The organism is Nakamurella panacisegetis (assembly GCF_900104535.1).
In the GTDB taxonomy this organism is placed as follows: Bacteria; Actinomycetota; Actinomycetes; order Mycobacteriales; family Nakamurellaceae; genus Nakamurella; species Nakamurella panacisegetis.
This window is the reverse complement of the sequence record NZ_LT629710.1, coordinates 1,264,404-2,187,149: the sequence shown is the minus strand read 5'-3', so window position 1 is coordinate 2,187,149 and position 922,746 is coordinate 1,264,404. Positions and strand designations below refer to the sequence as shown.

Below are 922,746 nucleotides of genomic sequence, written 5' to 3'. Positions count from 1 at the left end.
AGGCCCGGCGCATCGGCGAGTAGTACCCGGTGCCCGAGGCGTCACCGTGGTCGGTCGTCATCTCCGTCTCGCCCGAGAGTTTCCACGTCAGCCAGTCGTGCGGGAGGAGCACGGCCGCCGTGCGGGCCGCGTTCTCCGGTTCGTGCTCGGCCATCCAGCGCAGTTTCGTGACGGTGAACGAGGCGGTCGGCACCGATCCGATCTCGTCGGCGCAGGCCTGCGGGCCACCGAGGTGTTCGACCACGCTGTCCGCCTGCGGGGCCGACCGGAGATCGTTCCAGAGCAGCGCGTCGCGCACTACCGCTCCGGTGGCATCCAGCGCCACCATGCCGTGTTGCTGGCCGCCGACCCCGATGGCCGACGCCCGCTCCAGCAGCCCGGATCCGGCCTGCTGCAGGGCATCCCACCAGGCGTCGGGATTCACCGACGTGCCGTTGGGGTGGGGGGCGGACGCCTGGTCGACGACCACGCCGTCGGACGCACGCACCAGAAGGATCTTGGTCGACTGCGTCGAGGAGTCGATACCGGCCACGAGAGTTTCGGTCACGTCGGTCATCCTTTCATTGCCGGCCCGCGGGCGGCGCCGCGCCCGCCGCGGCCGGCCCGAGGACAGGACGGTCGGCGACGAGCCGTCAGACGTTGCCCGGCCGGCCTACTGGGCGACCAGGACAAGGGTCGGGTCGTTGATCAGGCTGTCGATCCCGGCGTGCGCGGCACCTAGGGCCGGCGCCTCGAAGCCGAGGGTGGAGTACTCGATCCGGCAGGCCATCACCTCGCCGCCGAGCACCCGGGAGCGCATCTCGGCCGACACCGCGTCGGCCACGTACTTCTCCAGGGCGGCGAAGTGCCCCCCGAAGATGATCACTTCCGGATCGAGCAGGTTGGCCAGCACGGACGCACCGACCCCCAGATTGCGGCCGGCCGAAGTCAGGGCGGCCAGGGTCCGGGCGTCGCCCGCCTCGGCCCGGCGGACGATCTCGGCCAACCGCGCCGTCATGTCCCCCTCGCGCAGGCGATCACCCCGGTCGGCGGAGACGGCATCGACCACCGCGTTCATCCCGACCGCCGTCTCCCAGCATCCCCGGCGTCCGCAGCCGCACTGCACGGTGGGATCCCCGATCGGCATGTGGCCCACCTCGCCGGCGAAACCCGTTGCCCCACGGACGATCCGGCCGTCGATGATCATGCCCGCGCCGACCCCGATCTCGCCGACCAGGTACAGCAGGTTGTTGGATCCGGCCGACGGGCCGGACGCGTACTCGGCCATGGCCCCCAGGTTGGCGTCGTTGTCGACGGCGATCCGGGTGCCGGCCCACCGCAGCCGCCCCATCAGGGTGTGCACCACATCGACCTGACGCCACCGCAGGTTGGGGCCGTAGGCCAGCACCCCGGCGTCGATGTCGATCAGGCCGGGCAACGACAGATGGAGGGTCTGCACCTGATTCGGCGTCGCCCCGCAACCGGCGACCAGCTCCCCGGCCATCTCGGCCACCTGACCCATGGCCCGGGCCGGCCCGAGGTCGAGCATCGGCAGGGACATCCGGCGGCGGGCCAGGACCCGCCCGGTCAGATCGGTGATGACGCCGGCCAGATAGTCGACGTTGAGTTCCAGCCCGATGCATCGCACCACGCCGACGTTGACCTCGATGGTGCGTCCGGGGCGCCCGACCCCACGGCGCTGGATGATGCCTTCGGTGACCAGGCCGCGGTCGACCAATTCGGTGACGAGGCTGGAAACCGTGGCCTTGTTGAGTCCGGTGTCCTCGGCCAGGCGGGCCCGCGAACGCGGGCCGCCCGCGGCCAGGCTGCGCATCAGCAGGCCGAGGTTGAGCCGACGGACGGTGGCCTGGTCGGCCGGTGAGCCGACGGCGCCAGTGGCCGAGAGGGTGCGCACGTGGGCCTCCTCGGCGTCGGTGCTGGGTCGGATCGGTCTGCGGCGGTGGACAACCGGGTCGGTTCAGCCGGGGATGAAGGTTGCTCGGTCAGTGCGACCGATCGGACAACCTTCATCCCCGCCGAGGGCTGACCCCGCGTGGGTGCTAGCGGGCTGACCCGGCCCGGCGACGGCGGGACAGCGCGTCGACCGAGGCGGCCAGCAACAGCACGATGCCGGTGATGATGTAGTTCACGTCGGCCTGCAGTCCGAGCAGCCCTAGCCCGTTGTTGATGACCGCGATCACCAGGCCACCGAGGATGGCGTCGCGGGCCTTGCCCTTGCCGCCGAACAACGACGTACCGCCGATGACGGCCGCGGCCACGGCATAGAGCAGGACGTTGCCGCCGCCGGAGCTCGGCGCCACCGATCCGAGCCGGGAGGCGTCGATGACGCCGGAGAACGCCGCCATGGCCGAGCTGATCACGAAGCAGTAGATGGTGATCCGGCCGACCCGGATACCGGCCCGACGCGCGGCTTCGGCGTTGCCACCGACGGCGTAGACGTAGCGGCCGAAGGCCGTCCGGTGCTGGACGAACGTCCAGACCACCAGCAGCACACCGACGATGGGTGCGATCCACGGGACACCGGCCAATGGCACCGGTCCCTTGGAACGGTTGGTCGACAGGGCCCAGGTGGCCAGGATGAGCACGACCGCGATCAGTACGATGCGGATCACCACCACCACCAGCGGTGTGGTGACCAACTGCTTGGAACTGCGCCGCTGCCACACGAACAGGTTCAGCGCGGCGTAGGCCACGATCGACAGGATCACGATGATCCAGCCCAGGCCGACGGACACGTTGCCGCTGTCGATGTTCACGATCGTCTGGTCGGTGACCGGAACGGTGCCGCCGTCGCCGATGATGCGCAGCAGGACGCCCTGCCAGGCCAGGAAGAAGGCCAGGGTCACCACGAACGACGGGATCCCGACCACGGTCACCAGCCAGCCGGTGAGCAGCCCCATCAGGACGCCGACGACCAGGGCGGCGAGCACCGACCAGTACCAGGGCCAACCCTGGTTCAACAGCAGTTCGGCCATCACCGCGGCACCGACGCCGCCGATCAGGCCGGCCGACAGGTCGATGTGGCCGAGCATGAGCACGAAGCCAAGGCCCATGGCCAACACGATGATCGACCCGGCCTGCTGCAACAGGTTCGCGAAGTTGTAGACGGTCGGGAATCCGTCGGCGCCGGGCTTGGCGATCCAGAACACGATGACCAGGACGACCAGGCCGAGGACGGCCGGGAGGGCACCGACATCACCACCGCGGACCTTGTTCACGTAGCCCTGGAAGTAGCCGCCGATTCCCGTGGTGGCCTCGTCACCGGAGAACGATGTGCGGGCCTCAAGGGAGGACGCGTCCCCGGACGAATCCTTCTTGTTCAGATCTGGTGTGCTCATGCCGAGGCCTGCGCAACGACGGGCGGCAGACCGATGTCACCGGTGCGGCCGGAGGTGATCAGTTCGATGATCTGGGCGGTGGTGACGTCCTTCGATGCGACATCGGCCGCCACCCGGCCCAGGTACAGGGGGGTGATGCGGTCGGCGACCTCTTTGACGTCGTTCATGTTGTGGCTGATGAGCATGACGGCCAATCCGTTGTCGGCCAGTCGGCGGACCAGGTCGAGGACCTGCCGCGTCTGGGCCACGCCGAGGGCGGCGGTCGGCTCGTCGAGCATGACCACCTTGGAGTTCCAGAGCACTGACTTGGCGATGGCGACCGACTGGCGCTGTCCGCCGGACAGACTCGAGACCAGTTGCCGGACCGAGGAGATGGTGCGCACGGACAGCGAGGCCAGGGTCTCCTTGGCCCGCGTCTCCATGGTCGCCTCGTCCAGGACGATGCCGCTCTTGGGCTCACGGCCCAGGAACATGTTCTGGACGATGTCCAGGTTGTCGCACAGGGCGAGATCTTGATAGACGATCTCGATCCCCAGGGCGGCCGCGTCGCGGGGGCCGCTGACCGTCACCGGCTTGCCCTCGAACAAGTACTCGCCGGAGTCGATGGAGTTGATGCCGGCCACGCATTTGACCAACGTGGACTTGCCTGCGCCGTTGTCACCGACGAGGGCGGTCACCATGCCGGGGTACAGGGACAGATTGACGTCGTGCAGCACCTGCACAGCGCCGAAGCTCTTGTTCACCCCCCGCAGTTCCAGGATGGGTGTCTGGCTCTCGGTCATCGGCGTTTCTCATCTCTGTACAGGCCGCGACATCTGGATCCGGCCGCGGATTCGGCTCGTTTCGAGCGGGCCGGTGAGGCCTCGACCCGCACAACCGGGCGACGGCTCAGGATATGTCCTGTGCCGCCGCCCGGTGTCAGCTGCTACTGCTCAGGTCAGCCGGTGACGCCGGCGGCGGTGCACTTGGCCTGGTAGGCCGCGGTGCAGACGTCCGACAGCTTCAGGTAGCCGTCCTTGATCGGGACACTGATGTTGCTCTTGGTGATGGCGACCGGGGTCAGCAGGACGGCCGGGACGGCCTTCTTGGTCTGCGAGTCGGTGATGGTGCCGGTGGTCGCCGGGGATCCGCCCTTGGCCAGAGCGATGGCGGCGGCGGCCAGAGCCGCGGCCTCCTGCTTGACCGGCTTGTAGACGCTCATGCACTGGTAGCCGTCGAGGATGTTCTGCATGCCCTGGACGGTGGCGTCCTGGCCGGTGACCGGGATCTTCAGGTTGTTCTTCTTCAGGATCGAGATCGCGGCGTTGCCGAGACCGTCGTTGGCGGCGAGGACGCCGTCGACCTTGCCGCCGGCGGCGGTGAAGAGCTGCTCGAAGTCAGTGGCCGCGATCTGGTTGTCCCAGTCCTTGACCGCCTGCTCGCCGACCTTCTTGTAGCTGGTGATCTTGTCGAGGATGTTGTGCGCACCCTTGGCGAAATCGGTTGCGTTGGAGTCGGTCGGGGACCCGTCCAGGAAGATGATGTTCTTGTTGCCGGAGCCCAGGCAGGTGGCCAGGCCCTGGCCCTGCAGCTCGCCGACCTTGACGTTGTCGAACGAGATGTAGGCCGAGGCACTGCCGCCGAGGGTCAGGCGGTCGTAGTCGAGGGTCTTGACGCCCTGGGTGGCCGCCTTCTTCTCGATGGCCGCACCGGAGGCGTTGTCCAGGTTGACGATCGCGAGGACGGTGACGCCGCCGGCGATCATCTGATCGGCGATGGTGGCCATCTGGGTCGCGCTGCCCTGGGCGTTCTGGATGTCGGCCGGGATACCGGCCGCCTTGAACGCCGCGGTCAGCAGCGGTGCATCGGCGGTGGCCCAGCGAGCCGAGGACTTGGTGTCCGGCAGGATGACGCCGACCTTGCCCTTGACCGGTCCGGAGGACGAGGAACCGGCGGCCGACGACGAACCGACAGCGGCCGACGAGGCAACCGACGAGCCGGCCGACGACGAACCGGCGGCGGCCGACGAGGCCGCCGAGGTCGCCGACGACGCGGACGAGCTCGTGGAACTGCTGGAGCTACTACATGCTGCAACCACGAGCGTCCCGGCCATCATCAGGCCGAGAGCAGCGGAAGTCTTGAGCCGCATGTACTTTCCTCTCTTTCGAGCACCGCAGGCCGGTCGACCTGACGGCGAATTTTGGGGGGGCGAACAGATCGAGGACGATCGTTCACCGTGGAGAAGATGCCGGTGATCGGCAGGGCCGGATCAGGAATCCGATCGGATGATCGGTGACCCTTCAGGCTTGTCGATCCGCCGGACGGCAAGGGACAACCGGGGCCGTGAACGTGGGTCGCAACCCAACTTGAACTCAGACATCGGTGTCCTTCGCTGTTCGGCCACCAAGACGGGAATACGTCCGGGTGTCAGGGACCATGCCGTGACGTGCGCCACGGGCTAGGTCAGCCGTCCAACAAACTATGGACCGGCGTCAGGCCTTGTCAAGCCGCACGAAGGTCACCTTTAGGTCACTGCCCATCCAAATAGATCACGATTGCGACACGCGATTTGACCAACTGACGCGCACACCTGCGAGGACATCCCGAATGGCCCGATAACGGATGAATCACGACACGCTGTCCCGGAAGGAGGCCACCGGCCGTCACATCAGGTTCACGATCCGAGCACCGTCACCGTCGGTGTCAGTAGGAGTACAGCGAGCCACGCACGGGACCGCCGCCGGTGACGATCCGAACACCGCAGGAGGTACCCACCAGATCGGCTCCGGCCACCAGCACGGCACGCACCTGTTCGATCGTCTTGATGCCCCCGGCCGCCTTCACACCGACCGAGTCGGGCACGGCGCCGCGGAGATAGGAGATGGTCGACGGGTCGGCGATGCCGACGGCACCACGGGACGCGTTCTTCACAAAGGCCACGCCGGCGTCGATCGCCGCCTGGACACACCGTTCCCGTTGCCGGGGATTGAGCAGGGGCAGCTCGAGCATCACCTTGACGCCGACCGGCGAGGCCGCTTCGACCACGGCGCGGATGTCGGCCGCGAACTCGTCGTAGCGACTGGACAGCAGATAGCCGATGTTCACCGTCGAGTCCAGCTCGTCGACACCGGCGTCGACCAGGGCCCTGGCCTCGGCGACGCGCCCGGCGGTGGTGCCGCTGCCGTGGGGGTAGTCGATGAACGAGCCGACCCGCCCCGGCGCCCCGCGCATCTCGTCCTGCGCGGCCCAGACCCACGACGGCGGGACGATCGCCGCGTCGAAGCCGTACTCCAGGCATTCCCGGGCGTGCTCGCGGACCTGCCGCTCGGTGATCGCCTGCCCGACGAGGGTGTGCTGGATCCGGCCGGCCAGCTGGGCCGGCGGCAGGACCAGGGCCGGGTGGGGCAGCCGGTCCGGCTCGTCACCCGGATGCGGATCGAACTGGTCGGTGACAGTTGGTGCGACCACGTCGTTCTCCCTCGAACTGATCGACCCCGCCGGCGGGACCGGAACGATTCTCGTCCATTCCCCCGCCGGCCGCGCTCTGAAACCCGCACGCAGGACAACCCTTATCGTGTCACAGGACTCTGTGGACGGGTTCTGGACGCATTCGGCCCACGGCCGACGCCCTACAGTTCTGGTCCATGCGCATTCTGTCCATCCAGTCGTCGGTCGCCTACGGACACGTGGGGAACAGCGCGGCCACGTTCCCGCTGCAGCGCCTCGGGCACGACGTCTGGCCGGTGTTGACCGTTCACTTCTCCAACCACACCGGCTACGGGTCATGGCGGGGGCCGGTGTTCGACGCGGCGGTGGTGGCCGACGTCATCGAGGGTATCGCCGATCGCGGGATGCTCGGCACGGTCGACGCGGTGCTCACCGGGTACCAGGGCTCCCCCGGCGTCGCCGAGGTGGTGCTGGACACCGTGGCCCGCGTCCGGGCCCTGAACCCGGCCGCGATCTACTGCTGCGACCCGGTGATGGGCGACGTCGACCGCGGCATGTTCGTGCTGCCCGGGGTGCCCGAGCTGATCCGCGACCGGGTCGTCCCGTCGGCCGACATCGTCACCCCGAACGCCTTCGAGCTGGCCTTCCTGGCCGGTGTGCCGGTGGCCGCGGTCGGCCAGATGCCCGGACTGCTGGCCGCGGTCGAACGGGTGCGGGCCGCGGGTCCGTCCACCGTCCTGGTCACGTCGGTGGACGGCCTGGGCGCCGAGGACGAGATCTGCATGCTGGCCGTCGATCCGACCGGGGCGTTCCTGGTCCGTACGCCCCGCCTGCCGATCGCGGTCAACGGCGCCGGTGACGTCACGGCGGCCCTGTTCCTGGCCCATCTCCCGGACGGCATAGAGGTCGCCCTGGGCCGGGTGGCGTCCTCGGTACATGCCATCCTCCGGCGCACCCTCGACGCCGGAGCCCGGGAGATCCAGCTGGTGCAGGCGCAGGACGAGATCGCCCACCCGGCGAACGAATTCGCGGTCACCCGCATCGGCTGACCGCGTTCCGCGTCAGCAGCTGGCTCGGCGCAGCGACTCCCAGGTGCGACCGGTCACCACACCGGTCGGCGGCAGGTGGGCCGCCTGCTGGAACTTCCGGACCGCGTCCCTGGTTCCGGCCGTGTAGGTCCCCCACTGCCCGGTCAGGTCGGGGATGTCGATGTTCAGCCGATTGCCGAGCACCCGCTGCAGCTCACCGATCCACACCCCTGTCTGACCGACCTGACCGTACTGCGGCAGGCGGCCGGTCACCATCGGACACAGGCAGGAGACGTACTGCTGGGCGGTGGCCGGGTTGCCGCCCTTGATGTACGCGTCGGCCGGGCCGGCGAGGCGAGCCGCGCAGCCGTCGTACTTTCCGGCGTACGGCCCCGAGTACAGGACCAGCGTGTTGCTCTGGCTCGTGAAGATCTTGCAGGACTTGGCCGAATCGGCGGCCAAGGAGCCGGCCGGCACCTGACCGGCCGCCTTCAACGTGGCGACCCGCGCCGTGAAGGCAGCGGCGGTCAGTTCCGAGGCCAACTGCACCACGTAGCCGGGACTGCAGACGATGTTCTTCTGCGGTACCCCGAACGGAAGGGCGGCCGGCGGGGTCTTCTTGGGTGTGGTCTTCTTCGGTGTGGTCGCCTTGGCCGGCGCGTGGGTGGTCTTGGGTGACGACGGGGTGGGGGTCGCGGTGGTGGAGGTGACCGAGGCGGTGACGGTGACCGTGCTGGCCGGAGGGGCGACCGGCACCGACGTGGCAGCGGTCGGTTGGACGCCGGAGGCCGACCGGCTCGAGGACGGGGCCGCGGACATCGGCGCTGAACTCACCGCGGTCGGCTGACCGTTCTTGTCGGCCGTGTCGGCCGCCGTACCGCTCCAGTGCGGCGCGATCAGCAGGGCGGCCAGCAGGACGACGGCGGTGACCGCGGCGATGCCGAGGACGCCGTACAGAGCCCGACGACGACGCTCACGCCGCGAACCCTGCCCGCCGCCGGCCCCGTCGGTGGCGACCGCCGGATACATGCCGGTCCAGCCCGGGAACAGCCCGGTCTGCGGATTGGCCGGGTCGGGCGTCTGCGACCAGGCCTGCGCGGCCGGCGGGGCCGAGGTCGGGACCATCTCGGTCGGGAACATCTCGGGAACCGCCGCAGCCGGGCCGTCGGCCGCCCGGACGACCGGGATCGACGGAAGGGTCACCGCCTCGAGATCCGGCTCCCGGACCGCCGTCGCCCCGGTCCACACCGGGGACGGGGCGGACGGCTCGCCGCCCATCGGGACGACCCTGGCCCCGCAGTGCGGGCAGTACTGGGAGTCGACGACGGCGCCGCACGACGGGCACGACCGTGCCTCGGTTGGCCCACTCATCGCCTGCACCACCTGTCTTCCGCCCGCGCCGGGAGGCGGTTCCGGACCGCCTTCGAAGCCCTCATTCTGCCGGGCAGGCCGCCGTCCGAGCGTCGCCCGTCGCCCGGACGGCCCGCCCAGCACCCCGGTCGGCCATCATCGCCCCAGGTCGCAGCACTCAGGTCCGCAGATGGGTGGTTTTGCCGCTGGCCGCCCGATCGACCGATTCCGACCCGCTCGCGGCGCCCGGATCGGACAATCCGCTCCGTCCGCGTGCACTTGCCGGGCCCCCACCAGGCACACTCGGCACCGTGCCGACCGAACTCGACGACGATCTCGTCCGGATACTCGACCTCGACCCGGTCGACCGCCCCCCGATCGATGCTCTGCTGGCCGATCCGCCGGACGGCGTCGCCGATGCGATGGCCGTGCTGACCAGCCGACTCGGCACCTTTCCCCGCGAGCTGCCGTCCCGCGATCGGCCGGCCGCCGGCGCCCGAACCGGGGATCGAGCGGCGCAGGCCTGGATCGTGGCCATCGTCCGCTTCGCGCCGGAGGTGATCCGCTGGCACACCGATCACGGTGTGCCGCCGGCGATCACCGAGGCCACCCTGGCCGATGTCGGCCGTCAGTTCCGCCTGCACCGGATCACCCACGGGCGCTTCGGCCTCGAGAGCTGGAGCTGGCTGACGCTGCACCTGGCCGGCAACCTGTTCCACCTCGGGCGGCTGCAGTTCGCCCTCCGGATGAGCGGCACCGGGGTGGGCTGGGAGCTCGACGTGCACATCCCGCCGACCGGATCCCTGACCCCGGCGGCCGTCCAGGACGCCTACGGCCGGGCCGTGCGGTTCTTCGCCGAAAGGTTCCCGGACCGTCCCGCCGGCCGGTTCGTGTGCTACTCCTGGCTGCTGGACCCGTACCTGGCGGGGCATCTGCCGGACAGCAACATCGCCTCGTTCCAGCGCGGCTACGACCTGCGCGGCGACGGTGTCCCGAGCGACGACGACGTCCTTTATTTCGTGTTCCGGACCCGGTCCGGCTCCGCCGCGCTGCCGCGGATCACGTCGCTGCAGCGGCTGGTGCTGGACCGGATCGACGGCGGCGACCACTGGCTGGCCTTCCACGGCACCAGACCGCTCCCGGCCGGCCGGTCCGGGGCGACCTCCGACGGGGCTCCTCGCGACTGAGCTACTCGGCGAACGACCAGTGGGCGGTGATCGACGCCGTGACCACGCTGTCCCCGGCGGCGACCGGCATCTTCGCGGCGCCGCCGCCGGCGGACAGGCCCACGAATCCGATGTCCCTCGCTCCGTTCTCCGTCCGTTCGTCGATCCAGGTCACCTCGCCCAGGGACCGACCGGCCAACTCGGCCAGTTGGGTCGCCTTGGCCGACGCGTCGGCGAACGCGGCCACCCTGGCCAGGGCCAGGGCCGCCGCCGGATCCGACGGGGTGAGCGTGACGTTCTCGATCCGGACGCCCTCGCCGCCCCGCACGGCGACGTCGGACAGCATGCGTTCCAGCCCGGCCAGCCCGGTCCGGTGGACGATCAGCCGTTGCCCGGCTTGGTACCCGACGAGCACCTCACGGTTGTCGCGCCACTCCGTCTGCGGACCGAGGGTCAGGTCCGCGGTGCGGACGGCACGGGAGTCGACCCCATCGTCGGCCAGGATCGCCAACACCCGGGTCGAGGTGCGCGCGGCGCCCTGGAAGGCCTCTCCCGCATCGGGTCTCACCACCGCGATGCCGAACGTGACCGCAACCTGATCCACCGCGGCCGCGGCCGAACCGTTCCCGCTCACGGTGATCCCGTTCCGCCGCCGACCTCGCTCGCGTTCGTCCATCGCACCAGTGTGCCCGGCCTGCGGCGACCGGGCCGGGCCGCGTCGGCCGGCGGCGACCGGCGAGGCCGATCACGGTCGGCCGCGACCATGGTTAGCTGAGCGGCGTGCCGACCCTTGACCTGAAGAGCGAAGTCGCCGACTGGCCGGTCGGCCGGGTGGCCGTGGCCGTCGTCGGGCCGGGCGGAGTCCTGGCCCGGTACGAGACCGGCGGGGGCACGACGCGGTTCGCCTGGGCGTCGGTGACGAAGGTGCTCACCGCTCTGGCCGTGCTCGACGGGTGTGCCGACGGTACGGTCCGGCTGGATCAGCCGGCCGGCCCGCCGGGCTCCACCATCGCGCACCTGCTGGCCCACGCCTCGGGCCTGCCCGAGGAAGCCGGCCCGGCGAGGTATCCACCGGCCACGCGGCGGCTCTACTCCAACTACGGCTACGAGGTCGTGGCCGAGGCTCTGGCCGACGCGGCCGGGGGCCCGTTCGCCGATGAGCTGGTCGGGCGGGTGCTGGGTCCGCTGAGGATGACCGGTACCACCGTTGAAGGCTCGCCGGCCAGCAGCGCGGTCGGGTCGCTCGACGATCTGATCGCACTGGCCGCCGAACTGCTGACGCCGGCCGTGATCGGGCCCGAGATCGTCGGCTGGGCCAGCACTCTCGCCTTCCCCGGGCTGGACGGAATCCTGCCCGGTTTCGGCCGGCAGACGCCCAACGACTGGGGCCTGGGCTGCGAGATCAAGGACCACAAGACCCGGCACTGGACCAGCCCGGACAACAGCGCCGACACCTTCGGCCACTTCGGGCAGGCGGGCAGTTTCGTGTGGGTGGACCGGTCGGCGTCGTTGGCCTGCGTGAGCCTGTGCGACACCAACTTCGGTCCGTGGGCGGCGCAGCTGTGGCCGAGACTGTCCACCGCCGTTCTGGGCGCCTACCGACGCTGATCACGGCACATCTGGTCAAGGCCGATCGGCCGGGCGCATGCCCGGTCACGACCGCCCGGTCAGGATCTCGCCAGCTTGGATCGGGTCAGCCGCCCCGGATCTCCGGCGAAGGCCTGGGCGATGGCCAGCCAGTCGGCCGCTGGGCCGGGCGTGGCGGTCAGGCGGGTCTGCCCCACGTCCCGACGCTGGGTCACCACCAACGCGAAATCCCAGGCGTCCCCGACCACCCGGTTCGAGGCGTCCTCCGGACCCCATACCCACAACTTGCCCTCCGGTGAGACCAGCTCGACCCTGACGTCCTCCACCGGTTCCGGTCGGTCGTTGATGCAGAACGAGTACTTGCGGGTCAGGACACCGAGGTGACACACATGACGCACGCGTTGGCTCGGCAGGCGGGAGACACCCATCGCGTCGTGGATGTCCTGCCCGTGGGCCCAGGTCTCCATCAGCCGCGCGCTGGCACTCGAGGCAGCGCTCATGGGCCGGCCGAACCACGGGGAGCGAGCGGTCGGCTCGGTGTCCGCGAAGCTGCCGAGCAGCGCCGACCGACCGGACGCGAACTGTTCGAGGAGTTCACTGGGCGGAAGTCCGCGCCGGACGAAGCTGATCCGATCGATCCAACCCGGGCCCGCCGCGATCTCGGCGGCCGATTCCCGGGCGAAATCCGCCGGGCAGCGCAAGGCCAGCCGGGCGAGCTGGTCGAAGTGCATCAGGTGGACGACCTGGTCGTGGATGGTCCAGCCGGTGGCCGGGGTCGGAAGAGTCCATCGTTCGTCGGGTATCTCGACCAGGGCCGCGGCCAACTCGTCACCCTCGGCGCGGAGATCGTCCAACAGGCCGCGATACGAATCGAGGTTCATCGCCATCGTGGACCGTCCGTTCGAACGCATCATCGCCGGAACAACGCTTCGGAGGCTCCTCGGGCGATACCGAAGAGGCACACGCACCAAGCAGGACGTCGCGGCCGAAGTCTACGGCAGACAGCGGGTTTGCCCTGTGCGCAACTCCCGCCCGGGGGCCCTCGGGCCGGGCCGGACACGCCCGGGGACTTCATCTGGGGCACACCGGTCGGGCGAGTAGGGTCCGTCCGGTGACCGTCTCATCGCCTTTGGACACGCAGGACCGCATCGACCAGGAGCCGCTCGACCCGGCGACCCACCACCGGGCCGAGTCGGCGACCCTGCTGCGGGCGGCGCTCCACGCGGTCGGATCGCAGGCCCAGGTGGCCGTGGCCGCGGCCGCCGCGCACGCCAGCCTGGCCATCGCCGAGGAGATGCGAACGGCCAACCTCATCGAGGCCTTCCGGATCCCCAAGGTCACCGACGAGAGTTCCAAGGCCACCCTGCAGATCGTCGCGGCGCGCTTGGCCCTCAAGATCGACTGAGCCCCACGATCGGGGCGCACGGCCGACGACGACCTTCACCGGTCGCCCCGGGGCCGTCTCTGGCATGGTGGTCGGATGCCCGCCACCGATCAGCCGCCACCGGTCACCGTCGTCCCCGCTCCGGTGCCCCTCCCCCGCCCCGTCGACGCCGCGCTCCGCGCTCTGACCACATCGGCCAATCACGGTCTCCTCTGGTTCGGGATCGCCGCGATCGGCACCGCCATCGGGGGCCGTCCGCGGCGGGCCGCCCTGCGCGGCGCCGGGTCACTGGCCTTGGCCAGTTTCGTCTCCAACTCGCTGGTGAAGCCCCTGGTCGGGCGCCGACGTCCCGACCCGGAGCGCACGTCGCTGGCCCGCCGCATCGGGCGCAAGCCGTGGACGTCGTCGTTCCCGAGCGGTCATGCCGCGTCGGCGGCCGCGTTCGCCACCGGCGCCGTGCTCGAACTCCCCTGGGCCGCACCGGCTGTCGTGCCATTGGCGGCTGCGGTGGCCTACTCCCGCGTGCACGTCGGGGTGCACTACCGCTCCGACGTCGTCGCGGGGGCCGCCGTCGGCGTGGCCGTCGCCTTCGCCGGCCGCGGGCTGTGGCCGGTGAAACCGCACGGAGCGGCCGACATGGCGCCGGGCACGGCACCGGCCCTGCCGGCCGGCGAGGGCCTGACCATCGTCGTGAACCAGGCCTCCGGAACCAGCGACGGCGCCGAGGAGGCGCTGTCCAAGCTGCTGCCCAAGGCCACCATCGTCACCTGGGACCCGGCCACCGAGTCCCTGACCGAGCTCATCGGTTCCGATGTGCGAGCTCTCGGAGTCGCCGGCGGTGACGGGACCGTGGCCTCGGTCGCGGGGCTGGCTCACCAGAAGGGCCTGCCGCTGGCCGTCTTTCCCTTCGGCACCCTGAATCACTTCGCCGGGGCCCTCGGCGTCAGCGGGCCGGACCAGATGGCCGGTGCCGTCGAAGCCGGCTCGGCCGCCGAGGTCGACATCGCGACCATCAACGGCGACGTGTTCCTGAACACGGCCAGCATCGGCGGCTACCCGGAACTGGTACGGCGGCGGGACCGGCTCGGCAACCGGATCGGCAAGTGGCCGGCGGCGGCCTACGCGCTGTACCGCACCCTGCGCCATCACTCCCCGATGACGCTGACCATCGACGGCCGGACCGTGTCGGTATGGGTCGTCTTCATCGGCAACGGCGCCTACCGGCCGCGGGGCCTGGCCCCGGCCTGGCGTGACCACCTGGCCTCCGGCCTGCTGGACGTCCAGTACCTGCGGGCCGACCGCCGGCTGGCCCGGACCAAGGCCGTGGTGCTGTCCCTGCTCGGCCTCATCGAGCGCAGCGACGTCTTGACCACACTCGACGCCCCCTCGGTGCGGATCATCTCGGGGTCCGGCCCGCTGCCGGCGGCGCACGACGGCGAGATCACCGACGCCGTCGAGGAATTCGAACTGGCCGTCGGACGCTCCCGCCTGACCGTCTACTGCTGACAATCACTCCGTGGCGATCCGGACCCGACCGTTCTCGTCTCGGGCGCGAACTGCCAGAGCGAGGTGGTGAAGCGGTCAGCCGTGAGCGGCGGTGACCAGAAGTAGCCCTGACCCCACCGGCAGCCCAGGCGCAACAGCAACTCATGCTGGACGGGTGTCTCCACGCCCTCGGCGACCACCCGGAGGCCCATGGTGTCGGCCAGTGAGACGATGGCCGACACCAGCCCGGCCCTGGCCCCGCCGGGCACGATCTCGGCCACGAACTGCCGGTCGATCTTCAGCACGTCGACCGGCAGGTACTCCAACTGCGCCAAGGACGAGTACCCGGTCCCGAAGTCATCGATGGCGATGTGTATCCCGCGGTCGCGCAGCTGCTGGACGGTGTTCCGCACGGCGACCGAGTCCTCGATGAACGTGCTCTCGGTGACCTCGAGGCCCAGATTCTCCGGGGGCAGCGCGGCGGTCTGCAGGATCTCCTCGACCAGCGCCGCGAACCCGGCGTCGAGCAGCTGACGAGGTGAGACGTTGACCCACATCACCACGTCCTCCCAGCCGTGGCCGATCGTCCGCCAGGCCGCCATCTGCGCGCAGGAGCGCCGGAGAACCAGCTCACCGACGGCGCCGATCATGCCGCTGTCCTCGGCGACGGAGATGAAGTCCAGCGGAGCGACCATGCCGCGCTTCGGCGAATCCCACCGCAGCAGCGCCTCGAGGTCGAGGATCCGGCCGGTGTCCATCGAAACCATCGGCTGGAAGACGCAGTCGAGTTCGCCGTTGTTCATGGCCATGTTCAGGTCGGCCTCCAGGCTGAGCCGGTCGGCCGCCGCGGCCCGTAGCGCGGGAGTGAAAACGGCCACCGAATTGCGGCCCGTGCGTTTGGCCGCGTACATGGCCAGATCGGCATCACTGATCAGACCATCGGGTCCGACCGTCCGGTGATCGGTCGATTCCAGGGCGAGCCCGACGCTGGCCGAGAGCGACAGGGACCGACCGTCGATCGTCATCGGCCGGTGCAGTGCGTTGAGCATGTGGCGGGCCAACGCCTCCGCCTCGGCCACGTCGGCGCAGTCCTCGTGCAGCACCAGGAATTCATCACCCCCGAAACGCGCCACGGTGTCACCGGGGCCGCAGGCCGCGGTCAGGCGGCGGGCCACGATGCGCAGGAACTGGTCACCGGCGTCGTGCCCGAGCGTGTCGTTGATGAACTTGAACTGGTCGAGATCGACGAAGAGCACGGCGATCCGGCTGTCCGGGCGCTGCGCCGCGTCGCGGATCCGGGCCGTCACCTCGGCTCGGTTCATCAGTCCGGTCAGGGCATCCCGGGTGGCTGCGGCCCGCAGCGCGGTGATGTCGCGGGCCCGGGTGATCGCGACCTCGGCCAGGTTCACCCAACGGGCCAGGCGGTCCAGGTCATCCGGCCCGGGCGCCCGGACTTCTTCGTAGTAGAGGGCGAAGGTCCCGAGGACCAGGCCGGCCGCCCCGATGATCGGGACCGACCAGCACGCCCGCAGCCCGTACGGCAACACGTGGTGCCGATAGTTGGTCCACCGCAGGTCGGCGGCGATGTCGGAGACGATCACGGTCTGGCCGGTGAAGGCAGCGGTGCCGCAGGAGCCATGGCAGGGTCCGATCTGCGCACCGTCGAAAGCCCGTCTCGTCGATTCGGGCAAGCGGGGACTTGCTCCCTCGCGGAGCACCGTGTCGTCCAGCAGATGAATGGAGCAGCGGGTCCCGATGATGGCCGCTTCGGTGGCCAGGGCAAGGGAATGGAGGACACCGGGCAACTCCGCCCCAGCGACGATCATCTCCAGGAGATAACCGGTGGCGGACAGTACTTCTCGTTCCTCGTGCAACTCGAAGGCGACACGGTGCAGTTCGAGGATGGTGGCGGCGTGGCGCCCGAATTGCTCGAGCGATGCGATGTCGTCCCGGCTCGGGGAACGCGGTGCGATGTCCCAGGTGCACAGCGATCCGAGCGGGGTTCCGTCGACGCCGACCAGCGGGACCCCGGCGAAGAACCGGGCATCCGGCCCGGCGTCGACCGCTGGGGGACCGGACGGGGCACTGGTGTCCGGCACGACGACGGTCACGCGGTTCCGGGCGACTGCCGCGCCGAAACCGTTCTCGGCGGCGATCTCGGCGCCACTTCCGCCCAGCGCGGCCCTGAGCCAGTCGCACTCCGGACCGAGCAGGAAGACCCTGGCGTACGAGGTGCTGAACCGGTGGGACACCAGGGCCACCAGCGCATCGAAAAGTGCTTCAGCGGGACGGGATTCGGCAACCGCTTGCCGGACCGTTTCGCCGACGCCCGACATCAGCGACGCGCCCAGCCGGGTGGTCGCAGGTTCGCCGTTCGAGCGCACAGCACACCGTCAACCGTATCCCAGTGCGGCGCGCCTGGAGTTCCCTCGCTCGGGTGAGGGAACTCCGATCTTGGCCTCCGTGCGCGCCCGACGATGCCGTCAGAGGGCCCGGAATCGGAACTTGTCCCGGATGAACTCTCCGAAGAAGCGACCAGGGCTCGCCGCCTTCATCAGGCCGTGGAACACCGACGCCGGGACCATGAAGTACTCGTAGACCTGGCCTTGGACGAACTCGATCTGCAGGACGGCGGTCCGGTCGTCGTATCCGACCGACGCGACCGTCGTACTCACGACCCGATGACGCTGCATTGCCGGCAGCATACGGAAAGGACCGCCGGTGCGGGACGATCGCTCGGAGCGCTCAGCCATCCCCTGGGGGGGAGGCGAGCCGACTCGAAGGTGGTGCTCAGCGGAAGAGGAGATCCCGGATCTCGGCGGTCTGCGCCGCGGGGAGGCGACGCAACACGGCGTCGAGTTCGGCGCGATCGGCCGGCGTCGTCGACTCGGCCAGTTCCTGCTGAAGGGCCTGTCGCCGTTGCGGCGTCAGATCGTCAGTCAGCTTCTGCCGCAACGAGTTCAATTCGATGATGGGATTCATCCCGACTACCTCGGATCTTGTGGAGCGGGCGGCGCCGACGGCGGCCTGCCGGTGGGACGGTGGGATCAGATGGAGCGTGAGCGTACCCGTTCGATGAGGGTCGCGTACTCGGGGTCGGCCTCGACGTCGGAGCGCTCGATCATCGCGTCCAGCTCGGCGATCTCGTTCGGGGTGGTGTAGCTGGACAGCTCACGCACGATCTGGGCGTGCATGGCGCGGACGGCCCGACGGTGACGAAGGGCGGTACGGACGGCGCCGAAGACGGTCTTGACCTCGTTCGGGGTGGTGACGCTGGTAGTGCCGGCGAAGGTTCCGATGTGGCTTGTTGTGGTCATGCCTCTATCGTGCCCAAGGAACATCCATGCGTCCAATGACCATCTGGATGGCTACCGTTGCACTAGAGTCATAGGTCATGGAGACGGATGCGCTGCGTTGGTTTCAGCAGATCGCCGACGGGGTCACGATGACCGAGGTCAGCGAGATCGAGTTCATCACCCAATCCGGCGTTTCGCGCGCGCTGGCCCGGCTGGAGGCGGACGTCGGCACGCCGTTACTGCGCAAGACCGGCCGGACCCTGCGGATGACCAGCGCCGGCGCGGCGTTCAAGCGCCACGTCGACATCCTTCTGCACGTGCTCGACGACGGGCTGGCCGCGGTCAACCAGCTGGTCGACCCGGAGACCGGCACCGTGGCCCTGGCCTCGCAGCTGTCGCTGGGCACGTGGCTGGTTCCCGACCTGATCAGCAGCTTCCGTCAGACCCACCCCGACGTCCGGTTCGAGCTGCAGCAGGTTCGCGACGAGCTCACCACGCCGGTACTGGGCGACAGCCGACTCGATCTGGAGATCACGACGGTCCGGCCGACCGATCGGACCGTCACCTGGTTCTCGCTTCTCACCGAGCCGTTGTGGCTGGCGGTGCCACGTCATCACGCGCTGGCCGGGCGCCGGTCGGTCCGGTTGCGAGAGGCGGCCGGCGAGTCGTTCATGATGCTGCGCCGGCCGTCGCTGCTTCGACACCAGACCGAGGAACTGTGCCAGCAGGCCGGTTTCCAGCCGTCGGTCGGCTTCGAAGGAGAGGACATCCCGACCCTGCGCGGGTTCGTCACCGCGGGCCTCGGGGTCGCCGTGGTCCCGGCCCTGCACGCCGGATCGCCGGATGCGCTCACCGGCGCCGTCCACCATCTGCCGATCGATGATCAGGGAGCCGCGCGGGAGATCGGTCTTGGCTGGTCCACGAACCGGAAGCCGCTGCCGTCGGCCGAGTTGTTCCGTCAACACATCGTCGAACGAACCCGCTCCGGCCGGCTGCCCGAGTTGGCTGTCCCGGTGTGATCTCTGCGGCCGTCGCGACCACCCGGGCGCCGGATCGCCGCGGATCTCTGGTTGACTGCAGGCATGTCGGCCATCGACCACCTCCTGCATGCCAACGAGAAGTACGTCGCCACGTTCCCCGGGCCTCGCCCGCTGCGGCCCAAACTGAGGCTGGCGATCATCGCCTGCATGGACTCCCGCCTGGATCTGTTCGGCGCCCTCGGCCTCGAGATCGGTGACGCCCATCTGATGCGGAACGCGGGCGGCCTCCCCACCGACGAGATGTTGCGCTCCCTGGCCTTGAGTCAGCGCTCGCTCGGCACCCGCGAGGTGGTGCTGATCCACCACACCGAGTGCGGCATGCAGGGTTTCGATGACGCGGCATTCCGTCGGCAGCTGGAGGCCGAGTCCGGGGAGAAGCCGACCTGGGACGTGCCCGGCATCACCGACCTGCACGCCACCATGCGCGATTCGCTGCTCCGGGTGCGGGAATGCAAGTGGATCCCCCACCGCGACGACGTCCGCGGGTTCATCTTCGACATCGGTACCGCTCACCTGGACGAAGTGGTCTGAGGTTCCGGTCGACCCATCGAACTCCTGTCTCTAGAACGATCTAGTCGCTACCTTGACGACCAAACCCGACCTCCCCATACTGGCGGGATCCGACTGATGGAGCTGTTGTCCTGACAAAGGAGCCCTGATGTTGCGTGTCGCCCTGTTCGGCGCCGGCCGCATCGGTCAGGTGCACGCCGCATCGGTCGCCGCCGATCCCCGCGCCGACCTGGCCTACATCTGCGACCCGGCGACCGAGGCGGCCACCACCCTGACCGACCGGTTCGGGGGCGTCCCCACCACGGACATCGACGCCGTGATGGCCGACGAAAGCGTCGACGCGGTGATCATCGGCTCGCCGACGTCCACCCACGTCGATCTGCTGACCCGCGCGGTCAGAGCCGGCAAGGCCGCCCTCTGCGAGAAGCCCATCGACCTCGACCTCGCCCGCGTCGATGCCTGCTGGGCGGAGATCAAAGACATCCCGCACACCGTCATGATCGGTTTCAACCGTCGATTCGACGTGTCCTTCCGGGCCATTCGTGATCGGGTCGCAGCCGGCGAGGTGGGCCGCCTGGAACAGCTGGCCATCACCAGCCGCGACCCCGCGCCACCCCCGGACGGCTATGTCACCGCTTCCGGCGGGCTGTTCCGGGACATGACGATCCACGACTTCGACATGGCCCGCTACTTCCTCGGCGACATCGTCTCGGTGCACGCGACCGGCGCCAACCTGATCACCGAATCCGGTGACATCGACAGCGCCATCGTCGTCCTGCGTAGTGCCGGCGGCGCGCTGGCCCAGATCACCAACTCCCGCCGTTGTGCCTTCGGGTACGACCAGCGCCTGGAGGCCTTCGGCGCCACCGGCATGCTGAGCGCCGGCAATCAGCTCCCGACCATGGTCCGCTACTACGGTCCCGAGCGCACCGACGCCGCCGACCCGTACGTCGGATTCTTCCTGGAGCGCTACACCCCGGCCTACCGGGCCGAACTCGACCACTTCCTGCGCGCCGTCGAGGACGGCCGCGCGCCCTCGCCGAGCTTCGCCGACGGCCGCGCCGCCCTGGCCCTGGCCGAGGCGGCCGACGAGAGCATGCGCACGGGTGCCGTCGTCACGCTGGGCTGCGCCGGCCACGGTCAAGCGCAGCGAACGAGCCAGACCAGGGCGCCGTCGCCGTCGTGATCGGCCGGCCGACCCGTGAGGTCGGTCGCCAGATCGGCCAGACGGGCGGCCTCGGAATCACTCCGCACCACCACGATTGCGCGCAGCCGCAGCGCACACAGAGCGTCTCGCCCGGCGATCAGCTCCAACCGGTCGGTCACCCGGGCCGCCCTTGCCTCGTCGGCCAGCCGCACCAGCAGATCACCCGAGCGGGCCGCCGCGTCGCGCTCCGGGGGCCGCAGCGCGTAGCCGCCCGGTTGGACGAAGGAGAAGCCCGCCTGGTGCTGGTAGTACATCCCCCTGGCGTCGCCGGCCGGGAGCAACAGCACCGCCGATCCGGCCGGCAGTCGGTTCCGCTGCCAGGCCGAGCCGAAGAAAGGAACGCCCGCCGGCAGCGGGTAGCTGGTCACTGACGCCGGGCTCAGGCTCAGGATCGAAACACCCACCACGGCAATCGATCCAGCCACCAACCACCGCCCCCGACGGGACGCCCGAGCGGTCGGCCACGAGGCGGCCAGACGATCCAGCCACCGGGCGATCAGAGCAGCCACAACGAAGAAGAGGGCGAACGAGAACCGCGCCGGCATGACCGACTCCAGCGCCGGGACACCGGCGAACACCGGGAACACGCACAGCCCGACCAGGCCCAGACCGGTCGCCCCGGCCACCCGGACCGCCGGATCGCGCCAGGTCAAGGCCAGCCCGACCACCAGCACCCCCACCATCGGCCAGCCCAGGTAGACCCCGTGCTCGGCGCCGCCCAGGGCGGACGGCACTGACGATCCGAAAACCTGACGGGCCGAACCATGGACGAAATCACCGGGCGTGGCGCGGAAACGGGACGTGTCGACGACCACCTCGGACGACCGGACCAGCTGGGCGATCAGCAACGGTGACGCGAGCACCACGGCCACAGCGACCGCCACTGCCGTCCCGGCGAGCGATCGTCGGATGGCCGACCCGACCAGCGCCCGTCGCACCGCCGCCGCGGCGACCACCGCCAGAACCACCCCGACCAGCAGGATCAGTACCAACTCCTCGCTGATCCCGAGCTGGGCCGCCGTGAGAAGACCCAGCCGACACCCGGACCGAACCGGCGGACGCGGACGTCGCCAGAGCAGATCTTCGGCGAGCATCAGGATCAGCGGGAGCAGGGGGGCGAACACCAGGTTGAGATGCCCGAGCATGTGCCCGCTCATGTACGGGCCGAACCCGATCAACAACGCCCCGGCGGCGGCCGGCCATGGTCGCCGGACGTGGCGGCGGAGCCACCAGAACGCGGTCAGCGTGGTCAACGGCGGGCCGAGGGTCATCAGTACGGCGAAGGTCAGCGCCGGGCCCGCCACCAGCGTCAGTGGCGCCGCGAGCAGCCCGAGGGTGGGGACCTCGGTGTTCCACGCCAAGGACACCCCACCGGGATAGAACAGGGCATCGGTGACGAACGGGTCGTGACCGTGCCGCAGTGCCAACGGGACCCACGCCAGGAACCACATCATCTGCATCGGGTCGTTGGTGTGATCGACGCTGCCCAGCGTGGTGTGGGTCGGGTCGGCCCATAGTTCGCGATAGAGCACGGCGATGATCAGCAGCGCCGCCGCGAACACCCCCAGCGACCACTGGACCCGCCCGCGGCGCGACGTTGTCCGGCCGGCGCCCACCCACGACGGCCCCTCCACCCCCGGCAGCATCCGCCGAGTTTCTGGTTCGCCCACATCCGATGTGGTTCAGTGGGCGCCGGGGGATTCACGTCGGACGGCACAAGGGGCGGAGGCGGCGGGTGGAGACACCAGCGATCGAGCGGGTCGATACGCCGGACACCATGCGTTCGTCGCTCCGGTGGTTGCCGTATGTCCTGGCCGTGCTGCTGGCCGGCGCGTACGCCCTGCTCTCCCTGACCCGGTTCGCACTGATCTCCACGCCCTCCTGGGACAACGCCATCTTCGAGCAGGCGATCCGGGCCTACGCTCACTTCCGGGCCCCGATCGTGGACATCAAGGGCCCCGGGTACAACATCCTGGGCGATCACTTCTCGCCCGTCATCGCGCTCGTCGCCCCGTTCTATCGGTTGTTTCCCCACGCCCAGACCCTGCTGGTGGCCCAGGCGGTGTTGATCGCGGCGTCGATCATCCCGGTCGCCCGGGCCGCGCTGCGCCATCTCGGACCGGCCGCCGGCTGCGCGGTCGCCGTCGCGTACAGCATCTCCTTCGGCCTGCAGTCGGCCGTCTACACCGACTTCCACGAGGTGGCGTTCGCGGCCCCGTTGATCGCGTTCGCCGGCGAGGCGTTCCTCCGGCGCCGTTGGCGCGCCGTTGCCGCCTGGTCGCTCCCGCTGTTGCTGGTCAAGGAGGACCTGGGCGTCACCCTGGCCGCGATCGGCGTGGTGCTGATCATCGTGGGTGCGCGCCGGCTCGGGATCGTCCTGGCCGGTATCGGCATCGCCGGCACCGCCCTGATTCTGTTCGTGGTGATCCCGGCGTTCAACGCCACCGGCTCGTTCGACTACTGGGACAACGTCAGCCTGGGCGGCGGCCCCGGCATGGCCCAGACCTTCGCCAGCGGCTGGGATCTGAAGACGGTCACCCTGCTGCTGACCTTCGGAATCACCGGGTTCCTGGCCCTGCGCTCACCGTGGGTACTCCTCGCGCTGCCGACCCTGGCCTGGCGCTGGGTCGGGATCGACTCCACCTACTGGGGGACCAACTTCCACTACTCGTTGATCCTCATGCCGATCGTGTTCGTGGCCATGATCGACGGTATCGAGCGGGTGGGGCGGCATCCGTCCGAACGTCCGGCGGCCGCGGCCGTGCGGCGGTACACCGAACACGTCCCGACGCTGGCCCTGGGCGTGGCGCTGGTCCTGTGTCTGCAGTTACCGCTGTTCAACCTGTTCAAGGCGGACACCTATCACCCCGGGCCGGCGGCCGCGGCGGAACGACAACTGACCGCGCTGATCCCGAAGGGATCGACGGTGGAGACCAACATGGGACTGTCGACCCATCTGGCCACGGACTACGACGTCTACTGGTTCCTCAACATCGGCGCCGTGGTGCCGGACTACGTCGTGATCGACCTGCACAGCGACAACCGCGGACCGGACGTGGTCGCCTGGGCGGAGCGACAGCACCCGGGCGTGACCTATCGGCAGATCTTCTCCGACGCCGGTTACGTGGCCGTTCAGCGGGTCAACTGACCGGCCGGTCCGACCACTTCTCCTCAATACGGCCGAACCGCCAGATCAACAGGGCCACCAGCCAGGACACGACGAACAGGACGACGATGCCGTAGCCGGCGTAGTCCAGCGGGATATCGGCCACCCAGACCAAAGGCCCCGATCTCAGATGGGTCTGGCCGACCAGCACCCCGCACAGTTCGATGGTGCCGATGACCAGCGCCACGACGACGCTCAACGAGGTGATCGTGATGTTGTAGAACACCTTTCGTACCGGCTTGGCGAAGGCCCAGCTGTAGGCGACGTTCATGAACACCCCGTCCGTGGTGTCCATCAGCGTCATCCCGGCGGCGAACAGGATGGGCAGCACCAGGATCGCGTAGAAGGGCAGGTTGAAGGCGGCCGCACCGCCGGCCAGGACGAGCAGCCCCACCTCGGTCGCCGTGTCGAACCCGAGCCCGAACAGCACTCCGACCGGATAGATGTGCCACGGCTTGGAGACGGACCGGGTGAGACCACCGAGAAAGCGGTTCATGAAGCCCCGCTTGTCCAACTGGGCCTGGAGCTCCTGCTCGTCGTACTCGCCGGACCGCATCCGGCGGAACACCCGGATGATGCCGACCAGCACCACCAGGTTGAGCACGCCGAGCACCCACAGGAACACGCCGGACACCGAAGCTCCGACCACGCCGGTGATGGAGTGCAGTTCCGAGCCACCGTCGGTCACCTCACCCGCGACCGCCTTGACCCCCACCGACAGCAGGAACGTCAGGGCGAACACCACGCTCGAATGGCCGAGGGAGAACCAGAAACCCACCGCCAGCGGTTTGGACTCCTTGTTCTCCAGCAGCTTTCGGGTGGTGTTGTCGACGGCGGCGATGTGGTCGGCGTCGAACGCATGCCGCAGTCCGAAGGTGTAGGCCAGCACCCCGAGCCCGGCCCCGTACACGCCGGTGGTGCCGCCGAGGTCGTACGACCGCGGTACGACCAGGAAGAACAGCACGCCGAAACCGACCAGGTGCAACAGCACGATGAACCCGTACATGCCGGTCAGGGTTCGTCGATCACGTCGGGTCAGCGCCGCGCGGAACTGTGCGAAGCCGGATCCGGAGGTCTCGGCCGGGACCGCCGGCGGAGTGGTCACGCCGGGCCCGGGGTTTCTTCAGCGCAGAGGAACACGATGTCAATGTAGGCCCACATTCGTCATCGGAACAGATGCGCATGTGTTATTTCGTCCGCCGGGAACGCCGGGCAGTCATCGGTCAGTGCTGTGGATGCAACTCCGAGTGACTGGCCCCGGTCTGGTGCAGGATGCTGTGGATCTCCTGATCGGTGATCGCCCACCGACGGAACCGCCCGTCGCGGGACCCGGCCACCACCCCGGCGATGCGGAGCGCAGACAGCGCGTGCGAGGCGGCGTTGTCGCTCATCCCGACCGCCTGGGCCAGGTCGCCGACGGTGATGCCCGGCGCGCGATGCAGGGCCAACAGGATCTTCAACCGGTTCTCGTCGCCCATCAGGCCGAACCGCACGGCCCAGGTGCGGAGCTCGCCGGCCTCGTCGAGCGCCACCCGGGCCTGCGCCACCCGCGCGTCGTCCGGTGGCGGGTCGGTCCGGTCCGACGAGGAGTCCATGGACCCATCCTGGCATCAGAAGGTCGCCCGCCCTTGACCCACCGCGCCACAGAACTCCATACTTCCCCACATGATTCCACGGCCATCGGTTCGGCTCGGCTGACGTGCTCGTCGCCGAACGCCATACCCGCATCGTGTCGAGCCTGCGGGCAGCCACGGTGGCCAGCACCGAGGAGCTGGCCCACCAGCTCGAGGTGTCGGCCGAGACCATCCGCCGCGATCTGGTGACGCTGGAACAGCAGGGCGCTCTGACCCGGATCCGCGGCGGCGCCGCGATCGGCCTGCCGAGTCTCACCGGGCAGGAACCGGCCTTCGTCGACCGCACCGGCCTGGCCGCGGTGGCCAAGGAGCGGATCGGACGGGCCGCCGCGGCGCTGGCCCCGCCCGGAGGCACTCTGGTCGTCGACGTCGGCACCACGGCACTGGCCGTCGCCCGATCTCTCCCCGCCGCCTTCAACGGCACCGTGGCCACCTGTTCGCTGCTCGCCGCGGTCGAACTGTCCCATCGGCCGGATGCCGAGGTGCTCGTCTCCGGGGGCCGCCTGCGGCCGGGGGACCTGGCCCTGTCCAACGGCTCGACGGCCGAGTTCTTCGCCGACTTCTATTCCGACGTCGCCTTTCTCGGATCCGGCGGGGTTCATGCCGACGCCGGACTGACCGACTACCACCTGGACGAGGCGGCCGTGCGCCGGACGATCATCCGGAACGCCGCCGCCGCCTTCGTGCTGGCCGACGCCACCAAACTGGGCCGGATCGCCCGTCATCGCGTGGTCGCCCTGCGCGGGCTGGCCGGGCTGATCACCGACGAGGAACCGCCAGGTGACATCCGTGCGGCCATCGAGGACGGGGGCGGGCGAGTGATCGTGGCCGAAGGTGCGACCCGATGACGACGGTGCTGGCGATCGACCAGGGCACGTCGGGTACGAAGGCGATCGTGGTCGGGCCGGACGACGAGATCCTGGGCCTGGCCGAGGTGACCATCCGGCCTCGATACCTACCCGGTGGCGGGGTCGAACAGGATCCGCAGGCCCTGCTGGATTCGGTGCTGACCGCCGGGCGGGCGGCGATCGCGCAGTCGCCGACGCCGGTCGACGTGGTCACCCTGGCCAACCAGGGAGAGACGGTCCTGGCCTGGGACCCGGTCACCGGAGCCCCGTTGTCGCCGATGATCGTCTGGCAGGACCGCCGGGCCGACAGTGTCTGCGCCGGCCTGTCCCGGCAGGCGGCCACCATCGCGGCCCGGACCGGCCTGGTGCTCGACCCCTACTTCTCCGCCCCGAAACAGGCCTGGCTGCGGCGGAACGTCACCGCCGCCGGGGTGGTCACCACCTCCGACACCTGGCTGTTGCACGAACTGACCGGCGAATTCGTCACCGACGTGTCCACCGCCAGCCGCTCGCTGGTCACCGATCTGGACACCACCGACTGGGACGACGACCTGCTCGAGTTGTTCGACCTGGAGTCCGAGGCCCGGCCGCGGATCCTGGGCAATGACGAGATCGCCGGCCACACCGACGCTTTCGGGCGACGGACGCCGGTCGGTGGTCTGGTCGTCGACCAGCAGGCGGCCCTGCTCGCCGAGAGCTGCCTGACCGCAGGCGACGTCAAGTGCACCTTCGGCACCGGCGCCTTCCTGCTGGCCAACACCGGCCGCACCGCCACCCGGTCGGCGGCCGGCCTGGCCGCGTCGGTCGCGTGGAGTATCAAGGGCGACCCGACCTACTGCTTCGACGGCCAGGTGTACACCGCGGCATCGGCCGTGCGGTGGCTCGAACAGCTCGGCCTGATCGGCTCGGCCGCCGAGTTGGACGGGGCGGCCGCGCCGGACGCCGGCGGAGTGCTCTGCGTTCCGGCCTTCGCCGGCCTGGCCGCGCCCTGGTGGCGACCGGATGCCACCGCCACTCTGACCGGCATGACGCTCTCGACCGGGCGTGAGCACATCGTCCTGGCTGTGCTGCAGGGCATTGCCGCTCAGGTGGCCGAACTCGGGCGGCTGGTCGGCCAGGATGCCGCGGTGCCGCTGCAGCGCCTGCGGGCCGACGGCGGCCTGACCCGCAGCCGGGTCCTGATGCAGGCGGTGGCCGACCTGATGCAGATCCCGATCGACATCTACCCGTCCCCCCACGCCACCCCGCTGGGCGCCGCCGCGTTGGCTCGGATGGCCATGGACCCGACGCTCGAGCTGCCCGACGCGGTGATCGCCTGGCAGCCCGTCACCACCTACGAACCACAGTGGAGCGCCGCCCGCGCGACCGACTTCCGGTCCCGCTGGATGTCCGCCGCGGTGTCCCGATGACGCCCGACGAGGGTGCCCCGTTCGACGTCGCCGTCATCGGGGCCGGCCTGGTCGGGGCGGCCATCGCCCGGCAACTCTCCGGATACGAACTCACGACGGTGATCATCGAGGCCCGCGACGACGTCGGGGACGGCACCAGCAAGGCGAACACCGCGATCCTGCACACCGGGTTCGACGCAACACCGGGCACTCTCGAGTCACGGCTGGTGCGCCGCGGCTACCACCTGCTGTCGGAGTACGCGCGGGCCACCGGCATTCCGGTGGAACGCACCGGCGCCATTCTGGTGGCCTGGGACGCCGAGCAACTCGACGCCCTGCCCGGCCTGCGGACCAAGGCGGAGCAGAACGGCTACCACCACTGCGTCCTGCTCAGTGCGGACGAGATCTACCGGCAGCTACCGCATCTGGGGACCGGGGCGCTCGGCGGCCTGTCCGTTCCGGACGAGTCGATCACCTGCACCTGGACCACCAATCTGGCGCTGGCCACCGAAGCGGTCGGCCGCGGCGCCGCCCTGCTGCTCGAGCACCGGGTCATCGCGGTCGAGGTCGCCGACGACGCCACCACCCTGCGGACCACCGGCGGCGACGTGCGGGCCCGGTGGGTGATCAATGCGGCCGGTCTCGGCGGTGACGTCATCGATGCGATGTTCGGTCACCACCGCTTCACCATCACCCCGCGCCGGGGCGAACTCCTGGTGTACGACAAGCAGTCCCGCGCGCTGGCCGACAAGATCGTCCTGCCGGTGCCCACCTCGCGCGGGAAGGGGGTTCTGATCAGCCCGACCATCTACGGCAACGTGATGCTCGGCCCGACCTCGGAGGATCTGACCGACCGGGGCGACACCGCCACGTCCGAGGCCGGTCTGGAGTTCCTGCTCGGCAAGGGCCGGCAGCTGATGCCGCAACTCCTCCAGGAGGAGGTGACGGCGAGCTACGCCGGCCTGCGCGCGGCCGGCAGCCACCCGGACTACCTCATCGAGATCGATGACGCCCAGCGGTACGTGCTGGTCGGCGGCATCCGCTCGACCGGCCTGACCGCGAGCCTGGCCATCGGCGAGTACGTGGACGAGGCGCTGCGAACCGGCGGCCACATGACCGCGGCGGCCCGGGCCGACCTGCCCGCCCCGCCGCGGATGCCGAACATCGGCGAGGCCTTCACCCGGCCGTACCAGGACGCGGACCGGATCGCCGCCGACCCGGCCTACGGGCGGATCGTGTGCTTCTGCGAGCGGGTCACCGCCGGCGAGATCCGGGACACGATGCGCACGCCGATCCCGCCACGCGGCCTGAACGGACTGCGTCGTCGGACCCGCGCCCAGAACGGCCGCTGCCAGGGCTTCTTCTGTGGCGCCGAGATCGACGAACTCCTGCGGACCTCGGGCCGGGACCGGACATGACCACCGCCCTGAGCCCGACGGTGCTGATCGTCGGCGGCGGCCCGGCCGGACTGCGCGCCGCCGCCGAACTCGCCCCCCGGGTGAACGGTCAGGTACTCGTACTGGAACGCGAATCGGTGGCCGGAGGTATTCCCCGGCACAGCGACCATCCCGGCTACGGACTGCGCGACCGGCACCGCTTCCTGAGCGGACCGCGCTACGCCAAGGCCCTGCGGGACACGGCGTTGCGGGCCGGCGCGATCGTCATGGAGAACGCGACGGTGACCGACTGGGCCGGCGATCTGAGCCTGTCCGTCACCACACCGGGCGGCCGCATCACCGTCACCGCCGAGGCCGTTGTACTGGCCACCGGAGCCCGGGAACGGCCGCGGGCCGCCCGGCTGATCCCGGGCGACCGGGCCGGCGGCGTGTACACCACCGGTCACCTGCAGAACGTCGTGCACCTCAAGCACGGATCGGTGGGGCGACGGGCCGTCGTCGTCGGATCGGAGCTGGTCAGCTTCTCGGCCGCGATGACCCTCCGGCAGGCCGGCTGCCGCACCGTCCTGATGACCACCGAATACCCCAAGCCCGACGCCTACTGGCTTTTCTCCCGGATCGGCGTCCCCTGGCTGCGCACCACGGTGGCCACCCGGACCCGGATCAGCCGCATCATCGGTCGCGGGCAGGTCACCGGGGTCGAGATCGAGAACATCGACACCGGCGAGCGCCGCACCGTCGCCTGCGACACGGTGGTGCTCACCGGCGACTGGATCCCCGACAACGAGTTGGCCCGCGCGGGCGGACTCGACCTCGACCGGGCCAGCCGCGGACCGCTGGTGGACCCGGCCCTGCGGACCAGTCGCCCCGGCGTGTTCGCCATCGGCAACCTCGTGCACCCGGTCGACACGGCCGATGTGGCCGCCCTGGACGGGGCCGCGGTGGCCGAGCACGTCCTGGCCCACCTGAGCGGCTCCCGTCCCGCCGCCGACCGGACCCGGCTGCGCGCCGCGGCTCCGTTGAGGTGGGCCAGCCCGGGCGTACTCCGCGGGTCCGATCCGGAACCACCCCGGGGACGGCTGCTGGTGTGGAGCGATCGGTACGTGCCCTTCCCCCTGGTGGTGATCCGGCAGAACGGCCGGATCGTCGCCCGGAAACGGCTGTGGTGGCCGGCCGCACCGGGCCGGGTGTTCCGGGTGCCATCGAGCATCCTGACCGAGGTCGACCTCGCGGCGGGGGACGTGACCATCGGCCTCGGCGAGTAGCCGGACGGGGCCGTCCGACCCCGGTGCCGCACGGCACGGGCGGTGTTAGCGTGAGGCATGACCGAGCATCCGAGCGCCGGCGGTCAGCCCCGGTGGCAGGCGTGGATCGAGGCGTACACGGCCCGGTTCCAGGGGCCCGGAATCCCCGTGCGCCAGATGCTCCAGCTGTGGTCGCTGAGTTTCCTGCTGGTCATCGTCGCGTGCGCGGTGTTCTTCCTGCCCCTGATCTGGCTGTTCGGCTAGGCCCGTTCAGGCGGAACCTCGCGGCAGCTTGATCCCGTACTGCGCGATCTTGCGGTAGACGGTGGCCCGGCTCATGCCGAGCTGGGCGGCGGCCCCGGCGACCGTGGCGCCGGGTTCGGTCAGGCAACGGATGATCTCGTCCCGTTTCAGGTTGTCCAGCCGGCTGAGCGGGCGCGCGCTTCCGCTGAACACCTCGGGCGGCAGGTGCTGGGAGTCGACGATGTCGGTCCGGGCCGAGGCATGGATCACCACCCGCTCGAGCTGACGCACGTTCCCCGGCCAGTCGAAGGCGACCAACGCCTTCGATGCCATCGGGGTGAACACCACCTCGCGGTGACGTTCGCGGCGGGCGAAGTGCTGGGCCAACGGCAGCACGTCGTCGGGCCGCCGGCGCAGCGCCGGCGCCTCGACCACCGTGCCGACCAGATCCTTGAGCGGTTCGGGCATGGGGCCGAACTCCGTGGCGGCGAAGGCGAACCCGGGGCCGCCCGGACGCGAGGCCGCCGCTCCGAGGGCTCCGGCCAACTCGCCGGCCGTCCAGGCCGGCAGCGTCTCGGCTCCGGTGATCAGGACGAACGTGTCGTCGTGGCGGAGCTCCGGGGTCCACAGGTCCAGCCAGCCGTCCAGCGGCCCGGCCTCCGGCGGGCGAACCACGAGCAGCCGTTCCGGCCCGGCCGCGGCCCGCCGGGCCGCGGACAAGAGCGTGGTCTTCCCGGCTCCGGGTTCGCCGATCGCCGCCACCACCTGACCACCGGACATGGCCCGCTCGGCCTGGGCCATCGCCCCGAGCCACTGCGCAGACCCGCAGGGATCGCCGGCGCCGGCCGGTAGCCGGCCGGGCCAGACCCGCGCCACCTGGCCACGGGGGGTCGGGCGTGGCCTGCGCCCGGTGGCGCGGAGCAACATCAGCGCGGCGGTGTTGCTGGCCGCCGACTGGGCCAGGGCGAGCAAGAGTTCCGGACGGGAATCGGCCCACGTGGTCAGGTTGACCGTGCCGGCCAGCTCACCGGTCGTCGGGTCGAGCACCGGCACCGCGGCGCACGTGTAGCCCTGCAGGTCGGCGCAGTAGTGTTCCCGCGCCCGGACCAGCGTCGGCGCCCGGTCGGCCAGGGCCAGCCCGAGACCGTTGGTTCCCGCGTGGCGCTCGGCGAAGGAGAATCCACGGGCCAGGTACACCCGGTCCAGCGCCGAGTTTATCGCCGAATCGTTGCACAAGCGGGTCAGCACCAGCCCGTCGCGGTCGGCGATCATCAGACTGACCGGTTCGTTGGCCAGGGTGGCATGCAAACCCAGCAGGACCTGCGATCCGCATTCGTAGAGCAGGGAGCCCGTGTCGGGCGGGCCGGTGAACACCGGCTGGACGTGTTCCGGGGAGACCCCGTAGTGCTCGCTCCGCTGCCAGGACGCCCGCAGACGGGAGGCGACGGCCACACCACGGTGCCCGGGCCCGGACTGGGCCGGACCGGCCGCCTGTCGATGATCGGTCACGCTCACCTCGCAGCCGCCCAGGTTGGTTCGTTCCGTGAATCACGCTACTCCGGACCTCCGGCCGCGGCCGGGCGAAGTGGGGTGGCCACCGGAAACCCCACCTTCTCAAATTGAGACACCGGAAAGGTGCGCCGGATCACCGGAATTGCCTACCGTCCGTCTCAGTGCTCGTGATGATTCAAGGAGGATTCATGTACAGCAAGGACGGCCAGGACTACTTCATCGTGGACAGCCACATCGCGCTCTGGGACGGTCGGGAGGCGAATCACCGGAACATCCACGGCAAGCAGTTCATCGACTGCTTCTACGACTACCACCGCAACCTCAGCCCGGCGTCGGAGGTCTGGCCCTACGAGGACTACCTCTACCAGGGCGGCGAGCGCCTGATGAAGGATCTGTTCACCGACGGTTACGTCGACCATGCGATCTTCCAGCCGGCCTATCTGATCGAGTTCTACAAGAACGGCTTCGGGCAGACCACCGAGGCCTTCGAACTGTCCCAGGCGAACCCGGACCGGTTGACCTACAACCACTTCTTCGATCCGCGCAACGGCGAGCAGGGGCTGACCCAGCTGCGCGAGGATGCTGCCCGGTTCGGCCTCAAGGGCGTCAAGCTGTACACCGCCGAGTGGCACGGGGAGTCCCGCGGCTGGAAGATGGACGATCCGTGGGCCTACCGCTACCTCGAGGCCTGCCAGGAACTGGGCATCAAGAACATCCACGTGCACAAGGGCCCGACCATCCGCCCGCTGGACCGCGACGCGTTCGACGTGGCCGACATCGACAAGGTGGCCACCGATTTCACCGACCTGAATTTCATCGTCGAGCACTGCGGTCTCCCCCGCCTCGAGGATTTCTGCTGGATCGCCACGCAGGAGCCGAACGTCTACGCCGGCCTGGCCGTCGCCATGCCGTTCATCCACACCCGGCCGCGCTATTTCGCACAGATCATGGGGGAGCTCCTGTACTGGGTCGGCGAGGACAAGATCCTTTTCTCGTCCGACTACGCCATCTGGACCCCGAAATGGCTCATCGAGTCGTTCGTCGATTTCCAGATCCCGGCCGACATGACCGAATACCCGGCCCTGACCACCGACGCGAAGAAGAAGATCCTCGGCCTCAACGCCGCCCGGCTCTACGACCTCGAGGTGCCGGCGGGCCTGGAGGTCCAGATCCCGGCCGAGCCGGAAGCCGAGGTCGCGGTCGGAGCATCGGCATGACGGCCGTGCTGACCCCGCTCCGGCAGCGCGCCCGGCTGGAGGCGATCACCGCCGCCCTGAGCACGGTGATGGACCCGGAACTGGACGAGCCGATCACCGACCTCGGCTTCGTCCGGTCGGTGGTCGTGCCGGAAGGCCCGGACAACGGGACGGTGGTCGTGCACCTGCGGCTGCCGACGTCGTTCTGCTCGCCCAACTTCGCCTACCTGATGGCCTCCGACGCGAAGGACGCAATCAGCGGGCTGGAGTGGGTCAGTCGGGTGGTCGTGCAGCTCGACGACCACCACGACTCCCACCTGATCAATGCCGGCCTGGCCGCCGACGCCGGCTACCTCGGCACCTTCGGTCACGAAGCGGAGGCGAGCCTGGACGAGCTGCGGGACACGTTCCGCCGCAAGGCCCACACCGCCGCGATGGAACGCTGCCTGACCTCGGTGCTCCGGGCCGACCCTCGCCTGGTCGAGGCCGATCTGTGTGCTCTGACCCTGGCCGACCTGCCGGTCGGCCCGTTCACCGACGCACTGCGCAAGCGGCGCGCGGCGATCGGACTGCCCGATGATCGGAATGCGCTGGTGTTCGTCGACGACGAGGGCCGCGCCTGTTCCCCGGACCAGGCGGCGCTGCGGCTGCGCCGGGCCCGGTCCACCCGCATCTCGGTCGACGGGAACGCCCACTTCTGCCGCGGGCTACTGGTCACCCGCTACCCGGATTCCGGGCGCGACCAGGCGCCGCGGGTCCACGACAACCATCCGCTGATCCCACTGAAGGTGATCTGACATGAGAGCAGTGCAGGTGGTGGGCTACCACCAGAACCTGGAGATGAAGGACGTTCCCGTACCGGAGATCACCGGTCCGCACGACGTCATCGTCAAGGTCGGGGGAGCCGGGGTGTGCCGGACCGACATCCACATCCTGGAAGGTCAGTGGGCGGAGAAGTCCGGCGTCGCCCTGCCGTACACGATCGGTCACGAGAACGCCGGCTGGGTCCACGCGGTGGGCAGCGCCGTCAGCAATGTCGCCGAGGGCGACAAGGTGATCATGCATCCGCTGATCACCTGCGGGCTGTGCCGGGCCTGCCGGTTCGGTGACGACGTGCACTGCGAGAACTCGCAGTTCCCCGGCATCGACACGTCCGGCGGGTACGCCGACTACCTCAAGACGTCGGCCCGCAGCGTGGTCCGGATCGACGACTCCCTAGAGCCGTCGGATGTCGCGGCGCTGGCCGACGCCGGGCTCACGGCCTACCACGCGGCCGCCAAGGCGGCCCGGAAACTGCACCCGGGTGACCGCTGTCTGGTCATCGGCGCCGGCGGTCTCGGGCACATCGGAATCCAGGTCCTCAAAGCCATCTCGGCCGCCGAGCTGATCGTGCTGGACCGCAACCCGGACGCGGTGGCCCTGGCCGTCTCCATCGGGGCCGACCACGGGATCGTGGCCGACGGCACCCACATCGAGCAGGTGCTGGAGTTGACCGGCGGACACGGCGCCGAAGCGGTCATCGACTTCGTCGGTGAGGGCGGATCGACCGGCGAAGGTGTGAAGATGCTGCGGCGGGCCGGCGAGTACCACGTCGTCGGCTACGGCGAGAACATCGTCATCCCGACCATCGACGTCATCTCGACCGAGATCAGCTTCGTCGGGAACCTGGTCGGCTCCTACAACGACCTGGTCGAACTGATGGCCCTGGCCGCACAGAAGCGGGTCCAGCTGCACACGGTCAAGTACCCGCTGGAGAACTTCCAGGTGGCGTTGGACGATCTCGGCGCCGGCAAGGTGCGCGGCCGGGCCATCCTCATCCCCTGACCGAGCCCCGACTACGGTGGGGACACCCCAAGCCGGGTGTCCCCACCGCGGCCCGAAAGGACCCTCATGATCTTCATCACCGCGAAGTTCCCGGTGAAGCCGGAGTTCGCCGACAGTTGGACGGACATCGTCGCCGACTTCACCCGCGACACCCGCGCCGAACCCGGTTGTCTGTGGTTCGACTGGTCCCGCAGCGTGGAGGACAGCAACGAATACGTGCTGGTCGAGGCGTTCTCCGACGGTGACGCCGGCGGCGCCCACGTCAACTCCGCGCACTTCAAGAAGGCGCAGGAGACGCTCCCACCGCATCTGGTGCGCACCCCGAAGATCATCAGCTTCTCCATCGACCAGGACGGCTGGTCCGAGCTCGGCGAGCTGGCCGTGACGGCGTAGTCGAAGTCTCAGCGGGATCGCAACGGGCGCAACGCCCGCAGCGTGTCGAGATAGAGCCGGCGCCGATCCCGGAGCGCGTCGGCGCCCGGGCCGGGCGACGCGATCAGCGTGGTGTGCGGCCGGGCCACCTCGACCAGCTCCGCGTCGGTGATCCATCCAGCCGCCTGGGCGGCCAGCAGCCCCGCCCCCCGGGCCGACGCGCCGGGAACGTCGACGGCGTGCAGGTGGGCGTTCAACGCGTTCGCCAGCAGCGCCCGCCACCCCGGGGACACGGTCCCGCCGCCGGCCAACCGGAGATGACGGTCGGCGTCCGGCACGCCCGGCAGCGCGTCCAGTCCGTCGGCCGCGGCGAACGCCACCCCTTCCAGTGCCGAGTACAGCAGGGCCGTGCGGTCGTGCCGCGCATCCAGCCCCGTCCACGACCCCCGCAGATGGGTGTCCAGGTAAGGGGTTCGCTCACCGACCAGATGCGGCAGGAAGATCGGGTCGCCGTCCTGGGGACCGCGGTCGGCCGCGGCGTACAACTCGGCCCATTCGGCGCCCAGCAGTCGCCGGACCCAGTCCAGGGACTGGCCACCGGTCAGTCCGGCTGCCATGGCGTACCAGCCGTCCCGGGTGGCGCTGCGGTACAGGTGAGTCACCGGATCGTGCCGGTGCCCGACCGTCTCCAGGGTGGGCGCCTCCACCACGGTGACGATCTGGACCCCGGTGCCGATGGTCAGCTGCACCGTGCCCGGGTCCAGCACGCCCGAGCCCAGAGCGGCCGCCGCCGAGTCACCGGCGCCGGCCGACACCGGAATGCCCGGCGGCAGGCCGAGCTCGGCCGCGACCGAGGGCAGCAGCGACCCGGCCGCGACTCCGGAGAACGGCAGCAGCTCGGGTAACAGCTCAGGTCGGATCCCCAGCGCCGCAACCACTTCGGCGTCCCAGGTCCGAGCGGTCACGTCATACAGCAGGGTCGCGCAGGCGTCGCTCGGCTCGGCCGCGAACTCGCCGGTCAGCCGGGCCCGGATCCAGTCCTTGGGCTGCAGGGCCCACCGCGCACCGGCCATCACCCGTGGTTCGTGCCGATGCAGCCACGCGAGCTCCGGGCCGGCCATGCCAGGGCTCAACGGGTTGGCCAACCGGGCCCGGGCGGCAGCGGGCAGCGCCCGGTAGACGTCGAGTTCGTCCTCGGCCCGCGAATCGGCCCACAGCACGGCCGGACGGGCCGGCGTCGCATCGGCCAGACACACGACAACACCGTGCATCTGACCGGACAATCCGACGCCGGCCGGGGCGACGCCGGGCCCCGCGGCGAGCACCTGGGCCACGGCGGTGCGGATGGCCCGCCACCAGGCCTCGGGGTCGGTCTCGGCCCAACCTGGATGCGGACGGTCGACCGGGTACTCGGCCGATGCCTGGGCCAGCACCGTGCCGACCCGGTCGGTCAGCACGACCTTGACCGAGCTGGTGCCGAGGTCGATGCCGAGCAGAACGCAGGCGGTGCTCATGATCTCGATCTGGTCCACTTCCGTGATCGGGTAGCGAACTGCTCGCCCGACGATGACGATCCTCTGGGGCCCCGGAGTTGCCGCCCAGCGTATCCAAGTCGTCCCGCCGCCCCGGTCATCGGTCGAGGCTGATCACCACATCGTCTGCAACGGCACGGCCGACGGACGAGCGACGGTGCTGCCGATGGTCCGGGCGGCCCCCGACACCGACGACGCCAGTACGGCCTCCATCACGTCGAGCACGTGGAAGGCCAGCGCACCGCCGGCCCGCGGTACCTCACCGTCCGGGGTGGCGGCCAGATCCGCGATCCCGATGCCGCGACCCGCATTCAGGTAGCCGGCCGACACCGGCAGCACCTCCCACTCCTTGCTCTCCAGCGTCTGCAGCTGCACGTCACCGGCGAACCGGTTCGGGTCTGGCACCACGAGACTGCCCAGCTCACCGTGGATCTCGATGTTCGCGGTGCGGGTGGCCACCACGTCGAAGCTCATCATCACGGTCGAGAGGGCACCGGACTCGTGGGTCAGGATGGCGGTGATGTGCGTGTCGGTGGCGACCGGGATGCTCTGGCCGGTACGCGGTCCGGATCCGATGGTCCGGGTCGACCGGGTACGGCTGGCCGCCCCGGTCACCGCGGCGACCGGGCCGAGCAGCGTGATCAGGGCGCTCAGGTAGTACGGCCCCATGTCCAGGAGCGGGCCGCCCCCGGGCTGGTAGTAGAAATCCGGATTGGGGTGCCACCGTTCGTGCCCGGGGACCAACATGGTGGCGCTGGCCGCGATCGGGCGGCCGATCAGACCGTCGTCGATCGCTTTGCGGGCGGTCTGCGTCCCGGTGCCGAGGACGGTGTCCGGGGCGCAGCCGACCACGACTCCGGCGTTGTCCGCCGCGGTCAGCACCTCTCGGGCCTGAGCCGTGTCCAGAGCTAGCGGCTTCTCCCCGTACACCCCCTTGCCGCCGGCGATCGCCGCCAGCGCCACATCGCGGTGAGCCACCGGGATGGTCAGGTTCAGCACCAGGTCCACGTCGTCGCGAGTCACCAGTTCCGGGACCGTGCAGGCCGCTGCCCCCAGCCCTTCGGCGACACGACCGGTCAACTCAGCGTCGAGGTCGGCCACCGCCGTGATCCGGACCGAGTCCAGGGTGGCGAACGTGTCGAAGTACTGCTTGCTGATCGTTCCCAGCCCCACGATCCCGACGTTCAGCGGCTCGCCCACAACAGTCCTCTCTCGATGATCGTCTTCACGTTCGGGTCCTGCAGGATCTCCACCCGATGGCCGGCGGTGGTGACGAAGATCCGTCCGCTCCCCCACTGCCGGGTCCAGATGGCCGGCGACACGACCGGCCGGGTCCACGGGTCCCAGGGCCGCACGGCCTGCGTCGTGGTGGCCAGCACGTCCAGATAGGAATCGGCCAGTACCCAGTACTGCTCGGTGAGCAGGTCGAAATCGCCGATGCCGGCCGTGATCGGATGCTCGGCCGCGGCCGGGAGCATGTTGATCGTGTAGGGCCGATAGTTGTCCGACTGCTCGCCGATGAGCTCGTCCGGGTGCTTGCCAGGGTGACAGGCGAACTGGCCGCCGATCAGGTGCAGGTAGTCAGAGCTGTTCCGGTAGGAATCGGCGATGCCGCCGTGCCAACCGGCCAGCCCCGTCCCGGCCCGGATCGCCGTCTGCAGGCCGGCCAGCTCCTCCGGTTCGATCGTCGACATGGTCACGCACTGCAGGATCAGATCGACGCCGGCCATGTAGGCCGCGTCGGCGTAGATCTTCGGCGATTCCTCGATCCGGACGTCGTACCCGTTCTCCCTCAGGTACGGGATGAACAGGTCGGTGGCCTCCACCGGCTGGTGGCCGTCCCATCCACCCCGGACCACCAGCGCCGATTTTCGGTTGTTCTCAGGCATTACTTCGTCTCCACATCACGTTGCGATCATTTGCTGAAGCCTGCCGTCAACCCGCTGAGCAGCTGCCGCCGGCCCACCGCGTACAGGATGACGATCGGCAGAGTGGTCAGCACCACCGAGGCCAGAACGGCCGGGACGTTGACGCCGTACTGACCCTGAAAGGTCCACAGCGCCAATGGCAACGTGCGTTTGTCCGGGCTCTGGGTCAGGATCAGGGGGAGCAGGAAGCCGTTCCAGACGGCCAGCCCGTTGTAGATCGACACCGTGACCAGGGCCGGCCGCGTCATGGGGGCGGCCAGCCGCCACAGCGTCACCCACTCGCTGGCTCCGTCCACCCGCATCGACTCGAACAATTCCTTGGGCACATCACGGATGAAGTTCGCCAGCACCAGCACCGACAGCGGAATGGCGAAAGCGATGGACGGCAGGATCATCGCCAGCAGACTGTCGTACAGCTTCAGTTTGATGATGATCAGGTAGATCGGGATGATCACCGCCTGCAGGGGGATGGCCAACCCCATCAGGAACAGGCCGTTGACGGACTTCAGGAACCAACCGCTGCCCCGGACGATGGCGAATGCCGCCATGAACGAGATGATGACCGCGGGGATGATCGTTCCCGCCGTCACGATGACGCTGTTGGCGAAGTACCGCAGGAAGTCCGATTCGATGACGAGCTTGTAGTTGGAGAACGTCAGGGATGACGGCGGGACCAACGGGTTGCTCGCGTAGTAGTTCGACTGCGTCTTGAAGCTCGTGATCACGATCCAGTAGATGGGGATCAGCACGATGAGCAGCCAGAGCCAACCGAAGATGCCTCCCAACCAGTTGAGATGCAACAACTTTCCGCGGTTGCGGTTCGGTTTCGCCGACGCGCGTGGTTCGTCCGGCTTCGCGATCACCGTGGTGGCCACCTCAGGCCCCTTCCAGTTGACTGTCGGTCGAATTGCCGCCGCCGAGTTTGCGCAGCAGCAGAGCCAGGGCCAGGCCGACCAGCACCAGGATGACGGCGATGGCACTCGCCGGGCCCATCAGGTTCGCCTGGAAGCCGGTCTGGTACATGTCAAGAGCCAGAACCCGGGTGGCGTCCCCCGGACCGCCGGCGGTGAGCACGTAGATCAGGTCGAAGAACGTCAGCGAACCGACGACCATCAGGGTGGACGAGGTGACGATCGTGTACTTGAGCTGCGGGAGGGTGATGCTGAAGAACTGGCGGATCCGCCCCGCACCCTCGATGGCCGACGCCTCGTACATGGTCTTCGGGATCTGCCGGACCGCGCCTTGGTAGATCAGCGAGTGGAACGGGATGAACTGCCAGGACACGATGAAGATCACCACGCCGACGGCCAGGGTGTTCTGGCCCAGCCAGTCCTGCGAGAGGAAATCGATGTGCAGCCCGGCCCCGAGCCCGAAGTTGGGATCCAGCAACGCCTTGTACGTCACGGCGATGGCGGCAGAGCTCAACAGGACGGGCACGAAGTAGGCGACGGCCAGTGCGGCCCGATACTTCTGCCGTCCGGCCAGGAACACGCCGATCAGGATGCTGGCCGGGGTCTGCACGGCCCAGGACAGGATCATGATCAGGAAGGTGACCATGAGCGCGTGCGGCAGACCGGGGTCCTGCAGCGCGGCCTTCCAACTGTCGAGGCCGGCGGCGTGGATGGCGCCGATCCCGTCCCACTGGGTGAAGCTCAGGCCGAGGACACCGAACAACGGAACGATGGCGAACGCGAGGAAGACGGCCAGCGCCGGCAACACCATCCAGGTGACCGAGCCGGACGATCCGCTGCGCCGGGCCTTCGGACGCGGCTCTCGCCCCGCCGGTCGGGCGTCGACCGGCGGGGCGGCGGCACCGGCGGTCATTTTCCGATGACCGCATTCATGTTGGTCGCGAACTGCTGAGGGGAGACGGAGAGCTGGAACAACTTGGCGATGTTGTCCAACAGGGTCTCGGCTGCCGTCGGGCTCATCGCCTGGTCCCACGACTGGGCGAAAGTCTTTGCGCCACTGGAGACCCCGTAGATGAACTTGAGCCAATCGGCGTCCTTGGATCCGGTCAGGAGCTTGTCGGCTCCGGTGGAGATCGGGATCGAGCCGCTGGCGACCCATTCCTTCTGCTCATCGGTCGAGAGCACCGCGGTGGTGAAGAACTTCTTGGCGATGGCCTTCTGCTCGTCGGAGGCCTTCGAGGAGATCGACAGGTACTGCCCCGGGTTGCCCACGGTGTCCGTCGGGTCGCCCTTACCGCCGTCGACGCCGGGGAAGTTCATGTAGCCGAGGTGACCGCCGGACACGAAGTCGCCGCCGTCGCTGGCCATGCTCCCGTAGGTCCAGGAACCGTGCAGCATCATGGCCGCCTTGCCGGTGTACAGCAGGGCCTGGTCCGCATTGGAGTCGGCCGTGATCGAGGAGAATCCCTTGATGAATCCGTTGGCCTTGATCAGCTTCTGCATCTCGGTCAGCGCCTGGATCGACGCCGGGTTCGACCAGGCATCCTTCTCGCCGGCGAAGACGGCACCGAAGACGTCGCCGCCGCCGATCCGGTCGAAGAGGAACTCCAGCCACATCATGTTGGTCCAGCGGGACTGGCCGCCGAGCGAGAACGGCGCGACGCCGGCCGCGTTGAACTTCGGCACCAGGTCCATGATGTCGCCCCAGGACTGCGGGGGCTTCGCGCCGACCTTGTCGAACACCGTCTTGTTGTAGTAGAGGACAATGGGTTGCACTGTCTCGCAGGGCATCGCGTAGATCTTGCCGCCGACCGTGGCCGCACCGAAGGACGAGGCGAACAGCCGGTTTTTGGTGGCCGGGTTGGCCGCGAACCAGCTGGTCAGGTCCTCCACCTGGCCGGCGTCGGCGTAACTCTTGAGCCCGCCGCCGCCCCAACCCCAGATGATGGTGGGCGCCTGGCCGGCCCCGATCGCCGTCTTGATCTTGGTCTTGTACGCGTCGTTCTGGAACGTGGTCCCGGTGATCTGGGTGGTCGGATTGGCGGCGTTGAAACGCTTGACGGTGTTGGTGCGGATACCCTCGCCGGGCTGGCCGGTGAGATACCAGTAGCTGGCGTTCCCGCTCGCGGCGGCTGCGCCCGAGCCCGCGGCGGCGCCGCTGCTCGCGGCCGAACCGGCGGCCTTCGGACCTGACGTGCCGCTGCAGGCGGTGAGCCCGAGGCCGACACCGGCGGCGGCGGTGAGTCGGAGGAAGTTCCTGCGGGACGTGGACAAGGGATCCATGGTGAGCTCCGTAGTCGTAGGGGTGCCACAGGCCCGCAGTGCGGTCTGCGGTGATCGCAACGGGAACGATAGTTTTTCGACAATCCATGTGTCAAGAGCCACAGCAATTTCGCGATTGCACGTGCGGATTCGAGGCTGAGGTGCCATGATCAGGCGTCGGGCATGGGCAATGTCAGTGTCGGACGCCGCGAATCGCCCCTCTGACGCCGCCGCCACTCGCAGGTCCGGCTTCGAAACTTTTCGAGATCTCACCTACCAACTAGTCGATCAGGAGCGTCATGCCTCTCCAGTCCGCACCGGCCGGCCCATTGGTTCCCTCCGTCTGGCGGGACAGCACCCGATCCACCCGGGAGCGGGTGGACGCCCTGCTGGTGGAGATGACGCTGGAGGAGAAAGTCGCCCAGTTGGGCAGCCGATGGGTGGGCAACGACATGCAGGCCCCGGCCGACGGGCAACAAGCGTCGGACTCGGACACGAACTTCAACGTGGCTCCGATGGAGGACGTCTTCGCCGCTTCGGGTGCCGTCTCACTGGCCGAGGCCAGCACGCACGGGTTGGGTCATCTGACCCGCGTGTTCGGCAGCGTTCCGTTGACCGCAGCCGAAGGTGCGGCGGAACTGGTCCGTCAGCAACACGAGGTGCTGGCCGGTACGCGCCTGAGAATTCCCGCCCTGGTGCACGAGGAATGCCTGACCGGATTCACCACCCTGGGCGCCACGGTGTACCCGGCGGCCATCGCCTGGGGCGCGACCTTCGACCCCGACCTGATCGAGGCCATGGCCGCCGCCATCGGGCGGGACATGGCGGCTGTCGGTGTGCACCAAGGACTTTCGCCCGTGCTGGACGTAGTCCGGGATTATCGGTGGGGCCGGGTCGAGGAAACCATCGGCGAGGATCCGTACCTCGTCGGCATGCTCGGCACGGCGTACGTCCGCGGGTTGCAGAGCGCCGGGGTGATCGCCACCCTCAAACACTTCGCCGGCTATTCGGCGTCCCGCGGTGCCCGCAATCACGGCCCGGTGTCGATGGGGCGACGCGAACTCCGCGACGTCATGCTGCCGCCGTTCGAGATGGCCGTCCGCGCCGGAGGAGCCGCCTCGGTGATGAACTCCTACTCGGAGATCGACGGAGTGCCGGTCGCAGCCGATCCATGGCTGCTCACCACGGTGCTGCGTGACGAGTGGGAGTTCGACGGGACGGTGGTGTCCGACTACTGGTCGATCCCGTTCCTGACGATCATGCACAAGGTGGCCGCCGACTTCGAGGACGCCGGTGTGCTCGCCCTGCAGGCAGGACTGGACGTCGAACTCCCCGACACCCTCGGGTTCGGTGCACACCTGGTGGACCGGGTGCGGCGGGGGGAGTTGCCGGAGGAGCTGATCGACCGCGCCGCGCGCCGACTGCTCAGCCAGAAGGTGGACCTGGGCCTGCTGGACCCGGACTGGACACCGGAGTCGTCGGTCTCGGCGGCGGACATCGACCTCGATTCGGCCACCAACCGGGCCCTCGCCCGGCGGATGGCCGAGCGATCGGTCATCCTGCTCGATCCGGGCACCACCCTGCCGCTGCTGGGATCGGAACGGCCGGTGCCACGCCGGATCGCGGTGGTCGGACCTTGTGCCGACGACCCGCGCACGTTCATGGGCTGCTACGCCTTTCCCAATCACGTCCTTCCGCGATACCCGGCGCGGGGTCTGGGTATCGCGGCGCCGTCCGTCCTGGACGCCCTGCGGAGCGAATTCCCGGAGGCGGTGCTGACCTACGCCCGCGGGTGTGACGTACGCGGGGACGACCGGTCCGGATTCGTCGGAGCCGTCGAGGCCACCGCCGCCGCCGACCTGGCCATCGTCGTGGTCGGCGACCGGGCCGGGTTGTTCGGCCTTGGTACCTCCGGTGAGGGTTGCGACGCCCCCGACCTCAGGTTGCCCGGCGTCCAGGCCGAGTTGATCGCCCAACTGGTGGCATCCGGCACTCCGGTCGTCGTCGTGGTGGTGTCGGGTCGCCCCTATGCGCTGGGTGAGGTCAAGGCCGGCGCGGCGGCGCTGGTCCAGGCGTTCATGCCCGGGGAGGAGGGCGGCGCGGCCATCGCCGGCGTGCTCAGCGGTCGGGTGCAGCCGGGCGGCAAGCTCCCGGTGCAGATCCCCTGCGACCCGGGCGGCCAACCCGGCACCTATCTGCAGCCACCGCTGGGGGTCGAGAACGTCGGCATCAGCAATCTCGATCCGACGCCGCTGTTTCCGTTCGGATTCGGGCGCTCCTACACCTCGTTCGAGGTCGACGCGCTTCGCCTCGATGCCGAGGAGATCCCGACCGACGGTGAGCTGACCCTGACCGTCCGTGTGCGGAACACCGGCCGGCGGGCCGGCGACGAGGTGGTCCAGCTGTACCTGCACGACGAGGTGGCGCGGGTGACCCGTCCGGTGCGGCAGTTGGCCGGGTTCGCCCGCGTCACCCTCGACGCCGGAGCCGCCGCCGATGTCTGCTTCCACCTGCACGCTGACCGCACGGCGTTCGTCGGTCGGGACGAAAATCTCGTGGTCGAGCCCGGTAAGGTCGAGGTGTTCATCGGTACCTCGGTCTCGGACACCCCGTGCGCCGGCGTCTTCCGGCTGACCGGTCCGCTCCGGACCGTCGGGCACACCCGGCGTCTGGTGACTCCGGTGGACATCAACCCAGTGTCGTGAGCCAGATCGTCGAGCAGGAGCAGGGACCGTGAGTAGCGCACCACCCCGGCCAGCACGCCCAACGCTTGCGATGGTCGCCGCCTCGGCCGGGGTCTCGGTGGCCACCGTCAGCAAGGTCCTCAACGGCCGCAGCGATGTCGCCGAATCGACCCGCACTCTGGTCCAGGAGAAGTTGCAGCAGCACAACTATGTGCTCTCGGCCACCAGCCGGGCCGAGTCCGGGACCCGGGCGATCGTCGAGGTGCAGGTGGAGGCCGCACTCGTCGCGTACTCATCGGAGATCGTCCAGGGTGTGATCGACGCCGGATCCCAGCTCGGTATCGACATCGTGGTCAGCACCAGGGTCGGAGCGGCCGCCAATCTCACCTCCGAACGCCCCGCGGCGTGGGCCAGGGCTCTCGCCCTGACCGGGCGCCGGGCCGTCATCGGTGTCACCAGTGAACTCACCGAGGAGCGCCTGGCCGCAATGAGCCGGGCCCGGGTGCCGTACGTCGTCGTGGATCCGCTCGGCATGCCGCTGGCCCGGCTGACCAGTGTGGGTTCGACCAACTTCGCGGGCGGGCTGACCGCGACCCAGCACCTGTTGTCGTTGGGCCACCGCCGCATCGGGTATCTCGGCGGCCCGAAGACCGCCGCCTGCAACCACGCGCGCGAACACGGATTCCGGGCGGCGATGGAGGGCGCGGGCCTGGATCTGTTGCCCGAGTACGTCACCACCGGTGCCTTCAGTTACGAGACCGGGGTGAACACCGGCGGTTCGATGCTCGATCAGGCCGAGCCACCGACCGCGATCTTCGCCGGGTCGGACGAGGTGGCCCTTGGTGTCATCGAAGCGGCACGCATCCGCGGCCTGAACGTCCCTCGGGACCTGAGCATCGTGGGCTTCGACGACACCCAGCTCGCCCACATGGCCGCCCCGCCGCTGACCACGGTCCGGCAACCGCTGCGCGAGATGGGCGCGGTCGCTCTCCGGACGGCGTTGCGTCTCGCGGCCGGAGAGACCATCGAGTCGCACCACGTCGAACTGGCGACCTCGCTGATCGTGCGCGGTTCCACCGCGCCGCCCCGGAGCACCTCCGGACGCGGCCGTTCCTCGCGATCGAGATGACCCCGGCCTGACCGGATTTCGTCGGTTCCGACCGGGCGACGGTTCGTTCGGAGGATCAGGCGCCGGCGTAGGCCAGATGCCGGGCGACCGCGGTCGCGATCAGGAGTTGCCCCCGCACGTTGGGGTGGACGCCGTCGTTCTCGAGCAGGTCGGCCGGCCCGTCCGCGGTCATCTCGTGGTGGATGTCGACGCCGCGCGGGTCGAGGTCGCGCACCACCTGGGCCAGCTCGTCGATGGCCGAGGCCTGCCAGCTGATGGCAGCCGAGGCGAAGGTCGCGTCGATGCGTTCCTGCATCCCGGGCGGCGGGGTCAGCAGGGTGACCCGGGCGCCGAGATCGGCCTGGCACAGGTTGATCAGGGCCGCCAGGTTCCTCCCGGTCTCGCTCGCCGTAGCCATGCGGTAGCCCGAGCGCGGGCGACCGTGCTCGCGGGCGTCGTTGGTTCCCAACAGGATCAGCACGCGCGTTGGAGCCGCGGCGGCGATCAGGTCGAAACGCTCAAGGACGTTCGCTGTGGTGTCGCCGCTGACCCCGAAGTTGCGCCACCTGTCCGGCGAGGCCGGATCGATCCGCGTGGCGGTCGCCGTGAGCAGTTCGCACCAACCCAGCCGGTCGGCCGTGATGGAATCCCCGACCACGGCGATTGTTTCGCCGGCGCCGGACAGGCCGATGACCGCCGCGCGGAAGTTGGTGTCCGACAACAGGACCTTCGCCATCCGGTCGACCTCGGCGGCCATGGCGTCCAGGGCGGCCCGGACCACGTCCGGTTCGGCATTGCACATGGCCGCCAGCAGATCTGCTCGGACCGATGGCGACACGGGAAAGCGGGTGAAGGCCGACCAGTTCTCCAGGCGCGTGTAGCGCAGGAAGTTGTACTGCTCGGCCGTGAGCCCGTGATGGGTCGTCGTCACAGTGGGTGCACCCGTCATGGCCGGGCTTCTCCTTCGGGAATGTTTGACGGGCGGTCGCGGCTTGGGTGTGATTACCCCTTCACCGACCCCTGGAGAAGAGCGGCCGCGAAGCGCCGCTGGAAGATGATGAAGATGACGATGGTGGGGGCCATGATCAACAGGGCACCCGCACACAGGGTCGGGATGTCGGTTCCGTACTGGCCCTGGAATGCGCCAAGGGCCCCGGCCATGGTTCTCTTCCCGGGATCGTCGACGAGCACGATGGCCAGCAGAAACTGGTTCCAGGTCCACAGGAACAACAGGATGGCCAGCGACGAGAGCGCGGGCTTGGCCAGCGGAACGTGCACGCGCCAGAACAGCTGCCAGGTGTTGGCGCCGTCCAGACTCGCCGCCTCGGACAGTTCCTCGGGGACGTTGACGAAATGCGCTCGCATCCACAGGACCGAGAACGGCATGAACAGCGCGATGAGCGGCAGGATGATCGCCCATCTGGTGTTCAGCAGCCCGAAATCGCGGACCTGGTAGTACAGCGGGGTGATGATGCCCTCGAACGGCAGGGTCAGGCCCAGGACGATGAGCAGGTACACGAAACGGTGCCCCGGAGGCCGGAGATAGCCGAACGCGAAACCGGCCATCACCGCGAACAACAGCGATGCCGGCACGACGCCCAGAACGATGAGCACGCTGGACCACAGCAACTTGCCCATGTTGGCCGCGTTGAACGCATTCACGAAGTTGTGCCATTGGGGGTGGCTCGGCCAGGTGATGCCGGACGGGTAGGTCCCCGCCGGTGCGAGCGCGGTGGTGAAGATGGCGACGAACGGCACCAGGGTGATGAGCATCAGCGCGATCAGCAGGACCCGCCCGATGAGTTTTTCTCGAATGGAGACGATCATGACTTCTGTTCCCTGGTCAACCATTGAATGGGCGCGATGACGACGAGCACGAGGACCATGAGAACGACGGCGAGCGCCGAGGCCAGCCCGACCTGCCGATCGCTGAAGGCGAGGTAGTAGACCTCGAGGCCGGGCACCATGGTCTGGTTGCCGGGGCCGCCCTGGGTCGAGATGAAGATGATGTCGAAGCTGGCCAGTGCGGCGATCGCGGTGACGGTGACACACACCCCGATTTCCTGACGCAGCGCCGGCAGGGTGATGGCGAAGAACTCCCGTACCGCGCCGGCCCCGTCGAGACGGACCGATTCATAGAGGGTGGGGTCGATCTTGCTCATTCCGGACAGCAACAACAGCGTGCACAGGCCGATGAGCACCCAGGCGCCGATCAACCCGACCGCCGGCAGGGCCCAGTTGAAGTCGCCGAGCCACGCACGGGTCGCCCCGGACAGACCGACCGCCGACAGGAGCTGGTTGATCAGCCCGGTCGAGGACAGCAACCAGCTCCAGACGATGCCGGCCGCCACCAACGGGATGATCTGCGGCAGGAATAGCACGGTGCGGGCGACCACGGCCAGCTTGGTCTCGGCGATGCGACGGATGGTCGCCGCCACCAACAATCCGAGGATGACCGGGATGAAGCAGAAGAAGATGATCAGTTCGAGCGAGTTGACGATCGAGCCGAACAGGTCGGGGTCGCTGAAGACCTTGGCGTAGTTCCGCAATCCCACCGGTGTGGAACGTCCGATGCCGTCCCACTTGTAGAACGAGTACTGGAAGGTCAGCACCAGCGGTCGGAGCACGAAGACCGCGTAGAAGATGACGGCGGGCGCCGCGAACAGCCAGCCCCACCAGCTCCCCCGCCGCCGCGTGCGGTGCACGCGACGGCGGGGGCGATCAGCGACCGGCGGGGCGGCGGCGGACGCCGGAGCCTCGGCCGGGAAAGCAACTGAGCTGGTCATCGGTCAGGTCAGCCCTGGAGTTGACTCTGGTAGTCGCTCTGCACCGATTTGAGGAGCGCGTCGGGCTGAACCTGCCCGCCGACCAGCTTCTGCAGCTCCGGGGTCCAGCTCTTGGCGTAGATGGATCCGGTGGCGTTCGCGATGAAGTCCATCGCGCCGTTGTCGGCGCCGATCTTCGATCCCGCGGCCAGCGTCTGGGCCGTGACGGTGCCCGCCTTGGACGGCGGCATGTAGGCGTTGTCCGGTCCCATCGGGTGGGAACCGCCGATGGTCACGTCGATCTCCCGGGCGGTCTTGTTGGTGGCCACCCAGTTCAGGAAGAAGGCGGCGCAGTCCGGGTGGGCGGCCTTCGCGCTGATGCCCATGGTCAACGGCGCCGACATGGCCGCCTGCTTCCCGCCCGCCTTGAGCGGCGGCATGACGAAGAAGCCGACGTTGCCGGCCATCTGCTTGTCCAGGTTCCCGGACTCCCAGTCCCCGTTGAACATGAACAGCGCCTTGCCGCCGGTGAAGCGGCTCATCATCGCCGAGTAGTCCTGCGAGTTGATGTCGGAGGCGAAGTAGCCGGAGGTGATCCACTGCTGCAGATGCTGGACCGCCTGCAGGTTGCTCGGGGTGTCGATGCTGGCCCCGGACTTCTGGAAGATCCAGTCGTTGATCGGGGTGGTGGAACCGTAGACGGCCATCAGGTTCTGCAGTGGGAACGCCAGGCCGCCGGTGGCTCCGCCGTTGAACTGGTCGATCGGCGTCAGACCGGCCGCCTTGGCCTTCTGCAGCACCGTATCCAGCTCGGCCAGAGTGGTTGGGGCCGAGGTCATCCCGATCTGCGCGGCCAGCTTCTTGTTGTAGAAGACACCGGTCAACGAGAAGTTCAGGCCCATGGAGAACAGGGAGCCCGATCCGCGCGAGCCGTCGGCGGCGACCCGGAGCTGGCTGAGCTGCGAAGCCGGCCACTTGTCCCATCCGTAGGCGGTGGCGTAGCTGTCCAGGTTCTTCAGCAGGCCGTCCTTGACCAGTTGCGAGACCTGCGGCAGCCGCATGAGGTCCGGCGGGTCGTCCGAGAGCACCCGGGGCGCGTTCTGCGTGATCACCGCGAACTGGTCCTGACGGATGTTCCACTTCACGTTCGGATACTGCTTGGTGAATTCGTCGGTCAACGCCTTGGTGAGCGGGAAGCCGGTCTCGAAATAGGCGGACATGGTGACCGGGGCCGTGCCGCAGGTCGGGCCACCACCCGCGGTCGCGCCGCTGCTGGGGGCACCTCCGGCCGACGATGTTCCGGGCGCCGACGAGACAATACTGGCGCCACTGGTTCCGGCGGCGGCGCTCGAGGCGCTGCTCGGGGAGGAACTGCTCGTGGCCGACGCTGCGTCACCCGGCGCACTGCACGCGGTCACCGCCAGCGAACTGCCCAACACCAGGACCATCAACGAGCGAACCGAGCGCTTCGACATTCGCTGTCCTTTCGTCCTCGACAGATTCGAGATTGACATGCGCAAGCCTCCTTTGGCTTTTCAATGATCGGCCGGTCACCTGCGGGCAACCGGTCCGGGCCGAACTACACAGACGAAGCAGAAATCGTTGACCAACGCTCTGCGCCGGGAAGGGACGGACCTATCCGGCCCGAACGGCATGAAGGGTCCGCAATGCATCGGCGGCGTCGGACTGCCACCGGCGGGCCGGTGCCCAGACGCCGGTCAGGGCCAGGGACCCGTGGACCGCTCCGGGATAGTTGACGATCGAGGCCTCACCGCCGGCCTCACGGACCCGTGCGACGAATCGCTCGCCGTCCGCGCGGAGCGGGTCGAATTCGGCCGTCATCACATGGACCGGGGCCAACCCGGACAGATCGTCGGCCAGCAGCGGGGAGGCCAGCGGGTCGAGGGCCTCGGCCGGATCGTTCAGGTACAGGGCGATCGCGATCTCGAGATCGGCCGCCGAGATTCCGTACTCGTCACTGATCCCGGTTCCCCGCATGGTGTCCAGGGTCAGATCCAGCGGGGGCACCTCGAGCAATTGCCCGACCAGCCTCGGTCCGTGCCGGTCCCGGACGAGCAGGGCCACGGCCGCGGCCAGATTGGCGCCCGAGGAGATCCCACCGACCGAGACGTCGTCCGGGTCCGCGCCCAGTTCCTCGGCGTGGTCGACGGCCCAGACCAGGGCCGCGTAGCTGTCCTCCACGGCCGTCGGGTAGCGGAACTCCGGGGCCAGGCGATATTCCACCGACACCACCACGCACCCGGACGCCTGGCAGCGATCGCGGCACAGCGCATCGTTGACCAACTCGTCGACCGCACCGAGCCACCACGCTCCGCCGTGCAGGAACACGTGCAGCGGATGGCGCCCCGGCTCCGACGGCTGGTAGACCCGAGCCCGGACGCTGCCGTCGGCGTCGATGACGTGGTCGCTGACGCGGACGGCCTGCGATCCGGCGGCGCCGAAGGCACCGAAGAGGTCGTCACTGCCGGCCCGGATGATCTGCCGACGGTCCGCGACCGGCTGGCCGGGATCGCCGGAATCGAGCTTGGTGTCCAGGAACTTTCGGACTGCGTCGTCCAAAACCATCGGGGCCCTCTCACGGGTCGGCTTGAGCACTGCCGACAGCTAAGCGGATGCCATCGCGTCTGTCAACAGGTTTCATCGAAGCACTTTTATGGACCTGGGGAATGCCCTCGCCCGGCAGCCCAACCCCTGGGCGCCGTTCATCGACCCCTGACTGTAAAGTGCTTTTCTTAGAAGATGTCGGGGTGTGGAAGGTAGAGGGGTCCGTGGCGAAGCAGGCAACCATCTATGACGTGGCCGCCCGAGCTGGCGTGAGCATCTCCACCGTCTCCAACGCTCTGAACCGACCCGGCCGGGTCAACGCCGCGACCCGGGACAAGGTCCTCCGGGTGGCCGACGAACTGGGTTTCGTGCCGAAGTCCGCGGCCGTGTCCCAGGCCCGGCAGGGCGCCGGGTGCATCGCCGTGCTGGCCCCGTTCACCTCCTACGCCTCCTACTACACGCGACTCTCCGGCCTACTCGGCGAATTGCGCGAAAGTGGCTACGAAGTAAGGGTTGTCGATATCGAGTCGGCCGCCACCTCCTCCTCGCCGACACTGGCCGCCTCGGCCATCCGCGGGCAGTGGGACGGGATCATCGTGATGGGCGAGGGCATCGACGCCCCCGTCGAGCGCCGGCTGTTCGAGCGGGAGGTGCAGACCGTCGTGGTCGACGCAACCAGCGACGTCTTCAGCACGATCACCACCGACGACCGCCGCGGCGGCGCGATGGCGGCGGCGCACCTGTACGGCCTCGGTCATCGCCGCATCGGATACCTCACCGAAAGGCAGGCCACCGAATACCAGTCCCAGGGCCGGATCCGGCTGGCCGGCTTCCGTGACGAACTCGCATCCGTCGGTGCCGCCGAACCCATCCTGGCCTTCTCCGGTTCGACCATTCCGCTGGCCCGCGAGGCCGCCGCTCAACTGCTGACCGGCCCGAACCGGCCCACCGCGGTGATGGCGCATTTCGACGACCTGGCCTTCGGCGTCATGCTGGCCGCCCGCGACCTCGGTCTCCGGGTCCCTCAGGACCTGTCCATCATGGGTTACGACGACGGACCGGCCGCCGAAGCGGTCGGCCTGACCACGATCCGGCAGCCCTTCGCCGAAACCGGAGCGGCCGCCGCCCGCGTGCTCCGCTCCCAACTGAGCTCACCCGGGCCGAGGACGGTGACCGTCATGGACTGCACCCTGACCGTTCGCACCAGCACCGCCGCCCCGGCGACGGATTCTGGACAACGACATCCCGCTTCGGCGCCCTCGTCGCGCCCTACTGCGCCGCGAGGTCGGTGAAACGCGAGTAGTGCAGTTGGTGCGCAACGGAAATGGTGGTGGTGGGGCCGTTGCGGTGCTTGGCGATGATCAGGTCGGCCTCGCCGGCTCGCGGGTCGTCGGCCTCGAAGGCATCCGGCCGATGGACCAGGATGACCATGTCGGCGTCCTGCTCCAGTGAGCCGGACTCACGCAGATCGGAAAGCATCGGCCGCTTGTCGGTGCGCTGCTCCGGACCACGGTTCAGCTGGGAGATGGCGATCACCGGAACTTCGAGTTCCTTGGCCAGCAACTTCATCTGGCGCGAGAATTCGGACACTTCCTGTTGCCGTGACTCGACCTTCTTCCCCGACGACATCAGCTGCAGGTAGTCGAGCACGATCAACTTGAGGTCGTTGCGCTGTTTGAGCCGGCGCGCCTTGGCCCGGATCTCCATCATGGTCATGTTCGGCGAATCGTCGATGAACAGTGGGGCGTCGGAGATCTCGCTCATCCGCCGCACGATCTTCTGCCAGTCCTGCTCGCTCATCGTGCCCGCGCGCATCTGCGACAACCGGATCTGCGCCTCGGCCGACAGCAGACGCATGGTGATTTCGGTCTTGGACATTTCCAGCGAGAAGATGACCGATGTCAACCGGTGCTTCACCGATGCGTTCCGGGCCACGTCAAGGGCCAGCGTCGATTTACCGACACCCGGCCGCGCCGCCATGATGATCATCTGCCCCGGGTGGAAACCGTTGGTGAGAGCGTCGAGATCGGCGAAGCCGGTCGGCACACCGGCGGACATCCCCCCGCGACTGGCGATGGCGTCCATCTCGTCCATCGTCGGCTGGAGCAACTCCTCCAGGACGACGTAGTCCTCGGTGGTGCGGCGCTCGGTGACCTCGTAGATCTCGGCCTGCGCGCGATCGACGATCTCGTCGACCTCCCCACCGCCGACCTCACCCTCGTTGCCGCCGTAGCCGAGCTGGACGATGCGGGTGCCGGCCTCGACCAACCGCCGCAGCACCGCCTTCTCGGCCACGATCTGGGCGTAGAACGCGGCGTTGGCCGCCGTCGGCACCGCGCTGGTCAGGGTGTGCAGGTACACCGCACCGCCGATGCGGGACAACGTGCCGGCCTTGTCGAGCTCGGCCGCCACGGTAACGACGTCGGCCGGCTCGCCGCGGGCGTACAGGTTGAGGATGACCTCGTAGACGGTGGCGTGGGCCGGCTTGTAGAAGTCGACCGTGCTCAGTTCCTCGACGACGTCGGCGATGGCGTCCTTGCTCAACAGCATGCCGCCCAGGACGGACTGCTCGGCGGCCATGTCCTGCGGAGGCTGCCGGTCGAACCGAGTGGGTTCCGCCGGACGTTCACCTGACCGCCGGTCGTCGATCACCGCCATCGTGGTACCGCCTCCAAACCCAGTTCGCTGATCAGCCGACGCTCCGACTCGTGTCTACCCGGAGCCACCGACAGTGACCCGGCCGGAGGCTCGGCCGCGCTGTCGGTGACGGGCGCGGCTGAGCAGGAGGAGCCCCGACCATAGGCGTCCGGAATGACATCGACGCGACCACACCCGAGAACCGCTTGCTCAGCGCAGTGGGACGTTAGGCGCCCCGGACCCAGCCGCCAAATGTGCACTGTGGACAGACGTGGGACGGGCCGGGGACAATTTGGGGAAGAACCCGAATCAATGCAGGTCAGCTCCGGGGGCTGATGTGCACAACCTGGGGAATTCTCCGCCGGTTCCGGCCATCTCCGCTGGTCAAGCCGCTTGAGCCGATCCGGCCACGTGTGGACAAAGAGTGTGCGCAGGGCTTCCGGCGTTTCGCGCGGCGTGTCGCCCGAACCGTCGGCTCAACCTCTCGTACACCCTTTCGTTACTGAGTCGACACGGCACCGACACCCGCGGATCGACACAACGACATCCGGCGCTACCGCAACCGGGTCGTGCTTACGCTCGCGCGCCGGAATCGGTCACGTGGCAGAAGCCCAATCGAGTGTGGGCTGGAGCACACCCTCCATGGTGAGCAGCCATCTTTTGGTCGCCAACCCCTCTCCGGACCGCCCACCGCTGTAGCCGCCGAGCCCGTTGGCCGCCAGTACCCGGTGGCACGGCACCACGATCGGAATCGGGTTGGCCCCCATGATCGCGCCGATGCCCCGGGCCGGAACCCCGGTTCCACTGCGGTGCGCCAGCTGCCCGTAGGTGATCGAGGTTCCGAACCCGACCTGCTCGAACAGCGTTTGCAGGACCAGCCGCGGACTGCGCCCCAACCCGGACAGATCCAGGGGAAGGGTGAACGTGCGAAGCCGGCCCGCGAAGTAGGCCGTGAGCTGGTCCAGGGCCGGTCGCAGTCGATCGGGATCGTCCACGACCGGCCATCTCGTGGCGGCCGGGATGTCACCCCAGCGCACCGCCACCAGCCCGATCCCGCTGACCGCCACCGACAGCCGGCCCACGGGAGTGACCAGGCCACCGATGGCCACCCCGCTGTCGGCCCCGCCCCCGCGCGTCACACCGTCGTCCGTCATACCCGGATTGTCCGCCCCCGCACCGACACCGCATCATGAACCGATGGCGGACGATGCGGCAGCACTGCGGAGATTGATCAGCGACATCGAGCACCAGGAGGCGACGCTGGTCTTCCCGGCATTCGGCCCGGTCGACGCCTGGCGGCTCGGCTGCGCGTTGGTGGCGCGGGCCGAGGCCGAGGGCGCGCCGGTGGCGATCGACATCCAACGCGGCGAGCAGCGGCTGTTCCACGCCGCGCTGACCGGGTCCAGCGCGGACAACGACGCCTGGATCGAACGCAAATGCGCCCTGGTGCGTCGGTTCGGCGTCTCCTCGTTCCTGTTCGGCCGGCGCCTGGCGCTGGCCGGCAAGACGTTGACCGAGGCCACCCTCCTCGACCCCGCGGTCTACGCGGCCCACGGCGGTGCCTTCCCGATCTCCGTGGCCGGAGCCGGCCCGATCGGCACCGTCGCCGTGTCCGGTCTGCCCCAGGCCGACGACCACCGGATGGTCGTCGAAGGCCTCACCGCCGTCCTGGGCTGACGACCTCCACCCGGATTGTCGTTACTTGCAGACACACAGAAAGGGTTTCGTCGTGCACCCAGTGGACCCGACGCCGCTCGACGGCGATCGACTCGACCAGCTGTGGGACTTCGATGATCCGGCCGAATCCGCCGCACGGTTCCGGGCCGAGCTGACCATGACGGCCCCGGGATCCGTTGCCCACGAAGAACTCCGGACACAGTTGGCCCGGGCGCTGGGCTTGCTGGATCGGGAAGCTGAGGCCGTGGCCGAACTGGACGCAGTGGAGGCGAACGGCCCGACCGACCCGCGGGTCCGTACCCGGTTGCACCTGGAACGCGCTCGCCTGCACCACTCCAATCACCGTGCGGCGCAGTCGATTCCGCAATTCCAGGCCGCGGTGACCTCCGCTCGGGCCGCGGATGAGGACTTCCTGCTCGTCGACGCCCTCCACATGCTGGCCATCGCCGACCCGGACAACGCCGAGCATTGGACCCGCGCGGCGCTCGCCGCCACTGACCGAACCACCGACCGGCGCACCCGACGCTGGATCGGGGCGCTGCGCAACAACTTCGGCTGGGCCCGGCACGATCGCGGTGACTTCGCCGGCGCCTTGGAAGAGTTCGAACGAGCCCGCGATGCCTACCGCGCCAACGGCTCGGTCGAACAGCAGCGAGTCGCCGACTGGGCCGTCGGCCGGGCTCTGCGGTCCCTGGGGCGCTACGACGAGGCCCTGGCCGTCCAGACCCGGCTCGGTGGCGGTGAGCCCGACGGTTACGTCGAGGAGGAACTGGGCGAACTGCTGCTGGCCACTGGAGCCCCGGAGCGGGCACGGGTGCATTTCGCCCGGGCCGCCGACCTCCTGGCCGGCGATCCCGGGCTCGACGAGCCGGATCGGCTGGAGCGCCTGCGGGCCCTCGGCGGGGGCTGACGCGCGTCGGTCGGTGGCGGTCGCTACTGTCCGGCCCATGGCGACCCCGAACTACATGGACGACATCCGGCGCGAGTCCGCGCGTTTCCTCCAGTGCCTTTCCGGCGCCGACCCGCAGGCCCCGGTGCCGACGTGCCCAGATTGGACCGCCGCCGACCTGCTCTGGCATCTGACCGAGGTGCAACTGTTCTGGGCGATCGTCGTCCGCGACCGGCTTCGCAGCCCGGCGGCGGCCGAACTGGCGAAACCACCCCGCCCGAGTGGCTACCCGGAGCTGCTCCGGGCCTTTCCGGATGCGACCGATCAGTTGATCCGGGCCTTGGCCGACGCCGATGACGAGGACGAGGTCTGGACCTGGGCCGACGACCACACGGTCGGCTTCGTCCGCCGCCGGCAGGCGCACGAGGTGCTCATCCACCGCCTGGACGCGGAACTCGTCGTCGGTGCCGTCACCCCGCTCGACGCCGACCTGGCCGAGGACGGGGTCGACGAGGCGCTGACCGTCATCTACGGCGGTCACCGGGCGGGGGCCACCTTCCACCATGCGCCGGGATTCGGGCGAGTGATCAGCGCCGACACGAGGCACCACTGGGACCTGACCCTGGGCCGGTTCACCGGCACCAGCCGCACCACGGGCCAGCCCTTCGACGAACCGACGATCAGTCTCGGCCCGCACGATCAGCACGGAACCCCGTCGTTCACGGTGACGGCGTCGGCGGCCGACCTCGACGCCTGGCTGTGGAGGCGGCCCACCGGGGCCGCTCCGGTGATCGTCGGCGATGCGGCGCCGTTGCTGACCGTGATCGAGCACGGCGTGGGCTAGAAGCGTGCGCCGCCACCCGCTCCGGCCCCGAGGTACCCCACCGAACGGCGAAAGGTGGGTCTTCTAGGGTGGCGGCATGACTTCCTCGGTGAGTGATGGCGTCCTGAAGATCGGCGGAGTGCAGATCGACCGTGCGTCGGCCCTGGATTCGGCCCGCAGCTATCTCTCCCGCCGCGACCGGTTCGGCTACCCGGCCTACGACTCGTTCGGTTCCGAGGGCGGGCCCTGGCGCGTCGCCGACGCCGACTTCGTCGCTCCGGTACTGCTGAACGCGGAGATGAATTCGCGCACCTTCTACGCACTGGAGGCGGTGCGGCCGCACCTGGAGCACTGGCTGGCCGACATCCCGGTCGATGCCCGCCTGGTCGAGGCCGGTCCGGTGGAACTGGCCAAACTGGGTGAACTCTTCTCCGTCCTGGATTCCGACGACCTTCCCGGCAACGCGCGCGGGTCGATCCTGGCCAAGGTCATGCATCGCAAGCGACCGGCCTTCATCCCGCTCTACGACCGGTTCGTCGACTACTGCTACCGCGGGGCCGACGGTGCCCCGGTGTCCCGGGACCGCAAACGCAGCTGGCGGGAGTTCCTGCCGCTGCTCGGTCAGGCAATCATCGACGACCTGACCACCGGGCATGAGTTCTTCGGCGAGGTCGCGGCCCTGGCCACCACTCCGCCCATCACCAGCCTCCGCGCACTGGACATCGTGGCCTGGCACGCCGGACGTAGCCACATCGGGCCGGCCATCTGGGCCGCGGCCAGCCCGGACGGCGCGCCCAACGGCAACGCATCGGAAGAGATCCCGTCGATCGACCCGGACGACGAACGGCCCTGACGCGAGTACGGTGACCGTCCGTCAGGACGGCGTGACTGCGCGTGGGACGGCAGCGTGGTCGAGGGTGATTCTGCTGACCTCGGCCCCGGAACGGCCCGTTTGCGGGCCTCCGGCTCCGTACGCTGAACCGGAAGTCCGTCCGGTCGGCCGGGGTCGCGTTGGCCCGTTCATTTCTTCAGGAGACCAGTGGCATCCGTTTTCAGAAGATCAGCGGCGTCAGCGCCGATATCCGTGACGAAAGCAGGAGCAGACTTCCGGCCGGTGCAGTTGTTCGACCTCGAACTGGCCGGGCCACCGTCCTTGGCATCGATACCGCCCGGATGTCCGGTGACGGACGGCCCCCCGCAACGCGGTTCGGTGGTCGCTCGGCTCCGCGGGATACCGGTTGGCTCGATACAGGTGTCGGATCTGCCGCCGGCCGAACCGGCCCGCAGCGACCTCCTCCGGCGGGCGGCCGCCCGCGAATTGAGCGATTCGCTGCAGCACCACCTGCGAGCGGCCGGCGTGGCGATCGACGAGGCCGGCCCGGCCGGCCTTCTCGCCGCGGCGGAGCGACTTCCTTCCGCCCCGCGCGGCCTGGGCCTCGACCTCCCGTTGGTCACCGTGGTGATCTGCACCCTGGGGACCGAGCCGCGCCTTCGCGGCGTGGTCGAGGCGCTCCTCCGCCAGACGTACGGCCATCTCGAGATACTCGTGGTCGACAACAACCCGGGACGCAGCGGCGTCCCGACCTATCTCAACGGACTCCAGGACCCACGCGTGAGGGTCATCGACGAGCCACGACGCGGGGCGTCCAACGCGCGAAATGCCGGGCTCCGGGCGAGTCGGTCCGCGATCACCCTGTTCACCGACGACGACACGCTCCCCGACCGGCATTGGGTCTCCGAAATGATCAAGGTCTTCGAGGAAGACCCTCAGGAGCTGATCGGAGGAGTGACCGGACTGGTCACCCCGGGATCTCTGCACACATGGCACCAGACGCTTTTCGAAGAGTTCGGCTCCTTCGACAAGGGATATGGCCGCGCGATCTGGACGCTGGCATCGGTCGTCCCACCCGAGATCGCGGCCGTCGGCGCACTGGGTTCCAAAGGGGTCCTGTTTCCTTACGGTGGCGACGTCGGCTCGGGCAACAACATGGGATTCCGGACGGCTCGCCTCCGGGCCATCGGTGGTTTCGATCCGGACCTCGGACCCGGGACCGTGACCCGAGGGGGTGAGGATCTCGACGTGTACGCCGCGATGATCAACGCCGGCGACATCATGGTGTACGCCCCGACCGCGCTGGTCCGTCACTTCCACCGGGCCGACGCGGACAGCCTCAACCGGCAGCTCTACGACTACGGCGCCGGAATGGCGGTCGTGGTCACGAAGCACCTGTTGCGCAGCCCTCGGGAAGCGGCTCGCATCATCCGGAACCTTCCCAAAGCCGTCCACGTGCTGTTCAGCGCGAATTCGTACAAGAACGCCAGGAAGACTTCCGACTATCCGCGCTCGCTCACCATCACCGAGCTGAAGGGCTACGCCGTCGGACCGATCCTCTACATCCGGGCGGTGGCAAGGAAACGGTCCGCGTATCGCCGAGGCCGCCGAGCCACATCGGACTGAGTCGGCGTTCGCCCGGCCGGCCGCTCGACCGCCAACTGCGGCCCCGTCGTCGAGAAGCACTCTTCCGTGACTCGTCGATCTTCGCTGGCATTACCGGAGCTCGAGCGCGTCATCCTTTTCAGCGACTGCTGGGTACCGCGTTAAGCGAATGTCACACAAAGTAGTGCCCGTTGACTCTCAGTCAATGATCCCGCAGACTGTAGTCGGTATTGCACAGACAGTGACACTGACGCGGTTGGCCCTGCACCGCAGAAAAACGAGCGTCCCATGACCTCACGCTCCGCAGTTCGTCGCCACTGGCTCCTGTCCGCCACGGGGGCGTTCACCGTCGCCGCACTGACCATCGGGGTGATCTGGGCCCGGCCGGCCAGCGCTCAGGCAGGGTCATCGGTCAACCTGGCCGCGTCCGCCGGATCGGCCGATGCGAGAATCTCGATCATCGACGCGACACAGAACCACGTCCGGACGACGCCCGTCGCAACCACCAGCGCAACCAAGAGCAGCAGTACGACGGCCAGCAGCAGCCCCACCACGAGCGCCAGCCCAACAGCCAGCAGCAGCCCCACCACCAGCGCCAGCCCGACGGCCAGCAGCGCCGCGCCCACCAGTACGTCGACCGCGTCGGCATCGCCCGCCGCGCTGACGGGCCGGCTCTACGTCGATCCGGCGAGTTCGGCCGCATCCTGGGCCTCGGCCAACCCGGCCGATGCGCTGACCTCCCGCCTCACCACCTGGATCGCGTCGATCCCGACCGCCCGCTGGTTCGTCCGCGACACCGACGCGAACTGGAGCAACGCCTACGTCACCGGCGCCGCGGCCGCCGGGCGGGTGCCCCTGATGGTGGCCTACTTCCTGCCGAACCGGGATTGCGGCAGCTACTCGTCGGGCGGGGCCGCCGATGACACGGCCTACCTCGACTGGATCACTCGGTTCGCGACCGGCATCGGGTCCCGACCGTCGATCGTCCTTCTGGAACCGGATTCGCTGTTCTACGTCGATTGCCTGGACGCCACCGGTATCGCGGCCCGAGAAGCCTTGCTGCGGAACGCGATCGCCATCTTGACCCGGCTGGCGCCGAAGACGGTCGTCTACCTGGACGGCGGCAGTCCCATCTCCACCACCACGGTCGATCAGATGGCGTCGCGGCTCGCTGCGGCCGGAGTGGCCGGGACAAGAGGATTCGCCGTTAATATCAACAACTTCTTCGACGACGCCACGTCGCGAGCCTATGGGGCAGCCCTGGTGACCCGGCTGGCCGGCACCTATGCCGCCCCCGGCACGAGGTTCCTGATCGACTCCAGCCGAAATGGCAACGGCTCTGACGGGATCCATTGGTGCAACCCCGCAGGACGAGCATTGGGGGTCACCCCTGTGTGGGCCTCGGGGGCCGACGGACTGGACGGCTGGGTCTGGTTCAAACACCCAGGCGAGTCCGACGGGTCATGTGGCGATGCTCCAACGTCCTACTCCGGGGACTTCGTCCCCACCCTGGCCGACGCCCTCATGACCAACGCGGGACACTGACCTTCAGGTCAGCAGGGACCGAAGCGGGAGCAACACGCTCACGGCAGGCCGAGAACGATGTATGCCACCAGCGCCACGGCCAGCGCCGCGCCGAGCGCGATCAGGACGCGATCCAGGCGAATGACCTCGACCGGGCGGGTAAGCCGTCCCTCACCCGCGGGGACGCCCAGGTGGCGTTCGGAACGCAGGGTTCGCACGACCCCGACGATCACCATGGCCAGGACGAGTCCACCGGCCGTCCATCCGACGATCTGTTCCATCATTCCTCCAGTCCTCCAACGACTCCCGACCGGTGTTTCGGGCCGGCCCATTGACTCGCCGGCTCGGGCGCGCTCGAGCCTCCGGCGGATACCCAACGTGCCGGAACACCCGCGTAAAGGCCCGGCTCCAGGCAATCCTTGACCACCACCGCGCCGGCGGCGATCGCGACATCGCTGCCGATCGTCACGCCCGGCACCACCACGCTGCGAGCTCCGAGCCAGACCCGGTCACCGATGACCACCGGCCGAGCCGTCGCGCGCCTCGAGATGGTCCCATCGGCGTTCCGGCCGTGATGAGACGTCAGGATGGTGACCTGGGGACCGAACTGGCAGCCCTCGCCGATATCGACGGCGCCGACGCATTCGATGAAGCAGTCACGGTTCAGGAAGGTCATCCGACCGATGGTGAGGTTCCGCAGCCGCCCGCCGACCGTCAGGCCAGGAAAGATGTTGCTGGTGGCGGTGCGGACGCCGAGGGCTCGGTACCCGAGCCCCCGGATCACCCGCGGCACCAATGTGCTGCCCAGCAACGAGTTGACGACCGCCCCGGCGGTCAGGAACCAAAGGTCCACCCAGATCTGGGCGAATATCCAACCGAACCGTCTGGGACCGTCATCGTGCGGTCCGCTCATCGTCAGCCCGTGGCCTTCCGCTGGAGAACGATCGCATCGTCCTGCTCGAAAGCCACACGATATCCGCTCTTGGTTTCCAGCGCGGTGAGTACGCGCCCTGACCAGCCCGGGGCCAGCCCGTTGAGGATCTCGCCGGCCGCCTCCTGCTGCGGATTGATCAGGATGTAGTTCGGTGCCGCCGCGACCAGGCAAGCGGTGATCTGCGCCTCCGTCGTGCACGGGTTGGCGGCGGTCGCCAGCTCGTCGGTGCTGATCTGGGTCAGGTCTCCCACTCGATCCGAACGCAACGGCTCGTACCACAGCGCGCTGATCACGCTGTCCCCGGCGGCGGCGTGCGCATACACGTAGTGAATGGCATTCACGTCGGCGGTGGTGACGGACACGTACGCATCATTGCCGCCGCGGGCCGACACCGTGCTCAGCATGATTCCGGCGAGCACCACCCCCACCGCGGTAAGACGCCGGACCCGCCCCTTCGCCCGGGCCGTACCGGCCAGGGCATCCAGAGCGATGGCCGCGCCGATGGCGAACCACGGCAGAGCGAACAGGAAGCAGCGCATGAAGACTTCGCCGCCGTACGGTTGCAGCACCGCGAGCCCGAACGAACTCACGCCCAGAACCGGTAGCACCCAGGTACGCACGCCCCGCCGGCGAAGCACGATGAACCCGATCAGCGCCAAGACGGCCAGCAGACAGGTCAGACCGATCCGCAGGTAGACCATCAGCTGATGGCCGGAATCTCCGTCGAGCCGCTGCCCGATGCCCTGGGTGACCGAACCGTTGACGTCGCCGATGGAGGAGGTGATCAGGCTGAGCTGGCCGACCCAGAACTGCTTCGCGCCCAGCGCGAACCAGGCCAGGGCGGGCAGGGCGGCGAAGATGGGGAGCCACGTGCTGTAGAGCCGTCCCCACAGCACCAGCAGGGCCAACATCCCGATCAGAACGAACGGCGTCAGCTGATGGGTCGGGGCAAGAGCGGTGGCCAGGAGGACCACCACGGCCTGCGCGAAAAGGCGGGTGCGGGGGGAGTTCTCGGGCACCACGCGGTCCCGGAGCCGCACTCGGCCGCCGGAGATGATTCCCGGCCGGACGAGATACTTCAACGTGACGGCCAGTGCCCCGATCAACAGGATGAAGGCGGTGCCCTGGGGGGAGAAATAGTCCTGCTCCGACCAGTTGCCCAGAAGGAACAACCAGGTGGCCACCCAGGCGATTCGACGATGACCGAACACCGCGGTGGCGATGCTCCGCATACCGAGCGTGGCCAACCCGGTGAGCACCACCGGCGCCCAGGCGAGCATGACGGACACATCCGAGATGCCGGCGGCGCGTCCGATGAAGGCGGCGACCGCGAAGAATCCGGGCCAGGAGAACCGGGTATCGAAGTTGGAGAGGATCTGGCCGTTGGCCCCGATGTAGTTGGCGAAGCCGGCGTGCAACCAGCCGACGGGCAGCCGCGCCGCCTGCTCGATCATCGGCTGCAGGCCGTAGATCAACAGCAGGGCGGCCAGCGTCATCAAGGTCAGCACCCAGGTGCGACGGCGGCCGGCGAACAGTTCGAGCACGGCCGATGCGACGAGCACCGGATACGCGGCGATGGTCAGGGGCGAGAGCACGGCGATCAGGCCGAGACCGTGCAGCTGCTGTGGTCCCACCGCCCGGAGGCCGCAGAACCACATCACGACGGCCGCGGCCGCCAGGAGAATCGGAAGCCACGCCCGAACGTCAGATGTCGCACCGGCCGCCGCCGGGCGCGCGTGGCGACTCCGGCCCGTCGGTGGGGTCGATTCGGGTTGCGCCGGCCGGATCCCGGTCCCGGACAACACTTCGACGGCGGACGACACCGCGGCGGGGGGAACGGAAATGGTGAAAACCTCCTCCTGGTGCGCCTGCACGTTGATCATCGACAGTTCCGAGCCCACCGCCGCGGCGTCCAGGCCGGGGCCGGCCAGCACCGAACGCCGGCGGAGATCCAGTAGACCGGCTGCGGCGATGACCGCCTGGATGGCCAGAAACCCGTAGCCGATCCACACGAGGTCCGGCGTTGGCATCAAGCTGATCACGGCCATCATGCCAGCGGCATTCAGGCCCTGCAGCAGAGCCACCACCGTGCCGCGACCAGCGGCGAGGTGCGCGCCCGTGACCAGCACCACCATCAGTCGCGCCGGGAAGGCAATCAAGATCACTCGCAGGAGGTCGGTGCCGACGGCCGCGTAGGTGGGACCGAACCAGCCGAGCACCCAGTGCGACAGCAGGAATCCGACGGCCAGCAGCGGCAGGAAGATCGCGAGCGAGCGGAGGATCGACTCCCTGATCAGCCGGCGCGAGTCGGAGCTGAACCGGGCCAGCCGGATCACCATGGCGTTGACGAAGCCGGTCGCCGCGAGGTCCAGCGCGTTCAGGCCCGTCCAGACGATGAAGAAGACAGCTCCCAGCGCGGATCCGTAGCGCGCAGAGACGACCAACGGGACGACGTTGTACAGGACGGCCAAGAAGACCGTGGCCGGATACGTCGGCCCGACCAGCTTGACGACTTCCCGTCGGGTGGGCAGGACGCCGTCGGTCGCTGGGCGCGAGCGGCCCTTGACCACCAGCGCCAGGTTGACCACGACCACTCCGACCAGGGTCGGGATCACCCAGGACAGAACCAGTCCCTTGGCCCCGAGCGAGGGTCCGAGCAGCAACAGGAGAACGATGCGGGCCGCACTGAAGAGCAGGTTCTCCAACGGGACCCAACGGGCCGCTCCGACTCCGGTCAGTACCAGGTCCTGGAGCTGAAAAAGGGTCCAGCCCAAACTGGCCAGGACGAAGAGCAGGCCTCCCACCACCGGGACCGCCGCGGTCACGGAACCGCCGGCCAGCACCAGCCAACCGACGCCAACGGCGACGGCGACCACCGAGACAAGGAGGTAGACCCGCTTGAGCAGATCTGCCGTCCGGCCCCCGGAAAGCGGCAGCCATCGCAGCAACGCCGGGCCGAGGCCGAGCTCGGCGATGGCCGCTACCAGGATGAAGGAGTTGACGAACGACGAGGTGGCACCGACCTCGGATGCGGTCAGCAACCGCGCGGCGAGCAGCCATCCGACCATGCCCGCCCCGGCCGTCAGCAGCGCACTGGCGCCCAGCGCAAGCCCGTCGCCCAGCATTCCGGATCTGGCCTGCTCGTGCTCGTGGGTCGACCCCGGCTGCACATCGATGACCGCACTCACGGTCGCTGCTCCGGCGCGCGCACCCTGGATGACCGCACGACGTGGTGAAGCAACACTCCGGCCGTCACGACGGCCAGCCCGGACATGCCCCAGACCGGCTGCCACGCGTGGAGCACCAGCATGGTCATGCTGACCACGATCACGATGGCGATGCTCGCGCAGGTCGCGATGGTCCACTCGATGGCGGGCGTCCGGTCCGTGAGGTACGCCGCCAGCGCCCAACCGGGCGTCGTGAGGGCAAAGAGCAGAGTGACCAGCAGCCGGATCGGCGAATCGACCTCGAAGGCGGTCAGGAGGAGTAGAGCAATCGTCAATCCCAGCAACCCGACGGCAGTCGCCCTGGTGCCGATCGCGGGCGCGGAGGACTGTCGAGGCACCAGCACATTGTGGCTCATCCCGACCCTCGGCTCCCGTGGCTCCGGGCCATCGACCCGCGGGCGTATCCGGCGCACGTGCTGGCCAGGCCGATCACGATGGCACCGGCCGACCGAAGGTGACGAACGCGGCGACGGCGCACCGCCCGGCCCAGTTCACGGCCGACGGCGTGGGGCAGCACCGAACCGACATAGGTGCGCTCGGTCGACAGTGCGTCGCCCTGGCCCACCATCCGTGACACGACGGCTTTGGAGAGTCCCTCCGCCCAGCAGCGGGAGATCAGGTAGTTCCACCGCACCCGGTCCGGGGTGACGCGGTGGTGGACCAGTGCGGCGGGCTCGAAGAGGATGCGAGCACTCGGATCGGCCTGCCGTGCCCGGATGCACAACTCGGTCTCCTCGCAGCCGAGCGGGACCTTGCCGATGCGGCCGAGCCCCTCGCTGAACACGCCCACCGAGGCGAATACCGAGCGGCGCATCGACATGTTGCACCCCATCAGGTTTCGCACCTCGGTCAGGGTCTCCGGCTGGCCGGCGTAGGTGCAGCCGACCACCCAGTCCAGCTCACCGCGATCGAATTCGGTGTCTGCGGGCAGGTGAGCCGGACGCCCGGCCGGCCAGCGCGGCGCGGCCGCCCCACCGACGCCGATCACGGCCGGATCCTCGTAGTGCTTCATCAACGCGGCGAGCCAGCCCGGATCGGCGGTCGCGTCGTCGTCCAGAAAGACGACGACATCCCCTCGCGCTTCGGCGATGGCCGTGTTGCGGCCACCGGAAAGACCCTGCCGGTAACGGTTCTCCATGACGCGGACACCCGGAAACTCGGTGCGCGCGCGAGAAAGGAGAAGATCGTTGTGGTCGATCACCAGGATCACCTCGTCCGGCTGGACGCTCTGGTCGGACACCGACAGCAGGGAGGCGCGCAGATCGTCCCAGCGGTCCAGGGTGTACGCGCAGACCACCACGCTGCAGGTGACCGACCCGATCATGCCGAGTCCTGGATCGCCAGTAGGTCCACGCGCGGCTGGAACAGATCGGTGCGCGGGGCCAGGAGGGCTCGCTGGGGCTTGAAGTCCAGGTGCAGTCCGGTGGTCCGGACACGGTTCGCAGCGGACAGGCGGCGGCGCTCGGCGAAGATGGTGCGCAGCACGCGCGTTCCATCGGCGAAGGTGCGCAGGTTGCTCTCTCCGAAGATCCGCCGCTTCTCGACGCTCGGCACCTCGGTGATGCGGACGCCGGCCGCGGCCATCCGGCAGTTGATGACCGTCTCGATCTCGAAGCCGTCTCCCCAGATCATCTCGCCCGACGGCACGGGCAGATCGATGGCCGGCAGGTCCAACACCGGCACCAGGTCGCGCCAGAAGGCGTTGTAGCCGTAGCAGAGGTCGGAGAAGCGGGTGCGGAACGCGGTGTTGGCGACCGCATGAAGAGCCGAGTTGCCGGCCCGTCGAAGCGGCGTGATGTCGTCGCTTCCGCCACCGTCGGCGAAGCGGGAGCCCTTCGCGAAGTCGGCGCCGGCGACCAGTGCGTCGACGAAAGCGGGGATCTCGGCCGGATCGGCCGAACCGTCACCGTCGAACATGACGATGATGTCGCCGCTGGCGGCCAGGAATCCGCAGGCCAGGGCATTGCCCTTGCCCTTGCGGGTCTGGTTGACGACGCGGATGCCGGGTAGGACCTCGCGGGCCGTCTCCACCGTTCCGTCGACCGAATGGGCGTCAACGAGGATGACCTCGTGAACCTTCGGGAGGGTCGGGAGGACAACACGCAGATTGTGCGCCTCGTTCTTGACGGGAACGATGATGCTCACCGTTGGTCGAGCTGTCCGGGTCATGCGGACCCCTCCTGTTTTGGCTACTCTGGGTAGCTCCTGTGTGCCGTTGGACTAGTCGACCAAACCGCGATCACCCGTTTGGTCCTCAAAATCTCGATGCAGTCGACACTAGGTAACCAAATTGGAGGCCAACTGGCAACCCCCTCGCCTATCACGTAGCTCACATGCCGCCGAAGCGAACGCGCTGCGTAACCTTTCATGACCCCCGGGTTAGCCCGGTGTTCGCCGGGCGGAGCCTGTATGTTCACGGGCGAGCGCGATGTTGAACGCGGCCTCTGGTCAGCGATCGAGGTGGCCGGGGTCGATGCGGATTCGACGAGGGAGATCATGAGGACGCATTGGCCGTTCGGTCGCCCCGATCCGAACGACCTGTGCCGATGCGGGCACAAGTACGATGCCCACGAGCATCTGCGAAGGGGCACGGATTGCTCGTTGTGCGCACCGGAGGCCTGCCGACGGTTTCGACGGATCTGACCGTTCGTCGTCCGTTTCGTCCTCGCGGTGCCGCCGGTCACCGCCAGGTGGCTTCGTCGCCCTCTAGTTCAGGAGCAGGCACGGAATGAGACTCGCTTCGACCGTCATACGGTGGCGCCGGTGACCGGTCCCCTCGTCTCGATCTGCATTCCGGCCTACCAGGCCGAACGACACCTGCGACACACCCTGCGCCGGGTACTCAACCAGACGGCCGACAGCTTCGAGGTCGTCGTACTCGACAATGCCACGACCGACGGCACGGCCGAGATCCTGCGCGATCACGCCGATCCCAGAATGCGCGTGGTACGAAATTCTGAGGTCCTTCCGTTGGTGGACAACTGGAATCGGCTCCTGAGCCTGGCCGAAGGAACTCTGGTCAAGGTCGTGTGCGCGGACGATCTCATACGGCCCGATGCCGTCGAGCGGCAACAGCGGATTCTGATGTCCCGCCCGGATGTGTCGTTGGTGGCCAGCCGACGGCACCTGGTCGATGACGACGGAGTCATCGTCGCCCTCGACCGCGGTCTGGCCGGGCTCTTCGGGCCCCAGGACAGTCAGAAGGTCGTGCGCAATGTCGTCCGAAACGGCGGGAACCCGCTGGGTGAAACCGCGGGAGCGATGTTTCGCCGAGCGGACTTCGAGCGGGTCGGCGGCTTCGACGGGCGCCTGTTGTTCCCGATGGACCTCGACCTGTGGATCAAGCTCCTCAAGCTCGGGTCCTTCTTCGGGCACAGCGAATCGCTGGCGGCCTTCCGGGTCAGCCGGACGTCCCTGTCGGCCCGCGTGAGTCGAGTGCAATATCAGGAGCAGGGACTGCTGATCCAGCAGGTGATCCGCGATCCGCATTGGCAGATCCGCCGGTGGGACACGACCGTCTCGGCCGTCGGTGCGCCGCTCGCCGGGCTGCGCAGAGCCCTGCTGTTCGGGGCCACGAGGCTCGGCGCCACGCTCTGATCAGTTGGTCGCCAACGCGTACGCGAGGTCCGGGACGAATTGCCCGGAGGTCGACGCCGCGGCACTGCCACACGCGCCGTCGGACTCGCCCGGATGTTTGAACCACACATTCCCGTCCAGACCGTCGGTGCCGTAGTTCCAGGCCGGCCTGGCCCCGACCGCGGCGCCGCTCGGGTTGCACCAGAGCGTGTCCGCAATCTGCCGGCCGTTGCGGCTGGTGTCGATCAGGAAATGCGAGCCACTCACGCCGGCCGCGGTGAGCGCGGTTCGCAGTGACGCCGCATAGTTGTGGGCCACGTCTTCGGTCTTGAAGTTGTTGATGTTCACGGCGAATCCGCGGGTACCGGCCACCCCGGCGCGCTTCAGCAGAGAGGCCATCTGAGCCACCGTCGTGCCGTGGACCGGCGTGCCGCCGTCGAGGTACACAACGGCATTCGGAGCGGCGGCGCGCAACACCGCGACGGCGTCGTTGAGCAGTCGCAGGCGCTCGGTCAGTTGTGCGGCCGTGAGACACGAAGAGTAGTAGAGGGAATCGGGTTCGAGCAGCACGACCGCCGATGCCCGGCCGATACCGGCCGCGAATTGACGGATCCATGACTGATAGGCCGACGACGACGAGGCCCCGCCCGCCGAGTAGCTGCCACAGTCCCGCAACGGAATGTCGTACGCCACCAGCAACGGAACGCGGCCCGCGCTCGCCGCTGCCCCCACGTAGTTGGCGACGTACTGCGCATCGGTGGCCTGCAGGAACCAACGTGCCGTGGGCACACCCACGATCTTGGTCTTGATCGCCGCGGTCCGTCGATCCGACGGATTGGCCGCCACCCACGCGGCCGGGCTGCTGGACGGGTCGGCATAGAGCACACCGGAGAGCGCAGCCGGTCGAGCGACGACGGCGGCCGAGGCGGTCGGCGGCACACTGCTCCGCCGGGTCGTGGAAGGACTCGTGGACCGGGAGGTCGGTGCCGCGGTGGCGGTGGTTCTGACCGTCGCGGTCGGGCTGGTCCTGATCGCCGCTGGGTCGCCGGCCCCGGTCGTCACGCCGCTCGCCGGCTGGGCCGGGGTGGTGGACGGTCCGGCCGATTGGTCCGCTCGCCCCGTGCCCGACCCCGCCCCGTTCGACCGCGATTCCCGGGACGTCGGGCCGGTGCGTTTCGTGGGGCCGGTCGTCCCGGAGGCCTTGGCCGGATTCGCACGCGACGGTGAAGGGCCGCGGCTGGTGGTGACCGGGACCCTGGACGATGTCGAGGAGGCGCGCGCCGCCGGCGTGGGATCCGAGGACCGGACGATCGGCGCGGGGTCAGCGGCCCGCGACACAGCCGCACTCGTACGAGTGGTCCCACCGGTGGTGCCCGGCCCGGCTTGGGTGGTCACACCGCAGGAGACGCCCAACAGGCCGACGACGAGGAGAGCACCGACACGGTGGCGCGTGCGCACGGACAGGCGAACTGACAAGTCGCATACTCCAAGGTGAGGGGATCCGGCCGACGTCGGCTCCGACAGCAGGACACTGGTCACGACCATGTCGACCGCGAGCCTCCAACGGAATGACGCCGATCCGGCCCAGGTTCGTCGTGCACGGAAATGCTACCCGAAGGAATGACGGGTTCACCCGAGAGGGTGTCAGGCCTCGCGACGGGGCGCGGCCGAGCGGCGCAGTGCCGGCGCCACCGGACGACCGCGCAGGACGCCGTGCACCCCGCCCTGCTCCAGCGCGCGCCGGTAGGCCGGCAGCGCCTGCTGAACGGCCCACAGCGTGTGGTCCACGTCGGCGTCGGTGTGCGCGGCCGAGGTGACGAACGATTGTCCCAGTACGCCCCGCTCCACCAGTTCCTGCAGGAACAGCGTCCGGTAGGCCTGCGACGGTGCTCCGTCGGCATCCCGCGTCGTGTAGATCAGGCACGACGGACGACCGGTGGTGCCGATCTGATCGCTCAGGCCGGCGTCGGCAGCCAGTTCGGCCACCCCCCGGGCCAGCATCGTCCCGGCCCGCTCCATGGCGGCCACCGGATCGGTGTCCCGGTAGGCCCGGACGACGGCCCGGAAGGCGGCCAGTCCGGCCGTTTCCGGGCCGTGGGTGGTGGACAACAGGAACACCCGGTCGGCGTCGGTACGCAATCCCCCGAGCTCCATCAGGTCCCGCCGCCCGGCGAGGGCGGAGATCGGGAACCCGTTGCCCATCGCCTTGCCCCAGCACGACAGATCCGGGGCCACGCCGTACACCGATTGGGCCCCGCCGGCCGCCCACCGGAATCCGGTGATCATCTCGTCGAAGACCAGCACCGTGCCGTGCTCGTCGCACAGCCGGCGGACCCCTTGCAGGAATCCGGGCGCCGGCTCGGCCGTCGCCGTGGCCGCCTCCATGAACACGGCGGCGATACCGTCCGGGTGCCCCGCGAACAGCGCCCGAAGGGACTCCAGGTCGTTGTAGGTGAACCGCAGGGTCAGATCCGTGACGGACGCCGGGATGCCGGCGTCCATGCCGGTGGTGCCGATGAACCAGTCGTCGACCGAGAAGAACGGCTGGTCGGCGACCGCGACCAGGCTCCGGCCAGTGGCCGCGCGGGCGAGCCGGAGCGCTGCGGTGGTGACATCGGAGCCGTTCTTGGCGAATTTCACCATGTCGGCGAACGGCACGTTGTCCAGGAAGTCCTGCGCCGCAGCCTCTTCCAGGACGGTCGGGCGGGTGAAGTTGGTACCCAGCCCGATCGCCTCGGTCACTGCCTTGACCACCTGGGGGTAGGCGTGTCCGAGGGTGACCGCCCGCAAACCCATGCCGTACTCGACGTAGCAGTTGCCGTCGACGTCCCAGACCCGCGCTCCGAGCCCGCGGGTCAGCACCGGGGCGCGTCCGTCGGCGTACTGGTCGCTGCCGCGGGCGTAGGTGTGCGCGCCGCCGGGGACCAGCTCGTGCAGCCGTCGCTGGGCCCGATTGGACTCGGCGAAGCCGAAGCGCGGACCGAGCCGGTCCGAGCGTTGCTGCGGCAACGCCGGTTTCGGGGAATCCGGCGGCCGGGAAGCCGGCGTCATGTCCCGAGCCCATCGTCGGCGGAGTGCTCCGGGACCCGATGCACGCGCCATCGTCCGGCCAGCGCCGGATAGTTGCGCTCGACCTCGGGAAGCAGATCGGGCAGCAACAGCAGCACCTCGTCCGGGTCGGCCGCGACCAGCTGCTCCGGACTGATCACCGGCACGCCACTGCCGGGCATCCGCCGTCCCTGCTTCGCCCGCGACGCGTCGGCCACGCCCGCCAGCAGCTCGGCATCGACCCCGGCCACGGCCAACAGGGCCACTGCCCGGGACGCCGCGCCGTAGCCGAAAACCGTTCTGCCGCTGCGCTTCTGGTCGCTCAGATGGGCATGCAGGGCGGACGCGTCCAGGTCGACCGCCTGCTGCAGGCGAGCCGACACCGCCGGGTCCGTGACCCCGGCTGCGGCCTCGCGTTCCAGGATCCGCTGCACCGCGGCGTCCGGCCGGCCGTCCCGCCGCGCCGCCAGCAGGACCGTCCCGCCGTACAGGTCGAATTCCCAGGCGGTGACCACCCGCAGTCCGACCGCGGCCAGCAACGGGACAACGGAGGTCAGCGAGTAGTAGGCATAGTGCCCGTGCCGCAACGCATTCCACTGCCCCTGGCGGAGGATGGCCTCGAGCGAGTGGAACTGCAGCAACAACGTCCCCTCGATCGCCAGCCGGGCCGCCCGGCGACCGACGGCATCGGCCTGGTCCGCCTCGTGCATCATCCCGAACGAATCGAACACCACATCGGCCGGGCCACCGGGCACCTCGGTCAACCCGCGAGCGGTGAACAGCGGCACAACACTGCCGCCGTGCGGCGAGCCGAACTCGGCGACCGTGCGCGCTGCGGTCAGGAGCCCGGCGCGCTCGACGAGTCCGACGGCCTGGGCGGCCTGCAGCCGCAGGGCCTCCGGCTCGACCGCGCGCGGTTCGTCGGCTTCGCTCAAGTCGTCGTCGAGCTGCGCCAACCCGCACGACCGGCAGAGCCGCATCGCCAGGGGGAAGGCCGCATCCGGTCCCGGGTCGGTCATCAGCGGGAAGTGGTCGGCCGCCGGCTGCGTCCCGAGGTCCAGCACCACCACCGGGTCGACCGCGGTGCAGGCGCGGCACCGTCCAACGGGCATGATCACATCATGCAGGTTCTCACCTCCGACCTGGCCGGCGTGCTGATCTTCGTCCCCCAGGTCCACCGCGACGACCGCGGCTTCTTCTCCCGCACCTTCGACGTCGACGTCGCCGCCGCACACGGGCTGGACGGGCGCATGTTCCGCCAGGACTCCCAGTCCAGGACCATCGGACGCGGAGCTCTGCGCGGGATGCACAGCCGATCCGGGGCCGGCGAGGCCAAGCTGGTCCGCTGCGGTCGCGGGGCGGTGCACGACGTCATCGTCGACATCCGCCCCGATTCGAAGACCTTCGGCCGGTCCCTGGCCTTCCGGCTCGACGACGTCGAGATGCGGCACCTTTATGTGCCGACCGGCTTCCTGCACGGCTTCCAGGTGCTGACCGACGCGGCCGACATCTGTTACCGCATCGACCGGCCGCACGCGCCGAACGAGGATCTGGCCGTCCACCACGCCGATCGCGATCTGGCCATCGCCTGGCCGCTGCCGGTGGGCACGGTCAGCGCCCGTGACGATGCGGCCGGGAGCTTCGCCGAACTCCGAGCGCAGCTCGGCCGCTAGGCGGCGCCCGGCCGGGTGGCCGCCGGTCGGGCTGACGGGTGGACCGGACGTCATGCGTTCGCTTGGGCGACCCGCAGGTCGGCGCCGAGGCTCCCGGCGGCCAGCCGGCGGTTGAGGACGGCCAGCCGCACGAAGTCGTTGGCGAACCCGTCGGCGGTGAGGCCCGAGGCCACGTACTTCTCGGCCAGCTCCCGGGCGCCGTCGGGCACCGACCAGCTCGCGCGGTAGTTCGGCATCGCGGCCCGGATCGCGGAGAAGTCCACCCGGTAGGAACGCGGGTCGGGGCCGCTCTCGCCGGTGATCAGCAACTCCGACCCGGGGACCGCCTCGACCACGTGCTGAGCGATCTGGGCCACGGTCAGATTGTTCACCTCGGTACCCACGTTGAAGGCCCTGTTGTGCACGGCTTCCCGCGGGACGACCAGCGCCTCGGCGAAGGCCCCGGCGATGTCTCGCGCATGCACCAGCGGACGCCACGGGGTGCCGTCCGACATCACCCGTACGGTGCCGGTGAGCACCGCGTGCCCGACCAGATTGTTGAGCACGATGTCGGCCCGCAGCCGCGGCGAGAAGCCGAAAGCCGTCGCGTTCCGCAGGAAGACCGGCGAGAAGTCCTCGTCGGCCAGAGCTCGCAGATCATCCTCGACGAGTACCTTCGACTCCGCGTACGGCGTGACCGGACGCAGCGGAGCGTCCTCGGCGACCAGCGCGTCACCGGCCGTGCCGTACACCGAACAGGTCGAGGCGTAAAGGAAACGCGAGACCCCGGCGTCTTTGGCCAGCCGGGCCAACCGGGTGGACGCCGTGTGGTTGATGTCGTAGGTCAGTTGGGGGGCCAGCGATCCGAGCGGGTCGTTGGACAGCGCAGCCAGGTGGATGACGGCGTCGAAGCCGGCCAGGTGCTCGGGCTGGACGTCCCGCAGGTCGACCGCGAGGCCCTTGGGGTCGGCCGGGACCTCGCCCAGGATCGACCCGGCGAACAGCCCGGAATCCAGACCGAGGACGTCGTGGCCGGCGGCGGACAGGATCGGCGCCATCACCGTGCCCAGGTAGCCGAGGTGTCCGGTCAGAAGTACGCGCATGGTCAGACTCGTTCTTTCGGGTGAAGGGAACCGGAGGTGAGGTCCACCGTGATCTTCTCGGTGACAAAGCCTTCGGCGTAACGGGTGTGGCACTGTGCCCCGCGGATCCGCAGCAGAGCGAGAAAGGCCTCGCGGTCGAACCAGTCGTGTCCGGCCTGGCTGCGATAGTGCTGCCCGAGCAGGTCGGCCTTGGCCTGCGCGAGCTCGTCGGCGAGCGGCTGGTACACGGTGACCGTCGGGAGATCGCCCTCCCACTTGAGGATCTCGTATCCGAGGATCAGGCTGTCCCGGAAGACGGTCGGGGCGATCTCGGCCACCAGCCGGTGGTCCTGGTGGGCGTCGAGACGCTGGGGCGCGAGCACCAGGTCAGGGGGCACCGGGCCGCGGGCCGCGGCGATGGCGTCCTTGGTCGTCTCCCAGTGCACGGGCAGCCGCCCGTCGGGCAGTGCGGACACCGTGACGGTGAGGTCAGCGCCGGGGCAGAATGCCTGCAGCGCAGCGTGTTCCTCGTCCTCCCGCTCGGTCCCGCCGCCGGTCAGCACGACCGCGGTGACCCGGACCCCGGGGTTGGCCCGACACAGTCCGAGCAGCATCCCGCCGGCCCCGATGGCGATGTCGTCGCAGTGGGCGCCGAGGACGACCACCTCGGAGATCCGGCCTGGCGTCAAGGATTTCACGTGATCAGACCGGAATTGGCTTGTCGTCACGCCAGACCATCCACGGTCGGTCACCGGAAGCCCAGGCCGCGTCGAGCTCGGCCCGTTCCTTGAACGTATCGGCCGGCTTCCAGAATCCCTCGTGACGGTAGGCCATCAGCCGGCCCTGCGCGGCCAGGGCACCGCATGCATCCTCGACCAGGTCGCCGTTCTCCGGGAGGTGGTCGAACACCTCCTGGGTCAGCACGAAGTATCCGCCGTTCTCCCACAGCGGCAGTCGGCTCACCGGGGTGATCGAGGTGACGTTGCCGTCCGCCCCGAGATCGACGCAGTGGAAGGAGGACTGGGGCGGGACCACCGTCATCGAGGCGGCGGCGCCGGAGTTCTTGAACTGGTCGATCATCACGTCCAGCGGGGCGTCGGACAGGACGTCGGCGTAGTTGGCCAGGAACATCTCGTCACCGTCCAGGTGCGATCGCACCCGTCGGAGCCGTTCACCGATCGGCGATGCGGTGCCGGTGTGCACGAATTTGATGGTCCAGGCACTGATGTCGGTGGAGAGCAGCTCCACCTGCCCGCCGCGGAGGACGAAATCGTTGGAGGCCGTCTCCTCGTAGTGCAGGAAATAGTCCTTGATGGCCTGCGCTCCGTAGCCGAGGCAGAGGATGAACTCGGTGTGGCCGAAATGGGCGTAGTACCGCATCACGTGCCAGAGCAGCGGCCGGGGCCCGACCATCTGCATCGGCTTCGGGATCTCGACGGTCGATTCGCCCGGGCGTCCTTCCCGCATCCGCATGCCGAACCCGCCGCAGAACAGAACGACCTTCATCGCGTGAGCTCCATTTCCGTCGGGCGGTCGGCCGGGTCGATCAACGTGAGGGTGGGCAGCGGGAACAGCAGCCGGCCGCCCCACTCCGCTATGTGGGCCAGTTGGGCGGTGAGTTCGGGTCTCAGGTTCCAGGGCAGCACCAGCACGACATCCGGCCGGTCGAGGTCGATCTGGTCGGGGGGCAGGATGGGGATGCGGGTACCCGGGGTGAAACGTCCGTGCTTGTACGGATTGCGGTCCACCGTGTACGGCAGCAGGTCGGGTCGGATGCCGCAGAAGTTCAGCAGGGTGTTGCCCTTGCCCGGCGCGCCGTATCCGGCGACGGTGGTACCGGTCTTCGCGCAGTCCAGCAGGAAGCCCAGCAACTCCTGTCGGATGGTGGCGGCCCGCGGAGCCAGGTCGAGGTATCCATCGACCTGGTGCAGCCCGGCCTCGCGTTCGAGGTCCAGCACCGCTTGCACGGACGGGGCGATGTCAGCGGCGGCGGTCTCCGGGCGGGCCCAGACGCGGATCGATCCACCGTGGGTCGGCAGGAGTTCGACGTCGACCACGGTGAGCCCGGCGGTGGCCAGGGCCCGCTGGGCCGACAGCACCGTGTAGTACTGGAAGTGCTCGTGGTAGATCGTGTCGAACTGGGCCTCCCGCACCAGGTTCAGCGCGTGGTGCACCTCGATCGACAGGTAGCCGTCGTCGGCCAGCAGGGTGCGGAGCGACCGGGTGAAACCGAGCAGATCGGGGATGTGCGCGTAGACGTTGTTGGCCACCACCAGGTCGGCCGGCCCGTGCTCGGCGCGGACCTCGGCCGCGACCTTCTCGTCCAGGAAGTCCGTGCGGGTGGGTACGCCGATTTCACGAGCGGCCTGTCCGACGTTCACCGAGGGCTCGATGCCCAGGCATTCGATGCCCCTCCGCACGACGTGCTGCAACAGATAGCCGTCGTTGGAAGCGACCTCGACGACGAGAGAGTCGGACGTCAGGCCGGCCCGCTCGACCGCGGCGGTCACGAACCGGCCTGCGTGCTCCACCCAGGACGTGGAGTACGAGGCGTAGTACGCGTAGTCGGTGAAGGTGTCCTCGGGGGTGATCAGCGCCGGGATCTGCAGCAGCAGGCATTCCGGGCACAACCGCAGGTGCAGCGGATATGTCATTTCCGGCGAGTCGAGTGCGTCCGCCGTCAGGAACAACTCACACGGCGGGGTGGCCCCCAGGTCCAGCACACTGATCAAGTCGTGGTGCCCGCACAAACGGCAGCTCGTCACGAGCCTTCCTCCCAGGTCCGACGCGCCCCCACCCGGCCTGATCACGCCGCGTTAGCTTGTCGCGTTCATCTGATGTTCTTCACACGTTTGCCGCATGTCGTGGCCAGCATACCGACCGAGAATATCGGTCCGTTGGCACACTGTGGGCATGAGCCTGGTCACGTTCACCCGAACGGACACGCTCGATTGCTCCCTGTAGGCAAGCCGACGCCCGGACAGCGCAAAAGGGCCCCCGGACCGCGGTCCGAGGGCCCTTCAGGAGTGCTGTCGAGCGGTCAGCCGGCCTTGACGACCAGCGACACCGTGGCGGTGACGCCAGGGTGCAGCTTGATCGAGACCGGGTGCGACCCGATGGACTTGATGTGTCCGGCGGTGTCGATGGTGCGCTTGTCGAGCGTCGGACCGCCGGCGGCCTTGATGGCGGCGGCGACGTCAACCGTGGTGATGGAGCCGAACAGCTTGGTGCCGTCGCCGGTGGTGCGGGCGGTGATGGAGACGTTGAGCTTCTCCAGGGCCTGCTTCACCTCGTTGGCGTGCTCGGTGCCGCGGATCTCGCGGGCCAGCTGGGCGCGCTTGATGGTCGCGACCTGCTTCTCGGCACCCTTGGTGGCGGCGATGGCCTTGCCCTGCGGGAGCAGGAAGTTACGGCCGTAGCCGTCACGGACCTCGACGATGTCGCCAGGGGCACCAAGGTTCGGGACATCAGTCGTCAGAATCAGCTTCATGAGTGGTCCCTTCCTTATCGAGCGGTCGAGGTGTACGGCAGCAGGGCGACTTCACGGGCGTTCTTCACGGCCGTGGCGACGTCGCGCTGGTGCTGGGTGCAGTTGCCGGTGACCCGGCGGGCGCGGATCTTCCCGCGGTCGGAGATGAACTTGCGAAGCAGGTTCGTGTCCTTGTAGTCGATGGGGGCTGCGTTGTCCTTGCAGAACGCGCAGACCTTCTTCTTGATCTTCCGTACTGGGGGCTTGGGCATTGATTTCTCCGAAATCGATGCACGACGGACGAAGTCTGTCGTGTGTTGTTGATTGTTAGCTGTTCAAGATGCTGTGAAAGAACGCAACGCGTGAGGCGCGTCCCGACCGATCGGCGGGGCCGAAGGTCAGAAGGGTGGCTCGTCGCTGTACCCGCCGCCGGCCGGAGGCGCGGAGCCCCAGGGATCGTCGGCCGGTGCACTGCCGCCGGTGCGACCGCCACCCGAGTAACCGGCACCGCCGGAGTTGCCACCGCCGGTGCCACCACCCGCTCCGTATCCGCCGCCGCCGCCGGTCTCGGGACCGCGGTTCGCGCGGTTGACCTTGGCCGTGGCGTAGCGAAGCGAGGGGCCGATCTCGTCGACCTCGAGCTCGATGACGGTGCGCTTCTCGCCTTCCTTCGTCTCGAAGGAACGCTGCTTGAGACGACCGGAGACGATGACGCGCGAGCCGCGGGTGAGGGACTCGGCCACGTTCTCGGCGGCCTGCCGCCAGATGTTGCAGCGCAGGAAGAGAGCCTCGCCGTCCTTCCACTCGTTGGAAGCACGATCGAAGGTCCGCGGCGTCGACGCGACGGTGAAGTTCGCGACCGCCGCGCCCGACGCGGTGAACCGCAGTTCGGGATCGGCCGTCAGGTTCCCAACCACCGTGATGACGGTGTCGCCTGCCATGACCGGGCCTACTTCTTGGAGTTGCGGGTGCGGCGGACGCGGATCTTCTCCGGGGTGCGCGTGATCTTGGTGCGCAGCACGGACTCGTTGAGGTTCAGCTGACGATCCAGTTCGTCCACGGTCGCCGACGCGGCGGTGACCTTGATGACGGCGTAGATGCCTTCCGGGTTCTTTCTGATCTCGAACGCCAACCGGCGCTTGCCCCAGATATCGACGTTCTCGACGCTGCCGCCACCCTGGCGGATGACGTTCAGGAAGGTGTCGATCGACGGCGAAACAGTTCGCTCGTCGAGGTTGGGATCGAGGATGAGCAGCAGCTCATAGTGACGCGGAGCGGTGGATACGCTCAACGTGCACCTCCTATGGACTCGTCGGCCACGGTCTTTCCGTGGCAGGAGGGTGTTGCATGCCTTCAGGTTTCGAGGACGAACCCCTGACACGAAGGCGCCCGCCGACGTCGGCGGGCCCAGCACAACCCTTGAAGGCTACCAGCGCGGGCCCGACCAGCCCAAATGGAGCAGGATCCACGCCGCGCCGGGTCCGCGGCCACAGCGTGGTCCGGGGGTGCGCCCGCCACTGACCCGGCCACCGGCCAGGATGTGTGCATGACGGCCGGATATTCACGAACGCCACTCCCGGCGAAGCTCGGGATCAAGCCCGGCACCGACGTGCTGCTGCTGGGCGATCCGCTCTCGTTCGACCTCGCCGCGCTGCAGACGCCGGTGGACCGCATGCCCGGTGGGCTCTATCCGGTCGTGCTGCTGTTCTGCCCGGATCGGGCCACCCTGAACGGTCTGTTCGAGCCGGCGAAGGCCCGGCAGACGGTCGCCGGAGCGGTCTGGGTCTGCTGGCCGAAGAAGTCATCGGGCATCGTCACCGATCTCGACGAGACATCGGTCCGCGAGTTCGGACTGGCCAACGAACGTGTGGATGTCAAGGTGGCGGCGATCGACACCACCTGGTCCGGCCTGAAATTCGTGACCCGCCGGGCGGATCGGGTCAGGACGGCTGGCCCTTGACCAGGCTGATCGACCGTTCGCCCTCCGGCGACCCGCCGGGCTCGGCCGCCCCGACCAGTACCGGTTCCCGGGCGTCCTCCGGCTCCTCGTACGATTTCCGCGCCCACAGCACCGGGATCGACGGCAGCGTCCAACGGTCGGGGGCATTGGCGAAGACACCGCCTGACGGATCGTCGTCGCCGGCCATCCGGACCAGGTCCTCTGCCGGGCGCAGGATCTCCCGGATCACCCGGACCACCAGCACGACGACCAGCGCGTCACGCACGAGCGCGGCCGCGACGAACGGATAGATCGACAGGCCCTTGTTGTCGACCCCGGCGAAGGAGAACATCAGCAGCATCCAGGTCACCACCTCGGCGAACTGCCAGGCCAGCACCGGGCGCCAGCGCGGCAGGGCCAGCACCACCAGTGGCAACAGCCACAGGCTGTACTGCGGTGACCAGACCTTGTTGGTCAGCAGGAACGCCGCGACCACCAGGAAGATCAGCTGGGCCAGCCGCGGGCGGCGGCGGACCGACAGCGCGAACCAGGCGATGGCCAGGCAGGCCAGGCCGAACAGGGCCAGCGAGAGGACGTTCAGGAACGTCGGGGTGTCCGCGCCATTGGCGTTGTCGAAGACGTGACTGCCGGACAACGTGCTGTAGATGGCGTACCAGGTGTCGTACTCGGCCGGCCGCTCGGAGTTCAGCTTGATGAATTCGTACCAACCCTGCGGGTACAGCGCCATCACCGGCAGGTTGACCGCCAGCCAGACCACCGCACCCGCCACCGCGGCCCGGATCAGTCCCCGATACCTCCCGGAGCGCAGACAGAGCAGCAGGATCGGCCCGAGCAGCAGCACCGGGTACAGCTTGGCGGCCGTGCCCAGACCGATCAGTGCCCCGGCGAGGACCGGCCGGCCCCGAGCCCAGGCGACCATCGCCCCGGCCGTCATGCCGATGGCGAGCAGGTCCCAGTTGGTGAACGCATGCACGATGAGCAGCGGGGACAGGCACATGATGGCCACGTCCCACACGCGTCGACGCGCGATCCGGGCGGTCGAGGCGACCGCCCACAGGTAGAACAGGGCCAGCACGATCGCGCCGATGGTGAAGTACGCGGCCACATCCAGCGGCACCGGGAGGCCGACGTTGCCGGCGAACTGCACGTAGTACTTCGCCAGGACGCTCATGGCCCACATGAAGTAGCCGGTGACCACCGGGTACTCCATGTAGTGGACGGTGCCGTCGTCCCCGGTCCAGGACGTCTTGTACGGCAACGCCTGGGTGTCCAGTTTGTGGCTGCCGTAGAGCGGGACCACATCGTTGTAGCAGCCGGTGATCCAGGGCCGCTGACCGCTCTGGTCCAGCGTCACCCCACCGGCCCCGTTCGGACCCTGCTGGATACAGGCCGACTTGAACAGCCAGCCGAAGATCAGAACGGCGATGGCCATGAGCAGGCACACCCGCAGCGGGGTCAGCCAGGTCGCCCGGCCGACGCTCGCGTGCCGGCCGAGTGGGCCACCGATCAACTCGGCGGCGCGGCGGACGGTCGGATCGGTCCAGGTCGGGATGACGCGCTCGGTGGGCGAGAGGGAGGCCGAACGGGAGAGCCCCGGTTCGACCGGTTCGACCGGGATCAGTTCGGTGTCGGCGAACACGGCCGTCTCCGGCGTGAGCGGGCCTTCCGCGTCGTCGCCGGTGCGCCCTTGCTCGCGTTCGTCCACGGCGTGATGGTACTGGGGCCGATGTGGGCGGCGTGTGGCCCGGGCCGCGCCGTCCACGGGCCGCGGACGACGGGTCGGCCGGCGGTCAGAGGGATCGGCGCAGGATCCGTGCCTCCCACGGGAGCAGAACCGCGGCGCCGTCCGGGACGTTGGTCAGCAGGATCTCGGCGGCCGCCCACTCGGGCAGCGGTCCGGGATCGGCCGGTTCCCCCGACAAGTTGGCCAGCACCAGCAACTCGGTGTGCCCCAGGCGGCGGGTGAACGCGTAGATCTGTTCGTCGTGCGGCAGCACCATGGTGAAGTCCCCGCGGCCCACCGTTGGTTCCAGGTGGCGCAGGGCGATCAGCTTCCGGTAGTGGTGCAGTACGGAATCGGGGTCGGCCAGCGCGGCGGCCGCGTTGATCTCGACGTAGTTCGGGTTGACGGCCAGCCACGGCGTCCCGGTGGTGAAACCGGCCTGGGGTGTCGCGTCCCACTGCACCGGGGTGCGGGCGTTGTCGCGGCCAGCGATGCGCATCGCGGCGATCGCCGCAGCCGGGTCCTGTCCGCCGGCCACGGCCTGCCGGTAGTGGTTGATCGATTCGATGTCCTGGAAGTCCTCGATCGAGGCGAACGGGAAGTTCGTCATGCCGAACTCCTCGCCCTGGTAGACGTACGGCGTACCGCGGTGCAGGTGCAACACGGTGGCCAGCGCCTTGGCCGACCGCGCCCGGTGCTGGCCGTCGTCGCCGAACCGGGACACCACCCGCGGCTGATCGTGGTTGTTCCAGTACAGGCTGTTCCAGCCCAGGTCGGCCAGGCCGGCCTGCCAACGGCCGAAACACGCCTTGAGATCGAGCAATCGCAGCGGGATGTGCTCCCATTTGGACCCGTCGTGGTCCAGGTCGACGTGGTCGAACTGGAAGACCATGTCCACCTCGCCCCGGGCCGGGTCGGTGTAGAGCCGCGCATCGTCCACCGTCACGCCGGGGGTCTCGCCGACCGTCAGGTACCTCCCGGTCCGGCCGGCGAACACCTCACGGTGCATCTCGGCCAGGTATTCGTGGACGCGGGGCCCGTTGAGGAACTGCTCGGACCCGATCACGGAGCCGACCGTCGAGCCGTCGGTGAGCGGGAGCGTCTTGGAGATCATGTTGATGACGTCCATCCGGAAGCCGTCGACACCGCGGTCGAGCCACCACCGCATCATCTCGTGGACGGCCGATCTGACGTCGGGGTTCTCCCAGTTCAGATCCGGTTGTTTGGGCGAGAACAGGTGCAGGTAGTACTCGCCGGTTGCCTCGTCCAGCTGCCAGGCCGGACCGGAGAAGAACGAGGTCCAGTTGGTCGGCTCGGCCCCGGGAACTCCGGCCGTCATGCCGGATCGGGCCGGGCGCCAGATGTACCAGTCGCGCTTGGCACTGTCGGGGCCGGAGCTGGACTCGACGAACCAGGAATGCTCATCACTGGTGTGGTTGACCACCAGGTCCATCACCAGCTTCATGCCGCGCGCGTGGACCCGGCCGAGCAACTCGTCGAAGATGTCCAGCGACCCGAACACGGGCGCGATGTCCCGGTAGTTGCTGATGTCGTAGCCGTTGTCGTCCTGCGGCGACGGATACACCGGCGACAGCCAGATGACGTCGACCCCCAGGTCGGCCAGGTAGTCGACCTTGCCGATGACGCCGCGCAGGTCACCGATCCCGTCGCCGTCGGAGTCGGCGAAGCTGCGCGGGTAGATCTGATAGACGACGGCGTCGGCGAACCAGCCTGGTTGTTCCACGCCCTACTTGACCACACGACGGCGCTTCGGCGCCTGCTCCCCCTTGAATCCCATGACGAACGAGGCGACCAGGTGATTCCAGGAGCAGGTCCGGCAGACCTCGACCTGGTAGACCGAGAACTCGCCGAAGTCGGTGGCCATCTTCTCCAGTTCGACCGGCTGCCGAGCCGACCCGGCCATGTGTTTGATCTCGTCGCCGTACACCCAGTAGACGTGGGTCAGCGGCTCCTTGCGGCACACCGGGCAACTGACGTCCGTTGGCACGCCGTGGAACTTGGCCGCCCGGATCAGGTACGGGGTCGCGTCACAGACCTCGGTCACGCCGGTGCGACCCGACATGACCTCGGCGAGCAGGGCACGACGCTGCAACGCGTAGTCCACCAACCCTCGCTGTGTTCGCATCGATCCAGCCTACGCGGGGCGTTCTGGCCCCATTTCGAGGGCACCGGGGACGCAGGTCACAGTCAATTCTGGCCTTGCGCGGTATGAACGCCGATGTATCGTGGCGATACTCAAGGTGACATACGGACGCGTTTGTCACCTCGATGAGCAGCCGGGACCGGAGGTGGATCGTGGCGAAGGAGACTTCGTCGGCGTTTCAGCTGGCGATCCTCGGACTGCTGGCCGATTCGCCGATGCACGGTTACGAGCTGCGGCAGAAATTGAGTACCACGCTCGGTTCGCTGCGGGTGTTCTCCTACGGCTCCCTGTACCCGACGCTGCGCCGGTTGCAGGCCGCCGGAGAGCTCACGTCCGACCCGGCCGAGGTCGATGCCGATGCGGTCCCCCTGACGTCACGACGTTCGCGGGTCGTCTATCGGCTGACCACGGCGGGCAAGGAACGGCTGGCCGAGATGCTGGCCGACTCCGGACCGCAGAGTTCGTCCGACGACGGTTTCGAGGTGCACCTGGCCTTCTTCTCGCGCACCACCGCCGAAGCCCGGCTCCGCATCCTCGAGAGCCGCCGCCGGCGCCTGGAGGAGCGGCGCGAAGGTCTGCGTTCCGCGCTGAGCCGGGCCGCCGACCGGATGGACGCCTACACCGATCAGCTCCGGCAACTCGGCCTGGAATCGGCCGACCGAGAAGTCCGATGGCTCAACGAGTTGATCGCCGACGAGCGGCAGGGAAAGTCCCCGCCGGTCTGACGCTTTGTCCATTGCTTGTCCATATCCGTTCCAACACAGGGAGTTTAGTCATGGGTTCACATCCCATTCGGATCGCCATCGTCGGCGTCGGCAACTGCGCGTCGTCGCTGGTGCAGGGCGTCGAGTTCTATCGCAACACGCCCGCCGACGCCCGTGTCCCCGGCCTGATGCACGTGCAGTTCGGCGACTACCACGTCTCCGACCTGCAGTTCGTCGCCGCGTTCGACGTCGACGCCAAGAAGGTCGGGTTCGATCTCTCCGAGGCGATCAGCTCCTCGGAGAACAACACGATCAAGATCGCCGACGTGCCGCCGACCGGCGTCATCGTGCAGCGCGGCAACACCCTGGACGGCCTGGGCAAGTACTACCGCCAGATGGTGTCCGAGTCGGACGCCGAGCCGGTTGACGTCGTCGCCGCGCTGCGCGAAGCCGCGGTCGACGTGGTCGTCTGCTACCTGCCGGTCGGGTCCGAGGATGCCGCCCGGTTCTACGCCCAGTGCGCCATCGATGCCGGATGCGCATTCGTCAACGCGTTGCCGGTGTTCATCGCCGGCACGCCGGAGTGGGCCGAGAAGTTCCGCGCCGCGGGGCTGCCGATCATCGGTGACGACATCAAGTCCCAGGTCGGCGCGACCATCACCCACCGGGTGCTGGCCAAGTTGTTCGAGGACCGCGGGGTGCTGCTCGAGCGCACCATGCAGCTCAACGTCGGCGGCAACATGGACTTCATGAACATGCTGGAGCGCGATCGCCTGGAATCCAAGAAGATCTCCAAGACCCAGGCCGTGACCTCCCAGGTCGACCGGGATCTCGGGGCGCGCAACGTGCACATCGGCCCGAGTGACTACGTGGCCTGGCTGGACGACCGCAAGTGGGCCTACGTCCGCCTCGAGGGCAAGGCCTTCGGTGACGTCCCGCTGAACCTGGAGTACAAGCTCGAGGTCTGGGACTCGCCCAACTCGGCCGGTGTCATCATCGACGCCGTCCGCGCCGTCAAGATCGCCAAGGACCGCGGCATCGCCGGCCCGCTGACCTCGGCGTCGTCGTACTTCATGAAGTCCCCGCCGGTGCAGTTCCCGGACGACCAGGCCCGGGACAACGTCGAGCGGTTCATCGCCGGCGAATTGTCAGCCTGACCTTCCCGGTGTTGCCGGGCCCGCGATCACCGCGGGCCCGGCATCACTGTTTGACCGCGTTCTCGACGATGCTCGTGGCCACGGCGCTCAGCGGCATCCCTTCGTCCTCGGCCATGTCGACCAGGGCCAGGTACGCCGTCTCCATCGTCATCCCCTGGCTCGCGGCCAGCACACCTTTGGCCTGTTCGATCACGGTCCGGGAATCCAGGGCCGACCGGGTGCGGTCGACGACCTCCTCCCCAGTGATCGAGCCGGAGTGCACGATGGCCAGGGTCGCCAGGTCGGCGAAGGCCGACGCCGCGGAATCCAGCCGGATCGACGCCGGCGGCTCGCTGACCCAGAACAGGTTGAGCGCGCCGATGACATGCCCGTGCCACCGCAGCGGGGTGGCATGGACACAACCGATGCCGGCCCGCTCGAAGGCCGGCGCGGCCTGCGGCCACCGGGCCCGGATCTCAGCGAGGTCGGTGCACGTGACCCGAACGCCGAACTCGACGGCGTCGTAACAGGGCCCCTGCAGCTGCTGGGCCTGATAGAGCTCCAATTCCTCGGCCCGGTGCGACGTGGCCGCCAGCAGCTCGAGGACCCGCGACCCGGGTCGCCGCATGGTGACTCCGGCCGCGTCGGCGTCCAGGGCCCGGCTCTCCGCCGCGAGCATCTGGCCGATCACCCCGATGACGTCGTAGGACCGAACCAGAGCCGCGGTCGTCCGCGCGATCGCCTCCACCGTCCTGAAGGAGAGATCAACCGTGCTGTCGTCGCTGATCACGTTGTGTCCTTTCCGAAATCGAGTTGCCGGCTGACGACACGCGCTGCGACATCGTCGAGTGAGGTGTTCAGGGCGTAGGCATGGGCTCGGAGGACGGCGAGGGCGTCGGCCGCCGGGATGCCGAGCTGGACGATGACCATGCCGGTGGCCTGGTGAACGGTGGCCCGCGACGACCAGGGCCCCGCGTTGTCGTCGGATTCGTGCATCGCCGGATCGGTCAGCAGCGCCGCGCCGACCGTGTCGGCGAAGAACTGGGCGAGCTCGACGCCGCTCGGGAGTTCCGCGGACCGGGCCAGGTGCACACTCAGCACTCCCATGACCTGGCTCGACGGGCGCATGGGCAGGCCGACCACGGTCCGCGGTCCGACCGCGGCCCGCGCCGCTGGGCAGAACTCGGGCCAGCGCCGATCGTCCTCCGGCGTCAGCCCGGTCTGCTGAACGGATGCGTGGGCGGCCGCGTCCCAGCACGGCCCTTGACCCAGCACGTCCTGCAGTTCCTCCAGCGTGCGGGCTACCGGGTCGGTCGCGGCCAGGGTCGTCCGGTTGGGACCGGCGGCGTCGATGGTGATCGACACTCCGTCGACGGCGAGGATGTCGCATCCGGCCAGGGCCAGACGTTCCGGCAGCGAGCGGTCAGCCGGGGTCGACGCCAACACCCGGCCCAGGCGACTGAGCATGCGCACGGGGTCGGTCATCCCAGTGTCGCTCCTCTCAAGGGCGTTCCTGACGGGCCGGCGCCTTCATTCTCGCCCCTTCGCCGACCGATCGGTACCTGGCCGTCCGGGCGACCCCTGCACCGGCGACCGGCAACCCATCGGCCGACCTGTCGCTCAATCAGCCGAGCCGGTCAGCAGGTCATCCCCGACGGCGATCACCCCGGTCCGGTCGGCGACGGCCCGGTAGCCCCTGGCTCCGCCGCCGAGATCGGCCAGGGCCTGACGGACCGCGTCGTCGACCACCGGCGACGGGCCCTGCCGCAGGCAGAAGCGGGCGAACTCCACACACGGGTCGGCCACGCGGACGTTGGTCAGCACGATCGGCCCGTCGGCGGTGATCACCGTGGCCGCCGGCGGCATCTCGAGCCGAGCCAAACCGTCCGGGGCATCCACCAGGATCGTCTCTCCGGCGATCCCCTCCGTCAGGTGGTCGCCGTAGCGCGCTCGCAGGGCGTCGTAGTCACCGGTCCCCATGATCGTCACGCCCCCGATGCCCTTCCGGTCACGGGTCCGCTCGTGATCGACGTGATGCACGTCGATGATCGAGCCGAAGTGGTCCACCGGCGAGCCGGGACGGCCCCGGCGCAGGCCGATCACGCCGGCCGGGGCGACCTCGATCCGGGGTACCGACTCGATCGGCGACGGGTCGTAGCGGCGGAGCGGTGCCTGTCCGACCTTGAGGGGCTCGGTCTGCACCTGCAGCCGGACGATCCGGTAGCGCACCACCGGGTTCGTGGGCGCGGCGCCTGCGGTCTGGGTGGACCCCGCAGTGCCGGGGGTGGGGTCCGATTTTGGGTCCGATTCTGGGTCCGACGGCGGAGCCGGGAGGGTCATGACGGGATCGGGTCGATCCGGAATCGGCGATGCAACGCACTGGGCAGGATCTTCCGGACCTCGGCCAGCCGCTCGAGGTCGACCGTCACCGATCCGGTGGCGATGTCGGCGCTGCCCAGGTCCAGCAGCTGCAGACCGAACGGGTCGAAGGCCACCGATCGTCCGATCCCGGCCTTCCCGGCCTGGTCGGCGGCCACCACGTAACAGGTGTTCTCGATGGCCCGGGCCCGAAGCAGCGTCAACCAGTGCTCCTCCTTCAGCGGCCCCTTCACCCAGGCCGACGCCAACGCGATGACCTGCGCGCCGCCGGCCGACAGCACCCGGAACAGCTCCGGGAACCGCAGGTCGTAACAGGTGGCGAACCCGACCCGGACGCCGTCGACCTCGACCACGGGCGGAGCGTCGGCGCCCGGGGCGACCGTGTCCGACTCGACGAAGGAGAACGCGTCGTACAGGTGGATCTTGCGGTAGGCGGCGGCCACCACGCCGTCCTGCAGGACGACCAGGGTGTTGTGCACGCGGTCGGACCCCGGATCGGGCACGAACGTCCCGGCGGCGACCGTGATCCGGTGCTCCTTCGATGCCCGCGCCAGGGCCGTGACGAACGAGCCGTCGAGCGGCTGGGCCACGCGTCGCGGCGCCTGCGGGTCGGTCAGGAACGAGACGATCGAACCCTCCGGAGCCAACAACAGGGACGCGCCGTCGGCCGCCGCTCGGGCGACCTGCGCGACCAGCACCGCGGCGTTGGCGCCCGGGTCGTCACCCGGGCTGAACTGGCTGACTGCGATTCGCATGGGGACTCCACTACGTGGTCCGGGCGTGGCCTGCCCGTGGTCGGCATGGATCAACTTCGCCGGCGTGGATCAACTTCGCCCGTTTGGGACGGGAGTGACGGGAGTCGTCATTTTCATCCATGCCTGCGAAGTTGATCCATGCCGAACGGGGGGACTACGGGACGATCGAGACCATCTTGCCCGGGACGACGACCACCTTGCGCGGCGCGGCGCCGGCCAGCAACTCGACGATCTTCTCGTCGGCGAGCGCCGCGGCCTGCACCGCCTCCACGCCGAAGTCGGCCGGGACCGAGATCCGCGAGCGGACCTTGCCCTTGACCTGGATCGGGTACTCGATCGCGTCGGCCACCAGCAGCGCCGGGTCGGCGATCGGGAACGGCCCATGAGCCAGCGACTGCGCATGGCCCAACCGGCTCCACAGCTCCTCGCTGATGTGCGGGGCCAGCGGCGCCGTCATCTGGACCAGGGCCTCGGCCACCATCCGCGGGGTCGGCTGCCCCGACTTCGTCAGGTGGTTGGTCAGGCCGATCAGTTTCGCGATGGCCGTGTTGTACGACATGTTCGCGAAGTCGGTGGTGACCCCGTCGATGGTGCGGTGCAGCAGCTTCAGGGTCTCCTCGTCGGGCGCGTCGTCGGTGACGATCGCCTCCCCGGATTCCTCCGAGACGATCGCCCGCCAGGTCCGCTGCAGATACCGCTGCGAGCCGACGACGTCGCGGGTCTGCCACGGCCGGGAGATGTCCAGCGGGCCCATGCCCATCTCGTACATCCGGAAGGTGTCGGCCCCGTACCGGTCGCACATCTCGTCCGGGGTGACGACGTTCAGCAGGCGCTTGCCCATCTTCCCGTACTCGCGGTTGACCGGGGCGCCCTGGTAGGTGAAGGACGTCCCGTCCGGGGAGACCACGACGTCCTCGGCCGGAACGTAGGTGCCGCGCGCGTCGGTGTACGCGTAGGCCTGGATGTAGCCCTGGTTGAACAGCTTGCGGAAGGGCTCCTCGCTGGTGACATGACCCAGGTCGAACAGCACCTTGTGCCAGAACCGGGAGTACAGCAGGTGCAGCACCGCGTGCTCCACTCCGCCGACGTACAGGTCGACCCCGCCGGTGTCGTTCGGGCGCGACGGGTCCTTGCCCATCCAGTACTTCTCGACCTCGGGATCGATGAAGGCCTTGGAGTTGGTCGGGTCCAGGTACCGCAACTCGTACCAGCAGGAACCGGCCCACTGCGGCATGACGTTCAGTTCACGTCGGTAGGTCTTGCGGCCGTGACCCAGATCCAGCTCGACGGTGGCCCACTCGGTGGCCCGGCCCAGTGGCGGCACCGGGGTGGAGTTGGCGTCCTCCGGGTCGAACGACTGCGGCGCGTAGTTCGCCACCTCGGGCAGCTCCAGCGGCAGCATCTCGTCAGGCAGGGCGATCGGCAGATCGTCCTCGTCGTAGACGATCGGGAAGGGTTCTCCCCAGTACCGCTGCCGGCTGAACAGCCAGTCCCGCAGGCGGTACTGCACCTGCGGCGATCCGACGCCCTTGTCGGCCAGGTAGTCGATCATGGCGGCCTTCGCCTCGGGCACCGGCAGGCCGTCCAGGGAGATCTCGTCGTTGGCGCTGTTGATGGCCGGCCCCGACTCCAGGAACGGCTGATCCTCCGGGAAGCCTTCCGGAGGCTGCACGGTACGGACGATCGGCAGGTCGAATTCCGTGGCGAACTCGTGGTCCCGGGTGTCCTGACCAGGCACGGCCATGATGGCGCCGGTGCCGTAGCCCATCAGCACGTAGTCGGCCACGAAGATCGGCAGCCGCGCGCCGTTGACCGGGTTCACCGCGTAGGCGCCGGTGAACACACCGGTCTTCTCCTTGGTCTCCTGCCGGTCCAGATCCGACTTGCGGGACGCCTGCTCCCGGTAGGCGGAGACGGCCTCGGCCGGGGTCGGCGCGCCGCCGGTCCACCTCGGGTTGACGCCCTCTGGCCACGCGGCGGCGGCAATGGCGTCGACCAGCGGGTGCTCGGGGGCCAGCACGGTGTAGGTGGCCCCGAACAGGGTGTCGGGGCGGGTGGTGTAGACCTCGATCGTGCGGTCGGTACCGGCCACCGGGAAGCTTACCCGGGCACCGACGCTGCGGCCGATCCAGTTGCGCTGCATGGCTTTCACCGACTCGGGCCAGTCCAGCCGGTCCAGGTCCTCGATCAGCCGGTCGGCGTAGGCGGTGATGCGCATCATCCACTGCCGCAGGTTGCGGCGGAACACCGGGAAGTTGCCGATCTCGCTCTTGCCGTCGGGGGTGATCTCCTCGTTCGACAGCACCGTGCCCAGACCCGGGCACCAGTTGACCGGCGCCTCGGAGATGTAGGCCAGCCGATGCTGAGCCAGGATCGTCTGCTGCTCGGTGGAGCCCAGCTCGCCCCACGGCGTGCCGCCCGGCGTCGGGCGGGCGCCCGAACTGAACTCGCCGACCAGGTCGTCGATCGGACGGGCGCGACCCTGGTCGACGTCGTAGTAGGCGTTGAACAGCTGCAGGAAGATCCACTGCGTCCACCGGTAGAACTCGACATCGGTGGTGGCGACGCTGCGCCGCTGGTCGTGGCCGAAGCCCAGCCGCCGCAGCTGCGCCCGGTAGCGGGCGACGTTGGTCTCGGTGGTCGCGCGCGGGTGGGTGCCGGTGCGGACGGCGTACTGCTCGGCCGGCAGACCGAACGCGTCATAGCCGATGGTGTGCAGCACGTTGCGGCCGCGCATCCGTTCGAACCGGCCCAGGACGTCGGTGCCGATGTAGCCCAGCGGGTGCCCGACGTGCAGGCCGGCGCCGGACGGGTACGGGAACATGTCCAGGACGTACAGCTTGTCGCGGGGGATGTCCTGCGGATCGGCCGGCGCCAGCGGCCCGCTCGGATTCGGGGCGTTGAACGTGCCCTCGGCCTCCCAGCGATCCTGCCAGCGGGTCTCGATCTCGGCGGCCAGGGCCGCGTTGTAACGGAAGGGCGGGGCGCCGTCGGTCGCCGGCGCCGGCATCTCGGTCTGCTCGGTGGTCATCGCGTTCATCTCTCCTGAGGTCTCATCCGCTGCTCGTCGTCCGCGGCCGGCTGTGTCCGGGCACAAAAAAACCCTCGTGAACCCGAGAGAGCTCTCGGACACAGAGGGATCGCCGCGCTGCCCGCCGTCGTTCCCGGGTTGGTCCCGGTACTCGATCGGTCAGCGCGGCCCGGAAAGGAGCAACGTCACCGCCATGAGGACTGATGTTACTCCGCACGTCGCGACGGTCACAGCCGGGACGACCCACCGGCGCCGGCCCGGCGTTCAATTACGATCGTCGGGTGTCCAACGCACCCGTCGCCTTCACCCTCCCGGTCGTCCTGCTGCTGCTCGTCCTGGCTGGGCTGGGTTACGTCACCGCCCGTCGGGGCTGGGCCGGCACCCTCCGCCGGGACGGCCGGTTGGGCATCCGCTCCAAGGCCGCCTCCAGCAGCGACGACGCGTTCGCCGTGGCGAACCGCGTCGCCGCTCCGGTGGTGGGCGGAGCCGCCGCGATCGCGCTGGTGCTGGCCGTGCTGGTCACCGTGCTCCACCTGCCGACGGCCGGCAGCGTCGTGATCGGCGTCCTGGGCCTGCTCGGTGTTCTGGTGCTGATGGTCGCCGGCGGTGTCCTCGGCGAGCAGGCGGCCCGCACGCTCCCGGTTCCGGCCCGCCGGCCGCGACCCAGCGCCGCCTGCAGCGGTTGTGCCTGCGGTTCCGGCGGCTGTGCCGGCCTCACCCGGACCGCGGCGCCGGGCACCGCGGTCTGAGCGGGCCGGTCACGCTCACACGTCGACGAGCGCTTGGATCGGCGTAGCTCTCGCCGCCCGGCGGCCGGGCAGGATCGAGGCCAGCACCCCGGCCAGCAATGCACCGCCGGTCACCGCGACCAACTCCAGCCACGGCACGGACAGCACCGCGGTCGCCCCGGCCTCGCCGAAGGCGGCCCCGACGGCGGCGAAGCCGAACAGCGTCCCGAAGACGATGCCGACGGCCGCGGCCAGCAGCGCCAGCAGACCGGCCTCCACCGCGAGCATCGACCGCAGCTGCCGGCGGCGTAGGCCCAGGGCCCGGAGCAGAGCCGATTCCCGGGTCCGTTCCACCACCGACAGGCCAAGGGTGTTGCCGATTCCGACGACCGCGATGACTACGGCCACGGCCAACAGGGCCAGGGCCACCTTGATCACCGCGTCCAGCACTTCGGCCGTGGCCGCCCGCTGCACCCCGGCCCCGGAGATGTCGAGCCCGGCGAGCGGAGCCACCACCGGGTTGACGGCGGCGATGACGGCGTTCGGCGCCGCGCCGGCGGTGAACTTGGCCCAGATCGCGGTCGGCTGCGGGCTCGGATCGAGCGCAAGCAGGTCCGAACGCAGCACCACCAAGGATCCGTCATCGGTGATCGGCCACCGGGAGACGGCCAAGGTCACCGAGCGGGTTCCGGCTTTCAGGGTGATCAACGCGCCGGCCTCCAGGTGCAGTTGCTGAATGAGGTCACCGGGCAGGGCGATCTGTCCGGCTTCGAGTTGGCCACCGTTGCGGACGGCGCTCAGCTGAGCCGCCGACGGGCCGAACAGCCGGTAGCCCGATCCGTTCAGGGTCACCGTCCCGCTGTCGACCGCCACGGCCGCCCGGACGCCGTCGATCGCCGCGATGGTGGTCAGCAAGCCGGCCGGTACGACCTTCCCGTCCTGCGCGGTGATCTGCAGGTCGAGCGGATTGCGGAGACCAACCGCCCGGTCGGCTCCGGCCTGGGCCGAGGCGGTGGCGACGAGCAGCGTGACGACGGCTCCGACCCCGACGACCAGAGCGGTGCAGGTGGCGGCGGCCCGGGACGGATTTCGCCGGATGTTGGCGACGGCCAGTCGCCCCGTCGGCCCGAACAGGCCACCGACGCCGCCGACCAACCGCAGCACCGCCGGCAGCGTCACCCGGATCAGCACCAGCACCCCGATCGCGGTCAGCGCGCCGCCGGGGATGGCCACCAGCAGCTGATGACCGAACGCACCGGCACCGAGCACGGCTCCCCCACCGAGCAGGAACAGCAGCCCGACGGAGAGTCGAACCCGTCCGACCCGACGGGAGTGTTCGACCGTATCCACCGGTCGCAGCGCCGCCATCGGAGCGATCCGGGCCGCCCGAGCCGTCGGAGCCAGGGCGGCGACGACGGTGACCAGCACCCCGATCAGCGCGGTCAGGGTCAGGCCCGCGAGTGGCGTCCGCTGGTCGGCCGAACTGATACCGGCGATCGCGCCGGCCAACCGGCCGATCCCGATACCGACGCCGACGCCGAGCACCGATCCGATGACGGCCACCAGCACGACCTCGGTCAGCGCCGACCGTCGAACCTGGGCACCGGTGGCCCCGACACACCGCAGCAGCGCGATCTGCCGTTGGCGTCCGGTGATCAGGATGGTGAACGTGTTGGCCACCACCATCGCGGCGACCAGGCCGGCCAGCACCACGAAGGCCAGCAGGATGATCGTCAGCACGGTGGTCCCGCCGGCCAGGTGCTCCACCGCCTGCTGGGCGATCTCGGCCGACGTCTGCGCGGTGACGCCGGAGACCTCCGCCTCGACCTTCGCCGCCACCGTGGCCGGATCGGCGCTGGTCACCAGGTTCACCGTCTCGATCGTGACGCCGGGCAACGCGGTCAGCAGGGCGAGCGGTGCGTACCCGCCGTCGTTGCTGTCGGCCATCGGCGAGACCTTCGTGTCCAGGACCCCGACGACGGTCACCCGACCGGCGCCCAGGGTGATGGTGCTCCCGAGCTGCCAATGATTGCGGGTGGCGGTTCCGTGGTCGATGGCCAGCTCGGATGTACCGGTGGGCCAGCGCCCGGCGTCCAACCCGTACCAGCGCTGAGCGGGGTCGGCCGGGATGTTGGTCAACCGCAGGTAACCGCGGCTGCTGGACCCGGCGAAGTCGACGTAGGTCCGGATCGCCGGTTCGGCCCGCAGCACGCCCGGGATCCGGGCCAGCCGGTCCGCATCGAGCGCCTGTCCGTCGGTGGACTGGACCTGCACGTCGATCCGGCTGACGTCGGCCGCCGCCGCTCGGATCAGGGAGGCGTTGAAGCCGGCGGTGAACACCTGGGTGGCGGCCGCGAACCCGACACCCAGGACGACGGCCAGCACGACGGCGGCGAACCGCCCTGGGTGGGTGCGGAGCTCGGCCAGAGCGGAGCGCAACATCAGACGTCCTGGGCGAGCGGAGTGACGGGGGACGCAAACCCGGCGAGCGGAGCGACGGGAGACGTGAACCCGGCGAGCGGAGCGACGGGGGATGCGAACCCGGCAAGCCCGGAGTCGGGCGACGCCGTGAGGGTTCGCAGTGCAGCGAGCACGGTGTCGGGCGTCGGGTCCAACAGTTCACCGGCCAGAGCGCCGTCGGCCAGCAGCAGGACCCGGTCGGCGTAGGACGCGGCGAGCGGATCGTGCGTGACCATGACGACCGTCTGTCCGCCTTCGCGCACGCACAACCGGAGATAGGCCAGCAGGGCGGCGCCGTTACGGGAATCGAGGGCGCCGGTCGGTTCGTCGGCGAAGACCACGTCCGGCAGTGTGATCAGGGCCCGGGCGATGGCGACCCGCTGCTGCTGGCCGCCGGACAGTTCGCTGGGGCGGTGACCGAGCCGGTCCGTGAGACCGAGGGAGCGGATCAGTGCGTCGAACCGCTGCTGGTCGAGGCCGCGGCCGGCGAGATCGAGAGGCAGCAGGATGTTCTGCCGGGCGTTGAGGGTCGGGAGCAGGTTGAACGACTGGAAGACGAAGCCGATACGGTCGCGCCGCAGCCGGGTGAGTTGGTTGTCGTTCAGCGTGGTGATGTCGACGTCGCCGATGAACGACTGCCCGGAAGTGGCCGAGTCGAGGCCGGCCAGGCAGTGCATCAGGGTCGACTTGCCCGATCCGGACGGCCCCATCACCGCCGTGAACGTGCCGCGCGGGAAGTCGACGGTGACGTTGTCCACTGCCCGGACCCGGTTGTCGCCGGAGCCGTAGGCCTTGCTCAGACCAACGGCTCTGGCCGCATGCTCTGCTCGCCCGGTGGGCGTTGTGGCCGGTGTAGTCATGGGTGGTGCCTTCCTGTGAACGTCGTGGGCGTTCATCACGTTAGGAAGGCGAGCCGCCGTGGACATCGGCGCGCGGGTGGTGATCCGGCCGTGCGCGCCCGTCCCCCGGGCCCGGCCGCCTAGTCCCGTGGGAGGAGAGGACCGCTAGGTCTGAGCCACCAGCCCGGCCCGGAACGCGAGCAGGACAAGGGCCACGCGGTCCCGTCGGCCCAGTTTCGCCAGCAGGCTGCCGATGTGGGTCTTGACCGTCGATTCGGCCATGTACAGAGCGACCGCGATCTCCGCGTTGGTCAGACCGCGCGCCACCTGCACCAGGACTTCCCGCTCACGCACCGTCAGCAGCCGGAGCGCCGGATCCGGTTCCCGCGAACCGGACGACAGGGTCGGAGCCACGTGCTCGAGCAGGCGGCGGGTGGCCGACGGCGCGATGACCGCGTCACCGTCGGCGACGGCCCGCAGGGCGCCCAGCAGTTCGTCCGGGCGGGCATCCTTCAGCAGGAAACCGGACGCACCGGCATTGAGCGCGGCGAAAACGTACTCATCGAGGTCGAAGGTGGTCAGCACGAGCACGCGAGGCGCTCCGGGACGAGCCAACAACTCGCGCGTCGCCGCGACGCCGTCCATCACCGGCATCCGGATGTCCATCAACACCACGTCGGCCTCCACGCCGGCCAGTGCGCGAAGTGCGGCGGCCCCGTCGGCCGCCTCCCCGACCACGGTGATGTCGGCCTGGGCAGACAGCAACATGGCGAATCCCGACCGGACCAGGGCCTGGTCGTCGACCAGGAAGACGCGGATCACCGGGCGGGCCAATGACCAGCGACGGCCTCGAAGGGCAGCGGGAACCGGGCCCGGACCGCGAAGCCGCCCCCGACCTGCGGGCCGACAGCGAGCGCACCACCCTGCAGCGCCACTCGCTCCCGCATGCCGAGCAAGCCGTGGCCGTCGCCGTTGCGCTCCGGCGAACCTTCGGCCCGCGTCGCGGCCGTACTGTCCGCCCCACCGTCCGACAGTCCCCCACCCGACCAACGGCCCCCACCCACCAAAGGCATCAGCGGCCGCTCCGGCGAACCTTCGGCCCGAGTCGCGGCCGTACTCTCCGCCCCACCGTCCGACAGTCCCCCACCCGACCAACGGCCCCCACCCACCAAAGGCATCAGCGGCCGCTCCGGCGAACCTTCGGCCCGCGTCGCGGCCGTACTCTCCGCCCCACCGTCCGACAGTCCCCCACCCGACCAACGGCCCCCACCCACCAAAGGCATCAGCGGCCGCTCCGGCGAACCTTCGGCCCGCGTCGCGGCCGCGCCCCTCCCGTCGTCGGTGACGCCGACCAGCAACTGGCCCCGGCCGAACCCGATCTCCACCACCGCCGACGCGGACGGCCCGGCGTGCTTGATCACGTTGGTCAGAGCCTCCTGGATCAGCCGATACACGGTGAGCTCGAGGCCGGGCGACAGCCGAGCGGGCGGTCCCGAGTAACGCAAGTCGATCGGTACCCCGGCCTGACGGACCTGCTCGACGAGCGCCGGGACATCGGACAAGCCCTGGACCGGGGCGTACCCGTCAGAGTCCGACGTCCGCAGCACCCCGACCAGTCGCCGCATCTCGGCCAGCGCCTCACGGCTCGTCTCGGAGATGGTGCGCAGCACATCGGCCGCCACCTCCGGACGGGCGACCACCGCCGCCGCGGCCCCGTCGGCCTGGACGATCACCACCGACAACGAGTGGGCCACGATGTCGTGTAACTCGCGAGCGATGCGGGTCCGTTCGGTCGCGGCCGCCATGCGGGCCCGCTGGTCCTTCTCGGACGCCAGCATCGCCGCCCGCTCGGCCATCGTCCGTAATTGTTGCGCCTGGTTCTCGGCGCGCTCCCGTTGCCGCTCACCGATGACGAACGCCGCGAACACGCTGACGGCGCACAGACCGACCGCCATCAGGAAGATGAACGCGTCACCGGAGGTGGCGTAACCCCAGCGCACCGGCGCCAGCACGGACCCGAGGAGACCGGCCGTCAGCGCCGCCCGGCCCCAGACCCGGGAACCGCCGTGCACGACCGCGGCGTGCACGGCGATCGGCGCCAGGACCACCGCGAAGGTCGGCCGTTCGATCACGGCCAGGTTGGCCAGGAGCAGCACGACCGAGACCAGCAGGGCAAGGTGCGGGAGGCTGCGCCGCAGGAACAACGGCGCCGCGGTGACGCTCAGCAGCAACAACGCGGCGTCGTCGACGGACCGGTAAGCGGCCGCGTTGACCACCAGGACGACGAAGACCAGACCGCCGAAGATGGCGTCGCCGGCCCAGACGTGCCGTTCGAACCAGCGGTAGACGGAACTGCGCACCCGCCAACCGTAGTTGCGCGCGGCGGCCGGTGGATCCCCCCGTGGGCGGAGAGGGGACGCCGCCACCGATGGTTAGCTGGGACGGACCGGGCGCCGCCCGGGCACCGAAGGAGCCGGCACCTCATGATCGAGTACAAGACCCCCGCCCAGATCGAGAAGATCGGAACGGCCGGGGCGCTGGTCCGCCGCACCCTGAACGCGGTGCGGGCCGCGGCCGCCCCCGGAGTGCGGCTGACCGATCTCGACGACCTCGCGCACCAGGTGATTCGGGACGGTGGCGGGGTGTCCGCCTACATCGGCTATCACCCAGGATGGGCCCCGTCGCCGTACCCGCGGGTGCTGTGCCTGAGCGTGAACGACGTCATCGTGCACGCCATCCCCGACCGGTCGAAGCTCCGCAAGGGAGACCTGGTCTCGGCCGATCTGGCCCTGCTGGTCGACGGCTGGTGCGCCGACGCGGCGATCACGTTCGCCGTCGGCACCGCGGGCGCCGCCGATCAGCGGCTGATGGACACCACCGAGCAGGCACTCGCCGCCGGGATCGCCGCCGCCCGTCCGGGCAACCGGCTGGGCGACATCGCGGCTGCGGTGGGTGCCGTCATCCGCGGCGGCGGCTTCGGGCTGCTGGCCGACCACGGCGGCCACGGAATCGGGACGTCGATGCATCAGGATCCGCACGTCGCGAACGAGGGCAAGGCGCGCCGCGGGTTGAAACTCAAGCCCGGGCTGGTCATCGCGATCGAACCGATGCTGCAGGCCGGTGGGCGGGACGACTACCGCCACTGCCCGGACGGCTGGGGCGTCCGCACCGCCGACGGCAGCCGGGCCGCCCACTTCGAACACACCGTCGCGGTCACTCTCGACGGGCCGGTGGTGCTCACGGCTTGAGCCGTGCGCGCGACCTCGGCCGCGCGTCGACCGGAATGACATTTGCAGTTCAGGGCAGCTACGGCGCAAATATCATTCCGGTCGACGGGTTCGATGCGGCCGGGTCCGCGGCGGCCGAGGGCGGCCCGCTCAGTTGCGCTCCAACTCCGACGGCCGGTAGGCCTGCCAGGCAAGGGGGAAGCCCTGCCGCTTGAGGGCGCGGAAGTAGAGGTCGACCATCGGGCCGGAGAGCACGTCCTCGTCCCGCCCGGGCACCACGTACCAGGCGCCCTCGGCGATCTCGCCGGCCAGTTGTCCTTCCCCCCAACCGGCATGCCCGGCGAAGATCCGCACGCCGGACAGGGTGGCCGCAGCGATCGCAGGCTCGCTGTCCAGGTCGACCAGCACCACCCGCCCGGCCACTCGCACCAGACCGGCGCCGTCACCCGGGTAGTAGCCGCCGCGGCTCACCCCGAGGCACATGGCACCCGAGGGTTGGACCGGGCCACCGGCATACACCGCCTGGGGCCGCGCGACATGGGTTGACCAGTCCGGCAGCACGGAGTGCACGGCGGTCTCGGTGCGGCGATTGAGGACGAGACCCGCCGACCCTTCCTCGCCGTGGGCCACCAGGTACACCACCGTGCGGCGGAAGTGCGGATCGTGCAGCGCGGAAGAGGCGACCAGCAGCATGCCGGCCGCCGGACGATGCACCCGCGACCGGCCAGAACGTGGCCGCCACCTGGATTCTTCGCCGGACCCAGGATCGTCCGGCCGTTCCGCGTTGCTCATCACCGTCCATCATCCCGTGCTGCGGGCGTCCTCACCAAAGATGGGACAGAACCGTTGGCGAACCGTGTCCGGCGCGGTGGCACGACACGCGGGCCGGGATCGGCGGCCGAACGGTGAAGTTGAGGCAGCCGTCCTCAGATGTCTTGCGTACCGTTCGGGGGGTGACCCGCCCCTACCGATCGCCCGCCTCCCGCGGGTCGACAACCCCGGGGACCACTTCCGGCCGGCCGGCCGCCCCGCCGGTCGAGGCCGCTCGGCCCTCGGTGCACGGCCTGGGACCGTTGCTGCGTGTGCGCGGACTGCGGCGCCTGATGGCGGTGCGCGTACTGACCGCCTACGGCGACGGCGCCTTCCAGGGCGCGTTGGCCAGCCTGGTCCTGTTCGATCCGTCGTCGAAGTCAACGCCGGGCGAGATCGCGGCCGCGTTCACCGTGCTGTTGTTGCCGTACTCGATCATCGGACCGTTCGCCGGGGCCCTGTTGGACCGCTGGAGCCGCCGGCAGGTCATCTTCTGGGCCAACCTGTTCCGCGTGTTGGTCATCTGCATACTGGCCGCGCTCCTGGCCATCGGCATTCCCACGTCCGTCTTGTTCGGGATGGCCCTGCTCGTCACCGGTGCCGGTCGGTTCGTCGGGTCCGGGCTGTCCGCGTCACTGCCGCACGTCATCGCGAGCGACTCGCTGGTCGGCGCCAACTCCCTGACGACCACCGCCGGATCGGTGGCCGGCGTCGTCGGCGGTGGATACGCCATCGTCCTCAAGGCGCTGTTGGGCCACGGCAACGGGGCGGCGGCGGCGGTCACGGCCAGCGTCGTCCTGTTCTATCTGGGGGCGGCCCTGGTCGCCATCCGGTTCGCCCGGGAGGCCCTCGGCCCTGACGAGACCGATGAGCCGCCCCAGCCGCTGCTGGCCGTGCTGGAAGGCTTCGCCGCCGGCTTCCGGCAGATCATCCACCGGCCGACGGTCGGGGTCAGCATCGCCATGGTGACCCTGGTCCGGTTCTGCTTCGGCATCGCCACCTTGGTGGTGCTGTTGTTGTTCCGGCACCGCTTCACCGAGCATCACGGCCTGCTCAAGGCGGGTGCGGCGGGCATCGGCGAGGTCCTCGGTGCGGCCGGGTTCGGCCTGTTCCTCGGCGCGATGCTGACGGCGCCGATGGTGGCCTGGCTGGGTCGCACCCGGTACGTCTCGTCCCTGCTCTGTTTCACCGCGGTCGTCGTGGTGTACACCGGTCTGCAGTTCACCCAGCTGTCCACCCTGATCGCCACTCTGATGATCGCCTTTGCCTACCAGTCGTCGAAGATCTGCGCCGACACCGTGGTGCAGGCCGATGTGGACGACGCGCACATCGGACGGGTCTTCGCGCTGTACGACACCGCGAACAACATCCTCTACGTGGGTGGGTTCATCGTGGGCGTCGGGCTGGTTCCGTTCGACGGCATGAGCAAGGTCGCGGTCATCCTGGTCGGCATCGTGTTCGTCCTGACCGCCCTCGCCTACGGGTGGACGATGACCCGGTACCGCCGCCGGGGCGCCGGGACCGCCGTCGCCCGGCCCGACAAGAACTAGGACCCGGCGACGGTGGATCGCACCATCTTCGACAAGGCGGTTCATCCTCTGGCCGGTTGCTGGTTCAAGTCCACCGCCGATCATCTGCTGGCCCGAGTGACCGGCTACCTCGAGCTGTTGGATCGCCACGGGGTGGCGTGGCGGACCCAGCGGTCGACCGATCCGGGGCGGCGGATCTACGAGGACGATGTCCAGGTGGTGGTCGTCCCCCACGCCACGTCCCGACCGCTTTCCCAGCGAGCGTGAACGGCGGGGTCGATCAGCGTCCGGCTCGCACCCCGGCGGCCAGTTCCGGACGCACGCGCAGACGTGCCGCGATGAACCGCTCGGTGGCCGCCGCGCCGAGCGGGACCGAGATCAGGTAGCCCTGTGCGGTGCTGCACCCCAGGCCCACCAGGACATCCCATTGCGACTGGTGCTCGATGCCCTCGGCCGTGGTGGCCAGTTTGAGGTCGACGCCGAGCCGCAGGATCATGGCCACGATCGCGGCGCCCTCGCTGGACGGATCGACCAGTGGATCGATGAACGACTTGTCGATCTTGATGACGTCGACCGGCAACTGCCGCAGCTGGCTGAGGGACGAATACCCCGTTCCGAAGTCGTCGATGGCGACCCGGATGCCCAAGGCCTTCAGCTCGCCCAGCACGGTGGCCGTGAGGGTCGGGTTGGTCAGCAGCACCGACTCGGTGATCTCGATGACCAGCCGATCCGGCCTCAGCCCACTCGCGGCGATGATTTCGGTCACGGAGTCGACGAAGCCCTCGTCCTGCAGCTGCCACCCGGAGATGTTCACCGAGACGGACAGTTGGCTGTCGCCGGCGGGCCACCGCGCCGCCTGGAAGCACGCCGTGCGCAGGACCCACCGACCGAGCGGGACGATCAGTCGGGTCTCCTCCGCCAGCGGGATGAACCGGTCCGGCCCGATCAGCCCCAGGGTCGGGTGCCGCCAGCGGACCAGGGCCTCGAACCCTTCCAGCTGACCGGACGCCAGCGCCACCTGCGGCTGGTACTCGAGGAAGAACTCGCCCCGACGCATCGATTCCGGGAAGCAGTTGATCAGCCGCATCTTCTCCACCAGACGCGACCGCATGAACGCTTGGAACACGGCCACGCGATCCTTGCCGGCGGCCTTCGCCTCGTACATGGCGGCATCGGCCTCGCTGAGCAACTGCGCCGCGGTGGTGCCCTCGGCCGCCACTGCGACGCCCACGCTGACGGTCACGCGGACCTCTTGATCGCCGAGCCGGATCGGCTGCCGCACCAACGCGAGGATGCGCTCGGACATCACGGTGGCGGAATCCGCCGCCTCGTCGTCCTCCAGCAACACCGCGAACTCGTCCCCGTCGAGGCGGCCGACGGTGGCCATTCCGCGCATCATCCCGGACAGCCGCTTGGCCAGGACGATCATCAGCTGGTCGCCGGCCGCGTGCCCGAGGCTGTCGTTCACCGCCTTGAAGTTGTCCAGGTCGCACACGCAGACCGCGACCGGGCGACACGCCGTCGAACCGGACAAGGCCTGCTCGACGCGGTCCTCCAGCAGGCCACGGTTGGCCAGTCCGGTGAGACTGTCGTGCAACACCCGATGACGGAGGTCGTCCTCCAGCATCCGTCCGGCGGCCAGCGCCCCGCGCAACGACTTCTCCCGCTCGCGGAGCAGCTCGTTCTGCCGCTGCACCTGCCCGAACAGCCAGGACACCCGCAGCGCGATCAACACGAGGACGACCAGCGACGTCGTCGCCAGCACGGGCACGTCCAGCGGAAGACCGAAGGTGTCACCGGCCAGTGTGAGGCCGGGCGACAGGAAGATGGCGCCGACCACCAACGGCAGCCATCGCCAACGGTGGCCCTCCCGGCGTGGCGTCCGCTGCGGCTGCCCGACACTCGGGTGGGCTGCGGCGGTCGCCAGCAGGACGTAGTTCAGCAGGAAGCCCGCGTCCACCGGGCCGGGCGTCGAGGAACCCCCGTGCAGCAGCTGCACGTCGTACCCGAAATCCGCCATCAGCATGAAGGTGACCGCGGCGACCAGAATCCGGTCACTGGTGCGGGCGGCGCCGATCATGACCGACCCGGCCACCAGCGTCAGCACCCCGACATCCATGATCGGGTAGAGCATCGTCACCAGTTTGCCGAGCACGTGGGATCCACCCGAACCGAGACCGGCACGGCCATCCCAGTACGACGGACCCATCAGGAACTGCCAGGTCAGACCCATGGTCCCGACGCAGACGATGGCGGCGTCGATCCAGCTGTTGCGCGACCAGGAGGTGCTGCTGACCCGTCCGATCAGGAAGACTCCCGCGAACAGCAACGGGTAGCCACCCAGATAGAAGATGTCCGCCGACGACGGGAACGGCAGTGGCCGGCCAGTCAGGTCGTAGAAGTTCAGCACCAGATCACCGGCGACGAAACACCCGTTCGCCGCCGCGATCAGCAGCCAGCCGCGACGGCTCGTCGGCCGATGCACCCGTATGCCGATCAGCACCACGATCGTGGATGCGGCGCCGATGACCGAGTACATCCAGTCCTGCGGGGCGCCCCCCGGCAACACGAAGAAGACAGCGACCAGCAGCAGACCGGCCGCCAGTACCAACGTCCACCACCGACGCCCCACAGATCTCACCTCGGCCCGCCTCGTCGTCGTACGTCTGGTCCACATTCACCCTCGTCGGCGAGCCGATCGTGTGTCTACAGTGACAGGTCTTCGCCGCAGGTGGGGACACGTGCGCCGCGGAGAGCCGACTTGAGTCGTCTTTCACTCGATCAGTGCGGGTCGGTCACTGTGAGATACCGGAATTTCTACGCCCGAAATCGGCCACACTCCGTGAGATATTGGCCCGTCCAGCAGCCGGCCCACTCCGTTGCGCAGCCCGCCCATCGGTGCGTCACTCCGTGTGACGCGCCTTTCACCTGATGGAGGGAGGTGAAGAGTCAGCTCGTCGCGTTAGGTTCGATGACGTGATCCCCGCTCCCGGCATTCCCCCGCAGCGCGGCGGTCTGACCTGGACCGGGCCGAGGGCGACCGCCGTTCCGGACCTGGACGAGCCGACGCCGGCCCAGCTCGCCGCCATCCGCGCCACCCTCGCGGCCATCCCCATGGCGGCTGTGGCGCACACCCTCTCCTACCGGCTGATCGACGCCAACGCCGATTGTGCGGAGCTGCTGAGCCTGAACCCGACCCAGATCCAGGGTCGAGCCGTCCGCGACTTCATCCCGGAATCGGACCTGCAGCATGCGATGGACACCGCCAGAGCGGTGATCGCGACCGACGGGGCCGCTCCGCGGCCGTCCAACTCGCTGCGCCGGTTGATCTCCGGTGACGGTCAGGAACTGACCTGCTGGATGCACGTCGGCCTGGCCACCATCGCCGGATTCACCTGCTTCGTGGCCTGCATCGACCTGATCAATCCGGTGCTGTCGGACGCGCACCGGTGGCGTCACCGCGCCGAACACGACGAGCTGACCGGGCTCCGGCGCCGCGGCACGATGCTCGACCAGGTCGGCCGGTGGTTGAAGAGCGAGAGCGCCGTCATCCTGGCGTTCCTCGACATCGACGATTTCAAGTCGATCAACGACACCTACGGACACGCCGCCGGCGACCACGTGCTCACCAACGTGGCCCGCCGTCTGGAGGAGCACGCCCCGCCCGGCTGCGCGGTCGGCCGGCTCTCCGGCGACGAATTCGTCATGGCGTTGCCGGTGCGCCATTCGCACTCCGTGGAGGCCCTGGCGAACCTGCTCACGACGGTCGGCGCCCGTTGCGGGGACAAGCCCATCGCCTGGAATGACGACCTACTGGTCATCTCGATCAGCGTGGGCGTCACCGTGAGTCGCCCCGGGGAAGCGTCGTCCTCGCTGCTCTCCCGCGCGGATGACGCGATGTACGAACAGAAGTCGCGCCAGAAAGCCCACGTCGGCCGCTCCGTCCGCTGACGTCCTGCGTATCGGCCTGCGCCAACTGCGCGCGTGCGCTACTCCACCAGACCTTCGGCACGAGCCCACGTCAGCAGGGCGGCTTCGGCCGCCTCGCGGCCCATCGGGCCGTTCTCCAGCCGCAGTTCCTTCAGGAACGCCCACGCCCGGCCGACCACCGGACCGGGACCGACGCCCAGCAGTTCCATGATCGCGTTGCCGTCCAGATCGGGGCGTACCCGAGCCAGGTTCTCGGCCGCCGCCAGGGCCACCATCCGGGCCTCGAGATCGTCGTAGGAATGCTGCAGGGCCAGCTGGCGCCGGCGGTTGCGGGTCGTGCAGTCGGCCCGGACGAGTTTGTTCAGCTGGGGCAGTAGCGGGCCGGCGTCGGTGACGTACCGGCGAACCGCGGAGTCGGTCCACCGACCGTCCCCGTACCCATGGAACCGCAGGTGCAGGAACGTCAGGTTGGCGACGTCCTCGGTGAGCTGCTTCGGGAACTTCAGCTCTCGCAGTCGCTTGCGTACCAGCTTCTTCCCGACCACCTCGTGGTGGTGGAAGCTGACCCCGCCGCCGTCCTCGAAGCGGCGGGTGGCCGGCTTGCCGATGTCGTGCAACAGCGCGGCCAGCCGCAAGGTCAGATCCGGCCCGTGTTCCTCGAGCGCGATGGCCTGCTCGAGCACCGTCAGCGAGTGCTCGTAGACGTCCTTGTGCTGGTGGTGCTCATCGCGTTCCAGCTTCAGCGCGGGCAGCTCGGGCAGCACGAAAGCGGCCAGGCCGGTATTGGTCAGCAGGGTCAGCCCCAGCCGCGGATGGTCGGCCAGCAGCAACTTGGACAGCTCGGCGGCGATCCGCTCGACGGTGATCCGTTGGATCTCGGCGGCCATGTCGGTCATCGCGCTGACCACCCGCGGGGCCGGGGTGAAGGCGAGCTGCGCGGCGAACCGGGCCGCCCGCATCATCCGGAGGGGATCGTCGCGGAAGGACTGCTCGGGCGTGCCGGGTGTGTCCAGCACCCGGGCGGCGAGCTGGGACAGACCGCCGAACGGGTCGGTGAACCGGTGATCGGGAACGGACACGGCCATCGCGTTCACCGCGAAGTCCCGGCGCAGCAGGTCGCCTTCCAGGGTGTCGCCGTAGGTGACGACCGGGTTGCGGGACTCGCCGTCGTACAGATCGGACCGGAACGTGGTGATCTCCAGCTGGAGGCCCTTCTTGGCGACACCCACCGTGCCGAACGCGATGCCGGTGTCCCAGATGGACTCGGCCCACGGTTTCACCAGGGCCAGGACCTGCTCGGGTCGGGCGTCGGTGGTGAAGTCGAGATCGTTGCCCAGGCGACCCAGGAGCGCGTCCCGCACCGATCCGCCGACCAGGTGGAGCTCGAATCCGGCCTTGGCGAAGCGCCGGCCCAACTCGTCGGCCACCGGAAAGATGCGCAGCAACTCGGCGACGGCGGCCCGCTGCAGACCGGACAGCTCACCGGCACCGGGGCGGGCCGAACCGGGCTCCGCCGAGTCGGGCGCCGGGTCGCCGGTCGGTGACGGATCTTCAGCAGTGGGCACAACGGGTCAGTCTACGTCCGGCGCCCGCAGCGGCCGGACCAGGCGACCTCCGCCCTCCCGTCCCCTGCGCACCAGGGCCGGCGAGCGGACCAGCCGCAGCGCGGTGCGGACCTGACCCCTCGGTAAAGCCTGGGCAAACAGAATGCGTCGCCGGCTGCTGGCCCATTCACCGATCGCCGGGATTTCATCGATCCGCCCCTGTGCGCGGCGTCAGTGCGCCGTCTATTCTCCGATGGTCGCACCGTCGCGCCTCAGGCAGTTCCGTCCAGGGTGGCCCTTCGCCGCCCGTCCGCCGCGTCGTCCCGTCGAAACGTTGGCCTATCCGACTTGGAGAGTGCATGAAATTCACCAGAAGAGCCCTGACCGTCGGGCTGACCACGGCTGCCCTGCTCGCCGCCTCCTTTCCGGCCGTGGCCCAGGCCGCACCGCCGGTGACGGAGGCCGCCGCGGTAGCCCCGACCGTGGTGAACCTGTTCAACATCAACGACTTCCACGGCCGCATCGACGCCAACACGGTGAAGTGGGCCGGCACGGTCGAAGGCCTGCGGGCCTCGGCCGGGGAGAGCAACAGTCTCTTCCTGGCCGCCGGTGACAACGTCAGCGCCTCCCTGTTCGCCTCGGCCTCCCAGAACGACCAGCCGACGATCGACGTGCTCAATGCGCTCGGGCTCAATGCCTCGTCCGACGGGAATCACGAATTCGACAAGGGCTACGACGACCTCATCAACCGCATTATCGGCAATCCCCGCAACGCGGAGTGGGATTACCTCGGGGCCAACGTCTACCTCAAAGGCACCAGTACCCCGGCCCAGCAGGAATACAGCATCTTCACCGTCGACGGCATCAAGATCGGCGTCATCGGCGCCGTCACCGCCGAGACGCCGTCCCTGGTCAGCCCGGGCGGCATCACCCAGATCGACATCGGGGACCCGGTGGCCGCGGTCAACCGGGTCGCCGACCAGCTGACCGACGGGAACACCGCCAACGGCGAGGCCGACGTCCTGGTCGCCGAGTACCACGAGGGCGCGACCGTCGGGAGCGACGTCGGCGGCACCCTGGCCAGCAACCTGGCCATCAACGGGCCGTTCACCTCCATCGTCAACAACACCAGCGCCAAGGTCTCGGTGCTGTTCACCGGACACACCCACCAGCTGTACGCGTGGGACGCCCCCGTGCCGGGCCAGGCCGGCGTCACCCGGCCGGTGCTGCAGACCGGCTCCTACGGCAGCAACATCGGGGACGTCGCCCTCTCGATCGACCCGACCACCAAGAAGGTGCTCTCCTACACCGCGAAGAACGTGCCCCGCGTGACGACCGACGATGCGACCCTGGTCGCCACCTACCCCCGGGTGGCTCAGGTCAAGACCATCACCGACGCCGCACTCGCCCAGGCCGCCGTGATCGGCAACAAGGTCGTCGGCCACGTCGGCGCCGACATCACCACCGCCTACCTCAACGGCACCCGCGACGACCGCGGGTCGGAGTCCACCCTGGGCAACCTGGTCGCCAACGCGCTTCGCGACGGGTTGTCCTCGGCCGACCGCGGCGGGGCCCAGATCGGTGTCGTCAACCCGGGTGGCCTGCGGGCCGAGCTGCTGTACGGCACCGACGGGAGCGTGACCTACGCCCAGGCCAACGCCGTGCTGCCGTTCGTCAACAACCTCTGGACGCTGTCCTTGACCGGTGCCCAGTTCAAGGCCGTGCTGGAGCAGATGTGGCAGCCGGCCACGGCCTCCCGGCCGTTCCTCGACCTCGGGTTGTCCGACAACGTCAGCTACACGATCGATCCGGCGGCCGCCGCCGGCAGCCACATCACCTCGATCACGGTCGACGGCAAGCCCATCGACCCGAGCGCCAGTTACCGCATCGGCACGTTCTCGTTCCTGGGCACCGGTGGCGACAACTTCACCGAGTTCACCAAGGCCACCGACGTCAAGGACACCGGGCTGCTCGACCGCGACGTGTGGATCGACTACCTGACCGCCAAGTCCCCGGTCGACCCGAGCTTCGCCCGTCGCGGCGTGGTCGTCACCGGCCTGCCCGGTGACGTCACGGCCGGCTCGCCGGTCAGCTTCGGCGTCTCCAAGCTGGATCTGACCAGCCTGGGCAGCCCGGCCAACGCCAGCGTGACGGCGACCATCGACGGCCAGAACGTCGGGACCTACCCGGTGACCTCCGGCGCCGCGACGATCGCGTTCACCGTCCCTGACCGGCTGGTCGGCGCCAAGACCCTGACGCTGGTGGCGTCCCCGTCGAAGACCACCGTGACCATCGCGCTGAACGTCGCCAAGAAGCCCACCGCCAAGGGCACGGTCGTCCTGGACCCGGCCACCGTGCGCGCCGGCGGGACGGTCGACGTGAAGCTGGCCGCCTGGGACCCGGCGACGAAGCTCGCGGTCACCCTGGACGGCAAGAAGGTGAAGTCCGTGATCACCGACCAGAAGGGCGCGGCCACGGTGCAGCTGAACCTGAGCCGGGGCGTGAAGGTCGGCGCCCACCGGGTCACGGCCACCACCCCCGACGCCGTCTCCACCTCAGCGACCCTGACCGTGACCAGGTTCTGCGTCCCCTACCCGGGAAAGAAAGCCGCCCCCGGCCCGTATCTGCAGTGGCTCATCGCGGTGATCCTGGGTCACGCCTGCTGACCCGTACCGCCCGCTCACCCCGTCGTCGACCGGAATGATATTCGCAGTTCAGACGCTACTTCAGCGTGAATATCGTTCCGGTCGACGGTCGAGGTACGCGAGGCCCAAGCAGGCGTCGTCTCCGGCGGCGGGCGGGCGTCAGAACGATCCCGCCCCGCAGGCCGAGAGCCAACAGCACGCCGCCGGTCGTGGGGACGGCAGCGGTCGGGCCGGAGGCGGAGGCGGTCGGGTCGATGTCCGGATTGCCGATGGTGCCGAAATCGGCCACCGGCAACAGCTTGAGCACCGCCTTGCCGATCACGTTGTCGACCGGGATCGGCCGGCTGCACCCGGCGGCCTGGGGAGCGGAGGACTTGTACCCGAGGCAGTTGTAGGACGAATCGTCGGAGTCGTCCCGATGATCGCCCATCACCCACAGCTGCCCGGCCGGGACCTTGACCGGCGCGAAGCAGCGCCGGGAACCGTAGGTGGTGTCCGTGCCGCCGGTGGTGCAGTCCCTGACCCCGGGGCGGAACGCCAGCGCGGAGTTCTCCGGATCCGACGAGTAGATGTACGGCTCGTTCAACGATCGGCCGTCCACCTCGACATTGCCCTTGGTGTCGCAGCACTGCACGGTCTGGCCGCCGACCGCGATGACGCGTTTGACGAAGTCCTTCTCGTCCGGCGGCGCCACCCCCACGACGGACCCGAGGGCAGCCATGGACTTCCGGAACCACCCGCTCGGCGCACTGACCCCGGTCTCCGGGGCCCACGTGTCCGGCCCCTTGAAGACGACCACGTCACCCTGCTCCGGGTCGCGGAAGTCGTAGACCACCTTGTTGGCCAGGATGCGATCACCACCGACGAGGGCGCCGTGGATCGTCTTCTCCATGGACCCTGACGGCACGTAGTAGACCTTGGCCACGAACGTCTGGATGACGAACGTCAGGGCGAACGCGACCACCACCAGGATCGGCAGTTCCTTCCACAGCGACCGCTTCCGGCGTCCGGCGGTGCGCCGGGCCCCCCGGGGAACCGGGTCCGATCCGCCGTCCTCGGGTTCGTCCGGTTCGTCGATCTCCCGCGCTGGCTCGGCCATTCGCGGCAACCTACCGAGCCGGGCATGAAGTCCGCGTACCGGCACCTTTCCGGCCCCGAAGTGGGCCGCGCCGCGTCCGGCGAACCGCTTGGGCCGCCCGGCGCCCACTACCATCGGGCTCATGGCCCAATCCCCTGCGCGCGCTCCCCGGCGGCGCAGGGCCGACGAAACATCGGCCGGCGGGCTGGTCGTGCGCACGGAGGGCGGAGTGTCCGCCGGGGCTCTGATCGGCCGGCTCGACCGACGCGGGCGCCTCCGCTGGTCGCTCCCCAAGGGTCACGTCGAGGCCGGCGAGACCACCGAGGAGGCCGCCATCCGGGAGGTGGCCGAGGAGACCGGGATCTCCGGTCGGATCACCGCCCGCCTCGGAAGCGTCGAGTACACGTTCACGGCCGAGGGGCGGCGCATCCACAAGCGGGTCCACCACTTTCTGATGGAGGCGGTTGCCGGCGAACTGTCCGACGCCGACGTCGAGGTCACCGAGGTGGCCTGGGTGCCGATGGACCAGATGCCGGTCCGGCTGGCCTACGCCGGTGAGCGCCGGCTGGCCGAGCGCGCCGCCCAATTGCTCGCCGACAGCGCGTGAGGGGCACCGAAGGCATCGGTAGGCGGGCACGGAGGTCACGGGCCGGGGCCGTACTGCTGGCCCTGTTCCTGGGCTTGGCCCTCCCGCTGTCGGGAGTCGCCGAAGCCGCCTCGCCCGGGCCCGGGCCCGGGCCCGGGCCCGGCACGACGGTGGCCACCCACCAGCCGGGCGATGACGACCGGATTCCGGCCAATGCCGCGCCCGCGCGGGGCGCCGCCAAGGCGATCTCCGTGACCGGTTCCCCGTCGCCCTCGGCGACCCCGGGCTCGACCGTCTCGTACCTGACCTCGACGATCAGCAGTATTTCCCCGACGGTCGTCACGGCCACGTCGGTGAACCTGCTCACCGTGGTCGGGACCGTCACCAACACCTGGAGCAAGAAGATCTACGACGTGAAGTACCAGTTCCGACGGAACAATGCACTGGCCACGGTGAAGGACATCAAGACCGAGATCAGCACCCCGGCCACTCCGGGCGGCATCGGCCCGGCGAGCTGGACCCGGCTCGGCCCGACGGCCATCGCGCCGACCACAGCGGTCGATCTGGGTCCGGGCGAGTCCTTGACGTTCGTCGCGGCCGTTGAACTGAGTTCCCCCACCGGTCTGGCCATCGGCTCCGCCGGTGTGTATCCGGTCTCCCTGCAGATCGACGGCGACATCGGGCAGAACGGCAATGTCGACTACGTCACGGTCGGGTCGATGCACCTGCTGACCACGGTGCTGGCCGTGCCGGGAGTGACGACCGGAGCCGGAAGTACGACCGCCAACGGCGCCGGGTCGGCCTCCCTCACCCCGAACCGGTTGAACATGCTGTGGCCGCTGGTCGACACCCCGCACGTCGGGGTCCAGGGCGTGTTCCTGGACGACGACCTGGCCCGGCTCGTGTCCCCCGGTGGCCGGCTGTACAAGGTGCTCGCTGAACTCGGGCGGACCGATGTCGGCTCCGGCTCGACCACCGTGGTGGTCGACCCGGAACTGCTCGACGAACTCAGCCAGATGTCGAAGGGTTATCTGGTGGCCAAGACCAAGGGCGCGGCCCAACCGGCCCTGACCGCCGCCGTCACGGAGTCCGCGACCTCCACCTCGGTCCCGGCCTCGGCCATCGCCGGCGGGACCGCGGCCGATTCGTCACGCGCAACCGCGACGACCACCACCCGAGGAGCCGCGACCTCGGCGTCAGCCCGGACCGAGCCGCTGCGGGCGACCTCCGGAGGGTCCAGTACGGCATCGACCACGTCGGCGTCGTCCGCCGGCCGGGTCACCACGACGACCACGAACACCACGCCGACGACCACCACGCCGTCCCTGCCGATCCAGACCGCCACCGTCCCGGGCACCGGCCAGGCCGCGGCGACGACGTTCCTGGCCACGCTCCGGGCGGCCGTGGCGAATCGGCAGGTCCTGGTGCTCCCCTACTCCAACCCGGACGCCGTCGCCATGGTGCGCGCCGGCCTCACCAGCCAGCTGTCGGGATTGATCACCAAGGGGCGGACCGTCGCGGCCAAGGTGCTCGGTCTCGGCGCCGCCGTCGCCAGCGGACCGGGTCTGGTCACCACCATGACGGCCCCGGAGGACGGCTACGTCGACCAGGCCACCCTGGACTTCATGTCGGCCAACGGTATGACCGGTGCGGTCCTGACCCCGCGGACCCTTGAGTATTCCGGCGATGCCGCGGGCGCCGTGTCGATCGGGATGACCGGCGGCACGCGCACGGTACGAGCCGCCGTCACCGACGCCGACCTCCTGACCGAGGTCAACGACCTGGTGGCCAAGGGAACAACGGCCGGTCTCCCGGTCCGCCTGACCACCCTGGCCGCTCTGCTGACCGGTGCCGCCCAGGACGGAACGGGCACCCCGATCGTGATCTGGCCGACTGACCGCTGGAGCCCGAACGCCGCGGGCGTGCAGGTTCTCGCCGGGCTGCTCCGGACCCTGGCCGGCGGGAACGTCGTCGCCGGCACCTCGCTGCCGGCCATCGCCGCCGCGTCGACCACCCGGGCCACCGTGAGCTATCCGGACTCGGCCGGGCGGGCCGAACTGGATCCCGGCTATGTGGCTCGCTGGTCCCAGGTCGAAGCCGGCCTGTCGAGCCTGTCCAAGTCGCTCAGCAAAGCCAAGGGACTGGACACGCCCGACCCGTCGGCCCAGCTGTCTCCGCTGGTCACCGCCCTGACGCCACTGTTGTCGTCGTCGCTGCGCGACGGCGCCGGGGTGAGCTCCCAGGTGCTGGATACGGCGGGCGCGACTATCGGGAGCCTGCGGGCCGCGGTCCAGATAACCGGGACCGACGCGACCACCTACACGCTTGCCGCGGCCACGTCACCTCTGCTGCTGACCGTCCGCAACGACACCCCGTACGTCGTCCGTATCCGGGTGCGGGTGCAGGGCAAGAACGTCGGGATGACCACGACCGACCCCGGCGTCCTCAGCGTCGCCGCCGGCCGGTCGCAGCAGTTCCGCATCGAGAGCAAGGTCGTGAAAGCCGGCAAGTTCCCGGTCGAGGCCCAGCTGATCGCGGCCGACGGGTCCGCCTGGGGTCCCCCGAAAACCATCACCGTCCAGTCCTCGGCCTACGGCACGTTGACCCTGATCATCATCGCAGTGGCCGGCGGGGCCTTGTTCCTGATGGTCGTCATCCGGCTGTTCGGCCGGATCCGCGGCCGGAATCGCGATGTCGACGGCCGGCCGGGCAACCTCCGGCCCGGTCAGACGTCAACCGACGATCCGGTCGGCCCGACTCCGGTCGACGACCAGCCGGCCGACCAGAGCAGCACCGACAACAGCGCCACCGGGGAGAACCAACGATGACCGGACCATCTCGGCCCGGTCCTCCCGGGCCGCCCACACCGCCGGACACGCCACGGGCCGCCGACGAGAAGGCCGCGACCCCGGATCCGCCCGAATGGTTCCAGAAGGTCCAGCAGCAGCAGGTGGAGCGCGAGCGGATCGAACGAGCCCGCGTCGAGCGCGAGCGGGCACAGCGGGCGCAGGCCCAGCTGGCGCAGGCCCAGCGGGCGCAGCTCGAACGGGAGCAAGCCCAGCGGCAGGCGATGGCCAGGGCCAACAGCACCCGGTACGGGGCGGCCCTTGGCCGCGAGGTACGCGGACCGGTGCGACAGAACGAAACGCCCTGGATCGGGGCCCCTCCCGGGGCGATGTTCCCGGCCGCCGAAGACGCCACCATGCTGATCCAGCGGATCACCGACGAGGCCGTCCCCCGCGACGTCCGCGAAGCGGCGACCGTCATGCACTACCCGGCCGAGATCGGTCCGCGGACCGGTGAACCGGCCGAGCCGCCGACCCAGAAGCTGGATCGCAACGCCGCGTCCGGGATGAAGACGGCCAGCACCGCCGGCGTGGTCCGGGCCGGGGCCCTCATGGCCATCGCCACCGTGGTCAGCCGGGTCACCGGACTGTTGTCCAAGATCGCGATCCTGGCCATCCTGGGCGTCAACTTCACCAGTACCGCGTACACCGTGGCCAACACCCTGCCCAACATCGTCTTCGAGCTGCTGATCGGCGGGGTGCTCACCTCGGTCGCCATCCCGCTGCTGACCCGGGCCCAGCGCAGCGACCCGGACGGCGGACTGGAGTACACCCAGCGCCTGCTGACCATCGCCATCGTCGGCCTGGCCGGCGCGACCGTGGTGGCGGTGGCGTGCGCCCCCTTGCTCACCCGTCTGTACGTGCACTCTGGTTCCGCGCAACTGACCGGTCTGACCACCGACCTGAGCCGGTTCTTGCTGCCGCAGATGTTCTTCTACGGTCTGGCCGCGCTGTTCGGGGCCATCCTGAACACCAAGGAACGGTTCACCGCGAACGCCTGGGCCCCCGTCCTCAACAACGTGGTCGTCATCGGCGTCGCGGTCGTCCTGTGGCTGGCCAACTTCCAAAAGGGTCAGATGACGAGCGCCGAGATGCTGATCCTGGGCATCGGGACCACGCTCGGTATCGTCCTGCAGGCCGTCGTGATGATCCCCGCGCTGCGGCGGTCCGGTTTCCACTTCAAGTGGCGGTGGGGCTGGGACCGGCGGCTGACCGAGGCCGGCGGTCTGGTCGGGTGGGCGATCGTCTACGTGCTGATCTCGCAGGTCGGCGTCGTCGTCACGACGAACGTGGCCGTCAAGCACAACGCCGGCGGCCCGACCACCTTCAGCTACGCCTCGCTGCTGTTCCAGATGCCGTACGGGATCCTGGGCGTTGCCGTGCTGACCGCCATCATGCCGCGACTGTCCCGCCACGCCGCCGCCGGTCAGATGGACGACGTGAAGAAGGACGTCTCCCTGGCCAACCGCCTGTCGGCGGTCGCCCTGTTCCCGGTGTCCGCCGCGTTCGTGGTGCTCGGGGCGCCCGTCGCGGTCGCCCTGTTCAACTGGCGCAGCGTCAAACTGGACGACGCCCAGCAAATGGGTCTGACGCTGGCCGCGATGGCCATCGGTCTGGTGCCGCTGGCCATGACGCTGGTCCAGATGCGGGTCTTCTACGCCATGAAGGACGGGCGGACGCCCACCTTGATCAACGCGATCATGGTCGCCGTTCGGGTGCCGTTGCTGCTGGCCAGCAGCCTGCTTTCCCCCAAGTGGGCGATCCCCGGCCTGGCCATGGCCACGGCCGTGTCCTACATCGTCGGCGCGGTGGTCGGCGAGATCTGGCTGCGCGCGCGCTTCGGGCGGATGGGCACCACCAGGACCCTTCGGACGATCGGCAAGATGCTCGTGTCGTCCGTGATCGGCGGCGCCGCCGCCTACCTGGTGGTCGACGCCACGATCGGCATCACCCCCAAGAACGTGGGCAACGCCATCGTGATCGTGGTGCTCGGCGGGGTGGTCGGTCTGCTGACCATCGCCGTCATGACAACGCTGCTGCGCGTGGACGAGCTGGCCCCGGTCCGCAACCGCGTGCTGCGGCTGCTCGGCCGCCCGCCATCCGGGAGCGGACCCGACCCCCGCTCGGGCGGGCCTTCGGCCGCCGTCACGGCCGTTTCACCGGGGGCAATGGCAGGATCGGCACGACCCATGGCACGCATGCCCGGCCGACCGGCCGGGCCAACCAGCCAATCACCTTCCGGATCGATGAGAGAGCAGGTCACCGAGCGCGTGACGCAGGCAGGCGCGGGCGGTCCCCGCGATACCCCCGACGAACCGACATCGGTCGTGCCCACTCCCGTTCCGACGGTCGCTCCCGGCCATGACCGCACGGTCAACCTGGGGGGCACCTCGCAGCCGCCGAGGCCGCCGGTCACCCTGGCGCCCGGCGCCACCGTGGGCGGCCGCTACCGCCTGGTCAGCCTGGTCGCGGTCGACGACGCCGGAAACCGCTTCTGGCGGGCCAAGGACACGGTGCTGCCGCGCGACATGGCGGTGACCCTGCTCCCCGACACCAACGCCACCTCGGCCACCGTCGCCCGGACCCTGCGGGTCGGGCGCCTGCACCACATCGGCCTTCCGCAGACCCTGGACGTCGGCACCGAGCAGGGACAGTCCTACGTGGTGGGGCAATGGGTGGACGGTGCCACGCTGACCGATCTGCTCGCCGGCGGACCGCTGGAGCCGGACGTGGCCACGTCGATCACGGCGAAGGTGTCCGAAGCGGTGGCCGAAGCGCACCGCAACGGCATCGCCCTTGGCGCGATCAATCCATCGCTCGTGCGGGTGAACTTCGACGGCCAGGTCCGGCTGTCGCACGTCATCGCGCACGGGAACGCCACGCCCGACCAGGACATCCGCGCGGTCGGCGGACTGCTGTACCTGATGCTGACCGGCACCTGGCCGATCCCGGCCGACCCGACGGGCACCTCCGGCGACGCCGACGGCACAGTGCGACTGGGCCCGGCCGCGCCGATCCATCTCCCTCCGGCACCGACCCGGCTCGGACGAGAGGTACCGGCCGCCGAGGTGCGTTCGACGGTGCCGGAGGCCCTGTCCGCGTTGGCCGAGCGTGCGTTGCACCCGGACGACCCGGCGGGCATCCACGCGGTGGGGGCGATCGCCGCCCTGTTGCGGCAGCCGGAGGCCGGCTCTCCCGCGCCGGTGGCGCCGGCCGCGGAACCGCCCCGATCAGCCCTGAACCCGGCCGAACGACGGCTGGTGAAGGAGCGGCGGGTCAAGCTGGGGATCGCCAGCCTGATGATCGCCGCGTTCTCGGCTCTCATCATCATCATCGTGGCCAGTCTGACCAAGCAGTTGGCGACCAGCATCGCCGGGCCGACCGTGACGAACGTGCAGAAGCTGACCTCGGCTCCGACCACCTCCGCGACCAAGACGGCCGGGACGAAGGCCTCGACCAAGGCCGGTCGTCCGGCCGCGACATCGGGGACGAAGACGGGCTCCAGCAGCACATCGCCCAGTCCCTCGACGTCGGCGGCCGGGGTCGTCCAGGTGATCACCTCGGCCACCGCCTGGGACCCGGAAGGATCTCCGCCCCACGAGAGCAGCAACCGCGCGCCTTTCGTGTACGACAAGAACCCGCAGACCTTCTGGGACACCTTCCAGTACAACCAGCAGTTCCCGACGGTGAAGCACGGCGTCGGACTGGTGCTGCAGTTCGGGTCGGCCATCACCCCGACCTCGGTGACCGTCACCTCGGACACTCCGAGCACCACCATCGAGATCCGGTCAACGACCAGCCCGACCGCGGCCTACACGGACACGAAGGCGTTGGGCCAGGGCACGATCAGCAGCGGAAGCAACGCCGCGCCGGGTTCGGTGACCATCAATCTGACCGGTGCGCCGAAATCGCAGTACCTCGCCGTCTACGTGACCCAGCTCGCCCCCGACGGCGGCAAGTTCCGATCGGACATCAACGAGGTATCGGTCTCCGGTACTCCGTGAGCGAAGCGGCCCGGTGCTGCGACGGTCGCAGATCGCCGTCGGGCCGATAGGCTCCGGGGCGTGCCAGCCCTGGATTCCGGACGCAGCGACGTCGAGCTGCTGGGCGCGCACGTGGCCGGTGATCCGAACGCGTTCGGTGAGCTGGTGTCCCGGCACCGGGACCGCATGTGGGCGGTCGCGCTGCGGACCCTGCGCGACCCGGAGGAGGCGGCCGATGCCGTCCAGGACGCCTTCATCTCCGCGTTCCGGGCCGCCGACCGGTTCCGCGCCGAATCACAGGTCACCACCTGGCTCCACCGCATCGTGGTGAACGCCTGCCTCGATCGAATCCGGCGGCGGCAGGTCCGGCCGACGGTTCCGCTGCCCGAAGAGGGTCCCGGCGAGCCGGCCGTCCAGGGCGACGCCTACGCCGACCGCGAGCTGGCCATGGACATCGAGCAGGCACTCGGCACGTTGCCCGAGGACCAACGGGCCGCGATCGTGCTGGTCGATGTCGAGGGTTACTCGGTGGCCGATGCGGCGAGCGCCCTCGGGGTCGCCGAGGGCACGATCAAGAGCCGCTGTGCCCGAGGCCGGGCAAAATTGGCCGTACTTCTCGGGCACCTGCGGAACCGGACCGAACCGGACCGCGTCAGATCCTCCGATGGTGGCCTCCGCCCGCCCGATGTGCGGGGGATCGCCGCCGGTCCCGGGACCGGCGGTCATCCGCCCACCACAGCGGGAGGGAGTGAGAAGACATGAGCACCGATCCGGGTTTCGCCGCCGTCCCATCGGGGCCGCCATGGAGCGTCGACGTGCTGGCCGACCTGCAGGCCGGGGTGTTCTCCGAGGAAGTGACCGCGCAACTCCGAGCGCGCATCGCGGACGATCCGGAGGCCGTGGCGATCATGGCGGCCCTCGACTCCACGGTCGACGATCTGTCCCTGCTCCCGGCTCCACGGATGCCGGAGCGTTTCGCCCTGCGTCTGGATGCCGCGATCGCCGCCGAGAGCGCAGCGCGCGCGTCGGCCCGATCGACCGGGCCGCGCTCGCCGGCCGGTCCCCCGCCGGCCGCCGGCCCGCCGCCCCCGCTCGCACCGCCCTTTCGACCCGGGCCGTCCGCGGCCCCCTTCCACCCGGTGACCGGCACGACTCCGCCCCAGCAGTACTCCCGGGTCGGCCCTCCCGGTCCGTCCGACGTCGTGCTGCTGGACGCCGCGCGCGCCAAGAGGCGCCGTTGGGTGGCCGGTATCGGCGTGGCCGCCGCCGTGATTGCTGCCGCCACCATCACCGTGGCCTCCCTGAACCGGACCACCGGCGGTTCGTCCACCGCTGGGCCCCAGCCGGGAGCCACCTCCGCGACCGCGTCGGCCTCACCGAACGCACTCGAGCTGAAGCCCGGTCAGTTCCAGGACGCGTACAACCAGATCAACGGATCCCGGTCCGGTCCGCTGGCCAACCCCATCACCTACGCCGGATGCATGGCGGCCAACGGCATCGCACAGACCGATGTACTGGGCGTCAAGCAGGTCACCTATCAGGGTCAGGAGGCCTCGGCCATCGCGATGAAGCTCGACGCCACGCACGCGAAAATCCTGGTCGTCAGCCTGAAGTGCGGCGTCGACGGTGGCTCGGACGTCCTCGCCTCGGCCAGGGTCGACCGCTGACCTCGGCGTCCGTCCACCGGTCGACCCGGAGGGGGAATGCCTGTCGGTAGGCTGACGTTCTACCGACTGTGTGCCGGATCGTCCGCAGGCGCGCGCGCTCCACCCGTCCTTCGGCATTCGAGGACGCCCGAAAGGATTCCTGTGTCTGACGTAGCTGTCCCCACCACTGCCACCGCCCCCGCCGAGGTGATCCACGACGTCATCGTCATCGGTTCGGGTCCGGCGGGCTACACCGCGGCGCTCTATCTCGCCCGAGCCGACCTGAAGCCGCTGGTCTTCGAGGGGTTCTCCTACGGCGGCGCCTTGATGACGACCACCGAGGTGGAGAACTTCCCCGGTTTCGCCGAAGGCATCATGGGTCCTGAGCTGATGGGCAAGATGCGGGAGCAGGCCGAACGCTTCGGCGCGGACCTGCGCGGATCCGACGTCGAGGCGGTCGACCTGGCCGGCCCGATCAAGACGGTGACCGTCGACGGCGAGGTGTTCCGGGCTCATGCCGTGGTGCTGGCCACCGGTTCCGCCGCGCGCTATCTCGGTCTGCCCGACGAGCAGCGCCTGATCGGCCGTGGCGTCTCCGCCTGCGCCACCTGCGACGGCTTCTTCTTCCGTGACCAGGACATCGTGGTGGTCGGCGGTGGCGACTCGGCGATGGAGGAAGCGACCTTCCTGACCAAGTTCGCCCGTACCGTGACGATCGTGCACCGGCGCGAGGACTTCCGGGCCAGCCCGATCATGTTGGACCGGGCCCGGGCCAACCCGAAGATCAAGTGGGCGCTGAATGCCGCCGTCACCGCGGTGCACGGCGATACCAAGGTCTCCGGCGTGACGCTCACCGACACCCGCACCGGCGCGACGTCGGAGCTGGCCGTCACCGGCCTGTTCGTGGCCATCGGGCACGACCCGCGGTCGGACCTGTTCCGGGGGGTCGTCGACCTGGACGCCGAGGGTTACGTGCTGACCGGAGGCGACATCGGCGCCGGCCGTTCCACGATGACCAGCCTGGCCGGCGTCTTCGCCTGCGGCGATCTGGTCGACCACACCTACCGTCAGGCGATCACCGCCGCCGGCTCGGGCTGTTCGGCCGCGCTGGACGCCCAGCATTTCCTGTCAACGCACCACCTGGCCGCTGTGTCCGATCCGGAACCGGTCGCCGCCGGCGTCTGAGACGAACGCCCGCCCTGTCCGAAAGCTCTCCCAACCACAAGAGATAGAGGTACTCCCATGGCCACCGTCAAGGTCACCGACGCCAGCTTCACCGCCGACGTCCTGCAGTCGGACAAGCCCGTCATCGTCGACTTCTGGGCCGAGTGGTGTGGCCCGTGCCGAATGATCGCCCCGATCCTCGAGGAGATCTCGGCCAAGCACGGCGACAAGGTCACCGTGGCCAAGCTGGACATCGACGCCAACCCGGAGATCGCTCAGCAGTACCAGATCCTCTCCATCCCGACGATGCTGGTGTTCCAGGGCGGCAAGCCGGTCAAGCAGGTCGTCGGAGCCAAGCCGAAGGCGGCCCTGCTGGCCGAATTCAAGGACATCCTGGCCTGATCGGTCAGCGATCCGAAACGATCACCACGAGCGAGATCTTTGTCATCTCATCAGCCGTTCGAGTGGCGATCGGGTCGCCTTCAGGGCCGCCGCTCCCGAGTCGTTCGTCGCTCCGCGATCGGATGCTCTGGCAAATGGCCGGACACCACCACCGGTGTCCGGCCATTTGTGCGTCATCCGGCCGAAGTGTCGTCCCATCGGCGCCGCACGTTGCACAATGGTGAGCGGCCCTGCTCTCCCCGGCGCGAAACTGCGTCGGAGGGCATGACCGCTTGATACCCGGAACGACGACCAAAGCAGGGACGAGGCAGACGATGCTGTTGCGACGTGGCGACCGGGGGCAGGCGGTCGCAGCTGTCCAGCATGCATTGGCATCACTGCAGAAGCTCGCACCCGCCGATCCGGCCGCCGACCCGACGCAGGCTCTGTTCGACGGAGCCACCGACGCGGCCATCCGGCAGTTCCAGCAGGAGCGCGGTCTGATCGTCGACGGCATCGTCGGCCCGGTGACCGTCCGGTCCCTCACCGATGCCCGCTGGACGCTCGGCGACCGCACCCTGGCCTACACCTTGTCCGCCGTGATGAGTGGCGACGACGTCACGGCACTGCAGGTGCGGCTGGCTGAGCTCGGCTACAACACCGGGCGCCCGGACGGGATCTTCGGGCCCCTCACCGACGCGTGCGTGCGCGACTTCCAGAAGCACCGCGGTCTGGCCGAGGACGGGGTCTTCGGCGCTGACACCTACCGGGAGCTCAACCGCATCGGTCGGATGGTCACCGGTGGCCGTCCGTTCTACCTGCGGGAGTACCAGAACCTGCGCCAGGCGGGTCCGCGTCTCCACGGGAAGCGCATCGTCATCGATCCGGCCCATGGCGGCGAGGACCCCGGCTGGACGGTCGAGGGAGTACAGGCCTCCGATCTGACCTGGGACATCGCACGCCGCCTGGAGAGTCGCATGGTGGCCACCGGGATGGAGACCTTCCTGACCCGCGGCGCCCATCAGAACCCGACCCCGGAGGAACGGGCCCACCTGGCCAACGAGGTGAACGCCGACCTGATGCTGAGCCTGCACATCGACGGATCGACTTCGTCGCTGGCCACCGGGATCGCGACCTTCCACTTCGGTACCGACTCCGGTGCCACCTCCACCGTCGGAGAGACCCTGGCCGAGTTGGTGCAGCGCGAGCTCGTGGCCCGCACCCAGATGACGGATTGTCGAGTGCACCACCGGACGTGGGACATCCTCCGGCTCACCAAGATGCCCGCCATCCAGGTCGAACTGGGCTATCTGTCGAACGAGGCCGAACGCACCCGCCTGGTCCGTGACGAATTCCGCAACACTCTCGCCGATGGCATCTTGGTGGCGGTCAAGCGGTTGTACATGGACGGCCGGGACGACCCGCACACCGGCACCTTCACGTTCTCCGAACTGCTGGCGCACGAGAAGGCGGCCTACGGCGTCTGAGGTGACGACGGACGCCAGGCCGTCAAGGACTCCGAACGGGTCGGACCCGTCGACGACGCCGAGATGACCGACGACCTGCCCACCCGATTCGTCCACGCCGCAGACAGACCGGGGGATCCAACCATCGGGCCGGATCGGCTGGCGAGTCGATCGGATACCCGTCCTTCTGATGGACCGCGCGCAAGGCGGTCACGCAGACCGGCAGGTCGGCGTCGACGCCGCGCCGGGTCCTCCCCTACTCCAGCGGTCCCGGGTAGGCCGCCTCGGCTCGATCGGCCAGGAGGTTCGTCTGCCGACGGACCACGATGAACACGATCACGACCACGATGACGGCCAGGCCGATGGCCACGTAGTTGACCACGTTCGACGTCTTCTCCAGCAGGCTCCCGGCGGCGTAGAAGCCGAAGGCGTAGATGGCGGACCAGACGATTCCGCCGAGCGCGTTGTAGGTGAGGAAGCGCGGCCAGGACATTCGTACGGTGCCGGCCAGGAACGCGGCGAAGGTCCGCAGCACGGACACGAACCGGCCGAAGAAGACGACCTTGCCGCCATGACGGTCGAAGATGTACCGCCCGACCTTGAGCTTTCGTTCGTCCAGGCGGATCTTCGGACCGTACTTGCGCGCCAGGCGATATCCGCCCTTGTTACCGATCCAGTAGCCGACGTTGTCGCCGAGGATCGCACCGGCGGCCGCGCACGCGAAGATGACCCAGATGTTGAGGTGGCCGGTGGTGGCGGCGTAGGTGGCCGCGGCGATCAAGGCCGTCTCGCCCGGAAGCGGGATCCCCACGCTCTCCAGCCCGATGATCAGGAAGACGGCGTAGTAGCCGTAAGAGCTGATCAAGTGGTGAACGTTCATCGTCACTTTCTTCGAACGGGGTGTGGGAGCCGGCACCGGCTCGCTCCGAGGGGTCCAGACCGCCAGGATATCCGGACGAGAACCGGGCGGTGACGGGTTTCGCGGTTCTCCTTGGCGTCATCACGCCTTGCTGGAACCGCGCCCGCCCTGCTGCCCGCCCTGCTCTGCGCGGAGCGCGGGTGCGCTGGGCCCGGGCCTGGGCCTGGGCCTGGGCGGGAGCCGGGCGGCGGTCAACCGGCCCTGATGACGCAGGGAGATCCCTTCTGACGGGATTCGGCGTACCGGCAAGGGGATCTGGCGGGAGCCCGGCCTACCGGCAAGAGGCCTGAACCGCCCGAGATGGCCGGCCCGGGCCATTGACGGCGTGATGCGGGCGCTTGAGGGCATTCAGTGACGAGCGGGTCTGACCACCAGCACCGGCGTCGTGGCCGGATAGTGGAAGCGGCCGGCCAGCCCGTTGAACTCGACGCAGACCTCGGGCGGGACGCCCTGAACCCGGATCGAGGTGACCGCCCGCAGCATCCCGTCCCGACGAACGAGATCGGTGACATGGAGTTGGGCCGCGACGACGGTCTGGGTCTGGGCCGCATCCGATTCTGATGGGAGCACATTGTTGGCTCATCGCAATCGAAGGTGTAGTCCGGGTCTGAATCCGCCGGTTTCCATGAGTGATCGGGCGATGTAGTTGGTGAGGCTGCGGAAGCCCAACGCGGAGCCGCGGAGGTGTTCAAGGCGGCCGTTGATCGCTTCGGTCGGTCCGTTGCTGGTGCCCGGGCGGTCGAAGTAGGCCAGGATGTCGCTGGCTCGTTTCCTCAAGGTTCGGCCGAGGGTGCGGACCTCGATCAGAGCGGCCGGGACGCCGCTGGCGAGGGAGTCGATCAGCTGCCGGATCCGGTTCTTCCCGGCCGCCCGGTTGGGGTCACGGTAGGCGCTGATCATGATTTGGTAGACGCCCCAGGTGGCTTCCACGGCCAGATGCTGCTCATTCGCGAACAGTTCCGCGATTCGCAGTTGCTGTTTCTCGGTGAGCAGGTCGGCGCCGGTACTCAAGGTGCGGCGAGCTGAATACAGCGGGTCGCCGGAGTGGCCCCGGTGGCCGGTGGTGGCCAGTTGGATCCGCCGTCGGCACAGCTCCAGGCATTGCCCGGCCAGGCGCACGACGTGGAACGGGTCCATCACCACGGTGACTTCGTCGAGTTCCTCCACGGCGGCGGTCTTGAAACCGGTGAACCCGTCCATCGCGACGACTTCCACACCAGTGCGCCACGTCTCGGGCCGCTGGGACAGCCACGTCTTGAACACCTGTTTGGACCGGCCCTCCACCATGTCCAGGAGCCGGGCCGGCCCGGTCCGGTCCCGGACCGGGGTCAGGTCGATGATGACGGTGACAAATTTGTCCCCCCGGCGGGTGTGCCGCCACACGTGCTCGTCCACGCCGATGACCCTGACCCCGTCGAAGCGGCTCGGGTCGCTGATCAGCACCCGCCGGCCCTCGGTCAGTACCGCGTCGTTGGCGGTGTTCCATGAAACGCCCAGTGCCTCAGCGATCCTGGCGACGGTTAGGTGCTGGCAGACCAGCGCAGTCAGGGCCCACCGCAACCCGCCGCGCGAGAGCCGGGCCCGCGGTTCGGCCGCCGCCGAGGTGTCCTGCCGCCACACCAAACCGCAGCCGTCGCAGCGGAACCGGCGGACGGTGACCAAAAGGATCGTCGGTCGCCACCCGAAGGGCTCGTGCGCCAGCCGCCGGGTGGTGGAATCCCGCGGCCGGCCGGGCTCACCACACGCCCGACACAGCTCGTCCCCCTTGACGGCTCGACAGGCCAACACCGCCCGGTCCGGCTCCAGAAACTGCCCGGTCACCTGCAGACCGAGCGTGTCCAGCCGGGCGAACGTGGTCAGATCAGGGGTCGCAAAAGTAGAGTCAGCCATGTCGAGGTCTTCCAGATGGACGGCGTAGGAACCACCATCATCGGAAGACCTCGACTCGATCCCCGGAGCGACGCGCCGACCCCCGACTACACCCTCAACTGCGAAGAGCCACATTGTTCTCGATCACCAACCCAGCCTTGCACTGCCCACCGACAGGCCCTATGGCCTGCTTCGACCCGAGCGGACCGAACGGTGGGAGGCTGCGCGACCGCGACCAGGGCCGATCCGGTCGGGCCGGAGGGTCCGCGGACCGATCGCGGCCGGGCCTCCTGCGCCGTGGCCACCGGGGCCCCTCAGCGCAACGAAGGGTGGGGTGACGTCCCGGGCGGCCTTCTCCAGCGCGGCCAGATGACGTGGCAGGTTGTCGCCGGTCGGACCAGTGCCGATCAGGTGGTGGGAGGGTTCGCGACCCCGGATCAGTCGGCGTGGTGCAGGCCGGCAGGCTCGGGGTGGCAACAGCCTGACAACCGCGCTTTCCGGCGCACCCGCAACCTCGGCGTACCTGCAACGGGACCATGCCGCCCGGCGACCGGTCGTGGAACGCCAAATAGGGGACCACCAACGATTTCTCGTGGTGATCCCCTATTTGGGAATGGTGTTCCGGCGGCGACCTACTCTCCCACAACCTGGCGGTTGCAGTACCATCGGCGCTGGGAGGCTTAGCTTCCGGGTTCGGAATGGGACCGGGCGTTTCCCTCTCGCTATGACCGCCGTAACTCTATGAAGATGTTCGGGGGCACACCACCTGTGGCTAGACCGGTGGGTGCTCGTCGGTTCCGTCTCTTCAGAACCGCACAGTGGACGCGTAGCATTTTTGTGGTAAGTCCTCGGCCTATTAGTACCAGTCAGCTGCACACCTTACGGTGCTTCCACTTCTGGCCTATCAACCCGGTGGTCTAGCCGGGGGCCTTACCCCACAAAGGGTGGGAGTCCTCATCTTGGAACGAGCTTCCCGCTTAGATGCTTTCAGCGGTTATCCCTTCCGAACGTAGCTAACCAGCCGTGCTCCTGGTGGAACAACTGGCACACCAGAGGTTCGTCCGTCCCGGTCCTCTCGTACTAGGGACAGCCTTCCTCAAGACTCCTGCGCGCGCGGCGGATAGGGACCGAACTGTCTCACGACGTTCTAAACCCAGCTCGCGTGCCGCTTTAATGGGCGAACAGCCCAACCCTTGGGACCTACTCCAGCCCCAGGATGCGACGAGCCGACATCGAGGTGCCAAACCATGCCGTCGATATGGACTCTTGGGCAAGATCAGCCTGTTATCCCCGGGGTACCTTTTATCCGTTGAGCGACACCCCTTCCACAAGGTGGTGCCGGATCACTAGTCCCGACTTTCGTCCCTGCTCGAGATGTCCCTCTCGCAGTCAAGCTCCCTTGTGCACTTACACTCGAAACCTGATTGCCAACCAGGCTGAGGGAACCTTTGGGCGCCTCCGTTACTCTTTAGGAGGCAACCGCCCCAGTTAAACTACCCATCAGGCACTGTCCCTGATCCAGATCATGGACCTAAGTTAGATATCCAGTACGACCAGAGTGGTATTTCAACGTTGACTCCACCGCCACTGGCGTGACAGCTTCACAGTCTCCCACCTATCCTACACAAGTCGAACCGAACACCAATACCAAACTATAGTAAAGGTCCCGGGGTCTTTCCGTCCTGCCGCGCGTAACGAGCATCTTTACTCGTACTGCAATTTCGCCGAGCCTATGGTTGAGACAGTAGAGAAGTCGTTACGCCATTCGTGCAGGTCGGAACTTACCCGACAAGGAATTTCGCTACCTTAGGATGGTTATAGTTACCACCGCCGTTTACTGGGGCTTAAATTCTCAGCTTCGCCGTGAGGCTAACCGGTCCTCTTAACCTTCCAGCACCGGGCAGGCGTCAGTCCATATACATCGTCTTGCGACTTCGCATGGACCTGTGTTTTTAGTAAACAGTCGCTTCTCCCTGGTCTCTGCGACCAAAACACGCTAGCCCGCAAGGGGCTTCACGCACCTCGGTCCCCCTTCTCCCGAAGTTACGGGGGTATTTTGCCGAGTTCCTTAACCATAGTTCGCTCGATCACCTTGGTATTCTCTACCTGACCACCTGTGTCGGTTTGGGGTACGGGCCGCTCAGAGCTCGCTAGAGGCTTTTCTCGACAGCATAGGATCACTCTACTTCGCCTCAATCGGCTATGCGTCAGGTCTCAGATCAACAACCCGGCGGATTTGCCTACCGGATCTACCTACACCCTTACACCAGTATTACCACTGACTGGCGGAGCTACCTTCCTGTGTCACCCCATCGCTTAACTACTAACGGTTCGGGTCACGCGCTCCCCGCACCCTCCCCGAAGGGAGGACTTGGCTCGGGCGTTTAGCATTACCGCGCTCGCTATTGGCGCTCTTTCGCGGGTACGGGAATATCAACCCGTTGTCCATCGGCTACGCCTGTCGGCCTCGTCTTAGGTCCCGACTCACCCTGGGCGGATTAACCTGGCCCAGGAACCCTTGGTCATTCGGTGGGGGAGTTTCTCACTCCCCATTCGCTACTCATGCCTGCATTCTCACTCGTGTAGCCTCCACGGCTGGTTTACACCGCCGCTTCGCTGGCCACACGACGCTCCCCTACCCATCCACACTCCTGGACCACAAGGGCCGAGATATATATGTGAATGCCGCGGTTTCGGTGGTGTGCTTGAGCCCCGCTACATTGTCGGCGCGGAACCACTTGACCAGTGAGCTATTACGCACTCTTTAAAGGGTGGCTGCTTCTAAGCCAACCTCCTGGTTGTCTGGGCGACTCCACATCCTTTCCCACTTAGCACACGCTTAGGGACCTTAACCGGCGATCTGGGCTGTTTCCCTCTCGACAATGAAGCTTAGCCCCCACTGTCTCACTGCCGCGCTCTCACTTACCGGCATTCGGAGTTTGGTTGATTTCGGTAAGCTTGTGGGCCCCCTAGACCATCCAGTGCTCTACCTCCGGTAAGAAACACGCGACGCTGCACCTATATGCATTTCGGGGAGAACCAGCTATCACGAAGTTTGATTGGCCTTTCACCCCTACCCACAGCTCATCCCCCAGGTTTTCAACCCTGGTGGGTTCGGACCTCCACGACGTCTTACCGTCGCTTCATCCTGGCCATGGGTAGATCACTTCGCTTCGGGTCTAGAGCATGCGACTGAATCGCCCTATTCGGACTCGCTTTCGCTACGGCTTCCCCACACGGGTTAACCTCGCCACATACCACTAACTCGCAGGCTCATTCTTCAAAAGGCACGCCGTCACCTTCCCACAAGGGGTCAGCTCCGACGGATTGTAAGCACACGGTTTCAGGTACTATTTCACTCCCCTCCCGGGGTACTTTTCACCTTTCCCTCACGGTACTAGTCCGCTATCGGTCACCAGGTAGTATTTAGGCTTAGCGGGTGGTCCCGCCAGATTCACAGCGAATTTCACGGGCTCGCTGCTACTTGGGATCCCACGCGGGAGAAATCATGTTTTCGGCTACGGGAGTCTCACCCTCTACGCTTGGTTTTTCCAATGCCATTCGCCTAACACAACTTTTTCTTACTCCCTGAACCCTCGGCAGAGGGTTCGGCATGGTCCCACGACCCCGATCACGCAACGCCTGCCGGCTATCACGCGCAATCGGTTTAGCCTCATCCGCTTTCGCTCGCCACTACTAACGGAATCGCGGTTGCTTTCTCTTCCTGTGGGTACTGAGATGTTTCACTTCCCCACGTTCCCTCCACACACCCTATGTGTTCAGATGTGGGTAACACGACATGACTCGTGCTGGGTTTCCCCATTCGGAAATCCTCGGATCTCAGCTCGGTTGACAGCTCCCCGAGGCTTATCGCAGCCTCCTACGTCCTTCATCGGCTCCTGGTGCCTAGGCATCCACCGTGTGCTCTTCATAACTTAGCCACAAAGATGCTCGCGTCCACTGTGCAGTTCTCAAGGTACGGGCGTACCCAACCCACACCGCCACGCCTACCAGCACACAGCCGGCGGTTCGCAACTAGGGTTGGCCCGATAGAAGACATCAAACTCTCGTCTGATCCTTCAGGACCCAACAGCGTACCTACGATCCCCAACTGCCTGATGCTGCCCGTTCCTGCCGCCCACCCCCACAAGGAGGACGAGACGACCCAACAAAGGGCCTCAGCTGTACTAGACACAACAACACACATCGAGAACCGAACTAGTCAGTGTTCCACCCATGAGCTCCACCACAGAACGGACGCCTGTGAAATGGGCCTGAACCCACAATGAAGCCGCCATCCCCGCAAAGGGACATCGACTCCGGGCCAGTTGCTCCTTAGAAAGGAGGTGATCCAGCCGCACCTTCCGGTACGGCTACCTTGTTACGACTTCGTCCCAATCGCCGATCCCACCTTCGACAGCTCCCTCCTGCAAGCAGGTTGGGCCACTGGCTTCGGGTGTTACCGACTTTCGTGACGTGACGGGCGGTGTGTACAAGGCCCGGGAACGTATTCACCGCAGCGTTGCTGATCTGCGATTACTAGCGACTCCGACTTCATGGGGTCGAGTTGCAGACCCCAATCCGAACTGAGACCGGCTTTTTGGGATTCGCTCCACCTCGCGGTATCGCAGCCCTTTGTACCGGCCATTGTAGCATGCGTGAAGCCCAAGACATAAGGGGCATGATGATTTGACGTCATCCCCACCTTCCTCCGAGTTGACCCCGGCAGTCTCTTATGAGTCCCCACCATAACGTGCTGGCAACATAAGACAAGGGTTGCGCTCGTTGCGGGACTTAACCCAACATCTCACGACACGAGCTGACGACAACCATGCACCACCTGTGCACGGACCTTGCGGGGGAACCATCTCTGGAACTTTCCCGTGCATGTCAAGCCTTGGTAAGGTTCTTCGCGTTGCATCGAATTAATCCGCATGCTCCGCCGCTTGTGCGGGCCCCCGTCAATTCCTTTGAGTTTTAGCCTTGCGGCCGTACTCCCCAGGCGGGGCGCTTAATGCGTTAGCTGCGGCACGGAGGTCGTGGAAGGACCCCCACACCTAGCGCCCAACGTTTACGGCGTGGACTACCAGGGTATCTAATCCTGTTTGCTCCCCACGCTTTCGCTCCTCAGCGTCAGTATCGGCCCAGAGTCCCGCCTTCGCCACCGGTGTTCCTCCTGATATCTGCGCATTTCACCGCTACACCAGGAATTCCAGACTCCCCTACCGAACTCTAGTCTGCCCGTATCGAATGCAGGTCCGAGGTTGAGCCTCGGATTTTCACATTCGACGCGACAGACCGCCTACGAGCTCTTTACGCCCAATAATTCCGGACAACGCTTGCACCCTACGTATTACCGCGGCTGCTGGCACGTAGTTGGCCGGTGCTTCTTCTGCTCCTACCGTCACTTGCGCTTCGTCAGAGCTGAAAGAGGTTTACAACCCGAAGGCCGTCATCCCTCACGCGGCGTCGCTGCGTCAGGCTTTCGCCCATTGCGCAATATTCCCCACTGCTGCCTCCCGTAGGAGTCTGGGCCGTGTCTCAGTCCCAGTGTGGCCGGTCGCCCTCTCAGGCCGGCTACCCGTCGTCGCCTTGGTAGGCCATTACCCCACCAACAAGCTGATAGGCCGCGGGCCCATCCTCAGCCGAAAAACTTTGAACCAAACACCATGCGATGAAAGGTTATTATCCGGTATTAGCACCTGTTTCCAAATGTTATCCCGAAGCTGAGGGCAGGTTGCCCACGTGTTACTCACCCGTTCGCCACTCGAGTACCCGCAAGCGGGCCTTTCCGTTCGACTTGCATGTGTTAAGCACGCCGCCAGCGTTCGTCCTGAGCCAGGATCAAACTCTCCATTGAATGCCATATAAACCACCAAGCCACCCCAAAAGGGCAACCCGCTGATCAACAAATGGAAAGCAGGCACCCCACAAACGAGGCACCCGATGAAACCTGGTCCACACGAGCTAGCACTTCAAGACACCCAAAAAAGGGCGCCACAAAATATAATCTCGTAATGCACCAAATGAACGCCCTGCCCCCGCGAAGTGGGTGACAGAACAATAAATCAGTTGGCACTGACTTTCGGTACGCTGTTGAGTTCTCAAAGATCAAACGCGCACCCAATAAGGCTTCTCAACCGGCTCGGGGGCAACCTGATCAACGCTACCCGGTCCGATTCGCGGTGTCAAACCGCTCGTCCCGGCCCTTCTAGGGTCTCGCCTTGCGGGCGAGCTCCACCCGAACCGTTTAGGGCTCTTCGGAGAAGGAGTGGCTGCCTTGGCCGCTGGGGCTCATCTGGCAACTCCGAAAACATTACGGCAGGGGTGCGGGCAGGTCAAATCAGGCCCCTTAGCGACTCGCAAAGGCACCAGCCGGTGTGGCTCCACTACTTCTGCCTATGGGCATAGAAGTGAGCTGACCAGTAAGGACGGGCGTTTTCATCGGGCGTCCGGGTCGGGCCGGACATGGTCCCCTGCCCTCCAGGCACGGCCATCGGCGGCTGGATCCGCCTGCGGGGACCTACGTGTCGGTGGTCACGTTCGGCGGTCCCAGCGCCGGAGCGGACCGGACACAACTCGGTGACGGGATCGGCGGGTCGCCGCCGCCGGATCAGCCGCGTCATAGGGTCGCCCGATGAAGCCACCCCAGGACGAACCGACCACCTCACCCGGCCCGGCCGGGCAGGGCGCGCCCGATCCGTTCGCGCCTCCCGGCGCGTCCGTGCCGTCAGGGAGTGCTGCACCTGCGACTCCGGGTCATCTCCCGCCGGCCGCACCGTCGGGAGGTGGCCTCGCGTGGTTCGGACCCTCACCTGTCCCCCCGGGGCCGAGCGCCCCTCCGGGCTATCCGGCGGTGCCCTATCCGTCACCGGCCTACCCACCCAGTGGCGCGTACGTCCCGGCGCCGTACGGGTATGCCCTGGTGCCGGTCGTGGCGCCGGCGCCTCCGATCCGGCCCGCCACGGTGACCCTCGCGGTGCTGTCCTTCGCCTCCGCCGGATTGCTTGGCCTGGTCGGCGCCGTCACATTCATCAACAGCAGTTGGTGGGACCAGCTACTCGATCAGGTCATGCAGCGGCAGAGCTTCTCGTCTGCCCCGGGAGGTGGCTCCCTGCGTTCGGTCGTGTCCTTCGTCAAGACGTTCATAGTCGGACTCGGCATCGTCACCCTGGGCCTGTACTGCCTGTTCGCCTGGAAGATGTGGATCGGTCGCAACTGGGCCAGGGTGACCATCACCGTGATCGCCGCCATGGCCACGTTGAGCGCGGCCAACACGGGCAACACGTACACGAACATCGCTGCGGGCTATCGCGCCGGAGCCGGCACGACGATCACTCCGCCCAGCCTGCCTCCCGCGCTGCAGGTCCTCGCCTGGGTGAACGCGGCACTGGCGCTGGCCGCCATCGTCTTGATGTTCCTCCGGACGTCCAACCGGTACTTCGCCGATTCGAAGATGCACCGGCGGTACGTCCGGCGCTGATCGCGGCGCCGGGCGGTCAGACGGTGCGGACGCTCGGATCCCAGCCGTCAGGCAGGACCGGAACCGGCGCAAAGGTCGAGGCCACCGGGACGAACGCGCCGGTGTCGATGGACGCCGCGGTCGCGAACATCGCCTCCAGCACATGGGTGGCCAGGGCGCCCGACGCCCGGTGCGGTCCGTACGACGAACCCCCCCGGATCGCGCGGGCCATGTCGACCACGCCGATGCCGCGTCCGGCCGGCCGCTCACCGGCCGGGATCAGCTTCTCCTCGGTCGACTCGGCCGTGACCAGACGGATGTCGCCGGTGAAGCGATTCGGGTCAGGGGGCGCGATCATGGCGTCGGTACCGCTGATCTCCAGGATCCCGACCCGCTGCAGCGGCGAATCGAAGCTGAAGATGGCCTGCGCCTTCAGACCGCCGGCGAACTCGTACAGGGCGCTGACGCTCGTGGGCACGGTGACGTCGAACGACTGTCCGGCCCGCGGGCCTTCCCCGATCACCCGGGTCGGCCCGGCCGAAGAACCCAGGGCGGCAACCTTGACGATCGGCCCGAACATCTGGGCCAGGGCCGTCAGATAGTAGGGCGCCATGTCGAAGAGCGGGCCCCCGCCGGCTTGGTAGAGGAAGTCGGGGTTCGGGTGCCAACGGTGCGGTCCGGCCGACTGGAAGGCGATGGTCGCCGTCAGCGGAGTCCCGATGTCGCCCCTTTCGATCATCGTGCGCGCAACCTGGAGTCCCGGCCCGAGGAAGGTATCGGGGGCGGTCCCGATCAGCAGCCCGGCCGCGTCGGCCTGGACGAGGAGGGCACCGGCCTCGTCCCACCGCGCGGTGATGGGCTTCTCGTTCCAGACGTGCTTGCCGCTGGCCAGGGCGGCCGACGCGACGGAGGCGTGGGCCACCGGGATGGTCAGGTTGACGATCAGTTCCAGATCGTCGCGGGCCAAGGCATCCTCGACCGACCCGGCAGCCGCGACCCCGAACTCCTGGGCCCGAGAGCGCGCCAGGTCCGGATACAGATCGGCGACGAATCGGACGTCCAGATCCGGGTACGTCGCCATGTTGGCCAGGTACTGCTCGCTGATCTTGCCGGCGCCGATGACGCCAACCGCCAGCGGGCCGGAGCCCGTCATCGGGACAGGCCCTGGGCGTAGGTGAAGCCCTGGTCGATGCCGTCGAACACGTCGCCGGCGTAGTCGTCGAACTCCAGCACGGGGATGCGCAGGGCGGTGGCCGCGGCGACAATCCGGGCGACCGGCATCGCCCCCTGACCGAGGGGCAGCTGCTCGATGTTGTTCGGGTTGATCGGGCCGTCCTTGAGGTGCAGCAACTGGACCCGGTCACCGAGCCGACCGAGCGCCGCCGGTACGTCCTGTCCGCCGACCGCGGCCCAATAGGTGTCGACCTCGAGCACGATGGACGGCTCCAGCAGGCTCGCCAACACCTCGAGGCCCGGAGTGCCGTCGATGTCGCTCTGCCACTCGAACGCGTGGTTGTGATAGCCGATGGTGATGCCGTAGCCGGCCGCCTTCTGCGCGGCGATGGCCAGATCCTCGGCGACGCCCTTGATTCCGTCCAGAGTGGTCCAACGGGCCGGATCCGTCATCGGATCGATGACGATCCCGACTCCGACCGTTGCCGCCGACTCGAACACCTGGTCCAGGTCGGTGGACCCGGACGCGACCCGCGTGTGCGCGCTCGGCGCGGTGAGACCGTTGTCGTCCAAAGCTTTTCGCAGACCAGCGGGATCGGTGAGCAGGTCGTAGGGCTCCACCTGAGTGAGCCCGATAGCTGCGAGCCGGGCCAGGGAACCCGGGAGATCCTCGGCGAGATGCGTGCGCACCGAGTAGAGCTGCACCGAAAGTGCGGGCAACGTTGCCATGAGATCTCCCTGCCGAGTCTGCTCGACCGCGCCGCGGCCGGGGCCAGTCCGCTTACCGACCTGTCAGCAAAGATAGCCGACTGCGAACCGGGGCCGATCGGGACCCCGGGCCCGGGCGTTCGGAGTCATCGGCGGCGATCGCTCCACCCCCGGGTGGATCAGCGGCAGTCCACCCCGGTTCCACCTGTAGCCCGATGTGCCGGGTCCCCTTCCCGAGCAGAGTCGTTCGCAGGGGCCACGCGGCCCACCGGGAACTGCGACCGAGGAGAGCGTCATGAGCGACTTCACCCAGGCCCTGATCATCAGCGGCGGCATCTTCGCGGTGATGATGGCGAGCCAGTTCGGCCGCCGCGGGTACAGCCGACACAAGGTGCTCCTGCCGTTGATCAGCGTGGCCGCGTTCGGCTACAGCTACCTGGACGACGCCCCGTTCGGGGGTAACGCAGGCTGGCTGTACCTGGCCGGCATCGCGATCGGCGGCGGTTTCGCCGTCCTGGCCACGCTGACCACCCGCGTCACGCGCGAGAGCGACGGGAAGGTCTACACCACTACTGGGGTCGGCTTCGTCCTCACCTGGCTGGTGGCCATGGCCCTGCGCATCGGCTTCGTCTGGAGCCTCAGCAACATCGCCGGATTCCGACTGCAGGTCGGGATCTTCATGATGGATCACCATCTGGTCCCGGCCACCATCGCTCCGTTCTTCGTCTTGATGGCGCTGGCCACCGTCGTGGGTCGAGTCATTGCCGTGCAGGTGCGGGTCCGCCGAATCGCAACCCCCGACGTCACCGTGACGGAACTGGTCACGGCCTGAACTCGCGAGCGCCGAGCCGCGAGGCCGACCCAGTCCCGGGACCGGACTCGTTTCACGTGAAACATATGATCGAACACCGAACTGGGAGAAGATGCGACCATGACCACCGTGACGAACCCGGCGGGGGAACCAGTCGCGGTGACGCCGGCCCGGAACCGCACCCAGGATCTGATCCAGCGCGCCGGCTCGGCCACCATTCTCGTCGCCAGTTGGCTCTGGCTCGGACATCTCGGGTTCACCGGAGTCGACGGGCTGGCCCTGGCCCTGCTGGTGGTCAACTCCGTCCTCATCCTCCTTCGCCACGTTCCGGCCGGCGTGCTGGGCCACCGCAACGAGCTGCTCCTGGTCTGCACCTGGGGGCTGGCCGCCGCCGCGCTGTTGAGCATCCGTTCCCTCGGGACGGGGGCCGCCTTCGGCTATCTCGCGGCCGGGCTGGCCGGGTATCGACTGCCGACGAACGAGGCGCTGCCGGTCGCGGTCGGCATCGGCGTCCTGAGCGCCGTCGGCCTGAACATCGCGCAGGCGAACGGGATCCCGGGCTGGCCTTGGCTTCTGGGCCTGACGGTGTCGCTTCCCGTCTTTCTGGGCATGGCCAACCGCAGCCGGGACGTCGCCATGGCCAGCGCCCTGGAGGCGGCGCGGTCGGCCCGACGAGCAGCCGAGTCCGAGGCGCAGGCTCGGACGCTGGCCGAGCGGGCCCGCATCTCCCGCGACATCCACGACGTCCTCGCCCATTCCCTCTCCGGGGTCAGCATGCAACTCGAACTGAGCGAGATGCTGCTGGCCGAGGGCGAGCCCGCTCGGGCCCGGGAGTCGATCGCCCGGGCCCACAGCATGGTCCGAGAAGGCATGGCGGAAGCGCGGCGAGCCGTCACGGCCATGCGGGCCGAGGTCCTGCCGCTGGAGGAGACGCTGGCCGCCCAGTTCCTCGGTGTGGCCGAACTCCAGGTCACGGGCGAGGCCCGGGAACTGCCGACGAACGTCACGCAGGCCCTGATCCGGGCCGCCCAGGAGGCACTGACCAATGCGCGTCGTCATGCTCCGGGGGCACCGCTGGCCGTTCGTCTGACGTATGTCCCCCATGGCATCCGGCTGGAGATCCTCAACGGTGCGGCACCGTCTGGTCCTGTCCGAGCCGCGTCGCCGGGATCGGGCATGGGTCTGGTCGGGATGCGGGAACGGACGGCCCTGCTCGGCGGGTTCGTCGATGCCGGACCGATCACCGAGAGCGCGCTGGCCGGCGGCTGGCAGGTAACCGTCGAAGTACCGACCGAGGGGAACAGCGAATGAGCGACCTGCGACTGGTGGTCGCCGACGACCAGGCGTCCATACGCGAGGCGTTGGCCATGATGCTGGACATGACGCCGGGCCTGAGCGTGGTGGCCACCGCCGGCAACGGCGAGGAGGCCGTCGCCATGGCCGCCGAACATCAGCCGGACGTCGTGCTGATGGACCTCCGCATGCCGAAGCTCGACGGCATCGCGGCGACCGCACTGATCACGCAGCAGTTCCCGGAGATCGCGGTCGTCGTCCTGACCACCTTCGACGACGACGACTCCATCGTCGCCGCCCTGGGCGCGGGCGCTCGGGGTTACCTCACGAAGCAGGCCGGCCGCGAGGACATCGCCCGGGCGGCGGTGGCCGCAGCGGCCGGACAGGCGGTGCTGGACCCAGCGGTCCAGGCTCGTTTGGTGGCGGCCGCAACGGGATCGGTCTCCAAGCCGTCTGCGCCGGGCGGTCCGACGGCCCCGAAGACCCTCCCCGGCGGGTTGTCGGCCCGGGAGGGTGAGGTGCTGGCGTTGATCGCGGCGGGCCGGTCGAACCGGGAAATCGCCGCGGCCCTGTTCGTCAGCGAGGCAACGGTGAAGACCCACGTCAACAACATCTTCAGCAAACTCGGCGTCCGAGACCGGGCGCAAGCCGTGCACTACGCCTTCACCCATGGCCTCGTCTGACGGTCGGTGGCGAGACGAAACGGGCACGGTCACGAGCCGCCCGGCAGCGTCAGGCGCGGCCGGTGCAGCAACCGGTCGACATCCGGCGCGGACAGGGGACGAGCGAAGTAGTAGCCCTGGCTGTAGTCGCAGCCGAGGTCGACCACCGCTCGTCGTTGCGCCGCGGTCTCCACCCCCTCGGCCACCACCACCAGGCCGAGCCGGTGGGCCAGATCCGTGACCGCCCCCACGATGGCCGAGGACGCCGGGTCGGTGTCGATCTCCGAGATGAAGGTCCGGTCGATCTTGAGGATGTCCACCGGGAATTGACGCAGGTAGCTCAGGGAGGAGTACCCGGTCCCGAAATCGTCCAGAGCCAGGGTCACGCCCAGTTCGCGTAGCTCGCCCAGAACCTGCAGCGCCTTGCGTCCGTCACGGAGAAACACGCTCTCGGTGATCTCCAGCACCAACCTGTCCGGGCTCAGGTCCTGCACCGCGTCCAGCACGTCGCGGACCACCTCGACGAACCCGACCGACATCAGTTGCTGGGGCGAGACGTTGACGGCCAGGCTGAACGGCCTGGATTGAGTTCGAGCCCATCTCCGCGCGTCCGACAACGCCTGCTGCAGCACCCATCGGCCGATCGAGTCGATGAACCCGGCCCGCTCGGCCATCGGGATCAACGAGCTCGGCGGGACCACTCCCAACTCGGGATGGGTCCAGCGGATCAAGGTTTCCAACCCGGCCAACGCACCGGTCCCGGATTCCACGACGGGTTGGTAGTCGTTGTGCAGTTGTCCGCGGGTGATCACCTCGACCAGATCGACTTCGAGCCGCCGGTAACGATCCAGCAGGGCCTCACCGAGGTCGTCGACGACGAACAAACCGTTGCCCCCGCGGCGTTTCGCCTGGTACATGGCCGTGTCCGCCTGGGCCAGCACCCGTTCCGCGGTCGTCTCCCTGGAGGCGATCCACGCCACCCCGACGCTGACCGTGGTGCTGACCTCGGCACCGGTCAGGACGTAGCGGTCGGCCATCGCGGCGACCAGCCCGGAGGCCAGCAACAGGACGTCCTCGGCCGTGGGGTGTCCGACGGTGAGCACGGCGAACTCGTCGCCCGACAGTCGGCCGAGGCTGTCCTGTTGGCCGAGCCGTTCACCGATCCGGCCGGCCACGGCGATCAGCAATTCGTCACCGGTGGCGTGCCCGTGGACATCGTTGACCGCCTTCAACCCGTCGACGTCGACGAACATGACCGCGGCGACCCGACCACGGCGAGGATCACGGATCTCGGCCTGGATCCGTTGCAGCATCAGGCTGCGGTTCGGCAGGCCGGTCAGCCCGTCGTACAACGCCGCCCGCCGGGCCCGGTCCCACGCCTCCTTCAGGTCGCGACGACCCTGCGCATTGATCAAGTAGGCCGACGCGACATCCGCCACGACCTCGGCCGCGGCCTGCGCCTCGGCGCGGAGCGCCCCCGCCTGAGCCGAGTACAGATCCAGCGCACCGAGCACCTGGTTGTCGTGGCGAAGCGGAAAGGTGAACACGGCCAGCAGCCCGGCGGCCACGGCCGCGGGGCCGAACTGCGGGAACCGCTGGTCCGTCCGGAGATCGGGGCTCGTCACCGACTGGCCGGATCGATGGGCCAGCAGACACGGCCCTTCGCGCAGATCGGTCTGCAGCTGCTCGACGGTGGCCGCCACGTGATCGGACGCCGCGACGTACCGCGGACGACGCTCACCGGAGATCAGGGTGACCCCGGCCGCCGTGACCGGCAGCATCTCGACGACCTGGGCCACCAGTTCGTCCAGAATGGCCTGGATCGGGAAGTCGGTGGCCATCGTCCGGGCGAAGCGGCGCAGGAATTCGGCCAGCTTCCGGTCGAGCGTCAGATCGGCAGGCACCCTGGTTCCTCTCGGCCGTGCTGACCGCGGGACCGAACCGCCCTCGGTCATGAACACGCATCTGGGCAAAGGCCAGACCCGCACCGGATCGTCCGGGAGTTGTGGGCCGGACCGACGCACCCCTGAGTTCCCGGCCCGACGTCGATCTGAACCGTCCCCGAACATTCTGCCCGTCAGGCGTGAACAACCCCGCGGCACAGTGACCCTGTCGCCCACGGTGGTGCGGCTCATCGAACTCTGGAGGACATCGTGTGGAAGAAGTTCGTGGTGATCGGCGGCATCGCCGCAGCGGTCGGCCTCGGGATCGGAGGGGTCGCGCTGGCCGCGACTCCGGGGTCGTCGGCCACCGGGACGGGCGCGGCGGCCGAGGTCGCACCCGCGGCGGCGACCACCTCGGCGTCGACCGCGGCCGCCCGGGGAGACGGCAAACACCGGGTCGCGCTGGCCCGGCGCCTGGAGCGAGTGGCCCACGCACAGTGGGTGACCAAGGACGGCAAGACCGGCAAGTTCGTCACCCACGACGCGATCCGTGGAGTGGTGACCGCGGTGTCCGGCACGTCCGTGACGATCAAGGCGGCCGACGGCACGTCGGAAGCCTTCGTCATCAACGCCGCGACCACGGTGCGGGTCACAGGGCACGCGAAGGGCAGCCCGGCCACCATCGGTGAGGTCAAGGTCGGTGACCGAGCGGGCGTCGTCGGTACCGGAAGCGCGCCGATGACGGCCACGAAGGTGATCGACCGGGGGGTGGCCAAGGCGACCACCACCTCGGTCCCGCCGACGTCCTGAACGCGGGCCCTGGAGCTGCCGGGCCTACTTGCCCGGCAGCGCCAGCGCCTGGGCGACGCCGATGGCCACCCAGCGGGTCAGGTCCCCGTCGGTGGCCGCGCCTTCCGGGGCGATACGCAGCCAGCCGTTCATCTCCCGGCCCCGCATGACGAACGGTTCCGCGTGCGGATCCTGGCTCAGGGCGTCCGTGGCCGCCGGGTCGGCCCGGAGCAGCAGGCCGCCCTGGCCGGAGGCGGCGACCGCCATGTTCCCGTTGATCAGGAAGGCCAGGCCCCCGAACATGGCCTTCTCCACCACGTCGCTGCGCTCGGCCAGTTCCTCACGGACACGTTCGGCCAGATCACGGTCGTAAGCCATGTCCAGCAACGTAGCCACCGATCCGGGCCCGGGGAACCCCCGATCGGCGGTTACTCGGCCGAGAAGCGGTAGATCGTGCGGTTGCGGTACTCCGCCCCCGGGCGCAACACCGTGCTCGGGAAGTGCGGTTGATTCACCGAGTCCGAGAGTTGCTGCGGCTCCAGGCAGAACGCGTCGCTCTGACGCAGGGTGGAGCCCGAGCGCTCGACCACCGTGCCGGTCAGCATGTTCCCGCTGTAGAACTGCACGGTCGGCTGATCGGTGAACAGTTCCAGGCAACGGCCGGTCGACGGCTCGATGACCCTGGCGCCGAGCCGCAACCCGTCGTACTCCCCGCCGCTGGAGTCCAGCAGGTAGGCGTGGTCATAACCGCCGGCCAGCACCATCTGCGGATGTGACGCCCGCCAGCGCTCCCCGATCGGCGCGGGCGTCCGGAAGTCGAGCGGCGTGCCGGCCACGTCGATCAACCCCCCGGTCGAGATCAATCCCGGACCGATCTCCGCGACCCGGTCGGCGAACAGGGTGACCTCGTGGTCGGCGATCGAGCTGGGTCGCCCGGCCAGGTTCAGATACACGTGGTTGGTCAGGTTCACCGGCGTCGGGGCGTCGGTGATGGCCCGGTAGTCGATCGTCAACTCGCTGCCGGTCACGCTGAAAACCACTGACACATCGAGGTTTCCGGGGAATCCCATCTCGCCGTCGGGGCTGGTGCGCCGCATCGTCACGCTGGATTCGTGCGGGGTGACGACCGGCGGTTCGACCTCCCAATCGCGGTCCGAGAAGCCGCCGGGGCCGCCGTGGAGGGCATTCGCCCCGTCATTGAGCGGGACGTGGAAGCGGCGCCCGTCCAGTTCGAAGGTGCCGCGGTTGATCCGGTTGGCGTACCGCCCGATGGTCGCACCCTGGAACGTCGGATCAGCCCGCCACGCGGCCGGGTCGTCGAACCCCTTGGCCACATCGGCCCAGTTGCCGTGCCGGTCGGGCGCCCGGATGTAGGAGATCCGCGCCCCGTAGCCGATGACGCCGACGGACAGGCTCGGGGTGGACAGTTCGGCATCGACGGACAAAGCGGCTCCAGGTGACAGCGGCCCACCGGATCTCGGCGGCCGTGATGAGGGTAGGTCAGGGCGTGGGAAGCCAGAGGCGGCAGGGCAGGGAGGGCAGCGGGGGTCGCTAGCGCACCTGCCGCAGGATTGCGGCCTCCCGGTCGTGCTCACACGGCTGCGACCACAGACACTCCTCCACGGCCCGGCGGGTGGTCCCGGGGACCGGGCCCCCGAAACCGATCCGCAGCACCGTCTGCGGGTACAGGGCTCCCCCGATCAGCGCCGCGACCTGCGCGCGCACCGACGGGACCTCCACGAGCCGCGAGACGAAGGACGCGGCCAGGCCGAGGCCGGTTGCCGTCAGCAGGACCCGTTCCATGGCCTGACCGGCCAGCACCTGGGACCGCGGCTGGTCGTCGGGTGTGGCCAGAACGGCGACCAACGGCTGCGGTCCAGCGGGCCGGCCGGCCGGCCGCCCGAAGTCGCGGCGCGCCCACGGATCGTCCGGCACCGGGCCCGGGCCGGCGGTGATGACCGGATCACGGTCGTCACCGCCGGAGCCGCCGGTCCACGCCGCCCATTCCCGCAACCAGGCCGGATCCGCGTGCTGGGCGCGATCGGCCGATTCGGCCAGGCCGGCCAGCCGGTCCAGGATCAGCGGCTCGCTCACCGTCCAGAGGGTGGCGCCCTCGATCTCCGCGGCACGGGCGAGGGTCAGACGGTGACCCGGCGGCACGTCTTCGTCGAAGAACGGTCGACGGTTGGTGCGGCGGTGGACGATGGCCCGTTCCAGTTCGGCCCGTTCCGGGCTCAGCGCGAAATCACCGCCGAGCTCGACGACGGCCAGCGGCCCGTCGCCCGGCTCGGCGACCACGTCGGAGGTGGCCCGCACCCCGTGGCGGGCCAACGCCAGCCGGAGATTGAACAGCGCGGCACCGCAGGCGAGGCGGGCCTCCCGCCCGTCCGGATCACTCGCCGGAAGCCGACGCGCCGGATCCAGGTGCAGTTCGATCCGGTCGGAGGTCAGTCGGAAGGCCCACGGCTGGCTGTTGTGCAACGACGGCGCGCGCCCGGCGGCCGACAACACCTGGACGGTCTGTTGCGCCGACAGACCGAACACCGGCGTGAACACATCATCTCCCTGGAACGCTGGGAAGCTGCTGCGGAACGCAACGCCACCGCCTCCCAGCAAACGCCGCGCGGCCACCGTTGCCCATGGTCCAAAGACCCTTGTCGTCCGGCATTCGGCCATGGATCCGGTCGCTGACACCCCGCGGCCTTCTGCGGCCGATCCACGCCTGACAGACTGTTGGCTATCGTGTTTCTGATCCGGGAGAACGGAGCCGACCTCTTGTCCGAGTTGCCGACCGTTCCGAAACTCCACATCGACGAACTGCTCGAGCAGTTGGTCAGCCGGGCCGGGGAGGTCGTGGCCGCCCGTGACGGCCTCCGGAAGTTGCTGACCGCCAACAGCTCGATCGTGGGCGAGTTGTCCCTTCCTGAGGTCCTGCGCCGCGTGGTCCAGTCGGCTTGCGACCTGACCGGCGCCAGATACGGGGCGCTGGGGGTGATCGGCCAGGACGGGACCCTGGAGCAGTTCATCCACGTCGGCATGGACCCGGAGTTGGTGGATTCGATCGGCCCGTTGCCGAAGGGAAAGGGCCTGCTCGGGGCATTGATCGCCCACCCGGAACCGATCACCCTGCTCGAGTTGGGCGCCGATCCGCGCTCGTCCGGTTTCCCCGCGAACCATCCCCCGATGAGTTCCTTCCTCGGCGTGCCGATCAAGCTGCGCGGCGAGGTCTACGGCAACCTGTACCTCACCGAGAACGAGACCGGGCAGTTCACCGCCGAACACACCGACCTGGCGGTCTCGCTGGCCGCGACGGCCGCAATCGCGATCGAGAACGCCCGGCTGTTCCGGGACAGCCAGCGCCGGCAGGACTGGCTCGAGGCATCCACCGAGATCACCCGGCGTTTGCTGACGAGACCGGTCGACAACGCCCTCGACGACATCGCCGAGCAGGTCAAGGTGATGGCCGAGGCCGACGTGGTCATCGTCGTGCTGCCGGTCGGCGACGGCGCCCGACTGCGCATCGAGGTGGCCACCGGTCAGGGCGCCGCCGAACTCACCGGCCGGGTGTATCCGGACGCCGGGACGTTGTCCCAGGCGGCGATCGACACCGGTCAGCCGATCCGGATCGCCCGGGTCGACAAGGCCGACAATCTCCGGGTACACATCGCCGACGTGGTCCGGATCGGGCCGGTGATCGCCTTGCCACTCACCGGGTCCGGCCGGCCCCGTGGTGCGCTCCTGGCGGCTCGGCTGGCCGGGCGTACGGCCTTCTCCCTGGCCGAACTGGACATGGCCGCCACCTTCGCCGGGCACGCCGCGGTTGCGTTGGAACTGGCCGACGCCCGAGCCGTCGGTGAGCGATTGGCGCTCCTGGAAGATCGGGACCGCATCGCCCGCGACCTGCACGACCACGTCATCCAACGGCTCTTCGCGGCCGGGTTGACCGTGCAGAGCGTGCTGTCCGGGTCGCTGCCCAACCGGGCCGACCGGTTGACTCGCGTGGTCGACGACATCGACGAGACCATCCGCCAGATCCGGACCTCGATCTTCGCCCTTCAGACCCCGAGGAGCACCGCGAGCGCCCGGACCCAGCTGCTGGCCACGCTGGACGAGATAGCCCCGACCATGCGGGCGGAACCGCACATCCGATTCGTCGGCCCGATCGACACGGTGGTGGCCGCCGAATTGTTCGACGACGTGCAGGCCGTGCTGCGGGAGGCGCTGTCCAACGCCGCCCGTCATTCCGACGCCGACCTGGTCGACGTCGATCTACGGGTGGCCGACGGCTGGTTGACTCTGGTGGTGAGCGACACCGGCATCGGAATCGGTGAGCCGACGCGCAACAGCGGCCTGGGCAACATGAAGGCCAGGGCGACCCGCCGGAACGGCCACTTCAACACCTCCCCCGGACCGGACGGCGGAACCGTCCTGACCTGGGCCGTACCCCTTTTCGCAGCACCGACGACGACAGGAGACCGATGACCACGGCCCCGATTCGCGTGTTCCTTCTGGACGATCACGAGATCGTCCGGCGTGGCATCGCCGACCTGATCAGCGCCGCCGGCGATATCGAGGTGGTCGGAGAGGCCGGCTCCGCCGCCGAGGCGCTGGCCCGGGTCCCGAGCCTTCGCCCTCAGGTCGCCATCCTGGACGCCCGCCTGCCGGACGGCAGCGGGATCGACGTGTGCCGCGACCTGCGGTCGGCCGATCCCGATCTGCAGTGCCTGATCCTGACGTCCTACGACGACGACGAGGCGCTGTTCGCGGCGGTGATGGCCGGCGCGGCCGGGTACCTCCTCAAGGAGATCCGCGGATCCTCCCTGGTCGACGCCATCCGACAGGTGGCGGCCGGTGGGTCCCTGATGGACCCGAAGGTCACCGGGCGCCTGCTCACCCGGCTGCGGGAGGGAGAACCGCACGACAAGCGGATGGAGGGCCTGACCGACCGCGACCGGGACATCCTGGCCTTGATCGCGGACGGCCTGACCAACCGGCAGATCGGCGAACACCTTCACCTGGCCGAGAAGACGATCAAGAACTACGTCTCGGCGCTGCTGTCCAAGCTCGGCATGCAGCGCCGTACGCAGGCGGCCGTGTTCGGCGCGGAGATCAAACGTTGAGCGGCCGTTTCTTCCTGGTCGCGTCGTAGCGGCCGTCCGCGTACTCGCCACGGACGACGGCCACCGGGATCGGCGAGTGGGCGAGCAGGTCCCGGCTGGTCGATCCCTTGACCAAGGCGGTGAACCGGCCGGCCCCCCGCGTACCCACGACCACCAGGGCCGGCACGGTGGCGTGTTCGGCGTCGGGGTGGGTGAGGCCCGCTTCCGCCTTGCCCCGGCGCACCACCGATCGCACCGTGACGTCCGGGTAGCGGTCGACCCAACCTCCCAGCTGTTCGACCAGCACTCGACGTTCCTCCTCGTCGATGGCATCACGGTCGATCAGGAGCGGGTAGACGCGCTGGAATCCGTCGAACGGGCTGTCGTCCCAGCTGTGCACGGCGATCAATTCGACCTGCCGCAGGGACGCCTCCTCGAAGGCGAAGGCCACCGCGCCCTCGCAGCTCGGGGTTCCGTCCAGGCCGATCACAACCGGGCGGTCCGTGGTCGCGACGTCGGCACCCTCACGGATGACGACCACCGGGCACGGCGCGTGCCCGGCCAGCCGGGCCGCCACACTCCCGAAGACCGATTCGACGAACTCGTGTTCGGCGCGGGTGCCGACGACCAGCAACAGGGCGTGTTCGGCCTCTTCCCGCAACAGATCCACCGCCGAACCGCACTCCATCATGGTGTCGACCGTGAGTTCGGGGTGACGGGCCAGCGCCGCGGCCTCGGCGTCGGCGAGCTGTGCCCGGCCGGCTTCCCGGACGGAGTTCGTCAGATCCCCGACCGTCATCCCGGCCCCGGGGAAGCCGGGCGGCGCTGGGATCGCGTAGGCGTGCAGCAGATGTAGGTCGGCCCGGCGACGGGCGGCCTCGTCGGCGGCCCACAGCACGGCCGCGGTGGAAGCCGGCGTCCCGTCGATGCCGACGAGGATGAAGTTGGAGCGTTCGATGCTCATGGAGGTCCTTTCTCCAGTTGCGGCGGGATGTTCTCCCGGTTGATCTGCGCCGAAGATCAGCGCAGGACGGGGTGGGCGTCGACGACCGGCCGGCTGCTCCACCACTTGCCAAGCCCCCACGGGGAGGCGGCGCCGAGCGCGGCGATCACGGCCAGGCCGATGGCGAAGATGATGTGGTAGTCGACCAGCGGATTGCTCGATCCGGTGGCCACACCGGCCGAGTTGAACTGGGCCATCGGCCATTCGGCCGCCCACATCAACAGCAGCAGGAGTGAACCGGACACGGCGGCGATCCGCAGCGTCACCCCGAGGATCAGAGCCACGCCGAGCCCGAGCAGCGCCAGCATGAAGAGCCAGTCGATGACGACGTTCCCGGCGAGGTCCCGGAACACCGACTGCAGCGGTCCGACGTGCACGTTGCCGAGGAAGCCCTTGGTCGGCGATCCGCCGTTGATCCAGGCCCGGGCACTGGGCGTGGAATACCCGAACCCGAAGACCTTGTCCAGGAAGGCCCACAGGAACACCCAACCGAGCCCGATGCGCATGACGGCAACAGCCTTCTGCGCTCCGGTGATGTGGGGTGCCGCGGACGTGGTGACGGTGCCGGTGGCAGCCGCACCGGTCGGAGCGGTGCCGGTCGGCGCGGCCGATGGGGCCGGGACGGTGGGACGGACGGTGGTCGTCATTGCCATTCTCCATGGGTGAGCAGGAATTTGATCACCGCCAGGATCTGCCCTTGAGCGTATCCGTCGGGAGAGGCGAAGGTCATTGCTCGGCCCGCGAATTCGGCCCGAACGCCCGGGTGGCCAGGGCCTTTGGACCCTGGCCAGACCGGTGGCCGGACGGTTGACTCCAGATGGGCACGCCGCCGTTTCGACTCCGGGCCGCCCGCTGGTTCCGCCACACAGACGAAGAAGATGGAGCAGTCATGACGATCGAGGAATCAAACCGCACCGTGCTGGTCGGAATCGACGGTTCGGCCAACAGCCTGGCCGCCCTGCGGTGGGCGCTACGCGAAGGGGCCGCCACCGGGTCCCCGGTCGAGGTGGTGCACTGCTGGATCCCACAGACCCTGACCGATGTCGCCTTGGGCTCGTCCCAGGAACTGCAGGTGGCATCGGCCTGCATGCTGCAGAACGAGGTGGCCGCCGCGCTCGCGGATGTCGGCCCGGACCCCGTGTCGGGGCGGATGCCGGTGGTGACCCAGCTGAGCCGGCACGGCAACCCCACCGCGATCCTGCCCGAACGGTCAGCCGGCGCACGCCTCCTGGTCCTCGGCGCGCGGACGAGCACCGCATTGAGCGACCTGTTCCGGGGCAACGTCGAGTCGGCCTGCCGACGTCATGCCGCCTGCCCGGTGGTCGTCGTCGACGAGCGGAAGGACGCCGTCCGCCACCACCCCGCGCCGCACACCCAGGCGGTCTCTCAGTGATCGCGACGGCCGAGGTCTCCACCCGCACCGGCCGGGCCAAGGCCACTCTCGACCCGGCGGAGCTGGACCTGATCGACCGGTACTGGCGGGCGGCCAACTACCTGTCGGTCGGCCAGATCTATCTGATGGACAACCCGCTGCTCGCCGAGCCGCTGCTGCCCGAGCACGTGAAGCCACGTCTGCTCGGCCACTGGGGCACCACGCCCGGGCTGAACCTGTTGTACGCACACATGAACCGCGCGATCCGCAATCGCGATCTGAACGCCCTGTACATCACCGGACCCGGGCACGGCGGCCCCGGCCTGGTGGCCAACGCCTACCTGGAGGGCACCTACACCGAGGTGTATCCAGCGATCGGCCAGGACGCCGAGGGAATCCGGCGTCTGTTCCGCCAGTTCTCCTTTCCCGGCGGTATTCCCAGCCACGTCGCCCCGGAGACCCCCGGTTCGATCCACGAGGGTGGCGAGCTGGGCTACTCGATCGTCCACGCCTACGGCGCCGCGTTCGACAACCCGGACCTGGTGGTGCTGTGCGTGGTCGGCGACGGCGAGGCCGAGACCGGGCCGCTGGCCGCGAGCTGGCACTCCAACAAGTTCCTGAACCCGGCCACCGACGGCGCCGTGCTCCCGGTTCTGCACCTGAACGGCTACAAGATCGCCAACCCGACCGTGCTGGCCCGAATCCCCGAATCGGAGCTGGCCGACCTGCTGCGCGGCTACGGATACGAACCGCTGTTCGTCACCGGGTCCGATCCGGCGCTGGTGCACGAACAACTGGCCACCACCCTGGACGCCGCCCTGGACGACATCGCCGACATCCAGCGCCGGGCCCGGTCCGGCGATGGTGCCGGCGACGGGTCGCGGCCCCGTTGGCCGATGCTGGTGCTGCGCACCCCGAAGGGATGGACCGGACCGGCGACGGTCGACGGCCTGCCGGTCGAGGGCACGTTCCGTTCGCACCAGGTGCCACTGGCCGAGACCAGGACCAACGCGCAGCACCGGAGCCAGCTGGAGGAATGGCTGCGCAGCTACCGCCCCGAGGAGCTGTTCGACGAGGGCGGTGCCCTCCGACCCGAACTGCAGGCCCTGGCGCCGCAGGGCGGGCGCCGCATGAGCGCCAACCTGCACGCCAACGGCGGCCTGCTGCTCCGCGACCTGGTGATGCCGGACTTCCGCGACTATGCCGTCACTCTCGAGCGCCCCGGAACCCAGATGAGCGAGGCGACCCGGGTGATGGGCGAATTCGTCCGCGACATCATCACCGCCAACCCCGACAACTTCCGCGTCATGGGCCCGGACGAGACCGCGTCCAACCGGCTCGGTGCCGTGTTCGAGGTGACCTCCCGCACCTGGAACGCCGAGACCGTCGCCGGCGACGACCACCTGGCGCCGGACGGCCGCGTCATGGAGGTGCTGTCCGAGCATCTCTGCGAGGGCTGGCTGGAGGGATACCTGCTGACCGGACGCCACGGGTTGTTCAACTGCTACGAGGCGTTCATCCACCTGGTCGACTCCATGTTCAACCAGCACGCGAAGTGGCTCAAGACCACCCGCCACATTCCGTGGCGCGCACCGATCGCCTCGCTCAACTACCTGCTGACGTCCCACGTCTGGCGGCAGGACCACAACGGCCTGTCCCACCAGGACCCGGGATTCATCGACCACGTGGTGAACAAGAAGTCCGAAGTGGTCAGGGTGTATCTGCCGCCGGACACGAACACGCTGTTGTCCGTGGCCGATCACTGCCTGCGCAGCCGGCATTACGTCAACGTGATCGTCGCCGGCAAGCAGCCGGCGCTGGCCTACCTGACGATGGACGAGGCGATCGCGCACTGCACCCGCGGCCTGGGCATCTGGCCCTGGGCCGGGAACACCGACGCCGAGCCGGATGTCGTCCTGGCCTGCGCGGGCGATGTCCCGACGCTGGAGGTCGTCGCCGCGGCCGATCTGCTCCGCCGGCATCTGCCGGACCTCAAGGTCCGGGTGATCAACGTGGTCGACCTGATGCGGCTGGAACCGGACACCGAACATCCGCACGGCCTGTCCGACCGCGACTTCGACGCCCTGTTCACCAGGGACAAGCCGGTCGTCTTCGCCTATCACGGGTATCCGTCATTGATCCATCGACTGACCTACCGGCGGAACAACCACCACAACATCCATGTGCGCGGATATCGCGAGGAGGGCACCACCACCACCCCGTTCGACATGGTGATGATGAACGACCTGGATCGGTTCCGGCTCGTCATGGACGTGATCGACCGGGTCCCGTCGCTGGGCAGCCGAGCGGCAAACCTCCGTCAGGACATGTCCGACCGCCGCCTGGCGGCCCGCGCCTACACCCGTGAGCACGGGGAGGACGACCCGTCCATCGCCGACTGGCGCTGGACGGGCGTGTGAGCTCCCGCTGAGCCCACCGCCCCGCCCGGGCCGCCGACCAATCGGTCGAGCACGGCCCGGGCGTTGGCCGGTCCCGAGCCGTAGGACGCCAGCGCGGGCGCGTCGGCGTCGGACACTCCGCCCGTACCCATCTCCACCAGGACGGCGTCCGGCCGGATCGAGCGAACCAGCGCCACCGCGGCGCGCATCCAGTCGTGACGGTGCCGGTCACTGGTCACGACCAGCACCTGAGGGGCGGCAGGCAGGAGTTCCAGCGGCACCGGAGCGTCGTGGGTCACCACCACCTCGATCGCGCCGAACGACGGCGGCATCACCGCCATGGGACCCCACGGCACCGATCCGACGGCGAAGTTCCGCCCGGCCTCACAGCGGACCACCAACAGACCCGGCATCAGGGGCGGCAGCGAGCCGACCGTGGCCAGCGCACGCCGCGCCGCCTGGTCGGCGATGCGCCGGTCCTCGGCCAGTCTCGCCGGGGAGACGGGCGGCGGGAGTACGCCGAGGCCAGCCGCCCGCGTGGCCGCCCGGACCAACCGTTCCTCGTCGATCCGGCCCGTCCCCACCGCCGCGACCAGGGCCGAACTGATGTGGTCGAGCACCTCAGGCGTGGTGTCGGCCGCGCCCAGACACAACAGGTCGGCGCCCGCCTCGACGGCCATCACGGCCCCTTCGACGAGACCGTACCGACGGGCAATGGCCGCCATGTCCAGCGCATCGGTGACCACGACTCCGGTGAAACCCATTTCGCCACGGAGAATGTCGACCAGCCAGCGTCCAGAAACGCTGGCCGGCAACGCATCCACCTCCGGCACCAGCAGATGCCCGGCCATCACCGACGCCACGCCCGCCGCCACGCCCGCCGCGAACGGCAGTAGCGCACTGTGCCGCAACGACTCCAGGTTCTGGTGGACGACGGCCTGGCCCAGGTGGGTGTCGACGTCGGTGTTCCCGTGACCGGGGTAGTGCTTCACGCAGGCGGCAACGCCCTGGGCCTGGTGTCCGCGGACGAACGCCGCGGTATGGCGCGCGACGAGTTCCGGAGCCGTCCCGAACGAGCGGATCCGGATGACCGGGTTCGCCGGATCGGTCAGCACGTCGGCGCAGGGCGCGAAGTTGAGGGTGATCCCGGCGGCGGCGGTCAACCGGCCCACCGCGGCACCGATCCGCTCGGTCAGCCCGATGTCGTCGACCCGACCCAAAGCCGCCGCCCCCGGGAACCGCGACCCCTCGGCCGCATCCAGCCGCGTCACCGCGCCGCCTTCCTCGTCCACCGCGACCACCACGTCCGGGCGTTCGCTCCGCAACGAGTCGGTCAGGACGCGCACCTGCTCCACGTCGATGACGTTGGTGGCGAACAGGCAGACGCCACCGAGCGAGTCGGAGATCCGGCGCCGAAACCAGTCCGGCGCCACCGAACCGTGAAAGCCGGGGAGCAGGACGCCATCGGCCAGTGACTGGAGAGTGCGCGCGGCGGCCGACATGTCGGTCATCCTCCCATCGGCGGCCCCGCTCAGCGTCGGCGTCGGGCAGAATCGCCGGCATGGCACCGTGGGTGTTGCACGTCGACCTCGACCAGTTCATCGCGGCGGTCGAGGTCCTGCGCCGCCCGGAACTGCGCGGCCGCCCAGTCGTGGTCGGAGGTAACGGCGACCCGACGTTGCGCTCGGTCGTCGCCACGGCCTCCTATGAGGCCAGGGCGTTCGGCGTCCGGTCCGGCATGCCGATGCGTCTCGCCGCCCGGAAGTGTCCGGACGCGGTCTTCCTGCCGGCCGATCGACCGGCCTACGAGGAGGCCTCGGCCCGGGTCATGGAGGTGCTGCGGACGGTGCCGGTCTCCGACCAGAACGGCGTCGACGTCCCCGGGAAGGTCGAGATCCTCGGCTGGGACGAGGCTTTCGTCGGTGTCGAGACCGAGGATCCGGCGGCGGTCGGGCTCCGACTGCAGCAGGCGATCCTGGACCGGACGCAGCTCTGGGCCTCCGTGGGCATCGGCGACAATGTGCTGCGGGCCAAGATGGCCACCGACTTCGGCAAACCCAGAGGCACATTCACCCTGACCGGATCCAACTGGTTCGAGGTAGTGGGCGAGCGCAGTACCTCGGCCCTGTGGGGCATCGGCCCGAAGACGGCGAAACGCTTGGCCGAGCTGGGTTTGCACACCGTGCGGGAACTGGCCGACGCCGATCCGAAGGCACTGGCCGCCCAGGTCGGCCCGACGATGGGGCCGCGGTGGGTCGGACTGGCCCGCGGGGACGCCCGTTCCGAGGTCATCGACAGTCCGTACGTTGCTCGGGCGCGCAGTCGGGAGACCACCTTCCAGCACGACCTGACCGACTGGGCCGATGTGTACGCCGAGATCGACAAGCTGGCTCGTCACGTCACCGAGGACGTGATCGCCGAGGGCCGGCCGGCGGTCCGGATCGGGGTGAAGGTGCGGTTCAAGCCGTTCGTGACGGTGACCAGGAGCCGCGCCCTGGCCGCACCGACACAGGATCCCGACGTCATCGCGGCCGCCGCCACCCAAGTCGCGCAAGGGGTCGATCACGAGCGGCCGATCCGCCTCCTCGGCGTCCGCGCGGAATTCGCTCCCGACTCCGGACGGCGGCTCGATCCGAGCCGCGGCCGAGCCGGATTCGGCGGAGATGCGGTCTGAGCCGCGCGCGCCCAGTGTCGCAGCGCGTCGCCCACGCCTTGACTCCCGCCGCGCGAACGGGCCGTTCGTCACTGATCCGGGTGTATTCGGAGGAATAGGGCTTGGAATCAATGCAGCCTGGGTACTGCCCTGTCCGAATCGCAGACGGGTGCTCCGACTCGGAGCACCCGGCACTGAAGGCGAACCGGAGAGAGAGACAGACATGGGTATCGGACTCGGAGTGTTCCTGATCGTCGTGGGCGCCGTCCTGGCGTTCGGGGTCAAGGCGCAGTTCCACGACTTCGACCTCACCACCATCGGTTTCATCATCATGGGTGGCGGGTTGCTCGTCCTCCTGCTCAGCTTGGTCATCTTCATGCCCCGGACCAGGAGAGCGCGGAGCACCGCGATCACCACCGATTCTCTCGGCCGACAGGCGGTCGTCGAGCGCGACGACCGCATCAGCGGTCTCTGACCGTCAGTCGCCTCGTCCGATCCGACCCGCTCAGCGCGCTGTGCGCCGACGGGCCAACCACGAAAGGCAGCACATGATCATCCTCGGAGTCATCCTCCTCATCGTCGGCTTCGTCGCCAGCATTCCGATCCTCTGGACGATCGGGATCATCCTGGTCGTTGTCGGCGCCATCCTGGCCCTGCTCGGCGCCACCGGTCGCGCGATCGGCGGCCGGAAGTTCTGGTACTGATCCCCGGCTGAACCTGCGACGACGGCACCCCGCTCCGAACGACTGGAGCGGGGTGCCGTCGTCGTAGGTCCCGGGTCCTCGGCCTCGGCCGTACCGGCCTGCTCAGCCCTTGGGCTTCTTGGGTTTCTTGGTCGGACCATGCCCGGCGCCCTTGGGGGCCTTGGGGGTCGTCGCGGCGACGGGTGGCGGCGGAGCCGGGGTCGTTGTCGACAGCGATTGCCGCACCGGGGCCACCGAGGTCGAGGGCCGAACGGGGGTCGGGCGCACCGGAGTCGCAACACTGGCCGAGACCGGAGCCGACTTGCTCGTCGACCTCCGGGTCGCCGCGGCAACCACCGGCGCCGTGGTGCGCCGGGAAGACACCGACGACTGCGAACCGGCGCTGCTCGTCGTCACGATCTGCGTGGACGGCGAACTGTTCGTCGGCGTCGGCTGCGGTGACGAATCGGGCTGGGCCAGCATCAGCGCACCGATGACGGCCAACGCCGCCACCGACCCCGCGCCGAGCAGGACGCCGCCCCGGCGGCGGCGCCGTCGGGGCGGGGTCCCGTCCGGCGCGAAGAACGGAGTCATCGGGCTCGACCAGACGGCCGTCGCCTGATCCTGGCTCGGCGGTGGCATCGACGGCGGCACTGGGATCGCGGTCCTGGCCCCGGCCAGTGCGTCGGCCACCTGCTGGGCGGTCGGTCGCATCGAGGGCACGGCGTCGGTCATCGCGGCCAGCAACGGCGGCCAGGGCAGCGGGAGGCCGGGCGGGATCACCGGATCCCGGAGCAGGCGGGCGACGGCCGCCTGCACCGGCTCTCCGGGAAACTCGCGGGTGCCGGTCAGGCATTCCAGCAGGACCAACCCGAGGGAATACACGTCGGCCGCCGGTCCGACCTCGCGCGCGGCGGCCTGTTCCGGACTGAAGTACGCCGCCGTGCCCATCACGTCGCTCCCGGCGGTCACCCGGTCCTCGGCGGTCAGCAGGCGGGCCAGACCGAAATCGCCGAGCTTGACCTGTCCCGATTCCGAGAGCAGAACGTTGGCCGGCTTCACGTCCCGATGGATCAGGTCGTGCGCGTGAACATAGGCCAGCGTCTGCGCCAGGGTTCGTCCGATCTCCCGGGTCTGTTCGGGCGGCATCGGCCCCCTCTGCAACACGTCAGCCAAGGTCACGCCGGTGACCAGCTCCATCACCAGGTAGGTATGGCCGTTCACCTCGGCCGCCCCGTCCACATCGGCGATCCGAGCGTCGTGCACGGCCACCAGGTTCGGGTGGTTCAGCGAGGCCAGCACGTGCATCTCGCTCTGCTGACGTTCCACCGAATTGAGGTCGGTCAGCCGGGAGTCGAACACCTTCACCGCCACCTCGCGCGCGAGGACCTGGTCGGCGGCCCGGTAGACCTCGGCCGTGCCGCCGCGGCCGATCAGCACGTCCAGACGGTAGCGGCCGTCAAGCACGCTTCCCTCGGAGATCATCGCCCCGGGCCGATCACCGCTGGTAGGTAAGGTCGAGGTCATCGATCGGCAGGCTGCGGTGGACGACGTCGGCGCTGACCTCGTCCACCGTGCGGTTGGTGCCGAAGGCGTGCGCGCGCAGGACCGCGAGAGCGTCACCGAAGCTGAGTTCCGCGGCCACGGTGAGCATCCCCATCGCGATGGAGACCATCGTGCGGTCGACGGCGAGCGGAGATTCGAGCCAATCGGGTGCCGGCTCGCCGCTCAGGGTGGCCCGGAACGGTTGCTCGGCCAAGGTCTGCGCGACCAGGGCGGCCACCGCTCCGGCCTCTTCCCAGCGCAACTGATCGAGCCGAGCGGCGACCCGGAAGTACAGGTCGAGGGCACCCAGACCGAACAGTCCGTCCTTGAGCGGGAACGAGGCGATCGCCCGGAATGGCGTGCCCGACACCAGCTCGGCATGGAAGGCCGGCCACCGGGCCTGCATGTCCGATTCCGATGCGACGAGCGCATCGCCGCTGGCGTGCGCGCTCAGGCACGGGCCCTCCCCGGTGGTGAACTGGAGGCGTTCGGCGGCGGCGACCCCGGGGTTGCTCGCCCCGATCGGGGCGCGGAACGTGCGGCTGCTGAACACGCTGATGCCGGCCCCGTCCACCGGCAGCACGTCCACACAGGCCATGGACAGCTGCACGGCCAGCATCTCGGGCCCGTCGGCGCTCCTGGCGGCCGACCGTCGGGCGGCGGCAAACTGCTCCGTCATGTTCACATCGCGGTCGGTTCCCGCCCGCCGGTCAGGTCAATCGACCCCGTTGCCCCGCAGTGAGAGCGCCGCCGTAGAAGTCGCACAGCACCGGCCCGAGCACCTCCGGAACCAGATCGTGGGTCTGCCCGACCAGACCGAGGTACTCCCCGTTGGGCAGAGCCTGCGCAACCGCCTGGGTGGCTCCGGAGAGCACCGGCGGCCCGTCCACACCGTGCAGGACGAGGGTCGGGATGGACACCGTGGCCGGCAGATCGGCCGGAGAGGCCAGGGCCCGGGCGTCGTAGGCGAGGGTGTGGGCCATGGCCTCCAGCGCCGGGCGGAACGGCGCCCCGCGGAGTTGCACCACCACTTCCTCCGGCATGCCGACGCCTCGGGTCTGGTACAGCTCAACGGCGTCGCCCCGGCGGTCATCGGCCACCAGCGCATCGATGCGGTCGGCCAGCGCGGTCCAGTAGGCCGGCGTCGAGCCGTTGACCAGGAACGGCGGGTCGTAGACGGCGAGCCGGGTGATCGGCAGGCCTCGGGCGGCGGCTCGGAGGGCGAGCACGGCACCGGAGGAGTAACCGAACACCAGGGCATTCCCGCCGGCCTCCGCCAGCAGTGCCGACAGGTCGTCGATTTCCTGGTCGACGCCCGAGCCCGGTGCGTCACCGCTGCGGCCGCGGCCCCTCCGGTCGTAGTTGTAGACCGTGAAGTCCGACGACAGCCGCTCGGCCAGGGCGGCCCCCGCCCCGCGATCGTTGAAGGCCCCGAGCACCAGGATCAGTGCCGGACCGGTGCCCGTGCGGTCGTAACTGATCAGCGTTCCGTCGGCGGAGGTGGTGCCGGCCATCGGAGTCACGCCTCGATCAGGGTGGCGAGATGGGCGGCGAACCGGTCGAGCGACGTCTTGAACCCGGCCTGGGCCTGCGGGCTGAGGTAGGCCTCGGGGACGCCGACCTGGTGAATGGTGACCTCGGTGCGTCCGCCGTCCAGGTCGGCGAAGGTGGACGTCGTGGTGACGCCGGTGTCGGTGTCCGTCCAGATCAGCCGTTCCGGCGCGGTGACCTCGACGAACACGGACCGGGAGGCATAGCGGCGGCCGTCGCTCTGGTTGACCATCACCGTTTCGAAAACTCCGCCGGGACGGGGATCCACCCTGATCTCCGCCTGCGGTGTGGTGGTGCCGCTCGGTCCCCAGAAATGCGTCAGGTGGGCCGGGTCGATCATGCAGCGGAACACCAGCTCTCTCGGGGCGTGAAAGATCCGGGTGTAGGTCAGTTCGGTCATTTCTCCTCCTGGATGTCCCGCAGGTGCGCATCGAGGTTGTCGAACCGCTCGGCCCAGACGCGGCGGCTGTCCTGGATCCACTCCATTGCGGCGTCCAGCGACGCCCGCTCCAGGTGGCAGGGCCGGAACTGCGCCTGCCGGGAACGGGAGATCAGGCCGCAGCGCTCGAGCACCTTGAGGTGCTTGGAGATACCGGGCAACGTCAGGTCGAACGGAGCCGCCAACTCGGTGACGGTGGCGTCCGCCCGGGCCAGCCGGGCCACGATGGCTCGGCGAGTGGGGTCGGCCAGCGCGGTGAACGTCGCGTTCAGGCGCTCCTCGGTGGCGATGGGCATACCTGTACTTCACCACACGGTTAATTAGCTGTCAAGCTAATCACCGCCCGCTCGGAATCTGTCGATCCCGGACCACCGAGATCGTCGTGGAGGTGAACGAGCCGAACCGGCCGAACAACGGAAGGATGCAGCCAATGGCGAAGTACCTGATCCTCATCTACGGCAACGAGCAGCGGTGGGAGTCGATGACCCCGGACCAGATGCAGCGGCTCGATGCCGGGCACCGCGCGTTCCACCGCGCGGCAGACGGCGCCGTCCTGACCGGAGCCGCGCTGGAGCCCACCACCACGGCGACCAGCCTGCGGGCGGGCGAGAGTCCGGAGAACCCGACCATCACGGACGGCCCGTTCCTGGAGACGAAGGAAGCGGTCGGCGGCTTCTACCTGCTCGAGGCCCCCGATCTCGACGCCGCCATCGCGCTGGCCAGGCTGCTGCCCGAGGTCGGCGACGACCACAGTGGCGTCGAGGTCCGCCCCCTGCAGGGGCCGAGCTGACCGCCCACGACCCGACGACCGACGTCCAGGCCGCCCTCCGCCACGCCCACCACACCGAGTGGGCGTGGGTCGTGGCGTCCACCGTCCGCCTCACGCGTGACCTTGACCTGGCGCAGGAATGCGTGCAGGACGCCTACGCGCAGGCCTTGCAGACCTGGCCGACGGCGGGGGTGCCCGCCCGGCCGGGGGCCTGGCTGACCACCGTTGCCCGGAATCGGGCTCGTGACCTGCTCAAACGAGAATCTGTCTTCCGTCGTACGATGCCGCTGCTGGTGATGGACGAGGAATCAGAGGTCGATCTGCACCGCCCGGCGGTCGACGACGCCCTGCTGCGACTGATCTTCACGTGCTGCCACCCCGCGCTGCGCCGGGACGCCCAGGTCGCTCTGACCCTGCGCCTGGTCTGCGGATTGAGCACCGCCGAGGTGGCTAGGGCCTTCTTGGTCTCCGAGCCGACCATGGCCGCTCGAATCACCCGGGCCAAGAAGAAGATCACCCACGCCCGGATCCCGTACCGGATTCCGGCCGCGCCGGAATTGCCGCAGCGGCTGGCCGGGGTGACCGAGGTCGTTCACCTCATCTTCACCACCGGGCATGCGGCACCGGCCGGCACCGATCTGCTCCGCGCCGACCTGCTCGACCGGGCCCTCGAGCTGGCCGGTCTGCTGCACCGGCTGTTGCCGGACGAACCCGAGGTCGCCGCCCTGCTGGCCCTGCTCCGGTTGACCGACGCTCGCCGTTCGACCCGGATGGCGGGCGGTGAACTGGTGTTGCTCGCCGATCAGGACCGCCGGCAGTGGGACCGGGCGCAGATCGACGAGGGAGTCGGCCTGCTGACGACGGTCCTGCGGCGGGCCCCGGCCGGACGTTTCGCGTTGCAGGCCGCGATCGCCGCGGTCCACGCCGAGGCCCCGTCCTGGGCGGCGACCGACTGGTCCGAGATCGTCGGACTGTACGACCTGCTGCGCCGACGCTGGCCGAATCCGGTGGTCGAGATGAACCGGGCGGTGGCCATCGGGTTCCGGGACGGACCGCAGGCCGGCCTGGCCGAGATCGATCGGCTGCTCGCCGAGCCGGCCCTGAGCACCTACGCCTACCTGGCCGCCGCGCGGGCCGACCTGCTGCGGCGGCTGGATCGACCGGCCCAGGCGCGACTCGCCTACGAGGAGGCGCTCGCCCTGACCGACAACGCGGTCGAGCGCACCTTCCTGGCTCGCCGGCTCCACGAACTCCCACCTCCCGCCCCCTCCGGGCCGATCGCCACCCCGTGAAAGCCGACGGCGCCGACGCTCGGGAATGAGTGACCTTCGGCCCTGTCCGCCGGCGCGGGCCCGGCCCATCCTGAGGCTCCGAGGCCGGACCAGTCGGTGGGGACATCAGTCGGACGGAGTGGGAAATGGTCGTCTTTGTGGACCGAGTGGATGCCGGACGGCGTCTGGCCCGGGAACTGGAATCGTTCCGAGGGGACGACCTCGTCGTCCTGGGATTGCCGCGTGGCGGCGTGCCGGTGGCCTTCGAAGTCGCGGCCGCGCTCGATGCGCCGCTGGACGTGATCGTGGTGCGCAAGCTGGGCGTGCCGTTCCAACCCGATCTGGCCATGGGGGCCATCGGGGAAGGCGGCGTGCGCGTGCTGAACCCCGACGTCCTGGCCGCCGCCCGGATCACCGACGCGGATCTGGCCGCCGTCGAGCGGCGGGAGCGGGCGGCCCTGGAGGCACGGCTCACGCGCCTGCGACGAGGCCGTCCGCGGATCGACCTGACCGACCGGGTGGTGATCGTCGTCGACGACGGGATAGCCACCGGTTCGACCGCCCGGGTGGCGTGCCAGGTGGCTCGCCGACTCGGCGCGGCCCAGGTCATCATGGCCGCGCCGGTCGCGCCGCGCGACGTCGTCCGGCGTCTGCCGGAAGCCGATCAGGTCATCTGCGCGTCACTCCCGGCCGACTTTCTGGCCGTCGGCGCGTTCTACCGCGACTTCACCCCCACCACCGACGACGAGGTGGTCGCGTTGCTCGACGCGGCCGCCGATCGGCTGCGGCACGCCGCCCCCGGTCTGAGCGTGGCCGACTGCGTCGACACCGACGTGCAGATCCCGATCGACGGGGCGGCCCTGGACGGTCACCTGCACCTGCCGGACGACCTGAACGGGGTGGTCGTGTTCGCCCACGGCAGCGGCAGCAGTCGGCACAGTCCGCGCAACCGCTACGTGGCCGATGTGCTCAGCCAGGCCGGGCTGGGGACGCTGCTGCTGGATCTGCTGACGCCGACCGAGGAACTGGACCGGGCCAAGGTCTTCGACATCGGGCTGCTGGCCGAACGGCTCGAGGTGGCGACGGCCTGGCTGCGGACACGGGAGGACACCCGGAACGCGCGGATCGGCTACTTCGGCGCGAGCACCGGAGCCGGGGCGGCCCTGTCCGCGGCGGCCGAACTGGACAGCCCGGTCGCGGCCGTTGTGTCACGCGGCGGCCGGCCCGACCTGGCCGGTTCGCGTCTGGCCGCGGTGCGCGCGCCGACCCTGCTGATCGTCGGCGGCAACGACGAACTGGTGCTGTCCCTGAATCGGCAGGCGCAGGCCCAACTCTCCTGTCCCAACCGTCTGGAGATCGTGCCCGGCGCCACCCACCTGTTCGAGGAGCCCGGCACCCTGGCCGAGGTCGCCATCCTGGCCCGCGACTGGTTCGCGCACTATCTGGCCGTCCCCGACCGGACGCCGGCCGCAAGCAGTCAACGATGAATTCCGACCGCCGGCCGGACGCCGAGATCAGGTCTCTGGCCACCCCGCTCGCGCGGGTCGCCGACCTGAGCCCGTTGGTCCGGCGCGCGGGGCAGAGCCGGTTCGTGTGCGTCGGCGAGGCGTCCCACGGCACGCACGAGTACTACCGCTGGCGTGCCCTGCTCAGCCGGCGCCTGATCCAGGAGGAGGGCTTCACCTGGATCGGCGTCGAGGGCGACTGGCCCGACTGCTGGCGGATCAACCGGTGGGTCCGCGGACACGCGGACCAGGAACTGACCGCGCCGCAGCTCCTGGCCGGGTTCGAGCGCTGGCCGACCTGGATGTGGGCGAACCACGACGTCGCCGAATTCCTGACCTGGTTGCGCACGTACAACCTGGCCCGACCGGAGCCGGAACGCGTCGGCTTCTACGGTCTGGACGTGTACTCGCTGTGGGACTCGTTGTGGCAGATCATGACCTGGCTCGAGACCAACGCCCCCGACGCCGTTTCCACCGCGATGCGCGCGTGGCAGTGCTTCCTGCCCTACGGGGAGGACCCGCAGCGGTACGCGTGGAGTACCCGGCTGGTGCCCAACTCGTGCGAATCGGAGATCGTCTCCCTGCTCGTCCAGGTGCGTCGGCAGACCCGGGAACGCATGCAGTGGGACGAGGACGCCTTCGACGCGGCCCAGAACGCCGAAGTGGCCGCCGATGCCGAGCACTACTACCGCACGATGGTCAGGGGAGACCGCCAATCGTGGAACATCCGCGACCACCACATGACCGACACGGTGGGCCGCATCGCCGAACACCTCGGCCCCAACTCCAAAGGCCTGGTGTGGGAGCACAACACCCACGTCGGCGATGCCCGCGCCACCGACATGGCCCAGGCCGGTCTGGTCAACGTCGGTCAGCTCCTGCGCGAGCGCTACCCGGGGGAGGTCATGCTGATCGGGTTCGCCGGCTACCGCGGCACGGTCCTGGCCGCCGGCTCCTGGGCCGCGCCGGAACAGGCCTTCACGGTGCCCGACGCTCGGCCCGACACCCACGAAGGCCTGTTGCACGACACCCTTCACGAACCGGCGGTGCTCCTGTTCGGCGAGGAGCGGTCGGGGCCCTGGTTGTCCCGGCGACTGGGCCACCGAGCCATCGGCGTCGTCTACGACCCGACCCGGGAAAGCGGCAACTACGTTCCCACCCGCATCGGGGAGCGCTACGACGCCCTGCTCTGGCTCGAGGAAACCACTGCGCTGCAGCCGCTTCACCACGAACCGCAGCCACTGGAGCCCGAACTGGCGACCGAACCGACCGGCTTCTGAGTCGTCCCGGCTGACGGGTGTCCGGTGGTTTGACGGGTGTCCGGTGGTTTGACGGGTGTCCGGTGGTTCGGCCTGCGTATGGTCGGGCCCGGTCCAGGCCTCGAACCGGTCCGGGCCGATGATGCGAACGCGTCTAGTTGGATGGTTCGTCGCTGCCCTGTGCACCGGCCGACCGCGTGGCGTTCGGCGACGGGGCCTCCGCCATCTGCACCGGATGCTCCGAATCCGCCTGCGGCGCAGAACCTTTCGGCTTCAGGTGCGCGTCGAAGAAGGCAACGATCCGGCGGCGGGCGTCACGGGCGGACTCCGGGTGGTAGCCATCTCCCGGCGTCAGTTTCCCCAGCACCCGGAACAGCAGCGGAGACGGGTCGCCGGCCCTTTCGTGGTCGTTGAGGAACTCGTGGCCGGCGTCCGGATATTCCTTGACGTCGTGTTCGACCCCGACCTCGGTCAGGACTCGATCCAGGCGGTCCGCGACGCCCCGCATGGTGGAGTCCCGCCCGCCGTAGCTGCCGACGATCGGACAAGCGGAACGCAGGAAGTCCGGTGAGTAGAACTCCTTCGCGGCGGTGCCGTAGTTCACGCTCGCCGCGCCGAACCCGTGTCCGGGCGCCATCATCAGGGCCAGGCCGCCCCCGAGACAGAAGCCGATCACCCCGACCTCGCCGGTGCAGTCGGACCGGTCGATCAGCCAGGCCCGGGCCGCGGCGATGTCGTCGTACGTCCGGCCCCGCTGGGCCCGGACGTCCCGCATCACCGAGATCATGCAGGCCACCCGGTTCCGGCGGCCGAACAGGTCCGGCGCCACGGTCAGATATCCCGCCCCGGCCAGCCAGTCGACCTGATCACGGAGGTCGCGGCTCATGCCCAACACGTCATGGATCACCACGACGCCCGGCCACGGACCGGCGCCGAGAGGGGTGGCCAGGTAGCCCGGGACCGGACGGGTGGGGCTGGTGATGAGGACGTTGTTCAGGCTGGGCCGTCGATCGATCTCGACCTTCGTCATGGCTGACCCCCGGTGTTGACCGGGTTGGGTACGTGGGAGTCACCCGGCCCGAGGGTCGGCGGTGGGGATGGCTCGGATCCGCCCTGGTCCAGCCGGAACGGCGGATAGTGGTCCGTCATCAGCGCCGCGTACGCGATGACCCGGAAGATCCAACGGTTGATTCCGACAACCAGGTCGAACAGGGAACGGGGATAGCGCCCGGTGAACAACAACGCACAGCCGGCGATGAACACCAGGATCCCGAGAACACCCCCGCCGCCGAACGGATAGCCGTTGAACCGGTCATGGCCGGCCCCGCTCCACGACCACCAGTTGCTGGCCAGCAGACCCAGGATGAGGTAGTGCGGGATGGCCAGCAACCACCATTTCACCAGGACCAGACCACGGGAAAGCTGCACCGGATAAGCGATCTCGATTCTCGCCGGGTAGTCCGGCACTTCGGCCAGGGTGAACGGCGGGTACCGGTCGGTGCCGATACCGCCACTGAAGGCGTAGTACGACACCCGCCAGGACCAGCGCAGCACGCCCAGGTTGAAATCGAACAACGAGCGGGGATACCGACCGGTGAACAGGATCGCGAATCCGGCGACCACGGTCAGCACCACGAAGGCGATCCACAGGAAGCCCAGCACGAACAGGTGCGGAATGGCCAGGAACCACTTCACCAGCCACTGCCACCGGGACAGGCCGGGGTCCAGGGTCGCCGCCAGCATGACCGGACGCTCCTCGGTTGCCGCACCGACGACCGGAAAGGCCTCCGGGGCAACCAGTTCCCCGGCCCCGACCGGCGATCGGGGCCGCCCGGATGCGCCGACCACGATCAACACGACGCCACCGGCGGTCACGACGAGCCCGATGACGAACAGGATCAGCGCCAGGGGCAGCAGGAACGGCGCTCTGATCTCGACGACGGCGGCGGTCGAGACACCGGTCGAGCCGTCCGCGTTCATCACCACCACCTCCCAGCGTCCACTGGTCAGGCTCCAGGCCAGACGCTGCGTGCCGGCGCCGTTGGCCGATGCGGCCCAGAAGTGTTGAGCCGTCGGGGGGGTCGCCGCCGTACCGGCGGTGCTGCGATAACCCGGCCGTCCGGAGGACCTGATCGAGGTGATCTCGTCCTGGGCCACCCCGCGGAGGTAGGCATCCACGTCGGCGGACGGGCCGATCCCAATGAAGACCGGCCGCTGCCCGCTTCCGGTGACGGTGAGCCGGACATCGGTGCGCAGGGATTCGATCAGCCAGCCCGGGGTGTTCATGTCGGTGGACAGGACCGGGCTGTGCGCGGTGATCGCGGCGCCGTCGGCACTCAGATCGGACAGGCTCACCTGGAAGTACCCGTCGTTGTTCCGGCCGAACGCATAGGCCGCCCCGAGAGCCCCACCGCCGAAGATCAGGCCCACGCCGGGCAGCACGAGCAGGCAACCGATGATCAATGCGACGACTCTGCCTGGTCTCACGGCGTTCGCTTCCTTTCGTGGCGGTGGCGAGGAGGGATCCCCCGCGAACCCGAGCGGATGATGCAGTGGTGCCGTCCGCGGTCAGGTTTCCGAGCGATCCGAAGTCCGGCGACGGGCGCGGCCGACGGCGGCCCGGGGGCCGTTCAGGGCCGAGAAGATCACCGACAGGCCGATCATGAAGCCGAAGTTGTACCAGTTGCCGCTGTTGTGGACCTCGTAGATGTTCACGTGCGAATTGAACAGAGAGACCAGGAAGGTCACCGGGGCAATGAATCCGTGCCACAGGCCCAACCAGAAGCCCGCCGGTTGGCCGGACGGGCCAGCGGCAGTGTTCGGTCCCGCTGCGCATCCGGTCAGCAGCAGGGTGACGGCAATGAGCACACCGGTGATCGCCAGACCCCGCTTCACGGGCACGCTCATCGGAACCTCCACCCGGTCGAGGGGATCTTGAAACGTCCGGGATAGATCTTCCTGAACCGGCCGGATCGACGCGGAGAGGCTTACGCCCTCAGACTCCGTCCCGAAGGTCCCGAAACGGACATGGTCGGTCGCGAACGCCGGACCGGTGGGGCTCATCGCGGTGCCGATGGCTATCGTGACGGCGGACGGGGCTACCTGCGCCTTCGCCGCACCCAGCACACCCGAGAAATGACCGGTCCGCCGTGGTGAGCAGCGCTTTCCAGACCAAAGGGAGCCAGCCCTGATGACCATCCCGTGGCGGCCCGAGGAGTTGCGACTGATCGGCCAGGCCGACGAGGTGCACATCGCGACCACCCGCGGCGACGGGACGTTCGGACCGGCCGTACCGGTATGGGTCGTTCGCGTCCGGGACCAGCTCTACGTTCGGACCTGGTACCGACGCGACACGGGCTGGTTCGGCCGCGCGATGAGATCACACCGGGCCCGGATCGCTCGGCCCACCGGCCCATTCGATGTCGTCCTGCAGGACGTCGCGGACGACCACAGCGTGACGACAGACGTCAGCACCGCCTACCGCGCCAAGTACGCCCGCTACGGCGCAGCGACCGTGGATGCAATGGTGACTACCGCCGCAGCCGCAACCACCCTGCGGCTGACCCGTGCCGTCTAACCGAGCCGTAGGGCCGGGTGCGGCAGCTCAGGCCGCAGCGAGGGCCTTACCCGCCTCGCGCGCCGCATCGTGTGCGGCGCTGTGCATCTGGGCCGCAAGGTCCTTGAAATCGTCCAGGGCAGGGACCACTCCGACCAGGGTGAACTCGCGTTCGACCACGGTGAGATCCGCCCCCCACACGTCGCGCAGGATCCGCTCGAGGTAGGCGGTGGAGTGGTCCCATCCCTCGCGCGGCGTCCCGGCGCCGTAGGCCCCGCCGCGAACCGTCACCAGCACGACCGGCTTGCCGTCCAGTGGTCGGGCGCCTCCTGCGGCCCGCGGGTCGGTGATGATCAGGTCGAACCAGGTCTTCACATGCTGGGAGACCCCGAAGTTGTACAGCGGGACCGCGAGCACGATGGCGTCGGCCTGCAGTAGTTCCTCCAGCAGGGACGAAGCCAGCGAAGCGGCGGCGGCCTGCTCCGGGGTGCGTTCGGCCGCCGGGACGTAGCTCGCGGTCACAGCGTGCGCCCAGACATCGGACGGCAGCGGGTCGACACCGAGGTGCCGACGTTCGACCTTGTCGCCCGGGTGCGCGGCGGTCCACTCGCTTTCGACGATGTCGGCGATCTCGCGGGAAGCCGATCCCTGCGTGCGGATACTGGCGTCGAGACGGAAGAGCGTCATGGTGATCTACTTTCGGTCGGTGACTTCAACGATGAAGTGAAGCCTAGCGCCGTTGACTTCATGCTTGAAGTCATGTGCCGAACCTCACGCCGGCCCGGAGGACCTTCAGTACGCTGGTCGGCATGGCGAGCAGGGGCACGACAAGCCCGAACGAGACCGATGTCCCGTGGCTCAGCTCCGCCGAGGAGACCGCGTGGATCGGTCTGATGGCGATCGTGTCGAAGCTGCCCGCCGCGCTGGACGGTCAGCTCCAACGCGATTCCGGGATCGGCCGGTTCGAGTACAGCGTGCTCAGCTGGCTGTCGATGTCCGAGGGCCGGATGCTCCGGATGAGCACGCTGGCCGAGCTGGCCAACGGGTCGCTGTCACGCCTGTCGAACGTGGTCAAACGGCTGGAACAGCAGAACTTCATGCGGCGTGAGCCCGATCCCACCGACGGTCGGTACACGGTGGCCCAGCTCACCGACGCCGGCTGGGACTGCGTTGTCGCCGCCGCCCCGGGTCACGTCCGCGCCGTTCGGCACTTTGTCTTCGACGTCCTGACCGCGGCCGAGGTGGACCAACTGGGGCAGATCGGCCGGAAGGTCGGCGATCGTCTCCGTACCGATCTGCCGTCCGTTGCCTGTACCGAGGCCGGCGCCGAGCCGGTCTGCTAGGCCAGCAGGGATGGCACTGTGAAGAGGTCGCCGAACTGCGATCCAGGACGGCCGGGCGGAGAATCACCGGCATGACGGTGACGGGTCGCTTGGAATTGGCCGCATTCGACGCGCGGGACACCGAGACGGTCGCCGCGTTCTACTGCGACTTGGCCGGGTGGGAGATCGGGCGCGACGATGGCGGCTGGATCATCGTGAAGACCACCGACGGGCAGGAAATCGGGTTCCAGCCGTCCGACGATCACGTGCCACCGCAGTGGCCAGGGCAGGAGCGCCCTCAGCAATTCCATCTCGATCTGACGGTGGACGGCATCCAGGCTGCGGCGGAACGGGCGATCAGCCTGGGCGCAACCCGCTTGGCCACGGGTGCCAGCTGGATCACCCTCGCCGACCCGGCCGGTCACCCGTTCGACCTGTGCCAGCGCGACGGTGCAACCGGCACCGGACTGTTCGCGGTCACGATCGATGCGCCCGACGCCGCCGCTCTGGCCCACTTCTACGGCGACCTGCTCGGGAAACCGATCACCTACGAAGGGCCGGAGGGTGCGCTGATCGGTGGCGATGGCCAGAATCTGATGTTCCAGCAGGTCAACGACTACAACGCACCCCGCTGGCCCGACCCGGCGTACCCGCAGCAGGCCCACCTGGACATCCTGGTCGACGACCTCGACGGTGTCGAGGCCCGGGCCGTCGAACTGGGCGCCACGGTGCTCAAGGGTGGCGGCCCGCAGTACCGCACCCTGGCCGACCCGGCCGGTCATCCGTTCGACCTGACGGTCTGATCAGCACATGCACCTAAGGCCCGGCCCGGACGTATTCCCGTTGATGACCTGGGACGTTCTGGACCCGACCCTGGTCGACGCGGCGGTCACCACCCGCGACGGCGGCGTCTCCGAGGGGGTGTACGCATCGCTCAACCTGGGCTTCCACGTCCAGGACGACCCGGCCCGGGTGCGGGCGAACCGAGAGCGGGTGGCGGCCGCCCTGGGGGTCACCCTCGACGACTTCGTCTTCGGTCAGCAGGTGCACCGACCGTCGGTCACCGTGGCCACGCACGAACACCGCGGCCGGGGCGCCCGGGAGGAAAGCACGGCCATTCCCGACACCGACGCACTGGTCACGGCCACCCCGGGCCTGGTCATCGCGGTGATGGTCGCGGACTGCGTGCCGTTGGTCCTGCACGACCCGGTCGCCCACGTCCTGGCCGTCGTGCACGCCGGGTGGCGCGGGACCGTCCTGGGCGTGACCAGCGCGGCCGTCGCGTCGATGGTCGGTCTCGGCACCGACCCGCGGAACATCCGCGCCGGCATCGGACCCGCCGTCAGCCCGGACGCGTACCAGGTCGGTCCGGACGTCCGGCAGGCCGCGGCCGCTCGGTTCGGCGATCGGTTGGACGAGGTCCTGCGCCCCGATCCGGGCCGCCCCGAACGGTGGCTGTTCGACCTGTTCCGGTCCAACCACCAGCAACTCGTCGACGCCGGCGTGCCGGCCAACCGGATCGAACTCCCGGGTCTGACCACCGGCGAGGGCACCCCGTTCTTCAGCGACCGCGCCGCCCGCCCGTGCGGGAGGTTCGCGCTGGTGGCCCGGTTGAAGGCAGACTGACAGCCGTGACCACCGCTTCCACGCCCACCCGCGGAGATGTCTTCCGGTACGAGGGATATTCGATCGACCCGGCCCGCAACCAGTTGACCTGCACCTACAGCCTGGACGGGGCTTCCTACGCGGAGGTCGTCACCTTTCCCGGCGGCGGCGACTGGACCCAGCCGGCGGCCGACGAGGCGGCCCGATGGGTCTACTTGCTGGCCGGTGTCTCCTATTACAAGACAGCCGCGCCGCCGGTGGTCGACCTCGGCGACACCGCACTGACCGACGCCGAACGCGGCTTCCTGTACGAGTTCTACGTCGACGGGCTGGGTGAGTTCGCCTACCGGAACACGCCCCGCCTCGACCTGAGCGACCTGAAGATCGTCGCCCCGGCGCTGCACCGCACCACTTCGAGCACCTACACGCCCAAGCCTGGGCGTCGCCCGCTCATTCCGTTCGGCGGCGGCGTGGATTCGACGGTGACGGTCGAGCTGATCAAACCGGACACCGATGACGCGGCCCTGTTCGTCGTCACCCGGCCCGGCGATCGGTTCGAAGCGATCGAAGAACCGGCCAAGGTCTCCGGTCTGCCAGTGGTGCGGGCCGAACGGCTCATCGACGACAAGCTGCTCACCGCCCGGCCCGGCCAGTTCTTCAACGGGCACGTCCCGGTCACCGGGATCATCTCCGCGATCACCGTGCTGGCCGCCCTGCTCGGCGGTCACGACGCGGTCGTCATGAGCAACGAGTGGTCGGCGTCGGTCGGGACGATCGAGGTGGACGGCCGCTCGATCAACCACCAGTACTCCAAGGGCGAGTCCTTCGAATCCGGCTTCCGGGCCGTGCTGGCCGACGCGATCGGCCCCGACTTCGACTACTTCTCGCTGCTCCGCCCGTACACCGAGCTGTGGATCGCGGACCGGTTCGCCCGGCTGCCGGAATACTTCTCGACCTTCCGCAGCTGCAATCGCAGCTTCCACATCGATCCGGCCAAGCGCCTTGACCACTGGTGCGGGCACTGCGACAAGTGCTGCTTCATCGACCTGATCCTGTCGCCGTTCCTGGCCGCCGACACCTTGCGCGCCGTGTTCACCGTCGGCCCGGAACCGCTGGACAACGCCGAGCTGCTGCCGAAGTTCCTGACCCTGCTCGGCCTCACCCCGGACACGAAGCCGTGGGAGTGCGTCGGTGACATCAACGAGTGCCGCGCCGCCACCCGCGCCGCCGCGACCCGGCCCGACCGAGCCGATTCACCTATCCTCACCGAGCTGCTGCGCCGGCTGCCGGACGAGGGTCCGCTGGACGTCGATCATCTGATGCGTCCGGTCGGGCGCCACCACATTCCGGAGCGTTATGCGCCTGCCGATCTCCTGGTCTGACCTGCCCGGCCGCCGGGTCGGCATCTACGGTTTCGGAGTCGAAGGCCGGGCCAATCTGCGGGCCGCGGACGCTCGCGGTCTGGATCCGGTGCTGGTCGACGACCGGCCGGCGACCGACACGGCGGACGACCCGGATGTGGCCGGGCGCCCGATCCTGGCCACCGCCGACGGCGGCCTTGACGCCCTACTGACCTGCGACGTCGTCATCAAGAGCCCCGGGATCTCACGGTACGGCCCACCCATCCAGCAGCTTCGGGCCAACGGCGTGACGGTCGCCGGCGGCCTGGGCCTGTGGCTGCAGGAGGCCGACCTGGACAAGGTGCTGGTGATCACCGGCACCAAGGGCAAGTCGACCACGACGTCCATCGCCGGGCACCTGCTGACCGGTCTCGGGTACCGCGTCTTCATCGGCGGCAACCTGGGCTTCCCCCCGCAGGACCCGGCGATCGACCACTCCACCTACGCCCGGTGGGTGATCGAGGTGTCCAGCTACCAGGCGACCGATCTGACCTGCACCCCGCCGGTGACGGCGGTGACGTCGCTGTCCGAGGATCACCTGCCGTGGCACCGGAACCGGCCGGAGACCTACTACCGCGACAAGCTGTCGGCCACCTCGCAGCCGGGCGCCGCGCTGACCGTCATCAACGGTGAAGACCCGATCATCCTGGCTCATCTCGACCAGCTGGCTCCGGCCGTCCACTACGTCCACGACACGAACCGTCCGGGCGCGGCGTGGATCGACGTGTTGGGGCTGCCCGGCCGTCACAACCGGATCAACGCCCTGATCGCGCAACAGTGCCTGGTCGCCATGGGTGTCCCCGCCTCCGACGAGGACCTCGCGGTGGCCGCCCGAGGGTTCGCCGGACTCCCCAGCCGGATGCAGACCATCGGCGAGGTCGGCGGGGTGACGTTCATCGACGACGGGTTGTCGACGAACGTTCTCGGCACCAGGGCCGCGGTCGACAGCTTTCCCGATCGGCGGGTCGCGCTGCTGGTCGGCGGGTTCAGCCGCGACATCGACTACCGCGGGCTGGCCGACGGGCTCCGCCGCCGGGTGACACCCCTGCGGCTGTTCCCGCTGCACGACAACGGACCCGAGATCGTCCGGGTGGTCACGAAAGAGGGCACCGGGCCGGCGGTCGACGCGGTCGGGGTGGACGAACTCGAGGCCCAGGTCCGCGCGGCCTACGAGTGGGCCGGTCCGGGTGGCGTGGTGCTGCTGTCGCCGGCCGCGGCGAGCTTCGGGCGGTACCGCGACTACCGGGAACGGGGCGCGGCGTTCACGGCCGCCGTGCAGGCCCTCTGAAGTCCCGGCCTGCGGGCCGCCGCCGTATGGGCTACGGAATCAGGACGCCCGGGTTGAGCACACCGGACGGGTCGAACGCGCGCTTGATCGAGGCGAACAAGGCGAGCTCCGCGACCGAGCGGTTCAGATGCAGCCACGGTCGTTTCGTGAGTCCGACGCCGTGCTCGGAACTGATCGACCCGCCGGCCGCGGCGACCATGTGGAACACCACGTCCTCGATGTCGTCGGCCACCGCCAGATCGGCACCAGTCACGTTGACGTGCACGTTTCCGTCCGCGACGTGTCCGAAGAGCCAGGTCCGGGCGTCCGGGGACACCCCGGCCACCGCACCGGGCACGTCCAGCAGGAACGACCCGAGTGAACTCATCGGCAGGGTCACGTCCATCTTGATCGCCGTACCGACCATTGCGATGGCCTCGGTGTGCCGGTCCCGGTAGGCCCACAACCGCGCGACGTCGGCCTGGTCCTGGGCCACCACCGCATCGGCCCCCGGGATCTGCTCGATGACCCCCACCACGCCGCTCAGCGGGTCGTCACCGACCGCTTCCACCACCAGGTAGGCACCGTGGTCCGCGGCGAGCGGCCGCCCGAATCCCAGACGCTGCATCACCAACGCGAGCCCGGGGGGCAGCATCAACTCCACCGCCGTGACGCTCGGCAGCGACGCGATCCGTCCGGCCGCGACGACCGCCTCGGCCGGATCGGCCAACCCGATCAGCGCCACCGCCGGACGGCCGAGTACCGGCAGCAACCGGAGCCGGGCGGTGGTGACGACGGCCAGGGTGCCTTCGCTCCCGGCCAGCAGGGACGGCACGTGATAGCCGGTGTTGTCGCGGGTGTGGCCGTCCAGATGGGAGATGACGGTGCCGTCGGCCAGCACCGCCTCGACCCCGATCAGCTGTGCCCGGGTGTCTCCGCTCCTGAGGACCCGCAGCCCACCCGCGTTGGTCGCGATGGTGCCGCCGACGGTGGCCGACTCCCGGCTGGCCAGGTCGACGCCGTAGCGGAACCCGGCGGCGACGGCGGCCTGCTGCAGGGTCGAGATGGTGACACCGGCGGCGGCGACGATCTGCCGGCGGGGCGCGTCGACCACGGGTGCTCCACGCAGCCGCGCCAGGCTGAGCACGATCTGCTGGTCCCGGGGCACGCTCCCGCCGACCAGGCCCGTGTTGCCGCCCTGCGGGACGACCGTCCGGCCCTCGGCGCGGCAGAGCGCCAGGACTTCGGAGACCTGCGCGGTGTCGGCCGGGCGGACCACCGTCCCCGACGTGGTGCCGAACCGTCCGGTCCAGTCGCGCAGGTACCCGGCCGTGAGGGCGTCGTCGGTCAGAACGTGGTCGGGGCCGACGATCCGGGCGAGGGCGTCCATCATCCGCCCATGGTGTCAGAGCCGGTCGGAAGTCGTTCCGTTCGCGGGCACCATGGTGATCACCGGCCGTCGGGTCATCTCGCCATCCTCGTCCCTACTCCGCGGACGGCAACGCGAACGAACGATCGGCAATGACCGACGTTTCAAATGAAAGTCCCAGCATTTTTAATCCGTGAATACCCTAATTATCCTGGGAAAGATCCGCCCGCGATCATTGACGAGCGGAATCACGAGCTTTACTCTCAGCTGGACCACCGCCTGATCTCGGAGTGGTTCAGCCCGCGAAGAACCGTCAGAGAGGACGATTCATACCCTTCGGATGCAGCCCCGGATAGCGCGCTGTTCCGCCGACCGCCGCCGGCGCCCCTCGCACTCATCTGCGAATGTCCTCCCCGACCTGACTTGGCCCTCGGGCTCAGCGTCGCGCGGTGCGCGGTGTACTGAAACCTTTCAGTACAGGTCACCCGTTGGTCCAATGCGTTGCGTCGCAGGCCAGTTCGGCGACGCGAACCCTGTTCGTCAAACCCTGCAATTGTGAGGAATGAAGTGAAACGACGCCCGATATCCCTCGTCGCCGCCGCGGTACTGACCGCCGGCCTACTGGTCACGCTCGAACCGGCGATCGCTCCGGCGGCTACCGCGGCCTCATCCTGCCCATGGGTCGGATCGTCGGCGAGTCCGGCGGCCAAGGCCTCGGCCGTGCTCGGCCAGATGACCCTCGACGAGAAACTGTCGATGACCCACGGCTCGTCGTCCGCGCCCGGATACGCCGGGTCGATCGCGGCAATCCCACGGTTGTGCATCCCCACCCTGACGTTGAACGACGGTGGGGCCGGGGTGGTCATGGGGGGCACGACGGCCATGCCGGCCCCCATCGCATCGGCCGCGACCTGGGACACGAACGCGCAGAACGAGTATGGGCAGGTGGTGGGCTCGGAGGCCAAGACCAAGGGGATCGACGTCAACCTGGGGCCGAACGTCAACCTGGTCCGTGACCCGCGCGGAGGACGGGCCTTCGAGTCCGCCGGTGAAGACCCTTACCTGGCCGGGGCGACCGCCACCGCGTACGTCAAAGGAGTGCAGTCGCAAGGCGTCATGGCCGATCTGAAGCACCTCGTGGCCAACGACGTCGAGCAGAACCGCAACAACGCCGACGCGGTGGTCGACGAGCGCACACTGAACGAGATCTACTACCCGGCCTTCAAGCAAGCGGTACAAGAAGGGGACGCGGCGTCCATCATGGCCGCCACCAGCTTGCTCAACGGAGTGCACAGCAACGAGAATGCCACCCTTCTGAAGGACACGGCCAAGCAGGACTGGGGATTCGACGGATTTGTCGTCACCGATTGGGACGGAGCGCGCAGCACCGTCCAGGCGGCAAATGCGCAACTCGATCTCACCATGCCGACGCCCGGCAATTTCGGTCAGCCGCTGTCCGACGCGGTCCGGAAGGGTGAAGTGCCGATCTCGGTTCTGAACGACAAGATCTCGCGCATTCTCACCGAAGAATTCCAGTACGGACTCTTCGACAACCAGACCGGCTCGACCTCGGCCGATGCCACCTCGGCGGCCCACACCAAGACGGCTCAGGACATCGCGGCCGAAGGCACCGTCCTGATGAAGAACAACAGCAACCTACTGCCGCTGGACCCGACGAGCAGTCAATCGATCGTCGTCATCGGCGAACCCGCGAAGACGGCGCCGGTCACCGGCGGCGGCGGTAGCTCGCACGTCCCGGTCGCGGCGAGCGCGGTCTCGACCATCGCCGACAGCATCGCCGCTCGGGTCGGCTCCAACGGCCACGTCGAGTACGTGGGCCCCTGGAACATCACGCCGTTCGCCACCGCCGATGCCGGGGATTCGGCCAGCAACATGCTCGACGGGCAGGCCGGCACCCGCTGGACCAGCGGCACGACCCAGGCCCCTGGACAGAGCCTGGTCGTCGACATGGGCGCCGCCCAGACGATCGATCAGATCTCGATGGACTCGACCACCAGCGCCGGCGACTACGCCCACGGTTACGAGATCTACCTGTCGACCGACGGCACCACCTGGGGTTCGCCCGTCGCCACCGGCACGGGCAGCACGCAACTGATCACCGCATCGTTCGCCACCAGCTCGGCCCGCTACGTCAAGGTCATCCAGACCGGGACCAGCAGCAGCTGGTGGTCGATCGCCGAGTTCAACGTGTACCACTCGGACGGCTCCGGAGGGCAGGTCGCGCTGTCCCGCGGCGGTCTCCACGTGCCCGGCACCACCGAAAAACTGAGCACGGTCCCGACGGCGGAGTTCACGTCGGTCGACGGCAAGCCCGGCCTCACCGCCGAGTACTTCAACAACCTGGACCTGTCCGGCACTCCTGCCCTGACCCAGATCGAGCCGAATATCGACGACCACTACACCCAGGCCCCCGGCCCGGGCGTCAACGCGGCCGGGTTCTCGGTCCGCTGGACCGGTTTCCTGACCGCCCCGGTCACCGGGACGTACACCTTCTCGATGGCCAACACCGGCGGTGTCCGGATGACCCTGGGCGGCCAGTCCGTCTTCAACGACTGGGCCCAGTACGGCCCGGGCACGTCGGCCATCCACCTGGTCGGAGGTCAGAAGACCCCGATCACGGTCGAGAACTACCAGCCGATCAACAGCGCCACCGGGCCGGTCGCCGGCACCCCGAGCAGCCCGCCCACCAACGGCTCGGTCACCCTCGGCTGGCAGACCCCGGACGTGGACGCCATCGCGGCCGCCGCCGCCGCGGCCAAGACCGCTGACGTGGCCGTCGTCGTGGTCAACGACGACGAGATGGAGGACGGCGACCGTCAGAACCTGACGCTCCCCGGGGCTCAGGACGATCTGGTCGCGGCCGTCGCGGCGGCCAACCCGAAGACGGTCGTCGTGCTGAACACCGGCGCCCCGGTGTTGATGCCATGGCTCGACTCGGTGTCGTCCGTCGTGGAGTCCTGGTACGGCGGCCAGGCAAACGGCGCTGCTCTCGCGTCGGTGCTGTTCGGCGACGTGAACCCGTCGGGCAAGCTGCCCCAGACGTGGCCGGCGAGCATGTCCCAGATGCCCACGGCCGACGCCACGCAGTACCCCGGCACCGTCGACGTCTCGACCAACACCAGCACCCTGGACTACAGCGAGGGCCTGGACGTCGGCTACCGCTGGTACGACGCGCACAACGTGACCCCGCTGTTCCCGTTCGGATTTGGGTTGTCCTACACCAGCTTCGGATTCAGCGACATAGCGGTCGGGTCACCCGCGGCCGACGGCAGCCGCAAGGTGACAGCCACCGTCACCAACACCGGGACGTCCACCGGCTCGGAAGTGGCCCAGCTCTACCTGAGCTACCCGACCGCCGCCGGAGAACCGCCGAAGACACTCAAGGGCTTCCAACGGGTCACGCTCGCGGCGGGCGACAGCACACCGGTGACGTTCACCCTGACCCAGTCCGACCTTCAGATCTGGGACAGCACCGCCCACAACTGGACGATCACCCCGGGCGACTACCAGATCCACGTCGGCGACTCGTCCCGTGATCTGCCGTTGACCGCCGGGTTCACCCTGGATGCGACCGCCGGCAACCGCTCGGCCGTCGCCACCGCGCCCGGGGGGTTGACCCCGACCAAGGGCAACGTCGTCACCACCACGCTGTCCACCGGCGGCACGCAGACCTTGACCAACGTCAAGCTCGGCCTGGATGTCCCGGAGGGCTGGACCGCCACCGCGCAGACCGCCTCGACGTTCGACAGCGCCGCCCCGGCCGACAAACTCACCACGACCTGGCTGGTGACGCCCCCGTCCAGCACCCTGAATCAGATCTTCCGGGTGGCCGCCACCGCCACGGCGGACGGCGGATACCAGACCTCGAACGGCCTGCAGGTCACCGTCGGATCGATCGTCACGGCAAAACTCACGTCCACCGCGGACATGGTCCAGTCGGGTACCCCGGCCGCGGCCAACCTGAACCTGCACAACGGCGGTGACGCGGACGCCGACGTGACCTACATGCTGACCGGCGCCACCGGCGTGACGACCAGCCCGGCGACCGCCACCGTCCACGTGCCGGCCGGCGGATCGGTCGACGTTCCGTTCACGCTGACGGCCGGGAGCGCCGCGGCCTCGGCATCGGTCGATGTCGCCCTCCAGGTGACCATCGGCGGCGTTGCCGTGCCCACCGACGGAGCCAGTCTGACCATCCCCATCCTGTTCGCCTCGCTGGCCCAGGCCTTCGGGAACGTCGGCGTCGGCGATCATTCGAACCCGGGCAACGCCAATTTCGACGGCGCCGGCTTCAGCTACTCCAAGCAGGGGCTCGCCGCGGTCGGCGTGGTGCCCGGTCAGCCGATCGTGCACGGCGGGATCACCTACACCTGGCCGGCGGCCGCCGACGGTGCGCCGGACAACGTGGTCGCGTCCGGCCAACGGATCGCGATCAACCAGGCCGCCAAATCGGTCTCGATCCTGGGTGCCGCCAGCAACGGCAATGGGACGGGCACCGGGACCGTCGTCTACACCGACGGTTCTTCGGCACCGTTCACGCTGGCCCTCAACAACTGGACGAACTCGACCCTGATCCCGCAGGACGAACTGGTCGCCACGTCCCACGAGTGGAATCCCAAGCCGGGCAGTGGCTACCCGGACGCACTCGACGTCAGCCTGTTCTCGACCACGATCACACTGGACCCCACCAAGACCGTCGCCTACCTGGCGCTCCCGTCGTCCTCGACCAGCGATCAGGCCGGCAACCAGCTGCATCTGTTCGATCTGCAGGTGACTCCGGCCGACGGCCAGGCCGCCGCCTCCACCACGACGGCGACCCTGTCGCCGGCCGCGGTTGCGGTGGGTGGTGCCACCACGGCCACGGTGCACGTCACCGGCACCGGGGGTACGCCGACCGGAACGGTGACAATCTCGGAAGGGACGACAACGCTGAGCAGCAAGGCGTTGTCGAACGGAACGGCGAACCTGAGCATCGGCGCCGACCTCGGCGTGGGTACCCACGTCCTGACCGTTTCCTACCCCGGTGACGGCAAGTTCAAGGCCTCCACCACCACCGTCACGCTCACCGTCGGGATCGCACCGACCGTCCGGGTCGTGACCACCCCGGCGGTGCCGAACACCACCGGCTGGTACACCGGACCGGTCCGACTGGCCGTCGTCGCCACCGATCCGGTCGACCCGAACCCGATGGTCCAGGCCCAGGTGGACGGAGCGGACTGGGCGCAGATCTCGGCCCCGTTGCAGTTCACCACCGACGGCACCCACACCGTGAGGGTGCAGGCGACCAACGCCGCCGGCATCACCTCGGCCGCGTCGACCTGGTCGGTGAAGATCGACCAACTGGCTCCGGTCTCCAACGTCACGTTCGACGATGTCGCCCGCACGCTCACCTTCACCGCAGCCGACGGCACGTCGGGCGTGAGTCGCATCGAGTACCAACTCCCGGGTGGCGGATGGATCACCACCCTCGGATCGGTGACGGTCGGCAACGCCGCCGCCGTGGTCAACTACCGGGCCATCGACAAGGCCGGCAACATCGAAGCGACGCATCAGGTCTCGGTGCCGAAGGTCGGCGTCACCCTGCTGGACTCCAGCACGGTCGCGTCACTCTCGAAGAGCTCGGTCGTGGTCGGCGGAACCGTCGCCATGACGGTCAAGGTCGGCGGGTCGGGGGCAACGCCCAGCGGCACGATTCGGGTGACGTCCGGTGGCGTGCAGGTCGGGCAGGCCACCCTCACCGGCGGTAGGGCCACGCTGACCATCAAGGGCAGCACGTTCCGCACCGGGCACTACACGCTGAAGGTCGCCTACAGCGGTAACGCGGTCTACGCGGCATCGTCCGACAGCGTGGCGCTGACCGTCACGAAGGCGGTCTCGGCCATCAGGATTACCTTGTCCTCGGCCCGCGTCGCCTACGGCACCACGGTGCGGGCGACGGTCAGGGTGACCGCGGCCGGTGTCACCGGCACCGGCCTGGTGACCATCAAGGACGGGAGGACGGTCATCGGAGTCGGCCGGCTGGCCGCCGGATCCGTAGTCGTCAAGCTGCCGACCCGCCTGTCGGTCGGGACCCACACCCTCACCGCCACCTACGGCGGCGACCCTTCGGTCAATACCTCTGTCGGCACCACCAAGTTGGTCGTGGTCAAGGCGGCCAGCACCGTCAAGGGCCAAGTCACACCGACCCGGATCACCACGACGACAAAGGCGAAGATCGCCGTCACCGTCACGACCCGAGCTCCCGGGACCACGCCCTCCGGCACGGTCACGGTGAAGGTCACCAGTGGATCCCACGCCAAGGCCACCACCACGGTTCACCTGACTCGAGGCAAGGCCACCGCAACTCTCCCCCGTCTGGCCGTCGGCACCTACACGGTGACTCTCGCCTATCCCGGCTCGACGGTGCTCGCACCTTCGACCTCGAAGGCCACCGTCAAGGTCGTTCGCTGAGCGGGTGAGCAAAGGCGATTGCCCCGGTCCGGCGGATCCGGGGCAATCGCCGATTTCCAGGCATATTCCCTCTGCGGCAAGCCATCCCCCCAACCTGAATCTTCGGCTCTCGGCTTCACGAAAGGTTCCACTCGTGCCCACTCTGCTCAGGCGCCCGGCGCACCGGTCCCGAGCCATCTCGCTCGGCGCCGTCGTCATCCTGGCGGCCGGCCTGCTGATCGGCAACGCCGGTACGGCCGCCGCCGCGACGGCCCAGGAGGTGAGCACGGCCCTGACCGTGAGCGATCTGCACGTGAACGACGCCACCGTGCCACTGGGGGTTGACGCCGACCACATCGGCTTCAGCTGGCACTTGCACACCGATGTGCGCGCTGTGGTGCAGAACAGCTACCGGGTCGAGGTGGCGAGCACCGCCGCCGATCTGGCCGGCGGCACGTCGCTCGTGTGGGACAGCGGTGAGGTGGCCTCCGGTGTCATGTCGGATATCAGCTACGCCGGTCCGGCACTGGCGTCCGACACCAGGTACTACTGGCGCGTACTCTCGGCCACCGATCACGCCGGCAGTGCGTGGAGCGCCCCGAGTTCCTTCCTGACCGGGCTGCTCACCGATGCCGCCACGGATGCCCAGTGGGTCGGTTCTCCGACTAAGGTGATCGGTGCCGACTGGAGCGACTATTCCGTCGATACCGATCTGCGCATCGTCGCCGAAACCGCAACCATCTATTTCCGCGCGAACCAGGCCACGAACTCCTACATGTGGCAGCTGGCCGTCGACGGTGATCATCTCGATTTCAAGCCTCACCTTCGCGTCAACGGCGGCTACACCGTCCTGGACCAGATCGCGATCCCGACCACTCTGGTGCCGACATCGACTCTCCACCAGGCGCACCACCTGAAGATCTCGGCGGTCGGCTCGGTCATCACGACCTGGTTGGACGGCACACAGATCGACCAGCGGGCCGACACCACCTACAAGTCCGGCGGAATCGGGTTCCGCACCACGGCCAGCGAGACCGCCGTCTTCAGCAACATGAAGGTCGTGGCCATTCCCGACGGCTCCGTGCTGCTCGACCAAAGCTTGATCGAGAATCCTTTCTCCGGCGGCTCTCCAGGGCCGGACGGCCTCACTGTCACCAACGCGTCACCGATGCTGGTCGCCGACGGCAGTGACGCCTGGGCCGACTACCGGGTGGACATCACGTTTCAGATCGTCGCGCAGGCCGCCACTGTCTATCTCCACTCGAGCGCCACCGGGTCCGATTCCTACATGTGGCAGTTCAACGATTTCGACGGGAACGGCCAGTTGCTCTTCAAACCCCACCTGCGTGTTGGTGGCGGCTACGAGCAACTGGCCGCAGTGCCGATCCCGACTTCGATCGTGCCGATCGCCGACGTCGACAAGCCGCACAAGCTCTCCGTCGAACTCCTGGGCGATCACATCACGACCTGGATCGACGGACAGAAGATCGACGAGCGCGACCTGGCCAATCATCCGGCCGGAGGGATCGGCTTCCGCCAGACCGACACCGAGACCGCCATCTTCTCGGCCCTGTCGGTGACGCAGTTGCCGGACGAGAAGTTGCTGGCCCACTCGGATCTGACCGTCACGGATCAGCCCGTGTTCGACGGTGGAACCTACGTGGCCGACGGCCTACAGATCCACGACGCCGACGTCATGCTGGCCCAGCATCAGGACCGAACGCCGCTCGTCCGGAAGGACTTCACGCTCGACCAGCCGTCGGACCACATCAAGCAGGCCACCCTCTACAGCACGGCCGAGGGAAACTACGGCGCTCGGCTGAACGGCAACTGGGTCAATGACGACCGACTTTCTCCCGGATCGAGTGACTACCGCGATCGGATCTACTATCAGAGCAGCGATGTCGCCTCTCAGCTCCGCACCGGGCCGAACACGATCGGCGCGCAGTTGGCGCCCGGGTGGTACGCCGGGAACGTCGCCTGGTTCGGGCCCAACCAGTTCGGCAACTCGCCTGCGTTCTGGGCCCAACTGATGATCACCTACGACGACGGCACGACCCAGCAGATCAAGACCGACAGCACGTGGTCCTCCGGTCACGGCAGCCTGGTCCAGGCCGACATCATCAACGGTGAAACCGATGACGTCCGTGCGGACCCGACGGGCTGGGATCAGCCCGGCTTCGACGCGGACACCTGGAAGCCGGTCGCCACCTCGGCCGCCGACCCGAAGGTGCTCGTCGCCCAGATCGGACCGACGATCCGCCCGGTCGCGCAGACCGCCCCGGTCTCGCGCCGCGAGGTCCGGCCCGGCATCTGGGTATTCGATCTGGGACAGGAGATCTCCGGTGTGGTGCGGTTCTCCGCCACCGGACCCTCCGGGACGACGATCAAGCTTCGGCATGCGCAGGACGTCAGCACCGACGGCTCGCTCTACACCGGCAATTTGCTGGCCGGATCACCACCGTTCCTGGCTCTGCAGACCGACACCTTCATCCTGGCCGGCAGCGGAGCGGAATCCTTCGAGCCGCGGTTCACCTACCACGGCTTCCGGTATTTCGAGGTCACCGGGTATCCGGGTACGCCGCAACTGGCGGACTTCACGGGCATCTCGATCGGATCGGCTGTACCGACGAACGGGACGCTCGCGACGGGCAATTCGATGCTCGACAAATTGCAGTCCAATATCGCGTGGAGTTTGCAGAACAACCTGATGTCCATTCCCACCGACACCAACGCGCGGGCCGAGCGCCTCGGCTGGGCGGGCGATGCCACTTTCTCCTCGCACATCGCGACCTACAACTACGACATGGAGGAGTTCTACCGCAAGTGGATGCATGACGTCACCTACACGCAGGCTGCCTCCGGACTGGTCAACAACGTGGCACCGGCCATCCCGCAACTGACCGGCGGCGGGTACGGCGGCGGATGGGGCGATGTGATCATCGCGATCCCGTACGCGTCGTGGCAGCGGTACGGCGACACCAGCATCATCGCCGAGAACTACGACGCGATGAAGAAGTGGGTGCTCTTCCTCGAGGCGCACAGCAACGGGACATATCTGCTCGGTGACGACATGGGGCCGGCCGGCGACTGGATGAACGGCGGCGAGAACACGCCCGGTTCGTTCACCGCCACCGCCTACTTCGGCTGGGACGCCATGGTTCTCGCCGATATGGCGACCGCCGTCGGCAAGTCCGATGACGCCCGGCGCTTCGAGGCCATCCACAGTTCCATCAGTGCAGCCATGGTGGATCACCACATCATCGGGTCGGACGGCACGCTCAACCCGGACACCCAGGCCGCCTATGTCATGTCGCTGTACGCGGACCTGGTTCCCACCTCCTTGCGGTCCGCCGCCGGGGCCAAGTTGGTCGGCAAGATCCAGGCCAACGGCGTTCACCTCACCACCGGATTCGCCGCAACCGGCTGGGCTCTCCCCGTCCTCACCGAGATCGGCCGCAGCGATCTGGCCTACCAGTTGCTGCAGCAGACCAGCTATCCGTCGTGGGGCTACATGATCGGTAAGGGGGCCACCACGATCTGGGAACGGTGGGACTACATCCTGCCGAGCGACGGCGCCTTCAACCCCAACGTCCTCGGGAGTTCGGCCGATCATGCCGTCTTCGGCGCGGTCGGCGACTGGATGTACGAGAACATCGGCGGGATCGTCAGCGATCCGGAACAGCCCGGTTACCAGAAGTTCTCGATCGTTCCTCGACCCGGCGGGAGTATCACCACCGGGGCCGGAACGGTCGATTCGCGCTACGGGAAGATCAGCTCGAGCTGGCGCGTCGACCCGACCGACGGTGGCGTCGACCTGGACGCGACCATTCCCACCGGCTCGGTCGCGACGGTCTCCATCCCGGTGCCCGCCGGTGACGTGGTCCGCGAAGGCGGCACCCTGGCCGCCGACGCCGACGGCGTGACGTTCGTGAAGAACGTCGGCGGTCGGGCGGTCTTCACGGTCGGATCCGGCACGTACCGATTCACCACCGGGCCGGCCTCCGTGGCCTCCCCACCGGTGGTGACACTGGCGACCACGCCGGGGACTCCGAACGGGACAAACGGCTGGTACACGACGCCGGTGACCCTGACGGCAACGGCCACCGACGCCAGCGACCCTCAGCCGGTCGTGCAGGCTCAGATCGACGGAGCCGACTGGGCACAGCTCTCGACCCCGCTGCCGTTCACCACCGACGGCACCCACACCGCGAGCGTCCGGGCGAGGAACGCAGCGGGGCTCATCTCAGCCCCTGTTGGCTGGACGGCTAAGATCGACTGGACCGCCCCGGTTTCGAACGTCACATTCGACGCGCCCTCTCGCACACTGACTTTCGCGGCCGACGACAACACTTCCGGGGTCGCGAAGGTCCAGTACGAACTGCCGGGCGGAGGTTGGGTCGCCGCCGACGGCCCGATCCCGGTCGGCGCCACCGCGATGACGGTGAGCTACCGCGCAGTCGACAACGCCGGCAACATCGAAGCGGCACATCAGATCTCGGTGCCCAGGGCCGGAGTCACGCTCCTTGGTTCCAGCACCGTGGCCTCGTTGGGCCGGAGCTCGGTGGCCGTCGGCGGGACGGTCCCGTTGAACGTCAAGGTCGGTGGCGCCGGCGCAACCCCCACCGGCACGGTTCGGGTGACGTCGGCTGGGGTGCAGGTCGGTCAGGCCACCCTGGTCGGAGGCCGAGCCACCGTGTCCGTCAGGGGCAGCGCCTTCCGCCCCGGGCCCCACACCCTGAAGGTCGCCTACAGCGGCAACGCGACCTACGCGGAATCGGCCGACACCCTCGCTCTGACCGTCACCAAGGCCGCCTCGACGACCAAGATCACGTTGTCCGCGGCCAAGGTCGCCTACGGCTCGACGAACAAGGTCACCGTCAAGGTCACCGCCACCGGCGTGGGCCCCACCGGAACCGTCACCATCAAGGACGGCCGGACCACCGTCGGAACCGGTCGCCTGGCCGCCGGCACCGCCGTGATCACACTGCCGATCCACGTGGCGGTCGGAACCCACACCCTGACCGCCACCTACATCGGCGATGCCTCCGTGAACACCTCGACGGCGAGCACCAGGCTCGTCGTGGTCAAGGCGGCCACCACGGTCAAGGGCAAGTTCACGCCGGCCAGGATCACCACGACCACCAAGGCCACAGTGGCGATCACCGCCACCTCCAAACCGTCCGGGACCACAGCCGTCGGAGTGGTGACGGTCCGGGTGACCGCCGGAGGCCGCACCGTCACGACCACGACTGTCCGCCTGAACCAAGGCAAGGCCACCGCAACCCTGCCCCACCTCGCGGCCGGGACCTACACGGTGACTCTCGCCTATCGCGGCTCGACCCTGCTGGCCGCGTCGACCTGGAAAGCCACCGTCAAGGTCCTTCGCTGATTGGCAATCGGCTTACCCATTTTTGTCTCGGTCAAACCCGCAGAGATCGCCGCGGCGCCGAAAGCGGGACATTTGCATTCGAAGAATATCGGTTTTCGCAGCGCGAAATATCGCCTGAATCCTTGACACCCGCCCGGTTGCGACTGCACGATGAGTTGCTCGTCATTCATGCCAAAATGTGGTTGATTTCTCACGTTTTCCCGCCGGGGGCGCTGATGAACGTTGGCCCGGCCGGCCCGTTCGATCGAGAGGACCGCAATGATGCGAAACTGGACACGACACCATTTCCGAGCCAGCCTGGCGACCGTGGGATCGGTGGCCGTCATTCTCGTCGGAACAGTGGCGGCGACATCGGTCACGACGGCTCACCGGAGCCCCGCCACGGCGGCGGCCACGGTCGGCGGCCTCCTCGGGCTACCGGCCATCAGCACGGCGCAGAGTTACAACCTCTCGCCCGCGTCGCGCACCCTGCATCCCACCGCGACCACCGAGAGCACCGGCCTGCTGGCCGACTACGTCTCCGCCGCGTCCTCCACCTCCGAGCTGTCCGCGCATGCGCTGCAGACCATCGGCGCCGGGTCCAGTGTGATCACGGTCGACGGCGCCCCGGTTCGCCGCAGTGGTACCGATCCGGATGCCAGCTTCTCATACCTGCTGCACGGCAGCGGAAAAGGCACTCAGACCGTCCGAGTCGAAGAGGCCGGCAGCGCTTCATCGAGCTATGACGTGCTGGTCGGCAACACGGTGGTCCACACCCGCCGGCCGACGTCCGCGGACTACGCGTTCGGCGGTCGCGCGATCGGTCTGGAGCACTACTCGTTCACCGTGCCGGCGAAGTACATCGCCGCCGATGGCACCTACCGGCTGACGTTCCGCAACACCGCCGCCCCCGGTGACGGCGCGCAGATCGCCGGCGTCTGGGATTCCGCGACGGCCGGTGCCGCCCAGGCACCGTTCGGCGGATCGGTGACGAACCCCAAGGGGGCGTTGACCACCGGCAGCACCGTGTTGAAGTCGGACATCTTCGGCAAGCCCTACGTCATCTACGACTTCGGGAAGGACGTCGCCGGCACCATCAGTTTCAACGCCGACAGCCGCTCGGGATCACCAAAGGTCGGCGTGGCGTTCAGCGAGTCGACCCAATTCCTCACCACGCAGTCCGATTTCAGCCAGGATCCGAGCGGCGTCGCCACCGAAACCCACTTCTTCCAACCGGCGCCCGGTAGGAGCGCCGTCAACGATTCGGTGATTCGTGGCGGCTTCCGCTACCTCATGGTCTTCCTCGACACCCCGGGTGAATTGGCGGTCTCGAACCTGACCCTGCATTTCACCGCCGACCCGGACAACCCCGATCTGCGGAACTACCAGGGTGCCTTCCTCTCCAGCGACACCACGCTCAACAAGCTCTGGTACTCCGGTGCCTACACCACCCAACTGGCGACCATCGCGTCGAACACCGGGCGCCCGTACCCGGCCCAGCCGGGCCCGGTGGCCAACAACGTCACCGTCGCCAAGGGCACCAGTTTCCTGTCCGACGGCGCCAAGCGGGACCGGCTCGACTGGGGCGGCGACAACGTCGTCTCGGGCCCGGTGTCGCTGCTGACCACCGGCCGCGGACAGGCCGTGCAGAACAGCATCGAATGGTTCGGCGACCACCCGTTCCCGAACGGCGAGATCCCCGGCGTGTACCTGCCGGCGCCGGCCGGCTTCCAGTCGGCGTGGGGCGAGTACGCGGCCTGGTGGGTCCACAACTACTGGAACTACTACCTCTACACGGGTGACCGCAGCTTTCTGGACAGCTACTACTCCGCGATGAAGGGCAATCTCGCCTGGTTCGCCACGCAGGTCGGCAGCGACCACTTGTGGAACGTGTCCGGCTCGACCAACGGGCACTGGGGTTACGGCGAATCGGGACAGGAGACCTACGACAACGCCGTCTACGCCCTGGCTCTGCAGGACGCGGCGGCCGCGGCCGCCGTCGAGGAGGACTCCTCGGCCGCAACCAGCTACACCACCCGGGCCAGCCAGACCGCCGCGGCGGTCAACGCGACCCTGTGGGACGACACCGCCGGCGCCTACCGCGTACTGCCGAACAGCGCCGCGCACCCGCTGGACGGCAACGCCATGGCGGTCGTGGCCGGGATCGCCACCGGCGACCGGGCCACCCGCGCGCTGGCCTTCGTGCACAAGACGCTCGGCACTCCGAACGGTGAACTCGCCGTGGACAGCGCCGACAACAACAGCGTGTCCAACGTGATCAGCCCGTTCGTGTCCTACCAGGAACTGCTCGCCGACTCGGCCCTCGGAACGTCGGCTGGAGATACCCAGGCGATCTCCGACCTCCGGCGGACCTGGGCGCACATGCTCACCGGCGACACCGCCGGCACGTTGTGGGAAACCGTCTCCCCCACCGGCGGTCTCGGGCTGGGCTCGTACACGTCGATGGCACACGGCTGGGGCACCGGGCCGACGGCCTACCTGACCAACCAGTTGCTCGGAGTGACGCCGACCAGCGGTGGGTTCGCCACCTTCCAGATCGCTCCGCGACCGGCCGGTGGCGTCACCTGGGCCGAGGGCACCGTGCCGACACCGCAGGGGGCGATCCAGGCCGCCTGGCGCCAGACCGGTCAGAGCTTCCAGATCGCCGTCACCGCACCCACCGGCAGCACCTACCGGATCGTCCTGCCCGCCGGCACCGGCACGGTCGTCGTCGGCGGCAACACCGTCTACCGGGCCGGGCACGCCGTCGCCGGCGCCGCTACGGGAACGGTCAGCCGCAGCGGCACCGATCTCGTCCTGACCGGCCTGCACGGCACCTCCGTCATCACCACTTCCTGACCTGAAGATCAACCGGGAGCCCCTGCCATGATGCGAATCCGACCGTTGCTCGTCACGCTGTCCGCCGGCGTCCTGCTGGCCGCCGGCGCGGTGAGCCCGAGTGCCGCAGCGACCGCAGCCGCCGACGCGATCCAGCCGGCCGCCGCCGCCGTCACCGGTCCCCAACCCGGGAAGTGGCAGCAGTATGTCGACAGCCCGGCCTCCCGGACCATCAAGCCGACAGCCGTGGTGCACGCCTTGGCCCGGTCCGGATCGATCACCGGGCCGGCGACCAACGCGTTGGCCGTCGATGGCAAGTCGGTCCGGCTCACCAGCACTGGCAACCGCACCGGTTCTCCGCTGCTCACGGTCGATCTCGGACAGGACGTCGGTGGATTGGCCAACGTCCGCATCCTGGCCGCGTCCAATCCGAGGCCGGCGCTGCACGCCTGCTTCTCGGAGTCGTTGGCGTACCTGGCGTTGACCGGCTCCGAGAACAACGGTGAGGGCAACGTGGCTCCCGGCTGCGACACGGCGAACATCTTCAACGGTTTCCCCGGGGTCGGCTACACCTACGACAGCGACTCGCACCAGTTGGACATCCCGGCCACGCTCCCGGGGACGGCGACGGACAAGGTGCTGCGCGGCGGCTTCCGCTACCTGACCCTGTTCCTGGACGGACCCGGTTGGGTCGACGTCGACGGCGTCACGGTGACCTTCACGGCGGCCCCGGCCCAGACGGACCTGCGGAACTATGCCGGCCACTTCCTGTCCAGCGACGACACTGTGAACAAGATCTGGTACGCCGGGGCGTACACCACCCAGCTCGACACCGGGGCCGCGAACACCGCGAAGTCGTGGCCGTACGTGGACGGTGAGGCCGACTCCTCCAATGCCGTCGTCCCCGGGGCCGACCCGACCAAGGAGGTCATCTACGACGGCGGCAAACGCGACCGCATCGTCTGGCAGGGCGACCTGGCGGTGGAAGGCCCGGTGACGTACCTGTCGACCGGTGACAAGGACGCGGTGGAGAACTCATTGGCATCGTTGGCCTCCCAGCAGTTGGCCGATGGGTACGTACCGGCCGAGAGTCTGGTCGGCGGTCACAACACCGGCGAGGAACGCACCTACGGCGAATACGTCACGTGGTTCGTCAACAACATGCAGCAGAACTGGATGTACACCGGCGACAAGGCATTCCTGACGAAGTGGTGGCCAGCCGTGCAGAAGGCCATGGCCTGGCTGGAGTCGGTGCGGCAGCAGGACCCGCAGGGTCTCATCTCGTTCGGCGCGGCGAATTCCTGCGGCCATTACGGCTACACCGATTGCGGGCACGAGACCTACATCAACGCCCTCTACGTCCGGAATCTCCAGCAGGCCGCATCACTGGCGAAAGTGATGGGCGACAACAGTTCGGCCACGACCTACGCCACCACGGCGAGGACGGTCAGCGCCGCGATCAACGCCCAGCTCTGGGATCCGGCGGCCGGCGCGTACCGCTATTCACGGGAGACGCCCGACTCGTATCCGCAGGACGCCAACGCGACCGCGGTCCTCACCGGTGTGGCCACCGGCACGCGGGCGACCAGTGCGCTGGCCTATCTGCGCGCTCACAACTGGTCCACCCTCGGTTCGCTCACCGTGCCGGTCGCCACTGCGCCGGCATCCCTCCCCGCCTTCTACGCGCCGCTGTCGTCCGGCTTCGAGGTCGATGCCCGCTTGGCTCAAGGCGGAAGCGATCCGCTCGTCGGGCAGTCGGGCGAACAGCTGGTCAAGAACTTCTGGGGCTGGATGCTGCAGCAGGATCCGGGCACGACCTTCTGGGAGCACGTCGAGCCCAACGGGACGCCCAACCTGTCGCAATTCTCGTCGCTGGCTCACGGATGGGCGAGCAGTCCAACGGTTTCGCTGACCCAGAGCGTGCTCGGACTGACTCCGGCCTCCGGCGGCTACGCGACCTGGACCGCACGGCCGACCCCGGGCTCGCTGAGCTGGGCCGAGGGCACGGTTCCCACCCCCCACGGCGACCTGGTCGCGTCGTGGCAGCACAGCCGGTCCGGATTCTCGCTGCAGCTCACTGCACCCAAGGGCACGTCCGGTTCGGTGCAGGTCCCGACCTTCGGTGACACGGTGAAGGTGACCGTCGACGGCAGGACGGTGTGGGACGGCAAGCACGGCAGTGCGTCTCTCCAGAACGGGTACGTGATCGTCAACCACGTCGGTGCCGGCAAGCACACCGTGGTGGCCACCCCGACGAGCGCGGTCAGGACCACGGTCTCGCTGGCCGCCTCGGCCGATACGACGTCGGTTGCACCTGGCTCGACCGTGCACCTGACCACCACCCTGACCGGCCGCGCGAGCGGCAACCTCACCGGGAGCCTGACCGTCACCGGCCCCACCGGCTGGGTGGTCAGCCCGGCCACCACCAGGATCAGCGCCGCGAGCGACGGGCGGGTGATCAGCCGCACCGTGGACATCTACGCGTACGTGTCACCGCAGGCCGCGAGCGGAACCCCTTCGCTGAAGGTGAGCTTCGCCGGCAGCGGGGCCTCGGCCAGCACCAGCGTGCCATTCTCGTTGCAGCGCACCACCGTTCTGTACGACTTCGAGTCGGGCACACAGGGGTGGGTGGCCGGGTCCAACGTCACGTCGGTCGCCGCCGTCGGCAGCTTCGCGAACGGCCCGGGCCGACCCGAGCAAGGGAGTGGGGCGCTGGAGGCCACCGGCACCGGAACCGCGGCTGACGCCCCGCGCACGATCTCGGTGACTCCGTCGACGCCCCTGAACCTTTCCGGCGCCACCACCCTCGCCGTGGCGATGGACGCCTACGGTGGGGCCCCAGGGGCAACCGGCTACTCCGGGACCATCGTCGTCACCGCTACCGACGGCACCACCGCGCAGATCACCGCCCCGATCAACCCGGACAGCTGGACCACCCTGACGGTCGATCTGTCCGGGTTCGCCGGACGCGACTCGGTCACCTCGATCTCGGCGTCGATGCATGCCGTCGGCAGCTCCCAGACCTGGCAGCCGCGATTCCAGATCGACGACGTCAGAACGATCACCTGACCTCGCGGGATGGACCGGGTTCGGGTCGTAGACTCCGGGCGCATGACGGACATCGACGCGCAGGGCCGCCCGCAGCCCCCGCTCGCCGCGGGCGAGGCGGACACCCTGATGGGCTTCCTGGAATTTCAGCGGGCCACGCTCGCCTGGAAGTGCGAGGGCCTGGACGCGGCCGACTTGCGCGCCACTGTCGCGCCGTCGTCGATGACGTTGGGCGGGCTGCTCAAGCACCTCAGTTACGTCGAGGACCACTGGTTCTCCCGGTGGTTCGCCGGTGCCGATCCCCTCCCACCGTGGGACACCGCCGACTGGAGTTCCGACCCGGACTGGGAGTGGCGCTCGTCGACCGACGACCCCCCCGGGTACCTGCACGGATTGTGGCGGGACGCGGTGGCCCGGTCTCGTTCAGTGATGACCGAAGCGCCTGATCTCGGGCAGCTCGCCGTCCGAACCTGGCCGGACGGGCGGGCCCCCAGCCTGCGCTGGATCCTCTGCCACATGATCGAGGAGTACGCCCGCCACAACGGACACGCCGACCTGCTCCGCGAGTCGATCGACGGACAGACCGGCGAATAGTCGGTCCGTACCGCGCAGTTCGGGCTTCCCGCGCCGCCTCCTATGCCGCCTGGCCGTCTTCTCCGTGGTGGTCACGTTCTTCCCGCTGCATCACTGGATCGACCCCGAGGACGGGACCTGGCCGACCCTGTGTGGCCTCAATCGGCACAACGACTCCGTCCAGCTCGGCACAGTCGTGATCATCGCCGAGGTGGTCATCCTCCTGGGGCCGCCGTCCTACGCCCCCGCGACCGGGCGCTGCCCATCGTCATGGCCCTGCTGGCGGTGCCGGAGGCGGTGATCCTGCTCAGCCACACCGGTGTCCCCGACGGTGCGGCCCTGTCCCCGACGGGCACGACGGGCGATCGTCGTCGGGATCGTCGGCATTCTCGTCGCGTTGACCGCCGCCGTGCACGTGCCGCTCGTGGCCCGGTCGGCCCGGACCGGCGGGTAGCCACCGATCCGGCCCGCGGAATTCCGCTCGCCCGCCCGGTCGCGCCCGGTTAAGCTCGCCCGATGATCGAGGGTGGGCGACGGCGGCGCAATCAGCCGGCGCCTCCGCACATCATCTTCGACGCCCTGACCGATCCCGATCACGACCCGGCGCGGCCGTGGCTGATCCTCGAAGACGACGAGCAGCGACCGAGAATCCTGTCCGCCGACCCACCGAGAATGCTGGTGTGGTCGTCCCTGTGGCCGAGCCGGCCGGATGCACAGATCCGATTCGATCTGCCCTACGACGCGGCCCGCGCCGGGACCGACCTGACCTGGATGCTGCTGCTGAACGAGCCGAGGCCGGACGACTCGAAGCTGGGCTACTTCCGCAAGCGCATCAATACGCTGATCAACGGAAACCTGCGCTACAGCTTCGGCAACTAGCTCTCAGCCGGGAACGACAAACCGGGCCGCCCTCGCAATGAGGACGGCCCGGCCGGAATCGGAGTAACTCAGACCAGGTCGAACCGGTCGTTGTTCATGACCTTGTCCCAGGCGGCGACGAAGTCACGGACGAACTTCTCCTGGGCGTCGTCACTGGCGTAGACCTCGGCCAGCGCCCGCAGCTCGGAGTTGGAGCCGAAGACCAGGTCCACCCGGCTGGCAGTGGCGATGATCTCGCCGGCGCCGTTGCGGCCCTGGAAGAGGTCGGCATCCTCGGTCGACTTCGACCAAGTCGTCCCCATGGCCAACAGGTTGGTGAAGAAGTCGTTGGTCAGGGCACCCGGGGTCGGGGTGAACACGCCCACCGACGAGCCGCCGCTGTTGGCGCCGAGCGCCCGCATTCCGCCGACCAGCACGGTCATCTCGGGTGCGGACAGGTTCAGCAGGTTGGCCTTGTCGATCAGCAGGTATTCGGCCGGGAGCTGGTTGCCCTTGCCGAGGTAGTTGCGGAACCCGTCGGCCTTCGGCTCCAGCGCGGCGAACGACTCGACGTCGGTCTGCTCCGCGGAGGCATCCGTGCGGCCCGGGGTGAACGGCACCGACACGGCGTGCCCACCGTCGGCCGAGGCCCGCTCGACCGCGGCGCAACCGCCGAGAACGATCAGGTCGGCCAGCGAGATCTTCTTCGTACCGGCCGCGTTGAAGGTCGCCTGGATGCCCTCGAGCACTCGGATCACCTGGGCCAGCGAATCGGGATCGTTGGCCTCCCAACCGTTCTGGGGGGCCAGGCGCACCCGTGCGCCGTTGGCGCCACCGCGCTTGTCACTGCCCCGGAACGTCGAAGCCGACGCCCAGGCCGCCAGCACCAGTTGCGGCACCGTCAGTTCCGAATCGAGGATCTGCGACTTCAGGGACGCGATCTCTTCCGGGCCGACGATCTCGAAGTCGACCGCCGGGACGCGGTCCTGCCAGATCAGCTCTTCGGTGGGTACCAGCGGGCCGAGGTAACGCTGGATCGGGCCCATGTCGCGGTGGGTCAGCTTGAACCAGGCGCGGGCGAACGCATCGGCGAACTCGGCCGGGTTCTCCAGGTAGTGACGGGCGATCGGCTCGTAGATCGGGTCGACGCGCAGCGCCAGATCCGAGGTCAGCATGGTCGGCGGGCGGACCAGCGAACCGTCCTGCGGATCGGGGACCGTATTGGCGCCACCACCGTTGATCGGCTGCCACTGGTTCGCCCCGGCCGGGCTCTTGGTCAGCTCCCACTCGTAGCCGAACAGGTTCTGCAGGTAGCTCTGGTCCCACGCGGTCGGGGTGGAGTTCCAGGTGACCTCGAGGCCGCTGGTGATGACGTCGCGGCCCTTCCCGCTGCCGAAGGTCTGCTTCCAGCCCAGACCCTGCTCCTCCAGCGGCGCGCCTTCGGGTTCCGGTCCGACGAACTGCTCCGGGTCGGCTGCGCCGTGGGTCTTGCCGAAGGTGTGCCCACCGGCGATCAGGGCCACGGTTTCTTCGTCGTTCATGGCCATGCGGGCGAACGTCTCGCGGATGTCGCGAGCCGAGCCGAGCGCCTCGGGGACGCCGTTCGGGCCTTCCGGGTTGACGTAGATCAGGCCCATCTGGACGGCGGCCAGCGGATTCTCCAGGTTGCGGTCACCGGTGTACCGCTCGTCGCCGAGCCAGGTGTGCTCCGGGCCCCAGTACACGTCCTCGTCCGGCTCCCAGACGTCGGCCCGGCCACCGGCGAAGCCAAAGGTCTTGAATCCCATGGTCTCCAGGGCGCGGTTGCCGGTGAAGATCATCAGGTCGGCCCAGGAGACGGTACGTCCGTACTTCTTCTTCACCGGCCACAGCAGGCGGCGCGCCTTGTCCAGGTTGCCGTTGTCCGGCCAGCTGTTCAGCGGCGCGAACCGCTGCATCCCGGCACCGGCGCCCCCGCGCCCGTCGCTGATGCGGTAGGTCCCCGCGGAGTGCCACGCCATCCGGACCATGAACGGTCCGTAGTGCCCGAAGTCGGCCGGCCACCAGTCCTGCGAGGTGGTCAGTACGGCGTCCACGTCGCGGGCCAGCTCGTCCAGATCGACGGTGGCGAACGCGGCGGCGTAGTCGAAATCGCCGCCCATCGGGTTGGCGACCGCCGGGTGCTTGCGGAGGATCTTCAGGTTGAGCTGGTTGGGCCACCAGTCACGGTTGCCCGCACCTTCCGTCGGGTGATTGGGCGGGCCGACGGTGGTGACGGGACACTTGGCCTCGCTCTCCTCCGAGTTCATGTCGCCGACAACGGCGTTGTGGTGGTGGGTTTCAGACACGTGGGAATCCTTCCGGGATGACGGGTTTGCTGCGGCGTACGGCGGGTGAGTTCGGTTGGGTCGGGATGGGCGCCCGGGCCTGGTCGGCCGAGCAGTCGGCGCACAGACCCCAGTAGGTGACCTCGGCCTCGTCGACGAGGAAGCCGGCGTCATCGGACGGGGTCAGACACGGAGCCTCGCCGACGGCGCAGTCGACATCGACGATGACGTTGCACGATCGGCAGACCATGTGATGGTGGTTGTCCCCGACCCGTGACTCGTATCGAGCCACCGATCCGGCCGGCTGGATGCGCCGGACCAGACCGGCGTCGGCCAGGGCGTGCAGGCAGTTGTAGACCGCTTGACGTGAGACGTCGGGCGAGAACTCGTGCAGGGCAGCGATGATCGCGTCGGTATCCACGTGCGGATGTGCGTGGACGGCTTCGAGCACGGCCAGCCGCGGCCGGGTCACCCGCAGGGCAGCCCGCCGCAGCATCTGCTCGAAGTCTTCGGTCTCGGCCATCCCCCGCAGTCTGGCCCGCTTTCTGGACTGAGTCAAGATTAGGATGCAATGCGGGATTGTCGCCGACCACTTGGACCATGACCACGGTCCGGCCCGGTGAGGCCGGCCGAAGGCTCGTGATGCGGATCGTTGGCCACCTTCCTGCAGCAGAGTCACCTCTGGACCGAACCACAACGGCGGCCCGGACCGGGAGCTCAGCGCGTCTCACTGTGAGACTTGCGGTCTCGTCATCCGCCGGCGCGGATCGATTCGCCTGCTGCTCCAGGCTCGTCCACCGATCGGTTGACGGAGGTCTGTCCGCGCGGTGGACGCGGATCCCGGCGATCGGCGGCAGGATCGAGGTATGTCAATGATCGATGTCCGCGACCTGCGGAAGGTGTACGGCAACCGAACGGTGGTCGACGGGGTCAGCTTCGCCGTCGACGAGGGCGAGATCTTCGGGATACTCGGACCCAACGGCGCCGGGAAGACGACCACCGTCGAGTGCATCGGCGGTCTCCGGGTGCCCGACGGCGGCACGATCTCGGTGGCCGGGATGGATCCGTCGAAGGAGGGCCGGGAGTTCCGGGAGACTCTGGGATTCCAGCTGCAGGAGTCACGGCTGCCGGACAAGCAGACCGTGGCCCAGGCCCTCGAGTTGTACTCGAGCTTCTACTCCCACCCGCGTGACTGGCGGGAACTGCTGGAGCGGCTGGGCCTGGTCGAGCAGCAGAAGACCTACTTCGGCAAGCTGTCCGGCGGGCAGAAGCAGCGCCTGTCGGTGGCGTTGGCACTGATCGGCAACCCGCGGGTGGCCATTCTCGACGAGCTGACAACCGGCCTCGACCCGGCGGCCCGGCGCGAGGTGTGGGGTCTGCTCGAGGATCTCAAGGGCACCGGCGTCACCCTGCTGCTCGTCTCGCATTTCATGGAGGAGGCCGAGCGCCTGTGTGATCGGGTGGTCGTCATCGACCGTGGGCGGGTCATCGCGGCGGACACGCCGGAAGGTCTGGCCGCCGGGGTCGTCGCCGACCAGCGGATGAGTTTCGTTCCATCCGCCCCGGTCGATCCGGCCTTCCTGCAGGGATTGCCCGACGTGCACACGGTCAACGTGAACGGCGACCGCGTGGTGGTCACCGGAACCGACAACGTGGCCGCCGCCGTCATCATCGCTCTGCACGAACGGCAGGTCGCGGCCGCCCGGCTCCGGGTCGACCAACCCAGTCTGGACGATGCCTTTGTAGCTTTGACCAGGGAAGACGAAAACCGGACGAACGAGGTGACGGCATGACGGCGGCAAGTGTGATGGTCAAGAGCGAGGCCAGACTGCTGGCTCGGAACCCAGGGGTGATGATCTGGACGGCCATCCTCCCGGTCGCCGCGTCCATCGTCCTGGCCGCGGTGCCCGGCACCCGGAAGCCGTCAGCCGATCTCGGCGGACTGAGCTTCTTCCAGGTCTACCAACCAGTGCTGGTGCTGTTCGCCATCACGTTGCTGGCCGTCCAGGCGTTACCGGACGTATTGACCCGCTATCGCGAGATGGGCGTGCTGAAGCGCCTGCGCACCACCCCGGTGTCGCCCGCCCTGCTTCTCTACGCGCAGCTGGGGCTCATTCTGGCCGTGTCGATCGTCTGCATGGCGCTGATGGTCGTGGTGCCCGGGTTGATCGGCGCGCCGTGGCCGGACAACATCCTGGCCTTCGTCGTGTCCTACCTGCTGGCGGCGTGGGCGCTGCTCGGGCTGGGCATGGTGATCGCCAGCCTGTTCCGCAACGCCAAGGTGGCCGCCGGGTTCGGCTCGGCGTTGTTCTTCGTGCTGCAGTTCTTCGCCGGTCTGTGGCTCCAGCGGCCGCTCATGCCGGACTGGATGCGGCACATCTCCGACTTCACGCCGAGCGGAGCCGCCGTCCAGGCCCTCACCGACTCCGCGTCCGGACATTGGCCGAAGCTCCTGTACGTGCTGGTCCTCGTGGTGTGGGGGCTGGTCATGTCCAGGATCGCGATCAAGCTGTTCAGTTGGGAATGAGCACGGCATCCGGGCAACGGGAACAATGACCGCCGTGACCACCGCCTCGAATCCGGACCTGGCGACCCCGTCGTTGCCGGGCCGGGCCGGGCCGGAGCATCGGGTGAAAGTCCTTCGCTCCTGGCCCGAAGGCATCGATCTGCCGTCCTACTCACCCTGGCGCCGGATACCCGAGTGGGAGCCGCACGGTTTGTGGCTACGGGATCGGCCCCAGGTCGAGTGGCCCGACACCCTCTTCGCGGTGAACCGCGCTCCGTGGCTGCTGCGCGGGATGCTCGTCCTCGGCCTGATCCTGGGTCAGGCGACCATGGGCGGCCATCTCGGAGCGCATCTGTGGGCCGCCGCGCTGACGGTGGTGCTGGCCGGGTGGGTCGAGTGGTGGCAACGCTGGGACCTGTCCACGCTGGGCCGCCGGCTGCTGATCATCGCGGTCCAACTGGGGCTGATCGCCGGCATCATCACCGTCTCGCCGATCGGCGGGATCATCATCTGGACCCACTACATGGTGTGCGGCACCTTCTTCACCGGCTTCGGCCTGCTCACCAGCCTCGCCGCGAGTTGCGTCCTGATCACCGCGGTGCAGGTCGGCGGGTTCGCGCATCTGGGCGGTTCATGGACCCTGACCGTCGGCCTCTTCCTGTTCGACCTGGCCATCGGGATCGGCAGCATCGCCATGGCCAACCGGCGCGAGGAGGCGGTCCTGCGCCGCAACGAGACGACCCGGCAGTTGCTGATCGAACAGCACCGCAACGAGGAGCTGCAGGAACAGCTCATCGCCCAGGCCCGTGAGACCGGCGTGCGTGACGAGCGGGCCCGGCTCGCCCGCGAACTGCACGACACGGTGGCCCAGGGGCTGGTCGCGGTGGTGACGCAGCTGGAAGCCATCCCGGACGATGCCTTGGACGTCTCCGCTCGCCACCGGGTCGCGAATGCGAAGGCGCTGGCCCGAGAAGGCCTCGGCGAGGCCCGACGGGCCGTGAACGCGCTGCGGCCGCCGGCCTTGGACGGCGTCGCCCTGCCGGACGCCGTTCGGCGGATGCTGGACGACTGGTCTTCGGTCAACGGAATCGCCGGCGCGTTGACCGTCGCCGGCGAACCACGGGAACTGGCCGCCGATCCGGAGCTGGTACGGGTACTGCAGGAGGCGTTGTCGAACGTGGCCCGTCATGCCAGCGCGGGCAACGTGGCGGTCAGTGTGGACTACCTCGACGACGAGGTGCTGCTGGACATCCACGACGACGGGGTCGGGTTTGCCGTCGACGGCACGGACGGGCCGTCCGAGGCGGGTGGACGCGGCCTGCCGGGCATGGCCGAGCGCATGCGATTGGCCGGCGGATCCTTCGGCGTGGAATCCGAACCCGGCGCCGGCTGTGTCGTGACTGCGGTCGTGCCGGGATGAGCGAGGCACCGATTCCCCGAGTGGTGCGGGTGCTCGTGGTGGACGACCATCCGGTGGTCCGCGACGGTATTCGCGGGATGCTGGAACGCGATCCCCGGATCAGCGTGGTCGGGGAGGCGGCCGACGGGGTCGAGGCGATCGCGTCGGTGCGGGCGGCCGACCCCGATCTGGTCCTGATGGACCTGCGGATGCCGGGCGGGGACGGAGTGGCGGCGATCCGGGAACTGCGGGCGGCGAGCCGGGAACGGCCGCGGATCCTGGTGCTCACCACCTACGACACCGACCGCGACATCCACGCCGCGATCGACGCCGGCGCCGACGGCTACATGCTCAAGGCCACGCCGCGGGACGAGTTGGTCGACGCCGTCCTGCGGGCCGCCTCGGGCCAGAGCGTGTTGGCGCCGGCCGCCGCCCGTAGCCTGGTCGACCGGACCCGGGGCGACCAGCTCACGGAACGCGAACTCCAGGTGCTGACCCTGATGGCGCGGGGTGGAACCAATCGCGATGTGGCCCGGCAACTCCTCGTCTCGGAGGCGACGGTCAAGACCCACCTGCTGCGGTTGTATCCGAAACTCGGCGTCCGGGACCGCGCCGCCGCCGTACGAGTGGCTTTCGAACGAGGTCTGCTCGGCCGGTCGTAAACGGCGGAAAGAGCCGGAAAACGCTCGGTTGGTTCATGACTTCGGCGCTGTCGAGGTAGTAACCTGCTCCGCAGTTCCATTCGTCGGCAACGCGGATCGAGGGAGGGGACCCATTGCAGTGGCGTCATCGCACGGGTGCGATCGAAGGTCAGCGACGGTATTGGGATTCCGCCGCGGACACGACGCCGGCCTGGTACACCGCGACCCAGCATCACGTCCTCGACCCGGTCTTCTATCAGGAGGGCGCGCGAGAGACTGATGCGTTGTTCGGAGTTCTGAGGCTCCCCACCTCTGGGACGAACCTCCTGGAAATCGGTTGTGGCCCAGGACGTATGACCGGTCGGCTGGCCGAGCTGTACGACGCGGTCACCGCTGTCGACATCAGCCCGCAAATGATCGCGAGGGCAGAGTTCGTCCACCGCGATTCGCATTCGAACATCTCCTTCCGGACAGTCACCGGAAACGGGGACCTCCCCTTCGCCGGCGAATCCTTCGACGGCGTGTTCTCCTACATAACTCTGCAACACATTCCGGACCCTCGTCATCAGTTGCGCTACATCGAAGAGAGCCTCCGGGTTGTCCGGCGCTCCGGATGGTGCGCCATTCAGGTTCGTTCCCCGTCGAAACGCTCGATTGCGCACGAGTGGGTGGGCCATATAGGTCACACTTTGCAGAGGAAGCGCACATTGAGCCCGGCTTGGCGAGGGGCGAAGATCGACCTCGCATCCGTCGAATCGCTCTGTCGGCGAGTCGGCGCCGACTTGAGCGTGAACCACCTGACCCTGCGTCACGACTGGCTGCTGATCAGTCGGAACTGACGCTCAGCCGATCACCACCCGTTCCCCGGCACCGCGCCCGAATGTCTCCGGAGTGTAGATCTGCTCGGCCCGCGGCGGCGGCACGACGAACGTTCCCGAGGTGGTGGCCTGGGTGGTGTAGCTGTACTGGTAGACGCCCCCGTTGAGGTAGGTGGCGAACGCCTCGGCCCGGTCGTCACGCAGATTCTGGTGGTCGTACCAGGTGCCGGACCAACGCGTGGTGTAGGCGTCGGCCGCGGCCTTGGGATCGAGGCTCTTCGGCGTGGTGGCCAGGTCCGCGTTGAGTGCCTCCAAGCCGGCGGGCAGCGGGTCGATCAGACTCACGTACGTGCGAGCGCTGCGCGACACCATCGTCAACTGCACCTTCACCTTCGCCCCGGGCTTGATGTGCCAGGTTCCGGCGGCATCGCGGGTCACATCCGACGCGTGGTCGATGCCGGTGTACGTCCGCGACACGACGAACCCGCGGTCCAGCGGCGCCGGCTTCAGGTCGGACGGAGCCGTCTGCAGCCCGATCCGGTAGTACAACCGGCCGGTGCCGCTGTTCTGCAGTGTCACGTCGTCGTTCGACGCCGACAGCAGCACCGACGTCGGTACGGTCACGTTCGCCCGCTCGGTGGTGTGCCCCGCGAAAGTGTGCTGTCCGGCGAACTTGTCACCCAGCCAGACTCCGGCCACGAAATCGGGCGAGGTGCCCTCGAAGGCGTCGTAGTAGTGCCGCAGCGCGAGCAGGATGAACGCGTTCTCCTGCAGATTCGACCACCTTCCGTCGGTCTGTCCTCCCATCAGCCCGGCGACCACCTTCGGGATCAGATCGCTCTTCGGGGTCACCGAGATCAACGCGTCCAGGATCAGTCCGTCGGTGCGACGGTCGGACTGCAACGTGGTCCAGGCGTCGTCGGTGACCTGATTGGTGAAGGTCACCGAACCGGCGTCGTCCACGGCGGCGTTGTCGATCCGGCGCTGAAGGGCAGACCGCGAACCGCCATCAGACACGACCGGCAACAGCCACGCCACCGCGTCCAACGTCAGGGCCGACCCGCGCGAGGCCACCATCGATTCCGCGGCTGCGGCGTCGCGATGACCGCCGAGCATCCCGACGTTGAGTGCGTACGCCGTCAACGTGTCGCGCGTCGCCGGGGACGTATCGGCCGGAAGGTGAGAAGCAATGTCGTCCAGGTACTGCTGAGCCTTGGCCAGCGCCTTCGAGGAGACGTCGAATCCACGCCGAGCGGCGACCAGCAGCGCCTGCGTCGATTGGATCGAGTTGAACGGATCCGAGGGGTCGCCCCGCGTCCAGTACGGGAATCCGCCGTCATCGTTCTGCAGCGCAAGCAGTTTTCGCACATCGGCCGAGACCAGCGATGTCAGCTCGGCCGCCGACGGCAGCCCGGGGGCCGAGAACGCCGTCAACACGTCGCCCAACGAGCCGATGGCGATGATCTGGCCGGCATAGGCGTCGGAACTGGCGTAGTCGTAGTCGGCGATGTACCCGACCGCGTCGGAGAGCTGTTGCAACGCCGTGGACGACGTACTGATCTGCAGGCCGCCGAACTGGCTGACCACGCCCTTGGGCGCGGTCACCCGCTGCAGCAGCGACTGCCCGCTCCCGATCACCCCGTAGGTGGCGAACGATTCGGTGGTCGCCGGGGTGTAGACCGGCAACTCGATCGACGCCGCATCGGCGTCGGTCCCGCTCACCGCCGCGACCCGGAACTTCGCGGTACCGGCCTGATCGGCCGCCACCGGGAACTGCACCTCGAGCCGTCCGTTGGCCGGAACGGTCACCCGCTGGCCGGCCGACCCGGTGACCTTCAGATTGACGGTCTGCAGCACCACATCGGTGGTCAACGGGGCGTCCGTCTGGTTCTGCAGCAATACCGGCAACTCCACGACGTCGCCGAAATTCAGGAACCGCGGCGCCGACGGCCGGACGGTCAACGGCAGCCCGGCGGTGATCGTCGAGTCGGCCGAGCCGAACGTGTCGGCACCGGCCACCGCCACCACCATCACCCGATACCGCGTCAGATTGTCCGGCAGCTTCACCGCGATCGTCGCCTTCCCGTTCGCATCGGTGGTCGCCGACGGCACGAACAAGGCGAGCGCGTCGAAGTTCTGCCGCTGGGCGATCGGGGCGTTCGAGGTTCCCGCGGATCGTTGGGTGGATCCCGCGCCGGAAGCCGCGGTGGAGTAGGTCTTGGAGCCGGGCGCCGGCGTGCTGGCCGCTGACGAAAGCTCCGGGGACGCCGGGACCCTTCCGCCTTGGCTGTCCATCACCGGCGGGTCGGCCAACGCCACCAGGGATCGGCCGTACTGGGCGGTCAATCCGTCGGGCAACTCCGGGTAGAAGGCGTCCATCGGGTTCGGTAGGACGTCGCCGCCAACGGCGAGCACCGCCTCGTCGGCCACCACGAGTTCGAACTCACTGGCGGCCATGGGCTTTCCGGTCTGATCGGTGACCGTGACGTCGACCGACGTCGAGCCGCCGGGGGTGACGGTCCGCTGCCGCGGGACGGCGGTCACCTTCAGGGTCCGGGCCAGCGTCGATACGGTCAGGCCAATCTCGCCGGTGGCATAGGCCGGCCGCGGAGTGCTGTCGGTCGCCGAACGGGCCGCCGTGCCGACCACCTCGATCGAGACGCTCACACCCGGGATCTCCGCGGCGGTGACGGGCACACCCACCACCGCCGAACCGTTGGCCACGGCGAACCGCGAGGTGCTCACGATGCCGTTGTGCAACACGGTCAACAGGCCGCTGCCGGTCGTGATCGGCGACTGCACCAACACCTTGGCCGACTGTCCCGGCTGGTACTCCTTCGCATCCGGCACCAGGGTCAGTTGCTGCTGCTCGACCGACGAGTCGACGGCGCCGTCGGACCCGGCGACCCACCGGGTCAGTTCCGAACGGCTGGTGCGGCCCTTGTCGTCCACCACGGTCGCCGTGATCTTGTAGGTGCCGGACGCGGTCGGGTGGAAGGTGCAGTTCGTCGGGGTGCTGGTGGAGGTCACCGGGCACGTCCTGACGTCCGATTCGGTGTCGACCGATCGGCCGTTGACGTACGAGGTGGCGACCTTGGCCGCGGTCACCGTGACGGCGCGGCCGGGTACCGCGGCGCCGTCGATATCGGTGGTGACCGTCTGCAGCACCAAGTCCTGGCCCGCGGTGACGAAGGTGTCGGCGCTGCTCAAGCCGACGTAGTAGTCGGCCGGATGGACCAGCAGGTCGGCCGTCCCGGCGATGGCCTGGCGGCTGACATCGGTCACTGTGGCCTGCGCGGTCAAGGTGACCGGCAGCCCGGCGTAGTCGGCGCCCAGATCGCCCACCTTGACCTGCAGGTAGTGATGGCCATCGGAATCGGTGACCCCGGAGAAGGTGTCGAACTTCGTCGCGTTCGGGTCCACCGGTGCGCAGCAGGGCTCCGAGATCGGCTTCCCGCCCATCGAGGACGCCGTCGGCGCGGACGATTCCATGCCGCCCGTCGATGAGACCGCGGCATCGGTCCACCACGGGGTCCAGCGGCCGAAGGTGAAGTTGTCCCATCCCGGCGGCGAGTACGTCGCGGACGCGGTCCTCACCTGCCACTTCACCGAGGCGTCGGCCAGGGGCCCGCCCGCGTAGTACGTGGCGTCGGTGGCCACGGTCAGGTTGTCGCCGACCACGTGGGGGCCGCTGCTGTCCGCGTGCGTGTCGACCTGGAAGGCGGGGGTGCGGAAGTCGGCGATGTCGAACGGGTGGCTGAAGTCGTTGCCGTCCTGCGTCGCCACGCCGGCCGCGGTCAACTCGACGGAGGCCGTGCCGAGGTTGGCCCCGCTCGGGATGGTCGCGGTCAGATCGAATCCGCCGAGCCGGCTGACCTTGCTGGTGCCGTGCCCGATGACGACGCCGTAGGCATCCCGCACGGTGTAGTCGACCGACTGTGCGCCGGCGGCAGTGAGCGCGGCGGCGACGTCCCCACCCTGCCGCCGCACCCAGCCCTTCACCGACACCGTCTCGCCGGGCCGGTAGGTCTGGCGGTCGTCGGTCACGAACCACAGCAACTGATCCCGACCGGGCTGCTTCATCCAGCCCTTCTGCCCCATCGATGACGGCAGGATCGCCGTCTGCTTCCCCGCAGTGGCCAGCAGAGCACTCGCCCCGCCGGCCAGCAGCGGCAACGTGGCCACTCCGTCGGCGGCGGTGGTCGCGGAGTCGGTCGGGTCGACCTGGCCGTTGTCGCCGATCGGGCCGACCGTGACGCCGGCCTGGGGGCGGCCGTCGCGCAGGTCGGTGACCCAGGCCCGCAACGTGGCGGAGTCGTTCAGCGCGTCCAGGCCGAGGGTGGTCGATTGGGCCCAGGTCATGGTCGGCCGGTTCTGCCAGAGGGTATTGCTGTCGAAGGACTCCGACTCCGTCGGCTCGATCAGGACGACCACGTGTCCGGTCGCGCCGGACCCGGAGAGCGCCTGCGACAGATCCAGTTTCGTCGACACCAGCCGGTTCTTCGCGCCGCCGACGCTGACCACCCGGTCGACGAGCACCGGCCAGTCGGGCACGTTCGGAACGGTCCGGGGATTCTCCAGTTGCGCCGTGGCCAGGTAGAGCCGCTGGAAGGCGGACCAGTCGGCGACCGAGACGCGGAACACCCGCTCCCGGAACTCCTTCCGGTTGACCGTGTTCACCGAGATCGAGGACGGCGTCACCATCGGATCCACCGTGGTGACCGGCTGCGGGAACGGGTCCAACCGGGTGGACGCGGCGCCGATGACGAAGGTGGCCACAGCCGGTCGAGCCAGGTGCTGGCCGAAGGTGTCGGTCAGGCCGGCCGGCACGGTCACCGTGTAGGTCGTGTCCGGCTGCGTCGAGCCCGATACGACAATCGCATTGCCGGACGCACTGACCGTCGCGCCACCCGGGATGGCCGGGCTGATCCGCACGGAAGTCGGATCGAAAGCCTTGGCGTCCAGGGCGTTGGTGAAGGTGAGGTTGAACGAGGAGCCCGGCTGGCAGACGCCGTTGCCGTAGTCGCAGTTGCTGCTGCCCAAGGTCAGGGCCGTGTAGGTCTGGCCGGTGAAGGTCCGATCCTTCGCCGTGGTCAGCGGCCCTTCGGCCGAGGGCGTGCCGGCGCCGAAGCCGATGCTGAGTGCGGCGTCGGTCGGGAGGGCCTTGGCCGGACGGAACGCGACGGTCCGGCCGGCCACCGCGGCGCTGACGGCCGAGGCCGCGCCGGTGTCGGCCGCCACCTCGGCGGCCGTCGCGGCACGCACCGGCCACGAGTCGCCGTCCACCCGGAGTGAGACGTGCGCCAGCACCGCCGCCGGGTCGACTCGTTGGTCGAACACGGCCACGAATACCGGTTGCAGGGTAAGGCTCTTCCCGGACGGCGTGAAGCTGGTGACGGTCGGAGCCGGCGTGCTGAAGGTGGCCTTGGCGGCCTCCGCCAGGGTGCCGCCGGTGGTCGAGCGGGTACCGGCCGGCACGGTGACGGTGAAGGTGGTCGCCATCGGCAGCCGATCGACCTGGTCCGAGTCGGCGGTGAAGCGCAGGGTGCTGGTGCCGATCCATTGCCAGGTGCCGGCCAGTTTCGGGGTGATGGTGGCCGGGACGTCGGTCGCAGACAGCTGTCCCACCGTCGTGACGGCCACCATGGGCTGGTCGAAGGTGATGCTGGCGAAGGGTGCGACCGAGACCGCTCCCTGCGGTTGCATCCGCAGCACGTGCAGCGGACCGGCGACCGACGGCTGCGGCGTTGGCTTGCTGATGCCCGGGAAGGCGAGGCCGACCTCGTCGCCGGCTTGCGGCTTCTTCAGGCTCTGTGGCGGCCAACGGAATGGTTGGGCCAGGCCGCTCGTGCCCGTCCAGGAGGGCAGGCGGTCGATGACGGCCGAGATCTGCGGGCCGGTCAACGGATCTCCGTTGACGACCGCCACCGGTGCCGCCGGCTGCTGCCCCTTTCCGGCGCTCAACCGGAGACCCGCCGGTTGGGCCACGGCACCGGGTGGATTCCCGGGCGTGGCCGGACCGCCCCCGGCCGGGCCGGCGTCGGACGTGTTCGCCCCGGGCGTGGACGTGGCACCGGGCGGCGCGGACGACGGCGAGTGTCCGTCGCCGGAGATCCACACGACCGCGCCGACGAGCGCGATGGCCAGTGCCGCGGCAATGCCGACGCGGCGCCGTGCCTGGCGACGGGGTGCCCGAGCCTGTTCCGTCATGTCCGACCTCCCGCGGCTGTCCCGTCCGGGACAGCGCCGCACGGACAGGACGGAGAGGCCCGGCCCGTAGGTTGCACGACGGAGGCGGCATCGGGCGATCGACCGGCCGGTGCGTGGGCCCACCCCGTCCGTCGGAGCTGACGCGCCCCCTATTGCGTGCGCACTCGCGCGGCCTGCTCGACCAGGTACTCGCGCTCGCGCGCGTTGGCCGTCCGCTCGGCCGCCGCCGCGTACTCGGCCGCCGCGGCCGGACGATCGCCGAGCTCCTCGTACAGGTGGGCCCGAACCGCGTGGAGCCGGTGGGAATCCCGGAGGTCGAGATCGGCCAGCAGGGCCAGGCCGGTGGCCGGTCCGTCCGTCATGGACACGGCGACCGCACGACTGAGCCGGACCATCGGATTTCCGGTCAGCCGCTCGAGTTTCTCGTAGGCCAGGGCGATCTCCGGCCAGCGGGTGGCGGCGTGCCCGGGCGCCTCGTCGTGCAGGGCGGCCACCGATGCCAGCAGTTGGTACTCGCCGACCCGGCCGACGGCCAGCGTCGTGTTGAGCAGTCGCATCCCCTCGCCGATGAGTTCGCGGTCCCAGCGGGAACGGTCCTGTTGAGCCAGCGGGACCAGCGCGCCGTCCGCGGTAGTGCGGGCCGGTCGACGCGCCTCGGTCAGCAACATCATGGCCAACAGGCCTGCCACCTCCGGATCATCGGGGACCTGGGCGTGCAGCATCCGGGTCAGCCGGATCGCCTCACCGGTCAGGTCGACCCGGAGCAGATCCGGACCGCTGGAGGAGGTGTAGCCCTCGTTGAACAGCAGGTAGAGGACGACGCAGACCGACCGCACCCGAGCCGCCGGATCGGCGGGCAGCTCGAACCGGCGGTCCCGCAGTTTCGACTTGGCCCGGCTGATCCGTTGGGCCATGGTCGCCTCCGGGACCAGGTAGGCGGCGGCGATCTCCCGCGTGGTCAGGCCGGCCACGGCCCGCAGGGTCAACGGGATCGCGAGCGTCGGCGACAGGGCGTCATCGCAGCACAACATCAGCATGACGAGCGAGTCGTCAGCGGCTGATACCTCCTCATCGGGCCCCCGGGTGGCGTCCCGGTGGATGGACAGTGACGCCGCCAGTTCCTCCCGACGGCGGCGGGCGTCGGTGCGGCGGTACTCGTCGACCAGCCGGCGCGAGGCGACCCGGATCAACCACGACAACGGCTTGTCCGGCAACGCCTTCGGCCATTCCACGGCCGCGGCGACCATGGCCTCCTGAACCGCGTCCTCGGCGTCGGCGAACCCGCCGTAGCGCCGGGCGACCGCGCCGAGGGCCCGCGGTCCGAGTTCACGGAGCAGGCCCTCGACCTCGTCGACGTTCACACCTCGGGGTCGGGGGCGCCCATCACCTGGCGCACCTCGATCGGCTGCCGGATGGCCGCACCGCCGGGGCCGGGCGCGGCCGAGCTGCGGGCGGCGATCTCCAGGGCCCGGTCGAGGCTCTCCACGTCGATCAGTCGGTAGCCGGCCAGCAGTTCCTTGGACTCCGGGTACGGCCCGTCGATGATCTTCGGCGGGTTCACTCCGTCGGAGACCACGAACTTCGCCTGGTCCGGTCCAGCCAGTCCCTGGGCGTCGACCAGTTCTCCACTGGCCAGCAGTTCGGCGTTCAGCCTGTGCTGGAAGTCGATGTGGGCCCGCACGTCGGCCGGGTCCCACTCGTACATCGGCGTGCAGTCCTCGAGCTCGACCGCGCCGTAGGCCTGCAGAAGCATGTATCGCATGACGACATCCTCTCCGAGAAGCGGCTCGGTTGGCCGCGCTTCAACCCGAGGACGAGGCTGCCGCCCGGATCTCTACACCGCGGCCAGAATTCCCCGCGGACGGTTCGTCCCGGCGAATCCGGCACCACTGGATGCGCCAGCCTACTGGCCAGTACGTGCGGGATTGTCGTTCGACTACGAACGAGAAATCCACACGTACCGACCAGTAACTCGGTGACGGCGGCGGTGAGCCGATCACTCGCCGCCGGGTGCCCTGTCCAGGCCGATCCGACTTCGTCCGTGAGGGACCGTTTCAGCGCCGCCGGTCGGCCCCGCCCCGCTCTGGCCGGACCGACTTCGTCCGTGAGGGGCCGGTTTCAGCGCCGCCGTCTCAGGGGCGCTGTTGGAGCCGGATCAGATTTCCGGCCGGATCCCGCAGCGCACAGTCCCGCACCCCGTAGGGCTGGTCGATCGGCTCCTGCACGATCTCCACCCCGCGGGCCTGCAGCCGTTCGAACGTGGCGTCGACATCGTCGGTGGCCAAGAGGATCCGACCGTAGGTGCCCTTGGCCATCATCTCGACCACGGTGCGGCGTTCCTCGTCGGTGATGCCCGGTTCGATGGCCGGCGGGTGCAGCACGATCGAGGTGTCGGGCTGGCCGACGGGGCCGACCGTGATCCACCGCAACCCCTCGTACCCGACGTCCAGCCGGACCTCGAATCCGAGAGCGTCGCGGTAGAAGGCCAACGCCGCTTCCGGGTCGTCCTGCGGGAGGAAACTGGAGTGAATCGTGATGTCCATACCGGACACCTTAGGTTCGGCCGACCGAGCCGGCCTCCCGGTTCCGGACCGGGCGGGTCACCTGCTTCTCCACACAGGCCGGCATGCCCGCGGTCATCCCGGCGTTGTCGCGCCGGTAGACGCTGGGCGGCACCCCGACCAGCTCGGCGAAGCGGGTGCTGAACGTACCCAAAGACGAGCAGCCCACCGCGAAACAGACGTCAGTGACGCTCATGTCGCCGCGACGCAGCAACGCCATCGCCCGCTCGATCCGCCGGGTCATCAGATAGCTGTACGGGGACTCGCCGTAGGCCAGCTTGAACTCCCGGCTCAGGTGCCCGGCCGACATGTGGACGCCGGCGGCCAGGGCCTCGACATCCAAGGGCTGCGCATACTCCCGGTCCATTCGGTCCCGGACACGACGCAGCGCGGCGAGATCGCGCAGGCGTTGTGGGGTAGCGGAACCGATCACCGTTCGGATGCTGCCACAAGCGACCGGCGGCCGCACACGGGACAGCATCAGCAGCCGGGCCGGGTCGGAACACACGCCGCCACTCCCCTTCTCGCGGTGGGGAGTGCTCACTGGTCCTGGATGAGTCCCAGTACGTTGCCGTCGGGGTCGGTGAAGGTGGCGACCAGGCGCCCACCACCGACGTCCTTGGGTTGCGACTTGACCCTCGCGCCGGCCGCCGTGACCGAGGCCAGCGTCTCCTCGATGTCGGTCACGTGCCAGTGGGCCACCGGCGAGGTCATGTCGCTGTTCGGCACCAGCCCGATCTGCTGACCGGCCACGTCGAAGCCGACGTAGTACGGCGAGTCAGCCATGGGTTCGATTCCGAGCAGCGCGCCGTACACCTTCTTGGCCGCGTCGAGATCGGTGACGGGGTGCAGGACGGTCTTGATGCCCAGGTTGGTCATGACGACTCCTTCGATTCGGTGGGTGACCCGAGTGGTGGATCACCGCTGACCGGAACCAATCTAGGAAGCTGTTGCCCGGAGTGCTTCTCGATTCCTGACCACCTACAGACCTTCGGCGATCTCCTTGATCAGGGCCAGGCGACGGTCCCACTCGGCGCCGATGGCGTCGAGTTGGCGGGCGGTGGCGCTGAGTTCGGATCCGATGACCCGGTACTGCACCTCACGGCCCACTCTGACCGGCTCGACCAGCCCGACCGCCTGCAGGACGGCCAGGTGCTTGGCGATGGCCTGACGGGAGACCGGGAAGCGCCCGGCGAGGGCGGACGCCGATGCGTCGCCCTCGCCGAGTGCGGCCAGGATGTTCCACCGGGTCTCGTCCCCGAGTGCGGCGAACACCGGGACCAGTGCCTTTGTCGTCACGATGTGCTCTCGAGCAGGGTCACGAGTTTGTCCAGCTCGCTGTTCCACCCCTCACTGTGGCTCTTGAGGTCGGCGGCCGGGTCGGACAGGACGTCGAAGCCCGTCTCGACCACGGTGAGCGAAGTGCCGCCGGGCACCTCTTCGAGGGTGAAGGTGAAGACGGTCGAGGCGGCGTCGTCGACCTGGGTCGGCCGTTCGCCCAGGGCGTCGTCATTGCTCCAGCGGTAGGCGACCATGCGCGGCGCGTCCATCGCCTCCACCCGCACCGGCGACACGTGTCCGGGCCAGGCCAGGGTGCCGGTTGCCCCGACTCCGGATCCGGTGAAAGTGGCCTGGCCGAACCATTTCGAGATGTGCGCCGGCTCGGTGACAGCCGTCCACACCTTCTCGACGGGGGCGGCGATGCGGATCGTCCGCCGGACGCTGAACGCGCTCTCGTCGATGACGGACGTCGGGTTGGTGGTCATGCTCTCCATGATGGTTCCTCTCGTTGACGGGATGACAACCGAGGTTCGATTGCAACTTCATGGTTGCATGTCCTGGGATTTGCCGCAACCCTTGAGTTGCACATATTTGGTGAGCTGTCGGGGGTCCCGCGCCCATCCGGTTCGTCGGCGGCGGGCACCGCCCGGGATCAGCGTCCACGGATCCGCCGGCGGCAGACCGAACCCGGTCAGGAAGAGCGGACGCCTCGTGATCCCGACCGGCGAACATGGGTCTCGCCCCTGTTGCGCGGTCCCGTTCGGCCCGGCGACGCCAGCCTTACGGGTATGAGTCTCACTCGTATGAATCGATCGGAGAGCCCCAATTGCTGACACACTCCGGAGGTTCCATTTACGGACCGACGAGGGGAATTCATGGGCGCAATACTGATTCTTCTCGGAATTGCCGGCGCGGGCCTCGGACTGCTCGCACTCATCCGCGGACGGCTCGAGCGGGTTCGCATTCGGAGCCGCAGAGATGCGGGCGTGATGACGGTGGTTGCGGTCATGATGCTCATCGCGGGCGGCACCCTCGTCGGGCCTACCGGGGGCACGGCCGAGCCGGTCGCCCGGGCGGCCGCACAACAGGCCCCGCTGGTCGTCGCCGGTTCCGCTTCGTCGAAGCCGGCTGCCCCGACGACCAGTCGGCCCGAGACCAGCGCACCGACGACGCACGCGTCCACCGGCGGCACGAGAGTGGACGCGAGTCCCACAGTTGTTGCCACCGCGGCGATTGCCGCGAGCGCCGCCGCATCTCGGTCGCGCGCGGCCCGGTCATCCGCGTCGGCTTCGGCCCATGCCGCTCTGCTGGCGGCTCAGCGGTCGGCGGCGGCGAAGTCGCAGGCAGCGGCCAGCAGTAGCCGGGCGGTGGCGTCCGCGGCGGCGGTCGCCGCATCCTCCTCGTCGGCGGCGGTGTCCCGGTCCTCGGCCGAGTCAGCCGCCTCGGCCGCTTCTGCTGCGTCGGCGTCGTCGGCCGCGTCTGCTACCTCAGCGGCGTCGGCGTCGTCGGCCGCGTCTGCTACCTCAGCGGCGTCGGCTGCGGCCCAGGCCGCGTCCAGTTCCTCCGCGGCCGCCACCACCGATCTGTGCGGCGCACCGCCCAATCCATACGGGTACAACTACTGCGGCTCCGGTCCGGTGGTGGTGTCGCCGCCCGCCGACATCTGCACCTTCTTCGACTGCATCGCCAATTTCAGTAATGGAAAGGGCTACATGGAGGAATGTCGCGACGGGCGGGTGAGCATGTCCGGCGGACGGCGCGGTGCCTGCTCGTATCACGGCGGGGAGCTGATGGCGGTCAGCGGCTGACCGCCGTCGCCGCTCACCCCCACTGACCGGGCACGTAGTCACCGGCGGGCTGGCGGGTGATGACATTGAGGCGGTTGAACGTGTTGATCAGGGCGATGAGCGAGACCAACGCGCCGAGCTGGGCGTCGTCGAAGTGCTTGCTCGCGTTTCCCCAGACCTCGTCACTCACTCCGCCCCCGTCGGCCAGGCGGGTTCCCACCTCGGTGAGTTCCAGCGCGGCCCGCTCGGCCTCGGAGAAGACGGTGGCCTCGCGCCAGGCGGCGACCAGATTCAACCGGACGGACGTCTCGCCGGCGTGCTCGGCTTCCTTGGTGTGCATGTCGAGACAGGCGCCACAGCCGTTGATCTGGCTGGCCCGGATCTCCACCAGCGCCCGGGTCGCGGCCGGAAGTCCGGCCTCGTTCACCGCCCGTCCGGCGGCAACGAGATGTCTCACCATCGGCTGCAGGACCGGACTGGCGACGTAATTCAAGCGAGCGGACATGGTCGTTCTCCTTCGTGGTCGGATTTGTGGTTCCTGACCAGGCGACGAACGGGCGCGGACCGCGGGGACAGCTGCGTCAGGTCTGTTCCAGCCGGCGGGCCAGGAACCGCCGTTCCGGGGTCGACCGGGCCAGGTCCAGTGCCTGCCGGTAGGCGTCCCGGGCCTCGTCACGTCGCCCCAGCCGTCGCAGCAACTCCCCGCGCGTCGAATGGAGGTACAGGTAGCCGCCCAGGTCCAAGCGGTCGACGATCTCCAGCGCCGCGGGCACGTCGCCGGCCTCGGCGACGGCCACCGCTCGGTTGAGTTCGACCACCGGCGACCCGGTCAGCGCGGACAGCCGCCGGTACATGTTCGCGACCAGCGGCCAGTCGACCAGCTCGCGCGCCTGCAGCGACGCGATCACCGCCTGCAGGACGTACGGCCCGCGGCCGCCCGTCGCGAGCGCGCGATCGAGTATGCGTCGACCGTCCTCCAGCTGCGCCGCGTCCCACAACGAGCGGTCCTGATCCTCGAGCAGCACCAGGTCGTCTCCGGCGAACCGGGCCCGGTGGCGGGCGTCATGGATCAGCATCAGGGCCAGCAGACCCTGCGCCTCGGGCTCGCTCGGGAGCAGGCCCACCAGCGTCCGGCCGAGATGCAGGGCCTCGGCCGCAAGGTCGACCCGACCGCGGTAGGCCTCGTTGAAGATCAGGTAGAGCACAGCCAGGACGGCCTCCACCCGGTCGGCCAGCAGGTGCCCCTCCGGGACCGCGAACGGGATCCCAGTCGCCTTGATCTTCGCCTTGGCCCGGGTCAGGCGGCGTTTCATGGTGTCGTCGGGCACCAGGAATGCGGCGGCGAGGGCGGCGGTGTCCAGCCCGCCGAGGGCTCGGAGGGTGAGCGCCACCTGGCCGTCCAGCGGCAGCGCGGGGTGGCAGCAGGTGAAGATCAGCTCGAGCCGCTCGTCCTTGATCACCGGCTCGTCGAAGTCGTCGACGACGGCCTCCGGCCGCGGGAGCAGGCGGACCTTGTCGGCCAGGGTGCGCTCGCGCCGGATCCGGTCGATCGCGCGGTTGCGGGCCGTGGTGACCAGCCAGGCGCCGGGATTGGCCGGCACACCGGACTCCGGCCAGTGCTGGGCGGCGGCGGCGAATGCCTCCTGCGTGGCCTCCTCGGCCCGGTCGAAGTCACGCAGGTATCCGACGAGGGAGGCCAGCACCCGGCCCCACTCGTCCCGGAAGACCTGCTCCAGGCCGGTCAGCGCTCGAACACCGGCCGGATCTCGACCGTGCCACCGAGCCGCGCCGCCGGGATCCGTGCGGCCAGCTCGATCGCCTCGTCCAGGTTCGCCGCGTCGATCACCGCGACCCCGCCGAGCACCTCCTTGGTGTCGGCGAAGGGACCGTCCGTCATCAGTGTGCGGCCACCGGACACGCGTACGCAGGTGGCCGTGTCGGCGGCCTGCAGCCGCATATCGGTGACCACCTTCGGGTTCTCGGCGAGCGCGAAGTATTCCGCGTAGACCGCGTCCCGCTGGTCGTCGGGCAGGGCGGCGACGTGGTCCGGTGGGGCGTAGACCATCAGGGCGTATCGCATCGTTGACCTCCTGGGAGCGAACCTTTGCACTGACGACGAACGGGGTGGGCGTCCGGGGACACCCTGCGATCAGAAACCCGAAGCCCCACGCCGGGCAAGGGAACCGCCCGGGCCCGCCGCCGGGGTCGCCCTCGTCGATCAGCCGTCCGGCCGATCGGCCTCACCCCGGGGTCGGCCGAGCACCGGTCTCGGCGATGGCCCGGTGCAGCGTGGCGAGGTCGGCGATGTGCCGGAACCGGCTGCCCGGCATCGTGACGCGGAAGTCACCCGTGGCCTCGTCCTGGACGCAGTTGAACCTCAGCGCCCCCACGGCGAACGGAGTACTGGTCTGCGGCGGAAAGTAGTCCGTGGCAACACTCTCCCCCACCACGACGTTCGCCGCCTGCCCCCAATACCCGATGTCGGCGACCCACTGCCGCAGGCGATCGTGCAGTTGCCGCGTCCCCGATCGGTCGGCCGGCGATTCGTCCATGTCCTCTCCTTGGTGGGTAGACGTGCACTCACAGATCCAGCACTACGTCCGTCGCCGGCCGGGTGCAGCACAACAGCACCTCACCCGGGTCGGGTTCGGTGAGCGGCGCGAGCTGGTAGGTCACGGCTCCGGACAGCAGCGGCGTTGAGCAGGTGCGACAGACCCCCGTGCGGCACGACCACCTGGTCGGCACGTCGCATTCCTCGGCCATCTCCAACAGGCTGGCCTTCTTCTCGTCGAACGCGGTGGCCAGCCCGGCCCGGGCGAACGTGACCAGCGGACCGGTGCCCAGCACGGCCGGCACATGCGGCGCCGGGCGACCGGTGGCGACGACGCCCGGGTTGATCGCCGACAGCGAGGCGAACCGTTCGGTGTGGATGTGCCCGCCGGCGACGCCGAGGCCGATCATGGCCGCCGTCATCGCGTCCATGAATCCGTCCGGGCCGCAGAGGTAGACGTCCGCATCGGCCGGAATGCCCAGGACCCCCAGGGCGGGTCCGTCCGGGCGCCCACGAGATGCCCCTGATGGCAACGGTTCCGGCGCGTCAGCGGTATAGAAGACATGACAGTGGCCGGCCGGGAGACCCTCCACCAACCGGCGGGCCTCCTCGGCCAGGGCGTCGGCTCCCGGCGAGGTGGTGACGTGGATCCACCACACGGTGCGCGGGCTCCGCTGCGCCGCCAGCGCCGACAACATGGCCAGCACTGGGGTCACGCCGATTCCGGCCGAGAACAGCACCACCGGTGTCGCGGCGTCGGTCAGCACGAATGCGCCGCGAGGGGCCGCGACGTCCACCTCGTCGCCGACCGCCAGAGCGGTGTTGATATAGGTGCTCGCGACACCCTGGGTCTCTCGCTTGACGCTGATCCGGTAGTGGTCGGGAGCCACGGCCGACAGTGAATAGCTGCGCACCGTGGCCGGTTCGCCGGGTAGCCGGAGGGTCAGGTACTGACCCGGCCGTGGCGCCGGGAGCGCCTCCGTGCCGGTGCCGGCCAGGTACACCGATGTCACCCGAGCGGTTTCGTGGACCAGCTCGGCTACCCGCATGCGTCGAAATCCGTCCCAGGCCGGAGCGGACGGAATCGCCCGCTCCCGTTGCGGTTGGTCCGCTCGAGCCACCAGATCCCGGAACGACTCGCGCCACCCCGGGCTCAGCGCGTCCACTTCCAGCACTCGACGCATCGTGTCGACGGTGCCGTCGGGTAGGTAGAGGAGGGCATCGGTGTCGGCGACACTGATCCGCTGGGCCGCCACGCCGATCCTGACGATGTCGTCTCCCGGCCGCACAAGCCCTTCCCGTAGGACCCGGAAGTAGAAGCCCGGCCGGTGTTCGGACACCAGCAACGCGGCCATCCGCGGTTCGCCGAGCCGCAGGCCGACCCGGTAGCAGGTGGTGCGCGGCTGCGTCACCTCGAATTCGGCCTCTCCGATCCGGTAGCGGTCGCCGATGCAGACCTGCTCGTCGGCCAGGCCGTCCACGGTGAAGTTCTCGCCGAAGTTCCCCCAGGTCAGATCAGAGCGATCGAGGAACTGCCGCCAGTAGTCGTAGGACTGCGCCTGGTAGACCATCACGGCGCGCTGCTCGCCGCCGTGGCCCTCGAGATCCCCCTGGCCGTCTCCGTCCAGATTCAGCCGGCGCGCCATGACCGGCCCGTCCACCGGTCGCTTCCAGATGCCGGTGTGCACGGTTCTCGAATTCCAGGCAATGTCACGGGGCCGACCGACATTCACCGACAGCAGGGTGGCCATGCGGAGCCTTTCTCGCCGGACGCTGAGCCTTTTCCTGGTCGAACCGACGACTCATCAATCGGGAATCCTAACGACCACGGGGCCGGCCGACACCCCTTGACATCCCCGTGGGCCAGGGCCAAGGTTGTTGCTGCCAAAGGCGTTCCGGCCGCCGACGAATGGGGCCGGACGGGTGATGGCCCGACCCTGTCCTGAGGTTTCTCCGATTTCGACGTGCCCTCGGGTGGCGAGCACGGAGCACGTACGACCGGACACGAATTGTGTCACCGGGGAATGTGCTGCACAGACGAGCACCACGACCGGAGGGAGCCGATATGAGCACCGAAGCGACCGCCAGCCGAGCGGCTGCCAGCCCACCGGTGAAACCCGGGGAGATGCGGCTCGAAGTCGTGGTCCTCCCGGTCTCGGATGTCGACCGGGCCAAAGAGTTCTATCAGTCACTGGGGTGGAGGCTGGACGCCGACCTGGCCGTGCGCGACGGGTACCGGGTGGTACAGGTGACGCCGACCGGTTCCGGCTGCTCGATCATCTTCGGCACCGGCGTCACCACCGCGCCGCCCGGCTCGATGCAGGGCCTGCAGCTGTCGGTCTATGACATCGACCAGGCCCGCGCCGATCTGGTCGCGCGAGGAGTGCAGGTCAGCGACCTGTTCCACGACGAGACGGGGATCTTCCACCACGCCGGCAGCGACGGACGAGTCGCCGGGCCGGCCGCCGAACACGCCGACTACGGCTCGTTCGCCGCCTTCGACGATCCGGACGGCAACGGATGGCTCCTGCAGGAGATCAAGACTCGGCTGCCCGGGCGCTGAGAGGAGCCGGTTGATGGCAACCACCTACGAGTCCGTCGATGACCTCGCCGACGCCCTGCGCCGCGCCGCCGCCGCGCACGGCGAGCACGAGACACGCACCGGTGCGGCCGATCCGGAATGGCCGGCCTGGTACGCGCTGTACATGGTGCGCGAACGCGCCGGCGACGAACTGCCGACATGAGCGACTACGACGTCATCGTCATCGGTGGGGGCTCGCCGGGTGAGCACTGCGCCGGCGCGCTGGCCGAGGGTGGCCTGCGGGTGGCGGTGGTCGAGCGCGAGCTCGTCGGCGGCGAATGTTCCTACTGGGCCTGCATTCCGTCCAAATCCCTGCTACGTCCGGGCGAGGCCGTCCAGGGCGCGCGCGAGGCGGCCGGCGAGGCCCGGGTCGACGTCGAGGCCGCTTTGGCCTGGCGCGACTTCATGGTGTCCGCCTACTCCGACGCCGGCCAGGAACGGTGGCTGTCCGAGCATCACATCGACCTGCTCCGCGGCTCCGGACGCCTGGCCGGATCCGGGGTGGTCGAGGTCGACGGGGTGCGGCACACGGCCGACCACGTCGTCCTGGCCAACGGCGCCGAGCCGGTGATCCCGCCGATACCGGGACTGCGTGAACTCGACGGGGTCTGGACCAATCGGGAGGCGACCGGCATGAAGACCGTGCCCTCGCACCTGCTGATCCTGGGGGGCGGCCCGGTCGGCGTGGAGATGGCGCAGGCGGTTCGTCGTCTCGGTGGTACGGCCACGATCGTCGAGCGCGGTGACCACGTGCTGGGCCGCGAGCCGGGACCGCTGGGTCACGCGCTCGGCGATGCACTCCGCCGGGAGGGGATCGAACTGGCGTTGTCGGTCGGTGTGGTGTCCGCCGGACGCGACGGCCCGGACTACACCCTCGAACTTCACGACGGTCGGGTGCTGCGCGGCGACCGGATCCTGGTTGCCACCGGACGACGCCCGAGGGTGGACGGGATCGGTCTGGAAACGGTCGGGGTGAAGCCCGATCCCCGCGGCGTTCCGGTCGACGGCCACCTGCGAGTGACCGACCGGGTGTGGGCCATCGGGGACGTCAACGGCATCTGGCCCTTGACCCACGTCGGCAAGTACCAGGGCGACGTGGTGGCGGCCAACATCCTCGGCCACCCCCGGGAGGCGAACTACGAGGCGGTGCCGCGCGTGGTCTACACCGATCCGCAGGCGGCCGCGGTGGGTTTGCCCGAGGATCGGTTCAGCGCCACGGTCAAGCTGTCCGGGGTCGCGAAGACCGCCACGTACACCCACGACTACGCCGACAGCAACGGCTTCCTGACCCTCCTCTCCGACGGTGAACGACTGACCGGGGCCTACGCGCTGGGACCGGAGGCGGGGGAATGGCTGCAACAGGCGACTCTCGCGATACGTGCTCACCTGCCGCTGGACGTGCTCGCCGACACCATCCAGCCCTTCCCCACCTTCTCCGAGATCTTCGTCGACGCGCTGAAGGTGTTGCAGCAAGACATTTCCGGTGCCCGGTCGGCCACCAAAGGCCGTCCCGCCCGGGCCGGACGGCGGCCGGAACTGGACGGGCAGACGGTGGTCGTGATCGGCGGCAGCGCCGGCATCGGGCTGGAGACGGCCCGCCGGGCCGCGTCCGAAGGGGCCAGGGTCATCCTCACCGGGCGCGACCCCGGACGGCTCCGCCGGGCGGCCGAAGAGGTTGGGGCCGCCACGGTCTCGGCCTTCGATGTGCACGATGACACGGCGCTGAACGCTTTCTTCGACGGCCTGCCCGATCCGGTCGACCACGTGATGGTGACCGCGGGCCGGCCGTACTACGCACCGCTGGCCGATTTGGATCTCGACGAGGCGCGGCGTGAACTCGGGGACGCTCCGCTGTCCGTGCTCGGCATCGGACGCCGGGCCGCGGGTAAGGTGCGACCGGGCGGGACCCTGATCTTCATGAGCGGGACCGGCGCCCGTCGGCCCGGCGTCGGGCTGGGCGTCATCTCGGCCCTGACCGCCGCTCTGCCGGCCCTGACCGCGAATCTGGCGCTGGAGATCGCGCCGGTCCGGGTCAACCTGATCGCCGCCGGTTTCGTCGACACGCCGTTGTCGGCGTCGTTGCTCGGCGACGGCCTTGAAGCGCGCCGCGACCAACTCCGCGCGAACCTGCCGATCGGGCGTGTCGTCGGTCCGGCCGACGTGGCATCCCTGGCCGTGCACCTGATGGTGAACACGGCGCTGACCGGCGCCACCTACGACATCGACGGGGGTCAGCAGTTGCTGTCGATGTGACTGGATCACTCCGAAGGACTGGATCGGGCCGCACTCCTGCGACCCGGTGAAAGGTGGCGTCCGTGCGACCCGACATCGTTCCCGGCAACGTGTTCCCGGACTACCGGCTCAGCGACCACACCGGTACGCCACGGCGACTCAGCGAACTCCAGGGCGACGATCCGCTGATCCTCACGCTGGCTCGCGGCCACTACTGCCCCAAGGAGCATCAGCAGCACCTGGAGCTGGCCGCGTTCTACCCGAAGATCGCCGTCGCGTACACCCAGATCGTCACGATCGCGACCGACGCGCATCACGAGCTCCAGGAGTTCCGGGCGTCGGTCGGCGCGACGTGGACGTTTCTGTCCGATCCGGAACGCGTGGTCCAGCGTGACCTCGACATCGCCGAGTACACCGACCCGGAACACAATCCGATGATCCCCCACACGCTCGTCCTCAAGCCCGGACTCGTCATCCATCGCGTCTACAACGGCTACTGGTTCTGGGGGCGCCCTTCGACGGTCGATCTCTGGCACGACCTCCGCGTGGTGACCCGCGAGATCCGGCCGGACTGGGACCTGGCTGCACCAGGTCTGCGCGAGGCCTGGGAATCGGGCGATCAGTCGCCGTTCCATGGATGGAATCGGCGCGCTGCGCCGACCGGCACCACCTGAGGAACTCCATTCGGGTGACAAGGGATCCGCCGTTCGCCGGACAAGGGCCGGCGACGTGGCTAGCGTGGGACCCGGAGGTACCACCATGACCGAATTTTCCGAACCGGCCGCGGTCCAGGACCTGACCTCGACCACCGCGGAGCTGCGACGGACGCTGGGCCGGCTCGAAGTGCAGATCCAGCAGACCCGCTCCGCGTTGATCGGCAGCGCGACCTGGGTTTTCGGTCTGCTGCTGGCGGCATCGATCGTCACCCCGCTGATGATGGTGCTGCCCCACGCGGACGAGGATCCCCAGTCGTACGGCATTCTGCACATCATCGGGGCCGCCCTCGCGGCCAAGAAGGATTCCGGCGGCAGTGATCCGATCGGCCTGTTCCTGGGTTTGTGTTACCTGTTGCTGCTGGTGGTGGTGCTTGTCGCCCTTCACCGGCTGCGGGTGATCGGCCACCGAAGGGCGACGGCGAGCGGGTTCACATCGTTCATCGCCGTGCTCCTGTTGTGCGGTACGGCCGGCGCCTGGGGGGTCGTCCTGCTGACCGTGAAGAACTCCTGGTGGCAGGTCGAACCCGGGATCATCCTGCTCACCGTCGGAGCCGTCGGTTTCGCCGTCCTGGCGTTGTGGTCGAAGGCACGGGACTGGTGGTTCGTTCCTCCGTCGAAAGCTCCGGCACCCCTCAGCTTCCGGAACCTGGATCTGTAGCTACGCCCGGGCGGTCAACCCAACGAAGTGGCGGCCGCGCGCAGCTCGTCCAGCGCGGCCAGGCAGTACGGCGCCAGGCCGACGTCGGTGTCCCGGGCACCCTCGGTCCACTCGGCGAACCCGCGCTTGAACGCCAGAATTCCCAGTTCGGCGGCCAGGTCGGCCGTCGCGTCGGGCACACCTCGCGCGGTCAGGGCGGTCCTCATCGCGACGCCAAGGCCCACGGACTTGAGAGCATCGCGGGCCTGGAGCTCGGCACTGGCGGCCACGGCGGCCTTGATCCGTGGGGCAAGGTCACGGTTCATCTGACCCATCGCCTGGGACACCCGCTCGAGCCCGGAGGCCACCGCCTCGAGCGGGGTGGCACCGTCGGCAGCATCGGCGATTCCCTCCGTCAACAGCTGGCTCAGGGTCTCCTGCCCGGCCGCCAACAACTCGCGTTTGTCGGCGAAGTGCCGGAAGAAGGTGCTCCGGGTGACGCCGGCGCGCTCGGCGATCTGGGCCACCGTCGTCTCGTCGTAGCCCTGCTCGGTGAACAGGTCGACGGCCGCGACGACGAGCCGTTCGCGCGCGCCGGGTTCCCATCGAGCCATGCCCCCATCCTAGGCGACGGAACCATGGTCCCATCGTTCTGCTAGCGTGATGGCACAACAGTCCCATCACTGGTTCAGGAGAACAGCATGAAGGTCTTCATCACCGGCGGCACCGGCCTGATCGGCTCGGCCGTCGTGGCCGAACTCCTCGCCAACGGCCACACGGTCGTTGCTCTGGCCCGTTCGGATTCCGCCGAGGCCGCCGTACGAGCCGCCGGTGCGGCTCCGTGGCGCGGCGGTCTGGCCGATCTGAATGTCCTGCGCGCCGGCGCCGACCAGGCCGACGGCGTCATCCACCTGGCGTTTCGCAACGACTTCAGCAGCGCCGAAGCGGTGGCGTCATCGGTCGCCGAGGAGACCGCGGCGCTGCTGACCCTGGGTGAGACCCTCGTCGGCAGCAATCGGCCGCTCGTCACCGTGTCCGGCACGCCCTGGGTGCCGGGGCGCCTGTCCACCGAATCCGACCCGATCCCCACCGACGGGCCGGTGGGCGGCCGCGGCCGCACCGTCGGGGAGATCCTGGCCCTGGAGTCACGCGGCGTCCGGACGAGCGCGGTCCGCCTGCCCCGCACGGTCCACAACAACGGCGACGGCGGCTTCGCCGGGCTGCTCACCCAGATCGCCCGCCGGACCGGTGTTTCCGGCTACCCCGGCGACGGCACCCAGCGCTGGCCCGCCGTCCACGCCCTGGACGCGGCCGTCCTGTTCCGCCTGGCCCTGGAATCCGCGCCGGCCGGCACCGCCTGGCACGCGGTCGACGACGAGGGTGACGCCGTGCGGGACATCGCCGCCGTCATCGGGCGGCGCCTGGGCGTGCCGGCGCGCTCGGTGCCGCAGGACAACTTCGGCCCCCTCGGCGCCATTTTCGCGATGGACCAGCCGTCCTCCAGCGCCCACACTCGGGCAGCCCTCGGCTGGGAACCGACCCACCCGAAGTTGCTGGCCGACCTGGAGCACATCCAGGCCTGACGGCCGCCACACCCGTGAGGCAACCGCAGGACCTTCGCCTCTGACGCGAGGGGTGACACCCGACCTGTACTGGGGCCATGAGGATTCCCATCGCCGGTCCGGCCGCCGCCGTCGGCGGCGGCGCGTTGGCCGCCGCCGTGTACGTGGCCGCCTACGAGCACTGGCGTTGGCGTTGCCTGGGGTGGGGAGCTACGCCGACGGATGTGCACCTTCCGGGCGACGATCTGCTGCCCGAGCCGGACATGCTCTCGACCCGGGCCGTCACCATCGCGGCTCCGGTCTCCGATGTCTGGCCATGGCTGGCTCAGATGGGCCCAGGACGAGGCGGCGCGTACACCTACGACTGGATCGAGAACCTGTTCGGTCTCGGGATGCACAGCACCGACGAAATCCTGCCGCAGTTCCAGAACGTCGCCGTCGGCGACCACATCCGGCTGGGACGCAGTGGTCCGGTACTGCGGTTGGTCCTGGTGGAACCGCACCGGACGCTGGTGTGGCGCTCCGACGACGGCACCTGGGTCTGGGCCTTCCAGTTGGAGGCCGAGGGCACCAGAACGCGGCTGATCAGCCGCAACCGGATCTCGGTGCCGGGCGCGTCCTGGGCGAGAAGGATGCTCGACCGCTACCTGATGGAGCCGGGCAGCCTGGTCATGGAACGCAAGATGCTCAACGGCATCAAGGATCGAGCGGAACGACTCACCCGAGGGGCCCACGCCCCGACGTCGACACGGCACCCGGAGCCATCGGCGGCCGGGGCGAGCGGTTGACGCACGGCCGTCGTGGAGGAATCGGGTCTGCGTCAGGCGAGGGCCGTGGCCAGGAATTCGGTCACGTGGGCCTCCCACTCGGCGGGGCTGACGCTCAGAGCGGCGACGTGTCCGGCGTGCGGGACCACCCACACGTGCACCGTCGCCGGTGACCGGGCGGCGATTCTGGTGTCCGCGTTCTCCTCGTCGAGAGCGTCACCACCGGCAATCAGCAGCACCGGCCGGGGCGCCGCGACCACCACCGCGTCCCCGAGGGACATCGGCGGATGGGCACCGGAGAACAGGTCGGCCAACCCGTAGGCGATCGCGTCGACGCCCAACTGGATCCGGCCGCGGATCCCGTACACCTCGGGCAACCAGGTCTTGTCGGCCAGCACCCGGTGGGTGGCGCCCTCGGCGACCACCGCACGGATACGGCGGTCAGCCGCCAGGGCACCGATGGCCTCCTCACCGCCCATGGACAGTCCGAGGACGCCGATGCGATCGGGGTCCAGCTTCGGTTGCTGCCGGAGGTAGGTCACCGCCGCGGTGATGTCCTGCTCCCCGAACCAGCCGAAGTCCATCGCCCGGCCCCCGCTGCGGCCGTGGCCGCGCGGATCGAACATCAGGATCCCGTAACCGTGCCGGACCAGGACCACCGCGTGGTTCAGGACGGACGACCGGGTGGACCCGGACCCGGGCAGCAGCACCAGGGCGGCCCGGTTCGCGGACGGGATGTACCAGCCGGACAAGACCACCCCGTCGGCGGATGCGAACGAGACGTCGCGGTAGGTGAGGCCGTAGACACCCGGTGTGGCCGAACCCAGCGCGACCCGCGGCGGGTTGGTGGCGTACACCGCCATGCCCAGCGGTAGGTAGCCGCGATAGCCGACGACGACGATCAGCGGCAGGGCGAGCAGCCGCCGCCACCCGGACACCGTCCGGACGAACATGACCGTCGCGCACCCGAGGCCCAGCAGCCCTCCGACGGCGGCGACGGCCGAACCGGCGGCGCGGACCGACAGGCCGTCGGTGAGCAGATGCGGCACCGCGATGACGGCACCGCTCACACCGGCGGCGGTGCCCAGAGCCGCGAGGATCACCGCCACCAGACCGGGACGGGCCCGACGACGAAGGACCAGCAGACCCAGGCCCGCTCCGGCCACGACCACCATGCGGAGCAACGCGGCGACCGGATGGCCTGGGGTCACCACGATGACACCGACCCCGACGATCATCATCGCCACCGCCGCCTCGATCAGCCCGATCCGTCGTGGTGACGCGTTCGCGATCGCCTCCCGCGGTGGTCGGAGCGGAGATGTCGTTCGGTCCGTCGACGTGGTGCGGTCATGTCGCGACACGTTGGTCACCCACGCCCAGTCGTTCGGCGCGTCGTCGAACGCACTGCAGCATGTCCCTGGGCATCAGAAAGTCCGCAGGCACGATGACGGCGTGGGCAAGCAATCGCAGCTCAATGCCAGCCCCGGTCGGGAATCCACAGCACGGCCGATCCGTCGTATCCGGCCACCCAGGAACGATTGTTGATGGCCGATGTGATGGCGAAGGACGAATACGGCTGCGCGGTCAGGTACGGCAGGGCAACGGGCCGATGGCTGGCCGGACTCCAGATGAAGGGCGTCGTAAAACCGGACTGGTCGTTCCAGTAGCCGGCGATCTGGCCGAGATCATTGATACCGGTCGCGTGGCCGTACACGTCGGGCACCCCCGGAAGGGTGGACATCTTCTGCGTCTTCGGGTCCCATCGGAACGCTCGGTCGGTGAAGTCCCCGACGTCGTTGGTGTAGCCCACGACCTCGCCTCGATTGTTGATCCCCGTGGCGAACGAGACCACGCTGTGCGGCAGCAGGCCCAGGTCCTGCATGTGCCCGGTCCGGGGATCCCACCGGAACGCGTCCGCGAGTCCCTCGCTGGTGCTTGCCGAGCCGACGATCTGCCCGCGGTCGTTGATCGCGGTAGCCGAGGACGACTTCCCGCCGAGGGTTCCCAGGTCGGACATGTGGTGAGTGCGCGGGTCCCAACGGAAGGCGTGGTCGGAGCCGTCGGCCGTGTCGGATTCGCCGACGACGACTCCGAGGTTGTTGATGGCGCGAGCGATGGAGAACTGGCCACCCAGGGTCCCGAGATCGATCGGCTTCGCGCCCGGCCGGTTCCACAGGACGGCGTGGGTCTGCCCGGCCGCGTCCGACTCTCCGACGATCTGCCCCCGATTGTTGACGCCGTAGGCGGTGGAAGCGTAACCGCCGAGCGTCTGGAGGTCGGTCCTCTGTTGAGTCCAGGCATTCCAGCTGAATGCTTGACCATTCCATTGCCCGACCGCCAGTCCGACGTCGTTGAGGGCGTTGATCGAGCCGGCAAAGCCGAGGTGGTGCAACTCGTACCGGATCGACGAGGGGTGCGCATTTCTCGGACCCGCCTGGACGGTGGTGGCCCCCGCCAATTGAGGGGTCATCACCAGGAGGAGGGTGGCCGATGAGCACGCAGCGATCCGAGCCATCATTCGATTCATGTGGCGCATCCTTTCGAAGTCCGGGACCGCGAACGCCGGTACCGCGTTGTGCCGGTCGGCCGGTGGGATTTCCGAATGCGTCTACCTGAACACCGGACACGTCGCGCCCCATAGGGACCAAAGGCTCTTCTTTGCATTTGTGGTGTCGGTCAGCAGCGGCATTTGGGTCTTGTTCCGCCTTTCCGGCGGAATTCGGTCAGGATGCGGATCCGCGTCGGGCGACCGACGTCACCCCCAGCGCTCGTAACCAGGCCTCGACGGCCGGGCTGGAACCGGAGTGGCCGATGTGGCCGTCCGGGCGTACGACGATCGCCGCCCGGCCGGGCCAGGAATGCACCCGGTGGGTGTGCACCAGGCCGTGGTCGAGGGTGAGCGGCTGCGCGTCCCGTTGCAGCAGGACGTGGAAACCGGCGGTCGCGGTGAGTTCGTGCAAGTGGCGGCGGCCGTCGTCGACCACGACAGCCTGGTCCGGCAGCCGGTCCCCGACGCGTCCGCACGGTGAGCCCCGCGCGCTGGGCCGTCCGCGCTCCAGGTCGCCCGACAGCGGGCTGTGTCGGTAAGTCCAGCGCAGCTGGGAAAGCACCCGGATGCCGGCGGCGATCAGATGTCGGCGGCCGAGCAGGACCGGGATGAGCGGTGCGGCCAGTGGAGCCATGCTGCCCCGCAGGAACGACGGGATCAACCCGGTGCCGGCCTCGACCCAGAACAACAGGTGCGTCAGTGCGCGGGTCTGCCGCGCCACCGCCCGGCGCTCGGCCTCGTAGGAGGCGAGCAGACGTTCCCGGGCGACGTCGTGGGCGCAGAGCAACGCCAGCTTCCACCCGAGATTGGTGGCGTCCTGGATACCGGTGTTCATGCCCTGACCACCGGCCGGTGAGAACGTATGCGCCGCATCGCCGGCGAGCAGCACCGGACCCACCCGATACCGGGCCGCCACGCGGTGCTGCACCCGTATCCGGGACGACCAGGCGACCTGCGCGATTCGCACCCCGATACCTGATCCGTCGACGAGACGGTCGAGTTCCTCGCGTGGCACGGGTGGGCCGATCTGTCCGAAGGGCTCGCCGGACGGCACGGTGGGGACGGTGACCAACAGCCGCCACGTGGCCTGCTCGCCCAGCGGGAACAGGAACACCAGGCCCTTTCGGCCGGCCGCGACATGCGCCGAGGCGGCCCCGACGGTGCCGTCGAGCTCCACGTCAGCCAGCACGACGTCCACCGGGTAGGCCGCGCCGTCGGACGTGATGTCGGCCCGGTGCCGAACTGCGCTGGTCGATCCGTCGGCCCCGACCAGGAATTGAGCACTGATCTGCGCCTGGGCCCAGCCACGACGCACCGTCACGATCGGCGATCCTGAGTCGATCCGGTAGGACTCGAAGGCGGTGTCCCATTCGACGGCCAGCCCCCGTTGCGCCGCCGCGGCCAGCAGCACCGCCTCGACATCGGACTGACGGATCAGGAGCAGGTGGGGAAAGGCGGTGTCGCCGAGCGCGAAATCGGTCAGGTGGGCCGGGACCGCCCGGCGGCCGAGATGCAGCGTGGCGCTCGGCCGGCGGTCGCCGCGGGCCAGCAGCGCGTCGGTGACCCCCAGCGGCCGGAGCACCTCCATGGTCCGCGGGTGGACGATCATGGCCCGCGAGGGCCGCGGGGGCCCGCTCCGTCGATCGACGATCCGGACCCGCGCCCCGTGGTCGTGCGCCTGCAAGGCCAGCGTCAGCCCGGTCGGGCCGGCTCCGACGATCAGGACGTCCGTCTCGGTCATGTCCATGCCGGAGTGCTGCCGACCGGTTGCCACCAACCGTCCCCGGTCGCCATCGATTCACCCCCGCCGAGGACGTCGTCGCGCCGACGGCCGGGCAGCACCCGATAGCGGATCGAGTCGAGGCGGCTGACCACGGCGAGCGGCCACCAGAGCGCCCGCACGTAGTCGTGCGCGAGGCCGGCGTCGTCCCACTCGTACAGTCCGCGGTACCTGCCCTCTTCGTCGGCGGCCATCCAGAGCTTGTTGGCGAAACCGGGGAAGCCGGCGAACAGCGGGGTGTTCAGCAGGCTGACCACGCGGAAGTACGCCTGCCCGACTCGGCCGTTCAGCACCCGCATGCGGAACTGGACAACCAGCACAACCGGTTGTTCGAGCGGCGGGCGCTCCACGACGGTTTCCCGGTACACCCGGGCCGACGTTCCGTCGGCGAAGTCCAGTCGTCGACCGACATTCGTCCGCGGCAGGTGCAGACGGCGACGAGCCAGGAGCACCCCCGTCGTCGACGCACATTTGGCCAGACGCCAGAGTGCGACCGGCAGCTTCATCGGTTGCACCGCGTCCGGCGGGTGGACCGGGCCGGTACTGGATGACGAGGGGTTCAAGGCATCAGCAACCTTCCCGATGGCTGTGCGGTCGTGACGTGGCCCGGGCCGCTCGGGCCAGGCGGATCTGCCGGGCAGCCTATTGAGGCGGGCCGTCAGGTGCGCAGGGCCGAAGGTCCCGATCTCAAGGTCGCCGGGTAAGGGCTACGCGACTCCGGCGCGTTCTTCGGAGCGGACCCCGCCCCATTCACCGGAGTGGGATCACGCACCGCGGGCAGGGTCGTTCGCCCCAGTCAGAAAGGGGCCATCGGCCCTAGGTCCGGCGAATCGGCGCGACGAGCATCGGGTGGACGAACACTCCGTCCGAGCAGGAGATGTCACTGCCGCAGATCGCCGGATCCGCGTTCCGAGGTCCGCCGGTGAGGGCACGAAAGGTCGGTCATGAACAAGCGGTCACGGGCGAACGGTGTCACCACGACCGGGGCGGCGGAGCAACCGTGGCTGCCTCCGAGATGGGTCATCCGGTTCGCGTGGAAGGCCCATCGAGCCCTCTACGCGGTGACCCGCGGGCGCGTTGGGCTGTGGGCCGCCCGTTCCGGGCGATCAGGCATGATGCGGGTGACGACCACCGGACGTCGCAGCGGCCGGGAACGGGCAGTGATCCTGGCCTACCTCGAGGACGGCCCGAACCTGGTCACGCTGGCCATGAACGGCTGGGGCGCCGCCGAACCGGCGTGGTGGCTCAATCTCCGGGCCCACCCGGCGGCGAAGGTGGATTTGGCCGACGGGACCCGCGATGTCGTGGCGCGAGCGGCCACCGGGACCGAGCGGGCCCGGTTGTGGGACCTGTGGGGGGCGGTCGACGAGAACCTCGACGAGTACGCCCGGCGCCGGCCCAACGAGACCGCCGTCGTGGTCCTGGAACCTCGCCCGGCGGCCGACTGAGCCATCTCGATGCCCTGGCCCCCTCGAAAGGTTGCCCGAAGACGTCGATTCGAACGGCACCACGCTCCGATACGGCGTTGACGTCGACGCTAGAAGGGACCGCCGCCGGAAACGTAAGTGATACGCACGGCGGTGAACGGTGCCTGGTCCACGTCGTCGTCGAGGCGGGACATGTGCAGTCGGTGTCCGATGGAGCCGGAAATCGGATAGGCCAAACGGCACGGTCGTGTTGGCGCTTCGAGGTGCGTGCAGCCGGAACTGACGCGACTGCGCATCCGATCTCGAGAAACGGCTCCCGAGTCAAGAGGTTCACTGCCGCTGCGCGGAACACCGAGGTCCGGGCCAGCGGAGGAGGAAGCCTCATGAAGTGACTTTGGGCCCTACGACACGGCCGGAGGGGAGCGTTTCGTGGGTGGACGAGATCGGAATGACGATCGGACACGTACGGCGTCCCGGAGTTGCGGGAGCAGGACCGCGCTCGGTGATCAGGCGGCGGTGACGGTCATCGCGCGTCGAAAGGGATTCTGATGAAGGTACTGACCGTCTACGCGCACCACGATCCGAAATCGTTCTGCCATGCCGTCCTCCAACGCTTCACCGCCGGCCTGCAGGAGGCCGGCCACACCAACACCGTCATCGACCTGTACGCCGACGATTTCGATCCGGTGTCCCGGGACCGGGATGTCCCGAGCTACACGAGCGGCAACATGCCGGAGGTCTCGATGACGAGGTCTCGGGCAGCCGTTGTGCGGTTCGGGCAGCGTCGCCCCACGACTTCGACCGGCTGGGCCTGATGCCACACATCCAGGGCGAGGTACTCATCCGGCGGCCGGTCGAGGAAGTCTTCGACTTCGTCGCCGACGAGCGGAACGAACCCACGTACAACCCCAACATGATCGGCGCGGAGAAGATCACGCCCGGCCCGATCGGCGTCGACACGCGATTCCGGGCCACCGTGCGATCCGGCCGCCGGCCGCTCCCGATGCGGGTCAGGTACACCGCCTTCGAACGACCACACCTGCTCGGCTCGACCACCCAGATGGCAGCGGCGGAGTTCTCCGGCACCCTGACCTTCGACCCGATCCCGGGTGGCACCCGTCTGCGATGGTCATGGCAGGCCCGGCCGAAGGGTGCGATGCGGCTGCTGACACCGGTTTTCGTCCCGATCGGCGCGCGTCAGGAGCGGCGGATGTGGACCCGGCTGCGCGACAACCTGGAGGCCGACGGGCGGGAGCAGAGCACCCTGGACCGGTACCTGCCGGATCCACAGGTCAGCGAGCGCCACTCCCGCCTGGTGCACGCCGAGCCGAGTGCTGTCCAGTCGGCCATCGGTCAGCTCGACCTGACCGGAATCCCGGCGGTGCGGGCACTCCTGGTCCTGCGCGGCCTCCCGGGACGGCTCCGGGCCCGGTTGAGGGGTGGGGCACCCCCGATACCCGCTCCGTTCACCGTGGCCGACATGGCGGGGGCGGGCTGGATTCCCCTCGCCCCGGGGCCGCAGGAACTCGCGTTCGGCACGGTCACCCGTCCCTGGCGGATCGGTGACGAGGCGCCGCTGGCAATGGATCCGGAGTCGTTCACCACCTTCTCCGCCCCCGGTTACGCCAAGATCGCGTTCGCCATCCGCACCGAACCGGCCGGCCCGGGCTGGACCCGCGTGACGACCGAGACCCGTGTCTGCCTCACCGATCCACGCAGCCGGCGACGCTTCGCCGCGTACTGGGCGATGGTCGGGCCGTTCAGCGCCCTGATCCGGCGGATGATCCTGCGCCGGATCAGGATCCAGGTCGAGCGCTGAGCTCCGACCCCGTCAGCGTGGGGCCGGGACTGGCTGAGCCCGGTCGTTCCGCACCGGCGCGGCGAGCGGCGCGAACGCCTCGAGCATGTAGTCGAGTTCCTCGACGCTGCAGTCCGGGGGCAACGTGATGGCGGGCCGGTCGGCGCCCGCGGCGTACCAGCGGTCGATCCCGGCTCGCGCGGACCCGTCGCCGCACAGGGTGAGCTCGTCGCGCAACCGGTCCGGGGTGCCGTCGGCTCCGGACAGGACCTGATCCACGGCGAGACCCAGGCCGAGTTGCCGGAGTCGGTTGGCATACAGCGGGCCCATCTTGGTCAGGTAGAAGTCGATCCACCACGACGCCAACGCGGCGGCTCGTTCCGGGTCGGGTGACACCGCGGCCGGGATGGCCGGACACACGGCCGGCGCCGTGCGGCCGGTGGCGGCATCCCGCAGGAGCCGGATCCCGTCCGGCAAGGCGGAGACGGGCAGGAAGAAGGGACCCCAACTGTCAGACAGCGCCCCCGCGACCCGGATCGCGGCCGGGCCGAGGGCGGCCAGCATGATCGGGATGTGTGACGGGCCCAGGGCCAGGCGGAGACCACGGCCGCCACCGGCTGGTGACATCCGGCCGCCCTGGAGCAGGGCCCGCACCTGCCGCGTCACCGCCGCCAGGCGCGCCACCGGGGCGCGAAAGGCGATGTCGTGCAGGCCTTCGGCCAGGGCCGGGCTACCGGCCCCGAGGCCAAGCACGAACCGGCCGCCGGAGATCTCCTGCAAGGTGGCCGCCAGCATGGCGATCTGGGCCGGACTGCGGCCCCAGATGTTCAGCACGCCCGTGCCGATCTGGATCCGGCTGGTCCGGAGTGCGACCTCGGCCAGCAGCACCGACGCATCGTGCCCCCACCCCTCGGCCACGAAGAACGCGTCGTAGCCGAGCGCTTCGGCCCGATCCGCGACGTGCAGCACCACGTCGCGGCGCGTTTCCAGTGGAGTCAGACCAACGGCGAGTTTCATGGCGTGCCTTTCTGCGCAGAATCGTTCCTGCGGTGGGGGGAATCAGTCCTCGCTGCCGCCCGGCGCACATCCATGGTCGCGCAGCCGGGCGCTGAGCGCACCGGCCCGGCCGAGAATTCGCAACGCTCGATGATGCCTTCCATGGGGTCTTCTTCCCTTCGGTCGGGAGAGGGTCGGTCGGACTACGGTGGCGGTGACGGCTTGCAATCGGATTGCATCGCTCGACGAATGAGGGACAACCGTGCAGTTCCGGATCCTGGGTCCGCTGGAAGTCACCGCCGACGAGACGCCGGTCGCCGTCGGCGGTCCGAAGCCGCGTGCGCTGCTGGCGGCGTTGCTCGTGGCTCCCCGCACAATCGTCTCGGCCGACCGGTTGACGCAGGTCCTGTGGGGTGACGACCCGCCTCCCGAGGCCCTGAATGCGCTGCGCGCCTATGTTTCTCGACTGCGAGCGGCTCTTCGTGACCCGGCCCGCCTGGTCTACCGGACGCCGGGGTACGCGCTCGAGGTGACCGACGACGAGGTGGATGCCGCCCAGTTCGTCCGCCTGCTCGGCATAGCTCGTGGCCACGCGGCAACGGGTGAGTACGAACGCGTCGTCGAGGTGCTCGACGAGGCGCTGGCGCTGTGGCGGGGTGACGTGCTGGCGGAATTCGCCGACCTCGACTTCGCGGTCAGCGAGATCGTCCGGCTCGACGAACTGCGCCTGGTGGCCGTGGAGGAGCGGATCGAGGCGCTGCTGCAGCTGGACCGGGACGTCGAGGTGGTCACCGAACTCGATGGCCTGGTCCGACGGTTCCCGGTGCGGGAACGGCTCACGGCCCAGCTGATGCGAGCGCTGTATCGCACCGGACGACAGTCGGACGCGCTGGACGCCTACCGGCGGCTGCGGGCCCGGTTGGTCGAGGACCTCGGCGTGGAGCCGTCACCGCAGACCCAGGAAGTGCACCGGCAGGTGCTCGTCCACGACCGGGCACTCGCGCCGTCCCGCGCCCCGACCGGCGGCAATCTCCCGCGTCGACCGACCAGCTTCGTCGGGCGGGACACCGAACTGGCACGGTTGGGTCAGGCCGTCTCCGGAGGGCCCCTGGTGACCCTGACCGGGGTGGGCGGGGTCGGCAAATCGCGCCTGGCGGTGGAGGTCGCCGCACACCATCGAGCCGACTTCCCGGACGGGGTGTGGCTCTGCGAGCTGGCCCCGCTGGCCGAGACCAGCCCGGTCGGCCAGGCCGTCGCCGCCGCGTTGGGGGTACAGCAGCGGGAGGGCCGGTCGATGGAGCAGACCGTCATCGAGTACTTGCGCGCCCGGTCGATGCTGCTCGTCCTGGACAACTGCGAGCACGTCCTGCCGGCCGCGGCCCGGCTGGTGGCCGAGGTGGTGGCGCACTGCCCTGGAGTCGTCGTGCTCGCCACCAGCCGGGAGGCCCTGGGCGTCGAGGGGGAACAGGTGTGGCCGGTGCCGCCGCTGTCGGTCGACGCCGCGGCGGTGCTGTTCGTGCACCGGGCGCGCAGCAGCCGGCCCGGCTTCGACCCTGGTCGGGAACTCGGGAGCGCCGTCCTGGAGATCTGCCGGCGGCTCGACGGCCTCCCGTTGGCCATCGAACTGGCGGCGGCGCGGATGCGGATGATGACCGCCGCCGAGGTCGCCCAGCGGCTCGACGACAGTCGTCTGCTGACTGGCGGCCCGCGCACCGTCCAGCCCCGGCACCAGAGTCTCACCGCGGCCATCGATTGGTCCTACCGGTTGCTGACCGACGCCGAGCAGCGCCTGTTCGCCCGCATGTCGGTGTTCGCCAGCGGTGCGGATCTGGCCGCGGTGCGGGCGGTCTGCTCCGAGCCGGACCACGACGACGACGGAGCGCTCGACCGGTTGACCGGACTGGTCGACAAGTCCATGGTGGCCGCCACCGCCACCACGGGCGGTACCCGCTACCTAATGCTGGCCACCCTGCGCAGCTTCGGCCGGCAGCGACTTCGGGAGCGGGGCGAGGATCTGGTGCTGGCCCGTCGGCACGCCACGTACTTCACCGAGTTGGCCGAAGCGGCGGCGGCGGGCGTCCAGGGCCCCGACGAACGCGCGTGGGTCGATCGCACGCTGCCCGAGCGGGACAACCTGCGGGTCGCCTTCGATCAGCTGGTCGCCGACCACGACCCGGAGCTGGCCCTGCGGTTGGTCACCTCGCTGGCCGAGGTACTGCATCTGCGGGTCGGGTACGAGTCGGCGATCTGGGCCGAGCACGCCCTGCAGATCGCACCGATCGATCACCCGCTGTTCGTGGTGGCCGCCGGCGTCGCCGCACGGGGGGCGTGGAACCGGGGTGATTTCGCCGGCGCGCGCCACCTGGCCGCCCGGGCCGGTGACCGATCACCGGCCCGCGGCACCGCGCGGATCGCCTATCCGGCCGACGTACTCGCCGACGTCGCCCTGTACGAGGGCGACCTTGACTTCCCGCTGCGGCACTGGACGGCGGAGGTGGCGACCGCCCGCCGATGTGACGACCCGCTGCGGCTGGTCTGGACCCTCTACTACGTCGCCGTCTGCCACGCCGTACGCCGGGAACCTTGGCTCGGTGTCGCCGCCGCGCTGGAATCGGTGCAGGTGGCGGACCAGACGGGGAATCCAACCGCACGATCGATGGCCCGGTACGCCCTCGGCCTGGTGCGCAAGAAGACCGACCCAGAGGTGGCGCTGGCGCTGCTGGACGAGGCAGCGGCACTGGCCGCTCAGGTGCGGAACTTCTGGTGGCACGGGATCGCCATGATGGAGGCTGCGGCCACCCGGGCCGTGCACGGCGACCCGGCAGAGGCGGCTCGTGCCCTGGTCGACGTCCTCGACCACTGGGACCGCACGGGCGACCGAACCCAGCAGTGGCTCAATCTGCGGTACGTGGCCCGGTTGCTGGTCCGGATCGGGGCCCACGCCCAGGCCGCGATCCTGCACCGCAGCCTGGTGGCCGCGGGCCGGCCATCCCCGGTCCGCCTCGACCTGGACGCGCCGCCCGGCCCGGTGCTGGACCTCGACGGGGCCGTTGGCGTGGCCCGAAGCACCCTGAGCCAGTGGGCCGCGACGGCCTGACCGGGGTCGCATGGTGGCTGCAAGCGGCCTGCAACCCGGCCCTCCGAGACTCAGGTCCCCGTCACCGACACGAAGGAGTGGGCATGACCGAGACCATGAGAACCAGCCGGACCGAATCCGACCGGGCACTGAAGGCGAAGCACCGGGCCATGTGGGCGCTGGGCGACTACCCTGCGGTCGCCACCGAGGTGATCGGCGAGCTGGGCACGATCCTGGTCGCCGCTTGCGAGGTCGGTCCGGGTGACCACGTCCTGGACATCGCGGCCGGGTCCGGCAACGCGGCGATCCCGGCCGCGCTGACCGGCGCGGATGTGGTGGCCTCGGACCTGACCCCGGAGTTGTTCGCCGACGGCCGGGCCCGTGCCGCCGCGCGCGGCGCCGACGTCGAATGGATGGAGGCCGATGCCGAGGATCTGCCCTTCGCCGACGCCCGGTTCGACGTGGTGCTGTCCTGCGTGGGGATCATGTTCGCCCCGCACCACCAGGACGCGGCCGACGAGTTGGTCCGGGTGTGCCGGCCCGGTGGACGCATCGGGCTGATCAGTTGGACCCCGGAGGGCTTCATCGGCCAGATGTTCGCCACGATGAAGCCGTTCGCCCCGGCGCCCCCGCCCGGCGCGCAACCGCCGCCCCTGTGGGGGAACGTCGACCACGTCCGGGGGTTGCTGGGGGAACGGGTCACCGACGTGACCGCGCGTCGGCAGACGGTCAGGGTCGACCGGTTTGCCACCCCCGAGGCCTGGCTGGAGTATTTCAAGGCCAAGTACGGGCCCACCATCGCGGTCTACCGGAGCCTGGCCGCCGAACCGGGCCGGGTGGCCGATCTGGATCGCGCCTTGCTCACGTTCGCCGCCGGGTTCGCCGGCGACGGGGGTGCCATGGAGTGGGAGTACCTGTTGCTCACCGCCCGGCGGACGTGAGCGCAAGACCGAGGCCGGGCCCGGGGATCGGTGGTGGGCCGCCGAGCCCCCCGGATCCGGATCACCCGGACCGTGCCCCCGCCGGAATGGGGAATGGGGACGTTCGGCCCTGTCGTCACCTGGCCGCATTCCCGCAGACTCGCCGTCGACACCAGGATGCGTCGAGCCCGGGAGGCACCGATGACCGAGACCACCGCACGACCGCCGGTCCCTGTAGCGGCGCTGCGGAACCTGGCCCATTTCCACCGGGAGCACGAGAAGTTCTACGCCATCGAACCTCTGCGGCGGGCCGAGGCCGTGCTGCGGGCATCCCGGACGCTCAAGGCGCTGGCCGATCGATGGAGCCGAACGGACCTCCGACCGGCCGCCGGCGGCGGACCGGCGTACACCGGCTGCGAGGACCTCAACGACCCGACGGCCATCGAGACGTCGGGCGTGCTGTTCATGGAGGGCACGACGGAACCGGCCGAACTCACCCAGCTGAAGCACGACCTGCGCAGCCAGGCGATGTCCGGGGAGCAGACCGGGGCCTGGCTGAAGGACGCGATGACCGCGAGCTGGGATTCGGCCGGCGCCCTGCTGCGGGTCTCGCCGCTGGCCGAACTGCTCGGCGAGCGCCACCGGATCATCGCCAACAACTGGCTCGCCGCTGACATGAGCCGATTGTCGGCCGCGTTGCTGAACCGGGCGGCCGACATCCTGGAGGCGGTGGACTTCACGCCCGGTGGCCTGCGGACCGATCTCGCCGGCCCGCGGGTGACCCCGGGGTACCTCTACTCGGCCGCGCTGCTTCTCGACCGCAGTGCCGACCTGAGCGTCACCTCCACCACCCTCACCCGCGACAGCGAACCGGCCTGGCGACAGTGGCAGGCCAGGGTCGACACGCTGGATTCCCACGGAGGGTGACGGCTCGGTTCACGTCCTTGCGTGGAGGCAGGCGCTGAGTCTTGCGTGGAGGCAGGCGCTGAGTCGATCGGTCAACCGACCTGGACGTGTTCGAGGTACCCGGCGGTGTGCACAGCCGGACCGTAGTGGTCGGCGAACAGCTTGGCCACCAACTCACCCCGGCTGGTCACCCCGATCTTGCCGAAGATGGCCTTGAGGTGGTCGCGGACCGTGTGCGGGGACAGGAACAGATCGGCCGCGATCTCCGCATTGGACAGGCCGCGGGCCACGGCCCGGGTGATCTCCTGTTCGCGCGGGGTGAGCCGGTACGCCTCGACGATGATCGGGGCGATCTGCGCCGACTTCGCCGGCTCGATGGTCAGGGCGGTCGGAGCCGGACGGTCGTCGGCCCCACGTAGACACGACGCGTGCACGGCGATCCACCGGCCCGACAACGCCCGCACCCGCACCGCCGCCGGCCCGCGATCGCGGCCCGCCCGGACCGCGGCCGCCCGGGCCACCGTGGCGTAGATCGGTGTCATGGGCAGCGGGTGGGTCGCCCACGTCGGGCCGGCCACCTCCTCGAACAGCTGCTCGGCCGCCTCGTCCAGCGAGAGCAACGTCCCCGACGCGTCGAACAGCGCGGTTCCGGGTCCGGCCGCCGAGACCGCCGGCGCCGCCGCCCGGACACCGGCCAGGGTGCGCAGCGCCGTGGCCATTGTCGGAGCCAGAGCGCGGACCAGAGCCACCTCGGCGGCGGTGAACACCGGGCGGTGGCGTTCCCGGAACAGGTCGATCACCCCCCAGGTGGATTCGCCGACCCGCAGCGCGGCGCGCAGCTCGTCGCGATATCCCTGCGGTTGCAGGAACTCTCGGTACCGCGTGCTGCGGACCGGGTTGGAGCCCGTCGCGTCGTACAGGGTCTGGACGTTCCGCTCGCTGCGGGCGAGGTCGCGGAACAGCATGGTGTCCTCGACGTTGCACTCCCGTCCCCAGTACGTCGAGCAATGACCGTCCTCGACGTTCTCGATGCGGACCGGATTCACCGCGAGCACGGTGGCCGGGTCGGTGGCGAACCAGGCGGCGCCGTCGAACGGGACCAGTTTGCGCAGGCGACGGGACGTCTCGGCGAACATCGACGCCTCGTCGAGTCCGCGGTCGCAGGCCTCGACGAATTCCGCGACGTCACGCTCGGTGGAAGTGGCCACGGTGTCCTCCCGTATCCCGGTCCGCGCCCGATGCAGCCGAGCGTCACCCAGAAGTGTGGCAACCGGCGCGCGGAGCGACAACCCCCCATCTGTAGGGGGACCGGGCCGGACAACCCCCGGCTCGAGGGATGTCAAAGGCCTCTGGCCTGCCCCAGAGTGGTCACCGGAAACATCCCGACGAGGGAACCGCCGCTGGTTTGTCCTCGTCTACCCACTCGGTCACATCGCCGACGTCACCCGGACGCGGCATCCCATTCATCCGGAAGGACAGCTTTCATGACGTTCACGGTTACCCACAGTGCTCGCTTCGCTGTGGCCACAACGCTCGACGACCTCGCGGTCGACCTGGACGGCAGCCTGGTGCGCCCAGGTGAACCCGGCTGGGACGAGGCCCGGTGTGCCTGGCACCTGGACGTCGACCAGCACCCGGCCGCCGTCGCGCAGGTCCGCACCGCGCGCGACGTGGTCGCGGTCGTCAACGCCGCCCGCCAGTGCCAGCTCCGGGTGGCGGCCCAATCGACCGGGCACAATGCGGCCCCGCTGGGCGATCTCGCCGGGACCGTGCTGGTGCGCACCGGCCTGATGCGAGACGTCGAGATCGATCCGGTCACCCGGGTCGCCCGGGTCCAGGCCGGAGCGTGGTGGATGGACGTCACCAACGCCGCCGCCGAGCACGGCCTGGCCGCACTGGCCGGCTCCTCCCCCGACGTCGGCGTCGCCGGATACACCCTCGGCGGTGGCCTGAGCTGGCTGGCCCGCTCCCACGGTCTGGCCGCCAACAGCGTGTTGGCCCTGGAGGTGGTGACCGCGGACGGCGTTCACCGCCGAGTCGACGCCCAGCACGACCCGGACCTGTTCTGGGCCCTGCGCGGTGGCGGCGGCAGCTTCGGCGTCATGACGGCGCTGGAACTGCAGCTGTTCCCGATCAGCGAGGTCTACGCCGGCGTGCTGTTCTTCCCGGCCGAGCGGGCCACCGAGGTCCTGCAGGCGTGGCGGGCGTGGCTGCCCACCGTGCCCGACACCGTGACGTCGGTCGGTCGCATCCTCAAGTTCCCGCCGCTGCCCGACCTGCCGCCCCACCTGGCCGGCCGCTCGTTCGTCGTGGTCGAGGCGGCCTGCCAACTGGAACCGGGCACGGCGGACCAGCTGTTGGCCCCGCTGCGGGATCTGGGGCCCGAACTCGACACGTTCCGGCCGACCCCGGTCACCGAACTGTCCCAGCTGCACATGGATCCGCCCGGGCCGGTCCCGGGAGTCGGCGACGGCATGTTGTTGCACGGGTTGGACGCCGGCCTGATCGAAGCGTTCGTCGCCGTGTCCGAGACAACTGGACCGGCCCTGCTGTCGATGGAGTTGCGGCAACTGGGAGGCGCCATCCACCGGGGCTCGCCGACCGGAGGCGCGGTGGCGGCCCTGGACGCGGACGTCGCCCTGTTCGCCGTCGGCATCACGCCGACCCCAGAGATCACCGCAGCCGTGCACGCGGCGATCACCGCCGTGCGCTACCGCATGGCGCCGTGGTCGAAGGGCCGCAGCTACCTGAACTTCGCCGAGGAGCGGAAGTCGGGCGATGCGCTGTTCGGTCCGGAGATCCACGCCCGGCTCCGCGAGATCAAGTCGACCTACGACCCGGCCGACCTCATCCGCGCCAACCAGCCCGTCACGCCGGCCGGGCGTTGACATTCCTTTCTTCCCAACCGTTTTCCAGAGAGGTCACCATGTCCACCCTCCATTCCACCCGCCGGTTGCTCCTGGCCACCGCGGCGGCGTTGTTCGGCGCCGCCGTCGGCGCATTGGCCGCCATCACGACACCGGGCAACGGGGCCATCGGCGGTCCACCCCGCTGATCTGCATCCGCAGGCGGCGGCGCCGAACCGGCCGGTCGCGGTCCGACCTCACGGGCGGACCGGCCCGGTTGACGCCGCCGCGGCGTCGCCGCGCACCGGGCGCAGCGACGCCAACAGAAGCCAGGCGGCGATCAGGAAGAGTGCGATGATCACCGGCTCGGCCAGATCGGTCCGCACCGCACCGGGCACGCCGGCCGCCACCTGGAACGGCATCGCCACCAGGTACCCGACCTGATGGACGAGGCCCGAGACCAGCACGACCGCCGCGATCACATGGCCCCACGGCGCTCGCCGCCACAGCAGCACCGCGCCGGTCGCGTACGCCGGCACCAACAGCGAGAGGTCGAGGGCATACCCCAGGTGGACCATGGCATCGGTCTCCACCAGCGAGCTGCTGACCGGCGCCGCGCCGGTCAGGGCGAACCGCAGCGACGAGACCGCCCACATCGCGCCCAACCCGAGAGCCAACAGGCCCAGCAGCACGCTGGTCCACCGCACCGGGGCGGCCGGGCGCAACCGGACCCGGACGCGGGCCACATCCAGGCGGACCAGCGCCAGAATCAACGCCACCGTCGACGCCGACAAGACACCGACGTGCACCAGGAACAAGGCGTTGAACGTGCACCCGAACACGTAGATGGAATAGGTGTACACGGCCGCCGCCAACAGACCGACCCACACCAACTCGGCCGTCAGTGAGCCCCGTCGAACACCGATCAGGGAACCGATCAGGCCGGGAACCACCAAGACCGCCGTGACCAGGTCGAAGCCTCGCAGCATCGAAACCATCGCCGTCGGGTCGTGGTACGTCGCCGGCGACACCAGCCCGGTGACCGAGGCCACCGCCATCAACCCGGCGGCCACCGCCGACAGCACGAGCGCACCCCGATGCCCGCGGCCGGTCGCCGCGGCCGGTCGCCCCTTCCACACCGGCGAATCGGCGACGAAGGTCATCTGTCTCATCTCCTCCAGGCGAACCCGGGCGGAGGCGCCGGCGGCACCAGGGACCCGCCCGATCTCACGCTAGGAATCGAGACCGAAACGGCACCAGAGCCTTAAGTCCCCATCGGGCGAATCGTTGCGATGCCGGGTCCGGCGATGGGGCCGGTCTCCCCGCGGACCGAACCGCTGGCCACGCTCCCGTCGATCGCCGGACGGTGGAACGGATGGCGGTCCGGCGTCGTCCAAACCGTCATCAGCGCGATCCGCCCAACGATTGCCATCGGCTTCACCGGACCTCACACCAGGAAGGCGAATCTCATGAACGCACGCGCATCCCAGCCCAGGACTCCTCCGGTGAAGCGGACCCTGCGGGTATTCCTCACGGTGGTGGCGATCATCGCAACCATGATGGGTGTCGGCACGGTGCCGGCCTCCGCCGCCGTGACACCCCAGGCCACGGCGGCCAATTGTGGCTGGTACATCCAGCAGACCGGTGTCAACAGCCCGTACTACTACAAGATCAGCAGCACCGGACTGCCGAACGTGACCGGCACGTCGACCGCCCCCGCCCGGGTGTTCCTCAAGGTCTCCTTCATGCACCCGCCCAGCCAGGTCTATCGCACCGGCCTGTTCTACACGGACGTGGTCGCCGGGCGCTGGAGCACCAGTTGGACCTCGGTGATGTACCAGACGGCCGGGTGGACGTCAGTGCAGGATGCCGACGGCGAGAGTGGCTACATCGGTGCGGAATTCACGTCCCTGGACACATTCGTGTTGCTCCAGCTCAACTGGTACGACAGCGCGGGCACGGCCGTGACCAACCACTACGACCAATGGGCGTATTCGCCGAACAGCTCGCAGAACCACAATGTGTGCAATGCCGGGGCGAACTTCGCCTGACCGCGGGACAGCCCGCCCCCAGGCTCGTGATTGCCATCAGGCATAGTGATCAGGTAACCTGATCACTATGCCTGATGATGTTGACGCCCTGGCGGTCGCCGACGCGGTGCTGACCAGCGTTGGCGTGCTGGTGCGGCGGGTCCGCCAACTACCCACCGACGACGACCTGACGACGCCGGAGCGTTCCGCGCTCAAGAGGCTGGCCGACGCCGGCTTGTCGACGTCGGCCGAGATGGCGCGGGCGGCCCAGATCAGCCCCCAGTCGATGAACACGACCGTGGCCGCCCTGACGCGGCGGGGGTTGGTGCGCCGGGACAGCGACCCCGCGGACGGGCGGCGGGTGATGCTGTCGATCACTCCGGCTGGACAGATCTTGTTGCAGGGCAAGCGAAACACCCGTAGCCGACAACTGGCCGACGTGCTGACCGAGGGCTTCACCGCGACCGAGATGAAGCGGCTGCTGGCCGCCGCGCCCCTGATCGAACGTCTGGCCCGCGACCTCTGATCGCGGCGGGCCACACCACCTGGTCGTTCGGGCACGACCGAAAACGACGAAGACACGGAGACCCGGATGAATCTGGCGCGCGCAAAACAGGGGGCCGAGAAGACCGGCCGCGGCGAGAAGGACCGCTACAAGTGGACAGCGTTGACGAACACCACGGCCGCGGTGTTCATGTCCGCACTGGACGGGTCCATCGTGCTGATCGCCCTGCCGTCGATCTTCAACGGCATCCACCTGGATCCGTTGGCGGAGGGCAACATCGCCTACCTCCTGTGGATGATCATGGGCTACCGGTTGGTGCAGGCGGTGCTCGTCGCCACGGTCGGTCGGCTGGGTGACATGTTCGGCCGGGTCCGCATCTACAACGGCGGGTTCGCGGTCTTCACGATCGCGTCGATCCTGCTGTCGTTCGACCCGTTCGACGGGACCCACGCGGCGATGTGGCTGATCGGCTGGCGGTTCGTGCAGGCCGCCGGAGGTTCGATGCTGCAGGCCAACTCCGCCGCCATCCTGACCGACGCCTTCCCGGCGGATCAGCGCGGGTTCGCGCTCGGGATCAATCAGGTGGCCGGGCTGGCCGGGCAATTCATCGGCTTGCTGGCCGGTGGTCTGCTGGCGGCTTTGGACTGGCGGGCCGTGTTCTGGGTCAACGTGCCGGTCGGGGTGTTCTTCACCATCTGGGCCTACCGCACCCTGCGCGACAACGGCCACCGGCAACCAGGACGTATCGACTGGTGGGGCAACATCACCTTCGCCGTCGGGCTGAGCGCGATCCTGGTCGCCACCACCTACGGCTTGCAGTCCTACGGCGGCCACACGATGGGCTGGACCAGCCCGACGGTGCTCGTACTGATCGGGGGCGGCCTCGCCCTGCTGGTGGCCTTCGTGATGATCGAGAGCCGGGTCACCGCACCGATGATCCAGCTCAGTCTGTTCCGCATCCGGGCCTTCACGGCCGGCAACATCGCCGGGCTGCTCGTCTCCATCGGGCGCGGTGGCCTGCAGTTCATCCTCATCATCTGGCTGCAGGGCATCTGGCTACCCCTGCACGGCTACGACTACAACGACACTCCCCTGTTGGCCGGGATCTTCCTGCTGCCCCTCACCGCCGGGTTCCTCGTGGCCGGCCCGTTGTCCGGGTACCTGTCCGACCGGATCGGGTCGCGCAGCCTGGCCACCGCCGGCGCGGTGCTGTTCGGGGTCAGCTTCCTCGGCCTGATGCTGATACCGACCGACTTCTCCTACTGGGTCTTCGCCGTCCTGATCGCCGTGAACGGGATCGCCTCCGGCATGTTCGCGTCGCCGAACTCGTCCTCGATCATGAGCAGCGTGCCGGCCCACCAGCGCGGGATCGCCTCCGGGATGCGCGCCACGTTCCAGAACACCGGCACCGCCGCGTCGATCGCCGTCTTCTTCTCCCTGATGATCGCCGGACTGGCCAGCAACCTGCCGCACACCCTCACCGCCGGCCTGCAACAGCAGGGGGTTCCGGCCCCTACCGCGGCCCAGGTCGGTTCGCTCCCTCCGGTCTCATCGCTGTTCGCCGCTCAGCTGGGTGTCAACCCGATCCAGCACCTGCTGCAGCCCTCTGGCGTGCTGTCCACCCTCACCTCCTCGCAGCAGCAGACCCTCACCGGCCGGGAGTTCTTCCCCGGCCTCATTTCCGGACCATTCCATTCCGGGCTCCTGGTCGTGTTCGCCTTCGCCGCCGTCCTGGCCCTGCTGGCCGCCGTCGCGTCACTGCTCCGCGGTGCCCGGCCGGTCACCGGCGACCGGCCGGATCGAGCCGTCGCGCGCTCCGACTGAACTCACGAGACTCCCCGCCGCGCAACCGTTCGCAGTTGACGCTTCCATTGTTCCGACCCACCCACCACCGAAAGGCAACCCATGCCCGTCACCACCATCGACCCCACCCCCGCGTTGGTCGTCATCGATCTGCAGCGCGGGATCGTCGAGACCGGCAAGAACGATGCGGTCGCCACCGTCGTCCAGAATTCGGCTGCACTGGCCGCGCAGTTCCGCCGTCACGGACTGCCGGTGATCCTGGTCAACGTCACCGGACGGCCACCCGGGCGCACTGCGACCGGCGGCTCCGGGACCAGGTTCGATCTGCCGGCCCGCTGGACGGAGCTGGTCGACGAGCTCGACGTGCAACCCGGTGATCACCTGATCTCGAAGCGGCGCCGGAGTGCCTTCCACGACACCGGTCTCGACACGGTGCTGCGGGATCTCGGCGTCACCCAGGTCGTGCTGGCCGGCATCGCCACCAGCTCCGGGGTCGAGTCCACCGCGCGGTCGGCCTCCGACCACGGCTACCACGTCGTGCTGGCCACCGACGCGATGACGGACTTCGACGACGCGGCCCACCGCCACAGTGTCGAGCGCGTCTTCCCCAAGTTGGGCGAAACCGCCACCAGCGGCGAGATTCTCGAGACGCTGCGCTCGACCCGCTGATCGCCCGCGCCGGGCCGCGCGTCAAAAGGGTTGTGCACCAACGACGGCCAGCAGGGCCAGCTGCTCACTCGCGGCCGATCGGGGGGCGGCGGTGAGCGTCAGCAGGGTCTGCGCACCATCCTCGGTGAACAGGGCCTGGCAATCCAGTTCGAGGGGGCCCAGTTGCGGGTGGATCAGCACCTTGTGATCTTCGAAGCGCCGGGCCACCTCGTGCCGGTCCCACAGCGCGGCGAACTGCGGGCTCCGGTTCTGCAGGACGCGCACGATCTCGGCCGCGCGAGATCGTGGGCCCATCTGGCCGTAGGCCACTCGCAGATTCGCCACGACGGCGCGGCTCTGCCGCTCGTGGTCGGCCGCCGGGTAGACCTCGCGCGCGGCCGGGTCGGTGAACCAGCGGTACACGTCGTAGCGGTCCAGCCCGGTACGAGCCGTGTGGTCGCCGAACAGGGCGATTGCCATGTCGTTCGCGACCAGGGTCTCCAGCAACGGACTCAGGATCAGCGCCGGGGTGTCGTGCAGACGGTCGAGAACGCGCAGGAGTCCGGGGGCGACGTGGGCGCTCTCCAGAGCCCGGTCGGGCGCGGCGTGGCCGGCCACCCGGTACAGGTAGTCGCGTTCGTCGTTGGTCAACCGCATCGCGCGGGCGATGGCGCCCAGCATCGAGATGCTCGGCTGCGGCCCGCGGCCCTGTTCCAGCCGGGTGTAGTAGTTGACCGACATGCCGACCTGAGCCGCGACCTCCTCGCGTCGCATCCCGACGACGCGCCGTCGGGAGCCGGTCACCAGGCCTACGTCCTCCGGGCGGAGGGCCTCACGTCGGCGGCGCAGGAACTCGGCCAGTTCGGTTGCACGCATGACCCCATGATCGGCGTCGATTCCCGGGATCACCAGGTGATTGCCGATCCCCCTCTGGACAGACCCATTTCAACCACCGGCCGATCCGCGCATCGTGGGCGACATGAACATCACCAACAACACCGTCTTCATCCCCGGCGCGACCAGCGGTATCGGTCTGGCGCTGGCCGCCCGCCTACAGGCCAAGGGCAACACCGTGATCATCGGTGGCCGCCGCACGGCGCTGCTCGACCGACTCGCCACCGAGTACGGCTTCGGAACGGTGCAGATCGACACCGCCGACCCCGACCGCATCGCCTCGGCGTCGGTCGAGGTCGTCGATCGCTATCCGGACCTGAACATGGTCATCGCGATGGCCGGGATCATGGAACCCGAGGACTGGCACCGCCGCGAGGGCTTCCTGGACATCGCCGAGCGCACCGTCACCACCAACCTGCTCGGGCCCATCCGGCTCTTCGCCGGCCTGATCGACCACCTGCGCCGCCGGCCCGCGGCCACCATCGTCACCGTCTCCTCTGGCCTGGCGTTCGTGCCGCTGGCCCAGACACCGACCTACAACGCCACCAAAGCCGCGATCCACATGCTGTCCGAGGGCATCCGACTGCAGTTGGCCGACACCAACATCGAGGTGATCGAGATCGTGCCGCCGGCCGTGCGCACCACCTTGATGAACCTGCAGGAGAGCGAAGACGCCATGCCGCTGGACGACTTCGCCGACGAGACCATCCGTCTGCTCGAGGCACAGGAGAATCCCGGGGAGATCCTGGTCGACAACGTCAAGTTCCTGCGCCACGCCGCCGAGCGCGGCGACTACGACCAGGTGGTCCGTGTGCTCAACGGCCGCCACTGAGTCACTCCGCAGCGCTTCTCCGGGGCCAGGTCGTCTTCTCTCGTTGAGGCGGGTGTCGTTTCCAGGACGATAGGGACTTTCAGCCTCCCGGGCTGGGTCCTTCGCCTCCTCCGGATCCGCGCCGTCCGCCGCAGGGTCGTAGTGGCCAAAACCCTGCATTCCGGTGGCCACCGGGGTTGGCCCCCGGGATCGCCGCTCTCACGAGAGGCGGCGCCAGATCAGCTCGAGGCCCGGATGAATGCGATCCGCAGCCGTTGGCCGACCGTCGGCCTGGCGGTCGGCGTGGTACGGGACGGGCAGGTGGAGCCCCTCCACGGCCAGGGATTCGCGAACATCGAGGCCAGGTCGGCAGTCACCCAGAACACGGTCTTCGGATCGCGTCCATCTCGAAGACGTTCACGGCGATCGCCGTGATGCAGCTGTGGGAGAAAGGATGGCTGGACCTGGACCGGCCAATGACTACCTGAGCGCCTACCGCTTGGTGCTCGCCGACCCGAACTGGCGACCGGCCACCGTGCGGCAGCTGTTGACCCACACCGCTGGGATACCCGAGTGGGTGCATCCGTGGCGCATGGTCAGCAGTGGCTAGTTCGGCGAGAGCTTCGCCCGCGGAAAGCCGGTCCCTACGCCGGCGCAGTACTACCACGGAGCTCTCCGGCTGGCGGCCGAACCGGGGACGATCTGCACCTACAGCGATCACGGGTTTGCCACCCTCGGCCAGATCGTCGAGCACGTCAGTGGTCAGCCGCTCGCCGACTACCTTCGCAAGAACGTCTTCGTGCCCCTGGCCATGGAGGACACCGATCTTCTGCGCGCGGAACGGTTCCGGGCGCGCCTCGCGACCGGCTACCGGCTCGATCCAGGGGCGCTGTGGCAGTGAGCGATCGAGAGTGGGTGACGGCGGCCGCATCCTCGATCTACTCCACCGCAAAGGACATGAGCCGGTACGTCGCCGCCCTGGTCAACCGCGGGGCGGGCGAGCGTGGCGCGATCCTGGAACCGGAATCGCTCGTCATGATGTTCACCGCCCAGTACCAGCCCGATCCCCGTATCCCGGGCCTGGGTCTGTCCTTCTTCCGGGTCGACATGGGTGGGCACGCCGTCGCCGAACACCAAGGTGTGCTTCCAGGGTTCAATTCGCAGATCTTTGTCGCGCCCGACGATCGCGCGAGGGTGGTGGCCTTCACGAACGGGTCCAGGAACGCAGCGACGTGGCTGACGGCCGAAACGGGGCAACTGCTCGGCGATCTGATCGATGTCCCGCCGGCGGCCGTTCGCACGGATGTGCCGCATCGGCCCGAGATCTGGCGTGGTCTGTGCGGCCCGTACCGGCCCCGGGCTCAGCCGACCGATATGCAGGCGTGGTCCTTGCTCGGAGCCGGGGTGGTGGTACTCGTCCGGCATGGCCGATTGATGCTGCGGACCCTGAGCCCACTTCCCGGTTTGTATCGAGGTCTCGTTCTGCACCCGGATGAGGACACCGACCCGTACGTCTTCCGGGTCGATCTCTCCCGGTACGGCATGGCAGCGGCCAGCGTGGTGTTCGGCCGGAACCCGGCCGGGGAGGTCACCGCAATCCACTTCGATGGACTACCGCTCAGCGCAAGGAAGCGTTCTGTGGCAAGCCGACATCGGCACTCAGGTCGACCCGGACGCCGGTACTCGCCGCCGGCAGCCGGACCTGATGGCCGTGAGCGGGCAGCGATGAGCTAGTTGTACTGCCCGGGGACGTTGGTTGAACTCGTGTGACGACACGATCTGACGGTTGTTGATCGGGAAGACCTCCGGGCGTGGAGTGGAGCTGTCTAGAAACCGCCCCACGACACCGGAGGTCTTCGTGTCCCACGTTAATGCTGCACTGACCCCTCGCGCACGTCTGAAGATCGGCCGGCTCATCGTCGAGGAGGGGTGGTCGGTGGCCCGGGCCGCCGAACGGTTTGACGTGTCCTGGCCCACGGCCAACCGCTGGGCCCAGCGGTACCGGGAATGCGGCCCGGCCGGCATGACCGATCGTTCGTCCCTCCGCACCACCAACCGACGAAAACACCTCAACCCACCGTCCGCAAGATCGTGCACCTGCGGTGGAAGCAACGCCTGGGCCCAGTGGCCATCGCCGACAAGGTCGGTGTCGCCGCCTCCACCGTCCACGCCGTGCTCACCCGCTGCCGACTCAACCGGCTCTCACATGTGGACCGGGCCACCGGCGAACCGATCCGACGCTACGAACACGACCACCCCGGATCGATGCTGCACGTCGACGTCAAGAAGCTGGGCAACGTCCCCGACGGCGGCGGCTGGCGATACGTCGGCCGTCAACAAGGGAACAAGAATCGCTCTGACACCTCGGGCAAGGCCGGCAACTCCCACCACAACCCAAAGATGGGGACGGCGTTCGTGCACACCGTGATCGACGACTGTTCCCGCGTCGCCTACGCCGAGATCCACGACGACGAAACCGCTCTCACCGCGGTGGCCGTGCTGCGCAACGCGGTTGCCTGGTTCGCTGCCCGCGGTGTCACCACCGAGCGGGTCCTGTCCGACAACGGCAGCTGCTACAAAAGTCACCTCTGGCGCGACACCTGCGCCGAACTGGGGATCGTCCACAAAAGGACCCGCCCCTACCGGCCGCAGACCAACGGCAAAATCGAGCGGTTCCACCGCACCCTGGCCCAAGGCTGGGCATTTCGCCGGTTCTACAATTCCGAAACAGTCCGGCGCAAAGCCCTACCGGCCTGGCTCCACGAGTACAACCACCACCGGCCCCACACCGCAATCGGCAAGATCCCTCCCATCAGCCGCTTGACCAACGTCCCCGGGCAGTACAGCTAGGGTGCGGGCGAATCTCGCCACCGGGTACATGCTGCGGTCCCGGGCTCCGGCCCGTCAGGCCCGCGCGACGTGCGGGCGGTGGGCGGCGGGGCCGCGTACTCCACGACCGCGGACATGGCGCGCTACGTGGCGGCTCTGCTCAACCGCGGTTCCAACCGACACGGCACGGGCCTGACGCCGAACACCGTGACGACGATGTTCGAGCCCCATTTCCAGCCCGATCCGCGGGTGCCGGATATGGGGCTGGGCTTCCTCCTCGGCGCCGAGGACGGCCATCGCGCCGTCGGCCACGACGGCATCGTGTCCGGCTTCCTGGCCCAGATGATCATGGCGCCGGACGACCGGGTCGGGGTCGTGGTGCTCGGCAACACCGGTGGCCTCGACGGCCGCGGCGCGCCGGATCCACTGGGGGTGGCCCTGCTGCGTCGCCTGCTCGATCTGCCGGACGACCCGATCCGCACCGATCTTCCGACGCATCCGGAGGTCTGGAGCCGGATCTGCGGTTGGTAGAGCCCGGACCCCGGGCCGGTCACGAACCTGTTCACCCGGCTGTTCCTGGGCGCCGGAGCGGAGGTCAGCGTCCGCGGCGGCCGCCTGCTGCTGCGTCTGCTGACGCCGATCCCCGCGATGCGGCGCGGGTTGCCCTTGCACCCGATGATGCCGACGACCCCATTCGTCTTCCGAGTCGACTTCACCAGCCTCGGCAAGGGCACGATGCGGGTGGTGTTCGGTGGGTTCGAACCGCGGGCCGACGCACCCCGGCTGCTGCTCGACACGATGTCGTTCGGCAAACGGCCCGATGTCCGCAATCCCCGACCCTGGGTCGACGGAGGGCTGTGCGTCGGTTTCGGCGCGGCGGCCCTGGCGGTCGGTCACCGGCGACGCCAACCCCCGGGCGCCTGATCCGGTCGCTCACGGAACACATGGGAGGGCGACCGTCAGGATCGCCTTACTGTTGTGGCGCTGCTGGTGACGGGCGACAGTGCCCCGTGATCGACGTCTGTGGTTGCAACCACAGACACGAGACGTCGTCGACGTCGGCGAAATGGAGGGTTTGAGGCAGCCAACGTGTGATGCTTCGGAAGTGAGCGAGAGCGATGAGACGCCCCGGCGATTGGCCAAAGGCGCGAACGTTGGTTTGCGAGAGTTGGACGCCGAGCTGGGCTCGGTCACTGTCGTCCTGGAGTCAGGTGGTGCTGAAGGTAGACCCGTGGCTGCGGACGTAAGCGTCCTGCTGCTTGGCGAGAGCGGCAAAGTCAGAAGCGATGACGACCTTGTCTTCTACAACCAGCCCGTGGCGCTCGGAGGGGCTGTTCATCTCCGGGAGAAGGTCCGCTCCGAGGCCGACGAACCCGCGGACGCGAACGACGGAATCTCTGCCGACGTCGTCACCCTTGAACTGGACAATGTTCCGGATGACATCCGGAGCATAGTCTTGGCCGCCAGTCTGGACCCTCTCTCCGAGGTTACTTTCGGGGATGCCACAGTCTTGTCGCTCCGCTTGCAGCGGACAGCGGACGCTCACGATCTCCTGAGCTTCCCGATCGAGGGTGCCAGCACGGAGACCGCCCTGCTGTTCGGGGAGTTCTATCGCCGGAACGGCGATTGGCGCGTCAGGGCGGTTGGGCAGGGGTACGACGGCGGGTTGGCCGCCTTGCTCTGCGCGCATGGGATCGAGGTAGAAGAACAAGTCACAGCAACGAGTGTCGAGGCTGTCCCCGAGCCGCCGGAAGCATTGCCCGACGAGATCGACCAGTCCACCCGCGAGTCGCTTGAAGAGGCCGCCTCGGATGAAGCACGACCGATCGCGAAGCGGATTTCGGTCCGTCGACCGATCAGGGCCCCACGCATGCCGGCCGACTGGGGCGCGACGATTCCGACCGAAGATGGGACCGACTGGCAGCAGGCCCGCCTGTTTCCCGTGGCTGGTATCGGAAGTGGTGAGGAACAGGAGCGCCGGGCGACGTCGGCCCTCCTTGCTGTCATGACTCTCGTCAAGGAGTTCGGTCGTGTCCTGATATCCCGTTGCGGCGCCCCTGCCGGTACGCTTGAGACCTTCATCGAGGTGCCATTCGGACACGATGAAGAGGCGTACCGCCCCGACGGAGTCATCAGGGTGAGGCGCGGCCAGCGAACCTGGCAAGCCCTTGTCGAGGTCAAGACCGGCGTCGGAAAGTTGAGGCTCGAGCAGGTCGACAGCTACGTCGACATCGCTCGCGACAAGGGGTACGACGCGGTCGTCACGATCAGCAATGAGTTGAGCGGGTCGGATGAGAGCCCGGTCGCCATCGACCGGCGCAAACTCCGAAAAGTGAAGCTGGCGCATCTGTCTTGGGACCAGATACGCACCGACGCCCTCCTCCTGCTCAAGAATCGGGGGGTGGCCGATCCCACTCAACGTCGTGTTCTGGAAGAATTCGTCCGGTATATGAAGCATCCACGGGCGGGACTTCCGGGCTTCAACGACATGGGACCTCGGTGGGTCGGGGTACGTGACGCGGTGAAGGCCAAGACTCTTCGCAGCGGTGACAAGAACACCGTGGAGGTCAGCAATCGGTTCGACCAGCTGATCCAGCGAGTGGCCTTCGAACTCTCGGTCCTGCTGGGGGTCCAAGTCCAGGCGCTCCCGCCGCGCAACGCGGCCGACGCAGCCACGCGGTGCCAGCAATTGGCCGACTCGGGTCTGCTGTTCGGCACCTTGCGCGTGCCCGGAGCGGTCGACCTCATCGTCGTCAGTGCCGATCTGCGGGCCGAGCGGGTTGGGTGCTCGATCCAGATAGATGCGCCCCGAGAGGGACGGCCAACGACACGTGTGAAATGGCTCCTCCGACAACTTCCGGACGAGTCGCGTGACAGTCTCAGAATCGAAGCCGCATTGGCCGGCGGCCGGGGAGCCTCGACGGCCCAACTCATGGGAGCTCTGAGGAAGAACCCCGACAGCCTCCTGCCGGCGGATGGCCGCGACATACGCGGATTCAAAGTGGTCATGGAGGCACAAATCGGATCCAAACGAGCGGCCGCTCCGGGCGGATTCATCAAGTCCGTGCAAGACATAGCCAACGTGTTCTATGCCGAAGTTGTCCAAAACCTGCACCCATGGAGTGCCAAGCCACCGCGGCTGGTCACCGAGCCCGACTGAAGGCGCCGTGGGCAGCTCGGCGTCCTGGCGATCATCCGACCGTCCCGGGAATGGGATGGTGGTCCGATGAGTGACACGACGAACGGGACGGACGGCGCCAGGTGGTCCCGTCCGGTCCCGCTGATCGGTGACCGGACCTCGGCTGCCCAGCGAGCCGAGGATCCCACCGGGTGGGCGTTCCCCGAGCACGCCCGGGATGCCGTGTACGAGGTGATCCGGGCCCGGCGGGATGTGCGCCGGTTCCGGCCCGATCCCGTTCCCCAGGACGTGCTGGATCGGGTCCTGGCCGCCGGGCACGCGGCACCGTCGGTCGGGCATTCCCAGCCGTGGCGCTTCATCGTCATCCGCGACGCCGAGACCCGGGAGCGGGCAGCGGTTCTCGCCGATCGGGAACGTCTGGTCCAGGCGGCCGCCTTCGACGACAGTTCCGGTCGTCAGTTGCTGGATCTGCACCTGGAAGGTATCCGGGCGGCGCCGCTGGGTGTCGTCATCGCCTGTGACCGCCGGAGCCCGGCGGCCGGAGTGCTGGGCCGCGCCACCTTCCCGGATGCGGACCTGTGGTCGTGCGCCTGCGCGATCGAGAACATCTGGTTGGCGGCCCGCGCCGAAGGCCTTGGCCTGGGCTGGGTGACCCTGTTCGAACCGGCCGATCTTGCCGGTCTGCTGCACCTGCCCGACGGCGTGGTCACGCTCGGCTGGTTGTGCCTGGGCTGGCCCGACGAGCGACCACCCACCCCAGGACTGGAACGAGCCGGATGGTCGAAGAAGTCACCGCTGTCGGACGTGGTCCTGCAGGAACGGTGGCCAACCGAGCCGGGCCGCACTCCGGGACCGCCGCGTTCGCACCTCCGAGCCCCGAATCAGCAGGCCGTGGTGGCTGCTCGTGACCACTCCGACGCCTTGCTCACCCCACCGGGCTCGCTGGGCGTCCTGGATCGAGCCCTCGACCGGCTGACCGCGCTCCGCCGGCCCGATCTGGGGGCCGCGACGTTGGTCCTGGTCGGCGCCGATCACCCGGTGGCGGCTTTCGGGGTGTCGGCCTATCCGCGGACGGTGACCCGCCAAGTGATGACCGCGGCCGTGGCTGGAGAAGCGGCCGGGACCGCCGCGGCCCGCAGTACCGGTATGCAGATCGTTCTCGTCGACGCCGGCATCGACGGACTGCCGCTGCCCGGCCCGGTGCCGGCCCGCCCACTGCACCCGGTCGGTGACCTGGTCACCACCGACGCCCTGCACCCGCTGGACGTGCGGCGGCTGATCGACCTCGGCCGCGGCGTGGGTGAGGAGGCCACCCGCAGCGGGGCCGTCGCGCTGGGCGAGGTCGGCATCGGCAACACCACCGTCGCCGCCGCGCTGACCGCCGTGCTGCTGGGCCTGGAGGCGGCCGACGTCGTCGGACTCGGCGCCGGCGCCGACACCGACATGCTGCGCCGCAAGGAGCTCCTGATCGGCCGGAGCCTGACCCGCGCCCGCACCGTCCACGGCGACGGGCTGTCCGATCCGATGACCGCCCTGGCGGCCCTGGGCGGCCCCGAATTCGCGGTCCTGACCGGTGTCGTACTCGGCGCCGCAGGCAGCGGGGTCCCGGTGATCCTGGACGGCCTGGCCACCTCGGTCGCCGCGCTGCTCGCGGTCAGGATGCATCCGGCCGTCGCGGCCCACCTGATCGCCGGGCACCGCAGCCGCGAAGCCGCACACCGCGCGGTGCTGCACGAACTGGGTCAGGAACCGTTGCTGGACCTACGGATCCGCGCCGGCGAAGGAACTGGAGCGTGTCTGGCCACGGGACTGCTCAAGGCCGCCCTGGCGACCCGGGCCGGTACCGGCCGCACCGCGACTCGCGGACGAACCGGGCCGGGCTGACTCCACCCGGACCTCTGTCCTCGCTGGTAGGTCGGGCCCAACGGGACGCGCGTGCGCTAACGGGAGGAGAACCGGACCGCTCCGAGGAATTCCTCGACCATCGCGGTCAGCTCATCGGGTCGTTCGAGGAAGAGGAAGTGGCCGGCATCCTCGATGATTCGCAGCGTGCTGGTCGGAACGAGGTCGGCGAGCTCCTGTCCGGCGTCCATCGGGATGAGCCGGTCCTGCGCCCCATGGATGACGAATGTCGGGCAGGTGATGTCCGGGAGGACGTCGCGGGCATCGCTGCGATCCATGGCCGCGGCCTGCTGCCGCAGGAAGCCGTCGGGTCCGACGGTTGATGCCATCGAACGCCAGGCCTGCAACAGGTTCGGGTCCGATTCGTTGCGTTCGGCCACCAGCCCGGGGAAGGCGGCATCGACGAGCTTGCCGAAGTGACCCTGTTCAACCAGTTGGGACTGCCTGCGGCGAGCGGCGAGCTGTTCGTCGGAATCGGCCCGCGCGGAGGTGCTGACCAGAGCCAGCCCGGCGACCCGCCCCGGAGCCTGGCGCATCACTTCCAGGGCGACGTACCCGCCCATGCTGGTCCCGAGAAGGGCGAACCGGGCCGGACCGTCCCGAAGGATCCGGGTGGCCATCCCGGCAATCGTCTCGTCGTGCAGCGTGTCGGCCACGACCACCGAACCGTGGGACCACACGGTGTCCAGGATCGGCGCATACACCTTCGGGGAGCACAGCAGAGGCGGGATGAGGATCGTTTCCATAGTCCGGCAGTGTTCCTCAACCCACCGACATCAGGACGGAGCCCGTGCGAGCTCCCGCAGCCGTGAGCCCTCGACCCAGGTGCTCAGTGCGACCCCTCGGACAGCAGTTCACGGCTTGCGCGGCCACCCGGGCCGAGTGGGTTGGACAGCACACGACGCTTGGCCATGCGTCCGGAGAACCGGTATCCGGCGACCATCACGACGATGACGACGACGGTCTCGATCGTCCCCCACACCCAGGTCGAGGGCGTGACCACCTTGGCCGGGATCCTCGGCAGCTGGCCGATGGCCGCGGTGGCCTGCTGCGCGACGGCCGCCTGGAACGCCTGGTTCCGGGCCGAGCCGTGCAGGAAGGGCGCCACGAACAGCACCGCCAGCCCGAGCAGCACCTCGACCGCCACCACCAGTGGGAACTGCCGGGCCAGGATGATGCGGAGGGGTCTCTCGTCCCCGGCGACGCGCAGCGCCTCGATCCGGGGGTGCAGCCAGAACTGGTTGACCACGCCGAGCAACAGCACCACACCGAAGATCAGGATCTTCACCCCGAGCACCCGCCCGTACATGGTCGTGAACAGCTGGGAGGGTCCGTCGACGTGCCCCCAGTACAGGAACAGCCCGGACAGCACGAGCGCCCCGACGCACGTCATCGCGGCGATCGAGAACCGGCGGATCGCCGGTGCCCAGAACTCGCCGCGTTCGGCCGGTCGGACAGCGCCGGGCAGGGCCAGCAGAAGCAACCCGGCCACACCGCCGATCCACACGGCGCCTCCGATCAGGTGCAACATCCAGACCAGGGTGTCGAAGGCGGTGCGCCCCCAGTTCGTCGGCGTCTTGGACGGGAACTTCGTGGCGCCCAGGGCAATCACCCCGGCCGTCAGGCTGAGGCCGAGAAGCCACGTCGGTCTGGGCCGCGCGGCGAAGCGGCGGACCGTGAACGGCAGCATCAGGGCCGCCCCGACCACCGAGAAGGTCACCTCGAGGCCGGACAACCGGCCCGAGTTGGTGCCGTCGAACAACGTGTCCCACGCGGCGCCGTAGTCGAAACCGCCCGCCTTCGACGCGCCACGGGCCAGGTCGGTCAGCACCGCCAGGACCGCCAGCAGCCCGAGCACGACGGCGACACGGGCCGGCCGGACGGTGACGCGGCCCCAGGTCTCCGCGCCGATCCGCCGGGCCGCGGGGCCGGTCGACACCAGCATCAGCGCCACCAGTCCGACGAACCCCATCAGGGTCGCCCACATGGCAAAGGCAACCGCGCTGTCCGCGAACGAACCCAACGGCGTCGACGGGGCCGGTACGGCGGACAGCAGGGTCCCATCGATGTGGGGACTGGGAACGGACATCGCTGACCCGCTTTCGGTGTGATCACTCCTGGGAAATGACGGCTTAGATTAGGCACACCTAACTATCGAGGTCAATGTGATGAACTCAACCCGTTGGCGTTGAACCAAACGCAGCCAAAAGCGTTGTCCAGCCTGCGCTATGACGCCGACTGAAGCTCAACTTGGGCCCTCCGCCCAGGACGGGAGCCGGTGCTCTGACCTGAGGATGACCAATCTCTTCGGCCGGATACCCACCCGGTCCAGCCGGTCGACCCGGGCGCCTCGCCGTACCCGATCCCTCGACGTCTTGACGCATACCGATATCGGCATATGATGAGCCGCATGGCGAGAGCAGCGACGACATCGGACGTCTTCAACGCGATCGCCGAGCCGCAGCGCCGGGACATCCTGGTGCTGCTGCGGGCCGGCGAGCGACCCGTGACCGAACTGGCCCAACAATTGGGCATGTCCCAACCGGGGGCATCCAAGCACCTGCGGGTGCTGCGGGAGGTCGGGCTGGTGCGCGACCGCAAAGCCGGCAAGCAGCGCCTGTACGGGCTCGACGCGCGCGGACTGCGCGGCGTCCACGAGTGGACCGGCGGATTCGAACGGTTCTTCAACGAGAGTTTCGACCGGCTCGACGCATACGTGCAGAACCTCATGCAGACACAACAGGAGGAGTGAGGAATGGCAACAACGGAGCAGGACACGGCCACCCAATCGCCGACCGCCGAGCGCGAGATCGTGGTCACCCGGATCATCAGCGCTCCGCGGGAGCTGGTGTTCGAAGCGTTCACCGAAGTCCGGCATCTGTCGCAGTGGTGGGGGCCCGATGGGTTCACCACCACCACGCGAGCCTTCGAGTTCCGCGTCGGCGGGGACTGGGACTTCGTCATGCACGGACCGGACGGGACGGAATACCAGGAATGGATCTCCTGGACCGAGATCACCCCGCCAGAGCGGATCACGTTGCGCCACGGCGAATCCCAGGACGATCCGAACGCCTTCGAATCGGTCGTGACGTTCGCCCCCGACGGCCCGGCAACCCGGATCCAGTTGCACACGGTCTTTCCCACCAAGGCGCTCCGCGACGAGGCGGTCGAGAAGTACCACGCGGTCGAAGGTGGTCGGCAGACACTGAACAACCTCGCGGCCTACGTCAGCGAGGTCCTGCAGAAGACAGAGGCGCGCTGATGGCCGGCCGGGTCTTCTTCAGCGTGTCCATGTCGCTGGACGGGTTCATCGCCCCCGCGTCGATCGGGGAGTTGATGGGCCGGCAGTGGATGGAACTGCAGCGATGGGTCTTCCCCACCCGGTTCTTCCGGGAGAACCTGACCATGGGCGCGGGCGGCGAGGAAGGGCGCGACAACGACATCGCGCAACAGACGCATCTGCGCACCGGCGCGAACGTGATGGGCAAGCGCATGTTCGACGCCGGTGAGCAGATGTGGCCGGAGAATGCGCCGTTCCACACGCCGGTCTTCGTCCTGACCCACGAGAAGCGTGACCCGTGGGAGCGACTGGGGGGCACCACCTTCCACTTCGTCAACTCGGGGATCGAGTCCGCGCTCGACCAGGCCCGCCAGGCCGCCGGCGACCGGGACGTCCGCATCTCCGGCGGCGGGGCCACGATCCTTCAGTACCTGAACGCCGGCCTCATCGACGAGTTCACGATCGCCCTCTCCCCCGTCCTCTTCGGCTCCGGAATCCGCCTGTTCGAGGAGGTGGACGCGAGTCGCGTGGCCCTGGAGCAGGTCCACGCAGAATCGACGCCGCGGGTGACCCATCTGACCTACGCCGTCCGGGAGCGGTGACTCAGAGGTCGGTGGTTGCCTGGTCGCGCAGGTACTCGCGCAGATAGGGCAAGGCGAAGTCGACGTACCCGCGGCGGGTCGAGTAGATGAGCTCGGCCGCGATCAGACGCAACCGGTACTGGCTCGCGTAGTTGACGTCGACGGCGAGCCTCCGCTGGATGTCGGCCATCTTGGACGGGCCGTCGTCGTGGGCCATCGCCAGGAGGAACCTCTTGTCGATGTCGGAGGCGGCGCTCAGCGCCGGTTCGTGGATCAACGCCCCCAGCCGGAGTCGCGCCCTGGCCACGCCCTCGGCCGCGTCGACGGTGGTGATCTCCTCCTGGCCCGGGTGCAGCCGCCAGGTCTGCGCCCCCACCAGCTGCAGCAGGAAGGGGTAGCCGTTCGTACCGTCGACCATGATCTGCAACGCTTCGGCGCCGATGTGGCGGCCGGCCGCCTCGATGGGCTCGCGGAAGCCACGCTCCACCTCCGTGCGCGGAACGGACCCGAGTGAATGCCGTTCGGCCCGCCGCAGGAAGGTCAGCACGTCGTCGTTGACGACGTCGGCGACACTGGCGGCCAGGCCGGCCCCGGCGAAGGCGAGCTCGCGCCCTTCCCGGAAGGCGTGCTGCACCGTGGTAGCGATCTCGCGCAGCTCGGCCAGCTGGTTCTGGTGGATCTCGTCCAGGGTGATCAGAACGCCCGTGCCGTGCTCGGACAGCAGGTCGGTGAGCACCTCGAGCTGGTTGCGTAGCCCGACCTGCACCACGTGCCGCTCCACCGTGTCCCAGTCGACCCGGCCGATGTTCAGTGGCGCCGTCATCCCCTTCAGCCGCCGCTGCACCGCCTCCGGGTCGAACTCGCGCAATAGCTTCGGCAGGTGCTGCTGCGTCATCCGGTCGACGAAACCCGCGGTTGCGGTCTCGCTGACCACCAACCACCCGAGCGCACGGGCGCGGTCCTCGACCGCGTTGAGCATCACGGTCTTGCCCGCGCCTCGGGCACCGGTGTACAGCGACGCGCGGCCGGACGACCCGGGCCCGTCCTCGAGCGCTTCGACGAAGTCCTCCAGGACCGACTCGCGGCCGACCAGCAACGGCGGGCTCACCCCGAAACTGGCGTGGAACGGGTTCGGCATCCGCCCACGATAGCAGCCCGGATTTAGAGTCGATTAGACTCATTAGAGTCACTTAGACACCGGTCACCGCTCCCACTGCCTCTACCCGCGCGAGCTCATCTCAGGTGCCGGGCGAAGAACCGGTTCCCATCTTCCCCCTCGAACGCCGGGACGCGGGTGTGCCCACCCATGTTGGCATGCAACGTCTTCTCGGTGGTGCCGAACGCATCGAACAGGTCCAGCGCCATCTGCCGGTCGTTGTCCTCGTCGTCCCACTGGAGCAGGACCAGCAGCGGGATCCTGACCCGCGGGGCCTCCTCGAACAGGGAGCGGGGCACGTAGCTCCCGGCGAACAGAACGGCCGCCGCGATGCGCGGCTCGACCACCGCCAGCCGGATGCCGATGGAGATGATCCCGCCCGCATAGCCGACCGGGCCATCGATCTCGGGGCGCCCGAGCAGGTCGTCCAGGACGGCCCGCCATTCCGGGACGGCCGCGTCGACCAGGGGAAGGACGAGCCGGTCGATCAGCTCCCCGTCGATCCGCTGGCCGGCCGCCAGCGTCCGGTGCAGGTCGGTGCGGGCCTGCTCGGCGGCCGCGGAACGGGGCCGGTCACCACTTCCGGGCAGCTCGATGGTGGCGCAGGCGTACCCGGCCGCGGTGGAGCGACGAGCCCGCTCGAGCAGCCGGGGGTGCATCCTCGGCAGCCCGCCAGGATGCCCCAGCAGGATCAACGGGACCGGGGAGGACGCCGACGCCGATGCGGGCGTCCACAGGATGCCGGGGATCTCACCGAGGACGAAGCGACGTTCGAGAATGTCGCCGTCGAGGTGTTGTTCAGAGGTGCACTGCATGGTCGTGCCTTTCGGGAGGGCCTTCGGATGGCGCTCCCGGGCGACCTACCGCCCGACCGAGACCCCGCAGAGGAGCGCCCATGTCGACAGTGCGTTCACGGGTACCACCTCCTCGCTCTCCCACAGAAGTCTCGCTGGGCAAGGTAGCAGCGCACGGTCGGCCCGGCCAACCGATTTCCGGCCCGGTTTCCGCGACGCCGGGGAGCCGGACGCCCCGGCGTCCGGCTCGAACGCAACGGCCGATCCCAACCTCAGTAGTGACCAACGGCCCTGGCCGGGCCGGGCCGGGGCGACAACAGTCACGTCTGGTTGAAGGCGACGGCGCGGTGCGGACGAGCCCGACGGCGTCCCGCTCGATCGTGGGATGGTGAGGCATGGTGACCCCTGACCGACCGTGGCTGGCCAGTTATCCCGACGGTGTGCCGCCGACCGTCGACGTTCCGGAGCAGTCGCTGGTCGATCTGCTCGACGAATCCGTGGAGCGCTTCCGGTCGAAGGTGGCCCTGGACTTCTTCGGGGCCACCACGACCTACGCCGAGTTCGGGACGCTCGTGGCGCGAGGAGCCGAGGCCCTGCGTCGACTGGGAGTGGAACGCGGCGACCGCGTGGCCCTGGTGATTCCGAACTGCCCCCAACACGTCGTCGCGTTCTACGCCGCGTTGCGCCTGGGCGCGATCGTGGTCGAACACAATCCGTTGTACAAGGCGTCGGAACTGCAGGTCCAGCTGGCCGATCACGGCGCCCGGGTCGTCATCGCGTGGGACAAGGTGGCGCCCCTGGTTCAACAGACCGCCGCGAACACCGATGTGCGAACCGTGGTGTCGGTCGACCTCACGAGGGCCTTGCCCCGGTTGAAGCGGTGGGCTCTGCGGCTGCCGATCCGCCAGGCGCGGGCCAGGCGGACGGCGATGACCGCGCCGGCCCCGGGAACCCTGCACTGGGCCCGGCTCCTCGCTGCGGCCGGCCCCATCGACCCGGCCCACCCTCGTCCGGGCCCGGATGACGTGGCACTGCTGCAGTACACCGGCGGCACGACCGGGACCCCCAAGGGGGCCATCCTGACGCACCGCAACCTGCGGGCCAATGCGGCGCAGGGGCGCGCCTGGGTCCCAGGACTACGCGACGGTGGCGAGACCATCTACGCGGTCCTGCCCCTGTTCCACGCCTACGGGTTGACTCTGTGCCTGACGTTCGCCATCAGCATCGGCGCGGCGCTGGTGCTGTTCCCCAATTTCGACGTCGGCCTGGTGCTCGACGCGGTGCGGCGCCGGCCGCCGACGTTCCTGCCCGGCGTGCCTCCGATGTACGAGCGCCTCGCCCACGCCGCCCTGGCCCGTGGCGTCGATCTGTCGTCGGTGCGATTCGCCATCTCGGGAGCGATGGCCCTGCCGCCGGCCACAGTGCAGCTGTGGGAGCAGACGACCGGCGGGCTGCTCGTCGAGGGTTACGGGATGACCGAGGCGTCCCCCATCGCCCTCGGCAACCCGATATCCACCGCCCGGCGGCCCGGCATGGTCGGACTCCCCTTCCCGTCGACCGACGTGCGGGTCGTCGACCCGAAGAACCCGGAGCACGACCGGGCTCCAGGAGAGCCCGGCGAGCTGCTGCTGCGTGGGCCCCAGGTCTTCTCCGGGTACTGGCAACGACCGGATGACACCGTCGCGGCGTTCGCGCCCGGCGGTTGGCTGCGGACCGGCGACATCGTGGTCATGGACGCCGACGGCTTCGTGACGGTCGTCGACCGGATCAAAGAACTCATCATCACCGGCGGGTTCAACGTGTACCCCTCGGAAGTCGAGAAGGTGCTCTGTGCGATCCCGGGTGTCCAGGAGGCCGCCGCCGTTGGCCTGCCGTCACCGAACGGTGGCGAAGAGGTCGTCGCCGCCGTGGTCCTTGACGCGGGCGCGGGGCTGGACGAGTCGGCGATCCGCGAGGCCAGCCGCGGATCGCTCGCCTCCTACAAGGTGCCCCGCCGCGTGATCATCGTCGATCAGCTGCCTCATTCGCTGATCGGCAAGATCCTGCACCGCGAGGTGCGGCATTCCCTCCTGTCCGGGTCGGAGCCACCCCTGGCGCATGGTCCCGGGACCGCGCGACCGGAGGGCGACGGACCGGTGATCGGCACGCCGTCAGGAAGTGGTCAGTAGCGGTCAGGACGTGATCAATAGCGCGATGGCGACGAAGTGGCAGGTGGCCGCGAGGGACACGTAGGTGTGGAAGAACTCGTGATAGCCGAAGGTGGTCGGTCGGACATCGGGCCATCGCTCGTAGTAGCTGACGGCACCGACGATGTAGAGCACACCTCCGGCGATCATCAGGATCCCGGCTGCGGTCCCGGCGTGGATCCAGATGGCCGGCAGTCCGGCCGCAGCAACCGCACCGAGGCCGATGTAGCTGCCCCCGACCAGCCGGTCGGGCGCGTTCATCCAGGTCAGATGGGTCACCGACAGCATCGCGGTGAGCGACCAGACGATGATCAGACAGGTGATGCCGAACGGTCCCGGGGCGGCCACCAGGAAGATCGGCGTCGACGTTCCGGCGATCATCAGGAAGATCATCAGGTGGTCCAGCCGTTGCAGGGCCACTCGGCTCCGTTCGGCCCAACGCCCGCGGTGGTACAGCGCGCTGACACCGAACATCGCCCCGAGCGTCACGGCGTACACGATGGCGCCGATGATCTCGGATGACCCCCTGGCCCAGACGACCAGCAGGGTGCCGCAGACCAGCGACAGCTCGAAGAAGGCCAGATGCATCCATCCACGCCACAGCGGTTTGGCGTAGAACACTTGACGGCGAGCGTCGTACAGCTGCTCCGGTGAGACCGGGGGATGGACGTGGCCGTCTTCCGACCGACCCGGCGGCCCGTCACCGTTGAGGCGTCTGCTCCTTGCCATCCCTCCATTTCGCAACCTTCGCCCGATGTCTCACAGGGGCAAAAGTCCCGTTCGCGGTGAGTCGTCATTCCTCGGATCTCGACGAAGGGGCCGCGGCGCGGGAGTCCGATCGACCGACCCCTGGATGACGGCCGGTCGCCACCACCGGGGCATCCGCCCGGAGCTCGGCCAGGATCCGCGCCGACACGTCGTGGGCGTTCTCGCCCGGGTGCGGCTGACCACCGGCCGGCCGGAAGAAGTGCACACGAAGCCGGGGACGGGTGGGCCATCGCACGATGTCCGCCGAGCCCGTCACCGCGGCGCAGACGATCGTCGCGGTAGGAACGTCCAGGGCCAGACGTCCGGCTCCGCTGCGCGCCCGGAGGGTGCGGCCGCGCGAGACCGTCCCCTCAGGGAATATCCCGACGCAACCTCCGGCGGTCAGCACGTCGGCGGCGGTGCTGATGGCCAGTGCGTCGTGCTCCCCGCGTCGGATGGGGATCTGGCCCATTCCGTCCAGCACCCAGCCGATCGCCCGATGGCGCCACAGCGTCGCCTTGGCCAAGGCGCAGATCTGGCGGTGCCGCGCCGCGCCGGCGATCACGAGCGGGTCCCACGCGCTGTCGTGGTTGGCGAAGATCAACACCGGCCCCGACCGGGGCAGGGCCTCGATGCCCTCCACCATGAGTCGGCCCCACCAACGCACGAGCGGCCAGGTCAGCACCATCACGCCGCGGTACACCCAGCTGGCACGTTCGCCCACCGGCGGTCGCGGCGATGCACTCCTGATCCGTGACGCGTTCACGCCGTCAACGCTCCCCACCGTTGCGGTGTGCCGCCAGAGCCTTTCGTCCTGCCTTCGAACAGCCGCGACGGTCGGCAACCGGCACGGGTCCGTCGCGGCGGCATCGAAGCCATCCCAGGCCGACTGCAAGAATTGTCCGGGCGGATTGTCGGATCGGCGCGGAGCAGTTCGTTGCTTGGTTGAGGGCCGCTCATCAAGGGCCGCCCCGGAAACGACAGGAGATGATCCACATGCAGTACATGTTGTCGGTCTACGGGCCGGCCGAACTGACGGAACTGGGCAACTACCCGGACAAGGCCACCATGGACAAGGCCATGGCCGACACCAGTGCATTCAACGACCGGCTGCAGGCGGAGGGCCACTTCGTCTACGCCAACGGTCTCGCGTCGGCGGTGACGTCGACCGTGGTCGACGGCCAGGGCGACCGGCCGCTCGTCACCGACGGGCCCTACCTGGAGTCGAAGGAGTACCTCGGCGGGTTCTGGATCATCGAGGCGGCCGATCTGGACCAGGCGCTGGCGCTCGCCGCCGACGGATCGAAGGCCTGCCAGGGCAAGGTCGAGGTCCGGCCGTTCCAGTGAACAACGTGCAGGAGGCGATCACCCGTGCCCACCACGAGCAGTGGTCACGGGTGGTCGCCGGCCTGACCAGACGTTTCGGTGATCTCGACATCGCCGAGGATGCGGCCGCCGAGGCATTCGCGGCCGCCGTCGCGCGGTGGCCGACGGATGGCGTACCGGCCAACCCAGGTGGCTGGATCACCACCACCGCCAACCACAAGGCCATCGACCGGATCCGGCGGGAGAGCAAGCGCGACGACAAGCACAAGGAGGCTCTGGTGTTCTCCGACGACGACCCACCCGAGCCGGTCGGCGCCATCGACGACGATCAGCTCCGGCTGGTCTTCACCTGCTGTCATCCGGCACTGGCGATGGAAACGCGGGTGGCGCTGACGTTGCGCCTGGTCGGCGGGCTGACCCTGCGGGAGATCGCCCGTGCCTTCCTGCTGCCGGAGAGCACGGTCGGACAACGGATCACCCGTGCGAAGACCAAGATCAAGGCGGCGCGCATCCCGTATCGGGTGCCTGCCTCGGAGGATCTCCCGGAGCGGGTCTCCGGCGTCCTCACCGTCCTGTTCCTGGTCTTCAACGAGGGTTACCTCGCGACCGGCCCCGAGAGCGATCCGGTACGTCACGAGCTGACCGCGGAGGCGATCCGGTTGACCCGGTTGGTCCGCACCCTGCTGCCGGGGGACGGCGAGGTCGTCGGACTCCTGGCCTTGATGCTGCTGATCGAGGCCCGCCGGGACGCCCGGGTCTCGACCGGCGGGGAACTGGTGACCCTCGACCAGCAGGACCGGTCGGCCTGGGACGCGCCGCTGGTCGCCGAGGGGCATCAGCTCGTGCGCGAGCGCCTGGCGGCCCGGACGGCTCCCGGGCGCTACCAGATCCTCGCCGCCATCAATGCCGTCCACACCAGCGCCCGCGACGTCCGGGACACCGACTGGTCCCAGATCGTGGCCCTGTACGACCAACTCGCCCGTCTCGACCCGTCCCCCATCGTCGCCCTCAACCGGGCCATCGCGGTCGCCGAACTGGACGGCCCGGAAGTGGCGATGGCCGCGGTCGACCGGCTGGAGGGTGCGTTGGCCGGCTATCACGCCTTTCACGCGACCCGCGCCGATCTGTTGCGTCGGCTGGGTCGTGGTCAGGACGCGCGCGCCGCGTACGACAGGGCCATCGACCTGGCCGGAAACACCGCCGAGGTCGCCTATCTGAACCGCCGCCGGGACGAGCTGGGTGGAGTCAGGGAAGCCTGACCGACGAGGTCCGCGCCGGCATTGTCTCGCCCGGGTCGGGCGTGGGGCCGGGCACGTTGGCTGTACTCGGGCCCCTCCGGTCGGCAACACTGGGCGGGTGATCCAGACCGCCGAGCGCACAAGCCCTCGCGGACGGGTCTGGGTTGCCGCCCGGTGGCTCCTGCTGGGCCTGGTCATCGCGGGGATCGTCGGCATGCATGTTCTTTCCGAACATGATGCGGGCGGCGGCCACGGCATGATGATGAACCCGGGCGCGGTGGCGGCCGAGCCGGCGCATCACGGGGCGATGCCGGCCGCGATGAATACGGCCAGTGGTGGACCGATGATGTCGGGGGTCCCGGATTCCGGTGGCGGTATGTCGTCCGGGATGGCCGCCTGCATCCTGTTCCTGGTCATCGGGGCCGGTCTGGTCGCTCTGGCGCTGCTGGTACTGCGCCGCGCAGCCGGGAGACCGGCCGCCGCTGGGCCGTGGTGGCTCGGGTCGGGACGGTCAGAACGCGGGCCCCCGGGTTCCGGCGCACCTCGAATATCCCTCTGCGTTCTGCGGGTTTAGAGCACCCCACATCGCCCGTCATCCGGCGGCCGGTGTCTTGGCGTGCTCTCTTCCACTTCTTCCGACCTTCGGTAAAGGAACCCGCACCATGAATCTCCGTACTCGCACCTGCCTCCTGGCCGCCGGCGCCGCGCTGGCCGTCACCCTGACCGCCTGCGGCGCCGCCTCTCCCGGCCCGACCGCAGCCAGTTCCACTTCGATGAGTTCCGACACGCTCAGCTCCAGCCCGATGAGCTCCGGTGCCGCGGAGGCGATGCCGACCGCCCCGGCCGGCCCGCACAACCAGGCCGACATCACGTTCGCGCAGGAGATGCTGGTGCACCACCGGGGCGCCATCACGATGGCCGACCTGGCCCCGACCAGGGCCTCCAGCCCGGCGGTGAAGGCCCTCGCGGTGAAGATCAAGGCCGCGCAGACCCCGGAGATCGAGGAGATGTCGGGTTGGCTGGCCGCGTGGGCCCCGTCGAGTGACATGAACGGTATGCCGGTCACCACCAGCAGCCCGGCCGCCGGGGGCATGTCCGGCATGGATCACGCCGCCGGGACCACCACAGCGATGCCCGGCATGATGAGCGATGCCCAGATGAGTCAGCTGACCTCGGCCGCGGGCAGCGCGTTCGACAAGCTGTTCCTGCAGCTGATGATCACCCATCACCAGGGGGCTCTGACCATGGCCGACACCGAGAAGTCGTCGGGGCAGAACCCGGCCGCGCTGGCCTTGGCGAAATCGATCGTCGCCAGTCAGACGGCCGAGATCGCCACCATGCAGGACCTGCTCAAGGGCATGTAGCCACGCGCTTGCCGGGGCCGGCCCGGGCGGTGTCCTCCTGCTCGACCGCCCGGTCCGGCCTGGCCGGCAATTTCTCTTCCGGAGCGCTGGAATATACCCCTATGGGGTATATGTTGAGGCGAGTACCACCGACTCCAGGAGACCGTGATGTCCACGTCGCACACCCCGCACCAGCACGAAGAAGTCCGGCCCCGGTCGGCACCCGCCGGCGATGAACACCCGGGCCAGCCCGGCCATGACCACATGGCCATGGACCACACCGCTTCGGGCGGCCACGGGGGACACAGCGGCCACGGGGATCATGCCGCGCAGTTCCGGGACAAGTTCTGGTGGAGCCTGGCCCTGACGGTGCCGGTCGTGGGATTCAGCCACATGTTCTCCGAGCTGCTCGGCTACCACCTGCCGGCCGGGACGGGCTGGGTCTCCCCCGTGCTGGGCACCGTGGTGTTCCTCTACGGCGGGTGGCCGTTCCTGACCGGAGCGGTGTCGGAGATCCGGACCCGCAAACCGGGGATGATGCTGCTCATCGCCCTGGCGATCACCGTGGCATTCGTCGCCTCGGCCGCGACATCGCTGCACCTGGGTGGGCTGGACCTGGACTTCTGGTGGGAACTGGCCCTCCTCGTGGTCATCATGCTGCTGGGCCACTGGCTGGAGATGCGGGCCCTTGGTCAGGCATCCGGGGCGCTGGACGCCCTGGCCAGACTGCTCCCCGACCAGGCCGAGCGCATCGGTCACCAGGACCGACCGGAAACAGTTGCCCTTGACGAGCTGAGAACCGGCGACGTGGTGCTGGTCCGGTCCGGCGGCCGCGTCCCGGCCGACGGCACCGTCGTCGACGGGCGGGCTCACCTGGACGAGTCGATGATCACCGGGGAGTCCCGCGCCGTGACCCGCGGCGCCGGCGACCGGGTCGTCGCCGGGACCGTCGCCACCGACTCCGCCCTCCGGGTCCGGATCACTGCCGTCGGCGAGCAGACCGCTCTGGCCGGCATCCGCCGCCTGGTCGAACAGGCCCAGTCCTCCAGGTCCCGGGCCCAGGCCCTGGCCGACCGGGCGGCGGCCGCGCTGTTCTACTTCGCCACCGTCGCCGGGATCATCACCTTCGTCGTCTGGACGCTGATCGGCGACCCGCAGCAGGCCGTCGAACGGACTGTCACCGTGCTGGTCATCGCGTGCCCGCACGCCCTCGGACTGGCCATCCCGTTGGTGATCGCCATCTCCACCGCCACCTCGGCCAAGTCCGGAATCCTGGTCAAGGACCGACTGGCCCTGGAGCGCATGCGCACTGTGAACGTGGTGCTGTTCGACAAGACCGGCACCCTGACCAAAGGACGCCCGGCCGTCACCGGGGTCGTTGCCGCCGACGGTGACCAGGACGCCGCGACCGGGCGCGTGCTGGCCCTGGCCGGCGCCGCCGAGGCCGACAGCGAGCACCCCCTGGCCCGGGCGATCGTCACTGCCGCTCAGCGCCGCGGCCCGGTCCCGGCCGCCGGCGGATTTCGGTCGCTGACCGGGCGCGGAGTGCAGGCCGAGGTCGACGGCGTGCCGGTGCTCGTCGGCGGTCCCCGGATCCTCGACGGACCCGATCCTCAACTGCCCGAACCGATCCAGGCTGCGACGCAGCGGTGGCGTGGCGACGGCTCGACCGTCATCTACGTGCTGGCCGACGGCATCGTGGTGGGTGCGTTGGCGTTGGCCGACGAGATCCGCCCCGAATCCGTGGCCGCGATCCGCGACCTGCACGCCCTGGGGGTGAAGGTCGCGATGATCACCGGTGACGCCCACTCCGTCGCCGACGCCGTCGGCCGGCACGTCGGCGTCGACGAGGTGTTCGCCGAGGTGCTCCCGGCCGACAAGGACTCCAAGGTCGCCGAACTGCAGGCCCGCGGGCAGCGGGTGGCGATGGTCGGCGACGGGGTGAACGACGCCCCGGCGCTGGCCCGGGCCGACGTCGGCATCGCCATCGGCGCCGGCACCGATGTGGCCATCGAGTCCGCCGGTGTCGTCCTGGCCTCCGACGACCCCCGCTCGGTCGTCGGGGTGATCACCCTTTCCCGGGCCAGCTACCGCAAGATGTGGCAGAACCTGGTGTGGGCCACGGGTTACAACCTGCTCGCGGTCCCACTGGCGGCCGGGGTCCTGGCCCCGATCGGGTTCGTCCTGGCGCCCGCCGTCGGCGCCGTCCTGATGAGCGCCTCCACCATCATCGTCGCTGCCAACGCCCAACTGCTGCGGCGGGTCAACCTGCGACCCGACGCCGGAATTCACGCGTCCGATCGGAAGGCCGATCGCTAGCGTCGCACGATGGGTTCTTCAGAAGCGTTGGGCGGTGACGACCACGTTGTCTTCGTAGTTGCCGTTTGCGAACGGGCCGCCGCAGGTCACCAGAACCAGCCGGCGAGGGCCGGAGCTTCCGGCGAATACCGATGCCGGAAGGCTGCGCTTCACGAATGATTCCATGCCGGTGACTTTCCAGCGGGTGGCCTTCTTGTCGGTGGTCAGATAGATGACATCACCGGCCTGCAGGGTATGGATCCAGAAGAGCGCTCCCTCGCCCTGATATTTGTTGTCGACGTGGCCCGCGACCAGGGTGGTGCCCTGCTTGCCGGCTGGGTCGGCGCCCCCGGTCCACCGCGTGACGGTGTTGACCTCCTCGGGAAGCTCCAGGGACCCGTTGACCAGCGGGGTCCGAACCACTGGGGCGTTCACGCCCAGCACGGGTATGACGAGCCGGTCCGGGAGCAAGGCCACCGGCGCCGTTCCCGCTGCCGTGGACTCGGGTCGTGAGGTGGCCGATGTCGCGGTGACCGCGGGCCCGGAGGAAAGTACCTCTGGCAACGCGCGTGTCGAGGGGAATGGGTCCGCGACGGACGAGGCCGCGTAGACGTGGTCCGGGAGGGCCGCCGCCGCTCCGGCCGATGAGCCACGGAAGGCGGAGCTGATGAGGATGAAGCCGGCGACAACCATCGCAACGGCCGCGACGATGACGGTTCCGGTGCCGATGGCCCGGCTTCTCGGTGTCCCCATCTGCGCGAAACCCCCTGATGGATAGTCATTGTCGTATGTGGTGCCGAGAAGATGCGCTTGGGGGTACCGCCGGTGTGCTGAACCGGCGGTACCCCCAAGCTGGCTACTTGATCACACTGGATCAGCCGATGGTGTGGCGCCTACGTCGCATGAGCAGCACGGACACCGCTCCCATCGCGAGGATGATCAAGCCGATCCCGGCCCAGATCGTCCCGCTGCCACCAGTGTTGTTCCCCAGGGTCCCGAAGCCGGTGTTGATGATTCCCCCCGGGCTGGTCTGCTGCGCCGGGTCGACCGTGGTCTTGGTCGAGCAGGTGCCGGTGCAACTGCCGGGCGATTCGACCGCGTTGAGCAGGTTGTGGTCGCCGTTATCGGGGGTGTTGACGGTGGCCGAGTAGGTGATGGTCACCGTGCCGCCGACGGGCACCGACTGGGACCAGGCCAGTTTCGGTGCGGTGTAGGTGACGTTGCCGGCGGTGGCCTTGGCGTCGTTGTTGTACGTGGCGTCGTCCAGAACCTGGGTCAGGTCATCGGAGAACTTCGCCGCGACCGCAGCGCTGCCGGTGTTCTTGACCGTGATGGTCCAGGCCACCTTGTCGCCCGGGGCGGCGGTGGTCTTGTCCACCGTCTTGGTCACCGTGTAGGAGCCGACCGTGGTCTGGGTGCTGCAGTCGGCGGCGCAACCGGGCGACGTGACCGTGTTCTTCACCTTGTGGTCGCCCGTGTCGGGGGTGTTGACGGTGGCCGAGTAGGTGATGGTCACCGTGCCGCCGACTGGCACCGACTGGGACCAGGCCAGTTTCGGTGCGGTGTAGGTGACGTTGCCGGCGGTGGCCTTGGCGTCGTTGTTGTACGTGGCGTCGTCCAGAACCTGGGTCAGGTCATCGGAGAACTTCGCCGTGACCGCGGCGCTGCCGGTGTTCTTGACCGTGATGGTCCAGGTCACCTTGTCGCCCGGAGCGACCGTCGCCTTGTCCACCGTCTTGGTCACCGTGTAGGAGGTGACCGGAACATCGGTGGTGCAGGTCGGGTCCTTGGAGCCGGCGACGCAACGACCCAGCGGGGTCACGACCGCGTTCCCCAGCTTCTGGTCGCCGGCATCCGGGTCGTTGACCTTCACCGTGTAGGTGATGGTCGCGGTAGCCCCGACTGCCAGCGCACCGGACCAGGACAACGTGGGGGCGGTGTAGCTCGCGGCACCGGCGGTGGCCTTCGAGTCGTTGTTGTACGTCGCGTCGTCCAGAACCTGGCTCAGGTTGTCGGAGAAGGTCGCCGGCTTGTCGGCCGTGTAGGCGTTCTTGCCGGTGTTCTTCACCGTGATCGTGTACTTGACCGTGTCGCCGGGGTTGGCCGCCGACTTGTCGGCAACCTTCTTGGCCGACAGGTCCCAGACCGTGGTGTCGGTGGAGCAGTTGCCACCCACACAACCGGGGGAGGTGATCGCGTTCTTCAGGTTGTGGTCGCCCGTGTCGGGGGTGTTGACCGTCGCCGAGTAGGTGATGGTCACCGTGCCCCCGATGGGGACCGACTGGGCCCAGGACAGCTTCGGCGCGGTGTAGGAAACAACGCCCGCCGTGGCCTTGGCGTCGCTGTTGTACGTGGCGTCATCCAGAACCTGGCCCAGGTCATCGGAGAAGGTCGCGGCGACGGCGGCATTTCCGGTGTTGGTGACGGTTACGGTCCAGGTCACCTTGTCGCCCGAGACGGCGGTGGCCTTGTCCACCGACTTGTCGATCGTGTACGTCCCGATCGGGACCTCGGTGCCACAGGCCACGCAGCGTCCCGTCGGGTCGGTCGGGGTCACTGCGTTGTTCAACCTCTTGTCGCCGGTGTCGGGCTGGTTGACCACGAACGAGTAGGTGATCTTGATGCTGTCCCCGACCGCGAGTGGGCCGGACCAGGTCAGGGTGTTGCCGGACACGGTGGCACCGTTGTCGGCGTCGCCGTTGTAGGTGGCGTCGTCGGTGACAGCGGACAGGTCGTCGGAGAAGGACGCCGGGTTGGTGGCCGTGTAGGCGACCTGTCCGGTGTTCCTCACGGTGACCGTGTAGGTGACGGTGTCGCCGGGAGTGGCGCTCGTGGCGGAGGCCGATTTCGACAGCGTGTACTCGGCGACCGGGGTGTGCGTGATGCAGGTGCCGTCGGTGGCGCAGCTGCCACCCTCACCGGTCGGGGTGACCTTGTTGGCCAGGTCGTGGTCGCCGGTGTCCGGATTGATCACCTTCACCGAGTAGGTGATGGTCTGCGTATCCCCGACGGCCAACGGACCGGACCAGGACAAGGTATTGCCGGACACGGTGGCGCCGTTGCTGGCGTCGCCGTTGTAGGTGGCGTCGTCGGTGACCCCGGCCAGGTCGTCGGTCAGTGTCGCCGGACGATCCGCCGTGTAGGCGACTTCCCCGGTGTTCGTCACCGTGAGGGTGTAGGTGATGGTGTCGCCGGCCTTCGCCGTGCTCTGGCTGGCGGTCTTCTGCACCGTGTACGTCGGGTCGGCGAACCGGACACTGGCACAGGCCGGTTGGTTCAACCCGGACACGGAGACGTTGGTGGTGGGGCAGTTGTTGTAGGTACCGGCGGTGGTCGAGGTGACCTGAACCGTGATCGTGCAGGACTGCTCACCCTGCGCGAGGTTGCCGTTGGTGACCTCGATCGAGGAGCCGCCCGCGGTGGCCGCGGTCGTGGCGTTGCAGGTACCGCCGACGGTCGAGTTTGCGAGCGTCAAGCCGCTCGGCAGGTTGTCGGTGAAGGACCACCCGTTCTTCGAGCCCAACTCGCTGGTGTTCGTCACCGTGAAGGTCAGCGTCGACGATTCACCGGTGCGGGTCAGTGCCGGGCTGAACGACTTGTCGAGCTGCGGGGTCACGTCCAGGATCTGGATGTTGTCGACGGTGTGGTCGTTGCCCGCGCCGCTGCCGTTGTTGTTGACCATCTGCACCCCCACCGAGGTGCCGCTGAACAGAACTGATCCGTTGGAGGTGTAGGTTCCGACGTTGACCGGATTCGCCGGGGAAACCCCCAACGCCGGTGGCGTCACGGTGGTCCCACCGGTGCAGCCGTCGATCTGGCTGCCTGCGGGAAAGGCCGTGCCGACGCTGTCCAGCAGTGAGAACTGCAGCAGCGGCGCGGACGCGAAGCAGTTGTTTGCCGCAACGTCGACGCTGAAGGTCAGGAACCGGTTGGTGGCGACGAATGGGATGTTGGTCGCCGTCTGAAATTCAACCTTCGGTGCGCCCGGGTCACCTGAGGTGTAGGCCGTATCGGCAAAGTTGCCCCCTGCGGCGGCTGCGGTCTGCCCGTGAAACATGCCAATGGCCTGAGCCAGCCGCTGCGAGTCGTTCCAGGAACTCTGCAAATTGTTGCAATCGGCAATTTGGGCCGGTGCCGTCACTGACTCATTGGACGACGCGATCCAGCCGTTGCAGTCTTTCAACCACGCTGGATCTGCGGTGTAGGTCTGGCCGGTGGCGCCGGTGTACCCGGAGAGCCTCACGATGGGGCTCGGGCCGGGCCGGTTCTGGAAGTCCTCCTGATACACCACCGACGGGGCGGACGGCACCCCGGGATTGCCAGGTGCAGCAGATGCCACCTGCGGAGTGATGAGCGTGATGGCCGCGCTCAACGACACGGCGGCCAGGCTCACGGTGGCCAGAGCGCGGCCGGGCCGACGAGGCTCCGAGCCGCGGAAGCGGGAGCTGAGGCGAGGTGCTCGGCTCCCGCGCCGGAAGGGGATGGAAAGGCGCACGAGGTCTCCTGGGTGCTGACTCGTCATCTCGCCGGTGGCGGCGATCTGGGCGCTCCTGTGAGCGCCTGAGGGTTTGCAGAGCAAGTGGAAACCCCCTTCACTCTGTAGGCCTAACGATTGACCGGAATCTCACCTGAAAGATCACCCACGCACATGGATAGTGAGCGTCCGATCGACATGGCGACGCCGCCACGGTGTCCTAGTCGGCCCACTGCGCTGCGCCGTCTGATGTCATGGACCCGTGAAAGTTCGGTCGTTGCGTCATGTCCTCACGAATGAAGAAGCGCGGGCCCTGACCTCCTCGCGTTGGTGCGTGACCGGCGTGACGGGTCGACGCGGCTAGCGTGTCGCGATCCACAGGGCTTCTTCGCGGTTGTGCGCCCCGAGCTTTCGATACAGCGCGCGAATGTGGGTCTTGGCCGTGTTGGGGGAGATGTGAAGGGCCGCGGCCACTTGTGCGACCCCTCCGTGCCGGCGGAGAGCGCTCAACACCTCGCGCTCACGTCGGGTGAGCTTGACCGCCGTGCGGTGCTCCCACGGTGCCGGGACATCGGGGACGGCGTCGTCGAGGAGTGGGAGAAGGAGCTCTCGGAGTGCGGGCGACGCGTTCGCCGCCGCGATGAAGGCACGGTGGTAGGCCACGGTTGATGCGGCGAACTGCAGAGCACTCGGGCTGACCTGGCCCGCCGACGCGATCTCGGCGGCTGCGTAGAGAACAGCCCCCGTTGGCCCGTATCGCGTCGGCGTGAGATTGCCGCGAGCCGTCTCCTCCTGCCTGAACAGCGCGAGCGCGTGGTCGGGTCGTCCCCGGAGCAGCGCCTGCCGAGCTCGGGCCAGCACCACGACGGACCGAGTTGGAGGCAACTTCGGCGTGGCCAGCACCTGGTCCGCGGCGCGAAGATCCCCCGCGGCTTGGTACAGCGCGACGAGGTCAGCTCGGAGACAGGCGCCCGCCATCGTGTCAGGACTCGTCCGCAGCGAAGTCGTGACCAGCACGGCGTTGATCTCGTGGATCAGGTCCCACGGCTGGTCGTCGAGGATCGCCGCCCACGCTCTCGCGTGCAACGCGATCCAGCCCCATTCCCCGTCGATGATGGCTTGGTCGATGCGGCCAAGGAGTCGATGCACGGCACCGGTATCGAGGGACGCGATGTGCACCAGCAGCTGGGCCAACAGGCCGGCCCCTTCTGAGGCGTACGCCACCGTGCCGGGTTCACTGCGGGCTTGGTCGACGCCCTCCAGCAGCTGGGCCGCGTCTGCGTACCGCTCGCTCAGGACATGAACCAGAGCCAGGTGGCCGCGAGCAAAGGGCGCGAAGGGATGGCCCCGCTCGTAGGACGACCAGCGCACCGCCTCGAAGAAGCAGGTCGCGGCCGCATCAGAATCGCCGGCCAGCAGCTTTGCCGTCCCGCAACTCACCATCAGCCCCGGCATGATGTCGCGAAGGCCCTCGGATTGGCCCGGCCAGACCTTGAGGTCTTCCAGGATCTGATCGACCACGTCCGCCGCGTCCTGGTGCCAGCCGTGGGACACGAGCTCGGCGAGTCTGGCTCGCCGTATCCCGAGGATGTCACGTAGAGCTGGATCGGCCTGAGAGCGCACCCAGGTGTCGAACTCCGCTTGGGCCCGCTCGTCCAGCAGCGCGCCGGGTCGCCGTACGGCGTCAACCACGGCTCGCCGCAGGACCTGGCGCGGATGGTCGGAGAACCACTGATCCCCTGCGCTGTCGAAGACCCTCTCGAGCAGTTCAGAGTTCGTATACAGATATCGGAAGAACCGCTGGTCCAGGAGTGTGTCGACCGCTTCCCAGTCGTCACGGTTCAGCGCCTGTTCCAGGTCGCGCACTCGCCACCCCCCTCCCTTACGTACTCCCACCGGGCGACCGCGCCGCGCACGCGGCAGACTGCCCGTGAACGATCTGGTCGGCCGAAGCATTGACCGCGCCGTCGACGGTCACTGTGGTAATGCTCCACCCGTAATCTCACCTTGGATGTCACCTTGGCCCGTCGGATCCGCCAGACTCGCGCGGCCAGGGCAGCGCCTTCCACGAGATGTCGCGCCGATCCCCGCCGGGGGCAGCGACTGTCCTTCCCGTTCTCACCGCTGCTCCACTTGTCTGTATTACTGATGCTCCGGGTGGGGCCAGCACTACATAGTGCCCTATCTCGCACCACGAGCGCCGCGGCGCCGTTCCGACGAGGTCAGGATGCCGGGGAGAGATATCGAGTTGTGGCCCAGGGGCAGCATAGTCGGCGACCGGCGCGCCTCTGAGCGGGGACCGACACGTCGAATGCGGGACGCGAATGTGACCTGCGACATGACGCGGTGTGCCACCGGTGCGGAGGTCTGCGACGCGACCACGGACGTGGTGCAGGTTTCGTGCGATCGGCCGCGGCGAACCGAGCCGTCCTCCGCCACCCGGGGCGTGCGTCGATCTGGATCAGGTTTCAGTCTCGGACGAGCCGATGCCCGACCTGGTCCCCCAATGAGGGCTTGGCTGGGGTTACCGTCACCGCCGGGCCGACCACGGCCCGCGAGACGGCGACGTCCACCGCAGGGCGACGCAACGGTGTCCCGACATCAGGACGGCCTCAAATGGCCCCCGGGATTACACCCGCTCATCGGCCGGGCCAAACGAATGCATTCGACGTTGGCGAATTTCGATTGATGCGTACAGCACGTTCAATCGTCCTTCTCGGATTTCGGCCGCCGGCCAACTCACCGTCGGTGCAGGCCCGGCCTCCAGCTCGGGGGCAGGGGGAGCTTGCTGCATTTTTGTTCCCTTGCACAGACACCGGGTGCGCCGGAGGGTGGACTTTCAACCCTCGGGCGCACCCGGTTACTTCGTCGATCTATTCGGTTGTCAGATCCTGCTGCGGGTCCGGCGGCGGGAGCTGATCAACCATGCTGCTGCGCCGAGCATCACCAGCGCCAGGATGGTGATCCCGGTGATGATCATGCTGATGTCGGGTCCGGTGCCATTGCCGGCGTTGCCGGTGTCGATGACTGTCGGCGGCACTGGCGGTGGCGGGGTGACCTGGTGGGCTTGGGCCAGGACCACCACCGTCGCGGGCGGCGACACTATCGCTGAACCGCCGGGTGGGGTGCCGGTGGCGGTGGCGGTGTTGGCCAGTTTCCCGACCGCCACATCGGCCGCGGTGGCCGCGTAGGTCGCGGTGCAGGTGATGCTCGCACCGGGTGCCAGCGACGCCATCCCGGCCGGGCAGGTGATCGCCGACAGCGTCCCGGTCCCGCTGAACGTCCCTTCCACCACCTTGGCGTTGTGCAGGGTGACGTTGCCGGTGTTGGTCACCTTGAAGCTGTAGGTGACCAGTTCACCGACCTGGCTGATGACGGTCTTGTCGGCGGTCTTGACCAGGCTGATCGCCGGGCCGGCCGGGGAGTGGACCACCGCGTTGGACGGCGCCGAGGTCACCGGCTTCGGGTTCGGACTGCCCGGGGTCACCGGTGGGGTGCCGTGCGCGGTCGCGGTGTTGCTGACCGCACCGGCATCCAGATCAGCCTGGGTCACCGCATACGTCGCGGTGCAGATCTGCGAACCTCCCGGAGCCAACGCACCCTTCGGGCAGGTCGCCACCGGCGGGGTTCCGGTGCCGGAGAACGACCCTTCGGTGACACCCACCCCGTTCAACGTGACGTTGCCGGTGTTGGTGACCAAGAAGCTGTAGGTGACCTTCTGTCCGAGGGTGGTGTAGGTGGCCGGGTTGGCCGTCTTCACCACGGTGATCGCCGGTGCCGGCTTCGCGGTGACCACCGCCTTCGACGGGTTGGAGTCCGTCGGAGTCGGGTTCGGGTCACTGGGGGTCGGCGGCTGCGTGCCGTGGGCCACCGCGGTGTTGTTGATGACGCCGGCGTCGACGTCGGCCTGCGTCGCACTGTAGGTCGCGGTGCAGGTCTCCGACGCTGCCGGTGCCAACGTGGCCTGCGGGCAGCTGGCCACCGGCGGGGTGCCGGTGCCAGAGAAGCTGCTCTCGGTGACGCCGACCTTGTCCAGGGTGACGTTGCCGGTGTTGGTCACCAGGAAGCTGTAGGTGACCTTGTCGCCGGCCTTGGCCACCGTCGTCGGGGATGCCGACTTCAGCAACGTCATCGACGGCGCCGGCGGCTGCGGAACCACCACCGTCGACGGCGGCGACACCACCGGCGCACATGTCGCCGCCGGCTTCAGCTTCGCGGACTTCGCCGTCGCCAGCACCTGCGGGCACGGCGGGGTGCCGGTGGCGGTGGCGGTGTTGGTCACCTTTCCGGCATCCACATCGGCTTGGGTGATGACGTAGATGGCGGTGCAGGTCACCGACCCTCCCGGCGCCAGCGAGGCCGCCCCGGCCGGGCAGACCGGCGCCGACATCGTCCCGGTCCCGGAGAACGCACCCTCCACCACCGTGGTGTTGGTCAACGTGACGTTGCCGGTGTTGGTCACCAGGAAGCTGTAGGTCACCGTCTGACCGACGGTGATAGCCTTCTGCGCCGCCGCATCAGCGGTTTTGACCACCGTGATCGACGGTGCCGGGGTGGCGGTGACCGTCGCCGTGGACGGGTTCGAGGTGCTCGGGGTGTTCGACCCCGGCGGGGTCCCTTCCGCGGTGGCGGTGTTGTCCACGAATCCGGCGTTCACATCGGCCTGCGTCGCAACATAAGTCGCGGTGCAGGTGATGCTCTTGCCCGGTGCCAGCGCCCCGGCCGGGCACACCGGCACCGGCAGAGTCCCAGTACCGGTGAACAACGCCTGCGTCTCCGCAACCGCGATGTTGTCCAGGGTGACGTTGCCGGTGTTGGTCACCAGATACGAGTAGGTGACCTTCGCCCCGGCCTTGGCGATGACGACCGGGCTGGCCGACTTCACCACCGTGATCGCCGGAGCCGGCGGGGCCGTCACCACCGCGGACGACGGCTGGGACACCGGCGGTTTGGTGGTGCCCGGCGGGGTGCCGGTCGCGGTTGCGGTGTTGGTGATGACCCCGGCGTCCACATCGGCCTGCGTCGCGACATACGTGGCGGTGCAGGTGACCTGCGCGCCCGGTGCCAGCGGTGCCGGGTCGCAGACCGGAGCCGGCAACGTGCCGGTGCCGGAGAACAACGCCTTCGTCTCCGTCACCGACACGTCGGTCAACGTGACGTTGCCGGTGTTGGTCACCAGGTAGGAGTAGGTGACCTTGTCGCCGGCCTTGGCGACGGTGACCGGGTTCGCCGACTTCACCAACGTCAACGCCGGGGCCGGCGGCACCGTCACCAACGCGCTACTGGGCGGCGACACCGGCGGGTTACCCGTCGGTGGGGTGCCGGTGGCGGTCGCGGTATTGGTGACCTTCCCGGCATCCACATCAGCCTGCGACAGGACGTACGGCGCGGTGCAGGTGACCTGCGCGCCCGGGATCAGCGACGCCGCAGCCAGCGGGCAGGTGATGACCAGCGGCCCGTTGGTGCCGGAGAACGCCGACTCGGTCACGGTCGCGTTCTTCAAGGTCACGTTGCCGGTGTTGGTCACCAGGAAGCTGTAGGTCACCGTGTCACCGGCCTTGCCGACCTGCACCGGGTCCACCGACTTCGTCAACGAGATCGCCGGGGCCGGCGGAGCGGGCAGGTCCACCGTCGACTTCGGTGAGGTCACCGGGGTGCCGGACGGCGGAGTGCCGGTCGCGGTCGCGTCGTTGCTGATGTGATCGGCGTCCACATCGGCCTGCGTGACCACATAACTTGCGGTGCACACCATCTGCGCACCGGCCGGCAAGGAGGCGACCTGCGCCGGCGGACACACCGGCGGCGACAGGACCCCAGTCCCGGAGAACGAACCTTCGTTCACCGTCACGTTCGTCAGGGTGACGTTGCCGGTGTTGGTGACCACAAACGTGTAATGCACGGTCTGACCCAACGAGATCGACGCCATCGCGGCAGCATCCGCGGACTTCACGATGCTGATACCCGGCGCCGGAGTGATCGTCACGATCGCGTTGGACGGCGGCGACACCGGCGGCGGCCCCGCCGGCGGGGTGCCGGTGGCGGTCGCGGTATTGGTGACCTGCCCGGCGTCCGCGTCGGCAGCAGTGATCACATACAAAGCGGTACAGGTCATCGACGCCCCGACCGCGAGGGAGGCGGTGGCCGGGCAGGTGATGGTCAGCGGAGCGCCGGTGCCGGAGAACGCCGTGTCGGTCACCGACGGGTTGGCCAGCGGCACGTTGCCGGTGTTGGTCACCAGAAGTGAGTAGGTGACCTGCTGCCCCGGCTTGGCCACCGTCGTCGGGTTCACCGTCTTCTTCAACGCAATCGCCGGCACCTGCACGATCGTCTGGGTGGAACAGCCACCGACGGTGGCGCACGCCCCGCCGGGGCCGTCCGGCACCACGGTGTTGGTCAGCAGTTTGTCGCCGGTATCGGCGGCGTTGACCTTCACCTGATAGGTCACCGTGACGCTGGACCCGGCCGCCGGAGCAACCGCCAACGGACCGCTCCAGCTGACCACCCCGCCGGTGACGGTGGCGGTGCCGGCCGAAGCGGTCACCGAACCGGCCACATAAGCACCGTCATCAGCCACACCAGCCAAAGCGTCGGTGAACGACGCCGCCGCACCGCCCGAGCCGGGATAGGCCGCAGCGCCGGTATTGGTCACCTTCACCGTGTAGGTGACCGTGCCGCCCTGCAGAACCGTTGCCGCAGAGACACTCTTGGCCACCGTGTACGAGGCGACACTGGTCGTCGTGGAACACGCCGGATCACCGGAATTCACCGTGCAGTTGGACTGACCCGGCGGGGCGACCACCGTGTTCGGCAACACCTTGTCACCGGTATCAGGCGAATCGACCTTCACTTTGTAGGTGATGGTGACAACCTGACCCGGCTGGATGCTCGCAGCCGTCCACTTCAACGACGAACCCACCAGCGACACCGTCCCGGAATCAGCGGTCGCCGACCCCACCAAAGCCGAATCATCCAAAACCGCCGACAGATCATCAGTGAACGACGGATTCGGGAACCCAGCCGCCGACGTCGCCGGCTCCGTCACCTTGATCGTGTACGTGATCGTCGAACCTGAAGTCACCGTCGCGCCGACGTTCGACGTCTTGGCGATCTTGTACGGATCAGGCACCACGATGCCCGCAGAATCGGTCGGCGTCAGCGTCGGCCCGGTCGGCGGAGTCACCGTCGCCGACGCCGTGTTGACCGTGGTACCCACCGCAGCGGTCCCGCTGCACAGGATCGTCTTGGACGCACCAGCCGCCAACGAGGCGATGGTGGTGTCACACCCAGGAACGATCGGGTCGGTCACCGGGATGTTCGTCAACGTGCCGGTGCCCTTGTTGGTCACCACAACCGCATACGGCACCGTGTCGCCCGCCGCGTACTGCTGGAAATCGGCCACCGTATTGGCGTCATGCCAATCACCGGGCTGCACCGTCGGATCGCTCGCCGGGTTACCACCCTTGACCAAAACATACTTCTTCAAATCCAGCGCGTAGCAGTCACCGATCGCCGTCGTCGCCGACGACAACATCGGCAAAGCCGTGTGACCGGCGATGCTGTTCGCGGAGTTCACCAGCTTCTGGCCCGGCTTGTTATCCGACGCCGCCGGGCTGGTGCACGACGTGCCCGCCGGAGTGGTGAACGCAATCCGAATGTTCTGTGTCGCACCAGGAGCCAACGCGGGCGCGATCACCCGGATCGCCGTCGGATGCGCCACCGCAGTGGTCGACCAGCCCACCGTGTTACCGGCGACGCTGCCCGGGGCACCACCGTTGGACACATTCCGCGGATCGTTCGACAAGGAGGCGAACGGAGCCGTCGAGTAGTAGATGGTCGAGCCGGCCGGAGCGGTCACCCCGGTGATCGTGTAGGTGCCATCGATGTTGGTGCCCCGGCCGTCCGCGATATTCGGCAGCACGTCGATGGTGTCGGTGAAGGAGTTCGAGATCGGGTCCTGGGAGTTGATGGCCAGATCCCACGCGGAAGAGTCACCGTAGAACGACAACACGTTCCCCTCGACCGACTTACCGAGCGTGGTCGCCCCGTTGCTCGGCACCGTCACACTGGCGGTCGCCTGCTTGGCCGCCGCGGGACGGTTGTCGCCGGGAACGTCGACCTCCGCCGTGTTGGTCAACACGGTGCCAGGTGCAATGGCGCTGTTCGCCGCCGTCTGCGCCTCGTAGGTGATCGGCTGCGGAACGTTGGCCGGCACATTCGTGAACGTGTAGGTCAGCACCTGCTGCCCAGAGCCGTTCACCGTGATCACCGGCGTCGGGCTTCCCGAGCCAGCGACATACGTCATCCCGGTCGGCAACGTGTCGGAGACGGTGAACGTCTGGTTCGGCGGGCTCGTCACGGCCAGATCCGCTTCCGCCGTCAGGTTGTAGCTCACCGGCACACCCGGCGCCGCCGTGGTATCCGGGGTGGTCTTGGTGATTGCACCCTGCGGCCCCTGGATCCGCATCGCGTCGCGGATCCCGTTGGTGTTCGGGCCATACGTACTACCCGGTATCAGGGCGATCGTGTTGGGGTTGGTGCTGATGTTGGTGTAGTTGTTCAGGTTCGGATAGCCCGGGAACGTCGTCGCGGTGTTGAAGGGCCCGTTGAAAGTTCCCACCGCCCAGGACTCCGCGTTGATCGGCGCGGTCGGCGGGACGTAGCCCCAGACCCGCAGGAAGTGGTGGACCTGCGTGTCCACCGCCGGATCCCAGGTCATCTTCACGGCCGTCACCCCGGCGGGGAGGTTGATGAGGCACTGATCATCGGAATACGCCGGGGAGATGTTCGCCGTCTGGCTGGCGCAGCCGGCGGGAAAGGGCGCGGCGATCCACGGGCTGCCCGCGACGCCGACCGGCTCGCCACAGGTCTCGGTCTTCGTGTTGAGCGCATCCGTGCGGTACCAGATGTGGGCCGTGGTGATCCTGGTATAGGAGTTACCGTCGGCCGCGAGGGCGTCCGTGTATCGCGGGGTGAAGGCGGCTGGGTTCTGGAACATCGTGCACTCGCCGGCCAAGTCCGCGCCACCCGGCCCGGCGTAGCCAGACCAGGCCACACTGTCCGCTTGGGCCACCAGCGGCTGATCATAGATGGTGTAGGGGCCCGGATTGGTCGACGTTCCCGCCGCGGGCCACGGGAAGACCTTGTCCTGGGCAGTGCCGGGAGCGGCCCACAGGTTCGCGTCCCACGGGGAGCGACCCACCGTCGGGCCACCCTGCCAGCTCTCCGAGAATATGCCCGGAACAATGAGGGTCGTGCCCGAGACGTCGTTGCCGGCATTCGTCTCCGGCTGTGTGACACCATCACTGAAGGTGAACGGGGTCGGTGTCGCAGTAAAGGTCACCCCGGTGTTCGTCGTGATCGGGCTGGTGTAGCTGAAGGTGAGCTTGCCGGAGGCTACGAAGTTGGTGGTGGACGGGATGGCGTTGCCGAGGCTGTCTTTGGACGGCACGTTCTGGAGCGAGTAGTCCAGGCCGCTCACAGCGACCGTGTAGTGCGTGCCGCTACCGGTGATCGTGCAGGTCGGCGCATTCGTGCGGTTGGTGAAGGTCGGGTCGGAGAAGGGGATTCCGATGGCCTGCGCCGAGTTGCCGACCGGCGCGCAACCCTCCCACTGCAGGCCAGGCAGCTGACCGGCCGGAGTGACCGCGAGGTCGACGGTGAACGTGTAGGTCGACGGGCCCGGAATGCTGCCGGCCGTCATCGAGACGCCGTAGTCGACGATGACCGTTTGGCGGGTTCCGCCCGAGCGGCTCGGTTGGGTCACCTGCTGGTAGCCCGAGCCCGGGGCGCTGATGATCAGGTCCATACCGTGGCTGCCGGTGATCTTCAGAGGCGGCGTCGCCGTCGGCCCCGCCGGCGCGACAGCGGAGTCCGACGTCACGGTCCCCGAAACCGACAGATTGGACCCGACCGCGCCATTTGCCTTGACCGGTGCCTGGATGACGCTCGCGGTGCCCTCCGTGACAGTGCCGAGGTTGCACAGCAACTGGGTGCCGTTAGCGCTGATCGCCGACGGCGGTGTCACGCCCTTGGTCTTGCACACCGACGGGATACTGACAAACACCCCGTTGGTCGCGGTCAGCGTGGCGCGGACGTTGCTGACCGGGCTGTTCGCGAACGGGTCGCTGGCGTCGTTGGTGTTGACGTGGAACTCCGCGGTCCGCGTCACCCCGTATGGCGCGTTGGTCGGTGCCGGGGAGTCGGCCCAGTTGGCGGTGATCTCGTGCACCGCCACGGTGGCAGCCGAGGCCACCGTCGTACTGGCGAACACCGACGCCAGAGCGATCACGGTGGCCAACACTCCGGCCTTGCGCCACCGATGGGAGCCACCCTCGTACCTGCCTCCCCGCGTCAGCCGCGGGCTCGTTGGAACCGGAGAAGCTGACACGGGGCGACGAGACATACCAATGCTCCCAATGCTCGGAGTCTGATGACAGCACACCCCATAGCGTCAACCGAAGGGTGATCAACTGAATCTTTACCGCAAATGGAGGAAATGCGACACCCACCACACGAAGCCGCCCATCAACCATCCCCAAAGGCCAGTCACTCCACATCGAGATATGTGACGCCCGACGCATCACATGAGGGGGAGTGCATTTCAGCGGGACTTCGTCAATTACCCGATTGGCCTAACCCCCAGAGCACACGATTGACACACAGAGGCCCCGTCTGTGTTTTAGAGTGATGCGCAGATCCTCCTAACGTGCGGCCTTCGGTAGATCGCTGGCGATTCACCCGGTCCGGTACAAATCTGCGAGGGGCCGCTTCACTCCACCGTGAACCACCCCGGCATGTCCGGACACCTACGGGTTTGAGAGCGCAGCGGTTTGCTGGGCTCTGATTTGAGCGTAGTGGGCCTGCTCGAGTTCGACCGGTGGGAGGTCGCCGTTGTGCTCGTACAGGCGGCGGTGGTTGAACCAGTCGACCCATTCCAGGGTGGCGACTTCGACCTGCTCGACGGTCCGCCACGGGCCGCGGGGCTTGATCAGCTCGGTCTTGTAGAGCCCGTTGATCGTCTCGGCCAGAGCATTGTCGAAACTGTCCCCGGTGCGACCAACGGAGGCGTCGATGCCGGCGTCGGCCAGCCGCTCGGTGAACGCCACAGACGTATATTGAGATCCGCGGTCGTTGTGGTGAATCAGCCCCGAAAGGTCCTGCACCCCTTCACGTTGCCGGGTCCAGATCGCGTGCTCGATGGCGTCCAGGACGAGTTGCGCGGTCATCGTGGTCGCCGATCGCCACCCCACGATCCGACGGGAGTAGGCATCGATCACGAACGCCACGTACACCCACCCGGACCACGTCGAAACATACGTGAAGTCGGCCACCCATAGGCGATCTGGCGCCTCCGGGTCGAAATGACGATCCACCAGATCACTGGCCCGTTGCGCTTGCGGGTCGGCGATAGTGGTGCGTTTGACCTTGCCCCGACGAGCCCCGACCAGACCGAGCCGGCGCATCAGCCGCTCCACCGTGCACCGGGCCACCGCGGTGCCCTCCCGGTTCAGCGTCAACCACACCTTCCGCGCCCCGTAGACGCCGTAGTTCTCCGCATGCACCGCACTGACCTGCGCGGACAGCGCCTCGTCCCGGACAGCGCGGGCGGAGGGCTGCTGGTGGGTGCGGTCGTAGTAGGTGGACGACGCGATCTTGCAGCCGTGCTCGGTGAGCACCCGGCAGATCGTCCCGACGCCGTATTCCGCCTTGTGCTGATCGATGTAGCTGATGATCACTTCTGTCGGCGGTCGAGCTCCGCCGCGAAAAAAGTTGACGCCGACTTCAATATCTCGTTGGCCCGCTTCAACTCTCGGTTCTCCGCCCGCAACTTCCGCAGCTCCTCCGCCGCCTCGGAGGACACCCCCGGCCGTTTGCCGGCATCGACCTCGGCGCGGCGGACCCAGTTCTGCACCGTCTGCGCAGTCCCGATCCCCAACTTCGCCGCGACCGACTCCACCGCCGCCCACTCCGACCCATGATCGGACCGGATCTCCGCCACCATCCGCACCGCCCGGTCCTTCAACTCGGCCGGGTACCGCTTCGACGTACTCGCCATGACTCCATCTTTCCTAACAAGAGGAGTGTCCGGACATGCCGGGGTGGTTCACCGTGCCGATCGGAACGCTGTCGGGGTGCCCGAGGTACGTTGGTGGTCAGCAACCTCGGGTCGGCGGCGGTCAGCAACATTGTGGTCTCGGATCCGATGACCGGGACGGCGTTCGGCCCGGGGATGATCTCGACGGCGGGAGAGTCGATGGCCTGCACCACGGCGAATCGCCCCATCACCGGCGCCGATGCTGTGCCGGGCGCGGTCGACAACGCCGCGGTCGCCGCCCGCAGCGGGGTCACGGTCGCAGTTGGGTCCAACCAATTCGCCGGCTAAGGACCCGTCCACTACAAAAGCACGATCAAGGGACCACACAGATGCGCACCGTATTCAGCAAGAAGACCGTGACCGCGCTACTGGCTGCGGCCGGGCTGTCAATGACCGGCTGCAGCTCCACCTCCACCGCCGGCCCAGCGCCGTCAACCACCACCGCAGTTTCTCCGACTACAGGTGCGACGGGGACCACCGCACTGCCCACGACCTCAGGTGCGGCGTCAGGTACCTCGAAAGCCTCCGCGGGGTCCACCTCCGGCAAGTCCTCTGCACCCGGCCTTCCCAAGGGCGTCACCGCGGCCGCATCGATCCCCACCTCGGCACTCAACAAGGCGAATCTCCGCGCCAACGTCGCCCTGACCGGCTGCAAGAGCGTCACCGGGGGATGGGGGGCTACCGGCACCGCCACCAACCCCGGCAAGAAGGCGATCGCTTACACCATCACTGTCTTCTTCACCACCACCGCCGCCACGGTCATCGACACCAGCCAAACCCACTTCACTGTCAAACCCGGCGAAAAGAAGACTTGGACCGCCACCAAGCAGTTCACCACCCCACCTAAGATGCTCTGCGTCCTCAGGGGTGTCGGCTAGTCAGTTCTGTCGGCATGACCGTAGGCCTGCCGGCCCGAAGGCAGGTGTCAATGATGAACACCTGTACCGGCGGTCGCCGGTTCGGCGTCGTGTTCGCTCCGGCCGTGCTGCCGATGGGCAGCGGATTCACCGCCGGCTCGGTCAGCCCGCAGGGACGGCGTAGGCGAGTGTGTTGTTCTGGTAGGTGTTGTAGCCGCCGTTGAGCCCGTCGACGTGCAGCAGGTTCCCGCCGCAGGTGACCAGGACCAACCGTCGCGGGCCGGTGCGGGTGAAGATGCCGGCGGGCAGAGCCTTCTTGTCAATCGAGTCCAGCGCGATCACCCGCCAGGAGATACGCACGCCTTTGCTGTCGGTGGTCACCACGATAGCTCCTGGCTGCACGGTGTAGAGGTTGTACAGGGCCCCCTCGCCTTGCCCGACGAAGTTGACATGGCCGGCGATCAGCACCGTTCCGTGCTGATCATCGATGTCCGCGCCGCCGCTCCACCTGCCTACCTGCCGCACGTCGCCGGGGATGATCAGGCCGCCGCGGTCGGTGCCGACCGGCAGCACCGGCGCGTCGATGCCCAGTGACTGCACGAACAGCCGGTTCGCGCCGTCGAAAGTCCACGGCCCGACGTGCCGGGGCGGTGCGGTGCCACTGCCACTGGGCCGGCCCCCACCGTCGGATCCGTTGTTGCCTGCGCTGCCGCCGACCGGACCGGTCGCCGGCGGCAGCACATCCCCGGGCAACAGTGCCGCCGGCGGAACCGCTGCGGTGAACGGATGCTGCGGCACAGGGGCCGGCGGCGGTGGAACCGATCTGGACCCAGCCACGATCAGAGCTGTGGCCACACCGGTCGCTGCGATCATCAGCGAGGCGATCAGCCACGGCAGCCACCGTCGCCGGCGTGGACGTCGACCCGACGCGGCCTTGGCCGGCATCGCTGCTGAGGGGGAGATCATCGACACTGTCGCCTTCGCTTTGATCGGAGCCGTACTGGGGGCCGAAAGGCCGGTGGGCCCGAAGGTTTGATTTCAACCTTCGGGCCCAACGGGTGTCGCGTCAATCGATGTTGGCGTCAGACCTTCCGACGGGTTCGTCGGGTAGTGATGATCCACGCGGCGCCGCCGAGCATCACCAGCGCCAGGATGGTGATCCCGGTGATGATCATGCCGGTGTTGGGTCCGGTGCCGTCGCCGGCGTTGCCGGTGTCGATGACCGTAGGTGGGGGCGGGGTTTGTTGAGTGTCGGCGAGGACGACGACTTTGGAGGGGTTGGAGATGAGTGCAGTGCCGCCGGTGGGGGTGCCGGTGGCGGCGGCGGTGTTGTTGATGGTTCCGGCGTCGACGTCGGCTTGGGTGGCGACGTAGGTCGCGGTGCAGGTGACGCTGGCGCTGGGAGCCAATGATGCGGCGGCGGCCGGGCAGCTGATCGCGGACAGTTGTCCGGTGCCGGTGAATGTTCCTTCCTGGACGGCGGTGTTGTGCAGGGTGATGTTGCCGGTGTTGGTGATCTTGAAGCTGTAGGTGACCAGTTCTCCGACCTGGTCGATGACGCTCTTGTCAGCGGTTTTCAGCAGGCTGATCCCCGGGTGCGGGGTGCCGGGTCGGTTGACCGGGTTGACCGTGCAGGTCGGATGCTGCGGATCGGCCGGGGTGCACTTGGGTGAGCTGGAGGGCGGGTCGGTCGGCTTGAGCAGGAAGTTCGCGAGCTGGCCGTCGCCGTGGTCGGGATTGGCGACCTTCACGCGGTAGGTGATCGTCACCGTCTGACCGGCGGCGAGCGTGCCGGTGATCGCGGAGCGGTGCTTGGAGCCGAACGCTGTCGCCTTCAGTGCCGGGTTGGAGGTGACCGGCTGGCTGGTCACCGCTGCGTCGTCGACGAGTTGGGTGATGTCATCGACCCGGTTGACCGCACCTGCTGCCGCACCGATGTTGTGGTAGTGCAGCGTGTAGGTCAATGTCTGTCCCGGGTCCACCGTGGTGCCGGTGGTCGGGTCGACGGTCTTCCACTCGATGACGTCGGGCATCGGGTTGGTCGTGCAGAGCGGGTCCTTCGGACCGCAGGTGCTGCCGTGGGCTCCTCCGGTCCTGGTGAGGAAGTTGCTGGCGGTGTCATTGCCGCGGTGCCCGTCCGGTTTGACGGTCACCCGGTAGGTGACGGTGTAGGTCGCGCCGACCGGGACCGTCCCGGTGATCTGGAACGTGCCGCCGGTGACCGCACCGATCGTCAGATGTGTGTTCGAGGCCGCCGGCGCGCTCGTCAGCGTCGCGTCGTCGAGCACACCGGTGAGGTCGTCGGTGTAGTCCACCGATCCAGCCACGGCCCCCGTGTTGTGGAAACCCAGCGTGTAGGTCAGCACCTGGCCGGCGGTGACCACCGATCCGGACTTGGGATCGACCGATTTGCTGGGCACGATCTGCGAGACCGGGTTGTGCGTGCACAACGGGTCGGCCGGGTCGCAGCTGACCGGCGGGGTGGTGCCGGTCGGGAACAGGAAGTTGTCCAACGCGTTGTCGCCGCGCTGCCCGTCCGGCTTCACCGTCACGGTGTAGGTGACCGTGTAGCTGGTCTTACCGGGCACCACACCGAAGACCTGGAACTTCCCGGTAGTCACCGAGCCCACCGTCAGCGCTGCGTTGGACGCAGTTGGGCCGCTGGTCAGGCTGGCGTCGTCGAGAACTTTGGACAGGTCGTCGGTGTAGCTGATGCTGCCGGCCCCCTCACCGGTGTTGGCGAAGGTCAGCGTGTAGGTCAGGACCTGCCCGGCGACCACGGTGGACCCGTTCGCCGGGGCCACCGCCTTGGACGCGGTGATCAAGGCCGCCGGTACCGACACCGTGTCACAGTTCGGATCCTGCCCCTGCTTAGGCACGCACGCGGTGTTGGTCATGATCGTGTCGCCGGTGCCGTGGTAGGTCACCGAGTAGGTGATCGTCACCGCCTGGGTCACTGCCAACGGACCGGACCAGGTCAGCGTGTTGCCGCTGACCGACGGCGTGCTGCCCGAAGTGGCGGCGGCGTCGCTGTCGTAGGTGGCGTCATCGAGCACCTTGGTCAGGTCGTCGGTCATCGTCGCCGGGCTACCTGCGGTGTAGTCGACCGACCCGTCGTTGGTCACCGTCACCGTGTAGGTCACCTTGTCTCCCGGTGCCGGGCGATCCGTCGTCGACGCGGTCTTGACGATCGACAGGTGCGGGATCGGGTGCGTCACACAAGTCGGGTCCGCGACGCAAGTGCCTGCAGAGGGCGGTTGCGTTCCGGGCGGGGCGACGTAGTTGAGCAGCACGTGGTTGCCCTGCTGCGCGAACGGCTTCACCGTCACCGTGTACGTCACGGTGTAGGTCGCCCCGGCCGGGATGGTCCCGGTGATCGGCAACCGACCGCCGGAGACCGCACCCACCGTCACGTTCCCACTCGAGGCCACTGGCGTGCCGGTGATGCTCGCGTCATCGAGCACGTCGGTGAGGTTGTCGACGTAGTCCAGGTTGCCGGCCGCCGCGCCGGTGTTCTGGAACGTCAGCGTGTAGGCGATGGCATCACCGGAGGAGACGTTGGCACCGTCGACCGGGTTGGACGACTTGGTCACCGACACCTGCGGGATCTTGTGGTCGGTGCACAAAGGGTCACCGGAGACGCAGTTGGTCGGCGGCGTGGTGCCGGTCGGGACCACGAAGTTGGCCATGTCGTTGTCGCCCCGCTGGCCGTCCGGCTTCACCGTGACCTGGTAACTCACCGTGTAGGTCGCGCCGGCCGGCACGCTACCGGTCACGGCGAATGTGCCAGCGGTAACCGCACCGACGGTCAGGTTCGCGTTGGAGGCCGCCGGCGCACTCGTCACCGTCGCGTCGTCCAGGACCTTGGTCAGATCGTCGGTCCAGTCCACGGCCGCGGTGCCCTTGCCGATATTCTGGAAGGTGAGCGTGTACGTGACCACCTGACCGGCCACGACGGCGGAGCCGTCGGCGGGGTTGGCCGCTTTCGACACCTTCAGATCCGGCACCTGGACGAGCGAGGCACAGTCCGGGTCGGTGGAGTTCGCTGCACAGTTCGCCGGCGTGCCCGACGGAGTCACCACCCGGTTGAACATCGAGTGGTCACCGGTATCCGGACTGTCCACCGTCACCGTGTAGGTGATCGTCGCCGTCGCATCCGCCGCGAGCGGCCCCGACCAGGAGATCACATTGGACGTCGGATCGTAGGACGCAGTCGTCCCGGGGGTAGAGGTCAGGCTTGCCGCGTTGTACGCCGAGTCCTTCAGCACGTCGGTGATGTCGTCGGTGAAGCGGGCCGGATCGCCGGCGGTGTAGTCCATCGTGCCGGTGTTGTGGACGGTGATCGTGTACGTCACCGTCGTCCCTGGTTTCGCTGGATCCGGTGCCCCTGTCTTCAGCACATGCAACATGCACTGCGCCGCCGAGGGGGCCACGTTGAAGATCGCCGGACCGGTCGAGTTGCCGGCGGGGCCGTCGGTGATGGTCCCGGCGGTCGTCACCGCGGTCGCGGTGTTCGACACGACGCTGCTCTGCAGGCACGCCACCGGCGCAATCACCGTCTCGTAGCAGGCGATCTGCACCGGATCGCCCTGCCAGGCCACCGTTATCCGGGAAGCGTCCACCGCCGCCGTGTCGGACACGGCCGCGATGTTCACCTGAGCCGTCAGCGTCGCCGTGTTGCCCGTCACCGGGATCGAGGAGATGTCGATCGTCTGCGCCCCGCTGGCCGGGAACGGCACATTCGTCCACGCCGGCAACGGGTTTCCGTCCGCGCCGAAGAGCGTCAGCGTGGCCCCTGCATACTGCGAACCGTCCAGACCGGGCAGCGTCACCGTTTCCCAGGACTGGACATGGGCAGACCGGCCGTCGCAGTAGGAATCGGTCGGCGTGAGCTTGACACTCTGCGACGCGGTCGAGCAGGGAGCGCCGGTGGCCGCGTTGAAGACGCTGATCTGGGCCCCGTCACCGTTGGACGCCATGCAGCCCGGGAGGTTCTGCAGGGCGCGGACGGTGTAGCTCCTCAGGTCCGGCGGGTTGGTGGTGAACGCCGCGCAGGGCTGCACCTTGCCGCCGACGAGGGGCTGGGCGAAGTCGTAGCAGTCGACCTGGTCGCCGTTACCGGTGTAGTACTTCGTACCGACCAGCACGCCGGTGCCGAAGCCATTGTTGTTCAACGGCGAGAAGCTGTAGGAGGTCCCGGCCCAGGGATTGCCGATCGCATTGCCGGCGGTGTCGAAGCAAGCCGAGTTGTACACCGCGCACGCTCCGAGCAACGTGCCGGCCGGAGAGACGACGGGGAAGACCTCGCTGTCGTAGTTCGGTCCCGGGGTACCGACCGTCGCGGGAAAGCCGGGGCAAACGGCGCTGGTGGCGGTGTCGTAGCAGGTCAGATGTTCGAGCGAGTCGATCGAGCCCCGGTAGCTGGCGTACACGTAGCGCCCGTAGGTGCCGACCTCCCGCGAACCGGCCACCGCAATCGGAGCCCCACCCGCAACGTTCACTGCCCCGCAGGACGTGCCAGTCGGGCTCACGCACTGCAAGAAGCCGTTGAGGTCCAAGTAGTAGTAGTTGCCGTCGCTCGCGGCGATCCCGTCACCGGATAGCGGGTAACCGGGAACCGTCGTCGTCCCCAACTGGTTGTACCCGCAGCTGACATTGGCGATTAGATCGAGGCATTGCATCCCGAACGGGTCCACGCCGTTGGCGCCATTCTGGGAGACCGGCCAGTACAACCGGCCGTTCTCGATGAAGGAACCGTTGGTCAGGGCGGTTGTGTAGACCCCTGCCGTGCCCTGGCCGATCGGCGTGCCCGCAGTAGGGTCCACGAAGGTCGAGAAGCCTGGCCAGCCGGGGCAGACCTGGTTCGTGAGGGTCGAACAGAAGACCGCCGTGGGCGAGTTGTTGTGGTGAAAGACGGTGTAGATGCTGTTCCCGAAGCCCTCGACCGAATAGCCGTCGCCGCCCGGCGTCGAGAAATTCACGGCCGCAGCGTTGAACGTCGGTGACCGGCCGGAAGTCGCCGTGCTCAGCACCGTGCCGGTCGCGCTCACGGTGTTGCCGGTGACGTTGCCGATGAAGTTGGGCGAGGTCTGCAGCGAGTTCAGGACGTAGGTCTGCCCGCCGGTGATCTGGTCGTTGACCGAGACAGTGGCATCCGCACCGGTCTTGTTCTGGTACACCAGCGCCCACCGGACCGTGTCACCGGGTTGCGCGGTGCCCTGCGCGCCGGTGGCCGAGTTGGCCCTGGAGTTGTTCTGCAGGTTCGTGGCCGTCTTGCTGAAGTCAGACGTCGCCGTCGAAGCAGCCGGGGCCGCAACGCCGGCGAGCGGACGAGCCTTCGTCGGTGCCGGGGAACCGGCCCGGTTCGCCCGCCTGTCCTGTTTGGCCGCCGTCGGGGTCGGAGAACCGGTCCGGTTCGCCACCACGTCATGCTTGGCCGTCGTCGTCGCCGGTACGGCCATCGCTACCGTCGTACCGGCGAACGGTGACAGCAGCGCAACGACCGTGAGCAAAACGCCTGCGGCGCGCAACCTGCGCAGCCGACCGGCACTCCGAGCCCTCCTACCCGACATCACATGCCCGGAGGAACGAGTTGCGGCGCGATTGAACAAGATAGGGCTCCTCGAGCTTGGAGTACCAGACGATGACTCACTCACTCAGCGGCGTGCGCGGAGAGTGGCCACACGCAGTTTGTACGGCATGCGAGCGAAGAATGACATCGAACGAGGGACGTCGCGGCCTCTTTCGGAGCCCGTCGGTCGCTCTGTGTGAGAAGGTTGCGCTGGACCAGGATCAGCGCGACCTACGAGATGGCCCAAAATCGGGTGAGATTCGAAGGCCACCATGGCCGACCGCTACAAGTCCGCACGAAAGATCGCCGAAACGGGCCCGATCGGGTGGCTAGCAACGTCACCCATTCGGGGTGACCCGCCCTGGGGTTCGGTGGAGCTCGGACTACCCGATTCCGGCCAAGGGGCCAGGGGTTGGTGGGTCAGTCCTGTTGCTTCGAACGCGCCTTCGAACAGCGCTGGCGGTAGGCCGCCGAGGTGCCTGTGGAGCCGGGCCGTTGTTGTGCCAGTGCAGCCCGGGCTGGCCAGTGGCGCGGGACCGTTCTTCACCGACGGCTCGACTCTATAGCCGTCGATCCGCGGCAGATGGTCGCACGTCGGGTGAGCCAGCCCACGATCAACTGGATCGGCCCTGATCAGCCACAACACTGGTGGAGACGAAGGGAATCGAACACCTAACCCCCGCCTTGCAAATTCCAAAAGAATGCGGTTGAAAGAGCCTGAAGCTGACTCTGACCTGCGGCTATGGTGATCGTCTTGGCGTCACCGTTCGCTCGTTGATCACCCTGATTCAGCCCGAATCACCATCGATTGTGGGCAGAATGCCGGCAAATCTCGAACAATGGCAGCCATTCAATTATTAGCCCTAATAATAGGATGACGGCCTTGCCGAGATCCACTGGAACCCGTAGGACGGGTTACCGGCTCGTCCGACGACAAGTGCAGTCCGCCACGATACAACGCCGGGTGGTCGGGACTGCCCAGACATCCCCGGTTCTCACTTGTCAAGCGGCGGCCGCAGCTTCCTGCCCGGACCAGGCGATTGTTTCGTCGTAGAGCTCGTGATGATCCAGGCAGCCGTGCAGGATGCCGGTGAGTTTGTTGCCAGGACACGGAGTGCTTGATAGTGGGTGCTGCCGCGCGTGCGGTGGGCGTCGTAAAACGCTCTGGCCCCGGCCGAGGCGTTCAGCGCTGCGATCGCCTGTTGGTGCAGCGCGTCGGCGAGCCTTCGGTTGCGGGCATAGCGGGCCAGCACGACGCGGCTCTTGCCGGAAGCCTTGGTGATCGGCGACATCCCGGAGTAGTTGCGGTGGGCGTTGGCGTCTGCGTAACGGCTGGGGTCGTCACCAAATTCAGCGAGACCCGGGCCCCGAGGATCTGCCCGAGACGGGCTGGCTTAGATAGATCTCAGCGTCCGGGTGCCGGCCAAAAGACTGACCCACCTGCTCACCCAGAAAACGTTGACCTGAGCCGACAGTGCGGCGATGACGGCGACCAACGCCGTAGTGCTGGCCGCGTAGGCACCGACGACCACCGGCCGGGCGGCGAGCTGCTCGGCGCGCAGCGCGGCCACGACGTGCTCGGCCGTCGATTGAAGTTTGCGTTGCCGGCCACCGCGGCGCAGCAACGTCACCACCCGGGCCGGTGTTGAGCCGGCGACCCCGCTCTGGGCTCGGTGCCGCGGCTAGATCCGTCGGCGGCGCCGTGCGGCCAGCGTCGTCGAAGCTCCCAGGAGTAGCAGCAGCGCCGCGGCACCGAGGAGTTGCGGTAGGGCCGGCGCGCCGGTGTAGGCCAGTGGCGGGTCGGGGGTCGGGGCGATGGGTGCCGGTTGGACCGGGACGCTGGCGTGCGCGTGGGCCGACTGCACCTGGGTCGTCACACCGGTTCCGGTGGCGACGGCCGTGTTGTCCACCGTGCCGGCCGCCGCGTCGGCCTCCGTGATGGTGTGATTCGGTGCAGTGCACGACATCGACTCACCCGCCGTGAGGGTGCTGGCTGGGCAGGTCACCGCCCCGGCGGTCGGGTCGGACACAACGACGTCACCGACTGTGGTGGTGCCCTGGTTGGTGACGACCAACGTCCAGGCGATCTGGTCACCGGCATCGATCCGGCCGTCACGATTGCTGTCGATCGCGTTGGCGGTCTTCACCAGTCCGAGCTTGCTGACCGTCACCGTCACCTTCGACGGCGGAGAGGTGACCGTCCCACCGCCGGGCGGAGTAGCGCCGGCGGTGGCCGTGTTGACCAGCTTCCCGGCATCCACATCGGCCTGCGTCGTCGTGTAGCTGGCGGTGCAGGTGATGCTCGCCCCGGGCAGCATCTTCGCGGCCGCAGCCGGACAGGTCACCGGCGACAGCGGACCCGTACCGGAGAACCCGGCGTCGGACACGGTGACGTTGGTCAGCGTGACGTTGCCGGTGTTGGTCACCAGGAACGAGTAGCCGACCTTCTGACCCGCGCCGGTGATCGTGGTCAGGCTCGCTGACTTCAGCACGGAGAGAGCAGGTTTCGGATCATTGGGCACGGTCACCTTCGACGGCGGTGATACCGGCGGGGTGCTGGTCGGTGGCGTGCCCGTTGCGGTCGCCACGTTGGTGATCTTCCCGGCATCGACATCCGCCTGCGTCACCGTGTACCCGGCGGTGCAGGTCACCGAGGCACCCGGTGCCAGCGAAGCCGCACCGGCGGGGCACACCGGGGCAGACATCGTTCCCGATCCGCTGAACGTGCCTTCGCTGGGATGTACGTCGGTGAGCGTGACGTTGCCGGTATTGGTGACCACGAAGCTGTAGGTGATCTTCTCGCCCACCTTGAACGACGCGGCATCGGCCGGCGACGCCGATTTCACCACGGTGATCGCCGGTGCCGGCGGCAGTGGAACGGTCACGGTCGACGGCGGCGACACCGGCGGGGTGCTTTCGCCCGGTGGCGTGCCCGTCGCGGTGGCGGTGTTGCTGATCGCCCCGGAGTTGATGTCCGCCTGGCTCAGCACATACGCAGCGGTGCAGACCATTTGCGCGCCCGGAGCCAGAGACGCAGTGCCGGTTGGGCACACCGGTGCCGACAGCGTCCCGGTTCCGGTGAAGACCCCTTCGACCGGGTGCACGCCGGTCAGGGTGACATTGCCGGTGTTGGTGACCAGGAACGAGTAGGTGACGGTCTGCCCGGCTCTGGCACTGCTGATCGGAGCGGCAGATTTCACCACGGTGATCGCCGGGTTCGGGGTGATGGTCACCGTCGCCGTCGACGGCTCGGACACCGGGGTGGTGTCACCCGCCGGCGGGGTACCGGTGGCCGTGGCCGTGTTGGTCACCGTGCCGGCATCCGCATCGGCCTGCGTGGCGGTGTAGGTCGCCGTACAGGTGACCGACGCGCCCGGGGCCAACGACGCGGCCCCAGCCGGACAGGTGATCGTCGGCGCCGTCCCGGTACCGGAGAACGCCGTCTCGGTCGGGTGCACATCGGTGAGGGTGACGTTGCCGGTGTTGGTGACCAGGAACGAGTAGACCACGGTCTGCCCGGCCGCCGTGAGAGTCGACGGAGTCGCAGTCTTCGCCACGGTGATCGCCGGGTTCGGGGTGCCCGGGATGGTGACCGTCGACGACGGCGCCACCGGCGTGGTGTCACCCGCCGGCGGGGTGCCGGTGGCACTGGCCGCATTGGTGACATGCCCTGCGTCGACATCAGCCTGGGTGAGGGTGTAGGTCGCGGTGCAGGTGACCGACGCGCCCGGGGCCAGCGAAGCCGCTCCGGCCGGACAGGTCGGCGCGGACATGGTGCCGGACCCGGTGAACGTCCCTTCGGTGGGTCGCACGTCGGTCAACGTGACGTTGCCGGCGTTGGTGATCAGGAAGGAGTAGGTGATCACCTGGCCGACGGTGAAGTTCACCGGGTCCGACGGCGTGGCCGACTTCACCACGGTCAATGCCGGACCCGGCGTGATCGCGACGGTTGCGGTCGAGGGCTCTGACGTCGGCGGGGTGTCGCCCGCCGGCGGCGTGGCGGTCGCGGTGGCGGTGTTGATGACCGAACCGGCATCGGCATCCGCTTGCGTCGCGGTGTAGGTGGCGGTGCAGGTCACCGATGCGCCAGGGGCCAGCGAAGCGGCGCCGGCGGACAGGTGATGCTCGGTCGCGTGCCGGTTCCGGAGAACGTACCGTCCGTCACGGTGGCATCGGTCAGGGTGACGTTCCCCGAGTTGGTCACCACGAACGAATAGGTGACGGTCTGCCCGGCCGCGGTGATCGTGGAGGGCGAGGCCGACTTCACCAGAGTGATCGCCGGGCCGGGGGTGACCGTGACGGTCGCGGTCGACGGCTCGGATGTCGGCGCTCCGTCACCCGGGGGTGGGGTCGCGGTCGCGGTCGCGGTGTTGCTGATGGTTCCGGCGTCCGCATCGGCCTGAGTCGCAACGTATGTCGAGGTGCAGGTGGTGGAGCCGCCCGGGGCCAGGGTGATCGCCGGGCAGGTGATCGACGACGGCGTGCCGGTGCCGGTGAAGGCGGTATCGGTGACCACCGGGTTCGTCAGCGACACGTTGCCGGTGTTGGTCACCAGGAACGAGTACGTCACGGTCTGTCCGGCGGCGGTGATCGTGGTCGGCAACGCGGACTTCACCACGGTGATCGCCGGACTCCGGTGGCGGTGACCACGGCGGTGGACGGGGGCGACACCGGTGTGGTGTCCCCGGGGGGCGGCGTCGCCGACGCGGTGGCGGTGTTGCTGATCAGGCCGGCATCAACATCGGCCTGCGTCGCGACGTACGTGGCGGTGCAGGTCACCGACTCACCCGGTGCCAGCGACGCGGCACCGGCCGGGCAGGTGATCGTCGGGGGCGTCCCGGTGCCGGTGAACGCGGTGTCGGTGACCGTGGCATCGGCCAGAGTGACGTTGCCGGTGTTGGTCACCAGGAACGAGTACGTCACGGTCTGTCCGGCGGCGGTGATCGTCGCCGGCGTGGCCGACTTCACGACGCTGATCGCCGGGTTCGGGGTGATGGTCACCGTCGCCGTCGACGGCTCGGATACCGGCGGATTGTTGCCCGGCGGTGGCGTAGCGGTGGCCGTGGCGGTATTGGTGATCGTCCCGGCGTCGACATCGGCCTGGGTCGCAACATATGTCGCGGTGCAGGTCACCGACTGGCCTGGTGCCATCGTGGCAGCAGCGTTCGGGCAGGTGATCGTGGGCGGTGTGCCGGTACCGGTGAACGCGGTGTCGGTGACGTTGGCGCCGGTCAGAGTGACGTTGCCGGTGTTGGTCACCAGGAACGAGTACGTCACGGTCTGCCCGGCGGCGGTGATCGTCGACGGAGTAGCCGATTTGACCAGCGAGATCGCCGGGTTCGGGTTACTGGGGATGGTCACCGTCGACGGCTGCGACACCGGTGGGGTGTCACCCGGCGGCGGCGTTCCGGTCGCCGTCGCATCGTTGGTCACGGAGCCGGCATCGACGTCCGCCTGCGTGAGCGTGTAGGTCGCGGTGCAGGTCACCTGCGCACCGGGGGCCAGCGAGGCAGCTCCGGCCGGGCACGTCGGCGCGGCCATAGTTCCCGCCCCCGTGAACGTGCCCTCAGTGGGAGTGACGTTGGTCAGGGTGACGTTGCCCGCGTTCGTGATCACGAACGAGTAGGTGATCACCTGGCCCACGGTGAAGTGGGCCGCGTCCGACGGGTCGGCGGACTTGACCATGGTGATCGCCGGGTTCGGGGTGATGGTGACGACCACGGTCGACGGCTCGGACACCGGCGGGGTGTCACCCGCCGGCGGGGTACCCGTGGCCGTGGCCGTGTTGGTCACCGCGCCGGCATCGGCATCGGCCTGCGTGGCGGTGTAGGTCGCAGTACAGGTGACCGACGCACCCGGGGCCAACGACGCCGCCCCAGCCGGACAGGTGATCGTCGGCGCCGTGCCGGTACCGGAGAACGCCGTCTCGGTCGGGTGCACATCGGTGAGGGTGACGTTGCCGGTGTTGGTGACCAGGAACGAGTAGGCCACGGTCTGCCCGGCCGCCGTCAGAGTCAACGGAGTCGCAGTCTTCGCCACGGTGATCGCCGGGTTCGGGGTGATGGTGACGACCACGGTCGACGGCTCGGACACCGGCGGGGTGTCACCCGCCGGCGGGGTACCCGTGGCCGTGGCCGTGTTGGTCACCGTGCCGGCATCGGCATCGGCCTGCGTGGCGGTGTAGGTCGCCGTACAGGTGACCGACTCACCCGGTGCCAGCGACGCCGCCCCAGCCGGACAGGTGATCGTCGGCGCCGTGCCGGTACCGGAGAACGCCGTCTCGGTCGGGTGCACATCGGTGAGGGTGACGTTGCCGGTGTTGGTGACCAGGAACGAGTAGGCCACGGTCTGCCCGGCCGCCGTCAGAGTCAACGGAGTCGCAGTCTTCGCCACGGTGATCGCCGGGTTCGCGGCGGTGGTCGGGGTGTGCGTGGTCGACGGCGTCGAGGTGATCGGAGTGGTACTGCCGGGGGGCGTACCGCTGGCCGTCGCGCTGTTGTCGACGGCGCCCGCTGTGACGTCCGCCGCCGTGACCGTGTACACGTTGTCGGCCGTACAGGTCGTCGAAGCACCGACGGCCAGCGGTCCCGTCGGGCAGGTCACGGCACCGGCCTTGGCATCGGCCACTGCGATGTTGCTCATCGCCACGTCGCCGGTGTTGGTCACGGTGAAGGTGTAGGCGATGGTGTCACCGGCATCGGTGAGTCCATCCCCGTTCACGTCGGTCACGGCAGCGTGCTTCACGATCGCGAGGGACGGGTTGCTGAATGTGACGCTGCTGCTGCCCGGAGGGTTCAGGCCCGACTCGGTCACGTTCCCCGGGCCGTTGGTGTAGGTGCCCGCCGTGTTCGAGGTGACGGTCACCGTCACCGTGCACGAGGCCATTCCGGCACTCAGGTTGCCGGTCACGGTTGCGGTGGTGCCGCCGGCCGGTGCCGTCACCACGCCCGCGGGGCACGTCGTGGTGGCGGCTGGAGCCGCGACCGTCAACCCCGCCGGCATCGAATCGGTGAAGGACCAGCCGTTCTTCGCGCTGAGGTCAGTGGTGTTGGTGATCGTGAAAGTCAGCGTCGACGTCCCACCCGTCTTCACCGAAGTGGGACTGAACGACTTGTCGAGCTGCGGGGTCACGTCCAGGATCTGGACGTTGTCGAAGGTGTGGTCGTTGCCGGTGCCGCTGCCGTTGTTGTTGACCATCCGGATCCCGACGGAGGTGCCGGTGAACAGGACTGATCCGTTGGAGGTGTAGGTGCCCACGTTGATGGTCGCCGCCGGGGCATTGCCCAACGCCGGGACCGATTCCGTGGTCGTACTGGTGCACGCGTTGATCTGACCGCCGGCCGCGGTGGCCGTGCCGGCAGTGTTCAGTAGCGAGAACTGAAGGAGCGGCCCCGATACCGCGCAGTTGATGGCGGCCACATCAACCCGGAAGGCCAGGAACCGATCGCTGGCGATGAACGGAATGTTGGTCGCCGTCTGGAATTCGACGTTGCCGACCCCGGGGTTACCCGAGGTGAAAGCGGTGTCGGCGTAGTTGCCGGTGGCGGCGGCGGCGGTCTGCCCGTGGAACATGCCGATGGATTGGGCCAGCTGCTGCGACTGGTTCCAAAACTGCTGCCCGCCGGCGCAATCGGCGACCTGGGCCGCTGATGTGATCGATTCCGCGGCCGAAGCGATCCAGCCGTTGCAATTGGTCAGCCACGCCGCGTTCGCCGTGTAGGTCTGTCCCGATGTGCCCGTGTATCCACTCAGCCGAACGATGGGACTCGGACCGGGACGATTCTGGAAATCCTCTTGATAGATCGTCGACGGTGCTTGCGGCGTCCCTGGCGTACCCGGAGTGGTAGCGCTCGCCACGGGAGCGAGGGCAGTACTGACCGCGACCACCCCGGCCACCGAGAGCACCCCGGCCACCAACATCATGACCCCGGTGCCGGCCATCGTCCGTCTGGCCGCGTGCGCGGCGCGCCGCCGAATGGGAAGCAGAGCGGTGAACCCTCGAGATGCCGGACGTTGCTGACCGGCGGGGTGGGGCGTGTATCGGGACAAGACCGGCTCCTGGCGTGGCGGTGGCGAAAGACGTGAACCCTCGACTGCACTCGTGCGGTCGAGTACGAACGAACGGAGTCTTTACGCCACCCGAGTGAAACCACGACTCGGAAGGGAAATGTCATCCGGGTTCTCACCCGGTTTCTCACCCGGCGCACGGCCACCTGCTCTGACTACTCACCGTGCACAAGGTCATGGATCGACCGGCCCGGCGCCGGTTCGGCGGGCCTGCGTCACCTGATCGTGTGGCCTGCCCGTCCGTATGCGAAGAGAAATGCGTTCTCAGCGCAGGTGCCTCCGTGTCCGGCCCGCCGGGAAGTTCACTCCGACGGGCCGGTCCGGACGGACGACACGAGCGGGGCCGGCAGTCCGGGGTCAGTTCCCCGCGAGGGCCGAGAACAGCTGCTCGTATCGTTGCGCCGGACCGTGTGCGAGTCCGGACTTCACGAACTTCGCCCAGTCGTCCGCCAGGACCTCGTCGAGACCCGACTCGATAGCGTCCAATCCAGCGGCCGCCAAGGCCGCCGGGGAGATCTTCGGCGCTTGCACCCCCGCGGCCATGTCCGTGTCGACCAGACCCATGTACACGCCGACGACGTGGGTGCCCTGGTCCGCGAGCTCGAGCCGCGCGCTGTCGGTGAGGCTCCACGCCGCCGCCTTGGAGGCGGCGTAGGCGCCGGCGCCCGGCATCGTGAACCACGACAGAGCCGACACGACGTTGAGGATCGCCCCGCCCCCGTTGGCTTTCAGGATCGGAGCGAACGCCTGGGTCGTGAGCAGCGGACCGTAGAAGTTCGTGTCCATCTCGCGCCTGATGTCCCCCACGTCGCCGGAGACGACGGACGTGCCGGTGGAGATTCCGGCGTTGTTGATCAGGACCTGGACATCACCGGCCGCATCGGCGGCCGCCTGGACCTGCGAGGGGTCGGTGACGTCGAGCTGGATCGGATGCACGCCGTCCACGTCGACGGAGCTCGCATTGCGCGAGGCGGCGTAGATCTTCCGCGCCCCACGCTCCTTCAGCTGGGCGACGAACTGCGCGCCGATACCTCGGTTGGCTCCGGTCACCAACACGACGGCGTCCTTCAACAGCATGAGATTCCTCTTTCTGTAGCGATCACTATGAATTCCGCCCTGGACCATACCAGATTCCGTAGCGATCGCTACGGTATGGTGTGGGTATGGCTGGACGACCCCGGAGCTTCGACCGCGAGAGTGCGTTGGCGGCCGCCGTCGAGCAGTTCTGGCGCACCGGCTACGAAGAGACCACCATCGCCATGCTGACCAGGGCCATGGGCGTGACTCCCCCCAGCCTGTACGCGGCGTTCGGCGACAAGGACCGTCTGTTCGAGGAAGCGTCCGCCCTGTATTTCCGCCGGACCTGCGAGGCGGTCGACCGGGCGGCCGCCCGCCCGACCGCACGCGGGGCCATCACCACCATGCTCGACGACACTGCCCGAGCACACACCGATCCCGAGACACCGCTGGGCTGCCTCATGCTGACCGAGCCGCGGCTCGCCGCACAACGAGAGGTCCTGCACGGTCGGATCTCGGACCGGATCGCCCGAGGCGTCACCGAAGGCGACCTCCCGGAGACCGTTCAGCCCGACGAGCTGGCCTCGTTCCTGGTGGCCGTCATGCGCGGGATGTCAGGGTGCGCCCGGGACGGAGGTTCGACCGACGAACTCCTCGCCATCGCCGGCGCAGCCATGGCCGCCATTCCGGCTCCGAGCTGACCGACAGCCTCACCAGGCGGGCCGGAGTCGACCCTCGCCGGCGACCGCGGCGAGGGCTTCGCGCAGTGCGGTGGCCTGCCCAGGGCTGATGCGCTGTTCCCACCCCTCGACCGTGCGGGTGGCCGCGCGCTGCGCCGCCCGCGTGCAGTCGTGGCCGCGTCCGGTGAGCACGAGCAGCCACGCGCGCCGGTCATGCGGATCGGCGACTCGGGTGAGGTAGCCGCGGTCGAGGAGGTAGTGCACCAGTTCGCTGGTGGCCTGTTTGGTGATGCCCAGATGCTCGGCGAGCTGGGCGGTGGTGGCCGGGGCCTCGCTCAATCGGGCAAAGGCGAAGCCGTGCACCGGCCGCACGTCGTCGAAGCCGCCCTCGGCCACGCCGTGCTGGATGCCGTCGACCAGCAGCGCGGACAGACGCAGCACGGCGGTCGCGGCACTCCAACTGTCGACAGGCACAGGAACATCTTGACATACACGACAGGCAGCCTGACCATGTAGTCAAGCAACCTGTCTATCTAGGAGTGTCCGATGCCCGTTGTCCGTCCTGCCGATGCCGTGTCCTTCGAGACCCACGGCAGCCAGTTCCTGTCCTACGTCAGCCCCTCGAGAGGCAGCAAAGCGTTGTGCGCCTGGCAGCTCACCGTCCCGGCCGACCTCGTGGGGGTCGCGCACCGGCCCACCCGCGAGGAGGTCCTTCTCGTCCTGGACGGCGAGCTGCGGGTGACCCTGGACGGCAGCCACGCCGCGCTGCATCGGGGTGACGTGGTGCTGGTGCCCGCCGGCAGCGAGCTGCGCGTCGACTCCGGCCCGCAGGGCGCCTCGGCCTGGGTGACGACAACCCCGGGTCTGGAGGCGATCACGGCCGACGGCACCCGAATCAGTCCCCCGTGGGCGGCCTGACTACAGCTGCGGCCGAGCGCCTCAGTGACGCACCCCAATGCACGGTGGAGGCCGGCCGCCGCGGCCGAGCCGCGACAGCCAGCAGTCGGCCTCGGTCGTCAGGACCGGAGGGCGGCGATGATCATCTCCAGCAACCGGTCGGCCTGCACCAGCCCGGCCTCGCCGGGCGGCACCCGCCAGAGGCAGCTGAGTAGAAGAATCACGTCGTTCGGGTCGATCCCGACGCGGATGTCGCCCCGGGCGACGGCCGCGTTTAGCAGCGTGGCGATGGCTCCGCTCACCGGCCCCCAGGTCGCCCCGATCACGGCCTGCGCGGCATCGCTGGTCAACGCTTCTCCCAGCCCGTGCTTCATACGGGCGTGCGCCGCCAGCCCCCTGGCCCACGCCCTGAACGCATCCAGCGGATCTCTCTCGAGCAGGAGACCGTCGACCGAAGCGACCAGGTTCGCCACTTCCTCCTGATACACCGCGAGCACCAGCGCCTCCCGCGTCGGGAAGTGCCGATAGAGGGTGCCCGGGCCGACCCCGGCGAGCTTGGCGATCGCATTCAACGACACCTCCGGGTCGGCGGCGAACGCCGGGTACGCGACCTCGAGGATGCGCGCCCGGTTGCGCTGCGCATCCGCCCGCTGAACTTCCACCATGTTGTCTCCTTGCTAAGCGGAGAGTTCTCCGCTAGCGTCATTGGCGCCAACCGGAGAGGTCTCCACCTGACTATCTAAGGAGTTCTCATGCAGTACCGCAAGCTCGGAACGACAGGACTCGACGTTTCGGCCATCGCGATCGGTGCCATGACCTACGGAGAGCCCGGCCGTGGCCACCCCGTCTGGTCCAAGGGAGAGCAGGAGGCGCGCCCCCTCATCAAGCACGCGCTGGACGCCGGCATCAACTTCTTCGACACCGCCAACATGTACTCGAACGGGTCGAGCGAGGAGATCCTCGGACGCGCGCTCAAGGACTTCGCCAACCGCGATGACGTCGTGATCGCCACCAAGGTCCGTCACCCGATGCGCCCCGGACCCAATGGTCGGGGACTCTCGCGCAAGGCGGTCATGACCGAGATCGACCACTCACTGGAGCGCCTCGGCACCGACTACGTCGACCTCTACCAGATCCATCGCAATGACCACGCGACACCGCTCGAGGAGACGCTGGAAGCGCTCAACGACCTGGTCAAGGCCGGAAAGGTGCGGTACCTGGGCGCCTCCTCGATGTTTGCGTGGGAGTTCGCCAAGGCCCTGCAACTACAGAAGCAGCACGGCTGGGCCCGATTCGTCTCGATGCAGGATCACTACAACCTGCTCGCTCGCGAAGAGGAACGCGAGATGATCCCGCTCTGCCTCGACGAGGGAGTGGGCACGATCATCTGGAGTCCGCTCGCCCGGGGCCGCCTGTCCCGGGCCTGGGACGACGCGCGCTCCACCGCCCGCTCGACCAGCGACGGCGACTACGCCGACCTGCTGTATTCCGCCGCCGAGGAGGATTCCAACCGCGCGATCATCGACGCCGTCGGCGACATCGCGGCTGCCCACGGGGTGAGTCGGGCCGGCGTCGCGCTGGCCTGGCTGCGCCGGCAGCCCGTGGTGACCGCACCGCTCGTCGGCGCGAACTCGACCCGGCAGATCGACGACGCGGTCGCATCACTGGACGTCGAGCTCACCGACGCCGAGGTGACCTCCCTGATCGCCCCCTACACCCCGCGCTACGACTTCCAGGGTGTCTCCGACGAGGCGACCATGGACGCAATCCGCGCTCGCGTACCCGGGATGGCCCTGAGGTGACGGCCGCCGTCCGCACCGGGTCGAGCGGTTTGCTACCGCGTCAGACCCAGGTAGGGCACGACGACGGGTGATCCCTTCGTCCAGTCGAGTGCGGTGGACTGGACGGTGGCGCCGCTGATGATGTCGATGGCGTTGGGATCGGCGGTGTCGGTGTCCACCGACGGCAGGCTGGGGTCCCAGGTGCCGGCGCCCCCGCCGAAGCGGTACTGACCGACGAACCCGGGGCACCCGGTACCGGCCCAGCAGTCGTGGCTGTAGACGGGCCGGATGTTGCCGATGCCCTCGCTGTCCTCGGCGTCGCTGAACATCGATACCTGGTAGGTGGCCGTGGCGAGGTCGGTGGTGCCGAACACGGCGGCCGGGACGGTGACGACGATGAGGTGGCTGCTGGGGAGCACCTGCAGGTCGGCGGCGCCGATCTTGTTCAGTCCCGTTCCGTAGACGCCTTCTCCGTAGGTGCTGGTGTCGTGGCGCCCGTCGGCGACGATGGCCTGCGACCAACCGGTGGCGCCGCTCATGTTGCTGCCGGGCAGCAGCGGGGTAGCCGTGGTCGAGGTGTCCGCGGCGCCGTGGACGTAGATGTTGAGCCGCTGCGTGCTCATTCCGTTGCCGCCCCAGGGGTTGTTGATCTGACCGGCGGTACGGGTGACCATCCGGATGTCGGCCCCGTCCTGGTAGACGGTGAAGTTGGTCAGGTCGAAGCTGCCGGCGTTGAAGGCTCCGTCGGTCGGGTAGACGTAGCTGCCGGGGCCGTTGTCATCGCCGGTCGGGTCGGTGAGCGACCCGACCGCCGTGCCGAACGTCTGGATGGTCCGGACGATCTGGGCGGTGCCGCCGTTGGCGCCCACGGCCGCGATGACGAGCTGGTTGCTGGTGGCGGACAGGGTGATCTGCGTGTTGAACACCCCGCCGGTCAGAGCGAGTTGCTGCTTGACGCCGTTGACCGACAGGTACACGGCCACGGCGGTGGTGGTGCCCTTGACCGTCACGGTGCGGCTGTCGGCGACGGACTGGTCGGCCAGGCCGGCCACCGTCAGAGTGGGTGCCGACGGGGTGTGGCCGGTGGCGTAGCGCTGGGCGACCACGGCGGGGGTCTCGACAACCTTGTGCTGCCCGATCCCCTGGGCCAGGCGCACGTACTGGGCCATCGCCCAGGACAGTGGCGCGGCCGAGCCGGTGCCCTTCCCGTCGACGTGGTGGTAGCTGGTCGGGTCGGTCTGGTCCCAGATCTGTTCCGGGATCATGCGGCCGGCGTTCGCGGTGTTGGCCATCGTCTGCAGGTAGGACAGGGCATTTCCGCCGGTGCCGAGGACGTACTCGCCGCGTTCACCGGAGAGCAGCGGCCACGGGCGCCCGATGCCGACGCCGGTCCACGGGGCGCCGTCCGCCGTTTCGCCGTATCCGTCGTACGTGTAGCGCTTCCACACGGCTCCGGCCGGGGTGGTCTCCATGAGCGACTGGTCCACCGCCGCCAGCGAGTGCGCGACGTAGGAATCGGTGGGCGCCTTGACGCCGAGCCGGGTCAGTTCCAGGAAACCGGCGTCCACGACGGCGTTCTCCGGGTGGGTGCCGGCCCCGTTGGCCCAGTTCCGGGTCGCGCCGTCGTCGGGGTTGCCGCTGCCGGAGATGCGGATGTAGTACTGGCCGTCGGACAGGTTGCCGTTGCTGGTGTAGGTCCACTTCTCGATGCTGCGCTGCCACTGGTCGGCGGTGGCCTGGTAGATCGCGGCGCCGGCCCGGTCGCCGACCTTGGTGGCGATGGCGGCGGCGGCCGTCAGGCCGGCGATCTCGTCGGCGATGGTCGACGGCGAGTAGCCACCGGTTTCCTCCCACCGTTCCTGCGGGGTGGCCGGCCCGGTGGCCACGAGGTAGTCGGCGGCCTTGGCGATGTGCTGGGTGTAGAAGGTCTTGTCGAACTGCCCGACCTGCCAGGCCAGGATCAGCGGATAGGCGGTCTCGTCCAGCTGGATGTTGGTCTGGTCGGGGGTGCCGTCGACCTTGGAGTTCTGCGGGAAGTGGCCGTCGGGCTGCTGTTGGCGGGTGAACAGCCAGTTCACGGCGTCCTGGGCGGCCTTGACGTCACCGGCGGCGAGCAGCCCGGTGGCCTGCTCGTACTCGTCGCGGGCCCAGACGAAGTGGTAGCCGTTACCGGCTCCCCCGGCGCCGGTGGCGTCGACCGCCTGGCCCCACGGGATGGTCAGCGACGCGATGAAGGCGCCCGGATACGTCTTGTCCTGGTTGGCCTTCACCGCCATCACCGAGGCCCAATACTGGTCGGCGAGCGCTCCGGTCACGCCGCGGGGCGTCCGGCGCAGGCCGTTGACGTAGTGGTGCCAGCCGCGCTGGTAGTTGGCCTGCTGCGACCGGAACGGGCGCTGGAGGCTGGCCTTCGCCCCGGCGAGCGCGTGGTTGGCGTCGGCCGCGAAGGACAGAGCCAGCGTGAAATGCGTGGTGTGCCCGGCTGTTCCGTCCACCGGAACCTGGCCCGCCTGGGCGATGTTGCCGGGACCGGCGGCCGGGTAGGTGGCCGAGAGGGTGTGGTGGACACTGATGTCGGTGGCGCCGTCGGAGCTGCCGACGAATCCGGTGGAGGTCTTGCTGAACGGGACCGACGAGAGCAGCGCGCTGGCCACCGGGGTGCCGGCGACGTGGGTGTCGGTGGCGACGAGGGCTGACCCGGACGTGGAGCCGGAGTCGTTGCCCGAGTCGCCGGCCAGGGACGGGTCGTAGAGCGTGAACAGCTGGTATGCACCGGATTTGAGGGCCTGGAACGAGACGTCCATGAGCACCGATGCCCGGTCGGGGTCGGTGACGTACGTCTTTATCAACCGCCAGCGCCCGGCGTGATCGGTGGAGATCTGCTGATAGGTCAACGATTTCGGGTCGGCCAGGCTGACCGTGCGGTCGACCGAGGCATCAGTCTCCAGCTGGGTCCAGCTCGAGCCGTCGGTGACGGCGAAGTCGAGCTCGCGCGTGTTCGGGGTCTGACCGTTGGGGTAGTACACCTCGCTCATGGTGCCGCCGGTCAGGGTGTACCAGATCTTCGACGCGGTGGTCGTGGAGGTACCGATGCCCTCCTTGTCGCCGGTGGTCCAAGTGGCCGATGCCCCAGGCGATCCCGGCGCGGCCGGCACGGCGGCCGAGGCCGCTGCAGCGGCGGTCGACGGGGCCGTCAGCAACGCGGCGGCCAGTGCGCTGACCGCGCCCAGGGCGGCCCAGCGGCCGGCACGCCCGCGCCGGCCGGATCGGATCTGCTGGTGCACGTGGATCTCCATTCGTCGTCGATGACACAGCGGAGAAGAGCCGATCACGGTGCTACATCGGGTGATCGGCCGCTTCGAAGATGGCGAGCACGCAGGACGGCTCGGGGATCACCGCGGAATGAGCGGGCCCGGATTGCCGAACCGCTGGGTGACCTCGTAGTCCGGGGCGGCCCACCGCGCCGCATTGGCGATGACGTCCTGGACCGCGGAGTGGTGGTACGTCGGGTACGTCTCGTGGCCCGGACGGAAGTAGAAGATCTTGCCGGATCCCCGGACATAGCAGGCACCGCTGCGGAATACCTCACCGCCGGTGAACCAGCTGATGAAGACCAGGACGTCCGGCGTTGGCACCTCGAAGTATTCGCCGTACATCTCTTCCTGGTCGATGATGATGTGCTCGTCGATGCCTCGGGTGATCGGGTGCCCTGGGGCCACGTTCCACAACACCTCGGTGTCGGTGCTCTCCCGCCACTTGAGGTTGCAGGTGGTGCCCATCAGGCGGCGGAACAGCTTGGACCCGTGCCCCGAGTGCAGTACGACCAGCCCCATGCCGCCGAGCACCCGCAACTGCACGCGCTCCACGATCGCGTCGTCCACCTCTTCGTGAGCCAGGTGCCCCCACCAGATGAGCACGTCCGTCTCGTCGAGCACGGCGTCGGTCAGGCCGTGCTCGGGCTCGTCGAGGGTCGCCGTGCGTGTCTGGATCCCGCGGGCCCGCAGGGCTTCGGCGATCGTGACGTGCATGCCGTCGGGATAGATGGCGGCAACTTCGGGGTCGCTCTTCTCGTGCCTGAATTCGTTCCAGACCGTCACGCGGGTCATGAGTTTCCTTTCGGGAGTTGTTCCGGCCGGCCTGTCCGAGACGAGGCGATTGCGGCCAGGGCCAGCGCGAGGGTGGCCAGGTTGTCGGATCCGCTGGTCTCCGCGGCGCGGCCCTCCCGGATGGCGGTGGCGAACTCCAGGGTCGAGCCGATCCGGTCGAACACGGCGTAGGGGGCGAGCGTCAGCGGGTAGGAGGGTCCGGATAGCGGGTGCACCGTCACACAGTCGCCGTCGGTGGTCAGGTCGTTGCGGCCCGTCCATTCGATGCTGCCGTCGGCGCATTCGATCATCCACTGGCCGGCCCATAGTGTCGGCTTGTCGGTGCTCACCCAACTTCCTTGGTAGTTCACGACGGCTCCCCCGTCGAACGCGACGGTGGCGACCGCAGCCGCGTGATCGGCGAAGTTGCTCCAGTCCGGGTTCCACGCGTGGCAGGCCACCGAGACCGGTTCCTGCCCGAGGATGAACCGCATCAGGTCGAAGTGATGGATCGACATGTCCAGCAGCAGCGGATTGGTGGAAGCGTGGAAGCGGCTGACGCCGGCGCCGGTGGTGTTGGCCAGCTTGCGGAAGTTGACGCTGACGGCACCGACGGAGCCCAGCGTCTTCCGGGCCACGAGGTCCGCGACCGCCCTCGCCGCGGGATAGAAGCGGTAGTTCTGACTGACCATCAGAACGAGGCCGGCCGCCTGGGCGGCGTCGACCATGGCCTGGGCGTCGACAAGTGAAGCCGCCATGGGCTTCTCGACCAGGACGTGCTTGCCCGCGGCCAGCGCCTCGAGAGCGACGGCGGCGTGATCCGGGAGCGCCGTCGTGACCAGGACCGCCTCGGCGTCCGTGGCCGCGATCGCCTCCCGCAGGGAGGCAAAGCACAGCGCCGGGTCGACGTCGAGTTCGGCCTGCAGCAGGTCGAGCATCTCGGGGAACACGTCGACCCAGGCCACCGTGGTCAACAGGTCAGGGTGCCCGGAGAGCGCTTCCGCCCAGGACCGGCCCCACCCGCCCAACCCGACGTGGATAACCCTCAGGGGCGTACTCATATTCATCCCTTTCTTCGTCCGGGGCGTTTGGGCTCACCGCAGCCCCGGACCGTGATGTCAGCCGAGCAGATGGATTCGTGACTCCCACGGCTGCAGTTCCGCCGCCGTCGAGGCACCGTGGGTGGTCACCAGGACCTGTGCTTGCGTGAGGTCCGGTACCGCCCCGGCGGGCAGCGCCGCCGGCGCGGACGAGCAGTTGGCGATCATCACGAGCATCTGACGGCCCAGAGTCCGGGTCAGTGCCCAGATCTGTTCGTGCTCGGGCAGCAGCAGCTCGAAGCGTCCCTCCACGACGATCCGGTGTGATTTCCGCAGGGCGATGAGTTGCCGGAAATGGTGGAAGACGGAGTCCGGGTCGTTCTCGGCGGCGGCCGCGTTGATCGTCACGTAGTTGGGGTTGACCGGCAGCCACGGCTGGCCGGTGCTGAACCCGGCCTGGGCGGAGTCGTTCCACTGCACGGGGGTTCGCGCGTTGTCCCGGCTCCTGGCGGCCAGTCCGGCCAGCACGGTCTCGGCCTCCAGGCCCAGACTCATCGCGTCCGCGTGGTAGTTCACCGATTCGATGTCCTGGTACTGGCCGATGTCGACGAAGTAGGTGTTGGTCATCCCGAGTTCTTCGCCCTGGTAGACGTACGGCGTCCCCCGGTGCATGTGCTGCACCGTGGCCAGCGTCTTGGCCGAGTTGACCCGGTGGGCGGGCGAGTCGTCCCCGAATCGGGACACCGCGCGGGGCTGATCATGGTTGTCCCAGTAGAGCGAGTTCCACCCCACGTCGGCCAGGCCGACCTGCCACGCCTCCAGGTTCTGCTTCAGGGCGGGCAGCGACAGCGGATGCAGGTCGAACTTCTGCCCGCCGGGCTTGGCGTCGAGGCCGACGTGCTCGAAGGTGAAGACCATGTCGAGCTCGCGGTTCGCCGGGTCGGTGACGGCCCGGGCCGTGTCGATGGTCGAACCCGGCATCTCGCCGACGGTGATCAGATTGCGCTCGGTCAGCCCGACCTGGGCGTTCATCTCGGCCAGGAATTCGTGCAGCCGATCTCCGTTCGCGATGGCGGCGAACGACGAGGAGTATTTCTGATTCGGCCCTACCGGGCCGTCATCGAACCGGGCGGGCTTGGAGATCAGGTTGATCACGTCCATCCGGAACCCGTCGACACCCCGGTCGACCCACCAGTTCATCATGGCGTAGACGGCCTGCCGCACCTGCGGGTTCTCCCAGTTCAGATCCGGTTGCTTCCGGGAGAACATGTGCAGGAAGTACTGGCCGCTGTTCCGGTCCAGCTCCCACGCCGAGCCGGAGAACGCCGAGCCCCAGTTGGTCGGCTCCGCACCCTCGGCGCCGGGCTCGAATCCGTCCCGGGCCGGGCGCCACCAGTACCAGTCACGCTTGGACGACAACGGGTCCCGCGATTCGATGAACCACGGGTGCTCGTCGGAGGTGTGGTTCACCACCAGGTCCATCACCAGCTTCATTCCCCGGCCGTGCAGCGCGGCGATCAGCTCGTCAAGGTCGGCCAGGGTGCCGAACGCCGGGTCGACGTCCTGGTAATCGCTGATGTCGTAGCCGTTGTCGTCCATCGGCGACCGGTACACCGGCGACAGCCAGACGACGTCAACGCCCAGCCGATGCAGGTAGTCGACCTTCCCCGTGATGCCGGGGATGTCGCCGATGCCGTCGCCGTTGCTGTCGGCGAACGAGCGGGGATAGATCTGGTAGACCACCGAGGACTTCCACCAGTCCGGCGGGCGGTTCTCGCCGGCCGCGACCGGCTCCGCGGGCGCGATCGGCTGCACGGCGGATGTGGATTCTCGTCCGGTTACCGAACCGGCCGGCGGGTTCACTTGACCGCACCGGCGGTGATGCCGCTGATTAGGTGCTTCTGTCCGGCGACGTAGACGATGATCACCGGGATGACGGCCAGGGTGGAGCCGGCGAAGATCAGCCCCCAGGCGCTGCCGTGTTCACCCTGGAAGGCGGCGATACCCAGCGGGAGCGTTCGCTTGTCGACGTCCGTGATGACGGTGAGCGCCCAGATGTATTCGTCCCAAGCTCCGAGGAAGGCGAAGACGGCCGCGGTGGCCAGCGCCGGCCGGGCCAGCGGCAGATACAGCCGCAGGAATTTCCGCAGGGTGCTGGCGCCCTCGACGGTCATCGCCTCGTCCAGTTCGCGGGGAACGCGTTCGAAGAATGCGCGGAGCAGGAATGTCGTGAAGGCGACTCCGCCGCCGGTGTAGAACACCGCGAGCCCGTTCAGCGAATCGGTCAGGCCGAGGTTCTTGGCCAGGATGAACTGCGGGACGATGACGACGATCCCGGGGATCATCAGGCCGGCCAGCAGCAGGGAGAACACGAAGTTCTTCAGGAAGAAGTCGAACCGGGCGAACGCGAACGCCGTCATCGAGGAGATGACCACCACCGCGACGGTGGTGAGCACCGCGACGTAGGCGGAGTTCAGGAAGTACAGGCCGAAGCTGTTGCTGGACAGGGCATCGCTGTAGTTGGCGGTGGTGAAGTTCAGTGGGAGGAGGTGCGGCGGGGTCGGCAGGGTGGCGCTGTTCGGCTCCAGCGAGGTGGAGATCATGATGACGAAGGGCAGGATCATCATGATCGCGCCGACGAGCACGATCGCGATGCGCGCCACCAGCCAGCCGCTCAGCCGGCGCTTGTTGGTCCGGGCCGGATCGGCGGCGGCCGCGGCGGGGCGGGCCTTGACGGTGGTGGTCATCGCTGGGGCTCCTTCTTTTCGCCCAGGAATTTGAACTGGATGAATGAGACGATGAAAATGATGATGGCCAGGATGAACGACATGGCCGACGCATAGCCGAAGTCCAGGAACGAGAACGCCTGCTTGTACATGTAGGTCAGGGGCACCTCGGTGCTGCCGGCCGGGCCGCCGTTGGTCATCAACAGCACGGACTGCAACACGTTGAACGCACCGATCACCTGCAGGACCAACACGAACAGGAAGGTGCCACGGATGCCGGGCATGGTGACGTGCAGGAATTTCTTCCAGGCGTTGGCACCGTCCAGGTCGGCCGCCTCGTACTGATCCTCACCGACGCCGCCCAGCGCGGCCAGGAAGACGACCAGGCACCAGCCCATGTTCTTCCAGATGCCGAGCACGGCGATCGCGATGAGGCCGGTCCACCGTTGCTCCAGCCACGGCACCGGGCTGTTCGTCAGGGGCAGCAGGTCGGTGATGCCCCAGTTGACGGCACCTCCGTCGGTGGTGAACAGGAACTTGAACAGCAGCGAGACGACCACCCAGCTGGTCACCACCGGGATGTAGAACAGCACGCGGTAGACCGTGCGGCCGGGGATCTTCGCGTGCAGCAGGACGGCGAAGAACAGCCCCAGCGCCATCGTCAGCGGCACCGACAGGACCAGATACACCCCGGCGTTGACCATGCTGGTCCAGAACTGGGGATCGTGCAGGGCCCGGGTGTAGTTGTCCAGGCCGATGAACGTGCTCGCGTCGGTCGGTAGGACGGCCCACTTGTAGAAGCTGATCTGCAACGAGCGGAGCAGCGGGTACCCGATGATCACGAAGAACAGGATCAGCCCGGGTGCCGCGAATGCCCACGGTGTCCACCAGTGCGCGGCGCGGCGGCTCGCCCCGCCCCGGCTCGGCTTGAATGCCCGAACCGGGACGGCGCCCTCCTCGGCAACGAGGACTTCGGAGGTCACGCCGGATCAGCCCTGGGCCAGCAGCGGATCGATCTGGGCCACGGCGGCGTCCATCGCGGCCTGGGCACTCTGCTTGCCCTGGAACGCCAGCTGGGTCTGCTTGGTGAAGATGTCATCGATCTTCGCCCACTGCGGAGTGGCCGGTCGCGGCTTGGCCGTCTTCAGCTGGTCCAGGAACGGCTGGTAGAACGGTTCCAGACTGGCCATCGTCGGGGCCATGCTGCTGATGGCGGAGAGCTGTCCGGCCTTGCCCATCGCCAGTTGGGCTTCGTCGGAGAGCATGTAGCGGATGAATTCCGCGGCCAGCGTCTTGTTCTGCGACTGCTGGGTCATGACGATGTCCTCGCCGCCGACCACGCTGATGCTGCCGCCCGCGCCGGAGAACATCGGTGCCGTCTGCGGTTGGAAGTTCTTGTAGGACGTGGCCAGGTTCGGGAACGTCCAGGGCCCGTCGACGATCGTCGGGTAGATGCCCTTGGCCAGGCCGTCGCTGGTGCCGACACCGCCGGTGCCGCCCAGGATGATCTGCGGGATGGCCTTGGCCTGGTACATGTCGATCAGCATCTGCAGCGCGGCCACCGATTTCGGGCCGTTGAGGTACCCGGTGGACTTGGTGACGTCGGCGTTGGTCATCTCACCGCCGTTGGACCAGATGAAGGGCAGCATGTTCCAGCCCGCGGAGCCACCTTCGGCGAAAATGTACTTACCGGGAGCCTTTGCCGCCGCCGCCTTGAGTTCGTCCAGCGTCTTGGGCACGGAGGTGATGCCGTCGGCGGCCAGTGCGGCCTTGTTGTAGATGGTGACCTTGGTGTTGGTGTCCAACGGCAGACCGTAGTACTTGCCCTTGTACTTGTTGGTCGCGAGCGGCCCGGGATACATCTTCTTGGCGTAGGTCTGGAAGTCGGGCATCGCGGCGTCCAGCGGGGTCAATACCCCCAGCTTGGCCAGTTCGGGCACGGTGACGATGTCCGCGCGGATCACGTCCGGCAGTGCGCTGCCCGCCACTGCCGTGACCAGCTTCTGGTGCATGCTGTCCGACGGGACCTGCACATCCTGGACGGTGACGCCGGGGTGCAACTTCTCGAACGCCGGGATGATGATCTTCTCCAGCGTGCTGACCTCGGGCCCGCCGGCGCTGTAGGCATGCCAGAAGACGATCTTGCCGGTCACCGCGGCACCGGAGGTCAAGGTGGGCACGGCGGTGGGTGCCGACCCGCCGCCGGTACCTCCCGTCCCGCATCCGGTCACGGCCGTTGTCAACGCGGTTACCAGGGCAATCACCGGGAGCGCACGGGTTTTCTTCACTGAGGGAGGTTCCTTTCCGGGTACGGGCTTCGTTGTCCGTCGGAGCGAAGTAGAGCAACCAGCCAGCTGACGTCGTAAGGAGGTATATAAATCTGTTTGATCAATCTGGCTTGCACTAGTCTGGACAGCATGACTGGTGCTGTCAAGTGGGTAGCGGGATGAACACTGCCGAGTCGACGGCCACCACTCCCCTGTTGCGTCGGCTGAACATGGCCGCGGTGCTGGAGTATCTGATGGGGGTTTCGGCGGTCACCGGCAGCGAGGTGATGACCGCGACCGGGCTTTCCCGTCCGACCGTGCACGCAGCGTGCGATCACCTGATCAATCTGGGCTGGGTCGTCGAGCTCGACGGGCGTCGACCCGAAGGTGACGGCCGGCCGGGCCGGCCCGCCCGCTGCTACCAGTTCAACGCCGAGGCCGGATACGTGCTGGGCATCGATCTCGGCGAACACAAGGTGTCCGTCATGCTGGCCGATCTCCGGGGAGAAGCGGTCGCCACCGCCACCGAGCGCAGCGAGCCCGACGACTCGGCCGCGACCCGTCTCGCCACGACCCGCCGGGCCATCCGCTCCGCCTCGAAGACGGCCGGAGTCGAGTCATCTCAGATCCTGGCCGCGAGCATCGGCGTCCCAGCGCCGGTCACCCCGGCCGGTCGGCTGGTCGCTTCGTCCGATCCCGAATACCTGCCCGGCATGGCCGACGTCGACATCGTCAAGGGCGTGCGTCGCGGCCATCACTGGCCGGTGCTGCTGGAGAACGACGCCAACCTGGCCGTCCTCGGCGAGCGGTGGAAGGGCGTCGGAGTCGGCGTCGACAACCTCATCGTCATCCTCTCCGGCGAAAGGCTCGGCGCCGGGCTGGTTCTCGGAGGCCAACTCATCCGCGGATTCGGAGGAGGCGCCGGCGAGCTGACCTTCCTCGAGCTCGTCGAAGGTATCGGCGACACCCACGGGATCGGGGCGTTCGCCCGCATCCAGGCGCGCGATGCGGTCGCCACTCTGCGCAAGGCCAAGCGCGGACCGTCGGCCCGATCCGGCGACGAGGACTCCCGCCATCCCGCGGACGCCCTGCTCGCCCTGTCCCAAGGCGACCCGGCCCGGATCACCGGCGACCTGGTCACCGCCGCCGCCCGCGCCGGCGACCCGGTCGCGGTCGAGATCCTCGGCCGCGTCGCGGAACGGATGGCCCGGGTGGTGGGGGTGATGGCCACCATGCTCAACCCGCAAATGGTGGTGATCGGCGGGGCCAGCGCCGAAGCGCTGGAACTGATCCACGACCCGATCGCCCAGCGGCTATCGGCCTACACGAAGCAGCCACCGCAGCTCGAGCGCACGCGGCTCGGTGATCGCGGGGTACTTCTCGGTGCCGTCCGGCTGGCCCTGGACCATGTCCAGACCCACGTCTTCGACGCGCTCAACTAGCCGTACCCGGCCACGGATCGAGCCACACCCACCACGGACGGTCACCGCTGCCGCACGGCAGGAACGACTTTGGCCAGCCTCTGCCGCGCGCGTTGCCGGGCCGTGACGCGGCCGAGGTGCTTGCGGTAGCGCCGTGATCACGCCTGTGCGAGCTGCTGCCGCTGACGGCCAAGTCCCGATATCTCCATTTCCATCACGTCACCGTCGGTGAGATAGGGAAAGCGGCCGGACATGGCCACACCGTGCGGCGTGCCGGTGTTGATCAGATCGCCTGGATCCAGCACCAGGAACTGGCTCAGCTCATGAATGATGCGGGCGACCGAGAAGATCATGTCGGCCGTGCTGGAGTCCTGCCTCGGCTGTCCGTTTACCCAGCTGCGCAACCTGAGGTTCTGCGGGTCCGGCACCTCCGTCGCCGGCACCAGCCACGGGCCGAGCGGATTGAAGGTCTCGCAGCTCTTGCCCTTGGACCACTGGCCGCCACTGAGTTCGAGCTGGAATGCCCGCTCCGACACGTCGTTCGACACGACGTATCCCGCGACGTGGTTCAGCGCCTCCGCCGGTGATTCGAGGTAGCGGACTCGCCGCCCGATCACCACGCCGAGTTCAACTTCCCAGTCCGTCTTCGTCGCACCTCGAGGAATGAGCACCTGGTCGTCGGGGCCGATCACGGTGTTGGGCGACTTGTAGAACAGCATCGGATTCGTGGGGGGCGCTGCGGCCGATTCGGCAGCGTGCGCGACGTAATTCATCCCGATGCACAGCACCGCTCCCGGCCGGGCGACAGGTGGACCGATCCGACGGCCACTGATGTCGACGACGGGCAGGCGTGGAAGCGCTGCGGTCAACCTGGCGATGCCCTCGCTTGCGAAGAACGAGCCATCGAAGTCGTCGGTCACCTGCGACGCGTCTCTGACCCGTCCGTCGGCGGCGACCACCATCGGGGTTTCAGCACCAGCGGCGCCCACACGCATCAGTTTCATCTTGTTCTTCCTGTCGCAGCTCAGTTGGTTCGGGCAATTTCGGATCGGCGTCGTGAAGATTCCGATTTCTGGCCAGGCGACGACAAGCTGGCTCCCCAGGGGCGACTGAGGCTCGGCCCTTCGACCGCCGACATCTCGTCGGTGACGAGAGCGGTGACCGAACTCGGATGAGTGCTGACGAACCTCGCGTCGATGCCGATGTGGGAGTGACCGAGCAGTACTACGACCTCTCGGGCGGCTCCGGTCATGGCCTGGGTGATGTCGGCGCTTGATGCACTGTGGTGGGACAGGCCACGGTCGGTGGAGAAGCCGTCCCCACCGACGAAGGCACGGCGCACGTGCAGGTGATCCAGGGATCTCCGGGCCACGGCCCCGGTCAGCTCCTGCGGTCCGCCTTGCTGGACGCCGGCGGTGACGATCACGTCGGCCGACGTAACGGCCAGAAGCCGAGCGACCGCCAGGGAGTTGGTCACGACGACCAGATCGCTCCGGGTGTACAGCTGGCGAGCGAGCGCCTCGCCGGCCGGGCCGGCTCCGACGATGATCGTGTCGCCGTCAGCAACGAGATCGGCGGCGGCCAGGCCGGCCGCCCGCTCGGCGTCCCACCCGAATCCCGCCGGATGTATGGAACCTGCGCCCTGCTCTGCGGTCGTCCGCAGCACGGCGCCTCCGTGGCACCGCTCCACAAGCCCGTCGCGAGCCAGGCGCACAACCTCGCGCCGCGCCGTTGCCACCGAGCATTGCGCGGCGGTTGCCATCTGGGCGAGCGTGGCCGCCCCGCTGGTTTCGAGCAGACGCAGGATCACCGGACGTCGTGCGTGGCCATTCATCTTTGTTCCCCCAGCCGGTCCGGCTGGATCGTCGCGGTCGCCCCGCTGCCCGATCGCCGGTGGCGATACGCCGCTCGCGGTAGGGTGCGGCGATGGGTAGCGCACGGCCGCCGGCCGACGACGAACCGGCGTCGAGCGTCGGTGCGGTGAAGTCGGCCGACCGCCTGATGACCCTGTTCGAACACCTCGCCCAGGTCGGGGAGGCAACGTTCAGTTCCATCACCGCGGACCTGAAGATTCCGAATTCTTCCGCCTACCAGCTGCTGCGCACGGCCCACCGACGCGGCTTCGTCGAGTTCGACGAGCACACCCGCACCTACCGATTGGGCCTGCGGATCTGGGAGGTGGCCCAGTCCTTCGCCGGCAACCTGGACCTGCCCGGCACGGCCCAGCCACTGATGACGGCGCTGTCCGAGGAGACCGGGGAGACGGTACAACTGGCCAGACTGGACGGGTTGGAGAACGTCTACCTGGCTATCGCCGAATCCAGTCAGGCCATGAAGCTCGTGTCCACCGTGGGTGCCCGGTTGCCGGCGCACACCACTGGAGTCGGCAAGGTTCTGCTTTCCGGGCTGGCCGACGAGGACCTGGCGGAACGCTTCGCCGGTGTCAAGCTGGAGCGGTTCACGAGGAACACCCTGACGTCGCTGCCCGAATTGCTGACCGAGGTCCACCGCATCCAGAAGCAGGGATACGGCGAGGACAACGAGGAATACGTCGTCGGCTGCCGGTGCATCGCGATGCCAGTGCGCGGCGGCGACGGCCGGCCTCTGGCCGCGATGTCCGTCTCCATCCCCACACCGCGCTTCAATCGGACCGTCGCGCGGGACGTGCGCTCCGCCCTGAACCGGACAGTGGTCGAGCTCGAGCGTCGTCTCGGCTCCGGTCTCGGCTGACCCACCCCCGTCCGGCTCGCCGCTGGTCAACGATTCACTCGACATAGAAGACCTGCCGGCGGACCTGGACCATCCCCTGATCAGGCGACGCCTTGTCTGCCGACAGCGGCCGCATCCCCGCCTCCCAGCGCTCACCGACTTCAGTGGGGTTGGAGTTGAGCGCGTCGAGGGCAGCGAGGTCATCGTGTTCGAAGTAACCGAACACCTCGTCCCCGTCCAGGAAGATCGAGTAGTTGCGAATCCCCTGGGCCTTGATCTGCGCGACTAGTTCGGGCCACGGTTCCGCGTGCGCCCGCACATACGCGTCGATCCCGGCCGGATCGAGCTTCTTGCGCCACATTGCTCTTGCCATGGAAGTTCTCCTTCACGGTCAGCTGGTGCTGATCTGATGAGTGCTAATAGGTGTGGGTTTCAGCGACCTAGCTGCACGGTCATCTGTTGGGCAACGTCCTCGTTGAGCGTGTACCCCAGACCCGGCGCCGTCGGCGGCGTCAACGAGCCTCCGGACAGGGTCGGATTGCCCGAAAAGAGCTGCCAGAACATCGAGTTCGAGTCCTCGGGCAGCACGTCGGGGAAGTATTCGGCAAACGGGCAATTCCATTGCGAGAATACGAAGTGCAGATTGTGCAGTTCGTTGGAGTGCGGGATCATCGGGATGTCGCGCGCCGCGCCGAGTGCGAATACCTTGCGTGCCTCGGTGATGCCGCCGAGCCGGTTCACGTCAGGCTGCAGGATGTCGGCGGCGCCCAGCGAGATGGCCTCGGCGAACTCCCACCGGGAGTAATAGTGCTCGCCGTGCGAGATGGGTGTCTCCGACTTCCTGCGCAGTTCGACGTAGCCGTGGACGTCGTGCGGCATCAGCGGCTCCTCGATCCACTTCAGGTCGTACGGGCGGAGCATGCGTTCCATCTTGATGGCGTAGTCGAGGTCCCAACCCATGTAGGCATCGGCCGCGAGTTCGACGTCGTCCCCGATGGTCTCGCGGACCGTGCGGATGAGCTCGACATTTCTGCGCATGCCGGCCAGTCCATCCTTCGGCCCGAACCCGAAGCGCTGCTTCATCATCCGGTATCCCTGGGCAACGTATTCCTTCGCCTCAGCGGCGAGCTCGTCCAGATCTTTGAGGGCGTAGAGCCGGCTGGCATAGGCGGTCGCCTCGGTGCGAACCAGGCCGCCGAGCAGGTCGTAGACCGGGACGCCGAGCGACTTGCCGATGATGTCGTACAGGGCGATGTCGATCCCGCTGATCGCGGACATCGGCGCGCCGCGCCGGCCGTAGCGGCTGGAGGACCGGTACATCTTGGCCCACAGGTACTCAGTGCGAAACGGGTCCTCGCCGACCACGAGATGTCTGAACTGGTGCTCGATGATCGGGGCGATGCCGGCATTGCCCGATCCGCACGTGCCGATACCCGTGATGCCGGCGTTGGTCTCGATCTCGACCAGGACCAGGTTCACCGGTCCCCAGTAGTCCCGCTCGGCCACGTCGGGGAACTGGGTGGTGGGCGTACACAGCCATGGGACGTCCGCCGCCCGGGTTTGACCGGACGGGCGGGGGGCAAGAGACCGGACACGTACGTCCGTGATACGAAGATCGGACACGTCTACTCCTTGATTCGGTAGATGCGACAGGCGTTGCGGCACAGCACGTTGTCCCGGCCGGCAATGGTGAAACGGTCCAGTGCGAGCAGATGGAACTCCACGAGCCGGCGGTAGTCGATGGTGGCCTTGTCGATGGGAAAGTTGCTGGCGAACAGCGTCCGATCCGGGCCGAAGCAGTCCAGCAGGACGGACAGGTAGTGCCGGAACTGGCGGTCGTCCCAGGTGGGGTCGACGGTCTCGAAGCCGGAAGTCTTCACCGAGACGTTCTCCAGCCGGCCGAGTTCGAGCAGGTCAGCCGCCCACCGCACCAGGTCGGCCTGATGCCACGGGACGTGCAGACCGCCGTGGTTCAACACGAATTGCACGTCAGGAGTGGCCGCGACGACGGCGGTTGCGTCCCGTAGCTGGGTCGGCAGAACCTGTAGGTCGAACGACAACCCGCGGCCGGCGAGGCTGGCGAGCCCGTGACGCCAGACCGGATCCAGCAGCAGCGGACTGGCCGCCTTGACGCCGCGGTGCCAGTCGAGCATCTGCCGCACCCCGACGACGTCCGGGCACTCCTGCTGTCGATCGAGAGCCGCATCCAGGTCAGGTCTCTCCAGTTGCACGGATGCCACCAGCACCGTGTGGATCCCGTCCTGTTGATGACCTGGTCGCCAGCGGTCCGTCTCCGCCAGCGACCAGGCCGGCCCGCGACCGGCCTCTATGTGAACATCGCCGACCAACTCGACGCCGGCGGCCCGGACGTCAGCGGCCAGATCGGCCAAGTCGTATCGCGGCATGCCCGCCGCACCGGGCAGATCGTCTGCGTAGCAGTGGTGATGCGCATCCACCACCCGTGGTCTGACGCCCGTGGCGGCCTCGTCGGCCGTGGTGCTCATAGGGCGGTCGGTGGTCGGTAGGCCTCGACCGGCTTGCCCGCGGTCGCGGACTCAACCGCCGCGGCCAGCAGCGCAACGACATCCGCGCCGATCTCCCCCGGTGCCGCGAGCGGTCGGGTCCGGTCGGGGTCGATTGCCGCAGCGACCAGGGCGATCGATGTGGCCCGTTCAGGATTGGCTTCCGCCTCCGTCAGGTCGGGCTCTCCTCGCAGAGGCATTTCTCCCCGGCTGATACCGAGGCGGCCGCGCACCGTGTCCAGGCACGCATGACCGCCGGCGGCGAAGAACCGGTACTCCTCGATGCGTGCTTCGTGGGACAGCACGCTGCCGGTGGTGGCGATGGTCGCGACCGAGCCGTCGCTCATCCCGACGGCCAATGAGTCCGCGAGATCGACCTGTAGACCGCCGAAGTTAGAATAGGCACTGACCGATTTGGGATACAGACCGGTCGCGGAGAGCATCACCGCGACGGCGTGGGTCATCTGGCTGTTCATCTGGCCCCCACCCCGTCGCGGATCCGAGTAGGTCGATGCCGACGAGGCGAACAGGCCTCCGTGCTCGAGTTGGGTGCTCACGTCGCCGGCCAACAGCCGGTGTACGCCGGTGGCGAAGAGCCCCTGACTCAGCACCGGCGCGCCCAGTTGGCCACCGGCCAGGACCGCCCGCAACCGGGTGAGGTGCGGGGAGTGCAGGAACGGGTAGCCGACGTGCAACCGGGCGCCGGTGCGCTCGGCTCGCCGGACCAGGTCCCATGCTTGCACTGGATCCAGCGTCATCGGCTTCTCGACCAGCACGTCGATGCCGGCGTCCAGCAGGGCGGCCGCCGGTTCGAAGTGGGAGTCGTGGGGGGTGGCGACGATCGCACAGTCCACCCCGGCGTCGATCACACCGGCAACGTCCGTCACGGCGACCGGCACGTCGAAGATGCGCGCGGCCTCGTCGACCCGCGAGCGGTCCTGGTCGCACAACGCGACGACGACGGCGTCCGGGTTCTGTTTGAGCGCAACCAGGTGCAACCGGCAGGCCCACCAGCCGACGCCGACCACCGCGACCCGGGCCACTCGTGTCGCCGTCATGAGGTCTCCTGGTCCAACAGCTCGAGCGTCTCCAGATCCACGATCAGGTCGTCGATCTCACCTTGCAGCAGCGCGTCGATGGGCCGGTGCGGGCCGCGGAGGCTGGTCGTGCCGATCACTCCGCGTCGCCGCAGCAGGTATTTCTGGATGTACAGGAACGACTCCATATCCCGCGATCCAAGAACGGTGAAGGGCGCGATGCGCCAGAGCAGCCTCGTCGCCGCGCCGCGGTCACCGGCCAGGAACAGCCGATGCACGGCGGCGAACACGTCGGGAAAAGCGGGACCCGGCATCGTGCCCATCGACCCGCGGACGAGCTCCTGGACGAACCCGGCACCACCGAGCCCGCCGAGCATCGTGATCGGCTCAGTGCCGGCCAACGCCCTGATCTCCGACATCTTCGGGCCCGGCGCCGGCGGCTCGATCTTCAGTGCGGCGACGGTGGGTGCCTGACGGGCGATCTCGACCAAGCAAGAAGCACTCAGCTCGACCCCGGTGTTCTGCGGAGCATCCTGGATCACCAGGGCCGCGCCGGTCTCGTTGGCGGTCTCGACGAATGCCCGGACGACCTCGGCGACGGCTGAGCCCATCAGACCGGTCGGCCTGACCATCACCGCGTCGGCACCGGCATCCACCGCCCGGCGCACAGCCGCGATGCCGGCACGAGTGCTCGGCACCTCCGCATTGCCGAGCACCTTGACCCGCCCGGCCGCAGCCTGGACGGTCGCCGCCACCAGGTCGACCACCTCCAGCGGGTCGAGCTTGTTGACCTCGCTCCCGTAGCCGATGCCGACCCAATCCACCCCGGCCGAGACAAGGAAGTCCAGTTCCGCTTTCAGGTCCGTCACATCGATGGATCCGTCGGCGAGAAACGGCGTGACCAGGATCGGGATGACGCCGCCAAGATTGACCCTCGGAATGCTCATCGGCGTTCCACCGTCACGGGCCCCTCGGCCACGTTCGGGAAGACCAGGATCTTGCTCGCCTTACTCTGCCCGTTGGCCAGGGCCGCAAAGCTGGACTGGGCTTCCGCCATCGACACCCGTTCGTCGATCAGGTGCGCCAGGACGGCGGGTGCGGTGCCCACCCACTTCGCCGTCTGCCGGAATTCCTCGGGGTCGTAGCAGAAGCTACCGACAACCGAGCGCTCCTTGGTCGAGATCTCGTATGCCGCCAGAGAGATCTGCGGTGCACCCATCCCCACCAGCACGACCGTCGCACCGAGCGGTGCGCAGGCGAAGGCGGTGGCCATGGTCGCGCCGATGCCGACCGCGTCCACCACGATGCTCGGTCGACCGGTCAAAGCGTCGGCCACCATTGCGGGTAGACCGGCCTCGTCGACCGCGCCCGGGTCGACCGCGACGGCACCGAGCGCTTCGACCACGTCACGGCGATGAGGGTCCGGTTCGGACACCACCACGGCGGCAGCGTCCAGTCGCTGCGCCGCCAGCACACACGCCTGGCCGATCGGCCCCCCACCGATGATCAGGACATGATCCGATGGTCCGCACCGGCCACGCCGCAGGGCGTGATAGCCGACCGCCAACGGCTCCACCAGGGCGCCGTATTCGGCCGGCATCGACTCGGGGAGCACGACGACATTTGCTGCGGGTACGGCCATCTGTTGGGCGAACGCCGAGCTGAATGATGTCGCCACCCCGATGACCACCTTGTCCGGGCAGTTCTGGTTCTGCCCGGCAAGACAGTCCGCGCAGTGACCGCATCCGATGACAGGGTTGACCGTGACGAGCGCACCGGCCGAGAGCCCGTACTCGTTCGTCCCTGACCCGAGCGCGGCGATCCGGCCGACGGTCTCGTGGCCCATCACCTGTCCGGGGACTCGGCGGCCGTTTTCGCCCGTGAAGCCGTGGATGTCCGAGCCGCAGATACCAGTGGCCACGATGTCGATGACAACGTCGCCATCACCGGCCTGCGGGTCCGGGACGGTGTCCACCGACAGGTCCCACCAATTTCTCAATACCAGTGCTTCCACAACGCATCCCATCGGTTTCGTGTCTGCGATTTTCTCGGACAATGCCGTAACGGCCCGTCCCTTTTCCGGATCCCCGCCTGAGCGGCCACTGCCGCTCGGTACTACGCTCATGCATCTTGTCGAACTTCGCTTCACATCTTTGAAATGCGTGAGCCCCGCTCACCGGACCGAACGGAGCATCACATGAACAATCCGATCCGCTGGGCCATCTGGGCCACGGGCGCCATCGCCGACAAGTTCGCCGCTGACCTGCCGCTCGTCGCCGACGCGGAACTGTTGGCGATCGGGTCCCGCAGCATGGCGAACGCGAACGCGTTCGGTGATCGCCACGGCATCCCGCGCCGGTACGCCGGCCTGCCGGACCTGCTGTCCGACGGTGACATCGATGTCGTCTACATCGCCAGCCCGGCCTCCGCACATTGCGGCGACGCGCTCACGGTCATCGCCGCCGGCCGACATGTGCTGGTGGAGAAGCCGTTCACCTTGACGTTGGCCGATGCGCACCGCGTGGTGGCCGCGGCCGGTGAGGGCGGCGTGTTTCTGATGGAAGCCATGTGGTCCAGATTCCTGCCCTACTTCGACATGCTGGCCGATCTGCTCGGCCAGGGTGTCATCGGGGACATACGTTATCTGGAAGCCGATTTCGGCATGCGCTTCCCGGCGGACAATCGTCTGTTCACCGCCTCGACCGGCGGCGGCGCCCTGTTCGACCTGGGCGTCTACCCCCTGCAGCTTGCACACGCAGTACTCGGCGTACCCACCAGCCTGCTGGCGTCCGGGCTCATCGGCCCCACCGGCGTGGACCTGACCACCCAGATCGCTCTGCGCTATCCGCAGGCCAGCGCCTCCCTCCAGACGAGCCTGACCGTGCCCCTGCGCAATGAAGCCCGTCTGGTGGGCGCCGACCGCGAGATCGTGCTGCCGAAATTCCTGCACTGCCCCGATGAGATCGTCATCGGACATCGCGACATGAGCGGCGGCGACCTGGTCGTGGACGAACGGCTTCCGGCGAACCAACAGGGCAACGGCCTGCACTACGAGGTGGCTGCGGTGCACAGCTGCATCCGCGCCGGGTCCGTGGAGCATCCGTTGATGCCGTGGGCGGCCACCCTGGAGGTGATGGCCATGCTCGACCAGACGGCCGGGCAGATCGGCCTGCACGTGGGCTGATATCGGGGGGAGGTCATTCATAGCGATCGCCTCCCCGGAGGCGGTCGCCGTAGACGGTCAGCAGGAGCAGTACGCCGATGACCACGTTGAGGTAGTAGGGATTGATGGCGTTGACGTCGAAGATGTTCTGCACACCCGCCACCACGAGCAGACCGAACAGGCCGCCGATGGGTGCGCCGATTCCGCCCCGCAGGATGGAGTAGCCGCCGATCATCAGCGCCGCGTACACCTGGAATTCCAGGCCCGTGCCCAGCACGTTCGACGCCCCGCCGAGCTGACCGGCGTACAGGATGCCCCCCAGGCCGGCCCCGAAGGCGCTGAGGATGAGCGCGAAGAATCGGATCCGGAGGGCGCCTATGCCAGCTCGGCCGGCCGCTCTGGCATCGCCGCCCGCGGCTCGAATGTGGCGGCCCACCCTGGTGTAGCCCACCAACACCGACGCGACCGCGACCAGACCCAGCCCCAACAGGAAGAGCAGGGGAAGCGGTCCGTAAGCCTTGGACGTGAATTCGAGCAGGCCCAGGACCAGGGCGGACGACAGGCCGGTCGGTCCGACGATCACCTGACACAGCCCGCGCAGGGCCGTCAACATCCCGAGTGTGGCCGCGACGGGCTCCGCTCCGAAGCCCACGATCGCCAGACCGTTGATGCTGCCGGCGATCACTGCGCAGAGCAGGGTGATGAGCCCGGCGATCCACGGCGAGTAGCCCTTGTTGACGAATTGGACGAACAGGGCGGCCGCGAAGCCGACCATGGAGCCGACCGACAGGTCGACGACGCCGGCCAGCAGCGCCACCGACGAGAACGTGGCGATGATGAGCGGAATCGCCAGGAAGCTGCCCACGTTGGCGAGATTGTCACTGGAGGCGAAGCTGCCGCCTTCCCAGGACAGACCGATCGCCACGACGATGATCAGCGCAATCCCGATGGTGCCGGTCGGGGTGTTGACCGCATCGAGCACCCGGCGCCCGAAGGTCCGTGGACGGTCGATGTCGAAATCCTGGAGCGTGGGCGGGCTGCTGGTCCTCACCGGCGTATTGATGGTCACCGTTTCGCCTTCTTCTGCGCCTGACCGTCGATGGAGACCGCGACGATCAGAATCAATCCCTGAAAAACGATCTGCCAGTTTGAGTTGAGTCCGAAGAACACCAGCGCGGTCGGTACGGTGGAGAGCAGCCCGACGCTGAGCAACAGGGTCAGCAGGCTCCCGCGTCCGCCGGACAAGGAGATGCCGGCCACGATCACCGCGGCGATGACCGGCAACAGGAACGTGGCGCTGTCGGTGGGTACGAATTGCGGTGTGGAGGCCGAGAACAACACCGCGGCGACCCCACCGCAGGCCCCTGAGAAGGTGAAGACCGCGAGCCGAGTGCGGGCCAGCGAGATTCCGCGGGCCTTGGCCGCCACCGGGTTACCTCCGACGCCGATGGTGCGCCGGCCGATCCTGGTCCGCGGTAGGAGTACTCCGACGAGGACAATCAGCACCAACATGGGCCACCAGATGCTGGGCAGGCCGAGCAGGTAGTGCTGTCCCCAGCGGCGTAGACCGGACGCCGTGGGTACCGCGGCCTGCTTCTGCAGCACATACAGCACGCCGACACCGACGAAGTTCGACCCGAGGGTCACGATGATCGGATTGATCTTGGCGGCCACGATGATGAGGCCGTTCAGCAGACCCCAGGCCGCCCCGGCCAAGACACCCACCACGACCGCGATACCACTGGAGACGCCGGCGCCCAGCAGGTCGGCGATGGCGAAGGAAGGGATGATCAGGGCGGCCGGTACCGAAAGGTCCAGGATTCCCCCGCTGATCGCCACGACCGCCTGCCCTACCGCCAGTACTCCGGTCACCGCCATCGTGAACGCGACGGACAGTAAGGTCTCGCGGGAGAGAAAGTCACTGCGGTGCAATGCCGATGCCACGATCAGCACCAGCCACGTTGCGGCCAGCGCGACCGGGGTGCCGGCCCCGGACCACTGAACGCGAGGTTCACTGGTGGCGGAGCCGGCATCGGTCAGTTGCGTGGTCATCCAGCTGACTTCGGGCAGAACATCTCGTACTCGGTCTGGGCACCGCCCGAGGCCAGCACCTTGGTGACCCGATCGGCGAGCGACGGGACCGACTTCGCCTGCTCGGCAGTCACCGGGCACGGCTGGACCAGAGCCGCCGGCTTGGTGCCGGAGTCAGCCATGGCCGGCGTCTGACCGGCGGAGATCTTGTCCAGGATCTGCTGGAAGGCGTAGACCGGGTACCCCTCCAGGAAGTACTCGACGCTGCCCATCAGGTGCGGGTCGACACTGCTGCCGCTGATGGCACTCCCGTCCTGGCCCCAACCCATGATGTTGTCGGCTCGGCCCAATTGTTCGGCCGCCTGGAGCGCGCCGACAACCCCGAAGTCGTTGATTCCGACGACCAGGATCTTCTTGGCGTTGGGGTGCGCCGAGAGGGCATCGCGCGCCGCCGGAGTGGAAGTCGCAATCGCGCCGCCACTTTCGTACGACACGTAGTTGGCGGCCGGAATGTCCGGACAGATCTTCTTCAGTCCGTCCCGGGCGCCGCCGGTCCGAGCCGTGTTGACCGGTCCGGCCGCGGCGCCTTCGGCGGACAGCACGAGATCAACCTGGCAGTTCCATTTCGTTTTGGCCATCGCACCGAGCGCCTGACCGGCTTGGTCGCCGGCCTTCGCGTTGTCGACTCCGACGAAATACCATCCGGGCTGGGCGATGTCGTAGGTGATGACCGGGATCTTGGCGGCCGAGAGCTTTGCTGCCATGACCGGATTCGTGCCCGGTTGCCCGTTGAACTCGAGAACGGCGTCCACCTTGTCGTTGATGAAGGTGGTGGCGTTCTTCAAGGCCGTCGGCCCGTCGTTGTTGTTGCTCAGCAGCACGCTGTCCCACCCCCGCGCCTTGGCCAGCGCTTGCGCCACCTGGCCCTGGGCCGGTTGCCAGTCTGCCGGTTGACCGCCCACGGCGATGCCGATCTTGAGCTTCTTTCCGGCGGCGGCGGCGCTCGAACCGCCGGCCGCCCCGGCGGAGGCCGATCCGGCAGCGGACGACTGGCCGGAGGCGGGTGCCGGCGCCGGCGCCGGCGCCGCAGCTGCGGCAGCGCTCGTCGAGGCGGTCGAACTGGGTGCCGACGTGGCGGTGGATGCCGAACTGCAGGCGGCACAGACGAGAACGGCGGCTGCGCCGACTGCAATGACGCCGCGGCGACCCAGCCGGATGGGGAGAGTTCTTGAGGTGCGCATGTTTTGGCGTCGGACCTTTCATCGTTGAATGGCAATGGAGTGGATGGTGCGAACCGCTGAATTGCTAGCTGCCGGGGGTCCCGACAACCGAGGCGGTGGCATGCTGATCGGCGTGCTCGTCCGGGGGGACGGCTCCCGTGATGAGACCGACGATCTCCTGGGCGGAGGTGTCGGAGACTGTTCGAGTGGCGATCGACCGACCCAGGCGCATCACGGTGACCCGGTCCGCCACCTGCATCAGTTGCTGCATGTTGTGGCTGACCACGATTACCCCGACGCCCCGACCGCGCATCTTGGTGATCAGGTCGAGGACCTGTCCCGATTCCCGTACGCCCAGGGCCGCGGTCGGTTCGTCCAGGATGACGATCTTGCGACCCCAGAGCACCGCCCGGGCGATCGCGAGGCATTGCCGCTGCCCACCCGACATGCCCTTGACGCCGACATTGACCGACGGCACCTTGACACCGAGCTCGTTCAGTACCTGACGCGCCTGTTTGCGCATGGACCTGTCCCCCACCAGGTTCAGAGCCCGCAGCCCGCGACGGCCGGACAGCTCCTCCCGGCCGAGGAAGATGTTCTGCACCGCGCTCATGGTGTCGACGAGGGCGAGATCCTGGTAGACGGTTTCGATTCCGTGGTGCAAAGCGTCGCTCGGCCGCCGGAGCTGTATCTCGCTACCCTCCAGTGTGATCGTGCCGGAGTCCGGAGCAATCGCACCCGAAAGAATCTTCAACAGGGTCGATTTGCCGGCTCCGTTGTCGCCGACGAGCCCGAGGACCTCACCGTTGCCGATCTGGATCGAGGCATCCGCCAGCGCAACCACAGCACCGAATCGCTTGGTGATGTGCGTGGCCACCATCGTGGGCTCAGGGGGACAGAGCCGATCGCTGGTGCCGGGCTCCGGCTGCAACGCTGGTTCGAGGGACATGCCGCTCCTAGCTAGCTGGGCTGGTTCGAAACCTTCGGAACGTCCGGTTGGCCGCACGCCGAGCAACAGATCGGAAGATCACACTGCCGTGACGCTTTGAATCGGTTCAGAGCTAGAGGAACCATAGGAGCGGCAGCCGATTGGTGTCAAGGGTCACAGCGAAGAAATCCCGGAAATGACGGTCTTCGGTGCACCGAGATGCTGGCTGACCGCTGCGCATCACCGGCCAACCGTTGCCGCGGCTTCCGGCATTACCGTTGTGGCGCAGGTGGTTCACCGTGGCTTCTTCATGTCGCGCAGGCCGGCCGAGCCCCTTGCCCGCCGACACGATCCTGGCGCGCTGGCCTCGCCATCACAACGGCATCCCCCAGGTAGGTCCGTGACAGCGCCAGAACGCGATTCACAAATGTGAAGTGAGATCCGGAGGAGTGGAGTGCGGCCGTCCGCCGGTGCGCGGAGCACCTGTGGATTCGCGGATGACCAGTTCGGCATCGAAGACGACGTGCTCGTGGTGATGATCTGGGCCCGCAGCGGCCTCGGCCAACATCAGTTCGGTTGCCCTCCGGCCGAGTTCGCGGGCCGGCTGGCGGACGGTGGTCAGCGGCACGACTCCGAACCGGGCGCCCTCGACGTCGTCGAAACCGACGACGGAGACGTCCTCGGGAATGCGGTAACCCATCCGGGCCAGGCCGGACATCAGTCCCAGAGCCACCAGGTCGTTGGCACAGAAGAAGCCGGTGATCTCCGGGTGGCGGGTCAACAGGTCTGCCGCCGCTGCGCTGCCCGCCTCGGTCCCGCCCAGCGGCCCAACCTCGGTCCGGACCAGGTGCACCAAGGCATGGCCGGCTGCGGCCGCCTCGGCACCTTCCCACCGCTGTCGGTACTGCGGAATGTCCAGCGGGGGGCTGACGTAGGCGATCTCGCGGTGTCCGAGCCCGATCAGGTGACCGACGGCCTGTTCGGCTCCGCCGCGGCCGTTGACTTCTACGGAGCAGAAGTCGGGATGTTGCCGTTCCAGCAAGACAACCGCGACGCCCCTGGCCCGCAGACTCGTCACCTCGGGCACACGCAGGCCCACCGGCGAGACGATGATCCCGGCCACCCGCTGCGCCTCGAGTGCAACGAAGTAGCGCCCTTCACGCTCGCGGTCACCCGCCGAACTGCAGATGACGACGAGCCGATCATCCTCCCGGGCAACGTCTTCGGCGCCGGCAGCGACCTCGGCGAAGAACGGGCTGGCCGCGTTCAACACGATCACACCGACCATCGAGGTGCGGTGGCTGCGCCGGAGCATCGCGGCCCCGGCATGCCGAACGAAGCCGAGGGCCTTCATGGCATCCAGCACCTGTTGGCGGGTGCCCGGAGACACGGTCTCCGGCCGGTTCAGCACATTGCTGACGGTGCCGACGCTGACGTGTGCCCTCGCCGCGACATCCTTGATGGTGCTCTGCGGTGGGCGAGGCGACGAGCCACTCACCTCGGTCGGCCGACCGGTGAGCGTGTTGTCGAACGCAGGATCGCCATGTCTGAGGGACCGACCAGGACCACCATCGGCGCTCCTTTCGTCATGGTTGCCTGCGCATAGGTCGACGATATCCTCAGCCGACCGACAGGCCCCGGCGCAGGGCTGCCTCGACGGCTGCTTGGTGGGCGATCGCGGCCGCGGACGTCTCCGCCCGGGGGTATCCATGGAAGGCGCCCGGGTAGACGTGCAATTCGGTCGGGACACCCGCCCGGACCAGGCGTCGCGCGTAGTCCACGTCCTCCTCGAAGAACAGGTCCAGCGTGCCGACATCCAGGTACGTGGGGGGGAGACCGCTGAGATCCGTCGCCCTCGCCGGCGCCGCGTACGGGGAGATGTCTTGGCCGCCAGGCTCTTCGCCGAGCAGAGCGGCCCAGCCGAACCGGTTGGAGTCCGCATTCCAGACGAATTCACCGGTATACGGGTGGGGGTCCGGATGGGTCACCGTACGGTCGTCCAGCATCGGGTAGATCAACAACTGCAGGATCACGGGCACCGCCTGAAGATCCCGGTTCAGCAGGCACAGCGCCGCCGCCAGTCCCCCTCCGGCGCTCTCGCCGGCCACACCGATCCGGGACGCATCGACTCCGATCGTGCTTGCCGCGTCGTGCAGCCACCGCAGCGCCGCCAGACAGTCCTCGATGGGTCCGGGATGTGGGGTTTCCGGGGCGAGCCGGTAGTCGACCACCGCGGCGACACAGCCGACCGCACTCACCAGACGCTGGACCTGTAGCGAGTCCTGATCGGCACTGCCCATGACATACCCGCCGCCGTGCACCCAGAGCAGGCCCGGCGCGGCCGTGGCCTGCAGGCGCGGGCTGATGACCAGGATGCGCAACGCCCCGGCTCCGGCCGGCCCGTCGATGAAGTGCTCGGCCAGCGTCACATCCGGGAAGGGTGGATCGACCGGCCGGGTGCTGATCATCTCCAGCCGATTCTGTTCGCGGATCGACGGCAGCGACTCGTTGGTCAGGGCCAGCGGCGGCCACGCGTCGAGGACGTCCGTGAGCTGCGGATCGACGAGGTGTCGAGATGTCATGGCAGAACCTCCGGGAGTGGCGCTGGTGGCCTCGGGAAACATCGGCCGACGCCGGAAGGAATCTTGCGTCGAGCCGGAAGGTTGACAGCAAATCACACCGATCCGGTGCTGTCGACGGGCTGGTCCGGTCATCCGGTGCCCGGTGCGCGGCGTCGCAGCGCCAGTTGGGTTTCTCAGCCCTTGGACTGCTGTCGGTAGGCGGTGGCGGTGCAGCCGTGCACAGCGCGGAAGCGTCGCGAGAAATAGAAGGCGTCGGGATAGCCGACAGCTGCGGCGATGTCGGCCACGGGCGTGGTCGTCGTGTCCAGCAGGTGCCGGGCCGCGGCCATTCTCAGGTCGGTGCGGAAGGCACCGACCGTGGTGCCCACTTCCTGTCGGAACCGGGCTGCGAAGTGCGAAGGACTCAGACCGGCACGGCGGGCCAATGCAGCGACGGAGACGGATGCCGCGACGTGGTCGCGCAAGTAGGTCACCGCGGCCTCGATCGGTGAGTCCTTGACCGATTGGCGCCCGTGGTCGGCGGCCAGCAGGGCGACGACGTGCCAGGCCGCCCCGGCTGCCCCGAGCAGGCTGTGCTCAGTACTGTCACGTTCCGTTCGATCGATGATGGTGTCGATCAGACCGACCGTTTGCCGGATGTCGCCGACCATCAGCACGCGGGCAGCGGTCGATACACGGGCAGCGGCAAGCAGATCCGGCACGGCGGACCCCGCAAGGTGCAGCCACCAAATCGTCCAGGGATCGGTCGGGTCCGCGCCGTAGGCGTGGGGCGGGCCGGGCGGCAGCAGCACCGCCTGGCCGCTGGAGATCGGTGACAGGTCGCCGCCGGCCGAGACCCACCCCCGACCGGCCGAACAGATCAACAACACGGTCTCGGGCGTCCCTGCGTCCCGAGTAAATCCATGTCCGGCCGCCCGTGGGTACACCCCGCAGGCGGTGACCAGTAGCTGTCGGGTCCCGGGGCGACGCAACGCGGCCCGCTGCACCGTATACGGCAGGACTTGAAGCCTCTGGCCGACGAATCCTTCAGCCCGTGACATGAGTGGATGGTGCCAGCTGTCAGTCGTTTCGTCCAGGTCTTCCGTGGTTTGCGCCATTCCGCCGCACCCGCCGGTCGACGTAGGTTCGTCATCGTGACCGTCTCCGAGTCCTCGATCGCGTTGCCGCCGGTACCTGACGATCAGCTGGGTCTGGGTGTAGCCGCCTGGTCGGAGCCGGTAGGCATCGACACCTATCCGGTCGACGAGCCCAGCATGTACCCGGCCTTCCTGGACCGGCGTGTGTACCAGGGGTCTTCCGGGCGGGTGTACCCCTTGCCGTTCTACGACAGCGTCGGCTCCGTCAAGCATCCGCAGCAGTGGCAGGCCATCCACGTGCAGAACGACTGGATCAGGTTGACGATCCTGCCCGAGCTGGGTGGTCGCATCCACGTGGCGGTCGATCGCACCACGGGACGGGATCTGTTCTACCGCAACAATGTCATCAAGCCGGCTCTGGTCGGGCTCACCGGGCCGTGGATCTCCGGCGGAGTCGAGTTCAACTGGCCCCAGCATCATCGCCCGGGCACCTTCCTCCCGGTTGACACGGACATCGAACGACGCCCCGACGGGAGTGTGACCGTCTGGTGCTCCGAACACGATCCGTTCAATCGGATGAAAGGGATGCACGGAATCCGGCTGTACCCGGACCGAGCCGTCATCGAGGTCGTGGTGCGGTTGTACAACCGCACCACTCTGCCGCAGACGTTTCTCTGGTGGGCCAACGTAGCCGTGCGGGTGGACGACGACTATCAATCGTTCTTCCCGTCCGACGTCACCGCTGTCGCCGACCACGCCAAACGTGCGGTCAGCTCGTTCCCACGTGCCGACGGCCGGTACTACGGAGTCGACTATCCGGATCGGGTTGACGCGGACCACCCGGACGCCGATCGGTTGGACTGGTGGCGCAACATTCCGGTGCCGACCTCGTACATGTGCGTCGGCAGTCGTGGCGACTTCTTCGGCGGATACGACCACGGTCAGGGCCTCGGTTTCGTGCACTGGGCCGATCACCACGTCTCACCGGGGAAGAAGCAATGGACGTGGGGAAACTCAGAGTTCGGACGAGTGTGGGAGCACAATCTCACGGACGGGGATGGTCCATACATCGAGTTGATGGCCGGCGTCTACACCGACAATCAACCGGACTTCTCCTTCTTGGCGCCGGGCGAAACCAAGACTTTCAGCCAATTCTGGTACCCGATCCATCGGATCGGCCCGGCCACCGATGCCACCGTCGAGGCCGCGGGACGCCTCGATGTCGCCAGGGATGAATCGGGCGCGGAGGTTGCCGTCGCCATAGCCGTCACCCGTCCACGTTTGGCTTGTCGCATTCTCGTCCAGCAGGCGGGACGCATCCTGGCCGACGACCTGGTGTCCATCGAGCCGGGATCGCCCGCGCTCCGGCGGTATCCGATCGACGGCGACCTGGCGGCGGCTGCGTTGACCGTGACGGTTTCCGATGGTGGGGAGACGCTGCTGGTCCTGCGCGGCGCGGCCCAGGTCACGAGCAGCCCACCGATGCCGGCCGCCGAGCCGCCCGCACCCGCGACGGTTGAATCGGCTGACGCGCTGTACCTCACTGGGGTTCATCTGGATCAGTACCGGCACGCCACCCGGTCTCCCGAGCCCTACTGGCGACGGGCCCTGGCGATCGACGCCGGCGACAGCCGAACGAACACGGCCATGGCCCATCGTCTGTACCGGGCCGGACGTTTCGCGGAAGCCGAGAAGCTTCTGCTGACCTCCACCGCCCGGCTCACCGAGCTCAATCCGAATCCGGTGGACGGGACGGCCCACTACTTCCTGGGAATCGTCCAACTTGCCCAGGACAACCTGGACGCCGCCTACGACAGCCTCTCCACCGCAGCGTGGATCGCCGGCTGGCGGGCCCCTGCCCATTACGGATTGGCGCAGATTGACAGTCGGCGGCACCGGTGGGCCGACGCTCTGGACCATCTGGACCGCGCCCTGAAGGCGGAAGCAGAATTCCTGCAGGCGGCGGATCTGCGGGTGCTGGTGCTACGCCGGCTGGATCGCGGAGCAGACGCGAATCGCCAGCTGGCCACCACGCTGAGCCTGGATCCGTTGGACAACTGGGCACGCCATCTCGCCGACCTCGAGCTCACCTGTGACGCCGAGGCGTTTCTGGATCTCGCGCTCGACTATGTCGGCGCGGGGTTCGCCGAGTCGGCACTGTCCGTGCTCGATCAGGCGGTGCGTCTCCCCCGCGCGGGGACCGGGGCGGGTAATGCGCTGCCGCTGCTGCACTTCCACCGTGCCTCCGTGTTGCGGACGCTGGGCCGGGACGCGGAGGCGGAGGACGCCGTGCTCGAAGCCGGACAGGCTGATCCGCTGCTCTGCTTTCCCGGGAGGCTGGCGGACTATCAGGTGCTCCAATCAGAAGTGGGCCGCGATCCGCACGACGGTCGCGCTGCGGCTCTGCTCGGGCACTGGCTCTACGCGCACGACCGCCACGCGGAGGCCGTGCTGTGGTGGAACCGCGCACTCGAGCAGGTTCCGGATGATGTCGTCGTGCTGCGTGGCCTGGCTCTAGCCGCCGTCACCGTGCAGGACGACGTCGACCTGGCCCGGCGGCACTACGACCGCGCGATACGACTGGCGCCTGATGACGCGCGGCTGTGGTTCGAGCGTGACCAGCTGTGCGCACGCGAGGCGGTATCGGTTTCGCAGCGGCTGTCGGGGTTGGAATCACGCCCTGACATCGTCGCAAAGCGGGACGACCTCACGGTGGTTCTGGCCGAGCTGTTGATCGTCGATGGTCGTCCGGCCGCAGCGATCGAACTGTTCAGGTCCAGAGTCTTTCAACCATGGGAAGGCGGGGAGGGACGGGTATGCCAGGTATGGGCGGCCGCCCACTTCGACCTCGCCCGCCACTGCCTGTCCGTCGGCGACCTGGACGTGGCGGACACCCATCTGCAATCCGCTCTCCACCCGCCGCTCAATCTCGCCGAGACGTGGCACCCGCTCGACGATCTGTCGCAACTGGAGCTGATGCTGGGCGACGCCGCGTTCCAGGCGGGCGACATCGCCGGCGCCAGATCGGCGTGGTCCCGCGCGGCTGCCTTTGCCCCGTCCGAGATCGAGGGTCCGGGTGGATCGACCAGCTTCTTCTACTCGACAACGGCACTACGGCGCCTCAACCTGCACACTCGGGCCGAAGCCGTCGTTGAATCGTGGCGGCGGTGCGCGGTTGAGGAGGATCTCATCGATACACCCGACTACTTCGCTACGTCACTTCCGCAGCTGCTGCTCTTCCCACCCAAGCCCGGCGTGAACGCGCGTCGTGACGGGCTCTTGGTGGCCGCGCAATGGGCGGCCCTCATGGATCGGCCGGCTGAGGCACAGGAAGCGTTGTCCGAGCTCAGTCGGGTGGACCCCGCCGACCTGCGCGCTCATGAACTCAGCCGGTCGATTGCCGCGGAGGCCTAGCCGGGCGGGAATGAAGCCGTCGGCCGATCCAGCCAGTACCGGTCGATCACCCGAGTACGGCTCCAGTGAGATTGGCGGTCGGTCCCGTTTGTTCAAGTACCTTGAGCCTCTCAACGCGCCTCTGTTGGCGGCCTCTGATGGGCAGCGGTCTGGCCCTGGCAGTGATGTCCGACGATTTCGTGCCGCCCGGGGTAGAGAATGGGCCGCGAGCGATTCGCGTGCGCGATGAGTTCAGGGCGCCCCGGTCGGGAGGACGGCCGTATCCATCAGTTGACTGACGTGCCGGCGGGTGGATCGACGGTCCTGGAGTCAGCTGGCCACGCTGATCAGACGGGAGGATCCCCGCGAAGAAAGTCACTCCGGTCCAGCCCCCGCTTCTCGAGGCCGACTATCTCGTCCCCGACCCTGGTAGTGCGGTGGTGGTGCGGACCATCATGCTCGCCCGGTCAGTAGCGCTGCGAGTGCCAACACGGCGGTGAATCCGGTGCCGGTGAGCCAGCCGAGTGCGATCGTCCGGGTGGGTGTCCAGCGTCGTGCCAGGAGACCGACGGCTGTGAAGGCCGCGAACAGGATGACCCGGGCCCATCCGGGCGTGATGGCTTCCATCGAGTACAGGCAGGCAAGTACGGACAGGATCGCGGCGAAGACGGTGCCCAGTCCGAGCATGAAGATGCTGGCGACGGACGGCGGTGCGGTTTCCCGCTGTTCGCGCTGATCCAAGTGGTGGGCGTTGGTCGTCACCGCGTCCCAGACTGCCGTGACCTGCTCATCGGACAGCTCGGGCGTTCCGCTGCGCTGGATCAGTGCTTCACGCCATTGACGCGCCGCGGTGAGTCCGTAGATGACATCAACACCGTTGATGGTCTCCACGTGATCAGGCTTGGGAACGTCAGATCGGGTACCGCCCCACAGGAACAGCACCGGCCGGACAACCTCGGGTGAACCGTGCCGTAGCTCTGGTCTCCAGATCCGGATGTCGTGGGCGTTGCGTTTCACCTGCTGGAGAGCCTTGCCGACGCGGTCGCTGTCCAGGCTCCATGTGTCGGCACTCCATTTCGTCTCGATGACGAGGACCCCGTGCCGGCCGACGAGCAGGTGGTCGATGTCGCCGAACCGAAGCAAGAGATGATTGGCCATTCGCCAGCCATGCCGGCGCAGCGGACGAAGTTCGCTGGCCGTCCAGACCTCGGCCTGGGCACCCATCCCGAGCGGCGCGGTCCCGGTCAACTGCATGACCAAGACGGCGAGCCCGCCGAACACCAGCACGAAGGCCGCACCAACAACCATGCCCCGCGCGAACGATCCATGGACGAAGAGCAGAACCGCAGCGGTGCCGCCCGCACCGAGCCCGACCCCGCTCAACATCCATGCCCAGGACCTTTTGACGAACGCCCACTGCATCTTGCGGACCTCGTCGCGCGTGCGTCGACCCGCACGAGAATCACCTGCGAGTCGACGCTCGCCCCAATCTCGCCGCTGCGTCTCGAACATCCCCTGAGCATGGGCGCCACCGCGGGATTTGCACGACGAACTCGCCGACCGATCATCTTGAATACCCCAGGTGCCCACGGACCAGGACCCGCGGCCGTCCCCAGGGATCCATCGAGCCAACCGAGATTGATGACGTCGCCGATCTGCGAAGAGTGACCCCCGATCGGGGCACCTTCCAGGTAGGTGATTCCCGCTGGGCTCAGATGCCTAGCCAACTTCCGAGTCGGTACCCATCTCAGCGTCGATCGTCGACCGGTTGGTACGGTGCTGGAGGCGGGCCGGCGGACGAGCTGGTCTTCTGCTTCCCCGTGGGCACCGTGCTGCGGGTCAGGAACGCCCGGCCGGCCTGGTGGAACGCGCCGATGACCGAGGCCGGGCTGCCGGCCGGGTTCCACCCGCACGAGCTGCGGCACACTGCGGCTTCACTGGCCATCAGTGCCGGCGCGAACGTTAGAGCCAGTGTGCAGCACATGTTGGGCCGTAGGAGTGCAACAGTCGGGAGGAAACCGATGTGACTCCTGACCTGCGGCTTTGGTGAACGTGGAGTCAAGGGGGGTTAAGCCGCAATAACCGCTCGTCACGTCAGATCACGGCCAATTGTGGGCAAGATGCGGGCAGATCTCTGGAATTCGTCGAACTCCGTTAGGAAAGAATATCGTTCGAATTCAGAAAGATTTGTCACGATTGTCGGACTATTTCTTAGCTGGATCAGGAACCATTGTCTCCCGCTGCAATAATCAAACATTATTTCACCTAGTCCGGTAGGCTGCCGGAGACGCCGAACCAGTCATTGAGCAGGCAAAACGTCACCTGACGAAAGGAGGAGGCGCTCATGGCCCTCATTCAGGCGCCTGCCCATGCCTTCCCGGTGTCTCGGCAGCGGACGGTGGTCGCGGCGGTCCTGACCTGCACCGACACGCACAAGACAGCTCATGACCGGCTCTGATGCGGTGCCGGCGGTGCCGGTCCGCTGGGTCTCGGTGGGGGAGCAGGCGGTGGTCGGCGACTCTGCTGTGGTCCCGGACCTCCTGGAGTCGGAGCGGGCGGGGGTTGCGGCGGTCATTGCGGCGTCGATTGCCGGGAACACCGCCGCGGCGTACGCGTCGGACTGGCGCCGGTTTACCGGCTGGTGCGCCGGCCGGGGGTTCGTGGCGCTGCCGGCCCACGAGCTGACGGTCGCGGCCTACCTGACCGCGGCGGCCGAACAGACCCGTCTAGACGGCCGGCCCGGGTTCGTCCCGGCCACGCTGACCCGGTGGGTGTCCTCGATCAACCAGGTCCACACCGCCGCCGGCCTTCCGGCTCCGGGGAAGTCCGAGACGGTCCGCCGGACCCTGGCCGGGATCCGGGCAACGAGGGCGACCCCGGCGGTGCGGCGGCACCCGCTGTCGCCGAAGGAGATGAAGGAGCTAGTCGCCTCGACGCGGGCACATCAGGGGCAGGGCGGGTGGGGGCAGCAGGTCCTGGCGGTTCGGGACATCGCGCTGCTGCTCCTGGGCTACATGGCCGCCCTCCGCTCTGATTCCTTGGCCCAGATGCAACTCCGGGACGTGGCGCTGCACCCGGAGGACGGCTTGCACCTGACCCTGCGCAAGTCCAAGACCGACCAGCAGGCCCAGGGGCGGGTAGTGGCGGTGCCGGTGGGGGAGCACCCCGCCACCTGCGGGGTCTGCGCCTACCTGGCCTGGCGACAACTCCTGGACGCCAACGTCGAAGGCGGCCGCCCGGCGGTCATTCAGCTGCTGCGGCGCACCACCACCCCCGGTGGTACACCCGTCGAGCATCGCTGCCGCACCGTCGATGCTCTTCATCCGCCGGCGTTTCCGCTGAGTCCGTTGTTCCCGGTGACCGGCCGGACCGGGCAGATCGGCGAATCGCCGCTGACTGCTGCGGCGATCGCCGCCCGGGTGAAAGCCCGCGCCGGTCAGGCCGGTTGGCCCGCACATCGCCTCGCGCAGTTGGGTGGGCATTCCTTGCGGCGGGGGAGGGTGACCGCCGGGTTTAGGGCCGGCGAATCCGCCCACGACCTGAAAGACCTCACCGGCCACGCCTCCATGGACACCCTGGACCGCTACCGTGACGCCGCCACCCCACCGGGCAGCCGCGGCGTCCGCCTCGGCCTCTGATAGCGATGACCGACCTCGAGTTCACTGTGCCCCGCGGGTACGCCGCCGACTGGGCCCTGTTCACCGACTGGTGCGCCGCCACCGACCACGTTGCCCTGCCAGCCGCACCGGCCACGAGCGTTGCGTTCCTGCAGGAGAACCGGGCCGCTCCTCACACGCACCGCCGGCGGGTCACGGCGATCAACCGGATCCACCTCGAACACGGACATCAACCGCCAGGGGCCGACCCGGCGGTGCGGGACTGGCTCACCCAGCAGCTCGGTCAACCGGAACGGGCCGATCGACGTCCGGTGAGGGCGGTGGTCGACGAGGCCATCGCGCGGATCCCGGTCGGTGGGTGGCCCACCGGACTATTCGGGCGCCGCGACGCCCTGCTGGTCCTGCTGCGTCACCGCGCCGGACTAACCCACCGACAGTTGGCCGACCTGACCAGTAACGACCTGACCATCGATGTTGACCAGTGTTTGCACATTGGTATCGGTGGCGGCCAGGTCCTCGCACCGGCCGACGATCCGGCCGTCTGCCCGGCCTGCATCTGGCGGCGCTGGCGGACCCTGCTTCGCTTGGCCACCCGCTACACCACCACCGGAAGGCTCGCCGAACTGCTCGGCCCGGCCGAAGCGAGCCCCAGCACCCACGCCTGCCAACGACCCTCGAAACGGGGCGGGCCTACTCAGCCGGTGCCGGTGTTCCCACCCATCGACCGCTGGGGATCGGTGCCGCTCCCACTACGACCGACAACAATCCGCTCCAGCATCGCCCTGACCGGGCAACACCTCTCGGATCGACCTCCGGTACACCCGACTGTCGTCGACTCGACCGCGGCCAGCGAACTACTCATCGGCCCCCCGGAACCACGGATGCCGGTGCTCAACGTGGCCGCGACGTATGAGCAGACCTACGCCGCCGGCCTTGCCGCCCGCCGGGAAGCGCTCGAGGAATTGGCCGAGGCCGGACGGGCTCTGGACGCGGTAGACGCTATGGTTGACGCCCTCAACGCCCGGGTCGCCGAACTCGATCGGTGGATCGCCGGCCCATACGCGCGGTCCGAGTATTGATCGTCAGCGTTCCCGCATGCAGCGTAACCAGAATGATCTTGGTCTGACTCGACCGTCAAGACGTCTAGTTGCTTCCGCAGCGCGGTAGTGTCCTGCAGATCGGGGCGCGGGCTCGGCCCGGGCCAGCACCAAGCGGTTCGAAGGGGCGACTTGTCCAATGGTGAATACCAGGTCTTTTAGGCTCGACACGGTGATCATGCATCAGATTCCTAACGGTCGCAGGACAGAGGACGACGCTGATCCAATCGAGTACAGCGAGGCGCCTATCGAGCTTGACGCCGCGGACCGCGCGTTCATCCAGCAGCGCCTGCGTGCCACTTTGGGAGGTCGCGCTCGACCGGTCATTGAGGATGTGGGTCTCGCGTCTCCATCTCCCGCCTTGATTAAGGGTCTTGCTACCCTGACGGGAAACCTCGTCAAAGACTCCGCTCAGCTGGCGTCGATGCTGTTCGCTCAGCAGAAGGCGGTTAGTCCGGGTGGTCTTGTTATGACGGTCATCGGTGCGGTGGACACCGGTCCTTGCGTTGCTATCGCGAAGATGGAGCATCAAGAGGGCATGCGCGTCCAGCCGGTAAACACGGCGACTGGGCTGCGCACTTATAAGGCCGAGCACTTGCGGGACTTGATCTTGAGCGAAGGGACCCGAGTTTTCAAGGTTGGAGTATTCCCAGCCAGTTCTGCAAATGCTGGATCTCTGCTGGGCGGGGTAGTAGTTGACGACCAACAAGTTCATGGTGGAGTCGCCCAGTATTTCATAGAGTTTTTAGGTTGTAAGTTCGTGCAGCGAGCAGACGTCTTGACCGAAACCTTTCTCAAGGCCACTCAAAAATTCATCCGCGTTGTGACTAAAGACGACCCCGAGGCCAACGCGGAGTACGAGATTGCGGTGATTGCGGAGCTTCAGGGCAATAGCGACCGGGTCATGCCGACCTCGTTCGCAGCCAACCATCTTCGACCTGAGCACCAAGACGAGTATATGGCAGCTATTGAGGCCGCCGGCCTGCCTGCTCAGAGTTTCGAGAAGGACACGACCCTAATCAGTAGTCAGATTCGGCGGATACGGATCTCGACGGCTCGAGGAGCAGATGCTTTGGTACCACCAGACATGTATCAAGATGGATCCGTACAAGTCAGCGAAACCGAGACCGGCGGGCAATCCACTATTACGATAACTGACCGGATAACTAAGATGTCAGGGGCTGGCGGAAAAGTCAAGGCCGACTAATGACCGAGACTACGAAAGACGCCGCCCGGGAACGATATATCGCAGAACACGATAGCTTTGTAGAAGCGGCCGAATCAATGAGGGTCATCTTGCAGTCGGTCTGCCAAGCAGCACGGTGCCCAAAGGCGCAAATCAACGTTCGAGCGAAAGCTGTAGGCAGCTTTGTAAAAAAGCTGCGCAAGTACGGCGACGACTGCTGGGAGAAAATGACCGACAAGGTCGGCGCCCAGATCGTTCCAAAGACGCTGAGAGAGGTGAATGCTCTTCGCCTCCTACTTGAAACTGGTAGTCATGGCCTAGTGCATCGGTACACCATCGACAAGGCCGCCGACGAGGATCCGAGAACCTTGTACTACTCCGGGGTTCACATCCAGGTCCTCGTGCCGGTCATCACGACGTCCGATGGCGAGGCGATCGAGTGCGAGATTCAGCTTAGATCCGCTGCTCTAGACCTTTGGGCGTCTCTGGAGCACGGCCTCATCTACAAGCCCATCGTCGCACCATCTCGCCAGGTAGCACGCAAGATGGCGAGGCTGTCGGTGCTCGTTGAGATGTTTGACGAGGAGGTGGACATGGCGATGACGGAGATCGAGAGCGACCCAAGATATGCAGATGCCCTTCTCCTGCGCACAGCCGAGACCTACTATCACACTTTCGTCAGTGAGCCGGGGGACGAGACGCTATCGCTGGACGTTTTACACGCTATCCGTGGTGCATTCGTCGTCGGTGAGTTAGACGAGTACGCGACTACTCTAGCTGATTTCGTCGAAGACAGCAGGACCCACATAGCGGAGATATACGATCAGTTCGGAATAGGCACCACCTACTCTGAGCAATTCTCATACTTTCTATTCACCCAACCTGAGTCGATTATCGTGTTAGAGCGGGTCGCAAATCGTCCGATGTTGCTGGCGAGTGCGGTCAGAGGGTCAGAACTGGCGAATGCGGTCGACCGGCTTGCAACCGCGTGGGGACAAACCCTCGCTATCGACATCTGACAAAAGTGGCCGCCGGAGCGGAGCGGGGCCCACCGATCGGCCCGACCCGGGGGGTTGTTCCCCAGAACCGCGTGAGCGTATGCAAACCGTTAGCTGGCGCCGTCGACTCAGCCAGTTGCGGCCCACGACTGCAACTGTTCGAATTATGTGGCGTGAACCCCACTGGGTCTGATGGAGGCTCAAGCTATTGGATTCCGGCCAGGGGTTGGTCGGTCCGTTTCGTAGCGTAGAACGTGGCTTCGTACTCTGCTGGTGGTAGATCGCCGAGGTAGCCGTGCAGCCGGGCCGTGTTGTGCCAGTGCACCCAACCCAGGGTCGCCAACTCGACATCTTCGACGGTCCGCCACGGTCCGGGTCGTCCGGGTCCGTAGATCAACTCGGCCTTGTAGTAACCGTTCACGGTCTCGGCCAACGCATTGTCGAACGAGTCCCCGACAGTCCCGATCGACGGGGTGGCACCGATCTCGGCCAGCCGCTCGCCGTACCGGATGGATGTAAATTGACTGCCGGCGTCGCTGTGACAGCGCAACCCGTCGATCCGGGTGCCGCGGCTCCACCGGGCCATCTCGATCGCATCCAGGACCATCTCGGTCCGCATATGGCCCGCGACCCGCCACCCCACGATCATCCGCGAATACACATCGACGATGAAACACACGTAGGCGACGCCGGACCACGTCGGGACATACGTCAGGTCGGTCACCCACAGCTGGTTCGGTTCCTTCGCGGTGAAGTTCCGTTTCACCAGGTCCGGGTGCCGCGGCGCCGCCGGGTCCGGGCGGGTCGTGCGGATCTGCCGGCCGCGGCGGACACCCTGGATCCCGGCTGCGCGCATCAGCCGGGCAACCTGGTCCCGACCGATATCGTGCCCGGCCCGACGGGCGGCCTTCCACAGTTTCCGAGCGCCGTAGACCCGATAGTTGCCCTGCCACAGGGCGCGCAGCTGCGGGATCAGCTGCTCGTCCCGCTGTTGGCGCGCTGAGGGCGGCCGGGTCTTGACGGCGTAGTAGCTGCTCGGAGCGATCGTCACCTCGGCGCTGGCCAGCGTGGTGATGATCGGCTCGACTCCGAACTCGGCGCGGTTGGCGTCGATGAACGCGACTACTTCTTGTGTTGGCGGTCGAGCTCCGCCCCGAAGAAACTGGCTGCCCGCTTCAGAATCTCGTTGGCGCGCTTCAATTCTCGGTTCTCCTGCTCCAGCTCGGCGATCCGGCTCGCCTCGCTGGTCGACACTCCCGGCTTGCGTCCGTCGTCGATGTCGGCCTGCCGCACCCAGGACCGCACCGACTCAGCGCCGTAACCGAGCTGCCGCGCGACCCGGTGCACGGTCCCTTGATCGGTGCCCAGTTCGGAGCGCAACTGCCGGACCAGCCGGACCGCCTGCTCCTTCTCCGCAGGCGAATACCGACGGGTGGTCGGCTTGCCCGGTGAAACCTCAGATCCCATGACTCCATCCACGTTCCCAAGGTCAAGAGTCTCCACCGGAGCCAGTGCGGTTCAGTTGGCGTGCAGAGCTGTTGGGCTCAACCGGTCCACCTACCAGCGCCGCCCGATCGCACAAACCCCCGCGGACCCGGACGCTGACCTGCGGGCCTGGCTGCGCCGCTACGCCACCCAGCACCCGCTGCACGGGTTCCGGCGAGCCTGGGCTGCGTTGCGGCACGACGAGGGCCGGCAGGTGAACAAGAAAAAGGTCCACCGCCTCTGGATGGACGAAGGACTGCAGGTCAGGATCTACCACCCCCGCAAACGCGTCGGCATCAACAGCGTCCCGCAGATCGCGGCGGACGCGCCGAAGGTGGTGTGGGCCATCGACTTCCAATACGACTCGACCGTCGACGGGAAGGCCATCAAGATCGCGTCGATGATCGACGAACACACCCGGCAGTCGATGCTGCACATCGTCGAGCGGTCGATCACCGCCGACCGCCTGGTCACACACCTGCAGCAGGCGTTCGACGAGTGCGGCGGCCCACCCCAGGTGCTGCGCATGGACAACGGCCCCGAGTTCATCTCCGATGCACTGCAGGACTTTTGCCGCAACATGGTCGGCCTGATCTACATCCCGCCCGGCACGCCCTGGAACAACGGGCACATCGAATCATTCAACAACCGACTCCGAAGGGAATGCCTGAACCGCAACCACTGGACGAACCTCCGAGAAGCCCGAGTGGTCATCGGCGACTTCAAGGAAGACCACAACCATCGGCACCGCCACTCGGCGCTGGGCTACCTCACACCCGCCGAGTACGGTGCCCAGTGCACCCACACCCACCAACCGGTGGGCTGTGAGATCGAACCATCAACCCCAAGGCTCTAGCACTGCCCGGCCTACAAAACGGGGACCTGCCACGCGGATCGCATCCTGAATCGCGTGCGAGGCCCCGGCCGGGCCACGAGCATCCGCCAGACCCGGACGCGGCCCCCGCAGGTAACCCCGGGCCACCGCCTGCCGGACGTTCTCCCCCTGCGTGCCGCGCCGCACATGACCGGCAGCGGTGCTCACGCAGATCCGCACGTCGCAGTCATGCAGATGGGTGGACCCTTCCGGCAACGGCCCGAGCACCAACGCCGACGCCGCCGCGTGCGGAGCGATGACCCGGCCCCGGCGACCGGCCTGCCACGTCCCCTCCCCCGCCGAGTACGGCACCCAGAACTTGCCGCGGGTTGCCATGAGCCCTACGTCGGGGCTTGGCCGCTCCAGAGACCCGGAAGGTCCGCTGGGTGGTTCATAGGTCGGCCAGCTGACCTTGAGGGTCCCAACCCTCGGGTTTCGGATGAAGAGAGCCCGAATCCCAAGGCATGCCGCGTTCGACCCACATCGCGCGCCACTCGTCATACGTGTAGCCCCGATCATCGTCGGTGACCCCGAACTCGAACCCACATGACCAACAGATCTCGTATGAGCCACCGCCCTCGTTCGTGCGCGGAAGCTCTGTCAATCCCGGATACCCACACACGGGGCATTTGTACCCGGCCGTCACTGAAGGACTCCCGGCTGCCGGCTCCAATAATCGGAGCTGGTCGGTTTGAAGTATGTCTTCGTCATTCCGCCTGGTCCATAGCTGCCGAAACTGTTCGTGGATGGATCGTAGATGCGGATCGTGCCATCCGAGCTGATCTTCGTCGGCAAGCTGCCCTGAAGTCCGCGCTGGAAGAACTCCGATGCCTGGTTTGCGTAGTCGGCCGGTGACGTGGCTCCGAAGTCAGCTCCGTGACGCGAGTAATGGTCGTCGAGCGTCTTTGCGTTGGCCCAGCTTTCTTCTGGTGGCAGTTTCAGGGTATTGGGTGCTGTTCCTGCGCCGCCACAGGTCCAGATGTTGGCGGCGCTGGTGTTGTCGGGTCGGGTTTGTCCGCCGGTGTGGCAGGAGTTGTCCAGCGTGGTGTTGATCGGTTGGACGGCGCTGCCTGCGGTTTGTGTGGGGTCGTTTTCGCAGGTTGCGGCGCATCCCGTTGGCTTCTTGGTGGGTACGGCCCCGTTGTTGCTGGCTTTGACGACGAGGTTGTTGTCGGCTGCTCTGGTGGTGGGTTGGTGGGGCTTGGTGATCGGTGTGCTGGTGGGGTCGTCCCAGTCCAGGGTGTGGGCGATGTTGGCTAGGACGTGGGCCCATTGAGCAGCTTTGCGGATGGTGAGTGCGGCGGACGCGGCGTCGTTGGCTGAGGATCCTGGGCCGCCTGTACCGCCATCACCGCCGCCGTCGCTGGTACCGGCGCCGCCGCCGTCAGGTCCGGTGTAGGTCGGGAAGGGGCCGCCGCAGAAGCCGCTGGAGCATCGGTCGTCCAGGACCGGCCCGTAGTCCGGTGGTGGGCAGTAGCCCTGGCTTTGGCAGCCCATCTGCTGGAGACCGTCGTCGCCGGTCCGCGGGCAGTAGCCCTGGCTTTGGCAGCCAATCTGCTGGGGGGCGTCGTTGCCGGTACCTGCGTCAGAGTTGTAGACGCCGTTGTGGTTAGACCACTTGGAGCTATCCCAGCTGGTCGCGTCGCCGCTGGAGGAGCCTCCGTCGCTGGAGCCGCCCGACGAGCTGAAGATGTTCACGAGGGCCGTGATGCCTGCGACCACTTGCGTGCCGGTTTCGACGGCGGCGCAGCCGACCCCCAGGCTTTCCAGGGCCACGCCCAGGCAGAGCGCTCCGCCCGTTTCTTCCTCGGAGGCGATCGTGGCTGCGGCGGTTCCGCCGCTGATGACGCCATTCAGCGCGCCGGGATTCAAGCTCGGCATGGTGCACAAACCGAGGTCGCACACGGACCAGTGTCCGTTGGTGTCGTTGTAGGTGAGGGGGTTGTTGTTGCCGTAGGTGTAGCGGTTGGTGGCGGCGGTGGGTGGTGCGGTGTTGGTGGTGGTGTCGCGGCTGTTGAAGGTGCCTTTTGCGGGTTTGTACCAGCGTGCGTTGGCGTTGACGTCGCCGGTGGTGGGGTCGGTGTATCCGCCTTGGTAGCCGACGACGGGTTGTTCGGTGCCGGTGGTGGCGGTGACGGTGCCCCAGGGGTCGAAGGTGCGGCTGGAGACTGTGCTGCCGGCGCGGGTGTAGCTGTCGATGATGTCGCCGTGTGGGTTCGCCAGGAGCATTTGGGCGACGCCGGCGGGTGACTTTTCGGCGATGGGGGTGCCGTCGGGTAGGTATTCGACGGTGGCGGTGCCGGTGCCGGCGAGGTTGTTGCTCAGGTCGTCGTAGGTCAGCGCCGTGGTGCTGGCCGGGGTGGTGACGGTGCGGCTGTTGGCGCGGCCGAGGGCGTCGTAGGTGAATGTGGAGGCGCCGTCGGTGGCTTGTTGGCCGAAGGCGTCGAAGGTGGAGGCGGTGGTCACGCCGCCGGTCTTGGAGGCGATGAGGTCGCCGGCGTTGTCGTAGGTGGAGGTGTTGCCGGAGCTGTCGGAGACCAGCTGGTTGCGTTGGTTGTAGGTGGAGGTTACCGAGTTGACAGCGGTGCGGTTGCCGGCCGGGTCGTAGCTGTAGGTGGTGGTGGCTCCGCCGGTGACGGCCCAGCTGGTCAGCCGGGAGGCGTTGTCGTAGCCGTAGGTGTTGGCTTTGCCGTTTTCGGTCTTGGAGGTGAGGTTGTTGTCGAGGTCGTAGCCGTAGGTGGCGGCGGTTGTGGTGCCGCCGGCGAAGTTGATCGCTGACAGTCCGGACATGCGGTCGAGTGAGTCGTAGGTCGCGGTGACCTTTTCGGCGGTGGCGTTGGCCGTGGTCTTGGTGGTGTAGCCGGTGGGTAGGCCGGCTGCGGTTGTGGTGAGGGTCAGGGTGATTTGGTTGATTGGGTCGAAGGCGGTGGCCAGGCGGTCGGCGTTGTCATAGGTGAACTGTTGGGTGCTGGCGGCGCCGATTTTCTGGTTGATGGTGCCGTCGCCGTTGTAGACGTAGCTGGAGTTCCCGGCCGGTCCGGCGGTGGTTTGGAGTTGTCCGCGGTCGTTGTAGGTGGTTGTTTCGGTCCCGCCGGGGGTGGAGAACGACGTCATTCGGCCGGAAAGGTCGAACCCGAATGTTCGGGCGGTGGTGCTGGCGGTGGCTCCGGAGCCGCTTTGGCCGGTGAGGTCGCCGAGGGCGTCGTAGGTGTTGGTGGTGCTGATGCCACCGGGTGAGGTGGTGCCGGAGACTTGGCCCAGGATGTTGTATTTGGTGACGAAGTTCCGGTCGGTGGGGTCGGCGGTGGTGGCCGGTTCGGTGACCGTTTCGGGCTGGTTCCACGGGGTGTAGGTGGTGGTGGTGATGTTGCCGTTGCCGTCGGTGAACTTCGTTCTGTTCCCGGCTGGGTCGTAGCCGTAGGCGACGGTCGTGGTGGTGGTGCTCGTCGGGTGCTGGGTGACCAGGGTGAGGTTGTCGTCGGCGTCGTAGGCCTGGTTGGTGATTCGGCCGGCGGGGCTGGTGATGGTGGTCGGTCGGCTTTTGGCGTCGTAGGTGATGCCGGTGGTGGCGGTGGTGTTTCCGTGGGCCACGGCGGTGGCGGTGAGAGCTCCGACGAGGTTGTAGGTGTTGGTGGTGACGATGCCGTCGGGGTTGGTCGTTGTCACGGTCCGGCCGGCCAGGTCGTAGGTGTTGGTGGTGGTGTGTCCGGCGGGGTCGACGAAGGTCAGCTGGTCTCCGGCTGCGTCGTAGGTGCCGGTGGAGGTCTTACCTTCGGGGGTTGTTTGGGCGGTGAGGTTGCCGGCGTCGTCGTAGGTGTTGGTGGTGGTGTAGTTGACCTGCGGGAAGGACGTTCCGGCGATGGTGGCGGACCGTTCGACGGCGGTGGCGGTCAGTTGGCGTCCGAGACCGTCGTAGGTGGCTTTGGTGGTGACTCCGACTTGGTTGACGCTCTGGATGAGGTTGCCGTCGCGGTCGAAGCTGTTGGTGGAGACGCCGGCCGGGTTCGTACCGACGGCTGGGTCGGTTTTGGTGATCGCTGACCCTTGTGGGTTGTAGGTCAGGGTGGTGACACGTCCGGCGGCGTCGGTGTAGGTGGAGGCCCGACCCATGTCGTCGTAGCCGGTGGTGGTCACTGACACCAGCGGAGATCCCCCGACGGGGGTGTAGGTCGGGGCGGTGACGGTGGTCGGCTGTCCCGAGGTGTTGTAGGCGGTGGTGGTGATGTTGCCGTCGGGGTCTTTGATTTCCGTCGTGTCGCCGAAGCTGTCGTAGCCGCTCTGGCTGGTCGGGGTGGTCGTGGCGGTGGTGCTGTTGCGGAAGGTGGTGATCGAGGGGGCCGCCGCGGTGGTCCTCTGGCCCAGGGCGTCGTAGGTGTACGTAGACACGGCTCCGGCCGGGTCCGTGGAAGAGGTGACCAGTTCGCGGACGTCGCGGACCACCGTTGTTGTTTGGTTGCTGCTGGCGCCGTGTTTGGCGGCGGTGAGGACCTGACCGGCGTCGTCGTAGGTGTAAGTGGTTGTTTCGGTGCGGCCCGAGGAGGTCGCGCCGGTCCGGGTGACGGTGACCGCGTGGGAATCGGCGTCGAAGCTGTTGGTGGTGACTCGTTTGATCCCGGAAGGGTCCAGGGTGGTGGAGGCGACGTTGCCGGCTGGGTCGTAGGTTGCGACAGCGCTGACCCCAGAAGCGGTTTGCGCTGTGAGGTGCCCGGCGGTGTCGTAGGTGTCGGACTCCAGGACGATGTCGTGGGTCGCGCCGGCCGCGTTGGCGACATTCTTGGCCGTCACCGTGGCGAGCAATTCGAACGGCGTGTAGGTGTACACCTTTTGATTGCCGGCGGCGTCGGTCTGGTTGGCCAGCAGCCCGGCCGGGTCGTACTGCTTGACCCCGGTGATCAGGCCGCTCGCGGTGGGGTCCTGCGGGTCGACACCGGTTCCGGTGAGGGTGGTGCTGGTGGGCAGGTGCCGGTCGTCGTAGGTGGTGGTGGTGACAATCCCGTCGGGGGCGGTGGAGGTGGCGAGGTCGCCGCCGCCGGTGTAGGTGTAGGTGGTGACCAACCCGGCCGGGTTGGTGGTGCTGGCCAGCTGGTCGTGGCTGTTGTAGGTGTTGGTGGTGATTCGGTCTGGGTCGGATCCGATGGCGTCGTGGGCGGTGACGACGAGGGGGTTGCCGTCGTTGTCGTAGGTGGTGCTGGAGACCAGTTGGTGCTGTGATCCGGTGACCGCATCGGTCGTCTTCGCGGTGGTGGTGGAGGTCAGGTCGTTGACGGCGTCGAATGTGTACGTCGACGTGCCGATCAACGTCGATCCGTTGTAGGTCGATGTCGAGGTTTTGCGGCCCAGTCCGTCGTAGGTGTAGCGGGTGATCAACCCCGAGGGGGAGGTCACCTGATACAGGTCACCGTTGTGCAGATACTGGTAGGAGGTGACCTGGTTGCGGGCGCCGACCGTCTTGAGCAGCAGGTATTTGGGGATGGTTCCGGTGTCGGCGGCCGCTTCGGTGCCGGCGCTGTAGGTGTTGCTCACCACCGGAGCCGCAGTCTGCCCGGATGGGGTCGGGTAGGTGGTGGTGAGCACGTCACCGATGGCGTCGATGGCGTTGCTGACTTTGTAGGTCGCGTCCGAGGCAGAGGTGGCGCGACCGTCGCTGGTGGTCAGTTTGGTGCCGTTGCGTGGGTCCAGCGGATTGCTGGCGTTCCAGTAGTAGGTGGCGTAGTTGATCGTGGTCAGGACCGAGTTGGGGGGCCGTACCGACGTTTGGATCGGGTTTCCGTGGCTGTCGTAGACGTACTGGGTGGTCAAGCCATCCGCGTCGGTGGTTGCCAATAAGAGTCCGGATGTGTCGTAGGCCCAGCTTTGGGTGCCGTGGGGGTCGACGCGGCTGATGATCTGACCGCCGCGGGACATGTCGAAGTAGTAGTTCACCGAGTTGGCTGGGGTGGTGGCGGTGGTGCTGATCTTCGCGAGTTCCGAGCCGCCGCCTACCCCGTTGGGGTAGGTGACGGTGGACGTCGCGCCGTTGTGGTCGACCAGAGTGGCGACCCGCGGTTCGGCGGTGTCGTAAGTGATGGCGGCGAACTGCCGGTTGCTCTGCGGCAAGGTGACGGTCGACAGCATCGGGACGGGAGTGCGGGCGGCGTACTCGGCGGTGATCTGACCGCTGGTCAACGGCGTGGCGAACAACGCGAAGTCGCTCATCCGTCCGCTGAAGAACCCCTGTCCGGCCGGGGCCGCCGCCGCTCCGGTGGAGGTGCCGGCGCCGACGCTGACGTAGGTCAGGCCGGTCAGGTCCGTCGCGCCGACGGCGGTGCCGGCGGCTTGACCGTCCACGTACAGGGTTTGCCGGCCGCCACCGACGACCAGGGTCGCCAGGTGCCAGGTGTTGTCGGTGACCGCCGCGGTCGTGGTGATCGTCGAGGGGGTGACACCGGCGGCCTGCTGCTCCCCGGCGTGCAACTTCCCGTCGGTGCCGACGTAGAGGATCGGGTCCGACGCGGTCGGCGTCGACCCGGACACCGGCTGATCCTGCGCCGAGAGGATGACCCCGGCGGTGGATGTATTGAACCAGACCTGCACGGTTTGCCCGACGTACTTCGACAGGGCCAGGGTGCCCAGGGTCAAATAGCCGCTGGTGCCGTTGAACAACGCAGTCGGCGCCGTTGACTGGGTCAGGGGTGTGTCGGCGGCGTTGAAGGTGACCCCGCCGACGGCGGCGGAGTTGGTGGCGACCCCGGTCGGGTCCTGGCCGGTGTCCCGGTTGCTGCCATCGAGGCGCCAGTAGTCCATCGGCGCGCCGTCGCGGACCGCGTTGGGGAACTGATTGCCGCTGGTGTACGCGTAGGTGGTGCAAGGTGTGCCGGGCAGCGGCGAACACACAGCGGTGAGGGTGTCCCCGCTGTAGGTGTAGCTCCAGGTCAGCCCGGTTCCGCCGGTGGTGACCGGGTCGGTGGTCACCGCGGTGACGTGACTGCCTGTCCAGGTGTAGGTGATGCCGCGGCCGCTGGTCGAATTCTGGATGCGGGTGACGTGGGTGCCGGTGTAGGTCAGGGCGATCTGGTGGCCGGCGGCATCAGTGATCGAGGTGAGGTTCCCGGTGGCGCTGAACGTGCGGATCGACCCGCCCGAGTCGGCCAGGGAGTAGGTGCCGTTGGCGTTGGCGACCAGCCGTTCGGTGCGGCCCTGCGGTGGGCTGAACGTGCCGTCGGCGAGTTTCCCCCACCGGGCGGCGGTGCCAGAGCCGTCGGAGGTGACGATGTTGCCGGAACCATCGGCGTCCACCGCCAAGTGGGAGTCGACCAGGTTGGACCACCCCGCCCCGAACGCATGAATACCGGTGTCCAAAGAGTTGTAGGTGCGGGTCACGTTCACGCTCGGGCCGGCGCCGTTGACGGTCACGTCGGTGGCCGAGGTGGTGTAGTTGCCGGTCGCCGGATCAACGCCGGGAGTGGTGACCCCGGTGGGCTGCGTGCCCAGCCGCAGGGCGTTCCACGGCTGCGGGATCAACGTGTGGAACTGCATCCACGCCATCGTCGCGACGGTGCCGGTCGGGTCCTTCACCGACGCCGACCACAAAGCGGTCGCCCCCCAGGGGACCGCGTTGTTGGCAACCTGGTAGGTGTTCTTGCTGATCCACCCCGAGTCGGTGCAGGTGGTGGGTGTCGCCGCCGGGCACACCTTGAAGTCGTACAGCAACGTCGACGTCGCATCATCCGGGTCTGACGCCCCGATGAACAACGTCGGGCTCAGCACCGACGTCTCACCGTTCGGCGCGGTCAGGTTGATCACCGGCGCCGCATCCGGGACGGTGAAACTGATGGTGCCCAGCGGAGTGCCGTCAGCGGTGTGGAACGACGTTCCATCCGGGCGTTGCATGTCCACGGTGATCGTGTAGGTGCCGTGCCCAAGCTTCGGGATCGGCAACACCACATGGCCGACCGCACCCGCCGCGGCGGTGACCGCCACCGGGGTGACGGCCGCGCCGGCCGGGTTCCCGGCGGAGTCCTTGATCGAATAGGACAGTTTGTAACCCGCGCCGGCGGCCCAATCGGTGCTGCCGGTGTTGGTGACATCGACGTTCACCGATCCGGTGGCGGCCGGCGACGGCAAGGTCAGGGTGGTGGCGTTGTAGGTGGCGTTCTCCGTGGCGTAGGTGATGACCAGATGTGGCGCGTTGTCGATATTCCCGTCGTAGGAAGCGAACTTCTTCCAGGAGTCCGAAGACGCTCCCGACGGGTAGGTCACCGCGAAACCGTTATAGGTCGAAGGGTTGTTCGCCCAGCTGGCAACCTGAGCGGGATCGAGCGAGAACTTCACCGCCGCAGGGTCCTTACACGGAGACGTCCCGGATCCGTCATCCCATCCGTGCGCGACTGTCTGCGACGCCAGCACCGTGGGCGCCAGAGCGGGCCCCGGCCAGACGACGGTCGACCCGGTCCAAGCGTTCGCCGAGCCTTCGGCGACGGCCTGGATGTCGACCTCTTCCGGAGTGCAGGAGGAGGACCACACTTCGTCCAGCTCCAGCTGCGCCGAGCTGATCGTCTGCCCGGCAAGAGAACTTAGCGGGATGTGTAGCAAGGAGATCGTGGCCTCGCCGCTCCCGCCATCGGGCGGCACCGGCCCGACTGCCAGGTACTGCTCAGCACCGGACAGGCTGGACGGCCCGGGGCCGGCGTGGGAGTTCGACGAACCTTCCTGGATCCACGTGTCGTCCTCGTCGTCCTTGACGGTCACGCTCGGATCGACGGTCACCGGGAACTTGCGAGCAGGGTCCAACAGCCACTTCCGGTCCAGCGCAACCCCGAGCGACCAACCGGCCCCTGTTCTGGTGATCGTGTACGTGACGCCCCAGGACCCGGCCGGCAGACCCGAGTGCACACCCCTGGTCGAATCGAACATGTACCCAGCCGGGATGGTCGCCACCAATGAACCGTCGGCCCGCCGGAACTCCACCGACCCTCGGGTGGTGACGACAGGAGTCACCCCGGCGGGGACACTCAACGGGAAGCTGAACTGCTGCTGCGCGGTCGCCGCATTCAGGATGATCGACTCTTTGATGCCCGATGCCGTCGGCCGGGCAACCAGGTCGACGTCCGGCAGGATCCCGCTGTAGACCGCAGCGCCAGTGGAACTGTCAACCTTCGCCGCCGACGCGCCATCGACGCCGTAGGACAGCACGCCGCCACCCACCGCGAGAGACGCCAGCTTCACGTCATCGGCCAACGCCGCAAACGAGGCCGGCGCACCCGACGGACCGGTAGCCCAACGCCCCCCGGTCAACCGCAACGACTCATCTACCGGGACCAATGCGCCGGCCGGGTTCTTGACGAACACCTGCCGCGCGTAGGTCAACTTGGAAGTAGTCCCGTCGGGGTTGGCGAAAGTCTGCGAATCCACGGTCCGATCGGCCGTTCGCTCACGGCTCTTACCAGGCACAAACCCTGTCGGGCCAGGCTTCGCCGTCGGTGCCGCCCATCCTCCGGCCGGTCCGGCCTGAACAACCGTCACCACAGGCCGGTCTCGTTCCGGCGGCACCACAGCAGCACCCTTTGTGCCGGCGACGGCAACCGAAGCGTCACCGCCGATCCGCACCGCGTGTCCAGTGCCAGTCTTCGGAGCGTTCGCTGACCCACCATGAGGATCCGGGGCCGGGAGCGTCACCGGCGCCACGTCCACAGGGGCCCCCAACACAGGTGAAGCGGCAGCCAGCGACTGCGTCGACAGCACCAATGTCGCCGACAGCAACACCGCCACAACGGCCCGACCGCGACCCCACGCAAGGCGGATCGCCCTTCTGTGGACGCGCGAAAACGACGATTGACCAACCATGAGACGGTGTCCTATCCAGACGGGCCGAGGCGCACGGACGTGAATCCGAACCAGCGACCAGACCGTAACTGCAGCTAACCATGTGGTCAATGTGAGAATCGCCTAGGCAAAACCTCTGCACCCACGGAGCGAAGCCTCAATAGCGACATGGCGTTTCAAAACGGACACCCGACCGGGGTACTGACGAACCCGACAACTTCTCACTTCACTGCCTGTCATCTGGCGGGAGAGAAGCCGGGGGGAAAATCGGTCAAATGTGCGTAAATCGGACCGGCATAGCCTGTTGGCCATCAAGAAGGGAGCGAACAGCCACCCGAAGGGGTGATGTCACGAAGAGCGGTCGTCCACACCGGGACCGGCGGGCCGGCCTTCGCAGCAGCGCCGCGCCGATCGTGGCCGCGGTGTCCAAGACGTTCACCGCGGACTACGCGGCCGCGCCGCCGCCGGTAGTGAGCTGATCGATCAGGCGCGCTCGGGTCACCTGCGAGGCGTTAACGGTATGACCGATGATCCCCTCGCCCTGTTCGCCGACGGCTCTACCCGCAGGAAGTAGAGCTACGCAAGGGCCCATTGCGCAATTGCCGTGGAGCCCACATCGCCACTCTGTTGGACTTATCGGTTTATGACAGCTTCCTTGCCGGCACCCTCTGTCTGGCCAGTTCACGGCCAATTGCGCCTCGCCTCAAGGGGATGGGAGGCCGGAAGTCACTGCTCGCCGCTTGTGAGCATGCACCTTGCGGAACGCCGGGCAGCCTGCGGTCAAGCGCACTGGGTGTGGTCACCTGTGGTGGCCCCAGCTGAGCCCTTGATCGGCATGAATTCTGGCCCCGGCTGAGGTGGTGCCCGGGTCTGCTCGGTGGGGGCGGTGTGTCGGCACGAATATTGGCCCCACCTTGTTCTGCGATGTTCACGTCGGTTGTTGCTGCGACGTGAAGGTCGGTCAGGGATGCGATCACGAGTGGAACTGTTCGAAACGATCCGGAAGGACCGGACACGGGAGGACCTGTCGATCCGGGAGTTGGCGGACCGGCATCATGTGCACCGCCGGACGGTGCGCCAAGCGTTGGAGGCGGCGGTACCGCCGCCGCGGAAGGTCTATCCGCCGCGGCTGCAGCCGGCGATTGCGCCGTGGACCGCGGTGATCGACGGGTGGTTGGAGGCCGACAAGCTCGCCCCCCGCAAGCAGCGGCACACCGCCCGGCGGGTCTGGCAACGGCTGATCGCCGAGCACCAGGCGGCAGTATCGGAGACGACGGTGTCCCGCTATGTCGCCCGCCGACGGGTCGAGTTGGGCCTGATCCGGGTGGAGGTGTCGGTGCCGCAGACGCACCTGCCGGGGGCCGAGGCGGAGGTCGACTTCGGCGAACTGTGGGCCGGCACCGGCGGGACGCCGGTGAAGTTGTGGATGTTCGTGATGCGACTGTCCTGCTCCGGCCGGGCCTTCCACGTCGTGTTCGCCACCCAGGCTCAGGAGGCGTTCCTGGAGGGACACGTGTTGGCGTTCCAGCACTTCGGGGGTATCCCAGGCCGGATCCGCTACGACAATCTCAAACCCGCAGTGACCCGGGTCTGCAAAGGTCGGGACCGGGACGAGTCGGAGCGGTTCATCGCCCTGCGCAGTCACTATGGCTTCGATTCCTTCTTCTGCATTCCTGGCATTACTGGCGCTCACGAAAAGGGTGGGGTGGAGGGTGAGATCGGCCGGTTCCGCCGCAACCACCTGGTTCCCGTCCCGGCCGCGGCGTCGCTGGCCGGGTTGAACGAGCTGGTCCGCGCCGCGGACCTGGCCGATGAGAACCGCGTCATCACCGGCCGGCACTGCACAATCGGCGCGGCCTTCGAGCTGGAGAAACTCACCCTGCTCCCAGTCCCGACGGAGCCGTTCGACCCGGCCCGGCTACTGACGGCCCGGGTCGACTCCAGGGCCAGAGTGTCGGTGCGGCAATCGTTCTACTCTGTCCCTGCCCGCTACGCCGGACGCCGGTTGACGATCCGGCTGTCCGCCTCCGCAGTGCAGATTCTCGATGGATCCGCCATGATCGCGGAGCACGAACGGGCCGTCGGCCGGCTCACCGAGTGCCTGGTTCTGGATCACTACCTGGAGATCCTGAAGATCAAACCCGGTGCGCTGCCCGGAGCAACCGCACTGGTCCAGGCCCGCCGCAGCGGCGCGTTCACCGCCATCCACCAACGATATTGGGACGCCCGTCCGGACGGCGAAGGGCGACGCCGCCGGCACCCGCGCGCTGGTGGAGATCTTGCTGGCGCCCCGGTCGATGCCCGCCGCGGCGCTGACGGGTGCGATGGACCGCGCCGTCGCCGGGTCGGTGCTGGATCCGGCCGCAGTGATCATCGACGCCCGCACCCACACCGTCAACCACATTGCGCCGGTGGTGCCGATCGGGGCGTTGTCCCGATACGACCGGCCCGCACCGACGTTGACCGCCTACGATCAACTGCTGATCGGGAGCCGACCATGACCACGACCACGTCCACCGTCGATGCGGCGGCGCAAGCCTGCATCGGGGCCGCTGCCCGCGAACTTCATCTGCCGACCGTCCGCACCGAAGCGGTCCGGTTGGCCGAGATCGCCCTGCGAGAAAGGCAATCCCACCTGGGGTACCTCGCCGAAGTGCTGGCCGCGGAGGTCGATGACCGGTCCGAACGGCGCCGGACCCGCCGGATCAACGACGCCCACTTCCCCCGGCTGAAGCGCCTCGCCGACTTCAAGGTCGAGCAGGTCCCCGGCCTGCAACCGGCGCAGCTGGCCACCTTGGCCAAAGGTGGTTACCTGGCCGCCGGTGAACCGGTGGTACTGCTCGGGGACTCCGGGACCGGCAAGTCGCACCTACTCATCGGTCTCGGGTTGGCGGCCTGCGAACAAGGCCGCCGGGTCCGCTACGTCACCACCGCCCAACTGGTCAACGAACTGGTCGAAGCCGCCGACGAACGAGTTCTGTCAAGGGTTGTCGGACGCTACGGCCGTCTGGATCTTCTCCTTCTCGATGAGGTCGGATACGTCAAAATCGACCCCAGAGGGGCCGAGTTGCTGTTCCAGGTGATCACCGAACGGGAGGAACGGGCCTCCATCGGATTGGCAACAAATTTGCCGTTCAGCGAATGGGGATCGGTGTTCACCGACGCCCGCCTCGTCGCGGCCATCGTCGACCGCGTCACCTTCAACGCCCACATCATCGAAACCGGCAGCCAGTCATACCGTCTCGGCAGCAAGACCAAGCCGCAACCGACATAGCGGAGCCAACAAACCTCAAACTGGCCGGGCCATCAGATCGCGACTCGCCACCGCCAATGAGGCGACATCGTCCCACCGAGGGTGATCAAGACAGTCCCGATCCGGGCTGCCGACAGGAACGTCCCCAAGAACGACCAATACAGCCTCGACAACGAGGCTGATAGAAGCCGCCTCGGTCTGATCCCGCAGAATCAAGCCAATCTCCTCTTCTGGCGGATGGTGATCCCACCAAGTGTCATCAATGAGCCAATGAACGGCATTTGTTAGATCGGGCCAGTCCGAGACGTTGGCGTGGTTGATCGTTGCTAGCCGGTCAAGAGCCGCGATCACGTCGAGTCGACGCCCCGTCCAGGCCACCTCCTGTTCCGGCATGTCCGACCGTCCCTCCATCAACCCATCCGGAAACCGATGGGTCCCCTGCGTCCACCCCAAGCATCAAGCAGTGCGCTCCAGCCGGTCCAACCGGGGCCAGAATTCGTGGCGACGGGTGGGGCCACAAGTCTTGACGAAACGCAGCGCACCGAAAGTGCAGCCCAAGTGGTCGCCGAGCTGAAGAGACGGGTGTCGGTGCAGCAGGCAACCGGAAGCCAGTCATCGGACGAGCGGAAGCACCTATGACCACGAGCTGCCGATTCGAACACGTTATAGCGGTAGTGAACCGCACTGGGTCTGATGGAGGCTCTGATGTGCCCCGTGGTTCCCGGAGTCGGACCAATTGAGTCAGGCCACGGGCTGTTCTGAAGCTTGAACGATTTCATACTGAACGGGGGTGAGCATGCCAAGGGCGCTGTGTCGTCGTTGGCGGTTGTGGAAGATCTCCAGGTACTCGAACAGTGCGGTGGCCAGTTCGAGGCGGGTGCGCCATTTGCGGCGGTCGAGCAGCTCGGTTTGCACCCTGCCCCAGAAGGACTCGATCACCGCGTTGTCATAGCAATCACCGATGGACCCCATCGAGGCGACCAGCCCGGACTCCCTGGCGCGGCGGGTGAACGCCCAAGACGTGAATTGCACGCCATGGTCGGAGTGGATCACTGCGCCGGCCGCAGGTTTGCGGTTCCCGATGGCCATGGACAGGGCGTTGGTCACCAGCGTCGAGGTTTGCGAGCTGTCGATCGACCAGCCCACGACCCGCCGGGAGAAGACGTCCAGCACCACGGCGCAGTAGATCTTGCCCTCGCGGGTGGGATGTTCGGTGATATCGGTGACCCACAATTTGTTCGGTTCGGTGCGGCTGAACTTGCGGTCCACCAGGTCGGTCGCCGTTGGCGTCTGATGCACCTGCTTCGGTCGCTGGTTTCCTGGGAGTCCTTTGATGCCAGCGGCTCTCATCAGGTACTCGACGGATCCGTGACCGACTTTGATCTGCTGACCCAGGGTCAGTTCGGCGTGGATCCGACGGGCTCCGTAGACCCCGCGGAACGTCGTGTGGATCTGCAGGATCTGTTCGGTCAACCACACGTGGCGGACGGACCGGGCAGACGGGACCCGTCCGCGCCATTCGTAGAATCCGGATTCCGACACGTCCAGCACGCGGCAGCTGGCCTGCACGGAGTGACCTTCGGAGGCCATCACGGAGATGGCCTCGTACCGCCTTTTGGGGGCACCGCCGCCTTCAGCAGCTCAGCGGCACGTTGGTGGATCGCCAACTCGGCCTCTAGCTCCTTGATCCGCCTTTTCGCGGCGATCAGCTCCGTGTTGTCGGTCGACGTGATGCCCGGCTTCAAACCCGAGTCGATCAGATCCTGCTCACGCCAGTTGTAGATGGTCTGATCACTCACGCCCAGGTCGAAGGCCACCTGCGCCACGGACTTGCCGGCCTTCACCAGATCGAGCACACGCCGCCGGAACTCGGGGGTGTATTTCATCGGATCTCCTTCGGGATCGAGATGGCCTCAGTCTGCCAACTCGACTCCGGGAACCACGGGGCACATCAGAGTCTCCACCGGAGCCAGTGCGGTTCAGGTGTTGGCTCTTTGGGCGTTGACGGAAGGCGTCAGTTCAGCGTTCCGCTTGCGGTTCGTCTACTGGTGGTCGGCCGCGACCCGAGGCTGCGGTTTCTGGCGGTGCAACGGCGCGTGCCCCTTGCGCCACCCCGACATGTGGATCCGCTGGTTACCAGCGCGTCCGGTCCCAGCCCGCGCCTACTGAGGATTGGTGGTTCGCCGCCTTGGCCGCGGATCGTATGGTGGTCGACGTGACTCAGGAAACGCTGGCCGAAGGATTGCTAAGGCTCGGGGTGCCAGCGGGCATCCTGGTCGATTTTCCAGATCTTCCAGCCGACGTCCGCGGACTGCTGGTATACGGGAGTCAGGCACGTGGCGACGCGGTGGCTGGCTCGGACCTCGATCTTCTGGCACTCGTAGGAACGCCCATGCCGAGCACTTACGCCGGCGACGTGAACGTCAGCTATTACACAAGCGAGCAACTAACGACCGGCATCGGCACCCTGTTCGGCGCTCATCTCAAACGTGACTCTAAGATCGTCTGGGATCCCGACGGCCTGCTAGCCGCTGCCGTCGAGACGTTGGGCGAGGTCGACACCGCCCGCTTACTTCGCCGCGCATGGCAGATGTCCGAGCTCTTTGTGACACCGAAGTACGACCTACCGAAGTACCTTCCAGGGTTACTACGAGAGGCTCGGTACCTGCTGCGCAGCTGCCTTTATGCTCAAGCTATCGCCGCCGGCAACCCGTGCTTCTCGGTACGGGAGCTCGCCCGCCGGTACAGCGACCCGAAACTCACCTCCCTCTTGTCATCGCGACACCCGGGGCCCGCGTCTCTTGAGGACTTGAATGAGTGTCTGGATCGACTGCGGCTGATCATTGGTGAGTTCCCATCGAGCGAGAGTGGTTCACTCGAGGCCACTATCGTCAATGAATGGGGGCGGCCAGGTGACTTGCTGTCGATGGCCTTCCTAGCGTTGGGCATCACGGGACAGGGTACGGACTACGCCGAAGTGGAGAAGATCTTGTTATGAGTAGCGAGCTCGCCTTCGTTGGCGACATTCACGGCAACCTACGTGCCGTTCAGGGGTTGTGGGCCGCTCTCGTCCGGTGCAGCGTGCCGCACACGGTCTTCCTCGGGGACCACATCAACAAGGGCGCGCAATCTGCCGACGTCCTAGAGAAGCTCATTTCCTACGCAGACGCGGGGCGTGCCACCCTGCTGTCCGGAAACCACGAGGCAACGCTCCTTGATGCGCTCGACCGCCGGGACTTGAGTGCCTTCCTGAAAATGGGTGGTGCAATGACCATCCGATCCTACGTGCGGGGGCGGGTGGGGCCTGACGTCCTCGCGGAATTCGAGGCCAGGCTTCCACCCAACCACGTCGAGGCACTTCGCCGCATGCCGCTGACGTACGAGACGGAAAGCCTCATTGCGCAACACATTCCCTCGCGTCCATCTACGCCCAAGTTCCGCATCAGCGCGCACGTCCCCGTCGGCGACATTCCGCGCATCGGGCACCGCTCGGCCCAACTGGACACGGGCTGCGGAACCAAATTTGGACGACTGACCGCGCTTCTGTGGCCTTCCCTTGACTACATCCAAGTTGACAATCAGGGCGAAGTCATCCGCTGAGCTGACGGCCATCAGGAGGCGGGCAGGCGGTCGAGGAGCCACTTCGCCTTCTCTGCGCCGCGGGCATTTTCCATTGATTCATTCAGAGCGAGGCAGGCGCGCGCGTGCTCTTCAGCCTCCGTGCGCCGGCCCGCCGCACGGCAGCATTGGGCGAGCAGCAGCAACGAGATGGCCTCACCGTTTTTGTTCGCGATCTGACGGTTCACTGCAAGCGCCCACTCCGCCTGCGGGATGCCCTCTTCGGGGCGACTCTGTCGAAGACGTACCTGGGCCGCTAGTACGCCGGCGTTTGCATGCAAACTAGACGGCGGTGTACCACGCAAGGTCAGGACCACCTCGTCCGCGTATCCGGCCGCGGTAGGCAGGTCGTCGGCAGCGATCTCGAGTCGCGCAAGGTTGATCAGGGATTGGCACACCTCATGGTCGCGGCCGGCGTCGCGCCTCATCTGTAGCGCCGCCTCGAAGTTTCGCCGAGCGCCCGGCAGGTCTTCGACCTTCATGTACGCGAGTCCGAGATCATCCTGGATACGGCAACGGATCACTTGTGCGTAGGCGTCGTTTCCGGTCAGCAAGGTCAGCGCGCGCTCAAGCCGTCCAATGGCATCAAGGTAGCAACCTTGATCGTTCAGCACCCTTGCTTGGGCAGAGAAAGCGTCCGCCGCTAGCGCGGAGTAGAGCAGGCCGTCTTCGGCAAAGTAGTCGATCGCATTCTGCGTTTGCGTGTATGCGCCTTCTAAATCGCCGGCCCGGCGAAGTACCCTCGCATACGCCAATTTCTCGACAGGACCACCCAGGGCTGCGGACTCCCGCAGCAAGGCGCGGCCAGTATCAGGCTGGCCAAGCTCGACCAATTTCTCGCCGCGTAGTCGCAAGTTCGCCGCGCGAAGCACGTCCTTCCCCGACGACGGCATCAGATCGACGTGTCTTGGGGTCTTCGCGCCAGCGAGTTCCTCCCACGATCTGAGACGATCGGCCAGCTTCACCTTCAGATCCCGCAGGTCGGTGATCGACTCGAACATCACTGAGTACGTGTTGATAATGTTCTGCCGCAACGTAAGGATTCGGTTGTCAGGGGCCGGGTCTTTGACAAAACCAACCCACAGATCTCTCATCGGCTGCTCGGCCTGTCCGAGCTCGAGCAGTCCAGTGAAGAGCTCTTCTTCGGTACCAGAGGTGTAACCCCACGTGCTACCCGGCGTGCTACCCCAAGCGTTCTTGAACAAGGCGATCATAAAGTGGCTCTCAGCGATCAACTCGTCGATCGCCTCCTGAGCTCGACGCACGGTGCCTCGCACTTGATTCCACTCGACGACCTCGTACCTGATGCCGTTAGCACCTTCGCTGCGGGCGTTGTGCTCGTCAACGCACGCGCGTACAGCTGCGCGCTCATCCACTAGATCGCCAGGAGTAGCGAGGAAAATTCGGAGCGGCAGCGGGTCAACCATGTACGGACGATAGCTGTTCGTGGCCCCTTCGTCACATGAAGCTTGCCAACCCGCACCCTGAGAAACGGGTGGGTCCCCTTGCGGGGGCGCGCCCGTTCCCGATTTGCATCCTTCACCGACCGTCGACTGCACGCAGCCCTCCACTCCACCCGCGTGCACGACACGAACGGTCGGCGATCACGTCGAAATTCAGATCGCCGCCCGCCGGCAGAGCACGCACATGGTGATCTACGCCGAGTGGCGCATCCCAGAGACGTTGCGGCCAAAGGGATCACTGAACATACCGGTCGTCTCCCAGAGCTGGGGATTCACCACCGGGGAGTAACCTGATCCCCATGACAGCCGCCGAACCCCTGGAGGTCATCTCCCCCGGGACCGTGGGCCCCACCCAACGGCCGGCTCCCCGGCTGGAACTGGCTGCCGGACGGATTCGCCGCCGTCCCCCAATTCGACCGACTTCCCCGATGGCTACAACTCTGGGTGAAACTTCCCCTCCTCGACCGCTACGGCTACCCGCAGGCCTGGCAACGCGGCGGCTTCATCATCACTAACCAGACAACGCTGAGCCACACATCCAGCTGACGCAACCGAAGCCACCGAGCGCGACGGTTCTCCGATGGTCCCCACCAACCCCGACCCGCTACTTGTCGGTATATGACAGCTTCCTTACCGTTACCCCTACTTCCACGGAACTGGTCGATCGCCAAGCCCGAGAAGGCTGCCTCTTAGTACCCGAAGGTTCCCGGTGACTCCGCAGCTCAGCCTGGAATGTGCCGGGATACTGCTACCGGAGATCGCCAGATGGTTCATGCCCGTCGCTGCCACTTGAACGGCGAGGCCCAGGATGGAGATACCGGTTGTGTGGGTTAGCTGGGCTATGACCTGGCGGCAGCTTCGAAGCAGATCCGCCCGGCCTACGGGTTGGTCGCCGGTGTACCCGGTGCCGAATATCTCGCCGCGATGGTCTGCGCTGCAGATGGTTGGGCCACTATCGGTACCGGCTAAGTCCGATCCGGACATGCACACACCGATTTGGTTGGCCTCCTGCCCGGTACGCAACGCGTCGTGGATGGAGTCCTTGTAGCCGGGCCGGACTGCGGCGTGGGACTGGGGGTGGGCGTCGCCCGGCGGGTAGACGACGCAGGCCAGCCAGTGTTGACCTGCGGCGCGTTGACGGCTCGACGGCGCCGCGATTGCCGTGGCGAGGAGCAGTTGTGGATACCATCACTCAAACAAGGGGGTCGGTTCATCGCCGTGCATCGGGATCCCGACGTACCGGTAGGCCGCAGACTGGCAGGCCGAGGCCGCATCTGGATCAGCCGTTGCTTCTGTCCTGTGCGGGGACGGGTCATTGATCATGGCGCTGATTTCGCCGTATCGAACGCCTCGGCAGTCAGAGATTTCCATCTGTGAGTATTCGCCGCTGCCGAAGGCGTTCGACCCTGACGTGATCGGATCGGTGACACAGTTCCCGAGCGTTGGCGGGCTCGGCACAGGAACAGCTTGGGCGGCGCCGGTGATCGTTCGTCCGATCAAGTTCGGCGCCGCCACTGCTGCCAGCAACGCCAAGCCGATCAACAGCAGCCCGTAGCTGCGCGAGTTCGGTCGAGACGTCCACCCGATCATGTGGCCAGCGCGTCTGTGAATCCCGATGGGTCACCGCTTTCGACGGGATGTGCGGTTACCTGGGTTGATTCTGACACTGGAGTTGTACGCCCCTGCGTTGTCGCGCTGAAAGCCCTCGACAGGGTCGACCGTACCGTTCGTTCGATCGCCGATCCAGACCTGCGTCGCGGTGAAGTTGAAGCCGTCCTGGCCGGGGCTGCGCCAGTCGAAGTCGACCTGGGAACCGCTGCTCAGGGTGTGGTAACCGGGCATCACGACGGCGGAGAAGTGCGCCCAGCAGCCACCCGGTGTGTCCGTGGAGTCGATGACCCCCCAGCCCTCGTCCGTGTGCCATTCTCGGACGGTTCCGAAGGTCATCGCTCGCTCACTCTCAGATGATCAGCATGATGTAGGAGAACAGGGACTGCCGACGAGAGTGTAGCTTCCGTAAATCTGAAGGACACTGTCCTTTGTTGCATTCGGCGATGTGCGCCACGTGAAATAGTCCTGATACGCCACGTGATCGTAGTCCTTCGCGGCGACGGGGGCCGTGATAGTAATCAAGGCAACTTGCCGTATGACCCAGTTGGATAACTGTCTTTCCGCCGTTCACAACCAGGCCCATGCCTTGCTCTTTGAATAGACCGTTATACGACGTCGCGCACAGCGCTGCGGAGACTTTATACCCCCATGGCGCTGTGCTACTGCCGCAGGCGTGCTGAATCGTGTACGTGCCGGCCGAATCGGAGAACGAATACAGCTTGTTGCAATGGATAATGGCACCTTGCGGACCAGTCCCGGGCGCGGCCAGCGGACGAACCTTCGCGGACTCGTTGGACGTGTGCTTGGTGGTGGTCACCGCGCCATTGGGCGACACCAGGGTCAATGACGATCCGTATTCGAAAGTCCCGTTCGTCGGCGCAATCGGACGAGGAGCAGATGGTGTTGCATTGCCATCGGCGGCGGAAGCGGGAATGGCTGCTCCGAAACATGTGACGATTGCGGCGAGGACGGCAAGCAGCGATTTTCACGGCTTCACTGGTGAAATCCCCCTTTGATCGACGATGACGATCCCATCTTGGACACCCGTCGTCGGCGATGTCAATAGCTGGCTTCACCTGATTTGGCCGCGTCCACCCCACTGGTGACGGGTTCCGCGGCCGACGCGGGGTCTCGCTGGTCACCGGAATCGGCCTGCTGATCGTCGGTGGGTTCGCCCTCTACACCGGCGACGCCGTGAAGGTGCTCGAGCAGCTGCCCGCCGGGTCGGTGCACTGTGTGGTCACCAGCACGCCCTACTTCGGTCTCCGCGACTACGAAGGCCAGCCCGAGCAGTTCGGCGCCGAAGATCAGTGGTGGACTGGTGAGGTGCAGGGCGGGATGTGCAGCGGTTCGTCGCAGACTGCGTAACAGTAGGTTCGGTGTCCTACGAATCTTCGATGAAAACGCACGGCGCCCAGCCCTCCGTTTCAGAGGGACGCGCAGTCGGTCGGTGACCTTCCAAAGGCGCATCCATGGGTGAGTCGATCGGATGCACGGCCCGGACCGTCGGCGGACTTCCTACCGGGTTCGACGATTTAGCGAATCCAGGAGAGTGACGGTCGCCGCTGGCAGATCTCGGTCGTACACAATGCCCCCATCGAGCTGCCTTGCCAGCTCGAGCAAGGCGTTGCGCCCATTCCGGCACTTGTCGCGCTGCCGGACCTGCCCCGGTCGACGGGCACGGCGGTGACCCGAACGTTGGAGGCGATCTGCTCTTCGATGGCCAGGGAGACGCGACCGTGCTCGACCCGTGGGAGAAGGTCGATCTGATCTATCGGTGATCACGCCTGTGACGGCTCTTCCAGCCGTCACAGGCGCGCTCCGCACCGGGGTTAGGGCGCAGCGCGCCGTTGCCGACGGACAGGTCAGTCTGCAGGTTGGTCGCTGTGAGGAAGGTGTCAGACGGCGAGGCGGCCACCGTCCACGGGTAGCACGGCGCCGTGGATGAAGCTGGCCTGGTCGGTGGCCAGGAATGCGATGGCGGCGGCGATCTCCTCTGGCCGGCCGGGGCGACCCGCCGGTCCCCCTGCTGCCAGTTGGTCCAGCGCGTCACCCATGGGAATGGTGCCCTCGGTGCGGGTGGGGCCGGGGCTGACGGCGTTCACGCGGACGCCGGCGGGACCGAATTCGGCGGCCCAGGACTTGGTCAGCAGGACCAGGGCGGCCTTGCTGGCCCCGTAGAGGCCCATTCCTGCCATACCCAGCGTCGACACCATGGTCGTGACGTTGATGATCGCGCCGTGGCCGCGGTCGGCCATCGCAGGGGCGAGGGCGGCGACGAGCAGGTAGGGCGCCTTGACGTTGATGGCGAAGACTTCGTCGATCTGCGAGGCCGGGGTATCGGCGGTGGCGCCGAAGGGGAAGATGCCGCCGTTGTTGACGAGGATGTCGACGTGGCCGCGGCCCACCTCGGCCGCATGGGTGGCAAGTGCGCGCACGCTGCGCTCGTCGCCGAGATCGGCGGCGGCGAAGTCCGCCGTCCCGCCCGCGGCGCGGATGCCGGCGACGACGGCGTCGCCGCGTGCCTTGTCTCGCCCGGACACGATGACGTGCGCTCCGAGGGCGGCCAGGTGGTCGGCCGTGGCTTTGCCGATGCCGCTGGTGGAGCCGGTGATCAGGGCGGTGGAGCCGGTCAGGTTGGTGGTCATGAGAACCTCTCGCTTAGTGGAGTGAACGCTCCAAACTATGACCCCAGAGGTTTGGAGTGTCAACTCCAGAAAAGAGGTAAGGTTGAGCGCGTGGACCAGCTGACAACCGACCGGGAGAAAGGTCGCAGGAGCCCGACGGATCACCAGCCGGTGGTAGCCGACGCCGTGCCGGTGGCGGCCCGCAAATTCACCGCGAAGGGCTTGGCGACGCGCGCCCGCATCATCGATGCGGCTGCCGAGTTGGTGTTCGCCCACGGTGTCGCCCGCACGGCGATCGAGGACGTCCAGCGGCAGGCGGGTGTCAGTGCGTCCCAGATGTATCACTACTTCGCGGACAAGAGCGATCTCATCCGGGCCGTCATCGGTCACCAGACCGAAGGCATCCTGGACGCACAGCGCCCCGTGCTCGACGAGCTCGACAGCTTCGCCGCGCTGGAGCGATGGCGTGATCTGCTCATCGACCTCCAGGAGCAGCGGCACTGCGTCGGAGGCTGTCCGATCGGATCGATCGCCGCCGAAATCGCCGACCAGGATCCGCATTCCCGGGCTGATCTCGCCGCCGGGTTCGAGCGATGGGAAGCGCCGATCCGGGCCGGCCTGGCGCGCATGCGCGCCCGCGGCGACCTGCGCCCCGACACCGACACCGACACCCTCGCGCTGGCCCTGCTCGTCGCGCTGCAAGGCGGGCTGCTGCTCACCCAGACCCGCCGAAACACCCTGGCCCTGCGGGCCGGCCTCGACACGGTCTTGGCACAGATCCGTACCCAAGCGACTGACTTTGCGGGCACGAGTCCAACCCTGGATCAGTGAGCCCCCGCTGGATGCCGACCGGAGGTCGGCCGGTCAGGCGGCAGGTCGGGTGAGCAGATCCCGTACCGAGCGGGGTTCGCGGCCCAGAAGCTTGGCGAGCAGGGGATCGACGCGGGCGAAGTAGCCCTGTTGTGCGGCTTGGTAGATGCCGAGGGTGAAGTGCGCCATGAACTCGTCCTGTCCGGCGGCGACTCGGCCGGCGATCCACTCGTCCTCGTTCACGATAACGCACTCGACCGGGCGGCCGCTGACGTCAGCTGCGATCTCCGCGACGTCCTGGAAGGTCGGCGCGGCACGGGCGGTCAGCGTGATCGGCCCGTCGTAGGCGCCGTTGGAGGCGAGGATGATCGCCGCGGCTTCGGCGGCGTCCTCGCGCGCGGTCCAGCTCACCGGCCCGTCGGCTGGCACGGTGACAACACCGGTCTGCTGCCAGGGACCCAGCAGCCAGGTCAGGCTGTGGGCGTAGAAGCCGTTGCGCAGCGCCGTCCACGGGACACCGGACTCGGCGAGCAGCAGCTCGGTTGCCGCATGGTCGCGCGCGGGACGGAACGGGCTGTCGAGGGCGGCGCCCTGGTGGCTCGTGTAGAGGATCTGGCCGACTCCCGCGGCGACCGCTGCATCGATGGCCGTGCGGTGCAGGCTGACCGCGTCCGCCCCCGGGTCGCTGGAGGACACCAGGAGCAGCTGGTCGGCGTCGGCGAATGCGTCGGGCAGGGACGTCGGGTCGGCGTAGTCGCCGCGGCGGACCTGGACCCCGAGGTCGGCGAACCGACGAGCCCTGCTCACGTCGCGAACCGCGACGGCAACCTGCTCGGCCGGCACGAGCGTGAGCAGGTGGTCGACGGTCCGGCCGTTCAGAGCGCCGGTGGCTCCCGCAATGACGATCATGGTTCTCCCTCATCCCGTTATCAGTGCTATCGATACGACGATATCACGGGAAACATCGGCGATCACGTCGATCCCGTATCTTCGGAAACATGGAAGCAGTGGCTCGAACCGAGAACCGGGCGGACAGTCGGGCGAGGATCATCGCCGCCGCCGCCCGACTGCTGCGCGAGCAGGGCCCGGCCGCGGTGACCACCCGCGGGGTGGCCCAGGCCGCCGGGGTGCAGGCGCCCGTGATCTACCGGCTGTTCGGCGACAAGGACGGCCTGCTGGACGCGGTGGCCGAGCAGGTGATGGAGACGTACGTGGCCGCCAAGACCGCCATCGTGCAGGCTGCGGCGGCCGCCGATGCCGACCCGGTGGACGACCTGCGGGCCGGTTGGAGCACACAGATCGAGTTCGGCGTGGCCAATCCGACCCTGTTCGCGCTGCTGAGCAACCCGGGCCGGGAACCGCGCTCCCCCGCCGCCCAGGCGGGCGAGGACATCCTCCGGTCGCGCATCCGCCGGATCGCGGCCGCCGGCCGGATGCGGGTGAGCGAGCAACGTGCGGTTGACCTGATCCGAGCCGCCGGCACCGGCGCCGTGCTCACCCTGCTGTCGGCACCACCCGATCAACGCGACCCCGGCCTGGCCGACGCGCTGTTCGACGCCGTACTCCGCGACATACTCACCGACGCTCCCCCGCCTCCCGACAGTGGGCCGATGGCCGCGGCGGTCGCCTTTCGCACCCACGTCGCGGGTCTCGACATGCTCAGTCAGACCGAACGGCAACTCCTGAGCGAGTGGCTCGATCGCGCCATCAAAGGCCTCTGACCGCACTCGGAGCACCTTGTCCCCGACCGCCGGTCGACGATCACCGACTGACACCGCGACGGGCTGACCCACCGACGACCAGCGGTCCTAAACGGCCGCCGACGTCAGCCGCGTTTCAAGCACCCAACGGCCACGCCGGTCGCCTCACGGTCCCCCGACCGCAGTCGACGCCACCGGGACCGTGATCGACACCGACGTGTCGAGCGAGCCGGTCTTCCTGAACGTCATCACCACCGTGCCCTGGGCGATCACCAACTGCCCGTGGTTGACCGTCAGCGTCATCGGCGCGGAGAACACCGCGGCCAGCCACTGGTCCTGCGCCGAAGGCGCGGACGCGCAGCCCATGGCGCTGGTCGCCATGTCCGGGCCGGGGGTGAAGGTCGGCCCCGTACCGGTCAGCCGTCCGTCCATGGCGTTGCACGCGGACTGGAGAACGAACGCGCCGTCGGCGGCCAGGCCGAGATCGACGTGGGATCCGGGGATCAACGCATGTCCGACGATCGTGATCGACCGCCATTGGCCGACGGCTCCCGCCGGGGCGTGGAAGTCGGCCGGGTGCCCGGTCGGGGTGACCGAACCGGTGGACGGTGCGCTCGACATGTGTCCAGGCGAGCTGGCCCCCGAGGAGGACGTGGCCGAGGTCGCCGGGCCGGCACAGCCGACCACGGCCATCAGCACGGCGGCGGCAACCGAGGCACGGAGAAAGGCGGTCACGCTATGAGGACGGCACCAGCAAGCACCGAGGTTGCACGGCCCACACGCCTGTGCTCACTCCCCCTCCACCCACCAACCCCCCGGACCGCGCGGCGGCGCCTCGGTGTCAACGGCATTCGTCCCGTCTGGCCTGATCGGAACCCGACCGGCGGCGATAGAGTAAACGCCGTGACTACAAATACCGAAGACGGGTCGACGGGCGGTGAGGTTCCGATCGCCGGCCCGGCTGGTGGGCGCGTTCGCCCGGGCCGGCCCCGGAGCCAAGAGCGTCGCTCCTCGATTTTGGCCGCCGCCGGTGAGCTGATGCTCGAGGGCGGCCTGCCGGCCGCGACCATGGAGGCCATCGCCGCGCGGGCCGGGGTCAGCAAGGCGACGATCTACAAGTGGTGGCCCTCGCGAGGTGCGGTCGCCCTTGAAGGGTTCATGGTCGCCGTTGCCGACACGTGGTCGCTATCCACCGAGCTATCCACTCGGGACGCACTGTATGGCCTGGTCCAGAGGGCGGTTCAGTTGTTCAGCCAGGGTCCGGCCGGCCCGCTCATGCGGGCCTTGGCGGCCGAGGCCCAGTCCCAGCCGGACATCGCCCAGGCGTTGCGGGAGCACTGGTTCGGACCGAGACGAGCTCTGGCCGCGGTCACCATCCGCCGAGGAATCGACCGGGGCGAGCTACGGGCCGACCTGGATGTGCCGATGGCTCTCGATGGCCTGTTCGCCCCCATCTACTACCGGCTGCTCTTCAGCCACGAACCCTTGGACGACGATTTCGCCCGTCAGTTGGTCCAGCAGCTTCTGGCCGGCATCAGCGGGCCGGGAATTTCTCGCGGACCGTCCAGTTGATAGTGAACGTACCGTTCACTTCCTGCCTGTGAGGACCACGCCATGCGAACCCGCCCGGCTGTCACCATCGCCCACGCCGCCACGACCGACCGGTCCGGATCCGGGCTGCGGAGTCTGCGGCTCATCACGATCGTGCTCGCCTTCGCCTGCGGGGCCAGCGTGGCCAATCTCTACTACTCGCAGCCCCTGCTAGATCTGATCAGCCGAGCCTTCGCCGTCGACCGGACGACGGCCACCTTCGTCGTCACGGCAACTCAGATCGGCTACGCCGTCGGGCTGGCCACCTTGCTGCCCCTGGGTGACCTGCTGGAGAACCGCAAGCTGGCCTCACGGACGCTGGTGGCCACCGCCGGGGCCCTGCTCCTGGCCGGGTTCGCCCCCGACTTCTGGGTCTTCCTCGCCGCGTCGGTGGCCGTCGCGATCACCTCGGTGGTGGCCCAGATCCTCATCCCGCTGGCGGCACATCTGGCCCCGCCGGAGAGCCGCGGCAAGTTCGTCGGGCAGGTGACCACCGGCCTGCTCCTGGGAATCATGTTGGCCCGCAGCGTCTCCAGCTTCGCCGCCGCCGCTTGGGGCTGGCGCAGCATCTACATCATTTCGGCCGCGCTGATGCTGCTCACCTCGATCGCCCTGTTCAAGCTGTTGCCCCGCCGCCAGCCCGTCCACACCGCCCGGTACGGCACCCTGCTGGTTTCCGTCGTCACCCTGGCCCGGACCGAGCCGATGTTGCGCCGCCGCGCCGCGTCCCAGGCGTGCCTGTTCGGCGCATTCACCGCGTTCTGGACCGCGATCGGCTACGAACTCATCGATCGTCATCACTTCACCCAGGCCGGCGTGGCGCTGTTCGCGTTGGTCGGTGCGGCGGGTGCGATCGCGGCCCCGGTCGGCGGCCGCCTCGGCGACGCCGGTCACGGGACCGTCGCGCGCCTCACCGCTCTGGGTATCGGTGTCGCCGCTCTGGCCTTGGCCGGATTCGGCGCCTCGAACGTGTACCTCCTCGCCGCGGCCGGGGTGCTGTTGGACCTGGCGGTGCAGAGCCACCAGGTCCTGAGTCTGCGCGAGATCTACTCCCTCTCCCCGGATGCGCGGGCCAGGGTCAACGCGGTCTACATGATCACGGTCTTTGTCGGCGGCGCCGCGGCCTCAGCGATCACCGCGGTCGTGCAGTCTAAGTGGGGCTGGACCGGAGTGACCGTGTTTGCGGGGATCCTCCCGTTGATCAGCGTGGCCATCTGGCTCCAGGAACGTCGATCCACCCGGCGGCACGCCAGTCAAGTGACGGATGCAGACGTGCGACCCGGGCTGCGGCCTGCTGACGCCGATACAGCGCCGGCCGGCTTCTGACTCAGCTCATACCTGCAACCGGCGCCGGGATGTCTTCAGTCATGTGTTCGATGAGGGCGACAGCCGCGACTGCGAGCAATGTCCACTGCTCACCGACCCGGGGATCGTCACTGTTGATCTGGACGACGGTGTGGGGCTCTCCGGTCGCGGCTTGCAATGTGAACCCCTCGGAAAGGGCGGCCAGAAGCGCGCACAGGTGGTCGAGGGTGAATGGCTGCTTCAGCTGGCGACGATAGGCGTGCAGCACCGTCTGGTAGAGACTGCCGTAGGCGGACATGGCCTCGGCGTGACGTTCACGGCTCGCCTCGAGTAGGGCGGGGTGGCCGTAGGCGCTGGCTCGGAGGGCCATCGTGGTCAGCAGGGCTATGTCCTCCGGGAACGATTGGAGGTTGGCTTCTGCGCCAGCTCGGAGAACCTCCTGCCAGGGGCCGCCGGAATGGATGATCGGCATGACCCGGTGAGCAGTCGTTTCGGTCGACTGCCGATCGCGCCAGCGCACGGCGTAGATCGCCAGGTCGTCGTGGAACGCCTTCTGGTCGTCCCAGAGTCGGTAGGCCGCACCTGTGGTCAGTCCGGCCCGGTCCAGCACATCGGTCAACTTGACGTGGCTGACTCCGGCGGTTGGGCCGCGCTCGTGGAGCATGTGCAACGCGACATCCATCAGCAACTGCTTGGTCTGTGTGGCCGTCCGTCGAGGGGATCGCGGAGGGAGCTTCGGCTGTCCAGGTTCTCGCGTAGGCACGTTCAAAAAGTAACTTACTTATCCTGGTCAGTCGTGTACGGCCGGCATTCGTTGCGCTAACTTCGGTTCGCACTCGGCGGGCAAGCGGTTCGAGATGGCTTCCACTTTGAAGACTTGGATCGCGAGTTGCGTGCACCAGGACACCGCGGACACCACGGGCGCCGCGACTTCACAGAGGGGATCTCGTATGAGTAGCAAGCGATCCACGGTCGGTCTATGGCGCCCAACCCGGCGTCAACTCGGCTCCGGCGTCAGCCGGGGCGGAGCGCTCAACGGCAGTCCACTGCGTCGACTCCGTGCCGGTTTGGTAGCGGCGATGTCCGTCGTGGTCGTCGGCGTGGGGGTGGCGCCGAGCGCACAGGCGGATCCGCCCAGAACGACGGCGCAGATCATCTCGGACGTTGAGTACTCGCCGCTCACCTCGTCGTCCTCGATCTCCGGCGCCTACGTGACGTGGAAGGGCACGCGGCCGACGGCGATCGACTGGTCAACCGATGGCTGCAGCCTCCCCAGCTACATCGTGGTCGCGATTCCGGCGGAATCCCTGGTCTATTCGAGCGTGTTCAAGTCATCCTGCGTACTGCACGACTTCGGCTACCGCAACTACGGATCCAAGCATCACTACGATCGGACCCGATCGCGGAAGAATTCCATCGACTCGCGGTTCCTGGCCAACATGAAGATCCAGTGCGGCAAGATGCACCTGTACGACCCGCGGAAACCCCTCTGTGGCACAGCCGCCAACGCCTTCTACTACGCGGTGAGCCACCATGGAGACAAGGCATTCTTCGGCTGATACTCAGATGCGTTAGCTGTTGTACCCCCGGGGGTTGGTGACACGCCGGGCCCGACGCCGCGCCGAAACGCCGGCGACCAATCTGGACGGCGATGACCGAACCTGACCTGCCCGCCAAGAATGTGGCCACAAACCACGTTCCTCGGGCTCCACCGAACGCCGTCTCGTGCTTGCAGAGTAGCTCTCTGTAGTCAGAGGCTACGGGGAGTGGTTCAGTGTGGGCTGTGACACTTCCCCTTCGTGGGGGTTCCTAGCGTGGTCTGCGGATGCGACGAGACTGTGATCCGGGTGCAGGCCTGACAGAACCCTCGCCGTCATCTGGCTGGTGTTCGGCGTCGCCTCCGGTGGTGAGGGCGTGGAAGGCCGGCTCGAGTATGGCCGCGATGGTGGATGGGGAGGCCGCTCGCAGCTCGGAGACCTTCAGTAATTCCCGGGCGACAGTGATTCCGATGGTCGTGGCGAGCAGCAGTGCGGCGCGAACTGCAGCGTCATCGGCGCGGATCGTTGCGGCGAGCGACCGAATTTGGTCGTCGATCTCTCGGCGGGCGAGCTCAGCGGCTTCGGGGTGCGTGAGCATTGACCGGAGCATCGCGATCGACGTCTCTGGCAGGCCGGAAATCTTCATTCCCAGGCTGGTGAGCATCGCCTCCGACGCCGCGACCGGGTCTCCGTCGGCGTCGTGACCCACGTGGTGGCGAACGGCAGCGGTGAACAGCAGCCCTTTCGACCCGTAGTAGTGCGAAACGAGCCGGGGATCCACTGATGCAAGGGCCGCTACAGCGCGGATCGTCGTCCGGTCGAAACCGCGCTCGGCGAACAGAGTGCGGGCGGCATCGAGAATCCGCTTCTGGGTGGTGCGACGCTGTGCGCTCCGCGACGTGACAGCTTCAGACATGCGCTCATTCTACGGATGGTGAATGATTCGCCAATTTCGTTCTACACTTGTGGAACGAAGCCGCTCCCGCTCCGAAAGGCCTCCCGTGATCGTCTCCGCACTCTTGATGTTCGTTGTCGGCCTCTTCGGCGCGAACGGTGTACCGCATTTCGTCCGCGGGATCACCAAGTCCTCGTATCCGATGATCTTCAGCAACCGCCCCGTTGCCAATCTTCTGGCCGGCTGGGGATCGTTCCTTGTAGCCGGGCTGGTCTGGATGACGGCCCGGCCTGATTCCCACCCGTTCTCGGCCTTCATCGGGTGTGCGGTCGGCGTTCTGCTGGCCGGGCTCTTCCGTGCCGGCCCCGGTGCCTTCGGGGACAGCCGCTCCGACCACGCCACAACACCACACGATCGGCGCGGTTGACGTGGTCACGGATCCATGGTTAGTATACGAACCATGGATGCATCAATCGTAAGAGGTGCGGTGGACCCGTCGACCGCCGACCTAGTCTCGAGTCTCGGATTCCTGGTCGGCCGGGTCTCTCATCGAATGACGGCGGAGCTCGCAACACGATTCGAGGCCCTGTCCTTCACGCCGACGCAGTGGCGAGTGATGGCCAGTTTGTGGAACGAGGACGGCCAGACTCAGAAGGAGATCTCGCGGAAAACGGCCATCGACCCCGCCACCCTCACCGTGATGCTGAAGCGGATGGAGGAGCGTGGCCTGGTGACGCGACGCCGCGACCCGGCGAACAACCGGCTCCAAAGGGTTTACCTGGCCGACTCCCGACCCGCCGAGATTCAGCGTGTGCGCGAAACGATCAGCGCACACATCAACTCGGTGAACGCCGTCGCCACCAAAGGATTCGACGAGTCGGAGCGAGCCACCCTGATCCGGCTCTTGACCAGAGCGCGCGCCAACCTCGAGCCGACCACCGAGCAATCGCACCCTCGCGACGAACCCAAAGGAGATCTCTCATGACCGACACGACGATCACGCCGCCCGTGCAGGTACCCCAACTGCGTCCACCCGTGTCGACTCGGCGCTGGCCGCTCCGGGCGGCAGCGGTCGGATACAGCGCGGTCTGGATCATCGGGCTCTTTCTTACCTCGTCAACGACGACTGTGACGTCGAGCGGTTCGGCCGTCGTTCGCCAGGACGCGCCCCACGTCGCGGCCTTGACGCTTCAGTTTCTGCTGACCGAAGGAGTGGCGGCCCTTGCCCTTCTGATCGTCGTCATCGGGGTCTGGCGGCCGACTGCACGTGGAGTGGCGCGCAGTGCCGCCTTGATCTCCGGAGTGGCGGCGGTTGTCATCTCGCTTGTGCAGACCGTTTTGGGCGTGTGCCTGGTCGAGATCGCTGTGCGCGGTGGCGACACGGCGTTGGCCAGTTCGCTATCGGTCACCCTGAATGAGCTCGACGGGGTCAAGATGTTCCTCCTCGCGGCCACCGCATTCGCGATCTCCGCTGCACAGTGGCGTCGACAAGTGCGGTTGCCGATCTGGCTCCTCCCCGCCGGTATTGCGACCGGGGTCGCCCTGCTCGCCTCGGCAATTGGATACCTCGCGCGCAGCAACACCTTCTCCATCGCCGCGTGGATCTCACTTCCCCTGCTGCTGATCTTCGTCACCGCTGTCGGCCTGTGCGTGCGGCCTGGCTCGGAGCGCGATGCCAAGGGGGCCGAACGATGACCGCCATCGTGGACCTGACATCAGCGGCACTAGTGACCGTGGACCTCCAGGAGGGAATCCTCCGTCGACTGCCCGGCGGACTCGGCGCACCGGTCCTGACCAACGCCGTGAGACTTGCGGAAGCGTTCGCCGGAGCCGGGCGACCGGTCATCGCGGTCTCAACAGACTTCGAAAACCCGTCGGCCGCGCCGATCAACGCCGAAGCGGAAATCGCTCGACCGGCACGCGACGTGCGGTCCGGCGATGCGGCACTCCCGGTCGCGTTGTTCGAGAAGGTCTCGCACCACGTGTCCAAGCTTCGATGGAGCGCCTTTGCCAACTCCACACTGTCCCTGCTCCTGGCGGAGCTCAGCGTCGAGAAGATTGTCCTGTGCGGCCTGGCGACCGGCATAGCCGTCGAGTCCACCGCCCGCTCTGCTTTCGAGCGAGGCCTCAAGGTCGTCGTCGTCACCGACGCCGTGGCCGACGCGCCGGCACGACACGAACACTCCCTGACCCTCGTTCTGCCCCTCCTCGCGACACTGCGCACCACCGAAACCGTTGTCGCCGCGGCGCATTCGTTGGTACCTAGTCGGGGTTAGTCAGGGAGAGCGGTGATGCCGCCAATGAACCAGGGCATCAGAACCTTCCTGCAATCCGCTCGGCGTGACCACTGCCCATTTCCAACCCTAAGGAGTAACCCATGTCCACCGGCATCACTATCGAGGAATCTCCCACGCTTCATCGGTACTACAGCATCCTGACCGGCGGTGCCGACCTGTATCAGGACGGGCGCGACCTCCTGCCGTTGCTCACGGACGATTTCGTGTTCGACGGACCGATCGCCGGTCGGATGTCCGGCGGGATCCGATTCACCCATGGGGTAAGGGGTTTCATCGAAACGGTCCGCGACATCACCATCCTTCAGGCTGTCGTCACCTCGGCCGGAGCGGGAGTGCTCTACGACGCCCAGCTCCCCAACGGAACCATCCGCTTTTCCGAGTTCTTCAAGTTCCACGGTAACAAGATCGGACAACTCCACATCCAGTACAACGCGGCCGACTACCGCGCAAACGGAGGCCGCTAAAGATGGCCGTGTACCGAACGTCGTGCAGCCCAGATCTCAAGTCCGCCTGCCTGGTCGGCGATGCCGTCAATGATGTTGTTGACGTTGAGCAAGCTCGGCGGGACACTCCGGGGACGCGCCGGGTGGCGCACCTGAACAACGCCGGTGCGGCACTACCGCCGGTACCGGTGACTGAGGCTGTGGTGGCACATCTGCACCGCGAGGCGGAGCTGGGTGGGTACGAGGCCGCGGCGGCCGCGGCCGAACAAGTGGCGGGCACGTATGCAGCGATTGCCCGGCTCATCGGCGCCCGAGTCGAGGAGATTGCGGTGGTGGAGAACGCCACCCGCGCCTGGGACATGGCGTTCTACGCGATGTCGTTCAAGCCGGGCGACCGGATCTTGACCGGGGGTGCCGCCGAGTACGCCAGTAACGTCATTGCGCTCCTGCAGGTGGCCGCCCGCACCGGCGCAGTGGTGGAACCGGTTGACGATGACGAATACGGCCAGCTTTCGGTGGACGACCTACAGCGACGCCTGAACGACCACGGCGCAGGACCCGTCAAGCTCATAGCAATGACCCATGTGCCAACGCACAGCGGGCTGGTCAACCCAGCCGGGCAGGTCGGCGCGACCGCTCGGGAGGCGGGTGTCCCGTTCCTGCTCGATGCCTGCCAGTCGATCGGACAGATGCCCATCGACGTCGACCGGATCGGCTGCGACATGCTGTCGGCGACCGGGCGCAAATTCCTCCGCGGACCCCGGGGGACCGGATTCCTCTACGTGCGCGAGTCGATCCTGGACAAACTCGAGCCACCGTTCCTAGACCTGCACGCCGCCACCTGGACCGCCCCGGACCGGTACGTGATCCGTCCCGACGCGCGGCGCTTTGAAACCTGGGAGACCAACTATGCCGCCAAGATCGGCCTCGGCGTCGCCGTGGACTACGCCCTGTCCTGGGGTCTGACCCCCATCGAAGCCAGGGTCACCGCTCTCGCCGACCGGCTACGAGCACAGCTACAAGGCATCAATGGTGTGCAAGTGCACGACCAGGGGCAACGGCGCTGCGGAATCGTCACCTTCACGATCGATGGAGTATCCGCCCAGGATGTGCAGCGCCGGCTGTCCGAGCGGCGTGTGAACACCAGTGTCTCGCTCGTCGAGCACGCCCGCCTGGATCTGCCCGCCCGCGGTCTTCCTGACCTGGTCCGCGCCTCCGTGCACTACTACAACACCGCCGAGGAACTTGACCAGCTCATCGACGCCCTCCCAACCGCTTGTCCGGTCCGATCAGAACCAGATCGGTGACCGCGTCCCCTGGGGCTCCCAGAGCGTCCAGAGACGGGCAGGTGGCACTGGTCACCGGTGGCTCGGCAGGGCTGGGCTACGCAATCGCCGCCGCGCTCGCCGGCGCTGGCTGCGACGTCGTCATCGCCAGCCGATCGGCAGCGCGCTGCGAACATGCCGCGGAACGGCTGCGGTCCGACACCGGCCGCGACGTGCGTGGTGTCGGTTGCGACGTTACCGACGAATCCGCGGTCCAGGAGTTGGTGGCCTCCGTGCTGACCGAGCATGAGCGGCTTGATGTGCTGGTCACCAGCGCGGGGGTGCAGGCCCGCGGCCTGATCGACGAACTTGACCTTCCGACCTTGCGTGCCTGCCTGGAGGTGAATGTCATCGGCACATGGCTAGCGTGTCGCGCGGCCATCCGCCCGATGCGCGCGGCCGGCTACGGGCGAATCCTCACTCTGGCGAGCGCGCTCGGCCTGGTCGGGGCAGCCGGGCGATCCGGCTACGCCGCCAGCAAAGGGGCCATTGTCCAGCTCACCCGCAGCCTGGCCGTCGAACTCGCCGACACCGGTATCACTGTCAACGCCCTCGCTCCGGGACCGTTCCGCACCCCGCTCAATGCAGATATCGACGGGGACCCGCACGTCCGTCACCTCTTGGCAACCGAAATCCCGATGCACCGCTGGGCCGACCCCAGCGAACTGACCGCCGCCGCGCTACTGCTCACCAGCCCGGACGCCACCTATCTCACCGGCGCCGTACTTCCGGTCGACGGCGGATGGACAGCTCACTGACAGAACGCCACACATCAAGCGTATTCGCTGTTCGCGCGGCGGATGTCAGCGCCGTAGAGCACGGTCATCCTCACGTCCCTTGGTATCGACTGCGCGGTGCTGGAGGCCGCGAGGATCGGCTCCCAGAATGCTCGACGACCCTCGATGTCTCGCACGGCCGGCGGCGCGGCTTTGGACCCACCCATCTGGGCCAGGATTGCTGCAACCTCGGGATCAAAGTTGAACGACGTGTTTGTTCCTCTAATTCGGAGTCGTTGAGTGAATGACCAGGGCTCATGGGCGTGCGACGTCACCGGCGTGTTGCTGGAGCGGGTTGTTTTGGGGTCCAGCGGCATTCCTGAACCGTGAGGTGGCGCACGAGCTCGGTGTACGGGTCCGCGGCGAGGCTGACGTCAGGCCCGTCGCGACCGCGTGATAGTGAGAGCTGTGATGCATCCCTGTGCAACGACCCGCCGGTGATGCCGGCCGCGAGCGGTAGAACGCCCCAGGAGCCGAGCACGTCGACGGCACGCCCGACGTGAGCATTACCCACAACAGGGCGGACAAGAACCGGGCTCGCGCCACTCGGGCTTGGGCTCGTCGTGGGGCAGGCGCAGTGCTGCTGGTCGGCATTTCGAATGGGTGGCTGACGGTAGCTCCCTGCTGTCGGCGGGTCTCGCGCAGCCCACAGGTTGGCGGTCTCATCCAGCCAGCACGATGACCTTGCCCGCGATGCGACCGGCGACGGCTTCTGCGTGCAGGGCGGAAAGTTCGATCAGTTGGATGCGGCGGGTCACCTCGATGTGCAGGGTCCCGTTGTCCACCAAGGAGGCCAGTTCGGAAAGCCGGTCGCGGTTGGGTAGGACGAAGACTGTCGCTGCCCGAACGCTGCGGGCCTCATCACCGGGGGTGGGCATGAACGCGGTGGTGCTGACGACCGCGCCGCCGTCGCGGACCAGAGCCACGAGTGCGGTGAACCGTGCGGGGTCGATGGGCGCGAGGTTGAGCAGTACGTCCACCTGACCATCGACCGCGCTGAGCAGGTCGGCGTGGGTGTGCTCGATGATCTGGTCTGCGCCGGCTGCGCGGACGGCGTCGATGCTGCGGGGGCTGGCGGTCGCCACGACGTGCACGCCGGCTCGCTTGGCCAGCGCAATGGCGTACTTGCCCACAACACCTCCGGCCCCGACGATCAGCACACGCTGGCCCGCCTGCAGGGCACCATCGTCGAAGAGGGCCTGCCAGGCCGTCAACGCCACCGACGGTAAGGCCGCCGCATCGGCCAAGGGAGAGGTTGTGGGTGCTGCGACCAATGCCTCGGCCGGAGCGATCACGAACTGTGCCGCGCCCCCGTCTCGTTCCATCGGCAGGAACCCGATGACCGCGTCTCCGACCTCGAGGCTGTCCACGCCCTCGCCGAGCGCGTCGACCGTGCCGGAGACGTCGTAGCCGGGTACGTGCGGCAGCACGACCGGGATCGGCAGGAACCCCGCGCGCATGCCGTTGTCGGCGGCATTGAAGGCCGAGGCCACCACCTTCACCCGAACCTGCCCGGCCGCTGGTGTGGGTACGGGGATGTCTTCGTACTGCAGGACTTCGGGACCCCCGAACTGGTGGTAACGGACTGCCTTCATCACTGAACCTGCTTTCCTTTGATGTGCCGTCGATCTGCATCGCGGATCTCGATGCGCCACCACCGTCGCAGGTTCGGGCGCGCTTAGCCTGGGCCGGATCGGCCCACCTTGACGACGCGGGCCCGTCGTCGGCCGCGCCGACCACCTCCGACGGTCAGCACACTTCTGCGCATCAGCCCGAAGCTGACGCCATTTACATCCGTGCGGGCCTCCGGGCACACTCGTGCCCGTGGGAAGTCATGAGTTCGGCGCAGCAGTGCGCCATTTGCGAGAAGGTGCGGCCCCCGAGGCTGTCGGGATAAGGGTCGGCGTGCGGCGTGTGCGCGGGTTGCGGCGAGAGGAGCTCAGCGAGCTCGCGGGGATGTCCGCTGACTACGTCCGCCGGTTGGAGCAGGGGCGCAGCCACCCGTCGGCCCAGGTCGTGAACGCGCTCGCTCGGGCATTGCGGGTCGGGCGCGCGGACTACGAGCGGCTCTGTGCGCTGGCCGGGTACGCCGCCGCTCAGGGGCAGGTACCGACCGACCTCGGCCCAGGTGCGACACGGCTACTGGAGCGGTTCTCGGATACTCCGATGATCGTCTCTGACGCGGCGATGAACCTCGTTGCGGTCAACAGCGCGTTCATGGCTCTGGAGCACTGGAACCTCACCGGAGACCGCTGGGAGTGGAACCTCGCCTGGCGCACGTTCTGCAACCCGTTCGAGGCCTTCAAGCAATCCGCGGCCGACGCGACCCAGCACGAGGCGGTCCTCGTCGCCCGTCTGAGGACCTCGCTGTTGCGCTACCCCACCGATACTTCGCTCGCCGCTCTGGTGGATGACATGCGCAGCCAAAGCCGGCTGTTCGACACCATGTGGCGTACGCCGCGACCGGTGGAGGCCTACGAAAGCAGCGCGCGGTTCACGCAGTCGGACGGTGACTCCGTCACGCTCGTCGGGAACCTCATCGCCATCCCCGGCGATGACCTGGCGGCCGTCATGCTGACCGCAGCGCCCGGTTCGGACGATGCGGCCCGGCTGGCAGAAGTGGTCACCGCATCGGGTGGACCCGCGGTCATCAAGGTGGGCCGACCCGGCCCAGACTGACCGCGTCGAAACCTGAGACGTTGAACGACGTCTCCAAGTCCGCGGTTCCAGCGACCGCCTCTGAGTGGCCTGGGGTCACACAGGGCTGCAGGTATTCAACTGCACTCTCGGAAGCAGGTTCAGCGACGAAGGCAGTATGTTTTCACGAGTTCGCTGGACCCCAGAGATGGTCAAAGCCGCCGGGTTGTCGTTCCCGCCGGCGGGTCGGGCGCGTAGTTGCCGGGGGATCCGGCGCCGCCGGTTGTACCGACGCCGGCCTGGCCTGGACCCGATGCAGCTTGCCCGGGGTGTCAACTCCGCTTGAAGCGAGACCCTCGCCGGTTGGGCGCATCAGCCAGGACTGACCGGGCACGTTCATCGGCCGATAGCCCGTGCGGCTAATCGAGGTCACGCCGATCGCGCGTGTGTCCAACGGTTCAGTCACGCGGCGTTGCGTATACGTCCGCGGTTGCTTGGTCGCGGAGATAGTCGCGCGGGTACGGCAACGCGAAGTCGACGTACCCGCGACGGGTGGCGTAGATGAGTTCGGCGGCGATCAGACGGAGCCGATACTGGCTGGCGTAGTTGACGTCGACATTGAGGCGCCGCTGAATGTCGGCCATCTTGGATGGGCCGTCGTCCTGCGCCATGGCGAGGAGGAATTCCTTGTCGATGCCGGAGGCGGCGCTGAGCGCGGGTTCGTGGATCAGTGCCCCGAGTCCGTGACGGGCCCGCGCCACTCCCTCGACTGCATCGGCCGCGGTGTCTCCGACTCACTCGGGTGCAGCCGCCAGGTCTGCCGACGAGTTGCAGCAGGAAGGGATAGCCCCTCGCTCCGGAGCTACCTCACGGATTCCACCCGCACGAAGCTGCGGCACACCGCGGCATCGCTGGCCATCAGTGCCGGCGCGAACGTCAAGGCGGTGCAGCAGATGTTAGGCCATAAGAGTGCATCTCTCGCCCTAGACACTTACGCCGATCTGTTCCCCGATGACCTCGACCCAGTTGCAAACTTTCTCGATTCAGCCCGTCTGACCAGCTTGAATCACGGCAAATCACAGGAGGGCAAATCACAGGAGATTGTGGGCACGGCATCCGAGCGGGCCAGTCCAAGATCGACTACACCGGCTCTGATCAGCCGGAACACTGGTGGAGACGAGGAAATCGAACCCCTAACCCCGCCTTGCAAATTCCAAAAGAATACGATTGAAAAAGCCTGAAGTTGGCTCTGACCTGCGGCTATCGTGATCGTCGTCGCGTCACCGTGCGCGCGTGGATCACCCTGATTCAGCCCGAATCACCATCGATCGTGGGCGGGATGTGGGCAAATCCCGCCGGCGGCACCGCCGAACTGCTCATCCAGAAGCTGCACTGATGGCCGGCTCACGCCCGCGCATCATCGTGTGCGGAATGGAGTCGTTCTGATATAACTATGCGCATGGATACTCTCGCCTTGCCGGAGGCATCGTCGTTTCGTGCTCGGGTTCGCGCGTTCCTGGACAGTGAGCTGCCCTCGGATTGGCAGGGCATCGGGGAGTTCTCGGCCGAGGACGCGGTGAGCTTCTCCGAGCGGTGGCGCAAGACCCTTCACGCAGGGGGGTTGCTCGCTCCTTCCTGGCCGGTCGAATACGGCGGCGGGGGCCTGAGCTCGTTGGAGCAGGTGGTGCTGGCCGAGGAATTCGCGCAGGCCGGGGTTCCGTCAGGTGTCGAGAACGACATCTTCAGCATCAACATGATCGGCAACACGCTGCTGCACCACGGGACCGAGGCGCAGAAACAACACTTCCTACCGCGCATCATCAGCGGCGAGGACCGCTGGTGTCAGGGCTATTCGGAGCCGGGTGCAGGTTCGGATCTCGCGGCACTGACCACACGCGCCGTCCCGGACGGCGATGAGTGGGTGATCAACGGCCAGAAGATCTGGACATCCAGCGGGCATCTGGCCAACTGGATCTTCCTCCTCGCCCGGACCGATCCCGGGGCACCGAAGCACCGTGGCATCAGTCTGCTGCTCGTACCCATGGACCAGCCCGGCGTGGTCGTCCGGCCGATTCGAAACATGGCGGACGGCCTCGATTTCAACGAGGTCTTCTTCACCGACGCGAGATGCTCGGCCGAGAATGTGGTCGGCGAGGTCAACGATGGCTGGCGGGTCGCAATGACCCTGCTCGGCTACGAACGCGGCGAGCAGGCAGCCATCGTGCCGATCATGTTCCGGGCCGAGTTCGACCGGCTGGTGGCGCTCGCGAAGGAAAACGGCGCGGCGAACGACCCGGTGTTGAGAGACCGCTTGGCCGACGGTTACGCGCGGCTCGAGGTGATGCGCTTCCTCGGCCGGACCACCCTCGCTCGCTTCCTCGACGGACAACCCCCCGGGCCGGACGCGGCCATCGCCAAGTTGTACTGGAGCGAGTACCACCAATTCATCACGGAGTTGGCGCTGGACGTACTCGGCCCGGAGGCTCTGTCGGCCGAGGGCCGCCGGCCCACCAACGTGACGGTCTTCATGACCGACGACATCGGCGCCCCCAACTCCAGCATGTCCTGGATCACCACCGCCATGGTCGCCCGCTCCGGCACGATCTACGCCGGCACATCGGAGATCCAGCGCACCATCATCGCCGAGAAGCTGCTCGGCCTCCCGAAATAGTCCAGGTCAATCGGAAGAGAGTCCGCAGTGAGCGTCGTGCTGACAGCCGAGCAGCAGGAGTACCAACTCGTCCTGCATCAGTTCCTCGAGCGGCAATGGCCGCAGAATGCCGTGTTCGACGCGGTCGACGGTAAGGGCGCCAGAGCCGAGGTCTGGCAACGACTGGTGACCGAACTCGACGTCGCGGGGCTTGCCATCCCCGAGGAGTACGGCGGCCTCGGCCTGAGTCAGATCGATGTGACCCTGGCGGCCGAGGAACTCGGTGCAGTCCTGTACTGCGGGCCCTGGTTCGGCACGGTGGCGCTCGGCGTCAACGCACTCCTGCTGGCCGCCGATCGGGCGGCGGCGCAGCGATATCTGCCCGCTATCGCCCGCGGTGAGCGAACGGCCACGCTCGCCTTCGCCGACGTTCAGACCCGCGGTGCGGCAGCGACTCCGGTGCGGGCGAAACCGGACGGGGAGATCTGGCGGCTCTCCGGCGTGAAGGACCACGTCGTCGACGGGGCGACCGCCGAGTTGCTCCTGGTCGTCGCCGAGACCTCGGCCGGCCCGTCCCTGTTCGCGGTCGAAGACACGGTTCCAGACACCGTCACCCGCCGCCCCCTCGAGGCGCTGGATCCCACCCGCCCGCTGGCCCGGGTCACGTTCACATCAACACCTGCAATGTGCGTCGGGCAGCCTGGGTCCTTCGATCTGCAGGCCGTTCTCGACCTCGCGTCCGTGAGCGCCACGGCCGAGGTCGTCGGCGGCGCCGCGGCCTGCATCCGGACCACCGTCGCGCATGTGCTGACCCGCCAGCAGTTCGGTCGCCCGATCGGCTCCTTCCAGGCCGTCAAACACCGTCTGGCCGACATGCAGCTGCGGCTGGAGGCCTCCCGGTCGGCGTTGCGCTACCTGGCGCAGGCCATCGATTCCGAACCGGACAGTGTGCCGCTGCTGGCCGCGGTCGCCTTCGACACCGCGAGCGCCGCCTATTTCCGCACTGCGGCGGACACCATTCAGTTGCACGGCGGTATCGGGTTCACCTGGGAGCATGTGGCTCATCTGCACTTCAAGCGGGCGAAGTCACTGCAGATCTTGCTGGGGGCCAGCGCGCAGCGCCGTCGGCGCATCGCGGACGCGGTGCTCGGCACGATAGCGTGAGCGCGCCGGTTCCGGGCTGGTTCGACGAAGCAGTCCGAACGCCGCGCGGGCGAGGATCGGCGGCCATCGGCGGCGTCGAGGTGCGGTGGCAGACCTGGGGCCGCACCGGCGATCCGACCGTGGTCCTGGTGCACGGCGGCGCGGCGAACGCCACGTGGTGGCACGGGGTGGCACCAGGTCTCGCCCAGACGCACCGGGTGGCCGCCATCGACCTGTCCGGCCACGGCGACAGCGATCACGTGCCGACCGGCTACTCGTTCGAGACCTGGGCCGCCGAGGTGATCGAGGTCGCTCGAAAAGAGAGCAGCGGCGGCCGCCCCTGGATCGTCGGTCACAGCATGGGTGCGCTTGTCGCGCTGGACGTCGCGGCCCGCTACGGCCCCGAGTTGGCCGGTGTGGTCGGCGTCGACGTTCCGGAGGAAGTGCTCAGCCCCCGAGCGATCCCGACGGCGGCCGAGCTACCACTTCGGCCCCGCGGCCAAGCGCGCGAAGAAATGATTGCGCGGTTCCGGACGCGCCCCAGTGATCCGGCGACCCAGGAGTTCATCCGCCGCTACGTCGCGGAACATTCGGTCACCGAGTGCGGCTCCGGCTGGGGCTGGAAATTCGATCCCAGAGTCACCCTGCACGGGCACTTCGATCAGGAGCTGTTGCGAAAAGCCGGCTGTCCGGTCAGTCTGGTGATGGCCGAGCGAGGGCTGCTGTCGGCCGACGACGTGGACATCCTGCGGAAGATTCTTGAATCGGGCACCGGCCACGAAGTCGCTGTCTCCTGGATCGCCGACAGCGGCCACCACGTGATGCTGGATCAACCGCAGCGCCTGACCGAGGCTCTGGCGGCTCGACTGGCCGCCGCTTCGGCACATGCAGACGATGATGTTGATTCCTGCGTACTATGAACAGAATGCAGCCGATGCCCGTGCCCGCATTCCGCCAGCGCACACCCAAGTCGTCGGAGCGGCTGGCCCGGCATCTGGCCAATGCCATCGTCGATGGTTCGTACGCCGAGGGCGCCCGCCTACCGCACGAGTCGGACATGCTCGCGCAGCTGCAGGTCGGCCGGGCCACATTGCGCGAGGCTCTGCGGCTCCTCGAGGTCTGGGGCCTGGTGGTCATTCGCACCGGACCCGGTGGCGGCCCAACGGTCCGCCGTCCGCGAGAAGGCGAATTCACCGAGCAGCTCGCGATGATGCTGCACTTCCAGCAGTTGTCACTGGCCGACGTATCGGACGCCCGCATCGCGCTGGAGCCGATGATGGCCCGGCTCGCCGCGGAGCGGATCAAGCCCGAGCAGCTCGAGGTCCTGCGCGAGACCATCCGCATCATGTCCGAACACCGCGACGACAACCTGGTCGAGTTCTGGCGTCAGAACGAGCGTTTCCACTCCGGTGTCGCCGAGGCCGCGGACAGCCACATCATCAGCATGGTCGCCAACGCCCTCGGAGCGATCGGCGACGGCTCGTCCAGTGGTGTCGCCTACAGCCCGCGCCAGCTCGAGGACGTCATCCAGGCGCACACCCGCGTCCTGGAGGGCATCGAGAAAGGTGACCCGGACGCGGCCGCCGAAGCCATGCAGGTACACCTGGTCGCCGGCCGGAAGTTCATCGGCCGCCGTTATCCCGGCACACTCAACGCCCGCATCGTCTGGCCGGAGTAGTCCGGCCCGGCTCCGGCCGGCGGGTCGTTCCGAGCGCAGCGATCAATGGAAATCGCGAGGCACGTTGGTGAAGGTGCCGTTCGCACGCTGCAACCAGCCCACGGACGCCAACGTGCCGCCGTCGGTACGGATGGTGTGCCCGGTGACGAAGCGGGCCTGGTCGGAGACCAGGAAAGCGACGACGTCGCCGTGATCATCCGGTTCGCCCCAACGACCGACAGGGATCCACCGCGGCACCTGGTCGCGGTAGCGCTCGGTGATCATCCGCGTCAACGGGAACTGGGGCGTATCGGTGATGTCCGGCGCGATGGCGTTCACCCGGATCCCTGATGGGCCGAGCTCGGTCGCCAACCCAGCGGTCAGGTTCACCACGGCGGCCTTGCACGCCGCGTAGACCGCGCAGTGCGGCACCCCCCGGAAAGCCTCGACGCTGGAAACGTTGACGATGCTGCCGCGCTGCCGCGCGATCATGTCGGGCAAAAACGCCCTGGTCACTCGCAAGACGTGGCGGAAGTTCAGGTCGAGGACGACATCCCAGTCCTGCTCGGTGGTCTCGACGAACGGCCCCCAAGGCCGATGGTCGCCGACGTTGTTGACCAGGATGTCGACCTCGCCGATCTCACTGCTCACGGCCGCGAGCGCCCGCACGTCATCGGTGGAGCGCACGTCGGTGACGACGGTGGTCAGCGCGATCCCCTGGGCCCGAAGTTCGACGGCAGTGACTTCCATTGCTGCGGAGTCGATATCGGCCAGGATCAGCGTGGCTCCGGACAAGCCGAGGGAGCGGGCGATCCCCGCCCCGATGCCGACCGCCGCGCCGGTGATCACAGCCAATCGGCCGTGCAGATCCGGGCGACCACTCGATGATTCGTCGGCGGTGGCGGCGTTCGCACTCATTGCCTACTCCATCTTGTCTTCGGGAGGCCTAACAGGGTATTGATAGTAACTATGACACTAAATGAGACGGACAGGGTAGTCCCGACCATCATCGACCTCGCCGATCTCCCGGACGCGAGTGACCTGGCGATCGGGCCCAGTTCCTGGTGGACCGTCGACCAGAAGCGGATCAACGGCTTCGCCGACGTGACCGGTGACCACCAGTGGATCCACGTCGAACCGGAGCGCGCCGCCGGAGGCCCGTTCGGGGGCACCATCGCGCACGGTTACCTCACCCTGTCTCTGGTCCCGCCATTGCTGAACGAGATCTTGCTGATCACCAGCCGCAGCAGCGGGGTCAATTACGGCATGGACCGGATTCGTTTCATCAACCCCGTCCGGGTCGATTCCCAGGTCCGACTGTCCGGGAAAATCGTGCGCGCAGATCGCCGCGAGACCGGGGTGCGGGTCGCGGTTGCGCTGCAGATGGAGATTCGGGGCCAGGAAAAGCTGGCCATGGTCGGGGATTTCGTCATCCTGGCTCTACCGTGACCGGTGGCCCGCTCGTGGGGTGAGCGGTCCTTCGTCCCCTGACCGGTCGCTCGGTCCGGCGTGGCGGTGCCCGTCAGCGGCCGATGAAATCGGGCGCCTGCCGAAGCCGAGAGGCCTCGATACCGCGCCGGCTGTCCTCGGTCTCCCACAGTCGGGCCTGCTCGGCCAGTTCCCGGTCCAGCGCCCGGCGGACCTGGTCGGTGATCGGACCGCGCAGCGTCTGCTTCATGGAGCGAACGGCCAGCGGGGCCGAGCCGGCCAACTCCGCCGCCCAGGCCATGGCCACCTCCCGCTCTGCCCCGGCCTCCGCCCATCGGTCGGCCAGTCCCCATTCCAGGGCCTCGGGGGTGTGTACAGCGCGCCCGCTGTACAGCATTTCGGTCGCCCGTTGATGCCCGACCACCAGCGGAAGCGTGATGCTGAGGCCGAAGCCCTGGTGAAATCCCAGTCGGGCGAAGTTGGCCTGGAATCGAGCGGCCGGTCCGGCCACGCGGAAGTCGGCGGCCAGGGCCAGGCCGAGTCCGCCGCCGACCGCCGCGCCCTGGACCGCGGCGACCACCGGAACGGCGATCTCGAAGATCCGCACCGCTTCGGCGTAGAGCAGACGTGAGGAATCGGCTCGAGCCGCACCGGACGGTGCCGCCGAGAAATCTGCGCCGGCGCAGAAGTGCTTGCCCTCCGCACAGAGCACCACCGCACGGGCGCCGTCGGCGGTCACAGCGGCCGCCGCGTCGGCGAGGTCGGCCAACAGCTCTCGGTCGAAGAAGTTGGCCGGACCGCGCCGGATCTCCAGCACCGCCACGAAACCGTTGCGCTGCACCTGGATGTCGATCATCTCGTGGCCTGCCAATCACTGTCGTCGAGGATGCCGCGCAGCAGGGGCGCGCGGCCGGCCATGTCGGCCAGTGACCGTTCCAGGTCAGGGCCGTGCCCGTCGACCGTTCGCCAGGCATGCAGCCGCCGGGTGAACAGGTGCAGTGGGTACTCCCGGGTCATCCCGATGGCTCCGTGCACCTGGTGCGCGGCCCGCGCGGCCTCACGGGCGAACTCGTTAGCCAGGAGCTTGGCGCTGCGGATCTCGAAGGCCGCCGGCCGCTCGAGCGAGGCGATGGCCGCCCGCTCGACCGCCAGCCCCACGGTTGCCTCCGCCTGCGCCAGGAGCACCAGATGTGCCTGTACGGCTTGAAATGTCGCGATGGGCGCCCCGAACTGCTCGCGTTGCACAGCAAAACGCAGGGTCAGTTCGGCCACTGCCTGCAGGACCCCGGACAGCTGCGCGGCGCGCAGCAGGGCGGCCCGCAGCGCGAGTTCCTCCGTCGTCACCGGGCAGCTCAACAACAGCACGGATTCCGCACCCGTGAGCGAGACGAGATCGCGGTCCATTCCGGCGATGTCGCGGCCGGGGATGAGACCATCGGCGAAGTCCTGCACCAGGGCGACCTGACCGGTTTCGGGTAGGAGCACCACCAGCACGTCGGCGTCGACGGCGAAGGCCACGTCGGCGATCCGGCCGCGGAGCGTGCCGCCGGTGACCTCGACCGAGTCGCCCACCGCAACGGTGGCGCAGGTCTCCGCCGGCAGTTCGCCACCGGATCGGGCGAGCAGCCAGGCCGCCAGCGAGTGCTCCAGCAGAGGCAGCGGCGCCGCGGATCGGGCAGCACCCCGCAACACGGCCACGGTGTCCAGCACCGTGCCGCCGCTCCCCCCGGCGGCCTCGTCGATCCCGACCATGGGGAAACCGAGCGCGAGTGCATCCGACCACAACGGCCGGGGCACACCCCCGCTCTCGGCCTGGGCAACCACTGCGGGTGGACACTGATCGGCGAAGAACTGGATGACTGCATCCAGCAGATCTTCGTCGAAAGATGTCTCAGCGGTGTACATCTCGGATCATTCCTTTCGCAATCACGGTGCGGAGGATCTCGGTCGTGCCGCCCCGGATCGTCCACGACGGAGCCGCCAGGACGGCTCGGGACAACAACCCGGCCGGCTCGTCGGGGTCAGGGAGCCGGCCCTGCCAACGGCTCACCGCCTCGACGGTGTCCTGCTCGAACCGGGTCGCCATCTCCTTGACCAGAGCGGCGAGTTGCACGGGCCGCTGACCGGTGTCCACCATGCGCGCGATGGAGAGTGACATACCGCGGAACGCCCACAGCGAAGCGGCTGCCAATGCCAGTTCGCGGGAGTCGGCGTCGGGCTGGGCCGCCCACTCGTCCACCAATACGGCCGGCGACAGCCATCGGTCGACACCACCGCGCTCCAGCGCCAGCTCTCCGGTGTTCTGGCCCCATCCGCCGCCCACCTCGCCGAGCACGGCGGACGACGGTAGGACCACGTTGTCGAAGGTGACCTCGCAGAAGTCCTTGGAACCGTCGATGAAGGTGATCGGCGCGATGCCGACCCCGGGGGTGCGGGTGTCGACGATGAACTGGGTGAGGCCGCCGTGCCTGTCGTCCGAGGTGCGGAACAGGCCCAGGATGTGCGTGGCCCACGCCGCCCCGGAGGTCCAGATCTTGGTGCCGTCGATCCGCCAACCGCCGTCCGCCGGGACGGCCCGGGCCCGGACCGCGGCCAGGTCGGAGCCGGCGCCCGGCTCGCTCATCCCGATCGCGAAACAGAACTCACCGCGAGCAATTCCGGGCAGGTAGGTCGCCTTCTGCTCCTCGGAGCCGACCGCGGCGATGCTCGGTCCGCTCTGCCGGTCGGCGACCCAGTGATAGGCAACCGGGGCGCCCCGGGACAGCAGTTCCTCCACGACGATCTGCCGCTCCACGGCGGTCCGGCCACCGCCGCCGTACTCCGGCGGCAGCGACATGCCCAACCAGCCCTGTGCCCCCAGATCGGCGGAGAAGACCGGATCGGCCGCCGCTGCCATTCCCAGCCCCGGGGGGTGACTGCCCACCGGCAGCCGGTCGGCGAGCCACCTCCGTACCTGTTGCTGCAGCGCGCGTTCGGACTCGGTCAGCGAGGTCGGCCGCAGCGCGGCCCGCGGTGTCATCAGCCCGCCGCCGCGACGTCGAGGCCGAGTTCGGCCAGCACTGCGTCGGTGTCGGCCCCGATCAACGGCGCCGGACGGCGCAACACGTCGGCCTGGCCGGCGAAATTGGCCAAGGCCGGGGTCATCCGGAACTGCCCGACCGCCGGATGATCGCGCAGCGGCAGGTCGTCGACGAGGTCCTGCAGGGTGGCCACCCTGGTCGCCGGGATGCCGACCACCCGGCAGTAGTCGAGCCAGTCCTGCGTCGTCCGGGTCGGGGTGATGCGGCGGACGTCGGCGTAGAGGGAATCCGAATTCGAAATGGTCGCGCGCATGTCGGCATAACGCGGGTCGGTGAGAGCGTCCGGCAGACCGGCATCACCGAACAGGCGCATGTAGTGGGCCGGCGAATACGGGAGCAGATGCACCCAGCCGTCCTGGCTCGGATGCGGTCGGCGTTGCGGCGTCAGAACTCTGGGGTAGCCGGTCGCCGGCCGCCCTGGCGCGTGGACGGGCGGCTCGGCGATCGCTCCGGCCCCGTGCTCGACGAGGTTGAAGGCCGTCATGGTCTGGTCCATGGCCACCTCGATGTGCTGGCCGCGGCCGGTCCGCTCGCGCTGCACCAGCGCGGCCGAGACAGCCTGGGCGATCACCAGGCCGCAGACCTTGTCCGCGTAGATGGTGGGTAACAGACCAGGCTGCCCCGTCACCCGACCGACCAGATCGGACACGCCCGTCGCCGCCTGGATGATGTCGTCGTAAGCGGGGTCATTGGCTTTCGGGCCGTCCAGGCGGAACCCCTGGGCCTGGCAGTACACCAGATCCGGCCGGAACGCGGTCAGCGTGCTGTAGTCCAGTCCCAACCGCACCAGCACCTGCGGCCGCATGGTCGACACGACCACATCGGAACTGCGCACCAGCGCCGCGATCGCCTGCCGGCCCAACTCGGATTTCAGGTCGAGCGACACGGACTTTTTGTTCCGCAACAGGTTCAGCGCAATGCCGGAGAGCTCCGCGTGCGGGCCAGGCCCCATGACCCGGTTGGTGTCGCCGTCGGCCGCCTCGATCAGGATCACGTCAGCGCCCTGGTCGGCCAGGATCTGCGTGGCCAGTGGCCCCATCACGACCCGGGTCAGATCGAGTACTCGAATGCCATCCAACGGACCGCTCATGGACTGCCCCTTTCGTCTCCAGAAACGATATACTAAAATGTATGCATAATGACGCGCTGCCGCCGATCTCCTCGAGATCGGCCCCCCACGTGGAGTTCCGCACCTACCTGGACCGCGGCGAACTGGCCTTCCAACGGTGCGGTCGGTGCGCGTCGGTGGCCTTCCCGCCCCGGCTGCGCTGCCGGAACTGCAGCGCGGACGCGCTGCAGTGGGAGGTGTCGACCGGGATCGGGGCCGTGTACTCGGTCAGCGTGCTCACGCCGCGCGGCGGCCCGCCGTACTGCGTCGCCCTGGTCGACCTGGACGAGGGCTTCCGGGTCATGACGAACGTGAACGGCGCCCCGGCGGCCGACGTGGCCATCGGCGACCCGGTGAGGTTCGCCCCGACCATGACCGATCAGGGGCCGCTGGCCACCTTCGCGGTGACCCGGTGAGCCCGCGTGACGAGCGAGAGTTGCGCGGCAGCACCGCGATCGTCGGCGTTGCTGAATCCGACCTTGGTGAGGTCGGCCCGGACCGCACGGCACTGGAGTTGGCCGCGCAGGCGGCCGGTCGGGCCCTCGACGAGGCCGGGCTCGCAACGAATGACGTCGACGGGCTGTTCACACATTCCGCGTTCTTCGGTATGCCGTCGGTGGTCACCGCCGAATACCTGGGCATCCGACCGCGCTACGCGGACACCAGCGCGATCGGAGGGGCCTCGTTCGTCTCCCACCTGCGGCACGCGACCGCGGCGATCAACGCCGGCATGTGCGAAGTCGCCCTGATCACCTACGGCAGTACCCAGCGATCCGCCGCCGGCGGCCTGGTCACGTCGGCCACCAATTCACTGCCGTCCTACGAGGCGCCGTTCCGGCCACGGATACCGGTGACGTCCTACGCCCTGGCGGCAGCCCGACACATGCATCAGTTCGGTACCACTCGCGAGCAGCTGGCCGAGATCCCGGTCGCGGCAAGGAAATGGGCGCAACTCAATCCTCTCGCCTGGGAGCACGAGGATCTCTCGATCGCGGATGTGCTGGGTGCACGCATGGTGTCGACGCCGTTGACGGTCCGCGACTGCTGCCTGGTCACCGACGGTGGCGGTGCTGTTGTGGTGACGTCGGCCGAACGGGCGCGGGATCTCCCCCAACCGCCCGTCTATCTCCTCGGCGGCGCGGAGACGTCATGGCACATGGATATTTCCGGGATGCCGGATCTCACCGTGACGGCGGCGTCGGTCACCGGGCCCCGAGCACTGGACCTGGCCGGCTACCGACCCGCCGACGTCGACGTGGTGCAGCTCTACGACGCCTTCAGCATCAACACCCTGCTGTTCCTGGAAGACCTCGGCTTTTGCGCCAAGGGCGACGGTGGAGCGTTCGTTTCCGACGGCGCCATCGCCCCGGGCGGCCGCCTGCCGGTCAACACGAACGGCGGCGGGCTCTCGTATTGCCACCCCGGCATGTACGGCATCTTTCTGACCATCGAAGCCACCCGCCAGCTGCGGGGTGACGCAGGGGCCCGGCAGCTCGCCGACCCCCACCTGGCGTTGGTGCACGGCAACGGAGGCGTGCTGTCCAGTCAAGCGACCGCCATACTGGGCGACGCGTCGACACTGTAGGCGGGAACGCTGCCCGACCCCGGCGCAGCACAGCAAGGAGGACGATGGCCGCCGAGGACGAGATCCGCCGACTGATTCTCCAGGGGCGCCTGCTGCCCGGCCAGAAGGTGCGGCAGGCCGACCTGGCGCAGCGGCTGGGGTTGAGCCGCATTCCGATCCGGGAAGCACTGGTCAGCCTGGAAGCGGAAGGGTTGGTCGAGCACCTGCCGAACTCCGGCTACACCGTGGTGATCCCCACCGCCGAGGCCCTGTCCGAGGTGTACCTGATGCGTCGGCTGCTGGAGACGGCGCTGCTGCGATCGGTGCCGCTGACCGAGGTGGACGCCGATCGCATGCAGGCCTGCAACGCGCGACTGGCCGACCTCGATCCGGGTGCCTCGTTCGATGACTACCGAGCACTGAACCGCGACTTCCACGACACGCTGTTCGACGCGTCCCCGCTGCGACTGGTGCGCAGGGAGGTCGCTCGGGTGTGGACGTTGTCCGAGTTCTACCGCTCGCTGTATATTCATGAACCCGGTGCGGATCGCCAGGTCCTGCACGACCACGCCGAGATGATCGCCGCCATCCGGGCCGACGACCTCGATACCCTGGTCGCCGTCAGCGATCGACACCGGGACACCACCGAACGATCCTTGTCCAGGGTGCTGGGGGCCAGGGGGCCCTCGGCTCAGGCTGGCGGGATCGCCTGACGCAGCTTGACCTTCTGGACCTTCCCACTGGCGGTCGTCGGGAGCTCGGTGACCACGACGAAGCGTCGCGGCACCTTGAAGCCGGCCAACCGTTCCCGCGCGAACGCCCGGAGCGCGTCGGTGTCCACCGGGACGCCCGGCTCCCTCGGCGTCAGAAACGCGACGCCCACCTGACCGAGTCGCAGATCGTCGATGCCGAAAACCGCTGCGGTGCCCACTGCGGGGTGCACCATCAACACCGCCTCGACCTCCATCGGATCCACGTTCTCGCCGCCGACCTTGAACATCTCGTCCAACCGACCGAGGAAGCGGAGACTGCTGCCCGACGGCGTGGCCTGCACTCCGTCTCCAGTGTGGAACCAGCCGTCCCGAACGGCCCGCGCGGTGGCGGCCGGATCCTGGTCGTAGCCGACCATCACCGCCGGCCCCCGCACCAACAACTCTCCGGGTGTTCCGCCCGGGACGTCGACGCCGTCCGGGCCGACCACCCGTACCTGCGAGAGCGGCAGGGGCGCACCGATACTGCCGGCCCGCTCGTCCAGGGGAGCGGCGGGGTCGCCGAGCGTGATCATCGATGTGGTCTCGGTACTGCCGAAACAATTGATCGCCGTGGCGATGCGCCGATCGACCTCGCGAATGAGCTCGGCCGGCCCCGGCGAGATGCACAGCCGCACGCCGGAAAGATCGCGCTGGTCGAAGTCCGGATCTCGTAACTGGTCGTAGTAGTGGGCCGGAACGCCATACAGGAGGGTGGCCCGTTCGGCCTCGATCAGCTCCAGCGACCCCGAGGCCGAGAACGCGGCCAGCAGGTGCACCCGGGCCCCGGCCGTGAGAAACGTGACGACCGCCGCCAATGCGAACACGTGGAACAGCGGCAGGTAGAGCACCGTGACGTCGTCGGTGGTCAGCTGCAGACGCCCGGCCACGTCGCGCATGTTGCGGATCATGCGCTGTGGCAACAGCACCCCTTTGGGTGCACCCGTCGTGCCCGAGGTGTAGAGGATGACGACCGGGTCGTCCGGGCTGACGGCGGCCGAGATCTCCGCCAGATCGCGAGCGGTCCCTCCGGCCGTGAACTCGGGCCACGTCAGCGCGCCGGGGACGTCGTCGTGCACGGCGATCAGTACGCGGATCCCCTCGATCCGTCCGGCGACGGACAGCGCGGCGGCCGTGTGCGCCGGCCGGCGACCGCGGAGTTCGCCGCCGGCGATCAGCAACACTGCCTTGGACCGGGTCAGCACATCGGCGGCCTCGTCGGCGGTGAACGCCGTGCTGACCGGAACCAGCGTGGCACCCAGCCGTGCGACCGCCAGGAACACGGTCACCCACTCCGTGCAGTTGGGCAGCCACAGCCCCACCCGGTCGCCGGGCCGAACCTGCTGGGCCAACAGGGCTTTGGCGGCATTGTCGACCTCGGCGTCCAACTCGACGAAGGTCAACCGACGCCGGCCGTCCCCGATGGCCGTGGCGTCCGGCCGGCTCAGGGCGACCTGCCGGAGCAAACCGCCGAGAGTGTCCTTCGTGGTGGTGAGGGCGGTCAACGGATGGTCCCGAGATTCGATCGGCGGGTGTCGAGAGCAGCCAGGTAGGCCCGTCCGGCGGCCATCGCGTCCGGGTCGGCCAGCGCATCCGCCAGGGCCAGCGCGTTGTCGTCGGAGGGCAGTCCGGTCGCCACCGCGGTGATGCGGGTCAGCGCCGTCCGCAGCCCCCGTGCCGGCAGACCGGCGATCCGCGCAGCGAGATCGGCAACGGCCGCGGGGAGTTCACCGGCGGGATGGGCCGAGCTGGCCCAGCCGCGCTGCACCGCCTCGGTCGCCCCCAGCGCTCGCCCGGTGACCAGCAGGTCGCGGGTCACTGCGGGTCCGAGTTCGCGGACCAGCCGGGGAATCCCACCCCAGGCCAAGGGGATCCCCATCGCGAGCTCGGGTATCCGCACCTGCACGTCGTCGGAAACCACCCGTAGGTCGCACGCGGCCAGCAGGGCCACTGCGCCCCCGACCGCCGACCCGTGGACGGCGGCGACCGTGACCGCCGCCAGGCCGGCAACGGCATCGGTCATTGCTTCACCGCGCCGCGCGCCGTCCACTGATTCAGCCCACAGGTCGCGGTCGGTGCCGGCGTAGCGCTCGCGGAATTCTTCGATGTCGGCCCCGGCCGAGAACATCCGCCCGGCCCCGCTGAGCACCACCACGCGCACGTCCGGGCGTGAGTCGAACCACGCGGCGGCCACGGTGATCTCGTCCACCATCGCGTCGCTGATCGCGTTGAGGCGGTCCGGCCGACTCAGGGTCAGCCGCGCGACTGCACCGGTCACCGACACCTCGATCGCGTGAAACGACGGGACGCTCACGACAGCCGCTCGATGAGCACGGCCATGCCCATACCGCCGCCGATGCAGAGCGTTTCGAGGCCGAAGCTTCCGTCGAGGGTGCGCAGGTCGTTCAACAGCGTCCCCATGATGCGCTCGCCGGTCATCCCGAACGGATGACCGATGGCGATCGCGCCGCCGTGCGGATTGAGTTGATCCTCCACCGAGATACCCAACTCCTGCGCGCACGCCAGCACCTGAGCGGCAAACGCTTCGTTGAGTTCGACGATGTCCATGTCGCTGATCACATCCCGGTCCGGTTCAACACCGATCGCACCGCGGCGACCGGTCCCAGTCCCATGATGTCGGGGTCGAGCCCGGTGACCACGACGGCCGCGGCACCGTCGTTGAGGGGGCAGGAGTTGCCGGCGGTGACAACCCCGACGACCGCGAACGCGGGTGGCAGCGCGGCCAGGCCTTCGGCCGTTGTGCCGGGGCGCGGCGAATCGTCGGCCAGCACCGCCGCGCCGTCCGGGCGGATCCACGGGGTGATCTCGCGCGCGAAGAATCCGGCGGCCGTGGCGGCCGCCGTGCGCCGTTGCGACAGCAGGGCATAGTCGTCCAGCGCCGCCCGCGACAACCCGTGCCGTCGTGCGACGTATTCCGCGGTCCGGCCCGTGGCCAAGAACATGTCGAGTCGGTCGTCCGGCCGTGCCGGGCCCGTGAAGCGCGGATTCATCGCGCCGTCGTCGTAGAAACCCGGTGCGCGGGGGACGCTTTCCACGCCGGCGGCGACGAACACATCGACCACGTCCGCCGGATCGAGGTCCGGAAGCGAGGCCAGCACGGAGGCGATGATCGACGCGCAGAGGTCGTCGGGCCGGACATCGACCCGCGACCCCTTGAACGCGCGACCGATCGGGGTGCGGGCGGCGGCAACGAGAACGGTCTCGGGCATACTCGGATCTCCTCGCGTAGGACTGGTCAACCCTTCCGGTTTGATATTACAATAATGCGCATAGATCAGCCCGGTTCATCGTCGATCTTGGGAGCCCCATGTTTGATCCGACCAGCCACGCACAACAGTGGCCGGACAAGCCGGCCGTAGTGATGGGCGAAACGGGTGAGTCTCTCAGCTACTCCGAGCTCGATGAGAACTCCGCCCGACTCGCTCGCCTGTTCTGGGCGGAGGGACTACGTGCGGGCGACCACGTGGCCGTGCTGCTGGAAAACCAGCTGCGCTTCTTCGAGACGTACTGGGCGGCGATTCGATCCGGTCTGCTCTTCACCGCCGTCAACTGCCACCTGACGGCCGGCGAGGCCGGCTACATCGTCGACGACTGCGACGCGGCCGTGTTGATCAGCTCGGCCGCCCTGGCCGACGTCGCCGAACAGATCGTGGACGGCACCCCGAAAGTGCGTCGGCGACTGATGGTCGATGGTGCGAGCCCGTCCTACGAGGACTACGACGCGGCCCTGTCGCAGTATCCGGCCGCTCCGCTGGAGCACCAGCCGCTCGGTCGACAGATGCTCTACAGCTCCGGAAGCACCGGCCGACCCAAGGGCGTCTGGCGCCCGCTGTCCGGCCGCCTGTACACCGACGGCATGGCCGCGTTGGTGCCGATCTACCAGGACATGTTCAACTTCGGGCCGCAGACCGTCTTCCTGGTGCCGGCGCCGCTCTACCACGGCGGCCCGCTCATCTACGGCGCCTCGGTCCTGTCGCTCGGCGGGACCGTCGTGGTGATGAACAAATTCACCGCCGAGGGTACGTTGGCGCTGATCCAGCGATACCGGATCAACCGCGCGCTGTTCGTGCCCACCATGTTCAGCCGACTGCTCGCGCTGCCGGACGAGGTACGAAACCGTTACGACACCGGCAGTCTGGAACTGATCATCCACGGAGCGGCGCCGTGTCCGGTGCACGTCAAGCGGGCGATGATCGAATGGCTCGGGCCGATCCTGGCCGAGTTCTACGCTGGCACCGAGGATTCCGGCGCGACCGTGATTACCTCGCCGGAATGGCTCGAGCGGCCGGGTTCGGTCGGTCGCGGTGTGGCGGGCGCCCTCGTCCACGTCTGCGACGAGACGGGGCGGGAGTTGCCGCCCGGACAGATCGGGCAGGTCTGGTTCGAAGGTCCGGCCGTGGTTGCCGACTTCCAGTACTACGGCGACCAGGTGAAGACGGTGAGTGCGCACCACCCGGAGCACCCGACCTGGTCGGCGCTGGGCGATCTCGGCCGGTTGGACGAGGACGGGTTCCTGTATCTCGCCGATCGGCAAGCCTTCATGATCATCGCCGGCGGCGTGAACATCTATCCGCAGGAGATCGAGGACGTGCTTCTGCAGCACCCCGAAGTGCAGGACGTCGCCGTCTTCGGCGTTCCCCACCCGGACCTGGGTGAACAGGTCAAGGCGATCGTGCAGCCCGATCCCAGCAGCACGCCGGGTCCGGAGCTCACCGCACGCATCCTGGCCTTCAGTGCCACTCACCTGGCGCGGTTCAAGATTCCGCGCTCGATCGAGTACCTGGAGGACTTTCCGCGCACCCCGACCGGAAAACTGCGCAAGACGGAGATGCGCGAGCCCTACTGGGCCGGGCACGCGTCCCGCATTCTCTAGCCATCTCGTTCCCCAGCAATTTCTAAAAAGGAGAAATCATGTCGACTGTCGAATATGAAGGACGGGTTGCCGTCGTCACCGGAGCCGGTGGCGGACTCGGCCGCGAGTACGCCCTGATGCTGGCCCGGCACGGCGCCCGGGTCGTGGTCAACGATTTGGGCGGTACGGTGAACGGAGTCGGCGGCGGCGCCACCATGGCCGATGCCGTCGTGGCCGAGATCGAGGCCCTGGGCGGCGAGGCCGTGGCCAACTACGACTCGGTGTCGACCTCCGAGGGGGGTGCCGCCGTCGTTCAGTCGGCGCTGGACCATTTCGGTCAGATCGACGCGCTCATCCACAACGCGGGCATCCTGCGGGACCGTTCCCTGGCCAACCTGACCGCGCAGGAGCTCGACTCCGTCCTCGATGTGCATCTGCGCGGCGGCTTCCACGTCACGGTGCCGGCGTTCAAGGCGATGAAAGAGCGTGGCTACGGCCGCATCGTGCTCACGTCGTCGTCGTCTGGGTTGCTGGGCAACTTCGGGCAGGCGAACTACGGCGCCGCCAAGACGGGACTGGTCGGCCTGATGCATGTGGCCGCCATCGAAGGCGCCCGCCACGGCATCCTGGCCAACTGCATCTCCCCCGGCGCCAGCACCCGGATGACCAAGGGCCTGCTCGGCGATCTGGAGGACCAGTTCGGCCCGGAGCAGGTGGCCGCCATGACGGTGTTCCTGGCCTCCCCGCAGTGCGAGCAGACCCACGAGATCTACTCCGCCGGCGGTGGTCGATTCGCCCGCTACGTGATCGCCGTGAACGACGGCTGGTACACCCCGGACGGTCCGGCCGATCCGGATCAGGTACTCGCGCACCTGGACGAGATCCGCGACATCGGCAATCTGCATGTTTTCGGGCAGGGCTCCGAGGAGTTCGCGCTCCTCGGCGAGATCGCCGGCCGGGAATCCTCCTTCGCCTGATCGCCGTGCGCCGGCCGGTGCACATCGGCGGCACCACAAGAAAGGTCTCCGTCACCGACCCGGGCACACCCGGGAGGCGACGGAGACCTTTTGCCGTACCACGAAGTCTCAGGACACCATGTAGGTTCCGCCGTCCACGGACAGCACCTGACCGGTCATGTAACCGGCATCTTCGGACAGCAGGAAGCTGAAGGTACCGGCCATTTCCTCGGCCTGGGCGAATCGGCCCAGCGGAATCCGCGACAGGTAGGTCGAGGAGAACTTCGGGTCGTGGATGATCTTCTGCGTCATGCTCGTCTCGGCCGACGGAGCCACCGTGTTCACCCGGATCCCGTACCGCCCAAGCTCTTTGGCCGCCGACTTGGTCATCGCGATGATCGCCCCCTTGGCTCCCGCGTAATTGATCTGACCCAACGTGCCGCCCAGACCCGCCGCCGACGTCACGTTGACGATCATCCCCGGTGTCTGCGACGCGATCATCCGACGGGATGCCTCGCGGATCCCGAGGAACGTGCCGCGGACGTGCACCGCCACCACCGCGTCGAAAGCGGCCAGTTCCATCTTGTGGATCATGGCCGGCCGAGTGATGCCGGCGTTGTTCACCCAGGCCCTGATCGGACCCAGCTCAGTTTCCGCCGCCTCGGCCAGCCGGATCACGTCGTCCTCCTCCGACACGTCCGTCATCGACGCCATGGCCTTGAATCCCTCGGTCCGAAGCTCTTTCGCGAGCGTCTCGGCGGACTCGGCGTTGACGTCCGCGACGCACACGGCCCACCCGTCGGCGGCGAGCCGGCGCACCACCGCACGCCCGATGCCCTCGGCGCCGCCGGTGACGACAGCGACCCTGGCCTTTGCTTCACCAATGTTCTGAGTCACGTGATCACTCCTGATTGTCGAAAAGAGGCGGGGAGCGGCGGCGACGTTGCCGGGCGCTCCACCAGAGCGGTCTTGTTGATCCCGAGCGGGGGCAGAACGCCGTGCGGTTCGAGCAGAAGTCGGGGCCGGAACGCCAGTCGTTGGGTGATGCGGCGCTCCAGCACGGTGCCGACCTCGTCGGCCGCGCGCTCGTCCAGACCGGGCGCCAACTCCACCCTGATCGTCAGCCGTTGCTCGGTGGAATGCCCGGCGAAATCGGCGACGATGCGCAGGTTCCCGGTGACCCGGGGTTGCAGCGTCAGTACGACCTGTTGCACTGCCGATGGCCAGACGTTCACCCCGCGGACGATGAGCATGTCGTCGGTGCGACCCGTGCACCGCACCTTCGGGCTGCGCCGACCGCACGCGCAGTTCTCGTCCAGGACCTCGAGGTAGTCCCGGGTCCGGAACCGGATCAGCGGCGATGCTTCCCGCCGCAACGCGGTGAGCACCAGTTCGCCGGCCACCCCGGCCTCCCAGGGTCGCACGTCACCCGTGTCCGGATCGATCAGCTCCGCCCTGGTGATGCCCTGCGCCATCAGGTGCATGCCGGAGCGGTCCTGGCATTCGGCGAAGACGATCGGGGTCACATCCGAATTGCCGAGCGTCTCGCAACTCGTTGCCCCCCACAGTTGCTCGATCCGGCTGCGGATCTCGTCGATCCCGCCGCCCGGTTCGCCGCCGACCACAAGGTGCTTGATCCCGAGAGCGTCGGCCGGGATGCCGAGAACGTCCTGGGCGACCGTCGCGGTGTGAATGGCGAACTGCGGCCCCGAGCAGAACCCGCGCGGCCGCATGTCGCGGGCCACCTGCAGCAGACGTTCGGCTCCGGCCTCGCCGCCGATGGGCAGCACCACGCACCCCAGTTGCTGCAGGACACGAACCCCGGGGACACCTCCGGCGAACCCGCGACTCAGACCCCAGCCGTGCAGGACCACGTCCCCGGGCCGGAAGCCACCGGCGTAGAAGGCCCGGGAACCGACGATCCCCCACCCGTGCAGATCGTCATCGGTCAGCCCGAAATACGAAGGGCTGCCCGAGGTCCCGGACGTGGCCTGGATCTGCACCAGCGACGATACCGGTACCGCCAGATGCCGGCCCAGCGGTGGATGTTCGGCGAGACTCTCACGCAGATCACGCTTCTCGGTGAACGGCAACGCGGGTAGGTCGTGCACACCGGTGACCGCCCCGGCGTCGACACCGGCCGCGGCGAACTTGTCCCGATAGAACTCGGAGGTCTGCAGCACCCGGTTGACCTGGGCTGCCAACAACTCCGACTCGAACGCGTCCAACGCCGGCTGTTCCCAGGTCTCGATCTCGTCGAGGACGTCTGTGCTGCTCATGGCCGCACCGGCCCGAACCGGAGCACCGGAGGCTCGTCCGGCGCGGCGTTCTCGAACATGGCGAGCACCGGCTGCCCGACCGCCAACTCGTCGGAATCGGTATCGATGATGTTGCCCTGCACGATCGGACCCTCCTTCAGCTGCACCAACCCGAGAACGAACGGCAGGACAGCGGCCCACACGCCGCCGGCCCGTCTGACCACCGTGTAGCTGTAGACCTGACCGGTACCCGACGCCTCGCGCCAGTGGAGATCCTCGGAACCGCAGCGCGGACAGAACCCGCGCGGATACCAGAACGGCTGCGCGCACGACCCACACCAGGGCAGCACCAGTCGGCCGGCGCGCGCGCCCTCCCAATACGGGAGTGTCTGCGGGTCGATGTCCGGCGCCGGCGTCGGCAGCCCGGCCGGGAACCGTTCGGTCATGACCAGCGCTCCAGGATCGCGGTCGAGCTGTAGTGGTTGGTAGCGAGCCGGAACCCGGTACCGGACACGAGGGCCAGCTCGCAGTCGGAGACCTGGACGGCGGGGTGCGCCTCACCGCGGAGCTGCCGAACGGCCTCGATGACCTTGGTCATCCCGCCGCGGTTACCAGGGTGGTTGTTGGCCAGACCACCCCCGTCGGTGTTGACCGCCAGCCGGCCCGACCGGCTGACCAGACCGCCGTCCTGCACGAACTTCCCGCCCTGCCCGGGCGCGCAGAAGCCCAGATCCTCCAATGCGAGAAGCACGGTGATGGTGAACGAGTCGTACAATCCGGCGTAGCCGATGTCGGAGGCACTGACACCGGCCTCGGCGAAAGCACGCTCTCCGGATAGGCGATTGGCCGACCAGCTCAGATCCAGTTCGCCGGCGAGCGACGCCTTGTGGGCCTCGCCGTGCCCACGCAACACCGCTCCTGTGCGGCCGAGCTCGGAGGCCACGTCGGGATGGACGACCACCAGTGCGCCGCCGCCGTCGGTGACCAGGCAACAATCCAGGCGGTGCAGGGGATCGGAGATCAACGGCGAGGTCACCACGTCCTCGATCGTCACCACGGTGCGCAGGGGCGCATGTTCGTTGTGCTGCGAGTGCATCGTGGCCGCAACCTTGATCTCGGCGAGTTGCTCGGCCGTCGTGCCGTTGTCGTGCATGTGGCGGCGCGCGACCAGGGCGTAGTCCGAGACCGCCGCATACCCGCCGGCGAAGCCGTTGACCTGGAAGGCCGCGGCCGGCGTTGGGTCATCGGGCCCGGCCACCGGCTTGCGATGCGTTGGCAACCCGGCCAGCGAGATGACGGCGATACGGCACTTACCGGCCGCGATGGCGGCAGCTGCGTGCCCGAGGTAGGCGATGTAGCTCGAGCCGCCCATCTCGCCCGACTCCTGCCAGGTGGTCCGCAGCCCGAGGTACTGGGCCAGATCGAGACCGCCGTACCCGGGAGCGGAGGAGTCACAGAAGAAGCCGTCGACGTCGGCCAGGCCGAGCCCGGCGTCGGCGAGGGCGCCGGCCACCACTTCCCGGTGTACCTGGGCGAGCCGGTGATCGGGCAACTTCCGGCCGGGGTGCTCGAAGGCGCCGACGATCACGGCGCTGCCGCGCAGACCGCTCATCCGCCGGTCTCGCCGTCGAAGACGTAATCGGCAGGGTTGATCTCGCGGATCATCCACCAGAAGTCGACGACCCGCCACGGCGAGTTCGTGACCACCCGGCCACGGGCGTTGCGGTACCAGGTGTCCATTCCGCGGTGGCTCCAGATCATCCGGGCGTGCGCGTCATCGACCTTCTGGTTGTAGGCGTCATGCACCTCCGGACGCACCTCGACGGTGTGCGCTCCGCGGGACGCGGTCGTGGCCAGCAGGTCGGTGATGTACCGGGCCTGCAGTTCGCCGAAGTACATGTAGCTGCCGCCGTGCCCGAGGTTCACGTTCGGTCCGTACATGACGAACAGGTTCGGGAAGGCGGGCACGGTCATCCCGAGGTAGGCCTTGGCATCGTCATCGCCCCAGACCTCGCGCAGCGTGACGCCGTCCCGCCCGGTGATCCGCAACGGGTGGATCATCTTCTGGGCCTCGAAACCCGTGGCGTAGACGATCACGTCGACATCGATGCGCTCCCCGGTGCTGGTGAGAAGGCCGCTCTCGTCGATCGCCGCCACACCGTCGGTCACCAGGTCGACGTTCGGGTGGCGCAGCGCCGCGTACCAACCGTTGTCGATCAGCATGCGCTTGCCATACGGCGGGTAGCTGGGGAGTGACTTGGCCAGGAGATCGTCCCGCCCGGCCAGTTGTTCTCTGATGTAGCGGGTGAAGAAACGGCGGTGCGCATCGTTCAACGCGTTGATGGACAGATCCGGCCGGTCCCAGTCGGCGTCCACGAGCAGGGCGGGGTACAGCCTGTCGTTGGTCATCCAGGACAACCGGAGTCGGTACCAGCCGTAGTAGTAGGGCAGCCGGTCCATCAACCAGTGCACCGAGGCCGGAACCGGCGCGAAATAAACGGCGCTGGGCGCGATCCACTGGGGGGAACGCTGCAGCACGCTCAGATGCGCGACCCGCTCGGCGATGGCCGGCACGATCTGCATCGCGCTGGCCCCGGACCCGACGACCGCCACCCGCAGACCGGTGACGTCCAGGTCCTCGGGCCACTGCGCGGAGTGGACCTGCCGGCCGGCGAACGACTCCGCACCGGGGAGGTCCGGGATCTTCGGCCGGTTCAGCAATCCGACGGCGGTGACCACGGCGGTGGCCGACACGGTCTCCCGTTCACCGTCCGGGCCCCGAAGGGTCACGCTCCATCGACCGGATTCCTCGTCGAAGGCCGCCGACTCCGCCTCGGTGCCGAATCGGATCTCGTCGCGAATCCCGTGCGCGGCCGCGAAATCCTGAATGTATCCCTCCACCTCGTCGCGGCGGCCGAAGAACGTCGACCACCGCCGCGGGAACGACGAGAACGAGTAGACGTAGCTCGGGGTATCGACACCGGCTCCGGGATATCGGTTCTCCCACCACGTTCCGCCGACCTCGACGTTCTTCTCCACCAGCAGGTACCCGATGCCGGCGGCACGGAATTCGACGGCCGCGGAGATCCCGGAGATCCCCGCGCCGATGATCACGACAAGCTGCTCGTCGGCGCCGTCGACCGGCTGGCGCCGGGTTCCGGAAGCTTCACTGGCAGAGAGGATCTCGACGCTCATCGGCCCGAACTCCGGCGATACCGGCTCACCCATGGAGGCGGTCAGCATCTCCACCACGGTATCCGCGTCCGGGTTCGGCACCGCCGCCTCGGCCCCGTTCCCCCACGCCAACAGCGCCGTCACCGCCTGCTCGCGAATCTCCTGCTGCACCGCATCGGGCAGTCCGCCGCCGTCGTTGTCGGCGATCCCCCGGGTGCGTTCGGGCCGGTACGGCTCTTTGAGCCAGCGCCGGTCACCGGTTAGCTGGAACAACACCATCAACAACGTCGGGATGTTGGCGAGCGCGATCCCGGCCCGTAGGTCCGCCTCGTCGAACGGGCCCTGAACGGGGGCGACATGCAGCGACGGGTCGGCAATCTCGGACATCAGCGCGCGCCCTCTGCTTCCCAGCGGTCCGCGTACAGCACCGACTCGACCGGGGCCCGCTTCGCCTCGCCCCAGCGACCCAACGGGTAGCCGATCGGGATCAGCGCGTAGGTGGTGACATCGGCCGGAATGTTCAGGATGTCCTTGACCTCGTCCTCGGCGAAGAGGTGGGCGGTGGTCAGCGTCGTCCCCAGCCCGAGCGCTCGAGCCGCCAGCATCAGGTTCTGTACTCCCGGATAGACGGAGGCATCGTGCCGTTTGCCGCCCGTCTGCGCGCACACCATGATCAGCGCCGGCGCCTCGTGCAGGTGCGCGGCCAGATGGTCGGCGGAGTTGAGCACAGCCGGCGCAATCACACCCGGCCGCTCGACGTAGCGCTTCCGCCCGCGTTCCCAGCATCGCTGGTAGATCACCTGGAGCTGCCGCTTGATCTCCGGATCCCGGATGACGATCCAGCGCACCGGTTGCGAGTTACCACCCGAGGGCCCACGCAGACCGGCCTCGATGACGGTGCGCAGGTCCTCGTCCGACACCGGGCGCTCCGGGTCCAGCCGGCGCATCGCCCTGGTCGTAGAGATGGCCTCGAACAGCTCCACCGCACACTCCTCGTCTTGACGTGCCCGACGTCGACGAGCTGAAGCTCGTGACCATTTATGAGCATAGTAGTAATGATTAGCGGGAACGCGCCAATATTTGCCTCAGTCGCCGGAGACAGAGCCCGCAGGCACCCGGCGGGCCTCGGTCGCTTGCACCCCCGAGGTCCAGCCGCCGTCGACGGCGATCTCGGCGCCCGTGATGAACGCGGCCGCATCGGAGGCCAGGAAGGCCACCAGCTCGCCGACCTCCCAGGCCTGACCGGCGCGGCCGACCGGAAGCAGCGCCGTCTTCGCCGCCCGCAACTCGTCCGAGGCGAAGTCGTTCATCGGGGTGTCGATGTAGCCCGGGTGAACACTGTTGACCCGGATCCCCCATGGCCCGAGTTCCTGGGCGGCCGTCTTGGTCAGACCCCGCAGTCCCCATTTGCTGGCCGTGTACGCGGGGTCGGGATGATGATCGAGTCCGGCGGCCGACGAGACATTGATGATGGCACCGCCGCCGGCGTCCCGGATGTCCGGCGCCAGCAGTTGCATGCCGATCGCCGGGCCCTTGAGATTGACCGCCAACAGCCGCTCCCAGCCCTCTCGTCTCGTGTTGCGAATCCGTCGGTGGCTGAGCAGGCCCGCGTTGTTCACCAGGATGTGCACCGCCCCGAACGCCTCGAGCGACGCCGTGCGGATCTGTTGCCAGGAGTCGACCTCGGACACATCGCCGTGGACGTAGGACGCCTGGGCGCCCCGTTCCCGTAGGTCCGTGGCCAGCTGCTCGCCGTCGGCGTCGTTGATGTCCACCAGCACCACGGCCGCACCGCGGGCGGCCAGGCACCAGGCATGCTCCGACCCCATCCCCTGGGCCGCACCGGTGATCACGGCGACCCGTTCGTCGAGCCTTTGCCGCTGCGCGAGATCGGCGAACCCGTCAGGCATTGCTGACCTCCTTGATCTCCCGCAGCCGCAGGTCGAGGCTGAGATTGGCGCCGCCGGCGACGAAGCCGCCGTCCACGACCAGTTCGGTGCCGGTGATGAAACTGGCCTCGTCGGAGCAGAGGTAGAGCACAGCGGTGGCGATCTCCTCCGGTTCGGCCGCCCGCCGCTGCGGCGTGACCCGAACGTAGCTGCGTACGAGTTCGTCGGGCACGTCGCTGATCATCGGCGTGATGATGGTGCCGGGATGCACGGAGTTGACCCGGATCCCGTCATTCGCGAATTCCAGGGCCGCCGTTTTCGTGATGCCGCGGAGTGCCCACTTGCTGGAGGTGTAGGCCGCCGCGTCGTAACCGGTCAGGCCGGCCACCGAGGAAATGTTCACGATGGCACCGCCATCGCCGCGCGCCATCACCGGTGCGACCTCGCGCATGCCGACAAGTGGTCCCCAGACATTGATGTCCAGCACACGGTCCCACCCCCGCAGTCCCATGTCGATGATTCCGCGTCGGTCGCCGACGCCGGCATTGTTGACCAGCATGTCCAGTCGGCCCAGCCGCTCGCCCACATCGGCCACCAGCGCGGACCAGGCACTCTCGTCCGTGACATCCAGGTGGTGATACTCGGCCCGGCCGCCGGACGCCCTGATCTGGGCAGCGGTGGTCTCTCCGTCGTCGTCGAGCACGTCGGCAAGCACCACCACGGCGCCCTCGGCGGCGAAGAGCCGCGCCTCCGCGGCGCCCTGCCCGCGAGCGGCACCGGTGATCAGCGCGACCTTGCCGGCCACTCGTCCCGCGTTCATGCCGGCTGCCCGAAATAGATGGTCCTGAGTTCCGGATCGCTCATGACGTCCTCGGGTGTTCCTTCGGTCAACAGATGCCCGCTCTCCAGGAAAAGGACCCAGGAGGCGACCTCCCGAACGACTTGCATGCTGTGTTCGACGATGCAGACGCTCGTGCCGTCCTGCACCATCCGACGCAGCAAGGCCGTGAGTTGCGACCGGGCCGCCTGATCCAGGCCCGACATCGGTTCGTCGAGCAGATAACACCGGGCACCGGTGGCCAGCAGCCGCGCCATCATCAGCATCTTCTGCTCGGCGTAGGACAGGTCGCGGGCCAGCACGTCGCGCCGGTCGTCGAGCCCCAGGGTGCGCAGCACTTCTTCCGCACGCTGTCGCTCGCCGCCGCGCCCTCGACGGAAGCGCACCGGCAGGAATTGCCCCAGCAGCGTCTCCCCCGCTGGGTCGGACGCGGCCACCTGCACGTTCTCCAGCACCGACATCCCGGCGAACAGACGCATTTCCTGGAACGACCGCACCACGCCGAGCTGGGCCCGCCGCTCGATGGAGAGTCGGGTGATCTCGCGATCACCGAAGAAGGAACGGCCCTCGTCGGCCCGCACGGCGCCCGTCAGCAAGTTGAACAGGGTCGTCTTGCCGGCGCCGTTCGGTCCCACCAGAGCAGTGATCTCGCCGGGTCGCACCGCCATGCTCACGCAGTCGACGGCTTTCAACCCGCCGAAGGCGACACCCAGCCCGTCGGAGCGCAACTCGACGGGCGGCTGATGCGGCACCCCCGGTTCAGGTGCGCCGATACCGAGGTGCACGGTGGGGTCGGGCCGGCTCGGGGATGCGTCGACCGGCTCCGGCACGGCCGCGTCGGATCCGGCGGTGACCACCTTGGACCGCACTGCGTCCTTGCGGCCCAGGATTCCCTGGGGCCGCAGGACCAGCAGAACCAGCACCGCCAGGGTGTAGATGATTCCGTTGATCGGGCCGGCGACGGTGTCCGGGATGTTGGCGAAACTGAGCGCCTCCGGCAGCACGACGACGACCGTCGCACCCAGGAACGGGCCCCAGAACGCCGCCAGCCCGCCGATGATGGTGAGCGCCAGGATCTCCACCGAACGGTCGACGGTGAAGTCCGCCGGGCTGACGAACTGAATGTTGCAGGCGTACAACCCTCCGGCGACGCCGGCGATCGCGGCGCTGAACGCGAACACCGTGACCTTGGTGCGCAACGCTCGCTTGCCCAGCGAGCGGGCCGCCGGGACGTCTTCGCGTAGTGCTTTGAGCAGGAGCCCGTACGGCGAGCGCACCACCCGGTAGCAGATCACCGCCACGATGGCGCAGCAGATCCAGATCAGCACGCCGACGTCGGTGTTGGAGTTCAGATGAAAACCCGCGATCGTCGGACGTGGGATGCCCGCGAAACCCGCTGAGCGGCCGGTGACGGACAGGTTGTTGAACAGCTCGACCAGTGCGACCTGCACTGCGATGGTCACGATGAACAGGAATTCGTCGGAGAGTCGACCCGCCGCGTAGCCCACGCTCAGGCTGACCACACCGGTGATCGCCGCCGCGATCAGCACGGCAGGAATGAATTCCAGGTGATTGTTGGTGATCAGGATCGCGGTCACGTACGCGCCGACCCCGAAGAATCCGCCGTGCGAGACGGACAGCAGGCCGCCGTAGCCCAGCAGCAGATTGAACGACAACCCCAGGATGATGAAGATCGGGAGCAGGCCGGCCAAACTGATGAGGTAGTACGTCATGAGTGCACCCCTGTGGTCTGAGGCGCCGATTCCGGGGCCGCGGATGTGCTGGGAACTTCCATCTCCTGGCGGCGGGTCGACCCCACGCCAATCGCGCGCAACAGCGCCGGCATCCGGTTCTTGGGCCGTCCGCCGAGGAGCCCGTTCGGGCGAACCAGCACGAAGGCGAAAGCCACAATGTACAAGGTGAACTCGCCCCACTCGGTGGGCAACCAGAAGGGCGGCAACGCTTCGACGAGGCCGACCATCAGTCCACCGATCAGCGCGCCGCTCATCCGCCCCATGCCGCCGATGGTCAGCGCGATCACGGCTTTCAGCAGCAGATCGAACCCCATGCTGGATTGGATCGGCGCCTGCAGCGACAACAGGATGGCGGCCGGGACCACGAGCATCGATCCCAGGATGATGGACCGCATGAACACCCGGTTCAGGTTGATCGCGAGAGCCGATGCCCGCTCGGGGTTGTCGCCGACGGCGCGGAACTCCAGACCCGGTCGGGTCTTGACCAGGAACCAGTGCATCCCGGCGAACAGCACGAGACTGACGACGACCACACCGATGTCGTACGGGCTGAACTGCACACCGCCGAGCGTCCAGCTGGTGTTGAACCAGGCCGGCACCGGCACCGAGAGGACGGTCGCGCCGAAGATGAGCTCGATGCAGTACTGCACGAATGAGACCGTCAGCAGTGACGCGACGAGCACGACCATCGGGTCGGCGCCGCGCCGGGCCAACGGGCGGTAGAGCAGGATCTGCATCAGGGCGCCGAGCAGACCCGCACCGACGAACGCACCGATGACCGCAACCCATTGAGGAATCCCGCTGGTCGAGCTCAACGCGTAGAAGATGTAGGCGGAGACGACGAAGGTCGCGCCCTGGGCCACGTGGAACACCTTGTTCACGGCCAGGATCAGGCTGAGCCCGTAGGCGAACAGTCCGTACAGCAGACCGGTCACCACGCCGGTCTTCACCAACAACAGGAAGAGTGTCATCAAGTCAGCCTTTCTCGGGCCGCGATCCCCGGCGCCGCTGGGCGCCGGGGATCGGTCGGGTCAGAAGAGGTCCCAGATGTCCGCGTCGTCCAGCAGCGTGGCGGCCGGACCTTCGCGGACGATGGCCCCGAGGCGCAAGACGTAGGCCCGGTCCGACACTCGCAGGGCCTCATGGATGTTCTGCTCCACGATCAGCACGTCGATGCCGAGTTCGCGGTGCACCGTGCGGATCTGATCGAGCATCGTCTGCACCAACACCGGTGCCAGACCGGTCGAGGGTTCGTCCAGCAGCAACAGCGTCGGACTGGTCATCAGCGCGGTGCCGATCGCGACCATCTGCTGCTGACCGCCGGACAGGGTGCCGGCCCGTTCCTTCAACCGCCCGGCCAACGCCGGGAACAGGTCCAGTACGAAGTCCATCGTCACCAGCTGACGTTCACTCCCAGTGTGTCTGGCGACGCCGGCACCCAGGCGAAGGTTCTCCTCGATGCTCAACGTCGGAAACACACCCCGTCCCTGCGGCACCAGGGCCACCCCCGACTGGGCGACCCTGGCCGTGTCCAGGTCGCGCACGGACCGGCTCCGATACCGGACGTCGCCGCCCGTCATCTTCAGAGCGCCGGAAACGGCGCGCAACAGGGTCGATTTCCCGGCCCCGTTGTGGCCGAGCAGCGAGACGATCTCGCCGTCGACCGTCAGCGACACCTCGCGCAGGACGATGTGCCGTCCGTAACCGGCGCTGACGTTCTCCACCAGGAGCCCGCCGGACCGACCCGTGGTGACTTCGGCAACCGCCGGATCGAGTGTCTTCGCCATTGAGACAAGCCCCTTCGATTGAACGCCGCCGGTGCTCCGACGGGTCCGTAGAAACGTCGGATCAGCTGCTGGGAGTGTCCAGCGTGATGGACTGATCGTCCAGCGGATCGACCTTGTAGTCGACCACCTGACGGACGCCAGGCGAGGTCCGGTAGGTGAGCTGATCGGTCAGATTCATCGCACCGAGAATCGGTACGGTGATGTCCTTGTCGGTCTGCAGCACGGCCATCACACTGTCTCCGGTGACTGGCTTGCCCTCCGACCGCAGCTTCTTGATGACCTGGGCATACATGAAGGGCACCGCGTAGAAATACGCGTCGTAGGACTGGTTGACCAGCGTCTTGCCACCGAGGTTGGCCTTCAGCTGGGTCAGCAGTGCCTTGACCCCGGCGACATCCTTGGGCAGGTGAGACATGTACGTCACGCCGTTGAATTTCTCGGCGCCGGCGTCACGGATCAGCCGCGCCTCGCCCTCGGCGTTGTAGGTGCCGATCGCGGCCTTGATGTTGGTGTCCTTGAACGCCTTGAAGGTGGCCGCGCCCTCGACCAGGAGGGTGTACACGAAGACGAAGTCCGGCTTGGCGGCCTCGACCTTGGCCACCTGGGTGGAGGCGTCGGTGGCATCCTGTCGGATCGATTCGGTGTCGACCACGGTGCCGCCGAGCTTCTTCACGGCCGCTACGAAGGAGGCCGAGCCGCCCTGTCCACTCTCGTTGTCGACGTAGATCGTGGCGAAGGTCTTGTAGCCCTTCTGCTTCACCAGGTACTGGGCGAAGGTGGAGGCCTCGGCGTCACTCATCGGCAGCACATTGACGACGTTCTGCTGACCGATCAGGGCCGGGCTCTGCGCACCGGCGTTGATCAGCGCGAAACCGAGGTCCTTGGCCTTCGGCTGCATCGCGGCGACCACTGCGCCCCACGCCGTCAGCACGATCGGGGTCTTCTCGATCGCACCGAGTTTGTTCGCCGCGTTCGCACCGCCTTCGGCCGTGGCCTGGGTGTCGGCCGACACCGAGGTAATGGTGATGCCGTCCGCCGCGTACTGCTTGTTGGCGGCGGCCACCCCCATGTTGATGGCTTCCTGGTATTCGGCGCCGTAGCCGGCGGCCGCGCCGGTCTGCGGCAGGCCGACCCCCATCTTGTAGGTGGCCGGGGCGGTCACCGCTGGGCCGGCGGCACCGGTCGCCGCAGTGCTACCGGAGGCCGCCGACGTCGACGAACCTCCACTGCTGCTTCCGGACGACGTGGTGGTGCACGCAGTCGCCGCTAGGGCGACCACGGCGCCGAGAACGACGGCTCGCGTCAATCGCATCGCATGCATCGAGACTCCTTTGTCCGATCCCTGTTCTGGATGATCATTTGAGGCCGCGCCGGACTCGGCGCGGGGGTGCAGCTGGCCTGGTGCCGTCGGTCCCGGCCCGGCGGGCCGGCAAACTGTGCGAATCGGACCCCAGCCAAACGACTGGATTCGGGTAATCTAGGACAATTCTTATCAGGAAAGCAAGAGTCTCCTGGAATCTTCAGGACCCTCGGAACTTCGAAACGCTCAGGAGAGAACAAGATGGAACGATTCTCAGGTCGGGTCGCAATGATCACCGGTGGCGCCGGTGGGATCGGCCGCGCCACTGCCGAGCGCATCGCTGCCGAAGGCGGCTCGGTGGTGATCGCCGATATCCAGGACGAGCGCGGGGCAGCCGTGGCGGACGCCCTCGGCGAGCAGGCTGCGTTCATCCATCTCGATGTGGTCGACGAGAACTCCTGGGCCGCCGCCGTCGATGAGGCCGTACAGACCTTCGGCGGCCTTGACATCCTCGTCAACAACGCCGGCGGCGGTCACTTCGAATCCATCGAGAACACCAGCCTGGAGACCTGGGAGCGGGTGATCGCACTCAGTCAGACCAGCGTCTTTCTCGGGCAGCGGGCCGCGGCAGCGGCCCTGAAAGCGAGCGGGCACGGAGCGGTAGTCAACATCAGTTCGATGTACGGCATCGTGGGCGGGGTCGGCAACAGCCCGGCCTACCACGCCGCCAAAGGCGCGGTTCGGATCCTGACGAAGAACACCGCGGTGGCGTGGTGGCGGCACGGCGTGCGCGTCAACTCGGTGCATCCCGGGTTCATCGACACACCGCTGCTCGGCGACCGGACCGCGGCCATGGTCGCGAGCACTCCGACCGTCGGCCGGATGGGCACTCCGGCCGAAGTAGCCGCCGTGATCACGTTTCTGGCCAGCGATGACGCTTCTTTCGTCACCGGCGCGGAATTCGTGGTCGACGGCGGCCACACGGCCACCTGATTTGTACGCAGGATCAGGCGACCAGAGCGTTCAGGCCGGCCATCTCGTCCAGCCGACGCTCCAGGTGGTCGGGGCCCAGCGGCTGGATGTTGATGACGAGCCGCTCCACACCCAGCGAGGCGTAGTACTCGACCACGCTCGGCTCGGTACGTGGGTCGAAGGCATGCAGCACGATCGTCTTCGGGTCGCGGCCGGCCGCCTCGAAGGCGCGCTGCAAATCCGGCAGCCCGTCCCGGATGGTGCGCGGCCCGATCGGCGCCCATCCGTCGGCGTACTCGGCGATGTGCCGGAACAGCTTCGGGCCGGCCGCGCCACCGACGACGACGGGGGGCCCGGGCTGCTGCAACGGTTTCGGCCACATGTACGTCGGTCCGAACTGGACGTGTTCACCCGCGAACGAGGCAAGTTCTTCGGTCCAGAGGCTACGGACGGCGAGCATCTTCTCCCGGGTGACCTCGCGTCGCTGCGTGAAGGGGACACCATGGTCGGTGATCTCGTCGGAGTTCCACCCGAAGCCGATCCCGAACACCATCCGCCCGCCCGACAACTGATCGAGACTGGCGACGGCCTTGGCCAGATAGAACGGGTCGTGCTGCGGAACGACGGCGACGCCGGTTCCGATGGTCAGCCCCGGCGCCGCGGTCGTGGCGGCGGCCAACCCGACGAACATGTCGTGGGTGCGGTAGTACTCCGGTGGCAGGTCGCCACCGCGCGGGTAGGGCGTCCGTCGGGACGCCGGGATGTGGCTGTGGTCCGGCAGGAACATCCCCTCGAACCCACGATCGGCGAGCATCCGCGCGAGCGGAGCCGGTGCGACCGTCTGGTCCGTCGAGAACATCATCACGGCGATGTGCATGTCCACCTCGTAGATCGAAGAATCCGTGCAACTAGTATCATGAATAGGATAGATCTTTTTCAAGGAGGAACGGTGCAAGTGACCGACGTGATCGACCGCGAAGAGATCCGGACCCTACTCACGGTGTATGTGCAGTGCGCCGACACGGGTCGCACCGACCAGATGCTCGCGCTGTTCGCGCCCGACGCCGTGATGGAACCGACCGGTGACCCAGCCTGTCACGGACGTGAGGAGATCCGGGCCTACTTCGAACGGGCCGGCGAGAGTTTCCGCGCGCACATGGCCGTGCCGCTGTTGCGACATCATCTCTCCAGCATCCGCATCGAACTGCCCGCGCCGGACGAGGCGACCAGTACCTCGTACTTCCTGGCCATCACCTCGATCGGCCCCGATCACTGGGGGCGCTACAAGGACAGGCTGGCCAGGACCGCGGACGGCTGGCAGATCGTCCACCGGCAGCTGCTGTTGGAGGGTCGCACCGCCGACGGCTGGCTGGACCGGCACGAAGCAGCCCGGGCGTCGAACCGATGAGCATCGACCGCCGCCTTCGCCCGGACCGGCATCCTGTCCTGCTGGTCTCCGAATGTCAGAACGGCCTCATCAACACCACGTACGCCACCACGATGGCCCCGCTGGCCGTCAACGCTGAGCAGCGGAGCATCGTGCCGAAGATCGCCGCGCTGGCCGAAACCTTCCGCGCGGCAGGGCTTCCGGTTGCCTTCGCGACGATCGTGCCGGCACCCGACTGGGCCGGGTTCGGTACCGCCTCACCGCTGGGTACCCACACCAGGCGCCGCGACCAGTTCAAGGACGGCACCCCACTGCCGGAGCTGCACCCCGGGCTGGGCGTCCACCCGGAGGATCTGATCTTCCCCCGCCGTACCGGGATGACGTCGTTCTACCGCAGCGGTCTAGGCGCGGCCCTCCGTGAGCGTGGCATCGATACGGTGGTGCTGGCGGGGATCTCGTCCAACATCGCGATTCCGGGGACCACCGTGGAAGCGGTGAACCGCGATCTCTCCGTCGTCATAGCGGAGGACTGCACCGCCGGGACCTCCCAGGAGATCCATGATTTCACCTTCAGCTCGATACTGCCGGCACTGGCCACCATCTCGAACAGTATCGACATCGCCGCGGTGATCGCCGCCCGCTGACGCGCCCGTTGCGGGCCGAACTCGTGTAGGGCCCGCACCGAACCCATCAGGTGATGGTGACGCCGCCGTCGACGACGACGGTCTGCCCGGTCAAATACCCGGCGCCGGCGGAGGCGAGAAAGACGACCGCGGCCGCCAGTTCCTCGGCCCTCCCGAAACGACCGGAGATCACACGCCGCAGTTGGGAATCGAGGTAGGCGGCGGAATATTCGGCGGTCATCTCGGAGAGGAAGAACCCGGGAGCAACCGCATTGACGCGGATGCCCTTGCGGCCGGTCCACTGCTGCGCCAGATCCCGGGTGAGCCCGATCAGGCCGGCCTTGGACGCCGTGTACGCAGCTTGGGGCAGCCCAGCCGTGGTGATCCCTAGGACCGATGCGATGTTGATGATGCTCGACCCAGGGGCCATGAACCGCGCGCAGGCCTGCGCCATCCAGTAGGCACCGGACAGATTCACGTCGATGACGCCGCGGAACTCCGCCGGGGTTTCCCGGCTGGCCGGCACCGCCGCAGCGACACCCGCGTTGTTCACCAGGATGTCGATGCGCCCGAATTCCTCGACGGCCGCATCGGCCAGCCGAGCGCACGCGTCCGGATCGCTGACGTCCGTGGCCACCGCCAACGCCCGTCGGCCAACCGCCCGGACGGCGTCACAGGTCTTGGTCAACCGGTCGAACCGGCGGGCGCCGAGCACCACGTCCGCGCCCGCGCGGGCCAGATCCAACGCGATGGCGACCCCCAGGCCGCTCGATGCGCCCGTCACCACCGCCACCTGGCCGGCCAACCCGAAAGTCCTCCGGAGATAGTCGATGTCGGGCTCGTTCGCCGGGGCGGTCACAGCCGTTCCATGATCAGGGCCATGCCCTGTCCTCCCCCGACGCACATGGTGATCAGGCCGGTCGACTTGTCGTGCGTCTCCAGGCTGTTCAGCATCGTCTTCTGCAGACGGGCACCGGTCATCCCGTACGGATGCCCCATTGCGATGGCGCCACCGTTGACGTTGAGCTTCTCAAGATCGATGCCCAGATCGCGATAGGACGGAATGACCTGGGCCGCGAAAGCCTCGTTCATCTCCACCAGATCGATGTCGTCGATCCTCATTCCGGCGTGCGCAAGGGCACGACGGGTAGCCTCGACCGGACCTAGACCCATGATCTCGGGCGACAGTCCGGTCACGCCGGTGGACACGATCCGGGCCAGCGGCCGCAGTCCGAGTTCTCTCGCCTTCGTGTCCGACATGATCACCAGGGCAGCCGCGCCGTCGTTCAACGGGCAGGCGTTGCCGGCCGTGATCCGGCCGTCCGGACGGAACACGGGCTTGAGCGCGGCGAGCGCCTCGTAGGTGGTGCCGGCGCGGGGTGAGTCATCGGTGCCCACGACGGTGCCGTCGGGTGTCGTCACCGGGGTGATCTCGCGGGCCCAGAAGCCGTCTGTGGTCGACTTCTCGGCCAGGTTCTGCGAGCGCACGGCGAACTCGTCCATCTCCTGTCGGGTGATGTCGCGCAGTTCGGCCACGTTCTCCGCCGTGTGTCCCATCGCCAGGTAGAGGTTGGGCACCTCACCGTCCTCGCGCGGGTCACGCCAGGAGCGGTGGTCCGAGATCATCTGCTCCGCACGGGCGGCCGCACGGTCGAATGCCGGATTGAGGGTGTCCGGCCAGTTGTCGGAAGTGCCCTTGACTGCCCTTGACACTGTCTCGACGCCGGCGGACACGAAGACTGATCCCTCTCCGGCCTTGATCGCGTGGAAGGCCATCCGGGTGGTCTGCACCGACGACGAGCAGTACCGGGTCACCGTGGTACCGGGCACCGCATCCCAACCGTTGAGTACAGCCACCGCGCGGCCGAGGTTGTGGCCTTGCTCCCCGCCGGGTAGACCGCAGCCCAGGATGATGTCGTCGATGTCGGCCGGGTCCAGCCCGGGCGCCTGCTCGACGGCGGTACGAACGATGAAGGCGGCCAGGTCATCTGGGCGCATCTCGCGCAAGGACCCTTTGTTGGCACGACCGATCGGCGTGCGGGCGGCGGAAACGATCACTGCCTCTGGCATGTGCTGAACCTCGTCTCTTCTGTGATGAGCAAGCGCTTAGGTGAGCGCGTGCTTATGATGACACCCGATGCCAAGCACTGTCCATCCGACCCGGAAGACCCGAGGACCACCTGATGACCACCACCGTGGCGCAGCAACGACTGCTCGACGCTGCCGTGGAGGCGTTCGCCGAACAGGGCTACCACGGCACCACGACCCGCGACATCGCGTCCAGGGCGCAGCGCAGCCCGGCCGCCGTCTACATCCACCACGAGTCCAAGGAGGATCTGCTCTTCGCCGTCAGCCTGCGTGGCCACCAGGAGGCGCTGGCCGTGCTGGAATCTGCCTTCGGATCGACCGACGATCCGACGGAACGGTTGCAGCGCATGGTGTACGAGTTCAGCCTGTGGCATCTGCGCAACGCCCAGGTCGGTCGGGTGGTGCAGTACGAATTACGGGCGTTGCGCGGCGACCACCGGGAAGCCGTGATCAACCTTCGTCACCGCTTCGAGGAGCTGATGGTGCAAGCTTTGCGGTCCGGCGAGCGGAGCGGCGCTTTCGCGCAGTTGGACGTGGGCGCGGCCGGCCGTGCCCTGCTCTCGCTCGGCATCGACCTGGTCCGCTGGTTCGAGGCGGCACCGGGCCGCGATGCCGAGGCGGTCGCCCGCGCCAATGTTGATTTCGCCATGCGCATCGTCCGCCCCTGACACGGTTGTGCCCTTGCTCGGACAATTCATCGTCACGGCACCTCCCCACCTCATCCGACCCGCAACGCCACGGAAGGGCCCACGATGCATCGGATCTACGACACCGACCACGAGGATTTCCGGGCCACGGTCCGCGCGTTCGTCCAGCGCTCGGTGCATCCGAACACCGGGAAGCACATCGCCGCGAAGGGTCTTCCCCGCGAATTCTGGACGGCCGCCGGGTCGGCCGGCCTGCTGGGTCTGGAGGTCCCCGAAGAATACGGCGGTGGTGGCGCGGCCGACTATCGGTTCAATGCCGTTCTGCTCGAGGAACTCTCGAAGGTCGCCGCGGCCTACCCGAGTTGTGTCGCCGTGCACGCCGACATCACCGCGCCCTACCTGGTGCGCTTGGGCACGCCGGTGCAGCGCACGCGCTGGCTGCCCGGGGTGGTTTCCGGCAAGACGCTGTTGGCGATCGGCATGACCGAGCCGTCGGGCGGGTCCGATCTGGCCGCCCTGCGCACCACCGCCGTCCGCGACGGCGACGGCTGGGTGCTGAACGGATCAAAGACGTTCATCACCAACGGCTATTCGGCCGACCTGGTACTGGTCGCGGCGCGCACGGACCCGGCCCAGCGCTCCCGCGGGATCACCCTCTTCGCGGTACCCACCACCACACCCGGCTTCGACCGGGGCCGCAAGCTCGACAAGGCCGGCCAGGACGAGTCGGACACCGCCGAGCTCTTCTTCACGGACGTCCGGCTCGGCGACGACGCCGTCATCGGCGACTTGAATGGCGGCTTCGGCCACATGGTGAGCAATCTGGCGCAGGAGCGACTTGGCTCCGCCGTGTCGAACGTCGCCCACGCCAAGCAGATCCTGGAGGAGACGCTGGCCTACGCCAAGCAGCGCACAGCGTTCGGTCAGCCGATCGGCTCGCTGCAGCACAACAAGTTCCTACTGGCCGAGCTGTTCACGCAGATCGAGGTGGCCGAGACCTACGTCGACCAGTGTGTGGTCGCCCATTGCGCCGGAAGCCTCACCGCAGTCGGCGCGGCGAAGGCGAAATGGTGGTCATCACAGGCCCAGAACGAGGTGCTCGACCATTGCGTGCAACTGTTCGGCGGCTACGGCTACATGAACGAGTACCGAGTGTCCCGCGCCTGGCGGGATGCACGCGTCACGAAGATCTGGGCCGGCACCAACGAGATCATGAAAGAACTGATCGGGCGCGATCTCGGGCTGTGAAACCACCCTGCCCGACCGCGACGGCGGCGGCCCTGGTCGGCACGGTGACCATGGTGTCGGTTCGGTGGACGGCGCCGGCTACCCGGTCGGGAGCCGGGGCGCAACGTCGCCGCGAAGGCCCATCCACCGTCGGGGTCGATCGTCTTCCGGTGATCCAACCGGCGGCGTCGGAGACCAGCCACACGAACCAGTTCGGCGACACCCTCCATCGCTGGGCCATCGGCATCCGCGACTCGGCAAAGGCGCGCGAAGCGTAGCCGGTGTCGTTCGGAGACGGGCCCGTGTTCGGGCGGTTCGACGAAATCCTCCAAGACCGCCTCGCGCCGACCCGCAACGGTGGGCTGACTCCGAAGCTGGCATGGAAGGGGTTGACCAGGCATCGACGACAGCAGCGATCTTTAGAGTCGTTTGGACTTCTTAATGTTATTTGGATTCAAGGCACCGCCGACCGGCCGTGGGGTCGAGGACGAACAAGGTGTAACGACCGAGCTAGCCGGCCGGAGGTGACCTCGCGCGCTCGAGCCAGGTCCGGTCCGAGGGCATCATCAACGAACACATCGTCCCCAAGCGGGCAAGGTCGGCCTGGCCGACGTCCGGCACATCGACATCCGACGCTGGTGCACCGAGCTCACTCGCAAGGGGCTGGCCGCGGCCATGGTCGACAAGCTGCACCGGGTGTTCACGCAAGCGCTGGATCTGGCGGTGTTGGACCAGCGGATCCCGCGGAACCCGGCCTACGGCGTCAAGATCGCCCGCCCTAACATCAGCCCGCGCCGGTATCTGTCCCACGCCCAAGTGGAGGCGTTCGCCCAAGCGGCCGGGCGGTGGGGTGACGTCATCCGCCCCTCGCGTATACCGGGATCCGCTGGGGCGAGATGGCGGCGCTGGAGGTCGGGTCCATCGACCTGGACCGGCGCCGCACCTCGATCTACCGGACGGTGGTCGACACCAAGGGCGGCCTGGTCTGAAAGAACCCGAAGGGCCACAGCAAGCGGGCGGTGCCGATCCCCGCGTCCATCTTCGACCGGCTGGCCGCGGCGATCGAGGGCCGGCCGGCGGACGAGTTGGTGTTCCGCTCCCCCAAGGGCACGGTGCTGCGCGTCGGCAACGCCCGGCCAACGTGGTGGAACACGGCGGTCGTCGAGGCCGAGCTGCCCGCGGGCTTCCATGCGCACGAGCTCCGGCACACCGCGGCTTCGCTAGCGATCAGCGCCGGCGCCAACGTCAAGGCGGTGCAGCAGATGCCCCGCCACAAGAGTGCATCGCGCACCCTGGACACCTGCGCCGATCTGTTCCCTGACGACCTCGACGCGGTCGCAAACTTTCTCGATTCAGCCCGTCTGACCAGCATGAATCATGGGCGATCACCACAAATTGTGGGCACGGATGTGGGCACCGCATCCGAGCGCGCCAGCCCAAGATCGCCTACACCTAGTCTGATCAGCGAAAACAAGAGTGGAGACGAGGGGAATCGAACCCCTAACCCCCGCCTTGCAAAGGCGGTGCTCTGCCAATTGAGCTACGTCCCCAGACCTCACCCCGGCGGTCCGGCGACCACCGGGGTGAGAAAACTGGGCGACCCGTCCCGGACCGAGACCGGACAAGTCAAAAGCCCGACCGGACACCGCGAACTGCGGGTCTCGGTCGGGCCGGGGTGTTACTTGGCGCCGGTGGCTTCGTCCCAGAGGGCGGCCTCGGCGGCGGCGGCGTCGCGGCGCTTCTTGACCAGCACGAACGCGCCTCCGGCGAGTGCAAGCAGAAGAAGAAGCTTCCTCATGAGCGCCGTCCTTTTCAGTCGGAATACATCGCGAACAACGTGGGCCTGGGAGGACTTGAACCTCCGACCTCTTCCTTATCAGGGAAGCGCTCTAACCGCCTGAGCTACAGGCCCTCACATCACTCACGGCGCCATCTCGGACAGACATGCTCCGAAGGGCGCCGCGACATCTGAGACTACCGTAACCGGCACTACCAGCCAAAATCGCAGGCCACAGGCCACCGTCCTACACTCTCCCACGTGCGGGTCGATGTGCTCGGAGCAGTCGCTGTGACCAACGGCGACCTCAAACTGAGCGGCTTGGAACTCGGCGGCCGCCGGGCCCGCGTCGCCTTGGTCGCACTAGCGCTGGCTGACGGACCACTGCCGGCCGAGCGGTTGGCCGACATCATCTGGGCCGGAGCGCCGCCACCGACCTGGCAGCCCGCGCTGCGCGGCGTCATCCGGGCTCTGCGCACCACCCTGTCCCCCATCGGCCTGGGCCACCAGCAGCTGATCACCACCGAACCCGCGGGTTACGCCCTCCACCCGACCGCCCAGACCGACCTGCGCATCGCCCGCCGCGACCTCGAGAACCACACGGAACTGGACACCCTCACCAAGCTGAACCCTGACGACCTGCTCCCCCAGGAGGACGCCGCCTGGCTGCGCGCGCACCGCGAGGCGATCGACCACATCCGCTCGCGGGCCGCGGAAATCGTCATCACCGACGCCATCACCCGCGGCGATCACACCACGGCTACCCGTACCGCCCGTGACCTCCTGGAACACCGTCCGCTGGATGAACCCGCGCACCGCCTCCTGATCACCGCGCTCGGCGCGGCGGGCGACCGCACCGGCGCGGTCCGGGCCTACGAACACTGCCGGACGCTGCTGGCCGAGCAACTGGGTATCGACCCCAGCACCGAAACCGTTGCCGTCTATCTCCACGCCCTGAGGTCCGAGGCTCCGAGCACCAGCCCCCGGGTGCCGCTCCAACCCGGCGCGTTCGTCGGACGTCAGCGCGAACAGCGGGAACTGGAGACGGCCCTCCACGACCCCGGCCTGGTCACTCTCACGGGTCGCGGCGGTATCGGGAAGTCCAGACTGGCGGCCAAGGCGTCGACCGGGCGTCAGGCCGCCTGGATCACGGTCACTGCCCAGGACGACGAACTGGCTGCGTCGCAGGTCGCTCTGGACCTTCGCCTGACGCTGGGAGACGCCGACCCGGCCACAGCCATCGCTGATCATTTCGCGCCGCTCGGCCGGACCTTGCTCGTGCTGGACGCTTGCGAGAACGCCGGGGACGGCGTCGCGTCTTTGGTCAGCCAGCTCCTCCAGTCCTGCCCGAATCTCACCATCCTGGCCACCAGCCGATCCGCCCTGGGGGTCGACGGCGAACGCGTCCTCCGACTCAACCCGCTGCATCCCATCCATCCGGGCACCGACCTGTTGACCAACCCGCAGGTCCAATTGCTGCTTCACCGGGTCGCCGAGGGGGGCGGCCGAATCACCTTCGACGACGGCATGTCATCGTTGATCAGCGCATTGTGCCAACGCTGCGCCGGTCTACCGCTGGCGCTGGAACTGATCGCCGCCCAGCTCACCGTCATGTCACCCGCCGACCTTCTCGAAGAACTCGCCGACGCCCCGTCCGACCGGCTCACGGCGGTCCTCGAGCACAGCTACGCGCCCCTGCGCGACGACGAGGCGGCAGTGTTCCGGCGGCTGTCCGTCCTACGTGGCCCTGTCGGGCTGCCCCTGATTCGCAGCGTCGTCTCGGACGCCGACGTCCAACCCGTACGTGTCATCCGGATCCTGCGCGAACTGACCGACCGCGCGCTGCTGACCGTCGACCGTGAGGGCCCGCGATGGCGGTACCAGCTGGACGACGACATCCAGACCTTCGCCACGACCAAACTCACCCCCGGCGAACAACAAGCCGCCTTCGGCCGTCTGGCCGACACGATCCGAAGCCTGCTTCCCGACAACGCGACGGCGACGCCGACCGGTTTCGCCGACGCGATCGCCGAGCTCGGCGGCAGCGTACGGTCGCTTCTGGCCGCTGCGGTCGACGGATGCGTCAACCGGGAGCGAGGTCTGGAGATCGCCTTCCGGCTGCACCGGTACTGGGCCGCCACCAACGTCTCCGAGGGCATCTTCTGGCTGTCCCGGCTCCTGGAGCACGCCCCGGAAACCCCTTGGACCGGCCTGGCCAACTTCGCCCACGGATTTCTCAGCTACTGGACCGGTGACGCCGAGAGCGCTTTGCGCATCCTCGACACTGCGGTCCGGCAACTGCGGGGCATCCATGATGATTTCGCCGCCCGTGCGCTGATCTATCTCGGAGGTATCGCCGACGACCTCGACCGGGGGGCCGAGGCGGTCACCTATGTCAAGGAGTCGGTCGCCGTCGCCGATCGGCTCGGCGAGCACAACCTGTACGTCGGGGCGGCCATGGGCGTCGGATCGGTACTGGCCGAACGAGGTGACCCGGCGGCGGCCGATTTCGCCCTGGCCGCGCTCGGGGCCTGCCGGCGCCGTGCCTCGAGCGAGCAGCTGGCCTCCGCCCTCCCGACCGCAGTGATGATCTCCTGGCAGGTCGGCGCCCTGCCCCAGGCCCGCGAACTCCTGGCCGAGGGGTTGACCTTGCACCCGGACGGACGTCGCATCGCGCGGGTCGTCCTCCTCACGGCCGGGTGCGGGATCTCGCTGGCCGACCGCGACGTCGCTCAGGCGATCTCCTTAGGCCGGACCGCCGACGAGATCGCCACCACTCTTGGCGTCGAGCGAGAGTTACCTCTGGTCCGCGCCCTGCTGGCCCGCGCCCTGCACGCCGGCGGACATCGCCGCGACGCCACCGACCGAGCCATCGCCGCCATCCGGGCCGCCCGCGCATTGACCTACGACCATCCGCTGGCCCTCTGCCTGGAGACGACAACGCTTCTCTACCCCGGCTCGCCCGGGCGAGACAGGCTTCTGGCGACCGCCGCGGAACTGCGAGCCAGAGGTGATCGGCCCGCGCCGGCGACCCTCCCCGCCCCCACCGGATCGCCTGATGCAGAACCGATGTCAGCGGAGGAAGCGGCTGCCCTCGCCATATCCACATTGCTCGGCGGCCAGATCGGCACGGACCAACATACGAACGGCATCCTCATCGCTCCCGATCGGTGATCACTGTTTCTGCAACGAAATGCGGACAACGCCGTTGACGATGCTCAACGAATCGAACATCCCCGTCCCGCCGCCGCTGAAGGTGATGCCAACGACGGTCGACCCGGCCTTCGGGGGTTCGATCTTGTCGATCGTCATACCCTTCGCCGGCAGCTGGGCCAGGAAGAAGTTGTAGGCCGCCGAAGCGTCGGCGAAGGTCGTTACGCAGGTCGTGCCCTCGGAATCCACCGTCGTCTTCGAGCCGCTGCAGTCCATCCCCTCAGGCAGTGGCAGCAGGCCGGCCAGGGTGCTGCCCACCGGCAGTACCGAGCCGGACGGCGCCGTGGTCGCCGCGGAGCCACCGGTCGCCGGGGCCGCGACCGTCATGGTTGCGGAGGAGGTTCCGTTGCCGAAGATCTTGTTGCACAACGTCCCGTACTGCTCAGCGATGGTCGTCGCCGCGGCATCCGGGATGTTGGTGACGTCCGCCAGGTCCTTCTTGCCGGCCAGTTCCTTCCAGCCGGTGGTACTGATGCTGCAGAACACCGGGTTGGATGACGTGCCCTCCAGAGCCGTCATCTCCGTGCTGCCCTTCAGGTGCCAGGCCGAGGTGCCGACACCGCCGAACGTGGTGTGATCGGTGCTCCCCTGGTTCAGCAGAGCCATGGTCTGCGCGTCCTCGCCGGCCGTGATCTTGACGCTCAACGTGGTGGCCAGCGTGCCGGCGCTGGAGAACGAACACGCCTTGGTCGTCGCGGTGTTCCACGGCTCCGGGACTTCGATGACGATCGGGACCGTGAAAAACGGCTGTACATCGGCCTTGCTCAGCTTTTGGCACGGATCGACCGCCGTGACGGTCGACCCCTGGTCCGCACTGGTGGTCGGCGACGTCTGAGCCGCGGCCAGCGATGTCGACTCGACCTGCACGTCGGCGGCCGTCGGGCCCGACTTGCTCCCGCACCCCACGAGCACCAACGCGACCCCGGCGAGGGCGGCCGCACCCAGAGATCTGTTCATGGTCGCCAGTGCACTCGGGAGCCGTAACGGCTGGGTAATGCCCCTTCGCGCGATCCGTCCCGAGATTCCGGCCGCCGGGTGTCGGATTCCCCGGCCCCCGATCGTCCTAGGGTGCGTACAGCCCCTGACGAGTAGGAGATCTGCGATGAAGTACCTGATGTTCGTAGCCACTGACACCGAGCCCGACGCCGACCGGAGCGCCGCCCCCGATATCGAGGCCTGGTTCGACGACGTCAACAGCCGCGGGAAGTGGGTCATGGGCGATCGGTTGCGGCCGCGGGAGGACGCGACCACGGTCCGGGTCCGTTCCGGCGAGCTGTTGCTGACCGACGGCCCGTTCACCGAGTCCAAGGAATGGGTCGTCGGGTTCGACGTCCTGGAGTGCGACGACCTGGACGAGGCGATCGAGATCGCGTCCAAGCATCCGATGGCCCACCACGGCCGCATCGAGGTCCGGCCGTTCTGGCCGATGGACGAGGGCTGACCATCACCACCGGCCCGGCGGGTGGCGCCGCTCCTCCGAGCGGCGCCACTCCCCCGCACCCGGCCCAAGCCCTGCGCCAGCCCACGCCCGCGCCCGACGTGGCGGCTGCCCTCGACCGCGCCATGGTCGAGGGCCGGCTGCGCATCGTGGCCGGCCTCATCCGGATCACCGGCGACTGGGAGCTGGCCCAGGACTGCGTCCAGGACGCGGCCGTCCGGGCCCTGGACCGATGGCCGCACGACGGATTGCCCGACAATCCGCTGGCCTGGCTGACCACCATCGCGCAACGGCGGGCCATCGACGTACTGCGGCGGCGGCGCACCGAACGGGAGAAACTTGCCGTCCTGCAACGGCTGAGCGAGCGGGAGCCCACGCAGATGAGCGCATCCGACGATCGCCTGGCCCTGCTGTTCACCTGCTGCCACCCGGCCCTACCCCTGGCCGGCCGCGTCGCGCTCACCCTGAAGACCGTGTCCGGGCTGTCCACCCGGGAGGTCGCCCGGGCCTTCCTGGTCTCCGAGGCGACCATGGGTCAGCGGCTGCTCCGCACCAAGAACAAGATCACCCACGCCGGGATCTCGTTCCAGGTGCCCGCGCCCCACCGGCTGGCCGAGCGGACGGCGGGCGTCCTGGCCGTCGTCTATCTGCTGTTCAACGAGGGGTACTCGGCCACCGAGGGCGACGGCGTCCGGGACGACCTGACGGTCGAGGCGCTGACCCTGTCCGGCCTGCTGGCCGAACTGCTCCCGGACGACGACGAGGTGCACAGCCTGCGGGCTCTCCTGCTGCTGCAGCAGGCCCGGCGAGCGGCCCGGCTGGACGCCGACGGCGACCTGGTCCCGATGGACGAGCAGGACCGCAGCCGGTGGAACCAGCGCCAGATCGGCGAGGGGATCAACTGCCTGCTGGCCGCCCGGGCCACCGGACGCACCGCCGGCCCGTACCGCCTGCAGGCGGAGATCGCCGCCCGGCACAGCACCGCGCCGAGCGCCGACCAGACCGATTGGGCCGGCATCGTGGACTGCTACGACGCCCTGCTGCGGCGGCAGGACTCGCCGGTCGTCGCGCTGAACCGGGCGGTGGCGATCGGCTTCCGTGACGGTCCGGATCCCGGTCTGGCCGCGTTGTCCCAGGTGGAGACGGATCCGCGGTTGTCCGGATACCACCTGGTCCCGGCGGTCCGCGCCGACCTGCTGCGCCGCGCGGGCCGGACCCCGATGGCCCTCGAGGCCTACCGAGATGCCCTGGCCGCGGCCCCGACGGCGGCCGAACGCCGCTTCCTGCGCCGCCGGCTCCGCGAACTGGGCGCGCCGGACTGAGCGTGAGCCGGTCCACACACAAGGGCACCCCACGCAGCAGAATGGCCGGTCACCCGTGGGTGACCGGCCATTCGACGGGAGATGGTTAGTCCCGCTCCCCCAGCGTGATTTCCACGCCGCCGGACATGCCGGCCGCGGCGTTGTAGACGAACGCCGCGATGGTGGACAGGGCCGTGAACAGCACGATGTTGATGGCGCCGATGACCGCCGTCACCAGGAACACCCCGGACGGGGTGATCAGGTCGCCGGTGGTGCCGGTGCCGCTGTCCGGCGTGACCAGCGTCTTGTAAGTGGTGTTGATCCTGGTCCACACGTCCATCGAGCCCAGGGACAGGTAGAGCACGCCGACGGCGATCATCCAGACGAAGAACATCACGATCGCGACGATCAGGCTGATCTTCAGCACCGTCCACGGGTCGACCCGCTTGAGCTGCAACGATGCCAGTCGAGGCGGCCGCCGTGTGCCCTTGGTCTTGCGCGGGGCGGCGGTGGCCGAGGTTCCGCGGTCCGACGAGGCCGACGGCGACGGCGTTGCAGAGCCGTTGGTGCCGACCGGACCGGCCGGAATCGCACCCGCCGGCCGGGCGGGCGCTACCGTGCTCGCCGAAGCCTGGGCCGTGCCGGGCACGCCGGCGGGTGTCGCTCGCGGAGTCGTCACTCCGTACCTCCGTCAGTCTCTGAATCGTTAGCCGAGTCGTCCACCGCACCCGATTCCGTTACCTCAGGCACAGCCGTATCGGTAGAAGACGCGCCGGGACCGCTGGTGGTTGCGCCCCCAACTGGTCCGTCAACAGTTCCATCGACCACCGCATCGTCTCCGGCATCGGCGTTCCGCGCAATGGCCACCAGGCTGTCCTTCTCCTGGAGGTTCATCAAACGGACACCCATGGTCTGGCGCTTCGCCTTGCGGACCTCCTTGGCCGTGGTCCGGATCACACCGCCACCGGAGGTGATGGCGTAGACCTCGGCGTCCAGATCGACGATCAACGCGCCGACCAGCTTTCCGCGACGACGGTCGTACTGGATGGTCAGGACGCCCTTGCCGCCGCGACCCTGGACCGGGTACTCGTCCATCTCCGTGCGCTTGGCGTAACCGCGCGCGGTCGAGACGAGGACATACATGCCCGGGCGGGCCACGTCCATGGACAGCAGCTCGTCACCGGAGTTGAACCGCATACCGAGCACCCCGGAGGTGGCCCGGCCCATCGGCCGCAGCGCCTCGTCGGTGGCGTGGAAGCGGATGGACTGACCCTCGGCGCTGATCAGCAGCAGGTCGTCGTCGGCCGAGCAGAGCACGGCCCCGACCAGCTCGTCGTCGTCGCGCAGGTTGATCGCGACGATGCCGCCTGTGCGGTTGGAGTCGAACGCGGTGAGCTCGCTCTTCTTGACCAGACCACCCTTGGTCGCCAGCACCAGGTACGGCGCGACCTCGTAGTTGCGGATCTGGATGACCTGGGCGATCTTCTCGTCCGGCTGGAACGCGAGCAGGTTGGCCACGTGCTGGCCGCGGGCCGTCCGGTTGGCCTCCGGCAGTTCGTAAGCCTTGGCCCGGTAGACGCGACCCTTGTTGGTGAAGAACAGGATCCAGTCGTGGGTGGAGCAGACGAAGAAGTGGGCGACGATGTCGTCCTGCTTCAGCGCCGCGCCCTGGACGCCCTTGCCGCCACGCTTCTGCGCCCGGTACAGGTCGGTCTTGGTGCGCTTCGCGTAGCCGGTGCGGGTGATGGTGACGACGACGTCCTCGACGGCGATCAGGTCCTCGATCGACACGTCTCCGTCGTAGGGGACGATCTTGGTGCGACGGTCGTCGCCCCACTTGTCGGTGGCCTCGGTCAGCTCGTCGATGATGATCTGCCGCTTGCGGGCGTCGTTGGACAGGATGTCCCTGAGGTCGGCGATGATGACCTCGATTTCGGCCAATTCGTCGATGATCCGCTGACGCTCGAGGGCGGCCAGCCGGCGCAACTGCATCTCCAGGATGGCGTTGGCCTGGATGGCGTCGATGTCGAGCAGTTCGATCAGACCCTCGCGGGCCACGTCGACCGTCTCCGACCGGCGGATCAGCGCGATCACCTCGTCCAGCGCGTCCAAGGCCTTCACGTAGCCGCGCAGGATGTGGGCCCGTTCCTCGGCCTTGTCCAACCGGTACTGGGTCCGGCGGGTGATGACCTCGATCTGGTGGGCCGCGTAGTAGCTGATCATCTGGTCGAGCCGCAGGGTGCGCGGCACCCCGTCGACGATGGCCAGCATGTTCGCGCCGAACGAGGTCTGCAGGCTGGTGTGCTTGAACAGGTTGGCCAGCACCACCTTGGCCACCGCGTCCCGCTTGAGCGTGATGACGATGCGCATGCCGATGCGGTCGCTGGACTCGTCGGCGATGTCGGCGACGCCGGTGATCTTGCCGTCCTTGTGCAGCTGGGCGATGTTCTCGACCAGGTTGTCCGGGTTGACCTGGTAGGGGAGTTCCTTGGCGACCAGGATGGTCCGGCCCTTGGCGTCCTCGTCGATGTCGACGACGGCCCGCATCCGGATCGACCCGCGGCCGGTGCGGTAGGCGTCGGCGATCCCGTCACGGCCGACGATCAGCGCTCCGGTGGGGAAGTCCGGGCCGGGGACGCGCTCGATGGCGGCCTCGGCCAGCTCCTCGGCGCTGGCGTCCGGGTTCTGCAACGACCAGATGACGGCCGAGGCCACCTCTCGCAGGTTGTGCGGCGGGATGTTGGTGGCCATGCCGACGGCGATACCAGAGCTGCCGTTGACCAGCAGGTTCGGGATACGGCTGGGCAGGACCGTCGGCTCGGTGGTCTTCCCGTCGTAGTTCGGGATCATGTCGACGGTGTTCTCGTCGATGCCGGCCAGCATCTGCATGGCCAGCGGCGACATCCGGCACTCGGTGTACCGCATGGCGGCCGCCGGATCGTTGCCCGGGGAGCCGAAGTTGCCCTGGCCGTCCACCAACGGGTAGCGCAGCGACCAGCGCTGGCTCATCCGCACGACGGTGTCGTAGATCGAGCTGTCACCGTGCGGGTGGTAGTTACCCATGACGTCGCCGACGACGCGGGAGGACTTGACCCGGCCGCGGTCGGGCCGGAAGCCGGAGTCGTACATTCCGTACAGCACCCGACGATGCACCGGCTTCAGGCCGTCACGAACGTCGGGCAGGGCACGCGAGACGATGACGCTCATCGCGTAGTCGATGAACGACCGCTGCATCTCCTGTTCGATGTCGACCGGTTCGGTGCGGTCGTTCTGCGGTGTTTCCGGGCCAGTGGGGCCTGTCACGTCTAGGGGCCTTCCAGATCTGTGCCCTCACCGAACGGGTGAAAGGCGGTGTCCACATGTGGATGGACGATGTGTACAAACGGGCAGTTCGTGACGTTGTGTCGCTTGACCAGCGTTAGCCGGGTGCGGCCCTGGAGTCCTTCCCGATGCTCGACGCGGGGAGCGCGTCAAGATCGAGAACACCAGGGCCGCAACCCATCAGAAGTCCAGGAAACGAACGTCGCGGGCGTTGCGGGTGATGAAGGAACGCCGCGCTTCGACGTCTTCACCCATCAGGATGGAGAACAACTCGTCCGCCGTGGCGGCATCATCCAGAGTTACCCTCATCAGCAATCGGTGCGCCGGATCCATTGTGGTTTCCCACAGTTCCTTGGCATCCATTTCGCCCAAACCCTTGTAGCGCTGAATGCCGTCGTCACGCGGAAGGCGGCGGCCCGCCTCGGTGCCGACCTTGATCAGACCGTCACGTTCCCGGTCGGAGTAGGCGAACTCATGGCCGCCCTTGGACCACTTCAGCTTGTACAGCGGCGGGCAGGCCAGGTAGACGTAGCCCTCCTCGACCAGCGGCCGCATGAACCGGAACAGCAGGGTCAGCAGCAGGGTGCGGATGTGCTGGCCGTCGACGTCGGCGTCGGCCATCAGGATCAGCTTGTGGTAGCGGAGCTTGGACACGTCGAACTCGTCGTGGATGCCGGTGCCGAGCGCCGTGATCATCGACTGGACCTCGGTGTTCTTGAGCACCCGGTCGATGCGGGCCTTCTCCACGTTGATGATCTTGCCGCGGATCGGAAGGATCGCCTGCGTCATCGAGTCGCGTCCGGCGCCGGCGCTGCCGCCGGCGGAGTCGCCCTCCACGATGTACAGCTCGGACTTCGCCGGATCGGTCGAGCGACAGTCCTTCAGCTTGCCCGGCAGACCGCCGATCTCCAGCGCGCCCTTGCGTCGGACCAGGTCACGGGCCCGACGGGCGGCACTGCGGGCCTGCGAGGAGGAGATCGCCTTGGAGATGATGATCTTCGCCTCGGCCGGGTTCCGCTCGAACCAGTCGGTCAGGTGCTCGTTGCAGGCCTTCTGCACGAACGACTTGGCCTCGGTGTTGCCGAGCTTGCCCTTGGTCTGCCCCTCGAACTGCGGCTCGCGCAGGCGGATCGAGATGATCGCGGCCAGACCCTCGCGGACATCCTCGCCGGAGAGCTTGTCGTCCTTCTCCTTGAGCAGCTTCTTCTCGGTCGCGTACTTGTTGACCACCGTCGTCAGCGAGGCCCGGAAGCCTTCCTCGTGGGTACCGCCGTTGATCGTGTTGATGGTGTTCGCGAACGAGTGCACCGACTCGTTGTAGGAGGAGTTCCACTGCATCGCGACCTCCACCTCCATCGTCTCGGCCTTGGACTCGAAGCCGATGACGCTTGAGTGGACCGGGTCCTTGGTGGCGTTCAGGTGACGGACGTAGTCGACCAGGCCGCCGGGGTAGTGGAAAGTCTTCTCGATCGGGACCTCGGCCGCAGCGTCGGCGGACCGGATCCGCTCGTCGCGCAGGATGATGGTCAGGCCCTTGTTGAGGAAGGCCATCTGCTGCAGGCGCCGGGTGATGGTGTCGAACGAGAACTCGACGGTCTCGAAGATGGTGTCGTCCGGCCAGAAGACGATGGTGGTGCCGGTGCGGTTCGACTTTCCGGTGGTGGTCAGGGGACCGGGCTTGGACCTGGTGTAGGTCTGCTCGTACGACGAGCCGCCGGTGTGGATCTCCACCTCGAGCTTGGTCGACAGGGCATTGACGACGGAGATGCCGACGCCGTGCAGGCCACCGGAGACGGCGTAGGACTCGGAGTCGAACTTGCCGCCGGCGTGCAGGATCGTCATGACGACCTCGACCGTTGGCTTCTTCTGCTGGGGGTGCATCTCGACCGGGATGCCACGGCCGTTGTCGACCACCTCGACGCCGCCGTCGGCCCGCAGCGTCACCTTGACGGTGTCGGCGAAACCGGCCATTGCCTCGTCGACCGAGTTGTCCACGACTTCCCAGACCAGGTGATGCAGGCCGGTGGGGCCGGTGTCGCCGATGTACATGCCGGGACGCTTACGGACGGCTTCGAGGCCCTCCAGGACGGTGATGGAATTGGCGCCGTACTTGCTCTTCTCGGCCACAGGTGTTCATCGCTTCTTTCGCTCGGTGCGTGCTGATGCGGCCCGCTCGCCCGGTTCGGCGCGCAGGTTGCGCTGCATGGGTGCCGCCGGGACCAGTCCCGTGGTCTTGGCCGCGACCAGAGGGCCGTGAGACGCCAGGAGAATCCGGAAAAGCCCCGCTTCCTCGATTCTACTAGGTCCGACCGGTAACGGACGCTTGGCGGCGGCCCTGTAATCGCCGTGGCGGCTCCGGACAGGCCCGTCGGACTGATGGTCGCGGGCTTTCGCGCCCGTCAGGCCCGAGAGACGGGTCCCGCGCGTCCGCCGGATCCGTCCCCTTCGTCCGTGGATCGTGGGTCGCGGATCGCAGTCGGCGTGGTCCGTGCGGTCCGTGCGGTTCCTGGATCGTGGTCGACCTGGATCGTGGTCGGGTGGATCGTGGTCGGGTGGATCGTGGTCGGCGTGGATCGTGGTCGGCGTGGATCGTGGTCGGCGTGGATCAACTTCGCAGGCACGGCTGAAGTTGACGACTTCTGCCCCATGCGTCCCAGAACGGTGAAGTTGATCCATGCCCCGGTATTGATCCATGCCCGGGTATTTCCATGTCTCGGTCTTGATCGATGCCCGGTCGATCAGCACCGAGGGACGATCAGCCGTAGGTGTCGCGCGGCCCCCGGCCGGACACGTGGCGCGGGCCGAACCGCCAGGACGGGCTGGACGGGCCCTGGGCGCGGACCCGCAGCACCGACCCGTGTCCGACCTCCTTGTTGATCCGGGCCACGATCTGTGGGGCCATACCCCGGAGAACCGTGGCCCAGGTGGTCGATTCGGCCCTGAGCACCAGTTCACCGTCGACCAGCGACACCGGCTCGCAGTGGTCGGCGATGTCCGGTCCGACGATCTCGGCCCAGCGGCCCAGGACGGTGGCCTTGGTCAGATCAGCACCGGCCCCGACGTCACCCAGCCACCGTTTCATCGTCGCGCCCAGGGGCGCCGGGTCCCGGGCGTCCGGTCCCGATCCCGACCATCGCCGCCGTTGGAGTGACGCCGCCGAACCCGCGCGGCGGCCCTTGGGGTTGGCCTGTGGATTCTGGGCCGCCGTCTTCTTGCGCGCGGCAGACTGCGCACGCGCCGCGTTCAGGGCGTCTCGGGCCAGGTCAGGACCCCGCTTCGCCGGACCGGGCCGCTGGTCGTCGTCATTCGGGGTGCTCATCTGTTCACCGATCCCGCCGAGTTGTCCACAGAACACCAACCGATAGTGGTGGGCTTGTCCACATCATCCACAGATCTGTCCACAAACGAATGGGTGGCAAGGCTCATGTGACGGCTTCGATCCGGCCATCGGCGACCAGATGACGGTTGCCCGCCAACCTGGCCGGTACGTCGCCGGGGACCGCCGCGGTGATCAGCACCTGGTCGGCGTCGGCCACGAGTTCGGCCAACCGGTCACGCCTCGACGTGTCCAGTTCGGCGAAAACGTCGTCCAGTACCAGCACCGGATCCACCCCGTCGGAACGGAGCAGGGAGAAGCTGCCCAGCTTGAGGGCGAGGGCGAACGACCAGGATTCACCGTGAGACGCATACCCCTTGGCCGGGCCCTCACCGAGCCGGAGTTCGAGGTCGTCCCGATGGGGCCCGACCAGACAGACGCCTCGCTCCAGCTCCTGCGGTCGGATCCGCACCATCTCGGCGAGCAGTGCGGCCTCCAGGTCGGCCGCGGTTCGTCCCACTCCGGGCAGGGCGTCGCCGAGAGAGGAGCGGTAGGCCAGGTCGATGGCGTCCGACGACGGTGCGAGGTCCGCATAGGCCGCGACCACGTGCGGGGTGATCTCGGTGACCAGCTCGAGCCGGGCCAGCAGCAGCGCCGCCCCGGCGGAGGCGAGGTGCTGGTCCCAGACGTCGAGGGTGGACAGATCGGCGGCGGGCGAGCGGCGGCGGGGTCCCGCCGACTTCAGCAAGGCACTCCGCTGCTTCAGGACCCGGTCGTAGTCCGACTTCACGCCGGCCAGGCGGGGGGTGCGCATGATCAGCACGTCGTCGAGGAACTTGCGCCGTTCGGACGGGTCACCGCGGACCAGGGCCAGGTCCTCCGGGGCGAACAGCACGGTGCGGAGCACGCCGAGGATGTCGCGGGAGCGGGTGACCGGCGCCCGATTGATCCGGGCCCGGTTCGCCTTCCCCGCCGTGATCTCGATCTCCAGCAGCAGCTCGCGACCGTCGGAAACCACCGCCGCCCGGACGATGCCACGCTCGGCACCGCGGGCGATCAACGGCTGATCGCCGGCCACCCGGTGCGACGACAGCGTCGCCAGATAGCCCAACGCCTCGACCAGATTGGTCTTGCCGGCCCCGTTGCGGCCGATCAGGACGTTGGCGCCGGGGCCGAGCGGCCACTCGGCCGCCGGCCAGGACCGGAAGTCGACGAGCGACAGGTGTCGCACGTACATCGCGTCAGCCGGGGAGGCGGGCCGGCATGACGAGGTAGCGGTAGGCCGCGTCGACCGTGGTCTGGTCGTCCTTGGTGACCAGCGGCAACAGCAGCGCCGGCCGGGACGGCGTGGTGAACGCCAGTCGGACGGTGTCCGCGTGCAGCACGCCGAGGCCGTCGAGCAGGTAGGACGGGTTGAAGGCGATCAGCAGTTCGGCGCCGTCGGCCTCGACCGGGAGCGCCTCTTCGGCCCGACCTTCGTCGTCACCGCCGGCCGTCAGCGTCAGCACACCGTCGGTGACCTGCATCCGCAGGTGATGTCCGCGGTCGGTGACCAGGGCCACCCGCTTGATGGCCTCGCCGAGCTCGCTGACCGGCACGTCGACGGTGGTGGTGTGCTCACTCGGCAACAGCGAGCGGTACTTCACGAACTCCACGTCGAGCAGCCGGACGGTGGTGCGGCGGCCGCCGGCCTGCAGACCGAGCAATCCGTCGCCGAGGCCGACGATGACTTCGTTCGCCCCGCCCAGGCTCTTGGCCGCGTCGGCCAGGGTCCGGGCCGGGACCAGCACGGCGGTCGACATGTCCGGGGCGTCCGGGGTCCAGGTCAGTTCCCGGACGGCCAGGCGGAACCGGTCGGTGGCGGCGAGCGTGAGCTTCTCGCCCTCGATCTCGACGCGCACGCCGGTCAGCATGGGCAGGGTGTCGTCACGGCCCGCGGCGACCGCGGTCTGGGTGACGGCCGCAGCGAACGCCGAGGCGTCGACCTTGCCGGATGCGGCCGGCATTTCCGGAAGCGGCGGGTAGTCCTCGACGGGCATGGTCGGCAGCGTGAATCGGGCCGACCCGCCGGTGATGGTGACCCGAGACCCCTCGGCCGCGATGTCGACCGGCTTGGACGATGGCAGGGCACGGGTGATCTCGGCCAGGAGCCGACCGGACACCAGAACGCGGCCGCCGGACTCTGCGTCGACCGAGACCTCGGCCCGGGTCGAGACCTCGTAGTCGAAGCCGGCCACGACCAGAGTCGAACCGTTGATCTCGAGCAGGATGCCACCGAGTACGGGCACCGGCGGGCGGCTGGGCAGCGACTTGGCGACCCAGGCAACTGCGTCAGCGAGGTCTTCGCGGGCGACGCGGAACTTCATCGATCCTCCGAAATGGACCTTGGGCAACTGCGGCGGTCAGGCCGCTCAGGTTGGGCGTGGACGTCTTCAGGTGGTGGTGCCGGGTATTGCCGAGTGACAGGCCAGGAGCAGCATCAGTGCTGGTCAGGACGGCTGTCGGTGGTGCGTGCTCGAATACGGGAGACGGTGGATCGAGGCGATCGGGAGGCAAGGAGTGTTCGGGTGGCGGACATTGCTGGTGGATCCGGTGGGGCAGTCGAGTCGGTGGCGTCGCTGGCTGTTTCTGGTCCAGGGAGTGCAACCGTACGGCCAAAGCGATGCCGTCGTCACCCCAGGGTGTCTCCGACCGCAGGCTCGGGCCGGCCGATCCACACACTCAACCTTGAAGTACTTCCCTTCTAGAAGAAGAAACAGCAGTAACAGTAGGCAGTGTGGATTGTGTGGACAGGGCCCGAACCCTGCTGACCACACGGCGTGGCGCGTTGGGGACGGAGGGTCTGACGGCGGACGTGCACAACCGGCGCGATTGGGGACGGCCGGACGACGGTTCTGGTTGTCCCCCGCTAGTCCCCATTCATCCACAGGGTTGTCCACACAGTGTGCATGGTCAATGTGGTGCGAATTTGCTGTCCTGTCCGGCGTGGCGTCACCGGCGCGGCGAGCATTGGACCTCTACATGAGGGTGCGAGTGATGGACGCCGTGGCGGGCTCGATGGCACTTCTTCGGGGCTCCGGCCCGGGTGGTCCGGGCCGGCGGGTGGTTAACGGCGCTCAGCGGCTCACTGAGGCGGTGGCCGGCCCTCCAGGCGCTGATCTACCGGGCGAGAGCAGCCGAAACGCGGCGTTCCGCGGGGGGCGAGTCGAATTCGGCCCTGGCCGCCGCGGGACGGATCGACAGTCTGGTCCCGGGCGATCCCGACATCCAGACCGTGCGCCGTACGGCCGGGACGTTCGTGGGATCGTCACCAGTGAAGGGAAAGGGGCCAGGACAACCCTGGGAACACAACGTGACACCCAGGACGGCCGACGCCGCAGGCGGCACCGATCGATGGTGGGACCGAAGCTAGCGACGCGACCGATCGCGGATGCGGGCCGACAGTTCCTGCACGTGGTCGTAGGTCTGCCGCCGCTCGGCGATCTCGTTCCGGATCTTCTTGGCCGCGTGCATGACGGTCGTGTGGTCGCGGCCACCGAACGTACTGCCGATCTTCGGCAGCGTCAGGTCGGTCAGCTCCCGGCACAGGTACATGGCGATCTGCCGGGCCGACGCGATGGCCCGGGTCTTGGACTGGCCGCACAACTCGTCCAACGTGACGTTGAAGTACTCGGCCGTCACCGCCATGATCGTGGCCGCGTCGATGTCGTTCGAGACCGAGTCGCGGATCAGGTCGCGGAGCACGATCTGGGCCAGGGACAGGTCGACCGGCTGCCGGTTGAGCGACGCGAAGGCGGTCACCCGGATCAGCGCCCCCTCGAGCTCGCGGATGTTCCGCTCGATCCGGCTCGCGATGAACTCCATGACGTCATCGGGCGCGTTCAGTCCGTCCAGCGACGCCTTCTTCCGCAGGATGGCGATGCGGGTCTCCAGCTCGGGCGGCTGGATATCGGTGGTCAGACCCCATTCGAACCGGGTCCGCAACCGGTCTTCCAACGTCTCCAGACGCTTCGGAGCCCGGTCCGAGGAGATGACGATCTGCTTGTTGGCGTTGTAGAGGGTGTTGAAGGTGTGGAAGAACTCCTCCTGCGTCCCCTCCTTGCCCTCAAGGAACTGGATGTCGTCGACCAGCAACACGTCGACGTCGCGGTAGCGCCGTTGGAAGGCGACCTTGCGATCGTCACGCAGCGAGTTGATGAAGTCGTTGGTGAACTCTTCGCTGGACACGTAGCGCACCCGGATGCCAGGGAACAGGCGTTGCGCGTAGTGGCCGATCCCGTGCAACAGGTGGGTCTTGCCGAGCCCGGAGTCACCCCAGATGAAGAGCGGGTTGTAGGCGACCGCCGGTGCTTCGGCCACGGCAACGGCGGCCGCGTGCGAGAAGCGGTTGGACGAGCCGATGACGAACGTCTCGAAGTGGTACTTCTCGTTCAGGCGGGTCTGGGCCGAACTGGCCGGAACGGTGTCCCGACGTACCGCGTAGGTCGGCCAGATCTCCTTGACGGCGGCCAGCGCATCGGCTTCCTCGTCGACGTAGTCGTCGTCGGACTCGTCCCGGGCCGGGTTGGATGCGCCGCCGTTGGGGCCGGAGCCGTTCAGACCGCCGTTCTCGTCCATCCCGGTGCCGACCCGTCCGATGGCTGATCCGGACGCCGCGGTGGCGATCGGGTCGACCCCGTCGAGGGTGGTCGTCGCGGCTGCCTCGCTGACGGTCACGGCCAGGGTGATCGGGAGCTGCATCCGGTCGGAGAGCGCGGCCGTGATCGGGTCGCGCAGGGTCCGTTCGATGGTGTCGCGGGCGAAGCCCGAAGGGGCCGCGATCAGGGCCGTTGTCCCGATCAACCCGACCAGGTCGGTGATGGACAGCCAGGCTCGCTGGTGCGATGTCAGTGACGAGGACAGATCCGAAACGACTTGCTGCCAGACGTTTTTCAGGTCAGTTGGAGGGTCACGGGGATCGTCTGCCACCGGCAAGTCCCTCCCTGGAGCTGATGCGTCGCGTCGTCCATCCACAGAGTTGTCCACCGGATGTGGATAACTATCGGTGGATAACTATCACACGGCAGACGACGACGCAGGCGATCGGTCGAATCCGGTCACAGGACCGGACCCCAGCTGGCGCTCGGGACGGATGGCGACCCGGGTTGTGCGGGTCATGGCCGGGGAACGCTAACAACAGATCGGCCGTTCCCACAAGGTGCCCGGGCGACGCAAGCATCTGCGTCGGCGTGTCGCGATTGTCGTGTGGGTCTGAGTTTGACCCCTGCGGGTCCGACTCTCTACCCTGGTCACAGACCCGTACGGTGCCGGGCTGCTGCATGCCGTTTGAACGATGAAACGGCGTGGCTTTTGCGTGCATGTTCCTCGTGCGCGCGATGTCCGAGCGTGGAGTTCGACCGGATCTGATCCGGGCGGACGTCCGCAGAGCGAATCCCCATCGGGGATCGTCTCGGTCGGCGGTTGCCTGGCGATGGACGGCGTTACGAGCGGTGCTGTTCTCGCCGGTCGTGTTGTTGTCCCCGACCCGGCGGAGCAGTCGGTCCCGCAGTTCGAACTTTGGAGAGATCACCTTGAGCAAGCGCACCTTTCAGCCGAACAACCGTCGTCGGGCCAAGGTCCACGGCTTCCGCCTCCGGATGCGTACCCGCGCCGGCCGCGCGATCCTGTCGGCTCGTCGCGGCAAGGGCCGCGACAAGATCTCGGCCTGACGTCCCGCCGACCGCACGTTGACCGCGTAGTCGTGCTGCCTGTTGATGCTCGCCTGCACTCCGCGGCGGAATTCGCAGCCGTGGTGCGCACCGGTCGGCGTGCCGGCACCCGGCGCTTGGTGGTCCACCTACTGCCCACAGGGCAGCCCAAACCACCGCGCGCCGGTTTTGTCGTCTCCGCGAAAGTTGGCAACTCGGTCGTCCGGCACCGGATCACCCGCCGTCTCCGCCCGCTGGTCCGCGAACAACTGCTGACCTTGGCTCCGGGGATGGATCTGGTGATCCGGGCGCTGCCGACGGCTGCGGATGCCAGCAGTGCTGAACTCGGTGAGGATCTGCGGTCGGGTCTGGCTGCCGCCGTGCGAAAGGCCGGCCGGTCGGCTTCGGCTCCCGGTCGTTCCGTGCCGCCTGCCGGGGGGCGATCGTGACGTCGACCTTCGCCCGGGTGATGATCGCGCCGATCCGGTTCTACCAGCGGTTCATCTCGCCGAGCCTGCCGGCCAGCTGTCGGTACTACCCGACGTGCAGCAGCTACGCGGTCGAGGCGCTGCAGGTGCACGGCGCTTTTCGTGGCACCTGGTTGGCTGTGCGCCGACTGAGTCGGTGTCACCCATGGCACCAAGGCGGTATGGATCCGGTTCCGCCCGCGCGGGAACGTCGCGCGCGATTCGGTAGTTCAGTCAGTGTGAATTCTGTGTCGAGCGTCTGTGAGCACGCCTCCGAGCGTGTCCAGGAGCCGACCACCCCAGACCCAACGGCACCTTCCGCCGAGAACCATCCCGATGCGCGGCCGGCAGCAGCCGAGGCGCCAACCCCCCGGAGCAATGCCGCGTGAAGAGCTTTGACTTCTTCTCCCTCGACTACATCTACTACCCGGTCTCCGGGATCATGTGGGTGTGGCACAAAGTGTTCGGCTCGTTCCTCGGAGCGAACAACGGCTGGGCCTGGGTGCTGTCCGTCGTCTTCCTCGTCTTCACGCTTCGCAGCCTGCTGTTCAAGCCCTTCATGGGGCAGATGAACTCGCAGATGAAGATGCAGGCCGTCGCGCCTGAGCTGAAGAAGCTCCGGGAGAAGTACAAGGACGACCGCACCCGTCTCGCCGAGGAGATGCAGAAGTTCAACAAGGAGGCCGGGGTCAATCCCTTGGGCGGCTGCCTGCCTGCCCTGGTCCAGGCCCCCGTATTCATCGGTCTGTTCCACGTGTTGCGGTCGTTCAAGCCCAACCAGGGGGAGAACTACTTCTTCGGCGCGTCGGACGTCAAGTCATTCATCGACGCGAAGCTGTTCGGTGGGGCGCCGCTGTCCGCCTACATGACGCAGCCCTGGGTCACGAAGGGGGCGACGATCGGCCTTGGACCGGAGGGTCTCGATGGCATCCGTTCCACCGTCATCGCCGTCGGCATCCCGCTGACCATCCTGGCCGGCATTGCCACCTTCCTGACCAGCCGGCGTTCGATCGCCCGCACCAAGCAGTTGCAGGGTGACCAGGAAGCGGCACCCCAGGCCGCGATCATGAACAAGCTGATGCAGTACGTGTTCCCGCTGTTCGTCGTGGTCGGTGGTCCGTTCTTCCCGCTCGCCATCCTGTTCTACTGGCTGTCCAACAACTCCTGGACCTTCGGTCAGCTGTATGTCGCACACCGCATCCAGGACAAGAAGATGTTGGCCGAGTCGAAGATCGTGGAAGAGGCGAAGGAAGCCGCAAAGTTCAGCAAGCCGGCACCCGGTGCCCGTCCGGTCACGCGTCCCGCCCCGGGAGCCCGCCCGACCGCCGGTACCAAGCCGGGCACCCGACCGGTGGCCGGTGCAAAGCCGGCGACCGGTGCGAAGCGACCCGTGGTTCAGCCGTCCAAGAAGCCCGGTTCGACCAATCGGTCGGGAAACGGTCCGGACGATGGTTCGTCGCGGGCCGCCGGGGGACCGAGCCTGTCGAAGAATGGGGCTGCCGGTGGCACTGGGGGCGGCGGCAGTGCCGATCTCCCGACGGGCAGGGTCTCGGACACTTCGGCGCCTCGACCGGCCCCTACCAACGCCAAGAAGAAGAAGCCCGGCCAGCGCTGAGCCCGACCCCGACCGGCGCCGCGGCTGTGTGCGACGGACAGGGGCGAACATGACCTGCATGCGAACAGAAGAGGTAAGCGATGACTGACAACAGCACCACCGTGAGCGACGAAATCGCTGAGGATGCCCCGGCGGACGCCGTTGAGCCTGACGAGTCCAGCTCGGGGACCGAAAAGCGGATGAGCAAGCATGAACTCCTGGTCGCCGAAGGCGACGCCGCCGGCGACTACCTCGAACGCCTGCTCGACATCCTTGATTTCGATGGCGACATCGATCTGGACGTCGAGGGAGAGCGGGCCGTGGTCTCGATCATCGGCGACGGAGACGTCGGCAGACTGGTCGGCGAACGGGGCGAGGTCCTCGATGCGCTGCAGGAACTGACCCGTCTCGCCGCCACCGCGGAGACCGGGCAGCGGTCCCGGTTGATGCTCGACGTGGCCGGGTACCGGGCGAAGCGCCGGGGTGAGTTGACCGATCTCGGTGTGTCGACGGCGGAGCAGGTTCGCGATAGCGGTGAGCCCGTCAAGCTGCCGCCGATGAACCCCTTCGAACGGAAGATCGTCCACGATGCCGTGGCCACCGTGTCCGGCGTCGAGTCGTCCAGCGAGGGCGAAGAACCCCGCCGCTGTGTTGTCGTCAGCCCCGTCGCCTGACTGTGGACTCTGCTTCCGGTGACGACGGCCCCACCGCGGAATCGGTGGGGCCGTCGTCACTGACGGTTGCGAGCACGCCGGTCGCACCTCCGACCGATATCGAGGCCGAGCCACCTGCTGCCGTGGGCCTGTTCGGTGAGCGGGTCGAGATCGCCCGACGATACGTCGAGGCGCTGGCCAGCGACGGCGTGCGTCGTGGTCTGATCGGGCCCCGCGAGGCATCCCGACTCTGGAGCCGGCACGTCCTGAATTCGGCCGTGGCCGGTGAATTGTTGTCGGCCGGCCAACGAGTCGTAGACATCGGATCGGGCGCCGGATTGCCCGGTATTCCGTTGGCCATTTGCCGGCCGGATTGCGAGATCGTCCTGGTCGAGCCACTGGAGCGACGAACGGTATTCCTGCAACAGATCGTCGCGGATTTTGACTTGACGAACTGCCGTGTCGTCCGAGGCCGCGCCGACGACGTCGTCGACGAATGTGGTGGCGCCGATGTGGTGACCTCTCGGGCTGTTGCGCCGTTGGAACGGCTGGCCCGCTGGTCCGTTCCTTTGTTGCGCATCGGTGGAGAACTGTTGGCGCTCAAGGGTTCCAGTGCCGCTGACGAGATCGTTCGGGATGGGGCGGCCGTCCGGGCCCTTGGCCTGGTCGATCTGGAGGTGGTGTCCGTCGGGCACGGATTGGTGGATCCGGAAACGATTGTTATTCGCGGCCATCGCATTTCCGCATCCGCTCGGGCCGGTAAGAAGAGGTCGGGCGGCACCCGTCGACGATAGCGTGTGATCCGGAATTCAGGGTGGGTAGCAGGTGAATTCAACGTCGAAGGTGAGTCGCATTGCGCGTGCAGCGGCTGCTTTTCCGTGCGCCCCGTGACGGAGAGCTCGACTCCGCTTGGAGTGTTCGGCCGTTCTCTTCACGTCTGGCGAGTGCGGACCTTCGCCCGGTCGGAGACGTCACGGCGAATGCGCCGGTGATGGTTCCCGGCGGAGTCGGCCGCGAGCCCGGTCCGTAGATGCTGCTTGCAGGGCGCACTGGCTGCCCATGGGGTCGGTCACGGTTCGGGCGACGTTTGGCCGGGGACGCCTTGCCGATTCCGGTCGATGTGGTGGCCCTCCGTCTGGTCAACCGCCGCGGTAGTGACGACATCCGAGATGTCGAGATCAGGGCATGGTGATTAGCCCACTCCGGAGAGTAATCGTCACCGTGACGCAATGCGAGCTGCTGTCCACGTGTTCGTGGCTGACCTCCATTCGGCCGTATGGCGGATGACGAGCTGGCTGCGCGCGCACCGTAGCTGGTTCCGGGGCTACTTCAGTGTCCTGCCACGACTTGCGCCCAACGGGCATGTTCGGCGACCCGAGGCGCGGGTCGGTCACGACCGAGACGGCCGATCGGCAGACGGCCGGTCGGCGGGGGAGCGCCACTGGAGTGGAGGACGTGGACCCGCTGACGGTGTCGCTGCCTTGAATCTCCGCTTTGGCCCGTTATGTCGGGGTTCCGCGCAGGGCACGGCGGGTAACGGCGCTGGGTGGAATTGAGACCGGGTCCCTTCGGCCTTCTTGCGTCCGGTGGCAATCTCTTTCGGCGCCGTTTCCTTCTCGAGATCTCCGTCAGCGGCTCATCCACCGGGACGGCGTCGCTGACGACCCTCAGCCAGTGGGTGGCGTGCCTCGGTGACCGATTCGAAGGACACGAAATGGCGCCGAGTGCCGCCGGAATGGATGCCGACTACCGCACGGGCAGCCTGGACGGCGGATGGTCGATACGACGACGGTTCGGTCCCGCGACTCGGGGTCGTTCGGCGGTCCGCTCGGATGGTGCGGCGCTGTGTGTCAAGTGACCACCCTTGAACTGGACTGCGCGTGTTTGGGGTACTGCCGCTCCGAGTGCGAGCCGACGTGTTTCCCGCCGGCGAGTGTCGGGTACGGCCGTCCGGTGGTCTCTGTGCGGCAAGCGTCTTGGCGTGTAGGGATCAGCCCGCCGCACAGGGTCAGCCGACGCAGACGGACTGGCGGGTCGGCCAAGAGTGAAGATCGGCGGTTTCGAACGCTTTCGTTCGGGCTGCGTCTGTCGGCGGTCAATCGCGGTGCCGGCCTTGGTCGTCCGGCAATTCCTTGATTGGAAAGTAGGCGTTAAGTGGCCCAGAAGGTCCGGGCGTGCGGAATTCAGCAAGGCTGGGTGGTGTCAATCCGCCTCACCGGGCGGCCTGTATGAAATCCCAGGACGAGTTGGTGGATGAACTGCGGCAAGTGGGATATTCATCCCTCTCACCGCGAGGCGCGACCGCGACCGCGACCGCGACCGCGACGCGGACGATGTCGCGGGGACTGGTCCTCGGGCGGCCTGACCGGTACCTGGCCGGTGGCGCACTGCCGAGGTGAATCGCCGGCTCGGCGATCCGGGCGCCTCTACGCCCGTCGATGTTTCACGTGAAACATCGAGCAGCCTGGGATCGATCGATGGTCTTGGTGGTCGCGTGGTGACGACGGAGGCACCATTTCCGGTGGCCCTTCCCAATGCTTTCCGATCCGGCGTCCGTCTGGAGTACACGCGCCGGCGTCCAGGTGCCAAGGGAGAACATGGCGGGCTGCTCGCGTCAGTCATCGATCTGTGTTGCGCCATCTCGGAACGCTGATCCCATTGAGCGCGAGCGGGCCCGAACCTCGGGCCGGGTCTCACGACCCGGAACCCGACCCAACCGGATCGCCTGTGGAGGTGGGATGGTGGCGGCAGTGGCGGGTACCTGTGGCCACGCCGGAGTCCATGTTTCACGTGAAACATCGCCCCGGCGTGATCGGGGTAGGGCGCAACTCGCGATCGGCATCCTCTGGTCGCCGACAAGACCCCCTTCAACACGTGGGCCTAGGCCACCGCGGCCTCGGAGAACACTGTGCCAGTCCCCGTGGGTACGTCACGTGCTGGTCGGATGCCGGCTCGCCTCTCGAAGCTTGGATTCACAGGGAGGCAGGCAGGGGGCGAGAAGGGACGCCCGGCTGTGTCTGTCGAGGTCCTAATCACAGCGACCGGGGTCTTGTCAGATTCTCTCCGCGAGGCCGCCCCGCGCCTGGCTCTGCCCACGATGTACAGCAAGCGTGGTGGCACGGTCGGCCGACAGACGATCGACGGGCCTCCACGTCGCAGGGATGTCAGACCGCGGCCGATGCACTGCGGACTGCACCGGGGTGAGTCCCGAACGCAGGATGGTGTGACGCTCCATGGGGTCACGTTCACAAGTTTAGGCAACTGACGCAATCAGGATCGAGGACCTGGCCGCCGTGCTCGGTGGCAGCTGGCCCGATGAACGAAGACCAATGCGCGCGCTTTGGCGGGTCGCGGGAAGCTGGGCCACGCTGGGGGGACGGGCCAAGTGGTTCAACAGCCGCAGGCTTCGCGAGCGGGGGACCGAGTGCGGCCACTGTCACGTTGACCTTCGACAAGACGAGTTGAGTGACTTCTAGCAACCGCGACTACCAGTCGTTGAAGCCAGCCGGCCCGACTCGATGTTTCACGTGAAACACCGAAGGTCGTCGCGCGATCACGTACGCGGAGTGGTCCTCAGGTCCTGCCGATCGTCCGAGCGTCAGTAAGGATGACGAGGACAGCCCATCGCCGGCGGGGTGGGGCGGGCCGAGGGGCTGGGCCGGGACCTCAGCACATCCGTGCTTGGCTGGAGACGACCAACCCGGACAGCTGGAGACGACCGACCGAGTCAGCTGGAGACGACCAACCAAGAGACGTGGAGACGACCAACCAAGAGACGTGGAGACGACCAACCAAGAGACGTGGAGACGACCAACCCGGACAGCTGGAGACGACCGACCCCAAGCGAGGCGACCAAACCGAGCGGGAGAGGTTCAGGGCAGTGGTTCGCCGCCGCGGCACCGTGCGTCGTGAAGGGCGATGCCTAACGGCCGGGGTTCAACCGGCCCTTAGCCATCCCGTTGCCAGACCGGCTCGCGATATCCCGACCGAGACCGGAAGTGAACGCCTACCCCCGCGGCTGAGCGCCATCCTGCGCCAGCGCCGCCGCCAACCGAAGCTCGAGCAATCTCCAAGGCCCAAGCTCGCATCGGTGAGCATTGACCGTATTGGAACGGAATCGAAGCAGACCCGGTGCGATGGGGACCGCGGAGAGCTGCGCGAACTTCCCTGCTGCGGGCGGCGCAGAAAGCAGCGACAGGCCGAGGACGAGATGTTTCACGTGAAACATGAGCCGCCGCAGCCGGCCGCTCACGCCCGGAGGCCAAATCAGAGGCCACAAGACGGGGTCTGCCGAAGCGGGACTGCGATTGGTGCACTGGGTGGGTATCGGTGTTCCGGCGCACCCACTCAAACGAGCTTGCTCGGCTCACCGGCAAACCGGCCGGGGGGCCGATCCAGTGCCGTGAACGTGAGCGGACCGCATGTGGACATAGCAGCCCCACGCAGTCCGATCGACTGAAGCACTGGCCATGAATCTGGCCGACGAGTCCGAGAGAGTCGCGTCTCGTCCTCCCACCGGAGCCGAGCCGCAGTCGCCTCGGGCTGTGGTCTGCCGGTTCGGTCGCTCCTACGCGCCGGTGAACCGTCGCGCCGATGAGCGGCGCGGGGTGATGCCAGCTGAGGTCGACGACGGCGGGCGCCGGCCGGCGCGCGGTTGCGAGTGGAGCGAGTCTGCTGTGGGTGGGGAGGAGTGGCCTCGGATGGCGGGGACTGCATCTCGGGCGGCTGGGTGAAGGAGTGGTTCGGTCGAGCTCAAACTTGGACGGGCCGCTCCTCATTGGCTCCGGAAGTCATCTCCTCTCGTGGGGTGATGCGCGAATCGTCCGCAACGAAACGACGCGACGTGCGGGCAGCCCATGGTCGACGAAGACCCAACGGTCTGGCCGGTCTGCGCGCGGTGAACCACACCCTGGCTCGATCACCGCGCGGTGAACCGGGCGTGGTCGGGGCGGGCGCGTATGCCACGGCCGGCCCTTGTCGATCGGTGGCCCAGAGCCAGAACCGGCGAAGCGGCCAGCCTTCTGGCGGGACGCCCCAGCCGTGCGGAGGGAGATGGGGTTGCTCGCTCGCACCCGGCCGCCGAGTGGTCGCGCAGGAGTCATGGGCAGGGGAGGCCGGCCGACGTTTCACGTGAAACATTCGCTCGACGAACGTTGTCAGGCGTCCGATTACTGGTGAGCAGCGGCTCGGGGGAGACGTAGCCGGATCGTCGAGCCGGCCGCCCCCCGAATGCAGACGCACCCCGGGCAGCCCGCAGCACCCTGAGCACCCGCGGATCTCCTACTGCGTCAGCGTGTCATCGAGCCCGGAGCGCCCGGCGATACCACCGAAGTGGCGGCCACCGCCGCCCCGCGCACCCAGGCCGGCCGAGGACAGGTTCAGCACTCACCCGGTGACCGCATTCCGTGTATGACATCCGGCTGCGTGGCGGCTTGAACCCACCCGATGATCGTCAGTCGATCCGGCGGAGGTGGTGAGGGCGCGGCGCCGGTACCGGCCGGGAGTAGTAGTGGGTCCGTCCACCGGGCTCGCTCGACCCGGCGATCGACGAGGTGGCGGTCGTGGGGCGCCAGTTCCGGGCGGCAACAGTGATGGTGGGTCGGTGCGCGGGGCTCGTCCGACCCGACGATCGTCGACCACGTGGAGGTGGCGGTGGTGCCCGAGCGTCGCCCCCAGACAGTAGCTAAGTCGTGAGTCCGTGCGACGGGCTCGTCCGACCATCCGATCGCCGACCCGATGCCGGGCGTTGAAGCAACGGCGCCATCTCCGGACGGCAGCAGGGGGGCGGGTCGTGCGTCGGCTCCACCCACCTGACTCCTCCTCACCGACGGACCGGGAGACGTAGCTCGCAATCGAACCGCGGCGTCGACGGACCTCCAGGGATGAGGCGTTGACCTATCACTCCTACAGGGATACGAATCAGCAACGGAGAGGCATATCCCGAACCCCAAGCGCCGAACCCCAGGCTCCACCCCAAGCAAAGCACAGGGACCGACTTTGACCCGGCCAGCGGCGAACTTGTCCACACGTCCCCGAGACGAGGCGGGCCGTCAGCGATACTCAACTCACGTAGTCTCTTCTCGGGCCGACGCTCGCGCGTCGGCCTGTCCTACCGTTGGGAAACTTGACCCGCGGCAGACCTGACATCAGGAGGTCGAGTGGGGTCCGAGACCAATGTTTCACGTGAAACAGTGGAGTTCGACGACACACCAATCGCTCGCGCAGCACGCCAGGCCGTCGAGGTTCGCAGCGGTGAACTGACCATGCCCCGGCCGCGTCATCGTCGAGTGTTCAGCGTGGCCAACCAAAAGGGCGGCGTCGGCAAGACCACCACCACGGTCAACATCGCGGTGGCCCTGGCACTGGCCGGCTTGCACGTCCTGGTCATCGACCTTGACCCGCAGGGCAACGCGAGCACGGCACTCGGCGTGGAACGCACGACCGGAACGCCGTCGATCTACGAGGTGCTGATCGGGGAGTACACCGCGGCGGAGGCAATCCAGACCTGTCCGGACGCGCCCCGACTCGGCTGCATCCCGGCCACCATCGACCTGGCCGGCGCCGAGATCGAACTCGTGGGGATGGAGGAACGCGAATCGCGGTTGAAGAAGGCGATCGACGGAGTGGAGGCGGAGTTCGACTATGTCTTCATCGACTGCCCGCCGTCGCTCGGACTGTTGACCGTCAACGCGATGGTTGCGACCCACGAGGTGCTCATCCCCATCCAGTGTGAGTACTACGCGCTCGAGGGCCTCGGCCAACTGCTTCGGAACATCGACCTGGTCAAGCAGCACCTGAACACGACACTCGACGTGTCGACCATCCTGCTCACCATGTACGACGGGCGCACCAAGCTCTCGGACCAGGTCGCGAACGAGGTCCGCAATCACTTCGGTCCGAAGGTCCTGGCGTCGGTCATCCCGCGCTCGGTGAAGATCTCCGAAGCGCCGGGCTACAGCCAGTCCGTCATGACGTACGACCCCGGCTCGCGCGGCGCGATGAGCTACCTCGATGCAGCACGTGAAATCGCCCAACGCGGCGCGAAGGAGCCCTCATGAGCAAGCCCAAAGGTGGCCTGGGCCGCGGCCTGGCCGCTCTGATCCCGACCGGCCCGCAGACCAACGTCGTCTCCGACGTCTTCATGGGTGGGTCGACCAAACGCATCGAAACCCGCACTGACGGGCCCGAGACCGCGGCCTCCGAGAAGGCCACCGTTGAGCAGGGGACGGCCGACCCGATCGACGGTGCGAGAAACGACGGTGCGCGAAACGGCGGCGCCAGCACCGGCGCGACCGCCGAAGAGCGCGACGATCGAACGGCGAACAACTCGGCGCCGGCGACAGATATCCCCGCCGAACCCACCGCCGGCGACCGGTCGGCTGGAGACACCGACGCCGGGGCCGCGGCCTCCGACACCACGTCGACCGAGCGAGCTGGGGCGACCCCCGTCGTCGACGGCCCGCGGTACGAGGAGGTGCCGATCGAACAGATCCGGCCCAATCCACGCAACCCGCGCACTGTGTTCGACGAGGACGCGCTGAGCGAGTTGGAACACTCGCTGCGCGAGTTCGGGCTGCTGCAGCCGATCGTCGTTCGTCAGGTCGCCGACGGCTACGAGTTGGTGATGGGGGAGCGCCGGTGGCGAGCCGCCCAGCGGGCCGGGTTGACCACGATCTCCGCGATCATCCGCAAGACCGAGGATGCCGATCTGCTGCGCGATGCCCTGTTGGAGAACATCCATCGCGCCAACCTGAACCCGCTGGAAGAGGCTGCGGCCTACCAGCAGCTGCTGCAGGAATTCGACGTGACGCAGGAGGAGTTGGCGACTCGTATCGGGCGCAGCCGCCCCGTCATCTCCAACACCATCCGGCTGCTGAGGCTCCCGGTCGCCGTCCAGCGTCGGGTCGCCGCCGGCGTGCTGTCCGCCGGCCACGCACGCGCGCTGCTCTCCTTGGAGACGGCCGACGATCAGGAGGAGCTGGCGACCCGGGTGGTCGCCGAGGGCCTCTCGGTGCGTGGAACCGAGGAGGCGGTCGTATTGATGGCCGGACGGACGGCCAAACCGAAACGGGCGACGCCCAAGAAGCTCGTCATGCCGAGCCTGGCCAAACTCGCAACGACCCTGTCCGACACATTCGACACTCGCGTTCGGGTCGAATTGGGCAAGCAGAAGGGCCGGATCATCGTCGAGTTCGCGACGGTGGACGACCTGGAGAGAATTGTCGGCATCATGGCGCCGGCCGCTCTGAATCAGCGCCGAAATGGATCACCCGAGACCGAATAGCGGGCTGTCGAGGGCCGGAGAACCGAAGATCTTCGAAACCGGCCCTCGACCCCCGAATCCGGGGACCTGCCACCGATACGTCACGGTGACGGAAGCCGCGGAGCAATACCCGAGCACAGACGAGAACTACTGTGCGGCAACAACTTCGGCGGGGAACAGGGACGACGCGAGCTGGACCTGCTCGGCGAACCAGGCTGTGATGTCGTCGGCGGCCAGTACGCCGATCCGGTCGGCGATACGCACGGTCGGATGCTCCCAACCGAGGGCGGCCAGCTCCCCGTGCGGCGGTCGGATCCCGGCATCAGCCGCCATCAGGAATCCGGAGTCGAGGGCGCCGTCGCCGGCGGCCACCACGTGGTCGGCTCCGACCCGGCGGGCGACCGCCAGCACCGCCCGCTCCTTGGACAGCGGCTTCGGGATGGCGTAGATCTTGCGGCCCTGCACCGAGACCTTCCACCCGCGTTCGCCGCACCACTGCGTCCACGACTCGATGAATCCGTCCGGCAGACGAACCAGGTCGACGACGATGTAGCAGAACAGATCGTCACCGACCCGCCGCTTGATCGCCCAGTCCTCCTGGCTCCGGGCCCGAAGTTCGTGCTTGACGTCGGCCAGCGTTGCGTCGCACGCGGCGATGGCCGACTCCGTCGACCGGTGCCACGCCTCGTCCGGCTGGCCGTCGACCAGAATGTGTCCGCCGTTGCTGGTGATGGCGTACTTCGGCGTGACTCCGGGAAACCGCACCCGTTGGTACTGGGCCATCGTGCGGGTGGTGGTCGGAACGAAGGTCGCGATCCGGGCCAGCTCGGCCAGTCGGCGGGTGGCCGTCAGCGACGTGAACGAGTGCGGCCGACCCTCCAAGATCTCCACCGACACCAGGTTGGGTGACGTCTCGTCAGTTGTGGCCAACTGCAGGGCCGACGGCGAGTAGATGAGTGTTCGGTCCAGGTCGCTGGCGATCATGGTGGTGCGGCCGTTGGTCCCGGCCGGTGCGGACGTCATCCGTTGATCAACCTTCTCCTGGTTCAGTGGCGGACACGCGCCGGATCAACCCGACGCATGAGTACGGCAACTCCGGCCGGACCTCGACCGGGACATCGCGCTGCCGGGCCAACAACCGCAGATGCGCGTGATCCGGATGGTCGGCCTCTCGTACCAGGATCCGCCATGGAACCCGCCGCAGCAGCACCCGAGTGGTCTCTCCCACACCGGGTTTGACGAAGTTCACCGATTCGATCCCGTATTCCTCGCGGATCCGCTCGATGGCCTGCCAACCGGCGAAGGTCGGCTCCCGGTCGGAGGCGGCCAAGTCGTCCAGACCGGACAACACCTCGTCGACGACCGCAGGGAAGGCAGCCGAGACGGTGTCCAACAGGACGTTGGACACGTCGCCGCCGGCCAGCTCGGCGTAGAACTTTGCCCCGTGGAACTGTCCAGGGCCGATGTACGCATCGTTCAGCACTGTCCGGGACACCAGTCCGGAAACGGTGGAATTCAGGCAGGCCGAAGCGATCAGGAAATCATCTCGCGTTCCAAAAGTCCGGACGCAGTGCCCCGGATCGGCCAGAACCGCCAATTCGTCATTGAAATGCGGGCCAAATTCTTCGCGAATCTCCAGCAGGGCCGCGGTCAATTCCTTGGCGATCGCGCCCTTGCCGGTCCAGCCGTCGACGAAGACCACCGATGCGGGGTCGTGATGACGAGCAAGATACTGCAGCGCAACACGATCGATCCCTCGGCCGCGCACGATCGAGAGAGCGTAGTGCGGAAGCTCAAGACCGTGTCGGAAGGCGGCCCAGCGGCGCATCAGCACGCCGATCGGGGTGCCGGCGCGGGCCAGCGAGGCCAGCACGACATCGTGGCCGCGTTCGGCCAGCACCAATTCCGTCACGCGCCCGACGGCCAGAGCCAAACGCTCGGCCGACTCGGACAGAACCGTGGAGAACAATTCCTGATAGGCCGCGTCGGGCTGGAATTCGATCGGCAAGGATTCCGCGTAGTGGGCCGTCCCGGCCTGGATGGCCGCTTCCCGGTGCGCCACATCGCCCTCGAGATCGACCCCGGACAGGTCGGTGAGCAGCCACTGCACCTCACCGGCGGCGTAGGAACCGAAGGTCGGTCCGGTCAGTGGCGGGGGAAGCACAGAGGTCCTCCTGATCTGCTGCAACAGGGTCGGATCCACCGGATCCAGTACGGCCAGCAACACCGGGAACCCGGCGGCGGCCAGGGCGGCGGCCGCGCCGGCGGGGCCCCGCAGGACGGCCGAGTCGGCGTCCGCGACCAGCACCACCAGATCAGGTCGTGCACCGGTGTGCGGGTCGGCCACGTTGTACACGAACCGAGGGGCGTCGACGTCACCTTCGGCATCGGCGAACCGGACGTGCCGTCGAACCGGATAGCCCGGATCGTCCACCGCCAGCACGGGGGAGCGGGTGGTCGATTGGAACCCGACGTCGAACTCCGATGTCAGTTCGGTCGCCAACCGCAGCGGGAGATACATCAGTTCCTCCGAGCCGATGACGACCACCCGCCCGCCCGAGGGCACCCGCGAGCGAACCGCGGCAGACAGCCGGACCGATGCGGCGTCGACGGCGCGGTCGAACGGCTCCCGGTCGCGCGTCAGGAATCCGTGCCGACCACCGTCAGGAATGGTGGCCGGCCAGGCGATGTCGATGACGTCGAGGACGGCCGAGGGAACGGGAAGCGGAGTACCGGGGTCGATCGACGCCAGTCCGGCCAGGCGGTCGGCCACGGCGCTGGTCAACCCGTCGGGGAGGTCGACGCGGCCCCGGGCCAGCGAGACGACATCGATCCGGCAGCCGAGACGCTCGGCCAGCAGCGCCATCTCACCCTCGTCGTGTGTCGTCCGTAGGTCGATCAGGCTGGCCAGCACGTACCGGGCGCGTGGTCGGCGTCGGTGCATCGCCTCGATGGTGCCCATGGCCGTCTTGCCGGTGGACAGTTCGTCGTCCACCAGCACCAACGTCCCATCGGTGTCGAGCAGATCGTCCGGCACCGGCAGCAGGAGGTGACTGGTGGCGTGCGAATGACCCTCCTCGAAAGTGCCGGCCACCGGTACCCCCGGCACCGCCCGGCGAGTGGAGTGCAGGTAGCACGCGGCCCGCAGCTGATCGGCCACCAGATGGCCCAGACCGGTTGCCGTCTCGGCGAAACCGAGCACCTCGACCGCCGTCACGGCCCGGCCGGCCCGCATCGCATCGAGCGGTGCGAGCAGAGGTGACCCGTCACCGGATCGCACCGCGGTGGCGGCGACGTCCGACCAGTCGGCCGGCTGCGCGATCCCCAGGGTCTGCGCCACCAACTCACCGAGCAGACGACCGGACGCGATCACCAGGCGCGGATCGACGGGGATGTGCTTGCCGAGCACGGTCGACACCAGCAGGTGGGCCCGTCGCGGATTTCGGCGGGCGGCCACGCCGACCAGGTCGTCGATGTCCAACCCCACCGGTGACGAGACGGTCCGCAGCGTCACTCCGAACTGCGTACGCATCCACCGGGTGGGATCAGCCGGCCCGACGGCCGTCGAGGACCCGAAGTCGGTCACCGTCACCCGTCCAACAAGGCGGTGAGGATCTCGACGTGCGATATGTCGGGGTTGGCCACCCCGAAGACCGCGGCGCGGTCGCGGATGCGCTCGGCCCAGCGCCGGTGCGGGCGCATCTCGTTCATCTTGTTGCGGTAGCCGGACGCGCGGACACCGGCCTCGGCTGACCCCAGGATGTCGGAGGCGTCGCTGAACTCCTCGTGCGGGACGACGGACAGTGCGTGCACCGCGGCGACGTGCGACGGATGGATCACCGTCTTTCCGGTCAGCCCGTTCGCCCGATCGAGCACGATCTCCCGGATGAGGCCGTCCACGTCGTTGGTCACCAACTGGTGGCGGAACGACTTCGCGTGGCGGGACTCGAACGGGGTGGCCCGCAGCTGCGGACGGAACATCCGCTCGTGGCCGGCGAAGTACTCCCACACAGGCCCGGTGATCGTGTACCCCGTCCCGTCCGCGCGCCCGAGGTGGTTGACCACCTCGGCGATCAGCTCGGCCACGACCCCGACGTGATAGATGCTCAGGTCACGATCGCGCCGGATCCCGTACAGGCCACAGAGATCGGTGGCACCGAACCGGACGGCCAGGACCATCTCGCGGTACTGGCCCAGCAGATCACGAATGGCCGAGAGGGCCTCGGTCCGACTCTCCCGGTACAGGACGTCCGGGGTCTCCAGCACGGGCATGGCGAACAGTCGGGTGCCGACGCGGTCGGACGCGGCCAGGATCTCGCCCAGGAATCGCGCCCCGGTCGACGCCGAGAACTTCGGTAGCACGAACCCGTTCAATGCCGAGCTCGAATCGCCGATGCCGGCGATGACATCACGGATGTGTTCGGGGGTACGGACTCTCACGAACAGGAGGGTCTGCTGATCAGCGTCGCTCAACTCCGTGATCGCGTCGATGGCGTTGACCACCGCGCCGTCGACCTGGTCGTCCGCGACCGCATCCTCCAGATCGATCACCACCGAGCGCACACCGTCGGCCGCCCGCTTGGTGATCGCCTTGACCAGGTCGGTCCGCACTCCGGGGATGTACAACGTCGCGCCCAGGGCGTTGGCCAGCACCGTCCGCCCACTCGTGCGGTCGAACTCGCCGGGGGCGAGCGAGAACAACTCGTCCCGAACGTCCTGCGACAGGTGGTCGAAGTGGCGCACCTTTACCGATCCTTTCATCGATCCGAGAGCCATTGAGCAGCAACGCATATCGAGCCTGAGGGCCAGCCGCTGCCACGCCGTCGGACCGGGCTGGGCGTCAGCGGCGACGCGTCATCCCCCGACAGTGTGCCTCACGCACACGCCATTCTTGTGCCTCTTCCACAGATCGCCCGAAGGGCGACGCCCACCGCCCCGGGTGTTTCCGGCGAACGGGTGAACCAGTGATCGGCAAGAACCGGACAAGAGATGAACGTCAACAAAACAGCCCCTCGCAATTGGCTGTTCAGCCGGTAAACTCCTGAGGTACCGGCACGCAGCCGGGTCGCAGTCCAATCAGCAGGTTCACCCTTCCCGGCGCCGCCGCGGGGAAGGGTGCCGCTTGGTGTCCAACACATCGGTTCGAAGCCAGGAGCAACAAGGTGCAGCACGTCAGGATCTGGCTGAATCGGAACTACGCTACCGCTGTTCACCTGCTGGACATGTTGCGGCACAACCCCGATGGGGTTCCGGTGGAACTGTTCGGCTCCCATGCCGATCTGAGCTCGCCGATGCTCGCCGGGGTGGATCACAAACTGCGCGAGCCCGTGGTGACCGACCCTGACTTCGTCGACCAGATGCTGGACCTGTGCCGGCAGCATCGCATCGACGTACTGCTGCCGGTGGCTGGGCAGTCGCAGATCGCCCACCGCGCAAGCGATTTCGCATCCATCGGAACGGCTTTGATCTGCCCGCCGGCCGACGCCGTCGACCTGCTGGCCGACAAGGCGGACACCTACCAGGCACTGGCCGGGAGCAAGTTGGTGCCGCCGTGGCGCGTCGCCCGGTCGGGGCCGCAGTTCGACGCGGCGATCGTCGACCTGGACGAGCTGTGGACACGCAGCCACCCGCTGATCATGAAGCCGACCCGCGGTGTCGGCGCCGACGGTGTCCGTTTCCTGACCCGGGCGGCTCCCGATCTGACGTCCTTGCTGGGTCCGATCGGCCCGCTGGTCTGGGTGCAGACCGTACGGGATGCGATCGCCGCCGCCGCTGAGCACGTCCCGGATCTGATGCTGATGCCGTACCTGCCCGGGCCGGAGACGAGTGTCGACGTCCTGGCCCACCGCGGTCGGACCCTCGCGGCGATCCCCCGCACGAAGAGCGGTCGGCACCGGGTTCTCGGGGGCGACCCACGGCTCCCCGGGTTGGCCTCGGAACTGGTCGAGCGGTTCGATCTGGACGGCCTGGTGAATGTGCAGTTCCGCCTGTTCAACGACGAGCCGGCGCTGCTGGAGATCAACTCGCGTCCCTCGGGCGGGCTCTTCCAGACGGCGCTCACCGGGGTGAACCTCCCGTGGGCGGCGGTCCAGCTCGCCCTGGGCCGCGACCCGGGTCCGCTCCACCCACGGTTGGGCACGGAGTTCGTCTCGGTCTCGTCGGTGGTCCCGTTGACGCAGGTCGCCGCGGGTGTGGCCAGTTCGTTCGCGGGGACCAAACCCCTCGAGGTGGCCGCCGCGGACTAGGGTCAGTGCCCGTGCGCCGCCTCTCCCCGCACCCGGTCGATCACGTTCTTCACGAACGCGTCCACCGACTGCAGGGTCTGCAGGTAGGTCCAATAGTCGGGGTGGGTACCGGTGAGATCGGCCGCCGCCCGTTCGATCCGATCGGACTGCGCGTCGAGCACCGAACCCCACTGCGGGACCAGGCCCCGGGACACGACCAGCAGTTGGGCGTCCCGCAGCTTGAACCGAGTCGCCTTCGCGGCCGCTGCCGGGTCGGCCTGGGTGCTCCGCAGCAGCCGCAGCCGATCGCCCATCGAGTCGCCCTCGGCCTCGGCCGTACTCAGCTTCGCCCGAGCCGTCGCCAGATGGTTCGCGGCCGGCTCCGGCTGACCGGCGTTCAACGCCGACTGCGCCTGGGCAAACTCACCACGGGCATCCTCCAGCGCCCGCCGGGCGCGGTCGTCGGCCCCGCTCAGGTCCCGTGAGCAGGCCGCGGAGAACTCCCGGAGCAGAGCTGACCGGGTCGACGGCAGCGATTCCAGCCGGGTGCCGACCGCCTCGATCCGGGTCTTCACGCTGCTCAACGAGCCACGGACGGTGGCGGCCAGGTTGCGGGCGGCGGTGATCCGGGAGCCCACAGTCTCGGCGGCGGCGTGGACAGCGGCCGCGGCATGCCTGATCTCCAGCGGGGAGCCGACCGTCTCGGCCGTCTTGAGCTCGGACAACGCGTTGACGAGCTCGCCGGCGGCGTCCATCACGCTCGGGTAGGCGAATCCGTCGGCCTCGGCCTTCGTCAGGTCGGCCTCGGCCTGAACGGCCGCGGCCCTGGCCTCACTGGAGATCTGCGGCGTCGCGGCGCGGAGTGACCTGGCCTTCTCCAGTTCGTCCGCGTGCTTGCGGTAGAAGGTGTCCACCGCGATCGCGGCGTCGGCCAGAGTCTTGTGCACCTGGGTGAAGGCGGCCGCGGCGGCCACCGGATCCACCCCGGTCGGCCGGTCGGCGGAATCGAGCAGCGAATGCGACTCGGCCGTGGCCAGGTACTTCGAGGAGGCGTCGAACGCGACCTGCGCCACCGTCGTCCACTCGCGGGTCAATGCGGCCCCGGAGGCCGAGTTCTCACCGACCGCGTCCATGGCGTCCTTGACGTAGGACTGACGGTTGTCCAGGTCGAGAAAGGCCGCGACGGCGCCGTCCTGGGCGGCCTGCGCGGCTTGATCCTGCGGTCGCCTGGTGAGGCGTCCCGACCAGCTTCTGGACATTGATCCGATCCTACGGCGATTGGCCGTGGAGCCGACGCGACGGTGAGACGGCGCTGCGATGATGTCGATGACCGCGAGCGATACCGGTGCCGGGGTCCGGGCGATGCGTCGGGCCGTCTCCGCTCCCGGTCCCGACGGCTCGGTGGGTCACCGAGCCGTCGAAAATCGAATGACGGGGAATTTCCGGTTCCCCGGGCCGGGCTTTCGGCGCGCGTGTAGCGTCCCTGCTGCGGCGTCCCGGAGCGTCAATCATGAGGATCCGCCGTGAATGATCAAGACGTGAGCGATCGCAGGAACTCCGGAGCGCCCAACGCGCGTTACCGGGGCAGGAACAAGATCGGCAGCGCCGAACGCGTGCTGCCAGGTGCAACGTAGGAGGAGCCGGCAATGGGTGTGAGCCTTACCAAGGGTGGCAATGTCTCGCTGACGAAAGCGGCCCCGAATCTGACGTCGGTCATGGTGGGTCTGGGCTGGGATGCCCGCGCCACCACGGGCGTCGACTTCGACCTCGATGCCAGCGCGCTGGCCCTGGGCGAAGACCACAAGATCGTGTCCGACCAGTACTTCGTGTTCTTCAACAACCTGCGCTCCCCGGACGGGTCGATCGAGCACCAGGGCGACAACCTGACCGGCGAGGGCGAGGGCGACGACGAGCAGGTGAAGGTCGACCTGTCGGCCGTGCCGCCGAACATCTTGTCCGTCGTGTTCGCCGTGTCGATCTACGAGGGTGACACCCGCCAGCAGTCCTTCGGCCAGGTGCGCAACGCCTACATCCGCGTCGTCAACACGTCGGACAACAACGAACTGGCCCGTTACGACCTCTCCGAGGACGCCTCGACCGAGACCGCCATGGTGTTCGGCGAGCTCTACCGCAACGGCCCGGAGTGGAAGTTCCGCGCCATCGGCCAGGGCTACGCCTCCGGCCTCGCGGGTATCGCCCGCGACTTCGGCGTCAACATCTGACGAATCGACCCTGTCCCGGCGCCGGAAGCGGCGCCGGGACAGTGGGCCTCCCGGCCCGACGAAGTACCTGCAGTCCTGCCGCGGCGCCGGGGTTGACCGATCACAACCCGTCCAGGAGTCCGCATGGCCATCGACTACAACCGCAAGCGTCCAGTGCCGCCGGAGCCTGCCCCTGCGCCCACACCCTCGGGGCCCCCGGCCTCGGGCGGTCTGCCGTCCTGGTACACACCGCCGGAGGAGGAGGAAGCGGCTGCCCCACCCGCGCCGGTGTCGCCTCCGGTCGCATCGCCTCCGGCCGCGTCAGCACCGCCGACCCCTCCGCCGCCCGCGGCGCCGGCGGCAGCACCGGGGCACTATCCACCGCCCGCCGCCGCCTGGCCGCCCCCGGCCCCGACCGGCGGCTCTGCCGCTCCTGGTGGATGGCCGGCACCCGGCGGGCCGCCCGTCGCTCCACCCTCTGCCGGCTACCCGGCACCGTCCACCGGCTACCCGGCACCGTCCACTGGCCAACCGGCACCCCAGCCGGGCGGTTATCCCGCTGCGCCTGGTGGGTATCCGGCCGCGCCTGGCGGGTATCCGGCTCCGCAGTCCGGTGGCTATCCGGCTCCGACCGGTGGGTATCCCGCCGGACCGTCGGGCGGCTACCCGGCCCCGCCCCCCACTCCGCAACCCGCTGCGTACCAACCGACTTCGTCGGTGCCGGCGCCCGGCCGAGGCGGGGTGTCGCTGCAGAAGGTCACCCTCACCGCCTCGTCGCCCCAGGTGTCACTGACCAAGTCCGGTGGCAGCACGGGCACCATCCGGATCAACCTGAACTGGTCGTCCGGCGTCAACCCGGCGGCGCAGTCGGCCCAGAAAGGCGGATTCTTCAAACGGCTGGCGGCGCAGGCCCAGCAGTCGTCCGGAGTCGATCTGGATCTCGGTTGCCTGTACGAACTCTCGGACGGTTCCAAGGGCGTCGTGCAGGCCCTGGGCAACTCGTTCGGATCCTTGGACCGGCCGCCGTGGATCAAGCTGGACGGCGACGACCGCACCGGTTCGGTCAGCACCGGCGAGAACATGTCGATCAATCTCGAGCAGCCCGGCCGGTTCCGCCGGGTCCTGATCTTCGCGATGATCTACGAGGGTGCACCCAACTGGGCCGCGGTCGACGGGGTGGTCACACTGAGCCCGATCAACGGCCCGCAGATCGAGGTCCGTTTGGACGCAACGGATCAGGGCGCGCGGATCTGCGCCGTCGCCCAGCTGATCAACCACGGGAACGATCTGGTGGTGCAGCGCGAGGTGCAGTACATCAACGGAGGGCAGTCGGTGCTGGACCGTACCTACGGCTGGGGCATGAACTGGACGCCCGGCCGCAAGTGACGCGTTGCATCCTGCACCGCGACCCACGGTCGGGGGCGCGGTGCCGGATGCAACGGGTGGCTCGTCCGGATATCCGCCGTACGGACGTCCGGGCCGCCGGCCCGGTCAGCCCCGGACGACAACGGCATACGACCCGACGCCGAGCAACGCACGGCCGTCGATCGGCGGTCCGTCCGTGATGATGCCCAGGATCGTTCCGTCCGACGGGTCGAAGTCCACGTCCCGGACGATGCCGATCTGCTGGCCGGACGTGGTCAGCACCCGCTTCTTGATGATGTGGTGGGCCTTGGAGTTCAACTCCTCCAGCGCACCCTCCTCGTCGACGATCTGATCCTCGCCCGACACGGTGACGGCATCCGCTCCGAATGCGGTGATTCCCGTCCACGGGAGCATCGTGCCCGCGCCGTGCGTCTTCTTCAGGGACAGACCGACCACGCGTCGAACACTCGGGTCGATCACCAGCGAGCCGACGTGGCCGACAGTCGAGGCGTTGCCGGTGCTGACCACCTTGCGGCCGATCGTTTCGGTGAACAGCATCAGGACACCTCCCCCAACTGAGACCGAAACGCATCGATGGCCGCACCGAACGCGGCGAGGTCGTCGGTCAGATAGTTGGCGGCCGCGGCCGGGACCATCAGGTGCTCGCCCGAAGCGGACAACGTGTCGGGCAACGGGATGAGCAGCGGAAGCCGGCCGCGGCCCAGGCTCTCCGCCGGGTCGATCTGGTAGCCGACGACATCCGCTTCACCGCCCGGCCGAGCGCCGATGCCGATGATCACGTCGGAGACGCGACCGAGTGACACCCCGGTGTCGGTCAGCACCTCCGACTTGAGGATGTCGGACCGCCCGGAGCCGGTATCGTCCGCCTCGAATGCCTCGGCCAACGGGACCAGGACGTCCTCCGATTCGATGACGACGGCGTCCGGGCCGAGCCCGACCACCGCGGTCCAGGGCAGCGCCACCCTCAACGGACCGGCGAACATACCCCGGCCGGCCAGCGTGAACGCACCGATCTGGCCACCGTTCGCGGCGTAGACGATGTCCTTGACCTGGGCCACGTCCTCCCCGGCAAACGTGACGACCGCCTTCTGGATGATCTCACTCGCCCGGATGAGGGTGCTCATTTACGGCCGCGCTTGCGGTCGCTGATGATGACGCCACCACGACGCCGCTTCGCCTGCAGCGCGACGAACGCGCCCACCAAGACCGCTATCACCACGATCACGATGATCAACCACGCCCACCACTGCATGCCTCGGCCCTCGATCCGTCAACGGGCGATGTGCGCCCCAGCCTCTGCCTGTCTTACGAGGTTACCGCGGACCTGGGCGGGTAAACCAGGCGTGACCTGCGACTCAGCCCCGCGCGATGGCCTGCTCGATCAGAGCGGAATACACGCCGCCCAGGTCCTCGCCGGCTGCTTCCACCGACATCGGGAGCATCGAGGTCTCGGTCAGTCCGGGGGAGACGTTGACCTCGAGGAACTGGACGACGCCGTTCGCGTCGACGATCGCGTCGGTTCGGGAGATATCCTGCAGCCCAAGCGCTTTGTGGGCGCCGATGGCCAGTTCGGCGGCGGCTCCGGCGGCCTCGGGATCGAGTCGGGCCGGCGTGTAGTAGGTCGTCAGGCCCGCGGTGTAGCGGGATTCGTAGTCGAAGACGCCGCTCTCCGGGACGATTTCGACGGCCGGCAGCGCGCGGGGGCCCTCACTGCCGTCGACCACGGTGACGGCGATCTCGACGCCTTCGACGAACTGCTCGACCAGCACGACGTCGCCGTAGGCGAACGCCTGGACCAACGCGCCGGGCACGTCGGCCGCCGTCCGCACCACCGATGCACCCAGGGCCGACCCGCCCTGATGCGGCTTCAGCATCAGGGGCAGACCGAGGTGCTCGACCAGCTCGCTGATCAACGCCGCGGCCCCCATGTCGCGGAAGGTGTTGTGGGCCAACGTGATCCAGTCGGGGGTAGCGAAACCGGCCCGCTTGACCAGCGTCTTGGCGGTCGGCTTGTCCCAGGAGAGCCGGCAGTCGTGCGACCGGGTGCCGAGATACGGGATGCCGGCCAGTTCGAGAATGCCCTGCACCGCACCGTTCTCGCCGCGGCCGCCGTGCAGCGCGATGATCGCCGCGTCCGGCTTGGCCTGGGCCAGGTAGGGCAGCAGGGTGGCGTCGGCGTCCCGGACGGTCACCTCGAGCCCCTGGCGGCGAAGCGCCTCGGTCAAGCGCGAGCCGGAACGGAGCGACACGTCACGTTCGTGCGTGAGTCCGCCGGCCAGTACCACCACATGACGATCGCTCATCTTCGGTCCTTAGTAGATGTCAGGAGAGGGTGAGGACGGGCCGCGGTTGGCCTTGTAGGCCGGCAGGGCGGCGGTCGTCGCACCGAAGGTGCGCATCACGTCCAGCTCGTTGTCCAGCACCGTGGCCAAGCGGCGGATGCCCTCAACGATGCGTTCCGGCGTCGGGAAGCAGAACGACAACCGCATCTGTCGCGAACCGAGACCGTCGGCGTAGAAGGCGGTTCCGGGGACGTAGGCCACGCGGGCGGTGACGGCCCGGGGCAGCATGGCCGCCGTGTCGAAACCCTCGGGGAGGGTGACCCAGACGAAGAACCCACCCTCTGGGTTGGTCCAGGTGGTGCCCTCGGGCATGTGCGTCTCGAGGGCCTGGATCATCGCGTCCCGGCGCTCGGCGTAGGTGTGGCGGTAGGCCTTGACCTGGCTCTGCCAGTCGAAATTGGCCAGGTACCGGGAGACCATCATCTGGTTGAACACCGGCGGGTTGAGCGTGGCACTCTCGTTCGCCAGTACCAGCTTCTCGCGGACGGCGTGCGGCGCGAGCACCCAGCCGACGCGTAGGCCGGGGGCGAACGTCTTGGAGAACGAGCCAAGGTAGATCACGTTCTCGGCGTCGTCGGCCCGGATGGAACGGCGGATCTTGTCGTCGAAGCCGAGCAGCCCGTAGGGGTTGTCCTCCAGGATCGGGATGTTGGCCTCGCGGCAGATCTTCGCCAGCTCCTGGCGCCGGGCGTCGGACATGGTCACGCCGGCCGGGTTGTGGAAGTTCGGGATCGTGTACAGGAACTTGATCCGGCCGCCGGCTGCCCGGACCGACTCGATGGCGGCGCTGACGGCCGAGGGAATGAGGCCGTCGGAGTCCATCTCGATGTGGACCACCTTGGCCTGGTACGACGCGAAGGTGGTCAGGGCGCCGACGTAGGACGGCGCTTCGGCCAGGATGACGTCGCCCGGGTCGCAGAAGATGCGGGTGACCAGGTCGAGGGCCATCTGCGAGCCGACGGTCACGGTGACGTCATCCGGGTGGGCGGTGATGCCCTCCAGGGCCATGACCTGACAGATCTGCTCGCGGAGTTCGAGAATGCCCTGGCCGGAGCCGTACTGCAGGGCGGTCAGTCCGTCCTGGGCGATCAGCTGCGCCGCCTCGGCCGCGACGCTCTCCAGTGGCAGCGACTGCAGGTACGGCATGCCACCGGCGAGGGAGACCACCTCTGGACGGTTGGCCACGGCGAACAGGGACCGGACGGCCGAAGCTCGCATGCCAGCGGTGCGCTGCGCATACAAGGGCATGTGTCGGTCCAGGCTGTTCCCGGTCATGTGGCTTTCCTTCGCCTCTGCCGCCGCCGGGCTGGGTCAGGGCGTGCTGAGGAGGGCTGCGTGCCGGGGCGGATCGACTGATCCTAGCTGTGTTGCATGTCTGGCCACCGTTGCGTTGCGTGCCGAGCGCGGGCGCTCGCGCGAACTCGGTCAGGCGCAACCCGGGCTACTCACCGGTACGAATGGCTTTTTCGTTCGTAGTCGAACGACAAAACCCTACGTACCGATCGGTAGACGCTCTGGAGCGATGTTGACGGACCCTTCGATTGCCCTCGGCCGGTGCCGTTGGCATGCTCACGGCCATGACGAAGCATCTCGAGGCGTCGTTCACGCTCGATCGGTGGGAGGGAGACCCCGACCCGGGGGTCGAGGGCGGCCCCGACGCTGGGCACGTCCTCCTGGCGAAGACCTACACCGGTCCTGACCTAGTCGGATCGGCTACCGGGCACGCGCTGACCACCCGAGGGGAGCGTGGCGCGTCCTACGTCGCACAGGAACGGATCGTCGGCACCCTCGACGGCCGGACGGGGTCGTTCGTGCTGGAGCACGGCGCGTCCATGGGGGAGGGCTTCCCGACGTCCATGCACGCAGCCGTCGTCCACGGGTCCGGCACAGGCGAACTGACCGGCCTCGCGGGCACGGGGCTGGTCGAGCACGGGGTGCTGATCCTGGACTACGAGCTGTAGACCGGGCGACTTGCGAGGCGGCCGGACGGCCCGCAGAGTCGCAGTATGACGGTCTGGATCTGCACGGCCTGCGGCATCGAACACGCCAACACCGCCCGGCCGCCGGCTCCGTGCGCGATCTGCACGGACGAGCGGCAATACGTCCCGGCCGGAGGACAGGCCTGGACCTCGCTCACGGCGATGGCGGACGAATACTCGGGCGCCTTCCGCGAGATCGAACCGGATCTGTACGGACTGCAGGTGAGTCCGTCGTTCGGGATCGGCCAGCGCGGGCTGCTGGTCCGCACCCCGGCCGGGAACGTGCTGTGGGAGCCGCCCGGTTTCGTGAACCAGCAACTCGTCAACGACGCGATGGTCCTGGGTGGGGTGGCGGCGATCGCGTCGAGCCACCCGCACCTGGTCGGGGCGTCGATCACCTGGAGCAAGGCGTTCGACGGGATCCCGGTCTACACGGCCGAGGCCGATCGGCGCTGGATCCGTCGTCCGGACGACAACATCACGCTGTGGTCCGGCCGGCGGACGGTGGTGCCGGGGCTGGAGTTGATCCAGTGCGGCGGCCACTTCCCGGGAAGCGCTGTTCTGCACTGGCCGGCCGGGGCGGACGGCCAGGGTGCCCTGCTGGTCGGCGACACGTTGATGGTCAACAACGACCGGGCCACGGTCTCGTTCATGCGCAGCTATCCGAACCTGATCCCGCTCGGCGAGCGGCTGGTGCGTCAGATCGCCTCCACCGTGGACGACCTGACGTTCGACCGGATCTACGGTGCGTTCGACGGACGGGTGATCCAGGCGGACGCGAGGACGGCCGTCCAGCGCAGTGCCGACCGCTACATCGGCTGGATCCGCGACGAGATCCGCGATCCGGACGAGGGTGCGTGACCCGGACAAGGCTTGGCCGACGAGGGCTAGACCGAGGGAGTGCGGCGTGGATCAACTTCGCGGTCTTGGGACGGGTGTGACAGGAGCGAACAAGTTCGTCCATGCCTGCGAAGTTGATCCACGCCGGGCGGGGTTCAGAGAGCCCCGGGTGGCTCAGGTCTTCTCGATCGGCATCTGGAGTTCGGTGACTCCGTCGTCTGGACGCTCGGGGTCGTAGTCGACGTACACCTCGCGGGCGAAACCCTTGGCGCGGTAGCCGTTCGCCTCCGTCCATTGCGCCAGGGCCTGGTAGCTCTCCTCGCAGGTGTCCATCGATCCGCGGTGGATGATCGTGGCCGCCGATTGCTCGCCGGCCAGATCCCCGATGCGGAAAGCCTGGTCGGCGACCGGATCGGCGTCGACCATGATGCCGGCGTGGATCACCACTGAATCATCGTCGGCGGCCTCGTAGTACGCGATCCCATACCCGGTCGGCCGGATGCCGGCGCGGTCGAGCTCCCGCATCAGCTGCGGATACAGCGTCTGGATCACCGGACCGATGTCCCGGGTGGCGAAACTGGCGGCCGTGGCCGTCATCTCGGCCAGGCGGACCGGCTCGACTCTCTTGACCACAACGTCCTGAGTACTCATGGTGCCCTCCTGGGCGATGATGCGGAGTCGCGCCTCGACGCCGGTCAGCCGGGCTCGGTCGGCCTCGAGCTGAGTGTGAAGTTCGGCCTGCCGCAGCCGCAGCATGCCCCTCAACTCGGCCACGTCGATCGGTCCCTCGAGGATCGAACGCACCTGCGCGAGGGTGAATCCGAGGCTGCTCAGGGCGACTACACGGTTGAGTCGGGACAGCTGATCGGCCCGATAGAGCCGGTAGCCGTTGACCGGGTCGACCGCGGCCGGGCGCAGAACCCCGATGCGGTCGTAGTGACGCAGCATCCGGATCGACACCCGACCGAGGCCGGCGAATTCTCCGATGGTGAACATGACCCACTCAGCCTGGGACCTGACATCGTGTCAGGGTCAAGAGGCGACCCAGGTAGTGGTCAGGCCGATCACGCCGCTGCCGTCCAGGTCGGCCAGTTTCACCCCGGCGAAGGCCCGCGCGCCGGGCGAGGTCTGCATCCGGAACGGCACGTCCTCCGCGGTCAGCGCGGAGATGATCACCCCGGCCGCGTCGGCCGCGCTCTGGGCGTGGGCGAACGCGCCGGCGGTGCGAGCCAGGTAGGCGGTGAGCGCCGGCGCGTACGGCCCGGCGGACGCCATCAGGCCGGTGGCGTCGAGCCCGACGTTGCCGACGAATCCGCTGGCCACGGCGCCCGGTTCGATCACCACGACGGTCACGCCGACGGTGGCCGCCACGGGTGCCAGTGACTCCATGAACCCTTCGACCGCGAACTTCGCCGCGCAGTACGCCTCGTTGAACGGCTGCCCGACCACGCCCCCGACGCTGGTCACCGTCAGCACTCGACCACCGGACGCCCGGAGGTGCGGGAGCGCCGCCTTGGTGACCAGCACCGTCCCGAAGAAGTTGACCTCCATGACGGTGCGGACATCGTCGATGCGCTCCAGCTCCAGCGTCCCGACGTGCCCGGCTCCGGCGTTGTTGACGACCGCGTCCAGCGCTCCGAAATCCGCGATCACCCCGTCCAGACAGGACGTCACCGAATCGAGATCGGTGATGTCCAGGGCGCGGATGTCGATCAGGTCGAGGACCCCGGCGGAACGGGCGAGCTCGGTCAGAACCCCGGCCCGGGACACGTCACGCATCGTCGCCACCGCCCGCCAGCCGGACCTCGCCGCTGCCACCGCCGTATGGGCCCCGATGCCCGACGAGGTGCCGGTGATCAGGACGGTCTTCGTCATGCTTGCTCCTCGGAGAGCGACCAGTTCACGGCGGCCTCGACGTGCAGCCGGGTGGTGGGAAAGACCGGCACCGGACTGTCCTCGGCCCCGACCAGCAACTCGATCTCGGTGCATCCCAGGATGACGCCCTCCGCACCCGCCGCGACCAGGCGTTCTATCACCTCGCGATAGATCTGGCGGGACTCTTCTCGCACCACTCCGAGGCACAGCTCTTCGTAGATGACCCGGTGCACCTCGGCCCGGTCGGCCGCTTCGGGGATCAGGACGGAGAGTCCGTGCGAGGCCAGCCGCTCCCGGTAGAAGTCCTGCTCCATGGTGAAGGCGGTCCCGAGCAGTCCGACCGTCGTCATCCCGGCCGCGATCACGGCCCGGGCGGTGGTGTCGGCCAGGTGGAGGAACGGTATGCCCAGGTCGGCCCGGATTTGATCGGCCACTTTGTGCATGGTGTTCGTGCACATCACGATGATCTCGGCGCCCCCGGCCTCCAGCGCTTTGGCCACTCGGGCCAGCACCGCTCCGGCGGTGTCCCAGTCGCCGGCGACCTGGAGACGCTCGATCTCGGCGAAGTCGACCGAGGCCAGCAGACAACGGGCGGAGTGCAGGCCGCCCAGCCGGTCACGGACCAGCTCGTTGGTCAGGCGGTAGTACTGCGCGCTGCTCTCCCAACTCATGCCGCCGAGCAGGCCAATGACCCGTTGCTCCATCGGACGAAACTACCCGCGCTCGCGGCGGTAGCGGATCAGTACGACTCCGTTGCCGAACGTCCGCGACTCGACCAGCGTCGGCGCGACCCGCTCGGGCGCGCCCGGGAACAGCGGCTGCCCGGCACCCAGGATGATCGGGTTGACGTACAGGCAGTACTCGTCGATCAGGTCGAACCGCATGAAGGTCGCGGCCAGGGTCGCTCCACCGATCGCCATGTCCCCACCCGGCCGGCGCTGCAACTCGCGGATCTCCTCCGGGTCGACCTCCCGGCGGATCGTCGAGTTCCACGCGACGTCGGTCAGCGACCGTGAGAAGACGATCTTCGGCATGTCCCGCCAGATCCGGGCGAACTCGACGATCGGCGGCGCGGCCTCCGCGTCCTGGTCGGCCGTCGGCCAGTAGGACGCCATCAGCTCGTAGGAAATCCGCCCGTCAAGGAAGGTGCTCATGGCACCGAGCCGGGTGTTGAAGTCGGTGTGCACCTCGTCGTCGACGTGGTGCCAGTCGATCTCGCCGCCCGGCCCGGCGACGTAGCCGTCGAGGGAGACCGACGTCATCATCACGATCTGCCGCATACCCTGCCTCCTCGGACGCGAGCGCGGCGTCCAGCCTCGCCCTCCCGGTCATCAGCCTAGGACGACGTCCCGACAACGGTGAGGGCCTCGGTCCGCTCGCCCCGGGCGGGACGGCGGGACCCGCGCCATCGGAAGTAGAAGATCTGCCCCACGACGACCGGGGCCAGGAGCAGCACGGAGCCGAGGCTGTCGAACCACCAGTGGTTACCGGTGGCGGTGATGACGTAGAGCGTCAGCAACGGGTGGACCAGGACCAGCCACCGCCAGCGGCTGGTGCTGGCATAGATGACCGCGCCGGCCACCACGATCGCCCAGCCGATGTGCACCGACGGCATGGCCAGGAGATCCTGGGCACTGAACGCTCCGGAGCCGTAGACCGACTGGCCGTACTTGACGGCGATGTCGATGAACCCGAGTTGCGGCAGCAGCCGGGGTGGCGCGACGGCGACGGTCTGCACGAGCAGGGCCAGGCCGGTGAAGATGGCCAGTGCCGCCCGCACCCTTGAGTACTTGTCCCGGTGTCGCCAGAACAGCCAGAAGAGCATGGCGCCGGTCGTGGACAGGTGCATGACGGCGTAGTACAGATTGGCCCACTGGCCCAGCGTCGGGTGGGTGATCAGCCCGAGCTGGAGGTCGCGCTCGTTCGGCAGATGCAGCCACCGTTCGGCGCGGTTGATCCAGATGCCGCGGTCGAACGCGGTGGTGGTGCTGTGCTGGGAGAGCTGCCCGGCTCGCTGCCAGAGCGCGAACAACAGGGCGACGATGCCGGCTTCCTTGAGGAAGGGCATCGTCTTCTGCGCCCAGCCGGCCCTCACCCGGCTCAGGCCGAGGGCCATGGCCAGCAGCACCACCGCCAGCAGCCCGGCCTGCCACCAGTTCAGCTCGGCGGTGGGCGGATGGGGCACCATCGAACTTTAGCGGCCCGGCGGCGGCCGGAGATGCCGACTTCGGATGGGACAGCCCATCCCGGATGGGACAGCCCAGTCGTCCGGCCCGTGCGGGGCCGCGGTGTGGCTCGGGCCGGGACTGGGGTCAGGCGGCCGTCGAGGGTCGCGAAGGGGATCCGACCGGACGCGCTGCGGTGCCGACTCCGGGCCGCGTCGATCGTGAGCGCGATCAAGGTGGCCCCGGGCGCTCTGCGAATCGAGTAGCGCACCGCGCATACAGAACTGCCCGTTTCGGCCGAAGGTCCGGCCGAAACGGGCAGTTCCATATGCGCCGGGTAGTTCCATATGCGCGGACTAGCGGGGTGGGCATATGTGCAGGTCACGCCGCGAAGCGGCTACTCCTTCCCGGCGGCCAACTTCGAGGGCCACCAGATCTTGCGGCCGATGTCGTGAGCCAGGGCGGGGACCAGGATCGACCGCACGATGATCGTGTCCAGCAGGACCCCGAACGCGACCGCGAAACCGAGTTCGGCCAGGAACACCAGCGGAAGGACGCCGAGGACGGCGAAGGTCGCGGCCAGCACCACGCCGGCCGAGGTGATCACCCCGCCGGTCACCGACAGACCACGCAGGACCCCGGCCCGCGTCCCGAACTTCAGTGTCTCCTCGCGGACACGCGTCATCAGGAAGATGTTGTAGTCGATGCCCAGGGCGACCAGGAAGACGAAGGCGAACAACGGGAACGACTGGTCGGCGCCGGCGAATCCGAAGACGTGGTTGAAGACGAACCCACAGACGCCCAGGGTCGCGCCGAACGACAGCAGCACCGTCACGATCAGCAGCAACGGCGCCAGGATGGCCCGCAGCAGCAACGACAGCACGATGAGGATCACGACCAACACGATCGGGATGATCAGGTTGCGGTCGTGCACCGACGCCGTGTGGACGTCCAGCGTGGCCGCGCTCTGGCCGCCGACCTGGGCACCGGCGCCCGGCACCGCGTGGACCGCGGTTCGCAGCCGGGTGATGGTGTCGTAGGCGGCCTGGGAGTCGTAGCTGTCGGCCAGGACGGCGTTCACGATCGTCCGGCCGTCGATCGGGCGGACCTGCAGCGCGGCCGGTGCGCACCCGGTCGTGGCGCCGGCCGGGGCGCTGCCGCCGGCGTTCTTCAGTTCGGCCAGCTTGGCGTAGTCGACCTGCACGCACACCGAACCGGGGGTGGTCTGCACGCCGGGCACCTTCTCGACAACGGCGATCACCGCGGCCGCCTGGTCGGCGTTCACCGCGATGACCGCCGGCGCCCCGGCGCCCTTGTCGAACTTCGCGTCGTAGATCCGCTGGCCGACGACGGCGTCCGGGGTGTTGGTGAAGCCCTGCGCCGTGGTGAGGCCGCTGGTCTTGAGGCTGCCGATCCCGACCAGGCACAGCAACAGGAGGACCCCGGCACCGATCCAGGCCCGGCGGTGGTGCGTGCCGATGAACCGGGCGACGGCGCCCCAGATGCCGGAGGTGCCCGGTTCGGCGGCCGGCGTGGCCGGAGTGGGACGACGCGGCCAGAACACCCATCGTCCGGCCGAGGCCAGGGCGACCGGCAGGAACGTCATCATCACCAGCAGAGTGCAGGCGATTCCGATGGCGGCGACCGGGCCGAGGCTCTTGTTCGAGTTCAGCTCGGAGAAGCTCAGGCAGAGCAACCCGATGATCACCGTCGCCCCGGAAGCGAAGATGGCCGGAGCGGACTCCTTCCAGGCCTTGATCATGGCGTCACTGCGGTGCTCGTAGTTGTGCAGCTCCTCCCGATAGCGGGAGACCAGCAGCAGCGCGTAGTCGGTGCCCGCCCCCAGGACCAGGACGGACAGGATGCCCTGACTCTGGCCGGTGAGCGTCAGGACGTCGTTCTTGGCCAGGAAGTAGATGATCAGCGAGGACAGGCCCAGCGCGAGCACCGCCGAGAACAGCGGGAAGAACCACAGCACGGGGGAGCGGTAGACCAGCAGCAGGATCAGGATGACCACACCGCCGGCCGCGATCAGCAACGTGCCGTCCAACCCGCCGAAGGCGGACAACAGGGCGACCAACAGCCCACCCGGGCCGGCCGGATACATGGTCAGCCCGTCCGGCAATCCGGTCTTGGCCAGGTCGACCAGGTCCGTCTCGGCCTTGGACAGGTTGTCCCCGTTCACCGCGACACCGTTCTGCTTGGCGATCAGCGGCGCGTAGATCGACGCGGCGGTGCCGTCCTTGGCGTAGACCACCGGCGTCACGGCCTGTGCGTCCACACCCTTCGCGGTCGCCACCTTGCCGAACACGGTGGCGATGGCTGCCTTGTCGGCCGCGGTCAGGCCGGATTCGCGCTGGAAGACCAGGAACCCGGGCAGCGACTGGGACGTGGAGAACTTCGCCGCCTCGTTCCCGGCCTGGGTCGACTCGGCGGATGCGGGCAGGTAGGACGAGTTGTCGCTCTTCGAGACGCTGGACAACTTGCCCTGGTAGCTACCGCCGAAGCCTCCGGCCAGGAAGGCGAGCACGGCCACGGCGATGATCCCGAAGAACGGGAACCCGCGGGGCAACCGCCGGGGTGGGCGTTCCGTGGTGGCCGGCGTGGTCTGCGTGTCGGTCATGGGATGGGCTCCTCGGTCCTGCGGGCGGTACAGCCGATTCATGGGTCGCAGATAGTTTGACGTCGCGGATCGTCAACCGGAACCGGATTTGTCCCCTAGTCGTAAACCCTGAGTCGATGGTGACGGGCGGGTAGCCTCGGTGCCGCCACGAGTCGATGCAGTTGAAGGGACAGTCCGGTATGACGAGCGTGCACTTCGTCGGAGGGCTGATCTGGAGCCCGGCCGACCAACCCACCCCGGTGGCGCAGGAACTGCTGGTCACCGATGGGCGGATCGCCGCCGTCGGTGCCCACCTGTCGGCCCCGAGCGACGTGGAGCGGGTGGATCTGGTCGGCGGAACTCTGATCCCAGCCTTCGGCGACGGGCACGTCCATCCACGACAAGCCGGACTCGAAGGCTTGTTCGCGCCGATCCGGGGGACCAGCATCGCGGCAGTGCTGGACGGAGTGCGCACCTGGGCGGCCGAGCATCCGGACGCCGAGTGGGTCTACGGCGGCGGGTTCGACCTGGCGCTGACCCCGGACGGGGTGTTCGACGCCCACTGGCTCGACGACGTCGTGCCGGACCGACCGGTCGTCCTGCGCGGGACGGAATACCACACCATGTGGTGCAACTCCCTGGCGTTGGAGCGAGCCGGGATCACCGCGCAGACCCCGGAGCCGCATGACGGCGAGATCGTCCGGCGGCCGGACGGTACGCCGATCGGCACGCTGCGGGAGTGGGGTGCCACCGCGTACGTCTTCGCCGTCCTGCCCCCGCCGGAACCGGCCGCCCAGGTCCAGGCGATCGACGAAGCGACCGCTCACTGCGCGGCGGCCGGGCTGACCTGGTTGCAGGACGCATGGGTGGAACCGGCGGAGGTGTCGGCCTACCTGGACGCCGCCCGATCTGGGGCGCTGCGGATCGCCGTGAACCTGGCCCTCCGGGTCGATCCAGCGGCCTGGCCGGACCAGGTCGACGAGTTCCGAACCCTTCGCGGGCAGGTGCGGTCGGCCGGGTTCGGCCAGCTCACGGCGCAAACGGTGAAGTTCTTCGTGGACGGGGTCATCGAGGCCGGTACCGCTGCGATGCTGGAGCCGTACCTGGACTGCCCGCACAGCCACGGGATGCCGAACTGGTCACGCGACGCGCTGATCGACGCCGTCCGGGCGTTCAGCGCGGTGGGGTTCCAGGTGCACCTGCATGCGATCGGTGACGCCGCCGTCCGGGACACGCTGGACGCGATAGAGGCCGCCGCCGACGTCATCGCCGCCGGTGATCTGCGGCCCGTCATCGCCCATCTGCAGGTGATCGACCCCACCGATCTCGACCGGCTCGCCGAGCTCGGGGTGTTCGCGTGCTTCCAACCGCTGTGGGCCCAGCCCGACCCGATGCAGGAGGTCCTCACCGTCCCCCGGATCGGGCCCGAGCGGGCCGCGCTGCAGTACCCGATCCGCACCGTCCTCGAGAGCGGTGCCTCGGTGACGTTCGGCAGCGACTGGCCGGTGACGGACGTCGAGCCGTTGGCCGGGCTGGTCACGGCGGTGACCCGGCAGACCCCGTCCGGGGAGCCGGCCGACGGCTGGTACCCCGAACAGCGGATCGACCTGCGTTCGGCGCTGACCGCCTACACCCGCGGTGTGGCCCGGCAGGGGTTCCGCGACGATGCCGGGACGCTGGACATCGGAGCCGTCGCCGACCTGGTGGCTCTGGCCGTCGACCTGCGCACGGCCGAGCTCGGCGAGGTCCGTTCGGCCCGGGTGATGGGCACCTGGATGGCCGGTCGGCGGGTGCACTGAGCTGGGGTGCACGGTCGTCATCGACCGGAATGGTATTCACCGGTCAGGGGCTTATCGGCGGGATTATGTCTCCGGTCGATGCGTGGGTGGGGCCGACCGGCGTCGTGGTGGTCACACCTCGGCACGGGCCGCACGACCCGACATATTCTGTGAAGGTTGCCCTGACGGCCGTTCAGTCGCCGGGACGCGCACCGCCCGAATCCCCGGAGGTCAGACCAAGCGTGACGCGAGCACTGGTGCCGCTGACCATGTCATCGATCGGTGACCTGCCGGAGAAGTGCCGTTCGTGCGTCACCTGGGAGCTGCCGCCGGACGCCGCCGCGGGCATGGACCCCGACCTGGCCGGCTTCGAGAAGGAGGTGTGGCTCTCCGGGGTCATGCTGACCTGGGGCAGCGCCGGCCAGATCGTGACGGTAGATGGTCAGCCGGCCGGTTTCGCGCTCTACGCCCCACCGACCGCCGTGCCCGGTGCGTCGGCGTTCCCGACCGCTCCCGTGTCACCGGACGCCGTGCTGCTGACCACGGCCCGGATCCACCCCGAGTTCCGCGGCCAGGGGCTGGCCCGCTACCTGATGAACGGCGTCGTCACCACGCTGACCAGACGGGGGGTCAGGGCCATCGAACTGTTCGGCGTCGAGGCCGGCGATCCGGCCGATGACGAGCGCAGCCCCGGTCGGCGGGACGGACACGGCGACGTCGAGGTCCCGAAGTGCGTGCTCCCGGCCGACTTCGCCCGGGCCGTGGGCTTCGCCGACGTCCAGGCCCATCACCGCTATCCGCGGCTGCGCTTCGAGTTGTCCTCCGGTATCGGCTGGAAGGCCGAGGTCGAATCGGCGCTGGAGAAGCTGTTCAGCGTCATCACGATTCCGGCCCCTCCGGTCGCCCAGCCGGCCCTGGTCAACGCTTCGGCCGAACCGAGGCCGTCATCAAGCCGGCCAACGAGGCCGACTCCGGGCTGAAGCCCGATCCGCCGGTCCCGGACCCCCGGTCCCGGACCGAACCCGGACTCGCGGTATCGGCGATCAGGTCAGTTCGCGGTCCAGCAGGCCGGAGGCGATGTCCCGGGCGGTCACGGCCGCATCGGTCTGGTGATCCAGCTGGGCCGCTACGGTCGCCCCGTCGTACAGCAGGACCAGACGGTCGGCCAGCGCCCCCGGATCACCGGCGCCGGCATCCCGCGCCAACTCGACGAACTTGTCCCGCACCCAGCCGCGCGATCGAGCCACCACCTCGGCCACGCCGGGGCCGCCGGATGCTTCGGCGGTCGCCCGCTGGAAGGCACAGCCGCGGAAGGTGGGCTCGGCGATGAGGTCGGCCAGGGCACCGAACACGCCCAGGATCTTGTCCCGGGGCGTCTGGAGCTGGGCGAGCTTGGTCGTGATGCGCCGCTGGCGGGCGACGTTGCGGGACTCCAGGTAGGCCTTGATCAACTCGTCCTTGCTCCCGAACGTGTTGTACAGGGACGCCTTGGCCACGCCGGCCCGCTCGATGACGCGGTCGATGCCGACGCTGTGCACGCCTTCCTCGTAGAACAGCTCATTGGCCGCGATCAGCAGTCGCTCGCGGACCGAGACGCGGGGCGTGGGCTGAGCAGCATCGATGGCCATGCTTTGACAGTATCAGACAGATCTGTCTACTGTGGGCGCTCTAGACAGATCTGTCTGGTCCATGTCAATGGCCCTGGAGTCACGAATGTCCGAGCTGCTCCTCCTACCGTCCCCCACTCGTCGTCGCCTCCGGCTCCCGTCCGGCCCGGCGTTCTACCTGCAGGCCTCGATCGTGGTCTTCTTCCTGGCCGGCTCCAGTGCACCGACCCCGCTCTATGCCCTCTACCAGCGGGAATGGGGCTTCTCGTCGATCACCACGACCATCGTCTTCGCGGTCTACGCGCTCGCCGTCCTGATTGCGCTGCTCACCGTCGGCTCGCTCTCGGACTACATCGGGCGGCGCCCGGTCCTGTTCACCGCCGTGGTCGTCCAGGCGCTGACCATGCTCGCCTTCGCGACCGCGTCGTCGGTGGACGAGTTGCTGTGGATCCGGGTGATCCAGGGTCTGTCCACCGGTGCCGCGGTGGCCGCGGTCGGTGCCGGGATGCTCGACATCGACCGGAGCAGGGGCACCATCGCCAACTCGGTGTCGGCCCCGATCGGGACCGCCATCGGTGCCATCGGCTCCGGATTGCTGGTGCAGTTCCTGCCCGCCCCGACCCACCTGGTCTACCTCGTGCTGAGCGGTGTGTTCGCGGTGCAGGCCGTCGGCGTGGCGTTGATGCCGGAGACGTCGTCACGGCAACCCGGTGCGCTGGCCTCGCTGCGGGTGAGTTTCGGCCTGCCGGCGATCGTCCGGGTCCCGCTGCTGGTGGCGGCGCCGGCGCTGGTGGCGGCCTGGGCGTTGGCCGGCTTCTACGGAGCGCTCGGGCCCAGCATCGTCAAGCGGATGATCGGACACAACTCGTTCGTCCTCGGCGGGGCCGCGCTGTTCGCCCTGGCCGCGACGGGTGCGGTCACCCTCATGCTGCTGCGTAACGCCGCCCCGCGGACGGTCATGCTGCTCGGCACGACAGGGTTGATCCTCGGCGTTGGCGTGACCGTGCTGGCCCTCGACGCCGCCTCGATCTGGCTCTTCTTCGCCGGAACGGTGGTGGCCGGGGCGGGCTTCGGCGCCGCGTTCCAGGGCGCCGTCCGGAGCATCGTCCCGCTGGCCCGGCCGCACGAGCGGGCCGGCGTGCTCTCGATCGTGTACGTCATTTCGTACCTGGCCATGGGTGTGCCGGCCGTCGTCGGCGGGTTCCTCGTCGTGCACGGCGGCGGACTGCTGGTCACGGCCCGTGAATACGGGGTGGCGGTCATGGTCCTGGCTGCGTCGGCGCTGGCTGGGCTGCTGCTGCGATCCGCGCCGGCGGCGGTGACGAGCGTCTGCCCGGCCCAGGCCTGACCCCGGGCCGCACCGACCCCGTTCAGACCAGCACCGCATCCCGGGCCAGGAGCGAGGCGTACGCGCCGTCGCGGGCGAGTAGCTCGTCGTGTCGGCCGCGTTCGACGATCCGGCCGTGGTCCATGACCACGATGACGTCGGCGTCCCGAACCGTGGACAGGCGGTGCGCGATGGTGAGGGTGGTGCGGTGGCGGGACAGGCGCGCGATGGCGTCCGTCACCTTGGCCTCGGTGCGGGTGTCGAGGGCACTGGTCGCCTCGTCGAGGATCAGCACCTGAGGGTTGCGCAGGATGATCCGGGCGATCGCCAGGCGCTGCTTCTCACCGCCGGAGAACCGGTATCCCCGCTCGCCGACGACCGTCTCGTAGCCCTCGGGCAGTCCGGCGATGAGGTCGTGTATCTGCGCCGCCCGGGCGGCCGCCTCCAGTTCCGGTTGCGAGGCATCGGGTTTGGCGAACCGAAGGTTCTCGGCGATGGTGGCATGCAACAGGTAGGTCTCCTGCGAGACGATGCCGATGGCGCCCGCCAGGTCGACCTGGGTGAGTTCGCCCAGTGGAACACCGTCGAGGGTGACCGTGCCCTGGTCAGGCTCGTAGAGCCGGGCGCCCAGGTAGCCCAGGCTGGTCTTGCCCGAGCCGGTGGCGCCGACCACGGCGACGTGCTGGCCCGGTTCGATCCGGAGGTCGACGTCGTCCAGGGTGGTGGTCGCCGCACCCGGATAGGTGAAGGTGATGTGCTCGAAACTCAAGGCGCCCTTGGGATTTGCCATCCGCGTCGGGCGGTCGGGTTCGGCGACGTCGACGGGCAGATCGAGGTAGTCGAACACCCGACGGAACATGGCCAGGGAGGTCTGGACGTCGACACCGGTGGACAGCAGCTGCATCATCGGGCGGAACAGTTGGCCCTGCAGGGTGGTGAAGGCGACGAGTGTGCCGATGGAAACGGCACCGGTGGTGCCGGAGACGGTGAACGCGGCGGCCAGGTAGATCGCGGCCGGCAGGATCGCGATGATGATCCCGATGCTGGACTGACGCCAGCGGCCCGTCATGGCCGAGCGGACCTCCAGATCGGCCAGCTCCTCGGACGCGGTGGAGAAGCGTCGGGTCAGTTCTTCGGTGCGGCCCATCGTCTTGGTCAGCAGGATGCCGGAGACGGACAGCGACTCGGCCACCATGGAGGACATGTCGGCCATCCGTTCCTGACGGTTGGTCGCGATGCGCCGCCGCATGCCGCCGACCCGGCGGGAGATCCAGACGAACAGCGGGACCAGCACCAGGCTGACCAGGGTGAGCTTCCAGTTCAGCGCGAACATGGCGACGAACGTCGCGACCACGGTGGTGCCGGAGGACACGATGGTGGTCGCGGTGTTGGTGACGGCGGCCTGCATGCCGCCGATGTCGTTGGCGATCCGTGACTGGACCTCGCCGGTGCGGGTCCGCGTGTAGAAGCCGAGCGACAGTTTCTGCAGGTGGGTGTAGACGGCCGTGCGCAGTCGATGCATGACGCCCTGGCCGACCAGGGTCGACTGCCGGGACTGGACGACGCTCAGGACCGTGGTGCTGACGGCTACGACGATCATGCCGATGGCCAGCACGACGGTCCCACGGGTGTCCCGGCCCGGCAGGGTGACGTCGAGGATGTTCCGGAGCAGGAACGGGGAGGCAAGGGAGATCAGCGACGACGCGACGATGAGCAGGCCGACCAACGCCAGTCGGCCTTTGTGCTCGCCGAAGAGCCGGAAGATGCGCCGGATGTCACCCGGTTGGGCCGACGGAGCGGGGCGGTCGTCGGACGCGTGGTTGATGTGGGCTTTGGTGGGGGTATCTCGAGTGGCCGTGGTCACGGGCACTCCCTTCTTCTTGGTCTACATGGGCAGGGGGCCGGTCCGAGGATTGAACACTCGGTGAGTATAGCTCATACTGAGTTTGCCTCACAGTGAGCAGATGACACAATCAACGTCGGACCGGTACGGTCTGTTCCCGTCCGTTGGAGGTTCAGGAGAGGGTGAGGTTCCGGTGAGCGTGAGCAACGCCGAGCTGGTCGAACGGTTGATGCGCTCGGCGCATCGGCTGCGTCGGGCGTCGGCCAAGTCGTTGGCGCCGCTGGGTTTGACGCCCGCCCAGGAGCGGATGCTGCGCCTCGTCGCACGCGGGGACGGTCCGTGGCGGATGGGCGAGCTGGCCACCAGGATGGGCATCGTGCCGCGCTCGGCGACGAGCCTGGTCGGCGCGCTGGAGGAGGCCGGTCTGGTCGAGCGGGCGATCGACCCCGACAACCGACGATCGATCCTGGTCCGGCTGACCGCTCAGGGTGAGGATCTACAGCGCGAGATGGCCGCGGCTCGGGCGCAGGCCGGGGAACGGTTGTTCGCCGACCTCGACGACCGTGAGCGCGCGCTGCTGGCCGAGCTGCTGGACAAGGTGGCGCCAGCCGATGCCGGTTCGGGGGCCGGGGAGATCACGCCGGACGGTGGGCCGGCACCGGTCGCTCAGACGGTCGGGCGCCCCACCACGAGGTAGCGGCGGCTGCGGGCGCGCTCGGGGGATCGGTCGATCGTGCTCACCCGGCGGTGCGGGTGGTCGTCGACCCCGACGTGGCGGTCGGGTTGGGTGCGCCCGAGAGGGAGGTGCCCGGCGTCGGGCCGACGCGGCGGGCGGCGGGCGTCGAGGTGGACGTCTGCGTCGGTGTCCGTTCGGCCGTCGTGTCGGGGGTGCCCGGTCGACCGGTGGCCGTCGATCGTGCGGTGGCACTCGTCGAACGAGCCGGCACCGCCCGGGGCGGCGTGCTGACGACGGTCGACGGCGTGGCCGCGGACGAGCGGACCGGGGGCACCGCCTCGGCCGACGGGGTGGCCGAGGACGACGGCGCCCGGGTCGGGGCGGACACCTGGCCGGTGGTCTGCGGGGTGGTGTGCGGGCCGGAGGACGACGGGCGGCCGGACACGGTGGGGCGCCCAGCCGGCCCGTCCGGCCGGTCGGGCCGGGTGGCGACCAGCGTGATGCCGCCCGACACCAGGATGACGGCGGCGGCGACCGCGGCCATGGCCCACCGCTGCCGCACCCGGTGGTCCTGGGTGCGGCCGGCGGTCAGCGCGGCCCGGATGTCGTCGGTGCCCGGACGGTCGTGGTCGGTGAGATCCCGCAGGTGACGACGCAGATCGTCCTCATCCATGATGCTCATCCTGCCGGTCGTAGGTGATGCGGAGCGCGGACAAGCCGCGGGAGATGTAGCTGCGGACGGAGGACACCGAGCACTGCAGCTCGGCCGCGATCGCTTCGTCGTCGAGGTCGAGGTAGTAGCGCAGTACCAGCGCGGCGCGTTGCCGGGGAGCCAGCGTCCGTAGTCGCTGGTCCAGTTCGTCCCGAGTCTCCAGGGTGGCCGACCCGGCTGCGACCGCCGTGTCCGGGAGCTCGCCGGTCCGCGTGGTGAAGATGTGCCGGGACACCCAGGAGCGCTGCTGCGAGATCAGCGTGTTGGTGATGATCCGTCGGACGTAGGCCACCGGGTTCTCCGCGTGGTTGATGCGCGGCCACGCCTTCTGGGTCTTGATCATCGCCTCGGCCAGGATGTCGTGGGCCTGTTCGCGGTCGCCGCTGATCGCGCGGGCGTACCGGGCCAGGGCGTCGAGCTCGGAGTCCAGGAACTGCTCGAACTCCACGCCGGGGGGCTCCTTGGGAGGTGATAGGGGTTGGCGCACAACGACCGAGGGATTGTAGGACATCATGATCGGGCGTTCAGGTCGATGGTGTCGCGAACACGATGATGTTGTCCTGGTAGCTGTGGGCGGCGGCATCGAACGGGCCGCCGCAGCTGATCAGTACCAGCCGGGGTGGCCCGGACCGGGTGAAGATCTCGGCCGGCAGGCCCGCCGACTTCACGTACACCCGCCGGGCGCGGACCGTGTACGGCACCACCCGCCCGGCCGAGGTCCGCACCGAGACCTCATCGCCTGGGTCGAGGTCGGCCAGATGAAACAACGCGCCGAGCCCGGCGGTGGCCGAGTCGATGTGGCCGTCGACGACGGTGCTCCCGACCGGCGAACCGGGTGGAGCGCTCGCCCGCCACCAACCGACCGTGCGTGGGTCGTCCGGTACCTGCAGTTCGCCGCCGACGACGTCGACCGGCTGCACGGGCGCGGTCACTCGGAGCGTCGGCAGCTGCAGCAGTACCGGGGCAGGGGCGGACCCGGCATCGCGATCGGCGGAGGGTGCCGCCTTCGCCGACGGCCCGGTCGTACCCGGTGGTGGTGCGTCCCGGGCCGATCGACCGTGGGTTGCGGCAGACGGTGACCGTCGGGCCCCGATCGCCGGGAGTCCGCCGGGCTCCGGCGACCGGCCCGAAATGGGCGGTGGCAACTCGGACGAAGCGACTGCCGCCACACCTGGGACCACCCCGGCGTCGGTCGGTGGTGACACCCGATGAACGAGGATCACCCCGGCCGTCGCCACCAGCGCCAGCCCGACGATCACCGCCGCCGCCGGAAGATGGACAGGTTTGAGCACCGATCAGGCCCGGCGCGATCGGCGCCGCAGCAATCCGGCGCCACCCACGCCGACCAGGGCCAAGCCGGCGGCCCCGACACCGAACGTGGTCGCCGTGGTGGCGGGGCTGGTCGAGGCGCCCTGACCGCCCGACCCGGCCGGGACGGCCGTGGGCGCCGCGTTCGGGTCGATCGTCGGCGTCGGGTCGGCGCCGGTGGAACGGGCCGGGCGGGCCGTCGTCGGGTCGGTCGGAGTGGTGGCGACGGCCGCCGGGCTCGCCGCCGCCGGGCTGGTTGCCGCCAACGGGGTCAGTGCGGTCTTGGCCGGCTCGGACGAGGTCGGTCCGGCCGCCGGTGCGGCCGTACGCGCGGGCTGGACGGTCGACGTCGTCGGGGTCGAGTCGACGGTGGTGGCGCCGGCGCTCTGGGATCCGGACAGGGCCAGTACGACGGCTCCCGCGGAAACGACGAGCAGGCGAAGGCCGACAGACTTCAGGTGCATGGGAACTCCAGGAACAGGTGGGCCGGCCGCCGGAACCGGGCGGCGGAGCATTCGAACGAACGCTCTGCCCGTATTGACGCCGCCCGGACCCGGGACCTTGTCATCGGTGATCCAGAACTTTTCGGCGCAGCACCTATCGGTCCACCCGACACCCCTGAACGGGATCGACCGCGTTGCTACCGGTGGATGATCCCGAGACAGTCCGGCACATCGACCGGGAACAGGGGCGCGGCGTACAGGTAACCCTGCCCCTGCGCGGCGCCGGACTTCCGCGCCCGATCGGCCTGCGCCGACGTCTCCACTCCCTCGACCACCGTGTTCAGTCCCAGGTCGGCCCCAAGGCCGAGCAGCGCGCGGAACACGGCTTCGCCCACGGCGGTCTCCGAGGCCGCCGTCACCTGTCGGTCGATCTTGATGCCGTCGATCGGCAGCCGGAGCACCTGCCCGATCGAGGAGAAGCCCATGCCGAAGTCGTCCAGTGCGACGCGGAAACCGCGCGCGCGCAGCTCGTGGAGGAAGCTGCGGTCGGCCGGATGGGCGGCCAGCGCGGCGGTCTCGGTGACTTCCAACGTCACCTGGGTCGGTGAGAGCCCGGCGTCCGTCACGCTGTCGGTGAGCCGGTCGACGCAATCCGGGTGGTCGAAGTGCCGGGCCGACAGGTTTGCGTTCAGCCGCAGATACGGCCGCCTGCGGGTCCAGCCCGCCACATGGGCCGCGGCCTGCTGCAGGACGGCCAGATCGAGGTCGATGATGACCTCGGAGTCCTCGGCCAGCGGCACGAACGCCTCTGGTGTCAACAGGCCGCGGGTCGGGTGCTGCCACCGGGCCAATGCCTCCAGCCCCTGCACCGTGCCGTCGACGAGCCCGACGACCGGCTGGAACACCGGAATAATCTCTCCGGCTTCGACGGCGGCGGTGAGCGCGGCGGTGAGTGCGGGTGTCCCGGCCGGCGTCGGTTCCAAGCGCCGCAGAAGTTCCAGCTGATCGCGGACCATCAGGGCGAGGGTCTGGAGTTCGCCGATCTGCCGGGCCGTGAACAGCCGCGGGACCGTGTCGAGCAGGCACAAGGTCGCGACGACGATCCCCTCCCGCCCGACGATCGGCACTCCGATGTACGACTGGATCTGCGGGAACACGCCGGGCGCCCGCTCGATCTGGCCCAACGTCGCGGGCACCCCACCGCGCACCACCGGGTCGCACAGGCTCTGGCTGCGCGGCGTGATTCCCAAGGGGGTCCCGACGGCCGCGATCGTGTGCTGATTGCGCATGTCGAGCACATTGACCTGGACCATCGGGAACTGGAACCAATTCCCGATCAGGCGCACCGATTCGTCGAGCGCTACCGAGTGGGTGGTCTTGTCGATGTAGTGGCGGGCCGAGGCATGCTGGCGGCGGCTGTGTTGAACCAGGTCCACCGTCAGCCTCCTCGCAACCCGCCGGACCTCTGCCGACGAGCACAACAGGCATCGCGACCTGACAGCGTCAGGTGAACCCTCGGACGCGCCCGGGGCCGGAACTGCCCCGTCTGGAAGCCGAGCGGCCGATGCCACATCGTTCGCGCACGACTCACCTGGTCGGTTCGTCGCCCGGCGATCGAAGGTTTGGCGCCACCACGGCGGAATGTTAACAACGGTCGCGATCTGTTGCATCGCCGCCCGACGTACGGGCCGGCACTCGGACATCAGCCCACCGGGACGACCACCACCCGTGCGCTGGTGAGATCTGCTCCGTAGAGGAACGCGTACTTGCCCTGACCGGCCGCGAGGTGTGAATCGAACGGTCCGAAGACCGGCCGGTCACCGCACGCAGCAGGAATGCCCTGATTCTCCTTCGGCTGATTCACCCGGACCGAGCTCCCCGGGGCCACCTGGTAGATCAGGTACTGGGTACCGCCGAAGAGGTCGACCGACGAGGACGACATGTCGTGCAGCGCCCCGGTGTAACCCATACCGCTGCTGTCCGTCTCGAAGTAGCGCAGGCATTGGCCGTCGGTGGTCGACGGGGTCAGGCCGGAGGAGTTGCCGGTGAGTCCGGCGCGTCCCTGCAGGGCGTCGGCGTCGAGCAGCAGGGCGGCCTGACCGGCCGGGACCTTGGGCAGGGTGACCTGGGTGAAGCCGCCCGGCTTGGGCTTGGAACCGATGTCGTCGGCCAGGACCCGCACGCTGCCGCCGCGGGCGCCGGTATCGGTCGGATCGACCGGCCCGACGACGAACGTCAGCTTCTGGCCGGGGCCGGCGTCCTCCCCCTGACTGATCAACTCGTCGGACTCCGCGGTGGCCCCGGCCGGGTAGAAGCTGAGCGTGTAGGGGGCGGCGGGGCCGGTCACCCCCTGACCCATCGGATCCGGCACCTCCGGTGCGAAATACGGGCTGACCTGGCCGTACGCGACGGTCGCGAGCCTGCGTCCACCGGTCGCGGGGGAGCCCGCCCACACGTCGATCGCGGTGCCGTCGGTCGCCTTGGGCGCCCGATAGGTGTTCACCACCCGCACCTGGAGGCCCAGCTTCACGGTGCGGTTCTTGTCGTACGTGCCGTCCGACCCGGCCCCACCGCCGGAGGCGCTGCCCGGCTCGGGGGTGGCCGAGGAGGAATCGGACCCGGCCGCGACGGGAACCGCGGTACCGGCTTCCCCGCCGCACGCGGTGATCAGCACGGTCGCCGTCAGGAGCACCGGGAACAGAGCGTAGGCCCGCCTCGATCGCACCGACTGGGCGACACCGGTCCGGGGCCGGCCGGAGCCTGGGGCCCGGCGGCTCCGGGGGGACGGCTCGGATGGCGCCGGAGGTTGAGCGGACGCGGAAACCAGGCGAAAGGGCATGGTGTGGGCTCCTCGGGGCGTGCGCGATGGGGGCGCAGGGCAAGAGCGTCGATCCGGTCAGGCAGATACATCGAGTCCGTCAACCGGTCGGGGTCAGCCGGAACACCTTGATGGTCCGGGTGGTCCGCTGCTCGTACAGCGCGAAATTCGGCCACACCCCGAGCAGCTCGCGCCAGAGCGCCGTCCGTTCCTCGCCCACCGCCAGGTGAGAGGTGAACTCGCGGGTGACGCCGCCGTAGGACAGTGACCCCCGTCCGGCGGCCAACAGGTTCAGGGCCCAGGCCGGTTCGGTGGGGCTCCCGAAGTTCGACCCGGCGACGGCGAATCCCCCGTCGACGGGGACACACAGCAACGGTGTCAGGTGGGCGCGGCCGGACTTCCGACCGGTCACCGTGAGCACCAGGTTGGGCAGTCCGGCGATCCGCAGCAGGGTCACGCGCCCACCGGACAGCCGCTGCAACCACAGGTCGACCCAGACGATCTGCGGCAGGTAGCGGGGCAGCCAGGGAATCCGGCCGATCCGAACCGCCAGCGGCGTCAACAGTCCCATCCGCGGGATGCTACGGAGCACCTGCCCCGGCCGGACCGCCGACCCACCTGCGGGTCGAGCGGCCGGCCGTGAGCGGCGCTACTCGTTGTCGGTGCGGTATCCGAGGTTGGGCGACAGCCAGCGCTCGGCCTCGTCGGTCGTCCAGCCCTTGCGCTTGGCGTAGTTCTCCACCTGGTCGCGGCCGATCTGCCCGACGACGAAGTACTGCGACTGCGGATGCGAGAAGTACAGCCCGCTGACCGCGGCGCCGGGCCACATGGCCATGCTCTCGGTCAGTTCGATGCCGGTGCGCTTCTCGACGTCCAGCAGCTCCCAGATCGTCTGCTTCTCGGTGTGCTCGGGGCACGCCGGGTAGCCAGGAGCAGGCCGGATCCCCACGTACCGCTCCTTGATCAGCGACTCGTTGTCCAGGTCCTCGTCCGGCTGGTAGGCCCAGAACTCGGTCCGCACCCGCTCGTGCAGCCGCTCGGCGAACGCCTCGGCCAGCCGGTCGGCCAGTGACTCCAGCAGGATCGCGCTGTAGTCATCGAGGGCGGCCTTGAACCTCGTGATGTGTTCGCCGATGCCAAGGCCCGCGGTCACCGCGAACGCTCCGACGTAGTCGTGCAACCCCGTGCTCTTGGGCGCCACGAAGTCGGCCAGGGAACGGTGCGGGACGCCCGGGCGGTGTTCGGTCTGCTGCCGCACCTCGTGCAGGGTGGTGAGCACCTCACGACGGGTCTCGTCCGTGTAGACCTCGATGTCGTCGTCGTCCACCGTGCTCGCCGGGAACAACCCGAACACGCCGGACGCCCGGAGCCACCTCTCGTCGATGATCTTGTCCAGCATCGCCTGAGCGTCGTCCCACAGGCGGCGCGCCGCCTCGCCCGACGCCGGGTTGTTGAGGATGTCCGGGAACCGGCCCTTCATCTCCCAGGCGTTGAAGAACGGCTGCCAGTCGATGTACTCGCGGAGCTCGGCGATCGGGTAATCGTGGAACGCCTTGACGAACTGCGTGGCCGTGGCCGACACCCAGTCGCCGTCGTGGTGCACGTCGGGCGCCTGCTGGGTGAGCAGCCGCGGCCGCGGCGGCCGGTAGCCGGTCCAGTCGATCGGGGTCTTGTTCGCCCTGGCCTTGTCGATCGGCAGCAGCGCCTTGGCCTCGCTCCGGGCCGCGTACCGCTCGCGCAGCGAGTCGTAGTCGGCTTCCACCGACGCCAGCAGCGCCGGTCGCTGGTCGTCCGAGAGCAGGGCCGCGACAACCGGAACCGACCGGGACGCGTCCTTCACCCAGATCACCGGGCCGTGGTACTTCTTGTCGACCTTCACCGCGGTGTGCGCTCGCGAGGTGGTGGCACCGCCGATCATCAGTGGGATGTCGAAACCCTGGCGCTCCATCTCGGCCGCGAAGTTCACCATCTCGTCCAGCGACGGGGTGATCAGGCCGGACAGCCCGATGACGTCCGCGTCGTGCTCCTTCGCGGCGTCCAGGATCTTCTGCGCGGGGACCATCACCCCGAGATCGATCACGTCGTAGTTGTTGCACTGCAACACCACTCCGACGATGTTCTTGCCGATGTCGTGGACGTCACCCTTGACCGTGGCCATCACAACGGTGCCGTTCGACGAGCTTCCGGTATCACCGTTCGCCGCCTTGCCCGCCTCGATGAACGGGATCAGGTAGGCGACCGCCTTCTTCATGACGCGGGCCGACTTCACCACCTGAGGCAGGAACATCTTGCCGGCGCCGAAGAGATCGCCGACCACGTTCATGCCGGCCATCAGCGGGCCCTCGATCACCTCGATCGGCTGGCCGCCCCGACCTTCGATGAGCTGGCGCAGCTCCTCGGTATCCGTCTCGGCGTAGTCGTCGATGCCCTTGACCAGCGCGTGGGTGATCCGCTCGTCCACCGGCAGCGACCGCCATTCGTCGTTGGCCGCCTCGATCTTCTTGCCGGCCCCGGCGAACTCGGTGGCGATCTCCAGCAGCCGCTCGGCCGCGTCGGGCCGCCGGTTGAGGATGACGTCCTCGATGGCATCGCGCAGCCGGGCGTCGACCTGGTCGTAGACGACCAGGGCCCCGGCGTTGACGATGCCCATATCCATGCCGGCGGCGATCGCGTGATAGAGGAAGACCGCGTGGATCGCCTCCCGCACGGCGTTGTTGCCGCGGAAGGAGAACGACACGTTGGAGACGCCGCCGGAGACCAGCGCGCCCGGCAGGTTCTGCTTGATCCAGCGCGTGCCCTCGATGAAGTCCAGCCCGTAGTTGGCGTGCTCCTCGATGCCGGTGGCCACGGCGAAGATGTTCGGGTCGAAGATGATGTCCTCGGCCGGGAAGCCGACTTCCTCGACCAGGATCTTGTAGGCCCGCGCACAGATGTCCTTGCGGCGCTGCAGGTTGTCGGCCTGCCCGTCCTCGTCGAACGCCATGACGACGATCGCCGCGCCGTACTTGCGGCACAGCCGGGCCTGCTCCTTGAACTTTTCCACGCCCTCTTTCATCGAGATCGAGTTCACGATCGGCTTGCCCTGCACACATCGCAGGCCGGCCTCGATCACCTCGAACTTGGAGGAGTCGACCATCAGGGGGACCCGGCTGATGTCCGGTTCGGAGGCGATCAGTTTCACGAAGCGGTCCATGGCCGCGACGCCGTCGATCATCCCCTCGTCCATGTTGATGTCGATGATCTGCGCGCCGTTCTCCACCTGCTGCCGGGCCACGGTCAGCGCGGCGTTGTAGTCGCCGTCGCGGATCAGGTTCCGGAACTTGGCCGAGCCGGTGATGTTGGTCCGCTCGCCGACGTTGACGAACAAGGACTCCGGCACGACGTTCAGCGGCTCGAGGCCGGACAACCGCAGGGCCCGGTCCCGGGACGGCGGGGTGCGCGGGACGACCCCGGCGACCGAGGCCGCCATGGCCCCGATGTGGTCCGGGGTGGTGCCGCAGCAACCCCCGAGCAGGTTGAGCAGGCCGCTGGTCGCGAACTCCTTGACGATGGCCGCCGTCTGGTCGGGGGCCTCGTCGTACTCGCCGAACGCGTTGGGCAGGCCGGCGTTGGGGTAGCAGGAGACGAAGCAGTCCGCGATCCGGGAGATCTCGGCCAGGTACGGCCGCATCTCGGCCGCGCCCAGGGCGCAGTTCAGGCCGATCAACAGCGGGTCGGCGTGCCGGACGGAATTCCAGAAGGCCTCGGTGACCTGGCCGGACAAGGTCCGGCCGGAGGCATCGGTGATCGTCCCGGAGATCATCACGGGCCAGCGGCGCCCGCGCTCCTCGAACAGGGTCTCGACGGCGAAGATCGCCGCCTTCGCGTTCAGGGTGTCGAAGATGGTCTCGATCAGCAGGACGTCGGCGCCGCCGTCGACCAGGCCGTTGGCCTGCTGCAGGTAGGCCTCGACCAGTTCCGTGTAGGTGACGTTCCGGGCCCCGGGGTCGTTGACGTCGGGGGAGATGGACGCCGTGCGGTTGGTCGGGCCCAGAGCCCCGGCGACGTACCGGGGACGGGTGGGGTCGAGCGCCGTCACCTCGTCGCAGGCGGCGCGGGCCAGCCGGGCCGACTCGTAGTTCAGTTCGTAGGCCAGCTCCTCCATCCCGTAATCGGCCAGCGAGATCACCTGGGCGTTGAACGTGTTGGTCTCGACCAGGTCGGCGCCGGCGTCCAGGTAGGCCCGGTGGATCGCGTGGATGGTGTCGGGCTGGGTCAGCGTCAGCAGGTCGTTGTTGCCCTTGAGGTCGCGGTGCCAGTCGGCGAACCGCTCGCCGCGGTACTCCGCCTCGCTGAAGGTGTGCCGCTGGATCATCGTGCCCATCGCGCCATCGAGAACAAGGATCCGCGACCGCAGCAGTTCGGTCAGCGGAGCGGTGGCGTCAGGGCGTAGATGCGGCGTGTTCGGCACTGGCATTCCTCAGGGTTACGGATCAGGCGGCCTCGGCGGGGCCCCACGGCGAGCGCTCGGCCCGGATGCGGACCGATGAGTCTCCGCCCAGAAGGTTACCCAGTCTGACAACGCAGGACGGAGGGTTGGATTCCGCGGGCGCCGGCCGCGCGGGTGAGGAGTCGCCGGAGAGGACCGAAAAAAGAATCGCCCGCGCCGTGTCGATTCGTCCGCGGCTCGTTCGACGCAGGGACAGACGCCAGAATCGAACCCGGGTCCCCGGGGAGACCGGCGCCTGATCACCACGTCCCGACCAACAAGGAGCACATCATGCGATTCCTCGGCTACACCATGGGCGACGACTCGGTCCCGATGGACCCACCCAGCCCCCAAATGATGGCTGAGATGGGCCGGTTCATCGATGAGGTGACCGCATCCGGCCACCTCATCGCCACCGGTGCGTTCAAGCCCGTCGCGTCCGGGACGACCAAGGTCAGCCTCCACGGCGGCGAGTTCACCGTCACCGACGGTCCGTTCACCGAGGCCAAGGAGCTGATCGGCGGCTGGGCGCTGACCGAGTACGACACCCTGGAGGAGTGCGTCGCCATGACCAAGAAGTTCCTCTCGATCGTGGGGGAGGGCGACACCACGATCCGGCAGATCTGGGGTGACGACGACTTCCCGACGGACTTCGACCCAGCGGCTCTGGAGGCCCACCAGGCGAACCCGCAGGGCTGATCGCGGCCGGGTGGTTGCCGGGCGCAGCGCGGAGTGATCTGATCGATCCGTGCCCGACGTCCGGCCCGCCCGGTCTACCCGCGTCACGATCGAGGACGTCTTCCGGTCGGAGTACCCGCGTCTGGTCGGCGCCCTGGCCCGGATGAGCAGCGACCTCGGCGTCGCCGAGGAACTGGCCCAGGACGCCATGGTCGCTGCCCTGGAGCAATGGCCCGTCACCGGGGTCCCGGCCAATCCGGGCGCGTGGTTGACGACGATCGGGAAGCGCCGCGCCGTCGACCTGTTCCGCCGCAATTCCCGCGAGCACCGGAAATTTGCGTTGATCAGTCGCGAGTCGGATCCGAAGGCGGAAGCGGTGACCGAAGACCCCGACGCCGCCCTGGATCACGATCTCGGCGACAACCTGCTCCGCTTGATGTTCACCGCGTGCCACCCGGTGCTGGGCCTGTCGGCCCGGGTGGCGCTGACTCTGAAAGTGGTCGGAGGCCTGACCACGGATGAGATCGCCCGGGCCTTCCTGGTCCCGGAATCCACCGTCGCGCAACGGATCGTCCGGGCCAAGAAGGCGCTGTCCACCGCCGCGGTGCCGTTCGAGGTTCCGCGGGGCGCGGACTTCCTCGAGCGGCTGCCGTCCGTCCTGCAGGTGGTCTACCTCATCTACAACGAGGGTTACTCGGCGACGTCCAGCGACGACTGGATGCGACCGGATCTCTGTGACGATGCGCTGCGCCTGGGTCGAACCCTGGCCGGGCTGCTGCCGTCGGAACCGGACGTCCTGGGTCTGGTCGCGCTGATGGAGATCCAGTCGTCCCGCCAGTCGGCCCGGGTCGGGCTGGCCGGTGAGCCGGTGCTGCTGCTCGACCAGAACCGGGCGGACTGGGATCGGTCAGCCATCACCCGCGGGCTGGACGCGCTCTCCCGGGCCGAAGGGCTGGCCCCGGTCCGCGGTCCTTACCTGCTGCAGGCCGCGATCGCCGCCGCCCATGCACGAGCGGCCACGGCCGAGGACACGGACTGGCGCCACATGGCCGACCTGTACACGGAACTCGCCGTATTGGTCGGCTCCCCGGTGGTGGAGCTGAACCGCGCGGTCGCGCTGGGCATGGCCTACGGTCCGCTGGCCGGGCTCGAGCTGGTCGACCAGCTGGTCGACGATTCCGCGTTGCCGCGCTACCACCTGCTGAACAGTGTCCGCGGTGATCTGCTGTACAAGTTGGGCCGGTTCGAGGAGGCCAGAGCCGAGTTCGAACGTGCGGCGCAACTGACCCGTAACGCCCGGGAACGGGAGATGTCGTTGGCCCGGGCCAGAGCCTGCGTGGCCGCCGAGCCCCGGTGACCCGCCTCGCCGAGAGTCATCGGTCAGACGCGCGTCCTCGGGAGACGGGAGGCGGGACCAGGCCCGCGCGAGTGCCCTGTTGTCCATCCGGACACCCAGGCCGTGCGGGCGTAGGGTCAGGGACGGAGTTCATCCCTGACGCCGTCAGGTTCCGGAGTCTTGAACTCCCCCAGGGCTCGAACCGTCCAGGTAGCCCGGTTGGTCCAGTAGCCGCCCCGCCGTCCGCCATTCGGCGTCACACACCGTGTTTGGGTGACCACCGGTCCGGGGGGTGTCCGTACTCGTCCGAGGATTCCCCTGGCGAGTCGTGGGTAGTGGTCATAGTTTTGTGACTGGCCACACTCCGGGAAGGGGGTGAGCGTGGATGACCGACGTCGACATCGACCGGGACAGCCCACGCTCCTCCCTGCGCCGAAATTGCGCTCGCGGTGCGGTACTTGCCGGGTTCGCCGCCGGCGCGTGGCTGGTGGGGTCGATAGGGTCGACCGCCGCCGCCGAAACGCCGACGTCCCCCCCGCCTCCGGTGCCGGTGGTCGCCGGACTGCTGGGCGCCGTTCACCAGGCGGTCGACCCGGTGACCTCGAACATCCGCGTGGTGTCCGCAGCACTGGATGCCGTGGCTCCGACCTCATCGAGCAAGTCCAACTCGAAGCCGACACTGCCGGCCCCGATCGAGAAGGTGACCGACAAGGTCGTCATCCCGGTGGTCAAGGCGGCGACCCCGATCGTGGTCAAGGCCGCGGCCCCGGTGGCGGGGGTGGTCAAGGCGGTGGCCCCGGCGGTCAAGCCGGTGGTGAAGACCGTGACGACGGTGGCGCGGCCGGTGGTGAAGACCGTGACGACGGTGGCGCGGCCGGTGGTGAAGACGGTGACGACGGTGGCGCAGCCGGTGGTGAAGACGGTGACCACGGTGGCGCAGCCGGTGGTGAAGACGGTCGCCCCCGTTGTCCAGGTCGTGGCACAGCCGCTGGTCAAGCCGGTGAAGGCAGTTGCGACAGCGGTGAAGCCCGTTGTCGCTGCGGTCACCCCGATCGCTGACGCCGTCAAGCCGGTGACCACCGCCGTGGCTCCATTGGCCGGCACAGTCACCGAATCATTGAAGCCCGTCACCGATGCGCTCGCGCCGCTGGTGAACCTGCTGAACCCGATCGTCTCCGCCGTCGCGCCGGTGACGGCCCCGGTGGTCACCGTGCTGAACCCAGTGGTCACCGTGCTCAACCCGGTGACCACTGTGTTGGATCCGGTCACCACCGTCTTGACGCCGGTGACGACCGTGCTCGATCCAGCGACCGCGCCAGTCACATCCGTGTCGCCGGTGACATCGGTATCGCCGGGCGTGACGGTGCTGTACCCCGTCGCCGACGGTTCGCATTCGATCGCGACGGCTTCGGGCCCGAAGTCATCTGCGGCCATCGCGGTACATCTGACGGTGCCGAGGCCGACTACTTCGACGATCCCAGCCAGCCATGGCGCGTTCATCGCCCCGCGGATCGTCCCCTCCGCCCCGTCGAGGGTCACCTCGGCAGCAGCTGGAGGCTCTTCCGCATTCATCGCGCAGACCCGGACGGCGCACCCGGATGTCGCGGCGACGTCGTCCGAACGGGCCTCCCGCACCTCGGCGGTCGACGGTCGGGTGTCCCGCGCGGTGTCCCCCGGGCGGGTCAAGGCCCCGTCGACGCCGGCCCCAGCGGCGCCCGGCTCCTCGACCTACGGCGGCTCGACCGGCGGTTCCAGCGGCTCTGGTGGTGCCTCGCCGGGTGCGGCTGACATGTCCTCCACCGCTGATTTCCCGCGGTTGACCCTGCTCGCGGCGCTGTCCCAGTCGGACGACGCGCTGTTCGCGACCCTGGCCGATCGGCCGACGTTCTCCCCTGATTAGCGGTCCCCGTAGTCACCCGTGATCCATGCCCTCGGGCGGATCGACGCGGTGCTGCGTGCGGCCTCCGCCCCTGCGGACGCCGCTGTGTGGACCGGTTGTCCAAGGACTCCATCAGGGAGAATTGTCATGAATACCTGGCTCAGAACAGGGCTGCGCGTAGCCGTCCTCAGCGGCGGATTCTTCGCCATCGGCGCTGGAATCGCCTCCGCCGAAACCCCAAGCACACCATCAACGCCGCCGGCCGGCGGCATTCCCGCCGTCGTGCAGCACCTCATTTCCCTTCCGGTCAACGTCTCCGGGACGTCGGTCGGCGTTCTCGGTTCGTCGAAGTCCGGTGGTGGTACGGCGGCGGTCTCGAGTGGCAAGTCGTTGGTGTCGGCTCCGGTGAATGTGTCGGGGACGTCGGCCGCGGTGCTCGGTAGGTCCTCGTCGTCGGGTGGGTCGTCGAGTGCGGCGGTGCCGGCGAAGAGCGGGTTGGTGTCGGCCCCGGTCAACGTCTCCGGGACGTCGGTCGGCGTTCTCGGTTCGTCGAAGTCCGGTGGTGGTACGGCGGCGGCTTCGAGTGGCAAGTCGTTGGTGTCGGCTCCGGTGAATGTGTCGGGGACGTCGGCCGCGGTGCTCGGTAGGTCCTCGTCGTCGGGTGGGTCGTCGAGTGCGGCGGTGCCGGCGAAAAGCGGGTTGGTGTCGGCTCCCGTGAACGTGTCGGGGACGTCGGCCGCGGTGCTCGGGAGGTCGACTTCCACCCCTGCGGCGTCGACCTCGGCCTCCGCGACCACGACGTCGGACCCAGCGGCGCCGACGAGGAACCCGAGCGTGGTCTCGGTGCCCGTGACGGTGACCGGGAACTCGGTGGCGGTGGCCGGCAAGGCCACCTCGTCGAGCCCGGCGCCGACCGCGGCGAAGCCGACCGCGACTTCTTCCGGCGGGGCGTCGGGCGCTCTGGTCAGCGTGCCCGCCACCGCTTGCGGCAACAGCGTCGGGCTGGTGGGCCAGGCGACCACGAACTGTGGTTCGTCCACGGCGAGCCCTGGCCCTTCGCTCGTGTCGATCCCGGTGACCGTCTGCGGCAACGCGGTCGGCAACGGCTCCTCAAGTTGCTCGGCCCCGTCCGCGACGCCAGCTGCTTCGGGTTCGGCCACCTCTCGTCCGGCCGTGACTGTCCCGGTCACGGTGACCGGCACCTCGGTCGGCCTCCTCGGTGACGCCACGTCCAGTTCGTCTGGCCCAGCGCGGTCCGGCTCCGGGTCCCTGGTGGACGTCCCGGTGACCGTGTGCGGCACGTCGGTGGGCGTTCTCGGCGCTACGTCGAGCAACTGCGGGAGCACCACGGGTGCAGGCACGTCGACCGGTACGGGTGGCCAACCGGCCACCAGTGCTAACTCCTTGGTGAACGTCCCGGTCACCGTCTGCGGTACGTCCGCCGGCGTACTGGGTACATCGTCGGCCAACTGCGCCGCCGCCGTGACGCCGGCGCCGGGCGCTGGAACGCCCGGCAGCACCGCCCCGACCGGCGGCAGCCTGGTCAACGTTCCGGCCAGTGTGTGCGGCACGTCGGTTGGAGTACTCGGCACCTCGACGTCCGGCTGCACCGGGACCGCGCCGACCGGCGGCGGTCTGGTCAACGTCCCGGCCAGTGTGTGCGGCACGTCGGTTGGAGTACTCGGCACCTCGACGTCCGGGTGCACCGGGACCGCGCCGACCGGCGGCGGTCTGATCGACATTCCGATCTCGGTGTGCGGCAACGGAATCGGCTTGCTCGGTGATTCGTCGACGTCCTGCTCGCCGGCTACGCCGGCTACGCCGGGCACGCCGTCCACGCCGGGTACGCCCTCCACGCCGGGTACGCCCTCCACGCCGGGTACGCCCTCCACGCCGGGTACGCCCTCTACCCCAGGTACGCCGTCCACTCCGGGTACGCCGTCCACTCCGGGTACGCCGTCCACCCCGTCCCAGCCGTCATCGCACCCATCGGTACCGGCCAGGGGCATTGACCTGGTCAACTACCACGTTCCGAACGCGGATGCGCCGCCGGCCTCGGTCCAGAACCCCTCGATCCAGGACCTGCCGCAGGCCGCGGCAAGCCCGCTGGCCGCGGGCAGCCCGTTGGCCTCGGCCAGCCCGTTGGCCTACACCGGGTCTCCGATCCGCACCTTGCTGACCGTGGCGCTCCTGCTGCTGCTGCTCGGTGCGCTGTCCCTGATGCTGCTGCGTCGCCGGTCGTCCTCGACCGTCTGACCGCATCAGCTCGGCGCCGGCCCTCCCCACCTCGGCGGGAGGCCGGCGCCGCGGGGCACGGCGCTCGTGCGTGCCTCGCCGGTTCGGCCGTCACGATCCTTCTCCCACCCCGTCCCGCCGTCGGACGCGGGCCGGAGCCAGCCACCCGAAAGGTGCATCGTGGTCTCCCCCCACCCCACATTCCCAACCATCACCCCCACCATTCCGGCGCAGCGTTCGGCACCGGAGCCGATCCCGCGTGAACCGGATGCCCGCCTGATGGCCGCGATCGCGGCGGGCGACCAGGCGGCGTTCGGCGCACTGTTCGTCCGCTTCTCGGCCGGCGTCCAGCGCATCGTCCTGACCGTTGTTCGGGATCCGGCGCAATCCGACGAAGTCGTCCAGGAGGTGTTCCTCACCATCTGGCGAGAGGCCGCCCGCTTCGACCCGGCGCGCAGTTCGGTCGCCGGCTACGTCACGATGCTCGCCCGCGGCAAGGCGGTCGACCGGGTGCGGGCCTCGCAGGCGTCCCGTTCGCGCGACGAGCGGTACCGGGTCAGCAACCTCGATCGCCACGATCACTACGACCCGGTCATCGAGCTCGCACTGCTCCGCGAGGAGAGCTCGCAGGTCAGGTCGGCCCTGGCCGGTCTCACGCGCTTCCAGCGTGAGGCCATCGAACTGCACTACCTGGACGGTCTGACGTATCTGGAGGTCGGCCGTCTGCTCGGCGTCTCGGCGGGCACTGTCAAGTCGCGGGTCCGCAGCGGGATGGCGTCCCTGCGCCTCCGGCTCGGAGGACCAGATTGGGTGGGCTGACAATCGTGGCGACGTGACACAGGCACCTGACTTTCCGCTGGATGCCCTGACCCCGCAGACGTTCTGCACCGGCCGGAGGATCGGGGACGGCCGGGCGTCAACCCGCTCGATTTCCGCTGGAGCGAGCAGGCAGACTGTCCGGCATGAACACCGCACGACGCTCCCTGATCTTCGACGCCGATGACACGCTGTGGGAGAACAACGTGCTGTTCGAGCGAGTTGTCGAGGACTACCTGGACTGGCTGGCCCATCCGACGCTGAGCCGTCCCGAGATCCGTTCGGTGCTGGACGACATCGAAGCGGCCAACGTCAAGAACAACGGGTACGGGTCGCGCGCGTTCCTGGGCAACCTGGCCCAGACCTTCGAGCGGCTCTACGCCCGACCGGTGACCGACGCGCAGCGGGCGGAGATCGAAGACCTGGCCGCGGCCCTGCTGCATCACGACATCGAACTGATGCCCGGGGTGGCCGACGTGCTGGGCACCCTCGGTACCCGACACGACCTGTTCCTGCTGACCAAGGGCGACCAGACCGAGCAGCGTCGCAAGCTCGACGCATCCGGGTTGGCGCACCACTTCGCGGCCGTGCACATCGTGCCGGAGAAGGACCCTGACGTCTACCGGGAAGTCACCGTCGAACACGGATTGATCAACGAAAACACCTGGATGATCGGCAACTCGCCGAAGTCGGACATCCTTCCCGCCCGGGCCGCCGGGCTCAATGCGGTGTTCATCCCGCACGTCAGCACGTGGGTCCTGGAGCACTCGGAGATCCCGCCCGACGACCGGGTGCTGCGCCTTCCGTCGTTCACCGCGTTGCTCGATCACTTCTGAGTCCGGCCCGCTGACGCACGACGCCGACGTACCGGAACCGGAAGGGGACTCAGCATGACCAGCACCGAGGTGTCGACCCGACGGATCGTCTCGCTGGCGGCGTCGGCCTTCGTCGTGCTCGCCGCGGAACCGTTGTTCCTGCTGGTCGACACGGCCGTGGTCGGGCATCTGGGGCAGGTGCCGTTGGCCGGACTGGGCGCGGCGGGCACGGTGATGACGTTGCTGGCCTTGGTCGGCACGTCGCTGGAGTACGGAACCACCGGGCGAGCGGCGCGCTTCTTCGGGGCCGGCCGGCGGGCGGCGGCCGTCAACGAGGGCGTGCAGGCGTCATGGCTGGCGCTGTTCATCGGCGCGATCGCGGTTGTCGTCGGCGAGTTGATCGCAGACCCGCTGACCAGGCTGATCGTCGGTGGCAACGTGTCGGTCTCGGATGCCGCCGAGTCGTGGTTGCGCATCGCCATTCTCGGACTCCCGGGCGTGCTTCTGGTGCTGGCCGGCAACGGATGGCTGCGCGGAGTGCAGGACACCCGCACGCCAGTGCGCATCGTGGTGCTGGCCAACGTCATCTCCGCCGTCCTTTCGCCGGTGCTGGTCTACCCGGCGGGGTTGGGACTCGAAGGCTCGGCCATCGCCAACGTGGCCGCACAATGGGTCGGCGGCACGCTGTGTGTGCTGGCCTTGCGTCGGGAGAACACCCCGGAGCACCCACTGCAACTGCGGATGGACTGGCCGGTGATGCGCGGCCAACTGGTGGTCAGCCGGGATCTGGTGTTGCGGGCCACGGCCTTTCAGGCGTCCTACATGACGGCGGCCGGCGTGGCCGGACGGATGGGGGCGGCCCAGCTCGCGGCCCACCAGATCGGGATGCAGCTGTGGAACTTCGCCGCCCTGCTTCTGGATTCGTTCGCCATCGCCGCGCAGTCACTGGTCGGTGCCTCGCTCGGCGGCGGAGATGCGCACGCCGCGAAGAGCACGGCGTGGCGGGTGTCGCGGTACGGCCTGATCGCCGGGGTGGTGTTCGGTGCCGTCGCCGCGGCCGGCTGGTACCTGATCCCCCTGGCCTTCAGTTCCGACGCGGCCGTGCAGCACCAGGCTCACGTGCTGTGGCCGTGGCTGGTCGGCATGATGCCGGTGGGAGGGGTGCTGTTCGCTCTCGACGGCGTCCTGATCGGTGCTGGTGACAACTCGTTCCTGCGCACCGTGACGTTGGTGTCGGCGTTGTGCGGCTACATCCCGCTTGCGTTGTGCGCGTTGATCTTCCACTGGGGACTGGGGGGAGTGTGGGCCGGACTGTCCTTGTTCATCCTCCTGCGGTTCATCGGGATGGCGCTGCGCACCCGCAGCGGACGCTGGCTGGTCGTCGGGGAGACCCGGCGGTGAGAAGGCGTGTGGACGCGTCCGGGCGGAGCGGTTCCCGGCCGCTCGGACACTTTCAACTCACAGTTGGCACAAAGGAAGTGTGACTTGATCCGGCTCACCATTCCGGCGGGGATTCGGCCGAATCAGCGCCGGGGGAATTGAGGTTCGGCTCACCGGGCTGATCGGAATGCCGCCAGGAGCAGGCCGCCGGTCAGTTCGGCCCGGACGCCGAGCGCGGCCGGCAGGATCTCCACGACGGCCGCCGTGGCCGGCTGGGCGTACCGCTCCACTGATGCCTCGACCCCTTCCAGCAACGAGGTCCCGGCCGCCCCGAGTTCCCCGCCGATGATCAGCGCGCCCGGGTTCAGCAGGTTGCACAGGTCGGCCAGCACACCACCCAGGATGCGGCCGGCCTCGTTGAGCAGTCGGTGCGTGATGGTGTCGTCCAGAGCGTCGAGGGTCAGTGCGTCGGCGTCCACCGTCGGGTGGGTGTGCGCGACCTGTTCCAGCAGCGACTGCACGGACACGACCGCCTCGAGGCAGCCCCGGTTGCCGCACCGACACAGCTCGGTCCGCCCGGCCAGATAGGTGTGGCCGATCTCGCCGGCAACCCCGGTGACGCCCTTGTACAGTTCACCGCCGAGCACCAGTCCGGCCCCGATCCCGTGGGAAGCCTTGATGTACAGGAAGGTCGGATGTTGGCGCCCGGCCCCGGCCTTGCGCTCGCCGAAAGCGCCCAGGAGCGCGTCGTTCTCCACGTGGACCTCGAGTCCGGTGCGGCGCTCGAGTTCCTGTGCCGGAGCCAGCCCCACCCAGCTGGACAAGATGGTCGACGAGCGAACCAGGCCGGTCTTGGTGTCGACCGGGCCCGGAATGCCGGCGACGAGGGCGGACAGCTGGTCGGCGCCGACCTCTCGTCGGAGCTTGCCGAGCAGCTCTGCCGCGAAGTCCATCGCGTCGTTCGCGCGCAGGTCCACGTTGATCCGCGCCCGCTGCTCGGCCAGCAACCCGCCGAGGGCATCACCGATGGCCACGTGGATGTGGTTGTGTCCGAAGTCGATGGCGGCCACCGGAGCTCCGGACACCACCACCTTGAGTCCGGTGGCCGGCCGGCCACTGCCCGAGCCGGGACCCTTCGTCTGCATGTCGGTCTCGGTCACCCGTCCCTCGGTCAGCAGCTTGCCGATCGCGTGGTTGACGGTGCTCCGTGACATGCCGGTGAGCTCGACCAGCTCCGCTCTGGTCACCTGCTCTCGGGAACGGATCAGCTGGTAGAGGTCCTCGCGCGTGCGCATCCGGGGGGAGGAGCTGTCGTAGGTCTCGGCCATGGCGATGACCTTAGGGCACGCGGACCGATCTTTTGAGCCAATCTTGGACTTTTATTGCGCCGATTATGGACCTAAAAGAGAGGGTCAATTGATTGAACTTGAGCCATTGACAGCATGAAATAAGCGCGTCTAACGTTCGTTGGGTCCAGCGCGGTCGCCAGCCGGATCGATCACCGACAGCGGTGACGAGTTCCCGCGGCCGCGAATTCATTGGTGAGTACGCAGTTCGTCAGAGAGGACGACGCTTCATGCCCCATCCACCACGCAGTCGATCGCGGAGGCGCGCGGGCATATCGCTTGCCGCCGTCGCCGCGTTGATGTTCACCGGAACACTCACGGCCACCGCCTCGACCACCAATCCCGACCCGAGTTCACTCGAGCTCACCGACGCCCAGTTGTCCAAGACGGCCGCCACCCAGGGCATGGTGCTGCTGGAGAACCACGACAACACCCTGCCCATCGTCAAGTCCACGTCGCCCAATGTCGCCCTGTTCGGTGTCGGGGCATACGCCACCGTCAAGGGGGGCACCGGATCCGGCAACGTCAACAATCGCTACACCATCAACGCGCGCACCGGCCTGGAGAACGCCGGCTTCGCGGTGACCACCAGCGATGCGTACTGGAACGCCGTCAAGTCGGCCTACGACACGAAGTACCCGCCGACCACCGGCGGCTCCGGTTTCGGTGGGGCCGTGGACTATTCGTCCGTAGAGCAGCCGCTGACGGCCGTCACGGTGCAGCCGACCGCCCCGACCGACACCGCCGTATACGTTCTGGCCCGCAACTCCGGCGAGGGCAAGGACCGGGCGAACGCCGCCGGCGACTATTTCCTGACCCCGACCGAGACCGACGACCTGCAGCGCATCGGCCAGAACTACAAGCACGTCATCGTCGTCCTCAACGTCGGGGGGATCGTCGACACGAACTTCTTCAACCAGATCAACGCGTCCGCCCTCGATCCGTCCGGCGGGAAGCCGCTGGACTCGATGTTGCTGATGAGCCAGGCCGGGCAGGAATCCGGCAACGCCCTGGCCGAGGTCCTCGACGGACAGGTCGATCCGTCCGGCAAGCTCACCGACACCTGGGCCAGCAAGTACAGCTACTACCCGGCTTCGGCGACCTTCGCCGGCAACGACGGAAACTCCCTGCAGGAGAACTACACCGAGGGCATCTACGTCGGCTACCGGTACTTCGACTCGTTCTACAAGACGATCACCCCGGGCGGCGTCGACCCGTCCAGCGCGGTGTCCTACCCGTTCGGGTACGGGCTGTCCTACACCGACTTTCAGATCGACGCCCAGAGCGTGACGGCGGACACGAAGACGGTCACGGTCAAGGCCAAGGTGACCAACGTCGGCAAGACATACTCCGGCAAGGAGGTGGTCCAGACCTACTTCTCGGCGCCGCAGACCGGCATCGACAAGCCGTATCAGGAACTGGCCGGCTACGCGAAGACCGACGATCTGGCCCCGGGCGCGTCCCAGGTCCTGACCATCACCTACGACACGACCCAGATGTCCTCCTACAACTCGGCTACCGCGCAGTACGTCATGGACGCCGGCGACTACGTCATCCGCCTCGGCAACTCCTCGCGCAACAGCCACGTGGCGGCCAAGATCCACCTGGCCTCCCGGCTGGTGACCGAGCAACTGGCCAACGAGGAGACCGACGAGACGCTGACCGGAGAGCTCACCAGCAATCCGGCCAACTTCTACACCTACCCGACGGAGGCGGCGGAAGTCGCAGCGGCGCCGTCGATCTCGCTCGACACCACCGGCTACGTGACGCACAACCACGCGTCGGCCTACGAGCAGACCAATACCGTCGACTCATCGTCGCCGTACTACGCCATCGACGGTGCCAAGATCTCCTCGACGACCGCCTACGTGGATTCGGCCCAGACCAACTGGGAGAACACCGGCGCCCCGTACCAGCCCAAGACCGGTGAGAATGTCTCGAAGGTGACGACCAGCCCGACGGCCACCCTGTTCGACGTGGCCAAGGGCACCATCTCGATCCAGTCGTTCGTGGCCGGCCTGTCCGTCACACAGTTGGCCAACATCGTCGAGGGCGCCACCGCGGCCGGAACAACCACCACCGCGGTCGGGGCGGCCGGGTACACGACGGCCAAGTACGAGAGCCTGGGCATTCCGGGCATGACGCTCTCCGACGGCCCGGCCGGTCTCCGGCTGACCCAGCAGATCGCCACCACACCGAAGACCTACCAGTACGAGACCGCCTGGCCCATCGGCACTCTGCTGGCGCAGACCTGGGATCGCGACCTCATCCAACAGGTCGGCAACGCGATCGGCAAGGAGATGAAGGAGGTCGGGGTCACGCTCTGGCTCGCCCCGGGCATGAACATCCACCGCGACCCGCTCAACGGCCGCAACTTCGAGTACTACTCGGAGGATCCCCTGGTCACCGGGCTCACGTCCGCCGCCACCACGGCCGGTGTGCAGAGCAACCCCGGCGTCGGGGTGACGATCAAGCACTACCTGGCCAACAACCAGGAGACGTCGCGATCGTCGGTGAACGAGACGATCTCCGAGCGCGCGCTGCGCGAGATCTACCTCCGCGGCTTCGAGATCTCGGTCAAGACGGCCCAGCCGATGGCGATCATGACGTCGTACAACAAGATCAACGGGACCTACGCCTCGGCCAACTACGACACCGTCACCGACATCCTGCGCGGTGAGTGGGGTTTCAAGGGCCTGGTCATGACCGACTGGGGCGGGAACCACGGCGCGGTCGCCACCATGTACGCCGGTAACGACCTGATCGAACCCGGTGGCAACCAGGGCGAGATCATCAACAACCTGAAGAAGGTCGACGCGACCATCGACTATGACGGGATGCCGGCCTACAACAAGACGGTCTCCCCGACCCGCACGTCCTACAGCCTGACCCTGGGCGGGTTGACCCTGGCGGCGCCGGCGTCGTCCTCGACGACCATCGTCACGAATGTCGGCCCGGACACGGATTTGTCGCAGACCCCGTTGTCGACCGTCACCACGACGGACGTCATCAACAACCAGACGGTCGCACCGGTCGCCGTGTACGGCACCGTCGCCAATGCCTACGCCCAGGTGCAGGCGACCCTGGCCGCCTTGTCCGCCACCCAGCGGGCCGCCATCGTCGTGTCCAATGTCGTCTATCAGACTCCGGGCGACAGCACGACGCCGGTGGTGTCCTACACCGTGACGACCACCGGCAACTATGCGATCACCAGCTACAACATGCGCCTGGGTGATCTCCAGCGGTCGGCGATCAACATCCTGAACATCGTTCGCCAGACTGCCGGGTTCCAGCAGTTGGCGGCGATGAACGGAGTCACCGGTATCAGTGTCGGCGCGTACACGGGCCAGTTCACCGACCTGCCGTCGGTGGTCTCGGACGCCAAGACTGTCGTCAAGCAGCCGGTCGGTCCGGCCCCGGACGTCACGCTGGCCGCTTCGCCGGCTGCGCCGGCCAGCGGTTGGTACACCCGCCCGGTGACGTTCACCGCGACGGCCGCCGATGCACAGTCCACGTACCTGTCGATCGAGGTCGACAACGGTGAAGTCACCGACTACACCGGCCCGGTCACGGTGAGCGGCGACGGTACCCACACGGTCGATCTGTTCGGTACGTCCGCCAATGCCCTTCCGGCTCGTCGGACGATCATCGTGAAGATCGATGGCACGGCACCGGCGGCCTCGGTGGTGTCCTCCGCCAAGGGCAAGCTGACCTTGGCGGCCACCGACGCCGGCTCGGGAGTGGCCGCGATCAAGTACTCGGTGAACGGCGGTTCCACCTGGGCCACCTACACCGGCCCGGTCACCGTCACCGGTGCCCCGAAGGTCGTCCAGTACCGCGCGATCGACAAGGCGGGCAACACTTCTGCCGTCAAGTCGGTCACGGTGCAGGGCGTGCTGTCCCTGGGGAAGCCGGTCATCAAGGGTGCTCCCGTGGTCGGCTCCACGCTGACTGCTTCGGTGAAGGTGACGCCCGGCGCGACGATCTCCTACCAGTGGCTTCGCAACGGAAAGGCGATCGCGAAGGCGACGAAGTCGAGCTACACCCCGGTTGCCGCCGACGCCACTACCCGGCTGTCGGTTGCGGTGACGGCGAAGAAGGCCAACTACGCCACCGCGACGGCTACCTCGGCCGCGGTCACGGTGGCGGGCAAACTGGCTCTCTCGACGCCGGTCATCTCGGGCGTGACCGCCGTCGGACACATGGTCACCGCCTCGGTGGCCACCCACACCGCCGGTGCGACCCTGTCGTACCAGTGGCTGCGGTCCGGACGGGCGATCGCCGGTGGCACCAAGTCGACCTACAAGATCGTCGCCGCCGACAAGGGCAAGAAGCTCAGCGTCCGGGTGACGGAGAAGAAGGCCGGCTACGTCACGCTGACCTCGACGTCCGCGGCGAAGAGCATCACCCGGTGAGATAGCAACCGGGCATGACCAAGAGGCCCTGCCGTCCTTCCGGACGGCAGGGCCTCTTGTCGCGATCCTGCTGGTGTACCCCGTCGCGGCCGTCAGGCGTTCGGAACCACCTTGCCCGATGCACCCGAGCGCTGGGTGTTGCCCTTGAACATCGGCCAGGCACTGGCCCCGGCCCTGGTCGGGAACGTGTAGGAAACCACCTCGGCCTGGTTGCCCCCGGCGCTCTTGGCCATCAACGTGAAGAACAAGGTCGCCTTTCCGTCGATGTTCACCAGGGTGGGGGAGGCGGCCAACCCGAGGGCGGTCTCCTTGATCTGCACCGTGTTCGTGATACGTCCGGTGTGATCGATGATCGAGAACGTGTTGCCGCCCACGGCGACCACCTCCTGGTGCCCGTTTCCGTACAGGTCACCGATGATCGGACTGGAGTGCGACATCACGCAGGTGTTCAGCTTGGCGGTGCACACGTCGACCAAGCGGTGGCCCTTGCCGTCGATGATGTCGGTGTGGCCGAACTCGTCGCCGATGACGATCTGCGGCGCGCCGCTGCCGGTACCCATCACGTCGCCGATCGCCGGCGAGGAGAAAGTGCGTCCGTGCATCGGCACCGTCATCAGTCGGTGCCCGCTGGAGTCGAACACGTACGTCGCGTATCCCGCGTTCGAATAGAACAGGCCGGTTCCGACGATGATCTGCTTCTTGGTGCCGCCGTAGAGGGAGGCGACGGCCGGCGTCGACCAGACGACCTGGCCCGGGATCAGCTGCGGCCAGCCCGGCGCAGTCGAGCCGTCGTGGCGGAGGGAGGTCAGAACGCCGCCGTGGGTGTGCCACTTCTGGTAGCAGGTCTGCGCACCGGATCCGCCGCAGTCGTAGCCGAAGATGATCCGGGGGTAGGCATCGCCGTCGACCTTGGTGACGGTCGGGGAGGACCAGATGGTGTCCTGAGCGAAGTACGGAAACCCCTTCTTGTTGTTTCCGGCCAGGTCCCAGACGTACAGGTGCTGGTCGAAACTGCTGACCACCACGTACATCTTGCCGTTGTTGTCCAGGTTGGCCAGGGTCGGTGTACCGAAGATTCCCGGCCGGTGCGTCGACCGGGGCACCGACTTGCGGAACACCAGGTGCGGCTGATGGTTCACCCAGCCATACATGTAGACGGTGCCGGCGTCGTTGGCCAGCAACAGCATGTATCCGCCGCCGGCCCGCAGGCGCACCAGGGCCGGGCTGGCCCGGATGGCCGACCCGGTCTGGATGACGAACTCCTGCCGTCCGGTGCGGGCGCTCCAGATGTGGACCGAGCCGTCGAGGTACGCGGCGACCACGTCCACATCGCCGTCGGTGTGCCCGGTCAGATTGCCGACCACCGAGGATGAGAACGCCTCGGCCGACAGCTTCGTCCGGAGCGTTCCCTGCAGGTAGCCACCGCTGAACGTCCGTGAGCGGGTGGGCGCCGGTGCGGCCGCCGCAGCCACTGCCTTCGCATCGAGGTGTACCGGCGCCACCGTTGCGGGTGTGGAGGCCGCCTGAACAGTCGGCGTCGGCACCGAGGCCAACGCCCCGATCGGGATGAGCGTGGCGGCGATCACCGCCGCCGAGAGGAATAACGCTGAACGCACGCGCACGATGACCAGCTCCGGATCAGTTGGGTTCGACAGAAAGGGTTCGACAGAAAGATACGGTGCCCACGCCGCTAACATTACGCAGTGTAACTAGAAACTACTCTAAATCACGACGCACAGAGAATTCAAGGCACCTTTCATGATTCACCCGTCCTGTGGTGACATCAGATCCCGCGGTCCGGACGACGCTCCGCTTGCCCGGGCGCCGGTGACGGTGCGTGTTCATCGGCGCCGATCACCATCGATGGTGATCGGCGCCGTCGCACCCACCCGCGCCCGGGGCACCGCAAACCGGTCGCGTCAGACGGCCGGCAGCGTGGCCGTGTCGATGACGAAGCGGTATCGCACGTCGGAGGCGAGCACCCGCTCCCAGGCCTGGTTGATGTAGTCAGCCCCGATCAACTCGATGTCGCAGGCAATGCCCTGCTCGGCGCAGTAGTCCAGCATTTCCTGGGTCTCACCGATGCTGCCGATGCCGGAACCGGCGAACGACCGGCGGTTCCCGAACAGCGAGAAGACGGCCACCGGCAGCGGCTCACCGGGTGCGCCGACACTGACCAGGGTGCCATCCAGGGCGAGGAGCTTGAGGTAGGCGTTGATGTCGATGACGGCCGACACCGTGTTCACGATCAGGTCGAACCGGTTCTGCAGCTGCTTGAAGGTGTCCGGGTCGCTGGTCGCGAAGTACTCGTCGGCACCGAGCCGCTTGCCGTCCTCCTCCTTCGACAGGGTCTGGGAGAGCACGGTGACATGGGCGCCCATCGCGTGCGCGAACTTGACCGCCATGTGGCCGAGACCGCCCATGCCTACGATGGCCACCTTCTTGCCGGGGCCGGCGTTCCAATGGCGCAACGGCGAGTAGGTCGTGATGCCGGCGCACAGCAGGGGAGCGGACGCGGCGAAGTCGATCGAGCCCGGGATGCGCAGGACGAAGTCCTCGTTGACCACGATGTGGCTGGAGTACCCGCCCTGCGTGACGGTCCCGTCCAGGTCGCGGCTGGCGTAGGTGCCGGTGTTGCCGTTCAGGCAGTACTGCTCTTGTCCCGCGCGGCAGTTGTCGCACTCGCGGCAGGAGTTGACCATGCAGCCGACGCCGACCCGGTCGCCGACCGCGTAGCGGGACACGTCCGGCCCCACCTCGGTGACGATGCCGGCGATCTCGTGGCCGACGGTCAGCGGGTAGGGCACCGTGCCCCAGTCGCCGCGCACGGTGTGGATGTCGGAATGGCAGATGCCGGCGAACTTGATCTCGATCAGGACGTCATGGGCGCCGACATCGCGTCGCTCGATCGTCGACGGGACGAGAGGCTCGGTAGCGGATGGGGCGGAATACGCTCGGGCAGTCAACACGTGAATACCAAGTCCTTTGCTGGTGGGTCGTCCGGCGCTGGCGTGCGCCGACCCGTCCGACGCTACGGATGTCGGCGGGCGAGTGGGACGCCGGGTCAGTACCCAGCCGGTCCGGACCGAACTCACCCCGAGACCAACGCCACGATGAATGTGGCCCGGACCGGGCACGGCCGGCCATTGTCGGGTGCGGCAACGCCCGGCAGCGACGACGCTCGGTCGGGCCGCCGACCGGGTCAGAGGCGGGCCGGAGGCAGATCGGCCAGGGCGTCAGCGCCCAGGCGGAGGTCGGCCGCGATCGACGACATGGCCGTTGTCAGCTCGGCGAGGCTCTGCGGCTCGAGATGATCGAAGGCACGCCGGAAGGTCCGATCCAGGTCGCGCATCACCAGGTGGCCCCGTTCGGTGAGCCGGACGATGGACCTCCTCCGGTCGGTGGGATGACGGACGCGGCAGGCGATGCCCGCCCGCTCGAGCCGGTCGACCAGAGCGGTGATGCTGCTGGTGTTGTAGCCCAGCAGGGCACCCAGTTCGACCTGGCCGAGATCGCCTTTGGAGTACAGATACGAGAGGGCCTGGGTCTGACTGACGTCGAGCCCCAGGTGGGCGGCGACCACTTGGCGGTAATGCTCCCCGGCCAGGATGACGGCGCGGAGCGCCCGGGCGGCACCGGTGACGGTGTCATCGACGGTCGATTTGTCCGGATCGGGCATCGGCTCAATCTAGATGAAGAGGCCGCCATCCGACGGAGGGGGTCACTCGATCGGCGTCAGGCATGACCGGCGAGCAAGGACGGCGCGTCGCCCCGCCACGGCCGGAGCGATGGTGGCTGTTCGTCCGTCCGGGCGACCAGTCCGGGTGGCCGGTCGGGCCCGGCCGTGAATCGGTCGGGCCCGCCCGTGAAGCCGTCCGGCGTCGGACCGTCCGGCTCTTGAACCGCCCGATCGGCGCCGATTAGTTTCCTGTGTCAGGAAACCGTTGGCTGGGCACTATCCGGACGGACGTCAGCCGACGGTTCTTCCACCGAAATGTTCCATTCCGTCCGCAGACAGGATTTCCCGTGCCGAACGAGAAACTTCACGACCCGACGCCCGGTGGGCCGTCCTCCGCCCGAGACGAGGACGACGAATCGGTCGGCCTGCCGCATGAGTCCGAGTCCGAGGGCATGGTGGCCGTGGCCGAGATAACGGCGGCCGAGATCAGCACCGACGAGAACCCGATGGGTACCGTTGGGAAGCCCTTCAACTGGCGCGCACCGTTCTTCGTCGCCTTGGTGGCCACGGCGGGTGTGGCCGTCATGTATGCCGCGCTCCATCTGTTCGTGGCGGCCGGCCATACCTTCATCCTCATCGGGCTGTCGTTGTTCCTGGCCGTGGGGATCGACCCGGCGGTGTCCTGGCTGGTGAGACGGCGGGTGCCGCGCTGGTTGGGGGTGGTGGTGGTCCTGGTGGTGATCATCGGATGCATCGCGGGGTTCATCGCGGCGGCGGTGCCCGCTCTGGTCACACAGGCCGAGCAATTCGTCACCAACGCTCCGAAGTACCTCCAGCAGGCGCAGGACAAGCACACGTTCATCGGGCAGCTCAACGCGAAGTTCCATCTGCAGCAGAAGCTGGAGTCGCTGCTCTCCTCGTCCACATCGGCCGCGACCTCGGGCATCATCGGGGCCGGGGTCGCGGTGTTCTCGGCCGTGGCCGACGGGCTCGTGGTGCTGGTGCTGACCATCTACTTCCTGGCTGACATGCCGCGGATCCGAGGCTTGCTCTACCGGCTGTTCCCCCACTCCCGTCGCCCGCGCGCCATCCTGATCGGGGACGACATCCTGGCCAAGGTCGGCGGGTACGTGCTCGGCAACCTGGTGATCTCGCTGATCGCCGGTGGCCTCACGTTCGCCTGGTTGATCATCTTCGGCGTCCCCTACGCGCTGCTCCTGTCGATCATGGTGGCGATTCTCGACCTGGTCCCGGTGGTCGGGTCGACGGTCGCCGGCGTCGTGGTCGCTCTCGTCGCCATGACGGTGTCGTTCCCGCTGGCCGTCGCCACCGTCATCTTCTTCATCGTGTACCGGCTCGGCGAGGACTACCTGCTGGTGCCGCGGATCATCGGCAAGGCGGTCGACGTGCCCCCTCTGGTGACGGTGGTCGCCGTCCTGATCGGTTCGGCCCTGCTCGGCATCCTCGGTGCCTTGGTCGCCATCCCGATCGCCGCAGCCGGCTTGCTCTTGGCCCGGGAGCTGTTGTTCCCCCGGCTCGATCGCTCCTGATCGGACGGGCCCGGCCGGAGGTCGCTCGGTGCCCGTCGTTGGTGCGGGGTGGGTCGTCGCCGGGGGCGCGGACGGGCGCGCGGTCCGGGCGGTGCGCCGATGGCGATGGGCGGGTCACCGGTCCCTCGGCTCGCCCACGGGTTGGTCGCCGCTCATCCCGTTGACCGACGCCAACAGGGCAGCGCGGCCCCTGGCCAACGCGAGTCCGGCCGCGCCGCGCAGGGCCGGGTGGTCGCCGGTCGTGCTCGACTCGATCCGCACCGGGCCGGGCCAGATGTTCCGGACGGCGGCCCGGACGGGCTCCAACAGGGCCGGATGCGAACCGATCGGGCCACCGAGAACGAACAAGGCCGGGTCGACGATGGCGCACGTGGCGACCACGGCCTGGGCTATGACACCGGCGATCGTCAACACCGAATCGGGTAGCTCTCCGCTGGCGTCCATCGCCCGCAGCACGTCATCCACCCGCACCGACGGACCACCCTCGGTGCCGAAGCCGGACTGGTGGAACGCGCGGGCCAGGGTCGGGCGCCGGGCCGCAGCGGCCGACAGCTCGCCGACCTCACCGGCCAGTCCGTGGGCACCCCGCACCGGCCGACCGGCAATGTAGAGGCCCATCCCCATGCCGGCCCCGACGTAGAGGTACGCAAAGTCGTCGACGCCGGCGGCCACCCCGGAGGCTCGTTCGGCGGCGGCGGCCAGGTTGACGTCGTTGTCGACGGTCACCGGCGCGGCGATCAGATCGCCCAGCACCTGGTCCAGAGGCGCCTGGCCCTCGGGAAACGGCGAGTCGGGCATCGCGATGATGTGGTTGGTCACCGGATCGACCGGGTTGGCCAACGAGATGACCCCGCCGCGGACCGGGCCGTGCGCGGCGCCGGCGGTCAACGTCTGGGTCAGCGCCTTCCGGAGGGCCGTGATCAGGGCCGGCGCGTCACCGGGCGGCCCGGGTGGGTGGTGCCGGTCGAAGAAGACCCTGCCGGTCAGATCCAGCGATTCCAGACGCAGGCCCGATTGGTCGATCTGCAGCGCGAACACCCAGCCCGCGTCCGGGGGCAGCTCGTAGAACGTCGCGACGCGACCACGCCGACCGGTGTCGTCGGGACCGGCCGGCTGCAGCACACCGGCCTCCTCCAGACGCCGGACCGACTGCCAGGTCGTCGGCTTCGAGATGCCGGTGAGGGTGGCCAGTTCCGCCCGGGTGACACGCGCGCGCGCGAACACCTGAGCCATGACGGCCTCGTCCGTCATCTCCCGCAGCATCCCGAGCCGGGGCAGGTCGCCGCTGGGTGACGGCCCGATCTCCGGTGCCGGCCTCGGTGACCGCCTGACCATCCGACCCCTTGCGCGTGTATTGGTAGGAGTCCTAACATAAGCCATCAGTTTGATCTGGAGTCCTAATCATTTGGATTCCCACACGAGAGGGACGCCGATGTCCTCGTCCGTTGTCACGTCCGACGTACCCGCCGACTTCCCTGAGGCCATTCGGGCGGCCAAGGCCAGGCTGCGCGAGCAGATCGGTGACTACCAGGCCGTGTTTGCCGAGGTCGAGACGGCCATGCAGGCCCAGGTCGACGCGATCGTGGCCGCCCGGTCCGCGGGCGAACCGATCTGGCCGGTGGTGCAGTTCGCCGACATCGAGGCGGGCACGGTGCCGGAGGAGACGAGGATCCGGATCCGGGAGCGCGGATGCGCCGTCGTCAAGGGCACCTTCCCCCGGGCGCAGGCCGAGGATTGGGATGCGCATCTGGTGAAGTACTTGGACAACAACAACTTCGACGACGTCTACCAGTACGTCGACGATGGCGTGTTCGGCGGCTTGGCCGCCGGGAAACCCTCCATCTTCCCGATCTACTGGTCACGCCCGCAGATGGAAGCCCGCGAGGACGAGCGCATGGTCGCGACCCGCCGATTCCTGAACGGATTCTGGAAGGCCGAGTCGGAGGGCCGGGTCTGGTTCGACGCTTCCCGCGACACCGCCTACCCCGACCGCGTCCGTCGACGAGCACCTCACACCAATTCGGCTGGACTCTCGGCCCACACGGACTCGGGATCGGTCGAACGCTGGCTGCTTCCGGCCTACCACAAGGTCTTTCGTCACGTCTTCTCCGGCCGGTGGCGCGACTACGACGCCTGGGACGGCGCATACCGCACCGAGGTCAACGAGTTCCCGTCCACGGTGATGTGCTCAGCCTTCCGGACGTTCCAGGGTTGGACCGCCCTGTCCGACATGCATCCGGAAGACGGTGTGCTGCACGTGGTCCCGATCGTCGAGGCGATGGTTTACATGCTGCTGCGGGCTCTGCAGGACGACGTCGACGATGACGACCTGTGCGGCGCGGCCAACGGACAGTCGCTTCCCATCACCGCGAGGTACCACTCCCTGCTGCTGCCCGCGTTGTCGCCGATCCCGGCGGTCGAGCCGGGTGACACCGTGTGGTGGCACGGCGATGTCATCCATTCCGTCGGCCCGGTTGCGGACCAGCGTGGCTGGGGAAACGTCATGTACATCCCGGCCACGCCGTGGTGCGAGAAGAACCTGGCGTACGCAAAGGCCTGCGGTGAGGCGTTCCTGGCCGGGGTCAGTCCCGGTGATTTCGCCGCCGAGGACTACGAGGTCACCTGGGCCGAACGTCCGAGCTCGGCCGACCTGAGCGATATCGGCCGGGAGCAACTCGGACTCGCCGGTGATGCGTGACGGCTGCTCGACGCTCGACCTGGCTCGGCCAGGTTGAGGCCTGGATCGGCACCGCCGGCGGTGGGGCGCCGCTCAGACGGCTGACGCCAACCGACGCAGGATCGTTTCCGCCGGCTCGGCGGTGGCCGCGCGGAAGCCGGTGCCGGCCCACAGGTGAACCAACTCCGGTTGGCCGACGGCCGTCGCCGCCTTCCGCAGTGGGCTGGTCAAGTGGTGCAGCGCGGGGTAGCCGAGCGGCGCGACCGCGTCATACCGGTCGATGAACGCATTGGTCAGTGCTCGGGCCGGACGACCGGTGAAGGCGTGCGTGACGACCGTGTGCGTCCGGGCCGGGTCGACGAGGGCGGCCCGATGCAGGTCGGACGTCCCGCTCTCGTCCGACCGGAGCAGGACGGTACCGACCATGACGGCGGTCGCTCCGGCGCCGAGCCCGGCGGTGACCCCAACGGGATCCGACACACCTCCGGCCGCGACGATCGGAACCGTGGTGGCGGCGGCGATGTCGGTGACCAGGGACGGCAGGGTCACGTCGGCGGGTCGTCGGGAGGGGGTCAGGGTGCCGGAATGGCCGCCCGCCGCGCTGGCCTGGACGGCCAGGACGTCGATGCCGGCTTCCTCGGCGAGGAGAGCCTCCTCCACATTGGTGACGGTCTGGACGGTCGTCGTGCCGGCTCGCCGCAGCGCTCGCAGCACCGCGCGGTCGGGCAGACCGAAGGTGAAGCCGACCACCGGAACGGGGTCGGCCAGGAGCAGGTCGATCTTGGCGGCCCAGGAGTCATCGTCCTCCCGCGGTTCGGGCACGGGCTCAAGGCCGAAGGCGGCCAGATCGGCGGCGAGCGCGGCCGCGTAGCTCCGGTACGCGGCCCGGTCGACCGGCATCGAGTTGGGAGCGAACAGGTTCACACCGAAGATGGAGTTCCTGCCTCGCACCGTGGCGATCTCCTCGGCGACCGCCGCCGGGCTCTTGTATCCGGCGGCCAGGAATCCGAGAGATCCCGCTCTCGCGGCCGCGATCACCAGCGCCGGGGTGCTGGGACCGCCGGCCATGGGGGCAGCGACGACCGGGTTCGTGACGCCTAACGCGTCGAACGGCGAACTCACGTCGTGTCCTGTTGCGTTCCCGGTCCGGTGGTTCTCCGGCGGGTGGTCATCGTCACGAGGTACTCCATGCCTTGATCTCCTCGGAGCGTGACTTTCCGCGGGGGTCACCGCACTGGCGGACGGCACAGCGACCGACCCGCTGTAAGAGCCTCAACCCTACGACTCGGGTTGGGTCGAGGCCAGGCTCGCGGGTGATCACGAGGTGCCTGCCGGGTGGGAATCCGGGCCGGCCCAATCGAACTTCGCGGGCCGGTGTGAGCTGTTCCGGAGCGCCTTGCGGTTGAGGTCTACGGTCGCCGGCGGAATGAGGTCGGGATGACCGTCCGATGCCATGCGAATCGTCCATTGCTCCTTGTGGATGAGGTGGTGGTGTCGGCGGCAGAGCTGACAGCAGTTTTCGTAGGTGGAGGGACCGCCGTCCTTCCAGAAAATGATGTGGTGAAACTCCGACCATTTCGCGGGCATGGCGCAGCCCGGGAAGACGCAGCCTTGGTCGCGCAGCGCGACGGCCCGTTGGATGGCCGTGTTGAAGGTGCGGCTACTGCGGCCGATGTCGAGCGTTTCCCTCGTGCCGCTCAGGACGGCCGGGATGACTCCGGCCTGGCAGGCCAGCATGCGCACTTGATTGACGGGCAGGGGAGTGCCGGAGTGCAGAGTGCCGGATCCGACGCGGTGGCGCAGAGAGTGCTCGTCGATGGTGACCAGCAGTTGCGCGGGCTCGCCGGCTTGGGTGGGTGCGCCCCCGGATTCGAGAAATCTCGTCAGGATCAGCCCCAACGCCTGGGCACGCTTGGTGGCCGCGGTGCGCTGATCGGGCGGTGCTCCGCCGGGAAAGCTCCCGGTGTCGGGTGGTCGGTGGTCGTCAGGAAACAGGCGGGGGACAAGGGCCCTGCCGATGGGTGCATAGTCACCGGGGCACGTGCCCAGTGGTGCCCAGTCCAACGGTGGTCGCGATGAACGCCAGATCGGGAGATCGTCCGAATGATGCGGTTGACTCAGATCCGAGGAGACTGGCGACGCCGCGGACGGCCCTACCGCTGGTGTCCCCCCTGCTTCCGAATTTGGGCGATCAGACGCGTTGTGGTCGAATTCGTTCGGCCGTCCCGTCGGATCGTCGTCGGGGACCTCCGCGTCCCCGGCACTGCGGTCGGCCCGACCATTGTCGGATTCCGTCGTGGCGCGGTCGCGGCATTCCTCACCATGGTGCTCAGTGCGCTTGCGTTCGGCGGAAGGTGAGCACAGAGCGCCGAAGGCGACGCGAAGTTGTTCGGTCGCGATGTCGTCGAGCAGCCCCCAGATCTTGGTGAGGCCGTTCGGTCGGCGGTTGCCTATGTGCAGTTCTTGGTGCTCGTGCGCGTGCTTCTCGTCCGTGCCGTCAGGATCGGCCATGAGCTCAGTGTGCCGGGCCGTGTGTTCGAAGGTGATCGGGTCCATGTGCGCCGCCTGCTCGACCAAGAACCTCTCCACCGACTCGCGAATGTCCGCGCCGACTCGGGGCGGCATCTTCTTGAACGTGGTCACGATGGCGTTGGCGTGGCGGGCGCTCACGGTGCCGGTGGCGAGAGCCGCGGCCACATGGGGCAGTTCCGGGTCGGCAGTGGTGCCGGTGATCCCGGTGGCGGGACAAATGCGCGCGGCGAGGGCGACGCGAGCGGCCGCGTCGCTGTGGGCAATGGTGATGACGTTCCGGATGAGACCCGCGGTGGAGGCGTGACCGGCTGGAGCGGCCAGACCGCGCTGGTCGATCTGGCCGATCAGCGCGAGGGTGAAGGCATACAGAGCGCGTGCCTGTCGCTCGGTGGCCCGGAGCAGATCGAGCAGGCCGCCGGTGCCGGGAGCACTGAGGTCGAGATGAGGCAGACCAGAGACCGCGGCCGCGACGGAGGCGATTGCTGCGGCGGCCGGACCGCCGTCGAAATACCTGTCGTCGGGGGTGCCACCGGGAGGGAGACACCGCTCGTCATGTCCCTGACCTGCGACTCCCGTGTCGCTGGCCGAGGTGATCGTCATGGAACAAGTGTACGAAGGACCACCGACAGCCCCCAGATCGCGTCGGTCACGGAGCGGTCCCACCGAGGAACCGAAGCGCCCAAAGGCGCCCCGGCGCGAACAAGTGAGTCATCCCGCCTCACCGCGACGAGCCAGCCGTGCCCGGCCGGCGGCGGTCGGTTGACCGTGGTTGACCGTGGACCCGGACCACGCGGCCGGTTCACCGCAGACGACGCGCCCGGATCACCACATCCTCGGCGTGATGGGCCCCGGCCCCACCCTCGGGGATGACGCGTGGGCGCTGTTCGTTGACCTCGATCGCCCAGTCCTCGTCGAGCAGGGCGATCACCATGGAGGGCCAGACGTAGGCGGCCGGGTCGAAGCCGCTGTCATTCACCGGCTGGCTCTCCATCCCGGCGTGGTGCACGAAGAGCAGTACGCCGCCCGGTGCCACCGCGGCCACCAGTGCCTTCTCGGCGGCGCCGTCAGGGGTGCGGGGCAGAGCCGGGTACTGAGCCGAGACGAGATCGAACGACGCCGGCGGCAGGGCCGCCTCGGCCAGGCCGGCATGCACCCAGTGAATGTTCACCCCGGCGTCCTGGGCGTGTCTGGCCGCTCGGCTCAACGCCACACCCGACACCTCGAGGGCGGTGACGTCCCAGCCCGCCCGGGCCAGCCAGACCGCGTCGGCGCCCTCGCCGCAGCCGACGTCCAGTGCCCGGCCCGGGGCGAGGTCCGCGACCTCGGCGACCAGCGTGCCGTTGGGCTGACCGCTCCAGAGCTGTTCCCGGTCCGTGTACCGCCGGTCCCATTCCTCTTGGGCGGCGGCGTCTCCCACGTAGCCGGAGGGCGGGAAGGTCTGGGCGGAGGATGCGGCGATGTCGTTGGTCACCCCCCCACTCTCGCCCACCGGACGCGGCGCGGCCAGCGTCGTTGCCGAATCCGCAACGCGGCGGGGATCGCTCATCGGCTCGGAAACGCTGACCGGCCGGGTGAGAGCGACCCAGGCCCTCCTCGATCGATCAGTAGTCGCCGGCGATGACGTTGAGCAGATTCTCGCCCGTCATGAAGCGTCGGAGTTGCGCGTTGACCAGGGCGAACGCGCGCGGACCGGCTTGCCTGACGTGCCCGGCAGTGTGGGGGGTGATGATCACGTTCGGTGCGCTCCACAACGGGTGGCCCTCCGGCAGTGGTTCCGGGTCGAACACGTCCAGGGCCGCCCGGAGGCGTCCGGACGTCAGCTCGGTCAGCAGCGCGGCGGTGTCGACGATCGGGCCACGGGCCACGTTGATCAACAGCGCATGGTCGGGCATCCGGGCCAGGAAAGCGGCGTCGACCATGCCCTTGCTCTCGGTGGTGAGCGGCAGGGTCAGGACCACGATGTCGGCCGTCGGCAGCAGATCGGACAACTCGGACCGGGCCCGGACACCGTCCCGGGCGCCCCGCCCGACCAGGATCGGGACGGCGTCGAAGCTGCGCAGGCGCCGTGCCGTCTCGTCGCCCAGGTTGCCGGCGCCGATGATCAACACGCGCTTGCCGCCCAGGTCGTCCCCCTCGACCAGGTCCCACTGACCGGCGCGCTGGGCATCCTGGAAGTGCGGCAGCCGCCGCTGCGAGGCGAGGATGAACAGCAGCACCAGTTCCGCCACCGACGGTCCGTGCACGCCGCGCGCGGTGCACAGCGTCACCCGGACCGGGATCTGGCCGACCAGGTTCTCCACACCGGCACTGGTCAGCTGCATGACCTTGAGCTCGGGCATCGCTGCGAACACGGCCGGCAGGTCGCCCTCGTCCTCGACCTTGGGCACCCAGAACTCGGTCCGCTCGACCCCCGCCGGCGGGGTGCCACGACCGTCCCAGACGATGACTTCCACCCCGTCCGGAACCGCGCCGAGGAGCCCGACGGCCCCGGGGTCAGGAACGCACACGACAGTCATGCCGGTCACCGTATGTGGTCCGCCGATCGGCCCATCGGCCGACCTCGACGAGCCGGTCCCGGACGTGCCAGGCTTGGCCCATGCGTCCGAACTTGTACGAATTCGCCGGTGGAGAGCCGGCGTTCCGCAGGTTGGCCGTCGCGCACCACGCCCGCTGCCTGGCCGACCCGGAACTGAACCACCCGTTCTCCCACGCCGACGCGAACCCGGAGCACCTCGAACATCTCGCCGCCTACTGGGCCGAGGTACTCGGGGGTCCGCCCGTGTACTCCCAGCGCTACGGCACCGAGTCGGCCTTGCTGGTCATGCACTCCGGAAACGGCGACCTGACCGATCTCGGTCGGCGGTTCGTCGACTGTTTCGTCGCCGCGGCGGATGACGCCGGCCTTCCCGGCGACCTCGAATTCCGGCGAGCCCTGAGGGACTACATGGTGTGGGCGGTCGACGAGTTCCTGTCCTACCCGGAACCCGGGGACGTCCCGGGTGGGAAGTCGATCCCGCGCTGGTCCTGGGACGGGCTGGTGCGCTGAGCGGCGAGCCGCCGGTGCGAGTCCCGACCGGTGACCAGGGCTACCGTCATCTCCGACCGTCACGAACCGAGGAGCAGGCCCGGATGCCCGATCCACCCGTCGCAGCCTCGCGATGGTCGGACAGCGTGGAGAACTACCTCAAGGTCATCTACACGCACACGGAGTGGCAGCCGGCTCCGGCCACGGTGTCGGCGTTGGCGGCGAAACTGCAGCTCGCGCCGTCCTCGGTGGCCGAGATGATCAAGAAGCTGGACCGGATGGGCCTGGTCGAGCACGTCCGCTACGGAGCCGTCACCCTCACCGGACGAGGTCGGCTGGCCGCGCTGGACATGGTCCGCAAACATCGGCTGCTGGAGAGCTATCTGGTCGCCGAGCTCGGGTACTCCTGGGACGAGGTGCACGACGAGGCCGAAGTGCTCGAGCACGTGATCTCGCCGTTGCTGCTCGACCGGATCGATGCGCGCCTCGGCCGACCGACGCGCGATCCGCACGGGGATCCGATTCCCCGGTCCGACGGGACAGTGGACCGGCCGGTGGCCACTGTGCTGGCCGACCTGGCGGCCGGAACCACCGGTTCGGTGGTGCGGATCAGTGACGCCGACCCGGCGGTGCTGAACCTCGCGGCCCAGGCCGGGCTCGGGCTGGACTCGCTGGTGACGGTGGTGCGGCTGGAGCCGTTGATCGTCAGCGTCGCCGGGGCCCGGGTGCAGCTTCCCGCGGGGGCGGCGACGGCCATCTGGGTGGCCCGTTTCGATCCGGCCACTATGCCCCGCTGATCACGCCGACGATCAGCACGATGTTCAGTCCGGCGATGGCCACGGCAGCCGCCCAGCCGATGATCTTGGTGGCCAGAGCGTTCGCCTGCTCGTGCATCAGGGTGCGGCTCGACGTCAGCTTGAGCAGCGGAACCAGGGCGAACGGCAGACCGAATGACAGCACCACCTGGGACAGCACCAGCGCGGCCGTCGGTTCGGCGCCGACCGCCAACACCACCAGCGCCGGGATCAGCGTGATGATCCGGCGCAGCGGCAGGCTGATCCGCCGTTTGATCAGCCCCTGCATGATCACGCTGCCGGCGTAACAGCCCACCGCGGTCGACGCCAGACCGGACACCAGCAGGCCGATGGCGAACATCAGACCGACGACCGCGCCGAGGTGGGCCTCCACCGCGGCATGGGCCCCTTCGATTGTGTCGACTCCGGACTGCCCTTGCAGCGCGGAGGCGGCCAGCAGCAGCATGGCGATGTTGACCGTTCCGGCCAGGATCATCGCGAAGGTGACGTCGGCCCTGGTCGCCTTGAGCAGACGGCTGCGCACGGAGCGGTTCGGAGCCTGGCCGAACCGGTCGCGGCTCAGGGCCGAGTGGAGGTAGACGACGTGCGGCATCACGGTGGCGCCGAACATGGCCGTGGCCAGCATCATCGAGTCGGTGCCGTCGAACTGGGGTAGCAGCCCGGCGGCCACGCCCGAGGGCGACGGTGGGGAGACGAACAGTCCGGCGATGAACCCGACGGCGATGATCAGCAACATCCCGGTGATGACCCGCTCGAACGGCCGCTGGCCCCGGATGTCCTGGAACATCAGCACGGCCATCGACACCACACCGGCGATGAGGCCGCCGACCAGCAACGGGAGGTTGAACAGCAGGTGCAGGGCGATCGCGCCGCCGACCACCTCGGCCAGATCGGTGGCCACGGCCACCGCTTCGGCCTGCAGCCAGAAGGCGATCCGGGTGACGGGGCGCAGCCGCTCACCGACCAGCTCCGGAAGGGACTTCCCGGTCACCACTCCGAGTTTGGCCGACAGGTACTGCACCAGTCCCGCCGTGGCCGTGGCCAGGACCAGGACCCAGACCAGCAGGTACCCGTACTTGGCTCCGGCCTGGAGATTGGCCGCGACGTTGCCCGGATCGACGTAGGCGATGGCGGCGACGAAGGCCGGCCCGAGCATGCCCCATCCGATGAGCCGGGCGAACCGGGCGCGCCAGGACCGATCGGTCAGGCCGGCATCAGTCAGGCCGTCGGGATGCGCGGCGACCTCGTCGTGCACGTCGGCTTCCTGCGTCATCGTTTGAACTCCTCCAGACCGTCGGGGGCCTGTGCTGTCTCACGGGATGGAGCACCCAGTCGCGAGAGTTCGGTGCACCGAACTTATCCGAATGGTCTCCGGCAATCCAGATTGTGGGGCGGATCACCCGGTGGAGCGACCTTTGTCGCAAGTTGAGATTGGACGGCGATGCCACAGTGCCCGGAGGCCGCGTCCGGTGGCGGCCCGGCCGTCACCCGCCGGTCGTGACGTGGATGGCTCGAGCCGGTGATGTCGCCTCGGAGGCCGGAGAGCCAACGTAGTACTCCGATCAGTTGATCTGCGCGTCCGGCGCGGCAGGACTGAGGACACCCTGTGTGTGACGGATCCCAATTGACGCACGCATTCGGGATATCTACACTCGAATGGACATAGCGCTCGAAATACCTGCCACGCACCGTGATCACGGGGCACGAAGGGCCGAGACGCTGGTCGCGTCCGTCGAGTTGCGGGGGGCGTACACCGACTCGGGGAGACCGCGTGGAGCAGTCCACTTACCGACAGCCGTCCGGCGCTCGGCGATTCGTCCTGGCGATCGTCGCGGCGGTCCTACTCGCGGCCGGTCTGCTGGTCAGCCTGTCCGGCAGTGCGCGGGCGTCGGTGATCGACGGAGCCATCAAGAGCGTCACCGTCACGCCGCGGAGCGTGACCTCCTACACGGACCGGATCACCACGAATGTCAGCTGGTGCGTGCCCGACGGCACGAAGCCGGGCGACACCTTCTCGATGACGATCCCCGGTCAGTTCAGCGACTACCCGACATCGTTCGCGCTCAAGGCGGCCGATGGTTCGGTTGTCGCGGCTGCCCGTATCAGCGGTGATCCGGCGGTGGCGACGTTCACCATGTCTCGCTACGCGGCCACGCACGAGGGCATCTGCGGGACCGCGTTCTTCACGGCCAACATCGGCTATCAGACCGCCGGCACCACGCAGACCCTGACCTACACCACCAGCGCCGGGCAGACGTTCCGGCCGACGGTCACCGTGCCCGCGGCGACCGGGATCGCCCGCGATGTCCCGCACAAATGGGGCCACTTCAGCGACGGCAACGATCAGTGCGGCGCCACCGCCAAGGACTGCGTGACGTGGGTGTTCGAGACTCCGGTGGGCCCGCTCGACGGCGGCACCATCACCGATCAGGTGGCGGCCACCGGCGCCGCCTGGACCTTCGACTGCGCCACCGTCACCGCCTCCATCGGCAACGCGACCGGCGGCAACAATGCCTTCAGCCAGGGGGTGTCCTACAGCGGCGCCACGGTCACCTGCACCGATGACACGCTCAAGATCACCTACGGCGCCTTCGACACCAACGCGATGCTGCAGTTCACGGTGAAGGCCACGGCCGCGACCGCGAACCCGGCCGGCAACATCACCTACGACAACACGGCCGCCTTCGATCTGGTCGGGACCGACGGGGAGCACAGGACGGTCGACTCGAGCACCTCGGTCACCTCGGCCAATGCCGGCGGTAACGGCAACGGCACCGTTCCGGTTGCCCCCACCGCGCCGAAGTCGAGTGGCACCGGCTCGTCGACCGACATCAGCGTCCTGTCGACCAGTCGGTCGTCGAACTCGACCAGTACCCCGAGTGGCACCACGACCTCCGGTCCGGCGGCTGCCACTTCCGCAACGACCTCATCCGGCACCTCGGCGCTGGCCTCGACCGGGATCTTCGGGATCGGACCGATGTCGGGCGCCGCCGCTGTGGTCCTGATCGCCGGTGGTCTCGTGCTGATGATCGGACGTCGTCGCCGATCGGCCGCCCGCCGCTGACCGGACGGGCTCGGGCTCACCCCGGGGCGGCCCGTCCCGGCTCGTCGGCCCAGCTGGCGGTCACCGACGACGTCGGCGGCGCTGAGATGAAACTCTGAACAAAAGCAGCGATAGTTCACAGCGTGACCGTGGACAACGAACAGCGTGAGACGCCCCGACGACGCAACCCGGCGTTCGTCAGGGCCGACGGTTCCGCGCCCCGGGTTCTGATCGTCGACGACGAGGAAGATCTGACCGGCGCGCTGGTCAGCGCCTTCACCTACGACGGCTGGCAGGCCAGAGGCGTACTCGACGGCAACACCGCGATCCGGGCCGCTCGAGACTTCCTGCCCGACCTCGTCGTGCTGGACATGATGCTCCCGGACATCGACGGATTCGAGGTGCTGCGGCGCCTGCGCGCGGCCTCGGAACATGTGTGCGTGCTGTTCCTGACCGCTCGCGATGCCGTGCAGGATCGGGTCTCCGGCATCACGGCCGGGGCCGACGACTACGTCACCAAGCCGTTCAGCATCGAGGAGGTCCTGGCCCGGTGCCGCGGCCTGGTGCGGCGGGTCGGCGTGGCCGGCAGCCGCGCCGGCAACCGTCTCCGGGTCGGGGACCTCACCATCGACGAGGACGCGCGCGAGGTGCACCGCGACGGCCAGCTGATCGAGCTCACCGGCACCGAGTACGAACTGCTGCGCTATCTGATGCGCAACGCGCGCCGGGTGCTGTCCAAGGATCAGATCCTGGACCACGTGTGGCAGTACGACTTCGGCGGCAACGCCCACGTGGTCGAGTTGTACGTCAGCTACCTGCGGAAGAAGGTGGACGCCGGCCGCACCCCGATGATCCACACCGTCCGCGGGTTCGGCTACGTCCTCAAACCAGCGCAGTGACCTCCGACCCGACCGACGACGGCGACCGGGCCCGCACCGAGGGCGACCCGGGCTCGACGGACAGCGGTCGGGGCTCGACCGACGACGCCCGGAGCGGCCCGGTGGCCCGCACCCAGCCGCGGCGGCGCTGGTTCGGCCGGACCCTGCGGGTCCGGCTGACCGTCCTGCTGGCCGCGCTGATCATGCTGGCCTGCGCGGCGGTGGCCGTGGCCACCGGCATCGCCACCTCGACGTTCCTGACGAAGCGGTTGGACGAGCAGCTGGCCCTGGCCGGATCGCGCTATGCCGTCTCGTTGGAGCACAACGACAACGACGCCGACAACAACCCGGAGACGGCCACCGTCGGCCAGGCGGTCGGCACCCTCGGCGCCCGGGTGGAGAACGGCAAGGTCACCGCGGTGGGCGTGGTGAGCGGGACGGACACCCCGATCGTCGTCTCCCACGAGGCCAGAGAGGTGATCGCCGGGCTCACCACGGGAACCACCAACCGACGCGTTGACCTGCCCGGGCTGGGCGAGTACGAGGTGCTGGTCACGACCGGCCGGGACGGCGACGTGTTGGTCACCGGCCTGCCCCGGCGCAGCGTGGACGACACGCTGGACGACGTGATCATCACCGAGATCGTCGTGTTCTCGGTGGTGGCCGTCGTCATCGGGCTGGTCGGCGGACTGGCCGTCCGGCGGTCGCTGCGGCCGCTGGAGCGGGTCACCGCCACGGCGCTGCGGGTCTCGGAGCTGCCGTTGTCCAGCGGGGAGGTGACGCTGACCGAGCGGGTCCGGGTCGACGACGAGACGTCCGAGGCCGGGCAGGTGGCCGCCGCGGTCAACCACATGCTCGGACAGATCGAGAACTCGCTCCTGGAGCGGCAACGGAGCGAGAACCGGCTCCGGCAGTTCGTCGCCGACGCCAGCCACGAGCTGCGGACGCCGCTGGCCATCGTCCGCAGTCACGCCGAACTGATCGAACTCGAGTCGGCCGACTTCCCCGAATCGGTGCGCCGGTCCCTGCGCAGCATCGACTCCGGCACCGGGCGGATGGGCCGGCTGGTCGACGACCTGCTGTTGCTGGCCCGGCTCGACTCCGGGGTTCCGCTGGAGCGGCGCGAGGTGGACATGACCCGGCTCATCCTGGACACCGTCGGCGACGCACGGATCGCCGGTCCGGACCACCGCTGGGTGCTCGATCTGCCGGAGGAGCCGGTCACCCTGGTCGGGGACGAACTGCGGCTGCACCAGGTGATGGTCAACCTGCTGGCCAACTCGCGTCGCCACACCCCGCCGGGATCGACGGTGTCGGTCTCGCTGCGCTCCCTCGACGACGGTCGGGTCGAGATCATCGTGGCCGACAACGGACCGGGCATCCCGGCCCCCCTGCTGCCGTCGGTCGCCGAACGTTTCGTCCGCGGGGGCAGTGGTCGCGAGCGGGCCACCGGAAGCACCGGGCTCGGCCTCGCCATCGTCGCCGGGATCGTGGCCGCCCACGGCGGCGAACTGCGGATCACCAACGAGCGGGTGGGCGCACGGGTGAGCATCGTTCTCGGGGAATCACTGAGCGGCACCTGAGCGTGCGATGTGAGTCGCGTCGGATCTGCCCTCCGGACCCACATTCTGACGGCTCTCTGAGGTTCGGCAGAGACCATCGAGAACATGACAGCAACCGTGAAACCGCGGCCCGGTCCGGTGCCGCGTTCGGCGGGCCGACCCCGGCCCTGGCGACCGTCGGCCCGGCATCGTCGACTGGCCTGGATCGGGGACGCGGTCGGGACCCTGGCCATCGTCAGCGTCGTGATCGTGGTGCTGTTGTGGCTGGCCGGCGGCAACGTCAACGTGTTCCGTCAGGTGGGTGGCCCGATGACGGCGCTCGGTCGCCTGACCGGCCTGGTGGCATCGGACTTCCTCCTGCTGCAGGTGCTCTTGATGGCCCGGATCCCGTGGGTGGAGCAGGTCTGGGGGCACGGCGGGCTGGCCCGCAAGCACCGCTGGCTGGGGTTCACGTCGTTCTGGATGATGATCGTCCACATCGTCCTCATCACCATCGGGTACGCCCAGGCCAGCCACGTGAATCTGGTGGCCGAACTGTGGGACCTGACGATCCACTACGCCGGCATGCTGCTGGCCGCTGCTGGAACCCTCGCGCTGATCATGGTCGTGGTCACCTCGATCCGTCGGGCGCGCCGCAAGATGCGGTACGAGTCCTGGCACCTGATCCACCTCTACTCCTACCTCGGGGTCGGGCTGGCGTTGCCGCACCAGCTCTGGACGGGCGCGGATTTCCGGTCCTCGCCCTGGGCCACCGTCTACTGGTGGACCCTGTGGGCGGCGGCGATCGGGGCCGTGATCGTCTTCCGGCTCGTCTATCCGCTGCTCTCCAGCCTGCGGCACCGGCTGGTCGTCACGTCGGTGCGACGTGAGGGGCCGGGCGTGTTCTCGGTGACGATGGGCGGGAACCGGCTCGACCGGATGGGCCTGCAGCCGGGCCAGTTCTGCCAGTGGCGGTTCCTGCACGGCGCGGGCTGGACCAGGGCCCAGCCGTTCTCGGTGTCGAACGTGCCGACCGCCCACAGCCTGCGGATCACCGTTCAGCAGGTCGGGGACGGTTCGGACCGGCTGGCCAATGCCCGACCGGGCACCCGCGTGCTGTTCGAGGGTCCGTACGGCACCATGACGGCCGACCGCCGAACCCGCAGGGACGTGTTGCTGATCGGCTCCGGGGTCGGCATCACGCCGCTGCGCGGCCTGGCCGAGATGATCAACAGCGAACGGATCTCGTCCCGGCGGGCCGCTCCGTCGGTGGTGGTGATCCAGCGCACCCGGTCGATCGAGGAGACCCTGTTCGTCCAGGAGTTCACCGCACTGGCCAGGCAGGGGGTGCGGGTGATCCCGCTGATCGGGCGCCGCGGCCCGGCCAGTGAATGGTTCCCCGGACCGGGAGTCGTGTCGGCCACCAATGCCCTGCGGCGTCTGGTGCCGGACGTCGCCGACCGCGAGATCTACCTCTGCGGCCCGCGGGCCTGGACCCACCAGGTGAAGCGGACCCTGCACGACCTGCACGTCCCCGCGTCCGCGATCCACACGGAAGACTTCGCCGGCTGAGCGGCTCCCGTCCATCCTCCCGAGCCGGACTCTTCTAGGAGAAGAACAATGCGTCGAATCACCCTGACCGTCGTCACCACGTTGGCGATCCTGGTCCTGCTGTTCAGCTATCGCACCAGCCGGAACCAGTCGGTGACGGCGGCGACCGTCTCGGTCGCGTCGGCCCACGTGGTGTCCGGCGGGTCGGCCGCGGTGGTCTCCTCGGCCGCCGGCCCCGACCCGAGCAGCAAGTCCGTGACCGTCCCGTCGACGTCCGGCTCGACCCCGACCTCCACCGCCGCGCCGTCGAAGACCCGCAGCAGCGCCCGGTCCAGCGGCTCCAAGTCGACCACCGCAGCGGCGACCACCGCCGCGCCGACCACGACCAAGGTGGACGGCGCGGCCGCCAGCACGCCGTACGGCGACATCCAGGTCGAGGTGACCATCACCGGCGGCAAGATCACCGACGTCCAGCCCCTGGTCTACCCGAACCAGGACCCGCGGGACCAGCAGATCAACGCCGATGCCCTGCCGCAGCTGCAGGCCCAGGTGCTGGCCGCGCAGAGTGCCAACATCTCCGGAGTCAGTGGAGCCACCTACACGTCCCAGGGTTACGTCACCTCGTTGCAGTCGGCCCTCGACGCCGCCAAGTTCAAGTGAGGAACCCGGGGGCCGTGAGCGCGCGAACCGAGATGATCATGGGCCTCCCGGTCAGCATCCATCTCCGGGACGGGGCGCCCGGCCGGTCGTCCGAGGCCAGGGCGCTCGCGGCCACGGACGCTGCGTTCGGCGAGATGCGGCACTTCGACCAGATCTTCAGCCCGTACCGCGACGACAGCACGTTGACCGCGGTGCGCTCCGGCCGGGTCGACGTCGCGCAGGCCGGCGACGAATTCACCGAGATGCTGGAGCGGGCGGACGAGGCCAAGACGCTGACCGACGGAGCCTTCGACGTCCGTTTCGCCGGTGAACTCGAGCCGAGCGGCCTGGTGAAGGGGTGGGCCGCGGAGCGGGCCGGTGCGCATCTGGCCGCCTTGGACCTGGATTGGTACCTCAACGCCGGTGGGGACATCACCGTCGGCGGGACGGCCGAGCCCTGGCGGCTCGGGATCGAACATCCGGCCGACCCGTCGGGGCTGATCACCGTGGTCCAGTTGCGCACCGGCGGGATCGCGACCTCCGGCTCGGCCCATCGTGGGGCCCACATCATCGACCCGCTGACCGGTACCGCAGCGAGCGGCATCCGGCAGGTCACCGTGATCGGGCCGTCGCTGGCCCGCGCCGATGTCTGGGCGACCGCGATCGCGGCCCGCGGTAGCGCGGCGCTGATCTCAGCCGATGACCACCTGGTGCGGAACTGCGTGGCCGACGGCTACCAGGTGTTCGCCGTCGCCGCGGACGGCCGGATCTGCGCGACCGAAGGCTTCGCCGAATACCAGGTCAACGACCTACCTCGCCCGGCGGTTCGCCCGTTCGCGGCGCTGGCCTGATCTGCGGCCCTGGCCCGCGGCCTCGCCCCTGACGGTGCCGCCGTCGGGGACCGCCGCTCGTCCTGGATGCGCGATGCGGTCGCCTCAGCCGCCGACTCGCTCCGGTGCGTGTCGCTCGAAGGTCCGGTTCGTCCAGGTGGTGGCGTGCGGAAGGAGGATGGTCGCGGCGCCGACACCGAGGACCAGCGCCAGCACGAGCAGACCGAACCGCCAGCGCCGTCCGGCGGCGCCCGGCCCCCGCAACCGGTTCCGCAGTTCGGTCCAGGCGGTGGTCGCCGCCCCGACCAGGTGGCCAAGGACGTGCACCGTCATCAGCACCACCCAGATCCAGAACGCCGTCTGGTGCAGGGTGAGCATGAGGTCGGAGCGCTGCGGGCCGAGAAAGATCAGCGCGATGCCGGTGCCCAGCAGGGCCAGCGTGGACAGGATGACGAACGGGCCCAGGATGCGCAGCAACGGATGGGGCGGCCCCTTCTGCACGTAGGCCGGGGTACCGGTGTAGTAGCGGGTGAACCGGTACAGCGTGCTTCCGGTCTTCAGCAGCACCGGGCCGAGCAGCAGGATGCCGACGTAGATGTGCAGAGTGATCATCTGCCGCACGCTCAGGATGGTGATGCCTTCGACCGCCAGCAACACCAGCAGCACCATGCCGGTGGCGGCCGTCAGACGGGTGTTGCCGTTGACCCCGGACACCTGCCCTTCCGGGGTGGCCTCCGCCCGGTCCACCGTCGACGGGGTATCGATCCAGGCCAGCATCTTCGGGTCCAGCATGTTCACGAGCAGCTCCAGCGATCGGCGAGTGATGCCCAGCATCGACGCCGTTTCTCAGAGATTCCTCTGCGCCGGAGCTCAATTCCGGCTCCGCTCCGGGAACCTGGACCTCCGTCTCCGACGGCCACGCCGACCGGGAAACTGCTCGGTGAACGCGATCCGGCGGTAGAGCGACTGCTCTACCGCGAACGGGCGACGACGCGCCGCGGGCCGGTCGGGGCGAGTGGGGTGCGGGCCGCGTCGCGACCGATGCGGCGCGTCGAGAAGGCATCGCCGATACCGCCGACCGCACCGCCCAGGACGGGGATGCGTCGGGCGACGAACTTGGCCATCTGCTTGCCTCCGGACATTGCGAGCAGTTGTCCGGTGACGGCCTTGGCCAGCTCGGCCTGGACCGCCTGGTCCGGGACGGCGGTGGCCAGGGCCGCCGCCGACATGGTCAGCTTCGTGGACTTGCTCAACGCCTTCCGGGCGTCGCCGTCCAGCAGGCAGACCAGTACCGCGTCTCGCACGGATGGGCTGGCCAGGTCGTAACCACGCAGGTGGAGGATGGTGGCCGACAGGTGGCACTGCAGCAGCGAGACGGCGGCGATGTTGGCCGGGACGGTGAGGGCCATGGTCAGCAGGCCGCCGACGTTGGTCAGGAAGCCCTGCGCACCGGCCATCTTGACGTGCTGACCGATCAGGGTGTCGATGGCCTGGTCGACGTTGCCGCCGGCCCGGCGCAGGGCGTTGTCGCCCGACTGGGCCGCGCTCGGCACGGGGCCGACCCCGTCGATGGCTCGTTCGAGCACGTCCCGCACGGCACTGCCGGTGATGGCCGGAGCCATTCGTTTGGCGACCTCGCCGCCGATCGATCCTGCCACGCCCATGGTGTGCCCTCCGCTGTTCGGTTCGCTCCTTCAAGTTACCGGTGCGTCTGATCTCAACCAGGATCGTGGCGGAACCCGGGATGTCGGACGACGGGTCAATGACGGATGGGTGAGCGGCTCGGTGCCCGGGACGGAGCGATGGCCGGCCGGTCGGCGGCGCGGAGGCTGAGCACGACGACCAACGGCCAGAGGGCCTCGCCGGCGGCGAGCACCCGCTCGCTCAGGCCCAGGTAGCCGCCGCCGGCCAGCTGTGAGACGAACCAGGCCAGCGCAGCCACCGTGAGCACACTGGCCACGATTCCCATCCGGTGGTCGGGGAGCCGAGCCAGGGCGGGCCACAGGGCGAACGCGGCGAACGCGGCGCCGGCCGCGATGACATGTCCGGGCTGTGGTTGGGGGAACACCGCCGTCAGCGCGGTGGCGGTGCCGCCGGTCCCCAACAGCACCCGTGCGGGCACTGGGGCTTCGGTGAGTCCGGCCGCGGTGAGCACCTGGAGGGAACCCAGCAGGAACAGGCCGGCGGTCATGATCCAGCGATCGTTGGCACCGGGTTGGGCCAGCACGCTGATGGTCTGACTCACCGCGCTGTAGCCAGGTGCCTGCTTGTGCTGGGCCAGCAACCAGGCACCCACCGGCACCACGGGGGCGAAGGAGGCCGATATCGGCACCCACTTCTTCATGCTGTGTTCAATGCCCGGGCCCGCCCGATCCATACCGATCCGGCGCATCGACCACGGCTGATTCACCGGAACGGCGGCACGGATCGGCCGGTCGGCGGTCCGAACTGCTCCGAACCGGCTACCATCGCACGTATGTTCGACAACGGTTGGGACGCCGGGCTCGACGACCCGCAGCTGGCCGCAGCCACCCACGGCGACGCACCGTTGATCATCCTGGCCGGCGCGGGAACCGGGAAGACCCGGACCCTCACGGCGCGCGTGGCCAGCCTGATCGACCGGGGCGTCCCGCCGGAACGCATCCTGCTGCTCACGTTCACCCGGCGCGCCGCCGACGACATGCTGAGCCGGGCCGCGGCGATGTGCACCCAGCCCGAGGCCGCCCGGCGGTTGCAGGGCGGGACATTCCACGCCGTCGCCCACCAGCTGGTGTCCCGCCACACCGAATCGCTGGGACTACCGGCCGAGATGTCGGTGCTCGACCGGGCCGACTCGGTCGACGCGATGGACCTGCTCCGGCACGACCACGGGCTGGCCGGCCAGGACTCGCGGATGCCGAACCCCTCGGCGCTGATCGACCTCTACTCCCGCGCGGTCAGCACCGGAACGCCGGCCCGCAAGCTGATCGCCACCGACTTCCCCTGGTTGGAGACGCACACCGACGCCATCGTCGGGCTGTTCCGCGCCTACACGACGCGCAAGCGGGAGCGTGGACTGCTCGATTTCGACGACCTGCTGCTGGCCTGGCGGAGCCTGCTGGACGATCCGGTGCTCGGTCCGGAACTGGCCGGGCGGTACGACCACGTGCTGGTCGACGAGTACCAGGATGTCAACCAGACGCAGGTCGACATCGTGCTCGGCCTGCGTCCGACCGGTCGTGGACTCACCGTGGTCGGCGACGATGCCCAGGCCATCTACGCCTTCCGCGGTTCGGACAGCAACCACCTGATCAACCTCGGGGCCGCCTTCGACGATCCGACGATCATCAGCCTGGAACGGAACTTCCGGTCCCGGCAGCGGTTGCTGGACCTGGCCAACGCGGTACGCCCGGTCGCCGCCGGGCATCGGCTGCAGCTGCACTCCCGGCGTGACGGTGGCCACCGAGCCCGGCTGGTGCGCTGCCACGACGCGCCGGCCGAGGCCAGGGCCATCGCCGAGGCCGTCCTGGCGCACGCGGCCGACGGGCGGCGGCTCCGTGACCAGGCGGTGCTGATGCGCACCGGACACCACAGTGACCTGCTGGAGGTGGAGCTGACCGCCCGGCAGATCCCGTACGTGAAGTTCGGCGGACTGAAGTTCCTCGAAGCGGCCCACGTCAAGGATCTGGTGGCCACGCTGCGGGTGGCGAGCAACCGGGTCGACGAGGTCGCCTGGTACCGGTTGCTGCGGTTGCACGACGGAATCGGCCCGGCCCGGGCCCGCGAGCTGCTGCCGATCGTGGCCGCCGCCGATCTGTCGGGGGACTGGGTGGCGGACGCGGTCGCCGCCGCCCCGGCCATGAGCCGCGTCTCCCTGGCATCGACCCTGGACGGGATCGGGCAGGCCCGGGGGCGCGGCCGGGTGGCCGACCGCGCCGCGACCTGCCTGGCCGCGCTGCGCCCTCTGGTCGTCGCGCGGTACGCGGATTCGGTGGCCCGGCTGGGCGACCTCGACCGCCTGGTCGCGGCGGCCGCGCTGGCGCCCGATCTGGCCGCGTTCGTCGCCGAGCTGACCCTCGACCCACCCGCCTCGACGTCCGACCTGGCTGGTCCGCCGCACCTGGACGACGACTACCTGGTGCTCTCCACCGTGCATTCGGCCAAGGGCCTGGAGTGGCCGATCGTGCACGTCATGCATCTGGTGGACGGCGCCTTCCCGTCGGACATGGCGCTGACCAGCAATGACGGGTTGCTGGAGGAGCAGCGGCTGTTCTACGTGGCGGTGACCAGGGCGGCCGACGAGCTGGCCCTCTACGCCCCGCTCCGGATGCCGCACCACCGGTTCGGACGCGACGACAAGCACAGCTTCGCCCAGATCAGCCGCTTCATCGACGACGACGCGATGAAGGTGATGGACGTGCTCGACCTGGTACCGGTCCGTGAGGTGGCGGCCGTGGCGCCCCGGTCGGCCCGGGTTCGGATGCCCGAATTGGACGACCTGTGGGCCTGACCGATCGTTCACAGTCCCAACCACGCCAGCAGGTCCCGGAAGTCGGTGATCCGTTGGTCGGGAACGGTGCCGTGGTGGTGCTTCGTACCCTGGTTGGAGTCGAACATCACGGTCTGCATTCCGGCCTCCCGGGCACCGTGGATGTCCCGGTGCATGTCGTTGCCGACGTACAACACGTTCGCCGCGGGGACCCCGATGGCGTCGACGGCCATCCGGAACAGCCGGGCGTCGGGCTTCCGGTAGCCGTGATCGCCCGAGATCACGATCGGGTCGAAGTAGTCGAGAATGCCGACCTTGTGCAGTTCCGCTCGGGCGTACGCACTCTGGGCGTCGGTGACCACGGCGAGCGGCATTCGTTCGCGGAGGATGTTCAACACGTGGCGTACGTGCGGGTAGAGCTTCAACGTGCGGCGGGAGATGCCGCGGTACATCTCGGCCAGGAACAGCGGTAACTGGGCCAGCTTCTCCGGCGGGAGCGCTCGGGTGAAGTCGGATGCGTTCTCGTCGATCAGTTGTCGCCAGACCGCTTCGGCGTCGAATTCCGGATGTTCCTGCGCGCTCGCCGCCCGCTGCTGGTTCAGGATCGCGAAGTAGCGGTCGCGGACCTGGTGCCGTCGAAGGTCGATCCCCTGGTAGGTGAGGAAGTGCCCGATGGCCCGGAAGATCTGGTCGAGGTGCTCGTCGGTCCAGATCTCCACCAGCGTGCCGTTGACGTCGAAGGCGATCGCCTTGATCTCGGGCCGGGGTGGCGGCTCAATGGGCACGGAGCAACTCCTTGCCCTGCCGCAGCAGCCGATGTCGGTAGTCGTCGCCGACGTAGTCGTTGGCCGCGATCCGGAGCAGGTTCAGCCCCATGTAGTACGGCAACCGGCGGGTGATCGAGGCGAACGTGCCCTCCCGATCCGGGAAGTGGCAGCTGTACTCCCAGAGGAAGTGGCCGATGAACGGTTCGGCGCGATGCCGGTCGCCGGTCATCGACATGGAGGCGTGCTGCAACTCACCGGCCACCCGGCCGACGTCGAACATCCGGTCGCCCCTCCGCATCCGCTCCAGATCGACGGCGGCGGCGTCCAGGCCCGACCCGAACAAGAAGTTGGCCGGGGTGGCGTCGCCGTGCAGCCAGACCTCCTGGTCCTGCCACATGACGGAGCGGTCCCGCCACTGGTCCGACAGCCAGTTGAACTCGTCGGCATCGCCCTGGCCCATCCGGCCGGCCCGCTGCGATCGCCGGACCACATGGCGCAGGTAGGAGGCATCCACCTGGAAGTCGACGCCGATCCCGTTGGCCGTCCGCCGATGCTGGGTGGCCAGGAAGTAGGCCAGGGCGGTGAGCCGCCAATAGAGGTGGTCGTGTTCGCCGTGGCCGATCCCGCGGCTGATCGCCCGGCTCAGCGGCTCCCCCCGGTAGTACTCCATGGCCAGTACGCAGTTGATGTCGACGTCCAGGGCCAGCGGTCGTACCACGTGATGAGGTGACCCGGCCAGGCCGTACCCGCGCAGGGTCCGCAGGCTCTGGTACTCCTGACGCACGAGGGCGGCCGCTCGGTCGCGGTCCCAGCCGTACTTGTTGCCGTAGAACTTGCAGATCACCTGCGTGCCGGTGGACTTCTCCTCGTACCGGTAGACCTCGGCGCTGCCGGTCAGGGCGAACACCCGGAATGCCGGGTGCGGATGGGTGACGCCCAGTCGCTCGGCCAGAACCCGACGGAGGAATTCGAACATCGGGTCGTGACCCGACACGTATCCCCGGTATTCGCCGTCCATAGACCTGAAGTCCATTCGGTGCTCATCGGAACGTGCTGATGAGGGCAGCTTAGAGCGCCGAAGAGGGCCGGGTCGATCGATTCGGAGCGGGCCGGCTCCCGGTCATCCGGTGGGGACGTTCCGTTCGATGTCGTCGAGCCAGACGGTGGCGTTGCCGTCGGACGGGGCGCGCCAGTCGCCGCGGGGGCTCAAGGAGCCGCCCGAGGAGACCTTCGGCCCGTTGGGCATTGCCGAGCGCTTGAACTGGCTGAACCCGAAGAAGCGGCGCACGAAGACGATCAGCCACTTCCTGATCTCCGGCAGTTCGTACTCGTGACGGCGCTCGGGTGGGAAGCCGACCGGCCAGCTCCGCGCGGCCACGTCACCCCAGGCCTGGGTGGCCAGGAACGCGATCTTCGACGGCCGGAACCCGAAGCGCAGCACGTAGAACAGAGTGAAGTCCTGCAGTTCGTACGGCCCGATCGACGCTTCGGTGCTCTGCGGGGTCGCGCCGTCCTTGACCGGGATCAGCTCGGGGGAGATCTCGGTGCCCAGGATCGACAGCAGCGTCTGGCCGACCTCGTCGCTGAAGGTGCCGTTCCCGCTGACCCAGCGGATCAGGTGCTGGATCAGGGTTTTCGGGACCCCGCCGTTGACGTTGTAGTGCGACATCTGGTCGCCGACCCCGTAGGTGCTCCATCCGAGGGCGATCTCGGACAGGTCACCGGTGCCGAGCACGATGCCGTGGTGACGGTTGGCCAGCCGGAACAGATAGTCGGTGCGCAGGCCGGCCTGGACGTTCTCGAAGGTGACGTCATAGACCTCCTCGCCGTCGGCGAAGGGATGGCGCAGGTCGGCCAGCAACTGTCGCGCGGCCGGGCGGATGTCGATCTCCTCGGCCGTGACACCCAGGGTGCGCATCAGCTCGTGCGCGTTGGACTTCGTCGAGTCCGAGGTGGCGAACCCGGGGAGGGTGTAGCCCAGGATGTCGGTGCGCGGCCGCCCCAACAGGTCCATCGCGCGGGCGGCCACGATCAGGGCGTGGGTCGAGTCAAGGCCGCCCGAGACGCCGATGACGATCTTCGGGCTGCCGGTGGCGCGCACACGCTGGACCAGCCCGTCGACCTGGATGTTGTAGGCCTCGTAGCAGTCCTGGGCCAGCCGCGTCGGGTCGGCCGGGACGAACGGGAAGCGTTCCAGGGGGCGGCGCAGGCCGAGGTCGGTGTCCGGGGGATCCAGGGTGAACGGCACCTCGCGGCAGGGCGGGGGGTCGACGTAGCGGCGGTTGTCCTCGAACGTGCCCTGCCGGGAACGCTCGGAACGCAGCAGGTCGAGGTCGACGTCGGCGATGGTGAGCTGGGCCTCGTCGTCGAACCGGGCCCCCTGCGCCAGCACGGCTCCGTTCTCGACGATCGTGGTCTGCCCGTCCCAGGACAGGTCGGTGGTCGACTCACCCTGGCCGGCGGCGGCGTAGAGATAGGCGGCCAGGCAGCGCATGGACTGGGTGCGGCACAACAGCGTCCTGGTGTCGGACCGTCCGATGGTGATCGGACTGCCGGACAGGTTCAGCAGGACGGTGGCTCCGGCCAGCGCCAGACCGCTGGACGGCGGGACCGGGACGAACATGTCTTCGCAGATCTCGACGCCGACGGTCAGACCGTCGATGTCCGTGGCCGGGAAGATCAGGTCGGTGCCGAACGGGGCGGTGAACCCGCCGACGCGGATCTGCTCGCCGACCACGCCCGCGCCCGAGGCGAACTGGCGTCGCTCGTAGAACTCCCGGTAGTTCGGCAGGTGGATCTTCGGCACGACTCCGAGCAACGTGCCGCGGTGGATCACCAGAGCCACGTTGAACAACCGGGCCCGATGACGGACGGCGGCGCCGACGACCAGTACCGGCAGCAGGTCGATCGATCCCGCGATCAGGTGGGCAGCGGCGGTGTGGACCGCTTCGAGCAGCGCCTCCTGGCCGAACAGGTCGTCGATCGCGTAACCGGTGAGCGCGAGCTCGGGGAACACCGCGACGGCGACGCCCTCGTCGTGGCAACGCCGGGCCACGGCCAGAACGGACTCGGCGTTGGCGGCCGGGTCGGCGATGCGTACCCCGATCGTGCACGCGGCGACCCGGGCGAACCCGTGTCGGTACAGCGAACGGAACGTCACGTGCTCACTCCTTCTCACCTCAGGGCCTCACGATAGCTGGGGCCCTGGGCCCGACCCGCGCCGGACGGACGCCACCGAGAACGACCTCGGTCCTCGATCTCGCCGTTCGTCTCCCGCGGTCCGGAGCAGGAAGTTACGCTTCGGACATGAAACGAGGCCTCGGCGCACTGCTCATCGGTTCGGTGGTGCTGCTGGCCTCGGCCTGTGCGACCTCGGTCGCCGGAACGGCTCAGGTCGGTCCGGCCGCGGCGGTACCCAGCTCCCCCGCGCTGACCAGTCTGGGCGGCGTCACCCAGCGGTCGGCCCCGTCGAGTTTTCCCGACTCGACGGGGTTGTCCAGTCCGTCGAGCGAGCCGGTCCCCGGCTCCAGCGCCGGCCTGCCGACCGACAACTCGGAGCCGGCGTCCACCGAGCCGCCGACGGCCGGATCCACGCAGGCCGAGGAGTCCACCACCGCGCCGCCGACCAGCACGAGGCCCACGCCCACGACGTCCAAGCCGGTGTCCCGGCCGACCAAGCTGAGCTGCAAGTCGGGCTCGCTGACCCCGTCCGGTGGTGCGTTCTGCTACCAGATCCCGGACGGTTTCACCGACACGTCGTCGACCGCGACCTACCCGGGCACGGACAAGGTGCGGAGCGCGATCCAGCCGTCGGACGCATCCGGCAGCGCGCGGGACCTCATCTTCGTCACCGCGACCACCCTGAGCGTCAACTCCGACGATCTCTCCGACAGCCTGATCAAGGCTTCCCTCGAGCAGGCCCTGAAGTCCAACTCCAACAGCACTTCCACCGCGCTGGTGCAGACCACGGTGGCCGGCGACCGGGCCTTCGAAACGACGCTCAAGTTCGCCGACGGCGTGATGCAGCGGTACCTGCTCGTCTTCTCGGGCAAGACCAGGGTCGCCGTCTCCTGCCAGTGGCGGGATGCGAAGACCGTGATCACGACGGCCTGCAAGACGGTCCTGAGCACCATGCAGATCAGGAATCCCTGACCGGCACGGTGCCCAGCGGGCGATCAGCCGCCGATGGGCGTCGGGTCGACCGGGAGCGGCGGCACCGGCAGTGAGCCGCGGATGCGCTCCTGCGCCTGGCACGAGCCGGTGCAGTTGCTGGCGCCGAGGGACAGTTCGATGGCGTCCTCGCCCAGCACCCCACCCATCCGACCGCCCGAAGTGACCGACCACTTCGTGACGCTGCCGTCCTGGTAGGTCTTGGTGGCGACCTGCGGGCTCTCCTTGCCGAGCAGCATCTGGTGGTACCCGACCGGGTCCTGCGCGACCGTGACCGGATCGATTCCGTTGCCCAGGTTGATCTTCTGGGTGAACGGGTTCACGAAGTAGAAGATGCCCGGGGCGAGGGTGTGCACGAGTTCCACCGGACCGGCGAACTCCGGCTCCATCTGGAAGATCCCGCCCTGGGCGCCGTCCTTGGCCTGGACCTTCAACGTGCCCGCGGCCACCGAGAACCGGACGGTCAGGGTGTCGTCCCGCAGTTCCAGGTCCTTGATCCGGACGCCCGCCCGCTGGGCCGCGGTGAGCGTCGGCACCTTCGAGGTGTAGATAACGGTCGGCGAGGTGACCATCCGCTGGGTGTCCGGTGCCCCGGTCAGCGTGTAGCGGTAGACGCCGAGCGTGACCGGATCGATGTCGAACCCGACATTCCGCCCGCGGACCAGGATCAGGCCGGATGGTGTGACGTTCCCGAGTCTGACCGACTGGCCGGCCGGCGGGTTGTAGACCGTTCCGTTCACCGTGACGGCGAAGTCGCCGCCGGCCGAGGTCTTCCCGGACGCGGACGCCGTTCCGATCGCGGTGATCGACGTGGCCAGCACCGCACTCGCGATGACGGCCGTCCGGCCGAGGGTGAGTAGTGAGCGAAGACGTGACAAGGGGCCCCTTTTCGTAGAGTGATCGACCCCTCGACCGTTCCTCAACTGTGGTTAAGACGAAGCTATGGCCCGGCCAAGCCGCATCCGGATCTCGGTGCGGCCGTCCGGTCGGCGTCCGACGATCAGGCGGCCACCGGTTGCAGCGGCCGCCTGGCGGGCGATGTCCAACCCCAGGCCCGTCGACCCGCCGCCGGACTCGCCGCGGTCAGCGTTGGCCTGGTCGAAACCGGGCCCCGAGTCGAGCACGGACACCTCGACCGCGTCGGCCGACGGCCGGCAACCGACCTCGAAGGCGGTTCCGTCCGGGGTGTGCGCGAACACGTTGCCCACCAAGGCATCCAGCGCGGCCGCGAGTTCGGTCGCGGCCAGATCCACCGGTAACTCACCCTGGTCTACGGCGACGACCAGTGGCCGGTTCTGGTGGCTGGCCAGGACCTTCCAGAACACCATCCGATCGCGCACCACTCCGGCGGCGTCGCAGCGTCCCGGCTGGGAGGCGCTCGCGCGGCGGGCCGATCGGATGATGTCGTCGACGGCCTGGTCCAGGCTCCGCAGATCTTCCGAGAGCCGTTGCCGCTGTGACGGATCGGTGACCGCCTCGGCGTCCAGCCGGAGCGCCGTGATCGGCGTGCGCAGCCGGTGCGACAGGTCGGCCACGGCCTCGCGCTCGGCCACCAGCAGCTCGTCGATCCGTCCACCGAGCCGGTTCAGCGCGGTGCCGACCCGGGCCACCTCCGGCGGTCCGGCCGGCGTCACCCGGGCCGCGAGATCGCCGCTGCCCAGCCGGGCCGCCGTACCGGCCAAGGCCGTGATCGGGCACGACATGCTGCGTGCGAATCGATCCGCCAGCAGCAGGGACAGCAGGAACAGCAACAATCCGATGCCGCCGAGGAGGAGCCAGATCCGCGTCACGCCGGCCGACAGCTGATCGTCGGTCACCAGCAGCCGGATCACTGACGAGCCACCGGGGCCGATCACCGGCTGGGCGATCAGAACCCCACCCGGGGCGCCGCCGACCGCGTCCACCTCCGTCACGTCGGCGCGGGTGAGGCCGCTGCCGTCCAGCGCCCGGCCGGCCGGATCGGCGCCAATGGTCGGAGCCCCGACGGCCGTCACCCACACCAGGTACCCCGCGTCGGCCACGTTCCGCACGGCCACCGTCGTTCCCGATGTGGAGGACAAGGCGAGCACCGGGATCAGCGCCTGGACCTGTAGTTGACCTCGGCTGACGGCGTTGTTGTGCGCGACCCGGGCCACCAGGTAGCCGGCCGGGATCAGAAACGCCAGCAACACCAGGGAGGTGGTGGCCGCGACCAGCAGCGTGATGCGCCATCTCATTGCGGCGCGGCCAACCGGATCCCGACCCCGCGCACGGTCTGCAGGTAGCCCGGCCGCTGGGCCGACTCACCCAGCTTCGACCGCAACCAGGACAGGTGCACGTCGACCGTCTTGTCCGCTCCGGCGTACGGCATGCGCCAGACCTGCGCCAGCAACTCGCGCTTGGACACCACCACCCCCGGCCGGGCGGCCAGATAGGCCAGCAGGTCGAACTCCTTGGGGGACAGATCGACCTCGGTGCCGTCCAGCGTCACCCGGCGCGCGGGGAGGTCCACCTGCAGGGACCCGACGGCCAGTGGTTCGGCCTCACCCGGCCGGTCGGCGCCCCGACGCAGGACGGCCGCGATCCGGGCCGCCAGTTGATCGGTGTTGAACGGCTTCGTCACGTAGTCGTCGGCGCCCGCGTCCAAGGCGACGATCACGTCGGCGTTGTCGTCGCGGGCCGTGGCTACGATCACGGGCACGGCCGACACCGCCCGCAGCATGCGCAGCAACTCAAGGCCGTCCAGGTCCGGCAGACCGAGGTCCAGCAGCACCAGATCGGGCTTGTCGTCCAACGCGCGCTGCAGGCCGGCCAAGGCCGTGGCCGAGTCGCTGATCGAATGACCGCGCGCACCGAGGGCCCTGGTCAACGCGCCGCGGATGCGGGGATCGTCCTCGATCACCAGGATGTGCGGCATCGGCCCAGCGTATCGGCGATGCCCGGTGAATCATGCGGCGGCATTGAACTTCGGTTTACCTTGTCCTGCCCTTAACCAACCTGGGACCATTGTCGTCGACATGACAAACACCAGAAAAGCAACGTATGGCGCAATCGTCGGCTGGGCGGCGGCCGCAGCGGCCGCCACCGGTCTCGGCCTGACGGCCGTGTCCCTGTTGGGGAGCGATCTGGGCACCGGGGCGGTGGCCTACGCCGCCTCCGGTGCGACCACCTCCGGCTCCGCGACCTGGACCGCCGGTACCTTCTCGACGGCCGGCGGCCAACTGATCGCGCGCTGCGGAACCGGTGCCCCCACCGTCACCGCGGTACCGACCGCCGGCTGGGCGGCGACCCAGGAGGGACGCAGGTCCGGTACGCAGACGGAGGTGTTCCTGACCTCTGGTTCGCGGCGGATCGAGGTGCATGTGGCCTGCGCGGCGACCGGCCCGACGTTCCGCGTGGACGACGACCGGCGGTCCTCGTCCACGGTCCGCACGCCGACCACTGCCCCCTCCACCCGGACCCCCGGCCCGTCCACCACGGCCGATGATCACGGTGGTCGCACCAATGGTGCGTCCGCCACCGCGGATGATCACGGTGGTTCTACCAGTGGTGCGTCCGCGACCGCTGATGATCACGGGGGCCAGACCAGTCAGGCCACGACCACGGACGATCACGGCGGTAGTGGATCGAGCTCGGGTTCCAGTTCGACCACGGCGAAGCCGACCTCGGAGATGTCAGGGAGCTCCAGCTCCGGTTCGTCCTCCTCCAGCTCCTCCAGCTCCAGCTCCAGCTCGTCGGGCGGGTCCGGGTCCGGCTCCGGTTCCGGCCGGTCCGGCGGGTCGGACGACGACTCGGGCGGCGGCCATCACTGATCCCGGGGGCGTCCACACCGGCGGCGACGAGGCCGGTGCGGACGTCTTCCTGGAGACCGAGCGCCTGATCCTGCGCCGATTCAGGCCGTCCGACGTCGACCACCTGGTCGCGCTGGATGGCGACCCGGAGGTCATGTTCTACATCAACGGCGGTCGTCCGACCAGCCGCGAGGAGATCGAGACGGATCAGCTGCCGGCCTTCCTCGCGTACTACGAGAGTTCGGATCGCTACGGGTTCTGGGCGGCGATCGAGAAGACCACCGGCGATTTCGTCGGGTGGTTCCATTTCCGCCCGGAGCCCGGCCATCCCGACGACGAGCCGGAACTCGGCTATCGGCTGCGCAAGGCCAGCTGGGGTCTCGGGTACGCGACGGAGGGGTCGCGGGCCTTGATCGACAGGGGTTTCCGGGAAGCCGGGGTAGCCCGCGTCGTGGCATCGACGATGGTCGTCAACATCGGGTCGTGGAGCGTGATGGAGAAGTGCGGCATGACGCGGATCCGCGAATTCCGTCAGGATTGGCCGTATCCGATTCCCGGTGACGAATTCGGTGACGTCGAGTACGCCGTCACCAAATCGGCCTGGTTGAGTTCAAACCCTCATTTTGGGTGAATCGTGGATTTTTCTGGAACGCGAATTGGGGCGATCCGGTCACCCTCGGTGGCGCGTCGGGTGCGTCCGTGCGGATCCAGGCTTGATAGGTATCGTCCTGATGAATACTGTCCGTAGCTATTGCGCGACTCTCTGTAGTGGTCATATTGTCACAACATTCGTACATCCCGCGCTACCTTGGCCACCCCGTCCACCGCTGACCTCCTTCGCCGGCCGTCCAGAATCCTGGTCGTGGCCGTGCTTTCCACCGCCGGGCTCGTCCTCGCCGGATTCAACGCGACCAGCGCGAACGCGGCCACGGCAACCGTGGGTCTTGGTACGGCCGACAGTTTCGCCGTGTTGGCCGGGTCGTCGGTCACCAACACCGGCCCCACCGTCGTGAACGGGGCCGACGTAGGGGTCAGCTCGGGCAGCTCCATCACCGGTTTCCCGCCCGGCATCATCACTGCCCCCGGCACCATGCACGCAACCGATGCCGTCGCGCAGCAGGCGCAGAACGACGTCACGACCGCCTTCAACGACGCGGCCGGCCGCACGCCGCCGGTCCAGTCCGGTCTCACCGATCTGGTGGGGATGACGCTGCAACCGGGCGTCTACAAGGGAGGGGCCATCAGTCTCAGCGGCACCGTGACCCTGGACAACAACAACGACCCGGACGCGGTGTTCATCTTCCAGGCGTCCAGCTCGCTGATCACCTCATCGGCCAGCACCGTGGCCTTCACCAACCCGAACCACAAGTCCTGCAACGTGTTCTGGCAGGTCGCGAGCTCGGCGACCCTAGGGACCGGCTCGAACTTCGTCGGTACCGTGCTGGCCGGGGCCTCCATCACCGCCGACACCGGCGCCACCATCGAGGGGCGGCTGCTGGCCGGCACCGGCACGGTGACCCTCGATACCAACGTCATCACGCACCCGGTCTGTGCCGCCGTCGTGGGAACCAGCACCTCGTCATCGAGCACGTCGACCTCGTCGACTTCAACGGCCGCCACCACCCCGGCGTCGTCCCGGCTGACGAGCACCCAGGCCACCCGGCGGACGACTGGCGTCACCTCGCCGCCGCGTGACATCACGTCCGGTCGGTCGGTGTCGATCATCACTCCGAACACCACCCCGTCGACGCGAGCGACCACGGCCCGGGTACTCACCACAGCCTCGACCCGGACAACCGGCTCGGGTCAGATCCTGACATCGGCCAGCACCGGCCCGGGCGGCAGCACCTTCGTCTCCGGTACCCAGACAACGAGCCTGGCCAAGACCGGCGTGGCTCCGGTCGGCGGCATGGCCGCCGTCGGCGGCGCCACCGTGGTGGTCGGCGGAGCCCTGCTGCTGCTGGGTCGGAGACGTCAGACGTTCCGCAGCGCACGCCGACACTGACCGGTCGGATCCCGTGGTCGCCTAGGCCTGAGTGTGCACGACCAGGCCGTGGGCGATCCGGGATCCGAAGGAACGAAGAGCGGCCGGGCAGCCGTAACCGAGGTAGTCCGCGCCCAGGGCCAGGGCGATGCAGTCGGCGCCGTGTTCCACCCCGCTGTAGCTGGTGCGGTCACCCGGATCGCCGAGCCGGGCATTGAACGCCTCGATCGCATCGCCCCACGGATCGGCCCCCGGAAACGCCCGGTACTGCAACACATGTGACCACTCGTGGAGCATGACCGCCCGCAGGTAGCGGACGGAGTTCCCGGAGGCGATGTCGATCCTCGCCTGCCACGGACGGGCCTGACCGGACACGCCGACGGGAAGGGTCGTCCAGACCCAGTGGACCGAGTTCTTCGGGTCGATCTTCTTGGCGATGGCCAACATCTGTGCCTTGGTGGCGGCCGCATAGGCCTGGAACTCGAAGCAGCCCAACGAGCTCGTCCGCGAGGTGTCGCGGTACTTCGCAGCGTCGACGCAGACCAGGTGACGCCCGACCGGGATCGTCATGGAGATCGAGAAGTTGTGGCCTCTGATCGATGCCGGCTGCCAACTCCGGACCCGATGACCGTCGATGCTGACGCCGACCGTCGAGACCTTCGACCGGACCGTCGGGTCGAGCGCCCAGCCCGTCATCACGGCGAGATTGCTGAAGTCGTTGACCTCGACGGACTTCAGCACTCCCTGGGGGCCGGGGGCCTCGGCCGAGGCGTTCGCGCCGGGGGACAGCAGGACGATCGAGGCCACGAGCAGGAGCAGGGCGAGGAACTTGCGCACGGAGAGTCCTGACGATGTGGCACCGAAGCGCCCGAGGTTGGCGAGGGCGTATGCCCTACGTCAGCAACCTAACGCTCCGCAGTCACGGCCAACGCGAAAGTGTGATCGAGACCCCCGTATGGGGGCAATTGTTCACTCTTTGAAACCGAAACGACTCGATCGTGCGCACAGGTGTGATGGGAAACCGTCTCGTGGGGGGCGCACGAACGTCACCGAATCGCGGACCTGGAAGCCAAGAACGCGCTCCAGATCCGCGATTCGACGGTCGAACCTCAGACGACAGTGGCGTCGGACGCCGGCCGGACGGCTGCGGGCGCCAACAGACGGCGGGCCAACGGTGCGAACAGCAGACCGATGGCGGCCCACAGGATCAGTTGCGCCGCCACCGAGTAGAACCGGAACTGGTACAGATCGTCGGCCGGGAACCCCGGGAACACGATGGTGCCCTTGCCGTCGGTGAGCGGCAACGGCGTCTCCGTCGCGTGCGCACCGTAGTTCCGCACGTTCGTGGCCAGCATGCCGACCTGCGGCAGGACGGCCATCAGGATCCCGATCAGCACGACGAAGGCCGCCCCGGCGACCAAGGTCGCGTTCCAGGTGCCCATCCGGGCCTGCAGCCGCCGGCCCACCACCACGGCCAGCGCCAGGAAGGCGATGGAGGCCACGATCATCAGCAGGTAGAGCCCGCTGCGCTCCTTGATCGTGTCCTCGTGCCCGATGGCCGGTGGGTTCGCCGGGTACTTGACGAACGGCACCAGGTAGAACGCCAGGAAGCCGCCGAGGGCCACCAGCAGGGCCAGGGGTCCGGGTTGGGTCCGACCGGTCCGACCGAGGCAGATGGTGTACACCACGGCGAACAGGGTGCCCATGGCCGCGCCGAAGCCGATCAGGCCAACGCCGATTCCGAGATTGGCCTGCACGGTGCGACTGAAGACGTCATGTTCGGCCGGGTACGTGGCGAGCCCGGCCGCCTTGTCCAGGGCGTTCTGGGCGGCCTCACGGGCTGATTCGTAGTCGACCGCCCGGCCGATCACCGGTTCGGCGAAGATGCGGGCGAAGACGAACGCCAGCAAGCCCGCTACGGCGCCGACCAGGACGCCCCGCAGAATGAGTTTGGGTGCGATGTTCAACTTTTACCTCTGTCCCTGAGGCCGCACCGGGACGCCCGTGGACGGGGTCTCACCCGGGCGGTACGCGAACTGATCGCGGCGCCGGGGTGTTCCGGGCCGCGATCAGTGAGTGATCGAGATCGAGACGATCAGTGGCAGGGGAAACCGAGGAAGTGCCGGGCGTCGTGCACGAATTCGTGGATGCCGGTGCTGCTGCCGAAGACCGAGGTGGCGCCCTGGTCGATGCCGATGAAGTAGTAGACCCCGAGGGCCAGCACCGCGGCCGTCACGAGCCAGGCGACGGCCTTGGACAGCGGGATGACGACCGGTGTCGCCGCCGTGTTGGGTACGGCTGTGGTCATGAGGAGCTCCTTCCGGGATTCTGCGTCCCGTGATCGATGGGGCACGTGGAGTCGTCAAAGACCTGACTTGCGGGTTGGAACCCACTCACAGTGGCGCGACCGTGCCGGACTCACACCGGCTTCCTTGCGACAACACGAAGCCTGACCGTAGCCCGCGCACGGCAGGGGAGCAAGGCGTGAAGGTCGCGGTCCTGGTCGGACCGCGGACCCCTGGCTGTCATCACCCCGTCAGGTGACGGCCCTCGCACCACACACGACGATGACGCCGCGGACCTGACACTCGTGATCATGACGCGATTCCGGTGGCTGGGCTGGGTACTCGTCACGCCCGGTCTGGCCGGCGCGGTCGCACTCCTGGATCCGCGATGGTTCGGCCTGTCGACGACCCCGATCTTCCTGCACCTGATCGCGTTCCGCGCGCTGCTCGGAGCGGTCCTGCTGGGCGCCGCCCTGATCGCTGCCCTCACCTTGCTGCTGCCGCCCCGCCGGCCCGCATCCCGACCGTGGATCCGTCGGGTGACCACGGCGGTGCTGGCCGTGACCGGGCTGTCCCAGTTCGGGGTGGTGGTCTCCCGGGGCTGGGCCGGCGGTGATGATCCGGGCACCGCCGCGCTGGTCGTGATCGAGTTCAACACCTACGACGTCCACACCACGGCGGCTCAGATCGCGGGGCTCGTGCGGGGCCAGGGGGCGACGGTGGTTGCCCTGCCGGAGACGATGAGGGCCACCGCGCAGGCGACCGCTGACCTGCTGGCCGCGGGTGGGCGTCACTTCCAGGTGTTCTCGACCACCGCCGACAGCCCGTGGCCGATCGCCGACACCAGCCTGCTGATCTCCGACGAACTCGGCCGGTACCGCCAGCTCCCGGCCACCGGCGAGTTGGTCGGCATCGTGCGGGCCGTCCCGATCGACGGAGCGGGGCCGACCCTGGTGGCCGTCCACCCGCCCGCGCCGGGCCGGGTGATCGGGTTCGATCAGTGGGCCGTGCACGCCCGCAACGCGGCCAACCAGTGCATCGCGTCGGTCGGTGCCGTCGTGGCCGGCGACTTCAACGCCACCGTCGACCACGCCCCACTGACCGATCTCGGGCGGTGCGCCGACGCCGCGTCCAGCGTCGGTCGCGGCGCCGAGGGCACGTGGCCGTCGGACTACCCGGCCGGGTTCACCGCGCCGATCGACCACGTCCTGTTCGACACCGGCCGCTACCGGTCGTTGCGCACTCGGACCGAACGGGTCGGGGGGAGCGACCACCGAGCGCTGATCGCATGGCTGGGAGCATCGTGACCTGGGATTCGCCGCCGATTCTCGGTCACACTGACCGGAAACACGTCACCGGTGGTGTTGGATAGAGCTATGACCAGCCCAGATCCGGACGAACCGCACGCGATCGCGGACACTCAGATGTTCCGCCGCTTCGTCAACGAGGAGCCGCGCGCGCAGGCCGAACCCGAGCAGTTCTGGATGTGGCGGTGGCCCGGCCTGCTCGTGCCGGTCATCGCGACGATCGTCGTGGTCGCCGTGGTGATCATCGTGCTCACCAACTGACTCCGGCCCGCCACCCTGGGGTCTAGTGCGTGCGGTGGTCCTGGATGGTGATCCGGGGTCCGAAGCGTGGCTTGAACGCCTGGCCGCTGATCTCCAGGAGTCTCACCGCTCGGTGCCGATGGGGCCGGAGCGGCTCCAGGTAGCTGACCATCTCGTCGTCGTCCATCGGGCGCCCGACAAGCGTCCAGCCGACCACTCCGGCCAGGTGGTAGTCGCCGACGGACAGAGCGTCGGCGTTGCCCAGGGCGCGTTGTGCCACCTCCGCGGCGGTCCAGATGCCGATCCCGGGGACGGCCCGCAGCCGGCGCTCCGCATCGACGGGCCCGAGAGCGACGCAGCCCTCCAGCTGGCGGGCGATCTTGGCCGCCGTGACCACGGTGCGGGACCGGGCCGGATCCACACCGGCCCGATGGAACTCCCAGGACGGCACCATCCGCCAGACGTCCGCGCTCGGCGGCACCCGCATCCCGGCCGGGGCCGGCCCGGGGGCCCGGTCCCCGAACTTCCCGACCAGCACCCGCCAGGCCCGGAAGGCCTCCTGGCCGGTCACCTTCTGTTCCAGGATGGCCGGCACCAGCGACTCCATCACCCGGCCGCTCCGCGGAATCCTCAGGCCGGTGTGCCGACGGTGTGCCTCGACGATCTTGGGGTGCTGGGGGGCGAAGGTCGACGAATCGTCGTTCTCGCCGAGCAGGTCGTCCAGGCCGGCGATCAACTCGGATGCCCCCGCACCCCAGGCCTGACAACGAACCCGGTGACGATCGAGCTGGCTCAGGCGGTAGGTGACCGGACCGGTCGGCATCAAGGAGGCGCGCCAGGTCGAACCGTCGGCCGCTACTCGATGACATGGGTCGGCCGGGCCGTGGCGCAGTGGACCGATGGTGCCGGCCAGGTCAATAGGGCGCCCTGATTCGTGCACCAGTTCGGCCTCCACGCCGATCACGCTACCCGGGGCTGTTGCGCTCCGGTTCCTTCAGCCGCTTGCGGGCCGCATGGTTGCGTCCGGACAGGATCATGGCCGTCAGCCCGAGCACCAGCAGGCCGCCCCCGAACCACACCATCTGGTCGACGGCGTCACTGCCGGCGGTGAGCGCTTCTAAGGTGACGATAGGGTGCACAGATCGATTGTGCTCTATGAATCCTCGATCCGGTCTGTACACGAGGTGACGGCGTGACGAATTCCTGGGCCGCCGGCGGGACCCGTCCGGCGGAAGGTCGTGTCCGTTTGGGTGATCGTCGATCCGGCTGCGCGACGCCGGCCGCGTCGGCCCCCCATCCGCGCATCATCGGGTCCGGCATAGATTCGCGGCATGGAATACCGCTCGCTGGGCCGCAGCGGCCTCAAGGTGTCGACGGTCACCCCTCGGGACTGACCTGGCGCTGCTGCCCCTACCTGTCCTGACGGTTCCGGATGACTCAACGCCGAGCACAGAAAGGGAAGCAGGAGCCTATGAGTGTCACCCGACGCCTTGACCGATCCGGATACGCGCTGTGCTTCGACGAGGACTTCACCGGTGGCGTCCTGAACGGCGATCGGTGGATCGATCACTACCTGCCGCACTGGACCACGCCGGCCCGCTCGGCCGCGCGCTACGCCTTGACCGGGGACGGTCTGGAGCTGCGCATCGACGCCGACCAGCCCGCGTGGCGCCCGGAGGACGGTGAGCTGCGGGTCTCCAACCTGCAGACCGGGTCGTTCGCGGGTCCGGTTGGTTCCACGATCGGTCAGCACCGGCATCGGCCCGACCTGCAGGTGCGGACGGCCGTGCCGACGCGCTCGTCGTGGACCCCGTCATCGGGTCTGGTCGAGGTCACCGTGAGTGCCAGTCCGGATGTGACGTGCATGGTCGGGATCTGGATGGTGGGATTCGAGCAGAACGGCCCGACCGAGTCCGGCGAGATCTGCATCGCGGAGCTGTTCGGCGATGCGGTCGGCCGGTACGGATCGAACATCCGCGCGGGGGTGAAGGCCCATCACGATCCGCGGCTGCGGACCGACATCGTGGACGTGTCGCTCGATCTGGACGCCACCACCGCCCACACCTACGCGGCGGCCTGGGACGCCGCCGGGATCGGGATCTACGTCGACGACGACCTCGTCCGGGAGCTGGACCAGGCCATCACCTATCCGCAGCAGCTGATGATCGATCTCTTCGAGTTTCCCGACGGGACCGACCGTCCGGACCGGGCGTACCCGAAATCGGCGGTCGTCCACCGGGTGCGCGCGTTCGAGCCCTTGCTCTGACCAGCCAGGAACCGTCCCAACGGTACCCCCTTGGGGTATCGTGGAAGGAACGGAAGAGAAGATGAGGACCGACAAGATGACCGAGCCGACGCACGCCACCGATTCCGATGACGGTGCGCACTCGCACTACGGGTACATCAGCGACAAGAGCAAGTATCTGGCGCGGCTGAAGCGGATCGAGGGGCAGGCCAGAGGTATCCACCGCATGGTCGACGAGGAGCAGTACTGCATCGACATCCTCACCCAGATCTCGGCGCTGACGAAGGCGATCGAGGGTGTCGCCCTCGGCCTGCTCGACGACCACCTCAAGCATTGTGTCCTGGATGCCGCGATGGCCGGCGGCGAGGATGCGCAGCTGAAGCTGAAGGAGGCGTCGGACGCCATCGCGCGCCTGGTGCGGTCCTGATTCGATCCAGGAGCTGACGCGGCTGGGCTCGGTACAGCTTTCGGTGTACCGTCCGTCGCGTGGAGACCCTGACCTTCGGCGCCGTCCTGGCCCGCTTCGGCCATGCCCTGTCCGACCCGACCCGGGCCCGGATCCTGCTGGCCCTGCGGGACAGTCCGAGCTATCCGTCGGATCTGGCCGATCTGCTCGGCGTCAGCCGGCAGAGCCTGTCCAACCATCTGACCTGCCTGCGGGGGTGCGGGCTGGTCGTCGCCGTCCCAGAAGGCCGCCGGGCGCGGTACGAGCTGGCCGATCCGCGTCTCGCCCACGCCCTGACCGACCTGATGAGCGTCGTCCTGTCGGTCGATCCGGCCCATCACGTCGACGGTGACCGATGACGGATGACGACGCCCACCACCACGGCGCCCACGACCACGGCGGTGCGGGCCACGGCGGCGCTGGGCACGGCGGCGCGGGCCACGGCCATGGGGTCGCGCCCGACGCCGACCGTCGATACCTGACCGGGGCACTCGCCCTCATCGTGGCGTTCCTGATCACCGAGGTCGTCGTCGGCCTGATCGCCGGATCGCTGGCCCTGATCACCGACGCCGGGCACATGCTCACCGACGCCGCGTCGATCCTGCTGGCGCTGATCGCCATCCGGCTGTCGGCGAAACCGGCCCGCGGGCGCTGGACGTACGGCTACAAGCGGGCCGAGATCCTGTCGGCCCAGGCCAACGGGCTGACCCTGCTGCTGCTGGCCGTCTGGTTCGTCTACGAGGGCATCCACCGGCTGATCGAGCCGCCGACGGTGCAGGGGCTCCTGGTGTTCGGGACCGCACTGGTCGGCATCGTCGTCAACATCGCCGCCGCCTGGCTGATCTCCAAGGCCAACCGGACCAGCCTCAACGTCGAAGGTGCGTTCCAGCACATCCTCAACGACCTGTACGCGTTCATCGCCACCGCGATCGCCGGACTGGTGGTGGCGGTGACCGGATTCGCCCGGGCCGACGCCATCGCCGCCCTGCTGGTCGCCGCCCTGATGATCAAGGCGGGCTACGGGCTGGTCCGCGACTCCGGACGGATCTTCCTCGAGGGCGCGCCGGCTGGCCTCGACCCCGATCTCATCGGGCCGGCCATGGCCGCCCGTCCCGGCGTCGAGGAGGTGCACGACCTGCACATCTGGGACGTCACCTCCGGTATGCCGGCTCTGTCCGCGCACGTTCTGGTCGATCCCGGGGGCGACTGCCACGCTGTGCGTCGCGACCTGGAGATCCTGTTGCGCGGCGAGTACCGGATCGAGCACACGACGTTGCAGGTCGACCACATCCAGAGTGGACCGGTGGCGCTCGGTGACCTGCACGTCGGGGAGGACTGCGTCGATCCGCACGGCGTGCGGCATCAGTCCGCGGGGCCGCAGGGCGGGCGCGAGGTGCGACAGCCGCACTGACGTGGGCGGATGTGGGTGACGCGCCGCGGTGTCGGTTGGTTCTGTCAGGCTGTCGGGCATGACGATGTTCGTGCACCGGGCCGAGCGTGCCGACGCGCTCGCCGGAGCGCTGGCCGACCTGATGGCCGAGCCGCTGGACGACGTCTTCGCCGAGGAGATCATCGCCGTCCCCGCGCGCGGTGTGGAACGCTGGCTGACGCAACAGCTCTCGCATCGTCTCGGCCCTCGTCCCGGGCGTCAGGACGGCATCTGCGCCGGCGTCCGGTTCCCGTCGCCGGCCGCACTGGTCAACGAGGTCATCAACGGCCCGGCCCGGCACGCCGACCCGTGGGCACCGGATGCGCTGGTCTGGCCGCTGCTCGAGGTGATCGACGAGTCCATCACCCAGCCGTGGGCCCGGACCCTGGGCGCGCACCTCGGGGTGGGTGCCGGCGACGCCGAACGCGCTCACCGACAGGGCCGCCGCTATGCGGTGGCCCGTCGGATCGCCGGGCTGTTCGACGCCTACGCCACCAACCGATCCGCCATGCTCGCCGATTGGGCGGCCGGGCGGGACACCGACGGCCTTGACCGCTCCCTGCCCGAGGATCTGCAGTGGCAGGCCGAACTCTGGCGTCGGGTGGCGGCGCGGGTCCAGGTCGGCAACCCGGTCGACCGGCGCCAGGAGGCCATTGATCGGCTGCGGGCCGATCCGGCCGAGAACGCCCTGCCGCAACGCCTTTCGTTGTTCGGCCCGACCCGGCTGCCCCGCAGCCAGCTCGAGGTGCTGGACGGCCTGGCCGAACACCGCGACGTCCACCTGTGGCTCCCGCATCCGTCTCCGGCCTTGTGGGAACGCCTGGAAGGCCGCGTCGAGACCGGGTCCCGTCGCATGGACCCGACGGTCACGGCGGCCCGACATCCGCTGCTGGCCTCGCTCGGGCGGGACTCCCGAGAGCTGCAATTGGTCCTGAACACCGTTGACCACGCCGATCTGCACCATCCGCTGCCCGCCCGGCCCGGGACCCTCCTCGGCCGGCTGCAGGACAACATCCGGCAGGATCACACCGCCGCCCGCCGCCCGGTCGTCCCGCAGGACCGCAGTGTGCAGATCCACGCCTGCCACGGCCCGGCCCGTCAGGTCGACGTCCTCCGCGAGGTGCTGGTCGGGCTGCTCGCCGACGACGACACCCTGGAACCCCGCGACGTGCTGGTGATGTGTCCGGACATCGAGGCCTATGCACCGCTGATCGCGGCCGCGTTCGGCCTGGCCGACGTGGTCCCGGAGGACCGGGGGCATCCGGCGCACCGCCTGCGGGTCCGGTTGGCCGACCGGGCGCTGACCCAGACCAACCCGCTGCTGGCCACCGTGGCCCGCTTGCTGCGGATGGCGGGCGGCCGGGTCGGCGCCTCCGAGGTGCTGGATCTGGCCGGCTGGCCGCCGGTGCGGCGGCGGTTCGGGTTCGACGACGACGACCTGGACCATCTGGCCCGCTGGGTCACCCAGTCCGGGGTCCGGTGGGGCCTGGACGCCGATCATCGCGGCCCCTTCGGCCTGCAACGGTTTCCACAGAACACCTGGCGGGCCGGCCTGGATCGGATTCTGCTCGGCGTCGCCATGGCCGACGAGGACCAGAACCGGCTCGGACTCGCGTTGCCGCTCGACGACGTCGGCAGTGGGGACGTCGAACTCGCCGGCCGGTTGGCCGAACTGCTGGACCGGCTCCAGTACGCCCTCGACGCCCTGACCGGGACGCGGCCGTTGGGTGAATGGCTCGACGCGCTGTCCGAAGCGGTCGACCTGCTGACCGACGTCGGGACCGACGACGGATGGCAACGGGCCGAGGTTCGTCGTGAGCTGGGCGACGTCGCGGCGGCGGCGGGACAACGGGTTTCGGGAACCCAGCTGGGGCTGTCCGACCTCCGGGCCCTGCTCGGCGGCCGGCTCGGCGGGCGGCCGACGCGAGCCAACTTCCGGACCGGCACGCTGACTGTCTGCACCATGGTCCCGATGCGGTCGGTGCCGCACCGCGTGGTCGCCCTGCTCGGCCTGGACGACGGGATCTATCCGCGCAACACCCGGCCCGACGGCGACGACATCCTCTCGCGGGAACCGGCCATCGGGGAGCGGGACAGCCGGGGCGAGGATCGGCAGCTGATGCTGGACGCGATCCTGGCCACCACCGAACATCTGGTGATCACCTACACCGGCGCCGACGAACGCACCGGCGCCGTCCGGCCGCCGGCCGTACCCCTGGGCGAGCTGATGGACTCGCTCGACGAGACGGCGGTGGCCGCCGACGGTTCGCCGGTCCTGAACCAGGTACTGGTGCGACATCCGTTGCAGCCCTTCGACGCCAAGAACGTGATTCCGGGTGCGCTCGGTCGGCCGGGTGCGTTCAGCTACGACGACACCGCCCTGCAGGGCGCCCGGGCCGCGGTCGGGCCGCGTCATCGGCCCCGGCCGTTCCTGGCCCGACCGTTGCCGCCGCGCCCGACCGCGGACGTCGACCTGGCCGAGCTGATCGCGCTGCTGACCCATCCGGCCCGCGGATTCCTGCGTCAGAGGCTGGACGTGGCAACACGTTTCGAAGAACCGGAGCCGAGCGACAGTCTCACCGTCGAGCTGGACAGCTTGCAGCAGTGGGCGGTCGGCGATCGGATCCTCCGGGACCGGCTGGCCGGCGTCGACGACGCGGCTTGCCGGCAGGCGGAGTGGCGACGCGGAGTGCTGCCGCCCGGACCGCTCGGCCAGTCCACCCTCGACGCGCTGCTGAACGAGGTGAACCCGTTGGTCGAGCGGACCGAGACGCTGATGCGGCCGGAACGCCGGACGGTCGACGTGTCGGTCGCGCTGGCCGGCGGTCGCCAGTTGCGCGGCACGGTGGCCGGGGTGCACGGCACCGCCGTCGTGTCCGTCGGGTACAGCAAGCTGGGCCCGAAACCTCAGCTGTCGGTGTGGATCTCCCTCCTGGCCCTGGCCGCGGCCCATCCGGAGCGGGAGTGGACGGCGGTGGCCGTGGGGCGCGGAGAACCGGGGCGGCCGCGGAGCGCCACCTTCGGTCCCATCGAGCAGCAGAAGGCCCGGACGTACCTCGCGGCGCTGGTCGAGCTGTACGACGCCGGCCTGTGCGAGCCGTTGCCGTTGCCGCTCAAGACCTCTTTCGCCTACGCCGGTTCGGTGGTGAAGATGGAGGGGGAGGACCAGGCCGCCTTCGCGGCGCGGCGCTCCTGGTCCTCCGGGAAGTTCCCCGGTGAGGACGACGACGCCCCGCACACTCTGGTCTGGGGCAACCGGGCGCCGTTCGAGGATGTCTTCGGTGACCCGGCAACCCGGCTCGGCGAACTGTCGGTGCAACTCTGGGGTCCACTGCTGCAACACCGCCGGATGACGGCCCTGTGAGAGAGCAGACATGAGCGCGCCGAACCTGTTGGAGCCCATACCGTTCGACATCCGCGATCCGCTGCCGACCGGTACCACGGTGCTCGAGGCGAGCGCCGGAACGGGCAAGACCCACACCGTGGGGGCGCTCGTCACCCGCTACGTCGCGGAAGGGCGGGCCACCCTGGAACAGCTCCTGGTGGTGACCTTCGGGCGGGCCGCGAGCCAGGAACTGCGGGAGCGGGTGCGGGAACAGCTGGTCGTCGCCGAGCGGGCGCTGGCCGATCCGGGCCCGGCCCGTGACGACCCGAACGACCTGATCGCCGGCTTGGCCGATGCCCCGGACGACGAGGTGGCCCTGCGTCGTCACCGCCTGACCCGGGCTCTGGCCGACTTCGACGCGGCCACCATCGCCACCACGCACCAGTTCTGCCAACAGGTCCTCACCGGCCTCGGGGTGGCCGGCGACAGCGACTCCGGCACCACTCTGGTCGAGGACCTCGACGATCTGGTGGTCGAGGTGGTCGACGACCTGTACATCCGGCGGTTCGGCGCGCCCGGCGCGGAGGCGCCGCAGATCGACCGGACGGTGGCCCTGGAACTCGGACGCCGGGCGGTGGGCGACCCCGGTGCCCGTCTCGAACCGGCCAACGAGCCGCCGGAGTCATTGTCCGCGTTACGGTTCCGCTTCGCGACGGCCGTGCGCAACGAGGTCGACAAGCGGAAGCGGGAACGCGGGCTGCTCGGCTACGACGATCTGCTGAGCCGTCTGGCCCGGGCCCTGGAACCGGCGGACGCGGCGGCGCGGCTGCGGATGCGGGACCGCTGGAAGATCGTCCTGATCGACGAGTTCCAGGACACCGACCCGGTCCAGTGGGACGTCCTGCGGCTGGCCTTCGCCGAGGTGGCCACCGTGATCCTGATCGGCGACCCCAAACAGGCGATCTACGCCTTCCGCGGCGGTGACGTCTACACCTACCTGGCCGCCGCGCGCACCGCGCACGCCCGGGCCACACTGGGCCGGAACTGGCGCAGCGACGCCCCGCTGGTCGACGCGCTGCAGGTGCTCTTCGATGGCGCTGAACTGGGTGAGGAGGAGATCGTGGTGCGGCCGGTCCGGTCGGCCCATGCCGGGTCCCGCCTGGTCGGAGCACCGTCATCGGCCCCGTTGCGGCTGCGTGTGGCAACCCGCGAGCAGTTCGGGAAGGGCCCGCGGGCCAAGGTCTACATGGATCAGGTGCGCCCGCACATCGCGGAGGACCTCGCCGCCGACATCGCCCAGTTGCTGGCCTCCGGTGCGCGGTTCGACGGACGGCCGCTGATCGCCGGGGATGTCGCCGTCCTGGTCAACACCCACGTGCAGGCCGCGCAGGTCCGCGAGGCGCTGGCCGCGCACCACGTCCCGTCGGTGACCGCCGGGGCCGGCAGCGTGTACGGCACCGCGGCCGGGGACGATTGGCTCACCCTGCTGGAGGCGTTGGAACAGCCGCACCGTGCGGGACGGGTCAGGGCGGCCGCGCTCACGCCGTTCCTCGGGTACACCGCCGAGGATCTGGATCGGGGCGGGGACGGGATCACCGACCAGCTCGGCACCCTGCTCCGGAACTGGGCCGACCTGCTGAAGTCCCGCGGCGTGGCGGCGCTGCTGGAACTCTCGTTCACCGAACAGGGGCTCCCGGGCCGGATGCTGGCCGAGGTCGACGGCGAACGGCGGCTCACCGACCTCCGGCACCTTGGTCAGGGCCTGCAGGCCGCCTCGGTCGAGGAAGGACTCGGCTTGGCCGCGTTGGTCGAGTGGCTGCGCCGGCGCCGGGACGAGTCGGCCATCGAGACCAGTGCCGAGCGGATCCGTAGGTTGGACAGCGATGCGGCCGCGGTACAGGTGCTCACCCTGCACGTCTCCAAGGGCCTGCAGTATCCGGTCGTCTACCTGCCGTTCGCGTCCGACCGGTGGGTCAACTCCGAACCCAAGGTGCTGCAACTGCACGACAACGACGGCCATCGAGTGCTCGACGTGGGCGGATTCACCTCGATGGGCCGGCCGGAGCGGGAGCGCCGCGCTGCCCGTGAGCAGGCCGGAGAGGCGTTGCGGCTGCTCTACGTCGGTCTCACCCGGGCCCAGTCACAGGTGGTCACCTGGTGGGTGCCCTCCAGCAACACCCCGGACTCCGGATTGCACCGGCTGCTGTTCGGGCGCACCCCTGGTTCGGGCGAGATCCCGGACACCGCAGTGCTTCCCAATGACGACGAGGTCCGCAGTCGGCTGGACCAGCTTCAGGCCAGAGGTGGCCCGGCGATCGAAGCCTCGGTACCGGCGCCGAATGTCGTCGTACCGGCGGCGGTCCGGTCCAGCGCGTCCTTCACCGTCGGACACTTCGACCGGACCCTGGACACGGCCTGGCGCCGGGCCTCCTACAGCGCCTTGTCCGCGGCCGGTGAGGCGGCTGGCGAAGGGGTCGGCAGCGAGCCGGAGACCGGCGAACGGGACGACGAGGTGATTGCCGAGACCGCCGTCACCGCAGTCGATCCGGCCGCCGATGCCGCCCTTCGGTCGGTGCCGTCGCCGATGGCCGATCTCCCGGCCGGCACCTCGTTCGGCACGCTGGTCCACGCCGTCCTGGAGCACACCGACCCGCAGGCGCCGGACCTGATGGCCGAGCTGACGGCGCGCAGCGCCGAACAGCTGGCCCGGCACTCCGGCCCGATGACGGCCGGGCAACTCGCCGCGGCGCTGCGGCCGGTGCTGTCGACACCGCTCGGCCCGATCGCCCAGGGTTTGACGCTGGCCGATCTGAGCGTCCGAGATCGATTGACGGAGTTGAACTTCGAACTGCCGTTGGCCGGCGGTGACCGTCCGGCGGCCGAGGTCCTGCTGGGCGATGTGGCGCCGCTGTTGCGGCGTCATCTGCCCCGCACCGACGCGATGCATGGCTACGCCGACCGGCTGGCCTCGCCAGAGATGTCCTGGCAACTGCTCCGCGGATACCTCACCGGCAGCCTGGACGCCGTGCTGCGGCTGCCGGGCCCGCGGTACGTCATCGCGGACTACAAGACGAACTGGCTCGGCGGTGACGACGGCGAGCCGTTGTCGGCCTGGCACTATCGGCCATCGGCCCTGCAGCAGGCGATGACCCACTCGGACTACCCGCTGCAGGCGTTGCTGTATTCGGTTGCGCTGCACCGGTTCCTGCGCTGGCGCCAACCGGGCTACGACCCGGAGGCGCATCTCGGCGGCGCGATCTATCTCTACGTCAGGGGCATGTCCGGCCCGGCCACCCCGATCGTCGACGGGCTGCCCTGCGGTGTCTTCGGCTGGCGGCCGCCCCCGGCGTTGGTGGTCGAGTTGTCCGCGTTGCTGGATCAAGGAGTGTCATGACCACCCCGGTGCTCGACGTCGATCCCTACGACGCCCGTTTCGCCTCCCGGGCCACCGGCCTGCTCGGCGTGTTCAACCGCGTCGACGTGTTGTCCGCGGCCGACGTGCACGTGGCGAACCGGCTCGGCGCGCTGGCCGACGAACCGGACGAGCAGGTCCGGTTGGCCGTCGCTCTGGCTGTCCGCGGGGTGCGGGGCGGCTCGGTGTGCATCGATCTGCGTGAGATGGCCCGTGTCGCACCCGATCTGCCCTGGCCGGAGGTCGGGTCGTGGACGGACCGGGTGAAGGCCAGCCCCCTGGTCGGCCCCGGCCGGCCTCTGCGGTGGGACCTGGATCTGCTCTATCTGGACCGCTACTGGCGGCAGGAGGATCAGGTCAGGGCCGATCTGACCGTCCGGGAGGCCCAGCTGCCACCCTCGGTCGACCCGGCGGTGTTGCAGGACAGCCTCGATCGGCACTTCCCCGAGCTGACCGACCAGCGGCTCGCGGCCGAGAGTGCCGTCCGTCGCTGGACCACGGTGCTCGGCGGCGGCCCCGGCACCGGCAAGACGACCACCGTGGCCAGGCTGCTGGCCGTCCTGCACGACCAGCACGGCCCTGGCCTGCGCATCGCGCTGGCCGCCCCGACCGGCAAGGCCGCGGCCCGGTTGCAGGAGGCGGTTCAGCAGGTGGTGGCCACCGAGTTCGGCGCGGCCGACCGGGAGCGCCTGGCCGGGGTCACCGCCTCCACGTTGCACCGGTTGCTGGGCAGCCGGCCCGGGGACGGCACCCGGTTCCGCCACGACCGGGAGAACCGGCTGCCGCACGACATCGTGGTGGTGGACGAGACCTCGATGTTGTCGTTGACGTTGATGGCCCGGCTGCTCGAGGCGGTCCGACCCGACGCCCGGCTGGTACTGGTCGGTGACCCGGATCAGCTGGCCTCGGTCGAGGCCGGGGCGGTGCTGGCCGACCTGGTCGCCGGCCTCACGGCCCGGCCGTTGCCGGCCGGCTCCGTGCGGCCGGTCGTCGTGCTCACCCACACCTGGCGGTTCGGCAGCGTGATCGGCCGGCTGGCCGGTGCCGTCCGCGCGGGGGACGCGGATGCGGCGGTGGCCGTGCTGGCCGCGGGCGAGGCCCCGCTTGATCTGGACACCTCGGAGGAACGGATCCGGGACGACGTGGTGAGAGCGGCGACGGCCATCCGCGCGGCGGCCAAGGACGGCGACGCCCGGGCGGCGCTGGCCCAGCTCGACCGGCACCGGGTGCTGTGCGCGCACCGGGCCGGCCCGTTCGGGGTGCAGGCCTGGAGCCGCAAGATCGAACGGTGGCTGGCCGACGTCCCGGGCGATCCGCGGGAGGGCGAGTGGTACATCGGGCGGCCATTGCTGGTGACGGCCAACGACTACGCGTTGGGTCTGTTCAACGGGGACACCGGCGTGGTCGTGCGGCAGGCCGACGGTTCGGCCCGGGCAGTGTTCGCCCGCGGTGCCGATCTGGTGGACTTCGCCCCGAGCCGGCTCGGCGATGTCGAGACCGTGCACGCGATGACGGTGCATCGCAGCCAGGGCAGCCAGTTCGAGCGGGTCACCGTGATCCTGCCACCCGCCGATTCGCCTCTGGCCACCCGGGAGATGATCTACACCGCGCTGACCAGGGCCAAGGAGCATGTGCGGCTCGTCGGTTCGGACGTCGAACTCCGGGCGGCCATCGCTCGTCCGGCCGCCCGGGCGAGCGGACTTCGGCTTCGGCTGGCCTCGGGCTGATCGGGAGTGCCTCTGGTCAAATCGGGCTTGCCTCCGGCCAGGGGTGTCGTCAGCGTGACTGGCGTTCCCGGATGGCTCGGCGCGTCCTCGTGACGCGCTCGGCCAGCCCGGAGGCGCCGTCGGCCGGGAGCGCCGCGACCGGGAACCAGCATCCACAGCAGATCGACCAGGCGACCTTCTTCGCTCTGGTGATGCCGGGTCACCCCTTCGGGGTTGGACCAGGTGATCGCCGCGGCCACACCTCGGCCGCCACCTGCACCGGCCACCGCAACCGGTACAGGGCGACCAGGCCAGGCGGGACCGGGACCCACTGGGCCGAACCGCGCGGAAACCACCCCAAAAAAAACGGCGCAGCAGAGACGACGCCGTGAGGCTGTGAAATCGTACGGTGCCCGGTCCGCGATCCCTGATCGGTCATCGATCCGCAACGAGCTGGCTCGGTTGGGCGGTGGCGTCAACCGGACACGAGCTGTCGGTGGTCGCGCAGGCGTCTTGATTCCGCTGCGAGTTGTCGTCCAGGTCCGATCACTCGGCGCGGTACGGGCAGCCACCCTCGGACACCCTGTGCTTCACGGCCCTGCTGACAGGCAGTCGCGCTTTAGCCTGGACGAGCTGCAAGCTTCGCCGGCACGCGGGTGACCTTGTCTTGTGCCATGCACCGGATGTTCACGGGGACTGGGCGATCACACAACAAGCGATATTTTGCCCCAAACGGGCCCCGTTCGGGCGAGCAACGGATTACAATCGGAACATGGATCAAGTCCGCCGTCATTCCGGCGTGCCCGAAGAAGACGTGGCGTCCGTCGCCGTCCCGACCGCACTCGAGCCTGACTTGCAGGCCACGGCCGTACGCCTGATCACCCGTGCTGAGGCAATGGGCCTGATTGCGACGGATGATCTGCTTACATTGTCGCGATCCTCCTTGACGGCGGCGCTGGACGCGTTCTTCAAAGCTGGCATCGGCCGCCTGCTGACCAAGCCAACCGAAGCTGACGAAGACCTCCGCAGTGCCTTGGACTTGATGAACATCGTCGTGGAGAACTCTCCGAATCCCGATACGGAATGGGAGTCGCTCCAACGGACGCTTCCACCCGAGGTTCTGACGAAACTGCTCGGCATCAGCGAGTCGTCGGTGCGTCGCTACGCGAACCACGGGCGCCCGACACCACAGGACGTGGCCGTCCGACTGCACTGGCTGGCGATGAGGGTGGCCGATTTGGCCGGTGCGTACAACAGGTTCGGCATCCTGCGATGGTTCGACCGGCCGCGGAGGGCACTGAACGGACAGTCTCCGTCGCAACGGCTCACCGGCACATGGTCGCCCGACGACCATCCGGTCATCGAGGTCGCTGACCTAGCCGCAAGTCTCACCGCGATGTCTGCCACGTGACCTGGTATCGACATGCAGACGCCCGATACCCGTTTCTCTGGGAGGACTCGTCGCAGCCGCCAGCCCGGTGGCACGGTGCAGGGGAAGGGCCGGCCAACTACTTCGCGGACACACCGGACGGCGCCTGGGCGGAGTTCCTGCGGCACGAGGAGATCACCGAACTCGAAGATCTAGCCGGTGTCAGCCGGGCAATCTGGGCGGTTGACGTGCCGCACCCCGAGCCTAAGCGGCCAACCCTGGCACTGAACGATCTGATCGGTGACGAGTCGTCCTACGATGCCTGTCGGCAGGAAGCTCGAACTATCCGACTGCTGGGCGAGGTCTGCCTGGTCGCCCCGTCTGCGGCGCTCAAACCACGCGCGGCGGCTGGCTGGACCGTGGACAAGGGCGAGTATCGGGCAGCTCCCCGGGACGGCGTGGTGCTGGTCATGTTCGGGCAGCCGTCACAAGCTGTCGAAGGTTGGCAGGCGGCCGTGGATGCCCGGCCACCCGTGCGCGTACTGATGTCCGTTCGACACCTGGCGGACTGATCACTGGGCCGTGCGTGTGGCTCAGTTTCCCGCGCAAGTAATCGGCGGCCAGAGCCAACGCCTGCCGCTCACCGACGGTCGGCTAGCCAGATCGGTTAATCGCCTTCGCTCGATACTGCCGGATCGCGCCGTCCACATCGACGTCGCCCAGCAACGACTCAGCACGGGTGCAGATCTCCTGGAGCGTTCGAGCTTTGTCGTCCAGCCAGTTTCGCTAGCCGAACCTACAGCGAGACGATCCTCCCTGTGGGGGCCACGACTTTGGAGACCGACTCCGCCTCGTTCAACGGCACGATCAGCGGCTCGTCGGTCACGCTCACCTTCTCGCACGGCTTCGGATCGACACTGTCCGGACAGCTCGACGGCAAAACCCTGCGGCTGTCCGTTCCGCAAGCGGACGGCACCATCCAGGTGGAGACGTACCAGCCCGGGAGGACGGATGAGTACAACAGTGCCGTGCAGGTCGTGCAGGCCAGTGCCGCGCAACTAGAGCAGCAGGCGGCATCGAATGCCTCGGTGGCGTCCGAAGAGTCCGCGGCCAGCGCGGCAGCGGCCGCCGCACAGCAGCAAGCCGCGAGCGACCAGCAAGCCGAACAGAGGGCACTTGCCTCCCTCGAACAGGACACGAACTTCGACCAGCAGCTCTCCAGCTTGTCGGCCGATGTCAAACAGACCCAGGTGGACCTGGACCACACCCGCTCTGACGCCAAGGCTGGCGGTGGCGACAATTGCGTCAACGCCAGCTCGGTCGTCTACAACGACGCCGCGAGCACTGTCTACAACGACGCCGCGAGCAGCCTCTCCAACGACGCGATCCAACTGTCGATTCAGTTCGCCACCGCCCAGACGGACATCGACAACGTGCAAAGCGCCGAGCAGCTCGGCGCCGATGGGGTGGCAGCCGACGCCTCGTCGGCCGGCTCGGTCGACGCCGCCAAGAGTGCGATCGCCGCGGCGAAAGCGACAGCGAACGCCGACATAGACAAGGTGAACGAAGCCGTCGCGGCGGCCTACAAGGTCGCCAACAGCATCGCGACCGGCCCATGCGCCGGCACCGGGCCGGGGGACCCGCCCGACCCGATGGCGCACATCTGAGGTCTGGTCGCAGGTGGCAACCGGCGGGGGAGTAGCGGTGTCCCTCCCTGGGCGGACAGACCGGCTCAGTGCGGACGTCCCGACCGAACACAGGCCCGGTCGGCGCAGAGCCTGATGGAATCGGCGGCGTCAGCGCGGCGGTCCGGTGTGTCCTGTGCGTGACCGCTCCCACCCCGGGCGAAGGCGCCGCGACGGACCGTGCGGCGCAGGGGAACGGACCGGGACACGTCCGGCGATGACAAGGCCGAGCTGGCCGGGCAACTTGATCACCCCGCCGCGCCATCACCGCGGTTCACCGTCGCTATAGCGCGGTCGGCTGGTCAAGGCCTCGGCCGGCGACGTGGCACAGGTAGAGCCCGCGAGCAGCCACGGGCATGCCTGGCCGAACCCTGCTGCGCCACACTCAGGGCGTGCGGGGCGCCAGTTCTGAGGCTCCGCACGCCAATGACCATAACTGCAATTATCGTCGGTCACTTGGACAGGTAGGGAAGTGAGCGGCCACCACGGGCCGGTCCGGCGACGGGGTGGGTGACAACGACGCACAGCCGCTGACGAATACCTGGCGACCATTGGAATCGCGCGGACCGCCGGGGCTGACGCGGCTCAGGTCAGTGCGTAGCCGATGCGCGCCGCGGCGCCGTCCAGGACGCCGGCCAGGCCCGGGTCGGTCAGGGGCAGCGACAGCAGAGGGTGTTCCGGGAACGAGTCGGCGGACGGGCGGAACAAGGCGGCGGCATCGGCCCCGGTCATCGAGGACGTGTAGAGCAGACCGTCAACGTCGATCGGGTGCAGGGCGATGGCGTGGGCCCACTGCCGGCACACCGGCCGGGGTCCGGTGTTGATGACGTGGGACGCTCCTTCGCGCAGGGGCCAGCTGCCCCGCAGGTCCAGCAGCCGCAACGCCCGGGTGGCCCTCCACACGGTCAGATACGGTCCGTTCGGCGCGGACGGCGCGATGATCCGGCCGTCCTGGAAGACCTCGGCCAGCGCGGTGTCGACGTCCGCTGCGACGTAGGAGGCGGCAAAGTCGGCGTGCATTCCCGGCGGTGGTGGATGCGGGTCGAAGCGGTTGGACGTCGGGCCGAAGTGGCGCAGCTCGTGCCAAGGCAGCGACAGGGCCCCGACGGTGCCGTGGATGCGAACCATGGCGTGGTGGGGCCAGTCACCCAGGTCGGCCTCGTCGATGTGCAGCGTGCCCGGCTGGCGGGGCAGCTTCACCATGCGTAGAGCTGGCCGATCAGCGCGACCACGGGTGCGGGCGGTTGCCCGGCCAGCAACCACTGACGGGGCGACACGGGCGCACCGTCGATGAACAACTCGTCCGTGGGCTGCGTCATCACCCGCTCGACGGTCGCCGCGGAGGTACCTGCGGGGATGGCGCCAATCACCTTCCGCAGGTGGGGGAGCGGGCCGGACTCGCCGAGTTGCCAGGTCGGAAGCAGCCAGGTTCGGCCGACCTTGACCCCGAACAGGGAGCCATCGGCGATGGCGCCGCGAACCCGTCCGGCAGTTCGTCCGAGCGCGGCAGCAGCCTCGGCGACCGCCAGGGCCTGCGAGTTCGCCTCCAGCAGGCGGGCCGCCTCCTCGACCACGGATCGGGCTGGCGTGCGGGTCAGGTCGGCGGCAGGCACGCCGACGGCGGCCAGGACCTCCTGGTCGTGGGTGGAGAGCGCTCGATGATCGGCGGCGGTCCGGGCCCTCATGGCCTGCTCGAGCTGGGTGGCGAAGTCATTCGGGTCGATGCCATGACCGAAGGTGTCAAGCACGCTGCCGATACTGGTCACAGGTCCTCCTTCTCTCTCCAACGTTCATCCATAGTATAGACGAACAACCGTATGGCTCATCCGGGGCTGGATCCAGTGCGTTTCGGCAAGTGTTGCGGCCCCACCTGTCGGCGCCAATCTTGGACCCACCGAGATCTGTCGGCGTGGCGGCGAGGGTTGGATGAGGTCCCCTCGGGATGCTGGTGTCGGGCTCGACCGCTTCAACCGAGTACATCCCTGGTCACACAACGACGCTTGCGGGCGGGTGGTACTCGATCAAGCACGGGTCTGAGGTGCAGCTCTTGGGTAACGACTACTGGAGCGTGCCCACGGACGTTGCCTTCGACATGCTCTCAGCGCCCGACGAGTTGACCGTTGGTCAGCTGGTAGATGACGTCGAGTCGGTCCGCGAGTTTGTCGAGCGGCCGATCGACGAACCGACTGCAATCTGGCATGAACTCGCGCATATCGTCGGGGTGCTCAGAGGGATCGAGGAGCCGGACCGTCGGTCAATCTGACTGCCCTATAGACCCACAGCACGTCGAATGCGGCGTGCAGGGCTACGCGGAAGCCGATCACTCGCCAATCTCGGCGTCGACAAGGATTCCACTCTCTTGATCACTGGAAATAATGCCCAAGTCCGATGTCCTCAAGTAGCCCGGGGTGTATGGGTGTCCATCCAAGGAGCTGCTGGGTCAGTGCGCTGGACGCTGGCATGTCCCCCGCCAGCAGCGCGCCAAGCGGCATACCGAACTCGGTGGCGGGGCGTGGCTCAGCAGGGATGCCGAGGTGTTTCCCGATCGCTTCGGCGATGTCCCGGACCCGCACACCTTCCTCGCCGACAGCATTCAGCACCGATCCGGCGGGCGCATCTTGCACGGCAAGACGGTACAGCGTCGCGATGTCGCTGATGTGTACCGCCGGCCAACGGTTCGTTCCATCGCCGACGTATGCAGAAACCCCGGTCGCGCGAGCTCGCGTGACGAGCTGGGGGATGAAGCCGTGTCGTTCCCCGTTGCCGTGCACGGTTCGGGGGACCATCACCAGACTGACGTGTGCGCCGGACTTCGCCGCGGCAAGGGCGTGACGCAGATTCGCGATCCTCGCTGCGATTGGACCGACCGGGACCAGCTCGTCCATCTCCGTGGCAGCGCGACCCGGCACAGAAATCGTCGCCCCGGTGACCACGATGCGTTTGTCAGTGCCAGCGGTGGCCGTCGTGAACGCCTCGATCGCCTTCGCGTCTGTCTCCGCGCCGCCGACCTGCCCGAGGTCGTGACGGTAGGCCATGTGGATGACTGCGTTCGTCCGCGCGGCGGCGGCTCGCAGCAAGTCGGAGTCGTCGAGGTCGCCGCGGAGCACCTCCGCGCCGAGCCTTTCAGCGGCGATCGCAGATGCGTCCGACCGGGCGAGGGCCAGAACAGTGTGTCCATGGGCGAGGAGCTCGGGAATGACTGCAGAGCCGATCCATCCTGAGCCGCCGGTGACGAAGATGTGCATGTTTTCTCCCTGTTCGCTGATGCAACTAAGTCGCATCAAGTTACCACGCGTTGCGACTCAGTCGCATGAGCTAGGGTGGCTCTATGGGCAGGTGGGCGCCGGATACGCGGGAGCGGCTCGAGGCTGCTGCCTTCGATCTCTTCGAGGAGCGCGGCTACGAGTCGACGACCGTCGCGCAGATCGCAGAACGGGCGGGACTAAATCGAGCTACCTTCTTCCGGCACTTCGCCGACAAGCGGGAGGTGATCCTGGCCGGCGAGGACATTCTGGAGGGCCTGTTCGTCGACGCGATTGCTGGAGCCAGTTCTTCATCGGACACGACAGCGTGCCTTCGGATCGCTCTCATTGCCGCCGACGTCGTCATGACGCCTTACCGGCGTGCTGTAGCGCTCCGGCGGATCGCTGTCGTCACAGGCAACGACGAACTTCAGGAACGGGGCCAGCTGAAACTCGCGCATCTTGCCGCGTCGATCGCGAGGGCCCTACAAGACCGGGGCAACGACGAACTAAGCTCGCGACTGGCAGCCCAGATGGCCATACTTGCCTTCAGAGTAGGTTTTGAACGTTGGCTTCGCGCGGGAGACCACGAGACATTCGCCCCACTGGCACTGGGGGCATTGGACGACCTACGCGAACGCATGCTGCTGCTCTAATCAGCGATGGCCGACGCCGAACTGGCTGCTGCGCTTACGATCTTGGGCGGTAGGGGTTCGTAGGAGCTGGCGTATGAATCTGTAAAAGAGGCTGATTTAGAACCTGCAGCAGACACGAATTGTTCTTAAGGTGTTGGCCGCGTTGCCCGTCGACCAGCGAGGGCCGTCGGACACGCCGTTCGGGCAGCCGTGCACCTTCGAGCGCTGGCCAGACGTGCCACTGCGCGCGCTCGCCGGCGCCGACGACCGGTTCTTCCCACTCGACCTGCAGCGCCGACTGGCCGCGCAGCGGCTCGGCGTCGATGTCGACGTCATACCCGGCGGCCACCTCGTGGCCCTTGGCCACGCCGTCGAACTCGCCGACCGGCTCACCATCTATGCCTCAGGCCTACCCTGAACGCCCCGGTAGACGATCGCTGATCAGGACTCAGCCCTCGGGCTACTACATCTACGACCGCTGTGCGACCTAGCAGCGGACGGCTAGTCGAGACAGAACTCGTTGCCCTCGACGTCTTGCATGACGAGGCATGCCTCGTTCTCCTCGTCCGCCCGGAGAAGGCGCACGCGCTGAGCGCCGAGCAGTATCATTCGAGCCGCTTCCGCCTCCAGCGCAGCGACTCGCTGGTCGCCCGTGAGTCCCACGCCGACCCGCACGTCGAGGTGCAGCCGGTTTTTCACCGTCTTGCCTTCGGGTACTCGCTGGAAGAACAGTCGTGGGCCGACGCCGTTCGGGTCCTGGCAGGCCGAGGTGGACCCTTGCTGCTCGGCGGGAAGCGAGGCGTTGAACGCATCCCACGAGTCGAACCCCGGCGGGATGGGAGGGTCGACGTACCCGAGGGCGGCCTTCCAGAATTCCGCGACGGCTTGTGGAACCGCACAGTCAAAGGTCACCTGCACCTGCTTCACGCCCGACATGGGCACCAGACTAGGACCAAGCCACGATCGGCGGCCTTGGTGGACGCGCTGCCACCGCTGGTCGGTTCTCGACCGCCCCAAGAAAACGAACCTTCACCGGCAATGGTTTCCTTCAGCTCTCATCCGAATGGTCCGTTTTCCCGTCACTATCCTGGCAGGCAAAGGTCGCTCAGCAGAGCTGATCAGGTGGCAAGCCGCCTGACCGGCAAGGCTTGTGCAACGAACATCGGGACCTCACCCGTCCAGGGAACATGACGGCCCAGTAACCCAGGCACCACGGCAATCTGGACCTGATGCAACGAACGGACCCTGACCGTGCAACAAAAGACACCGCTCGTGTCATTGAAGATCGACAGATGAACGGGCGAAGGGGGCGGGATGGAGTTCGACGAGTTCGTCGAGGCGCACCTGGCCGCGCTCGGCCGATATGCCGGTGTGCTGACCGGGGATCGCCATCTGGCCGAGGACGTACTTAGTGACGCCCTCATTGTCGCGTCGACCCGATGGGACCTGATCGGACAGATGGAATATCCACTGGCCTACGTCCGCCGGATCGTGGCCAGCACCTTCGTGGCCCACCGCCGCCGTTATCACCGGCGGCGGACCACTGCGCACGCCGATCCGGCGGGCTTGCTCGCCTCACCGGACGATCCACACGTACGGCTGGAGGACCGCGACGAACTCGATCGACTGCTGCGCGGGTTGACGCCGACCCAACGCGCAGCCGTGGTGATGCGCTTCTACCTCGACCTACCGGACACTGAGATCGCGCAGGCCCTGGGCTGCTCCCCCGGCACCGTCCGTTCCACGATTTCCCGCGCGCTCAGTGCGCTGCGGCCGACGCAACCTGCGGAAGGGGGCTGATCGGCGATGGACCCAGATCAGCTACGGGCCGGACTGATCGAGCAAGAACGGTTCTCACCGGACCTGGATACGGTGCGCGAACGTGTCCGGCGGGTAGCCCCGCGGGCCACAGCACATTCACGTCATCGCATCGTCCTGATTCGCCGGCTCGCGATCGCCGCATCCGTCGCGGTGGTCGCCATCCTGACCGGCGTCATAGCCGTGGTGCACTACCATTCGCAGCCGACCCGCCCCGCTTTACCGCCGCCCTCGGTCGTCGGCGGGATTCGTTGGGAGCTAACCTCGGCCGCGATCTCTGGCATGCCGAACTACGGTGGCGCGCCTCAGGACCCTGAATCGCTGTATTTGTATCCCGACGGAACCAGCGTGGCCACCGGATTCTGCCTTGCCCGACAAGGCAAGTGGCGTCAACGCGGAACCGAGGTGATCTTCAGCGACCAGTCCACCTTGGACCACAGCTGTCCCATCGGGATGAATTCCACCGCCCTCCGCCTGGCCCTCCTGCAGCTGGACGGCCCGATGAATTTCACCATCGCCGCGAATATCCTGCACCTGCGCAACAGCACCACCACCATGACGTTCAAAGCTGCCGGCGACGCCGCCAACAATCCAGGCCCTTCAACAGGAGCGTCAGCCGACCCCATCCCGGCCGCGCTGACCGGCTTTGCCTGGCAACTGTCATCTGCTGTTCAAGACGGGAAGAACATCGCGCTATCCCCCGACAAGCCCACGACGATGACTCTGTACGCCGACGGCACCAGCACCATGGCAGGCCCGGCCTGTTTCTACCGCACCGGCCGATGGCACCAAGTCACCGGCGGTATCAGGCTCACCGACCAGGTCAGCGTCGCAATGTTCTGCTATCGCATCACCGATCAACGCGAAGAAGCCGGCCCTGGCGTCCTGACCGGACTGGTCGGAGACCTGACCATGACGGTGACGCAACACACGCTGACCCTGCAGAACGCGCACACCGCTGCCAATTTCACCGACGCCGGCGTCACGACCGGCGGCCCCGCCTCCAGCGACACACCGAAATCCAGTCGTTGAGACCGGGGAGCGACCCTCGAGGTTGAGAGTAGCGGGGCAGACAGCAGTCGACCACCGCAATACTGCCTCCACCTGCTCCGTCCCTCGCTCATCACGGGGCCGTAAGCGGAACACTGACCGTTCAGCGATCGCTGACCGGTCGGCGATCGCTGGCGGGACGCGCGGACGCGCCGAGATCCGGCCGTCTGCGATACAGGCATTTCGCTCTTCATGGGGCAGGTCAGCGGCACGAACTTACGGATCATGACCGCGGTGATGCGAACCACTGCATTGAAACTGGCGGAGTGCGAGGTCAACATTGCGTGGGATGATCCACACACCTCGGGGACCAGGCGACGGCCTCCTGCGTCCCGGCAAGACGACGTTCCTGTCGTTAGCCTCAGTGTGTGAAGCGACTGTCCCGGCGACCCCACCAGATCGAGACCCTCAACTTCCACGCTGCGGTCGATGTCCCCGCACCCGGTGAGCAGCGACGGGTGTCCGACCCCGCTCGGGTCGAGGCGACGGTCGCCCAGTTCGAGGCGGGCCTCCGTGATTCCCTGGAATCGTCGCCACGCATTCGTGGATGGGTCAGCGACCAGCTGTTCGGTCTCGTCGCCGCCGACCTGGGAGGGTGCAAGCTGGTGAAGCAGGAAGACGCCGGCGTCCTGTTCTACAAGGGCGGGGTGAAGCTCCCGGACTGGCGGCTGACGCTTGTGTCGGACAAGAACATCCTGGTCGAGGTCAAGGCCGAAGACAACGACCACCCGCGGGTATCCACACTGCGCCTGGCCGAGGTCGCCCGGTTGAAGAGCTACGCCGACTTGAACGACTGTCCGCTGTACATCGCGGTCCACTGGGTCGCGATGAGCATGTGGACGTTGGTGCCGATCGACGACTACGTCCGGGTCGGCGACCATTTCGAGATCGACCTCAAGACCGCGTTCCAACGCAACCACATGTGCTCACTGCTCAACGACCGCATGCTCGGGTTGAAGCCCCCGCTGGAGTTCCGCCTGACGATGGAGGAGACACCGGACGAGGATGTTGTAACCGTGGGTGAACCTGAGCCTGAAGAGGATGGAACGAGGAAGCTGTCCTTGGTCACCACCGGTGTCCGCCTGTTCGCCGGCGGCGAGGAGATGGTCGACAAGAGCGAGACCGCGCTGGTCTGGTTCCTCCTCCAGCACTCGCGTTGGCCGTGCGAGGAAAGGATTGAGGACGTCGGCGACGGCCTGTGGGAGATGGTGTTCGCAATGGCGCCCGAGGAGAGCCACGCCGATCAGGGCTTCGACGTGCGGGGCACTGAGCGAGCTGTACACCCGCATGTTCTACTCCAGTACCACCTCGCTCGAGGACGAAACGACCAGGCTCAGCATCGACGTCGAACCCGGCACCCTTCCGCTACTTGTCCCGACCGACCTGAAGTCGGACCGGCTTCCGCTCTGGCACCTCCACATCAATCCGTCCGCTCGAGCTGGCCGATGAGCAGCAGGCGCTGTACACCTGCGGTTGAGGATGAGTAACACGCTGACGGGACGAAGCTCAGGTCGGCACAGCGGGAAACGGTTAGCGGTGAGCACAGGTAACGGTCTGACGATGGGAATCGGCGACGGAAATGGCGCCATGAGCGTACCGATGATCCTTGCTGCGGAGTTGGCCGCGGAGCGACCCGCCGGCTGGACCAACGACGAGCACTTCCCGGCGTCATTTAGCGGCCTTCGTCATTCAGACGTATAGCGAGGCGGGTGATCGCGTGCTGGACCCATTCGCTGGATCGGGTACCACCCTGGCCGTGGCCAGCGTCTGGGCCGGCAGGCGGTCGGTGTGGAACTGCTCGCCGATTGCGTGGCGACAGCGCGGGCACGAGTGGCTGATCCGTCGTGGGTCATCCACGGCAGTGCACTGCATCTGGACCAGCTGGCGCTGGGCACCTTCCAGCTGTGCTTGACCTCGCCTCCGTACATGAACGCAGTCGAGCACCCGCAGAATCCGCTCACTGGATACCAGACGCTGGACGGCGACTACCGGCGGTACGTCGATCAGATGGGTCAGGTGTTCGCATCCATGGCCGGCCACCTCACGACCAGCGGAGCGTTGGTCCTCAGCGTCGCCAACAATCAGACCGGCAAGACCCTGACGCCTCTGGCCGACGATCTGGTCGCAGAAGCCCAACGATTCTTCACCGTGCGCGAGGTGATCCCCTTGACTTGGGATCACCCACCGGCCTGGCTCTTCGAGGACCGCCTCGTGGTCTTTGACCCAATCGCAGGAACCTGAGGCCATTGCGAACCCACCGATAGGGGATCGGTGGGCGGCGCGACGACAGTTCCGACGACGGTGGACCCGTGGGCCGGGATGCCGACTTCGATCGTCGTTACGCCTGTAGATCCGGCCGTAGCGTCGGGTGGATCTGCAAGATGCCATCAGGGACGGCACGGGCCCACGCCGCCATCGCCGGCATCACACGCAAGATGAGCGCTTCAACCCGTGTTTGAGAATGCTCGTCGACAACCTCGCTGACGAGGCCGATGGTCCAATCGTCCCAGTTCTCAACCAGCTCATCCCGTACCGCAGCCAGCTGACCTTTTGACCATTGGCTCTGCACAATCAGCACTCGCCGGCCCAACACCGGGCGCCACATCGACTCCGCCATGCCGACATCGGTCGCTGCGACCACCATGACCGCCCTGTTCGAGTGCGGCCGATACACGATGGCGCTCACACAGTTCTCGTCCTCCCGCAAAGCCTGCGTGTCCACCTTGTACAGGTCCTCTGCCGAACCCCGCGGCCAGCCGCCGACGGGCTTCGGGCCTGGCGGTGTGACCCACCGCGGCCCGAACGTCCGACGTGCCGACGCCGGCGGCACGGGGGTCTGCTCCAGCACGTCGATCACGCCGTCCAACCAGATACCGGTGACGGTGGCCCAACCCGGAATCGATCCATCGTCCCGGAAGTCGGTGGCCACCGCCGACGGAACGTGGTGCAGCAGCCGAACAGCATCAACTGGGCGAGGCGCCGGTGGACCATCGCCCCTGAACATCAACGGCACCGCATGAACCACCACGAACCACACACCGTCATCGTCGGTGCGGATCTCACCCCACCCGGTCACGCAATCACCGACCTGCAACACCAACGGCATCAAGTCCATCAGCCGAGACTTCTACACCTCGTAGATGACCGCAAGGACCCCACCACCGCAGGCCAACCACTCGGCCAATGGGCTCCCGTCCCTGTACCTATGGCGCAGGCACAGGCGGGACGATCTCCGGCGCGGGTCAATATCCGGTCGAGGATCGGCTACTGGGACCGCGTCTATCGACCGGCCAAGCTGTCTTTGGTTCGGCGCAGGGTGTCCCAGAAGCTGAGATAGCTCCGATGCAGCCATCGGTCGACCCATGCTTGGTCAGGGTCCTTGGGTATCGACGGCGCATCTCGCAGTCGGCGTAGCTGATCCTCAGCATCGTCCACTGCCGTGATTACCTCGGCCTGCGGCACTTCGCCGCGCCTAATCGACCGCAGGTACTCACGGTCCGGTTGCGGGACTGGCAGGGTGATCCGTCCGGTTGTCAGAAGCTCGACGCCCTGGAGCCCGAGCCGCAAGGCGTGCATGGCGTACTTGGTGTCATAGCCATGGACAGCCACCAGTTCCGGTCGGTTGGTATGCGCTCCGACCTCGCCGGTCATTGCCGCCCGCTGCGACTGCAGGTAGCCCAAAAAGCGGTCAGCAGCTCGCCGGGAGACGAAGCGTTGCGCGTTGTCGACCAGTTCAGCACCGGCATCGTTCCGGAATACCACTTCGTCGTCGGGTACGAACAGCACAAGTAGAACGGTAGGGTTCCCGTTCAGTGCGAGCCTGGCCCACTTCCGCGCGGAGTAGATGACTACGTCTAGATCGCCGGCGCCAGACCGGTTGGCCAGACCTCCAGGCTTGTCCCAGACGGTGTGCCGTTGATACTGCTCGAAACGCACGGTCGGATCGTCGCCTTCGACGCCGCTGGGAACTCGGGCCAGCCCCGTGATGAACTCCGGCGGTTCCAGACAGATCCCCATCTCGTCACGGTCGTCCTGCCCGCTGATCGACGTCCCATGAACCCCCGAACCGACCTGAGTACGCAGGATCAGGCCCCGCTCGGCGATGCGCCTTGCTTCCTCCGAGGCATGCGGGTGCGCGAACCCCGCCGGCAGCCGTGACGCCGCCTCGTCACCAACAGTCAAGGGTCCGGGCATGTCATGACCCTATAAGGGGCGGACCGCGGACTCACAGTCCTTAACGGATCGATGACCGCGCAGCCATCCCCAACGAGCGCGTTCGTGATCTTGGCCGTCGGCCGCCTCGGGACGCGGCTCGGGTCGCCGTAGGACGTTCCGCCTCTAGGGCGCTAGCCGAACCGTGAATCAAGGGTCGTGAGCGGCCAACCTGCGGCTACGACAGACCCTGACCAGCCTTCACCCGGCATAATCGCGGCCTATGCCACGGTTCAAACCTCGGGTCCGGTATTCAACGGTGTTGTCGGCAGTATCGTGCGCGGACGCCGGTCGGCGACTGACCTCAGTCGACCGTGGCAACGTCACCCGCGCACACCGCGAACTGGTGACCCGCCTTGGGGCGGTGCCGGATCCAAGTTGGTCGACCCTTGCGCTCTGGGCGTGTCTGGACGAACTGCAATCCAGTGTCATCACCGAGGCCGCCGAGGTCCGAGTGGAGCAGGGTTGGGTCGACGGGCCGCACGCGTTCTGCATCATCTACACACCGCCATACGAGCCCGGCCACCGCGTCGGCCTGCGACATCACGCCAGCGATGACGTCGAGGCGTATGTCTACGGGCTCACCTCGGTGCTCTACCTCGAGCACATCAAGGTGGCACCGCACGAAGCGCCACTGCCACAGCAGATCCTGCACCCTGTTGCTTTCGGCGTGGCCGTCGCCGCGTTTGAAATCGGCGAGCCAGGACGCCCTACCCGTTACGCGAGGACGAAGACGGTGTCGGCTGGTGGGGCACCCTCGAGGCGGAGCTCCCTACCCCCGGCGCCGATCCGCTGCTCAATCGCAACGACGAAAGGTAGCGACAAGTCCGCCGAGGATGATTCTCGAGTGATCCCGTTCCGGTCGCCGATCGTCCACAGCGACATCAGCTTCCCGGCCTACGACCCGCATCCAGCGATCAAGGCCCCGGGCGCCGTGTAGCGAGTTCGCGCCCGGTCGGGTTTGGTCGCACGCATCGGTTCGCGGAGAACACGGGCCGGCCGGTCCATAACCAGCTCGTGAGGATCCACCCGAGAGCGAGTCGGGAGCGGGCCGAAATGATCTGCGCCGCCAGCTTTCGGGATGATGTGAGGCCATCGGTTCATCGATGGGCTGGGAACCGATCTGACAGGCACCCGCCCGGCCCGACAGTGACTGACCGCTACCGGCGTGGTCGGATCGTGCCGGAGTGGTGAACCGGCTGCGCTATCAGGTGAAGAACTGGGAGGCACCGGCCCGAAGGCACGGCGCAGGGTCAACACTCAAGCAAGCTGGGGCCACCTAGGTCGACCATTGACTTTCGCATGCCCGTTCTCAGAGGGTGGACGAAGTCCTCAGTGGTTCTTTCGGTTTGAAATCTATAGCTCGTTCGGCGCAAACCAGGAGAATCTATGTCGCAGCCACCCACACCGCAGCCGGGTTGGTCGATCCAAGGATCGCCACAGCCCGGGGAGGGATACCCGCGGGCGGGAACGGCCCGGCCTGCGCTTCCTGCGCAGTCGCCGAGACGGCGACGGGGCCCCGTCGTGATGGTCGGAGCCGGCGCGCTTGTGTTCGGTCTCTTGATCGGCATCATCATCGGGAAGTCCACAGCCTCCGGACCAGCGAACGACGCGTCGGGTCAAGCACCAGTACCGGGGACCGGGGGAGCCCTAGCCGCCAACACTTCCGTTGTGACGCATGCCAAGCCAGCAGCTGCGACCGCTCACGTTCTTGTACCGGGTCGTAGCGGTACTTCGTCCCAGACGGTGAAGCCGACCCCAACCCAGGGGACCCGAAACAACTCCGGAGCCAAGCTGACTGTGCTGGGGTCCGGCACGTTCACCGTCGGCCGGGACCTAACGCCAGGCCGATACGTGATCACCCCAAAGACAGGGGAAAGTGGGAACCTCTCGGCCACCACCACCGACAACCCCGTAGCGATCAACGCAATCCTGGGCAACGCTGACAGCCTCGGTGTGCCGACCTACACAGCGACAATGACGAAGGGGGAGGTGGTCAACATCTCGGGCATGTCGCAGGTGCGGTTCACCCCGGCCGTCACGAAACTACATACCTCGCTGAGCGCCGGCGACTGGGAGGTCAACCTGGACATCGCCGCCGGCCGCTACGTCGCGACGCCGGCGCACGGGGAGTCAGGGAACTTCACCGTCTACGACGCCGACGGTCTCCCTACGACCAACGAGATCCTGGGACAGGCCAACGGCCTCGGCGTTCCCAACGTGACCGTCTCCCTCAGCAGCGGCAACCGGATCGAGATCTCTGGGCTGACCGACGTCACATTCACCAAAAAGTAGAGCGGGACTGCCCAGGGTTCGGTTGACCGGCTCTTCAGGCTGCGGCTGCGGTCCGGTTGATTGTCTCAAACTCGATCGGGGTCAGCGTTCCCAGCCGTCGTTGCCGGCGCATGCAGTGGCAGGTCCGCTCGATCCAGGTCACGATGGCCAGGCGTAGTTCGGCCCGTGTGCGCCACCGTTGCCGATCCAGCACTTCTTCTGCAGCAACGCGAAAAAGCTTCCATGGCGGCATTGTCGGCGCATGCACCGACCCGGCCCATCGACCCAAGCAGGCCGTTGTTCCGCAGCGTCCGGACGAACTTCATGGACCGAAACTGGGCGGATTCAACCGGTCGTCGCAACACCCGACACGGAGGCAGATATGGGCAGGCCAGCGGGTTGGATGAAGTCTTTGACCGGGCGGTCGGCGATGAGGTCGCCGGGAGAAGACGTCCAGGACGACCGCGCAGTAGATCTTGCCCTCGCGGGTGGGGTGTTCGGTGATATCGGTGACCCACAGTTTATTCGGTTCGGTGCGGGCGAACTTGCGGTCCACCAGGTCGGCGGCGGTCGGGGTCTGATGCACCTGCTTCGGTCGCTTGTTCCCTGGGAGTCTTTTGATGCCAGCGGCTCTCATCAGGTACTCGACGGATCCGTGCCCGACTTTGATCTGCTGACCCAGGGTCAGTTCGGCGTGGATCCGGCGGGCTCCGTAGACGCCGCGGAACCTCGTGTGGATCTCCCGCGATCTGCTCGGTCAGCCACACGTGGCGGACGGACCGGGCAGACGGGGCCCGTCCTCGCCATTCTTGGAATCCGGACTCCGACACGTCCAGGACGCGGCAGCTGGCATGGACGGAGTGACCTTCGGAGGCCATCACGGAGATGGCCTCGAACCGCCTTTTGGGGGCACCGCCGCCTTCAGCAGCTCAGCGGCACGTTGGTGGATGGCCAACTCGGCCTCGAGCTCTTTGATCCGTCTCTTCGCGGCGATCAGCTCCGTGTTGTCGGTCGACGTGGTGCCCGGCTTCAACCCCGAGTCGATGAGATCCTGCTCCCGCCAGTTGTAGATGGTCTGATCACTCACGCCCAGGTCGAAGGCCACCTGCGCCACGGACTTGCCGGCCTTCACCAGATCGAGCACACGCCGCCGGAACTCGGGGGTGTATTTCATCGGATCTCCTTCGGGATCGAGATGACCTCAGTCTGCCAACTCGACTCCGGGAACCACGGGGCACATCAGGTTGGCGGTGGTCCCCTGGGTGGATGGTGAAGTCGATGCGTAGGCTGCTGCGGCACATCCCGAGCTGCTCACGGGTGCTGAGCAAGGGCCCCTTCCAGATGCAGTCGATCCCGTCGTCGCCGAAGGACTGAAAGCGCTGACCGCGATGGTCAACCACAGCAACAACCTCGTCGGTGCACTCGACAAGCGGGATGCCATCGCGGTACTGACCACCCTCTACCAAGGCGGGCCTGCTCTTGATTCCAAGCTATCTACACGTGGGCTCTTGCCAACGGCTGGCCGGGACGAGGTGCCTAACGGCTGCGCGAGATGGCCGAGAAGATCGGGAGTGGCCACCGGATGCGGACCAATACGAGCATCAATCCGCTCCGCCCGGATGCCCTCGCTCGTTGGCGCGACAACGGATCGGTGCAGTAGAAGGCCCGTCCCGAAGCCGCGTGGTCGCGCGGGACGCGCCGGTGCGGGACCGGCCTGCGGGCATGCCGTTCGTGAACGGCTGTGGTCATTGAGATCGGTGTTGTGCCGCCCGTGGTCAGCGCCCGATGGCGCGGCTAGGTAGTTCCGTCACCGGACCGACTCCTATGAGACTCGTGAACAAAGCTGGCGACCGAGAGTGGGCCAGTTGGCCGGCGCAGGACGTTGCGGGCATCATCTGCGTCATGGCTGACCCGCCCGTGATGATTGTCGGTGTATCTCGCTCGCTACTTCAGCCAGCCGATCAGTGGGACTGGCCCTTACACGGCCTGCGCCATCCGCCCGCCGGGAAGACATCGGGTTGGTATTGCTGGACCGGCAATCTGTTGGCGACGGAAGATTTCTTCGTGCCTCTTCACCAGCGCCATCTCATCGCCCGCTGGCCCGCCGTTGAGCGATATCTGCTGAGCGATCAAGGCACTCGATTCCTTCTTACGCCCGACTACTCAGACGTGTGGGTCGACGATTCACTCCTAGATGTCTGACACCCCTGCGGCGCAAGGATCGGAACTGGCCTACGCATCAAGCCTGAGTGTGCGGCGCTCGCGGAAGCGGATCGATTATCGCCGGCCGACAACCACCGGACACTCCAGCCGTCCCGCAGGTCGAACGCCATCCGGTGGCCGCACCGCCGCCGGGCATATGCTACCGGCACGCACTCCGCTCGATACAGGCGCCGATGTATCGTCGTCGCGCAGCTGCGGTGACCCTCAAGCCGGCTCGTCCCGGTCGACGACACCGTCCCCCTTCCAGGGGCCGAGGGCCAGCGCCGCGAGCGAGGCGATCAGACCGTCGCTCGAGCAAGGGATGTGGTCCGCGCGCCGGAAGCGTCATTTCTCGGAGGAGATTCAGAGCGATCCTGACGTTAAGGGTCGCCTAACTAAAATGGGCCAGGAGATATACGACAAGGGTGAGTATCTAAGAACAGATGCTGCTACCGGCAACAACTTCTATCAGGATGAGTTCGGGCGCAATATCGGGACACTGCCTGGTGGCTCGACTGCGACGAGAGGCGGGATGTGGATCAACAACGCCGATGAGATCAAGACGATCTTCCCGAACGGTCGCGGAGGAGAGGAACCTGCACCATGATCCATATCGAGCACGTGACGAGCGAAGTGTCGGCAAAGGGCGAGGAGAACTGGTTTCCAGGCTGGCGGGCCGAGAGGTATCTCGCCATGATCGAGTCGCATCGGCGGCCCGAGGATTCAGATCTCCCGATACCTGTCTGGTTGGACGACGAGCCCCCGTCGCGTAGTTGGCCCAACGTCGCGCAGCGGTTCTTCCTAGGGTCAGTGGAAGTACAGACCAGCACCGGGTCCATCGTGGGTGGCCCTCAGGACTGGCCGCGACTAGGGTTTGCGTTCAATCTGCTGAGAGCAGCTAGAGAATCGATGGATGGGCTGAGCAAATTGTGGGATTTCGATTCGGACCGCCACTTCACCTTCGAACGAGCCAGCTCGGAGATCCTAATCCGTGCTACCTGGTCACCTCTAGTTCGAGTGGCCACCTCCGAGTTCCGCGCAGAGGTTCGTCGGTTCTTCGATGACTCGGTGCACTGGTTGCAGGCGCAGTATCCGGAGTGTGCGGAAGAAGAGACTTTTCGCGCGGCACTGGCGACGGCCCATGAGGGCGATTACGTTGCCTTGGTCGCCGCTGAGGAATGATGCCGGTTGCCCATCATGGAAGAGTTGAGACGTTGGGCCGGACGATCGTTTGCGAATCGCTGGGTCTTCTGAAAGAGGCGCAGCCCTCCGAGGTTGCGCGGTCATCACTGGCGCCTGGCGATGATTCGATAGATCGTGGATCGTCCTGCGCGGCCAGGTCGGCGTCGAAGTCGGCGGCCACACTGATTGCGCCGATTAGCAGCTGGTCGGCCCGATGCAGGTCGAAGGTGGCCGGCCCGACCTGGAGCGTGATGTTCTGCCCGGCGAGCCGAAAGAGCACCTGACCCAATTCGGCCAGACTCCGGGCCAGGCGTGAGAGTTTGGTGACCGCGAGGGTTCCGCCTTCGCCGGCGGCGACGATCGCCGCGTCGAGCGCGTCCGCCGGCAGGTTGAGACCGGTCCGCCCGATGTCGAAGAAGCATTCCTGCAAGCCGTGGCGGGCCAGCGCCTCTCGTTGGCTCTGGGTGTCGCGTGGGTCCGGGCGGACCCGGGCGTAGCCGATCGGCATACCCGACCGTACCGATTCGCCAGCAATTTGGGACGACTCTCCCCCTGAGACACGCACAAGCGTGCGCCTACCGCTCAGCCGGCCCACTACCGGATCGGCCCTCCGACCGTGTGCCGCCACGACGGGCGTCGGATCGTGGACAACACCATCAGATCGCGAACAGGCTGGGTACGGAACCGCCCGCCATTGGCTGGTCTTCATGGCCGACGGCGGGCATCGATCACGTCTGCTCGTTGCGTATGAGAATCGCGCTGAGGTGATGGCCGAGCGAACGGGCACCGCCCGCTATTTCGACCTCCAGCCGTCAGGTGTGCTCTCATACCGACAGCCGAGATACTCCCAAGGCCGGTCCACCCGCCCCCGGTAGGCCGGGCACTGATCTACCCCGCGTCCCCACGCTGATCTACCCGCGCCCGGTAGGCCGGGCCCTGTGGACAACCTGGACGATTTCCACGCATGATCAGCGCCAGCGACGCCATCATCGCGGTCGCCGGGTGAATGTGCACGCATCATCGGCGGCGGGAAGTCGACCGCGTCGCTCTCGTGATTGATCGTGGGCCGAGCCGATCGGGCGGCTCGGCCGGCATAGAGCAGGTCGAAATGGGTGCGGCACGAGCCGAAGTTGGTGCTCAACGTCTGACGGTCAAGGTCGAACGGATCCGGTGACGCCAGCTCGACCGCGGACAGGCCGCTCTCCTCCTGCAGTTCGCGGGTGGCGGCCTCGGCGAACGTGCGGTCGGAGGGTTCCAGGTGTCCACCGAACTGCACCCAGAAGCGGCCCCGGGCGTGGAATTGCAGCAGAACGTGATCCAGGTCGTGGTCGAAGACCAGGTAGCTGGCCGTCAGGTGGTCTGGCCCGGTTCCCTTGAACAGGAGTTCCTCGCCGGATCGCAACCGGGCAGCGAGAGCTGGGAACAGATCGGACCCAACCATCGGGGTGGGCAATGCGTCCAACATCGATGCGGTGGTGGTCGGATCCAAGGCCATCAGGCGCTCCTTCGAGGACAGGTCGGCCCGGACGGTCGCCCCGCGCCGAAGTGCCATAGTGAGGCACCAGCCCGCTCGATCCGAAACTCGTCATCCACACCAAGGGGGACCCCGCACCATGCGCCGTGTCGCGACCGGGCTCGCTCTGCTGATGCTGGCCTCGTGCACGGCCACCGGTACCGAGGTCGTCACCAGGACCACGACGGTGGCCGCGTCGTCGTCGGTCGCGCCCCCGTCGTCGGTCGCGCCCCCGTCGTCGACCGCACCCTCACCATCCACGGCGACTTCGCCGGCGAGCACCAGCCGGTCCTCGTCGGCGAGTGCGCCCCCTGCCACCTCGAGCGCGGCCTCGACGTCCAGGTCGGCGTCGGCGTCGCCCGTCACCCCGGCCAGCTGTGCCCAACGCACCCTGGCCGGACTCAGCCAGAAGCAGCGGATCGGGCAGTTGCTGATGGTCGGACTGCAGCCCGGAGACCTGATCTCGCAACTGCCGGATCAACCCGTCGGCGGCGTGTTCCTGGCCGGACACACCACCCGGGGCGCCGACGAGCTGTCCACGGGGATCGCCACCCTCCAGCGGTCCGTGACCAGGTCGGCCGGCGTGCCGGCCCAGGTCGCGGTCGACCAGGAGGGCGGCTACGTGCAGTCCCTCGCGGGGCCGGACTTCCCGGCCATCCCGACGGCCGTCGCCCAGGGCGAGGAGTCGTCGTCGGATCTAGCCGACGGCACCTCCGACTGGGCGAAGCGCCTGGTCGATGCGGGGATCACCCTCGACCTCGCGCCGGTCGCGGACGTCGTCCCGGCCGGTACGGCCGAGGAGAACCCACCGATCGGGGCCCAGGACCGCCAGTACGGCTCCTCTCCGAGCGCGGTCGCGGAGGCCGTGGTCACGGTGATTCGCTCGATGCTCGGGGTCAAGCTCGGCACCACCGTCAAACACTTCCCCGGGCTGGGCCGGGTCCGCGCCAACACCGACACCTCGGCGGATGCCGTTGACGCACAGACCTCCGCATCCGACCCGGCCCTCCAGCCGTTCCGGGCTGCCATCGCCGCCCACACCACGGCCGTGATGATCTCCTCGGCGACCTATCCGCAGTTGGATCCGGACCACATCGCCGCGTTCTCGGCCGCCATCGTCACCGATCTGCTCCGGCAGAAGCTGCACTTCGACGGGCTGGTGATCTCCGACGACCTCGGCGGTGCGGTCGCCGTGTCATCGTTCTCGCCCGGGCAGCGGGCGGTGGACTTCGTCCGGGCCGGAGGCGACATGGTGCTCACGGTGCAGGTCGCCGACATCGCCCCCATGACGGCCGCGCTGGCCTCGCTTGCCGCCCGGGACAAGACCTTCCGGGCCCGGGTCGACAACGCCGCGCTCCACGTCCTGGCCAGCAAACAGTCGGTCGGTCTGCTCAGCTGCGGCTGAGCACGGCTCGTGGCTCGCCTTGTATCAGCCGCCCGGCGTGCCCCTCCTCACGGCTACATCGATCGATGGACCTGAAGGCCGAGCCCCCTGGAGCACACCATGCCCGTCCGTATCCGGCTTTCCGTTTTGGGCACCGCAACCATGGCGGCCGTCCTCGTGCTCACCGCGTGCAGCTCACCGCTGCCGGTGGCCGCGCCCATGCCGGCCTCTTCCACCCAAGCGCTGTTCCCGGCCGATCCGTCGGGCGGCGACGCCGGCTCCGGCAGCGGTGGCGCGGGCCGCGTCACCGGCGGCGGGTTCGCCATGAACCCCGACTGCATGGGCGTGCTGAGTGCCTACTCGACCATCGCACTGGCCCTGTTGCCCAGCCTGTCCAGCGGACAGGGCACCTATGACGCCGGTCAGATCGCACAGGCCATCTCCGGTCTCGGCGGGAAGGTGCCGGACGCGCTCAAGGGCGACTTCGAGACGCTCGGTAGTGCGGCGAAGGCCGCGTCCGGCAAGTCGCTGACCGAGGCCGGGCAGATCCTCGGGACGCCGGCCGTCTCCGCGGCCAGTGACGACATCACGAAGTGGACCGACGCCAACTGCGGGTGAGGGCCGCGGGTAACAGCTACATGAACTCCTCGGCCCGCTGTGGGTTTCCCCGGCCGCAGATGGGAGCATGTCGGGCGTGCCCAATTCGAGCCTTGAGAGCATCGCCTACCCAGCCCCAGGAGCACGTCCGTCGCGGAGCATTCGGGAAACCGTGTCCCCGCACGTTGTGGTGTTGTTCGGCGCGACCGGAGATCTGGCTCGCCGCAAGCTGCTGCCCGGTCTGACGCACCTGTCCCTGTCGGCTTTGGCGCCCGATATCCAGGTGGTCGGCACCTCCCTGGAGGACATGGACGACGTCGCCTTCCGGGAGTTCGCCCGCCAGGCGGTGACGGAATTCAGCAGTCACAAGCTGACCGACGAGCAGTGGGGGGCCTTCTGCGACAAGCTGCACTACGTGCCGCAAGGCGCGGGCCCGGAGGCCCTGGCGGTGGCCGTGGCCAAGGCCGAGAGCGAACTGGGCCCGGAGGTCCTGCGGCTGCACTACCTGAGCGTCCCGCCGAAGGCGGCGCTGGCCGTCATCAACATGCTCAAGGACGCCGATCTGGTGCAGCGGTCCCGGGTCATCATGGAGAAGCCGTTCGGCACCGACCTGGACAGCGCGATCGCGCTGAACGACCAGGTGCACGAGACGTTCTTCGAGAGCCAGATCTTCCGGATCGACCATTTCCTGGGCAAGGAGCCGGCGCAGAACATCCTGGCCTTCCGGTTCGCGAACGGCCTGTTCGAACCGATCTGGAACCGCAACTTCATCGACCACATCCAGATCGACATCCCGGAGACCCTGGGACTGGACCGCCGCGCCGAGTTCTACGAATCGACCGGTGCCTACAAGGACATGGTGGTCACGCACCTGTTCCAGGTGATGGCGTTCGTCGCGATGGAGCCGCCGACCGCTCTGGAGCCCCGCGCCATCAGCGAGGAGAAGAACAAGGTCTTCCGTTCGCTGCTGCCCATCGAGCCGCAGCACGTGGTGCGTGGACAGTACGGCGGCTACCGCGACGAGGACGGGGTCGCGCCGGATTCGGACACCGAGACGTTCATCGCGCTCAAGTGCCGCATCGACAACTGGCGCTGGGCCGGCGTGCCGTTCTACCTGCGCACCGGCAAGCGGATGGCCGAGGGCCAGCGGATCATCTCCATCGCGTTCAAGGAAGCGCCGAAGTCGATGTTCCCGGCCGGCTCGGGCGTCGGCTCCCAGGGCCCGGACCACCTGACGTTCGACCTGGCCGACGCGTCGAAGGTGTCGTTGTCGTTCTACGGTAAGCGCCCAGGGCCGGGTATGCGCCTGGACAAGGTGTCGATGCAGTTCGCCACCCAGGAGACCGATCGCGCGGCCGATGTCCTGGAAGCCTACGAGCGGCTGATCCTGGACGCCATGCGCGGCGACCACACCCTGTTCACCACCGCCGACGGCATCGAGAGTCTGTGGGAGCGTTCGATTCCGCTGCTCGACGACCCGCCGGCGGTGAAGACCTACGCACCCGGCACCTGGGGTCCCAACGCGATCCACCAGCTGGTCGCCCCGCACGCCTGGCGCCTGCCGTTCGAGCGGGCGTGGCGCGAGCGGAGGTAGCAACTCTGCCCCGCGCCGCCCGCCCCGCCTGCGTCATCCAACCCCGCCTGCGTCGTCCACCCCCGCCTGCGTCGTCCACCCCCGCCTGCGTCGTCGACTGGAATGATATTCACCGAAAAGCGGCCCTGCGGCGCAAATATCATTCCAGTCAACGGGCTGGGGAGCGGGGGGCGGGGGCTGGGGGGCGGGGGGCGGTGCGGATGGGCGCGGGGATGGTCAGGGGCAAGGGGGCGCGGGCGTCCCGGACTGAGCCTTACGCGAAGTCCGGACTCGCTCGGTGCGGGTCGTCGGACCGGCCCTTCGGCTCCTCCCACGCCTCCTGACGCCCGAGCGCCGTCATGTCGAGAATGGCGTAGGCGCCGCCCATCTGCTCGGTCCCGCGACCAAAGGTCGAGTAGGTGTGAAAGATCTCGTCGCCGTCGCGGAGGAAGCAGCTGATCCCCGGCTGCTCACAGGGCTTCTCGTTGATCCAGCCGAGTCCGGCCGCTTCGAGTTCGGCGGCATCGCGGTAGTTGAACATCACCGGGGCGACGGCCGCGTCCAGCGTGACGTGAAAGTCGTAGTTGAAGTCGGAGCCGAACGACGAGTACCACGCGATGTCCCAGCCCTTCTGCGCCCGGTACTCGGCGAGCTTGGGGTACGGGGCGCGGGACACCGCGGCGAATGCGGTGTCACGGGCGGCCAGGTGGTCGAGCAGACCGTCGGACATCTCGTCGACGTCGGCCGTGCAGCTGGGGCAACCGGTGTCCCAGGCCGGGTCGAACATGAAGTGCTGCAACACCAGTTGCCGGCGCCCGGCGAACAGATCCAGCAGCCGGACCGGCCCGTCCGGCCCCTCGAGGACGTACTCCTTGTCGATCCGCACCATCGGCAGCCGCCGGCGCGCGGCGTTCACCTGATCGCGGGCACGGGTCAGCTCCTTCTCCCGCTCGAGCAACCCGCGTCGCGCGTCGAGCCAGTCCTGCCGGGAGACGATGTCGGGTAGTGCCATGGATGTTCTCCTTCCGGTCGTGGCCGCACGGCCACACCCTGAACGACGAACGAGCGGCTGCCGTTTCGACACGCCGACCGAACGGCCGGCGATCGGCCCCGGTCGGACGCGCTACCGCAGTCCGGCCATCAGGTCGGTCTCGGTGATGCCGGGACCCTGACCCTCCCGGATGAACCACTCGACGCCGAAGCTGTAGTCGAACGCCTCGTCCGGCATGGACAGGAAGAACGACTCCTCGCTGATCTGACTGGCGTGCGCGCGCATCGCGGCCCGCTTCACCTTCGTCCACGGGGTCACGTCAACCCGCACCGTGATCTCCGACTCCGGCTTGCCCATGTTGTCGAAGTCGGCCGGATCCGGCTGCTCGATCCCGGCCTCGGCGGCCTGGGCGGCGAAGGCCTTCATCCCGGCGATCATGTAGTCGCGGTTCATCGTGCCCTGGTACACCCGGGGGGTGCCGGCGATCTCGGCCGCCCTTCGGCCCACCCGGTGCACCCGGATGTGGTCGGGGTGGCCGTAGCCACCGTTGTCGTCATAGATGGTCAGGACGTCGGCGTTCTCCTCGCGCAGGATCGAGGCCAGCTTCTGCGCCGCCTCCTCGATGTCGGCCGTCCAGAAGGATCCGGGCAGGTCGTTGGTCGGCTCGCCCATCATCCCGGAGTCGACGTAGCCCAGGAACTCCAGCCGCTGCGCGCCGAGAATGTCGGCACACGCCTGGGTTTCGACGACCCGACGCTCCCAGAGCTGTTCGTCCGGGTCCAGAAACCCGTCCGGCACCTCGCCGTGCTCGCCCCGGGTCGCGACCACCAGCACCACCCGGTGCCCCTCGTCGGCCGCCTTCCGCATGACGCCGCCGCATCCGATCGATTCGTCGTCCGGATGGGCGTGAAAAGTCACCATGGTTGCCATAGGCACAGAAGGTACCTGCTCCGACCGACAGCACCGGCGCCACCGGCAGCGAGCGCCGTGCCGCCGGTCTGGCTACTCTCGGCGGGGATGACAATTCACGGCGCGTTGGACGAACTGCTCGACGTCATGGTGATCCCGGGCTACAGCTCGATCGGGCCGGCGTTGCGCAAGCACTGGTGGCCGGGCGATCCGAGACCGTTCACCGGCCACCCGGACATCGTGGTGACCGGTGGCGGGTCCGGCCTGGGCGAGGCGGCCGCGCTCGGGCTGGCCCGGCTCGGCGCCCGCGTCCACCTGGTCGGGCGCAAGGCCGCACGGCTGCAGGCCGCGGCCGACCGGATGGTCACCGCCGTCCCGGACGCGCAGGTGATCACGCACGAGGCCGACATCAGCGATCTGGACTCCGTCGCCTCGTTGGCCGCTGAGCTCGAGCGGAGCGTCCCATCGCTGCACGCCCTGATCCACTGCGCCGGGCTCATCCCGCCCGAGCGGACCCTCAGCGCCCAGGGCCACGAACTGACCTTCGCCACCCACGTGCTCGGCCCGTTCGCCCTGACCGTCCGGCTCCGGACGCTGCTGCGGGCCGACGGGGACGGCCGCGTCATCTGGGTGTCTTCCGGCGGCATGTACTCCTCGCCGCTGGTCAGCGACCTGGAATTCGCCTCGGGGGACTACAAGGGGGTCCGGGCCTACGCCCGGACCAAGCGCATGCAGGTGAGCATTGCCGCCATGTTGGGAGCCGCCTTCGATCGCGACGGCGATCCCGTCGTGCACAGCATGCATCCTGGCTGGGCCGACACACCCGGCGTCACCGACTCCATCCCGGGGTTCGCGAAACTGGTCCGTCCGATCCTGCGGACGGCCGAGCAGGGCGCCGACACCATCGTCTGGCTGTCCGCGGCCGGAGAGCCGGCCACCACCACCGGGCAGTTCTTCAGCGACCGTCGGGTCCGGCCGACCTACTACCTGCGCTGGAAGCACGATCGCCCGGCTGTGCGCCGGCGGCTGTGGCTGGCCTGCGAGGACGCGCTGGTCGCCTCCGGGTTCGGCGAGCCGATCATCTGACGCGTCACGGAGTGCCCGGCCGGTGCGGGTCGGGCTGGTTCAGGCGGTGGCCGGAGTCCCCCTTCCGTCCTGGACGGTGAACCTTCCGATCTTGAGGCCGCCGCCGGCCGGGTCGGCCTCGGGGCGCAGCGTCAGGGCAACGGCGCCGGATCCGGTGATCCGATGGTCGACGAGGTCCAACGAGATGGGCACACTCCCGGCCGGGAACAGCCGCTTGCCGTCGCCGACCACGACCGGGAAGACGAGGAAGCGGTACTCGTCGATCAGCGCCGCCTCGTGGAGGGTTCGGGCCAGGGCGCAACTGCCGTGCACCTGCAGTTCGCCGCCGGGCCGTTCCATCAGGGCCGCGACCGCCGCCACCGGGTCCGAGGAGATCACGCTGGTGTGTTCCCAAGCCGGGTCTCGGAGGGTGGTCGAGACGACGTGCTTGGGTCGGTGGTTGAGTCGGTCGCTCACCACGTCGCCCGGCTCGGTGACCTGCGACCAGTACGAATACATCATGTCGTAGGTGATGCGGCCCAGGAGGATCTCGTCGGCGTCGGCGAACCAGGCGCTCACGATCGCACCCATGTCGGCGTCCGCGAACGGCACCAGCCAACCACCGCGGTCGAAGCCGCCACTTCGGTCCTCGTCGGGACCGCCGGGGCCCTGCATGACGCCGTCGAGGCTGAGAAAGGTGGTGAGAACGAGTTCCATGCCGATCAACTCCCGTGGCCCGGGGCGGCCCCGTCGGCCACCTCCCGTCATCGCAACGATCGGGGGAGCCCGAACACGACAGTCGCCGGTGGAATTGGGGCCAGGTGGCCGGGCGCGCAAAAGTTAGGCCCAAGGGGACCCGCCGGCTCCAACCGCCCGTGGCTGTCGGTCGGCCGCCGTAGGCTTTCGTTCGTGCCGGACAGCGGGAACGGAGGGCGACCGTGATCGACGTGCTGTCGCTCAGCCGGATCGTCGGCGCCTTCACCCTGCAGAAGGGGCTGGAATACGCCCGCAACGGCGCGGTGCTCGACGTCGAGCTCACCGAGAATCCGGTGCGGATCTCCGGCCGGGTCCACGGGTCGGCGCCGGTTCCGTACCAGGTCGACGTGGCGGTCAGCCTCAACGGACCGACGGTTCTCGGGCTCACCGGCGTCTGCTCGTGCCCGGTGCGGATGAACTGCAAGCACGTGGTCGCGGTGGTGATCAACGGTCTGTCCAACCGCGGCCGCAACCCGGCGGCGGTGAAGCCGGCCTGGGAGCGGTCGTTGTCACCGCTGGTGCAGGCGAACGAGCAGGTGTCGCCGACCAGCCTGGTGCTGGGTCTGCAGTTCGAACTTCTGTCCGCGGTGGGCGATCCGGTGGCGTCCTCGGGGGCGCTGGAGGTGCCGCGGCCCGGCCGGCTCGGCATCCGCCCGGTTCAACTGGGGGCCCTGGGCAAGTGGGTGCGGAACGGCATCGGCTGGTCCAACCTGGGTTACGCGAGCTACGGACGCCAACGAGCCGACCCGACCCAGCTCGATTGGTTCACGTCCGTCGCTGCAGTGGCCGGCCCGTCGGCGTCCCGGTACTACGGCGCCACGCCGGCCTGGATCCACCTGGAGGAGTCGAGCGGGGCGGCGATCTGGGACCTGCTGGCCCGGGCCGCGGATCTCGGGATCCCGCTGATCGGGTCGGGTCGGACGCCGCAACCGGTGTCGATCGCGGAAGAACCGGCGGACATCGTGGTCGACATCGTCCGGCGCGGTGCCGACATCGGTCTGGAGGCCGTCATCCTGGCCGGCAACGAGTCGGACGACGCCGGCCCCTGCCTGATGCTCGGCGAGCCGATCCGGGCTCTGGCCACCTGGCCGGCCGACCAGGACCGTACCCCGCTGCGCGAGCGCACCGTCCGGCTGGCGTCGTTCCGCACCCCTCCGACCCGCGAGTTGGTCCAGCTGGTCACAGCGGGCTATCAGGCCGTTCCGCCCCAGGATGAGCAGCGCTTCCTGGGCACCTATCTGCCGGTGTTGCGGCAGCGGGTGCGGATCGTCTCCCACGACGGCTCGTTCGAGGTGCCTGCGCCGGAGCCGCCCCGGCTCTGGCTGACCGTCGCCCATCTCCCCGGTCATCGCACGGATCTGGAATGGACCTGGCAGTACGCCGGGGCCGATGACCGGCAACCCCTCTGGCCCCGCTCGCGGCCCGCGGCGTTCCGGGACTTCGACGAGGAACGGGCCCTGGTCGCATCACTGCCCGCGGTCGCGCACCACTTCGAGCCGCTACTGGAACGGGGACGGCTGCTCGCCGAGACCAGGCTGGTCGGTATGGACACGGTCGGCTTCCTGGCCGACGTGTTGCCTGCCCTGCAACGACATTCGTTGCTCAGTGTCGAGATCCGCGGTGAGGCGAAGTTCCGGGCGGCGGACGGCGGGGTGGTCATCGGGATCTCCGGTGAGGCCGCCGAGGGTCGCGACTGGTTCGACCTGCAGATCGCCGTCACCGTGGACGGTGAGGAGGTGGCCCTCCGCGAGGTGTTCCTGGCCCTGGCCCGTGAGCAGGAGTTCATGATCCTGCCCAGCGGTACCTTCTTCCGGTTGGAGGCGCAACGGTTCGAGCAACTGCGCAAGCTGATCGACGAAGCCCGTCTGCTGCAGGACGGTGGCGGCGAGAAGTCGTTGCGGGTCAGCCGGTTCCAGGCCAGCCTGTGGGACGAACTGCAGCAACTCGGCATCGTCGACGAGCAGGCCTCGGTGTGGCACAAGTCGGTGAGCGCGCTGATCGCGACCGGCGAGATCGAGTCGCAGCCGGTGCCGGAGCGGTTCGCCGCCGAGCTCCGGCCGTACCAGCAGGAGGGTTACGACTGGCTGTCGTTCCTGTTCGACGCCGGTCTGGGCGGCATCCTGGCCGACGACATGGGGTTGGGCAAGACCGTCCAGGCCCTGGCGCTGATCTGCCGTGCCGTCGACCGACCGGACGGGTCCGACCCGTTCCTGGTGGTCGCGCCGACCAGCGTCGTCGGCAACTGGCGGGCCGAGGCCCGCAAGTTCGCGCCGCACCTGAAAGTCGTCACCGTGAACGAGACATCAAGCCGTCGCGGGGTTTCCATCACCGATCTGGTGGCCGAGGCCGACGTGGTGATCACGTCCTACGCATTGTTCCGGCTGGAGTTCGACGACTACGATGCGCAGCGATGGGCCGGGTTGATCCTGGACGAGGCGCAATTCGTCAAGAACCATCTGTCCCAAGGGTTCAAACACGCGAAGCAGCTGTCCACCGCGTTCAAACTGGCCATCACCGGCACCCCGATGGAGAACAACCTGATGGAGCTGTGGTCGCTGTTCGCGATCACCGCCCCCGGATTGTTCGGCAGCCCCAAGCGTTTCGGTGAGTACTACCAGAAGCCGATCGAGAAGCACGGCGAGAACGAGAAACTCGCGCAACTGCGGCGCCGCATCCGCCCATTGATGTTGCGCCGCACCAAGGACCAGGTGGTCAAGGACCTGCCGGCCAAGCAGGAGCAGGTGATCGAACTCGACCTGAACGCCAAGCACCAGAAGGTCTACCAGACGCATCTGCAGCGGGAGCGGCAGAAGGTGCTGGGCCTGATCGGCGACATGGACAAGAACCGGTTCGCCATCTTCCGCTCGCTGACCCTGCTGCGTCAGCTCAGCCTGGACGCGTCGCTGGTCGACGAGAAGTACAACAACATACCGTCGACCAAACTCGATGCCCTGATGGAGCAGTTGGACGACGTGGTTGCCGAGGGGCATCGGGTGCTGGTGTTCAGCCAGTTCACGTCGTTCCTGGGCAAGGTCCGCGACCGGTTGACGCAGTCCGAGGTCGAGTTTTGCTACCTCGACGGCGCCACCCGCAATCGGCCCGAGGTCCTGGAGAGGTTCAGCACCGGGACCGCTCCGGTGTTCTTGATCAGCCTCAAGGCCGGCGGGTTCGGGCTCAACCTGACCGAGGCCGACTACTGCATCCTGTTGGATCCCTGGTGGAATCCGGCCACCGAGGCCCAGGCCATCGACCGGGCCCACCGCATCGGCCAGACGAAGACGGTCATGGTCTACCGGCTGGTGGCCAAGGGCACGATCGAGGAGAAGGTGATGGCCCTCAAGGAGGGCAAGGCCAAGCTGTTCGCCAGCGTGATGAGCGAGGACGGTGCCGCGTCGTCCGCACTGACCGCCGACGACATCCGGACCCTGTTGAGCTGAGCTCCGTAGGCGACCGGACTCAGCGGGTCAGATGCGCTCTGCGCTGGGCGGACGCGCCGCCGGGTCAGCTCTGGCCGCCTGGGTCCTGCTCGTGCCGCTGGGCTCAGCCCGCGGCGGCCTTGGCGGCGATGCGGGCCTGTACTTCCGGCCGGCGCAGTGGGGGCACGGTAGCCGGAGGCTGCTTACGGGGTGGGAGGTCGGCCAGCAGGTGACGCGTGATGTGTGCGATCTCGGCCACCGCGGCTTCGAACACGTCACGGTTGGCGTCGGACAGCTTCTGGATGCCGCTGACCTTCCGGACGTACTGGCGCGCGGCGGCCTCGACCTGGTCGTCGGTGGCGGCGGGTTCGAGCCCGCGGAGTTCGGTGATGTTGCGGCACATGCCTGCGTAGTTTACGCGCGGGCCCTGGATGGGGGGGGTGGCTTGACTTCGAGCGCGCTCGAAGTCGTACCGTCGTCGGGTGAGCGAGATGAGCATTTCCGACGCGGCGGCCATGGCCGGCGTCACGGCGCACACCCTGCGCTACTACGAACGGGTCGCCCTGCTCGATCCGGTGGCCAAGAACGAAGCGGGTCGCCGCCGGTTCACCGAGCGGGACCTGGCCCGCATCGAGTTCATCTCGCGGCTCCGGGCCACCGGCATGCCGATCCGTCAGGTCCGGCGGTACGTGGAGCTGATCCGCGCCGGTGAACACACCGAGCCGGAACGCATCGCGTTGCTGGAGGCTCATCGGCTCACCGTGAAGACCCGTCTGGCCGAGATCCAGGCGAGCCTCGACACCATCGACAGCAAGATCGCCAACTACCGCACGAAGCGGGTCAGGAGAATTTCGTGAAGACACGCGTACTCGGGGCCGACCTGGAAGTCTCGGCGCTCGGTCTCGGATGCATGGGGATGAGTGAGTTCTACGGTCCGGGTGACGACGCCGAATCGACGGCCACCATCCACCGGGCACTCGACCTGGGCGTCACCCTGTTCGACACCTCGGACATCTACGGACCGCACACCAACGAGGTCCTCGTCGGCCGAGCGATCGCCGACCGTCGGGACCAGGTGGTCCTGGCCACCAAGTTCGGCATCGTCCGGGACCCGGCGAACCCGGCGGCGCGGGGGATCAACGGTCGGCCGGAATACGTCCGGGCCAGCGCTGAGGCGTCCCTGCAGCGCCTCGGCACCGACCACATCGACCTGTACTACCAGCACCGGCCCGACCCGAGCGTTCCGGTCGAGGACACCGTGGGGGCGATGGCCGAGCTGGTGACGGCCGGGAAGGTGCGCTATCTGGGGCTGTCCGAGGTGACACCGGACATCCTGCGCCGGGCGCAGGCCACGCATCCGATCGCCGCCCTGCAGACGGAATACTCACTCTGGTACCGCGACGTCGAGGACGAGATCCTGCCCACGGCCAGGGAACTGGGCATCGGGTTCGTCCCCTATTCGCCACTCGGTCGTGGCTTCCTGACCGGTGCCGTGACGGCCGTCGACGAGCTGGCCGACGACGATTTCCGGCGGGCGAATCCGCGGTTCCAGGGCGACAACCTCGTCGCCAACCAACGGATCGTCGAACTGGTGCGTGAACTCGCGGCCGAGAAGTCCGTGACACCGGCGCAACTCGCGCTGGCCTGGGTGCTCGGCCAGGGCGAGGACATGGTGCCGATCCCGGGTACGAAGCGCCGCCGGTACCTCGAGGAAAATCTGGGGGCTCTGGAGATCGAGCTGACGCCGGAGGATTTGCGTCGCATCGGCGAGGCCGTGCCGCAGGCCGTCGGGTCCCGGTATGCGGCCACTTCGAGCATGGGAAGGCTCGCCGCGCAACAGAAGTGACCGAGCCGTCGTCGTCGGCCGGGGCCCGCGGTCAGGGCGCCGAGTACGGGATGTCGATGACATCGTGGTGGGTTCCGTAGGTGAGGGTGAACACCCAGCAGCCGGCGGTGGGCACATCGACACCGGACGGTCCCGGTCCGCCGGCCACCGTGGTGTGCATGGTCGCCGACCCGCCCTCGAGTCGGCCATCGATCACCAGATCGTCTCCGCCGGAGGCGTTGTCGGCTACCCACAGGATCTTGTTGCCCTGGCCGGCCACCGGTGGGGCGGCGAGCGGATTGGTGAACAGGATGGCGACCACGTGGCCGCTGCGGCTGGTGATGTAGGCCGCCCTGGGTACCGGGTCGGAGAACCCGGCCCTGGCCCACGTCGGCAGGACCGACACCTCCACCGGCCCGCAGGCGCTCGCTGGGCGCGCGGCCGGACCGGCGGCCGGCGGGCGGATCAACACCACGGCCCCGATCACGGCCAGCACGGCGACGACGGCAGCGATCGGGGCGATGGTCACCATCCGGCGGTACCGGGAGCGCCGGCGGATCGTCCCGGCCAGGTCGGCGTCGTGGGGGGCCTTGCCGGCCAGTTCGTCGAAGCCGCGGTCCAGCAGATCGTCGATGCTGTTCATCCGGTGGTCCTTCCCTTCATGTCGTGGCCGGCGGCCGGCGCGAGCGCTGCCCGTACCCGTTCCTTGCCCCGGGCGGCGTGGCTGCGCACCGTCCCGATCGAGCAGCCGAGGGTGGCGGCGATCTGCTCGTCGTCAAGTCCCTGGAGATGACGCAGCACGAGCACCGCCCGCTGGTGCGGACTCAACGTGGTCAGGGCCCGTTGCAGTTCGTCCCGCTCGACGACGCCGATCGCCACATCGGGCGCGCCGTCGACGTCGGGGATCTCGTCGGTCGGCACCTCGGAATTGCGGCGCCGACGGCGCCAGTCGAGGTAGGCGTTGGTCAGCATGCGGCGGACGTAGGCGTCGGGGTGCTCGACCGCGGTGATCCGCGACCACCGGCGGAACGCCTGGAGCAGCACCCCCTGCAGCAGGTCCTCGGCGCGCTGGCGATCGCCGGTCAAGGCGTAGGCGTACCGCTCCCAGCCGCGCCCCTGTGCCGTCACGTACGCCGCGAACTCGGCGTCTCGGGTGCGCTCCATACCTCAAGTCAACGCGTCGAACCGGGCGATGGTTGAGGGCGATTCACCCGGAGTCTTCGCGAGCACCGACATCGGACCGGCCCGGTCGAGTCTGCACGCCACGAAGAGCGGAACGAGCCTCGGGCCGGAGGGCAGCCATCTCACGCCGCCGGCAGCCCAGCCGGCCGGGCAGTGAGCGGTCCGTAGCCGCGGAAGCGGCCGGCGACCGAGGCGGCGATCAGGGCCGGATGGAACAGCTGACGGGTCGGGGTCATCAGGTGGTAGACGCCGCTCAGGGTGCGCGCCGCCCGGAGGTTGCCGTGGGCCTGCAGCCGGCCCAACTGCAGCGCCCACTGGTTGGACAGGTGCTCCAGGCGGGTCGGATCGTCCGGGCAACTCCGATACCGGCGGTCCTGCCCGGTGCAGATCGACCACGGAGTCTCGGCCAGGTCGGCGAACCTCGTCATCAATCGGCGGGACCAACCGGTGGTCGGTCCGTCCCGCAGCACCTCCCGCAGGGCCAGCGCCTCCGCGGCGGCGACCGAGATCCCCTGGCCGTAGACCGGGTTGAAGGCGCACAGTGCGTCGCCCGCCACCAGCAGACCGTCCGGCCAGTTGGGCAGGGCCTCGTAGTGATGCCGGACGTTGCTGGTCTGCCGATAGACCATGGCGTCGCCAACCGGGTTCAGCCGGGCGGCGATCCCGGCCAACGCCGGGTCGCGCAGTTGGGTCAGGAACTCGTCGAAACCGGCATTTCCCCGGGGCGGACGGTGTTCACCCATGCCCAGCACCATGATCATCCAGCGGCCACCTTCGACCGGCAGGGCCAAGCCGCCCCGCGGAGCCTCGGGCGTTGGCCCGATGACCACGCCCGGGACGTCGGCGAGGTCGGGGTCCCCTTCGTACACCCGGGTCGAGTACCCGATCTTCGCGTCCACCTCGGTGGTGCGCACCGCATCGCCGGCCAACTCGGTGAGCCACCGCCGGAACCGAGACGTGCGGCCCGAGGCGTCGACGACGAGTTCAGCGTCGAGTGTGCTGCCGTCGGACAGGATCACCGACCATCCTCTTGCCGATCGCGTCAATCCGGTCGCTGTCACCGGATTCCGGATGGTCACCCACGGCAGCTCCGCGACCCGGGCGGCGATGCAGGCCTCCAGCCGGGGGCGGGTGGTCGAGAGCACCTGGTACGACGATGCATTCCGGGTCGACCAGCCGTTCTCGCCCAGCCAGGCGAGCTTGGCGGTGTCGAACGGCCGGGCCCCGACGGCCATCAGATCGTCCCGGAGTCCGGGGAAGAACTCCTCGGCGGCCTGCAGGCCCCGGTGCAGGAATACGTGCGGATGCCGCCCTTGCGGCACCCCGTAGCGGGGCTGCGCCGTGCCGATCGTCTCGTCGCGCTCCAGCACGGTGACCCGGGCGCCGGCACCAGAGGCGGCCGCGGCCGCGAACAGGCCGGCCGCGCTCGCCCCGATGACGACCACGTGCTCGACGCTGATCCGTGCATTGACCATGAGTCACTCCCGCGTCGTCGGCCCGGACACCAGAATACGAACGGTTCAGCGGGGCCGGCCGGCCAGGAGACGAGTGGCCGTCGCACCGGGCCAGGACGAGGGCCTATCGGTGCGTGCCCCAGCCCGGGCGGGCGGCCGCGCGTCGGCGGCCGGGGGACCGGAGAGCCAGCAGCAGGAGGCCAACGCCCAGGACGAGAAGCGTGGCTGCGGCGGCGAGCATCGGCGCGGCGTCGATGCCGGTGCCGGCGAGCTGCGGGTTGGCCGTGGCGGGATCGCTCGGGTTCGGGTCGGCCGTGTTCACCGCTTGCGTGGTGCTGGAGCTGCCGGTGGCGGTGGTGGTCTCGTTGCTGGTGGAGGTACCGCTGCCCGCGGGCAGCTGGCTGGCGCTGGTCGCCGGCGTGCTGGTGTCGGCGGTGGTGGTTGAGTCGCTGATGGTGCTGGTGTCGGCGGTCGTCGTCGAATCGCTGGTTGGTGTGGTCGGGTCGGTTGAGGTGGTCGAGGTCGTCGTGGGCCCGGTGGTGCCGACGACGGGAACGGTCGCGTCGGCGGTGTTGGAGGTGGCGCCGGGTCCGGCCTGGGTGATGGCGGCGACGCGGTAGCTGTAGGTCTGGCCGGGTTGGGCGGTGGTGTCGGTGTACGTGGGGTCGGGGGTGGTGGTGTCGGCGACGAGGGTGGTGAAGGCGCCGCCGTTGGTGCTGCGTTCGATGCGATAGCCGGTGACGGATGCTCCGCCGGTGTCGGCGGGCGGGTTCCAGGCGAGGTCGATGTCGGTGGCGTTGAGGGTGGCGGTGAGGGTGAGCGGGGCGGTTGCCGAGACGGCCGTGACCGTGACGGTGTAGTCCTTGGTCGCCGTGGCCGGGATGCCGCTGACCGTGCTGGCCGCGGTGACGGTGAAGGTGAAGTCGCCGGCCGCGGTCGGTGTACCGGTGATCACGCCGGTGGTGGGGTCGAGGGACAGGCCCGGAGGCAGGCTTCCGGCGGTGACCGTCACCTGCGGCGCGGGCGAGCCGGTGGTGGAAACCGTTGCTGAGTAGCCGGTGCCGTACGTCCCGGCGGGCAGCGTAGTGGTGGTGGTGGTGGCCGGGTAGGTGTCGAGGGAGATCACCGAGATGCTCTGGCTGGTGCCGTTGTTGACGTAGGCGAACAGGCCGTCGGGGGTGATGTTGATGCCGGTGGGGGCGGTGCCGACGGTGATCGTGCTCACCACGGTCGAGGTGGCCAGATCGATCACCGAGACGGTGTTGGTACCGCTGTTGGTGACGTAGGCCCGGGTGCCGTCCGGCGTGGCGGCGATGCTGGTGGGCGCGGTGCCGACCGGAATGCTCCCGACGACGGTGTTGGTCACCGGGTCGATGACGGTCACCTCGTTGGAGCCGCGGGCCGCGCCGTACAGGCGGGTGCCGTCGGGGGAGAACGTGAGCCCGGTCATGGCATTGGTGAGGGAGGCGGTGGTGATCGTCGCGACGACGGTGTTCGTGGCGGTATCGACCACGGTGACGTTGTGCGACGTGGGTGAGAAGTGCCCGACATAGAGACGCTTGCCGTTCGGTGAGACCGTCAATGATCGCGCCGCCGACGCATCGGGAATCGACGCGATCACGGTGTTGGTGGCGGTGTCAACGACCGACTCGTTCGTCGAGCCGACAACGCCGTTGACGTTCGCGGCGTACACCCGCGAACCGTCCGGGGAGATGGCGATCCCGGCCGGTACGGTGCCGACCGGAATGGTGGGGCCTACGGTGGCCGTGGCGGTGTTGATGACCAGAACGGAATTCGTCGAACTCAACGTCACATACAGTTTCGACCCGTCCGGCGACACGACGATCCCTGTCGGCGTGACCGGCGTACTCACGGTCGAGGTGACGGCGTTGGTGGCCACGTCGATGAAGGAGACGGTCTTCGCCCCGCTGTCGGAGGTGTAGATCGTCTTGCCGTCCGGGGACACCGCGACCGAGTTTCCGACGGTGGTCCCACCGGGGCCGGCAATGGTCGTCACCACCGAATCAGCGGCGGCCGGCAGTGGGACGGCGACGGTGATGCCGAAGACGAAAAATATCGTGGCCAGCGCAGAGAGGCGAATTCGTCGCCTAGGTCGCCGGGCATTCGGAACCGACGTGCCACCCATGAAGACTCCCACTACTGTTCCGCAGAATGTCCGGTCGGCACACGCCACCGCGCGTGACCGTATCAACACGTGTCGTACCCATAGCCACTGGGCTATGGAACCTGTACCGGCCGACAGCGCCGGCATGACATGGGACAACCCCGGCAGTTGGCCGGCCGGGCCCGTTGCGGATCCCCACGGCGATGATGGTGGTATCGGCACCCCCAGGTCTTGGCGTGTATCCGAAGTTTCTTGCGCTGTCGAGAGTTCCCTGGGTGTCGGCCGTGTTCCAGCGGCCGACCCGGCGGCGGCCCTGGCGACGCAGCCGGCCCGATCAGGACGAGAGACCCGAGGGCGATACTGCACGCTATGACGACACCCCAGGTCACCGTGATCACCGGAGGTGGCCGCGGCATCGGAGCGGCCACCGCCCTGCGCCTGGCCCGCCTCGGGCATGCCCTGGTGATCAACTACCTGGTCGACGCGGACGCCGCCCTGGCCGTTGCGGCCCGAGCCCGTGCGGCGGGCGCCCCGTCGGTCGTGGTGCTTCCGGGTGATGTCTCGGATCCGGAAGATGCCGGAGCCCTGTTCGCACGGGCCGTCGACACATTCGGCGCGGTGACCGGGCTGGTCAACAACGCCGGAAGCACCCTGCACATCGGACGGCTGGCCGACACCGATCCGGCCGTCATCCGGCGGGTGATCGACGTCAACCTGACAGGTGCCGTGTTCTGTGCGCGGATGGCCGCACGCCTCATGACGAACGGCGGATGCATCGTCAATGTCTCCTCCGCCGCGGCGACGATCGGGTCGGCCGGGGAGTACGTTCACTACGCCGCGGCCAAGGCCGGTGTCGATGCCCTGACCGTCGGCCTGGCCAAAGAGCTTGCCCCGCAGGGTATCCGGGTGGTCGGGGTGGCGCCCGGTGTGGTGGAGACCGAGATCCACGCCGCGGCCGGCGACCCCGGGCGCACGGCCAGGGTCACCGGCCGCATCCCGATGGGGCGGGTCGGGCGCCCGGACGAGATCGCCGGCACCATCGCCTGGCTGTTCGGTCCCGACGCCGACTACGTCACCGGCACCACGATCAGGGTCGCGGGTGGCTTGTGAGCCGCCGACCCATCCTCGCGCGGGATCGGCCTCGAACCGAGACCGACAGCTACGAATTCGACTGGGCGGGGGAACATCCGATGCGGGACCGGGTGTATCGGGTCGTTGCCCGCATCGCCCGCGGCGTCTTCGGGTTGCTCGACATCCGGTTCGACATCCGCGGGGCGCATCACCTACCGGCGGCCGGGCCGGCGGTGATCGCGTCCAACCACATCAGCTACCTGGACTTCGCGTTCGTCGGGCTGGTCGCCCAGCAACGACGGCGGATGGTGCGATTCCTGGCCAAGGGATCGGTCTTCCGACGGCCGCTCATCGGGCCGCTGATGAGGGCCATGGGCCACATTCCGGTCAGCCGGGCCTCCGGCGCCGGCGCGTACCGACACGCCGAACGGGCGCTGCAGAGCGATCAGTTCGTGGGCGTGTTCCCGGAGGCCACCATCAGCCGGTCCTGGACGCTCAAGCCGTTCAAGGTCGGCGCGGCGGCCCTGGCCACCGACCAACGAGTGCCGCTGGTGCCGATCGTCACCTGGGGCGGACACCGCATCCTCACCGTGGACGGCCGATATCACCTGCGCCGGCACCTGCCGGTCACCATCCTCGTCGGTGAGCCGATCCTGCCCGACCCGGCCCGGACGGCCACGGAGGCCAATGCGCTGCTCGGTCACCGGATGGCCGGCCTGCTCGACCTGATCCAGCGGGACTATCCGGAGCGCCCGGCCGATCTCCGGGACCGATGGTGGCTCCCTCGTCACCTCGGCGGCAGCGCCCCGGACCCGGTGTCGGCCGCGGCGATCGACGCCGCCCGGATCCGGCCCTGACCCGCCGCGCCGATCAGACCTGAGGTCGGCGCCGAGCCGACGCTCGGAAGATAAGGCGTTCGCCTCATGTGCCCAGCACGTCTTACGGCGAGGTTGGTATCCATGACGATGAACTGGTTCGTAGTGGAGAATCTGATCGGGCAACGGGAACGCGATCTGGTGCACGCCGATGAGCGGCGGTGGCCGGACATCGGACACGCGCGGAGGTCCCGCCACATCCGACGAGGAGTGGCCGGCGAGCCCCGCGCTACGCGACGATAGGTTCGTGCCCCGCCCGACCACATCCCCCGGCGCTGCGCGCGCCGAGTCGACCCTCCCCGGTGCTGCGCCGGCCGAGTCGACCCCGCGGCGGTTGATCGGACGCCAGGCCGAGCTGACCGAGTTGATCGACCGTTCGGTCAGCTCGTCCGAGCCGACGATCACCCTGCTGTCCGGTGACGCCGGCACCGGCAAGACCCGGTTGCTGCAGGAGGTCGGCGTCAAAGCCAGCGCCGCCGGCGGCCTCAGCCTGTTCGGGTCGTGCGTGCAGGTCGGCGACTTCGGCCTGCCCTACCTGCCGATCATCGACGCGTTGCGCGCGGTGGAGGCGGATCCGGACGGCGCGCAGGTGCTGCAGCAGGAGGCCGCGGTCCGGCCCGCCCTGGCCCGGCTCCTCCCGCAGCTGGTCGGTGGGCCGGCCCCGACTGCCCCGGGGTCGGACGGGCTGGCCCAGGGGCAGTTGTTCGAGGCCCTGCGTCGAGTATTGACCGCCCTGGCCGAGACCCGGCCGGTGCTCCTCGTCATCGAGGACGTGCACTGGGCCGACCGGAGCACCCGCGACCTGATCGCCTTCCTGGCCCGGACCCTGCGGACCGGCCGGATTGCCGTGATCGCCAGCTACCGCAGCGATGACCTGCACCGGCGGCACCCGCTCCGGCCGTTGCTGGCCGAGATGGCCCGACTGCCTCATGTCCGGCGGATCAACCTCGGTCCGCTCGGCCGGGACGAGGTGGCGCAGCTGCTGGAGCAACTGTCCGGCGCCCCGGTCGATCCGCAACTGCTCGAGCGGGTGTTCGCACGCAGCGAGGGCAACGCGTTCTTCGCGGAGGAACTCGCCCGGGCGCGGGCCGGTGGCCCGCCGGGCCGGCTGCCCGACGAGCTGGTCGACGTCCTGCTCAGCCGGGTCGAGGACCTCGGACCGGCCGGTCGGGAGGCGGTCCGGGCGGCCGCGGTGGCCGGCCGCCGGGTCGGGCACGACCTCCTGCTGGCCGCGGCGGGTACGCCGGACATCGAGGACGGGCTGCGGGAGGCGGTCGAGGCCGGGCTGATGATCAGCGACGGGGACACGTACGCGTTCCGGCACGCGCTCTACCAGGAGGCGGTCTACGGCGACCTGTTGCCGGGGGAGCGGGTGCGTCGTCATGCCCGGTTCGCCCAGGTGCTGGCGGACGGGGTCGACCCCAGCGTCGGTCCGGCCGAACGGGCCCACCACCTGCTGGCCAGTCACGACCTGCCCGGCGCCCTGCGGGCATCGGTCGATGCCGCCGCCGCGGCGGAGGCCATGGCCGCACCGGCCGAGGCGCTGCGTCATCTGGAGCAGGCGGTGTCGTTGCTGGACCGGGTCGGGGATGCCGGCGGCCGCCTGGATCTGCTGCGCCGCGCGGCCGAGGCCGCCTCGAACAGCGGCGACACGGCCCGGGCGATGGCCTTCGGGTCGGCCGCGGTGACCGAGGCGGACGCCTGCGGAGCCGACGTCATGGTGCGGGCGCAGGTGCGGGAACGCCTCGCGCGCCTGGCGTTCGAGGCCGACCAGAGTGGCGATCGACCGTCGCGGGAGGCCCTTGAGCTCCTGCCGGACGCGACCGCGCTGCGGGCGCGGGCCCTGGCCACCCGGGCCCGGGCGATGTTCGACGGCAAGAGCCTGGAAATGGCGGCCGAGATGCTGGCCGAGGCCGTCCGGATCGCGGAGCAGACCGGTGCGGACATGATCGCGGCCGACGCCCTGGTCACCCTGAGTCTGATGGCCCGGCGCGGGCTCCTCCCGGCCGCCGGGGCGCCGGCCATGATCGACGCCCTTCCCATGACGACCGGTCCGGAGGGCCTCGACATCCGGGTCAGGACGCTGCGATTCCTGTCCGCGCAGCTGATGGAGGACGGGGATCTCGAAGGCGCGTTCGCCGCGGCGCAGGAAGGGGTCGACCTGACCGATCGGGCGGGGTTGGTCTGGAGTTCCTATGGCCTGGACCTGCGGCTGATGCGCGGCTGGGTGCTCGCCGCGACCGGTGACTGGGATCAGGTGCTGGCCGACAGCCTGGCCGCGGTCTACGCGCCGACCGAACCCGGACGGGTCCTGGCCACCCAGGCCGTCGGGGTACTCGTTGGCCGTGGCGATCCGGAAGCCGAACGCCTGCTGGCCCGATTGCGCGGCACCGGCGACCACTACGCCGAGCTCCAACTCGATCTGGCCGAGGTCGATCAACGCCTGCTCCAGGGCCGTCCCGCGGAGGCCCTGGCGCTGGCCCGGGCCTGTGCGGCGCAACTCGTCGAGGACGGCTGGGGTACCGAGAAGCTGTTGCTGGCCGCCCGGCAGGCGGCGGCCCTGGCCGACCTGGCCACCGGAGCCGGCAAGGGCAGGTCCGAGCCCGGCGCCGACCTCGCCGAGCAGGCAAGGGCGCTGGCCGACGAGATGGATGCGGTGCCGCTCACCCCCGCGTCCAGTGGGCCATTGGGCCGGTCCTGGCGGCTCCGGCTGCGGGCCGAAGCCGACCGGGCGAACGGCGCCGACACGGCCGGGCAATGGCTGCAGGTCCGGACGGCCGCGGTGGACGCGGGCCGGGTGCCCGACCAGGCCTACGCCGGCATCCACGCGGCCCGCCTGTTGCTGTCGGGCGGGGAGCGGGACCGCGCCGCCGATCTGCTCCGGGTTGCCGAGGCCCAGGCGTCACAGCTCGGTGCCGCCCCGATGCTGGAGCAGATCGCCGAGTTGGCCCGGCGGGGGCGCCTCGACCTGCGGCCCACCGCCGCCGTGCAACCGACCGGGTCGCCGCTGACGGCCCGCGAGACCGAGGTGCTGACCCTGGTGGCCACCGGGCGGTCGAACCGTCAGGTCGGGCAGGAACTGTTCATCTCCGACAAGACGGCGAGCGTGCATCTGAGCCGCGTCATGGCCAAACTCGGCGCCGCCACCCGGACCGAGGCGGTCGCTCTGGCCCGGCAGCGCGGTCTGCTCCCCTGAAGCGGTGAGTCCTGGTGGCCAGCCCGGCCCGCAGAGCGGGAATCGGGCGGATCCCCGCGGTGCGGGCCAACCGAAGACCGACGACGACGGTGACGGCGCCCGGGATCAGGCCGCCGAGGAGCAGCCCGCCGCGCGGGCCGAACCATTCGTCGATCGCGCCGACGGCCGGGCCGCCCAGGCAGCCGGCCCCCATCACCACCATCAGGTACAGCCCCAGTACGCGGCCACGGATGTGGTCGCCGGCGGCCAGCTGGACCGTCGCATTGGCCGTGATCCCGAACAGGACCACGCACAGGCCGAGGCCGATCAGAGCGATGCCCAGGGGTAGCAGACCGGGGATCGACGATGCGCCGATCTGCGCTCCGGCCAGTGCCGCGGCCAGGGCGACCAGCCCGCGCAGACGGAACGTCCCGTGACGGGCGGCGAGAAGTGACCCCACGACCGAACCCGCGGCCATCAGTGACGTCAGCAGTGCGAATCCGGACGATCCGGCGTGGAACACGCGGGAGGAGAAGGAGGCCATGGTCACCGGAAGGCTCATCGTGAAGAAGGAGAAGATGCCGGCCAGGATGGTCGGGTATCGCATTTCCGGATGGGCCATCAGGTAGCGGGCGGCCGCGCGGACCTGGCCCCGCTGCGCCGGGGCACGCCGCGTGATGACCAGGTCGGCCGGCCGCAGGACGGACAGGGCGAGCAGGGCGGCCAGGAACGACCCGCAGTTGACGAGGAACGCCGAGCCGATGCCGATCGCGCCGATCAGCACCCCACTGATCGCGGGCCCGATCAGTGCGCCGAGCTGGAACACCGCGGAGTTCAGGCTGATCGCGTTGCGCAGCAACAACGGCCCGACGAGGTCGTTGGCGAACGATTGCCGGGTCGGGTTGTCCACTGCGACGGCGATACCCAGAATCGTTGCCAGGGCGTAGATCTGGAGCACGGTGACCCGATGCTCCATGGTCAGCAATCCGAGAGTGCCGGCACACGTGGCCATCACGCTGTTGGTGATCAACAGGATCCGACGTTTCGGGTACCGGTCGGCGATCAGTCCGCCGATCGGTCCGAGCGCGATGGTGGGTAGGAACTGCAGAGCAGTCGTGACGCCGACGGCGGTCGCGCTGCCGGTGAGCGTGAGAACCAGCCAGTCCTGGGCGATCCGCTGCGTCCAGCCGCCGATGTTGGAGATCAGCTGGCCGGCCAGGAAGATCCGGAAGTTGCCGGACCGCAACGAGGTGAACATGTCGGAGGAGGAAACGGGGCGTTGAGTGGACCGGGAGGACAAGTGCAATCCCTTGATTTCGATGACGGGTCGGCGCTGACGACCCCTATCCTGTTGCATCCGTCGCTCATTTGGTACAAGAATTGATGCAATCAAAGTCATTACGATACGTAATTACCGACCGGAGGCGCGTGTGTACGAGCCCGATCACCTGCGGACCTTCCTCGCCGTCGCCGGGACGCTGAGCTTCACGCGCGCGGCGGCCGAACTGGGGCTGGGGCAGCCGACGGTCAGCCAGCACATCCGCAAACTCGAAGCGTCCGTGGGCCGGCCGCTGTTCCTGCGCGACACCCGGACGGTGACCCTGACCGCCGACGGTGAGGCGATGGCCGGGTTCGCCCGGACGATCCTGGCCGCCCAGCAGGAGGCGGCGGCGTACTTCACCGGGTCCGGCCTACGCGGCCGGCTGCGGTTCGGCGTCTCGGACGACCTGGCGTTGACGGCGCTGCCCCGCATCCTGCGCGATTTCCGCCGGCTCTACCCGCGGATCGACCTGGAACTGACAGTCGGGCAGAGCGGAAACCTGCATCGCCGTCTGGAGTCCGGGCACCTGGACCTGGCGTTCGTGAAACATCAACCGGGCGACGGACGGGCGTCGGTGGTCCGGCGCGACCGACTGATCTGGGCGGCGGCCGAGGGGACGGTGCTGGAAACGGCCCGCCCGGTGCCGCTGGTGGTCTACCAGGCGCCGAGCCTGAGCCGGGCGATCGGCGTCCGAGCCCTCGACGCCGCCGGCCGCTCGTACCGGATCACCTGCACCGTGCGCGGGGTCAATGGTGTGCTGGCGGCCGTCCGGGCCGGTCTCGGGATCGCCGTGTTCGCCCGCAGCCTGGCCCCGCGGGACCTGATCGAGGTGTCCGCGGCCGCGCTGCCCGACCTCGGCGAGGTCGACTTCGTCCTGCTGACCGGACCGCGAGCGCCGGCCGACGCCACGACCGCCCTGACCACCGCGATCCTGGGCAACAACCCACAACTGGCCGGCCGACCTGATCAGCGGAGCGATCAGCTGCCGTAGACCTCGGCGACGACCGTCGCCGGGCGAGGGTGGGGGCGGTCAGCCCCGTCGATCGGCGAGACCTTTCAGGTATGCGGCTTGTCCGGCGTGCTGCAGGGAGTCGCTGATGACGCTGACCAGCCGGACGGCCACGGTGACCGGCGGGTCGAAGCGACGGTCGACCACGCGTTCCAGCTCCACGTCGTCGAGCCCCTCGAGGTAGCGGACCGTGTTCTCGTGGACCGCGGAGTGGTAGGCCGCCAGCAGTTCGGCCGGTACCTGCACGGCGCCGACCTCCTCCGCGTCCTGCCCGTACCCGGTGGCCTCCATGGCGAAGGGCAGGCTGAACCGGTCGACCCAGCCCTGGCTGATCCACACCTGCTCGCCGCCGGTAATGCCGGCCAGGTGGTCGTCCTGGATCCGGGTGAGGTGCCAGATCAGCCAGCTGATCGAGTTGGCCGCCGCATCGGGCCGGTAGGTCCCGACCTCCTCGGTCAAGCCGGCGGTCACGGCCCCGACCACCTGGTCGACCCGGTCGAACGCGTCCTGCAGCACGGCCCGCGTGGAATTCGTCATCTCGTCTCGTCTCTGCCGGTCACAGGGTGGCCAGCCACTCGTCGACGACGGCGGTCAACCGGGCGTCGGACTTCGGGTCGTGACCGCCCGGCAACCACGCCTGGGTGACCGGCCCCGCGATGTCACCGACGTAGCCGGCGAACTCGGTGGGGCTGCCGAACGGATCCTTCTCCCCTGAAACGAACAGAACCGGCACCTTGATTCCCGGAAAGTGCTCCACCCGGGGCTTGTCCGGTCGGCCCGGCGGATGCAGCGGATAGCTCAGCAGGACCAGACCCGCCGCCGGCAACCCCTGGGCGACCGCCATCGAACACATCCGCCCCCCGTACGAGCGGCCCCCGAGGACCAGCCGGTCGGGCTCGATCCCCAGCTCGGCGACGAATCGGGCCGCCTGCTCGGCCAGGTGGGCGATCGCCACCGGGGCCCGGTCCGGTGCGCGCCGTCCGGCGATGCGGTAGGGAAAGTCCATTCGCAGGCAGGGCAGGGGATCGACGGCATCCGCCAGGGCGACCAATGTGCGGTTGTCCCGGCCGCCTCCGGCACCCGGGGTGAGCAGGAGAGCGCCGACGTGCGGGGAGGGGATCATCGGCCCATGTTGGCAGATGCGTCGAGACGCCGGACGGCCCCGGCGAGACTTCGCCGGGGCCGGTCGGGTTGCTGAGGGTGAAGATCAGCTGGTGGTCTTGGCCGGCGGCGACAGGACGGTGTCGATCAGGTAGACCGTGGCGTTCTTGGTCTTGACGTTGCCGCAGATGACGGTGGAGGTGCCGTTGATCTTGATGTTGTCGCCGGAGCCGGTGACGGTCAGCGACGCACCCTCGACGGTCTGGTGGGTACCGGCGATCTTCGAGGCGTCGAGCTGGCCCGCGATGACGTGGTAGGTCAGGATCTTGGTCAGCAGGGCGCTGTCCGTGGTCAGCTTGGTCATGGTGGCCGAGTCGATCTTCTTGAAGGCCGAGTCGACCGGGGCGAACACCGTGAACTCGCCGGAGTTGAGCGTGTTGACCAGGTTCACCTTGGCGTTCACCTTGCCGGACACGGCGGCGACCAACGTGGTGAGCAGCGGGTTGTTGCTCGCGGCGGTGGCGACCGGGTCGGCGGCCATGCCGCCGACCGAACCGGCGCCCGACGGGACCGCCTTGGCATAGGCAGCGCAACCTGATCCGACCAGGGCCGATGCGTCGGACGCCCCACCCGAGGCCATCGCCGAACTGGACATCGGGGCGGCGCTGGACATGGGGGCAGCGCTGGACATGCTCGACATGGGGGCAGCGCTGGACATGGGAGCCGCGCTGGATGTCATCGGGGCGGAGGACGAGGAGGCCATCGCCGCCGAGGTGGCCGACGAGGCGGCGGTGCCGCTGCTGCTGGAACCACAGGCGACGAGGGCGAGGGCCAGGCCCCCGGCGACGGCGAGACCGGCAAGACGCTTGATGATCATTCGGTGGTGCTCCTTTTTGGCATGCGGACGAAGCCCGGCATCGTCCGTGGTGGTGGGCTGATCCGCCGGCGGCGTTGGGCGCCGGGCGGAGCGATCACGTGGTGTCGCCCGAAACCCGATACCTGACGCCCGGAGTGATTGCGGGGCAACGGGTTCGGGTGGATCTCGGAACTCCCGGATTTCCTCTCCGGCTGACATCAGGTGATTCGGGGACCCCCCTGCGCCGGATGGGTCCGATTGCCCTCGTTATCGGAACGAGATCTTCGGTCGCTGTCCGTGAGAGTTCGGCGCGTACCGTCGTGCCTACCGGAGGAACCCAGTTCCGGCTGTCAGGGTGAGCAGGTGTCTTCCCACTTGAATCGACGTACCGCGCTGATCGTTGCCGGTCAGGGCATGACGGCGCTGCTGCTGGCGGCTTGCGGCCAAGCGGCCGGTCAGCACGCCGACGCTCCGGCTTCGACCGCCGCCGGCAGTCCGGCCGCGACCACGCCGCCTCCGGTTCCCAACCGGCCCCCGGTAACGGTGCCCGGCCTCACGTCGGCCTCGTCAGCGGCGCCCTCGTCGATCGCCGGCACCCGGCTGTCGCTCACGCCGTTGAACAGCCACAGCGCCACCACCTCGGTGTCCTCGACGCCCACCCCCACCAGCACGGTCACCCACACCACGACCGCCCCCACCCCGACGAGCTCCAGTCCGGCTGCCCCGACCACCACCAGGTCCAGCAGTACCCCGACCCCGACGTCGACCTCCTCGTCCCGCACGACCGCCAGCGCGCCGTCGAGCACCAAGAAGGCCGGTGGTTCCGGACTGGCCGGGAAGGTGGTGGCCATCGATCCCGGCCACAACGGCGCCAACGAGAGCCACCCGGAGATCATCAACCAGATGATCGACGGCGGATACGGTCAGCGGCACGTCTGCAACACCACCGGCACCCAGACCGACGCCGGCTACCCGGAGCACGAGTTCGCCTGGAACGTCGCCACCTACCTCCGGCCGATGTTGGAGGCGAAAGGCATCACCGTGGTGATGACCCGATCGAACGACTCGAGCGTCGGCCCCTGCACCGACAAGCGGGCGGCCATCGAGAACAACGCCGACGCCGACGCGGTGGTGTCCATCCACGGCGACGGTGCGCCGTCCGACGTCGAAGGCTTCTACGTCCTGACGGCGACCCGGCCCCCGGCCGGAGCGACGATTGCTGCGGCGTCGTTGCGCCTGGCCTCCTGCATCGCGGCGGGCGTCAAGGGGGTCGGCTTCCCGCCGTCCAACACGTTGGGCAGCGGGGGCCTGTGGAAACGGGACGACCTGACCGGTCTGAACCGCTCCACCCGACCGAAGATCCTCATCGAGTGCGGCAACATGCGCAACCCGACCGAAGCCGGGCTGATGTCCTCCGACTCCGGGCAGAGGAGATACGCCCAGGGTCTGGCCGACGGGGTCTTCGAGTTCCTGCGGGGCGGCGGGTCGGCGTCCTGACCGGTGGGCCGGGCGCAGCTACCAGGTGACGGGCAGGTCGTCCACGCCGTGCACCACCGAGTACTCGTGGAACGTGATCTGATCCGGCTCGGTGGCCAGCCGTAGTCCGGGGAACCGCCGCAGCAGGGCCGGGTAGGCGATCCGCAGTTCCATCCGGGCCAGTTCGGCGCCGACGCAGCGGTGCGCGCCGTAGCCGAAGGCCAGGTGCGGGGACAGGTGGCGGGGATCGAAGGACTGCAGGTTCTCGCCGAGCGCCGGGTCACGGTTCGCACCGGAGAGCGAGCACAGCACCATCTCGCCCGCCTTGATCGACTGACCCCCCAACTCCATGTCCTGCTTGGCGAACCGCGGGAAGGCCAGCTGCACGACGGTCAGATACCGCAACATCTCCTCGACGGTGGGACCGGTGGCCTCGTCATCGGCGCGCAGCGCGGCCGCCACGTCCGGATGCTGCAGCAGCAGCACCACACCGAGCGCGAGCATGCTCGCCGTCGTCTCGTGGCCGCCGACCAGCAGACCATCGGCCAGGCCGGCCAGTTCGGCGTCGGACAGCTCGTCGCCGTGCTCGCGGATCAGCATGCCCAGCAGGCCGTCACCGGGCACCTGCCGCTGGGCGGCCACCAGTTCCCGCATGAAGGTCAGGGATTCGCTGATCGCGTCGAGGCCGGTGCCGGCGCCGCCGAAGATGTCGAAGCGGGAACCGCTGAGCCGCTGGAAGTCCGCGCGATCGGGATACGGCACATCGAGCAGTTCGCAGATGACCAGCGACGGGATCGGCATGGCGAAGGTCTCGACCAGGTCGACGCTTCCCGTGGCCCGCCGCGCCTCCATCACGTCCAGCTGCTGGGCCACGATCTGCTCGATCCGGGGCACCAACCGGGCCAGCCGCCGCACCGTGAACTCCGGCGTCAGCGCCTTCCGGAGTTTCGTGTGCTGGGGCGGGTCGCTGAACCCCAGCCCGCCCGGGTCCTGAGCCGCCGTCGCCTGCCCAGCGGTGGAGGCCACCACATTGCTGAAGTCGTTGCTGAACGACTTCGTGTCGCCGATCACCGAGCGCACGTCGTCGTAGCCGGTCACCAGGTAGGCCGAGATGCCGAACGGGAACTCCAGCCGGCTGACCGGCTGCTCCAGCTGACGCTGGGCCAGCCACGGCACCGGGTCCAGCCCGTTCCGCATCAACGGCATGAATGCTTCGGTCATCGGTCGCTCCTTCGTGCCAGTTCGCTCGCCGGAAGTATCGCCGAGCCGGGGTGAGCTACGCGTTCAGGTCTCCAGCAGCCCGGCCTCGTGGGCCAGGATCGCCACCTGGACCCGATTGGCCACACCGAGTTTGAGCAGCAATCGGGAGACGTGCGTCTTCACCGTGGCTTCGGACAGGAAGAGCTCGCGGCCGATCTCGGCGTTCGACAGGCCACGACCAACGGCCGTCAGCGCCTCCAGTTCCCGGGGCGTGAGGCCGGCGATGCGTTGCCGTGCAACGCTTCTGCGGTCGTCCCGGCGGTCGGCGGCGAAGTGCCCGATCAGCGTGCGGGTGACCGTCGGCGACAGCATCGCCTCACCGGCGGCCACCACGCGGATGGCCTGGATCAGCTCACGGGGTGGGGTGTCCTTGAGCAGGAACCCGGCCGCGCCGGCCTGCAGGGCCCGGAACACGAAATCGTCGAGGTCGAAGGTGGTCAGCACCACCACCTTCGGCGCATTCGCGGTGGCCCGCAGGCGCTGGGTCGCCTCCAGCCCGTCGACCGTCGGCATCCGGATGTCCATCAGCACGACATCGGGGCGGTACCGGGCGACGGCGGCCGGCACCTCGGCGCCGTCGGCCGCCTCGCCCACGATCTCCAGGTCGTCGGCCGAGGACAGGATCATGGTCAGACCGGCCCGGACCAGGGCGTCGTCGTCCACCACCAGAACCCGGATCATGCGGTCAACACCCGTTGCGCCCCGACCGGGATCACGGCGACGACGGTCCAGCCGCCGTCCGGGTCCTGACCCGACCGGAGGGTGCCGCCGAGGACCGAGATGCGTTCGCGAAGGCCGATCAGTCCCGATCCGGCGCCTGGCAGCAGGCTGCCGGCCGATACCGGCCGACGGTTGGTGACGACCGTGGTGATGGCGCTGCCCTCCTGGGTGACGGTGATGGTGGTGGCGGCGCCGCGGGCGTGCTTGTGCACGTTGGTCAGGCACTCCTGGACGATCCGGTACACGGCCCGGCCGACGGCGGCCGGCGGCGTCACCGGCACGGTGACGTCCAGCGACACGGGCACCCCGGCCGCCCGCGACGACTCGACCAGCGGTTCCAGGTCGCCCAGTTCCGGTTGCGGGCGGAGCTCCTGCCCGTCGGAACGCAGCACACCGAGTACCTCGCGGAGATCCTCCAGGGCCTGCCGGGCGGTCACCCGGAGCAGGGCCGCGGTCCGCTCCACCACCTCCGGACCGGCGGCCGCGTTGACCTCCAGTCCGCCGGCCTGCAGGGCGATCAGGGACATCTTGTGCGCGAGTACGTCATGCATCTCGCCGGCGATCCGAGCTCGCTCGGCCAACCGGGCCTGCTCGGCCCTGATCTCCCGTTCGGCCTCGGCCCGATCGGCCCGCTCCTGCAGGGAGGTGATCAGATCGCGGCGCACCCCGATGTAGGCGCCCCACAACGCGAAGATCAACGCACCGACGGTGCCGCCGATCAGCGCGTTGGCGTCGAAATGCTGACCCGAACCGGGCACCGGGGCGGCGAACGCCGTCGCCGCGATCACCGTCGCGGCCACCAGCACCCGATCCCGGCGCACGATCGCCACCCGCATCAGGGCGAAACCGGTCGGCAACGGATTGCCGGTGAGCAACACCACCGGGATGCCCAGCAGACCCACCCGGATCGGGTAGCGCCGCCGCAGGAGCAGGGCGGCCGTGCCCAGGACACCGAGAACGGCGACCAGCCACTTCGGGGTGCTGCCGCCGAAGGACGGGACATCGATGAAGACCGACACCACGGTGTAGACCATCGACAACGCCGTCACCGCGACGTCGCGGCCGAGCGGGCCGGTCGCCGCCCGCCACCACCGCTTCGCCGTCCGCATGCCGATCAGCCTATGGCCGCCCCGTCCGCCGCGGGGTGAGCCGAAAGTCGCCGCTCTCCGGGTTCGGTCGCGACTTTCGTAGGGGGACGGTCGCGACGCTCGCTCGATGTGCCACAGGTGGCCCGATCGGCAGAGTTCTCGCCATGATCAACGTCGAGAACCTCACCAAGCGGTACGCCCACCACCTCGCGGTCGACAACGTCTCCTTCCGGTGCGAGGTCGGCTCCATCACCGGCTTCCTCGGGCCCAACGGCGCCGGCAAGTCGACCACCCTGCGCATGCTCACCGGTCTGACGCCGCCGACCTCGGGCCACGTCACCATCGACGGGTCGTCCTACGCGCGGCTGCCCAATCCAGGGCGGCTGATCGGCGTCATGCTCGATGCCGCGGCCCAGCACCCGGGCCGCACCGGTCTGGAGACCCTGAAGCTCACCGCCCGCCTGCTGGACGTTCCGGCGAAGGAGGCCGTCCAGATGCTGGATCGGGTCGGTCTGGCCGGCGCGGCCAAGCGTCGCGTCGGCAACTACTCGTTGGGCATGCGGCAGCGCCTCGGCATCGGGAACGCCCTGCTCGGGGATCCGTCGGTGCTGGTGCTGGACGAACCGGCCAACGGCATGGACCCGGAGGGCATCCGCTGGATGCGCGGGCTGCTGCAGGACTTCGCCGCCGGCGGCGGGACGGTGCTGCTCTCCAGCCACCTGTTGGGCGAGGTGCAGGCCACCGTCGATCGCCTGGTGGTGATCGGCAACGGCCGCATCGTCGCCGACGGGTCCTTGGACGAGATGCTCGCCGGTAGTGGGACGGTCGTCCGGGCGGTCGACGGTCCGGCCCTGGCCGCGGCCCTGGCCGGCGCCGGACTCACCGCAACCACCCGGGACGACGGCTCCCTGCACGTCGTCGGCTCGGCCGAAGAGGTCGGTCGGGTCGCCGCCGCGTCCGGAGCCGTCCTGACCGCCTTGGGCGAGGGCGGTGGTCTGGAGGACGTGTTCTTCCGCCTCACCAGCCCCGCCGCCGCCTGAACCCCGCACCCACCCAAGAAGGAAGATCCTGATGACAACCCTGACCACTCCCGTTGCCACGACCACTCGCATTGCCCCCCAACGATTCTCCGCCCTGACCCGGGTCGAAATCTGGAAGATGATCAGCACCCGGAGTGGCCTCGGCGTCCTCGGCGCCGTCCTGTTCATCGTGCTGGCCGGGACGACCTGGGAACTGTTCAACACCGCCACCCGACCGCCGTCCTGGCAGGAGTACTCCGGTCTGCTCACCGCGGCCGGGATGGCCATCGCGATGATCGGGCTGCTCGGCATGACCGCCGAGTGGACCCAGCGCACCGCGCTCACCACGTTCACCCTCTCGCCGCGCCGCGGCCGGGTGCTGGGTGCGAAGTTCGTGGCCTCGATCGCGCTGGCCGCCGCGGCCACCGTGGCCGCCGAGTTGCTGATCCTCGGTGGGGTGGCTGTGGGCGGTCTGATCAGCGGACACACGGCCGACTACACCGGCCTCGGGCGCGGACTGACCAGCTTCCTGATCATCTCCATGCTCCAGGTGACGATGGCCGCCGGCTTCGGGGCGCTCAGCGCCCAGACCGCCGTGGCGGTGGCCGCGTACTTCGTGGCGCCGACCATCTACTCCGCCGCCGGGCCGGCGCTGCTCGGATCCAACTCGGACTGGCTGGACGTCTTCTCCGCGTTCGACCGGCTGTCGTCCTCGACGCCCTTCGGCCACGCCGCGCAAAGCGCCACGTCGATCGCGTTCTGGATCGTGCTGCCGACGGTGGTGGGCGTCGTCCGCAGTCTGAAGCGCGAGGTCAAGTAGGAGACTCCGAGCCGTCGGGGCGGGCGATCCCGGGACGCGAGAGGGGCTGCGTCAGCGCTGGGAGTGCGGTCCCACCACTGCCCGAACAGGAGCGATCACCGGGCGAGCTGTGCGGGCACCCCTCGAGCTGCACAGCAACCGCACCGAGCCGCCCGATGTCTGTCCTGCCGGGTCGTGCGTGTTGGTTCACCGCCTCGACGGTCGGTCGGCCCGATCTGTTGCTTGCCACAGCAAGTCGTTACCAATCCGTAACGCGTACCCGGCATTCCCGGCGAGACGGGGATGCCGGGTTTCGTCGTGGACGGGGGGAGATGAGAGCGGTTCGGCCGGTGTCGGCGTCAGGGTCAGGGGCGCTTGGCCGCGCATGCGGCGCAGAGGCCGAACAACTCCACCTGATGGTCCAGATCGACGTATCCGTACTCCTCGGCCACCGCCCGGGCCCACTTCTCGACGTTCGGCGCGGCCACCTCCTGGGTGAGCCCGCACGACCGGCAGACCAGGTGATGATGATGCGCCGGCTGCTCGCACTGGCGGTAGAGCACCTCGCCGGTCTCGTTGCGCACCGCGTCCAGATCGCCGGCGGTGGCCATCTCCTGCAGGGCCCGATAGACGGTGGCCAGGCCGACGGTGGAGCCGGAGGCCCGGAGGGCGGCGTGCAGGTCCTGGGCCGAGACGAATTCCTCGGTGCCGGCCAACAGCGAGGTGATGACCGCCCGCTGGGACGTGTTCCGGCGCTGTGTCACCGCCATGAACCACTCCTTCGTCCGGACCAGGGGACATCGACCCCCGGCAGGGCCATCGTATCGGTCCGGCCGCGTGCGGGCCGGTGTCACGCCGGGCGGCCGGGTGCTCCGACCGGCGGCGGACCTCCGGGCCCGCGCCGAGCCCGCCCGCCGATGCACATGGAGTTCATGGCCGCGTCGTTAGGGTGACCGACAGATGCGGCCGTCGGTCGCCGAGAAGAAGTGGAACGGAGTCTGACGTGGTGCAGGTATGGCGTCCGGCCGGCCGGAGGACGCGGGCCGGCGTGCTGGTCGGCGCGGCGGTGATCGTGGCGCTGGTGTCCGGTTGCACCTCGCGGTCCGGCTCGGCCCCGGCGGCGTCGACGACGGTGACGGGGACGTCCACGGTCACCATGACCACGACCGCGAGCCGCAGCACTCCGGCTGCGACGTCGGGTCGGTCGACCGCCGTGTCCACCGTGACCAGGACAAAGGGTGGTGCCACGATCACCGCGGGGGCGGGTGGGCCGCCGGCCACCAAGGAACCCGCCGCCGTCGACGGCGACTGCCCGTACCTGAGTGCCGACGTCGTCTCCGAGGTCACCGGCCAGCACCACGGGCAGACCCAGCTGCTCAAGGTCGCACCCCACCCGATCTGCGTGTTCTACCGGTCCGACGGCGGACTGATGGCCAGCGTCCGGGTGATCGCCGCGGCCGACGCGCGGGCCGCGACGGCGGCCGTCAACCAGCACGTCCCGATCGCCGGGTCGCAGCCGGCATCTCAACCGACCGGTTGGAGTGGCGGATCGATGAGTACGGGCGGCCAGATGACCCAGGACTCGAAGGCCAAGTCGGTCTACGCGGTGTCGCGTGGCAACATCGCGGTCGTCGTCGAGGAGAACGAGAGCCCGTCGATCAAGGCCAGGGTGATCGCCGTCTGCGCCATCTACGGGCTCGGTCTGCAGGCGGGCGCGAAGCCCGACTACTGCTCGGTCCCCAACTGAACCAGTGAACCAGCCACCGCGTGGACCGGCAGTCGACCCGGCAACCGGCCCGCGTGATCTGCGCAGTTCCCCCTACGTGGCAGGATGGACGGCGTGAGTAACCTCTACGCGACCCTGCACACCAACCGTGGCGACATCCGGATCGAACTGCTGCCCGACGCGGCGCCCAAGACCGTGGCCAACTTCGTCGGCCTGGCCGACGGCACCGGCAAGTACTCCGGAAAGAACGCCTCCGGTACCGAGTCGGGTCCGTTCTACGACTCGGCGATCTTCCACCGCGTCATCGAAGGCTTCATGATCCAGGGCGGAGACCCGACCGGCACCGGCCGCGGCGGCCCCGGCTACACCTTCGGCGACGAGTTCTTCTCGGGCCTCGGCTTCAGCAAGCCGTACCTGCTGGCGATGGCGAACGCCGGCCCCGGCACCAATGGATCGCAGTTCTTCATCACCCTCGGCAAGACCCCGCACCTGAACAACAAGCACACCATCTTCGGTGAGGTGGCCGACGCCGAGTCCCGTGCGGTCGTCGATGCCATCGGTTCCACCGCGACCGACCGGTTCGACCGGCCGTCCGATGACGTCGTGATCAACTCGATCACCATCGAGCGCAAGGACGAGGCCTGACCTTCCCGGTCAGCGCCAGTCCCGCCTCCGAACATGAGAAGCCCCAGGACGGTCCGGCGTGGTCGGTCGGGGTCGAACGGTGAGTCGATGAACACATGACGAACCCGACCCCGCCCCCCGGCCAGGACCCTTCTGGGGTTTCCTGGACCCCGGCTCCGTATGGCCAGGCCCCGCCGCCCTACGGCCAGGCCCCGTACGGGGCTCTCCCGCCGTACGGCCAGGCTCCATACGGCCAGGCGCCGTACGGATCGTCGGGCCAGCAGACGTGCACCGTCCACCCGGACCGGGTCACCGCCCTGCACTGCACCCGCTGCGGTCGCCCGGCGTGCCCGGACTGCCTCACCCCGGCCAGCGTCGGATTCCAGTGCACGGCGTGCGTGGCGCAGGGCCGCGCCGTCCAGCGCCCCGTGCGTACGGTGACCGGTGCCATCCAGGGCCGACGGCCCGTGGTCACCTTCACGCTGATCGCCGTCAATCTGGTGATCTTCCTGATCACCGCCCTCCAGGCGAAGTCAGGAACCGACCTGTCCGGCTCCTGGGTCTATCGCCAGGGCGGCGAGTCCAGCTACCTGGTCGCCTCCGGCCAGGTGTGGCGGCTGTTCACCAGCGGCTTCCTGCACGCGTCGGTCATCCACATCGCGCTGAACATGCTGTCGCTGTACTTCGTCGGGGTGGCGTTGGAAGGCCTGCTGGGCCGCGGACGCTTCGTGACGGTGTACGTGCTGTCACTGCTGGGTGGTTCGGCCTGCGCCATGCTGCTCAGCTCGCCGTTGGCGTTCGGCGTCGGCGCGTCCGGGGCCATCTTCGGCGTTCTCGGTGGTCTGGTCGTCGTCTTCAAGAGGTACCGGTTCGACCTCCGCCAGCTGATCCTGGTCTTGGCCATCAACATCTACGCCAGCTTCCAGATCAGCGGTGTGTCCTGGGAGGCGCACCTGGGCGGGTTGGTCGTCGGACTCGCCGTCACGGCGGCCATGGTCTACCCGAAACCGGCCATCGCCCGGAACGTACTGATCGGCACGGTGATCGCCGTACTGGTCGTGGTGGTCGCGATCGTCGTCATCAAGGACGCCCAGATCGGCTCGGTCTTCTGCGGCATCAGCTCGGACGGGTACTACACCAGCTGCTCGGGCTGAGGCGACGAACCCGCCGTCCCGCCGATCCGGTCAGCGGACCGCGGGCCACCAGCGGCTCAACGCGGCGACCACGTCCGCCGGGTCGATCCCGCCCAGTTCGGTCCGACCGAAGACCAGCAGGAGATCGTCGTCCAGCTCTATCTCCAATGACGTGGAGGACAGACCCCGGCGTCGGCGGCTGGGGGCGGCGATCGACACGATCCCGGCCCACGGGAATACGCGCATGCCGCCCGGTCCGCGTACGACCAGCCCGTCCGGGCCGGCGGTCAGCCGGCGGCGCATGGTCAGCAGCAGGGCTCCGGCGATCGCGGTGACACCCGCGCCGGCCCCGGCGACCAGACGATCCTCGGGTGCCCCGGCGACGATCACCCAGATCAGGAAGGCCAGGCACAGCAGGCCCGCGATCGTCGGGATGAGCGGCCGGACCCCCCACGTACGGGTTGGCCCGGTCATCGCGGGTCGGCTGTTGCGGATCCACCGTCACGGGTGTCCACCGGAGGTTGTCCACACGAGTTGTCCACAGTGGGGATGGAATTACACACGTGTTGTTCCGGGCCCGGACCGGCTCGAAAGCGTCAGCGCCACCGCATGGTCATCAGCAGACCGCCGATCATCAGCGCGAAGCCGACGGCGAAGTTCCAGTTGCCCAGGGTGTTCATCAGGGGCAGACCGTTCGAGATCAGTACGCCGCTGGCGTTGTAGCTGCGGCCGCCCCAGAGGTAGTAGACGATCAGCCAGAGCAGGCCGAGCACCATCAGGCCCAGCATGATGCCGATGTAGAGCGGACCGGATGGGCCGGCCACCTTCACCCTGGTCGTCGTGTAGGAGTTCGCGTTCGCCTGGGCGGACGAACTGGCCGTGGCGACGGCGACCTTCTTGCGGACCTTGGACTTGGGCACGTCGTTCCTCGCTGCTCTGGGATGGGTACTGCTGTGATAACAAGAAAATGACTGTTCAACTGCTGATTCGGGCGACCCGGTCAGGCATCGCCGCTGGTCGGCGATCGCACGGTGACGGGTAACCGGGACCGTACATGCCTGCGCCTAGCCTACGTGCTCAGTGTCGAATCGCGGGACCGTCATGGGGAATCGGACCTTCGGTCAACGCTTCGTCAGCAAGGTGGGATGCGTCAGGAAGGGCGTCGGGTGACAGGCGAGGCATCGGCAGCGGACCCGGCATCCGTCGACCCGCAGGGCTCTGCGCCTGACGTCCCCAAGACGTCCGGGCGGCGTGCCGGTTCCTCCCGTCGGGCCTGGAAGTCCGCGTCGATCGGCGTCTTCCTGGTCGCCGGTGCCCTCCTTGGCACGGCTCGTTCGTACTCGCACGGCGAGGACATCCGGAACCGGTCGGTCGACCTGTCGGTGCTGGTGAAGGGGGCCGGTAGCCGGGTCGACGCGGCCCAGGCGCGGGCGGCGTCGCTGCAGTCGGACATCAATGCGCTCGCCGGATCGGACGTGTCCCCGCAGGTGGCCAAGGCCCGGCAGCGAGCGTCCGCGTTGGCCGGCGCGGCCGGTCTGACCGCCGTGAAGGGTCCGGCCCTGCGGGTGTCCCTGTCCGATGCCCAACGCGACTCGGACGGCAACTATCCGGCCGGGGTTGCTCCGGACGACCTCGTCGTTCACCAGCAGGACGTCCAGTCGGTCGTCAACGCCCTCTGGGCCGGCGGCGCGGAGGCCATGATGATCATGGATCAACGCGTCGTCACCACCTCGGCGGTGCGCTGCATCGGCAACACCCTGTTGCTGCAGGGCCGGACCTACTCCCCGCCGTTCGTCATCACCGCGATCGGTGACGCGACCAAGATGTCCAGGGCGCTGGACACCGAGCCCGGCGTCGCCCTGTTCCAGACCTACGTCCAGAAATTCCAGCTCGGTTTCGAGATTGATCAAGTGAAAGACGTGACGCTGCCCGCTTATGCGGGTCTCATCCGTATGACGGCAGCACATCAGGAGACGAAATGACCGACGGCCACCGGCCCGACGAACCCGACCAGCCCGGCCCGCCGGAACCGACGCCGCCCGGGCCGTGGATCCTGCCCGCCGACGGCACCGACGACCACCAGGGGCGCGCGGACGACACCGCGGTCATCCCGGCCGTCTCGCCGGTCACCCCGGCCCCGTTCGAGTCGACTGAACTGTTCACGGCGGGCGGCTTCTCGACGCCCGACGAGGCGGACGAGCCGGCCGAGCCGGCCGATGCCACCGCCTTGATCCCCTCGGCCATGGTCGGGCCCTCCGAAGGTCCGGCCGAGCGGCCACGGAACCACAACGAGATCCGGCCTCCGCGGGACCGGGTGCGCACCGTGGCCCGCGGGATCGGCCAGACGCTGATCACCGCCGGCATGGTGGTGCTGCTGTTCGTGGTCTACGAGGTCTACGTCACTGACATCTTCGGGCACGAGAAGCAGGTCAAGGCGACCACCGCCCTGGAACAGGCCTGGGCCACGGTCCAGCCGTCGACCGCCGGGACGACGGCCGCCGGCAGCAAGGACAATGACGTGGTCACGGTGACCGACCCGAACAAGCTCGTGGTCAACCCGGCGACCAGGAAGCGGAACTACAAGACGCTCAACGGTCAGGGGTTCGCCCGGATCTACGTGCCCAGTTTCGGCGCCGACTACTCGTTCACCATCATCGAAGGGACAACGACGGACGATCTGTACGCCGGGCCCGGGCACTACGAGAAGACCCAGTACCCGGGCGAGAAGGGGAACTTCGCGGTGGCCGGACACCGGGTGTCCAAGGGATCACCGTTCAACAACCTCGGGCTGCTGAACTCGTGCGATGCGATCGTCATCGAGACGCAGAGCGAGTGGTTCGTCTACCGGGTGCTCCCGATGGCCAACGAGATCGCGACCTGGACCTCCACCCAGCACGCCCATTGCGACGGGGTCAAGCCCCAGACCGGTCAGTACGCCGATGTGCTCGGCCGGGAGATCACGGTGCCGTCGGACTACGCTCAGGTGCTCCCGGTGCCGCACGTGGAGTCCACCACGGTGCCCGCCGATGCCGAACGTCTGATCACCCTGACCACCTGTCATCCGCAGTTCTCGGACACCCAACGGATGATCATCCACGGTGTTCTGGTGAAGACCTACAAGAAGTCGGGCAAGTTCCTGCCGCCCGAATTGAACGAGAGCTGAGACGTGTACACCTGGATCTGGCGCCATCTCCCCGGCCCGGTAGCCGTCAAGCTGCTCGAGGCCCTGATCATCTTCTTGGCCGTGGTCGCCCTGTTGTTCTTCGTGGTCTTCCCCTGGCTGGAGCCCTATCTGCCGTTCGACCACGTCACCACCGCAACCTGATCAAGGGCCCGTTCGCGGATCCCGGAGGGCCGGATCCCGGAGGGCGCCTGCTCGCCCATCGGGTGAGGTCTAGTCGGTGCCGCCGGCCCCGGTATGGCCGACCGCTCGGCTGCCGTGGCCGACGCCGAGGCGGTTCGATCCCGGCGGGTGGGAGCCGACCGCCGGGGACGAGTTCGACTGCGGGACGAAGACAGCACCACGGCGGGTGATCGCCTCGGCGATCACGGATTCGATGAACTCGTCGGTCAGCGGTCGCCGCAGGACCAGTAGTTGGAACACGCAAGGGCCCATGATCAGTGCGTACTCGTCCTCGGTGAACTGACCCCAGCCGGTGCGCAGGGCGGCCATCCGGTCGTCGACCATCGTCCGGAGCGTCAAGGCGCTGCCCGGGTCCGTCGTCGCGTGGGCCATCAGCAACGTGGTCGCACTGGCGATCGCGGGGCCGGCCATTCGGGCCCGGAAGTCGTACAGGAACGCGCGCAGATGGGCCTCCGGGGTCCGCTCGGCCGGCGTCTCCCGACCGAGGTCGCTGGCCGCGACCAGCACGTCGGCGATCAGTTGCTCCCGGGTGGCCCAGTGCCGGTACAGCGTCTGACGGGCGACCCGAGCTCGTTTGCCGACATTGGAAAAGGTGACGGCGTCCGCGCCCGATTCGGCGAGCAGGGTGCGGGCGCAGGACAGGACGTGCTCGCGGGTCCGTTCGACGCGTGGATCCACTTCGACCGCCTCGGATTCGTCAGCGATGAGAGGCAAAAATGGGACATTCTGTTACATAACGGACGATTTCGATCCGCCCAGTTTAATCCGCACCCGTCGGCCCCGGGCGTGGCAATCGAGCGTTCTGTCGTTCCGATGACGGCATCGCCGGGCCGATCTGGGAAACTCACCAAGTGACCCGCATCCTCGTGGTGGACAACTACGACTCCTTCGTCTTCAACCTCGTGCAGTACCTGCAGCAGCTCGGCGCGGAGTGCATCGTCCGCCGCAACGACGAGGTGACGACCGCTGACGCGGCGCTGCTGGCCGTCGACGGGGTGTTGCTCTCGCCGGGGCCGGGAACGCCGGCCGGCGCCGGTGTCACCGAGGAGATGGTCCGGTGGTCGGCCGGTCACCTCCCGGTACTCGGGGTCTGCCTCGGGCACCAGGCCATCGCCGAGGTCTTCGGTGGTGTGGTCGACCGGGCCGAGGAGCTGCTGCACGGACGGACCTCCGAGGTACGACACGACGGACGAGGCGTGCTGGCCGGCCTTCCGCAGCCCTTCACCGCCACCCGCTACCACTCGCTGGCCGTGGTCGAGGGCACCGTGCCGGCCGAACTCGAGGTCACGGCGCGGACCGAGGGCGGCGTGATCATGGGCCTGCGGCACCGCGAGTTCCCGATCGAAGGGGTGCAGTTCCACCCCGAGTCGGTGCTCACCCAGGGCGGACACCGGATGCTCGCCAACTGGTTGGCGATCTGCGGCGATGCCGCCGCCTCCCGGCTGGTGCCCCCGCTGGAGGACGAGGTCGAACGGCTCCGGGCCATGGCCGGCTGACCTGACGGACAACGCGAGAGGGCCTGGCCGATCCCCAGGATCGGCCGGGCCCTCTCGTTCGGGCTAGTTCGAGACGGCCGAACCGAGGGTGACCGTCGCCGTCATGGTGGCGGTGCCGCGCAGGTAGGTGACCTGCACCTTGCTGTTCGGGACCTGCGACCGGATGGTCGCGATCAACGCGTCAGCCGAATCGACCACCGCGGAACCGACTTTGGTGATCACGTCGCCGGCCTGCAGCCCGGCGGCCGCCGCCGCGCCGCCGGAGGTGACGGTGCTGATCTTGGCGCCGACGCTGAGCCCGGCGGCCGCCGCGGCCTGTGCGTTCTGCGAGTTCCCGTCGGGCGCGTCGCCCACGGTGGCGCCGAGGACGGCATGGGTGGCGTGCCCGGTGTTGATGATCTCCTGGGCGATGCGGTGGGCCTGATCGATCGGGATGGCGAAGCCGACGCCGATCGACCCGGACTGGGACGACGAACTGCTGTTGGACAGCGAGGCGATGGCGGAGTTGATGCCGATCACCCGGCCGTTCATGTCGACCAGGGCCCCCCCGGAGTTACCCGGGTTGATCGCGGCGTCGGTCTGGATCGCGTTCAGCACCGTGTCCTGCGCGCTGCTGTTCGACTGACCCGGGGACTGGGATTCCTCGGAGGACGTCCGCACCGGCCGATTCAGCGCCGAGACGATGCCGGACGTGACGGTGGCCGACAGCCCGAGCGGTGACCCGACGGCGACGACCTGCTGGCCGACCTTGAGATTGGCCGACGAGCCCAGGGTGGCCTTGGTGAGGCCGGACACGCCGGCCACCTTGATGACGGCCAGATCGTCGGTCGTGTCGGATCCGACCACGGTGGCCGACTTGGTGGTGCCGTCGTTGAACTTGACCGTCAGCTCGCTGGCGCCTTCGATGACGTGGTTGTTGGTCAGGATCAGACCGTCGGACGACAGGATGATGCCCGAACCCTCACCCTCGGCCGACGAGGAGATGGACAGGATCGACACCACCGACGGCAGCATCTTGGCCGCGACCGCCTCGACCGAGCCGGCGGCCACCGTCTGCGTGTCGGAGACGACCGGGGAGGTCGATTGCTGCGTGAGGGAGCTGTCCGCGACGGCCGAGCTCCCGGAGGACCGCCCGGCCAGGTAACCCCCGCCGACCCCGCCACCGATGGCGACGACCATGGCGGCGGCGACCAACCACGCCGTGCCCTTGCGCTGCGTCGCCCGGTTGGGGACGACCGCCGTCGCTCCGGCCGGTCCGGTCGAGCCGGGGTAGGCCGAACCGGCGTAGCCGAGGGGGGCGGGCGGGTAGCCGCGGTAGTTCTGGCCCGGGTCGGCGGACTGGCCGTAGGAGCGATCGGGCTGGCCGTAGCCGCGATCGGACCGGCCGTACTGGTTGTACTGGCCGTACTGGTCCGCCGGATACGAGCCGGTGCCGGCCCCGGTCGACGGCTGCGCGGTGGTCGGGGACGGAGCGGACCAGGCCTCGGCCGACAACGCACCGCTGGGCCGCGGTTGCCACATCGGGGCTTCCGGCTGATCGCTGTACGGGACGGGCGGGTTCGGCGACGACGGCGTCGCGCCATGGGACGACGGCGAGTTCTGGGCGCCGGACCCCTCGTACCACGCCGTCTGTACCGGACCCGTGTCCTGGCCGTCCTCGGGTCGGTGCTGACCGATCCAGACCGATGGGGGCGAGGCCTCACCGGCCGCGTCGACGACGATCGGAGTTCCGGCCGGGGCACCCGCGTACACGGCGCCCAGGTCGGCCTGATCCGGCTGGTGGGTCGGGGCCGGGTCGGCGCTCGGCTGGGGCACCGAGTTCGTCACGGAGTCACCGTTGTCCTGCGTCCTGGGGAAGTCCTCGCTGCTCATGTCGATACAGTCGCCCCTGAGCGTGTGGAACATCTGAGCGCGGCTTGGATCGCCCGGATGAATCGCTGTCAAGACCCTGTGTGGTGCAGCCATGAAGGGGCGGCATGGACAGGCCCCGGCCGACCTGGGAAACGGTCGGACCGGGGCCCTGTCCATTGGTCACAGCCGAAGCGGTCGGACCCGGCGCCGGTCAGCCTCCGCCGCGGCCGGGGCGTGACGACGTCGTGGGCGTCGTCGGCGTGGTCGGTGTGGTCGCGGAGGTGGGCGTCGTCGGGGTGGTCGGTGTGGTCGGGGTGGTCGGAACCGGCTTCGCACCGACCACGACGATCTGCAGCGGAGTGTCGAACGGGACCCGTGAGCCGACCGACGCACCGTTGATGGCCGTGATCGTGCCGGGTACCTGAGGGGCCGTCCACGGCGTCGTCACCAGGGTCACGTTGCTGAACCCGGCCAGATTGATGGTGCCCGGAGTGCTCACGTTCTGGGTGAAGCCGGGGACGGTCAGCAGCTGCTTCTCGTAGACGACGATCGTGAACAGCGCGTCCTTGCGGACCGTCTTCTGGAACGCCGGATCCTGCGGCGGGGTGACGGGACCGGCGCCACCCTGGCCATCGTCGATCGGGACGGCCGAGTTCGGGATCAGATTGAGGGCGGTGGAGTCGGTCGTCGGCGCCTTCTTGACGATGAACGCGGCGGTGCTGCCGCTCCAGCCCTGGGCCTTCAGGGTTTGGGCGGCCTGGTCGGGCGTCAGGTTGCTGAGGTTCGGGACCACGAACAGCGAGTTGTTCGACGTGGTCACCGTGATCGAGCTGCCGGTCTGCAACCGGGCTCCGGCGTCGGAGACCGACTTCACCTGGTGCGCAGGTTCCGTGCCGTCGGCCTGGACCTCGGTGGCGACGAGCCCGGCCGACTTGAGTTCGGCCTGCGCCTGCGCGAATGTCTTGCCGACCAGGTCCTTCGGGACCACGGTGTAGGTGGGCCCGGTGCCGATGGTGGCGACCACCGTCGTGCCGGGTTTGACCGACATGCCGATGTCCGGCGTCTGCTTGATGACCAGATCCTTCTGGGCGTCGCTCGACGTGACCAGATTGACCTTGCCCCAGGCCAGACCGGCGCCGATCACGGCCTGCTTCGCCGCGCTCTCGGTGAGGCCGTTCAGGTTCGGCACGTCCACGGCCAGGACGCCCTCACTGATCTCGAGGTCGACCTTGGTGCCCTTGTCGACCGTCGTGCTCCCGCTGGGCGACTGCCGGGTGATGCTGCCGGCCGGAACGGTGCTGGACGGCACCTTGGTCTGGGTCCCGACGACGAGGCCCGCGTTGGTCAGGGCCGCCTGGGCCTGGGCCAGGGTGAGGTTCTGCACCGACGGCACCGCGACCTGGGCCGGCTTGGCCGGTGTCTGGGTGAACTTGATGGTGAAAAAGATGGCCGCCCCGAGCAAGGCCAGGCAGAGGGCGCCGATCCCGACGTAACCCCAGACCTTCTTGGTCCGGTCGGCCGGTTCGTCCTCCTCCCACAGCTCGTCGGCGATCGGCCGGCGGGGCGGGGCGAGCAGCGACGGTCCGGCGGCCACGGCAGCGCCGACGCGTTGGGGTTCGGCCCGCATGATCTGGGTGCGTTCCTCGTCGCTCATCACCGGAGTGGCGTGCACCGCCTGGCCGGACAGGGCGCGAACGAGGTCCGACCGCATCTCGGCGGCGGTCTGATAGCGGTTGAGCGGGTTCTTGTTGAGCGCCTTGAGCACGATGGAGTCGAGTTCCTTCGGCAGGCCCGGCTTCACATCGCTGGGCGCCTTCGGATCCTCGCGCACATGCTGGTAGGCGACGGCGACCGGCGAATCCCCGGTGAACGGCGGGGCCCCGACCAGCAGCTCGAACAGCACGCAACCGGTGGCGTAGACGTCCGACCGGGCATCGACAGCCTCGCCGCGGGCCTGTTCGGGCGACAGGTACTGAGCGGTGCCGATGACCGCGGCCGTGGCCGTCATGGTGGCCTGCCCGTCGGCGACCGCCCGGGCGATGCCGAAGTCCATCACCTTGACCGCCCCGGCCCGGGTGAGCATGACGTTGGCCGGTTTGATGTCCCGGTGCACGATGCCGTGGCGGTGGGAGAAGTCCAGGGCAGCGCAGACGTCGGCGACGATCTCCATGGCCCGCTTCGGGGCCAATGACCCTTCCCGCTTCAGCAGGTCGCGCAGGGTCTCGCCGTCGACGTACTCCATCACGATGTACGGGATCGGCCCGGTCTCGCCCTCGGTCTCACCGGTGTCGTAGACCGCGACGATGGCCGGATGGTTCAGGGACGCGGCGTTCTGCGCCTCGCGGCGGAACCGGGTCTGGAAGGACGGGTCGCGGGCCAGGTCGGCACGGAGCACCTTGATCGCCACGTCCCGGCCGAGGCGGAGGTCCCGTCCCCGGTGGACCTCCGACATTCCGCCGAAGCCGAGGGTGTCGCCGACCTGGTAGCGGTCGCCGAACAGATGTCCCGTCATCGCCGTCCTTCATCATCGTGTCGTCGGCCACCCGTTGACGGGCGGCCTGGCGTCATCCGGAGTGGCTCCGAATGTTGAACCTGTGGTGCTGAGCCGGCCGGCGGCTGGTCGTCAGGCGACTCGCCGCGCCCCCACCCCCGGGCCGCAGGTCTCCATTGTCCCATCTCGGGAGCTGGGTCACTGGCATGGCCGGGCGACGTCGCCCGGCGCCGTGGGCAGAGAGCACCTCTGGGACGACGTGTGACGGGGCGGCGAGTTGCGCGGCGGGTCGGTGTGAAAAGCGCCACGTACCTCAAAAGTCTGCGATCCCGGTCGTCGGAGCCGGACGATCGACGGGGACGTCGGCGTGCCGGGTGGTCGAGTCCACCGCCGATGTGTCGGCGCTGGTCCCCGGGGTCCCGACGTGGGTGAGGATGACCGCACCGAGGATGGCCACCAGGATCAGCACCAGGATGGCCACGAGCACGGCCACGCCGGTGCGGCGGTTGACCGGGGCCGGATAGGGCGCCGGCGTCCGGGCCTGGGTGGCCCGGGTGGCGGCCCGCACCGGAGGTGCGTAGGCGGGCGGGGCGTAGACCGGCTGCGGAGACGCGGCCGGGTAGGCGGACGCTGCCGGGTGACCGGTCGAGGAAGTCGCCGGGCGGCTCGTGCCGGTGACCTGGCCGGCCGGGAAGGCGCCTGTGATCGGACCGGCCGTCGCGGGACGAGCGCCACCGCGGACCGCGGCGACGGCGCGAGCGAGAGCTCCGCCATCGGGGAAACGCCGGGCCGCGTCCTTGGCCAGCATGCGCATCACCAGCGCGGACACGGGAGGAGGAATGTCCGGCGGCAGCGGCGGTGGTTCGTCACGGACATGGGCCATGGCCACCGCGATCGGATTCTCGCCGTTGAACGGGCGTACTCCGGCCAGGGCCTCGTAGGCGACGACGCCGAGGGCATAGACGTCGGACGGGGGGAACGATTCATTGCCCGCCGCCTGCTCGGGGGACAGGTACTGGGCCGTGCCCATCACCATCCCGCCGCGGGTCACCGGCACCTGGTGCGCCACCTTCGCGATGCCGAAATCGGTGATCTTCACCTGACCGGTCGGGGTGATCAGGATGTTGCCGGGCTTGATGTCGCGGTGCACCAGCGCCCGCGCGTGGGCGGCCTGCAACGCCCGCCCCGACTGCTCGAGTACATCCAGTACCCGCGGCACCGACAGGCGCGGAGTGCGGGTGAGAACGGCCGAGAGCGGCTCGCCGGTCACGAGTTCCATCACCAGGTAGGCGGTGTCGCGGGGGCCGCCGACGATCGAGGCCACCTCGCCGTAGTCGTAGACCGCGGCGATCCCGGAGTGGTTCAGGGAGGCCGTGATCCGGGCCTCGGCCCGGAACCGATCGACGAACTCGGGGTCGCTGGTGAGCTCGGACTTGAGGATCTTGACGGCGACCTTCCGGGCCAGCCGCGTGTCGTCGGCCGCCCAGACCTCGCCCATCCCGCCGACGGCGATCCGGCTCGTCAGGCGATAGCGATCCGACAGCAACAGACCTGGGGTCAGCGCCATGTCACTGGCCGGCCAGGGCAGCACCGATGACGGCGTGCCCGATCGGTCCGGCCACGGAGCCGCCGGTGGCCGCGAGGCCCTTGTCGCCGCCGTTCTCGACCAGCACGGCCACCGCGATCTGAGGGTTGTCTGCCGGGGCGAACGCGACGTACCAGCAGTCCGGCGGGGTGTGCTTCGGATCGGTACCGTGTTCGGCGGTTCCGGTCTTGGACGCGATGACCACCCCGGCGAACGGGTTGGGGTCGGTCTTCATGTCCTTCTCCGACTGGATCATCATGTCGCGGATCTGGTCGGCCACCGAGGTCGGCATCGCCTGGTTGACCACCGTCGTCTGGGCCTTGGAGATCACGGACAGGTCGGGTCGGGTCGTCTCGGCGACCACGTACGGGGCCAGCCGCTTGCCGTGATTGGCGATGGTGGAGACGATCACGGCGTCCTGGAACGGGGTGAACGCCACGTCGCGCTGACCGATGCTGCTCTGCCCGACCGCGGCGCCGTCGACCATCGGGCCGACGCGGGAACCGACCACCGGGATGTTGTTGATGCTGGTGCCGGCCGGGTCGACGCCGAGGGCGCTGGCCTGCGCCTTCAGCTTGTCGGCCCCCAGGGCGATGCCCACCGAGGCGAACGCGGTGTTGCACGAGTAGGCCAGGGCGACGGTGAGGGTGACATCGGCGCCGCCCGCCGTGCCGCAGTCCTCCCCTTCGAAGTTGGACAGCGTGCCGCCGCCGGGCAGCCTCATCTTCGAGACGCCGGTGACGCTGGAGGTGGGGGTGTAGCCGTTCTGCAGCGCGGAGGCGGAAACGACCAGCTTGAAGGTCGATCCGGGCGGGTAGTCGGCCGACAGGGCCCGGTTCAGCCGGAGCGACGGAACGGCGGAGTTGATCTTGGCCGAGTACGCCTTCTGCACCGCCTCGGAGTGGCTGGCCAGCGACGTCGGGTCGTAGGACGGGGTGGAGGCCAGCGCCAGGATCGCCCCCGTCGACGGCTTGATGGCCACCACCGCGCCGACGTAACCCTTGTCCTTGAGCCCGTTGTACGCGGCCTGCTGGACGGCGTCGACGATCGAGAGCTGGACGTTGCCGCCGCGCGGTTCCCGTCCGGTCAGCAGATCGGAGAAGCGGTCGCCGATCAGGTTGTCGTCACTGCCGGAGAGGATGGAGTTCTCCGCCTGCTCGATGCCGCTGGCGCCGTAGTAGGACGAGAAGTATCCGGTGACCGGGCTGTACATCGCGCCCTGCGGATACTTGCGCTGGTACTTGTAGCTGTCGGTGCTGGCGACGGACTGCGCCAGCACTGTGCCCTTGGCCGTGGTGATCTGGCCCCGCGGCTGCTGGAACTCCTCGAGCCGGGTCCGCGAGTTGTTCGGATCGGCCCGGTACGCGGAGGCCTTGACCACCTGGATGTAGGTGATGTTGCCCAGCAACAGCAGCACCAGGATGGTGATCGCCGTGCCAACGCGGCGCAGTGGCCTCTTCATCGCTCGACCTCCTGGCCGGGCCGGGGGTCGGCGGTCCTCGGCACCGAGCGGGGCCGCATCATGCGTCGGCCCGCGCGACGGGCACCATCTCGGTCTTCGCTTCCAGCAGCGTCTCCTTCTTCGCCGCCCTCGGGGCCGGCGGCCGCCGCGAGGAATCGGTGATCCGGACCAGCAGCGCCAGGATGATGTAGTTGGCGAGCAGGGAAGACCCTCCGTAGGACAGGAACGGCGTGGTCAGGCCGGTCAGCGGGATGAGTCGGGTGACGCCGCCGACCACGATGAACATCTGGAAGACGAGCGAGAACGACAGTCCGCCGGCCAGCAGCGACCCGAAACGATCCTTGACCGCGATGGCGGCGCGCAGCCCGCGGCCGCCGATGAGCAGGTAGCAGACCAGGATGGCCGACAACCCGACCAGCCCGAGTTCCTCACCGAGCGCGGCGGTGATGAAGTCGGTCGAGGCGAACGGCACGATGTCGGGCCGGCCCGCCCCGAGGCCGGTGCCGAAGATGCCGCCGGTGCCCAGACCGAACAGCGACTGGACCAGCTGGTACCCGGTGCCGAGCGGGTCGGCGAACGGGTGCAGCCAGATGTCCACCCGCACCCGGACGTGCGCGAACAGCTTGTACGCGACGAACGCGCCGCCGGAGAAGCCGATCAGACCGATGATCAGCCAGGACACCCTCGAGGTGGCGACGTAGACCATCATCAGCAGCACGCCGAAGATCAGCAGTGACGTGCCGAGGTCGTTGCCCCTGACCAGCACGGCCAGACAGATGATCAGGGCCAGCAGCAGGGGGCCGAGGTCACGGGCCCGCGGCAGGACCAACCCGAAGATCTTCTTCCCCGCGGTGGCCAGCAGGTTCTGCTTGGAGGCCAGGAATGACGCGGTGAAGATCATCAGGGCGATCTTGGCGAACTCGCTCGGCTGGATCGAGAACAGATGGGGGATCTTGATCCAGATCTGGGCGCCGTTGACCGCCGAGTACTTGGCCGGCAGGACACCGGGCAGGGCCAGGAACAACAGGCCGAGCAGCAGCAGCGTGTAGGAGTACTTGGCCAGGACGGTGTGGTCGCGGATCACCAACAGCACGCCGAGGAACAGCACCAGGGCGATTCCCGTCCACAGCAGCTGGGCCGGAGCCTGCGCGGCCGGAGCGGGGGTGCCGTTGGCGGCCGCCTTGGACTGGGCGGCCAGGTCCAGCCGGTAGATCATCACCAGCCCGATGCCGTTCAACAGAGCCACGAGCGGGAGCAGTACCGGGTCGGCGTACGGCGCGAGCCGGCGGATCATCACATGCGCGAAGGTCAGGGCGACGAGGTAACCGCCGCCGTAATAGGCCAGGTGCAGGGTCAGGCCGCGCCCCTGGTTCAGCTCGACGACGATCAGGGCGCCGGTGACGATGATCGCGGCGAACACCAGCATCCACAGCTCGGCCCCGCGTCCGGTCCGTCGGGCGGCGCGACCGGGGGCGGTGTCGGCCAGGTTTCCGGCGGCGCGGCTCACGACACCGGCCGGCAGGTGACGCCCGGCTCGGCGGCCGGGCTGACCAGCGGCGTGCCGGGCTGGGCGGACGGGGTGGCCGCGGTCGGCAACAGCGTGGTGGTGGTGAACACGGTGATCGTCGGGGTCACTCCGGCCGGGTTGGAGCGGGTGATGGGCGCGGTGCCAAGGGCACTGGCTGGGGTGGGCAGCACGCCGCGCGACCGCAGGTGCTGGCCGTCGGTGACAGCCGCGGCGGACGGCGCCAACGGGTTGACGGTGACCACCACGGTCGTCGTGACCGGGGCGATCGCCTTCAGGGCGGTGGTCGTGGCCTTGACGGCACGCGGAGTGGTGGTGGGTTTCGCCGCGCCGGACGCCTTGCTGGTGGTTCTTGCTGCCGTCCGGGCCGTCGCCTTGGCTGTGGACTTGGCCGTCGTCCTCGGTGGCGTGACCTTCGCGGTGGTCTTGGCCGCGGTGGTCTTCGCCGCGGTGGTCGGCGGGACGACCACGGACGAGGTCGGGGTGGTGGGCGCGCTCGACGCGGCGACGGAGGACGACGCCGCTCCCGATGACGCCGGGGTGAGCGAGGAAAGGGTCGAACCGGTCCCGGTGGTCGGGCACGGCGGGAGCTGTTCGGACGTCAGGCGAGTGATCACGGCCCGGGCGTCGGCCAGCGTGCTGACCGGGATCCCGGCGCTGACCTGGTCCCGGGCGGCTTGCACAAGGTCGGTCACCATAAGCGGTCGGCATCCGGAAGGTGTTGTGCCACAGGAGTTCTCCTGCACCGAGGCGAACTTCCACCCGAGCAGCGAGCCGTTGACGCCCCGGAACACCGCGACCTCGCGGCCGTCCTGCCCGACGTAGTACTTGCTGTTGGCCCACAGCACCGAACCGGTCAGTCCGGCCCCGATCAAGACCAGCAAGGCGATGCCGAAGGCCCACCGGCGCCGCCAGTGGCGCCGAGGCGGAGACACCATGCCGTGGTCGTCCGGATCGTCGTGGGCGTCGATGTCGGAGGCGGCCGAGAAGTCGTCCTCGTCGTCGTACTCCTCGTCGTCCCCGTTGTGCAGCTCGGGGCCCTCCTCGGCCGGGGCGTACTCGGGCTTGGCCGGGATGTCCTCCGGGATGGGCGGCAGCGGGACCCGGGGCATGCGCTGGGTCAGATGGATCGGCTGCATCGGCCCGGTGGCTTCCGGGTCGACCGCGCCGGCCGCCACGCCGGGCGAACCGGTCGCGCCCGTCTCCAGGACATCCGCCACGATGACGGTGACGTTGTCCGGACCCCCGCCGACCAGCGCCAGCTGGATCAACGTGTCGGCCACCTGGTCGACATCGGGGCCGGCCAGGGTGTCGGCGATGGACTCCGGCGAGACCACGTCGGACAGGCCGTCGCTGCAGATCAGGAACCGATCTCCGGGGGACGTCTCGCGCAGCGTGATGGACGGATCCATCTCCATGCCGTTCAGCGCGCGGAGCAGCAGCGACCGCTGGGGGTGGTGGGCGGCCTCGTCGGCGGTGATCCGGCCGTCGTCGACCAGCGACTGGACGAACGTGTCGTCGTGGCTGATCTGGTGCAGCACGCCGTTGCGGTACAGGTAGGCGCGGGAGTCGCCGACGTGGGCCAGCGCGACGACCGGTCCGTCGAACAGCAGGGCGGTGAGCGTGGTGCCCATGCCGTCGAACTCGGGGTTCTCCTCCACCATCTCGGCGATGGCAGCGTTCCCCTCACGGGTGGCCTCGGTGAGCGGGCGGACCATGTCGCTGCCCAGCGGCAGCTCGTCGAGGTCGACGAAAGCGGCCACCACCAGGCGCGACGCGACGTCACCGGCGGCGTGGCCGCCCATGCCGTCGGCGATCACCAGCAGCCGGTCACCGGCGAACACCGAGTCCTGGTTGTTCGCCCGTAACAGTCCGCGGTCGGTACGTGCCGCGTACCGGATCACGTGGCTCACGGGCGCAGCTCGATCACGGTGCGGCCGATGCGGATCGGGACGCCGACCGGAACCGGGGTCGGGGCGGTGATCCGGGTGCGGTCCAGGTAGGTGCCGTTGGTGGAGCCCAGATCCTCCACCGCGTAGCCGTTGCCCTGCTGCACGATCCGGGCGTGCCGGGTGGAGGCGTAGTCATCGTCCAGGACCAGGGTGGAGTCCTCGGCCCGGCCGATGAGGATGGTGCCCGACCCGAGCCGCAGCCGGGTGCCGGCCAGCGAGCCGGCCGTCACGACCAGGATGGCCGGGACCATCGATCCGGCCGCCAGCGGCGCCGGGCGGTGAGCTTCCTTGCGGGTGGTTCGGGCCGGGCGGGAGTCCGTCCGCGGGTCGGACGCCATCTTCAGGTCGGACCGCACCACTCTGACCGCAGCCAGCACGAAGAGCCAGAGGAGGATCAGGAATCCCACTCTGGTCAGCTGGAGGATCAGCGCAGGCATGACTGTGTTTGTCTACCGGTGGATGTTGAAGACGACGGTGGAGTGGCCGACCCGGATGACGTCACCGTCGGCGAGCTGCCAGGTCTGCACGGTGGAGCCGTTGACCGAGGTGCCGTTGGTCGAGCCCAGATCGTGCATGACGGCGACCTGCCCGTCGAAATAGATGTCGACGTGCCGGCGGGAGACAGACGTGTCCGGCAGCCGGAAGGACGCATCCTGGCCCCGGCCCACGATGTTCGAGCCGCGCTGCAGCTGGTAGGTGCGGTGCGAGCCGTCGTCGACGCTGAGCATGGCCTGGACGTCGACCGGAGCCGGCGGCGCGTACTGCGGCTGGCCGTACTGCTGGTCGTATCCGGGCTGGCCGTACGGCGGCTGCCGGTACTGGGGCTGGCCGTACTGCGGCTGGCCGTAGGCCGGGTCGTATCCGGGTTGCGCCGGCTGGCCGTAGGGGTTGGAGGCCGGGGCGCCGTAACCGGGCTGGGCGTATCCGGGGTCGGGCGGTCCGTAACCGGGCTGCGGCGGTCCGTAACCGGGCTGCGGCGCGCCGTAGCCGGGCTGACCCTGGGCCGGGTCGTATCCGGGCTGCTGGCCGGCCGGAGGGTACGGCTGGGCCGGGTATCCGCCCGGTTGTCCGTACTGGGGCTGACCGTAGGCCGGGTCGTAGGCGGGCTGCTGTCCCGACGGCGGGTAGGGCTGGGCGACGGGCGGCTGTCCGTAGGCCGGCTGGCCCCATCCGGGCTGGTCAGCGGGTCGGTTCGGGTCCTGCGGGTACGCCGCCTGGGATCCGCTCGGTGGCTGGTTGGCCGGCGGCCGGCCGGCGTCCTCGGGCTGCTGCGTCATGGATCGCACTCCTGCGCTTCGATGGGCGCTGCGCCGGCCGACGTCCGGGTCGACGAGCGAGCTGATGCGGAACTGTCCGGTGTGCAGTACATCGGATTCCTCCAGTGTGACCGCTACGTCACCGAAGGTCTGCCAACCCTGCTCGTCCAGATACTCCCTGATCATGGTGGACAACGCTGAGGCGACCCGTTGTTCGTCGTGCCCGACGCCGTCGTGATCGGACGGTCCGAGGCGGACCGTGTACCGATTGGGGGCGATCGTGCGGCCGGCCTGGTGCTGGAGATGGTTGGCTGCCTCGGTCTGCAGCGCGTCGGCCACCTCGGTCGGGTGCACCGACCCGCCGAACAGGCGGGCGAAGGTGCCGGCGACCGCGCCCTGCAGCTTCCGTTCGAAACTCTGGATGACGCCCATCGATGCACCTCCTGTTCATTCTCCGCGTGTAGCCATGGCCCTGACCACCCTGAACCCTGACCGGCGATGCCGACGTAAAGGGATTGCCTGTGCCAGTGATCGTAATGGTGGGAACGGGACGTGTCTGTTGATCCGCGAGCCGTCGCGCATCCACAAGACGTTCGTTGCTCCCCGAGGTTGTGGTCCGGGGCGGTTGCGGTGACGATCCCACGTCGTCGGCCTCGCCGCGGGCCGGCCACGAAAACGGCCCCCTACCTGCGATTGCTCGCGAGCCGGGGGCCGGATCCGTCTGTCTCAACCAGAACTGGGCGTGTGCGGAGTCATCCGCCGAGCATCGCTGCTACCGCCGTTGCCCATCATAGGCCCTTGGTTCGAAGATCTCCGCCAGTTCGGCCCAGGCGGATGCGCGCACATAGACCGGCAGCTCGGTGATGGGCACCTCCCGGGTGACGGACTGCGGGCCGACCGATGTGGTTCCGGTCCAGGCGTCGACCCACCGGCCGGCGGGCAGATAGGTGCTCCAGGTCGTCGCCTCGGGGTCGGTGACCGGGTTGACCAGCAGGTCGTCGCCGAGCAGGTACTGGCGGGGGTGGTTCCAGGTCTCGGGGTCGTCCGGGTGGTCGAAGAACAGGGCCCGCATCAGCGGTGCGCCGGTGTCGATCGAGTTGCGGGCCTGGCCGGCGAGGTAGGGCACCAGAGATTCGCGGAGCTTCGTCCAGTGGCGGAAGACATCGACCACGTCCGTCGCGCCGGTGAGCTCCTGGACGTTCCAGGGGGTGCGGTCGCGCAGGGGTGGCCGGTGATGGTTGAACTCGGAGTGGTACTGCATGACGGGCATGAACACGGCCGCCGCGGTGGCCCTGAGGTAGAGCTCGGGATCGGGGATGGGTCCGGAGAACCCGGCGAGATCCCAGGACCAGTAGACGATTCCGCAGGCGGAGGCGGTGAGCCCGGCGGTGATGGAGGACCGGAACGCCGGCCAGGTGGAGTTCTCGTCCCCGGCCCAGACGATGCCGTGCGCCTGGGTCCCGGTGAATCCGGCCCGGGAGAAGGTGACCGGCGCCTTGCCCTGCGAGCGAAGGAGATCGCCGAAGGCGCGGGCGTAGTGAACCGGGAACAGGTTGTTGCCCTCGTCGCCGCGTCGGCCATCGGCGTAGCGGAGGTCGTGGCCCCACGCGTGTTCGCCGCCGTCGGTCTTGAAACCGTCCACATCCAGGTCGGAGACGAGGTAGCGGCGCTTGTCGGTCCACCAGTCGCGGGTCCGCTGGACGGACAGGTCGGGCATCAGGGCCTGGGGGAACCACCAGCCTCGGTTGCGGTAGGGACGACCGTCGGCTTCCAGCACGGCGTGGTGCTCGCGGATCATCGCCTCCGCGTCGGCCCGGGCCTGGCCCTTGGGGTGGGGTCGCATCTTCTGCAGCGGGATCTGCCACAGGACGACCTTGATCCCGCGGGCGTGCAACTCGGCGATCATGGCCTTGGGGTCGGGCCAGGCCCCGTTCGCGGGGTAGGTGAAATCGCCGCCGGCGTGGGCGGTTCCGTCGGCGTTGATGCGGTAGGTGGCGTCGCGGAAGATGGTGATGCCCTCTTCGTCGCTCCAGGCCTCGATGACGACGGCCCCGACGGGGATGTCCAGCGTGCGGTGGCGGTCCATCCGCTCCATCACCAGCTGCTGGGTGTTCCACTCGTTGCCGGAGGCCCAGAGGTGGAACACCCAGTCGGGGAGTTCTTCGGCCCGGCCCACCTCCGTGAGGAACTGGTCGAGGACCTCGGTCGGTGTTCCGCGGTAGACGCCGACCTCCAACTCGTCGGTGGCTCCGCCGCCGAGGTCGACATCGATGCTGATGCGGTCGCCGGTGATGTCGTAGTAGCTGCGGCGGCTGGTGCGGATGTGGAAGCCCCAACCGCCGCGCGGCGAGGTGACATGGGCGAACGGCATGGGCAGGTAGGTACGGCCGTGTTCGCCCTGGGACTTGTACTGCTCGAACACCACCGCGTCGAGGACGCGTCCGCGCTGGTCGAGGTGATCGAAGCGCTCGCCGAACCCGACGACGTGTTCATCGGGTTCCAGGCGCAGATCGAAACGCACGCGATTGACGCCGTCCGCGTCACGCCGCCACCGGATACTGCCCGGGACGAGCCGGTCGGTGTCGACGGTCAACGTGCTGCCGGCCGGGTCGGTGGACCAGTCGCTGGGCGTCACGGTGTAGATGCGGCTCCGGCGTTGCCCCCCAGCGGTGTTCCGGGCGGTGAAACGGTAACGGTAGCGGGTGTGCGGACGCAGTTCCGGCGTCTCGACCCGCCAGCTGCGGCTGCTGCCGCGAGCTGCCTTGGCCTGGGCGACGGCGAGGTGACCTTCGCCTCCGGCCTCGGCCAGATTGATCTCCGCGGTGTCGACCGGGGCCAGGTCAAGGGTGACGGTCTCCACGCTGTGACCGTCGTCCGCCGTCCACTCGCATCGGATCGACTCGACCGAGTCGGCGGCCGCGACGCGCAGGGTCACCGATTCCTCGGACAGGGGAAGCGCGGGGACCCGCTGGTCGTCGGTGGTGGCGTACGGGTGCTCGGACCCAAAGGGCCGGTGGCGGATCATCGTTGCTGTCCAAGGGTTTTCAGGCCGAGCTCGTCGGCGAGGATCAGGTACATGGCGTGCGACCAGAGCAGTGGACGAGCGACCGGCCCCCACCGCTGGACCCATTCGGGTCGGCTGTCCGGGTGCAGGAGATGGTCGGGAACCTGCTCGGGGAACTCGTCGTCGTCGGCGTGGGCGGCCGTCCAGCGCAGGTAGTGCCAGCCGGCGTCGGTGTCGCCGGCGGCGACCCGGTTCCAGCCGAGCAGGCAGCTCAGGATCAACCACTGGCCGCCGCCGTAGAACACGTCAGCGGTGAAACGGTGGACGCCACCGCGGGTGTCGAGATCCGCGGCGACGGCATCCAGGGTGGCGGTGGCGATCGGATCGTCGAGCGCCAGCAGCCCGAACGGGACGATGCAGGCCGGGAGCGAACCGTCGACCGTCTCGGCGCCGATCCATTTCGCGAGGGCCGGCCGGGGGCGGTGCCGGGTCAGGCCGCGGGCCAGGATCAGCTCCTTCAGCTCGGCTGCCTTGACCCGGGCCGCGGCGCGGCGCACCTGGTCGAGGATGCCCACCTCGGCCGCGGCCACCAGACCGGCGCGGACCGCGGCCAGGGTCGAGATGTGTTGGTGCTCGACGTGTTCCTCCCACCAGTCATAGCAGGGGTAGTCACCGAAGGCGATCAGGTAGTCCACGGCGACCTCGATTGCCGGGAGCCACCGGTCGAAGGCGAGGTGGTGTCGTCCGGCGTGCGTGGTGACCGCCCACAGCCACATGCCGTAGCCGTCCGTCTGGAAGTCCCACCAGTCGTCGGTGCCGTCGTGGCCGGCCAGGGTGAATCGGGTGGGCAGCATCTGTTCGGGACCGGGCCGGTCGCCGCGTGCAACGGCGGCGACCAACCCGGTCACGTGATCGGTGCGGGCGGTGAGTACCTGGGCGACCCAGTCGTGAAAGCGGTTGGTCGAGGCCATCCGGTCCCAGCGGGACATGGCCTCGGCCGTGAACGATCCGTCACGCAGCCAGGCATAGCCCTGATACGCCGAGAAGGTCGGCGCGGCCGGGTACGCGCCGGATCGGTCCTGATGGGTGTCGATGAGCTCGATGCTCCGGGCGGCCAGACGCTGCAGGGATCCCAGTTCGTCGGGGTCAGGGGCGAACTCGTCGGGTCGTGCGGCGCTGATATCGACTGACATGGCTTTCATTCCTCGGCTGGGGCGCAGGTGCTCACGGTTGGGGCGGGGTGGTTACTGGCCGAGTAGAGCGGTGACCTTGGACTGCGCGTCGGCCAACGCCTTGTCGACCGGGGTGCGACCGGCGGCTGCGGCGGTGAGGGCGTTGTTCAAGTCGTCCTGCATCTCCTGCTGGTTGCTGATCACCGGAGCCAGAACCGTCTGGTTCAGGGCGTCGAAGACGGCCTGACGGTTCGCGGGCTTTCCGGCCTTGAGGTAGCTGGACAGCTTGGCGTTGTCGGCGATCGGCGGCAGCTCCCACGAGGCGGACAGGCGGGTGGTGACAGCGGCGTCGGAGGCAGTGAGGAACTGGACCCACTTCTGCGCGGCGGCCTGGTTCTTGCTGCTCGCGGATACGACGGCGGCGTTGGTGAACATGGCCGAGGCCTTGGTGGTGTTACCCGGTTCGACCACGACGTCCCAGTCGAACGGGACCTTGTCCAGCGCACCGAATTCCCAGATGCCGGTGTGCCACATGGCCAGCTTTCCCGACTTGAACAGGTTGACGTCGAAGTCGGGGGTGTTCGAGCCGTCGGCGACGGTCGGCATGACGGTTCCGGCCTTGCCGACCAGCCAGTTGGCTGCGGTCACGCCCTGCGCGGAACTGAAGGTGGCGGCGGTCTTGTCGGCGTTGAAGAACTGACCGCCGGACTGGGCCAGAGCCTTGTAGAACTCGTTGTAGGTGATCGGCTGGAAGTCGCCCCAGGTCTTGGTCGACTTGTCGGTCAGCTTCGTGGCCGCGGCCTTCTCGTCGGCCCAGGTCCACTTGGACGTCGGCGTGGCGATGCCGGCCTTGGCGAACATCGTCTTGTTGTAGAACAGGACGACATCGGAGAACGACTCGGGCAGGCCGTACTGCTTCCCGTCGGCGGTGAACGCGTCGACCAGGGACTTGCGGTAGACCGATCCGTCGACACCCTTGAGTTCGGCCAGGGCGCCGTTGCTCTGGTAGCTGACGAAGTTCTGGTAGTCCAGCTCGTAGGCGTCGGCCGCGGTTCCGCCGGCCACCGCCGTCTGCAGCTTGGTGAAGTAGTCGGTGTAGGCAACATTCTGGACGTTGACGGTGATGGTCGGGTTCGCCTTCTCGAAGGCCGCGACGATGGACGCAAGGTCCTTCTCGTGGCCGCCGCTGGCCGAGAAATCCATGTAGCTGATGGTGGTGTTGCCGGTCGGGGCGGCCGCCGCCGACGTTGCGGCGGTGGAAGAAGAGCCGGCCGCCGAGGCCGAGCTCGGAGCCGACGCCGCACTACTGCTGCCCACGGCTGCCGCACTGGGCGCCGCGCTGGAACTGGAGGACGAGCTGTTGCTGGCGGAGGAGCAGGCAGTGACCAGGGAGGCCACCGCCAGAATCCCCACCATGGCGGTAAGGCGGGACGAACGGTTCACGGTAAATCCTTTCTTCGGGCCGGCATCGTTGCCAGGCCGGGATGTCACTTCGGACGAGGGAAGAGCGGAGAGAATTGGCAGAGCTATCGCAGCCAACCGAGGCGGAAGGTGCCCGGGTGACTATTTGATGCCGGTGTGGGCCATTCCGGTGATGATGTGGCGCTGGGCGATCACGTAGATGACGGCGATCGGAATGATGGACACGACGCTGCCGGCCATCACCACATTCCATTGCGTGGTGTATTGGCCCTGAAGGGTGGAAAGGCCGAGGGGAAGAGTCATGTGCGACGCGGATCGCGTCACCACCAGGGGCCACAGGAACGAATTCCAGCTGCCCATGAACGCGAAGATGGCCAGGGTGGCCAGAGCGGGCTTCACCAGGGGTAGCACGATGGTGGCGAAGATCCGCAGGTGACCGCTGCCGTCGATGGTCGCGGCCTCGTCCAGCTCACGGGGGACGGCGTCGATCGCCTGCTTGACCAGGAAGATGCCGAAGGCCGAGGCAATCGACGGGGCGATCAGCGCGAAGTAGGTGTCCTGCAGGGAGAACGTCTTCATCTCGATGAACAACGGAACCACCAGCACCTGCAGGGGGACCATCAGGGTGGCCAGATAGAGCGCGAACACCGCACCCTTGCCGCGGAACTCCAGCCGCGCGAACCCGTAGGCCGCCATGGAACCGGTGATGAGCTGCAGCACCGTCGACAGCACGGCGACGACCAACGAGTTCAGGATGATGCGCAGCATCGGCAGCGCCTTGAACAGGGTGCGATAGGACTCCAGCGTCGGATCCTTCACCCACAGGCTCGGACCGTTGCTCAGATTTCCGTCGGTGGTGATCGAGGTGATGACGGTCCACAGGAACGGGAACAGCATCACCGCGGCGCTGATCCCGATCAGCAGGTACAGCCCGGTGCGGGAGCGGAGGCGACGGAGGTCAGACATGGGTCACCCACCTCTTCTGACCACGGAGCTGGATGGCGGTGATCAGCAGGATGACGATGAACAGCATCCAGGACAGTGCCGAAGCGTCACCGGCCCGGCCGTAGCGGAAGGTCAGGTTGTAGATCTGGCCGACGACGACCTGGCTGGAGCCCTCCGGCCCGCCGCCGGTCATCACGAAGACCTGGTCGAAGACCTGGAATCCGTTGATCAGGGAAATGACCACGACGAAGAACGTGGACGGTGAGAGCAGCGGAAAGGTGATGCGGCGGAACCGTTGCCAGCCGGTGGCGCCGTCGACCTCGGCGGCCTCGTACAGATCGGTGGGGATGGATTGCAGGCCGGCCAGCAGGATCACCATGACGAATCCGAGGTCCTTCCAGGCCGACGCCAGGATGACCGACGGAATCGCCCAGCTCGGGTCGGTCCACCAGCCCGGCTGCGGCAGGTGCAGGAAGCCGAGCACCTCATCGACCAGCCCGTTGGACGGGTTGAGCAGCCACTGCCAGACCAGGGCCACGACGACCCAGCTGGTCACGACCGGCAGAAAGATCGCCGCGCGGAAGAACGACCGTCCGGCCATCTTCTTGTTCAAGGCGATGGCCAGGGTCAGGCCACCGATGTACACCAGCGGTAGGTAGCCGGCGATGTAGGCCAGGGTGTGCAGGAAGATCTTCACGGTCTGCGGGTCGGCGATGAGCTTGCGGTAGTTGGCGAACCCGACCCATTTGGCCGGGGAGATCAGGTTCCACTTGTGCAGGCTGACCCAGAACGAGGCCACCATCGGGACGAAGGTGAAGATGGTCAGCGGGATGGCGCTGGGCAGCAGGAAGAACAGCACCCAGGCGGTGTTCCGCCAGCCGCGGCCGCGCGGCCGGCGGTTGACGGTGGTGGGCCGCGGCGGCCTGGCGGTGGTTCCGCCCGGGGATTGGGCCTTCTCGATGGTCGTCATACCGACACCTTCGGTGTGTTGTCCTGCAGTCGATCTCGGACCAGTCGTCCCTGCGATCCGCCGACGCCGACGGTGTCGAAGGGGGTGGCCAGCACGAGACTGGCCGCGCCGAGCATCCATTTCGACTCATCCCAGGTGTGCACCAGGAACGGGATGCTGCGCCAGCGGGGCAGCAGGTGACGCCGGAACACCTCTTGAAACCCGGGCTCCCAATGGGGCCACGCGGTGATGCCCTCGCCGGACAGGACAACCACCTCGGGGTCGACGGTGTGTACGACGCCGGACAGCGCCGCACCGAGAGTGCGACCGGCCCGGCGGTAGATCGCCTGCGCGCCTTCGTGTCCGGCGTCGGCGGCGGTGAGCAGGTCCGTGGTCGTACCCGACGACGACAGGATCCCGTCCCGTCGGGCCGACCGGAGCATGGCGTCCTCGCCGACGTAGGCCTCCAGGCAGCCGCGAGAGCCGCACCCGCACAGATCGCCGTCGTCGTACACGATCGGGATGTGGCCGATCTCCCCGGCGCCGCCGTAGGCGCCGCGGTAGACCGAGCCGTCCACCACCACTCCGCAGCCGATGCCCCGGCCGATGGTGACCACGATGTAGGTCGAATGTCGCTGGCCGGCCCCGTACAGGCGATCGGCCACGGCCAGGGTGTTCACGTCGTTCTCGACGAGCACCGGGAGACCGAGTCGAGCCCGGAGCATCGGCCCGACCTGGGCGTCCGGCCAACCCAGGGTCGGGGCCTGGACGATCCCGGAATCCTGCGCGTCGACCGACCCCGGGACGCCGACACCGACGCCCAGCAGAGGCCCGTCCATCTCGGCGATGGCGCCCTCCAGGACGTGGGCCAGGTGATCCAGGCAGTCCGGACGGGTGGGATCGAAGTCGAAAAGCTGTGGTGTGCCGACTGATCCGTCGAGTTCGACCTGAACCACGGCGACGTGGTCGGCCGTGATCTTGACACCGACCGCGCTGCCGGCCGATCGGGCCAGTCCCAGCAGTCGGGCCGGCCGACCGCCCTGCGACGGGCTCGTCTCCAGTTCGACGATCAGGCCCCGGGCGAGCAACGTCTTGGTCAGTTGCGTCATCGTGGCCGAACTGACGTCCAACAGCCGGGCCAGGTCGGCGCGGGATGTGGGGCCCCGTGATCCGATGATGGCCAGGATCGCCGACGGCACGAGGCCTCCGCGGGTGATCGCCATGTCGTACGCCAAGGCGTCACTCCTTTGTTTGGGCCTTTGTTAAGTCGAAAGGTAACCCCTGTCCGGTCGGGACGCAAGCCCGTTATGTGATCGTGACCACTTGGGTGCGGGCCGTGCTCGCGGCGGCTCGAACAGGTACGGAACACGTTGTGGCGCAAGCATCGTGCGCGACCCGATGGGCGTCGCCGGACTGACGCCGTACGTCCGGCGATGCCTTCTCCGGGCTGGGTCGCCGATCGTTCGGCTGTCGTGCCGGCCCATCGCCAGCCGGCCCGGGGGTCGGAGATGAACATTCTCCGTGACGACCATTGACGGAGCGTGACGTTGGCGCTACGGTTCGTTCGGTCACTCTTATTAGTCAACAAGGAAAGGTCGTGCTGGAGCCGGTGAACCGGCCCCAGTCGCCGACCTCCACCGCCAGCGCGAACCCGGTCAGGGTGGACACCCCGCGCAGGCAGCACAGTCGGCGCACCACCGGGGTGAACTGGCTGTCGGTGGCCATCGCCTCGATGGCCTTGTCCAAGCGGTCCCGCCGCGCCGAGGCCAGCAGCAGCGCCTCGAAGTCGATGTCGAAGGCCAGCTGCAACCCGGCCCGGTCGAAGTGTTGCTCGCGCAGCCACAGCTCGTGCCGACCCGTCCACGCCGCGCCTCCGGACCACACAATGCCCTGACGCAGCAACAATTTCGACAACCGATGCCGTGTCCGCATCAAATCACCGCGAACGTCCTCCCGGGCCCGCACCAGATCCCGCGCCGCCTCCTCGTCGGCCGAGGGCACCCGCACCGGCACGATCTGATCCATCCGCGGCAGCCGCGCTAGGTGCTCGGCATCTCGGGCGTCGGTCTTCACCCTGTCACCGGCCGGACGTTTGCAATTTCGACGGCGCCGCCACCACACACCTGATCCCGCGGTGGTCAAGGTCCTGGCCAACCCGAACCCGGTCGGGCCGGCCTCGTAGGTCACCGCCGCCGGAGCCGGCAACGCCGCCAACCAACGTCGCAGGTCATCGACGTTCGGGGTCAGCCGCTGACGCCGCAACTGACCGGACTCGACGTCCAATGCGCTGGCCACCACCGACCGGGCGTGCACATCAAGACCAACACTCGTACGCTCTGAAAACACCGGGGCCTCCAACTGCGACTGTGGTGCCGAAGGGGCCAACTCCCCGACGGCAATCCACGAACATGCGCAGCGAGGCCCCGGCCCGTCAACCGCTCAAGGGCTGACACCCATACCGTCTAGAGCAGTCGCGCGTCGCCTCTACTTTGTGTTCGTCACTCGGTATGTGGCGGCCGGGCTCGACGTCTCGTCGTTCCGGCCAGCCATCGACGCCCCAGCTTCAAGCCAGGTTGAGCGAGGACTGGTCGATCGACAACCTCGCTCCTGACTCTTCCACCTGCGTGTCCCTATCCGGCTTGGGGCAGCAGCAGGCCCGAGCCCTATAGCCCGAGCCCACCCGCGCCGCGGTCGCGACCGGTGTAGCGGTCACGGCCCGGGGGTCCGACGACGTCGGCGTCGAATGTGGCGCGGCCCGGGTTACTCGAACCGGCCGACGGAGTGCGTTTCGCCCAGCGGATCCAGGCGATCAGAACCAAGATCAGCACCAGCGCGAAAATGATCGTTGCCCAGACCATGATTTCCCCTTCCCCCAGCCGGCCGCAGCTCGGTCGATGGCGGCAGTGTACGGCGCTCGTTCATCGCCCAGTACCGAGCGCGGGTGGTCGCTGAGTACGAGGCGGCGCCGCACGGGGAGAAGGCCGCCGTCCTGCGCCGGGAAGGGCTCTACCAGTCGCAGGTCCGGGAGTGGCGGGGCCGAACGGGACGCGAAGATGGCCGGGCTGGTCAAGAAACGCAATTCACACCGGACGTCGAAGGCCGCCGGGTGGCCTCCGTCAACCGCAGGCATCGTGAGCGCGGCCACCCAGCACCGGGCCACGATGCAGCCCTGCACGCCGTGGTGGCCAGGTTTGCGCCCCACGCCGCCAGCGGCCCGCACGAACTCGCCTGCGCCAGGCTCTGCCCCCACGCATGTCATCGGCTATCCGGGCCGCCGAACGGAGAGAATCCGTCAGGCGGGAAGTCCGGCACGATCGACACGAGCGAAGTAGTGCGCCACGGCTGTCGCAGCCAGGCGGGCCCGGCCGCCTCGCTCGTCCCAGCATTCGGTCCAGCCGATCTGGGGGAACTGCTCCTCGGTCATGCCGCCTGGCCAGGCCCTGAACTGTTTGAGCACCGTCTGTTCGATCTGATGGGCAGCAGCGCGGTCCCGCACAGTGATGATTTCCAGTAGCCGGCCGCCGCGGGCGGCGTGAGCCCGAAGTCGGGAGTCGCCGCCAGCGTTGGTGATCCCGGTCTTGAAGACGCCGAACTCAGCGAAATGGAACAGGTAGACGCGATGCGGGTCGCTGGCATCGAAGTGCAGACCGTCGCAGGCCAGGCAGGGTGGGCCACCCCCTGACAGCGTGCTGGCCGAGACCCTTCGACTGGCTCCGCACCGCCGACAACGTGCCAGATAGGGTTCCTCGAAGGTTTTGGCCGGGGTGCTGATCAAGTCGAGTCCGCGGGTGGTGAAGTACCGAAATGACGGGTTGCGGGCCCTTGAGCCGCTCTCGGTCGCACTGGTGGCAGGGAAACCAGGACTGCCGGGCGGTCTCGCGCATCGTGTCCGCCGTGCACGCCGAGATGTAGCCGCATTTCGCGCACGCCTAGTCCAGGGGGAGCGCCCGGTTGGCGGTCGTCGGAACCTCCATCAGGATCGCGTCCATTGCGGTGAACTGCTCTCGAACCCACCGCTCATCCGCCTCAGGAAGTGGCGCGGGCAGGTGAGGGCTGACCCACGGCCGGCCGTTCACCAATCGGTCCTCGCGGCAGTGCCAGCAGACCGGGACTGCCTTGCGGACAGACGACAGGTTCGTGTGCCGGGCATGCCCGCAGGCGATGTGAGTGAGCAGCCACCGATCCTTCGGGCCGGCCAACGGCTCAGCCGGCTCGTAACCCCGCTCGTTCGCGATGGCCGTCAAGCAAGGCTGACACCAGACCTTCGACCGCCGGACACTTGGCCATGCGGGAACGCGATCGCACCCATCGGTAGCGCAGCCGTCCATCCGCGGATCTTAACGGCGAGGCCTACGCCGCACGCGACGGTCAGAACTCCAGAACAGCACGGTGTTGCCTTCGGCAACAACAGACAGCCTTGCCGATGATCACGCGACCAACGAAAGATACGACCTACAGATCACGCTGAATCCAACGTCCTCGCACCGCACTCGATGACGGCGCCGGCGGCCGCCGCCGCGCGCGTCCCGCCGGGCCGCAACCTTCAGTGAGTTCGCCGGTCGACCGGCGGTGATCCTCGACCGCGCCGGCGGTGCTGGCGCGCCGGCACGCGCCGGTGGGTCGTCAGCAAGGACGCGGATCCGCGGATCCGGATGGCCTACGAGCCGAACGCGGCGCAGGCCTTCGTGGCGAACAAGCCCGGGTGGTCGGCGATCGCCGAGGCCGACCCTCGGTGGCTGCCCTACCGCCCTGGCCTGGTCTGACCGGCGGCCGCTCGGCGGCGTTCTCGGGCATCGCCAGTGGCGGTGCCGGCGATGATGACCCAGAACAGCAGCGTTCACCAGGCCGCCGGATGAATCACGGTCAGCACCAGCAGGACGACTCCGGTGAGCAGGGCAGCCGGGACCGTCCGGTCGAACACGACCGGCCGGCGCCGGGGGTGGTGGGTCGGGCCGGCCACGGGTAGAGGCTGCTGAGCTGCTCGAACCCGGTGGCCGCGCCGGCGTCGTCGTGGACCAGACCGGAGTGCTGGTGACTGCCGGCAGCGTGGGCGATACCGGCCAGGACCAGTTCGAGGGTGGGGCGGTCGAGCCGGATGATCGTGTCGGACAGGTTCACGTCCACGGCATCGCTCCCCAGGGAGGCGACGATCATCAGGAATGTTCGTTCACCGCTGGACATTGCCCCGATGTGCTCGCCGATCGCCTGCAGGTCGGCCCAGTAGCGCGGGGTTAGGGAACCGCGGACGCCAGTTTCGTGTTTGATCCAAGGATTGTCGGAAGGGCGAATCGACCGCCCATGCCGCGGATGAGCAGCTCGGTGGCCGCTTCGAAGGTGTGCATGCCTTTGGCCCAGGCGCGCAGGTCGTCCTGGACCTCGACGGTGCTGGTGTTCTCGCTCATGGTGTGGGTCCTTCCGCTGGCCGTGCAGCAAGTGGTGTCGAGTGTGGCAGAGGGCACCGACGGTCGGGCTGGCGCAAATCGGTGAGGTGCAAATCGTGTGGGCTACCGATCGGCCCAGACTGGCCCGGGCCGCTGATCGGCGTGCCTGGCGACCGTGACCGCCAGGTTGACCGGCGCGGTTCCGGCCGGGAAGGCCCCGGTGAGCATGGTCAGGTACCCGGTGATGGACACCGCGGTAGCCGGCAGGGGATCGGCGCCGGCGCCGGTGCACCTTCTGGTCAACTCGGCCCAATCGGACCGATAGCCGCGTAGCGTTGTTCGGGGCAGGGTTTGAATCCGATGCAATATGGTGACGATCACCTGACAATAATCTAGATTGTCGGCGAAACGCGTTGGGGGGCAAACGCTCTCAAGACTATGTGCTTGGTGAGATCCTCGATGCCAGTCCCTACAGCTCGCCAACGCAGCTACTCGGACGGGTCGAGCGGCCAAATCTGGAACCGTGCGTATGGCCGTGGTCGATCATCGTCCCCGGGTTCTTCGCGATCGTCCATCCTCTGCATGCCGAGCTTCAGGAGGAGGGCGATCGATCCTGTGTTCGTAAGCACGCACTTCGCGACAACTGTAGGTAACGCAAGTGTTTCGAACGCGAACTTTAGGACAGCCGCACCTGCGGCGCGGGAGATCCCTTGTCGCCAGTAATCCACATGAATCAGGAAGCCAATCTCCGCATCGCCCCCGTCACTCCCGGGCGCGAGTTCGACTAACCCGACGACGTTGCGTCTTATGCCGCCAGGTGTTGGTTCGACTGCTGACTGGGGGGCGGTCGTGACCGCAAAGACAAAGTCCGTACGGTTTGGCTCCCACCTTGCGTCGGCGTGACGCTCTACGTACTCGGCTGCCTGCTGGTGAGTACTTGGGACGGAACCAGCTCCTAAGGAGTCGTGGACGCGAGGATCCGCGAGTAACGCACTGATGTCCGCAAGGTCTCCCTCGGCCACGTCGCGGAGCACCAGGCCTAATGTCTCGCTCTCCAGCCGAATTGGGCTCGCCATCACTAGAGTGCGCGTTCTTCGTCAGAACGCCGCGCAGCTGTAAGCGAGCGTGGTTTTTCCCGGGTTTCCCCCGCGAGCTTGTGAAAGGTGATGGAGCTGTTATCGATAACGCGACTGATCATGACGGCGAAGAACCTTTCACGTCGTCGGGCAGGTCAATGGTCAGCCGATATCGGACGCTGTTCGGTAGACATGAATCTTGTTGAAAGGCCGAGATGCTCAGCGCTGAGGTGCCGGTTGAACGGGTCGAGCCACTCACGGTCGCCCGACCGCTCCTCCTTATGGACTGGACCGGCAACAACTACCCGGTCACCAACACGAACAACGGATGCGGCCCGCCTGCCAGCATCTCCATAGACCGCGACGTCGTAGCTCTCTTCGGGTAGATCCACCCATTCGGTCCCACGACGTCGTCTGTCCCTGACGCTCAGGATGAAGTTGGCGACTGGGTAATCCGGCCGGCCACTGCCACTATCTCGAACCGTCCTCAAAGTTGGCTCCGTGGTAACGATCCCCTCTGCCACTACGTATGTCACTCGCGTTCACGACTCCGAATGGCTCATCTGCGAAGAACGCATAGAGATAGTAGAAGAATGATTTTAAACCACCTGATTGAGCGATCCTATCCGACGAGTCAACACCGGTCAACCGCCGGGCTACGACCGGCGCCCTGGGGTGGCCGAATGACCGTTGTTCCACTGTCGGTGGGTCGATCTATACTGCGAGGTTTACTGCGAGGTTCGGTGTAAGCGAACGTAAGTTCGATACTGTCTCCGTAACCGCGAAACGCGGCATTGAAGGCTTGGTGATCCGCCCTAGGCGGATGACCCTAGGCATGACTCGCTCGTGCGCCAGTGAGCGCGATAGGCACCGGGAAGCTACCGTCCACCGACGGTGGGGTGTATTGTCATCGACAACACGGTACGTAACAAGCGGACTGTCCGAACGCGGGAAGGGTTTCACGAACGGGGTAGCCCCCGGCAAAGCAAAAATCCCACCCGAGCACCGGGTGGGACCGGAGCATCGAATGGGATTAGAGCTGTCTGCTTGCAGGCGCGACGGCTCTAACCCTACCCAACTCTCGGCAACCCTGCCGATCGGGTCGGTGCTCCCGCACGAGACACCCCGCATGGGGGTCTCGCCAGGCACTCCGCACGCGGGGGCTAGAGAGAGGTTTCAACCGATGACAACCGTCACCGACTGCTGGTCCAGCTGGTCGACCAGCTGCGCCGCGTCCACCGCGCTGGAGGCCCAGCGATGACCGCATTGAGCGGCATCGCCGCACTGCTGAAAGTGCTGTCTGCGGCGCGTGAACGAATCCAAGTGGACGACGCCGAGCTCACCGAAGCCCGGCGACGCCGCGGCCGGATCCAGACAGCGCTGAAAGAAGAATTCGGGCCGGACTGTCGGGTCTACCTCAACGGCTCGGTCGCGCACGGTGATGCGCTGACCCCGCTCACCGACATCGATCTGGGTGTCGTGGTGCCGAACCCCGATGGTGAGTTCGGGCCGTACGCCAACGGCCCGGCCAAGCTGCAGGACCGAGCCGCCAACGCCATCCGGGACGCCTTGAAGGGCGAATTCCCGTTGTTGCGAGTTATCACCGGAGGGCGCAAGCGCTCCGTCTACGTGGCGTTCGGCGCACCCGTCGACCCGAACGAAAGCGACTTCAGCGCTGACGTCATCGTCGCGATCGACTACCCATGGGGCAACGGCCTGTGGATTCCCAATTACGAAACCTGGGACCGATCCGATCCCGAGGCGCACACCCGACTCGTCCGGGACGCGATCAAGTTGAGCAACGTGAACTACACCCGCACAGTTCGGCTGCTCAAGCACTGGGTTCGCCGGCACTCCAAGCTGCTGTGCAGCTGGAACATCAAGGCCCTTGGCTTGTCCTGCATCACCGGCGAGCTGAACCAGCTCGACGGCATGGTCGCGTGGTTCGACTACGCCATCGCCGATCTGTCCCGGCGAGAAACGCCCGATCCCGCCGGGGTTGCCGGGCCGATCAGTATTCCGGGTGATCGCGCCGAGGTCGTCGGAAGGTTGACCACTGCCCGGGCCAAGTTGGTCGAGGCGATCAACTATGCCAACGACGGATACGACGTTCTTGCGGTGGATGCGTTGGCCGTGTTCTTCAACGACCCGCAGATGCTGCCGCGTCCGTCCGATCTTGCTGTCCAAACGCAGCGCCTGGAGCGCGCTGTTGGTCAGCGAGCGACCCGGAGCCCGGCCGTGACGGCGCCAGTACGCAGTCACACGCCCGTCCGCTCCTGGGCCCCGTGAACGGGCGAACTGCCCGGCAAAATCGCCGTGCCGCCGATCGCCCCCAGGTGATCCGGCGGCACGGCAAGCCGGCCGGCCAGACCCCAACGCCTGACACGGCGCCGGAAGCTCCCCGCCGGCCGTGTCTAGGATCGCCATGGATCGTCCCAGCCCCGACGACGCCAACCGACTGGCCTCCGATCCACTGGTACGGCACGTCGCCGGCGTGGCGGACGGCCACCGGGGCGACGGCCCGGCGCGAATACGGGGACCGACTCCGCACCGTCGAAGGACCCGGAACGCTGAAGTACCAGGTGGCACTGGACATCCGTGGCCCAAACGACCTAACCGAGGTAGCGATCAATTTCTACGCCGCCCCGGCATACGAGACCTTCGGACTCAGCCCCCAGGACTACCCACGGGTCTGGGCCGAAACCGGGATGCTATCCCCCCACCGCATGCCCGACGACTCACTATGCCTCTACTACCCCGGCGACCCACCAGAGCGCCGCTGGACCCCCGACAAGGGACTACTCGACCTGCTTTACATCGTCGGTGATCACCTCGCCTTCGAGGCGCTCTGGAGGGCCGGCGGCGGGCACTGGCTCGGCGACGAAGCCCCCCACGGGTTGAATCAGAAGGCAGCATGATCACGCCGACCGCAGCGGCCGATAAGCCGTTCTTCGACGGATTCGGCTGGTCACAGGCCTCGACAATCATCGCTGGGCTCGTCGCTGCGACCGTCGCGGTCATCGGCTACACCATCCAACGCAAGATCGCACGCAGAAACGAACGAGCCACCCTCTACGGCAACGCCATCGGCACCGTCGAGGCCTACCTCGAAGGTCCCTACCGAATCCGACGCAAGACAGACGATCCCAACAACTGGTTGATGCTGTCCAGCGCCCTATCGGACATCAAAACCTCAATCTCCCACCACCAAGCGCTGCTGGAGATGCACGCTCCGGTGGAGGTAGTGGCCGCCTTCACGAACTTCGCCGCAGCGGCGATCCGAGAGGCCGGACCACAAATGACAACCGCCTGGGCAGCTCCGACCGCCTCGACGGCCGCCGCTATACCTCTCGGTACCAGATACTCACGCACCGACTCCGATTCCACCCGGACGGAACTGGTGAGAATCATGGCCGCAGATCTCAAAGCCATCAGCACTTGGTGGCATCTGACAAGCTGACCTAGTGGTCTGTGAGGGTCTATCCCATAAACGGTGTTTCCGGCGTTGATCATCAGGAGCTCTCCGCGGCCGGGAACCGGTCGGCGAAGGTAACGGCGAAAGCGTTCAAGGCGGGTTTCCACCGCATCCTCCATCGGGTGCGGCCGGTGCCGGTCGGGTCCAGGGACCTGGTGACCAGGTACAGGCACTTTAACGCGGCCAGCTCGGTGGGGAAATGGCCTCGGGCCTTGATCGCCCGCCGGTACCGGGAGTTGAGCGACTCGATCGCGTTGGTCGAGCAGATGACGGTACGGATCTCCACGTCGTAGTCCAGGAACTCCGATGAACTCCTCCCAAGCGTTGTCCCACAACCTGATCAGAGCTGGATACCGTTTACCCCACTTGTCAGCTAGGTCGTCGAACGCCGCCCGCGCCGCGGCGGCGTTCGCCGCGGTGTAGATCGGTTTCACATCCCGCTTCAACGCATCCCAGTCCTTCCGGGACGCCAGCCGGAACGTGTTGCGGATGAGGTGAATGATGCAGGTCTGCACCGTTGACAGCGGCCAGACGTTGCCGGCGACCTCCGGCAGGCCCGTCAGCCCGTCGCAGACGAGGAAGAACACGTCCTTCACGCCGCGGTTGCGGACGTCGGTGAGCACGCCCATCGGAGAACTGGGCGCCTTCACCGCCGGTGCCTGCCCACAACCCCAGGATGTCTTTCTCCCCGTCCAAGGTGACCCCGATCGCGGCATAGATCGGCCGGTTAGCGACCTGCCCGTCCCTGATCTTGACCACGATCGCGTCGATGAACACCGCCGCATACACCTGGCGGTTTCTAGCGAACGTCGTGAATCCTGACGAGCGGAGTACGACATGCCTAGATTCGCTGCCAACAAGATGCCGGCTGCGGTCAAACGACGATATTTTGAGCTGATCCGAACTGGCCTGTCCGGGGCTGCGGCGTCGGAGATGGTCGGCGTGTCCTTGAGCTGCGGATCGCTGTGGTTCATCGACGCTGGCAGCGTGAGCTATGTCGATACGCCGATCAGCAACCGCTACCTCAATCAGGACGACCGGATCGAGATCGCCGACGGGCTGGCCCGGGGAGAGCCGGTGAAGTCGATCGCTGCCCGCATCGGTCGCAGCTTCCAGACCGTTTATCGGGAGATCGCCAGGAACAGCAAGGCCGACGGCAGATATCAGCCGTGGTTCGCCCACAACCAAGCCCACGAGCGACGTCGGCGACCCAAGCCGCACCGATTCGCCGCGGACGACCAACTTCGCGCAGTGGTCGCCGGCAAGCTCAAGACCCGATGGTCGCCGGGACAGATCAGTCGATGGCTGCGGCGCCGCTACCGCAATCGACCCGATTGGCACGTCTGCGCCGAGACCATCTACGCGGGCGTCTACCGCGGGCTGATCTGCGCCGCGACCCCTAGCAACCTGCGTACGGCCCGTATCTACCGCCACCGCAGAGGTAGGGGCCGAACCCGTGAAGGCGCGATGAAGCAGTTGACCAAGATGAAGTCGATCTCAAGCCGGCCGGCCGTGGTCGAGCGTCGCGGTCAGGTCGGTCACTGGGAAGGTGACCTCATCATCGGTGCGGGACAACGGTCTGCGATCGCAACACTGGTCGAACGCAAGACCAGACACACCGTCCTGGTCCCACTGCCCGACGGACATTCGGCCCAATCCGTCGGTGACGCACTGATCGCTGTGTTCGCCGGCATGCCACCAGCGCTGCGTCGCACACTGACCTGGGACCAGGGCAACGAGATGTTTCACCACGACCGGATCGAACGGGCCACCAAGATCAAAATCTACTTCGCGGATCCACACTCACCCTGGCAGCGAGGCAGCAACGAAAACACCAACGGCCTCTTGAGATAGTACTTTCCGAAGGGCACCGACCTCTCGCTCATCACCGCCGCCCACCTCGCTCAGGTAACAGCGGAAATGAACTCGCGACCACGCCTGTGCCTGGCGGATCGCACACCAGCACAGCTCATGCGACGATGGGACCGCCGACTGGCAACTCAATGATTCGCAACGTTCGCTAGAAACCGCCCCGAGTCCAGCGGGCGGGCCTGCCAGGTCTGCATCTCCTCGATCACCTTGTCGGTGATCCGTGAGATCGTCTCCTTCGACACCGACGCGCCATAGATCTCGGCGAAGTGCGCCGAGATCTCCCCGCTGGTCAGACCCTTCGCATACAACGACAACACAATCTCATCGACCCCGGTCAGCCGGCGTTGCCGCTTCTTCACGATGTGCGGCTCAAACGTGCCCGCCCGGTCCCTGGGCACGTCGATGTCCACATGCCCGGTGGACTCCGTGAGCACCGTCTTGGCGCGGGTGCCGTTGCGGATGTTCCCGGACTCCCGACCCGCAGGGTCATGCTTTTCGTATCCGAGGTGTTCGGTCATCTCCTCGTTCAGCGCGGTCTCCAAGACCGTCTTGGTGAGCTGTTTGAGCAGCCCATCCGGGCCGGTGAACGACCAGCCCTTCTCCTTCGCCATCCGGACCAACTCCGCCGCCGCAGCGGCTTCAGCCGTGGGGTCGGGTCTCTTCCTCGCGTTCACAGCATCAAGTGTCGTAGTCATCACGGCACCTTCCCCGCCGGCCACTCGGGCTCAGCGTGTCGGGCCGGAAACACCGTTTGCGGGACAGTCCCCACCACTTCGACACCACCGACAAGGTCCTGCGTGTCGAGAAGAAGGAGAAGATCAAGGAGCGGCTCGGCTTCAGCCCTGACCTGCTGGACTCGGTGGTGATGGGGCTGTATGTGGCGTTGAGAAGGGAGAAGGTGACGTTTCGGGTGCGGACAGCTTGACATATCATGTACGAATGAAGACGCATGTGCCGCGTGACGTCGAAGCTTTGGGTCACGGAAGCACGATCTATATGGCGAGACAGCGTGCAACGCGTCTGGTTGTCTTCGTGCATGGCTTCGGTGGTCATGCGATCTCGACGTGGCAGCAATTCGACATGCCAGGGGATCGCGACTGGTGGGCAGAAGCGGACATGCTCTTCGTAGGCTACGACTCCTTGCACGAGAACACACTGGGGGTGGTGCACAGACTCTTACATGTCTTCCCTGACTTCTTTCCCCTTGTGCCTGAGAAGTTTCGATTCGTACTTGGTATGCCCATCCGCGACGGGAGCGACCCGTACGATGAACTCATACTTGTTGGCCATTCGCTGGGCGGCGTCATCCTGCGACGACTGGTGGTCGCCCTTACAAAAGAGTGGCACGAAGCCGCTAGTCGTGTCAGGGTTGGGAACACCGCCGAAGGATTCATGAAGGTGACACTCGCAATGAAACCCCCACTATTGAAGGCGCGACTCGTCCTCTTCAGCCCGGCAACCCAAGGCTTCTTTCCGACAGGTTGGCTAACTCTCGGCGAGCTAATGGGCCTCGGAAGGATTGCTAGTTTCCTCCTCCGGAAGTCGCCGACATACAGTGAGCTAGATCCTAAGCGCTCGCAGCTGCTGGCGAATACGAGAGATCTCACGGAAGAGCTTGCAAAGCTGTATAATCGCAGCGTGCCGGCACTTCATCCTGACGTACTTTGGGCAAATCCCGATACAGTCGTGCAGGTTGAAGATTACAAGACAGATCGCAATTCTAACTCTGTCCCGGGGCAATCTCATGTATCGATCTGCAAACCGAGCGAAGCCTATAGCACACCATGGGAACTGATCGAGAATGGTGGGTCGTAAGATGGTCGACATCGACTCGGTTTTACAGGCGAAGGCATTCATCGAGGATTTTATTGACCCGATCGTCGAACGACTCCAGGTAGCGTCTGCGCCCAAGGCAGCCAACGCCTCTCTCTCTCTACAAATTGTTCTCCTTCGAGAGAATCTCGGATGGCTGGATGCTGGACTTAGGGTTGGCTACTTTGAGCTTGATCGGGACGCATACAACCACGCCTCCGTTGCAGCTCAGCAGTATGCGCTTTGGCGGCCGGTAGTGCGCGGAGCACCAGAAATGATAATTGAGAACTCCTTCTTTCAGTCTAGTCTCGTCCACCCGGCCGGAGCACTTAGACCATCTTGGGAAATCGGAGAGTCGTCGTTCTGGTTGAGCAGGTATAACTCGGTGCTCAGGCCCTACACGCAATGGCCGCGAGCCGTCGCCATTGCGTACGAACCTGCCCAGATATGGAACGAGTTTGCGGTCAGTCTAGCGGCAGCGAAGGCGGATTCGCGACCGGAAGTGATGGATCAAATGTTCGTACTGTACTTTGCTCGGGACGCAGAATGGCGTGAATGGGAATTTCAAATCGAGCGGGCTATTTCCCAAAAATCATTCCAGCGCCTGAATCCTGAGAAGCCAAATTCAGCTTGGCTGTTCACCGAGAGCAGCTTGGCCAAGGGAAAGCCGGAACTCATGACTGAGCTCGGGGACTCGTCCGTTTGGCCAAACCCAGCCGATTGGAGAAGCGAGACTCCCTGGCGGCAGCCTCTAGGGTTGGAGTACGTTAACCTGAACCGGCGCTCGGCGATCTTCAGCTTTCTGGTTGCTTTTGTAGAAGATGCCATACAGCGCGATGACCTTGACGTCGAGGAACGCGTCGCGTACGAGCAGTTGCTTGAGAAGCTGCGTGGGCAGGCTCTGATTACCCTTGATTTGGATACATAGTTTCTGTTTCTCGAGACTAACTCGTCGACACGAGCCTCATCTGTCTCCCATCGCGAAACTCAGCGGATGGTCCGCTGACAGCGTGCGCCTTGTGCGCCCTTCCCCGGTCGTTCCGCTGTAGGTGACCTCAACCTCAACGCCGGTGGCCATACGTCCGACGACGCGAACGCCGAAGCCCGCGATCTCGTACCTGGCTGGACGCTACCCGCGGAGCTGGCAGAACGTCCGTGATTGTCCACCCAGATAGGCCTGTCGTTAAGGATGGGGTCACGAGCGGCCAGGTGACAACGTAGTGCAGAACGATCCGACGCTTCGCAACTCATCGAGAGAGCTGGGTTACGCGGGGAGGATTTCGATCTGGCATTCGTTGGACCCGATGACGCTCAGGGTGTCGGCAACGACGGCCATGCTTGCGGGTCTATCACATACGACCGTTTGCAGCTCCGGTGACGCATCGAGTGGCGGTGGCAGGTCCCCGTTTTGTAGGCCGGGCAGTGCTAGAGCCTTGGGGTTGATGGTTCGATCTCACAGCCCACCGGTTGGTGGGTGTGGGTGCACTGGGCACCGTACTCGGCGGGTGTGAGGTAGCCCAGCGCCGAGTGGCGGTGCCGATGGTTGTGGTCTTCCTTGAAGTCGCCGATGACCACTCGGGCTTCTCGGAGGTTCGTCCAGTGGTTGCGGTTCAGGCATTCCCTTCGGAGTCGGTTGTTGAATGATTCGATGTGCCCGTTGTTCCAGGGCGTGCCGGGCGGGATGTAGATCAGGCCGACCTTGTTGCGGCAAAAGTCCTGCAGTGCATCGGAGATGAACTCGGGGCCGTTGTCCATGCGCAGCACCTGGGGTGGGCCGCCGCACTCGTCGAACGCCTGCTGCAGGTGTGTGACCAGGCGGTCGGCGGTGATCGACCGCTCGACGATGTGCAGCATCGACTGCCGGGTGTGTTCGTCGATCATCGACGCGATCTTGATGGCCTTCCCGTCGACGGTCGAGTCGTATTGGAAGTCGATGGCCCACACCACCTTCGGCGCGTCCGCCGCGATCTGCGGGACGCTGTTGATGCCGACGCGTTTGCGGGGGTGGTAGATCCTGACCTGCAGTCCTTCGTCCATCCAGAGGCGGTGGACCTTTTTCTTGTTCACCTGCCGGCCCTCGTCGTGCCGCAACGCAGCCCAGGCTCGCCGGAACCCGTGCAGCGGGTGCTGGGTGGCGTAGCGGCGCAGCCAGGCCCGCAGGTCAGCGTCCGGATCCGCCGGTGTCTGAGCGATCGGGCGGCGCTGGTAGGTGGACCGATTGAGCCCAACAGCTCTGCACGCCAACCGCTGCGACAGTTTCATTGTGTCGATGAGCATGTCCACCGCGCGGCGTGCCGCTGCCGGGCTCAGAATTTTCCCTTCGCCACCTCCCGCAAGGCGTCCTTCTCCAGCTCCGCCTCGGCCAGCAGCCGCTTCAGTCGGCTGTTCTGCTCTCGAAGGTCCTTGAGCTCTTTCGCGGAGTCGCCGTCCAACCCGCCGTACTGCCGGCGCCAGTTGTACAACGTCGGCGCCGACACCTCCAGCTCCGCGGCGACCTCTTCCATCGTCCTCCCCGCAGCGGTCAACTCATCCGCCCGGCGCAGCTTGCGAACAATGTCCTCCGCCGAATGACGCTTCCTACCAGCCATCCCGATCATGTCCTTCCTGCCCCTCACCTGGGGCAACAGGACTCTAAATCAACTCGGCCTCATCCACCGGGGACACGCCAGCGGCTGGTGCCATCGTCCATAACGGCATGCCGAATCAGGCGGACTGGTTGGGCCACACAGTGGTGACGCACGAAGAGCCGGCTCCCCTGCGCAAGGCTTCGATCAAGTGTCGCTTGCCATCGTGATGGGACCACCTCGGCCTGGTTTCTGCCACTTGGTTTCTAGCGATCGTTGCACCAGGTCGTCAGTTTTCCGATGCCAGAAGCTTAGCGAGTTGGGCGGGTGGGGTCTGCCAGCCGAGGACCTTTCGCGGTCGGCCGTTCAACTCGGCTGCGACGACGTCGAGGTGTTCCCGGGTGTAGACACTCAGGTCGCTGCTCTTGCGGAAGTACTGGCGCAGCAGCCCATTGGTGTTCTCGTTCGATCCGCGCTGCCATGGGCTGCGGGGCTCGCAGAAGAACACCGGCATGCCGGTCGCGATGGTGACGCCGCGGTGGTAGGCCATCTCACCACCCTGATCCCAGGTCAACGACCGGCGCAGCTCCTGAGGGAAGGTGTCCATCGCAGCGATCAGCGCATCGCGCACTGTAGCGGCGGAATGATCATCCGGCAGGTGCAGCAGGACCACGAACCTGGTGGTGCGCTCGACCATGGTGCCGATGGCTGACACGTTGCGCGCGCCGGTGATGAGGTCCCCCTCCCAGTGGCCGGCCACCGCCCTGTCCAGCACCTCGACGGGGCGGTCGGTGATCATCACCATTGGATCGACAAACGAACGTGCGCGGCGGTTCTCACCCTTCCGGTGCGGCTTTCGTCGTACCCGCTGGGTGCGCAACGACTTGGTGAGCTCCCGGGTCAAACCCCGGCCGCTGACGTACAAAGCTTGATAGATCGTCTCGTGCACCACATGCCGGCCGGGTTGATCGGGGAACTCGGTCGGCAGCACCTTGCTGATTTGCTCAGGGCTCCAACGCTTCTCCAAGCAACTCTGCACGAAATCCCGCAACTCAGGATCGCCGGCCAGCTTCCCGGCGCTGCTCCGCGGCCGCCGGGCAGCGGCCTTGCTCTGTGCGGCGTGCGGCCGGTACTCGCCGGTGCCTTCGTCGGCGTTGCGGGCGATTTCCCGACTGATCGTCGACGGCGAGCGGTGCAACTCCGCGGCGATGAACCGACCGGACCTGCCCGCCCGGTGCAGGTCAGCGATCGTCAGCCGTTCCTGCACCGACAGGAACCGCGCTGAGATGACCGGAGGCGGAGCTGTGGCCACCGGCGGGTAGAACAGTGGCTGCCGACCAGGCCGGTCCTCCCGGCGTCCGTACCGCCATCTGGTGCCCGTCCGACGGCTGATCCCCAGCTCCCGGCAGATCCGTGAGCTACCTATTCCCTGCGCCATCATCAGACGGTAAAGCTCCCGCTCCGCCAGCAGCAGCTCCACACCAGATTGCCTCTGCCGTGTCGAGTTCTCGTTCACGATCCCGCTCCCACAGTCCTCCGGTGGTGCAACGATCACTGGAACCCAAGTGGCAACGCGGTGGTCCCATCACCCTGGCAAGCGTAAATCAAGATTCCAGATGCCTGTAACGCTGCCGGCGTCGACTGGCCGCCCTGGCGAATGCTCAAAGGATGAGGGCGCTCGGTTCCGGTCATATCATAGATGTCCATAGATACCTCAGTTACCTGAGGCATATCTATGGTTGCGTTGTTTCCCAAAGTTCTTCCAGGGCTCCGTGCATTGCTGCCAAGGAGACGTTGAGAGCGTCTTCACCAACGACGTGCTGGCCCGCCCCTTGAGCAGTGAGTAGGACAGTGTTGGCAGGGCCGCCCAGAAACGGGTTCATCATCCGAAGGACTGCGACCTGCTCGGCCAGCGCGTCAAGCGCTTGATTGATGAGAGGCGCTGCAGCTCGAAGGATGTCGCTTCGGGCTTCCATCCATCGGTAGTCCTCAACTCGTGGCAGATCGGTGGGATAGATGACCTTCTCGGTGCCATCGTCATGAATTTCGTAAGACGGCCCGACCGTTCTCTGCATCTCTCGCACTGCTTCCGCATGCTCGCTTTCGAGACGATTCAGGTCATCACGGACGCGGGAGCAGGCCGACTCGACACGACTCGTGAGCTTCGCAATCTCGGTGATTGCTGCTCGTTCCTCGGGCGTCAGACCTCCGAAGAGCCGTGCCTCTGCGTCGGAAATGTGGGTGCCGCTGCCGGCGCCAGCCACTTGGTCAGCCTTCCACTGGAGTAGCTCAGCGATGCTGTAGAGGTTGTCGTGCCGGTCAATCGGCTTGTGGTGTCGGCCGCACAGCAGCATCAGGTTGGCTGCTCCGTCGATAGCGTCCTTGAAGGTCGGGTCATAGCGGGGACCGCCTGGCTTCTCCGATCGAATATGGGCTATCTCGGCGATTACTGTCTCAGCCCCGCGGTCGGTGAGGATCAGGGATTCACCGCAGCCGGGCCAGGCGCACTTACTGGCCTGGCCGAACAGGGTCTTGATGGTGGGCAAGGTGTAGTTGCGATTCGCCATGTCGTTCCTGTCAATATGAGGGGCGGAGGAGTTCACCGATGGGGCTCTAAGACTCCACGTCCTGAGCGCGTGAGGTGGAACTGGCGGTCTTTGACCATCACCCCCACTCCCCCGCACCGGCAAGCCCATGGCGCGGGCACGCCGCCTGCCGAACCCAGGCATCAACGTGGTGGCGCCAGGCGTCGAACGGGTGTGTGTCCATAGCGGTACGCACAGCTCTCGTGATCACCGACCCGTCCGCGGAACACCGTCAAACCCATCGCGTCCACGTCCATCCCGGTGATGCTGCCACATCCAGCCATCGCCGAACTGCAACTCGAACTGATCCTCGAACGCGGTGTACAGGCGGTCCATGATCGGTAAGGTACCCCTACCGCTTTGCTCGGCCGAAGGATAAGGGCGATGACACGCGAGTAGATCTGAAGACCCAGTACATCGCGGAGGCCTCCCGCCGCGCCGCGGCGTTGTTAACCGAGCTATTCACCGAACCGCCGCCGCACGCCTGACCGCCGCGGATGTCCTTGGCGAGGAGGCCTGGCTGTCCAGCGAGACACCGCTGTACTGAACCGGGCCACGAGCTGGGCGACGGCTACGGCTAAGCGCACGACCTAGATAGGGAAACCACCTGGTTCCGCGTGACCGCGACCTCCGCCTATCCGCGCAGTTTCGGAATCTGACTATCTATCACGACGACCTGCCGCGAACCTGGGACGTCCTGCCCATCGACACCACGAAAGTGTCATCAGGCGGCGATGTCACCTTCCCCCTCCCTCAAGCCCCGGACGATCCGGGCGGCACCTTCTGCACCTGCCGCATTGACGAGTCCCCCATTTAACACGGGTCACATCGTCCGTGGCCGGCAGATCAAGAGGTCTGCATGACCGAGATCCTCGACGCTATCGATGACGACGTCGTCATCAACATGGTGGTGCCGGTTCCACGGCGCCTGAGCTGGACTCGGATGGGCTTGCCAACTTGGACGCAGGTCGCGCAGCTGCCTTGGGAAAGCTTCTGAATTTTGAGCGAGTCAGCGCTGTTGGCCTTGGCGAGGCTCTTGAACTGGAAACAGCGGAGACTTCTCCGAGGATCTCGGTGGACGCGGGGGAAAGTCGCATCTTTCGCGTTGACTTATCCCTATCAGTCGCCCTAGAACCGGAAGCCCGGCCCTCCTTCGTCTCCCACCGCTCTTGAACTAAGGCGATGAATGCAGCGGCAGCGGTCGCCAGCGCGACACCTGATAGGAAGTCCAGCCTCGAATGTCTATCGTCGGCCTCCGGGGAAACTGCCTCTAACGATGGCCTTAACGAGTACGTTCCTTGCCAAGTAAACTCACCGCCTTGCAACACGCCCGAGGGCTGTCCACTATCTCGAATAGACTTACGGACTAGCGCGTCACTGGCGCCGACTAGAAGTTCGGAGCTAGTAAGCGCCTGAGGCTCCCAGAATAGTACGCGTGGATTGATTGTCGGGTAGGGAGGGCCAGAGATCGGCCAGTGCGAAAGCGCAAAATCGTTAGGAACGATATGATCGCCGCCTGGCTCTGGCCCGGTTAGCTGACTCACGTCGTCAGTCTTCGATTCGGGGCCAAACGCATAAGCGGGCCGGTAAGGATTTCCAAACTCATTGTCGGCGATTTCGGGCATCCGAGCATTGAATGCATCTGTCGTTGAGTACACAGCTCCGGGTTCACCATCGAAATCGCCGACTATGCTCGACTCGTCAAATTGCTTGAACCCGCCAGCAATGTGAGCCACGTAAGCCCACTGATCCTCGATATCGCGAGCGGCGTCGATGTGATTCCAGTCAGCCGACCGTTGAAATTTTGGCTTAGTCTGCACCTGAGGACCGGAATATTGCGGGCGATCCTGACGGTTAGTAATGATGAGCACATCGACTGGCCTTTCCGCTTGGACACTTAAGGTTTCGAGTGCTGAGTCTTCGGAAGATTCAGAGATCCCGGTAGCATACAAGTGGGGAACAACCTCGACTTGAATCCTAATAGGAACCGTCGGGTCTGAAGCCCAAGCTTCGATGCGGAGTGGCTCGGCAGCGCTCAGGGTTGGTATTTGAGACTTAGCTGTGAAGTGCCAAGCAAGCCCGAAGGTTGTGGAAGCCACAAAGAGCCCGCCGAAGACGATGGGGCGCCAAACTTTCAGGAAACGCCTCGGTCGTGGCATGTCTTGTCCTCTCAAGCCTTCGCATCCTCGTCCGGATCAGGCATTGTAACGAGACGACGTGCGACGACCTAGATGTTGTACCCCCGGAGGTTGGTGACACGCCGAGGTGACGGGGTTCCGGGGATGGGTGAGGGTCCCCTGGTGTGGTGTGAAGCGACCAAGCAATACACCAGAACCACGCAGGAGACCCTCGTGTCCCACCGTAACGCCCCGCTGACCGCGGAAGGCCGCCGACGCCTGTGCGAGCGCGTCGATTCTGGCCGGCCGATCTGCCACGTCGCCGCCGAAGCCGGCATCGCCCGGCAAACCCTGGCGAAGTGGCATGCCCGGTGGCGGGAATGCGGCCTCGACGGTCTGCACGACCGGTCCTCCCGCCCTGCGTCGTGTCCGGGACAGACCGACCCGCAGATCGAAGACTTGGTCGAGTACCTGCGGCGTAGCATGAAGCTCGGGCCGGTGATGCTGACCGCGGAGCTCGCCGAGTTCGGCATCACGATGCACGCCTGGACGGTGCACCGGATCTTGGTGCGGCGGGGCGTGTCCCGGCTGGCGGACCTGGACGTCACCGGAGCCGACCTGCGGCAGCAGCCCAAAAACCGGTACGAGCATCCGTTGGCCGGTGACCTGGTGCACCTGGACGTGAAGAAGGTCGGCCGGATCCCCGACGGCGGCTGGTGGGCGCACGGCCGCGGCAGCGTCGGACACAAGAAGTCCCAGCGCCGTCCGCGGATCGGGTACTGCTACCTGCACACCGCGATCGACGACCACTCCCGGCTGGCCTACACCGAGGCACTCGACGACGAGAAGGCCGTCACCGCAGTCGGTTTCTGGCTGCGGGCAAAGGCGTTCTTCGCCGCCCACGGCATCGAGACGATCCGCCGGGTGCTGAGCGACAACGGCCCCTGCTACCGCTCCCGCATCTTCAACGCCGCCCTGGCCGACGATGCGATCACCCACAAGTACACCCGGCCCTACCGGCCGCAAACAACGGCAAGGTCGAGCGGTTCAACCGCACCCTGGCCCAGGAATGCCTCCTACGCCCGCGCCTGGAACAACGACCAGGAGCGGATCGCGGCGATACCGGGGTTCCTGCATCGCTATAACTACCATCGACCGCACACCGCACTACGAGGCCTCCCGCCGATCCACCGGACTCAGGTCATCACCAACCTGTCGGGGTTCAACAGCTAGCCGACCAGTCGCCGCTGGTCCTGGTCGAGTTGAACCGCGCGGCGAACGCGGCCGGGCTTCCCGACCGGGCCGGTGCCATCTTGACTGACATCTTCGCCAGTTCCTCGGTCCCGCCGCGCGCCGGCGGCCCTGCACTCGCGCTCAGGGCCCAGATCCGCCTCGCGGCCGGAGATCGAGCCGGTGCAGCTGCCGACTGTTTGGCCATCGCGTCGTCGACTTTGTCGGACCTCACCGATCCCGAACTCATCTGGTTGGGAGCCATGATGATGTATGTCGGCGAAACCGCACAGGGATTCGCGTTGTGGCACCGAGTGGCTGCGTCCACACAGTCACCGCTCCGGGACATGGCCCGGGGCAACATCGGAGAGCAGCTGATTCGATTGACCAACGACGTCGACGCCGCCCGCCCCTTGCTCGAAGCAGCAGTGGGCGAGTTCAAGAAAGGGGACGCACTGTCAGGGCCCCGAGCGGTCGCCGCTGCCAGCCTCGGGCACGTACGGGCAGCGGCCGGTCAACTCGCGAGCGCGAATGAGCTGTGGGCCGCGGCCATCGCTTCCGGGGATCGGCCGGCAGTGGCCATGGCCCAGGTCTACCAAGCCCGTCAGGCCCTCGCTGAAGGCCGTGTGCCACTGGCCTCCTCACTGCTCAAGCAGGCAATGATGGACAGCCCCGCCGAAGTGAGATCAGACGCCGAAGGGCTGCTCGCGTCTCTGCCGCCGGTGGCCGAGTAGAACTCGGCCGCAATACCCAGCCTCTGTCCTCGATCGGCTCGCTCTCGCCGGCAGCACCTGCGTTCCATGATGAAACATTGGCACGTCGCGTCATGGGTTCGCGGCGCCTGTCGCAATGACGGATGACATCTATTTCTCTGCCCCGCTGGGATTCCTTGGAATTCTGGTCGAGCGGGCTTTCCTGGACTGGTGCATGAAGCGAAGTATTTTACGTCGCAATGCACGGTGGGGCGCGAAACCCGGTGCCTGCGACACACGCCGGGGAGGGCAGCTGGCCGCGTGTGTTCGCTACGGTCGGGCCTGTGACCACCGCGAACACGCCGTCGGACAAGCTAACTGTTCTCCAGCTGGCTCAGGCGAAGGCAACCGTTAGCGTCCTCGTCACGGTCAAGGCAAGTCCCCAACCGTCGGCTGGGTACGGGGACACCGTGTGCGTCGCGGGTGTCATGATGGTTGACCGGCCCCGCTGGATCCGGCCCTACCCGGTGCCGTTTCGCTACCTGCAGGGCGCGTAGCAGTTCAAAAAGTGTGCGGTGATCAAGGTGCAAGTTCACGAGTCGACCAAAGACAGGCGTCCGGAGAGCGCGAAGATAGTCGCCACCTCGCTGATCGTCGGTGACGTTCTGCCGCCATGGAAGCGGCGCGCCGACTGGGTGGAGCCTCTTGTGGGACTGACTATGTGCGAGCTCAACGCAGGTGTCAAAGCGGACGCAGACGCCACATCGTTGGGGGCAATTCGTCCGGCGAAGGTAGACCCGCTTCTGAAGTTCGAACCCACCGGACCGTGGACCCCCGACCAACTGAACATACTCACCGCCGAAGCCACCCAAGAGTCACTATTCGGTCCGCCGGCCGCCGCGATGCTGGAGCCGCCCCGACTCAAGGTCCGCCTTCGATACTGGTGTCTGACCCCGGCCTGCAAAAGTCACACCCAACGCATCATCGACTGGGAGCTCACAGCCCTCCAACGGCGCGCCCGGAGACTGGAAGACACGGCATTACGCGCGTCGATTCAGACCAAGTTCATGGAGCAGATGTTCAGCCCGGACCGGGACCCCTCATCTTTGTGGGCAACCAGGCGGCGATCACCCGCAGGCAATCGTTCACCGTGCTCGGCATCTACTACCCGCAGAGACGAACGCCGCCGGAGCGGTCGCTGTTCTGACCGGGTCAGAAGTGGACAAGCTCCAAATCCGGCATGTCTCGGACAAGTGCGGCACCGACAAGCTGCCTGTGGCTGGTCTGGTGGTCGTTTTCGAAGCACAGCAGTGCGACCACCCCGCCCTCCATCAACTCGGCGATGTGACGCAACGCGACCTCCACCTCGGATGTCTCGAGCAGCTGCAGGAACCGGTTTCGGCTCGCAGGGTCCCCCGCGCGGCAGTGGTCGCGGTTGTCCTTTGGATTTCCAAGTTCCCGCAGGTGAACGTAGCCGATGCCGCTGTCCGCCAACGCGCTGGCAAGGCGGCGCTTCGACAGGCCCGGCTTACGAGAGAGGGCGTGAGCCGAACATCTACAAGCACAGAGACTCCGGCCTCAACGAGCTCGTGGATCATCTCGTCCACGCTGCGACCCTCGTAACCCAGACTGACGAGGGGTGAGTATGGGACGAACTGCTCTGTGTTGGTCACGTCGCCCACAATGCCCGTCAAGCGCGATGCCGCTGTACCACAGCCGGGGGAGCTTGTTCGGATGTTGGCTGCTATCTGGTGGGCTGGACCATCACGTAGCCAAGTCCGTAGGTGTTGTTCACCGTGTATCGGGTCCAGCTTCCGATGGTGTCGATCGCCGTGACATCAGACTGGGTGGTCAGTGGCTTCGTCGTCCCGGTCGGCGTGTTGATTTGGACGACGCTCGCACCGTCCGCGCCAAGGGTGAGAGCGTTGCCGTCGTTGTCGATGGCAATGAACTTCGCCGCAGCTCTTCCGCTGGTGGCAGGGAAGTGGAACGTCCTCTTCGTTAGAACCTGCGCCTCGTTACCGGGCGGCGACCCCACTGATTGTTCGGCGACCAGACCATCCAGCCAACGTTGTCGGTGGTGAGGACGGTTCTGCCGTTGCCGTTGATCCACTGCGTCTTGGCGTGGCCTCTCCGGCCGGGTGTAGCCGACCAGGTCGTCGGCGGCCTTGGCGGGCATTTTGCTATCCGCCACCTCCGAGTTGAGCTCTCGACCCGCCCGACGCCCGCCGTGCACACCCTCGAACAGCAGAAAACCCTGCCGACCGAAGCCGTGACAGGGTTTTCCGAACATACTGCGGAGTAGCTACCTGAACTACCCTTGGTGGGCGAGGGGGGAGTTGAACCCCCACCCCGTTTCCAGGACACGGACCTGAACCGTGCGCGTCTGCCATTTCGCCACTCGCCCGAGCAACCTGACGAGATTAACATGCACGCCCGGTCGGCTTGAAATCCGCAGGTCAGAGCACTTGTGAGCGTCCTGGGCGGCCCGTTCCGGACGAGCCGGACGCCTCGCGCCCGGCTCGGCAGCCCGTGAGTCTCAGCTGGTGATGTCCTTGCCGCCGAGACGAGCGCGGGCGGCCAGGAAGAACACCAGCGCGTACCCGGCGGCGGTGAGCAGCCCGCGGGTCGGGTCCGACCACGCCATCGGCGCTCGGAAGAAGTCGCCGAACGAAGTCCACCAGTGGGTGAGCAGCCATGGGTGCAGCCAGGCCAACTGGGGCAACGAGTCGATGATGAACATGGCGACGTCGAGGATGACGACGGCGATCATGGCGGCGATCGGTTGCTCGGTCAGCGTAGAGACGAACAGGCCGATCGCTCCCAGGGCGGCGAGCCCGGCCGCGAGGTAGGCCACCGTCAACAGCACCCGCAGCAGCGCGGAACCCATCGAGATCTGGGAGCCGGACAGCAGCGTCATGTTGCCGCCCCCGAACAGGATCAGCCCGGCCACCGCCCCGACCACGGCGACCAGGAGGGTGGCGGCGAAGGCGAAGATGGTGATGGCCGCGAACTTGACGACGAGCAGGCGGGTCCGCCCGACCGGCACCGTCAGCAGGTACCGCAGGGTCCCCAGGTTGGCCTCTCCGGCCACGGCATCGCCGGAGATCGCGGCCACGGCCAGCGGCAGGAACAGCGTCAGCTCGATCGTCAGCGCGGCCAGCGCCACGAACAGGCCGTTGCCGACGATCGAGGCGAAGAAGTCGGGGCCGCCGCCCCGGGCCGGTCCGGAGGAGGCCTTGACCGCCACCGCGATGACGATCGGGACCACGGCCAGCACCCCGAGGCCGGCCTGGTTGCGTCGCCGGCCGAAGATGATTCGCAGTTCCGACCGCAGGAAGCGGGTCGTCATCCGGACCCGCGGCCGGGCGGCCCCGCCCGGTTCGGGCATTCGCAGCTGGCTCGTCTCACCCACTGACATCGAAGCCCTCCCCGGTCAGAGATACGAACAGGTCTTCCAGGCTGGGGGCCTGGACGGTGAAGCCCAGCACCGGCACCGCGTCCGCGACCAGAGCGGGGACGATCTTCTCGATCGGTACCGACCCGACCACGCCCTGGGCCAGATGCCCGGCCACCGTGACCTCGGTCAACCCGAGGCCGCTCAGCACCCGCGCGGCGTCCTGCGGGCGGTCGGTGTCCACGCGAGCGACCCGGGCGTTGCCGGACCGAACCTCCTCGACCGTGCCCTGCGCGACCATCCGGCCCACGTGCATCACGCCGAGATGGGTGCACATCTGCTCGACCTCGGACAGCAGGTGGCTGGACACCAGCACGGTCGCCCCGTCGGCGGCCAGGGAGGTGACCAGATGACGGACCTCGCGGGTGCCCTGCGGGTCGAGCCCGTTGGTCGGCTCGTCGAGGACGAGCAGGTCCCGCGGCGACAGCAGCGCGGCCGCGATGGCCAACCGCTGGCGCATCCCAAGAGAGTAGGCCCGGTAGTGCTTTCGAGCGGCCGCCAGCAGACCGACCCGGTCCAGGGCCGCGTCGATCCGACGCCCGGCAGTACGGGCGTCGGCGTCCCGGTCGGCGGCGTCGAGCCGGGCCAGATTGGCCTGCCCGCTCAGATACGGATGGAACGCCGGCCCCTCGACCAGGGCGCCGACCCGGGGCAGGGTGTGGCGAAGCCGTTGCGGCATCGGCTGTCCCAGCAGTTCGCTGCGACCCGCGGTCGGGGTCACCAGGCCGAGCAGCATCCGGATGGTGGTCGTCTTGCCGGATCCGTTGGGGCCCAGGAATCCGTAGACCGAACCGGACGGGACGAGCAGATCGATCCCGTCGACCGCGACCTGGCGACCGAACTTCTTCGTCAGACCGAAGGTGGCCACGGCGTTCTCGGTCATCTGGTGGCCAGCGCGCGGTAGAGGACCGCCGGATCGACGGCGCCCACCGCGACCCGTCCGTCATCGGCGATCAGGAGGGAGAACGCGGTACCGGCCAACAGATGTCCGCTGCCCCACGAGCCGGAAACCTTCGGGAGGGCGGCGAGCATCCGGCCCAAGGTGCCGCCGGACGGCATCGAGTCGGTCGACGTGACCAGGACGCTGGTCCAGCCGCTCCCGACCACCCTCGGCGCCACCCGAGGGGTCGGCGTCGAGCCGCCGGTCGACCGCCGGATGACGCCCGGGGAGGCGCCAGTATCCTGCGTGACCTTGGCCCCGGGTGGCGGATCGAAGGTGAACTCGGCCGCGTCCGGTGCCGAGAAGGTCACCGATGTGTAGGCGACCTCGAAGGCCGGAGTCGACTGTCCCGCGGCGAAGACCTGCACTCGCAGCGGGATGTGTGTGGTGCCGTCGATGGCCAGCCGGATGCTGCTGATCAGCGAGCCGGCGACCCGCGGGGCCAGGGTCAGCTGGTAGGCGGCGTGTCCGGCGACGCTCGCCGTGGCGTCGGGGGTCACGACGGTCGTCGGGGTGATGGCGGCCAGGGCCGCGTCGGCCGCCTGCTGCGGGTCGGTCGGAACGGCCGATCCGGTGGCCAGGCCGAACAGTCCGGTTCCGTCGCTCCTCGTGCCGGACGACGACGCCGAGGACAGCGCCCGATGGGTGGCGGTGTTGGACTGACTGGACCAGATCCACAGGTCGGCGCCGTTGCGGATGACGTCGGACTCGCCGAGCCGGCCCAGCAGCGCGAGCCGCGCCTTCTGCGGTCCGTCGTACCAGACGCGCAGGGTGTGCGTACCGGTGATCAGCGAGGTCAAATCGGCGCTGGTCCCGCCGCTGAGGTCAGGCAGGTTGGGCAGGCCCAGATCGGAACTCTGCACCACCGTCCCGGACAGTGCGGTGAGCTTCGCCTGTTCCAGGTCCACCAGCAGTTGCGCCGCGGTGCGCGGCGGCAGGGAGCCGCTGCCGGCCGACTGGGCGACGGCGTGCACGGTCAAGGTGCCGCCCACCAGTACGGCCGCGACGGCGACCGGCGCGGCCCAGCGGAACAGTGCGCTTCGGTTCATGACATCTCCTCGGTTTCCTCTGGCATCACTGTGCGACGGCTCGGCTGTGGCGAAGCTGAGAGTCATGACGGCGCGCTCAGCCGCGGCGTGCCACGCTGAGCCCATGCGGCTGCTGGTGGTGGAGGACGAGACCCGGCTGGCCGGTGCGCTGCAGCGCGGGCTCGGCGCCGAAGGGTTCGCGGTGGACGTCGTGACCGATGGGGCGGCCGGTCTTGAGTCCGCCCGGCACGGGGCCTACGACGCCATGATCCTCGACGTCATGCTGCCCCGGATGTCCGGCTATCAGGTGGTCCGCGAGCTCCGCTCGGAACGGAACTGGCTGCCGGTGCTGATGTTGTCGGCCAAGGACGGTGAGTACGACCAGGCCGACGGGCTCGACTGCGGGGCCGACGACTACCTGACGAAGCCGTTCTCGTTCGTCGTGCTGCTGGCCCGGTTGCGGGCGCTGCTGCGCCGCGGCGCCGTGGCCCGCCCGACGGTCCTGGCGGCCGGCGGGTTGACGCTCGACCCGGCCGCGCGGGAGGTCCACCTGGACGGCGTCGAGGTCACCCTGACCAACCGCGAATTCACCGTCCTCGAATACCTCATGCGGCGGGCCGGACAGGTCGTCGGGAAGACCGAACTGCTCGATCACGTATGGGATGCCGGCGAGGACACCGGGCCGAACGCGGTCGAGGTGTATGTCGGCTATCTGCGCCGGAAGCTGGGAGCCTCCCGGGTCGTCACCGTGCGCGGCGCCGGCTACAAGCTGGTGCCGTGATCCCCGCCGCCGTGCGCCGCCCATGGTTCGGGCGCCTGGGTCTGCGGGTGCGGCTGATGATCATCGGGGTCAGTGGCCTCGCCGTCGCCCTGACCGCCGGGAGCATCACCCTCTATGTGGTGCTGAGTGTTTCGGTGAATCAGACGCTGGACAGCGAGGCCCGGTCGGCCGCCGACGAGGTGGCCGTCCTGGTCGACCGCGGGTCGCCGCCGGACCCGTTGCCGGTGGCCGGCGCCCAGGTGGTCCAGATCGTCGACCAGCAGGGCCGGGTGGTCGACGGGTCGGCGACGGCGGACCGGCTGACGCCGCTGCTGCATCCGGACGAACTGCGGAGCGCACTGGCCGGCCACGCCATCCAGATCCCGGGCAGCCGGATCGCGCTGTCCGGGCCGTTGCGCGTGGTCGCCCGCACGGCCGGGCCGGCGTCGGCGCCGGTGACCGTCCTGGCGGCGCAACCGATCGGCGACCTCCGGCACACCGCCTCGGTCCTGCGGACCGCGCTGTTGATCAGCGCTCCACTGCTGCTGGGTCTGTTGGCGCTGATCGCCTGGATGGTCATCGGCCGGACCCTCCGGCCGGTGGAGGCCCTCCGCCGCGGTGCCGAGCGGATCAGCGGAAGCGGACGGACCGAACGGCTGCCGGTGCCGCACTCGACGGACGAGATCGCCGCTCTCGCCGTCACCCTCAACCAGATGCTGGACCGGCTGGCCCTGGCCCGGGATCGCCAGCGAGCCTTCGTGGCCGATGCCGCCCACGAGCTTCGCAGTCCGTTGGCCAGCATCACCCTGCAGCTGGAGGTGGCTCAGCGTCTGGGCGACGGTGGTCAGGTGCTGGAGGACCTGAGGGTCGACGTCGACCGGTTGTCGGTGCTGATCGAGGACCTGCTGCTGCTGGCCAGAGCCGACGCCGACAGCCGCCGCCCGGCCGCCATGCGGACCTTCGACGTCGGAGCGTTGGCGGCCCAGGTCGCCGATTCCGCCGGTGGGCACGCGCGCGTGTCGGTGCGGGCGGATACCGATCAGGGATGCTCGATCAAGGCCGATCCGGAGGAGATCCGCCGCGCCGTCGGCAACCTCGTGGCGAACGCGGTCCGCCACGCCCGGTCGGCGGTGTCGGTCCGCGTGCGTCGGGTGGGGAGCAACGTCCAGGTCGACGTGATCGATGACGGGTCGGGTATCCCACCGGCCGATCGGACCCGTGTCTTCGACCGGTTCACCCGGCTGGACGACGCCCGGGACCGGGACGCCGGCGGCAGCGGACTCGGCCTGTCCATCGTGGCCGACATCGTGCGCCGAGCGGGTGGGACGGTGGTGCTGCTGGACCGGGAGCCGGACGACGGGCTTCCCGACCCGGCGGACGGACCGCGGACCGGCCTGTTGGCCCGTCTGGTGCTGCCGGCCGCGCCTCCTTCGTGACCACCTGATCAGCCGTTGAGCGGGCGCCCCAACGCGCCCTCGGGTACGCCGGGCTGCTCCGGAGCCGGATCAGAACAGGAACTGAGCCTCCGGCCGCGCCGGCTCGGCGCCCGGCCGCAGCACGGCCCTCGACGGTGGGCCGGGCTCGACCGGAGGCCTCAGGACCGTCGTGGGCGTCGGGGGGTGAGCGGTTGGCGAACCGGCGAGCGGCCAGTGGCCCGCTTCCAGCACGTCACCCCGCGCGGCCTGGGCGCCCCGGGCCCCCCGGCCCGCGAGTTCGTCCGCTCGCACGTTCAACGGGTGCACCGACTCGTCCCGCAGGTGCGCCTTGACCTTGACGAACCGGACCGGGGCGCCCCGTCCGTCGAGCAGCTGGTGGATCTCGCGGATGATGTCCAGGTTGGCGATCGGCCCGGTCTTGCGGACGTAACCGGCGCGCTGCCAGCCGGGCTTCCAGGTGGATGAGCAGCCGATGGCGTAGGCCGAGTCCGACTGGATCTCCAGCGGCTGGTGCGGGTGATCTCGCAGAACCGTCAGGATGGCCATCAACTCGCCGATCTGGTTCGTGCCCGAGGCCCGCCCGCCGTAGGCATAGTTGCCGTTGTCGCAGATGTACGCCCAGCCGGTGGGTCCGTCCGGATTGCGCAGGCACGATCCATCGGTTCCGAAGGTCAGGGTGAGGCCGTGTTCCATGCCGACCAGGTTGCCACAACCGGCGGGGTGGATCACCCGCTTCGAACCCGCGCCGATGCCGCTGTCGAGAGCCGACCCAGGACGCCACGCTGATCGTTGTCCGGCGCGGCCATTCCTCGATCGTGATGAATTGCGTCTCTAATGGGGCTGCGCTGGTATTGATCGGTGATGAACTCGGGCCGTCGTCACGTATGGACTCGGCCATTCGGGTTGGAAATCAATCGCGATCGATGAATTTGGTCAGGCGCGACCAGCACTCGAGTAGAGGCAGTCCGAGAATCTGGGCGATCACCCGAGTCAGCGGCTCGTCCAGCAATAGGTCGCCGTATTCGTCGGTGCCGGTGTCGGCGTGAAGTCGCAGCATCCCGCGGACCGGGGCGAGCCAGGCCTCGGCCGGGTCCATGAGCAACGCGACCCGAACCCTGATGGCCGGGACCTGAGGCCCGTGAGGGTCAAGGACGAACCCGGCGCCGTCCGTCCCCCTGGCGGACGACCCCTCGGCGGTGTCCACGAGTCGGAGCACCTCGTCGACACTGACCCCGAGGGCCTGGCAGATGTCGGCCAGGAGTTCCGGGGCCAAGGCACGTTGGCCCGACTCGTACCGCGCGTAGGTGGGAGCGGAGATCGGTTGTGCCATCCGCTCCAGGAGAGCGCGCACGCTCACCCGCTGCTCTTTGCGCAGTCGAGACAGCATGTCTCCGACCGCTCGATCCCGCGGCCCGGGCGGATCCGTCCGAGGGCGGCCCCGGCGCACCGGTGCTGGGCTTGGGCGGTCGGGGCCGGTCGCCACCGGTTCGGGTGGGCGCGCCGCCGTGGCGTCGGTCGCCGCGGTCACCTCGTCACTTCCGTGCCCGCGGATCGGCGAGTGAGTTCATAGCGGGCAGCATACCGTTTTCATAGGAACCTATCGAGGGTGGTCGGAAGCCGTCTTCAGAGGTCATCCCGATGAGTTTTGCATAGTCTCCTCGGGCTCTCGGGGATCGGCCGATGCTAGCGGTAGTTGACTCTGTGGACGGCGCCCGATCCGACATCGGAATAGTTGGCCAAACCAGTAATATTTTGTCGATGGATGGGTACCGTATCGACCGCCTGCCCTCGGCGCCGCCAGTTCGTGGCGTCGATTTCCAGCTGCACCTACCTCCGGAGGTGTAACTCACGCCCCCGTGGGGCGTCTGCGTTCGAAAGGAACCACTGATGGCGATGGAGACGCGCTCTCGGTCGACGCCCGAGTCGGGCGCCGAAGCCGATGAGCTGACGACCGAGCTGATCATGCAGCTGGCCCGGCGGACGGCATTCGAGTCTGCGGCCCAACTGGCCCCGCTCGGTCTGACCCCGGCGCAGTTCGCGGTCGTTGACTTCCTGCTCAGTGGCCGCTCTTCGGCGACCCAGGCCGAGATCGCCCGATCGGTCGGCGTCGAGCAGCCGACCATGGCGGCCACGCTTCGCCGGATGGAACGCGACAACCTGATCGTCCGGGTGGCCGATCCGGCCGACGGGCGGCAGAGCTTCGTGTCACCGACTCCGGCGGTCAAACGCAAACGCGCGAAGTTGGCGGCGGCCCGTCATCGGGTGGAGGCGACCGTGCTGGCGGCGCTGGACGAGACCGAGCGTCGGGAACTCCGTCGGCTGTTGACGAAGGTGCAGACGGCCTCCGCCGTCGTTCGGCCACGGACGCCCAGTCGCCACTCCTGACCATCGTGCGGACCGGTCGACCTCAGTTCCGGGCCAGGAGGACGACCGAGCCGGCCGTACCGATGTCGCGGTAACCGTGGCTGCGTGCGTCGGCCAGCCAGGCGTTCTGCCCGTCCGTCCCCAACGGAAAGCCGACGTTCTGGGTCTCCGAGATGATGTAGGCCGGCTGCGAGACGTCCAGCGGTGTACGGCCGATCAACGTGACGTGGTCGCGTTGGCTCAGCTGGGGCAGTAACTGGTTCGAGGCGGCAACCGTTGTGCCGGAAGGAATCCGGGCCAGGAGCGCCCGGACCTGTGAGGTCGCCTCGCTGGTGTGCCACAGGCCGGAGGTGAAGGCCTGCGCGAAACCGTTCTGGGGGACCAGGTACACCGTGACCAGCGCACTGGCCAGCAGGAAGATCCGGCGGGGGGCCGGGTTCCGGCGGCGCAGTACGTCGATGAACGCGGCGAAGATGACGGGCATCAGGATCAGGCTGTAGTGGAACTGGTTGCCCCAATAGTTGGGGTCGGTGGCCAGGAATCGCCACAGGACGGTCGGGACGGCCAAGGCGATGATCGGCGATCGAATGGCCAGGAACACGGTCGGCGCCAGCAGGAAGACCAGGGTGAGGATCTTGATGTCCGGGCTCAGCAGAATCGTGAACTGGTGCAGGATGGACGTCCCGAACTTCGAGGCGTGATTGTTGTGGCCCAGCGGATTCATCCCGGGAATGATCACCAGCACGGCCAGGGCCGCTCCCAGCGCACCACCCGCGGCGGTGAGAAGGCCGAGCATCCGCCGGCCACGCCACGCGACCAGCAGGCCCACCACGGCCACGGTGAGACCGAGGTCCTCCTTGACGAGGACCAGCGGAGCCGCCCAGGCCACGGCCGCGGTCAGGCGACCCTCGCCGAGAGCCACCGCGGCGAAGGCGATCAGCGGGGCGGCGAAGGCCACCTCGTGGAAGTCGAAGGTGACCGCGTTGGCGACACCGAAACTCAACCCGTAGCCGAGACCGACCACCAGTGCGGCGCCGAGCCCGATGGAACGGTGGGCCCAGCGCATCAGCGGGACGACCGCGACCGCGATCAGCACGGCCTGGGCGGCCAGGAGGGTGGTGGGTGAGTCGTGGATCCAGTAGAGCGGTGCCAACAGGGCCAGGACCGGCGAGAAGTGATCACCGAGCACGTCGAAGTGGGCGCTCTGCACGGAGTTGTAGGGCAGCGAGAAGTGCGAGTACGAGCGCACCGCCTGGTCGTAAATACCCAGGTCGTAGGCGCTGGTCAGCAGCTCGACGTGCCGTCGGATGGACACGGCCGCGTAGAAGACGGCCAGGAGGGCGGCGACCCCCCAGGGCAGCCAGCGCTGCAATTGCCGATCGAGACCGGGCCCGGTGGGCACGGCTTTCTGGGGTCGGGTCGTGTTCAACTCGTCGGCCCTCGTCGATGTCGGCGCGGACGTGTCGGACATGCCTGGTCACCCCTTCGGCCGGGACGGCCGGGTCCGGCCGTCACCGGGTCAAGGCTATCGGGGCGCCAGCACCAGGCCGACGAGCACGTTCTGCACGGTGGTCTGCAGCTCGGCCGCAGCCTGGGCGTCGCCGCCGAGGTGGTGCAGCAGGGCCTGCTGGAACAGGCCGTCGAACAGCGCGTAGGCCACGGCCGGGGTCACGGCGAGCGGGCGTCCGGCCAGGTCGGCATACCGCGTGACGATCCGCCAGATCATCTGTTCCAGGCCGCGGTCCAGTTCCAGGACGTCGGTCCGAAAGGACTCCTCGAACAGGCTCTGGGACCGCATGTCGTACCAGAGGCGATGCAGGTGTGCGTCACTCCGCAACGTGGCCGCCATGGCCGCGCCGAAGCCCGTGGCCAGTTCGTCCGGCGTGGTGGAGGTGGCCACGATCTGGTCGTACTGCGTGACGCACTCCGTCTTGTACCGCCGGACACAGTGCAGGATCAGCTCGACCTTGTCGGTGAAGTAGTAGTGCAGCACGCCGTGGGAGAACGTCGAGTTCTGGGCGATCTCGCGCAGGCTGGTCCGCGCGTAGCCGAGCTCGGACAGGGTGAGCAACGCAGACTGGGCCAGCTGGTCGCGTCGCTGGGCGAACTTGTCCACCCGGTGGCGGCGAGCGAGCGGCTCCCGGTCGGCCTGTAGTACCTGCGTCACGCTCACACCTCCCGATGCTTGCCTCATCTGCTTCTGTCGATTCAGTCTAGACAGGCTCTGACCGGCAAGGAAACGGAAACCTGGACAGGTGTCAAGGAAATGCTTGACGGTCGTCAAGCCGGGCTGCAGGATGCCTACATCACTCGTGCGACGACGCTCGGCCACAACATCCGCCCGCCGACGCGAGTCCATGGCGTCAATGACGACGAACCGAAGGAGAGTCGATGAACGTGTACGACCTGACCGGCCGCAAGGCCCTGGTGACCGGGGGCGCGCAGGGGCTGGGGGCCGGGATGGCGCAGGCGTTGTCCGCGGCCGGTGCCTCTGTGGTGATCGGTGACCTCCAGAAGGAAGCCGGGCAGGCGACCGCCGACTCGATCGCCTCCAGCGGAGCCACCGCCGGGTTCGTCCACCTGGACGTGACCGACGACGCGAGCTGGGAGGCGGCCATCGCCGCCACCGTGAGCCGGCTCGGCGGCCTGGACATCCTGGTCAACAACGCCGGCCTCGAGATCTCCAGCCTGCTGGTCGATCTGGAGCCGGCCGATATCCGGAAGATGCTCGAGGTCAATCTCCTGGGCACCCTGCTCGGCGTCAAGCACGGCTTCCGGGCCATGAAGCCGGACGGGGTGGCCGGCCAGGGCGGCGCGATCATCAACATCGCGTCGGTCGCCGCGACCATCGCGTTCCCCGGCATCTCGGCGTACTCGGCGACCAAGTCGGGCGTCGATCGCCTCACCCGGGTCGCGGCTCGCGAATCCGGCGCCCTCGGGTACGGCGTTCGGGTCAACTGCATCTACCCGGGCCTGGTCCCGACCGAGATGGGGCAGGCGCTGGCCGTCAGTCACGCCGCCATGGGCCTGTCGGCCACACCGGAAGCCGCGGCCGGCGACGTCATCGCCGCCACCCCGCTCGGCCGACTCGGCCAGGTCGACGACATGGCCGACGCGGTCGTCTTCCTTGCCTCCGACGGCGCCAAGTTCATCACCGGAACCGGGCTGGCCGTCGACGGTGGGATGGGAATGTAGATCGCGGCGGCGATCCATTCCGAACCCGGGAGGTCGGAGAAGTGGGCTTGATCGAGTACCTGGACAAAGGGGTCTCGCTCGGTGGTGACGCCCCGTGCCTCACCGTCGGTGAGAGTTCCCTGTCCTACTGTGATGTCCAGGTACATTCCTTCAAGGTCGCCCGGGCGCTCCACAGGTCGGGGGTGCGCCCGGGCGACAAGGTCGCGATCCTGTCGGCCAATGATCCGGCGGCATTTTCCTGCGTATTCGGCATTTCCCGGGCCGGGGCCGTCTGGTGTCCGATCAACCCCCGCAACGAGGCGGCCGAAAACCGGGATCTGCTCGAATTCTTCGACTGCACCTGCCTGATCTACCAGGCGAAGTTCTCCCCACTGGTCGAGAAGATCGCCCCCGGGCTGCCGCAACTCGCCACGTTGGTCTGCCTCGACGGCCCGTCGTCGGTCGGGGTCGGGATCGACGAGTGGTTGGCCGGAATCTCCGGCGATCCGATTGCCGTCGAACCGATCGACGACGTGGCCATGATCGTCGGAACCGGCGGCACCACCGGTCGACCGAAGGGGGTGATGCTCACCGGCCGCAACCTGGAGATCATGTCGGCCGTCACCTTGATGGCCTATCCGTTCGCACCGCGGCCGACCTACCTGGCGCTGGCGCCGTTGACCCACGCGGCGGGCGTGCTCTGCTTCCCGGTGATGGCGATGGGCGGCGAGATCGTCATCCTCCCGACCCCGGATCTGACCGATTTCCTGACCGCCATCGAACGCAAGCACGTCACCCACACCTTCCTGCCGCCGACCCTGATCTACATGCTGCTGGCTCATCACGACCTGCCGACCACGGATCTGTCCTCCCTGCAATGCTTCTGGTACGGGGCGGCGCCCATGTCGGTGACGCGGCTGGAAGAGGCCATCGCCCGCATCGGACCGGTGATGGCGCAGTTGTTCGGCCAGACCGAGGCGCCGATGATGATCTCCACCATGGCTCCGGCCGACCATTTCGATCCCGACGGAACGGTTGCGTCGCACCGTCTGTCGTCGGCCGGCCGGCCGGCTCCGTTGGTCATCGTGGCCATCATGGACGAGGGCGGGGCGCTGCTGCCGCCGGGGGAGCGCGGCGAGATCGTGATCCGCAGCTCGCTGGTGATGGCCGGGTACTACAAGGATCCCGACGCCACGGCGGAGGTTGGGCGATTCGGGTGGCATCACACCGGCGACATCGGCTACCTCGACGCCGACAACTTCCTCTACGTCGTCGACCGGGCCAAGGACATGATCATCACCGGCGGGTTCAACGTGTACTCGGCCGAGGTGGAACAGGCCCTGATGCAGCACCCGGCGGTGGCCGACTGTGCGGTGATCGGACTTCCGGACGACAAGTGGGGTGAACGGGTCACCGCCGTGGTGCAACTGCAGCCGGGTCAGCAGGTCAGCGCCGAGGAGATCAAGATGTTCGTCAAGAGCCGGGTCGGCAGTGTGAAGGCGCCCAAGCAGGTCGAGTTCTGGTCCGACCTGCCCCGGTCAAAGGTCGGAAAGGTACTGAAGAAGGACATCAAGGCGCAGATCGTGGAGTCTCCGCCGAGCGACTGACGTCGGGCCCGTCGTCGCCGCAGGTCTACCTTGGATGCTGTCAGGGACATGGCGCGCCCGGAGAAGGCGCCGACCGAGGGAGCCGCATGCGACTGGGCATTCAAGTCAGCAACTTCACCTGGCCGGGGGCGCCGCAGAGCACCGGCCGAACGTTCCGGCGGATCGCGGTCGATGCCGAGCAATCCGGGCTCGCCAGCCTGTGGGTGATGGACCACTTCTTCCAGATCCCGATCGCCGGGGAGCCCGAGGACGACATGCTCGAAGGATGGTCCGCGCTGGCCTTCGCCGCCGGCGCCACCGAGCGGATCGAGCTGGGCACGCTGGTCACCGGAGTCACCTACCGGCATCCGGGAGTGCTGATCAAGACGGCGACCACGCTGGACGTGCTGTCCGGCGGACGGGCCTACCTGGGGATCGGCGCGGCCTGGAACGAGCAGGAGCACAAAGGCCTTGGCGTGCCCTACCCTCCGCTCAAGGAACGGTTTGAGCGGCTCGAGGACACCCTGCGGCTCGCCCACCAGATGTGGCAGGACGACCAATCGGCGTTCAGTGGCCGGCACTTTGCGCTGGAACGACCGCTCAATCACCCGCAGCCGGTCAGCCGCCCCCATCCGAAGATCCTGATCGGCGGCATGGGTGAACGCAAGACCTTGCGGCTCGTCGCCCAGTACGCGGACGCCTGCAACATCTTCGAGATGCCGGTTCCGGCCATCAAGGCCAAACTCGACATCCTGCAAGAACATTGCGACAGCCTGGGCCGCGACTACGCGGAGATCGAGAAGACCACCCTCGGTCTCGGTTCGTTCAGCAACTCCGGCGCGCGCGGATCACAGTCGGTCGAGCAGGCGCTGGATCGGTTCGGCCGGCTGGCCGAGATAGGGGTCGATCACGCCATTCTCAGTCTCGCCAAGCCGGATGACCCGGCATCCTTCGAGCTGCTGCCGGAATTGGCCGCCGCCGCCGCGAGGATCGTGCCGGCCGGACGTTGACACGCGCCGTCGGCGGTGGTGAGTCACCTCGCCTTGACCGCAATCTTGGCCGTCGGCGGCGCGCTCTGGGCCACCAGAGCGGCGATCGCCGTCTCGATCCGGTCCAACCGCTTGCTGACGTCCTTCGGTGAGCCCTTGCCGGACCGCTGCTGGCTGATGTCCAGGGTCAGGTCGTTCAACCGGTTCCGGACGTCCGACAGCTCCCGGGCGATGTGTGAGTTCACCTCGGTGTCCATCTCCGCTCGGGCCCGGTCGATCTTCGCCTCGGACCGATCCCGGTCGTCCTGCCGGTTCTGGGCCAGCAGGATCAGCGGCGCGGCGTAGGACGCCTGCAGGCTCAGCAGCAGCGTCAGGAAGGTGAACGTGTAGGGGTCGAAGCGGAATCCTTTGGGAGTCAGGGTGTTCCACGCGAACCAGACGAGGATGAACACCGACATCTGCACGATGAACTTCGACGTACCCATGTACCGGGCGAACCGCTCGCTCAGGGTGCCGAACGATTCGCCGTCCATGAACGTGGCCATGGTGCGCCGGGCACGGACCTTCGGTACGGACAGAGTGTTGGAAGAGGTCTTGGGTCCCACGATGATCACGCCTCCTGCGCTCGATGGTCAGGCCGCTGGGGCGCAGACTGATGCCTGTTCGACGATACGCACCCGGACCAGCGGAAAGACACAATCCGGCCGGCGGAAGCTTCCTCCCGACCCAGGAGCGGACCCGCCGGGCCGGGCCCCGGTCGGCCGATTCGGCCCCGGTTCCGGAGGGCCGGGGGATGACGGTCGGGCGGAGGGCTCGCGGCGGCCCCGGCTAACGTGAAGGACATGGAATTCAGATACCTCGGAAACTCAGGACTCAAGATCTCGGCCATCACCTACGGGAACTGGCTGACCCACGGATCGCAGGTCGAGAACGACATCGCCAACCAGTGCGTGCGCGCTGCCCTCGATTCCGGCATCACCAGCTTCGACACGGCCGACGTGTACGCCAACGGCGCGGCCGAGTCCGTACTCGGCGCGGCGCTCAAGGGTGAACGCCGCGAATCGCTGGAGATCTTCACCAAGGTCTACTGGCCGACCGGACCCAAGGGCCACAACGACGTGGGACTGTCCCGCAAGCACATCGCCGAGTCGATCAACGGCTCACTGACCCGGCTGCAGACCGACTACGTCGACCTCTACCAGGCGCACCGGTTCGACACCGAGACGCCGCTGGAGGAGACCATGCAGGCCTTCGCGCAGGTGGTGCGGCAGGGAAAGGCGCTCTACATCGGGGTCAGCGAGTGGACCGCCGACCAGCTCCGCGCCGGGCATGCCCTGGCCGCGGAGCTCGGGATCCAGCTCATCTCCAGCCAGCCTCAGTACTCCATGCTGTGGCGGGTGATCGAGGACGAGGTGGTACCGGCCTCACGCGAGCTCGGCGTGTCGCAGATCGTCTGGTCCCCGATCGCCCAGGGGGTGCTGACCGGCAAGTACAAGCCGGGTCAGCCGTTGCCCGCCGGATCGCGCGCCACCGACGCCAAGGGCGGGGCGGACATGATCAAGCGCTTCATGACCGACGACGTGCTCACCCGCGTGCAGGCGCTGGCCCCGATCGCGGCCGACCTGGACCTGACCATGGCTCAGCTCGCGGTCGCCTGGGTGCTGAGCAACGACAACGTGGCCGCCGCACTGGTCGGTGCGTCGCGGCCGGAGCAGGTCGGCGAGAACGTCAAGGCCTCCGGCGTGACGCTGTCGCCCGACGTGCTGGGCCGGATCGACGAGGCGCTGGGTGACGTCGTCGTGCGTGACCCGGGCATGACCACCGTGACCGCTCCCCAGGTCCGTCCGGTCTGAGCCGGCGGCCGTCGGGGGGAGGTCCATCCGACGGTCCGATCCGGGTGAGCCCCGGGCCGATCCCGAGCGTCTGGCCGGGTCGGCCCGGGGATACCGTTCTGCACATGCCGGACAACTCGAACTCCACTCCGACCGATACCTGGGACGTCGTCGTCATCGGCGGCGCCCCGCCCGGCGAGAACGTGGCCCAGTACGCCACCCAGGGCAGCGACCGCACGGCCGTCATCATCGAGAAGGAACTCGTCGGTGGCGAGTGTTCGTTCTGGGCCTGCATGCCGAGCAAGGCCCTGTTGCGGCCGATCTCGGTGCTGGACAACGCGCGCAACCTGCCCGGGGTGCAGAGTCTGGTCGGCGACCACTCGTTGGACAACGCGGCTGTACTGCGGCGACGGGACGAGATCGTGCATCATCACGACGACACGTCCCAGGTGGACTGGGCGACCGGGGTGGGGATCGACGTGGTCCGCGGGCACGCCCGGCTGGCCGGCGAGCGCACTGTCGAGGTGACCGCGGCCGACGGCTCGGTGCGGACCATCCACGCCCGGCTGGCCGTGGTGCTCGACACCGGTACCACGGCAACGGTTCCGCCCATCCCCGGACTCCGCGAGGCGCGACCGTGGATCTCGCGCGACGCGACCAACATGCACGAGATCCCACGACGGATCGCGATCATCGGGGGCGGCGTGGTGGCCTGCGAGGCGGCGACCTGGTTGGCCGGGATGGGGGTGCAGGTGACGATCATCGGATCGGCACCGAAGCTGCTGGCCCGCAACGAGGAGTTCGCCGGCGACCTGGTCGCCGACAACTTCCGGGCGAAGGGTATGACGGTCCATCTGAACGCCAGGGTCGATGCCGTGTCCCGGCCGCAGGTCAATGACGCCGGCGAGGGTCTGATCCACGGCGGCGAGGTGACAGTGACCTTCGGGGACTCGTCGGTGACGGTCGACGAGGTGCTGGTGGCGGCCGGACGGACCCCGGCCAGTCGCGACATCGGCCTGGAGACGATCGGCTCGGTGGCCGAAGCGGCCGCCGCCCATCGCGGGTTCGTCACGGTGGACAAGCACTTCGGCGTCGAAGGTGTGGACGGCGACTGGCTGTACGCGATCGGCGACCTCAACGGCAAGGCCCTGCTCACGCACATGGGGAAGTACCAGGCGCGGATCTGCGGCGCCGTGATCGCGGCCAGGGCGGAAGGACGTGACGTCCAGACGCCGTGGACCACCGACAGCGGTGACGACGTCGTGCCGCAGGTGACGTTCACCGACCCGGAGGTGGCGTCGGTGGGTCTGACCGAGGCCGCCGCCCGCGCCGCCGGACTGACCGTCCGCGGCGTGGAATACGACCTGTCGTGGCTGGCCGGTACGTCCCTGCAGCGGGACAACTACGTCGGGCGAGCCAAGATCGTCGTGGACGAGGACACCCACGCCCTTCTCGGCGCCACCTTCGTCGGCCCTGACGTCTCCGACCTGCTGCACGCCGCGACCGTGGCCATCGTGGGAAAGGTGACGCTGGAACAACTCTGGCACGCCGTGCCCTCGTATCCGACCGTCAGCGAGATCTGGCTGCGTCTCCTCGAGACCTACTTCAACCCGCCGTCGTCCTGAGCCGTCGTTCGGCGTGGATCAACTTCTCAGGCGTGGATCAACTTCGTCCATCTGGGACTCATGTGACGAAAGTGATCAAGTTCGACCTTGCCTGAGAAGTTGATCCACGCCGGATACGGGCCGTGGGTCGCGGAATAGCCGAGGGTGTCGGCCGCCGGGCGGGCGTCTCCGTTGCCGCCGGTGATGCGGGTGAACCCACTGAACACCGGTTGACGGACGAAGACGGGCGTCCCGACCACCCAACTTCGGATCCACCCACCGCGCAGGCGCGTGCGAGCCAAACCCCCGTGACAGTCACGGAGGGACATTAGCGCCGGAATCCGGCGGGCTCACCGCCGAGAAGCGTCTCCCAACGGACCGTGGGCCGCCGGCACCACTTCGGACGGAATCGGTGGCCCGGGCGGCGTGCCGTCACCGAACGGCCGGCCGCCGAGTGACTCTCGTCCGTGCGGATCCAGCCAGTTCGCCAGATCCGGGCCGGAGGGGACGATCTGGGTCGGATTGATGTCCGTGTGCACGACGTAGTAGTGCTTCTTGATGTGGTCGAAATCGATGGTGTCACCGAACCCGGGCGTTTGGAACAGATCCCGGGCATAGGCCCAGAGCACCGGCATCTCGGTCAGCTTCTCGCGGTTGCACTTGAAATGCCCGTGGTAGACGGGGTCGAACCGGGCCAGCGTGGTGAACAACCGGACGTCGGCCTCGGTGATGGTGTCGCCCACCAGATATCGCTGGTTCGTCAGTCGCTCGGTCAGCCAGTCGAGCGCGGTGAACAGCCGCTGGTAGGCCAGCTCGTAGGCCCGCTGGCTGCCGGCGAACCCGCAGCGGTAGACGCCGTTGTTCACCTCGGTGAAGACCCGGTGGGCGACCTCGTCGATCTCCGCCCGCAGATGTTCCGGGTACAGGTCGGGCGCTCCCGGGCGGTGAAACTGCTTCCACTGCGTCGACAGGTCGAGCGTGATCTGCGGGTAGTCGTTGGTCACGACCTGACCGGTCGGGACGTCGACGATGGCCGGCACGGTGATTCCGCGCTCGTACCCGGGGAACCGGGCGAAGTACGCGTCCTGGATGCGCTCGATACCGAGCACCGGGTCGACTCCGCCCGGGTCCAGATCGAAGGTCCAGCTCCGGCGGTCGTGCGTCGGACCACAGATGCCCATCGACAAGACGTCCTCCAGGCCAAGGAGACGGCGCACGATGATCGCCCGGTTGGCCCAGGGGCAGGCCCGGGCCACCACCAGTCGGTAGCGGCCCGGCTCCACCGGGTACCCGTCACGGCCGTCGGCCGTGATGCGGGTGGTGATGTAGTTCGTGTCGCGCTGGAACTCCTTGCCCCCGGACACGTATGCACCCTTGGTGCTCAGATCCGCGGGCCCGCCCTGTTCTGCCATGGGCAGATTCTATGCGCCTGCATCTAGACCGACGACGCCGGCCTCATACCTCCCGACGCCAGCTGAACTGCGGGTCGAACCCGAGCAGGCGACGCGCCTTGTCGATCGACAGCAGCGTTTCGTGCTCGGTCAGCTGCTTGCGCACCGGCACGCCCGGAAACACCTCGGCCGCCAACGAGGCACTCGACCGCGACATGACGGTGTCGGCATTGGCGATGACGAAGATCTCCCGGCCGGTCAGGTCGGACTCGAGCGCGAGCCGCACCGCCTGTGCCCCGTCGCGGGCGTCGATGTAGCCCCAGGCGTTCCACTGGCGCAGGCTCGGGTCGGCGTCGAAGGACGGGAACGCCGCGTAGTCGGCCGGCGCCATCACGTTGGAGAAGCGCAGCCCGATCATCGTCAACTCCGGATCCCACCGGCAGAACTGCAGCGCCATCTCCTCCTCGAGGGTCTTGGACAGCGAGTACGACGATTCCGGCCGCGGGTGGTACTCCTCGTCGACCGGGAGGTAGGGCGGCGGGGTGTCCGGGCCCATCGGCAGGCCGAGCACCGTCTCGCTGGACGCCCAGACGATCCGTTTGATGCCGGCCGTCCGGGCCGCGGCGAACACGTGGTGGGTGCTCAGGATGTTGTTGTCGAAGGTCGCCGTGTTCGTGGTCAGCCCGGGCGCCGGGATGGCCGCCAGGTGCACGACGGCGTCGATGTGGTCGTACCGGTCGTTGGTGGCGTGCAGGGCCTCGAGGGTCTGCCCGTGGTCGGTGAAGTCCACCTTCACGTACTGCACCCTCGGGTCGGGCCCGGGCGTGCGATCCAGGTTGACCACGGAATATCCCTGGTCAGCGAGGTGGGCCACCACCACGCGGCCCAGTTTTCCACTGCCCCCGGTCACGGCGATGTGCTTCATCGGTACTCCTGTCGTTGCTTTGGGTACGGTTCGTTCTATGACGAGCAGCGCCGAAGACGCCCCTCCAAGAGTGCAGGACGACCTGTTCCGCCACGTCAACGGGTCCTGGTTGGACCGGGAGTCGATCCCGGCCGACCAGTCGATCTACGGCGCGTTCCACGAGATGCGCGATCAGTCCGAAGCGGTGTGTCGCGAGATCGTCGAGGAGGCGGCGGCCGTACCCGGGCTCGACACCGGCTCACCCGGGCAGCTGATCGGGGACCTGTACGCGAGCTTCATGGACGTGGAGGCGGTCGAGCGGGCGGGCGTCGAGCCGTTGACGGCTCACCTGCGGCAGATCGCCGCCGTCGGGGACCGGGTCGAGTTCGTCCGGCTGCTCGGGCGCCTGCGACGGGACGGAGTGCCGGGCGTGTTCGGCTTCGGCGTGGACACCGACCCCGATCAGCCGGACCGGTACACCCTGGTGTTCTTCCAGGGCGGCCTCGGCCTGCCCGACGAGTCGTACTACCGCGACGAGCAGTACGCCGACATCCGGATCGCCTACCGCGCCCACGTGGAGACCATGCTCGGCTTGGCCGGGGTGGACGACCCGGGCGGACGGACGGAATCGGTGATCCAACTGGAGACGGAACTGGCTGGAGGGCACTGGGATCGGGTACGCAGCCGGGATCGTTCGCTCACGCACAACCCGATGGATGCGGCCGCCCTGGCTCAGCTGCTCTCGCCGGAGTTGCTGGAGGCCTGGCTGGACGGGCTGGAGGCCCCAGGCTCGGTGGTGGATCATGTCGTGGTCATGCAACCGCCCTTCCTGACTCTCGTCGGGCAGCTCCTGACGGAGGAGCGACTCGAGCAATGGAAGAACTGGCTGACCTGGCGGGCCGTCCGGGCGGCGGCGACCTTGTTGCCGGAGGCCTTCGTCGACGAGAACTTCGCGTTCTACGGCCGGACCCTGTCCGGAACCCCCGAACTGCGGCCTCGCTGGAAGCGCGGCATCGGCCTGGTCGAATCAGCCGTCGGCGAGGCCCTCGGTGCCCTCTACGTGGCGCGGACGTTCCCGCCGGAGTCCAAGGCCCGGATGGACCGGCTGGTCGAGTACCTGCTGCAGGCCTACCGGGAGCGGATCACGGCGTTGCCCTGGATGGGCGCCGACACCAAGGTCAAGGCCCTGGAGAAGCTCTCGGCGTTCACCCCCAAGGTCGGCTATCCGCCGAAGTTCCGCGACTACGCCGGACTGCGGATCGTCCGGGACGACCTGATCGGGAATTCCCGCCGATCCGAAGCCGTCGAACTGGACCGGGAGCTGGCCAAGATCGGCGCACCGGTCGACCGCGACGAATGGTTCATGACGCCGCAGACCGTGAATGCCTACTACAACCCGGGGATGAACGAGATCGTCTTCCCGGCCGCCATTCTGCATCCGCCGTTCTTCGACGCGACCGCCGACGATGCCACCAATTTCGGCGCCATCGGGGCCGTCATCGGCCACGAGATCGGGCACGGGTTCGACGACCAGGGTTCCAAGTACGACGGCACCGGGGCGCTCAAGGACTGGTGGACGACGCAGGACCGCACGGCGTTCGAGGCTCTGACCGGCCGGTTGATCGACCAGTACTCGTCATTGTCGCCGGAGGGGGCCCAGGGACGATTCGTGAACGGCGCCATGACGATCGGGGAGAACATCGGCGACCTGGGCGGCCTCGGGATCGCCTACCAGGCGTGGCTGCTGTCCCTGGACGGCGAGGTTCCCGAGCCGATCGAGGGCCAGACCGGCGCGCAGCGGCTCTTCCTCAACTGGGCGCGCGCCTGGCGGGCGAAGACCCGACCGGAGGAGGTGGCGCGCCGCCTGGCCGTTGATCCGCATTCCCCGCCGGAGTTCCGCTGCAACCAGGTGGCCCGCAACCTGGACGAGTTCTACGAGGCCTTCGGCGTCGGTCCGGCGGACAAGATGTGGCTGGACCCCGCGGAACGGGTGCGGATCTGGTGAGGTGACCGCTGGTGGTCCCGCGATGGCGGCCGCGTTACCGGGCGGCGACGGTCGCCAGGTGCGGTTCCAGCCAGCGCAGGATCGCCGACTTCGGTTTGGCGCCGACCGCCTGGGCCACCAGCTCGCCGTTCACAAATAGTGCCAGGGTGGGCATGCCCAGAACCTGGTACCCCAGAGCCGTTCTCGGCTCCGCGTCGACGTCCATGGCCACCACGGCGAGCCGGTCCCGGTTCTCGAGGGCGATCTGGCCCAGAACCGGGGCGATCATCTTGCACGGCGGGCACCAGTCGGCGGTGAATTCGACCAGGACCGGGAGCGCGCTGTTCAGCACGGCGTCGTCGAAGCGGTCGTCGGTGATGTGCGGCAGGGACACGGGTTCTCCTCGAATCGAGTGGGGACAAGGGGTTGCGGCTTTGGGGCGAAGCCACCGTCAGCGATTGACCTCCGCGACCAGGCGGCGGTGGTGGTCGGCTCGTTCGCCGCACTCGCACTGCAGGGTCGCGGTGACCCGGCCCCCGCAGCCGCTGTGTCGGTAGACGATCTCCGGGCTCACATCCGACCCGAGATGTCTCTCTCCCCAATCGGACAGAGCGGACAGGACGGGGATGAGGTCGACGCCGGCCTCGGTCAGCATGTACTCGTTCCGGGCCCGCTGACCCGGAATCCGGTAGGCCCTCGTCTCGAGGATCCCGGCGCCGCCCAGGCGCTGCAGGCGGTCCGTGAGCACCTGCCGGGGCGCGCCCGTTGCGGCCTGGATCTCGTCGAAACGGCGGAGACCCAAAGAGATCTCCCGGACGGCCAGCAGAGCCCAGCGATCGCCGACGACGGACAGCACCTGCGACAGCGTCTCGTTCACGGTCCAGAGTCTAGACCATGAACTCAGGCTCGTGAACCTCAGCCCGGGACCGAGTTTGGGTCCCTGCACGCCGAAGTGGTCGTTGAACGTGAGGACGTTTCACCACGGGACGAGCGAACCGTCCCAAGACCACATTCCTCCGGTCGGCCCGTCCTCCGGTAGCAGGGCGAGTCGGACGGCGGCCGCGGCCGCCTCGGCCGGGTCGCCGCCGCCCGTGATCCCGGGAACCAGGTTTGTTCGGCGACGACCCGGGGCCAGGGCGTTGACCTTGAAGCGCCCACCCAGCGCCTGCGACGTCATCAGAGTGAGAGCGTTGACGGCCGTCTTGGACGAGCGGTAGGCCAGCCCTCCACCTTTCACGGATTCCCAGTCGAACTGCGGGTTGGGGCCGGAGGTCCACGTGAGTGAGCCGGTGCCGCTGGAAATGTTGACGATGCGGGGATGCGCTGACCGATTCAGCAACGGCAGCATTGCTTGGGTGACTGCGACGAGTCCGAAGACATTGGTCTCGTAGGCCGTCCGGAACTGCTCGATGCCGGCCGCGGTGATGTCGTCGTTCCCGGGATTGACGCCGGCATTGTTGACCAGGATGTCCAGCGTGGGCAGCTCCCGGGCGGCGGCGGCGATCGATTCGGCGTCAGTGACGTCCAGCTGGAGCGCATGGGCAGCCCCGCCCAACTCCTTGGCGATCGACCGACCTTTTCGCACATCGCGCGCACCGATGTGAACCGTGAGGCCGCGATCGATCAACTGGCGGGCGACTTCCAGTCCGATTCCGCTCGTCGCGCCCGTCACCAGGGCGACAGCTTCCTGGCCGAAGGCGTGATCGACGTCGGGCAGTTCAGCGGGCAGGCTCGTCATCCTCTTGCTCCATCCATGCTCAACTCCAACTGAATAGTTGGAGTGTAGCGCGCCGGCGCCGCCGTGCCGATCCTCGGTCAGTGGCTGGGCTCTCCCAATCGACGGGCCGCTTCGGCCACGAACGCCCGACGTCGCTGGTGTTCCCGGGCGGAAGGTGTTGCCCCGGTGATCATCTCGGCCAGCCGCGGAGCGGTCTGCCACCAGGCGGCCAAGGCGATCAGCGAGAACATCAGCATCCCGGGGTCCACGTCTGGATTGATCGTGCCGCTTCGCTGCGCCCGGGCGAATACCTCCACCTTCCGGCGATAGTGGGCCGTCGTCGGCGGGTCAAGCGCGGTGCGCTGCCCGCGCAGCTCCTCCCACTGCAACAGCCGGGCCAGATGCGGATGGCTCGCGTGGTAGTCGTACAACGCTCCGGCAAACGTCCCGATGTCGCGCAATGACTCCTCGGTGAGGGGTACGGCCGCGGCCAGACTCTCCAGTTCCGCAGTGATGACCGTCGACCACAAGCGCTCCTTGTCGCCGAAGTAGGCGTACAACCTCTCCTTGTTGACTCCTGCGGTCTTGGCTATCCGATCCGTCGTCGCCCCGGCGAAGCCATGGGCCGCGAAGTCCACCACGGCGGCGTCACGCAACCGGCTTCTGGTCTGTTCCGTGTCCCACGCCATGCCCATACTCTATTGGGCCCAACCGAAACCGCCCCCCACGCGAAGTTCTCGCGTGGGGGGTCGAGGGGATTCGAAGGCCGGCCGTCGGGTCAGACGGCGCTGCTCTCCGGGTCCTTCCGGAGGTCGGGGCCGCGATCGGAGTGCGGGTGATCGGCCATCGACTCGCCGCCCGCGGTGATCCCGGCGGCGACCCGCTCGTGAGTGCACCGGCTCGACGGAGCCTCGGTCGGGTCATCGATCTCGGCCGGGACCGACTCGGTGCCGTCCTCGTCCTCCTCGGCGGCCGGGAACTTCAGCGACGCGAAGATCGAGACGGCCAGGGCGACCACGATGACGCCCAGCGAGACCAGCGACGGGATCTCGGGGATGGACTGCGAGATGACCTTGTGTCCGGCCTGCAGGAACAACTTCACCCCGATGAAGGCGAGAATGAAGGCCAGGCCCTTCCCGAGATGGTGGAACTTCTTCAGCATGCCGGCCAGCAGGAAGTACAGGGCCCGCAGGCCCAGGATGGCAAATGCGTTGCTGGAGTAGATGATGAAGGTGTTGTCGCTGACCGCCAGGACGGCCGGAACGCTGTCGACGGCGAAGATCAGGTCGGCCGCCTCGATCGCCACCACCACGGCGAGCAGCGGGGTGGCGATGCGCTTGCCGGCTTCCTTCACGAAGAACTTGGTTCCGGCGTACTCGTCGCGAACCGGGACCACCTTGCGGAGCAATCGCACCGCCAGGCTCTTGCCGGGGTCCATCGACTCGTCGTCGTCCTTGAGCAACTTGATGGCGCTGTAGATCAGGATGGCGCCGAAGACGAACAGCACGGCGGTGAAGGTGGAAACGATGGCCACTCCGGCGGCCAGGAAGATGCCGCGGAAGACCAGGGCGCCGATGACACCGAAGAACAACACCCGGTGCTGATACTCGCGGGGGACCTTGAAGTACCCGAAGATCAGCGCGAAGACGAACAGGTTGTCCACGCTCAGGGACTTCTCGAGCAGCCATGCGGTGGTGAAGTCGACGGCCGGGTCACTGCCGAGCGTGGCCCAGATGACGCCGGCGAAGGCCAGCGACAAGCCCACCCAGACCGCACTCCAGATTGCGGCTTCCTTGAATTTGATGACATGGGCGCCGCGGTGGACGAGCAGGTCCACCGCCAGCATGATGAGGACCACGGCGCCGAATGCGGCCCAGGCCCAGAGGGGAACGGTCACGAGTGCTCCTCGAGTCGGTGCGGATGAGGTCGATTGCGGCGAACCGGTGATGTCCGCTGCGATGACCCCAGCTTGCGGCAATCCGAGGTTCCCATCTACGGCAAGAATAGGCCAATGAAGCCACTTGAAACTGCCGAGTGTCGGCAATATTGCGAATGCAGGCGCCGCCGTTCCCGGCCCAGTCCCCCGGCACCGACCGCAGGCGCGTCTACCGCTTCTCCGGCCAACCCAGCAATCTGGCCCCGACCACGGCGGTCTGCAGTTCGAACCGCTCGACCGGGTCGGCCGGATCCCGTCCGGTGAGGTCGGCGATCTTCTCCAGGCGGTAGGTCAGTGCCCGTACCGAAAGGTGCATCGACCGGGCGCTGAGCGAGGCGTTACCGCCGGCGGCGAAGTACGCCTCGAGCGTCTGCAGCAGCGGTTCGGGGCCGCCCCGAGCCGTCAACAGCGGACCGAGCGCGGCCGCCACCAACTCGCGCATCGCCGCCTCGTCACGCACCAGGACCCGCGGCACCAGCAGGTCGGCCGAGTTGTGCACCCGGTCCGGTCCGCCGAGCCGCCGCCCCAACTCGAGTGCCTCCTGGGCCTGTTCGAACGAGAAACGCACCCCGCTCGGACCTTGGTGGGCCTGCCCCACCCCGATCCGCCAGGCTCCGACCGCGGCCGTGCGCCGCAACTTCACCCCGCCGCTCGCCGACACCGCCGGGAGGGCGCCGGTCAACCCGGCGATGACCTCGTCGATGGCGGCCCGGTCGGGCGCCGCGAAGATCACCACCAGGGCGCCGTCCTTGGTCGTCACCAACGCGTCGGCATCCGCCTGGGCGCCCTGAATGGAGCGCTCGAGGATCCTGGTCAGCGGCGACGAATCGGTGAACGGCTTCTCCGCCTGCACCACGACCACGGCGTGGGGGGCAGCCAGACCCAGCCCGAACAGGGCGGCTCGGTCCATCAGTCCGGCCAGGGCCTGCGCGCCGCCCAGGAGCAGGTCGTCGACGAACTCGCGCCGCGCCGCCGCCTGGGCCCGCACCAGATCCCGTCGGGCCAATTGGTATCCCTCGGTCACCACGGCGACCGCGTCGTCGGCCGCGCGCAACATGACCTCGCCGGCCAGGACCACGGCCGCGGGGTCGGCGACCGCGTCCACCACCTGCGGCAGATGTCGCCAGAGCCGCCATGCGGCCGAGAGGTACAGATCGACCAGGGCCCGAAGGGCGACGCCCTGGCCGGCGGCCTGGCGTCCGGCGTCCCGATAGCCGGCCAGCTCGGACCGACGCAACCGGGTTCCCGTACCCACCGCTCTGACCAGCACCGGGAGGAAGTCGCCGAGCAATCCGGCGTCGACGCCCCCGGCCTCGCGCGCGGCATCGGCGGCGATGGCGTCGAGCGGGATGTCGGGACTGGACATGAACGGCGGCTCCGGGGGGGGCAGGGCGAGCTCGAGGAACAGCGGGGTCTTGACGGGCACGGTCGGGGAACGTGGTCAGGGCGGGCGTCGGGGCGACGGACCCATCGAATCAGACTCGCTCCCTTCTGATGGCGACGCGGCCTGATGGCGACGCGGCCTGATGGCGACGCGGCGCACTCGACCAGATTGCCGCTCGGGCGACCCGCGACCCGTCGGATCTACTGTGAGGACATGACAGCGAAGATCACCGAAGCCGCGGAAGAGGTGCAGGCCGCCTTCCGGGAGGAGCTCAACCCGGCGCGACGGGGTGTGCTGCTCGGGTGGTCCAGCTTCACGGCGACGTTCGCCGCGGTGCGAGGCATCACGTACAGCATCAAGAACGGGCGCGGTCCCTTCCGCAACGTGTCCATCGGGGGCACTCATATCCATCACTACCTCTGGGGGATCAGCCTTCTGGCCGGCGTCGGGGCGACGGCGGTGCGTGGCAACCTCCGCCGGCCGCACGCGACCATCCCGCTCGCCTACGGCGCCGGGCTGGCCCTGATCGTCGACGAGTTCGCCCTGCTGCTGGGTCTGGAGGACGTGTACTGGGCCGAGGAGGGGCGCGTTTCGATCGACCTCGGGATCAGCACCATCTCGGCCGTCGGGACCGGACTGGCCGCCGGCCCGGTCATTCGCCGGCTCCTGCGCCGGTTCCGTGGGTAGCAGGCGGCCGCCACCCACCGCCCCGGCCCGTCGGGGCACCACCATGACGTCCGCATGCAGCCGGACCGCAAACCGGAGCCGGCGCGCGAGGTCCCGGCCGACGACCCTTGCGTAAGCTCCCGGAATGATCGATTCGCGGTCGACCGGCGATCCGGGACCGGCCCTGATCGAGCGGGCGACCGAAGTCGCCGTGCTGTCCGATCTGCTGGCGGTCGTCGACCAGGGCGCGGGCCGGGTCGCGGTGGTGCAGGGATCACCGGGAATCGGGAAGACCGCGGTCGTGTCCGCCCTGCGACATCTGGCCGCCACCAGTGGTACCCCGCTCCTGGAGGCTCGCGGTACGGAGCTGGCGATGGATCGGTCCTTCGGTGCCGTCGGGCAGATCTTCGCCGGACAGCCGGGCCGACCGGCCATCCTCGATCCGCTCCGCCCGGACGATGCCCGGACCGGCGACTTCGCGTTGTTGAAGGAGTTGTTCGACGTCACCGTCCGGATCGCCGGCGGGCGGCCACTGGTGCTCGTGGTCGACGACTGCCACTGGCTGGACGTCCCCAGTCTGCGGTACCTGGCCTATCTGGCCGCCAAGATCGCCGAGCTTCCGGTCCTGCTCGTGCTGGCCACGAGACCGGATGCCGGCCCGCTGCGCCAACCGGTGGTGGACGAGATCCTCAGCGGCCCGAACGTCGCGTTGCTCCGGCCGCCGACGCTGAGCCGCGCGGCATCGGAGCGCATGTTGACCATGCTGCTGGGTCGTCGCCCGGACGCCGCGTTCACGGCGGTCTGCTTCCGGGAGACCGTGGGGAACCCCCTGTTCCTCGGGGAACTGGCGGCCGCGGTGCTCGCCGCCGGTATGGAACCGGTCGCGGCGAACGCCGTCCGGGTCGCCCGTATCGGGGGGAATGCGGTCAAACATCGTGTGCTGCAACAACTGGCCACCCTGAGACCGTCCGAACGCCGGGTGCTTGACGCGGTGGCTGTGCTGGGTGACGGGGTTCGCGGGGCCCAACTGGCCGAACTGACCGAGATCCCGGATCTGGATCAGATCCTCACCGTTCTGCTCGGCACCGGCCTGGTGCTCGGATCTCTCGCGACGGGGGTCGAATTCGCCCACCCGCTGCTGCGATCCGGGGTCTACGAGAACATCGATGTCGACCTTCGGGCCGACCTGCACCAACGGGCGGCTGGCCTGCTGGTCAGAGCCGATGCGGGAGTGGAAACCGTTGCCGCACACTACGTGGCCGGGCCAGGGCCCGCTCCGGCGTCCGAATCGCCCGCCGAGCCGGCGCCGGGAGCACAGCCCGGGTCAACGGTGCCCGCGGCCGCATTCGAGGCGTCACCGGCCGGTGTCCTGACGCGGGCCGCCGCCGAGGCCGTCCGCCGCGGGTCGCCGGAGAGCGCGTTGCGCTACCTCCGTCGCGGCCTGGCCCTTGACGTGCCGGAAGACCGCCGCCAGGAGATGCTGCTGGCCGCGGCCCAGGTGGCGTTCCAGGTCGACCTGCCGAGCGCCGTCGACTACCTGACCCAGACGTTGCGGACGATGTCCGAGCCGATCCCCCGGATCGAGCTCACCGGCACCCTGGTGGCGGCGTTGCTGCTCACCGGCCGCATCGACGAGACCCTGGCCGCGATCCGTCGCGAGCAGGCCGCGTTGCCGGACCCCCGACCGGGCGGGGACGACCCCTACGCCGATTCCCGCACCTCGCTGGACAGCTGGATCGCGATGGTCGCGGTCAACAACCCGGCGTTGCCCGGGCTGACCGCGAAGTTGCACGACCTGCTGCGCCGGCCACCGGTCGAGGGATTCGGGGGTCGATCGCTGGACGGGGTGCTGGCGCTCTACCAAACCTCCCGCGCCGAACCCGAGGCCGTCGACCGGGCGCTACGGGCCATCGTCGGCGGGGTCAGGATGACCGGCGAGCCGGGGCGGGGGCCGGTTCCGATCGCCGTCAACGTCCTGCTGCTGGCCGACCGTCCGGAAGGGTTGGCCCACCTGGACCGAGCGGTGGAACGCTCGCGCGACGAAGGGTCCCTGCTGGCGTCGTCGGGCGCCTACGCCTATCGGGCGCAGGCGCGCTTGCTGCAGGGCGACCTGCCCGGGGCCTACGACGATGCGCGCACCGCCCGGTGGTCCACCGCGATCCTCGGGCTCCGGAACAAGTCGTTCATCGCCTCGGTCATGGCGAACATCTGCATCGACACCGGCCGTCTCGACCAGGCGGCCGACACCCTGGCCTGGTCGGAGGTACTGGACGCTCCGGTCGGGCGCCCGTTCACGTTCTTCGCGGTCGTCGTGGCCGCTCGATTGCACCGGATCCGCGGGGAGTTCGCCGATGCTCTGCGGCTGGCGCTGGAGGCGGGAGAACGCTTCACGGCGGGTGGCGGGGTCAACCCGGCGCAGGTCCCATGGCAGTCCGAGGCGGCACTGGCGGCCCATCGGCTGGGAGACCGATCCGCCGTCCGGCACGCCGAGGCGGAGTTGCATCTGGCCCGGCAGTGGGGGGCGCCGCGGACGCTCGGCCGTGCGCTCCGGGTACTCGCCGAGGTGGGTGAGCGTCCTGAACTCCTGGACGAGGCGGTCGACATCCTGCGGCCGTCGATCGCGCGCCTCGAGTTGGCTCGGTGCCTGGTCGCCCGCGGGGCCGTCCGGGGGATGAAAGACGATGTGGAACAAGCGCTGTCGCTGTCTCGAGCCTGTGGCGCGGGGCCGCTGGAGCAGCGGGCGCGGGACTTGCTGAGCACCTTGCCGGCCTGACCTGATGACGCGGGTGGGGCGTGACCGTGGTGCTGGCACCACCCTGAACCGGGCAGGCGGCACCCTGCGCGGACGCGGCCCGGATCGGAAGACTCAGTGCTGTCAACCGAGCACGTCCACCCCGATCACCGGAGCCCAGCATGACCGTTCTGACCATCACCCGAAACCGCTTCGCCGACCGTCACCGGCCCGCACACCGCTGGGCCGGCGAGAGTGCGGGCCGCCACGTATCCCACCTCGGGCTCGGCCTGGCGGCCGACCGTGACGAGTGGGGCACGGTTCGCCGACTGCACGGCCTGCGGCATGGCCGAAAGGTCGAGATTCGCTTGCCCGATGACGATGTCGAGTCGGTCACCTGGGTGCTGTGTGCCCTGCCGAAGTTCAAGACGGTGCTCGGCTCGGGCGCCCTCCCGACCGACGTGGCCACTGCCGTCGGCGACGTGCCCTTCCTCGCCCCGATCTGGAACGGGTTGCAGTTGCAGGGTGGCGAGGACGGCCTGATCGCGGTGCGCGTCGGCGAATCGTCCCTGCCGGATGCATTCCTGCACGACCTGTGGTTGCTGGAGCGCATCGCGGACAACCTGGGACTGCTGCCGATCCCGGCCGGTGACCTCGGCCTGGTTGCTCCCCCGGTCACCTGGCCGTCCCGCCCGGTCGCGGTCGCCCTGGCCGGATGACGTGGCCAACCTGATGGCCGATCACCCGGTGGATACGCTGACGCCCATGTTGTCAATCGTGCTGGCCGAGGACAACTTACTGGTCCGCGAGGGCGTTCGAGGTGTGCTGTCGGCCGATCCGGAGCTCAAGGTGGTCGCCGCGTGCGCCGACGCCGACGAGTTGCGCCTGGCCATCCGGCAATTCAATCCGGACGTGGTGGTCACCGACATCCACATGCCGCCCGGCCTGACCGACGAGGGCATCCAGGTCGCCCGGGAGCTCCGCCGGGACCGCCCCGGCATCGGCGTGGTCGTACTGTCCAGCCGGGACGACCCGCAGCACGCGCTGGACCTGCTCGAACACGGTTCGGCCGGGCGGGCCTACCTGCTCAAGGAGCGTGTCGCCGAACCCGGTCAACTGCGGCATGCGGTCAACGAGGTGGCCGCCGGCCGGTCGGTGATCGACCCTCAGGTGGTGGAGAACCTCGTCCGGGCCGGCTCCCGACCGGCCAGCTCACCGCTCAGCCGGCTGACCCCGCGTGAGCTCGAGGTCCTCGGCGAGATGGCCCAGGGCCGCACCAACGGCGCCATCGCCCTGCGGTTGTACCTCACCGTGCGGGGCGTGGAGCGGCACATCAACGCGCTCTTCGCCAAGCTCGGGTTGAGCGAGGAGCAGGACGCCCACCACCGGGTGCGCGCCGTGCTGCTCTACCTCTCCGAGCACTGAGACTTCAGAACACCAGCGGCATGGTGGCGGTCAACGTGGTGCCCTCCCCGTCGGGAGAGTGCACGTGGAGCCGGCCGTCGACCGCGGACATCCGGTCACCCAGGCCCCGCAATCCCGATCCACGGGACGGATCGGCTCCGCCCGGTCCGTCGTCGCTGACCACGCAGCGCAGGGTCCCGGCGTTCAGATCGACCTGCACCCGACCGGCCGTTGCCCCGTGCTTGGCCGCGTTGGTCAGGGCCTCGGCCACGAAGTAGTAGACGGTGGTCTCGGCCTGGACCGGCAACCGGTCGGTCAGGTCGACGGTCACGTCGACCGGAATGGCCGAGCGGCGGGCCAGCTCCTGGAGAGCGGCCGGCAGCCCGCGTTCGGTCAGCGTCGGAGAGTGGATTCCCTGAGCCAACTCGCGCAGCTCGGAAATGGCGCTGTTCAACACGTCCCGTGCGGTGTCGAGCACCTGCGCCGTGGCCGCCGGATCGGATTCCACCGTGCTGCGGGCCGCGCCAAGGGCGATGGCCACCGCGACCAACTGCTGTTGGGCGCCGTCGTGCAGGTCGCGCTCGACGCGGCGCCGGGCCTCGTCCGACACCGACAGCAGACGGCGTCGGCTGGACCGCAGGTCGGCCAGCAGTTGTCGGCGATCGCTGATGTCGCGGAGGAACCCGCTGTACATCACGCCGGCGGTGGAGACGACGCGAGTGATCGTGAGCTCGACCGGGAAGGTCTGGCCATCGGCGCGCTGGGCGATCACCTCGACGCGGCGGTCCAGCATCGCCGCCATGCCACCCCCGGCCAACCGGTGCAGTCCGGCGCGGTGGCGTTGACGGGTGTCGGCCGGGACGATCAGTTCGGCCAGTTCGCGGCCCAGTACCTCGTCGGCGCCGTAACCGAAGATCAGTTCGGCCGACATGTTCCACTCGAGGACGCGGCCGTGGTGGTCGATGGTGATCACGGCGTCCATCGCCGCGTCCAGGATCGCCTTGTACAGCGGCTGAAGTTCGGCTGGCGGCGCTGGATCGTCCGGGGGAGCGGTCACCCTGGTCAGATTAACCGACGCCGCTACTTCAGCCGCGTGGTGTCCACCACGATCCTGGCTCGCAGGACCTCGAGTTCCGGACCGCTGACCAGCCGTTCCTCGGCCGCCGGAAGGGGCACGCGGCCCACCGGTCGCCGCTGCAGCCGACGCAGACCTCTGGGATGCGAGACGATCGGCCGCATGCGGGTCATCAACGTGGTCATGATCTGTCGCTCAACTTTCCAGGCTCGAGATGTGGTGGCTCCTGTGGCAGGAGCGGCCCGGCCCGGGCACTGATACGTGACACCGCCGGTGCATACGAGTCTGTCCCGTCCAGCCGGCCGGAGCCACGGAGCACGCACCAGGACCCCCGTGGTGCCAGCACCACCTCGGGTCGGCCCCTGGTGGCCGGAGGACCTACCATCCACCGCATGACGCAGATGCTGTCGCCGGAGCTGATCCGGACCTACCAGCGGGACGGCGTCGTCCTGGTCCGCGGCGTCCTGACCCCGGCCGAGGTGGATCGGGCCGAACGGGCGATCGAGACGGTGTTGGCCCACCCCGGACCGTTGTCGCAGGTGGCCAGCGATCCGGACGACCCGGGGGCGTTCACCGAGGACTTCCGCCGCTGGAACGACGTGCCCGACATCGAGGATCTGGCCCGGCACAGCGCGGCCGGCCGCATCGCCGGCGAACTGATGGGCTCGCCTACGGTGCGGCTGTTCCACGACCACGTGCTCGTCAAGGAGGGCGGCACGAAGCAGCGCACGCCCTGGCACCAGGACCAGCCGTACTACAACGTCGACGGCCGCGGGGTGAGTGCCTGGATCCCGGTCGATCACATCCCGGAGGCGGGCTGCCTGGAACTGGTGGCCACCACGCATCGCGGGCCGTGGCTGATGCCGCGCACCTTCCTCGCCGGTGAGGCGAAGTGGTTCCCGGAGGGCAGTCTGGCCGAGCTGCCGGACATCGAGGCGGACCGAGACGCGTTCACCATCCGCCGATACGAGATGGAACCCGGCGACGCGATCTTCTTCGATTTCCTCACCGTGCACGGCGCCCCCGGCTTCCCGTTCCCCGGACGTCGCCGGGTGCTGTCCCTGCGGTACCTGTCGGACGAGGCCCGGCACGCTCCCCGTCGCTGGCCGACGTCACCACCGTTCGCCGGGCTGGCCGACGAACTCCCGGCCGGGGCCGAACTCGACCATCCGTTGTTTCCGGTGGTCTGGGCCCGGTAGAACCGATCGCGCAGGGTCGCCGAGCTCAGATCCGCGGATCGATGTGGATCTTCGGGCCGGGGCCGGCGTCGTCCGGGCGCCAGCCCGCGATGACGTCCGGTGCCCGGTCGAGCCCGACCGTCGCCGCCACCAACGGCGCCGGGTCGATGCTGCCGTCGGCGTAGGAACCGATGGTGGCGGCCATGGCCGGAGAGCCGGACAGCTGACCGGTCAACGTCAGGTCCTTGACCACGAGCCGGCGGGTGTCGACCAGACTGGGCCGGCCGGCGATCCCGACGCAGATGATCCGTCCTCCTGGCTCGACCAGATCGATGGCCGCGCTGGGGATCTCGGCGCCGTCGGTGCCGTCGATCACGGCGTCGAACCGGAGCGTCGGCACGTTCTGGATCGACCACGCCGTCAGGCCGAGGGTCCGGGCCAGGTCCAGACCGGCGGACGAGCGGCCGATCACGTGTACCTCCGCACCGGCGCCGGCGGCGAACGCGGCGGCCAGCAGGCCGATGGTGCCCGGACCGAAGACGGCCACCCGGTCGACGCCGGGGGTCACGGCGGCGTCGGCGGCCCGGCGCGAGTTGGCCCCGGGTTCGACCATCGCGCCGGCGGTGTCGTCGACCGAGTCGGGCAGGATGTGCAGGGCGCTCACCGGAACCAGCACCTGCTCGGCCACAGCTCCGTTCCATCCACCCAGAACGCCTATCTCGTAACGATTCTCGCAGAGGTGTGAGCGGCCTGCCCGGCACCGCTCACACTGCCGGCAGCCGAGCATGGTGTCGCCGGTGACCCGACGGCCGATCCACGGCGCATCGTCGTCGGAACCCACCGAGGCGACCACGCCGCACCATTCGTGACCGGGCCGCAGCGGGTACCGGGCCTGACCGGTGGCCAGATACGCCATCTCCCCGGAGTAGAAGGCACTGTCGGTGCCGCACACGCCGACCCGATGGACGTCGACCACCGCTTGACCGGGCCGGGCCACCGGAGCCGGAACGTCCTGGACCGAGGCCAGCCGGGGTCCGTCGAGGACCAGGGCCCGAATCGTTGCCATCCGATCAGGGTAGGGGCTCTGGCGAGTTCAGCCCAGGTACCGGCCGGTGAACCAGGCTCTCCAGTTCGCGGTGGCCTGGGCGACCGGGAGGTGGCCGCCGAGGTGGCTGGGATCGGGGAACAGGGCGAACGGGTTCTGGTTGGCCTTGGCGTACAGGGCAGCGCCCACCTGCATCATCGTCCGATAGCCGTAGGCCTGGTTCAGGTAGAGGAACACCGACCCGGACAGGGCGTAGTAACCGGCGCTGTCGGTGGCCGACGAACTGTAGATCTGGCTCCGGGTGGGCATGGCGTCCGACAGATGGGCCCGCAGCCACGCCGGGTCGATGTCTGCCGGGTCGTACGGCTCCGGGTACCCGATGTCGCCGGCGTCCCCCAGCGCCTGGCGGTGCAGGACCTCCACGGCGACGGCGACGCCCTCGGCGCCCCAGGTCGGCGGCGAGTCGTCGGTCCGGTACGCCAGCTGGGAGTTCCGGTTCATCAACTGGTGGGTGGACTCGTGGGCGGCCACGTCGGAGACGTATTCCCGGCCCTGCTCGTCGTTGGGGACGACGACGTGGTCCGACCCCAGTAGCATCACGACGATGCGGGACTGGGTGGCGTGCGAACCGCCCTGACCCGGTCCCAGCGCGTCGGACAGGGGGACCGTCACGTTGGATTCCTGGGGTGGGGCGTTGGCGCCCAGGAACCACCGGAACGGCCGGTCGGCCAGGAAGATCACCTGGCCGTGGGGTGGGGTCAAGCCCGAACCGGCCAGCTGCTGATCGGCCCAGGTGACGGCGTCAGAGGCCGCGCGCAGGGCCGACGCCGACCAGAACGCCAGGTCGGGGTCGGCGGCCGCGAACACCACCGCGACCGTGGCGCTGTGCACCACGCCGAGCTTGCAGCCGCAGTCCAGCGGGTCGGCCAGGAAGGCCGGCTTCCAACCGGTCACCGTCAGCACCGACCGTCCCTTGCTGGTACTGACGGCGACATCGATCCGGTAGGGGATTCCGGGCAGCGTCCCCGCGTCGTCGTAAGGGGTTCGGATGCCCAGCACCACCGTGCGGCTGAAGGTTCCGGCCGCGTCCGTCGCCCCGGAGGAGTAGTCGTCGGCCGGGACGAACTGCGCCGCCGCCACCCCCAGGGTGGTGGCGTTGGCGAACCACTGCCCGACGCGCGTTCTCAGGGCCGGAGCGAACGACGCCAGGAAGGCCGGTGCCCGGCCGCCCTGGAGATCCCGCGCGAGCGTGGCCAGGAGCGGCTGGAACAACCGGTCGTGGGTGCTCTGCAGGGTGAGCGGTGCGCTGGACGACGCGGGCGTCGGGGTCGGTTCGGCGGACGACGGTGCGCTGGGCGACCCGACCGGCGCCTCGGACAGCGGTGGCTGGGAGGACGTACTGGTCACCGCGATGGAGGTCGATGGCGGGGCACTGGTGGCCGAGGAGCTGCCCGGAGCCGTCGACGAGCCCGTGCAGGAAGTCAGGCCGAAACCGAACAGGACGGCAACCACGACGAACGTGTGCTGCCGTCGTTTCATCCGCGCCGTCCCCGCCCTGGTGGCCTGCTGCGGTCCGGCAGGGCCGCGCGCATCTGCAGGGTAGCGCCGTAGGGCGCGTCATGTGGCAACGTGGGACGAATGGGTCGACGGCAGGAACGCACCGGGCGGCGGCCACCGCCGTTGCCGATCCGGGACGGGTTGAACCCCAGCCGGGTGCGGCTCCCGGAGAGCGGGCCGTGGACCACCACGCTGGAATATCTGCTGGCCCGGTTCCACGTCGAGCGGGAAGCCCTGCTGGCGAAGGTGGCCGCGGCGGAGGTGGTCGACGTCGACGGTGTCCCGGTGGACGACGCGATGCCGTTCCGGGCGAACTCGTTCGTCTGGCTCTACCGTGACCCGGCGATCGAGCCCCGGGTGCCGTTCGAGGTGGACGTGCTGTTCCAGGACGACCATCTGCTGGTCGCCGACAAACCGCACTTCCTGTCCAGCCTGCCCAACGGGTCCTACATCGTGGAGTCAGCGGTGGTCCGGTTGCGCCGGGCCCTGGATCTGCCCGACCTGTCGCCGTTGCACCGGCTCGACCGGATCACCGCCGGCGTACTGCTGTTCTCCCTGAACCCGCGGGAGCGCGGGGCGTACCAGACCATGTTCGCCCGCCGTGAGGTGCGCAAGTCCTATCGGGCCGTGGCCGGCTTCCGGCCCGATCTGGCCCTGCCGCACGTCGTGACCAGCCGCATCGTCAAGGACCGGGGTACGCCGACCGCCTACGAGACGCCGGGGGAGTCCAACGCCGTGACCCGGGTCGAGTTGATCAAGGCGCGCGGCGACCGGGCCCTGTACCGCCTCGACCCCAGCACCGGCAAGACCCACCAACTCCGGGTGCACCTGAACTCCCTGGGCATCCCGATCGAGAACGACCCGTTCTACCCGCGCCTGCTCGACGTCCCGCACGACGACTACTCCCGGCCGCTGCAGTTGCTGGCGGCCGAGATCGCCTTCACCGACCCGGTCACCGGGCAGGAACGTCATTTCGCGTCCCGCCGCCGGCTGGAGAACTGGACGTCAGGCCAGATGGAAGTACTCGGTCAGCCGGACTGAGCCGTCGTCGGGCCGGGCTCCCTCGGGCAGGGCGAAGAACTTGCCCATGATGGCCTGCCACCGCAGGTTGATCGGCTCGGCGTCCATCGCCCGCTGGGCGGCCGCGTAGTCGTCCGTCTCCAGGTACCCGACCACCAGCCCGTCCGGCTTCCGGACGAACAGCGAGTAGTTCCGCCACCCGGTCCGGCTCAGGGCTTCCAGCATTTCCGGCCATACGACTTCGTGGGCCCGCAGGTACTGCTCGAGCATGTCGGGCTTGATCTGCAGGAGGAAGCAGACGCGTTCGGTCACGGGATGTCCTGTCGGTGCGGGGTCGGGGGGGGGGGGGGGGGGGGGGGGGGGGGGGGGGAGGCGATGTGCCGGAGGCGATGGGTCGAGTTCCGGGGGCGATCGGTCAGGCGGTGAGTTCGGCCGGGGCCGCATCCAGGGCGGTCCGGATGGCTTCCATCAGGGTGCGGGCGGACGCGGCGGTCAGCTCCACCGCGACTCTGGCCCCGGGGCCGTCCTTCGGTGACGCGAAATCGATGTTCAGCGTGTGATCGGCCATGGCGTGCACCGGATGATCGAAGTAGACCACTCCGTCGGTGACGTGGAACCATTGCCCGCCAGGGCCTTTCGCGCTGCCGTCGATGTCGGTCCGGACGGTGAGGTAGGTGCACACGGCTTCAGCTCTCCCGATCGTCGTCGCTGGACAGGTAGGTGGCGTAGAACGCGGCGATGCGTTCCCAGCCGTCCTTGGCGGCCTCCGGCCGGTAGGCCGGGCGGTCGGTGGCGAAGAACGCGTGGCCGGCCCCGGCGTAGCGGTGGACCTCCACCTGCTTGCCGTTGGCCTGCAGGATCCGGACCAGTTCGTCCACCTCCTCCGGGCTGGGGAACCGGTCGTCGTTGCCGAACAGGCCGAGCAACGGTGCCCGGAGGTTCGGCAGTTGGTCCACCAAGTTGCCGATGTGCAGGGGATACCCCTCGGGCGGTGTCCCGGTGACGAACGCGCCGTAGCAGTCCACCGCGGCGTCGACGTCGACCGTGCAGGCAGCGAGCACACTCTGCCGGCCACCGGAGCAGTACCCGATGACACCCACCTTGCCGTTGCTGCTCGGCAGCGAACGCAGGTAGGCGGCGGCCCCGGCGACGTCGCCGACGAGGCGGTGGTCCGGGACGCCGCCCTTGGCCCGCCCGGCGGCCGCCGCGTCGTCGGGCGACGCACCCGGGGCGTCGCGGTAGTAGAGGTTGATGCAGATGGCGTCGTAGCCCAGTTCGGCGAACCGCCGGGTGATCTCTTTGTGGCCACGGTCGAAGCCCGGCATGTGATGGATGACGATCACCCCGCCGTGCCGGTGTGCTTCGGCCGGGAGAGCGACATAGGCCTCGACCTCGTCGCCGCCGTCACCGGCGATCTTGATTGTCCGGGTGGTCATGGAATCGGACATGAGCTGGTGCACCGCACCTTTCGTTTCTCGGTCGGGTGGATGAGGGCGAGTACGGGCTCAGGGACCGAGGTCCCACAACAGGCGGTAGTAGGCCGTGCGATCGGGATCGGGGTCGATGCCGTAGGCGTCCAGCAGTGCCGGTTCCCAGCCCTGGCCGTAGTTCCAGTTCGTCGACCAGGTGGCCACGGCCAGGTCGGCCCAGCGGTCGGCGACCCCGAGCGCGCCGAGATCAACCAGGGCACGATAGTTCCCGGCCTCGTCCAGCAGGGTGTTGGGGGCGCAGGAATCACCATGGCAGACCACCGCCTTGTCCACCGGCGGCGGGTTGCGCAGGATGTCAAGGGCGCGGTCGTGATCCAGATGGGCGTGGATCGGGTGCCATCGGGACGGATCCTGGCGCGGCATGCCCTCGATCACCGTCCGACGTGTGTCCGCGGACCAGTCGAACGGGCAGTCCTCGACCGGCGCCGCGTCGTGCAACCGGCGGAGCCCGGATCCGATCGCCCGGACCGCGGCGGCCGGATCGGCCCGCCATCGCTCGGTGACGGCGTTCTCGCCGGGGATGCCGGCCGTCAGCAGAAACTGGCCGTGCTCGTCCGATCCCGACTCGAGGACGGCCGGCACGCTCGCGTACGGCGCGACCCACCGCAGTCGTTGGACCTCGCGACGCAGGTCGGGGCCGCCGGGCGGCGAGTGCTTGACGAACCGCCGCCCCGGGCCGTGGCCCAGTGAGAAGGTCAGGCCGCCGAGTTCGTTGCGCCAGACCGCGGTGATGGCCTCGGCTCCGGCCAGGCGCCGCACGACCGACGGGACAACCGGGTCGGTGGGTCGACCGGAGAGGAACATTCGCCCAGCCTGCCACCTGCCGATAGCGTTGATGGGATGAGCACCGTCTCGCTGATCGGCGGCGGCTGGTCCGCGCCGGAGTTGTACGCGGCCTTCGTGGCCGAATCGGCCGGGGAGATCGCCTGCGTGGTGATCGACGAGGGCGACGGCGCCGACCAGTTCGAGCGCTGGTCGGCGGCGCTCCGAGCGGCCGGGGACTGCCGTCCGGCCCCGGTGCTGGTGCCGGTCGGCGAACACCTGGATGTCGCTGCCCTCGGCGATGCCGGCGGGTTGCTGGTCTGCGGCGGTCTCACCCCGGCCTATGCGGCCGCAGTGACCCCGGTCGCGTCCGATCTGCGTCGGTGGCTGGAGGACCGGCCGTACTGCGGTTTCTCGGCCGGGGCGGCGATCGCCGGGGAGCAGGCCGTGGTCGGCGGCTGGACGGTGAACGGGCGCCCGTTGATCCCCGAGGACGCCGGAGAGGACTTGGGCGAGGTCACCGTGGTCGACGGCCTCGCCCTGGTGCCGTTCCTGGTCGACGTCCACGCCGGACAGTGGGGAACCGTGCCCCGACTGATCGAATCGGTCCGGGTCAGCGGCGTTCCGGGGCTGGCCGTCGACGAGGACACCGCCGTCACGGTGGCCGCCGGCCAGGTTCGTGTGTCCGGTCGCGGGCACGCGCACCTGGTGCGTCCCGGCGAGGACGGAGCGGTGGCGGTGACCCGCTACCACGCGGGGCAGGTCGTCCCGGTCGGTTGACGCCGGAATGCCCCGGCCGACGGTGTGGTTGCACTGGTCATGAGTGATCTGACCGTCTACACGACGTCCTGGTGTCCGTTCAGCCGTCGATTGGTGACCGACCTCGATCGGGCCGGCATCGAATTCGACGACATCGACGTGGACGAGGACGGCGAGGCGGCGGCGCTCGTGCAGAGCCTGAACAACGGCAACCGGACCGTGCCGACCGTGGTCTTCGCCGACGGAACGTCCCTGACCAACCCCCCGATCGCGCTGGTGAAGGCCCGACTCGCAGGCTGAGAGCATGCCGGGCGGCCACCCGACCTCTACCGTGTCGGGCATGAGCCAACAGCCGACGTTGAGCGGTGCCGGTCTGATCCTGCGGGCGGTCGTCCCGGCCGACGGGGCCGCCCTGATCGCGATCCTGCGGACCCCCGAGGTGGCCCGCTGGTGGGGCGACGACGTCGACGACGACACGTGGCCGGTCGACGACGATCCGGACACCGTCAAGTTCGCCATCGAGGTCGACGGGCGGGTGGCCGGTCTGGTCCAGTACAGCGAGGAACTCGACCCGATGTACCGGCACGCCGGGATCGACATCTTCCTCGATCCGAAGTTGCAGGGCCGCGGGCTCGGCCGGGAGGCCGTGCGGACCCTGGCCCGGTACCTGTTCTCGGAACGGCGGCACCATCGGATCGTGATCGATCCGGCGGCGCAGAATCATCGCGCGATCAGCACGTACGCCGCGGTCGGATTCCGTACGGTCGGGGTGCTCCGCGAGTACGAGCGCAACCCGGACGGGACCGGCTGGCACGACGGCGTCCTGATGGAACTTCTGGTTTCCGAGTTGACCTGACCGCCCAGGACCCTCGATGGCCCTTGACATGTAAGTCACACAGGACTCGAATGAGGCCGCGCGTCCGGGCAACGGGGCCAGGGTGCACGCACGAATCGAGGTCGGCATGAAACGTTCTCGTCTTCGTCTGGCGTTGCTCGCCTGCGCGGTGGCCGCGAGTGGGTGGGGTGCGCTGCCGGCGGCAGCGGTTCCGGCCACCACGGCGCCCCCGGCCGCGGCCGCCGACGGGCCCGGAACGTTGAGCCATTTCGATCTGGCTCGCAAGGACTGCCTGGGCACGGCCCGCAACACCACGTCGAAGATCTGGTACACCGTGGCCGGAGGCGTGCTGTCCGATGTCTACGCGCCGACCGTCGACACCACTAACGTCCAGACCATGCAGTTCCTGGTCAGTGACGGTTCCTCGTTCACCGACCTGCAGTCCCGGGACATGACCTACACCGTGTCGGCCGACCGGACCGGGATGACGTGCACCGTCGTCTCGACCGCCAAATCCGGCCAATACCGCCTCACCACAACATATCTCACCGACACCAACCGCTCCAGCGTGGTCGTGCACACCCGCTACACCCCGCTCGTCCGGGCGGCCGCGCACTTCCGGCTGTACGTCCGGCTGGATGCCACGGTCGGCGGGAACGGCGGCGGCGGGCCGGGCAATGGCGGCGCCGATTCGGCCACGGTCGACCGCAGCACCGGATCGCCCGTCCCCGTCTCGTACGACACGGTCACCACGACGAACGCCGCGAACCGCGACTACGCCGTCCCGAGTTACCTCGCGTTGCGGGCCGACCGGCCGTTCACGGCGGTCAGCTCCGGCTTCGTCGGTAGCGCCAGTGACGGCCTGGCCGAGCTGGACGCCGGGCACACCCTCTCCCCGCTCTACGACAACGCGGCGTCGGGCAACGTCGAGCAGACCGCCGCGGTCTCGCTGGGCCGGGATGGCTCGAGCACCCTGGCTCTCGGATTCGGCACCACCCAGGCCGCCGCGGTGGCCACCGCCGGTGCCACGGCGCGGACCCCGCTGCCCCGGCTTCTGGCGCAGTACGAAGCCGGTTGGCTCCGTTACGACGCCGGTCTTCGTCACCCGTGGCTCCACCGGACGGGACTGACCCGGGCCCAGCAGGCGGCTGCGGTCAAGGAGTACTACGTGTCGGCCAACGCGGTGAAGTCCAGCGAGGACAAGACCTTCCCGGGCGCCATCGTCGCCTCGCTGGCCTCGCCGTGGGGGCAGGCCGTCTCGGCGGGCGATCCGGCCAACACCTATTTCGGCTCCTACCGTGAGGTCTTCGCCCGCGATCTCTACGAGGCGTTCACCGCGCTGCTGACCGACGGCGACCTGAGCACGGCCCGGGCCAGCACCAGATTCCTTCTCCTGCAACAACAACTGCCCGACGGATCGATGCCCCGCAACACACTGGTCAACGGCAAGGTAGCGCCCGACTCGTTCAACATCCAGTTGGACGAGGCGGCCTATCCGATCCTGATGGCGTTGCAGTCCGGGCTCGGCGGCGACAACGCTCTGTGGCCGCACATCAAGTCGGCGGCCAACTTCCTGATCAGCCACGGCCCGGCGTCCGGACCGGAGCGGTGGGAGGAACAGGGCGGCTACTCGCCGTCGACCATTGCCGCCGAGATCGCGGGCCTGGTCGCCGCCGGAACCATTGCCCGGCAACACGGTGATGCGGACTCGGCCCGGGTCTGGTTGGCCACCGCCGATCAGTACCAGCGCAGTATCAAGGGCTGGTCGCTGACCACCAACGGTCCCCTGTCGGCCCAGCCGTACTTCATCCGGCTGTCCAAGACCGGTGACCCCAACGCCGCCATCACCTACAACGTCGGCAACGGCGGACCCACCCTCGACCAGCGCAGCGTCATCGATGCCGGGTTCCTCGAACTGGTTCGGCTGGGCGAACTCTCGGCCTCCGACCCGGATGTGCAGAACTCGCTGAAGGTGGTCGACGCGACGCTCGAGAAGCAGACTCCGAGCGGCCCGGGCTGGCTGCGCTACAACGGCGATGGTTACGGCGACTGCAGCGCTCCGGCCGACGGTGGCTGCACCACCCCCGGCGCACCGTGGGCCCCGTCGAACAAGGGCACCGGGCACATCTGGCCGGTTCTGTCGGCCGAGCGCGGCGAGCAGGAACTGGCCGCCGGGAACGGGCAGTTCGCCGGCCAGTTGCTGGCCGCCATCGACAACATGTCGTCCGGGGTCGGGTTGGTGCCCGAACAGGACTGGGACACCGGAGATCTCGCCGCCTCGGCGTTCGGGACCGACCCGACGGTCGCTTCCATCGGGTTCGTCGACGGCCGGCCGGCCGGCTCCGCGGCCCCGCTGACCTGGGGCAGCGCCTCCCAGGTGCGCCTGGTCGCGGATCTGAGTACCGGCCGGGTGCTGGAGCAGCCGCGGCAGACCGTCGATCGATACGTCAAGCACGCGCAGGGCAGCACCACGCTCACCGTCACCTCGCCGCAGGACGGCTCGGCCGCCACCGGCACCGTCCAGGTCACCGGGACCGCGGCCGTCGGCGCCACCGTCGACGTGGCCGATGTGGCCACCGACGGCAACTCGGCAACCACTGTGGCCTCGGCGGAAGTCGGTGCCTCCGGGACGTTCTCGATCCCGGTGACGGTCGCCGCGGGAGCCAACGTGCTGGTGGTGACGGCCACGGCACGCAACGGGGGGACGGCTCAGCAGGTGGTCTCGGTCATCAACGACATCGTGGTGGGTACCAAGATCTACGATCAGGCCGATCCGACCGGCGACGACAACGGCCCAGGCAACTACGCCTATCCGACGGCGAGTGACTTCCACGCCGGAGCCTACGATCTCACCGATTTCCAGATCTACGACACCGGCTCCACGATCACCTTCCGGGTACAGACGCGCGACCTGACGGCCACTTTCGGCAGCGCGCTGGGGGCGCAGTTGATCGACCTGTACGTCACCGCCCCGGGCGCTACCCCGACCTCGACCGGAGCGTCCTACGCGAGCCGCAACTATCGTCTGGCCACGCCGTGGAGCCGTCTGTTGGAGGTGCAGGGATTCGGGCAGCGGTTCATCGACGCCGCGGGCACGACCGTCGGCACGATCACCATCTCGGCCAAGGCGATCTCCCGCTACATCACGTTCACCGTCGACAAGTCGGCGCTCGGTGGGACCCCGGCGTCCGGTTGGAAGTTCGCCTTGACCCTGACCGGGCAGGATGGATTCAGCCCGGACAACGCGAGGGTGTTCGCCCCGACCCCCCAGCCCTACGCGTTCGGGGAGTGCTCCGCCGGGTCGACCGGCCCGCTCTGCACGGCCGACCCCGGCAACCTGCCGAAGATCATGGACACCCTGGTCCCGGCCGGGGTCCTCCAGAGCGACGAACTGGACTACACGCAGCACGATCCGGTCGTGGTGTCGGCGGTCACCCTGCCGTGATGGACCCGGTCGGGGGCCGGCCGCGGCCCGCCCCCGACCAAGCGGCCGCCTACAGGCCGGCCCACCAGCGGGTGACGGGCGTCCGGTCGGCCGGCACCACCCGCTCGCCCGGCTGCGGTGCGATGACCGCGTCGTGATCGGCCACCGCCAGCAACCGCTCGATCGGTTCGGACCAGCCGTGCAGGGCCAGATCGAAGGTGGCCCAGTGGATCGGAAGCATCACCCGGCCGCCGAGATCGCCGTGCGAGCGCCAGGCCTCCTCCGGGTTCATGTGGATGTCCGGCCACTGGTCGCCGTAGGCACCGATCGGCAGGATGGTCAGATCGAATGGGCCCAACCGGGCACCGATCTCGGCGAAGGCCGGGGTGTATCCGGTGTCGCCGCCGAAGTACACGCTGTGCTCGGGACCGGTCAGCGCCCAGGACGACCAGAGCGTCACGTTGCGCTTCAATCCACGCCCGGAGAAGTGCCGGGCCTCGGTGCAGGTCAGCTTGATCCGGCCGGCCTTGGCCTCGTCGTTCCAGTCCAGCTCGACGATCCGGTCCTCCGGGACACCCCATTTACGGAGGTGGGCGCCGATGCCACGAGGCACGAAGAACGGCGCCGACTGGGAGAACAGGAGGGCATTGACGGTCGGCAGATCCAGGTGGTCGTAGTGGTCGTGGGAGATGATCACTGCACTGAGCTCGGGAAGATCCTCCAGGGCCATCGGAACCGCGTGCAGCCGATGGGGTCCGATGGTGGTCGACGGTGAGACCCGGTCGCCCCACACCGGGTCGGCCAGGATCCAGTGGCCGTCGAGTTCGATCAGCGCGCTCGCGTGACCGAGCCAGGTCACGGCGAGGTCGCCCGCCTCGGACGCGGTGACCGCGTCGGTCAGCGGCACCGGACCGCTCGGCTTGCCCTTGTCACGCCGGGTGAGCATGCCCTTGATCAGGCTGGGCGTCGAGCCGGGGACGAGTTGGGCACTGGGCAGCACGTTGTGGAAGACGCCGTCCTCGTGCTGGGGCGCCCCGGCGACCTGCGACACGATGCGCCGCGGCGGGGCGCCCATGGCCGCCGGCAGGCCGCGGGTCGCGCGGCGCAGGCGGTAGAGCCCGGTACCGGCCGCGGCCAGTGTCGCGGCGGTGATGACGGAGGACAGGCCGCGGGTGCGACGGGAGGCGGGCATCGCTCCAGTGTTCCAGCCCGTCGGGGCGGCCCGGTGCCATTCGGCCGTCAGCAGATCGAGCGGCCTCTGCTCGATGACCGGCGCAGATCAGGTCGCGATGGTCTTGTCGACGTAGCACCACTTCCAGTCCTCGCCGGGTTCGATCGAACGCATCAGCAGGTGCCCGGTCTCGCTGAAGTGGGCGCGGGCGTGCCGGTACTGGGAGGAATCACAGCAGCCGACGTGGCCACAGGTCAGACACATCCGCAGGTGGGCCCAGGTGGCGATGCCCTGGGCATGGCACTCCTGGCAGACCGCCGGTGAGGTGTAGGTCGGCTCCGGGCCGAGTTCCTTCACGTGCAGGCAGACCATGGGCAACTCCAGATCGGTGGCAGCGAACTTCCGGTGGGGCGAATATTTGCAGGCGGGATAGCGTCTTACTTGCGGACAGGTCGACGGTGCCCGGTTCCAGCGACTCGACCCCCGACTGCCAGGAGGCTGGAGAACATGTCAGGCGCCACCATCTTGATGCTAGTGGTCGGGGCGATCGCGATTGCCGCGGCGTCCCGCCGGTGGGGTTGGCCCACCCCGTTGGTGCTGGTGGTGGCCGGTCTGGCGCTGTCGTTCGTGCCAGGTATCCCGAACATCGAACTCGATCCGGACATCGTCCTGTTCGGGGTGCTTCCGCCGTTGCTGTTCAACGCCTCGCTGGACACCTCCTACCTCAACCTGCGCGCCAACTTCCGGCCGGTGGCGTTGCTGTCGATCGGTCTCGTCCTGTTCACCACGGTCACGGTCGGGGTGGTCGCCTACCTGGTGGTCGGCCACGACCTCGGCTGGGCGCTGGCCCTGGTTCTCGGCGCCGTGGTCTCGCCACCCGACGCGGTGGCCACCACCGCGATCGCCCGCAACCTCCGGCTGCCGCGGCGCATCCTCACCATCCTCGGCGGGGAATCGCTGCTCAACGACGCAACCGCGCTGACCGCCTACCGGGTGGCGCTGGGCGCGGTCGGGGCCACCGTGTCGGTGTGGCACGGCGTCGGGCTCTTCGCCCTGGCCGTGGTGGTCGGGGTCGGGATCGGCCTGGTCCTGGGCATCGTCGGGGCCTGGTTGCTGTGCCGCCTGTCCGACCCGCTGGTCGAGGTGGCGATCTTCCTGATCCTGCCGTTCGGCGCCTACGCCTTGGCCGAGGAACTGCACGGCAGCGGCGTCCTGTCGGTGGTGGCGGCCGGGATCCTGCTCGGCCGGAAGATGCCCAAGATGCACTACGCCACCCGTCTGCAGGGGGCGTCGGTGACGGCGACCATCGACTTCGTGCTGGAGACGCTGGTCTTCGGGTTGATCGGCCTGCAACTGCCGTCGGTGATCCAGAATCTGACCGGCCGCGACCCGGGCACGGTGACTGGGCTGGTGGTGGCGGTGGTCCTGACCGTGCTGGTGACCCGGATCGTCTGGATGTTCCCGGCGACCTACCTGCCGCGAAAGCTGTCCAAGAAGATCAGCGCCCGGGAGAAGCGACCGTCGCTGGCCCAGGTCACGATCATTTCCTGGGCCGGGATGCGCGGGGTGGTCACGCTGGCTGCCGCGTACGCCATCCCGGTGACCGTCAACGGGGAGAAGCTCCCGGGCCGCGACCTGGTACTGCTGTGCAGCTTCGCCGTCGTGCTGGCCACCCTGCTGCTACAGGGCCTCACCCTGCCCTGGCTGATCAGACGGGTCCACCTGCCTACCGGCGAGGACCAGTCGGACGCGTTGGCCGAGGCCCAGGCTGCCCAGCAGGCCGCCCAGGCCGCGGTCGAACGACTGGAGGAGATCGCCCAGGCCGAACTGCCGGACAGCGCGTCCATCGTCGATGACCTCCGCAACTCGGCCGAGTCCCGCGCCAACGCGGCGTGGGAGCGGCTGGGCCCGCAGGGGGAGGACCGGCAGGAAACACCCTCCGAGCTCTACCGCCGCCTCCGTCGCGACATGCTCAACCAGGAGCGCACGGTCTACATCGGGGAGCGTGACCGGGGCCGGATCGACGACGAGGTGTTGCGCCGCGTCCAACGTGAACTCGACCTCGAGGAGGCCATGCTCGATCGGTGAGGCCGCCGAGCCGGGAGGTCGGATCCCCGACGCCATGCACTCGACGTGACGGTTGACGACAGGGGACACCTCGTCGTCACGTTCAACGCCGCGAGCCTGTAGGGCGGGGCGCCGATCCCACCGCGAGAGGCGACCAGGCGCTTCGGGTTCGGCCCGGCTGTGTCACGGTTCCCGCGTCCGTTCCGGCCTGCCAGGGCTGGGTCAACTGCTCCGAGGGCGGCGCGTGCGGTACAGGCGCCGGGCCCACAGGTAGGACAGCGCGGCGATACCTACGCTCCAGGCCACGGCGGTGATGCCGTCGTGGCCGATCGGAGTTCCCGTGAGCAGGCCCCGGACCGTCTCGGTGACCGGGGTGAACGGCTGGTACTCGGCGAACTGTCGAAGGCCGGCGGGCAGGGTGGACGTCGGCACGAAGGCGCTGCTCAGGAAGGGCAGCAACAACAGGATCATCGGGGTGTTCGATGCCGTCTCCACACTGGCCGCGGCCAGTCCGAGGGCGGTGGCCAGCCAGGTGAGCGCGAACCCGAAGAGGATCAGGACACCGGCCGCGGCCAGCCATTCGACCGGCCCGGCCGTCGGTCGGAAGCCCAGCGCAACGGACACCGCCAGCACCACCACCAGGCTGACCGCGGTCTGGATCAAGCTGGCCACGACGTGTCCGGTCAGGACGGCCGAACGGGCGATGGCCATGGTGCGCAGGCGATCGATGATCCCGCCGGTCATGTCCATGGCCACCACGATCGCGGTGCCCTGGACGGCGCCGCCGATGGTGATCAGCAGGATGCCCGGCGTGATGTACGTCAGGTAACCGGTGCGTCCGGTGTGACCGCCGGACAGCGCCGGTCCGAGTCCGTTGCTCAGCTGCCCCCCGAAGACGAAAGCGAACAGCAGCAGGAAGATGATCGGCATGCTGATCTGCAGGAACACCAGCGACTTGTAGCGCAGCAGGCGTCGCAGGTTCCGCCGCAGCAAGGTGGAGGAGTCGGTCAGGGTGTAGGCCAGAGTGGTCATGATGCAGGTACCTCCTGCCCGGTCGGGTGGCCGGTGATCGCGAAGAAGACGTCGTCCAGGTCGGGGGTGTGGACGGAGAACTGCTCGACGTCGAGCTGCGCGTCGTCGAGCCGCTCGAGCAGGCGCCGGAGCGAGGCGACGTCACCGTCGCTCGGCAGTTCGAGCAGCAGCCGGTCCTCGTCGCGCGAGGTGGTCTCGAACAGGTCGGCCGCCGCGGCCAGGGCTTGCGGCGAGCTGAACTGCAGCCGCACGTGACCGCCCGGTATCCGCCGCTTCAGCTCGTCCGGTGTGCCGTGCGCGACGATCCGGCCCTTGTCCAGGACGGCGATCTCGCCGGCCAGGTGGTCGGCTTCGTCCAGGTACTGGGTGGTCAGGAAGATGGTGACCCCGCGGGCGGCGAGATCCCTGATGATGTCCCACATCTGACGCCGGCTGCGCGGGTCCAGACCGGTGGTCGGTTCGTCCAGGAAGATCACCCGGGGCGAGCCGATCAACGTCATGGCCAGGTCGAGCCGGCGGCGCATGCCGCCGGAGTAGGTGGACACCGGCCGGCGGGCGGCGTCGACCAGGTCGAACCGTTCCAGCAGCTCGGCGACCCGGACCCGGCCGCCGTCGCGGCCCAGATGGCTCAGGTCGGCCATCAGTCGCAGGTTCTCCTCGCCGGTGAGAAGGTCGTCCACGGCGGAGAACTGACCGGTGACGCCGATGGTCGCGCGGACGCCGTCGGGGTCGGACTGCACGTCGTGCCCGGCCACCTCCACCCGGCCGGCGTCGGACGGGATCAACGTGGACAGGATGCGGACGATCGTGGTCTTGCCGGATCCGTTCGGGCCGAGCAGGGCGAAGACCGTGCCTTCCGTGACGACGAGGTCGACGCCCTTGAGAACGTCATTGGCGCCGAACGACTTTCGCAGGCCGGTGGCGACGATGGCCAGCGGTCGAACACCATTCATGAACGTGCCTTTCTGTTCACCTCGATGAGCTCGCCGCTCTCGATCAGTGCGGCGCGCCGCACCTTCCAGTCCTGTTCGAGCCGCGGCATCTGCTCGACCAGGAAGTCGGCATAGGCCGACATCTCCGACAGCAGGGCGCGCCGATGAGCCGGTGCGTCCTGGAGCACGTCGAGGCCGTCGCGGGCCAACTGCCCGAGCTCGATGTACTCGGAGGTGTCCATACCCAGTGCCTCGGGGGAGCCCATGTCGAGCCGGACCCGATCCATCCGGTCTCCGGCCACTCGGGTCCGCAGCACGATGTGGATCGACTCGAGCACCTTCACCGCATTGGCGATGGCGCTGCGGCTGGCCAGTAGGGCGTCGGCCAGCTCACCGACGCTCTGCTCGGGTGGATCGCACACGGCCAGGTAGCCGATCAACCGGCCCACCATCGGCGGGAAGCCGTAGCGGCGGGCGTAGAAGCGGGCGGTGTGATCGGCGAACGTGATTTCGGCGTCGCTCGGCATGCGAGCACGGTATCGCATAGTGTCCTGAAATGCCACAGATTTGTGTGATTTGGTGCGAGGGCCTGTGGTCCGGATCAGCCTGTCAGTTGCCGAAGCCTGAGTTGCCGATCTTCCGGGGCCGCCAGTACCGGCAGCAGCACCTCGAAGCACGCTCCGGACGGGACGGGGTGGCAGAGCACGTCGCCGCCGACCGCCCGGACGATGGCCCGGGAGATGGGCAGTCCCAACCCGGACCCTCCCCGCCGCGGGCGGCGGCCACCCGGACGAAACGGTCGAAGACCCGTTCCCGGAACGGCTCGGGCACGCCGGGGCCGGTGTCCGTCACCCGTACCGACAGGGCGCCGTCCCACACGGCCCGGGTGACGGTGACCCCGTCCCCGAGCGGCGTGGCCGTCGCGGCGTTCTCCAGCAGGTTGCCGAAGGCGCGTTGTAGCTGGTCAGGATCGGCCAGGACCAGCGCATCCGGCCTGTCGGGAAGTACGACGGCGAGGTCCGGACGGCGCCGCCGGAGCAGGCACATCTCGCGGTCGACGCATCGGTTGACGATCCCTGGCGTCCGTCAGCCCAGGAAGTAACCCGCGACGTCACCCAGAACGTCGGTGGTGCCGCCCGATTGGTTGTCCAGGACGATCTTCCCGTCGGCTCCGATCGGGACGATCACCAGATTGGCCACCGTCGCTCTGGCCGCGAAGTCCAAGTTGGAAGCGTTCGGGGCCGACTGGTCGGACGGGAATACGCGCAGGTAGCCGCCGGCCGCCGGTCCGACGACGGTGACGTTGATGGCCACCGCGGTCGCGGTGGACGGGATGCTCGTGGCGCCGCTACCGGTGCCGGCGACCTGCAGCGCGATCGCCCGCGAAGCGGCAACGGTGCTCGAGCCGCCCTTGCCTGACCGGGTGTCGAGCAGCCGCACGGGACTGTTCATCGCCTGATAGGTGCCGGTCAGGGTCGGCTGGCCGGCGAGATAGTAGCCCGTCACGTCGGCCAGCAGGTTGGTGGCCCCCGGGGTGTTGTTGTACAGCGAGATCTGGCCGCCCGCCTGTCCGGAGGGCTGATTGGCAACGCTCAGTCGGACGGTGGCCAGGTTCGGGGTGGTGGCCCCGACCACGTAGTTGACACTGGACGCGTTGGGCGCCGAGGTGCCGGTCGCGAAGGCCGTCAGGTAGCCCGGCTGGCTGGGAGCGACCGCGGTCAGGTTCATCACCGCAGCGCCGGCCGAGCCATCGTTCGGAATCGTGCTCTTGACCCCGGTGACCTGCACGACGGTGGTCGAATGGGCCGCCGCCGGCTTGGGCCGGGTGTCGAGCAGCCGCACCGGCGATGTCAGGGGTTGGAAGGTTCCCGGAGCGGATGCTGGACCGGCGCCGGCCAGGTAGTAGCCGGCTACGTCGGCGATCATCTGAACGGAGCCGGAGCCGCCGTTGGCCAGGGTCACGGCACCACCGGTGCCGAGGCCGACCGTGACCAGGTTCGCCGCGGTCTGGCCCTTGGCGTAGTTGACGTTCGAACCGCTGTTCGTGCCCCCGGCCGGCGCCACCGAGATGTTGCCCGCCGTGGTCGGAGCGGTCGCGGTGACGTTCAGTACGACGGCGCTCACGCCGGTGGACGGAACTCCCCCACGCCCGGCGACGGTCAACGTCAGCCGCCCGGTGCTGGGCACCGCGCCGGCCTTGGCTCCGAGCCCGCTGCGGGTGTCCAACAGACGGGTCGGGCTCAGCGGCTCGAAGGCACCGGCGGCGCTCGCCGCGGTCCGGGTTCGTGGGAAGGCGGCGCCGACCAGCTGTACGCCGTTGGCGTCCCGGCCGGCGGTGTCCTGGTCGACGCCGATGCCGCAACCGTCCCCGGTGTCGTCGAGGGGAAGGCTCTGGATGACGACCAATCCACGCGTCGGAGTGGGCGCGGTCGTGTCGTGCGATGTAGAGCGCCAGTACGCGCTGACCCCGGGCATCGTGTCGAGGTCGGCCTTGGTGAGTCCGGCGTTGGCGCCGATGTAGACACCCGCCTTGAAGCCCTTGGCGATCACGGCTGCGGCCCACGCCTTGACCCACGTCATCAGGTTCGAGTGAGTGGTGTTCGTGGTCTGCTCGAGGTTGAGGAAGATCATTCCGCCGGCGGGGTACTTGGCGGTCGTGGCATACGTCGCTGCCTTCTGGCCCTGGGTCGTACCGTTGCCTCCCTGGTTCGCCCAGTACTGCTGGTAGTAGCCCTGGAACAGCACCACCTTCAGGCCCGCGGCCGCGGCGTTGTTGTACGTGGCGAAAGTGGTTTCGTTCGTGTTCACGAATGCGAACGAATAGCCCTTCCCGCTCAGGCATGACATCTGGGTGGCGTTCACCACGCCGATCTGGTCGAGTCCCTTCAACCCGGGCGTGACGATGGACCGGGTGCCCGCCGGCGCGGTCACGGCGGCTGGGTTCAGCACGGTGGACGCCGCCGCGGCGGCCTGAGCCTGGGCCCGGGGAGACGACAACTGGTCCGTCCCGGTCGGCGCGGTGGACGGAGTCGTCGGTGTGACGGGTGGGGCGGCCGACGCGGCGGCCGGAATCGCCGTCAGGACAGCGGCGCCCATCGTCACGGCAACTGCGGCCCGGAGGGTCGAGGAACGCAGGAAGGAGGAAAAGCGCATGCGGGGACCACCAGGTGTTTCGAGGGTTCGGCCCGGAAGGGCGCACGGTTGTTTCGCCAATGCAATCACATGGACCGCCGAAACCATAGTTAATGAGATCCATGTCAATGATCCGACCTGCATCTATTGGAGATTGTCCGATTTCCTCCGGCGGACTTTGCGCATGTCGGGCGGACCGGTGCTGCGACAGCTCTTCCGGCATAAACCGGCCTACCGTACGGTTCGCTCAGACGAACAACGGGGGCGCACGGATGCAATCAGGCAGGACGGGGTACCGACGCCGACGGGTCACGTCGGCGCTGTCGGCCCTGGCATTGGCGACGGTGCTGTCCTCGTGCCAGGGAGTCGGCATCGCCGGGAGCGCGGTCATCGCCCCGTCCACCGGCCCGGTCACGGTGACGCCGGTGGTCACCGGTACCACCATCCGGCCGGTCACGGCGCCGCCGACCGCCGGCTATGTGGTGGCTGCCGCCCCGCCGGCGATCACCGTCCATCGGACGGAACAGGACTGGTGGGGTGTCCCGGTCGACGTCAACCATCAGAGCTCGCTGACCAGCGACAGCCCGGTGGACGATTCGGCCAACGTCTACGTGCAGCCGACCACCGCCGTCCAGCCGAAGAACGCGGTCAACTTCGACAACTCCTCGACCGGGAAGGTCTGGCCCGGACCGGGGCTGTCCGGCCACACGAACGGCCAGATCATCGCCATCCAGGACGGCGAGGTCTACGCCTGCTCGGGCACCGTCGTGCGCTCGGCCGCACACAACGTGGTGGTGACGGCCGGGCACTGCGTGTGGAACATCCCGCTCGGCAAGCCGCACAGCCGGGGCGGCGACGCGATGACCCAGCTCTCGGAGATCTGGTTCGTCCCCGGCGCGGCCAACATCAGTGAGCCCCTGCGGCTGAGTGCCGACGGCGTACCGGAACTCGATGCGCCGGACGGTATCTGGCGCGTCGACACCGCGTACTCCAACCATCGCTGGCTGGAGAGCACGTGGATCACTCGGAGCGGGTCCGGAATCGACCGGACCGAACGGATGCACGGCGACGGGTCCCACGACGACGTCGCCTTCGTCACTCTGCGCCCGTTGGACGGGCAGGACATCGAAGATGTCACCGGGGCCCAGGGGTTGCTGTTCACCCCGACCGCTCCGACGTCCCCGGACCTGAACTATCCGACGGTGGTGGTCGGGTACCCGGCGGGGACACCGTTCGACGGGTCGACCCAGCGCTACTGTGCCTCCACCTACCTCCGGACGTACGAAGGTGATTCGTATTCGCGCACGGCGTCGATGCCGTGCGCCATGACGCCAGGGGCGTCCGGGGGTGCCTGGTTCAGCGGTTTCGACCAGGTGGAGGGGGTCGGATACGTCTATGGCGTCACCTCCCGCGGCGGCGACGGTGAACTCACGGTGGCCTTGCTGAGCCTGACCCTGGACTACCCGCTCTACCGGAGAGTGAGCGCGGCATGACGCGGCGAACTCTGCTGGTGGCCGGGATGCTGGCGGTGCTCCTCGCCGGATGCGGTGGGGGGCCGAGCGCGTCGACCCGTCCGACGACGACGGCGGGGCGGACCACCACGATGGTGACCCTGACGACAACGGAGTCGCCGGCCCGCAAGGACATCACGGCACCGATCAACGCGGTGCGGGAGTTCGTCACCGGGGCCGCGCAGAACGACGGCCGAATCCCTCGATCGTCCGACCTGGTCGACGTGACCACCGACGGCGATGTCAGTGGTCGCCTGACCGTCACGCAGATGGCCGGGAAGTCCACCATCAGCACGTCCCAGATGGTGACGTCACGCAACGCCGGCTACCCCTCGGTGGTGGGGGTGACCATCCGCTCCACCTCCAGCGACCCGGCTTCGACGATCGACATCCTGCACCGATCGAGCAACGCCGGCGTCGACTATCTGCTCACCGGCAACGACTTCCGCTCCGTCGCCCGCACCCCATGGGTCACCGTGCCCGCCCGGTACGGCAACGGACTCGGGTGTGTGCTACCCGGCCGGCAGACCGTGTGCGAGGTGACGGCCGACCTGCTGAAGAATCAGAAACTCGATCCCCAACTGCCGAGCAATTCCGCGGTGACGGGTGCGGCCGACACCACGATCCGATCGGCCATCACCGTGCGCCAGGTGCTCGCTCTCGGGGTCTGGCGGATGCAGAAGACCATAAGCCCGGCCGTCCTGGCCAAGGCCGGGGCGAACGAGCTGGACCGCACCCTGGTGCCGGTGGTCCTGCAGTACAACAACTCGGCCGGGCCGTTGCTCGGCCGCCCGAAGACGATGACCGTCCGGGGACGTTTCACCGTCGCCGGAGTGAGTGCGTCGATCGATCTCACCTGGTCCGAATCGGTGGGCGGACAGACCGACGAGGTCGACCTCCCGGCCCCGACCAAGGCGCTCTACACGGTACTGAACGCCAAGCAGGCCAGGGCATTGTTCGCTCTCGCCGCCGCCGGGTACTGAACCCGGATTGGTCAGCGGGCCAGTTGTCCGACCGCCAGGCGGAACACGTCGGGCAGCAGCGATGCGGCCGGAACGATCGATCGGCCGGCGAAACGACGCGTGGTCAACAGGGTCTCGGTGATCCAGCGGTATCGGCGGGTGTCCCGTCTCCAGGCCCGTTCGTAGTCCGTCGGGCGGTCAGCGACGATGGCCGCCACCGCCGACCGGGCGCAGGCCAGGGACACCGCGATGCCCTCGCCGGTCAGGGCGTCGACGTAGCCGGCGGCGTCGCCGACCAGCAGCACCCGGTTCAGAGCGCGACGAGATGCGTTCTGCCGCAGGGGTCCCGCCCCGCGGACGACGGTGGTCGGGGTGGCGCCGCGCAAAGCCTCCAAGACCCGGGGAAACGCCTCGAGCTGCACGGCGAACGGCGCCCTGCGCGAACTGAGGACGGCCACGCCGATCTCCCCGGGCCCGATCGGGGTCACGTAGCACTCCGACCGTGCGGCCCAATGCACCTCGACCAGGTTCGCGCTCGAAGCCACCGAGAAATGTTGCCGTTGGCCCCATCGGGCCGGCCCGCGGGCCGGGCGGTTCAGGCCGAGCTGATGCCGCACCGGCGAGTGCAGGCCGTCGGCAGCGACCAGGTATCGGGCCTGGTGACCGGCCGCCGTCACGGTGTCGTGTCCCTGGGACACGTCGGTGACCGTACCGACCGCGAACCGCACCCCGGCGGCGACGGCCCTGGTGGTCATCGCCTCGTGCAGGGCGGTGCGGCGCACGCCCAGGCCGGCGCCGTGCGGGAACAACGCCGCGGCCGAGCGCCGGGCGTCGAGGTAGCGGATGCCGCCGAAGGCCTGGCCCGACAGGACGACGCCTAGGTCGTTCAGGGCTCGGACGGCTCCCGGCATCAGGCCCTCCCCGCAGGCCTTGTCGATCGGGCCGGTGCGCGGATCGACGACGGTGACGCTCAGCCCGGCGCGGGCGGCGTACAGGGCGGTGGCCAGACCGGCCGGTCCGGCCCCGGCCACCAGCAGGTCGATCACGCCGCGGGCACTGCGGCCAGGGCCCGGTTCTCGGCGCGGATCCGGACGGTCAGCAGCCAGGCGTTGAGCGCGGTGAACGTGATGGCGGTGATCCAGGCGGTGTGCACCAACGGCAACGCGATGCCCTCGACGACGACCGCCACGTAGTTCGGATGCCGGATCCAGCGATAGGGCCCCGAGGTCACCAACGGCACGTCGGGCAGCACCACGATCCTCGTGTTCCAGCGCCGGCCGAGGGTCCTGATGCACCACCACCGGAGTGACTGCGCCGCAACGACGATCGCCAGCATCGGCCAGCCCAGCCACGGTAGGAACGGGCGGTGGGCGACCACCACCTCGACCAGCGCGCCGACCAGCAGGGCGGTGTGCAGGGCGACCATCGCGGGGTAGTGGCCGGCGCCGGACTCCCGGCCGCCGCGCCCCATGCTCCAGGCGATGTTGCGCTTGGAGATGATCAACTCGGCCAGGCGCTCCACGGCGAACAGGGCGAGCAGCACGACGTAGAAGGTCACCACCGCAACAGCACCAGCTCGGCGCAGAAACCCGGACCCATGGCCATCAGCACCCCGGGTGTGCCGGGCATCGGGCTGCGCTTGGCCAGCGTGTCCCGCAGCACGTGCAGCACCGACACGGACGAGAGATTCCCGACGTCGGCCAGTGATCGCCAGGTCATCTCCAGCGCGTCCGGCCGCAGGGCCAGCTCCCTTTCGATCGCCTCGATCACCTTCGGGCCGCCCGGGTGCGATACCCAGTGGGCGATGTCGTCGACGGTCAGGTCGTGCTCGGCCAGCAGGGAGCGGACGTCACCCCCCAGGTACTGCTCGACCAGGGCCGGGACCTGCGCGTCCAGCACGATCGTGAGCCCCGCGGCACCGATGTCCCAGCCCATGGTCCGTTGCGTGTCGGGGTAGAGGTGACTGCGGGTGTCGAGCACCGTCGGTCCGTCTCCGGCCCGTGCGTGCGCTCCGCCGACCGCGACCACGGCCGCGGCGCCGTCCCCGAACAGGCCGCTGGCCACCAGGTTCGCCATCGACCGGTCGTCACGTTGCACGGTCAGCGAACACAACTCGACGGCCAGCAACACGGCCACCTGGTCCGGGTGCCCGAGCAGGTAGTCGTGCATCCGGGCGATGCCGGCCGCCCCGGCCACGCACCCGAGCCCGAACATCGGCACCCGCTTCACATCCGGCCGGAAGCCGACCTGCGCGGCGATCCGAGCCTCGATCGACGGCACGGCCAAGCCGGTGACCGTGGTCGAGAAGACGATGTCAACGTCCTCCGGTCGCAGGCCGGCCTCCTGCAGGGCTCCGACGACCGCCTGCTCGGCCAGGTCGGTCGCGACCCGCACGTACTCGTCGTTGGCTTCGGTGAAGTCGGCCAGCTCCCGGTAGCGCTCCAGGGGCAGCGACAGGTGCCGGGCGTCCACGCAGCAGTTGGCGTGCAGCCGCCGCAGCAGCGCGACGTTGGCGGCGGATTCGTCCCCGAGGCAGACCTCGGCGAATGCCTGGGTGATCTGGTCCTGCTGATATCGGTGCTCCGGGAGCACGCCGTGTACCGCTACCAGGGTCGTCACCTCGCCCACAGTACGACGCGGCGGCGCTCGGTTCGGCTCTGAGATGCGGCAAGAGCGACGAACCGGCGGGGCCGGGGGCCGGGGAGTGCCTGCGACCGGACCGGGTCGACTTCGTGCGCGCCGCTACCCGTCGGTACGTACGGGATTGTCGTTCGTAGTCGAACGACAGATCCGTACGTTGTTGGCCCATTCCCGATGCTGCGGGCGGCGACCCGGCCCAGAGCCGGAGAACCACCGGAGACCGATACCTGCTGCTCGGGGCGCGGCAGTGGACGTAAGAGCTAGACGCGCGGGGTGTGGCAGTGGACGAAAGAGCTGGACGCGCGGTGCGCGGCAGTGGACGAAAGAGCTGGACGCACGCGGCGCGGCAGTGGACGAAAGAGCTGGACGCGCGGGGCGCGGCAGTGGACGAAAGAGCTGGACGCGGTGCGAGCCGGAGGCCCAGATCGGGGACGCGCTGCCCCGATGGGAGGGCGCCTGCAGGAATCCGGCAACCTACGATGCCCATGTGGCCCAACTCTTTCCGCATCCCGTTCCGTACGACGAGGGCATGCTGGACGTTGGTGACGGGCAGCTGGTGCACTGGGTGGTCAGCGGCAATCCGGATGGCAAACCGGTGGTGGCGCTGCACGGCGGCCCGGGGAGCGGAATGTCCAGCGGGCGCGCGTTCGACCCGGCCCGGTACCGGCTGGTCCGGTTCGACCAGCGCGGGTGCGGGCGGAGCACGCCGAGCGTGGCCGACCTCGACACCGACCTCTCGACGAACACCACCCACCACCTGATCGCCGACATCGAGCGGCTCCGGGAGCACCTCGGCATTGACCGCTGGGTGGTGTGGGGCGGGTCCTGGGGAGTGACGCTGGCGTTGGCCTACGCGCAGCGCTTCCCTGATCGCGTCACCGCGATGGTGCTGATCTCGGTGACCATGACCCGACCCCAGGACGTGCACTGGCTGTACCACGAGGTGGGCCGGTACTTCCCGGTCGAGTGGCACCGGTTCAGCGAGCGAGGGGGCAACGCACCGGACCTGATCGCGGCCTACGACCAGTTGCTCAATCGCCATCACGACCCCGCTGTCCGTCGTCAGGCCGCGCGGGACTGGCGCGACTGGGAGGACGCTGTGTTGTCGCTCGAGGAGGGTTGGGCGCCGTCGGGAAAGTACGAGGATCCCGATGCGACAGTTGCGTTCGCCCGGCTGTGTGCGCACTACTTCTCCCACGCCGCGTGGCTGGAGTCCGACGAGCTGATCCGCAACGCGGGCCGACTGGCCGGGATCCCGGCCGTGCTGATCCATGGGCGCCTTGACCTGGGCAGCCCGGCGGACGTGCCGTGGCTGCTCTCCCGGGCGTGGCCGGAGGCCGAACTGCACTACTTCGGAGGCGGCCACACCGGGAGCGAGGAGGCGCGCGACATCATGGCGGCGGCGCTGACGCGATTCGCCCAGGAGTGATGGCCGCCCCGAAGGGACGCCCGCGGCGGTGGCGGGCCGTGGTCTGGGCGGCCGTGCGGATCACCGCGCCCGGAACCGCACAGCGGCTCCGGGGCGAAGTTGAGCCGCCCGGGGCAGGTCGGCCTCGGCGACGACGGCGATCACTGGATAGCCCCCGGTCACCGGATGATCGGCCAGGAACAGGATCGGCCGGCCGTCGGGGGGTACCTGCAGGGCGCCGGCCACCATCGCCTCCGAGGGGAGCTCGCGCGTGACGGCACGGTCCAGGGCGGGACCGTTCAGCCGGGCGCCCACGCGGTTGGTATCGGTACTGACGATCCAGGCGGTGCGGCAGAGGGTTTCGCGCGCCGCATCGGTGAACCAGTCGGCCCGCGGTCCCGGCGTCACCGTGAGGGGCCCGTCCGGTCCCGCACCGTCCGTCCCGCTCGCACCGTCCGTCCCGCTCGCACCGTGCGCCCCGCTCGCACCCTCCGTCCCGCTGGCACCGTGCGCCCCGCTCTCCGTCCGCCGAGGCGGCCCGAGGGCCGTCCGCGACGGGGCCACGGGCAGTACCTGCCCGGACCGCAGCGGGGCCGGACCGAGGCCGGAGAGGGTGTCGGTGGACCGCGAGCCGAGCGTGGGCGGGACATCGAGGCCGCCGGCCACGGCGAGGTAGGTCCGCAGTCCCGACGAGGGCGCGCCGACCCGGAGTTCCTGCCCGGCCAGAACTCCCACCGCCGTGCCGTGGGGGACGACGACGCCGTCCAGCTTCAGGACGCAGGGGGCGCCGGTCACCGCGATCGTGGTGGTGGACTCGAAGCGCACCCGAAGGCGGCCGAGCGTCATCTCGATGGTGGCCGCGCCGAGGTCGTTGCCGACCAACGTGTTCGCACGTATGTGGGACGGACGGTCGGCGGCGCCGGACGGGCTGATGCCGAGATGGGCCAGGCCCGGACGCCCCAGATCCTGGACGGTGGCCAACGGCCCCGGCGCCAGGACGACGATCACCGACGGACCTCGACGAATCGGACGCGGGTCCCTGGAGTGAGCGGCGCCGGAATTTCACCATCGACGTCGAAGACGGTCAGCTCGGTATGTCCGATGAGTTGCCAGCCGCCCGGCGAGGCCTGCGGGTACACCGCGCTGAACTCGTCGGCCAGGGCGACCGAACCGGCCGGCACCCGGGTCCGGGGCGTCGGACGCCGGGCCACCCGCAGGATGTCCGGGACGCCGGCCAGATAGGCGAAGCCCGGGGCGAAGCCGCAGAAGGCCACGGTGAACTCCGATTCCGTGTGCAGGGTGATCACCTCGGCCGGGGTCAGGCCGCATGCGGCGGCCACCGACGTCAGGTCCTCGCCGTCGTACCGGACCGGGATGACGATCGTCGCCCCCGGCGGCGCGACCAGGTGTACTTCGGCCGTGCCGGGGTCGCCCTTGGCCCTGGTGATCCAGGCCGAGATCTCCTGGGCGTTGACCACCTCCGGATCGAAGCGCACCAGCACCGTCCGGGCCGCCGGTACGACGTCGATCACGCCGGGAGGCGATGTCGCGCGGAGGACTCGGTCGAGGGACATCACCTCGGCCAGGTCGCCCAGCTCGGCCAGCACCGCACGCTCGCCGCAGGCCAGGATCCGCACCCCTTCAGTGTGGCCCAGCCGTCGGCAGGTCCGGTCACCGCGACCGGCCAACGGTGACGCAGCCGACGAAATGTTCGCGGCGCCTCGATGGTTGACGTGTCATATACTGATGGAGACTGCATCTTCTGGAGGACTTTGATGACCACCCGACTCGAGCTCGGCCTCGACACCTTCGGCGACGTGACGGTAGGCGCGGACGGCGAACCGGTGCCGCAGCCACAGGTCATCCGCAACCTGGTCGACCAGGCCGTACTGGCCGATCAGGTCGGCCTCGACTTCATCGGGATCGGTGAGCACCATCGCGCCGATTTCGCCGTCACCGCGCCCGATGTGGTGCTGTCGGCCATCGCCGGGCGGACCAAGAACATCCACCTCGGATCCGCGGTGACCGTGCTCAGCTCGGACGACCCGGTGCGGGTGTTCCAGCGGTTCGCCACCCTCGATGCCGTGTCGAACGGGCGGGCCGAGGTGATCCTGGGCCGCGGGTCGTTCACCGAGTCGTTCCCACTGTTCGGGTTCGAACTGTCGGACTACGACCAGCTCTTCGAGGAGAAGGTGGAATTGTTCGCCGCGCTGCGCAGCGAGCAGCCAGTCACCTGGAGCGGAGCCACCCGCTCGGCTCTGAGCAATCAATCCGTGTTCCCGCACACCGGTTCCGGTGCGCTCAAGACCTGGCTCGGCGTCGGTGGCAGCCCGGAGTCGGTGGTCCGCGCGGCGCGCTACGGCTTCGGCCTGCTGCTGGCCATCATCGGGGGTGAGCCCGAACGCTTCGCCCCGTACTCGGACCTGTTCCATCGCGCCCAGGAGCAACTCGGCACCGCGCCGGCGCCGATCGGCGTGCACTCGCCGGGCCACGTCGCCGACACCGACGAGCAGGCCAAGGACGAGCTGTGGCCGCACTACCGGGACATGACCACGCGGATCGGTCGTGAGCGGGGCTGGCCCGCCCCCACCCGCGCGCGATTCGAGGCCGACGCCATCGACGGATCGATCTACGTCGGCTCGCCGGAGACCGTCGCCAAGAAGATCGCCTCCACCGTCAAGGTTCTCGGAGCCGACCGCTTCGACCTCAAGTACAGCAACGGGACTCTCCCGCACGAGCAGATGCTGCACTCGATCGAGCTGTACGGCACCAAGGTGGCGCCGATGGTCCGGGACATGCTGGCCTGATTCAGCGCGCGGCCAGGATCAGGTCCGCCGCCTTCTCGCCGATGACGATGCTCGGGGCGTTGGTGTGCCCGCGGATGATGTTCGGCATGACCGACGCGTCGGCCACCCGGAGACCGCTGACCCCTCGTACTCGGAGTTCCGGATCGACCACCGACGCCGGGTCCGACCCCATCCGGGCGGTGCCGACCGGGTGGTAGAGGGTGTGCGAGTACTTGTTCAGGGTCAGGGCGTCCCGGTGCTCCGGGCGCAACGCGTCGGCGTCCTCGGGCGCGAGAAAATGCGGTGCGGCCGATCCGGTGACGGCCGACATCAGTTGCTCGCACACGGCCAGTCCGGCCATCAGGGTGGCCCGGTCGCCGCCACCGTCGCTCAGGTATCGCGGGTCGATGACGGGCGCGGCCAGCGGGTCGGCCGACGCCAGTGAGATCCGGCCGGAGCTTTTGGGCTGCAACAGGATCGCCCCAATCGTGACGCCATGGGCCGGGGGCTTCACCAGGCCTTCGCCCACGTAGGCGACCGGTGCGAAGATGATCTCCACGTCCGGCAGGGCCAGATCCGGCCGGGTGCGGATGAACCCGTACGCCTCGGCCACGTTGGACGTCAGCATTCCCCGGCGGCGCAGGAGATAGCCGGCCAGCTCCGCGGGCCTCTCGGCGTCGAACAGGGTGCCGCCGGGGATCGACCCGACCAGGCCGGCGATCAGGTGGTCCCGGAGGTTGCGCCCGACCTCCGGTGCGGACGCCACCACCGAGATACCGAACGGACGCAACGACTCCGGGTCACCGATCCCCGAGAGCATCAGCAACTGCGGGGTGTTGACCGCGCCCCCGCACAGCACCACCTCCCGACGGGCGGTGACCGTGTGTCGGCGCTTTCCGTGCTGGTACTCGACTCCGGTGGCCCGCTGGCCGTCGAAGACCACCCGCCGGGCGTGAGCCTCCGTGCGTACGGTCAGGTTGGCGCGCTTCCGGGCCGGCTTGAGGTAGGCGTCGGCCGCGCTGAACCGGGAACCCCGGTGCTGGCTGACCATGGTCTGGGTGAATCCAGCCGGCTCGGGGAGGTTCGCCTCCTCGACCGGCAACCCGAGGCTGCGCGCCGCGTCGAGGAAAGCCGCCGTGTGCGCCCGCGGATCCCGTTGCGCCTCCACGCTGATGGTGCCGGTCGTGCCCTGATCCGGCCGGGCCGCCCCGGCGACCTTCTCCACCTGCCGGAAGTAGGGGAGCAGTGAACTCCAGGACCAGGTCGGGCCGGCCACGGCGGCCCAGCTGTCGTAGTCGGCGGCGAACCCGCGGACCCACATCATGGCGTTCAGCGAGGACGAGCCGCCGAGCATCCGGCCCCGCGGCCAGTAGACGGTGCGCCCGGACAGCTCCGGCTGCGGGACGGTGTCGTAATTCCAGTCGTATTCAGACCGGAACAGCTGGGAGAAGGCGGCGGGGATGTGGATCGCGGCCTTGCTGTCCTTCTTCCCGGCCTCCAGCAACAGCACGCGGGTGGAGGGATCGGTGCTCAATCGGTTGGCCAGCGCGGACCCGGCCGAGCCGGCCCCGACGATCACGTAGTCGAACGACTCGTCCTGCGGGATGCGCACCATTCGGATCTCCTTTGATCGCTGGTTGGCCCCAGTCTGGCAGGTGCGCCGGGGCGGCGCGGATGACCTCAGCCGTCCGTTGCCCCCAGGGCCACGACCGAGGAGATGGTGTCCACCTCGTCGACCGTCTTGTCGTCGCGGTAGCGGAGCACCCGGGCGAAGCGCAGGGCGACCCCGCCGGGGTAGCGGGTGGAGCGCTGGACGCCGTCGATGGCGATCTCGGCCACCAGCGGCGGATCGACGAAGACGGTGGTCTTGGTCCGCCGGGCCTCCCGGGTCAGGAACTGCTCGGTCTGCCAGGTGAGCATCTGGTCGGTCAGTCCCTTGAACGTCTTGCCCAACATCACCAACCCGCCGGTGTCCGGGTCGCGGGCCGCCAGGTGCAGATTGGACAGCCAGCCCTCCCGGCGGCCGTAACCCCACTCGGCACCGATCACCGCCAGGTCGAACGTGTGACGGGGCTTCAGTTTGATCCAGGCCGAGTCCCGCCGCCCGGCGGCGTACGGGGCGGCCAGATTCTTGACCACCACCCCTTCGAAACCGTCGGCCACCACCTGAGTGAAGAAAGCGGAGATCTCGGCGGCCGAGCCGGCCCGCCGCCGGGGCACCAACATCCGGGTCGGGAGAAGGTCGGTCATCGCGGCCGCCCGGACCTCCAGCGGCTCGTCGAGCAGGTCCCGTCCGTCGACGTGCAGCAGGTCGAAGACGAACAAGGACAGCGGAGTGCGGGTCCGTCCGGCCGTCACGTCGACGCTGCTGCCGGTGCGGGAGGCGATCACCTGGAACGACAGCGGACGCCCGTCGGGCCCGAGCCCGACCACCTCGCCGTCGAGGACCAGAGTCGGGAAGGGCAGCGCCAGCACCGATTCGACGATCTCCGGCATCCGGTCGGTGACGTCATCCAGGCTCCGGGTGTAGAGCCGCACCGAATCCCCGTCCCGGTGGACCTGGATCCGGATGCCGTCGAGTTTGGCGTCGACGAGGGCCGGGAGACCCGACTTCGGGACCGCCGCTTCGGGATTCGGAGCGCTGGCGGCCAGCATCGGCCGGACCGGAATCCCCACCCGCAGGCCGACGATCTCCAGGGCCTCGATCCCGGATCGCGCCAATTGCGAGGCCGCGGTCGCCGTCGAACCGAGCAGCATCGCCGCGCGCTGCACGACGGGCAACGGCACCCCGAAGGCAGCGGCCAGGCCGTCCTGAACCAGTGAGTCCAACGCCCCCTGCCGCAGGTCCTCGAAGACCAGCCGACGGAGAAATGCCTGCTCAGGGGCGGTCGCCCGGCCGAACAGGGCTTCGACGGCGGCCGAACGCAGTGCCGCCGATCCCGAACCGCCCATGGCCGCGACGGCCTCGAATGCGGCGTCCACGTCCTGCACTGTGAGTGTCGGTTCATCGACCGGATCGGGCAGGCCGGACAGGGAGGCCCAGCCGACGCCGGTCCGCCGCTGACGCAGCGACCCGGACAGATAGGTGACCACCAGTTCGATGTCGTCCGGCCCGGCCTCGGCGATGCAGGCGGCCAGCGCCTTGCGTTTGGCCAGCCGGGAACGGGTGGCGGCCACCTCGGCCGAGGTGGTGACCAGTCGGGAGAGCAGCATGTACCCATGTTGCCCGCGCACCCCGACAGCCGCCCGGGCGGCACGGTACGGGCGCTGGCCCTGGCGTGTCACCCGCTCCCGACCCTCGGCGTCACCTCGATCAGCGCTGGGCTGGCCGCGCTGGCCGGACTGGGTTTCGGTCGCGGCGCGCTGTTCACCCTGGCCGTCATGGCCGGACAACTCTCCATCGGCTGGTCCAACGACTGGATCGACGCCGCCCGTGATCAGGCGGTCGGGCGCCCGGACAAGCCGGTCGCCCGCGGGGTGATCCCGCCCGGCCGGGTCCGGGCGGCGGCGATCGTGGCGCTGGTCGCCGCCGCGGCGCTGTCGATGAGCCTGGGCTGGCGAGCCGGTCTCGCCGCCCTGACCTTGGTCGGCGCCGGCTGGCTGTACAACCTCGGACTGAAGGCCACCGTCGCCTCCTGGGTCCCGTACGCCATCGGGTTCGGGTCGCTCCCGGCCGCGGCGACCCTGGCCTTGCCCGGCCGCCCGTGGCCGGCCTGGTGGGCGATGACGGCCGGTGCCCTGCTCGGGGTCGCCGCCCACGCCGCGAACGTGCTGCCGGATCTGCGATCGGACCAGGCCACCGGGGTCCGTGGCTTCTGGCATGTCCTCGGCGGCCGGGCTACCGCCATCGGCGGACCGGTGGTGTTGTTCGCGGCGTCCCTGGTCGTCCTGCTGGGCCCGGGCGCCCCGCATGTGTGGACCTGGATCGCGCTGGCGGTGATCGTCGGGTTGGCCGGCACCGGGGTCGCCGTCGGGCTCAGGAGTCCGAACAGCCGCCTGCTGTTCCTGGCCACCGTCGCGCTGGCCGGGGCCGACCTGGTGCTGTTCGCCCGGTCGGGGTCCCGGTTGACCGCATAGCCACGACCGTCGGTCCGCCTACCGCATCTCGAAGGGTTGAGCGGTCGATTCCAGCACGGACAACCAGAGGTCCCCGTCCGGGGCGACCTGGTTGCGGATCGACACGGCCATCGCGATCGGTACGTGGACGAACCGATTGTGCCGGCGGCCGACCACCATGTCGGTCCGCCCGGCCATGGCCGCGTGGACGGCGGCCTGGGCCAGGCGGACGCAGTAGACCGAGTCCGACGGCTGGGCCGGCACCGACCGGATGGCGTAACCGGGGTCGATGTACTTGAGCGTCAACGGTTGTTCGGCCGCTCCGAAGTCGGAGGTGATGCGGTCGCGCAGGAACACCCCGATGTCGGCCAGGGTGGCGTTCCCCGATGCGTCGACGGCGGCGCTCGGGGAATCGTCCGTCCGGGCTGTCGGCTCGGCCCGCGCGGGAGTCAACAGCTCCTGTCCGGCCCCTTCGGCGACCACCACCACGGCACTGCCCCTGTCCTGCACCCGGCGGCGCAGACAGGCCAGGAAGCCGCCGTCGCCGTCCAGGCGGAACGGCACCTCCGGGATGAGGACGAAGTCGGCGTCGTGGTTGGCCAGGGCCGCGTAGCAGGCGATGAAGCCGGAATGACGTCCCATCACCCGCACCAGTCCCACCCCGCCGACCGCCGAGCGGGCCTCGACCCGGGCGGCCTGGATCGACGCAGCGGCCACCGCGAACGACGTCTGGAATCCGAAACTCTGCCCGATGTAGGGGATGTCGTTGTCGATCGTCTTCGGGATGCCGATGACCCCGATCGGCAAGGCGCGGCGGGTCAGCACCGCGGCGATCCCGGCCGCGCCGCGCATCGACCCGTCACCGCCGATGACGAACAGGATGTCGATGCCGAGCTCGACGAGAGTGTCGGCCATGATCTCCGGATCCTGTGCGCCCCTTGATGTTCCGAGGATGGTGCCGCCGAGTTCGTTGATCTTGTCCACCCGCTCGGGGGTGAGGGGCACCACCGGGTGGCCGTTGCTTGGCACGAGTCCGGCGAAGCCGTACCGGAATCCGCACACCTGCCGGACGCCGTAATGGTTGCACAACTCCAGGACGAGTCCGCGGATCACGTCGTTGAGGCCGGGACACAGGCCACCGCAGGTCACCACGGCGACCTTCGCCGTGCCCGGCGCGAAGAAGATCTTTCGACGCGGGCCGCCCGGTTCGAAGCTCGGTAGCTCGTCCAGTGCGACGTCCCGCTCGCGGACCAGGCTGATCGTGTCGTCGAACAGCACCCGGTCGTCCTCGTCGACGTAGTGCTCGTTGGTCCCGCGCCCGGCGATGTACTTCGCCAACGGTGAGTCGTGGCGGCATTCGCCCAGCCGCGTGACGGTCAGGGCCGTCGATGACGCCGATGAGGTCATCAGTCAAGCCTGGGCGGGCGGTGTGTCAGCGGTGTGACGGCCGGGAGAACAAACCACCCGCGAAAGCACCGCCGCTGTCCGGCCCGGGCCGGATGTGAATCGCGGACAATGCCTCTGGTGGCGGTGGGTCGAGCAAGTGCACGCAATGCGACAATTCCGGCCATGAGCAGCCAGGTGGGCGAGTCCCGGACGGTCGTCCTCGAGACCAACGGCATCAACGTGATCAGCGACGCCGAACGCAAGGGCCGGCCGCGTGATCTGTTCTGGCCGTGGTTCGGCGCGAACGTGTCGGTCTTCGGGCTTGGGTACGGCGCTTTCGTGCTCGCCTTCAAGGTGTCCTTCTGGCAGGCGGCGGTCGCTGGCGTGATCGGCATCGTCGTCTCGTTCCTGCTGTGTGGCCTGGTGGCGATCGCCGGAAAACGCGGTTCGGCTCCGACCATGATCCTTTCGCGCGCGGCGTTCGGAGTGCGGGGGAACAAGCTGCCCTCGTTGATTTCCTGGGTGCTGACCGTCGGTTGGGAAACCGTCCTGGTCATCCTGGCAACTCTGGCCGCGGCCACCGTCTTCGAACGGCTTGGTTGGGGAACCGGAACACCGGTGAAGGTGATCGCGATCCTCGTCGTCACCGCCCTCACCATCGCCGGCGGTGTCGCCGGATTCGACGTCATCATGAGAATGCAGAAATGGATCACGATCATCACCGGTGTGCTGACCGTGGTGTATCTCGGCCTGGCCGCGTCGCACATCCATTGGTCCGTCGTGATCGCCGCCCCGGCCGCGCCGGCCACCGCCGTCATCGGCGCGCTCACGCTGGTATTGACCGGATACGGGCTGGGATGGGTGAATGCGGCGGCCGACTACTCGCGCTACCTTCCCCGCGGCTCGTCCACTCGCGGCGTGGTCGGCTGGACAACCTTCGGGGCCGCGGTCGCACCAATTCTCCTGCTGATCTTTGGATTGCTGTTGGCCGGTTCGTCGAAAGACCTGAGCGCGGCCATCTACACCGACCCGGTGGGGGCGCTCGGGTTAATCCTCCCCACCTGGTTCCTGGTTCCGTTCGTCATCGTCGCCGTGCTCGGCCTGGTCGGCGGAGCGGTGCTGGACATCTACTCGTCCGGCCTGGCCCTGCTCTCCCTCGGTGTCAAGGTCGAGCGCTACGTCGCGGCCCTCATCGACGGCACCATCATGTTGGCCGGTGCCGTCGCCGTGGTCTTCTTCGCCGGCGACTTCTTCCCACAGTTCGAGGGCTTCCTGATCACTCTCGGAGTGCCGGTGGCGGCGTGGGCCGGCGTGATGTTGGCCGACATTCTGCTCCGCCGGCAGGATTACGCCGAGGCTGAGTTGTTCGACCGGCGCGGGCGTTACGGCGACGTGCAATGGGACGCGATCGCTCTCGTCGTCGTCGGTACCGTTCTGGGCTGGGGTTTGGTCACCAACACCTACGCACAGTGGCTGACCTGGCAGGGCTACCTGTTGGAGGCGGTCAACCTCGGAGGCCGGAGTGGGAGTTGGGCCGGCGCCAACATCGGGGTGCTGGTGGCGTTGGTGATCGGCTTCGTCGGCACGTTGATCTTCTCGCCGTGGCGGGTCCGGGCCCAAGAGGGCACCCCGATGCTCAGGTACAGCGACCCGTACGCCTGACGAGCGGCCGGGACCGGCGGTTACGCCGTCGCCCCGCCGGCGGCCAGGTATTCGGCGAACGTCTGCACGCCGTCGGCGTGGTCCGGGGTGAGACCGTGTCCGGCCCGGAGCCCCTTGATCAGCCGTCCCGGCACCGGCAGCGGCACGATCGGTCGCCTTCGTCCGGTCGACCGCAGGTAGAGCCGGGCGAGGTCGGCGAGCGTCCGGATCTCCGGGCCGCCGAGCTCCGGGACCCGCCCGGCCGGGTCAGCGCCGGCCAGTTCGCTGAGCCGCAGCGCCACCTCCTCGACGGCCACCGGTTGCAGGCTGACTCCGCGCGGGGCCAGCGCCACCGGCGACCGGCACACCCCCTTGACGATGGCCAGGGCGAGATCGTGGAACTGGGTGGTCCGCAGGATCGTCCACGGCAGACCGGATCCGATCAGGGACCGCTCGGCCGCGTACTTCGCTCGGTAGTAGCCCAGCGGCAGTCGGTCCACCCCGACGATCGAGATGTAGACCAGGTGCTTCACCCGGGCCCGCCGGCCCGAGGACAGCAGCGCGGCCATCGTCTCCGCCTCGCCCCGGGCCGAGCCGCCGGCACAGTGCACGATCGTGTCGACACCGATCAGCGCGGCGTCGAGGCCGGCCCGGCTGCGGTAGTCCACCCGGGCCCAGGAGTAGTCGGTGATGGCCTCGACCGGTGCCGCGCTGCGGCTGGCCAACCGCACCTGATGCCCCCGGTCGAGCAGCTGTCGCACCACGTGGCGCCCGAGGTTGCCGGTTCCCCCGGTGACCAGGACTGAGCTCATCGACGCCGCTAGTAGACGGTGTAGCCGCCGTCGATGACGAGCACCGACCCAGTCATGAAGGCGGACGCGTCAGAGGCCAGGAACACCACGCTGGGTGCGATCTCCTCGGGCAGCGCGGCACGCTGCTGCGGTGCGTCCTCGATCCAGTACCGCCGGAACTCCGGCCGGTCGACCGGTGCCATCTCGGTCCGGACGTAGCCCGGCGCAATCGCGTTGACCCGGATCCCGGACGCGGCCCACTCGGCGGCCAGCGACTTGGTCAGCTGGTGCACGGCGGCCTTGGACGCGTTGTAGATCGGCTGCCACTGGGGTCGGTTGACGATCTGCGCCGAGATCGATCCGACGTTGACGATGACGCCGCGTCCGGCCGCGGCCATGGATCGCCCGAACACCTGGCTGCCGTTCCAGACGCCCCTCACGTTGACGTCCATCACGTGGGCGAATTCGTCGTCGGTGACCTCGAACGCCGGGCGATGGATGCACGCCCCGGCGTTGTTGACCAGGATGTCGACCTCGCCGAGCTGCTTCCGGATGTCCGCCGCGGCGGCTTCCAGACTGGCTTTCTCGACCACGTCGGCGGTGAAGGCGCGGGCGATAATCCCCTCCAGCACCAGTGCGGCGACGGCATCCTCGTTCCGGGCCGTGTTGCGGCCCAGGATCGCCACCTTGGCCCCGGCCTCCCCGAGCCCGCGGGCGAAAGCCAGGCCCAGCCCCTGGTTCCCCCCGGTCACGACGGCGACGCGCCCCGTGAGATCGAACTTGTCCAGAATCATCAGGTCGTACCCGGCCTTCCGTGGGCGAGCAGTGGCTTCTCAGGAACGCACGTTTCCATACGCCGCCACCGGAGCGGCGACCGGGGGCGTGAGCAGACGCCGGCCCACGAGCTGAGCCAGGACCGCGCCGGCCGTCCCGCCGATGGTGTTGAAGAACAAGTCCGAGATCGAGGTGACCCGGCCGACCGCGATGACGTACTGAACGGTCTCGATGGCGGCCGAGGTCACCAGGCAGGCCACCGCGGCCATCCAGGGCCGTACCCGGACGAACGCGATCGGGAGCAGGAACCCGAGCCAGCACAGGAGCAGCAGATTGCCGATCATCTGCGCGAACAAGATCGGACTGGCGAACGAGTGCCGCAGCGTGGCGAGCAGGTGCAGGTCGAGGAACCGGGCGTGGGTGGTGGTGGCGACCGGACTGAACAACATCGCCGCCGCGGCCAACGAGATCACCACGATGAGGACGCGGGCGACGACGCGCATGTTGTGAATACGCCCGGTGCGCCGCAGCCGGGTCGCGCCGACGGCCACCGCCAGCAGAGCCGGGATCGTCACGATGAGCAGTTCAGTCCCGAAGAGATTCCAGAGGTCGCGCATTCCGTCAGGACGTCCGGGAGCGAGACGCGTTGTCCGCTGGCGGTCGGCCCGGCCGGTCCGTGATGCCGCGACCTGGGTGATCGTCCCGATGCGGCGTGGCGTTCGAGCCGGGGCGGGCCCCGGGTGGTGCGATGGGTTCGCGATGCTGATCTTCGACGGAGTGATTGCCGGTGTGGGTACGACGTCCGGGACCCGGCTGGTGGTCGGGCTGTGGCCCTCGTCCCCGCTGGGGCCGATCGCCGACGTGATGGTGGAACGTCCCGACGGCCGGCGGACCCTGCTGGCCCCGAGCGCCGAGGTGGCCGACTTCATCGCCGGGACCTACCGGTTCGACGAGATCTCGGTGGTGCCGGTCAGCTACACCCGGGACGGCGCGCGGTGGTCGATCGCTGCCGGTCCGCTGCGGCTGGTCATCACCACCGGCTCGCGCGGTGTGCTCGGCCGGTTGCTGTCCGTCGTTCCGCGGCCGCTGGCCCGGGCCCGCTGGTGGAGCGCCCTGCTCGATCCCATCGCGGCCCTGGTGATGCCCGGCGTGCGGACCCGAGGCACGGCCGGCGGGGGCCGGCGCGAGTGGTACGCCGCACTGGACCTGCACCGCATCGCGACGGTTGACGCGACGTGGGACGGCGTCGATCTGGGCTCCCTGGCCGACGTCGAACCACCGGTCCGCTTCGGATTCGGGTCGACGCCCGCTCGGCCCAGCCTGGTCCGGGTGACCACCACGATCGACCTGGGTGTCACGGGCGCGTGAGTCCCGCGGCCGGTCGGTCTCCGGTTTGGTCCGGCCCGAGCGCGGGCATGGGAGCGGTCATGCCGAAGCGAACGGTGGGGGTCGAAGAGGAACTGCTGCTGGTGAACCCGGCGGACGGGGTCCCCGCGGCGGTCGGCGAGCAGGTGGTGGCCGAGGCCGGGGCGCGCCGCGGCGAGCGTGGGGCCGACCCGGAGCAACCCCCGATCGAGCACGAGTTCAAGGCCGAGCAGGCCGAGATCGGTTCCCGCCCCACCACTTCGGCCGACGAGCTGGCCAACGACCTGCGTCGGCTGCGGCACGAGCTGGCCTCCGTGGCCGCCGCCAACGGGGTCCAGCTGGCCGCCGCGGCGACCAGTCCGCGCAAGGTGCGCCCCACCCCGACGCCGGATCGGCGCTATCGGGACATGATCGACGAATTCGGGCTGCTGGCCCGGCAACAACTGACCTGCGGTCAGCATGTGCACGTCTCGATCGAGTCGCGGGGCGAAGGGGTGGCGGTGCTGGACCGCATCGCACCCTGGTTGCCGCTGATCACGGCGATCTCGTCGAACTCGCCCTACTGGCAGGGCCAGGACTCTGGGTACCAGAGTTACCGGACCGTCGTCTGGGCGTTGTGGCCGACCGCCGGCCCGACCGCCGGCTTCGGAGACGAAAGAGGTTACGACGCAGCCATTGCCGACCTGCTCAGCAGCGGGGCGGCGATGGACGACGGCATGATCTACTTCGACGCCCGGCTCTCGGCCCACTACCCGACGGTCGAGATCCGGGTGGCCGATGTCTGCACCGACGTGGACGACGCGGTGCTGGTGGCCGTCCTCTGCCGGGCTCTGGTCGACACTGCCAGCGCCGACTGGCGATCCGGTGCGCCGGCGCCCGCGTACCGCCCGGAGTTGCTGCGGGCCGCCGCCTGGCGGTCCGCCCGCCACGGACTCCGGGACGAGCTGTTCGATCCGCTCACTCGGCGGGTGGCACCGGCCTTCGACGTGCTGCGCACGTTGGCCGAGTTCGTCGGGCCGGCGCTGGAGGCGAACGGCGACTCCGCGTTGGTGGCCGGTGGCCTGGATCGGCTGCGGCAGCGCGGCACCGGCGCCGACCAGCAGCGTCGCGCCCATTCGGCCCGAGGTGACCTGCACGACGTCGTGCTGGACGTGGTGCGGCGCACGCTGGGGTAGCTCCGGGGGGCCGTCAGGTGGCCAGCGACAAACCGGTGAGACCGCGGATGACGAACGCCGGGTGGTACTCGGGCTCGGCGGCCAGCACCAGGCCGGGGTGCTGGCGCAACAGCGCGACCGAGGTCTCCAGCTCCAGCCGGGCCAGCGGGGCGCCGATGCAGAAGTGCAGTCCGCCGCCGAAGCCGATGTGTGTCGACTCGCCGCGCCCCGCATCGAACCGGTCGGCATCGGGGAACCGGCGCGGGTCGCGGTTGGCCGAGCCGAACATCATGGCGATCCGCTCGCCGACCCGGAATTCGCGGTCGCCGATGACCACACCCTCCTCGAGGACCCAGCGCTCGAACAACTGCAGGGGCGCGTCCCAGCGCAGCATCTCCTCGACCACCGTGGCCGGCGCCACTGCGCCGTCCAGCACCCGGGCCCACTGGTCGGGGTGGGTGAGCAGGGCGCGCATCCCGTTGCCCAGCGTGTTGACCGTCGCTTCGTGCCCAGCGTTGAGCAGAACGATGACGGTGCTGACGATCTCGTCCACGGTCAGCCGATCACCCAGATCCGCGACCTGCACCAGTTCGGTGATCAGGTCGTCCTCCGGGTGCTCCCGACGCGCTTCGATCAGGGCCAGGATGTATTCCATGAACTCGGCCGCGGCCCGATCGGCCTCGGCCCGCTCGTCGTCGGAGGTGGAGAACTCGTACATCTTCACGATTCGGTGCGACCAGGCCAGCAGGCGCGGACCGTCGGGCAGCGGCACGCCCAGCAGGGTGCAGATGACGGCCACCGAGAACGGCTGCGCGTAGTCCGAGATGAGTTCGAACCGCCCGCCGTCGGCCAGGGCCGCGGTGAGGTGCTGATCGGCCAACGTCTGGATCTGTGGACGCAGGGCGGCAATCGACCGGGCGGTGAACACCTTGGTCACCAGGCGACGGAGCCGGGTGTGGTCCGGCGGTTCGATGTTGAGCAGGGACCACCGTTCCGAGGCGTAGAAATGCGGCCAGCGGGGATCGTCGCCCGGCTGTCCGAACTCCTCGTCGGTGTACCGCTGGCGGTAGGCCCGACCAAGGCGCCGGTCGCGGAGGGCAGCGTTCACCTCGGCGAAGCCGGTGAGCAGGTGGACATCCCGGCTCGGGTAGTACAGCACCGGCCCGATCTCGCGCATTTTCGTGTAGACCGGATACGGGTCGGCGATGAACGCGGGATCGGCCGGATCGAATCCGACGGCGGCGGGATTGAAGTCGACAGGCACAAGTCAGCGTAGGACACGCCTACGATCGCTCCCATGGCGGGTGAGCGCGCGCAGGTCGAGATGGACGGACATCGGTTCAGCCTGACCAATCTGTCCAAGGTGCTGTATCCGGCCACGGGCACGACGAAGGCCGACGTCATCGGATACTTCGCCGAAGTCGCGCCGGCGATGATCCCGCTGATCGAGGGCCGCCCGGTGACCCGGAAACGCTGGCCCAACGGAGTCGGCACCGACCCGTTCTTCCACAAGAACGTCGACAAGGGATTTCCGTCGTGGATCCCGACCCGGGAGATCCGGCATTCCGACCGGGTGGTCTCCTACCCGCTGATCGAGTCGGCGGCCGCGCTGGCCTGGATGGGCCAGAATGCTTCGCTGGAACTGCATGTGCCCCAATGGAAGTTCACCCCGGATGGGGAACGCGGCAATCCCGATCGGGCCGTGTTCGACCTCGATCCGGGCCCGGAGGTCGGTCTGGCCGAATGTGCCGAGGTGGCCCGGGCCATCCGGGAACGGCTGACCGACCTGAAGCTCGTCGCCTATCCGGTGACCAGCGGGTCGAAGGGGCTGCACCTGTACGTTCCGCTGCCCGGACGGCAGAATTCGGAGGAGGTCTCGACGTTCGCGCGGCTGCTGGCCGAGACGGTGGAGCAGGACATGCCGAGCCTGGTGGTGTCCAAGATGGCGAAAGTCCTGCGGCCGGGCAAGGTGTTCATCGACTGGTCGCAGAACAACGGCAACAAGACCACCATTGCTCCGTATTCGCTGCGCGGGCGGGACCACCCGACGGTGGCCGCCCCCCGGACCTGGGAGGAGCTCGAGGATCCGGACCTGCGCCATCTGGAATATCGGGAAGTACTGGAGCGCCTGCGCGGTGGTCTCAACCCGTTCGACGTCTCCGGCTCGGTCTCGCGGAAGCTGGCCGCCTACCGGTCGAAACGGTCGGCCGATCGCACGCCGGAGCCGGTGCCGGGGGCCGACGCACCGGCCCCGGCGCCGACCGGCCACACCTTCGTGATCCAGGAACACCACGCCACTGCCCTGCACTGGGACTTCCGGCTGGAGCACGAGGGCGTGCTCGTCTCCTGGGCGGTCCCGCGCGGCATCCCGCACACGGTGAAGGAGAATCGTCTGGCCGTGCAGACCGAGGATCATCCGTTGGAGTACAAGGACTTCGAGGGCAGTATCAATCACGGTGAGTACGGCGGCGGCGACGTCACGATCTGGGATTCCGGTACGTACGAATTGGAGAAATGGCGCGACGGGGAAGTGATCGTCACGCTCTTCGGGAAGCGGGCAACCGGGCGCTTCGCGCTGATCCGGACCAGACGCGGAGCCGGACCGGGCGATGCAGCCAGGGGCAACCAATGGCTGATGCACCGCACCAAGGGCCAGTCCGACCTGGAACCCGTTGTGCCGCAGGAGGGCCGCAAGTTCGGACCGGACCGGAAGATCGCACATCCGAGGCCGCCGACCGACCTGCGGCCGATGCTAGCCTCGCCCGGCGTCATCGGGGATCTCTCCGGTGACGACTGGCGATTCGAGGGGAAGTGGGACGGCGTCCGGGCGATCGTCGAGGTCGCCGACGACTACTTCCGCCTGGTCAGCCGGAACGGCAACGACGTCACCGCCTCGTATCCGGAGCTGCGGGAGCTGTCCCGGACGCTGGCCGGGCACGTGGTGGTGCTGGACGGGGAGATCGTGGCCATGGACGCCGACGGCCGGTCGGACTTCGGGTTGCTGCAGCGGCGAATGAAGTTGACCCGGCCGGCGGACATCGCGCGCGTGGCGCCCGAGGTGCCGGTGCGGCTGCTGGTGTTCGACATCCTGTACCTGGATGGAGTGTCGTTGCTGCGCAAGACCTATGACGATCGTCGTCGGCTGCTGGAGGCATTGCGGCCGGGCGGTGGCCCGGTCTCCGTGCCGGATCAGCTGCCCGGGCCGGCCGTGGACGCGTTGGCCCACAGCATCGAGCAGCGGTGGGAAGGGATCGTCGCGAAGAAGGCCGGCTCGACGTACATGCCCGGGAAGCGGTCGCACACCTGGATCAAGGTGAAGAACACCCGCGACCAGGAGATGGTGATCGTGGGCTGGCGCCCGGGCAAGGGCCGTCGCGCGGACGGGATCGGTGGAGTCCTGATGGGCCTGCCGTCGGGGGACGGGTTCCGCTACATCGGGGCGGTCGGTTCCGGGTTCTCCGACGTCGCCCTCGACGACCTGCTCGCGGAGTTGAAGCCGCTGGCCCGCAACACCTCCCCGATCAGCGAGTCGCTGACCCGGGCCGAGACGCTAGGCGTGCAATGGGTCCGGCCGACGCTGGTCGGCGAGGTGGTCTACAGCGAATGGACGCCCGAGGGGCGCCTCCGGCACCCCGTCTGGCGTGGCCTCCGACCGGACAAGTCGGTGGACGACCTGCGGCCCTGAGTGCAAGTGTGAGGGACTCGGGCCGTCCTGGTCAGCCGGAGCGGTCCAGCGGCAGCAGCAGGGACAGGTCAGGGCCCTCGGTGACAACCGCCGTCAGGCCGGAGACCGAACGAGTTTCGTGGGATTCGCCCGGTTCGAGATGGCGGAGGCCAGCGGTGGCCGCTGCGAACTCAGGCCCCGAGCCGATCCGCGTCAGGGGTGGCCGGGACGTCGACGCCGAAGGCGGCCTTCAGGCCGATGGCGCCGTCTCCGGTGACCGCCAGGGCGCGGTGCCGGGCGGCCCGCACCACCCAGCCCCGGGCCAGGAGTTGCTGCAGCACAACCGCTCCGAGTGCACCGCCGAGGTGATGACGCCGTTCCGTCCAGTCCAGACAGGTGCGGAGCAGCGGTCGCGAACGGTGCGGCGCCACTGCGTCGGGGCCGGCGAAGTCGACGAAGAAGTCACGCCCGGACGGGGTGAGCCGCAGGCCGTCGGCGACATCGATCAGCCGGCGACGGACCAGGGCATCGAACACGGCCACACCCAGATCCCCGGCGACATGGTCGTAGCAGGTACGGGCCGCCTGCAACTGCCCGGCCGCGCGGACCGAGCGCAGTGAGTTCGGCTGCTGTGGGACTCCGACGACGGCGACCAGATCCTCGATCAGCTGGGCGATCTCGGGCCCGGCCAACCGCAGATACCGATGCCGGCCCTGATGTTCCTGGGCCAGGATGCCGGCCGTCACCAGGGCCGAGAGATGCTCGCTCGCGGTGGACCGGCTGATGCCCGCGTGGGTGGCCAGTTCGCCGGCCGTCCAGGCGCGGCCGTCGATCAGCGCCAGGCACATGGCGACCCGGCTGCGATCGGCCAGCAGCCCGGCGAATCGGGCGACGGAGTCGGGGGTGACCACCACACCGGCCATTGTCGCTGTCCGTCCCCTATGCGTCATCGGCGCCGGCTCACGGCTATCCCGACCAGCGCGATCAGCCCGCCGCCCAGGGCCAGGACGGCCGGGACCTCGCCCAGCAAGGGCCAGGACAGAGCGATGGTCAGTGGTGGCACCAGGTAGGTGGTGATGCCCAGCCGTCCGGCGTTCATCCTCGACAACGCGAACGCCCACGTGCCGAAGGCCAGAGCGGTCGGCACCAGCCCGAGGTACACGACGGACAGCACACCGGATGTCGTTGCGCGGGAGAGGTTCCCGATCAGCTGGCCGGAGAACGGCAGAGTGGCGACCGCGCCGATCGTGCACGCGATCTGGGTCACCTGGAGCGGCGGCAGCCGCCCGAGGACCTTCTTCTGCGCCGTGACCCCGATCGCCCAACACGCCGCGGCCAGCAGGCAGAGGGCCACGCCGCCCAGGGTGGCGCCGCCCGGCCCTGATCGGCTGGCCACCCCGATCAGGATCGCTCCGGCGAACGCGATCCCGGCTCCGATCAGCAGCCACCGTGGGAAGCCCTCCCCGAGCACCGCCCCGGCCAGCAGCGCGATCAGGATCGGACCCACATTGACCAACATCGCCGTGGTCCCGGCGTCCAGCTGCCGCTCGGCCGCGCTCAGCGAGACGTTGTAGACGCCGAACCAGCACACCCCGCAGAGGGCCATCAGCAGCCATTCGCGACGGTGCGGGCGGACCCAGCCACCTTTGATCCGGAGGGCGACGGCCAAGGCGACACTGCCGACCAGCAGCCGTCCGAGGGCCAGAGCGCCAGGATCGAAGTCGGTTCGCACGCTCCGGACGGTGACAAAGGCGGAGGCCCAGGCCAGGACGGTGACGGCGATCGCCGCGATGACGACGCCGGCCGTCCGGGTACCGGATCCGGCGGCGCGAGGCTGCTCCAAGGTGGTCATGACCCGACCATAGAAGCACCATTGTTCGGCGAGGACCGAACCGTCGTACGGCGAAATGGACTACGGCGCCAATCGGACGGACGGTTCGGGGGCGCCCGCCTGCGTCCTGGTCAGCTCGTCGTTGCCGCCCGGGTCAGGGCGGTCGTGAGGGCGTGGTGGCGCAAGGTCTCCAACCGCGCGTCCCCCGGCTCCAGCAGCTCCTGGAAGTACAGGCCGTCCTGCAGGGCCAGCACCACCCGGGCCACGTCGTCCAGGTCCACGGCGTCCGGGTCGAGTCCAGCGGCGGCCAGCCCGATCCGCAGGACGGGGAGCAACTCCTCACGCAGCCGTCGGCGTTGCTCCACCAGGGCCGCGGCCACCTCCGGGTGCCGAACGGCGTGGGCGAAGAACTCGAGCTTGAGCAACTCGGAGTCCCGGCTCACCGGCAGGGCGGCCAGGACCCGATCCATCACCTCCCCGACGGACAGGGGAGCACCGGCGGCCGCGCGGAGGGCCTCGTCCACCGCAGTCGACGCCCTGTCCACGACCTCGATCGAGCGCTGTTCGTACATCACGAAGAACAACTCGTCGAGGCTGCTGAAGTTCGAGTAGAACGCACCGCGGGAGTACCCGGCCCGCTCGCAGACGTCCTCGACCGTGCTCCGGCCGAAGCCCAGCTCGGCGAAGGTATCGGCCGCGGCGGCCAGCAGCCGGGCCCGGGTCTCGGCCCGGCGTTTGGTCACCTTGGGGACCGGGGAAGAAGCGGGCATGGAGCACTCCGTCACACTCGATGCGATTGTGTATCCGATACGTTAGTGTATCGGAATATGAGCAGCGAACGAAGCGAAGAGGCGGCAACGGTGAGCACATCAGTCGGACACGGTCGGCACGAGGTCCCGGAAGAGGCAGCGCCCCCGCAGGGAATCTGGGCCGAGTTCAAGGATGCTGTCGCCCTCCGGACCGTCGCCCTGATCGTCGGGGTGCTGCTGCTGCAGCTCGGCTTCGTGCTGTCCTACGTCGGTGCCTTCCACGCCCCCACGCCGAAGAACATCCCGCTGGCGGTGGTGTCCTCGTCGGCTCAGGCCTCGGATCAGGTGGCCGCCCAGCTCAACGTCATAACCGGCACCCCACTACGGGCCACCGTCGTCACCGATCGGGAGACCGCCGAGCGTCAGATCCGGAACGGGGAACTGTCCGCCGCGCTCCTCGTCGACCCGCAGGGGACCGCCGACACCCTGCTCACCTCCAGCGGAGGTGGGGTGTCGGTGTCCGGCGCCGTCACGTCCGTCATCGATCAGGTCGAAGCCGCGCAGAAACGGACCGTCACGGTCACCGACATCGTGCCGCTGCAGGGCGGCGACGGTCGCGGCCTCACCGGCTTCTACCTGGTGATCGGCTGGCTGGTGGGCGGATACCTGGTTGCCTCCCTGCTCGGGGTGGCCGCCGGCGCTCGCCCGGCCACTCCCCGTCGCGCCTGGTTCCGGCTGATCGCGATCGTCCCGTACGCCATCGTGTCCGGGCTCGGTGGCGCCCTGATCGTCGATCAGGTCCTGGGTGCCCTGACCGGACACTTCATGTCCCTCTGGTGGCTCGGCGCGCTGCTCGTGGCGTCGGCCGCCGCCGCCACCATGGCGTTCCAGGTGCTGTTCGGGGTGATCGGCATCGGGATCACCGTGCTGGTCTTCGTCGTCCTGGGCAACCCGTCGGCCGGCGGGGCCTACCAGACCACCCTGCTCCCACCGTTCTGGCGGGCCCTGAGCAACGCGCTGCCCAACGGCGCCGGGACCGACGCCGTCCGCCGCATCGTCTATCTGGGCAGCAACGGGATCACCGGCCATCTCGTCGTCATCGCGATCTACGCCGTGGCCGGCGCGGCCGTGGCGATCGCCGGTTCCCACCTGATCCAACGGCGCAGCCTGCGGGCCGACGGCACCCAGGCGCTGGCCTGACCGGTGTCCGGGTCAGGGAACCGGCGAGATCAGGTGAACAGGCAGAACGGGTGACCGGCCGGGTCCAGGTAGACCCGGACGTCCTCCTGCGGCTGGAATCCGGCCAGGGTCGCCCCGAGTGCGGTCGCCTTCTCCCCGGCCGCATCGAGGTCGTCGACCAGGATGTCCAGATGGATCTGCATCTGCTGCTCGCCCGGCTCGGCCGGCCACGCCGGCGGCACATGGTTCTCCTCCAGCTGGAATGACAGCCCCGGCCGGGCATCGCTGCCCCGGGGGCCGGAGGTGACCCAGGTCGGGTCCTCGCCCGATCGCCGTTCCCAGTCCAGGAGTCGTTCGTAGAACGAGGCCAGGGCCACCGGATCCGGCGAACCGAGCACCACGCCCCACAGGGTCAGGGACGGCCCCGCCGTCATCGGGACCGTCCGGTCAGGGCGAGCAGTTCGGTCAGGTCGTCGGTGCAGCCCGGCACCGGGATCGGCGGCGCGAAGAGCCCGGAGCCGGACCAGTCTCCGATCGTCGCCTTCACCAGTTCCAGCGTGGCGTAGAGCAGGTCGTTCGGCATCTGCTCGTCGGCCTTGATCGCGCGCGCCAGGTCCCAGCTGTGCACCACCAGGTCCGTCACCATCTGCCACAGGTACTCCGAGGCGGGCACGTCGCCGAATGACAGGTGCACCGTGCGGGTCAGGGCGCCGGGTTCGGCGAACGCGGCCCGCGCGGCGGCGGCGGCCGACGTCCAGGCCGCCTTCGGATCGTCGCCCAGGATGTCGCCCTCGAAGGCGTCCCCGACCTCGGCGATCGTCTTCCCGGCCAGCAACGGCGGGGCCCACAACTGCTCGTACACCAGGTGTCTGACCAGGTCGGTGACATCCCACTCGGTGTCCGGGGTGGCGGCGTGCCACTGATCGTCCCGGATCAGCTCCACCCGGCTCCCGAACTGACGGAGTGCCGATCGGTGCGCAGCGAGATCGTCCATGGGATCAACAGTAGCCAGCCCGAGAACGGTCCAAACGGCCACCACCGAAGGGCGGTGACGGCGCGGACGCCGACGCCGGACGCCTCGGTTGTGACCGGCGACACGGTGCCGACGCGGCATCGGCCGGCCCGGGTACCGGTTGGAACGAGATGACGACCAGACCCCGAACGAAGGAGTTCCAGCCATGACGCAGGCCACCGTCACGCGCACCATTCCCGGCACCGACCTGAGCGTGTTCCCGCTGTCGCTGGGCGGGAACGTCTTCGGATGGACGGCTGACGAGGACTCGTCGTTCGAGATCCTGGACGCCTACGTCGCGGGCGGCGGCAATTTCATCGACACCGCCGATGTCTACTCGCTGTGGGCCCCCGGCAACTCCGGCGGTGAGTCCGAGACGATCATCGGCAAGTGGCTGGCTGCCCGTGGCCATCGGGCCGACGTGGTCATCGCCACGAAGGTCAGTTCCCACCCCGATGCCAAGGGTCTGTCCCGGGAGAGCATTCGCAAGGGTGTTGAGGCCTCGCTGCGCCGGCTCGGCACCGACTACATCGACCTCTACTACGCGCATCGCGACGACGAGTCGGTGGAGATCGCCGAGACGATAGGCGCTTTCGCCGAACTGGTGGCCGAGGGCAAGGTACGGGCACTGGCTGCGTCGAACTTCACCGCCGAGCGGCTGACCGAGTCGTTGAGGGTCGCTGACGAGCTGTCGGCGCCGCGGTACGTGGCCGTGCAACCGCACTACAACCTGGTGCACCGCGACGAGTTCGAAGGTGCTCTGCAGGAGGTCGTCGACCGCGAGAACCTCGTCACCGTACCGTATTCCGCCCTGGCCAGCGGCTTTCTGACCGGTAAGTACCGCACGGGCGCGGCCGACGGCCGGTCGCCGCGGGGCGAAGGTGCTGCGCGGTACCTGGACGGACGCGGCCGCAAGGTGTTGGCGGCGCTGGACCAGATCGCCGCCGAGCGGGGCGCCGCGGTCACCAGCGTTGCCCTCGCGTGGCTGGCGGCGCAGCCCACCGTCATCGCGCCGATCGCCAGCGCCAGCAAGCTCGCCCAGGTCGAGAGCCTGATCGCCTCGGCGCACCTGAATCTGAGCACCGCCCAGCTGGATGCCCTGACCGCCGCCTCGGCCTGACCCACCAGGTACCGTCCGGTCCCTGGTCGCCTTCGGCGATCAGGGACAGGGAATGCAGCCCAGCGGAGACGTCGATGATTCTGGAACATGCGCTGCTACCGGTGATCCCGGGGCGCGAAGCGGAGTTCGAGGCCGCGTTCGCGTTGGCCCGTCCGATCATCGCGGGTCGATCGGGCTTCGTCGATCTGACATTGTCACGATGCCTGGAGCGGCCGCACGTCTACCTGTTGCTGGTGCGCTGGGAGCAGCTCACCGACCACACCGAGGGTTTCCGCGGCTCGCCGGAATACCAGCAGTGGAAGGCGCAGCTGCACCACTTCTACGAGCCGTTCCCATCGGTCGAGCACTTCGCCGAGGTCGGAGAGCAGCTCGAGATCCGAACCGGCTGACGCGGCCGCGCTAGATGTCCAGCGGCCGTACGAACGGGAACGTCAGGACCGAGCGGATGGCCGTGCCGGTGAGCATCATGACCAGGCGGTCGACGCCGAGGCCGAGGCCCCCGGTCGGCGGCATGCCGATCTCCATCGCGCTCAGGAAGTCCTCGTCGAGTTCCATTGCCTCCTCGTCACCGGCGGCGGCCCGCAGCGACTGCTCGGTCAGCCGGGCCCGTTGATCGACCGGGTCGACCAACTCGGAGTAGGCCGTGCCGATCTCCATCCCGAACGCCACCAGATCCCACCGCTCGGAGAGGCGAGGATCCGCACGATGGGTGCGGGTCAGCGGCGAGGTCTCGATCGGGAAATCCGTGTAAAAGGTCGGGGCGAAGGTCTTGGGCTCCACCAGGTGGTCGTAGAGATCCATGACGATCTCGCCCGCGGTCATGCCGTCCGGGGCCGGAACCTGGTGGGCGAGCGCGATCCGCTGGAGCTTGTCGGCCGGCGTGCCGGGATCGATCGTGGTGCCGCAGGCCGCGCTCACCGCGTCGTGCACCGCGACGACGCCCCATGGGGCTGAAAGGTCGACCGGCTCCACGATACCGAGAGTGTTGGGCCGCATGGCGATCGGGCTTCCGTGAACGGCTGTCGCCACCTCCCGGATGACGTCCGTGGTGATCTGCCGCATCCGGTGGTAGTCGGCGAACGGAAGGTAGGCCTCGAGCGAGGTGAACTCCGGGTTGTGGGTGGCGTCGGCGCCCTCGTTCCGGAAGTTCCGTCCGATCTCGAAGATCGGACCGGTCCCGCCCACGATGAGGCGCTTGAGGAACAGCTCTGGCGCGATACGGAGCGAGAGGTCACGGTCGTAGGCGTTGATGTGGGTGGTGAACGGCCGGGCGGTGGCGCCGCCGTGCACGCTCTGCAGGATCGGCGTCTCCACCTCCCGGAAACCCCGGTTCCAGAAGGCGGTCCGGAGCGCGCCGACGGCGACGCTGCGGGCCGCCAGCACGGCTCCGGTCTCCGGATTGACGATCAGGTCGACCGAACGGTTGCGGACCCTGGCCTCCGGATCGGTCAGGCCGGTGCGGCTCGACGGCAGCGGCTTGAGCGACTTGGATGCCATCTGCCAATCGGTCACCAGCAGCGAGCGCTCGCCGGACCGGCTGTGACCCAGAGTTCCGGTGGCGCTGACGATGTCGCCACGATCGACCGCGCGCCGCCACAGCGAGTGCAGGGCGGGGTCCGTCGTCGACGCGTCCAGCACCAGCTGGAGGCGAGCCGATTCGGCTGCGATGACACCGAAGCTGACCCCGCCGAAGTCGCGGAGCGATTCGATTCGCCCGGTCGCGCTGACCACGGCCCCGTCCGGATGGCCGACCACCTCCGGCAGCGACCCGGTCCTCGGGACCGACACCGGGTAGGCCTCCATCCCGGCGTCGGCCAGGACGGCGAGGCGTTGGCGGCGGATCCGTTCCTGCTCGCGCGGGCGTCGCAGCGGGGCGGGACGAGCGATGGACGCCTGTTCCTCGGCCTCGGTGATCGCCTCGACCAGCCAGGGCGGAGCGGGCGGGGTGTTGAGCCGTTCGCGGCGACCGATGGACGGGAGGAAACCCTCGGCCACGCCGGCCGCGATCGACACCCGCAACAGGGACAGCGGCGAGTCGATCAGCAGGTACCGCGGGACCCACGCCGGCCGGTACTTGGCGTTGGACCGGTAGAGGCTCTCCAGTTGGAAGAAGCGGGAGAAGACGCCCAGGACCGCGTTGTTCAGTTTCGTCACCGGACCGGCGCCGAATTCCTCGGCCTCGGCGAACACGGCCCGGAACATCGCAAAGTTCAGCGAGATCCGGCGGAGGCCGAAATCGGACTTCCGGGCGATCAGCGTGGTCACCATCATCTCGACCAGACCGTTGATGCTGTCCCGGTCCCGACGCATCAGGTCGAGGGAGACCCCACGGCGTCCCCACGGCACGAGGGAGAGCAACCCGGCCGGGGAGCCGTCCGGGCGGTGCGCGACCACCATCAGGCAGGCGCCGTCGGCCGGATCGCCGAGCCGGGAGAGGGCCATGGAGAATCCCCGCTCGGGGGCGTCGCCGCGCCAGGCCTCGGCGCAGTCGGCCAGTTCGGCCATCTCTGCCGGCTCGATGTCGCGGTGTCGGCGGATGGAGACCGTGTACCCGGCTCGCTCCACCCGTACCACGGCCTGCCGGACCGCCTTCATGCCCGGCCCGGCGAGGGTGAAGGTCGAGACGTCGATGATCGCCTCGTCGCCGAGCGGGATGGCCCGGAGTCCGGCGTCGACGTAGGCCTGCGCTGCCTCCTTGCCCGGTGACAGCGCGGCCGGCACCCAGCCGTAGGTCCGGGCCTGGTTCAGCCAGGCGTCGATCGCGGCCGGCCACGCGTCCTTGGGCCCGAGCGGGTCGGCCGAGGCCAGGGCGACCGAGGCGATGACCCGGTAGCTGATGGCCGCCCTCCCGTCCGGGCTCATCATCACGGTCTTGTCGCGCCGGGTGGCGAAGTAGCCGAGGGAGTCGTCGTGGGCGCCGGAGAGCAGCAGCTTCCGGATCGTCAGCTCGGTCGACGGGTCGATCGTCTGCCGGGCGCGACCCGAGCGCAGGAACACCCCGACCGCGATCAGCACCACGATGAGCGAGATGGTGCTGCACAGCGAGGTGATCCAGGTCGGCAGATGCCGGAAGTCCGGGTTGGTGTTGAGGCCGGTGCTCAGCCCCAGCGCAGCGCGCAGCCCCTGCGCGATCGGGAGGAACGGATGCTTCAGCGAGCCGTTGTAGGCCTCGGCCAGCACGACCGCGAGGGTGATCGAGGCGGTCATGCCGATCAGCAGGGTCAGGAACGTGGCCCAGCGTGAACCCGGCGACCGCCGGGCCGGGAAGGCCGGCCGCGCCCACAGCAGGAGCAGGACGGCGGCGATCCCGACGGCTCCCCCCAGATAGGTGGCCCACTGCGTGGCGGCGTCGACCGACAGCGCGCGCAGGACGAGGATCCGCTGGTGGGTGGCCGCGTGCAGGACCAACAGGAGGGCCAGGATGACGTTGATGGCCTCGAACCAGATGACGATCCACAACCCGAACCGCTTGCGGCGCAAGAGAGAACCGGTCAGCAGGAACAACAGGACGGCCGCGAAGAGGCTGTGCGACAGAGGCAGGTTCAGGACGTCGGCGATCGTGTCGACCCAGCCGCGGTCGGCCGTGAGCCGCCGCACGGGCCACGACACAGCGGCGAAGACCGACGTGATCGCGTACAGCAGGATCGTCCAGCGGGCTACGCGTTCCTGCCCGTCGGTCGCCGGCCGGTACGGGCTGATCGGCACGCTTCGGCGCGCGGACGCCCGGCGTCGGGTGGCCGGGCGTCCGTCGTCGGCCGGCGGTGCTGCGACATCGGAAGCTGAGGGCACAGCCGGAAGGTACTAGGTAATGGGTGTGGGTTCAGCCAAAACTCTCCTGGTCCAGCTGTTCGGGTCCATCACGATGTCCCCCAGGACGGTCTTGGCCCCGCCGGTGAGCGCTGCGTAGTCGACCGATCGGGCTGCCTGCACGGTGACCGGTGACCAACGGTGGGACAGGACCCGGGCGGCCAGCTCCCGCTGGATGGGCGGGATCAGGTACGGCGCGAGGCTGGTGTAAACCCCTCCGAGCACCAGGGTGTCGACATCGATCAGGTTCGCCGTATTGGACAGGGCGATGCCGAGGGCGCGGCCCCCCTCGGCCAGGGCGGTGTCGGTCGAGGGGGAGCCGACCGAGTCGAGCAGGGCTCGGACCGGTGCCGACTGCGGCAACCGGGCGGCGCGCATGAGCGCGTCCTTGCCGGCGTACTGCTCCAGGCAGCCGTGACTTCCGCATCCGCAGAGGGGTCCGTTCGGATCGATCAGGGTGTGGCCGATCTCGCCGCTCCACCCGTGACGGCCGGGCACCACGGCGCCGTCGGTGACGATGGCCCCCCCGATGCCGATCTCGCCCGAGACGTAGAAGAAGGAATGCACGTCGTCCGGGCGGCGGGCTTCGGCCTCGGCCCTGGCGGCCAGTTTGGCCTCGTTGGCCAGGGCCACCGGAGTGCCGTTCATCTGCAGGTTCCGGGTGAGCAGGCCGACCACGTCGACCGACTCCCAGCCCAGGTTGGGGGCCAGCCGGAGCGGCCCGGTGTTCCGGTCGACGAGACCGGGCAGGGCCACGTAACAGCCGGCCATCGGGATCCCCTCGGCCTCCAGCGGGGTGACGACACCGGCGAACAGGGCGGCCAGGGCGGCCAGGACCGGTTCCGGTCGGGTGTTGCGGAAGTCCCCGGGCTCCACCGATTCGGCCAGGACCGCGCCGGTGAGGTCGATGGCGCGGACGCCGAGGTAGTCGACGTTGACCTCCAGTCCGACGGCCACCAGGGTGCGGGCGGCCGGCACGAGGGGCACCGCCGGGCGACCGGCCCGCTGGCTGGACACGGGGGCCAGCTCGGCGATGAGGCGGCCGGCCAGCAGATGGTCGGCGAGGGCGGAGACGGTGGCCCGGGTGAGCCCGGTGGCCCCGGCGATGTCGGCCCGCGACGGCGGCGTCGCCGCGTTCACGATCTGATCGAGGACCATGCCCAGGTTGTGTTCCCGCAGGCTCGCCTGCCGGGCCGGAGTCAGCGGCGTCCGTCCGGACGTCATCACGCCGAATTCGGTCATGTCCTTGACCTTAGCGGGTCGAGGGGATAAGTTCAGTCAACCAACAAATCGAAACCGGTGATTCCATCCCGGTTTCCCACCTCCGACAAGGGAGTCGCCGTCATGCCAGTCACCCCCACCACCGCCGATCATTTCAGTTTCGGTCTGTGGACCGTCTCCTGGCAGGGCAAGGACCAGTTCGGTGACGCCACCCGCGCCCCGCTGGACCCGATCGAAGCAGTCGAGAAGCTCACCGAACTGGGCGCCTGGGGTATCACGTTCCACGATGACGACCTGGTTCCGTTCGGCTCCGACGTGGCCACCCGCGACAAGATCCTCAAGGACTTCCGGGCCGCCCTGGCCCGCACCGGCATGGTCGTCCCGATGATCACCACCAACCTGTTCTCCCACCCGGTGTTCAAGGACGGTGGCCTGACATCCAACGATCGCAGCGTCCGGCGCTTCGCGCTGCGGAAGGTGCTCCGCAACGTCGACCTGTGCGCCGAACTGGGCGCCGAGACGTTCGTCATGTGGGGCGGCCGGGAAGGCAGCGAGTACGACGGCTCCAAGGACCTGCACGCCGTCTTCGACCGCTACCGCGAGGGCGTCGACACCGTCGCCGCCTACATCAAGGACTCCGGCTACGACATCAAGATCGCCCTCGAGCCCAAGCCGAACGAGCCGCGCGGCGACATCCTGCTCCCGACGGTCGGGCATGCCCTGGCCTTCATCGCCACCCTCGAGCACGGTGACATCGTCGGCGTGAACCCGGAGACCGGGCACGAGCAGATGGCCGGACTGAACTACACCCACGGCATTGCCCAGGCGCTGTGGGCCGGCAAGCTGTTCCACATCGACCTCAACGGCCAGCGGTCCATCAAGTTCGACCAGGACCTGGTGTTCGGTCACGGCGACCTGCTGTCCGCGTTCTTCACGGTCGATGTGGTGGAGAACGGCTTCCCGGGCGGCGGACCGAAGTACACCGGCCCGCGTCACTTCGACTACAAGCCGTCCCGCACCGAAGGGTACGACGGGGTCTGGGCGTCGGCCTCGGCCAACATGCGCACCTACCTGCTGCTCAAGGAGCGCGCCCTGGCCTATCGGGCCGACCCTGAGGTCCAGGAAGCGCTTGCCGCGTCCGGGATCTCGGAGCTCGGGCAGTCGACCCTGGCCGCGGGCGAGACGACGGCCGACCTGCTGGCCGACACCTCCGCGTTCGAGTCGTTCGACGCGAATGCGGCCGGCGAGCGTTCCTACGCGTTCGTCCACCTGAACCAGCTCGCCGTCGAGCACGCCCTCGGCGCGCGGTAACACCCGGCCGGACGCCTGGTCAGCTCCCTGACCGGAGTGCCGCACCGATCGGCCACCGAGATCGAGGAAGAGCCCGCCCGGCGATCATTCACCGGCGGGCTCTTCCTCGTCCCGGCTCCGTCTCGCCCGATCCCGGCCGTGGATACCGTCGCCGACCGAGGATTCCGGGCCGCCACGGGTTCCGCGACGTCTCGAACCGGGGCCATCGCGCCGTCCGGCGGTACTCGACCCACCCGTGTACCGTCTCGGCGAATGGGCCTCGAGCACGTTGCCGTGCTGGTGAACCCGGTCGCCGGTGGCGGCCGGGCACTGGGAGAGGGCCGGCGGGCAGCGGCGCGGTTCCGAGCGGTCGGGGTGCGGGTCGAGCTGCTGACCGGTGCCGGCCCGGCCGAGACCGCGGACCTTGCGGCTCAGGCGGTTTCCTCCGGCGCCACCGAGCTGGTGGCCTGCGGCGGGGACGGCATCGTGCACCTGGCGCTGCAGACGGTGGCCGGGACGAGCTGCACACTCGGCGTCATTCCGGCCGGCACCGGCAACGACATCGCGCGGTCGCTCGGCATCCCCCGGAAGTCGACCGACCAGGCGGTCGATCTCATCCTGGCCGGGCCGGTCCGCACCATCGATCTCGGCCGGGCCGGGGACCGGTGGTTCGGGGCGGTAGTGGCCAGCGGGTTCGATTCCCGGGTCAACGACCGCGCGAACCGGATGACCTGGCCGCGGGGGCGGATGCGGTACAACCTGGCCATCATCGCCGTACTGGCGTCCTTCCGGCCGATCCAGTTCCGGATCGAGCTGGACGACCAGGTCATCGAAGGCCCGGCGATGCTGGTCGCGGTCGGCAACGGGCCGTCCTACGGCGGTGGAATGAGGATCTGCCCGAACGCCTCGATGTCCGACGGCCGACTCGACGTCACCATCGTCTCCCGGATGAGCCGGGCCAAGCTGGCGCGGCTGTTCCCGTCGGTGTACCGCGGGCGTCACCTGCGGTACCCGGAGGTCCTGACCTACCGGTCCCGGCGCGTCGAGGTCCAGGCCCCAGGGGTGAGCGCCTACGCCGACGGAGAGCTGGTTGCCCCGTTGCCGCTCACCTGCGTCGCCGTCCCGGACGCGTTGCGGGTCTTCGCTCCAGCGATGGTCGCTCCGGTCCGAGGGTAGAGGACGACCTACCTGCTGGCCGAGCACCCCGACCTGCCGGGCGCCGACATCTACACCGCCAGCGCCTGCGTCGATCATGCTGCGGTGCAACGGTTTCTCGCGGCCGATCCGCGCCTGGCGGTCGTGGCCGGCGGTCCGCTGCGGTGGCCACCGCTGATGTACCTGGCCTACGCGCGCCACGACCCCGAAGTCCTGGTGGGCGACGTCCTGACCAGTGCCGGGTTGCTGCTGCAGGCCGGCGCCGACCCCGATGCCGGCTATCTCTGGCACGGGCTCACCTGTCCGTTCACCGTACTGACCGGAATATTCGGATCCGGTGAGCAAGGCGTGTCGAACCAGCCCCATTACCCGCACGCGACAAGGTTGGCCCGACTGCTGCTGGAGGCCGGCGCCGAGCCGAACGACGGCCAGACCCTCTACAACCGGATGTTCGAACCCGACGACAGTCATCTGGAGAACCTGTTCGACTACGGGCTCGGCACCGGAGACGGCGCGCCGAGATCGCCTGCTTGCTGGGGATCTCGGTGCGGCCGACAGTCTCGATCCGGACGCGGTTCTGATCGGGGCGCTCCTGTCGGGCGACGAGGCAACGGTTGCGTCGGCGTCGGGCCGGCAGGTCGTGTCGGTTCGTCGCCGTCACCCGTCGTCGATCCTGCGGGCGACGGTGGCCGGCTCCCAGGACGGAATCAAGTTGTTGCTGGCCAACGGGTTCGACGTCAACGCAAAGGGCCGTCAGGAACTGCCGGTGGAGCAGGAGCGGGAGACCGCACTGCATGTCGCGGCCGGCGAGGGCGACGTTGACCTGGTCCGCGTCCTCCTCGCGGCCGGCGCGGACCCGTCGGCCCTCGATCGCCGGTTCCAGGTCACCCCGTTGCAGTGGGCGCAGCATTTCGGCCATCAGGATGTCGTCAATCTGCTCACCGCCCGATAGGGCTCAAACGGTGGGGATCTCGTCCTCCAGGTACCGTGGCCGTGCAAGTCGGGACCCGACCGCGGCCATCGGCAGCAGCAGGACCATCATCAGGATCAGCGATGGCGTCCAGCTGTGGCCGACGTCGTGGACCAACCCGAAGGCCACCGGCGCCAACGCTCCGATCAGGTAGCCGACGCACTGGGTGAAGGCGGACAAGGCGATGACGCCGTCCGCGGTGAAGGCGCGCAATGCGACCAGGGTGAGCACCACCGGGAAGGTGCCGCCGCCGACGCCCATGAAGAACATCCACACCCAGGCCCCGCTGACCGGGGCCAGCATCAGACCGAGATATCCGACCAGATAGCACGCGGAGAGCAGCAGGATCAGCGGCAGCGCCAGCCGTTGCCGCCGAAGGAGCACCGGGACGGCCAGCGACATGGCGATGCCGATGGCCGGCGCCATGGACAGCAGCGCCCCCATCTTGACTTCGCCGACCCCCGCGTCCAACAGCACCTGCCCCAACCAGCCGATGACTACGTAAATGTGGGCCGACTGCACACCGAACATGATGGCCATGGCCCAGGCCAGCGGCGACCGGATCAACGCGCGTAACGGAACCGAGGAGTGGCGGCGGGACCGGGCGGTGCGGCGCGATCCGAAAGCGACGGCCAGCCAGGGCAACAGCGCGATGACGGCGATCGCCGCCCACACCAGCAGCGGCGCCCGCCAGGTGCCGTGCAGTGCGTGTTCGACCGGAATGCTCAGACCGGAGGACACGGTGGCGCCCAGCGACAGCATGGTCACGTAGACCGATGTGATGGTGGTGATCTGCTGTGGGAAGTGCTGCCGGATCAGGCCGGGCATCAGGACGTTGCCGATGGCCAGGCCGACCAGCGCGATCAGGGTGCCCAGGAAGAGGGAGATCACCCCCGGGCCGAGGGCCCGGAGGATCTGACCGGCGCCGGAGATCAACAGGGCCATGACCACCAACCGGTGATTGCCCACCCGGGCCGCCACCATCGGCGTCACGATCCCGGCGAACGCGAAGACCAGCGGGGGCAGGGCCAGCAACAGACCGGCAGCGCCGGCCGACACGTGCAGATCGACCCGGATCTCCGGAAGCAGCGTGCCCAGCGCGTTGACCGACAGCCGCAGGTTCAGGGCTAGTACGACGACCGCGGAGAGCAGCAGGGCCTTGGAGGTTCCGCGAGAGGCATGCACCAGGAGGATTATCGCGCAACGGGCGCGTCCCGGATGTCAGGTCCGGTGGCATGGATCGGCCGACGGGTCGACCGGGGCCCCGCGCCTCAGTGGGCCAGGATCTTCGAGAGGAAGTCCCGAGCCCTCTCGGTGCTCGGGTGGTCGAAGAAATCGTCGGGGGTGGCGATCTCGGCGATGTTGCCCGCGTCCATGAAGACGACACGGTCGGCTGCCTTGCGGGCGAACCCCATCTCGTGGGTGACGACCAGCATCGTCATGCCGTCGGCGGCCAGCTCCACCATGACGTCCAGCACGCCCGAGACCATCTCCGGATCGAGGGCGCTGGTCGGCTCGTCGAACAGCATGATCTTCGGGTGCATGGCCAAAGACCTTGCGATGGCGACTCTTTGCTGCTGGCCACCGGAGAGCTCGGCCGGCATGCCGTCCGCCTTGGAGCCGATGCCGACCCGATCGAGCAGGTCCATCGCTTCCCGGCGCGCGTCCGTCGTGGTCAATCCTCGGACGCGGACGGGGCCGAGCATCACGTTGTCCAGCACCGACAGATGCCGGAACAGGTTGAACGACTGGAAGACCATGCCGACGTCGGTCCGCAACTGGGCGAGGGCCCTGCCCTCCTGGGGGACTTCGACGCCGTCGATCCGGATCGAGCCGGAGGTCGGCTTCTCCATCCGGTTGATGCAGCGGCACAGCGTCGACTTGCCCGAACCAGAGGGGCCGAGTACGACGACCACCTCGCCCCGGCTGACGTCGAGGCTGACGTCATCCAGGGCGACGAACGAATCGAACAGCTTCCGGAGGTGGCGGATCTGCAGGAGGGCGCCAGTGTCGTCCGATGATCCGGCCCGATCGGGGAGAGGGGCAGCGGTCATGGGCTGAGACTAGGGATGTGCGCCGGACAAGGCCAGTGGGAGGTCGCGACCGACGGACCGGCTCCCGGCCGACCGAGGGCATCGGGCTCCGCGCCGCTCCGGTGGCCGACCCATCGGCCGCCCGGCCTGCGGGAACGATCGGCGTCGGACGAGGACGCCGGTCTCGACGTGACGTCCCTGTGACCCGCGTCGCAGATCGTGACCTGTTCGTTATCTGTTGGCCTTGACTCGAAGCTTTAGTTCACTCAATACTCAAACCCGTCGAAGCGCATCGATAACTTGCCCCGGGTCCAGCGGACATCGGGTCAAATCGGTCGGGTTGCGTGATCGGCTTGCAGGTGAAGATGGACGAACGGACACGAGGAGGTGACCGGCTGTGCCGACCAGTGAAGATGTGGCGCGCGCGGCCGGCGTCTCGCAGAGCACTGTCTCCTATGTGATGAGCGGGAAGCGGTCCATTTCGCCGGAAACGCGCCGACGGGTCGAGCAGGTCATCGAGGAATTGGGTTACCATCCCAATTCGGGCGCCCAGGCGCTGGCCAGCAGCAAGACGAACGTCATCGGGCTGGTGCTGCCGTTCCGGGCGAACATGGACATGTCGGTCATCTCCGAGTTCATGGCCGGAATCGCGGCGGGGGCCAGGGCCCACGACTACGACATCCTGCTGGTGACGGCGGACGAAGGTCCGGCTGGCCTGCGTCGGCTGGTCGGGCGGGCCTTGTGCGATGCCCTGATCCTGATGGAAGTCGGGTCGCAGGACGATCGCCTCGCCGTCGCCCGATCCCTCGGAGCTCCGGTCGTGTTGATCGGGGTCCCCGACGACAGTGACGGTCTGTACTGCGTCGACTTCGATTTCGAGGGCGCCGGCCAGGTTTGCGTCGACGAGTTGGCCGATCTCGGACACACCGAGATCGGTTTGCTGGGTATCGATCCCGACAGCACGAAGGGACGGGCCAATTTTTCCGTTCGGTTCCGTCGCGGGATCGCGGCCGCGGCGGCGCGCCGGGGTCTGAACATCCGGACGGTCAACATGGAGGCGAATCACTCCGATGTGTCGCGGGCCATCAACACCATGATGAAGATGTCACCGCCGGTCACCGGGTTGATCCTGCAGCATTCGGATTCGCCCGACCCGGTGACGGCCGTGCTGCTCGAGCACGGGCTGGTCCCTGGCTCCGACGTGGCCGTGATCGGCCTGTGCCCGGACGCGCTCGCCGAGCGACTACGGGTGCCGATGACCACTGTGCAGCAACAGGTCACCGAGGTGACGCGCCGCGCCATGGACGCGCTCTTCCGCATGCTGAACAAAGACGGCGCCATCACCGGACAGGTCGATCTCGTTCCGGTGTCACTGGCCCGACGGGCCAGCACCAACCGCCCTCCGTCCCACGGGCGTCGCGCAATTCACTAACTGCCGGTCGGATGGCGCGGCCCGCGCCATCCGGCAATATCGATCGATGCGCAATATCGATGCGCATCGACGCACGTTGCGAGTACGCGGTGTCCGTGACCGTCACGGCCCCATCAAAGGAGAAAAGGGACCCCCGTAATGAAGACACTTCGCGCCCACCGCGCATCAGGGATGAGGACGGCCGCGCTCAGCGCCGCACTCATCGTCGCCATGCCCCTGGCGCTGGCCGCCTGCGGCAGCAAGAGTTCGGCCTCCTCCAGCGGCGGGACCCCGACCGTCCACGTCCTGGACTACTACAACGAGGGCAACGACAACGTCGTCATCGGCAACACGCTGACCGCCTGCGGCAAGGCCAACAACATCACCGTCGTGCGGGACGCCGTTCCCGGCGGCGGTTTGATCCAGAAGGTCTTGCAGGAGAGCTCCTCCAAGACCCTGCCCGACGTCCTGATGCTCGACAACCCGGACATGCAGCAGATCGCGAAATCCGGTGCCCTCACCCCGCTGTCGGACTACAGCATCTCCACCGACGGCTACGCCCCCGGCATCCTGCAGGCCGGCACGTACAACGGCAAGATCTACGGCCTGGCGCCGACGGTGAACTCCATCGCGCTGTTCTACAACAAGGACGTCTTCACCAAGGCCGGAATCACGCCCCCGACCACCTGGGCCGACCTGCGCGCCGACGCCAAGAAGCTCACCAGCGGCAGCCAGTACGGCATCGCCCTGGACGCCAACGCCACCTACGAAGGCAGTTGGACCTTCCTGCCGTTCATGTGGTCCAACGGCGGATCCGAGAAGAACATCAACACGCCGGAGGTCGCCGAGGCCCTGCAGTTCTGGGTCGATCTGATGAAGGACGGCTCCCTGTCCAAGGGCGCGCTCAACTGGACCCAGGCCGACGCCGAGAACCAGTTCGCCGCCGGCAAGGCCGCGATGATGATCAACGGCCCGTGGCAGTTCCCGGCGCTCAACGCCGTCAAGGGTCTCAACTACGGTGTCGTGTCGATCCCGGTCAACAAGGCCGGACAGGTCGCCCAGGCACCGCTCGGCGGCGAGGTGTGGACCGTCCCGAACACCGGCAACACCGAGAACCAGAAGAACGGCGCGAAGATCGTCGCCTGCATGAACAGCGACGCCAACCAGATCGCGATGGCCGTCGCCCGTGGCACCGTCCCGTCGAAGACGACGCTGTCGACCGAATTCCTCAAGAAGGCGCCGGCCATGGCCGCGTTCACCAAGACCGTGGCCACGGCGCGCGCTCGTACCGCCATCCTGGGCGATGCCTGGCCGAAGACCGCCACCGCGATTTACACGGCCGTGCAGTCGGCGCTGACCGGGCAGGCTTCGCCGGCTGATGCGTTGAAGACAGCCGCCTCGACGGTGGGTTGATCGATCATGTCCACCACCGCCGAAGAGAAGTTGGGAAAAGGAGTGCCGACAACAGGCTCCAGGACCAGGCGCAGGCCGCGGGGCAACCGGGAACGCCTGTTCCAGTGGCTGTTCCTCGCCCCGGCCATCGTCTACATGTTGTTGTTCTTCGGGTATCCCGTGGTCAAGAACATCACCATGAGTTTCCAGGACTACACGTCGAGCACCTTCTTCTCCGGGCTCGCCCCGTGGGTCGGGTTCCGCAACTATTCGACGGTGGTGGGCATGCCCATCTTCTCGCAAGCCCTGCGCAACACCGCACTGTTCACCATCGGCTCGATCGCCGGCCAGTTCGTCATCGGTCTGGCGCTGGCCGTCTTCTTCCGTAACCGGTTCCGGCTCTCGGGAATCCTGCGGTCGCTGCTGTTGCTGCCGTGGCTGCTTCCGTTGATCGTCTCCAGTGCCATCTGGAAGTGGATCCTGGACACCGACAGCGGTGCCCTGAACCAGTTCCTGAAGTCGCTCGGCCTCATCACCACCGGCGTTCCGTGGTTGACCAGCACTTCGGTCGCCTTGGTGGCCGTCATCGTGGTCAACGTCTGGATCGGGATCCCGTTCAACGTGACCATCCTGTACGGAGGTCTGCAGGACATCCCGGAGGACCTGTACGAAGCCGGTTCCCTCGACGGCGCAACGGGTTGGAAGGCCTTCCGTAACATCACCTGGCCGCTGCTGCGGCCGGTGGTCAGCGTCGTGCTGGTGCTCGGCGTGGTCTATACGATCAAGGTGCTGGACATCATCCTCGGGCTGACCAACGGCGGCCCGGCCAACGCCACCCAGACCATCGCCACCGAGTCGTACGCACTGTCCTTCGGGCAGTTCGAATTCGGTCAGGGAGCGGCGCTCGGCAACATCCTGATCGTCATCTCGTTGGTGTTCGCCGTGTTCTACCTGCGGGCCACCCGGCGCGCGGTCGACGAGTAGAGGGGATTCGGAAATGACAACGGCAACCGTCCCCGCGGCCGTCAAGGCGACCAAGGGCACCTCCCGTCGGCAGCGTCGCTCGTGGATCAACACGGTCCTCGGAGTGATCTTCCTGTGCATCATGTTGTTCCCCGTGTACTGGATGCTCAACGCGTCGCTGCAGCCCGGCGGCGGCGCGTTGAGCACCAGCTGGTTTCCGACCCATCCGGACTTCTCCGGATACCGGACGGCCATCAGCGAGCAGGGCCGCCACCTGATGACCAGCCTGCTGATCGCCATCGGCAGCGTGATCTTCTCGCTGATCATCGCCACGCCGGCGGCCTATGCGCTGGCCCAGTTCAAGATGCGGGGCACCAGCCTGGTGCTGTTCGGCATCCTGATCAGCCAGATGATCCCGGGCATCGTCGTGGCCAACGCGCTGTACAGCGCCTACAACGACCTGGGCATCCTGAACACCTACGGCGGGCTGATCCTGGCCGATTCCAGTGCCGGCATCCCGTTCGCGATCCTGATCATGCGGGCCTACATGACGACCATCCCCAAGCCGATCATCGAGGCGGCCCGGGTGGACGGAGCCGGGCACTTCCGGGCCTTCATCTCGGTCGTTGTCCCGGTCAGCCGCAACGCGATCATCACCGGTGCCCTGTTCACCTTCCTGTTCACCTGGAGCGACTTCCTGTTCGCTTTGACCCTGACCACCGGCGACAGTGTGCAACCGGTGACTTTGGGAATCTTCCAGTACATCGGGGCACACGTGCAGGACTGGAGCTCGGTGATGGCGACCGCCGTACTGGCGTCGCTCCCGGCCGTCATCCTGCTGGTGCTGGCCCAGAAGTTCATCGCCGCCGGAGCCACCGGCGGAGCCGTCAAATAGTCTGTGATGAGGGAAAAACCATGGAGCAGCTGAAAGTCCTGGTCTGGGGCGAGAACCGCCACGAGCAGGTCGAACCCCACGTCGCCGAGCGGTACCCGACCGGCATGCACGGAGCCATCGCCGACGGGATCCGGGAGAACCTCGGTGACACCGCTCGCGTCCGGACCGCCGTGTTCGACGACCCGGAGCACGGTCTCACCGAGGAGGTGCTGGCCGACACCGACGTCCTGACCTGGTGGGGACACGCCGCCCACGGTGAGGTCGACGACGCCGTGGTGGAGCGGGTGCACCGTCACGTGCTGGCCGGCATGGGACTGGTGGTGCTGCATTCCGGGCACTGGTCGAAGATCTTCGGCAAGCTGATGGGCACCAGCTGCACGCTGCGCTGGCGCAGCGAGCACGACCGCGAGCTTGTGTGGACGGTCGACCCGACCCACCCGATCGCACAGGGCGTGCCGAACCCGATCATCATCGAGGAACAGGAGATGTACGGCGAGTTCTTCGACATCCCGGTGCCCGACGAACTGATCTTCATCAGTGGCTTCACCGGGGGTGAGGTGTTCCGCAGCGGCTGCACCTTCAAGCGTGGCTTCGGCAAGATCTTCTACTTCTCGCCCGGAGACCAGGACTTCCCGGTCTACTTCCACAAGGACGTACGTCGGGTGATCTCCAACGGCGTGCAGTGGGCCCGCACCGTCCGTCCCGAGCGGTCCGCCCCGACCCTGCTGCGGTACGACACCGACGATTTCTACAACGGCCAGGACTACCGCGGCCCGATCGAGGCCCACGACGACGACGCGGACGCCCCGGTCCCCGCCTGACCCGACCCGTACCCCGGCATGGATCAACTTCGCAGGCATGGATGAAAGTGACCACTTCCGTCACTCGAGTCCCAAGCCCACGAAGTTGATCTATGCCGTCCACCGTCGCCGCTGTGACGCCACCAAGTGAGGAATTCATGAACTTCAGAACCATTCCCGATGACGGCCAGCCCCTGAAGGTCGTCCTGGTCGGGGTCGGCGGCATGGGCCAGGCCTGGCTGCGGGCGATCGAGGGCTGCCCCGAGGTGGAGCTGGTCGGGCTGGTCGACCTGAATGTCGCTGCGGCGCAGGCGATCGCCGACGGGCTGGACCGCCGCGTGACGGTCGGTGCGGACGCGGTGGCGGTGGCGGCGATCAGCGGGGGACAGGCCGTCATCGACGTCACCGTCCCCGTCGCGCACCACCCGGTCACCACGGCGTCGCTGTTCGCCGGCCTGCCGGTGCTGGGCGAGAAGCCGGTGGCTTCCACTGTGGCCCAGGGTCTTTCCCTGGCCGCAGCGTCCGAGATCACCGGTGAGCTGTTCATGGTCAGCCAGTCGCGGCGGTACAACGACCAGCTCTGGGAGTTCAAGGAGCAGATCGCCGCGATCGGGCCGGCCGGCGTGCTGACCACGGAATTCTTCAAGGCCCCGCATTTCGGCGGATTCCGTGACGAGATGGATCACCCGCTCCTGCTCGACATGGCAGTCCACCAACTGGATTCGGCTCGATACCTGCTCGGCGGCGACCCGATCTCGGTGTACTGCGAGGAGTACAACCCGTCCTGGAGCTGGTACCGCGGAGACGCCGGCTGCACGGCGATCTTCGAGATGGCCGGCGGCGCCCGGTATGTCTTCACCGGCAGCTGGTGCAGTCCCGGCCTGGAAACCTCGTGGAACGGCTCATGGCGAGCCAGCGGCGAGCACGGCAGCGCGCTCTGGAACGGCGACCAGGCCCCGGAGGTGGAGGCGCTCGGATCCACCCAGCCCATCGCCGGTGCCCGCCCGCTCGGCGACGGCATCGACGGGTCGTTGCGGGAGTTTGTCCACGCCCTGCGCACCGGCGAGACTCCGATGGGCGAGGTGCACGAGAACGTGTACAGCCTGGCCATGGTCGAGGCGGCGATCGAGTCGGGCCGCCGCCGGGCCAGGGTCGTGCTGGCCGACGTGATGACCGCAGCCCTCGACACCGCCCTGGAAACCGAAGCGCGCGAGGACGTCTCGGTGGTCCTGAAGTCGTGGCAGGCGTCCGGAGGGTACCGCGGCTGATGAAGTTCAGCGACGGCTACTGGCAGACCCGACCGGGCTTCACCGTGCTGCGCCCGATTGACATCGCCGAGGTCACGTCCGGGCCTGACTACCTCCAGGTGCTGGCGCCGGCCAAGCCGTCGACGGGCCGGGGCTGGGACCTCAACCTGGCCACGGCGACGCTCACGCTGTCCTCGCCGATGACCGACGTGATCAAGGTGCGGATCGAGCACCACTCCGGCGCGCTCGATCCCGGACCGCACTTCGTCCTCCCCGGTGCCGGTCCGACGCCGGTCCGGATCCGGATCGACGACACCGTGGCCGAGTTGACGTCCGGTGACCTTTCGGCCGTCGTCCGCCGGGGCGAACCGTTGCGGATCGACTTCCGGGCGGGTGGTCGGACGCTGACCAGCAGCCTCCCCCGCGGCATCGGACTGGTCACCGACGATGCGGCGCAGTCCCATGTGTTCCAACAGTTGTCGATGGCCGTCGGCGATCTGGTCTACGGCCTCGGGGAACGATTCGGCCCGGTGGTGAAGAACGGCCAGACCGTCGACATCTGGAACGAGGACGGCGGGACGGCCAGCGAGCAGGCGTACAAGAACGTCCCGTTCTATCTGACCAACGCCGGCTACGGCGTGTTCGTCAACCATCCGGAACGGGTCTCGTTCGAGATCGGGTCGGAGGCGGTGAGTCGGAACCAGTTCTCGGTACCCGGACAGCACCTGGAGTACTTCGTCATCCACGGGCCGTCCCCGAAACAGATCCTGTCCCGCTACACGGCTCTGACCGGCCGCCCGCCCCAGGTGCCGTCCTGGTCGTTCGGGTTGTGGCTGTCCACGTCGTTCACCACCAGCTACGACGAGGCGACGGTCTCCGGCTTCATCGCCGGCATGGCCGAACGCGAGATCCCGTTGAGCGTCTTCCACTTCGACTGCTACTGGATGCGCGGGTTCCGGTTGTGCGACCTGGAGTGGGACCCGGTGACCTTCCCCGAACCGGAGGCCATGCTGGCCCGGCTGAAGGCCGATGGGCTGAAGGTCTGCGTCTGGATCAACCCGTACATCGCGCAGCAGTCGGCCCTGTTCGCCGAGGGTCGGGACGGCGGGTACCTGGTGAAGCGGCCCGACGGAAGCGTCTGGCAATGGGATATGTGGCAGGCCGGAATGGCCCTGGTGGACTTCACCAATCCGGACGCGGTCCGTTGGTACACCGGGCATCTCGGGCGCCTTCTGGACCAGGGGGTCGATGCCTTCAAGACCGACTTTGGCGAGCGGATCCCGATCGATGTGGTGTGGCACGACGGGTCCGACCCGCTGCGCATGCACAACTACTACACCCAGCTGTACAACCGGGCCGTGTACGAGCTGCTCCGGCAGCGGCGGGGCGATGGCGAAGCCGTGCTGTTCGCTCGGTCGGCCACGGCTGGTGGACAGCAGTTCCCGGTGCACTGGGGCGGCGACTCCGAGTCGAACTATCCGTCCATGGCCGAGACGCTGCGGGGCGGATTGTCATTGGCCTACAGCGGGTTCGGGTATTGGTCGCACGACATCGGCGGCTTCGAGGGCACGCCCGACCCGGCCGTGTTCAAGCGGTGGCTGCCGTTCGGGCTGTTGTCCAGTCACAGCCGCCTGCACGGGAGCGGCTCGGTCCGCGCGCCCTGGGCGTTCGGCGAGGAAGCCGTCGACGTGGCCCGGAAATTCACCCGGCTGAAGCTGTCGCTGATGCCGTACCTGGCCCGGATCGCCTCGGAGACAACCGATCGCGGATATCCGATGCTCCGCCCGATGCTGCTGGAATTCCCCGACGACCGGACCACCGCCCACCTGGACACCCAGTACATGCTGGGTGATTCCCTCCTGGTGGCGCCGGTGTTCTCCGACGACGGCGACGTCGAGTACTACGTGCCGGAAGGCGTCTGGACGCACCTGTTGACCGGCGGCACGGTGACCGGCCCGAGATGGGTCCGGGAGACTCACGGGTACGACTCGGTGCCGCTGCTGGTGCGACCCGGGACCGTGCTGCCGGTCGCGGCCGATGACGGAACCACCGAGTTCGTCGCCGCCGACGGCGTGATCCTGCACCTGTTCGAACTGGCCGTCGGGTTCGAGTCGACGGTTGCCGCGGGCAGCGCGCGCTTCCACGTGCGCCGCACGAGTGAGCGCATCGTGGTGACCAGGACTGCGGGCACCGGCCCGTGGTCGGTGGTGCTCGACGGTGAGGCGACACCCGCCGGCGGGGACGTCTGGGTGCATTAGGAGCGCGCGCGACCTACTTCGTTCCTAGGCTGGTTCCATCACCTCCCGACGACGAAGGAGTCACCATGAGCAGCACCGAGACGATCATCGACGAGCGGGCCGATCTGCTGGAAATCCTGCGGACACGTCGACGCTTCCTGATCTACACGGCCAACGGCCTTACCCACGAGCAGGCCGCGGCCGCTCCGACGGTGAGCGCCCTGTGCATCGGCGGGCTGATCAAGCACGTCGCCAAGACCGAGGCCGGCTGGCTGGACTTCATCGAACAGGGCCCGTCGGCGATGGACGGCGGCAAACCGTTCTCGGAGTGGGGCGAGGCCGAGTTCACCGCTCGGGCCAATGAGTTCAAGCTGCTGCCGGAGGAGTCGCTGGACGGGGTGCTGGCCGCGTACGCGGCCGTCGCCATCCGGACCGAGGCCCTGCTGACGAGCCTGCCCGATCTCGGGGTGTCACAGCCGCTGCCGACGGCGCCGTGGTTCAAGCCGGGTGCCCGTCAGTCGGCCCGTCAGGTGTTCCTGCACATCGCCTGCGAGACGGCGCAGCACGCCGGACACGCCGACATCATCCGCGAGGCCATCGACGGGCAGAAGACCATGGGCTGAGGGGTGCGGGCGCCGCTCGGGTCAGTCGGTGCCCAGGTCCATGGCCGCCGGGTCGATGGCGAAGCTGGCCGCCTCCTCGGGGGTCAGCTGGGGACTGGCGATGGCCGCGGAGGCACCAGCCTCCAGCTTGCCGACCAGCGTCTGCTCGGCGTCGAGCTGACCCAGCCCGGCGTAGAGCTCCAGCTTGGCCCGTGAGTCGGCAATGTCCAGGTTCCGCATCGTCAGCTGACCGATCCGGTCGGTCGGGCCGAACGCCGCGTCCTGGGTGCGTTCCATCGACAGCTTCTCCGGGTGGTAGCTGAAGTTCGGCCCGGAGGTGGCCAGGATCGAGTAGTCGTTGCCCCGTCGCAGCCGCAGGGTGACCTCGCCGGTGACGGCGTTGCCGACCCACCGCTGCAGGGACTCGCGGAGCATCAGCGACTGGGGGTCGAGCCAGCGGCCCTCGTACAGCAGCCGCCCGAGACGGCGGCCGTCGTTGTGGTAGCTGGCCAGGGTGTCCTCGTTGTGGATGCCGTTGATCAGCCGTTCGTAGGCGATGAACAGCAGGGCCATGCCCGGTGCCTCGTAGATGCCGCGCGACTTGGCCTCGATGATGCGGTTCTCGATCTGGTCGGACATGCCGAGGCCGTGCCGGCCGCCGATGGTGTTGGCCTCGTGGACCAGGGCCACCGCGTCGGAGTAGTCGGTGCCGTTGATGCTCACCGGACGTCCCTGCCGGAACCCGATGGTCACGTCCTCGGTGGCGATGGCGACCGAGGGGTCCCAGTGCGCCACCCCCATGATCGGCTCGACGATCTCGATCGAGGTGTCCAGGAATTCGAGCTGCTTGGCCTCGTGGGTGGCGCCCCAGATGTTGGCGTCGGTCGAGTACGCCTTCTCGACGCTGTCGCGGTAGGGCAGGCCCTGGGCCAGCAGCCACTCGCTCATCTCCTTGCGCCCACCGAGCTCGGTGACGAAGGCCTCGTCCAGCCAGGGCTTGTAGATGCGCAACCGTGGGTTGGCCAGCAGGCCGTAGCGGTAGAAGCGCTCGATGTCGTTGCCCTTGTAGGTCGACCCGTCGCCCCAGATGTCGACCCCGTCGGAGTGCATCGCCCGGACCAGCAGGGTGCCGGTGACGGCCCGACCGAGCGGGGTGGTGTTGAAGTACGTCGACCCGCCGGTACGGATGTGGAAGGCGCCGCAGGCCAGCGCGACCAGGCCCTCCTCGACCAGGGCGGCCCGGCAGTCCACGACCCGGGCGATCTCGGCCCCGTACTGCTGGGCGCGGACCGGTACGCCCGTCAGGTCGGGCTCGTCGTACTGGCCGATGTCGGCGGTGTACGTGCACGGGATCGCGCCCTTGGCGCGCATCCAGGCGACGGCGACGGACGTATCGAGGCCACCGGAGAATGCGATACCGACACGCTCGCCGACCGGCAGGGAAGTGAGGACTTTGGACACGACGATGACCTTATCCGGCCGGAGGCGTTGTCCGGGCCCCGGCGGGCGTGGGCCTGCTCCCACCCGCGACCGCGCCCGTCCCGAGTGGCGTCATCTTCGCTCCGCTCCTCCGGAAACGGATCCGCCGCGCGCCCGGATAGGCTCCCCGATACCCGTTCACCCCCGGCGATGAGGAAACCTCTGTGACGAGCAGCAACCGAACCTTCCCCGACGGCTTCCTCTGGGGCTCGGCGACCGCGTCGTACCAGATCGAGGGGGCCGCCACCGAGGGTGGTCGAGGACCGTCGATCTGGGACACCTTCAGCCACACCCCGGGCAAGGTGCTCGGCGGGGACACCGGCGACGTCGCCGACGACCACTACCACCGGTGGCCCGAGGACGTTCAGCACATCAAGAACCTCGGCCTGCACGCCTACCGCTTCTCCATCTCCTGGCCACGGGTGCAACCGGGCGGCTCGGGCGAGTTCAACGCCGAGGGCATCGCGTTCTACTCGAACCTGGTCGATGCGCTGATCGAGGCGGGCGTGCAGCCGGTGGTCACGCTGTACCACTGGGACCTCCCGCAGGAACTCGAGGACGAGGGCGGCTGGGCCAACCGCGAGACCGCGTTCCGGTTCGCCGCCTACGCCGAGCGGATGGCCCGTGAGCTGGGTGACCGGATCTCGGTCTGGACCACGCTCAACGAACCGTGGTGCGCGGCCTACCTGGGCTACGCCTCCGGCGTGCACGCCCCCGGCCTGACCGACGGCGCGAAGGCCCTGGCCGCGGTGCACCACCTGAACCTGGCCCACGGCCTGGCCGGCCGGGCCGTCCGGAAGGTGCTGGGGCCGGACACCAAGATCTCGGTGACCCTGAACCTGCACGTCACGCACCCGGTCGATCCGTCGTCGGCGGACGACCGGGCGGCCGTCCGCAAGATCGACAACCTGGGCAACGAGGCCTTCCTGCAGCCGATGCTGGACGGCCGGTACCCGGCCGAGCTGCTGGAGCAGACCGCGCACATCACCGACTGGGCGTTCGTCCAGGACGGGGACCTGGAACTGATCAACATCCCGCTGAGCATCCTGGGCGTCAACTACTACTCGTCCTCGCGGGCGCAGAAGTTCTCCGGCATCGGCGAGAAGCGCGAAGCGGACAACCACGGCGACGGCGCCGCCAGCCCGTGGGTCGGCGCGGACGACGTCGAGTTCCTGCCCCAGCCCGGCCCGTACACGTCGATGGGCTGGAACATCGACCCCGCCTCGTTCACGTCACTGCTGGTCGACGTGGGTACGCGCTACCCCGGAACGCCTCTGATGGTCACGGAGAACGGTGCCGCGTTCCACGACACCGTGTCGGCCGACGGGCGGGTCCACGACGCCGACCGGGTCGACTACCTCTACCGGCACCTGGACGCCGTCGGGGCGGCCCTGGACGCCGGGATCGATCTGCGCGGCTACTTCGTCTGGTCGTTGCTGGACAACTTCGAGTGGTCCTTCGGCTACGACCGCCGATTCGGCATCATCCGGGTCGACTTCCAGACCCTGGAGCGCAGCTGGAAGGACTCGGCCTACTGGTACCGGACCCTGGCCACGACCAACGGCCTGCCGGGCCGGGACGTCACGTACTGATCGCCGACCCTGATCGCCGACCGGCCGGCGCATACAGAACTGCCCGGCGCATAGAAGACGTCCCGAATCGGCCGCCGGACGGCCGGCAACCGGAAGAACGGTATGCGCCGGGCAGAAACGTATGCGCAGAACGGCAGCCCATGCGCAGAACGGCAGCCCATGGGCAGAACGGCAGCCCATGCGCAGAACGGCAGCCCGAGGCCAGGGGCAGCAGTGGTCAGGCGGCGGAGACGGCCCGGAACGAGCTGGCCGCTGTGGACAGGATCTGCGGCCAGATTCCCAGGACGGCGGTGGGGCCGGCGGCGGCGGTGACCTCCCAGCCGGGACGGGCGCCGACGGCGCTGCGGACGTCGGACACGCTGGTCAGACCTTCGTTCTGCCCGTGCCACAGATGCACCGGCACGCCCTCGGTGTTCGGGTTGGCGAGCCAGGCGTTGGTGGCCGGCGGACGCGAGACGGTGCCCCAGATCTGCTGGGTCTGCTCGGCGTCGACGGCGACCGCGGCGCGGAAGTCCTCCTCCAGCCAACGGTCACCGAGCGCCGCCCTGATCTCGGAGGACATCCGCGGGATCGCCTTCGCCCAGGTGGATTCCTTCGTCAGGTCGCCCGAACCCAGGGCCGTGAGCCAGGCCCCGAACAGACCGCCGGCCGGGTGCGTGGCGCGCTCACCGAACGGCCGCCGCAGGCTGCGCCGAGCCGGTAGCGGATCCGTCATGCGGGCCGACACGGCGGTCACCGAGGCCACCAACCGCGGGTAGCGGGACGCGAACGCGAAGACGTCGTCGATGCCCTGACCGATCCCGATGACGGCGACCCGCCCGACGGCGAGGGTGTCGACCAAGCGGCGAAGGTCCTCCGCCGGGTCCTCCTGGCCGCCGAGACCGATCGGATCCGATGCACCGGTACCGGGCCGGTCCAGGGCGAGCAACCGGACGGCCGACGGTAGAGCCGAGTCGTGCAGGAGCCAGGCCGGAGCCAGACGGGACGACCCCACGTCGGGGATCAGGATGCACGGCAGGCCGCGGGCACTTCCGTACTCGGCCCAGGCCAGCGCCCGCCCGTCGGGCACGCGGATGGCTCCGTAGGCGGGGTGTTCGACCTCCGACAGCAGGGTGACTTCGTCGTCGAACATGTCAAGGTAACTGCTGGCCGCGGGTAGCACGCTGGGGCCCAATCTGCTGTCTCTCCGGATACGCACGTACATGTGAGTCCAGGAGTGGCCATCCATCACGCTGATACGCGACCAGACATTCCAGTACTTCGTCACACCGGGTGCCTGAGCAATGGCGTTCCGTTCCCCGACGGCCTTCCGTCCTCACTCCTGTTATACGTAGCCGGGGCGGCCGATATTGCCGCCGACACCGGACTGTGATGTGACACTTTGGTGTCGATTGGGTGGCGTTCCGGTGTAAAACCCCGGATCGGCGGCCGCAGGGCCGCCGATCCGAGGTCGATACGTCATTTTCGCGGCAAATGGGCCGATCAGTCGTTGTGCTGGTCGCGCCAGGCGAGCCAGGCGTCGAGCTGGGAGAGGTCGTAGTCGGGACCGCTGATCCCGACGGTGAACAGGCTGAACCCGAGGTCGACCATCGCGTCGGCGGCGCCACCCTTCTCCGGTCCACCGGACACCGCCGTCGACCGCTGGATCTGGTCGGGATCGCGCCCGACGACGGCGCAGTGCTCGTCCAGGATCCGCGCCTTGCGGACCAGGGTCTCGTGGTCGCCGAAGACGTGCCAGACATCGGCGTACTCGGCCACGTAGCGGAGGGTCTTCTTCTCGCCGCCTCCACCGATCAGGATCGGGATGTCGCGGGTGGGTGGCGGGTTCAGCTTCCCGAACCGCGACTTGATCCGTGGCAGGTACTCGCCCAGCAGGTTCAGACGCTCGCCGGCGGTGGTGAAGTCATAGCCGTAGTTGTCGTAGTCCTTCTCGAACCAGCCGCTGCCGATCCCCAGGATCAGGCGGCCGCCCGCGATGTGATCGACGGTGCGGGCCATGTCGGCCAGCAGGTCGGGATTCCGATAACCACCGCAGGTGACGAGTGCGCCCAGCTCGACCCGTTCGGTCTGCTCGGCCCAGGCTGCCAGCATGGTCCAGCACTCGAAGTGCTTACCGTCCGGATCGCCGGTCAGCGGGTAGAAGTGGTCCCAGTTGAAGACCACGTCGACGCCCTTCTCCTCGGAGCGCATGACAGCGTCGCGGATCTGGCTGTAGTCGGCGTGCTGCGGCTGCAGTTGGACGCCGATTCTGATCGGGTGTGAAGTCATGATCCCCATTCTCCCCTCGGGGTACCGAACGCCGTCGCCGGGCCCGGTGTCGCCTCGGGGACGAGGTGTTCGGGGATCAGTCCAGCCGGGCGGCGGCCCGCCCGGCGGCGCGGCCGCTGAACAGGCAACCGCCCAGGAAGGTTCCTTCCAGGGCCCGGTAGCCGTGGATGCCGCCGCCCCCGAACCCGGCCGCCTCGCCCGCGGCGAACAGTCCGGGAACCGGGCCGCCACCGTCCGACCCGAGAACCGCGGCGGACAGGTCCGTCTCCAGCCCGCCCAGGGTCTTGCGGGTGAGGATGTGCAACCGCACCGCGACCAGCGGACCGGCCGCCGGGTCGAGGATCTCGTGCGGTGTCACCACGCGCATCCGCCGGTCGCCGAAGTAGCGCAGCGCCCCCGCGGTCAGCGTGACCTGCGGGTCCTTGCCGAGCCCGGATCGCACCTGCTGATCGCGGCCGACGATCACCGCGTGCAGGGCGTCCGCGTCGATCAGGTCGTCACCGGTCAGCGCGTTCATCTTCGCGGCCAGTTCACCGACCGTGGGTGCGGTCAGGAAGTCCACGCCTCGGTCCAGGAACGCCTGCACCGACGGAGTGATCTTGCCGCCGGCCCGTTCGGTCAGCAGCTTCTTGACCGACTTCCCGGTGAGGTCGCCGTTCTGCTCCGAGCCGGACAGCCCGAACTCCGGCCCGACGGTGCGCAAGCTGGTGACGAACCAGGAGTAGGGATGTCCGGTGGAGGTGATGTGACGAACCGTGCCGAGCGCGTCGAACCCTGGGAACAGGGGAGTGGGCAGCCGGGTGCCGGTGGCGTCGAGCCAGAGCGGACTGGGCCCGGACAGGACGCGGATGCCGTGGGCCGTCCACACCGGGGTGTGGTTGACGATCCCCTCGGGGTAGTGCCACATCCGGTCCTCGTTGATCAGGCGACCGCCGGCTGCGGCGGCGACCCCGAGCATGAGCCCGTCGGTGGAGTCCGGGACGCCGGAGATCATCGATGACGGGGGCGCACCGAACCCAGTGGGCCAGTTCCGCCGGACCAGATCGTGGTTGGCGCCGATGCCGCCGGAGGTGACGATCACCGACCCGGCCGAGAAGGCGAACTCGCCGACCACCTGGCGGGAGGACCTCTCGCCGCGGGCCACGTCGGACGGGGCGAGGATCTCACCCGCCACCCCGGTGACGCGGCGGCCGAAGGTCGTCAGCCGGGTGACCCGATGGCGGAACAGCAAGGTGATCTTCCCGGCGTGCACGTGGTCCATGACGCGGCGGACGAACGGGGTCAGGACGCCCGGCCCGGTGCCCCAGCTGATGTGGAACCGCGGAACCGAGTTGCCGTGTCCACCGGCCTGGTAACCGCCGCGCTCGGCCCACTGGACCACCGGGAACAACGAGATGCCCTGCCGGCGGAGCCACGACCGCTTCTCCCCGGCGGCGAAGTCCACGTAGGCCTTGGCCCACTCACGCGGCCAGTGGTCCTCCGCCCGGTCGAACCCGGCCGACCCCATCCAGTCGGCCAGGGCCAGGTCGGCCGAATCCTTGATCCCGAGCCGGCGCTGCTCGGGGCTGTCGACCAGGAACAGTCCGCCGAACGACCACCACGCCTGTCCGCCGATCGACGCGGCCGGCTCCTGGTCCAGCAGGTACACCCGCCGCCCGGCGTCAGCGGCCTCGGCCGCCGCGACCAGACCGGACAGGCCGGCCCCGATGACCAGAACCTCGGTGTCCCTCACGGGCGGCTGTGCGCGGACGGGCTCGTCGCACCGTCGGCCTGGCACCGCGTGCGTCCCTCGCTGCCCTGCTCTTTCATACGAGCACACTGCCACAGGCCCACACTCCCGGCCACTATGCTGCGGCGGTGCCGACTGCTGCGGAGATGGCCGGCTCCGACCGGGTGACGCCGGATGCCTCTGCCGCGTCGTGGTATCGACGGCCGTGGGCGCGGACCTGGGGGCTCGGGGCCTTCGTCTTTCTCGTCCACACCTTCAGCCCGACGCCGCAGTCCGCCGATTCGCGGCTGTCGACGATCACCGCCTGGCAGTTCTTCCACCATTTCAACCTGCACCTCGACGGCTACCGCGTGGTGGCCGAGCTGACCTATCGCCGTGACCTGGTCAGCGTGGGCGGGCACCTGGTGCCCTTCTACCCGTGGCCGACCATGCTGTTGGCGGCGCCGGCCGACTTCCTGTCGGCGCTGTTCGGGCGGTCCCCGGCCTCGTTGTCCATCTCCGATCCGAGCCAGGTGTGGCTGGTCGAGGTGCCGACGGCGAGCCTGATCGTGGCCGTGACGACCGTCCTGCTCCGCAAGGTCGTCCTGGGCAGTGACCGTCCGTGGGCTACGCCGAAGGTCGCGCTGACCGTCGCGCTGGTGTTCGCGTTCGCCTCAAGTGCCTGGTCGATCGCGTCCCGGGCGCTGTGGCAGCAGACCGCGTCGATGCTGTTCCTGGTCTGCGCCCTGCTGGCCGTCCAGCGGTTGCACCGGTCGTGGAAGTACGGTGCCGCCCTCGGATTGTTCCTGGGGTTGGCCGCGATCTCGCGGCCGACCGATGTCGTCGTGGTGGTGTTGATCGGCGGCTGGTTGCTGGTGACCCGGCGGAACCGGGTGGTCCCGGCCGCCGCCGCCCTGCTGGTCGTCGCGGCCGTGTTCGTCGCCTTCTCCTACACGCAGTACCGGGCCGTGCTGCCGCCGTACTACCTGGCCAGCAACCTCTCCGGGACCGTGGAATACGGCTTCTGGGAGAGCATCGGGGTCAACCTGATCTCACCGTCGCGGGGCATGGTGTTCTTCGACCCGGTGTTGCTGTTCGCCGGTGCCGGCCTGTGGTGGATGTGGCGTCGACGCGCCCTGACCGGCTTCGACGTGGTGCTCGGGCTCTCGTTCGTCGGGCAGCTGCTGGTGGTGTCCAAGTACGGCTCGTCCGGAGGATCGACGTACGGCCCGCGTCTGATGATCGACGTCCTGCCGTTCCTGATGGTGCTGTCGGCGCCGGTGCTGGGGTTGTTGTTCCGCCCGCGGACGCCCGGTACCCCCGAACCGGCCCACCGGGGCCGGGTCGTGCCCGTGCTGATCGTCCTCGTGCTGGCCTGGAGCCTGTTCGTCAACGCGACCGGCGGGCTGCTGCGCTCCGCCTATTGCTGGAGTGCAACCCCGACGCCGCTGTCGGCGTCACCACACCGCGTGTGGGACTGGTCGGACCCGCAGTTCTTCCGGCCCTACCGGGACCTGGCGAACGGCATGAGCCTGCACCAGGTGGCGCTGGGATCGTGCCGCACCACGCAGGCGTCCTGACCCGACGACGCCGGAGTCACAGGCGTCCGGCGTCGATGATGCGGCGCAGGAATCGTTGGGTGCGCGGATCGACCGGGTCGGCCAGCACCTGCTCGGGCGGTCCTGATTCGGCGACCCCGCCGTCGGCCAGGAAAACCACCTCGTCGGCTACCTGACGGGCGAAGCCCATCTCGTGGGTGGCCACCAGCATGGTCATGCCCTCCGACTTCAGCTCGGTCAGCAGGCCGAGCACCTCGCCGACCAGCTCCGGGTCGAGGGCGCTGGTGACCTCGTCGAACAGCATCAGCAGGGGCCGGTTGACCAGGGCCCGGGCGATCGCCACCCGCTGCTGCTGGCCGCCGGACAGGTTGTCCGGCCTGGCCTTCGCCTTCTCGGCCAGGCCGACCCGGTCCAGCATGGCCATCGCGTCGGCCTCGGCCCGGCCGCGGTCGATGCCGTGCACCACCCGGGAGGCGAGGGTGACGTTGTCGAGCACGCTCATGTGCGGGAACAGGTTGAACGACTGGAAGACGATCCCGACCCGGGTGCGGATGTCGTCGGCGCGGGCCCGCGGGTCGGTGATGTCGACCCCGCCCAGCCGGATGATCCCGTCGTCGACCGTCTCCAGCAGGTTGAGGCAGCGCAACAGCGTCGACTTCCCGGAACCGGACGCTCCGATCAGCACCACGCACTGGTGCGGCGCCACCGACAGCGACAGGTCACGCAGGATGACGTGCTCGCCGTAGGACTTCCGCAGGTGCTCGATCTGCAGGAGGTCCGGCTCGGGTCCGGTCGGCCGGGGCGGCTCGGAGGACCGGTACGGCTCGGAGGGCTGATTCATACCGTCGCTCCCGCGGTCGTCCAGCCCTGTCGGCGGGCGAAGGCGTCGGTGAACCTCGTCATGGGAATGGTGAGCAGCAGGAACAACAGACCGGCGACCACGTACGGCGTGTAGTTGTACGTCGTCTTGGCGTCGATGTCGGCCTGCAGTACCGCGTCGTAGTACGGCGTGCCGAGGGCGGCGATCAACGCCGTGTCCTTCTGCAGCGACACCAGGTCGTTGAGGAGCGGCGGCATCACCCGGCGGAAGGCCTGCGGAATGACGACGTGACGCATGGTCTTGGCGTGCGAGAGGCCGAGCGACCGGGCCGCCGCCCGCTGCGAGGGATGAACCGATTCCATCCCGGCCCGCAGTACCTCCGCGTTGTAGGCGGTGTAGGTCAGGATCAGCCCGGCAGCGCCCCAGATCAACGTGTTGTTCGGCAGCCAGCTGATGCGCAGGGCCGGAACGCCGAAACCCAGCAGGTACAGCACCAGCAGCAGCGGCAGCCCACGGAAGATATCGGTGTAGATCGTGGCGGCCGCGCGGACCGGGAAGAAGACCGGACCTCGCAGCGACCGGGCGACGGCCAGCACCATGGCCAGGACCAGGATGATCACCTCGCAGACCACCATCAGCCGGACGTTCAGCCAGAGACCCTTGGCGATGTCCGGCAACACCTGCCAGCCGTACTTCAGGTCCAGGAACGACGCCTTGAACCGCGGCCACCCCTGCGTGTTGACGACCGCCACGGCGACCACCGCGATCAGCACGACCGTCGACGTGGCGGCGATCAGGGTCGATCGCCGGCTGCGCGAGCGGCGGTAGGCCAGGCGCTCCTGCTGGATCTTGGACGGCGCCCAGCCGTCCGCCGAGGTCACGCGGACTACTTGAGGACGGGTGCGCCGGCGTTGGCCAGCCAGGTCGTCTGCAGCTTGGTCAGGGTGCCGTCGGCGCGCAGAGCGTCGACCGCCTTGCTCGCGCACGCGGTCAGCGGCGAGCCCTTGTCCAGGAGCAGACCGAACTGGTCCGGCTTGCCGCTGCCGGAGGGCAGCTGTCCGACGATCACGCCGTTGTCGAGCTGCGCCGAGGCCATGTAGAAGGCGGTCGGGGTGTCGACCACGATCCCGTCGACCTGTCCGTTCTTGAGCTGGGCGACCGCGGCGTCGTTGGTCGGGAAGATGGTCGCCTTCGACGACGGGGCGATGACCCCGTTGAGTGCGTCCAGACTGGTGGTGCCGATCTGTGCGCCCAGTTTCGCGCCCTTGAGGTCGGCGACGGACTTGGCGGAGGCGATCTTCGAACCCTTGACCGTGACCACCGCCTGCGTCACGTCGTAGTAGCTGGTCGAGAAGTCGACCGCCTTGGCCCGCTCGGCGGTGATGGTGAACTCGTTGATGTCGAAGTCGAAGTTCTTCGGGGCCGGCGAGATCGCCGCGTTGAATGACTCCTTGACCCATTTCACCTGGGCCTTGGTGTACCCGAGTTTGGTGGCCACGGCGTAGGCGACCGCGGATTCGAAGCCCTTGCCATTGCTCGGGTCGTTGCCCGAGAACCACGGGTCGTAGGCCGGGTTGTCGGTGGCGATGGTCAGCGTGCCGCCGGCGACGGTCTTCAGGTCGGCCGGGGTGCATCCGGTCAGGCTGACCGAACCCGCGCCGGACGAAGCAACCGAGGACGCCGGTTGCGACGAACCGGTGGCGCCGACCGCGGACGGGGCGGCCGCCGAGGATCCGGCCGACGAGGCGGCGGAGCTGCTCACCGCGGCGGCGGCCGGGGCCGACGCGACGGCCGAGCCGGAGGTCGCGGACGCCCCGGTCGAACCACTGGACGACGACCCGCAGGCCGAAACGGTCAGTGCGGTGGCCGCAGCCAGGGCGACCACAAGGGTCAGAGGACGACGGACGGACATCGAGGGCTCCACTGGTTCGGGGCGATCAGCCGGGCGACGACGAGCGATCGCGCAGCAGGACCAGCCGAGCATACGGACCTGCGCCGACCCGGACGGAATGGTCGACCCGTGCTGTGGTCCACCACTCAGTCCCACCCCGATGCCGCGCGGCGCACCATTCGCGACCCGCTGCGCGCGGCATTGTCGCCCGGCTGTGTCACGATTCCGGATATGACGGGATCCAAGGGCGAGCATGTGATCGAACACTTGGAGGCGCAGCGCCGTTTCCGGCTGTCCGTCGACGGGGCGGAGGCCGCGGTGCTCGACTATCTGGAACGGCCCGGCGTCAGGGACGTCACCCACACGTACGCCGACCCCCGATTTCGCGGTACCGGGGCAGCATCCGAGCTGGTCCAGCGCGTCTTCGACGACACCAGGGCCCGCGGTCTGAAGATCGTCCCGAGCTGCCCGTACATCCCGGTGTGGGTGTCCCGGCACCCGGACGAGAAGGATCTGATCGCCCGATGACCGATCTCGACGCCCACCGTCCTCCTTCGGAGGAGGCCGACCCTGCTCCGGAGCAGACCGGCGGGTTGGCGGCCGAACGCGACCGGTTGGTCGCCGAGAACGCCGCCCTGCACCAGGCCCTGCGAGCGCTGCAGCAGGTCGACGGCGACGTGGTGTCCGATCAGGACGATGTGGTGTCCGATCAGGAGGCGGCCGAGGACGCGGCCGCCGCGGCCGGCGATCCGGTCGCCGCGCGGGCCGTCATCCAGCGGCGTCGGCTGGCCGGGCTGGGTACCGCGCTGTCGACCATGACCACTCGGATGATGGCGGAGCGCGCGGCCCGGGCCGCGCAGGTCGCCGAGGCCGAGGCTGCGGCCAACCGGCGCGCCGCCGATCAGGTGGCGGATGACGAGCGGGCCGCCCAGCACACGTTCCACCCGTTCCGGGTCGGCTTCTTCGGTGGGTTGGGTCTGCTGTTGGCCTACGTCACCTACCTGTCGCTCGACACCCTCCGCGCCACGCTGATCGTCATCGCGGTGGCCTTCCTGCTCGCCATCGGCCTCGACCCGGCCGTTTCGGCGCTGGTACGACGCGGCCTCAAGCGCGGGTGGGCGGTGACGATCGTCTTCCTGGGGCTGGTCGCGGCGCTGGGCGGGGCCATCTATGCGATCGTTCCGCCGATCGTCACCGAGCTGGCGACATTCGTGAAGAGCGTCCCGACCCTGATCACCAATCTCCAGAACAACGCCAGCGTCAAGAGCCTGGACGAGAAGTTCGGCATCCTGGACGCCATCAAGAAGTCCAACTTCGTGTCGACCATCGGCGGGGGAGCGGCGGGCAGCATCGTGTCCGCCGGCGTCACCGTCGCCTCGGTGGCCGCCGACCTGCTGGTGGTCCTGGTGTTGTCGCTGTTCTTCCTCGCCGGATTCCCGAAGATCAAGCTGGCCGCCTACCGCCTGGCCCCGGCCAGCCGCCGCACCCGGGTCAGCGACCTCGGCGACAAGATCTTCAAGCAGATGGGCGGCTACCTGGTTGGGGCCACACTGGTGGCCATCCAGGCCGGCCTGGTCGCCGGTGTGTTCGCCGCGATCGTGGGTCTGCCCTACCCGTGGGCCATCGCTCTGGGCGCGGCCGTGCTGGACTTCGTGCCGGTGGTCGGACCCATCATCGTGGGCGTGTCGATGACCCTGCTCGGGTTCACCCAGTCGATCACGGTGGGCATCGTGGCCGCGGCGTTCTACCTGACCCAGCACCTGTTCGAGGCCTACTGGCTGTACCCGCGGGTGATGCGCCGCCAGGTCGATATCTCGACCGGCGCGGTGGTGGTCGCCCTGCTCGTCGGCGGCGCCCTGCTCGGTGTCACCGGAGCGGTGCTGGCCGTGCCGGTCGCCGCGGCCGTCCAGCTGATCGTGCGCGAGGTCGTCATGCCGATGCAGGAACGGAACTGACGGCAGCGCCTTCACGCCGGCGGTTCGGTCGGGGCCGGCCCGCACTTGCCGGTCCGTGTCACAGAACGCGGAGCTGCGTCGTCGATATGGGCAGGGCCACGTCGTCGAACGAAAGCAGGGCAGTGAACATGCGAGTTGCGGTAGCCGGCGGGACCGGCCTGCTGGGTCGGAAAGTGGTGGGTGCGTTGCAGGACGCCGGTCACGGCAGCGTCGTCCTGGCCCGGTCGGCGGGGGTGGACATCACCACCGGCCAGGGTCTGGACGAGGCCCTGGCCGGTGTGGACACTCTGATCGACGTCAGCAACGTGACCACGATCGGGAGAGCGAAGTCGGTGCGGTTCTTCACCTCGGCATCGCGGCACCTGTTGGACTCGGGCCGCCGAGCCGGGGTCCGACACCACGTCGCGCTGTCGATCGTCGGGGTCGACCGGGTCGATTTCGGTTACTACCAGGGCAAACGGGCCCAGGAGGAATTGGTGTTGGGCTCCGGCGCGCCGGTGAGCGTGCTCCGGGCCACCCAGTTCCACGAGTTCGCCGGGCAGTTTCTGGATCGCGGACGCGGACCGGCGCTGGTCCCGCGGATGCGGTCGCAGCCGATCGCCGCGGCTGAGGTGGCGCAAGCCCTGGTCGAGCTGGCGGCCGGTGAGCCGGTGGGCCGCACACCGGACCTGGCCGGACCGCGGGTAGAGGACATGATCGCGATGGTGAGGGCGGTGAACGCCCACCGGGGGCGACCCCGCTTCATACTGCCGATCCGATTCCCGGGCCGGGCCGGGACCGCGATGGCGGGCGACGGCCTGCTCCCGCTGCAGGACGGCCCCCGTGGACGACAGACCTTCACGCAGTGGCTCGGAGAGCAGTTCCCGGTCGGCTCGGGCCGATGACGAGGTCGGACGACCTGGCCGCCGACTTCGACGAGGCCCGGCCCCGCCTGATCAGGATCGCCTATGCGGTGCTCGGCAGCCGGGCCGAGGCGCAGGACGTGGTCTCCGATTGCTGGTCGAGATTGGCCGCGGCCGACGCGCGGGACCCGGTGCTCGACGTCGAGGCCTGGGCGACGGTGGCCGTGGCTCGGCTGGCGTTGGATGCCCTGCGGTCGGCCCGGCTGCGCCGTGAGACGTACGTCGGCTCGTGGCTGCCGGAGCCGCTGGTGGCCGCCGACGCCGACCCCGCCGACCGGGTGACGTTGGACGAGTCGATCAGCTACGCCCTGCTGGTCGTGCTGGAGACGCTCAGCCCGGCCGAGCGCATCGCGTGGGTTCTGCACGACCTGTTCGGCATGCCGTTCGCCGAGGTCGCCTCCACCGTGGGCCGTACCCCGGCGGCGGTCCGTCAGTTGGCCGTGCGGGCCAGGGCCCACGTCGCGGCCAGGGCGCCGCGGGTCGAGGTGGACCGGGCCGAGCACGACGCCGCCGTGGCCGCCTTCGCCGGCGCCGCGGCCGGTGGCGACCTCGCCGCGTTGCTCACGGTCCTGGACCCGGACGTGGTGCTGACCAGCGACGGCGGCGGCGTGGTCAGCTCGGCGCGACGCCCGGTGCACGGAGCTGACCATGTGGGCCGCTTCGTGCTGGGCATCCTGCGCAAGGCCGGCCCGGGGCAATGGGTCCGGCCGAGCCTGGTCAACGGTCTGCCCGGCTTCGTCTTCATGGACGGAGACCGGGTCGACACCGTCGCCTCCCTGACGGTCCGGGACGGCCGGATCGTCCGGCTCGACCTGGTGCGCAGTCCGGACAAACTGCCGACGCTGTGACGATCGCGGCGCGGGCCCGGTCGAGAAGTCAGTGCGTGCGCCAGGCGTAGGCGTAGGGCTGCGGGAACTGGGTGATGCGGAACGCCCGGATGACGATCCGGGCCTCGCCGGCCGGCATGTTGTCCCAGACGACCTGCTCGACGTTGTTGGACCGATCGAAGTTCTTGCTGGTGCCGCAGTTGCCGTGGCGTTCGGCGCCGTCGGCGGCGATGACGATCAGGTCGAGATCGTTCTGCAACTGCGGGCCGGGCGGATCCGTCCAGACCAGGGTGATCTTCAGCGACGAGCCGAGGGCGGCCGGGGCGACGTCAGCTGCTTTCTTGTGCTGGTGACCCTCCCCGATGGTGATCGGGAAGCTGTCCTCCTCGCCCTGCTTCAACGGGCCGCCCTCGCCGAACCCGGCGTCGGCGTTCGGGCCCGGGATGATAACCGAACCGGCCAGGTCGACGCGGCCCCAGCCGGAAGCGTTGTTCGGCGATGCGCCGGCCTCGGTCGGGCTGTACTGGCCGGGCAGCTCCACCGCGCCGTTGATCAGGAGGGCCTTGACCAGGGCGGCGCTCGGGGTCGGGTTGCCGTTCTTGACCAGGGTCTGCCGGAGCACGGCCGCGCAACCGGCCACGAGCGGGGTAGCCATCGAGGTACCGGCCTCGAAGAAGTACAGCGGGTCGGTGGACGTGCCGAAGTCCGAGGACATCGGAGCGTTGCGGGACAGTGTGGACAGGATCGAGGTGCCGGGGGCGACCACGTCCGGTTTGATCCGGCCCTCCTGGGTCGGGCCGCGGTCGGAGAACGCGGCCATGCCGTCCTTGTTGTTGGCCCACAGGTCAGGGTTGATCGGCGCTACTGGCCACGCGCTCGAATTCCAGCTGCCGTAGGTGATCTCGATGTCAGGACGGAGGCTCTCGCTGGCCCCGACGGTGATGCAGTTCTTCGCCGCGCCTTCCCCGCCGACCAGCTTCTCGTCGATCACGCCGTCCTTGTCCCGGTCGACGCCGTGGTTGCCGGCGGCGTAGAGGATCACCTGGTCCGGGTGGGTCCAGACGAAGTCGTCGATCTCGCGGCAACTCGCGTCGTAGGCGACGCTCGGCGTCACCGGGCCCCAGGAGTTGGTGTGCACCCGGGCGCCGTCGTCGTAGGTCGGCTGGAACAGCTGGTGCAGGTCGGCCGGGATGCCGCCGAGCCCGTCGGACGAGTCGAGCAGGCTCTGCAGGATGAGGTGCGCGGCCGGAGCGGTGCCCTGGATGGCGCCGCCCATGGTGGGGGAGTTGCCGTCGCCGAGCACCGAGCCGGCCACGTGGGTGCCGTGCCCGTTCGGATCGTCGGTGAGCCCGGGACGGCCCAACGCGTACAGCTTCTCCACCCGTCCGGTGAACGCCGGGTGCACGTCGGTGGTGTCGCCCTTGTCGAACCCGGTGTCGGCCACCGCCACCAGTTCACCGTCGCCGTCGTAGTTCGTACCGTTGATCACCACCGTCGCGTCCAGGATGCCCCGGGCGACGTTGTTGAACAGCGTGCGTTTCGGTATCGGGTGGATCTCCCGGATCTCGTCGAACCGAGCCAGATCCGGCAGGCGGCCGGACGTGGTCGGGAGGCGGAGTTTGTGGGGAGTGACGACCACCTCGTCGGCCGGCACCCCGGCCGCCTGGGCCACGTCGCTGACCAGTTCGGGCGTGGGATCGACGCCCGGGTGCAGCAGGAGTTCGACCTGTTCGTCCCGACCGTCCACCCCGGGGGCCAGCTCGGCCAGGGCGCGGACATCGGAACGACCGGTGCCGTCCGGCAGCAGTGCCGGCGCGATCTTGAACACCCGCAGGTACACGTCGGCCCAGGTGACGAAGTCGAGGTCGCGGATCCGGGTGAGATCGGTGCCTGGATAGTCGGCCAGGTAGGTGTTCTCCGAGACGTATTCCCGGATCTGCACGCCGAGATCGGCCAGGGCGGCCTTCTGGCTCGGGTCCAGCGGGGCGTCGGTCTGGATCAGGATGTGGTCGGATTCGGCCGCGTCCACCGCCTCGAGTCCGGCGGTACGCAGCTCCTGAGCCTGCTGCGCCGGATCCACGGTGATGCCGTTGATGCTGATGACAGCCATGACGAAGTCCTCCTCTTGGTCGCGGATCGGGGAACTGCCGGTGCTCTACCCACTGGAGAGAGTGACCTGCCGGTGGTTGATAACGGCCGAACGGGTGAGTCGGTGCGTCGGGGGTGTCGATGATCGACGGGGGTCGGCCCGCGAAGCGGAGGCGCGATTCCGCCCGGAACACCTCACACCGGCGACCGTCCGCACTCCAGGTGTGCGGCCTGTCCGGTCATCCGTTCCAGCGCGCGGCGCGTCAGCTCGGGCCGTGCGTGATCGACTCCGAACCGAGCCGCGTGCAGCGCCCCGAACGACTGCCGCCGGATGACGCGGTCGGACACCCCCGCCGTGACACCGCCGGCCCGTGCGTAGGCGGCCAGCAGGTCGGCGCCGAACGCCGGACCGAACGCGTGCCGTGGATCGACGAAGTCGGAGGCCGGATCATCCCAACCGGAGTCGGTCCAATCGATCAGTCCGACCAGGGCGCCGGCGTCGTCGATCATCGTGTGCCCTGGGTGGACATCGCCGTGGGTCAATCTCGGTTCGAAGGCCCAGAGGGTGTCGTCATCGATCCAGGACTGCCAGTAGGCCGACAGGACAGCCGGGACCGGCAGGTCGGCCGACCTGCGCAGCAGCCGGTCGGTGACCGTGCGGAGGTCCCCGGCCGTCGCGGCCGGCAGGCCGGGCGGGGTCAGCCGGTGCAGCACGGCCAGGGTGCGGCCCAGGCTGCCGGCGTAGACCGCGGGCGGGGGCAGCGCGATGCGGAAGTCGAAGTCGCCGTCCCCCAGGGGTTCCTCGGCGGCCGGGAACCCGGGCAACTCGGGGTAGCCGATGACCAGCTGCGGGCCGACCCTGGCGTGTACCTGCCAATCCGGTACGGCCACCGGGAGGGCACCACCGAGCAGGTCGAGCAGTGTCCGCTCGCGGGCCAGATCGGGCAGCACCTCGGCGCGCCGCGGGAACCGGAAGATCCATCGCTCTCCGGAGGCCGCCACGGCCCGCAGAATCCGGGAATCCCAACCGGTTTCGATCACCTCGACACCGCGCAGCCGCAACTGCGGAGCGGCCCGGCGAGCCAGGTCGGTCCAGGGCCGGACGGTTGGGGTCATGAAGGCTGCGTCCTGGGGAGTAGAACGGACCTTGATCATTCACCGTCGTAGACCGGGAGCGCATGTGTCCGCTTGGAAGACCGAGGGTATAGCGAATCTGACTGGCCGTCGCATGGTGGTGACGGGAGCCAACACCGGTCTCGGGTTCGCCAGCGCATCGACCTTCGCCCGAGCCGGGGCGGAGGTGGTGCTGGCCGTCCGGAACGCCGACAAGGGCCGGGCGGCGGCGGAGAAGATCCGCATCGACAGTCCGGGGGCGTCGGTGCGGGTGGGCCTCCTGGACCTGGCCGACCTGGCCTCGGTGCGGAAGTTCGGCGAGGCGGAGGCCGGTCGGGGACCGATCGACGTGCTGATGAACAACGCCGGGGTGATGCTCGTCCCGCGTCGGGAGTTCACCGTGGACGGGTTCGAGATGCACATGGGCGTCAACCATCTCGGACACGTGGCGTTGACCGCGCTGCTGCTGCCGGCCCTCGTCGCCGCGCCGGCCGGCCGGGTCGTCTCGCTGTCGTCCACCGCGCACCGGGTGGCGCACCGGCTCGACCCCGGCCTCAACCGGACCGGCCAGTACGCGCCCATGCGGGCCTACGGGCAGTCCAAGCTGGCGACCCTGTTGTTCGGGCTCGAACTGGACCGGCGGCTCCGGGCGGCCGGATCCACGGTCACCTCGGTGATCGCCCATCCCGGCTGGTCGGCCACCGAACTGATGGCCCGGGACGACCACCCGGGTCTGATGACGGCGTTCTCCCGTAAGGCGACGGCGATCATGGGCTCCAGTGCCACCGAGGGGGCTCGATCCCAGATCGCCGCGGCCGTCGACCGGTCGATCCCGGGCGGGTCGTTCATCGGCCCGGCGCTCGGGCTGCGCGGACGGCCGCACCGGTCGTCGATGAACTCAGCCGCTTCCGACCCGATCTCGGCGGCCTGGTTGTGGGACGTGTCGAACGAGTTGACCGGCGCGGATTTCGGCTTGCCGGCCGCCCGCTGACGGTCGGCCACCCGCTGCGGTGGATCACCCGTGGTCGGTCGGCGGGTCGAGGCGATACGTCGTGGTCATCCGGCCACCGCTGTTGGTGGCCGGATGACCCTGACGTCGGCCGTCTTGATCAGCGCTGGTCGATCAGTAGTCCCGGTCAGCCGATTTCACGCGGTCGGGCGCGTTCTTGCCGGGTGGCCGGCGGAGGATGATCACGGCCGCGATGGCGATGACCACGGCCGCCACGATCAGTCCGATCCAGACCCAGGCCGACAGCCGTGATTTCGTCGTCTCGGGAGTGACCACCGCCGACGACGTCGGCGCCCCACTGGTCACCGCGGCCGTCGCACGTGACGCCGCCGCACTTCCCGACGCCGCACTTCCCGACGTCGCACTTCCCGACGTCGCACCCGAACCGGTCACCGGGGTGGCCCCGGCGGCCAGGGTGAAGTGCACCTCACCGGTGACGGGATGCCCGTCGGCCGAGACGATCCGGTAGGACGCGATGTACGCCCCGGCGGGTCCGCTGGTCACCGATCCGGACACCGTGCTGCCGTCGACCCGGGCTGTCCCGGACTCGTAGTGCTTGCCATCCGGCCCGATCAAGGCGATCACCGGATCGAAGTTCTGCACCGGTTGGTCGAATACGAAGGTGACCGTCGACGGCGCCGCCTTCAGCGTGGAACCGTCGGCCGGTGTGCTCGAGATCAGCACGTCGTGGGCCGAGGCCGAACCGGCGACGGCGACGGAGAGTCCCACCGCCAGCACCAGGCCGGCCAGCAGACGGATCAGGGCCCGCCGGGCGATCGTCACGACGTCAACCGTGCCCGACGCAGGGCGACCGCTGCGACCAGCAGGCCGAAGGCGCCCACAATGATCCCGGCGACGCCGAGCACCCGGGCCGACGTGTCGTCGGTGCCGGGGATGGCCGCGGCCGTCACGGTGGGAACGGCAGCGCTTGTCACCGCAGCCGCAGCCGCGGTCGTGGCGGCCGAGACGATCAATACCGGCGCCGGCTTCTCCGGTTCCACCCCAGACGCCGGGGTGGGTTGGTCCCATGTGACGACGCTGCCGTCGCTGTAGGTCTGGGTGGCGGCGAAGGCCATCGAGGCGACCTTCGGAACCGGGCCGACCGATACGTCGAACTCGGCGAACTGCCCGAGGGCGATCCGTCCGGAGGCATCAGCGGTCCAGGTGATGCTGCTGACCGCCTGGGTGATGTCGGCGTTGTCGTCGTCGGAGACCGGGGTGGTCAGTTTCGTGGTGGTGGCCACCGCGGTCCACCCCGGCTCCTTCTTCACCGACACGGAGGCGAAGGGATGGTCCATCGGGAAGTTGATGGTGAACTTCACCGTCTGGGCCTTGGCCGACTCGTTGGGCACGCGGAACGTGAGCTTGGTGTAGCTGCCGGCCACGGCGGTGTTGGGATTCACCGAGACGTGGGCCGATGCGATCCCGGCGCCGAGCGTGAGGCCGAGAGCGGTCAGGGTGGAGACGACCAGCATCCGGCTGGGTCGTGAGAACGACATGTGGGTGTCCTTGCGGGTTGTTCGGTAGACGACGCTCGCGGGCGCGGACGTCGTGAAGTCGCAGCTACCGAACGGTCGGTGGCCCCCGCCGTGGGCTCACCGACAGCAGAGCGCCCGCCGGGCGGCGGGCCGGAACGTCGGCCGAGCGGGCCGTCCACAGCGGGCGGCCGGCGGCCAGGGCCGGTGCCCTCAGGGTGACGGCCCGGCGGAGAGCCCGGAACAGTCCGAAGAGCGCTGCATCGCCGGTGGCCAGGACGACGGCGGACAAGGCGGCGGCGACGGCGTGGAACACCAGCATGCGGGCCGGATCGTCCGGGAGGAAGGAGTGGCCCGCCATCGAGTGGACGTCGAGGGTGAACAGCAGATGGAACGCCAGCTGGGCCGCCACCATGACGCCCAAGATCGAGGAGAACGACCGCTGCCGCTGGGTCAGGCCGGTGACCAGGGCGCCGATCGAGCCGGCACCGATGACCAGGATGGCCGGATCGGGCGCTCCGCCTCCGCCGACCATGTGTCCGAAGGCCGCGATCTGCGTCGCGACCAGGGCGAACGCCGCCGAGCGGAGCAGCCTCCAGCGCAGCGAGGTCGGGACGGTCACCACCCGAGGATAACGTCACCGCGTCGGCTCACTCGGTGCGCGCGGGCCAGGTGTCGGTGGCGTGCGGGCTCAGCCCCGGTGGCCGACCAGGTACGTCATCAGGTCGGCCTCGATCTGGTTGAGTTCCTTGCTGACCGCGGCCAGCGTGCCGCGACGGCGGGCGGGGGGCATGGACGCCGCCGTCTGGACAGCCGTGTTCAGATCGGCCAGCCGTGCCTTGGCGACGTCGGCGAACCGGACGATCTGCAGGTCGGTGGTCCGTCGGCGGCGCAGTTCGTCGATCGAGGTGCGCAGGCCGGCGATGCGGGCTCCGGCCGGGCCGGTCGGGCCACGGTAGGCCGCCACCTCGTCGGCCGTCACGCCCAACCGAATGGCGCGACGCTCGTCGATGAAACCGCGGGTGCTGGTCGCCGCCTTCAAGGCGAACGGAGCGACGATCGGGCCGGCGATCTTGGCCACGGCCAGGGCCCGCCGCGCGGTCTTCGGGTCGGTCAGGGTGCCGATGATGCTCTTCGGTGCCACCTTCTCGGCCGATTTCGCTGCCTTGCGCTCGGCCTTCTCCGCCTTGCGGGCAACCTTCTTCTCTGCCTTGGCGAGATCCTTGCCGCCGGTGGAGCTCTTCTTTCCGAACATCACGTGGCTCCTCTTCGTCCCGGTCATCAACGAGTGCACCGGGCGGTCGTGCCCAGGTCGGTGTGTGATCAGCGTAGGTCCTACCGCGAATCCGGCCCGACGGTACCTGTGTGACCGGGCCCCGGCCGGCCGCCGCGGACCGGCTGTCCGGGGCTGACGGTGCAACGCCCTACCCTGGAACGGATGACTCTCGCCGGTTCGAGTGCCACCGGGCCGGCAGACCTGCGGCCCGGTCCGCCCGCGACGCCTTCCACCTCCGTCCGGCTCGGTCCGGCGGCCGCCGGGAGATGCCGCCGGCGAGTCCATCTGGACGCCGATCCGGACGCGCCACGGGCCGAACGGTCGGCCGTCGACGACGGACTCAAGTTGCGACTGACCGACGGGGCCAACCATCGGTCGGCCGTGCTGTCCCGGTTCGCCGCGCAGTTCGTCGTCGACGGGCAGCCGGCACCGTGGGACCCGGCCGGTGCCGAGCGGCCGCTGGTCGTCTTCGAGCCGTCGCTGCGGAGTTCGACCCGGTTCGGGACGCCCGATCTGCTGCTCTGGGCCGGCGACGGCTACCAGCCCTTGATCATCCGGTCGCACCGGACCTGTGATCCGGGAGCCGGTGCCCTGACCTCGCCGATCCACCGACCGCTGGAACCCGCGGTCGACCCCACCCGCAAGGCGCGGGCGCATGCCGCAGATGCCCTGGCCCTCGCGCACCACTACCGGCTGCTGGTCGACCTCGGGTTGGCCAGTGCCACGGCCCGGGGGGCCGTCGTCGGGTCGGGTGGTCCCGGTGCGGGTGACGCCGGTGTCCTGCTCTGGCATCAGCTGGATCTGCCGGGCGGTTCCGTGCTGGCCGACTACGACCGCCGGTTCGCCGACCGGTTGGCCGTCGCCGGCGCGGCCGCCGCCGGTCGCCCGGCGCTGGCGCTGGCGTCCCGGATCGGTGAGTGCCGGCGGTGTTCGTGGTGGCCGGTGTGCTCGGCCGATCTGTTGGCCGCTCGCGACATCTCGCTCGTCGCCGCCGGCGGTGACGTCGACGTGCTGCACCAGGCCGGCGTCCGCACGGTCGACGACCTGGCACGCCTGGATCCGGCCATCGCCGCGGGCCTGCCGCTGACCGGTGCCGCTCCCGGCACCGCCCGTGTCCGGGCCCGGGCCTGGCTGGCCGGACTGCCGTTGGTGCGCAAGGTGCGCGAGGTCAGCGTGCGCCGGGCCGACCTCGAGTTGGATGTCGACATGGAGTCCTTCCTGGAGGACGGTGCGTATCTGTGGGGTACGTACCTGACCGGGCCGGGCGTCGAGACCCTCGGGCTGGAGCCCGGCTACCGCGGGTTCGTCAGCTGGAACCCGTTGCCGGACCGCGACGAGGGCCGGGCCTTCGCCGAGTTCTGGAGCTACCTGACCCGGTTGCGATCCCTCGCCGCGGCGAACGGCCTGACCTTCGCCGCGTACTGCTACTCGCGGTCGGCCGAGGAACGGTGGTTGCGCTCGACGCCGATCCGGTATCCCGATGTTCCGGGTATGCCGAGGGTGGCCGAGATCTCGGCGTTCTGTGCCTCGGACCAGTGGATCGACATCTACCAGGAGATCCGGGACCAGTTCATCGTCCCCGGGTCGATGAAGCTGAAGGCGCTCGCGCCGCTCGCCGGATTCCACTGGCGTGACCCCGAGCCGGGTGGGGAGAACTCGATGGCCTGGTACCGCGAGGCGGTCGGGACGCGCTCGGTTCCGTCCGACGGGCCGGTCGATCCGGTCGACCGGGCGATGGCGACCCGGATCCTGCAGTACAACGAGGACGACGTGCTGGCTACGCTCGCGCTGCGTCGATGGATGACGGACCGGTCGACGGACGTCCCGACCGCCGCCGAACTGGACGCCGACGAATAGCTCAGCCGGTCGGCGACTCGAGAGGAAACCGCTGTGGAATACACCAAACTCGGTTCGACCGGGCTGGATGTCTCGCGAATCTGCTTGGGCTGCATGAGCTACGGCGAGCCGGGCCGGGGCAATCACGCCTGGACCCTGTCGGAGCCGGAGAGCCGGCCGTTCCTGAAAGCGGCGCTGGACGCCGGGATCAACTTCTTCGACACGGCGAACGTGTACTCCGACGGATCCAGCGAGGAGATCGTCGGCCGCGGCCTGGCCGAGTTCGGGAACCGCGACGAACTCGTCATCGCCACCAAGGTGCACGGCCGGATGGCGCCCGGGCCGAACGGTGCCGGACTGTCCCGCAAGGCGATCATGTCGGCCATCGACGCCAGCCTGACCCGCCTCGGCACCGACTACGTCGACCTGTACCAGATCCACCGCTGGGATCCGTCGGTGCCGATCGAGGAGACGCTGGAGGCGCTGCACGATGTGGTGAAGGCCGGCAAGGCCAGGTATCTCGGCGCCTCCTCGATGTTCGCCTGGCAGTTCAGCCAGGCCCTGTACACGGCCGATGCGAACGGCTGGACGCGGTTCGTCTCCATGCAGGACCACTACAACCTGCTCAACCGTGAGGAGGAACGGGAGATGCACGCGCTGTGTCTGGACCAGGGGATCGGCGTGATCCCGTGGAGCCCGCTCGCGCGCGGCAAGCTGACCCGTCCGTGGGAGACGTCGACGTCGCGCTCGGAGACCGACCTCTTCGGCCGGACCCTCTACGACACGGCCTCTTCCGACCGGGTCATCGTGGAGCGCGTGGCCGAGATCGCGGCCGAGCGCGGGTTGTCGCGGGCCCAGGTCGCCCTGGCCTGGATGCTGGCCAAGCCGGCCGTCTCGGCGCCCATCGTCGGGGCGACGAAGATCCAGCACCTCACCGATGCGGTTGCCGCGGTGGATGTCTCATTGTCCGACGACGAGATCGCCCGCCTCGAGGAGCCGTACGTCCCGCATGCCGTGGCCGGCTTCTGACCTTTGGCGCCGGTCCCGGCCGAACCTGAGCCGTCCGATCCTCTTCGGTTGGTTCGGCCGGGCGGCTCAGCGAGGCGGCATCCGCAGGGCCCCGTCGAGCCGGATGACCTCGCCGTTCAAGTAGTCCTGGGCGGCGATCGACGCGACCAGCGCGGCGTACTCGTCCGGCCGGCCGAACCGGGCCGGGAACGGGACGTTGGCCACCAGGGCCTCGCGGAACTCGTCGGTCACGGCGGCCATCATCGGGGTGTCGAGCACACCGGGCGCGATGGTCATGACGCGGATGCCGTACTGGGCGAGGTCCCGGGCCGCGGGCAGCGTCATCGCCGCGACCCCACCTTTCGAGGCTGCGTAGGCGATCTGCCCGATCTGGCCGTCGAAGGCGGCCACCGACGCGGTGTTCACGATCAGCCCGCGGCTGCCGGCATCGTCGTACGGTTCGGTTGCCGCGATGCCCTCGGCGGCCAGTCGCAGCACGTTGAACGTGCCGATCAGGTTGATCGTGATCACTCGGCTGAAGGCCTCCAGGTCGTGCACCCCCTTGCGGGAGAGGATCCGCGCGCCGGCGACGATGCCGGCGCAGTTGACCGCCATCCGCAACGGACCGGCCTCGGTGGCCGCCGCCACCGCCGCCGCCACGTCATCGGGTTCCCGGACGTCACCGCTGATCGGGGTGAGGCCCGCCGGCGGTTGCCCGGCCCGTTCCCACCCGGCGGCCAGGTCGATCCCGACGACGCGCGCCCCACCGTCGAGAAGAGCCTGCGCGGTGGCCGCGCCCAAGCCGGATGCCGCCCCGGTCACGATGGCCGAAATCCCGTTGATCTGCATGGTCCGCAGGCTAGCGCCCCGGACCCGCGCGGGCTCCTGACGGCTCAGTCGTGCCGCGTCATCGCGGTCCGCACGTAGCTGTGCAGGACAGACCGGGCGCGGGCCGGGGACAGGCGTGAACCGGGCAGGTAGGCCTGGACGACCAGGCCGTCGAGCAGGGCGATGAACTCGACCGCCTCGCCGGCCGGGTCCTTGACCACCAGTGAGCCGTCGGCCCGGCCGCGACGGAGGATGTCGGCGGTGAGCTGGTGCAGGTCGCGGTAGACCCGCGACTGCCACGAGGCGTACTGGGGGTAGTGCGCGGCCAGCGCCCAGAAGTCGAGCCACAGCTTCCAGTGCTCGTGGGTGCGGACATCGGAGGCGAGCAGGCCGTCCACCAACACTCCGAGACCGGCCAGCCCGGTCGGCGCCGACGCCGCGCGGGACCAGATCTCGGCCGAGTACTGCTCCATCTCGTTCTCCAGGACGCCGGCCAGCACCTCCTCCATGGACGAGAAGTGATAGGTCACGGTGCCCACGGCGACCTCGCCGGCCGCCGCCACGTCACGGACGGTGGTGGCGTGCAATCCCCGCTCGGCGATCACGCCCCGGGCCGCGGCCAGCAGCATGCCGCGCCGGACCTCGGGCGGCAGCCGCTTGCGCGGGGCGTCCGACCCCATGTCGCCTCCTGATGAGCGTGTGACGCCGTGATGGTGTGACGGACAGCGCTGGTGACGAATCCGCCACTCGCTGATACCCTGAGACTAATCGTACAGCTGCCCGATTAACAGGAGTCAAGCCGTGTACCTGCTCCGCAAGCCGATTCTTGCCCTGTCGGCCAGTTCATCCGTCCGCAAGTTGATCACCCGCCTGCCGCTCACCCGCGACGTGGTCAACCGGTTCGTGGCCGGCGAGACCACCGCGGATGCCGTCCGGGCCGTCCGTGACCTGCGGGCCAAGGGGCTGCAGGTGACCATGGACCACCTCGGCGAGGACACCACGGACACCGCGCAGGCCGACGCCACGGTCGCCGCCTACCTGGAACTGATCGCGGCGCTCGGCGAGGCCGGCCTGGCCGACGGGGCCGAGATGTCGGTCAAGCTCTCGGCCGTCGGACAGGCGTTGACCGGCACCGACGGCCACGCCTACGCGTTGGCCAGTGCCCGGAAGATCGCCGATGCGGCGTACGCGGCCGGGGCCCGGATGAACCTCGACATCGAGGACCACACCACCATCGACTCCACCCTGCAGATCCTCAAGGAACTCCGTACCGACCACCCGGACGTCGGGGTCGCGATCCAGGCCATGCTGCGTCGCAGCGAGCAGGATCTCGTCCAACTGACCGGCCCCGGGTCGCGGGTCCGGCTGGTCAAGGGTGCCTACAACGAACCGGCCGAGGTCGCATTCCAGACCCCGGCCGAGGTCGACCTGGCCTACGTCCGCGGTTTGAAGACGCTGATGGCCGGTGACGGATACGTGATGGTCGGCAGTCACGACCCGCGCATGATCAAGATCGCCGCTGCCCTGGCCGAGGAGAACGGCCGTGGTACCGACACCTACGAACACCAGATGCTGTTCGGCATCCGTGCCGACGAGCAACTCAAGCTCCGCGCCGAGGGCAAGACCTTCCGGGTCTACGTCCCGTACGGATCCGACTGGTACGGGTACTTCACCCGTCGGCTCGCCGAACGCCCGGCCAACCTGCTGTTCTTCCTGCGGGCCATGCTGACCCGCTCCTGAGCCGAGCGTCCGCCGGTGGCCGCCGCAACGACTGACCGGCCGGACGCGCTCACCCCACGCCTCACTCCTGCAGTGCCACCCGTCTCACCCGGAGGACCACCATGGACGCCGTCACCCACCCGCCGCTGCCGATCAACGAACCCGTGCTGGACTACGCCCCCGGCAGCGCCGAGCGGGAGCGTCTGACGGCGGCCCTGAAGTCGTTCACCAGCCCGCTCGAGCTGGGGGCCGTCATCGGTGGGAAGACCCGCAAGCCGGCCGGCGAGGACTTCGACGTCGTCGCCCCGTTCGACCACCAGCGCGTGCTGGCCACGTCGGCCAATTCCACCCAGACCGATGCGCAGGACGCCATCGACGCGGCTCTGGCCGCCGCGAACGACTGGCGTGCATTGAGTTTCGACGATCGCGCGGCCATCATCCTGCGCGCGGCCGACCTGCTGACCGGCCCGTGGCGGGCCCGCATCAACGCGGCCACCATGCTCGGCCAGGCCAAGACGGCCTACCAGGCCGAGATCGACAGCGCCTGCGAGCTGGCCGACTTCTGGCGTTTCAACGTCCATTTCGCCCGGCAGATCCTGGCCGAGCAGCCGATGGCCAACAGCAAGGGCATCTGGAACCGCACCGACTACCGCCCGCTGGAGGGCTTCGTCTACGCGATCACGCCGTTCAACTTCACCGCCATCGCCGGAAACCTGCCGACGGCGGTCGCCCTGATGGGCAACGTCGTCATCTGGAAGCCGTCCACCACCCAGCAGCTGGCCGCGTCGCTGACCATGGACCTGCTCGTCGAGGCCGGACTCCCGGCCGGCGTCATCAACATGTTGCCGGGTTGGGGACCGGAGATCTCCGAGGTCCTGCTGGCCGACAAGAACCTGGCCGGCGTCCACTTCACCGGCTCCACCCGGGTGTTCCAGAACCTGTGGCAGGGCATCGGCAACAACATCGCGAACTACCGCAGCTACCCGCGGCTGGTCGGCGAGACCGGGGGCAAGGACTTCATCGTCGCCCACTCCTCGGCCGACGTTGACGTGCTGCGCACGGCCATGGTCCGCGGTGCCTTCGAGTACTCCGGCCAGAAGTGTTCGGCCGCCTCGCGTTCGTACGTGCCGGCGTCGCTCTGGCCGAAGCTGAAGGACCAGCTGATCGCCGAGACCGAGGCGCTCACCGTCGGCTCGGTGGAGGACTACTCCAACTTCACCTCGGCCGTGATCGACGACCGCTCGTTCGGCCGGCTCAAGGCCGCGCTCGACCGCGCGCACGCCACCGACTCCATCGACGTCATCGCCGGGGGCACATACGACGACAGCGTCGGCTACTTCGTCCGCCCGACCCTGCTGGTGGGCACCGACCCGGCCGACGAGATCTTCTGCAACGAGTACTTCGGGCCGATCCTGTCGGTGCACGTCTACGACGACGCCGATTTCGACTCCGTCCTGAAGTCCGTGGACAGCGCGTCCCCGTACGCCCTGACCGGCTCGATCATCGCCCGCGACCGGATGGCGGTGGCGCAGGTGAGCGACGCGCTGCGATTCACCGCGGGCAACTTCTACATCAACGACAAGCCCACCGGCGCCGTGGTCGGCCAGCAGCCGTTCGGTGGGGCCCGGGCCTCCGGCACCAACGACAAGGCGGGCTCGGCCGCCAACCTGATGCGCTGGACGTCACCCCGGTCGATCAAGGAGACCTTCGTCGCCCCGACCTCGGTCGGTTACCCGCACCAGCGCTGAATCTCCATGGCCGGCCGAGGTCGCAATCTCCGCGAAGAATCGTCCGTGGGGCGGCGGAAGATCCGCTCCACGGGCGGTGCGGGATCCGCCCGGGTCCGGCCCCCGACCGGTGACCGTGCGGCGGCCAGGGCCGGACGCGGATTTCCGACTCGGGCGCGCCCGCCCCTAGAATCAGCATCGAATCCACACTGACCTGCAGCGATTCCGTCGAACCGAGTTGCTGCGGCTTCGGCGTGGCTTCGGCTCCCACCGGGCATTCACAGCCTGGGGAGGCATTTTGGCAAGGTCGACGTCCCCTATCTGAGAGCTGACCATATGGCGAGCCCCGTGGCCACCCTCGAGCTGGATCCGGTGGTCCCTGCTCCCCGGCCGGTGATCGGCCGGCGACCGGCCGCCTTCCTCGTCACCTTGCCCGACCGGTTGATGACGTGGTTCCTGACGGTGTCGGTCGTCGTGTCCGTGGCCCTGCTCGCCGGTCAGTTCCGACCCTGGCTGGTGTTCCCGGTGGCTGTCGTCGCGGTCATCCTGACCAGTCGCTTCGTCCCCCTATCGCCGGAGGTCAACCGTCTGGCCGTGGTCGGGACGGGCGTCGCGGTGCTGACCGCCATCGCCTGGTACCTGGTGCAGCGGGGCCACACGGCCCAGATGATCGGCCTGGACCGTGACCCGGCGCAGTACACCCTCTCGGCCCTGTACCTGATGCATCATGCCAGCCCCGACGTCGTCCTCGACCCTGCCCTGCCGGCCCTCGCGGCCAAGGTTCCCGGCGTCATGACCGACTTCCTGCAGGGCAACTCCGGCGCCGTCAACCACATCCAGGGCAACGACCTGCTGCCCGGGTGGCTGGCCGTGTTCGGTTGGCTGCACGGCGCGGCCGGGGTCTTCACCGGCAACGTGGCGATCGGGGCCCTCGCCCTCCTCTCGGTCTACGCGCTGGCCCGACGGATCCTCGGGCCGCTGTGGGCGCTGGCCCCCATGGCGCTGCTCGCCGTGACGATGCCGCTGGCCGCGTTCTCCCGGATGCCCTACACCGAACCGACCGCGTTGATCTTCGTCTGCGGCATGTCGGTCGCCCTCTGGGTGGCCATCAGAGAGCGCAGCTTGCGCCTGTACGCGCTCTCCGGGGCATTCGCCGGCGCCACCATGATCGCCCGGATCGACGGCGGCCTCACCGTGGTGGCCGTCCTGTCGGCGTTGGCCCTACTGGCCCTTGCGCCGGTGACGGCGATCCGCCGACGCGAGGGCCGGCTGGCCATGCTCGTCTTCCTCTGGGGCGCCGTGCCGGCGGGGGCGCTGGGTTGGCTCGATCTGGCCGTGCACAGCCCGAAGTACCTCAGCGGTCTGTCCGGCGAGCTCTACCCGGTGCTGGCCGCCGTACCGGTCGTTCTGGCCCTCGGTCTCGGACTGAGCCTGCTGCGGCCGGTCACCGGGCGCCTGGCCGTCTGGATGTCCGATCACCGGAAGGGCCTGACCATCGGCGCCGGCGTCGTTGTCGCGATCGGGTGCGTCGTGATGGTCAGTCGTCCGCTCTGGCTGGTCGACCACTTCGTCAAGAACCGGGACGGCGGCGACTACGTCGGCGCCGTGGCCGCGCGGCAGAAGTCCGAGGGCCTGGCCATCGACGGCACCCGCAGCTATGACGAGATGTCGATCAGCTGGATGGCCTGGTACCTGGGCTGGATCGTGGTCGGGGCGGCTCTGGTCGGCGCCGTGCTCGTCGCCGTGGAGTTCTGCCGGAAGCGACGCCCGGAACTGCTGGCCATGTGGACCGTGCCGGTCCTGGTCGGGCTGGTCTACCTGAACAAGATCGCCATCACCCCGGACCAGATCTGGGCCCTCCGCCGGTTGCTGCCGGTTGTCATCCCGATGACGGCGATCGCGGCCGCGTTCGCCCTGCGAGCGGTGGTGATGCGGCTGCCGCGGACATCGTTCCGGGCCGTCGGCGTGGCCGTGGTCGCCTTTCTCATGATCCAGCCGGCCACCAACTGGGGCAGCGCGATGTTCGACTCCCGCGAGGGGGTCGGTGAGTACGACCTGGTCAATCAGATCTGTCAGCTGTCCGGCGACGGGCTGATCGTCCAGGCCGGGGCGTACCCGATCATGGGCTCCGCGCTCCCGGCCCTCCAGGAGCTGTGCTCGGACAAGGTGGTGTCGGTCAGCCAGGCCACGCCGGCCACCATGGCGCAGATCGCCGCCAACTGGAAGGGCAAGGGGCCGATCACGGTCGTCGTGTTCTTCCCCGAGTCCGTCACCTGGACGCGACCGGTCGATGGTCACCAGCCGCTGGGCAAGGTGATCTTCTCGCGGTGGGAGAGCGTCATCTCCCGCAAGCCGAGCAACCTGAACCTGCAGCAGGTCTCGTTCTGGCTCGGCACCCTGCAGAGCAACGGTCAGGTCACCCCGCTGAACACTGCGCCGTTCCCGCAGTTGCTGCCCGGCTCGTGACGCGCGAGCGGTGATCCGACCACGGACCACGTGGGTCGGGTCACCGCACCGACCGTTGGGTCACCGCACCGACCGTCGGGTCGTGCGCCGTCCAGAACTCCGCTGCGGGCGGATGGCCGTCAGCTCTCCGTGCCGTCGTCGGCGATCGAACGGGTACCTCAGCGGCTGGGCTGCACCTGGACGTGCTGGTGGTTGCACGCGTCGGCGAAGAACTGCACGCCGGCCCGCAGCCGAGCCGATGAGGTACCCCGGCAGGTGCTCTGCCCGAGACCGGACCCGTTCGGCAGGATGCTGGAGGCGTAGACGGCGAACTCGCGGTCGACCGCGTAGTTGTTCGCACCCCAGTAGCCGCCGAAGCTGGTGAAGGCTCCCGTGGTCAGGTTCCAGGCGCCCCCGAGATCGGTGGATCGACCCTTGGGGTGCTGGGCCGAGTCGCAGCCGTGACCGGTGATGATGTTGTTGATCTTGATCTTGTACTTCGACGTCGCGGTGTACAGGAACCGCACCACCCGGATGTCCACCCGGACGGTGTTGCCGCACGAGTCACTGTTGCGGATGGTCTGGCCGCGGCTGGTCGCCAGTAGATCGCTCTTGGCTCCGGGCAGTCCGGTGACCTTGCCGCCCCACATGGCCAATAGCCGGCTCGCGTAGTCGGCCGCGGTCAGCGGGGCCGGCTTGGCGAACGGATCCCACCGCACGACACCGGCCGCCGACTGGAAGACCAGATGACCGTCGGATCGGAGCACCAGCCGGGCCCTGGCCCCGATGTTGCCCGTTCCGCTGGTCCACAGCACACGGTTGGTGGTGCTGTAGAGCACGAGGTTGCCGGTCTTCGTCAGTACCAGGCGGGCTCCTCGATGACCAGCGGTGCCGGTGCTCCAGACAATCGGGCTGCCCCGGTGCAGGACGAGGTTGCCGTCCGATCCCATGATCAGTTGCTCACCGCCTGGTCCGAACAGGGCTTGGCCGGAACTGAGGGTCTGGGCGGCGTCCAGTTCCGAGGCCCGTGTCGACGTCTGCCAGGCGACCCTCCGGGCCGACGTCTGGATGACGACGTTTCCGCTGTTCAGGACGTAGAGCACGTTCCCGGTGCCGGCCGTGTGCGAACTCCACAACACCCGGCCGACCCGGTTGTGGATCTGCAGGTAGCCGTTCCTCTCGACCTGGGCGTAGTTGCCCTGGCCGCTGGTGCCGGACGTCCAGTACTGCCGGCCACCGGCCCAGACGGTGAGTTGTCCATTGGTCTGCATCCGCATAGTGACGAACCGATTGGGCGATGCCAGCTGGCCGCCGGCGGCCAGGTGATGGCCGTACCGTAGGGAGGTCGCCCCGAAGGGGGCGGCCCCGCCGATCGGGCTGACGGTCGTGGTGGCGGCCGATGATGCGGGGGCCGACACGGCGGCGGCCAGAGTCAGTGCAACCACCATCAACAGGGTGAGCAGGCCGCGGCCGGAGCCGGGGACAGTGCGTCCGGTCACCACCCGTCGCCTCTTTGCAGCCACCGGCACCGACATCGTTCCCCCTACCATGCGCAGCCATGAACGACGTGATGCCACGCCGACTGGAGCCCTGAGAGTACGTCACGATGTCGAACCGGACGAAAGTGGCAACCCCGCGCCGGGCCCCCGGGTCCAGGGCGACTACGGCCGGCCGGGCGTGCCGCCCGGCGGGAAGATCGTGTCGATCTCGGCCAGGTCCGACGGGGTGGGGGTCCATCGGTTCGCGGCGGCGGCGTTGGCCACCACCTGCTCCGGTCTGGTCGCTCCGGCGATGACCGACGACACCATCGGCTGCGCGAGCAGCCACCCGAAGGCCACCTCCACCATGCTGAGGTCACGGTGAGCGGCGAAGTCGGCCAGTTGCTCCACGGCGGCCCACGGTGCCTCGTCCAGCAGGTGCGGCTTCAGATCCGTGAGCCGAGTTCCGGGGGGTGCTTGTTCCGCCTTCCGGAACTTCCCGGTGAGCAACCCGTTGGCCAACGGAAAGAAAGGGAGAATCCCGACACCGAAATGCGCCGCGGCCGGAATCAATTCCGGCTCGATTTCTCGCCGAAGGAGTGAATATTCGTTCTGCGCACTGATAAAGGGTGTGGAATGGGCCGCCCGGGCCAGAGCGGCGGCGTCGGCCAGCTGCCAGGCGGCGAAGTTGGAGTGCCCGATGTATCTCACCTGGCCCGAACGAACGAGATCGTCGAGCGCAGACAGGGTTTCCTCCAGCGGGGTCAGCGGGTCCGGCTGGTGCAACTGGTACAGGTCGATCCAATCGGTCTTCAACCGGCGCAGCGATGCCTCGACGGCTTGCTTGATGTACCGCCGGGAGCCGCGCGCGCCGTCGTCGGGGCCGTTGGCGCCCTTGGCGTCCATCCCGAACTTGGTGGCCAGCACGACCCGGTCCCGGCGTTTGCCCAGCGCGATGCCGAGGATCGCTTCGCTCACGCCCGGTTCGGCGCCGTAGATGTCGGCCACGTCGAACAGCGTGATGCCGGCGTCGATCGCGGCGTCGACCACCGCCCGGGACGGGCCGAGGTCGGCCGTCACCGTGCCGGTTCGACCCAGATTGTTGCAGCCGAGGCCGGTGGCCGACACCGCAAGGCCGGAGTTGCCGAGTCTTCGCAGATCAGGGTTGGGCATAGCGATTAGCGTACGATTCCACGGTCGTGGTGATTGCGGGGCGGTACCTCGCACCACAATCTTGAGCACCGAGGAGCATCTATGGCTGACGGCCGCATCGCAGTGATCGGGACCGGCTACGTCGGCTTGACGTCGGGCGCCTGCCTGGCCAGCCTCGGCCACCAGGTGGTCTGCGGCGACGTCGATGCGACCAAGGTCGCCGCCATGTCGCGCGGCGAGGTGCCGATCCTCGAACCCGGCCTGGACGAACTGGTGCAGGAGGGCCTGGCGTCGGGCAATCTGACCTTCATCCACGGCGCGGCGGCCGCCGCGGCCGGCGCCAAGTACATCTTCCTGTGCCTGCCCACCCCGGACGGCGGCGACGGCCGCGCCGATCTGCGGATCGTGCATGACGTGGTGGCCGAGATCGGCCCCATCCTCGATGCCGGCGCCATCCTCGTCACCAAGTCGACGGTGCCGGTGGGGACGGCCCAGGACATCACGACGACGGTCAACCGGCCCGACGTCGCCGTGGTGTCCAACCCGGAGTTCCTGCAGGAAGGGACGGCGGTCCGCAATTTCATGAATCCCGACCGGATCGTGGTCGGGTCGACCGATCGCTCGGCCGCCGTAGCCGTGGCCGAGCTGTACGCGCCGCTCCGCGCTCCGGCCGTCGTCACGTCGCCGGAGTCCTCCGAGCTGATCAAATACGCCGCGAACGCCTTCCTGGCCATGAAGCTGTCGTTCATCAACTCCATCGGCGCATTGGCCGAGACGGTCGGCGCCGACGTGGCCGAGATCGCCAACGGGATGGGGTACGACGAGCGGATCGGGCCGAAGTTCCTCAAGACCGGACCGGGCTGGGGCGGATCCTGCTTCCCGAAGGACACCAGGGCGCTGGCCACCATCGCGGCCGACCACCATGTGTCGTTCCCCCTGCTGGAGGCGACCTACACGTCCAACGACGATGCCCAGGACCGGGTGGCCGACAAGATCCGGGCCGCGGCCGGCGGCTCGCTGGCCGGCGTCAAGATCGCCTTGTGGGGCCTGACGTTCAAGGCCGGCACCGATGATCTGCGGGACTCGCCGGCCCTGGCCGTCGCGCGGCGTCTGGCCGCCGAAGGTGCGGTCCTGCACGGATACGACCCGGCGATCACCAAGGATCTGGTGGCCGGCAAGGACCGTCCGGACGTCGTGGTGGCCCCCGATGCCTACACCGCGGCCGTCGACGCCGCAGTTCTCGTGGTTCTCACCGAGTGGCCCATCTTCGCCCAGCTCGATCTGGTGAAGACGGCGGGCGTCATGGCCGGTCGCATCATCGTCGACGGCCGCAACGTGATCGACACCGCGACGGCGGCCGTCGCCGGATTCAGCCTGGTGCCGCTGGGGCGTCCGGCCCACTGGGTCGGCGAGGCCGCCACCGTCTGATCCCTTCCACGCCTGGTCGGTCGTCGGGTCGTCGGTCCGCCGCTGCAGGCCAGTGGGTCAGTGCCGGTGACGGTGTCCGCGACACCCCAGCGGCTGGGGTAGGTCGCCGACCACCGGCAGACTGAGACCGACGCACGTCGGCTGCGCGCGGGTCGCGTCAGTGGTGGTCGTGGCCGGCTCATCGGTCACGGCGCCGGGGTCGGACGTCGGAGCGGTGGTCGTGTCGCTCGACACGCTCGGATCGCTGCTCGGTGCGGTTTCGGACCCGGTGGTGAGCGTCGGCTCGGTGGTGAGCGTCGGCCCGCTGACGGTCGGGGTGGTCGGGGTGGTCGTCGCTGAGCGGGTCGGTCCGCCGGGCACCGTTCTCGTGCCCGCTGGTGGTGACCCCGGGCGCAGACTCCCGGTCGACCCCGCCGTCCTGCTCATGATCGTCCCCGTGACCGCGCCCGCGGGCCCGGACCTGCCGGTGCCGGCGGTTGTCCCGTCCGGTGTGGGCGGGACGGAACGGTGCTGCACGGTGATCGATGGGCGATGACCGTTGCGGCTGACCGGCGTCCCGGGAGTCGAGGAGACGTGCCCACCCGGGGTGGGGGAATGCGTCGACGGTGCCGAGGTCAGGGCCGGGACAGTGCTGGTGCTTCCGTCGGCCCCGGTCACCAAGACGATCAATCGGTTGCCGCTGGTCGTCGTCGGCGCCGTCGTGGTGACCCTGGTGGTACGTCCGTCGGGGCCGGTTGAGCCGATCACCGCGACCCCGACCCCGGGCTTCGGCACGGTGGCGGGGTGGTTGTCCCCCGGTGTCCCGCGATCGCTGACCGCCACGATGGCCACCACGGCGGCGGCCGCGCTGCCGGCCAGCAGCAGGGCCCGACGGGAACGACGGGCGGATCGGGTCGGCAACGCGACCGGCTCGGTGGTGCCGGTCGGAGCGAGGCCCGCACCGGCGTCGGGTGAGCCGCCGGTCGAGGTGGGTTCGGCCGATGGCGGTTCCGTGGTCGATGGCGGGTCGGCTGGTCGGTCGGCTGCACCCGGGGCCGCGGCTTCCCGGGCCATGGCCTGTTCGACCTCGTCGAGGAGGGCCTGCAACTCCGGTGAACGATGGGGATGGGCCCGGTCTGACATGCCGCAGCACCCCTCTCCGGATCGGAACACTCACCCGTGCACCACGATCATTCCCGATAGTGGCGCCCGGGGCTCGCGAACTTGAACCGACCGTGACGGAGCAGAGGCCGAAGTTCAGCCGATTTCACTCGTTCGGCGGCCCGGACCTATCGTTACGGACGCCCGATCCCCAGCTGCCAGTCGTCCAGATACTCGGCGTCGAACCCGGCCTGGGAGTAGGCCAGATAGAAGTTCCACATCCGGACGAAGGTGTCGTCGAAACCGAGTTCAGCCACCTTCGTCAGGTCGGAGTTGAAACGATGACGCCACTGCTCCAGGGTGGGGACGTACGACAGGCCGAGGCGGCGGCTCTCCTGCACCCGCATGGAGGTGGAGGCGGCCAGCACGTCGTCGATGGCCTTCAGGGACGGCAGGATGCCTCCGGGGAACACGTACTTGTGCACCCAGGTGTAGCCGTTGCGGGTCTCCAGCAGGCGATCGTGTCCCATCGTGATGGCCTGCAGACCGAGACGACCGCCGGGCACCAACAGCCGGTCGATGGAGGCGAAGTAGTCCGGCCAGTACTTCTCGCCGACCGCCTCGATCATCTCCACGCTGACCACGGCGTCGTACTGGCCGACGTGGGTCGCGGCGTGCGCGCGGTAGTCCTCCAGGCGCACTTCGATCAGATGGGACAGGCCGGCCGCCTCTATCCGCCGGTCGGCCAAGGCCTTCTGCTCCTCCGACAGGGTCAATGTCGTGACGCGCACGCCCCGCTGGGCCGCGGCCCGGATGGCCAGCGCCCCCCAGCCGGATCCGATCTCCAGGAGGTGGGTGTCCGGCTTCACGCGGGCCAGGTCGAGGATGCCGTCGATCTTGCGGATCTGGGCCTTGGTGAGATCAGCGGCCGGATCCTCGCCGAACTCGTACCAGGCTGAGGAGTACATCATCGTCTCGTCCAGGAAGTGGGCGAACAGGTCGTTCGACAGGTCGTAGTGGCGGTGGATGTTCTCCTTGGAACCGGTGAGGGTGTTCTCCTCTTCCTCGGGCGTCCGGCTCTGCCAGGCCCGGCGTAGCTTCTGCAGCGGTCCCGGAATCAGCACGGACATCCGCTTGGCCATCACGGTGAGCACCGCCGCCAATTCGTCGGTCGCCGAGTTGACCTCGCGCGCGGTGTAGCCGGCGGCCGGCCGGGAGACGTCGAACCCGCCGGTGGTGATCTCGCCGGTCATCCAGGCTTCGCCGAAACCGATCAGGCCCTCCGTGCCCAGGCGCCGGAAGAACGAGGTCGGCTTGACGATCTGCAGAACCGGGCCGCCGGCGCCCCATCGCGTGCCGTCCGGGAACTGCATGGTGATCGGCAGATGCTTCACCGCAGCGCGGGTCAGCCGCTTCGCGATGGCGGCGTGGATCGGGGATTTCGAGACATCGTGCAGTCCCGGCCAGACGCCCGCCGAGGGCTGCGGGCTGACCTGGGTACGGGTTCTCGTCGGGGCGAGCAAAGACATGGAAAGGACTCCTTCATCGGCCGACCGGCTGCGTGTGAGCACGTCCGCTGTGAATGCAACGAACCAGTCTTACCGGTCATTCGCGGAGCATCGGGCCGCGGATTGGTGCAGTTTGTCCGGGCCCGGTGTGATGTCGTCGCCGGGTGTTACCCGGCGGCCGAGGCGCGCGCCTGATGGACGGACAGGTTGGTCAGCGCCAGGCCCATCAGCGGGGTCGGGACACCGAGTTGACGGCCGCGCTCGACCAGATCTCCGACGATGGCGTCGACCTCAACGGGCCGGCCGTCCAGCAGGTCGCGGTACATCGACGTCGTGAACGTCGAGCCCGGGGTCGTCATGAGGTGGCGGATGTATTCGCGCCCGGCGTCCCGCAGGGGATATCCGGCGGCGGAGGCGACGGCCGACGTCTCGGCCAGGAGCGCATCGGCGAACTCGACACCGCCCGGAGCGGCGACGATCTCACCGACGGTGCCGCGCATCAGACTGTTCATGGCGCCGACGGAGGACAGCATGATCCACTTCTGCCACATGGCGGGCAGGATGGCGTCGGTCCGCTTCGCCTCGAATCCGGCCCCGGACAAGGCCGCGTCGACCAGGGGCAGTCCGGTCGGCGGGGCGGTCGGGTCCAATGGGCCGTAGGTCAATTCCTGCATGCCGGCCAGCTGCATCACGCGGCCGGCCGGATCGAGGGTCGCCGACACCACGCAGACCCCGCCGAGCACGGCCGCCCAGCCGAACCGCCCGGTGAGCAGATCGATGTGGCGAATCCCGTTCAGCATCGGAACGATCAGCGTCGTCGGGCTGACCGCCGGAGCAAAGTCGCTCATTGCTGCTTCGAGCCCGTAGGCCTTCACGGACAGCAGGACGAGGTCGTACGTGGTCGAGAGTTCCGGGGCCGAGACGATCTGGGGGTTCAGGGTGGCGTTGCCGTGCTCGCTGACGATCTGCAGGCCCTCTCGTCGCAGCTGTTCCGCACGACCAGGACGCACGAGGAAGGTGACGTTGCGGCCGGCCTGGGCCAATCGGCCGCCGAAGTAGCCGCCGGTGGCGCCCGCTCCGACCACGAGGATGCGCAGGGAGGTCATCTCCGCATTGTCCTCGGCCCCGGCGGGCCGGACCTGGACGGGGTGCCTGTGCGGGACGTGGAGTAGCTCAGCGGGACGGGGTGGCTGCGGGGACATGGTCGTTCACGGGGACGGGGTGGCTGAGGGGACCTGGTCCCCTCGGGGTGGCGGGGTGGCTGAGGGGACCTGGTCACTCAGGGAGACGGGCTGGCGAAACCGTGCTGGCGCCAGGCTTCGTAGGCCGCGATCGATGCCGCGTTGGACAGGTTCAGCGACCGTCGGCCGGCGATCATCGGGATCCGGAGTTGCGCCGTGATCCGCGCGTCCTGCAGAACCTCGGCCGGCAGGCCGGTGGGCTCCGGGCCGAAGAGCAGGACGTCCCCGGGCTGGTACGCGACGTCCGCGTAATTCTGTTCGGCGTGGGTGGTGAAGGCGAACACTCGGGCGCCGGACCAGGCGTCGAAGGCCGCATCGAGGTTCGGGAACACCGTCACCGAGGCGAGGTCGTGATAGTCGAGTCCGGCCCGCCGCAGCTTGCTGTCGGACAGGTCGAAGCCGAGTGGTTCGATCAGGTGCAGTTCGGTGCCGGTGGCGGCGGAGGTGCGGATCGCGTTGCCGGTGTTGCCGGGAATGCAGGGCTGGTAGAACGCGATGCGGAACATGATCGTCGATGATGCCAGGTCGGACGGCCCTCCCGACATCGACGGCCGGTCGGGGAGCCGGTGTCCTACCCTCAGGATGCCGGGGCGGCGGGTCGGATCGAGCGGGACGGGAACCACACATGATGAGGGTGATCATCTTCGGGGCCACCGGCATGGTCGGGCAGTCGGTGCTGCGCGAATGCCTGATCGACCCCCAGGTCACCGCCATCCTGGTGATCGGCCGGTCACCGGTGCCGGCCGCGTACGACAAGGTCATCCAAATCGTGCACGACGACTTCCTGGATTTCACTTCGATCGGCCCGGAACTCGCCGGCTACGACGCGTGCTTCTTCTGTCTGGGGGTGTCGGCGGCGGGGATGAGCGAGCCGGCGTATCGCCGGGTCACCTACTTCACGACGATGGCGGCCGCCCGCGAACTCGCCGACCGCAACCCGACCATGCGCTTCCTGTACATCTCCGGGGCCGGTACGGATTCGACCGAGCACGGCCGCCTGATGTGGGCGCGGGTCAAGGGCGAGACCGAGAATGCGGTGCTGTCGCTGCCGTTCGACGGATACGCGCTGCGGCCCGGCTACATCCAGCCTCGCTATGGCGTGCAGAGCAAGAATCGCTTGTACCGCAATATGTATCGCGTGACGGGAAGCCTGTATCCGGTGCTCCGGCGCGTCGCCGCCAAGTACGTCATCGGCAGTGACGAGCTGGCCCGAGCCATGCTGAGCATCGCGGCCAACGGTGCGCGCCAACGGATTTTGGAGAGCGCGGATCTACTCCGGCGCGCGTGAATTGCGCGTTCGTCATTTCGGGGTGGCCGTGGGTGGGAACTCGGATCTGCCATTGGCTGCGGTGGCTTTCGCGGTGGTGGAATCCGGGACCCGGGTGTGTGTGCGGCGCGGGCGTGTGTGCGGCGCGGGGTGTGTGCGGCGCGGGTGTGTGCGGCCCGGGACCACTCGTAATACTCGCTGGCACTCGTCATCGCCCCCGCGGTATGACGAGTGCGCACCCGGTATGACGAGTGGTCCATCGCCCCAGTTCGTCGAGCCGGCCGAGGGGTCACGGTCAGGAACTGAGCCGGGGTAGCGCGGATCTTGGTCGGCGTGGCCGCGCAAGGTGCCTATCGTTGACGGGTGACCGAAATGCTCGACCCGGCGGTGCCCGCCCTGACTGCATCCGACCTGCCCTCGTCCGGCCTGTCCTCGTCCGGCCTGTCCTCGTCCGGCCTGTCCTCGTCCGGCCTGTCCTCGTCCGACCTGTCCTCGTCCGGCCTGTCCTGGTCCGACCTGCCCGCATCCGGCCTGTCTGCGTCCGATCTGCCTGCATCCGACCGGCCCGAAGGCGCCCCGGTCGGTGACGGATCGACCCGCGACGCCGCTCGGATCGATCCCGCCGAGCTGGCTCTGGCCTTGAAGGTGATCGGTCAGGCCGAGGACCTCCCGCCCGAGCACCCCGACGCGGTGGCCGTGCGGCGGGCTACGGCGCGGATCTTCAAGCAGGTCAAGAACGCGCGTCGGGCCCAGCGGCGGGATGCGATCAGCGCAGCCGACAAGGCCGTCGTGGCCGCGACCGCGACCGGCTCGCCGCAGCGGATCGACGACGAGACCGAGGGCATCCCGCTGGTCTCCAACGCCGCTGGTGCGGTGGCCGGGGTGTTCATCCGGCCGCGGCCCTGCTACATCTGCAAGCAGGACTACACGCAGGTCGACGCCTTCTACCACCAGCTCTGCCCGGCCTGTGCGGCGATCAACCACGCCCACCGCGATGCCCGCACCGATCTCACCGGCAAGCGCGCGTTGCTGACCGGCGGGCGGGCCAAGATCGGGATGTACATCGCACTGCGGCTGCTCCGGGACGGCGCCCACACGACGATCACGACCCGCTTCCCGAACGACGCCGTCCGCCGGTTCACCGAGATGCCGGACAGTGCGGACTGGCTGCACCGGCTCCGCATCGTCGGGATCGATCTGCGCGATCCGGCGCAGGTGGTCGCCCTGGCCGAGTCCGTGGCCGAGGCCGGTCCGCTCGACATCCTGATCAACAACGCCGCTCAGACGGTCCGGCGCAGCCCCGGGGCGTACGCCCCGCTGGCCGCGGCGGAATCCGATCCGCTGCCCGACGGGCCGCTGCCCGATCTGCTGACCTTCGACCACATCTCCGACGCCCACCCCATGGCCCTGGCCGGGTCGCTGTCCGCGCACCCGTTGCCGCACCTGCCCGACGGGCTGCGCGGCCGGGAGCTCTCCCGCCTGGCCCTGGTCGCCGGGTCGGCGTCGAACGCCATGGTGGAAGCCGGCCGGGCGATCGACGCCGGTGGTCTGGTGCCGGATCTCGGGCACATCAACAGTTGGACCCAGCGGGTCGACGAGGTCGACGCGCTGGAACTGCTGGAGGTGCAGTTGTGCAACATCACGGCGCCGTTCATCCTGATCAGCCGGTTGCGCGCGGCCATGGCGGCCAGCCCGGCACGGCGCACGTACATCGTCAACGTCTCGGCCATGGAGGGCGTGTTCAGCCGCGGCTACAAGGGGCCCGGCCATCCGCACACCAACATGGCCAAGGCCGCGCTCAACATGCTGACCCGCACCAGCGCCACCGAGATGCTCACCGACGGCATCCTCATGACGGCCGTGGACACGGGCTGGATCACCGACGAGCGTCCGCACGTGACGAAGGTTCGGCTGGCCGAGGAAGGCTTCCACGCCCCGCTCGATCTGGTCGACGGGGCTGCGCGCGTCTACGACCCGATCGTCCAGGGCGAACTCGGCAACGATCTCTACGGGTGCTTCCTCAAGGACTACCGGCGCGCCGACTGGTGAGGCCGGGCCGGACGGGTTCAGACCGCGTCCGGCACGTCCGGACGGGGGTCGTCGTGCAGTAGTCCGGCGATCCAGATGTCATGGAACTTGCCGCGCTGGTAGCCACGTCCGCGGAGCATCCCCTCGAACGTGAATCCGCATCGTTCGGCGACCCGGCGGGACGTGTTGTTGCCGACGTAGGCCTGCCACTCGACCCGGTTGAAGCCGAGCTCGTCCAGTGCCCAGTCGCTGATCAGCCGGACCGCCGCGGTAGCCACACCGCGCCCTCGGGCCTGCGGTGCGATCCAGTAGCCGATCTCGACCACACCTTCCTCGGGCAGCCCGACGAAACTGATCGATCCCAGCAGCTCGGTGTCATCCGGATCGACGACAGCGAAGGTGGCCAGGCCCTGCACCCAGCGCAACGCGCAGACGGTCAGGAACATCTCGGCGTGTTCGGGCAGGTACGGGCTGGGCAGCGTGGTCCAGCGCTGGATCTCCGGGTCCTGGCAGGCCTGGAGCAGGGCGTCCCCGTCCTCGGGCAGCCAGGTCCGCAGCACCAGTCCACGGCCGCACAGCACCGTCGTCTCGTCCAGTTCCAGATCCGGCATGGGTCCGACAATGCCAGGTCGGGCGCCGGGCCGCCCGGAGTAGACCCGGCCGACCGGAGCCGAGGCTGGCACACTCGTTGCCATGCCCGAACTACCCGAGGTCAGCGCCCTCGCCGGTTTCGTCGCGGAGCACGCCGGCGGCCAACGGATCGTCGGCGTCTCCGTCGCGTCGCTCAACGTCCTGACGACCTACGATCCGCCGGCATCGGCCCTGGTCGGCCGGGTGCTTTCGGAAGCGGGCCGGTACGGCAAGTTCCTCGACTTCGTCACCGTCGACCCGGACGACACCGACCGCCCGCCCCTGCACCTGGTCATCCACCTGGCCCGGGCCGGCTGGCTGCGCTGGTCGGACAACATCTCGGCCACGCCACCGAAGATGGGCGGCCCGATCGCGCTGCGGGTCCGGTTCGAGTCCGGCGGGTTCGACATCACCGAGGCCGGGACCAAGAAGTCGGTCGCCGCGGCCATCGTCACCGATCCACTCCAGGTGCCCGGCGTGGCCCGCCTCGGCCCCGATGCGATGGGCGGGGACGGCACCGGGCTCACCCTCGACACCCTGCGGACAGCGCTGAGGGGCAAGACCGGCCGGATCAAGAACGTCATCACCGACCAGACCGTCCTGGCCGGCATCGGCAACGCCTATTCCGACGAGATCCTGCACACGGCCAAGCTTTCGCCGTTCGCGACGGCCGGCAAGCTGGACGAGGCAGCGGTGACGCGACTCCACGACGCCATCGTCTCGGTGCTCTCCGGGGCCATCGCCCGGACAGCGGGAGCGGGGGCCGCCCGGCTGAAAGGGGAGAAGCGGACCGGGCTCAGGGTGCACGCCCGGACCGGCCTGCCCTGCCCGGTGTGCGGCGACACGGTGGCCGAGGTGTCCTTCGCCGATCGCTCGTTCCAGTACTGCCCGACCTGTCAGACCGCCGGCAAGCTGCTGGCCGACCGTCGGCTGTCCCGAATCATCAAGTAACCGGGGTCGTCCGGCGTCGGTGGGAGGATGGGCGTCGTGACGCAACTTGGAAGTGCCGAGATCACCATCAGCGAGCTGCCGACCGAACGGGTCCTGCTCGACGTCCGCGAGAACGACGAGTGGGCCGCCGGGCATGCGCCTGACGCCGTCCACATTCCGATGAGCGAGCTGGCCGAACGGCTCGACGACCTCCCGGATGGCTCGCCGCTCTACGTCATCTGCCGGTCCGGCGGGCGGTCGGAACGGGTGACGCAATACCTGAACGCCAACGGGTGGGACGCGGTCAACGTGCTCGACGGGATGTCGGGTTGGATTCGGCTCGGGTTGCCGCTGGTCGCCGACTCCGGCGCCACCCCGGAAGTGATCTGACCCCTCGTGAGCACACCGCGCTGGTCGCCGGGCGGGCCCGCCCACCCGCCGCGCGTTCCGTCCTACCAGCCGCGTCCGGACGCGGTCGGTCTGCGGTGCCTGCGGTGTTCGCGTGCCCAGCCGCCGTTGCCACGTGGGGTGCGCACCTGCGTGTACTGCTCGGCCCCGCTGCCCGTCCAGCGCTGGCGGGCGGATCGGCCGCGGGGGCTCGGGCCGGCCACGAAGTCGAGGCCGTCACCCGGCCGGACTCCCTACCTGGGGCCGCCGTCCTACGGCGCCCGGCCGCCGCGGTGGGGCTTCCCGCCGGTGGTCTGGCGCGACCTCGTTCCGGCCGAGGCGGACACGTCACGGGACTCCCCGGTGACCGCTCTTCGGGTGGGCCGGTGGGCGGCGGCGATCACCGGCGTCGCTGCCCTCACCGCGGCCGCCGGCGAGATCTGGCGCTATGCGCTGATGATGCGTGGTCGCACCGAGATTCTGTCCGGGCCATTGGTCCGGGCTTCGGATCTGTTCCTGACGATCGCCGGCTCGGCGGCCGTCATCGGGTCCCTCGTCACGGCGATCGTGATGGCCACGGTCTTGGTGCGGTTGCACGGAGGCGGCGCCCGTCGGCTCGGACGGGAGCCGAGCCGGCCGCCGGCGTCCGTCCTGGCCCGGCTGGTCGTCCCCGGCTGGAACGTGTGGGGTCTCGGGATCATCGCCGCCGAGGTTGACGGCTATCTCGCCGCCGACCCGGAACGCGCCGGGCACCGCCCGCGCATGTCGGTGCTGGTCCTGAGCTGGTGGATCGCCTGGATCCTGGACAACGCGCTGGTGCTGACCACACTGCTGCGCGCGTTCGGAACCAGCGACCAGGCAGTCGCCGACACGGTGGAGCTGCACATCTTCGTCGACCTGGTGGGCGCCGCCGTCGCGGTGCTCACGGCCCTGGTCGGCCGACGTTTTCTGCGGTTGCTCGTAGGCCCGTCGCCGCGTGGAGCGGGACGCTGGGTGGTCGCACCACCGGCGCCGACCCGTCAGCCGGCGATGGTGAACACGGCTCCCGCCAGCGAGGCGGTCGGGCCGGAGGCGAGCCAGACGACGGCCTCGGCGAGTGCTTCCGGCGACCAACCGGCCGACGACGCCGATCCGGAGCCGACCACGGTGAGCCCGACGCCGTGAGGGGCCAGCTCCGCGGCCAGCGCTGATCCGAGTGCGCCGACGGCCTGCTCGGTGGCGGCCGCGACCGAACTCGGCCGATCGTCGGCCGCCCGGCCCTTGGCGGCGACCAGAATGATCCGACCGCCGCGACCGCGAGCGATGAAGGCCGCCGCCGCCGCGTGCACGACGGTGGCCGCGCCGAGCATGTCGACCGTGAGAGCGCCGGTCCAGGCGTCGGTCCAGTCGCTCAGCGAACTGCCGACCAGAGCCGGCCGGCCGATCGAATCGCCGGCTGTCGCCGCGTTGATGACCACGTCCAACCCGTCGAACTGCGCGTCGACCGAGGCGATCAGGTCGGCCACCGCGTCGGCGTCCGCGAGGTCGGCCCCCACGGCCAGATGCCCGGTCCCGGGCAGGTCCTGGACGAGCTGCCCGGCCAGCGGCCCCCGGGTGGCGTGATGGACGGCCAGGCGGGCTCCGCGCGCCGCCAGCGATCGGGCGATCTCGCGACCCACCGTCCCGCTGCCGCCGAGCACCAGCACGCGCTGCCCGGCGTGGGAGCCGGCCGCCTCGAGCGACTCCGGAGCGCCATCCTCGAAGTCCGTCGCTCGTCGACGACGTCGGATCGTCGGGGCCGGCGTGCCCGGCCCCGTCGCGGGGGCCACCGGGGCCGAACCCACCGGGCCGGCCACGATGTCGTCCACGCCGCCGTCGATGCTGAGCCCGGAGACCCGGATGGTCCGATCGTCGGCCGGTTCGCCCGTCGCGGGCGGAAGGTCGGTCGGATCGGACGGTTCCGGGGACACGTCCGCCGGTTCGACCACTGCCGCGTCCGGGCCGGCCGGTGCGTCGGCGTCAGTTGGCGCTTCCGTCGCCGCTGTCGCCGTCGCCGCCACCGGAGCGGCCGGCTCGTCCGGAGTGCGCGGCTCGTCCGGAGCCTGCGCCGGCGGTGCTTTCGGCGGCCACGTGGCCATCGGCTTGATCGTCGGCAATGGACGCAGGGTGGGCAGCGGCGGGAGGTCGGGACCGGGGTCGAAGGAGCGAGGGTCGAAGGTGCGGGGCCGACCGTGGCCGGCGTCGGCCGGGTGGTTGGACGACGGGTCCCGGTCGACTCCGTTGCTGCCGTTCTGGGGGTTCATGTGCGCACCATTGCTGCCGTTCTGCGGATTCATGAGGGCACCGTTGCTGCCGTCGGCCATCGAGTTCGGATCGGTGTGGTGGATGCGTTGGTCGGGCACTCCAGTCGTCGACTCGCCGGCCAGCCACACATCGTCGATCGGCAAAGTCATCATCCTCGGGGTGCGCCGGTGCGGTAGCGACCGTTAGTCGGTGCGGATCGGTCGTCGGCGGCTGCGGGTCGGCCGCGACCTGCGGACACGGCCGTGACGGCCGCTCCGCTGGACGCAAGGATCCCGTTACCCCCGACCTGAGCACCCTACTTGCGCGGGGCCGAATCCCACCACCGTCAAGGTCGGGTTCAGGTCGTGCCAGGGCGATCGGCGCCGGTACCGCGGGCTGCGCGCGGTCGGTCCCGGCCCGTTGTGTCCGATACGGTGACGGGTGTGTCCAAGAAGACCAAAGAGCGAGTCTCGACCGTCCCGTCCGGCGTTGCGGCCGGCGACAACCCCCGTCGCCCGTGCCCGTGTGGTTCCGGCCGCCGTTACAAGGCGTGCCACGGGGCGGCCGACGCGGCGGAGATGATCGTGGCCCGGCCCTTCGAAGGTCTGCTGGCTGAGACCGAGTTGATCGCCCTCCGGGAGTTCGTGCCGTCGGCCACCGTGCCGCTCACCCTCCAGCAGCCGGTCGATGGTGTGCCCTCGATCACGTTGGCCACGGTCCTTCCGGCCGCGGCCGCCGCGCTGACCCGGTCCGATCGCTCGATCCTGCTCGGGATGCAGGTGCAGACCCATTCCGGTGATCTCTCCCGCGATCTGGCGGCCGCACTGGAATGGGCGCTCGCCGCCGAGCCGTCCAGTGTGCTGCCGGTCGTCGGCCGTGCCACCGAGGGCAAGCGCTTCCAGGATCTGGTGGTCAACGAGCCGTTCGACGTCACCGTGCACGATTCGTTCGGCTGGTGGCTGGAGGCCGAGCCCGAGCCGGGGAGCGAGGTCGCGCTGTCCCTGGAACGGGCCAACGGGGCCATCATGCCCACCGCTCGGGTCGCCGACCTCCCCGGTGTGTACTGGGTCGACGCCGGCGAGAAGGCGCACCTGCGCTGGGTCCGCCCCGAGGACGAGGCACCCCTGATGGCCGCCCTGGCCCGGTTGTCGGTCGACGACGAACTGGACCTCGGCGACGGGTCGCGGTACGTCGGTTCCTTCCGCGCCCACGGTCGGCTGGTCCCGGTGTGGGACCTCGACCGCGACGCGCACCCGAGCGAGTGGGACGGCCCGGCGAAGGAATTCGCCGCCCGGTTGGAGAAGGCCCTCGCCGTCGACGAGCCGATGACGTCGGCCCAGCGCCGTGCCCGTGACGGCATCCTCGGTCGACAGTTCACCCTGCGCTGAGGCTGTCCTCCGGCGCATACATTCCTGCCCAGCGCAGACAGAAGTGCCCGTTGGGAGCCGGATCCGGCTCCCAACGGGCACTTTCGTCTGCGCTGGGCACTGCTGTATGCGCTGGGCACTGCTGTATGCGCTGGGCACTGCTGTATGCGCAGGGCACTGCTGTATGCGCAGGGCACTGCTGTCTGCGCAAGGCACTGCTGTCTGCGCACAATAGCGGCGTGCGCTCCCCGGCGGCCCAGGGGACTACGGCAGCCAGCTGACGTGCCCCTTGAGCAGGGGATACGCGACCAGCGTGACGGTGTCGATGAGCGAGTGCGCGATGACGAGCGGCCACAGCCGCCGGAACCGCAGGTAGAACCAGCTGAAGACGATGCCCATGATGGCGTTGCCGACGAACGCGCCGTAGCCCTGGTAGAGGTGATACGTCCCGCGGAGGAACGCGCTGCCGGCGATGACGGCGGCCGTCGACCAACGGAGCTGGCGCAGCCGGGTGGTCAGGTATCCGACCACCAGCACCTCCTCCAGGAAGCCGTTCTCCAGAGCGATCAGGACGGTGACCGGAACTCGCCACCAGACGTCCGTCATGGTGGAGGCCTGGACCGTCAGGCTGTACCCGAAGTGCTGGGACAACAGGTACAGCCCGAGCCCGGGAATGCCGATCACCGCGGCCAGCCCGAAGCCGAGCCCGATGTCCCACCCCGGGCGGCGCAGGTTCAGCCCCAGCCGACGCGACAGGCTGAACCCGGCGCGCCACAGCAGATACAACCCCAGCGCGCCCTCGGCGAAGCCCCGGGTGATGCTCAGCAGTTGGTAGACCAGATCGATGTAGCCGACGGTCGACTTCGGTGCGGCCACCGCCACCACGTAGTGGCTGATCACGGTCTTCGCCTGGTTGGCCTTGATCTGCGTCTCGATGAGCTGGACCAGCGAGGTCAGCCCGCTCATCCCGAGCGTGATCAGGAAGACGATGGACAGCTCGGTGCCGATGGACCGTCGGGTGTCCTGGCGGTCCGTGAGCTGGAAGTCGTCGACGGGGTCGACGCTGTACCAATTGCGGCGGCTCGGCGATGCCGAGGGGGAGGTAGTCATGGCGCCCACCAGCGTAGGCCGCTCTCACTGGGGCCGATGTGGGTGCTCGGACCGCCCGGGTCGGTCTTTCGCCGAGGTAAGTGATCCTTCCCGGGCGGCCCGGAATTTGCTCGCCTTACCGCGGGTGCACAGCAATCGTTGGACAGTGAACGGGTCGGACACAGGGAACCGACAGGCCCGGCACACGTCTTCCTTCGTCCGGCGTGATCGGACGACGGGGCAGACCTGAGCTGTCGGGTGGGTTCGTGAAGTGATCGTGGATCGTCGAAGGAGCTTGGTTTGCGGAATCGTTCGCGCGTCACCCGGCGTCGGGTCGTCGTGCTGTCCCTGGTCGCCGTGGGCACGTTGCTGCTGACCGCGTGCACCGGCGGCAGTGGCGGCGCCGTCGCAACGGTCACCCGACAGGTGACGGCTCCCGGTCACGCCTCGAGTTCCGGGTCCCCGGGGGCTGGGTCCGCCGCCGCCCCGACGGCCGGTCAGACGTCCGGCCGCGGCTCGACCGGCTCGTCCGCCAACCCCGGTGTTCCCGCGTCAGGGGTGCCGGCGAACGACAACGGCGGTGTTCCGGCCGGTGGCACGGAGCCTGATGGGTTCAAGATCACGAAGTTGAAGCGGGGGGAGAAGGCGCCGCAGTTCATCGTCTTCAGCTTCGACGGCACCGGCTGGGACGCCAAGTGGCAGTACTGGTTCGGCATCATGCAGAAGGTCCCGCTGCACTTCACCGGATTCCTCTCCGGGACCTACATGCTCAGCGACGCGACCAAGGACAAGTACACCGGGCCCGGGCACGCCACCGGTAAGTCCTCCATTCCGTGGGATGCCCCCTCGGACATCCCGGTCGAGATCAACAATCTGAACAAATCGATCTCCCTCGGCAATGAGGTCGGCACACATTTCAACGGACATTTCTGTGACGACAACGTGCCGGGTGGGAATCAATGGGATTCCTCGGACTGGAACAATGAACTCGATCAGTTCTTCTCGCTGGTCAGGAACGTCGACGTGAACAACGGAATCACCGCCAAGTTGAATATCGCGGCGGCGGAGATCAAGGGCGAGCGGACCCCGTGTCTGACCGGCCACAAGGCGGACCTGTACCCGGCGCTCGAGGCGCACGGGATGGACTACGACAGCTCGTTCACCCGCACCGGACTGTCCTGGCCGGTGAAGAGCGCGGACGGCAAGATCTGGGAAATGGGGATGAGCGAGTTCCCCATGCATGGCACGGGACACCCGCAGATCACCATGGACTACAACTTCTACGCCCAGCAGGAGCCGGACACCGTGGCCGGCGGGGCCGCTCCGTCCCCGGCCAAGAGCGCAGCCGACTCCGCGCAGGTGCTCGCCACCTACGAGGACATGCTGAAGGCGGCTCAGACCGACGGCGTCAACGAGCCGCTGATCATCGGAAACCACTTCAACGACTGGAACAACAATGCATACTCGAACGCGGTCGGTAACTTCGCGTTGGCCGAGTGCGGCAAGACCGGCGTGCACTGCGTCCCGTTCCGCGATCTGGTCGATTGGATGAACGCTCAGGATCCGGCCGTGCTCAAGGCGCTGCAGAACCACCAGTCCAACCTCGGCGGCTGCCCGTACCTGAAGTGGCCGAAATGCGACGGCCTCATCCGGTACTGAGTGATACTGGGTACTCATGCCGTACTCACAGCTTCGGGCCCAAACAGGCCCCCCGAATTTTCACCTGACGGATCACTGGAGGACTTCTTGATGTCACGACGGTCATGGAGAACGCGAGCGCGGTTCGCCGGGATGGCGGCGGCGGTGTCGGTCTCCCTGGTGGTGTCGGCGTGCACCAGTTCCAGTTCCGACCAGGCGGTGACGGTGACCAGCAATCAGACCGTGGCCGGTACCTCGTCCGGTAACTCGGCCGCCGGCTCGACCTCGAAGTCGGCTGCCACCGGCAAGGGGACGACGACCCGGACGTCACCGACGTCCAAGCCCACGAAGACGGCCGGCACGACGACGGCTGCGACCAGTGGCGCCCCCGGGGCCATGCCCGACGGATTCGTCCCGACCAAGTTGAAGGCCGGGGAGAAGGCACCGCAGTTCATCGTGGTCAGCTTCGACGGCGTCGGCTGGCACGAGAAGTGGCAGTACTGGTTCGACATCATGCAGAAGGTGCCGTTCCACTTCACCGGCTTCCTCTCCGGCACCTACATGCTCAGCACCGCGACCAAGACCAAGTACCAGGGACCGGGACACGGACCCGGCAAGGCGTCGATCAGCTGGGCCGAACCGTCAGACATCCCGGTCGAGATCGCCGACATCAACAAGTCGCTGGCCGAGGGCAACGAGATCGGCACCCACTTCAACGGGCACTTCTGCAGCGACAACGCGCCCGGCGGCAACGACTGGAACACCGCCGACTGGAACAGCGAACTCGATCAGTTCTTCTCCCTGGTCAAGAACGTCAACGCCAACAACAACCTGCCCGCGAGCGTGCAGCTGAACCTGCCGGCCAGTGAGATCAAGGGTGAGCGGACCCCGTGTCTGGAAGGGCATGCCGAGGATCTGTTCCCGGCGCTGAAGGCCCACGGCATGACGTACGACAGCTCGTTCACCCGTCGCGGCATCTCCTGGCCCACGCAGTCCAAGCAGTACAAGATCTGGCAGATCGGCATGGCCGAGTTCCCGATCCACGGGACCAACCACTTCCAGATCACGATGGACTACAACTTCTACTACACCCAGGAGAACGCCAGCTCGAACGGCGTCTCCGTGGACCAGAGCAAGAAGGACTCGGCCCAGGTCACGGCGACCTACCAGGACATGTACAACGCGACGTACAACGGCAACCGGGCACCGCTGATCCTGGGCAACCACTTCAACGCCTGGAACAACAACGCCTACTCCGACGCCATCGGCAACTTCGTGCTGAACAACTGCGGCAAGCCGGACACCTACTGCGTTCCCTTCCGCGACCTGATCGCGTGGATGGAGATGCAGGACCCGGCCCGGCTGGCCCAGCTCCAGGCGCAGAACCCCGAGTTGGCCGCCGGCTGATCCTGCGGCCCCGCCGACGGTCCGGTCGTCCGCTTTGACGATGCTCGGACGACCATGGTCGGCGGCGGCGTCCACGGTCGTCGACCGGGCCAAGTCCGGTCGGGCGCTGGGTACGGCTGGCAGAATCGGCGTCATGGATATCGCTGACGCCGTTGCCTTCATCACCGAGAACGACCGCGCCGTGCTGGCGACGCGCAAGAGGGACGACCGGTTGCAGATGTCGCCGGTCAGCGCCGGCGTCATCGACGGCAAGATTGTCATCTCCAGCCGGAGTCATCTGGCCAAGGTGGCGAACCTTCGACGGAATGCGGCGGTCTCGGTGCTGGTCTTCACGACCGGCTTCTTCGGACCATGGGTCCAGGTCGACGGCACGGCCGAGATCGTCGAGCAACCGGAGGCGCTGGACCTGCTGGACGAGGTCTACCGGGCCATCGTCGGTGAGCACCCGGACTGGGCCGACTACCGGCGCGCGATGATCGCCGACCGCCGGGTCGTCATCCGCATCACCCCGCAGAGCGCATCCGGCCAGCTGTAGCCGGCGTCGCTCCGGCAGCACAGCGCCCCCTGAGCCGTTGGCTCAGGGGGCGCTGTTTCTCACTCCGCGGATCGCCGGCGTGGGCTACCGATCCGCGCAGGTCAGCAGGCTGCCTTGTACGCGGCCGTGGTGCTGTCGACGTTGGCCGAGGTGATGATGGAGAAGCCGGTCTGGATCTTCGGGGTGACCTTGCCGCCGTCGAGACCCGCGACGGCCTGGTCCAATCCGTCGACGCCGATGGTGTCCGGTTGCTGGGCCACCAGGGCCTGAACCGTTCCGGCCTTGAGCGCCTTGATCTGGTCCGGGCCGGCGTCGAAGCCGACGATCGAGACCTTGCCCGACTTGCCGGCCTGCTTGATGCCGGTGGCCGCGCCCTCGGCGGCGAACAGGTTGGTGGCGAAGATGCCGACGATGTCGGGGTCCTTCTGCAGGGCGGCCGTCACCAGCGACGCGGCCGTGGCCGGGTCGTTGTGCGAGTACTGGACGCCGAGGTAGTTGAACGACGAGTCGGCCTTCGTGGCCGTCTCGAAGCCAGCGACCCGCGCATCGGTGGTGGAGATGCCGGGATCAACCGAGATGACGAGAACCTTGCCGCCCTTGGGCTGCAGACCCTTGATCGCGGTGAAGGCCGCCTTTCCGCCGCCGACGTTGTCGGAGGAGACCTGCGAGACAGCGAACGACGGGTCGTTGACGGTGGTGTCGACGAGAACGATCTTGATGCCGGCGGCTGCTGCCTTGGCCAACGGCGCCTGCATGGCCTTGACGTCGGTCGGGGCGATCAGGATGGCGTCCGGCTTCGACGAGACGACCGAGTCGAGGATCGGGGTCTGCAGGGTCGGGTCGAACTTGGTGGCGCCCTGGGTGTTCACCGTGACGCCGAGCTTGGCCGCCTCGGTCTGGATGCCGCACTGCATGGTGATGTAGAAGTTGTCACCGGCCACGCCCTGGATGAAGGAGATCTTGTAGTTCTTGCTGGCCTTGGTCGGCGCCGCGGCCGAGGAGCCCGCAGAGGAGGAACCGGCGGCCGAGGAACCTGCGGCGGACGAACCGGCCGCCGATGAGGCTGGGGCGGCGGAGGACGACACGACAGCCGGGGCGGAGGCCGCGGCCGAGGTCGCGGCGGCGGCCGATGAAGTGCTGCTGGCGTCGGATGGCTTGGACGACGAACATCCCGCCAGTACCAGCGCCATGGCGGCGCTGGCGGCGACGCCGAGGACGAGGGACCGCTTCATTGCGTTTCCTTTCACTTTTTGCCGGCCGGCTTTTTACCGGAACGGGAGGATCTTGCGCCGCGAAGAGCCGCGGCCCGTCGGGTCTGGTCGATGTACACGGCGGCAATCAACACCATGCCGACCGCGACGCCCTGCCAGAATGGCTGGACACCGATGATGACGAAGCCGGATTGCAGAACGGCCGGAATGAACAAACCGACGATAGTGCCGAACATGGAGCCCTCGCCACCGAACACCGACGTGCCGCCGATGACGACCGCCGCAATGACATTCAGGTTGGTGAGGGATTGGCCGGCAATCGTCGTGGTGCCGAACTGCGCCAGGTAGAGAACTGCTCCCAAGCCGGCGAGAACTCCGGCCAGGCAATAGACCTGGATCAGATGTCGATCGACCTTGACGCCAACCCGCTTGGCTGCCTCGGCGTTCGAGCCGATCGCGTAAGTATAGCGACCGAACTTCGTCCGGTGCAAGAGAATTCCGCCGAGAATGACAACGATCAGGGCAACAAACGGCAACGCCGGGATGCCGAGCACTTTGGTGTAGATGCCGAAATCGGTCAGGGCCGATTCGTCCAGGGTGATGTTCAGGCCAGAGGTGATGACCTGGGCCAGACCCAATGCGGCGGACAGGGTTCCCAGGGTCACGATGAATGGCGGGATCTTGGCCTTGGCCACGAGGAATCCGTTCAACCACCCCCAGGCGCCGCCGGCCACCAGCCCGGCCAGAATGCCCAGGAGAACGGCCCCGCCGCTGGTGCCGCCCATCGCCTCGATCACCTTGGCCGAGATCACCGAGGCGAACACCAGGACGGAGCCGACCGAGAGGTCGATGCCGGAGGTGATGATGATGAAGGTCATCCCGACACCGATGATGGCCAGGACCGAGATGTTCTGACTGATCAATGAGAAGTTGTTGCCGGAAAAGAAGTTCCCGCCGCCGGCGATCGCGAAGTAGGCGACGATGACGAGCAGTACGCCCAGGATCCAGACCGACTGGAGATTGGCCAGCCGCTTGAGCAGCGATTCGTGTCGCTCGTCATCGAGCGCCACTTCGGGCTTGTTGGGGGAAATGATGCTCATGCCGCCGATCCGTTCGAGAAGTCCAGGGCACCGGTCATAGCGCCGACCAGTTCTTCGACCGAACTGCCCTTGGTCGCCAAGGTCGCCACGCGCCGGCCGAGGCGCATCACCTGTACCCGGTCGGACACCTCCAACACGTGCGGCATCGAATGCGAGATCAGAACGACGGCGATGCCTCGGTCGCGTACCCGCTTGATCGTCTCCAACACGTTCTTGGTCTGCACCACGCCGAGGGCGGCGGTCGGCTCGTCCAGGAAGACGACCTTCGAGGCCCAGGCGATGGCCCGGGCGATGGCGATGCCCTGCCGCTGCCCGCCCGACATCGACCCGACCGGCGCGGTCAACGACCGCACCGTGGCGCCCAGTTCGTCGAAGGACGCCCGGGCTTGACGTCGCATCTCCTTGTTGTCCATGAACCCGAACCTTCCGAGGATCCCCTTGGCCGGAAGTTCCCGGCCGAGGAACACGTTCTGAGCCGGGTCCAGATGTGGGGCCAGGGCTAGGTCCTGATAGACGACCTCGATACCCAGAGCCGACACCTGTTGCGGGGTCGTCATCTCGATCTGCTCGCCCTCGAAGAAGACCTGACCTTCGTCGAGCGCTAGATTGCCCGAGAGCGCCTTCACCATGGTTGACTTGCCGGCGCCGTTGTCGCCGATGAGGGCGACCACCTCGCCTTCGTTGACGTCGAAGTCCGCCTCGTCCAGGGCCCGGACGTGTCCGAAGCTCCTGGACAGCCCGCGTGCTTCAAGAATGGGGGTCACCGCGCTGTCACCTCCGTGTAGGGGCGCGCACGCCCGTCGATCACCTGGACGAGGTTGTCCAGACGACGCCTGCCCTCGTCGGCCAGGTAGGCCTTCCGAGTCACCTGATCCATGCCGACCGCGTCCTTCCAGATGGAACGCCCGGCGATGAAGCCGCTCGCACCACCGGCGTCGCACGAGATGCGCAGGGCCGCAGCGAATTCCTCGAACGCGACACCGGCCGAGAGGACGGCCCAGGGCACGGTCAGGGAGTCGGCCAGCCGCTTGCAGGACGCCTCGTCACCCGGGTACTCGACCTTGATCAGGTCGGGCTTGAGCTCGTCCATCAGAATCGCGGCCTCGATGATGCGGTCGGCGCGCTGGGCCGGGGTCGGCGGCTCCTCGCCGGCCAGCGGGAAGATCAGGTTCTCCATGACGCTGGGGATGCCCACCTCGCGGCAGTCGGCGACGACCTGCTTGATGACCTCGAGCACCTCGGCCGTGGTGTCGACACCGTCCGGACCCGGCTTGCGGTCGGCGCGGAGCTGGACGTAGAACTTCAGCGCATCGCCGCCCTGGTCCTTGACCCACTGCGCGTTCAGAGCCGGATCACGGTGTCCGCGGGGCTCTCCGTTGATGGTGCCGCGCTCGGACGGCTCAGCGGCGACGAGGACGCCGTACGGGGCACCCTCCTTCGGAATGCGGGCCAGGCCGGGGACACCGAAGGTCGGGTCCAGGAGATAGCCGGAAGCGCTGCCGCGCAGCGCTTCCACGGTGTCGGCCTTGATCTGGATCAGTTCGTCGTCTGACGGGTCCGGGATGCCGACCGCGTGGTACATCCGCTTGAGCGTGTTCCGCTGATCCATGGCCACGATCGCGAAGGTGTCCTGATCGGTGGCGATGGATGCGAGCCCGGTCCGGGTGGTGGCCGTCATGTGGTGATCTCCTCGAGAGTCTGCGTGCGGTGGGTGTAACGGGCCGCGAAGGCTTCGCTGGGCCCGTCCGGCAGGGCCAGCGAATTGCCGCTGGAATCGCCTGTGGTGGTGAGTCTTTCGGCTACCAATGCGGCGTGCGCCGCAAACATGGTGGCCCCGAATGCGCCGGCCTGGGATCGGTCGGAGAAACGAACATTGGGCAGCGAGGATTCCTTGGATTGCCGGACCGACTGCATCCGGGTCCATCCGCCGGCCACGACCACCGCGCTGGCGGGGCCGATCTCGGCTGCCATCAGGTCGAGGCAGCGGGCTGCCTCGTCGACGGCGTGATCCAGCGTCGCCAGCCAGATGGCGGCCGGGCTGACCGCGTCGGTGGTGACGTTGATGCGCAGGGTGCCGTCGTTGTTGGCGGCGCCCCAGATCCGGATACCTTCGGTGGCCGCTTCGCCGGCCGTGTCGGACAGTTCGCAGGCGGACCGGTCCAGTTCGGCCCGGCGCTCGCTGGCCCCGGCCCCGAGCATGTCCAGGGTGCGGCGCAGCAGCAGCCCGGCCTTGGTGCCGCCGAGCAACAACCGCCGTCCGGCGAGCACGTGGTGCACCGAATTCACCCCGGCCGAGGCCAGTCGGTCACGGGCCGCGGCGTCCAGGTTGCCGTCGACACTGCGGACCAGAGCCTCGGCGGTGCCGAAGGAATCAAAGATCTCGTCGGCTCCGGTGGCACCGCACCCGACCGCGGCCACGGGATGGTCGTGGCCCGCGATCGTGAGCACCGCGCCATGGATTCCGACCGGCACCTCCGGTCCGCCGGCCCGCCCGAGGGGCGTCCCGGCGACGACGCGGGGCGGGATCAGTGAGCCATCGGCTTCGATGGCGGCGAGGGCCTCGGGCCACAGTTCCCCGGTGTCCTGGTCCATCAGGCCGGTCCGTGCGGCCAATGACATCTCCGAGGCGCGCACCCCGCCGAGCCGGTGCACCAGGAACTCGGGAACGTTCAGCCACTGCTTGCCCCGCAGCACCGTTCCCTGGCCGCGCATCCAGGCCAGCTTCGCGATGGTGGCCAGCGCGTTCGCCGGGAGGCCGGTCCGACCGCAGAATTCTCGCAGCAGCGGCACGGGCAGGGCTTGGATCTCGTCACCGCCCCGGGGGTCGAACCAGGCCATGATCGGGTGCACGGCGACGCCCGACTCATCCAGCAGGACACCGGCTTCGGCCATCCCGGTGATGGCGATGGCGCTGACCGACACCGGGCCGACGAGATCGCGGGAGGCCGCGACGGCCCGGTCGAGGAGGGCGAGCACGCCGCTCGCCAACTTCTCCGGATCGGTGTCGGTGAACTGTCCGCCGTGGTTGCGCCACTGGGTCGCACTGGAGACGGAGGTGATCTCCTCGCCGGTGGTCGTGGTGGCCAGCACTTTCGAGTCGGAGGTGCCCACGTCGACGCCCAGCAGGATGGACGTGGTCACGGTGCACCGGCGCCGGTGGTGACCAGGGTGCCGGGCCAGCCCGCACCGGGGCGGCAGGCGATGAGTTCGACGTCACCGTCGATCCGCCAGTCGCCGAAGGCCGCGGGAATGGCGACCACCTCGCCGCGGGTCACGTCCATCGGTTCGCCGTTGGCGCCGGAGAGCGTGCCGGAGCCGCTGCGGACGATGCCGACCGCGAATCCGGCGGGCAGCCCAGGAGCGCCGCGGCCGCCCGGTGCCAACCGATCCAGACGGAAGAAGGGATCCGCGTCGGTGGGCAGCAATCGTTGTGGTGCGGCAGATGTCGAGGTCGGGTCGGTGTGTACGACCAGGCGGTCCAGATCGGCGGCGGTGAAGGCCCGGTGATTGGTCGCGGTCAGTGCGAGCGGCAGACCGAGGCCGAGGTGTGACTCGTCGCGGGTGGAGGTGGTGACGACCCATTCCAGGATGATGGAGAAGTCGGTCGGTTCCTGCACCTCGGTCACGAAGACGCCTTCGCCGGTGGCGTGGGCGGTGCCGGACGGGACGAGGATCCCGTCGCCGGGACGAACCGAGATGCGGTTCATCCGGGAGAGCATCCAGTCCGAGTCCTGTGCGTCGACGCGGCGGGCCAGTTCGTCCGGGTCGACGTCCTGCGCCCACCCGAGCCAGACCGACGGATCCGCTCCGGTGGTGTCCAGGACGTACCAGGCTTCGGTCTTGCCGTACGGGCAGTTCAGGTGGGACAGCGCGAACGAACGGTCCGGGTGCACGTGCACCGGCAGCCGCTGGTCCGGATCGAGCAACTTGACCAGGATGCCGTTGTCGCCGGGGGGTCCGTCCGGCGAGCCCACCCAGGCGACCGGGTCGGCGGCGATCAGGTCACGGAGCAACGCGCCGGTGGCGGTTCGGCTGGGCCCGATCTCCGGCTCACCGGCGCGGGAGGTGGTTGCGGCCAACCACTCCTCGGGACGGCGGGGGGACGGCAGGTCGACTCCGCGCAGCTCGGCGATCTTCGAACCGCCGAGGTAGAAGTGGTCGATGATGTTGGGGGGCATGACTATCGGTTGCACGGCAGCAGTTCTCCGGATCCTCGCGGTACCACGTTGACGGGTAGCACGATGTTGTTGGCCTCGGACTGCTCGCCGCGCATCCGGGCGAGCAGAAGGTCGACGGCGGCTTCGGCGATCAGCGTCGGATCCTGGTCGACGATGGTGACCGCCGGCTCCAGCGAGTCGGCCAGGGCGAAGTCGCCGAAGCTGACCAGGGCGATGTCGGTGCGGCCGCCCTGGTGCAGGGCCCGGACGACACCCAGGCTGGCCCGCGGGTTCGAGGAGAACACCGCGGTGGGCGCGTCGGGCATGGCCAGCAGCTCGGCGGTGGCGATGGCGGCCGGCTCGGGCTCGCCGCAGCCGGTGCGCAGCAGAGCGTCGTCGATCGGCAGGCCGCCCGCCGTCAGCGCGTCCAGGTAGCCCAGCCGCCGCTCGGCGATGGTCGGCAGGTCACCGTCGTCGCCGATGAAGGCGATGCGCCGATGTCCACCGGCGATCAGGTGGGCGGTCGCCGTCTGGGCACCCAACCGGTCGTGGACGAGAACCGTGTCGTAGCCGGGGATCTCCCAACCACGGTCGACCAGGACGACGGGCAGACCGGCGGTGGCGTCGGTGAAGTAACTGTGGTCGTCACCGATCGGCGCGATCAGCAGGGCGCGCACATTCTGGCCGGCCAACCGGACGACCTGGTCGTGTTCGCGGCCGGCCGACCGCCCGGTGGACGCGATCAGCACCCCGATGCCCTCGGCCAGCATGCGTTCCTCGACGACCGAGACGAGCTTGGCGAAGAACGTGTCGGCGATCGAATCGATGACGACGCCGATGGTGTCGCCGCTGCCGGTCCGGAGGGAGTGGGCAACCGAGTTGCGGACGTAGGCCAGTTCGGCCACGGCGGTCAGCACCCGTTGCCGGGTCTGCTCGGAAACCTGCTCGGACCCGTTGACGACCCGGGACACGGTCTTGATGGAGACGCCGGCCACGCGGGCCACGTCGTAGACGGTGGCGCGGCCGGTCATCGGGCCGCCGCCGGGATCGGCTCTGCGGTCGACATTTCGAACAGTGCCGCCGCCCGAGCCGGGTTGAGACGTCCCGCGGTCGGGGTCTCGCAGGCCGCGGCGGCGACCGACATGCCGTGTCGGACGATGTCGAGGTCGTCGGCGCCGGCCATCAGGGCGTTGGCCGCGCCGGCCGCGAAACAGTCGCCGGCGCCGATCGGGTTGACCACGTCCACCGGCAGGGCGGGCAACCACCAGGAACCGGCGGAAGTGGCCAACGCGGCGCCGTGGGCTCCGGCCGTGACCACCGCGCGGACCGCACCGCGGGCGTGCAGGGCGACGGCGGCCTCGACCGCCCGTCCGGGGATGTCGTCGCCCTGTTCGTCGACCTCCTCGCCGACCCGGCCCAGGAGCAGTCCTTCGGCCTCGGACAGGTTGGGGGACACCAGGTCCGGCTCGGCCGGAAGTGCATCGCGGAGGACGTCCGGGGCCGCGTCGACGATCACCGGGAGTCCGGCCAGGTGGCCGATCTGCACGAGGCGGCGGTAGGCGTCGGTCGGCAGGCCGGGGGGCAGTGAACCGCTGCAGACCAGGACGTGCCGGCCGGGCGCGGCCTGGGCGACGAGTTCGGCGTACTGCTGCCAACGCTGCGTGCTGACGAATGCGCCGCGGCCGTTGACCATGGTCACCCGGCCGCTGTCCTCGAGCAGGATGGTGGCCAGGCGCAGCTCTCCGTCAACCGGAACGTGCTGCAGCTCAAGCTGTTCTTCGTCCAGGAGCTGGAGGAGGCGATCACCGTTGCCATGCGGGAGGAAGCCCGCGATGACGGGCCGGGCGCCGATCGACTTCGCGGCCCGCGCCACATTCACGCCCTTGCTGCCGGCGGAGGTGTCCGTGCTTCCGGCCCGCGCGACCGTGCCAGGGACGAGGGCAGCGAGGCGGATGGTGATGTCGAGGCACAGGTTGGGTGCGGCGATCAGCATCAGTGCCTCTCCTCCTGCGATTTCCGGTATCGGCGTCGGTGTCGACAGCGGTGGTGCGTTCGCCCGAGGTGACGATTGACAGCGTTGTCATTTTCGACGCATCAAGTCAATCTGTGACCGTGGTCACCGGGTGGATCGGGACGTATCCGCCACTGTGCCCCGGCATGACAGCGTTGTCAATGGCCGGGACTTTGCCGGGACGTCACGGTTCGGTAACTGTCGAGGGGGGTGTCGTTCGACCGTGACGCCGGGTGCACTGACGGTGTCCGATGAATCGATCAAGATCACGCTCGGTAGGAGCGCGTGTTCGCTGTGACACCGAAAGTGCTTGGCGCGTTGAATGATCCGGGCGGTGCTGCAGGCTGGCTCCGCTCGGTCGCCGCCATTCATCGCCCTTCATCGCAGGCAGCCGGCGCCTGGGATCGACGCAGATATATCGGGATCCGGACCGCTCGCAGCGGGCTGCCACACCCGTTCGCCACCGCGACACCCGTTCGCCACCGGGACACCCGTTCCCGGGCCGTCAACGGGTGCGGACGGAGCGAACGGGTGCGGACGGAGCGAACGGGTGTGGACGGGGCGAACGGGTGTGACTGGGACGAGTGGGGCGCCTGAACCGTGCCGGACCTACGCCTGGCCGGCCGGCGGCGCACCACCTCAGGCCCTCCCGATCACTCCGGCGACGTCGGATGCCACGTGCCGGCGTCTGGTGCCGGAGGTGAACGGGACCGCCGAGCCGGTGGCACTCGACCGAAGGGCGGCGTCGAACAGGTCGTGACTGGCCAACGCCTCAGCTGGGGTGGCGCAGCCGAAGGCGTCACCGAGCTCACCGGCCCGTTCGGCGAAGTACGCCGCCCACATCTGCAGCAACGCGTCGGTGAAGCCGAATTCGAAGATGCCGCCGGTGATCGTCGGCTGGGCCGACTGGCTTCCGGCCATTCGTTCCTCCCACACCTGCTGGCCGTCGCGGACCGTCATCACCTTGAGGGATGCGGGGTAGCGCGTGCTGAACTCCACGCCGCCGTCCATCCCGACGACGCGCATGCGCCAGGTGTTCATCTCGCCGGGAGCGATGCGCTTGGTCTCCAGGGTCAGCGGGAAATCACCCAACGGATCGGTGACGCGGGTGCAGAGGGTGGCGTTCTCGATGGTGTCGCAGTCGGCGACGCCGCCCTTGCCGTCGGGCCGGGTCGGCACCAGATCCTGTAGCTGAGCGAATACCGACGATGGCTGCCAACCGAGCCGGAGCGGGACGTGCGTGACGTGCATGCCCAGGTCGCCCATGACGCCGATCTGGCCGCAGAACTGGGTCTGCCGTTTCCAGTTGATCGGCTTGTCCACGTTGAGATCACTCGAGTGCAGGAACGCGAAGTTCGCCTCGATGATCCGTCCCGCCCGGCCCTGCTGTAGGAACGAGATCGCCTGCTGCGCACCGGGATAGAAAGGCATCTCGCTGGAGCAGCGGACGAAGGCGGACGAGGCGGCGATCCCGTCGCCGATGGCCGCGGAGGCGCCCGGATCGATGCCGAACGGCTTCTCCCCGAGGAAATCGACGCCAGCGGCGGCGATGTCCAGGTAGAGGCTCTCGTGCAGGTGGTGAGGAACGGCGACGTAGAGCACGTCGACCGATCCGTCGAGCAGATTGCGGTAGTCGTCGGTCAGCGTCCGCACCGACGAGACCCGGCGGAACCAGTCGAGGGCCGGGGCGTTGACGTCGCACACGGCGGTCAGCTGGGGATCGACGGCCGAGTCGGACAGGGCGGACCACCGGCCGAGGGCACCGGCCAGTTCCTTGCCCATCAGCCCGGCACCGATGACGCCGACGCGGACCGGCTGCCGGGCGCTCACGCCTGGCCGCCGATCAGGGTCAGTGCGTGCTCGACGGACGCGTTCTCGTGCAGCACGGACATCAGCGCGTGGGTGATCCCGGCCGGATCGCGGTGCTGAATGATGTTGCGGCCGTAGACGATCCCGGTCGCGCCCTGTTCCAGGACATCCTTCGTGCGCTGGAGCAGCACGTCGTCGGCGACCCGGCCGCCGCCGCGGACCAGCACCGGGATGCCGGATGCGACCTCGACCACCCGGTGGTACTCCGAGATGTCGTCCGACGGGTCGGCCTTGATCAGATCGGCGCCGAGTTCGACCGCCTGGCGGACCAACGACGTGATCCGGTCGATGTCACCATCGACCAGGTAGGCGCCGCCGGAATTGTTGGCGCGCATGACCAACGGCTCGACCATCAGCGGGATGTACAGCTTGGTGCACTCGGCCCGGAGCGCGAGGACATTCCGGATGCACTGCTCCTTGAGTTCGGGCTGGCCGGGCAGATCGAAGATGTTGACCACCAGACAGGTGGCGTCGAGCTGAGCCGCGCTGACGGCGGCGTTCTCGATCGGCAGGCTGAACACCCGCTCCGGCAGGTCCGCGCCGTAGACGTTGGCCACGTCGGCGCGGAGGACCAGGCTCGGTTTGAACCTCCCCGGTCGGTTCTGCAGCAGCCGGGCCTGGCCGATGGTCAGCTGGATGGCGTCGGGACCGGCCTCGACCAGGGTGGCGATCGCGGCCGGTAGGTCGGCGATACCGGTGAGGAACGCGGGTTCGCCGAAGAATCCGTGGTCGACGGCGACGTCGAGCAGCCGTCCGGAGGTCGGGTTGAACAGGCGACGGAGCTTGTACTGGATCACGGGGTTGTCGTCATCTCTGTGAGTGGTGGATCAGGACGATGGGGGATCGGCGCGCGATGGGACGCGCGCAGGGTGGTGGTCGCGGGGAGGACGAGGTGGTGCGCCGGCGTTCGGTCACCGTCGATCCTGGCCAGCAGCAGTTCGGCCGACCGGCGCCCCATGTCGGCCACGCTGTGGCTGACCACGGTCACCGCCGGCTGCACCAGGGCCGCCGATTCGAAATCGTCGTAGCCGACGATGGGACGGGAGATGCCCAAGCGCCGGAACGCCTTGAGAACGCCCAGGCTGGCCAGGTTGTTCGCGGCAAAGAAGGCATCGACCTGGACACCGGGCCGGAGGAGCTCGGTGACCGCTGTGCACACGTCGTCGCTGGTGCGAACCCCGTCGATGACCAGGGCCGGGTCGGCCGTCAGCCCGGCCGCGGCCAGGGCGGCGAGGTAACCCTGGTAGCGGCCGTTGATGGTGGACAGGCCGAGGGCCTCGCCGACGAACGCGATCCGCCGGGCGCCCGAGCCGACCAGCAGTTCGGTCGCCGCTGTTCCGCCGCCGACGTCGTCGCCGACGATGCTGTCGGCATCGATCGTGTCGTCGAAGCGGTCCAGGATGACCAGGGCCGGGATCTCGCGAGCGAGTTCGGGCCAACCCGGTTCCGGATGACTGGGCGCGACCACGATGAGGCCGTCGACCCGCCGCTCGATGAGTTGTTCGATCAACCGCGTGAAACGGACCGGGTCCTCCTCGGAACTGGCGGCGAGCAGCAGCAGACCGGCCGCGCGGAGCGCCAACTCGACGCTCCGGGTCAGTGCCGAGTAGAACGGGTTGGCGACGTCCTCGATGATCAACCCGACGAGCTGGGAACGCTGTCCGGGGCGGATACTGGCCGCCGCCATGTTGCGTCGGAAACGAAGGGCGGCAATGGCTTCGGCAATCCGGGCGCCGATCACCGGGTCGATGTTGGTCTCGCCGTTCACGTAGCGGCTGACCGTTTTGAGGCTGACCTGCGCGGCCCGGGCGACGTCGGTCATGGTGGCGCGACGGGCGCGAGGCGACGACTGCATTCCTCACGCCCTCTCGTCCGGCCGAGCGACCATCACGCTTCTCACCGAGCGGTGAGACAACGTTGTCTCGGGTACTTTGCCGCGAGTTCGCATGCCTTGTCAAGGCCCGTTTGCCGGGGCGTCGAAGCCGAGGTCGGAGTTCGGCAACGCTGCTCATGGCCGGGCCGTGCGCATCCGGCACAATGCGCCCATGGACCCATCCCGCCCGCGCCCGATCGTCTACGTCGTCGCCGGGCCACCCGGGAGCGGCAAGAGCACGCTGGGACGGGCGCTGGCCCAGCACACCGGAGCCGTGGTGCTGGACCAGGATGTGGCGACCAACCCGCTGATGGCCCAGCTGGCCCGGTTGGTCGGCGCGGGCGACGACCTCGACCATCCCGGGCTTCGCGGACCGGTCCGCGACGCGCGCTACGAGTGCCTGCTCGATCTGGCGGCCGACAACACCGGCATCGGGCGGGACGTCGTGATGATCGCTCCGTTCACCCGCGAGTGTTCCGATCCCGTCGCCTGGGACCGGCTGTCCGCACAGGTCGGGGGCGCGCAGGTGCAACTGGTCTGGGTGACCGTGTCACCGGAGATCGCGCTGGCCCGTCGGGTGGCCCGCAATCTGGCCCGGGACCGGACGGCCCAGCCCGGAGTGGTCCCACCGGCCGTCCCGCCTCCGGTGGTCGACCACCTCGCCGCCTCTGGATCGGCCGATCCCGAGGCCGAGGCGGTCCGGGTGGCCGGCCTGGTGGCCCGGGGATGACCGCATAGGGTGACGGGTGTGACGCAGCGATGGGCCTACCTCGGGCCGGAAGGCACCTTCACCGAAGCGGCGGTCAGCGCCATCCTCGGCCGGGTCGACGCCGCCGTGGAACTCGTTCCGATGGGCGGTGTGTCGGCCGTGCTCGAGGCCCTGCGGTCGGGCGAGGTGGAGGCCGGTTGTGTCCCGCTTGAGAATTCGGTCGAGGGTGCGGTGCCGCTCACGCAGGACGAACTCACCCACGGACAGCCGCTCACGGTGCACGCCGAGGCGTTCGTCCCGGTCACCTTCGATCTGCTGGTGCGGCCCGGAACCACCCTGGCCGATATCCGTACGGTCGGCTCCCACCCGCATGGGCACGCCCAGGTCCGGGACTTTCTGGCGGCAGAGTTGCCCGGTGTCGACATCGTCGTCACCACTTCCACCGCGGCCGCCGCGGCGCTCGTGGCCGACGGTGAGATCGACGCGGCCGCCGCGGCTCCGGTGGCCGGGATCCGTTACCGGCTGGACACTCTGGTCGGCGACATCGGAATGGTGCGTGACGCCGTCACCCGGTTCGTGCTGTTGCGGACGCCGGGCACGCCTCCGCCGCCGCCGACCGGAAACGACCGCACGTCGTTCATCGTCTCGGTCAACAACGAGCCGGGCACCCTGCTCAGCGTGCTGGCCGAGATCGCCGGTCGCGGCATCAACATGACCCGACTGGAGTCCCGCCCGACCCGTAGCCGGCTCGGCGAGTACGTGTTCCTGATCGACGCCGACGGGCACATCGCCGATCCGGCGATGGCCGACATGGTGGCTGCGCTGATCCGGCGGTCGGCGTTGATGCGCTGGTTGGGATCCTATCCGCGCATGGCCGGAACCAACGTTCCCGCACCGAGTTTCGCCACGGCTCAGACGTATGATGCAGCCGTGCAATCGGTGTCACGAATTCTGGCCGTCAACGATCCCGGCCCGGTGACGTCATGAGACTGGTGCTCATCCGGCACGGTCAAACCCCGTCGAACGTCCTCGGGTTGTTGGACACCGCGCCGCCCGGTCCTGGGCTCACCGAGCTCGGTATCACCCAGGCTGCTCTGGTACCGGATGTCGTGGCCGGTGAGCCGATCCAGGCGATCTACGCCTCCACCGCGACCCGGGCCCGGCAGACCGCGGAACCCCTGGCCGACCGGCTTGGGCTGAGTGTCAACATCCGCGGCGACATCCGCGAGATCGCGGCCGGCGACTGGGAGATGCTGGACGACGAGCACGCGGTCCGCGGTTACCTGACCTTGATCGGCGAGTGGATGGCCGGGCGGTTCGACGCACGCAGTCCCGGGTCCGCCGGAGAAAGCGGACATGATGTGCTGCAACGGTTCGACCGGGTGGTACACGAGGTCGCGTCTTCCGGCGTCGACGGCGCCGCGCTGGTCGCCCACGGTGCCATCAACCGCCTGTGGGCGTCGGTCCGGGCGGTCAACCTGCCGGATGATTTCGGCGCCGAGCATGCGCTGCGCAATACCGGGGTCGTCGTGCTCGAGGGTGACCTGGTGGAGGGCTGGACCGTGGTCTCGTGGTCCGGCGCCGAACTCGACCGCGAGGCGGCTCCGGACGCCGCTTCGGCCCCCGACGACGATCCGTTCGACGAGACCATCCCGGTGCCGGGTAGCCCCTGACCTCGGCCGATCCGCCGCGTGGATATCCTGAAGCCATGACCGGCCCGGGCATCGACCCGAAGCAGTTGCGCGTCTCCGACGACGAGCGCTCGCACGTCCTCGCCCTCTTGGAGAAGGCGACCGGACGGGGCCTGATCGACCTGGCCGAGTACAGCCGCCGCAGCGAACAGGTGATCGTCTCCAGGACGCGGGCCGATCTGAACGCCGTCCTGGTCGACCTTCCGGGCCTGAAACTGGCCGGGCGCAGCGTGAGCGACGCGACCACCGCCACTCGCCGGACCGACGCGGTCGGGCCCGGATACTCCGGGGCGCCGGCCGCGAGGGCGGCGCCGGTCATGGAACTGACCGGCTGGGGATCCCGCTCGTTCCGGGGGCATTGGCTGGTGCCGGCGCACATCGTCATCGGGGGCTTCGGTGCAAGCACCCGGCTGGATTTCAGTCAGGCCACGCTGACCAGTAGCAGCGTCGTCGTGGAGTTCCGCTCCAACTTCGGCGGTTCCACCGAACTGGTGCTGCCCCGCGGGGGCACCGTCCGATTCGACGGGCTCACCATGCGAGGTGGCAGCGTGAACAACAAGATCCCGCCCGGTGGCGGCGGTGTCCTGGACCTGCACCTGACCGGCTTGAAGACCGGTGGCTCGATCTCCGTCCGGCATCCGCGGGCCGGCCTGTTCGGCCGGTAGGTTTCCGGCTGGTAAAGCACTGGTAATCGGCGCTCGTCAATCTGATCCTTCGCGAGCGTTGCCGATGGTCATGTCACGGCGGGGCGGGCAATCCCGCCCGCCGTTCGGGCTGACCGGCTAGATTCGCAGTTGATCCCCGGACCGCCACCACGGCGCCGCCCGGTTCGTGATGCGTCACCGACGCCCGGACGGCCGCCGAGAGAGCAGGAATTGTCGAATGACTGCGCCAGTCACGCTGGTCAAGGGCCAGAACGCGCCGCTGCGAGCCACATCGATCGTCGTCACGGTGGATCTCGCCGCCCCGGCCGACCTCTCCGCCCTGCTGGTCACCGCCGGCGGGAAGGTCCGTTCGGACGCCGACTTCATCTTCTTCAATCAACCGGACGGACCCGGTGTGCGATGCCGGCAACCGGAGCCGGGGCGGCCGTGGCGCATCGAGATGGACCTCCCTCAGGTGCCGGCCGGGATCGATCAGGTCCGCGTCGTGGTCGCGCTGGAGGACACCGCCAGCCGTTTCGGATCCTTTGCGCCGGCGGTGGCCCGGGTCCTCGACGACGCCGGATCGGTGCTGATGACCTATGAGGCGACCGGGTTGTCCAGCGAGAGCATCGTCATCGTCCTCGAGGTGTACCGGCGCGGTGCGGACTGGAAGGTGCGCGCGGTCGGTCAGGGTTACGCCGGCGGGCTGGCCGCGTTGATCACCGATCATGGTGTATCGGTCGACGACGGCGCGGCACCGCCGAGTCAACCGGCACCGCCGAGTCAACCGGCACCGCCGAGTCAACCGGCGGCACCGACCTATCAGCCTCCGGCCTACGCGCCTCCGGCCTACTCGCCCCCGGCCCATCAGGGGCCGGCTTCGTCCCCTGCACCGGCGGCTGCGTCCTATCCGCCACCTCCGCCCGCACCGGCCCACTCGCCGCCCCCGGGCCATATGTCCGCCCCGCAGGGATATCCGCCCCCGTCCGCCCCGCCGGCACCACCACCGCCGGCAGCGGTGCCGGGCGAGGTGTCGTTGGTGAAGGGACGGTCGGTCAGTCTGCAGAAGGGGCAACGGGTTTCGTTGCGCAAGGAGGACGGCGTCGCGCTGACCATGGTCCGGATGGGCCTGGGTTGGGACCCGATCAAGAAGCGCAGCATGTTCGGCAGCCGGGAGGTCGAGATCGATCTGGACGCCTCGGCGCTGATGTTTGCCGATCAGCAGCCCATCGACGTCATCTTCTTCAACAACCTGACGTCCAAGGACGGTTCGGTCCAGCACCTGGGAGACAACCGGACCGGGGCCGGCGACGGTGACGACGAGTCGATCATGGTCGACCTCACCCGGCTTCCGGCTCACGTCACGGCGGTCGTCTTCATCGTCACCTCCTACGAGGGTCAGACCTTCGAGCAGGTGGAGAACGCCTTCTGTCGCTTGGTGGACCAGTCGAACAACGGTGAACTCGCCCGGTACACCCTGGGTGGTGGCGGAGCGTTCACCGGCATGGTGATGGCCAAGGTCTACCGCGACGGCGTCAACTGGAAGCTGCAGGCGATCGGCGAGGGCATGCAGGCCAGGACGCCGATCGACGCGCTGCCCCAACTGGGCCGGTTCGTGTAGTGCGGGAGCTGGCGAAGGGCGAGAACGCTGCCCTCACCGGGCTCTCGATCGAGATCGGCGTGTCGGCCGACCGGCCCATCGATGTGTGTGCGTTGCTGCTGTCGCCGACCGGACAGGTCAGGGGCGACGACGACTTCGTGTTCTACAACCAGCCCGGCATCTCGGGGGTGGCGCTCTCGGGTGACGTCCTGCATCTGGATCTAGGAGCCGTCCCGGCGGAGGTCGACCGAGTGATCTGTTGTGCCAGCGTGGATCCCGACGCGCTGCCGTTCGATTCCGCCGGAGCGCTGGCCGCCACAGCCGCGCAGCTTCCGGCGCCGCCGGTGTTCCGGTTCGCCTTCGCGGCGCACCACGAGGAGCGGGCGGTGATCCTCTTCGAGCTCTACCGCCGGTCCGGGTCGTGGAAGATCCGCGCCATCGGGCAGGGCTACGACGGGGGTCTGGCCGCTCTGGCCACCGCCCACGGGGTCGTGGTGGCGGACGAGCCGACACACACGCCGACCTCGCCGGTGGCCGCCCCGTCGACGGGTGCCATGGGCCGGGGCGAACCGCCCGGCGTCGCTCCGCCTCCGCCCGGGACGTCCGAGCCCGAGCGGGTCTTCCGGGTGCTCACCTCCATCTTCGAGGACGCGGCGCGGTCGGCGGCCGGCTATCGCTCGGCGGTGGCCTTCGCCGAACAGCGGCGCGAGCGTGAACTGGAATCCGTGCTGGACGACCCCCGATCCCGCGCGAGTGGAAACCCGATGCGAGGGCCGGCCGACGATCGCTACGCCGATCTGGTCGGACGAGCCAGCGCCGACCACCGGCGGGACGTCGACGTACTGGCGCGGGAACTCGCCGGCCTGACGCCGACGCTGCCCGCCGCGCTGGCTCCGTGGGGCGCCCCGGCCTGGAGGCCTGGGTGCATCTCGCCTTCCCCCGGAGTGCGAGCCGGTACCCTGCATCTGCCTGAGGCCCCCGACCTGCGGGTTCCGCTGTTGCTGGCCCTGCCGCTGCGCCGGCCGATCTGGCTCGACCGATCGATCCCGGCCGTCGAGCCCCAGGACGCATTCGGCGCGAGCGACCCGTCGACCGCCATCGACGGCGGCCCGATCGCCATGGCCCGCGCTCTCGTCCTGCGGATCCTGGCCGCCGATCCGTCGATCCGCCTCCATCTGGCCGACCCGTCAGGCGAACTCATGGCCGCGCTGGGCCACCTGCTCGGGCCGGGCCGGCCCGTCCTGGGTGGACCGGTAGCCACCGACCGGGCCGAGCGGGCCGATCTCCTGCGGAGACTGGTCGAGCGGGCCGACCTGATCCAGATGGCCCGCCAGGGTGGAGCGCTGGACGCCCTACCTGATGGTGGTCGCCCCGCACTCCTGGTGATCACGGATGTACCAACGGGTTTCGACCCGTCCGAGCTGACCCACCTGCGGTACCTGATCCGCGACGGGCTGACCCAGGTCATCCTGATCGGCGCGGCCGACGGCGCCGGTCCGGCGGCGGACATTCTCGGTGCTTCCCTGCGCCTGGCGCCCGGGAACGGCGACGCCATCACCGACGGCTGGGTCGGGCTGCCCTGGACCTTCACGCCCGACTACGGGCCAACCGATTTCTCGTCGATCGTCTTCAATCCCTGAGAACGCCGTCAGCAAAGGAGCTTGGAAAATGGGTTCGACACTGAGCAAGGGCCAGAACGCGCCGCTTCCGGGCGGTCCGGTGACCGTGACCGTCGACGTCGCCACAGCCGCCGACCTGTCCGGCCTGATGGTCACCGACTCGGGCAAGGTCCGGTCGGACGCCGACTTCATCTTCTTCAACCAGCCCGTCGGGCCCGGCGTCCGCTGTCTGGCCCCGGAGGCCGGGGAGGGTTGGCGCCTGGTCGTGGACCCGGCGTCGGTACCGCCCGAGATCGCGCAGATCCGGGCCGTGATCACCTTGGAGAACGGGCGGTTCGGCGACGTCGCCCCTCCGACGGCGCGAGTGCGCGACGCGGCCGGGAATGTGGTGGCGGACTTCACCATCACCGGACTGCAGGCGGAGTCGATCGTCATCGCCCTCGAGCTGTACCGCCGCGGGACGGACTGGAAGGTCCGGGCCGTCGGCCAGGGTTATGCGGGTGGGTTCGCGGCGCTCGTCACCGACCACGGGGTGTCGGTCGACGACGAACCCGCGCCGGCCGCGCCCGTGGCATCGGCCTATCCGCCGCCGGCGGCCGCTGCTTTCCGGCCCCCGGCCGCCCCGCCGGTCGACCTGCCTCCCCCGGCCGCCGCCTTCCCACCGCCGTCGGCCCCGCCGGTCAACGTGCCCCCGTCCACGACGGGGGCACCGCCGCCCGGTCGGCCGGGCGAGATCTCGCTCCGCAAGGGTGGGCGAGTCGATCTGCAGAAGGGACAGAAGGTCTCGCTCCGCAAGGAGGACGGAGGTCCGCTGACCCAGGTCCGGCTCGGGCTGGGCTGGGACCCGATGCAGGGGCGCGGGTCGATCGACCTCGACGCGTCCGCGGTGATGTACGTCGGCGCCAAGGAGTTCGACACCGTCTCGTTCACGCATCTGCACAGCAACGACGGGTCGATCAATCATTTCGGCGACAACCTCACCGGTCAGGGAGAAGGCGACGACGAGGTGATCGGCGTCGACCTGACCCGGGTGCCGCCCCAGGTGACGACGGTGGCGTTCGTCATCACCTCTTTCCAGGGGCAGGCATTCTCGGCCATTCGCAACGCGTTCTGCCGATTGGTCGACGCCACCACCAACGCCGAACTGGTCCGGTACGACCTGGGTTCGGGGCACAACACAACCGGCATGGTGATGGCGGCGCTGTACCGCAGCGACGGGATCTGGAAACTACAGGCGATAGGTGAGGGCATCAAGGCGCGCATGCCCGGCAAGGCCGCGAAACTCGCCGTGCCCTTCCTGCCGACGACCTTCTGAGACGACGACCCTCGATCCCGCCCGCTGATCGGGGCGAGCTACCGCTGATCGGCCAGTTCCCAGGCCCACGGCGGGTTCGCCCCGGCGCGGGAGCAGTTGATCGCCGACACGCGCGACGCGAACGCCAGGGCTTCGGTCAGGCCGGCTAGGTCGAGCCGATCCAGCCGGCCGCCGAGGTGCCCGGCCACGGCCAGGTGGTGCATCATGCCGCCGTGGAACGAGTCGCCGGCGCCGACCGTGTCGACCAGGTCGGTTGGCGCGATCGGGACCCGGACCGACTCGCCGCGTAGCGATCCGAAGGCCCCATCAGCCCCGAGGCTCACCACCACCAGCGGGACACCGAGGTCGTGCAGGTGTGCGGCGGCCTGCTCGGGCGTGTGACCGGGCCACAGCTGTACCAGGTCGTCCTCGGACAACCGGACGATGTCCGAGAGGCCGGCCCACCGGTCGATGACGGCCCGGTACGTCTCGATCGGGACCAGCAGGGTCCGCAGGTTCGGGTCGACCGAAATGGTGAGCTGGGCCCGGGCCCGCGCCAGCAGATTCTCGATGACCTGCCCGGACGGCTGAAGAGCCAGGGCCAGGGTCCCGGTGTGGATGGCCAGCGGCCGTTCGTCGCTCGGGAACGGGCCGTCGACCAACGGCGCCAGCGACTTGTCGGTCCACGCCCAGTCGGCCGTGCCGTCGGTGTAGAACTCGTAACTCGCCGCGCCCGAGGCGTCGAGGCGGGCGATGGCCAGCGTGGCTGGTTCGGAGGCCGCCTCCGATGCGCTGAGGTCGACATTGGAGGCCTCCAGCTTGTCCCGGCACAGGCTGCCCAGCGCACCGGTGGACAACCGGCCGGCGAACCGGGCGGTGGTGCCAAGGCGGGAGACGGCGACGGCGAAGTTGGCCGGGCCACCGCCCGGGTGCACGGTGAGATGTGCGGCCCCGTCGACGATTCCGTCCGGCGGTAGAACGGCGTCGGCAACGACCTCTCCGACAACGGCGATGGTGGGCATCGGACTCCTGGGGCAGAGGGAACGGGCGGGGCCGGGACGGCGGTGCCCGGCCAGCCTAGTGGGCCGCCTGACCCGGTGTGCGGTGCAGCGCGACGTCGCTCCGCCCCAGGTGGGACGTCAGCCCCAGCCCAGCTCGTCCAGCCGGTCGTCATCGATGCCGAAGTGGTGGGCGACCTCGTGGATCACGGTGGTGGCCACCTGTTCCCGGGCCGCTTCGACGTCGCTCGCGTGCGCCAGGATCGGGTCGCGGTAGATGGTGATGGTGTCCGGGAGGGTCCAGGAGTAGTTCGAGGTCCGCGAGGTCAGGGCGATGCCGTGATAGAGACCGTAGAGCGAGCGCGTCGGGTGATGGGCCTCGACCAGGACCACGACGTTGTCCATGGCCCGGGCGAACTGGCGCGGGATCAGGTCGAGCGCCTCGGACACCAGTTCCTCGAACTCCTCGTTCGACATCGTCACCGCCATGTCCTCCATGATGCCGGTTCCGCCGGCGGGTTCGGTTCCGCCGGCGTCCACCGTTAGGCTCAACAGCGTGATCGACCTGCGCACCCTCCGTGAGAACCCTGACGTCGCCCGCGCCTCCCAGATCGCTCGTGGGGCCGACCCGTCGGTGGTGGACGTGCTGTTGTCGGCCGACCAGGCGCGGCGTGCGGCGGTCTCGGCGGCGGACGAGTTGCGGGCCGAACAGAAGGCGTTCGGCCGCTCCGTCGGCCAGGCGGCGAAAGAGGACCGACCGGCCCTGCTGGAGCGCGGCAAGGAACTTGCGGCCCAGGTCAGAGCGGCCGAGGCGCAGGCCAACGCAGCCAACGACGCTCTGGTCGCGGCCCACAAGGCCATTCCGAACGTCATCCAGGACGGCGCTCCGGCCGGCGGTGAGCAGGACTACGTGGTCCTGGAGCATGTCGGCACCCCGCCGACCCTGGATTTCACCCCGAAGGACCACCTGGAGATCGGGGAGCGGCTGGGGGCCATCGACATGGAACGTGGCGCCAAGGTCTCCGGCGCCCGGTTCTACTTCCTCCGCGGGGTCGGCGCGCAGCTGCAGTGGGCGATGCTGAACCTGGCCATGTCGAAGGCGATCGCCAACGGATTCGTCCCGATGATCCCGCCCGTGCTGGTCAAGCCCGAGTCGATGGACGGCACCGGTTTCCTGGGTGAGCACAACGACGAGGTCTATCGGCTGGCCAACGATGATCTCTATCTGGTCGGGACGTCGGAGGTGCCGTTGGCCGCGTACCACGCCGACGAGATCATCGACCTGTCCGCGGGTCCGGCCCGTTACGCCGGCTGGTCGTCCTGCTTCCGCCGGGAGGCCGGCTCCTACGGCAAGGACACCCGCGGGATCCTCCGGGTGCACCAGTTCGAGAAGATCGAGATGTTCTCCTACTGCAAACCCGAGGACGCGGCGGCCGAGCACCAGCGGCTGCTCGGCTTCGAGCGGGAGATGCTGGACGCGGTCGAGGTGCCCTACCGCATCATCGATGTGGCCGCGGGGGATCTGGGGACGTCGGCCGCGCGGAAGTTCGACTGCGAGGCCTGGGTGCCCACTCAGCAGGCCTACCGCGAACTCACCTCCACCTCGAACTGCACCACGTTCCAGGCCCGGCGGTTGTCCGTCCGGTACCGCGACGAGGACGGCAAGCCGCAGATCGCGGCCACCCTGAACGGCACCCTGGCCACCACTCGCTGGATCGTCGCCATCCTGGAGAATCACCAGCAGGCCGACGGTTCGGTGCGTGTGCCCAAGGCCCTGCAGCCCGGGCTGGGCGGCCTCGAGGTCCTCGAACCCGTCCGGTAGCCGAGCGCCACCACCTCACGTCCTGCACGAGGCCGCCTTAGCGTCCGGGTGCAGGACGTTGTCGTTGAGCCACCCGGTGAATCACGTTGGATTCAACATCGCCACCCGTTCGGACCATCAGCCGTCGATCGGCCACTGAATGACGGCCCTTCCCCTTCCGACCTGCGCCGAATGGGCTACCCGAGCCACCCGTGTGGTGTGGGTCACTGATCGTTACTCATCCGTGACGAGAGCGTGTGTTGACTTCACCATCAAACGATGGGAAGTTTTGTCCACTTCAGGGTCGACAGTCGATCCACGATGATCTGGAGGTCAATGGTGACTGATTCGGGCTTTGATTCGATCTTGCGCGGAAACTCGGTGAACCGCAGGAACATGCTGCGGATTCTCGGGGCCGGCGCCGCGAGTGCCGCTGCTCTGCCGATCCTCTCGGCCTGTACCGGTACGTCCTCGAGTGGCACGACCACCAGTGCCGGGACCACCAGCGCCGGCACCACCAGTGCCGCCGCCGCCGGATCGACGCCCGCCGCGGCCACGTCCGCCGCGGCCTCAGGTGCGAGCAGTTCCGCCGCCGGCTCGTCCTCGAGCAGTGCCGCGGCCCAGATCGGTGGCAGCGTCACCTTCGGTTCCAACGCCTCCGACGCGACGCCGAAGGCGGCCTACGCCAGCGTGTTCAAGGCGTTCAAGCAGGCGCAGGGCGTTGACGTCAAGGTCAACACGGTCGACCACAACTCGTTCCAGGAGAACATCAACAACTACCTGCAGGGCAGCCCGGACGAGGTGTTCACCTGGTTCGCCGGCAACCGTATGCAGTTCTTCGCCGCCCAGGGTCTGCTGACCCCGATCGACGACATCTGGTCGGGCATCGAGAACCAGTACTCCGACGGTTTCAAGTCCGCCTCGACCGCGGCCGACGGCAAGAAGTACTTCATCCCGTTCTACAACTACCCCTGGGCGTTCTTCTACCGGCCGAGCGTGTTCAAGGCCAAGGGCTACACCGTCCCGAAGACCCTGGACGAGCTCAAGACGCTGGCCGCCAAGATGCAGAAGGACGGCCTCACGCCGATCGCCTTCGCCGACAAGGACGGCTGGCCCGCGATGGGCACGTTCGACTACCTGAACCAGCGCATCAACGGCTACCAGTTCCACATGGACCTGGTGGCCTCGCACAAGGAGTCATGGACCGACCCGAAGGTCAAGACGGTCTTCGACACCTGGAAGTCCCTGTTCCCGTACCAGCAGACCGGCGCGCTCGGCCGGACCTGGCAGGAAGCAGCCCAGACGTTGGTCAAGAAGCAGGCCGGCATGTACCTGCTCGGCATGTTCGTCGGCCAGCAGTTCCCGGCCGGTGACACCGACATCGACTTCTTCCCGTTCCCCGAGGTCGACTCCAACGTCGGCATGGACGCCGTCGAGGCGCCGATCGACGGTTTCCTGCTCAGCAGCAAGGGCGAGAGCCCCCAGGCCAAGGCCTTGCTGACCTACCTGGCCTCGCCCGAGGCCCAGCTGCTGTATCTCGGTGGCGACCCGTCGAACGTCGCGGCCAACAAGACCGCCAGCACCGCCAAATACACGGCGCTGCAGAAGAAGGCGGTCGAGCTGATCAGCTCGGCCAAGACGATCTCGCAGTTCCTGGATCGTGACAGCCGTCCTGACTTCGCCAGCCCAGTCGTCATTCCGGCGCTGCAGCAGTTCCTCAAGGACGGCGATTCCGACGCGGTCACCAAGAGTCTGGAAGCCCAGGCCAAGACTATCTTCACCTCGTAGTTCGCTCGTGGTGTCCGGCCGGCGGAACGTCGGCCGGACACCACGGAAATGGCTTCCGATGGCGTGACCAAAGCAGGAAAGAGTGCGATTGTGACTGCAACGCAGCAGACCCCGGCGCCACCGTCGCCGATCGAGCAACCGCTCGACCGGAAGCGCCGGGTGCATCGGCTCACCGGACGGGACAAGGTCGTCATCGCGCTGATGATCGGCATCCCGACCCTGATCGAGGCCGTGCTGGTGTGGTTCCCGGCCATCGGCTCGATCATCCTGTCGTTCGCCCGATGGAACGGGGTCGGTGCGTTCTCCAAGATCAAATGGATCGGCGGGACGAACTATTCCGACGTCTTCAACGTCGATCCGAACTTCTGGCCGGCCGTCCGGCACAACCTGATCTGGCTCGCCTTCCTGGCCTTCATCGCCACCCCGCTGGGCATCTTCTTCGCGGTCCTGCTGGATCGGGAACTGCCCGGCAGCAAGATCATGCAGAGCATCTTCTTCCTGCCGGTGATGTTCTCCCTGGCCCTGGTCGGGGTGATCTGGCAACTGATCTTCTCGCCCGACCAGGGTCTGATCAACGGCGTCTTCCACACCAATATCGATTGGTTCGGAAATCCGAACATCAATCTCTGGGCGGCATTGGTCGCGGCCAGCTGGAAACACATCGGCTACATCATGGTGCTCTACCTGGCCGGTCTGAAGGGCGTTGACCCGTCCCTTCGGGAGGCGGCCGCCATCGACGGGGCCACCTCGCGACAGACCTTCTTCCGGGTGGTCTTCCCGGCGATGCGGCCGATCAACATCGTCATCGTCGTCATCACCGTGATCGAGGCCCTGCGTGCCTTCGACATCGTCTTCATCATCAACAAGGGCACCAACGGCCTGCAGTTGCTGGCCACGATGATCTACACCAACAGCGGGGCGGCGGCCCGCGTCGGCTACGCCTCGGCCCTGGCCGTCATCCTGCTGGTCATCGCCCTCGTCCCGATCATCGCGTACCTGAGCCAGGCCTTCAAGGAGGAGAAGCGATGACCTCGACCATCGTGCCGACCGACCAGCAGTCCGGCCGCCGGCCGAAGAAGCCGGTCGTTCCCACCGGATCACCGCTGACCCGGGGGAGCAAAGGCGGCCGGATCGGCATCCTGATCTTCCTGATGGTGGCGGCCGTGCTGTGGATGATCCCGTTGCTGTGGACGGTGTACACGTCCCTGCGACCGCTGGACTACTTCGACAACCACTCGTTCTTCTCGGTCGGCGGCCGGTACAGCTTCGACAACTACGTGAGTGCCTGGAAGGACGCCGAGCTGCCGAAGTTCTTCCTCAACTCGGCGATCATCACCATTCCGGCGGTGATCCTGACCCTGATCCTGGCCTCGTTCGCGGCCTTCAAACTGTCGCGGGTCTCGTGGCGGTTCAACGTGCCGCTGCTGATCCTGTTCACCGCGGGCAACCTGCTGCCGCAACAGGTCCTGGCGACGCCGCTGTTCCAGATCGCCAAGCACACGCCGTTGCCGCTGTCGGTGTCGGACTCCGGTTCGTTCATCAACACCTACTACATCGTGATCGCGGTGAACGTCGCGTTCCAGCTCGGCTTCTGCACCTTCGTGATGAGCAACTACATGAAGGCCCTCCCGATCGAACTGACCGAAGCGGCGCAGGTCGACGGGGCCAGCATCTGGAAGCAGTACTGGAAGATCATCCTGCCGCTGTGCCGTCCGGCTCTGGCCGCCCTGGCCACCCTGGAGGTCATCTTCATCTACAACGACTTCTTCTGGGCCCTGTTGCTGATCCAGAAGGGCGACCGGTTGCCGATCACCTCCGGGTTGAACAACCTGAACGGCCAGTTCGCCACCAACTACACCGAACTCGCGGCCGGAGCACTGCTGTCGGCCGTGCCCGTGCTCATCGTCTACCTGGTGCTGCAGCGGCAGTTCGTCGCCGGGCTCACCCTGGGAGCGAACAAGGGATGACGGATTCCAGCACCGCGGCAGCCCCTCGGGGCGGCCGCGCCCACTTCATCGCGTCCATGGACCGGCTGACCCGGCGGCTGGGGGGACGGCTCGCCTTCGGAGCCGACTACAACCCCGAGCAGTGGCCGGAAAGCGTGTGGCCGCAAGACATCGAGCTGATGACCGAGGCCGGCGTCAACCTGGTCTCGGTCGGCATCTTCTCGTGGGCGCTGCTGGAACCGAAGGAAGGCCTGTACGAATTCGGCTGGCTGGACCGGATCATCGACCGCCTGCATGCCGGTGGCATCGCGGTCGACCTGGCCAACGCGTCGGCCACCCCACCCCCGTGGTTCTCCCGGCAGTATCCGCAATCCCTGCTGGTCGACGTGAACGGGGTACGCCGCAGTTATGGTGGGCGCCAGTCGTTCTGCCCCTCGTCGCCGGAATACCGAACGGCCGCCGCGGCCCTGACGGCCACCATCGCCGACCGGTACGCCGACCATCCCGCGGTCGCGATGTGGCACGTGCACAACGAGTACGGCTGCCACAACTGGGCCTGCTACTGCGACGAATCAGCGGTCGCCTTCCGGCGCTGGCTGCAGGCCCGCTACGGCGAACTCGACACCCTGAACGACGCCTGGGGCACCACATTCTGGAGCCAGCGGTACTACGACTGGGCCGAGATCCTGCCGCCGCGCACGCCGTCGTACAACACATTCGCCAATCCGACCCAGCAACTCGATTTCGCGCGGTTCTCCTCCGAGGAACTGCTGGACTGCTTCCGGGCCGAGGCCGCCGTCATCCGGGCGCGGGCGCCGCAGCCGGTGACCACCAACTTCATGTCCTTCTTCAAGCCGCTCGACTACTTCGCGTGGGCGAAGGAGCAGGACCTGATCAGCAATGACCACTACCGGATCGTCGACGGACTCGGGCCGGGCGGGGCCACCCACGACCTGGTGATGTCCGGCGACCTGATGCGCTCCCTGTCCGACGGTGCGCCGTGGCTGCTCATGGAACATTCGACGTCGGCCGTCAACTGGCAGCCGCGCAACCCGGCCAAGGTGCCGGGCCAGATGATCAGCGACAGCCTGACCCACCTGGCCCGCGGTGCCGACGGCGATCTGTTCTTCCAGTGGCGCGCGTCAAAGGCCGGGGCGGAGAAGTTCCACTCGGCCATGCTGCCGCACGCCGGTACCGACTCCGCCCGCTGGCGTGAGGTCACCCAGCTCGGCGCCCACCTGAAGGCGCTGGCGCCGGTGGCCGGCAGCCGGGTGACCACCAAGGTCGCCATCGCGTTCGACTGGAACGCATGGTGGGGCGTCGAACTCGACTCCCACCCCAGTGTCGACGTGGACATGATGACCCAGGTCCGCCGGTGGCACCGAAGTCTCTGGGAACAGGGGGTGGTGTGCGACTTCGTCCACCCGGACGGCGATCTCGACCCCTACGACCTGGTGCTGGCGCCCGCCCTGTACCTCTGCACCGACCCCGGCGCGGCCAATCTCGCGGCCGTGACGCAGCGCGGCGGCACGGTGGTCGTCGGGTACTTCTCGGGCATCGTCGACGAGAACGACCACATCCGGCTCGGCGGGTATCCGGGCGCCTTCGCCGAACTGCTCGGCGTGCGGATCGAGGAGTTCTCGCCCTTGCTCGCCGGCGGCACGGTCACCCTCCTCGATGCCGGCGGCGCGACCTCGACCGCCTCGATCTGGACCGAGTCGATCACCGCGACGGATGCCGAGGTGATCAGCGAATTCGTCGACGGCCCGTTCCCCGGGCAGCCGGCCATCACTCGTCGCGCCGCCGGAGCCGGGTCCGCGTGGTACCTCGGCACCGCACCGGAGACCGAATCGCTGGGGCGGCTGTTACGGACCGTGTGCGAACAGGCCGGAATCGCGGTGCCGGACCGGCCGCCGGGGCTCGATGTCGTCGTCCGGCAGGGACCGTCAGCCACCTATTCGTTCGTGGTGAACCGGGCCGCGCAAGCGGTCCCGATCGACATCGACGGTGGAACCGATCTGCTCACCGGCGAGTCATGGCCGTTCGGGCGCCTGCTCGAACCGGGAGCGGTCGCCGTGATCGCGCGGACGCCGGCGTAGCCGTGGGTCCGACAACAGCGGGCCATCGCCGGCCCACGAACCGATCCGCGGAAGGGGAGCCAGTCATGTTGGTCAGTCAACGCCGAGAACTCATCCTGGCCGAAGTGGAGCGCGTGGGCGGCGTGCGGGTCAGTGAGCTGACCGAGCTGCTGGGCGTGTCCGACATGACCGTTCGTCGCGATCTGGAACACCTGGAGACACACGGCTGGCTCCGCAAGGTGCACGGTGGAGCGGTCCTGACCGCGAGCAGTTCGGAGGAGCCCGGCTTCGAGGCGAAGAGCGTGCTGCAGCAGCCGGCCAAGCGGGCCATCGCGGCCCGCGCCGCGCAGTTGCTGGACAAGTCGGCCATCGCGCTGTCGGCCGGCACCACCACCTGGATGCTGGCCCGGCACATCCAGGCCGGCTCGCAGCCGCTGGCCGTGGTCACGAATTCGACCACGGTGGCCGACGTGCTGGCGGCCGGAAGTCGCCCGTCCGATCTCAACGTCATCCTCACCGGTGGCTCGCGGACGCCGAGCGCGGCGCTGGTCGGTCCGATCGCCGACCGCGCGATCAGCTCGCTCCACGTCGACCGGCTGTTCCTCGGTGTGCACGGCATGGACGCCCGTTCCGGTTTCACCACACCGAACCTGGCCGAGGCGCAGACCAACATGGCCTTGATCGCCAGCGCCCGTCAGGTCGTGGTGCTGGCCGACTCCACGAAATGGGGTACGGCCGGATTGGCCGACTTCGGCCGGTTGTCGATCGCCGATGTGTTGATCACCGACGACGGAATCGGCGACGAAGCCCGCAGGATCCTGACCGAACAGGTCGGCGAATTGATCGTGGTTCCGGTCGAACCGTCGCTGTCCCGCAGCTGAACCCCACCTTCTTCGACAGCTGTTCCGAAAGGGAAATGCGCCTTGTCCAGCAATAGGATCGTCCATCTTCGTCGTGCCGGTGTGAGCGTGCTGATCGACGCCACCGGGGAAGGCCAGCCGGCGCTGGCCCACTGGGGGGCCGACTTGGGTGACCTGTCACCGGCGGAGCTGGGGGACTTGTTGGCCGACTCGGTCCCGGCGGTGCCGAACGCGGTTCTGGACCAGCCGTTACGGCGCGGGCTGTTGCCCGAGCGCGCTCTGGGGTATCGCGGCCGGCCCGGGCTCAGTGGCCATCGCAGCGGAGCCGATTTCGCGCCCCGCCTGGGTCTGACCTCGTGCGAGGTCAGCGGCGACGTGGTCGTACTGACCAGCACCGACGACAGTGCGGGCCTGTCCGTGCGGAGCGAGCTCGAGCTCACCGGCAGCGGCGTGCTGCGGATCAATCACGAGGTGCGCAACACCGGCGAGACCCCCTACCAGCTGGCCGAACTGGCTGCGATACTGCCGATCCCGGACGTGGCCACGGAAGTGCTGGACTTCACCGGCCGGTGGAGCGCCGAGCGGGTGCCCCAGCGTCAGCGGCTCGGGATGGGTGCGTGGACCCGCGAGAACCGCCGTGGCCGTACGGCTTCGGATGCGTCCTTCGTGACCACCGTTGGTACCGACGGTTTCGGCAACCGGACGGGGACGCTGTGGAGCGTGCATCTGGCCTGGAGCGGCGATCAGGCGACCTGGTCCGAGGCGATCCCCGACGGCACGCGCGTGATCGGCGCGGCCGAGTTGCTGGCCCCGGGTGAAGTGGAACTTCTCGGCGGGGAGAGCTACCGCACGCCGGACGTCTACGGCGCCTGGTCGGATCGCGGACTCGACGGGATCTCCGAGCGATTCCACCATCTGGTCCGGTCGCATCGGAACGACGGTCCGCGCCCGGTCGTCCTGAATACCTGGGAGGCAGTGTATTTCGATCACGACCTGACCCGGTTGCGGGATCTGGCGGACATCGCGGCACGGGTCGGGGTGGAACGCTTCGTGCTGGACGACGGCTGGTTCGGCGGCCGCCGCGACGATCATTCGTCCCTGGGCGACTGGACCGTGTCGTCCGATGTCTGGCCGGACGGTCTGGGCCCCTTGGTCGATCACGTGCGCGGTCTGGGCATGCAGTTCGGACTGTGGTTCGAACCGGAGATGATCAACGTCGATTCCGACCTGTACCGGGCACACCCGGACTGGCTGCTCGGGCCGCACGACCGGCTGCCGCCGGAGGCCCGGTACCAGCAGGTGCTGGACGTGGCACGTCCGGAGGCGGCGGAATACCTGTTCGACCGGATCGACTCGTTGGTCAAGGAATACGGTATTGATTTCATCAAGTGGGACCACAACCGGGATCTGGTGCACGCGATGCACGAAGGTCGAGCCGGCGTGCACGCCCAGACCCTGGCCGCGTACCGCCTGTTCGAACGGTTGAAGGAAGCCAATCCGGGCCTGGAGATCGAGAGCTGCTCCAGCGGCGGCGCGCGCGTCGATCTCGGCATCCTGCAGCACACCGACCGCTTCTGGACCAGCGACTGCAACGACGCCCTGGAACGACAGCACATCCAGCGGTGGACGCAATTCCTGATTCCGCCGGAACTTCTCGGCACCCACGTCGGCCCGCCGGAGGCCCACACCACCGGCCGACGTCACAACCTGACATTCCGCGCCGCCACCGCGTTCTTCGGTCACTTCGGCATCGAATGGGACATCGCGTCCGCGAGCGAGCAGGACCAGGCGGCGCTGGTCGAGATCATCGCCGCCTACAAGCGGCTGCGTGGTGTGCTGCACACCGGCAGCACGGTCAACATCGACCACCCGGACCCCAGCGCCACCTTCAGCGGGGTGGTCGCCGCTGATCGGAGCAGCGCGGTGTTCTGCTACGCCCAGTTGGCGACGACGCTGGCCGAGAAGCCGTCGGCGGCCCGGTTCGCCGGGCTCGACCCGGACCGCCGCTATCGGGTCACGCCTCTGACTCCGGCCGGTGAACCCGCCGCCGGACACCGGGTTCCACCGCCCTGGCTGGCCGCCGGGTCGGCGACGATGTCCGGCCGGACCCTGCAGACGGTCGGCCTCCCGCTGCCCGTGCTGCATCCGGAAGAGGCGCTCCTACTGGAGTTGGTCGCCGTCTGAGTTCGACTCCCGGCGGTCGGTCCCACCGCGCCGCGGCTCGCAGGGATCGCTCGGTCAGCGCCCCGCGGGAACGACCGGCGGTTGGGCCGACCACGGGAAGGTGATCCACAACTCGGTCTCGCGCCAGGAATAGTCGGGCACCAGGATGGTCCGGGGCTTGGTGTACAGCACGGCGGATCGCGCCTCGGCGCCGTGCTGGCGCATCAGATCCATGACCAGGGCCAGGGTGCGGCCGGAGTCGGCGACGTCGTCGACCACCAGCAACCGCTTGCCGCTGATCGCCACCGTGTCGAGCATCGGCTCCAGGACCACCGGGTCGGGCAGGGTCTGTTCGATGTCGGAGTAGAACTCGACGTTCAGCGTGCCCGCGGCCTTGGTGCCGAGGGCGTAGGCCAGAGCACCGGCCGGGAGCAGTCCGCCGCGAGCCACCGCGATGACGATCTCGGGGGTGAATCCGTCGTCGGCGACCTGCTGGGCCAATTGGCGGCACGCGACGCCGAACCGCTCCCAGGTCAGTACTTCGCGGACAGGCCTCGAGGTCGGGGTCACCATGGGCCGAACCTACAGGCCCGCCGGAGGTCCGACGGTCAAGGCCGTAACAAGTGCGTCACCGGACCGACCCGGACCGACAATATTGCCTTCGATACCCTCCGGGGACCACAGAATTTCGGCGGTGACGCCGGCGCGACGGGCGAAAGGGGGTGTTGGCTCTGGCTTCCGAACTGGCCGGCGTCGGACGGGTGACCAACCGGCAGCTGCTCGACCTGGCGATCCGCGCGCCCCGGGTGATGATCGACGGGGTGGAGACATCGGCCGCGCTCGGCATCCGGCGCGGCACGGTGGTGTCCATCGAGCCGTTCGAGGTCGTGCCACTGGCTCCCCGGGTGGTCACGCTCGAGGCCGACGTCGTCCTGATCCCCGGTCTGGTCGACACCCACGTGCACATCAACGAGCCCGGACGCACCGAGTGGGAGGGCTTCGAGTCGGCCACCGCCGCGGCCGCCGCGGCCGGCGTCACCACGATCATCGACATGCCGCTCAACTCCCTTCCGCCGACCCTGACGGCGGCTGCCCTGGCCACCAAGAGGAAGGTCGCCCGGGGCCGCTGTCACGTCGACGTCGGTTTCTGGGGCGGAGCGGTGCCGACCAACCTGGCCGACCTGCCGGATCTGTTCGCGGACGGGGTGTTCGGCGTCAAGTGCTTCCTGCAGGACTCGGGGGTGCCCGAATTTCCGCCGCTGTCGGCAACGGAGTTGCTCACCGCCATGCGGGTGGTGGCCGATATCGGCGGCCTCATGCTGGTGCACGCGGAAGACCCTGGCGTACTGCATGTCTCGCCGACGCCGCAGGGCCGCAGCTACGCCGCGTTCGTCGATTCCCGGCCCGACACGGCCGAGGCGGTGGCCATTGCGACCGTCATCGAGGCTTCCGCGGCCACCGGATGTCGAGCCCACATCGTGCACCTGTCCTCGGCCGCCGGTGCCGACCTGGTGCGCCGGGCCAAGGCGGCTGGCGTGCCGATCACGGCCGAGACCTGTCCGCACTACCTGACTCTGGCCGCCGAGACCATCCCTGATGGGTCGCCACAGTTCAAGTGCTGCCCGCCGATCCGGGGCGGTGCCGACCAGGACGCCCTGTGGGCCGCCCTGGCCGACGGGACCATCGACATCGTCGTGACCGACCACTCGCCGTCCACGCCGGAGCTCAAGTTGCTGGAAGTGGGTGACCTCGGCCTGGCCTGGGGTGGCATCGCCTCCTTGCAGTTCGGTTTCGCCGCGGTGCTGGCGCAGGCCACTCGCCGCGGGGTGACCCTGGCCGACGTGCTGCGATGGATGTCGAGTGGGCCGGCTGACCTGGCCGGACTGCCGGCGAAGGGTCGTATCGCGATCGGCGCCGATGCCGATCTGGTGGCCCTGGCCGACGGTGAGAGGTTCACGGTCACGACCGAGTCGATCAAGCACCGGCACCCGGTGACGCCGTATCTGGGGGCCGAACTGCTCGGGGTCGTCCGGCGACGCTGGCTCCGCGGGACCGAGCTCCAGGACGATATGGTCGCGGGACAGCTGCTGCGCAAGCAGTCGTAGATCGCCCGTCACCATCGATCACCGCACGGAGTGTGAACCCGGATATGAAGCGCACCGACCTCGACCTCGCCTCGCGTTCTCTCGGCGGCTCGGTCCGATGGGCCAGTGACGACTTCTTCGCGCCCCGCGAGGCGCTGATCCAGCCGTGGGCCCCGCTGCACGACAAGCTGGAATTCGGTCCGCACGGCAAGATCTACGACGGTTGGGAGACCAGGCGTCGGCGCACCCCGGGGTACGACTGGGCGATCGTCGCGCTCGGCGTCCCGGGCACCCTTCACGAGATAGTGGTCGACACCGCCTGGTTCACCGGGAACTACCCGCCGGAGATCTCCGTCGAGGCGACCTGGTTGGACGGCAACCCCTCGAACGACCAACTGGCCCAGGCGGAATGGGTCGCGGTGGTCCCGCAATCGGCGGCCCGAGGCGACACCGCCAACACCTATCGGGTGCACAACCACTATGCGTTCAGCCACGTCCGGCTCAACATCTTCCCCGACGGCGGGGTTGCGCGGCTACGGGTGCTGGGCACGCCGGTCCCCGACCCCCGGGTGCTGGGCAGCCGTATCGACCTGGCCGCCCTCCACAACGGCGGCGAGATCGCCGAATGCTCGGACATGTTCTACTCCGATGCCCGTCAGGTGCTCTATCCGGGCGTGGCCCGATCCATGTCCGAGGGGTGGGAGACGGCCCGTCGCCGCACCGCGGGCAACGACTACCTCGTCGTCACCCTGGCCGGGCCGTCACATCTGTCCTACGTCGACATCGACACGGGGTACTTCCTGGGCAACGCCCCGGGCCGCGTCCGGTTGTCCGGCCGGACCGACGACGAGGCGCCGTGGCAGGAGATCCTGGCCGAATCGGCCATCTCACCGGACGGGCACAACCGCTTCCGGCTGGACCCGACCCCGGCCATCTCGGCGGTACGGGTCGATGTCTTCCCGGACGGCGGTTTCTCCCGACTGCACCTGATGGGCGAGCTGGCCGGGGACGCCCTGGCCCAGGCCATCGCGCACTGGCTGCGGCTGCTGCCGCCCCCGGCCTACGCCACGGTCCTGGCCACAGCCGGGTTCGAGCCGGTCGCGGTCCGGACCCTGACGACGGAGCAACTCCTCAGCCTCGCCTGGTAGGGCGCGGGAAACGCCGCCGACGGTAGAGCGGACGGCGTCGGAAGAGATATATCCATTGTGTCATCGAGGCGCAATACGCCGTCGCTAATCTTCGCTGCGTTGGCCGGCATCGGTGACGTTCGTACGCCGAGGTGCATCACGAGCGTCCGGTGCTCGCCTCTGCCCCGCCCGCGCGGCGATGGATCCGGTCCTCCGGCCGAGGCAGCGCCGCGCGGTTGCTGCCGCCCACCTCACCGCCGAGGTCCGTCTCTGAGCCCCGATTGGAGTCCCGATGACCGATACATCCACTCGCACAGCAACAACCGCTGAGGTCGCCGAGGTGCCGGCGCCGCACCACCCCACCGGTGGACACGCCGAGCCGAGTGAACTCGGTGGCCTGATCAAGCCCGGCTACGACCCCCGACTGACCAACGAGGATCTCGCACCGCTGAAACAGCAGACGTGGAAGTCCTATGCGTTCTTCGCGTTCTGGATGTCCGATGTGCACAGCGTCGGCGGATACGTCACGGCCGGCAGCCTGTTCGCGCTCGGCCTGGCCGCCTGGCAGGTACTCATCGCACTATTGGTCGGTATTGTGATCGTCTATTTCCTGTGCAATCTGGTGGCCAAACCGTCACACGCCACCGGTACTCCATATCCGGTGGCCTCGCGGATTCCGTTCGGAGTGCTCGGCGCGAACGTGCCGGCCATCATCCGCGGCCTCATTGCCGTTGCCTGGTACGGGATCCAGACCTATCTGGCGTCCAACTCGATCGTCTTGCTGGCTGTGAAGATATGGCCCGGTGTCGCCCCGTGGGCCGACAAGGCGCAGCACGGATTCGCCGGGCTCTCGGCCCTGGGGTGGGCCGGATTCATGTTGATGTGGGTGGCCCAGGCCATCGTGTTCTGGCGGGGCATGGAATCCATTCGCAAGTTCATCGACTTCTGTGGGCCGGCCGTGTATGTGGTCATGTTCGTCCTGGCCATCTACCTGGTGACCAAGGCCGGCTGGAGCCACATCAACTTCAACCTGGCCGACGGCGGTCTGACGCTGACCGGCTGGGCGGTTGTCCCGGTACTGCTCAGCTCCATCGCGCTGGTCGTCTCCTACTTCTCCGGTCCGATGCTCAACTACGGCGATTTCGCTCGCTACGGCAAGTCTTTCGGGGCGATCAAACGCGGCAACCTGCTCGGCCTGCCGCTGAACTTCATCGTCTTCTCGGTGCTGGTCGTGGTCACCGCGGCCGCCACCCGTCCGGTGTTCGGGCAGCTGATCACCGACCCGGTGGTCACCGTCTCCAAACTCGACTCCACCACCGCGGTGCTGATCGGGGCGCTGACCTTCATGATCGCCACCGTCGGAATCAACATCGTCGCCAACTTCATCTCGCCGGCGTTCGACTTCTCCAACGTCAACCCGCAGCGCATCTCCTGGCGGATGGGCGGGATGATCGCGGCCGTTGGTTCGGTGCTGATCACCCCGTGGAATCTCTACAACAACCCGGAGACGATCCATTACACGCTCGACATCCTCGGCTGCTTCATCGGTCCGCTGTACGGCGTCCTGATCGCCGACTACTACCTGATCAAGAAGCGTCGGGTGGTGGTCGACGACCTGTACACGCTGGATCCGAAGGGGCGCTACCACTACTCGCGCGGGTACAACCCGGTGGCCATCGTGTCCACCCTGGTCGGAGCGCTGGTCGGCGTGATCATCGTCTTCTGGGCCTCCTCCGGCGTGGCCGCCTACAGCTGGTTCATCTGTGCCGGGCTCGGCTTCGTCGGCCACTATGTCGGCACGGCGATCGTCAAGAACTCGGTCCCAGTCGACGATCTCGCGGCCGTGTGAGCCGGTTCCCGCCGCAGCCGGTACGTCGTCGGCCGGACGGCCTCGCCCGGTACGTCGTCGTCGGAACGGTCTTGTCCCCGTCGGAAGGTCCCGACGGCGACGTCGACCGCCGGTCCTGACCTCTGCCGGCAAGTCCCGACCTCTGTCGCCACGTCCCGAACTCTGTCGGCACGTCCCGAACTCTGTCGGCACGTCCCGACCTCTGGCGTTGATCAACTTCTCCGGTTTGGGACTGGAGTGACGGAAGGCGTCATTTTTGGCCACGCCTGCGAAGTTGATCCACGCCGCCCTACGGAGAAGCCATGCTGATCAAGATCATCAATCCGAACACCACGTGGGCCATGACCCGGCGGATCGGCGACTGCGCCCGCGCGGTGGCCGCGGCAGGCACCGAGATCAGCGCCGTCAGTCCGTCGATGGGCCCGGCGTCGATCGAGAGTCACTACGACGAGGCACTGTCGGTGCCCGGCCTGCTCGAGGAGGTCGAGCGAGGTGAGGGTGAGGGCGCGGACGGCTACGTGATCGCCTGCTTCGGCGATCCCGGACTGGACGCGGCCCGGGAGCTGGCGTCCGGGCCGGTCGTCGGCATCGCCGAAGCGGCCATGCACGCGGCCAGCTTCCTCGGCCGCGGCTTCAGCGTGGTGACGACGCTCGGCCGGACCCGGGGTCGGGCCTGGGACCTGGCCGCGCACTACGGATTCGCTGACCGCTGCCGCGGTGTACGGGCCTGCGAGGTCCCGGTGCTCGAGCTGGACGAGCCTGGATCGGGTGCCCGCGAACTCATCACCGCCGAGTGCCGGGCGGCGCTGGTCGAGGACCAGGCGGACGTCATCGTCCTCGGGTGCGCCGGCATGGCCGACTTGGCCGCCGAGATCAGTTCCGTGCTCGGCGTCCCGGTGATCGACGGGGTGGCCGCCGCCACCAAGATGGCCGAATCGCTGGTCGCGCTCGGCCTGCGGACGAGCACCTGGGGCGAGTTCGCGCCGCCGCCGGCCAAGCAGTACGTCGGCCTGCTGAGCGAGTTCGCGGTCCTCTGATCTCCGCCGGCCGACCGGCGCCGCCGAATGCGGCGGCAGTTGCGGGCCGGGTGCCATGATGGCGCCATGTCGGACCGTCCTGGGCCCCCGCCGATGACGCCCGGCGCCCCGCGCCGGAGTCTTGCCGGCGCAGCCTGGGCGTCATCGGGAGGCAACATACGGTCGATACCGTCCGGCAGAACGAAGGAGAAGACCTGTCGGGCGCCGACGGGACGTTGGCCCGGCACAGTGGCGCGAACGCCCCGAGGCGGCGCCCACCGATCGACGGAGGGACATTCGGTGCCGGCTGCCAGACGTCCGTCCACCCTCATCGCCCGGCTGCAGTGTGACCGGACCACCCGTTCCCAAGCCGCGATCCTGGCCGAACTCCGACGCGTGATCCTCGAGGGCGGCGTGGCACCGGGAACGCCTATCCCGGTCGATCAGGTGGCCGAGACGTTCGGCGTCAGCCGTATCCCGGTGCGGGAATCGCTCCGCACGCTGATCGGTGAAGGGTTGGTCGACCACCGCCCGCACTCCGGGTACCTGGTCGCCCAGCTGACCGTCGAGGAGTTCAAAGGTCTGTACACGGTGCGCGGGGTGCTGGAGAAGGCGGCGCTGGCCTCCGCGGTCGAGTTGGCCACCCCGGCCGACGACGCGGTCGCCGTGGACGCCCTCGCCGCCCTGGACCGAGCCATGTCCGACAACGACTTCCACGGCTACCACGTGCAGAGCCGCCGGTTCCACCTGGCCCTGGTCACCCCGTCCCGCATGCGCCCGCTGCTCGGCATGCTCGAGTCGGCGTGGAACGTGACCGAGCCGTTCCAGCCGATGGCGCACATCGACCAGGCTCAGCGTGGACGCCTGCACGCCGAGCACCGGGCGATGCTCGACCACTTCGTGGCCCGTCAGGCCGCTGCCCTGCTGGCCGTGGCCAGCCGCCACCTCGACCACCTGGACACTTCCATCGCGGCCCTGCCGGTCGACACCGGACTGTTCACCGAACCCGACGGCGACACCGGGTCGCCGCCGCACCGGCCGCGCCCCGACGGCCGTCGAGGGGTGCCGTCGTGACCACGCTGACCGAGTTCAACTCCGATGACGCCGTGGCCACAGAGGTTCTCGGTGCCTGCCTCGACATCCCGGAGTGGGTGTCGGCGGTGTCGGCCGGACGGCCCTACCCCGACCTGGAATCGCTCCGGGCGGCCGCGGCCGACCGGGCCGGGCAGATCAGCTGGCGGCAGGTGGCCGGAGCGCTGGCCCGGCACCCCCGGATCGGCGAGAAGAAGGCCGCCGTCGCGGGGACGGCCACCGAGTCGGCCTGGTCGGAGTCGGAACAGTCCGGGGTGCGGGACGACGACGCGGCCGAACTGGCCGCCGGGAACGCCGAGTACGAGGCCCGTTTCGGGTACATCTTCCTGCTGCGCGCGGCGGGGCGTTCGGGGGCTGAGATCCTGGGGAACCTGAAGTCCCGACTGACCAACGATGCCGAATCGGAGAAGCCGGTGGTGATGGACGAACTTCGCCAGATCGGCCTGCTGCGGCTGGCCAAGGCGGTGGGGCCGGAATGAGCGAGCCGTCGAGGGCGAGCATCGAGCGGGTGTCGACCCACCTGCTGGACACCGGCGCCGGCCGGCCCGCCGCGGGCGTCGAGGTGTCGCTGGAGCAGCTCCGGCCCGACGGCACGGCCACTGCGGTCGGCGGCGGCGTCACCGACGCCGACGGCCGGGTCGCCCAGCTCAACGCCGAGCCGCTCGAACCGGGGGAGTACCGGCTCGTGTTCGTCACCGCGGACTACTTCCGCGCGGTCCACGGCGCGATGTTCTACCCCCGCATCGCCGTGTCGGTACTGCTGCCGGCCACGCGCGCGCATTTCCACATCCCGGTGCTGGCCAGCACCTACTCCTACTCGACCTACCTCGGGAGCTAGCACATGGCGATCGTCCTGGGCACCAACCGGTACGGGAAGGCCGAGGTCCGGCTGGTCCACGTGGACCGGACCACACCGGTCCACGTGATCACCGACCTCAACGTCACCAGCCAGTTGATCGGCGACTTCGCCGACACCCACCTCACCGGGGCCAACGACAAGGTCATCGCCACCGACACCCAGAAGAACACGATCTACGCCCTGGCCCGCCGGGACGGTATCGGCGCGATCGAGGAGTTCGGGCTGCGCCTGGCCCGCAACTACGTGGGCACCTACGCCTACGTGACGGGCGCCCGCATGGAGATCGAGCAGTACGCCTGGGACCGCATCCAGACCGCCGACGGACCGCACGACCACTCGTTCACCAGGGGTCCGGCCACCGTCCGGACGACCGTGGTGAAGAAGGGGACCGGGGCGAGCGCGGCGACGGGGGATGTCGGCCGGGCGAGCGCGGCGACGGGGGATGTCGGCCGGGCGAGCGCGGCGACGGGGGATGTCGGCCGGGCGAGCGCAGCGACGGGGGATGTCGGCCGGGCGAGCGTAGCGACGCCGGGCTTGAACGGGGACGAGACCGTCATCTCCGGGGTTTCCGGCTTGATCGTCCTGAAGAGCACCGGCAGCGAGTTCCACGGGTTCCCCGACGTGCCCTACACGTCGCTGGTGGAGACCGACGATCGGGTGATGGCGACCTCGGTCACCTCCCGCTGGGTCTACAACACCCTCGAGGTCGACTTCGACTCCGTGTTCGCCTCGGTCAAGGCGATCCTGCTGGAGCAGTTCGCCGTGGTGCACAGCCTGTCCCTGCAGCAGACGCTGTTCGCGATGGGCCGGAGCGTCCTGGAGGCTCACCCGCAGATCAGCGAGATCCGGCTGTCCATGCCCAACCTGCACCACTTCGTGGTCGATCTGGGCAAGTGGGACCTGGACAACCCGAACATGGTCTTCTACGCCGCCGACCGCCCGTACGGGCTGATCGAGGCGGCCGTCGTGCGCGACGACGCGCCGGTACCGCCCGGCACCTGGGACGGTGTGGCCGGATTCGTGTGATCACCTGCGCCGGGGCGCCGGCCGGGACCCGAAATCCGGGTCCGGACCGTCCCGGCGGGAGGCTTCCGTGATGTGATGAAGTTCTGACGGCCGAGCCGGTCGCAGCCTGCGAGTGAAGGAGTTTCGTGAGCATCTCTGTTGTGGCCGGCGCACCCGTTGTCCCCGGTGCCGAGCGCGTCCTCACTCCGGCCGCGCTGGAGTTCCTGGACGCCCTGCACGCGAAGTTCGGTGATCGGCGGCGCGAGCTGCTGGCCTTGCGCACCACGCGCCGGGACGCCGTCGCCGCGGGCGCCACGCTGGACTTCCTTCCCGAGACGGCCGAGATCCGGGCGGGCGACTGGACGGTCGCGCCGACGCCGGCCTACCTGTCCGACCGGCGGGTGGAGATCACCGGCCCGACCGACCGGAAGATGACGATCAACGCGATGAACTCCGGGGCCAAGGTCTGGCTGGCCGACATGGAGGACGCCAATACGCCGCACTGGCCCAACGTGATCGACGGGCAGATCAATCTGGCCGACGCGATCCGGGAGACGATCACGCTCGAACAGGGTGGCAAGTCCTACCGTCTCGCCGACGGTGAGCACGCGGTCATCGTCATGCGGCCCCGCGGTTGGCACCTGCCCGAGAAGCACCTGATCCGCGCCGGCGAGCCGCTGTCCGGCTCGTTGGTCGATTTCGGTCTGTACTTCTTCCACAACGCCTCCGAATTGTTGGCCAGGGGGAGGGGGCCGGCGTTCTACCTGCCGAAGATGGAATCGCATCTCGAGGCCCGGCTGTGGGCCGAGGTTTTCGCGTTCGCCGAACAGTACTGCGGCATCCCGGCGGGCAGCGTGCGGGCCACGATGCTGATCGAGACCATCTGGGCCGCGTTCGAGATGGACGAGTTCCTGTACGAGCTGCGGGACTACGCCTCCGGCCTCAACGCCGGCCGCTGGGACTATCTGTTCTCGGCGATCAAGACGTTCCGCGACGCCGGACCCGACTTCGTCCTGCCGGATCGGAACACCATCACCATGGCCGCGCCGTTCATGAAGGCCTACTCGGACCTGCTGGTGGCCACCTGCCACAAGCGCGGTGCGTACGCCATCGGTGGCATGGCCGCGTTCATCCCGTCCAAGGACCCGGCGGCCAACGAGGTCGCCTTCGCCAAGGTGCGGGCGGACAAGACCCGCGAGGCGGACGCCGGATACGAGGGTTCCTGGGTGGCACACCCGGGGTTGGTCCCGGTGTGTCGGGAGATCTTCGACGCCGCGCTCGGCGACGGGGTAAACCAGCTGGACAAGGGGCGGGACGCCCAGGTGCCGGGGCCGGAGCTGCTGAACTTCAAGTCACTGCAGATCGACGGGGTCACCCCCGTCACCGAAGCCGGCCTGCGGGGCAACATCTCGGTGGCTCTGGAATACCTGGTGACCTGGTTGTCCGGCCGCGGCGCGGTGGCCATCCACCACCTGATGGAGGACGCCGCAACCGCCGAGATCTCCCGGTCGCAGGTGTGGCAGTGGTTGCAGGCGCACACGATGCTGGACACCGGCCGGATGGTGACCGTGGCCCTGATCACCGAGATCGCCGACGCCGCGACCGAGGATCTGGCCGACGCCTGGGCCGAGATCCCCCACGGCCGCAATCTTCTCGCCGATGCGCGGAATCTGCTGGTCGACCTGACCACGCGGAAGAATTACGTCGACTTCCTGACCCTCCCGGCCTATGACCTCATTCCCTGAGGTCGGGGTGCTCGCCCCAGAGCTGTTGGCCCGCTGGGACGACGCCCTTGTTCCGGACGACATCAGCTACGCGGCCGCCTATCCCGGGCCGCCCGCCCCGGGATGTGTGCACACCGTCTACATCCCGGTGTCGCGGTTCGTGCCGGGCGTCGTCCGCGGATGGGGCGGCGCAGCGGTGGCAGCCCTCGACGAGCATGCGGCGCAGTGGCAGGACCTGCTGGCCGGGTTGGCCGGCGTACCGGACGAGCTCGACGCGCTGACCAGGGCCAAACTCGTCACCGAGCCGATCGAGGATCTGCGGATCGATTTCGAGGACGGCTTCCGGGCCCACCGGGGCACCGTGGCCGACGACCTGGACGAGGACGACCACGCCGTCCGGGCGGCGGGAATCGTTGCTGCCGAGCCGATGCCGCGATCGTGGGGCCTGCGGATCCGGAGCCTGGCCGGAGCCACCCGACAGCGGGGGTTGCGCACCCTGGACCTGTTCCTGGGCGCCGTGCTGTCGGCCGGACCGCTGCGGGCCGGCTTCGTCGTCACCCTCCCGAAGGTCACCTCCCTGGCCCAGATCGGCGTCTTCGTGGCCGTCCTGGCCCAGTTGGAGATCGCCCACTCGCTCGAGCCGGGGACGTTGCGCTTCGAGATCCAGGTGGAGACTCCCCAGACCGTGCTCGGCGCCGACGGCACGGTCCCGGTGGCCCAGATGATCCACGCGGCGGACGGCCGGGTCTCCGGTTTGCACTTCGGTACGTATGACTACACGGCCAGTCTGGGAATCCTCGGGGCGCACCAGAATCTGCGTCATCCGGTGGCCGATTTCGCCAAATCACTGATGATGCTCGCGGCCGCCGAGACGGGTGTCCGGGTCTCCGACGGCTCGGACAACAAGGTGCCGGTCGGCCCGCCCGACGTGGTCGGGCAGCGGTGGGCGACCCACGCCGACGGGGTGCTCCGGGCGTTGCGGCAGGGCATCTTCCAGGGCTGGGACCTGCACGCGGCGCAGCTGCCGTCGCGGTTCGCGGCCACGTTCTCCTTCTTTCGCGACGGTTGGGCCGAGGCGGCCGTCCGGCTCGGTGACTACCACCGCCAGGAGCCCGGTGCCGGCGGCGTGCTGGACGAGCCGGCCACCGCGTTCGCGCTCGCCCGGCATCTGGCCGCCGCGCTGGCCTGTGGGGCCGTCCGGCCGGAGGAGATGCTGGCCGTGGCCGGGATCGACCGCGCCGTCGTCGAGCGGTACCTCGTGCGCGGCGCCCCGCCCGGGGGAAGATCGTGACGACGTCGTTCGCAGAAGCGGGGAGGTGCGGCGAGCCGAGAGCGGCGGGGCGCGCTGCACGGCCCGCCCGAGACCAGGAGGCACGTTCCAGATGCATCTGACACCAGGCGATACCGAGAAATTGCTGCTGTCGGTGGCCGGCATGGTGGCGCGCGACCGGCTGGACCGCGGCGTGCAGCTGAACTACCCGGAAACCGTTGCCCTGCTGACGACCTGGGTGATCGAGCGGGCCCGCGACGGCCGCAGTGTCGAGGACCTGATGGCGGCCGGCCGCGAGGTCCTGACCCGGGAGCAGGTGATGGACGGGGTGGCCGAGATGCTGCCCGACGTCCAGGTCGAGGCCACCTTCCCCGACGGGCGCAAGCTCGTCACCATCCACCAGCCGATCGCGTAGGGAGCCACCATGGCATCGGGAAGCAGCACCGGCCCAGGGGCCATCCGCACGGCCGACGGCACCGTCGTGCTGAACGGCGACCGCACGGACTCTGAACGGATCTCACTGCACATCGTCAACACCGGCGACCGCCCGATCCAGATCGGCTCGCACCTGCACCTGCCGGACGCGAACTCCGCACTGGAGTTCGACCGAACGGCCGCGCACGGGTTCCGGCTGGACATTCCGTCCGGAACGTCCCGCCGGTTCGAGCCCGGCGCCTCCAGAGACGTTGCCGCGGTGGCCTTCCGGGGATTGCGCCGCATTCCGGGAATCCAGATCAAGACCGACGGCGGGGTGCTCTGATGGTCGAGATCTCCCGCGCCGAATACGCCGCGCTGTACGGCCCGACGGTCGGCGACCAAGTGCGCCTGGGCGACACCGACCTGTGGATCGAGATCGAGAAGGACTACACCGCGGGCGGCGACGAGGCCGTCTTCGGCGGCGGCAAGTCCATCCGGGAGTCGATGGCCCAGGGCAGCACGACCCGGGCCCAGGGCGCCGTCGACACCGTCATCACCAACGCCATCGTGCTCGACCACTGGGGCGTCGTCCGGGCCGATGTCGGGGTCCGCGACGGCCGCATCGTGGCCCTCGGCCGTTCCGGCAACCCGGATGTGGCCGACGGAGTGCACCCGGATCTGCACATCGGGCCATCGACCGACGTCATCTCCGGCGAGGGCAAGATCCTCACCGCCGGCGGCTTCGACTCGCACGTGCACCTGCTCTCCCCGTCGCAGATCCACGAGGCCCTGGCCACCGGGCTGACGACCATCGGGGGCGGCGGCACCGGCCCCAGCGAGGGCAGCAAGGCCACCACCGTCACCCCCGGCGCCTGGCATCTGGAGAAGATGCATCGCGCCCTGGATGCGTTGCCGGTCAACGTGTTGCTGCTGGGCAAGGGCAACACGGTGTCGACGGCCGGCCTGGCCGAGCAGGCGCTGGCCGGGGCCGGCGGCTACAAGGTGCACGAGGACTGGGGCTCCACCCCGGCCGCGATCGACGCGGCGCTGCGCGGCGCGGCCGAGTGGGGTTTGCAGGTTGCCTTGCACTCGGACTCGCTCAACGAGTCCGGGTACGTGCAGTCGACCATCGACGCCATCGCCGGCCGGTCCCTGTCGGCGTTCCACGTCGAGGGGGCCGGGGGCGGCCACGCCCCGGACATCCTGAAGCTGGCCGGGCTGCCGATGGTGCTCCCCGGGTCGACCAACCCGACACTGCCCCACACGGTCAACACCGTGGCCGAGCACCTGGACATGTTGATGGTCTGCCATCACCTGAACCCGGCGGTCCCGGAGGACCTCGCGTTCGCCGAGTCCCGGATCCGGGCCACGACCATCGCCGCCGAGGACGTCCTCCACGACATGGGTGCGATCTCGATGACCTCCTCCGACGCGCAGGCCATGGGCCGCATCGGCGAGGTCGTCACCCGGACCTGGCAGGTGGCCCACGTGATGAAGTTGCGGCGCGGCGACATCGGCGGCTCCCAACCGGCGGACAACTTCCGGGCCAAGCGGTACATCGCGAAATACACCATCAACCCGGCGATCTCGCACGGCGTCGACCACGAGATCGGCAGCGTCGAGGTCGGCAAGCTGGCCGACCTGGTGTTGTGGGAGCCGAAGTTCTTCGGCGTCCGCCCGTCGATCGTCATCAAAGGCGGCGCCATCGCGTGGGGCGCCCTTGGTGACCCGAACGCGTCCATCCCGACCCCGCAACCGGTGCTGATGCGCCCATCGTTCGGCGACGCCATCGGGGCCGACCTGTCGGTGTCCTTCGTCGCGCCGGCCGCGGTCGAAGACGGTCTGGCCACTCGGCTCGGACTGCGCCGGGATCTGGTCGCGGTCCGCCCGACGCGTGAGGTCGGCAAGGCCCAGATGATCAACAACGACGCCCTCCCGGACATCGACATCAATCCGGAGACGTTCGCGATCAAGGTCGACGGGGAGCTCATCGAACCCGCTCCGGCGTCCGTCCTGCCGCTGGCCCAGCTCTACTCGATGTTCTGATGCCGGACGGACCGGCCGAACTGATGTTGATGCTGCTCTCCGACGCCCGGCTGCCGACCGGCGCCCACACCCAGTCGGCCGGGCTGGAACCGGCGATCAACGCCGGCCTGCCGCCGGCAGACGTACCGGCCTACATCCGGGCTCGGTTGACGACGGTGACCGCGGTCGAGGCCGGTGCGGCGGTGGTGGCGCGTCATCGGGCGCTCGGCGCCGACCCGACCCCAGGGCTGAGGGGCGTCGACCGGGCCTGGCGGGCCCGGACCATCAGCCCGGCCCTGCGCGAGACGTCCGTCCTGCTCGGTCGGGGCTACCAGCGGCTGGTCGCCCGGCTCTGGCCGCGCCACCGCGCAGTGATCGCCCTGGGTGCGGTGGAACGCCCGGGGCGGGCCGTGGTTCTCGGGGTGGCGGCCGCGTGCGCCGGACTCAACCCGGCCCAGCTGGCCCGGCTGATCGGGTACGACGAGGCGCAGACGATAGCCGCCGCGGCTCTGAAGATCGCCCCGCTCGATCCGCTGGAGGCCACGGCCTGGGTGATCGGGGCGCAGCCGGTGATCGAACGGATGGCCGCCGGTGTCGCCGGCCTCACCGAACCCGACCAGATCCCGGCCTTCGGCGCCCCGCTCATCGAGCAGTGGGCCGAGATCCACTCCACCACAACGCAAAGGTTGTTCCGTGCCTGATCTGGAATCCGTCCCCGGCCTGTCCGCCACCCGATCCCTTCGCCTCGGAGTCGCCGGCCCGGTCGGCACCGGCAAGTCGTCGCTGATCGCGCTGATCTGCCGCGAGATGAACGCCGAGCTGCGGTTGGGGGTGATCACGAACGACATCTACACCGACGAGGACGCTCGCTTCCTGCGGTCGGCCGGAGTGCTGGACCCGGAACGCATCCGGGCCGTCGAGACCGGCGCCTGCCCGCACACCGCCATCCGGGATGACGTGACCGCGAACCTGATCGCCGTAGAGGACCTGGAGAGTGATTTCGCCCCACTGGATGTGGTGCTGGTCGAATCCGGCGGCGACAACCTGACCGCGACCTTCTCCCCGGCCCTGGTCGATGCGCAGATCTTCGTCCTGGACGTGGCCGGCGGCGGCGACGTGGCCCGCAAGGGCGGTCCCGGTATCGGCCGGGCCGACCTGTTGGTGGTAAACAAGACCGACCTCGCGCCGTACGTCGGGGTGGACGTCGCGCAGATGGTGGCCGACGGGCGCCGGGCCCGCGACGGACGGCCGGTACTGGCGTTGTCGCGCACCGACGCCGAGTCGATCGAGGGTCTCAAGGACTGGGTGCGGAGCGTGTTGACGTCGTTCCGATCCGGCCACCATGTCCCGGTCGACCCGGGCCCGATGGCTCCGCACAGCCACCGCCACGACGAACACAGCCACCGCCACGACGATCACGAACACCCCCACGCGTGACGTTCGTCGGCGTCGACGCCGGCGAGGGTCGATCCCGGCTGCGGATGACGGGCGGAAACCTGGCGCCCCGGCTGGTGCGTCAGGACGCCACCGGGGCGAAGGTGGCCCTGGTGGCGACCACGGCGCTCCTGCTCGGCGAGGACCGGGTGGAGCTGGATCTGCGGGTCGGACCCGGGGCGTGGCTGGAGATCGTGGAGACGGCCGGGACCGTGGCCTACGACGCCGGCGGCGCGCCGTCCTGGTGGAACGTCCAGGTCACCGTCGACGCGGGCGGGATGCTGCTCTGGCCGGGCGAACCGTTCGTCGTCTCGGACGGGGCGAACACGCTGCGGCACAGCCGTTTCGATCTGGCCGCGGGGGCCGTGATGTGCATCCGGGAAACGGTCGTGCTGGGCCGGAGTGGGCAGGTCGGTGGGGCGGTGCGGGTTCAGAACCGGATCGAACGCCCGGACGGGCCGCTGTTGGTCGAGGATCTCGACCTCCGCGACCCAGCGACCCGCGAGCTCCCGGGCCTGGCCGGACGGGCGAGCGTCATCGACACCCTCACGTTGGCCGGCGCGGCGGTCCCGAACGCCCCGAGCATCCCGGTCGGGCACCACTTCGCACTGGACGGAGAGGGTGCCGTGGCCAGGGTGCTGCGGTCGGGACTGGCCGGGTCTCCGGTGCCCGGTTGGTGGGTCGCCTGGAGTGCCGCCGCCCGCGCCGCCCACCTCAGGCCGGGGTGGTGACCGCCCGTCGGGCGGCGAACGCGGGAGCCAGCAGAACCAGAACCGCCGTCGTCACCAGCGGCACGACGTAGCCCCAGCGCAGCGAGCTGCCGGAACTCACCAGCCCGGTCAGTACGCCGCCGAGCACGAATCCCAGGTAGTTGAACTGGTTCAGCCGGGCCACCAGCACATCGGCCCGCCGACGGCGTTCCTCCGGGGTGCCCTGGCCGGCCAGCACGCCGGCGGCCGAGAAGGTGAGCGGCGCGACCACGGCGAGGCCGGCTCCGAGCACGGCGAATCCGGCGATGGCCACCGCCGGCCCGGGGGCGAGAACGACCAGGAGCAAGCCGACCGCGCCGATACCGGCGGCCATCCGGACCACGGTCACCGCGCCGCTGCGGCGCACCAGGAAGTCGCCCGCCACCCGGGACAACAGACTGGTCGTCTGGTAGGCGCCGTAGGCCAGGGGGGCCACGCCGGCGGTTGCGGCCAGGCCGTCACGCAGGTAGATGGTCGACCAGGACGACGCCGCGGAATCGGCGATGTAGAACAGCACCAACGCCGCCCCCAGCAGCAGCAATGGGCGCCACGGGAGCTGGGCGGCGGCCTCGGTGTCCGGGGCCGCCTCGATGCCGGGTAGGTACGGGCCCAGGGCGATGGCGGCGATGACGACGGCCGTCGGCACCAGCGCCGCGGTGAGTGTCCAGGAATGGGTGCCCGCGGTGTAGAGCGCCCCGACGATGCCGCCGGCCGACCAGGCCGCGTGGAAGGAGGTGAGGATCGATCGGCCGTACCGGGCCTCGAGGGCAACGGCCTGCATGTTCTCCGACGCGTCCACCGTGCCGAGGCCCAGGCCGTAGAGGCCGACCCCGATCAGGAAGACGACCAGGTCATCGGCCAGGCCGGCGACGGCCAGACCGGACGCGGCGATCACCAGGGCCGCCCGCAGGGACGTCGCGCTGCCCCGACGCGAGGCAAAGGCCCCGGCCGCGGTCGACCCGAGCCCGGCCAGGACGGCCACCGCGAACATGACTCCGGTGATGGCCAGGTCGTCCAGTCCGTACCGGTCCTTGACCGCCGGGAGATGGGTCAGCACCACTGCGAACCCCAGGCCTTGGGCGAAGAACGCCGCGGCGACACCTGCCCGCGACCGTCCGAGTTGCCCCATTGCGTCACTATCGACGTGGTTCGGTGACCGCGTCAATACATCGAGGGACTCAACTTGGTCACTTGACCAACAATCTTCCGGTGAACGCTTGACGCCGGAGACCCGGCGCCCGCACAGTGGTCCACTACGGCGGCTGCGTACCTGCATGGCGCGCAGTCGCCGTCCTGCCGTTCGAGGTTCCGGAAGGGACGCCATGCCTCGCATTTCCGTGGCGCAGCGGCGAGAACTGTTGCTGGAGGCGGCCTGGCGGGTGCTCGTCCGTGACGGTTTCGCGGCCGCCACGACCAGGGCGATCTGTGCCGAGGCAGGGATGAAGCAGGGCGTGTTCCACTACTGCTTCACCAACCGGGACGAACTGCTGCGCGAGGTGGCCGCCGGGCTGCTGGCCGCGCAGGTCTCGGCGTCCATGGACGCGGTCGGCACGGACGGCTCGATGGAAGAGGCAGTGACCCGTGCCTTCGGGGTCTACTGGGACGCGGTGGAGGCGGAACCGGGTCTGCATCAGGTGTTGTACGAGATCACCACCGCGGTGCTGCGTGATCCGCGGTCCAGCGAGATCGCCCGCTTCCAGTACCGCCGCTATCTGGACGGGGTGCGCGGCACCCTCGACCAGCTCGAACAGATCCGTCAGATCGTCTGGGACCTGGACAAGGAAGTGCTGGCGAGGCAAGTGGTGACGGTGCTCGACGGTCTGACCCTGCACTACCTGGTCGACCGGGACAGCGCGGCCGCCCATGCCGCCCTGGCCGCGTTCGCGGCCGATTTCGCCACGCACGCCCGGCCCGTCTCATGACGATCCGAGCCGGCGCGGCGATCCCGGGCATTGCGGACCTGCGCGCCGCCACCGCCGACCTTGACCCGCCGTTCGGCGTGCTCGACCGGGCCGCGCTCGACTGGAACGCCGACGATCTGCGGCGCCGAGCGGCCGGCAAACCGATCCGGATCGCCAGCAAGTCGATCCGCATCCGCCAGGTATTGGCCGACACGCTCGCGCGGCCCGGGTTCGCCGGACTGCTCTGCTACACGCTGCCGGAGGCGTTGTGGCTGTACGGCAAGGACTTCCGTGATCTGGTGGTCGGATACCCGAGCGTCCATCGGGCCGGGATCGCTCAGCTCGCGGCCGACGAGGGAGCGGCGGCGGCGGTCACGCTGATGATCGACGACGCGGCCCAGCTGGATCTGATCGACGCGGTTCTCCCGCCGGCGCGGCGAAATGTCATCCGGGTGTGCATCGAACTGGACGCGGGGTTCCGGAAGGGTCCGATCAAGGCCGGGGCACTCCGGTCACCCGTCCGGACCCCTGATGCGGCACAGGCCCTCGCACGGCTGATCGCGGCTCGTCCCGGCTTCCGGCTGGTCGGGATGATGGCCTACGAGGGTCAGATCGCCGGGGTCGGCAATGCCGGACGCGGGCTTCGGCCGCGGCTCGTGCGAGCGATGCAGCACCGTTCGGCTGCGGAGCTCCTGGAGCGGCGGGCGCTGGTGGTGGCCGCCGTGCGCGGTGTGGCCGACCTGGAATTCGTCAACGGCGGGGGGACCGGCTCGCTGGAGACGACCACCGCCGAGGACGCCGTCACCGAACTGGCGGCCGGGTCCGGACTGGTCGGCCCCGGCCTGTTCGACCACTACGGCGCCTTCCACCCCCACCCGGCCATGTACTTCGTGATGTCGGTGGTGCGGCGGCCTTCTCGTTCGGTGGCCACCATGCTCGGCGGTGGTTGGGTGGCGTCCGGCCCGGTGGGTGCCGATCGACTTCCGGTGATCGCCGACCCGCCGGGACTGGAATACGTCGATCTCGAGGGCGCGGGCGAGGTGCAGACCCCACTGCGGGGGCGCCGTGCCCGGAACCTCGCCGTGGGCGAACAGATCTGGCTCCGGCACGCCAAGGCCGGTGAGCCGGCCGAGCATCTCAACGAATTCCACCTCGTCGAAGACGGCCGGATCACCGATGTGCTGCCCACCTATCGCGGCGAGGGGCAGGTCTTCCTGTGACGGCGTGGCGGAACTGGGGCCGTTCGGTGCTGGCTCATCCGACCTCGATCGAGACCCCGCGTGACGAAACGGAAGTCGTCGCCCTGCTGAGTCGGGCGGCGGGCGACCGGCGCCGCGTACGACCGGTCGGAGCGGGGCATTCCTTCACCCCGATCGCCGCCACCGACGGGGTGATGGTGCGGCTGGACGCGCTGAGCGGCGTGCGCCGGGTCGATGGGCACGAGGTCACGTTGGGGGCGGGGACCCGGTTGCGTGACCTGCCGGCCCTGTTGCGGCCGTACGGCCTGGCCCTGGAGAACATGGGCGATATCGACACCCAGACCGTGGCCGGGGCCATCTCGACCGGAACCCATGGAACCGGAACGGCTTTCGCGGGCATCGCGGCACAGGTCACCGGGTTGCGGCTGGTGTTGGCCGGTGGTGGCGTCGTCGACTGTTCGGGCACCGTCCGGCCCGAGCTGTTCCAGGCGGCGCGGATCGGGCTCGGCGCCTTCGGGGTGCTGACCGAGGTGACGATCCGGTGCGTGCCGGCGTTCCTGCTGGCGGCCGATGAGCATCCGATGCCCCTGGCCCCGGTGCTGGAGCATTTCGACCAGATCACCGCCGGCGCCGACCACGTCGAGTTCTACTGGTTTCCGCACACCGACACCGCGCTGGTGAAGTCCAATACCCGCCTTGGGCTCGAATCCGGCCGTCGCCCACTGCCCCGGTGGCGGTCCACGCTGGACGACGAGGCGATGTCCAACGGACTGTTCGCCGCTACCTGTGGGCTCGGATGGTTGGTGCCGCAGGTGGTTCCGACGATCAACCGCGTGGCGGCCCACCTGGTGAGTACGCGGACATTCACCGACGACTCGTATTCCGTCTTCACCTCGCCGCGCCGGGTCCGTTTCCGGGAGATGGAATACGCCATCGACCGGGACGCGATACCGGAGGCGATCAGAGAAATCCGGACCTTGATCCAACGCAAGGGCTGGCGCATCTCGTTCCCGTTGGAGATCCGCGTGGCCGCGGCCGACGATGTCTGGCTGTCCACCGCGTACGGCCGCCCCAGCGCCTACGTCGCCGTGCATCGCTACCACCGGGATCCGTTCGCCGAGTACTTCCTGGCCGTCCAGGAGGTGCTGCTGGCCTTCGGCGGACGCCCGCACTGGGGCAAGCTGCATTCCCTTGGCCACGAACAGTTACGCGCGCGCTACCCGCGGTTCGGTGATGCGCTCGCCGTCCGGGACACGGTGGACCCGGATCGCCGGTTCGCCAACCCCTACCTGGACCGGGTGCTCGGCCCGTAGCGAACCCAGGGCCGTACGGTGCGGGCCGCGCCAGCGCGCCTGGAACAATGAGGCAGTGTCTGCTCCCGATCTGTCCTTGAACGCCGCGCCGTCCGTCGGTGCCGGCCTGGTCTCCTCCCGGCTGTCGGCTACGCCGAAGATGGTCGTCACGGACATGGACGGGACGCTGCTCGGCGCTGACGGGCTCCGGGTCAGCGAGCGCAACGCCGCGGCTCTGCGGCGAGCGGGTCAGGCCGGGGCGCGGGTCGTCATCGCCACCGGCCGCCCGGTGATCTGGTTGGGGCCGGCCATCGATGCCGGGTTCAGCGGCACCGCGGTCTGCATGAACGGGGCCGTCACGTTCGACATCGGCAGCGGCGAGATCGTGGCCAGCGCCCCCATGCTGCCGTCGGCCATGCAGGCCTTCGCGGCGGCCCTGTCGCGCCGTCTGGAGATCTCGGTGGCCGTCGAGCGACTGGGGAGCCTGGAGCACGACTTCTGGGCGGAGGACACCTACCGTCACCCCTGGCTGCTCGGGCAGGGCCAGCACCGGGTCGGCCGCCGGTCAACCATCCTGGCCGATCCGGCCGGAAAGCTGCTGGTCAGGGGCCCGGGCGACTCGCACAGCCTGGCCACCGCAGCCCGCCTCAGTGCGGCCGAGGCCGGCGTGGACGACCAGCTGTCGGTCACCTACTCCACGGACGACGGCCTCATCGAGGTCGCCGCGGCCGGAGTCAACAAGGGGTTCGCGCTGGCCCGGCTCGCGCAGTCGTGGGGGATCGAATCGGCCGAAGCGATCGCCTTCGGCGACATGCCCAACGACCTGGAGATGCTGACCTGGGCCGGGCACGGCGTGGCCATGGGTAACGCCCACCCCGAGGTCACCGCCGTGGCCAGCGAGATCGCCCCGCACCACGGGGACGACGGGGTGGCGGCCGTGCTGGAACGCTGGTTCTGACCTCGTCCGACCCCGTCGTCGATGGCCGGCGCGGCGGCCCGGAGAGCACCGGCGGCGACTCATCCCGGTGCCGCCGTCCGATGATGACCGGGCCACGGTGTGCTCGTCCCGGTCACGACCGAGGACGGTGACCCGAGTGGCTCTTGACGCGGGTGACGACTCGACGCGACCATGGCCTCGGGGCCAGGGGATCGCGTTGCGGGAGAATGCCGATGGACAAGCCGTGGTTGTGCCGGCTGGGTTTGCACCGCCTGGTCGACTTCCCCGATCCCAATCCGGAGTCCGGTGGCCTGGAGAAGCAGGGATACCGGGCGTGCACCCGCTGCTCGAAGGAGAAGGACCGGAACACCTACGCCACCCGGTCGGGGCAGTTCCGTCTGACCTGAGGTGCCACCCGGGTTTCCTATGATTCGGTCATGACGACGACCTCTGAGCCGACCAGCGCCGACTCCACCACGTTCTGGGCCGATGCCGACCGGCACCTGATCCGGTACGGGGGTCACTTCACGCCCGAGATCATCGCCAGCGCGGCCGGCAGCTATCTGTACACCGAGAGCGGCCGCCGGCTGCTGGACTTCACCTCCGGGCAGATGAGCGCCATTCTCGGGCACTCACATCCCGAGATCGTCGCCACCGTCCGGGAGGCCGTCGGCACCCTGGACCACCTGTTCAGCGGCATGCTGTCCCGTCCGGTGGTGGACCTGGCCCGGCGGCTGGCCGACACGCTGCCAGCCACGCTGGAGAAGGTGCTGTTGCTGACCACCGGCGCCGAGTCCAACGAGGCGGCCATCCGGATGGCGAAGCTGGTCACCGGGAAGTTCGAGATCGTCTCCTTCAGCCGCTCCTGGCACGGCATGACCTCGGGCGCCGCGGCGGCCACCTACAGCTCGGGTCGGAAGGGTTACGGCCCGGCCACTCCGGGCAACATCGCCATCCCCACCCCGTATGCGTACCGACCGGACTTCGTCGACGCCGCCGGCGAGTTCGACTGGAAGCGGCAGCTGGATCTGTCATTCGAGCTGGTCGATGCGCAGTCCGTGGGCAGCCTGGCCGCCTGCATCGTCGAGCCGATCCTCTCCTCGGGTGGGCTGATCGATCCGCCCATCGGCTATCTGGCTGCGCTGCAACGCAAATGTCGCGAACGCGGGATGCTGCTGATCCTCGACGAGGCGCAGACCGGGCTCTGCCGGACCGGAGCCTGGTATGCCTTCGAGCGTGACGGCATCGTTCCGGACATCATCACCCTGTCCAAGACCCTCGGCGCCGGCCTGCCACTGGCGGCCGTCGTCACCAGTGCCGAGATCGAGGAGCGGGCCCACGCGCTGGGGTACCTGTTCTACACGACCCACGTGTCCGATCCGATGGTCGCCGCCGTCGGGCTGACGGTTCTCGATGTCCTGCAACGGGATCGGATGGCCGAGCAGTCGTTGGCCAAGGGGCAGGTGTTGCGCGCCGGTCTGGAGCAGATCCGGAGCCGTCACCAGGTGGTGGGCGACATCCGCGGGCGCGGGTTGTTCGCCGGGCTGGAACTGGTGCTGGACCGCTCGACCAAGGAGCCGTCCGACGCGCTGGGCGCGGCCGTCACCCGGCGCTGCCTGGATCTCGGCCTGCACATGAACGTGGTCCAGATCCCGGGTATGGGCGGGACCTTCCGGATCGCGCCGCCGCTGACCGTCTCCGCCGGCGAGCTGGCGGAGGGCCTGGAGATGCTGGACCAGGCGATCGGCGAGGTCGCGGGCGGGATGGGTCTGGGGTAGGGGCATCCGAACGCTCCGGGGTCGAGGTCAGCGCAGGCAGCGAGGGCAGTGCCCGGGAGAGCCGGACCATCCCTGGCCGATCAGTACCTCGGCCACCTCCAACGCGACCTCGCACGATTCCTGGGTGACCTCCGTCCAGCCGTAGCGCAGGGACGGGGAACCGGTCTTGGTGTGGACGTTGTCCCGCCTCCGGTCCCGCAACCGGCCGACGTGGCCCAGGCGGCCATCCAGCTCGACGACCAGGGCATAGTCCGCGTACAGCACGTCGACGAACTCCCGACGGGCTCCCCGTGATTGCTGCCGCTGGCCGCGGGGCAGGCTGTGCGCCTTCTCCACGGCGTGCCGGTAGTGGTATTCGAGGCTGGAATGCACGCCGTCGGCGGCGTCGGCGATGATCCCGGTGATCAACCGGCGATTTGGTATCCGGCGGCGCCGCTGCAGGGCCCGTTGCAGTGCCTCGGGCGAGGTCAGGCGGCGTTGGATCGCTGCGGTGATCCATTCGATGGCCGCGGCCGGGCCCGCGGTGCAGAGGTCGAGCACCGTGTCCTCGATGCGGGTGCACGGCGGCTCCGTCCGGGTCGAGATCGAGCGGACCCCAGGACGTTCCTCCCGAAAGGTCACCCAGTTCCGGGCCGCCGGACGCGTTCCGGCCGGCGTCAGGATGTCGATGGTCTGCGGTTGCTGGTCCGCCAGGCCCTGGAGCCGGGCCGCGGTCATCCCGCCGGCCCGGGCGTGGGGACCACCCATCAGGACTCCGGCCCAGACCCACCCCGTCCAGGGCGGCGTCCCGTGGGGGTAGGCGAACAGACCGCGCTCGATCCGGCCGAAGAGGCCGGCGGACACCAAACGGTCGAGAACGTTGTCCGACACCCCGCAGCCCAGGATCTGGGTGCGCACGAGGACGCCGGACTGGGCGCGGGCCAGACGTTCGAGTTCGGGTGGCACCTCGTGGCGGTGATACACGCACTCAGCGTGCCGTTTTGAGCAGGGCGAGGGCCGCGGCTGTCCACAATCGTCATCAGCGTATGGATTTGTCGTTCGTACTCGAACGACAGATCCATACGTACTGGCCGGTAGCCCGGGCTGGACGATGAGACCCGGTCGATCGGCGGACGACCGATCACCCCGGCGCGGGCCGATCGCTGCTGCTACGGCGATCTGAGCGCCCCTGCGACTCAGCCGCCCAGGAACCGGCCGAACGCCTTGGCCATGCTGGAGTGCCTGCCGGTCCGGGACTCGCGGCGATCGGCGACGTCCATCACGCGCAATCCGGCGTTGACCCCGAGGTAGCGCAACGGTTCCGGCTCCCACTTGCGGGACCGGTGCCCGACCCACGGCAGTCCCGTCAGCTCGGAGCCGGACGAGGTGATCAGATCGGCCAGGGTCCGCCCGGCCAGGTTGGAGGTGGACACGCCGTCCCCGACGTAGCCGCCGGCCCAGGCGAACCCGGTGTCCGGGTCGAGCCCGACCCCGGCGTGCCAGTCACGTGGCACCCCGAGCGGGCCGCCCCAGGAGTGCGTGAACTTCACTCCGGCCAGAGCCGGGAACATGTCGATCAGGTTGTGCCGCAGGGAGTCGAAGACCTCCGGCTCGCGATCGAAGCCCGGCGAGGTGACCGATCCGAAGTGATAGGGGGCGCCACGACCACCGAACACGATCCGCCCGTCGGCGGTGCGCTGGCCGTAGCAGATCATGTGCCGGTGGTCGGCGAACGTCGGCCGTGCGGCCAGGCCGACGGCGGCGAGCGTGGCCTCGTCCAGCGGCTCGGTGGCCACGATCAGCGAGTAGATCGGGGCCAGTTCGCGGCGGGCCCCGGGTAGGGCCGAGGTGTAACCCTCGGTCGCCCGCACCACCACGTCGGCGGTGACCGTGCCGTGGTCGGTGACGACCCGGTGCGGCCGGATCTCGGTGACGGCGCTCCCCTCGTACAGTTCGGCGCCGCGGGCGACGACGAGGTCGGCCAGCGACCGGACGAGTGCGCCGGGATCGATAGTGGCGCAGTGCGGGGTGAACGTCGCGCCGAGAATGCTGTCGGCGGAGGCGATCTCGGTGGCCTCGGCGCTGCTCAACAGGCGGAGATCGTCATCGGTGTCGCCCCACGAGTGGGCGTTCTCCACCTCGGCGACCGCCCGCTCCAGTTGGACCCGGGACCGGGCGAAGGCGATGGTGCCGCCGCGGGCCCAGCCGCAGTCGATCCGTTCGTCCGCGATCACCGCACCCACCTCGTCGACGCCGGCTCGCATCGCTGCCTTCATGGCCAGCGCCGATGCGCGGCCGTGCCGGCGGGCGATCTTGTCCCAGGACGCCGGGAACAGGTCCGAACACCAGCCGCCGTTCCGGCCGGACGCCCCGAACCCCGCGATCTCCTTCTCCAGCAACACGATCCGCAGCGTCGGGTCGGCCCGCTGCAGGTAGTACGCGGTCCACAGCCCGGTGAAACCGGCTCCGACGATCGCCACGTCCGCGGTGAGATCGTGATCGAGAGCCGGACGCGGGATCAGGGGATCGGCCACCCGGTCCAGCCAGAGGCTGAGCCCGCGGTAGCCGGTGGAGGTCGACCGATCCGCCGTCATCCCCGCCTCCGGCGTGGATCAACTTCGCAGACATGGACGAAGTTGCTCGGTTCCGTCACTCTGGTCCCATTCCGACGAAGTTGATCCATGCCTGCGAAGTTGATCCACGCCTATGAAGTTGATCCACGCCGAACGGGAGGTGGTCCGGTCGGGTGAAGGACACGACCCGGCCTGCCCGGGGCTGGGTCAGATCCGGTTCCACGCCTCCGTGAGAACGATACGGAGCTTCTGCTCGATCTCGTCGAACACATCCTGGCCGGCGATCAGCGGGGGCGCGACCTGGACGACCGGGTCGCCGCGGTCGTCGGCCCGGCAGTACAGGCCGTTCTCGAACAACGCGCCGGACACATAGCCCCGCAACACCCGCTCCGACTCGTCCGCGTTGAAGGTCTCCTTGGTCTTGAAGTCCTTGACCAACTCGATCCCGTAGAAGTAGCCGTCGCCGCGGACGTCGCCGACGATCGGCAGGTCGTACAGCTTCTCCAGTGTCGTCCGGAAGGCGTTCTCGTTGCGCAGCACGTTCCCGAGCAGGTCCTCCCGTTCGAACAGGTCCAGGTTGGCCAGCGCCACCGCGCACGACACCGGATGGCCGCCGAAGGTGTAGCCGTGGGCGAAGGTGACGCCCGGCTTGCTGAACGGTTCGTAGATTCGGTCGGAGATGATGGCGCAGCCGAGCGGCGAGTAGCCGGACGTCAGACCCTTTGCGGTGGTGATGATGTCGGGCTGGTAGCCGAACTTCTCGCAGCCGAACATGGTGCCGAGGCGACCGTAGGCGCAGATGACCTCGTCGGAGATGAGCAGCACGTCGTGCTCGTCGCAGATCTGCCGGACCCGCTCGAAGTAGCCGGGCGGCGGCGGGAAACAGCCGCCGGCATTCTGGACCGGCTCGAGGAAGACGGCGGCCACACTGCTCGGACCCTCGGCCAGGATGGCTTCCTCGATGCGGTTGGCCGCCCACAGCCCGAACGCCTTCTCGTCGTCGGCGACGAATTCCGGCGCGCGGTAGAAGTTGGTGTTCGGGACCCGGACGGTTCCGGGCACCAGCGGCTCGAACGCCTCCTTGAACGGCGGGACGCCGGTGATCGACAGCGCCCCCTGCGTGGTGCCGTGATAGGCGATGGCCCGCGAGATCACCTTGTGCTTGGCCGGTTTCCCGATCAGCTTGAAGTACTGCTTGGCGACCTTCCAGGCCGTCTCGACCGATTCGCCGCCGCCGGAGGAGAAGAACACCTTGTTCAGATCACCCGGGGCCAGCGCGGCGAGGCGGTCGGCCAGTTCGATGGCCGTCGGGTGGGCGTAGGACCAGATCGGGAAGAAGGCCAGCTTCTTGGCCTGCTCGTACGCGGCCTTGGCCAGTTCCTCGCGGCCGTGGCCGACCTGGACGGTGAACAGCCCGGACAGGGCGTCCAGGTACTTGCGGCCGTTGGTGTCGAAGATGTAGCTGCCCTCACCGCGTTCGATGGTCGGAACCGGTGCATTGTCGTAGCTCCCCATCCGGGTGAAGTGCATCCAGAGATGGTCGGTGGCCTTGCTGGTGCTCATCGTGTTCCCCACGTCATAGGTCTGTTCGGAAAGTGTCTGGGGGCAGTCGGTTCCGGCGTCAGCGGGTGCCCCAGGTGTAGGTCTGTTTCGAGAGCTTGAGGTACATGAAGCTCTCCGTCGAGCGGACGCCGTCGATGGTGCGGATGCGTTGGTTCAAAAGGCTCAGGAGGTGGTCGTCGTCCTCGCAGACCACCTCGGCCAGGATGTCGAACGAACCGGCGGTGATGACGACGTAGTCCACCTCGTCCATGGCGGTCAGGGCGGCGACCACGGGTTCGAGGTTGCCCTCGGCCTTGATGCCGATCATGGCCTGGCGGGAGAACCCCACCTGCAGCGGATCGGTGACGGCGACGATCTGGACGACGCCGGACCCGATCAGCCGCGACACCCGTTGTCTTACCGCTGCCTCCGACAGGCCGACCGCCGCGGCGATGGTGGCGTACGGGCGCCGGCCGTCCTGCTGCAACTGTTCGATGATCGCCTTGGACACATCGTCCAGTGGGATCGGCGCGCGATTGCGGACGGCAACCGACGGGTCACCGTCGACTCCGGAGGCGCCGTTGGATCTGGACATATCCATGATGATGGCCGGGTCGGACGCCAGAACGCAAGCGAATCCGTCGAGGAAATCAGATGGCAACACGGAAACCCTTGCGCAGGGGGCCAAGAACTGCGATAACCGTAACGTCCCTTCGAACAGCTGGGAGTGCGCATGACGACCACAGCGCCGGTGCACGTGGCCGGCTTCCATTCCGACGCACGTGATCGCGGTCGTCGGGGGTGCGGACCGACCCGGGCCACCGGTGGGGCCCGATCCCCGGGCATACCGGTCTTGTTGCCGGGACGGAAACAACCGGCGTTTTCCTTGCCCTTACCGATCCTCGATGTCAGGATCGCTGGGTCTGCGGCGCGGCCGCTTGTGTCCTTCCCGTCCAAGCAGTTCGCAGGAGGTTGCTGGTGCCAGGCCGTACACCGCCCGGTCGGGGCGCCCCGCACCTGGTCAATCCGCTGACCGGCCAAGGAGTCGGACGCACCCGTCCGCTGCCGCGCCGGGCCTTCCTCCGGGGCGCCGGCATGGCCTCGGCGACCGCGTTCCTGGCCTCCTGCGGCATCTCCGCGCGATCCGGCGGGCCGACCACCGTCGCCGACCGCACCGACAGCGACCGGAAGCTCAACTGGTCGAACTGGCAGGCGTACATCGACGTCGACGACAACGACCCGAACAAGCACCCGACCCTCGACGAGTTCCAGAAGGCGACCGGCATCAAGGTCACCTACACCGAGGACGTCAACGACAACAACGACTACTTCGCCAAGATCCAGCCCCAGCTGGCCAACGGCGACGCGATCTCGGCGGACACCTTCTGCGTCACCGACTGGATGGCCGACAAGATCATCCGGCTCGGTTATGCCCTCCCGCTCGATCACGCCAACATCCCGAACCTGAAGAACCTCGACCCGCAACTGCTGAACGTCGACTACGACCCGGGCCGCAAGTATTCGGTGACCTGGCAGTCGGGCCTGACCGGCATCGCCACCAACCCGAAATCGTCCGGCGGCAAGGCCATCGAGACCATGGACCAGTTGCTCACCGACCGGTCCCTCCACGGCAAGGTCACCCTGCTCACCGAGATGCGGGACACCATCGGTCTGGTCCTGCTCGACCTCGGCTACGACCCGCAGGACTTCACCGAGGAGCAGTTCCTCAAGGCCAACGCCAAGGTCGAGGCGGCGGTGAACTCGGGTCAGGTCCGCAGTTTCACCGGCAACGAATACACCCAGGGGCTGGCCAGCGGTGACATCGCCGCCTGCGTGGCCTGGAGCGGTGACGTCGTCCAGCTACAGGCGAAGGACGCCTCGCTGCAGTACGTCCTCCCCGAAGCCGGGGCTATGCGGTGGAGCGACAACTTCGTCGTGCCGATCCGGACGCCGCACAAGAAGGGCGTCGAGGAACTGATCAACTTCTACCTGAAGCCGGACGTCTCGGCCACGGTGGAGGAGTACGTCAACTACATCTGCCCCGTTCCCTCGGCCAAGGCGGTCGTGGCCGCCGATCCGGACAAGGACGTCGCGGCGCTGGCCGCCAACGAGTTGATCTTCCCGACGGCCAAGACCACCGGGAAGCTGCACGGCTTCATGTCGTTGGACGAGGACCTGTCCACCCGCTACGGCGACTACTTCAACAAACTGACAGGGGCGTGAGAGACATGGCCGACAAGTCCAGTGGCGGTAGCCTGGCGATCCGGGGCCTGGTGAAGTCCTACGGAGCGTTCACCGCCGTCGACGACATCGATCTGGATGTGCCCGAGGGTTCGTTCTTCGCCCTGCTCGGGCCGTCCGGGTGCGGCAAGACCACCACCCTGCGGATGGTCGCCGGGCTGGAGGATCCGACCAGCGGCCAGATCACCATCGGCGACACCGACGTGTCCCGGCTCCGTCCCTACCAGCGTCCGGTCAACACGGTGTTCCAGAACTACGCGCTGTTCCCGCACATGACGATCTTCGAGAACGTCGCGTTCGGCCTGCGTCGCAAGGGCGACACCGACGTGCGCACCAAGGTGATGGAGATGCTCGAGCTCGTCGAGCTGTCACATCTGGCCCAGCGCAAGCCGACCCAGCTCTCCGGCGGTCAGCAGCAGCGCATCGCCGTCGTGCGGGCCCTGGTCAACCGGCCCAAGGTGCTGCTGCTGGACGAGCCGCTGGGCGCGCTGGATCTCAAACTGCGCCGACAGTTGCAGTTGGAGCTCAAGCGCATCCAGGCCGACGTCGGCATCACCTTCGTCCACGTCACCCACGACCAGGAGGAGGCCATGACGATGGCCGACACCATCGCGGTGATGAACAAGGGCAAGGTCGAACAACTCGGCAGCCCGGTCGATCTCTACGAGAACCCGCGCAGCCCGTTCGTCGCCGGATTCCTGGGGCAGACGAACCTGTTGTCGGCCCGGGTGTCCGGCACCTCCGGCGGCGTCCTCACGGCCGACTTCCACGGCGTGTCCCTGCACATGCCGGTCACGCGGATGGCCGCTCAAGGGCCGGCGGTGGAGGTCGGGGTCCGGCCCGAGAAGATCCAGCTGGCCGACGTCGGGCAGGCACCGATCGGCTACAACGTCATCGACGGAACCATCATCGACGCCTCGTTCATCGGCGTCTCGACGCAGTACCTGGTCCGGTCGGCGCTGGACGCGGAGGAGGAGCTGACCGTCTTCTCGCAGAACAGCGCGATCTCACTGCGCCAGGTCGGCGAGAAGGTCAGCGCCTACTGGCATCCGGACCACACCTTCGGACTGCACGAGGGTGCGTGGCAGGAGGCCGAAGCGGCCGAGGTGGCCTCGTGAGTGTCGCCGCCGCGGCCGGCGTGGCCGAGACCGGTCCCGGCGGTGTCGGCCCGGTGCCGGCCCCGGGTGGTGAGAAGAAGAAGCTGACGCCGTTCTTCCTGTTGCTCCCGGCCGCGCTGGCCATGATCGTCTTCTTCCTGCTGCCGCTGCTGACCCTGGCCTCCACCTCGCTGATGACGGGGTCGCTCGAGACCGGTTTCCGGCTCACCTGGCACTTCCCGACCTACGGTGACGTGATCCGGGAGTACTGGCCGCAGTTCATCCGATCCTTCGTGTTCGCCGCATTGTCCACCTTGCTGTGCATCCTGATCGCCTACCCGCTGGCCTACACGATCGCGTTCAAGGCCGGCCGGTGGCGGAGCATCCTGCTGGTGCTGGTGATCGCACCGTTCTTCACCAGTTTCCTGATCCGGACGCTGGCCTGGAAGCAGATCCTGTCCGATAACGGAGTGGTCGTCGACTTCATGAAGTCGACGCACCTGATGAACATCACCGATGCCATCGGACTGACCCAGGGCCGTCTGCTGGCGACGCCGTTCGCGGTGATCATGGGCCTGACCTACAACTTCCTGCCGTTCATGGTGCTTCCGCTCTACACGTCGCTGGAGAAGATCGATCGCACGCTGTTCAATGCGGCCGGCGACCTGTACGCGAACTCCTGGACGACGTTCTGGAAGGTGACGTGGCCGCTGTCGCTGCCCGGTGTGGTCGGCGGCACCCTGATGACCTTCATCCCGGCCGCCGGTGACTACGTCAACGCGCAACTGCTCGGATCCACCAGTGACACCATGACCGGCAACGTCATCAACAATCAGGTCCGCAACTTCGCCTATCCGGCCTCGGCGGCGATGTCGATCGTGCTGATGGTCGCGATCGTCGTCCTGGTCGTCTTCTACGTCCGCCGCTCCGGAACCGAGGACCTGGTATGAGTGCCCCGACGCTGACGAAGTCCACCGCTCCGAGCACCCCGCCGCGACCCAAGGCGGGAATGGGGGTCGGACGGTGGATCCGGGACCGGTTGGTCGCCGTGGTCGGCATCGTCGCGCTGCTCTACATGTTCGCGCCGATCTTCGTGGTCATCGTGTTCTCGTTCAACAAGCCGGTGGGCAAGTACAACCTGGTGTGGAACCGGTTCTCCTTCGATGCCTGGACCAACCCGTGCGGGGCGAGTGGCCTGTGCGACTCCCTGGTCACCAGCCTGTGGATCGGCGTGGTGGCAACTCTGGGTGCGGTGATCATCGGGACGCTGGCCGCATTCGCGATCGGGCGGCACCGATTCCGCGGCCAGGCGACCGCGAATGTCCTGGTGTTTCTCCCGATGGCGACGCCGGAAGTGGTGGCCGGTTCGTCGCTGTTGACCTTGTTCCTGAACCTCGGTGTCCCGCTCGGCTACACGACGATCGTCATCGCGCACATCATGTTCTGTCTGTCGTTCGTGATCGTGACGGTCAAGGCCCGGCTCGCCGGAATGGACCCGCGGCTGGAACAGGCCGCCATGGATCTGTACGCCAATCCGCGACAGACGTTCTGGCGCATCACCTTTCCGTTGGTGCTGCCGGGCATCGTGTCGGCCGCGATGCTGTCCTTCTCGCTGTCGTTCGACGACTTCATCATCACCAACTTCAACTCCGGCTCTCGGGTCACCTTCCCGATGTACGTGTGGGGCGTGGCCCAGCGGGGCGTCCCGGTGCAGGTCAACGTGGTCGGCACGGCGATGATGTTGGTGGCGTTGGTCTTCGTGGTCAGCGGCCGCGTGGTCGGAAGCCGGCGGAACCGGCTCAAATGAGTTCGTCGCGCGTGCCCTGCTTCGTCGGCGGGCAATTGGTCGATGGAGGCGGGGAGCAGTTCCCCGTGCTGGATCCGGCCACCGGGCGGGTGGTCACCAGCTACCCGTTGGCCGTCGAAGCCGACGTCGACCGCGCGGTCGCGGCGGCCCGGGCGGCCTTCGGTGGCTGGTCGGCGACCACGCCCGGCGAGCGGTCGGAGCTACTGGCCGCGCTGGCGGTCGAGCTGCGGTCCAAGGCACGCGAACTGGCCGAGGTGGAGACGTCACAAACCGGGAAGCCGATCAAGCTCTCCACCGGCTTCGACGTACCCGGGACCATCGACAACACGGCCTTCTTCGGCGGCGCGGCCCGCGTCCTCGAGGGGAGCGCCGCCGGGGAGTACTCGGCCGACCACACGTCGATGATCCGGCGCGAGCCGATCGGGGTGATCGGTTCGATCGCTCCGTGGAACTACCCGCTGCAGATGGCCGGCTGGAAGATCCTGCCCGCGGTGGCGGCCGGTAACACCATCGTGCTGAAACCGGCCGAGATCACTCCGATCACGGCCCTGCTGTTCGCCGAGGCGGCCCAGGCGGCCGGGTTCCCGGACGGGGTCATCAACGTCGTCCCGGGCACCGGTTCGGACGCCGGACGCGCACTGGTCGCCCACCCGGGCGTCGACATGGTGTCGTTCACCGGTTCGACGGCGGTCGGCCGTCAGGTGATGGCGGCCTGCGCGCCGCGGGCCGCGAGGGTGCACCTGGAACTCGGCGGCAAGGCGCCGTTCGTGGTTTTCGACGACGCCGACCTGGACGCAGCGGTGCACGGTGCGGTGGCCGCCGCTCTGATCAACACCGGGCAGGACTGCACCGCCGCCACCCGGGCCTATGTTCACGAATCGTTGGTCGAGGCCTTCGTCGACGGGGTCGCCGACCTGCTCGCCGGCCTGGTGCTGGGCGATCCGATGGACCCGGCCACCGACATCGGTCCGCTGTCCAGCGCGCGGCACCGCGACAAGGTGGCCGCTATGCTGGCCGCCGCCCAGAGTTCGGGCGCGCGACTGATCGCACCCGGAAAGCCGCCGCGCCGCAATCGTTCCGGGTGGGATCCGGCCGGCGGGTTCTGGCAGCTGCCGACCCTGGTGGTCGGGGCCGACCAGCGCAGCCCCATCGTGCAGGACGAGATCTTCGGGCCGGTCCTGACCGTCATCGGGTTCCGCGGGGACGACGAGGCCCTCGCCCTGGCCAACGACTCGCCGTTCGGTCTGGCCGCTTCGGCCTGGACGACGAATGTGCGCCGGGCGCTCCGGGCCAGCGCGGAACTGCGGGCGGGCACGGTCTGGATCAACGACCACATCCCGATCTTCTCCGAGATGCCTCATGGCGGCTACGGGGCATCCGGGTTCGGCAAGGACATGAGCGTCTACTCGCTGCACGAGTACTCGCAGATCAAGCACGTCGCCATGGACCGGACCGGGGCGGCCCGCAAGGACTGGCACCGGACCATCTTCGCCTTGCCGGATTCCGGATCCCGGCTCTGATCCTGGCGAGGGCGTCTCGCTGATGACACGAGAGTGACGAACAAGCACCGTCAGTAGGAATTCTGGCCGTCGACCCGGTCACAATGGCTGTCCGGCACGCGGTCGACACACGAAATGGCGAAATTCGGCACACACAGTGACGTAGGCCACCCGTTTGAGCGTTCTTGGTCTCCCGAAGGATGATCTTCTCCCCTCAGAACAATGCCTACGATGCATCGCGGGCGCTCTCTGACGTGTCGAAACATGTTGGACGGCAAGGACTCTGAAGCATCGTGTGCATGCGATAAATCGCCGTCGGGCTTGTTCGGGTGGACTGGCGGCTCGGCGCGCACTCCGTCAGGATCTCCCTGACGGGACCGGGGGCTGTTGACCGAGGGGTCCTGACCACCTCTTATCAGGAGCGCATATGTCTCTGGGCCAGGCTTTCCCTCGAATTGCCACTGCGATAGGCCGGGGTGGTGGACGATCGACAAGGGCCCGGGCGCGCCGGGTGACGGCCACCGGTCTGACCGTGGCCATGGTGGCCGGTTCTCTGCTGCTGACCGGCACCGCCGCCTCGGCCGCGTCCGCGCCGGCCGTCGCGGAGGGTCAGTTCCTGTCGGGAATCCTCCTGGGCAACGACCTGGCCAACCTGGTATCCGTCACGCCGGCCAAGGCAACTGCCAATGCAGCGCCTCCGGCCGTTACCGTGAGCAATCCGTTGAGCGTGACCGCTCTCAACGCCGTGAATCTCGACCTCGGTAGCGGGATCAACCTGCTGGGCACCCAGGGGATCCTGACGCTCGGCGCCGTCGGGCAGTACGCCACCGCATCGTCCACCGGCAGTTCCTCCGCCGCGTCGGGTGCGGTCGACAACTCCGGAGCGGTCGGCGTGGGTGCCGGGTTCCCGGCGGCCGACGCCTCCCTGAGCCTGGACAGCCTGATCGCTGCCGTTCCGGCCCTGGGTACCGCACTATCCACCGGCACCCTGCAGGTCGGCGCGGTCAGTGCCACGGCGGCCGAGACGGCCGCCGGGGTCCAGAGCGGCACGTACAAGATCGCCTCGCTGCAGCTGCAGGTGAAGAGCCCGCTGGTCGCGGGCATCACCTCCACCCTGACCACGCAGCTCACCGCCCTCCAGCCGACGGTCGACGGGGTGACGGCGACACTGAACGGCCTCGGACTCGGACTGGTCACGGTGACCGGAATCCCGAATCTCGCCAACCTGGTCAGCACCCTGGGAACGGTCAGCGTCGACGGCGGCGGGATCGTGGCCGACCTGAACACCGGTAGCGTCACGGTCGACCTGGCCAAGTTGCTCACCTTCCAGGGCAAAGACCTGAACTCGTTGCCGCGCAACACCGATCTGCTGGCCGTCATCACCACGGCCCTCACCGCGGACCTGTTGCCGGCGATCCAGACCGCCCTGTCCGGACTGGTGAACACCCTCACCACCGCTATCAACGGAATCACCGCCACCGTCCTCGGGATCCCGATCAGTGCGAGCGTGCTCAAGGGCGTCCTCGACCCGATCATCGCCCAGGTCGTTGCCCCGGTGAACACGCTCTCCGCCGGGCTCGGGACGAGCGTCATCACGCCTCTGGCCGATGCCCTGAGTGGGCTGCTGGCGATCACCGCGAACGAGCAGCCGGTGGCGCCCAACTCCGGGGCCACCTTCACCCAGACCGCTCTTCGGGTCGGTCTGGTGCCGACCGGTCACACCGCGCAGATCGACCTGGCGTCGGCCAGCGTCGGCCCGAACGCCGGACCGTCCGACCCGCCCACCGCCGCCACTCTCTCGCCGTCGAGCGGGCCCTCCGCCGGTGGTACGACCGTGACCGTCACCGGCACCGGGTTCGTGCCCGGCGCCACCACGGTCAACGTGGATGGGGTCAACCAGCCGGCCACCGCCACCAGCACGACCAGCCTGACGTTCGTCACCCCGGCCCACGCGGCCGGCCCGGTCGACGTGACGGTGCAGACCGCGGGCGGCACCAGCGCGCCGCAGACCTACAACTTCTACGACGTGCCGACCGGCGCGTCGTTGAGCCCGAACCGCGGCCCGGCCGCCGGTGGCACGGTCGTCACCATCACGGGCACGGGCTTCGTCCCCGGCGCCACCACGGTTGAGATCGGCGGAATCACCATTCCGGCCGGGCAGGTCACGGTCACCGACGGCGGCACCAAGGCCACCTTCACCACGCCGGCGCACGCCCCGGGCACCGTCGACGTGGTCGCCACCACCGCCGGCGGCACCAGCACGCCGGCCCTGCCGTTCACCTTCGATGCGCTGGCTGCGACCGGCATCTCGCCGGATCACGGACCCACGACGGGCAACACCACGGTGACCGTCACCGGCACCGGGTTCGTCCCGGGCAAGACGTCCATCACCATCGGCGGGACGGTCGTCCCGGCGTCCCAGGTGACGGTCGACCCGACGGGCACCACGGCCGTCTTCGCCACTCCCGCCCACGCCGCCGGCGGCGTGCTGGTCACGGCGACCACCCCGTCCGGAACGACGAAGCCGCTCGGCTACCTGTACGGGGCGAGCACTCTGCCGGTCACCTCCTGCGTCTTGACCGGTGTGAACCCGAAGACGGGCCTGAACGCCGCCACGGTCTCGGTGCTGGCCAACATCGGGATCGACACCAGCCTGGTGCCGTCGACCTTCACGATCACCGGAACCGGGATCAACCCGGCGTCATCGACGTCGGTCGTGCCGTTGCTGGGAGGCTTCTTGGATGCCTCGATCAGCGTGCCGGTGGCCGCCGGGACGACCAGCGTGAGCTACCAGGTGGCTCCGGTCGCTTCAGGCGCCTACACAACGGTCACGGGTGGCCCGATTCCTTGCACGACGATCACTCCCGTTGAGCAGGCGGCCGGCGCCTATCACCCGCTCGCGCCCTACCGGGTGCTCGACACCAGGTCCGGAACGGGGGCCGTCAAGCACACCCTGGCTCCCGGGGCCACGATGAAGGTGCAGGTCCGGAACATCGGCGGTGTTCCCGCCCTCGGCCAGCCGGTGGGCAAGGGTGTGGCCACCGTGATGCTGAACGTCACGACGACGAACTCGGCCAGCGTGGGCTACCTGACCGTCTTCCCGGGGCCGAGTCGGCCGATCGCCTCGAGTGTGAACTTCGCGGCGAAGTCGACCGTGGCCAACCTGGTCGCGGCGGCGGTGGCCTCCGACGGCACCGTCTCGATCTACAACGGTTCGGTTGGCGCGACCGATGTGGTGGCCGACATCCAGGGCTACTTCTCCGACGGGCCGACGGTCGCGCCGGGATCGTTCGTGTCGCTCAGCCCGTCCCGCCTGCTCGACACCGCGAATGGAACCGGCGCGCCGCAGGGGACGGTGAAGCCGTACGGGACCATCAAGTTGAAGGTCACCGGTGTCGGCGGAGTGCCGACCACCAACGTCGCCGCCGTCACGTTGAACATGACGGTCGACGGGCCGACGCGCCCCGGCTACATCACCGCCTATCGGTCCAACCCGAGGCCGTTCGTGTCCAGCCTGAACTTCTACAAGGGTCAGACGGACGCCAATCTGGTCATCGCCCCGGTGGCGGCCGATGGAACCGTGTCGCTCTACAACGGTTCGCCGGGCACGGTGCGCCTCGTGGCCGACGTTGCCGGGTACTTCCGTGGCGGAATCGCCGTGCTGGACGGTGAATTCGTGCCGGTCGAGCCGAACCGGCTGCTGGACACCCGGGTCGGGAACAACGTCAACGGAAAGGTCGGAGCCAAGTCGTCGATCAGCCCGACCGTGCTCGGACGGACCGGCATCCCGGCGACCGGTGTGTCGGCCGTGGTCGCCAACCTGACGGTCACCAATGCCGAAGGTCCCGGGTTCATCACCGCCTTCCCGCAGGGCACCGTGCCGTTGGCCTCGAACCTGAACTTCGTGGCCCGCCAGGATCGCCCCAACGCGATGTTCCCGCGGATCGGCGGTGACGGAAAGGTACGCCTCTACAACGGGGCCGCCTCCACCTCGGTTGATCTGGTGACCGATGTGTCCGGTTACTTCATCAACAACCCGGTGAACTGACCGGCCCAGTAGCAGTTCGCTGACGACGACCTCCCATCCCCGGTGTCACGGGGGTGGGAGGCCGTTTGCGTCTCGCGTGAGGAGTCCCTCGTGGCGCCGGTCCGGGTGGAGGCGGCCCGATACGATGCGGGTTGCCGCGCCCCGCCCGGGGCCGGTTCGACAAAACGAAGGAAGACCATGATCCGCACGCCCATGCAGGTGCCCGACCCCGTCCTCGACCCCCGTGGCGCATCGTTGACCGCGTCCATCTGGGACAGCAAGACCGGGACCGTCATCGAGACCTCCCGGAAGCTCCCCCACGCCGCGAAGCAGGGGTGACCGGCCGTGTCGCCTCTGCTTCCAGCCGGTCGTTCGCGATCGAAAGCCGTCCGGAATTCTCTGTCCGACTCCGAGCCGATCTGCTGGTGGCTCGACGATGTCGATGCGCCGGACCCGCGTGAGCGGTTGACCGGACCGAACAACAAGACCGATCTCGCCGTCATCGGTGGAGGCTATTCCGGCCTCTGGACGGCGCTGCTGGCCAAACAGGAGGACCCGTCCCGCGACGTGGTCGTGCTGGAGGGAAAGACCCTGGGGTGGGCCGCCTCCGGACGCAACGGCGGTTTCTGTTCCGCCTCTCTGACCCACGGTCAGGCCAACGGGATGGACTGGTATCCCGAGGACATGCCGCGCCTGGAGCGCCGGGGCCGGGACAACCTGGCCGGCATCGTGAAGACGATCGAGGACTTCCAGATCGACTGCAAGCTCGAGAAGACCGGTGAGCTGAAGGTTGCCACCGAGAGCTACCAGATCGGGGATCTGGCCGCCGACTACGAGCGGATGCTCGACTTCGGTGACGACGCCGAACTTCTCGACCAGGCCGCCACGCGCGCGCTGGTCAACTCACCGACCTACCTCGGCGCGGTGAACGGCCGCGACAAGACGGTGCTGGTCGATCCGGCCCGCCTGGTCTGGGGATTGGCCGACGCCTGCGAGTCGCTGGGGGTGAAGATCATGGAGAACACACACGTCGAGGGGATGACCCGGGACGGTGACGACATGGTGCTCACCTCTCCGCACGGAGCGCTGCGGGCCAAGCGGGTTGCGTTGGGCACCAATGCGTTTCCGTCGCTGTTGAAGCGGGTGCGGCCCTACGTGGTGCCGGTGTACGACTACGCCATGGCGACCGAGCCGCTGACCGACGCGCAGATGGACACCATCGGGTGGAAGGGACGGCAAGGGGTCAGCGACGCCGGTAACCAGTTCCACTACTACCGCCTGACCGACGACAACTGCATCCTCTGGGGCGGTTACGACGTCATCTACCACTACGGCAACCGGATCGACCCGGTGCTGGACCAGCGGCCGGAGACGTTCAAACGGCTGGCCGAGCACTTCTTCGCCACCTTCCCGCAGCTCGAGGGCACCCGCTTCACCCACACCTGGGGTGGCGTCATCGACACCTGCTCCCGGTTCTTCCCGTTCTTCGGGACCGGCTACGGCGGCCGGGTGGCCTACGCCACCGGTTACACGGGGCTCGGGGTCGGTGCGACCCGGTTCGGGGCCCAGGTGATGCTGGATCTGCTGTCGGGGGAGAAGACCGAGTTGACGTCGCTGAACACCGTCCGGGCCAAGCCGGTGCCGTTCCCGCCCGAGCCGCTGCGGTCCGCGGTGATCAACATGACCCGATGGTCGGCCGCCCGCGCCGACGCCCGTGCCGGTCACCGTAACCTCTGGCTCCGCTCCCTCGACCGCTTCGGTCTCGGTTTCGACAGCTGACCCGCCGTGTCCGAAGCGTGAGCCCGTGTTGGGCGTGACCCCGCGTTCGGCGTGGATCAACTTCGCAGGCGTGGACGAAAGTGACCACTTGCGTCACTCGAGTCCCAAAACGACGAAGTTGATCCACGCCGCCGCCCGGGATGGCCGGGATCCGCCGTCATCGGCCGGCCGCAACATCCGAATGCGACGGGCGCCTTCCGTTGAGCCATCGAACCCGGGCACGGCTGGTACGCCCGCCTCACGCATCATCCGTTGTGTGAACGCCGTCGCACTTGCACATGCGTTGTGCCCACGGCCAAGCTGACAGCACCAGGAGCGTCACCGCGGCGCGGTGAACGGCAACAACTGAACGGCAACGAACGGCCCGAATCCACCCAGGGCCGACCAACGAGCAGGAGAGTTGAATCCCATGGCGCGCTACGGCGCAATGTACGGACCCGATGTCACCTTCACCGGAGTTCCGCGCTGCGATCTGTCCGATCCCTCCACCTACGCCGACGCGTCCGCCGTGATCGTCGGAGCTCCGTACGACTCGGGGACCTCCTACCGGTCCGGCGCCCGGATGGGCCCGATGGCCCTGCGCACCGTCGACTATTCCGAGCACACCGGCTCCCGGCCCCACCTCTCGCTCCGGGTGGACCCGTTGCTCGACCTGGGCGTCGTCGACGCCGGTGACGTCGAGATGGCCCCGACCGAGACGATCAGATCCCTGCGGGCTCTGCAGACGGTGATCACCCAGCTGGCCGCGGCCGACAAGATCCCGATCGTGCTGGGCGGCGACCACACCGTGGCCATGGCCGACATCACGGGTCTGGCCGAGCACTATGGGTACGGGCGGATCGCCGTCATCCACTTCGACGCCCACGCCGATACCGGCGACATCCAGTTCGGGTCCCTCTACGGCCACGGCCTGCCGATGCGGCGCGTCATCGAGTCGGGCGCGGTCAAGGGCAGCAAGTTCTTCCAGATCGGGCTGCGCGGCTATTGGCCGGAGCCGCCGGAGCTGGCCTGGATGGCCGAGCAGGGCATGCGCGGATTCGAGATGGCCGAGATCCAGCGGCGCGGTCTGGACGACGTGCTGACCGAAGCCATCGCGTTGGCCTCGGTAGACACCGACGGCGTGTTCCTGTCCGTCGACATCGATGTGGTCGACCCCGGTCTGGCCCCGGGCACCGGCACTCCGGAGCCAGGTGGCCTGACCGGCCGGGAACTGCTGGACGCGGTTCGCCGGATCGGGCGCGAGGTCAATCTGGTCGGCCTGGAGATCGTCGAGGTCGCCCCGCCGTACGACCATGCCGACGTCACCGCGATGCTCGGCAACCGGGTGGTGCTGGAGACGTTGTCCGGCATCGCCCGTCGTCGTGCGGATGCCGCCGCCGGGACGGTGTGGGACGAATCCACCCCGGTGCTGGCCGGACGGAATGCTCCGGCGGTGCGCTCGTCCCCGGGCAAGCTCCGGGTGCTGCTGGTCGGGGCGGGCGGCGTCGGCTCGGCGGTGGTGGCCACCGCGGCCCGGAGGGACTACATCGAAGCCATGGTGGTCGCCGACTACGACCTGGCCAAGTCCGAGCACACCTGTGAATCGGTCGGCGACGGGCGGTTCATCCCGGCGCAGGTCGACGCGCGCAAGATCGAGGACGTGGTGGGGCTGCTGAGCCGGTATCGCTGCGACCTGCTGCTCAACGCCACCGATCCGCGGTTCGTCATGCCGCTGTTCAACGCCGCGCTGCAGGGCAAGGCGCACTACCTCGACATGGCCATGTCGCTGTCGCATCCGCATCCGTCCGACCCGTTCAACACCCCGGGCGTCATGCTCGGCGACGAGCAGTTCGCCATGGCCGCGCAGTGGGAGGCGGCCGACCGGATCGCACTGGTCGGCATGGGGGTCGAGCCGGGCCTGTCCGACGTCTTCGCCAAATACGCCTCGGACCACCTGTTCAGCCACATCGAGGAGATCGGGGTCCGCGATGGCGGCAACCTCCAGGTGGACGGCTACGACTTCGCACCGACGTTCTCCATCTGGACGACGATCGAGGAGTGCCTGAACCCGCCGATCATCTACGAGAAGGGCCGCGGCTGGTTCACCACGGCGCCGTTCTCCGAGCCTGAGGTGTTCGACTTCCCGGAGGGCATCGGACCGGTCGAGTGCGTCAATGTGGAGCACGAGGAAGTCCTGCTGATGCCGCGCTGGCTGGACACCAACCGCGTGACGTTCAAGTACGGCCTCGGCCAGGAGTTCATCGAGATGCTCAAGCTGCAGCGCAAGTTGGGCATCGACTCGGCCGAGCGGCTGCAGGTCGGGTCGGTGATGGTCTCCCCGCGTGACGTCATCGCCGTGCTGCTCCCCGACCCGGCCACCCTAGGCGACAAGATGCACGGCAAGACCTGCGCCGGCACCTGGGTCAAGGGCCTGGACAAGCAGGGCAATCCGCGGGAGGTGTACCTCTACCACGTGGTCGACAACGAGTGGTCGATGCGGGAGTACAACTCCCAGGCGGTCGTCTGGCAGACCGCGGTGTGCCCGGTGGTCGCCATGGAGCTCATCGCCCGCGGCGCCTGGTCCGGGGCCGGCGTGCTGGGGCCGGAGGCCTTCGACGCGGTTCCGTTCCTGACGCTGCTCACGGAATACGGCTCGCCCTGGGCCATGCGCGAGCAGGGTCCAGCGGCGATCGACTCGGGCAACCTGCGGGATTCCGGGCCGGCCCCGACCAAGCCGGGCGATCCGCACCCGGAGCCGGTGCGCCCGCAGACGGGTCCCGCGAAGGAGTCGCCGCACAGCCGCGCCCTCTAGGGCGCTCCGGGGCCGTAGCTTTCCCGCGCATACAGTCCCGTCCAGCGCGTACGGATCGGCCCCGCGCGTATAGCTCGGTCCGGCGCATACAGTTCGGTCCGGCGCATACAGTTCTTCCTGATCAGCAGCAGTTTCGACGCGATCTGGGCCGAACCGTATGCGCCGGGCAGTTCCGTATGCGCAGGATGTTTGCTGCCAGGCCGAACCGTATGCGCAGTTCCCTATGCGCAGCCGCCTATGCGCAGCGGCCTATCCGCAGCGGCAGAGCCGTTTGCGGAGCCCTGTGCGCAGCCGGGGACTGGTCAGACCTTGGTGCGGCCGCGGCCGAGCACACCGCTGATGACGCCGGCGATGAGCAGCACCAGCGCGATGATCAACAGCCACTTGAGACCGGTGAGCACCAGCCCGCCGATGCCGAAGAGAATGGCCAGGACGATGAGAACCACGACGAGTAACATGCGTCGCACAGTTCCCGGGGCCGGCCAGATCCAATCCCGGGCCGCGGCATCGGTTTTCGCCGCCCCGCCCGATCAGCCCGCGAAGAGCTCCTGGCACAGGTCGGCGAACATCTGCGTGTGGGCATCGACATCGGCTTCGGTGGTGTCCGGGCACATCAGAGCCATGTTGTGGAACGGGGTCAGCAGGATTCCGCGGTTCAGGGCGTAGAGGTGCAGTAGCTGCTGCAGTTCGAAGTCGTCGGACGCCGCCGCCTCCGAGCCGTTCACCGGCTCCTCCGGGGAGAATCCGTACTCGGCCCGGCACCCCAACCGCGTGACGTGCCACGGCGCGCCGACCGCATCGATCCCGGCCTGGACGCCGTCGGCCCAGCGGTCGGCCAGCGGGATCATCTTCACGAACGCCGCCTCGGTCAGTACTTCGGTCAGGGTGGCCGCCATCGCGGCCATCGACAGTCCGTTGCCGGCCAGGGTCCCGCCGATACCGCCGACGTCGATGTCCTCCAGCGGGACCATCCGTTCGATGCGGCCGGCCATCTCGTCCGTCATGCCGAAGGTGCCGCAGGCAATTCCGCCGCCGATCGACTTCCCGATCACCAGCATGTCCGGCTCCAGGCCGGCCGCCCGGGTCAACCCGCCGGGCCCGGCGCAGATGGTGTGGGTCTCGTCGTTGATCAGCACCACGCCGTACCGGCGCGTGAGCTCCCGGACGGCCTGGTGGTAGCCCGGAGCCGGAAGCACGATGCCGATGTTGGTCAGCGCCGGCTCCAGCAGGACGGCGGCCACCTCGCCAGTGGCCAGGGCCGCTTCCATCGCCGCGAGATCGTTGAACTCGACGACGATGGTCGTCTCCGACGTCGGCACGCCGGGCCCGATGTTGGACCGACGGTCCACGGTGCGGCCGTCGGCGTCCAGCGTGGCGAAGGCCTCGTCGACGCTGCCGTGGTAGCAGAAGTTGTGGACCACGATTTTGCGCCGACCGGTCAGCAGCCGGGCGTACCGAATGGCATGACGATTCGCGTCGGTGGCGGTCAAGGTGAACTGCCACAACGGAAGTCCGAATCGCTCGGCCAGTTCGGCCGACACGGTGATGGCATCCGCCGTGGGCAGCATGGTGGTGATGCCCTTGGCCAGTTGGGCCGTCACCGCAGCGATGGTGGCGGCGGGGGAGTGCCCGGCCATGGCGCCCGTGTCGCCGAGACAGAAGTCCACGTAGTCGATCCCGTCGACGTCGGTGAAGTGGGCGCCCTTCGCGGTATCGATGAAGATCGGAAAGTCACCGGGCCACTTGACCATCCAACTCATCGGCACACCACCCGGCATGTGCGTGGCGGCCTGCTCGGCCAGCGCCGCCGACCGTGGATGGGTCAGGACGAACGTGGCGCGTTCGCGCTCGTACAACTCGGACAGGCGGTCGCGGTTCACCGTGGATTTCAAAACCGTGGGCATGGAACCAGATCCTCCCTGACGCCGGTCCGGCCGCCTACAGGTACTGCCCGCTACCGGTGTGGCCACCGGCGGGGCCGTCCGGCCCGTCGTGCGAACCGGGGGGCAGCGCGCCGCGGCGCATCTGCTCGAGCTGCGCCCTGGCCGCCAACTGCTGGGCCACCAGTGCGGCCTGCAGGCCGTGGAAGACCCCTTCCAGCCAGCCCACCAGCTGCGCCTGGGCGATGCGGAGTTCGGCGTCCGACGGAACCGAGTCCTCGGTGAAGGGCAGGGTCAGCCGCTCCAGCTCCTCCCGGAGGTCCGGGGTCAGGCCCGATTCCAGCTCCTTGATCGACGCCGCATGGATGTCCTTGAGCCGCACCCGGCTGGCCTCGTCGAGCGGAGCCGCCCGCACCTCCTCCAGCAGCTGCTTGATCATGGTGCCGATGCGCATCACCTTCGCCGGTTCGCCGATGGCCCGCTCCGCGTCCTCCGCGCTCGGGGCGTCCGCCTCCGCCTCCGCCGGAGCAGACGTCAGCTGGGCGTGCCCGGCCATGCCGACGGGCTGCCCGTCGGGTCCGACCACCACAAAGCGTGGAGATTGCTCCGTCATCCTGTGCTGCCTCTCGTTGCGTCCTGGTGCTGCCCGTCCAACCTACCGAGAAACGCTCAGCACGATCTTCCCGACGTGGCCACCCTCCGCCATCCGCCGGTGGGCCTGGGCGGCCTCGGCCAACGGGAGGACGACGTCGATCACCGGACGCACGGTGCCGGCCGAGATCAGCGGCCAGAGGTGGTCGGTGACGGCGGTGACGATCTCACCCTTGGATCCGTGACCGGTGACCGCGCGGCTGCGCAGAGCAGTCGCGATGACGGCGCCGCGCCGGGCCATCAGGGCGCCGATGTCCAGTTCGCTCTTCGCTCCGCCCTGCATGCCGATGATCACCAATGAACCGTCCAACGCCAGTGCGGAAATGTTGCGCTGCAGGTACTTCGCCCCGACCACGTCCAGGATGACATCGGCTCCGGCCCCGTCGGTGGCGGCGGCCACGGCCTCCACGAAGTCTTCGGACGAGTAGTTCACGGTGACGTCGGCACCGAGCTCTCGGCAACGTCGCAGGCCGGCCTCGCGGGACCCGGTGACGATCACGGTGGCCCCGGCGGCCTTGCCGACCTGGATGGCCATCGTCCCGATGCCCGATGTGCCGCCCTGGACCAGCAGCGTCTGTCCGGCCCGCAGGCCCGCCCGCATGATCAGGTTCGACCACACCGTGCAGGTCACCTCGGGCAGCCCGGCGGCGTCGACGAGGGCAACGCCGGTCGGCCGGGGGAGCACCTGGGGTGCGGGTACGGCGACCAGTTCGGCGTACCCGCCGCCGGAGAGCAGGGCGCAGACCTGATCGCCGACCGCCCAGGACGTCACCGCCGAACCGATCGCGACGATCGTCCCGGAGCATTCGAGGCCCAGGATGGGGGAGGCGCCGGCCGGCGGCGGGTAGTGGCCCTGCCGTTGCAGCAGGTCAGCCCGGTTCACGGCGCACGCGGCGGTCTGGATCAGGACGTCGTCGGGTCCGATCTCCGGGTCCGGAACCTCCGTGAGGTGCAGCAGTTCCGGGCCGCCGAAGCTGTCCTGCGTGATCGCCAGCATGGGTCAGAGGGTAATCCGCTCACCGCCGACCGATCTGCAGGTGGCAGGCTCACGTCATGACCGCGACGTCGAGGGACGCCCTGACCAGGCTCTGGCCGCTCTTCGGACTGCGGCTGGCCACTCCGCGATTGATCCTGCGGCCGATCTGCGACGACGACCTGGCCGAGCTGGTCGACCTCGTGCTGGCCGGCATCCACCCGGCGGACCGGATGCCGTTCCTGACGCCGTGGACGGACGCTCCGCGTGCCGAGCTGATCGCCAACACGCTCCGTTACCACTGGCGGATCCGCGCCGAATCCGAGCCGGACGACTGGAGTGTGCAGTTCGCCGTACGCTCCCGCGGGGCCCTGCTCGGGCTGCAGGAGATCACCGCCCGGAACTTCGCCGTGACGCGAGTGGTGGCCTCCGGTTCGTGGCTCGGTCGCGTCCATCAGGGGCAGGGATACGGCACCGAGATGCGGGCCGCGGTGCTGGATTTCGCGTTCGATCACCTCAAGGCGACCCGGGCCACCAGCGCGGCGTTCACGGACAATCCGGCTTCGCAGGCGGTGTCCCGGAAGCTCGGGTACGTCCCGGACGGCAGCGACGTGGTGCAGCGGCGGCCGGGCGAGGCGGCGGTCGACCAGCGGCTGCTGCTTATCCCGGAAACGTTCAACAAACCCGGCTGGTCGGTCCAGGTGGCCGGGTTCGAGGCGTGCCGGACCTCGTTCGGGGTCTGACCCTCGGCTCGTCCGACCGGGTGGCCAGCCAGTCGCGCCGGGGCTCAGCCCAGGTTGCTCGTGTCGAAGGTGTTGCAGGCACCGGGCTTTCCCGACGTGTAACCGGCGGTGAACCACTTCTTGCGCTGGGCCGAGGAGCCGTGGGTGAACTGGGAGGTGTCGACCGACCCGCCGCCCAGGTGGGTCTGGATGTAGTCGTCGCCGATCTTCCCGGCGGTGTCCAGCGCGTTGGCCACGTCGGCCGCGGTGATGTCGCTGATCAGCACCTTCCCGTCACTCCCGGCGACGGTGGACGCGTTCTTGGCCCAGACCCCGGCGTAGCAGTCGGCCTGCAGCTCCAGCCGCACCGATCCGGACGTCGCGCCTTTGGCGCTGGACACCCGGGCGTTGGTGCCCAGCAGGTCCTGCACGTGGTGGCCGTACTCATGGGCCAGCACGTAGGCCTGGGTGAAGAGCGCGTCGTTGGCGCCGAACTGGGTCTTGAGCTCCTGCCAGAAGCTGAGGTCGATGTAGACGTGCCGGTCGGTCGGACAGTAGAACGGCCCCATGCCGGTCTCGCCGGTTCCGCACCCGGTCGGGGTCTGCCCGCTGAAGAACACGGTGTTCGCCTTGGTGTAGCTGGTGCCGGAGGTCGCGAGCTGCTGCGACCAGAAGGCCTGCACCGAGTTGATGATGGCCAGCACCTGGCAGTCGTCACTGCTGTCGGCCCCCTGCGGGCAGGACAACTGGTCGCTGGCCACCTGCGTGGTCGGTGTGCCGTTGCCGGCGACCTGGGCCAGGACGTCGCTGAGCGCCGTACTCGAGGACCCGCTCCCGCCCCCGGAGAACAGCTGGATGCCGACGAAGATCAGGACGCCGATGATGCCGAGCCCGCCCCCGGCCAGCCCGCCGCGCCCGAGGCTGAAGCCACCTCCGCCACCTGATCCGGTCGCACCGCGGCGGTCCTCCACCTGGGAAGCGTCCAGTTGGGCATCATCGTTGAACTTCATTGCGCACCAGTTCCCGGTTCGGCGCCGAACATGTGCGGCGTTGACGCAGATCACGGACGACGCCCAGGACAGAGCGGCCGAGACAGCTTATCGGGCCTGCTCGCCGCCGGTGGCGTCGGCCGGACGGGGCTGGACGGGGATGCCGCGGAGCCACAGGCGGATGCCCTGCCAGCGGATCAGGGCGCTGGTCCGCAGGGTCACCAGCGGCCACCGGAGCAGGGCCGCGACGATGTGGCCGGTGGTCGCCGGGACCCCGTCGCCGGTGAGCGTGGCCACGAACGGGGTCTTCGGGCCGATCCGCAGTGCGATCGAGACGCTCAACCGGTCCCCCGGGACGGGCGTTCGCATCAGATACCGGCCACCCATGGGCAGGAACGGCGAGACGTAGAAGCACTTCTCGACCTGGTCCCGGCCGGCGTCATCCGGGCGGAGCAGGTAGACGTGGCGGCCCCCGTAGGTGTTGTGCACCTCGGCGATCGCGGCCACCTGCTCACCACCGCGCAGGCAGTAGAACACTGAGAGGGGATTGAAAACGTGACCGGCCGTCCGGGGTGAGGTCAGCAGCAGGATCTGATCGGCATCGATACCGTTGTCGGACAACAGCTGCCGCGCGTTCCCGGCCAGCGTGCCGGCCGGATCGCCGAGATGGTCCGACGCCCGGAACCGGGCGAACGGCCGGAGCGGCGGCGGCAGAGACGGCAGGGCCTCGACGTCGATCAGCCAGTAGTACGACGAGTACTGGAAGGTCCGCGCGACGCTGGTCGTGCGCTGGTGCCGGATCACACTGCGGTAGATCGTCGCGTTCGCCCGGTCCGCGCGTCGGTCCGGCCGGACCGGTCGCTCGTCCAGACTCACCATCTGACGCCCAGCGATTCCGCCGCCCGAACCCCGGACGCGCAGCCGTCCTCGTGGAAGCCCCACCCCTGCCAGGCGCCGGCGAACGCGGTCCGGCCGTCGTTCAGCAAGGACAGTTCCTGCTGGGCGGCAACGGATGTCACGGTGTAGGTCGGGTGGGCATAGTCCATCGAGTCGATGACCGTGGCCGGGTCGACCTGACCTTCGCTGTTCAGGGTGACCAGATAGTCCACCTCGTCGTCGATGCGCTGCAGCGTGTTCAGGTGGTACGTGACGTTGACCCGGCTGTCGTCGGAGTCGCAACTGTCCATCTGGTAGTTCCACGACGCCCGGGCCGCGGTGGACTTCGGCAACACGCTCGAATCCGTGTGCAGCAGCGTCCGGGACCGGGTGTACTCGAAGGCCCGCAACAGGCGCCGCTCGTCGGCCGTGGCATCCGACAGCAGGGCCAGGGCCTGGTCGGGATGGGTGGCGACGACCACGCGATCGACCTCGTGCACGTCATCGCCCTCGTCGCGAATCGTCACCCCGTCGGCGTGGCGGGTCACCGACCGCACCGGGGTGGAGGTGTGGACGGCCGAGAGTTCCTTGACCGCCTTGTCGACGTAGGTCCGCGATCCGCCGACCACGGTGCGCCACTGGGGGGATCCGGTGACGGCCAGCATGCCGTGGTGCTCCAGGAACGCGAACAGGTAGCGCGCCGGGTAGTTCCGCGCGCCGTCGAACCCGCAGGACCAGACGCACGCGACCACCGGCAGCAGGAAGTGGTGGGCGAAAAACCGACTGTAGCGGCCGTCGTCGATGAACTGCCCTAGGGTGCGCAGATCGTCCGGTGCGTCGAGCACCCGATGCGCCTCCGCGTGAAATCTCTTGACCTGGACCAACATCGACAGGTAGCGCAGGTTGACCAGCGACCTCGGCTGGGCGAACAAGCCGCGGGCGCCGCGGGCCCCGGCGTACTCCAGGCCACATCCGTCGCAGCGGACGCTCATCGACATCTCCGACTCCTGTGTGGCCACATCGAGTTCGGCGAACAGGCGCAGCAGGTTCGGGTAGGTCCGGCTGTTGTGGACCAGGAATCCGGTGTCGAGCCCGGCGATCCGCCCGCTGGAGGTCGCGACGTCGTGCGTGTGGGCGTGGCCACCGAGCCGGTCGTCGGCCTCGAAGAGCGACACGTCGAACCGGCGCTGCAGCAGGTAGGCCGAGGTCAGGCCGGCGACGCCGCTGCCGATCACGGCCACGCGTTCTCTGGTGGTACTGCTCATCGATGCACTCCCTGGTGAAGCCGGCCGTGGGGTCCACGGTCATCCGTGCCTTCGGCCGTTCCGGGCCGATCTGTCGCCGGTGATTCGGGTCGGCGACCGGGCTGGATGGGTGCATCACATCACGTGGGGAACGCCCGGACGGCGATAAGTGCCGTCCGGGCGCGAAGTGCATAGATTCGACTCTCCCGGTACGTCAGGGTTGAACCTGTACGAATTCCAGGCCGAGCAGGTCGGCCACCGCCTTGACCTCGGACGCTCGGTGTCCCACGCCCAGGGCCCAGTGATGGGAGATCCCGGTGTCGCTCCAACGGTCGACCCACTCGCCGGGGTGGCAGCCGAAGTCGACCCGGGAGGTGGTGTTGCCGATCTGCAGGAGCGGCCCCGGCACCACCTGTCCCTCCGATGCGACCAGCCGGAAGGCGCCGTCGCGCTGCTGGGCGATGCCGAAGGTGGTGACCGGACCGTGCTTGACGTCGAACTCGACCGACACCCCCCAGCCGCGCTTGCCGTGGTAGACGCCGAGTCCGCGCAGCAGCGGCCGAGCCGCGCTGATGGCCAGGTGGGCCGGGCCGTCGTGCCCCATCTCGACGACGTCGTCGAAGAAGTTCAACGCCTGCAACTCGGTGAAGGATCCGCCGCCGCCCAGCCGATCCATCATCAGCATGGCCACCGACGTGCGCAGTTCGTACTCACCGACGGTGGGGATGCCACGGCCGGTCAGCAGGGACGCGCCCAGGATCATCCCGGCGCCGAGCCGCTCGTGTTGTTCACCGTCGAGGCCGCGGTGGTAGTAGGCCAACGAGTCGAGCTGGAAATCCTCGACCAAGCGGTCGAGACCGACCGAGACCTTGGCTCCCCACTCCAGGTCCGGTAGTTGGACGGTGTCGTCGAGGTCGAAGGTCTCCTTGGCCAGATCGACCCGCGCGGCCACCTCGGCGTCGGTCACCGCGGCCACGCGCACCCGCAGGTCGTCGAACTCGACCACCTCCATGTGGCCGCCGAACTGGGCGGTGATCAGGGTGAGGTCGGTCGAGACGTCCAGCATGCCCGGATAGAGGTGACCCATCAGGCCGTGCCGGGCACCCCGCAGTCCGGCCTTGACCCCGGCCGCCTTCACCCACTGGCCGACCTTGGCCCAGGACCGCTCCTCCTCCAGATATCCGGAGACGCTGCGGAAGTCGATGCCGCACCGCAGGAAGGCGTTCGACATCTCCGGCACCGAGCAGGATCCGCAGTAGGCCAGCCATTTGCCGGTGTCGAACGTCCGGTGGTCCATCGCCTCGGACGGCTGCAGGTTCAGCACCAGCACCGGGACGCCGGTGCGCTGGGCGATCGGCAGCATCATCGACGAGGTCAGGTAGGTGGGGATGTACATGACGATCAGGTCAAGGTCGGCCACCCGCAGTTGTTCGGCCGCCCGACTGCCCTCCTGGGCGTCGGAGATGAATCCGGCGTCGACGACGTCGCAGTTCAGCGCGGTCAGCCGCTCGACCACCCGGCGGGCGCACTGCTGCAATTGCGGGAGCAGATCGGGAAACTGCGGCCAATATGTACCCAGCCCGCCGGCGACCACTCCGACCTTCGTCCGATGTCCGGCCACGTGAGCAGTCATCCGATCACGCGCCCCAGCCGGCCTGGTGGCCGCCGATCCGTTCGGCGGCGATCTTCTCGGCGTAGCCCGAGCGGTGGTAGGCGGCGATCGGGTCCCGGTCCAGGCCCTGCTCCTCGCGCAGGTCACCCAACAGCCCACGGACGTCGGTGTTGTAGGCGTCCATCAGAACAGCGTTGGCGCCCAGCACGTCTCCGGCGTTCTGAGCGACCGTGAGTGCGTCCGTGTCGACCAGTAGCGCTTTGGCCGTCGCCTCCTGGACGTTCATCACCGAGCGGATCTGGCCCGGGATCTTCGGTTCGATGTTGTGGCACTGGTCGAGCATGAAGGCGATCTCCGAGTCGGCGTCCAGGCCGCCGGCGGTGACCACCTCGAACAGGATGCGGAAGAGTTGGAACGGATCGGCTGCGCCGACGATCAGGTCGTCGTCGGCGTAGAAACGCGAATTGAAGTCGAACGCGCCGAGCTTCCCGGCGCGCATCAGGAACGCGACGATGAATTCGATGTTGGTCCCCGGGGCGTGGTGCCCGGTGTCGACACAGACCTTCGCGCGCTCCCCGAGTTGCAGGCAGTGCGCGAACGAGGTGCCCCAGTCGGGCACGTCCATGGTGTAAAAGGCCGGCTCGAACAGCTTGTACTCCAGCACGATCCGCTGATCGCCGGTGAGCCGGTCGTACACCTTGTGCAGTGCCTCGGACAGCCGGTCCTGCCGGGCCCGGATGTTGTCCTGGCCCGGATAGTTGGTGCCGTCGGAGAACCACAGCTTCAGGTCGCGGGACCCGGTCTGGTCCATCACGTCGACGCAGGCCAGCAGGTGGTCGATCGCCTTGGCCCGGATCCGCGGGTCCGGGTTGGTCACGCTGCCGAGCATGTAGTCGTCGTCCTGGAACACGTTGGCGTTCACGGTGCCCAGTTCGATGCCGGCGTCGGCCGCCGCCTTGCCGAGATCGGTGAAGCTGTCCACGTTGTCCCACGGAATGTGCAACGCGACCTTGTGGGCGGCGCCGGTGTGGGCGTGGACCCGGGCGGCGTCGGCGATCTTCTCGTACGGATCACGCGGAACACCCTGCTGGGCAAACACTTTGAATCGGGTGCCGGAGTTCCCGAAGGCCCAGGAGGGCAGTTCGATGCTCTGCGTACCGAGGATCTTCTTGACTGCGTCGCGGTCGACCATGGCTGGTGCACCTTCTTTTCGGGAAGCGATGATGACGGGGTGAGTCGGGGGCGGCCGGGCGCGCCGAGAGAGGGCGGGCTGATCGGCGTCACCGAAGGGGCCCGTCCGGCCGGATGACCGGACGGGCACCAACGGAAACGAATCAGTACCGGGTCGGACGAAAGATCAGAAGTTGAACTTGTCGATGTTGCTGGAGTCGAAGACGGTCGGCGGCCCGAGGACGACCGACGGGCCGGTGTCACCGGACGGAGCGAGAACGGTGTACTCGCCGAGCTTTCCGGCGGTGAACTTCGCCCCGGTGGCCGTGGTGGTGATGCCGGAGGCCAGGGACGCGGCCGCGTACCCGGCGAGGTAGCCCAGGTCGCTGGGGTTCCACAGCTCGAACGCCTTGACGGTGCCGTCCTTGATGTACGGCTTCATCTGCGACGGCAGGCCGAGACCGGTGAGGGTGATCTTGGCCGCGACGTCCTTGTGGGTGGACAGGTACTGGGCGACGGTGGAGATGCCGACGGTGGTCGGGGAGATGATGCCCTTGAGGTTCGGGTGGGCCGAGAGCAGACCCTGCAGCGCGGTGAGGGACTTGGCCGGATCGTCGTCGCCATAGACGGTGTCGACCAGCTTCATGTTCGGGTACTTGGTCAGCTGCTTCTTCATGTAGCCGATCCAGGCGTTCTGGTTGGTCGCCGTGGCGGCGGCCGACAGGATCGCGATCTCACCCGTGGAGTTGATCTCCTTGGCCAGCAGGTCGACCTCGGAGGTACCGATCTGCTCGGTGTTGGCCTGGTTGATGAACAAGTGGTCCGGGCAGGAGTTGTCCGAGTCGAACGAGACGACCTTGATGCCGGCGGCCACGGCCTGGGCCAGGGTCGGGCAGACGGCGGTCGGGTCGTTGGCCGCGATGACGATCGCGTCGGCGTGGGCCTGGATGGCGGCCTGGATCGACGGGATCTGGGCGGCCGCGGTGTCCTGCGTCCCGGAGGCGACGGTGACGGTTCCGCCGAGTTCCTTCAGGGCGTCGGTGCCGCCCTGGTCGGCGATGACCTCGTAGGGGTTCTGGGTGTCCTTGGGGATGAAGTAGATCTTCAGCCCCTTCTTGATCGCTCCGCCGGCGGCGGCGCTGGAGGATCCGGCCGACGAGCTGCCCGCGGCGGGGGCCGAGGACGACCCGGCGGCGGGAGCGGAGCTGGATCCGGCCGCGGCGGGAGTGGATGCCGCCGCCGGGGAGGTGGCGGCGGCGCTGCTGCTGCTGGAGGAGGCGCTCGTGCTGGAGGAGCTGCACGCCGCCATCGTGGTGGCCAGGGCCACGGCGGTGGCGGCGCCGAGCAGGCGCCGCATCTTGGTGCTCGAGGTCATTGCTGGGGGTTCCCTTCATTGGGGTGGAAAAGCCCGGAACGGTGCGGATGATCGGTGGAGCCGGCAGTGCGCATGCGGTGAAGCAGGGGCGGGCAGTGAAACTGGGACGTGCGTGGTGGGACTTCGGGTTCGTCCTGGCCGGTGCCCGCTAGCGGGCAACCCGCCTGGTGCGGGCGCGGATTCGGCGCAATGCCTCGCCGCCGTTGGGAAGGATGACGGAGAGCAGCAGCAGGGCTCCGGTGATGATGTTCTGGATCTGCGGGTCGATGTTGATGATGGTCATCGCCGACTGCAGCACTCCGAAGATCAGCACCGAGAGCACCACCCCGAAGACGGTGCCGCGGCCACCGAAGATCGACACGCCGCCGAACAGCACGACGGCGACCACGTTGAGCTCCAGGCCGGTGCCCTGGTCGTACCGGGCCGATGCGTTCTTCAGGGAGAAGAGGATTCCGGCCATCGCGCACAGCACGCCGGACAGAACATACAGCCAGAACTTGATCTTCTCCACCCGAATTCCGGAGAAGCGTGCCGCTTCGGACTGGAGACCGATGGCGAACAGGGAGCGGCCGAAAGGCGTTGCGTGCAGGACGATCCCGAAAATGATGGCCAGGACGACGAAGAGCAGCGTGGAGAAGCTGAAATGCGTGCCGAAGACACCGGCGGCGCCGATCTTCGTCAGGGAGGCCGGAAATCCGGTCACCGAGTCGGCGCCCAGCAACGGTTCGGCCAGACCCCTGAACAGGCCCAGCGTTCCGATGGTGACGGCGATGGACGGAAGTCCGAGCCGGGCGATGAGGAAGCCGTTGAGGGCGCCCCCGACGGCGCCCACCACCAGCGCGGCGACCATGGCCAGATAGATGTTCCAGCCGTCGTGGAAGAGCAATCCCATGACGGTGCCCGACAGGCCCAGCATCGAGGCCACCGAGAGGTCGATCTCACCGACCATGACGATGAACATCAGCGGCAGCGCCATGATGGCGATCTCGCCCATGTTGTAGCCCATGAAGAACACGGTGGTGCCGGTGGCGAAGTTCGGCTGCGCGAAGCCGAACCACAGCGCTGCGATCAGCACGACCACCAGGCCGGCCTCCCACCGCACCAGGCCCCGCAGTGAGGGGCGCTGGGCGGCCGCGCTCGAGCCGGTCGGGTTCATCCCGAGCTCGGGTTTGGTTTGGACCTCAGACATCTCGATGGGCCCCTTCTGCGGACTTGAGGCTGCGGGCGACGCGGAGCGAGAGCCAGCGATCGAACGCAATCGCGGTCAGCAGGAGCGCCCCGGCCACGGCCTGGTTCCAGAACGACGGCACCTTGAGAGCGACCAGGGCCTGGTTGATGGTGTTGAGGAGCAGTGCGCCGAGGGCGGCGCCGAGGATGGTGCCGCTGCCGCCGAAGATGGCGACCCCACCGACGACGACCGCGGCGACGACCAGGAACTCGTAACCGGTCCCACCGGTGGAATCGACGGTGGCGTATTCGGCCAGGAACAGCGCGCCGCCGAGCCCGGCCAGAGTTCCGCTGACCAGGAAAGCGGTGAAAACCCTGCGCCCGGCCGGGATACCGGCGAGCTCGGCCGCATCCGGGTTCGACCCGATGGCGTAGAGCTCGCGGTTGGCGCGGAACGAGCGCATCGCGTAACCGGCGATCGCCACGATGACGGCCACGATGATGAACAGCCAGGGAATGCCGAGGATGTTCTTGTAGCCGACGACCTGGAAGGCGTTCGGCACGCTGCCCGGATCGATCCGCTTGCCGTTCACGATCAGGGCGTCGATGCCGCGGACGATGTAGAGCGCGGCCAGGGTGACGACCAGACTTGGCACGCGGGTGACGGTGGTGATCAAGCCGTTGATCGCCCCGACCAGCGCACCGACGCCGATCCCGATCAGAAAACCGACCAGGATCGGCATGTTCGGGTGTTTGACGAACTGATCGCCGACGACGTAGGCCGACAGCCCGACCACCGAGCCGATCGACAGATCGACGTTACCGGTGATGATCACCATCGTCTCGCCGACGCCCAGCAGGGCGAAGATCGATGCGCCGGTGAGCAATTGCTGCACGCTGCTGGCGGTGGCGAAGTTGTGGTTGAACAACGTGGTGAGTCCGAAGACCAGCACCAGGGCGAGACCGATGCCGAGTTCACGGGCGCGCAGCAGGTTGCTGCCGCGTCCGACCGTCCTGGGTGGGGGTGGGGGCTTGGTCAATGTCGTCATGCGGCGTCCTCGGTGCTCTGCAGGGTGGCGGCGCGCATCACGGAGTCCTCGTTCGCCTCGTCGCGGGTCAGGCTCGCGGTCAATCGTCCCTCGCGGATCACCAGGACGCGGTCGGCCATGCCGAGCACCTCCGGCAGTTCGGAGGAGATCATCAGGATCGCCATGCCCTCGGACACCAGACGATCGAGGATGCGGTGCACCTCGGCCTTGGTGCCGACGTCGATGCCCCGGGTCGGTTCGTCGATGATGAGCAGGGAGGGACGGCGGGCCAACCACTTGCCCAGCACGACCTTCTGCTGGTTGCCGCCGGACAGGGTGGAGACGGGATTCTTCATCCGACCGAACTTGAGCTGCAGCTGTCCAGCCCAGTTCAGGGCCAACCCACGCTCGCTGGATCGGGAGATCAGGCCGCCCCGGCTCAGGCTGGACAGCGAAGCCAGGGCCATGTTCTGGTCGATGGCCATGTCCATCACGAGTCCCTGCTGGCGCCGGTCCTCGGGCACCAGCGCGATGCCGGCCGTCATGGCCGCGCGAGGCGAGCCACCGTGCAGGACCTTGCCGTTGAGCTTCACCGTCCCGGAGTCGTACGGGTCGATGCCGAAGACGGCCCGGGCCACCTCGCTGCGCCCGGCGCCGACCAGCCCGGCCAGGGCGACGATCTCACCCCGACGCACCTGGAACGAGATGTCGGTGAAAACGCCGGCGCTGCTGAGGTTCTCCACCTCGAGCACCGTCTCGCCGGGCTCGGTGACCGTCTTGGGAAAGAGGGATTCCAGGTTGCGTCCGACCATCGACCGGATGATGTCGTCGATGGTCAGGTCTTCGATCGGGGCTGTGGTGACGAAGTTGCCGTCCCGCATGATGGTGACGCGCTGGCAGGAGGCGAAGACCTCTTCGAGCCGATGCGAGATGAACATGACGGCAGCACCCTGGGCGCGCAGTGTCTTCATCACCTCGAACAGCCGGTCGACCTCGACCTGGGTCAGCGCGGCCGTCGGCTCGTCCATCACCAGCACCTTGGCGTCCAGGGAGAGGGCCTTGGCGATCTCCACGATCTGCTGGTCGGCGACGGAGAGGCCGCGAGCCAGGCGGTCCGGGTCGAGATCGACGCCGAGCCGGCCGAACACGGCAGTGGCGGCGCGGTTCATGGCGCCGCGGTCGATGCGACGTCCGCCGCGGAGCGGCTGACGTCCCATGAAGATGTTCTCGGCCACGGTGAGGTCGGGGAAGAGGGTCGGCTCCTGGTAGATGATCGACACGCCGGCCGCCTTGCTGGCGGCCGGGCCGCTGAAGTCGACCAGTTGTCCGTCGACGGTCAACTCACCGCTGTCCTGGCGATGCACGCCGGCCAGGATCTTCACCAGAGTCGATTTGCCGGCGCCGTTCTCACCGAGCAATGCGTGGGCTTCGCCCGGGTAGAGGGTCACCGAGCCGTTTTCCAACGCTCGCACCGGGCCGAAACTCTTCGTGGCCCGTTCGAGCACAAGCAGTGGTTCCAGTGGAACCTGCGCAGTCACCATCGACTCCGTTCTGTGGTTGCCGGCATCTTTGAGGGCTGTTCACTACCGATCGAGCGCTGCCGGGCCGACAATCCGGCTGAGCGATCGACCTACGCCGCAGCGGCCGGCGACGTGTCGGCCGGGCGCGAACGGCCTGGTTGTGGAGTGTGTGTGTGAAACCTTTCACTACCGTGGGCGGAACGCTAACGCCGCCGCCCGGACGCGTCAAGGGGCAAATGCAGATTCGTTACCAAACGGAAGGGCGCGCGGTCATCGAGGGTGGCCAGGACTCCGGAAAGGGCCGCTCATCTGCGCAGATCAGCGCTCCGGCGTAAGAGTGACACTTTCGAACGGAGCATTTACCCGGTCCTTCCCCGACCTGCCCCGGCGCCGTGCCGGGCCCGCCGCCGTGATCCGATCGGGTGGCCCGCGAGCCTTTCGTTGCTCCGACCGCCGCGCGTGAGTACGTTGATTCGATTCAACGCCTCCGGTCACGCGCCGGTGGCTCCACGTCACCGGCTCAACGCGCCGCCGGTTGCGCACTGCGCTCGGTCTGGGAGGTCATGGCATGTCGGGGGAGGTGGGCGTGGTCGACGTGGCCAAGAAGGCCGGCGTGTCCCTGGGCACGGTGTCGAACGTCCTCAACCGCCCGGAGCGCGTGGCGCCGGCGACCAGGGCCCGCGTGCTGGCCGCCATCGAGGAACTGGGATTCATCCGGAACGAAGCCGCTCGTCAGTTGCGGGCGGGCCAGAGCCGTTCGATCGGATTCGTCGTGCTCGACATCCGCAACCCGTTCTTCACCGACCTCGCGGCTGGGGTCGAGGCGAGTGTGGCCAAGGCGGGGCTGTCACTGGTGCTGTGCAACAGCGGGGACGATCCGACCCGCGAGGATCACTACCTGAGTCTGCTGCAGGAGCAGCGGGCGTCCGGGATCCTGATCACCCCGGCGGCGCGGGCGACCAGCCCGATCGAGGAGATCCGCCGCCGCGGCATGCCGCTGGTCCTGGTCGACCGGAGCTCCACCCGCCGGCAGTGCTCGGTCTCGGTGGACGATCTGGTCGGCGGCGAGCTCGCGATCGACCATCTGGTCTCGTTGGGACACAAGCGGATCGCCTTCGTCGGGGGAGCCCTGTCGACCAAACAGGTCCGTGACCGGTTGATCGGAGCCCGGACCGCGGCCGACCGCGCCGGAATCGAGATCTCGGTGATGGAGACGGCCGGGCTCACCTTCGGGGCCGGACGGGCGATGGGGGAGCGTATCGCCGCCCTACCCGTGCGCAAGCGTCCGACCGCGGTGTTCTGCGTCAACGACCTGATCGCCCTGGGCGTGCTGCAGGAGATGACACGGCACCAGATCTCCGTTCCGGGGGATCTGGCCATCGTGGGCTACGACGACATCGATTTCGCGGCCGCGGCCGCCGTCCCGCTCACCTCGGTCCGCCAGCCGCGGGAGGATCTGGGTCGGACCGCGGCCGACCTCCTGATCGAGGAGGTCGTCTCGCCGGCCACCCACCGCCACCGCCAGGTCGTGTTCGAGCCCGACCTTGTCGTCCGCGAATCAACTGTCCCGGCCTGACCCGTCCCGCCCGCCCCTCTCCGGCGTGGATCAACTTCGTCGGCGTGGATCAACTTCGCCGTTCTGGGACGTAAGTGACGCAAGTGATCAAGTTCGGCCACGCCTGAGAAGTTGATCCACGCCGGGGACGGGCCCGGGGGAACACGGGTGGGCAACAGGGGTGACAGGTTGCGTAAGCCAAGCAGGCGCATAACGTAAGCGCTAGGCTTTCGCTTCTGCCTGAAGGGTTGACGCTCCAGGAGTACCCGTTTACGTTTCGTTTCGGTTGTGCAGCTCGCCCACGTCGGTCGGGCCTGACGTGTCGAAGGAGGTCCGCCCGTGCCGTCGCTCGACGAGTTCGCCCGGGAACAGGCCATCCTGAACACGCTGAACGCCGAGGGCCGGGTCGTGGTCAACGACCTGGCCGCGGAATTCGGCGTCTCGGCCGTCACCGTGCGCAAGGACCTCGAGGGGTTGGAGCGGCGCTCCATGCTCCGGCGGGTCCGGGGCGGTGCGGTCAGCGTCGGGGCCAGTGACGAGGGCGCGTTCGAGATGCGGCTGCGTCATTCCCGAGATGTCAAGCAGCGCATCGCCCGATCGGTGGCCCCGATGGTGCGGCACGGCGACGTCATCGCGCTGGATTCGTCGACCACCTGCTACTACCTGGCCAAGGAACTGCTCGACCGCCGCGACCTGGTGGTGGTGACCAATGCCCTCCGGTTGGCCATGCTGCTGATGGAGCAGTCGTCGGCCATGGTGCTGATGCCCGGCGGGGTGCTCCGTCGCTCGGCCGGTTCGATGGTGGGACCGATCGGAGATGTGCTGACCGGCCGCGGACGCATCAACAAGGGCTTCTTCGGGGTCGTCGCCATCTCGACGGTCCATGGCCTGATGGATCTCTCGGCCGAGGAGGCGCAGACCAAACAATTCATGGCCCGGGCCTGCGACCAGGTGTACGGGGTGTTCGACTCGTCCAAGGTGGACGGATTCGGGCTGCACTCGTTCGCCTCGGTCGGGGAGATCGATGCCATGTTCACCGACGACGGAATGGAGCCGGCGGTGATCGCGCAGTGGGGTGCGCTCGGAGTCCCGGTCCACGTGTCCGGCGGTTCGACCGAGCGCCCGGGGCGCCGGGGGACGGCCGCCCGATGACCGTAAAGACCGTTGCTGCAGTGGATCTCGGCGCCGAGAGTGGGCGCGTCACCGCCGTCTCGTTCGACGGAGAGCGACTCCGGATGACGATCGCCAACCGCTTCGCCAACACTCCGGTCGTCACCGGGGGAGCCCTGCGGTGGAACACCGACGACCTCTGGGGGAGCATTCGCGCCGGGCTCGGTGTGCTGGCCGCCGGGGACGCTCCGATCTCCAGCGTCGGAGTGGACACCTGGGGGGTCGACTACGGGTTGCTCGACGAATCGGGTCACCTGCTGGACGCCCCGATCAGCTACCGCGACGATCGCAACACCCGCTCGTTCGCCGACGCCCGCGCCGCCGTCGGCGCCGATCGGCTGTATCTGTCCACCGGCGTGCAGGTGCTGGCCATCAACACGGTGTTCGGCCTGATGGCCGACGTCCGCGACGATCCGGATCGGCTGACCCGGGCCCGGACGCTGCTGATGATGCCCGACGTGTTCCACCACCTGCTGTCCGGCTCGCGGGTGGCCGAGTACACCGGCGTGTCGACCAGCGGGGCCTACGACATGGCCGGAAATCGCTGGGCGACGGAGCTTCTGGACGATCTCGACGTGCCCACCCACATGTTGCCGGAGGTGGTGCCCCCGGGCACCGACGTCGGTTCTCTGCTGCCCGGCTTCGCGACCGGTGCCCTGGCCGGGGCGCGGGTCATCGTCCCGCCCGGCCACGACACCGCCAGTGCGGTGGTCGGCGTCCCGTTGGCCGAGCCGGGCGGCCTCTACATCTCCTCTGGTACGTGGTCCCTGGTCGGCGTGGAGACCCCGACCCCGGTGATCACCGCCGAGTCCATGCGGGCCAATCTGACCAACGAGGGTGGCTACGCCGGAACCATTCGCCTGCTGCGCAACGTCATGGGGCTGTGGATCCTGCAGGAATGCAGGCGTCAGTGGCTGCGGGAGGGCACGGACATCTCGTACCCGGACCTGGCCACGATGGCCTCGACAGTGCCCGGACTGGTCAGCATCATCAATCCGGACGACCCCCGGTTCCTGGCCCCGGGAGACATGCCGAGCCGGGTGCGGGCCTACTGCGCGGAGACCGGAAGCCCGGTGCCGCAGTCGATCCCGGAGGTCGTCCGCTGTGTGGTCGACTCGCTGGCGTTGAGCTATCGAGCGGTGGTCGACTATCTGGTCGAGGCGACCGGGGTGCGGCCGCCGTCGGTCAACATCGTCGGCGGCGGCGCCGACAACCGCCTGCTGTCGCAGTTGACGGCCGACGCCACCGGCCTGCCCGTGCACTGCGGACCGACCGAGGGCACGGCCCTCGGGAACGGCGCCGTGCAACTCGCCGCGCTCGGCGAGTTCTCCGGCCTGGGCGACATCCGCCGGGCCATCGCGGCCAGCACCCAGATCCACCACTACGCACCGCGTTCGGGTGAGGACTGGGCGGAGGCCCAGGCCCGGTTCGAACGACTGGTGGAGCGCGATCAACGGGCCGAGGCGGCCGGACGATGAGCGGAAACCGAATCTCGAGCACCCGGAAAGACGAGCGAGCGCCATGACGGCCATCCATGCCCCCGAACTGGTCAGCCCGGACCTGCTGGAGCTGACCCGGTCCCTGGGACGTCCGGAACGCGATCTGGTGATCCTGGCCGAGGGCAACACGTCTCAGCGTCTGGCCGATGGGCGGCTGGTGGTGAAGGCGTCCGGGGCGAACATGGCCACGGCCACCGCCGACGACTTCGTGACGGTCGACGTCGAGCCGTTCCTCGACCTGTTGCGGCGTCCGACCAGCACTCAGGCCGAGGCGACCGCCGCGCTGGACGCCGGGACGGTCGGCGGGCGCCGCCGTCGCGGGTCGATCGAGGCGCTGGTTCACATTGCCGTGCAGGCGGTGTCGCCCGTGGAATTCATCGGCCACACCCACCCGACGGCCATCCTCGGGCTCATGGCCTCGGTCCGGGCCGAACAGGCCTACCGCTACTGGGTGTACTCCGACGAGGCGGTCGTCATCGGAAAGCCTTTGTACGTGCCGTACTTCTCGCCGGGGATCGACCTCGGCCGGGCCTTCTACACCGCCCTCCGCAACTACGCCGACGAGCAGGGTCAGCTGCCCCAGCTGGTGTTGCTGGGGAACCACGGAATCGTCGCCATCGCCCCGACCGCGGCCGGGGTCGACGGCATCTCGTCGATGGCGGTCAAGGGCGCCCAGGTGCGGTCGGCTGCCTATGCGGCCGGCGGCGTCTCTCCCATCCCCACCGACTCGGTGGCGAAGTTCTTTGCCCGCGAGGACATCTCCGAGCGTCGCGGCAAACTCGAGCACGGCCGGTTCTAGCCCATTCTTCCCCGACTTCCCCGAAACTGTGATCAGGAGCAACCCCCATGAGCCAGGAAATCCCGGTCGGCGTCGCCGAACTGCTGGGCCGGTCGAACCGTCTCGGATCCGACCCGACCGTCACCAACTACGGCGGCGGCAACACCTCGGTCAAGGTCCGGCAGATCAGCCCGGCCACCGGCGCCGAGGTGGAACTGTTGTACGTCAAGGGATCCGGCGGTGACCTGGGCACTCTGAAGGCCGGCGGCCTGGCCGTACTGGAGCTCGATCGCGTCCGGGCCCTGGACAACGTCTACCGCGGCGTCGAGTTCGAGGACGAGATGGTTGGCTATTTCCCGTTCTGCGCCTTCGGCACCGGCGGGGCCGCCCCGTCCATCGACACCCCGATGCACGGGCTGGTCCGCTACGACCACGTCGACCACCTGCACCCGGACGCGGTCATCGCGCTGGCCTGCGCCGCCGACGGCGAGGCGTTGGTGCACAAGATCTGGGGTGGCACCGTAGCCTGGGTGCCGTGGAAGCGACCCGGCTGGGAACTCGGCCGGGCGCTGGCCGAGATCGCCAAGGACCCCAGGGTGATCGGCGCCGTCCTGGGGGGCCACGGTCTCACCGCCTGGGGTACCACCAGTGACGAGGTCGAGGCGCGCAACCGGCAACTGATCCAGCAGGCGCAGGCCTACCTGGACGCCAACTCGGTGGCCGAACCGTTCGGCCCGGTGGTCCCCGGACATCGGAACCTGGACCCGGACGCCCGCCGGGCCCGCGCGGCCGAGTTGTTCCCGTACCTGCGGGCGGTGGCTTCGGCCGACCGCCGCCAGGTCGGCCACTTCACCGACTCCGGCGTCGTGCTCGATTTCCTGTCTCGGGAGAAACTTCCCCGGCTGGTCTCCCTCGGCACCTCGTGCCCGGACCATTTCCTGCGCACCAAGGTTCGGCCGTTGCTGCTCGACACCGCGCCCGACGCCCCGATCGACGAGGTCGTGGCCCGGCTGGCGCAGCTGCACGCCGAGTACCGGGTCGAGTACCAGGCCTACTACGACCGGCATGCGACCCCGGAATCGCCGGCCATCCGTGGGGCCGATCCGGCGGTCGTGCTGGTGCCCGGGGTCGGGATGTTCTCCTTCGGGGCCGACAAGCAGACCGCCCGCGTCGCCGGCGAGTTCTACGTCAACGCGATCAACGTGATGCGCGGGGCCGAGGGGGTCTCGACGTACCAGCCGGTGGCCGAGGCGGAGAAGTTCAACGTCGAGTACTGGCAGCTGGAGGAGGACAAGCTCAAGCGCCGCCCGAAGCCGAAGGCGCTGGCCGGCCGGATCGCGTTGGTGACCGGCGGGGCCTCGGGCATCGGACTGGCCACCGTGCGGTTGCTGGCCGAGCACGGCGCCAACGTCATCGTCGGCGACATCAACCAGGCCGGGTGCCAGGCGGTGGCGGCCGATCTCGGAGGCGCGGACGTCGCGTCCGGCGTCGCCATGGACGTCACCGACTTCGACGCGGTCAAGGCGGGGATCGCCGCGGGCATCGTCGCGTTCGGTGGCATCGACCTGATCGTCAACAACGCCGGCATCACCCGGGCCGGCTCACTGGCCGACACCTCGCTGGAGGACTGGGACCTGCAGTACCAGATCATGCCCCGGGGCTCGTTCCTGGTCGCCAAGGCGGCCGAAAACGCTCTCCGGGCCCAGGGTCTGGGCGGCGACATCATCAACATCTGCTCGAAGAACTCGGTCTTCGCCGGCCCGAACAACATCGCGTATTCCTCGGCCAAGGCGGCGCAGGCCCATATGGTCCGGTTGCTCGCCGCCGAATTGGGCGACATCGGCGTCCGGGTCAACGGCATCAACCCCGACGGCGTGGTCCGCGGCTCGGGCATCTTCGCCGGCGGTTGGGGCGCGTCGCGGGCCGCCACCTACGGGGTCGCCGAGGAGGATCTGGGCAAGTACTACGCGCAGCGCACGGTGCTCAAGGAAGAGGTCCTTCCGGAGCACATCGCGATGGCCGTCCTGGCGCTGACCAACGGGACCCTGCCCATCACCACCGGCCTGCTCGTCCCGGTCGACTCCGGAGTGGCCGCCGCGTTCATGCGCTGACCGCGGACGCGGCGCGGCCACCGGGGGGACCCGGTCGCTGTCGCCGCGCGGCGCTGTCATCATCGAAGCCATGACGACCGTCCTGATCCAGCGTTACGCGGCGTTCAGCACCACTCCCGACGGGGGCAACCCGGCCGGAGTGGTGCTGGACGCGGGCGATCTCACCGACGACCAGATGCAGCACATCGCGGCCGACATCGGCTACGCCGAGACGGCATTCCTGACCCGGTTCCGCGCCGACGGCGAGCCGCGGCGCGGCCGGATCCGCTACTTCTCGCCGGTGGCCGAAGTGCCATTCTGCGGTCACGCGACCATCGCCACCGCGGTCGCCCTGGCCGCGCGGGACGGCTTGGGAGCGTTCACCTTCGAGACCGGGATCGGCGACATCACGTTGGCCACCGCGGAATCGGACGGCTACGTCGGCGCATCGTTCACCAGTGTCGAGCCGTCGATCGACGAGATGCCCTACGAGGTCCTGGCCGAACTGCTCGAACTCCTCGGGCTGTCGGCCGCGGACCTGCGCGCGGACTACCCCCACCGGTTCGTCTACGCCGGGAACACCCACCCGCTCCTGGTGTTGCGGGAGCCGGAGCGGTTCGACTCGTTCACCTTCGACCCGGACGAGCTGCGCGCCCGGATGAACCGGCGGAACTGGCCGGCCACCGTCATCGTGGCCCGCGTCATCTCGCCGACCGAGTTCGAGGCGCGAAACCTGTTCCCGGTCGGGAGCATCTCCGAGGACCCGGCCACCGGAGCGGCGGCCGCCGCGTTCGGCGGTTACCTACGAGCGCTGCACCTGATCCACCCCCCGGCCGACGTCGTCATCCACCAGGGACGTCATGTCGGTCGGCCCAGTCGCATCGCCGTGCACGTCCCGGAGGCCGGCGGCATCGTGGTCAGCGGCACGGCGGTGGAGATTCAGGCGCCGCTGTCGTAGACGGTCCGGGCGGCCAACACCTCGTCCATGTGGCTCTCTGCCCATTCCTTCACCGAGGCGAGCAGGGGCAGCAGGGAACGACCGAGCGGCGTGAGGGAGTAGTCGGCCCGGACCGGGACCGACAGCGTCAGTTCGCGGCGGATCAGCCCGTCCCGTTCCAGTAGCCGCAAGGTCTGGGTGAGCATCTTCTGGCTCACCCCGACCAGTTGGCGGGACAGTTCGGAGTAGCGCTTGTCCGACTGACCCAGGGCCACCAGCACCAGCGCGACCCACTTGTCGCTGATCCGGTCGAGCAGATTCCGGCTGGGACACATCGCCAAGTACGCGTTGTACTCGCTGCGGGCGTCGGACCGCTGCTGGGCGACAGTCTGCGTCGTCATCGCTTCCTCCTCGGTGAGATACGCACTCTCGGGTGCCTACTTCCCAACAG

At 68.5% G+C, this 922,746-nt stretch carries 789 protein-coding genes, 3 tRNA genes, 3 rRNA genes, 20 pseudogenes, 1 riboswitch and 2 other annotated features (1 of these 818 cut by a window edge); of the genes and pseudogenes, 389 read left to right on the top strand and 426 right to left on the bottom strand.

Features of this window, described 5'->3' with window-relative positions; translation table 11 throughout:
- From xylB to deoC, 6 genes are all read right to left on the bottom strand, one after another.
- Nucleotides 1–547: the beginning of a xylulokinase gene (gene xylB, locus BLS97_RS09550; RefSeq protein WP_197676497.1), read on the bottom strand. Its footprint begins 833 nt before the window's first position; 547 of the gene's 1,380 nt are visible here — the first part of the coding sequence; the start codon lies at nucleotides 545–547; its stop codon lies beyond the left edge, outside the window.
- A gap of 105 nt (nucleotides 548–652) precedes the next feature.
- A complete protein-coding gene (locus tag BLS97_RS09545; protein ID WP_197676496.1) occupies nucleotides 653–1,894 on the bottom strand; it encodes an ROK family transcriptional regulator in 1,242 nt (413 codons plus the stop codon).
- A 145-nt stretch (nucleotides 1,895–2,039) separates the two neighbouring features.
- A complete protein-coding gene (locus BLS97_RS09540; RefSeq protein WP_090475772.1) occupies nucleotides 2,040–3,338 on the bottom strand; it encodes a sugar ABC transporter permease in 1,299 nt (432 codons plus the stop codon).
- Nucleotides 3,335–4,120 carry an ATP-binding cassette domain-containing protein gene (locus tag BLS97_RS09535; protein ID WP_090475771.1) on the bottom strand — a complete coding sequence of 262 codons (786 nt, stop codon included), beginning with the start codon at nucleotides 4,118–4,120 and terminating at the stop codon, nucleotides 3,335–3,337. The genes BLS97_RS09540 and BLS97_RS09535 overlap by 4 nt, the downstream gene beginning before the upstream one ends.
- Before the next feature lie 155 nt (nucleotides 4,121–4,275).
- Nucleotides 4,276–5,466 (bottom strand): sugar ABC transporter substrate-binding protein, encoded by a 1,191-nt coding sequence (locus BLS97_RS09530; protein WP_090475770.1) that lies wholly within the window; start codon nucleotides 5,464–5,466, stop codon nucleotides 4,276–4,278.
- Between the two features lie 554 nt (nucleotides 5,467–6,020).
- Nucleotides 6,021–6,785, bottom strand: coding sequence for a deoxyribose-phosphate aldolase (gene deoC / locus BLS97_RS09525; RefSeq protein ID WP_231988449.1), 765 nt, complete (start codon nucleotides 6,783–6,785; stop codon nucleotides 6,021–6,023).
- A gap of 176 nt (nucleotides 6,786–6,961) precedes the next feature.
- On the opposite strand from deoC, the gene pdxY reads away from it, so the two are divergent.
- Entirely contained in the window at nucleotides 6,962–7,813 is an 852-nt protein-coding gene (pdxY, locus tag BLS97_RS09520; protein ID WP_090475769.1) for a pyridoxal kinase PdxY, read from the top strand.
- Between the two features lie 12 nt (nucleotides 7,814–7,825).
- Here pdxY and BLS97_RS23465 read toward each other — a convergent pair whose 3' ends face one another.
- A complete protein-coding gene (locus tag BLS97_RS23465; protein WP_157695328.1) occupies nucleotides 7,826–9,163 on the bottom strand; it encodes a peptidoglycan-binding protein in 1,338 nt (445 codons plus the stop codon).
- A 290-nt stretch (nucleotides 9,164–9,453) separates the two neighbouring features.
- Here BLS97_RS23465 and BLS97_RS09510 point away from each other — a divergent pair, with 290 nt between their 5' ends.
- Nucleotides 9,454–10,329, top strand: coding sequence for an acyltransferase domain-containing protein (locus tag BLS97_RS09510; protein ID WP_090475767.1), 876 nt, complete (start codon nucleotides 9,454–9,456; stop codon nucleotides 10,327–10,329).
- Nucleotide 10,330: 1 nt separating this feature from the next.
- Here BLS97_RS09510 and BLS97_RS09505 read toward each other — a convergent pair whose 3' ends face one another.
- Nucleotides 10,331–10,984, bottom strand: a complete 654-nt coding sequence (locus BLS97_RS09505) for an SIMPL domain-containing protein (protein ID WP_090475766.1) — start codon at nucleotides 10,982–10,984, stop codon at nucleotides 10,331–10,333.
- A 104-nt stretch (nucleotides 10,985–11,088) separates the two neighbouring features.
- Here BLS97_RS09505 and BLS97_RS09500 point away from each other — a divergent pair, with 104 nt between their 5' ends.
- Entirely contained in the window at nucleotides 11,089–11,916 is an 828-nt protein-coding gene (locus tag BLS97_RS09500; RefSeq protein WP_090475765.1) for a serine hydrolase domain-containing protein, read from the top strand.
- A 59-nt stretch (nucleotides 11,917–11,975) separates the two neighbouring features.
- Here the strand turns inward: BLS97_RS09500 and BLS97_RS09495 are convergent, their stop codons facing one another.
- Complete coding sequence (locus BLS97_RS09495) at nucleotides 11,976–12,776, bottom strand: TIGR03084 family metal-binding protein (protein ID WP_197676495.1); 801 nt, start codon at nucleotides 12,774–12,776, stop codon at nucleotides 11,976–11,978.
- Between the two features lie 230 nt (nucleotides 12,777–13,006).
- On the opposite strand from BLS97_RS09495, the gene BLS97_RS09490 reads away from it, so the two are divergent.
- Both BLS97_RS09490 and BLS97_RS09485 read left to right on the top strand, forming a co-directional pair.
- Complete coding sequence (locus BLS97_RS09490; RefSeq protein WP_157695327.1) at nucleotides 13,007–13,300, top strand: hypothetical protein; 294 nt, start codon at nucleotides 13,007–13,009, stop codon at nucleotides 13,298–13,300.
- A 75-nt stretch (nucleotides 13,301–13,375) separates the two neighbouring features.
- The gene (locus tag BLS97_RS09485) at nucleotides 13,376–14,785 is read left to right on the top strand and encodes a phosphatase PAP2 family protein (RefSeq protein WP_090475763.1); all 1,410 of its coding nucleotides are present in this window, start codon (nucleotides 13,376–13,378) and stop codon (nucleotides 14,783–14,785) included.
- Here BLS97_RS09485 and BLS97_RS09480 read toward each other — a convergent pair.
- From BLS97_RS09480 to BLS97_RS09465, 4 genes are all read right to left on the bottom strand, one after another.
- Nucleotides 14,776–17,148, bottom strand: coding sequence for a bifunctional diguanylate cyclase/phosphodiesterase (locus BLS97_RS09480; protein ID WP_090475762.1), 2,373 nt, complete (start codon nucleotides 17,146–17,148; stop codon nucleotides 14,776–14,778). The genes BLS97_RS09485 and BLS97_RS09480 overlap by 10 nt on opposite strands.
- Before the next feature lie 99 nt (nucleotides 17,149–17,247).
- A complete protein-coding gene (locus BLS97_RS09475) occupies nucleotides 17,248–17,457 on the bottom strand; it encodes a KTSC domain-containing protein (protein WP_090481787.1) in 210 nt (69 codons plus the stop codon).
- A 97-nt stretch (nucleotides 17,458–17,554) separates the two neighbouring features.
- Nucleotides 17,555–17,746 carry a hypothetical protein gene (locus BLS97_RS09470; RefSeq protein ID WP_090475761.1) on the bottom strand — a complete coding sequence of 64 codons (192 nt, stop codon included), beginning with the start codon at nucleotides 17,744–17,746 and terminating at the stop codon, nucleotides 17,555–17,557.
- A gap of 65 nt (nucleotides 17,747–17,811) precedes the next feature.
- Nucleotides 17,812–18,081 (bottom strand): hypothetical protein, encoded by a 270-nt coding sequence (locus BLS97_RS09465; RefSeq protein ID WP_090475760.1) that lies wholly within the window; start codon nucleotides 18,079–18,081, stop codon nucleotides 17,812–17,814.
- Nucleotides 18,082–18,158: 77 nt separating this feature from the next.
- Here BLS97_RS09465 and BLS97_RS09460 point away from each other — a divergent pair, with 77 nt between their 5' ends.
- From BLS97_RS09460 to iolG, 3 genes are all read left to right on the top strand, one after another.
- Nucleotides 18,159–19,079 (top strand): LysR family transcriptional regulator, encoded by a 921-nt coding sequence (locus BLS97_RS09460; RefSeq protein ID WP_090475759.1) that lies wholly within the window; start codon nucleotides 18,159–18,161, stop codon nucleotides 19,077–19,079.
- Between the two features lie 63 nt (nucleotides 19,080–19,142).
- Nucleotides 19,143–19,631, top strand: coding sequence for a beta-class carbonic anhydrase (locus BLS97_RS09455; RefSeq protein ID WP_090475758.1), 489 nt, complete (start codon nucleotides 19,143–19,145; stop codon nucleotides 19,629–19,631).
- 127 nt (nucleotides 19,632–19,758) lie between these two features.
- Nucleotides 19,759–20,796, top strand: a complete 1,038-nt coding sequence (iolG, locus tag BLS97_RS09450; RefSeq protein ID WP_090475757.1) for an inositol 2-dehydrogenase — start codon at nucleotides 19,759–19,761, stop codon at nucleotides 20,794–20,796.
- On the opposite strand, the gene BLS97_RS09445 is transcribed toward iolG, so the two are convergent.
- Nucleotides 20,751–22,463, bottom strand: coding sequence for a hypothetical protein (locus BLS97_RS09445; protein WP_090475756.1), 1,713 nt, complete (start codon nucleotides 22,461–22,463; stop codon nucleotides 20,751–20,753). The two genes, iolG and BLS97_RS09445, sit on opposite strands and share 46 nt — an antisense overlap.
- 89 nt (nucleotides 22,464–22,552) lie before the next feature.
- Between BLS97_RS09445 and BLS97_RS09440 the strand changes: the two genes are divergently transcribed.
- On the top strand, nucleotides 22,553–23,965 hold the full coding sequence (locus BLS97_RS09440) for a DUF2079 domain-containing protein (protein ID WP_157695326.1): 1,413 nt from the start codon (nucleotides 22,553–22,555) through the stop codon (nucleotides 23,963–23,965).
- On the opposite strand, the gene nicT is transcribed toward BLS97_RS09440, so the two are convergent.
- Complete coding sequence (nicT, locus tag BLS97_RS09435) at nucleotides 23,958–25,088, bottom strand: Nickel transporter NicT (RefSeq protein WP_197676494.1); 1,131 nt, start codon at nucleotides 25,086–25,088, stop codon at nucleotides 23,958–23,960. The genes BLS97_RS09440 and nicT overlap by 8 nt on opposite strands.
- A gap of 118 nt (nucleotides 25,089–25,206) precedes the next feature.
- On the bottom strand, nucleotides 25,207–25,578 hold the full coding sequence (locus tag BLS97_RS09430; protein ID WP_090475754.1) for an ArsR/SmtB family transcription factor: 372 nt from the start codon (nucleotides 25,576–25,578) through the stop codon (nucleotides 25,207–25,209).
- Between the two features lie 104 nt (nucleotides 25,579–25,682).
- Here BLS97_RS09430 and BLS97_RS09425 point away from each other — a divergent pair, with 104 nt between their 5' ends.
- Genes BLS97_RS09425 through BLS97_RS09405 form a run of 5 tightly spaced genes read left to right on the top strand, consistent with a single transcriptional unit; the run spans nucleotide 25,683 to nucleotide 30,758 of the window.
- Complete coding sequence (locus BLS97_RS09425; protein WP_090475753.1) at nucleotides 25,683–26,465, top strand: DeoR/GlpR family DNA-binding transcription regulator; 783 nt, start codon at nucleotides 25,683–25,685, stop codon at nucleotides 26,463–26,465.
- On the top strand, nucleotides 26,462–27,874 hold the full coding sequence (locus BLS97_RS09420; protein ID WP_090475752.1) for an FGGY family carbohydrate kinase: 1,413 nt from the start codon (nucleotides 26,462–26,464) through the stop codon (nucleotides 27,872–27,874). The genes BLS97_RS09425 and BLS97_RS09420 overlap by 4 nt, the downstream gene beginning before the upstream one ends.
- Complete coding sequence (locus tag BLS97_RS09415) at nucleotides 27,871–29,271, top strand: NAD(P)/FAD-dependent oxidoreductase (RefSeq protein WP_090481781.1); 1,401 nt, start codon at nucleotides 27,871–27,873, stop codon at nucleotides 29,269–29,271. The genes BLS97_RS09420 and BLS97_RS09415 overlap by 4 nt, the downstream gene beginning before the upstream one ends.
- Nucleotides 29,268–30,515, top strand: a complete 1,248-nt coding sequence (locus BLS97_RS09410; protein WP_090475751.1) for an NAD(P)/FAD-dependent oxidoreductase — start codon at nucleotides 29,268–29,270, stop codon at nucleotides 30,513–30,515. Before BLS97_RS09415 ends, BLS97_RS09410 begins: the two co-directional genes overlap by 4 nt.
- A gap of 57 nt (nucleotides 30,516–30,572) precedes the next feature.
- Nucleotides 30,573–30,758, top strand: a complete 186-nt coding sequence (locus tag BLS97_RS09405; RefSeq protein ID WP_090475750.1) for a hypothetical protein — start codon at nucleotides 30,573–30,575, stop codon at nucleotides 30,756–30,758.
- Between the two features lie 6 nt (nucleotides 30,759–30,764).
- On the opposite strand, the gene BLS97_RS09400 is transcribed toward BLS97_RS09405, so the two are convergent.
- Nucleotides 30,765–32,246 (bottom strand): AAA-type ATPase lid domain-containing protein, encoded by a 1,482-nt coding sequence (locus BLS97_RS09400; RefSeq protein WP_197676493.1) that lies wholly within the window; start codon nucleotides 32,244–32,246, stop codon nucleotides 30,765–30,767.
- Nucleotides 32,247–32,437: 191 nt separating this feature from the next.
- Between BLS97_RS09400 and BLS97_RS09395 the strand changes: the two genes are divergently transcribed.
- From BLS97_RS09395 to BLS97_RS09380, 4 genes are all read left to right on the top strand, one after another.
- Entirely contained in the window at nucleotides 32,438–33,466 is a 1,029-nt protein-coding gene (locus BLS97_RS09395; RefSeq protein WP_090475749.1) for an amidohydrolase family protein, read from the top strand.
- Nucleotides 33,463–34,242: a metal-sulfur cluster assembly factor gene (locus tag BLS97_RS09390; RefSeq protein WP_090475748.1), complete on the top strand. Its 780-nt coding sequence runs from the start codon at nucleotides 33,463–33,465 to the stop codon at nucleotides 34,240–34,242. The genes BLS97_RS09395 and BLS97_RS09390 overlap by 4 nt, the downstream gene beginning before the upstream one ends.
- A gap of 1 nt (nucleotide 34,243) precedes the next feature.
- Nucleotides 34,244–35,269 (top strand): NAD(P)-dependent alcohol dehydrogenase, encoded by a 1,026-nt coding sequence (locus BLS97_RS09385; RefSeq protein ID WP_090475747.1) that lies wholly within the window; start codon nucleotides 34,244–34,246, stop codon nucleotides 35,267–35,269.
- Between the two features lie 66 nt (nucleotides 35,270–35,335).
- Nucleotides 35,336–35,662 (top strand): putative quinol monooxygenase, encoded by a 327-nt coding sequence (locus BLS97_RS09380; RefSeq protein WP_090475746.1) that lies wholly within the window; start codon nucleotides 35,336–35,338, stop codon nucleotides 35,660–35,662.
- 8 nt (nucleotides 35,663–35,670) lie between these two features.
- Here the strand turns inward: BLS97_RS09380 and BLS97_RS09375 are convergent, their stop codons facing one another.
- The 6 genes from BLS97_RS09375 to BLS97_RS09350 all read right to left on the bottom strand — a co-directional run bounded on the left by BLS97_RS09375 (nucleotide 35,671) and on the right by BLS97_RS09350 (nucleotide 42,295).
- Nucleotides 35,671–37,173, bottom strand: a complete 1,503-nt coding sequence (locus BLS97_RS09375; protein WP_090475745.1) for a xylulokinase — start codon at nucleotides 37,171–37,173, stop codon at nucleotides 35,671–35,673.
- Nucleotides 37,174–37,287: 114 nt separating this feature from the next.
- Nucleotides 37,288–38,373: a Gfo/Idh/MocA family protein gene (locus tag BLS97_RS09370; RefSeq protein WP_090475744.1), complete on the bottom strand. Its 1,086-nt coding sequence runs from the start codon at nucleotides 38,371–38,373 to the stop codon at nucleotides 37,288–37,290.
- On the bottom strand, nucleotides 38,358–39,062 hold the full coding sequence (locus BLS97_RS09365; protein WP_090475743.1) for a ThuA domain-containing protein: 705 nt from the start codon (nucleotides 39,060–39,062) through the stop codon (nucleotides 38,358–38,360). Before BLS97_RS09365 ends, BLS97_RS09370 begins: the two co-directional genes overlap by 16 nt.
- Before the next feature lie 26 nt (nucleotides 39,063–39,088).
- On the bottom strand, nucleotides 39,089–39,976 hold the full coding sequence (locus BLS97_RS09360; RefSeq protein ID WP_090475742.1) for a carbohydrate ABC transporter permease: 888 nt from the start codon (nucleotides 39,974–39,976) through the stop codon (nucleotides 39,089–39,091).
- A gap of 1 nt (nucleotide 39,977) precedes the next feature.
- Nucleotides 39,978–40,823 carry a carbohydrate ABC transporter permease gene (locus tag BLS97_RS09355; RefSeq protein ID WP_407938049.1) on the bottom strand — a complete coding sequence of 282 codons (846 nt, stop codon included), beginning with the start codon at nucleotides 40,821–40,823 and terminating at the stop codon, nucleotides 39,978–39,980.
- Between the two features lie 98 nt (nucleotides 40,824–40,921).
- Nucleotides 40,922–42,295 carry an extracellular solute-binding protein gene (locus BLS97_RS09350; RefSeq protein WP_090475740.1) on the bottom strand — a complete coding sequence of 458 codons (1,374 nt, stop codon included), beginning with the start codon at nucleotides 42,293–42,295 and terminating at the stop codon, nucleotides 40,922–40,924.
- A 278-nt stretch (nucleotides 42,296–42,573) separates the two neighbouring features.
- Between BLS97_RS09350 and BLS97_RS09345 the strand changes: the two genes are divergently transcribed.
- On the top strand, nucleotides 42,574–44,979 hold the full coding sequence (locus BLS97_RS09345; RefSeq protein WP_197676492.1) for a glycoside hydrolase family 3 N-terminal domain-containing protein: 2,406 nt from the start codon (nucleotides 42,574–42,576) through the stop codon (nucleotides 44,977–44,979).
- A gap of 70 nt (nucleotides 44,980–45,049) precedes the next feature.
- Nucleotides 45,050–46,087, top strand: coding sequence for a LacI family DNA-binding transcriptional regulator (locus BLS97_RS09340; RefSeq protein WP_090475739.1), 1,038 nt, complete (start codon nucleotides 45,050–45,052; stop codon nucleotides 46,085–46,087).
- Nucleotides 46,088–46,142: 55 nt separating this feature from the next.
- On the opposite strand, the gene BLS97_RS09335 is transcribed toward BLS97_RS09340, so the two are convergent.
- Genes BLS97_RS09335 through BLS97_RS09320 form a run of 4 tightly spaced genes read right to left on the bottom strand, consistent with a single transcriptional unit; the run spans nucleotide 46,143 to nucleotide 50,051 of the window.
- Nucleotides 46,143–47,015 (bottom strand): SGNH/GDSL hydrolase family protein, encoded by an 873-nt coding sequence (locus BLS97_RS09335; RefSeq protein WP_090475738.1) that lies wholly within the window; start codon nucleotides 47,013–47,015, stop codon nucleotides 46,143–46,145.
- A gap of 53 nt (nucleotides 47,016–47,068) precedes the next feature.
- Nucleotides 47,069–47,893, bottom strand: a complete 825-nt coding sequence (locus tag BLS97_RS09330; protein ID WP_090475737.1) for a carbohydrate ABC transporter permease — start codon at nucleotides 47,891–47,893, stop codon at nucleotides 47,069–47,071.
- The gene (locus tag BLS97_RS09325; protein WP_090475736.1) at nucleotides 47,890–48,852 is read right to left on the bottom strand and encodes a carbohydrate ABC transporter permease; all 963 of its coding nucleotides are present in this window, start codon (nucleotides 48,850–48,852) and stop codon (nucleotides 47,890–47,892) included. The genes BLS97_RS09330 and BLS97_RS09325 overlap by 4 nt, the downstream gene beginning before the upstream one ends.
- An 8-nt stretch (nucleotides 48,853–48,860) precedes the next feature.
- Nucleotides 48,861–50,051, bottom strand: coding sequence for an ABC transporter substrate-binding protein (locus BLS97_RS09320; RefSeq protein WP_197676490.1), 1,191 nt, complete (start codon nucleotides 50,049–50,051; stop codon nucleotides 48,861–48,863).
- Here BLS97_RS09320 and BLS97_RS23460 point away from each other — a divergent pair.
- Nucleotides 50,050–50,373 (top strand): hypothetical protein, encoded by a 324-nt coding sequence (locus BLS97_RS23460; protein WP_197676489.1) that lies wholly within the window; start codon nucleotides 50,050–50,052, stop codon nucleotides 50,371–50,373. The genes BLS97_RS09320 and BLS97_RS23460 overlap by 2 nt on opposite strands.
- A gap of 93 nt (nucleotides 50,374–50,466) precedes the next feature.
- On the opposite strand, the gene BLS97_RS09315 is transcribed toward BLS97_RS23460, so the two are convergent.
- On the bottom strand, nucleotides 50,467–51,417 hold the full coding sequence (locus tag BLS97_RS09315; RefSeq protein ID WP_090475735.1) for an alpha/beta hydrolase: 951 nt from the start codon (nucleotides 51,415–51,417) through the stop codon (nucleotides 50,467–50,469).
- Between the two features lie 203 nt (nucleotides 51,418–51,620).
- On the opposite strand from BLS97_RS09315, the gene BLS97_RS09310 reads away from it, so the two are divergent.
- On the top strand, nucleotides 51,621–52,688 hold the full coding sequence (locus tag BLS97_RS09310) for a LacI family DNA-binding transcriptional regulator (RefSeq protein WP_197676488.1): 1,068 nt from the start codon (nucleotides 51,621–51,623) through the stop codon (nucleotides 52,686–52,688).
- Here the strand turns inward: BLS97_RS09310 and dnaB are convergent.
- Together dnaB and BLS97_RS09300 are read right to left on the bottom strand one after the other, a co-directional pair.
- Nucleotides 52,666–54,054: a replicative DNA helicase gene (dnaB, locus tag BLS97_RS09305; protein ID WP_090475733.1), complete on the bottom strand. Its 1,389-nt coding sequence runs from the start codon at nucleotides 54,052–54,054 to the stop codon at nucleotides 52,666–52,668. The two genes, BLS97_RS09310 and dnaB, sit on opposite strands and share 23 nt — an antisense overlap.
- A gap of 575 nt (nucleotides 54,055–54,629) precedes the next feature.
- Nucleotides 54,630–55,187: a methylated-DNA--[protein]-cysteine S-methyltransferase gene (locus BLS97_RS09300; RefSeq protein WP_090475732.1), complete on the bottom strand. Its 558-nt coding sequence runs from the start codon at nucleotides 55,185–55,187 to the stop codon at nucleotides 54,630–54,632.
- A gap of 43 nt (nucleotides 55,188–55,230) precedes the next feature.
- Between BLS97_RS09300 and BLS97_RS09295 the strand changes: the two genes are divergently transcribed.
- From BLS97_RS09295 to BLS97_RS09270, 6 genes are all read left to right on the top strand, one after another.
- The gene (locus tag BLS97_RS09295) at nucleotides 55,231–55,710 is read left to right on the top strand and encodes a heme-degrading domain-containing protein (protein WP_090475731.1); all 480 of its coding nucleotides are present in this window, start codon (nucleotides 55,231–55,233) and stop codon (nucleotides 55,708–55,710) included.
- A gap of 25 nt (nucleotides 55,711–55,735) precedes the next feature.
- Nucleotides 55,736–56,620, top strand: a complete 885-nt coding sequence (locus BLS97_RS22830; protein WP_157695325.1) for a tetratricopeptide repeat protein — start codon at nucleotides 55,736–55,738, stop codon at nucleotides 56,618–56,620.
- Between the two features lie 37 nt (nucleotides 56,621–56,657).
- A complete protein-coding gene (locus BLS97_RS22825; protein WP_157695324.1) occupies nucleotides 56,658–57,443 on the top strand; it encodes a maleylpyruvate isomerase family mycothiol-dependent enzyme in 786 nt (261 codons plus the stop codon).
- Between the two features lie 76 nt (nucleotides 57,444–57,519).
- Nucleotides 57,520–58,275, top strand: coding sequence for a DUF6308 family protein (locus tag BLS97_RS09280; RefSeq protein ID WP_090475728.1), 756 nt, complete (start codon nucleotides 57,520–57,522; stop codon nucleotides 58,273–58,275).
- Between the two features lie 327 nt (nucleotides 58,276–58,602).
- Complete coding sequence (locus BLS97_RS09275; protein ID WP_157695323.1) at nucleotides 58,603–59,880, top strand: glycosyltransferase; 1,278 nt, start codon at nucleotides 58,603–58,605, stop codon at nucleotides 59,878–59,880.
- Between the two features lie 267 nt (nucleotides 59,881–60,147).
- Nucleotides 60,148–61,404 (top strand): glycoside hydrolase family 6 protein, encoded by a 1,257-nt coding sequence (locus BLS97_RS09270; RefSeq protein ID WP_090475726.1) that lies wholly within the window; start codon nucleotides 60,148–60,150, stop codon nucleotides 61,402–61,404.
- A 38-nt stretch (nucleotides 61,405–61,442) separates the two neighbouring features.
- Here BLS97_RS09270 and BLS97_RS09265 read toward each other — a convergent pair whose 3' ends face one another.
- From BLS97_RS09265 to BLS97_RS09240, 6 genes are all read right to left on the bottom strand, one after another.
- Entirely contained in the window at nucleotides 61,443–61,664 is a 222-nt protein-coding gene (locus BLS97_RS09265) for a hypothetical protein (protein ID WP_090475725.1), read from the bottom strand.
- A complete protein-coding gene (locus tag BLS97_RS09260; protein ID WP_197676487.1) occupies nucleotides 61,664–62,236 on the bottom strand; it encodes an acyltransferase in 573 nt (190 codons plus the stop codon). The genes BLS97_RS09265 and BLS97_RS09260 overlap by 1 nt, the downstream gene beginning before the upstream one ends.
- Before the next feature lie 62 nt (nucleotides 62,237–62,298).
- Nucleotides 62,299–65,505, bottom strand: coding sequence for a lipopolysaccharide biosynthesis protein (locus BLS97_RS23455; protein WP_197676486.1), 3,207 nt, complete (start codon nucleotides 65,503–65,505; stop codon nucleotides 62,299–62,301).
- Nucleotides 65,502–65,882: a hypothetical protein gene (locus tag BLS97_RS09250; protein ID WP_157695321.1), complete on the bottom strand. Its 381-nt coding sequence runs from the start codon at nucleotides 65,880–65,882 to the stop codon at nucleotides 65,502–65,504. The genes BLS97_RS23455 and BLS97_RS09250 overlap by 4 nt, the downstream gene beginning before the upstream one ends.
- A gap of 14 nt (nucleotides 65,883–65,896) precedes the next feature.
- Nucleotides 65,897–66,868 carry a glycosyltransferase family 2 protein gene (locus BLS97_RS09245; protein WP_090475722.1) on the bottom strand — a complete coding sequence of 324 codons (972 nt, stop codon included), beginning with the start codon at nucleotides 66,866–66,868 and terminating at the stop codon, nucleotides 65,897–65,899.
- The gene (locus tag BLS97_RS09240) at nucleotides 66,865–67,713 is read right to left on the bottom strand and encodes a glycosyltransferase family 2 protein (RefSeq protein ID WP_090475721.1); all 849 of its coding nucleotides are present in this window, start codon (nucleotides 67,711–67,713) and stop codon (nucleotides 66,865–66,867) included. Before BLS97_RS09240 ends, BLS97_RS09245 begins: the two co-directional genes overlap by 4 nt.
- A gap of 594 nt (nucleotides 67,714–68,307) precedes the next feature.
- Between BLS97_RS09240 and BLS97_RS09235 the strand changes: the two genes are divergently transcribed.
- Entirely contained in the window at nucleotides 68,308–69,141 is an 834-nt protein-coding gene (locus BLS97_RS09235) for a glycosyltransferase family 2 protein (RefSeq protein WP_090481769.1), read from the top strand.
- Here the strand turns inward: BLS97_RS09235 and BLS97_RS09230 are convergent, their stop codons facing one another.
- The gene (locus BLS97_RS09230; protein WP_157695320.1) at nucleotides 69,142–70,059 is read right to left on the bottom strand and encodes a glycoside hydrolase family 6 protein; all 918 of its coding nucleotides are present in this window, start codon (nucleotides 70,057–70,059) and stop codon (nucleotides 69,142–69,144) included. It lies immediately after the preceding gene.
- A 16-nt stretch (nucleotides 70,060–70,075) separates the two neighbouring features.
- Between BLS97_RS09230 and BLS97_RS09225 the strand changes: the two genes are divergently transcribed.
- On the top strand, nucleotides 70,076–70,615 hold the full coding sequence (locus BLS97_RS09225; RefSeq protein ID WP_157695319.1) for a hypothetical protein: 540 nt from the start codon (nucleotides 70,076–70,078) through the stop codon (nucleotides 70,613–70,615).
- Between the two features lie 149 nt (nucleotides 70,616–70,764).
- Here the strand turns inward: BLS97_RS09225 and BLS97_RS09220 are convergent, their stop codons facing one another.
- Together BLS97_RS09220 and BLS97_RS09215 are read right to left on the bottom strand one after the other, a co-directional pair.
- Nucleotides 70,765–72,171, bottom strand: coding sequence for a glutamate-1-semialdehyde 2,1-aminomutase (locus tag BLS97_RS09220; RefSeq protein ID WP_172832250.1), 1,407 nt, complete (start codon nucleotides 72,169–72,171; stop codon nucleotides 70,765–70,767).
- A complete protein-coding gene (locus tag BLS97_RS09215) occupies nucleotides 72,168–73,280 on the bottom strand; it encodes a class I SAM-dependent methyltransferase (protein ID WP_090475717.1) in 1,113 nt (370 codons plus the stop codon). Before BLS97_RS09215 ends, BLS97_RS09220 begins: the two co-directional genes overlap by 4 nt.
- 9 nt (nucleotides 73,281–73,289) lie before the next feature.
- Between BLS97_RS09215 and BLS97_RS09210 the strand changes: the two genes are divergently transcribed.
- Nucleotides 73,290–73,841, top strand: coding sequence for a dTDP-4-dehydrorhamnose 3,5-epimerase family protein (locus tag BLS97_RS09210; RefSeq protein WP_090481766.1), 552 nt, complete (start codon nucleotides 73,290–73,292; stop codon nucleotides 73,839–73,841).
- A 50-nt stretch (nucleotides 73,842–73,891) separates the two neighbouring features.
- Here the strand turns inward: BLS97_RS09210 and BLS97_RS09205 are convergent, their stop codons facing one another.
- The 8 genes from BLS97_RS09205 to rpsF form a co-directional block, all read right to left on the bottom strand.
- On the bottom strand, nucleotides 73,892–74,923 hold the full coding sequence (locus tag BLS97_RS09205) for an NAD-dependent epimerase/dehydratase family protein (protein WP_090475716.1): 1,032 nt from the start codon (nucleotides 74,921–74,923) through the stop codon (nucleotides 73,892–73,894).
- A gap of 2 nt (nucleotides 74,924–74,925) precedes the next feature.
- Nucleotides 74,926–75,600 carry a PIG-L deacetylase family protein gene (locus BLS97_RS09200; RefSeq protein ID WP_231988446.1) on the bottom strand — a complete coding sequence of 225 codons (675 nt, stop codon included), beginning with the start codon at nucleotides 75,598–75,600 and terminating at the stop codon, nucleotides 74,926–74,928.
- 4 nt (nucleotides 75,601–75,604) lie between these two features.
- The gene (locus BLS97_RS09195) at nucleotides 75,605–76,408 is read right to left on the bottom strand and encodes a glycosyltransferase family protein (RefSeq protein ID WP_090475715.1); all 804 of its coding nucleotides are present in this window, start codon (nucleotides 76,406–76,408) and stop codon (nucleotides 75,605–75,607) included.
- A complete protein-coding gene (locus BLS97_RS09190; protein WP_090475714.1) occupies nucleotides 76,405–77,667 on the bottom strand; it encodes a class I SAM-dependent methyltransferase in 1,263 nt (420 codons plus the stop codon). Before BLS97_RS09190 ends, BLS97_RS09195 begins: the two co-directional genes overlap by 4 nt.
- Nucleotides 77,668–77,942: 275 nt before the next feature.
- Nucleotides 77,943–78,392: a 50S ribosomal protein L9 gene (rplI, locus tag BLS97_RS09185; protein WP_090475713.1), complete on the bottom strand. Its 450-nt coding sequence runs from the start codon at nucleotides 78,390–78,392 to the stop codon at nucleotides 77,943–77,945.
- A 14-nt stretch (nucleotides 78,393–78,406) separates the two neighbouring features.
- Nucleotides 78,407–78,643 carry a 30S ribosomal protein S18 gene (gene rpsR, locus BLS97_RS09180; RefSeq protein ID WP_090475712.1) on the bottom strand — a complete coding sequence of 79 codons (237 nt, stop codon included), beginning with the start codon at nucleotides 78,641–78,643 and terminating at the stop codon, nucleotides 78,407–78,409.
- A 126-nt stretch (nucleotides 78,644–78,769) separates the two neighbouring features.
- A complete protein-coding gene (locus tag BLS97_RS09175; protein ID WP_090475711.1) occupies nucleotides 78,770–79,312 on the bottom strand; it encodes a single-stranded DNA-binding protein in 543 nt (180 codons plus the stop codon).
- Nucleotides 79,313–79,320: 8 nt separating this feature from the next.
- On the bottom strand, nucleotides 79,321–79,662 hold the full coding sequence (rpsF, locus tag BLS97_RS09170; RefSeq protein WP_090475710.1) for a 30S ribosomal protein S6: 342 nt from the start codon (nucleotides 79,660–79,662) through the stop codon (nucleotides 79,321–79,323).
- A 255-nt stretch (nucleotides 79,663–79,917) separates the two neighbouring features.
- Here rpsF and BLS97_RS09165 point away from each other — a divergent pair, with 255 nt between their 5' ends.
- The gene (locus tag BLS97_RS09165; RefSeq protein ID WP_090475709.1) at nucleotides 79,918–80,331 is read left to right on the top strand and encodes a DUF3052 domain-containing protein; all 414 of its coding nucleotides are present in this window, start codon (nucleotides 79,918–79,920) and stop codon (nucleotides 80,329–80,331) included.
- On the opposite strand, the gene BLS97_RS09160 is transcribed toward BLS97_RS09165, so the two are convergent.
- From BLS97_RS09160 to BLS97_RS09150, 3 genes are all read right to left on the bottom strand, one after another.
- The gene (locus BLS97_RS09160) at nucleotides 80,312–82,036 is read right to left on the bottom strand and encodes a glycosyltransferase family 87 protein (protein ID WP_197676485.1); all 1,725 of its coding nucleotides are present in this window, start codon (nucleotides 82,034–82,036) and stop codon (nucleotides 80,312–80,314) included. The genes BLS97_RS09165 and BLS97_RS09160 overlap by 20 nt on opposite strands.
- 85 nt (nucleotides 82,037–82,121) lie before the next feature.
- On the bottom strand, nucleotides 82,122–83,798 hold the full coding sequence (locus BLS97_RS09155) for an alpha-glucosidase (RefSeq protein ID WP_090475708.1): 1,677 nt from the start codon (nucleotides 83,796–83,798) through the stop codon (nucleotides 82,122–82,124).
- Nucleotides 83,799–83,801: 3 nt separating this feature from the next.
- Nucleotides 83,802–84,200, bottom strand: a complete 399-nt coding sequence (locus BLS97_RS09150) for a DUF5318 domain-containing protein (protein WP_090475707.1) — start codon at nucleotides 84,198–84,200, stop codon at nucleotides 83,802–83,804.
- A 170-nt stretch (nucleotides 84,201–84,370) separates the two neighbouring features.
- Between BLS97_RS09150 and BLS97_RS09145 the strand changes: the two genes are divergently transcribed.
- Together BLS97_RS09145 and BLS97_RS09140 are read left to right on the top strand one after the other, a co-directional pair.
- Nucleotides 84,371–84,943, top strand: coding sequence for a PadR family transcriptional regulator (locus tag BLS97_RS09145; RefSeq protein ID WP_231988444.1), 573 nt, complete (start codon nucleotides 84,371–84,373; stop codon nucleotides 84,941–84,943).
- Nucleotides 84,944–84,993: 50 nt separating this feature from the next.
- Nucleotides 84,994–86,079 (top strand): inositol-3-phosphate synthase, encoded by a 1,086-nt coding sequence (locus BLS97_RS09140; RefSeq protein WP_090475705.1) that lies wholly within the window; start codon nucleotides 84,994–84,996, stop codon nucleotides 86,077–86,079.
- A 43-nt stretch (nucleotides 86,080–86,122) separates the two neighbouring features.
- Here the strand turns inward: BLS97_RS09140 and BLS97_RS09135 are convergent, their stop codons facing one another.
- The 5 genes from BLS97_RS09135 to leuS form a co-directional block, all read right to left on the bottom strand.
- Nucleotides 86,123–86,848 (bottom strand): GAF and ANTAR domain-containing protein, encoded by a 726-nt coding sequence (locus BLS97_RS09135; RefSeq protein WP_090475704.1) that lies wholly within the window; start codon nucleotides 86,846–86,848, stop codon nucleotides 86,123–86,125.
- Nucleotides 86,845–87,543, bottom strand: coding sequence for a GAF and ANTAR domain-containing protein (locus tag BLS97_RS09130; RefSeq protein WP_090475703.1), 699 nt, complete (start codon nucleotides 87,541–87,543; stop codon nucleotides 86,845–86,847). Before BLS97_RS09130 ends, BLS97_RS09135 begins: the two co-directional genes overlap by 4 nt.
- Before the next feature lie 135 nt (nucleotides 87,544–87,678).
- Nucleotides 87,679–88,398, bottom strand: coding sequence for a hypothetical protein (locus BLS97_RS09125; protein WP_090475702.1), 720 nt, complete (start codon nucleotides 88,396–88,398; stop codon nucleotides 87,679–87,681).
- Entirely contained in the window at nucleotides 88,395–89,192 is a 798-nt protein-coding gene (locus tag BLS97_RS09120) for a carbon-nitrogen hydrolase family protein (RefSeq protein ID WP_090475701.1), read from the bottom strand. Before BLS97_RS09120 ends, BLS97_RS09125 begins: the two co-directional genes overlap by 4 nt.
- A 154-nt stretch (nucleotides 89,193–89,346) precedes the next feature.
- Nucleotides 89,347–92,223 (bottom strand): leucine--tRNA ligase, encoded by a 2,877-nt coding sequence (gene leuS / locus BLS97_RS09115; RefSeq protein WP_090481757.1) that lies wholly within the window; start codon nucleotides 92,221–92,223, stop codon nucleotides 89,347–89,349.
- 281 nt (nucleotides 92,224–92,504) lie between these two features.
- On the opposite strand from leuS, the gene BLS97_RS09110 reads away from it, so the two are divergent.
- Nucleotides 92,505–92,972, top strand: coding sequence for an SdpI family protein (locus BLS97_RS09110; RefSeq protein ID WP_090475700.1), 468 nt, complete (start codon nucleotides 92,505–92,507; stop codon nucleotides 92,970–92,972).
- A gap of 15 nt (nucleotides 92,973–92,987) precedes the next feature.
- Here the strand turns inward: BLS97_RS09110 and BLS97_RS09105 are convergent, their stop codons facing one another.
- The 4 genes from BLS97_RS09105 to BLS97_RS09090 form a co-directional block, all read right to left on the bottom strand.
- On the bottom strand, nucleotides 92,988–95,393 hold the full coding sequence (locus tag BLS97_RS09105; RefSeq protein ID WP_090475699.1) for an ABC transporter permease: 2,406 nt from the start codon (nucleotides 95,391–95,393) through the stop codon (nucleotides 92,988–92,990).
- The gene (locus BLS97_RS09100; protein ID WP_172832249.1) at nucleotides 95,393–96,271 is read right to left on the bottom strand and encodes an ABC transporter ATP-binding protein; all 879 of its coding nucleotides are present in this window, start codon (nucleotides 96,269–96,271) and stop codon (nucleotides 95,393–95,395) included. Before BLS97_RS09100 ends, BLS97_RS09105 begins: the two co-directional genes overlap by 1 nt.
- Nucleotides 96,272–96,415: 144 nt before the next feature.
- Nucleotides 96,416–97,072, bottom strand: a complete 657-nt coding sequence (locus BLS97_RS09095) for a response regulator (RefSeq protein WP_231988442.1) — start codon at nucleotides 97,070–97,072, stop codon at nucleotides 96,416–96,418.
- Entirely contained in the window at nucleotides 97,069–98,610 is a 1,542-nt protein-coding gene (locus BLS97_RS09090) for a sensor histidine kinase (protein WP_090475696.1), read from the bottom strand. Before BLS97_RS09090 ends, BLS97_RS09095 begins: the two co-directional genes overlap by 4 nt.
- A 123-nt stretch (nucleotides 98,611–98,733) precedes the next feature.
- On the opposite strand from BLS97_RS09090, the gene map reads away from it, so the two are divergent.
- On the top strand, nucleotides 98,734–99,498 hold the full coding sequence (map, locus tag BLS97_RS09085) for a type I methionyl aminopeptidase (protein WP_090475695.1): 765 nt from the start codon (nucleotides 98,734–98,736) through the stop codon (nucleotides 99,496–99,498).
- Between the two features lie 129 nt (nucleotides 99,499–99,627).
- Here the strand turns inward: map and BLS97_RS09080 are convergent, their stop codons facing one another.
- On the bottom strand, nucleotides 99,628–100,191 hold the full coding sequence (locus tag BLS97_RS09080) for a YqgE/AlgH family protein (RefSeq protein ID WP_231988440.1): 564 nt from the start codon (nucleotides 100,189–100,191) through the stop codon (nucleotides 99,628–99,630).
- Nucleotides 100,192–100,430: 239 nt separating this feature from the next.
- Here BLS97_RS09080 and BLS97_RS09075 point away from each other — a divergent pair, with 239 nt between their 5' ends.
- Both BLS97_RS09075 and BLS97_RS09070 read left to right on the top strand, forming a co-directional pair.
- Complete coding sequence (locus tag BLS97_RS09075; RefSeq protein ID WP_090475693.1) at nucleotides 100,431–101,837, top strand: MFS transporter; 1,407 nt, start codon at nucleotides 100,431–100,433, stop codon at nucleotides 101,835–101,837.
- Nucleotides 101,838–101,849: 12 nt separating this feature from the next.
- Nucleotides 101,850–102,083: a hypothetical protein gene (locus BLS97_RS09070; RefSeq protein WP_090475692.1), complete on the top strand. Its 234-nt coding sequence runs from the start codon at nucleotides 101,850–101,852 to the stop codon at nucleotides 102,081–102,083.
- A gap of 13 nt (nucleotides 102,084–102,096) precedes the next feature.
- Here BLS97_RS09070 and BLS97_RS09065 read toward each other — a convergent pair whose 3' ends face one another.
- The gene (locus BLS97_RS09065) at nucleotides 102,097–104,448 is read right to left on the bottom strand and encodes a putative bifunctional diguanylate cyclase/phosphodiesterase (protein WP_172832248.1); all 2,352 of its coding nucleotides are present in this window, start codon (nucleotides 104,446–104,448) and stop codon (nucleotides 102,097–102,099) included.
- Between the two features lie 344 nt (nucleotides 104,449–104,792).
- Between BLS97_RS09065 and BLS97_RS09060 the strand changes: the two genes are divergently transcribed.
- Complete coding sequence (locus BLS97_RS09060) at nucleotides 104,793–105,767, top strand: sensor domain-containing diguanylate cyclase (RefSeq protein ID WP_157695317.1); 975 nt, start codon at nucleotides 104,793–104,795, stop codon at nucleotides 105,765–105,767.
- 38 nt (nucleotides 105,768–105,805) lie between these two features.
- Here BLS97_RS09060 and BLS97_RS09055 read toward each other — a convergent pair whose 3' ends face one another.
- A complete protein-coding gene (locus BLS97_RS09055) occupies nucleotides 105,806–107,311 on the bottom strand; it encodes a CCA tRNA nucleotidyltransferase (protein ID WP_231988438.1) in 1,506 nt (501 codons plus the stop codon).
- A 338-nt stretch (nucleotides 107,312–107,649) separates the two neighbouring features.
- On the opposite strand from BLS97_RS09055, the gene BLS97_RS09050 reads away from it, so the two are divergent.
- Complete coding sequence (locus tag BLS97_RS09050; RefSeq protein ID WP_090475689.1) at nucleotides 107,650–109,956, top strand: bifunctional metallophosphatase/5'-nucleotidase; 2,307 nt, start codon at nucleotides 107,650–107,652, stop codon at nucleotides 109,954–109,956.
- A gap of 55 nt (nucleotides 109,957–110,011) precedes the next feature.
- Here the strand turns inward: BLS97_RS09050 and lepB are convergent, their stop codons facing one another.
- Entirely contained in the window at nucleotides 110,012–111,157 is a 1,146-nt protein-coding gene (lepB, locus tag BLS97_RS09045; protein ID WP_231988436.1) for a signal peptidase I, read from the bottom strand.
- On the opposite strand from lepB, the gene BLS97_RS09040 reads away from it, so the two are divergent.
- The 8 genes from BLS97_RS09040 to BLS97_RS09005 all read left to right on the top strand — a co-directional run bounded on the left by BLS97_RS09040 (nucleotide 111,156) and on the right by BLS97_RS09005 (nucleotide 123,106).
- The gene (locus BLS97_RS09040; protein WP_090475687.1) at nucleotides 111,156–111,620 is read left to right on the top strand and encodes an NUDIX hydrolase; all 465 of its coding nucleotides are present in this window, start codon (nucleotides 111,156–111,158) and stop codon (nucleotides 111,618–111,620) included. The genes lepB and BLS97_RS09040 overlap by 2 nt on opposite strands.
- Nucleotides 111,617–114,427, top strand: coding sequence for a DUF6049 family protein (locus BLS97_RS09035; RefSeq protein WP_090475686.1), 2,811 nt, complete (start codon nucleotides 111,617–111,619; stop codon nucleotides 114,425–114,427). The genes BLS97_RS09040 and BLS97_RS09035 overlap by 4 nt, the downstream gene beginning before the upstream one ends.
- Nucleotides 114,424–118,449, top strand: coding sequence for a murein biosynthesis integral membrane protein MurJ (gene murJ, locus BLS97_RS09030; RefSeq protein ID WP_090475685.1), 4,026 nt, complete (start codon nucleotides 114,424–114,426; stop codon nucleotides 118,447–118,449). The genes BLS97_RS09035 and murJ overlap by 4 nt, the downstream gene beginning before the upstream one ends.
- 69 nt (nucleotides 118,450–118,518) lie before the next feature.
- On the top strand, nucleotides 118,519–119,190 hold the full coding sequence (gene sigM, locus BLS97_RS09025; protein ID WP_090481752.1) for an RNA polymerase sigma factor SigM: 672 nt from the start codon (nucleotides 118,519–118,521) through the stop codon (nucleotides 119,188–119,190).
- Entirely contained in the window at nucleotides 119,187–120,095 is a 909-nt protein-coding gene (locus BLS97_RS09020) for a hypothetical protein (protein WP_090475684.1), read from the top strand. Before sigM ends, BLS97_RS09020 begins: the two co-directional genes overlap by 4 nt.
- Nucleotides 120,096–120,236: 141 nt before the next feature.
- On the top strand, nucleotides 120,237–121,259 hold the full coding sequence (trxB, locus tag BLS97_RS09015; protein ID WP_231988432.1) for a thioredoxin-disulfide reductase: 1,023 nt from the start codon (nucleotides 120,237–120,239) through the stop codon (nucleotides 121,257–121,259).
- A gap of 57 nt (nucleotides 121,260–121,316) precedes the next feature.
- Nucleotides 121,317–121,640 (top strand): thioredoxin, encoded by a 324-nt coding sequence (trxA, locus tag BLS97_RS09010; protein ID WP_090475682.1) that lies wholly within the window; start codon nucleotides 121,317–121,319, stop codon nucleotides 121,638–121,640.
- Between the two features lie 314 nt (nucleotides 121,641–121,954).
- Nucleotides 121,955–123,106 carry an N-acetylmuramoyl-L-alanine amidase gene (locus BLS97_RS09005; protein ID WP_090475681.1) on the top strand — a complete coding sequence of 384 codons (1,152 nt, stop codon included), beginning with the start codon at nucleotides 121,955–121,957 and terminating at the stop codon, nucleotides 123,104–123,106.
- A 235-nt stretch (nucleotides 123,107–123,341) separates the two neighbouring features.
- On the opposite strand, the gene BLS97_RS09000 is transcribed toward BLS97_RS09005, so the two are convergent.
- From BLS97_RS09000 to BLS97_RS08975, 6 genes are all read right to left on the bottom strand, one after another.
- Nucleotides 123,342–123,965, bottom strand: a complete 624-nt coding sequence (locus tag BLS97_RS09000) for a DedA family protein (protein WP_090475680.1) — start codon at nucleotides 123,963–123,965, stop codon at nucleotides 123,342–123,344.
- Nucleotides 123,966–124,352: 387 nt separating this feature from the next.
- Complete coding sequence (locus BLS97_RS08995) at nucleotides 124,353–124,574, bottom strand: hypothetical protein (protein WP_090475679.1); 222 nt, start codon at nucleotides 124,572–124,574, stop codon at nucleotides 124,353–124,355.
- A gap of 9 nt (nucleotides 124,575–124,583) precedes the next feature.
- A complete protein-coding gene (locus BLS97_RS08990) occupies nucleotides 124,584–125,894 on the bottom strand; it encodes an ISL3 family transposase (protein ID WP_090475678.1) in 1,311 nt (436 codons plus the stop codon).
- A 598-nt stretch (nucleotides 125,895–126,492) separates the two neighbouring features.
- Nucleotides 126,493–126,609: ribosomal RNA gene (gene rrf / locus BLS97_RS08985) — 5S ribosomal RNA — on the bottom strand.
- Nucleotides 126,610–126,709: 100 nt separating this feature from the next.
- A 23S ribosomal RNA gene (locus tag BLS97_RS08980) occupies nucleotides 126,710–129,814 on the bottom strand.
- Nucleotides 129,815–130,212: 398 nt separating this feature from the next.
- Nucleotides 130,213–131,733: ribosomal RNA gene (locus tag BLS97_RS08975) — 16S ribosomal RNA — on the bottom strand.
- Together the 16S, 23S and 5S rRNA genes form the textbook arrangement of a ribosomal RNA operon.
- Before the next feature lie 996 nt (nucleotides 131,734–132,729).
- Between BLS97_RS08975 and BLS97_RS08970 the strand changes: the two genes are divergently transcribed.
- Nucleotides 132,730–133,356 (top strand): hypothetical protein, encoded by a 627-nt coding sequence (locus tag BLS97_RS08970; RefSeq protein ID WP_090475677.1) that lies wholly within the window; start codon nucleotides 132,730–132,732, stop codon nucleotides 133,354–133,356.
- 16 nt (nucleotides 133,357–133,372) lie between these two features.
- Here the strand turns inward: BLS97_RS08970 and BLS97_RS08965 are convergent, their stop codons facing one another.
- Both BLS97_RS08965 and BLS97_RS08960 read right to left on the bottom strand, forming a co-directional pair.
- Nucleotides 133,373–134,488: a Gfo/Idh/MocA family protein gene (locus BLS97_RS08965; RefSeq protein ID WP_090475676.1), complete on the bottom strand. Its 1,116-nt coding sequence runs from the start codon at nucleotides 134,486–134,488 to the stop codon at nucleotides 133,373–133,375.
- A complete protein-coding gene (locus BLS97_RS08960) occupies nucleotides 134,485–135,237 on the bottom strand; it encodes a sugar phosphate isomerase/epimerase family protein (RefSeq protein ID WP_090475675.1) in 753 nt (250 codons plus the stop codon). Before BLS97_RS08960 ends, BLS97_RS08965 begins: the two co-directional genes overlap by 4 nt.
- 274 nt (nucleotides 135,238–135,511) lie before the next feature.
- Between BLS97_RS08960 and BLS97_RS08955 the strand changes: the two genes are divergently transcribed.
- The 3 genes from BLS97_RS08955 to BLS97_RS08945 all read left to right on the top strand — a co-directional run bounded on the left by BLS97_RS08955 (nucleotide 135,512) and on the right by BLS97_RS08945 (nucleotide 138,003).
- On the top strand, nucleotides 135,512–136,048 hold the full coding sequence (locus BLS97_RS08955; RefSeq protein WP_090475674.1) for a hypothetical protein: 537 nt from the start codon (nucleotides 135,512–135,514) through the stop codon (nucleotides 136,046–136,048).
- Nucleotides 136,049–136,147: 99 nt separating this feature from the next.
- Nucleotides 136,148–137,338: a sensor histidine kinase gene (locus BLS97_RS08950; protein ID WP_090475673.1), complete on the top strand. Its 1,191-nt coding sequence runs from the start codon at nucleotides 136,148–136,150 to the stop codon at nucleotides 137,336–137,338.
- Nucleotides 137,335–138,003 carry a response regulator transcription factor gene (locus tag BLS97_RS08945; protein ID WP_090475672.1) on the top strand — a complete coding sequence of 223 codons (669 nt, stop codon included), beginning with the start codon at nucleotides 137,335–137,337 and terminating at the stop codon, nucleotides 138,001–138,003. Before BLS97_RS08950 ends, BLS97_RS08945 begins: the two co-directional genes overlap by 4 nt.
- Before the next feature lie 29 nt (nucleotides 138,004–138,032).
- On the opposite strand, the gene BLS97_RS08940 is transcribed toward BLS97_RS08945, so the two are convergent.
- Nucleotides 138,033–139,886: a putative bifunctional diguanylate cyclase/phosphodiesterase gene (locus BLS97_RS08940; protein WP_172832246.1), complete on the bottom strand. Its 1,854-nt coding sequence runs from the start codon at nucleotides 139,884–139,886 to the stop codon at nucleotides 138,033–138,035.
- 249 nt (nucleotides 139,887–140,135) lie between these two features.
- Between BLS97_RS08940 and BLS97_RS08935 the strand changes: the two genes are divergently transcribed.
- The gene (locus tag BLS97_RS08935; RefSeq protein WP_090475670.1) at nucleotides 140,136–140,675 is read left to right on the top strand and encodes a hypothetical protein; all 540 of its coding nucleotides are present in this window, start codon (nucleotides 140,136–140,138) and stop codon (nucleotides 140,673–140,675) included.
- Nucleotides 140,676–140,699: 24 nt separating this feature from the next.
- On the opposite strand, the gene BLS97_RS08930 is transcribed toward BLS97_RS08935, so the two are convergent.
- The 3 genes from BLS97_RS08930 to BLS97_RS08920 form a co-directional block, all read right to left on the bottom strand.
- On the bottom strand, nucleotides 140,700–141,032 hold the full coding sequence (locus tag BLS97_RS08930; protein WP_090475669.1) for a TfoX/Sxy family protein: 333 nt from the start codon (nucleotides 141,030–141,032) through the stop codon (nucleotides 140,700–140,702).
- A gap of 50 nt (nucleotides 141,033–141,082) precedes the next feature.
- A complete protein-coding gene (locus BLS97_RS08925) occupies nucleotides 141,083–142,099 on the bottom strand; it encodes an aldose epimerase family protein (RefSeq protein WP_090475668.1) in 1,017 nt (338 codons plus the stop codon).
- Between the two features lie 106 nt (nucleotides 142,100–142,205).
- Nucleotides 142,206–143,210 carry an Acg family FMN-binding oxidoreductase gene (locus BLS97_RS08920; protein ID WP_197676484.1) on the bottom strand — a complete coding sequence of 335 codons (1,005 nt, stop codon included), beginning with the start codon at nucleotides 143,208–143,210 and terminating at the stop codon, nucleotides 142,206–142,208.
- A gap of 186 nt (nucleotides 143,211–143,396) precedes the next feature.
- Here BLS97_RS08920 and BLS97_RS08915 point away from each other — a divergent pair, with 186 nt between their 5' ends.
- Nucleotides 143,397–145,136, top strand: a complete 1,740-nt coding sequence (locus BLS97_RS08915; RefSeq protein WP_157695316.1) for a sensor histidine kinase — start codon at nucleotides 143,397–143,399, stop codon at nucleotides 145,134–145,136.
- Nucleotides 145,133–145,774 carry a response regulator gene (locus tag BLS97_RS08910; RefSeq protein ID WP_090475666.1) on the top strand — a complete coding sequence of 214 codons (642 nt, stop codon included), beginning with the start codon at nucleotides 145,133–145,135 and terminating at the stop codon, nucleotides 145,772–145,774. The genes BLS97_RS08915 and BLS97_RS08910 overlap by 4 nt, the downstream gene beginning before the upstream one ends.
- On the opposite strand, the gene BLS97_RS08905 is transcribed toward BLS97_RS08910, so the two are convergent.
- Both BLS97_RS08905 and BLS97_RS08900 read right to left on the bottom strand, forming a co-directional pair.
- Nucleotides 145,764–146,717, bottom strand: coding sequence for a universal stress protein (locus BLS97_RS08905; protein ID WP_090475665.1), 954 nt, complete (start codon nucleotides 146,715–146,717; stop codon nucleotides 145,764–145,766). The two genes, BLS97_RS08910 and BLS97_RS08905, sit on opposite strands and share 11 nt — an antisense overlap.
- A gap of 56 nt (nucleotides 146,718–146,773) precedes the next feature.
- A complete protein-coding gene (locus BLS97_RS08900) occupies nucleotides 146,774–147,403 on the bottom strand; it encodes a DoxX family membrane protein (protein ID WP_090475664.1) in 630 nt (209 codons plus the stop codon).
- A 242-nt stretch (nucleotides 147,404–147,645) separates the two neighbouring features.
- On the opposite strand from BLS97_RS08900, the gene BLS97_RS08895 reads away from it, so the two are divergent.
- Together BLS97_RS08895 and BLS97_RS08890 are read left to right on the top strand one after the other, a co-directional pair.
- Entirely contained in the window at nucleotides 147,646–148,149 is a 504-nt protein-coding gene (locus BLS97_RS08895) for a universal stress protein (RefSeq protein WP_157695315.1), read from the top strand.
- On the top strand, nucleotides 148,149–150,548 hold the full coding sequence (locus BLS97_RS08890; RefSeq protein WP_090481744.1) for a phosphoketolase family protein: 2,400 nt from the start codon (nucleotides 148,149–148,151) through the stop codon (nucleotides 150,546–150,548). Before BLS97_RS08895 ends, BLS97_RS08890 begins: the two co-directional genes overlap by 1 nt.
- Here BLS97_RS08890 and BLS97_RS08885 read toward each other — a convergent pair.
- Nucleotides 150,485–152,038 carry a glycoside hydrolase family 3 protein gene (locus tag BLS97_RS08885; protein ID WP_090475662.1) on the bottom strand — a complete coding sequence of 518 codons (1,554 nt, stop codon included), beginning with the start codon at nucleotides 152,036–152,038 and terminating at the stop codon, nucleotides 150,485–150,487. The genes BLS97_RS08890 and BLS97_RS08885 overlap by 64 nt on opposite strands.
- Before the next feature lie 50 nt (nucleotides 152,039–152,088).
- Between BLS97_RS08885 and BLS97_RS08880 the strand changes: the two genes are divergently transcribed.
- The 3 genes from BLS97_RS08880 to BLS97_RS23220 all read left to right on the top strand — a co-directional run bounded on the left by BLS97_RS08880 (nucleotide 152,089) and on the right by BLS97_RS23220 (nucleotide 153,884).
- Entirely contained in the window at nucleotides 152,089–153,201 is a 1,113-nt protein-coding gene (locus BLS97_RS08880) for a DNA polymerase IV (RefSeq protein ID WP_090475661.1), read from the top strand.
- 202 nt (nucleotides 153,202–153,403) lie between these two features.
- A complete protein-coding gene (locus BLS97_RS08875; protein WP_197676483.1) occupies nucleotides 153,404–153,655 on the top strand; it encodes a DUF6458 family protein in 252 nt (83 codons plus the stop codon).
- A gap of 73 nt (nucleotides 153,656–153,728) precedes the next feature.
- The gene (locus tag BLS97_RS23220; RefSeq protein WP_090475660.1) at nucleotides 153,729–153,884 is read left to right on the top strand and encodes a DUF6131 family protein; all 156 of its coding nucleotides are present in this window, start codon (nucleotides 153,729–153,731) and stop codon (nucleotides 153,882–153,884) included.
- A gap of 102 nt (nucleotides 153,885–153,986) precedes the next feature.
- Here BLS97_RS23220 and BLS97_RS08865 read toward each other — a convergent pair whose 3' ends face one another.
- The 5 genes from BLS97_RS08865 to BLS97_RS08845 are packed head-to-tail and all read right to left on the bottom strand — an operon-like array spanning nucleotide 153,987 to nucleotide 157,694.
- Entirely contained in the window at nucleotides 153,987–155,390 is a 1,404-nt protein-coding gene (locus tag BLS97_RS08865; RefSeq protein ID WP_090475659.1) for a serine/threonine-protein kinase, read from the bottom strand.
- Nucleotides 155,362–156,087 (bottom strand): ANTAR domain-containing protein, encoded by a 726-nt coding sequence (locus BLS97_RS08860; protein ID WP_157695314.1) that lies wholly within the window; start codon nucleotides 156,085–156,087, stop codon nucleotides 155,362–155,364. Before BLS97_RS08860 ends, BLS97_RS08865 begins: the two co-directional genes overlap by 29 nt.
- A 31-nt stretch (nucleotides 156,088–156,118) precedes the next feature.
- On the bottom strand, nucleotides 156,119–156,922 hold the full coding sequence (locus BLS97_RS08855) for an alpha/beta fold hydrolase (RefSeq protein WP_090475657.1): 804 nt from the start codon (nucleotides 156,920–156,922) through the stop codon (nucleotides 156,119–156,121).
- A gap of 5 nt (nucleotides 156,923–156,927) precedes the next feature.
- Complete coding sequence (locus BLS97_RS08850; protein WP_090475656.1) at nucleotides 156,928–157,359, bottom strand: SRPBCC family protein; 432 nt, start codon at nucleotides 157,357–157,359, stop codon at nucleotides 156,928–156,930.
- Nucleotides 157,356–157,694 (bottom strand): ArsR/SmtB family transcription factor, encoded by a 339-nt coding sequence (locus tag BLS97_RS08845; protein WP_090475655.1) that lies wholly within the window; start codon nucleotides 157,692–157,694, stop codon nucleotides 157,356–157,358. Before BLS97_RS08845 ends, BLS97_RS08850 begins: the two co-directional genes overlap by 4 nt.
- 134 nt (nucleotides 157,695–157,828) lie before the next feature.
- Between BLS97_RS08845 and BLS97_RS08840 the strand changes: the two genes are divergently transcribed.
- The 4 genes from BLS97_RS08840 (at nucleotide 157,829) to BLS97_RS08825 (ending at nucleotide 162,223) form a co-directional block, all read left to right on the top strand.
- Nucleotides 157,829–158,188, top strand: coding sequence for a YciI family protein (locus BLS97_RS08840; RefSeq protein ID WP_172832358.1), 360 nt, complete (start codon nucleotides 157,829–157,831; stop codon nucleotides 158,186–158,188).
- On the top strand, nucleotides 158,185–159,459 hold the full coding sequence (locus tag BLS97_RS08835) for an RNA polymerase sigma factor (RefSeq protein WP_090481738.1): 1,275 nt from the start codon (nucleotides 158,185–158,187) through the stop codon (nucleotides 159,457–159,459). The genes BLS97_RS08840 and BLS97_RS08835 overlap by 4 nt, the downstream gene beginning before the upstream one ends.
- 125 nt (nucleotides 159,460–159,584) lie before the next feature.
- Nucleotides 159,585–160,925, top strand: a complete 1,341-nt coding sequence (locus BLS97_RS08830) for a phosphoribosyltransferase (RefSeq protein WP_090475654.1) — start codon at nucleotides 159,585–159,587, stop codon at nucleotides 160,923–160,925.
- Entirely contained in the window at nucleotides 160,922–162,223 is a 1,302-nt protein-coding gene (locus tag BLS97_RS08825; RefSeq protein WP_090475653.1) for an erythromycin esterase family protein, read from the top strand. The genes BLS97_RS08830 and BLS97_RS08825 overlap by 4 nt, the downstream gene beginning before the upstream one ends.
- A 133-nt stretch (nucleotides 162,224–162,356) precedes the next feature.
- Here the strand turns inward: BLS97_RS08825 and BLS97_RS08820 are convergent, their stop codons facing one another.
- The 3 genes from BLS97_RS08820 to BLS97_RS23445 form a co-directional block, all read right to left on the bottom strand.
- Nucleotides 162,357–163,232 carry a dienelactone hydrolase family protein gene (locus BLS97_RS08820; RefSeq protein WP_090475652.1) on the bottom strand — a complete coding sequence of 292 codons (876 nt, stop codon included), beginning with the start codon at nucleotides 163,230–163,232 and terminating at the stop codon, nucleotides 162,357–162,359.
- Complete coding sequence (locus BLS97_RS23450) at nucleotides 163,229–164,689, bottom strand: DUF4389 domain-containing protein (RefSeq protein ID WP_197676482.1); 1,461 nt, start codon at nucleotides 164,687–164,689, stop codon at nucleotides 163,229–163,231. The genes BLS97_RS08820 and BLS97_RS23450 overlap by 4 nt, the downstream gene beginning before the upstream one ends.
- An 81-nt stretch (nucleotides 164,690–164,770) precedes the next feature.
- Nucleotides 164,771–165,328: a hypothetical protein gene (locus BLS97_RS23445; protein WP_197676481.1), complete on the bottom strand. Its 558-nt coding sequence runs from the start codon at nucleotides 165,326–165,328 to the stop codon at nucleotides 164,771–164,773.
- Between the two features lie 64 nt (nucleotides 165,329–165,392).
- Between BLS97_RS23445 and BLS97_RS08805 the strand changes: the two genes are divergently transcribed.
- Entirely contained in the window at nucleotides 165,393–165,779 is a 387-nt protein-coding gene (locus BLS97_RS08805) for a DUF2255 family protein (protein WP_090475651.1), read from the top strand.
- 27 nt (nucleotides 165,780–165,806) lie between these two features.
- On the opposite strand, the gene BLS97_RS08800 is transcribed toward BLS97_RS08805, so the two are convergent.
- Entirely contained in the window at nucleotides 165,807–166,445 is a 639-nt protein-coding gene (locus tag BLS97_RS08800) for an FMN-dependent NADH-azoreductase (RefSeq protein ID WP_090475650.1), read from the bottom strand.
- 122 nt (nucleotides 166,446–166,567) lie between these two features.
- On the opposite strand from BLS97_RS08800, the gene BLS97_RS08795 reads away from it, so the two are divergent.
- The 5 genes from BLS97_RS08795 (at nucleotide 166,568) to murD (ending at nucleotide 171,373) form a co-directional block, all read left to right on the top strand.
- Nucleotides 166,568–167,101: a MarR family winged helix-turn-helix transcriptional regulator gene (locus tag BLS97_RS08795; protein ID WP_090481730.1), complete on the top strand. Its 534-nt coding sequence runs from the start codon at nucleotides 166,568–166,570 to the stop codon at nucleotides 167,099–167,101.
- 71 nt (nucleotides 167,102–167,172) lie between these two features.
- Entirely contained in the window at nucleotides 167,173–167,883 is a 711-nt protein-coding gene (locus BLS97_RS08790; protein ID WP_197676480.1) for a VOC family protein, read from the top strand.
- 43 nt (nucleotides 167,884–167,926) lie between these two features.
- Nucleotides 167,927–168,706: a peptidoglycan editing factor PgeF gene (pgeF, locus tag BLS97_RS08785; protein WP_157695313.1), complete on the top strand. Its 780-nt coding sequence runs from the start codon at nucleotides 167,927–167,929 to the stop codon at nucleotides 168,704–168,706.
- A gap of 5 nt (nucleotides 168,707–168,711) precedes the next feature.
- Nucleotides 168,712–170,067 (top strand): hypothetical protein, encoded by a 1,356-nt coding sequence (locus BLS97_RS08780; protein WP_090475648.1) that lies wholly within the window; start codon nucleotides 168,712–168,714, stop codon nucleotides 170,065–170,067.
- Nucleotides 170,042–171,373 (top strand): UDP-N-acetylmuramoyl-L-alanine--D-glutamate ligase, encoded by a 1,332-nt coding sequence (gene murD, locus BLS97_RS08775; RefSeq protein WP_090475647.1) that lies wholly within the window; start codon nucleotides 170,042–170,044, stop codon nucleotides 171,371–171,373. Before BLS97_RS08780 ends, murD begins: the two co-directional genes overlap by 26 nt.
- A gap of 31 nt (nucleotides 171,374–171,404) precedes the next feature.
- Here the strand turns inward: murD and BLS97_RS08770 are convergent, their stop codons facing one another.
- Nucleotides 171,405–172,745: an FAD-binding oxidoreductase gene (locus BLS97_RS08770; RefSeq protein ID WP_090475646.1), complete on the bottom strand. Its 1,341-nt coding sequence runs from the start codon at nucleotides 172,743–172,745 to the stop codon at nucleotides 171,405–171,407.
- Between the two features lie 543 nt (nucleotides 172,746–173,288).
- Here BLS97_RS08770 and BLS97_RS08765 point away from each other — a divergent pair.
- The 6 genes from BLS97_RS08765 to BLS97_RS08735 all read left to right on the top strand — a co-directional run bounded on the left by BLS97_RS08765 (nucleotide 173,289) and on the right by BLS97_RS08735 (nucleotide 191,880).
- Nucleotides 173,289–179,192 (top strand): glycoside hydrolase family 3 C-terminal domain-containing protein, encoded by a 5,904-nt coding sequence (locus BLS97_RS08765; RefSeq protein WP_090475645.1) that lies wholly within the window; start codon nucleotides 173,289–173,291, stop codon nucleotides 179,190–179,192.
- A 133-nt stretch (nucleotides 179,193–179,325) separates the two neighbouring features.
- Nucleotides 179,326–184,563 (top strand): family 78 glycoside hydrolase catalytic domain, encoded by a 5,238-nt coding sequence (locus BLS97_RS08760; RefSeq protein ID WP_090475644.1) that lies wholly within the window; start codon nucleotides 179,326–179,328, stop codon nucleotides 184,561–184,563.
- Nucleotides 184,564–184,878: 315 nt separating this feature from the next.
- The gene (locus tag BLS97_RS08755) at nucleotides 184,879–187,401 is read left to right on the top strand and encodes an alpha-L-rhamnosidase C-terminal domain-containing protein (RefSeq protein ID WP_157695312.1); all 2,523 of its coding nucleotides are present in this window, start codon (nucleotides 184,879–184,881) and stop codon (nucleotides 187,399–187,401) included.
- Nucleotides 187,402–187,428: 27 nt separating this feature from the next.
- Nucleotides 187,429–190,449 (top strand): alpha-L-rhamnosidase-related protein, encoded by a 3,021-nt coding sequence (locus BLS97_RS08750; RefSeq protein ID WP_090475642.1) that lies wholly within the window; start codon nucleotides 187,429–187,431, stop codon nucleotides 190,447–190,449.
- Between the two features lie 42 nt (nucleotides 190,450–190,491).
- The gene (locus tag BLS97_RS08745) at nucleotides 190,492–191,022 is read left to right on the top strand and encodes a DinB family protein (RefSeq protein ID WP_090481724.1); all 531 of its coding nucleotides are present in this window, start codon (nucleotides 190,492–190,494) and stop codon (nucleotides 191,020–191,022) included.
- A 495-nt stretch (nucleotides 191,023–191,517) separates the two neighbouring features.
- Nucleotides 191,518–191,880 carry a hypothetical protein gene (locus BLS97_RS08735; protein WP_090475640.1) on the top strand — a complete coding sequence of 121 codons (363 nt, stop codon included), beginning with the start codon at nucleotides 191,518–191,520 and terminating at the stop codon, nucleotides 191,878–191,880.
- A 68-nt stretch (nucleotides 191,881–191,948) separates the two neighbouring features.
- Here BLS97_RS08735 and katG read toward each other — a convergent pair whose 3' ends face one another.
- Together katG and BLS97_RS08725 are read right to left on the bottom strand one after the other, a co-directional pair.
- Nucleotides 191,949–194,147 (bottom strand): catalase/peroxidase HPI, encoded by a 2,199-nt coding sequence (katG, locus tag BLS97_RS08730; protein ID WP_090475639.1) that lies wholly within the window; start codon nucleotides 194,145–194,147, stop codon nucleotides 191,949–191,951.
- 31 nt (nucleotides 194,148–194,178) lie between these two features.
- Nucleotides 194,179–194,688: a Fur family transcriptional regulator gene (locus BLS97_RS08725; protein WP_090475638.1), complete on the bottom strand. Its 510-nt coding sequence runs from the start codon at nucleotides 194,686–194,688 to the stop codon at nucleotides 194,179–194,181.
- Nucleotides 194,689–195,031: 343 nt separating this feature from the next.
- Between BLS97_RS08725 and BLS97_RS08720 the strand changes: the two genes are divergently transcribed.
- The 5 genes from BLS97_RS08720 (at nucleotide 195,032) to BLS97_RS08700 (ending at nucleotide 199,550) form a co-directional block, all read left to right on the top strand.
- Nucleotides 195,032–195,958, top strand: a complete 927-nt coding sequence (locus BLS97_RS08720; RefSeq protein WP_090481719.1) for an ABC transporter ATP-binding protein — start codon at nucleotides 195,032–195,034, stop codon at nucleotides 195,956–195,958.
- Nucleotides 195,955–196,692, top strand: a complete 738-nt coding sequence (locus tag BLS97_RS08715) for an ABC transporter permease (protein WP_090475637.1) — start codon at nucleotides 195,955–195,957, stop codon at nucleotides 196,690–196,692. Before BLS97_RS08720 ends, BLS97_RS08715 begins: the two co-directional genes overlap by 4 nt.
- Before the next feature lie 34 nt (nucleotides 196,693–196,726).
- Nucleotides 196,727–198,091 (top strand): sensor histidine kinase, encoded by a 1,365-nt coding sequence (locus BLS97_RS08710; protein ID WP_172832245.1) that lies wholly within the window; start codon nucleotides 196,727–196,729, stop codon nucleotides 198,089–198,091.
- A complete protein-coding gene (locus BLS97_RS08705; protein ID WP_090475635.1) occupies nucleotides 198,088–198,732 on the top strand; it encodes a response regulator in 645 nt (214 codons plus the stop codon). Before BLS97_RS08710 ends, BLS97_RS08705 begins: the two co-directional genes overlap by 4 nt.
- A gap of 113 nt (nucleotides 198,733–198,845) precedes the next feature.
- On the top strand, nucleotides 198,846–199,550 hold the full coding sequence (locus BLS97_RS08700) for a class I SAM-dependent methyltransferase (RefSeq protein WP_157695311.1): 705 nt from the start codon (nucleotides 198,846–198,848) through the stop codon (nucleotides 199,548–199,550).
- Between the two features lie 3 nt (nucleotides 199,551–199,553).
- Here the strand turns inward: BLS97_RS08700 and BLS97_RS08695 are convergent, their stop codons facing one another.
- From BLS97_RS08695 to BLS97_RS08655, 9 genes are all read right to left on the bottom strand, one after another.
- A complete protein-coding gene (locus BLS97_RS08695) occupies nucleotides 199,554–205,739 on the bottom strand; it encodes an alpha-2-macroglobulin family protein (protein ID WP_090475633.1) in 6,186 nt (2,061 codons plus the stop codon).
- Between the two features lie 149 nt (nucleotides 205,740–205,888).
- Nucleotides 205,889–207,100 carry an RNA polymerase sigma factor gene (locus BLS97_RS08690; RefSeq protein WP_090475632.1) on the bottom strand — a complete coding sequence of 404 codons (1,212 nt, stop codon included), beginning with the start codon at nucleotides 207,098–207,100 and terminating at the stop codon, nucleotides 205,889–205,891.
- The gene (locus tag BLS97_RS08685; RefSeq protein ID WP_090475631.1) at nucleotides 207,097–207,501 is read right to left on the bottom strand and encodes a YciI family protein; all 405 of its coding nucleotides are present in this window, start codon (nucleotides 207,499–207,501) and stop codon (nucleotides 207,097–207,099) included. Before BLS97_RS08685 ends, BLS97_RS08690 begins: the two co-directional genes overlap by 4 nt.
- Before the next feature lie 370 nt (nucleotides 207,502–207,871).
- A complete protein-coding gene (locus BLS97_RS08680) occupies nucleotides 207,872–208,282 on the bottom strand; it encodes a VOC family protein (protein ID WP_090475630.1) in 411 nt (136 codons plus the stop codon).
- A 10-nt stretch (nucleotides 208,283–208,292) separates the two neighbouring features.
- Nucleotides 208,293–208,781: a helix-turn-helix transcriptional regulator gene (locus BLS97_RS08675; RefSeq protein ID WP_090481716.1), complete on the bottom strand. Its 489-nt coding sequence runs from the start codon at nucleotides 208,779–208,781 to the stop codon at nucleotides 208,293–208,295.
- Nucleotides 208,782–208,840: 59 nt separating this feature from the next.
- Complete coding sequence (locus BLS97_RS08670) at nucleotides 208,841–209,179, bottom strand: VOC family protein (RefSeq protein WP_090475629.1); 339 nt, start codon at nucleotides 209,177–209,179, stop codon at nucleotides 208,841–208,843.
- Nucleotides 209,180–209,281: 102 nt separating this feature from the next.
- Complete coding sequence (locus tag BLS97_RS08665) at nucleotides 209,282–209,602, bottom strand: ArsR/SmtB family transcription factor (protein WP_090481712.1); 321 nt, start codon at nucleotides 209,600–209,602, stop codon at nucleotides 209,282–209,284.
- Nucleotides 209,596–210,066 carry an SRPBCC domain-containing protein gene (locus tag BLS97_RS08660; protein WP_197676478.1) on the bottom strand — a complete coding sequence of 157 codons (471 nt, stop codon included), beginning with the start codon at nucleotides 210,064–210,066 and terminating at the stop codon, nucleotides 209,596–209,598. The genes BLS97_RS08665 and BLS97_RS08660 overlap by 7 nt, the downstream gene beginning before the upstream one ends.
- Before the next feature lie 830 nt (nucleotides 210,067–210,896).
- The gene (locus BLS97_RS08655) at nucleotides 210,897–211,157 is read right to left on the bottom strand and encodes a hypothetical protein (protein ID WP_090475627.1); all 261 of its coding nucleotides are present in this window, start codon (nucleotides 211,155–211,157) and stop codon (nucleotides 210,897–210,899) included.
- 64 nt (nucleotides 211,158–211,221) lie between these two features.
- On the opposite strand from BLS97_RS08655, the gene BLS97_RS22820 reads away from it, so the two are divergent.
- Nucleotides 211,222–211,389, top strand: coding sequence for a hypothetical protein (locus BLS97_RS22820; RefSeq protein ID WP_157695310.1), 168 nt, complete (start codon nucleotides 211,222–211,224; stop codon nucleotides 211,387–211,389).
- Nucleotides 211,390–211,402: 13 nt separating this feature from the next.
- Here BLS97_RS22820 and BLS97_RS08650 read toward each other — a convergent pair whose 3' ends face one another.
- The 5 genes from BLS97_RS08650 to BLS97_RS08630 form a co-directional block, all read right to left on the bottom strand.
- Complete coding sequence (locus BLS97_RS08650) at nucleotides 211,403–211,873, bottom strand: carboxymuconolactone decarboxylase family protein (protein WP_090475626.1); 471 nt, start codon at nucleotides 211,871–211,873, stop codon at nucleotides 211,403–211,405.
- A 76-nt stretch (nucleotides 211,874–211,949) separates the two neighbouring features.
- Entirely contained in the window at nucleotides 211,950–213,071 is a 1,122-nt protein-coding gene (locus tag BLS97_RS08645) for an RNA polymerase sigma factor (protein ID WP_090475625.1), read from the bottom strand.
- Between the two features lie 38 nt (nucleotides 213,072–213,109).
- A complete protein-coding gene (locus tag BLS97_RS08640) occupies nucleotides 213,110–213,448 on the bottom strand; it encodes a YciI family protein (protein ID WP_090475624.1) in 339 nt (112 codons plus the stop codon).
- Nucleotides 213,449–213,608: 160 nt separating this feature from the next.
- Entirely contained in the window at nucleotides 213,609–213,920 is a 312-nt protein-coding gene (locus BLS97_RS08635; RefSeq protein ID WP_090475623.1) for a hypothetical protein, read from the bottom strand.
- A 28-nt stretch (nucleotides 213,921–213,948) separates the two neighbouring features.
- Nucleotides 213,949–215,670, bottom strand: a complete 1,722-nt coding sequence (locus BLS97_RS08630) for an MOSC and FAD-binding oxidoreductase domain-containing protein (protein ID WP_090475622.1) — start codon at nucleotides 215,668–215,670, stop codon at nucleotides 213,949–213,951.
- A 314-nt stretch (nucleotides 215,671–215,984) separates the two neighbouring features.
- Between BLS97_RS08630 and BLS97_RS08625 the strand changes: the two are divergent.
- The 5 genes and pseudogenes from BLS97_RS08625 (at nucleotide 215,985) to BLS97_RS08600 (ending at nucleotide 220,106) form a co-directional block, all read left to right on the top strand.
- Nucleotides 215,985–216,663, top strand: a pseudogene (locus tag BLS97_RS08625) (VOC family protein).
- Nucleotides 216,660–217,973, top strand: a pseudogene (locus tag BLS97_RS24480) (dihydrolipoyl dehydrogenase family protein); the annotation flags it as partial. The pseudogenes BLS97_RS08625 and BLS97_RS24480, both read left to right, overlap by 4 nt.
- 3 nt (nucleotides 217,974–217,976) lie before the next feature.
- A complete protein-coding gene (locus BLS97_RS24475) occupies nucleotides 217,977–218,753 on the top strand; it encodes an SDR family oxidoreductase (RefSeq protein ID WP_090481710.1) in 777 nt (258 codons plus the stop codon).
- Nucleotides 218,754–218,815: 62 nt separating this feature from the next.
- Nucleotides 218,816–219,406, top strand: coding sequence for a redoxin domain-containing protein (locus tag BLS97_RS08605; protein ID WP_090481706.1), 591 nt, complete (start codon nucleotides 218,816–218,818; stop codon nucleotides 219,404–219,406).
- Nucleotides 219,407–219,491: 85 nt separating this feature from the next.
- Entirely contained in the window at nucleotides 219,492–220,106 is a 615-nt protein-coding gene (locus BLS97_RS08600; RefSeq protein WP_090475619.1) for a hypothetical protein, read from the top strand.
- Nucleotides 220,107–220,120: 14 nt separating this feature from the next.
- Here BLS97_RS08600 and BLS97_RS08595 read toward each other — a convergent pair whose 3' ends face one another.
- A complete protein-coding gene (locus tag BLS97_RS08595; protein ID WP_090475618.1) occupies nucleotides 220,121–220,699 on the bottom strand; it encodes a TetR/AcrR family transcriptional regulator in 579 nt (192 codons plus the stop codon).
- 87 nt (nucleotides 220,700–220,786) lie between these two features.
- On the opposite strand from BLS97_RS08595, the gene BLS97_RS08590 reads away from it, so the two are divergent.
- Together BLS97_RS08590 and BLS97_RS08585 are read left to right on the top strand one after the other, a co-directional pair.
- Nucleotides 220,787–221,668: an SDR family oxidoreductase gene (locus BLS97_RS08590; protein WP_090475617.1), complete on the top strand. Its 882-nt coding sequence runs from the start codon at nucleotides 220,787–220,789 to the stop codon at nucleotides 221,666–221,668.
- A gap of 77 nt (nucleotides 221,669–221,745) precedes the next feature.
- Entirely contained in the window at nucleotides 221,746–222,435 is a 690-nt protein-coding gene (locus BLS97_RS08585) for a hypothetical protein (RefSeq protein WP_090475616.1), read from the top strand.
- Between the two features lie 32 nt (nucleotides 222,436–222,467).
- On the opposite strand, the gene BLS97_RS08580 is transcribed toward BLS97_RS08585, so the two are convergent.
- The 4 genes from BLS97_RS08580 to BLS97_RS08565 all read right to left on the bottom strand — a co-directional run bounded on the left by BLS97_RS08580 (nucleotide 222,468) and on the right by BLS97_RS08565 (nucleotide 227,248).
- The gene (locus tag BLS97_RS08580; RefSeq protein ID WP_157695309.1) at nucleotides 222,468–223,775 is read right to left on the bottom strand and encodes an alpha/beta hydrolase; all 1,308 of its coding nucleotides are present in this window, start codon (nucleotides 223,773–223,775) and stop codon (nucleotides 222,468–222,470) included.
- A gap of 110 nt (nucleotides 223,776–223,885) precedes the next feature.
- Nucleotides 223,886–224,941, bottom strand: a complete 1,056-nt coding sequence (locus tag BLS97_RS08575) for a hypothetical protein (protein ID WP_172832244.1) — start codon at nucleotides 224,939–224,941, stop codon at nucleotides 223,886–223,888.
- A 196-nt stretch (nucleotides 224,942–225,137) separates the two neighbouring features.
- Entirely contained in the window at nucleotides 225,138–226,709 is a 1,572-nt protein-coding gene (locus tag BLS97_RS08570; protein ID WP_090481702.1) for an FAD-dependent monooxygenase, read from the bottom strand.
- Nucleotides 226,700–227,248: a hypothetical protein gene (locus BLS97_RS08565; protein ID WP_090475613.1), complete on the bottom strand. Its 549-nt coding sequence runs from the start codon at nucleotides 227,246–227,248 to the stop codon at nucleotides 226,700–226,702. The genes BLS97_RS08570 and BLS97_RS08565 overlap by 10 nt, the downstream gene beginning before the upstream one ends.
- Before the next feature lie 438 nt (nucleotides 227,249–227,686).
- On the opposite strand from BLS97_RS08565, the gene BLS97_RS08560 reads away from it, so the two are divergent.
- From BLS97_RS08560 to BLS97_RS23435, 3 genes are all read left to right on the top strand, one after another.
- Nucleotides 227,687–228,190, top strand: coding sequence for a nitroreductase/quinone reductase family protein (locus tag BLS97_RS08560; protein WP_090475612.1), 504 nt, complete (start codon nucleotides 227,687–227,689; stop codon nucleotides 228,188–228,190).
- A gap of 527 nt (nucleotides 228,191–228,717) precedes the next feature.
- Nucleotides 228,718–228,984, top strand: a complete 267-nt coding sequence (locus BLS97_RS08555) for an NAD(P)H-dependent oxidoreductase (protein ID WP_090475611.1) — start codon at nucleotides 228,718–228,720, stop codon at nucleotides 228,982–228,984.
- Nucleotides 228,984–229,988: an SRPBCC family protein gene (locus BLS97_RS23435; RefSeq protein ID WP_090475610.1), complete on the top strand. Its 1,005-nt coding sequence runs from the start codon at nucleotides 228,984–228,986 to the stop codon at nucleotides 229,986–229,988. The genes BLS97_RS08555 and BLS97_RS23435 overlap by 1 nt, the downstream gene beginning before the upstream one ends.
- A gap of 12 nt (nucleotides 229,989–230,000) precedes the next feature.
- Here the strand turns inward: BLS97_RS23435 and BLS97_RS08545 are convergent, their stop codons facing one another.
- Nucleotides 230,001–230,984, bottom strand: a complete 984-nt coding sequence (locus BLS97_RS08545) for an LLM class flavin-dependent oxidoreductase (protein ID WP_090475609.1) — start codon at nucleotides 230,982–230,984, stop codon at nucleotides 230,001–230,003.
- A 241-nt stretch (nucleotides 230,985–231,225) separates the two neighbouring features.
- Between BLS97_RS08545 and BLS97_RS08540 the strand changes: the two genes are divergently transcribed.
- From BLS97_RS08540 to BLS97_RS08530, 3 genes are all read left to right on the top strand, one after another.
- A complete protein-coding gene (locus BLS97_RS08540; RefSeq protein ID WP_090475608.1) occupies nucleotides 231,226–234,060 on the top strand; it encodes a BTAD domain-containing putative transcriptional regulator in 2,835 nt (944 codons plus the stop codon).
- Between the two features lie 83 nt (nucleotides 234,061–234,143).
- Nucleotides 234,144–234,980 carry a class I SAM-dependent methyltransferase gene (locus BLS97_RS08535; RefSeq protein WP_090475607.1) on the top strand — a complete coding sequence of 279 codons (837 nt, stop codon included), beginning with the start codon at nucleotides 234,144–234,146 and terminating at the stop codon, nucleotides 234,978–234,980.
- A gap of 180 nt (nucleotides 234,981–235,160) precedes the next feature.
- Nucleotides 235,161–235,886 carry a hypothetical protein gene (locus BLS97_RS08530; RefSeq protein WP_090475606.1) on the top strand — a complete coding sequence of 242 codons (726 nt, stop codon included), beginning with the start codon at nucleotides 235,161–235,163 and terminating at the stop codon, nucleotides 235,884–235,886.
- Between the two features lie 71 nt (nucleotides 235,887–235,957).
- Here the strand turns inward: BLS97_RS08530 and BLS97_RS08525 are convergent, their stop codons facing one another.
- Nucleotides 235,958–237,073 carry a LuxR C-terminal-related transcriptional regulator gene (locus BLS97_RS08525; protein WP_197676476.1) on the bottom strand — a complete coding sequence of 372 codons (1,116 nt, stop codon included), beginning with the start codon at nucleotides 237,071–237,073 and terminating at the stop codon, nucleotides 235,958–235,960.
- 276 nt (nucleotides 237,074–237,349) lie between these two features.
- Between BLS97_RS08525 and BLS97_RS08520 the strand changes: the two genes are divergently transcribed.
- Together BLS97_RS08520 and BLS97_RS24185 are read left to right on the top strand one after the other, a co-directional pair.
- Nucleotides 237,350–238,753, top strand: coding sequence for an FAD-binding oxidoreductase (locus tag BLS97_RS08520; protein WP_090475605.1), 1,404 nt, complete (start codon nucleotides 237,350–237,352; stop codon nucleotides 238,751–238,753).
- 38 nt (nucleotides 238,754–238,791) lie between these two features.
- Complete coding sequence (locus BLS97_RS24185) at nucleotides 238,792–238,920, top strand: hypothetical protein (RefSeq protein WP_269457496.1); 129 nt, start codon at nucleotides 238,792–238,794, stop codon at nucleotides 238,918–238,920.
- Nucleotides 238,921–238,968: 48 nt separating this feature from the next.
- Here the strand turns inward: BLS97_RS24185 and BLS97_RS08515 are convergent, their stop codons facing one another.
- Nucleotides 238,969–239,883: a hypothetical protein gene (locus BLS97_RS08515; protein WP_090475604.1), complete on the bottom strand. Its 915-nt coding sequence runs from the start codon at nucleotides 239,881–239,883 to the stop codon at nucleotides 238,969–238,971.
- Between the two features lie 297 nt (nucleotides 239,884–240,180).
- On the opposite strand from BLS97_RS08515, the gene BLS97_RS08510 reads away from it, so the two are divergent.
- The 4 genes from BLS97_RS08510 to BLS97_RS08495 all read left to right on the top strand — a co-directional run bounded on the left by BLS97_RS08510 (nucleotide 240,181) and on the right by BLS97_RS08495 (nucleotide 243,718).
- Nucleotides 240,181–240,762 (top strand): hypothetical protein, encoded by a 582-nt coding sequence (locus BLS97_RS08510; protein ID WP_157695307.1) that lies wholly within the window; start codon nucleotides 240,181–240,183, stop codon nucleotides 240,760–240,762.
- A 67-nt stretch (nucleotides 240,763–240,829) separates the two neighbouring features.
- Nucleotides 240,830–241,267 carry a MarR family winged helix-turn-helix transcriptional regulator gene (locus tag BLS97_RS08505; RefSeq protein ID WP_090475602.1) on the top strand — a complete coding sequence of 146 codons (438 nt, stop codon included), beginning with the start codon at nucleotides 240,830–240,832 and terminating at the stop codon, nucleotides 241,265–241,267.
- Between the two features lie 66 nt (nucleotides 241,268–241,333).
- The gene (locus BLS97_RS08500; RefSeq protein WP_090475601.1) at nucleotides 241,334–243,070 is read left to right on the top strand and encodes an MFS transporter; all 1,737 of its coding nucleotides are present in this window, start codon (nucleotides 241,334–241,336) and stop codon (nucleotides 243,068–243,070) included.
- A gap of 81 nt (nucleotides 243,071–243,151) precedes the next feature.
- Entirely contained in the window at nucleotides 243,152–243,718 is a 567-nt protein-coding gene (locus BLS97_RS08495; protein ID WP_090475600.1) for an isochorismatase family cysteine hydrolase, read from the top strand.
- 21 nt (nucleotides 243,719–243,739) lie between these two features.
- Here BLS97_RS08495 and BLS97_RS08490 read toward each other — a convergent pair whose 3' ends face one another.
- Nucleotides 243,740–244,573, bottom strand: coding sequence for a helix-turn-helix transcriptional regulator (locus tag BLS97_RS08490; RefSeq protein ID WP_090481696.1), 834 nt, complete (start codon nucleotides 244,571–244,573; stop codon nucleotides 243,740–243,742).
- A gap of 103 nt (nucleotides 244,574–244,676) precedes the next feature.
- On the opposite strand from BLS97_RS08490, the gene BLS97_RS08485 reads away from it, so the two are divergent.
- The 9 genes and pseudogenes from BLS97_RS08485 (at nucleotide 244,677) to bluB (ending at nucleotide 253,254) form a co-directional block, all read left to right on the top strand.
- Nucleotides 244,677–245,423, top strand: coding sequence for an SDR family oxidoreductase (locus BLS97_RS08485; RefSeq protein ID WP_090475599.1), 747 nt, complete (start codon nucleotides 244,677–244,679; stop codon nucleotides 245,421–245,423).
- 176 nt (nucleotides 245,424–245,599) lie between these two features.
- Nucleotides 245,600–245,890, top strand: coding sequence for a serine hydrolase (locus BLS97_RS24470; RefSeq protein WP_407938033.1), 291 nt, complete (start codon nucleotides 245,600–245,602; stop codon nucleotides 245,888–245,890).
- The gene (locus tag BLS97_RS23425; RefSeq protein ID WP_197676675.1) at nucleotides 245,857–246,012 is read left to right on the top strand and encodes a serine hydrolase; all 156 of its coding nucleotides are present in this window, start codon (nucleotides 245,857–245,859) and stop codon (nucleotides 246,010–246,012) included. Before BLS97_RS24470 ends, BLS97_RS23425 begins: the two co-directional genes overlap by 34 nt.
- Nucleotides 246,013–246,081: 69 nt before the next feature.
- Nucleotides 246,082–247,136, top strand: a pseudogene (locus BLS97_RS08480) (serine hydrolase domain-containing protein).
- Between the two features lie 124 nt (nucleotides 247,137–247,260).
- Nucleotides 247,261–248,252 (top strand): annotated as a pseudogene (locus tag BLS97_RS08475) (IS481 family transposase).
- A 30-nt stretch (nucleotides 248,253–248,282) separates the two neighbouring features.
- Nucleotides 248,283–248,762 (top strand): annotated as a pseudogene (locus BLS97_RS08470) (serine hydrolase domain-containing protein); the annotation flags it as partial.
- A 147-nt stretch (nucleotides 248,763–248,909) separates the two neighbouring features.
- The gene (locus BLS97_RS08465) at nucleotides 248,910–249,155 is read left to right on the top strand and encodes a hypothetical protein (RefSeq protein ID WP_157695306.1); all 246 of its coding nucleotides are present in this window, start codon (nucleotides 248,910–248,912) and stop codon (nucleotides 249,153–249,155) included.
- Between the two features lie 181 nt (nucleotides 249,156–249,336).
- A complete protein-coding gene (locus tag BLS97_RS08460) occupies nucleotides 249,337–251,391 on the top strand; it encodes a TerD family protein (RefSeq protein ID WP_157695305.1) in 2,055 nt (684 codons plus the stop codon).
- 66 nt (nucleotides 251,392–251,457) lie between these two features.
- A complete protein-coding gene (gene bluB, locus BLS97_RS08455; protein WP_090475595.1) occupies nucleotides 251,458–253,254 on the top strand; it encodes a 5,6-dimethylbenzimidazole synthase in 1,797 nt (598 codons plus the stop codon).
- Nucleotides 253,255–253,310: 56 nt separating this feature from the next.
- Here bluB and BLS97_RS08450 read toward each other — a convergent pair whose 3' ends face one another.
- Entirely contained in the window at nucleotides 253,311–254,018 is a 708-nt protein-coding gene (locus tag BLS97_RS08450; protein ID WP_090475594.1) for an alpha/beta fold hydrolase, read from the bottom strand.
- Between the two features lie 83 nt (nucleotides 254,019–254,101).
- The gene (locus BLS97_RS08445) at nucleotides 254,102–255,361 is read right to left on the bottom strand and encodes a copper resistance D family protein (protein ID WP_197676473.1); all 1,260 of its coding nucleotides are present in this window, start codon (nucleotides 255,359–255,361) and stop codon (nucleotides 254,102–254,104) included.
- Between the two features lie 321 nt (nucleotides 255,362–255,682).
- Between BLS97_RS08445 and BLS97_RS08440 the strand changes: the two genes are divergently transcribed.
- Genes BLS97_RS08440 through BLS97_RS08430 form a run of 3 tightly spaced genes read left to right on the top strand, consistent with a single transcriptional unit; the run spans nucleotide 255,683 to nucleotide 257,154 of the window.
- Nucleotides 255,683–256,024, top strand: a complete 342-nt coding sequence (locus BLS97_RS08440; protein WP_090475593.1) for an ArsR/SmtB family transcription factor — start codon at nucleotides 255,683–255,685, stop codon at nucleotides 256,022–256,024.
- A 3-nt stretch (nucleotides 256,025–256,027) separates the two neighbouring features.
- The gene (locus BLS97_RS08435; RefSeq protein ID WP_090475592.1) at nucleotides 256,028–256,534 is read left to right on the top strand and encodes an SRPBCC family protein; all 507 of its coding nucleotides are present in this window, start codon (nucleotides 256,028–256,030) and stop codon (nucleotides 256,532–256,534) included.
- The gene (locus BLS97_RS08430; RefSeq protein WP_090475591.1) at nucleotides 256,534–257,154 is read left to right on the top strand and encodes a dihydrofolate reductase family protein; all 621 of its coding nucleotides are present in this window, start codon (nucleotides 256,534–256,536) and stop codon (nucleotides 257,152–257,154) included. The genes BLS97_RS08435 and BLS97_RS08430 overlap by 1 nt, the downstream gene beginning before the upstream one ends.
- A 1-nt stretch (nucleotide 257,155) precedes the next feature.
- On the opposite strand, the gene BLS97_RS08425 is transcribed toward BLS97_RS08430, so the two are convergent.
- Nucleotides 257,156–258,271 (bottom strand): ATP-binding protein, encoded by a 1,116-nt coding sequence (locus BLS97_RS08425; RefSeq protein WP_090475590.1) that lies wholly within the window; start codon nucleotides 258,269–258,271, stop codon nucleotides 257,156–257,158.
- 95 nt (nucleotides 258,272–258,366) lie between these two features.
- Complete coding sequence (locus tag BLS97_RS08420) at nucleotides 258,367–259,104, bottom strand: dienelactone hydrolase family protein (RefSeq protein WP_090475589.1); 738 nt, start codon at nucleotides 259,102–259,104, stop codon at nucleotides 258,367–258,369.
- A gap of 374 nt (nucleotides 259,105–259,478) precedes the next feature.
- Here BLS97_RS08420 and BLS97_RS08415 point away from each other — a divergent pair.
- A pseudogene (locus BLS97_RS08415) lies at nucleotides 259,479–261,158 on the top strand (long-chain-fatty-acid--CoA ligase); the annotation flags it as partial.
- A 96-nt stretch (nucleotides 261,159–261,254) separates the two neighbouring features.
- Here BLS97_RS08415 and trhA read toward each other — a convergent pair.
- Together trhA and BLS97_RS08405 are read right to left on the bottom strand one after the other, a co-directional pair.
- Complete coding sequence (gene trhA / locus BLS97_RS08410) at nucleotides 261,255–261,998, bottom strand: PAQR family membrane homeostasis protein TrhA (protein WP_090475587.1); 744 nt, start codon at nucleotides 261,996–261,998, stop codon at nucleotides 261,255–261,257.
- Between the two features lie 64 nt (nucleotides 261,999–262,062).
- A complete protein-coding gene (locus tag BLS97_RS08405; RefSeq protein ID WP_231988420.1) occupies nucleotides 262,063–262,740 on the bottom strand; it encodes a lysophospholipid acyltransferase family protein in 678 nt (225 codons plus the stop codon).
- A 272-nt stretch (nucleotides 262,741–263,012) separates the two neighbouring features.
- Between BLS97_RS08405 and BLS97_RS23820 the strand changes: the two genes are divergently transcribed.
- The 5 genes from BLS97_RS23820 (at nucleotide 263,013) to BLS97_RS08380 (ending at nucleotide 268,242) form a co-directional block, all read left to right on the top strand.
- On the top strand, nucleotides 263,013–263,363 hold the full coding sequence (locus BLS97_RS23820) for a YciI family protein (protein WP_407938048.1): 351 nt from the start codon (nucleotides 263,013–263,015) through the stop codon (nucleotides 263,361–263,363).
- Nucleotides 263,360–264,601 carry an RNA polymerase sigma factor gene (locus BLS97_RS23815; RefSeq protein WP_090475585.1) on the top strand — a complete coding sequence of 414 codons (1,242 nt, stop codon included), beginning with the start codon at nucleotides 263,360–263,362 and terminating at the stop codon, nucleotides 264,599–264,601. The genes BLS97_RS23820 and BLS97_RS23815 overlap by 4 nt, the downstream gene beginning before the upstream one ends.
- A gap of 97 nt (nucleotides 264,602–264,698) precedes the next feature.
- On the top strand, nucleotides 264,699–265,154 hold the full coding sequence (locus tag BLS97_RS08390; protein ID WP_090475584.1) for a DUF6153 family protein: 456 nt from the start codon (nucleotides 264,699–264,701) through the stop codon (nucleotides 265,152–265,154).
- A gap of 88 nt (nucleotides 265,155–265,242) precedes the next feature.
- Nucleotides 265,243–265,944: a DUF305 domain-containing protein gene (locus BLS97_RS08385; RefSeq protein ID WP_090475583.1), complete on the top strand. Its 702-nt coding sequence runs from the start codon at nucleotides 265,243–265,245 to the stop codon at nucleotides 265,942–265,944.
- Between the two features lie 147 nt (nucleotides 265,945–266,091).
- Nucleotides 266,092–268,242 (top strand): heavy metal translocating P-type ATPase, encoded by a 2,151-nt coding sequence (locus BLS97_RS08380; RefSeq protein WP_090475582.1) that lies wholly within the window; start codon nucleotides 266,092–266,094, stop codon nucleotides 268,240–268,242.
- Between the two features lie 18 nt (nucleotides 268,243–268,260).
- On the opposite strand, the gene BLS97_RS08375 is transcribed toward BLS97_RS08380, so the two are convergent.
- From BLS97_RS08375 to BLS97_RS08355, 5 genes are all read right to left on the bottom strand, one after another.
- A complete protein-coding gene (locus tag BLS97_RS08375; RefSeq protein ID WP_090475581.1) occupies nucleotides 268,261–268,974 on the bottom strand; it encodes a class F sortase in 714 nt (237 codons plus the stop codon).
- Nucleotides 268,975–269,095: 121 nt separating this feature from the next.
- Complete coding sequence (locus BLS97_RS08370) at nucleotides 269,096–272,716, bottom strand: DUF7927 domain-containing protein (RefSeq protein ID WP_172832243.1); 3,621 nt, start codon at nucleotides 272,714–272,716, stop codon at nucleotides 269,096–269,098.
- 339 nt (nucleotides 272,717–273,055) lie between these two features.
- Complete coding sequence (locus BLS97_RS08365) at nucleotides 273,056–274,561, bottom strand: helix-turn-helix transcriptional regulator (protein ID WP_157695304.1); 1,506 nt, start codon at nucleotides 274,559–274,561, stop codon at nucleotides 273,056–273,058.
- Between the two features lie 1,018 nt (nucleotides 274,562–275,579).
- Nucleotides 275,580–282,983 carry an isopeptide-forming domain-containing fimbrial protein gene (locus BLS97_RS08360; protein ID WP_231988516.1) on the bottom strand — a complete coding sequence of 2,468 codons (7,404 nt, stop codon included), beginning with the start codon at nucleotides 282,981–282,983 and terminating at the stop codon, nucleotides 275,580–275,582.
- Between the two features lie 517 nt (nucleotides 282,984–283,500).
- Nucleotides 283,501–284,750 (bottom strand): IS3 family transposase gene (locus BLS97_RS08355; RefSeq protein WP_231988056.1). Its coding sequence is split into 2 segments (ribosomal slippage): nucleotides 283,501–284,465 and nucleotides 284,465–284,750, totalling 1,251 coding nucleotides; the frame shifts between segments, so codons are not numbered across the junction.
- Nucleotides 284,338–284,466: a sequence feature (AL1L pseudoknot), on the bottom strand. Its footprint overlaps the gene before it by 129 nt.
- A gap of 93 nt (nucleotides 284,751–284,843) precedes the next feature.
- Between BLS97_RS08355 and BLS97_RS08350 the strand changes: the two genes are divergently transcribed.
- Together BLS97_RS08350 and BLS97_RS22810 are read left to right on the top strand one after the other, a co-directional pair.
- A complete protein-coding gene (locus BLS97_RS08350) occupies nucleotides 284,844–285,077 on the top strand; it encodes a hypothetical protein (protein WP_090475577.1) in 234 nt (77 codons plus the stop codon).
- A 41-nt stretch (nucleotides 285,078–285,118) separates the two neighbouring features.
- Complete coding sequence (locus BLS97_RS22810) at nucleotides 285,119–285,667, top strand: hypothetical protein (protein ID WP_157695303.1); 549 nt, start codon at nucleotides 285,119–285,121, stop codon at nucleotides 285,665–285,667.
- Nucleotides 285,668–285,808: 141 nt separating this feature from the next.
- On the opposite strand, the gene BLS97_RS08340 is transcribed toward BLS97_RS22810, so the two are convergent.
- The 8 genes and pseudogenes from BLS97_RS08340 to BLS97_RS08305 all read right to left on the bottom strand — a co-directional run bounded on the left by BLS97_RS08340 (nucleotide 285,809) and on the right by BLS97_RS08305 (nucleotide 301,361).
- Complete coding sequence (locus tag BLS97_RS08340; RefSeq protein WP_157695302.1) at nucleotides 285,809–286,612, bottom strand: class F sortase; 804 nt, start codon at nucleotides 286,610–286,612, stop codon at nucleotides 285,809–285,811.
- Nucleotides 286,613–286,728: 116 nt separating this feature from the next.
- Nucleotides 286,729–292,107 carry a DUF7927 domain-containing protein gene (locus BLS97_RS08335; RefSeq protein WP_157695301.1) on the bottom strand — a complete coding sequence of 1,793 codons (5,379 nt, stop codon included), beginning with the start codon at nucleotides 292,105–292,107 and terminating at the stop codon, nucleotides 286,729–286,731.
- A gap of 1,105 nt (nucleotides 292,108–293,212) precedes the next feature.
- A pseudogene (locus tag BLS97_RS08330) lies at nucleotides 293,213–293,515 on the bottom strand (hypothetical protein); the annotation flags it as partial.
- A 96-nt stretch (nucleotides 293,516–293,611) separates the two neighbouring features.
- On the bottom strand, nucleotides 293,612–293,851 hold the full coding sequence (locus tag BLS97_RS08325; RefSeq protein WP_090475572.1) for a hypothetical protein: 240 nt from the start codon (nucleotides 293,849–293,851) through the stop codon (nucleotides 293,612–293,614).
- 48 nt (nucleotides 293,852–293,899) lie between these two features.
- Complete coding sequence (locus BLS97_RS08320; RefSeq protein WP_090475571.1) at nucleotides 293,900–296,296, bottom strand: DUF7507 domain-containing protein; 2,397 nt, start codon at nucleotides 296,294–296,296, stop codon at nucleotides 293,900–293,902.
- Nucleotides 296,293–296,832: a DUF7507 domain-containing protein gene (locus BLS97_RS08315; protein ID WP_157695300.1), complete on the bottom strand. Its 540-nt coding sequence runs from the start codon at nucleotides 296,830–296,832 to the stop codon at nucleotides 296,293–296,295. The genes BLS97_RS08320 and BLS97_RS08315 overlap by 4 nt, the downstream gene beginning before the upstream one ends.
- Nucleotides 296,829–300,266: a beta strand repeat-containing protein gene (locus BLS97_RS08310; RefSeq protein WP_157695299.1), complete on the bottom strand. Its 3,438-nt coding sequence runs from the start codon at nucleotides 300,264–300,266 to the stop codon at nucleotides 296,829–296,831. Before BLS97_RS08310 ends, BLS97_RS08315 begins: the two co-directional genes overlap by 4 nt.
- Nucleotides 300,267–300,641: 375 nt before the next feature.
- The gene (locus BLS97_RS08305; RefSeq protein WP_090475568.1) at nucleotides 300,642–301,361 is read right to left on the bottom strand and encodes an SDR family oxidoreductase; all 720 of its coding nucleotides are present in this window, start codon (nucleotides 301,359–301,361) and stop codon (nucleotides 300,642–300,644) included.
- Nucleotides 301,362–301,447: 86 nt separating this feature from the next.
- On the opposite strand from BLS97_RS08305, the gene BLS97_RS08300 reads away from it, so the two are divergent.
- A complete protein-coding gene (locus tag BLS97_RS08300; protein WP_090475567.1) occupies nucleotides 301,448–302,002 on the top strand; it encodes a TetR/AcrR family transcriptional regulator in 555 nt (184 codons plus the stop codon).
- 9 nt (nucleotides 302,003–302,011) lie between these two features.
- On the opposite strand, the gene BLS97_RS08295 is transcribed toward BLS97_RS08300, so the two are convergent.
- The gene (locus tag BLS97_RS08295; protein ID WP_090475566.1) at nucleotides 302,012–302,455 is read right to left on the bottom strand and encodes a MarR family winged helix-turn-helix transcriptional regulator; all 444 of its coding nucleotides are present in this window, start codon (nucleotides 302,453–302,455) and stop codon (nucleotides 302,012–302,014) included.
- Nucleotides 302,456–302,527: 72 nt separating this feature from the next.
- On the opposite strand from BLS97_RS08295, the gene BLS97_RS08290 reads away from it, so the two are divergent.
- Nucleotides 302,528–302,899, top strand: coding sequence for a cupin domain-containing protein (locus BLS97_RS08290; RefSeq protein WP_090475565.1), 372 nt, complete (start codon nucleotides 302,528–302,530; stop codon nucleotides 302,897–302,899).
- Between the two features lie 98 nt (nucleotides 302,900–302,997).
- Here the strand turns inward: BLS97_RS08290 and BLS97_RS08285 are convergent, their stop codons facing one another.
- Nucleotides 302,998–303,543: a TetR/AcrR family transcriptional regulator gene (locus BLS97_RS08285; protein ID WP_090475564.1), complete on the bottom strand. Its 546-nt coding sequence runs from the start codon at nucleotides 303,541–303,543 to the stop codon at nucleotides 302,998–303,000.
- Between the two features lie 87 nt (nucleotides 303,544–303,630).
- On the opposite strand from BLS97_RS08285, the gene BLS97_RS08280 reads away from it, so the two are divergent.
- Entirely contained in the window at nucleotides 303,631–304,680 is a 1,050-nt protein-coding gene (locus BLS97_RS08280) for an aldo/keto reductase (protein WP_090475563.1), read from the top strand.
- Between the two features lie 32 nt (nucleotides 304,681–304,712).
- Here the strand turns inward: BLS97_RS08280 and BLS97_RS08275 are convergent, their stop codons facing one another.
- The 7 genes from BLS97_RS08275 to BLS97_RS08245 form a co-directional block, all read right to left on the bottom strand.
- Nucleotides 304,713–307,943 (bottom strand): glucan 1,4-alpha-glucosidase, encoded by a 3,231-nt coding sequence (locus tag BLS97_RS08275; protein ID WP_197676470.1) that lies wholly within the window; start codon nucleotides 307,941–307,943, stop codon nucleotides 304,713–304,715.
- A gap of 108 nt (nucleotides 307,944–308,051) precedes the next feature.
- Complete coding sequence (locus BLS97_RS08270; RefSeq protein WP_090475561.1) at nucleotides 308,052–308,765, bottom strand: ThuA domain-containing protein; 714 nt, start codon at nucleotides 308,763–308,765, stop codon at nucleotides 308,052–308,054.
- Entirely contained in the window at nucleotides 308,762–309,805 is a 1,044-nt protein-coding gene (locus BLS97_RS08265; protein WP_172832240.1) for a Gfo/Idh/MocA family protein, read from the bottom strand. Before BLS97_RS08265 ends, BLS97_RS08270 begins: the two co-directional genes overlap by 4 nt.
- Before the next feature lie 57 nt (nucleotides 309,806–309,862).
- Nucleotides 309,863–311,599 carry an alpha-glucosidase gene (locus BLS97_RS08260; RefSeq protein ID WP_231988419.1) on the bottom strand — a complete coding sequence of 579 codons (1,737 nt, stop codon included), beginning with the start codon at nucleotides 311,597–311,599 and terminating at the stop codon, nucleotides 309,863–309,865.
- A 44-nt stretch (nucleotides 311,600–311,643) separates the two neighbouring features.
- Nucleotides 311,644–312,531, bottom strand: a complete 888-nt coding sequence (locus BLS97_RS08255) for a carbohydrate ABC transporter permease (RefSeq protein WP_090475559.1) — start codon at nucleotides 312,529–312,531, stop codon at nucleotides 311,644–311,646.
- Entirely contained in the window at nucleotides 312,528–313,493 is a 966-nt protein-coding gene (locus tag BLS97_RS08250; RefSeq protein WP_090475558.1) for a carbohydrate ABC transporter permease, read from the bottom strand. The genes BLS97_RS08255 and BLS97_RS08250 overlap by 4 nt, the downstream gene beginning before the upstream one ends.
- A gap of 6 nt (nucleotides 313,494–313,499) precedes the next feature.
- Nucleotides 313,500–314,798, bottom strand: a complete 1,299-nt coding sequence (locus tag BLS97_RS08245) for an extracellular solute-binding protein (RefSeq protein WP_157695298.1) — start codon at nucleotides 314,796–314,798, stop codon at nucleotides 313,500–313,502.
- A 158-nt stretch (nucleotides 314,799–314,956) separates the two neighbouring features.
- Here BLS97_RS08245 and BLS97_RS08240 point away from each other — a divergent pair, with 158 nt between their 5' ends.
- Nucleotides 314,957–316,219, top strand: coding sequence for an ROK family transcriptional regulator (locus tag BLS97_RS08240; RefSeq protein ID WP_090475556.1), 1,263 nt, complete (start codon nucleotides 314,957–314,959; stop codon nucleotides 316,217–316,219).
- 137 nt (nucleotides 316,220–316,356) lie between these two features.
- Here the strand turns inward: BLS97_RS08240 and BLS97_RS08235 are convergent, their stop codons facing one another.
- Complete coding sequence (locus tag BLS97_RS08235; protein ID WP_090475555.1) at nucleotides 316,357–317,202, bottom strand: fumarylacetoacetate hydrolase family protein; 846 nt, start codon at nucleotides 317,200–317,202, stop codon at nucleotides 316,357–316,359.
- A 20-nt stretch (nucleotides 317,203–317,222) separates the two neighbouring features.
- On the bottom strand, nucleotides 317,223–318,032 hold the full coding sequence (locus BLS97_RS08230; RefSeq protein WP_090475554.1) for a DeoR/GlpR family DNA-binding transcription regulator: 810 nt from the start codon (nucleotides 318,030–318,032) through the stop codon (nucleotides 317,223–317,225).
- A 92-nt stretch (nucleotides 318,033–318,124) separates the two neighbouring features.
- Between BLS97_RS08230 and BLS97_RS08225 the strand changes: the two genes are divergently transcribed.
- Entirely contained in the window at nucleotides 318,125–318,928 is an 804-nt protein-coding gene (locus tag BLS97_RS08225; protein WP_090475553.1) for an IclR family transcriptional regulator, read from the top strand.
- A 34-nt stretch (nucleotides 318,929–318,962) separates the two neighbouring features.
- Here the strand turns inward: BLS97_RS08225 and BLS97_RS08220 are convergent, their stop codons facing one another.
- From BLS97_RS08220 to BLS97_RS08195, 6 genes are read right to left on the bottom strand one after another with little or no spacing between them, the layout of a single operon-like run.
- Nucleotides 318,963–319,280 (bottom strand): L-rhamnose mutarotase, encoded by a 318-nt coding sequence (locus tag BLS97_RS08220; RefSeq protein ID WP_090475552.1) that lies wholly within the window; start codon nucleotides 319,278–319,280, stop codon nucleotides 318,963–318,965.
- 59 nt (nucleotides 319,281–319,339) lie between these two features.
- Entirely contained in the window at nucleotides 319,340–320,530 is a 1,191-nt protein-coding gene (locus BLS97_RS08215) for an enolase C-terminal domain-like protein (protein ID WP_172832239.1), read from the bottom strand.
- A 2-nt stretch (nucleotides 320,531–320,532) separates the two neighbouring features.
- The gene (locus tag BLS97_RS08210) at nucleotides 320,533–321,411 is read right to left on the bottom strand and encodes an amidohydrolase family protein (RefSeq protein ID WP_090475550.1); all 879 of its coding nucleotides are present in this window, start codon (nucleotides 321,409–321,411) and stop codon (nucleotides 320,533–320,535) included.
- A complete protein-coding gene (locus BLS97_RS08205) occupies nucleotides 321,408–322,487 on the bottom strand; it encodes a Gfo/Idh/MocA family protein (protein WP_090475549.1) in 1,080 nt (359 codons plus the stop codon). The genes BLS97_RS08210 and BLS97_RS08205 overlap by 4 nt, the downstream gene beginning before the upstream one ends.
- Nucleotides 322,484–323,413: a dihydrodipicolinate synthase family protein gene (locus tag BLS97_RS08200; RefSeq protein WP_090475548.1), complete on the bottom strand. Its 930-nt coding sequence runs from the start codon at nucleotides 323,411–323,413 to the stop codon at nucleotides 322,484–322,486. Before BLS97_RS08200 ends, BLS97_RS08205 begins: the two co-directional genes overlap by 4 nt.
- Complete coding sequence (locus tag BLS97_RS08195; RefSeq protein ID WP_197676469.1) at nucleotides 323,410–324,441, bottom strand: zinc-dependent alcohol dehydrogenase; 1,032 nt, start codon at nucleotides 324,439–324,441, stop codon at nucleotides 323,410–323,412. Before BLS97_RS08195 ends, BLS97_RS08200 begins: the two co-directional genes overlap by 4 nt.
- 222 nt (nucleotides 324,442–324,663) lie before the next feature.
- Between BLS97_RS08195 and BLS97_RS08190 the strand changes: the two genes are divergently transcribed.
- Nucleotides 324,664–325,650, top strand: a complete 987-nt coding sequence (locus BLS97_RS08190) for a Gfo/Idh/MocA family protein (RefSeq protein WP_157695297.1) — start codon at nucleotides 324,664–324,666, stop codon at nucleotides 325,648–325,650.
- A 13-nt stretch (nucleotides 325,651–325,663) separates the two neighbouring features.
- On the opposite strand, the gene BLS97_RS08185 is transcribed toward BLS97_RS08190, so the two are convergent.
- The 7 genes from BLS97_RS08185 to BLS97_RS08155 form a co-directional block, all read right to left on the bottom strand.
- Nucleotides 325,664–326,698 (bottom strand): ABC transporter permease, encoded by a 1,035-nt coding sequence (locus BLS97_RS08185; RefSeq protein ID WP_157695296.1) that lies wholly within the window; start codon nucleotides 326,696–326,698, stop codon nucleotides 325,664–325,666.
- Nucleotides 326,695–327,681 carry an ABC transporter permease gene (locus BLS97_RS08180; protein WP_090475544.1) on the bottom strand — a complete coding sequence of 329 codons (987 nt, stop codon included), beginning with the start codon at nucleotides 327,679–327,681 and terminating at the stop codon, nucleotides 326,695–326,697. The genes BLS97_RS08185 and BLS97_RS08180 overlap by 4 nt, the downstream gene beginning before the upstream one ends.
- Nucleotides 327,678–328,901, bottom strand: coding sequence for a sugar ABC transporter substrate-binding protein (locus BLS97_RS08175; RefSeq protein ID WP_090475543.1), 1,224 nt, complete (start codon nucleotides 328,899–328,901; stop codon nucleotides 327,678–327,680). The genes BLS97_RS08180 and BLS97_RS08175 overlap by 4 nt, the downstream gene beginning before the upstream one ends.
- 64 nt (nucleotides 328,902–328,965) lie before the next feature.
- Entirely contained in the window at nucleotides 328,966–329,829 is an 864-nt protein-coding gene (locus BLS97_RS08170) for an ATP-binding cassette domain-containing protein (RefSeq protein ID WP_231988418.1), read from the bottom strand.
- A gap of 400 nt (nucleotides 329,830–330,229) precedes the next feature.
- The gene (locus BLS97_RS08165) at nucleotides 330,230–331,306 is read right to left on the bottom strand and encodes a LacI family DNA-binding transcriptional regulator (RefSeq protein ID WP_172832238.1); all 1,077 of its coding nucleotides are present in this window, start codon (nucleotides 331,304–331,306) and stop codon (nucleotides 330,230–330,232) included.
- A 121-nt stretch (nucleotides 331,307–331,427) separates the two neighbouring features.
- Nucleotides 331,428–332,390 (bottom strand): alpha/beta hydrolase, encoded by a 963-nt coding sequence (locus BLS97_RS08160; protein WP_090481683.1) that lies wholly within the window; start codon nucleotides 332,388–332,390, stop codon nucleotides 331,428–331,430.
- A gap of 173 nt (nucleotides 332,391–332,563) precedes the next feature.
- Nucleotides 332,564–333,430, bottom strand: coding sequence for an AraC family transcriptional regulator (locus BLS97_RS08155; protein ID WP_090481679.1), 867 nt, complete (start codon nucleotides 333,428–333,430; stop codon nucleotides 332,564–332,566).
- A gap of 93 nt (nucleotides 333,431–333,523) precedes the next feature.
- Here BLS97_RS08155 and BLS97_RS08150 point away from each other — a divergent pair, with 93 nt between their 5' ends.
- The gene (locus BLS97_RS08150; protein ID WP_090475540.1) at nucleotides 333,524–336,880 is read left to right on the top strand and encodes a DUF5107 domain-containing protein; all 3,357 of its coding nucleotides are present in this window, start codon (nucleotides 333,524–333,526) and stop codon (nucleotides 336,878–336,880) included.
- Nucleotides 336,881–337,312: 432 nt separating this feature from the next.
- Here the strand turns inward: BLS97_RS08150 and BLS97_RS08145 are convergent, their stop codons facing one another.
- The gene (locus tag BLS97_RS08145) at nucleotides 337,313–338,245 is read right to left on the bottom strand and encodes a nuclease-related domain-containing protein (RefSeq protein WP_157695295.1); all 933 of its coding nucleotides are present in this window, start codon (nucleotides 338,243–338,245) and stop codon (nucleotides 337,313–337,315) included.
- A gap of 361 nt (nucleotides 338,246–338,606) precedes the next feature.
- Nucleotides 338,607–338,804 carry a hypothetical protein gene (locus tag BLS97_RS22805; RefSeq protein ID WP_157695294.1) on the bottom strand — a complete coding sequence of 66 codons (198 nt, stop codon included), beginning with the start codon at nucleotides 338,802–338,804 and terminating at the stop codon, nucleotides 338,607–338,609.
- Nucleotides 338,805–339,303: 499 nt separating this feature from the next.
- Here BLS97_RS22805 and BLS97_RS08135 point away from each other — a divergent pair, with 499 nt between their 5' ends.
- The 4 genes from BLS97_RS08135 to BLS97_RS08120 all read left to right on the top strand — a co-directional run bounded on the left by BLS97_RS08135 (nucleotide 339,304) and on the right by BLS97_RS08120 (nucleotide 343,778).
- Nucleotides 339,304–340,497 (top strand): hypothetical protein, encoded by a 1,194-nt coding sequence (locus BLS97_RS08135; protein WP_090475537.1) that lies wholly within the window; start codon nucleotides 339,304–339,306, stop codon nucleotides 340,495–340,497.
- Nucleotides 340,498–340,502: 5 nt separating this feature from the next.
- Nucleotides 340,503–341,555 (top strand): hypothetical protein, encoded by a 1,053-nt coding sequence (locus BLS97_RS08130; RefSeq protein ID WP_090475536.1) that lies wholly within the window; start codon nucleotides 340,503–340,505, stop codon nucleotides 341,553–341,555.
- A gap of 196 nt (nucleotides 341,556–341,751) precedes the next feature.
- Nucleotides 341,752–342,780, top strand: coding sequence for a nucleoid-associated protein (locus BLS97_RS08125; protein ID WP_231988514.1), 1,029 nt, complete (start codon nucleotides 341,752–341,754; stop codon nucleotides 342,778–342,780).
- On the top strand, nucleotides 342,780–343,778 hold the full coding sequence (locus tag BLS97_RS08120) for a hypothetical protein (RefSeq protein WP_090475534.1): 999 nt from the start codon (nucleotides 342,780–342,782) through the stop codon (nucleotides 343,776–343,778). The genes BLS97_RS08125 and BLS97_RS08120 overlap by 1 nt, the downstream gene beginning before the upstream one ends.
- Before the next feature lie 184 nt (nucleotides 343,779–343,962).
- Here BLS97_RS08120 and BLS97_RS08115 read toward each other — a convergent pair.
- A protein-coding gene (locus BLS97_RS08115) for an IS3 family transposase (protein ID WP_090475533.1) occupies nucleotides 343,963–345,224 on the bottom strand; the annotation gives its coding sequence in 2 pieces (ribosomal slippage) (nucleotides 343,963–344,921 and nucleotides 344,921–345,224; 1,263 coding nt in all).
- Nucleotides 344,794–344,925 (bottom strand) — a sequence feature (AL1L pseudoknot). It overlaps the preceding gene by 132 nt.
- A gap of 55 nt (nucleotides 345,225–345,279) precedes the next feature.
- Here BLS97_RS08115 and BLS97_RS08110 point away from each other — a divergent pair.
- Nucleotides 345,280–346,098 (top strand): IS3 family transposase, encoded by an 819-nt coding sequence (locus BLS97_RS08110; protein ID WP_157695292.1) that lies wholly within the window; start codon nucleotides 345,280–345,282, stop codon nucleotides 346,096–346,098.
- A gap of 660 nt (nucleotides 346,099–346,758) precedes the next feature.
- Here BLS97_RS08110 and BLS97_RS24180 read toward each other — a convergent pair.
- On the bottom strand, nucleotides 346,759–355,506 hold the full coding sequence (locus BLS97_RS24180) for an RHS repeat-associated core domain-containing protein (protein ID WP_172832237.1): 8,748 nt from the start codon (nucleotides 355,504–355,506) through the stop codon (nucleotides 346,759–346,761).
- A 1,378-nt stretch (nucleotides 355,507–356,884) separates the two neighbouring features.
- Here BLS97_RS24180 and istA point away from each other — a divergent pair.
- Together istA and istB are read left to right on the top strand one after the other, a co-directional pair.
- Nucleotides 356,885–358,418: pseudogene (gene istA / locus BLS97_RS08095) on the top strand (IS21 family transposase).
- Nucleotides 358,415–359,191, top strand: a complete 777-nt coding sequence (istB, locus tag BLS97_RS24465) for an IS21-like element helper ATPase IstB (RefSeq protein WP_090475530.1) — start codon at nucleotides 358,415–358,417, stop codon at nucleotides 359,189–359,191. The pseudogene istA and the gene istB overlap by 4 nt, the downstream one beginning before the upstream one ends.
- A 15-nt stretch (nucleotides 359,192–359,206) precedes the next feature.
- Here istB and BLS97_RS08085 read toward each other — a convergent pair whose 3' ends face one another.
- Both BLS97_RS08085 and BLS97_RS08080 read right to left on the bottom strand, forming a co-directional pair.
- Entirely contained in the window at nucleotides 359,207–359,563 is a 357-nt protein-coding gene (locus BLS97_RS08085) for an SCO4402 family protein (RefSeq protein ID WP_157695291.1), read from the bottom strand.
- A 348-nt stretch (nucleotides 359,564–359,911) separates the two neighbouring features.
- A pseudogene (locus BLS97_RS08080) lies at nucleotides 359,912–361,056 on the bottom strand (IS3 family transposase).
- 329 nt (nucleotides 361,057–361,385) lie between these two features.
- Between BLS97_RS08080 and BLS97_RS08070 the strand changes: the two are divergent.
- Both BLS97_RS08070 and BLS97_RS08065 read left to right on the top strand, forming a co-directional pair.
- Nucleotides 361,386–362,168 carry a nucleotidyltransferase domain-containing protein gene (locus tag BLS97_RS08070; RefSeq protein ID WP_197676467.1) on the top strand — a complete coding sequence of 261 codons (783 nt, stop codon included), beginning with the start codon at nucleotides 361,386–361,388 and terminating at the stop codon, nucleotides 362,166–362,168.
- Nucleotides 362,165–362,770 (top strand): metallophosphoesterase, encoded by a 606-nt coding sequence (locus BLS97_RS08065; protein WP_090475525.1) that lies wholly within the window; start codon nucleotides 362,165–362,167, stop codon nucleotides 362,768–362,770. The genes BLS97_RS08070 and BLS97_RS08065 overlap by 4 nt, the downstream gene beginning before the upstream one ends.
- Nucleotides 362,771–362,781: 11 nt before the next feature.
- On the opposite strand, the gene BLS97_RS08060 is transcribed toward BLS97_RS08065, so the two are convergent.
- Nucleotides 362,782–364,215, bottom strand: a complete 1,434-nt coding sequence (locus BLS97_RS08060) for a tetratricopeptide repeat protein (protein ID WP_090475524.1) — start codon at nucleotides 364,213–364,215, stop codon at nucleotides 362,782–362,784.
- A 1,351-nt stretch (nucleotides 364,216–365,566) separates the two neighbouring features.
- Here BLS97_RS08060 and BLS97_RS08055 point away from each other — a divergent pair.
- Complete coding sequence (locus BLS97_RS08055) at nucleotides 365,567–365,806, top strand: hypothetical protein (RefSeq protein WP_172832236.1); 240 nt, start codon at nucleotides 365,567–365,569, stop codon at nucleotides 365,804–365,806.
- Nucleotides 365,807–365,871: 65 nt separating this feature from the next.
- On the opposite strand, the gene BLS97_RS08050 is transcribed toward BLS97_RS08055, so the two are convergent.
- Together BLS97_RS08050 and BLS97_RS22800 are read right to left on the bottom strand one after the other, a co-directional pair.
- On the bottom strand, nucleotides 365,872–366,198 hold the full coding sequence (locus BLS97_RS08050) for a cold-shock protein (RefSeq protein WP_090475522.1): 327 nt from the start codon (nucleotides 366,196–366,198) through the stop codon (nucleotides 365,872–365,874).
- Nucleotides 366,199–366,211: 13 nt separating this feature from the next.
- Nucleotides 366,212–366,679 carry a hypothetical protein gene (locus BLS97_RS22800; RefSeq protein ID WP_157695290.1) on the bottom strand — a complete coding sequence of 156 codons (468 nt, stop codon included), beginning with the start codon at nucleotides 366,677–366,679 and terminating at the stop codon, nucleotides 366,212–366,214.
- Between BLS97_RS22800 and BLS97_RS22795 the strand changes: the two genes are divergently transcribed.
- A complete protein-coding gene (locus BLS97_RS22795; RefSeq protein WP_157695289.1) occupies nucleotides 366,669–366,878 on the top strand; it encodes a hypothetical protein in 210 nt (69 codons plus the stop codon). The two genes, BLS97_RS22800 and BLS97_RS22795, sit on opposite strands and share 11 nt — an antisense overlap.
- Before the next feature lie 178 nt (nucleotides 366,879–367,056).
- A complete protein-coding gene (locus BLS97_RS23415) occupies nucleotides 367,057–367,230 on the top strand; it encodes a hypothetical protein (protein WP_197676466.1) in 174 nt (57 codons plus the stop codon).
- 530 nt (nucleotides 367,231–367,760) lie between these two features.
- Here the strand turns inward: BLS97_RS23415 and BLS97_RS08045 are convergent.
- The gene (locus tag BLS97_RS08045; RefSeq protein WP_090475521.1) at nucleotides 367,761–368,510 is read right to left on the bottom strand and encodes an SDR family NAD(P)-dependent oxidoreductase; all 750 of its coding nucleotides are present in this window, start codon (nucleotides 368,508–368,510) and stop codon (nucleotides 367,761–367,763) included.
- A 150-nt stretch (nucleotides 368,511–368,660) separates the two neighbouring features.
- On the opposite strand from BLS97_RS08045, the gene BLS97_RS08040 reads away from it, so the two are divergent.
- Nucleotides 368,661–369,320, top strand: coding sequence for a TetR/AcrR family transcriptional regulator (locus BLS97_RS08040; protein ID WP_197676465.1), 660 nt, complete (start codon nucleotides 368,661–368,663; stop codon nucleotides 369,318–369,320).
- 33 nt (nucleotides 369,321–369,353) lie between these two features.
- Here BLS97_RS08040 and BLS97_RS08035 read toward each other — a convergent pair whose 3' ends face one another.
- Nucleotides 369,354–370,208: an NmrA family NAD(P)-binding protein gene (locus BLS97_RS08035; protein WP_090475520.1), complete on the bottom strand. Its 855-nt coding sequence runs from the start codon at nucleotides 370,206–370,208 to the stop codon at nucleotides 369,354–369,356.
- 89 nt (nucleotides 370,209–370,297) lie between these two features.
- Between BLS97_RS08035 and BLS97_RS08030 the strand changes: the two genes are divergently transcribed.
- Nucleotides 370,298–371,020 carry a TetR/AcrR family transcriptional regulator gene (locus tag BLS97_RS08030; protein ID WP_090475519.1) on the top strand — a complete coding sequence of 241 codons (723 nt, stop codon included), beginning with the start codon at nucleotides 370,298–370,300 and terminating at the stop codon, nucleotides 371,018–371,020.
- Between the two features lie 144 nt (nucleotides 371,021–371,164).
- Here the strand turns inward: BLS97_RS08030 and BLS97_RS08025 are convergent, their stop codons facing one another.
- Complete coding sequence (locus BLS97_RS08025) at nucleotides 371,165–371,734, bottom strand: META domain-containing protein (protein WP_090475518.1); 570 nt, start codon at nucleotides 371,732–371,734, stop codon at nucleotides 371,165–371,167.
- A 168-nt stretch (nucleotides 371,735–371,902) separates the two neighbouring features.
- On the opposite strand from BLS97_RS08025, the gene BLS97_RS22785 reads away from it, so the two are divergent.
- Both BLS97_RS22785 and BLS97_RS08015 read left to right on the top strand, forming a co-directional pair.
- Entirely contained in the window at nucleotides 371,903–372,571 is a 669-nt protein-coding gene (locus BLS97_RS22785; RefSeq protein WP_172832235.1) for a TetR/AcrR family transcriptional regulator, read from the top strand.
- Between the two features lie 42 nt (nucleotides 372,572–372,613).
- Nucleotides 372,614–373,915, top strand: a complete 1,302-nt coding sequence (locus BLS97_RS08015; protein ID WP_090475517.1) for an MFS transporter — start codon at nucleotides 372,614–372,616, stop codon at nucleotides 373,913–373,915.
- A 1-nt stretch (nucleotide 373,916) separates the two neighbouring features.
- Here BLS97_RS08015 and BLS97_RS08010 read toward each other — a convergent pair whose 3' ends face one another.
- Nucleotides 373,917–374,576, bottom strand: coding sequence for a hypothetical protein (locus BLS97_RS08010; protein ID WP_090475516.1), 660 nt, complete (start codon nucleotides 374,574–374,576; stop codon nucleotides 373,917–373,919).
- Nucleotides 374,577–374,973: 397 nt separating this feature from the next.
- Between BLS97_RS08010 and BLS97_RS08005 the strand changes: the two genes are divergently transcribed.
- Entirely contained in the window at nucleotides 374,974–375,453 is a 480-nt protein-coding gene (locus BLS97_RS08005; RefSeq protein ID WP_090475515.1) for a phospholipase A2, read from the top strand.
- Between the two features lie 250 nt (nucleotides 375,454–375,703).
- Here the strand turns inward: BLS97_RS08005 and BLS97_RS08000 are convergent, their stop codons facing one another.
- Nucleotides 375,704–376,348: a TetR/AcrR family transcriptional regulator gene (locus BLS97_RS08000; protein WP_090475514.1), complete on the bottom strand. Its 645-nt coding sequence runs from the start codon at nucleotides 376,346–376,348 to the stop codon at nucleotides 375,704–375,706.
- 106 nt (nucleotides 376,349–376,454) lie between these two features.
- On the opposite strand from BLS97_RS08000, the gene BLS97_RS07995 reads away from it, so the two are divergent.
- The 7 genes from BLS97_RS07995 to BLS97_RS07965 all read left to right on the top strand — a co-directional run bounded on the left by BLS97_RS07995 (nucleotide 376,455) and on the right by BLS97_RS07965 (nucleotide 381,150).
- Complete coding sequence (locus tag BLS97_RS07995) at nucleotides 376,455–376,754, top strand: hypothetical protein (RefSeq protein ID WP_157695287.1); 300 nt, start codon at nucleotides 376,455–376,457, stop codon at nucleotides 376,752–376,754.
- A gap of 126 nt (nucleotides 376,755–376,880) precedes the next feature.
- Nucleotides 376,881–377,312 carry a MarR family winged helix-turn-helix transcriptional regulator gene (locus BLS97_RS07990; RefSeq protein WP_157695286.1) on the top strand — a complete coding sequence of 144 codons (432 nt, stop codon included), beginning with the start codon at nucleotides 376,881–376,883 and terminating at the stop codon, nucleotides 377,310–377,312.
- On the top strand, nucleotides 377,309–378,022 hold the full coding sequence (locus tag BLS97_RS07985) for a hypothetical protein (protein WP_090475511.1): 714 nt from the start codon (nucleotides 377,309–377,311) through the stop codon (nucleotides 378,020–378,022). The genes BLS97_RS07990 and BLS97_RS07985 overlap by 4 nt, the downstream gene beginning before the upstream one ends.
- Nucleotides 378,019–378,603 carry an isochorismatase family protein gene (locus BLS97_RS07980; RefSeq protein ID WP_090475510.1) on the top strand — a complete coding sequence of 195 codons (585 nt, stop codon included), beginning with the start codon at nucleotides 378,019–378,021 and terminating at the stop codon, nucleotides 378,601–378,603. Before BLS97_RS07985 ends, BLS97_RS07980 begins: the two co-directional genes overlap by 4 nt.
- Before the next feature lie 101 nt (nucleotides 378,604–378,704).
- A complete protein-coding gene (locus BLS97_RS07975; protein ID WP_090475509.1) occupies nucleotides 378,705–379,088 on the top strand; it encodes a hypothetical protein in 384 nt (127 codons plus the stop codon).
- 2 nt (nucleotides 379,089–379,090) lie between these two features.
- The gene (locus BLS97_RS07970; RefSeq protein ID WP_172832234.1) at nucleotides 379,091–380,374 is read left to right on the top strand and encodes an aminotransferase class V-fold PLP-dependent enzyme; all 1,284 of its coding nucleotides are present in this window, start codon (nucleotides 379,091–379,093) and stop codon (nucleotides 380,372–380,374) included.
- A 41-nt stretch (nucleotides 380,375–380,415) separates the two neighbouring features.
- The gene (locus BLS97_RS07965) at nucleotides 380,416–381,150 is read left to right on the top strand and encodes an SDR family NAD(P)-dependent oxidoreductase (protein WP_197676464.1); all 735 of its coding nucleotides are present in this window, start codon (nucleotides 380,416–380,418) and stop codon (nucleotides 381,148–381,150) included.
- A 14-nt stretch (nucleotides 381,151–381,164) separates the two neighbouring features.
- On the opposite strand, the gene BLS97_RS22780 is transcribed toward BLS97_RS07965, so the two are convergent.
- Nucleotides 381,165–381,485 carry a hypothetical protein gene (locus tag BLS97_RS22780; protein ID WP_157695285.1) on the bottom strand — a complete coding sequence of 107 codons (321 nt, stop codon included), beginning with the start codon at nucleotides 381,483–381,485 and terminating at the stop codon, nucleotides 381,165–381,167.
- A gap of 345 nt (nucleotides 381,486–381,830) precedes the next feature.
- Entirely contained in the window at nucleotides 381,831–382,763 is a 933-nt protein-coding gene (locus BLS97_RS07960; RefSeq protein WP_090475507.1) for an NADP-dependent oxidoreductase, read from the bottom strand.
- Between the two features lie 229 nt (nucleotides 382,764–382,992).
- On the opposite strand from BLS97_RS07960, the gene BLS97_RS07955 reads away from it, so the two are divergent.
- Entirely contained in the window at nucleotides 382,993–383,847 is an 855-nt protein-coding gene (locus BLS97_RS07955) for an MmyB family transcriptional regulator (protein ID WP_090475506.1), read from the top strand.
- 416 nt (nucleotides 383,848–384,263) lie between these two features.
- Here BLS97_RS07955 and BLS97_RS07950 read toward each other — a convergent pair whose 3' ends face one another.
- Nucleotides 384,264–384,566 carry a hypothetical protein gene (locus BLS97_RS07950; protein ID WP_157695284.1) on the bottom strand — a complete coding sequence of 101 codons (303 nt, stop codon included), beginning with the start codon at nucleotides 384,564–384,566 and terminating at the stop codon, nucleotides 384,264–384,266.
- Between the two features lie 129 nt (nucleotides 384,567–384,695).
- Here BLS97_RS07950 and BLS97_RS24460 point away from each other — a divergent pair.
- From BLS97_RS24460 to BLS97_RS07925, 6 genes and pseudogenes are all read left to right on the top strand, one after another.
- Nucleotides 384,696–385,046: pseudogene (locus BLS97_RS24460) on the top strand (hypothetical protein); the annotation flags it as partial.
- Between the two features lie 2 nt (nucleotides 385,047–385,048).
- Nucleotides 385,049–385,201, top strand: coding sequence for a hypothetical protein (locus BLS97_RS22775; RefSeq protein ID WP_157695283.1), 153 nt, complete (start codon nucleotides 385,049–385,051; stop codon nucleotides 385,199–385,201).
- A 63-nt stretch (nucleotides 385,202–385,264) separates the two neighbouring features.
- Complete coding sequence (locus tag BLS97_RS07940; RefSeq protein ID WP_090475504.1) at nucleotides 385,265–386,476, top strand: acyl-CoA dehydrogenase family protein; 1,212 nt, start codon at nucleotides 385,265–385,267, stop codon at nucleotides 386,474–386,476.
- Nucleotides 386,477–386,503: 27 nt separating this feature from the next.
- Entirely contained in the window at nucleotides 386,504–387,619 is a 1,116-nt protein-coding gene (locus BLS97_RS07935) for an acyl-CoA dehydrogenase family protein (protein ID WP_090475503.1), read from the top strand.
- Entirely contained in the window at nucleotides 387,616–388,518 is a 903-nt protein-coding gene (locus tag BLS97_RS07930) for an alpha/beta fold hydrolase (RefSeq protein WP_157695282.1), read from the top strand. Before BLS97_RS07935 ends, BLS97_RS07930 begins: the two co-directional genes overlap by 4 nt.
- A 14-nt stretch (nucleotides 388,519–388,532) precedes the next feature.
- On the top strand, nucleotides 388,533–389,276 hold the full coding sequence (locus tag BLS97_RS07925) for a FadR/GntR family transcriptional regulator (RefSeq protein ID WP_172832233.1): 744 nt from the start codon (nucleotides 388,533–388,535) through the stop codon (nucleotides 389,274–389,276).
- A gap of 42 nt (nucleotides 389,277–389,318) precedes the next feature.
- On the opposite strand, the gene BLS97_RS07920 is transcribed toward BLS97_RS07925, so the two are convergent.
- The gene (locus BLS97_RS07920; protein WP_090475501.1) at nucleotides 389,319–390,173 is read right to left on the bottom strand and encodes an SDR family NAD(P)-dependent oxidoreductase; all 855 of its coding nucleotides are present in this window, start codon (nucleotides 390,171–390,173) and stop codon (nucleotides 389,319–389,321) included.
- Between the two features lie 51 nt (nucleotides 390,174–390,224).
- Between BLS97_RS07920 and BLS97_RS07915 the strand changes: the two genes are divergently transcribed.
- Nucleotides 390,225–390,704 (top strand): MaoC family dehydratase, encoded by a 480-nt coding sequence (locus tag BLS97_RS07915; RefSeq protein ID WP_090475500.1) that lies wholly within the window; start codon nucleotides 390,225–390,227, stop codon nucleotides 390,702–390,704.
- A gap of 73 nt (nucleotides 390,705–390,777) precedes the next feature.
- On the opposite strand, the gene BLS97_RS07910 is transcribed toward BLS97_RS07915, so the two are convergent.
- From BLS97_RS07910 to BLS97_RS07895, 4 genes are read right to left on the bottom strand one after another with little or no spacing between them, the layout of a single operon-like run.
- The gene (locus BLS97_RS07910; protein ID WP_090475499.1) at nucleotides 390,778–391,539 is read right to left on the bottom strand and encodes an enoyl-CoA hydratase/isomerase family protein; all 762 of its coding nucleotides are present in this window, start codon (nucleotides 391,537–391,539) and stop codon (nucleotides 390,778–390,780) included.
- Entirely contained in the window at nucleotides 391,536–392,588 is a 1,053-nt protein-coding gene (locus BLS97_RS07905) for an acyl-CoA dehydrogenase (protein WP_090475498.1), read from the bottom strand. The genes BLS97_RS07910 and BLS97_RS07905 overlap by 4 nt, the downstream gene beginning before the upstream one ends.
- Complete coding sequence (locus tag BLS97_RS07900) at nucleotides 392,575–393,702, bottom strand: acyl-CoA dehydrogenase family protein (protein ID WP_090475497.1); 1,128 nt, start codon at nucleotides 393,700–393,702, stop codon at nucleotides 392,575–392,577. The genes BLS97_RS07905 and BLS97_RS07900 overlap by 14 nt, the downstream gene beginning before the upstream one ends.
- A complete protein-coding gene (locus BLS97_RS07895) occupies nucleotides 393,702–394,853 on the bottom strand; it encodes a CaiB/BaiF CoA transferase family protein (RefSeq protein ID WP_090475496.1) in 1,152 nt (383 codons plus the stop codon). The genes BLS97_RS07900 and BLS97_RS07895 overlap by 1 nt, the downstream gene beginning before the upstream one ends.
- Before the next feature lie 41 nt (nucleotides 394,854–394,894).
- On the opposite strand from BLS97_RS07895, the gene BLS97_RS07890 reads away from it, so the two are divergent.
- The 3 genes from BLS97_RS07890 to BLS97_RS07880 are packed head-to-tail and all read left to right on the top strand — an operon-like array spanning nucleotide 394,895 to nucleotide 397,148.
- The gene (locus BLS97_RS07890; RefSeq protein WP_090475495.1) at nucleotides 394,895–395,287 is read left to right on the top strand and encodes a Zn-ribbon domain-containing OB-fold protein; all 393 of its coding nucleotides are present in this window, start codon (nucleotides 394,895–394,897) and stop codon (nucleotides 395,285–395,287) included.
- Nucleotides 395,284–396,456: an acetyl-CoA acetyltransferase gene (locus BLS97_RS07885; RefSeq protein ID WP_090475494.1), complete on the top strand. Its 1,173-nt coding sequence runs from the start codon at nucleotides 395,284–395,286 to the stop codon at nucleotides 396,454–396,456. The genes BLS97_RS07890 and BLS97_RS07885 overlap by 4 nt, the downstream gene beginning before the upstream one ends.
- A 44-nt stretch (nucleotides 396,457–396,500) precedes the next feature.
- Nucleotides 396,501–397,148 (top strand): GntR family transcriptional regulator, encoded by a 648-nt coding sequence (locus tag BLS97_RS07880; RefSeq protein ID WP_090475493.1) that lies wholly within the window; start codon nucleotides 396,501–396,503, stop codon nucleotides 397,146–397,148.
- Here BLS97_RS07880 and BLS97_RS07875 read toward each other — a convergent pair.
- The 3 genes and pseudogenes from BLS97_RS07875 to BLS97_RS07865 all read right to left on the bottom strand — a co-directional run.
- On the bottom strand, nucleotides 397,127–398,689 hold the full coding sequence (locus BLS97_RS07875) for a class I adenylate-forming enzyme family protein (protein ID WP_090475492.1): 1,563 nt from the start codon (nucleotides 398,687–398,689) through the stop codon (nucleotides 397,127–397,129). The genes BLS97_RS07880 and BLS97_RS07875 overlap by 22 nt on opposite strands.
- Complete coding sequence (locus BLS97_RS07870; RefSeq protein WP_157695281.1) at nucleotides 398,686–399,498, bottom strand: enoyl-CoA hydratase/isomerase family protein; 813 nt, start codon at nucleotides 399,496–399,498, stop codon at nucleotides 398,686–398,688. The genes BLS97_RS07875 and BLS97_RS07870 overlap by 4 nt, the downstream gene beginning before the upstream one ends.
- Nucleotides 399,495–400,261: pseudogene (locus BLS97_RS07865) on the bottom strand (thiolase family protein); the annotation flags it as partial. The gene BLS97_RS07870 and the pseudogene BLS97_RS07865, both read right to left, overlap by 4 nt.
- Nucleotides 400,262–400,512: 251 nt before the next feature.
- Here BLS97_RS07865 and BLS97_RS07860 point away from each other — a divergent pair.
- Together BLS97_RS07860 and BLS97_RS07855 are read left to right on the top strand one after the other, a co-directional pair.
- Nucleotides 400,513–402,078 carry an acyl-CoA synthetase gene (locus tag BLS97_RS07860; RefSeq protein ID WP_090475491.1) on the top strand — a complete coding sequence of 522 codons (1,566 nt, stop codon included), beginning with the start codon at nucleotides 400,513–400,515 and terminating at the stop codon, nucleotides 402,076–402,078.
- 38 nt (nucleotides 402,079–402,116) lie between these two features.
- Nucleotides 402,117–403,034 carry an SDR family NAD(P)-dependent oxidoreductase gene (locus tag BLS97_RS07855; RefSeq protein ID WP_090475490.1) on the top strand — a complete coding sequence of 306 codons (918 nt, stop codon included), beginning with the start codon at nucleotides 402,117–402,119 and terminating at the stop codon, nucleotides 403,032–403,034.
- Between the two features lie 108 nt (nucleotides 403,035–403,142).
- On the opposite strand, the gene BLS97_RS22770 is transcribed toward BLS97_RS07855, so the two are convergent.
- The 12 genes from BLS97_RS22770 to BLS97_RS07800 all read right to left on the bottom strand — a co-directional run bounded on the left by BLS97_RS22770 (nucleotide 403,143) and on the right by BLS97_RS07800 (nucleotide 416,034).
- A complete protein-coding gene (locus BLS97_RS22770) occupies nucleotides 403,143–403,910 on the bottom strand; it encodes an SDR family NAD(P)-dependent oxidoreductase (protein WP_157695280.1) in 768 nt (255 codons plus the stop codon).
- Nucleotides 403,907–405,292: a phenylacetate--CoA ligase family protein gene (locus BLS97_RS22765; protein WP_157695279.1), complete on the bottom strand. Its 1,386-nt coding sequence runs from the start codon at nucleotides 405,290–405,292 to the stop codon at nucleotides 403,907–403,909. Before BLS97_RS22765 ends, BLS97_RS22770 begins: the two co-directional genes overlap by 4 nt.
- Nucleotides 405,289–405,717 (bottom strand): Zn-ribbon domain-containing OB-fold protein, encoded by a 429-nt coding sequence (locus BLS97_RS07845; RefSeq protein ID WP_090475489.1) that lies wholly within the window; start codon nucleotides 405,715–405,717, stop codon nucleotides 405,289–405,291. The genes BLS97_RS22765 and BLS97_RS07845 overlap by 4 nt, the downstream gene beginning before the upstream one ends.
- Nucleotides 405,714–406,883: a thiolase domain-containing protein gene (locus tag BLS97_RS07840; protein WP_090475488.1), complete on the bottom strand. Its 1,170-nt coding sequence runs from the start codon at nucleotides 406,881–406,883 to the stop codon at nucleotides 405,714–405,716. The genes BLS97_RS07845 and BLS97_RS07840 overlap by 4 nt, the downstream gene beginning before the upstream one ends.
- Complete coding sequence (locus BLS97_RS07835; RefSeq protein WP_090475487.1) at nucleotides 406,880–408,832, bottom strand: flavin-containing monooxygenase; 1,953 nt, start codon at nucleotides 408,830–408,832, stop codon at nucleotides 406,880–406,882. The genes BLS97_RS07840 and BLS97_RS07835 overlap by 4 nt, the downstream gene beginning before the upstream one ends.
- On the bottom strand, nucleotides 408,832–409,428 hold the full coding sequence (locus tag BLS97_RS07830; protein WP_090475486.1) for a nitroreductase family protein: 597 nt from the start codon (nucleotides 409,426–409,428) through the stop codon (nucleotides 408,832–408,834). Before BLS97_RS07830 ends, BLS97_RS07835 begins: the two co-directional genes overlap by 1 nt.
- Before the next feature lie 102 nt (nucleotides 409,429–409,530).
- A complete protein-coding gene (locus tag BLS97_RS07825; RefSeq protein WP_090475485.1) occupies nucleotides 409,531–410,355 on the bottom strand; it encodes an SDR family NAD(P)-dependent oxidoreductase in 825 nt (274 codons plus the stop codon).
- The gene (locus tag BLS97_RS07820) at nucleotides 410,348–411,154 is read right to left on the bottom strand and encodes an SDR family NAD(P)-dependent oxidoreductase (RefSeq protein WP_090475484.1); all 807 of its coding nucleotides are present in this window, start codon (nucleotides 411,152–411,154) and stop codon (nucleotides 410,348–410,350) included. Before BLS97_RS07820 ends, BLS97_RS07825 begins: the two co-directional genes overlap by 8 nt.
- Nucleotides 411,151–412,905: a branched-chain amino acid ABC transporter ATP-binding protein/permease gene (locus BLS97_RS07815; protein ID WP_090475483.1), complete on the bottom strand. Its 1,755-nt coding sequence runs from the start codon at nucleotides 412,903–412,905 to the stop codon at nucleotides 411,151–411,153. Before BLS97_RS07815 ends, BLS97_RS07820 begins: the two co-directional genes overlap by 4 nt.
- Nucleotides 412,902–413,897 carry a branched-chain amino acid ABC transporter permease gene (locus BLS97_RS07810; RefSeq protein WP_090475482.1) on the bottom strand — a complete coding sequence of 332 codons (996 nt, stop codon included), beginning with the start codon at nucleotides 413,895–413,897 and terminating at the stop codon, nucleotides 412,902–412,904. The genes BLS97_RS07815 and BLS97_RS07810 overlap by 4 nt, the downstream gene beginning before the upstream one ends.
- A gap of 60 nt (nucleotides 413,898–413,957) precedes the next feature.
- Nucleotides 413,958–414,713 (bottom strand): ABC transporter ATP-binding protein, encoded by a 756-nt coding sequence (locus tag BLS97_RS07805; protein WP_090475481.1) that lies wholly within the window; start codon nucleotides 414,711–414,713, stop codon nucleotides 413,958–413,960.
- Between the two features lie 61 nt (nucleotides 414,714–414,774).
- Entirely contained in the window at nucleotides 414,775–416,034 is a 1,260-nt protein-coding gene (locus BLS97_RS07800) for an ABC transporter substrate-binding protein (protein WP_090475480.1), read from the bottom strand.
- 240 nt (nucleotides 416,035–416,274) lie between these two features.
- On the opposite strand from BLS97_RS07800, the gene BLS97_RS07795 reads away from it, so the two are divergent.
- Nucleotides 416,275–417,006: an SDR family NAD(P)-dependent oxidoreductase gene (locus BLS97_RS07795; protein ID WP_090475479.1), complete on the top strand. Its 732-nt coding sequence runs from the start codon at nucleotides 416,275–416,277 to the stop codon at nucleotides 417,004–417,006.
- Between the two features lie 13 nt (nucleotides 417,007–417,019).
- Here the strand turns inward: BLS97_RS07795 and BLS97_RS07790 are convergent, their stop codons facing one another.
- Nucleotides 417,020–417,925, bottom strand: coding sequence for an LLM class F420-dependent oxidoreductase (locus tag BLS97_RS07790; protein ID WP_157695278.1), 906 nt, complete (start codon nucleotides 417,923–417,925; stop codon nucleotides 417,020–417,022).
- A 15-nt stretch (nucleotides 417,926–417,940) separates the two neighbouring features.
- Between BLS97_RS07790 and BLS97_RS07785 the strand changes: the two genes are divergently transcribed.
- Together BLS97_RS07785 and BLS97_RS07780 are read left to right on the top strand one after the other, a co-directional pair.
- Nucleotides 417,941–418,393: a nuclear transport factor 2 family protein gene (locus tag BLS97_RS07785; RefSeq protein WP_157695277.1), complete on the top strand. Its 453-nt coding sequence runs from the start codon at nucleotides 417,941–417,943 to the stop codon at nucleotides 418,391–418,393.
- Entirely contained in the window at nucleotides 418,390–419,016 is a 627-nt protein-coding gene (locus tag BLS97_RS07780; RefSeq protein WP_090475476.1) for a cysteine hydrolase family protein, read from the top strand. The genes BLS97_RS07785 and BLS97_RS07780 overlap by 4 nt, the downstream gene beginning before the upstream one ends.
- A 46-nt stretch (nucleotides 419,017–419,062) precedes the next feature.
- On the opposite strand, the gene BLS97_RS07775 is transcribed toward BLS97_RS07780, so the two are convergent.
- Both BLS97_RS07775 and BLS97_RS07770 read right to left on the bottom strand, forming a co-directional pair.
- Complete coding sequence (locus tag BLS97_RS07775) at nucleotides 419,063–419,854, bottom strand: SDR family NAD(P)-dependent oxidoreductase (protein ID WP_197676463.1); 792 nt, start codon at nucleotides 419,852–419,854, stop codon at nucleotides 419,063–419,065.
- The gene (locus BLS97_RS07770) at nucleotides 419,851–421,065 is read right to left on the bottom strand and encodes an acetyl-CoA C-acetyltransferase (protein ID WP_090475475.1); all 1,215 of its coding nucleotides are present in this window, start codon (nucleotides 421,063–421,065) and stop codon (nucleotides 419,851–419,853) included. The genes BLS97_RS07775 and BLS97_RS07770 overlap by 4 nt, the downstream gene beginning before the upstream one ends.
- A gap of 113 nt (nucleotides 421,066–421,178) precedes the next feature.
- Here BLS97_RS07770 and BLS97_RS07765 point away from each other — a divergent pair, with 113 nt between their 5' ends.
- The 4 genes and pseudogenes from BLS97_RS07765 to BLS97_RS24455 form a co-directional block, all read left to right on the top strand.
- Nucleotides 421,179–421,751 carry a TetR family transcriptional regulator gene (locus tag BLS97_RS07765; protein ID WP_197676462.1) on the top strand — a complete coding sequence of 191 codons (573 nt, stop codon included), beginning with the start codon at nucleotides 421,179–421,181 and terminating at the stop codon, nucleotides 421,749–421,751.
- 84 nt (nucleotides 421,752–421,835) lie between these two features.
- The gene (locus tag BLS97_RS07760; protein ID WP_090475473.1) at nucleotides 421,836–422,978 is read left to right on the top strand and encodes an acyl-CoA dehydrogenase family protein; all 1,143 of its coding nucleotides are present in this window, start codon (nucleotides 421,836–421,838) and stop codon (nucleotides 422,976–422,978) included.
- Nucleotides 422,975–423,235: a hypothetical protein gene (locus tag BLS97_RS07755; RefSeq protein WP_090475472.1), complete on the top strand. Its 261-nt coding sequence runs from the start codon at nucleotides 422,975–422,977 to the stop codon at nucleotides 423,233–423,235. The genes BLS97_RS07760 and BLS97_RS07755 overlap by 4 nt, the downstream gene beginning before the upstream one ends.
- A 732-nt stretch (nucleotides 423,236–423,967) precedes the next feature.
- Nucleotides 423,968–424,237 (top strand): annotated as a pseudogene (locus tag BLS97_RS24455) (tyrosine-type recombinase/integrase); the annotation flags it as partial.
- Nucleotides 424,238–424,434: 197 nt separating this feature from the next.
- Here BLS97_RS24455 and BLS97_RS07745 read toward each other — a convergent pair.
- The 3 genes from BLS97_RS07745 to BLS97_RS07740 all read right to left on the bottom strand — a co-directional run bounded on the left by BLS97_RS07745 (nucleotide 424,435) and on the right by BLS97_RS07740 (nucleotide 424,869).
- Nucleotides 424,435–424,507: transfer RNA gene (locus BLS97_RS07745), tRNA-Ala, on the bottom strand.
- A 128-nt stretch (nucleotides 424,508–424,635) separates the two neighbouring features.
- Complete coding sequence (locus BLS97_RS23790; RefSeq protein ID WP_231988414.1) at nucleotides 424,636–424,755, bottom strand: DLW-39 family protein; 120 nt, start codon at nucleotides 424,753–424,755, stop codon at nucleotides 424,636–424,638.
- A 40-nt stretch (nucleotides 424,756–424,795) separates the two neighbouring features.
- Nucleotides 424,796–424,869 (bottom strand) — tRNA-Ile (locus BLS97_RS07740).
- A 126-nt stretch (nucleotides 424,870–424,995) separates the two neighbouring features.
- On the opposite strand from BLS97_RS07740, the gene BLS97_RS07735 reads away from it, so the two are divergent.
- Nucleotides 424,996–427,908, top strand: coding sequence for an AfsR/SARP family transcriptional regulator (locus BLS97_RS07735; protein WP_090475471.1), 2,913 nt, complete (start codon nucleotides 424,996–424,998; stop codon nucleotides 427,906–427,908).
- On the opposite strand, the gene BLS97_RS07730 is transcribed toward BLS97_RS07735, so the two are convergent.
- Complete coding sequence (locus tag BLS97_RS07730) at nucleotides 427,909–428,904, bottom strand: hypothetical protein (protein WP_090475470.1); 996 nt, start codon at nucleotides 428,902–428,904, stop codon at nucleotides 427,909–427,911.
- Nucleotides 428,905–429,049: 145 nt separating this feature from the next.
- On the opposite strand from BLS97_RS07730, the gene BLS97_RS07725 reads away from it, so the two are divergent.
- Both BLS97_RS07725 and BLS97_RS07720 read left to right on the top strand, forming a co-directional pair.
- Nucleotides 429,050–429,388: a YciI family protein gene (locus tag BLS97_RS07725; RefSeq protein ID WP_090475469.1), complete on the top strand. Its 339-nt coding sequence runs from the start codon at nucleotides 429,050–429,052 to the stop codon at nucleotides 429,386–429,388.
- A gap of 122 nt (nucleotides 429,389–429,510) precedes the next feature.
- Entirely contained in the window at nucleotides 429,511–430,707 is a 1,197-nt protein-coding gene (locus BLS97_RS07720) for an RNA polymerase sigma factor (protein ID WP_090481654.1), read from the top strand.
- 85 nt (nucleotides 430,708–430,792) lie between these two features.
- Here the strand turns inward: BLS97_RS07720 and BLS97_RS23785 are convergent, their stop codons facing one another.
- The 7 genes from BLS97_RS23785 to dnaA all read right to left on the bottom strand — a co-directional run bounded on the left by BLS97_RS23785 (nucleotide 430,793) and on the right by dnaA (nucleotide 442,291).
- A complete protein-coding gene (locus BLS97_RS23785; RefSeq protein WP_231988411.1) occupies nucleotides 430,793–431,365 on the bottom strand; it encodes a DUF3566 domain-containing protein in 573 nt (190 codons plus the stop codon).
- Entirely contained in the window at nucleotides 431,362–433,920 is a 2,559-nt protein-coding gene (gene gyrA, locus BLS97_RS07710; RefSeq protein ID WP_090481649.1) for a DNA gyrase subunit A, read from the bottom strand. The genes BLS97_RS23785 and gyrA overlap by 4 nt, the downstream gene beginning before the upstream one ends.
- Before the next feature lie 267 nt (nucleotides 433,921–434,187).
- On the bottom strand, nucleotides 434,188–436,134 hold the full coding sequence (gyrB, locus tag BLS97_RS07705; protein ID WP_090475468.1) for a DNA topoisomerase (ATP-hydrolyzing) subunit B: 1,947 nt from the start codon (nucleotides 436,132–436,134) through the stop codon (nucleotides 434,188–434,190).
- Nucleotides 436,135–436,762: 628 nt separating this feature from the next.
- Nucleotides 436,763–437,326 (bottom strand): DciA family protein, encoded by a 564-nt coding sequence (locus tag BLS97_RS07695; protein ID WP_090481646.1) that lies wholly within the window; start codon nucleotides 437,324–437,326, stop codon nucleotides 436,763–436,765.
- 103 nt (nucleotides 437,327–437,429) lie between these two features.
- On the bottom strand, nucleotides 437,430–438,560 hold the full coding sequence (gene recF / locus BLS97_RS07690) for a DNA replication/repair protein RecF (RefSeq protein ID WP_090475466.1): 1,131 nt from the start codon (nucleotides 438,558–438,560) through the stop codon (nucleotides 437,430–437,432).
- Nucleotides 438,561–438,564: 4 nt separating this feature from the next.
- Nucleotides 438,565–439,689 carry a DNA polymerase III subunit beta gene (gene dnaN / locus BLS97_RS07685; protein WP_090475465.1) on the bottom strand — a complete coding sequence of 375 codons (1,125 nt, stop codon included), beginning with the start codon at nucleotides 439,687–439,689 and terminating at the stop codon, nucleotides 438,565–438,567.
- A gap of 1,042 nt (nucleotides 439,690–440,731) precedes the next feature.
- On the bottom strand, nucleotides 440,732–442,291 hold the full coding sequence (gene dnaA, locus BLS97_RS07680; RefSeq protein ID WP_090475464.1) for a chromosomal replication initiator protein DnaA: 1,560 nt from the start codon (nucleotides 442,289–442,291) through the stop codon (nucleotides 440,732–440,734).
- A 602-nt stretch (nucleotides 442,292–442,893) separates the two neighbouring features.
- Here dnaA and rpmH point away from each other — a divergent pair.
- From rpmH to BLS97_RS07640, 8 genes and pseudogenes are all read left to right on the top strand, one after another.
- Complete coding sequence (gene rpmH, locus BLS97_RS07675; RefSeq protein ID WP_090481643.1) at nucleotides 442,894–443,031, top strand: 50S ribosomal protein L34; 138 nt, start codon at nucleotides 442,894–442,896, stop codon at nucleotides 443,029–443,031.
- 32 nt (nucleotides 443,032–443,063) lie between these two features.
- Nucleotides 443,064–443,459 carry a ribonuclease P protein component gene (gene rnpA, locus BLS97_RS07670; protein ID WP_090475463.1) on the top strand — a complete coding sequence of 132 codons (396 nt, stop codon included), beginning with the start codon at nucleotides 443,064–443,066 and terminating at the stop codon, nucleotides 443,457–443,459.
- A gap of 20 nt (nucleotides 443,460–443,479) precedes the next feature.
- Nucleotides 443,480–443,692: pseudogene (yidD, locus tag BLS97_RS24450) on the top strand (membrane protein insertion efficiency factor YidD); the annotation flags it as partial.
- A 170-nt stretch (nucleotides 443,693–443,862) separates the two neighbouring features.
- The gene (yidC, locus tag BLS97_RS07660; protein WP_231988409.1) at nucleotides 443,863–445,092 is read left to right on the top strand and encodes a membrane protein insertase YidC; all 1,230 of its coding nucleotides are present in this window, start codon (nucleotides 443,863–443,865) and stop codon (nucleotides 445,090–445,092) included.
- Nucleotides 445,093–445,172: 80 nt separating this feature from the next.
- Nucleotides 445,173–445,745, top strand: a complete 573-nt coding sequence (locus tag BLS97_RS07655) for a Jag family protein (protein WP_090475462.1) — start codon at nucleotides 445,173–445,175, stop codon at nucleotides 445,743–445,745.
- A 98-nt stretch (nucleotides 445,746–445,843) separates the two neighbouring features.
- Entirely contained in the window at nucleotides 445,844–446,518 is a 675-nt protein-coding gene (gene rsmG, locus BLS97_RS24445; protein WP_090481634.1) for a 16S rRNA (guanine(527)-N(7))-methyltransferase RsmG, read from the top strand.
- 5,364 nt (nucleotides 446,519–451,882) lie between these two features.
- Nucleotides 451,883–452,782 carry a ParA family protein gene (locus BLS97_RS07645; RefSeq protein WP_331710764.1) on the top strand — a complete coding sequence of 300 codons (900 nt, stop codon included), beginning with the start codon at nucleotides 451,883–451,885 and terminating at the stop codon, nucleotides 452,780–452,782.
- Nucleotides 452,779–454,008 carry a ParB/RepB/Spo0J family partition protein gene (locus tag BLS97_RS07640; RefSeq protein ID WP_090475461.1) on the top strand — a complete coding sequence of 410 codons (1,230 nt, stop codon included), beginning with the start codon at nucleotides 452,779–452,781 and terminating at the stop codon, nucleotides 454,006–454,008. Before BLS97_RS07645 ends, BLS97_RS07640 begins: the two co-directional genes overlap by 4 nt.
- Before the next feature lie 126 nt (nucleotides 454,009–454,134).
- Here the strand turns inward: BLS97_RS07640 and BLS97_RS07635 are convergent, their stop codons facing one another.
- Genes BLS97_RS07635 through BLS97_RS07625 form a run of 3 tightly spaced genes read right to left on the bottom strand, consistent with a single transcriptional unit; the run spans nucleotide 454,135 to nucleotide 458,763 of the window.
- A complete protein-coding gene (locus BLS97_RS07635; protein ID WP_090475460.1) occupies nucleotides 454,135–455,010 on the bottom strand; it encodes an HAD family hydrolase in 876 nt (291 codons plus the stop codon).
- 7 nt (nucleotides 455,011–455,017) lie between these two features.
- Complete coding sequence (locus tag BLS97_RS07630; RefSeq protein WP_090481628.1) at nucleotides 455,018–457,519, bottom strand: phosphoribosyltransferase; 2,502 nt, start codon at nucleotides 457,517–457,519, stop codon at nucleotides 455,018–455,020.
- A gap of 56 nt (nucleotides 457,520–457,575) precedes the next feature.
- Complete coding sequence (locus BLS97_RS07625; RefSeq protein ID WP_090475459.1) at nucleotides 457,576–458,763, bottom strand: HpcH/HpaI aldolase/citrate lyase family protein; 1,188 nt, start codon at nucleotides 458,761–458,763, stop codon at nucleotides 457,576–457,578.
- 386 nt (nucleotides 458,764–459,149) lie between these two features.
- On the opposite strand from BLS97_RS07625, the gene BLS97_RS07620 reads away from it, so the two are divergent.
- Nucleotides 459,150–460,232, top strand: coding sequence for an ATP-grasp domain-containing protein (locus tag BLS97_RS07620; RefSeq protein ID WP_157695276.1), 1,083 nt, complete (start codon nucleotides 459,150–459,152; stop codon nucleotides 460,230–460,232).
- Nucleotides 460,233–460,234: 2 nt separating this feature from the next.
- Here the strand turns inward: BLS97_RS07620 and BLS97_RS07615 are convergent, their stop codons facing one another.
- The gene (locus BLS97_RS07615; protein ID WP_090475457.1) at nucleotides 460,235–461,470 is read right to left on the bottom strand and encodes a hypothetical protein; all 1,236 of its coding nucleotides are present in this window, start codon (nucleotides 461,468–461,470) and stop codon (nucleotides 460,235–460,237) included.
- Between the two features lie 387 nt (nucleotides 461,471–461,857).
- Here BLS97_RS07615 and BLS97_RS07610 point away from each other — a divergent pair, with 387 nt between their 5' ends.
- Both BLS97_RS07610 and BLS97_RS07605 read left to right on the top strand, forming a co-directional pair.
- A complete protein-coding gene (locus BLS97_RS07610; protein ID WP_090475456.1) occupies nucleotides 461,858–462,433 on the top strand; it encodes a TerD family protein in 576 nt (191 codons plus the stop codon).
- 696 nt (nucleotides 462,434–463,129) lie between these two features.
- Nucleotides 463,130–463,798, top strand: coding sequence for a TerD family protein (locus BLS97_RS07605; RefSeq protein WP_090475455.1), 669 nt, complete (start codon nucleotides 463,130–463,132; stop codon nucleotides 463,796–463,798).
- A 105-nt stretch (nucleotides 463,799–463,903) separates the two neighbouring features.
- Here the strand turns inward: BLS97_RS07605 and BLS97_RS07600 are convergent, their stop codons facing one another.
- From BLS97_RS07600 to BLS97_RS07585, 4 genes are all read right to left on the bottom strand, one after another.
- Nucleotides 463,904–464,335, bottom strand: a complete 432-nt coding sequence (locus BLS97_RS07600) for a PRC-barrel domain-containing protein (RefSeq protein WP_090475454.1) — start codon at nucleotides 464,333–464,335, stop codon at nucleotides 463,904–463,906.
- Complete coding sequence (locus tag BLS97_RS07595; RefSeq protein WP_090475453.1) at nucleotides 464,335–464,922, bottom strand: PRC-barrel domain-containing protein; 588 nt, start codon at nucleotides 464,920–464,922, stop codon at nucleotides 464,335–464,337. The genes BLS97_RS07600 and BLS97_RS07595 overlap by 1 nt, the downstream gene beginning before the upstream one ends.
- A 231-nt stretch (nucleotides 464,923–465,153) precedes the next feature.
- Complete coding sequence (locus BLS97_RS07590) at nucleotides 465,154–466,101, bottom strand: D-alanine--D-alanine ligase family protein (RefSeq protein WP_090475452.1); 948 nt, start codon at nucleotides 466,099–466,101, stop codon at nucleotides 465,154–465,156.
- 9 nt (nucleotides 466,102–466,110) lie between these two features.
- Nucleotides 466,111–467,415 carry an aminotransferase-like domain-containing protein gene (locus tag BLS97_RS07585; protein ID WP_090475451.1) on the bottom strand — a complete coding sequence of 435 codons (1,305 nt, stop codon included), beginning with the start codon at nucleotides 467,413–467,415 and terminating at the stop codon, nucleotides 466,111–466,113.
- A 302-nt stretch (nucleotides 467,416–467,717) separates the two neighbouring features.
- Between BLS97_RS07585 and BLS97_RS07580 the strand changes: the two genes are divergently transcribed.
- Together BLS97_RS07580 and BLS97_RS07575 are read left to right on the top strand one after the other, a co-directional pair.
- Complete coding sequence (locus BLS97_RS07580; protein WP_157695275.1) at nucleotides 467,718–468,101, top strand: DUF3224 domain-containing protein; 384 nt, start codon at nucleotides 467,718–467,720, stop codon at nucleotides 468,099–468,101.
- A 45-nt stretch (nucleotides 468,102–468,146) separates the two neighbouring features.
- A complete protein-coding gene (locus BLS97_RS07575; protein WP_090475449.1) occupies nucleotides 468,147–468,980 on the top strand; it encodes an MBL fold metallo-hydrolase in 834 nt (277 codons plus the stop codon).
- A 153-nt stretch (nucleotides 468,981–469,133) separates the two neighbouring features.
- Here BLS97_RS07575 and BLS97_RS07570 read toward each other — a convergent pair whose 3' ends face one another.
- From BLS97_RS07570 to BLS97_RS07545, 6 genes are all read right to left on the bottom strand, one after another.
- Entirely contained in the window at nucleotides 469,134–469,955 is an 822-nt protein-coding gene (locus tag BLS97_RS07570) for a MerR family transcriptional regulator (protein ID WP_090475448.1), read from the bottom strand.
- Nucleotides 469,956–469,991: 36 nt separating this feature from the next.
- Entirely contained in the window at nucleotides 469,992–470,834 is an 843-nt protein-coding gene (locus BLS97_RS07565; protein ID WP_090475447.1) for an SDR family NAD(P)-dependent oxidoreductase, read from the bottom strand.
- On the bottom strand, nucleotides 470,831–471,538 hold the full coding sequence (locus BLS97_RS07560) for an aspartate/glutamate racemase family protein (protein WP_090475446.1): 708 nt from the start codon (nucleotides 471,536–471,538) through the stop codon (nucleotides 470,831–470,833). Before BLS97_RS07560 ends, BLS97_RS07565 begins: the two co-directional genes overlap by 4 nt.
- A 9-nt stretch (nucleotides 471,539–471,547) precedes the next feature.
- Nucleotides 471,548–472,114: a dihydrofolate reductase family protein gene (locus BLS97_RS07555; protein ID WP_090475445.1), complete on the bottom strand. Its 567-nt coding sequence runs from the start codon at nucleotides 472,112–472,114 to the stop codon at nucleotides 471,548–471,550.
- Nucleotides 472,115–472,170: 56 nt separating this feature from the next.
- The gene (locus tag BLS97_RS07550) at nucleotides 472,171–473,019 is read right to left on the bottom strand and encodes a phosphatase PAP2 family protein (protein ID WP_157695274.1); all 849 of its coding nucleotides are present in this window, start codon (nucleotides 473,017–473,019) and stop codon (nucleotides 472,171–472,173) included.
- Between the two features lie 377 nt (nucleotides 473,020–473,396).
- Nucleotides 473,397–475,622, bottom strand: a complete 2,226-nt coding sequence (locus tag BLS97_RS07545; protein ID WP_090481625.1) for an MMPL family transporter — start codon at nucleotides 475,620–475,622, stop codon at nucleotides 473,397–473,399.
- Between the two features lie 179 nt (nucleotides 475,623–475,801).
- On the opposite strand from BLS97_RS07545, the gene BLS97_RS07540 reads away from it, so the two are divergent.
- Both BLS97_RS07540 and BLS97_RS07535 read left to right on the top strand, forming a co-directional pair.
- A complete protein-coding gene (locus BLS97_RS07540; protein WP_090475443.1) occupies nucleotides 475,802–477,400 on the top strand; it encodes an amidohydrolase in 1,599 nt (532 codons plus the stop codon).
- A gap of 221 nt (nucleotides 477,401–477,621) precedes the next feature.
- A complete protein-coding gene (locus BLS97_RS07535; RefSeq protein WP_090475442.1) occupies nucleotides 477,622–478,359 on the top strand; it encodes a GNAT family N-acetyltransferase in 738 nt (245 codons plus the stop codon).
- A 63-nt stretch (nucleotides 478,360–478,422) separates the two neighbouring features.
- Here BLS97_RS07535 and BLS97_RS07530 read toward each other — a convergent pair whose 3' ends face one another.
- A complete protein-coding gene (locus BLS97_RS07530) occupies nucleotides 478,423–479,007 on the bottom strand; it encodes a TetR/AcrR family transcriptional regulator (RefSeq protein ID WP_090475441.1) in 585 nt (194 codons plus the stop codon).
- 85 nt (nucleotides 479,008–479,092) lie between these two features.
- Here BLS97_RS07530 and BLS97_RS07525 point away from each other — a divergent pair, with 85 nt between their 5' ends.
- Nucleotides 479,093–480,334: an MFS transporter gene (locus BLS97_RS07525; protein ID WP_197676460.1), complete on the top strand. Its 1,242-nt coding sequence runs from the start codon at nucleotides 479,093–479,095 to the stop codon at nucleotides 480,332–480,334.
- A gap of 22 nt (nucleotides 480,335–480,356) precedes the next feature.
- On the opposite strand, the gene BLS97_RS07520 is transcribed toward BLS97_RS07525, so the two are convergent.
- On the bottom strand, nucleotides 480,357–482,177 hold the full coding sequence (locus tag BLS97_RS07520) for an ABC transporter ATP-binding protein (RefSeq protein WP_269457495.1): 1,821 nt from the start codon (nucleotides 482,175–482,177) through the stop codon (nucleotides 480,357–480,359).
- Between the two features lie 178 nt (nucleotides 482,178–482,355).
- Between BLS97_RS07520 and BLS97_RS07515 the strand changes: the two genes are divergently transcribed.
- Nucleotides 482,356–482,853, top strand: coding sequence for a MarR family winged helix-turn-helix transcriptional regulator (locus BLS97_RS07515; RefSeq protein ID WP_197676459.1), 498 nt, complete (start codon nucleotides 482,356–482,358; stop codon nucleotides 482,851–482,853).
- 40 nt (nucleotides 482,854–482,893) lie between these two features.
- Here BLS97_RS07515 and BLS97_RS07510 read toward each other — a convergent pair whose 3' ends face one another.
- The 8 genes from BLS97_RS07510 to metH form a co-directional block, all read right to left on the bottom strand.
- Nucleotides 482,894–483,514, bottom strand: a complete 621-nt coding sequence (locus BLS97_RS07510) for a hypothetical protein (RefSeq protein ID WP_157695273.1) — start codon at nucleotides 483,512–483,514, stop codon at nucleotides 482,894–482,896.
- Nucleotides 483,498–483,992 (bottom strand): SigE family RNA polymerase sigma factor, encoded by a 495-nt coding sequence (locus BLS97_RS07505; RefSeq protein WP_157695272.1) that lies wholly within the window; start codon nucleotides 483,990–483,992, stop codon nucleotides 483,498–483,500. The genes BLS97_RS07510 and BLS97_RS07505 overlap by 17 nt, the downstream gene beginning before the upstream one ends.
- 76 nt (nucleotides 483,993–484,068) lie before the next feature.
- Nucleotides 484,069–484,713, bottom strand: a complete 645-nt coding sequence (locus BLS97_RS24175) for a class F sortase (RefSeq protein WP_269457502.1) — start codon at nucleotides 484,711–484,713, stop codon at nucleotides 484,069–484,071.
- 126 nt (nucleotides 484,714–484,839) lie between these two features.
- Complete coding sequence (locus BLS97_RS07495) at nucleotides 484,840–485,316, bottom strand: hypothetical protein (RefSeq protein ID WP_090475436.1); 477 nt, start codon at nucleotides 485,314–485,316, stop codon at nucleotides 484,840–484,842.
- 176 nt (nucleotides 485,317–485,492) lie between these two features.
- Nucleotides 485,493–486,965 carry a sensor domain-containing phosphodiesterase gene (locus BLS97_RS07490; protein ID WP_157695270.1) on the bottom strand — a complete coding sequence of 491 codons (1,473 nt, stop codon included), beginning with the start codon at nucleotides 486,963–486,965 and terminating at the stop codon, nucleotides 485,493–485,495.
- 32 nt (nucleotides 486,966–486,997) lie between these two features.
- Nucleotides 486,998–487,987 carry a DUF4397 domain-containing protein gene (locus tag BLS97_RS07485; RefSeq protein ID WP_157695269.1) on the bottom strand — a complete coding sequence of 330 codons (990 nt, stop codon included), beginning with the start codon at nucleotides 487,985–487,987 and terminating at the stop codon, nucleotides 486,998–487,000.
- Between the two features lie 226 nt (nucleotides 487,988–488,213).
- Nucleotides 488,214–488,684 carry a nitroreductase family deazaflavin-dependent oxidoreductase gene (locus tag BLS97_RS07480; RefSeq protein ID WP_090475433.1) on the bottom strand — a complete coding sequence of 157 codons (471 nt, stop codon included), beginning with the start codon at nucleotides 488,682–488,684 and terminating at the stop codon, nucleotides 488,214–488,216.
- 78 nt (nucleotides 488,685–488,762) lie between these two features.
- A complete protein-coding gene (gene metH / locus BLS97_RS07475) occupies nucleotides 488,763–492,569 on the bottom strand; it encodes a methionine synthase (protein WP_090475432.1) in 3,807 nt (1,268 codons plus the stop codon).
- A gap of 303 nt (nucleotides 492,570–492,872) precedes the next feature.
- Between metH and BLS97_RS07470 the strand changes: the two genes are divergently transcribed.
- From BLS97_RS07470 to BLS97_RS07460, 3 genes are all read left to right on the top strand, one after another.
- Nucleotides 492,873–493,280, top strand: a complete 408-nt coding sequence (locus BLS97_RS07470) for a YciI family protein (RefSeq protein WP_197676458.1) — start codon at nucleotides 492,873–492,875, stop codon at nucleotides 493,278–493,280.
- Nucleotides 493,281–493,329: 49 nt separating this feature from the next.
- Nucleotides 493,330–494,616, top strand: coding sequence for an RNA polymerase sigma factor (locus BLS97_RS07465; protein ID WP_231988404.1), 1,287 nt, complete (start codon nucleotides 493,330–493,332; stop codon nucleotides 494,614–494,616).
- A gap of 364 nt (nucleotides 494,617–494,980) precedes the next feature.
- Nucleotides 494,981–496,495, top strand: a complete 1,515-nt coding sequence (locus BLS97_RS07460; RefSeq protein WP_090475431.1) for a hypothetical protein — start codon at nucleotides 494,981–494,983, stop codon at nucleotides 496,493–496,495.
- Here BLS97_RS07460 and BLS97_RS07455 read toward each other — a convergent pair.
- Complete coding sequence (locus BLS97_RS07455; protein ID WP_157695268.1) at nucleotides 496,492–498,216, bottom strand: hypothetical protein; 1,725 nt, start codon at nucleotides 498,214–498,216, stop codon at nucleotides 496,492–496,494. The genes BLS97_RS07460 and BLS97_RS07455 overlap by 4 nt on opposite strands.
- A gap of 31 nt (nucleotides 498,217–498,247) precedes the next feature.
- Between BLS97_RS07455 and BLS97_RS23775 the strand changes: the two genes are divergently transcribed.
- The 4 genes from BLS97_RS23775 to BLS97_RS07440 all read left to right on the top strand — a co-directional run bounded on the left by BLS97_RS23775 (nucleotide 498,248) and on the right by BLS97_RS07440 (nucleotide 501,741).
- Nucleotides 498,248–498,730: a hypothetical protein gene (locus BLS97_RS23775; RefSeq protein ID WP_157695267.1), complete on the top strand. Its 483-nt coding sequence runs from the start codon at nucleotides 498,248–498,250 to the stop codon at nucleotides 498,728–498,730.
- A 159-nt stretch (nucleotides 498,731–498,889) separates the two neighbouring features.
- Complete coding sequence (locus tag BLS97_RS07450) at nucleotides 498,890–499,528, top strand: sigma-70 family RNA polymerase sigma factor (RefSeq protein ID WP_157695266.1); 639 nt, start codon at nucleotides 498,890–498,892, stop codon at nucleotides 499,526–499,528.
- Nucleotides 499,529–499,662: 134 nt separating this feature from the next.
- Nucleotides 499,663–500,361: an HAD family hydrolase gene (locus BLS97_RS07445; protein WP_407938047.1), complete on the top strand. Its 699-nt coding sequence runs from the start codon at nucleotides 499,663–499,665 to the stop codon at nucleotides 500,359–500,361.
- A gap of 54 nt (nucleotides 500,362–500,415) precedes the next feature.
- Nucleotides 500,416–501,741: an MATE family efflux transporter gene (locus tag BLS97_RS07440; RefSeq protein WP_090475427.1), complete on the top strand. Its 1,326-nt coding sequence runs from the start codon at nucleotides 500,416–500,418 to the stop codon at nucleotides 501,739–501,741.
- 149 nt (nucleotides 501,742–501,890) lie between these two features.
- Here BLS97_RS07440 and BLS97_RS07435 read toward each other — a convergent pair whose 3' ends face one another.
- Complete coding sequence (locus BLS97_RS07435) at nucleotides 501,891–503,048, bottom strand: ROK family transcriptional regulator (RefSeq protein ID WP_090475426.1); 1,158 nt, start codon at nucleotides 503,046–503,048, stop codon at nucleotides 501,891–501,893.
- Between the two features lie 317 nt (nucleotides 503,049–503,365).
- Here BLS97_RS07435 and BLS97_RS07430 point away from each other — a divergent pair, with 317 nt between their 5' ends.
- Nucleotides 503,366–507,481 carry a glycoside hydrolase family 3 protein gene (locus tag BLS97_RS07430; RefSeq protein WP_172832232.1) on the top strand — a complete coding sequence of 1,372 codons (4,116 nt, stop codon included), beginning with the start codon at nucleotides 503,366–503,368 and terminating at the stop codon, nucleotides 507,479–507,481.
- Between the two features lie 92 nt (nucleotides 507,482–507,573).
- On the opposite strand, the gene BLS97_RS07425 is transcribed toward BLS97_RS07430, so the two are convergent.
- The 3 genes from BLS97_RS07425 to BLS97_RS07415 all read right to left on the bottom strand — a co-directional run bounded on the left by BLS97_RS07425 (nucleotide 507,574) and on the right by BLS97_RS07415 (nucleotide 511,160).
- A complete protein-coding gene (locus BLS97_RS07425) occupies nucleotides 507,574–509,097 on the bottom strand; it encodes a hypothetical protein (RefSeq protein WP_157695265.1) in 1,524 nt (507 codons plus the stop codon).
- Nucleotides 509,098–509,400: 303 nt separating this feature from the next.
- Nucleotides 509,401–510,450, bottom strand: a complete 1,050-nt coding sequence (locus BLS97_RS07420; RefSeq protein ID WP_090475423.1) for an NAD(P)-dependent alcohol dehydrogenase — start codon at nucleotides 510,448–510,450, stop codon at nucleotides 509,401–509,403.
- Nucleotides 510,451–510,683: 233 nt separating this feature from the next.
- Nucleotides 510,684–511,160 (bottom strand): MarR family winged helix-turn-helix transcriptional regulator, encoded by a 477-nt coding sequence (locus tag BLS97_RS07415; protein ID WP_090475422.1) that lies wholly within the window; start codon nucleotides 511,158–511,160, stop codon nucleotides 510,684–510,686.
- A 347-nt stretch (nucleotides 511,161–511,507) separates the two neighbouring features.
- Here BLS97_RS07415 and BLS97_RS07405 point away from each other — a divergent pair, with 347 nt between their 5' ends.
- A complete protein-coding gene (locus BLS97_RS07405; protein WP_231988403.1) occupies nucleotides 511,508–512,710 on the top strand; it encodes an AI-2E family transporter in 1,203 nt (400 codons plus the stop codon).
- A gap of 114 nt (nucleotides 512,711–512,824) precedes the next feature.
- Here BLS97_RS07405 and BLS97_RS07400 read toward each other — a convergent pair whose 3' ends face one another.
- Nucleotides 512,825–513,961, bottom strand: a complete 1,137-nt coding sequence (locus BLS97_RS07400) for an ROK family transcriptional regulator (protein ID WP_197676456.1) — start codon at nucleotides 513,959–513,961, stop codon at nucleotides 512,825–512,827.
- Between the two features lie 181 nt (nucleotides 513,962–514,142).
- Here BLS97_RS07400 and BLS97_RS07395 point away from each other — a divergent pair, with 181 nt between their 5' ends.
- Complete coding sequence (locus BLS97_RS07395; protein ID WP_090475419.1) at nucleotides 514,143–515,408, top strand: YbiU family protein; 1,266 nt, start codon at nucleotides 514,143–514,145, stop codon at nucleotides 515,406–515,408.
- A gap of 72 nt (nucleotides 515,409–515,480) precedes the next feature.
- On the opposite strand, the gene BLS97_RS07390 is transcribed toward BLS97_RS07395, so the two are convergent.
- The 4 genes from BLS97_RS07390 to BLS97_RS07375 form a co-directional block, all read right to left on the bottom strand.
- Nucleotides 515,481–516,509: an NAD(P)H-dependent flavin oxidoreductase gene (locus tag BLS97_RS07390; RefSeq protein ID WP_090475418.1), complete on the bottom strand. Its 1,029-nt coding sequence runs from the start codon at nucleotides 516,507–516,509 to the stop codon at nucleotides 515,481–515,483.
- A gap of 195 nt (nucleotides 516,510–516,704) precedes the next feature.
- Nucleotides 516,705–518,519 carry an HNH endonuclease signature motif containing protein gene (locus tag BLS97_RS07385; RefSeq protein WP_090475417.1) on the bottom strand — a complete coding sequence of 605 codons (1,815 nt, stop codon included), beginning with the start codon at nucleotides 518,517–518,519 and terminating at the stop codon, nucleotides 516,705–516,707.
- Between the two features lie 199 nt (nucleotides 518,520–518,718).
- Complete coding sequence (locus tag BLS97_RS07380; protein ID WP_407938046.1) at nucleotides 518,719–519,390, bottom strand: class I SAM-dependent methyltransferase; 672 nt, start codon at nucleotides 519,388–519,390, stop codon at nucleotides 518,719–518,721.
- Between the two features lie 130 nt (nucleotides 519,391–519,520).
- Nucleotides 519,521–520,435 (bottom strand): 2-hydroxyacid dehydrogenase, encoded by a 915-nt coding sequence (locus BLS97_RS07375; RefSeq protein ID WP_090481604.1) that lies wholly within the window; start codon nucleotides 520,433–520,435, stop codon nucleotides 519,521–519,523.
- Nucleotides 520,436–520,515: 80 nt separating this feature from the next.
- Here BLS97_RS07375 and BLS97_RS07370 point away from each other — a divergent pair, with 80 nt between their 5' ends.
- Entirely contained in the window at nucleotides 520,516–520,965 is a 450-nt protein-coding gene (locus tag BLS97_RS07370; RefSeq protein WP_090475415.1) for a group II truncated hemoglobin, read from the top strand.
- A gap of 83 nt (nucleotides 520,966–521,048) precedes the next feature.
- Nucleotides 521,049–521,741, top strand: a complete 693-nt coding sequence (locus BLS97_RS07365) for a metal-dependent transcriptional regulator (protein ID WP_090475414.1) — start codon at nucleotides 521,049–521,051, stop codon at nucleotides 521,739–521,741.
- Here BLS97_RS07365 and BLS97_RS07360 read toward each other — a convergent pair.
- On the bottom strand, nucleotides 521,728–522,915 hold the full coding sequence (locus BLS97_RS07360; RefSeq protein ID WP_090481602.1) for an Nramp family divalent metal transporter: 1,188 nt from the start codon (nucleotides 522,913–522,915) through the stop codon (nucleotides 521,728–521,730). The two genes, BLS97_RS07365 and BLS97_RS07360, sit on opposite strands and share 14 nt — an antisense overlap.
- Before the next feature lie 615 nt (nucleotides 522,916–523,530).
- Here BLS97_RS07360 and BLS97_RS24170 point away from each other — a divergent pair.
- The 6 genes from BLS97_RS24170 (at nucleotide 523,531) to BLS97_RS07330 (ending at nucleotide 530,262) form a co-directional block, all read left to right on the top strand.
- Nucleotides 523,531–524,823: an Ig-like domain-containing protein gene (locus BLS97_RS24170; RefSeq protein ID WP_090475413.1), complete on the top strand. Its 1,293-nt coding sequence runs from the start codon at nucleotides 523,531–523,533 to the stop codon at nucleotides 524,821–524,823.
- Between the two features lie 122 nt (nucleotides 524,824–524,945).
- A complete protein-coding gene (locus tag BLS97_RS07350; RefSeq protein WP_331710763.1) occupies nucleotides 524,946–525,701 on the top strand; it encodes a response regulator transcription factor in 756 nt (251 codons plus the stop codon).
- The gene (locus BLS97_RS07345; protein ID WP_197676454.1) at nucleotides 525,698–527,263 is read left to right on the top strand and encodes a sensor histidine kinase; all 1,566 of its coding nucleotides are present in this window, start codon (nucleotides 525,698–525,700) and stop codon (nucleotides 527,261–527,263) included. The genes BLS97_RS07350 and BLS97_RS07345 overlap by 4 nt, the downstream gene beginning before the upstream one ends.
- An 84-nt stretch (nucleotides 527,264–527,347) precedes the next feature.
- Nucleotides 527,348–528,793 (top strand): ferredoxin reductase family protein, encoded by a 1,446-nt coding sequence (locus BLS97_RS07340; protein WP_090475412.1) that lies wholly within the window; start codon nucleotides 527,348–527,350, stop codon nucleotides 528,791–528,793.
- 48 nt (nucleotides 528,794–528,841) lie between these two features.
- Nucleotides 528,842–529,432, top strand: a complete 591-nt coding sequence (locus tag BLS97_RS07335) for an FMN-binding protein (RefSeq protein ID WP_090475411.1) — start codon at nucleotides 528,842–528,844, stop codon at nucleotides 529,430–529,432.
- 14 nt (nucleotides 529,433–529,446) lie between these two features.
- Nucleotides 529,447–530,262, top strand: a complete 816-nt coding sequence (locus BLS97_RS07330) for an FAD:protein FMN transferase (protein ID WP_090475410.1) — start codon at nucleotides 529,447–529,449, stop codon at nucleotides 530,260–530,262.
- An 84-nt stretch (nucleotides 530,263–530,346) separates the two neighbouring features.
- Here the strand turns inward: BLS97_RS07330 and BLS97_RS07325 are convergent, their stop codons facing one another.
- The 3 genes from BLS97_RS07325 to BLS97_RS07315 form a co-directional block, all read right to left on the bottom strand.
- Complete coding sequence (locus BLS97_RS07325; protein WP_090475409.1) at nucleotides 530,347–531,075, bottom strand: hypothetical protein; 729 nt, start codon at nucleotides 531,073–531,075, stop codon at nucleotides 530,347–530,349.
- A gap of 137 nt (nucleotides 531,076–531,212) precedes the next feature.
- Complete coding sequence (locus tag BLS97_RS07320) at nucleotides 531,213–531,899, bottom strand: EcsC family protein (RefSeq protein WP_231988402.1); 687 nt, start codon at nucleotides 531,897–531,899, stop codon at nucleotides 531,213–531,215.
- Between the two features lie 101 nt (nucleotides 531,900–532,000).
- Nucleotides 532,001–532,585, bottom strand: coding sequence for a DUF998 domain-containing protein (locus BLS97_RS07315; RefSeq protein ID WP_157695264.1), 585 nt, complete (start codon nucleotides 532,583–532,585; stop codon nucleotides 532,001–532,003).
- Between the two features lie 132 nt (nucleotides 532,586–532,717).
- Between BLS97_RS07315 and BLS97_RS07310 the strand changes: the two genes are divergently transcribed.
- On the top strand, nucleotides 532,718–534,730 hold the full coding sequence (locus BLS97_RS07310; RefSeq protein WP_157695263.1) for an ATP-dependent helicase: 2,013 nt from the start codon (nucleotides 532,718–532,720) through the stop codon (nucleotides 534,728–534,730).
- Between the two features lie 8 nt (nucleotides 534,731–534,738).
- Here the strand turns inward: BLS97_RS07310 and BLS97_RS07305 are convergent, their stop codons facing one another.
- The 3 genes from BLS97_RS07305 to BLS97_RS07295 form a co-directional block, all read right to left on the bottom strand.
- Nucleotides 534,739–535,494 (bottom strand): HAD family hydrolase, encoded by a 756-nt coding sequence (locus BLS97_RS07305; protein ID WP_197676453.1) that lies wholly within the window; start codon nucleotides 535,492–535,494, stop codon nucleotides 534,739–534,741.
- Nucleotides 535,484–536,509 (bottom strand): phosphotransferase family protein, encoded by a 1,026-nt coding sequence (locus tag BLS97_RS07300; protein ID WP_197676452.1) that lies wholly within the window; start codon nucleotides 536,507–536,509, stop codon nucleotides 535,484–535,486. The genes BLS97_RS07305 and BLS97_RS07300 overlap by 11 nt, the downstream gene beginning before the upstream one ends.
- A gap of 87 nt (nucleotides 536,510–536,596) precedes the next feature.
- Nucleotides 536,597–538,636, bottom strand: coding sequence for an NAD(+) synthase (locus tag BLS97_RS07295; protein WP_090475404.1), 2,040 nt, complete (start codon nucleotides 538,634–538,636; stop codon nucleotides 536,597–536,599).
- Nucleotides 538,637–538,782: 146 nt separating this feature from the next.
- Between BLS97_RS07295 and BLS97_RS22750 the strand changes: the two genes are divergently transcribed.
- Complete coding sequence (locus BLS97_RS22750; RefSeq protein ID WP_157695262.1) at nucleotides 538,783–539,628, top strand: hypothetical protein; 846 nt, start codon at nucleotides 538,783–538,785, stop codon at nucleotides 539,626–539,628.
- 23 nt (nucleotides 539,629–539,651) lie between these two features.
- Here BLS97_RS22750 and BLS97_RS07280 read toward each other — a convergent pair whose 3' ends face one another.
- Genes BLS97_RS07280 through BLS97_RS07270 form a run of 3 tightly spaced genes read right to left on the bottom strand, consistent with a single transcriptional unit; the run spans nucleotide 539,652 to nucleotide 542,542 of the window.
- Nucleotides 539,652–540,524, bottom strand: coding sequence for a hypothetical protein (locus tag BLS97_RS07280; RefSeq protein WP_090475401.1), 873 nt, complete (start codon nucleotides 540,522–540,524; stop codon nucleotides 539,652–539,654).
- Between the two features lie 51 nt (nucleotides 540,525–540,575).
- Nucleotides 540,576–541,862: a sensor histidine kinase gene (locus BLS97_RS07275; RefSeq protein WP_090475400.1), complete on the bottom strand. Its 1,287-nt coding sequence runs from the start codon at nucleotides 541,860–541,862 to the stop codon at nucleotides 540,576–540,578.
- A complete protein-coding gene (locus BLS97_RS07270; protein WP_090475399.1) occupies nucleotides 541,859–542,542 on the bottom strand; it encodes a response regulator transcription factor in 684 nt (227 codons plus the stop codon). Before BLS97_RS07270 ends, BLS97_RS07275 begins: the two co-directional genes overlap by 4 nt.
- Before the next feature lie 100 nt (nucleotides 542,543–542,642).
- Here BLS97_RS07270 and BLS97_RS23765 point away from each other — a divergent pair, with 100 nt between their 5' ends.
- The 3 genes from BLS97_RS23765 (at nucleotide 542,643) to BLS97_RS07255 (ending at nucleotide 545,421) form a co-directional block, all read left to right on the top strand.
- Entirely contained in the window at nucleotides 542,643–543,437 is a 795-nt protein-coding gene (locus BLS97_RS23765) for a hypothetical protein (RefSeq protein WP_172832231.1), read from the top strand.
- Complete coding sequence (locus BLS97_RS07260; protein ID WP_090481591.1) at nucleotides 543,430–544,047, top strand: GNAT family N-acetyltransferase; 618 nt, start codon at nucleotides 543,430–543,432, stop codon at nucleotides 544,045–544,047. Before BLS97_RS23765 ends, BLS97_RS07260 begins: the two co-directional genes overlap by 8 nt.
- Before the next feature lie 231 nt (nucleotides 544,048–544,278).
- Complete coding sequence (locus tag BLS97_RS07255) at nucleotides 544,279–545,421, top strand: ice-binding family protein (RefSeq protein ID WP_197676451.1); 1,143 nt, start codon at nucleotides 544,279–544,281, stop codon at nucleotides 545,419–545,421.
- A gap of 21 nt (nucleotides 545,422–545,442) precedes the next feature.
- Here the strand turns inward: BLS97_RS07255 and BLS97_RS07250 are convergent, their stop codons facing one another.
- The 3 genes from BLS97_RS07250 to BLS97_RS07240 all read right to left on the bottom strand — a co-directional run bounded on the left by BLS97_RS07250 (nucleotide 545,443) and on the right by BLS97_RS07240 (nucleotide 547,708).
- Complete coding sequence (locus BLS97_RS07250) at nucleotides 545,443–546,237, bottom strand: hypothetical protein (protein WP_090475397.1); 795 nt, start codon at nucleotides 546,235–546,237, stop codon at nucleotides 545,443–545,445.
- A 272-nt stretch (nucleotides 546,238–546,509) separates the two neighbouring features.
- Nucleotides 546,510–547,361 (bottom strand): CbtA family protein, encoded by an 852-nt coding sequence (locus tag BLS97_RS07245; protein ID WP_090481585.1) that lies wholly within the window; start codon nucleotides 547,359–547,361, stop codon nucleotides 546,510–546,512.
- Nucleotides 547,362–547,495: 134 nt separating this feature from the next.
- Complete coding sequence (locus tag BLS97_RS07240) at nucleotides 547,496–547,708, bottom strand: CbtB domain-containing protein (RefSeq protein ID WP_090475396.1); 213 nt, start codon at nucleotides 547,706–547,708, stop codon at nucleotides 547,496–547,498.
- A 3-nt stretch (nucleotides 547,709–547,711) separates the two neighbouring features.
- A riboswitch (adenosylcobalamin (AdoCbl) riboswitch) is annotated at nucleotides 547,712–547,858 on the bottom strand.
- A gap of 138 nt (nucleotides 547,859–547,996) precedes the next feature.
- On the opposite strand from BLS97_RS07240, the gene BLS97_RS07235 reads away from it, so the two are divergent.
- Both BLS97_RS07235 and BLS97_RS07230 read left to right on the top strand, forming a co-directional pair.
- On the top strand, nucleotides 547,997–548,992 hold the full coding sequence (locus BLS97_RS07235) for an endonuclease/exonuclease/phosphatase family protein (protein WP_157695260.1): 996 nt from the start codon (nucleotides 547,997–547,999) through the stop codon (nucleotides 548,990–548,992).
- 69 nt (nucleotides 548,993–549,061) lie between these two features.
- Entirely contained in the window at nucleotides 549,062–549,253 is a 192-nt protein-coding gene (locus tag BLS97_RS07230) for a hypothetical protein (protein WP_090475394.1), read from the top strand.
- Between the two features lie 22 nt (nucleotides 549,254–549,275).
- On the opposite strand, the gene BLS97_RS07225 is transcribed toward BLS97_RS07230, so the two are convergent.
- Both BLS97_RS07225 and BLS97_RS22745 read right to left on the bottom strand, forming a co-directional pair.
- Nucleotides 549,276–550,193, bottom strand: coding sequence for a DNA-3-methyladenine glycosylase family protein (locus BLS97_RS07225; protein WP_407938045.1), 918 nt, complete (start codon nucleotides 550,191–550,193; stop codon nucleotides 549,276–549,278).
- 4 nt (nucleotides 550,194–550,197) lie between these two features.
- The gene (locus tag BLS97_RS22745; protein WP_157695259.1) at nucleotides 550,198–550,371 is read right to left on the bottom strand and encodes a hypothetical protein; all 174 of its coding nucleotides are present in this window, start codon (nucleotides 550,369–550,371) and stop codon (nucleotides 550,198–550,200) included.
- A gap of 332 nt (nucleotides 550,372–550,703) precedes the next feature.
- Here BLS97_RS22745 and BLS97_RS07220 point away from each other — a divergent pair, with 332 nt between their 5' ends.
- The 10 genes from BLS97_RS07220 (at nucleotide 550,704) to BLS97_RS07175 (ending at nucleotide 564,830) form a co-directional block, all read left to right on the top strand.
- Nucleotides 550,704–551,498: a glycoside hydrolase family 16 protein gene (locus tag BLS97_RS07220; RefSeq protein ID WP_090475392.1), complete on the top strand. Its 795-nt coding sequence runs from the start codon at nucleotides 550,704–550,706 to the stop codon at nucleotides 551,496–551,498.
- Nucleotides 551,499–551,574: 76 nt separating this feature from the next.
- Complete coding sequence (locus BLS97_RS07215) at nucleotides 551,575–551,904, top strand: metal-sensitive transcriptional regulator (protein ID WP_157695258.1); 330 nt, start codon at nucleotides 551,575–551,577, stop codon at nucleotides 551,902–551,904.
- A gap of 59 nt (nucleotides 551,905–551,963) precedes the next feature.
- Nucleotides 551,964–552,281: an ArsR/SmtB family transcription factor gene (locus BLS97_RS07210; protein WP_090475391.1), complete on the top strand. Its 318-nt coding sequence runs from the start codon at nucleotides 551,964–551,966 to the stop codon at nucleotides 552,279–552,281.
- Nucleotides 552,278–553,333 carry a cation diffusion facilitator family transporter gene (locus tag BLS97_RS07205; RefSeq protein WP_090475390.1) on the top strand — a complete coding sequence of 352 codons (1,056 nt, stop codon included), beginning with the start codon at nucleotides 552,278–552,280 and terminating at the stop codon, nucleotides 553,331–553,333. Before BLS97_RS07210 ends, BLS97_RS07205 begins: the two co-directional genes overlap by 4 nt.
- 58 nt (nucleotides 553,334–553,391) lie before the next feature.
- Nucleotides 553,392–556,715 carry an exodeoxyribonuclease V subunit gamma gene (gene recC / locus BLS97_RS07200; RefSeq protein WP_090475389.1) on the top strand — a complete coding sequence of 1,108 codons (3,324 nt, stop codon included), beginning with the start codon at nucleotides 553,392–553,394 and terminating at the stop codon, nucleotides 556,713–556,715.
- Between the two features lie 10 nt (nucleotides 556,716–556,725).
- On the top strand, nucleotides 556,726–560,070 hold the full coding sequence (locus tag BLS97_RS07195; protein ID WP_090475388.1) for a UvrD-helicase domain-containing protein: 3,345 nt from the start codon (nucleotides 556,726–556,728) through the stop codon (nucleotides 560,068–560,070).
- A complete protein-coding gene (gene recD, locus BLS97_RS07190) occupies nucleotides 560,067–561,815 on the top strand; it encodes an exodeoxyribonuclease V subunit alpha (protein ID WP_090475387.1) in 1,749 nt (582 codons plus the stop codon). The genes BLS97_RS07195 and recD overlap by 4 nt, the downstream gene beginning before the upstream one ends.
- A gap of 751 nt (nucleotides 561,816–562,566) precedes the next feature.
- Nucleotides 562,567–563,205: a hypothetical protein gene (locus BLS97_RS07185; protein WP_090475386.1), complete on the top strand. Its 639-nt coding sequence runs from the start codon at nucleotides 562,567–562,569 to the stop codon at nucleotides 563,203–563,205.
- A complete protein-coding gene (locus BLS97_RS07180; protein ID WP_090475385.1) occupies nucleotides 563,202–563,735 on the top strand; it encodes an RES domain-containing protein in 534 nt (177 codons plus the stop codon). Before BLS97_RS07185 ends, BLS97_RS07180 begins: the two co-directional genes overlap by 4 nt.
- Nucleotides 563,736–563,981: 246 nt before the next feature.
- Entirely contained in the window at nucleotides 563,982–564,830 is an 849-nt protein-coding gene (locus BLS97_RS07175; RefSeq protein WP_157695257.1) for a hypothetical protein, read from the top strand.
- Nucleotides 564,831–565,433: 603 nt separating this feature from the next.
- Here BLS97_RS07175 and BLS97_RS07170 read toward each other — a convergent pair.
- Entirely contained in the window at nucleotides 565,434–566,051 is a 618-nt protein-coding gene (locus BLS97_RS07170) for an RES family NAD+ phosphorylase (RefSeq protein WP_090475383.1), read from the bottom strand.
- Nucleotides 566,045–566,614 carry a hypothetical protein gene (locus tag BLS97_RS07165; RefSeq protein WP_090475382.1) on the bottom strand — a complete coding sequence of 190 codons (570 nt, stop codon included), beginning with the start codon at nucleotides 566,612–566,614 and terminating at the stop codon, nucleotides 566,045–566,047. Before BLS97_RS07165 ends, BLS97_RS07170 begins: the two co-directional genes overlap by 7 nt.
- A 281-nt stretch (nucleotides 566,615–566,895) precedes the next feature.
- Between BLS97_RS07165 and BLS97_RS07160 the strand changes: the two genes are divergently transcribed.
- Nucleotides 566,896–567,111 carry a hypothetical protein gene (locus BLS97_RS07160; protein ID WP_157695256.1) on the top strand — a complete coding sequence of 72 codons (216 nt, stop codon included), beginning with the start codon at nucleotides 566,896–566,898 and terminating at the stop codon, nucleotides 567,109–567,111.
- Nucleotides 567,112–567,211: 100 nt separating this feature from the next.
- Here BLS97_RS07160 and BLS97_RS07155 read toward each other — a convergent pair whose 3' ends face one another.
- Complete coding sequence (locus BLS97_RS07155; protein WP_090475380.1) at nucleotides 567,212–568,093, bottom strand: SDR family oxidoreductase; 882 nt, start codon at nucleotides 568,091–568,093, stop codon at nucleotides 567,212–567,214.
- A gap of 83 nt (nucleotides 568,094–568,176) precedes the next feature.
- Here BLS97_RS07155 and BLS97_RS07150 point away from each other — a divergent pair, with 83 nt between their 5' ends.
- Nucleotides 568,177–568,746, top strand: a complete 570-nt coding sequence (locus BLS97_RS07150; RefSeq protein WP_090475379.1) for a TetR/AcrR family transcriptional regulator — start codon at nucleotides 568,177–568,179, stop codon at nucleotides 568,744–568,746.
- Between the two features lie 142 nt (nucleotides 568,747–568,888).
- The gene (locus BLS97_RS07145) at nucleotides 568,889–569,143 is read left to right on the top strand and encodes an alpha/beta fold hydrolase (protein ID WP_197676450.1); all 255 of its coding nucleotides are present in this window, start codon (nucleotides 568,889–568,891) and stop codon (nucleotides 569,141–569,143) included.
- 83 nt (nucleotides 569,144–569,226) lie between these two features.
- Here the strand turns inward: BLS97_RS07145 and BLS97_RS07140 are convergent, their stop codons facing one another.
- A complete protein-coding gene (locus BLS97_RS07140) occupies nucleotides 569,227–569,661 on the bottom strand; it encodes a VOC family protein (protein ID WP_090475378.1) in 435 nt (144 codons plus the stop codon).
- 378 nt (nucleotides 569,662–570,039) lie between these two features.
- On the opposite strand from BLS97_RS07140, the gene BLS97_RS07135 reads away from it, so the two are divergent.
- The 5 genes from BLS97_RS07135 to BLS97_RS07115 all read left to right on the top strand — a co-directional run bounded on the left by BLS97_RS07135 (nucleotide 570,040) and on the right by BLS97_RS07115 (nucleotide 573,834).
- Nucleotides 570,040–570,525: a SigE family RNA polymerase sigma factor gene (locus BLS97_RS07135; RefSeq protein WP_090475377.1), complete on the top strand. Its 486-nt coding sequence runs from the start codon at nucleotides 570,040–570,042 to the stop codon at nucleotides 570,523–570,525.
- Nucleotides 570,526–570,531: 6 nt separating this feature from the next.
- Complete coding sequence (locus BLS97_RS07130; protein WP_090475376.1) at nucleotides 570,532–571,575, top strand: hypothetical protein; 1,044 nt, start codon at nucleotides 570,532–570,534, stop codon at nucleotides 571,573–571,575.
- 476 nt (nucleotides 571,576–572,051) lie between these two features.
- A complete protein-coding gene (locus BLS97_RS07125; protein ID WP_157695255.1) occupies nucleotides 572,052–573,080 on the top strand; it encodes a hypothetical protein in 1,029 nt (342 codons plus the stop codon).
- A 119-nt stretch (nucleotides 573,081–573,199) separates the two neighbouring features.
- Nucleotides 573,200–573,505, top strand: a complete 306-nt coding sequence (locus BLS97_RS24440) for a DNA methyltransferase (protein WP_090475374.1) — start codon at nucleotides 573,200–573,202, stop codon at nucleotides 573,503–573,505.
- Between the two features lie 14 nt (nucleotides 573,506–573,519).
- Complete coding sequence (locus BLS97_RS07115) at nucleotides 573,520–573,834, top strand: hypothetical protein (RefSeq protein WP_090475373.1); 315 nt, start codon at nucleotides 573,520–573,522, stop codon at nucleotides 573,832–573,834.
- Nucleotides 573,835–573,931: 97 nt separating this feature from the next.
- On the opposite strand, the gene BLS97_RS07110 is transcribed toward BLS97_RS07115, so the two are convergent.
- Together BLS97_RS07110 and BLS97_RS07105 are read right to left on the bottom strand one after the other, a co-directional pair.
- Nucleotides 573,932–574,708: a hypothetical protein gene (locus tag BLS97_RS07110; protein ID WP_090475372.1), complete on the bottom strand. Its 777-nt coding sequence runs from the start codon at nucleotides 574,706–574,708 to the stop codon at nucleotides 573,932–573,934.
- A gap of 164 nt (nucleotides 574,709–574,872) precedes the next feature.
- Nucleotides 574,873–575,787, bottom strand: a complete 915-nt coding sequence (locus BLS97_RS07105; RefSeq protein ID WP_090475371.1) for a nucleotidyltransferase domain-containing protein — start codon at nucleotides 575,785–575,787, stop codon at nucleotides 574,873–574,875.
- Between the two features lie 382 nt (nucleotides 575,788–576,169).
- Here BLS97_RS07105 and BLS97_RS07100 point away from each other — a divergent pair, with 382 nt between their 5' ends.
- Together BLS97_RS07100 and BLS97_RS22740 are read left to right on the top strand one after the other, a co-directional pair.
- Nucleotides 576,170–576,745 carry a hypothetical protein gene (locus tag BLS97_RS07100; protein WP_157695254.1) on the top strand — a complete coding sequence of 192 codons (576 nt, stop codon included), beginning with the start codon at nucleotides 576,170–576,172 and terminating at the stop codon, nucleotides 576,743–576,745.
- Nucleotides 576,746–577,782: 1,037 nt separating this feature from the next.
- Complete coding sequence (locus BLS97_RS22740; protein WP_157695253.1) at nucleotides 577,783–578,100, top strand: hypothetical protein; 318 nt, start codon at nucleotides 577,783–577,785, stop codon at nucleotides 578,098–578,100.
- A gap of 301 nt (nucleotides 578,101–578,401) precedes the next feature.
- Here the strand turns inward: BLS97_RS22740 and BLS97_RS24435 are convergent, their stop codons facing one another.
- Both BLS97_RS24435 and BLS97_RS07085 read right to left on the bottom strand, forming a co-directional pair.
- The gene (locus BLS97_RS24435; protein ID WP_090475368.1) at nucleotides 578,402–578,818 is read right to left on the bottom strand and encodes an IS3 family transposase; all 417 of its coding nucleotides are present in this window, start codon (nucleotides 578,816–578,818) and stop codon (nucleotides 578,402–578,404) included.
- Between the two features lie 138 nt (nucleotides 578,819–578,956).
- Nucleotides 578,957–579,253 carry a transposase gene (locus tag BLS97_RS07085; RefSeq protein ID WP_090475367.1) on the bottom strand — a complete coding sequence of 99 codons (297 nt, stop codon included), beginning with the start codon at nucleotides 579,251–579,253 and terminating at the stop codon, nucleotides 578,957–578,959.
- Nucleotides 579,254–579,981: 728 nt separating this feature from the next.
- On the opposite strand from BLS97_RS07085, the gene BLS97_RS22735 reads away from it, so the two are divergent.
- The 3 genes from BLS97_RS22735 (at nucleotide 579,982) to BLS97_RS07080 (ending at nucleotide 581,463) form a co-directional block, all read left to right on the top strand.
- Nucleotides 579,982–580,281, top strand: coding sequence for an immunity protein Imm33 domain-containing protein (locus BLS97_RS22735; protein ID WP_157695252.1), 300 nt, complete (start codon nucleotides 579,982–579,984; stop codon nucleotides 580,279–580,281).
- Nucleotides 580,282–580,681: 400 nt separating this feature from the next.
- Nucleotides 580,682–580,888 (top strand): hypothetical protein, encoded by a 207-nt coding sequence (locus BLS97_RS22730; RefSeq protein ID WP_157695251.1) that lies wholly within the window; start codon nucleotides 580,682–580,684, stop codon nucleotides 580,886–580,888.
- Nucleotides 580,885–581,463: a hypothetical protein gene (locus BLS97_RS07080; RefSeq protein ID WP_090475366.1), complete on the top strand. Its 579-nt coding sequence runs from the start codon at nucleotides 580,885–580,887 to the stop codon at nucleotides 581,461–581,463. Before BLS97_RS22730 ends, BLS97_RS07080 begins: the two co-directional genes overlap by 4 nt.
- A 13-nt stretch (nucleotides 581,464–581,476) precedes the next feature.
- Here BLS97_RS07080 and BLS97_RS07075 read toward each other — a convergent pair whose 3' ends face one another.
- Together BLS97_RS07075 and BLS97_RS07070 are read right to left on the bottom strand one after the other, a co-directional pair.
- The gene (locus BLS97_RS07075; protein ID WP_090475365.1) at nucleotides 581,477–582,172 is read right to left on the bottom strand and encodes a recombinase family protein; all 696 of its coding nucleotides are present in this window, start codon (nucleotides 582,170–582,172) and stop codon (nucleotides 581,477–581,479) included.
- Nucleotides 582,173–582,256: 84 nt separating this feature from the next.
- Nucleotides 582,257–583,015, bottom strand: coding sequence for an NUDIX hydrolase (locus tag BLS97_RS07070; protein ID WP_090475364.1), 759 nt, complete (start codon nucleotides 583,013–583,015; stop codon nucleotides 582,257–582,259).
- A gap of 61 nt (nucleotides 583,016–583,076) precedes the next feature.
- Here BLS97_RS07070 and BLS97_RS07065 point away from each other — a divergent pair, with 61 nt between their 5' ends.
- The 3 genes from BLS97_RS07065 (at nucleotide 583,077) to zwf (ending at nucleotide 586,551) form a co-directional block, all read left to right on the top strand.
- Nucleotides 583,077–584,381, top strand: coding sequence for a glycoside hydrolase family 3 protein (locus tag BLS97_RS07065; protein ID WP_197676449.1), 1,305 nt, complete (start codon nucleotides 583,077–583,079; stop codon nucleotides 584,379–584,381).
- A 99-nt stretch (nucleotides 584,382–584,480) separates the two neighbouring features.
- On the top strand, nucleotides 584,481–584,978 hold the full coding sequence (locus BLS97_RS07060; RefSeq protein ID WP_090475363.1) for a hypothetical protein: 498 nt from the start codon (nucleotides 584,481–584,483) through the stop codon (nucleotides 584,976–584,978).
- 67 nt (nucleotides 584,979–585,045) lie between these two features.
- Complete coding sequence (gene zwf / locus BLS97_RS07055; RefSeq protein ID WP_090475362.1) at nucleotides 585,046–586,551, top strand: glucose-6-phosphate dehydrogenase; 1,506 nt, start codon at nucleotides 585,046–585,048, stop codon at nucleotides 586,549–586,551.
- Between the two features lie 253 nt (nucleotides 586,552–586,804).
- Here zwf and BLS97_RS07050 read toward each other — a convergent pair whose 3' ends face one another.
- Both BLS97_RS07050 and BLS97_RS07045 read right to left on the bottom strand, forming a co-directional pair.
- Nucleotides 586,805–587,542, bottom strand: a complete 738-nt coding sequence (locus BLS97_RS07050; protein ID WP_090475361.1) for a DUF899 domain-containing protein — start codon at nucleotides 587,540–587,542, stop codon at nucleotides 586,805–586,807.
- A gap of 111 nt (nucleotides 587,543–587,653) precedes the next feature.
- Complete coding sequence (locus tag BLS97_RS07045; protein ID WP_090475360.1) at nucleotides 587,654–588,451, bottom strand: PIG-L family deacetylase; 798 nt, start codon at nucleotides 588,449–588,451, stop codon at nucleotides 587,654–587,656.
- Nucleotides 588,452–588,538: 87 nt separating this feature from the next.
- Between BLS97_RS07045 and BLS97_RS07040 the strand changes: the two genes are divergently transcribed.
- Entirely contained in the window at nucleotides 588,539–589,516 is a 978-nt protein-coding gene (locus BLS97_RS07040) for an SDR family NAD(P)-dependent oxidoreductase (protein WP_090481576.1), read from the top strand.
- Between the two features lie 39 nt (nucleotides 589,517–589,555).
- Here BLS97_RS07040 and BLS97_RS07035 read toward each other — a convergent pair whose 3' ends face one another.
- Nucleotides 589,556–590,212, bottom strand: coding sequence for a dihydrofolate reductase family protein (locus BLS97_RS07035; RefSeq protein WP_090475359.1), 657 nt, complete (start codon nucleotides 590,210–590,212; stop codon nucleotides 589,556–589,558).
- A 221-nt stretch (nucleotides 590,213–590,433) separates the two neighbouring features.
- Here BLS97_RS07035 and BLS97_RS07030 point away from each other — a divergent pair, with 221 nt between their 5' ends.
- On the top strand, nucleotides 590,434–593,688 hold the full coding sequence (locus BLS97_RS07030; protein ID WP_090475358.1) for a DEAD/DEAH box helicase: 3,255 nt from the start codon (nucleotides 590,434–590,436) through the stop codon (nucleotides 593,686–593,688).
- Nucleotides 593,689–593,791: 103 nt separating this feature from the next.
- Here BLS97_RS07030 and BLS97_RS07025 read toward each other — a convergent pair whose 3' ends face one another.
- A complete protein-coding gene (locus tag BLS97_RS07025) occupies nucleotides 593,792–594,070 on the bottom strand; it encodes a DUF2277 domain-containing protein (protein ID WP_090475357.1) in 279 nt (92 codons plus the stop codon).
- Nucleotides 594,071–594,158: 88 nt separating this feature from the next.
- Between BLS97_RS07025 and BLS97_RS07020 the strand changes: the two genes are divergently transcribed.
- Nucleotides 594,159–594,524, top strand: coding sequence for a MerR family transcriptional regulator (locus tag BLS97_RS07020; protein WP_157695646.1), 366 nt, complete (start codon nucleotides 594,159–594,161; stop codon nucleotides 594,522–594,524).
- Nucleotides 594,521–595,513 (top strand): aldo/keto reductase, encoded by a 993-nt coding sequence (locus BLS97_RS07015; RefSeq protein WP_172832229.1) that lies wholly within the window; start codon nucleotides 594,521–594,523, stop codon nucleotides 595,511–595,513. Before BLS97_RS07020 ends, BLS97_RS07015 begins: the two co-directional genes overlap by 4 nt.
- 31 nt (nucleotides 595,514–595,544) lie before the next feature.
- Here BLS97_RS07015 and BLS97_RS07010 read toward each other — a convergent pair whose 3' ends face one another.
- The 4 genes from BLS97_RS07010 to BLS97_RS06995 form a co-directional block, all read right to left on the bottom strand.
- The gene (locus tag BLS97_RS07010) at nucleotides 595,545–596,135 is read right to left on the bottom strand and encodes a hypothetical protein (protein ID WP_090475355.1); all 591 of its coding nucleotides are present in this window, start codon (nucleotides 596,133–596,135) and stop codon (nucleotides 595,545–595,547) included.
- Entirely contained in the window at nucleotides 596,132–596,656 is a 525-nt protein-coding gene (locus tag BLS97_RS07005; RefSeq protein WP_090475354.1) for a SigE family RNA polymerase sigma factor, read from the bottom strand. Before BLS97_RS07005 ends, BLS97_RS07010 begins: the two co-directional genes overlap by 4 nt.
- Before the next feature lie 140 nt (nucleotides 596,657–596,796).
- Complete coding sequence (locus BLS97_RS07000) at nucleotides 596,797–598,149, bottom strand: NAD(P)/FAD-dependent oxidoreductase (protein ID WP_090475353.1); 1,353 nt, start codon at nucleotides 598,147–598,149, stop codon at nucleotides 596,797–596,799.
- A gap of 103 nt (nucleotides 598,150–598,252) precedes the next feature.
- On the bottom strand, nucleotides 598,253–600,274 hold the full coding sequence (locus BLS97_RS06995) for a beta-propeller fold lactonase family protein (protein WP_172832228.1): 2,022 nt from the start codon (nucleotides 600,272–600,274) through the stop codon (nucleotides 598,253–598,255).
- 348 nt (nucleotides 600,275–600,622) lie between these two features.
- On the opposite strand from BLS97_RS06995, the gene BLS97_RS06990 reads away from it, so the two are divergent.
- The 3 genes from BLS97_RS06990 (at nucleotide 600,623) to BLS97_RS06980 (ending at nucleotide 605,395) form a co-directional block, all read left to right on the top strand.
- Nucleotides 600,623–601,363: an SDR family NAD(P)-dependent oxidoreductase gene (locus BLS97_RS06990; RefSeq protein ID WP_090475351.1), complete on the top strand. Its 741-nt coding sequence runs from the start codon at nucleotides 600,623–600,625 to the stop codon at nucleotides 601,361–601,363.
- A gap of 80 nt (nucleotides 601,364–601,443) precedes the next feature.
- The gene (locus BLS97_RS06985) at nucleotides 601,444–602,181 is read left to right on the top strand and encodes a lysophospholipid acyltransferase family protein (RefSeq protein WP_090481573.1); all 738 of its coding nucleotides are present in this window, start codon (nucleotides 601,444–601,446) and stop codon (nucleotides 602,179–602,181) included.
- Between the two features lie 265 nt (nucleotides 602,182–602,446).
- Nucleotides 602,447–605,395: a helix-turn-helix transcriptional regulator gene (locus BLS97_RS06980; protein ID WP_172832227.1), complete on the top strand. Its 2,949-nt coding sequence runs from the start codon at nucleotides 602,447–602,449 to the stop codon at nucleotides 605,393–605,395.
- Here the strand turns inward: BLS97_RS06980 and BLS97_RS06975 are convergent.
- A complete protein-coding gene (locus BLS97_RS06975) occupies nucleotides 605,322–606,674 on the bottom strand; it encodes an MFS transporter (RefSeq protein WP_157695249.1) in 1,353 nt (450 codons plus the stop codon). The genes BLS97_RS06980 and BLS97_RS06975 overlap by 74 nt on opposite strands.
- A 130-nt stretch (nucleotides 606,675–606,804) precedes the next feature.
- Between BLS97_RS06975 and BLS97_RS06970 the strand changes: the two genes are divergently transcribed.
- Complete coding sequence (locus BLS97_RS06970) at nucleotides 606,805–607,686, top strand: LysR substrate-binding domain-containing protein (RefSeq protein ID WP_090475348.1); 882 nt, start codon at nucleotides 606,805–606,807, stop codon at nucleotides 607,684–607,686.
- Nucleotides 607,687–607,725: 39 nt separating this feature from the next.
- Here the strand turns inward: BLS97_RS06970 and BLS97_RS06965 are convergent, their stop codons facing one another.
- The 4 genes from BLS97_RS06965 to BLS97_RS23405 all read right to left on the bottom strand — a co-directional run bounded on the left by BLS97_RS06965 (nucleotide 607,726) and on the right by BLS97_RS23405 (nucleotide 610,512).
- Complete coding sequence (locus tag BLS97_RS06965; RefSeq protein ID WP_090475347.1) at nucleotides 607,726–608,241, bottom strand: mycothiol transferase; 516 nt, start codon at nucleotides 608,239–608,241, stop codon at nucleotides 607,726–607,728.
- A gap of 19 nt (nucleotides 608,242–608,260) precedes the next feature.
- Complete coding sequence (locus tag BLS97_RS06960) at nucleotides 608,261–608,827, bottom strand: alpha/beta hydrolase family protein (RefSeq protein ID WP_090475346.1); 567 nt, start codon at nucleotides 608,825–608,827, stop codon at nucleotides 608,261–608,263.
- Between the two features lie 84 nt (nucleotides 608,828–608,911).
- Nucleotides 608,912–609,682, bottom strand: a complete 771-nt coding sequence (locus tag BLS97_RS06955; RefSeq protein ID WP_090475345.1) for a fasciclin domain-containing protein — start codon at nucleotides 609,680–609,682, stop codon at nucleotides 608,912–608,914.
- Nucleotides 609,683–610,116: 434 nt separating this feature from the next.
- A complete protein-coding gene (locus BLS97_RS23405) occupies nucleotides 610,117–610,512 on the bottom strand; it encodes a hypothetical protein (RefSeq protein WP_197676447.1) in 396 nt (131 codons plus the stop codon).
- Here BLS97_RS23405 and BLS97_RS23400 point away from each other — a divergent pair.
- Nucleotides 610,505–611,158, top strand: coding sequence for an N-acetylmuramoyl-L-alanine amidase (locus BLS97_RS23400; protein WP_197676446.1), 654 nt, complete (start codon nucleotides 610,505–610,507; stop codon nucleotides 611,156–611,158). The genes BLS97_RS23405 and BLS97_RS23400 overlap by 8 nt on opposite strands.
- Before the next feature lie 18 nt (nucleotides 611,159–611,176).
- Here the strand turns inward: BLS97_RS23400 and BLS97_RS06945 are convergent, their stop codons facing one another.
- The 3 genes from BLS97_RS06945 to BLS97_RS06935 form a co-directional block, all read right to left on the bottom strand.
- Nucleotides 611,177–612,358 carry a cytochrome P450 gene (locus tag BLS97_RS06945; RefSeq protein ID WP_090475343.1) on the bottom strand — a complete coding sequence of 394 codons (1,182 nt, stop codon included), beginning with the start codon at nucleotides 612,356–612,358 and terminating at the stop codon, nucleotides 611,177–611,179.
- 63 nt (nucleotides 612,359–612,421) lie between these two features.
- A complete protein-coding gene (locus BLS97_RS06940; protein WP_090475342.1) occupies nucleotides 612,422–613,078 on the bottom strand; it encodes a response regulator in 657 nt (218 codons plus the stop codon).
- Complete coding sequence (locus tag BLS97_RS06935; protein ID WP_090475341.1) at nucleotides 613,075–614,226, bottom strand: sensor histidine kinase; 1,152 nt, start codon at nucleotides 614,224–614,226, stop codon at nucleotides 613,075–613,077. The genes BLS97_RS06940 and BLS97_RS06935 overlap by 4 nt, the downstream gene beginning before the upstream one ends.
- A 143-nt stretch (nucleotides 614,227–614,369) precedes the next feature.
- Here BLS97_RS06935 and BLS97_RS06930 point away from each other — a divergent pair, with 143 nt between their 5' ends.
- Both BLS97_RS06930 and BLS97_RS06925 read left to right on the top strand, forming a co-directional pair.
- Nucleotides 614,370–615,245: an ABC transporter ATP-binding protein gene (locus BLS97_RS06930; protein ID WP_090475340.1), complete on the top strand. Its 876-nt coding sequence runs from the start codon at nucleotides 614,370–614,372 to the stop codon at nucleotides 615,243–615,245.
- Nucleotides 615,246–615,276: 31 nt separating this feature from the next.
- Nucleotides 615,277–616,044: a hypothetical protein gene (locus tag BLS97_RS06925; protein ID WP_090475339.1), complete on the top strand. Its 768-nt coding sequence runs from the start codon at nucleotides 615,277–615,279 to the stop codon at nucleotides 616,042–616,044.
- Nucleotides 616,045–616,388: 344 nt separating this feature from the next.
- On the opposite strand, the gene BLS97_RS06920 is transcribed toward BLS97_RS06925, so the two are convergent.
- Nucleotides 616,389–616,793 carry a Fur family transcriptional regulator gene (locus BLS97_RS06920; RefSeq protein WP_090475337.1) on the bottom strand — a complete coding sequence of 135 codons (405 nt, stop codon included), beginning with the start codon at nucleotides 616,791–616,793 and terminating at the stop codon, nucleotides 616,389–616,391.
- A 233-nt stretch (nucleotides 616,794–617,026) separates the two neighbouring features.
- Here BLS97_RS06920 and BLS97_RS06915 point away from each other — a divergent pair, with 233 nt between their 5' ends.
- From BLS97_RS06915 to BLS97_RS06905, 3 genes are all read left to right on the top strand, one after another.
- On the top strand, nucleotides 617,027–617,770 hold the full coding sequence (locus tag BLS97_RS06915) for a DUF2020 domain-containing protein (RefSeq protein ID WP_090475336.1): 744 nt from the start codon (nucleotides 617,027–617,029) through the stop codon (nucleotides 617,768–617,770).
- A gap of 84 nt (nucleotides 617,771–617,854) precedes the next feature.
- Nucleotides 617,855–618,394, top strand: coding sequence for a peptidylprolyl isomerase (locus BLS97_RS06910; protein WP_090475334.1), 540 nt, complete (start codon nucleotides 617,855–617,857; stop codon nucleotides 618,392–618,394).
- Between the two features lie 95 nt (nucleotides 618,395–618,489).
- Nucleotides 618,490–619,527, top strand: a complete 1,038-nt coding sequence (locus BLS97_RS06905) for a rhomboid family intramembrane serine protease (protein WP_090475332.1) — start codon at nucleotides 618,490–618,492, stop codon at nucleotides 619,525–619,527.
- A 30-nt stretch (nucleotides 619,528–619,557) separates the two neighbouring features.
- Here the strand turns inward: BLS97_RS06905 and BLS97_RS06900 are convergent, their stop codons facing one another.
- Together BLS97_RS06900 and crgA are read right to left on the bottom strand one after the other, a co-directional pair.
- The gene (locus tag BLS97_RS06900; protein ID WP_090475330.1) at nucleotides 619,558–619,980 is read right to left on the bottom strand and encodes a PH domain-containing protein; all 423 of its coding nucleotides are present in this window, start codon (nucleotides 619,978–619,980) and stop codon (nucleotides 619,558–619,560) included.
- Nucleotides 619,981–620,102: 122 nt separating this feature from the next.
- Nucleotides 620,103–620,426 (bottom strand): cell division protein CrgA, encoded by a 324-nt coding sequence (crgA, locus tag BLS97_RS06895; protein ID WP_090475328.1) that lies wholly within the window; start codon nucleotides 620,424–620,426, stop codon nucleotides 620,103–620,105.
- Nucleotides 620,427–620,672: 246 nt separating this feature from the next.
- On the opposite strand from crgA, the gene BLS97_RS06890 reads away from it, so the two are divergent.
- Genes BLS97_RS06890 through BLS97_RS23210 form a run of 3 tightly spaced genes read left to right on the top strand, consistent with a single transcriptional unit; the run spans nucleotide 620,673 to nucleotide 622,831 of the window.
- A complete protein-coding gene (locus BLS97_RS06890; protein ID WP_231988397.1) occupies nucleotides 620,673–621,488 on the top strand; it encodes a DUF881 domain-containing protein in 816 nt (271 codons plus the stop codon).
- Nucleotides 621,485–622,669, top strand: coding sequence for a class E sortase (locus BLS97_RS06885; RefSeq protein ID WP_231988396.1), 1,185 nt, complete (start codon nucleotides 621,485–621,487; stop codon nucleotides 622,667–622,669). The genes BLS97_RS06890 and BLS97_RS06885 overlap by 4 nt, the downstream gene beginning before the upstream one ends.
- 3 nt (nucleotides 622,670–622,672) lie before the next feature.
- On the top strand, nucleotides 622,673–622,831 hold the full coding sequence (locus BLS97_RS23210) for a hypothetical protein (protein WP_090475324.1): 159 nt from the start codon (nucleotides 622,673–622,675) through the stop codon (nucleotides 622,829–622,831).
- A 69-nt stretch (nucleotides 622,832–622,900) separates the two neighbouring features.
- Here BLS97_RS23210 and BLS97_RS06875 read toward each other — a convergent pair whose 3' ends face one another.
- Nucleotides 622,901–623,548 carry a TetR/AcrR family transcriptional regulator gene (locus tag BLS97_RS06875; RefSeq protein ID WP_157695248.1) on the bottom strand — a complete coding sequence of 216 codons (648 nt, stop codon included), beginning with the start codon at nucleotides 623,546–623,548 and terminating at the stop codon, nucleotides 622,901–622,903.
- A gap of 173 nt (nucleotides 623,549–623,721) precedes the next feature.
- Between BLS97_RS06875 and BLS97_RS06870 the strand changes: the two genes are divergently transcribed.
- Nucleotides 623,722–624,366, top strand: coding sequence for an aminodeoxychorismate/anthranilate synthase component II (locus BLS97_RS06870; RefSeq protein WP_090475320.1), 645 nt, complete (start codon nucleotides 623,722–623,724; stop codon nucleotides 624,364–624,366).
- A gap of 63 nt (nucleotides 624,367–624,429) precedes the next feature.
- Here the strand turns inward: BLS97_RS06870 and BLS97_RS24165 are convergent, their stop codons facing one another.
- The 22 genes from BLS97_RS24165 to BLS97_RS24425 form a co-directional block, all read right to left on the bottom strand.
- Nucleotides 624,430–626,238 (bottom strand): S1C family serine protease, encoded by a 1,809-nt coding sequence (locus BLS97_RS24165; protein ID WP_269457494.1) that lies wholly within the window; start codon nucleotides 626,236–626,238, stop codon nucleotides 624,430–624,432.
- A gap of 190 nt (nucleotides 626,239–626,428) precedes the next feature.
- A complete protein-coding gene (gene pknB, locus BLS97_RS06860) occupies nucleotides 626,429–628,729 on the bottom strand; it encodes a Stk1 family PASTA domain-containing Ser/Thr kinase (RefSeq protein WP_090475318.1) in 2,301 nt (766 codons plus the stop codon).
- A gap of 292 nt (nucleotides 628,730–629,021) precedes the next feature.
- Nucleotides 629,022–630,275, bottom strand: coding sequence for a serine/threonine-protein kinase (locus BLS97_RS06855; RefSeq protein WP_090481564.1), 1,254 nt, complete (start codon nucleotides 630,273–630,275; stop codon nucleotides 629,022–629,024).
- A 1-nt stretch (nucleotide 630,276) separates the two neighbouring features.
- The gene (locus BLS97_RS06850) at nucleotides 630,277–631,755 is read right to left on the bottom strand and encodes a peptidoglycan D,D-transpeptidase FtsI family protein (protein WP_090475316.1); all 1,479 of its coding nucleotides are present in this window, start codon (nucleotides 631,753–631,755) and stop codon (nucleotides 630,277–630,279) included.
- A gap of 58 nt (nucleotides 631,756–631,813) precedes the next feature.
- Nucleotides 631,814–633,262: an FtsW/RodA/SpoVE family cell cycle protein gene (locus tag BLS97_RS06845; protein WP_231988395.1), complete on the bottom strand. Its 1,449-nt coding sequence runs from the start codon at nucleotides 633,260–633,262 to the stop codon at nucleotides 631,814–631,816.
- Nucleotides 633,259–635,193 (bottom strand): PP2C family protein-serine/threonine phosphatase, encoded by a 1,935-nt coding sequence (locus tag BLS97_RS24160; RefSeq protein WP_090475315.1) that lies wholly within the window; start codon nucleotides 635,191–635,193, stop codon nucleotides 633,259–633,261. The genes BLS97_RS06845 and BLS97_RS24160 overlap by 4 nt, the downstream gene beginning before the upstream one ends.
- Nucleotides 635,190–635,669, bottom strand: coding sequence for an FHA domain-containing protein FhaB/FipA (locus BLS97_RS06835; RefSeq protein ID WP_090475313.1), 480 nt, complete (start codon nucleotides 635,667–635,669; stop codon nucleotides 635,190–635,192). The genes BLS97_RS24160 and BLS97_RS06835 overlap by 4 nt, the downstream gene beginning before the upstream one ends.
- 12 nt (nucleotides 635,670–635,681) lie before the next feature.
- Nucleotides 635,682–636,920 (bottom strand): FhaA domain-containing protein, encoded by a 1,239-nt coding sequence (locus BLS97_RS06830; protein WP_090475311.1) that lies wholly within the window; start codon nucleotides 636,918–636,920, stop codon nucleotides 635,682–635,684.
- 340 nt (nucleotides 636,921–637,260) lie between these two features.
- Entirely contained in the window at nucleotides 637,261–639,513 is a 2,253-nt protein-coding gene (locus tag BLS97_RS06825) for a glycoside hydrolase family 31 protein (RefSeq protein ID WP_090475308.1), read from the bottom strand.
- Nucleotides 639,510–640,685, bottom strand: a complete 1,176-nt coding sequence (locus BLS97_RS06820) for a glycoside hydrolase family 15 protein (protein WP_090481557.1) — start codon at nucleotides 640,683–640,685, stop codon at nucleotides 639,510–639,512. The genes BLS97_RS06825 and BLS97_RS06820 overlap by 4 nt, the downstream gene beginning before the upstream one ends.
- A 51-nt stretch (nucleotides 640,686–640,736) precedes the next feature.
- A complete protein-coding gene (locus BLS97_RS06815) occupies nucleotides 640,737–642,107 on the bottom strand; it encodes an ABC transporter substrate-binding protein (RefSeq protein WP_197676445.1) in 1,371 nt (456 codons plus the stop codon).
- A 120-nt stretch (nucleotides 642,108–642,227) separates the two neighbouring features.
- Nucleotides 642,228–643,052, bottom strand: a complete 825-nt coding sequence (locus tag BLS97_RS06810) for a carbohydrate ABC transporter permease (RefSeq protein ID WP_090475305.1) — start codon at nucleotides 643,050–643,052, stop codon at nucleotides 642,228–642,230.
- The gene (locus BLS97_RS06805) at nucleotides 643,045–644,001 is read right to left on the bottom strand and encodes a carbohydrate ABC transporter permease (RefSeq protein ID WP_090475304.1); all 957 of its coding nucleotides are present in this window, start codon (nucleotides 643,999–644,001) and stop codon (nucleotides 643,045–643,047) included. Before BLS97_RS06805 ends, BLS97_RS06810 begins: the two co-directional genes overlap by 8 nt.
- Complete coding sequence (locus tag BLS97_RS06800) at nucleotides 643,998–645,215, bottom strand: ROK family transcriptional regulator (protein WP_197676444.1); 1,218 nt, start codon at nucleotides 645,213–645,215, stop codon at nucleotides 643,998–644,000. The genes BLS97_RS06805 and BLS97_RS06800 overlap by 4 nt, the downstream gene beginning before the upstream one ends.
- 346 nt (nucleotides 645,216–645,561) lie before the next feature.
- On the bottom strand, nucleotides 645,562–646,326 hold the full coding sequence (locus BLS97_RS06795) for an IS110 family transposase (protein WP_157695247.1): 765 nt from the start codon (nucleotides 646,324–646,326) through the stop codon (nucleotides 645,562–645,564).
- A 317-nt stretch (nucleotides 646,327–646,643) separates the two neighbouring features.
- The gene (locus BLS97_RS06790; RefSeq protein WP_090475301.1) at nucleotides 646,644–646,838 is read right to left on the bottom strand and encodes a hypothetical protein; all 195 of its coding nucleotides are present in this window, start codon (nucleotides 646,836–646,838) and stop codon (nucleotides 646,644–646,646) included.
- Nucleotides 646,839–647,272: 434 nt separating this feature from the next.
- Nucleotides 647,273–647,755, bottom strand: a complete 483-nt coding sequence (locus BLS97_RS06785) for a hypothetical protein (RefSeq protein WP_090475299.1) — start codon at nucleotides 647,753–647,755, stop codon at nucleotides 647,273–647,275.
- Nucleotides 647,756–648,843: 1,088 nt separating this feature from the next.
- A complete protein-coding gene (locus BLS97_RS23395) occupies nucleotides 648,844–649,161 on the bottom strand; it encodes a hypothetical protein (protein ID WP_197676443.1) in 318 nt (105 codons plus the stop codon).
- Between the two features lie 50 nt (nucleotides 649,162–649,211).
- Complete coding sequence (locus tag BLS97_RS23390) at nucleotides 649,212–649,382, bottom strand: hypothetical protein (RefSeq protein ID WP_197676442.1); 171 nt, start codon at nucleotides 649,380–649,382, stop codon at nucleotides 649,212–649,214.
- Nucleotides 649,383–649,484: 102 nt separating this feature from the next.
- On the bottom strand, nucleotides 649,485–649,742 hold the full coding sequence (locus BLS97_RS22725) for a hypothetical protein (protein WP_157695246.1): 258 nt from the start codon (nucleotides 649,740–649,742) through the stop codon (nucleotides 649,485–649,487).
- Nucleotides 649,743–649,849: 107 nt separating this feature from the next.
- On the bottom strand, nucleotides 649,850–650,437 hold the full coding sequence (locus BLS97_RS24430; RefSeq protein WP_090475296.1) for a GNAT family N-acetyltransferase: 588 nt from the start codon (nucleotides 650,435–650,437) through the stop codon (nucleotides 649,850–649,852).
- Between the two features lie 155 nt (nucleotides 650,438–650,592).
- Nucleotides 650,593–650,961, bottom strand: a complete 369-nt coding sequence (locus BLS97_RS24425; protein WP_407938044.1) for a single-stranded DNA-binding protein — start codon at nucleotides 650,959–650,961, stop codon at nucleotides 650,593–650,595.
- 733 nt (nucleotides 650,962–651,694) lie between these two features.
- Between BLS97_RS24425 and BLS97_RS06760 the strand changes: the two genes are divergently transcribed.
- The 3 genes from BLS97_RS06760 to BLS97_RS06750 all read left to right on the top strand — a co-directional run bounded on the left by BLS97_RS06760 (nucleotide 651,695) and on the right by BLS97_RS06750 (nucleotide 653,897).
- Entirely contained in the window at nucleotides 651,695–652,726 is a 1,032-nt protein-coding gene (locus BLS97_RS06760; protein ID WP_157695244.1) for a nucleotidyltransferase domain-containing protein, read from the top strand.
- Between the two features lie 293 nt (nucleotides 652,727–653,019).
- Nucleotides 653,020–653,355 carry a hypothetical protein gene (locus BLS97_RS06755; RefSeq protein ID WP_197676441.1) on the top strand — a complete coding sequence of 112 codons (336 nt, stop codon included), beginning with the start codon at nucleotides 653,020–653,022 and terminating at the stop codon, nucleotides 653,353–653,355.
- Nucleotides 653,352–653,897, top strand: a complete 546-nt coding sequence (locus BLS97_RS06750; protein ID WP_090475290.1) for a hypothetical protein — start codon at nucleotides 653,352–653,354, stop codon at nucleotides 653,895–653,897. Before BLS97_RS06755 ends, BLS97_RS06750 begins: the two co-directional genes overlap by 4 nt.
- Nucleotides 653,898–653,949: 52 nt before the next feature.
- Here the strand turns inward: BLS97_RS06750 and BLS97_RS06745 are convergent.
- Nucleotides 653,950–654,704: pseudogene (locus BLS97_RS06745) on the bottom strand (IS256 family transposase); the annotation flags it as partial.
- A 45-nt stretch (nucleotides 654,705–654,749) separates the two neighbouring features.
- Between BLS97_RS06745 and BLS97_RS06740 the strand changes: the two are divergent.
- A pseudogene (locus BLS97_RS06740) lies at nucleotides 654,750–655,919 on the top strand (IS30 family transposase).
- Between the two features lie 29 nt (nucleotides 655,920–655,948).
- On the opposite strand, the pseudogene BLS97_RS06735 reads toward BLS97_RS06740, so the two are convergent.
- Nucleotides 655,949–656,479 (bottom strand): annotated as a pseudogene (locus tag BLS97_RS06735) (transposase); the annotation flags it as partial.
- A gap of 56 nt (nucleotides 656,480–656,535) precedes the next feature.
- On the opposite strand from BLS97_RS06735, the gene BLS97_RS06730 reads away from it, so the two are divergent.
- From BLS97_RS06730 to BLS97_RS22715, 3 genes are read left to right on the top strand one after another with little or no spacing between them, the layout of a single operon-like run.
- Nucleotides 656,536–656,709: a hypothetical protein gene (locus BLS97_RS06730; protein WP_157695243.1), complete on the top strand. Its 174-nt coding sequence runs from the start codon at nucleotides 656,536–656,538 to the stop codon at nucleotides 656,707–656,709.
- A gap of 14 nt (nucleotides 656,710–656,723) precedes the next feature.
- Complete coding sequence (locus tag BLS97_RS22720; protein ID WP_157695242.1) at nucleotides 656,724–657,599, top strand: alpha/beta fold hydrolase; 876 nt, start codon at nucleotides 656,724–656,726, stop codon at nucleotides 657,597–657,599.
- Nucleotide 657,600: 1 nt separating this feature from the next.
- On the top strand, nucleotides 657,601–658,524 hold the full coding sequence (locus BLS97_RS22715; RefSeq protein WP_157695241.1) for a hypothetical protein: 924 nt from the start codon (nucleotides 657,601–657,603) through the stop codon (nucleotides 658,522–658,524).
- A 497-nt stretch (nucleotides 658,525–659,021) separates the two neighbouring features.
- Here the strand turns inward: BLS97_RS22715 and BLS97_RS06725 are convergent.
- The 3 genes from BLS97_RS06725 to BLS97_RS06715 form a co-directional block, all read right to left on the bottom strand.
- A protein-coding gene (locus tag BLS97_RS06725; RefSeq protein ID WP_407938038.1) for an IS3 family transposase occupies nucleotides 659,022–660,184 on the bottom strand; the annotation gives its coding sequence in 2 pieces (ribosomal slippage) (nucleotides 659,022–659,917 and nucleotides 659,917–660,184; 1,164 coding nt in all).
- 265 nt (nucleotides 660,185–660,449) lie between these two features.
- On the bottom strand, nucleotides 660,450–661,598 hold the full coding sequence (locus BLS97_RS06720) for an IS30 family transposase (protein WP_407938043.1): 1,149 nt from the start codon (nucleotides 661,596–661,598) through the stop codon (nucleotides 660,450–660,452).
- A 295-nt stretch (nucleotides 661,599–661,893) separates the two neighbouring features.
- On the bottom strand, nucleotides 661,894–662,763 hold the full coding sequence (locus BLS97_RS06715) for a hypothetical protein (RefSeq protein WP_157695240.1): 870 nt from the start codon (nucleotides 662,761–662,763) through the stop codon (nucleotides 661,894–661,896).
- Nucleotides 662,764–663,604: 841 nt separating this feature from the next.
- Here BLS97_RS06715 and BLS97_RS22710 point away from each other — a divergent pair.
- From BLS97_RS22710 to BLS97_RS06705, 3 genes are all read left to right on the top strand, one after another.
- Complete coding sequence (locus BLS97_RS22710; protein WP_157695239.1) at nucleotides 663,605–663,742, top strand: hypothetical protein; 138 nt, start codon at nucleotides 663,605–663,607, stop codon at nucleotides 663,740–663,742.
- A gap of 1,354 nt (nucleotides 663,743–665,096) precedes the next feature.
- A complete protein-coding gene (locus tag BLS97_RS06710) occupies nucleotides 665,097–666,095 on the top strand; it encodes an IS481 family transposase (RefSeq protein WP_231988394.1) in 999 nt (332 codons plus the stop codon).
- Nucleotides 666,096–666,292: 197 nt separating this feature from the next.
- On the top strand, nucleotides 666,293–666,826 hold the full coding sequence (locus BLS97_RS06705; protein ID WP_157695238.1) for a hypothetical protein: 534 nt from the start codon (nucleotides 666,293–666,295) through the stop codon (nucleotides 666,824–666,826).
- Between the two features lie 1,170 nt (nucleotides 666,827–667,996).
- Here BLS97_RS06705 and BLS97_RS06695 read toward each other — a convergent pair.
- From BLS97_RS06695 to BLS97_RS06665, 6 genes are all read right to left on the bottom strand, one after another.
- The gene (locus tag BLS97_RS06695) at nucleotides 667,997–668,278 is read right to left on the bottom strand and encodes a DUF488 family protein (protein ID WP_231988393.1); all 282 of its coding nucleotides are present in this window, start codon (nucleotides 668,276–668,278) and stop codon (nucleotides 667,997–667,999) included.
- A gap of 250 nt (nucleotides 668,279–668,528) precedes the next feature.
- The gene (locus tag BLS97_RS22705) at nucleotides 668,529–669,077 is read right to left on the bottom strand and encodes a hypothetical protein (protein ID WP_157695237.1); all 549 of its coding nucleotides are present in this window, start codon (nucleotides 669,075–669,077) and stop codon (nucleotides 668,529–668,531) included.
- A 28-nt stretch (nucleotides 669,078–669,105) separates the two neighbouring features.
- A tRNA-Leu gene (locus BLS97_RS06680) sits at nucleotides 669,106–669,191 on the bottom strand.
- Between the two features lie 132 nt (nucleotides 669,192–669,323).
- Nucleotides 669,324–670,205 carry an ABC transporter permease gene (locus tag BLS97_RS06675; RefSeq protein ID WP_090475279.1) on the bottom strand — a complete coding sequence of 294 codons (882 nt, stop codon included), beginning with the start codon at nucleotides 670,203–670,205 and terminating at the stop codon, nucleotides 669,324–669,326.
- The gene (locus tag BLS97_RS06670) at nucleotides 670,192–671,124 is read right to left on the bottom strand and encodes an ABC transporter ATP-binding protein (RefSeq protein ID WP_090475277.1); all 933 of its coding nucleotides are present in this window, start codon (nucleotides 671,122–671,124) and stop codon (nucleotides 670,192–670,194) included. The genes BLS97_RS06675 and BLS97_RS06670 overlap by 14 nt, the downstream gene beginning before the upstream one ends.
- A complete protein-coding gene (locus tag BLS97_RS06665) occupies nucleotides 671,121–672,230 on the bottom strand; it encodes a LolA family protein (protein WP_090475275.1) in 1,110 nt (369 codons plus the stop codon). The genes BLS97_RS06670 and BLS97_RS06665 overlap by 4 nt, the downstream gene beginning before the upstream one ends.
- 103 nt (nucleotides 672,231–672,333) lie before the next feature.
- On the opposite strand from BLS97_RS06665, the gene BLS97_RS06660 reads away from it, so the two are divergent.
- Entirely contained in the window at nucleotides 672,334–672,990 is a 657-nt protein-coding gene (locus BLS97_RS06660) for a response regulator transcription factor (protein ID WP_090475273.1), read from the top strand.
- 56 nt (nucleotides 672,991–673,046) lie between these two features.
- On the top strand, nucleotides 673,047–674,405 hold the full coding sequence (locus BLS97_RS06655) for a sensor histidine kinase (protein ID WP_090481546.1): 1,359 nt from the start codon (nucleotides 673,047–673,049) through the stop codon (nucleotides 674,403–674,405).
- A 69-nt stretch (nucleotides 674,406–674,474) separates the two neighbouring features.
- On the opposite strand, the gene BLS97_RS06650 is transcribed toward BLS97_RS06655, so the two are convergent.
- Entirely contained in the window at nucleotides 674,475–675,098 is a 624-nt protein-coding gene (locus BLS97_RS06650) for a ribonuclease H family protein (protein WP_157695236.1), read from the bottom strand.
- Nucleotides 675,099–675,315: 217 nt separating this feature from the next.
- Nucleotides 675,316–675,792: a helix-turn-helix domain-containing protein gene (locus tag BLS97_RS06645; RefSeq protein ID WP_090475269.1), complete on the bottom strand. Its 477-nt coding sequence runs from the start codon at nucleotides 675,790–675,792 to the stop codon at nucleotides 675,316–675,318.
- 500 nt (nucleotides 675,793–676,292) lie between these two features.
- On the opposite strand from BLS97_RS06645, the gene BLS97_RS06640 reads away from it, so the two are divergent.
- Nucleotides 676,293–676,790, top strand: coding sequence for a MarR family winged helix-turn-helix transcriptional regulator (locus BLS97_RS06640; protein ID WP_090475268.1), 498 nt, complete (start codon nucleotides 676,293–676,295; stop codon nucleotides 676,788–676,790).
- 22 nt (nucleotides 676,791–676,812) lie between these two features.
- On the opposite strand, the gene BLS97_RS06635 is transcribed toward BLS97_RS06640, so the two are convergent.
- Together BLS97_RS06635 and BLS97_RS06630 are read right to left on the bottom strand one after the other, a co-directional pair.
- Nucleotides 676,813–678,240: a DUF2079 domain-containing protein gene (locus BLS97_RS06635; RefSeq protein ID WP_090475267.1), complete on the bottom strand. Its 1,428-nt coding sequence runs from the start codon at nucleotides 678,238–678,240 to the stop codon at nucleotides 676,813–676,815.
- Between the two features lie 54 nt (nucleotides 678,241–678,294).
- Nucleotides 678,295–678,936, bottom strand: coding sequence for a TetR/AcrR family transcriptional regulator (locus tag BLS97_RS06630; protein WP_090481543.1), 642 nt, complete (start codon nucleotides 678,934–678,936; stop codon nucleotides 678,295–678,297).
- 224 nt (nucleotides 678,937–679,160) lie between these two features.
- Between BLS97_RS06630 and BLS97_RS06625 the strand changes: the two genes are divergently transcribed.
- From BLS97_RS06625 to BLS97_RS06615, 3 genes are all read left to right on the top strand, one after another.
- The gene (locus tag BLS97_RS06625) at nucleotides 679,161–679,964 is read left to right on the top strand and encodes an SDR family NAD(P)-dependent oxidoreductase (RefSeq protein ID WP_090475265.1); all 804 of its coding nucleotides are present in this window, start codon (nucleotides 679,161–679,163) and stop codon (nucleotides 679,962–679,964) included.
- 41 nt (nucleotides 679,965–680,005) lie between these two features.
- The gene (locus BLS97_RS06620; protein ID WP_090475263.1) at nucleotides 680,006–681,550 is read left to right on the top strand and encodes an acyl-CoA synthetase; all 1,545 of its coding nucleotides are present in this window, start codon (nucleotides 680,006–680,008) and stop codon (nucleotides 681,548–681,550) included.
- 86 nt (nucleotides 681,551–681,636) lie between these two features.
- Entirely contained in the window at nucleotides 681,637–682,539 is a 903-nt protein-coding gene (locus tag BLS97_RS06615; RefSeq protein ID WP_090475262.1) for an LLM class F420-dependent oxidoreductase, read from the top strand.
- 23 nt (nucleotides 682,540–682,562) lie between these two features.
- Here BLS97_RS06615 and BLS97_RS06610 read toward each other — a convergent pair whose 3' ends face one another.
- On the bottom strand, nucleotides 682,563–683,132 hold the full coding sequence (locus BLS97_RS06610) for a DUF1003 domain-containing protein (protein WP_197676438.1): 570 nt from the start codon (nucleotides 683,130–683,132) through the stop codon (nucleotides 682,563–682,565).
- 228 nt (nucleotides 683,133–683,360) lie between these two features.
- Here BLS97_RS06610 and BLS97_RS06605 point away from each other — a divergent pair, with 228 nt between their 5' ends.
- The gene (locus BLS97_RS06605) at nucleotides 683,361–684,371 is read left to right on the top strand and encodes an aldo/keto reductase family protein (protein WP_090481537.1); all 1,011 of its coding nucleotides are present in this window, start codon (nucleotides 683,361–683,363) and stop codon (nucleotides 684,369–684,371) included.
- A 104-nt stretch (nucleotides 684,372–684,475) separates the two neighbouring features.
- Complete coding sequence (locus BLS97_RS06600) at nucleotides 684,476–685,975, top strand: dihydrolipoyl dehydrogenase family protein (protein ID WP_090475260.1); 1,500 nt, start codon at nucleotides 684,476–684,478, stop codon at nucleotides 685,973–685,975.
- A 26-nt stretch (nucleotides 685,976–686,001) separates the two neighbouring features.
- Here BLS97_RS06600 and BLS97_RS06595 read toward each other — a convergent pair whose 3' ends face one another.
- The 3 genes from BLS97_RS06595 to BLS97_RS06585 form a co-directional block, all read right to left on the bottom strand.
- Nucleotides 686,002–686,214, bottom strand: coding sequence for a hypothetical protein (locus BLS97_RS06595; protein ID WP_090475259.1), 213 nt, complete (start codon nucleotides 686,212–686,214; stop codon nucleotides 686,002–686,004).
- A 90-nt stretch (nucleotides 686,215–686,304) separates the two neighbouring features.
- On the bottom strand, nucleotides 686,305–687,366 hold the full coding sequence (locus BLS97_RS06590) for a glutathione S-transferase family protein (protein WP_090475257.1): 1,062 nt from the start codon (nucleotides 687,364–687,366) through the stop codon (nucleotides 686,305–686,307).
- Nucleotides 687,367–687,409: 43 nt separating this feature from the next.
- A complete protein-coding gene (locus BLS97_RS06585; protein ID WP_090475255.1) occupies nucleotides 687,410–688,270 on the bottom strand; it encodes an NAD-dependent epimerase/dehydratase family protein in 861 nt (286 codons plus the stop codon).
- Nucleotides 688,271–688,307: 37 nt separating this feature from the next.
- Here BLS97_RS06585 and BLS97_RS06580 point away from each other — a divergent pair, with 37 nt between their 5' ends.
- A complete protein-coding gene (locus BLS97_RS06580; protein ID WP_090475254.1) occupies nucleotides 688,308–690,254 on the top strand; it encodes a M13 family metallopeptidase in 1,947 nt (648 codons plus the stop codon).
- A gap of 34 nt (nucleotides 690,255–690,288) precedes the next feature.
- Here the strand turns inward: BLS97_RS06580 and BLS97_RS06575 are convergent, their stop codons facing one another.
- The 6 genes from BLS97_RS06575 to BLS97_RS06550 all read right to left on the bottom strand — a co-directional run bounded on the left by BLS97_RS06575 (nucleotide 690,289) and on the right by BLS97_RS06550 (nucleotide 695,312).
- Nucleotides 690,289–690,627: a thioredoxin family protein gene (locus BLS97_RS06575; protein ID WP_090475252.1), complete on the bottom strand. Its 339-nt coding sequence runs from the start codon at nucleotides 690,625–690,627 to the stop codon at nucleotides 690,289–690,291.
- A 57-nt stretch (nucleotides 690,628–690,684) separates the two neighbouring features.
- The gene (locus BLS97_RS06570) at nucleotides 690,685–691,110 is read right to left on the bottom strand and encodes a winged helix-turn-helix transcriptional regulator (RefSeq protein WP_197676437.1); all 426 of its coding nucleotides are present in this window, start codon (nucleotides 691,108–691,110) and stop codon (nucleotides 690,685–690,687) included.
- 99 nt (nucleotides 691,111–691,209) lie between these two features.
- Nucleotides 691,210–691,971: an SDR family NAD(P)-dependent oxidoreductase gene (locus BLS97_RS06565; protein WP_090475251.1), complete on the bottom strand. Its 762-nt coding sequence runs from the start codon at nucleotides 691,969–691,971 to the stop codon at nucleotides 691,210–691,212.
- Between the two features lie 77 nt (nucleotides 691,972–692,048).
- Complete coding sequence (locus BLS97_RS06560) at nucleotides 692,049–692,639, bottom strand: TetR family transcriptional regulator (RefSeq protein WP_090481531.1); 591 nt, start codon at nucleotides 692,637–692,639, stop codon at nucleotides 692,049–692,051.
- Between the two features lie 89 nt (nucleotides 692,640–692,728).
- A complete protein-coding gene (locus BLS97_RS06555) occupies nucleotides 692,729–693,847 on the bottom strand; it encodes a TerC family protein (protein ID WP_231988391.1) in 1,119 nt (372 codons plus the stop codon).
- Nucleotides 693,848–694,055: 208 nt separating this feature from the next.
- The gene (locus BLS97_RS06550; RefSeq protein ID WP_231988390.1) at nucleotides 694,056–695,312 is read right to left on the bottom strand and encodes a PucR family transcriptional regulator; all 1,257 of its coding nucleotides are present in this window, start codon (nucleotides 695,310–695,312) and stop codon (nucleotides 694,056–694,058) included.
- A 171-nt stretch (nucleotides 695,313–695,483) separates the two neighbouring features.
- On the opposite strand from BLS97_RS06550, the gene BLS97_RS06545 reads away from it, so the two are divergent.
- From BLS97_RS06545 to BLS97_RS06530, 4 genes are all read left to right on the top strand, one after another.
- Entirely contained in the window at nucleotides 695,484–695,957 is a 474-nt protein-coding gene (locus BLS97_RS06545) for a hypothetical protein (protein WP_090475250.1), read from the top strand.
- A 124-nt stretch (nucleotides 695,958–696,081) separates the two neighbouring features.
- Nucleotides 696,082–698,709 carry an ATP-binding protein gene (locus tag BLS97_RS06540; RefSeq protein ID WP_090475248.1) on the top strand — a complete coding sequence of 876 codons (2,628 nt, stop codon included), beginning with the start codon at nucleotides 696,082–696,084 and terminating at the stop codon, nucleotides 698,707–698,709.
- A gap of 140 nt (nucleotides 698,710–698,849) precedes the next feature.
- Nucleotides 698,850–699,386 (top strand): hypothetical protein, encoded by a 537-nt coding sequence (locus BLS97_RS06535; protein ID WP_090475246.1) that lies wholly within the window; start codon nucleotides 698,850–698,852, stop codon nucleotides 699,384–699,386.
- A 46-nt stretch (nucleotides 699,387–699,432) separates the two neighbouring features.
- On the top strand, nucleotides 699,433–700,092 hold the full coding sequence (locus BLS97_RS06530) for a response regulator transcription factor (protein ID WP_090481525.1): 660 nt from the start codon (nucleotides 699,433–699,435) through the stop codon (nucleotides 700,090–700,092).
- A gap of 4 nt (nucleotides 700,093–700,096) precedes the next feature.
- Here BLS97_RS06530 and BLS97_RS06525 read toward each other — a convergent pair whose 3' ends face one another.
- Nucleotides 700,097–701,128, bottom strand: a complete 1,032-nt coding sequence (locus BLS97_RS06525) for a sensor histidine kinase (protein ID WP_090475245.1) — start codon at nucleotides 701,126–701,128, stop codon at nucleotides 700,097–700,099.
- A 23-nt stretch (nucleotides 701,129–701,151) separates the two neighbouring features.
- Entirely contained in the window at nucleotides 701,152–701,331 is a 180-nt protein-coding gene (locus BLS97_RS06520) for a hypothetical protein (RefSeq protein ID WP_090475244.1), read from the bottom strand.
- A gap of 207 nt (nucleotides 701,332–701,538) precedes the next feature.
- On the opposite strand from BLS97_RS06520, the gene BLS97_RS06515 reads away from it, so the two are divergent.
- Entirely contained in the window at nucleotides 701,539–702,345 is an 807-nt protein-coding gene (locus BLS97_RS06515; protein WP_090475241.1) for a phytanoyl-CoA dioxygenase family protein, read from the top strand.
- Nucleotides 702,346–702,370: 25 nt separating this feature from the next.
- Here BLS97_RS06515 and BLS97_RS06510 read toward each other — a convergent pair whose 3' ends face one another.
- Both BLS97_RS06510 and BLS97_RS06505 read right to left on the bottom strand, forming a co-directional pair.
- Nucleotides 702,371–703,390 (bottom strand): zinc-dependent alcohol dehydrogenase, encoded by a 1,020-nt coding sequence (locus BLS97_RS06510; protein WP_090475239.1) that lies wholly within the window; start codon nucleotides 703,388–703,390, stop codon nucleotides 702,371–702,373.
- 27 nt (nucleotides 703,391–703,417) lie between these two features.
- The gene (locus BLS97_RS06505) at nucleotides 703,418–704,908 is read right to left on the bottom strand and encodes a hypothetical protein (RefSeq protein WP_090475237.1); all 1,491 of its coding nucleotides are present in this window, start codon (nucleotides 704,906–704,908) and stop codon (nucleotides 703,418–703,420) included.
- A 99-nt stretch (nucleotides 704,909–705,007) separates the two neighbouring features.
- On the opposite strand from BLS97_RS06505, the gene BLS97_RS06500 reads away from it, so the two are divergent.
- Complete coding sequence (locus tag BLS97_RS06500) at nucleotides 705,008–705,967, top strand: pseudouridine synthase (protein WP_090475235.1); 960 nt, start codon at nucleotides 705,008–705,010, stop codon at nucleotides 705,965–705,967.
- Here BLS97_RS06500 and BLS97_RS06495 read toward each other — a convergent pair.
- From BLS97_RS06495 to BLS97_RS06480, 4 genes are all read right to left on the bottom strand, one after another.
- The gene (locus tag BLS97_RS06495) at nucleotides 705,932–706,216 is read right to left on the bottom strand and encodes an L-rhamnose mutarotase (RefSeq protein ID WP_407938042.1); all 285 of its coding nucleotides are present in this window, start codon (nucleotides 706,214–706,216) and stop codon (nucleotides 705,932–705,934) included. The two genes, BLS97_RS06500 and BLS97_RS06495, sit on opposite strands and share 36 nt — an antisense overlap.
- A 145-nt stretch (nucleotides 706,217–706,361) precedes the next feature.
- Nucleotides 706,362–706,628 (bottom strand): DUF6295 family protein, encoded by a 267-nt coding sequence (locus tag BLS97_RS06490; protein WP_090475230.1) that lies wholly within the window; start codon nucleotides 706,626–706,628, stop codon nucleotides 706,362–706,364.
- Between the two features lie 4 nt (nucleotides 706,629–706,632).
- Nucleotides 706,633–707,394 carry a dienelactone hydrolase family protein gene (locus BLS97_RS06485; RefSeq protein WP_090475229.1) on the bottom strand — a complete coding sequence of 254 codons (762 nt, stop codon included), beginning with the start codon at nucleotides 707,392–707,394 and terminating at the stop codon, nucleotides 706,633–706,635.
- Nucleotides 707,395–707,451: 57 nt separating this feature from the next.
- Complete coding sequence (locus tag BLS97_RS06480; protein WP_090475227.1) at nucleotides 707,452–708,240, bottom strand: aminoglycoside 3'-phosphotransferase; 789 nt, start codon at nucleotides 708,238–708,240, stop codon at nucleotides 707,452–707,454.
- A 36-nt stretch (nucleotides 708,241–708,276) separates the two neighbouring features.
- Here BLS97_RS06480 and BLS97_RS06475 point away from each other — a divergent pair, with 36 nt between their 5' ends.
- From BLS97_RS06475 to BLS97_RS06460, 4 genes are all read left to right on the top strand, one after another.
- On the top strand, nucleotides 708,277–708,978 hold the full coding sequence (locus tag BLS97_RS06475; RefSeq protein WP_090475225.1) for a type 1 glutamine amidotransferase family protein: 702 nt from the start codon (nucleotides 708,277–708,279) through the stop codon (nucleotides 708,976–708,978).
- Between the two features lie 39 nt (nucleotides 708,979–709,017).
- Nucleotides 709,018–709,257 (top strand): mycoredoxin, encoded by a 240-nt coding sequence (locus BLS97_RS06470; protein ID WP_090475223.1) that lies wholly within the window; start codon nucleotides 709,018–709,020, stop codon nucleotides 709,255–709,257.
- A 40-nt stretch (nucleotides 709,258–709,297) separates the two neighbouring features.
- Complete coding sequence (locus BLS97_RS06465) at nucleotides 709,298–709,813, top strand: GNAT family N-acetyltransferase (RefSeq protein ID WP_090475221.1); 516 nt, start codon at nucleotides 709,298–709,300, stop codon at nucleotides 709,811–709,813.
- 106 nt (nucleotides 709,814–709,919) lie between these two features.
- Nucleotides 709,920–713,237, top strand: a complete 3,318-nt coding sequence (locus tag BLS97_RS06460) for a glucodextranase DOMON-like domain-containing protein (RefSeq protein WP_090481522.1) — start codon at nucleotides 709,920–709,922, stop codon at nucleotides 713,235–713,237.
- A gap of 49 nt (nucleotides 713,238–713,286) precedes the next feature.
- Here BLS97_RS06460 and BLS97_RS06455 read toward each other — a convergent pair whose 3' ends face one another.
- Together BLS97_RS06455 and BLS97_RS06450 are read right to left on the bottom strand one after the other, a co-directional pair.
- On the bottom strand, nucleotides 713,287–714,408 hold the full coding sequence (locus BLS97_RS06455; protein ID WP_090475220.1) for an MBL fold metallo-hydrolase: 1,122 nt from the start codon (nucleotides 714,406–714,408) through the stop codon (nucleotides 713,287–713,289).
- An 87-nt stretch (nucleotides 714,409–714,495) separates the two neighbouring features.
- A complete protein-coding gene (locus tag BLS97_RS06450; RefSeq protein WP_090475218.1) occupies nucleotides 714,496–714,759 on the bottom strand; it encodes a UBP-type zinc finger domain-containing protein in 264 nt (87 codons plus the stop codon).
- A gap of 135 nt (nucleotides 714,760–714,894) precedes the next feature.
- Between BLS97_RS06450 and BLS97_RS06445 the strand changes: the two genes are divergently transcribed.
- Nucleotides 714,895–716,475, top strand: coding sequence for a Na+/H+ antiporter (locus BLS97_RS06445; RefSeq protein ID WP_090475216.1), 1,581 nt, complete (start codon nucleotides 714,895–714,897; stop codon nucleotides 716,473–716,475).
- A 201-nt stretch (nucleotides 716,476–716,676) separates the two neighbouring features.
- Here BLS97_RS06445 and BLS97_RS06440 read toward each other — a convergent pair whose 3' ends face one another.
- The 5 genes and pseudogenes from BLS97_RS06440 to BLS97_RS06420 form a co-directional block, all read right to left on the bottom strand.
- Nucleotides 716,677–717,486 (bottom strand): ABC transporter permease, encoded by an 810-nt coding sequence (locus BLS97_RS06440; protein WP_090475214.1) that lies wholly within the window; start codon nucleotides 717,484–717,486, stop codon nucleotides 716,677–716,679.
- The gene (locus BLS97_RS06435; RefSeq protein WP_090475212.1) at nucleotides 717,483–718,439 is read right to left on the bottom strand and encodes an ATP-binding cassette domain-containing protein; all 957 of its coding nucleotides are present in this window, start codon (nucleotides 718,437–718,439) and stop codon (nucleotides 717,483–717,485) included. The genes BLS97_RS06440 and BLS97_RS06435 overlap by 4 nt, the downstream gene beginning before the upstream one ends.
- Nucleotides 718,436–718,945, bottom strand: a complete 510-nt coding sequence (locus BLS97_RS06430) for a GbsR/MarR family transcriptional regulator (protein WP_090475211.1) — start codon at nucleotides 718,943–718,945, stop codon at nucleotides 718,436–718,438. The genes BLS97_RS06435 and BLS97_RS06430 overlap by 4 nt, the downstream gene beginning before the upstream one ends.
- A 74-nt stretch (nucleotides 718,946–719,019) precedes the next feature.
- Nucleotides 719,020–719,465 (bottom strand): annotated as a pseudogene (locus BLS97_RS06425) (sensor histidine kinase).
- 39 nt (nucleotides 719,466–719,504) lie between these two features.
- A complete protein-coding gene (locus BLS97_RS06420; RefSeq protein WP_157695233.1) occupies nucleotides 719,505–721,571 on the bottom strand; it encodes a glycoside hydrolase domain-containing protein in 2,067 nt (688 codons plus the stop codon).
- A gap of 251 nt (nucleotides 721,572–721,822) precedes the next feature.
- On the opposite strand from BLS97_RS06420, the gene BLS97_RS06415 reads away from it, so the two are divergent.
- Together BLS97_RS06415 and BLS97_RS06410 are read left to right on the top strand one after the other, a co-directional pair.
- Nucleotides 721,823–723,043, top strand: a complete 1,221-nt coding sequence (locus BLS97_RS06415; RefSeq protein WP_157695232.1) for a trypsin-like serine peptidase — start codon at nucleotides 721,823–721,825, stop codon at nucleotides 723,041–723,043.
- A complete protein-coding gene (locus BLS97_RS06410; protein WP_090475206.1) occupies nucleotides 723,040–724,044 on the top strand; it encodes a hypothetical protein in 1,005 nt (334 codons plus the stop codon). The genes BLS97_RS06415 and BLS97_RS06410 overlap by 4 nt, the downstream gene beginning before the upstream one ends.
- 11 nt (nucleotides 724,045–724,055) lie before the next feature.
- Here BLS97_RS06410 and BLS97_RS06405 read toward each other — a convergent pair whose 3' ends face one another.
- The 3 genes from BLS97_RS06405 to BLS97_RS06395 are packed head-to-tail and all read right to left on the bottom strand — an operon-like array spanning nucleotide 724,056 to nucleotide 726,642.
- A complete protein-coding gene (locus BLS97_RS06405) occupies nucleotides 724,056–725,069 on the bottom strand; it encodes an NAD(P)/FAD-dependent oxidoreductase (RefSeq protein WP_090475205.1) in 1,014 nt (337 codons plus the stop codon).
- On the bottom strand, nucleotides 725,066–725,581 hold the full coding sequence (locus BLS97_RS06400) for an isoprenylcysteine carboxyl methyltransferase family protein (RefSeq protein WP_197676436.1): 516 nt from the start codon (nucleotides 725,579–725,581) through the stop codon (nucleotides 725,066–725,068). The genes BLS97_RS06405 and BLS97_RS06400 overlap by 4 nt, the downstream gene beginning before the upstream one ends.
- Nucleotides 725,578–726,642, bottom strand: a complete 1,065-nt coding sequence (locus BLS97_RS06395; RefSeq protein ID WP_090481515.1) for a type III polyketide synthase — start codon at nucleotides 726,640–726,642, stop codon at nucleotides 725,578–725,580. Before BLS97_RS06395 ends, BLS97_RS06400 begins: the two co-directional genes overlap by 4 nt.
- A 508-nt stretch (nucleotides 726,643–727,150) precedes the next feature.
- Between BLS97_RS06395 and pip the strand changes: the two genes are divergently transcribed.
- Nucleotides 727,151–728,092 carry a prolyl aminopeptidase gene (gene pip, locus BLS97_RS06390; RefSeq protein ID WP_231988388.1) on the top strand — a complete coding sequence of 314 codons (942 nt, stop codon included), beginning with the start codon at nucleotides 727,151–727,153 and terminating at the stop codon, nucleotides 728,090–728,092.
- Nucleotides 728,093–728,152: 60 nt separating this feature from the next.
- Here pip and BLS97_RS06385 read toward each other — a convergent pair whose 3' ends face one another.
- Nucleotides 728,153–729,079, bottom strand: coding sequence for a 5-oxoprolinase subunit C family protein (locus tag BLS97_RS06385; RefSeq protein WP_090475203.1), 927 nt, complete (start codon nucleotides 729,077–729,079; stop codon nucleotides 728,153–728,155).
- Nucleotides 729,076–729,708, bottom strand: coding sequence for a 5-oxoprolinase subunit B family protein (locus BLS97_RS06380; protein WP_090475201.1), 633 nt, complete (start codon nucleotides 729,706–729,708; stop codon nucleotides 729,076–729,078). Before BLS97_RS06380 ends, BLS97_RS06385 begins: the two co-directional genes overlap by 4 nt.
- A 138-nt stretch (nucleotides 729,709–729,846) precedes the next feature.
- Between BLS97_RS06380 and BLS97_RS06375 the strand changes: the two genes are divergently transcribed.
- Complete coding sequence (locus BLS97_RS06375) at nucleotides 729,847–730,878, top strand: LLM class flavin-dependent oxidoreductase (RefSeq protein ID WP_090475200.1); 1,032 nt, start codon at nucleotides 729,847–729,849, stop codon at nucleotides 730,876–730,878.
- Nucleotide 730,879: 1 nt separating this feature from the next.
- Here BLS97_RS06375 and BLS97_RS06370 read toward each other — a convergent pair whose 3' ends face one another.
- Both BLS97_RS06370 and BLS97_RS06365 read right to left on the bottom strand, forming a co-directional pair.
- A complete protein-coding gene (locus BLS97_RS06370; RefSeq protein ID WP_090475198.1) occupies nucleotides 730,880–732,472 on the bottom strand; it encodes a GMC family oxidoreductase in 1,593 nt (530 codons plus the stop codon).
- Between the two features lie 65 nt (nucleotides 732,473–732,537).
- On the bottom strand, nucleotides 732,538–734,070 hold the full coding sequence (locus BLS97_RS06365; RefSeq protein ID WP_090475196.1) for an ATP-dependent DNA ligase: 1,533 nt from the start codon (nucleotides 734,068–734,070) through the stop codon (nucleotides 732,538–732,540).
- Nucleotides 734,071–734,076: 6 nt separating this feature from the next.
- Between BLS97_RS06365 and BLS97_RS06360 the strand changes: the two genes are divergently transcribed.
- Nucleotides 734,077–734,934 (top strand): UbiA family prenyltransferase, encoded by an 858-nt coding sequence (locus BLS97_RS06360; RefSeq protein ID WP_090475195.1) that lies wholly within the window; start codon nucleotides 734,077–734,079, stop codon nucleotides 734,932–734,934.
- Between the two features lie 18 nt (nucleotides 734,935–734,952).
- On the opposite strand, the gene BLS97_RS06355 is transcribed toward BLS97_RS06360, so the two are convergent.
- Entirely contained in the window at nucleotides 734,953–736,320 is a 1,368-nt protein-coding gene (locus tag BLS97_RS06355; protein WP_090475193.1) for an ATP-dependent 6-phosphofructokinase, read from the bottom strand.
- A gap of 162 nt (nucleotides 736,321–736,482) precedes the next feature.
- Between BLS97_RS06355 and BLS97_RS06350 the strand changes: the two genes are divergently transcribed.
- Nucleotides 736,483–737,961 carry a purine-cytosine permease family protein gene (locus tag BLS97_RS06350; RefSeq protein ID WP_090475191.1) on the top strand — a complete coding sequence of 493 codons (1,479 nt, stop codon included), beginning with the start codon at nucleotides 736,483–736,485 and terminating at the stop codon, nucleotides 737,959–737,961.
- 20 nt (nucleotides 737,962–737,981) lie between these two features.
- Here the strand turns inward: BLS97_RS06350 and BLS97_RS06345 are convergent, their stop codons facing one another.
- The 3 genes from BLS97_RS06345 to BLS97_RS06335 are packed head-to-tail and all read right to left on the bottom strand — an operon-like array spanning nucleotide 737,982 to nucleotide 740,122.
- Complete coding sequence (locus BLS97_RS06345) at nucleotides 737,982–738,752, bottom strand: SDR family oxidoreductase (RefSeq protein ID WP_090475190.1); 771 nt, start codon at nucleotides 738,750–738,752, stop codon at nucleotides 737,982–737,984.
- A gap of 8 nt (nucleotides 738,753–738,760) precedes the next feature.
- On the bottom strand, nucleotides 738,761–739,525 hold the full coding sequence (locus tag BLS97_RS06340; RefSeq protein WP_090475188.1) for an SDR family oxidoreductase: 765 nt from the start codon (nucleotides 739,523–739,525) through the stop codon (nucleotides 738,761–738,763).
- 39 nt (nucleotides 739,526–739,564) lie between these two features.
- Nucleotides 739,565–740,122, bottom strand: coding sequence for a VanZ family protein (locus BLS97_RS06335; protein ID WP_090475186.1), 558 nt, complete (start codon nucleotides 740,120–740,122; stop codon nucleotides 739,565–739,567).
- 142 nt (nucleotides 740,123–740,264) lie between these two features.
- Between BLS97_RS06335 and BLS97_RS06330 the strand changes: the two genes are divergently transcribed.
- Both BLS97_RS06330 and BLS97_RS06325 read left to right on the top strand, forming a co-directional pair.
- A complete protein-coding gene (locus tag BLS97_RS06330) occupies nucleotides 740,265–740,873 on the top strand; it encodes a hypothetical protein (protein WP_090475185.1) in 609 nt (202 codons plus the stop codon).
- Between the two features lie 59 nt (nucleotides 740,874–740,932).
- A complete protein-coding gene (locus tag BLS97_RS06325; RefSeq protein ID WP_090481507.1) occupies nucleotides 740,933–742,045 on the top strand; it encodes a carboxylate-amine ligase in 1,113 nt (370 codons plus the stop codon).
- A gap of 13 nt (nucleotides 742,046–742,058) precedes the next feature.
- On the opposite strand, the gene BLS97_RS06320 is transcribed toward BLS97_RS06325, so the two are convergent.
- Nucleotides 742,059–743,288: a cytochrome P450 gene (locus BLS97_RS06320; protein WP_231988387.1), complete on the bottom strand. Its 1,230-nt coding sequence runs from the start codon at nucleotides 743,286–743,288 to the stop codon at nucleotides 742,059–742,061.
- A gap of 33 nt (nucleotides 743,289–743,321) precedes the next feature.
- On the opposite strand from BLS97_RS06320, the gene BLS97_RS06315 reads away from it, so the two are divergent.
- A complete protein-coding gene (locus BLS97_RS06315; RefSeq protein ID WP_090475184.1) occupies nucleotides 743,322–745,709 on the top strand; it encodes an ATP-dependent DNA ligase in 2,388 nt (795 codons plus the stop codon).
- Between the two features lie 170 nt (nucleotides 745,710–745,879).
- On the opposite strand, the gene BLS97_RS06310 is transcribed toward BLS97_RS06315, so the two are convergent.
- The 3 genes from BLS97_RS06310 to BLS97_RS06300 all read right to left on the bottom strand — a co-directional run bounded on the left by BLS97_RS06310 (nucleotide 745,880) and on the right by BLS97_RS06300 (nucleotide 748,289).
- Entirely contained in the window at nucleotides 745,880–746,611 is a 732-nt protein-coding gene (locus BLS97_RS06310) for an ArsR/SmtB family transcription factor (RefSeq protein WP_090475182.1), read from the bottom strand.
- A 23-nt stretch (nucleotides 746,612–746,634) separates the two neighbouring features.
- Nucleotides 746,635–747,540 (bottom strand): DMT family transporter, encoded by a 906-nt coding sequence (locus BLS97_RS06305; RefSeq protein WP_090475180.1) that lies wholly within the window; start codon nucleotides 747,538–747,540, stop codon nucleotides 746,635–746,637.
- Nucleotides 747,541–747,650: 110 nt separating this feature from the next.
- On the bottom strand, nucleotides 747,651–748,289 hold the full coding sequence (locus BLS97_RS06300; RefSeq protein WP_090475178.1) for a TetR/AcrR family transcriptional regulator: 639 nt from the start codon (nucleotides 748,287–748,289) through the stop codon (nucleotides 747,651–747,653).
- 90 nt (nucleotides 748,290–748,379) lie between these two features.
- Between BLS97_RS06300 and BLS97_RS06295 the strand changes: the two genes are divergently transcribed.
- Entirely contained in the window at nucleotides 748,380–749,468 is a 1,089-nt protein-coding gene (locus BLS97_RS06295; protein ID WP_197676434.1) for a DUF3533 domain-containing protein, read from the top strand.
- 29 nt (nucleotides 749,469–749,497) lie between these two features.
- Here the strand turns inward: BLS97_RS06295 and BLS97_RS06290 are convergent, their stop codons facing one another.
- Together BLS97_RS06290 and BLS97_RS06285 are read right to left on the bottom strand one after the other, a co-directional pair.
- Nucleotides 749,498–749,881 carry a VOC family protein gene (locus tag BLS97_RS06290; RefSeq protein WP_090475176.1) on the bottom strand — a complete coding sequence of 128 codons (384 nt, stop codon included), beginning with the start codon at nucleotides 749,879–749,881 and terminating at the stop codon, nucleotides 749,498–749,500.
- A complete protein-coding gene (locus BLS97_RS06285) occupies nucleotides 749,878–750,441 on the bottom strand; it encodes a TIGR03086 family metal-binding protein (protein WP_090475174.1) in 564 nt (187 codons plus the stop codon). The genes BLS97_RS06290 and BLS97_RS06285 overlap by 4 nt, the downstream gene beginning before the upstream one ends.
- Nucleotides 750,442–750,625: 184 nt before the next feature.
- On the opposite strand from BLS97_RS06285, the gene BLS97_RS06280 reads away from it, so the two are divergent.
- A complete protein-coding gene (locus BLS97_RS06280; RefSeq protein WP_090475172.1) occupies nucleotides 750,626–751,579 on the top strand; it encodes an aldo/keto reductase in 954 nt (317 codons plus the stop codon).
- Nucleotides 751,580–751,653: 74 nt separating this feature from the next.
- Nucleotides 751,654–751,968 (top strand): antibiotic biosynthesis monooxygenase family protein, encoded by a 315-nt coding sequence (locus BLS97_RS06275; RefSeq protein ID WP_090475170.1) that lies wholly within the window; start codon nucleotides 751,654–751,656, stop codon nucleotides 751,966–751,968.
- 10 nt (nucleotides 751,969–751,978) lie between these two features.
- On the opposite strand, the gene lysX is transcribed toward BLS97_RS06275, so the two are convergent.
- Complete coding sequence (gene lysX / locus BLS97_RS06270; protein WP_090475168.1) at nucleotides 751,979–755,368, bottom strand: bifunctional lysylphosphatidylglycerol synthetase/lysine--tRNA ligase LysX; 3,390 nt, start codon at nucleotides 755,366–755,368, stop codon at nucleotides 751,979–751,981.
- Between the two features lie 12 nt (nucleotides 755,369–755,380).
- The gene (locus BLS97_RS06265) at nucleotides 755,381–756,628 is read right to left on the bottom strand and encodes an ROK family protein (protein WP_090475166.1); all 1,248 of its coding nucleotides are present in this window, start codon (nucleotides 756,626–756,628) and stop codon (nucleotides 755,381–755,383) included.
- Between the two features lie 102 nt (nucleotides 756,629–756,730).
- Here BLS97_RS06265 and xylA point away from each other — a divergent pair, with 102 nt between their 5' ends.
- The 3 genes from xylA to BLS97_RS22700 all read left to right on the top strand — a co-directional run bounded on the left by xylA (nucleotide 756,731) and on the right by BLS97_RS22700 (nucleotide 760,004).
- Entirely contained in the window at nucleotides 756,731–757,918 is a 1,188-nt protein-coding gene (gene xylA / locus BLS97_RS06260; RefSeq protein ID WP_090481497.1) for a xylose isomerase, read from the top strand.
- Nucleotides 757,919–758,170: 252 nt separating this feature from the next.
- The gene (locus BLS97_RS06255) at nucleotides 758,171–759,073 is read left to right on the top strand and encodes a diacylglycerol kinase (protein WP_090481493.1); all 903 of its coding nucleotides are present in this window, start codon (nucleotides 758,171–758,173) and stop codon (nucleotides 759,071–759,073) included.
- A 619-nt stretch (nucleotides 759,074–759,692) separates the two neighbouring features.
- The gene (locus BLS97_RS22700; protein WP_157695230.1) at nucleotides 759,693–760,004 is read left to right on the top strand and encodes an ankyrin repeat domain-containing protein; all 312 of its coding nucleotides are present in this window, start codon (nucleotides 759,693–759,695) and stop codon (nucleotides 760,002–760,004) included.
- Nucleotides 760,005–760,007: 3 nt separating this feature from the next.
- Here the strand turns inward: BLS97_RS22700 and BLS97_RS06245 are convergent, their stop codons facing one another.
- Together BLS97_RS06245 and BLS97_RS06240 are read right to left on the bottom strand one after the other, a co-directional pair.
- Nucleotides 760,008–761,207 carry an MFS transporter gene (locus BLS97_RS06245; protein ID WP_157695229.1) on the bottom strand — a complete coding sequence of 400 codons (1,200 nt, stop codon included), beginning with the start codon at nucleotides 761,205–761,207 and terminating at the stop codon, nucleotides 760,008–760,010.
- 86 nt (nucleotides 761,208–761,293) lie between these two features.
- The gene (locus BLS97_RS06240; RefSeq protein WP_090475163.1) at nucleotides 761,294–762,076 is read right to left on the bottom strand and encodes an amino acid ABC transporter ATP-binding protein; all 783 of its coding nucleotides are present in this window, start codon (nucleotides 762,074–762,076) and stop codon (nucleotides 761,294–761,296) included.
- Between the two features lie 376 nt (nucleotides 762,077–762,452).
- Between BLS97_RS06240 and BLS97_RS06235 the strand changes: the two genes are divergently transcribed.
- From BLS97_RS06235 to BLS97_RS06200, 8 genes are all read left to right on the top strand, one after another.
- The gene (locus tag BLS97_RS06235; RefSeq protein ID WP_090475161.1) at nucleotides 762,453–763,487 is read left to right on the top strand and encodes a LacI family DNA-binding transcriptional regulator; all 1,035 of its coding nucleotides are present in this window, start codon (nucleotides 762,453–762,455) and stop codon (nucleotides 763,485–763,487) included.
- Nucleotides 763,488–763,625: 138 nt separating this feature from the next.
- Nucleotides 763,626–764,879 (top strand): sugar ABC transporter substrate-binding protein, encoded by a 1,254-nt coding sequence (locus tag BLS97_RS06230; protein ID WP_090475160.1) that lies wholly within the window; start codon nucleotides 763,626–763,628, stop codon nucleotides 764,877–764,879.
- Between the two features lie 6 nt (nucleotides 764,880–764,885).
- The gene (locus BLS97_RS06225) at nucleotides 764,886–765,842 is read left to right on the top strand and encodes a carbohydrate ABC transporter permease (RefSeq protein ID WP_090475158.1); all 957 of its coding nucleotides are present in this window, start codon (nucleotides 764,886–764,888) and stop codon (nucleotides 765,840–765,842) included.
- A 13-nt stretch (nucleotides 765,843–765,855) separates the two neighbouring features.
- Complete coding sequence (locus BLS97_RS06220) at nucleotides 765,856–766,716, top strand: carbohydrate ABC transporter permease (RefSeq protein WP_090475156.1); 861 nt, start codon at nucleotides 765,856–765,858, stop codon at nucleotides 766,714–766,716.
- Between the two features lie 20 nt (nucleotides 766,717–766,736).
- Nucleotides 766,737–767,537, top strand: a complete 801-nt coding sequence (locus tag BLS97_RS06215) for a ThuA domain-containing protein (protein WP_090475154.1) — start codon at nucleotides 766,737–766,739, stop codon at nucleotides 767,535–767,537.
- A gap of 137 nt (nucleotides 767,538–767,674) precedes the next feature.
- Nucleotides 767,675–768,784 (top strand): Gfo/Idh/MocA family protein, encoded by a 1,110-nt coding sequence (locus tag BLS97_RS06210; protein WP_090475152.1) that lies wholly within the window; start codon nucleotides 767,675–767,677, stop codon nucleotides 768,782–768,784.
- Nucleotides 768,784–771,021, top strand: a complete 2,238-nt coding sequence (gene yicI / locus BLS97_RS06205) for an alpha-xylosidase (protein WP_090481487.1) — start codon at nucleotides 768,784–768,786, stop codon at nucleotides 771,019–771,021. Before BLS97_RS06210 ends, yicI begins: the two co-directional genes overlap by 1 nt.
- A 65-nt stretch (nucleotides 771,022–771,086) precedes the next feature.
- The gene (locus tag BLS97_RS06200; protein WP_090475150.1) at nucleotides 771,087–771,623 is read left to right on the top strand and encodes a DinB family protein; all 537 of its coding nucleotides are present in this window, start codon (nucleotides 771,087–771,089) and stop codon (nucleotides 771,621–771,623) included.
- 21 nt (nucleotides 771,624–771,644) lie between these two features.
- On the opposite strand, the gene argG is transcribed toward BLS97_RS06200, so the two are convergent.
- Complete coding sequence (gene argG, locus BLS97_RS06195; protein ID WP_090475148.1) at nucleotides 771,645–773,063, bottom strand: argininosuccinate synthase; 1,419 nt, start codon at nucleotides 773,061–773,063, stop codon at nucleotides 771,645–771,647.
- Between the two features lie 182 nt (nucleotides 773,064–773,245).
- On the opposite strand from argG, the gene BLS97_RS06190 reads away from it, so the two are divergent.
- Nucleotides 773,246–774,673: a GH1 family beta-glucosidase gene (locus tag BLS97_RS06190; protein ID WP_090475147.1), complete on the top strand. Its 1,428-nt coding sequence runs from the start codon at nucleotides 773,246–773,248 to the stop codon at nucleotides 774,671–774,673.
- A 217-nt stretch (nucleotides 774,674–774,890) separates the two neighbouring features.
- Here the strand turns inward: BLS97_RS06190 and BLS97_RS06185 are convergent, their stop codons facing one another.
- The 3 genes from BLS97_RS06185 to BLS97_RS06175 all read right to left on the bottom strand — a co-directional run bounded on the left by BLS97_RS06185 (nucleotide 774,891) and on the right by BLS97_RS06175 (nucleotide 778,673).
- Nucleotides 774,891–775,805 (bottom strand): alpha/beta fold hydrolase, encoded by a 915-nt coding sequence (locus BLS97_RS06185; protein WP_090475145.1) that lies wholly within the window; start codon nucleotides 775,803–775,805, stop codon nucleotides 774,891–774,893.
- A 350-nt stretch (nucleotides 775,806–776,155) separates the two neighbouring features.
- Entirely contained in the window at nucleotides 776,156–776,941 is a 786-nt protein-coding gene (locus tag BLS97_RS06180; protein WP_090481485.1) for an LLM class F420-dependent oxidoreductase, read from the bottom strand.
- A 76-nt stretch (nucleotides 776,942–777,017) separates the two neighbouring features.
- A complete protein-coding gene (locus tag BLS97_RS06175; RefSeq protein ID WP_090475143.1) occupies nucleotides 777,018–778,673 on the bottom strand; it encodes an FAD-binding dehydrogenase in 1,656 nt (551 codons plus the stop codon).
- 125 nt (nucleotides 778,674–778,798) lie between these two features.
- Here BLS97_RS06175 and BLS97_RS06170 point away from each other — a divergent pair, with 125 nt between their 5' ends.
- On the top strand, nucleotides 778,799–780,229 hold the full coding sequence (locus BLS97_RS06170; RefSeq protein ID WP_157695228.1) for a hypothetical protein: 1,431 nt from the start codon (nucleotides 778,799–778,801) through the stop codon (nucleotides 780,227–780,229).
- A gap of 16 nt (nucleotides 780,230–780,245) precedes the next feature.
- On the opposite strand, the gene BLS97_RS06165 is transcribed toward BLS97_RS06170, so the two are convergent.
- The 3 genes from BLS97_RS06165 to BLS97_RS06155 are packed head-to-tail and all read right to left on the bottom strand — an operon-like array spanning nucleotide 780,246 to nucleotide 782,940.
- The gene (locus BLS97_RS06165; protein ID WP_090475140.1) at nucleotides 780,246–781,049 is read right to left on the bottom strand and encodes an amino acid ABC transporter ATP-binding protein; all 804 of its coding nucleotides are present in this window, start codon (nucleotides 781,047–781,049) and stop codon (nucleotides 780,246–780,248) included.
- A complete protein-coding gene (locus BLS97_RS06160) occupies nucleotides 781,046–781,909 on the bottom strand; it encodes an amino acid ABC transporter permease (protein WP_197676433.1) in 864 nt (287 codons plus the stop codon). Before BLS97_RS06160 ends, BLS97_RS06165 begins: the two co-directional genes overlap by 4 nt.
- 5 nt (nucleotides 781,910–781,914) lie before the next feature.
- Nucleotides 781,915–782,940 (bottom strand): ABC transporter substrate-binding protein, encoded by a 1,026-nt coding sequence (locus tag BLS97_RS06155; protein ID WP_090475138.1) that lies wholly within the window; start codon nucleotides 782,938–782,940, stop codon nucleotides 781,915–781,917.
- Between the two features lie 210 nt (nucleotides 782,941–783,150).
- On the opposite strand from BLS97_RS06155, the gene BLS97_RS06150 reads away from it, so the two are divergent.
- From BLS97_RS06150 to sigJ, 4 genes are all read left to right on the top strand, one after another.
- Nucleotides 783,151–783,447, top strand: coding sequence for a GNAT family N-acetyltransferase (locus tag BLS97_RS06150; RefSeq protein WP_090475136.1), 297 nt, complete (start codon nucleotides 783,151–783,153; stop codon nucleotides 783,445–783,447).
- Nucleotides 783,444–784,874, top strand: a complete 1,431-nt coding sequence (locus BLS97_RS06145; RefSeq protein WP_090475135.1) for an AI-2E family transporter — start codon at nucleotides 783,444–783,446, stop codon at nucleotides 784,872–784,874. The genes BLS97_RS06150 and BLS97_RS06145 overlap by 4 nt, the downstream gene beginning before the upstream one ends.
- Nucleotides 784,875–785,002: 128 nt before the next feature.
- Nucleotides 785,003–785,758: an SDR family oxidoreductase gene (locus tag BLS97_RS06140; protein ID WP_090475133.1), complete on the top strand. Its 756-nt coding sequence runs from the start codon at nucleotides 785,003–785,005 to the stop codon at nucleotides 785,756–785,758.
- A complete protein-coding gene (sigJ, locus tag BLS97_RS06135) occupies nucleotides 785,755–786,624 on the top strand; it encodes an RNA polymerase sigma factor SigJ (RefSeq protein WP_090475130.1) in 870 nt (289 codons plus the stop codon). The genes BLS97_RS06140 and sigJ overlap by 4 nt, the downstream gene beginning before the upstream one ends.
- Nucleotides 786,625–786,652: 28 nt before the next feature.
- On the opposite strand, the gene BLS97_RS06130 is transcribed toward sigJ, so the two are convergent.
- Both BLS97_RS06130 and BLS97_RS06125 read right to left on the bottom strand, forming a co-directional pair.
- A complete protein-coding gene (locus BLS97_RS06130; protein ID WP_090475129.1) occupies nucleotides 786,653–788,713 on the bottom strand; it encodes a S8 family serine peptidase in 2,061 nt (686 codons plus the stop codon).
- Nucleotides 788,714–788,886: 173 nt separating this feature from the next.
- A complete protein-coding gene (locus BLS97_RS06125; protein WP_157695227.1) occupies nucleotides 788,887–789,807 on the bottom strand; it encodes a phosphotransferase in 921 nt (306 codons plus the stop codon).
- Here BLS97_RS06125 and BLS97_RS06120 point away from each other — a divergent pair.
- Entirely contained in the window at nucleotides 789,806–790,795 is a 990-nt protein-coding gene (locus BLS97_RS06120) for an oxidoreductase (RefSeq protein WP_090475126.1), read from the top strand. The genes BLS97_RS06125 and BLS97_RS06120 overlap by 2 nt on opposite strands.
- A gap of 132 nt (nucleotides 790,796–790,927) precedes the next feature.
- On the opposite strand, the gene BLS97_RS06115 is transcribed toward BLS97_RS06120, so the two are convergent.
- The 4 genes from BLS97_RS06115 to BLS97_RS06100 all read right to left on the bottom strand — a co-directional run bounded on the left by BLS97_RS06115 (nucleotide 790,928) and on the right by BLS97_RS06100 (nucleotide 793,543).
- Complete coding sequence (locus BLS97_RS06115; RefSeq protein ID WP_090475125.1) at nucleotides 790,928–791,596, bottom strand: copper resistance CopC family protein; 669 nt, start codon at nucleotides 791,594–791,596, stop codon at nucleotides 790,928–790,930.
- Nucleotides 791,593–792,312 (bottom strand): YcnI family copper-binding membrane protein, encoded by a 720-nt coding sequence (locus tag BLS97_RS06110; protein WP_090475123.1) that lies wholly within the window; start codon nucleotides 792,310–792,312, stop codon nucleotides 791,593–791,595. The genes BLS97_RS06115 and BLS97_RS06110 overlap by 4 nt, the downstream gene beginning before the upstream one ends.
- Before the next feature lie 64 nt (nucleotides 792,313–792,376).
- Nucleotides 792,377–792,910 carry a hypothetical protein gene (locus BLS97_RS06105; protein WP_157695226.1) on the bottom strand — a complete coding sequence of 178 codons (534 nt, stop codon included), beginning with the start codon at nucleotides 792,908–792,910 and terminating at the stop codon, nucleotides 792,377–792,379.
- 69 nt (nucleotides 792,911–792,979) lie between these two features.
- Nucleotides 792,980–793,543 (bottom strand): DUF6474 family protein, encoded by a 564-nt coding sequence (locus BLS97_RS06100; RefSeq protein ID WP_157695225.1) that lies wholly within the window; start codon nucleotides 793,541–793,543, stop codon nucleotides 792,980–792,982.
- A gap of 183 nt (nucleotides 793,544–793,726) precedes the next feature.
- Here BLS97_RS06100 and BLS97_RS06095 point away from each other — a divergent pair, with 183 nt between their 5' ends.
- On the top strand, nucleotides 793,727–795,421 hold the full coding sequence (locus BLS97_RS06095; protein WP_090475117.1) for a TM0106 family RecB-like putative nuclease: 1,695 nt from the start codon (nucleotides 793,727–793,729) through the stop codon (nucleotides 795,419–795,421).
- 33 nt (nucleotides 795,422–795,454) lie between these two features.
- Entirely contained in the window at nucleotides 795,455–796,429 is a 975-nt protein-coding gene (locus BLS97_RS06090; protein ID WP_090475115.1) for an aldo/keto reductase, read from the top strand.
- A gap of 66 nt (nucleotides 796,430–796,495) precedes the next feature.
- Here BLS97_RS06090 and BLS97_RS06085 read toward each other — a convergent pair whose 3' ends face one another.
- Together BLS97_RS06085 and BLS97_RS06080 are read right to left on the bottom strand one after the other, a co-directional pair.
- Nucleotides 796,496–797,257, bottom strand: coding sequence for an SDR family NAD(P)-dependent oxidoreductase (locus tag BLS97_RS06085; RefSeq protein ID WP_090475113.1), 762 nt, complete (start codon nucleotides 797,255–797,257; stop codon nucleotides 796,496–796,498).
- Between the two features lie 44 nt (nucleotides 797,258–797,301).
- Entirely contained in the window at nucleotides 797,302–797,916 is a 615-nt protein-coding gene (locus BLS97_RS06080; protein ID WP_090475112.1) for a TetR/AcrR family transcriptional regulator, read from the bottom strand.
- Nucleotides 797,917–798,043: 127 nt separating this feature from the next.
- On the opposite strand from BLS97_RS06080, the gene BLS97_RS06075 reads away from it, so the two are divergent.
- The 3 genes from BLS97_RS06075 to BLS97_RS06065 all read left to right on the top strand — a co-directional run bounded on the left by BLS97_RS06075 (nucleotide 798,044) and on the right by BLS97_RS06065 (nucleotide 803,148).
- Nucleotides 798,044–798,976: a proline dehydrogenase family protein gene (locus BLS97_RS06075; RefSeq protein WP_090481479.1), complete on the top strand. Its 933-nt coding sequence runs from the start codon at nucleotides 798,044–798,046 to the stop codon at nucleotides 798,974–798,976.
- Nucleotides 798,977–799,077: 101 nt separating this feature from the next.
- A complete protein-coding gene (gene pruA / locus BLS97_RS06070; RefSeq protein WP_090475110.1) occupies nucleotides 799,078–800,703 on the top strand; it encodes an L-glutamate gamma-semialdehyde dehydrogenase in 1,626 nt (541 codons plus the stop codon).
- Nucleotides 800,704–801,018: 315 nt separating this feature from the next.
- On the top strand, nucleotides 801,019–803,148 hold the full coding sequence (locus BLS97_RS06065) for an ArnT family glycosyltransferase (RefSeq protein WP_090475109.1): 2,130 nt from the start codon (nucleotides 801,019–801,021) through the stop codon (nucleotides 803,146–803,148).
- 158 nt (nucleotides 803,149–803,306) lie between these two features.
- On the opposite strand, the gene BLS97_RS06060 is transcribed toward BLS97_RS06065, so the two are convergent.
- On the bottom strand, nucleotides 803,307–804,626 hold the full coding sequence (locus BLS97_RS06060) for a hypothetical protein (protein WP_172832225.1): 1,320 nt from the start codon (nucleotides 804,624–804,626) through the stop codon (nucleotides 803,307–803,309).
- Nucleotides 804,627–804,788: 162 nt separating this feature from the next.
- Complete coding sequence (locus BLS97_RS06055; protein WP_090475106.1) at nucleotides 804,789–805,778, bottom strand: aldo/keto reductase; 990 nt, start codon at nucleotides 805,776–805,778, stop codon at nucleotides 804,789–804,791.
- Between the two features lie 81 nt (nucleotides 805,779–805,859).
- On the opposite strand from BLS97_RS06055, the gene BLS97_RS06050 reads away from it, so the two are divergent.
- Entirely contained in the window at nucleotides 805,860–807,185 is a 1,326-nt protein-coding gene (locus tag BLS97_RS06050; RefSeq protein WP_090475104.1) for a UDP-glucose dehydrogenase family protein, read from the top strand.
- 57 nt (nucleotides 807,186–807,242) lie between these two features.
- Here BLS97_RS06050 and BLS97_RS22695 read toward each other — a convergent pair whose 3' ends face one another.
- The 4 genes from BLS97_RS22695 to BLS97_RS06025 all read right to left on the bottom strand — a co-directional run bounded on the left by BLS97_RS22695 (nucleotide 807,243) and on the right by BLS97_RS06025 (nucleotide 811,520).
- Complete coding sequence (locus tag BLS97_RS22695; RefSeq protein ID WP_157695224.1) at nucleotides 807,243–808,307, bottom strand: hypothetical protein; 1,065 nt, start codon at nucleotides 808,305–808,307, stop codon at nucleotides 807,243–807,245.
- 152 nt (nucleotides 808,308–808,459) lie between these two features.
- Entirely contained in the window at nucleotides 808,460–809,794 is a 1,335-nt protein-coding gene (locus BLS97_RS06035; RefSeq protein WP_090475098.1) for an SAM-dependent methyltransferase, read from the bottom strand.
- 146 nt (nucleotides 809,795–809,940) lie between these two features.
- The gene (locus BLS97_RS06030) at nucleotides 809,941–810,879 is read right to left on the bottom strand and encodes a ketopantoate reductase family protein (protein ID WP_197676431.1); all 939 of its coding nucleotides are present in this window, start codon (nucleotides 810,877–810,879) and stop codon (nucleotides 809,941–809,943) included.
- A 173-nt stretch (nucleotides 810,880–811,052) separates the two neighbouring features.
- Nucleotides 811,053–811,520, bottom strand: coding sequence for a tRNA (cytidine(34)-2'-O)-methyltransferase (locus BLS97_RS06025; RefSeq protein WP_090481473.1), 468 nt, complete (start codon nucleotides 811,518–811,520; stop codon nucleotides 811,053–811,055).
- Nucleotides 811,521–811,642: 122 nt separating this feature from the next.
- Here BLS97_RS06025 and BLS97_RS06020 point away from each other — a divergent pair, with 122 nt between their 5' ends.
- Together BLS97_RS06020 and BLS97_RS06015 are read left to right on the top strand one after the other, a co-directional pair.
- Nucleotides 811,643–812,302, top strand: coding sequence for an NAD(P)H-binding protein (locus BLS97_RS06020; protein ID WP_090481471.1), 660 nt, complete (start codon nucleotides 811,643–811,645; stop codon nucleotides 812,300–812,302).
- A 351-nt stretch (nucleotides 812,303–812,653) separates the two neighbouring features.
- Nucleotides 812,654–814,330 (top strand): SDR family oxidoreductase, encoded by a 1,677-nt coding sequence (locus BLS97_RS06015; protein WP_090475097.1) that lies wholly within the window; start codon nucleotides 812,654–812,656, stop codon nucleotides 814,328–814,330.
- A gap of 17 nt (nucleotides 814,331–814,347) precedes the next feature.
- Here BLS97_RS06015 and BLS97_RS06010 read toward each other — a convergent pair whose 3' ends face one another.
- A complete protein-coding gene (locus tag BLS97_RS06010; protein WP_157695223.1) occupies nucleotides 814,348–814,920 on the bottom strand; it encodes a GNAT family N-acetyltransferase in 573 nt (190 codons plus the stop codon).
- 82 nt (nucleotides 814,921–815,002) lie between these two features.
- On the opposite strand from BLS97_RS06010, the gene BLS97_RS06005 reads away from it, so the two are divergent.
- The 3 genes and pseudogenes from BLS97_RS06005 to BLS97_RS23750 form a co-directional block, all read left to right on the top strand.
- The gene (locus tag BLS97_RS06005) at nucleotides 815,003–815,890 is read left to right on the top strand and encodes a DNA-formamidopyrimidine glycosylase family protein (RefSeq protein ID WP_090475093.1); all 888 of its coding nucleotides are present in this window, start codon (nucleotides 815,003–815,005) and stop codon (nucleotides 815,888–815,890) included.
- Between the two features lie 27 nt (nucleotides 815,891–815,917).
- Nucleotides 815,918–816,259 (top strand): rhodanese-like domain-containing protein, encoded by a 342-nt coding sequence (locus tag BLS97_RS06000; RefSeq protein ID WP_090475092.1) that lies wholly within the window; start codon nucleotides 815,918–815,920, stop codon nucleotides 816,257–816,259.
- A gap of 453 nt (nucleotides 816,260–816,712) precedes the next feature.
- A pseudogene (locus BLS97_RS23750) lies at nucleotides 816,713–817,192 on the top strand (DUF4328 domain-containing protein); the annotation flags it as partial.
- An 83-nt stretch (nucleotides 817,193–817,275) separates the two neighbouring features.
- Here BLS97_RS23750 and BLS97_RS05990 read toward each other — a convergent pair.
- Nucleotides 817,276–818,688, bottom strand: a complete 1,413-nt coding sequence (locus BLS97_RS05990; protein WP_157695221.1) for an SDR family oxidoreductase — start codon at nucleotides 818,686–818,688, stop codon at nucleotides 817,276–817,278.
- Between the two features lie 273 nt (nucleotides 818,689–818,961).
- Between BLS97_RS05990 and BLS97_RS05985 the strand changes: the two genes are divergently transcribed.
- Nucleotides 818,962–819,906 (top strand): DUF5926 family protein, encoded by a 945-nt coding sequence (locus tag BLS97_RS05985; RefSeq protein ID WP_090475087.1) that lies wholly within the window; start codon nucleotides 818,962–818,964, stop codon nucleotides 819,904–819,906.
- Nucleotides 819,907–820,149: 243 nt separating this feature from the next.
- Here the strand turns inward: BLS97_RS05985 and BLS97_RS05980 are convergent, their stop codons facing one another.
- On the bottom strand, nucleotides 820,150–820,995 hold the full coding sequence (locus BLS97_RS05980; RefSeq protein ID WP_090475085.1) for a CPBP family intramembrane glutamic endopeptidase: 846 nt from the start codon (nucleotides 820,993–820,995) through the stop codon (nucleotides 820,150–820,152).
- A gap of 279 nt (nucleotides 820,996–821,274) precedes the next feature.
- Between BLS97_RS05980 and BLS97_RS05975 the strand changes: the two genes are divergently transcribed.
- The 3 genes from BLS97_RS05975 to BLS97_RS05965 all read left to right on the top strand — a co-directional run bounded on the left by BLS97_RS05975 (nucleotide 821,275) and on the right by BLS97_RS05965 (nucleotide 824,554).
- Complete coding sequence (locus BLS97_RS05975) at nucleotides 821,275–822,633, top strand: polysaccharide deacetylase family protein (RefSeq protein ID WP_157695220.1); 1,359 nt, start codon at nucleotides 821,275–821,277, stop codon at nucleotides 822,631–822,633.
- A gap of 90 nt (nucleotides 822,634–822,723) precedes the next feature.
- Nucleotides 822,724–824,019, top strand: a complete 1,296-nt coding sequence (locus BLS97_RS05970; protein WP_157695219.1) for a polysaccharide deacetylase family protein — start codon at nucleotides 822,724–822,726, stop codon at nucleotides 824,017–824,019.
- A 133-nt stretch (nucleotides 824,020–824,152) separates the two neighbouring features.
- On the top strand, nucleotides 824,153–824,554 hold the full coding sequence (locus BLS97_RS05965; protein ID WP_090481468.1) for a PPOX class F420-dependent oxidoreductase: 402 nt from the start codon (nucleotides 824,153–824,155) through the stop codon (nucleotides 824,552–824,554).
- A 101-nt stretch (nucleotides 824,555–824,655) separates the two neighbouring features.
- Here the strand turns inward: BLS97_RS05965 and BLS97_RS05960 are convergent, their stop codons facing one another.
- The 11 genes from BLS97_RS05960 to BLS97_RS05910 all read right to left on the bottom strand — a co-directional run bounded on the left by BLS97_RS05960 (nucleotide 824,656) and on the right by BLS97_RS05910 (nucleotide 836,757).
- Entirely contained in the window at nucleotides 824,656–825,786 is a 1,131-nt protein-coding gene (locus BLS97_RS05960) for an ABC transporter substrate-binding protein (RefSeq protein WP_090475080.1), read from the bottom strand.
- Nucleotides 825,787–825,797: 11 nt separating this feature from the next.
- The gene (locus BLS97_RS05955) at nucleotides 825,798–826,865 is read right to left on the bottom strand and encodes an ABC transporter permease (RefSeq protein ID WP_090475078.1); all 1,068 of its coding nucleotides are present in this window, start codon (nucleotides 826,863–826,865) and stop codon (nucleotides 825,798–825,800) included.
- On the bottom strand, nucleotides 826,862–827,629 hold the full coding sequence (locus tag BLS97_RS05950) for an ATP-binding cassette domain-containing protein (protein ID WP_090475077.1): 768 nt from the start codon (nucleotides 827,627–827,629) through the stop codon (nucleotides 826,862–826,864). Before BLS97_RS05950 ends, BLS97_RS05955 begins: the two co-directional genes overlap by 4 nt.
- Nucleotides 827,626–828,543, bottom strand: a complete 918-nt coding sequence (locus BLS97_RS05945) for a hypothetical protein (protein WP_157695218.1) — start codon at nucleotides 828,541–828,543, stop codon at nucleotides 827,626–827,628. The genes BLS97_RS05950 and BLS97_RS05945 overlap by 4 nt, the downstream gene beginning before the upstream one ends.
- Nucleotides 828,540–830,006, bottom strand: a complete 1,467-nt coding sequence (locus BLS97_RS05940; RefSeq protein ID WP_157695217.1) for an FGGY-family carbohydrate kinase — start codon at nucleotides 830,004–830,006, stop codon at nucleotides 828,540–828,542. The genes BLS97_RS05945 and BLS97_RS05940 overlap by 4 nt, the downstream gene beginning before the upstream one ends.
- A complete protein-coding gene (locus BLS97_RS05935; RefSeq protein ID WP_090475072.1) occupies nucleotides 830,003–831,043 on the bottom strand; it encodes a class I mannose-6-phosphate isomerase in 1,041 nt (346 codons plus the stop codon). Before BLS97_RS05935 ends, BLS97_RS05940 begins: the two co-directional genes overlap by 4 nt.
- 2 nt (nucleotides 831,044–831,045) lie before the next feature.
- A complete protein-coding gene (locus tag BLS97_RS05930; protein ID WP_090475071.1) occupies nucleotides 831,046–832,053 on the bottom strand; it encodes a LacI family DNA-binding transcriptional regulator in 1,008 nt (335 codons plus the stop codon).
- Nucleotides 832,050–833,015: a 1-phosphofructokinase family hexose kinase gene (locus BLS97_RS05925; RefSeq protein WP_090475070.1), complete on the bottom strand. Its 966-nt coding sequence runs from the start codon at nucleotides 833,013–833,015 to the stop codon at nucleotides 832,050–832,052. The genes BLS97_RS05930 and BLS97_RS05925 overlap by 4 nt, the downstream gene beginning before the upstream one ends.
- A gap of 657 nt (nucleotides 833,016–833,672) precedes the next feature.
- The gene (locus BLS97_RS05920) at nucleotides 833,673–834,863 is read right to left on the bottom strand and encodes a Gfo/Idh/MocA family protein (protein ID WP_231988384.1); all 1,191 of its coding nucleotides are present in this window, start codon (nucleotides 834,861–834,863) and stop codon (nucleotides 833,673–833,675) included.
- Nucleotides 834,860–835,699, bottom strand: coding sequence for a class I fructose-bisphosphate aldolase (locus tag BLS97_RS05915; protein WP_090475068.1), 840 nt, complete (start codon nucleotides 835,697–835,699; stop codon nucleotides 834,860–834,862). Before BLS97_RS05915 ends, BLS97_RS05920 begins: the two co-directional genes overlap by 4 nt.
- Entirely contained in the window at nucleotides 835,696–836,757 is a 1,062-nt protein-coding gene (locus BLS97_RS05910) for a LacI family DNA-binding transcriptional regulator (RefSeq protein ID WP_090475067.1), read from the bottom strand. Before BLS97_RS05910 ends, BLS97_RS05915 begins: the two co-directional genes overlap by 4 nt.
- A gap of 190 nt (nucleotides 836,758–836,947) precedes the next feature.
- Between BLS97_RS05910 and BLS97_RS05905 the strand changes: the two genes are divergently transcribed.
- The 7 genes from BLS97_RS05905 (at nucleotide 836,948) to BLS97_RS23745 (ending at nucleotide 844,353) form a co-directional block, all read left to right on the top strand.
- The gene (locus tag BLS97_RS05905) at nucleotides 836,948–837,505 is read left to right on the top strand and encodes an AAA family ATPase (RefSeq protein WP_157695216.1); all 558 of its coding nucleotides are present in this window, start codon (nucleotides 836,948–836,950) and stop codon (nucleotides 837,503–837,505) included.
- Nucleotides 837,506–837,523: 18 nt separating this feature from the next.
- Nucleotides 837,524–838,471 (top strand): prephenate dehydratase, encoded by a 948-nt coding sequence (gene pheA / locus BLS97_RS05900; protein WP_231988383.1) that lies wholly within the window; start codon nucleotides 837,524–837,526, stop codon nucleotides 838,469–838,471.
- Nucleotides 838,468–839,157, top strand: coding sequence for a histidine phosphatase family protein (locus tag BLS97_RS05895; protein WP_090475061.1), 690 nt, complete (start codon nucleotides 838,468–838,470; stop codon nucleotides 839,155–839,157). Before pheA ends, BLS97_RS05895 begins: the two co-directional genes overlap by 4 nt.
- 35 nt (nucleotides 839,158–839,192) lie before the next feature.
- Nucleotides 839,193–839,840: a DUF1707 SHOCT-like domain-containing protein gene (locus BLS97_RS05890; RefSeq protein ID WP_090475059.1), complete on the top strand. Its 648-nt coding sequence runs from the start codon at nucleotides 839,193–839,195 to the stop codon at nucleotides 839,838–839,840.
- Between the two features lie 217 nt (nucleotides 839,841–840,057).
- Entirely contained in the window at nucleotides 840,058–841,440 is a 1,383-nt protein-coding gene (locus tag BLS97_RS05885; protein ID WP_090475057.1) for a TerD family protein, read from the top strand.
- Entirely contained in the window at nucleotides 841,440–843,059 is a 1,620-nt protein-coding gene (locus BLS97_RS05880) for a TerD family protein (RefSeq protein WP_157695215.1), read from the top strand. The genes BLS97_RS05885 and BLS97_RS05880 overlap by 1 nt, the downstream gene beginning before the upstream one ends.
- A gap of 28 nt (nucleotides 843,060–843,087) precedes the next feature.
- Nucleotides 843,088–844,353 (top strand): TerD family protein, encoded by a 1,266-nt coding sequence (locus BLS97_RS23745; RefSeq protein WP_090475055.1) that lies wholly within the window; start codon nucleotides 843,088–843,090, stop codon nucleotides 844,351–844,353.
- A 38-nt stretch (nucleotides 844,354–844,391) separates the two neighbouring features.
- On the opposite strand, the gene BLS97_RS05870 is transcribed toward BLS97_RS23745, so the two are convergent.
- Together BLS97_RS05870 and BLS97_RS05865 are read right to left on the bottom strand one after the other, a co-directional pair.
- Nucleotides 844,392–845,354, bottom strand: coding sequence for a carbohydrate kinase family protein (locus BLS97_RS05870; RefSeq protein WP_090475053.1), 963 nt, complete (start codon nucleotides 845,352–845,354; stop codon nucleotides 844,392–844,394).
- 117 nt (nucleotides 845,355–845,471) lie between these two features.
- Nucleotides 845,472–845,819, bottom strand: coding sequence for a metallopeptidase family protein (locus BLS97_RS05865; RefSeq protein WP_090481462.1), 348 nt, complete (start codon nucleotides 845,817–845,819; stop codon nucleotides 845,472–845,474).
- A 67-nt stretch (nucleotides 845,820–845,886) separates the two neighbouring features.
- On the opposite strand from BLS97_RS05865, the gene serS reads away from it, so the two are divergent.
- The 7 genes from serS to BLS97_RS05830 all read left to right on the top strand — a co-directional run bounded on the left by serS (nucleotide 845,887) and on the right by BLS97_RS05830 (nucleotide 855,987).
- Entirely contained in the window at nucleotides 845,887–847,152 is a 1,266-nt protein-coding gene (serS, locus tag BLS97_RS05860; protein WP_090475051.1) for a serine--tRNA ligase, read from the top strand.
- Nucleotides 847,153–847,512: 360 nt separating this feature from the next.
- Nucleotides 847,513–848,919, top strand: coding sequence for an ABC transporter substrate-binding protein (locus BLS97_RS05855; RefSeq protein WP_197676428.1), 1,407 nt, complete (start codon nucleotides 847,513–847,515; stop codon nucleotides 848,917–848,919).
- A 90-nt stretch (nucleotides 848,920–849,009) separates the two neighbouring features.
- Nucleotides 849,010–849,948: a carbohydrate ABC transporter permease gene (locus BLS97_RS05850; protein WP_197676427.1), complete on the top strand. Its 939-nt coding sequence runs from the start codon at nucleotides 849,010–849,012 to the stop codon at nucleotides 849,946–849,948.
- Nucleotides 849,945–850,886, top strand: a complete 942-nt coding sequence (locus BLS97_RS05845; protein WP_090475046.1) for a carbohydrate ABC transporter permease — start codon at nucleotides 849,945–849,947, stop codon at nucleotides 850,884–850,886. The genes BLS97_RS05850 and BLS97_RS05845 overlap by 4 nt, the downstream gene beginning before the upstream one ends.
- Nucleotides 850,887–850,942: 56 nt before the next feature.
- A complete protein-coding gene (locus BLS97_RS05840) occupies nucleotides 850,943–852,964 on the top strand; it encodes a beta-galactosidase (RefSeq protein WP_090481459.1) in 2,022 nt (673 codons plus the stop codon).
- A 65-nt stretch (nucleotides 852,965–853,029) separates the two neighbouring features.
- On the top strand, nucleotides 853,030–853,824 hold the full coding sequence (locus BLS97_RS05835) for a DeoR/GlpR family DNA-binding transcription regulator (RefSeq protein ID WP_090475044.1): 795 nt from the start codon (nucleotides 853,030–853,032) through the stop codon (nucleotides 853,822–853,824).
- Between the two features lie 81 nt (nucleotides 853,825–853,905).
- On the top strand, nucleotides 853,906–855,987 hold the full coding sequence (locus BLS97_RS05830) for an alpha-galactosidase (protein ID WP_197676424.1): 2,082 nt from the start codon (nucleotides 853,906–853,908) through the stop codon (nucleotides 855,985–855,987).
- 54 nt (nucleotides 855,988–856,041) lie between these two features.
- On the opposite strand, the gene BLS97_RS05825 is transcribed toward BLS97_RS05830, so the two are convergent.
- On the bottom strand, nucleotides 856,042–856,539 hold the full coding sequence (locus BLS97_RS05825) for a phosphoribosyltransferase (RefSeq protein WP_090475042.1): 498 nt from the start codon (nucleotides 856,537–856,539) through the stop codon (nucleotides 856,042–856,044).
- A gap of 158 nt (nucleotides 856,540–856,697) precedes the next feature.
- On the opposite strand from BLS97_RS05825, the gene allB reads away from it, so the two are divergent.
- The 16 genes from allB to BLS97_RS05745 all read left to right on the top strand — a co-directional run bounded on the left by allB (nucleotide 856,698) and on the right by BLS97_RS05745 (nucleotide 872,599).
- Nucleotides 856,698–858,071: an allantoinase AllB gene (gene allB / locus BLS97_RS05820; protein ID WP_456238317.1), complete on the top strand. Its 1,374-nt coding sequence runs from the start codon at nucleotides 856,698–856,700 to the stop codon at nucleotides 858,069–858,071.
- Between the two features lie 44 nt (nucleotides 858,072–858,115).
- Complete coding sequence (gene alc / locus BLS97_RS05815; protein WP_090475040.1) at nucleotides 858,116–859,198, top strand: allantoicase; 1,083 nt, start codon at nucleotides 858,116–858,118, stop codon at nucleotides 859,196–859,198.
- A 271-nt stretch (nucleotides 859,199–859,469) separates the two neighbouring features.
- Entirely contained in the window at nucleotides 859,470–861,026 is a 1,557-nt protein-coding gene (locus BLS97_RS05810) for an NCS1 family nucleobase:cation symporter-1 (RefSeq protein WP_090475038.1), read from the top strand.
- A 302-nt stretch (nucleotides 861,027–861,328) separates the two neighbouring features.
- Nucleotides 861,329–862,063, top strand: a complete 735-nt coding sequence (locus BLS97_RS05805; protein WP_090475037.1) for an aspartate/glutamate racemase family protein — start codon at nucleotides 861,329–861,331, stop codon at nucleotides 862,061–862,063.
- Nucleotides 862,064–862,342: 279 nt separating this feature from the next.
- Complete coding sequence (locus BLS97_RS05800) at nucleotides 862,343–863,116, top strand: GntR family transcriptional regulator (RefSeq protein ID WP_231988380.1); 774 nt, start codon at nucleotides 862,343–862,345, stop codon at nucleotides 863,114–863,116.
- Nucleotides 863,113–863,613: a 2-oxo-4-hydroxy-4-carboxy-5-ureidoimidazoline decarboxylase gene (uraD, locus tag BLS97_RS05795; protein WP_090475033.1), complete on the top strand. Its 501-nt coding sequence runs from the start codon at nucleotides 863,113–863,115 to the stop codon at nucleotides 863,611–863,613. The genes BLS97_RS05800 and uraD overlap by 4 nt, the downstream gene beginning before the upstream one ends.
- Nucleotides 863,610–863,972, top strand: a complete 363-nt coding sequence (gene uraH, locus BLS97_RS05790) for a hydroxyisourate hydrolase (protein ID WP_090475031.1) — start codon at nucleotides 863,610–863,612, stop codon at nucleotides 863,970–863,972. The genes uraD and uraH overlap by 4 nt, the downstream gene beginning before the upstream one ends.
- A gap of 3 nt (nucleotides 863,973–863,975) precedes the next feature.
- Nucleotides 863,976–865,019 carry a factor-independent urate hydroxylase gene (gene pucL, locus BLS97_RS05785; protein ID WP_231988379.1) on the top strand — a complete coding sequence of 348 codons (1,044 nt, stop codon included), beginning with the start codon at nucleotides 863,976–863,978 and terminating at the stop codon, nucleotides 865,017–865,019.
- A gap of 125 nt (nucleotides 865,020–865,144) precedes the next feature.
- Complete coding sequence (gene aceB / locus BLS97_RS05780; RefSeq protein WP_090475030.1) at nucleotides 865,145–866,743, top strand: malate synthase A; 1,599 nt, start codon at nucleotides 865,145–865,147, stop codon at nucleotides 866,741–866,743.
- Entirely contained in the window at nucleotides 866,727–868,013 is a 1,287-nt protein-coding gene (locus BLS97_RS05775) for a DUF6986 family protein (protein WP_090475028.1), read from the top strand. The genes aceB and BLS97_RS05775 overlap by 17 nt, the downstream gene beginning before the upstream one ends.
- A gap of 91 nt (nucleotides 868,014–868,104) precedes the next feature.
- Nucleotides 868,105–868,407, top strand: a complete 303-nt coding sequence (locus tag BLS97_RS05770) for an urease subunit gamma (RefSeq protein ID WP_090475027.1) — start codon at nucleotides 868,105–868,107, stop codon at nucleotides 868,405–868,407.
- A gap of 9 nt (nucleotides 868,408–868,416) precedes the next feature.
- On the top strand, nucleotides 868,417–868,752 hold the full coding sequence (gene ureB / locus BLS97_RS05765; protein ID WP_090475025.1) for an urease subunit beta: 336 nt from the start codon (nucleotides 868,417–868,419) through the stop codon (nucleotides 868,750–868,752).
- Nucleotides 868,752–870,455 (top strand): urease subunit alpha, encoded by a 1,704-nt coding sequence (locus BLS97_RS05760; protein WP_090475023.1) that lies wholly within the window; start codon nucleotides 868,752–868,754, stop codon nucleotides 870,453–870,455. Before ureB ends, BLS97_RS05760 begins: the two co-directional genes overlap by 1 nt.
- Entirely contained in the window at nucleotides 870,455–871,135 is a 681-nt protein-coding gene (locus tag BLS97_RS05755; RefSeq protein ID WP_231988378.1) for an urease accessory protein UreF, read from the top strand. Before BLS97_RS05760 ends, BLS97_RS05755 begins: the two co-directional genes overlap by 1 nt.
- A complete protein-coding gene (ureG, locus tag BLS97_RS05750) occupies nucleotides 871,128–871,871 on the top strand; it encodes an urease accessory protein UreG (protein ID WP_197676423.1) in 744 nt (247 codons plus the stop codon). Before BLS97_RS05755 ends, ureG begins: the two co-directional genes overlap by 8 nt.
- Nucleotides 871,868–872,599: an urease accessory protein UreD gene (locus BLS97_RS05745; RefSeq protein ID WP_090475021.1), complete on the top strand. Its 732-nt coding sequence runs from the start codon at nucleotides 871,868–871,870 to the stop codon at nucleotides 872,597–872,599. Before ureG ends, BLS97_RS05745 begins: the two co-directional genes overlap by 4 nt.
- Here the strand turns inward: BLS97_RS05745 and BLS97_RS05740 are convergent.
- The gene (locus BLS97_RS05740) at nucleotides 872,583–873,746 is read right to left on the bottom strand and encodes an MFS transporter (RefSeq protein WP_090475019.1); all 1,164 of its coding nucleotides are present in this window, start codon (nucleotides 873,744–873,746) and stop codon (nucleotides 872,583–872,585) included. The genes BLS97_RS05745 and BLS97_RS05740 overlap by 17 nt on opposite strands.
- A gap of 193 nt (nucleotides 873,747–873,939) precedes the next feature.
- Here BLS97_RS05740 and BLS97_RS05735 point away from each other — a divergent pair, with 193 nt between their 5' ends.
- From BLS97_RS05735 to BLS97_RS05710, 6 genes are all read left to right on the top strand, one after another.
- A complete protein-coding gene (locus BLS97_RS05735) occupies nucleotides 873,940–874,539 on the top strand; it encodes a TetR/AcrR family transcriptional regulator (protein ID WP_172832224.1) in 600 nt (199 codons plus the stop codon).
- Nucleotides 874,536–875,738: an amino acid deaminase/aldolase gene (locus tag BLS97_RS05730; RefSeq protein ID WP_090475015.1), complete on the top strand. Its 1,203-nt coding sequence runs from the start codon at nucleotides 874,536–874,538 to the stop codon at nucleotides 875,736–875,738. The genes BLS97_RS05735 and BLS97_RS05730 overlap by 4 nt, the downstream gene beginning before the upstream one ends.
- Entirely contained in the window at nucleotides 875,735–877,030 is a 1,296-nt protein-coding gene (locus BLS97_RS05725) for a D-arabinono-1,4-lactone oxidase (RefSeq protein ID WP_090475014.1), read from the top strand. The genes BLS97_RS05730 and BLS97_RS05725 overlap by 4 nt, the downstream gene beginning before the upstream one ends.
- Nucleotides 877,031–877,085: 55 nt before the next feature.
- Nucleotides 877,086–877,967, top strand: coding sequence for an HAD family hydrolase (locus BLS97_RS05720; RefSeq protein WP_197676422.1), 882 nt, complete (start codon nucleotides 877,086–877,088; stop codon nucleotides 877,965–877,967).
- A 212-nt stretch (nucleotides 877,968–878,179) separates the two neighbouring features.
- Complete coding sequence (locus BLS97_RS05715) at nucleotides 878,180–878,353, top strand: hypothetical protein (protein WP_157695214.1); 174 nt, start codon at nucleotides 878,180–878,182, stop codon at nucleotides 878,351–878,353.
- A gap of 30 nt (nucleotides 878,354–878,383) precedes the next feature.
- Nucleotides 878,384–879,724, top strand: coding sequence for an aspartate aminotransferase family protein (locus tag BLS97_RS05710; RefSeq protein WP_090475010.1), 1,341 nt, complete (start codon nucleotides 878,384–878,386; stop codon nucleotides 879,722–879,724).
- A gap of 27 nt (nucleotides 879,725–879,751) precedes the next feature.
- Here BLS97_RS05710 and BLS97_RS05705 read toward each other — a convergent pair whose 3' ends face one another.
- The 4 genes from BLS97_RS05705 to BLS97_RS05690 all read right to left on the bottom strand — a co-directional run bounded on the left by BLS97_RS05705 (nucleotide 879,752) and on the right by BLS97_RS05690 (nucleotide 884,413).
- Nucleotides 879,752–880,687 (bottom strand): type IV toxin-antitoxin system AbiEi family antitoxin domain-containing protein, encoded by a 936-nt coding sequence (locus BLS97_RS05705; RefSeq protein WP_090475009.1) that lies wholly within the window; start codon nucleotides 880,685–880,687, stop codon nucleotides 879,752–879,754.
- A 212-nt stretch (nucleotides 880,688–880,899) separates the two neighbouring features.
- Nucleotides 880,900–882,297: an NAD(P)/FAD-dependent oxidoreductase gene (locus tag BLS97_RS05700; RefSeq protein ID WP_090475007.1), complete on the bottom strand. Its 1,398-nt coding sequence runs from the start codon at nucleotides 882,295–882,297 to the stop codon at nucleotides 880,900–880,902.
- Between the two features lie 186 nt (nucleotides 882,298–882,483).
- Entirely contained in the window at nucleotides 882,484–883,839 is a 1,356-nt protein-coding gene (locus BLS97_RS05695) for an aspartate aminotransferase family protein (RefSeq protein WP_090481440.1), read from the bottom strand.
- Between the two features lie 58 nt (nucleotides 883,840–883,897).
- Nucleotides 883,898–884,413 (bottom strand): Lrp/AsnC family transcriptional regulator, encoded by a 516-nt coding sequence (locus BLS97_RS05690; RefSeq protein ID WP_090475005.1) that lies wholly within the window; start codon nucleotides 884,411–884,413, stop codon nucleotides 883,898–883,900.
- A 383-nt stretch (nucleotides 884,414–884,796) separates the two neighbouring features.
- Between BLS97_RS05690 and BLS97_RS05685 the strand changes: the two genes are divergently transcribed.
- From BLS97_RS05685 to BLS97_RS24415, 10 genes and pseudogenes are all read left to right on the top strand, one after another.
- Entirely contained in the window at nucleotides 884,797–886,041 is a 1,245-nt protein-coding gene (locus BLS97_RS05685) for an ABC transporter substrate-binding protein (RefSeq protein ID WP_157695213.1), read from the top strand.
- A 5-nt stretch (nucleotides 886,042–886,046) separates the two neighbouring features.
- Nucleotides 886,047–887,177 carry an ABC transporter ATP-binding protein gene (locus BLS97_RS05680; protein WP_090475002.1) on the top strand — a complete coding sequence of 377 codons (1,131 nt, stop codon included), beginning with the start codon at nucleotides 886,047–886,049 and terminating at the stop codon, nucleotides 887,175–887,177.
- Nucleotides 887,174–888,106, top strand: coding sequence for an ABC transporter permease (locus BLS97_RS05675; RefSeq protein ID WP_231988377.1), 933 nt, complete (start codon nucleotides 887,174–887,176; stop codon nucleotides 888,104–888,106). The genes BLS97_RS05680 and BLS97_RS05675 overlap by 4 nt, the downstream gene beginning before the upstream one ends.
- Before the next feature lie 59 nt (nucleotides 888,107–888,165).
- Nucleotides 888,166–888,963, top strand: coding sequence for an ABC transporter permease (locus tag BLS97_RS05670; protein WP_090475000.1), 798 nt, complete (start codon nucleotides 888,166–888,168; stop codon nucleotides 888,961–888,963).
- Nucleotides 888,960–890,483 (top strand): aminobutyraldehyde dehydrogenase, encoded by a 1,524-nt coding sequence (locus BLS97_RS05665; protein ID WP_090474999.1) that lies wholly within the window; start codon nucleotides 888,960–888,962, stop codon nucleotides 890,481–890,483. The genes BLS97_RS05670 and BLS97_RS05665 overlap by 4 nt, the downstream gene beginning before the upstream one ends.
- A 490-nt stretch (nucleotides 890,484–890,973) precedes the next feature.
- Nucleotides 890,974–894,510: a choice-of-anchor G family protein gene (locus tag BLS97_RS05660; RefSeq protein ID WP_172832223.1), complete on the top strand. Its 3,537-nt coding sequence runs from the start codon at nucleotides 890,974–890,976 to the stop codon at nucleotides 894,508–894,510.
- Between the two features lie 177 nt (nucleotides 894,511–894,687).
- Nucleotides 894,688–894,828 (top strand): hypothetical protein, encoded by a 141-nt coding sequence (locus BLS97_RS22690; protein ID WP_157695212.1) that lies wholly within the window; start codon nucleotides 894,688–894,690, stop codon nucleotides 894,826–894,828.
- A 15-nt stretch (nucleotides 894,829–894,843) separates the two neighbouring features.
- Nucleotides 894,844–896,268, top strand: coding sequence for an NAD(P)/FAD-dependent oxidoreductase (locus BLS97_RS05655; RefSeq protein ID WP_090481433.1), 1,425 nt, complete (start codon nucleotides 894,844–894,846; stop codon nucleotides 896,266–896,268).
- 409 nt (nucleotides 896,269–896,677) lie between these two features.
- Nucleotides 896,678–897,598, top strand: a pseudogene (gene speB / locus BLS97_RS24420) (agmatinase); the annotation flags it as partial.
- A 102-nt stretch (nucleotides 897,599–897,700) separates the two neighbouring features.
- A pseudogene (locus BLS97_RS24415) lies at nucleotides 897,701–898,924 on the top strand (saccharopine dehydrogenase family protein); the annotation flags it as partial.
- A gap of 437 nt (nucleotides 898,925–899,361) precedes the next feature.
- Here BLS97_RS24415 and BLS97_RS23205 read toward each other — a convergent pair.
- From BLS97_RS23205 to BLS97_RS05635, 4 genes are all read right to left on the bottom strand, one after another.
- Nucleotides 899,362–899,505, bottom strand: a complete 144-nt coding sequence (locus BLS97_RS23205) for a hypothetical protein (RefSeq protein WP_172832182.1) — start codon at nucleotides 899,503–899,505, stop codon at nucleotides 899,362–899,364.
- Nucleotides 899,506–899,589: 84 nt separating this feature from the next.
- Nucleotides 899,590–900,963 carry an aspartate aminotransferase family protein gene (locus BLS97_RS05645; RefSeq protein ID WP_090474996.1) on the bottom strand — a complete coding sequence of 458 codons (1,374 nt, stop codon included), beginning with the start codon at nucleotides 900,961–900,963 and terminating at the stop codon, nucleotides 899,590–899,592.
- A gap of 34 nt (nucleotides 900,964–900,997) precedes the next feature.
- On the bottom strand, nucleotides 900,998–901,552 hold the full coding sequence (locus BLS97_RS05640; RefSeq protein ID WP_090474994.1) for a bacterial proteasome activator family protein: 555 nt from the start codon (nucleotides 901,550–901,552) through the stop codon (nucleotides 900,998–901,000).
- Nucleotides 901,553–901,594: 42 nt separating this feature from the next.
- On the bottom strand, nucleotides 901,595–902,587 hold the full coding sequence (locus BLS97_RS05635) for an NAD(P)H-quinone oxidoreductase (RefSeq protein ID WP_090474992.1): 993 nt from the start codon (nucleotides 902,585–902,587) through the stop codon (nucleotides 901,595–901,597).
- A gap of 56 nt (nucleotides 902,588–902,643) precedes the next feature.
- Between BLS97_RS05635 and BLS97_RS05630 the strand changes: the two genes are divergently transcribed.
- Nucleotides 902,644–903,306, top strand: a complete 663-nt coding sequence (locus tag BLS97_RS05630) for a GNAT family N-acetyltransferase (RefSeq protein ID WP_090474991.1) — start codon at nucleotides 902,644–902,646, stop codon at nucleotides 903,304–903,306.
- 44 nt (nucleotides 903,307–903,350) lie between these two features.
- Here BLS97_RS05630 and ypfJ read toward each other — a convergent pair whose 3' ends face one another.
- From ypfJ to BLS97_RS05585, 9 genes are all read right to left on the bottom strand, one after another.
- Nucleotides 903,351–904,295, bottom strand: coding sequence for a KPN_02809 family neutral zinc metallopeptidase (gene ypfJ, locus BLS97_RS05625; RefSeq protein WP_090474989.1), 945 nt, complete (start codon nucleotides 904,293–904,295; stop codon nucleotides 903,351–903,353).
- An 87-nt stretch (nucleotides 904,296–904,382) separates the two neighbouring features.
- Complete coding sequence (locus BLS97_RS05620) at nucleotides 904,383–905,153, bottom strand: DUF1365 domain-containing protein (RefSeq protein ID WP_090474987.1); 771 nt, start codon at nucleotides 905,151–905,153, stop codon at nucleotides 904,383–904,385.
- Nucleotides 905,147–906,415 carry an NAD(P)/FAD-dependent oxidoreductase gene (locus tag BLS97_RS05615; protein ID WP_090474985.1) on the bottom strand — a complete coding sequence of 423 codons (1,269 nt, stop codon included), beginning with the start codon at nucleotides 906,413–906,415 and terminating at the stop codon, nucleotides 905,147–905,149. Before BLS97_RS05615 ends, BLS97_RS05620 begins: the two co-directional genes overlap by 7 nt.
- 193 nt (nucleotides 906,416–906,608) lie before the next feature.
- Complete coding sequence (locus BLS97_RS05610) at nucleotides 906,609–908,027, bottom strand: L-fucose/L-arabinose isomerase family protein (protein WP_090474984.1); 1,419 nt, start codon at nucleotides 908,025–908,027, stop codon at nucleotides 906,609–906,611.
- Between the two features lie 4 nt (nucleotides 908,028–908,031).
- Entirely contained in the window at nucleotides 908,032–909,198 is a 1,167-nt protein-coding gene (gene rhaI / locus BLS97_RS05605; RefSeq protein ID WP_090474982.1) for an L-rhamnose isomerase, read from the bottom strand.
- Nucleotides 909,199–909,363: 165 nt separating this feature from the next.
- Entirely contained in the window at nucleotides 909,364–910,551 is a 1,188-nt protein-coding gene (gene rhaS, locus BLS97_RS05600) for a rhamnose ABC transporter substrate-binding protein (RefSeq protein ID WP_090474980.1), read from the bottom strand.
- Between the two features lie 148 nt (nucleotides 910,552–910,699).
- Nucleotides 910,700–911,740 (bottom strand): ABC transporter permease, encoded by a 1,041-nt coding sequence (locus tag BLS97_RS05595; protein ID WP_197676419.1) that lies wholly within the window; start codon nucleotides 911,738–911,740, stop codon nucleotides 910,700–910,702.
- A complete protein-coding gene (locus BLS97_RS05590; protein WP_090474976.1) occupies nucleotides 911,733–912,767 on the bottom strand; it encodes an ABC transporter permease in 1,035 nt (344 codons plus the stop codon). The genes BLS97_RS05595 and BLS97_RS05590 overlap by 8 nt, the downstream gene beginning before the upstream one ends.
- Nucleotides 912,764–914,284: a sugar ABC transporter ATP-binding protein gene (locus tag BLS97_RS05585; protein WP_197676418.1), complete on the bottom strand. Its 1,521-nt coding sequence runs from the start codon at nucleotides 914,282–914,284 to the stop codon at nucleotides 912,764–912,766. Before BLS97_RS05585 ends, BLS97_RS05590 begins: the two co-directional genes overlap by 4 nt.
- A 550-nt stretch (nucleotides 914,285–914,834) precedes the next feature.
- Between BLS97_RS05585 and BLS97_RS05580 the strand changes: the two genes are divergently transcribed.
- The 6 genes from BLS97_RS05580 (at nucleotide 914,835) to BLS97_RS05555 (ending at nucleotide 922,316) form a co-directional block, all read left to right on the top strand.
- Nucleotides 914,835–915,842: a LacI family DNA-binding transcriptional regulator gene (locus tag BLS97_RS05580; protein ID WP_090474973.1), complete on the top strand. Its 1,008-nt coding sequence runs from the start codon at nucleotides 914,835–914,837 to the stop codon at nucleotides 915,840–915,842.
- 318 nt (nucleotides 915,843–916,160) lie between these two features.
- Complete coding sequence (locus BLS97_RS05575) at nucleotides 916,161–916,973, top strand: DeoR/GlpR family DNA-binding transcription regulator (RefSeq protein WP_090474971.1); 813 nt, start codon at nucleotides 916,161–916,163, stop codon at nucleotides 916,971–916,973.
- Nucleotides 916,970–918,469, top strand: coding sequence for a rhamnulokinase (locus BLS97_RS05570; protein ID WP_090474969.1), 1,500 nt, complete (start codon nucleotides 916,970–916,972; stop codon nucleotides 918,467–918,469). The genes BLS97_RS05575 and BLS97_RS05570 overlap by 4 nt, the downstream gene beginning before the upstream one ends.
- A gap of 43 nt (nucleotides 918,470–918,512) precedes the next feature.
- The gene (locus tag BLS97_RS05565; protein WP_090474968.1) at nucleotides 918,513–919,289 is read left to right on the top strand and encodes a class II aldolase/adducin family protein; all 777 of its coding nucleotides are present in this window, start codon (nucleotides 918,513–918,515) and stop codon (nucleotides 919,287–919,289) included.
- 47 nt (nucleotides 919,290–919,336) lie between these two features.
- Nucleotides 919,337–921,379 (top strand): bifunctional rhamnulose-1-phosphate aldolase/short-chain dehydrogenase, encoded by a 2,043-nt coding sequence (gene rhaD / locus BLS97_RS05560; protein WP_090474967.1) that lies wholly within the window; start codon nucleotides 919,337–919,339, stop codon nucleotides 921,377–921,379.
- 70 nt (nucleotides 921,380–921,449) lie between these two features.
- Entirely contained in the window at nucleotides 921,450–922,316 is an 867-nt protein-coding gene (locus BLS97_RS05555; protein WP_090474965.1) for a PhzF family phenazine biosynthesis protein, read from the top strand.
- Here the strand turns inward: BLS97_RS05555 and BLS97_RS05550 are convergent.
- Complete coding sequence (locus BLS97_RS05550; RefSeq protein ID WP_090474964.1) at nucleotides 922,298–922,696, bottom strand: winged helix-turn-helix transcriptional regulator; 399 nt, start codon at nucleotides 922,694–922,696, stop codon at nucleotides 922,298–922,300. The genes BLS97_RS05555 and BLS97_RS05550 overlap by 19 nt on opposite strands.
- Nucleotides 922,697–922,746: the final 50 nt, after the last annotated feature.

Excerpts from the sequence above, each read along its gene's own strand:
- BLS97_RS09540 (WP_090475772.1), bottom strand. The coding sequence starts at position 3,338 with ATGAGCACACCAGATCTGAACAAGAAGGATTCGTCCGGGGACGCGTCC.
- BLS97_RS09535 (WP_090475771.1), bottom strand. The coding sequence starts at position 4,120 with ATGACCGAGAGCCAGACACCCATCCTGGAACTGCGGGGGGTGAACAAG.
- BLS97_RS09530 (WP_090475770.1), bottom strand. The coding sequence starts at position 5,466 with ATGCGGCTCAAGACTTCCGCTGCTCTCGGCCTGATGATGGCCGGGACG.
- pdxY (WP_090475769.1), top strand. The coding sequence starts at position 6,962 with ATGCGCATTCTGTCCATCCAGTCGTCGGTCGCCTACGGACACGTGGGG.
- BLS97_RS23465 (WP_157695328.1), bottom strand. The coding sequence starts at position 9,163 with ATGAGTGGGCCAACCGAGGCACGGTCGTGCCCGTCGTGCGGCGCCGTC.
- BLS97_RS09505 (WP_090475766.1), bottom strand. The coding sequence starts at position 10,984 with ATGGACGAACGCGAGCGAGGTCGGCGGCGGAACGGGATCACCGTGAGC.
- BLS97_RS09495 (WP_197676495.1), bottom strand. The coding sequence starts at position 12,776 with ATGAACCTCGATTCGTATCGCGGCCTGTTGGACGATCTCCGCGCCGAG.
- BLS97_RS09485 (WP_090475763.1), top strand. The coding sequence starts at position 13,376 with ATGCCCGCCACCGATCAGCCGCCACCGGTCACCGTCGTCCCCGCTCCG.
- BLS97_RS09475 (WP_090481787.1), bottom strand. The coding sequence starts at position 17,457 with ATGCAGCGTCATCGGGTCGTGAGTACGACGGTCGCGTCGGTCGGATAC.
- BLS97_RS09470 (WP_090475761.1), bottom strand. The coding sequence starts at position 17,746 with ATGAATCCCATCATCGAATTGAACTCGTTGCGGCAGAAGCTGACTGAC.
- BLS97_RS09465 (WP_090475760.1), bottom strand. The coding sequence starts at position 18,081 with ATGACCACAACAAGCCACATCGGAACCTTCGCCGGCACTACCAGCGTC.
- BLS97_RS09460 (WP_090475759.1), top strand. The coding sequence starts at position 18,159 with ATGGAGACGGATGCGCTGCGTTGGTTTCAGCAGATCGCCGACGGGGTC.
- BLS97_RS09455 (WP_090475758.1), top strand. The coding sequence starts at position 19,143 with ATGTCGGCCATCGACCACCTCCTGCATGCCAACGAGAAGTACGTCGCC.
- iolG (WP_090475757.1), top strand. The coding sequence starts at position 19,759 with ATGTTGCGTGTCGCCCTGTTCGGCGCCGGCCGCATCGGTCAGGTGCAC.
- BLS97_RS09445 (WP_090475756.1), bottom strand. The coding sequence starts at position 22,463 with ATGCTGCCGGGGGTGGAGGGGCCGTCGTGGGTGGGCGCCGGCCGGACA.
- BLS97_RS09430 (WP_090475754.1), bottom strand. The coding sequence starts at position 25,578 with ATGGACTCCTCGTCGGACCGGACCGACCCGCCACCGGACGACGCGCGG.
- BLS97_RS09420 (WP_090475752.1), top strand. The coding sequence starts at position 26,462 with ATGACGACGGTGCTGGCGATCGACCAGGGCACGTCGGGTACGAAGGCG.
- BLS97_RS09415 (WP_090481781.1), top strand. The coding sequence starts at position 27,871 with ATGACGCCCGACGAGGGTGCCCCGTTCGACGTCGCCGTCATCGGGGCC.
- BLS97_RS09410 (WP_090475751.1), top strand. The coding sequence starts at position 29,268 with ATGACCACCGCCCTGAGCCCGACGGTGCTGATCGTCGGCGGCGGCCCG.
- BLS97_RS09405 (WP_090475750.1), top strand. The coding sequence starts at position 30,573 with ATGACCGAGCATCCGAGCGCCGGCGGTCAGCCCCGGTGGCAGGCGTGG.
- BLS97_RS09395 (WP_090475749.1), top strand. The coding sequence starts at position 32,438 with ATGTACAGCAAGGACGGCCAGGACTACTTCATCGTGGACAGCCACATC.
- BLS97_RS09390 (WP_090475748.1), top strand. The coding sequence starts at position 33,463 with ATGACGGCCGTGCTGACCCCGCTCCGGCAGCGCGCCCGGCTGGAGGCG.
- BLS97_RS09385 (WP_090475747.1), top strand. The coding sequence starts at position 34,244 with ATGAGAGCAGTGCAGGTGGTGGGCTACCACCAGAACCTGGAGATGAAG.
- BLS97_RS09380 (WP_090475746.1), top strand. The coding sequence starts at position 35,336 with ATGATCTTCATCACCGCGAAGTTCCCGGTGAAGCCGGAGTTCGCCGAC.
- BLS97_RS09365 (WP_090475743.1), bottom strand. The coding sequence starts at position 39,062 with ATGCCTGAGAACAACCGAAAATCGGCGCTGGTGGTCCGGGGTGGATGG.
- BLS97_RS09355 (WP_407938049.1), bottom strand. The coding sequence starts at position 40,823 with ATGGTGTTGCCGGCGCTGGCCGTCTTCCTCGCGTTCGCCATCGTTCCG.
- BLS97_RS09350 (WP_090475740.1), bottom strand. The coding sequence starts at position 42,295 with ATGGATCCCTTGTCCACGTCCCGCAGGAACTTCCTCCGACTCACCGCC.
- BLS97_RS09345 (WP_197676492.1), top strand. The coding sequence starts at position 42,574 with ATGCCTCTCCAGTCCGCACCGGCCGGCCCATTGGTTCCCTCCGTCTGG.
- BLS97_RS09340 (WP_090475739.1), top strand. The coding sequence starts at position 45,050 with ATGGTCGCCGCCTCGGCCGGGGTCTCGGTGGCCACCGTCAGCAAGGTC.
- BLS97_RS09335 (WP_090475738.1), bottom strand. The coding sequence starts at position 47,015 with ATGACGGGTGCACCCACTGTGACGACGACCCATCACGGGCTCACGGCC.
- BLS97_RS09330 (WP_090475737.1), bottom strand. The coding sequence starts at position 47,893 with ATGATCGTCTCCATTCGAGAAAAACTCATCGGGCGGGTCCTGCTGATC.
- BLS97_RS09325 (WP_090475736.1), bottom strand. The coding sequence starts at position 48,852 with ATGACCAGCTCAGTTGCTTTCCCGGCCGAGGCTCCGGCGTCCGCCGCC.
- BLS97_RS23460 (WP_197676489.1), top strand. The coding sequence starts at position 50,050 with ATGGTGACCGGGGCCGTGCCGCAGGTCGGGCCACCACCCGCGGTCGCG.
- BLS97_RS09320 (WP_197676490.1), bottom strand. The coding sequence starts at position 50,051 with ATGTCCGCCTATTTCGAGACCGGCTTCCCGCTCACCAAGGCGTTGACC.
- BLS97_RS09315 (WP_090475735.1), bottom strand. The coding sequence starts at position 51,417 with ATGGTTTTGGACGACGCAGTCCGAAAGTTCCTGGACACCAAGCTCGAT.
- dnaB (WP_090475733.1), bottom strand. The coding sequence starts at position 54,054 with ATGGCGGTGATCGACGACCGGCGGTCAGGTGAACGTCCGGCGGAACCC.
- BLS97_RS09300 (WP_090475732.1), bottom strand. The coding sequence starts at position 55,187 with ATGACGGACGACGGTGTGACGCGCGGGGGCGGGGCCGACAGCGGGGTG.
- BLS97_RS09295 (WP_090475731.1), top strand. The coding sequence starts at position 55,231 with ATGGCGGACGATGCGGCAGCACTGCGGAGATTGATCAGCGACATCGAG.
- BLS97_RS22825 (WP_157695324.1), top strand. The coding sequence starts at position 56,658 with ATGGCGACCCCGAACTACATGGACGACATCCGGCGCGAGTCCGCGCGT.
- BLS97_RS09280 (WP_090475728.1), top strand. The coding sequence starts at position 57,520 with ATGACTTCCTCGGTGAGTGATGGCGTCCTGAAGATCGGCGGAGTGCAG.
- BLS97_RS09270 (WP_090475726.1), top strand. The coding sequence starts at position 60,148 with ATGACCTCACGCTCCGCAGTTCGTCGCCACTGGCTCCTGTCCGCCACG.
- BLS97_RS09265 (WP_090475725.1), bottom strand. The coding sequence starts at position 61,664 with ATGGAACAGATCGTCGGATGGACGGCCGGTGGACTCGTCCTGGCCATG.
- BLS97_RS09245 (WP_090475722.1), bottom strand. The coding sequence starts at position 66,868 with ATGATCGGGTCGGTCACCTGCAGCGTGGTGGTCTGCGCGTACACCCTG.
- BLS97_RS09240 (WP_090475721.1), bottom strand. The coding sequence starts at position 67,713 with ATGACCCGGACAGCTCGACCAACGGTGAGCATCATCGTTCCCGTCAAG.
- BLS97_RS09220 (WP_172832250.1), bottom strand. The coding sequence starts at position 72,171 with ATGACGCCGGCTTCCCGGCCGCCGGATTCCCCGAAACCGGCGTTGCCG.
- BLS97_RS09215 (WP_090475717.1), bottom strand. The coding sequence starts at position 73,280 with ATGCCCGTTGGACGGTGCCGCGCCTGCACCGCGGTCGACCCGGTGGTG.
- BLS97_RS09210 (WP_090481766.1), top strand. The coding sequence starts at position 73,290 with ATGCAGGTTCTCACCTCCGACCTGGCCGGCGTGCTGATCTTCGTCCCC.
- BLS97_RS09205 (WP_090475716.1), bottom strand. The coding sequence starts at position 74,923 with ATGCGCGTACTTCTGACCGGACACCTCGGCTACCTGGGCACGGTGATG.
- BLS97_RS09195 (WP_090475715.1), bottom strand. The coding sequence starts at position 76,408 with ATGAAGGTCGTTCTGTTCTGCGGCGGGTTCGGCATGCGGATGCGGGAA.
- rplI (WP_090475713.1), bottom strand. The coding sequence starts at position 78,392 with ATGAAGCTGATTCTGACGACTGATGTCCCGAACCTTGGTGCCCCTGGC.
- rpsR (WP_090475712.1), bottom strand. The coding sequence starts at position 78,643 with ATGCCCAAGCCCCCAGTACGGAAGATCAAGAAGAAGGTCTGCGCGTTC.
- BLS97_RS09175 (WP_090475711.1), bottom strand. The coding sequence starts at position 79,312 with ATGGCAGGCGACACCGTCATCACGGTGGTTGGGAACCTGACGGCCGAT.
- BLS97_RS09165 (WP_090475709.1), top strand. The coding sequence starts at position 79,918 with ATGACGGCCGGATATTCACGAACGCCACTCCCGGCGAAGCTCGGGATC.
- BLS97_RS09150 (WP_090475707.1), bottom strand. The coding sequence starts at position 84,200 with ATGCGAACACAGCGAGGGTTGGTGGACTACGCGTTGCAGCGTCGTGCC.
- BLS97_RS09140 (WP_090475705.1), top strand. The coding sequence starts at position 84,994 with ATGGGTTCACATCCCATTCGGATCGCCATCGTCGGCGTCGGCAACTGC.
- BLS97_RS09130 (WP_090475703.1), bottom strand. The coding sequence starts at position 87,543 with ATGACCGACCCCGTGCGCATGCTCAGTCGCCTGGGCCGGGTGTTGGCG.
- BLS97_RS09125 (WP_090475702.1), bottom strand. The coding sequence starts at position 88,398 with ATGACCCTCCCGGCTCCGCCGTCGGACCCAGAATCGGACCCAAAATCG.
- BLS97_RS09120 (WP_090475701.1), bottom strand. The coding sequence starts at position 89,192 with ATGCGAATCGCAGTCAGCCAGTTCAGCCCGGGTGACGACCCGGGCGCC.
- leuS (WP_090481757.1), bottom strand. The coding sequence starts at position 92,223 with ATGACCACCGAGCAGACCGAGATGCCGGCGCCGGCGACCGACGGCGCC.
- BLS97_RS09105 (WP_090475699.1), bottom strand. The coding sequence starts at position 95,393 with ATGTTGCGCTCCGCTCTGGCCGAGCTCCGCACCCACCCAGGGCGGTTC.
- BLS97_RS09100 (WP_172832249.1), bottom strand. The coding sequence starts at position 96,271 with ATGACTACACCGGCCACAACGCCCACCGGGCGAGCAGAGCATGCGGCC.
- map (WP_090475695.1), top strand. The coding sequence starts at position 98,734 with ATGATCGAGTACAAGACCCCCGCCCAGATCGAGAAGATCGGAACGGCC.
- BLS97_RS09050 (WP_090475689.1), top strand. The coding sequence starts at position 107,650 with ATGAAATTCACCAGAAGAGCCCTGACCGTCGGGCTGACCACGGCTGCC.
- BLS97_RS09040 (WP_090475687.1), top strand. The coding sequence starts at position 111,156 with ATGGCCCAATCCCCTGCGCGCGCTCCCCGGCGGCGCAGGGCCGACGAA.
- lepB (WP_231988436.1), bottom strand. The coding sequence starts at position 111,157 with ATGAGCCCGATGGTAGTGGGCGCCGGGCGGCCCAAGCGGTTCGCCGGA.
- murJ (WP_090475685.1), top strand. The coding sequence starts at position 114,424 with ATGACCGGACCATCTCGGCCCGGTCCTCCCGGGCCGCCCACACCGCCG.
- BLS97_RS09020 (WP_090475684.1), top strand. The coding sequence starts at position 119,187 with ATGAGCACCGATCCGGGTTTCGCCGCCGTCCCATCGGGGCCGCCATGG.
- trxA (WP_090475682.1), top strand. The coding sequence starts at position 121,317 with ATGGCCACCGTCAAGGTCACCGACGCCAGCTTCACCGCCGACGTCCTG.
- BLS97_RS09005 (WP_090475681.1), top strand. The coding sequence starts at position 121,955 with ATGCTGTTGCGACGTGGCGACCGGGGGCAGGCGGTCGCAGCTGTCCAG.
- BLS97_RS09000 (WP_090475680.1), bottom strand. The coding sequence starts at position 123,965 with ATGAACGTTCACCACTTGATCAGCTCTTACGGCTACTACGCCGTCTTC.
- BLS97_RS08990 (WP_090475678.1), bottom strand. The coding sequence starts at position 125,894 with ATGGCTGACTCTACTTTTGCGACCCCTGATCTGACCACGTTCGCCCGG.
- BLS97_RS08965 (WP_090475676.1), bottom strand. The coding sequence starts at position 134,488 with ATGACGGGCTCCGGCCCGCTGGCGGTTGGCGTCATCGGCGCCGGCAAG.
- BLS97_RS08960 (WP_090475675.1), bottom strand. The coding sequence starts at position 135,237 with ATGGCAACGTTGCCCGCACTTTCGGTGCAGCTCTACTCGGTGCGCACG.
- BLS97_RS08955 (WP_090475674.1), top strand. The coding sequence starts at position 135,512 with ATGAGCGACTTCACCCAGGCCCTGATCATCAGCGGCGGCATCTTCGCG.
- BLS97_RS08950 (WP_090475673.1), top strand. The coding sequence starts at position 136,148 with ATGACCACCGTGACGAACCCGGCGGGGGAACCAGTCGCGGTGACGCCG.
- BLS97_RS08945 (WP_090475672.1), top strand. The coding sequence starts at position 137,335 with ATGAGCGACCTGCGACTGGTGGTCGCCGACGACCAGGCGTCCATACGC.
- BLS97_RS08930 (WP_090475669.1), bottom strand. The coding sequence starts at position 141,032 with ATGGCTTACGACCGTGATCTGGCCGAACGTGTCCGTGAGGAACTGGCC.
- BLS97_RS08910 (WP_090475666.1), top strand. The coding sequence starts at position 145,133 with ATGACCACGGCCCCGATTCGCGTGTTCCTTCTGGACGATCACGAGATC.
- BLS97_RS08905 (WP_090475665.1), bottom strand. The coding sequence starts at position 146,717 with ATGAGCATCGAACGCTCCAACTTCATCCTCGTCGGCATCGACGGGACG.
- BLS97_RS08900 (WP_090475664.1), bottom strand. The coding sequence starts at position 147,403 with ATGACGACCACCGTCCGTCCCACCGTCCCGGCCCCATCGGCCGCGCCG.
- BLS97_RS08895 (WP_157695315.1), top strand. The coding sequence starts at position 147,646 with ATGACGATCGAGGAATCAAACCGCACCGTGCTGGTCGGAATCGACGGT.
- BLS97_RS08885 (WP_090475662.1), bottom strand. The coding sequence starts at position 152,038 with ATGACCGACATGTCGGCCGCCGCGCGCACTCTCCAGTCACTGGCCGAT.
- BLS97_RS08880 (WP_090475661.1), top strand. The coding sequence starts at position 152,089 with ATGGCACCGTGGGTGTTGCACGTCGACCTCGACCAGTTCATCGCGGCG.
- BLS97_RS08875 (WP_197676483.1), top strand. The coding sequence starts at position 153,404 with ATGGGTATCGGACTCGGAGTGTTCCTGATCGTCGTGGGCGCCGTCCTG.
- BLS97_RS23220 (WP_090475660.1), top strand. The coding sequence starts at position 153,729 with ATGATCATCCTCGGAGTCATCCTCCTCATCGTCGGCTTCGTCGCCAGC.
- BLS97_RS08865 (WP_090475659.1), bottom strand. The coding sequence starts at position 155,390 with ATGACCTCGACCTTACCTACCAGCGGTGATCGGCCCGGGGCGATGATC.
- BLS97_RS08860 (WP_157695314.1), bottom strand. The coding sequence starts at position 156,087 with ATGACGGAGCAGTTTGCCGCCGCCCGACGGTCGGCCGCCAGGAGCGCC.
- BLS97_RS08855 (WP_090475657.1), bottom strand. The coding sequence starts at position 156,922 with ATGGCCGGCACCACCTCCGCCGACGGAACGCTGATCAGTTACGACCGC.
- BLS97_RS08850 (WP_090475656.1), bottom strand. The coding sequence starts at position 157,359 with ATGACCGAACTGACCTACACCCGGATCTTTCACGCCCCGAGAGAGCTG.
- BLS97_RS08845 (WP_090475655.1), bottom strand. The coding sequence starts at position 157,694 with ATGCCCATCGCCACCGAGGAGCGCCTGAACGCGACGTTCACCGCGCTG.
- BLS97_RS08840 (WP_172832358.1), top strand. The coding sequence starts at position 157,829 with ATGGCGAAGTACCTGATCCTCATCTACGGCAACGAGCAGCGGTGGGAG.
- BLS97_RS08830 (WP_090475654.1), top strand. The coding sequence starts at position 159,585 with ATGGTCGTCTTTGTGGACCGAGTGGATGCCGGACGGCGTCTGGCCCGG.
- BLS97_RS08825 (WP_090475653.1), top strand. The coding sequence starts at position 160,922 with ATGAATTCCGACCGCCGGCCGGACGCCGAGATCAGGTCTCTGGCCACC.
- BLS97_RS08820 (WP_090475652.1), bottom strand. The coding sequence starts at position 163,232 with ATGACGAAGGTCGAGATCGATCGACGGCCCAGCCTGAACAACGTCCTC.
- BLS97_RS08805 (WP_090475651.1), top strand. The coding sequence starts at position 165,393 with ATGACCATCCCGTGGCGGCCCGAGGAGTTGCGACTGATCGGCCAGGCC.
- BLS97_RS08800 (WP_090475650.1), bottom strand. The coding sequence starts at position 166,445 with ATGACGCTCTTCCGTCTCGACGCCAGTATCCGCACGCAGGGATCGGCT.
- BLS97_RS08795 (WP_090481730.1), top strand. The coding sequence starts at position 166,568 with ATGGCGAGCAGGGGCACGACAAGCCCGAACGAGACCGATGTCCCGTGG.
- BLS97_RS08790 (WP_197676480.1), top strand. The coding sequence starts at position 167,173 with ATGACGGTGACGGGTCGCTTGGAATTGGCCGCATTCGACGCGCGGGAC.
- pgeF (WP_157695313.1), top strand. The coding sequence starts at position 167,927 with ATGACCTGGGACGTTCTGGACCCGACCCTGGTCGACGCGGCGGTCACC.
- murD (WP_090475647.1), top strand. The coding sequence starts at position 170,042 with ATGCGCCTGCCGATCTCCTGGTCTGACCTGCCCGGCCGCCGGGTCGGC.
- BLS97_RS08770 (WP_090475646.1), bottom strand. The coding sequence starts at position 172,745 with ATGATGGACGCCCTCGCCCGGATCGTCGGCCCCGACCACGTTCTGACC.
- BLS97_RS08750 (WP_090475642.1), top strand. The coding sequence starts at position 187,429 with ATGATGCGAATCCGACCGTTGCTCGTCACGCTGTCCGCCGGCGTCCTG.
- BLS97_RS08745 (WP_090481724.1), top strand. The coding sequence starts at position 190,492 with ATGACGGACATCGACGCGCAGGGCCGCCCGCAGCCCCCGCTCGCCGCG.
- BLS97_RS08735 (WP_090475640.1), top strand. The coding sequence starts at position 191,518 with ATGATCGAGGGTGGGCGACGGCGGCGCAATCAGCCGGCGCCTCCGCAC.
- katG (WP_090475639.1), bottom strand. The coding sequence starts at position 194,147 with ATGAACTCGGAGGAGAGCGAGGCCAAGTGTCCCGTCACCACCGTCGGC.
- BLS97_RS08725 (WP_090475638.1), bottom strand. The coding sequence starts at position 194,688 with ATGGCCGAGACCGAAGACTTCGAGCAGATGCTGCGGCGGGCTGCCCTG.
- BLS97_RS08720 (WP_090481719.1), top strand. The coding sequence starts at position 195,032 with ATGTCAATGATCGATGTCCGCGACCTGCGGAAGGTGTACGGCAACCGA.
- BLS97_RS08715 (WP_090475637.1), top strand. The coding sequence starts at position 195,955 with ATGACGGCGGCAAGTGTGATGGTCAAGAGCGAGGCCAGACTGCTGGCT.
- BLS97_RS08705 (WP_090475635.1), top strand. The coding sequence starts at position 198,088 with ATGAGCGAGGCACCGATTCCCCGAGTGGTGCGGGTGCTCGTGGTGGAC.
- BLS97_RS08695 (WP_090475633.1), bottom strand. The coding sequence starts at position 205,739 with ATGACGGAACAGGCTCGGGCACCCCGTCGCCAGGCACGGCGCCGCGTC.
- BLS97_RS08685 (WP_090475631.1), bottom strand. The coding sequence starts at position 207,501 with ATGCGATACATGCTTCTGCAGGCCTACGGCGCGGTCGAGCTCGAGGAC.
- BLS97_RS08680 (WP_090475630.1), bottom strand. The coding sequence starts at position 208,282 with ATGGACATCACGATTCACTCCAGTTTCCTCCCGCAGGACGACCCGGAA.
- BLS97_RS08675 (WP_090481716.1), bottom strand. The coding sequence starts at position 208,781 with ATGCTGTCCCGTGTGCGGCCGCCGGTCGCTTGTGGCAGCATCCGAACG.
- BLS97_RS08670 (WP_090475629.1), bottom strand. The coding sequence starts at position 209,179 with ATGACCAACCTGGGCATCAAGACCGTCCTGCACCCCGTCACCGATCTC.
- BLS97_RS08660 (WP_197676478.1), bottom strand. The coding sequence starts at position 210,066 with ATGACCACCAACCCGACGTCCGTCATCGACGAGAGCGCGTTCAGCGTC.
- BLS97_RS08650 (WP_090475626.1), bottom strand. The coding sequence starts at position 211,873 with ATGTCCGCTCGCTTGAATTACGTCGCCAGTCCGGTCCTGCAGCCGATG.
- BLS97_RS08640 (WP_090475624.1), bottom strand. The coding sequence starts at position 213,448 with ATGCGATACGCCCTGATGGTCTACGCCCCACCGGACCACGTCGCCGCC.
- BLS97_RS08635 (WP_090475623.1), bottom strand. The coding sequence starts at position 213,920 with ATGGACGAATCGCCGGCCGACCGATCGGGGACGCGGCAACTGCACGAT.
- BLS97_RS08630 (WP_090475622.1), bottom strand. The coding sequence starts at position 215,670 with ATGGCCACCCTGCTGTCGGTGAATGTCGGTCGGCCCCGTGACATTGCC.
- BLS97_RS08600 (WP_090475619.1), top strand. The coding sequence starts at position 219,492 with ATGACCGAATTTTCCGAACCGGCCGCGGTCCAGGACCTGACCTCGACC.
- BLS97_RS08595 (WP_090475618.1), bottom strand. The coding sequence starts at position 220,699 with ATGGCTCGATGGGAACCCGGCGCGCGCGAACGGCTCGTCGTCGCGGCC.
- BLS97_RS08590 (WP_090475617.1), top strand. The coding sequence starts at position 220,787 with ATGAAGGTCTTCATCACCGGCGGCACCGGCCTGATCGGCTCGGCCGTC.
- BLS97_RS08585 (WP_090475616.1), top strand. The coding sequence starts at position 221,746 with ATGAGGATTCCCATCGCCGGTCCGGCCGCCGCCGTCGGCGGCGGCGCG.
- BLS97_RS08575 (WP_172832244.1), bottom strand. The coding sequence starts at position 224,941 with ATGAATCGAATGATGGCTCGGATCGCTGCGTGCTCATCGGCCACCCTC.
- BLS97_RS08570 (WP_090481702.1), bottom strand. The coding sequence starts at position 226,709 with ATGGACATGACCGAGACGGACGTCCTGATCGTCGGAGCCGGCCCGACC.
- BLS97_RS08565 (WP_090475613.1), bottom strand. The coding sequence starts at position 227,248 with ATGAAGCTGCCGGTCGCACTCTGGCGTCTGGCCAAATGTGCGTCGACG.
- BLS97_RS08560 (WP_090475612.1), top strand. The coding sequence starts at position 227,687 with ATGAACAAGCGGTCACGGGCGAACGGTGTCACCACGACCGGGGCGGCG.
- BLS97_RS08555 (WP_090475611.1), top strand. The coding sequence starts at position 228,718 with ATGAAGGTACTGACCGTCTACGCGCACCACGATCCGAAATCGTTCTGC.
- BLS97_RS23435 (WP_090475610.1), top strand. The coding sequence starts at position 228,984 with ATGCCACACATCCAGGGCGAGGTACTCATCCGGCGGCCGGTCGAGGAA.
- BLS97_RS08545 (WP_090475609.1), bottom strand. The coding sequence starts at position 230,984 with ATGAAACTCGCCGTTGGTCTGACTCCACTGGAAACGCGCCGCGACGTG.
- BLS97_RS08535 (WP_090475607.1), top strand. The coding sequence starts at position 234,144 with ATGACCGAGACCATGAGAACCAGCCGGACCGAATCCGACCGGGCACTG.
- BLS97_RS08530 (WP_090475606.1), top strand. The coding sequence starts at position 235,161 with ATGACCGAGACCACCGCACGACCGCCGGTCCCTGTAGCGGCGCTGCGG.
- BLS97_RS08520 (WP_090475605.1), top strand. The coding sequence starts at position 237,350 with ATGACGTTCACGGTTACCCACAGTGCTCGCTTCGCTGTGGCCACAACG.
- BLS97_RS24185 (WP_269457496.1), top strand. The coding sequence starts at position 238,792 with ATGTCCACCCTCCATTCCACCCGCCGGTTGCTCCTGGCCACCGCGGCG.
- BLS97_RS08515 (WP_090475604.1), bottom strand. The coding sequence starts at position 239,883 with ATGAGACAGATGACCTTCGTCGCCGATTCGCCGGTGTGGAAGGGGCGA.
- BLS97_RS08510 (WP_157695307.1), top strand. The coding sequence starts at position 240,181 with ATGAACGCACGCGCATCCCAGCCCAGGACTCCTCCGGTGAAGCGGACC.
- BLS97_RS08505 (WP_090475602.1), top strand. The coding sequence starts at position 240,830 with ATGCCTGATGATGTTGACGCCCTGGCGGTCGCCGACGCGGTGCTGACC.
- BLS97_RS08500 (WP_090475601.1), top strand. The coding sequence starts at position 241,334 with ATGAATCTGGCGCGCGCAAAACAGGGGGCCGAGAAGACCGGCCGCGGC.
- BLS97_RS08495 (WP_090475600.1), top strand. The coding sequence starts at position 243,152 with ATGCCCGTCACCACCATCGACCCCACCCCCGCGTTGGTCGTCATCGAT.
- BLS97_RS08490 (WP_090481696.1), bottom strand. The coding sequence starts at position 244,573 with ATGCGTGCAACCGAACTGGCCGAGTTCCTGCGCCGCCGACGTGAGGCC.
- BLS97_RS08485 (WP_090475599.1), top strand. The coding sequence starts at position 244,677 with ATGAACATCACCAACAACACCGTCTTCATCCCCGGCGCGACCAGCGGT.
- BLS97_RS23425 (WP_197676675.1), top strand. The coding sequence starts at position 245,857 with ATGGCTGGACCTGGACCGGCCAATGACTACCTGAGCGCCTACCGCTTG.
- BLS97_RS08465 (WP_157695306.1), top strand. The coding sequence starts at position 248,910 with ATGCCGACGACCCCATTCGTCTTCCGAGTCGACTTCACCAGCCTCGGC.
- bluB (WP_090475595.1), top strand. The coding sequence starts at position 251,458 with ATGAGTGACACGACGAACGGGACGGACGGCGCCAGGTGGTCCCGTCCG.
- BLS97_RS08450 (WP_090475594.1), bottom strand. The coding sequence starts at position 254,018 with ATGGAAACGATCCTCATCCCGCCTCTGCTGTGCTCCCCGAAGGTGTAT.
- BLS97_RS08445 (WP_197676473.1), bottom strand. The coding sequence starts at position 255,361 with ATGTCCGTTCCCAGTCCCCACATCGATGGGACCCTGCTGTCCGCCGTA.
- BLS97_RS08440 (WP_090475593.1), top strand. The coding sequence starts at position 255,683 with ATGGCGAGAGCAGCGACGACATCGGACGTCTTCAACGCGATCGCCGAG.
- BLS97_RS08435 (WP_090475592.1), top strand. The coding sequence starts at position 256,028 with ATGGCAACAACGGAGCAGGACACGGCCACCCAATCGCCGACCGCCGAG.
- BLS97_RS08430 (WP_090475591.1), top strand. The coding sequence starts at position 256,534 with ATGGCCGGCCGGGTCTTCTTCAGCGTGTCCATGTCGCTGGACGGGTTC.
- BLS97_RS08425 (WP_090475590.1), bottom strand. The coding sequence starts at position 258,271 with ATGCCGAACCCGTTCCACGCCAGTTTCGGGGTGAGCCCGCCGTTGCTG.
- BLS97_RS08420 (WP_090475589.1), bottom strand. The coding sequence starts at position 259,104 with ATGCAGTGCACCTCTGAACAACACCTCGACGGCGACATTCTCGAACGT.
- trhA (WP_090475587.1), bottom strand. The coding sequence starts at position 261,998 with ATGGCAAGGAGCAGACGCCTCAACGGTGACGGGCCGCCGGGTCGGTCG.
- BLS97_RS23820 (WP_407938048.1), top strand. The coding sequence starts at position 263,013 with ATGCAGTACATGTTGTCGGTCTACGGGCCGGCCGAACTGACGGAACTG.
- BLS97_RS08385 (WP_090475583.1), top strand. The coding sequence starts at position 265,243 with ATGAATCTCCGTACTCGCACCTGCCTCCTGGCCGCCGGCGCCGCGCTG.
- BLS97_RS08380 (WP_090475582.1), top strand. The coding sequence starts at position 266,092 with ATGTCCACGTCGCACACCCCGCACCAGCACGAAGAAGTCCGGCCCCGG.
- BLS97_RS08375 (WP_090475581.1), bottom strand. The coding sequence starts at position 268,974 with ATGGGGACACCGAGAAGCCGGGCCATCGGCACCGGAACCGTCATCGTC.
- BLS97_RS22810 (WP_157695303.1), top strand. The coding sequence starts at position 285,119 with ATGCGCACCGTATTCAGCAAGAAGACCGTGACCGCGCTACTGGCTGCG.
- BLS97_RS08340 (WP_157695302.1), bottom strand. The coding sequence starts at position 286,612 with ATGATCTCCCCCTCAGCAGCGATGCCGGCCAAGGCCGCGTCGGGTCGA.
- BLS97_RS08335 (WP_157695301.1), bottom strand. The coding sequence starts at position 292,107 with ATGGCCGTACCGGCGACGACGACGGCCAAGCATGACGTGGTGGCGAAC.
- BLS97_RS08305 (WP_090475568.1), bottom strand. The coding sequence starts at position 301,361 with ATGCTGTTGAAGGACGCCGTCGTGTTGGTGACCGGAGCCAACCGAGGT.
- BLS97_RS08300 (WP_090475567.1), top strand. The coding sequence starts at position 301,448 with ATGGCTGGACGACCCCGGAGCTTCGACCGCGAGAGTGCGTTGGCGGCC.
- BLS97_RS08290 (WP_090475565.1), top strand. The coding sequence starts at position 302,528 with ATGCCCGTTGTCCGTCCTGCCGATGCCGTGTCCTTCGAGACCCACGGC.
- BLS97_RS08285 (WP_090475564.1), bottom strand. The coding sequence starts at position 303,543 with ATGGTGGAAGTTCAGCGGGCGGATGCGCAGCGCAACCGGGCGCGCATC.
- BLS97_RS08280 (WP_090475563.1), top strand. The coding sequence starts at position 303,631 with ATGCAGTACCGCAAGCTCGGAACGACAGGACTCGACGTTTCGGCCATC.
- BLS97_RS08270 (WP_090475561.1), bottom strand. The coding sequence starts at position 308,765 with ATGACCCGCGTGACGGTCTGGAACGAATTCAGGCACGAGAAGAGCGAC.
- BLS97_RS08265 (WP_172832240.1), bottom strand. The coding sequence starts at position 309,805 with ATGAGTACGCCCCTGAGGGTTATCCACGTCGGGTTGGGCGGGTGGGGC.
- BLS97_RS08255 (WP_090475559.1), bottom strand. The coding sequence starts at position 312,531 with ATGACCACCACCGTCAAGGCCCGCCCCGCCGCGGCCGCCGCCGATCCG.
- BLS97_RS08240 (WP_090475556.1), top strand. The coding sequence starts at position 314,957 with ATGAACACTGCCGAGTCGACGGCCACCACTCCCCTGTTGCGTCGGCTG.
- BLS97_RS08235 (WP_090475555.1), bottom strand. The coding sequence starts at position 317,202 with ATGAAACTGATGCGTGTGGGCGCCGCTGGTGCTGAAACCCCGATGGTG.
- BLS97_RS08230 (WP_090475554.1), bottom strand. The coding sequence starts at position 318,032 with ATGAATGGCCACGCACGACGTCCGGTGATCCTGCGTCTGCTCGAAACC.
- BLS97_RS08225 (WP_090475553.1), top strand. The coding sequence starts at position 318,125 with ATGGGTAGCGCACGGCCGCCGGCCGACGACGAACCGGCGTCGAGCGTC.
- BLS97_RS08220 (WP_090475552.1), bottom strand. The coding sequence starts at position 319,280 with ATGGCAAGAGCAATGTGGCGCAAGAAGCTCGATCCGGCCGGGATCGAC.
- BLS97_RS08210 (WP_090475550.1), bottom strand. The coding sequence starts at position 321,411 with ATGAGCACCACGGCCGACGAGGCCGCCACGGGCGTCAGACCACGGGTG.
- BLS97_RS08205 (WP_090475549.1), bottom strand. The coding sequence starts at position 322,487 with ATGACGGCGACACGAGTGGCCCGGGTCGCGGTGGTCGGCGTCGGCTGG.
- BLS97_RS08200 (WP_090475548.1), bottom strand. The coding sequence starts at position 323,413 with ATGAGCATTCCGAGGGTCAATCTTGGCGGCGTCATCCCGATCCTGGTC.
- BLS97_RS08190 (WP_157695297.1), top strand. The coding sequence starts at position 324,664 with ATGAACAATCCGATCCGCTGGGCCATCTGGGCCACGGGCGCCATCGCC.
- BLS97_RS08180 (WP_090475544.1), bottom strand. The coding sequence starts at position 327,681 with ATGACCACGCAACTGACCGATGCCGGCTCCGCCACCAGTGAACCTCGC.
- BLS97_RS08175 (WP_090475543.1), bottom strand. The coding sequence starts at position 328,901 with ATGCGCACCTCAAGAACTCTCCCCATCCGGCTGGGTCGCCGCGGCGTC.
- BLS97_RS08170 (WP_231988418.1), bottom strand. The coding sequence starts at position 329,829 with ATGTCCCTCGAACCAGCGTTGCAGCCGGAGCCCGGCACCAGCGATCGG.
- BLS97_RS08160 (WP_090481683.1), bottom strand. The coding sequence starts at position 332,390 with ATGACATCTCGACACCTCGTCGATCCGCAGCTCACGGACGTCCTCGAC.
- BLS97_RS08155 (WP_090481679.1), bottom strand. The coding sequence starts at position 333,430 with ATGTCACGGGCTGAAGGATTCGTCGGCCAGAGGCTTCAAGTCCTGCCG.
- BLS97_RS08145 (WP_157695295.1), bottom strand. The coding sequence starts at position 338,245 with ATGTTGAGCGGGGTCGGGCTCGGTGCGGGCGGCACCGCTGCGGTTCTG.
- BLS97_RS22805 (WP_157695294.1), bottom strand. The coding sequence starts at position 338,804 with ATGGCCAGTGAAGCCGCAGTGTGCCGCAGCTCGTGCGGGTGGAACCCG.
- BLS97_RS08135 (WP_090475537.1), top strand. The coding sequence starts at position 339,304 with ATGACCGGCTCTGATGCGGTGCCGGCGGTGCCGGTCCGCTGGGTCTCG.
- BLS97_RS08130 (WP_090475536.1), top strand. The coding sequence starts at position 340,503 with ATGACCGACCTCGAGTTCACTGTGCCCCGCGGGTACGCCGCCGACTGG.
- BLS97_RS08125 (WP_231988514.1), top strand. The coding sequence starts at position 341,752 with ATGCATCAGATTCCTAACGGTCGCAGGACAGAGGACGACGCTGATCCA.
- BLS97_RS08120 (WP_090475534.1), top strand. The coding sequence starts at position 342,780 with ATGACCGAGACTACGAAAGACGCCGCCCGGGAACGATATATCGCAGAA.
- istB (WP_090475530.1), top strand. The coding sequence starts at position 358,415 with ATGACCACGACCACGTCCACCGTCGATGCGGCGGCGCAAGCCTGCATC.
- BLS97_RS08085 (WP_157695291.1), bottom strand. The coding sequence starts at position 359,563 with ATGCCGGAACAGGAGGTGGCCTGGACGGGGCGTCGACTCGACGTGATC.
- BLS97_RS08065 (WP_090475525.1), top strand. The coding sequence starts at position 362,165 with ATGAGTAGCGAGCTCGCCTTCGTTGGCGACATTCACGGCAACCTACGT.
- BLS97_RS08060 (WP_090475524.1), bottom strand. The coding sequence starts at position 364,215 with ATGGTTGACCCGCTGCCGCTCCGAATTTTCCTCGCTACTCCTGGCGAT.
- BLS97_RS08050 (WP_090475522.1), bottom strand. The coding sequence starts at position 366,198 with ATGACCTTCGGAACCGTCCGAGAATGGCACACGGACGAGGGCTGGGGG.
- BLS97_RS08045 (WP_090475521.1), bottom strand. The coding sequence starts at position 368,510 with ATGACCACCAACCTGACCGGCTCCACCGCCCTGATCACCGGCTCCACC.
- BLS97_RS08035 (WP_090475520.1), bottom strand. The coding sequence starts at position 370,208 with ATGATCGTCATTGCGGGAGCCACCGGCGCTCTGAACGGCCGGACCGTC.
- BLS97_RS08030 (WP_090475519.1), top strand. The coding sequence starts at position 370,298 with ATGGAAGCAGTGGCTCGAACCGAGAACCGGGCGGACAGTCGGGCGAGG.
- BLS97_RS08015 (WP_090475517.1), top strand. The coding sequence starts at position 372,614 with ATGCGAACCCGCCCGGCTGTCACCATCGCCCACGCCGCCACGACCGAC.
- BLS97_RS08010 (WP_090475516.1), bottom strand. The coding sequence starts at position 374,576 with ATGGATGTCGCGTTGCACATGCTCCACGAGCGCGGCCCAACCGCCGGA.
- BLS97_RS08005 (WP_090475515.1), top strand. The coding sequence starts at position 374,974 with ATGTCCGTCGTGGTCGTCGGCGTGGGGGTGGCGCCGAGCGCACAGGCG.
- BLS97_RS08000 (WP_090475514.1), bottom strand. The coding sequence starts at position 376,348 with ATGTCTGAAGCTGTCACGTCGCGGAGCGCACAGCGTCGCACCACCCAG.
- BLS97_RS07995 (WP_157695287.1), top strand. The coding sequence starts at position 376,455 with ATGTTCGTTGTCGGCCTCTTCGGCGCGAACGGTGTACCGCATTTCGTC.
- BLS97_RS07990 (WP_157695286.1), top strand. The coding sequence starts at position 376,881 with ATGACGGCGGAGCTCGCAACACGATTCGAGGCCCTGTCCTTCACGCCG.
- BLS97_RS07985 (WP_090475511.1), top strand. The coding sequence starts at position 377,309 with ATGACCGACACGACGATCACGCCGCCCGTGCAGGTACCCCAACTGCGT.
- BLS97_RS07980 (WP_090475510.1), top strand. The coding sequence starts at position 378,019 with ATGACCGCCATCGTGGACCTGACATCAGCGGCACTAGTGACCGTGGAC.
- BLS97_RS07975 (WP_090475509.1), top strand. The coding sequence starts at position 378,705 with ATGTCCACCGGCATCACTATCGAGGAATCTCCCACGCTTCATCGGTAC.
- BLS97_RS07970 (WP_172832234.1), top strand. The coding sequence starts at position 379,091 with ATGGCCGTGTACCGAACGTCGTGCAGCCCAGATCTCAAGTCCGCCTGC.
- BLS97_RS22780 (WP_157695285.1), bottom strand. The coding sequence starts at position 381,485 with ATGCCGCTGGACCCCAAAACAACCCGCTCCAGCAACACGCCGGTGACG.
- BLS97_RS07960 (WP_090475507.1), bottom strand. The coding sequence starts at position 382,763 with ATGAAGGCAGTCCGTTACCACCAGTTCGGGGGTCCCGAAGTCCTGCAG.
- BLS97_RS07940 (WP_090475504.1), top strand. The coding sequence starts at position 385,265 with ATGGATACTCTCGCCTTGCCGGAGGCATCGTCGTTTCGTGCTCGGGTT.
- BLS97_RS07925 (WP_172832233.1), top strand. The coding sequence starts at position 388,533 with ATGCCCGTGCCCGCATTCCGCCAGCGCACACCCAAGTCGTCGGAGCGG.
- BLS97_RS07920 (WP_090475501.1), bottom strand. The coding sequence starts at position 390,173 with ATGAGTGCGAACGCCGCCACCGCCGACGAATCATCGAGTGGTCGCCCG.
- BLS97_RS07915 (WP_090475500.1), top strand. The coding sequence starts at position 390,225 with ATGACACTAAATGAGACGGACAGGGTAGTCCCGACCATCATCGACCTC.
- BLS97_RS07910 (WP_090475499.1), bottom strand. The coding sequence starts at position 391,539 with ATGATCGACATCCAGGTGCAGCGCAACGGTTTCGTGGCGGTGCTGGAG.
- BLS97_RS07905 (WP_090475498.1), bottom strand. The coding sequence starts at position 392,588 with ATGTACACCGCTGAGACATCTTTCGACGAAGATCTGCTGGATGCAGTC.
- BLS97_RS07900 (WP_090475497.1), bottom strand. The coding sequence starts at position 393,702 with ATGACACCGCGGGCCGCGCTGCGGCCGACCTCGCTGACCGAGTCCGAA.
- BLS97_RS07895 (WP_090475496.1), bottom strand. The coding sequence starts at position 394,853 with ATGAGCGGTCCGTTGGATGGCATTCGAGTACTCGATCTGACCCGGGTC.
- BLS97_RS07890 (WP_090475495.1), top strand. The coding sequence starts at position 394,895 with ATGCATAATGACGCGCTGCCGCCGATCTCCTCGAGATCGGCCCCCCAC.
- BLS97_RS07880 (WP_090475493.1), top strand. The coding sequence starts at position 396,501 with ATGGCCGCCGAGGACGAGATCCGCCGACTGATTCTCCAGGGGCGCCTG.
- BLS97_RS07860 (WP_090475491.1), top strand. The coding sequence starts at position 400,513 with ATGTTTGATCCGACCAGCCACGCACAACAGTGGCCGGACAAGCCGGCC.
- BLS97_RS07855 (WP_090475490.1), top strand. The coding sequence starts at position 402,117 with ATGTCGACTGTCGAATATGAAGGACGGGTTGCCGTCGTCACCGGAGCC.
- BLS97_RS22765 (WP_157695279.1), bottom strand. The coding sequence starts at position 405,292 with ATGAGCAGCACAGACGTCCTCGACGAGATCGAGACCTGGGAACAGCCG.
- BLS97_RS07845 (WP_090475489.1), bottom strand. The coding sequence starts at position 405,717 with ATGACCGAACGGTTCCCGGCCGGGCTGCCGACGCCGGCGCCGGACATC.
- BLS97_RS07840 (WP_090475488.1), bottom strand. The coding sequence starts at position 406,883 with ATGAGCGGTCTGCGCGGCAGCGCCGTGATCGTCGGCGCCTTCGAGCAC.
- BLS97_RS07835 (WP_090475487.1), bottom strand. The coding sequence starts at position 408,832 with ATGTCCGAGATTGCCGACCCGTCGCTGCATGTCGCCCCCGTTCAGGGC.
- BLS97_RS07825 (WP_090475485.1), bottom strand. The coding sequence starts at position 410,355 with ATGCCTGACGGGTTCGCCGATCTCGCGCAGCGGCAAAGGCTCGACGAA.
- BLS97_RS07820 (WP_090475484.1), bottom strand. The coding sequence starts at position 411,154 with ATGAACGCGGGACGAGTGGCCGGCAAGGTCGCGCTGATCACCGGTGCC.
- BLS97_RS07815 (WP_090475483.1), bottom strand. The coding sequence starts at position 412,905 with ATGACGTACTACCTCATCAGTTTGGCCGGCCTGCTCCCGATCTTCATC.
- BLS97_RS07810 (WP_090475482.1), bottom strand. The coding sequence starts at position 413,897 with ATGACACTCTTCCTGTTGTTGGTGAAGACCGGCGTGGTGACCGGTCTG.
- BLS97_RS07805 (WP_090475481.1), bottom strand. The coding sequence starts at position 414,713 with ATGGCGAAGACACTCGATCCGGCGGTTGCCGAAGTCACCACGGGTCGG.
- BLS97_RS07800 (WP_090475480.1), bottom strand. The coding sequence starts at position 416,034 with ATGCATGCGATGCGATTGACGCGAGCCGTCGTTCTCGGCGCCGTGGTC.
- BLS97_RS07795 (WP_090475479.1), top strand. The coding sequence starts at position 416,275 with ATGGAACGATTCTCAGGTCGGGTCGCAATGATCACCGGTGGCGCCGGT.
- BLS97_RS07780 (WP_090475476.1), top strand. The coding sequence starts at position 418,390 with ATGAGCATCGACCGCCGCCTTCGCCCGGACCGGCATCCTGTCCTGCTG.
- BLS97_RS07770 (WP_090475475.1), bottom strand. The coding sequence starts at position 421,065 with ATGCCAGAGGCAGTGATCGTTTCCGCCGCCCGCACGCCGATCGGTCGT.
- BLS97_RS07765 (WP_197676462.1), top strand. The coding sequence starts at position 421,179 with ATGACCACCACCGTGGCGCAGCAACGACTGCTCGACGCTGCCGTGGAG.
- BLS97_RS07760 (WP_090475473.1), top strand. The coding sequence starts at position 421,836 with ATGCATCGGATCTACGACACCGACCACGAGGATTTCCGGGCCACGGTC.
- BLS97_RS23790 (WP_231988414.1), bottom strand. The coding sequence starts at position 424,755 with ATGAGGAAGCTTCTTCTTCTGCTTGCACTCGCCGGAGGCGCGTTCGTG.
- BLS97_RS07730 (WP_090475470.1), bottom strand. The coding sequence starts at position 428,904 with ATGAACAGATCTCTGGGTGCGGCCGCCCTCGCCGGGGTCGCGTTGGTG.
- BLS97_RS07725 (WP_090475469.1), top strand. The coding sequence starts at position 429,050 with ATGAAGTACCTGATGTTCGTAGCCACTGACACCGAGCCCGACGCCGAC.
- BLS97_RS07720 (WP_090481654.1), top strand. The coding sequence starts at position 429,511 with ATGGTCGAGGGCCGGCTGCGCATCGTGGCCGGCCTCATCCGGATCACC.
- gyrA (WP_090481649.1), bottom strand. The coding sequence starts at position 433,920 with ATGCAGCGGTCGTTCATCGACTACGCGATGAGCGTCATCGTCTCGCGT.
- BLS97_RS07695 (WP_090481646.1), bottom strand. The coding sequence starts at position 437,326 with ATGAGCACCCCGAATGACGACGACCAGCGGCCCGGTCCGGCGAAGCGG.
- recF (WP_090475466.1), bottom strand. The coding sequence starts at position 438,560 with ATGTACGTGCGACACCTGTCGCTCGTCGACTTCCGGTCCTGGCCGGCG.
- dnaN (WP_090475465.1), bottom strand. The coding sequence starts at position 439,689 with ATGAAGTTCCGCGTCGCCCGCGAAGACCTCGCTGACGCAGTTGCCTGG.
- BLS97_RS07655 (WP_090475462.1), top strand. The coding sequence starts at position 445,173 with ATGACTGACAACAGCACCACCGTGAGCGACGAAATCGCTGAGGATGCC.
- BLS97_RS07640 (WP_090475461.1), top strand. The coding sequence starts at position 452,779 with ATGAGCAAGCCCAAAGGTGGCCTGGGCCGCGGCCTGGCCGCTCTGATC.
- BLS97_RS07635 (WP_090475460.1), bottom strand. The coding sequence starts at position 455,010 with ATGACGTCCGCACCGGCCGGGACCAACGGCCGCACCACCATGATCGCC.
- BLS97_RS07630 (WP_090481628.1), bottom strand. The coding sequence starts at position 457,519 with ATGCGTACGCAGTTCGGAGTGACGCTGCGGACCGTCTCGTCACCGGTG.
- BLS97_RS07625 (WP_090475459.1), bottom strand. The coding sequence starts at position 458,763 with ATGGCTCTCGGATCGATGAAAGGATCGGTAAAGGTGCGCCACTTCGAC.
- BLS97_RS07615 (WP_090475457.1), bottom strand. The coding sequence starts at position 461,470 with ATGTCCAGAAGCTGGTCGGGACGCCTCACCAGGCGACCGCAGGATCAA.
- BLS97_RS07610 (WP_090475456.1), top strand. The coding sequence starts at position 461,858 with ATGGGTGTGAGCCTTACCAAGGGTGGCAATGTCTCGCTGACGAAAGCG.
- BLS97_RS07600 (WP_090475454.1), bottom strand. The coding sequence starts at position 464,335 with ATGCTGTTCACCGAAACGATCGGCCGCAAGGTGGTCAGCACCGGCAAC.
- BLS97_RS07595 (WP_090475453.1), bottom strand. The coding sequence starts at position 464,922 with ATGAGCACCCTCATCCGGGCGAGTGAGATCATCCAGAAGGCGGTCGTC.
- BLS97_RS07590 (WP_090475452.1), bottom strand. The coding sequence starts at position 466,101 with ATGAGCGATCGTCATGTGGTGGTACTGGCCGGCGGACTCACGCACGAA.
- BLS97_RS07585 (WP_090475451.1), bottom strand. The coding sequence starts at position 467,415 with ATGACCGGGAACAGCCTGGACCGACACATGCCCTTGTATGCGCAGCGC.
- BLS97_RS07580 (WP_157695275.1), top strand. The coding sequence starts at position 467,718 with ATGACGAAGCATCTCGAGGCGTCGTTCACGCTCGATCGGTGGGAGGGA.
- BLS97_RS07575 (WP_090475449.1), top strand. The coding sequence starts at position 468,147 with ATGACGGTCTGGATCTGCACGGCCTGCGGCATCGAACACGCCAACACC.
- BLS97_RS07570 (WP_090475448.1), bottom strand. The coding sequence starts at position 469,955 with ATGTTCACCATCGGAGAATTCGCCGGCCTCGGTCGGGTGTCGATCCGG.
- BLS97_RS07565 (WP_090475447.1), bottom strand. The coding sequence starts at position 470,834 with ATGACGAAGACCGTCCTGATCACCGGCACCTCGTCGGGCATCGGGGCC.
- BLS97_RS07560 (WP_090475446.1), bottom strand. The coding sequence starts at position 471,538 with ATGGAGCAACGGGTCATTGGCCTGCTCGGCGGCATGAGTTGGGAGAGC.
- BLS97_RS07555 (WP_090475445.1), bottom strand. The coding sequence starts at position 472,114 with ATGCGGCAGATCGTGATGATGACGTCGGTCTCCCTCGACGGCTACGTC.
- BLS97_RS07545 (WP_090481625.1), bottom strand. The coding sequence starts at position 475,622 with ATGACCGACACGCAGACCACGCCGGCCACCACGGAACGCCCACCCCGG.
- BLS97_RS07540 (WP_090475443.1), top strand. The coding sequence starts at position 475,802 with ATGACGAGCGTGCACTTCGTCGGAGGGCTGATCTGGAGCCCGGCCGAC.
- BLS97_RS07530 (WP_090475441.1), bottom strand. The coding sequence starts at position 479,007 with ATGGCCATCGATGCTGCTCAGCCCACGCCCCGCGTCTCGGTCCGCGAG.
- BLS97_RS07525 (WP_197676460.1), top strand. The coding sequence starts at position 479,093 with ATGTCCGAGCTGCTCCTCCTACCGTCCCCCACTCGTCGTCGCCTCCGG.
- BLS97_RS07510 (WP_157695273.1), bottom strand. The coding sequence starts at position 483,514 with ATGAGCATCATGGATGAGGACGATCTGCGTCGTCACCTGCGGGATCTC.
- BLS97_RS07495 (WP_090475436.1), bottom strand. The coding sequence starts at position 485,316 with ATGCACCTGAAGTCTGTCGGCCTTCGCCTGCTCGTCGTTTCCGCGGGA.
- BLS97_RS07490 (WP_157695270.1), bottom strand. The coding sequence starts at position 486,965 with ATGCAACAGATCGCGACCGTTGTTAACATTCCGCCGTGGTGGCGCCAA.
- BLS97_RS07480 (WP_090475433.1), bottom strand. The coding sequence starts at position 488,684 with ATGGGACTGTTGACGCCGCTGGCGGTTCGGATCGGCCGGATTCCCTGG.
- metH (WP_090475432.1), bottom strand. The coding sequence starts at position 492,569 with ATGCCAGTGCCGAACACGCCGCATCTACGCCCTGACGCCACCGCTCCG.
- BLS97_RS07470 (WP_197676458.1), top strand. The coding sequence starts at position 492,873 with ATGCGATTCCTCGGCTACACCATGGGCGACGACTCGGTCCCGATGGAC.
- BLS97_RS07460 (WP_090475431.1), top strand. The coding sequence starts at position 494,981 with ATGACCGACGTCGACATCGACCGGGACAGCCCACGCTCCTCCCTGCGC.
- BLS97_RS07455 (WP_157695268.1), bottom strand. The coding sequence starts at position 498,216 with ATGTCGATCAGACCGCCGCCGGTCGGCGCGGTCCCGGTGCACCCGGAC.
- BLS97_RS07440 (WP_090475427.1), top strand. The coding sequence starts at position 500,416 with ATGACCAGCACCGAGGTGTCGACCCGACGGATCGTCTCGCTGGCGGCG.
- BLS97_RS07435 (WP_090475426.1), bottom strand. The coding sequence starts at position 503,048 with ATGGCCGAGACCTACGACAGCTCCTCCCCCCGGATGCGCACGCGCGAG.
- BLS97_RS07430 (WP_172832232.1), top strand. The coding sequence starts at position 503,366 with ATGTTCACCGGAACACTCACGGCCACCGCCTCGACCACCAATCCCGAC.
- BLS97_RS07415 (WP_090475422.1), bottom strand. The coding sequence starts at position 511,160 with ATGCCCGATCCGGACAAATCGACCGTCGATGACACCGTCACCGGTGCC.
- BLS97_RS07400 (WP_197676456.1), bottom strand. The coding sequence starts at position 513,961 with ATGACGGACGAGGCCGTCATGGCTCAGGTGTTCGCGCGCGCGCGTGTC.
- BLS97_RS07395 (WP_090475419.1), top strand. The coding sequence starts at position 514,143 with ATGTCCTCGTCCGTTGTCACGTCCGACGTACCCGCCGACTTCCCTGAG.
- BLS97_RS07385 (WP_090475417.1), bottom strand. The coding sequence starts at position 518,519 with ATGACGATCACCTCGGCCAGCGACACGGGAGTCGCAGGTCAGGGACAT.
- BLS97_RS07375 (WP_090481604.1), bottom strand. The coding sequence starts at position 520,435 with ATGACTGTCGTGTGCGTTCCTGACCCCGGGGCCGTCGGGCTCCTCGGC.
- BLS97_RS07370 (WP_090475415.1), top strand. The coding sequence starts at position 520,516 with ATGCGTCCGAACTTGTACGAATTCGCCGGTGGAGAGCCGGCGTTCCGC.
- BLS97_RS07365 (WP_090475414.1), top strand. The coding sequence starts at position 521,049 with ATGCCCGATCCACCCGTCGCAGCCTCGCGATGGTCGGACAGCGTGGAG.
- BLS97_RS07360 (WP_090481602.1), bottom strand. The coding sequence starts at position 522,915 with ATGCTCGGGCCGGCCTTCGTCGCCGCCATCGCCTACGTCGATCCGGGC.
- BLS97_RS07340 (WP_090475412.1), top strand. The coding sequence starts at position 527,348 with ATGACAGCAACCGTGAAACCGCGGCCCGGTCCGGTGCCGCGTTCGGCG.
- BLS97_RS07335 (WP_090475411.1), top strand. The coding sequence starts at position 528,842 with ATGCGTCGAATCACCCTGACCGTCGTCACCACGTTGGCGATCCTGGTC.
- BLS97_RS07325 (WP_090475409.1), bottom strand. The coding sequence starts at position 531,075 with ATGCTGGGCATCACTCGCCGATCGCTGGAGCTGCTCGTGAACATGCTG.
- BLS97_RS07315 (WP_157695264.1), bottom strand. The coding sequence starts at position 532,585 with ATGAAGAAGTGGGTGCCGATATCGGCCTCCTTCGCCCCCGTGGTGCCG.
- BLS97_RS07310 (WP_157695263.1), top strand. The coding sequence starts at position 532,718 with ATGTTCGACAACGGTTGGGACGCCGGGCTCGACGACCCGCAGCTGGCC.
- BLS97_RS07300 (WP_197676452.1), bottom strand. The coding sequence starts at position 536,509 with ATGGACTTCAGGTCTATGGACGGCGAATACCGGGGATACGTGTCGGGT.
- BLS97_RS22750 (WP_157695262.1), top strand. The coding sequence starts at position 538,783 with ATGAAACGAGGCCTCGGCGCACTGCTCATCGGTTCGGTGGTGCTGCTG.
- BLS97_RS07275 (WP_090475400.1), bottom strand. The coding sequence starts at position 541,862 with ATGAGATGGCGCATCACGCTGCTGGTCGCGGCCACCACCTCCCTGGTG.
- BLS97_RS07270 (WP_090475399.1), bottom strand. The coding sequence starts at position 542,542 with ATGCCGCACATCCTGGTGATCGAGGACGATCCCCGCATCCGCGGCGCG.
- BLS97_RS23765 (WP_172832231.1), top strand. The coding sequence starts at position 542,643 with ATGACAAACACCAGAAAAGCAACGTATGGCGCAATCGTCGGCTGGGCG.
- BLS97_RS07240 (WP_090475396.1), bottom strand. The coding sequence starts at position 547,708 with ATGACCACAGCCGTACCCAACACGGCGGCGACACCGGTCGTCATCCCG.
- BLS97_RS07235 (WP_157695260.1), top strand. The coding sequence starts at position 547,997 with ATGACGCGATTCCGGTGGCTGGGCTGGGTACTCGTCACGCCCGGTCTG.
- BLS97_RS07230 (WP_090475394.1), top strand. The coding sequence starts at position 549,062 with ATGACCAGCCCAGATCCGGACGAACCGCACGCGATCGCGGACACTCAG.
- BLS97_RS07220 (WP_090475392.1), top strand. The coding sequence starts at position 550,704 with ATGAGTGTCACCCGACGCCTTGACCGATCCGGATACGCGCTGTGCTTC.
- BLS97_RS07215 (WP_157695258.1), top strand. The coding sequence starts at position 551,575 with ATGACCGAGCCGACGCACGCCACCGATTCCGATGACGGTGCGCACTCG.
- BLS97_RS07205 (WP_090475390.1), top strand. The coding sequence starts at position 552,278 with ATGACGGATGACGACGCCCACCACCACGGCGCCCACGACCACGGCGGT.
- recC (WP_090475389.1), top strand. The coding sequence starts at position 553,392 with ATGACGATGTTCGTGCACCGGGCCGAGCGTGCCGACGCGCTCGCCGGA.
- BLS97_RS07195 (WP_090475388.1), top strand. The coding sequence starts at position 556,726 with ATGAGCGCGCCGAACCTGTTGGAGCCCATACCGTTCGACATCCGCGAT.
- recD (WP_090475387.1), top strand. The coding sequence starts at position 560,067 with ATGACCACCCCGGTGCTCGACGTCGATCCCTACGACGCCCGTTTCGCC.
- BLS97_RS07185 (WP_090475386.1), top strand. The coding sequence starts at position 562,567 with ATGGATCAAGTCCGCCGTCATTCCGGCGTGCCCGAAGAAGACGTGGCG.
- BLS97_RS07170 (WP_090475383.1), bottom strand. The coding sequence starts at position 566,051 with ATGGTGAAGCTGCCCCGCCAGCCGGGCACGCTGCACATCGACGAGGCC.
- BLS97_RS07155 (WP_090475380.1), bottom strand. The coding sequence starts at position 568,093 with ATGCACATCTTCGTCACCGGCGGCTCAGGATGGATCGGCTCTGCAGTC.
- BLS97_RS07150 (WP_090475379.1), top strand. The coding sequence starts at position 568,177 with ATGGGCAGGTGGGCGCCGGATACGCGGGAGCGGCTCGAGGCTGCTGCC.
- BLS97_RS07140 (WP_090475378.1), bottom strand. The coding sequence starts at position 569,661 with ATGTCGGGCGTGAAGCAGGTGCAGGTGACCTTTGACTGTGCGGTTCCA.
- BLS97_RS07135 (WP_090475377.1), top strand. The coding sequence starts at position 570,040 with ATGGAGTTCGACGAGTTCGTCGAGGCGCACCTGGCCGCGCTCGGCCGA.
- BLS97_RS07130 (WP_090475376.1), top strand. The coding sequence starts at position 570,532 with ATGGACCCAGATCAGCTACGGGCCGGACTGATCGAGCAAGAACGGTTC.
- BLS97_RS07115 (WP_090475373.1), top strand. The coding sequence starts at position 573,520 with ATGAACGCAGTCGAGCACCCGCAGAATCCGCTCACTGGATACCAGACG.
- BLS97_RS07110 (WP_090475372.1), bottom strand. The coding sequence starts at position 574,708 with ATGGACTTGATGCCGTTGGTGTTGCAGGTCGGTGATTGCGTGACCGGG.
- BLS97_RS07105 (WP_090475371.1), bottom strand. The coding sequence starts at position 575,787 with ATGCCCGGACCCTTGACTGTTGGTGACGAGGCGGCGTCACGGCTGCCG.
- BLS97_RS22740 (WP_157695253.1), top strand. The coding sequence starts at position 577,783 with ATGACGAAGGGGGAGGTGGTCAACATCTCGGGCATGTCGCAGGTGCGG.
- BLS97_RS07085 (WP_090475367.1), bottom strand. The coding sequence starts at position 579,253 with ATGAAATACACCCCCGAGTTCCGGCGGCGTGTGCTCGATCTGGTGAAG.
- BLS97_RS22735 (WP_157695252.1), top strand. The coding sequence starts at position 579,982 with ATGGCTGACCCGCCCGTGATGATTGTCGGTGTATCTCGCTCGCTACTT.
- BLS97_RS22730 (WP_157695251.1), top strand. The coding sequence starts at position 580,682 with ATGGGCCAGGAGATATACGACAAGGGTGAGTATCTAAGAACAGATGCT.
- BLS97_RS07080 (WP_090475366.1), top strand. The coding sequence starts at position 580,885 with ATGATCCATATCGAGCACGTGACGAGCGAAGTGTCGGCAAAGGGCGAG.
- BLS97_RS07075 (WP_090475365.1), bottom strand. The coding sequence starts at position 582,172 with ATGAAGACCAGCCAATGGCGGGCGGTTCCGTACCCAGCCTGTTCGCGA.
- BLS97_RS07070 (WP_090475364.1), bottom strand. The coding sequence starts at position 583,015 with ATGGCACTTCGGCGCGGGGCGACCGTCCGGGCCGACCTGTCCTCGAAG.
- BLS97_RS07065 (WP_197676449.1), top strand. The coding sequence starts at position 583,077 with ATGCGCCGTGTCGCGACCGGGCTCGCTCTGCTGATGCTGGCCTCGTGC.
- BLS97_RS07060 (WP_090475363.1), top strand. The coding sequence starts at position 584,481 with ATGCCCGTCCGTATCCGGCTTTCCGTTTTGGGCACCGCAACCATGGCG.
- zwf (WP_090475362.1), top strand. The coding sequence starts at position 585,046 with ATGTCGGGCGTGCCCAATTCGAGCCTTGAGAGCATCGCCTACCCAGCC.
- BLS97_RS07050 (WP_090475361.1), bottom strand. The coding sequence starts at position 587,542 with ATGGCACTACCCGACATCGTCTCCCGGCAGGACTGGCTCGACGCGCGA.
- BLS97_RS07045 (WP_090475360.1), bottom strand. The coding sequence starts at position 588,451 with ATGGCAACCATGGTGACTTTTCACGCCCATCCGGACGACGAATCGATC.
- BLS97_RS07040 (WP_090481576.1), top strand. The coding sequence starts at position 588,539 with ATGACAATTCACGGCGCGTTGGACGAACTGCTCGACGTCATGGTGATC.
- BLS97_RS07035 (WP_090475359.1), bottom strand. The coding sequence starts at position 590,212 with ATGGAACTCGTTCTCACCACCTTTCTCAGCCTCGACGGCGTCATGCAG.
- BLS97_RS07025 (WP_090475357.1), bottom strand. The coding sequence starts at position 594,070 with ATGTGCCGCAACATCACCGAACTCCGCGGGCTCGAACCCGCCGCCACC.
- BLS97_RS07020 (WP_157695646.1), top strand. The coding sequence starts at position 594,159 with ATGAGCATTTCCGACGCGGCGGCCATGGCCGGCGTCACGGCGCACACC.
- BLS97_RS07010 (WP_090475355.1), bottom strand. The coding sequence starts at position 596,135 with ATGAACAGCATCGACGATCTGCTGGACCGCGGCTTCGACGAACTGGCC.
- BLS97_RS07005 (WP_090475354.1), bottom strand. The coding sequence starts at position 596,656 with ATGGAGCGCACCCGAGACGCCGAGTTCGCGGCGTACGTGACGGCACAG.
- BLS97_RS07000 (WP_090475353.1), bottom strand. The coding sequence starts at position 598,149 with ATGGTCAATGCACGGATCAGCGTCGAGCACGTGGTCGTCATCGGGGCG.
- BLS97_RS06995 (WP_172832228.1), bottom strand. The coding sequence starts at position 600,274 with ATGGGTGGCACGTCGGTTCCGAATGCCCGGCGACCTAGGCGACGAATT.
- BLS97_RS06990 (WP_090475351.1), top strand. The coding sequence starts at position 600,623 with ATGACGACACCCCAGGTCACCGTGATCACCGGAGGTGGCCGCGGCATC.
- BLS97_RS06985 (WP_090481573.1), top strand. The coding sequence starts at position 601,444 with ATGCGGGACCGGGTGTATCGGGTCGTTGCCCGCATCGCCCGCGGCGTC.
- BLS97_RS06965 (WP_090475347.1), bottom strand. The coding sequence starts at position 608,241 with ATGACGAATTCCACGCGGGCCGTGCTGCAGGACGCGTTCGACCGGGTC.
- BLS97_RS06960 (WP_090475346.1), bottom strand. The coding sequence starts at position 608,827 with ATGATCCCCTCCCCGCACGTCGGCGCTCTCCTGCTCACCCCGGGTGCC.
- BLS97_RS06955 (WP_090475345.1), bottom strand. The coding sequence starts at position 609,682 with ATGATCATCAAGCGTCTTGCCGGTCTCGCCGTCGCCGGGGGCCTGGCC.
- BLS97_RS23405 (WP_197676447.1), bottom strand. The coding sequence starts at position 610,512 with ATGGCCACCACCTTCCCGGCCAGTCCGGAACCACCGGCCTTCTTGGTG.
- BLS97_RS06945 (WP_090475343.1), bottom strand. The coding sequence starts at position 612,358 with ATGACCGAAGCATTCATGCCGTTGATGCGGAACGGGCTGGACCCGGTG.
- BLS97_RS06940 (WP_090475342.1), bottom strand. The coding sequence starts at position 613,078 with ATGATCCGGGTTCTGGTGGTGGACGACGACGCCCTGGTCCGGGCCGGT.
- BLS97_RS06935 (WP_090475341.1), bottom strand. The coding sequence starts at position 614,226 with ATGCGGACGGCGAAGCGGTGGTGGCGGGCGGCGACCGGCCCGCTCGGC.
- BLS97_RS06930 (WP_090475340.1), top strand. The coding sequence starts at position 614,370 with ATGATCAACGTCGAGAACCTCACCAAGCGGTACGCCCACCACCTCGCG.
- BLS97_RS06925 (WP_090475339.1), top strand. The coding sequence starts at position 615,277 with ATGACAACCCTGACCACTCCCGTTGCCACGACCACTCGCATTGCCCCC.
- BLS97_RS06920 (WP_090475337.1), bottom strand. The coding sequence starts at position 616,793 with ATGGCGGTGACACAGCGCCGGAACACGTCCCAGCGGGCGGTCATCACC.
- BLS97_RS06910 (WP_090475334.1), top strand. The coding sequence starts at position 617,855 with ATGGACGGCGTGAGTAACCTCTACGCGACCCTGCACACCAACCGTGGC.
- BLS97_RS06905 (WP_090475332.1), top strand. The coding sequence starts at position 618,490 with ATGACGAACCCGACCCCGCCCCCCGGCCAGGACCCTTCTGGGGTTTCC.
- BLS97_RS06900 (WP_090475330.1), bottom strand. The coding sequence starts at position 619,980 with ATGACCGGGCCAACCCGTACGTGGGGGGTCCGGCCGCTCATCCCGACG.
- BLS97_RS06885 (WP_231988396.1), top strand. The coding sequence starts at position 621,485 with ATGACCGACGGCCACCGGCCCGACGAACCCGACCAGCCCGGCCCGCCG.
- BLS97_RS24165 (WP_269457494.1), bottom strand. The coding sequence starts at position 626,238 with ATGAGCAGCGAGGACTTCCCCAGGACGCAGGACAACGGTGACTCCGTG.
- pknB (WP_090475318.1), bottom strand. The coding sequence starts at position 628,729 with ATGACGGGACATCTGTTCGGCGACCGCTACCAGGTCGGCGACACCCTC.
- BLS97_RS06855 (WP_090481564.1), bottom strand. The coding sequence starts at position 630,275 with ATGGCGCTGACCCCAGGTCTGTTGCTGTCGGATCGCTATCGCCTGACG.
- BLS97_RS06850 (WP_090475316.1), bottom strand. The coding sequence starts at position 631,755 with ATGAAGAGGCCACTGCGCCGCGTTGGCACGGCGATCACCATCCTGGTG.
- BLS97_RS06835 (WP_090475313.1), bottom strand. The coding sequence starts at position 635,669 with ATGCCTGCGCTGATCCTCCAGCTGACCAGAGTGGGATTCCTGATCCTC.
- BLS97_RS06830 (WP_090475311.1), bottom strand. The coding sequence starts at position 636,920 with ATGGGCGTCATCCAGAGTTTCGAACGGAAGCTGCAGGGCGCGGTCGCC.
- BLS97_RS06825 (WP_090475308.1), bottom strand. The coding sequence starts at position 639,513 with ATGATCCGCCACCGGCCCTTTGGGTCCGAGCACCCGTACGCCACCACC.
- BLS97_RS06820 (WP_090481557.1), bottom strand. The coding sequence starts at position 640,685 with ATGTCAGTCGATATCAGCGCCGCACGACCCGACGAGTTCGCCCCTGAC.
- BLS97_RS06810 (WP_090475305.1), bottom strand. The coding sequence starts at position 643,052 with ATGTCTGACCTCCGTCGCCTCCGCTCCCGCACCGGGCTGTACCTGCTG.
- BLS97_RS06805 (WP_090475304.1), bottom strand. The coding sequence starts at position 644,001 with ATGACGACCATCGAGAAGGCCCAATCCCCGGGCGGAACCACCGCCAGG.
- BLS97_RS06790 (WP_090475301.1), bottom strand. The coding sequence starts at position 646,838 with ATGGTCTGGGCAACGATCATTTTCGCGCTGGTGCTGATCTTGGTTCTG.
- BLS97_RS23395 (WP_197676443.1), bottom strand. The coding sequence starts at position 649,161 with ATGTCCAGCGGTGAACGAACATTCCTGATGATCGTCGCCTCCCTGGGG.
- BLS97_RS23390 (WP_197676442.1), bottom strand. The coding sequence starts at position 649,382 with ATGAGCGAGAACACCAGCACCGTCGAGGTCCAGGACGACCTGCGCGCC.
- BLS97_RS24430 (WP_090475296.1), bottom strand. The coding sequence starts at position 650,437 with ATGGCGAGCCCAATTCGGCTGGAGAGCGAGACATTAGGCCTGGTGCTC.
- BLS97_RS06760 (WP_157695244.1), top strand. The coding sequence starts at position 651,695 with ATGACCGCATTGAGCGGCATCGCCGCACTGCTGAAAGTGCTGTCTGCG.
- BLS97_RS06750 (WP_090475290.1), top strand. The coding sequence starts at position 653,352 with ATGATCACGCCGACCGCAGCGGCCGATAAGCCGTTCTTCGACGGATTC.
- BLS97_RS22720 (WP_157695242.1), top strand. The coding sequence starts at position 656,724 with ATGAAGACGCATGTGCCGCGTGACGTCGAAGCTTTGGGTCACGGAAGC.
- BLS97_RS22715 (WP_157695241.1), top strand. The coding sequence starts at position 657,601 with ATGGTCGACATCGACTCGGTTTTACAGGCGAAGGCATTCATCGAGGAT.
- BLS97_RS06720 (WP_407938043.1), bottom strand. The coding sequence starts at position 661,598 with ATGGCGCAGGGAATAGGTAGCTCACGGATCTGCCGGGAGCTGGGGATC.
- BLS97_RS22710 (WP_157695239.1), top strand. The coding sequence starts at position 663,605 with ATGACCGAGATCCTCGACGCTATCGATGACGACGTCGTCATCAACATG.
- BLS97_RS22705 (WP_157695237.1), bottom strand. The coding sequence starts at position 669,077 with ATGTTCGGAAAACCCTGTCACGGCTTCGGTCGGCAGGGTTTTCTGCTG.
- BLS97_RS06675 (WP_090475279.1), bottom strand. The coding sequence starts at position 670,205 with ATGTCAGTGGGTGAGACGAGCCAGCTGCGAATGCCCGAACCGGGCGGG.
- BLS97_RS06670 (WP_090475277.1), bottom strand. The coding sequence starts at position 671,124 with ATGACCGAGAACGCCGTGGCCACCTTCGGTCTGACGAAGAAGTTCGGT.
- BLS97_RS06665 (WP_090475275.1), bottom strand. The coding sequence starts at position 672,230 with ATGAACCGAAGCGCACTGTTCCGCTGGGCCGCGCCGGTCGCCGTCGCG.
- BLS97_RS06660 (WP_090475273.1), top strand. The coding sequence starts at position 672,334 with ATGCGGCTGCTGGTGGTGGAGGACGAGACCCGGCTGGCCGGTGCGCTG.
- BLS97_RS06655 (WP_090481546.1), top strand. The coding sequence starts at position 673,047 with ATGATCATCGGGGTCAGTGGCCTCGCCGTCGCCCTGACCGCCGGGAGC.
- BLS97_RS06650 (WP_157695236.1), bottom strand. The coding sequence starts at position 675,098 with ATGGAACACGGCCTCACCCTGACCTTCGGAACCGATGGATCGTGCCTG.
- BLS97_RS06645 (WP_090475269.1), bottom strand. The coding sequence starts at position 675,792 with ATGCTGTCTCGACTGCGCAAAGAGCAGCGGGTGAGCGTGCGCGCTCTC.
- BLS97_RS06640 (WP_090475268.1), top strand. The coding sequence starts at position 676,293 with ATGGCGATGGAGACGCGCTCTCGGTCGACGCCCGAGTCGGGCGCCGAA.
- BLS97_RS06635 (WP_090475267.1), bottom strand. The coding sequence starts at position 678,240 with ATGTCCGACACGTCCGCGCCGACATCGACGAGGGCCGACGAGTTGAAC.
- BLS97_RS06625 (WP_090475265.1), top strand. The coding sequence starts at position 679,161 with ATGAACGTGTACGACCTGACCGGCCGCAAGGCCCTGGTGACCGGGGGC.
- BLS97_RS06615 (WP_090475262.1), top strand. The coding sequence starts at position 681,637 with ATGCGACTGGGCATTCAAGTCAGCAACTTCACCTGGCCGGGGGCGCCG.
- BLS97_RS06605 (WP_090481537.1), top strand. The coding sequence starts at position 683,361 with ATGGAATTCAGATACCTCGGAAACTCAGGACTCAAGATCTCGGCCATC.
- BLS97_RS06600 (WP_090475260.1), top strand. The coding sequence starts at position 684,476 with ATGCCGGACAACTCGAACTCCACTCCGACCGATACCTGGGACGTCGTC.
- BLS97_RS06590 (WP_090475257.1), bottom strand. The coding sequence starts at position 687,366 with ATGGCAGAACAGGGCGGGCCCGCGGATCTGAGCACCAAGGGTGCATAC.
- BLS97_RS06585 (WP_090475255.1), bottom strand. The coding sequence starts at position 688,270 with ATGAAGCACATCGCCGTGACCGGGGGCAGTGGAAAACTGGGCCGCGTG.
- BLS97_RS06580 (WP_090475254.1), top strand. The coding sequence starts at position 688,308 with ATGACGAGCAGCGCCGAAGACGCCCCTCCAAGAGTGCAGGACGACCTG.
- BLS97_RS06565 (WP_090475251.1), bottom strand. The coding sequence starts at position 691,971 with ATGACGAGCCTGCCCGCTGAACTGCCCGACGTCGATCACGCCTTCGGC.
- BLS97_RS06560 (WP_090481531.1), bottom strand. The coding sequence starts at position 692,639 with ATGGCGTGGGACACGGAACAGACCAGAAGCCGGTTGCGTGACGCCGCC.
- BLS97_RS06545 (WP_090475250.1), top strand. The coding sequence starts at position 695,484 with ATGACAGCGAAGATCACCGAAGCCGCGGAAGAGGTGCAGGCCGCCTTC.
- BLS97_RS06540 (WP_090475248.1), top strand. The coding sequence starts at position 696,082 with ATGATCGATTCGCGGTCGACCGGCGATCCGGGACCGGCCCTGATCGAG.
- BLS97_RS06535 (WP_090475246.1), top strand. The coding sequence starts at position 698,850 with ATGACCGTTCTGACCATCACCCGAAACCGCTTCGCCGACCGTCACCGG.
- BLS97_RS06530 (WP_090481525.1), top strand. The coding sequence starts at position 699,433 with ATGTTGTCAATCGTGCTGGCCGAGGACAACTTACTGGTCCGCGAGGGC.
- BLS97_RS06520 (WP_090475244.1), bottom strand. The coding sequence starts at position 701,331 with ATGACCACGTTGATGACCCGCATGCGGCCGATCGTCTCGCATCCCAGA.
- BLS97_RS06515 (WP_090475241.1), top strand. The coding sequence starts at position 701,539 with ATGACGCAGATGCTGTCGCCGGAGCTGATCCGGACCTACCAGCGGGAC.
- BLS97_RS06510 (WP_090475239.1), bottom strand. The coding sequence starts at position 703,390 with ATGGCAACGATTCGGGCCCTGGTCCTCGACGGACCCCGGCTGGCCTCG.
- BLS97_RS06505 (WP_090475237.1), bottom strand. The coding sequence starts at position 704,908 with ATGAAACGACGGCAGCACACGTTCGTCGTGGTTGCCGTCCTGTTCGGT.
- BLS97_RS06500 (WP_090475235.1), top strand. The coding sequence starts at position 705,008 with ATGGGTCGACGGCAGGAACGCACCGGGCGGCGGCCACCGCCGTTGCCG.
- BLS97_RS06495 (WP_407938042.1), bottom strand. The coding sequence starts at position 706,216 with ATGCTCGAGCAGTACCTGCGGGCCCACGAAGTCGTATGGCCGGAAATG.
- BLS97_RS06485 (WP_090475229.1), bottom strand. The coding sequence starts at position 707,394 with ATGTCCGATTCCATGACCACCCGGACAATCAAGATCGCCGGTGACGGC.
- BLS97_RS06480 (WP_090475227.1), bottom strand. The coding sequence starts at position 708,240 with ATGTTCCTCTCCGGTCGACCCACCGACCCGGTTGTCCCGTCGGTCGTG.
- BLS97_RS06475 (WP_090475225.1), top strand. The coding sequence starts at position 708,277 with ATGAGCACCGTCTCGCTGATCGGCGGCGGCTGGTCCGCGCCGGAGTTG.
- BLS97_RS06470 (WP_090475223.1), top strand. The coding sequence starts at position 709,018 with ATGAGTGATCTGACCGTCTACACGACGTCCTGGTGTCCGTTCAGCCGT.
- BLS97_RS06465 (WP_090475221.1), top strand. The coding sequence starts at position 709,298 with ATGAGCCAACAGCCGACGTTGAGCGGTGCCGGTCTGATCCTGCGGGCG.
- BLS97_RS06460 (WP_090481522.1), top strand. The coding sequence starts at position 709,920 with ATGAAACGTTCTCGTCTTCGTCTGGCGTTGCTCGCCTGCGCGGTGGCC.
- BLS97_RS06455 (WP_090475220.1), bottom strand. The coding sequence starts at position 714,408 with ATGCCCGCCTCCCGTCGCACCCGCGGCCTGTCCTCCGTCATCACCGCC.
- BLS97_RS06450 (WP_090475218.1), bottom strand. The coding sequence starts at position 714,759 with ATGGTCTGCCTGCACGTGAAGGAACTCGGCCCGGAGCCGACCTACACC.
- BLS97_RS06445 (WP_090475216.1), top strand. The coding sequence starts at position 714,895 with ATGTCAGGCGCCACCATCTTGATGCTAGTGGTCGGGGCGATCGCGATT.
- BLS97_RS06440 (WP_090475214.1), bottom strand. The coding sequence starts at position 717,486 with ATGACCACTCTGGCCTACACCCTGACCGACTCCTCCACCTTGCTGCGG.
- BLS97_RS06435 (WP_090475212.1), bottom strand. The coding sequence starts at position 718,439 with ATGAATGGTGTTCGACCGCTGGCCATCGTCGCCACCGGCCTGCGAAAG.
- BLS97_RS06430 (WP_090475211.1), bottom strand. The coding sequence starts at position 718,945 with ATGCCGAGCGACGCCGAAATCACGTTCGCCGATCACACCGCCCGCTTC.
- BLS97_RS06420 (WP_157695233.1), bottom strand. The coding sequence starts at position 721,571 with ATGCGCTTTTCCTCCTTCCTGCGTTCCTCGACCCTCCGGGCCGCAGTT.
- BLS97_RS06415 (WP_157695232.1), top strand. The coding sequence starts at position 721,823 with ATGCAATCAGGCAGGACGGGGTACCGACGCCGACGGGTCACGTCGGCG.
- BLS97_RS06410 (WP_090475206.1), top strand. The coding sequence starts at position 723,040 with ATGACGCGGCGAACTCTGCTGGTGGCCGGGATGCTGGCGGTGCTCCTC.
- BLS97_RS06375 (WP_090475200.1), top strand. The coding sequence starts at position 729,847 with ATGACCACCCGACTCGAGCTCGGCCTCGACACCTTCGGCGACGTGACG.
- BLS97_RS06370 (WP_090475198.1), bottom strand. The coding sequence starts at position 732,472 with ATGGTGCGCATCCCGCAGGACGAGTCGTTCGACTACGTGATCGTCGGG.
- BLS97_RS06365 (WP_090475196.1), bottom strand. The coding sequence starts at position 734,070 with ATGCTGCTCTCCCGACTGGTCACCACCTCGGCCGAGGTGGCCGCCACC.
- BLS97_RS06360 (WP_090475195.1), top strand. The coding sequence starts at position 734,077 with ATGTTGCCCGCGCACCCCGACAGCCGCCCGGGCGGCACGGTACGGGCG.
- BLS97_RS06355 (WP_090475193.1), bottom strand. The coding sequence starts at position 736,320 with ATGACCTCATCGGCGTCATCGACGGCCCTGACCGTCACGCGGCTGGGC.
- BLS97_RS06350 (WP_090475191.1), top strand. The coding sequence starts at position 736,483 with ATGAGCAGCCAGGTGGGCGAGTCCCGGACGGTCGTCCTCGAGACCAAC.
- BLS97_RS06345 (WP_090475190.1), bottom strand. The coding sequence starts at position 738,752 with ATGAGCTCAGTCCTGGTCACCGGGGGAACCGGCAACCTCGGGCGCCAC.
- BLS97_RS06340 (WP_090475188.1), bottom strand. The coding sequence starts at position 739,525 with ATGATTCTGGACAAGTTCGATCTCACGGGGCGCGTCGCCGTCGTGACC.
- BLS97_RS06335 (WP_090475186.1), bottom strand. The coding sequence starts at position 740,122 with ATGCGCGACCTCTGGAATCTCTTCGGGACTGAACTGCTCATCGTGACG.
- BLS97_RS06330 (WP_090475185.1), top strand. The coding sequence starts at position 740,265 with ATGCTGATCTTCGACGGAGTGATTGCCGGTGTGGGTACGACGTCCGGG.
- BLS97_RS06325 (WP_090481507.1), top strand. The coding sequence starts at position 740,933 with ATGCCGAAGCGAACGGTGGGGGTCGAAGAGGAACTGCTGCTGGTGAAC.
- BLS97_RS06315 (WP_090475184.1), top strand. The coding sequence starts at position 743,322 with ATGGCGGGTGAGCGCGCGCAGGTCGAGATGGACGGACATCGGTTCAGC.
- BLS97_RS06310 (WP_090475182.1), bottom strand. The coding sequence starts at position 746,611 with ATGGCCGGTGTGGTGGTCACCCCCGACTCCGTCGCCCGATTCGCCGGG.
- BLS97_RS06305 (WP_090475180.1), bottom strand. The coding sequence starts at position 747,540 with ATGACCACCTTGGAGCAGCCTCGCGCCGCCGGATCCGGTACCCGGACG.
- BLS97_RS06300 (WP_090475178.1), bottom strand. The coding sequence starts at position 748,289 with ATGCCCGCTTCTTCCCCGGTCCCCAAGGTGACCAAACGCCGGGCCGAG.
- BLS97_RS06290 (WP_090475176.1), bottom strand. The coding sequence starts at position 749,881 with ATGACGGCGGGGCCGTCCCTGACCCTGTGGGGCGTGGTGCTCGGTTCG.
- BLS97_RS06285 (WP_090475174.1), bottom strand. The coding sequence starts at position 750,441 with ATGGACGATCTCGCTGCGCACCGATCGGCACTCCGTCAGTTCGGGAGC.
- BLS97_RS06280 (WP_090475172.1), top strand. The coding sequence starts at position 750,626 with ATGACGCAGGCCACCGTCACGCGCACCATTCCCGGCACCGACCTGAGC.
- BLS97_RS06275 (WP_090475170.1), top strand. The coding sequence starts at position 751,654 with ATGATTCTGGAACATGCGCTGCTACCGGTGATCCCGGGGCGCGAAGCG.
- BLS97_RS06265 (WP_090475166.1), bottom strand. The coding sequence starts at position 756,628 with ATGACCGAATTCGGCGTGATGACGTCCGGACGGACGCCGCTGACTCCG.
- xylA (WP_090481497.1), top strand. The coding sequence starts at position 756,731 with ATGCCAGTCACCCCCACCACCGCCGATCATTTCAGTTTCGGTCTGTGG.
- BLS97_RS06255 (WP_090481493.1), top strand. The coding sequence starts at position 758,171 with ATGGGCCTCGAGCACGTTGCCGTGCTGGTGAACCCGGTCGCCGGTGGC.
- BLS97_RS06240 (WP_090475163.1), bottom strand. The coding sequence starts at position 762,076 with ATGACCGCTGCCCCTCTCCCCGATCGGGCCGGATCATCGGACGACACT.
- BLS97_RS06230 (WP_090475160.1), top strand. The coding sequence starts at position 763,626 with ATGAAGACACTTCGCGCCCACCGCGCATCAGGGATGAGGACGGCCGCG.
- BLS97_RS06225 (WP_090475158.1), top strand. The coding sequence starts at position 764,886 with ATGTCCACCACCGCCGAAGAGAAGTTGGGAAAAGGAGTGCCGACAACA.
- BLS97_RS06220 (WP_090475156.1), top strand. The coding sequence starts at position 765,856 with ATGACAACGGCAACCGTCCCCGCGGCCGTCAAGGCGACCAAGGGCACC.
- BLS97_RS06215 (WP_090475154.1), top strand. The coding sequence starts at position 766,737 with ATGGAGCAGCTGAAAGTCCTGGTCTGGGGCGAGAACCGCCACGAGCAG.
- BLS97_RS06210 (WP_090475152.1), top strand. The coding sequence starts at position 767,675 with ATGAACTTCAGAACCATTCCCGATGACGGCCAGCCCCTGAAGGTCGTC.
- yicI (WP_090481487.1), top strand. The coding sequence starts at position 768,784 with ATGAAGTTCAGCGACGGCTACTGGCAGACCCGACCGGGCTTCACCGTG.
- BLS97_RS06200 (WP_090475150.1), top strand. The coding sequence starts at position 771,087 with ATGAGCAGCACCGAGACGATCATCGACGAGCGGGCCGATCTGCTGGAA.
- BLS97_RS06185 (WP_090475145.1), bottom strand. The coding sequence starts at position 775,805 with ATGTTCGACGACGAAGTCACCCTGCTGTCGGAGGTCGAACACCCCGCC.
- BLS97_RS06180 (WP_090481485.1), bottom strand. The coding sequence starts at position 776,941 with ATGACTTCACACCCGATCAGAATCGGCGTCCAACTGCAGCCGCAGCAC.
- BLS97_RS06165 (WP_090475140.1), bottom strand. The coding sequence starts at position 781,049 with ATGAATCAGCCCTCCGAGCCGTACCGGTCCTCCGAGCCGCCCCGGCCG.
- BLS97_RS06155 (WP_090475138.1), bottom strand. The coding sequence starts at position 782,940 with ATGTCCGTCCGTCGTCCTCTGACCCTTGTGGTCGCCCTGGCTGCGGCC.
- BLS97_RS06150 (WP_090475136.1), top strand. The coding sequence starts at position 783,151 with ATGACGGGATCCAAGGGCGAGCATGTGATCGAACACTTGGAGGCGCAG.
- BLS97_RS06145 (WP_090475135.1), top strand. The coding sequence starts at position 783,444 with ATGACCGATCTCGACGCCCACCGTCCTCCTTCGGAGGAGGCCGACCCT.
- BLS97_RS06140 (WP_090475133.1), top strand. The coding sequence starts at position 785,003 with ATGCGAGTTGCGGTAGCCGGCGGGACCGGCCTGCTGGGTCGGAAAGTG.
- sigJ (WP_090475130.1), top strand. The coding sequence starts at position 785,755 with ATGACGAGGTCGGACGACCTGGCCGCCGACTTCGACGAGGCCCGGCCC.
- BLS97_RS06130 (WP_090475129.1), bottom strand. The coding sequence starts at position 788,713 with ATGGCTGTCATCAGCATCAACGGCATCACCGTGGATCCGGCGCAGCAG.
- BLS97_RS06120 (WP_090475126.1), top strand. The coding sequence starts at position 789,806 with ATGAAGGCTGCGTCCTGGGGAGTAGAACGGACCTTGATCATTCACCGT.
- BLS97_RS06125 (WP_157695227.1), bottom strand. The coding sequence starts at position 789,807 with ATGACCCCAACCGTCCGGCCCTGGACCGACCTGGCTCGCCGGGCCGCT.
- BLS97_RS06110 (WP_090475123.1), bottom strand. The coding sequence starts at position 792,312 with ATGTCGTTCTCACGACCCAGCCGGATGCTGGTCGTCTCCACCCTGACC.
- BLS97_RS06100 (WP_157695225.1), bottom strand. The coding sequence starts at position 793,543 with ATGTTCGGAAAGAAGAGCTCCACCGGCGGCAAGGATCTCGCCAAGGCA.
- BLS97_RS06095 (WP_090475117.1), top strand. The coding sequence starts at position 793,727 with ATGACTCTCGCCGGTTCGAGTGCCACCGGGCCGGCAGACCTGCGGCCC.
- BLS97_RS06085 (WP_090475113.1), bottom strand. The coding sequence starts at position 797,257 with ATGCAGATCAACGGGATTTCGGCCATCGTGACCGGGGCGGCATCCGGC.
- BLS97_RS06080 (WP_090475112.1), bottom strand. The coding sequence starts at position 797,916 with ATGGGGTCGGACGCCCCGCGCAAGCGGCTGCCGCCCGAGGTCCGGCGC.
- pruA (WP_090475110.1), top strand. The coding sequence starts at position 799,078 with ATGGACGCCGTCACCCACCCGCCGCTGCCGATCAACGAACCCGTGCTG.
- BLS97_RS06065 (WP_090475109.1), top strand. The coding sequence starts at position 801,019 with ATGGCGAGCCCCGTGGCCACCCTCGAGCTGGATCCGGTGGTCCCTGCT.
- BLS97_RS06055 (WP_090475106.1), bottom strand. The coding sequence starts at position 805,778 with ATGCCCAACCCTGATCTGCGAAGACTCGGCAACTCCGGCCTTGCGGTG.
- BLS97_RS06050 (WP_090475104.1), top strand. The coding sequence starts at position 805,860 with ATGGCTGACGGCCGCATCGCAGTGATCGGGACCGGCTACGTCGGCTTG.
- BLS97_RS22695 (WP_157695224.1), bottom strand. The coding sequence starts at position 808,307 with ATGTCAGACCGGGCCCATCCCCATCGTTCACCGGAGTTGCAGGCCCTC.
- BLS97_RS06035 (WP_090475098.1), bottom strand. The coding sequence starts at position 809,794 with ATGTCTTTGCTCGCCCCGACGAGAACCCGTACCCAGGTCAGCCCGCAG.
- BLS97_RS06030 (WP_197676431.1), bottom strand. The coding sequence starts at position 810,879 with ATGACCTCCCTGCGCATCCTCGTGGTCGGAGCGGGCGCCACCGGCGGC.
- BLS97_RS06025 (WP_090481473.1), bottom strand. The coding sequence starts at position 811,520 with ATGTTCCGCATCGCGTTCTACCAGCCCTGCATTCCCGGCAACACCGGC.
- BLS97_RS06020 (WP_090481471.1), top strand. The coding sequence starts at position 811,643 with ATGAGGGTGATCATCTTCGGGGCCACCGGCATGGTCGGGCAGTCGGTG.
- BLS97_RS06015 (WP_090475097.1), top strand. The coding sequence starts at position 812,654 with ATGCTCGACCCGGCGGTGCCCGCCCTGACTGCATCCGACCTGCCCTCG.
- BLS97_RS06010 (WP_157695223.1), bottom strand. The coding sequence starts at position 814,920 with ATGCCGGATCTGGAACTGGACGAGACGACGGTGCTGTGCGGCCGTGGA.
- BLS97_RS06005 (WP_090475093.1), top strand. The coding sequence starts at position 815,003 with ATGCCCGAACTACCCGAGGTCAGCGCCCTCGCCGGTTTCGTCGCGGAG.
- BLS97_RS06000 (WP_090475092.1), top strand. The coding sequence starts at position 815,918 with ATGGGCGTCGTGACGCAACTTGGAAGTGCCGAGATCACCATCAGCGAG.
- BLS97_RS05990 (WP_157695221.1), bottom strand. The coding sequence starts at position 818,688 with ATGACTTTGCCGATCGACGATGTGTGGCTGGCCGGCGAGTCGACGACT.
- BLS97_RS05980 (WP_090475085.1), bottom strand. The coding sequence starts at position 820,995 with ATGACTACCTCCCCCTCGGCATCGCCGAGCCGCCGCAATTGGTACAGC.
- BLS97_RS05970 (WP_157695219.1), top strand. The coding sequence starts at position 822,724 with ATGTCACGACGGTCATGGAGAACGCGAGCGCGGTTCGCCGGGATGGCG.
- BLS97_RS05965 (WP_090481468.1), top strand. The coding sequence starts at position 824,153 with ATGGATATCGCTGACGCCGTTGCCTTCATCACCGAGAACGACCGCGCC.
- BLS97_RS05960 (WP_090475080.1), bottom strand. The coding sequence starts at position 825,786 with ATGAAGCGGTCCCTCGTCCTCGGCGTCGCCGCCAGCGCCGCCATGGCG.
- BLS97_RS05955 (WP_090475078.1), bottom strand. The coding sequence starts at position 826,865 with ATGAGCATCATTTCCCCCAACAAGCCCGAAGTGGCGCTCGATGACGAG.
- BLS97_RS05945 (WP_157695218.1), bottom strand. The coding sequence starts at position 828,543 with ATGACGGCCACCACCCGGACCGGGCTCGCATCCATCGCCACCGATCAG.
- BLS97_RS05935 (WP_090475072.1), bottom strand. The coding sequence starts at position 831,043 with ATGCCCCCCAACATCATCGACCACTTCTACCTCGGCGGTTCGAAGATC.
- BLS97_RS05930 (WP_090475071.1), bottom strand. The coding sequence starts at position 832,053 with ATGACCGGCCGCGCCACCGTCTACGACGTGGCCCGCGTGGCCGGCGTC.
- BLS97_RS05925 (WP_090475070.1), bottom strand. The coding sequence starts at position 833,015 with ATGCTGATCGCCGCACCCAACCTGTGCCTCGACATCACCATCCGCCTC.
- BLS97_RS05910 (WP_090475067.1), bottom strand. The coding sequence starts at position 836,757 with ATGCAGTCGTCGCCTCGCGCCCGTCGCGCCACCATGACCGACGTCGCC.
- BLS97_RS05905 (WP_157695216.1), top strand. The coding sequence starts at position 836,948 with ATGGACCCATCCCGCCCGCGCCCGATCGTCTACGTCGTCGCCGGGCCA.
- BLS97_RS05895 (WP_090475061.1), top strand. The coding sequence starts at position 838,468 with ATGAGACTGGTGCTCATCCGGCACGGTCAAACCCCGTCGAACGTCCTC.
- BLS97_RS05890 (WP_090475059.1), top strand. The coding sequence starts at position 839,193 with ATGACCGGCCCGGGCATCGACCCGAAGCAGTTGCGCGTCTCCGACGAC.
- BLS97_RS05885 (WP_090475057.1), top strand. The coding sequence starts at position 840,058 with ATGACTGCGCCAGTCACGCTGGTCAAGGGCCAGAACGCGCCGCTGCGA.
- BLS97_RS23745 (WP_090475055.1), top strand. The coding sequence starts at position 843,088 with ATGGGTTCGACACTGAGCAAGGGCCAGAACGCGCCGCTTCCGGGCGGT.
- BLS97_RS05870 (WP_090475053.1), bottom strand. The coding sequence starts at position 845,354 with ATGCCCACCATCGCCGTTGTCGGAGAGGTCGTTGCCGACGCCGTTCTA.
- BLS97_RS05865 (WP_090481462.1), bottom strand. The coding sequence starts at position 845,819 with ATGGCGGTGACGATGTCGAACGAGGAGTTCGAGGAACTGGTGTCCGAG.
- BLS97_RS05845 (WP_090475046.1), top strand. The coding sequence starts at position 849,945 with ATGACCTCGACCATCGTGCCGACCGACCAGCAGTCCGGCCGCCGGCCG.
- BLS97_RS05840 (WP_090481459.1), top strand. The coding sequence starts at position 850,943 with ATGGACCGGCTGACCCGGCGGCTGGGGGGACGGCTCGCCTTCGGAGCC.
- BLS97_RS05835 (WP_090475044.1), top strand. The coding sequence starts at position 853,030 with ATGTTGGTCAGTCAACGCCGAGAACTCATCCTGGCCGAAGTGGAGCGC.
- BLS97_RS05825 (WP_090475042.1), bottom strand. The coding sequence starts at position 856,539 with ATGGTGACCCCGACCTCGAGGCCTGTCCGCGAAGTACTGACCTGGGAG.
- alc (WP_090475040.1), top strand. The coding sequence starts at position 858,116 with ATGAAGCGCACCGACCTCGACCTCGCCTCGCGTTCTCTCGGCGGCTCG.
- BLS97_RS05810 (WP_090475038.1), top strand. The coding sequence starts at position 859,470 with ATGACCGATACATCCACTCGCACAGCAACAACCGCTGAGGTCGCCGAG.
- BLS97_RS05805 (WP_090475037.1), top strand. The coding sequence starts at position 861,329 with ATGCTGATCAAGATCATCAATCCGAACACCACGTGGGCCATGACCCGG.
- uraH (WP_090475031.1), top strand. The coding sequence starts at position 863,610 with ATGAGCGAGCCGTCGAGGGCGAGCATCGAGCGGGTGTCGACCCACCTG.
- pucL (WP_231988379.1), top strand. The coding sequence starts at position 863,976 with ATGGCGATCGTCCTGGGCACCAACCGGTACGGGAAGGCCGAGGTCCGG.
- BLS97_RS05775 (WP_090475028.1), top strand. The coding sequence starts at position 866,727 with ATGACCTCATTCCCTGAGGTCGGGGTGCTCGCCCCAGAGCTGTTGGCC.
- BLS97_RS05770 (WP_090475027.1), top strand. The coding sequence starts at position 868,105 with ATGCATCTGACACCAGGCGATACCGAGAAATTGCTGCTGTCGGTGGCC.
- ureB (WP_090475025.1), top strand. The coding sequence starts at position 868,417 with ATGGCATCGGGAAGCAGCACCGGCCCAGGGGCCATCCGCACGGCCGAC.
- BLS97_RS05760 (WP_090475023.1), top strand. The coding sequence starts at position 868,752 with ATGGTCGAGATCTCCCGCGCCGAATACGCCGCGCTGTACGGCCCGACG.
- BLS97_RS05755 (WP_231988378.1), top strand. The coding sequence starts at position 870,455 with ATGCCGGACGGACCGGCCGAACTGATGTTGATGCTGCTCTCCGACGCC.
- BLS97_RS05740 (WP_090475019.1), bottom strand. The coding sequence starts at position 873,746 with ATGGGGCAACTCGGACGGTCGCGGGCAGGTGTCGCCGCGGCGTTCTTC.
- BLS97_RS05735 (WP_172832224.1), top strand. The coding sequence starts at position 873,940 with ATGCCTCGCATTTCCGTGGCGCAGCGGCGAGAACTGTTGCTGGAGGCG.
- BLS97_RS05730 (WP_090475015.1), top strand. The coding sequence starts at position 874,536 with ATGACGATCCGAGCCGGCGCGGCGATCCCGGGCATTGCGGACCTGCGC.
- BLS97_RS05715 (WP_157695214.1), top strand. The coding sequence starts at position 878,180 with ATGGACAAGCCGTGGTTGTGCCGGCTGGGTTTGCACCGCCTGGTCGAC.
- BLS97_RS05710 (WP_090475010.1), top strand. The coding sequence starts at position 878,384 with ATGACGACGACCTCTGAGCCGACCAGCGCCGACTCCACCACGTTCTGG.
- BLS97_RS05700 (WP_090475007.1), bottom strand. The coding sequence starts at position 882,297 with ATGACGGCGGATCGGTCGACCTCCACCGGCTACCGCGGGCTCAGCCTC.
- BLS97_RS05695 (WP_090481440.1), bottom strand. The coding sequence starts at position 883,839 with ATGAGCACCAGCAAGGCCACCGACCATCTCTGGATGCACTTCACCCGG.
- BLS97_RS05690 (WP_090475005.1), bottom strand. The coding sequence starts at position 884,413 with ATGTCCAGATCCAACGGCGCCTCCGGAGTCGACGGTGACCCGTCGGTT.
- BLS97_RS05680 (WP_090475002.1), top strand. The coding sequence starts at position 886,047 with ATGGCCGACAAGTCCAGTGGCGGTAGCCTGGCGATCCGGGGCCTGGTG.
- BLS97_RS05670 (WP_090475000.1), top strand. The coding sequence starts at position 888,166 with ATGGGGGTCGGACGGTGGATCCGGGACCGGTTGGTCGCCGTGGTCGGC.
- BLS97_RS05665 (WP_090474999.1), top strand. The coding sequence starts at position 888,960 with ATGAGTTCGTCGCGCGTGCCCTGCTTCGTCGGCGGGCAATTGGTCGAT.
- BLS97_RS22690 (WP_157695212.1), top strand. The coding sequence starts at position 894,688 with ATGATCCGCACGCCCATGCAGGTGCCCGACCCCGTCCTCGACCCCCGT.
- BLS97_RS05645 (WP_090474996.1), bottom strand. The coding sequence starts at position 900,963 with ATGCCCACGGTTTTGAAATCCACGGTGAACCGCGACCGCCTGTCCGAG.
- BLS97_RS05640 (WP_090474994.1), bottom strand. The coding sequence starts at position 901,552 with ATGACGGAGCAATCTCCACGCTTTGTGGTGGTCGGACCCGACGGGCAG.
- BLS97_RS05635 (WP_090474992.1), bottom strand. The coding sequence starts at position 902,587 with ATGCTGGCGATCACGCAGGACAGCTTCGGCGGCCCGGAACTGCTGCAC.
- BLS97_RS05630 (WP_090474991.1), top strand. The coding sequence starts at position 902,644 with ATGACCGCGACGTCGAGGGACGCCCTGACCAGGCTCTGGCCGCTCTTC.
- ypfJ (WP_090474989.1), bottom strand. The coding sequence starts at position 904,295 with ATGAAGTTCAACGATGATGCCCAACTGGACGCTTCCCAGGTGGAGGAC.
- BLS97_RS05620 (WP_090474987.1), bottom strand. The coding sequence starts at position 905,153 with ATGGTGAGTCTGGACGAGCGACCGGTCCGGCCGGACCGACGCGCGGAC.
- BLS97_RS05615 (WP_090474985.1), bottom strand. The coding sequence starts at position 906,415 with ATGAGCAGTACCACCAGAGAACGCGTGGCCGTGATCGGCAGCGGCGTC.
- BLS97_RS05610 (WP_090474984.1), bottom strand. The coding sequence starts at position 908,027 with ATGACTGCTCACGTGGCCGGACATCGGACGAAGGTCGGAGTGGTCGCC.
- rhaI (WP_090474982.1), bottom strand. The coding sequence starts at position 909,198 with ATGGTCGACCGCGACGCAGTCAAGAAGATCCTCGGTACGCAGAGCATC.
- rhaS (WP_090474980.1), bottom strand. The coding sequence starts at position 910,551 with ATGACCTCGAGCACCAAGATGCGGCGCCTGCTCGGCGCCGCCACCGCC.
- BLS97_RS05595 (WP_197676419.1), bottom strand. The coding sequence starts at position 911,740 with ATGTCTGAGGTCCAAACCAAACCCGAGCTCGGGATGAACCCGACCGGC.
- BLS97_RS05590 (WP_090474976.1), bottom strand. The coding sequence starts at position 912,767 with ATGACGACATTGACCAAGCCCCCACCCCCACCCAGGACGGTCGGACGC.
- BLS97_RS05580 (WP_090474973.1), top strand. The coding sequence starts at position 914,835 with ATGTCGGGGGAGGTGGGCGTGGTCGACGTGGCCAAGAAGGCCGGCGTG.
- BLS97_RS05570 (WP_090474969.1), top strand. The coding sequence starts at position 916,970 with ATGACCGTAAAGACCGTTGCTGCAGTGGATCTCGGCGCCGAGAGTGGG.
- BLS97_RS05565 (WP_090474968.1), top strand. The coding sequence starts at position 918,513 with ATGACGGCCATCCATGCCCCCGAACTGGTCAGCCCGGACCTGCTGGAG.
- rhaD (WP_090474967.1), top strand. The coding sequence starts at position 919,337 with ATGAGCCAGGAAATCCCGGTCGGCGTCGCCGAACTGCTGGGCCGGTCG.
- BLS97_RS05555 (WP_090474965.1), top strand. The coding sequence starts at position 921,450 with ATGACGACCGTCCTGATCCAGCGTTACGCGGCGTTCAGCACCACTCCC.
- BLS97_RS05550 (WP_090474964.1), bottom strand. The coding sequence starts at position 922,696 with ATGACGACGCAGACTGTCGCCCAGCAGCGGTCCGACGCCCGCAGCGAG.